The organism is Clostridium culturomicium (genome assembly GCF_000821305.1).
Lineage (GTDB): Bacteria > Bacillota > Clostridia > Clostridiales > Clostridiaceae > Clostridium_J > Clostridium_J culturomicium.
On the sequence record NZ_CCXK01000017.1, the window covers coordinates 461371 to 1384116 of the forward strand.

Consider the following 922746-nt stretch of genomic DNA (forward strand, 5'->3'; position numbering starts at 1 on the left):
ACTAAAGAAGATTTAGAAAAAGCTTTTGAGCTTTCTGACAGATACATAGATTTTATGTCTAAATGTAAGACAGAAAGAGAATGCGTTACTGAGTTTATAGCTTTAGCTGAAGCCAAGGGATATGTTGATATTAACTCTGTTATTTCTGCTGGTAAAAAACTTCAAGCAGGAGATAAGGTTTATGCAAACTGCATGGGAAAAGCATTAGCTTTATTTTTAATAGGAAGTGAACCAATGGAAAAAGGCTTTAGAATTTTAGGAGCACATATAGACTCTCCAAGAATCGATTTAAAGCAAAATCCATTATATGAGGATTCAGATATAGCTTTACTAAAAACTCATTACTATGGCGGAATAAAGAAATATCAGTGGGTAACAATTCCACTAGCTATTCATGGAGTAGTATGTAAAAAAGATGGTGAAACAGTAAATATTGTTATTGGTGAAGATGATAAAGATCCAGTTGTAGGTATTTCTGATCTTTTAGTACACTTATCTGCTGATCAAATGGGTAAAACAATGGCAAAGGGAATAGAAGGAGAAGCATTAAACGTTTGTGTAGGTTCAATGCCTATAGAAGACAAAGATGCTAAAAATAGAGTTAAGCTTAACATCTTAAAGCTTTTAAATGACAAATATGGAATAACAGAGGAAGATTTTGTTTCTGCTGAATTAGAAGTTGTTCCTGCTGGAAGAGCTAGAAGCTATGGCTTAGATAGTTCTATGGTTATGGCTTATGGTCATGATGATAGAATTTGTGCATATACTTCTTTTGAAGCACAAATGAATTTAGCTTCAACTGATAAAACTTGTATAACACTACTTGTTGATAAAGAAGAGGTTGGAAGCCAAGGAGCATCAGGAATGCAGTCAAGATTCTTCGAAAACACAGTAGCTGAAATAATCAATTTATTTGAAGATTACAGCGACATAAAAGTTAGAAGAGCTCTTGCAAATTCTAAAATGCTTTCATCAGACGTTAGTGCAGCATATGATCCAAACTATCCATCAGTAAGTGAAAAGCAAAATAACGCTTTCTTTGGAAAAGGTATAGTATTTAATAAATATACTGGTTCTAGAGGAAAGGGTGGCTGTAACGATGCTAATCCAGAATTTATTGCTGAGTTAAGAAAAATAATGGATGATAATAACATCTGTTGGCAGACTTCTGAGCTTGGAAAGGTTGACCAAGGTGGCGGTGGAACTATTGCTTACATTTTAGCTAACTATGGAATGGAAGTAATAGATTCAGGTATGGCACTTCACAACATGCATGCTCCATGGGAAATTGCAAGTAAAGCTGATATTTATGAAGGTTGCAGAGCATACGAAGCATTCTTAAGATATATCTAATAAAGCAATTTAAAAAGAAAAGGATAAATCCAGTTTAAGGATTTATCCTTTTTTTTTATAAAAATTAATTATCATTAGTAAAGAACTTACAGATACTATATAAATTAAGCTGTAAAGGTATATCTGACATATCTACATAATCAACTTCATAGTCACCATCCCAGCTGTAAATTGATATATACTTTTCATTAAAGATAGTGATTGCGTATTTTAAATCATTAAAATCTATATAGACCTTATACTTATATGTATCAGGTAAATCGGATGGTTTTTCAATAAAATTCTTTTCGTTTAATATATTTATGAAACTTAAAATATCTGTACGTTCAGTTTCAGGGAATGTAAATTCATCAAAAAATTCTTTGTAAAAGACCTTAATAGTTTTTGGTTTTTCAGAAGATAATTTTTTTACGAGATTTTCAGTATAATAGTTAGATGATGGTTTATTTTTATTAAATAACTTATTTACATTTGTACAACCTGTGCAACTTACAATGCATACAATTAAGAATACAATTAGAAGCTTATTCTTCATTTTAATCCCCCCTGTTTCTATTAAGTATGTGGTGGAGAAGAAAATTATTACTACTATTCATATATAAATTTAAAAGTAATATTGTATTCAATAATCTCATACCATATAAAGAACCATACTTTAATTTATATAAAGCAGGTTTAAGTAAATTGATTAGTTTTGTGAATATTAATAAAATTAAAGATAAAAATTAAAGCAGGACAAGCCTGCTTTAATTTCTTATATGTTTTCTAAAATTGAAGCTTCTGTAGGATGTATTAATTCATCTGGCTTCTTAATTTCACCATTTAAGATTTCCATGAATTCCTCACCTGTTATTGTTTCCTTTTCTAATAGGTGTTTTGCAAGTTCATGAAGTTTATCTATATTTTCTTTTAAGATTTCAGTAGCTGTTTCGTGAGCAGTTTTAATTACTGTAAGGACTTCAGTGTCTACCTTTGTTGCTGTTTCAGCAGAGCAGGCAAGGGAAGCATCTCCTCCAAGATATTGATTTGATACTGTTTCTAATGCCATCATATCAAATTCACTACTCATTCCAAATCTTGTTATCATTGCACGAGCAATTTTGGTTGCTTGTTCAATATCATTAGCTGCGCCGGATGTAATGGAATTAAAAATTAGCTCCTCAGCTGCTCTTCCACCGGTGTAAGTAACAATTTTGTTGATACATTCCTCTTTGCTCATAAGAACTTTTTCACCTTCATCAATCTGCATGGTATATCCAAGAGCACCACTGGTTCTTGGAATAATAGTAATTTTATGAACTGGTGCAGAATGCTTTTGTTTTGCAGCTACAAGAGCGTGGCCGATTTCATGATAAGCTATGATAAGCTTATCTTTCATTGAGATAACAGCATTTTTACGCTGATAACCAGCAATAACTGTTTCTACAGATTCTTCTAAATCTCTTTGAACAATGAATTTACGATTATTTTTAACTGCTAATAAAGCAGCTTCGTTTACTATGTTTGCAAGCTCGGCACCACTGGCACCAGAGGTTGCTCTTGCAATGGCGTTAAAATCAATATCATCGCTTGCTTTTACGTTTTTTGTATGAACTCTTAAGATGTCTTCACGGCCTTTTAAATCAGGTAATTCAGCAGGAATACGTCTGTCAAATCTACCAGGTCTTAAAAGCGCTTTATCCAAGGTTTCAGGCCTATTGGTAGCTGCAAGGATTACGACTCCTTTACCTCCATCAAAGCCATCCATCTCAGTAAGAAGCTGGTTTAAGGTTTGTTCTCTTTCATCGTTGCCACCCATACCAGAGTTATCACGCTTTTTACCTATAGCGTCAATCTCATCAATAAATACAATACAAGGTGCTTTTTCTTGAGCTTGTTTGAATAAATCTCTTACTCTGGCAGCACCCATACCAACGAACATTTCAACAAATTCTGAACCGGAAATTGAAAAGAAAGGTACACTTGCTTCTCCAGCAACGGCTTGAGCAAGCAGGGTCTTTCCTGTTCCAGGAGGGCCAACTAGCAAAGCTCCTTTTGGAAGTTTTGCACCAATTTCTTTGTATTTGGCTGGATCATGTAAAAAATCTACTATTTCAGTAAGCGCTTCCTTTGCTTCATCCTGACCTGCTACGTCCTTAAAAGTTTTGCCTGTTTGAGCTGAAACGTAAACTTTTGCTTTACTTTTCCCAAAGCTCATGGAGTTACCACCCATTCTTTTTCCCATAGATTTTGAAACTATCTGCCAAAGGATAAAGAACATAAAGAATGGCATTACCCAAGATAGTATAAAGGTAATTAAAGGATCTGCCTCTTGGGGGATTAATTGGTTAAATTCAGCTCCGGAAGCGACTAATCGGTCCACAATGCCGCTATCAGGAGCAGCACCAGTAATATAGATAGTTTTATCATTTTCGTCACTTGACTTAAATACAATTTGGTTTTTTTGAAGCTCAACAGTAGATATTTCTTTATTATTGAGCATTGTTAAAAACGTACTATAGTTAACTTCTTTAACATTTCTATTAACAATTAATGGAATTATAGTTGAATTTAATATAACCACAATTAAAAGAACAATTAAATAATAATATATTAAAGGTTTCTTAGTATTCTTTTCATTCTTCATTATATATGACCTCCTTAGATGTATAACTTGTTAATCAAATAATGTATATTATATCACTAAATATATACTTTTATCTAATGTTAATAGAAATGTAATTCTTTGTTTTCATTGAAGGTGTAAAATAGAGATTTATTACCATCAGTTCCAGAAAGGGGGATTTAAAGTGAGTGTAGTAAAGTATTTTATTTGGTTTGTATTTTATTCTTGTGCAGGATGGGTATATGAATCTACATTATGTTCTATAACTGATAAAAAATTAGTAAACAGGGGGTTTCTAAATGGGCCAGTGTGTCCTGTGTATGGAGTTGGAGCAGTTGCTGTTATATTTTTCTTAAATGATAATCAATCAAGCTATTTGGAACTGTTTATAACAGGAGCAGTTTTAGCCTGTACAATTGAATATTTAACATCAGTAATTTTAGAAAAATTATTTCATGCAAAGTGGTGGGATTATACTAGATATAAATTTAATATTCATGGCAGAGTTTGTTTGCTTGGAGCAATTGTTTTTGGAACCTTTTCGGTGGTATTAATAAAGTTTATTCAGCCTATAATTGAGGGTTATACAAATTTAGTTCCTAATGGAGTACTCATATGTGTTGCAGTTGGAACAAGTCTTATTATGGCAATTGATTTAGTGTTCACAGTAACTCATCTGCTAGCTTTAAATGGAAGGTTGAAAGAAATACAAGAGGCAATTAATCTTCATTATAGGGAAAATGAAGCAAGTATAAATAAGTGGATAACTGCGAAGGTAGCTTCCCTTGAATTGAGAGGTACTGTAGACGAAGATGTTGAGAACATAAAAAGAATTTTTAAAGAAGTAAAGAAATCTATTCACAGTAGATTTGAAAGCAGTGAATACTATACTGATAATATTAAAAAGCTGTTAAGTATGAGAAAGCTACAAGACAGGAGGCTGGCAAAAGCCTTTCCAAGATTAAAATCCACAAGATATGCTGATGCATGGGAAAAGGTTAAGGAACGTGTGAATTCCAAGAGATAGATAAATAAAGGCTGAACCAATTTTTATTAGATTTTAAACAATTACTGCATATTACAAATTATATAAGGAGAATATAAGGTGGTAGGATAAAGTATTTAAAGATTGGATGTAATAATATGAAATTAATATTAGAAAAAAATAAATTGATTAAATTAAAAAAGTTTGCTTTGATTTTTATTATTACTGGTTGTGGTTATACAAATATTGAACTTTTATTTCGAGGATATACTCATCCATCAATGATTGTAGTTGGAGGACTTTGTGGAGGCTTAATAGGTATTCTTAGTGAAAAAGGGCTAAAGCTTAAGTTATGGCAAAAATGTGCCATTAGTGCTCTTTTAGTATTATTTATTGAATTCATTTCAGGGTACATCCTTAATATTAAGTTTCAGTTAGGGGTGTGGGATTATTCAAAGGAACCAATGAATATCTTAGGGCAGGTATGCCCATCCTTCGGGATTGCATGGTTTTTCTTGAGTATTATAGCCCTTTGGTTAAATGATTATATTGGATATGTTTTCTTTAACGAAGAGTATGAGGGGAATTTATTTGTTTACATAAAAAGACTTATTACTTTGAAGTAGAGGGCATATATATGAAGTGAAGCAATAAGTTAGTGAAGTGGTATTAAATAAACTAATATTAACGTCTAATTTATAAGAGGGGTGTTAAAATGCAATTGAATAGTATCAATAAAATGGATGTAAATCAATTTCTTAATGAGTTATCAGCGGAAAATTTCAACTTTGTAAAAGATTCCTTTAACTCCATAGAAGATGCTTTAAATTTTTACAGGAAAAGTGCTTTGGAAAGCGCTGGAAGAAATACAGGAGAGTTTATGGGAGTTGAAGAATTTTTTAATGGATTGAACAATATCAGTTCAACAGAATTTATTTAACAAATAAAAACAACCCTTGAATTATCAAGGGTTGTTTCTACATGGTGCCGGTGACCGGGGTCGAACCGGTACGGTGTTGCCACCGCGGGATTTTGAGTCCCGTACGTCTGCCAATTCCATCACACCGGCGAGTACTTTATTATATTACCACATTATTCTAGTGATTACAATAGTTTTTTTATGAATATAATTTATTATATTTTATACTAGTTAAAAGAAATACTTAAAGATATAATTATGGTATGAATTTAAATTTAAAGTGAGGAATAAAAAGATGAAGAGGATATTAGATAATATAGTTGAAGAATGTAGACCTTGGACAAGTAAAGGAGAGGTAGCTTCATATATTCCTGAATTGGCAAAGGCTAATCCAGACATCCTAGGAATTTGGGTTACTACATTAGGTGGAGAGGAATATTTTGCAGGTGAATATGATTTTAAATTTACCATTCAAAGTATTTCTAAGGTGGTAACTTTAATGCTTGCCATTCTTGATAATGGAATAGAATATGTATTTTCAAGGGTTGGAATGGAACCAACAGAAGCTAGCTTTAACTCAATAACAAATTTAGATTCCCATGAGGAAAAAATTCCATTAAATCCAATGATAAATGCTGGGGCAATTGCAATTGTGTCATTAATTCATGGAGATACAATAGAGGAAAAGGCTACAAGAATATTAAATTTCACAAGAAAAATTACTGGCAATCCATATATAAGCATAAATGATAGTGTATATGAAAGTGAAAAGAAAACAGGGGATAGAAATAGAGCCCTAGCTTATTATATGAAGGGAAATGGAATTATTGAAGGAAGTGTTGAAGAAATTCTTGATGTATATTTCAAAGCTTGTTCCATGGAAGTTACCAGCAAAGATATTGCAAGAATTGGTGCAATGCTTGCCAATGATGGCGTTCTTTTAACTAATGAAAGGGTAATTTCAAGGGAGGCTTGCAGAATAATTAAAACTATCATGGTTACATGTGGAATGTATGATGCTTCAGGTAAATTTGCTGTACATATTGGTATACCAGCGAAAAGTGGAGTTGGTGGTGGTATAATGGCTGCTGTTCCGAGAAGAATGGGCATTGGAGTTGTAGGTCCAGCATTAAATTCTAAAGGTAATAGCAGTGGTGGAATTAAAATATTGGAGAAGCTTTCACAAGAACTAGATTTAAGTATTTTTTAGAGTTTTAGAGGTTGCAGGGGGTTAATATGATAGGAACAATTGTGAATACTGTATCCGTCATTGTAGGGGGATTAATTGGATTAGTAATAAAGCAAGGTGTTTCAAAAAGATTTTCAGATATTGTAATGAATGGATTAGCCTTGTGTGTACTTTATATCGGAATATCAGGTGCTCTGAAGGGACAGAACACTATGGTTGTGATTTTTTCTATTGTTATTGGAGCCATAATTGGGGAAGCTATAGATTTAGATAAAAGAGTAAGAAATCTAGGAGAATTCATAGAGGAAAATTTTAAGTCAGGAGATAAAAGTGTTTCCATTGCAGAGGGCTTTGTTACAGCAAGTTTATTATTCTGCGTTGGAGCAATGACAATTGTGGGTTCATTGCAAAGTGGATTAACTGGAAATCATGAAATGCTATTTACAAAATCAATATTAGATGGAGTTGCTTCCATTTTATTTTCAGCATCATTAGGGGTTGGAGTTTTATTTTCAGCAGCATTTGTATTTATTTATTAAGGAAGTATAACATTATTAGCACAGTTTATTTCTCCATACTTGAGTGAAATAGTTATTGCTGAAATGACCTGTGTAGGATCATTGTTAATAATTGGCCTATGATTAAATATGCTTAATGTTACTAAGTTAAAAGTAATGAATTATATACCAGCTATATTTTTACCAATTTTAATATATTTGTTTATGTAAAAGTAAGCAGCTTCATTCAATGTGAAGTGCTTGCTTTTTTTATATGATAAATGAATTGTTAAATTTCATTTACACCTGTTACTACACATATTTATTGTTAATAATATTGATATTGAGTAAATATTATTAAATTTACTTATTTCCTTGACTTTGAAGTATAAAAAGTGAAAAATAGTATAGGTAAGAAGCTTTCAATAGAAATTATTCTTCCAGTTTTAGATGATCTTTTAGTAAGTAAAGAGAACCGAAATATAAAATATCTCTAATAGCTAGAATTGAATTTGGAGGTTTACTTTAATAGAATAGGATGTGGTTAAAATTAATAGAAAAAAAATAGCTATATTAGATGGAAATAGTTTATTATATAGAGCTTTTTTTGCTCTTCCTGATATGAGCACTAAGGAAGGGATGCATACAAACGCGGTATATGGATTTTTAACGATGCTTCTTAAGCTTCGTGAAGATATACAGCCTGATTACATAATTACTACCTTTGATAAGTCAAAGAAAACTTTTAGACATAATGATTTTGAGGATTATAAGGCTGGAAGAAAGAAAACACCTCCTGAGCTGACAATGCAGTTCCCTGTAATAAGAGAAATACTTACTAAAATGGGCATAGGTGTTTTTGAAATGGAAGGCTTTGAGGCTGATGATTTAATAGGAACCTTCTCCTGCAGAGCAGAGGAAGCTGGTATGGAAGTATACATAGTTACAGGTGACCGAGATGCTCTTCAGCTGGCAACGGATCACGTTAATGTTGTTATTAATAAAAAGGGAATAAGTGAGAAAGAAATTTATAATAAAGAAAGATTTATTGCTGACTTTGGAGTAACTCCAACCCAATACATCGATGTTAAGGGATTGATGGGAGATAAATCTGATAACATACCTGGAATACCAGGTGTCGGTGAGAAAACTGCTTTTAAATTAATAAAAGAATATGGCAATATGGAAAACTTATTAATGAATATAGATGCTGTTAGTGGAAAGAAACTTAAAGAATCTTTAGTTGAATATAGAGAACAGGCTATATTAAGTAAAAAGCTGGCAACAATTATCACTGAAGTTCCAATAAATACCAGTATTGAAGAGATTAAAACGCCTGGAAGCTTCAATAATCCAGAAGTAAGAGAGATGTGTTTAAAGCTTCAATTTAAGTCAATCTTAAATAAACTTCAAGCTCTTGAAGGTGAAGCAGGTCAAGAGGGAAATAGTGGAACCATTGAATCTGAGGAAGAAGTGAAGTTTGTAACTGTAGATAATATTCAAGCCTTAAAGGGAATTAAGGATTCTATTAAGGAGAAGCTATTTGTAAAGTTTTATGTAGAAAATACAAATAGTTTTACCATGACAAAGCTGTCTTATCTTGGTTTAATGATTAATGAACAAATTTATATCGTTCATTGTGAAAAGCTTATGGAAGAAAATAAAAGTGAATTTGTAGAAGCTTTAAAAGCTTTATTCGAAAATTCTTCAGTTAAAAAGATAACTCATGGAGTGAAGTATGGCTATACTGCTTTATTAAAACTAGGAATTCATATGGATTTAATAGATTTTGATGAAGAGATTGCAGCCTACTTATTAGACTCATCTAAATCAGAGTATTCATTAAAAACAATTCTTGAAGAAAAATTAGGTAAAAACTTTAGTGGAGAAGGTGATGAATTAAAAGCTAAAGAGCTTTCTGCCATGAAGGAGTTATATCAATTACTTAGTAAGGAAATAGATTCAGAAAACATGACTGAGCTTTTAGTTAAGGTGGAACAGCCATTAACTAGAGTAATTGCTTATATGGAATATGAGGGCTTTAACATCAATAAAGAGGAGCTTGACAATTTAGGAGTTAAATTCAGCGCCGAGATAGCAGAGCTCACTGCAGATATTTATTCTTTGGCAGGGGAAGAATTTAATATTAATTCACCTAAACAATTAGGAAAGATTCTTTTTGAAAAACTTGATTTACCAGTAATTAAGAAAACTAAAACAGGATACTCAACTAATGCTGAAGTTTTAGACGCTTTAAAAGATAAGCATCCTATAATAGATAAAATTCTATATTACAGACAGCTCTCAAAATTATATTCAACATATATTGAAGGGTTAAAGGCTGTAATTGATAGTGATGGAAGAATCCATTCTAACTTTACTCAAACTGTTACTACAACAGGAAGATTATCTAGTACTGAACCAAACCTTCAAAACATTCCTATAAAAAATGAAAATGGAAGAAGTATAAGAAAGGTATTTATACCTCACAATGAAGATTCTGTTATTCTCTCAGCTGACTATTCTCAAATAGAACTTAGAGTTCTTGCTCATATTTCCGATGATGAGAATATGATTAAAGCTTTTAAGGGTCATGCTGATATTCACACATCTACAGCAGCAGAAGTATTTAATGTACCTGTGGAAGAAGTTACAAAAACTATGAGAAGTAACGCTAAAGCAGTTAACTTCGGAATAGTTTATGGAATAGGAGATTTCAGCTTGGCGCAGGATTTAGGAATAACAAGGGCTGAAGCAAAACAGTATATAGATGCTTACTTAGCTAGATATAAAAAAGTAGGAGAATATATGGAAAAGGTAGTAGAAGATGCTGAAGCAAATTCCTTTGTAACAACTCTTTTGAACAGAAAAAGATATATACCTGAGGTTAAATCTTCAAATAAAATGGTTAAAGCTTTAGGAAAGAGGTTAGCTATGAATGCACCAATCCAAGGGAGTGCTGCTGATATTATTAAAATTGCTATGATAAATGTTGCTAATAAACTTGAAGAAAAGAAATTAAAAAGCAGACTTATTCTTCAGGTTCATGACGAATTGATTTTAAATGTATGCAAGGATGAACTAGATCAAGTCAAAGATTTAGTTAAAAATGAGATGGAGCATGTACTTGACCTTAAAGTGCCATTAGACGTGGATGTTTCATTAGGAGATACCTGGTATGAAGCAAAATAAAATATTAAAGGTAGGGTTAACTGGGGGAATTGGATCTGGTAAAAGCACTGTAAGTTCAATGGTTAAAAATCAGGGGATTCCAGTGATTGATGCTGACATGATTTCTAGAAAGGTGCTTTCAAGCCATCCAGAGATACTAATAAAAATTAAGGAAACTTTTGGAGAAGAGTTCTTTGATGAAGATGGGAATTTCCTAAGAAGAAAAATGGGAGAACTGATTTTTTCTAACAAAGAGAAAAAGGATGTTTATGAAGGGATCTTAATGCCATATATATTAAAGGACATATTTATGGAAATAGATGAATATGATAACATGGGTGAGGAAATATGTGTTTTAGATGCACCTACGTTAATAGAAAATAATCTGCACGAAGAAATGGACTTTGTTATTGTCATTGCAATAATGAAAGAGCTTCAAATTTCAAGGGTAATGGCAAGAGACGAATTTACTAGAGAAGAAGCAATAAATCGTATTAATAATCAAATGTCTACTGAAGAAAAAGTTAAGTATGCAGATTATTTAATAGACAATGGAGATACCTTGGAGTATACAAAATTCCAGGTTGATTCAATTATTAAGGAGCTAAAAGAATTTAGGGGGAAAAATGTTCTGTAGAAATAGTAAAAAACTTAGAAAGATATTGCTTATTATCTTAATTGCAGTAATTATATTTGCAAACTTTAAAATTATACTTAGAAGCTTTTTTCCACTTGAATACAAGGAAAGTATCCTACAGTATAGTGAACTTTATAATGTGGATCCTATCTGGGTGGCATCAGTTATAAATACAGAGAGTAAATTTAATGCAGAAGCCGTTTCCTCAAAAGGAGCTATGGGATTGATGCAGATAATGCCTGATACAGGGATTTGGATTGCTGAATTAATTGGAATAGAGAACTTTACTGAAGAAATGATTAAAGATCCTAATGTTAATATTAATCTTGGTACTTGGTATTTAAATAAGCTTAGCGATGATTTTAATGGAGATTATGATTTAGTCCTTGCGGCTTATAATGGAGGTCCAGGCAACGTTTCAAGATGGCTCGTTAACGAAGAATATTCAGATGATGGAGTGAAATTAAGAGTAATTCCCTTTGATGAAACCAAAAACTATGTAAAACGTGTGAAATTAAATTATACTATGTATAAATTCTTATATGATTTTAATATTAAGTAGAATTGTTGTTTCTGGTATTGATTTAAAAAATTGATACCAGAAATTTTTATTATTTTTTAATAAATTATTGTTGTAAATAGAAATTTGTGGTGATATAATTAATTCATCGGATAAATGGGATAAAACATAATTAGCAGATGTGGTGGAATGGCAGACACGCTATCTTGAGGGGGTAGTGAGAATACTCTCGTGCGGGTTCAAGTCCCGCCATCTGCACCAAGAGTCCTTATATTATGCAGATGTGGCGGAATTGGCAGACGCACTAGACTTAGGATCTAGCGCCTTAGGCGTGGGGGTTCGACTCCCTTCATCTGCACCAAAAAAAACCTTGGATAAAAATCCAAGGTTTTTGTTATATTTAAAGAATTATTGAGCTTCTGGAATGTTTTCTACACAGCCAATACCGATGGCGCCAGCTCCAATATGGCAGGAAATGCTTAATGGTAAAGGGGTACTGAAGATTTCATATTCAGGAAAAGTAGCTTTAACCATCTGTTCCCAATCCTCAGCTAAGCTTCTATTACCAGAATAAGCAAGGTAAAGGGATATTTTTTTTCCATTAAATCTATTTTTCAAATCATTTTCAAGTGCATTAATCATGATTTTCATTGCTTGCTTTCTCCCGCGAGCTTTCTTAAAGGCATCTAGCTTATCACCCTGAATTTGGAGTACAGGTTTAATATTTAAAACAGTTCCAAGCGCTGCCCCGGAAGTTGTAACACGACCGCCTTTCTTTAAATATTTAAGCGTATCAACAGTTATGTATATACTTGCATTTAAGGCATATTGATTCAAAAGCTCTGCAATTTCTTTTCCAGAAAAACCTTTGTTTCTTAAGGAGATGGCTTCAAGGACAGATTGTCTTTGAGTAACAGAAATTCTTTTGTTATTTATTACGAAAACCTTGCCATTAAAATCATCTGCTAAAGCAGCAGCAGTCATATAAGAACCGCTAAGACCACTGGACATAGGTATATGTATAATTTCATCATATTCCTTTAATAAGCTGTTCCATAATTCTAAGATATCACCAGGGGTAGGTTGAGATGTTGATATTTCTAAGTCTTGCTCTAACATTTTAAAAAATTCATCTTGATTTATGGTTATATTTTCATGATATAATTTTTCATTCACATAAAAAGGCATTGGGACCACATTAATGCCTAGGGAATGTGCTTCATCATTAGAAACTCCACTATTACTGTCGGTTATTATAGCTACTTTATATTTCATGTCATACCTCATAGTTTTCTTTTCATTTGAATTAAATATAAATAAAAATTGATTAAATATTCATGTATATCTTATACAATATATTTTAACATAATATACTTTAATATAATTATAAACAATATATTAAAATAAACAAAATAAACATACGATATTATGAAGAAGTATTGGAAGATTTGTAGTTAACATATAATTATAAATAAAATTATGAAATGAAATGTAAAAATATGATATACTAAATTATAAATGTACCTTTTGTGGAATGTATAAATTTTTACTTATAGGGATGGAAAGTAAATAATAAATATGAATTGGTAAAAGAAATTACTTATATATTTTTTAGCTTAAAGTATATTAATTAAAGGAATGATTTAAATGGAACATTTTGATAACATATCTTTATTTGATCTTGGAGATATGGAAGCTCCACAGCTGGGAGAGAAAAAGGATAATAATGAACCACTGGCGCAACGATTAAAACCAAGAACCTTAGAAGAGTATGTTGGGCAGGAGCATATTTTAGCTAAGGATAAATTGTTATATAGAAGTATAAAAAGTGATAGAATTACTTCTTTAATTCTTTATGGTCCACCAGGAATAGGAAAAACAAGCTTAGCCAAAATCATAGCGAGAACGACTCATTGCAATTATGTGGAGTTGAATGCAGTTACATCAGGGATTAAAGAGATTAAGGCCGTTGTTGAAAAAGCTCAAAACGAAATTGCCTTAAAGGGGAAAAAAACAATTTTATTTATAGATGAGATTCATAGATTCAATAAAACCCAACAGGACAGCTTATTGCCTCATGTTGAAAAAGGAGTTATTACTTTGGTTGGAGCAACAACAGAAAATCCTTTTTTTGAGGTAAATAAAGCTCTACTGTCCAGATCCATGATTTTTAAGTTGGAGCCACTTACGGAGGAACATATTATAAAGGTTATAAACCGAGCATTAACGGATAAGGAATTAGGCTATGGATCAATTAAAATTAAGCTATATGATGATGCTTTAAAGTTTATATGTAAAAATGCATCTGGGGATGCAAGAAAGGCTTTAAATGCATTAGAATTAGCAGTTTTAACCACTAATAAAAGTCAGGATGGTATTATTCATGTTACCTTAAGTGTTGTGGAAGAGTGTATGCAGAAAAGACAAGTAAGTTATGATAAGTCTGGAGATTATCATTATGATGTGGTTTCAGCTTTTATAAAAAGCATAAGAGGGAGTGATCCAGATGCTGCAGTACATTATCTTGCTAGAATGCTTTATAGTGGTGAGGATCCTGAGTTTATTGCTAGAAGGATTGTTATATCAGCTTCAGAAGATATTGGAAATGCAGATCCATATGCAATTCTTATTGCAAATGCAGCCTTAAACATAGTTAAATCTATTGGAATGCCAGAAGCTAGGATTACGTTGGCACAGGCTGTTACATATCTAGCCACGGCCCCAAAGAGCAATGCAGCCTACAATGCTATCAATGCAGCTTTGATGGATATTGAAAAAGAAGATATCGGTGCAGTGCCCATGCATTTAAGAGACAGTCATTATGGTGGAGCAAAAGAGTTAAATCATGGTGTTGAATATAAATATCCGCACAATTATGATCATCATTATGTGAAGCAGCAGTATCTTCCAAAGGAACTTAACAGGAAGAAATACTATGAACCCACAGGGCTAGGTTATGAAAAAAGAATTAAGGATAGAATGGATTTTTTTAGTAAACTATAGGTGAATCACACAGAAGATTTGATTGTATATCTTTTGTGTGATTTTTTTGTTATGAAGTTATTATAGTGGCATTTAAGATATGTATTTATGGATGATATATTTTAGATATGGTAATTGGTTGATTTATATTAATTAAAATAGACTTACGAAACAAGAGTAGAAATAAAATCAACATAAATGTATTTGAAAAATATGTTAAATGTGAAATAATATAAATATACCCTTCTTTATAGTTAAAGGAAGGGCATATTTAAGAGTTTAATTGTTTGAAAATTTAAAAAATACAAACAGGGAGGGTATAAATGAAGATTCCTTATGTTATAAATCTGCAGAAGTATTCTATTCATGATGGAGATGGTATTAGAACAACGGTATTTTTTAAAGGATGCTTGCTAAGTTGCTGGTGGTGCCATAATCCAGAAAGTCAAAGCTATGAACAAGATCTTATGGTTGATGAAGAAAAGTGTACTGGCTGTGGTTCATGCGTAGACATTTGCACCAATAGTTCTATATCACTTTTCAAGGGAAGAGCAAAAACTAATATGAAGAGCTGTACTTTATGCTTCGACTGTGTAGATGGATGTATATATAATAACAGGCATTTTGTTGGAAAGCAGTTCAAAATTGAGGAGCTTGTAAAAGAGCTTGAGAAAGATAAGCAGTTTTATGAAGATTCGCAGGGGGGAATTACCTTGTCAGGAGGAGAAGTAATGACTCAGCCCATGGACTACATAGAAGAACTTATTAAAAAATTGAAAAGAAAAGGATATAACGTAGCTATTGATACCTGTGGATATGCTCCTACAGAAAACTTTAAAAGGTTGTTAAAGTATGTAGATACGTTTTTATATGATGTGAAGGTTATGAATGATGAAAAACATAAGAAGTATATGGGGAAATCTAACGAACTTATTCTACATAACTTAAAATTTATAAGTGATAACAATGGAAAAATAAATATTAGAATTCCAATAATTTATCCTGTAAATAGTGATGAAGAATCCATAGATGAAATAATAGATTATTTAAAGAAAAATATTAAGGTGGAAAAGGTTAATTTACTTCCTTACCACAATACAGGATCAAGTAAATATGTAAAGTTACAAAAAGAATATCGTGGAAAGGACTTTGAAGCACCAACGAAGGAGAGAATGGAAGAGATAGCAGATAAATTTAGAAGTAATGGTTTTATAAATATTAAAATAGGAGGTTAAGTATGGAAAAGAGAGGAATGAATGAAAGGATTAGAAATCTAAGAAAGCAAAGTGTTGAAACTGTACCTCATATTTATATGGAAAGGGCACTATTGATGACTGAAGCCTATAAAAAATATGAGGGTAGTGTATCCATACCTGAGTTAAGGGCTTTAACTATGAAAGAGATTTTTTCTAAAAAAACTATAACTATTGAGAAGGGGGAATTAATTGTTGGGGATAAAGGTAACGGTCCACAATCTACTCCTACTTTTCCAGAGTTATGCTGTCATAGTCTTAAAGATATGGAAGTTATGAATAACCGTGAATTAATATGCTTCAAAGTATCTGAGGAAGATTTGAAGATTCAAAAAGAAAAAATTATACCTTATTGGGAAAAAAGATCAATGCGGCATAAGATAATTGATGCAATGAGTGAGAGCTGGAAGGATTGCTATGAAGCAGGAATTTTTACTGAATTTATGGAGCAGAGAGGACCAGGGCACACTGTTGGTTCAGAAAAAATTTATCAAAAAGGGTTTTTAGATTATAAAAAAGATATTGAAGTAGCACTAAATAATTTGGATTATTTAAAAGATGAAAACGCTGGGGATAAATCAGATGAGCTTCGTGCCATGGCAATTATGTGTGATGCCATTATGATATTAGGTGAAAGGTATAGTGAGCTTGCAAAAGAATTAGCTGAAAGAGAAGAAGATCCTATAAGAAAAGCAGAGCTATTAGAGATAGAAAAGAATTGTAAGGTGGTTCCTGCTAAGAAGCCAGAAACTTATTGGCAGGCAATACAAATGTATTGGTTTGTCCATTTAGGGGTTACTACAGAGTTAAATCCATGGGATGCTTATAGCCCAGGCAGGTTAGACCAGCATTTAAATCCTTTTTATGAAAGAGACCTTGAAGCAGGAATTTTGAATGAAGAAAAAGCTAAAGAGCTTTTAGAATGTTTGTGGGTAAAATTTAATAATCAGCCTGCACCTCCAAAGGTTGGAATTACCTTAAAGGAAAGCAGCACATATACTGATTTTGCAAATATAAATACTGGAGGTATAACTGCCGATGGAGAAGATGGTGTAAATGAAGTAAGTTATTTAATTTTAGACTGCATGGATGAAATGAAACTTTTACAGCCAAGCTCTAATGTTCAAATAAGCAGAAAGACTCCTTTGAGATTTTTAAAGAGAGCTTGTGAGATATCTCGAAAGGGATGGGGACAGCCAGCTTTTTATAATACAGAAGCTATCGTCCAGGAACTTTTAAATGCAGGAAAATCTTTGGAGGATGCACGAAGAGGTGGGACAAGCGGTTGTGTTGAAACAGGTGCTTTTGGGAGAGAAGCTTATATACTTCAGGGATACTTTAATCTGCCAAAGATTCTAGAGATAACTTTATTTAACGGATATGACCATGTGGCAAAGAAGCAGTTAGGTTTGAAGCTAGGACATGCTGAAGATTTTAAAAGCTATGAGGAGCTGCTAGAAGCTTATAAAAGGCAGATAGACTATTTTGTAAATATAAAGGTGGAGGGCTCCAATAAGATAACAAGATTATATGCTAAATATATGCCAGTTCCATTTTTATCAATTATTACGGATGACTGTATAGGAACAGGCACTGATTATAATGCTGGGGGAGCAAGATATAATACTAATTATCTTCAAGGCGTTGGAATAGGTACTATTACAGATTCCTTAGCCGCTATTAAATATAATGTTTATGATAATAAAAAGTTTTCAATGAACGAATTAATGAAAGCTGTAAAAGATAACTTTATTGGTCATGAGAAAATTTTAAATTTGGTGCAAAACAGAACGCCTAAATATGGTAATGATGATGATTATGCTGATTTTATTATGAAGGATATCTTTAATTATTATGAGAGAAATGTTACAGGAAGACCTAATATGAGAAAAGGTACATGGCGTATAAATATGCTTCCAACTACTTGTCATGTGTACTTTGGTGAGGTAATGTTAGCAAGCCCAAATGGGAGAAGAGCTAGTACTCCTGTTAGTGAAGGTATTTCACCAGAAAAGGGAGCAGATGTGAAGGGACCAACAGCTGTAATTAAATCAGCTAGTAAAATGGATCATTTAAAAACTGGAGGTACCCTTTTAAATCAAAAGTTCACTCCAGGTGTGGTTGGAGGAGAAGAAGGATTAACTCAAATGGTAAATTTAATTCGTACTTATTTTAATTTAGAAGGTCACCATATTCAATTTAATGTAGTTGATAGAGAAACCCTGATAGCAGCACAAAAGCAGCCAGAGGAATATAAGGATTTAATAGTAAGAGTGGCAGGGTATAGTGATCATTTTAGAAACTTAAGTAAAACTCTGCAGGATGAAATAATTAATAGAACAGAGCAAAGCTTTAATTAAACTTTAACAATTATATTATAAAGAATGGCAAAGGAATTATGAGGAGGAGAAGTAATGAAAATAGGATTTATAGGTTGTGGAAATATGGCAAAGGCAATGCTGAAGGGGATAGTATCTTCAAAGCTAATTAAGAAAGAAGAAATTATAGCAGCAGATATATCTATGAGTATGCTTGAAAAAGTAAAGGAAGAAATGGGGATTAATATTACTAACAGCAATATTGAGGTGGCAAAAGGAAGCCAGATTATTGTTTTAGCTGTTAAGCCACAGTATTATAGCTCTGTAATAAAAGAAATTAGGGATGTAATTAATGAGAATACTATTGTAGTTTCAATTGCTCCAGGACAAACCCTAGAAAAACTCCTTAAGGAGTTTAACAAAGAAGTTAAGATTGTTAGAACTATGCCTAATACACCTGCAATGGTGTTAGAAGGGATGACTGCAGCTTGTAAAAATGAATTTGTTACTGATGAGGAAATGGAATATGTTTGCAGTCTTTTGAATTCCTTTGGTAAAAGTGCTGTTGTACAAGAATATATGATGGATGCCGTTGTAGCTGTGAGTGGAAGTTCTCCTGCTTATGTATATATGTTTATTGAAGCTTTAGCAGATGGAGCTTGCCGTGGTGGTCTGCCAAGAGATATGGCATATAAGTTTGCTGCTCAAGCAGTTCTTGGAAGTGCTAAAATGGTGTTAGAGACAGGAGCTCATCCTGGAGCTCTTAAGGATATGGTGTGCTCTCCAGGAGGAACTACCATAGAAGCAGTAGCTGCCTTAGAGAGTAATGGCTTTAGAAGTGCAGTTATAGAAGCTATGAAGATATGTGAAGATAAAGCAAAGGGAATGTAAAATTTAATTAAATGAAAATAATAAATGACGGCTTTTGGGCTGTCATTTTACTTTTCATATTGTAAAATGAACAACTTAAGCAATAGTATAAATTTTCACAATGTTCTGATAGATACTATTAAGAAAACGAATACATGAATTTTGATGAATATATTTAAATATTTGTAACAATATGGTATTAATATAGTGTAAGCAAAAAAAGGAGGAGTGAAGGACATGTTAGATTTTGTGCAAGCTGTAAACAGCATTCTTTGGGATTTTCTTTTAATTTTCTTGTTATGTGGTACAGGAGCTTATTTTACCTTTAAACTAAAGTTTATTCAGGTTAGAAAATTTAAAGAAAGCTTCAAGATGACCTTTGGAAAAATAAAATTCGGTAAAAAAGCAGGAGCTGAAGGAATGACATCTTTTCAATCTCTTGCTACAGCAATAGCTGCTCAAGTAGGTACAGGTAACCTAGCTGGTGCTGCTACTGCAATTGCTTCTGGTGGACCTGGTGCAATATTCTGGATGTGGATTAGTGCTTTCTTTGGAATGAGTACTATATTCGCAGAAGCAACCTTGGCCCAGGAGTATAAAACAAAAATAGATGGACAAGTTACCGGTGGTCCAGCTTATTATTTAAGCAAAGGATTGAAAAATAAAAAACTTGGTAAAATTCTTTCTATTTTCTTCTCAATCACAATTATATTAGCATTAGGGTTTATTGGAAATATGGTTCAATCAAATTCAATTGGAGGTGCATTTGAATCTGCCTTTAATATTGATGCAAAAATTGTAGGTGTAGTTGTTGCTTTATTAGCTGGCGCAATATTTATTGGAGGAGTAAAGCGTATTGCATCCTTTACAGAAAAGGTTGTACCAATAATGGCTTTATTCTATATTATAGGAAGTTTAGCAATAATAGTTATGAATTATAAAAGTATATTGCCAGCTTTTGAAATGATTTTTGTTGGAGCTTTTAATCCATCAGCAATTATGGGAGGAGTTCTTGGAGCTACAGTTAAACAGGCTGTAAGATATGGAGTTGCAAGAGGATTATTCTCTAATGAAGCAGGTATGGGTTCTACACCACATGCCCATGCAGTTGCGAAGGTTAATCATCCAGCAGAACAGGGATTGGTTGCCATGATGGGAGTATTCATTGATACTTTTATCATATTAACTTTAACAGCATTAGTAATCTTAACAACAGGCGTTTTAGGTTCAACAGATGCTGCAGGAAAAATTATAACAGGTATTAATTTAACTCAAAGTGCATTTAAAGTTGGAATGGGAAGCTTTGGTGCAGTATTTATTGCTATAGCTTTATTCTTCTTTGCATTCTCAACAATTATTGGATGGTATTTTTTCGGGGAAGCAAATATTAAATTTCTGTTTGGAAGTAAAGGAGTAGTACCTTATAGAATATTGGTTATGGTATTTGTTTTCTTAGGTTCATGTATGCATGTTGAGTTAGTTTGGCAGTTAGCTGATACCTTTAACGGGTTAATGGTTCTGCCTAACTTAGTTGGATTGCTTGTATTAGCACCAATTGTAAAAAAACGATATGATGAATTCCAAAGTGGTAAGTATGATAAAATAATGAATGACATAAATTTATAATTTAAATATTTTATTTTCTGTAAAAAAAGTTCTTGGGATCAAGAACTTTTTTTATTGCTTTGATTATCTGTAATAATTTTCACCATAAATGCACATTTTATATATGACGTTAATCATTAAAACTTTTATATGGAGGAATGTAAAATGAATCAAGTAGGAGACATAATTAAGGCATATGGAGACAATGGCCAGGAAATTAAATTAGAATTAATTGATGTGGTAGATATAGGACAAAGCAAATATGTGATAGCAGGTCCGATTGATGGAGAAGAAGCTTACGCATATAAAGTTGTGAGTAGAGAAAATGGAATGGTAGAATATGCTTCAATCGGCTCAGGAAGAGAGTTTAATAAGGTGCTATCTGCTTATAATGAAAAACATCAATAAAATAGGAGGTAATCATGGTGGGAAAAAGTAAGAAGAAGGGAAATAACCCTAATAATAAAAATATCAAGGATGGAGTTCAGGTTTTAAATAATCAAGTAAAGGATGCACATCATATTGAAAGCGCAACCATTGCTAATGGATTATTTGGAGTGGAAATAAAGGATAATCTAATAGATCCGGATACTAGATATTATATTTAATTTGAAAACTGCTTGCCGTTGGTGAGCGGCTTTTTAATTAAATGGTGAAATGAAATAATATTGTAAAATTTTCATTGTAATATAAATTTTTATAATATATAATGAAGAAGTTAATTCGAATTTAGGAGGAAGAACCATGGAAGAAATGAATACAATAAAATTAGTTGATGCTGATTCTAATGAAGTTATAGAGTTAGAAGTAGTTGAGGACTTAACTATTGATGGAAATCGTTATTTAATATTAGCATCTCTTGAAGAAGATGATGATGCCTTCATATATAAAGTTGTAGGTGAAGGTGAGAAAGCTGCATATGAAGCAGTTGAAGATGAAGCAGAATTTAATAAAGTTGTTGCTGAATACGATAGAATTTTTGAAGAGGAAATGGGTAAATAGTACATTTTATCCAAAATAAAAATAACCTTACTTTTGTAAGGTTATTTTTATTTTTAAAGATTTACATTACACTTATTTTGAAGAACTAGCAGCAATCTCATCCTTTACCTTGATTTCAGCTGCAGTTTTTAATCTTACCTGAGGCTCTTTTGGAAGACCAAATTTAGGTATAAACCTATCTAAACCTGTTAAAGTAAGTAATAGTATTGATCCTACTGCTACGAATGCCATTACGTTGTATTTTATAATATCAAGAGCTTGGAATTCGTGTAGAGGGTAAATAGCTGATAATATACCAACATAGAAGCCGATATAAACGTGCCAAGGAATTAATTGAGAACCAAATACCCCTAAAGCATCGGAGAATGTAGCATTTCTTAAACGAAGCTTGTACATATCTTCTTCTGAACCTTCTACATTTTCTTCAACTAAGTTCTTAATGATTGGTCCAACTGTAACAATCTGTGCCATCTCATCAGATAGCATGGCATTTCCTGCTAAGGAAAGAACACCGTTCCAGAACATTAATTGTCTTACGTTTCTAGATATTCTTCTTACAAGATTTGATAAAGGAGCAAAGGCATTCATCTTCGCCATTACACCACCAAAGGCACCAACCCACATCATCATTACTATAACCCAGGAACCTGCATCAGCAAACCCTGACTGCATTAATTCTAAGTAAGGAGTTATACCTTCAACTGTTCCAGCAAAAGTACCGAAAATGTAAGAGGAAGCAAGTCCAATAAATAGACATACTAGTGTAGGAACTCCCATTACAGCTGCTACTATAACAACAATTAAAGGAATTACCATGAAGTAAGGTACTCCACTTTGGACTTGGTTTAAAAGCTCAATAGCAGCTGGTCTTTTCTCTTCAAGAGCAGCCCAAGCTTCAGGTGGAATAGCCTCGATAGCAGCAGAAGCATTTGCTACGTCTGTAGGTAGTTTAAAGTACAGACTTATACCAAAGATAATTATAGCAGTTAAAATTAAACAGCTAATAGACCACACACCTTGAGTTCTGATTCTGTCAATAACTTCAACCTTTTGAATACCTGAACTTACTACAGTTGTGTCTGAAATAAGACCAATGTTATCACCAAAACAAGCACCACCAGCTATTGCGGCTGTAGTTAATAGTAAGTGTCCTCCAACTATGTGGTTTAACCATATAAAGATTGGAGCACAGGCTGCGAAGGTTCCCCAAGAAGTTCCTGTTGCGACAGAAAGAATAGCTGTTACTAAGAAGCCGCAAACAGCTACTGTTCTCGCATTTAATCCAAGGGAAAGAGCAATATTAACGATGGAAGCTCCAACACCTGTAGACATAAATGCATTTGCCATTGCATAGGCAAACATTAGGATAAAAAATACAAGAATGAGATCTTTGCAGTTATCAATAGCTGCCGTAAGTAAATCGTTGAACTTGATTTTTTCAGTTAAATAAGCTACAACGAAGGCAAAAAGTGTTGCGATTGGGGCTGCTGTTAAAACATCAACCTTCATCATCATTAATCCAGCCAGAACAAAAATTGGCGTGAATTTAAAAAATCCTTTTGCAATATCCATTTAATTTCCCCCTTATTTTGTAGAATTTGGTCAAAATGTAATGTATTTTTTTCTACACTATTAGTTTAAAACGTTTGCAATAAAAAAGCAAGTATTTTCAGAAAATATTTTATAGTCGGAATAGTGGTATAAAGGGAGGCGAGTCGAAAGTTAAAATATGAAAAAACCATGAGTAAATACACCCATGGTCATTAAGTTTCACTATGCTATTTCTTGTGATTCAGTACATTCTTTTTTTACTTGAAGATCTTTTTTTAATTTTACTTTTGGTTCTCTTGGTAATCCAAAGTTAGGAATAAATCTATCCCATCCTGTCAGGGTAAGAATTAACAGAGAACCAACAGTAACGAAGGCCATTACATTAAACTTAATAATATCTAATGTAGCAAACTCATATAGAGGATATACAGAGCTTAAAATTCCTATGTAGAAGCCCATGTATACATGCCAAGGAATCAATTGAGAGCCAAATACTCCAAGAGCGCTTGAAAAGGTTGCATTTCTAATTCTTAGCTTAGTAAGATCTTCATCACTACCTTCAACATTCTTATCAACTAATTCTTTAATAATTGGTCCGATGGTAACAATTTGAGCCATTTCGTCAGATAAAGCCGCATTACCACCAATTGATAGAAGACCATTCCAGAACATTAACTGGCGTACATTCTTGGATATCTTAAGAACAAAATTAGATAAAGGCTCGAAGGCATTCATTCTAGACATTATACCTCCGAAGGCTCCAAACCACATCATCATTACAATTACCCAAGATCCAGCTTCAGAGAATCCATCTTCAGTAAGGCTTAAGAAAGCTCCTAATCCACTGATTGTCCCTGCAAAACTTCCAAAAATAAAGGAAGAAGCAAGTCCAACAAATAAACACACTAATGTAGGCAATCCTGAAACTGCACATCCAATTACAAGTACTAAAGGCAGAACCATATAAAAAGGTACACCTTCTTTTACCTGGTTAAGAAGTTCAACTGCAGCAGGTCTTTCAGCTTCTAAGGCAGACCATGCTTCAGATGGTATAGCATCGATGGCAAGAGCAGTGTCAGTAACTTGTGTTGGCAGATTCATAGATACACTTATTCCATATATAATGATTGCAGAAACTGCAAGGCATCCTACAGACCAAACTACTTGTGATTTAACCCTATCTAATACTTCAACCTTTTGAATACCGGAACTTACAACAGTTGTGTCTGAAATAAGACCAATATTATCACCAAAACATGCTCCTCCAGCAATAGATGCAGCAGTTAAAAGAATATTTCCACCTAAAATATGATTTAACCATAGAAAAATAGGAGCACAGGCTGCAAATGTTCCCCATGAAGTTCCTGTAGCAACGGATAAAATACCAGTAACTAAGAACCCACAAACAGCCACTGTTCTAGCGTTTACCCCAATTGAAAGGGCAATGTTTACGATTGAAGCACCAACACCTGTTGCCATGAAGGCATTAGCCATTGCATATGCAAACATTAAAATGAAGAATACGAGAATTAATTCTTTAACGTTATCTGTAGCAGCGTCCATTAAATCATTGAAGGTCAGCTTTTCAGTTAAGCTGGCAATAACAAAAGCAACCAAAGTTGCGATCGGTGCTGCGATAAGAACATTCATATCCATCATAATTAATCCTGCAAGAATGAAAATTGGTACAAACTTTAAAAAACCTTTAAAAAAACTCATGTTAATCCCCCTTGTAGTTATGTTTTAAAGTTTTTAGAACACTATTAGTGTAAAACGTTTTCAAACAAATTTCAAGTATTTTCAGAAAAAAATGTTAAACAATTAACTTATTTTTCGAAAAATTATTTAAATTATCTATTTAGAAGGTAAAAATCCGTTTATATGTCAAAATATGCAATTAAAAAGGCTGGAATTCTTATGAACTCCAGCCAAAGTAATTATTTCTTTTTTAATTTCACCTTAGGTTCTTTTGGTAAACCAAATTTAGGAATTAATCTATCAAGTCCCGTTAAAGTTAATATTAAAAGTGAACCAACAGTAACGAAGGCCATAACGTTATACTTAATAATATCTATTGCTTCAAACTTGAATAGTGGATATACAGAAGTTAAAATTCCTATATAAAATCCCATATAAACGTGCCAAGGAATAAGTTGGGAACCAAACACACCTAAAGTACTAGAGAATGTGGCATTTCTAATACGAAGTGTTTCAATGTCTTCTTCAGAACCATAAACACTTTTTTCTACAAGTTCCTTTATTATGGGGCCAATAGTAACTATTTGAGCCATCTCATCAGATAGGGCTGCATTTCCACCTATTGAAAGGATACCATTCCAAAACATAAGCTGTCTAACATTCCTTGAAATTTTAAGGATTAGCTTTGAAAGCGGTTCAAAAGCATTCATTTTAGACATTATCCCTCCAAAGGCTCCAAACCACATCATCATAACAATTACCCATGAACCAGCTTCAGAGAAACCGTCTTGAGTTAATTGAAGGAAGGCAGCTAAACTTTCAACTGTTCCAGCAAAAGTTCCAAGAAGAAAAGAAGAAACAAGTCCTAGAAATAAACAAACCAAGGTAGGAAGGCCGGCAATAGCACAGCCAATGACAAGAAATAAAGGAAGTACCATATAGTAGGGTACACCTATCTTAACTTGATTAAGAAGTTCAATAGCTGCTGGTCTTTTAGCTTCTAAGGCAGTCCAAGCTTCAGCTGGTATGGCATCAATGGCTTCTTTTGCATTTGCAACTTCCATTGGAAGATTCATTGCAATACTGATTCCATAAATTATTACGGCAGAAATTATAAGACATCCAACAGACCAAACTATTTGATATTTAACTCTTTTTAATACATCTACCTTTTGAATACCAGAGCTTACTACAGTGGTATCCGATATAAGTCCAATATTATCACCGAAACATGCTCCACCTGCAATTGAGGCAGCAGTTAGAAGAATATTACCTCCAAGAATGTGATTCAACCATAAAAATATAGGAGCACATGCAGCAAAGGTACCCCATGAGGTTCCTGTAGCTACAGATAGTATACTTGTTACTAAGAAGCCGCAAACAGCAACTGTACGAGCTGTTACACCTATGGATAGAGCAATATTAACGATTGAAGCACCAACACCTGTTGCCATGAAGGCATTAGCCATTGCATATGCAAACATTAGAATGAAGAAAACAATTATTAACTCTTTTACACTATTAGTAGCAGCATCAATTAATTCATTGAAGGTTAGCTTTTCCGTTAAAGAGGCAATAATAAAGGCAAGTAATGTAGCAATTGGTGCAGCAATTAATACATCCATGCCAGTCATAATTAAAAATGCCAGAATAAATATTGGCACAAATTTCAAAAATCCTTTAATAAAGTTCATGTTAATCCCCCTTGAAGTAGCACATAAAAGATTTTTTTATCTTATGTAAGTAATATAGAGCAATAACTTGTCTACTTTTGTATTTTAAGTTTAAAGCCTTTTATGCAAAATATCAAGTAATTTTATAAAATATTTAATTTAAAATGAAAAAACAGTAAAAATAAGCAGGAGTAAAGGTTATATGCTAAAAAATTCTACTGAAATTTGAGAAATTATTAGTTTAAGGTTGTATAAATATTCAAAGAACGTGAAATAAAAAAGGAACTGTTTGAACAGTTCCTTAAATTAATTAATAGTCAGATGAAGAATCTTTTAAATTTTCAACAATAGCTATTGAAGCACTGGCACCAATTCTATTTGCTCCAGCATTAATCATTGCCATTGCATCTTCAGTAGTACGAACACCACCTGAAGCTTTAACACCCATAGTTGGTCCGACAACTTTTCTCATTAAGGCTATATCAGCTGCAGTTGCTCCACCAGTGCTAAAACCAGTTGAAGTTTTAACGAAATCAGCTCCAGCTTCTTGAGAAAGCTCACAAGCTTTTATGATTTCCTCTTCTGTTAATAAGCAGTTTTCTAAGATTACCTTTACGATAGCTTTTCCTTTTGCAGTGTTTACAACTTCTTTAATATCGTTTTTAACGAAGTCGTAATCTTTATCCTTTAAAGCACCAACATTAATAACCATATCTATTTCATTAGCTCCAAGCTCTATTGCTCTTGCAGTTTCAAAAGCCTTAGCTTTAGTATCCATAGCTCCAAGAGGGAAGCCAACAACTGTACAAACTAAAACCTCAGAACCTTTTAATTCCTTAGCAACTAGTTCTGTATAGCAAGAGTTTACACAGACTGATTTAAATTTATATTCTTTAGCCTCACTACAAATTTTTATTACTTGATCCTTTGTAGTATCTGCCTTTAAAATTGTGTGATCGATCATAGATGCGATATTCATAATTATTCCTCCTACATATATGAGAATAATCTTATATAGATTAACACTCAAAATTTTATGTATTAAATTTTATTGAAAGCTGTTAAGCTTTTTTACCATTTTAAATTCGTACTTGTCTTTATGCTTGTTAAGTTTTCCGCTTAATTTATAAGAAACCATCATTGCGATAAGACCAACAAGAATAGAATAAACCTCATAGTTTGCTAATTGCATTTTGCTGAAAATGAAAATTGATAAGGCTAATGCGATAACTGTAACTATAGTAGGGAAACCATATGCCCAGAAAGTCATATTTTTAAAAGTTTTGCTGTCCATTTCAACTAAAACTTTTTCACCAACTGAAGCTCCCTCAGAATTTTTAAGGTCTACTATTATGGTATCCTTAGGACAGCCAGATTTGCAGGAGGAGCATCCACCGCCACAACCACCTTTTTTTACAAAGGCAACTTTAGCTATATCTCCGTCAATTCTTTTAATTATTCCTTGTTCTTCCATGATAACACCTCCAAAAAGTAAATAAAGAAGGCTTTTAGCCTTCTTTATTATATCACAGTTCATTTATAAATTGAACTAATAGTAGTATTATTTATTTTCTTCAGTAGCAGCAGGTGCTGAAGCTTCTGTTTTAACTTCTGCTTTAGCAGGAACCGCTTCTTTCTTAAGAACTGGTTTTCTAAGGTTTAATATTGAGTTCTTTGGACATTTGTTAGCACAAATTCCGCAGTTAACACATTTGCTGTAATCAAATACTGGAATGTTATTAACTATTTCAATGGCATCCTTTGGACAGTTCTTCATGCAGATTCCGCATCCGATACATCCAACGTCACAAGCGCTCATAACTTCTTTACCTTTTTCTTTATTGTTACATTCGATTCTTACCTTAGTTTTCTTAGGAACTAAGTGTATGATTTCTTTAGGACATACAGCTGTACAAGCAGCGCAGGCAACACATTTTTCTTCGTCAACTACAGCAACACCATTTACAACATGGATTGCGTCAAATTCACAAGCTTTAACACAAGAACCAAGTCCTAAACATCCATTTCCACAAGTTTTTGAACCGCCGCCTGGAGCTACTGCTGCATGGTTACAATCTAAGATTCCGATGTAGTTATATTTTTCTTTTGCTACATCAGGAGTTCCTTTACATCTAACGAAAGCTGTCATTGGTTCACCAACTGATGCTTCAACTCCTAAGATTTCAGAGATTTTAGATACTGCAGCAGCACCACCTGGAGCACATTTGTTAGTAGGGGCAGTTCCCATTACTACAGCTTCAGCGTAAGCGTCACATCCAGCAAATCCACATCCACCACAGTTTGCACCAGGAAGACATTCTCTTACTAGAGGAATTCTTTCGTCAACTTCAACTTTAAATTTACTGTTTGCATATCCTAGTAGGGCTCCAAAGACTAATCCAAGTCCACCAAGGCTTACTACAGGAGCAACTAAACTTTGTAATTCCATTTATTTTACCTCCTTATACTAAACCAGCGAAGCCATAGAAAGCAATCGCCATAAGTCCAGCAGTTATTAAAGATATTGGTAATCCTTTGAAACATGCTGGCATGTCAGTGTTATCTTCCATTCTTTCTCTAAGTCCTGCAAGGATAACAATAGCAAGCACGTATCCACCAGCAGCTCCAAGAGTATTAGCTAAAGATTGAGCTAAGTTATATCCTTTATCGATATTTGTTGTTGCTATACCAAGAACGGCACAGTTAGTAGTGATAAGAGGTAAGAAGATACCAAGAGATCTATAAAGACCTGGCTGAATCTTTTTAATAACTATCTCAACGAATTGAACTAGGGCAGCTATAACAAGGATAAATGTTAAAGTTGATAGATATCCTAGGTCAAATGGTATAAGGATTAACTTGTTTACTACGAAAGTAATAAGAGTAGCAAGTAACATTACGAAGGTAACTGCAGCTCCCATACCCTTAGCAGTCTCAGTTTTTTGAGAAACTCCAAGGAAGGAACAAATACCTAAGAATTGCCCTAATATTACGTTGTTAACAAGAAGGGCACCTATAAATATTGTAAATAATTCTTTCATTAATTTTCACCTTCCTTATTTTGTTTCTTTAGCTTTTTTAGCTTTATTAATTTTAATTTGATTAAATCCAGCTAAAAGAACTCCAAGTGTCATGAATGCTCCAGGAGCAGCTGTCATTATCATTGCTGGAACATAAGAGTTTGGTAATACTTGGAATCCGTAGAATGTTCCTGCTCCAATTACTTCTCTGAATGTAGCAAGTAAAACTATAGCAGCACCAAATCCAAGTCCCATACCTATAGCATCAAAGATAGAAGGTAAAACACTATTTTTTGAAGCATAAGCTTCAGCTCTTCCAAGAATAACACAGTTAACAACGATTAGAGGAAGGAATATTCCAAGAGATGTATATAAGTCTGGAATATAAGCTTCTAATAAGAACTGTATTAATGTAACGAATGTAGCAATAACTACGATGAAAGCAGGAATTCTGATTTTATCAGGTACAAGCTTTCTGATTAAAGATATAACGGCGTTTGAACCGATTAAAACTAATGTAGCAGCAAATGCCATACCTACAGCATTGTTTACACTTCCTGTAACAGCAAGAGTAGGACACATAGCTAGTACTTGTATAAATACTGGGTTCTCGGTAATGATACCGGTTTTTAATCTATCAACTAACTCTTTCATTCTACTTTGCTCCTTTCAAGTTTGTGTTGAAGAAATCTACAGCACTGTTTACTCCTGCAACTACAGCTTTAGAAGTAATAGTAGCACCTGTAATAGCATTGATGTCAGTAACAGCAATTTCACTTTCTGTAGATAAACCTTTGAATGACTCAGCGAAAGCAGGGTCATCTTGAGAGTTTGCTCCAAGGCCAGGTGTTTCGTTCTGTTTGTGAACTTTGATTCCTGAAATAGTACCATCTGCAGTAATTCCAACTAAAGTTTCTAAAGCGCCTTCATAACCTTCAGATGTTACGTTTAGAACATATCCACCGTTGTCAGCTTCAAAGATTGCAAGTACTGCATCAGAAGGAGCAGCAGTTGATGCTGTAAAGCTTCCAGCTTCTAATACTTCAGTAAGCATTGGAGAATTTTCATCAAGTGGAGCTTCTGTAGCAACTTCGTTTCCAAGAATTTCAGTATTGTAGAATTCTATTACATTGTTAACAGCTGTGTTAACAGCACCAGAAGAAATTGTTGCTCCAGATATAGCTGTTATATCAGAACCTAAAGCAAGTTTGCCTTCTGCAGGCTTTCCAGCGTATTGAGCACCGAATGTTGGGTCATCTTTAATTTTTGAACCAAGACCAGGAGTCTCAGAAAGACTTAATACTTCGATTCCAGATACTTTAGAATCAGCATCGATACCTACTAGCATCATGATTTCTCCGCCGTATCCAGAAGTTTTAACTTTAAATACATATCCAGAAGTTTTTCCACTAGTTTTAGCTTCATAAGACTCTAAAATATTATCGTTAGACTTTCCTTCGATAAGTGTGAATTCTTCACCTTGCTCTAAAACAACTCTCATAGCAGCAGCTTGCTCTTCAGCTTTTCTAGAGGCTATCGGAGCTCTTGTTACATCATAAGCAAAGGCTAGGATAAGACCAGCAATAGCAGTGATAACTAAAAGAGTTGCACCTAATTTTAAATTTTCTTTCATTATTTTGCACCTCCGAATACACGTGGACTTGTCCATTTGTCTATCATTGGAACTAATAAGTTCATGATAAGGATTGAGTAAGAAACACCTTCAGCATATCCGCCATATAAACGAATAAGTGTTGTTAAGAATCCACAACCAACACCGAAGATAATTTGTCCTTTTTGTGTCATTGGAGTAGTAGTGTAGTCTGTAGCCATGAAAATAGCTCCAAGCATTAATCCACCGATTAGGATTTCATATAATCCGTTACCTGTGAAGAAACCATCTCTACCAAGTACAGTTGTTAAAACAAATACAGTACCAATGTAAGTAGCTGGTATGTGCCAAGTGATTACTTTTCTATAAAGCAGGTAAGCTCCACCGATAAGTAGTGCTATGGCAGATACCTCACCGATACATCCTGGGATGTTACCAATGAATACGTCCATTGTGCTTGGAAGAATTCCACTTCCACCTTTTAATATTCCAAGAGGAGTAGCTTTTGTTACTGCATCCATAGTCCAAGTAGTCATTGCAGTTGGATATGCAGCAAGTAGGAACGCTCTAGCAGCTAAAGCTGGGTTCACTATGTTTTGGCCAAGTCCTCCGAAGAAACACTTAACAACGATTATTGCAAATGCACTACCTACAGCTACCATCCATAGTGGAAGAGTAGTAGGTACGTTATAAGCAATTAAAAGACCAGTTACAGCAGCACTTAAATTCCAAAGAGTATTTGGTCTTTTAGTAATTTTATTGAATAAGAACTCACTTAGCATTGCAGAAGCAACTGCAGTGATCATTATTAGGGCTGCTGAGAAACCGAAGAAATAAATACCAGCAAGACCAGCAGGTACTAATGCTATAAGAACGTCTCTCATAATTGTAGATACCGTTTCTTTAGCCTTTATATGTGGCGATACGGATACGTTAAATAAATTCTCTGACATTATGTTCACCTCTACTTATTGTTTTTTCTAGCTAAAACTTGCTTTTTGCCTTCTTTACAACTTTGAGTTAAGTTTCTCTTAGAAGGACAAGAGAAGCTACAAGCTCCACATTCTATACAGCTAGTTCCGTTTAATTTCTCAAAACTATCATAATCTCTTCTTAAAACTAAAGAGTTAAGCTTGTATGGTAATAAGAACATTGGACATGCATTTACGCATTTTCCACATCTTATACAGTTTTGCTCTTCAGAAATAGCAGCTTCAGCGCTAGATAAGCATAGAACACCAGATGTACCTTTTGTTGCAGGTATATCTAAAGAGAATAGTGCAGTACCCATTAGAGGTCCACCACTTATAACCTTTACAGGGTTCTCTTTAAAACCACCACAATGATCAACAAGTTCTTGTAAGCTTGTACCAAGTTTAACAAGGATGTTCTTTGGATTTGCAACTGCTCCTCCAGTAACCGTTACTATTCTATCAGTAAGAGGTTTACCATCAATAACAGCTTTTTTAATAGCAACAACTGTAGCTACATTTTGAACGATACATCCAACATCAGCTGGTAATTTTCCTGTTGGTACTTCTCTTTTTGTAACAGAATAAATTAACTGTTTTTCAGCACCTTGTGGGTACTTAGTTTTAAGCTCTGCAACTTCAATATTTTGGATTGGCTCAAGCATTGCCTTCATGATTGTAATTGCATCAGCTTTGTTGTTTTCGATTCCTAAGTATATTTTTGCATTAGGATACATGTGTGCTAAAATTTCTAAACCTTCAGTAACATCTTTAGAATACTGAAGCATTAATTGATGGTCACATGTTAAGTATGGCTCACACTCAGCAGCGTTAACGATGATTGTATCAATGTTACACTCTTTTGGTGGGTTTAGTTTAACGTGAGTAGGGAAGCAAGCTCCACCTAAACCAACAATTCCAGCACCTTTTATAATTTCCAACAATTCTGAGTTTGATAAGTTTTTGAAGTTCTCATGTGGTGTTGGTGCCACCTCTTCATAGTTGTTGTCGTTTTCGATGATGACGCTCATCACCTTTGTACCACCAGCAGTAAGCATTGGTGTTACATTTTTTACTGTCCCAGAAACACTTGAGTATACATTTGATGAAACATGAGAAGATGCTTCACCGATTAATTGACCAACTAGAACTTTGTCACCTTTTTTAACAACCGGTGTACAAGGAGCTCCTATATGTTGACTCATAGGGAAAACTAAATCGCCCTTTGGGAGATAAGCTTCAATTTCTTTGTGCTCTGAAAGGTGTTTTCCGTGAGGCGGATGAATGCCTCGCTTAAATGTTAATAGTCCCATAATATTCCTCCATTCCTATAGTATAAATTAATAAGACATTGTATTAATGACACCTATAGTACAACGTCTATTATACAACTAAAACTTTTATGGTGCAATATGTTCCACTGTTATACATGGCTAATATGACAAAATATTAACACCATTAGGTGTAAATAAAACACATATATAATAGGAAGGGATTTTTAAAATTAAAAATTTTTCAGTAATTATTGAAGTTGATTAGATAAATTATTCCTTGGAAAAATATATCGAATTATAGAATGTTGTAAAGTAATTTATCGAATTATGTAAAGGGAAAAAAGTAAATGAAAAATGGAATACAGGGGAATTTCATATTAAATTTTTATTTAACTGATTAATTTAATAAAAATATTATGCTACACTAGAATTTTATTTTGCTGTTGTAATAATACAATGTACTACTCAATATATATATAAAATAAACTAAGATTTCCGGAGGTGGGGAGTTGTTTAAGTACATTGTAAAAAGGTTGTGTTTGAGTTTAGTAACTATTTTTATTGTAATTACTGCTACTTTCTTTCTGATGAGGTTAATGCCAGGAGGTCCATTTGATGGTGAGAAAAATTTGCCGCCAGAAATTAAGGCTAGTTTGGAAGCTAAATATGGACTTGATAAAAGCCTTGGACAACAGTATGTAAAGTATTTAAAGGATTTACTTCATGGTGACTTAGGTCCAAGTATGAAGTATAAAGGACGTACTGTTCAAGAGATTATTGGTTATTCTTTTCCTTCATCAGCTAAATTAGGAGGAGTGGCCATTGTTATTTCTTTAGTATTTGGCATTCTGCTAGGAATACTAGCTGCACTGAAGTATGGTAGGTGGCCTGACTCTTTATGTATGGTATTGGCAACTTTAGGGGTGACGGTTCCAGGATTCGTAATTGCAACCTTGTTAATGTATGTCTTTGGCGTTAAACTTCGAGTGGTTCAGATTACTGGGCTAAATGATTGGAAGAGTTTTATTCTTCCTTCTATAGCATTAGCAGGCTACTCTATAGCGTTTATTTCAAGGCTTACAAGGTCTAAGCTTTTAGAAGTTCTAAAATCAGATTATATAAGAACTGCTAAAGCTAAAGGGGTCAATGGGAGAAATATAATATTTAAGCATGCTTTAAGAAATTCTCTGATTCCTGTTATTACTTACTTAGGACCACTTATAGCTGGAATTTTAACTGGAAGCTTTGTTATTGAGAAAATCTTTGCTATTCCAGGTCTAGGCAGAGAGTTTGTACAAACCATTAGTAACAGAGACTACACATCTATTTTAGGAGTAACCATATTTTACAGTACACTTCTAATTATGTGTAACTTAATCGTGGATATAATGTATGTAATTATTGACCCAAGGATTAAGTTAGAAAATGTGGAATCGTAGGGGGACGGTGTATGGAGTACAACGAAAATATTAATAAGAGTTTTGAAGATGAATTTATCTTTGTTGGGGATGAGCAAAAGGTTGATGATTCAATTAATAGACCAAGTGTTTCTTATTGGAAGGACTCTTGGAGAAAGTTGAAAAAGAATAAGCTTGCTATTATTGGATTAATATTCATAATTCTCATAGTCTTATCTGCCATATTTATTCCAAAGTTCTCTAAATATGATTATGTATCTAATGACTTAACAATAACTAATCAATGGCCGTCTGCTGAGCATTGGTTTGGAACAGATAACTTAGGGAGAGATGTATTTGTTAGAGTTTTATATGGTGCAAGATATTCCTTGATCATTGGTTTTGCAGCCTCCTTCTTAAATTTAATCATTGGTATTATTTATGGAGGTGTAGCAGGTTTTGCTGGTGGATGGGTTGATATGATTATGATGAGAATTGTAGACATAATAGACTCTATACCAATGACCATATATGTAATTCTCCTTTTGGTTATTTTTGGTAAAGGTGGATTGTTTAATATTATTATCGCTCTGGCAATATCCTATTGGATAAGCATGGCTAGAATAGTTAGATCGGAAATTTTACAGCTTAAACAGCAGGAGTTCGTATTGGCAGCACGTACTTTAGGTGCATCAAGTAAGCGAATATTATTTAAACATCTTATACCTAACTGTTTAGGATCAATTATAGTTACTTTGACATTACAGATTCCTTCAGCTATTTTCACAGAAGCTTTTTTAAGTTTTATCGGTTTAGGGTTAACACCGCCAAAAGCTTCTTGGGGAACATTAGCAAATGAAGCACTTCAAACATTGGCTTTATATCCTTATCAAATACTTTTCCCAACTTTAGCAATATGTTTAACTATATTATCTTTCAATATGCTTGGTGATGGACTTAGAGATGCTCTAGATCCAAAGGTTAAGAAATAGGGGGTGCAATCATGAGTGATTTTTTACAAGTAAATAATGTTAAAACCTCATTTTTCACTCAGTTTGGAGAGGTTCAAGCCGTTGGGGGAGTTTCGTTTGGACTCAATAGTGGAGAAGTTCTTGGGATTGTTGGAGAATCAGGTAGTGGTAAAAGTGTAACTATGTTATCTATAATGAGACTTTTAGATGATAATGGTAAGGTTAAAGAAGGTGAGGTTTTATTCGAAGGAAAAGACCTTGTAACCATGAGTGAAGCTGATATGTGTAAAATCAGAGGAGATGCCATAGCAATGATTTTTCAAGATCCGATGACGTGCTTGAATCCTTTGATGACTGTAGGAAAGCAGCTCATGGAGCCTCTTAGAATTCATAAAAATATGAGTAAGGATGAGGCATTTAATAGAGCTGTAGAGCTTTTAGGGTTAGTAGGAATACCAAGTCCTAAAAGCAGAATGAAACAGTATCCACATGAGTTTTCAGGAGGGATGCGACAAAGAGTTATGATTGCAATGGCTCTAAGTTGTAACCCAAAGCTTTTAATTGCGGATGAACCCACAACGGCTTTAGATGTTACAATACAGGCTCAAATTCTTGAAATTATGAAGGATATAAAAAATAAATTGAATACTTCTATTATACTAATAACCCATGATTTAGGTGTTGTTGCGGATATTTGCGACAAGGTTAATGTTATGTATGGTGGACTTATTGTGGAAAGTGGAGCTGTAAATGATATCTACTACAATCCAAAACATCCATATACATGGGGACTTATGGAAAGTGTTCCAAACCCTAATACTTTAGCAAAGAAAAGATTGAAACCCATTGATGGTCAGCCTCCAGATTTATTTAAACCACCAAAAGGGTGTCCGTTCTATGCTAGATGTAAATACGCAATGAAAGTTTGTCAAGAAAAAAGACCAGCCTTTTATGAAATATCCAAGGGGCATAAAGCTGCTTGCTGGCTTAATGATGAAAGAGCTCCTAAGATTGAAGTTCCGTTAAAGGGAGGGGAAGCAGATGAGTAAAAGTGATAATTTAGTAGAGATAAGAAGTTTATGTAAGTATTTTCATACGGGTAAATCTTTTTTTAAAAAAAATACTGGGGTTTTAAAAGCTGTGGATGGTATTTCGCTTGAAATAAAGAAAGGTGAAACTTTAGGCTTAGTTGGAGAATCAGGTTGTGGCAAAACCACCTTTGGAAGAACTTTAGTGAAGTTATATAATCCTACGGCTGGAGAGATTTTATATGATGGTTCTGACATAAGTAGTTTATCTAATAAAGAAATGCTCAAATATAGAAGTAAAATGCAGATGATTTTTCAAGATCCCTATGCATCTTTAAATCCAAGGATGACTGTAGGTGACATTATAGGTGAGTCACTAGATATTTATAAGATATGCTCAGGTAAGGAAAGGGAAGAAAGAGTGAAGTATTTCCTTGATAAAGTTGGACTAAATCAAAGTCACATTAATAGATATCCACACGAATTTTCAGGTGGTCAACGTCAAAGAATTGGTATTGCCAGGTCTTTAGCAGTTAATCCTGAGTTTATTGTTTGTGATGAACCTATATCCGCTCTTGATGTTTCTATACAAGCTCAGATTATTAATATGATTGAAGATTTACAAAGGGATTTCGGTTTGACTTATTTATTTATTGCTCATGATTTATCAATGGTAAAACATATTTCAAATAGAGTTGGAATTATGTATTTAGGAAAACTTGTTGAGATTGCAGATAGTGCTGAAGTTTATGCAAGACCTATTCATCCTTATACTAATGCTTTACTATCAGCTATTCCAATTCCGGATCCAGAAGAGTCAAAGAAGAGAAATAGAATAATTTTAGAGGGAGAAATTCCTTCACCAATTGATCCACCACCAGGATGCCGATTTAAAGGTCGCTGCAGATATGCACGAAAAATTTGTGGTGAAGTTGAGCCGGAGCTTAAAGAGGTATCACCTGGTCATTGCGTAGCTTGTCATTTATTTAATAAATAAATATAAGATTAAAGGAGGATATTTAATGAAGAAATCAAAACTACTAGCTGCTATGCTTGCCGTGGTAATGACAGGAACTTTGTTCTTTGGATGTGGTAAATCTAAGGATACATCCGAAACTCCAAAAACAGATGATAAGCAAACTGAAACTCCAGCAGAAGATCCAGCACCAGAGGTAGAACAGAAAATTGTTTATAATCTTGGAGCAGATCCTAAGACTATAGACCCACAATTAAATTCAGCAGTAGATGGATCAACAATCATTCATAATGCTTTTGAAGGATTGATGAGAGAAGATTCAACAGGACAAATAGTACCTGCTGTAGCAGAAAAGTATGATGTTTCTGAAGATGGAACAGTATATAAGTTCTACTTAAGAAAAGATGCAAAATGGTCTGATGGAAAACCAGTCGTAGCTGGTGATTTTGAATATGCATGGAAGAGAGCTTTAAATCCAGAGGTAGCTGCAGAATATGCGTATCAGTTATACTACATTAAAAATGGAGAAGCTTTCTATAGCAAGAAAGATGGAGTTACTATTGATGATATAGGAGTTAAAGCTTTAGATGACAGTACATTAGAGGTTACTCTTGAAGCTCCATGTCCATATTTCTTATCCTTGGCGGCTTTCCCAACTTACTTCCCAACAAGACAAGATATTATTGAAGCTAATGGGGACAGATGGGCATTAAGTCCAGAAACTTATATAGGAAATGGACCATTCAAAATGTCAGAATGGGTTGCTAAAGAGAGTATGACTTTTGTGAAAAATGAAAACTATTGGGATGCTGCAAATGTTAAGCTTGAAACATTGCAAGTTAAATTAATTGATGATGAAGTTACTTATTTAAGTGCTTTTAAGGCAGGGGAAATTGATGTAATTGAATCACCACCACAAGCTGAAATTCCATCATTAGTTGCTGCGGGAACAGCTGAGATTTATCCTTATTTAGGAACTTACTTCTATGTAATTAACTTATCAGATAATGGTAAAAATGTAGATGCAAAAGCAGCTGAGTTCCTTGCAAATCCAAAGGTTAGAGAAGCACTTACTTTAGCTATTGACAGAACTCTTATCGCTGATAAGGTGGCTCAGGGTGGGCAAAAACCTGCAACTAGCTATGTTCCAGAAGGTGTATTGGATTCAGCAGGTAAGGAGTTCCAAAAGGATTATTTGCCACCAACAGCTGATATAGAGCAAGCTAAGAAGCTTCTTGAAGAAGCTGGATATCCAAATGGTGAAGGTGCACCAACTGTTACCTTTACATTTAATACAGGCTCAGGACATCAAATGATAGCTCAAGCTATTCAAGATATGTGGAAAAAGAATTTAGGAATTGATATTGAGTTGAAGAATGAAGAGTGGGCTGTATTCCAAGATACAAGAACTAACTTCAACTATTTAATAGCTAGACATGGATGGATAGGTGATTATAATGACCCAATGACATTCTTAGATATGTGGACAACAGGTAATGGTCAAAATAATTCTGGATACTCAAATCCTGAATATGATGAATTAATTGCTGCTGCTAAAGTGGAAATAGACGACGCTAAGAGAACAGAAATGTTACACAAGGCAGAGGATATTTTAATGGGAGATCTACCTATAATTCCAATATACTTTTACACAAATGTACTTTGCATAAATCCAAAGGTTCAGGGCACTTATAAATCACTTCTTGGACAAATGGAATTTAGAGATGCATATGTGGAGTAGTGAGCAAAAATAAAGTATAGCATAGATATTTTGTAATAATAAAGCTCCTAGGAGAGTTTATCCTAGGAGCTTTTCATGCAAAAAAATAAAAACGAAAAAAATATTTCAAAAAACACGAAAAAACACTAGCACAATGTAAAAAACTATGCTATTATAAATTCTATGTTTGATGACATAATTCATCCATTTTATTTTTATGGGGTAATTATTATTATATAAAATGAATGGAGCTGTGTCAACATAAATTTAAAAAAAGTTTAGGAGTAGATGCTTTATGAATACTAAATATGTTTTTGTTACTGGAGGAGTTGTATCTTCGCTAGGAAAAGGAATTACTGCAGCTTCATTAGGAAGATTATTAAAGAATAGAGGACTAAAGGTTACAATACAAAAGTTTGATCCATATTTAAATGTTGATCCAGGTACAATGAGCCCTTATCAGCATGGTGAGGTATTTGTTACTGAGGATGGGGCTGAAACAGATTTAGATTTAGGGCATTATGAAAGATTTATTGATGAAAACTTAAGAAAGAGTTCAAATGTAACAACAGGTAAGGTTTATTGGTCAGTTATTTCAAAGGAAAGAAGAGGAGAATATCTAGGGGGAACTGTACAGGTTATTCCTCACATTACTAATGAGATAAAGGAAAGAATTTGTGAAGTTACGAAGGATGAAGATGTGGATGTTGTTATAACTGAAATTGGTGGAACAGTTGGAGATATTGAATCGCAACCTTTCTTAGAGTCTATAAGACAAATTCAATATGAAGTAGGAAGAGAAAATACCTGTTTTATCCATGTTACCTTACTACCATATTTGGGTAAGGCTGGAGAACTTAAAACTAAACCTACCCAGCACTCGGTTAAGGAATTGAGAAGTATTGGAATTCAGCCAGATATTATAGTTTGCAGAACAGAAAAAGAGATTTCTGAGGATGTTAAAGCTAAGATAGGATTATTCTGTAATCTTGATGGAAAAAATGTAATACAAAATTTAGATGCTGATCATTTATACGAAGTACCGTTAATGTTACATAATGAAGGTTTAGACAGGTTAGTATGTGAAAAGCTGAATTTAGGCTGTAGAGATATTGACAACTCCAATTGGACTACAATGATAAACAAAATAAAAAACCTTAAAGAAACAACTACTATAGCTTTAGTAGGAAAATATGTTGAGCTTCATGATGCTTATATTTCTGTGGTAGAAGCCTTAAACCATGGAGGATATACTAAAGGAACAGCTGTTGATATAAAGTGGATTAATGCTGAAGATGTTACTGCAGAAAGCGCAGATAAGTTATTTAAAGATGTAGATGGAATTTTAGTGCCTGGAGGCTTTGGTGATAGAGGGGTAGAAGGTAAGATAGAAGCCATAAGATGGGCACGAGAAAATAAAAAACCATTCTTAGGAATATGTTTAGGTATGCAGTGCTCTGTCATTGAATTTTCTAGAAATGTTTTAGGATTTGAGGGAGCTAACAGTGCTGAAATAGATGGGGATACAAAGTATCCTGTTATAGATTTAATGATAGATCAAAAGGATATCGAAAACCTTGGAGGAACTATGAGACTTGGAGCTTATCCTTGCCAGTTAAAGAAAGGGTCGAAAGCTATAGAAGCTTACGGAAGTGAGCAGGTTAATGAAAGACACAGACATAGATATGAATTCAATAATGAATTTAGAAGCCAGCTAGAAGAAGCTGGTCTTGAAATAACAGGAACAAGTCCTGATGGAAGATTAGTAGAAATCGTTGAAGTAAAGGACCATCCATGGTATGTAGCAGTTCAGTTCCATCCAGAGTTAAAGTCAAGACCAAACAGACCTCATCCACTATTTGAAGGATTCGTTGGAGCAGCTTTAGAAATGAAAAATTAAATATTAAAGTGAGAATTTCTATGGAATACTTATGAAATAGATAATAATAGAAACTCCACAGGAATTTCTACATTAAATCTTCATTTTTCGCTTTTCATCCTTTGACTATAAAGAGGTATGACTTTCGTCATAACTCTTTTATTATTAGGTTTCAATTGGTAATTTTATAATGACCTTGAACAAGTCGCCATCGCACTTAATTTTGATGGTTCCGTTATGAAGTTCAATAATAGTTTTTGCGATGGCAAGGCCAAGGCCTGAACCATCAACGGAGGAGGTTCTAGATTTTTCACCACGGACAAATCTTTCTAAGATTTCATTTTCATCAAAGTCTAAATCATATTTTGAGATGTTTTTTACTTCTATAACACAATCACTAACTTCGTTGATAACGCTAAGATATACTCTGGAGTTTTCCAAAGAGTACTTAATTGCATTGCAGATTAAATTATCCATTACTCTTGACATACGGGCTCCATCTACATTTACAATGCAGCTTTTATCACCAATAACCTTAAAGGTAAGATGCTTATCTTCACCTAGAAAAGCTAATTCACCAAGATTTTGATGGATTAACTCCACCATATCAACATTAGATTTTTCAAGGATTATTTGGCCAGAAGTCATTTTTGACATTTCAAATAAGTCTTCTACCAGGCTTTGCAGTCTTGTGGCTTTATTATCTAAAATTGAAATGTAGTCACGTATCTCTTCTTGACTTAAGTTTTCATCCTTTAAGATATCAACGTAATTTACGATGGAGGTTAAAGGGGTTTTTAAATCGTGAGATACGTTTGTGATTAATTCTGTTTTTAATTTTTCATTTTTTATTCCAGCCTCTATTTTGTTTGTGTAATTTATTTTTAATTTATTTAAGGCAATGCCGAGATTTTTGAAGTTCCCTAAGGTTTCAGGATTAATAGTTACATCTATATCCCCAACTTCAATTTTGTTTAAGTATTTAAGAAGTTTTTCACTGTTGTTAACAGATTCTATTACACGAATAATAATTGCTATAGGTACAAGAACCATAGTTAATATTAACAAGTACCCAGTGAAATCTGGAATATAAGTAAAATATACTCCTGTGTTGAACAAATAAGATAATGGAAGATATATTATCCAAAATACACCAAGGTATATAAAGATTTTATCATATAGAATTCTTTTTAAAATTAAACCTATATGAGTAAAAGTAAAAATAGCAGCTTTATACCCACGGATAACAATTATATTACTATAAATAAGAAGATAATTTTTTAGGGTCATTCTTTTTATACTTACCAAGTGTTTTAAAGTTAAAGTTAAGAATAAAAGAATAAAGGGTATTGATAAGTAAATCCTTAGAGATACAATATTCGCAATATAGGTATATTTTGTACCTCTGATGAAGTAAATTTCCTCTAAGTCTGGGTTAGGAGCAGTGTAAGCTCCATTGTAGTATCCATAAGGAGTTTTATAATGGGTAATGTCTTCAGAGCTGAAGATTATTACATCATCTTCTTGGGATAACTTGACCAAGGCTTCTTTAGGATGAATTTCACTATAAGGGTAATCTTTAAACCAGTTTCTATTTGAGAAGGTTCTTCCAGTATTTTTATCAATTAAGAGAAATCCAACATCCCCATTAAAAGTAAACTCAAAATCTGATTGAAGAGCTTCTGCTTCTTTCGGATTTTCACATTGAAGTACCTTAGAAAATCCAGTGGTAAAACGAAGTAAGTCTTCTCTTAAGGTGGTTATGTCATTTCTAAGCATTTCCTTTTTGAACTTGTCTTCGTTAATTAATGAGGTAATATACACACTAGTTTTATTAGTGTAATTGTCATAATCAACTAAGGAAAGTTTATAGAATAAAGGAATGGCAGTAAGGCTAATAATGATAATTAGTATAAGTTCCATTTTCATCAGGGATTTATCATAGTTGAAAAACCATTTTTTAAAAAGGTTAATTAAAGAGGTCATTGGTCTTCACATCCTTGCATAAATCTTTATTTTATTGTTGAATCCACGATTTTATAGCCAACGCCCCACACAACTTTAATATATTCTGGATTTTTAGCATTAACTTCTATTTTTTCTCTCATTCTTCTAATATGAACAGTTACTGTATTTTCACTGTGGTAAAAGGGAGCTTTCCATACATTTTCATAGATTTCCTTTATGGAGAACACCTTTCCAGGATTTGAAGCGAGCAAAACTAAAATACCATATTCAGTAGCTGTAAGTTTTATTTCTTCACCTCTTAAGGTGGTTGTTTTCTTTGTTGTGTCTATTTCTAAATCTTTGATAATTATTTTATCTTTCACATTAATATTTTCTACATTTAAAGGTTTTTCGTAGCGGCGAAGCTGAGATTTTACTCTTGCTAAAAGTTCTAGATGGTTAAAGGGTTTTGTTATGTAATCATCAGCACCACTGTTTAATCCTATAATTTTATCAACATTTTCAGATTTTGCTGAAAGGATGATGATTGGAATGTTTTGATCCTGACGTATTTTCAAGCAGGTTTTTATACCGTCTAGTTTTGGCATCATCACATCCAACAGAATGAGATGAATGTTGTTTTCACCAAGTAGTTCTAGAGCTTCAATGCCATCGTAGGCTTTATAAACATTGTAACCCTCTCTTTTCAAATATATCTCTATGGCGTTGCAGATTTCTTTTTCATCATCTACAACTAAAATATTATAGTTAATCATTGATACACCTACCTATGTATTTATTTAAATTAGAATTAAGAACATAGCATTGTTAAACACTTTTTAATTATACTTTTTAAAAGGTTAAAATTAAAGACTTAATAATTTTAAGTTCAATATGTGGAGTTCTTTATCTACAATTATATTGTATAACAAAAGTCTGTTAAAAGTATTAAGAGATTCTTACATATTAGCTTGATATTTAAAAGTTCTGTTCTCAAAGTATTTATTGGGAACAGAACTTTTAATAGATTATGGAAGGCAGAATTTTAAATTATATTAAGTAGGTTATTACTTTATTAGAATGCCCAATTTCCATCTGTAAATATAGGGGTTTCAGTACCATCAAAAGCAATACCTGTAATGTTTAAATCCTTTGTTCCAATCATGAAGTCAACATGAACTAAAGAGTCATTACCGCCACTTGCCATTAATTCCTCTGTAGACATAGTTTTACCACCCTTAATTGTAAGATTATAAGCTTTACCAAAGGCAAGGTGACAGGATGCATTTTCATCATATAGAGTATTGAAGAAGATTGTATTTGAATTAGATATAGGAGAATCAAAAGGAACTAAAGCAACTTCGCCTAAGTGAGCTGCACCTTCGTCTGTGGTAACTAGACCTTTTAAAGCATCGTAGCCTTCTTCAGCTTCGAAGCTAACAACCTTTCCGTCTTTAAATTCAAGGGCAAAGTTGTTAATTAAAGCCCCTCCATAGTTTAAAGGTTTTGAACTGACAACTTTTCCGTGTACTCCATCTCTTTTTGGCATAGTGAATATTTCTTCTGTAGGCATGTTTGCAATAAACTCGATACCTGCAGAGGAGGATTCAGCACCGCCACACCAAATATGATTAACTGCTAAATCCACATATAAATCTGTTCCCAGATTATTTGTGAAGTGTAAAGTTTTAAAGTTCTTTTTATTTAAATAGTTCATTTTAGCTATTAAGTTATTTTTATGAGTTTCCCAGGCAGCTATAGGGTCAGCTTCATTAACTCTAACTACACTGAAAATTGTTTCCCATAATTTATTTATAGCTTCTTCTGGAGAAATGCCAGGATAAACTTTCATTGCCCAAGCTTTTGTTGGAAGGGAAATGATAGACCATGGGTTTTCATTAGTCATGATTCTAGTACTAAATTCTCTTGTTGCAATGCTGGCTGATTTTTTTGCAGCTGCGATTTTAACAGGATCTATACCTTTCATTAGTTCAGGGTTAGAAGCACTGATACTTAGAATAGCTGCACCTTTTTTTGCATAATGAAGAACGGAGTCACGAAGCCAGTCTGGGTAATCTTCAAGTACTTCAATTGGAGAGTATAGATAATTTAATCTGGTACATTGTTCGTCGTTCCATAGTACCACAACTTCACTAGCACCTTTTTTATAAGCTTCTTCAACAAGAATTCTTGTGAAGTCTGCACATTCTACAGGTGACTTTACAACTAGTATTTGATTCTTTTGAAGGTTAACACCGATAGATAAGCTTAGGTTTGCATATTTTTTTAGCATTTCTGAATTAATCATAGTTAACACACCCCTTAAATTTTATTGAATTATTATGGTACGCCTTCTACTTTTGAAGGTTTGTTGATACTAAGTTATTTTTTGATAAGTTAAAGAAATATTTTATTTTCAGTTTGTTAGTTTTAGTATTTCATATATTTTAAATAATAAATATCCTATCTAAAAATTATTATATCATAGGTAGAAAATATTGTTAAAAGTTTTAAGGCTTGTCATCACTAGAATTTTAAACAAGTTTTAATGAATTAGTTATAATTTACAGGGAAATTTAGTATTTATATAGTAAAGTAATTATTTTTCATTAAATGAAACCTTAAATTAGAGATATTAAAAATATTAAATAGATATAGAAGGGATGAGGAGCTTGGAGTTAAATAACTGTTTAAATGAGATAAAAATTAGATTATCAAAGAATTTTAAGATTCAGGAGGAGGTTAAAATGTTCGATGAATCTATAGATTTATATGGTTATTGGACAGAAGAATTTGGAAGAACTCTTTTGGGAAAAGACAAAATTATTGATAAATATGAATGTAATGAGCATTGTATTGTAAAAAGTGTTGACAATTTAAGTGACGATAATTTAAATGATTTTTTTAATTATTTAAAAAGATGTTGTAAGGATTTGGTATGCCCTCATATTGAACATAAGACTACTTATATAACAGGAATTTTATTAGTAAGTAGAGGTGGAATTCATGACACATTAATAAAAAAAGTGATGAAATTGAAGTATACAAAGAATTATAGATATTCGCTTTTCGGGTGGAGTGTGGTACGGATTATGGTGATAGATTTGGAAAATGGGAAAAGTTATTATAATAAAGCTGCTGGAGATCTTGAAGAAAAACTAAAGTTTATAAGTTGATATTTTTAGACTTTAACATATGAAGTTATATGTTAAGTGATATTTTGTAAATAATTCAGTATAAATTTATATTTTATATTGGATTAAATATAAAAGGAGGGATTATATGAACTCGTTGTTGTTATTATTAATCTGTATAGGTATTTTCCTTGTTGCCTATGTTACCTACGGTTCGTTTCTTGCTAAAAAGTACGGAATAGACCCTACAAGGAAAACTCCGGCACATACTTTAAGGGATGATATTGATTATTGTCCAGCTAACTCTAAGGTTTTACTTGGTCACCATTTCTCATCTATAGCAGGTGCTGGTCCTATAACTGGACCTATTCAAGCAGCTGTATTTGGATGGATACCTGTATTTTTATGGATTATTGTAGGAAGTATTTTTATTGGTGGTGTTCATGATTTTGGATCTTTAGTTGCATCTATAAGACATGATGGAAAAACTATTGGTGAAGTAGTTAAGGTGAATATGGGACAAAGAGGAAAAATGCTCTTTAACTTATTTGGATGGCTTACTATTGTTTTAGTCGTTGCAGCTTTCACTGACATTTGTGCATCTACCTTTGCATTTGATTCAGTAAACCCACAAAATGTAATGGGGGCTCAAGCTGGTACTGCATCAATGCTTTTTATCATTCTTGCCATGGTTTTTGGAGTTCTTGTTTATAAAAGAGGCGCAAAGCTTTCAATAGCATCTTTCATTGGAATTATCGTTTTATTAATATGCATAGTTATTGGTTATCAATTCCCTGTACTTAAATTTTCGAAGCTTACTTGGCAGATTATTTTGCTTGTTTATATTTTCTTAGCATCAACATTACCTGTATGGCTTTTACTACAGCCTAGAGATTACTTATGCTCATTCTTGCTTTATGGAATAATTATTGGTGCTTTGTTGGGAATAATAATTAAACATCCAACACTTCAGATTGCAGGATATAATGGATTTACAGTAAATAATAATACATTGTTCCCATTCCTGTTTGTTACTGTAGCTTGTGGTGCAATTTCAGGGTTCCACTCCTTAGTTAGCTCAAGTACAACTTCTAAGCAGATTGATAAGGAAGAGCCAGATGCTAAGCTTATCGGATACGGTGCAATGCTTATCGAAGGTGTAGTTGCTGTTATCGCCTTAATAGCTGTTGGTTATGTTGCAAAAGCAGAGGGGACTCCAGCACAGGTTTTTGCAAATGGTGTTGCAAACTTTATGTCTAGCTTTGGAATTCCTGAAGCAGTTGGTGTGGTATTTGTAACCTTATGTTTCTCTGCATTTGCATTAACAAGTCTTGATACAGCAACAAGAATAGGCAGATATATTTTACAAGAGCTTTGTGAAGGCAAGGATGGAAGAAAAACAGTAGTTAGTAAAAATAAATATCTTGCAACAGGTATTACCATTTGTGCATCTTTTGTTTTAATTTTATATGGATATGTTAAGATATGGCCAATTTTTGGTTCTGCAAATCAGCTTTTAGCAGCTTTAGCATTACTTGCAATAACTGCTTGGCTTTCAAAGAATGGCAAGAAGACCTGGGCAACAATTATTCCGATGATATTTATGTTTATTGTAACTCTTTCAGCTTTAGGACTTCTTATCAAACAATATCTTTTCAGTGTAGATAAAAATTACATTCTAGGGATAATTGCATGTGTTCTTTTAGTACTATCTCTTGTATTAATTTATGAAGCATACAATACTTTAGTAAAGAATAAGAAAACAGCAGCTAAATCAAAATAATGTAAATAGATAAATGTGAGGATGTAGTTATAATCAATTGGATAAACTACATCCTTATTGTTTTTGTGAAAAATAAGGAAGGATTTGTATAAACACTGCATATTACTATTTAATGTGGAGAAAATTTATGTTATAACTATATAGGAAAGTTTTTTGCCTTGATTGTTGCAAGGTGATAATATTCAGGAGGTGAATCTTGAAATTAGTGGGATCATAACCATTAAATTTTAAGGTAAAATGTTTGAAGATTACATAAATAGTAATGGAGACAAAATTGTTAATGATTTGATTGAACTTATAAATATTAAAACGGTAAATGATATGAAAAAACCGAATATGCCTTATGGAGAAGGGGTATACAAGGGGTTAAAATATATTTTGGATAAAGGTAATAGCTGGAAGTTTAAGACACAAAATTATCTTGGGCATTGCGGTCATATTGAAGCTGGTAATGGTGAGTACACCATTGGGATTCTATGTAATGTAGATGTGCCAGAGCCAGTAAAGCAGTGGACAAAGAATCCATTTCTGGGTGAAGTGAATGATGGAAAGATTTATGGCTTAGGAGCAAGAACTACAAAAGGATCTTTAATAGCGTGCTTATATGCAATGAAGATTTTAAGTGATGAAGGGCTAATTCCTGAAGATAAAAAAATTAGACTTTTGCTTGGCTGTGATAAATATAAAGATGGAAAAAGTATTAATTATTATAAAGAATATGAAGGTGCTCCTGAGATAGGGTTTTCTCCTGATGGAGTGTTCCCAGTTATATATGGTGAAAAGGGTATTATTGATTTAACCCTTAAAATGAGAGTTCCTTGTGATTATGAAGCACCAATAAATATTGTAGAGATTTCAGGTGGGAAAAAGGGGCAGGGAGTCCCTGATAAAGTTAATATGATTTTAAGCTGTGAGGAAATTTTTAAGATTAAAATAGAAGAGGAATTAAAAGCCTTCGCTCAAGAAGAGGGCCTGGAATATAAAATCATAACTCAAAACAAATTGGTTTGGATTGAACTTCAGGGTAAAAGTGCAAGAAGCTGTAATCCAGAGGACGGGGTAAATGCCATTTCTTACGGCATGAAGTTTCTTGGAAGATTTGAGGAGGTTATGGATAGAAAAGCCTTAATAGATGAGTATGAGAAGCTTATTTCCACCACATATCATGGAGAAAGAATAAACTGTAATTTTAAGGGTGATGAATCTGGAGAGTTCACCTTTAATGTAGAGGAAATAAAGGTGGATAGTGAAGGAGCGACTATAATGGTTAATATCACTCATCCAATCTCATATCTTTATACCGAAGTTTTAGAGCAGGTAAAGGATGGATTTAAGTATACAAATCTTAAAATAGATTCCATTGACCATGCAAGACCGATTACCTTTTCTAAGGATAGCTTTGTGGTTAAAAAGCTTTTAAAGGCCTATAGAGATGTAACCGGAGATAAGGAAAGTGAACCATATACAATGGCGGAGAAAAGCTTTGCTAGAGCTATAAGTAACACCATAGCCTTTGGTCCTGTGTTTCCGACGGAAGCGAAGGAGGAGTTAAGTTCAAAAGAGTATATTTCTATTGAAAACTTATTTAAGCTAGTAGAGATATATGCAAGAGGTCTGATTGAGCTGATGAAATAGGATAACTACGAAGGCGGATAAAGAATGGAGGGGAATTACTATTCATAAATTGAAAAGAAAATATATATATTTAATTCTTACACTATTATGGATAAGTTTTATTTTATATATGTCATCTAAGCCTGCGGTGGAGTCTGCTGCGGCTAGTTCACAAATTGTAGATTTTATATTAAAATGGTTTGGTATAAGCAGTGAATATAGTGAAAGTATATCTTTTGTAGTGCGAAAAACAGCACATTTTACTGAGTATTTTATTCTTTCTGGCCTTTTAACGGCCACATATGGTGCTTTTACAAATAAAAAATATAATTACTCATTTATTTTATTGATGGGGGTAATGACAGCTTTAAGTGATGAATTTCTTCAGGGTTTCATAGAAGGAAGAAGCTCAGAAGTAAGAGATGTACTAATTGATTTTAGCGGAGTTGCTGCATTTATAGTTGTTTTTAGGGTTTTTATTTATAATAAGATATTTTCTTCGATGAATTATTAAAGGGAGTATTTCAAAGATCTGTTTAAAGTTTAAATTATGAATTTTGAATCTGCTTATGCTTATGGTTTCAAGATGAAATATTTGATCATCAATTGAAAGGTAAAATTAAGTAATTTTGGAGGGGACAGTTTATGTATATTGGCATTGATTTAGGGGGAACTAATGTAGGTTTTGGTATTGTTGATGAAGATAATAAGTTTTTATTTAAAGATTCTATACCAACAAGAAAAAGCTTAAATTATGAAGAAGTTTGTGATGATATAATAGAACTTATTAAAAAGGCAGTGAAAGCCTTAAATAAGGATTTAAATTGTGTTAAAGGTGTTGGAATTGGAGTTCCGGGTATTGTAAATCCTTCAAATGGAATGGTGATAGAGTGTGTGAATTTAAAGTGGAAGAATATCCCTGTTAGACAATACTTAGAAGAAAGATTAAATGTACCAGTGTCTATTGGAAATGATGCTACGGTTGCTGGTGTTGCAGAATTTACAGTTGGCGCTATGAAGGGTTATAATTCTGGAGTATTATTAACTCTTGGAACGGGAATAGGAGCTGGAATAATAATAGATGGAAAGGTTTATGATGGGGCCCATGGTATCGGTTCAGAAATTGGACATGTTATTGTTGGAGAGAATTTTTTTGATTGTAACTGTGGAAGAAATGGATGCCTTGAAACCTTTTGCTCCTCAACAGGCATCATAAAATATGCACAAAAGTTGATAGAAGAAGGAAATAAGACTTCTATGGAGGAAGAAATTCAAGGTGACTTAAATAAGATTAATGGAAAACTAATCTTTGATGCAGCTAAAAATGGAGACAAGATAGCTAATGAAGTTGTAAGCAGAATGGTTAAATACTTAGCAATAGGAATAGTTAATACAGTAGCTATCCTTGATCCAGAAGTTATTGTAATTGGTGGAGGGTTATCAGCTGCCGGTGAATTTTTATTAAATAAAATAATAAAAGAAGCAAAGGAAAGAGTATATTTCAATGGTGCTCCAATAGGAGATATTGTACTGTCTAAAATAGGTAATGATGGCGGTATTATAGGAGCTGCGAATCTTTGCAGGTTAAATAAAAAATAGCATAAAAAAACGAATGATATAAGAACTTAAATCTTTTAAAGGTTTAAGTTTTTTTTGTTTACAAAAAATACATAAGTCCGCATATATTTCAATAAATTCTCTGGAAATGCTAATAAATTTGAAAAAAATATGAATTTTCCCTTTAGGGGTTTAAAATTATTAAAAAATGTATTATGATAAAAATACGAACAATAAAATAATGAAAAAATATATTATTCGTGTTTATTAAGGGGGGACGTGGATGTGAGTAAGATTTTCACCATCTTTGTGGAAAAGAAAGACCAATTTAATAAGGAAGCTCAAGGACTGCTTTGGGAGTTTAAAAATTTATTAGGCATTGACAATATTCAAAGGGTTCGATTGATAAATAAATATGATATTGATGGAATTGATGAAAAGGAACTTGAAGCAATAAAATACACAGTTTTAAGTGAAATCAACACCGATGATTTATATGATGAGACCATTGATTTAAGTGGAAGTAAGTCTTTTTTAGTGGAATATCATGAAGGTCAATATGATCAAAGAGCTGATTCAGCTGCACAATGTATTCAGCTTATGACTGAAAAAGAGGCACCAACGGTTAAATCAGGAAGACTTGTGGCTGTATATGGTGACGTTTCGAAAGAAGATATGGAGAAAATTAAAAAGTACTACATCAATGGAGTGGATTCTAAAGAAAGCTCTATGGAGAAGAAAATATCTATTAATGTAAAGCAAAATCAGCCTAAGGATGTTGAAATAATAAATGGATTTATAGAAATGAGTGTTGAGGAGTTAAGAGAATTTTTAACTGAAAGATCTTTATCTCTTAATGAGGGAGATATAGTTTTAATAAGGGATCACTTTAAAAACTTAAAGAGAAATCCAACAATAACAGAAATTAGGGTTTTAGATACATATTGGTCTGATCACTGCAGACATACAACTTTCCAAAGGGAGCTGCAGGAAATAGACTTTGAAGAAGGTAAATTCATGAAGCCCATTAAGGAAGGCTTTGAAATATATAAGAAATATAGAGATGAAGTATATAAAGATAAAGAAAGAGCAATGACTTTGATGGATCTAGCTGTTATTGCTATGAAAAAGCTTAGAAATGATGGTAAGCTTGATAAACTTGATCAATCAGAAGAAATTAACGCTTGTAGTATAAAGGTTAATGTGGATGTAAATGGAACAGACGAAGAGTATCTTTTAATGTTTAAAAATGAAACCCATAATCATCCAACGGAAATTGAACCATTTGGAGGAGCTTCAACTTGTTTAGGTGGTGCTATCAGAGATCCGCTTTCAGGCAGAAGCTACGTGTTTGGTGCAATGAGAATAACAGGGTCAGGAGATCCAAGAGTTTCAATAGAAGAAACATTAAACGGCAAACTTCCTCAAAGAAAGATTACTAAAGAAGCAGCAAAGGGGTACAGCAGCTATGGAAATCAAATTGGACTTGCTGCTGGATATGTTAAAGAAGTATACGACGAAGGATACATTGCAAAGCGAATGGAAGTTGGAGCTGTTTTAGGTGCTGCACCTGCAAAAAACGTAATTAGAACAGTGCCAGCTCCTGGAGATGTTGTGGTTTTAGTTGGCGGAAGAACAGGAAGGGATGGCATAGGAGGAGCTTCAGGTTCATCGAAAGAACATACTGAAAATTCAATCGATGAATGTAGTTCAGAGGTTCAAAAGGGTAATGCCCCAACGGAAAGAAAGATTCAAAGATTATTTAGAAAAAATAAGGTAACAACATTAATTAAAAGATGTAATGACTTTGGTGCAGGTGGTGTGTCTGTAGCAATTGGAGAGCTGGCAGATGGCCTTGAAATAAATTTAGATTTAGTTAAAAAGAAGTATGAAGGTTTAGATGGCACAGAAATAGCGATTTCTGAATCTCAAGAAAGAATGGCAGTAGTTGTTGAAGCAGATAATGCTGAAAGGTTCATAAGCTACTGTGAAGAGGAAAACTTAGAGGCTGTAGTTGTTGCTAAGGTTACAGAAGAGAAAATCATGAAGATGCTTTGGAGAGGCAAGGAGATAGTTAACTTATCAAGAGAATTCCTTGATACAAATGGAGCTAAGACCTTCGGAAATGTAAAAGTTCAATGTCCTAAGGAAGAAGAGAATTATTTTGAATCTATTAAAAAATATGACACTTTGAAGGATGCCTTTGAAAATGTGATGCAGGATATCAATATAGGTTCACAAAAGGGACTTATGAATATCTTTGATTCATCCATTGGAGGAAATACAGTTCTAATGCCTTATGGCGGAACAACACAAAGAACTCAGACAGAAGGAATGGTATTTAAGATTCCAGTGGAAGAGGGAGACACTAGCACTACAGCTGTTATGGCTCACGGCTTTAATCCAAAGATGGCTAAATGGAGTCCATTCCACGGTGCAATGTATGCAGTAGTTGAAAGTGTCGCTAAGGTAGTTGCCTTGGGAGGAGATTTAAATAGCATATATCTTTCATTCCAAGAATATTTTGAAAGACTTGGGGATGACCCTGAAAAGTGGGGTAAACCATTCTCAGCTTTACTTGGAGGTTTATATGCTCAGCATGAACTTGAGATAGCTGCAATAGGAGGAAAGGACAGTATGTCTGGAACTTTTAAGGGTTTAACAGTACCACCAACGTTAATTAGCTTTGCAGTAACTACAGGAAATATTAACACTGCTATATCAAATGAATTTAAAGAAGCAGGTAGTAAAGTTGTACTTGTTAAAACTCCTCAAAAGGATGACTATACAATAGATTTCAAAGAATTTAAAAGAAATCTTTCATTAGTAAGTGAGGCAATTAAAGAAGGAAAGGTTTTAGCTAGTGCTACGGTAGCTTATGGTGGAATTATTGAAACCTTAGCTAAAATGTGTTTTGGAAATAATGTAGGGTTAACTATTAATGAGAATCTTTCATTGAAGGAATTACAAAGAATTACTTATGGTTCAATGGTTCTTGAAGTAAGTGAAAATTTTGAAGTGAACAATGAAAATATTATAGTCATAGGAAAAACTAAGGAAACACCATGTATTGAAAGAGCTAATGAAATAGTAGAGTTAAATCATATCTCAGATATATATGAAAATGTTCTAGAGGATATTTTTAATAAAAAGTACAAGGGTGAAGTTAAGCATTTAGAGATGAAAAAAGAAATTCTTGAATCAGGCAAGAGTGAAAGTAAAATAATATCACCTATGATAAAGATAGCAAAACCAAAAGTATTAATTCCAATCTTCCCAGGTACAAACTGTGAGTATGATTGCGAGAGAGTCTTCGCGAAAGCAGGAGCTGAAGTTGACACTGTAATTTTCAATAACCTGACTCCAAGGCATATAAAAGAAGCCATAGAAGCCATGGAAAGGAAGATAAGTGGATCTAACATCATTATGCTTCCAGGGGGCTTTTCAGCAGGAGACGAGCCAGATGGTTCAGGTAAGTTTATAAATGCTATCCTAAGAAATGAAAAAGTTAAAGAAGCTGTAATGGATCTTTTAAATAGAAGAGATGGGTTGATATTAGGCATATGTAACGGCTTCCAAGCACTAATTAAACTTGGTTTAGTACCTTACGGTGAGATAAGAGAGATTGGTGAGGATAGTCCAACATTAACACATAACTTAATTGGAAGTCACCAAAGCACTATGGTTGAAACAAAAATTGTTTCAACCAAGTCACCTTGGCTTTCAAGCTGCAAGGTTGGAGACATCCACAGGGTTCCAATCTCACACGGTGAAGGAAGATTTGTTGGAAATGAAGAGTTTATAAGAAAGTTATTTGAAAATGGACAGGTTGCCACTCAATATGTAGATAGAAGTGGAAATCCAACTTATGATATTAACTTTAATCCAAATGGTTCAGTTTATGCCATTGAAGGGATAACTAGCCCTGATGGAAGAGTCTTTGGGAAAATGGCCCACAGTGAAAGAATTGGTCATGGAGTTATTAAAAATGTACCAGGAAATCACGATATGAAGATCTTTGAAAGTGGGGTTAATTATTTTAAGTAAGCCTCAAGACGTGGAATTTACTCCTTCGACTAAAAGAAGAAGGAGTTTCCTTAATTAAAAATGAAGAGTGAAGGATTAAGGTAATTTTTTATATAGATGGAAGTTATATTTTAATACTAACTTTGGACATAGCAACAGATATAGTTTAAAGAGATAAGAGTAATTAAGGAGGATATATATGAAGGTTGCAATTATTTTCGGTAGTAAGTCGGATGTGGAAGTTATGAGAGGTGCTGCAAAGTGTTTAAGAGAATTTGAAATTCCATATGAAGCATTTGTGCTATCAGCGCATAGGGTTCCAGAAAAATTAGCTGAAGTTTTATTAAGACTTGAAGAAGAAGGTTGTGAAGCAATCATAGCTGGTGCTGGGCTTGCTGCTCATCTTCCTGGAGTTATAGCTTCAAAAACAACAATTCCTGTAATTGGAGTTCCAATAAATGCTGCAATAAATGGTTTAGATGCTCTTTACTCAATAGTTCAGATGCCTAAGTCAATTCCAGTGGCAACAGTAGGAATCAACAACAGCTACAATGGTGGAATGATGGCAGTTCAGATGCTATCAATTAAGTATCCAGAAATTAAAGAAAAACTTATAACTTTTAGAAAAGAAATGAAAGAAAATTTTATAAAGGATAATGAAGCGGGGGTAGAATTATAATGGATATGAAAAATTTTATATATGAGGGAAAAGCAAAAAGAATATTTAGTACAGAGAAAGCTGACGAGGTTTTAGTTTACTACAAGGACGATGCAACAGCTTTTAATGGAGAGAAGAAAGCATCAATCTCTTCTAAAGGTATATTAAACAATACAATCAGCTCAATAATATTTGAAATGTTAAATGAAAAAGGGGTTAAAACTCACTTTGTAAGAAAAGTAAGTGACAGGGAGCAAATATGTAAAAAGGTTGAAATAGTTCCTCTTGAGGTTATTGTGAGAAATATCGCCGCAGGAAGCATGGCTAAGAGATATGGAGTTGAAGAAGGAACTAAGCTTAATACTACAGTGCTTGAAATCAGCTATAAAAATGATGAGCTTGGAGATCCATTAATGAATGATTATCATGCAGTGGCTCTAGGATTAACAACTTTTGAAGAGTTAAATTACATCTATGGAGAGGCTTCTAAGGTTAATGAAATTCTTAAAGAATTCTTCTTAAACCAAGGTATAACTCTTGTAGATTTCAAATTAGAGTTTGGTAAAATCGGCGATGAAATAGTTTTGGCTGATGAGGTTTCTCCTGATACCTGCAGACTTTGGGATATTAAAACTGGTGAAAAATTGGATAAAGATAGATTTAGAAGAGAGCTTGGAGACTTAGTTGAAGGCTACGAAAAGGTTCTTGAAAGAATCAGATAAATGGAGTGAAACAAAGATGCTTAGGGGGATAGGTTAATGAAGTTTGATTATAAAAGCTCTTGCTTCGATGGATATGAGTGTAATGACAGTTATAAATTCCATGATGAGTGCGGAGTATATGGGATATATAGTAAAGATGAAAATATTAATGTAGCAAAAAGAACATATTATGGGTTATATGCGCTTCAGCATAGGGGTCAGGAAAGTGCTGGAATCACTGCATATGATGGTAAAAATATGGAATGTCATAAGGCTATGGGATTAGTTTCAGAGGTTTTTAGTAAAGAGTCCCTAGATAAACTTAAAGGCTTTAGTGCAATTGGACATGTTAGATATTCAACAGCAGGAGAAAGTTCAGTAAATAATGCACAGCCTGTCATGGGAAAATGCAAGCTAGGAAATATATCTCTTGCTCATAACGGGAATTTGACTAATGCAGAAATAATTAGAGAGCTTTTAGAAGAATCAGGATGTATATTCCAAACTTCTATAGACACAGAGGTAATATTAAACCTTATCTCTAGAGGAGCTAAAAAAGGAATACTTCAAAGTGTTATCGATTCAATACAAGCAATTAAAGGTGCCTTTGCCATTGTTATTTTAACAGAAAATGAACTTATTGGAGTTAGAGATCCATATGGAATAAGACCACTTTGTCTTGGCAAAGTAAGCGGAGGCTATGTTTTAGCCTCAGAGAGCTGCGCTTTAAATGCTTCAGGAGCTGAATTCGTAAGAGATATTGAGCCTGGTGAAGTTGTTGTTATCAATGATGAAGGAATTAAATCTATTAAGTTTGGAGAAAAATCTAAGCTGGCAACCTGCTCCTTTGAGTATATTTATTTTGCAAGACCAGACAGTGTTATTGATGGCATAAGTGTAAATAACTCTAGAGTTAAAGCTGGTATGAGACTATATGAAGTTGCTCCAGTGGAGGCTGATATAGTTATAGGGGTACCAGATTCGGGAATGTCTGCAGCTATGGGATATGCAAAGGCTTCAGGGATTCCAATTGACATGGCTTTAATAAAGAATAAATATATTGGCAGAACTTTTATTGCTCCAACTCAAGAGGAAAGAGAATCAGCAGTGGATGTTAAGCTTAATGTTATAGAAGAAAATGTAAAAGGAAAAAGAATCGTTCTTATAGATGACTCTATAGTAAGGGGAACAACAAGCAAAAGATTAGTTGCTATGCTTAGAAAGGCTGGAGCAAAGGAAATACACTTTAGAGTTTGTTCACCTAGAGTACAATATCCATGTTACTACGGAATTGATACTCCTTATAGAAGTGAATTAATTGGAGATAAGATGAGTGAATATGAAATTGGTCAGGCTATTGGCGTTGATAGTTTAATATATCTTTCAAAAAAAGATTTATTAGATTGTCTTGGTGATAATCAAGGTTTCTGCTGTGGATGTTTCGATGGAGAATATCCAATTTCAGCACCAGTAAAGATTTAGGGGGTATTAAGATGATAACTTACAAAGACGCAGGGGTAAATATAGAAGAAGGCTATAAGGCTGTGAAGCTTATGAAAGAGTACACTGCCAGAACCTTAACATCTTCAGTTTTAAATGGAATAGGAAGTTTTGCTGGAATGATGAGACTTCCAGCAGGTTATGAAAAGCCGGTTTTAGTGTCTGGAACTGATGGAGTTGGTACAAAAATTGAAATTGCTATTAAGCTTAGAAAGTTTGATACCATTGGAATTGACTGTGTTGCCATGTGTGTAAATGATATTTTATGTCATGGAGCAAAGCCACTGTTCTTCTTAGACTATATTGCTTGTGGTAAGCTTGATTCTATTGTGGCAAGTGATATTGTTAAAGGGGTAAGTGAAGGTTGTCTTCAAAGTTATGCGTCTTTAACTGGTGGAGAAACTGCTGAGATGCCAGGAATGTATAATGTAGGAGACTATGATTTGGCTGGGTTTGCAGTGGGTATTGTAGACGAAGACAAAATTATTGATGGTAGTGACATTAAGGATGGAGATGTGCTTATAGGTCTTTCATCTTCAGGAATTCACAGCAATGGATACTCTTTAGTTAGAAAACTTATAAAGAACTATGATGAAAAATTGAATGGAAGAACTCTTGGAGATATTCTTTTAGAGCCAACAAAAATATATGTTAAACCAGTATTAGCTGTAATGGAGAAGTTCAAACTGAATGGACTTGCACATATCACTGGTGGCGGTTTCTATGAAAATGTTCCTAGAATGTTTAAAGGAGATTTTACTGCGAAAATTAAGAAGGATTCCTTCCCAAGACCAGATATATTTACTTATTTAATGGAAAAGGGTGTAGATGAGTATCATATGTATAATACTTTTAATATGGGTATTGGGATGGTCATTGCAGTAGACAAAGAAATCAAAGATCAGGTAATTGCTGAATTTATTTCACAAGGCGAAAAGGCCTATGAAATAGGCCATGTTGAGCATGGAGGTGGAGGAGTTTGCTTAATATAGCAGTTTTAGTTTCTGGTGGAGGAACTAATCTTCAATCCATAATAGATGGCATTAAAAGTGGATTTTTAAAGGATGTTAATATTAAATTTGTAATTAGTGATAGGGAAGGTGCCTATGGCATAGAAAGAGCTGAAAAGGCTGGCATTGAAACTTTAGTTTTAGATAGAAAAATATATAAGAAGGAACTAAGTGCTAAGATATTTGAACAGCTTCAAAACAAGGTAGATTTCATTGTTTTAGCAGGATATTTATCCATCGTAGCTGAACCTTTAATATCTGAATTTAAAGATAGAATCATTAATATACACCCATCTTTAATTCCAAGCTTTTGTGGAAAGGGTATGTATGGTTTAAAGGTTCATGAAGCTGCCATTAACTATGGAGTTAAATTCAGTGGGTGTACAGTACACTTTGTTGATGAAAATACGGATACAGGGGCCATAATTCTTCAAAAGGTTGTAGAAGTTAAAAATGATGATACTCCTGAAAAACTGCAAAAAAGAATTTTAAAAGAAGAGCATGAAGCTCTTCCCCTTGCCATTAAACTTCTAAGTGAAGGAAAAGTAGTGGTAGAGAATAGAAAAGTAATTATAAAGGAGTAATGATTATGATAAAAAGAGCTTTAATTAGTGTTTATGATAAAACCGGCATAGTTGATTTTACGAAGTTTTTAAGAGGTCAAGGAATAGAAATAATATCAACTGGTGGAACTTATAAGTTATTACAGGAAAATAATATTGAAGTTAAAGAAGTTGCTGAAGTAACTAAAGCAGCTGAAATGCTTGATGGAAGAGTTAAGACTCTTCACCCAGTGGTTCATGGAGGAATCCTTGCCATCAGAGATAATGAAGAGCATATGAATACTTTAAAGGAAAGAGAAATAGACACTATCGATTTAGTATGTGTAAATTTATATCCTTTCTTTGAAAAAGCTAGAGAGGGCTTAAGTTTTGAAGATACAGTAGAATTCATTGATATTGGCGGACCAACAATGCTAAGAAGTGCTGCAAAGAATTTTAAGGATGTTGTAGTTATCTGTGATGCAGCTGATTACAGCACTATTGCAGAAGAAATAAGTTCTACTGGACAAGTTTCTTTTGAAACACGTAAAAAACTTGCCATGAAGGTGTTTAACTTAACTACTGCTTATGACAGCGCTATTTGTGAATACCTGTTAAACAACTGTGAGGAGAAGCCTTCCAATAAATATTTAGCTTTATCTTATGAGAAGTTTGATGATTTAAGATACGGAGAAAATCCTCATCAAGAAGCTACTGTTTATACTAACACTAATAAACAGGGGATGCTTAATAACATAGAAATACTAAATGGAAAAGCTCTTTCCTACAATAATATAAAAGATATGGACATAGCTTGGAAGGTAGTAAATGAATTTGAAGAAATCGCATGCTGTGGTTTAAAACATAACTCACCTTGTGGAGTAGCTCTAGGATCAACAGCTTTTGAAGCTTATACTAAAGCCTTCAGCTGTGATGAAGTTTCTATTTTCGGTGGAATTGTGGCAGTGAACACAACTGTTACAAAGGAAGCTGCCGAAGAAATGAAGAAAACCTTCTTAGAGATAGTAATTGCTCCAGGATTTGAAGAAGAAGCTTTAGAAGTTTTAAAAACAAAGAAAAATTTAAGAATTATAAGATGTACGGCTAAACCTTCAGATAAGAAAGAAGTTATTTCAGTTGATGGTGGAATTCTTGTTCAAGACACTGACAAGAAGTTAGTAGAAGATATTAAAGTAGTTACAGAAGCTGCTCCAACAAAAGAGCAAATGGATGATATGATCTTTGGAATGAAGGTTTGTAAATATGTTAAATCTAATGCTATCGTTGTTGTTAAGGATGGCATGGCTAAGGGAATTGCTGGTGGACAAGTTAACAGAATATGGGCTACAGAGCAGGCAATAGAAAGAGCAGGAGACGGTGTAGTTCTTGCATCAGATGCCTTCTTCCCATTCAGAGACTGTGTGGATGAAGCTCATAAAAATGGCATAAGAGCAATTATTCAGCCAGGCGGCTCTGTGAGAGACCAAGAAAGTATTGATGCTTGTAATGAATATGGAATACCGATGGTGTTTACGGGAATCAGACATTTCAAACATTAATGATAATTTAGAATGCTTGAATGTAGAATGGAGAATGAAGAATTTAGAATGTAGAATTAAAGAAGAAACTCCTCAGGGAGTTTCTTTAGTATATAGAAATTCCATAGGGATTTCATCCACCATTCTAAATTTTCAATTCTTAATTTAAAATTGAAATAGAGGTGTAGTATGAAGATTTTAGTTGTTGGTAACGGTGGAAGAGAACATACCATTGCATGGAAACTTGGTGAAAGTCCAAAGGTAGAAAAAATTTATTGTGCACCAGGTAATGGTGGTACAGCTATGGAGAATAAATGTGAAAACATTAATGCTTCGACCAATGAAGAACTCCTTGATTTTGCCCTTGAAAATGCTATTGATTTAACTGTGGTTGGTCCAGAGGTTTATCTTTGTGAAGGTATTGTAGATTTATTTAAGAAGCATAATTTAAAGATATTTGGACCAAGTAAAGAGGCATCACAGCTTGAAGGAAGTAAAACCTATGCCAAGGAGTTTATGAAAAAACATGGGGTGAAAACTGCAGGGTATGAAGCTTTTAGTTGCCCAAAAGCAGCTTTAAATTATGTTAAGGAAGTTGATTATCCAATAGTTATTAAGGCTGATGGGCTTGCAGCAGGTAAAGGGGTTGTCATTGCTGGTTCTGTAGAGGAAGCGGAAGCGACTATAAATGATTTCATGGTAAATGATACCTTTAAAGGAGCTGGTAAGGAAATTATCGTTGAAGAATTTCTTGAAGGAGTTGAAGCTTCAATTTTAAGTATTACTGATGGAAGAGTAATAATTCCGTTTATATCATCAAAGGATCATAAGGCGATTTTTGAAGGTAATAAAGGACCAAATACAGGAGGAATGGGAACAGTTGCGCCTAATCCATATTGCACTAATGAAGTATTAGCGACCTTCGATCAAGATATATTGAAGCCAACTTTAAAAGGAATTCAAGAGGATTGCTTAGATTATGTTGGTATCATTTTCTTTGGCTTAATGATAAATGAAAGAGGAGTATATCTTCTAGAATATAACGTTAGAATGGGAGATCCAGAAACTCAAGTAGTGCTACCTTTAATGGATAGCAGTTTTGTTGACCTTATTGAAGCAGCAGTTGAAGGAAGACTAGAAAAAGAGAAGGTAACATTCAAAAACAAAACTGCCTGCTGTGTTATTGGGGCTTCAGCAGGATATCCTGGCAAGTATGAAACTGGTGAAGTAATACAAGGGGGTAAAGGAAATAAGGAAAAGGTGTTCTATGCTGGTGCTGCTTTGAAAAACTCTAAGATGGTAACTAGTGGAGGAAGAGTATTTGGAATAACTGCATTAGGTGATTCTCTTGATGAAGCAAGAGAAAAAGCTTATTCATCTTTAAAAAATATAAATTTTAATGGAATGTATTATAGAACTGATATTGGGAAGTAGAATTGTAAATACTATATGTACTTTATAAAGTGCATATAGTATTTTTATATTTATATATTTTTAGTCGTTAGAATTAGTATAAAATTAAGGACAGTGATCCTTAACTGCTTAGAGAGCCTAAGGGATGCAAGAAATTTAATTATTTGTTTATATTGATTTATAACATTTTATGATAGAATCAAGATGAGGAAATATTGGGGATTATTAGGTGGAGGAATATAATGGATTACAACAAATTTAATATAGAAGAAAAATACGATAGTTATAGTAATATAAGCTTAAAGGATGCTGAAAGAATATTAATAAAACTAGAGGAAGCTTCAAAACAAGATGAAATGGGATATGATTATTATATTTTAAGGGGAAAAATGCTTTTGAAATTAGAGAGAATGGATGAAGCTTTTTCAGCTTTGAAAAGAGCTTTAGACTTCAAAACTTCTGATGAGGTTTATGATCTTTTATCCTTTGCTTACTACCAAATAGAAGATTACGAAAATGCATTGTATTATATAAACCGTTCATTTGGCATTAATGTGGATGAGTATGTATATAACCATAAAGGGAAAATATTAGAGCAACTTGGCAGGCTTGAGGAAGCCTTTGACGTTTATTATAATGGATTAAAATTTGTAATAGATGCCTATGCAAGTTATGGTGATGTGGAAATTTTTGGTGAAAATGTTTTTAGGGTTGGAGCAATTTTAAAAAATAACTACACAAAATGCATAAATCAATTTATTAAAAAAGGAGATTATTATAATCTATATGATTATTATATGAAACTCCTTCAAGTAACCTTAAAGGAAGAAGAAAATGACCATTTTCACAGTGGTACAGGATTTCAGGAATTTAAGTGTCTTGAGCTCATAGAAGCAGGTAAATACATTTTAATTGATAATGATTATTTCATTGAAATGGTGAACATATACAAGCTACTTTATGATATAGAAAAAAATTGCGAGTATGAAGATAAAGACTATATAAGCAGAGCGTATATAGATAAAAAGGTTAAAGAATTAGTAGATGATATTGTGGAAAGAACCTCTTTAGTTAAGGACGAAAATGTAATATTACAAGTTCTTGACGAAGTTATAAACCTTAAAAACAGCAACTACTATGATTATTTATATCACAAAGGTTTTATTTATATGAAGCTTAAAAAATATGATATGGGAATAAATGTTTTAGATAATATCATTGTAGAAGATAAATGTGCTTATTTAATAAAGGTTCAAAGTCATGAATGCATTATAAAAAGTTTAGAGGATGAAAATGGCCAGTACGAAGAAATCTGTGAAAAGTATAAAAAGGATTTAACAGATTTATTATTAAAAGATATAGAAAGACTTAAGGCTGATGAATATATATCTTTGGATGCTAAAACTGATGAAATATTAAAAAATTGTACAAGAGCTATTAATCTGTCTTTAGATAATGAGTTTTGGATAAAAACCTATGAAGATATTGCTTTGGAGTATGGTGAGAAGTATGAAATCTCAGAGAAAAATAAATATACCTATAAAATGATTGAGAATTATAATAAAGCCATAAATATCTATGACATGCTCATAAAGATAAATAAGAATTGTGCCCACGGCTATTATAGAAAAGGGAGAGCCATTGTTTTAGTTCTAAGACTTCTAAACAGCTCTAAAACAGAGTTAAAAGAAGTTTCATGGGTTCATAATCTGGACTGTTTCAGTTACTCTGAAGTAATTTATAACTTAAATAAAGCTATCAGCTTAAGAGATAACAACGGAAAGTACTTTAATCTTTTAGCTAGAACCCACTTTGAAATAGGTGAATATGAAAAAGCAAATCAATACATGGAACGAGCTTTGCAGCTAAGCCCAAAGGATTTGTATATGAACTTGAATGTTGTTTGTGTTTATATAAGAAGATATCAATACACAGAAGCTGTAGATTACCTTTTTAGAATGCCAGGTAAGGACCTTGAAAGAGGAACCATAAGAAAAACTTTCTTACCACGTAAGGAGATTCTTAGCTTTTTAATGGGTATCTTTAATATTTATCAAAGACAAGATAGAATTTATTATATAATAGCCTATTACTTCTATGGAATAGTTGATTTCCAGCCGATGAAAGCCATAACCTTTATCAATAAAGCTATAGATATGGTAGATGATGAAAGATACTATCTATTAAAAGCAAAGATCTACTTTAAAGAAAATAACTATACTTTAGCACTTAAAAGTGCAGAAGAGGCGTTAGGAATTGATGAGCATTATGATGAAGCTCACACCATAAAAGAAGCTTGTAATAATGAATTAAATAAAATAAGTTCAAATATAACTTCTAAAAGATCTACTAAGGAGAAAGTGTTTAATTAATTAAAATAGAAATATGATTTTTATGGGAGTTTAGGTTTTTTAGACACACTAAAATTTTAGTGTGTCTTTTATTTGAAATATTTAATAAAAGTGTATAAATAATCCAATAACTGGGAAGTAATTATATATAAAATTAAAACCAGGAGGGTGATTATGAAATACATAAAACGTAGAAAGAAAAGGAAAGGCTTTACGTTGATGGAGCTTTTAGTTTCATTGGGAATTGTTGCAGCTTTATCAATGATGGTGGCTCCTATGATAATGGGAAAAATTGATGAAGCTAAGGAGAAAGCTGATATCTCAAACGCTAACGCTATTGCAGTAGCTGTACAAAGTGAAATGTTATCTGGTGAGTCATTAACTGGACAATTAACTGAGGTTCAATTGAAGAGTTTAGCTGATGAGTATTTTAGCGGCAAGTTACCAACTCCACAATCTACAGGGGAGGCTTTTGCTGTAAGTGTAAATAGTAACAAAGTAATTATTACAGTAGGATCAACACAATTTTATCCAGTAAATGAATCTACTTTACCAAGTGCAAGCAAGTAATTATGAAGACAATAGCCAATATGTGTGAATTCATATTGGCTTATTTTTATTTGTATAGTTTTACCTAATATTAATTTATTTCATATATTAAAGTGTTGTGATACAATATATACATTATGTAATAATATTGAAATGTTATAAAATTATTGTTATTAGGTGGGATGTGAGGAAATGAGCAATATAATACAAAGAATAAATATCTATGAAGATGATAGATTTAATAAAGACATTTTAAGGCAACATGGTGCTTTTATTATTGATGAAAAATATAAGTGTAGCTTTAGAATAATAAATAAAGATTCTGCCATTGTATTTTACGATAAAGAAATTGACTTAAATAAATTGATAGATGAATTTAGATTTTATGCAGAGCATATTATTAATTTTTATGATGCTAATATGAAAGTAATAAAATCTTTTCCTGCTAAAGAGATTTTTTATATAAGTATTAAGGATATTCAGCCTTCTCAGTTTTATATAGATATAGATAAAGTTAAAGCTATAGAATCTTTCATAGAAAGTGAAGAAGATATCTGTATTCCTTTAACTAAGATAAAGGATCATTTTGTATCTATAGATGGTCATACTAGGCTTTATTATGCAACCATAAAGGGATATTCTAAGATAAGAGCATTTTTTACAGAACCAGGAGACTATCTAGAAGATTTTGTTGAAGAAGCAAGGAAAAGAAATGTTTATTCACCGTATGACCTTAAACTAATATCTAATGAAGAATATAAGATAAAATGGCATAAGTTTTGTGATGATTTTTTTAGTGAGAGGGAATAAAGAAGCTAAGACTTTACTTGGAGGCTTAGATTTTCAAAGTGGAGTATTGAGTTTGTATTTTTAACCTAAAAGAGTTTAAAATAAGCCAATATGACATTAAAATCATACTGGCTTATTTTTATCTGAATTTTATCTTATTTTAGGATAAAAGCATACTTTGGAAGACCGTTTTCGTATTGAACCTTTGGTTCTCCTTGGATTAGAGGAAGAGTATATTCATATGCTTCCTTAGTAACGTTGTTGCCTTCAGCATTTATCCACTCCTTAGGGAAGTACTTAATGTTGTTTGCAACTTTTGATGTGTGAAGAGCAAAGGCTTCTGATTTGTACGGAGCATTTGATACTCTCTGCATACCGATCATGTATCCGCTTTCTCCAGTCACAGAGTATTTTAGAGCTTCAAAGCCACAGTTGAAAGATTCTTCAATATCAGTTTGAGAAGCAATGTGCATTGCACAGCGCTGCATAGTTGAAAGCTCGATGGCTCTAACTTTTTTACATACTCCATTGTCTTTTATAAGATTTTTTAAGTAGTTACAAACTCCACCTAGTTGTGCATGGCCGAATTTATCTAATCCATGGCCACCGATTTCTCCAAGGAAGGTACCGTCTGCAGTTCTGATTCCTTCAGATACTACAACAACCACAGAATCTTGAGTTTCTAACTTCTTAGCTATATCCTTTAAGCACTTTTCACTGTCAAATGCTACTTCAGGAAGGTAAATGAAGTCTACTACAGGCTTACCATTTAGTGTTGCAACACATGAGCTTGCTGCTAGCCAGCCAGTGTCACGTCCCATAGTTTCTATGATAAATACATTTTTAGCGCTGTATACGCTGCAGTCTAATTTGTTTTCAAGAGCGATTGTCGCAATGAATTTTGCTGCACTTCCAAAACCAGGTGTGTGGTCCATTATTGGAAGATCATTATCTATAGTCTTTGGAACACCAAAAAATTTAGTTGATAGGTTATGCTCTTTAGCATAATTGCTAAGCTTATGTACAGTATCCATAGAGTCATTTCCACCGACATAGAAGAAAGTATCTATTTCATATTTTTTGAATATCTCAAAAAGCTTTATATATTCTGACTTATTTTCCTCATATGATTTTAATTTGTATCTGCATGAACCTAGTCCAGATGATGGAGTATACATTAATCTATCTATAACTTCAGCATCCATTTCAGACAAGTTTACCATTGTTTCGTTTAATATTCCCTCAATACCATGTATACCTGCATAAACATTATCATAGTATTTTAATTCCTCATTTGCTTTAAATACACCCATGGCACTAGCATTAATTACTGAAGTTGGACCTCCAGATTGTGCTACTATACAGTTTTTCATAAATTAACTCTCCTTTGAAATGTGAATATAAAATTTTATGTATTGATTATATTATAATATATTTTATGTATAGTAACAATTAAAATTAAAGTATATAATATTATTATATTTTTAAATTAAAAGGAGAGCTTTAAAATGATTTATCCAGCAGAAAGAGATGAAAAATACGGTTTTATAAATGAAAATGGTGATATTGTTATAGGCTTTAACTTTGATTATGCTGATGTATTTGAAGATGATATGGCCTTTGTTGAAGTGGATGGCTTATGCGGCTTCATTGATATGTCAGGAAATTTTGTTATTGAGCCTAAATATGAAGATATTAATTTCTTTAATGAAGGAAGGGCAAAGGTTGAGGTTCATGGTAAATGTGGATATATTGACAGCAAGGGTAATGAGGTTATACCTATGGAGTATGAAGATGGAAAAGGTTTTACTGAAGGCTTAGCTGCTGTTATGTCCATGGGAAAATGGGGATACATAAATTATGAAGGAGAAGTAGTGATTCCTTTTATATATGATGAAGCTAGTGAATTTGATGATAATGGATTAGCCTTAGTTTTACATAATGACTATTTTGGATACATAAATAAAGAAGGTAGATGTGAGAGTGGTTTTATTTATGAGTATGGCAACAGCTTTAGTGAGGGCCTTGCTTCTGTAGGTTATAAAGGTGAAAATATATATGTTGATGAGAACTTTAATGTGAAAATTAAAGGGAATTTTGACTTTACTACCGAATTTTCTAATGGTATGGCCGCTGTTTCTGTAAATAATCAGTGGGGCTTCGTTAATACCCAGGGTGAATTTGTAGTAAAACCAATTTATGACTGGGCAGATAACTTCACTGGTGATTATGCACCAATCTCAATTAATGAAAAATATGGCTTCATTGATAAAAGTGGAAAAGTAATCATACCAATAGAGTATGACAATGTTTTTGATTTCAGTGAAGATTTGTTTTCAGTTGAATTGAGTGAAAAATGGGGCTTTGTCGATATAAATAATGAAATGATTATTGACCCACAGTTCGATGAAGTAGAAAATTTCATTGATGGAATCTGTAAAGTTATCATAGATGAAAAAGAAGGCTATATAAATAAAACTGGACAATTAATTTTTTAGAAAGTATGGGGGTATGGAAATGAGTATAATTGATTTACACTGTGACACAATTTATCACTTAGTTGATGATAAAAGCATGAATTTGAAGAAGAATAATATAGCAGTTGATATTGAAAAGTTAAAGGCTGCAGGGTCTTTAGCCCAGTTTTTTGCACTTTTTATAGATTTAGATGAGCATGATAAGCCCTTTAACAGAGCTATGGATATGCTAAACAGGTTTTATGATGAAGTAAATAAAAACATCCATGAAATAAAAATAGCTAAGAATTATGATGATATATTAGCCAATGAAAGAGATGGAAAGATTTCTGCCTTTTTAACTTTAGAGGAAGGTGAAGCTTTTGAAGGTTCCATAGATAAATTAAGAAACTTCTATGACTTGGGGGTTAGACTGGTTACTCTTACTTGGAATCATGAAAACTCAATTGGGTATCCACATTGGAAGCAGGAGTTTAGGGAAAGAGGACTTAAGAGTTTTGGTTTAGAAGCTATAGAAGAGATGAATAAATTGGGAGTTATTATTGATGTATCTCATTTATCTGATGGAGGTTTCTATGATGTGGCGAAGTTTAGCAAAAAGCCTTTTGTAGCATCTCATTCTAATAGTAGAGTTATGTGTAATCATAGCAGAAATTTAACTGATGAAATGATAAAGATTCTAAGTGAAAAAGGTGGAACCATGGGAATTAACTTTGAAAAGTCATTCTTAATAGAGGATGGTTCTGTCAGCAGTACTTCAGATATGATAAGACACATTAAGCATATTTATAATGTAGGAGGTGCTGATGTTATCTCTATCGGAAGTGATTTTGATGGAATTAATCCTTCAAATTTAGAAATAAGCTCTATTGATGAAATGTATAAGCTTACTAATGCCCTTGAAGCAAACGGATTTAAAGAAGCAGATATAGATAAAATTTTATATAAGAATGCTTTAAGAGTTATAAAAGAGGTTCTTTAAAAAGTAAAAATACTGTTACACTTATTGGAATGTAAAACTAAATTTGGTAATATATATTTAGGAAGATATTCCGAAGGGGTGATGGAATGAAGTATAAAAAGATGAGAAACCATTCAACTAAAGGTAATATTGTTTTAAAAGAAGTAAGCATAGAAGGGAACGTATGTGGAGAATTTGTAGAATTTGTTATCAATCACATATATGAAAACACTGGCAAGGATGATGTTAGAGGTGTGTATACCTTTCCTATACCAGACACAGCTGTAATTTCAGGTATAGAGGTTAATCTTGGCGGTAGTGTAATATATGGTAAGGTTCAAAGCAAGGAAGAAATAGAAAAGGTTTATGAGAACCTGGTATTTAGTGATAACGAAAAACTTCAATTAGAAGAATTAAATAAAGATAAGTTAAAACTGTCCATGAGTACTATTTTAAAGGGAGAAAAAGTAGGAATCAAGGTTTCCTATATAGAAGAGCTTTCTAACTTTAATAATCAGTTAAAGCTTACAATTCCACATATTGTTAATCCAGTGAATATGTTTAATGAGAAGGATCCTCAAAAAGAAAAGATTAAATATAAGCTTTCCTTAAATTTACTTATTGAAACCTTTGATAAAACTTTTATCTCCAGTGATTCCCATCCTATTAAAGTTGAGGAAGGTGAGGGAAATATTTACAAAGTGACTTTAAAGGACAATAATTGTGCTTTAAATGAAGATATGAACATATGGCTTAAGGAAGAAAAAACTTTAGAAGCCAGTGGTATGATTTATGAGAATTATGAAGAAGATAATGGAATTATATATCTTAAGCTCCTTCCTGATGTAGAGGGAAATCTAGAAGATAAAAAAGGAAATTATATTTTCTTGATTGATATTTCATATTCCATGGAAGGTGATAAGTTAAAGGAAGCTAAAACAGCGCTTCAGCTTTGTCTTAGAAATTTAAGCTCAGAGGATAAGTTTAATGTTGCTGCCATGGGTGATAAGCTCACTTATTTTTCAAATGAAGGTTTGGTTAAGTTTAACAATGAGAATTTAATCTTAGCTTCAAAATGGATAGATGCTCTAACTTGTGAAAATGATGCTTTACTATTTGATGGAATAAAGTATGGCTTTGATAATGAACAGCCAGGTGAAGACAATGTAATCATTATTTTTACTGATGATGTGGTAGATAATGAAAAGGAAATTTTAGATTATGTAAGTGAAATAAAAACAAACAGTAGAATCTTCCCATTTGGTATAGATGCTGCTGTGAATACTTACTTTATAAATAAGATTGCCAGGTTAACTATGGGTAAAGCTGAATTTATCAACTCTGGTAAACGTATAGAAGATGTGGTGTTAACTCAGTTCAATAGAATACGTGGTCTTCAGATCACTGATGTGGAAATTGACTGGGGCAGAATGAAAGTGGATAAAACTTATCCAAGGACCATTGAATATCTTTATGATGGAGAACCTTTTTCTATCTTTGCTAAAGTATTAGGGGATGTAGAAGGGGTTGTAACAATAAATGGAATGGTTGATAACAGGAGGGTTCAAAGAAAGGTAATGCTTTCTAAGGTGGATCTTGCAGTAAATGCAGATTTAATTGAGAAGGTTTGGTATAAAAAGAGAATTGAGTCCATTGAAAATAGGATAATATATGAACGTGATGAAATTTATGATGCGATGAGAAGAAAAATCATTGAGTTATCTACAGAAAGTGGCATAATAAGCAATGAAACCTCCTTTGTGCTTTTAGAGGAGATTTATGAACCAGTTTTAGGTGGAGTAATGAGAAAGTTCTTGCCTGTAAGCTCCAGCGCCATGAAAGAGGAAAAGCCTGTGATGTCAAATTTCTATTACACTCAAAATCTTGAGAATATAGATCTTGATCAGCTTAAGTGGGATGGAATTAGTAAGGAAGACTTAGTGAGAATAGTTGCAACTCAGCAATTGGCAAATGGAGACTTTTCCTATTCTATAGAGGATAGTGAAAAAGAAAAATTATTATACACCACAGAAGCTATCATTGCTTTCACAAAAAATAATATAATCATTGATATGTATAGAAACCTTTTAATAAAAGGAATAATGTATATATTAGATAATTATATCAATTATCCCGAGGATGGAGAAATTCTTGCCTTTTGCTATTATGCAATAAAAGAAGTGAATTCTAAGCTAGTGGTAAAGGATCATCAAAGGGTAAGAATCAATGAAGTCTTAGAAAAAATTACTGAATTAATGGAAGAATGTAAGTTTGATATAAATAAAATCGAAGAAATTATTCTTGGAAGAATTCAAAGAGACAGAAACGAGAATATTTTAAGTGAGATAATTTGTAATCTTATAAATTAAGTAGTATGATTAATTCCGTGGGTATTATCTCACGGAATTTTTATTTTGAAAGGATTAAAAGGTGGAGAGTTTACATATTGAAGATAAGAATATCCTGCAGTTAAGAAGGGATATTAAGGGCTCCCTTATAAGGAACTTAGGAATTAAAGATGTTCATAGTATAAGTGCTGTAAACCTTGAAACAATTAAAGAGATTATTGACTTATATGATTTTTATGTTTTGAATAATTATGTGAAAAACAATATACAGGATGGAATAAAGGTTTCCTTATCAAGAAGAATGACTTCTGCTGGTGGGAAAACTATATTCATGAAAAAGAAATATTCTAGGGAGTTTGAAATAAGGATTAGTCTTACAATTTTGCAGGAATATATTAATTCAAATTATAAGGGAAAAATATGTGGTGTTGAGGGAAATGACGTTATTGATGGATTAATGCTCATTATGGAGCATGAGCTTTGTCATGTTCTTGAGTTTTCAGCCTATGGAACTTCAAACTGTAAGGGAAGAAGATTTAAAGCTATGGCTTGGAAGCTTTTTAGGCATGGAGCTTCAACCCATGAAGTGTTTTCTGAAAAACACTCGAAGAATGAAAGTAATATAAGGGTTGGTCAACAGGTTGTCTTTATATATAAAGGCAAGAGTTACTCAGGTGTGGTTGCAGGTATTAATAAGAGAGCAACGGTGATGGTTAAAGATCCTAAGGGCCAATATAAAGATAAAAAAGGGAATACATTTAATAAGTGGTATGTTCCTTTAACAATGCTGAAAGGTGAGGGGAAATAATGATTAAAGCAATTTTATTTGATTTAGACGGAACTATTGTAAACACAAATAATTTAATTGTAAAATCCTTTGAATACATGTTTGGAGAATATTTAAAAATGGACGTATCAAGGGAACAGATTCATGAAAACTTTGGGGTGCCTTTAAGACAGATTTTTGAAAAGCACAACATTGAAAATATTGATGACGCAGTTAAAGAGTACATTAGATATAATTTAAGTATTCATGATGAATTTATTGAAAACTATGATCATGTAGAGGCAGGACTAAAAGTTCTTAGGGAGAAAGGTTTTAAACTAGCCATTGTTACTTCAAAGTTAAGGGATACTGCCATAAGAGGGTTAAATTGCTTTGATTTAGAAAAATATTTTGATGTGATAATAACGCCAGAGGATTCAACTCATCACAAACCTCATGAAGAACCAGTTCTTGTGGCTTGTGAAAAATTAAAGGTTCAGCCAAAGGAAGCAATTATGGTAGGAGACAGCCACAATGATATTCTATCGGGAAAGAATGCAGGAGCTTTAACCTGTGCAGTGAAATACACAGATTTAAATTATGATTTATTAATAGAAAGCAATCCAGATTTTAGTATTGATACAATTGAGGAGTTAGTTGAGATTGCAAGTGCCTTAAAATAAGAGTGTCAGGATATTATGATATAACGCTGTTTATGAAGATGTTCAATGGCTGCTAGTCAACATTGTAATATCAATGTCTTAGATACAATTTAATTTTCAAAGAATCAAAGAGAGCAGTAATGCTCTTTTTAATTGCAAAAACGTTCATAATAATAATTGTCATAATTGAAATAATGAAATTATATTTTTAACTAAATTAAAGACTATTACCTTAATTAACTACATATTAAAACTAAAATAAGATAATTGGATATTAGTAGTAGTAAAATTAAAAAAACATAAAAAAAAGAAGGAGAATTTCTCCTTCTTCTATTAATAGTATCTTCTCTTACGTCTTTTGCTCTTCATTATTTTAGAGATTATAATAAATATTAAGCATACTACAGCAATTAATACTAGTAATGCCATAACATAATATATAATGTTTGTTTTGATTATATCCATATTAGATAAAGTAGAATATAGATCATATTCTAAAGTATAGTCTTTAATTGTTACTGTTGCTTTACCAATTGGTTTCCCAGTGCTTAAAGTCCATGTGTTTAAAGGATTAACTGTATAATTAAACTCTGGTTTTAAACCTGACTCATATAGATTAATATCTTCATGAAGAGTTACTGGAATCTTAACAGTTTTCTTAGGTCCGATGAAAGGTAAAATGTTATATTCAACAGTAACTTCATCAATGGTAGAGTTTGCTGCTAAGTAAGTTCCTTTTTGTGCTGCATAGCCAAAGTCAGCAAGTATTTCAGTATCTTCGAATACTTTAACATCAGTTGGAAAGTCATACTCAGAGTTAAGAACTACTATTGCAAAGTTTCGTCCATTACGGCTGTATAATGATGCTAAGCATCTTCCAGATTTATCAGTATAACCTGTTTTTCCTCCAACGTTACCATTGGTTCCAACTAGTTTATTTCTGTTTTCGATTGTTGCAACTGGACCACCTTGAGATTGAACAACCTCAGTTTTCTTTGCCATGGTTTCTCTAACCCAATCATTTTGGTAAGCTGCACTTAGTAATAAAGCTAAGTCATAAGCCGTTGTATAATGCTCATCTGTATTATCATCTAATCCGTTTGGAGTAACAAAGTGAGTATTGTTCATTCCAAGACTTTTAGCTTTTTCATTCATCATGTTCATGAAGTTTTCAACGGTTCCACCGATATTTTCAGCTATCATATAAGCAATGTCATTACCTGAAAATAGAAGAAGTATGTTCATTGCATTTTCTCCATTAAAGGTATCTCCAACAGCTACTGGGTGAACATTCATTCCATATGAATATGGATCTTGCTTTGATGCGGCTTCTGAATATGTAAAAATATCTGTCTTAGTTTTATTCTCAGCTAGTAAAAGTGCTGTCATTAATTTTGTTATACTTGCTGGTTGTTTTAGTTCATCCATATTTTTAGCATAAATTATTTCTTTTGTATCCAAGTCCATAATTATAGCAGAGGTACCAATGATGTTTGGTTCTTCAATCGCTAAAGTTAAGCTTGGAAATGCTAGTGTTATCAAAAGTGTGAATAACATACATAATGATAAAATTCTTTTTCTCACAAGTCATCTCTCCAATTTCTATTTTTTTATTATGTCAACCCATATAGTATAACATTTACTGAATTTTTGAACAAGAATAAACTAATTTTGTTAATGAGTTTTTAATTATTTTTGTGATATCATTGAATTAGAAAGATAAAATATATTTTAATATGATTATTTATAATTTAAATTTTATAAATCAATAGAGGTAAATTAAAATTAAACATTATAGGGGGCTTATATGGAGAATATAAAAAATATTAATGTGAAGGAACTTTTTAAATCAAGAGTGCCAAAGCCAATACAAAAATATAAAAAGGCTGCAGTTATGATTCTTATTGAAGAAATTAAAGGAGAAGAATATATAATTTTTCAAGTCAGGTCACATAAGCTAAATAAGCAGCCAGGTGATGTATGTCTGCCAGGTGGCAAAGTTGAGAAGAATGAAACCAATGAAGAAGCTGCAGTAAGAGAAACCATGGAGGAGTTAAATTTAAAAAGAGAGGATTTTGAGGTTATAGGACAAGGAGATTACTTTGTCTCTCCTTATGGAGTAGTATTATTTCCTTTTATTGCAAGAGCTAATTGTAATATTAAAAATGTTTCTAATGAGGAAGTTGACCATATTTTTAAAGTTCCAATTAGATATTTTATTGAAAATGAACCTGAGTTATATAATATGCAGATTGGACCTATTAACAATGAAAACTTTCCATATCATTTAATTAAGGGTAATAAGTATAAATTCTCAACTGGAATTATGAAAGAGTATTTTTATCAATGGAATGGATACTCTATATGGGGAATTACTGCACATATTATTAAATCTTTTGTAGATATCATAAATGTTGACTGTTAATTAATATAATAAAGTAAGCATGGAGAGTTTTTATTAAAGAGGATTCGATGTATATAATTAATGGAAATTATAAAGATATTAGCGTTATATTTTTTGACGAAAACCAGTAGAAAGATGACTACTGGTTTTTCTTAACATATTTTTGAGAAAAATGTAGGAGAAATATTTACTATATTAAAATATTTATGTATATATACTCCAAAAATACTTGTATATTTCCAGATATGTGATAGAATATACTTGTAAAATGAATTGTCGAAAAATAACAATAATTTTGACAGTGACCAGTACGTAAAATTTGGTAATTACATATAAAGTGTAATTATTGAAGTGGGGGTGTTACGGTGGCCAAATGTGTATTTCTATCAACTTATGAAGAAAATGTAGAGTGCTTTAAGGAGTGTCCTCTTTATAATTGGGAAGAAAATAGCAATAAATGTCCTTTTACAGAGATTAAGGGTAGGGGAAGAAAAGTAAGAAATCTTTATGATTTTGACTTCTATAAAGATGAGAGGGATGATAAAGATTTAGGTATAGCTAATTTGTATAAGGATAATTACATTTAAGTTAATATGTTAATAATTATGTCTAAATAAAAAAACTATCTTCAATTTTAGAAGATAGTTTTTTATTTTATTTTTATTTACAACCACTACAATTACCTTTGCTTTTACCACAGCCAGCACAACTATGAGATTTAAAATTATCATTGATAGTTGATACTTTAGCATGAAGTGTAGAATCCTTTAATACAATGGTTACATCTTTTACATTATTGCAAAGACTAAGGTTATAGCAGAAGGTGATATCCTCAATTTTATTGAGAATATCGAAGTTTTCTGCATTGTTTAAACCAATTTGAACTTTAGGAGACTTGCAGCACTTAGAAGAAAGATTTTCTTCTAAGGAAACACAGTCATATTCGGTATGAAATTTGAGTAGATTTAAAACAAATTCATAGGCATTGTTAGAGATTCTTATTTTAATTTTTGAATTATTGTTCATTTTATCAAATCCTTCTAAAAGTAATACTACTATTATTCTTCATACATTGAAGAGTATTCATGAAGTAAGAATTCCTTAAGATTCCAAAGATCCTTTGATAAATCTACATAATACTGATGAGGGTTTTGTAATCTTCTAATTTCAGCCCAAAGAGTTTCTCTTGCCTCAAGGCTGTAATTTTTAATATCCATTACAGATGGACTTTCATAGCATTGTTGACCCTTATCAAATATTTTTACCATTAACTCTTTAATAGTGTAGTTCTTAACTTTTTTCTTTTTCCATGTGTAGTTAGGGTGGAAAAGCTCTAATGGTCTAGTATAATCAAATGTTTCGCCATTAATAGCAATTAAGTCTGCAATTGCTTTTTTAGTTGCATTATCATAAACTCTGTATAATGATTTAAAGCCAGGATTAGTTATCTTCTCAACATTTTCGCTAATTTTAATCTTTGGAATGATTTCACCATGCTTTTCAATTGCAACCAGCTTATAAACTCCACCAAAAACAGGCTCACTCTTAGCAGTAATTAATCTTTCACCAACACCAAAGCTGTCAATTTGCGCTCCATTTTCAAGAACTGCTTTAATAATGAACTCATCTAAAGAGTTTGAAATTGTAATCTTACAATCTTCATACCCAGCGGCATCAAGAAGTTTTCTTGCTTCAATGGTTAGGTAGGTGATATCACCACTATCTATTCTAATTGCTTTTGGTCTTTTTCTAAGTGGCTTTAGAACTTCATCAAATACCTTTATAGCATTAGGAATACCTGATTTTAATACATTGTAAGTGTCAACTAAAAGAACTGTGTTATCAGGATAAGTAGATGCCCATGCTTTAAAGGCTTCATATTCTGTATCAAATAATTGAATCCAGGAATGAGCCATGGTTCCAGTAACAGGAACATCGAATAACTCATCAGCCATAGTACATGCAGTAGAGCTACATCCGCCGATTATTGCTGCTCTAGCACCATATAAAGCACCATCATATCCTTGAGCTCTTCTTGAGCCAAACTCCATAACAGGTCTGTATCCGGCTGCTTCACAAATTCTTGCAGCTTTAGTTGCAATTAAGGTTTGATGGTTAATTGTTAAAAGAATCATGGTTTCAATAAATTGAGCTTGCATGATTGGTCCTCTAACGGTTATTAAAGGTTCACTAGGGAATACAGGAGTTCCTTCTGGAATTGCCCAGACATCACACTCAAACTTGAAATTTTCCAAATAATTTAGAAATTTTTCATTAAAAAGATTTTTGCTTCTTAAATATTTGATATCTTCTGATGTAAATTCAAGTTTTTTAAGATAATCTATTAATTGCTCAACCCCTGCCATGATGCAGTATCCACCACTGTCAGGAATTCTTCTGAAGAACATATCAAAATATGCTATGGTATCTTCAACTCCGTTATTTAAGTAACCATTAGCCATAGTTAACTCGTAGAAGTCTACCAGCATAGTAAGATTACGGTCATTTTTTATGTCAAATTTAGTTGTTGTATTCATTGTTGCTCTCCTCACTTATAAAAAACATAAGAAAATAAAATTATCCATAAGTTTAACAATTATGTCTTTTATATCGTACCACAAGAAAACTTGCATTTCCATAGTATTAATACAAATATTGTGGTAATTAATTGAAATAAAAACGTTGAGAACCATATATGTTAGGTTAAAATATACAAAATTCTACAAATAATGTATAATGTATATAGTTATTTTTTGAAAAGGACTTATTTATCTTTTTACTGATAAAGTAAGTAACTAGTTTTTATCAAGGGGGACGTAATCATGAGTGCTAAAATTTATTTTAAGAGTTTTAATTCGGATAATGATTATAATTATTGGTGGACTTTGGCTTCCAATGAAGAAACAATGAAGATGAATTATGGTAGAGTTTTTACAAGAGATGAGGCTGGAGAAGTTTTTAATCAAATCCTTGAAATTAGCAAGAGGGAAGATGGAAGTCAATATTTTAAAGTTTTTGATGAAGACACAAAATACTTTATTGGTATGGCTGCATTAATTGAAAAAGAAGCTGATAAGGAGGTGGAAATTGAGTACATGTTTCTTCCTGAGTATTGGGGGAGAGGCTATGGTAGTAGGACGGTTGAAGCGTTATTGGATATGGCAAAGGAATTAGAAAGTATTGAGCGTGTAACTGCTATTATTGATCCACGTAATGAAAGGTCAGCAAAGATTTTGTTAAAAAACGGCTTTCAATCACAAAGAAAGTTTATTATTGATGATGGTTCTTGGGCAGAGGTGTTTAGCAGGGATATATAGAAGGTAATTTCTTATAAGATTTAAAACCTAATGAAAGTAAAGAAATGCATTTTTGATGATAACTGGTGCAATCCTTGTGATAGTTCTAATCACAAAGTGTATATTAGATTTTATGATTTTAGATGATATTATATATTGCTTTTATGTATTTCATTATTAAATTAGCTATGACTATATGGCATATTAAAAAGGGTAGGTATAATTAAATTGCTGCCTGTAAATTCAAAATTATAGTGTTACCTTTACTAGAATCGTCATACTTTAAAGTATAAATATTTTAAGGGAGATAGTGTTTATGGATAAGAGTATCATCAAATCCATAGGGAAAAGTCTGCTATTCAGCTTAATTTGGACAATAATATTCTGTATAATTGCGTGGATAATTACTTATTTTACAAAGTACAATTTAGAGGATGTTTTATTTGTTGAGGGTATATTTATTGTTATTCTAGGACTTTCAGTTACCGTCAAAAGTGATTCAAGCGGATTATCTTTAAGGGGATTAGGACAAAGCAATGCTCAATATCTTGCAAGTTTTAATCTTGAGATAACTAGAAAGGTGAATGATAATTTGAAGGGGAATTCAGCCACTATGTTTAGATATTCTTTTAATGGAATAATTCTAATTATAGCGGGACTTTTATGCATAATGGTAAGTTTTATAATTTGAATAAGTTTAATAGTTAGAGGGAAGTGGAAGCATAAGAGGTTCTGCTTCCTTTTTAGTCGAAAATAGATGAAATCAACAAATGCAACTGTCAGTTGCGGAGGTTCAAGGTGCAACTGGTGGTACGCAACTGAAAGAAATAGTAAAATAATAGTATAAAGATAGGGGGTGTTGTTTATGAAATTTGGAGAGAAGCTGCAATTATTAAGAAAGCAAAGAGGGATGTCTCAGGAACAACTTGCTTTGCAAATTGGGGTGTAAAGGCAGGCAGTTTCAAAATGGGAGCTGGGAGAATCCACACCAGATACGGATAAGATTGTTTTATTAAGTAGGGTTTTTGATGTTACTACGGATTATCTTCTTTTTGAAGGTGATACAAGTACTGGAAAGCAAAAGGAAACTATAAATATCTCTAGAGGAAAAGATACGGAAACATTACCTAACTTTATCCTAAAACTTGTGAAGACTAAAGGATATATTGGGGGTTATATAATTGCTGGCTATGCGGCACTAGCTTTAATTGTATCAAGATTTGCTCATTTTGCTTTTAAGAAGATTTTGATGCCACCTGAGGGGTTCGGCGTTGAATTTTCAGAATTGCCATCACAGATGAAGATTCCAATGTATTTTACTGATCTTATAAGTGTAATAACCATTGTATTTATTATTTTGGGGATAGGAATAGGCATTTATTTAAAAAAGAAAAGTGATAAATATTCATAGCATATGATTTAAAAGGAGGTTCATTTAAACCTTCTTTTATTATGTAAATATATTTCCTCTAAATTATCAACTTTAGTTATAAAGTTTTCAGTTTGATTTTAAAATGCAGTTTTAATTTTTAAAATATAAAACAAACTAAATCCATCTACAAAACTAATTAAGTTCTGCAAAAATCTCATGGATGTTTCCATCAGGGTCAGCAAATAGAGCAGTTCTTTGATCCCAAGGCATATTCTGTGGTTCATGAATAGGAATTGCGCCCATGTCAATTAAGCGATTAAAGGTTTTATCAACATCATCAGGGCTTTCGCAAGGAAAAGCTAGTTCAAATCCTTGTCCAACAGTTTTTTTAGTATATTCACTACTATAATCATACATAACATTTCTCAGGCAGATTGCAAACCTTACTCCATTATTTTCAAACTCAACATAATTTCCAAGGTCATTTTTAATTTTAAAGCCAAGTACTTCATTATAGAAAGTTTTCATCTTGCTGATGTCATCTGTCCAAATTGTAATAAGATTAATCACTGGTTTCATTATACATTCCTCCTTGTTATTTGTTTTTACTCATTAGATTTTAATATAGGTAATTATTAAATGATGACATGATTTTGATAATGGATAAATTATTTGCATTATATTTTATATATTGATATAAAAGTATCTAAACGAAGTGATGGAGTATGGTATACCAGCCAGATAATGCAACAACACACATGCTAACTATTAGCAATAGTGAATTCAAAGACATTATTAAACCTTCATGTTTTACAGAATTGTTGTTGAGCTTTCTATTGAACAACCATTTGAAAATAACTAAGGATATAATAGTTAATATACTAAAGCAAATTAGAAAAACACTATTGTTTAGCACTATCATATGAAAAATAAAACGTAAAATATTCATAACAGACCTCTTTCCAATACATAATGATAAATATATATAATACTTAATAAGTATTTATTATTACTTAAAAAATGAATACATGGTACATTATTCTATTATAACATAATTTTGCATTATAGATAGGTGGATTAGGTTATATAACAAGGAATTAAAAACATCGTTTATTTAACAAAACATGAAATGCATCATATTCATTGAAATTGATTTAAATAATAATAGAGTGAGGAAGTATATGGATTAATGATAGGGTATTTAGAATTATTACGGTAACCTCATGCTCTGACTAGAATCTTTCAAAGAGATAAACAATATATAAATTGTATAATAATAGAAAATAAAGTATAATATAGAAAAGTTTAGAGGTTCGAATATGAAAAAATATATGATCATATTATAAGGAGGGAAAATGAAAAATACATATGAAAACAATTTTAAATTAAGGTTAATATTAATTCTGACTTCATTATCTACTGGAGTAATGTCTTTTTTTCTTCCAATATATAGTAAAGCTCTTGATATGAATGCGTTAGAAATATCAGGTCTTTTTTCTATAACGGCCTTTATTTTAATAATACTTAGACCATTTATAGGTAAATTAATTGATAAAGTAGGGCGAAAACCAATTTTGGTACTAGCAGTGTTTATCTATGCTATTGCATATTTAATCTTTTCAATGGCTACAACTTCAGTACTTTTGTATACTGCGAGGGCTCTTCAGGGGATAGCTAGTGCATTTATGGGAATAAGTATATATGCAATAGTGGCAGATAATCATGATTCTAATAACATTTCTAAAGGCTTTGGTAAAGTTAATTCAGCTCAATCTACAGGAAATATTTACGGCTGTATTTTGGCTTTTATAGTTTTGTATAGAGTTTCTTTTTTGAAAGGATGGAAAATTCTATTTGTTATCTTTGCTGTAGTAGCTTTATTTGCCTTATTCAAAGTGATAACAACCTTTAAAGAAAGTAAAAACACTTATGTGAACAAAAGGATAAATATAAAAAATTATTCTAAAAGTACACTTAAGCTTTTAATTATAGTTTTTATAACCTCTTTATCTTCGGCAATGGTGGCTCCTGTGATAATGATTTTTCTCCAGGATAAAATAACAACAGATATTAGTGGACTTGCATTAGCTTTTTTCCCATCTTTATTGATAGCAAGCTTGCTATCTGAGAAGCTTGGTACAATATCTGATAAGCTTGGAAAAAATAAATCCATGATTATAGGTATGCTTATTTGTGGAGGTACCTATTTGATTCTTCCAACTTTAAGCTCTGTTCTTCTGTTTATGGTGATATGGACAATATCTTCATTAGGAGGTATTTTATATGATTTATCAGAAAGTGGGTTATATGCTCAGCTTAACACGGAGAATGATAATGGAGAAATTTTTGGAGTCTATACATTAGTGTGCGATTTCGGTAGAATGATTGGACCATTGATTGGAGGAGCTTTGTATAAGTCCTTATCACAAAGCTTACCTTTTTACTTATATGGAATAATAATGATTTTTGTAGCAGTTTTAATACCTATTTTGTTAAAAGAAACTAAGAAAGAATTTTAAGGGGAAATATAGAACAGAGTAGTTAAAGTAAAGATAGGGGGAGTCAGTAGTGGAAGAATTAAAATATTTAACGGAGTACTATAACAATTATGATGAAGAGGGGCGACTAATTTCAAAATATGGACAAGTCGAATTTCTTACAACAATGAAATATATAAACAAATATCTAAAAAAAGGAATGAGGGTTTTAGAGATTGGGGCAGGAACTGGCAGATATTCTCTTGCAATTGCAGAGCAGGGCTTTAAAGTTAATGCCATTGAGCTCATAGATCACAATATAGATATTTTAAAAAGTAAAATCACTGAAAACTGTAGCATTGATGTTAGACAAGGTAACGCTTTAAATTTGGACTGCTATGAGGATGAAACCTTTGAGGTTACTTTATTGCTTGGACCTTTATATCATTTGTTTAATGAGGATAAAAAAAGAGCCATCAGTGAAGCTCTTAGGGTAACTAAAAAAGGGGGAGTAATTTTTGTGGCATACTGCATGAATGATGCAACCATTGTAAATTGGGGCTTTCAGAAGGGAAATATCATTGACGGGATTGAAAAAGGAATTGTTGATGGAGAATCCTTTAAGTGCTTATCAAATCCTTCTTTAATATTTGAGATGCATAGAAAAGAAGAAATAGATGAATTAATGGCTGGCTTTAATGTTCAGCGTCTTCATTTTGTTGGAACGGATTTATTAACAAATCATATGAGAAACACAATTGAGGAAATGGATGATAAATTATTTGAGGTTTATTTGAAATATCATTTCTCAATATGTGAACGAGCTGATTTAGTCGGGATAACCCATCATAGCTTAGATGTTTTTAGGAAATTGTAACTTTATTCGCCCTATAAATCGAAGAGTTAATAATAGAAATTTAAGAGGTGAAAAAATGACAGAGAATACATTAAAACTTAAATTAATACAAATCAAAGAAGATAAATATGAGATTAAGGGTGAGAATTTATACTATACTTATGCATTGGACATGCTTAAATATATTGGGACAACGGATGAAGTACTTCGTGATGATTTAATTTATGATATTTTTTCACACTGGATAACTCAAAATCGGTTTTCAAATCAACAGCTTGAAACCTTCTTATTTATTTGTTTAGATAATCAACATTTAATGAAGGGGATTGGTTTAGAAGAAGAAGATACAGTTTTTACTCGTACATTTTCTGCACTGATTATAGCTCTGATATTATATTCAAATAATGAAAATAGCTTTTTATCACAGGGTGTAATTGCTGAAACTACAAACCTTATAGTTGAGTATTATACAAAAGAGGCGGATTTAAGAGGTTATGTAGACAAGAAGGGGTGGGCTCATTCAGTAGCGCATGGTGCAGATGTAATTGATGAGTTGGCACAATGTACTATTTTGAAGAAAGAAGATTTACAAAAGCTGCTTATACTATTGAAGTTAAAAATATGTCAGGGAAAATATGTATACATTGATGGAGAACCTGAAAGAATTAGCATTGCAGTTAGAAGTATTTTTATGAGAAAGGAAATTGATAAAGGCGATATTGAGTTATGGCTAGAAGGCTTTAAGAAGTATAAAGCTATGAATGATTCATCAATAGAGTGGTATCATCAATATATTAATATTACTAACTTTTTTAAAAGCTTATATTTTGTTTTGAAGGATTACATTAAAGAGATTAGTATTCTTGATGAAATTCAGGAGTTAATTACTACACTATAAAGCATAAGTTATATAGAAAACTTTATGTAAAACTAAGTAAAGAACAGGAATTTCTTAAGGAGTTATTCTATGAAGATATTAAAGGCTATTACTGATTTTATTTTTGTTGAAGATGAGCATGGGATAAAACGAGTTCTTGGTGAGGTTAAAAATGTGGAAAGTACTTTAGTGGATACATAAAAGATTTGTTAATAAAGCAATGAGTCTGCATTGGAGAAAAAGAAAACAAGAAAAATATCTAGAGAAAAGAGAACTTCTAATTTATGGAGAAAGATATTTGATAATATATGGAGGCAAAGAATGCAAGTATCATTTTTGACCAGTGGGTTTCCTAATGGATTTACCGATGACTTTATTAGATGTATAAGGGAGTATTATAATAATGAGGGTTCTTTTGTGTTTATTGCTTCTGATTTTGAACAACACTCAATAACAGAGAAATATATGAATATAGTGCTAAGGATGTTTGAAAGTAATGTAATTACATTTGATGAGCACTATATTATTGATAGCAGAACCCTATTTGAAGATGCAGTTAAATATATAGAAAAAGCAGATATTGTATGGATTTCAGGAGGAGATACTCTAAAACAGATTAATTATTTGAAAGAATATAATTTAATCCAGACTTTACAGTGTAGAGAAGGAATTACTATTGGGATGAGTGCGGGGGCAATAAATATGGCTAAAACAGTGGTGTTAGCAAAAGATGCAAATGATAATATTCCGGAATTATCTATTTATAGTGGTATAGGTCTTGTGGATATTAATATTGAGCCGCATTTAGATTTTGTAAGTGAAGAACATAGGAAAGAAATTTATGAAGCATCACATCATACGATAATTTATGGGATTTATGATAATACATTTATAAAAGTAGTAAATGAAATTATAGATATTTATGGTGATTACGTTAAATATGAAAGTATGAATTAATAACTTTTACAACAATGAATTCAATGGTTATATAATAGATAAAATTGAAAAACAATAAAATTCAAGTGTATTGTGTCAAGATAAGGGCTTTATAGAGTGGATAAAACAATTGCCATATTTTTTAGGTTTAATCAAGAAGTATCCAAATACGGAGAGGATTATTGAGTTTATAAAAGGTTGTATAAATAACTATGATATAGAATTTAAATTGGAGTTAGATAAAGCAAATTAAATAATGGAGGGTATACATGAGAATTGGTTATGGTATATTTGGAAAAGCATTTGAAGTAATGTTAAGGAATGATTTGCATGCATTAGAGTCCATAGACCATGAATTTCTTAGCCAGATGATTCTTGTAGATGAAGAATCTAAGGAATTATTGTATGGAACTAGTCCCCAAATTTCATATGATGTAATTAATCATGAATTGTTTGAGTTTGCTCAAAGATTTAAAGGAGATAATGAACTTAATACGATTAGAAATGTACTGAATTTTACATCTAATATAGCAATGAATTATGATGTAAATTTCTTGGATATGACCTTTGGAGGCAGAGAAAGGGATATTATTGAAAGAGGAACTGACTGGTGTGCTGATATGGCAAGGGTAGGCTGTGTTTTACTTCAGTGTAATAATATACCAACTCGAATAGTGCATATTGTTGATACAGAAAAGGCATATCATGGACATGTTGTTGGTGAAGCATTTTTTGAGGGTGGATATGGAGTTTGTGATTTTATATTTGGTGTAATTGGATATGATAAATCATCAATATCGGCATGGCAAATGAGCGTAAATAGAAATTTGGTAACAAAGTGTTATACACGTGACTATACTTCATATTCAACAACAAACAAATTTGAGGGATTATTTTCAAAAGTAGCTATTAATGAATATAATATCATGGATAAAAATAATAACTTTACTGAATCCAAACCTAATGATTATACTACACGAATAATAACAGAAGATCACAATAATTGGTTTATGGGTGAGGACATGTAATAAAACCACAGAGATTGCAATATAAGTTTAATTTTATATAAGAAGCTGATTATTACAATGAGACAGCTGAAAGGAGAAACAATGGCAAGAGCAAAGTATCAGGTATTAGTTATACCATATATAATTAAAAATGAATCAATTAAATATGCAGTTTATCATCGCTCAGGCATGGAAATTTGGCAGTTTATTGCTGGTGGAGGGGAAGAGGGGGAAACACCACTTCAATCAGCAAAGCGTGAAGCATATGAAGAAGCGGGAATTTTATCAGATAACAGTTTTTATAATTTAGAAACATGTTGCAGTATTTCAACGGAATACTTTAAGGCATACAGCAGCATATGGGGAGAGGAATGTCTTGTAATTCCAGAGTATGCTTTTGCAGTTAATGTAAATGCAGAGGAAATGGAGCTTTCTAATGAACATACTGAATTTGAATGGATGGATTACGAAGCAGCAAAAGAAAAATTAAAATATGATAGTAATAAGGTTGCTCTATGGGAATTAGATAATAAAATTAAAAGAGGTCTATTAATCAAAGGAGTAACAAAAAGAGATTGAGAACAAATTATTTGAAGAATGGTACAAGCTGTTTGAGTAAGTGAAGTATAAGGTTTTGATTTTGTGGTATAAAGCATGCAAAGGAAAAATTGATTTCATTTTTGTTGATAATCAGTATCATAATTTAAATTTATGGGACAAATTAATGAAAAGCGCATTTGAGTGGTTTAAAGAAAATTCTATAGTCAATATACATATGAAGGTTGTTTATGATAACTAGGAAGTATTACGATTTTATGAGCCATATGGTTTTAGAAGTGGAAACTATATTTAAAAAAAAGACTAATATTTAATGAGAATTTATAGGAGAGTGAATATGGAAAAACTTGATTTAACATTTAAAACAGAGGAAGGAAAGTTTAATTATAGAGTTGGAGCAATTATCATTAAGGACAATAAGATTCTGATGGTTAAAAATGAGAGTGCGCCTTATTATTATTCCGTTGGTGGAAGAGTTAAGTTAAATGAAACCTCTGAAGAAGCTGTTCTTCGTGAGACATTTGAAGAAACAGGTATAGAGTTTGAAGTTGAAAGGCTTGCCTTTATTCATGAGCATTTCTTTGATGAGGAAATCACAATGGAGCATTATCATGAGCTTGCCTTCTTTTATTTAATGAAGGTTCCAGACCATATGAATTTAGTGTGCAAAAGCGTTGGAGAACAAGGTACAAAAGAGTCTTTACACTGGCTGACTATTGAGGAGCTGGATAATTATCATGTGTATCCAGAGTTTTTTAAGAGTAAATTAACTAAGGGTATAAATGGGATTGAGCAGGTTATATCAAAAGAATAACTTATTTGTTACTTTAATTTACTATGTAGTTAAATCAAAAAAATATAAGTAATTAGCAATTATAAATTAAATACTAGCTTTGGAGTATTTCAAATTTGATGATTTAGGGGGGATACAATGCGATTCTTAAATCCAATGATTGTTGTTTCAAATATGGAAAGGTCAAAGGAATTTTATAATAAAGTTCTTGGGTTAGAAGTTGTTGTTGATTTTGGTGCAAATGTAACTTTAACAGGGGGAATTGCCTTACAAACAAAGGAGAGTTGGACAACCTTTATTAATAAAAGAGATAGCGACATTCTATTTGGTGGGAATGTAGCAGAACTATATTTTGAGGAAGATGATTTTGATAGTTTTTATCAAAGGATAAATAACATCGAAGGAATTAACTATGTTCATGGTATGAAGGAACATTCATGGGGCCAGAGGGTAATTCGTTTCTATGACCCAGATAATCATATTATTGAGGTTGGAGAAAATATGATTATGGTTATTCAGCGATTTTTAAATGATGGGATGACTATGGAAGAAGTGGCTTCAAGAATGGATGTATCCGTTGATTATATTAAATCATCATTGAAGTAAACAAATGTGATATGAAGGGAGTTATTATGAAGAGTCAGTTTGTTAAAGATATTCAAGAGATAATAGCAAAGAAATATGAAACCGACGTATTACATATCTTAAATGGTGGCTGTATGTTGGAGAAGTTTGAAAAAAACAATTGGTGCATCGAAAAACATACATATACATCTTTCAATGAAGCGATGTGCTGGGGAGAATCAGCTACAGATATATTTTCAGATGACTTTGTTGAAAAAAGGGTTAAGTCACTAAATAGTACAGTAGAGCAGTATAGGGAGATTGTATTGAATCCGTTGAAGCCATTGTTTCAGAACAATTTTAATGCAATAGTTTTATGGTTTGGTGAAGATATGTTCTGTCAAATTAATATGCTTACAATACTAGCCTTTTTAGAGCAGATTAATTTTGGTGGTGAAGTACTATTCTATATGGTTATTGAGCACACAGAAGATATAATACCAAATGCATTTGAAATTAATATAAAAGGGAGCTTGCAAAGGTATAAAAAAATAGTATGCAATAGTAAAATGCCAGAAGAAAACCTTATGCCAGTGATGCAGGAAGCTGTAGAAAGGTACTTAACCTATAGGGATAAGGATAGTGAAATTAGTACTTTTATAATTGAGCATATAAATGAAGAGGAGAATATTCTTATTGGAAATTTGCTTAGGAACTTTCAAAATTATGGACTAGGTGACTTACAGTATAGAATGTTAATTATGGATATTAAATATAGTATGGGTGATTAAGAGTTGACTTATTTAAAACATGAAGGTATATAAAAATAATGTTTAAGAAAAGGAGATAGCAGTGGACAAAGTGTCTGCTGCTATTTTTATGCACTTACGTCTATAGTTTATATTCATTACTTTTAACAATAAATCATAGAATACTTATACCTAATATAGGGGTGATTTTATTAATGATTTTGGGAATAAATTTATGAATTTATATACATATAAAAATAGTCTCCTTACGCATTTTAGTTAGGGGTTGCCATCTACACTAAAATAATAAGGAGACTTATCAGGATGATTATGAATAAAAAAGATTTAGCTTTTGTTTATTAAATGTCATTAACTTTTGTGTATATATAGATTATTTACCTTAAATGGGAAAATATACATTGACTTATAAATAGGTTAAAAATTTTAAAATGTAATGAAATAATATATTACAACATAGGTTTATAGTAAAATTTTCAAAACTCTCAACATATGAGATTACACGAATAATTTTACAAATATTTACAAATATGCCGGTTTGTGATATGGTTTATTTAAGTTTATATAGATGCGAAAGTGCTTAATGTACAATGAAGTACACAGATAAATAAGGTGTGAGGGGGATCTAAATTGGGGAATTTACAATATCAAACCTCTAGATTTGAAAGACTATCCTATGGTGGATTTTTCTTAGGACAGAATATTATCTATACCATTCAATTTCAATTTTTAACTTATTTCTATGTGGAGTATGTGGGGCTGACTTTGGGCCATACCACAGTAATGCTTCTTATTGCAAAGCTCTGGGATGCTTTTAATGACCCAATCATGGGAGCAATAGTTGACAAATGTAATTTTAAGCAAGGGAAATACCTTCCTTGGCTGAAGTTTGTTACCTATTTTGTACCACTGACACTTTTCTTTGTATTTATTAATATTAATGCAACTTACAATGTTAAGTTGATTTATGCTTATATATCTTATATTGTATGGGGAATGGTTTATACAGTTTCTGATGCACCATTGTTTTCACTATCTACAGTTATGACAGATGAAATTTATGAAAGGGACAAGCTCATATCCTATGGAAGGTTAGCAGCTGCTATTGCTGCAATTTCTAGTGCTGTTTTTATGAGCATTAAGGCTAATTTGGGTTGGACAGCAACTGCAGGTATCTATTGTGCCTTTGCTTTTATAGTGATGTTTCCTCTTCAGTTTACAGCTAAGGAAAGGGTTAAGTATGAAAGAAGTTCAGATATTACTTTTAAGAAGGTTTTTCAGTTTCTCTTTAAGAATAAATATTTAATGATATATTATCTTGGATTTATGGCCATCAGTTCAACTAATACACTACAGACCATGGCTGTTTATTTTGCAAATTCAAATCTTGGGGATGAAACTATGGTAACAGTTATTATGGGGACTACGGTACTTCCTGTGATTATAATTGCACCCTTTCTGCCGGCTTTAATTAAGGGGTTTGGCAAGAAGAGAATCACTGTGGTTAGCTCTATTGCAACTATTATTTTATGTGTTGTCCAGTATTATGCTGGCTATGACAGCTTAGTGGTGTTTTTAGCTATAGCATCAGTCAGGGTTGTATTCATGCAGTTACCTCTCCTTATTTATGGAATGTTCACTGCAGATTGTATAGAGTATGGTGCTTATATTAATGGAGAGCGAACATAGGGGATTGCTTTTTCAATACAAACTTTTATTACCAAGCTTTCAGGAGCAATTTGCGGAACTCTCTGCCTTCAGCTTTTATATGCCTTTGGTTATGTGGAGCAGGCAGCGGTTCAATCTAGTGAAACTCTTCAGGGAATATGGATTATCGTGAGCTTAGTTCCAATTATAGGTTATGGAATTATGCTGATTGTTATGGCTTTCTATAAGCTGGATGAGCAGGAGGTTGAAAGAATGATTAAGGTTAATTGTGTGCACCGTATTTTATAGTATTTAAGGAGGAGTTTTTGTGAAGGATAAATTAACCTTGAACAGCAGAGTTAAAGAGGTCTACGAAAATCCTATAGGACATGACATTGTTTATAAACTGCTGCTTCAAATGAATAAAAGTGAGAGATTAATTAAGAATCCTGTGGTGAGTTCCATAAAGCTGAAAACACTGAAAAAACTTACGAAACAGAAACTGGATGAAGGCTTTTATGATACTCTTTTAAGGCTTTTGAACAGTGAGGAGGATGTGCCTAGTAGTACCGATGAGCCAGTGCAGGAGAAATGGTGGAAGGAAGCGGTATTTTATCAGATCTATCCAAGAAGTTTCAAGGATTCCAATGGTGACGGCATAGGTGATTTAAAGGGAATTATTGAAAAGGTTGATTATTTAAAAAGTCTAGGGGTAGATGTCATATGGCTATCTCCAATTTATGATTCACCTAATGATGATAATGGCTATGACATTAGAGATTATTATAAAATTATGGAAGAGTTTGGAACAATGGAGGATTTTGATAAGCTGTTAACCCTTGTTCATGATAAAGGTATGAAGCTGATAATGGATTTAGTGGTTAACCATACTTCTGATGAACACCAATGGTTTCAGGAAGCGCTTTCAAAGGAAGAGTCAATCTATGAAGATTATTATAAATTTCAGGCTTCAAGGGATTCAAACCCTCCAAACAATTGGACCTCCTTCTTTAGCGGAAGTGCTTGGAATTACTATGAGCAGAAGAAAAAATGGGCATTGCATCTCTTCTCAAAAAAGCAGATGGATTTAAACTGGGATAATGAAGCTTTAAGAAAAGATATATATAAGATGATAAACTGGTGGCTTGAAAAAGGAGTGGATGGCTTTAGGCTAGATGTTATAAATTACATCTCCAAGGAAGCTGGACTTCCAAAGGGAAATGAAGCCATTGGAGACCTCATGGGTTTTTATGGAGTTGAAAGTTATTTTTATGGTCCAAATCTTCATAAATATCTAAAGGAAATGAGAAAGGAAACCTTTGATAAACATGAAGCCTTTACGGTGGGGGAAACACCAGGAGTTGGCATGGAGATGAGCAAGCTTTTAACTGCAGATTACAGAAAAGAGCTGGATATGGTATTTTCCTTTGACCACCTTGAAACTCCTGGACATGTAAGGTTTGATATTTATAATTATGATTTAAATTATCTGAAGGAATATATGATAGATTGGATGGAGAATTACGGTAATAACTGCTGGATGTCACTTTTTTATGAGAATCATGATAATCCAAGAATGATATCTAAGGTAAATAATGATCCAAGGTATAGGCTTGTCATTGGGAAGCTACTGGCAGTGATACAGTTTACCTTGAAGGGAACACCCTTTATTTTTCAGGGACAGGAGCTTGGCCTAATAAATAAAAATTTTAGTTCAATTGAAGCATTTAAAGATATAGAAACCATAAATAAATATGAAGATCTGTTAAAGGAAATGGACAAGAACTCTGCCTTTAAAAAAATACTTGCAGGCAGCAGGGATAATTCAAGAACACCAATGCAATGGAGCAATGAAAAAAATGGTGGCTTCTCTGAAGGTAACCCTTGGATTGGTAATGATGAGGATTATAGGAAATTCAATGTGGAAGCTGAAATTCATGACAGGGGCTCAATTCTGCACTTTTATAAAAAGATGATTTCCATAAGAAATGAAAATAAGGCATTAATTTATGGAGATTTTAAGGTGGTAAATCCAAAGAAAAAGAATATATTCACTTATTACAGAGAATTTGAAGGAAAAAGATTTTATATAGAATGCAATCTTTCAAGTAAAGAAATTAGCAGACACACCCAAGTGTCGAATTATCACTTAATTCTTTCAAATTATGAAGGGGAAAGCAAGGTGTTAAGACCTTACGAGGCAAATGTGTATTTACAAATTTTGGACCTAGGAGGTCACAAAAGTGGAAACTAGAAATAATTGTTTAGAGGAGTGTTATTATGGCAACTTTAAGATTTAAATTAAACAACGGCAAGGTGATTGAAGGAAGTAAGGATTTGAGTAATGAATTGATATTTGGCACCTTAGGAGTAATTCTTGAGAGCAAAAAGACAAATGGGAAAATAGGTGTATCCTCTCAAGATTCAACTAATGAAATAGTTGATTCAATGGATATAGCAGAAATAACCATAGTATTTTAGTAATAAGGATTTTATTTAAAGTTCAAGTGACTGATTTTGTGTAGATAATAATTTAATTATTGGGACATGGAGATAAACAAGTTACAAGGTTGTGGTATTGAATGTATGAAAAAGGTAATATCGGTTTATTTTAGACAGGTATAAAGTATTGTTATGGAAAGTGCAAATATAAAATAATGTAATGAGAAAGCACAAATATCAATTTTAAATACTTACTCTAATAGTATATTTTACAAGTTTTTTTTAATAAGTTATAATAATGATAATTTATGAAAAGCTAGTGAAATTAAGGGTAAGGAGGATGTTGTTATGACTGAAATGAGATGTCCAGTAACAGGAAAGACAAGCAGAACTGTAGCTGGTGGCGGAACTACCAATAAAGAGTGGTGGCCAAATCGATTGAATCTTCAAATTTTATCTCAAAACTCAGAGTTAAGCAATCCTATGTCTAAGGATTTTAATTATGCAGATGAATTCAAAAAGTTAGACCTTGAGGCTGTAAAGCAAGATTTATTTAAACTGATGAATGATTCACAGCCATGGTGGCCTGCTGATTACGGTCATTATGGACCATTGTTTATTCGTATGGCATGGCATAGTGCAGGTACCTATAGGATTGGGGATGGCAGAGGCGGGGGTGGCCGTGGAATGCAGCGTTTTGCACCACTTAATAGCTGGCCTGATAATATTAATCTTGATAAAGCACGCCGTTTGCTTTGGCCAATTAAGAAGAAGTATGGAAATAAGATATCCTGGGCGGATTTGATGATTTTGACTGGCAACTGCGCTTTTGAGTCCATGGGGCTAAAACCAATTGGTTTTGGTGGCGGACGTGAGGATGTTTGGGAGCCTCAGGAGGATGTTTATTGGGGAAGTGAGAAGACGTGGCTTGGTGATGATCGTGAGCCAGTTCTTGGAGAGATTGAGAATCCTCTTGCTGCAGTTCAGATGGGGCTCATATATGTCAATCCGGAAGGTCCTAAGGGGAAACCTGATCCAGTGGCAGCAGCAAAGGATGTTAGAGAAACCTTCGCAAGGATGGCAATGAATGATGAAGAGACCGTTGCCCTTATAGCTGGCGGGCATACATTTGGTAAATGCCATGGAGCAGGGCCTGCTACCTTTGTTGGACCAGCTCCAGAGGCAGCACCCCTTGATGAGATGGGACTTGGCTGGATAAGCACCTATAAAAGTGGTAAAGGTGAAGATACCATAGGCAGTGGTATTGAAGGAGCTTGGAAGGCAAATCCAATTAAGTGGAATATGAAATATCTTGAGACACTGTTTAAATATGATTTTGAATTAGTTAAAAGTCCTGCAGGGGCATATCAATGGCTGGCTAAGGATGTGGAAGAAGAGGATATGGTGGAGGATGCCTTTGATACCAATAAGAAGCATAGACCAATGATGACAACTGCAGATTTATCTCTTATTTACGATCGTAAATATGAACCAATAGCAAGGAATTATTTAGAAAATCCGAAGAAATTCGAAGAGGACTTTGCACGCACTTGGTTTAAATTAACCCATAGAGATATGGGACCAATCACAAGATACCTCGGTCCTGATGTTCCAAAGGAAAGTTTTATTTGGCAGGATCCGGTGCCAGAAATTGATTATAAATTAATAAATAAAAAGGATATTTCCCATCTTAAGAAGCGAATTTTAGCTACGGGGTTATCAATATCAATTCTAGTTAAAACGGCATGGGCGGCAGCTTCAACCTTCCGTGGCTCCGATAACAGGGGAGGAGCAAATGGAGGCCGAATACGCCTTGAGCCTCAAAGGGATTGGGAAGTAAATGAGCCAGAAATCCTTAATAAGGCTTTGAAGGAATTAAGGGAAGTTCAAAAGAAGTTTAACAGTTCTCAATCAGGTGGGAAGAAGGTTTCTTTAGCAGATTTAATTGTACTTGGAGGATGCGCTGCCATTGAACAGGCTGCAAAAAATGCTGGCTGCAGTATTGAGGTGCCTTTCACACCAGGCCGTACTGATGCCTCTCAGGAGCAAACTGATATTAAATCCTTCGATGTTCTTGAACCTAAGGCTGATGGCTTTAGAAATTATATGAAGGAGAAATACGCTTCAAAGCCGGAGGACATGTTAATTGACCGTGCACAACTATTAACTTTGACTGCACCTGAAATGACGGTGTTAATTGGTGGAATGAGAGTACTAAACACTAATTATCAACAATCTAGAGATGGAGTTTTAACAAATAGAGTAGAATGCCTTACTAATGATTTCTTTGTAAATATTCTTGACATGAACACTGTTTGGAAGGCTACTTCTAAAGATGAAGATAGATTCGAAGGTTATGACAGAAAAACAGGAAAGTTAAAGTGGTCAGCAACAAGGGTGGATATGATCTTTGGTTCAAACTCACAGCTTCGCGCAATTTCTGAAGTTTATGGCTGTAACGATAATAAGGAAAAATTCCTTCAGGACTTTGTGAATGCGTGGAATAAGGTGATGAATGCAGACAGGTTTGATGTTAAAGCTAAGGGATAGCGAAAAAGTAAATCATAATAAAAAAGTATATTGTAGTAAAGAAAGATATTGTAGTTAAAAGTAATTTGTGACTTATAGTATCAAACATTTGGGGCTTAAAACACATAGTTTATAAGAAAAAGAGAGCTTGTCATCGGCAAGCTCTCTTTTCTAGAGTTAAAGAGGTTACAGGCTGTTTAATAATTTTAAAGACAATATTAGAAGTTATTATACATAGGCCATAACGTTTAAAAATATTTCCTAATTGCTGAATGTTAGGATTTTGGATGCTTATTTATATTATGGATATTATAGTGTATAATGTAAAAGTGTGTTAATTAGCAAAGAAAGGATATTTACGATGAAAAAGAGGATAATTTTAATATGTTTTTTACTAATGATGACTATGCTATTTTCGGCATGTGAAAAATCTAATCATAATGATAATGTTAATACAGAAATAAAAAATGAATCAACATCAAAGGAAGATGAAAAAGATACTGAAGATGAGGAATCCATAGAGGATAAGGAAGTTGAAGCTCAAGGAGAACCAAGTGTTCCGGAAGAAGAACCACAAGCAGAAGAGCCTGCTGAAGTAATTGAATACATAACAGTTGCACCTGAAAATGTAAGAATACCAATACTTATGTATCATTCTATCAGCGATGCAAATCCAGACAATAGTTTATTAGTTCCACCAATAATGTTTAAGGAACAAATGGATTGGCTAAAGAACAAAGGTTTTACTACTATGTCTTTGGATGAAGCATTAGAAGCCAAGAGTACAGGAAAGGTACCTAAAAAGCCGGTAGTTGTAACCTTTGATGATGGATATCTAGATAATTATACGGAAGCTTTTCCAGTATTAAAGGAAAACAATATGAAGGGAGTTTTCTTTGTTATTACAGATTATATGGGTGAGACAGCGGGAAACTCTATGTCCATAGATATGTTAAAGGAAATGAAGGCAGCAGGGATGGAAATAGAAAATCATACTTCTAATCATCTTGAATTAAACTCTTTATCCAGAGAAGATGCCTATAACTCAATCAAGAATGGCCAGATTTTCTTAAAAGAGGTTCTTGGTGTGGACTCAAAGTATCTTTGCTATCCAGCGGGAAGATACAGTGAGGAAACAATAGAAATAGAAAAGGAATTAGGTATTAAGGCTGCAGTAACAACCCAAGGAGGAATAAGCTCTAATTCAGATGGGAATTATGAATTAAAAAGAGTAAGAATGTCTCCAATGTCCATAGAAAACTTTCAAGGGATTTTTGCTGAGTTTCAGTAAATTTTATAAGAAGTAAGTTGAGACTGTTTATTGATGAAAAAACAAATAAATTATTAAGCTTAAAGCTAATGCTTTAAGCTTATCTTATATTTAATCATTTTAATGGGGTGATTTAATGAAGGGACAGAAGGATTGGTTTACAGGTATTGATTATTATCATAATTATAGAGAAAAAGAAATTACTGTGGAGAGAAAAATTATAAAGGAGCCAACAAAGATTTCTATGCATGAGCAGGTAGAAATGGTTTATGTATTAGGTGGTGAAGGAATCATTAAAATAAATGGGTGCGATTATAAAGCTGAAGAGGGTTCCTTATTTTGTATGTATGCTCATCATTTTTATTCAATAAGCTCAATAACAAGTGATTTGAAGGTGGTTATTGTAAAGTTCTATATTGGGTTATTTATGTATATGAGTTGGGAAAGGCATCCTAAAGATGCTAATGCCAGACTTGTATATGATACCTGTCCAAGGGTGTTTTTGCAGGGAACGCAAAGGAGTAAGGTTCAGACATTGATAGAGGATATCTTAGAGGAAAGCAGGGAGAGAAGATTTGGAAGTATGAACCTTTTGGAGTATAAAACCTTAGAGCTACATACATATTTTTGCAGATACGCTTATGAGAGAATAGGTGTAGACAAAAAGCAAGAAAATCAAGTTTGGGGTGTGATACAAAGAGTTGTTTTAACAACAAGTGAGAATTTAGAACTTCAGGAGCTGGCAAAAGACCTGAATTGTGCTCCAAGAACTCTTAATGCATGGATAAAGCAGACTTGTGGCTATACATTCTTTCAGCTTAAGCAGTTTGGAAAAATACTAAATGCCTGTGCGCTTCTTCATTTTCCAGAACTCTCCATGGAGTACATCAGCGATATTTTGGGCTTTTCATCTAAACAATCCTTCTATAGGCTTTTTGCGCAGTACTGTAAGATGACACCTAGAGAGTACCAGAAAAGCTGTATAGGAAATGAAGAGGTTAGGGCTATGAATACCGGGATGGGAATGCAATTTTTACAATATATACACATGAATTTTATGCAGGATATATCCTTAGAAGGTATTTGTGAGAAGTTCTTTCTTAAGCCCTATACAGCACGAGAAACCTTTGAGGAGATTTTTGGCGATAATTTTAACAATATTTTAAATGAAATTAGGATTTCTTATGCTTGTGCATTTTTAAGGTCCTTCGATTATACAGTTTTAGAAATAGCTAATATGTGTGGATTTGAGTCTTTGTCAACCTTTCAAAGGACCTTTAAGGCTTACATGAATCAAAGTCCATCTGAATATAGAAAGTTACTGTGATAAGGCTTCTTAGGTAAATATTCAATTTACTTAAGAAGCTGTTTTAATAGTATTAGTTATTAGATTCTCTAAAAAGGTAACGTAAACAACTTAAAATAGGTAGTGTTTTTGTTGGATTTTGAAGTGCATAAATGATAACAAAACTTTAAATTTTGAACATACTGATATACTTCTTATTTGTTATAATTATGTCAAATAAAGGAGGTATAGTTATGTTTAATCATTTATTTCAACTAATTAAAATTCGTGATATGGAACTGCTAAATCGAGTTATAATGCCAGCAATGGGAACACGTATGGCAAATGAAAAAAGTGAGATTACACAAAGGTTAATTGATTACCATGAGGCAAGGGCTAAGGGAGGCTGCGGACTAAATATTGTTGAGGTAGCTTCAGTTCATAGTCCAAGTGCACCAGCTCATTTTGTATCAATTAGTGAGGATTCATTTATAGCAGGGCATAAAAAACTTACAAGTGCAATTCATGAAGCAGGTGGAAAAGCTGGAATACAGCTTTGGCAGGGATCTATTGCTGTTGGTATGGACCCAAAGGCAAAAATCTTTGTGGCTAGTGATATGCCTTTTGGCAAATATACTATACCAGCAATAACTAAGAATGAGATAAAGGAAATAGTAGACTCTTATGGAAAGGCAGCAAGGCGATGTGTGGAAGCAGGGTACGATTGTATTGAGTTCCACTGTGCTCACAATTATTTACCTCACTCATTTTTAAGTGGAGGCTTTAATCGAAGACAGGATGAATATGGTGGTAGCTTTGAGAATAGGATGAGATTTCCTTTAGAGTGTATTGAAGCAATTAGAAATAATATTCCAGAGGGTATGCCTTTATTCATGAGAATTGATGCCCATGATGATTGTTTGCCAAATGGGTTAATTATTGAAGAGATTATAGAGTTTTGTAAAAGAGCAAAGGAAGCTGGAGTAGATGTTTTAGATGTATCCAGGGGAAATATTATCACACCTGCATCTATCTATGAAGTTCCGCCAATTGATATTCCAAATGGATTTAATGTTGAAAATGCCAGCCGTATTAGAAAAGAAACAGGAATGGTTACAATAGCAGTTGGAAGAATTAATACACCAGAACTTGGTGAGAACATAATAAAAGAGAATAAAGCAGATATGGTTGTTATGGGAAGGGCACAACTTGCTGACCCTGAATTCTGTAATAAAGCAAAAACAGGGAAGGTTAAGGATATCATTTATTGTGTAGGCTGTAACCAAGGCTGCTATGATGGCTTCTGTGATGTAGAAAACAGAGAATTTATCACCTGTTTGAGAAATCCAAGTTTAGGCCATGAAAAAGAGTACAACCTTCATAAAACCGATACTCCTAAGAAGGTACTTATCGCAGGTGGGGGAATGGCAGGAATGGAAGCTGCTAGAGTCTTAAAAGAAAGAGGACATATACCAGTTATATATGAAGCTGGAGAAAGCCTTGGTGGTCAATTTGTGACAGCTGGTGAGGCTCCTGGAAAGGGCGAAATGAAGAGAGCAGCAATCCTTTACGGTGAAAAAATACAAGCTTTAGGGATTCCTGTACATTTTAACACGTTTATAACTGAAGACATAATTTCAAAAGAAAACCCAGACCAGGTTATTATCTCCATTGGTGCATCACCTATAAACTTAAAACTCGAAGGAATCGAGAAAAAGCCAGTATATAATTCCCATGAGGTTTTAAAAGGAAAAGTAAGACCAGAAGGAATGGTTGCTGTAATAGGTGGAGGACTTGTAGGTCTTGAGACTGCAGATGCCTTAGCTACAACTGGTAATCCAGTAAAGGTTTTAGAGATGAAGGAAGTAGCAGGTGCAGACCTTGGAAGCCTTAGAAAAATAGCTGTAATGCAGAAAATGAAGAGTCTTGGTGTTGAAATAATTGTTAATGCCACCTGTGTAGCTGTAGAAGAGCAGGGAATAGTGATTGAACATGAGGGCAAGAGAGAAATAGTGAGCTGTGACAGTATTGTAGTGGCTGTTGGAGCTAAATCCAATGACAACTCAGAACTTGTGGCTTTATGTGAAGCGAAAAATATCCCATTTGAGCTTATTGGAGATGCGAAAAAACCTAGAAGAGCTATAAATGCTATTGAAGAAGGCTTCTTAGTAGCTCGTACTTTATAGGAGGGAGAATTATGAATTCAAAGCTATTTGAAGAATTACAAATTGGGTCTATGAAACTTAAAAATAGAACCTTCATGGCACCTATGTCTTTAGGGTATGAAAGTCAGGATGGAACTATAAATGAAACTTTAGAAGAGTACTGGGTAGCAAGAGCGGCAGGTGGAGTCGGATGCATAATCCTTGATGCTTTATCTGTGGATCCAAGGGTGCCTTACTTAGGAAATACCTTGAGCTTTAGAGGAGAGGAAAGTATTGTAGCTTATAAAAAATTTACTGATAGGATTCATCAGTACGGTACAAAGGTAATTCCTCAAATTACCCATCCAGGTCCTGAAAGTGTTAGCTCATTCTTTGGGGTTACTCCTGTTGCCAGCAGTTCTTATATTAACTCAATGGGACAGGTTACAAGGGAATTAATGTTAGAAGAAATTCCTAATATAATTGCGCAGTATGCGGCTGCAGCTTACTGTGCAAAGCAGGCTGGATTCGATGGAATTGAATTACACAGTGCTCACGCATATATGCTACTAGGTTCCTTCTTATCGCCAATGAGGAATAAAAGAACAGATAGATATGGTGGATCTTTAGATAATCGCAGCAGATTATTATTTGAAGTAATTGAAGCCATAAAAGAAAAGTGCGGAAAGGAATTTCCTATTGTTTTAAGAATAAGTGGTAGTGAAAGAAATGAACAAGGAAATACTTTAGAGGATATTAAATACCTTGTTCCAAGGCTTATTGAAAGCGGTATTGATGCCTTTGAAGTAAGTGGTGGAACTCAATATGAAAAGTGTAATAAAATTATTCCTTGCCATGGTGAAATTAGAGGATTAAATGTAAAGGAAGCAGAAGAGATTAAAAAGATTTCTACAGTGCCGGTTATTGTGGTAGGAAAGATTAATGAGCCAACATATGCGGCTTACTTAGTGGATAGTGGAAAAGTAGATGGAGTAGTAATAGGAAGAGCACTTTTATCAGATGAGGAATTTGTTAAGAAAGCTGAAGAAGGAAGAATAGATGAAATTGCTCCTTGTGCTGCCTGTGGTATTGGATGCATTGGGGAGCAAACTAAGAGAAGGCCTGCTTCCTGTGTAATAAATCCAAGGCTGGGAAAAGAGAAGCACTTAAATTTAACTAAAGCTGAAGAAAGAAAAAAAGTAGTAGTTGTGGGTGGTGGAATTGCAGGCATGGCAACTGCTAGAGCAATGGCAATTAAAGGTCATCAGGTTATTTTGATGGAGAAAGAGAATAAGCTTGGTGGACAATTAAATGTTGCTTGCATACCACCTCATAAACAAGAAATCAGTAAATGGATTTCTTACTTGAATAATGAATTAAAGCGCTTATACATTGATGTTAAATACGGAGCTAAGGCTACTAAGGAGTTAATAGACAGCTTCAATCCTGATATAGTGGTAACAGCCAGTGGAGCTAATGAGATAATTCCTAACATTCCAGGAGTTAATAAAGAAAAAGCAATCACTGCACAAAAGGTTTTAAAAAATGAAGAAGTGATTTTAGGTGGAAATGTTTTAATTGTAGGTGGAGGAATGGTTGGCTGTGAAGTTGCAGAATATTTAATTCATAGCAAACGTGGACCAATGGAGATTACCTTAATAGAAATGACTGCAGCTATTGGTGCTGGAATGGTTCCAAACAACTTGGCTCCAATGATGGAACGTTTGTATAAATCAAGGGTTAAAATCATGACTAACACAAAACTTTTAAGTGTTGATGGACAAGATGTTGAAGTAGAGTATAGAGGAAGCTCAATGCAAATGAAAGGTTTTACCCATATTATCTATGCCTGTGGTTCTGTTGCAGAGAATTCTTTGTATGAGGAAATCAAGGACTCCTATGAAAAAGTTATTTGTATTGGGGATGCGAAAGGACCAAGACAAGCACTTGAAGCTGTACGTGAAGGCTGGGAAGCAGCAATGGAAATTTAGGTTTATTGGAGTATTTTATAGATGGATTATTGTTAAGCGTAAAATGTTACCATTAAGGTAGGTTTCTTTTATAAAAGACTTTTAAATTTGTAATTAAATAATTGATGAATTCTAACTCCTCTCAGGATTGCACTGAGGGGAGTTTTTTTACTTAGCAGGGTAAGGATAAGAGGTTGTAGAAAGGTTTTTCTAGAGAAGAGAACTTGAGAAAATTTGATAATGTAAGAGTAGACTTAGGCAAAGAGAATCATTTTAGATATGTAGACAGTGCAAAATAATAAATATCTAACAATTTACAATATTTAAAATATTGTGTATAATTTTTAATATATCAGCATGAAGGGCTAAAAATAGTTAAAATTTTAACTATTTGGATTTTGTATATACTTTAAAATCATTGTAGAGAGTTGGGGTAAGATGATATTTAGTATTCGACAGCTATTAACCACAGAAACTTTAAAGATGGCCAAGATACTTGGAGGAAAAGAAGGGCTTAATAATGAGATTAAGGGAGTAACAATTATAGAAGCTCCAGACATTGTAAGGTTTATTAATGGGGGAGAAGTATTGTTAACAGGCTTGTATGCTTTTAAAAGCTCCTCTTTGGAAACCTTTAAAGGATATATGGATGCCTTAGCAAGCAAGAGTGTTGCAGCACTTATAATTAAACGTGGCAGGAATGTAGAATTTTCAGAACGAAAAATAGAAATGTTAGTAAATTTGGCAGAGGAACATAACATACCAGTTTTAGAGATTCCCTTTGAAATTTCTTTTAAAGATATCATGAGTTTAATTATGGAAAATCTCTTTAATGAGGAAGTAACAAAGTTGAAGTATTTTAAAACTACCCATGAGAACTTTGCAGCTCTGTCACTTTCATTAAATACTTCAGAAAATGGTATAGAAAGAATTATTGATGTTCTTTCTAAGTTGATTGATAACCCAGTATCAGTTTTTAATTACAATAAAGTATGCTTATCGACTACAAATGAGGATATAAATAATTTAAAGATTAATGATACTGCTGAACAGGTTGAAATTGGTTTCTATTCAACCTATAACTATCTAAGACAGCGAATTATTATTGATGGTAATGAAAGAAATCAGTACTTAATATATTTAAATATAACTGCAGACATGAAGGGCTATCTGGTAATTACAGAAATTAATGACGCTATCGATACAATGGATTACATAGCCATAGAAAATGCTATTACAGAAATACTTCATGAATGTTCAAGACAATATGCTATTTCAGAGGTGGAGAAGAAGTTTCAAAATGATATAATATATAATTTGCTCAATGGAAAGATACATTCAAAGGATCAATTGCTTAAAAGTACTAATCTTTTAGATATGAAGCTTGATGGAAACTATAGAGTTCTTGTATTTGGATTACAGCCAGCACGTGCAGATGTATATTTAGATTTCGACAGTAAAACCCAGCATACTAACTTTCTAAATGATGCAATAAATATGTATTTTGAAAATGCAAGAATTCAAAATGATATTGACCGAATAATTGTTATACAAGAAGTAGAGGCAAATCAGAAGGAAGAGGATTATCGAAAAGAGATAAAAATTATAGCAGAAAAAGTACAACAATATATAAAACAGCATTTAAAGGAACTAAGAGTTAAGGCTGGAATAGGTAAGGTTGTAAGTGGAATTATAAATCTTCCTAAGAGCTTTAAGGAAGCTAAGGATGCTTTTCACTTTGCAGATGTGGCCATTGAAATATCAAATGTTGGAATATCCAGGATTATATTGTTTTCTGATTTAGGAATTTTTAAATTGCTATGCCAAATAGAAGATACTAATACGCTGCTTGAATATATTCCTCAATCACTTCAAAAATTATATAATTATAAGAAAACGCAAAGGGATGATTTACTATTAACATTAAAAACTTATCTTGAACGAAATCAAAATCTTAAGAAAACAGCAAAAGATTTATATATACACTATAAAACTGCTGCTTATAGAATAGATAAAATTATAACCATAACTGGCATTGATTTTGAGAATCCTAGTGAGGTTCTAGCTGTAAGAATAGGATTTATAGTTCACAAGATGATGGAAAATCTCAATAGCGATATAATATAAAAACATGTTAGTTAAATATATATTCTAAATAAGAAAGATTAATGAGTATTTAAAAATAAGTGTAAAAAAAGAAATATATTTTATCCATTATGGATAAAATATATTTCTTTTTTTATCTAATTGAAGCGATGTAATTTGTTAAATAAATATCTATAATATTAACCATAGAAAGAATTTTCAGAAAAATAAAAATTGTCGTTTAATTGGAGGTGAAGGAATTGCATAAAAGTTATGATTTAATTATTCGAAATGGGATAGTTGTTTTTAATGATAGAATTCATAAGGCTGATATAGGGGTTTATGATGGGAGAATTGTTGAAATCGTTGATGAGATAGTAGGAGATGCTAACGAGGTTATTGATGCATTTGGACTTCATGTTTTTCCTGCTACAACAGATGGACATGTCCACTTTAATTCTCCAGGTAGAATGGAGTGGGAAACTATTCAGAATGGAAGTCAAGCAGTTGCGGCTGCAGGGGGAACAGCATATTTCGATATGCCTCTAAATAGTTCTCCATGTACATTAGATAGAAAGACATTTCAAGAAAAACTAGAAATAGCAAAACGAGATTCTCTTTGTGATTTTGGTTTATGGGGAGGATTTTCACCAAATAATATAGATAAATTTGAAGAGCTTGCAGAGTGTGGAGTAATTGGGTTTAAAGCCTTTGACTGCTTTAGTGGTATTGATGAGTTTCCTGGTTCAGATGATTACACATTCTTAAAGGGTATGGAGAAGCTGAAAAAACTAAATCTTCCACTGATGGTTCATTGTGAGAATGATGAGCTTACAAGGAGACTTACAGAGAATGCACGGAAAAGTGGAAAAACAGGAGTATGGGATTACTTCGCTGCCCATGCACCAATTACTGAAATAGAAAGTATAGGACGAGTTATTAGCTTTGCTGAGGAAACGGGATGTAGATTAATTATCGCACATATAAGCACAGCAAAGGGTGTGGAGCTTGTTACCGAGGCAAGAAGAAGAGGTGTAGATGTTTCTTGTGAGACAATTGGACATTATCTGTATCTAACAGATTACGATGTTGAACGTATGGGAACTATCGGAAAATGTTCACCTCCTATAAGGGATGCAGAAAATCAGTTAAAGTTATGGGTAAAATTATTTAATGATGAGATTACATTTATTTCTTCTGATCACTCTCCTTGTGATCCAAAACTTAAAGAGGGAGAATTCTTAAATGTATGGGGAGGTATTTCTGCCTGTCAGACAACTTTACCTGGCTTATTGAAGCATGGATACCATGATAGAAAATTACCACTTCATAAAATATCAAGGTTAACAGCTTCAAATGTTAATGAAGTCTTTGGTATTAAAGGAAAAGGAAAGATCGAAATAGGTTATGATGCAGACTTTACACTGGTTGATCTTGATAAGGAATATGTATTACAAGCTGAAGATTTATTCTATTTACACAAGGTTAGTCCATATGTAAATAGCAAATTCCATGGATTGGTTGTTCAAACAATTTTGAGAGGCACAACTATTTATAAAAATGGAAAAATAGTATCAGAACCAATAGGAAAGCTGATAACTCCAAAAAGATAAATGAAAAGGGTGTGAAATTTTTGTCAGAGATTTTGAAGGAGAAGATAGTTGGGCTCATTGAGCGTGTGGCTGAAAAAGCATCTGATCCAAAGGGAGGAATTACCCGTCTTCTTTACTCTAAGGAATGGGTAGATACTCAGATAGAGTTAAAGAAGATTATGGAGGAAGAGGGATTAACTACATACTTTGATGAAGTAGGAAATTTGTATGGCTGCTTAGAAGGTGACAAGCTATCAGAAGAAACTATAATGACAGGTTCCCATGTGGACACTGTTGTGAACGGCGGTAAGTATGATGGTATGTATGGAATCATTGCTGGAATTGTGGCTTTAGGCTACTTGAAAGAAAAGTATGGTAAGGGACGTCGCAATCTTGAGGTAGTATCCTTTGCTGAAGAGGAAGGCTCACGTTTTCCTACAGTTTTCTGGGGAAGTAAAAACTTCTTAGGTTGTGAAAATAAAGAGGAAGTTGAATATATTGAAGATGGTAATGGCATTGTGTTTAAAGATGCAATTCATGAAGCAGGTTTTGACTTTAAAAAATCCTCAGGAAACAGAAGGCGGAATGTAAAAGCATTTTTAGAAGCACATATAGAACAGGGGAATATTTTAGAAATCGAAAAAAAAGAAATTGGCATAGTTGATAGTATTGCAGGGCAGAGAAGATATAAGGTTGAAGTAGTAGGAACAGCAAATCATGCAGGAACAACACCAATGGAATATCGACGTGATGCTTTTTATGCAGCTAGCAAAATGATTAGCTCTATTTTAGATAAAGCAAGGTATTATGGAAATCCTTTAGTTGCAACAGCTGGTTTTATAGAGGTAAATCCAAATGTTGGAAACGTGGTTCCGGGAAGAGCAGAATTTACTTTAGACATTAGGCATACAGAAGAAGAGTTTCTAAAGAAATTTACAGAGGAAATGATTTCATTTATGAAGGAAACTGCTAATGAATGTAATGTAGAAGTTCAGGTTCATATGTGGATGAATGAACCTCCAGTTCCTATGAATAAGGAAATTGTGGATTGTATTGAACAGGTTTGTGACAAGAAAAATATCGAGTACAGGGTTATGCATAGTGGGGCAGGACATGATTCTCAATTAATTGCAAAAGAAATCCCTACTGCAATGATTTTTGTTCCAAGTGAAAATGGAATTAGTCACAATCCAAATGAGTACACTGACCCACATTATCTTGCAAAGGGAGTTGAAGTTTTGATAGACAGTATCTATCAATTAACATACAAATAATTTAAATGTAAAAGTAAAAGGAGGAATTAAAATGGCTTACCCAAAAGGTTTGTTATCTAATAGATCAATAGTTAAAAAAAATAATTATGCAATAATATCACCAGAAGGACGTGTAAACAATGTGGTTCCTGGTTTCGAAGGTTGTGAAATGACAATTCTTGCAACTCCAAAGATGGGTGCAGGTTTCGTTGATTACATCATTAAAATGAATCCAGAAGGAAAGAACGCAAAAGGTTTTGGTGGTGACGGAGTAGAGACCTTTGTTTATTGTATCGAAGGAAATGTTACAGCAGCAGCCGATGAGGAAACTTTTGAACTTGAAGCAGGCGGATACTTATACTGCCCACCAGATAAAAAGATGTATTTAGAAAATAAGGGCCAAGAAAGCTGCAGGTTGTTCCTTTATAAAAAGAGATATGAACAACTTGATGATCTAAAGACATGGGTTGTTACAGGAAATATAAATGAAGTTGAATATAGAATTTATGAAGATATGGAAAACGTTTTGATTAAAGACTTCCTTCCAAAAGATTTAGCTTTTGATATGAATATGCACATACTTGCTTTTAAACCAGGGGGATGTCATCCATTCATAGAAACCCACTATCAAGAGCATGGAGCTTATGTTTTAACTGGTGAAGGTGTTTATAATCTAGACAATGAGTGGATACCAGTTCAGAAGGAAGATTATTTATTTATGAGTGCATACTCTTTACAAGCAGCCTATGGTGTAGGAAGAGAATTATTTTCTTACATTTACTCTAAAGATTGCAACCGTGATCCAGAAATATAAGCAGTTAAAAATTTGATAAAGGGAATGAAGTTATGAAAATTAATTTAGAGAAAGTTATTTCTTATATAAACGAGCTTTATCAGTGTGGTGCTAGAGGAGATGGCACCCATAGCAGGGTAGCATACTCTAAAGAAGATATTAAAGGAAGAGAAACCTTCATGGGGTATTTCATGGCTTTAGGTCTTCAGCCAAGAGTTGATGAAGCTGGGAATATTATTATTAGGATGGAAGGAAAAGATTCAAGTCTGCCAGCCATTGTAATGGGATCTCATTTAGATACAGTGCCAGATGGAGGAAGGTATGATGGAGTTCTTGGATGTGTAGGAGGACTCTGTGTATGTGAAACTCTTTTAGAAAATGGGTATCAGTTATCCCATCCCATAGAAGTTATTGTATTCACAGACGAAGAGGGATTTAGATTTGGAAACGGCCTTCTGGGAAGCAGTGCTATATGTGGTGTAAATCCAATGATTAGTGAAGATGATATTGATATGTATGGTGAGACCAGAAGTGAAGTTATGAAAGCTTATGGAATCAATGTTTCTGCGGTTCATAAAGCTAAATGGAAGAAAGATTCAGTTCACTGTTTTTTAGAACTTCACATTGAACAAGGCGCATCCTTGTATAAAAAAGGTACTTCCATTGGAATTGTGTCCTCCATTGCTGGAGTAAGCAGATATGAAGTCGTGATTCATGGAGAAGCAAATCATTCAGGAAGTACTGTTATGAGTGACAGGAAGGATGCCTTAGTTGCAGCAGCAGATTTTATATCTCAGGTGCCAAGGATTGTCGCAGAGTACGGAAATGAATTTACAGTTGCTACCGTTGGAACAATAAAGGTTTCACCAAATTCTGTAAATGTGGTTCCTGGTATGTGTACTTTTAACTTGGAAATTAGAGATCAGGAGGATGAAATAATCTCTTTAATAGAGAGTAAATTAATAGAATATCTTAAGAGTGTTTGTGAGGGAGCCGTAAATTCATATGATTTCCGTAAAATTTCCTATCATGAGCCAGCACCTATGTCATCATGGGTCAAAGGTGAAATAGAGTCGGTAGTAAAGGATCTAGAATTTGATTATGAAATAGTACCAAGTGGAGCCTTCCATGATTCATTAGTGATGACAGAGAGATTTAAAACAGGCATGATATTTGTTCCTAGTGTTAAAGGTATTAGTCATTCAAGAGATGAGTTTACCCATGAAAAAGATATTGAAAAAGGATGTCAGGTACTTCTAAACACAGTGCTTGAAATAGATAAGAAAATTATAAATTAAGAATGAAAAATGTGGGATAGAATTCTTAGAAGAGTTTCTAAAATTAATAAAGAATTAGTTTAAATACAAAGAGAAAGGTGGACAAATATATGGAAAAGATAAGAATTGGAATAATTGGTGGAGGTATTTCAGGGACAGCCCTTGGATATCACTTAAGTCTTTATGATAATGCAGAAGTTACTTTATTTGAAAAAGCTACTATTGGAGGAGCATCTACAGCAAAGTCAGCTGGTACTGTTTGTTTATTTGATGACTCTTTAAGAAATAGATATTGGGATGTAAGATTATATGGCTTTGAATCCTATTTAAAAATGGAGGAAGAAGAAAAGGGCTCTGCAGGTTTTGATAAAACAGGAACATTAGTAGTTGCTACTAATGAAGAAGTAGAGAAAGTAATTAAAACTGGGATTGCTTTAACAAAGGCAGCAGGTTATACAGGAGAATATATAACAGATAAAGAGCGTATCAAGGAGATTCTTCCAGATATCTCAACAGAAAATATTTTAGGAGCTGGCTACACAGAAGATGATGGATATTTTGATGGAACTATGATTTCTAATACCTATGCGAAGAAAATGCAAGGAAATGGCGGAATAGTAAAAACAGGTGTAGAGGTTACAGAAGTTAAGGTTGAAAATAAAAAAATAACTGGACTTAAAACAAATGACGGAGCAGAATATGAATTTGACTATGTTGTAGATTGTACTGGACCATGGAGCAAATTTACAGGGGAAATGGTAGGAGTAGATGTTCCAATTTGGCATACAAAGGCAGAAGCATTCTTCTTATGTCCTCCAGGAAAAAAATTAGGATACACTTTCCCAGTATTAAAGTATCCTGAATTCTATGCTCTACGCGCTGGAGACAATATCTTTATATGTAAATCACACTTATCAATGGATTTAAATAATCCAATGCATGCAGGACAATGGGATCCAGATAAGCTTCCATCTACAGGTGGAACAGATGATTACTTCATTGATTTCTTATTAGATCAATTAGAGTGTAAGGTTCCTGGAATCGTAGACAGCGGTCTTGTTTCATCTTGGTTATCTTATAGAGCTGAACCAAAGGATTTCCTTCCAATATTAGGGGAAACACCAGTAGAGGGGTATATTTTAGCAACAGGATACGGCGGAAATGGTGTAATAGAAGCACCAGCAGCAAGTAGAGACCTTGCTAAATTCATCATGAGAGGCGAATCAACTCCACTTTTAGAGGATTGGGCATTCAGCCGTTTATTAAATAAATAAAAATTAAAGAGGTTCATGAAAACTGTCATTGAATGAGGAGGAAATATGAATATAGCAGTTCTTATTAAACAGGTTCCTGTTTCAAATAACGTTTCAGTAGATCCAGAAACCCACGCACTTGTGCGTGGGAGTTCTGAAGGAATGATTAATCCTGCAGATTTGAACGCCATTGAGGAAGCCATAAGACTAAAAGAAAAAACTGATGGAGAAGTTGTTGTATTTACAATGGGACCACCAGATGCAGAAAAATCATTAAGGGATGCTATGGCAATTGGGTGCGATAAAAGCTGCCTTATTACAGATAGAGCCTTTGCCGGTGGAGACACAATTGCAACTGCAAAAGTAATAGTTAAAGCTATAGAGAAATATGGGAAATTTGATTTGCTTTTATGTGGAGCATTATCTTCAGATGGTGCAACTGGACAGGTAGGAGCAATGATTGCAGAATACTTGAACCTACCACATGTGGCAGAAGTACAGAGTATAGAGTATAACCCAAGTGAAGGCTCAATGATAAAAGCAGTTAAAAAATATCAAGGCACAAGTGTGAAGCTTCAGTGTGAGCTTCCAGCTCTTGTAACGGTTTGTTTTGGATGTAATGAACCTCGTCTTGCTACATTAAGAACAAAGCGTGCAGCAAAAAGCAAACCTATGGAGGTTTATACCAATGCAGAGCTTAGTATGGTTGCAGAAGATACTGGTCTAACTGGTTCACCTACAGTAGTAACAGATTCATTTGCACCAAAGCATACAAAGAAAGCTAAGATGCTTTTAGGTACTCCACAAGAAATGGCTAAAGAGATTATGGAATTAATTGAAAATGAGAAAGGAAAAAATTAAATGGCTAATGGAATTTGTGTTTTTGCAGAAAATTATAATGGTAATTTAGAAGCTGTTGTAGCAGAACTAGTTTCAGCAGCCCATCTAATTAAGGAAATCACAGGAGAGAAGATAAAGGCAATTGTGGTTGCCAAGGATTGTGAAAAAATTATTGAAGAGATAAAGAACCTTGGAGTGGATGAGGTTTATGTAGTTAAAACAGAAACTGATTGCTCATTTCAAGATGATGCGGTAAGTAAGGTTATTGCGAATATGCTAGAAAGAATAGAACCTTCTAGTGTTTTAGTCCCTGCAACAACCATAAGTCGTTCTATATTTTCTAGAGTAGCTGCAAAATTAGAATGTGGTCTTACAGCAGACTGTACAGAGCTAAAAGTATCTACTAGAGAAGATGGTTCATTTTATATAAAGCAGAATAAACCATCCTTTGGAGAGAATGTATTTGTGACAATTGTTACAAAGGAAGGTTGTTATCCTCAGATGATGACAGTGAGACCTGGAGTATATACTGCAGCTGAAAAGGTAGAAGAAGATAAGACAGAAATACATTACTTAGAAGATATAGTTATGCAAGAATCTAAGATTAAAGTTCTGGAAGTACTTCCGGCTACTAATAATACAGACAGTATTTTATCAGCAGATATTGTATTAGTGGGAGGAAGAGGTGCAGAAAGTGAAGAAAACTTTGGTCTTCTAAAGCAGGTTGCAGATAAACTAGGTGCTGCAATAGGTGGAACCAGACCACTTGCTGATACAGGATTCATACCATTTGAGCATCAAATTGGACAGACAGGATATACAATCAGACCTCGTATATGCATTTCATTAGGAGTATCAGGTGCTATTCAGCACACAGAAGGAATTAAGGATACAAAATTATTTATAGCTATAAATAAAAATGAAGAAGCTCCTATTTTTAACATTTCTGATTACGGAATTGTTGGTGATATGAAAGAAGTATTGGAGAGTATTTTGAACTTATAGTGAGATGCATAAACTAATTATATTATTAACTTTACCCGATTGGACATTGACCTAATTTTTAATCAAATTTCAAAGAGTTAAAATTTCGCGACATAAAATCCAAAGAATAGGGGTAATTAACCTCATAAAGTATCAACACCTTGAAATATTTAAATTGTAATTCAAATGGATAGGCACAATAGGTTTTCACAACTTCTTTGTGCCTTCAGTAAAATGAAAGGGATGATAAAACTATGAGTGATAACATAAAAAATGTAGATGTAGATATTTATGAAACAGATAGTCTGTCTCCAGTTCCAGCCAATAAACGTATTATGGGAAGTGCGTCCTATTTACTAGCATGGCTTGGGGGATGTGTTTCTATTGGGAATTTCTCTTTAGGATCAAATCTTGTAGAAGGTGGATTGAATCTTGTACAAGCAATTGTGGCTATTGCACTTGGTTCTGGTTTGGTAGCAATTTGTCTTGTGTTAAACGATAAGTTGTGTTATAAGTCTGGAATGCCATATGTGGTACAACTAAGAAGCTCTTTTGGGTTTAAAGGTACATTTATTCCGTCCTTATGTAGAGCCATACCGGCAACAATATGGTATGGATTTCAGAGCTGGGTTGGTGCCTCAGCATTAAATGAGGTCAGTAAGATACTATTTAGTTATGATAATATTATATTATTCTTCATTGTGTTCCACTTATTCCAGGTAGGTCTATCGGCCTTGGGCTTCAAAGGTATAAAGGCAATAGAAAACATCGGAGGAGTTATTATTATTGCAGCTCTAACTTATATGTTAGTCACAATTTTAAGGCTTCACGGTAATATTGTTACAGAGGAACTGCTTCATTTTAAAGGTTCTTGGGGATTACCGTTCTTTGGAGCTGTAACATCCTTCATTGGAGTTAACTGTGCGGTACTAATCAATGTTGGAGATTATGTAAGAGAAGTAAAACCAGGAATAGGACCTGCTAAGAGAGGAATGGTTTACTGTTTGGCTCTAATACCAGCAACAGTATTTATGGGCATAATTGGACTTCTTGTGACGAAAGTAACAGGGATTGCAAATCCGGTAGTAGGGTTTTCACAAATCGTACCAAATAAATTAGTCGTTGTTTTAACACTTGTATTCATAATTTTTGCACAGATTACGACTAATCTTTTAAATAATGCATTACCTCCAATTTATGCACTTATGGATATTATGAAGCTTAACTTTAAAAAATCATCTGTAATAGTAGGACTTGCAGCCTTTGCATCTTTCCCATGGGAACTTATTAAAGAATCTTCAGCAGCAGGACTTAATCTTTTTATTTTGATATATTCTGCGTTTTTAGGACCAATTTTTGCTATATTAGTAGTTGACTATTATGTATTAAGAAAACAGGAAATAAATTTAAGTGATTACTATAATCCAGATGGACCTTTTAAAGGAATTAATTTTTCAGCAATTGGAGCTCTTATTGTAGGTGTGATATTCTCATTCTTATTTGTGGAGATTTCTTGGTTAGCAAGTATTATTCCAACAGCATTAACATATTACCTCCTTAGCAAATATAAAGAAAAGAAGATGATGAACCAACTTGGTACTGCAAAGGTGAATCAGTAGGGGGAGAATAGAATGAGTTATGACGTTGTCATTAAGAATGGTAAGGTAGTTTTACCTAATGAAGTAATGAAAATAGAGATTGGTATAAAAGATGGAAAAATTGCGGCAATGGGACAAGAGTTATGTGGTTCAGAAAATATTATTGATGCAGAAGGCATGTATGTGTTACCAGGAGTAATTGATGCCCATGTTCATCTTTGTGAACCAGGAAGGACCGTATGGGAAGGCTTTGAAACTGGAACTAAAGCACTAGCAGCTGGAGGAACAACTTGTTATGTGGATATGCCATTAAACAATTTACCAGCTACAACAGATGGAGATACAGCAAATATAAAATTAGAAAGTGCCAAGGGGAAAAATTATGTTGATTATGCCTTGTATGGAGGATTAATGCCAAATAACTTAGAAAAGCTTCATGAGCTTGATGAAGCAGGCGTTGTTGCTTATAAATGTTTTGTTTCTACCTGTGGGTTTAATGTTCCAGGAGACTTTAAAAACATAGATGACTATGTATTATATAAGGGAATGCTTGAATTAAAAAGACTTAATCAAACCCTATCTATTCATTGTGAAAATGCAGTAGTGTGTGATAGGCTGGCAGAGGATGCAATCAATGCAGGAAAAAAAGATATGGAAGCTTATATGGATTCACGACCTATTTTTGCAGAGGTAGAGGCAGTGAAAAGGGTACTGTATTTTGGGAAGATAACAGGATGTAAACTTCACTTTGTACATTTAAGCTGTGCTGAAGCTATTGAAGAAGTTATAAAGGCGAAAAAAGATGGAATGAAGGTTACAGTAGAATCTTGTCCACATTATCTTGCTCTTACAAGGGAAGATTGTATAGATCTAGGTGGAGTTGCAAAATGTTCTCCACCAGTAAGAAGTAAGGCGGAAACAGAAAAGTTATGGGAACAGCTTAAAAAAGGAAATATTGATATTTTAACTTCTGATCATTCACCTTGCCCTCCAGATATGAAAGAAAACCCGGATAATGATATGTTTAAAGTGTGGGGTGGCATGTCTTCTTGTCAGAATATTCTTGACATTATGTTCGATGAAGCAGTTCAGAAGAGAGGTATGTGTGTGTGCCAATTAATGAAAGTACTTGCAACTAATCCAGCTAAAATTTTTGGATTAAAGAACAAAGGAGAGATAGCTATTGGCAAGGATGCAGATATTGTATTATTAAAACCAAATAGCCCTTATGTTCTGAAGTCAGAATATTTGCAATATAAGCATAAACACAGCCCATATGTTAATAAAGAAATCGGCTGTCAAGTTATAAAAACCCTTGTACGTGGTAATATTGTCTACGATAAAGAACAAGGGATTGAAGGACCAGCAATAGGAGAACATGTAAAAAAAGGCTAATGATATTTGTAAGTGACTCCTGCATTGAGTAGGAGCAAATTTTTTAGGTAAGAAAAAATGCTTTTTATACAGGGGGATAAATTATGAAAAAAATAAAATTGTCAATGACAATGCAAATACTTATTGCAATGGTACTAGGAATTTTATTAGGTTTAGTCTTCGGCGAGAGAATAGTTGGCATTAAAGTAATAGGAGATATATTTTTAAGATTAATTCAAATGTCAGTAGTATTACTTATTGCAGGTTCTGTAGTGGAGGCCTTAGGAAATTTAGATTCTAAAGAATTGGGGAAATTAGGATTTAAAATATTTTTCTGGTTCATGACAAGTACTGCAATTGCAGCATGCTTAGGAGTTGTTTTAGGAGAAATATTTAAACCAGGTAATGGCATAACTCTTGTTGCTGGACAAGAAATTGTTGTACCACCTGCACAAAGCTTGTATGAAATGATAGTTGATTTTGTTCCTACTAATATCATTAAAGCAATGTCTGATGGTAATATGATACAAGTTATTATATTTATGTCTTTATTTGGAGTAGCTCTTAGTCAGATAAAAGTTGATAAGGCAGTTAATTCATTATTGGATATGGTATCTGCATTTAACAAGGTTATCCTAAGATTAGTCAGCTTAGTAATGAATTTGGCTCCGATAGGAATATGCTGTCTTATAGCATATACAACTGGAACTGCAGGAGTAAAGGTGCTTTTACCCCTTATTAAGTTTTTAGGTGTACTTGGACTTGGATCAATAATACATCTAGCAATATGTATACTTGTTGCAGCAGCATATTGCAAAGTAAATCCTCTAAGAATATGTATCAATATTGCTAACATGTCAATTATTGCATTCACAACGACCTCTTCTGCAATTTCATTACCAACTAAAATGGGAGATAGTGAAAGCAAACTAGGGGTAAGCAAGCGTATTTCTAGATTAGTAAATCCATTAGGGATGACTCTAAATAGTAATGGTTTAGCAATATTCCTAACTTTAGCGTGTATAACCGTAGCACAAGCCTTCGGAGTAGAAATGAGCATTGGTAGTATACTAAGGGTTGCAGTACTTTCAACATTATCTTGTCTAGGAACAGTTGTTGTGCCAGGTGGTGGATTAGTAGCCTTAACAATTGTAATACCTGCTGTAGGTCTTCCAATAGAAGGAATTGCATTATTATCGGGTATAGACTGGTTTTCAGGAATGTTTAGAACCCTTTTAAATGTGGATATAGATGCATTAGCTTCAATGTTGATTGCAAAAGATAGTAAAGAATTAGATTATGATATTTTCTATGGTAGAAAAAAAGAATCTGATTCTATTAAAGTGGAAATTACTGGTTAAATTAAAAGGGTATAAATATAGTGATAGCTCAAAATAAAGTAATAATGATTTATGTGTGAGCATTGGTGAAAATTATAAAACAACCCATAAGAAAATTGCTTCTGTTTTTTAGACAGAGGCAATTTTCTTATGTATTTAATTAAATAAATTTTTTTAGATTATCTTATTTCAACTTGACTTTATATTATTCCTAAAATGGATTTTTGAATATGTATAGATAGACCTTTACCAATTTTATGTTGAGGAATAGGGATTATCATGCCATTGTTATTTTTATAAATAGCATAGTTTCCTCTTATTCTATGCAGGAAATATCCGTTTTTCTTTGCAAGGCTGTTTAAAGCTTTGTAAGAAGAAATATAATGTAGCGGTGAGGGTTTAGCATACTCATAAGAAGTTTCAGCAATAATATTCTCGACACTGTTATCTTTTTTATCTTTAGGTTTAAAAATATCCAGGTATTCATTTAAAGATAAATTCTTGGTGATTTTTGAAGCCTTTATAAGTTCATCACAATATTCAAAGGTTAGGAATTCTACTATGTAACTAATGGAGTTAATTAATTTAGCTGTATAGTTATGAAGTAGAATTTCTTTTGTTTTTGCGAGTAATTTAAAGGAATGAGATAAAGAATGACCCTCTGTGGAGAAATTACCACAGGGGTCATAGTTTTTATCTAGTCTTCTTCATTTTCCTTTTTCTTACCTACTACTATTAAAGTACTAACGCTTAGAGCCATTAATCCAGCAGATACAAGGAGGTCTGTTCCTAGAAGAGAACCAGTCTGAGGAAGATTTGATCCTCCATTTTTCTTGCTAACAGTTATATCGCAGCTGTCAGAAAGCTTACCATCTTTAGATTTTACGGTTATTTTAGCTTTTCCTTCTCCAACTGCAGTAATTACACCATCTTTAACTGTAGCTACTTTTTTATTAGAAGAAGTCCATGTTAATTCTGGCATTTCTGCTTCAGCAGGGGAGATAGTTGCTTTAAGAGTAAGTTTGTCTCCAACATTTAACTTAGCTTTATTCTTATTTAAGGTTATTTTCTCAGCTAATGGTTTTGTTGGTGGTGCTGGATCTTCTTTTACAGTTACAACACAGATATCACTAAAGTTACCTTCTTCACTTGTAACTGTAATAGTTGTAGTTCCGGCACTTAGACCAGTTACTTTTCCATCTACAACTGATGCTATTTTTTCATCGGCAGAATTCCAAGTAACATTTTTATTTGTTGCATTTTCAGGCATAAAGGTTACTTCAAGTTTGGAGTCTTCATCTTTCTTGAGCTCTAAAGTGTTTTTGCTTATTTTAATAGATTCTAGAGCAACGTCAGTTACATTAACGGTACAAGAAGCGCTAAAGTTATCATCTAAAGTTTTAACTGTTATAGTAGTTGTACCAGCTTTTAATGTTTGAATCTTACCATCTTTAACAGTAGCAACTTTTTCATCAGAAGATGACCATACAAATTCTTGAGGTTTTGCATTCCAAGGATTGAGACTTACTGTCAACTCAGCAGCATCACCAGTGTTTAAGTCAAGAATTTCTTTATCGAGAGATATTCCTTTAAGATCTGCCCAGCTTACAGTATGGAATTTGTTATCTTGCCATACATAGTTGATTTCATCTAGGAATACTCTAGCTCTAAATTCATATTCTCCATCAGTTTTACTAGTCCAGTTAAGATTTCTTTCGGGAGATCTTTCTTGAACTACAGTCCAATCAGTATCATTTTTCTCTCTAACAGAGAATTCATACTCAAATTCAACTTCTTCAGTGGCAGGTTTAACACTAAATTTAACTTCATCACCAACAAAGGAAGTTTCCTTATCCATATTTAAAATAACATTTCTTTCAGGTACTTCGTCGAAATAACCACAGCTTTCAAGAATATCTGTAATGTCTCTTCCATCAAGGTATTCTTCAGGAATTTTTGAATCTTCACGGGTAAAGTCTTGCATCAAATAGTTGGATAAGAGTAGGAACATATCATAATAATCAACTACTCCATCTTGAGTTAAATCTGCAGCTATAGGCTCAGCACTTTCAGAACCTTCAGCACTATAGGTATCAAATATATGATCATTACCAGGTTTGTATAATTTACCAATTTCGGTTGCATCAACGATATCTATAGCACCATCTCCGTTTACGTCGCCAGAATAGGAAGCCATGGATTGAGCATAAAAGCTATAAGAAGTTACTCCGAAGGTATTACCAACTCTGACACCTTTTTCATTAAGCTTACTTCCAGGAACATTCATAACACTGTCGAAGCATCCTGGCATTTCAAGGATAACCTTATAATCACCATCAATTACTGGAAGGTCATTGAAGGTAAAGAGATGATTTCGTCCAGCCCATTCATCTAGTTTTAAATAGGTAGGTTTATACCTATTTCCAGCATTGTCTATAACATAAGCATTGGCATTTTTCATTCCACGCATTGGACTGTCAGTTTGAACATAAATTAAGGTTCTTTCTTTATATTCTAAGTCAAGAGTTTTGTATATAGTTCCAGCCATGACGTCTATAGCTTCATCCTGAGAGTTTTTAAACTCGCCATCTATACCCTTTAAGGTAATATAGTTAAAGTTATCATCGTCAGCTAAATCTTCACTAATCCCCTTAAAACTGTCTACTGTGTAAGCAATATCAAAGAGCTTCATATCTCCATTTATGCCTTTGAAGCTTGAATCAGATGATGTTAGCTCAAAGGAAACTGTAAGTTCACCATAGGATTCCCAATCACCGTTAACATTATTGTATTCAGTGGTAATTTTAATGTCATTTCCTGTTAGTGCTTTTAGTTCATCAGATGGGGAAATTGTTGGTTCAGAGAAAATAGCATCTCCATTGCTTCTTATTTTAAATGAACCTTTTACTACATTTTCACCATTGTTTAATGTTATAGAAGAGTTTACAGTTGAGTTTTCACTTATCTTTTCTGTATCAGTATCTAAAGAAAGATAACTTGAACCATGGTTTACAAAAGTAAATATAGCAGGCTTAAGACCTATTTTACCGGCATTTGCATAGCTAAGGTCTACCCTAAAGAAGCCACTTTCTAAATCAGCTCTTTCAACACCAGCTACAAGAATATTTCCATCAGATTTAGACATAGTTCCCATGCTAGCTTCCCAGCCATCTCTACCAGTTCCGTTAGCAAAAATAGTGTTAACTTCTTCTTGTTTTAAATAACTTAGGTCGTATTCAGTCTTCAAAGTATTTACTATATCATTATAAACATTAGCATTTAGCCATAATCCTTCATGTTCTTCACCATCATACCAGATATTAGATGAGTACATATCTTCAGTTACTTCATGAATTCCTTCTTCCATGTTAAAGGTTACTTTATCTGATTTTGTATCATTTATAATTCCCATAGGAAGGTATTCAGAGAATTCGTTTCCATCATAGCCTTCAGCTACTACTTCTAGTTTATATACACCTGTAGGTACAGGGAATTCTTCATGAGATATTTTACCATTCACAATTTTTCTAACCTTACCATTTGGAACAAAATTTTCTAACATAACGTCAACACCAATTGGCAACCAGTTAGTTTCCTGCATACCGCCATATCCAATACGCTCTTTAGTTTCAGGATCTACCACAAAAGTTTTAATTGATTTAATTGGCTCATTAACTTGAAGCATTATAGTTATATCAGCAAGCCCAAAGTGAGTATTAAAGTTTCTTGCAAATAAATCAGAAGAAGTAAATGCAGTTATTCCTTGACCAAATCCATCAGATACAGAAGGATAAGTTAAGTTTGCAAATCCATCTTTCATGATATTAACACTGAAAGGCATTTGATAAGTGTTTTCTTCAGCACCAACTTCAGTGAAGTGAATAAAACCCTCGTAGGTTCCAAACTCTACAGGAATAGGAGCAGAAAGTGTTACGTCAAAGGTTTCACTACCTCCAGCAGCAACTTGAATCTCAGTTTGAGTAGCAAGCTTAACATTATTTTTAACTGCATCTTGGGCTCTTGAGCTATCAGAGTACTCTATTTCTATTGAATAAGATTTAGAAGTTGCTGAGCTATTTGACACTGTTACAGGAATAGTTTTAGAAATTGTTCCTTCTTCAGGTGCCATAATTTTGCCAAAAGATAGCATACCAGTCACATTATCAAGCTCTTTATGGTCTTCACCAGCTGTAACCTTATAGTTTGCTGAGAAGGCAACTTTTTCATGAACAGCTTCAAAGGCATTAACTCTTCCAGCACCAGTTTCATGAACGCTGTAGCTTGTTCCATCTTTTTTATGAATATGCTCAGAAGTATTCATTATTGCATTCTTAACATCTGTAGGTGTGTAATCAGGATTGTTTTGTAAAATTAAAGCTGCAATACCAGCAATGTGAGGAGCTGCCATAGAAGTTCCACTCATCCTTTGATATGCAATAGCATAATTATCTACATTCTCATCCTTATCATTAATATATTCAGGTGCTGCTGAATATACGCCGGAACCAGGAGCTACAATGTCAGGTCTAATTTCATAGGTCTGGCTAACTGGTCCAACAGAACTAAAGCTGGTAACTTCATCACCTTTAATTAAGTCAGTTCCATTTGCATTTATTGTGACTTTATTATCTAATACTTTCTTTAGAGCATTTCCTTCATCAAGGGTAATAGCAAGGATATTTGCACCATTACTTTCACCAATGAATGGAATTTCAGTTTCAGTTGTGTTATTAGCGATTATAATGGCTTCAGCACCTGCTTCAGCTGCATTTTTAGCCTTATCTAGGAAGGAGAGGATTCCTCTATCCACAAAGGCAATCTTTCCTTTAAGGTCTTTACCTTCATAATCAGCAGGATATCCAAGGTCACAATATACAATATCTAACTCCTTATTTAAGAGGTCATCAAGTTTATAATTATAACTTGAACTCAAAAGAGAGGAATTTATTTTTAAATCACCAATAGCTAATTGATATTTATTAATATTAATATCAACAGTACTTGCACCAACTGCAATAGGAAGCTGTGCAGTTCCAGGACTTCCAACAGTAAAGGAATTAGGACCAGAATTTCCATTAGAAATTACAGTTACAACTCCAGCTAAAGTAGCATTATTTGTAGCAGTTACTATTGCGTCAAAAGGACCGTTGCCACCAGAAGAACCAAGAGACATATTAATTACATCCATACCATCCTTAACAGATTTTTCTATAGCAGAAATGATTCCGGAGGTAGCACCAGAACCGTAGTGTCCTAAAACCCTGTAACTATAGAGCTCAATTTCAGGTGCAACTCCTAGCACTGGAATTTCAGCCTCTTTATTATCACCAGTTCCTGCGATAGTTCCAGATACGTGGGTTCCGTGGGAAGTATAATAAGGATCTCCATTGCTATTAAATTCAGGAGAATCACTTTCCAACCAGTCACTATAGGTGGTTTCCATTGGATCCGCATCATTATCTATATAATCCCATCCAATTGTAGAATCAATATCTTGTGTAGCAGGGTCGCCATCTTCAGATCTAAATCCTTTATATACATTGGTTAAATCAGGGTGATTATAATCTATACCAGTATCAAGAACTCCCACCTTAATTCCATTTCCATTAATGCCTTCATCATGAAGATCATCAACACCAAGGAATGGAACAGAGTCCATCATAAATGGTGTGATTTCATTATCTTCAGAAGAAACTTCTTCTACTGGAGGATCAACGGTAACTATAGCATCACTATGAATTTTTTTTACAACACCAGAATTTAATAGACCTTTAACTTCAGTACCTTTAATAGATAAAGCTACTCCGTTAAAAACAGTTTTATAGGAATAAGTAATTTTAGGAGTCTCACTATCAAGAGCAAATTTTCCAGGAATTTTAGAAAGGTAGCTCTCAAAAATTCTATGGTCTCTGTCTACCTTGTTTTCTGTTAAAGAATAGGTTGTCCCATTATTTGCATTCAAAACAGCTAAAGGTTCACTAACAAACTCAACTATGACAGACACCATGTCTGAACTAGTTGTGTCTATGTCTTTGCTTATAAAGTCAGTATTATCTTCAGTATAATTCTCTGAATTTCTTAAGGTCTGAACTAAATCGGCATAGCTTGTACCAGGAGTATCTTTTGTAAGGCCAAATGCTAAAGTACTCATGGTATTAGTTAAGAATGTAACTGTAAGTACTGTAGTTATCAGCTTTTGAATTTTTTTCTCTTCATAAAATATCCCCCTTTTTAATAAAATCGTAATGTAAAACTCATTTGTAACAAGTTTATAAATATATACATAAAGTAAATATTTAAGAAAAATGATTGCTGTATAAGCTTTATAATTCAAGGTTAACATACAAAATATTCCAGAACAATAAGTTTTCATCGCATTTTGATTTATAAAAATTCATATAATTATTTACTTTTACAGCAATGTCTATTTTAAAAATTTCAGTTTATGCTTAAGAAAGTATACAATTATTCATTTTTTTCTTTTAAAAGAAATTAAAAGAATATAAAATTTTAAAATAATTTAAGTGTGATTTATGTAAAATAAAAATTCTAAATATAAATGTGAATTTTTTCATGAATAAATTTACATTTAAAGTTAAATAGTAGACGGGGAAATTTTAAATATTATTAAAGGAGATATATGATTTTTACAATTCTATTGTAGTGTAAATTGCAGGGACTTCTCACTGAGGGTATAAAGGGACAGGCTCCAGTTATTAATAAAAAAGAGTAATAATATTATTGTTTATTATTTATAATTTCCTATATTTCTTTAGCGCCTGAATATTTAATAATATAAAAATCACAGCAAAGAATAATAATGCAAGAAGATTATTTGTGATATCTATAAGTCCATAGCCTTTATACATAATGCCTTCAAGAGCTGAGCCGACATAGTACATGGGCATTACTTTTGCAATGTTTTGAAGCCAAGGTGCCATATTTTCTACTGGAATGATTCTAGCAAAAAATATTTGAGGGATAACGACTATTGGAATGAATTGCATCATCTAAAATTCACTTGTCGCAAAGGTGGATAATAATATACCAAGGGCTAGGGAAATAAAGGCGGTGAGAATATTAATTAAAATCACATTCCAAATAGAGCCTAGGATAGTAAGATTTAATATTTTAACGGCAAAGAAAACTATAATAAAGGTTTGAATTTAGGATATAGTTAAATCATTTTGGGATATATTTAATGGAGGGAGAAGAGAAAAGTGAATAAAAAATGCAAAGAGCTTTTAAAAAGCAATATTAAAAGAGAAAAAGAAATCCATGGCGATAATGCAAAGATATATTCCAATATGATCGTTTATTTGAGAAGTGCAGATATGTCTAGGTACAATCAAAAGCTTGTGAGAGAAGACTTAATTGAAATGATTGTTGATGATCAAAATCGTGGTGATGATATAAATAAGGTAATGGGGAATAATTACAAGGAAATCTGTGATGATATCATGGAAGCTGTACCAAGAAAGACGAAGAGAGAAAAGATAGCCGAAGTATTAGAGATATCTCTTTCAGGAGTTTGGATATTGGGAATTATCTATATAGGAAAGGTTATCTTGGAAAATCTCATAACCAAAATTGACAGCTGGGTATTTACCTTGTATCTTGGAGATATTGTTAATATGGGTATCATTGTTTTGTCTGCCAATTTAGTTGTTTATTTTCTATCTAAAAACGCATTTAAGACTAAGGAGAAAGCCCCCCTTTTTCATGATATGGCTTATGGTCATTATTATAATGGGAATTACTTTATTAGTTTCCAATGTACTGAAATACAGTGTTGTTAATATGTCTATAACTATGGCTTTTGCTGTTGTGGCAGTATTTTTTTTGTTGGAGAAATTAGTGTCAGCTTATTTTGTTTAAGAGGACAATGAGATTGTTCTGGAAAAGGTTCACAGTAATAGAATGTGTAATGAAATAGGTCAATGGTAATAGAGTACCTTAAGTAAATAGTTAATAAATTATGTTAAGTAAAAAAATTAATAGATTTTTAAATAAACTTTAATTAATTTTTTAGAGTTTATTTGAAAAGTTTAAACCCAATAAATTGCCATAAGGCTCTTTATTGGGTTTATTTATTGTTGCAATTAATTCTAATTATAAATCTAAAAACTAATGATTTATTAGCAAATAGCATATTTCAAAATGCACTTATCATAAGATGTACTGTATCAATAAATTTTAGGTGGTATGAAGAGCATTTTATATAAAGAGATAATTTTAAGAGAGTCAGTATAGAAGTAAAGAAAAGTGCTTAAAAAAGGTTAAATTAAGATTATTTATTAAATGTCTGGGGGAATTTTAATGGATAACAATGCTATTATAGCTGAAATTAATGCTTACTATGAAATGAAGTATGCCAATTATATTGCAGGGTTAGATAAATATAAAATGGAAGAGCTTTTAAACAAGTGGTACAAGAATTTGAAGATTATTTACCCTGAAAGATTTTATGGTTTTGGAAGAAGTGGAGTAAAAGACTTTGTTGGTGGAATTTGCTTAGCAGAAGTAATTTACGATATACCAGAAGTTAAGGAAGCTGTAATGTGTGGAGCCTTAAGCTTGGTCAAGGGTTTAACAACGCCAAACGGATTTAGTGATTTTATGGATGATATAATAGAGGTTGTTCCAGTATCAACAAAGCTTTGGAATGAAACATATAGACATTTTGATGAAAATTATAGATGGTTAGAGAGACATGAGTTTTCAATAGGTGAAATAGCGTATTAGATTTTGAAATAAAATGAAAATAACATTTATAAAAGAAATGACTTGATGAACATCCAACTGTTAAATACACAGAGGAGGCTCATCAAGTCAATTATTTTTGTTTTCATTTCGTGAAGATAATTAAAGCTCATTAGTTATTATAAAATCTACTCTCTCATCAAATTCATCCATTGGAATATGGTCAAAGATTTGAAAGCCGTAGGAAATGGCAATTTTATGAGCCTTAGGATTAATTCTTTTAAGATATCTATCATAAAAGCCACCACCATAACCTATTCTTCCATTGTTTTTATCAAAGGCAACTCCAGGCATAATTAAAAGGTCAATGTCTAGAGGATTTATTAAAGGGCTATAACTTTGGGGTTCAAGGATTCCATAAGAACTTTTCTCAAGTTCAGCAAGACTGGTTATTATATGGGCTTCCATTCCTTCTTTTTTTGAGATGACCTTAGGAACACATATGGTTTTGCCCTCTGATAATGCTGCTTCAATAAATTTAATAGTATCCACCTCTCCTTGAAAGCTTACGTAGGTAAATATTACCTGTGCATTTTTATAAAATTCACTTTCAAGGAGCTTTTGAAGGATTGTGGCATTCCAGTGTTCTTTTACTTCATCATTCATTTCACTGCGTCTGGTATAAATTAAATCTCTTATTTCTTTTTTTATTTGATTCATATTGTTAGCCTCCAGTACAATCTAAGATTTTGTATGAGTTTTACATATATAAGTGCTGCTCTAAATTTTAGATTAGGTAAGTAGATTACTCTTCAGTATCTGGTTGGAAGGAGTTTCTATATAAATTATATAAGTTATATTTAGATTAGTAAATAAAAGGGGGTGTTTAAGATAAATTTGATAAATATTCTGATTTGTGGTATAATCTTATTATAGAGTAAAAAGAACCGTCTTTAACAGAAGGGCTTTTAGTATTATGTCAATGGCATTAATATGAAAGGCCCTTCTTTTTTTTTAGAAAGGAGAGATTACTATGAATTTAGTAGGGGAATGTGTAAATCACAATACGTTTGGTAAAGGAGTTGTGAGGTTAATTGATGAAGACAAAATAGAAGTGGAGTTTGATCTTGGCAAAAAGAGATTTCTTTATCCTGATGTGTTTAAAAGTTTTATGAGTATAGAAGATAAAGTATGTAAAGAGTACGTTGATGAAGTGTTATATGAAATAGATAAAGAAAATACTATGAAGGTTCAAGAAGAAGTGAGAGAAAGAGAGTTTTTAGATAGGGTTAGAACTTTAAAAGTAAGTGATAATTCTCAAGCTGCATTTGCTTTTGTAGAGAATAAGGTGGAAGATGTTTTAAATACATGGTCTGTGTTTACAGGTACATATATATCTGGTGCTTCAAAGGGTGAACCAAGGAGACCACAAAAGTTAAATGTGAATACTGCATGTCTTTTAACCATGAAACCTGAAGGGGCACCAGAATCAGAAAGATTGATTATTGGTACATTTATGGTGAAAGATAACTTTAAAGCTTCACTTTGCAAAGATGGTATAATTAAAGCACACGAAGAGCATCGTATCATGTTAGATACAGAAAAGGAAAAGTTATTGTTCTGGGATTATTGTGAATCAAAATCTAAGAGTAAGAACTGGGGAAAATGTGAACTTAAGTATTTAGCCAATTCTGAAATGCAGAATATATTGTTGGATATGATAAAAATTATAAAAGATGAAGATAGAAGTAAAAAGGTTTCGGAATTTTACGAATATTTTTGCTATACAAACAAAATTGCAGCATAAAAACTAATTTAATAAAGCCCATATATCAAGAGTCTGGGGAGTGGGTTAGATCAAGGCCCATGAACTAGCCTGAAAAATTGTAGGGTTGCCCTGCAAAAAATTTGATGTAGTAGTGAAATGTGAGAAGCTATGTCTCCTTATCTGAAAAGGTAAGGGGACTTTTTATTTTTTGAAGTATAGCCGATTTTTCACCTTTGAACTGGAAGGTGTAAAGGCAATTAAACCATTATTGTTTAGGTCTAGTTTAACAAATAAGTAATAATTAAACACCTTTATCATAGAATATAAAGTGAAATTTATGTGGAGGTGGTTGGTTTGAAGCTAATTAATGCAAAAAGAATTATACAGATTATTAGTATTATATTAGTTGTTTTGTTAAGTAATGTTATATTTTCTTTTAACAATGAAGTAAAGGCTGAGAGTAATAAAAATAATATTATTATCTTACTTGATAATTCAGGAAGTATGAAGTCTGGAATTGGAGATTTAGCTAAAGTTGCTTGTAGTATGGCTTTAGATTGCTTAGATTCTGAAAAGGTTAATATTGGAATGATAACCTTTGGAGAAAAAGTAACGGTACTTAATGATATAAGCCAATCACAAGATAGTTTAGAGTTGAAAAAAATTATAAGTGAGATTAATTTTGATGAAGATTATACAAATATGAAGGATGGATTAAAGGAAGCTATCAATCAGCTTAGGAAGGTGAAGGGGAATAAAAGTATATTGATTTTATCTGATGGTGTTGAGACGGCAGAAGGTGGACTAGCCCCTAATCATAGGGAGCAGATGAAGGCTCTTGAGGAGGAAGCAGCAGGAGAGGAGATAAAGATTAACAGTGTGGCTTTATCAGATGAGGTGGAAAGTGAGTTTCTTAATAGTATTGCAGTGAAAACAGGAGGTACTTTTAGGGATGGGAAGACAGCGGATAAATTATTTGAGGCAATTACAAGCATCATAGGGCTTGAAAATGATTTTATAACTGTAGGAAATTTTTCTACTTTAGAAAAAAAGAGTGAAAAAATAAAAATTAGTGAAAGCATTGAAAGTGGAGTTATTAGTGTAGCTGCAGCTGATAATGTACAGCCAGACATTGAAGTGAGGATTAATGGGAAACTTCTTGAACCATCAATAAAAGGGAATTTGTATGAGGTTTATAAGTTTACTAATTCATCTTCCAGTGAAGTTGAAATTACTCAAAAGAAGGATGTTAACACATCGGTAATTATTCAACTTAAGAGTAAAGCAAAGTTAAATGTATTGGGAGATTATCAAAATTATATAAGCTTACCGATTAACGTACCAAGAAATATTCATATGAATTTAGATTGTGGAGGTAGTCCAGTTCCAGAAGGAGCTTTTATCCAAAGAAATGGTTCTAATATTCAGCAGGGAAGTGAAAAAGGAGCTTTTTTAGATGTTTTTGAGGGAGCAAAGCCAGGAAAGGAAGTTGTAAGATATACTGCCAAGGACGGTAATGGAGGAATAATTGCCATTGCTGAACTAGTGGTTTCAATTAATGATTATCCACCCTATGATTATAAGGATGTGTCTAACAAGGATAAGTTTATAAGAGAAGATATAATTTCAATAGAAATAGAGCCAAAGGGAAAGGATGAGGTAAGTGAATTAGGTGGAACTCTTATTATAAAACGAGGAGAAAAACATGAGGAAATTCCTTTAGTTGAAAAGGATGGAGTTTTTACTGCAGAGTTTCCAGCAGAAGCGGCAGGTAAACTTGAATACTATGCATATATAAGAGGTATTAGAGGAACAGATAATTCCTCTTTTGAATATAAATTAGAAACTAAAACCATAGAAGTTCTTGAGAAACCTATTATTAAATTAGGGTTAAAAAATGGTTCGAAACAGGAGGCTGTAATAGACAGTAGCCGTGAGTTAACCTTTCAAATTATGCCTGATTCAATAATCCAAGAAGAAACAGAAGTTTTTGTGTTAAGTGATAAGTTGAAGGAACTAGGGAGTTTTAAAGTAAACTCAGAAACAAAGGAAGTAAAGGTTAAGATACTACTAAAGGATCTTACAGATAATTTAGTTCTTAGATTTAAAACTAGCTCTGGAATAGATATCACCGAGTCCCTTGACACTAATATAAATGTTATATCAAAGTGGATGAATTTTCTGGACAAGTATATTAAGCCAATCCTATTAGTCTTAATAGTGCTCACAATAGCTGCAGGATTAGTAGCTGGAATTTACTTTATTTCCATCCATGCCTACAAGGTAAATATTAAAGACAACAGTAAAAGGCATATTGAGATTTCTTATAATTTTAAGCCTAGAGGAAGAGGTGATTCTGTGGGTGGTGAATTAAATGAGGTTGTTAAGAAGCTGAATTTAAATGTTGATACTAGAAGGTCTATCTTAACCTTAGATGAAGACGAGATGAACACAACTTTGGGGAAATTCAAGTTAGAAAACATTTATGAAGGGTATCCACATTGGAGACAAGGTCTTTGCTGTTTACTAAATAGAAAGAATAAGCCCATTACGATAAGTTACATTGAATATGCAGTACAAGATATATATATAAATGAAAATCAAGTTGAAGATGCAAAGGCTATAAAGGAAAAGGATGATGTTAGAATTATTTATTCAATCAATAAGATTAATAAATTAGAAATAGAATTTAAGTTATAAACGGAGGGGTAAGAATGATGAACAATGAAATTCCAAAGGACATACTGCCAACGCTTATAGTTGGTTTAGGGGGCACAGGCTTTCAGATTATTAAAAGACTGAAGAAGTTATTCAACAAAAGGTACAATGAGCAGAATTTACCAATAAGATATCTCATTTTAGATACTGACTTAAAATCTTTTTTAGACGATTCCTTAAAAAATAATGAAAAATGTCAATTGAGATTTAATGAAGGGGTAAAAAGCACCCTTGATTGGGCTTATTCAAATCCTAATTTTGACTGGCTTCCAGAGAATCCACCTATAACCCCTGACTTCTTTACATCTACAGACCAAGGGGCAGGTTTAATAAGACCTATAGGAAGGATATATCTTTGTAAGAACTCTAAACTTGTGTATGATACTTTGAGTACAGCTAAAAATGACTTGGTAGACTTATATAAGATATTGACAGAGGTTGGTGCAGTGCATCTTGAGAATATTGACAGACATAAGGTGTATATTGTTGGTTCCTTAGCAGGAGGAACAGGCTGCGGAACCTTTTTAGATGTTTCTGTAATGTTATCAAAGATATTTAATAGAGACAATACTAATTTAATTGGAATGTTCACCTTAGAAAGCTGTTATGATGATAAGTTATCCTCTGATTTAGATGCTCAAAACAGAAGTAAGGCCAATTGTTATGCTGCATTGAAAGAGCTGGAATTTTACATGAGCTCTATAAAAAATCCAGAGGATGACAGATATACCTTTAAGTACAATAACATTGGAGAAATAAAACTAGAGAAAAAACTCCTTGATATATGTTATTTAGTTGAAAACAAAAATGAAGGAGGGGGAGTATTAACTAATATAGAAGACATATATGATTTATGCTCCTTACAGCTTTATCATGAGATTGGGACAAAGCTTGGCTCTCAGCTTAGGGCAGATTATGCAAACTTTATTTGTAAAGACAAGGATCCAGTTTTAAAAAGAGACCGTCATTTTAGTACCTTCTCATCTTCATCAATGGAGATTCCAGTGGAAAACATAAAAAGGTATTCTTGCTTTAAATTAGCTTCAGACATACTTGAGAGTTTATATAGCAGTGAGACAGAAGAAGAAGTGCTAAACCTTAAAGCAGAGGAATTAAAAGAAGATATTAAACAAGAGTTAGATATAAATACTTATTTAGTAAACAATCATATGATAAGAATTAAAGAGGAAACCTTAGATGGTTCTGTTATCCAAAACAGCTTGACCTCTGCGGAAAAAAGAGTTACTGCCAGCAAAAATAATTGGAATAGCGATTATGAAATAAATATTGAAAAAGCTGATAAATTTTTAGAAGAATTCATCAATGAGGATTCCATTGCTTATGGAGTTAGAGGATTATCAAGAATTCTAAAGGAGACCTCAACACTATTTAAACAGGAAGCTAATGCTATAATTCCTCCAAGTAACGTTGGGTCTGCAAATTCAGTATTCCAAAGTATAAGTGGGAAATTAGACAGTGTTAAAAAGCTAAGTAATTCAAGGAAAAATAAACTTAAAAAATCTGAAGAAGCTAATTCCATCAAAAATACTGCAAATAATTTTATTAGCAATAAAGAGAATGAGATAAATTCTTATATTGCAAATGAACTTTGTAAGATGATTACAGCAATGATAGATGAAGCAGTTAAGAATATAGATGTTTTATCAAGGAATATTGATGAATATAGAAGTTCAGTTTCCATGAATCTTTTGAGGCTCAATAATCAAGCGAATAAGACCTATGGTGGGAATATTATATCAAGAGAGATGGTATCAAAGGATTTCTATGATAATTTCTATGAAGAGAACTATGGAAGGGATAATTTGAAGCCAACCATAACAAAGATGATGAAGCAGGAGATGTTTGATGAGATATTTGACATGGAAAGAGAGAAGCCAAGGGATATAAATATCTTATCTTTAATGAATTATGATATTAAATATTTGATCAATCTATGTGCAAAAATCATAGAAGAGGATAAGAGATTAGATAATTTATCCTTAATTGATATTATGAGAAAAAATGCTGAAGTCAATAGACAAAATCCAAAGTTATATGTAAAAGAAGAACTGGAGATTGCAGCAAAGCTGGCTAAACCTTTCTGGTCAGCAATAAAAAATCCTGAAGTATCTTGGACAGAGTGTTATTATATAGGAGCTGTTAAGGACGATAATATCACAAATGGCTTCACCATAAGGCCAGATGAAGAGATTGATTATTGGATAAGAAGCCAGACAGGAGAAAGGTCAAGACAAGCAAGATATGTAGAAACCAGCAACCCTTCCTCAATTGATGTAATTCATATTACCATGGGAGCTTGTGCAGGATATCTACCTGATGTGAAAAACTACAAAATGTTTTATTTGAAGCTTTTATCAGAACAGACCTATCCATTACATTTAGATGAGACTTATGTGGGCCTCGACGATTTAGTGCTAGATGTGGATGAGTTGTTTAAAATTTATACCTTAGCTCAAGCCTATGGAGCAATTTTAAAGGTTCATGGAAAATATATAGATAATTTAAGTTCTTCTAATATGGATGGCCAAAGGTTTGTATATAAATCGGATTGTAATTTATCTACAGATAAAATCATAGATAGTTATAAAGAACTGCCAAAGAATACTTCTGAAATTGAAGAAAGTATAATTTTAGGTAATAGTCGAAGTCAGGTCTTAAGCAGAATTGAGAAGGATATAGCTTTAACATCAAAATTAGCTAAATTTATCACAGCAGTTGAAGCAGTTCATTCTAGAGAGGATTTAATAAAGCATAAGAGAAAATATATAGAATTGTATAATCTCCTTAATAATGAGGATGACATTAGAGCAGCTGGGTATCAGGAGGGTGACTTCATAGCCTATGAAAAATTAAGATATCAGAATTCATTTAGAAAATAAGGTGATATAAATGAATGAAATTTTTAGTCCAACCCTAGTAATGTCAGTGGGGCCTTCTGCAAATAAGGCCCTTGGACATTTAAAAGAAATGCTTATAAGTATTCCAGACTATCTTAATGATGTTATAGAGTTATATGAAATGAGCGACCTTATAGAGGTTGAAGCTCATATACAGAAAATAATTGATGATAAGCTACTTAATGCAAAGAAAATAAATAGGCTTGTGGATTTAGGATATAAGATAAGGACAGAAAGTACTGCCAATATACAAATAAATATATTTTTATACTGGGACTTGTACGAAACTGATTTCCCTATGAAGGACCTTATGGAAATACTGCTGAAGGTGAATTACTGTATGGTGGACAAAACCAAGCATTCTGGAATGTCCTTGTTTATCCTTCCAGTGCTGGATAAGGAATGGGCCTATGCCCCTAAGGAAAGCAATGAAAAATTAAATGAATTAAAAGCTGTGGTGGATATCCTAAAGAAGGATGAAAATATTATTAATATAAACTCTAAGGTTTACTTGACCCATACTGTGGCTAGAGATGGTCTAAGAATACCAAAGAAGGAATTAGAATATCTTATTGCTTTAATGACGTATTTAACAATTCTTCCGTCAGAAAATCCTTTACTCAATACTTATAATAAAAGGCTCATGATGCACGAAAAAGACTTTAAGATTGGGACAATTGGTATTTCCACCTTAACTGTGTTTAAAGACAAGTTAAAAGGGGAGTTCAGCCAGTATCTTTCCAATGATTTAAAGGAGTATGGAAGTAATCACTTAGAAGAAGTGGATTACAATGTTTATACCAGCAATACTTTAATTAAAGGGAAGAATATTTCAAACCTTTTAAGTGCAGGTATACCTTTATTCATAAACAATGAGGACGTGCTTGCAGTGCCTGAAAAATATGAGATAGAAGTTGGTAAGGAAAGAATATGGAATAGGCAGCCTCATATATATAAGGAGCTTTTAGATAATAAAGAAAGTAAGCTTAATAAGGAATTCCTTGGTGAAGTAAAAGAAGAAGTTGTGTCAAAAAAAGAAAAGTTACTCCTTGAAACAAAAGGTAAGATTTATAATGACTTAAATAGCATTATCCTTAATTATAGTCTACTTCAAGGAAAAAGCTACTTAGAGGATTTGCTGGGAAAAGTAAGAAAAGAATCAGTTAAATTTAGAGCAGAAAAGGTGGAGAAGGATTCAAATTTAAAGGAAAAGTTGATTTCAAAGATAGAGAGCTATCCAAACTTTAAGGGATATTGGCTTAAATTTACTTCGATTTTCATCTTCATGATTTATGCTTTGCTTTTAGCTTCAAGTAAAGTTACTTTAGTTTCCAGGGAGACAAAAGCCGGTTTTATTGTGCTTCTTTTAACCTTTATCGTTTCAATTACAGTGGTTGAGTATGTTTTTATGGATAAACAGTTTATAAAATTCATAAAGAAGTATATAGAAAACATTTATATTTACGGTGCAGCAAGTCTTAAAAAAACCATTGCAGAAGAAGTTCGTAAGTATTATGAAGAAGTAATTATGTATATAGAAGCAGAGATTAAAGCTGTTGAGGAAAGCATCATAGGCTTTAATAATCTGGAGGTTTATAGTTTTGAGAATAGGGATAAAGAGGAAGAGCACTCTGAAGTATTAATTACGGATCTTTTAAACTCTGAGGATAGGAAAAGGTTCTATGATAACAGGAAAAAGCACCTTCGAGGAATATATTCTAGGTTTATGGGTGAGATTTCTGGCTTTGAAAGCTTAAAGGAACCCTCCTGTAATAAGACTTTAAAAGAGTTTTGCTTCAATATTGCAGAAGAGAATATCAATATTGATTTCTATGATTTTCTTAGATTCAAATGGGAAAACAACTTGGGTAAAGAAGTGGGTAAATGGATGGAAAAGGCTGTAGTTAAATCCAAGGAATTGCTTCAATATAATCAAGATTATGATTTAGAGAATCAAAGGATATTTGTGGGTTCAAAGGTGTTTAACCATGAGTGTAAAGATACAATAATAAATTCTTTAAACAATTATAAACTTAGCAACCTTGAAGGCAAAGGTATCTACACAAATTCCATATCTTTAATTAACCTTACCTTAGGAATTAAATTAGAAAAAATAATTCCTTTCCAGTATATTGAGGGGAGGGATAAAGATGATTAGTGTTACAGGGATAATCCTTCTAATACTCATTTATGTAATTCCTTTGAATCTTGTTATTTATAATGGTTGTGAAGTCATTAGTGATCAGATTATTAGTGAAATGGTAATTGAGGTTGTGGAGAAGCACTATGTATTTATAGAAAGAAATCTTAAAGCAGTATTGGTAACCATACACTACATTCTAATAATTCTTCTTCTCTTTATCATAATAAGATTTTTACTCTATGTAATTCAAAGGTATTTATATTTGGATAAGGATATTGATGTGTATGAGAAGTTAAGTGATATTTTAGTTAAATATGATAAAGGGCTGGAGCACATAAACTTCTGGGGTAAATTTATAATTATAGCAATTTTCATTGTGCTAATTTATTTTAAAATTTATGATATAAGGCTGGTTGTATTTGGTATTCTTCTTATATTATTTGTATTTAGGAAGTACAAAGTTAAAAAGAAAAGAAAAAAATCAATAATCCGTATAACTAAAAAGCCAGATAATGAAGAGATCCTTGAAGAAAGAGACCCTAATGAAGATTATAAATTGTTAAAATGGAAATATGATTGCAATTCCATAAGTGTAAAAGAGCCTATTCTCCTGGAGGTTGAGTTTAATATTACCAACAACCATAGGGTAATGGCTGGAGCTACAGAAAGAGAATTTGAAAAGAATGTCTTTGAATTTTCAAAAAAGGTACAGAACCTTTGCAAGACATATGAACTTTCTAAGAAGCAGAGGATTGAAGTAGTATTAACACTCATAAGCAGCTTTAAGGTAGAGGAGGAAAAAGAAGAAAAAACACCAGCCCAGGTTATTACTGCAGAAGCTGGAAACTTCTTAAGTCTTGGAAGATGTGCCATTGAAATACTAAGAGCAATGGACCTTGATGTGGTAGAATTCTTGGTGCCTTATGAAAAAGGAGAAACAAAGATAACCTTCGCCGTGGAGGGAGCTGACTTAGAAAGTGAGGACAATTACTTTATAAAAGATAATAAAAAGTATTATTACTGCGAACTCTTAGGACAAGGTAAGTTTTATATGGGTCATCAGAAGAATATAGTTGAAGAGCCAAGATAATTAGCAATTAAATGAGAACTTATCTATTTATCAGGAATATGATAATAAAAACAAGGATGTTTGGTGAGTTCTATGGATAAGGTAAAGGATATTACTGAAATACTTACACTAAAAAAAGCTGTATATATTTTGGAACGTCTTCAAATGAAATGCGATTATGAATATATGAAAAAAAATCCGGATATTTGTAAGTCCATAGTTGTATTGTTTGAAGATGATTTTGAAAGTATTTAAAGCTAAATAAAAATTAAGAAAAGATAATGTGATGCTTTTTTAAATCACATTATCTTTTTTAGGTTAACAATAGATTTTTTTACAGATGATTTTAAATAGATATAGTGATGTTTTAAAACCTTTCATAATAAAAATAATTATAAAGATTATTTCAAAAGGTGGTAGATTCATGTTCCTTATACAGGAAAAATTACTTAATTTGTGATAGTATAGTATTGCATAAAGATGAAGGGAGGACATAAAAAATGAAGAAAAATACTAAAAAATTTTCAAGCTTAATTGCGGTGATATTTGCTGCTTTATTAATTGGAATAACAATATTGTCAAATAATACTGACAGTGAGCATTATAGCGCAGGTAATAGCAAAGAGGAAATAACTGAAACTGATAAGGGTAGTGCTGATCCTTCAAAAAAGGACACAGCTGAAGATGACAAGGAAACGGAAAACAGTTCTAAGGAAGAGCCTTCAACAGATTGGACAGAGGATATATTTGCAGGCTATACTCTTATAGAAGTTGATGGTGGAGATTTATCAGGTCACAGAGAGCCTAACGTGGTGGTTGATATAGGCTTTGGAGACAGAGAATATTATGCCTTTACCAATGAATACGGTCAGTTAGTTAAAGTAATAGCTAAGGAAATAATCTTGCAAGACGATTCAAAAGAGCCTGTTACTTCAAGTGGAAGATATTACAGAGATGAAGCAAAAGTGCCTGGAGTTGAAAGCAAGAACTTAGATGAGGGACATGTTATAGCAGATTCCCTTGGAGGAGTTTCTAACGCTTACAATATAACTCCTCAAAATAGTACACTTAACAGACATGGTGACCAAGCTTATATGGAAAAGGTTATAAGAGATGCTGGCGGTTGTACAGATTTTGTTGCAATAATAACTTATCCTAATACAACGACTCAAATACCAAGCCATTATAGTTACACTTACACCATTAAGGGAAATGTTATAAAGGATGAATTTGATAATATTAATCCTGATGAGTATAATGCAAGTTTAGAAAGCAATACATCAACTAGCAATTCAAATTCTAGTAGTAACACAACTGCTCCAGCTGAAAACTCAAGTTCTGGCAGCAATACAACTACGACTGTTGATAACTCAAATACTAGTAGTAATGCTGGTAGTACAAGCACCGCTGGAACAGTATATTGGACACCTAATGGAAAGAGTTATCATACCACAAAGGATTGTTCTACATTATCAAGAAGTAAAACTATTTTAGAAGGAACGCTGGAGGAAAGCGGAAAGAGTGATCCTTGCGATAGATGTCATTAATTATTAGATTACGAATAATTCCTCTATAAATTTAATATGTTTATATATGAAGAAATTTATAGGAGTTTATTGTATATGTATTTTCCTTATTTTAGAGGCAAGCAGTATGAGCTAATGGCATTACGAGGATTAGTTGAGAAGAAGCTGATATCCAAAAGAGTTATACCAATAATTGAACCAATTAAATTTTCTACTCAATTTATTAAAACAGTAAAGACATTTATAAATAGCAAAAGAAAAATTGTAATTATCCATAATCCACAGGTGGGAGAATATCCTGCAGGATTGAACAGCCATGATGAAAGATTTATTAATCTTCTAGCTAATGAAAATGTAATTGTGGGGCATATAGTAAATAGCAACTCTAAAGAAGAGTTGGAGCTATTGAAGGAGATTGGTGTAAAGCTGGATAATTTATTGGTAATTAACAATAATAATGAGCTCTATGAAGAAACCTTTAAAGAAAATGAGCCTAAATATATTGTAGTACCTGGCTATGGCAGGCCGGGAGACAAAAATATAATTCTTCAGGATAAATTTAATAAGCAGAAAAGAAACGCTGATTATGGTGAAGAGCCAGAATTGTTTTCCTATGAGCATATAATTTATGATGCTAATAAGTACTGTGGGTTTTCAGACTATTCTTTAGTAGGTAGTAATTATACCACCGGAGGCGGTCCAGCTTATGCAATAGCTCTCCATATTTTATATTATAATAAGGAAAACATCTTATATGTAAGGCACTTTGTATCTGACTCCAAGGATGGAACTAAAAATCAAAAAGGTAAGTTCCTAGAAGCAGTTGGAAAGTTTAGTAGCTGGCTGGAGTCTAATAAAAAATATCATACCTATGCAATAAATGAATTATTAAATTATTACAATATGAAACATTATCCAGGGGCAGGAATGATAAAGAAGCTATCCATAATGCATCATTTGGAGATAATGAGCAGATATTTAGAGAAAAAGTGTAAGTGATGTAAATTTGTTAAATTCCATTAAGACTATAGCTTGATACTTAGCGCAAGTATTAGTTTTTTTAGGCATCTAGGAGTGAATGAAGAAGAAATTCTTCATAATGAAGCGGAAGTAGATGCCTACTTTATGAACTAGTGAAAGATTATAAATAATTTAATATTATAAAATAAGCCTGAAGTACTAGTTACTGCAGGCTTATTTTATCTAGTTTATTGATTTTTATTATTAACTACTGTAAACAAATTATGGAATGAGTTGCATTGAAATTATAATGTTTAAGAAAAGACCTCAACAAAGATAGTTTTGGTTAAAGGAGTATTTAGGATAGGCGTAGAATATTAGCGTTAGGTTTAAGCTAATAGTCTATTTGAGGAGTGGTGGGTAAATGAGTAATACATCAAAAGGTATTTGTGATGAAATTGGAATCACAGAGGAACAGCGAAAAAGGATATTTTCATTTTGATGTACAGGATAAATAATATATACGAATTTAAAAAGAGTTAGATTTATCACCTTGGAATATAAAATAAGGTGTATTAATTATTAGTGGATAATATATGAAGATAATAAAAGATATGATAATAGGATTAAATTAGTTACGAGGGAGAATTAAGATGGTTTCATTAATTGTAGCATATGGTAACAATAAAGTTATAGGAAACTTAGGTAAAATGCCGTGGGATATTAAAGGGGAGTTAAAAAGATTTAAAGAGCTAACTACAGGGAATGTGGTTATAATGGGAAGACGTACTTATGAATCGATAGGTAGACCACTTCCAGACAGAATGAACATAGTAATATCAAATACAAAGGAATACAATGAGGTTAATGTTAAGACAGCCAAATCATTAGAAGAGGCAATAAGAATGGCTGGGGATAAGGAGATTTATATCTCTGGTGGTTCTAGGGTTTATGAGGAAGCATTGTCTATGGTTGAAAAAATGTATATTACGGAAGTGGATATAACAATTGATGGGGATACATATTTTCCAGAATTTGATGAAAGTAGGTTTATAAAAGAAATTAATGAAAAGGTAGATGGAGAAATTCCATATGTTTATGTAACATATACAAGAAAATAAACTTTGAGAAGATGAAAAAGTATTAGAAGTAGAATAAGAGTGTTAATGAAGCAATTATTATTAATATTTTAGATTTTGACCATATTCAGAATTAAGATAATGAAATTAGATAAGCAGTAAGTGTATTGCATAAAATTAGTGGCAACAAAGATGTAGTTGATTTGGTAGAACTTAGAGAAAAGGCTATTAAGGATAAAATTTTCTAACATCTTTTTATATGACCTGATGTACTAAAGTTGTAACACCTCCATCTAATTGATGATACAATCAAATTAGAAAAGGTAGACTTACGAGTAAATATGAAAATAATATAGTTTTATCATGATTTATTAGTATATCTTTTGTGTATTTTAGAAAAAGGATTAAATAGATATAGGTCGAATTATAAAAAAGAACGCTTATTAAAATGCAATGAGTGGGATTTATGACATAAAATATTTGTGAGCAGAGGTGAAGAGTATGGGAAAATTCAAATCACTAACATCAAAGGATGTTAAGGAACTGGATGAATTGTTGAGGGTTGCAGATTCTATTTTGGGCACATCAACACCGGTAATTAAGGGAAATCCTAAAGTTGCTACAATAGTAGGTACAGCTATTGGTGGAACCGCTGGAGCGGCAATTGCTACTAGTGCTGGAACTGTAGGTATAGCTGGAGTAACTGCAGGTTTATCTGCCACTGGAGCTGCAGGATTTATTGGAATGGGAATTATATCTACAGTTGCTTTGCCAATAACGATAATTACTTTACTTGGTACTGGAATTGGTCTTTTAATTGGGAAAAATAAAAGTATGAAAAAAGAGCAGCAAAAGCAGGCTAATTACTGTAAGGAGCTTGCAAAAAAACAGCAAGAAATATATGAAAAGTATGAAAATGCTAAAAGAGAGCATGCACGTACCGATAAGGAGAAGGATGACATCATAAGAAAGCAACAGGAAAAGATTTTAGAATATGAAGTTATTTTCCAAGCATTAAGAAAGAAGCGTGAGGGCTTAGAGGGAAACCTTTCATTTACATAATATGGGGGAAGCGTGAAGGTGGATAAAGAGTTATATGATGTTTTAAAAATGCAGCGTGATGATTCCGAAAGATTAGTTTCTGAGGAACAACAGTTAATTGATATTGCTCGTAAGAATAATGAAGAAGCACAACGTTTTAATGAAGAGGCTGATAAAAAACTCCAAGACAATAAAGCTTGGCTTCAATCATTAGGTATTTCACTTGATGACATTATTCCAGAAGCACATAAAAAAGCAGAGACAGAAGCAGAAGCATTAATAGCTGAAGTAGAAGAAGCTAATAAAGTATTTGAAAAAAAGCCAATTTCATATGAAGCTTTAGTAGAACTTGCACATAGCAGGGGCTACGAAAATACTGTAATACAAGACTTGCTTACTGAGGAGGAAATTCAAATAGCAGACCAGCGATTGGCATCAATAGAAGAGGAGTTTTGTGCAGAAACTAAACTTAAAAAAATTGATTTAGTATTTTTGGTTACTGCTATTGCACTTCAGGTTGTAAGACAATATGTTATAACTCCATTTTCTGATAGAGGGATTGCAAATGATGGTTCTAAGATAATGGAAGATAAATATGGCAAGGATGGAAAGTTGCGAGGAAGGTATTATTATGCCACTGAAGAAACAATTGTAGGACAGAAAAAAGTACCGTACGATGTTATCGCTGGTAGTAAAAAATATGGTATTGGAAGAGATGGAAAAGGATTGGACGGTAATTCTCATAGATTTAGGTCCTTAGGTCATGATCCTATTTTAGGATATTTGTTTGGAACTGCAAATATTATGACCAATACTGCTACATGGTGGAATGGAACTTCACATCATATTCAGTATAAGCCAAATTCAAAAGGTGTTTATGTGCCTACTATTGCAGCTAATGCTAATACTGAAAAAATATTTGATGCCGCAGTTACCAGATTTAAGAGTGATGGAGGAAAGAGAATATTAGTTGAAGCATTAGTGAAGGAACATTTGCACCTGAAATCTGATGTTTCCACAGATGGGTTACCAATTCCATTTTTACAAACTATTTCTCCAGATTTTGCACAGACATTAGCAGAGCATGGATTAGATTCAATAGCACTAGGAGATATAGCTAAGCAAGCAGCAGGAGCAGAGTTTATAAACTTTGTAATTTCAACTATACATAGTTTGATATGTGCTGAGAATGGCGAAATGGATAGAAAGCTTTATCAGGTAAGGACAAAGAAGATAATCTTAATATCTAATGTAATTGCCTCAGCAAGTAATATTATTGCAGTAGGTATTGCTGCTGGGATAGGTGTTGCAGGAGAAAATCCAGATGCTGTAAAAAAATCATTGAAGTACTTAGATGTTGGGGGAATACTTGTAACCATTGCACATCTTTTTACTGATTTGCGATTTATTTTTAAAGTAAAAGAGGAATTTATTAAAAGTAAGTTAGATGCACAATTAATAGAAGAAATTAATAAGCTTGATAAGTATCTTGAAGATTAAATTACTTAAGTTGCCTTGGCTAAATAAAGATTTGGAGGCTCGTTATGAAGACAATAGAAGTGGTCGCCGCAGTTATTAAAGAAGGAGACAAGATTTTTGTTACTCGTCGTGACTATGGTGACTTTGAAAATATGTGGGAATTTCCTGGTGGAAAGGTTGAAGCAGGAGAGGCTAAGGATGCTGCTCTTATCCGTGAGATAAAGGAAGAGCTGGAGCTTCATATAAAGGTTTCAGATTTGCTTGTTACTGTGGATTATGATTATCCTAATTTTCATTTAAAAATGGATTGTTTTCTTTGCAGTATTCTAGGTGGAGAACTTAATCTCAATGCTCATAATGATGCTAAGTGGGTTAGGATTAGTGATTTAGATGAATTAATCTGGGTTCCAGCGGATGTGATTGTTGTAGAAAAAATTAAAGGATGCTTCATCTAGCAATTATAAAGAGCACAAAATATGGATGTGACTATAGTAGAAAATTTAAAGGCTTATAAAAGAGCTTGAGTCATAGGTAAGTGTTTTTTACATTAGAAAATGGAATTCAGGATATTATGTAATAAAGCATATATCAAAAATGTAACATCAAGATATTGCATGTTTAATATAAGCTTTATCTTTATATAATTTATAAAACACCACAGCTTATTAAAAGTTGCGGTGTTTTTATTTGCTTATTTTATTAAAAGGCTTTGAGATGATATATTATACGGATTTGTTAAAATCTATATATTTTTGAGCTTTAATAACAACACCTAAGGAAAAGAGATTTTCTGGGTTTGAAAGGTCATAATTAATTAGTTTTTCTATGAACTTTAAGCGATATGCAAGGGTATTTCGATGAATAAATAATTCCTCTGCAGTATTACTTTTAATCCCCATATTTTTTATAAATACTGATAAAGTGTGAAGAAGCTCAGTTCCATTAATTTTGTCATAATTTTTAAGTTTCGCAACAGTTTCATTGACAAAATCCTTTAAAAATGTTTTGTGGGACAGGTGGAGAATGGTTTGTTCTAGCCGTGCATCTGAAATGAACAAATATCCTTCTGATAATCCTTTTGCTCGAAGTATAGTTATTGCATCTCTTACATCTTCATAGTGGTATCTAAGGTTACCATAGCTATCTATATATTGGTAGGCACCTGCAAGTAAAGACACATTTAATTCGTAGGAAGATTTATGTAAAATTATTTTTAGGATATTTTCAATTTCTATTTTGCTTTTATTACCTGATATCAGGCATATAAAGCTGTCATTTTTTATTATTATTCTTGAGTTATCCTGATGTGTATTAAATGATTCTTGTATTATAAGATTTACATTTGTTTTCAAGTTTTGAATTGAAGTTTCATTTAAATCTGTGGTTAAATTTTCAAAATTATATATATCAAATATTATTAATGAAAAAGGAGGAGTTGGCCATTTAAAATTTGTTGCCCTATAAATAGCTTCATCACTTTTTATATTTCCAGTAATTATATCTATCAGCAGATTGTTTTCCATCATCTTACGCTGTTCATTTAGAGCGGCTAATTTCGAAAACTCTAAAGCACAAACAGTGGCAGCATGGTCAATTATTATATTTGTCATATCATTAGGCTTTTCTGTAGAGTCAATAAAAATATAGCCTCTAATAGTATTTTGTAAAAGAATTTTTCTTGCAATATAAAAATGAGTAATAGTATGGTCTATTTTATTTTCAAACAAGAATGTTGTTTCATTACATAGAGAAAATTTCTCAAGTTCACCTAATTTAGTTTTAATAAAATCATCAAGACGTGTAAGGGGAGATTCCTCGTTATTATCATTGATGCAAATTGGAGTGAAATTAGGTTTAGTAATTTCTACATTAGATTTCATAAGCATTGAAAGCATTTTTGTTATAGCTGGCAAGCCTTCGCCACTAATTTCCAATTCTAAAAATTTTGAGTGAATATGTTGAGAAAATTCAAGCTGTCTGCTGTGTTCATCTGTTAAAGCTTTTGTAAGAGGTCCAACTATATCAATGAAGTTAAAGTTCTCTGGAATTTCAATAAGTGGAATACTTAACTTATTTGCTATTTCTAAAGCTTCCACAGGAATTGGACCAGTAAATCTGCTTTTAATGGCAAGAGCACTGCATTCTGCACTATGGAGATCTTCTACAAGCTTTATTATAGAAGAGGGTGTATTTCTTAGAGCATAACCTGTTGTAATCAGCAATTGATTTTTAATTAGCCAGGGTTTTATATCAGGAATTTCCATTGAACCAACATAGCTAATTGGATTATCAAGTCCAGTATGACCGGCTAAGATATTACATTTATTCATTCCTTCAAGCATTAAAGCTTGTCTAACTGTTAAAGACATAATAACCTCCTTGTAAATTAGTTGTTATACAGTATGATATTATTCGTAAATCTAAATGTCAATATTTATAATATTTTAAAAAAATATAGTTGTTGTGCATTTTGCACTTTATTTAATGGAAACTTTGTTTAAATTGAATAATATTATTTGTTTGTTTAATAGAATATAATTTTAATTAACAAGATGATGAATTATCAGAAGATTCTATAAAGTAAATCTTGTTATATAGGATATTTCAAAGGAGGTCTATTATGATTAATAATCAAAAGGGAAATGTTGAAGTGTCAAGTAAGACAAAGGGAATATCAGCATTTGAACCCAAAATTCTAGTTTTAGGCTCGATATTAGCATTTCTAACTGCGGGAATATGTATGCAGATAATTGGTAAAGTTGGTACAACCCCGAACACGTCTATAATCGGTGCGGTCTTTGCCATGGTTTTTGCAAGAATTCCAATTCAGGCAATGAAGAGCTTTAAATCCCTTGAAAGGCAGAATCTTTTACAGACTATTGTATCTGGAGCAGGTTTTTCAGCAGCAAACTGTGGTTTCATCGGAGTAGCAATTTTATTTATTATGGGTGAACCAGGGTATATAGTTCCAGTAGCAATTGGAGCAATAATAGGTTCTGTTATCTCAGTATTTGTTGTGGGAAATATATTTGATTCTAAGATTTTCCCAGCACAAGGAGCATGGCCTCCAGGGGTAGCAACGGCAGGAGCAATTGAAGCAGGAGACCAAGGGGGAGATAAGAGTAAAAGATTGTTACAAGGTCTTGCTTTGGGAGTTGTTGGAAGTTATCTCAAGATACCAGTTGCTGGTATAGGGATTGTATTTATTGCAAACTTATACTCAATGATTGCTTTAGGAGTTGGGTTAATTTTACGCGGATATTCAAATCAAATATTTGGGTTTGATATTGGGGCAACTTCAATTCCACAAGGTATTATGATTGGTGCGGGTTTAATGGCATTAATTCAATGTATCTTAGTCATAACTAAGAAAACAAAGAAGAAAGAAGAAGAAGAGTTAAGAATTACTGTAAGTGATAAGAAAGCTTCAAGAACAATATTTGCATCCTTTGGATTACATTTTGCGGGAAGCTTAGTTCTTGCTTTAATATCAGGTATAGTTGGAGATATGGGATTTGGACAACTTGTTATTTGGGTTTTATGGACAGGTTTCTCTTCAGCTGTGGCAATGCTTCTTGTTGGAATGGCTGCCATGCGTTCAGGATGGTTTCCGGCTTTTGCAATTACAACTATATTTATGACTTTTGGTGTATTAATGGGATTCTCACCATTATCAGTAGCAATAATGACAGGATATATAAGTTCAACAGGACCATGTTTTGCAGATATGGGATATGACCTTAAAACAGGATGGATTCTACGTGGTAAGGGACTGAATCCTGAATACGAATGTTACGGTCGTAAACAACAAGTTTTTATTGAAGCTATTGGTGTTGTAATTGGTATTGTAACAGTTTTAATATTTGGTACAGCCTTCATGAAGGAAGGATTATTCCCACCTATTAGTAATACTTTTGCAACTACAATTCAGGCAGGGGGTAATCCAGCATTAATAAAAGAGTTATTAATTTGGGCTGTTCCTGGAGCAATTATACAATTAGTTTTTGGAACAAAGATGGTAGGTGTGCTGTTTGCTACAGGTCTTATTCTTAACAATCCAATTTATGGTGTAGGTGTTATTTGTGCTGTTATAGCAAGGTTAATCTTTGGCACAGAATGGATGGAAGTTAGAGATGCAGGACTTATTGCTGGAGATGGTATCTATGGCTTTATAACAAGTGTAGTAAAAGCATTCTTCTAAAATAGGAGGTTTTTAAGATGAGTAAAGGTGTTAAGTTAGATAAAAAATCCCTTGAATATGCAATTTTAGGAGGAACCATATTAGGGGGAGGCGGTGGAGGTTCTCCTGAAAAGGGAGATGAATTTGCCTCCATAGCAGTGAATTATACAGACTTAAGATTAGTTGACATAAATGATATAGATGAGGATGCCTTATTACTTACAGTATCATTAGTAGGAGCGCCTAATGCTAAGGATAAATGGCTATATGCTAGTGATTTTGCAAGGACTATAGAACTGTTTAAAAATAACTGTGATATAAAGCTTGGTGGGATAATAACAAATGAAAATGGAGGAGAAGCCACTGTAAATGGCTGGCTACAGTCAGCTTTAACAGGACTTCCTTTAGTTGATGCACCTTGTAATGGTCGTGCTCACCCTACAGGTGTTATGGGAAGTATGAATCTTCATAAGGAAAAGGCTTATATTACAACACAAAGTTTTGCAGGTGGAAATCCTGAAACAGGAAATTATGTTGAGGGTGTTTTAAAAGGAACTATAGAGCATACTTCTAAGCTTGTTAGGATGGCTGCAGTTGAAGCAGGTGGACTTGTGGCAGTGGCAAGAAATCCTGTCACAGCAAAGTATGCTAAGGAAAATGCAGCTGTGGGAGCAATTACTCATGCAATAGAGGTTGGAAAAGTTTATTCTAAAGGTCTTGAAGAGTGTCCAGAAACAGCAATGAATGAACTTTGCACTTTCTTAAATGGAAGAGTGCTAGCTAAAGGAAAGGTAACAGAATTTGAGATTCGATATGAGGGAGGTTTTGATGTAGGACGTGCCCTTATAGATGGAGTGGAAATAACCTTCTGGAATGAGTACATGACTGCTGAAAAACAAGGGCAAAGGCTGGCAACTTTCCCAGATTTGATAATGACATTCGATGCAAAGACTGGTACGCCTTTAACTAGTGCCATGATGAAGAATGATATAGAAGTAGTTGTATTTGCAACAGGAAAAGGTAATATTAAGCTTTCAAAAACCATGGGTGAAGAGGAGCTTATAGCTGCCTGTGAACCTATAGTAAATAAAGAATTAAATAAATATAATAAATAGTCAAGGTAGGGGGAAGTAATTATGCTAATTAAACAGATGATTGAGGTTTATGATATTTTAGATGATATTAAGGCCAATGGAAAAAGAGTTGAGGAGTATTTAAGAACAATTAAACCAGATGCAGATATAGAGGTATATCCTTTAGTTGGACCAAAGGGAACCACTGATATGATTAAGATTAGAATTCCTGGAACTGACGGAAAAACTAAAGGTGGTTCAGCTCCAACTCTTGGGCTTTTGGGTAGACTAGGAGGGCTAGGTGCCAGACCAGAAAGAATTGGATTCGTTTCTGATGGAGATGGAGCATTAATTGCTTTAACTTTAGCTGCTAAGATTCTTGATATGCAGAATAAGGGTGACGAACTTCAGGGAGATATATTTATTTCAACACACATTTGTCCAACAGCACCAACTCGTCCACATACACCGGTGGCATTCATGGATTCACCAGTTAACATGGCACAGGTTAATAAGGAAGAGGTAACAGATGAGCTTGATGCAATCCTTTCTGTGGATACTACAAAGGGAAATAATGTAATAAATACTTGTGGATTTGCTATTTCTCCAACAGTTAAAGAAGGATATATATTAAAGACTAGTGATGACCTTTTAAATATTATGCAGATTACAACAGGTAAACTACCAGCTGTATTCCCATTATCTGTGCAAGATATTACGCCATATGGAAATGACTTATATCATATAAATAGTATTTTACAGCCTTCAACGGCGACTAATGCACCAGTAGTTGGAGTAGCAATAACTGCAGAAGTTGCAGTCCCAGGTTGTGCAACAGGAGCATCTCGCTTTAATGATATGGAAAGTGCTGCTCGATTTATGCTTGAGGTTGCTAAGTCTTATGGAAGAGGACAATGTGAATTCTATGATAAAGAAGAGTTCGGAAAAATTATAGAACTTTATGGAACAATGAATCACATTCAGACATTAGGAAAAGGAAAGTGATAAGTAGATTGTATTAAGTTATTTAATTTTGCAACCTCACCAAAGCCTGGTGAGGTTGTCTTTAAAGAGGTGTAAATATGATAAAAGTAGGTGCAATAACAATAGGACAATCTCCAAGGAATGACGTTACTCCAGATATAATACCAATTTTAGGTGAGAATATAGAGTTGATTCAGGCTGGCGGATTAGATGGACTTACAAGAGATCAAATAGAGAAATTTTCACCTTCAGAAGGAGATTACATTTTAGTATCAAAATTAAATGATGGAACATCAGTAAGGTTTGCAGAAAAGCATATATTGCCAAGACTTCAACAGTGTATTTATGATTTAGAGGAAAAGGGTGCAGAGCTTATTTTATTTTTATGTACGGGAGATTTCCCAGATATATTTAAATCGAGGGTGCCATTGATTTTTCCATGTCACGTGTTAAATGCACTAGTTCCAGTTCTTTCGAGCAAGTCTAAAATTGCTGTAGTTACACCTGATAAAAGTCAAGTAATGCAGTGTGAAAATAAATGGAAAAATTATGTTAAGGAAGTAACTGCGGTTCCAGCATCTCCTTATGCAGATAATAAAGAGCTAGGAGAGGCGGCAAAAATCATTAAGGATTTAGATGTTGATGTAGTTGTCATGGATTGTATAGGCTATACAGAGGAAATGAAGCAGAAATTAAGAAGTGCTTCAGGAAAGAGTATTATTTTATCAAGAACAATAGTAGCAAGAGCAGTCCGCGAAATGTTGGATTAAGGAGGAGTAATTATGGATATGAAAGAAAGTGCAGTTTCAGTGCTTAAAAACTGTATGGATGCGAAAGCAGGGGAAAGTGTTTTAATTGTAACGGATAATATAAAACTAAAAATAGGCATGGCCTTATATGAAGCAGCAGTTGAAATTGGATGTGAAGCAATGCTTATGCTCATGGAAGAAAGAGAAGTTTCTGGAGCAGAACCGCCAAAAGCTGTGGCAGAAGCAATGAGAAACAGTGATATAGTAATATGTCCAACGGCGAAATCTCTTACTCACACTAATGCAAGGATTAATGCAGTAAAAAATAATGCAAGAGTGGGTACTATGCCAGGCATCACAGAAGATATGTTTTTGAAGGGTGCCATCACTGCTGACTTTGTAAGAGTAGAGGAGATAACAAAAAAATTAGCAGATATGCTTAGTGAAGCTAAAACTGCCAGAATTGAAAAAAATGGTCTTGTGCTAACCTTAGGACTTGAAGGCAGAAATGGAGTTCCAAGTCCAGGAGTTTATAAAACACCAGGAACAGGCGGAAATCTTCCATCTGGAGAAGCTTATATAGCTCCAATTGAAACTATGGCTGAAGGTGAAACAATTATTGATGGGTCAATGGTTGGAATAGGAAAGCTTGAGGAACCTTTATATGTAAAAATGAAAGATGGAAAATTAACAAAGATTGAAGGAAAGCATAGTGAAAAATTAGATATTCTATTTAGGAGTGAAAATAATGGAACAATTGCAGAATTAGGAATCGGTACTAATGAGAAGGCAATACTATGCGGAGTTATCTTAGAGGATGAGAAGGTATATGGTACAGTGCATATTGCCTTTGGAACTAACACTTCATTTGGTGGAGTAAATAAAGCAGATTGTCACATGGATGGAATAATTTTAAAGCCAGATCTTTATTTAGATGATAAGGCTGTAATTATAGCAGGTGAATTTGTAATATGATAAAAGTAGCACAGTTTACGTTAACGGCAGATGAAGCTAAAAGACTTATAGCATATGGGGTATGCAATAGTGAGTTATTTAAAGATGTGTTGATAAATCATAGAATATTATTCAAAGGTTCAACTACTGTTTCAGCATTAGTGCAGAGAGCTTTAAATGTGCCTCTTAGAATTTGTGGCCGTATTACTGAAAATGGAATGAAAGCCAATAAATATCAAAGCCAAGGTGCTCATTGGCTGTTATGGGACAAAGAAAGTGTAGAAAATGTAGATGAAAATGTGGAAGATATTATAAAATCTTTTAATAGTAAAGATTTATTTATTACTGGAGCCAATGCCATTGATGCCTTTGGAAATGCAGCCTTGCTTATAGGTTCACCAGGGGGTGGTGGATATGGAAAGGTATTAGGAGCAACCTATACTGAAGGATTTACTACATTAATACTAACTACTAGTGATAAGCTTATTCCAGGTAATATTAAAGCTTTGTATGGAAGCGTTCATAGAAAAGGCTGTGATTATTCTTATGGAATGGCTTGTGGGTTAGCTCCAATTGAAGGAGAAATTATAACTGAATTAGAAGCAGTAAAGTTAATTGCTGATGTAGAAGCTGTCATCTTTGCTCGAGGAGGAGTAGGAGAGGCTGCAGGTGCATCTGCAATTCAAATTTCAGGAATGGTAGATGAGGTTGAAAAGGTTCTTAGTGCAGTAGATGAAATACGTAAGGAAAAAGAAAACCTTGGGGAAGAAGTAAGTTTAGAAGAATGTAGCTTTCCTTCCATGGGATGTGGTCATCATTTAAGTTGTAAATTCTCAAAGAAAAATACAATACATTCACTATAAGGATAAATATAATTATAAGCCTAAGATAAAGTTTAAGTTAATAAGTAAATTTTATTATTATGGGGTGATATAGTGGAGTTTAATGTAGGAATAATAAGGGTCTTAACAACGGACAATAAAGAAATTTTAAATGCTCATGGGAATATAATTGAGAAATACTTTCCAAACCTAAGGATTGAAAGCAAATGTATTCCTAGTCAATATGAAGGAATACACAGCCAAGAAACAAAGGCAATAGCAATTCCCAAAATCATTGAACTAGCAAAGGAATTTAAGAATAAGGATGCAATTATAGTAAGTTGCGCTGATGATCCAGGGGTAGAAGAATTAAATAAGATATATGATATACCCATCATAGGGGCAGGAACTGCTGTTACCATGTTATGTACTGGTAAGGATCAAAAGGTTGGAGTTTTAGGCATAACTGAAGAGATTCCGGAGCCCTATAGTAAGAATTTAGGTCCTCGTGCAGTGAATTTAGGACTGCCCGATAAGGTTAGTTCCACTTTAGATTTAATGACAGAGGAAGGGTTTGAAAGCTGTATTAAAAAGGGTGAAGAATTAAAGGCAGAAGGAGTAGACTCAATAGCCTTGGCATGTACTGGTTGTTCTACTGTAGGACTTGCTTCAAAGTTGGAAAAGCACTTAGGAATTCCAGTTCTTGATCCAGTGATTTGTGAAGGGTTAATTACTTATTATGAATTAATAAGAAGAGTATAGTTTTTAAATCAATGAGGTATAGAGTATTTAAGTTTATTAAAGCATAGTGACCATATGACCTTAGTCGTAAAAAAATTAAAGTCTTATAAAAGAAATTTACTTTCTTCTATAAGCCTTTTCCTTAGTCTTTAGTTTGTAATTTACTTTTGTATATAAAGGTAGGTTTGCTTTAGTATATTTAGAGTATTGACGCATATGTAAAATTTATATACATGATTTTTAGTTTTTTTAAAATTATGAGGTTAGATAATTATATAAAGGATCCTTAATAATTAGCTTTGGTCTTAAAGATAAATTAGAATCAATGAAGCCTTAACTGTATTAACAAAGCATCATTTACTTCCAAGGGTAGAGGGAGGAACAGAAGGCGTAAAAAATAAGACCTATAAAGTACCCACAAAAGGTGGTGTACTTTATAGGTTATTTTATGTTTTTCAGCTATTATAAATAGTAATGAACCTAAGGACCTTTACTTATTTTCATTAAATCTACTTTCAATAACATCCCAGTTTATAATATTAAAATATGCATCAATATAATCTGCTCTTCTATTTTGATAATCTAGGTAATATGCATGCTCCCAAACATCTATAGTTAATAGTGGAGTTAAACCTAACTCTAAAGGAGTATCTTGATTAGCTGTTTTAATGACACTTAAATTTTTATTTTCATCCATCACTAGCCAAGCCCATCCAGACCCAAACTGCGAAAGGGCAGCTGCCTTAAATTCTTTACGGAATCCTTCTTCTCCACCAAAGACTTTATTTATAGCATCTAATAAAGACGCTGAAGGCTTTGTTGTACCTGAATTAGTCAGTGCATCAAAGTAGAAGTAATGGTTAAATACTCCTCCTCCGTTATTGCGCACAGCTGTGGCAATGGATTTATCTACACTATCAAGGTTTGAAAGTATAGCTGTTAGAGGTTTGCTTTTAAGGTCTGAATCATTTTCTATTGCCTTATTAAAATTGTCTATGTATGTTTTTAAGTGTTTATCATGATGGTAGTGTAATGTGCTTTCACTGATAGATGGGTTAAGTGATTGGTACCCATAAGGTAAGTCTTGTAATGATACTGGATATTGTAACATAAAAATTCCTCCTAAAAAATATAGATTTATATAAATAGCAAATAGCTATTTTGATACTTTACAGTGTTTATTTTCATACAGTTTAAGTGATTTTATTCAGAAACAAAAGGTACTACACTTTATAGGGTATCATATTTTTAAAGTAAATAGTTGTATTTATTAGATATTTAATAATATTTTATAAAAATATTTACAGTAAATTTAATATAACTAAGGAAAATTAAGTTTTATAAAGTGGGGTTATTATGAAAATTATTGATGCAAAATAAGAACACTATGAAGAAATATTAAAATTAAATGAGAAACTGGTACATTTTTTATCATCTATGAATATGGAAAAATTTAAGAAAATGAGTGAGGAAACAACTCTAAATAAGGTTGTAATTGAAGAAGGTGAAGTTGCAGCATTTTCAATGGTATTCTCACAGGGAAAACAGTATGACGGCGTTAACTATAAATGGTTTGATAAGAAATATGAAAAATTCCTTTACGTTGACAGAGTTGTGATTTCTCCAAAGCAACATAGAAAGGGAATTGGTAAGGAGCTTTATACCTATGTATTTGATTATGCCAAGGAAAATAATTTCCCAGTGATCACTTGTGAAATTGATATTAAGCCTATAAATGAAGTTTCTTTAGCTTTCCATGAAAGTATGAGCTTTAAGGAAGTGGGAAGACAAGAAATAAAGGGCGGAGAAAAGGTGGTTTCGCTGCAAGCTAGAGTAGTAGAGTAAATGAAATAAAATGTTAGAATGAAAGAATTTTAGATATTATTATGCACTTATAGAAATATAAGTGTTTTTCTTTGCCCATAATTCTCCATAATATGCTAAAATTATTAATATAAACTAGTGGCGGTGATATGTTATGAAGCAGGGACTTTACGAGGCTGTTATTAATGAAGATATTTTGAAGCAGCTTGAGGCATTAAAAGAAGATGAGTTTATTATAGATAAAGAAAATATAGATAAAGAAGAGGCAAAGGTTATTTTGTCTGGGTACATAGAGAGGGTTATTAGAAGAGCCCTTAATTACATAAGGGATAAAGAGAAGGAAAAGGATCAGAAGCTGATAAAGCAGATTGAGGCCTGTAATGAGATAATTAGTATTCTTAGCAGAGTTTCAAATGAGGAGGATCTTAAAGAGTATAGGATTGATGAAAGGGGAGAAATTCTAACAGCTCTTTATTCAAAGATAAATAATAATAGGACAGTGACAAGAGAAAAGGCAGTGAGGCCAGCAACGCCCCTTTCACAGAGTTCACTATTTACTGGGGCAGCCTTAGAGCCAAATATGCTGGGGGAACTTAATAAGGAGATTGTTTCCTGTGACAGCATTGACCTTTTGGTGTCTTTTGTGAAGTGGAGCGGCATCAGGTGTCTTATGGAGAGTTTGAGAGAGGCTGCAAGTGCAGGGAAACCTATTAGGATAATTACTACTTCTTATATGGGAGCTACGGATTTTAAAGCAATTGATGAGTTAAGTAAGCTTCCTAATACGGAGATTAGGATTTCCTATGATACAGACCGCACTAGACTTCATGCTAAGGCTTATATGTTTAAGCGTGATACTGGATTTACAACGGCTTATATAGGTTCCTCCAATATTTCTGGCGCTGCACTGACTTCAGGTCTGGAGTGGAATATTAAAATTACGGAGCAGGATTCCTTTGATATTGTAAGAAAGTTTGAGGCAACCTTTGAGAGTTATTGGAATGATGGAGAGTTTGTTTTATATGAGGGCAGTGATGAGGATAAGATGAGACTGAAGCGTTCCTTAAGAAGTGAGAGGATTAGTGAGGGGGAGGACTTTAACTTCACCCTGGATATAAGACCTTATTCCTATCAAAAGGAGATTTTAGATAAGCTTCAGGTGGAGAGAAATTTATTTAATAAAAGAAGAAATCTTCTTATTGCAGCTACAGGTGTTGGAAAGACTGTTATTTCTGCCTTTGATTATAAGAATTTCTGCAGGGATAATCCTAAAGGTGTGAATCGTCTTTTATTTGTGGTTCACCGTGAGGAGATTTTAAAGCAAGCCAGGGATACCTTTAGGGCAATCCTTAAGAATAACAACTTTGGTGATTTAATGGTGGGAGGAAGAACACCAGAGAGTCTAGACCATTTATTTGTGTCTATCCAAAGTTTAAATAGTAGAAATCTTTGTGATATAACCAGCAGTGATTTCTATGACTTTATAATTGTGGATGAGTTCCACCATGCCTCTGCGCCATCCTATCAAAAACTTTTGGAGTATTATGAGCCAAAGATTCTCCTTGGACTTACAGCCACACCGGAGAGAAGCGATGGTAATGATGTGTTTAAATATTTTGAAGACAGAATCAGTGCAGAAATCAGGCTTCCAGAGGCCATTGATAGAAAACTTTTAAGTCCCTTCCAGTATTTTGTGGTGACGGATTCAGTGGATTTATCAAGGCTGAAATGGAAAAGGAAAGGCTATGATTTAACAGAGCTAAGCAACATTTACACTGGAGACCATATGAGGGTCATTCAGATTGTAAACAGCTTAAAGAACTATGTGACAGATATTAATAAAGTCATTGGGTTAGGTTTCTGTGTTAGTGTGGACCATGCAAAATTCATGGCAGAAAGATTTAATGCTATGGGCATTCCAGCCATGGCCTTATGGGCTGATACTAAAGATGAAGATAGAAGGAATGCAAAGGATAGATTAGTAAGGGGAAAAATTAAATTTATCTTCGTTGTGGATTTATATAATGAAGGAATAGATATTCCAGAGATAAATACAATTCTTTTCTTAAGACCTACAGAAAGCTTAACGGTATTTCTTCAGCAGTTAGGAAGAGGACTTAGATTAAGCGAAAATAAAGAATGTTTAACAGTATTAGACTTCGTGGGACAGGCTCATAGGAATTATAACTTTGAAGAAAAGTTTAGAGCTTTAGTGGGTAAGACAAACCACAGTATAAAGGAATATGTAAACAGCGGCTTCTTAACTCTTCCTAAAGGTTGTTATATTCATATGGAAAAGCAGGCTAAGGAGTATATACTGCGAAATATAAAATCAACAGCAAATAATAAAGTCAATTTAATTATGAAGCTTCAAAGGTTTAAAGAAGAAACTAACTTTGATTTAACCTTAGAGAACTTTCTAAACTATCATAATCTAACTTTAGTAGATTTTTATGGGAAAAATGGAGACAGAAGCTTTTCAAGATTAATGGTGGAAGCCGGTCTTAGGGAAGATTTTGAAGAGACAGCAGAAAAGGAAATAACAAAGAAGCTTAAAAATATCTTTCATATAAATTCTCGAAGATTGATAGAATTCCTGAAGGATATAATAGAAGGAAAATTAAATATCCATAGCTTAAACAAGGAAGAAGAACTAATGTTAAACATGATGTACTATACCTTCTATAATGGTACACCAGAAAGTGAGGGTATAGAATCTGAAACTAAAGCCATTGAAAAGCTGCTTAATAATCCAGTATTAATGAAAGAAGTCTGTGAGATTTTATCCTTCAACTATAACAATATAGGCTTTATGGATAAGCAAGTTAACCTAGAGTTCCCATGTCCATTGGATCTTCACTGTGAATACTCAAGAGATCAGATAATGGCAGCTTTTCATTACTTCAATGAAGAAAAGAAGCCAGCCTTTAGAGAAGGAGTAAAATACTTAGAGGATAAAAAGATAGATATTTTCTTAATAACTCTAAATAAAAGTGAAAAAGACTTTTCACCATCAACCCTATATGAAGACTATGCCATAAATGAAATTCTATTCCACTGGCAAAGTCAAAGTACAACCTCCGTGGAAAGTACAACAGGTAAAAGATATCTAAATCATAAAGCTTTAAACAGCAAGATAGTTCTCTTTGTAAGAGAAAATCAGCAAAGAGATGGTATAACAGAGCCTTACACTTATCTGGGACTTGCAGATTATAGCAGCCATAGTGGAAGTAAGCCAATAAGTATTGTGTGGAAGCTGAAAGAAGAGATTCCAGGAGGAATGGTTAGGAAGGCTAATAAGGGGATTGTGATGTGATTTTAGTGTTTTGCATACGCAGAGATGATTGAGATGAGGATGAGGTATGCGCTTGATTAGCAGTATATGTTGAGATGATGGATACCTTTCCTAAAAAAAACAGATAGGGATATCTAGGTAGATGTGGAACTTGGCGAGGGAAAAGAAAACTACTAATACTTGAGAAGGTAGAAAAAATTATTGTAAAGATATAGTGTAAATATAAAGGGGGATATTTATGTACGAGATAAGACCAGAATCAATTAAAACGTTCATTACAGATAGAAATGTTAAATTGCCTAGATTTCAGAGAAAACAAACTTGGGATGAGAAGAAAAATTTTCAGTTATGTATTAGTTTGTTTAAAGAATACCCAATTGGAGTATGTATACTAAGTGTGGATGAAAGTAAAGGAAAGTTAGTTAGATGGCTTTTAGATGGCAGACAGCGTAAAAATGCATTAGCTATGATGTATGATGATCCTGAGAATATATATAATTGGGCTAAAAAGTTTATCGGTTTTAAAAATTCAGATCAACCAAGTGAAATTGAAGAGAAATTCAAAAAGAAAATAAGAGAATATATAGAAGCTGATATTAATGATGAATTTGGAATGGAACAATCAGATTCTAATGAGGATCATAGCGATGCTAATGAGGACGACGAGGAAGAGAAAATTACAACTAGTTCATATGGAATTGATCTATTGCTAGATATTATTAAGATAATTCATAATAAACAAAAGAAAAATACTGGATTTACAAAACCATTTGACTTTACAAATCATGTAAATAAGTTACCGTATTTAGAAAATGAAAATGGAGGTATTAAATTGTCATCTCGTCGTGTTAAAACATTTATAGATGAATATAGGAGATATTGTGATAATGAATATATTGAACACGATAATGAAAAATCTTTTTATAGATTTTTAGAGATTAGATGTGACATTCAAGATGACAAAAGAACGAAAGCTCTAATACATGAAAAGTGGGAAGAAATAAAAGATCGGATGATTATTGTTGAAAAAATAGATACTCTATTAACTAACAGCAAGATTGGAATGATTGAAGTTAAAAATTTATCACCATCTGATTCACAAAAAATATTTAACATTATAAATTCTGAAGGAGAAAAGCTAACAGCAGTTGAAATTTTATCTGCAAAACCACATTGGAATATCCCTATTGAAAACCCTTCTCAATATGCAGTAGAAGCAGTAAAAGAACTTTATAAAAGAATAGGGACTATACAAACTGATGTAGTAAGATGGGATTTCCCAGCTACATTATTAAAAAGAATAGGTAAAAACTTCGTACTAAAAGAGTTCACTGATTCAAAAACTGATTTTGAGAAAGAGCTTACTTTTGGATTTAAAATACTTGCTGGTATTTATGTTGAAGGAGTAAAAAAAGAAGACATTGAAAACCTAAGTAAATCTAAAAAATTTAATTGGAATACTGATATAGAAAGTTTAGTTTATGATCTACGAAATATGTTTAAGTTAATTTCATCTTTTGACTACTTTAAATATTTTAAGTCATGGAATACATCAATAATGGAGCTTACTAGTGATGCAATCGCATTAAATTTTATTATAATATCGTATTTGGACTGGTGTAGAAAAGGTAAACCTTTAGGAGATACTAAAGCTAAACGATTTCAAAAAAATTGTTTTATTTTATGGGACAGGTTGATTTTCGAATATATAAATAGGCAATGGAGAGGGTCAAGTGATTCTAAAATAGCAAATAATATTAGTAATCTGAGTGGAGAAGGTGAGAGTTTTACTCCGATACCTAATTGGAAATGGAAATCAATATTGGAAGACCAAATATTTGCAGAAAGCTCTATTGAATCAACAGATATTTCAATTTCTATTATGAAACCACTTCTTTATCATTTTTATTGCCTAAGAAATCTGCAAGGACCTGATACAAATTATGATGTAGAAGTTGATCATATTATTCCACAAACTTTGTTTAATGAATCATCAATTCCACGTAAGGAAGTAATACAAGATAATATTCTAAATCTCGGTTTGCTTCCTAAAGATGAAAATATATCAAAGAGCAATAAGAAATTAATACTTATAGACAGTCAATGGCTCAAGGATCAGATTGTAAAGTATGAATTTATTTTGGAAGATAAATTTTTGCAGTACTCTAATGTAAACAATTACCATGAAATGTTCGATGAGAGGAAGGATATATTTATAGAAGCATATACAATTAAAAGAGATAATATACTGAATAATTAAATAAATTATGTTGAATTATGTGATATTAAAGTAGTTATGATAAAAAGTATGCATTATGTAAAATGTTAAATTATTGGAGGTAAATAAATGAGTATTACTATAAAGTTTCCTCAGAATGAGGATATTTTTCTTGAAGAAGGTAAACCAATAGTTGTACTTGGTGCTAATGGCGCGGGTAAAACAAGATTTAGTGTGAAAATTGAAGAATTAAATGATGGGAAATTTAATAATTGGAATGGGCAAGAAGATTTATTAATTCATAGAATATCAGCTCAAAAAAGTTTATCAATTTATGATAACATATCTATTCAAGATTATGAAAGTTCGTCTAAGAGTCTATTTTACGGTGATACTGGCCAATATACCAATAAAATTAATAGCCGGTATAAGAGTAATCCAGCAACATTTTTATTGGATGACTATAATAAGGCACTTTCATTATTATTTGCTGAAGAAAATAGGCAACTGCAGGAGGCACATGCTATTGACAAGAATGCAATACTGAATGGAAATGACAGACCGTCGCCTATTACTACAGTAGTTGAATGTGCAACTGATATATGGAATGAACTTTTGCCACAACGCAGAATTGATCTCAAAGGGAATGGAGTACATGCGAAATATCATAATGAGAGATATCACGGAAAGGAAATGAGTGATGGTGAACGTGTTATGTTATATATGATTTGTCAGGTTCTTGTTCTAAAACCTAATAGTCTTTTAATTATTGATGAGCCAGAACTTCATATACATAAAGCAATCGTCAATAAATTATGGGATAAATTGGAAGGGATTCGTCAGGATTGTGTTTTTATGTATATTACACATGATCTCACATTTGCACTATCTCGAAATACAGAGAAAGTTCTTTGGATAAGAGAGTTTAATGGAACAGACTGGAGTTATGAATTCCTCGAAGCTAGTGACTATTCTGATTTACCATATGAACTTCTTTATGAAATTGTAGGAACACGACAAAAAATCATTTTTGTTGAGGGTGAAAAAAATAGTTATGACCACTTTCTATATCAGGAAATCTTCAGAGAACAAGGTTATCATGTTATTCCATGTGGTGGTTGTCAGGATGTTGTGAAGTTTGTTAAGTCAAAGCGTGCATATCAGAAACTCAATTCAATAGAGGTATATGGTATTGTTGATCGAGATTTTAGAACAGATGCTGAAATAGCCTCATTGCAAGCAGATGGCATATTTTGTCTAAGTGTTGCAGAGGTTGAAAATCTCTTTGTAGTTCCAGGGATATTAGATATAATAGAAGAACAATTAGGGTGTCAAGAAGGTACGGCTCAAATTGCAAAAGAGTTTATTAAGATCTTGTTTCTGAAAAATAAGGAAAATCAGATAGGAGAAGCATTTATAAAAGAAATTAATCATCAATTGACATTAAAAAATTTTTCTAATAAGAAATTGACACCAAAAGATATTAAAGAGCATCTTGATGTAGAATTTTCAATTGTTAAAATTCAGGAGTTTTTTGAGGCTAAAAAGCAACAATTTGATGCAGCTAATACAACAGATGAGATATTGAAAATCTTCAATTTTAAGGAGTTAAGTAAAAAGATAGGTTCAAAATTTGGAATCAGCGGAAATGAATATCCTCAGAGGGTAATTAATCTACTAAAGCGGAATCCTAATGATATAAGAAAGAAGATATTAAATATATTGTCAGAATATATTCCGGAGTTGCCATAAAATATTTACAAAACTTACTTAAATTAGGTATATAGTTATTCTCATAGATTACTAATAGCAAGTATATATTAACATATATGGGTAACGCTATGTAGTTTAATGGTACTTGTGCATATCCAATCACAAAAAGTTTATATGGATACTTTGTGAAATATGTTTACAGGGGAGTACCATAGGAACAGTACTGTTAAAAAACACACCACAATTAAAGAGATTATTAACTTACAATTAAAAGAGTAAATATATTTTAACTCCGTCCAAAGATAACTTGGACGGAGTTTTTCGTTAGGCATACTAATGCTGAAGTTAATGTAAAGAATTTTGTAAAATCATAAAGGAATAAGTTGTAAGTTGAAGAATAAATAATAAATAGAGAGTAATTTATACTATACGGAATTTAATAAAGATAAAGAGCAATCTGCGAAAATATCAAATGAGGTAGCAATACTACAAAAAATAAAAAAGCGTGGGGGAACAAGATGGGGGATTTAACAAACACTTTAAAAATGTTATTTAAGCTAAAGCCAGGTGTGGTAATTAAAAAACATGAGCTGGCTGAGGAGCTTCAAGTTAGTGAAAAGCAAATCTCAAGATATAAAAAAGCTTTGGATGAGATATTTTGCATTGATACTATTCCGGGGCCTTTGGGTGGATATAAGTTAATAGATTTATATTTTCCTTTCAAGGAATTATTAACTGATGATGAGCTGATGCTTCTAAAAAGCTATAGCAGTTCTATTCAATATATTGATAATGAAGCGCTTAGTAAAGCTTTAGATAAAATTAATTACTCTATTCTTAGAGACACCAATCAAGTTAGTGCAGAAATAATTCCTTATTCAAGAGTAAAATTAAGTGATGATATTGCGGATATTCAAGGCAAGTTATATGAGGCTATATTAAATAAAAATGAGATTATACTTACATATAAATCAAATAAGGGAATGGTCACTAAAAGGAGAGTTCAGCCCTTTAAGTTATTCGTCTATAAGGGAGAGTTTTATTTAATTGCAAAATGTATTTTGAAGAATGATATAAGGTATTTTAAGATTACCAGGATAGAAAAATTGATTGTTACAGGATTTAAGTTTGATAGTGATTTTGATGTTAATACATATTTAAATGAAGCAAAGGAAAATAATTTGGGGATTTTTGATGGTAAGCAATATGAACTAAAGTTAAGGATACATCCACCTATGGCCAATACCATAAGTGAAAGAATTTGGGTTGATAATCAGGTTATCGAAGAGTTGGAGGATGGAGGCATATTTTTTTGCGCCACTATGAAGGGGGGGCCAGAAATTATTTCATGGATTTTATCTATGCGTAGTTATGTAGAAGTTATTGAGCCCAGGTCCTTAAAAGAAGAATTGATTGAAGAGTTAGAAAAAATAAAAAGTTATTACAATAAATAAAAAATTATTATAATAAATAAAAATTCATACCAGTTTATGTCTAGGATTGTTGTTATATTAAGTTCAAGAAGATTAGATTTAAATTTTCACATAAAAAATAGGAGGTAAATATGAGGTTTAGGATAGATTTAAATGCCACTGATAAAAGAATTCCTATTGGGAATAGAATGATGATATGCAGTTTGATAAAAAAAGCATTTGAACTCGGGGATAATGAATTATTCAATAGCATTTATCTTTACGAGGATAAGAAGAGTAAAAAAATAAAGGACTTCACTTTTTCTATTTATCTTAGAGATTTTGAAGCTAAGGAAGGATACATTGTAGTTAATGGAAATATGACAGTTACAATAAGCACAACAGATTATAATCTGGGGATAGCAATTTATAATGGATTATTAAGTAATAAACGCTTTGATTATAAGGGTTATAAGTTGGAGATTAAGAAGGTTACTTTACTTAAAGAAAAGAAGGTTAACAGTAATGCAATTACATGCAAAACATTGTCTCCAATCTTTATCAGGAATACAGATGGAAAGGCAATAGATATTTTCGAAAGCAGGTTTGAAGATACCCTTAATTACATATGTGATTTATATCTTAAAACCTATAGGGGGTTTGGGCTAAAGGAAAGATTAAGTTTTAATCCTGTAAGTATGAAAAAGGTAGTAATAAAAGAAGAGATATCAGACTTTAAAGATAAAACAGGAAAGCAGTATATTTTCATTGATGCGTATAAAGGAACTTTTAATTTAGAAGGTAATGTTGATGATCTTCAATTATTGTTAGAGGCAGGAGTAGGTTTTAGAAGATCTGAAGGATTCGGACTTATAGATTTAATATAGGAGGTGATATTTTGGCTTTAATAAGAATTGAAAGCGGCGATTGGTTAAAAAATGCTTCAATTGTTGGTTTAAATAAGGTGTTAAATCATAAGAAAAAAATTGGAGAGAAAATTGAGCTGGATGGGAGTTATATTGAATTTGATTCTGCTATCCTTGAGAACTTTGAAGAAGCATATTTTCAAACCTTATTTGTGGAATATGGAAAAAGAGGTTCTTGGCACAAGTTGGTTAGTTATTCAGATAACTTAAAGAATCTTATAAAAGATGACATTGTAATTGAAGACATTGAGAAGCTAAATAAAATAATAGAAGACATTAAAAAGATAATAACTTCTAACAGTTATAAAAGTGCCTATCTTCTTTTAGAAGATGGAGGTTGGATAGAAGGTAAAGAAAAGACGCTAAATAAACTTAAGGTTAAGAAAAAAGATAATCCATTAGATTTTAAAGATAATATGGAAGTTCAGATTAACTTAAGTTTAGAAATAATTAATTGGTTTAATAAAGCTGAAGTTAAAAGGGTAATATTAGCAAAAAACGTTATGTATGATGTTATTCAGCCATTTTGGAATAATGTCAGCATTCTGCTAAAAACCAATAATAAAAGTAATATGTATGAGCTGTATAAAAATGACTTTATAAATCCAGTTTCAGATTATATTGAAAGTGATAGAGAAAAGTATAAAAATGCATGCTTTACCTGTGATAATAAGATTAAAAAGCTAAGCAAGCCTGAGGCCTTTGATTTAACTTGGCTGGTGAAAACAGGAGTTGATATGGCTAGAAAGTCCTCTCATTTCTGGAATATGAATGGTGATGCTTATATATGTCCTGTATGTAATTTATTATACTCCTGTTTACCACTAGGATTTAAAATGTTCAATAATAAGGGGATTTTTATAAATAGCAATCAGAGCTTAGAGAAGCTAATAGCAGCGAATACAACAACTCTTGATTATGAGAATAATAACTTTGAGGCTTTGGAGAATTTATCATATTATAATGTGCTGAATTCAATGGGGAATTTATCTGTAGATAACATGGATAAAGAGTTTGATAATATTCAAGTTGTTAAAATTGATGGTAATAATGGAGGAAGACCTTATAGTTTTAATATCTTATCTCCAAGAATAATGAGAGTTTTATATTTAAATAGGAAGCGATTAGAAAGCTTAATAAAGCTAAGAGTTAATATAACAGATAAGTATCGTATAAATTTATATAACGAAGTTATTACAAGAATTCATGATGGTAAAAATTTATTTGATTTAATCAGTAAGCTGCTATATATGTACTTAGATGATAGAAAGTTTAACAACATTAGAGCTATTAATAATATTTTTGTAATAAATAATTACTATTTAGGAGGTACAAGGAGAGGTATGAAATTAGATGATATTAGTAAGTTTCAATCATATGGTAATGAATTGAAAAATGAGTATGCTCGTAAGAAAGCAGAATCAAAATTATCAGGCATCACTTATAGGCTGGCAAATGCAATAAAAACTAAAGATTCAGGAAAGTTTATGGATACGATTATTAGTGCTTATATGTATATAGGCAAGGGGATTCCAAAGGAGATTTCTTTGGCATTAGCAGATGCTGATAGACTACAAAATGTTGGGTATGCCTTTATTATAGGACTTCAAGGAGAAATAATTAATAAGAAAAAAGAAGGAGATGTAAGTAATGAATAATATTAAGGGATTAACAATGACTATAGTTTTTGAAGCGGAAAGTGCAAATTACGGTGAAGGTGTTGGAAATGTAACTTCTCTGAAAAAAATATCTAGAGATGGAGGAAAAGCTTATACATATATCTCCAGACAGGCATTGAGATATAATATTATAAATCAAATGGGCTGTGATGATACACGCCTTGGATTAGATGGTGATGTAATACAGTTTGCACCAGATGCAACAATAAGAGAATACCCAGAAATTGATTTATTTGGATATATGAAAACTGTTAAGCCAGTTAAAACAAGACCAGCTGTAGCTAGATTATCCAATGCTATAGCCCTTGAAACATTTAATGCTGATTTAGATTTTTTAACCAATAAAGGTTTGTTAGATAGGTATAATAAAGGTGCTGCTGTGAAAAAAGAGGGTGGGAATATAGCTCAAAGTGAAATTCATAAATCTTACTATTGTTATACAATTACTGTTGATTTAGATAAAGTTGGTATAGATGAAAATGATAAGGTAAATTTAGAAAATGACGAAAAAGCTAATAGAATAGTAAAACTACTAGAAGCTATTAAGTTTTTATATAGAGATATAAAAGGAAGAAGAGAAAACTTTTCTCCAATATTTGCAATAGGGGGAGTATACTCAATTAAGAATCCTTTCTTTGAAAATAGGGTTAAATGCTTAAACAATGAAATTAAATTAGATGCAATAAAAAGTGTTTTAGGATTAGATAAAGAGGTTTCAGATAATACAAAAGTAGGCTTGATTAAAGGGATATTTAGAAACGATAATAAGATAATAGAAGAATTAAAAGCTGTAGATATGGCAGAATTTTTCGAAGAAATTAAAAAAGAAGTAACAGCTTATTATGAAGTGTAGGTGTTTTAATGAGTACTAAAAAGGCTGTGAGATTAGAAATCTATCAAAACTTAGTTAATTATAAAAAGCCTACCAGTTTTCAGTTAAAGGAGAGTTACCCATTACCGCCGCCTTCAACTGTAATAGGAATGGTTCATTTTGCTTGTGGCTATACAGACTATGAAAAGATGGATGTTTCCATTCAGGGAAGCTTTAACTCTAGAGTATATGATCTGTATACTAGATATGAATTTTCAGGTTCAAGCTATGAAAAAGATAGGCATCAACTAAAGTTTGATAGTAAAGATGGAAAAAGCTATGGAGCTATAAGAGGAATTTCTACAGCTGAATTATTAGTAGATGTTAATCTTGTGCTGCATATCTGTCCAGAGGATCAAAGTAAGGTAGAGGAAATTTATAAAGCGTTTAAATATCCAGTGGAATATATTTCTCTTGGAAGAAGAGAAGATATAATTCAAATTAATGAAGTGAAGATAGTGGAACTAGAAGAAGAAAAAGTAAAAGTTGAAGTATTGGAAGATAATACAAACTATTATATTCCTATAAAGGATGATGAAAAGAATGGGTATGATAAAAAAAGAATTGCTACTAAAGCATCTATTTTTACTTTAAATAAAGTCTATACAAAAGAACCTGTGAGGAAAGATGTTAAGTTTAGAAGATGGGAAACAGTAAAGGTAGCCTATTGCGTGGGTGGAAAGAATACTATATCTTTTACAAAGATTTATAAAGATGATGATAATAAAAAAGTGTTCTTAATTTAAAATAAAGGAGTTAGATACTGCATCTAACTCCTAAAATTTAGGAGTGGAAATGAAAAATTTATTTTTAGCGAAAAGTTTTCCAAGAGAAACTATTATAGAGCATACAGATAAGCTTTTAGAAGCTTTTAACTTATTAAAAGAAACTTACTCTGATATAAAAAATATTAATTGGGATCTTTTAAGATTAGCATGTATTTATCACGATTTAGGAAAAATGAATACGAAATTTCAAAATAAAATTGCAGAAAATATAAATAGAGAAGTTGAAGGTAATGGGGATGAAAAGAGAGTTCTATTGATAGAAGATAATCTTAGAGATATTGAAGAAATACCTCATGGATATTTAAGTAATGCTTTTATACCCAGAGATTATTTGAATGAAAATTTCACAGAGGATGAAATTAGGATATTATATGAAAGCATATATTATCATCACAATAGAGAAAAGTTAGAAGGAAACAGAGTAATAGATTTAATAACTGTTGTAAATGAAGATTTACCTAAGTATGCAGATGATTTTAAGTATGAAAAATTAGTTGGTGAGATAAAAGAGTTAGATATTGATTTTTTAGAAGATATATTTAATAGAATTCTTACGGAAAATACCATTTTAAAAGAGAAAGAATATGAAATTGCAAGTAAATTCATTATAACAAAGGGGTTATTAAATAAAATTGACTTTGCTGCAAGTAGTGGAGTTAAAGTGGAAATAAAACCAGGTAATCTAGTGAATTTAACTGAAGAATCTATACTTCCTTATAAAATAAATGAGCTTCAAGTATATATGAAGGAGAATACTGAAGAAAATATAATAATAGTTGCATCAACAGGGATAGGAAAGACAGAAGGAGCATTATTATGGATTGGGGATAATAAGGGGTTCTTTACACTTCCACTTAGGGTATCTATAAATTCCATTTATGATAGAGTGGTATCTAAGATTAATTATGGAAAAGAAAAAACAGCGTTATTACATTCCGACAGTGCTTCTGAATATAGGAAAAGGGAAGCTGGTGGTGTAATAGATAAAACCTATTTAGACGAGACAAAGCAATTATCTTATCCTTTAACAATTTGTACCTTAGATCAGCTGATAAGCTTTATTTTTAAATATGAGGGGTTTGAGCTAAAGCTTGCTACCTTAAGTTATTCAAAAATTGTAATTGATGAGATACAAATGTACTCTCCTGAGATGATCGCTTATTTAATTATAGCCTTAAGAGATATTGTGAAAATGGGAGGAAAGTTTGCTATAGTTACAGCAACCTTTCCACCTATATTTGAGCACTTTATGAATTATGCTGGATTAACTGCTGGTGATGACTATAAAAGATGTAATGAGCCTTTTTTAAAAAAGGAAAATGGGACTGTAATGCTGCGACATAAGATTAAGGTATATGAAGAGAACATAAATATTGAGAGGATAAAAGGTGATTATAAGGGGAAAAAGGTTTTGATAATTGTTAATACGGTTAATAAAGCCCAAGAGCTTTATAGTCAGCTCTATAATGATAAAGATATAAAAGATAATGTGTTTATGTTTCATAGTAGGTTTATTAAAGAGGATAGAGCTATTAAAGAAGAGTTTATATTTGAAGATGGACAGTTGAAAAATAAATTTTCAGGTATTTGGATTACAACACAGGTTGTAGAAGCCAGCTTAGATATAGACTTTGATGTTTTGTACACTGAACTTTCCGATATAAGTGGGCTCTTTCAACGAATGGGAAGAGTGTTTAGAAATAGAGTTTTAAAGGACGATAGAGTTAATATAAATGTATTTGTAGGGAATAAGGAGCTTCCATCAGGAATACGTGATAATACTTCTAAATATGATTCAATCATAGATATAGATATCTTTAATAAATCAAAAGAAGCTATATTAAAGTGGGATAATACTAAGCTGAATGAATTAGATAAAATGAAGATGGTTGAGAAGGTATATTCCCTTGATAGTCTTGGTAAATCAAATTATTATGAGGTAATAAAGAAGACAATTGACGATTGTGAAGTTATAATACCATATGACTTAAAAAAGAATGAACAGAAATTAAGAGACATAATTTCTGAAACTATAATTCCACAAAATATATATGAGGTAAATAAGGAAAAGCTAAATGAGTTGTTAATCAGACTCAACCTTTCACAGGATTTTTCAGAAAGAGTAAGATTAAAAGATGAATTTATGAAAAAAACTCTAACGATTTCACAGGCTATGTTCGATAAAATAAAAAAAGATGGTGGAGTTGAAGAAAGCATTAAGATAAGCAGTTATGAAGAAATTCATGTAGTTAAAGGTGAGTATTCCTTTAATACGGGATATATTCCTTATAAAAAAGAAGAAGGATTTTCTGGTAATCAATTTTTATAATTTAATAATTGTATCCTAAATATGTCTCTAATTGATGTTAATATTCAATTAGAGATTTATATTTTAGGAGGTAAAAATGGAATTTAATTTTGAAGAATTTAAGGTCCAGGGGACTAAATTTAACTACTATTATATTTGTAAAAGAAAGCTGTGGCTGTTTTCCAATGGGATAGCTATGGAAGAAGCCAATGATCGAGTTCAACAAGGAAAAATAACTCATGAACATTCATATAAGATCAAAGAAGGAAATAAGGAAAAGTTAATAGATGGTCTTATAAAAATAGACATTCTAGAAAAAGAAAATATAAGAGAAGTAAAGTTAACAAGCAAAATGCAAGAATCAGATAGAATGCAGCTTTTATACTATTTATATTATCTAAAACAAATTGGAATCATTAGACGTGGAACATTAAATTATGTGAAAGAGAAAAAGGTGGAGCAGGTTATCTTAACTAAAGAAGATGAGAACAAAATTGAAAAGGCTTTAGAAGGAATTAAGAAAACTTTAGCTTTGGCAAGACCTCCTAAGGTAGAGAAGTTACCTTATTGTAAAAAGTGTGCATATTACGAGTATTGCTATATTAAGGAGGTTCAATAATGGGAAAGGATTATTATGTTTTTTCAAATGGAAGAATTAAAAGAAAGGATAATACGGTTTATTTTATTGATGAAAATGAAGTAAAAAAAGGAATTCCCATTGAAGATATAGAGAGATTACACTTGTTTGGAGAAGTAGATTTAAACACAAAATTTTTAAATTATATTTCTAAATATAGCATTTTAATCAGTATCTATAATTATTATGGATTCTTTAGTGGAACATACTATTCTAAAAAGAAGAATGTATCTGGAGTATTGGTAGTAAATCAAAGCCAGGCATATTTAGATGAGCAAAAGAGACTTGAATTAGCAAAAGCATTTATTGATTCAGCATTTCACCATATGTTAAGAAATCTTAGAAGACATGATTCTGTTCCTAAAGAAATTATTGACCAGATGATGGTTGAAAGAAATAATATGAATTTTTCAAAGAATATTATGGAGCTGATGGGGGCAGAGGGTAGAGGCAGAAAATATTATTATGAAGCTCTAAATTATTTCTTGAAAAGTGATTTCTACTTTGAAAGCAGACAAAAAAGACCTCCAACAGACCCTATTAATGCTTTAATTTCTTTTGGCAATTCAATGATGTACACGACGGTTTTAGGCGAAATATATAAAACTCAATTAGATCCAACAATAAGTTACTTGCATGAGCCATCCACAAAGAGATTTTCATTAAGCCTAGATATTGCAGAGATTTTTAAACCTTTAATTGTTGATCCTGTTATATTTACTTTGATAAATAAAAATATGCTTACTCAAAAAGACTTTAACATTGAAGAGGGATTATGTTATCTAAATGAGGATGGAAAGAAGAGGTTTATTAGAGAATATGAAAATAAACTAAGCACTACAATAAAGCATAGAAGCTTAAACAGAAAAGTATCCTATAGGCATTTAATAAAGCTAGAATGTTATAAATTAATAAAAGCTGTAGTCGAGGGTGAAGAATATAAAGGTCTGAAGGCATGGTGGTAATTTTATGTTTGTTATAGTAACATACGATGTAGGAGAAAAGAGAGTAAATAGAGTAAGGAAAAAATTAAAAATGTATTTGATTTGGACACAAAACTCTGTATTTGAAGGTGAAATTACTGAGGCAAAGTTAAAAAAATGTTTAGCAGAACTAGATAGTGTTTTGAAAAAGGAAGAAGACTCTTTATATGTTTATAAAGTTAAAAATAGTAATAACATAAAAAAGGATGTAGTTGGATTTGAAAAGAGTTTTGATGATTTATTTATATAAAAGTATTTTGCAGTAAATCGTTTTTCTTTTCTGAGATGCATAAGTGTTGGTATACATAGGGTTAGAGGTATATGGGTTTATGTGGAAAATATATTATTGACGATTTACTGCAGGGTAAAGTAAAATATTAAGTAATAAAGGTCTGTAAATGGCTGTTTTAGGTGACTATTTTATAGTTTTTTATGGGGTTTTAGATTAACTATATGGAATGTAAATACAAAAACAAGAACTAAATACGCAGTTGGCAAGTACGTTTTAGATTAACTATATGGAATGTAAATGGCATTGATCCATTCACGCTGCTTAAACTATATTTATAGTTTTAGATTAACTATATGGAATGTAAATTATACTTTTAAAGACCTTCTCCAATTACACATAGGACAGTTTTAGATTAACTATATGGAATGTAAATGAGGTTATTTTTTACCTCTCTAGTTAAAGAAAGGATTTGTTTTAGATTAACTATATGGAATGTAAATTAGCTTTAGCTTTAACAACATCGAATGTAACACCTAGTTTTAGATTAACTATATGGAATGTAAATTGAAGGGTTGTTAATTCAAACAAAACAGGAGAGATTGGTTTTAGATTAACTATATGGAATGTAAATTGATTATCAAGATAATATTGATATGCCTATGACTACGTTTTAGATTAACTATATGGAATGTAAATATTATTTATATGGAATATATTGTTGTCGTCAATCTAGTTTTAGATTAACTATATGGAATGTAAATGGACTAATTAAATCATCATAAACACGTTGACCCACTTGTTTTAGATTAACTATATGGAATGTAAATGAAATCAAGAATAATATTTCCGAATTATAAGAATAGTTTTAGATTAACTATATGGAATGTAAATAAACTAGAACCTAATTTAATTGCATCTACTAAAAAAGTTTTAGATTAACTATATGGAATGTAAATAGCAAAATCAGTTACCTTATCATAAGGCCAATATATGTTTTAGATTAACTATATGGAATGTAAATATAAAAAATTCAGTGGATATTTTTTCATTAACACCGTTTTAGATTAACTATATGGAATGTAAATCTGATAATAGAGATTGATGCTACTCATAACACTAGCGTTTTAGATTAACTATATGGAATGTAAATGAGGACAAAGCTAAGACAAAGGAAGGAAAAACAGAATGTTTTAGATTAACTATATGGAATGTAAATCTGTATTTTTACAAAATTCTCTTTTAGATGATTTAGTTTTAGATTAACCATATGGAATGTAAATTCGAAATCCATCCTGGACTCTTCAATTTCTTTATAAGTTTTAGATTAACTATATGGAATGTAAATATAGAATTATACGATGAAATTAAAGATGAAGTACCTGTTTTAGATTAACTATATGGAATGTAAATGTTGGAGTGCTAATATTGTCAATGGTATTGGGGGGATCGTTTTAGATTAACTATGAGGAGTGTAAATTCATTTCTGCAACTTCTCTGCTGCTTAACTTATTTAGTTTTAGATTAACTATATGGAATGTAAACTATGTGATGATTAATAAAACTGCATTGGGAGATTGCGGTTTAGATTAACTATGAGGAATATATATGTTCATTTTAACATAAATTTTTGCTATATAATGAATTGAAGAATTAAATGGGGATATATATTAGCAATGCAAGAACACTGGAATTGATTTCTGGTGTTTTTATTATATTTATGTAAAATTTGGGAGGTATATATTGTTTTGTATAGAATAATAAAATGGAAATGGAGTTTACACGATAAATATTACTATAAATCAAAGGAGTGTGTAGGTTGAATATTGACAGTAGATTACATCATTTAAAAGAAAATGAAGTTTTAGAGCTTATGAGCAGATACTATAATAATGAAAAAACTACAGAGTTAATTAAAGAATATAATTTGAATATAACACCAGGAGTATTATATACCGTATTCCCACCTGAAAAGTTTGATGATATAAAATGTCCTGTTTGTAACTTGCCAATGCTAAGGAAAAGAGCGGCAAGAACTAGCTATAGGTATAATAATAACAAAATCTATTGTGAGAATTGTGGACATGTTGAAGGTGGAAGTTGTAGATGTAGTCACTGTATTGAAGTTGCAAGGATTGAGAAAAAGCGAATTCAGGAAGAACAGGAACGGATAAATTATGAGAAGAGATGCTTGATTAATGAAGTTTATGATTTAAATAAAAAAGAAAAGATTGGTCTAGAAAAATTATCGTTTAGAAGCAGGGTATATTTAGGGGCTCTGATTAGGGCAGGAATAACTGAAGATATGATGAGTGTAATTCCTATATTAGAAATGGATAGAAATGTATCACCTAGAGTTGGATACACACAGGAAATGATAAGAGATTTAATTAAAAACCAAGTAATTGTTGTTAGTCCTAATTCTAGTTTAGATGCGTTTCCAGATTCAGATGAGGAAACTGAATTTCCTTATTTATATTACACACTCAAAGTTAAATATGCATTGAATATTGAATTTCAAGAAGATTATACAGAAAACGTAGCAAATATTATGAATCCTGATGAACTTAGCAAAGAGGATTCAGAGGAAGCCGCAAAGATATGGCGAGAAGTTGCGCTTGAAGAATGTCTTGAATATTTTGAGTTTCAAATGAAAGAGGTTAATTTTAATGCTGCAATTGGAGAAAAAACAATAGCTACCTTTAAGGATTTGTTAGAAAAATTTTCAGTTTCCAAAATTTATGGAATTATATATAGAAGTGTAGCTAATGCTACAAGATATTATCAGCAAGGAGGAGTAAGTAAGAAGCAAGCTTCTAATTCTGTTATTGGTAATTGTCAAAGATATGCAGAAAGAGCAGTGATAGAAAATTGGTAGTTGAAAAAATTTGCAAGACCATATGTTATACCGCAATCTGTGTTAAGTGAGTTTTTGTTTAATAGAGTTCTTAAAATAGGAGAGTTAGGATTTAATATGACGCCTACTGAATTATAGTATAGATAACTTGAAGTTTTTTTAGTAATTTAATTATGATTATATGGAGGATGTATGAACAGTTTTGATAAGGAGTATCAACTAAATAAGTTATGTCCATATGGTTCGGAAAAAGAATATAAATATTGATGTAAAAACAAAAGCATTAGATGTGGCTATAAGGATGGTAAATTAGTAAAATCAGTACCCGTAGAAGGGGAACTTTTAAAGCTTATTGAAAATCAAATGAATTTATTTGAATCTATGTACAATAAGAAGCCGGAAGAAGCAAGAATAGAAGGGTGGTAAAAAGTTGAAAGTTATATTCTTTTTATAGTATATTATGGTGACATAGATGACTTACCTATACTTTAATTTATTATTATAAAGTATTTTTAAAAAAATACTACAACTTGCGATCACGATAGATTTTACTAGTATGAACATATCTTTAAACAAATCCAAAAGCAAAGTAACTACTAAATATTTAGCAGTTACTTTGCTTTTTCTCTTCCTCCCTATAATCCCTAACCATGACCATGTAAAATATGGTATAATATAGGTGAAATTGTTTAAGGGGGACGTTATATGTGGCTATTTAATAGAATGAAGGAGCCGGTTTTCTTAAAGAGCACTACACAGGCTGAAGAGCAGCTATGTAAACTTAAGGAACTTGAGCCTTTGTTAAATGCTGAGGGGAAGAAGCTAATAAATCAAGATATAAGAAATTTGGAGTGTGGTATTTTAGGGGAGAGAAATATTGCTTTCGAGCTTAAGAACAGCCATATGCCAATGTACATATTGCAGGATGTTTATCTTGAGGATGGAGACTTTAGTGCTCAGATAGACTTTCTTGTGTTTACAAAGAAGTATTGCTTTGTTATTGAGTGTAAAAATCTCTATGGGGATATTGAAATTAACAGTAAGGGTGATTTTATTAGAACAATGGATTTTGGTGGTGTTAGGAGAAAGGAAGGAATCTATTCTCCTATAACTCAGAATCAAAGACATTTGGAGCTGATGAAGAAGATTAAAGTAGATAACAAGGAAAATTTATTTGTGAAGTTAATGACAGATAGATTCTTTAATAATATGTATAAATCCATTGTGGTTTTGGCTAATCCTAAAACTATTCTTAATGATAAATATGCTAAAAAGGAAGTTAAGAACAAGGTTATCCGTTTGGATCAGCTGGTTAAGTATATAAAGGATATGAATGCTAATTCTAATGATCCTTCTAGTTCTGATAAAGAAATGCTAGATTGGGCTAATACATATTTCAATTTACATAAGGAGGCTGCTAAGGATTATACTTCAAAGTATGAGCAGTATAAGCTAGAAGCAGTTAATGAAGAGGTGGCTGCAACAGCTGAGCCTATCATAAAGAAACAGGAATCTACGACAGCTGAGCCGGCTTCACAAGTAAAGATCGGTAAAGATTTAAAAACCAGTGAAGTAGCAGTAGAAGTAAAAAGCAGTGAAGCAGTAATGAAAGGTATTAAGCCTAAATTACCAATAGAAGAAAGTGCAATTTTTAAAGAGTTAAAAGCTTTTAGGCTTGCTCAAAGCAGAAAAGAAAATATTAAACCATACTTCATTTTTAATGATAATCAGCTTAGAGATTTAATTGGTAAAATGCCAGTGACACCTGGAGAACTCCTTGCAGTATCAGGCTTTGGTGAAGTGAAGGTTAAGAAATATGGTAATGAGATTATAGAAATAGTAAAAGGATATAAATAAAAGCAACAGGTTTCGTTTTGAGGTGTAAAACAATAAAATCATAGAAAAACCACATGGATTTAACACAAAAATCACATGTGGTTTTTTATTGAATATATTAGACATATTATTAAAGTCCAGCATAGCTGCTGGACTTTAATTCTTAGTATATTAACATCGAATAATTACCTAAGACTTATTATATTACTTTCCGACTTCCTGTTTAAAGCCTTCAATTATTTCTACGTTCTTTTTATCATTATAAGAGTTAACTGTAATATTTGAAGTCATCTTTAATTCTATTAAATCCTTACTTAATTCAAACTTGCCATCTTTACTAGGTAATACTTCTGGTTGTTCAAATACAAAGTAAGAGCTATAGCCAATTAAAACTCCTGATTTATCAATGGTTAAAGTGTTTGTCATTTCTTTATAATTTGTTTTTCTTAAGGCCTCAAGATTTACCATATTAGAGTCTACTGCTCCTGGTATCACATTAGGATTATTTTTATATTCCTCCATGGTCGCTTCCATGTTTTTCACATTTTCTTCTTTTACTTTCTTTATAGCATCCTTTGTATACTTTATAGAAATTATAGTGTTTTCTCCATCCTTACTTTCCTTAAGTTCCTTTAAATCCTTAGCATTTATCTCAATGGCAGAAATATCATCTACTCCATAAATATTATTATTCTGCTGACCTTCTAACTTCTCCCACTGACTTTGTTCTATAGTCCTATTATATGTGTCACCATCTAACACTATCATTTCTGTAAAAATTGCTTTTTCACCATCAATATTATTAAACATCTCAAAGTACCATTCCTTGGTGTTCATATTTGCAATAACATCACTTCCATAACTTTGATTTTCATCCTCTATTTCTATTGAGATGGTTCTAGTTAAACTAATATTTTCAGCTGCAATTAATTTCTCTTTGGCCTTTAATATGTTCTCCACCTTATTTTCATCAACTTTACTTCCACATCCCACAAGTGGTGCTACACAAATTGTTGACGTTAACATTACCATCAGTATTTTTTTTATTTTTTCCTTCATCATAAATCCCCAACTTTCTTTTAGTTTAAATTAACTCTCTAGTTAAACCCTTTTTAACCTATTTTTTTGATCCCTATATTTTATATAATTATATCATGTTTCTTGTATATGTAAAATTATGCATTATAAGTTATTGCTTTTTATTATAAATATACTATATATCTTAGGGCGAAAATATACTATAGCTCTTATGGGGAGGAGAAGCTGAAATAAGTGGAGGAGTATTACGAAGGTCTCGCGGTGGAAGGTTAAGCAGTATGCAAGCATCTCTGGGGACGGAATAATTCTAAAATACAGATATTATATAGGGATGAATATGATATAATGTTCTTAAAATAGGATAAGTTTGGGGGATACTTATGATTAAAAAATTAATTATATTAGTACTGGTTGGAGCCTTGACCTTGGGTACAGGGTGCACTAAGAAGGAGGATTCAACAGGGCCTTTGGGGGATAGGGCTGAAGAGAATGTTGAACAGGATGAGAATGGACTAGAGGAAGATGGGACTGTAATAGAGGAAACTGAGGAGTTAGAGGAAAAACAGCTTGAAAAAGTAGATTTATATCCTTTCTTAGATGAGAGTATAGGGTTATATGGCTATATAAATAGCAAGGGTGAAACTATTATAGAGCCACAGTTTGAAGGGGCTGGAGATTTTAGTTATACTGATGGTTTTGCAATTGTTAGCGATGAAAATTATAATATGAATTATATTAATGAAGAAGGAGAGTATCTTTTAGAAGGATTTAAGTATGAGAACATAGGATATCCCATAGCATGTCTTATGACTTTTACTGATGAAACCTATACCTTTGGAGTTGTAGATTTAAAGGGAAACACGATTTTGCCACAGGAATATCAAAGTATTAATGTTTATATGGACGGCTCTATGGTGATTTGTAAAGATGGAAAGTATGGTATGACTGACGGTAAGGGGAAATTTATTGTAGAGCCAGAATATGATCAGATATTTTGGAGTCCTTCAGGGATTATAATAGAGAGTAAAGGCAAGTTCGGATTATTAGATAAGAAAGGCAAGAAGGTTTTACCTTTAAAATTTTATGATGTAGCCCTTTTAAACGATGACTTAATTGGATTTAAGGACAAAAGTGGAAAATATGCTATGTATAATTACAAAGGGAAAAAGCTATCTGACCATGCATATGATTATATGAATGGTTATGGAAGGTCTATAATAGAAGTTTCAAAGGATGGTACGTGGGGATATCTAAATGAGGACGGAACGGTTGCTGTAGATATTAAGTATGGACAATTAGATATCAATGTTCTGGATTCGCAATATGTTCAGGTTAAAATAGATGAGAAATATGGAATAATGGATATTAAGGGTGAGTTTTTATTAGAGCCTAAATATGATAATATATTTCCAGGAATCAATAATGACGGTACCCTTAATAAGCAGTGTTTTATAGTAAAATAAGGTAACAAAAGGTCACTAATTGATAAAACAGGGAAGGTTCTCCGTGAGGATATCTATGATGGAGTCCTGATTTATGAAGATTTCATTCGAGGAAGTAATGATGAGTATAATTATATTATGTTAGATTTAGAAGGAAACGATATCGCAAAATATAAGTGTCTTCAAGCTGGTGGAGAATATATGCTGATTAAGGATAGTGAAGAAGAAGTTCTTGGGTATGTAGTAGATTACTATACAGGACAAGTTATATCGGAAGATAGATATGAAGATATGACATCCTATTTAGAATATAACAGGTTAATTGCAAGAACTGGACAAATCTTTTATATCCTAGATGAAAATTGTGAAGTGCTAGCTGAATTAATTCCTAATGAATATGAAATAAAGATAAGAGACATGGTAGTGTATGGGGAAGAATTAATTAAGGTCTATGATGCATTTGGAGGATTTCATTGGATAAACAGTAAGGGTGAAAGAATCAAATAATGAAGTTCTAAATGAAGAGAAATTAAAATATAGTTCTAAGTTAAGAAGAATTAAAATATAGTTTTAAATTAAGAAGATTTAATTAAAAAAGCTGCAGATTTTTAAAGCCTGCAGCTTTTTATATGGCCTAGTTTACTTTTTGATTTTATGCATTAAATTTCATATTAACTTGATATGCTATTAACAGCAGCATCTTTTGTAGTTTCGTTCATATCACTTAAGTAATCTTCAACTGATAGTTCTTTAGCAATTGGCTTGCTTTCATCAAGTGCTTTCATTCCAAATCCGGTGTATCCATAGATGGCTGATATTATTGGGTTAATAAAGCCAAGGAAGTGGAATGGTGCATAGGCAAAGGCACTTACGCCTAAGGTTGTAAAGTATATTGCTCCACAGGTGGACCATGGAACTAAACCAGAGGTTAGTGTACCAGCATCTTCTAATACCCTGGATAAGTTTTTAGGGTGAAGGTTTAATTTTTCATAAACAGGCTTGTACATTTGTCCTGGTATAACAATAGCCATGTATTGATCAGCTGCCATAAAGTTCATTGCTATACAGCTGATTATATTTGATAAAATTATGCTTCCTCTGCTGTGACAGAAGGTTAGGATTTTTGCAATAATAGTATCAAGGCATCCGATTTGTTTAACCAGACCTCCAAAGCAAAGGGCACAGATTACTAAGGATATAGTTTCCATCATTCCAAGCATTCCACCTCTGTTTAGAAGTGAATCAACCATGGCATTTCCTGAGGCTATCTCAAAGCCATAGAATAGAGCGTGAAGAATTTCAGAAATGCTGTTTCCTTGCATTAAGGAGAATATAAATCCAATAATCGTTCCTCCAAGCATTCCAGGGATAGCAGGCACCTTGAATATTATCATAAGTACTACTGATAATGGAGCTATAAAAATTAATGGACTAATATTAAAGTTAGCTTGTAAAGTTTCTAAAATAGCAGTTATTTGTGATGTATCAGCAACTGCTGAGTTTTTAAAGGATAAACCAATAAAAGCAAATAAGGTTACTGCAATAAGAAAACTTGGAATAGTTGTATAAAGCATATGCTTTATATGGTCGAAAACGTTTACCCCTGCAACGCCAGCAGCTAGGTTTGTACTGTCTGAAAGAGGAGATAATTTATCACCAAAGGATGCACCTGTTACAACTGCTCCTGCAACGATTGCTGAAGGAATACCAAGACCTGCTCCAATACCCATTGCGGCAGTTCCCATGGTACCAGCTGTAGTCCATGCACTTCCCGTTGAAACGGAAACGATAGCACAAATTATTGGTAGTAAGAACAAAAACATTGTTGGTGTAAATAATTTAAGACCATAGAAAATCATACCAGGTACTACACCACCTGCAATCCAGCTTCCAACTAAGCATCCAACAATCATAATGATGAAGTTAGCCTGCATTGCCATTGAATTTGTTTTAATCATTGATTCCTCCATGTCGTTCCAGCTGTGGCCCAATAATTTACCTATTATTGCAGTAATTGCACAGCAAATGATAAGAGGAATTTGAGGAACCGAATCGAAGACTAATACTCCTAATAACATGAAAACGATTAGACATGCAAAAGGAATCATTGATACAAGTAAAGATGGTTTTTTAACCGAATTAATATTGCTCATTGTTTGCCCTCCTTAAAAGTTAAATTAAGCCATACACTCCCATAATAATACAAAATATGAAAAAATTCAATTAAATTGTTGAAATTATTTAACTTTTTGAAAAATTTATAATTAATATTAAATTATATTTTATATATTAAACAATAGTATTATTATGAAAATTCTTTGAAAGTATAAGGTTGAAAATGTAAAAATTACCATATATACTTAAAGAAAGAATATAACATTGGGGGGATATGAGTGTTTAAGTTTAGTGAAAATGTGTACTGTGATGTTAGAATTGAGCGTGAATTTAAGACAAAGATAATTTATAATGACGGAGACCTTCAACAAAATAATGAAGAGGAGTATAGTTGTGCCTTTATAAGACTTTATGATGGAGCTAGGTGGTTTTATTCTTCCATAACAGATGAGGAGAAAATACAAGAAGAAATTGATAGATTGACTGATTTAGCTGGAGGCAGGATAGTTACTGAAGATGATCCTGCAATAAAAAATCTTCATGGTAATGTATATAACAATATGAAATATGAAGATTGTGCAGTGAAAAATATATCTAATGAATATAAGGATAATTATTTGAAGAAATACTTTAGCATTTTTGGAATGTATAAACAAGTTTCATCTTGGACTGCTAGATATATAGACCGTTATAATATTAGAGAATTTTACTCAAGTAAGGGAGCTCGTGTAAAGTACGATAATAATGTTACGGGGATTTCTTTTAAGTATATCTTAAAAGAGGGCGAAGAAGTGTTTACTAATAGCTGGCAGAAGCTGATAAATCCATTGGGTGAAAGTGAAGAGTATAAAGAGCAGTTGAAGGAATCTATTGAAGAGGGAATTAATTTTGTTAAGAATGCAAAGCCTATAGAGCCTGGTGAATATGAAGCAGTTTTAGCACCGGTTGTTGCAGGAGTTTTTGCTCATGAGAGCTTTGGTCATAAGAGTGAAGCTGACTTTATGATAGGTGATGAAAACATGAAGAAGGAGTGGGAGCTTGGTAAGAAGGTTGCCAGTGATATTCTTTCTATTGTGGATTATGGCGATGTTGAGGGTTCAGGATATACCCCTGTTGATGATGAGGGGAATGCAGCCTGTAAGACATATTTAATTAAAGATGGTGTTTTGGCAGGAAGGCTTCATGATTCCATGACGGCTTCAATCTTAGATGAAGAGGCAACGGGAAATGGAAGAGCAGTGAGCTTTGAGTTTGAACCAATTCCAAGGATGACCAATACCTATATTGAGCCAGGGGATAAGACTGTGGAGGAGCTAATTGCAGAGGTTAAGGATGGAATATTTATTAAAGATATCAACCATGGGTCAGGTATGTCCACCTTCACTTTAGCTCCAGCAATGAGTTATAGAATCAGAGATGGGAAGATTGCAGAGCCCTTAAAGATTGCAGTTGCAACAGGTAGTGTTTTTGAAACTTTAAATTTAATTGATGGGTTAAGTAATGAGGTTGAAATAATGTCTTTTATCACTGGTGGCTGTGGCAAGATGGAACAGTTTCCATTGCCAGTAGGTTTTGGCGGACCTTATGTGAGAATCAAGAAGTTATTTGTTCAATAATTAAGAAAAGATTTAGTTGAAGCATATAAGAGAGCTAGATTGAGTTAAAAGGTTATTTCTTCAATAATTAGGGGGTGTATTTATGAATAAAGAATTGTTGAAAATAAAGATAAAAGAAACTACTGTTCAAATATCTAATGGAGATGTAAAGGCTATAAGAAGTAAAGACTTAGTTAAATCAGGAGCAAGGGTATACAAAGATGGCCTTGTTGGTGTTGCAGGGCAGTATGGTGAGAAAAATATTGAAGAGCTTTTCCATAAAGCTGAGGAAAATTTGAGATTCAATATAAAGTATCCTTGTGAAATATCTAAGGAGTTAAAAATAGAGGTTGAAAGTGGACAGGAAAGAAATAATGTTGGAATTGATGAAATTGAAGCCTTAGTTAAGGAAATTAGTAAGGTTACAAAAGACCTTGGATTTATTGCCAGTGGAAACATAAAGCTGATTAATAAAAGTGTGGAGCTTAATAATGATGAAAACTTGAACTGTAGCAGCAAAAGTACTGATATTGTTTTTGAAATCCTACTGAAGGAGTTGGGATCACCTAATATTTTTGATACAGCGTACATGCCTATAGTTAAATATATAGATAGCACTGAGATGTTAAAAGAAGTTGAAGAGATATGTAGAGCACATAAAAATCCAGTGGACTTACCGATATCTGAGGATAAAACAATTAGATGTGTTTTCTCGGAAATTGGATATGTGACCTCCTTCTTTGAAAATGAATTGAGTGCTCAAAAGATTGGTACAAACTCCTCTTACTTTATAAATAAGTTTGGTGAAAAGATATTTAATGAGGCTCTCACCATGTATCCATCAAACAATATTGATGAAGGAGGAATGGCTTTTGACTATGAGGGCACTGAAGTAAAAGGTGAAGAGGCTGCTTTAATTTTAAATGGTGTTTTGATTCAGGGCTATGCAGATAAACGTGATGCTAAAAAATACAATTTAAACCCTACAGGAAGCGGCTTTGGTGAATTTAATAGTGTTCCTTCCACCTCAGCCCTTAATTTAAACTTTAAAAATGGAAAAAGTACAATTAAAGAGTTAATTGGAGAAAAGCCAGCTGTGTTAATTTATTCTGCTGGAGGCGGAGATTTCACAAACGATGGTGGCTTTGGAACACCGGTTCAAATTGCATACTTATTTGATGGGGAAAAGCTCGTTGGCAAGGTTCCGGAGTTTTCTGTTAAGTCTCATATATATGAAATGTTTGGAGAGAACTTTGTGGGGGTTGCTTCAGACAGCTTAAAGGATTATTCCTTAGAGAAACTTTTAGTAATGGATATGAAGGTTAATTAGAACATTATATATGCAGTAAAAAACCTCCCAGCCATATACCTTAAAAAGTATATAGCTGGGAGGCTCTATTTTAAGTAGGGGAGATATTCTGCCCCTTACACTAATTTATCATTAATGTAGCTTAAGAAGAGATTATTCCTTCTCATAGATATATTCATTAGTCTCGCTAAGAATATATGTACCATCAAGTTGTCCAACGGTAAATACATCACCTGATTCTAATTCTTGTTTTTTTATGGATAGCTCATTAGGGGAGATATAGGTTGTTTTAACAGTATTACCATTGATAATTACTTTGCTGTATTTAGTAAAGTAATCACCCTTGATTAAAATTCTATCTTCCTCTTCAATAATATCTGTAAGTTTTTCATCATAGATACCCATCTGTATATCCGTAGGTTCAAAGGGGTTAGTTTCACCGTAAACTTTTCTTTTTCCATAAAGCATATCATATTGAAGCAGCTCAAAGGCTCTTAAATACTCATCAGAATATCTATTTTTTTGATGGAATTTTGTTAAAGTTCCATTGGTTATATTAAGCTGCTCTAGCACATAGGCACTAAGCTCATAGGTTTGTAAGTTTCTATCATTTTTAGGTAGGTTCATGTTATCCCAGATTACATATGGAGTATCAAATAAGGTATTAACAGCTAAATCTTCTTGAGTAATCCCAAAGGTTGGAAGATGGTCACCAAATAGAACTAGGACTACATCTTCATTAAGCTTTGAAAGTTCATTTATAAGCTCCTCAACAAACTTGTCCATTTCATTTAGCTGATTTACATAATACTCAAAGGCATAGTCTTTTTCCTCTGAGAAGCCATCTACTTTAATATAGTCTGGAGAAGAGCTGTAGGTCTTAAGTAATTCTGCTTTAGAAGGCTTTTTATTTTCAGTAGTAGTTTCTTCAGCGTTAGAAGTTTCTTCACTACTTATAACATCTGTAGTGGTTTCTTCAGGATTAACAGTTTCTTCTGAATTACTTGCTTCCTCAAGGGCTTCAGCAGCAACTTCATTAGTTACCTCATCAGTGGTCTCCTCAGTTTGAAGATCACCTTCTGGGTTATTTGGATATTTTCCATGACCTTGAACAGAAATTGTATAAATAAAGTCTTGCTCCTCCGTATAATTAAGGGTGTTTAAGATTTCTTTAATAAGAATTTTATCCTTTGCCCAGCCTGTTGGAGTTTCTTCTATTGGATTCATATATTCTACAGAGGTAAAGGTATCAAAGCCTAAATTTGAAAAAACCTTATTTCTGCTATAGAAGGTTCCATCGTTATTGTGGATGGCATGAGCTTTATAACCTAATTCCTTCAGGTTGAAGGCAGTACTTTCAGCTGTTGTTTCTTTTAATATAGTTTTGTATGGATATTCTCCAGGGCCAAAGAAGTCAAGGTTCATTCCTGTAATTGCTTCAAATTCAGTGTTTGCAGTACCAGCGCCTATGGATGGAACTGAAACGTAGCCAGAGGTAAACTCAGAAGCCAGCTTATGAAGGGTTGGTATTGGATCCCTTGAAAACTCAACATCTTTTAAAGTGGTTGGGTCGAAAAGTGATTCAAGCTGAATCATGATTATATTTGGCTTTTTAGCTTCATTTTCATTTTCAACATTACCTATAGCTTTGGTAGTGATTTCATTAATTGCAGAAGCAGAATAAGTCTTAGGTTTTTTCATACCAGTGTTAACTACACTATTCACAAAGCAATATACAAATCCATAATCCTTATAGGCATCTGCTAAATTTCCAAAGTTTTTAGCAAGAAGGTTAGTTGAAATAGCAGTTTGAGTAAATATAGAAAAAATAATTATTAATATACTTACCATAAGGGTATTTTTAAAATAAGTAATTTTATTTTTATAAACTGGACCACGCCACCAAAGATATATTAACCCAATCAAAAGTAGTATACCTATAATAATCACTAAGGTAATTTGGAAATCGTTAAAATACTTTGTGAAGATGGTTGTCCCATCTCCTAAAAGAGTAAAGTCTGTGGCAGTAAAGGGAGTAACTCTACTATTTAAAAGTATAAAGTTTGTAATTCCTAGACCAATCCAAATGATTGATATTAGTAAAGTTGTAAAAACCCTTCTTTTAGTCAACAGTGCAATGGATAGTGTTAAAAGAATCAATAATCCATTATATAAGAACACTAGTGGATTTGATATCATATGCTCAACACCTTCAAAGAGGCTTCCACGGTTAAAGCATTCAATAACTAAGTTTATAAAGGCTGCCAAGAAAGTTAACTTTCCTAAGGTTTTATAAGTATCCTTTACAAAAAAATTCTTAATCAAATTTTTCATAATAAAATCTCCTGATATAATATAATTTTAATAATAACTTGAAATACTTTTAAAAGTTTTCAAATTACAATGACGAGTTATTATAACAGAGAAGAAAAGAAATTACCATGAATTGATTTCTTGTTTTGAATATCATTACAATAAATAATAAAATATACCATAAATATAGTTATTAATGGTAAAAGTCAATGAATTGAAGACTTAAAGAAATATATTGCGTGGTATTTTAGATTCACAGGCTGGCTTCTCAATAAAGGTGACTTGTCAATGTAGTATCTTGCAATGGAAAATACTTTGAAATTATTAATAATTCTTATATTAGCTGGTAAGTTATTGTATAATATTATTATAAAGTAAATAAAATGGGGGAGTTATTATGTGGGATAGAGTTCAGTTGAAAACGAAAGCCAAGGAAGTGCTGAAAAGGAATTACTGGAAAGCCTTTTTAATTAGTTTTATTCTTATGCTTGTTGGCGGCGAAAGTTCAGGAGGAAGCAATGCAAGTAATAACAGTACACGATGGAATATGGGACCAGATTATATTAGTTTTGACTTTATAATTGGAGCCTTAGCCATTATTATAATTGTTGGTATAGTTTTCTCTCTAATAAGAATATTTTTAGGATATGTTGTTGAAGTTGGTGGAAGAAAGTTCTTTATACGTGCAGCAGTAAATGACAGTGATATGAATTACTTAGGCTTTGGCTTTTCTAGCACCAGATATATAGAAATCATTAAAACCATGTTTGTTAGGGGCATATTAATATTTCTATGGACCTTGTTACTTATCATACCTGGAATTGTGAAAAGCTATGCCTACAGAATGGTACCTTATATTTTAGCGGACAATCCCAATATAGGTTATAGAAGGGCTATAGAGTTAAGCAATGAAATGACCATGGGTCATAAGCTTGATATATTCATATTGGATTTATCTTTCATGGGTTGGTATCTTTTAGGAGTATTACTTTTTGGTATAGGAACTTTATTCGTTAGACCTTATGATGATGCTACCAATGCAGAGCTATACTTAGAATTAAGAGAAAATGCTGTAAGAAGCGGCATGTGTACTTGTGGAGAGCTTAATCTTAGTAGTGAAGAGGTTTTTAGATAGAATTTATGGAATCTCAAATTAGAGGTTCCATTTTTATATGTAGCCTTAAATATGACTAACTATTGAATAAAAATTTTTATTTGGATATAATTTAACTAGGGGTGATTCTATGTATTTAAGTGAAACCACCAAAAATCAAATTAAGGAATTTTTAAATAATAATATTAAGTTAAATTTAATATACATTTTTGGCTCTTTTGCAAAGGGGGAAGGTCGTGATGATAGCGATATAGATATTGCTATTCATACTTTTGAACAAATAGATTCCTACGAACTTTTTATAATGGCGAACGAATTAAGTTTTCTTGTAAAAAAAGATGTCCAAATTATAAATTTGAATGAAGCTAGTACAGTTTTCAAAGCTCAAATAGTTGGAACTGGTGAGATAATTTATTGCTGTGATGAAAATTTAAGAGCTGAGTTTGAGATTAGAAGTTTAAAAGATTATATTAAGCTTAATGAAGAAAGACAAGTTGTCTTGGATTCTATAAAAAAGGATGGGAAAATTTATGGTAAATGATGTTATATATAATAAGTTCAGTATAATCGAAAGATGTATTATCCGTGTGAAGGAAGTTTATGATAATAAGCCTGATAATTTACTTGATTACACAAAACAAGATTCAATAATATTAAATATTCAACGAGCTGTTGAAGCTTGTATAGATATTTCTATGCACATAGTTTCACAAAAAAAATTGGGGATTCCTCAAAATAGCAGAGATGCCTTTGAAGTCTTAAATCATAATAAAATTATAAGTGATGATCTACTAAAAAAAATTAAAGGGATGATAGGCTTTAGAAATATAGCAGTACATAACTATCAAAAACTTAATTTAGAAGTTTTACAAAAAGTTGTAGAAAATCATTTAAAAGATTTTGAAGAGTTTTTATATGAAATAAATAGAAATTTATAGACTGAAGTTTAAGATGTTGCTTCAAAATGAGAAATACCGTATTATTCAGATGTGAATAGTACGGTATTTTAATTTATGTAGTATTTTTCTATGTTAGTTATATCTGAATAGTGATTATGTATTAATGGTTTTAAACAACAAACAGTTATTTCTTTTTAGGTTTTTCATCTTGATTTACCCAAATTCTTTCAAGGACATAGAAGGGGGGAAGGAAAAAACCCGCCACACTAAAAAGTATTACATAAAAATCAACACCAGTTTTAGAACCTAAATAGAAACCTATCCAACCCAAAGATAAAGAAAAGAACAATATAATCATGACTTTAATTTCCTCCTTATACAATTACAATTTAGTACTTAAAGCAATATGATACACATTATATTCATATTGTAACATTAATTGTAAAACCGAACTATTTGACTTTATAATAATCTAATTTTATGGATCAAGCTTTCTATATTTATGCCAACTTAAAGGTAAAATATCATATGCCATTAATATAGGGGTAACAAAAAGAGCATATAAACTGTATCTTAATATTGAATTACTTAATTCAATATAAGTGAATATCTTGTGTGAAATTATTAAGACTAAGAAATAATAAAGCCATCCATAAAAGGTTGGGTTAGTCTTATACTTCGAATTACAATTTGGACATTGTAAATATCCTTTTAACCTTATTATAGATTTTAGTCTATCTGATATAGTAAACTTATGATTACATTCAATGCAGTTTTTCATATTATTCCTCCCATATTATGATACAAACTTTAAAGGGTTTACATTTCTGCAAGTATTACAGTAGAAACAACTCACCGCATGCAGCCTTACTACATAAAGCAACCAATATATCTAGGTTTAAATTGAGTTTATTCTCACATTTGAATTACCTACTAATTTTAATAAATACATCATTTATTATACATATAATAACATATTTTCAAAAACTAAACTATAAAATTCATGAAGAACATACATCGCTAGTCGATTTTCAGTATAATCATATTTATTTGATTTGACATAGGATTATTTCTAGAATCTATTAGTAAGTTCAATTTATGTATTATATATGGTAAGATATGATTATAAACTACAAAGGAGATTTTGAATTGAAGAGGAAGATTGCTGTTATAACTACTGATTTTCTAAGAGAGTTTTTTATTAGTGCACTTTCAAAACTTAACATGGATTTTGAGTTTTTAATTTATATTTATCATAGCTTTGACGAGATAGCTGAAGTATATAAGAAGATACCAAACGAAATTGATGGAATACTGACTAGTGGATCTTTTCCAGCAGAGGCTTTGAAAAAAAGTTGGCCTAATATTAATGTTCCAGTGGTATCTATTAATATAGATGAAGCTTCAATATACAGGTCCATTTTTGCTTTAATGATGGATAATGAAAATTTTCAGCTTTCAAGAATATATGTGGATCCCCTTGAGTTTTTTAATATTGATGTTAAAGAGTATCTTCAAAAGGACCCAATGAGCAATTATTCAAGCTTAATTGAACCTGTTATTAAAAATATGGAGTTAAGTACTCTTAGAAATATTGAGGAAGAACAAATTCAAAAGCATATTTCGTTATGGGAAAGTGGTGAAATTGACGCTTCTATAACTCGATTTAGCAGTATTGTTTCAAGATTAAGGGAAGCAGGGGTTAATGTGTTTTTCCCATATCCAAGTCTTGAGTATATAAAAACAATGGTAAGTACACTTCTAAAGGAAATTGAGGTAATGAAGCTTAGAAAGCATCAGCCGGCTGCAATTAATGTGAGTATAAATAAAAAGGTTAATGAGGGAATGATAATGGACTCCTTACTTGAAAGGCAGTACTTGATGCTAAATGAAGCTCTTATTAATTTTAATGGAGAGTCTGTTATGGATTATATGCTTAAAAGACATAGTTTTGGCTTTGAAATTTTAACGGAGAGAGCAAGGGTTGAAAGTTTCACAAGTCAGTATACTGGATGTAGACTTAAAAAGTATCTAGCGGTTAATCTTCCTTTTACTGTTTCTGTTGGATATGGTATTGGAAAAGATATGTATCAGGCAAGGATGAATGCAGTGTATGCCAATAGAGAAGCTTCCATTCATAAAGAGAATCTTAGCTTTATAATCGATGAAAAGGAATGTCTTATAGGTCCATTAAATGGAGAAAATATATTGATACATAGTGAAGCAGAGTCCATTGCGTTTAACGAAATCAGCGAGGATTTCACAAAAATAGGATTATCACCCTTAACCACAAAAAAGGTTATCTATGCAATTAACTCAATGCCAAATAAAAAAATCACAGCTAAGGAGTTAGCTGGAAAACTATCTGTATCCCAAAGAACTGCAAATAGGTTTTTAACAGAATTGGAAAAAAGTAATGTTATAAAAGTGGTAGATAAGAAACGTCCAACCACAAAGGGGAGACCAGAGCGAGTTTATGCTATAAATGAGTGTTCAAATCTTTGATTTGAATACTGAAAGCTTACTCACTTGAATGAACTGAAAAGGAGTTTCCTTAGATAAGTATCTAAATCTATGATTTATGCCAAATAAATAAAGAACTTTTTGCAAAACAAGTATTAGCTTTTGCAAAAAGTTCTTTTTATTATGTGGTTAGTGATGATTTTTGAGTATTAGTTTTTGGTGCACAGAATTTTCTTGATACCTTATAAGAGCTAATCCATGCTAGGTAGGTTACGGCTGTTAATATTATAAGTACTATCCATGCATTAGTATAGGAGTTCGATAAATCATATACTGATGCAACAAATAATGAGCCTATAGATAAACCTAGCTGAGAAAAACTATTTACAATTCCATAAGCTTCACCATATTTTTCAGTACCATAAATGGATGAGGTCACAAGTGGTGGTAAAACTGTACCAATGGCACTTCCTAAACCAAATAGTAATGCCATTGCATAAAGCATTACAACATTTCCACCTAAAAGCATAAATACAAAGGAAAGTCCAAAGGTAACGCAGCCAAAAGTGGTACATGCTACAATTCCATACTTATCATTTATCCATCCGATTAGCAGCTTACCAAAAATTCCAACTAATGAGTACATTGAAATTATTGTTGCCTGTACAGTAACACCATGAAGTTCTTCAATTGCTGGAGGGAACTGACCAAGAGCCCCTGAGTTAATTATTCCATTTGCAAGCATTCCAACAAGCAAAATCCAGAAGAAAGGCTTCATTTTAGACTGAGCAACACTGATAGATACTCCAGTTATATTATTTGGAGTTTTGATAGATGGTGTATCTTTTTCATTTTTGCCATAGGCTTCAAGACCCATATCTTCAGGTTTTTTCTTAAGGATGAATAGGGCGGTTGGAAGTGCTAGTACAAGTACAATAAGAGCCATTATTCTATATGCTATTCTCCAGCCAAAAGCTTCAAGGAAATAGCTTACTACAGGACTGAAGATAAATCCACCTAGACCAATTCCAGACATTGCAAGGCTCATTGCAAGACCTCTCTTTTTAACAAACCAATTTGTAATCATCATGGATACAGGTATGAGAGTAGCGGATAGGTAGAATATACCTAGTATAAAGGCAGATATATATAGGTGCCATACATTTTGTGCTAGAGAATATGATGCATAAGTAATAACAAAACCAATAATGCTTATACTTTGTATCTTTTTCATGTTTCCTTTGGCAAGATACTTAGCGACAAATGGAGAAAGAAAAATACCAAGACCTTGAAGAATTGTACTTGTTAAGGTAAAGGAACTTCTTGAAATATTCATATCATTTGTGATTTGTAGAAGAAATTTATTTGACAAAGACATAATTAATGGGACCATTGTGGTGGTTATAACCATACAACCAATAACAATCCACCATCCGTAAAATATTTTGTTCTTTTTCACAGTATCATCTCCTAACCTCATATTAATTTATTGATTATCTTTTAACCAGTTTATAGCGCACTGACAGTGGAGTGCCACACCGTATACCATGGAATCTTCATTAAATAATACTTGAGGATTATGATGAGAAACATTACAGCCATCTACTTTACACCCAAGCATGAAATATACTGTTGGTACATTTTCAGCTATAAAAGCAAAGTCATCTGATGGAGTAACTTTATAATCAGGAAGATAAACCATATTATCATCAATATTTTTTACGTAAGAAAGCATTTCATTTAGAAGCTTAGGGTCTGTATAGGTAGAAGGCAAGCTTGAAAGTTCTTCATACTTAGTTTCTACATTAAACATTGCTGCTGTTGCATCAGTAATTTCATGCATTCTTTTCACAATATGTTTTTGTACATCTTTATTATAAGTTCTTAAGGTACCTTGTAATACGGCCTCATTTGGAATTATATTAGGGGAACTTCCACCGCTAAGCTGTCCTAGGGTTAAACTTGTACTCTCCATTGGAGGAGCTTCTCTTGCAATTAATCCTTGAAAACTTAAATACATATGAACTGCAGCATTTAAAGGATCAATTCCCATATGAGGAGTTGCACCATGACAACCACTGCCTTTAATTGTAATTTTAAATCCATCACAGGAAGAAGTCATGTTTCCCTCACAGTAGCCAAGGGAAGGGGATGGTAAATCAAGCATGGTATGAAGTCCTATGGCAACATCTACTTTAGGATTTTCTAAAATTCCAGCTTCAATCATTGGTTTTGCTCCAGAAAATATTTCTTCACCAGGCTGGAACATAAGCTTTACATTACCACAAAGCTTGTCCTCATTTTCTTTTAAGATTTGAGCTGCAGTTAAAGCCATAGCAGCGTGCATATCATGACCACAGGTATGAGCTGCAGCAGTTTTAGTTCTAAATGGGAGGTCATTGTCCTCATTCATAGGTAATGCATCTGTATCACATCTCAATAGAATAGTTTTTCCAGTTTTTTTTCCATAGATTGTAGCTGTAACTGCAGACTTACAGATTTCCTTTGGTTCAAGGCCTATTTCTTTTAATCTTTTTATAATGTACTGAGTTGTCATTGGTAAATCAACTCCAAGCTCTGCGTTTTCATGTAGATAACGCCTGTCCTTAATTGTAACATCTTTGAGCTCCATTGCTCTTTTTAAAAATTCATTCATTTAATATACCTCCATATAAAGACTATATATAGTCATATTATCTTTATATTACATCTTGATGGAAAAGATGTCAAACATTATATAGAATATTTTGAAAATTACAAAGGGGTTGATGGATAAGGAAATAGAATACTAACAATTTTTATGCCATGAAAAAATTTTACACTCCACCATAAGTGGTGACTATGGAGGTAAGCTTACAAAAAATTTTGTTTAAGCAATTGTAACAGATGCCACAGATTGTTTAGGATAAGCGATGCTAAATTGGTGGAGAAGGGTTATGACACTGCTATTCATGTCCATGGTGAAGTGGTTTAGATGTGTCCTACGGCCTTGGTTCAGTTCATGAGGTAGAAAAATAATGACGAATGAGATTACCTGGTGCCAGGGATAAATTGGGGTGTGGAGATCTTTGAAGGAAGTTAAGTTTATGACTTAAGAATTTGGAATTCAAGTGTAAATTCAATTTGAATTTCTTTCAATGATAATTTGGTAATGATAAGTATTTTATTGGTAAAGTAAAAAATTTCCAGGGAAATTAATTAGCAAAATATTTTTGAAATTACCGTGGTTTTTAAGATAGATAAGTTTATTACAGGAAAATGGAGTGAGGAGGAAAAAAGCTATGGCGGAAATAGTCATGATCTTTGAAGGGTATTTCGGAGTTTGAGAAGGTGCAGATAGAGTTGAGTAAATTTAATCTATCTGCACCCTGTCAGTTACATTACTTAATATCAGTTTAATATAAGTTATATTAACTTAATGCCATTTATAAAATACATTTTTAAGGCTAGTTCAATCATTAATTGAGTATCATGCTCCCTTAAATCCATGTTTAATAAATCACACATTTTTTGAAATCTATATTTAGCAGAATTATAGTGAATATACAGTTTTTCCGCAGCAAGCTTTATGTTCCAGCCATTATTAACGATTTCCTGTAAAGTTAACACTAGGTCTGAGTGATGAAGTTTATCGTAGTTTACAAGAGGTATAATATACTTTTTACAGTAAAAATCAGCTTCACGGCTGTCTGAAACACGCTTTAACAGATGATATATTTCCATGTTTTTATAGTGCAGAATACAATCAAATCTATCTAGCATATAGCCTACTTCTACAGAGGTCTTTGCTTCTTTGTAGCTTTTATGAAGGTTGATTATGTTGTCATAATAATTACCAACACCAATTGTTACGGTGAAAGGAGTTTCTTCAGAGATTTTATGCCTTATGGTTTTGAAGATATCCTCATATTTTTTAGTTGAATTACTTCTTGTTTTTTCATCAAGGGAAAGAACAAAGGCAATTAAATCACTTAATATATAATGCTTGGCATTAGGAAATTCACTTTCAACGGTATCAATAGCAGCAGAGAAGATTTTCTCTGTATATAACTTTAATTTTTCATTGGTATTAGAGTCTAACTCGTAGGTGTAGTATTTTTTTATCTTATTTATGTCTAGCAGAAGAACTTGTCCGCCATTAGAAAAATCCCAATCATATAGTTTACTTCTACTGTGTATTTCACTCTCTGTCTTTATATTGTTTAAGAGTATATCTTCCAAAAAGGAGTTCTTATATTTTTCATCCACCATGTGATTAGAGATTCTCATTTGCATTCTTAAGATTATTACGATACTGGCATATTCATAAGCCGTTTGAGCTAGGGATTGATGAATATTAGATTCTTCATCGTCAGGCATTTCTGTTGACTTCTCAGTAAGTATGAGACCAAAGGGTTCGTATCTATTTGCTACATTATAAAGAGTATAGTCTTTTAACTCATCCTTTTTAAGAGCCTTATAATCTTCAACGGTGGAGAGGTAAGGAGCTATCTTGCATTGAGGGTTTGAATAATAGCATTTATTAAAATAAGTATCAATAAAGATAGTATCTCTTTTTAAAAAGGAAGAGAGTATAGTTAAGATTTCTGGAATACTGTTATTGTTTATGGCAAGCTGCATAAATTTGTTATGGATTTGTGCAGTTAAGTTTAGGTAAATATTCTGCTTGTTGATTATGTTTGTGAGTACAGGATTTATTATATCGCTAAAAGCATATTCCTCAGGACAGGTTAATAAGGTAAAGTTCAGCTCATTGGCTATTTTGAGAGCGTTCGCCGGAATATGAGTAATATAGCGGTTGGTTTTAATTATTAAAGCACTGGCATTTTTATTAACAATGCTTTTTATAAAGCTTGCCAGACTAGTTCCTGTAGCTTTAAGGGCATATCCAGTAGTAATTACCACTTCATTTCCCATAAGCCAATCAAAACCGTCTGGTGTATCAACTATTGTTACCCCTGATATGTTTTTATGAATTCCAAGTTCACCAGCAATAATTTTTAATCCCTTTAAGGTTGGAAGATTTATTAAATCAAAAAGAGTCATGTTAATACCTCCTAGAAAAAAGAATATGCTGCTTTAGCAGTTAAAATATATATAATTTCAAATGATTTGTATGTTGAATACAAATTTATCTGAAATATCTGAAAACTATTACATATAATTATACCTCATGGACAATAAAAAGTAAAATTTGTTGTTATTTACATATATATTAATAAAATGTACAAAATTGTATAATTTAAATATAAAGTAATTAAAAGATTTAATACAACACAAGTTGAAAATTAAATCTCTATAAGTTTGGAGGGGTATAAATGGACCACAAAGAAATAGCTAATTCAGCTGTAGTTTGGGCGTTATGTTCCGTTACAGTTGCAATTGCATTTGTGCAAGCACTTCTTTACATTAGGATGGCAAAGAAAACAACTGTTACAGCTAATATTGATCCAGAGGTTCCCAAAAAAGCCTTTCGTATTGGATTAATTTCTGCTATAGGACCAGCAATGGGTGTATTTATTGTTATGGTAGGATTAATGACTTCAATCGGAGGACCAATGGCTTGGATGCGTCTTTCTATTATTGGTTCAGCTGGGACAGAGTTAACAGCTGCCACTTTAGGATCTACAGCATCTGGAGCAGAATTAGGTGGTGCGGGATTCAACCTTACAGTTATGGCAGTATGTTGGTTCACCATGGCACTTAATGGCTGTGGATGGCTAGTAGTAACAGGATTATTTACTCCAGGACTAGAGAAGTTGAGAGACAAAATAAGTGGAGGAGATACTAAGTGGCTTGGAGTTTTAAGTGCAGCATGTTCACTAGGTATTTTTGGTTATCTTAATAGTGGAGAAATTTTAAAGGGTGTAGGAACTGCAATTGCTTCTCTTACTGGTGCTTTATCCATGATGGCATTAGTTAAATTCATTGTGCCTAAGTATCCAAAAGTTATGGAGTATTCCTTAGGAATATCTATGATAGTTGGTATGGCCTGTGCAATTCTATATGACATGGTGTAATTGAAGAGGGGTGAGAAATATGGAAAACAAGGATTATATGAAAACTTGGAAAAAAGGTAGTATGAGAATCGGAATGCCTACTAACTTACTTGCTGCAGCTACATCATTTATACCAGTTATATGGCTTTGTACAACCTATGATTGCTGGCCTGACCCAGCGGTGGTTTTAGCTGCTTGGGGATTAGTTGCAATTTCCTTTGGTGCTTTTTATATCGTAGAGCCGGTATCTTATTATGCAGCTTTAGGTATGACTGGAACATATTTAAGCTTTTTATCTGGAAATATAGGAAATATGCGTGTGCCTTGTGCTGCACTAGCATTAGAGGTTACTGACAGTGAGCCAGGTACCATTCAAGCAGAAGTTGCTTCAACTATGGCTATCTGTGGTTCCATAATAACAAATTTGATTTTTACAACTTTAGCAGCCATAATAGGCTCCACCGTTGTTGCTGTTTTACCAGAGTTTATTGTAACAGGACTTACTAAGTATGCTGGAGCTGCAATCTTTGGTGGTACCTTTGGAAACTTTGCATTAAAACAGCCTAAAGTTGCAGTTTTTGCCCTTGGAATACCAATTCTATTAAAGGTTACAATAAATCCTTCTGCATGGATAGTTATTGTAGCATCTGTATTTGGTAGTCTTGGAATATCCAGAGTCTTTTATAACATGGATAAGAAAAAATCAAGTGGAAGTGTAAACTTCTAATTAAGGAGTGAAAGATATGTGGGAAAATTGTAAAAATGAACAAGCTCATATTGTAGCTATGAGAAGGGAACTTCATAAAATTCCTGAACTTGGCTTTGATCTGCCTAAAACAAAGAAATTTGTATTGGAAGAACTTGATAGATTAGGTGTTGAGTATAAATGTTCTGAAGTTGATAGTAGTATAGTAGCAACTATTTGCGGTACTGGTGAAGGAAAAACCATAGCTTTTAGAGCTGATATGGATGCTCTTCCAATAATAGAAGCTAATGAGGTAGAGTACATTTCTCAGCATAAGGGTAAAATGCATGGATGTGGACATGATGCACATACGGCTATGTTATTAGCAACGGCTAAGGTTTTAACTGAAAATAAAGATAAATTTTCAGGAAAGATAAAGTTATTTTTCCAAACAGGTGAAGAGATAGCCCGTGGAGCAGAAGTAATGATTAAAGATGGTGCCTTAGATGGAGTTGATGCAATATTTGGATTGCATATAGGTTCCATAATGGGTAAAGAAATCTCCAGTGGAAAAGCCGTAATAGTTCCAGGCTGTGTTATGGCATCTTATGATAAGTTCGTTATTAAGGTTACAGGGAAGGGATGTCATGGTTCTACTCCAGAAAAAGGCGTAGACCCAATAAATATAGCATCACATATTGTGGTTAATTTACAAGCAGTATTAGCAAGGGAAATTGCCACAACAAAACCTTCTGTATTAACCTTTGGTAAAGTTACAGGTGGTGATGTTTATAACGTTATACCAAATGAAGTTGAAATGGAAGGAACCATAAGAGCTCTTGATGAAGAGGTTCGACAATTCCTTGCAAGAAGAATAGATGAAATTGCTAAGAGTACTGCAGAAACCTTTGGTGGTACTTGTGAAGTTGAGATTATCTGGGGTGCACCTCCAGTAGTTAATGATGAAGAAATGGCACTTATTGCAGCTGATGCAGCAAGTGTTGCAATTGGAGAGGATATGGTTATAAGAAAAGTTGAAACACCTAATATGGGTGGAGAAGACTTTGCCTGCTATCTACAAAAGGTTCCAGGAGCATTTTTCTTCTTAAGTTCAGCTGACAGCAGTAAAGGTACTGATGTGCCTCATCATAATCCTAAATTTAATATTGATGAAGACGTGCTTTACAAGGGGCCAGCAATCTTTACTTCAATTGCCATGAAACTTTTGGGAAACGAAAAGTAATTAATAACTATAAAGCATAGGTCCTAGGTTAATTGAAGGAAAGAAAAAAGTATTGTATAATTTAGTTAGAAAAATAAAGTATAAAAGTAATAAAATACAAATAATTTGGAGGGTAATATGGAAAAGACATTAATGCCAATGCTATTATGGCTTCTATTTGTAGGGGTAATGCTATATTTTTGTGTATTTATCCCAGGAAAGAAAAAGAATAAAGCAGTAAGGAAAATACATGATTCAGTAGAAGTAAATGATGAAGTCATTACAATCTCAGGGGTAATAGGCATTGTAAAAGAGCGTGATGAGGAAACTGTATTAATTCAAATAGATCCAAATGGAACTTGTATTAAAACGCTAATTTATGCAATACAAACCATAAAAACAAAACATGCAAGTTAACTTATAAAGTAAATAAGCTGTCACAGAAAAGGGGTTGAGCCTTTGCCTGTGACGGCTTTTTTTATTTAGTTATTTATAGCTTAAAATGTTAATGCGGTAGCTAAAATTTTTAAAAGAGTAGTTGGTATGGTTTTGTATAATATGCCAATATATAAAATATATGGTAAATAGTTAAGCTATATATGTCAATTTATTAAAGGGGTTTATGAACAATAGTATTATAAAATGAATCAGATAATTATAAGAAGTTATAATGAAAGAGGGATTCCCATGTATAGAGAAATTGTTAATTTACCGAATTCAAGAAAAGTAGTATTGAATTTTTGGGATGAAGATTTACGAAAGGAATTTAAACGAGTAAAAGGCTTGAATATTTCAAAGGACATAACTAATATAAAGTATGTTTGTAATGTAAGTCCATATTACTATTTTCAGCTTACTGATCCAGACGGAAACGTAATTGAGATAACAGGAAAGTATGTACCTGAAAACGGTGAATTTCCTGAGTAGTTTTACCAATTATGAACTTGAAAATGAGGATATGGAATTGTCATTGGAAAGAGGTCTAGAATGAAAAAAAGAATTGTTAGTATTTCAGCCATATTAGTTTTTTTAGTAATAGTAGTATTTTGGAGCGCGTCTAGTAAAGGTGCTAAAAAGCCTTCTTTTATATCTATTGATAATGCTGAATTGATATATGAGGAAATAGTATCACCTAATAGAGAGTATGTAGAGTCTGAGAAAGATATAGTTTTATATGAAGTAAGGGTATATAAAGATAAAGATAACTTAATTATTGTAAATGCAAGTTCGAATTCAGGCTTTTTTAAAGGAATGCAATACGTGGTTGAACATGATAAAAGAATTTCAAGTTCAGATGTAGAAGTTATATGGACAACTTTTATGGGTGGAAAAGAGCCAACGAAAGATAATCAAATAATAGAAGGAACGGTATTACTGTCATCTAATGGTGAGGTATTTCACAAGCAGAAAATAAACTATTTAAGCAAGGGCTTTGAAATGCTGGGGGACGCATTAAAGTAGAATAACAATTTAGAATATAATGTAGCAAAATTAGATTATAAGAATTCATAAAGGAAACATTACCACTCCTTTATATTTAGAAGATGTATTATAAATCTAGTAATTCATAATTTTGGATGTTAGATAGGATTTTGCAGAGGTGATTATATGATCGATTATAGTGAACAAAACAAAAAGGCCTGGGAATATAATGCATATGATTTTTGGGTAAATAATTCAGGAAAACCATCAGATAGAGCAAAGAAGGATTTAGAAAATCCAAAGGGAATGTTAAGAAAATATGTAAACTACTTCGAGAGGTATGAAGGCATTAAGATTGCTAATATTTGTGGTTCCTGCGGCAAAAAAGCAATTCCACTAGCAATTTTAGGTTCAGAAGTTACAATCTTTGATATTTCAGAAGATAATAAAAGGTATGCTCTTGAAGTTGCAGATGCAGCTAATGTAAATATTGATTTTGTAGTTGGTGATGTATTGGAAATTGACATAAACAAGTACGAAGAATATTTTGATGTGATTTTTATGGAAGGTGGAGTTCTTCATTACTTTCATGATATCAGCCAATTTATGAAGATAATGAATCAGCTCTTAAAGCTAAATGGAAGAATGATTTGCAGTGATTTTCATCCGTTTCAAAAGATATCAGATATTCTAGAGGTAGAGCAACCAACAATGAGTTATTTTTCAACAGAAGTATTCGAAGGTGAAATGGCTCATGCAAGATTTTTTCCCGATGAGATCCGTAGACAGATACCTTTATGTAGTTATAGGAAATATACCCTTAGTGAAATTATTAATGTAGTTATTGAAAATGGATTTATTTTGAATAGATTTGATGAACATCCAGCTTGGACAAATAAAGATGTACTAGGTGAGTTTACAATTGTAGCAAAAAAAGCAGGAATTCAAGTTTAATTTATGCATCAGTGGTATTAATCTAATAATTAGAGGTGAACAACATAATTGAGAGGAGAGAATTACGTGCTTAAAAAATTAACTGCAATTTTAGCGCTATTTACCTTATTAATAGTAATGACGGCCTGCTCTGGTAGTATTAATGATGCTAAAGTTATCGATACATCTGAAATTTTAGTTACAGTAGATAAAGAGAAAATAACACAACAAGATTTAGATATGTCGATGATTAATAGTTATCTTTCAGAAAAAGAAAGTATAGAAAACTTGATAAATAATAGGTTGTTACTTTTATATTCTAAAGATTTAAAGGTTAAAACAACTAAGAAAGAGATAACTGATGAAATGGATAGAGCAAAAAAATATTTTAAGGAGATAGAAAACGATAATAGTGTTGAAGCTGTTAAATCAAAAACAGACTTTGAAAAGATTTTAAATACATTAGGATTAACAGAGAAAGAATATTGGAATTCATATGCATTTAATGGCTATAAAAAGGTAATTATCATTGGTAAAACCAAGGAGAAACTTGGTAATGATTTAGCTAAAACACTACAAACATTACGTAATAAGTATGAAATTAAATATTATAATAATTAGTTCTTATAGATTATACAAAATAACCGAAGGTTCAGTTGGGTTTTAATTTCCACTCCTTCGGTTTTTTATTTTTTACAATATATAAAGCTTCGATTATTCAATATACTTAATGAAGCATATGCTTTTTATGGTAAAATAAGTTATAAGCGATAATTGTATTATTGTATGAGTTAGTTGTTTGTTAAACTGTGGGATAAATAGGAATTTATAAGGGAGATTAATATGGAGAATTTCGGACTAAATGAAATGAACATAATTCAAAAACAATTACAGGAGAAATATAAGGATAAATGGGGTGGATTATCACCTGATAAAGGTCGTAATCAATTATTATGGATAATGATTGAGGTCGGTGAAGTGGCCGATATAATAAAGAAGAAAGGCGATAGTCACATTATGAATGATGAAGAAACCAGAAAGCATTTTTTAGAGGAGTTAAGTGATGTTCTAATGTACTTTAATGACGTAATGCTTTGTTATTCAATTTCACCTGAAGAAATAAAAAAGGCATATTTAGAAAAGTATAACAAAAATATGGAGCGTTGGTAAATTAGAATTTTTAGGGGGATTGAGGATGGAAGTTTGGGATGGATATTTTAGAGATGGAACACGTGCGAATATAGACTTAATTCGTGGAGAGGTATTGCCAGATGATGTGTATCATCTGGTATGCGAAGTTCTTGTTCAACATAAGGATGGCGATTATTTGCTTATGAGGCGAGACTTGTCTAAACCTAATTATGGTGGATATTATGAGGCCACAGCAGGAGGTTCTGCACTTAAAGGTGAGGACAAGATGGCGTGTATTAAAAGAGAATTGCTTGAAGAAACGGGAATCGTTTCAGAAAACTTTGAAGAGATTGACCATTTTGTTTTCGATGATGATAAGTGTATTTTTTATACCTTCTTGTGCGTTACGGATTGTGATAAAACATCTATATCACTTCAAAAGGGAGAAACTATGTCATATAAATGGTTAAATGAAACAGATTTCATTTCTTTTGTAAACTCTGGAGAAATGATAGAAACACAGAAGAAACGTTATTTAAACTATTTCAATCAAAAAGGATATTTATAACAATAAACTTCAATTTCGTACTATTCAAGCAGGATATATACTTATAGGAGAGTTGATTATGGAAAAAATGAGTGATTTTTTTACTGCTCGTGTTGAGGGATATGATGAACATATGCTTACCAATGTTGAAGGTTGTAAGGAGGCATATAAAAAAATGTCAATGTTGGTTCCTAAAACTTGTACAACCTTACTTGATCTTGGATGTGGAACGGGCCTCGAACTTGATGAAATTTTTAAAGTAATGCCCAATATTAAAGTTACAGGAATTGACCTCACTCAAGCTATGCTTGATAAATTAAGTCAAAAGCACCAGGATAAATCTCTAAATCTAATTTGTGATAGTTATTTCGATATTGATTTAGATAGGTGTGTATATGATTGTGCTATTTCATTTCAAGCAATGCATCACTTTTCTCATGAGGATAAGATAAAATTGTATAAAAAAATATATAATTCATTGAAACCTAATGGAGTATATATAGAATGTGATTACATGGTAGAAAATCAAAAGGATGAAGATTATTACTATGCAGAAAATATACGTATTCGTAAAGAATTAAATATTTCAGAAAATGAATTTTATCATTATGATACTCCTTGTACTATAGAAAATCAGTTATCAATGTTCAAGGTAGCTGGGTTTAAGAAGGTAGAAAAAGTATTTCGTATAGAAAATACAACAATTATAATTGCTCATAAATAACTGAAGAAAATTAGTGTATTGCCAAGGTAAATTTTGGAGGTTTAACCATTAAAGAGTTATTTGAATTTGAAAAGATATAAAATAATGAGGGGCTTCAGTAGTGGAAGCTCCTTTTTAATTTCCCTAATTGTAAATTTATGATAGTATTTTAATAAGATGAGTAAGATACTAAATAAGAGGTGAAAAGTTTGAAGAAAATAATGTTAATTGAAGATGATTTAGATGTTGCTAGAGAGCTGGCGTTATCTTTAAGAAAATGGGGTTTTGAAGTAGAGATAATAGATGAGTTTAATAATATAGTAAAGGAATTTATAGAGAAAAAACCAAGTCTTGTATTGATGGATGTGAATTTACCTTTTTATGATGGCTTTTATTGGTGTGAAAAAATAAGAGAGCTTTCCAAGGTTCCTATAATATTTTTATCTTCAAGGGATTCTAATATGGATATTATTATGGGGATGAATAATGGTGGTGATGATTATATTACAAAGCCTTTTTCAATGGAGGTATTAATATCAAAAATTAATGCATTGCTGCGTAGAAGTTATGATTATACTACCTCAGATTCACTAGTTTATTATAATGATGCAATTTTAGATATTGAAAAATGTATTTTTAGATATAAGGATAATGAAATAGAGCTTACGAAAAATGAAATAAAAATATTATCATTATTAATAAAGAACAAAGGAAAAGTAGTATCTAGAGAAAAACTCATGATGAGTTTATGGAATGATGATGAATTTGTTAGTGATAATACTTTAACTGTAAATATTACAAGGCTTAGAGGAAGATTAAAGGATTTAGGATTAGATGATGTTATTAAAACTAAAAAAGGGATAGGGTATTTTATACAATGAATTTAAAAAGATTTATAAAGGAAAATATAAAAAGTATATTATTTAATTTTAGTATTTTACTTTTTATTAATATCTATTTTTTAGTATTAAACTTACTAAAGGGCAGGATGGAAGAAATATATTACTTAGATGTAATACTTATATTTATTTATATTGGTGCTTTTATAATAAAATATGCACGTTGGAAGGAAAGGTTTAGTGGACTTTATGAAAGTATGGAAGAGGATAATGATATTAGTTTAAATGATATTAATAGAGAGTCTTTAGAAGAAGAAATAATGGCTTACATAATAAATAAAAAAGATAATAATTATTCGCAGCTTATAGACCAGAAGGAGACACAAATCAAAGATATGGAAGAATATATTTCAAAATGGGTTCATGAAATAAAGTTACCTATTAGTGCCATATCAATGATTTTAGAACGGATTGACGATGCAGAGCTTAGCATTGAAATCAAAAATGAAACTGAAAAAATAAATTTCTTAGTTAATTCCGTTATGTATGGCAGTAGAGCAACAGCTGCAGCTGAGGATATATTTATTTCAGAAGTAAAATTGCAAGATATAATAAAACAAGCTATAAAAAACAATGCCTTTATGTTAATAAGAAATAATATAGAAATAAAACTAGAGAATCTTGACCACTATATTTTTACGGATAAAAAGTGGATATTATATGTTTTAGATCAACTTATTAATAATGCAATAAAGTATTCTAGGGAAAATGCAAAGATACAATTCTATGGTGAGGAGAGTGATAAATATATCTGTTTAAATATAAGAGATAATGGAATTGGAATTGCAGCGGAAGATTTAGAAAGAGTATTTAATAAAGGGTTTACGGGCAACAATGGTAGAGATACAAGGTATAAATCCACAGGAATGGGATTGTATTTTTCTAAAAAGATTTTAGATAAACTAGGAAATTCCTTTGAGGTTTATTCAGTGAAAAATGAATACACCTTGTTTAAAATCAAGTTTAATAAAATATCTGATTTCACTACTATTACAAAAATGTAACATTGAAAGTTTAAATGTAATGTTAAGTGAAGGATTAATTAGTAAAAAACCACTAAAATTAATTTATGAGCTGATGAAAGTTCAGCAAAATGAAGGTTAGTTTTTGGAGGGGAAAATTTCATGAGAGAAATATTAAAATTAAATAATTTATCAAAGGATTATGGGATTAAGGGGTTTAAGACTAGAGTTTTAAATAACATATCTTTATCCGTGGAGGAGGGAGAGTTTTTATCTATAATGGGTCCATCAGGTGCAGGTAAAACTACACTCCTAAATTTATTATCTACACTAGATAAACCTAGCAAAGGGGAAATATTTTTAGATGGAATTGATCTTACGAAGGTAAAAAATAAAGAACTATCTAATATCAGAAAAGATAAAATAGGATTTATTTTTCAAGATTACAGCCTTTTAGATAATATGACACTAATGGATAATATAGCTCTTCCCTTAGCTTTAGGAAGAAAGAGAACTAAGGAGATAGAGCAAAAGGTTAATAAAATAGCTGATATCTTTGGACTTACGGAGCATCTTAAGAAATATCCCTATGAGCTATCAGGAGGACAAAAGCAAAGAGGGGCTGCTGCAAGGGCGTTAATTACTAGACCAAAGGTTATTTTTGCAGATGAACCAACAGGAGCTTTAGATTCTAAGTCTTCTACAGATTTATTAGAATGTTTAAAGCGAGTAAATGAAGAAAATAATGCAACTATAATAATGGTTACTCACGATGCCTTTTGTGCAAGTTATTCTAAAAAGGTCTATCTGCTTAGTGATGGAGAAATCAAGTGTCAAATAAATAAAGGGAATGATAGAAAAGAGTTTTATGGAAAAATAATTGATTTATTAGCAACCTTGGGAGGTGCTAAATAATGAGCGTATTTTCCATAGCATTTAATAACTTTAAAAATAATATAAAAACATATTCCATGTTTTTTATATCAATGATATTTTCAGTTATTATACTAAGTAACTTTTTAATTCTTATGGACAGTGAATCCTTAAAGGTTTTAGGAGAAGCTAATGCTGTTTATACTAAAATGTTATTACAAATGATAAGTATAATTCTAGGATTATTTATGCTTTTCTTTATCTGGTATGTGTCTAATGTATTTTTAAAAAACAGAAAAAAGGAAATAGGGCTCTTTACCTTTATGGGTGTAGATTTAAAAACCATAGGTAAAATCTATTTCACAGAGATGATGCTCATTGGTATCTCTGCCAGTATCATTGGAATTGGCGTTGGTGCATTATTTTCTAAGTTTTTTCAAATGATAGTCTTTGCAGTGGCAGGTTTTAATATAGATGTGAAATTTGCTATTACGGAGAGGTCCATGGTAAACACCTTTATAATATTTATGGCCATATTTTTATTAATGAGTATTAAAGGCTTTGTTAATATTTCAAGAAGTAAGGTAATTGAGCTTTTAAATAGTAGTAGGAAAACAGAAAAGATGCCTAAAGTAACAGTGTTTACTTATATAATTGCAATGGTATCTATAGGTTGTATTACATATGGATATTACCTAGTATTTAGTTCTAAAATGAATGCCTTTAAAACTTTAATTTTAGTTTGTATAGGTACGTATGGTTTGTTTTATGCTGCGATTCCAGCAGTGCTTAATTTTTACATCAATAATAAGAAGATATTATATAAGGGCGAAAACATACTGACTATTAGTAGTTTAGCTTATAGAGTAAAGAAAAATTACACTACCTATGCTACCATAGGGATTTTGACAGCATGTACAGTTACGGTTTTAGGTACAGCAGTATCCATGAGAAATCTTTATACAATGAGTGAGGAAAATGATCAGTTATTTACAATGTCCTTTTCTTCTTCAAACAAAATAGATACTGAAAACATAAGTGAAGAGATTACCAAGGTATTAGGTGAAAAGAAGTTTGATTTAAATACTCAGGTATTAATGGTTAATAATACATTAGGAAATGTTGAATCCTTTCAAAAACAAGCTTATATAGTGATGTCTTATGATGGGTTTGAAGATATTTTGAAGCGCAATGGATATGAAAAAGACTTAGAAAAGATTAATGAAGAAATGGTTAAAGGAAATAATGCTATTTATATTGAAAACCCCAATACCTTAGGAAGCTTAATAAAGCCAACTGAAATAACTTTAGCGGATAAAACCTTTGAAATTAGCGAAGGTAATATAAGATTTAAGGTTTTAGGTTCCTTAATTAAAGCCCGAACAATCGTTGTTAATAATGAGGAATATGAAAAACTTTATAATCATGGGCAAATGGTTAATTTTTATGGAATTAAGGTTAAAAATGAGTCAGATATTTTAAATGAAGATATTATTAATAAATTAGGCCAAGGATTAGGACCATATTTAAATGATGATATTAACATTCAAGTTGGAAAATATAAAACTCAAAGTGTTGAATGGTTAAAGCTTGTTTATGCTATTGGAGCATTTTTATTCTTAGTATTTGTACTTGCAGAAGCTAGTATTATTTATATTAAGCTATATAGTGATGCAACAGAGGACAAGGATAAATATAAGATTCTAAAAAATATAGGAGCATCAAGGAAGGATTTAGGAAAAGCTATTAGAAAAGAAGTAACCTTATTTTATGTTCTTCCATTGTCTATAGGATTAATTCATAGTTTCTTTGCAATAAACGTTTTAGGAAAATTTTTATCAGAAAACCTGAACTTAACTTTTATTATAAGTATTATAGTATCAGTAAGTATATTTGTAGTTAGTGCAATTATATCAATTAAAAGCTTTAAAAATATTGTTGATGTTTAATAATAAAGGGAGCATACTGTAATGGTATGCTCCTTATTTTTATCAATAACCACCAGTAAATTCCAAGTTATCTATTAGACTCTGAAATTGACAAAAGTAAACTATCATTTAAACCTAATTGCTCATTGGATGAAGAAATAAAAACATATATATATTGTATCACTGCGATTATGCTTGTCTAAGTAAGTTACTTTACAAGAAACTAAATTAACAAAACATTAGATATTATTTTAATAATTCTTCTTCACTTCATATTTCAAGGAGGTATATAAAATGTTAGCTATATTAGATAAGATGATAATAATACCCATCATATGTATGTTTGCATATGGGCTTGTGCAACAAATACGGGAAACTATATCTTTGACAAAAAGTAATGAAAATAATTCTAAACGTTTGATTTGGAGCACGGTTTGCAGTCTAGCATACGGTGTATTCTTTATAGCTTTTATACTTAACATGTTTATTGCTCTTATAGGATTAGATAATACACTAATTACATCAGAAAATACTAGTATTGCATGCACTATATCTTTAGTAGTTTTCTTTATAAGTAAATATGGCGTAGGGCGTAAAATTTAACTACCAATGATTATGTTCCCAATTATGGAGTCGGTTAGAAGTGGCGGAGATTTAGAGAACATTTGTGGCAATGGGAAATATAGCAAAGATATTATAATGCCTAGATGGCTGTGTCCTGTTCAGGCTGACGGCAAAGAAACTTGGCAATGAGAATTTTTATAAGGGAAAGTTTTTGGATTAGTTTTGATTTTCATTGTATTCAGTTTGTAGATATTGTGAACTAATTTCGTAAGTTGATCTTTGAAAATTGAATAGTAGGTATTTCAAAATATGTTATTATATATATGTCGAGAATTTGTTTTTATAGAATTAAAGAAGGGGCAAGCAATCATGCAAATAGAAATAGTGAGAATATTAGGTATTATATACATATGGACTTGGTTTGTGTGGCCATTTTCGTTTGTTGTTTCACTTATTTATGGAATTGCTTCTGTTATAAATGGAGAAACTTCAAAGAAATATATTGTTATTGCAGGTATATCATTATTAATGATGTTATCTGGATTCAACTTGTTATTGTTTTCGTAATTTTGGTTATTTACAATGAAAAATTGATTGATATTGCGTAACAGTATTAAATGATAAAATGAGTGAATATTAAGAAAAGTTGGAGGTATATAAACATATGACAGAAGTGATTATTTTAGGAGTAATACATGAAATTTATAAAGATGACGTATTAGAGTTTATAGAGGAATACAACCCTGATGTTATTGGGGTAGAAATAAGACCAGAGGATATTAATTCATCAAAGGAATATTTACATATTAGTTATCCTAGTGAAATGATCGAAATAGTTTATAGATTTTCTAAAGAGATAAAAGTATATGGATTTGATTGGCTTGGAGAAGATATGAAAAATAAAAAGCTTTCACATGAATATTGGAGAAATGAAAGCATTAAAAGGTTATATAGACAATTTGAAAGTGACAAGGGATTTGAGAAGGAAAGAGAATTACTAAAGATTATCGAAGAAAAAGAGGAAGAATTTATTAAGAAATCAAATCTAAAAACATACAATAGTGAAATTGCAGATATTTTTGTAGAGATTTACTACAAACAATTTTTTATGATTTTAGATAAAACTCCTTATGAAGAATATGCTCGTTTTTGGCAGGAAAGGGATGAGCATATAAATAAAAAACATAATAAATATTATTAAAGAAAATGAGGGCAAGCGTATAATTTTTGTTATGGGCGGTGCACATAGATATCTTAGCATAAAGGCAATTGAAGAAAAGTTAGGCAATAGTATTGATTTGGTAAAATATTTAGGGTAATAGAGGTAGAGTAATTGTATTTCTCAATTTTAAATTATCATGAAAAAAATTAAGTATTAAATCATTGGAAATACCGTACTATTCAGAAATGAATATGCTGTATTTTTTATTTCACAATTCAAAGATAACCTTAGTAAATTGTGATTAATATAAAGAGGGTATGAAAGAAGTTGATATGATTGAACATCTTAAGCCAAGCATCTTTGTTAGAAGAATAAGAATTGTGACTAGATTCTTTAAGCAAAAATTAGAAATTGAATAATTTTTATATACACCTAGTATTCATAGGATTAAGTTTATGTTTAAATATTTAAATAATTATGAGACTGGAAAAGATGATTTGGAAGCTGGATTAAATCAACATGCTAATAAAGTGGTGATTTTAAGAAAGAGCAAGAAAATCAAGAAGTTTATTGGAGAACAAGTATGGTCATTGAGTATAGAAAATTGACTACTAATGAATTAGATACATTCATTGATATTGTGATTATATACTTTATTTATTATGGAATTAATATGTAAATATGAATTGGTAAGGGAGAACTAATTATGATAATAAAATTGGAGAATTTTGATTATATAAATATTATCGAAAAAACAGGAGATTTCACTAAGGATGTATGTAATCTTCTTGAAATAAATAATAAGAATAATACAAAAGAACATGTACTAAAAGTTGCTGAAACAAGCTTAAAGTTAGCGGATAGATTTCAGTTAAATTCTGAAATATGCTATAAAGCAGCATTACTACATGATATTAGTGCAATAATGAATCCAAAGGATATGACTGTGGTAGCAAATAAAAACAATATGTTATTAGATGCTTCTGAACAAAAATATCCTTTTTTGCTACATCAAAGGATTTCTAAGTTGATAGCATTTGATTATTTTAATATTAAAGAAAAAGATATATTATCTTCAATTGAATGTCATACTACATTGAAAAGTAAACCTACTAAATATGAAATGGTATTATTTTTGGCTGATAAAATAGCATGGGATCAAGCAGGGGAGCCTCCATATCTAGACATTATAATAGATGGCCTAAATATATCATTAGAAAGTGCTTGTAAAAATTATATTGATTATATATATGATAACAACAAACTTTTATATCCTCATAAATGGATGAATGAGGCACATAGATACTTTTCATAAATATATTACAGTTTTTACAATTACAATTACTAATAAGATTATACCTAGATTTAGTATATATAATTCATTAAGGTTGTTTAGTGAACATGTAGATATTGCGAACTAATTATGAATGTTTGATTTTTGAAGATTGAACAATACGGCATGAAATATAATTCGTAATAGTATTAAAGAGTGAAATAACTATTTTAGGAGGAAGCTAGAATGATAAATAGAAAGTTGAACTTTTATTTTTTTGGAGAAATTGGCGAATACGATAAATATAATCCAGAATTCGTTTGTAATAGAGAATATGCATCTGAAATACTGTATATAATTGCAAAAAATAAACCATTTACTATTTCCAGATTTGAGATTGCAAAACTTTTAAATATTAAAGATGAAGTTGTTGCGAATAATATCAATAATCTTGAACTAATTAATGCTATAGAAGTTAAAAACAACTCATATCAGGTTAAATTCCCTATTATTTTAGAGAAAGATATAGAGAAAATAGAAAAATATATTTATAAAGTAGGAGAAGTTATTGGCAAAAAAATAATTGATATTAAAGACGTGCTGTATGCAAAAGTTTCACAATTAAGATGCTTTAAACACTATACTTATGAAAGAATTTTATATCATATTATCTGTGATAAAATCTTCGATGGTACTGCTTTTGAATTTTTCACTAAAAGAAATACTTTTTGTTCATCAAAATTACAACCAGGAAATAGGAATTATATTATTGTTGCATACGAGGATAGCAAACTAGTTGAAAAACATAGCAACAAGATATTATGCAGTAGCAATAATTATAGAAGCTCTGAATTCACTTTTAATAGTTTTGGAGATTTAAATGGTTTAAGAAAAGATATGTTTAGATTTTTTAGGCTAACGCAAAAAAGTGTTCATAGTGCGAGCCCCTTTGATAAAGTGAATATTGCATATAACAATGTTTTAGATAGAATGAACAAGAAAATTGCATATGAATGTGGTAATTTAATACGTAGTGTCATTGAAAAGGATATTACGTATAGTCAATTATCAGAACAAGAAAAGAGTATAGCACAGTTTTTGCATGAGTTAGAGTATATCAGTATAAATGAGGATAATAGTATTTCGGTGAATATTACAGTTTTTTATGATTTTGAAGTAGCTACGACTATTAAAGAATTATCAGATATTATACTTGAAAATATATTTCCTATAGTAAAAGAAATCTTTGATAGTTTTGAGATTAATGTATCAGAGATAACACCTGTAAGGCATAATGTTGACATAAAAGAAACAGCAAACGAGTTATGGCATCAAATTTTTGGGGCTACAAATGAATACTTAGTAAAAGAAGGTTTTGTTGCAACGCCAAATAATATTGATGGACAAGGTAGATATTTGAGGAGTCTTACAATATCTAAAATCTAATAGTTTAATTTATATTGCATTATTAATAGATAAAATGCATATAGTTTGGTGGATTGTCATCATGCAAGTTATAACATTAATCTTTTGCATTTTTATAGTCATTTATATATGACATAATATATAAAAATGTTCTTAAAAAATTAAATAGTCATGTGCTTATAAAACATGTCATAATTGATTCATGATAGTATCATATTGTGAACTAAATGACTTTTGAAAAGTTAATAATACCGTATTTAAATATTAAATGTAGTAAATAATATTTATGAGGTGAATAACATGAGAAAGAAAGCGATTTATATAGCAGCATTAATAATAGCTGTTATTATTTTTACTACAAATAATGTATATGCAAATACTCCTATTGAACCTATTAATAAAGTTTATAAGGAAGGAATTTATAATTTGGATAAAAATTATAAAGGTGAATATAATTTGCAATACAAATTTGTTAATAAAAATAGTGATTCAGCAATTATTGTATTGGATGAAAATGCTAATATAGTTTATAAAAATATAAACTGTAATAGAAAATGTAACGCTGGTACAATAACAAACAAGAATACTATTATAGTAATAACAGATGGAGAAGTAGAATTAGATTTTACTAAAATAAATTAGAGATTAAATTGCAAAAATACCGTATTATTCAAAATGAATCTACGGTATTTTTTTAGTACACAATTCAAATATATTGCAAAGTAAATGAAATTTAAATTTTAAAAGTTAAATAATACATTATTAAAAAGGATGTTATAATAAATTCGTAATTGTATTAAATTGGAAGATATAAAATTTACATATGGAGATATATAATATGATTATATATTTGGTTAGACATGGTAAAGATTATGAAGAATATCGTGGTGGATGGAGTAATTTGGGCTTAATTGAAGAGGGGATAAATCAATCAAAGAAATTAGCAGAGCATTTATATAATAATAAAGATAAATATAATATTAATACCTTAATTAGTAGTGATTTAAAACGAACAGTAGAAACGGTAAATGAAATATCTGTAAGGTTTAATATGCCTGTAAAGTTCTGTGAAGAGTGGAGAGAGAGTAATAATGGGATGCTAGCAGGGATTTTGAATACGGAAGCAGTTGAAAAATATCCAGGTCTTTATTTTAACACTCTACAAATGGATGAACGATATCCAAGTGGTGAAAGTCCACTAGAATTTTATTCTAGAATCAAAAATGCATATAAAAAGCTTTGTGAGAAAATGATTAATTGTGAAATTGGTCCAAATGTAATGCTCGTTACACACAGTGGCGTAATTGAGCTTATCTATTACATTATAAGTGGCTTAGAGTGGACAAATAAAAGTGCTAAATTATGCAAATCATACAATACGGGTATTCATAGCATTGAGTATATATCGGGTAAGTGGAAAATAATTGATTCTAATAATATAGAGCATCTGAATGATTAGGTTATTTGACTCATAATATGCAGATATTGCGAACTAATTTAAAAAATATGTTCTTTAAAAATTGAATAGTATGGTATTTACAAAATGTGCTATTATATATGATATAAAGGTATTAATGGGAGGAAAGATATATGGAGTTTGGTGGATGGTCATCATGGCAAGTTATAACATTAATAATCTGTATTGCTACAGCTATTGGATGTGGTGTAGTAGTTAGTCATAAAAAGAAAAAATAGTTAATAATATTAAACTATTATAAAAATACCGTATTATTCAGAAAAGAGTATACGGTATTTTTTTTGTTTGCAATTCAATAATATTGCGAGCTAATTAGTAGAAATAGATTTTTCAAGGTTCAATAGCATGTCATTTGGAATGATATGTTACAAGCAATTCATAATAGTAGTATTATATAATAGTAGAGATCAAAGAGTTATGGGAATGCTTTTAAAAGGGAGAACGACATCTCAAATAAGAGATATCGTTCTCCCTTTATATTTACTTTTGAACAAGACGAAGGATTTTATCATCAGATAAATTAGGATTTCCTCTACCATCTCTATTGCTTGTTGCAATATAAATAGAACCATCTTTTCCTTCATATACATCACGCAAGCGTCCATATTCATTTTTTAGTAGGGACTCCATATTTTGTACCACTGTGCCACCCTTATTTAAGGATACTAAAAGGAGTTGTTGTCCTCGAAGAGTTGCAACTAGTAGCTTATTTTTCCATGGTCCTTGGGTTATAAAAGTAATGCCAGATGGGGCCCATGTGTCTTCTTTGCTGTGGACTAAAGGCTTTTGAGTTATTGGATCTGTAGAAGTCTCATCACCTTGAACAAGAGGCCATCCGTAGTTGTCTCCTGGTATTATTATATTTATTTCATCATGGGCTGATTGACCATGCTCTGATGAGTACAAAATGTTTTTAGAATTCCATGCTAAGCCTTGAGGATTCCTGTGACCTAAGCTATAAACAGGGGAATTAGGAAAGGGATTATCTAGAGGTATACTTCCATTAAGTTCTATTCTGAGGATTTTCCCAGCCAAACTTGACATGTCTTGTGCCAGTGATGGGTTTTGTGCATCTCCTGTTGTTATATATAATTTTTTATCTGGACCTATCTTAATTCTCCCACCATTATGGAATTGGCTACCAGGAATCTTGTCTAAAAGAACTTTATCAATAACTGCCACATTGTTGTTTTCAATTAATCTGACCACTCTGTTGTAGAGTCTACTATTTTCTCTATAGGAATGCATAACATAGATATAATGATTTTGTAAAAAACTAGGGTCTAGTGCAAGACCCATCAATCCTCCTTCACCTTGACTTATAAATGGTGCTCTAAAGGTAATAAGGGGCTCAAGATTAAGTAGTCCATTTTCAATAACTTTTATTGAGCCAGACCTTTCTGTAAAATATATTTTGCCTTCATCATTTATGTCTATTGCCCAAGGTACAGTTAAATTTTCTGCCACAATCTCTATGTTGTAAGGAAATTGCCTTGTTTTTTTACGTGGTGATATTATTTTATTAAGAAAATTGAAGATTTTCTTTCTCATATTTCATAGCCTCCAAATTATATATGTTGTTATAATACTATTCTTTTAATGGAAAAATTATAAGGAATAAAAATATGATAATTCATAGTGTAGTTCCTTTTATAGATACTAGAAGCTGTAGTTATCATGGGAGAGAGGCTACTTTTATTTAGTGTTAAAAATTATTACATTTATTCTAAAATTAGGTTATAATACATGTATCAAATAAACCACAATGGTATCATGTTACGAAATAGCTATACTTTATTTTTAGGGGGCTGATTTATAATGAGAAAAAAATATTTATTTGCTATTGTAATTATTCTTATGATTTGTATTACTGGTTGCAGCAATTCAAGTTCAAATCTTGAAGAATATCTTAATACTGGGACATTAATTGATTCAAAGGCAAAAGATATTATGCCAACCCTAGATAATTTGCCTGAGTATGACAATATAGAGTACAAATATACACATAAGTCAATATTATTTTTTGAATCCAATTCTGTTGCCCTCATCGTAAATTATGATGATAATACATTTGAAGTTGAAAAAAATAAATTAGATGAACAATATATTTTTTTAGATAGAAAAATCAAATCTGATTATGATGAAAGTAAATATTACATTCCTGAATATGAATTTTCAGTAGAAAGCTATGATTTTAGAGTTATAGATAAAAATGGTACCTCTAATACAGATTTTCCTAAATCCTTTGGAATGATTGGAATATCTGAAGAAAAAAAGAGTATAGCATATTTGTATTTTTATGATGGAGATTTAGATTATATAGCAGAAGAAAATGAGAAAAATCCTATGGCTAATTTCGTTAAGGAATATTTTAAATACAAGTTTTAATATTAATAAGAATCATATTAAAATAAACCATAAAATAAATGGGGGATTAGAAATGATAAAAACAATTCATAATGTTGAGGAAGTAATTGATTTCACATGGGAATTGAGTCAGGATAACCTAAATGCCAGTTATCCAAGAAAAGATTCAATTATAGAGCTTAAAGAATATATTAAAAAATTCATAGATGATGATAGTAAAAATGTAATAGCTAGCTATCAGCAAGGTGAATTATGTGGGATTTGCCTTTATTTTTGGATAGATGAGGAAAAGTATGTTCAAACAAAGATATTTTTAATAAAAGATGGTTATGACCAAGTTGGAGAAGAACTTATTAATTACATAAGGAATCAATTAACTGGATATGAATTCTTTATAACTGGAATACCTTTTACCAATAAAAATGCAAATGAATATTTCAAGAAAAAGAATATTAAGTGTAGTGAATCTAGTATTGTTACAGAAATACATAACTTAGAACCACGTACAAATCAAAGAAATCACTGCGTAGAAGAAGTTAGCAAAAACAATTTTGATGAATATGCTAAGTTTCATGACAGATATGCCATTCCTTTAGAAATGTATTATAATAGCACAAATTTGCTGAAGGATATGGAACGCTTTCGAGTATTTGTTTATAGAAATGCTAGCGAAATTATTGGGAGCATTTTTGTTAAGAGAGTTATGGACTCAGCAGAGGTTTTTGGCTTATTTGTTCATGAGAAATATGAAAATAAGGGAATTGAAGGTATCTTAATTAATGAGATGCTAACCCGATTATATAATGAACTTGGTGAAGTAAAGGAAATTGTATATTTTATTGAAGAAGATTCTACTAATGAACTGAATGCTGCTTTGACTGCAGGCTTTGAGGTTCAAGCTAAATATAGATGTTACAAATGCATACTTTAAATTGTCAAATTGTTATTTTGTAAGGATTAGTAGTTTTCAAAAAAGATTCAGCTATTGTTAAAATTGAATTGGTGAAGAATAATGTTTATATTAAGAACTAATAAATAAAAATGCTTGTTGAAAATTGAATAGAACATCCTTTGAAAAATACTTTAGCAGGGTATTAAATATACCCCTATGCTGAGGAGTTTTTTATTATTCAGGGGCATTTACCTATATAAAAAACTATAACAAATATATGAGACTTGGCTCATGAAAGTGAAATAATCTGGAAGAGTATTATTAAAAGAACATTAAAAAATTTTAATTTAACTTTAATTTTGACTTAATGAAAAATAAAAAGATATATTATATAATTAGATTAAAGATTGAAAGAGAAGCTGATTATATGAGGCGATTAAAGGTAAAGAAAAAGAAAAGGCGGTAATTTCAGAGAAGTGATAGATTACAAAGGAGTGATCATAGTTAAGAGGATATTAATTGTGGAAGATGAATCTAGTATTTCTGATTTTATAAAGGGGGAATTAGAGTATTAAGGATATAAGGTTTCGATTAAATTAAATAGTATCTATTTGGGTATAAAAGATTTTATACTTAAAAGGTTTGATCCAAATACAAGATATTAATAATATGATGATATATAGGAGGAAAAAAATGAAAAAGATAGTAATAGCAACAATTATCATGGGGATTAGTATGGGATTAGTAGGCTGTAATAATTCGGCTACATCAAATGATAAAAATGAAATAAATAGCAAAATCACTATTGAACAAGCAAAGGAAATAGCTTTGAAGAACTCAAATTTAACCAGCGAAGAAGTTTCATTTATTAGAGCAGATAGTGAAATGGATGATGGAGTAGAGAAGTATAACGTAGAATTTTACCATGAAAATAAGGAATATGATTATGAAATAAATGCAACTGATGGAAAAATTATAGAATATGATTATGATGTGGAAGATTATACTATGTCTGGACAACAAGGAACCAATGAAAGCGTTAGTGAAATAACTGAAGAGGAAGCAAAAGAAATAGCTTTAAAACATGCAAATTTAAATAATGACCAAGTGACCTTTGGAAGAATAGAAAAGGATTTTGATAATGGTGTTAAAAAATATGATATAGAGTTTTCTCATAATAATAAGGAGTATGATTATGAGATAGATGCTAACACAGGAAGCATATTATCATATGAGCAAGATTAAAGATTTATATTTGTATTTTAAATATTACTGGAATTTTTGTGGTTTCAGTAATATTTTTTTATTTGGAACTCTTATTTAAAATTGCATTAACTATATAAAATAGGGAATAGTAAAGTTTTTTACTTGTAGTAATGAAATTATATCCATAGGAATGGAAAATAAAAGAAGTTTTCAATATAGATTATCAAAATTCATGGACCTTATGTGAATATATGGGATATAATACAATATATCCTTGATAATTGAAGTAGAAAGATATAATATAGTAATTAATAAGTATTATTATTTACTAACAATTAATAGTTGAGAAAATAAATAATAGATATTACTATATATGAGTTATATATAGTAATAATAAGTTTATTTTATATAAAAGGGGGAATGGAAATGAGTATTTTAATAGGAATTTTATTACCGCTTGTAGGTACAACATTAGGTGCAGCATGTGTTTATACAATGAAAAAAGAAATGAACAAAGTGGTTAATAAAATACTTCTTGGGTTTGCATCAGGGGTTATGATGGCGGCATCAATATGGTCATTAATTATTCCAGCAATAGATATGTCTGGCCATATGGGAAAATTGTCTTTTGTTCCAGCAGCAGTTGGAGTCATTGGTGGAGTTCTGTTTTTATTTTCATTGGACAAAGTAATTCCACATATTCACGTAGATAGTGATAAAGCGGAAGGAACAAAAAAATTTAACTTGAAGAAAACTACAAAGCTTATATTTGCAGTAGCACTTCATAATATTCCAGAAGGAATGGCTGTAGGAATTGTTTTTGCAACCATTATGAATGGAGGGAACACAATGACTATTGCCGCTGCCTTTGCTCTATCTATAGGTATAGCAATTCAAAACTTCCCAGAAGGTGCAATAATATCAATGCCCCTTAGGAGTGAAGGGTTAAGTAAAAATAAGGCTTTCCTTTATGGTGCTTTATCTGGAGTAGTGGAACCTATAGGGGCAGCAATTACAATAGCATTTTCTAGTACTTTTACACCTATAATGCCATATCTTCTTTCCTTTGCAGCAGGAGCAATGATTTTTGTTGTGGTAGAAGAGTTAATTCCTGAAGCCGCAGAAGATAATGCTTCAGATATTAGTGCATTAGCTTTTGCTGTAGGATTTGTAATTATGATGATTCTAGATGTAGCACTATCTTAGGGAGAAAGAATTATAAATAAGAAAATATTTATGAGTGGATCTCTTTTAAAATGGTCAAAAGAATCTTGTTATGATTCCTGGAGTGGGGGATGGATTAAAAATAGATAAGGGTACTTCAGCCACCTTGGCGATAAATATAATCCCAATTCAATCGTTCTGCGTATCTCCCTAATAGAGGGGACCATTACCGACAACAAACAAAAATACGGTGAATATCAGTATGAAGTTGACTTTATAAATAAAAGGTTGAAGTAAATCTGTGGAGTATGCCTAATTTCATGATACATAGAGTTTACCTATAATATGGATAAAAGGATGTATTTATTGAATGAATAGCAAAAGAAGGTTTACTAAGGAGTATAAGGAACTTACTATTCTAGCTTAGAAGATGTTGCTTAAATAAAAGAATACAGGGCTATGATCAAGTTGATTTCTATAACTTGATCATAGCCATTTTTATTATATAGTTAATGATAATGCCGTACTATTCAAAACTGAATATGCGGTATTTTTTATTTTGCAATTCATAGGAATTCAGACCTAGTTAAGAAGATTTGTTCTTTGAAAATAGAATAGTATGATATTTGAAAAAACATGTTATAATTGACTCAGAATTGACTAATAATTGTATCATAATGTGAAATAAAGATATTTTCATAGGATAACAGAAGGGTATTTTACACTAGGAGGAAACAAATGACTAAAATAAATAATAGTGAAATTCATAAGAAATTTTTAAATATAGAAAGAAAGTTAAATGAAGAGCTAATAGGTCAGAAGGAATATATCCATAATATTTGTAACTACTTTGAGAGAAAAATTTCAACGGATCAAAGAGGTAGATTGCTTTTGATAGGACATCGAGGAACCTTTAAAAAGGCCAGTGTTAGGTCTTTATTTGCAAAGCTTAGAGAAAATGATTTAGTAGTAAGAGGAGAGGTTGAGGAGATTAATCTTGCCTCATACAATTTCAACTTAGGATTTAATGCATTTTTAACGGACTTGTATGAAAAGCTTAATGGTTCTTCAGGTGTGATAATATTTAAAAATCTAGAAGAGGCAAGTGAAAAAATAATAGAGGTTTTAGAAACTATTGAACCTAATAGCTGCATTAGATTAAATCAGGAATATGTAATTAAAAATAAGTTTTTAATTGAAGCAAGAGAGACTGATAGTGAGAAGATTCAAGAATTCATTTGTAATGATAAATTTTTTATTTTTGTTTATAACAATGATAGTAACAACATATTAGAAGAAGATTGTATTCATGCTGATGAGGTTTTACATACAAAACCATTAACTGAAGAAGAAAGAAGCATAGTAGTTAGAAAAAATCTTATAAAGGTTATAGATAAGCTTCAAAACCAATTCAATATAAATATAATACTAGGTGTTAATGAGGAGGAAAAAAGCCAGGATTACTTTGGTGTTTGCAAATATCTTCAGGAAAGTTTTAGAGAAAATTCTACTTTTGGAGTTAGCGAGTATATTTCATATAAAGTATATAAGCCTCTTGTAAATATAATAGAGGTTGAAATGGTTGATGGACAAAATCAGATTTTAGTTTACGTTGATAAAAATGAGATTTATTGCAAAATTAATAGTGATATATTTAAGCTTAGTGATTATTTGATACCTACCCTAGATGAGGTTAAATATAAGCTGAATTCTATTACAGGAATGAAAGAGTTAAAAGACTTTATAACTAATATAGAGAATAACTACAAGGTTCAGCACATAAGGCAGAGGCTTGGACTTAAAACTTCACAAATTTCTATGAACATGATTTTTGCTGGAAATGCTGGAACTGGAAAGACTAATGCTGCAAGGATAACCTTTGAATATTTATATGCCCTAGGTATTTTATCTAAAGGTGTCTTTAGGGAGGTTAGTAAGGCTGATTTTGTTACTGAGAACCTTAATGATGTAGCTAAAAGAACCATTGATATCATAAATTCAGCCATAGGAGGAGTTTTATTCATAGATGAGGCTTATTCTCTATGCGAAAGTGAAGATGATAAAGTTGGAAAAGAAATTGTAGATGCACTGTTAAAGGGTATTGAAGATAATAGGGATAATCTTATAGTAATTTTAGCTGGCTATGAAAATGATATGGAACACTTCTTATCATTTAATCAGGGCTTAAAATCTAGATTTTCAAATGTAATTCATTTCTACGACTATAATCCAGTTGAGATGTATGAAATCGCTGTAAATATAGCTAAATCAAAGGGATATAGAATTGCAAAGAATGTAAAGCCTGGACTTATAGATTTGTTTACTAGGAATCAGCTTACTGGAAAAAATGATTTAGGTAATGCCAGATTTGTAAGAAATATAGTTGAAAATGCAATATTAGATGCTTCTAAAAAATATTTAACTAATAGTGAAAGACAGATTGATTTATTAGAAAGAGATAACTTTAACTTTAAGGTTAATGCTAAGTTTGATTTAGAAGAGAAACTAAAAGATATTGTAGGATTAGATGAGGTAAAGGCTCTTTTAAGAAGTCAGTATAAGCTTATAGTTGCTCAAGAAAAAAGAAAATCTGTGGGGGTAAATACAAAGATAGAGCAAAATCTAAATATGGTATTTACAGGCAATCCAGGAACAGGAAAAACAAGTGTAGCGAGATTAGTAGCAGAAATGCTAAATAGTATGGGGCTTTTAAAGATAGGACAATTGGTTGAAACTGATAGATCTAGCTTTGTATCAGATGTTCCAGGTGAAACATCAAAGAAAACAGAGGAGAAATTTAAGGAAGCTATAGGTGGAATTCTCTTTATAGATGAAGCATATACTTTGGCTAATGATTCTTTAGGAATTGAGGCTGTAGAAACCCTTCTTAAATTAATAGAAGATTATTCTAAAGAAGTTATAGTAATTCTAGCTGGGTATGAAGAGGATATGGAGAATTTCTTTGATGTTAATATAGGTTTAAGATCAAGATTCCCACTATGGACTAACTTTGCTGATTATAATCCTAATGAGCTTTTAGAAATGTCAATAAGGCTAGTAGAAGCAAAAGGCTTTAAGTTATCTAAAAATGGGTACACTGCCCTAAAGAAGAGCTTTGTAGATATATACAAAAATTCTGATGCACAATCAGGCAATGGAAGAATGGTTAGGAACTATGTAGAAAAGCTAATCAGAAACCAAAGCATTAGAATTGTTGAAGAAGACATAAGCGTTTATGAGATGAACCTTATAACATCTAAAGATGTAGAAAAGATTAATGTGGCTGACTATGACAATAATTTTGATTTAGAAAAAAGATTAAATGTATTAGTTGGAAGCGAAGAATCTAAGGAGTTTTACGAGAACAATATAAGGTTCAAAAGGTTAGAGAAAAGAGAAGAAAGTTAGGCTTTAGTAATGATATAAATAAATATATGAATATAGTATTCACTGGGGAAAGTGGTACAGGTAAAAAGACCGTAGCTAATATATTAGCAGAAATGTATTATAGCATGGGAATGGTTAAGGCTAAGAGTACGGTGGAACTAGATAAATACGAGTTAATGGCATTGATAAATAGGGGAATGAAGCTGGAGGATATCCTTAGTAAGTTTGCTGGTAAGGTTCTATTTATTGATAAAATGCATTTGTTGTTAGAGGAGGAACAGTGTAATAAAGTAGTTGCAGAGTTAGTTAAGTTTATAGATAAAAATGCTAATAAAATTATTATTGTTTTATCAGGGGAGAAGGAAGGGATGAGAAGATTAGTATTAACTAATGAGGACTTCAACTATCGCTTCCCAACTTGGTTTGATTTTGAGGATTATGATTACAATGGACTTTGTGACATAGCCATAAACACATTAAATAGAAAGTCCTATTCATTAGAACGTGAAGCTGAAGTAGCTTTAAAGAAAGCTATAATTGGCATGTATGGAAATCCAAATTTAGTTCTAAGTAATGGTCTTATGATAAAACAGTATCTGGATTCTTTGATAAGAGCTCAAAGTATAAGAGTATGTGATGAGGATCTTAGCAAGGAGAATATAAATGTAATAACTGCAGAGGATATTATAACTGCACAAGATAAATTTTTATTAAAAAACAGTATTAAATAACATTGTTATGAAGGGCATATTTTAGAAATAGGCCTTTTATTTTTATGAATAATTTAGATTTAGTTAAATTATTCAATGGTAAAGGTAGTCCGTTGAAAAAGAAAAGTTGATGGTGTGAAAATATGTTATAATTAACTTATAATAGCACAAATGTGCTAGTTATTTTTTCGGAAGAGGCTTTATAGTAAAGATTCATTAAGAGAAGATACATTAAGGAGTAATTAATTAAATAATATAATATTTATGAAGGAGATAAATTATGTTTAGAGGAATGCGTAGAAAGGCACAATTACTTTCAGAGGAAGAAACAATAAAAATATTTGAAAAGGGCACATCAGGGGTGTTAGCAGTATTAGGAGATGAGGATTATCCCTATGCAGTACCACTTAGCTATATTTATTGCGATTCAAAAATATATTTTCATGGAGCTAAATCTGGTCATATGCTAGATTCAATATTAAAACATGAGAAAGTATCTTTCTGTGTAATAGATGAAGATAAAGTTGTACCAGAAGAATATACAACTTATTTTAGAAGTGCAATTGCCTTTGGAAAAGTAAGAGTTATTGATAATGAAAATGAAAAAAGAAATGCAATTGAAAAGTTAGCTGTAAGATATACACCTAATGATGAAGAAGGTCGCCTGAAAAAAATTGAAAGAGAGTACAAAATACTTTGTATGTTTGAATTAGATATTGAACATATGACAGGAAAAGAAGCCATGAAGTTAGTGAGAGAAAAAAAGAAAAAATAAAGAAATTAAATTTCAATTTGTAGGGCAATTAATAAAAAATATATGCGAAATATTTCAAAGTTTTAGAAAGTATGATATAATACTTATTAATAATTATTATTAAGTAATAAAGGAGAGCGTAATATGATAGAGATAAAAGAGTTAAATGTTGATACTTTACAATGTACTGTTACTTTTGTATATGAAGATCAACAAACAGATAATCAGGTTTTAGAGCAATTGAAGTCAAAACAAGTATTTGAAGGAAAGAGTGGACAAGTTTTTTATAGAACTACTAATGAGTTAAATTATGAGATTTATGTAGGCTTAGGTAAATATGAAGAGCTAGAAAGAGAAGACTTTGTAAATGCAGTTGCTAAAGCTATGAAACAAGCTGAAAAGTTAAATGTAAATAGCCTTGGTATTAACTTTATAGATGCTAAAGGCTTATGTACAGGTGGCGTTACAAAAGCTATAGTAGAAGGTGTGAAATTAGCTGGCTACAAATTCAGCAAATATAATAAAGGAAAAGAAAACTATAATCCACAGGTAGCTATACTAGGTGCACCAAAGGAAAAGGCAGAGAAGATGGCAATAAAAATAGCAGAAGCTAGCAATGTTATTGATGGTGTGATTTTAGCTCGTGATCTTGTAAATGAACCTGCTAACATACTTTATCCAGAAACTTTAGCACAGCGTGCAGTGTTAGCTGGAAAAGAAAGCGGCTTTGAAGTAGAAGTCTTTGATGAAAATCAAATAGAAGAACTAGGCATGAAGGCATTTTTAGAGGTAGCAAAGGGATCTATTCATAAACCAAGATTAATAGTTATGAGATATATGGGTAATCCTGATAACGATGAAAAAATTGGACTAGTAGGTAAAGGGCTTACTTTTGATACAGGTGGCTATTCTCTTAAACCATCAACTTCTATGGATACTATGAAAAGTGACATGGGTGGGGCAGCAGCTGTTATTGGAACAATGCAAGCCTTAGCAAAGAATAAAGTAGAAAAGAATGTCATAGCGGTTGTAGCAGCTTGTGAAAATGCTATTTCAGGTGGAAGCTATAAACCAGGAGATATTATTGGCTCTATGGCAGGTAAGACTATAGAAGTATTAAATACAGATGCAGAGGGTAGATTAACCTTAGTTGATGCTATTACTTATATTATTGAAAAAGAGAAGGTAGAAAAAGTAGTAGATGTAGCAACTCTTACAGGAGCAGTACTCGTAGCCCTTGGTAATGAAATAACAGGGGTAGTAAGTAATGACGATGCCTTTTATGAGGAGTTATTAGTAGCTGCAAAGAGAAGTGGAGAGAAATTCTGGAGACTTCCAAATGATAAGTGCTTTAAGAAACTATATAAGGGTAACTTTGCAGAACTTAAAAATACTGGTGGACGTTATGCTGGAACAATTACAGCTGGTATGTTTATAGAAGAGTTTGTGCAAGATAAACCATGGTTACATCTAGACATTGCGGGAACATCTTGGACAGATAATGGAAATGATTGTACACCTAAGGGGGGAACAGGAGCACCTGTTAAAACTTTATACGAACTTGTTGTAAAACATGTATGCAATCATTCTAAGTAAATAAGATAGTGAGTAGGAGGAAAATAAAATAATTATTTTCCTCCTATTTTATTATTCTATGTACAAAAGAAACTTATTTAGGTATACATAGATGCTTTTTCAGTAGAAATATACTAAAGATTAAAAGCGTATTGTATAATTATATTATAGGAAAATTATGGTACAATCGTATTAAAGTATATTATTTCAGGAGGACGTTTATAGGTGTATAGAAAGTTTATTTCTGAAAAAAGAAGAAGCATTACAACTCCACAAAATCTAGTAGATAAAAATGGAAGGTGTGTATTTGGCACTTTTGATAAAGAGTTTGAAAAAATGGATTTATTAAAGGCTAAGAAACCTACACATGCTCCACAGGCCATGAATAGGTTTAAGTTAACACTTTGGCAGGCAACAGAGATTTTCTTTGAAAATGGTATTCTCCTTTCAGCTGTATGTGATATGGGGGTATTAGGCAAGATACTAAATGTATTTTATGATAAGAGGACTAATAAGACCTATTGTTTTAATACAAATCTTAAAAGCAAAGATACTATTATTGCACCCAATTTATTAAGAAACAGTATTATTGAGGCAACCACAAAGGATGGCTTTGTAAAGTATGTTAATGACTTGGGAAATGGAAGATGTAGCTTAAGTGGAAGTCATAAAAATAAGGAGGGGCTAACCCTTGAATATGATTTTCAGCTTTCGAGAATTAGTAAGCCAAGTATAGTAAGTATTCCCTTTGATGATAACAGACCATTGTATAGTCAAAAGGATTTTCTTAAGGCTGAAGGGAAGCTTATTTTTAATGGTGAAGAAATGATTACAGATAAAAATACAGTAGCAATAACGGATGATCATAGAGGATACTATCCAAGACATACACATTATGATTGGATAACAACCATGGGAAGAAATGAGGTTAATGGAGAAAGTAAATATTTTGCATTAAATCTTACTCATAATCAAAGTATTGACCCAGAAGCTTATAATGAAAATTTAATATGGTTTCAAAAAGATATTAGTATTCTTCCACCTGTTAAATTCACAAAAAATATTGAAAGCAAAAACTTTAAAGAAGGAACTATATGGACCATAAAGGATGAACATGATATGGTTAATCTGCAGTTTAAGTTATCAGATATTTATGGAATGATTAAGCATGCAGTAATTGTAAATATAGATTATTATATCGCCTTTGGCCTATTAAATGGCTATGTAAGAGATGAGACTGGCAACAAATATATTCTAGATGGAATGCCTGCAATGGGCGAAGATAAAACCCTTCTTTTCTAAGAGATACAGATATATTTATTTATGTTTTTATAACATATTGGAGATACTTTAGCGCCACGTAGTGTAAAGCATACTGTATCAGAAGGCTTTGAGGTAGCTATGTGAATTCAGTATCAAGATACCTGAAAATAATTTTATACAACTTAAAAACAAACACTAGTTGATTTTAATAAATTCAGCTAGTGTTTAATTTTTCTCTATACCTTAACTTTCATAAGGATATACTTTCATTGGTAATATGGTTAATTTTGAAGCAACAGGATATATGGACGTTTCTGGAAATCATTCAAGAGTTTTTGAACTAGTATAGATAATAGATGAAAATTTACATTGTCATAAATTTAACAAAAATTAAAAAAGTAGACATTAAATAATTTAATCGCCATATAATTAAGTGATTAGAAAAAAGGAGTTTATAAACATAGAAAATATGATGAATATTAATGATATTTATTAATGAAAAATACAATATCATTTAATGATTAATAAATTTAAAGTAAGGGGGAGAGATTAATGGAAAATTTAAAGAAGACATTTCTATATGATAGTCATTTAGAATGCAAAGGAGAAATAGTTGAGTTTTGTGGTTGGGCACTTCCTATTAAGTATGAAGGTATTATTGAAGAGCATGAAGCAGTAAGAAATGCAGCTGGTATCTTTGATGTTTCGCATATGGGCGAAGTAGATGTTATTGGGAAACAAGCCTTTGACTTTGTTCAAAATTTAGTTACTAATGATGTAAGAACTTTAGAGGACAATCAAGTTCTTTACAGTATGATGTGTTACCCAGATGGAGGAGTAGTAGATGACCTATTAATATATAAATTTTCAGATGAGCATTTTTATCTTGTTATTAATGCTGCTAATGTAGAAAAGGATTATCAGTGGATGCTTGATAACAAAGGAGATTATGAGGTAGAACTAAGTAATATTTCTTCAGAAGTATCAGAAATAGCAATCCAAGGTCCTAATGCTGAAAAAATTCTTCAGAAGCTTACAGAATTTGATTTAAAAGAAATAAAGTTTTTCCACTTGAATAGAGAAGTTAATATTGCAGGGGTTAAATGTTTGGTTTCTAGAACTGGATATACTGGTGAAGATGGATTTGAAATCTACACAAATAATGAAGATATAAAAATTATTTGGGATAAGCTTTTAGAAGCTGGAAAAGACGACGGATTAAAACCAGCAGGACTTGGTGCTAGGGATACTCTTAGATTTGAGGCTTCATTACCATTATATGGTCATGAAATTTCACAAGATATAAGTCCATTAGAAGCTGGATTATCATTCTTTGTTAAATTAGACACAGATGACTTTATTGGTAAGGATGCACTAGTAAAACAAAAGGAAGAAGGCCTTAAGAGAGTACTTAGAGGTTTTGAAATGATAGACAGGGGAATAGCAAGAGAAGGCTTTGAAGTTTTTGCAGAGGAAAAGAAGATAGGCTTTGTAACAACAGGATATTATTCTCCTACATTAAAGAAAAATATTGGATTGGCATTAATAGATATTGAATATGCAGATATGGGTAGAGAGCTTGAAATTGCAATTAGAAATAAACATAAAAAGGCAAAAATTATTAACAAGAGATTTTATAAGAAAAATTATAAAAAATAATCGTTGATGTAGTATTTAATTATATATATGTTAATTTATAGGTAAAAATAAGGAGGAGTTTAGAATGAAAATAGCAAGGGATTTACTTTACACTAACAATCATGAATGGGTAAAGGTTGATGGGGAGAAGGCATTTATTGGTATTACAGATTATGCACAAACACATTTAGGGTCTATTGTATTTATAGATTTACCAGGAGAAGGCGATGAATTTGATGCTAATGACATACTTTCTGCTGTAGAATCAGTTAAAGCTGCATCTGATGTGTATATTCCTATATCAGGAGAAGTTATAGAAGTTAACACAGACCTTGAAGATAATCCTGAGTTAGTAAATAAAGATCCATATGAAAATTGGATAGTGGCAGTAAAAATGAGTAATAAAGATGAAGTAGATGAATTATTATCACCTGATGATTACGAAAAATTATGTGAGAAGTTGTGTAAGGAGGTATAATATGTTTCCATATATACCCAACACTAAAAGTGATGAGAAAATAATGCTACAAGATATGGGATTAGAATCCACAGAACAACTTTTTGAATGTATACCTGAAGAACTGCGTTTAAATAGAAAGTTGGACTTAGGGGAGCCTTTATCTGAATATGAACTTACAAAGTATATGAGTGAACTTAGTAATGAGAATAAGAGTTTAAAAGATTTAGTTTGCTTTTTAGGAGCAGGTGCTTATGATCACTATGTACCAGCTTTAATAGATCATCTTCGTTTAAGGTCTGAGTTTTATACAGCTTATACACCTTATCAACCTGAGATAAGTCAAGGAACATTACAAGCTATATTTGAATATCAAACATTAATTTGTAATTTGACAGGAATGGATGTTGCTAATTCTTCAATGTATGATGGCGCAACTGCATTGACAGAGGCGGGAATGATGTCTGTAAATATTACTAAAAATAAAAAAATACTTATTTCAAAAACAGTACATCCTGAGTCTATAAAGATATTGAAAACCTATGCTAAGGTTAAGGATATAGAGGTAGTTGAAATTGACCAAGAGGATGGAGTAACTAATATAGAGGAATTAAAGAGATTAGTAGATAATAATACTGCTTCAGTTATTGTGCAGAACCCTAATTTCTTTGGAATTATAGAGGATTTAAGTGAAATCGAAAAAGTTACTCATAGTACAAAGAAAGCAAAGTTAATAGTAAGTGTAGATCCTATTTCTCTCGGTATTTTAAAGGCTCCAGGTGAAATTGGTGCGGATGTTGTAGTAGGTGAAGGACAATCATTAGGGAACAGTCTTAGTTTTGGTGGACCTTATTTAGGATTTATGGCTGCTAAGAGAAATATAATGCGTAAATTGCCAGGAAGAATAGTTGGTAAAACTGTAGATGTAGACGGTAAAGTAGGATATGTTCTTACATTACAGGCAAGAGAACAGCATATTAGAAGAGAAAAGGCTACATCCAATATATGTTCTGATAAATCATTGAATGCTTTAGCAGCAGCTATTTATCTTTCCACTTTAGGAAAGCAGGGAATAAGAGAGGTAGCGCTTCAAAGTACTCAGAAAGCTCATTATGCTTTCAATGAAATCACTAAATCTGGTAAATATAAACCTGCATTCAATAAGCCTTTTTTCAAAGAATTTGTAATTGAAAGTGATATAGATAATAAGGTAATAAACAAAGAATTAATGAAAAACGGTATATTAGGCGGATATGATTTAAGTAAAGATTTCCTCCAATGGGATAATAAAGCCTTGTATTGTGTGACTGAAAAGAGGACAAAACAAGAAATTGATAAATTATCAGAAGTATTGGAGGGACTAAAATGAGAGATTATAACAAGACAATTTTTGATATCTCAAAACCAGGAAGAGTAGCCTATTCTTTACCTAAGTGTGATGTGCCAGAATTAAATCTTGAAGATATTATACCAAGAGATTATTTAACTGATAGAGAATTAGAATTACCAGAGGTTAGTGAAGTAGATGTTGTAAGACATTTTGTTGCTTTATCAAAAAAGAACTATGGTGTAGATTTAGGATTTTATCCTTTAGGATCATGCACTATGAAATACAACCCAAAAATTAATGAAAATATGGCAAGGTTAGATGGGTTCTCAAATGTTCATCCCTATCAGGCGGAAGAAACAGTTCAAGGTTCTTTAAAACTTATGTATGATTTAGATATTATGTTATCTGAAATCTTAGGTATGGAAAAAGTATGTTTGCATCCAGCAGCAGGAGCTCATGGCGAACTTACAGCTTTAATGGTTATTAAGGCCTATCATAATAATAGAGGAGACTTTAAAAGAACAAAAATCATTGTTCCAGATTCTGCCCATGGTACAAATCCAGCTAGTGCAGCAGTAGCTGGTTATGAAGTTGTAGAAATTAAATCTGATTCTAATGGTTTAGTTGATATTGAAAGTTTAAGAGAGGTATTAAATGATGAAGTAGCAGGTCTTATGCTTACTAATCCAAATACTCTTGGACTATTTGATACAAATATAAAATTAATAGCAGATTTAGTTCATGAAGCTGGAGGACTTCTTTATTATGATGGTGCCAATTGTAATGCAATTATGGGTATAGCAAGGCCTGGAGATATGGGCTTTGACGTAGCACATCTTAACTTGCACAAAACATTTTCTACGCCTCATGGTGGAGGTGGTCCAGGAAGTGGTCCAATAGGAGTTAAAAAGGATTTACTTCCATTCTTGCCAGTACCAATAGTAGAAAAAGAAAATGATAAATATAAGCTTAATTATGATATTCCTTTATCAATAGGCAAAGTTAAGAATTTTTATGGTAACTTTGGCGTTATGGTAAGAGCATTCTCTTATATTCTTACAATGGGTGCTGACGGATTAAAGAAAGCAAGTGAAATGGCTGTTTTAAATGCTAATTATATTATGAATAAATTGAAACATGATTATAATTTACCAATGGACACAGTGTGCATGCATGAATTTGTCTTAGCTGGATTAAAAGATTGTCCAAGTGATATTTCTACCTTAGATGTAGCTAAGAGATTAATTGATTTAGGGTATCATCCACCAACAGTTTATTTCCCGCTAATTGTTCATGAAGCACTTATGATTGAACCAACGGAAACAGAAAGTGTGGAAACCTTAGATGAATTTGTTAATGCAATGATTACAATTGCTCATGAGGCAAAAGAAAATCCAGAAATTTTAAAAGCAGCACCTCAAAATGCACCTTCAAGAAGACTTGACGAGGTTAAAGCAGCAAAAGAAGCTGTGGTTAAATGGGAAAAAGAATAAAATTAAGTAAATATCTAATAAATAATAAATAATAAATATTAAATAAACTAAAATATTGCCGGAGAGTTTTTAAAACTTTTCGGCAATAAATCCATAGTTGACTAGTTAAGCAAAGGTAAAAGAAAATGAGTGATTGTTTTTAAAGGAAATTAAAAAGGGAGGGTACTATTATGGATAAGGATATTATCGTAATTGGAGGAGGACCTGGTGGATATGTAGCCGCTATCCGTGCAGCACAATTAGGTGCAAAGGTAAGTGTAATCGAAAAAAGAGATTTAGGTGGGACATGCCTTAATAGAGGGTGCATACCTACTAAAGTATTATGTAAAAACGCTGAGATACTTCATACTTTAAATCATATAGAGGATTTTGGAGTAAAAGTAAGTGATTACAGTATTGATGTTGAAAAAATTCAACAAAGAAAAGGTGAAGTAATAGATAAGTTAGTTGGAGGAGTCTCAACTCTCTTACAAGCTAATGGGGTAGATGTATTAAGGGGAGAAGCAGTCATAGAGGATAAAAACACTGTTAGAGTAAAACTTCAAGAAGGTGGAGAAAAAGAAATAACAACTAAGAACCTTATTATAGCCACTGGCTCCGAAATATCTATGCCACCTATTTCAGGAATTAATCTTCCAGGGGTTATTGGCACTGATGAATTATTGGAATTCAAAGAAATTCCGAAAAGACTTGTGGTAATTGGAAGTGGAGTTATAGGTATAGAATTTGCTAATATTTTTAAAAATTTAGGTTCTGAAGTTACAATATTTTCATCAAGATTATTAAAGAGAACAGATAGTGATATATCTAAGAGGTTTACAGCTTATATAAAAAAGCAAGGTGTGAAAGTTAATAACTTACGAGCTTCAGAAATTTGTAAAACAGATAATGGGCTATTGGTTAAAGGACAATCTCCAAAAGGTGAAGTTGAAACAGAAGCTGATGTAGTTTTAGTTGCTTCTGGTAGGGTACCATGTTTTGGAGGGATAGATTTAGAAAGATTAGGAATTGAATATGATGAAAAGGGAATTAAGGTAGATGAGTATTATGAAACTAATGTAAAAGGCATATATGCCATAGGTGATGTTATCGGAGGAATGATGCTTGCACATGCAGCCTCTAATGAAGGGATTAAAGCTGTTGAAAGAATAATGGGTGTTTTACAGGCTCCAGATAATGCAGTTGTACCTGATTGTATTTTTGCGAGTCCAGAAATAGCATATGTAGGTTTAACAGAACAACAGGCAAAAGAAAAAGGGTTAGATTATGAAGTAAGTAAGTTTATGTTTGGTGCTAATGGAAAGGCTTTAGCTTTAGGGGAACCAGATGGTTTTGTGAAGGTTATAGCAACAAAAGAAGAGAAGATAATTATAGGGGTTCATATTATGGGACCTCATGCATCAGACTTAATTCATGAAGGAACATTAGCCATAAGTAAAAAACTAAATGCAAGGGATATAGCAAGTACTGTTCATGCTCATCCAACATTGTCAGAAGCATTTTATGAAGCTGTTCTTGGACTTAATGGAGAAGCTATTCATATGGTGCCAGCAAAAAGATAAATATAAAGATAAATATAAAATAAAGATAAATATAAAGATAAACTAGTTTAAGGAAACACGTTTATCTTTATATTTTTTGTTGATTTTTATTTTACAAAAATACATTCAATTAATTAAGGTTACTTAATTTTGCTCATATATTAAAATAATCCTTCTAGCAAGTCATCGATGGATATATTTGAAAAATAATCATTTATATTAAATGAAGAAAGGACTTTACGAATATCTTCAGGTGTATGATTTACTCCAATCAAAGCAGTTTCTATATGGCTAATATCATATTTACTAAAAAAATCTCCAAAGAATTTAGCATTATTTATAACTCCATTTTTAACATCTAAATTAAATTCAACAAGGCCAAATTTGTATTTTTTCTTCTTCTTTAAATTATACTTAGGTGATTTTCCAAAATTCCATTCCCAAGTTGAGTATTTATTTTGTGCCAGTTCATTAATTTTCTTTATATCATAAGCATTAAATTTATAGAGCTTACATTCTGTGTTTGTTTCTAAAATATGCTGCATTATTATTTCGCTAAAATCAGAAATATATAAAGGGCTTTTTAAATAATCGCTTATATTTGTTACTCTGCTGGAAACAGATTTTACACTTTTATCTTGGAATTTAGCAGGATCTACATTTAATGCATTATTTAGATGCTGCAGATCACAGGAAAAAAGGAGAGAACCATGATGTAAAATTTTGTTTTTATACTTACACTGAGCATTTCCAGAAAACTTTTTACCTTCGATAGTTAAATCATTTCTCCCAGAAAACTCTGCATTAACAGAAAGATTTTGAAGAACATCTATAATTGGCTGAGCAAATTTTTTGAAATTAGTGAAGTCTGAAAGCTGATTATTAGCTATAAAGGTGAAGTTCAAATTACCTAAGTCGTGAAATGTAGCCCCTCCACCTGATAGTCTTCTTACAACACATAGATTTTCTTTTTTAGCATAGTCTATATTTATTTCAGATAAAGTATTTTGATTTCGCCCTACTATTAATGCTGGTTTATTTATCCATAGCATAAAACAATCCTCAGTAAAATTTTCAAGCATATACTCTTCAGATGCTAGATTAAAATATGGGTCTGTGTTGGAGTTATTTATACAAATCATAGTGTACTTGGTTGTGAAAAATCACAACTCAAGATTTCCACCTGCCTTTCTTTTAATAATATTCTAATAACATATTGATTTAAGTAGGTTTAGAAATCATAGAATATGGATTTTAGCTCATTACATAAACCTTATTATAAGGTGATGAGTGCACAATAATATATATGTACTATCAAGGATTTTATGTGATTAAATATAAAATAAGGTAAAATATATAGAGGAGGTTACGTTAAGTATAGAAGAAATTAGCAAGAAATAATTTTATAATAGATAGGATTTTAATTCCTATCTTATTTTTATAAAGTATAATAATTATAGGACAAAAGTAAGCTTAAAAAGTCGGGAGATGAATCTTTCAGGATGGTAAGATTAGATTAACGAATTGCAGGGGAGATAAAAATTATGGAATGGATTGAAAGTATTAGAGAAGCTATTTCTTATATTGAAGAGAATATTACTAAGGATTTATCCGTGAAGGAAATTGCAGATAGGGTAAATATTTCACCTTTTTATTTTCAAAAGGGATTTGGAATGTTATGTGGCTATTCATTAAGTGAGTACATTAAGGGAAGAAGACTTGCACTTGCCGGCAGTGAGGTTTTATCTACTGATGGAAAAATAATAGACATTGCAATAAAGTATGGATATGATTCTCCAGACAGCTTCACTAAAGCTTTTACAAGATTTCATGGAGTTACACCAACTGCGGTTCGTAAAGAGGGTGCAATGATAAAGTCCTTTGTTGCCCTTAAAATCAAATTTTCGTTGGAAGGTGGATATATTATGGATTACAAAATAGTTGAGAAGGATGCATTTAAGGTTATAGGAGCCGCTAAGAAGTTTAAGTATGAGTCAGCATTTATAGAGGTACCTTCATTCTGGAATGAGCATATATCACAAGGAAGATTAAAGGATATATGCGGAATGTATGGCATTAACATTGATGAGGAAATGGGTGGCAATGAATTTGAGTACCTTATTGCAGAGGATTATTCTAAGGAAAAAGAAGGGATGGAAGGATATATAGTTAAAACCATTCCTAAGTTTACTTGGGCTGTGTTTCCTTGTCATGGATCAGGCCCAGCATCAATTCAAGAAACTAATAAGAAAATATTTTCAGAGTGGTTACCAAACTGTAGAGATTATGAGATTGCTGCAGGATACAATATAGAAATGTATAGTGATCCAAGTGACTATGAAAAGGGGATTACAGATGAAAATTATTATAGCGAAATTTGGATTCCAGTAAATAAAAAATAGGACTTAATTAAGATGTGAAAAATGAAGGTACTGAAAAAGTTTAGGTTTTCAGTACCTTCATTTATATTACATCTTATCTACTAAGACTAGCTAACATCTCTATAGAGGATGCCTCTTGATGGTTAAAAAAAGAGCTTTCTCTTTTATCTAGATCGGAGATTTTATTCATGTCATCTTCACTTAATTCAAAGTTGAAAATATCTATGTTTTGTTTCATTCTTTCTTTACTTACTGTCTTTGCTAGTGGAACAATTCCTCTTTGAAGTAACCACCTTAAAATAACTTGGGCAACTGATTTACCATACTTGTCTCCAATTGTTTTTTAAGTAAGATTATCAAACATTCCATTTTTACCTTCAGCAAAAGGAGCCCATCCTTGTAGCTGTACCCCATACTTGTTGTTAACTTCCGCTGCTATTAATTGTTGGTGGAATGGATTAATTTCAATTTGGTTTACAGCAGGTGTAACTTCATTAAATAAAGCCAGGTCGACTAAACGGTCTGGATAGAAGTTTGATACTCCTATTGATTTAATTTTACCTTCCTTATGTAAATCCTCCATAGCTCTGTAAGTCCCATAGTAATCATTTACTGGCTGATGGATTAGAACTAAATCCAAATAATCTAACTTCATTTTCTTTAGAGATTCTTCAATAGACTTCTTTGCTTTTTCATATCCAGCATTACTAATCCATACCTTAGTAGTAATAAATAATTCTTTTCTAGGCACTGGTGATTTAAGAATAGCTTCTCCCACAGCATCCTCATTTCCATAGGTTTGCGCTGTATCAATTAAGCGATATCCAGCATCAATAGCATCCAGCACAACCTTAGTACATTCTTCTTTATCTGTTATTTGAAAAACTCCAAATCCAACTTTAGGCATCTTTATACCATTATTTAAAGTTACATATTCCATTTTAATTTCTCCTTTATTTTTAATATTTTATGGCCTATAATAATGCTACCAGTAGGTAGTAGCTACCGAGCAAGAGTTTTTATTAATTTAGGGGGAATTTTTATGTATACAACAAAAGAAGCTTGTGAACAAGTTGGAATATCTTACGAAACATTAAAATTTTATTGTAAAGAAGGTTTAGTGCCAAATGTGAAAAGAGATAAAAATAACTATAGAATCTTTGATGAAAGGAATATTGCGTGGTTAAAAGGCTTGCAATGCCTAAGAAAGTGCGGCATGAGTATTAAGGATATCAAATTGTATATGAATTATTGTATAGAAGGTTCTTCTACAATTCCTCAAAGAAAGGAGATGCTTGATAAATTAAAAGACTCTTTATTAAATAAAATGAATGAACTTAATGAGTGTCTTAATTATATCGACAATAAACAAGCTTTCTACGATGATGTGCTGGTTGGTAAGATAGAATATATAAGTAATTTAATTGATGTAGAAAATCTTTAATTATACCTTCTGTGATAGTGATGCTAGTCTGAACCATTAAATTTTTGATTTTGAAAATATACTTATTATAACTAAGTATTTGAAGATAATATCAGCCTTAACATAGAATTCTAATATAAAGAATATAAACGAAAAAACTGTACTTGTGTAAATACTCTACTACTTAAAATAGAAGGTAGGGTATTTTTATTTTTTAATTTAATGGCATTGCACATTAATTAGTAAGGTAGTTCAGTAAAAGTAAATGTATTATTATGTAAAAATATGTTATAATAGCATTAAAATGTTGGTATGGGAGTTAGGGGTTTATCAAATCAACTAATAAGTATTAATGTTTATTTAGTATTTTTTCTAAACCAACTACAAACTAGATAAGTTCCAATTTGTCAAATAGATTTGAGAGGGAATATATGGACAAGTGGAAATGAAACCTGAAGGATATAATTCAATGGATTAAGTAAGTGTACAAGTAAGTACACCATATATATTGGGGGAGTGTTTGCAATGGAATTTAGAGTAATAGAGCTACCAGCCTTTAAAGCGGTATCATCTGGAGTAGATAAAAACTTTGATTTTTCTTCTACGGGTGTTTTGGGGAAATTTGATAGGTATTTTTCAGCTATTGTACCATCGCCAAGGGATAGTTTTTTACCTCGTGATTTTATGTTTTATGATGAGGAAAAACAAGGCATGGTATGGTGGTGGGCATTAAGTGAGGATATGGATAATGGCGGATATGAAGTTGTTGAATTTCATGGGGGCTATTATTTGACCTATGCTTATAAAGATGGTGATGAAGAGGCAAATGGAAGATTGTATGGGGAAGCATTAAAGTATATTGAGCAATCAGAGGATTTTGAACTTGATATACGTCCAAATCATTATGCAATGGGACATATTATCACCCCAGCTGAGGTTATTAAGGTTCAGGGATGGGCTCAGATGGAAACATTCATCCCAATTAAGTTAAAGAACAAATAATCATCTGAACTGACCAAATAAAAATTTGAAAGGATATTTAATATTATATGATATTAAAAACATTAGTTGAAAACACATCTGTTTCCTCTGATTATAAACATAAGCATGGTATGTGCTTTTATATAGAGACAGATAGTCATAAAATACTATTTGATTTAGGCAAAAATGGATTATTTCTTGAAAATGCAGAGAAAATGGGAGTTAACATTTCAGAGATTGATATTGTGATAATATCTCATGGACATGTAGATCATGGAGTGGCTTTAAAGATCTTTTTAGAAAATAACCATTCTGCAAAGGTCTATATTAGAGATAATGCTTTTGATAAACACTACATAAAACTTCTTGGATTTAATATTGATGTGGGACTCGATAGTTCCTTAAAATATCATCCTCAAGTAGTTTTAACTGGAGATACCATGGTGGTTGATCATGGTCTAACTCTATTTTCAAATGTTGAAACAAAAGAATGTTATTCTACATCCAATAATGCGTTATTTGCAAAAATGGGAAAAAATATATTAGTTGATGATTTTTCACATGAACAAAGTTTAATTATTTCTGAAAAGGGAAAGCAAATTCTTGTTGCTGGATGTTCACATACAGGAATAATAAACATCAAAAACAAGGCCGAGCAGATAGTAAATAATAAGATATCTTATATTGTGGCAGGTTTTCATTTGTATAATCCAGTATCAAGAAAAGTAGAAAGCAATACTTTGATACAAGAAATTGCAGAAAGGCTAAAGGATAATTCTACCTATTACGATACTTGTCATTGCACAGGAAAAAAAGCCTTTTATAAGATGAAAGAAGTTCTTTCTGAAAGGCTTGCTTACTTATCTACTGGTAGTGAAATTGAAATTTAAGTTCAAACATATAGAGTATAAATGCTAAAAAGAGGTGAATTTAACTAATGAAAGATATAGTAGCGAATTGAGTTATATATTTTTAGTATATTTACAAATCAATAAATTCCAAATTAGCAAAGAATGTAGAATTTTATTCTATGATTTGAAAGGAAGTATAATATGCAAGAATATAAAAGCAAAGAAGAATTGATTGATGAAATCTCAAACCGAGCAAAGCTATTTATTAATGAGTTTTCTGAGATTCAAGAAACAGACAAAGACAAACTGATTGACGGAGTGGATAGAACCCCTGCACAAATGATAGCTTATCAATTAGGGTGGCTTAACCTCATTATTGATTGGGAGAAGCAGGAACAACAAGGAATTAGAGTTATAACCCCAAGTGCTGATTATAAATGGAATAATCTCGGTGGGTTATATGAGAGCTTTTATAAGCAATACGAGAATTACAGCTTGCAGGAACTATGCAGTATGTTTGAAGAAGCAGAACAGAAGATTATAAAATTGACGGAAAGTTATACTAGTACTGAACTTTTTAAGTCTGGAGGCAGAAAGTGGGCCTCTTCAACACCTGCTAATTGGCCAATTTGGAAATGGATTCACATTAATACTGTTGCTCCATTTAAATCGTTCAGAAGTAAAATAAGGAAATGGAAAAAGCTAAATCAAAGCTTATAAATTCCAATTAGTATGGTGAATCAACTTTCATAGAACAATTTGATTATGTTACGAACTAAATAACAGAAACAAATCTTTGAAAATTGAACAGCACGTCCTCTACAATGCATGTTATAGTTGGTTCATAATAGTATCATATTGTGAACTAAATGACTTTTGAAAAGTTAATAATACCGTATTTAAATATTAAATGTAGTAAATAATATTTATGAGGTGAATAACATGAGAAAGAAAGCGATTTATATAGCAGCATTAATAATAGCTGTTATTATTTTTACTACAAATAATGTATATGCAAATACTCCTATTGAACCTATTAATAAAGTTTATAAGGAAGGAATTTATAATTTGGATAAAAATTATAAAGGTGAATATAATTTGCAATACAAATTTGTTAATAAAAATAGTGATTCAGCAATTATTGTATTGGATGAAAATGCTAATATAGTTTATAAAAATATAAACTGTAATAGAAAATGTAACGCTGGTACAATAACAAACAAGAATACTATTATAGTAATAACAGATGGAGAAGTAGAATTAGATTTTACTAAAATAAATTAGAGATTAAATTGCAAAAATACCGTATTATTCAAAATGAATCTACGGTATTTTTTTTGTACACAATTCAAATATATTGCAAAGTAAATGAAATTTAAATTTTAAAAGTTAAATAATACATTATTTAAAAAGGATGTTATAATAAATTCGTAATTGTATTAAATTGGAAGATATAAAATTTACATATGGAGATATATAATATGATTATATATTTGATTAGACATGGTAAAGATTATGAAGAATATCGTGGTGGATGGAGTAATTTGGGGTTAATTGAAGAGGGGATAAATCAATCAAAGAAATTAGCAGAGCATTTATATAATAATAAAGATAAATATAATATTAATACCTTAATTAGTAGTGATTTAAAACGAACAGTAGAAACGGTAAATGAAATATCTGTAAGGTTTAATATGCCTGTAAAGTTCTGTGAAGAGTGGAGAGAGATTAATAATGGGATGCTAGCAGGGATTTTGAATACGGAAGCAGTTGAAAAATATCCAGGTCTTTATTTTAACACTCTACAAATGGATGAACGATATCCAAGTGGTGAAAGTCCACTAGAATTTTATTCTAGAATCAAAAATGCATATAAAAAGCTTTGTGAGAAAATGATTAATTGTGAAATTGGTCCAAATGTAATGCTCGTTACACACAGTGGCGTAATTGATCTTATCTATTACATTATAAGTGGCTTAGAGTGGACAAATAAAAGTGTTAAATTATGCAGATCATACAATACGGGTATTCATAGCATTGAGTATATATCGGGTAAGTGGAAAATAATTGATTCTAATAATATAGAGCATCTGAATGATTAGGTTATTTGACTCATAATATGCAGATATTGCGAACTAATTTAAAAAATATGTTCTTTAAAAATTGAATAGTATGGTATTTACAAAATGTGCTATTATATATGATATAAAGGTATTAATGGGAGGAAAGATATATGGAGTTTGGTGGATGGTCATCATGGCAAGTTATAACATTAATAATCTGTATTGCTACAGCTATTGGATGTGGTGTAGTAGTTAGTCATAAAAAGAAAAAATAGTTAATAATATTAAACTATTATAAAAATACCGTATTATTCAGAAAAGAGTATACGGTATTTTTTTGTTCGCAATTCAATAATATTGTGAATTAGTTGATAAAGTAGTCACATTAAAAATTTAACAGTATAGTAGTTTAATAAATGTTATAATTAACCTATATTACATCATTAATAGAAATATATATGAAGTTTGTTGGATTGTCATTCTGGTAAGCTATAAAACTAATCATTTGCATTTTTATAGTCATCGGTTCTGGTGTAGTATTAAGAAAAAGTAATTACAAATGGATTATATGGAGGTAAATATGGATTTTATTATAGATACATTATTTCAGATTTTCTTTTGTTTCTTTTGGCTAATTGGAGTATTAGTACTTTTATTAAAAAAAGAAAATAAAAAGCAATATGTAGGCTTAATATTCTTAGTACCTATGCTACTTATATGGAGTATTTATTCTTATACAAATATATTAACGCCGCGTTTCAAAGATGTAAATTATTACATTAATCATGATTATCAGACTTCCATTGGGAAGTGTACTATTGTAAATAAGAATTCAAAGGGAGTAACGCCATCCATTGTATTGGATGAAAAGATATATTATTATAATCCAATGTTTAATAAAATTAGTGAAGGAAATAGCTACAAGCTGAAATATCTTCCTAATAGTAAGTATGTTATTGATGCAGAAATAATTGAATAAATATTTCATATATAATTAAATTATATGAGTTAGGTTGATATTAATCTACTCAATAAATCAGAATTTAAAGCAGGGATTATTTATATAATCTATTCTAAATAAGTAGAAAACTATATATTCAACTAGTGGTTGATTAATGAAAAATCAACCACTAGTTCCTTTTTATACACTACTTTTTAGTGTATTTTAAGTGTAGGAGGTAAAATAAATGAATCAATTACAAATAGGGAAATTTATTTCAGAGTGTCGTAAAGAAAACAAACTAACTCAAGTGCAACTAGCTGAAAAATTAGGTATAACAAACAGAGCTGTATCAAAATGGGAAACTGGCAATAGTATACCCGATGCCTCCATTATGATTGAGCTTTGCGAGATATTAAATATTAGTGTAAATGAACTGTTGTGCGGAAAAAGATTAAATGAGGAGGAGAATCATGTGGAATCAGAGAAAAATACACTCACTATGCTTGTAGCAAAAAAAGATTTGGAAAATATGAAAATTTTAGCTGAAATATTGATATTAGCAGGAATTATTATCGCAATTACATTGACATCTGTGATAGCTGTATCTACAATTCAAAAGGTTATTACATTGATGATTGGATGCTTTATATGGGGATACGGATTGTGGTTAAAAATTAAATTAAAAAAAGCAATTAGTAAAATTTTATAATTACTAGAATAAATTTAAGTTTATTGATTAAATAACTAATTTTAAAATATTACAAGAAGCATTCTAGGGGATTCATCTGGAATGCTAGGTGCTGGAATTTATGAAAGCAAATATATGAGAAAAGAAGAATATAAATTAGGTGTATAGAGACAAAAACGTTACTAGCAAAGGCTAGTAACGTTTTTGAGTTCAGAATAAATAATAATTTATTGATAAAGGTAGATGTAATTCCAATGATATGTATAATGAGTAATTACATTTATTAATATTAGGATATTATTCCGCTTTTTTTTCTCGATGATATATCTTCAATAGGATTTTTCTGGTTTGTATTATCCTTTGTATGAAGAGATTTTGGCGATTTATTAATGGAATTTTTAGCTTTATAAAGTGCATCTATATTTAAGGAAATAGTGTTTCTATGAGCTGCTTTTCCGTTTAATCCTTGTCCATAAGTTGTGTGAAGCAATTCATGAGCAAGGCCTTCACCAGGTTTACCCATATAGGTGTCGTACATTTTTAATAATGCCGTATTTTCGTGAGATTTTCTCTTTTGTAATTTTTTATCTTGATTATATAGAACTGATGCTCTAAGACTTCTTACATCTATTTCAGCTCTATCTTTAGCATTAACATGAGGTTGTCCACCACCATTGACACATCCACCTTCACAGGTCATTACTTCAATGAAGTGGTACTGTTTTTCATGCAACTTTCCATTATTCATAAATTCAAATAAATTATTGGCACCATTTATTACAGCTACATTATATTCTGAGCCATTTATTTCAACAGTGGCTTCTTTTATTCCAGATAAACCTCTTACAGCATGATATTCAATATTGTCTAAGGACTTGCCTTCTATGAAATCTTTAGCTGTTCTTAAAGCTGCTTCCATTACTCCACCAGTAGCTCCAAAGATTGCTCCAGCACCAGTGTATTCTCCCATGGCTGGATCAGCCTCACTGTACTCTAAATCCGCAAATTTAATTTTGGCAACTTTTATCATTGAGGCCAGCTCTCTTGTTGTTAAAACTGCATCTATATCTCTGATATTGTTATGCTCCATTTCTGGTCTGTCAGCTTCGTATTTTTTTGATGTACATGGCATTACTGTAACTGTAAACACTTTTGAAGGATCTATATTTATAGTTTGAGGATAGTAAGTCTTACTTGCAGCACCAAATTCCTGTTGAGGTGACTTGGCTGTAGACAAGTTTTTTAATATTTCAGGATAATAATTTTCTGCTTGTCTTACCCAAGAAGGACAGCAGGAAGTAAACATAGGGAAAGGTCCACCTGAAGATATTCTTTTCATCAGCTCAGTGGATTCCTCCATGATAGTCATGTCTGCTCCAAAATTAATATCAAATATCTTATCAAAGCCTAGTTGTCTTAAGGCAGTATATAGCTTACCGGTGACATCTACGCCGTAGCCCATGCCAAATAGTTCTCCCATTGAAGTTCTAACTGATGGGGCAATGGCAACTATAACGTGCTTTTCTTCATCCTTAAGAGCATTTTCAACCCTTTCTATATGAGATTTTTCTGAAAGAGCATCAACTGGACATGAAGCTACACATTGACCACATAATAGGCAGTTTGTATCATCAAAACATTCTAAGCCTACAGGCCCAACAATTCTTTTATCATCTTTTTTATGAAACACTATGGCCTTAGTTCCAACCTTTGTTTTACATGCAGCTAAACATCTTCCGCAGGTTACACACTTTGACCTATCAAGAACTAGAGATTTACTCCTATCATCCACATATTCAGACTTATTAAGAACTTTAAATTGTACATTTGCTTTAGCTTTAGTCTTTATCACAAGCTTTAATAGTTCACAGTTTTCTTTTCTTTTACAAGCACCGCATTTAAAATCATGTCTGTCTAATAATTGCGATATAACTTGTTTTCTGGCTTCTACAACTTTATCACTATTTGTAATAATAGACATACCTTCTTTAGGCTTAACGCAGCAGGCTCTTGAAAGTTTTTCTTGTCCATCTACTTCAACTAAACATATTCCACATTGTCCTATATTGTTACATTCTTTAAAAAAACATAAATACGGAATATCAATTCGATTTTCCTGTGCAACTTGAAGTAGATTTTTATCAGCTGAAGCACAAATTTCTTTACCATCAATTAATATATTTATCATCATTAGCTATTCTCCTTACATAGGTTCATTTGTATATTGTTTATTAAATCTAGAATTTTAACATTTCTAAGAAATATTTGAGAACTATTTATTTATAAATAGTTATTATTTTTCAACAATATTTATTTTAGCACCAATTTTTATTTTGAGATTAGTTTTTAATATTAAAAATTTACGCAATTTTTTTATTGATTGTGAAACATTTTATTTAGCACGTATAATTGAGTTTCTGTTATATGAGGACAATAATAGGTGATTTTACTTAATAGTATCCATAAGAGAATAAGGGTAGCATACTACTATAAAGATGACTTCAGTTCTCTTAATCTATTACTATAAAATTCAACATATATCTTAAATTCAGAGTAATTAAAAAATTCCTCTATAGCCAATACCTATAGCAGTATTGATTATAGAGGAATAATATTTTAATAACATTTCTAAGTGAAGCAAGTTCCACTTTGGTAACTGCTATACTATAGGTATAGACAGCTATTGATAGTTTACGTTAAATTTCTAATCCTTTTTTGTATAACTTAAAAGTTTCTAATTGTGAAAGATCCACGTCATCCAAGGTAATTGGTGAACCTTTTTTTACATCCCTTAATAAAGTGTTTCCGTAGATCTCCAAGGAGGATTGTGGTTGGGGGTTCTCGTGCAACTAAAACAGAAAATGAGTTTTCTGATATAGATATAGGAATATACTATAATGAAGAATTTGATCTTTCTGCATTTAAAAAGATTGCCTTTGAGCTGGATAATGAGCACCGTGAAGATTGCATAACAAACTTAGGGGATTGGGGGCCATGGATAAAATGGAGGTGGTTGGCTTAAAGTTGATAACATACCAGTTGATATTCTTTTTAGAGATACAAGGAAGGTTACTCAATGTATAGAGGATTGCAAAAAAGGTATTATAACCATTGACTATCAATGTGGACATCCCTTTGGATTTATAAATTCAATTTACATGGGAGAGGTTTTTAGTTGTAAGATACTTGATTCTAATAGTAATAGAATACAACAATTAAAGGACTATCTAAAAGTTTTCCCTCCCATTTATAAAAATGCTTCCATACAGAAATTTTTGTGGAAATGTGAATTTTCATTGATGTGTGGGAAAAAAGCTATTAAGAAAAATGATATTGTCTATGCATCGGGCTCAATTTTTCGCTCAGCAATGTGCTTGATATATGTACTATATGCAGCAAACGAAATGTATTGTATAAATGAAAAGGGAAGTTTGGATAGAGTGATAAAAAAGGATAATGTGGTTTTACCTAGGAACTTCCAGGAAACAATAGAAAAAACAATTTCTATTGATAAAAACAACCTTTCAGCAGCATTTTATGAAATGGATAAGTTGTATAGTACAATCAATGATATGTTTGATTAGCAAGATAATTTTTAGTTTTCAAACTAAAATTTAGATAGTATACTAAATGAACAATTGCATCAAATTGTGAATAAATTAATGAGCTGAAGTTATCCCATTTATTAATGATTGTTTATAATTAATAATATATCTAACTAGCTTAAAGGGGTGAAAAGATGGATTTTATAAGAATAAATTCTAAGGAAGATAAGTATTTTGATGATGCTATGAAAATATATGAAGCAAGTTTTCTGATATTTGAACAAAGAACATTAAAAAAATCAAATAGAGGCCTTGGAAAATGAAATGCATTACAGTTCTATTATTTGTGAAAATTGTAAATTAATAGGAATTATATTTTATTTGAAGTATGCAAAATATACATATATAGAACATTTAGCAATATCTCCAAATTTAAGGGGAAAAAATTATGGTTCAAAAATATTAAGAGATTTCTGTAAAGATAATAAAGATACTATACTAGAAATTGATAATCCTATAGATGAAATATCCATAAAAAGACTGCAGTTTTATTCTAAAACAGGGTTTAAACTACAAGATTTTGAACATATACATCCACCTTATAGACAAGAATATGATGGACATTATTTAAAAGTATTGAGTTTTAATAGGGATTTATCTAAAGAGGAATATGAAGAGTTTAATACATTTTTAAAAACTAAGGTTATGAAATATTCAGAGAATAGAGATTAAAATTATAAACGAACTTTAGATAAATATATAATTTATAAGATAGACTTTTTAATTAAAAAGTCTATCTTATTTTGAGGAAGATTACAAAAATGGAATGATAAAGATTGCACTAGAAGTTTTAAATAGTGAACATAAGGTTTTTAAATAAAAGATAAGATGGGGGAAAGCAGATATGTTAACAGTTTTATTAGCTATTATATATATATATCATTCATTAGTTTAGGGTTACCTAATGCAATACTAGGGTCAGGCTGGCCAATGATTCATTTAGATTTAAACGTACCTTCCTCCTATGCAGGGATGGCTACAATGATAGTTGCAGGAGGAACTATAGTTTCAAGTTTCTTCAGTGAAAAGCTCATAAGAAGGTTTGGAACAGGAGTGGTTACAGCCTTTAGCGTGTTTTTAACTGCAGCAGCTTTACTAGGTATTTATATATCACCTAGCTTTATATGGATTTGTATATTAGGAATTCCTTTAGGATTAGGAGCAGGTGCTGTGGGTTCAGCATTAAATAATTTTGTGGCACTACATTATGAAGCTAAGCATATGAATTAGTTACACTGCTTTTGGGGAATAGGGGCTACAGCAGGCCCATTTATAATGTCATTTTACTTACTAAAAGAAAATGGCTGGAGATTAGGATACCTAACAATAGGAACAATTCAAGCTATATTAGTCATTGGATTATTCATCTCACTTCCTTTATGGAAAAAGTTTGAGGCTAAAAGTAAATCAGATGAAGAAGTTAAGGAAAGTATTAGAATAGTGGATTTATTTAAACTACCAGGAGCAAAGCCTGCATTAGCTGCATTTTTCTGTTATTGTGCAGTAGAGGTAACCACAGGATTATGGGTTAGCTCATTTTTAGTTACCAATGATGGCTTATCTGTAGAGAAGGCTGCAAAGTGGTTATCACTTTACTACTTAGGGATTACTGTTGGGAGATTTTTAGCTGGATTTATTGCTATGAAGTTAAATAATAGGAAGATGATTAAGTTGGGTCAAGTTATCTGTATCACCGGAGCAGCACTACTTTTTATACCAGTAAGTGGAGTTCACTTGATTGGAATAATTATGATAGGATTAGGCTGTGCTCCAATATATCCAGCAATGATCCATGAAACTCCAAATAGATTTGGGAAGGAATTATCACAAGGAATAATGGGAATTCAAATGGCTACAGCTTATGTAGGGAGCACTTTTGTACCACCACTTTTCGGAGCATTATCACAAATAGTAGGCTTTGGTATATTACCATATTTCTTAGTAATATTTGTTTTAGTTATGTTATTGACTACTGAGAAAGTTAACAAAGCCTGTAATAAGGTAAATATATAAATAGTGAAGAGAAAACAATTAAAAAACTTGCTATAAAATTATAAAATACTGCTGTTAATATAAAATAGTAGATACATTAAAGAGAAAAATGCTATTGCGATTATTTAAGTAGTTTTAATCTTTATAAATTATAAATTATGTGTAATATTTTTTTCATTAGCTTAGGAGGTTAAATATATGAATGAAAATAAATTTAATGGTATGGGAAAAATATATTCTAAATATCGTCCATCATATCTTATGAACTTTATTGATTACCTTTTTACAGATGTAGGAATTTCTCAAAGTAGTATTATTGCTGATATAGGCTCAGGTACTGGTATTTTAACTAAGCAATTACTTGAAAAAGGCTGTAAGGTGTATGTCATTGAACCTAATGAAGATATGCGCTTTATTGCTGAAACTAATTTAAATAATTATCCTGGATTTACATCTATTAATGGAAATACTGAAAATACAACTATTGACGATAATAGCGTTGACTACATTACTGTTGCACAGGCTTTTCATTGGTTTGATAGGGAAAAGTTTAAAAAAGAGTGCCAGCGCATTTTGAAACCTGAAGGAAAAGTGATTTTGGTTTGGAACGCTAGAGATAATAAAAATGAATTAGTTATAGAAAACCATGAAGTTAATCGCAAATATTGCCCCAATTTCAAGTGTTTTTCAGGTGGTATGAATGATAAAATTAATGAAGATGATTTTTCAGACTTTTTTAATGGTAAATATGAAACAAAAGTTTTCTCTAATAATCTGATTTTTGATATGGATGGATTTATTGGACGAAATCTATCATCTTCATTTGCACTAAAAAGTAATGATGCACAGTATAATAACTATGTTAATGAATTAAAAAGGATTTATGAAAAATATAGCAATGCGGGATATATTACAATGCCTAACTTAACACGTAGCTATGTTGGAAAAGTGTAAAAGATAAAGAGAGTGTAATAATATTAGATAATAGAACTAGAAAATTTCAATTTCACAAATGGTTGGAGTCGAAGCTCTTAGAGAAAAATGAAGTTATAGATAAATCACATAAATGTTTTAGTTTCATTGTTGATGGTGAACGCTATCACAAATAAAGGTTAAAAAACAGAATTAGCAAATTTTAAAAGGGTCATATTAATGATAAATAATATGGCCATTTTAAATTTATTAGATAAAACCATCCTATTTTTTCTTCCATATAAATTGCAATTTACTAAGAAGCTTTCCATCGTTGCTTGTAATATTATGAAGAGTAGTAATCTGATTATCCCCATCTTCAATTACTTCAGAGGCAATATGTAATGTATCACCATCAGTTGTTTCCTTTTTAAACAGTACCTTAATATTAAAGATTTTATATTCATTTAGGATTGATCTTGGTAAAGTATCTATTGCCATTTCCATATACTTTACATTATTAACATGCCCATTGGAATCTATGTCACTATATCTAACAGGGTAGTTCTTTAAGTAGTCCTCTTTTTTTATTTTAGGAATATCATCTAAAGGTGGTACTTCATGTAATTCTCCATTAAGTCCATATACTTCGCCTTGTTCAGAGGAGATTCGCATAGGACGCCTATTCTCAAAATCTATTAATATAGCTGTTGAAAAAACTTCTCCTATAACCTTTCCTTCAGAGTTTTTTATAGTGTTCTGTCTATAGCCATAGAACTTTTTTGCACCTATCACCTTAGTGTCAACAGTTATGGTATCTTTAAATTTAGGATATTCATATATAGTTATATCATACTTTAAAAGTACCCAAATACATTGATTATGAACAAAACCTTCATTAGTTTCTTCTAAAGAATCAGACTGAGATATAACAATATCCCACAAGAAGTCTACTAAAGATGAAAATTTGCATATATGATCGGAATCAACATTAAAAATATTTATCTTGTATTCCTTTTTAAAAATATCCTTCAAGTATATTTCCTCCTTTTATAAATTTGGAATGTATTTTATAGTAAATATTGTATCACAATTTTAAGAATTCCATATATAATATGGGTTATTTAAGACTTTATAGAAACAATAATTATTATTTCCACAAAGGTTATATTCTAAACTTTTACATTTAATATTATAAGTATCCTTGGATTATGTTACAATAAATTGGTAAGTAATTGAAAAAGTACACTATATTGTATATATGTACTCTATCTATAAAGTAAATAAATTACGTTTGTGTGCAAGTTTAATTGCAGGGATTAATAAATAGTAATTTGTCAATTAAATTTTGCGAACAAATTTAATATATTAGGAAAATAAATATAAAGTAGATACCGTACTATTCAAGGTGAATATACAGTATTTATAACAGATTAGTTATATTAGGTGGTGCTAGTTATGAATACAACAGATTATATCCTTGATCCAGATAATCCTTGGATTTGTCAAGAATTTATTCTTTATAGAAAAGATTTTGATAAAAAATTAAATGAATTTATACTAAATGAAAAGATATTTTATATAGGCTTAATCAATGATTATTGCAGCCTATTGAATAATGCTTTTAGTTTTCAAGTTCCATCTAGTAATTTGGATGACACAATTGAATATATGCATGATATAAGTACAAAACGTTACTTTATTGATTCTTTTAAATCATTTTGGAATGAAAATGAACTTATAGGGTTTTATTGGCTTAAGGAAAATGTTGTAGATAAAATAGTAGTTAACACTAATTATCAGAGATTAGGATATGGTTCATACTTATTAACTTATGCTTTTAAAAGTATTTTTAAAAATTATGATTACGAATATGCATCTTTAATGTGCATGCTACAAAATAAAAGTTGGTTGGCATTTTATCAAAAATATGGATTAATAGAGGGTATAGTAGAATAGTTACATTACTGTTTGTAAATTTACAAGTGATCTAAGTCGTATTATGAACTATAGTATTAAATAACGAACTTAATTGGAGGTGAAATCAAGTGAATTATCCATTTGATTGTATAAGTGAATTTATATTTGCTGAATCCGATATAAAGAAATCAGATGTAATATTAATAGCAGGAGCAAGCCAAGCTCAACTTATGGAAAGAGCAGCAGAACTTTATAATAGTGGATTTGCTAAATATATACTACCAAGCGGAGGAACAAATTCTAAATTACTTGATAGTAAGTCAGAATGGGATTATCTAAAAGCAATAGGTATAAACTTAGGTATTCCTGAAAAGTCAATTTTAAAAGAAGATAAAGCACAAAATACATTTGAAAATGCTAAATTTTCGTGGAATGTATTACAGTCGTTAGATATAACAATAGAAAATGTTATTTTAGTGTGCAAAGCATATCATTCAAGAAGAGCTTTATTAACTTACAAATCAGTTTTTCCTTCAAATGTACATTTTTATATTTCTCCTATAATAAATAAAAGAGGAATTTCAAAGGAGAATTGGTTTCTAAATGAAGATAGTTTTAGAATCGTTATGAATGAAGTGGTAAAGATAGGGAATTATTTTGAAGATAAAATAAAAAAGTGGATTTAATGTAGTTCGTAGTCTTAGATGAATCGGAATTTAATGATAAAAAGAATGAGCCGTTTATAAAAGGAGAGATTATTATGGTATATGAAATTGATAATTATGAATTTAGAAGAGTCTCAAATGATGATGTAGTGGATATGCTTACTTGGAAATATGAAGGAGTTTATTCGTTTTTTGATAATGACCTCTCTCAAGGAAAGATTGATTATGTAAAAAGTTTTCCAACCGATGAAAATACATATTCAATTTATAAAAAGGATAATACTCTTGTTGGTTATTGTAATATTTATCTTAATGATCAAGTTAAATTTGCAGTTCAAATGAAGCCAAGCCTTACAAGTCAAGGAAATGGAAAAGCGTTTATGGAAGCAGTTTTATCATTTGCAAAGGAAAAATATAATCTGAAAAACATAGGTCTTTCAGTTCTTAAATTTAATGAAAGAGCCATAAGACTTTATAATAGTTTAGACTTTAAGGTTACTGGTGAATATATTGGTAGAACAGTTAAAGGTGAGATGGAGTTTATATCTATGGAAAAGAAACTGTAAATTAAAATTAAATTTACAGCATTAGAATAACTTGAAGGTGATAAATTTAAATTTAGAGATTTGATTAAAGGTTATCAACTTATTAAAGTGGTTTGATGGACAAACATAGGAGAATATAAATCAAAATAGGAATTTGGAGATTAGTTAAGTTAGATATCATATCAATGCAAAAGTTTAGTAATAAGGGAGAAAATTCATATGGATATGAACAATATAAAGGCAATTTTATTTGATTCAGGAAGAACTTTAAATGTTCCAAGAACAGGACATTGGTTTATAACACCTAATTTTATGAAAATAATTGCTAGAGAAGATTTCACTTATAGCAATGAAGATATGGATAAAGCAATGAGAATAGCATGTGAGCATATTAATAAAATCTTATTAGTTAAAACAGAAGAAGAAGAGTATTTAATGTTTAAGGAATTTTATGAAATTGTATTGAGAGAAATAAAATATCCTAATATAAATAATGAAATTATTGAGTTATTAGCGAGAGATAATGTTTATAATGATGATAAATTTTTCTTTTTTGATGATATAGAACCATCTTTAAATGTTCTTAAGGATAAATATTTATTGGGAGTAGTTTCAGATACATGGCCGTCTTTAGAAAGAGTATTTATCAATAATGATTTAAGAAAGTATTTTTCAACATTTGTTATGTCATCAGTTTATGCTTCATATAAAGCAGAAAAGATTTTATTTAAAATAGCAATTGAAGAGTTGGGAATTAAGCCTGAAGAAGCAATATTTGTAGATGATAGTGAATCAAACTTAGAGGCTGCAGAAGAATTTGGCATGATTCCAATATTAATTGATGTATACAACTCACAAAAGTTAACGAGCAAATATCCAATAATACATTCTATAAGTGAATTAATAGAAAAGTAATTTATATGATTAAAGTTAATTTTTATAAGCTAAATAGCATTGAAGATGATAAATTAGCATTTGCAGTAATAATGTCTAAGTTTAAAAATAAGTGGATTTATGTAAAGCATAAAGATAGGTGCACATGGGAGATTCCTGGAGGGCATAGGGAAGAGAACGAGTCTATTATGGAAGCTGCTTCTCGAGAATTGTTTGAAGAAACTGGAGCAAAGAAGTATAAGTTAACACCAGTATGTATTTATGCAGTAGAAAGAGATGAAAAAGTAGAATATACAGAATATTTTGGATGATTGTACTATGCTGAAATTGAGGAAGTTGATAGTCTACCAGAATTTGAGATAGAAAGAATAAAACTATTTAGTGATATGCCAAAAAATTTAACATATCCATTAATTCAAACAGTTTACATGACAAGGTATTAGAATTTATTAGGAAATAACTGCACTATAAATTGCAAGTGATCCAAAATGTTTAGTGAATATTAGTATTAAAGAATGAATTAATAAAAGGGGGAGAAGTTAATGCAATCTAATACAAAGGACAGAATAAAAGTAATAGTTTTTGGCAGTGTTTTATTAATAGGTTTAGCAATTATTGGTTACATGTTTTTTGGAAAAAGCGGTACCGCAGAAGTATATACTAATTTAGTAAAAGTAGTTGCAGCTGACGATTTACAAGAGATAGAAGAGTGTAAAAAATATAATATGTCCTATGCCTTAAATATTAAGGAGGATGAGAAGTATTTCTTGGAATATGATAATGGTAAATACAAATTAACAGAAGATCAATATAATGAGTTGATTGAAGGAAAATCCTACTTTTTCAATATAAAATATACAAGCTCAAAGAATACAAGCAGTGGCATAGTAAAAGCAATTTATACCCAAAATCCTATACAGAAATAAATAATTTAAATAACCAAATTTATTAGTATGGGAGTTTAATTTTAATTGTATCAGTAGCAATGGTAGCGGGAACATTGAGTTTGATTTCTAAATAGGGAAAGTAATATAAGTTATGATTTATAAATTAGTTTAATGAGTGGTTCCAGAACATTACATGATTAAACTAAAATGGAGATTCCAAGTTATCTATTAGATATTTAGTATTTAGAAATAATAGAGCAAAAGAAGTTAATTAGGAGGTAATAACATGGGGATTTTGTTAAAGGAAGTAACAAAAGAAAATTGGTATGATTGCAGCTGTTTAGAGGTTTTTAAGGAACAGGAAGGTATAGTAGCACCCAATTGGAATTCAATTATTGTGAGCTTATTATGGGATAATTGGAATGCAAAATGCATTTACGAAGATGATACACTAATTGGTTTCATGCTATATGGAGTTGATGAAGATACAAATAGAACAATTTTACTTAGATATATGATTGATAAAGAGTATCAAGGAAAAGGCCTAGGGAAAAAAGCGATTTTAAAGTTGTTTGACTTAGTAAAAACAGAATATGGTAATATAAAATTTTATACAACAGCTTCACCTACAAATATGGTTGCAGAAAAGTTATATGAAAGTGTTGGGTTTAAGAAAACAGGAGAAATAATGTGGGATGAGAATTTGATGGAAATACAATTATAATAATAGAAATTAGATAACATTATCATACAATTAATGTGAAGAAAAAAAGATAACTGAATTTAGTGATGAATATCTAAGAGAAGTACTTAAAGAGTGACCGATTTATTAAAAGAAGAAATTATTGTGGTATATGAATTGATAATTATAAATTTAGAAGGGTCTCAAATGATGTAGTGTATATGCTTAGCTGGTTGAGAAATTAAATTGCTTACTCTACTCATTATAATCAGAAAATTCAAACTATATAATCTGATACTATGAGTGGATAAATTCCAAGTTATCTAAGTTGTTTGATGAACATTAGTATAATGGTGTGAATGTTAAACAGAAATTTGTAGTGGATATATAATCCTAAGATAATTATGGGGGATAAAAGAAAAATGGAACTTCGATATAAAGAAATAAGTGAAAATGAGTATGCTGTGGTAAGGGAAATGTTGTCTCAAGATATTGAAACAAGCGAAGAATTTTTATGGGCATTGCAGAGTGAACCTGAAACACTGACTTCTACATATATAGAAGGCAAAATTGTTGCAGTAGCTCAAATAATACCAGGAAAAAAAGTAGCTTGCTTAAAGGTATTTGTGGCACCACAATATCGACGGAAAGGAATAGGACAATCTGTGGTTCAGTATGGGGAAAACAAACTTAATAAAGATGCATCAAAAATCATCACAAATTTTCATGCTGATAATGAGGTGTCAAAAATATTTGCAAGGAAGTTTGGATATGAGAGACAATTTTCAAGTGCTTATATGAAACATACAGAAGGCCGTTTCTCGATTGGTGAGATTCCTGTAAGGTTATATGTTGATGAAGACTATCTTCAAAGTCACGCTTTGTATGCACAGGCATTTCATGAAATGCGTATTAAAGTAGGAGATTTTCCTGATTCTATGGTTGAGCAGCCCAGTGAAGAAAATCGACAAGGGTGGAAGGCAGATGTAGCTAATCGTTTTACATACGAAGAAAATCATGAAATTGCTGGACATGGACATTTAGAAGGAAATGAGATTGGCAGCGTATCAGTGAGAACAGATTTGCAAGGACATGGTATAGGGAAAAAATTTGTTATGTATTTATGTAATGAAATATATAATAGAGGCTATAAAGAAGTGGTTTTATGGTGTGTTGTTGGAAATACTGCTAGGAAACTATATGATAGCCTAGGTTTTAAAGAGCTGTATATAGCAGAATTCGCTTACAAAAGCATTCAGTCCCAAAAGACCATGAGCAGCTAATATCAAAACAGAAATTAAACAGAAGATAAAGTTAAAGAAATATTAGAATATATACTAAATGCATTTAAAATTATTATTGGAAACCTAATCGGTTTCCTTTTTCTTTTGCAAAGCGTGGTGTACAATTATTACATAAATAGGTTTTTAATGTTAAATTATTGATTTTGAAGATTGATTTTACTACAGGAGGGTTTCCTATGAACAGAGTAGAAATTTTAAGAAAATATATTGATGAAATACTTTTAAATATGGCAAATCATGATGAAAGAATATGTGCCTATGTACATTTATATGGAGTTGCTCAATGTTGTGCCTTAATTGCATTAAAACGAGGTGTAAATGTTGAACTTGCAGTAATGGCCGGAATGCTTCATGACATATATTCCTATGCTATAATGGACACAAATGAACATGCACACAAAGGAGCTATGCTGGCAAGAGAAATATTGCTATCGTTAGATATAACCAATGAAGAAGAAACCAACATAATTTGTGATGCAATTTATAGTCATAGTGATAAAGACATCATACATTCTAACTTCACAGAAGTTTTAATAGATGCAGATGTTATGCAACACTGTTTATATAATCCTATGCTAGAGGTTATTGAACATGAAAGAGATAGATATGAAAAACTTAAAAATGAATTTGGTATTTCATAACAACTATGTAATGATATTATAAGGTATTAGCTTGTGAATTAGATAATATAACTTATCGAAGGTGATATAATAAAGAGTTTTATTCTTCTAAAAAGATTCAAGAAGGATTTTTAAAAGCATTTAGACTTGTGATAGAAGGCACTTGAGGAAAAGTTTAAAGAATACATGAACCTAGTTAAAATTAAATAATAATGGTAAAGCTCTAATTCTTATAATAGGGGATAGAGAGCGTGAATTTGAAACAAATATAGAAGATGCATTTAAAGACTCTAAAAAGTTAATATGGAAACAAGTAATGAAATATAAAAAGGACACGCTATTGTGTCCTAGTGTCAATAAATACTTCACCGTTACCAACTATTATAATTCTATATTCAGGTTTAAGGGGAATCAAATTATATTTATCTGAATTAGGTTCTAGACGAATAGATTGTAATATAAGTTGATTTTCATCATAAAGAGTAATGTAAACACTATAAGTTGATGAGATATTTTGAATGATATAAGTCTCATTTGCTGAAAAATTAAAATCAGCTGCTTTATAAACACCCTCTTTAAATGTGTTGGAAGCACATGCGGGAGTTACAATAAATGTACTAAATACTAAGGTCATTAAAATTAATAACATAGTAGAGGTTTTTTTCATAGTATAACCACCTTTCCAACTTATTTTGTGTAATATCAATAATACTATGCATATTTGCGGTTTAAGAAATATGTTATATATGGTGAATAATTAAAATACAAAGATGTTGTTAAGAAAGAGATGTAAGGAAATAATGATTAAATATGAAATCAAACCAGTTGTGCGTTGTTATGGAACTATTTGTAATTATATGATATAATTTCAAATAATTAATATGCATTTGTCATTTATTAAAACGCAAAATTTGTATTTTGTTTAGGGGGTTACACTATGCAATGTAAGATGTGTGAACAACAAAACAACATTAAGAATGATCCTTATTTTATTATGGAACTTGAAACAGGATATGTTATATTGGGGTGTTTTCAAAGGTTTAAGGGATATACTGTTTTTAACTGTAAAGAACATGGACCAGAGTTACATAACTTAGAGCATAACTTTAAAATTAAACACCTTGAAGAAATGTCCTTAGTTGCAGAAGCTGTTTCTAATGTGTTTAAACCAGATAAAATGAATTATGAGTTACTGGGTAATGGATGCCCTCATATTCATTGGCATTTATATCCGAGGGTGAAGGGAGATACTCCTATAATAAGCTCGATTTATCAGTTGCCTAATAGTGTATTGTTTGATGAATCCACAAGACCAAGTGATGAAGTGCGAGAAGATTATAAAAATAGAATTAAGAATGAAATTGAAAGATTGCTTGCAGTAAATGAATAATCTACAAGTGAGAAAATTTCTAAGCTTTTCATTTTTATGTTGCAAATGTTTTTTCAATAAGTTTATTTGCAATAAACTTATTTATAAATAATGAACATATAAGAATATATTTAATTGTTATATTATCAAAATTGAAAAAATAAATGATTAAGCCTCCTAAGATTATAAAAATAGCAATTTTAGAAGTTAATATAATTTTGATTTTGGTATGAGAAATTTGATTTGCTTTTAGTAGTTTAAGGGAATCACTAGTTAAAAATAATTTAACATAGAAATTATCATATTGCTGTTTTGAAAAGTAATAAAGACACATTAATGCAAGAATCGAAAAAACTATTATTAATATAACTATCAAATAATAGAATAGAGTCATCATAACAAAGACCTCCTATTAAATTTTTATTAGTGATTTTGCAAATATCATACCATATATTTACAAAAACAAATTACACATATATTATCTTAATTTTGTATTTATTAATCAATAATTGTGCTCATAGCTATATGGTTCTTACTTCAATTTATTTTTAAAAATTCATTAAGTGAATTCGTAAGGTCTGTTACAATGACAATGATAGGGATTAGTTACTTTATGACTTACATAGAATTACATAGAAAAAGAAAGTTTGATGGAATATTTATATTGATTAGTTTTATTATGATTATCTCAGGTATTTTGTTAATAGTTGGATTTTTTGTTTGTTAAAATGATCTATAAAAGATGAGACTTTAATGAACTATAGAGATAAAATTACATGAAAATAGTACAACATGCTATTTACAGAATATATTATAATCAACGCGATAAATAGGAATTTACTGGTTATATTATTTTAAGTAATAAACTATTACAAAATAACATGGAATTGAGGGATAGAGCATGAAAAAATCTATTAAAGCGTTAATAACGACAAGTTTTGTTGGATTTCTAGGTATTTATATAGGTGCATTTATGAATCTTGAAGGATACTTGGGGGTTATTCTAGCAATTGCCACTATGGGATATTTTATTATATCTGCAATTGAAGATAGTAACTCAAATAAGTAATTTTAGTTTAATAAATAAATTTAAATTATAATGAGTGTTAAATATGGGTTTTATATAAAATAATTACTGATTGGAGGTTGAGTTATGAATAACTACTATAAATGCATACGAAAAAAGATATAAACAAGTTCATAAAGAAGGGTATTCTTGGGCATCTAATAATCCATCGCCTATAGTCTTAGAAACAATAAAAAAGTATAACTACAGTAACGGAAAAATACTGGAATTAGGATGTGGCGAGGGAAGGGATGCTAGATTTCTTTTAGAAAATGGATACAACATATTAGCAACAGATGTATCAAATGAAGCTATTGATTATTGCAGATCAATTAATGTAGATAATAGTAAATCATTTAGAGTTTTAGATGCTTGTAGTTCAAGTTTGAATGAAAGATTTGATTTTATTTATTCTGTAGCGGTTATTCATATGTTAGTTCTTCAAAAGGATAGAGATGCTTTCTTATCATTTGTCAAGAATCATTTAAATGAAAATGGTAAGGCTCTAATTCTAACAATGGGGGATGGCGAATATGAATTTGAAACAGATATAGAAGATGCATTTAAAGATTCTAAAAGAGTTCACATGGAAACTGGTAATGAAATGATTATTGCATCAACTTCATGTAAAATGGTTAATTTTAAGCATTTTGAAGAAGAAATTTTTAGAAATGGTTTAAATATCGTTGAAAAAGGAATAACGTGCATTGAACCAGATTTTACGACTATTATGTACGTTGTAGTAGAGTAAGATAAACTCCAATTTCTAGAGTAAATCAGAAAAATACTTTCACATTAATTCAAAATTATAATGTAATATTGAATTAATGATAATACCGTACTATTTTAATAGAATATACGGTATTTTTTATTTCTCAATTCAAGGATATTGTAAATTAGTTAATAAAGTAAGCTCTTTGAAAATTAAATATTATAATATTTATAAAATATGTTATAATTAACTAAAAATTGTTTCTGTTGCTATTAGTCTAATTTACTTTAGAGAAGGTGAGAATGTTTGATATATAAAGTTTCAGAAGAGTTTATAGGTAAAGATATTAATCCTTTTACAAATAAAGAATATGATAGCAGTTGGATTGCGTACTGTTTGACAGATTCAGAAGAATATGAAGTAATGGTTGGTGGTGGATTAAAATCGATTTATACATTAAAAGTGAGCAAGAAACATTCTAAATGGAAAATGTCACTAATGGATTTTATTGAATTTCAAACAAGACATAATAAAAATATTATATTATCTGTTTCTGATGATGATTTATATGAAGCAAAGATAGCCTATAATCATCATCATTTTAATGAACCTTATTTAAGAGATTATGAACCTCAAGTAATGGTGCATAGTACTTCAATAGATTGCTGGCAAAGTATAAAAAAAGATAATTGTCTTAAATCATGGAACATATTAAGCAACGAAAGAAAAGACTGGGAGCGTAAGCCTATAGGTAACCAATTAGGAGATCCTGAAGATTTTATGGATTATATAATGTTTTCAGATGGTGGTATTTCAAGTGAAATTGTTGTTTTATCAAAACAAAATGGTAAAATACTTACAAATCCAGATAACTACTATGAACCAGGTGTGAGACTATATTTTGATATGAGAAAGGTAGCAGAAGATGGTTTGTTAATTAGAGATGGTTGTCATTTGAAAGTTAAAGATACATTACTTTTATCCCCTTATCTAATATGGGCTGCCGATTGGAAAAGCGTAGGCTTATCAAGTAGACACTCTACACCATCAGAATTTACATGTAAAGCTAATAGTTGCTTTAATAAGATATATGGAAAAATGATTTTTGAGTCTTTTTAATCTAGTAAACTCATAATAATCAAAAGTTAGGCAATACGTAATCTTGAGCATCACGAAGGAAATTTATATATTAATTTAATCATAATACCGTGCTATTCAACTAGGATATACGGTGTTTTTAATTTAACCTTTATATTATAGGGTAACTACAAATTATTTAAATTAGGAGGTATTGAGTTGAGTGAATTAATTTTAGTAAAACCATCAAAGGTTTTAGAAGAAAAAATTCTAGAATACAAACAAGAGTATTTAGACTTTGCAGAAACTAATATTAATGGAAGTTGTGGACTATATCGTTGTAATGATTTTGATGAATGGCTTGAAGTTGTTATTTCAATTGAGAAGGATAAACTTCTCGATAATGTTCATGCCAGCACCTTCCTTTCTGTAAGGAAATCTGATAATAGAATTATAGGGACTATTCAGCTCCGTCACTCTTTAACTGATGAATTAGAAAAACATGGAGGACACATAGGCTACGGCATTCGTCCAACTGAGCGAAAAAAAGGTTATGGTAAGCAACAATTGCTACTTGCTCTAGAGATTGCAAAAGATATGAAAATTCCCAAAGTAATGATTACCTGTGATAGATATAATATTGCTTCAAGCCACACTGCCATGAGTTGTGGTGGTATATTAACAGACGAGAATTTTCATAAAGGTAAAGAACAGGAAATATATTGGATTAACCTCCACTAATAATCACAAGGTACGGTAAGCTTACTTTATAACAAATCTTAATTGGACTAATTTATTCTCAGAAATAACCTTGGATTTTAGCTTAAAGATCTATTTAAGTTTTTACTTAGTTTATTGAATACATTTTATTTGATTAGATTTATGTAAACGTGAAGAAACTTTAGAATTGAAAGTAAGGGGCATATTCAAATGTATATGGAAATGAGTGACAAAGTTAATTTATATGTAAAAGTGTCTGGTGAAGGTATTCCATGTTTATTTATTCATGGAGGACCTGGAGAAGGAAGTCTTGATTTTGAAATGTTAGGTGGGAATTCTTTGGAGAGTTCTATGCAGATCATATATTTCGATCAAAGAGGATGTGCAAGGTCAGGGGGAACTGTCAATGATGATTATTCTATAAATATAATGATTGAAGATATTGAAGAGATAAGAAAAAAATTAGGAATATCAAAGTGGATAGTGCTAGCACATTCCTTTGGAGGTATCATAGCAACAAATTATGCATACAAATATCAAAGTTCTGTGGAGAAACTTATTTTACTAAACTCAACGCTTTTTATGGAAGATTCTCTTGAAAATCAATGGAGGTATGGAGCTAAACTATTAGATGAAGAGATTTCGCAATATACTGAAGTTAATTCAGTATTAGAGAAGTGGCAATATGTAGTTAATAAGCTTATTGAAAGAGACCTATTTTATAAACTACAGTATAATCATTATGAAAACTATTTAAGGGTAAATCAAGTCAGTAATAAGATAGAAAACTTTAATACCGTTATGGCAAATCAAGCTTTTAATAATACAGAATATTTTACAAGTTATTTTGATATGACAAAGGAGATATTTATACCTGTACTTATTATAACTGGAGATGAAGACTATGCTATTGGGCCAAATCATTATAAGAACTTTATGTTTCCTAATAAAGAGGTAAAGGTTATACAAGGAAAACATATGATATATCTTGAGAATAATGAGGAATTTACGGCTGTTATTCGAAGGTTTATTGAATAAATAAGAAATAAGATGTCCTATTTGCAATCAGTTACTGTGAGATGGAACCTTAGAGAAAAGGAACATCCAATGGATGCAATGTGGACAAGAATCTCAACAGAATGGTTTCCGACTTATGAGTACAAACGAGCAGCAGATTATGGAATTGAGGTTTATCCTCCAGGAGACTCAAGCTCCGAAGAGTATACTTGTGAAATATGGATTCTATAATCAAAAGAAAAAGTTTAAGTGAAAAACTCTTACTTGCACTAAAAGCACATGTAAGAGTTTATACACTTTAATATTTTATATCTAATCTTTTAATTGTTCCCTACAATAATAGTAAAGTCTAAAGTTATCTCATTTATATCATCAACAAATAGTTTTTCTTTATCTACATTAAACATCATAGGTGTCACCTTTAAAAAGTTATCAATATTTTCTTTTGTTACAGCCATTTTATATGTTAAGTTTATAACTTCTTCACAGTTCATATGATTTGAAAAGTAATCAATTACTGATTCATTTGAATATTTTTGATTAGCTAATTGATTCGCAGCACATTCTCTTAACTCTTTAAGATAATTTGCGCCAGGAACAACTTTAATTAAATATCCATCACTTTTTAAAATTCGTGTAAACTCACTATAATTGGATGGTGTAAATATGTTAAGTAGTAAATCCATTGAATTTGACTTTAATGGAATATTAGATAAATCACCTATAAACCATTTAATTTTCTGTTCTTTTTTAGCCCCTAAAATAATAGAATCCTTAGCATTATCCATAGCATAAATATCTAGATTATTTATACTTTCAGATAATCCTCTTGAATAAAATCCTTCACCACAACCTACATCTAACATTTTTAAGGCTTTAGAAGTATCAAGGTATTGTTTTATGATCTTTTTTATATTATCTTCCAAAGGCTTATAAAAACCTTCTTCAAAAATATATCTTCTACTCTCAAACAAATCCTTTGTATATTTTGTTTGCTGTTGATTAGGAATAAAGTTTATGTTGTAGTTATTATGTTGATTCTCAGTAATACAATATGTAAGTCTAAGAATCAACAAGAGATGGTTTATCAAGAAGATGATGAGTTATCCTCAAAAAATAATAAAAAACTTGTCATTGGTGTTATAGTTTTTGTAGCAGCAATTTTAATTATTACTACTATTACCCTCGTTACTGGAGATATTAAGACTACTATTAATGATAGGGAGATAAATATTATTGGTTCCTATTGGAGTGATTATGCTTTAAATCTTGATGTTATTGAAGATGTTTCTTTAAAAGATGATATTAATTTAGGGAAAAGAACAAATGGTATGGGAAGCATTAAGCTTTCAGAAGGAAGTTTTAAAAATGCTGAATTTGGAAGCTATACCCTTTATGTTTACAATAAGTGCAAGAGTTATATACCCATTGATACTACTGAAGGAATGGTGGTTATTAATGCAGAAACACCAGAAGCAACTAAGGAACTTTATGAAAAGATAGTTACGAAGTTGAAATAATAAAAATAGTATTGAATTTAATGAAGAGATAAATCACAGCTTAAGAAGCATAATCCGTATGGACAGCCTTGAAATTGTTTTAGAAAATAGTGATAAAACCTATTCCCTTTGATATAATAACCAGTAAGAAGGATAAAAGGAGGGATAATATGGATGCATTAACTCCTTTGATGGATTATCTTCAACAGGTTAATATAGTTTCAATTGCATTTAGATTTATACTAGCAATAATTGTTGGAGGAATGATTGGGATAGACCGTGAGGTAAAGCGATTGCCAGCTGGCATGAAAACTCATCAGTTTGTTTGCTTAGGAGCAGCAGTGGTGATGGTTACAGCTCAGTATATAACTCAAACGATTGGTTATGGCGGCGATGTAACAAGAATGTCTGCTCAGGTTATTAGTGGAATTGGTTTTCTAGGAGCAGGGACCATAATGGTTACTCCACAGAATAATGTGAAGGGACTTACTACTGCAGCCGGGTTATGGTGTAGTGCGTGTATTGGACTAGCTATAGGAATCGGTTTTTACAGCGGTGTAATATTAGCTATGATATCAGTGTATCTAGTACTCAGAGTTACTCCAAGAATCGAAGCAAAAATATATAGAAAAGCTAAAGTTTTAAATTTATATATTGAGCTAGAGGATGTACTTGAAATTAGTGAGGTCATTCAACAGGTTAAACAATGCAAGTGTAAAATTGTCGATGTTAATATTGGAAAGATAAAATTTAGTGGTATTCATGGAGCATCAATCCAAATGTCTTTATTTTTAGATGATCCAGCAGAGAATAGCACCATTATAAGTTCAATAAGCAAGATAAAAAGCTTGAGATTCATTGAGGAAGTTGGTTAAATTATATTTGAAGTGCTTTTTGATAGCGTAAGTAGAAACGATAACTAACTAGTAAGAGAAGTATAATGTAATGATAAGAAGTAAGTATTATTAATTTAGATACTTACTTCTTTTTATTTTAAGAAGAAAGAATGCAATTATAGGTGAAAATTTTAAATTATAATAACAAGTATTAGAACACATATAATTCCAGCAACAAGAATAGAATATCCGTTAAAGAAAAACTTCCAATTATAATCATATCCATATCTTTTTCCATGGTTATTGGTTAGTATACTGTCTGCTTTATAAGATGGAAATAACAGGTGACTTCTTGCTGAAAATTCCACTGGACTCCTTGTGGCTCCACGACTCATAATAAGTAATATACCAAAAACCGTCATACCCAAAGAAGTAAAAGTTAAGGTATCTTGAAAAGGGATGCCTTTTACATTGGAACGCCATAGAGTTAAAAGTAAAGTTAATATAGTCCATACTGCAGTTGTAAGAACCCATAAAATTATATTCTTATATTTTTTCATTCTAAAGCCTCCTTATAATACCATAAGAGTTTTCTTTATAAATCCATTATATATTAATTTTTTAATAATTGGAATAAAATTGAATTAAAAAAAACGAAAGATGTATTGCAAATAAAAATACTGTTTATTGAACGGACCAATTATTTATGTATCCTTCATAAAGTGTTAAAAGCTATATATACAATTTACATTTAGAGTGCAATGTTGTTATAATATTACAAATGGTGTGGTAATATATTATCTACAGCATAAGGGGGAAATTGTATATGTTGAATATTGAAAAGCATTGTATTGATGCTCAAAAACATATAAAAAAAGCAAAGTCAAATTTACTTAAATTTATGTATACACCAAGTGGACTTATGTTTATAGTGATGTTACCATTCGTGCATCTTCATAAAAAACATTTTAAGAAAGTTGAAGAATATGTTAAAATTTTAAATCAATACTCAAAGGAAGAGAATTTAGATATAAGCTTTCAAAGTGTTAATGAAACTGGAGATTCTGCTGTTTTATATAGTAAAGAACAATTAGGCTCATTAACCGCAAAACAATATGAATCGAAAATGAAATATTTGGATACCTTAAATGAGCAGGTAGAGTCTTTAAAAAATAAAATCCAATAATCATTTTGAAGATAGGAGTTTAAAGTAGATTTATGAATAATGAAATAGATATTTACTTAACGGAATTTGAAGGGGATTCAAAGGAATGGTTAACAACCTTTGTGAATTATATGAGAAATAAGTATCCCCAGTTGGAAGAAGTGATTTCCTTTAAAATGCCTACATATAAACTAGGCTCAGGAAAAGAAAGAAATTACATTGCTTTTTCTGTAGGAAAGAATCACTTTTCATTACATACTATGGATTTTGATTATATCAATATATTAAAGGAAAAGCTTAGTAGGCCTGGTAAAGGTAAGGGGTGCGTCAATGTTCCCTTTAAGAATGTAGATGAGCGTGAAATAATATTTCATGCTATTGATGAGATCATAAGTCGAAAAGTCACCAAGGTCTATGGTGAAAGATCTGTTGATAGTGAAACAAAATAATAAGAAAGAAAAATTACCTAGGGATTGAGTTATAGCGTGTATTAACGCGGCAGACTAATCCTTTTATTATTGTTTAAACAATTATTTTACTTTCTAACAAAGATGTTATAAATGAGTTAAGATGTAAATTATACTATTTATAAATTAAATTCACTTGCTATGTTTTGGTTTAATAGGATAAAATTTAAATATATGTTAATACAAAATGAGGTTAGAAGCTTGAAATAGAGGCAAATATCTATCACAAATACATGGAGGGATGCGTATGACTATGAAGAGTATTTATACTAAGAGATTGATATTAAGACCATGGAATAAAGGTGATGTTATTGATTTCCATAAATTTATGTCTGATAAGCGAGTAGGTGAATGTGCTGGTACTAATATTATTACAGATATAGAAGTAAGTAAAAAATGTATAGAAAATTATATTGCTCATAATTTGTCTTATGCAATTGTTTTGAGTTGTGCGAATAAAGTTATTGGCTCTATTGGGATGGATATAACTAAACCACATGAAAATTATGCTGATTTAAATCAAAGATATATAGGATATACAATACATCCAGACTATTGGGGAGAAGGATATGCCACTGAAGCTACACAATATTTAATGAAATATTTATTTGAGAATTGTAATGTAGATTTGATATGGACTAGCCATTACGATTTCAATGTTAGATCTAAAAAAGTAATAGATAAATGTGGATTTACCTATGAGTTTAGTCGTGAAAAAAATCTTAGGGCATTAGGTGGAAAGTCTGTAAATGAACTATTTTACAAGGTTCTAAGGATGAGTTAACATATTGGGGCTTACATTTTAAGTTCAATATTATTAGTATAATGAACAATCGTATGATTTTATGATCAAGATAAATGGGAAGTTATAAAGTATTTTGTATAGTATTTATATAAGGGTGGGTGAGGAGTATGCGAGAATATTTTATGAAAACTGAAAACATAGGCTTTTCAAATTGGATAGATTCTGATTTAGAATTAGCAACTCAATTATGGGGAGAAGAGGATGTGACAAGGTTTATTTGTGCTACAGGTAAATTTACAAAACAAGATATTTATGATCGATTATTTACAGAGATTAACAATGGCGTAAATTATCATGTGCAATACTGGCCTATATTTAATTTAACATCTGGTGAATTAATGGGATGTTGTGGTGCACGTCCATTTAAATCAGAACATAACTCATATGAAATTGGAGTCCATCTTCGTAAAAAGTTTTGGGGAAAAGGCTTTGCATCTGAATCGGTTAAAGCGGTAATAGATTACTGTTTTACAGAATTAAATGCTGTAAAACTTTTTGCAGGGCATCATCCTCAAAATGAATCTTCAAAAAAGCTTTTGATGCGTTTAGGATTTCATTATATAGGTGATAAATTTTATAAGCCTACTAGTCTTTATCATCCATCCTATGAAATGTCAAACTTAATGTATAGTGAATCAATTTAGGTCAGCAAATTCAAATTGATTCAGAAAACAAATTTCAATATGATTATATAAATAACAACTAAGTTTTATAGTAGTTGTTATTTATATAATCATATTGAGTAACTAACTATACTTTTAAGTGTTTTAGAAAGGAGTTTATTATGTGTACTAGAGCAAAGTTGGCAGAAATAGCAAAGGTAGAAGCGTTAAGTCCTTTCCATGGAACTTTATTAAATGAAAAATCAAATATTCAGCCTATTGTGAATTTATTTCCAAAGTGGAGCATTGATAAAGCAGATAGAAATTGGTGTGCAGGATTCGTTTATTACTGTTGTGTGAAAGCTGGATTTTTAATTCCCTATAGTCCAGATGAGTGTATCTCTTGTAGTCTTGCTGGTTGCGGTGCTTGGGAAGAGTTCGCAATGGATGATGAGCGAATAGGTTATCACCTTGGAAGTGATGAAAGGTTTATTCCGGAAGCTGGTGATATTGTCTTGTATGACAAGGTCTTTATCAATTTAGAGCATGACCATATTGGCATCGTTTTAGAGAATAAGACAAATACAATTATAGTAGCAGAAGGCAACACCTACAATGATAATATTTCTCGAATCATTGAACGGAATAAAGATGAACACATTCGTGGGTATATTCGTATACCAAATCATTTTTCCTATTAGCGTGAAAGAATTATATGGCTTGGCTGCAACATTAGAAGAAAACAATGGGATAATTGAAAATTTTATATTACGAGAATATGGATTTGAAATAGAAATAGCAAGGTGATGGGAATTCAATTAACCCATTAGATTGAATAAATAAGTGTAATATTGTTGATTTGGTAAAAGTTTAGTTATGAGGTAAAAATTACGAGTAATTTAGGGGATACATCTTTATGGATTCTTGATTTAGTTTATAATGTTGGATCTGCTGTAATTATTGCAAGTGTAGCATTTGTAGTAATTAAATATTCAATTATTAGTGCTGTTAAGGACCTAAAAAAGAAAAATATACTGTAGTTAGTTAAAGGATAATGATTTGAACATTAAAATGTTGTGTACGAATAAAAGAGGGGGTAACTAAAATGATAAAAAAAGCAGATAAATACTCCAAAAATAAAGAATATTGCGATTATTTTATAGAAAAAGAATATGAACTTAATTTAAAAAATGAGACTCAGCATTTTACAATTCATTATAATGAATGTATAAATAAGGTTTCAGATGTTCTAGAAAATAGTTATATTAAAATCACTAATAACTTTAATCAACAACTTAATGAAAAATTAATTTTAGAGATTCATCCAGACCATAATCAACTTCATATTGCTTTAGGATTGCCTAATGCCCATGATTGGATAAGAGGAGGACTTGGAGTAAATAAAATTGTAATAGCATCGCCTCTAAATCCACCAATAGGTTCGAATTTTAACAATGTATTAAATACAGCAGTTCACGAATTTACACACACCATAGTAAATAATATAAATAATAATACTCCTAGATGGTTAAATGAAGGCATTGCATGTTATGAAGCAAAAGACAATGATGAAAACTGGATAATAAAAACTGTTAAAAGCGGATTGGAGAATAATATTCTTCCTACATTTAAAGATTTAGATACTGGAGAGGATTTTGAAACATTTTTCAAACATAATGGTTACCAATATTCATACACCATAATAGAATCAATAGTTAATATATTTGGATATGACAAGCTGCGTCAGTTGATAAAGTATCCAAATAACTTTGTTGAGATTTTTGGAATAACTGAAGATTAACTTCAAGATAGATGGAGAGAGTATTTAAAAGTAAACTACTCACTAAAATAGAGTATTAATTTTTGGTGACACAATCTTGAAATTGATAAAGGTCAATGGAAAATAAAAGATATTGAAGGAATGGGAATTGCTTAAAATTCCTAGTATAGACAATCTTATTGAAAATATCATATAAATAAAAACAGCACTTCAAAATTCTATGAGTTATGAAATGCTGTTTTTATTTAAAATGTTTTCTTCTTTGATTGTAAAATATAGTATATAATTGTATTAATAGTAATTTAAGAGGTGATACCATGTCGTTAAATGAATATAAAGATGAGGTTAGAGAATTTTTAATTAGAATGAATTCTTTAAATGGTGATGACCATCAGAAAATGACTTGGTTATATGAGGAGTTTGAGTTGCTAAAAAAGGCTGTAGATAACTCAGAAAAAGAGAGGATTGAACACCAGTTATATGACATTCTATTTTTAATATTTGAAATGGCTGCGGATAATAACTTTGATCTAGATAAAGAGTGGGAAAGAGGCAGAAAAAGAAAGCAAGATAAATATTTGAGATAAAAAAATGAATTCGAATTTTAGAGATTTGATTAAATTCAAACATCTAATCATAATCAATTCTACTTTTAGTAAATATCCAGTGACAGAGAGGGTTTAAGATTGCAGGGAGAAAGTATATCATTAAAAACCTATACCCGTGAAATGTGTCATGATTTTTGGCGTGAATACGTGTCTGATTATGATATGTTGGGTATATGATTAATTTAATTTAACTGATTATTTCATTTTGCAAGGAATTCAAATTATATAGAATATACATCTAAAAGGAGGTAATTAACTCATGAAAAAACAGTTAATAATAATATCTGATATGGAAGGTGCTTCTTGAATATTTGAAAGTAATAGGAAAGCTATGGTTCATCGTTCTGATGAGTGGAAGAACCATGGAAGAGAGTATTTAACATCAGATATTTTGGCAGTATGTGAAGCTGCTAATGAATTGGGGATTGATGACATACTAATTTATGATGGTCATTTTGCTGGAAATCCAGAGCATAATATTATCCTTGAAAAGTTACCTAGTAATGTGCGTTTTTTTGATACTCCTGATAGATGCTTTTATTGGCGTAGAATTAGAGGACAAGCTTCTTGGAATCCATATGGCTTAATTACAGTTGGTCAACATGCCAGATATGGAGAAGAGGATGCTTATTTTCCCCATACCATTCAAAGCCCGCCTATAGAAAAGCTAACATTGAATGGTATTCACATTGCAGAAATTGGAATGGTGGTGCTAAATTTTACAGGTGTAAAGTATATAGCTAATATAGGTTGTAATGCTTCTATGAAAGAGGCCTTAGAACTAAGTAATACAGTTAAATGCATAGCTGTTAAAGATAAATCTAAAAACTGGCAACCAAATATAGAAGAAACTTATAAAATAATTAAAGATGGCGTGTTAAATGCATTATCAAATATTGATGACATAAAACCAGTTGATGTAAAACCGCCTTATGTTTTCTCAATGAGAATATTAGAAGGATTTACTTTTCAAGTACCTAATGAGATTAGTTGGAAAGGAAATTTTGATGAAAATACTGCCTATTGGGAGGCTCCAGATGTTGAGATTGGATTGGAAATATTTAACTATGTAAGGAGACTTATCGTAAAGATTTATACAGAAAGATAGGTTAGTTTAATAACTAATATATCAAATATATTGGCGATGAATTTTAATTTAGAAATTAATTATAAATTAAATTTGAAAGGAGAACATGAAATGTTAAGCGTATATGAGAAATGTCCTCAATTTGAGAATGAAAAATATCAGCTTAAATATGTTACAAATGAAGACTGTTTGGATTTATTGAAAGTATACTCTGATAAAAAGTCATTTCCAATATTTAATAGTGATAATTGTGGTGGAGATGATTTTTATTATACCACAGAACAGCGTATGAACGAGGCCATTGATTATTGGCACTTTGAATATAATAGAGCAGGTTTTGTTAGATGGTCAATCTTTGACCAAAATATAGGAGCAGCAATTGGAACAATAGAGCTATTCCATAGAAAATCTAATGATTATTTTACTAATTGTGGGTTATTAAGAGTAGATTTGAGAAGTGACTATGAACAGACACAGGAAATTCAAAGGATTTTATCAATAATAGTTCCACATACATTTGATTTATTTAAATGCGATGAAGTGGCAACTAAGGCAATTGAAGAGGCTACAGAGAGAATTCAAGCTCTGAAAAATTTAGGATTTAAGTACACAGATGAAAAATTAGTAGGTCATTATGGTACTGAGTATGGTTCCTATTATGTGCTTAAGAATTAAATTACAAAGGTAAATGGAATTATTTCTAGTCTTTATTAATATATATTCAACACATTAATAAAAGGTGGGGATATTTTGAAAGAAAAAATAGTAAGTTTTTTAAAGGCCATAGGGTATATTGCCGTTGCATATGTTATTCAAGTTACAATTACTTTAATCTATGGGTTTTGTTACATGTTAATTATCATGAGTAAGTTTGGTATAGAAAACTTGGAAAGCAGTAGTGAAGAGATTTTTCTAGCTTTCGCCAATGGACTTGATAAAAATATGAATTTTATTTTACTTATTTCAGCCGCAGCTTACGTTGTAATTTTAATGCTCCTTTATAGAATTGGCAAGAAGAGCATGATTAAAGACTTTGGACTTAAAAATAAAAATACGAAAAATTGGATTATATCCATATTTTTAGGATTAGCTGTATGGCTTATTAACACAGGAATTGTAAGCTTAGTTCAAGATTTAGGTTTTATGCAGAAATCCTTTCAGACCTTTAATGAATTAACAAGTTCCACTGTACAAGGTACAATTTTCATGACAATCTTAGCTGGTGGTATAATTGTACCTTTTACAGAGGAGTTTTTATTTAGAGGAATTGTTCAAAGAACTCTTAGTAAAAGTATGTCTGTAAAGACTGCAATAATTATTCAAGGAGTCTTATTTGGAATATACCATGGGAATGTAATACAAGGGTTGTATGCAACCTTTTTAGGTATAGTGTTTGGATATGTAGTCTATAAATCTAAATCTCTGTGGACTTCAGTGATTATGCATATGGTGAATAATACTACTGCCTTTATTATTTGCTATGTATTGCCTCAAAGTATTGATAATTTAACAGGATATATTGTTTTTGCTTTAATTGGAATGGTTATCTTGGTAGTTTCTTTAAGTTACTTTAATAAAAATAATTTAGTAGTTGAAGAAGGAAACGAAGTTATTAGGTTGTAATAAATTAGAATTAGTTATCCTTTCAATTAGAACTATAAGTATCTTCAGGTATAAATTTAGAATCTTCTTAAGGAAACTCTTTTCATATAAGAATTTTATAACATAAAATTTAAGTAATAAAGTAGCATTAAGATTTTAAGGTAACTACCGATGTTTTATGTTAAAATAGTTCTACACTATAACAAATTCAAATTCGGAGGAACAGAATGATTATTTGTATTTTAGGTAAAAGTAATGCTGGGAAAACGGTATTTGCAAATTATTTATCTAAGAAATTTAATATAGAAAAGGTGGTCACTACCACCACTAGGGAGCCTAGAGAAGGTGAGATTAATGGAATTCATTATCACTTTTTAACACGAGAAGAAGCGGAGCAGCAGATATCCCAGGGGCGATACGTGGAGTACGACAGGTTTAATTCACAGATTTATGGCTGTAGATTTGAGGATTTTAATCTTGAAAAGAACATCTTCATTGTAATAACGCCTATTGGCTTTAGATCTTTAAAGAAGGCCTTTCCAGATAAGGTTATTGGAATTTATATAAATCCTCCATTTCATATACGACTTAGAAGGATACTAAAGCGAGATAAGGGGCATTACAAAGAAGCCTTTAAAAGATATTTAGCTGATGCCAAGGAGTTTAGAGATTTGGAAGATGTTATTGAGATAAAAAAGGTTTTTAAGATTTAAAATCTACAAATTAAATATACCATTTAAAAAGCAACAACTATCTTATCCATTTAGGTGGTTGTTGCTTTTTATTGAATTTTAAGAACTAAACATAGCATTAAAAGATAGTTTCAAAAATAAGGACGAAAAATAACTTAATGAATTGCTTAAAAACATTATAGGAATCTTGAGAGCAAACTTATTCATAATTAGAAATACCTGTCGCTACAATATAAAATAATAGATAAATTATAAAATTTTGGAGGAGTGAAATGGATACAATTTTAATTAGAAAAGTTACTGAAAGTGATACACATAGTATTTTAAATAATATTTTTACAAGAAATACTTTAGTTGAAGTTGAAAGTCAGGTGAAGGATAGCATTAATGAAATGGCAGAAGGAAGACGAATTCATTTAGTTGCAGTACATGAAGATAAGGTTGTTGGCAACATTTTAATAATTAAGGAACAACATGTTTTGTACTCACATAGGTGCATTCTAAAGGATATGATAGTAAATCCTGCATTTCAACATAAAGGCATTGCAAAACGTCTGTTTGAGGAAGGTTGTAAGCATTTAGGTGAGATTAACTGCAGCCATGTAGTTACTACTTGTCGAAGCAATGGAACCGAAAATTTCTATAAAGCCTTAGGCATGACGGAGTGTGGTCGCATACCAAATGGGATTCTGGAACCATGGGATGAGAATAAGTTATATAATGAAGTGATTTTATATAAGGAGTTTTTAAAATAAATGAAAAAACATTTATGCAGGCTCCAATGAAAGGTTCAGATTTTATCAGAGTAGTAATGGAGAAGGCTGACGGCGATAAAAATATTGTATTTGATGAAGTCATAGAAATAAACTAAACAAAAGTAAGAGAACTCTTCAAGGATGAAGAAATAGATATTATTACAATCATAAATAGCTCATCTACTCATGTTAATATTTTACTATAAAACATTTTTATGGTATAATACTACATAATTAGTGGAGGTGATTGTATGAGCAATAACAAGAGTAATACTAAAAAAAATCACAATAGTTTAATAACTTCATTTAAGAGATTTGTAAATGGTGATGACGCAAAACTTGAAAGCAACATTGTAGATGTTAACAAAAGCCATGAAGACTACATTAAAAAGCATGAAGGTGAAGAAAAAAGGAAATTTAAGTTTTTTGATTATACAATGAACACATATTTAATTTTGTTTACTATAACAACAATAATACCTCTAGTGCTTATTTATTTCTTTAATCGTAAATAATAATTTAATTACAAATAGAATTTTAAAAATATATAAAAGTGAGCTAGTACGTAATTAGCTCACTTATTTTGTATTCGTCATAAATATATAAATTAATTAAAAGTAATTAAGCAGGGTCTAGAAAGAGAATTATTAGAATGGAGTGAATAAAACAACTTCAAAGGAGGTATTTCATGAAGAAATCATCAATAATTGTTATATTACTTATTTCCGCTTTATTACTAGGGGGCTGCTTAGATAATCAAGTACCAATATTAAAAGGCTCCTATCAGAATAAATGTGATATCAATGGAAAGTTCATTCAATTAGCAGTTGATAACAGAGAGAATACTTTTGTTTTGTACATTAACAGCAGACAAGTAAATGATGGAACCTTTGAAAAAGAATCTGATAACCTATATAAAATGAGTGGTGATGTTCAGGAATTTCAAATTCATTTAGAAAATGATAACTCCTTTAATATCAAGATTAGTGGAGTAAGTAATGATTTCCCTATTAAAATGGAAAATACGAGTAAGGTACCAACTTACTTTCCAGCAAGTTATGGATATGAAGATGAATACAAAGAATTGCACAAAGTGGTCTTGTATATGAAAAGGATGTATATGATTTAGAACGTTATGAGCAGCTCAGAAAAATTTCAGCCGAAATGTTAAGTTATAAAACTGATATTCCAATTGATAAAATAGAGAATTTATTTTGTAATGTTGAAGGCTTTAACTCTAATGAAATAGATAGGGTATGTACAATGAGGTTGGTTATAAGTTCTATAAAGAAACGGAAATAGCAATGGGATTGTTTCCTTAAATATTATTTAAAACTAGAAACTTGGTAAATAAGGAGTTGTAAATAGGTTATGTTAAATATAAGATTTGGAGAAGAGAAAGATTATATTCAATTGGCTGAACTAAAATGGCTTCATATGAAAGAAGATGACATGGATTATAACGAAACAAATTTGGATGGAGTAGATAAAGAAACTTTTATGGGGGAATATGTGTCTTTTCTTAAAAACGAAAGTAATTATAAAATATTCGTAGCAGAAGATTCGGGAATCATTGTATCTGCAATGTTTCTATATGTTATACCTAAACTACCAAAGCCAAATCGAAAATCTGAGAGTATTGCATACTTAACTAGTGTTTATACATTAAAAAACTATAGAAACAAATCCATTGGAACTCAGTTGCTTACGTTTATAAAAGCTCATGCTTTGAAGGAAAAATGTGAACTTCTATTTGTCTGGCCAAGCAGTAAATCTGTTTCATGGTATGAAAAAAATGGATTTAAAAATGAAAATGAAATTTTGGAATGTATCTTAATGGATGAATGAGCATGAAGTTCATATAATTCATTCTCTATTAAGCGGAGAAGCGAAGATGAAATTAGAGTTCTTTCTAATAGAGATTTAAAACTCTTTCTGGAAAATAGATATAAGGACCTGGGGATTATATCTAGAGAAAGGGATTATTACACACTTCATTTAATGTTCAAAGACTTAAGTTAATTTCTTCGTAAGGTATTTATTATTTCTGATAGCAATGGAGGTATAACATGGATTATAGAATTAAGGAAGTTCAGAGAGCGGAAATTAATGATGCTTTTTCATTGATTTGGACAACCTTTTCAGAATTTGTAGCACCAGATTACACTAAAGAAGCAGTTGATAACTTCAAAAATAATTTTATAGATAGTATTGATTACAGAGAAAAATTCCTAAATGGACAAGAAGTTATGTTTGGAGCTTATGATAAAGACAAGCTTATTGGGGTTTTATCAGTTAGAGGATCAGAATTTATTTCGTGCGTTTTTGTAGATAAACGTTATCACAGAAAAGGAGTTGCAGGAAGCTTATTTTCTCATGTTATTCCTAAACTTAAGGAAGATGGAATGAAAAAGCTTCGTTTAAATTCTTCTCCCTATGCAGTACCTTTTTATCATTCAATAGGCTTTAAGGATTTTGCACCTCAGCAGGTATACCAAGGTATTTTATTTACACCTATGGAACTAATCTTAGAAAAATAAAATTTATGAGGAATGCTTAATGAATCTTGAATTTAGAAAGCCACAATCAATGATGCTAAAGAAATTGCAACTTGGAAATATGACGGAATACATTCTAATGCTCTTTTAGCAATAGCTTTAGTGAAGAAGCGGTTCTAGAATACATGAGCGCTGGAAACAAAATTTTTAACACTAATGATTAAAACTAATATCCAATTTCATACTCCTAAATATACTGAATAATAAAGAATAGATTTCTATGGAGAAATTTAAAGTATATTTACATTATGGAGGAGGTTTTATTTTGAATTTTAAGCAGCTGGATCTTGATGATAAAAAAATATTTGATAGATATTTAAGACAACATAAATTTAAAACCTGTGAATACTCCTTTACCAGCCTTTACATTTGGAGAAGGGCTTATGATATTCAATACACTATTTTAAAGGATGTTTTACTTATTAAGAAAATGGATGCTAAGGGAGCATATCATTTTATGCAACCCCTTGGTTACACCAAGGAGAATTTAAAAGAAGTAGTTGATAGATTGATTGAATATAAAAAGGAGTTTAATTTAAAGTATCTTTTTAAGGATGTTGAGGAACGGTTTATACATGATTTGAAGGAGATTTATCCTGATGGATTTTGTATAACCGAAGACAGAGACACTTTTGATTATATTTATGATAGTTCAAGCTTAATTAAGCTTTCTGGGAGGAAGCTTCGCAATCAAAAAAATCATTACAATAATTTTATTAAGAATAATACTTATAAAATTACTAATATAACGAGAGATGAAGTGCTTCAATGCATCAAGGTTTCAGAAGATTGGTATAAGCATAAAGGCATCGAGGATAACAATATTAATCATGAGCTTAGGGCTATTGAAGAGCTGCTAAAGAACAGGGATAAATTAAATTTAAAGTGTATGGCTGTGTATGTTAACGGAAAATTGTCAGCTTTTACAATTGGTGAAAGATTAAATAACGAAATGGCAATAATTCATATAGAGAAGGCAGATTCAAAGGTTAATGGACTTTATAATTTTATTAATAAAACCTTTGTTGAACAGTATTTTAGTGATGTTCCCTTTATAAACAGAGAAGAGGATTTAGGCATCGAGGGACTTCGAATGACTAAGTTAGCTTATAAACCTATTAAACTGGAACATAAATATAATATTACGGTTTGCTAGAGGTTAATTGAAACAACAGCTGGGTAGGGGGAACAGCTCCCTGCTTTTTAATTAATATTTATAACTTACCATAAGAAAGTTTACTTATTGTGACCTTATGGGGTATAATGATAAATATGTTGTGAGGGATATGGTATAAAATATCAAAGAAGCAGCATATTTTTCATGTTTAAGGAAGTTAAATGCCAAAGAATAAATGAAAATTAACAAATAGAAGATTTTAATCAAATCTTTATACGATAATTTAGGAGGATACTTTATGAAAATATCTAAACAAGACGCATTGATGTGGTTTGAGTTTTTTGCAATGCTGCCTGAGGAAGAAGAATTAATGATAAAGCAGCAAGAAATTATATATGCTACTTTTGCACAAATTGAAGCGGCTATCAATGATAGAAATAAAAGAATGATGTCAGAGATTAAAGGTTTAAAAACTTTAAAAAATAGAACATATTATGTTGGTAATGATGCGAAATTTCCAATGGGCTGCCGTTCATGTTTAATGGGGACAGGGCTATCTGCCATAAGAAAAACTAACAAGTGTAACATCGTATGTAAATTCTGCTATAACTATGGAGAGCTTGATTGTCAGCCACCTGTAGGGGAAGGCATGTGGGAGATTGGTGGTACAAAGTACTACGAAGAGGATATTGACTTACTTTTATCTATCCAAGATAAGCCTACAGGCGTTTCTTACGTTTACTTAGAGCCGTTTATGGAAATTGAAAAATATTATTCAATCATAAAGAAGTTCAGTGAAGCTGGAATTCATCAGCACATGTATACTAACGGACTTTTAGCTACAGAGGAGAGCATTAAAGCTTTAGCTGAGGCTGGACTTAACGAGCTTCGTTTCAACCTAGGAGCAACAAACTGTGCTGATAAAGTTATTGAAAATATAGCAATAGCTAAAAAGTACATTAAAAAGGTTGGTATTGAAACTCCAATGACTCCTGAATTCTTTGAGTCTTTCATGAAGAAGAAGGAAGCAATTTTGGCTACAGGGCTTGATTTCATCAACTGTGCAGAGCTTCACTTAAATGAGAACAACATCGATAACTACGAGGGAGAGCCAATGTATATCTGTAGACATGGATATATCTCTCCAACTTGGAGCAGAGAGTTAACTCTAAAATTAATGAAGCTTGCTGATGATGAGCAGTGGGATATTGCAGTTCATGATTGTTCAAACCACACTAAATTTGCAAGGGGCTTAAACCTAAGCGGTAAAGAAGGAAAATGGTTTGGAGCAAACAATTATGCTTGTGAGTTCAACAGACTTCCATACCATGCTTTTTTACCAATCTTAAGAGATGAAAACTTAAAGTTTTTAAGTGAAGAAGAACTTCCAGAGGGATATAAGCCAGGTGAATTATTCTTTTAATTAAAGAATATCTGACCTCAGTAGAAGTAAGTATAAAATAGTTTATATATAAAGTAATAAGCCAGCAGGAATTTTCTGCTGGCTTTTTTCTATTAGTTAATAAGTTTCATTTAAGAGCTTTCCTGAGAAGGACTATACCCCTTCAGTATAGAATATTCCACTAACATTACCTGGAGGAAATATCAAGAGGAGGAGTTACCTATGGATCCATTGACTATTGGACGTATGGCAAGTTTAAATCAAATATCTGAACAAACCTTAAGGTTATATGACAAAATGAATTTATTAAAACCAAAGACAGTGGCAGGGAACAATTATAGATTTTATGATATTAAGCAATGTGCAAAGCTAGATCTTATTCAATATATGAAGTCTCTAGGGATGACTTTAAATGAGATAAAATGTCATTTAGATAAGAAGGATATGAATCTTATCAAGGGAATTTTAAAACAAAGAGAGGAGCAGATTGAAGAAGAAATAAAAGAACTTAAATATAAGCGAAAGGCAATTGAAAGAACCTTAACTAGTATTGAAATTTATGAAGCAGTACCACCAGATGGAACTATAGCTCTAGAATTCATGAGAAAACGCTATATGTACTGTATAGATTCAAAGGTTAATATTTATGACCATGGAATAGATATGTATGAAAAAGTGTTAAGGGACCTGAAAACCAGGTTAATTTCGGACAGGCTTCCACAGACTTATTTCTGCAATGCAGGAACTGTTCTTCATTTGAAGGATTTATTAAAACGTAATTTTTATTCTACAGAGGTCTTTGTTTTTGTTGATAAGGAAGATGTGGAGAGGGATCTTGTGAAGGAGATTCCTTCCCACCTGTATCTTTCTATTTATTGTGATAAATTTGAAAATGAAGTCCCTTATGCAAAGCGACTATTAGAAGAAATTGAGGCTAAAGGCTATACCCCTTGTGGAGATTATCTATGTGAGGCTATATCAGATATTCCATTTACGGACGGGAAGGAGAGAGGTATGTATTTAAGACTGCAAGTACCAATTAAATACTAAGTAATTTTATTTCCGGGTTACAATAGTTAAATCTTTAACTATTTAAATTTTGTTCATTGACCTTATACCTGCTATAACCTTTATACTGAAAATATAGTGAAATTCATTTCAGATATGGAGGTATTAATATGAATAAAGAAAAGATTCGTGTTGTTCAATATGGCTGTGGTAAGATGGCAAAATATACTTTGAGATATCTATATGAAAAAGGTGCAGAAATCGTTGGAGCTATTGATGTTAATCCAGCAGTGGTTGGAATGGACGTTGGAGATTTTGCAGAATTAGGAGTTAAATTAGGGGTTAAAATAAGCAATGATGCAGATGCCGTTTTGGATGAATGTGATGCAGACATTGCTGTGGTAACTTTATTCAGCTTTATGGATGATGTTTTTCCACACTTTGAAAAATGCGTTAAAAGAGGAATAAATGTTGTTACAACTTGTGAAGAAGCAATATATCCTTGGACAACAGCATCATCCATAACAAACAGATTAGATAAGCTAGCAAAGGAAAACAATTGCACTATCGTTGGAGCTGGAATGCAGGATATTTACTGGATTAATATGATTGGCTGCGTTGCAGGGGGAGTTCATAATATTGAAAGAATTGAAGGTGCTGTGAGCTATAATGTTGAAGATTACGGATTAGCACTTGCAGAGGCTCATGGTGTTGGACTTACACCAGAAGAATTTGAAGAGAAAATTGCACATCCAGAAGTTCTCGAACCTTCTTATGTATGGAACTCCAATGAAGCACTTTGCTCTAAGATGGGGTGGACAATTAAATCTCAAACCCAAAAGTGTGTACCTTATTTCTATGATAAGGATTTATATTCATCAACTATGGGTGAAACAATTCCTCAAGGCAAATGCATTGGAATGAGTGCTGTAGTTACCACTGAAACCTTCCAAGGACCTGTAATTGAAACTCAATGTATTGGAAAGGTATATGGAGAAGATGACGGCGATATGTGTGATTGGAAAATTATCGGAGAGCCAGATACCACTTTCTTTGTTCAAAAGCCTGCAACCGTTGAGCATACCTGTGCAACTATCGTAAACAGAATACCAACCATAATAAATGCGAAGCCAGGCTACATGACTGTGGAGAAGCTTGATGATGTAGAATATTTATCCTATCCAATGCAGATGTACTTAAAATAGTTAAATAGTAAATCAGGAGTGAGTTCCTTAATTCAGGTACTCACTCCTTAAAATTTTGCAGAAAAGTATATTTAATTTTAATATTGGGATATTTATAAACTTGAAACTATAAATAAGGGTCAGAAACTTAATTCTAAAAATTTTAATTAATTTTTTGAAAATTATAAAAATAAATGCTATAATTATACACAAGATTTAAGTAAGTTAGGAGGGATTATTCATGGAGCAAAAGCAATATGTATGTGCTAAATGTGGTAATCAAGGTTTTGAATCAGACCAGTTTCAAGCAACAGGTGGAAATTTTGCTAAGATATTCGACGTTCAAAATAAAAAATTTATAACAATAAGCTGTACAAGATGTGGTTACACAGAGCTTTATAAAGCAAATAGTGACAGTGGTTGGAATATATTAGATTTCTTAATGGGTTAATAAAAGATAAGTTCTTAAAATTTCTATACAATAGAGTTTTAAGGGCTTTTTTACATTTAAGTTATAGAAAAAGAGGTGTTTTCTTTTGAAAAAGTATAAAGTGAGAATTTCATTACTATTTCTTTTTCCATTAGCATTAATTATCAATTATCTGGCAGTTTTTAATCCTCATTTCATTGAAAAGTATTACTCCTTGGGAGTAAATAGGTTTACCATCAAAATTCTAAGCTCAATTACTAATTTCATTCCATTTTCCATGTATGAACCCACCATAATCACTTCAGTTATAGGAGTTGTTGGGTATTTTATATACACAGTTTTCAGCATATGTCGTCATAAAACAAGTTTGAAAAGAGGAGCTGTGAATTTCCTTCTTAACTGCGCTGTGGTTATCTCAGTTGCATATTTTCTATTCATTGCACTTTGGGGATTAAATTATAATAGAATACCCCTTTATGAAGGATTGAAAATGAATAATGAAAAGCATACAGTAAAGGAACTTGGTGAGCTTTATGAATACCTTATAGATAAAACCAATGCTTTAAGGGAAGAAATTTACGTTGACGAAAACAATATTGCCACAGTTAAGGGTGGGTATCAGTCAGCTTTAGACAGAGCACCTTTAGGATATGAAAATGCTTCAAAGGAATTTTCGGTTTTGAAAGGCTCCTTTGGAACTCCTAAGCAGCTTATATTTTCAGAGTTCTTCAATTACACAGGAATAACAGGCATATATTTTCCTTACACTGGTCAGCCAGGAGTAAATGTTAATGCTCCTTTAATGACGGTTCCTGCAACCACCCTTCATGAAATGGCTCATCAAAGGGGCTTTGCAAGGGAGGATGAAGCAAACTTTATTGCCTTTCTTGTAAGTTCAATGCACCCAGATAAGGATTTTCAATATTCAGGATATATCTTAGCCCTAGGCAATACTGCAAATGCCTTATATAAGGCTGATCCAGAGTTATATAAAACCCTTAGCGCAAAGAAATCGGAGGATGTGGAGATAGACAGAGAGTATAGAGTAGAATTCTGGGATAAATACTCTGGTAAAATTGAGAAGGTTTCAAGTAAAGTTAATGACACTTATTTGAAATCTAATGGAATATCAGATGGGGAAAAAAGCTATGGAAGAATGGTAGATTTACTCCTTGATTATTATATGACTTATTTAAAATAACATATCCACCTATTTAAAACATGGTAAATAGCATATGTCTATATAACAAATTGTGGTAATATTATAGTATATAATTTGAAATATGAGCATTGTATTTAATCATATCCATAATAGTAATCCATTTAAAATACTTTATGAGAAAACAGAACTTAGAACACAATGTTTAAGGATAATCTAGAACTGCTTTACACAAATTTTGAACGAAGAGCATCCGATTAAAAAGGAGAATGTATAATGAAAATAAGATTTATTCTTCCTGCCTTGGAAGAAGCGAAAAGCCCATATTGGAGACCTATAAAGTATTCATTATTTCCGCCTTTAGGTTTAGCAACTCTTGCATCTTTATGTGATGAAGATGATGAAATAGAAATTGTAGACGAACATGTTGAGGAAATTAACTTAAATGATAATCCGGATTTGGTGTGTATTGAAAGTTATATAACTAATGCTTTTAGGGCTTATAAAATTGCAGATTCTTATAGGAGCAGAGGAATAAAGGTTGCTATGGGTGGTATTCATGCTACATCGTTACCACAGGAAGCAAAGGCACATTGCGATACCGTCCTTTTAGGTTTAGGGGAGAGAAGCTTTGTAGAGTTTTTAAAAGATTGTAAGGATGGCCATATAAAGCCCTTTTATGAACAAGGACAAGTATCCTTAGAAGGACTTCCATTACCAAGAAGAGATTTATTTAAAAGAGAAAAATACCTGGTGCCTAATTCTATGGTGTTTTCAAGAGGATGTCCTAATAAATGCTCCTTTTGTTATGTCAGTTCTTTTTTTCAAGGAGGAAAGACCTTTTTTACCTATGAGGTAGATAGAATTTTGAAAGAGATAGAGAGTATGAAGGGAAGACATTTATACTTTCTTGATGATAACATTTTGGCTGATAAAAAGCTGGTGAGACAGGTTTTTAAAGAGATGAAGGGCATGAACCGTGTTTTTCAAGGGGCAATAACCGTAGATTCCATATTAGAGGACGATACAATAGAGCTGGCCTATGAAGCAGGTTTCAGAAGCGCTTTCATTGGCTTTGAAAGTGTTAATATGGATAGCTTGATTCAAGCAAATAAGCTTTCTAACATAAACATGGATTATAACCAAGCCATCAAAAAGCTTGATCAATTGGGAATTATGATAAATGGAAGCTTCATCTTTGGATTAGATAACGATAATTTAGATGTTTTTGATAAAACCACTGAATGGGCAATAAATAATGGAATAACTACAGCCACTAATCATATTTTAACTCCATATCCTGGTACATCAATATATAAGAAGATGATTCATGATAAAAGGATATATACCAATGATTGGAGACTTTACGATACAAGACATTTAGTATTTAATCACCCTAATATTACCAAAGAGCAGATGGAGTATGGATATAACAAAGCTTATAAAGATTTTTATAGGTGGGGAAATATCATAAAGTCATCAAAAGAACATGAGGAAATTAGAATGAAAATGAAGCATTTTTCCTATGCAGGTGCTTGGAAAAAGTTTGAGCCAGTATGGAATTTTCTAATTAAGAATGAACTTCTTTCAACAGCAAGAGGAACCTTAGTTAGAACACTAAAGTGATAGAATAATTATTGAAGCACTTCTTATAATTAAAATGAAAGTACTAGTTTTTACTTTAAAATCTTATATATTGCTCAAATATGCATGGATAATATTACATAGTTGTAAAATTATTTAAATGGATATATTATAAGATAGTCAAGATTTTTAGTATTATTTCTTTGTAAAGTTGCACCAAAAGAATAATTTGCTTGATTTATATTAGAAAGTAAAGATCATCAGTATTGAAATTAAGAAAGTGGATAATACTATAAGGATATATTATTATCAGTATGACATATGATTTTTAATTAAGTACTTTTGTGGCAGCTTAAAGCAGTCAGGGGGGATAAATAGTAAAAGTGCATAAAGAAACATGGATAAAATCATTTTTATATAAAGAGGTGCTAAAGGATGAAAAATAATAATTTCTCAACGGTATTTAAGGGCTTAATTGTTGGTGGAACAATGCTAGTGCCAGGTGTAAGTGGTGGTTCTATGGCAATGATATTAGGCATATATACCAAACTAGTGCATGCTGTAAGCTCATTTATGAAAAATATAAAGGAAAACTTCCTTTTTTTAGCTCTATTTTGTATGGGTGGTGGCATTGGGATATTACTCTTTGCAAAACCAATTCTGTACTTAATTGAAACTTATCCTATGCCGATGACTTATTTCTTTTTAGGTGCTGTAGCTGCTAGTATTCCACTTATATTAAAAGAAGCTAAAATTAAATCTTTTTCGTGGAAGATACCAGTTTATATCGCTATTGGTATTTTAGTTGTTATGTTGTTCTCAATGGGTACTCAGGAAACCTTTCAACCAAATGCTGCAGAGGGAGTTACAAATTTTCTTCTTTTATGGGTAGCAGGTTTTATTGCAGCTATAGCTTTAATTTTACCTGGAATCAGTGTATCTTATATCTTGCTTATCATGGGCTTGTACGATACAACAATAAAAGCAATAAGTGAATTTTATTTACCGTTTCTTATTCCATTAGGGATTGGCTTAATCCTTGGGATTGTTTTAACAACAAAATTATTAGAGTATGTTATGAACAAGTTTCCAGAGGCAACCTATTTAATTATCCTTGGATTTATCTTGGGTTCAATGGCGGAGGTTTTCCCTGGAGTACCAAAAGGGTTAACAATAATAACCTGTATTATAACTTTTGCATTAGGATTTGGAGCAATTAGTTTCTTATCCTTGAATGAAAGAAAAAAGAATATGGATGCAGTAAAGTAATTAATATTAAGAAAACATATATTTGTTTTTTAAATAAGTAAAAGCTTTATATTTACAATAAAACTTTAACCTCATTAACTTCTATGATTATCATTTAAGTTAATGAGGTTTTTTATATTTCAAAGTATATAGTTTAACTGATTTACTAATTTTCTGCAAAAGATACCAATATGATAAACCTAATAAAAGATTTAATAAAAAAGCATATTTAAGATACTTTGATAGTAAATTTTGAAGTGTTCTTTGGTTTAAGATTTAACTTTAAGTTTATTAAAAAATATAATATTATAATCTTTTAAATGTATATATGTGGTAAAATAGTTATATCCTATTAATTGGATTAGTAGATATAAGGAGGCTTTTTATTGAGGCAAAGGATTTACAAAAAGCATTACACATTATGGCATGGATTATTATATGGATAACTGGTTTGATGATATTTTTCCTATTATTATCAGGAGCCTTTATGGGCGAATTTTTCATATTATTTATTTCAATTGCTATAGTTGGTTCAATTATTGTTTTATTTCTTTTTACATTAGAATATATAATTAATGCCTTAGATACTATTGCCACAAACTCTTATATTTCAGCTAAGCTAATGGAAAAATCTATTGATGAAAAATCTCAAACAGAGTAGATTATATTGTAATGTTAACATAGGAGTTGGATTATGATGATAAATATTATTAAAGCTGAAAACATTGAGAATGAAAAAGAAATATTATTGTGATAGATTAATAACAGTATATGGAAAAGTATGTTATAGCTTAAGTAAAAAGCTTAAAGTAGATTGAATAAACTTAAAATTTGATTAAATAATAAGCAATATATTAATTGCATAAAGATTTTTGTGAGAATTAATAAATTTAATACACCATGTATACGGAGGAATAAAGATGAATTTAAAGATTGCTGTTTTGCAAATGCGCCCTGAAATAAACAACAAAGTGAAAAATGTTGAAACTATAATTGACAAAATAAAAGAAGCTGCTGAAAATAAAGCTGATATTTTGTTACTGCCAGAGTGTTTTATTACAGGATATAACTTTCCAATTAATATGGAAGATGCATTAGAGGATGATAGTATTTATATAAAGAAGGTTTGTAGTGCTGCAAAGAACTATAGTGTAGGAGTGATAGCCACAGCATTTTCTAAAGGAAAATATAAACCACAGAATACAGCCTTTGTAATAGACAAAACTGGAAAGGTTATTATGAAATACTCTAAAGTTCATACCTGTGATTTTGCAGCTGAAGCTGCTTTAGAAAGTGGAAGCGAATTTAAAGTATGTGATTTTCATGGCATTAAATTGGGGGTTATGATTTGCTATGACAGAGAATATCCAGAAAGTGCTAGAGTATTAATGATGAAAGGGGCAGAAATCATTTTAGTTCCCAATGATTGTGAAGCAATGAAGCCACGTGTACAAGCTTTATCTACTCGTGCCTATGAAAATATGGTAGGAGTTGCAATGGCGAATCCTAATGGAATAAATGCAGGGTGCTCCTGTGCCTTCTCACCAATCTGTTGGAATGAAGATGGACAATGTGTTGATAATACTTTATTGTTAGCTGAGCCTATGATTGAAGGATTATATTATGCAGATTTTGATATGGATAAAATTCGTAATTACCGAGAGAACGAAATGATGGGCAATACCTTTCGCAAAGTAAAAGCCTATGGAGAATTACTAAATGAAAATATTAATGAACCTTTTGTGAGAAAATAAAAAATCATATAGATGATAAAATTTTTTCAGATGCAGAAAGCAGAAGAGATGAATGAAACAGATTATTACCATTTTTTTTAATGAAATAATGAATAATGAACATGAGAATATAATTATAGTTTCCCATGGAGATTTACTTAGTGTATTTAATGCCATGTGGCTAGGTATGGATATTGAAATGCTTAATAAATGCGACTTGTTTGGTTTTGCAGGTGGTGTAAGTTTTATGAATGAAACAGTTAATGGTAAAAGAGTTATTAGAAGAATGGGTGATATGTCATTTATAAGATAGTCGTTGAATTCACCCTAGATAATTGATTTGAGTATTATCAATATTCAAGGCAAGGGGAGAGTATAAAATGTCAAGAGGAATAATTATATTTGGCTCACCAGGTTCGGGTACAACAACCCTAGGAAGAGAGGTTTCTCTAAGGCTTGGTTTCAAGCATTTTGACTTAGACGATTATTTGTGGCTCAAAGATAGTGACCTTCCTTTTACTGCTACACGTCCAAGAAAAGAACTTACAAAGCTGTTAATGGAGGATATCTCCAAGTTTCCAAACTTTGTTATGTCTGGATCCATGGATAGTTATAATGAGCCTTTTGTACCACTATTTGATTGGGCTGTACTTAATTCTGTCCCTGTTGAATTACGTATAGAACGAATTAACAAACGTGAATTTTCAAGGTTTGGTTCTAGGATACTTCCAGGTGGAGATATGTATGAAAATCACATGAAATTTCTTGACCTTGTTCGGCGTTATGATTTTTATGGGGGATATCAATGATTGAAGTAAATTATGCTACAAGTGATGATTTTCAAGTATTAGGAAATATACATGCATCCTCTTGGAAGGTTGCTTATAGAAACATTATTCCCGAAGAAGTTTTGAATAATATCACAGCTGAAAAACGAGGAGCATATTTTAGAAAAGCCTTAACAGAAGGCTGGGAGCAAGATGCAATTATTTATGAAGATGGTACTCCTTTAGGATTAATTTGTATTGGTAAAGCCAGGGATATTGACTTAGACAACTCACATGGAGAGATCTGGGGCATATATCTTTTACCTGAAGTATGGGGTAAGGGTATTGGTTCAATACTTATCCAGTGGGGTATAGCTGAACTTAAAAATCGTGGATATGAGAAGATATCACTTTGGGTTTTAAAGGATAATGTACAAGCAATCAAATTCTATGAAAAGAGTGGATTTACCTTTGATGGAACAAGTAAAGAAATTAACATTGGTATGCCTTTAATAGAGTGTAGATATATAAAATAGATTTAATTAAGGGGATGGTATAGGTGAAAAAGTGTCTAGTTATTTTATTAAGTTTCATTATGATATGTTTATCAGGATGTTCAACTATGAATAAAGCGGATGAAAAGAACTTTGAACTAGCAGCTGAAAATGAGTCAGTAATTAAAACTTTAAACAACATTAATTTTTCAATAGATCCAAGAATCGAACTTTTATCAATCATTATATATTTAAGCCCTAAATATAATGAGAATGTTCTTAGTATAATACCATTTAACTCTTCTTATAAAAAGGAGGTAGAGGAGTGGTTCGGAGATTACAAAAATCACAAAGCCGTAAAGCTACTTGATTCTATGCTTGAAAGAGGATTTTCCTATGATGCACCACCCACTGGAATGCTTTTTTTAACAAATACTCCTAACTTAAGTGTAAGAGAAGACATTGATAAGAAAGATTACATGTATAAACAAATTATGAAAAGAGTTGGTGGCGAAAAGAACTTTTTAAAGTTTGTAAAGGCTCTACAGGACTTTTGTAAAGAAAGTAATTTCTATGAATTTTATAATAATCATAAGGAGTATTACAAAAATATTGTAGAGAGTGCAGTTGAAAGTTCAGGTAACGTAAATTATATAAATCAGATTGAAAATTACTATGGGGGAAAACAAAACAGCTATAATATTATTCTTAGTGGAATATTATATGCAAATAACTATGGACCATCAATAAAAAATACAGATGGTAATTTTGATATATACTCTATTCAAGGTAGTGCAGGAATAATAAATGATATACCTACGTTTGGAGATGAATTTACCTTTAAATATTTAGTTAGACATGAATTTAGTCACTCCTTCATAAATAACATTACAGATAAAAATATTGATAAAGTTAATGAATATGAAGAATTGTTTAAGCCTATAAATAATAAAATGAGTAAGCAGGCATATTCTAACTGGGAAATCTGTTTAAATGAACATTTGGTTAGAGCTGTAGTTATAAGGTTAACAGAAATTCATGATGGAAGGTATAAGTCATTAAACTTAATTGATATGGAATCCCAAAATGGATTCATTTATATAAGGCAACTTACAAATTTATTAAAGAATGAATATGAACCAAACAGAGATAAATATCCTACCTTTGAAGATTTTTATCCTGAAATTTTAAATTTGTTGAAGACGTTATAATTAAAAGTAAAACAATTCAGGTTTATGTATAAGGAGAGTAAGATGAAAAGTAAGATTAAGCAAGAAATCTTTGAGTGGTGTAAAACCATTGTGATCTCTTTAGTTATTGCAATTGGCATAAGTTTAGCTGCACTGCCTACCATTGTTAATGGTCAATCCATGTATCCAACCCTAGAAAATAATGATCTTCTTCTAGTTAATAAGCTAACTTATAAAAGCGGAGTTCCAAATCGAGGAGACATTATTATTTTTCACACAGATTTAGTAGATCAAACAACTAATAAAAATAAGGATTTGGTTAAAAGAGTTATTGCCTTGCCTAATGAACATTTGATTATAAAAGATGGCAAAGTTTATATAAATGATGAGCTTTTAGATGAAGATTATATAAACGGAGTATACACAGAGGGGGATATTGATATAATTGTGCCTTCTAATCATGTGTTTGCAATGGGAGATAATAGGCCTAATAGTGATGACAGCAGAAAATCATATGTTAGGTCAGTAGCTTTAGAGGACATTGTTGGAAAAGCCTTTATAAGAGTATACCCATTTAATGAAATGAAGAAATTTGATTAATTGCGAAAGAATAAAGCTATGGGGAAACCATTAGTAATATCAATTGCAGCAGTATCAGGTGGTAAAAATATGAGAATTGAAACCGACAGAATAGTAATTAGAGATTTTGAAAGAAAAGACGCAGAGAAACTATATAATATTGTTAGGGAGAAAGATATTTTGAGATTTATGTCTGATTGGTCTGAGGGGGGAGATTCACCAGAAGCATATTTTGCATATATTGATTGGCACCAATCACAAATAAATTCCGTTGATGTATATGAAAATAAAAGATATGTTATTTCATTACGTGATACGGATGAAATGATTGGAATGGTTGGAATGGGCCTTGAAGATACATTAAATGAGGTTGAAGTAGCTTATTTTATGTCAGAAAACCATCAGCGAAGGGGTTATACAGTAGAAGCTGTTAACAAGCTAGTGTAGTGGTGTTTCAAGGTATCTGATATTGCTTACCTTATTTTAACCATTGATTGTGCCAATACAGCATCTTGCATATTAGCAGAAAAGTGTGGTTTTGAGCTATTTGAAAAGAGAACGCCTTTAGGACATAGACAGCCTAATATGGAAAGTGACAGCTATTTTTATTATAGGAAATATAGAAATTAATTATTCAACCAATAGTAGAATTCAATCAAATATGCCTCCATTGTTTCATTGTAAAGTGAGGAATATAATGTAATTATCAGCTGATGAATAAACACTAATCTAATGCTAGTTGAACATGGAGGAGTTAAAATGAATATAGGAAAGCAGATTAAATCTTTAAGATTAAAGAAAAATGTGAAGCAAGATGAACTTGCAGATTACTTAGGTGTTTCATATCAAGCAGTTTGAAAGTGGGAGACTGAGATGAGTGTGCCTGATATTTCATTATTGCCTAACATATCAGCATACTTTGGAGTTACAATAGATGAATTATTTCAGATGCCCAATGAAGCAGAGTTTGAGCGAATTGAAAATATGTTTTGGAGTGAGTGCAGAATAAAGAAGGAGACCTTTGAACATGCAGTTCATTTCTTAGAAGAAGTTATTAAAGATGAGCCTTCCAATGTAAGGGCTTATGAAAATCTTGCTGATTTATACAATCATAGAGCACACAGCGATCATGAACTAGCTTCTGAATACGCAAAGAAGGTTTTAGAATTAGAACCAACAAATAAAGGTGGATTTGTTGCATTTTTAGAAGCAAATGGAGGAGTTTGTGGTGATGAGTGGGATGATAATAATTTCACTGTAATTGAATATTTCAAAGAGTTTTTAAAGAAAAATCCAAAGAGCTATCGTGGACTATATGTGATCATAGAAAACTTGTTAAATGATAGAAGATATGATGAAGCTATACCCTATATTGAAGAATTAAAAATAGTAAATTCTAATCATCAGTATTACATTTATATGGGAGATGTTGCTTATGGAAATGGAAACTTTGAAGAAGCTTTAAAATTATGGAATGAAGCTGTTGGAGAATATCCAAGCACTTGGCAAGCTTACTGTTCAAGAGCTGATAGATTTAAAAAGATAGGAAAGATCAATGAAGCACTTGAAGACTATGAATATTGCTTCAAAATGCAGGAGCATCCAAGAATTACAGATGGACTATTTTCCCTTGCACAGTTGCATGAAACCATGGGTGATTATAATGCAGCAATTGAAGATAGGAAGGAAATCATAAAATGCTTAAAGGAAGATTATAAGGTTACAAGCGGCAACAGTATTGATGAACATAGACGTGAGATTGAAAGATTGAAATCTTTAATAATCCAAGAGAAAGAAGCATAAAGTGTAAGAGCATTCTAATGAAGTATTAAGAAAAGACTATATAAAATTTATTGAAGAGAATTTCGAATAGTAATAATATATTTGATTCCTTCAATGATATAAATTCAATTTACATGAATAAGCTATATTATGAGTTTAAAATTATTTCATGGAGAGTACAATGATAGATTTAAAAGCAAGAGCCAAAAAATTAAAATTAGACATTCCTTCAGTGTATATTGCATTGAAAAAGAAAGAAACACCAATAATTGCAAAGGTATTTGCTTTAATGACTGTTGGATATGCTTTATCACCAATAGATCTTATTCCTGACTTTATTCCTGCTATTGGATTTCTAGATGATATAATTTTACTGCCCTTGCTTATAGCCTTGACAGTGAAGTTTATTCCAAAAGAAGTCTTTAATCAGTGTAGAATTGAAGCAGAACACCTATGGAATGATGGGAAACCTGAAAAGTGGTATTATTCCATACCAATCATATTAATTTGGGTATTTTTAATACTACTTATTTTAAAACCTTTTATTACTTAATTATTATAAAAAGAAACAATGAGAGCAGAAATGCTCTTTTTTTGAAAGCAATCTTTAATATGTTTAAATTTCAATAAATTCATTAATATGGTAATATATAAGTACGATATATAAAATAGGTTCCATACAATATTTTAAAATTTATCTACATGAAAAGCTATTTTACTCATATGAAATAGAAAAGCAATACTTAGATTGATTAGAACAAATTATAATTTAAGGAGGCAAATTTATGGATACGTTAATTGTCATTTGTTCTGTAATTATTATAATATCAGTACCTACATTGATAATTTTAAGTTTTACTCCAAACCTATCATCTACAAAATTAATGCTATTGGGTATAGAAGTTACTCTTTTAGGAGCTGTATTTATAGGTTACCTTAGCGAATATACCTTTGTCTTTTATTATCTAGGATTGGCTTTACTTATAATAGGTACAACATTTAATATTTACGGATTTTATAAAAAGTAATTTGTTTACTAGAACCTATCATAAGAAAATCTAATTTTATCATATATTATATATATTACAGTTTTTATAAAAGGAGGTATGAATATAATATGTTAGCTAGAAGATACAGACCTGAAGATTGTGCAGCCTTAGCTAAATTATTTTATGACACAGTTCATACTGTAAACTCTGCACATTACACAAAAGAACAACTGGATGTATGGGCTACAAAAGATATTGACTTAGATAAATGGAATAAATCATTTTTAATCAACACCACATTTGTTGTTGAAGTAAACTCTCAAGTGGAGAATAGACAAACATATTGGAACAAATATTAAATAATTTTATTTCAATACTAAAAATATCTAATATTTAAATGAGATTTTAGAGTTCAAAATTCACATATTGGAGGTATTAAAGTGATTAAATTATGGAATTAATGCTATGTGGCATATTAAAATTACCCACATAGCATACTAGTTTAAAAATTAATATGAGATGGGGAATATAAATGAATATAAAATATGTAGAAAATGGCGTGTATGAAATAAAGGATTTATTGACATTATACAAAAATGCTGGTTGGATTGCTTACACCAAGGAGCCTGAAAAACTTGCAAAAGCATATAGAAATTCATTGTTTAATATTGGAGCTTTTCATGAAGAAACTTTAATTGGGTTAATTAGAGTGATAGGTGATGATGCTTCAATTATCTATGTGCAGGACATTTTAGTTAATGATGATTATCAGGGGTTAGGTATAGGTTCACATCTCTTAAAGTCAGTTTTAAAAAGATACAGTCATATAAGGCAAATTGTTCTTGTAACTGATGATACAGTAAAGACTAAATCTTTTTATGAGAAAAATGGAATGTCGTCTGTAGACAAATTTGACGGAGTTGCATTTGCAAAATATAATTTTGATGCTTAAATTAAGATAAACATTTCACTTTCTTATAAATACAAACTAATTCTTGTTTTTTGTATGATTTAAAGTAAAATGGTATAATATAGATTATATTCCTATGGTAGGTGTAATTTAATGAATAATTATAAATTAATCTTCTTACCACAAGTCGGTGATAGTTCCTCTATGGAGGATGTATTAACTACGCAGGATGAGATTCAGGAAAAATGTCCTTGTCCTTGTTGTGAAAAGAATACCATTCCTAATAGGGGAAATGCTTTAGCATACATTTGTCCAGTATGTTTATGGGAAATTGACTTATTCCTTAGGACAGAAGATGAACCCAGTGATCAAAATCATGGCTTAACCCTTAATGAAGCTCGGAATAACTATAAAATACATGGAGTAGTATTGCCTGCTTTAAAGAAATATTCCAGATTAAATGAAGACACAGAGTATAATGAGAAAGGATGAATTAATTATGTTGGAGTACAGATATGACACTCAGTTATTAATCGAAGGTGAAAATCTTGATGAGGATGCAATAACTGAATATTTTAATAATAATTTCAAAGGAGATTGTTTACTTGCCGTTGGTGATGATGAACTTATCAAAATTCATTATCATACAAATGAACCTTGGGATGTTCTAAAGTATTGCTCTTCTCTAGGAGAGATATATGATATTGTGATTGAAGATATGGAACGTCAATCTCGAGGATTAAAAGGCTAAAATAAATAATTAAATTTAATAAAATATTATTTGGTTACTTAAATTGGTTATCTAATGATATCTGATATTAAGTAACCTTTTTCTATTAAGCCTTTCGATTTAACGGTAAAATAAGTATATGAACACTTAAGTTAAAGATATATGTTGTAATTATGGTGGCATAACTATGGGAAAGGATAAATTTAAAATTCTAAAATTTATTTTGTCTGGCTTAGTAATTTTAATACCGATTATAAAAATACTAATAGGAGCAATGTTTGAAATTACCTTGATGAGTGATATGTCTTTGTATTCTTATATTGTTATCTATGCTATAATTGCAGTAATTTTAATAGCTATGGTTAAAAACTTCTCTTTTAGTATAGCTGTTATTTTGTACTTATGTATTTATGGATCTAGTATACTTCTTACCAGTGGTACTGCTTTTAATGACTTTGAAAAGTACAGATCTCCTAATAATGAGCATATCTTGCTTGTTAAAGTAGTGCCAGGTTTAGGACAATCAACTTCTGTACATTTTTATGAAGAAATAAATCTATTCTTAAAGCGGGCAATTCCTACACTAGATGGTAGTAATCCAGCTAGATTCGATGTTTTCTGGAGTGAAACCAATACGCCAATTATATCTGGTGATCTCATTAAAATGAATAAACAGAGACTTGAAAAATCTAAAGAAACTCTTGAAGAAAAATGTGACTTTGAAATTGAAGATGAAAAAATATATTTAAAACTAAGATATTAAAATAAATTTGAAAAACACCTTACATTATATTAAAATATATGAAATACATATATTTAGGAGGAAATACAAATGAACCAAGGACAAGAAATGTTTTATAACTTTATAATGCAAAATGTAGAAGATGAAAATAGAGATAGAGCTAAGGAATTACTAGCAGAAAGTTTTAAAAAGCAAGATGATGGCACCTTTAACCAAGAATACATGGTGAGCTTCATCCCTAGAATGATGAAACTAATAAAACCTGAAAGTGTTGAACAAGTTAAAAATATTATGCTGAATCATAAGGCTTAATTAATAAAAACTATCTTAAATCAGTTTAGGAATAAATTTCTAAACTGATTTATTTTTTTACAAATTAATTATATATTATTACTCAAAGCGCAGAAAATCAATGTCTTCACGAAACAAATCGATTTTGTATCTATAGGCTTTTTCATAAAGTAATCAATTCTTTCTCATAAAAAATAAAATTTTATAATTATGTAAATGAAAAATTGCACATACTAAGCAAGTATTAGTATTTAAATCGAAGGAAGGAGATTATATATGAAAAACAAATTATCGAAAGATGCTTATGGTGGCGTACATGGAAAAGACTATGTTCCTTACGTAACTGATAAGTCACAAACAGGTACAAATGCTGCAGTAATGATTATAGGGATAGTTTTAGCCGTTATATTTGCAGCATCAACAGCTTATTCAGGAATGAAATCTGGATTAACTGTTGCGGCAGGAATACCTGGTGCAATTATAGGTTCTATGCTTGTTGGAGTTACCGCAAAAGCTAAAGGTATTCTTGGAAAGAACATTACACAAGGTATGGCAAGTGGTGGAGAATCAATAGCAAGTGGACTTATTTATGTTCTTCCTGCAATTATTTTAATTGGAAGCAGCTTTACTTTCCTAGAAGGAATAAGTGTTGGAATAGGTGGGTCTTTATTTGGAATTGGAGGAGTTTCCTTAGTTTACAACTATCTAATAGTTGAAGAGCATGGGAAGCTTATGTATCCTGAAGCAATGGCGATCTCGGAAACTTTAGTAGCTTCTGAAGGTGGTGGAGATGCCATAAAGTATATGGGAATTGGTTTTGGAATTAGTGGAATTATTAACGTTTTAACTAGTTCTTTCTTAAATTTAATCAACAATACTATTACTTATGTGGGCAGTAAGTTTTACAAATGGAAGTTTTCTACAGAGGTTAACCCTCTACTTTTAGGTATTGGCTTTATAGTTGGACTTGAAGTTTCATTAACCATGTTTGCTGGTTCAGTTCTTGCTAACTTTGGTATTGCTCCATTAATTGGTTATTTTACGGACATGGCTCATACTGATTTTAAAGCATGGAATGATGTATCAATTTTAATAAATCAAATGGATGTAAACTCTATATCCGGAAGCTATGTTAAATATATAGGTGCTGGAATGATGCTTTGTGGAGGAATTATAGGTGCTTTAAAACTTATACCAACAATAATCGTTTCTTTAAAAGAAACCTTAAAGGCTAGATCTAACAAAGATACAGGTGCAGAAAGTAGTTCTAGTGAAATGATAGTACTTTTAGTTGGTATTGTTATTGCTTTTGCAGCAGGAGTATTTATATCTCAAAGTATTCTAATGGGAATTGTTGCAGCTATCGTTTCTTTAATACTATCTTTATTATTCATAATAGTATCAGGCCGTTTGGCTGGTACAATAGGAACATCAAACCTACCTGTATCAGGAATGACCATTGCATCTCTAGTTATCTTGACTTTAGTATTTGTTATAATGGGATGGAAGGGCTTGGCAGATAATAAATCTTTACTTCTATTTGCAGCCTTCATGGTTACTGCAATATCAGTAGCAGGTGGATACAGCCAGTCTCAAAAGGTTACTTATGTTATTGGTGGAAGTAAAAAAGAAATGCAAAATGATTTTGCTATCGCTAGTATTGTAGGAGTTCTTGTAACAGTAGGAACTATTCTTGTACTAAAAAGCCAGTTAGCAATAACTGGAGCTGATGCACCATTTGCTCTTCCACAAGCAAACTTAATGTCAACATTAACTTCTGGTATTATGTCAGGAAACTTACCTTGGCCAATGATTCTTGTTGGTGTTGTTATAGCACTATTCTTATTCCTATTAGATTTGCCAATAATGACAATAGCTATAGGATTCTATCTTCCAATATCAACTACTTCAATCATACTTGTTGGAGCATTAATCCGTGTATTCATTGAAAAAATGAGTAAGAGTGATAAGGAAAAAGAAGTTAAGGTTTCAAATGGAATAAGTTTATCTTCAGGTCTTGTTGCCGGAGGTTCTATCATAGGTCTTTTAGGAATTATCCTTCAAATATCTAAAGTGATTAAGCCAAGAACTCCAGCAGGCTTTGCAGCAGGAAATCTAATGGCAATTATATTACTAGTAATCTTAGTCATAGCTACCACTGTACCTATTATGATGGCAAAGGTAAAGCATGATGACTAACGAAGAAATACTAAACATTAAATTCAAAATTAGTGAAGATATCGATTATAAGGTTGATGATGATAAAATTGTGATAGTTCTAGAAAAGCAGGATCATAAAATACAAAAATTCTTTAGAAAGCTTAGATTTAAAATTCCTATGTATAAAGAAATTAAGTTTGATGAATACAGCAGTGAAGTATTCACTCAAATTGATGGAAGTAAAACAGTAAAGGAAATAGGTGAAAATCTAGAGTTAAAGTATGGAGATAAAATTCAACCATTATATGAGAGATTACTTGTGTTTTTAAATCACATCGATGTAAACTGCAAATACATTCACAGAGTTGAATAAGCAAAAGCTGGACTTATTAAATCTAGCATATGTAAATTATGAAGCAGATAAATTTGATTATCAAATTTATCTGCTTTTTCTATTTTAAGAAATTCATTAGTTAATATTCAATTATTTTTTCTATCCACAAAACAAGATAAGTACTCTAGCTCTCCATGGTGCAAGAGTTAATATCTATATATCCATGCAATTTTTTAATTAGTTCATTTTTCAAAGGACAACCTGCTTCACTATTAAGAAAGTCATATGCAAGACTGCAGCACCTATGAATGTTATCTTGATATATTTTATATTTAGGATTGAATTCACACATTAGTTCTGATACTGGTGAATCATAAAAAGCTGTGCATGGCTTTACCGTAATTAAATATGTCTGTTTCCATTTTTCAATTAAAGTTTCATTAGTTAAAAATAGCTTAATATTTGTAATAATTCCTTTAGCATAACTTGAATATTCTGTTTCAGTCAATGCAGATACCTTAGATAAAGTTCTATGATAAAAGGAGAATTCCAAATTAATCTCAATATCTGAAAGATTAAATAAATACTCATTAAATGCATGCAAGGAGTTTTCGGCTTAATGTTCTGTGATTTTTAAAACTTTATTCCAAAGGTATTTACGATACTCAGTCATTGGTATATATAGGATTCCCATAAGTATAAGGAGATAAGGCGTGCATCTTTAGGAAGTTACTTGTAGTGGTTTAGGTTATCATTAATCTCTTCAAAGTTAATGTTGCTTAAGCTTTCCTTTAGAGAGACTTTAGTAACTTCAAAAGGGAGATTATCAATTAAAGAATCTAAAGTACTAATGGATTTTGATAGTTTCCCCATCTCCTTATATAACTTGTTTAGATGTCTAGGAAGATAGAAATTGCTTGTATTTGGATTAATTAAAATAGATTTGATATCAGCTAATGGTAAATTTATGCTTCTTAGTTTTTTTATAATAATTAATTTATCAACATCATCTTTTGAAAATTCATTATATCCGTTATGTTCATTAATCTTTGATACGATTAGTTTTTGTTTTATATAAAAGTGAATTGTTCTTTTTGATAATCCTGTAATTTGTACAACTTCATTGATTCGCATAACGTCTCCCAAACCGTTACCAAGGTGAACGGTTTTAAAATAGAAATTCTCTATAGATATACAATAAATTACATATATTATTCATTATACCACACAATGCGTTCCAGAAAAAATGTAATTGACTCTCCACAAGGTGGATATATTAAACTTAAAGTGAGGGTACAAATTAAAATTTAATAATCTATTTTTTGTTTTAAATAATAGTGGCATGACTACACAATAAATATGCTGTTATCAAATGATTAGGCTAAACTAGAAATTACTGCTTTATTAAAATTTATGTAAGGGGATAAGACAAACTGGACAGCACCCATGCAATGAAGTAAGCGCAAATCAGCCAATAGTTTTCCATCAGCCTCCAAACAATGTATTAGAATGGAGTACTTCCATAGAATCTGGTATTTGTATGGCTAATTTATGTGAATATTGGGTTCCAGAATATTTCTGGAGAAAAGCTTATAACTTAAGCAGTGGTAGCAAGTGGAGACTTACAACTTGGGAATTCCTGAATTTAAATATGTTAGGACTTGGATCGAGATTCGAGGATGTCTATGATCCAAGACAACAAGCTTTATTCAATTTCCATGGTCAATGGTACACTGATGCAGATATATTAGAGGAAAAGCTTCACTTTAGGTGTGTAGATTTTAATCAGTACTGTGCGGGAGTAAAGGCTGAAATTGACGCCTTGAAAGCAAATCCAATGATTAGCGCTATGCTTCCAACTGCTGAACAAATGAAAGTAAATAATGAAATGGTGGCCATATGGAAATGGGCTTCCATTGGATGTTTGAGAACAATGAAGAAGATTGGATTAAAGCTTTCTTTGGATCTAAAGAAAAACAAAGTAAAATAAAAAAGCTACGAAGAAGGATATGAGCTATATCGTCCAAGTGAAGAAATGACTTATCTTTATCATGGATATAACGAAAAAAATCCTTAAATAACCTTACCATTAAAGAGCTTAATGAAGCTGCAGAATTTAGAGGTGGACAATGCCTTGCAGAAGAAAGTAAAGGATATTTATGAACCAATTACATGGCAGTGTGCATTTGGTCATCAATTTAAATCTTCTGTAAATGCTGTACTTCATGGAGGACACTGGTGTCCAGAATGCTTAAGATACGAATGGCATTATGACGAAATTGCAAATAATAATCCATTCTATGCTCAATTCTGGAAAGCGACCCATGGGGAAGGGGATGATTATAAAATACCAATGAAATTTAGTGCCTTTGATATAATGAAAGATTTAAAGAACACTTTGAACATGAAATAGAGATAATTTAAAACAATAAATTGTAATTTACAAATAACGCCTAAATAAAAGAGAGCTTTGTAGCTCTCTTTTATGATTTAACCTTAGATATTCGGATGATTTTAAAAGATTATTTATTAAAATATAATACTTTAAATATATATGGAAATTATATAAATATTAACTCTATTTTGCATATTTGCAATATTGACATTTCAATCCATGAGATGTAGTATTGTATATGAAAAGTTCATATACTATTTGTGATTAAGGGAAGCTCGGTGTAATTCCGACACGAACCCATCACTGTAATCATGGACAAGTCCTACAAAACCACTGGATTTAATCTGGGAAGGGTAGGAGGCGGAAGAAGTGTTAGTCAGAATACCCATCATAAATAGAGAAATATTAAATTAGGGGGAGCAACTGATTTAATATCTTTTTCATGATATTTTTTCATGATTTTTTGTGAAATAAAGGCTAGAAATGGGTAGCTTTAGCAATTTGCTAAAGCTTTTTTTATTGCTCTAAATTACAAAAGGAGAGAGAAAGATGAAAAAACTAATTAAAAGCAAATTAATGATAATTGCTATGGCTATTATTGTATTTGCAGCAGTACTAACAGGATGTACAACTAACAATGAAGGTGGTGCTTCACCTTCAAAGGGGCAAGAAGCAAATCCATTAAACGAAGAAAAGGAAATTGTGCTAGCCGCAGCTAGAGATTTGTCGCCTGGGGAAACAGATGCATATTATACTAGTTCAATATTATATGTTTGGGAGCCTCTAATTGGTTTAGGTGATGACGGAGCTCCAATACCACAGCTAGCAGAAAAATGGACAAATACAGAGGATTATAAAGAATGGACCTTCAAAATTAAAGAGGGTGTAAAATTCCATGATGGAGTTGATTTAAATGCTGATGCGGTAATAAAAAATTTCGAAAGGTATACCAATATGAAAACAAAAGGTTCACCTTTTTATTCTTTTAATGTTGAGAAAACATATCCAAATTTGAAGAGCTTTGAAAAGGTTTCAGATTATGAAATTAAGTTAACCTTCAGCGAACCTATTTCAACATTAATATTTAATATGGCCAGATTTGGTAGTGCTATTTATAGTCCTGATTGCTTTGATGTAAACACTGGCGATTTTACTACCTTTGCACAAGGTACAGGACCTTTTAAAATAGTAGAACGTGAAAAAGATCAATATGTATTACTTGAAAGAAATGAAAATTATTATGGTGAAAAAAGCAAGGTTAAAAATGTTAGAGTTAAGGTTATACCCGATTCACAAACTCGTTATACAGCATTAAAATCTGAAGAAATCATGGGGGTTATGGACTTAGGTGCTATTACTCCGGAACTTGCTGCAGAATTATTGAAGGATGACCAATTTGCAACGTCCACATCAAAATCAACCATAACACAGTTCATGGCTGTTAATGGAACTAAAGCACCATTTAATAATGAAAAAATTAAGGAAGCACTTAGCTTATTAATAGATAGAGATACTATAGTAAATGAATTCTATGGTGGACATGGTACACCAACAATTAATATTTTAAATCAAGCATCACCATTCGCTAAAGAAATAAAGCCAGTATATCACCCTGAAAAGGCAAAAAAAATTATTAATGAAGAATTAAATGGCGAAACAATGGAGTTGGATTTCATAATTCCATCTTATGGAGTAGACCGTTATCCATACAAAACAGTAGCTGAGTATATTCAAGCTGTTTTAAGTGAAGTAGGATTAACTGCTAATATAACTATTCTTGATGGAGCTGCATTTAAAGAAGCTCAAAAAAATGGTGATTATAATATAGCTCTACATACTCAAGGTCTTCCAAATGCAGAACCATTTACTATCTTTAGCGGATATATGAGTAGTCAAGGGTCAAGCAATATTGCATATTCTCTAGGATATGTGGATGAAAGAGCAGATGAACTTATAGAGAAGTTAAAAATCACAATGGATTTAGAGGAAAGAGGAAAAATCTATGATGAGCTTCAAGATATATCAGCAGCACATCCTTCAGATATTCCTTTATTTGAAGATGTAAACTTAATAGCATACAATAAAAAAATATCTGGCTATGAAGCAACAATTTATGGAACAACATTAGCAAATATGGAGTGGAGTAATTAGTGAAATTTTCATTTAAATATTTGATTAAAAGGTTATTAATGACTATCCCTGTCTTAATAGGTATAACATTTCTAGCTTTTATGTTAGGTGTCATTGCACCAGGAGATCCAGCCGTTGAATATTTAAGTATGGATGGAGTTTCAGCACCTACTGAAAAAGAGATAGAAAAAGCACGAGAAGAAATGGGACTAAATGAGAATATCTTCCTACAATATGGGAAGTGGACTATTAGAGCTTTTAAAGGTGACCTAGGCAAGTCCTATATAACGAAAACATCCATAAGAGAAGAAATACAGAGAAGGCTTCCCATTACCTTCTCTGTATCTTTAATGGCAATGTTTTTTGTTGTAACCATCTCTATTCCACTATCTATAATCATGGCACTAAAAAAGGATTCAACTATAGATAAAGCAGGAAGAATGGTGTCATTAATACTAGCTTCTATGCCTGGATTTTGGATTGCAATTATTATGTTAAGCATATTTTGCGAAAGACTTAAGTGGTTACCAACAAGCGGATATGGAACTATTAAGCACCTTATAATGCCAGGTTTTGTATTAGCAGCTGGTACAATTGGAACAATTATGAGGCTGCATAGGGCAACACTTATTGAAGCATTAGGTCAAAATTATATAATAACAGCCAGGTCAAAGGGGTTGAACGAAAAGGTTATAACCTTTAAATATGCATTTATTAATTCTTTGATGCCTATAGTAACCTTACTTGGAAATTACTTTGGAGGAATATTAGGTGGTTCAACGGTGGTTGAAGTTATCTTTGGTATACCAGGCATGGGGAGCTATGTTATAAAGGCTATAATGAGTAGAGATTATCCTGTGATTCAAGGTTATGTAGTGTTTACAGGGATAATTTTCTTAGCCTTCAATTTATTAATTGACTTATGCTATTTAATTCTCAATCCGCGTATGAGATTAGGAGGCGAATAAATTGAAGAATTTTAAAAGTATGCCGCTAATTTATAAGATTTCATTCATTATCCTTGGACTATTAGTATTTATAGGGGTATTTGCGGATTTTTTAGCCCCTTATGATCCTAATAAAGTTAATATGTCTAAACGTTTAATTGGCATATCTAAAGATCATCTTCTTGGAACAGATGCCTTAGGACGTGATGTCTTAAGCAGAGTTATTCATGGTGCTAGGGTATCAATCTTCTTATCTTTTATAGCAACAGTATTTACAATGCTTTTAGGCACATTAATCGGTCTAGTTTCTGGTTATTGTGGTGGGATTATAGATAATACTATTCAAATAATAGTAACTATATTTCAAGGGTTACCAGGATTAAGTTTTATGATAGCATTAGCTGGAGTACTTGGCCCTGGCGTAAAAAGCTTGTTAATTGCAATTACCGTAACGTCCTGGGCAGGATTTTCAAGAATAGTAAGAGGTGAAGTTTTAAAAGTAAAGGAAGAGAAGTATATAGAAGGAGCTAGAGCATTAGGAGCAACTAATTTACATATAATAATTCACTATATACTTCCAAATATCTTTGCTCCATTTATTGTGCTTTTTACAATAAGAATTGGGAAAGTAGTTTTATCAATGGCTTCTTTGAGCTTCTTAGGACTTGGAATGCAGCCACCTCAAGCTGACTGGGGAGTAATGATAAATGATGCAAAAACCTACTTCCGCTCATATCCGCACCTGCTTTTAGCTCCTGGTATTAGTATCTTACTACTCTGCTCTAGCATAAATTTAATTGGAGACGCATTAAGAGATATCTTTGATGAAAAAAGAGACTTTTTTAGTCAATATCTTTAGAAGGGAATTATAAGACATGAATACTGATATTGAAATAAAAGATTTGATGATTCATTTTTATACTAAAGAAGGAATGGTAAAAGCTGTAGATGGGGTAGATTTATTGCTCGAATCTGGAAAGATTATTGGAATAGTTGGTGAAACAGGAAGTGGAAAATCAGTTCTTGGTCTCTCCATTCTAAATATCTTAGCAGACAATGCTAAAAAATCAGGTAGTATTCTATATAGAGGTAAGGATTTATTATCTTTAGATAATGAAAACATAAGAGAAATAAGAGGCCGTGAAATTTCACTTATCCCTCAAAATCCATCTACTGCCTTTAATCCCATTTTAAAAATCGGCACTCAAATAAATGAATTATATTATTATCATGAAAAGGAAACAAGGAGGTCATGTAAGATACGCTCCTTAGACCACTTAAAGAAGTTTTTCTTTAATAGTGAAGAAAGGATATATAACTCTTACAATTTTCAACTAAGTGGAGGCATGAGTCAAAGAGCTCTTACAGCTATGGGGTCAGCACTAAATCCGCAGTGGATAATTGCTGATGAGCCAACAAAAGGATTAGATGCAGTTATAAGAAAGCAAGTGTATCAAGTGTTTAAGGACTTAAAAGAAGAGCAAGGTGTCAGTATGCTATTAATTACTCACGACTTAATGCTTGCAAGCAGATTATGTGATGAAATTATAGTCATGTATGCAGGAAAGATATTGGAAAAAGGTACGAGTGATAAAGTATTCAATAATCCTATGCATCCATATACACAAGGATTAATAGATGCACAGCCAAGCAAAAAGTTAGTTCCTCTAGAAGGAATTGCGCCAAGCTTAACTAATTTACCAACTGGCTGCAGATTTCATCCTAGGTGCAAGTATGCTAAAGAGGTATGTCGATTTGAAGAACCTCAAATATATACTGTAAAAGGTTCAAAAGTGAGGTGTTATCTTTATGATAAAGACAGTGGGCTTAAAGAAGGAATTTAAGAGCGGTATTATTAACAAACGGATAGTAAAAGCTGTGGATGATGTATCCTTTGATATTGAAGAAGGAAAGACACTTGGCTTGGTTGGAGAAAGTGGATGTGGAAAGTCAACATTATCTAGATTAATACTGAAGTTAATAAAAGCTGATGAGGGCAAAATATTTTTTAATGGAATTGATATAAGTAATTATACCTTTTCAGATATGAGAGAATTACGAGCTAGGATGCAGATAATATTTCAACATCCTGATTCCTCTCTTAGTCCGAGGAAAACAATTTACAGTAGTCTCATTGAACCATTAAAAATTCATAGACTTTATAAAAAAGGACATAGTGAAGAGATTGTTAAACAATATCTTAAAGTTGTTGGTCTTAGTGAAGAGATATTATCACGATATCCTCATCAAGTAAGCGGGGGGCAAATACAAAGGGTAGTAATTGCAAGGGCGTTGTTATTAAATCCAAGATTTATTATCCTGGACGAGCCAACTTCCATGCTAGATGTATCTGTTCAGGCCCAGATTATTCAGTTATTAAAAAGCATACAACAACAATTCAAAATAACATATTTATTTATATCCCATGACTTAGAGCTAGTAAAAGCAGTAAGTGATGATATAGCTATAATGTTAAATGGTAAAATCGTTGAAACTATTAAAGCAGATAGATTATACCTAGATGCAAAACACAATTATACAAAGAAGCTTATAGAAGATTTTGTAGTATTTTAATCCTTAGGTATAAGTAAAAGGGGGCATTATGAGTTTGAATTATAAAGATATAGATTACGAAAAAATTTGGCAGGATTACATGGAGTGTAAAAAAGGCTATGCGAGAGAAAGAGCCTTCAATGATAATGTAGAAAGAGAGTTTTGGAAAGGATTATCTCAAAGGTATGATGACAAGCCTACACTTTATGATTACTCTAAGGAGGTATACAGTTTTATAAAAAATTTAATTGATACCAACAAATCCTTAATTGAAATTGGACCGGGAACAGGTAAATTTACGCTACCCTTATCTGAACAGTGTAGTAATATAACTGCTATAGACTTTTCAGGTCATATGTTAAAGGTGTTAATGGATAAGGCTAAAATGTTAGGAATTAATAATATTACACCTATAGAGGGAAAGTGGGAAGATCTACAGGTAAGTGGAGCTGATTATATTCTATCTGTTAATTCACTTTATAGAATTTGGAATATAAAAACTGCTTTAAAGAAAATGAACATGGTTGCAAAAGAAAAGGTGATTATAGTTAGAACTATTCAAAAGCCTGTATTTAATGACCTATACTTAAAGTTAGGCTTAGAAGATAAAACATGCTTAGATTATATATACTTACCTAATATACTACATTCCCTAAATATATGTGCTGATGTAAAATTTATAGGTGTTCAGTGCGAAGTAGAATTTGATAGTAAAGAAAGCATATATGATAATATAAAAAAAGAAATTGGATATATTCCAGATAAAAATATTATTGATAATTATATAAATGAAAATTTTAAAAAATCAAATGAGAAATATATTTTCCTTCATAAAACTAAGGTAGAAATTATATATTGGAAAACTACTAAATAGTAGAACTACTAAATAGTAGAAAGCATAGTAATCTAATCAATTATATATAAAAAGCTTATTAAAATCTTAGACAATGTCGTTGTTAATATGAGTTTCTCAAAAATAAAATGCAGCTTTTTATAAAAACTGCATTTTATTTTTTTATGTAATACTAAAGCTTAATTAAAGTGTGATATCGTGATATTCAAATTTATAAAATATACTTTACGAAGGTTAACAATTCATAACACATTCTTAACTTTGATGTAACATAAAGGGTATATAATAAAGTCATGAAAGAAATTTAAAGAAATAAGGAGATAAATATGATTTTATTAGACAATCACGTACACACCACTTTTTCAAGTGATGGAAAAGACACAATGGAAAGTGTAATTAAAAGAGGAATTAATATAGGGGTTAAGCATCTGACTTTTACAGATCACCTTGAGTATAATCCTGATGGTTTCAGCTTAAACTGCGAAGAATATATTAAAACAATTATGAAATTCAAAGAAAAGTATAAGAAGAGTATTGATATTCTGGCAGGAGTAGAAGTTGGGTATCAGAGCCACTTAAAAGAGGAAATTGAAAATATCTTAGCTTCAAATCCCTTCGACTTTGTTTTATGTTCAACCCACTCAGTAGATGAAATCAGCGTATCAGGTCCAAAGTACTTTAAAGGATTAAGTAAGAAAGAAGCTTACACAAAATATTTTGAAACTATGCTGAAAACAGTTAAAGAGTTTAAAAACTTTGATTCTTATGGACATTTAGATTACATCATTAGATATGGCGGATATGAAGAAAGTAAAGTTATTTATAAGGATTATAAAGATGTTCTTGATAGCATTTTAGAAACAATTATTGCTTCTGGCAACGGAATTGAAATTAATACTTCAGGTTATAGATACGGAATGAATGCCATGCATCCCAATCTTGAAATCCTAAAAAGATATAAGGAATTAGGCGGTGAAATTATTACTGTAGGTTCTGATTCCCATAGAGCAATTGATCTATGTGCAGACTTTGAAGAAGCCTTTCAAATGCTAAATCATGTTGGGTTTGACTATGTATGTAAATTCAAAGATAGAAAACCTGAGTTTATTCCTCTTGAAAAGAAAAGAAGAATCTCAATAGCTTAATAAAATATATGTAATGGTAATATTATCATGAGAATATGATAATATTTTTTTATTTTTTGTCATTATAAATACTAATGTTGCTTGAGATTTTAGGAAGAAACCAAGTACCCCCCCTAATATTTGAAGCTAAGAATAAGTTTAATCTTTAATTTTTAGTTTTCCCAACCTCCTCTTTCATTTAATCTTATAAATCCCTCCGACTATAGTATAAATTCAAATAATATGGTAATATTATTAAGCTAAAGGGAAATAAAAGGAAGATTTTGTATTATGATAAATAATTTTAAAAACTTAAGTGAAGAACAAAGGCAGGCAGTTGAAGCAATGGATGATAACATCCTTGTTAGTGCTGGTCCAGGCAGTGGTAAAACTGTTGTTATTGTAAATAGAGTATATAATTTAATAAAAAATAAAGGAGTTTCTCCACGAAATATAATTGTTATTACCTTTACTAAGGCTGCAGCAAATCATATGAGAAAAAGATTTTTAGCCATAAGTGGTGAAGGAGTGAGTCCTTTTTTTGGTACCTTTCACGGGTTATGCTATAAGATTTTGAAGGCCTACTATAATGAAATTAACATTATAGAATCCTGGGAAAGTTATAAGGTTGTAAAAAGCTTTCTTTCTACTTATATGGATGATGTAAGTGAAGACAGAATTAAGGACTATTTAAATGCAATCTCAATTTATAAATGCCGTAAGGAATATGAGGATAATAACAATTCAGTTGATAAAGATATCCTGATGAACTGTGTAACCTTTTATGAAAGCTACAAAAAAGAAAAGGGGCTTTTAGACTTTGAAGATCTTCAGGTAATGACCAGAGATTTATTCCTGAAAAATGGTCAAATTCTAAGCTATTATCAAAATCAGTTCAAGCATATCCTTGTGGATGAGTTCCAGGATAGTGATGATATTCAGATTGAGATTTTAACCCTTCTTAAGGGTAATAATCATATTTTTGCTGTAGGAGATGAAGACCAATGCATTTACAGCTTTAGAGGTGCGAATCCTATTCATATGGTGGATTTTAAAGATAAGTTTCTTAATGGTAAAACTCTATATCTTTCTACCAACTATAGGTCAAGAAAGAATATCGTAAGCTTATCCATGAAGTCCATAAAGAACAACAAATTTAGAACAGATAAGCATATCATTTCAAGTAAGAATGATGATGGAATAATCAAATTTCAAGGTGTTTCTAATGAAACTGTTCAAGGAAACTATATTAGTGACCACGTACTAAAGCTTAAGAAATCTAAAAATATGGATTTCAGTAATTTTGCAGTTATCTACAGAACTAATATGGAAAGCAGAAGCATTATAGATAGCTTTATTAGAAGAAGAATACCTTTTAATTTATTAGACAAACAGTTCAACTTCTTTAATCATTTTATATGTCAAGATATACTAGCATATTTAAGACTAAGCTTATATCCATCTAATCTGGAGGCTTTTACAAGAATTATAAATAAACCTTATAGATATATTAGTAAAACTAATCTTGAGACCGTAAAAAATGATACTAGTTTAAATAATCCATTTATAAAGTTAAGGAACATTGACAGCATCCCGGTTTTTCAAATTAAACTTATTGAGAAACTAGAAAATGACATCAGTGCTTTAAACAAAATGTCTCTTTATACTGCTGTTGAGTTTATAATTAGTGATTTAATGTATCACAAGTATTTAGTGGAATATGGCGAGAAGTATCATATGTCCATAGAGGATTTAGAAAACGTACTTAATGAATTTAAAGCAAGTGTTCAAGGTTTTAAGACTATAAATGAGTTTCTAACCCATGTACAGGAAGTTGAAGATGAAACTAATAAAGCCGTTGCAAGAACTAAAGAAAAGAAGGACGGAGTTATCCTTGCCACAATTCACGCCGTAAAAGGTATGGAGTTTGACACCGTTTATATAATAAATGCTGTAGATGGATTTATTCCTTACAAGAATAATGATTTAGAGGAAGAAAGAAGACTCTTCTACGTTGGTTTAACAAGAGCCATCAATAATGTTATCTTTGTTGCACCTGATATGATTCGTGGTGAAAAGAAATCTAAATCCCAATTCTTAAAGGAATGTGATTTAACTGCTGAAATGCTTGGTCGTGAAAAGTATAAGGTGGGAGTATCAATTAACCATAAGTTTTATGGAGCTGGTGTTATTGAGGAAATCAACGATGCTAATATTAAAATTAGATTTAAGGATACTTCTAGGAAATTTGATTTTGCTGTACTTATAAATAACGGACTTATTGATGTTGTCAGCTAGACAAAAACATATATTCGTTCCAGTCATGTATTAAGTTAAATATAACTTAAGGGTATGGAGTGATTTACATGGCATTTAAGCTGAAAACTTATAAAATTAATAATAATTCTAACAAAACAATAGGTGAAATTTATGATGAATACTTGGATTATTGTAAAAGTATTGGTCAAAGAAAAGGAACAATAGATAGTAAAATACGATTCGGAAAATATGAATTAACTAAATTAGTGAATTTGAATGATAATGTATCTGAATTAACATATAAGAAGATACAAAATTATATTAATGGGATGATAAATCAAGGATATAAAGGTAATACTTATCAAACTTTTGTAATTAAGCTAAAGGCTTTTTTAACATACTGTTTTAATAGAGATTACCTTGAAAAATTTGAAGTTAAAATACCAAATATATTATTAGAGAAGAAAGAAATATATACAGAAACTGAAATAAATAAATTACTAAAAAAACCTAACTTAAACACATGTGTAGTGGGAGATTACAGAAGTTGGGCTACTGTTAATTTTTTACTTGGAACAGGTTGCAGAAGTACAACATTACTAAATGTACATGTAAAAGATATCGATTTTATTAATGATGCAATTAAATTTAGGCATATGAAAACTAAGAGACAAGTTATTGTAGTGTTACCTAATTCTCTTAAAGTAGTATTAAAAGAATATATTGCTAACATGAACTTAAAAGATGATGATTTCTTATTTCCTAAACTAGATGGTACCCAAATGTCTTATGATACACTACATCAAAATTTAGTATGTTATTTTAAACATTGTAAAGTTAAGATGAGGGGCGTTAATACATTTAGAAATACTTTTGCAACAATGTTTATAAAAAATGGTGGAGATATATATCGCTTAAAAGCATGCTTACACCATACAAAAATATCAACCACGGAAAGGTATGTCAACCTACTACCTATAGATATTTCTGATGATATATTACAATATAATCCTCTCGATGTTATTTCTAAAGATAATAGAAAAATTACATTAATTAGAAATAATAGAAAAGGAGGAAAGTAACCATGTCTGGATTTACACTAATTAAAAATGAAATTATAAAAAACACTAATATTTCAAGATCAGTTAGGTTATTTGCCATAGAGTTATTAAGCAGATGCTATAATGATAAAACTTCTTGTTATCCATCTCAAGAAACTTTAGCAAAAGACATGGGAGTTTCAGTGAGGACTATCCAACGTTGGGTTAAGATATTAAAAGAAAATAATATAATTCGTGTTATAAGGCGTGGTTTTAACAAGACGAATGAATACTTTATGTTAATGAAACAAAAGGTTATAAAAGGCGTTACAGAGGTTAAAAAGGCAATGAATAAAGCACATAAATCATATACGAAGGCTAAAGGACATTTCAATAATTATAATCAAAGAACATATGATTTCAATGATTTAGAAAAAGGTCTGCTTCAATATTAACATAAAAAAAGAACCTCCGTTGGTTGCAACAACAAAGGTTCAAGACAATTTAATACTTCCGTAAAGCATTAACACCTATAATTATTATATCATATTTTTAAAAAGATATACAATAGTAGGTTTATTTGTCATGTTTAAATTTAAATGATTTTATAAGGTTACAGATAGAAATTAATATGTAAGTTAAAATATTTACATATTAATTTGTGTTTGTAACCATTTTTTTACTTTGGAATATAATATCGCGACTATAATGTCGTATCAGTCGTGACAATAGTATCATGAGTGGATATGACAAAATAATCGTAGTAAGAATTAAAAGTTATTAAGAATTAAAAATAACAATCTATATAGAGTGCAGCTTTGTAATTAAAGAAAAACATAAAGACAATAGCTTCCAGAATTTTTGACTCATCTCAACCACCTCCATTTAAATAATTGACTATTTATAGTATAATTATAAAAAAGATGGATTTAAGAGTGGAAAATAAAATTAAAGAATTGGAAAAACAAATAGTTAATGAAAAGGGGAGTAGTAAAATATATAGTTTAATGGGAGGTGCTTATGGATTATAGAGAAATAGAACCATACAAAGATAAGAACAATAGTCCTATACAAGAAGAAGATTTTATTAGAAAATGAAAAAGTTTGTCAGGCTCTTAACTGTGACAATGGAACGTTGTTATATGAATAATTAGTGTGGGATTACAACAAATGTAAGTTAGAATTAGCTAATGAACCAAATTATCCAGACTCATATAATAATGATGAGGTAGAGATTATAAGTTATAATAAAGCTGTAGGATTATTAAGAAGTATATAATTAGGGAGATGGGTGTATGTATTGTAGTAAATTATTTAAAGAAGAAAACACTGTTTTTATGATGGATGATACGGGGACAAAATTAAATTTAGAAGATGATAGAGTTGTATATAAATATGAGAAAGTTAATGATGTTGAAGTTAAGGATATGATAGCTCAATATTTAGGGAAAGATTTTGAAAAAATAATTAAAGAAATCGAAGAGTTGGTTGATAAGTATAATATAGATTACTTTATGTGTGGAGAAGGTAAAGAAGTGTGTCAAGGTTCTTTAGCCCTTGTTTACAATATAAATAATAGAAATTCTTATATAGATTGTGATTTAAAAGTATTTGTAAATCTTGATAACAATTGCAGGGAAGCTGATAGAATTAGATATATGATTAAATTTTACGCTGGATCAACTGGAAATAACTATGGGTTTGATTTCTATAAATACTTCACTTATGATGATTTTTATATAATAAAGAATGAGTTAGAAAAGTATTTTGCATCTAAGGAAAGCGAAAGTAGTGATATAGGAATAATCAATACCTGTTCAAGTAATATATCAAGAAGAATAAGTAGTTATTATAGATAAAATATGCAATTTGTAAGATTATTGAAACGGAGGAAATGAGGGGATATATATGCCATATAGAATTATGAGAACAGAAGAAGAATTTACGGATAATTGTCCGTGTGCTTATGAAATTTTAGATTACATTGACACTATAGATACAGATGTTAGATGGTGGTTTGATGTAGCCTACAATCAAGATTTTGGTAAAAGATATAGTACGATTTTTAAATCATATGCTACGGACGAATATAAAGACTATATTTTGTCAATAGAAAGTAAATTTATAAATGATAAGTGGGAACATAAAGTATTTAAAAAAGTAGATGGATTAACTGCAAAGTAGCTATTCATAAAAACGAGTTTTAAATAGGGGAAGGTGTAAAATGAAAAATACTATTAATTGTGAAATATGTGGAAAAGAAATCGGATGGTATGACAACAAAGAAAGAATTATAAATATGTATCCACCAAAAGATGAATGTGATGTTGAGTATATTGGAAGAAGCATTATAGCTAAATTTACTTGCTGTAATAAAAAGCAATGTGTAGAAATGAAATAATTAGTTTAAGAGGGGTTTAACCCCTCTTTTCTTAATTGGAAAACAATTATAAAGATGTTAAAATAGCATTTACCTTATAATTAGATATAAATATACTGGTATCTACAATTAGATTGAAAATCTCAAAGAAAGTTAGATATAGATTATGTTAAATATTATGTTTTAATTGTGGGGTTGAGTAAATAATAATGGCAGATTTATCGTTCAACTAAAACTTGAAATATCAGAAAATGAAAATAGAAAAGATTTTAGTTTTAGTGAAAAAATGAAATGGGCAGGAGAGCTGAAGAAAGAATATAGTAAGATTGCAGAAAAGAACATGAAGGGTGGTAAACTCCTTGTCAATATTGACGGAGGGTTAAGTAATAAAATCGATACTAGAGAACAAGTAGCAAAAGACCTTGATATTTCAACGGGTACACTTGCTAAAGCTCAATACATATACAATAATGCACCTGAAGACATGATTAAAGATTTAGACGATGAAAAGCTATCAATTAATAAAGCCTATAACACTCTAAAAGCACAATTGCAGGCTGAGAAAGATAAGGCAAATCAATTAGAACAGAAACTTAAACAAGAGCAATCTAAACCACCTAGAGTTGAAATTAAAGAGGTTGAAGTTGATAATACTGATTATACAATTGTTAAAAAGGCACAACAACTAGAAAATATATTAAACGAGTTGTTCAGTTGTTTATTTTCAAACAATATAGAAGATGAAAGTAAAAGTAATTTATGGTAATATATTTATATAAATAAAAATGGGGGTTAAATCATGGGAGAAAAGTTGAGTGTTGAAGAAATAATTAAACATAACCTTGATGACATAAAATTAAGTGATATGATTATTTTGAAATGGCTTTATGAAGGCAGAGATATTAGTAATTTAAAGTTAGAAATTGCAACTAGGCATAGTCGTATATGTTACTTAAAATATTATTGTAAAGAAAATAATTTAAAATTTGAAGATTATTATACAGATAGGTTAAGCAAGAGTTTGCCTAGGTATAGTATGCAACAAGCATTGCGTGATTTATAAATTAATCATTATTTTCGATATAGAAAATGTCGGTAAAAAACTCTAAATTACTTACGATATTAAGAATAAATAACGTAAGTAATTTAGAGTTTTTATTATTTTGCACTCAATGCCACTAGGAAGATTTAGAAATTGTCGTAAGTAAATAAGAAAACTATCAAAAAGTTACCTTTAGTACTCAATGCCATCAGCTAAATATGTACAACGTAGTAATATCAATAACTTGAACAATGATTTTATTCAATACCACAGGGCTTTTAATGGACTTTAAATAAGAAAGTACGACATTTCCTATACTTTGAAAGCATTAAAAGGTATATAAATTGATAGTGAAAGGTAGCTTTTGATAGTCAGGGTGTACAGATTGATAGTGAAATTCAACTCAAAACCACAGTCTGTAATTTATCTTGGTCGGTATTTTATCGTAAGTAAATGAGAATTTGTACTCAATACCACTAGTAACTATCAAAAAGTTACGTTATAAAGTCTATAATTTCAAAAAATAACGTAAGTAATCTAGAATTTAACCTCCAATCTGTAGGAAATTTCGGTAATTTATCGTGTTTTTGCATTCAATACCACTAGCGATAACGTAAGTAATTAAGAAAATAGATAAAATGCCGACCTTGTGGTATTGAATGAAATTTGTTATTAAGTATTGAATTAAACATACCGTAATTGTGGAGATAAACTACCTTGATTGTAGCTTTAAGAGATTGAAATTTATTTAAAATAGCATGTCTTAGTAAATATATCAATGTTTTATCGGAAGTTTATGGATTGTACTTATATAATTTCATTATATTTTAATAAAATTAGCCACAATCAAGGTATGTTTTTATGTTAAAGTCCACAATTGAGGTATAGTTAGAATTTTGAGTGAGGTATTGAATAAAAATAAGACCATGACTACATATGGTCACAGTCTTAACTAATATTCTTATATAGTTTAGGAATTCCAGCTAAAGCATATACACGGTAAGCGTCTATGTTTAAACATATCTTTAGTAAGTCATCAATATCTAAAATTTCAATGTTTATATTTGCTATTTTACTATTATTAATACTGTTGCAAGTAGTAATTCCATTTTGATTAGATCCATGCAAAGTTACTAAAATTCCATTGGATACATTATTTTCAATCATTGCTCCACAAAGTTTTTGAATTATTGGTCTTCCTGGTATTCCTTTATCTGACTTGAAATGTTTGCATTCAATATAGATTTCTTTGCCATCTTTCCAAAGGATACAATCTCTTCCACCATCATTGCTTTTAGGTGTGACTATATATCTATTATTATCAGACAAGGCTAATAATCGTGCAACAAAATATTCAAACTCTCTATCGGTCATGTCAATAATACGACGATGTATATAGATTAAGTCGCTTTCGATTAAACTTCTTGTTTTGATATTTTTGGGGGTATCAATTTTAACATAATTCCCGTGTTTTCTAATCATATATGAATTATAAAATAAATAAATAATTAAGATTATAATTAATGCTAAGACGCTGAAGATGATTAAGGTTTTACCAATGTAAGAAAATAAAAACATATATCCTCCTAAGAATTAATAATTGCTTTAAATACATATGATATAAATTTAATAATATTCATAAAAATAAAGGTCACAACTAAGCACAACCTTTATTAAATATGTATTTTAAAATTAAGTCCTCTAGATTCTTTATGTAATTATCTCTCTCATGTCTAATTTTATCTATTTTGTCTATTTCAAGTGTCATAGAATTTTTAAGGTCATCAAGGGCTTTATCAATTAATTCTTTTATTATTACTTTAAACTCTTTTAATAATTCATCATTTGAAGATTTTTGAGTCTCTTTTAATTCCTCTAAAAATTTATTGTTCATAATCCTAATGTCACGTAGTAGTTCAGTTTTAAATACAAACATTTCAATTTGATTCTTGGCATATAGTTCTCTCATTAAATCTTCTTCAGTTTGGTTTTCTTTATTATCCATTTATAATCACCTCTAATTTAAAATAAAAGGCTATTCATTGATTGAATAACCTAATCCTTCTTAATCCATTCAATTTTATAACCAATAATATCAGCTATTTCAAGAACTTCACTATATTTTAAAGCCTCTTTTCTAATCTTATTACTTAAATTTTGCATAGTGTAATCACAGCCATTTCTTCTATTAAGTTCTTCAGCTATTTGAGTAATTGTCCACCCACTCGAAACTATATAACCTTTGATTTCTTCTTTTAGTCCCATCATAACACCTCCTATCATACAGTATACATATAGATTTAATTATGTGCAAATAAATTTAAAATTAAATCTATAAATTTAAAACTAAGTATTGACATATTAAATCAATAGGTTTAATATTAAATTAAAGATAAGAATATTAAATAAATAGATTTAATAAGGGGGATATAAAAAATGAGTAAAAATGTATTTAAAAAATTAAGTGAGATTAAGGAAATAGTAAGTTGCTTCATGGTAGACGAATTTGAGCAAGGCAGCAATATAATTCTAGTTAATAAGGGTGACGAAGATGATGTAACCTTTATAGATGATATTGAGAGTTATAGCTGGAAAGGAAATATGCTAAGGATTGCTGGAAAAGAGATGAAGATAAATTCTCTTAAGGAGTTAGGGGGTTTTGGAGAGAGCTTAGACTTAGGGGAATACATATTACAAGTTCTATAATCAAATGGATAATAGGTTCTTTGAAAATTGAATAGTACAGTGTTTACAATATATGTTATAATTATTTCATAATAGTATTATATTTTTTATTAAGTTTAAAAAGGAGAAATATTATGACATGTGCTAAATGTAAACAGAAATTTTCATATAAGGATATTTTAAAAGCCATTATGTGCTATAAGTTAATCTGTAAAAACTGCAAAAAAAAGTATAAAGTTCCTGCCTTATATAGATTAACAATTTCTATACTTTTTGCGTTGCCAGTATTTTTTCAAATTTATTTAATAAATATTTTTAGCTACTATGTAATTATAATGTATTTAGGGTACTGCATAGTGGTTGTATTAATAAGTTCTTTATTTGTTAAATTTATTGAAGAACAATCTTAGATTATTATGAAGAAAAATTAAATATTAAATCATATGGAATACTGTACTATTCAAAACTGAATAATACGGTATTTTTTATTTCGCAATTTGTAGATATTGAGAATTAAATAGAGAATTTGTTCTTTGAAAATTGAATAGTACGGTATTTGAAAAATATGCTATAATTAACTCATAATTGTATTAAATTATTCATTAGAGGGGGATTATGATGAATAATAGTTCGTATAAAAAACTTAAATTAATTGCTATAGGAACAATCATTATTAGTATAATTATGTATCAGGGAGTTATTTTGTCTGAGTTATTTATTAATGATTTATCTAATAAGGAATATGTTTTATTGATAGTAATAACTACTATTCTAGTAGTTAGCATATTGGGATTAACAAGTGGGGGAATTTCTTTTATTAAGATTAGGAAAATGAAGTCTAATAACGTAGATATACCTAAAACAGATGTTGTTTTAATGGTAATATCTGTAATTATTAATTTGGGTATAGTTATTTATTCTTTCATGAGTTTAAGTCTTATTTTATATTTTATTAGAGCATGATCGTATTAAATTGTTCATTAGAAATGTGGTTAAATGTTATTAAGAAAAAATATAGGAGGGATATATTAAGATGAATTTAAACGGTAAAAAAATAGTATTAACTGTCATAGGATGCATAATTGGAGTTGTAATAATGTTAGTTCCAACAATAGTTACAGGTTTTTCATATAGTAATACCAATGCAATGGGAGGACTTATTGTAAGTGAGTTTACTATGAGAGTAGTTTCACATATTATTGGATTACTGGTTATATATGACTCTATAAAGACATTAAATAAATCTATGAATTAGATGTAATCTTAAATTGTTGCATATTTGTATTAAATTGTGTATGAAAAGGAGCAATTCTATGAGGAAAAAATATTTAGGAATAATTATAGCTGTTATAGGTGTGATTGGATTTAGCATTTTAATGGGGATGGCTGAACTACTTAGATTTATGGTGAATTATAGGGGTGTTCCGTCATTTATAATCATAAAAGAAAATTTTTTATTATCTTTTATAATCATAGCAGCTGTTATATTTATTGGTATTTATCTAATAATTAAAGATAAAAATCATGAATTTAATGAAAATGACCAATCTTAGGTCATTACATACTTTTAGGATTTAACATAACAACGTATTAATGCACGAAATAAACAAACGATTTGAAAGAATGTGTGGTGGTTGAACTTATGAAAGTTAAAGAGTTGATTACTTTTTGGACTCCTTTTGCAGTTTTAGTTGTAATTGGTCGTAGACTACTTAAGTTTGGATTTAATTTAAATGCTTTTAAATCTGGATTTATAACTGAATTATTTACTGGAGTTATTGTATGTTTAGTTGTTGTTATAGTACTAGAAAAAAGAAAGAAAGTACAATAGGAGTTTAAATGTTAATATATCATAGAATTAAAATTAAATACTAATTTAATCAAGATACCGTACTATTCAATTAGAATATGCGGTATTTTATTTACAAATAATAGGAAATACAAAATACAAGTTTTATTGTAAAATTAATTAGATTAAAAAAAAACTAGCGATACAATAAAAATACCACTAGACTGCATAGGGAATTATGTAATAATTTTGGTCATGAAAAAAGTATCATTTCTGAATAAAAAATGATAAACTTGAAATAGACTATTGAAACACAAAAACACGCACGTAAAATATTTTCTTTTTAAAAATTACGTTCGTTTTATTTAATATTTCATTTTTAATAGCCACTTAACAGGTGGAATATCAAGATTTTTTATTTTTTCTACTTAATGACTATAAACATATATTACACTGTTTTTGTTTCAAAGTCAACACTTATTGATAGTTATCTTTTATTATATATACTTAATTTTTTAATAGGCTGATTTTGTACATCTTAATATAATGGGGTGTACAAGCTTGAGTCTATTAGATTCAAAAAAATTATAAAGAGTGGTGGACTTAATAACACCAGGAGGAGGAAATGTTATGAAGATAATCAATTTAAAAGAAGGTATGGAGTTATATTATATTAACAATGATAATGTTGTTAAAAAGTGTACATATGAGTATACAAATAAGAATGGTAAGAAATACGTTTCATTTATTAATAAAAGAGGTGGAGTAAGTTATGCATTCTTGCCAAGGGGAACAGAATTCTTTTCTTGTGAAGATGAAGCTTTAAAAAGAAGAGATAAAATTATATTAAAAATATATGAAAATGAAAAGTTAGCTAAGGAAAGAGAGTTGGAATATAAACTGAATAGAAAGAGATATGAAGAAGAAGGAAGGATAGCATTAGAAGACATATTAAGTAAGGTTGAGAATGTTAATAGATTACCATTGTGGGAAGTGGTTGAAGAATTAGATAATAACTATGAGTTAAATATAGATGGATACGATGTTTTAACAAGTAATTTCAATGAAGAGTTCTTAATTGCAGATGGAACAAAGATTGTAATAAAAGATGGTGAATGTTTTAATAAATCGAGTGGCGAACTACATAATGTCTATTGGTTTGTACCTGAAATTGAAACTTATATATGCATAGAATGTGGGTTATGGCAAAAGTATTATACTGATTTATTTAATGAAGTATCTATGGAGTTTGAAGATACATATTATTATGAAGAAAAGATGTTGCCTTGGGATTGGAATAAAGAAGGGGTTAAGGCTTATTTTAGAAATGGTATAAAATATGAAATTGATAAAAATTATAAGGAGCTTGATGAGTTTCTATAATTAAATAAATTTAAAGGGTTATTAATCTGGTACAGAGATGCCATATACCACTTGTTTTTTATACCCTTAAACCTAAAAATTACTCCATATTAGCATTAAAAATTAACTTAAATTAGAGTGATATACTTTGTCGTCAATACAATTAAAATCGTTTCTAGGGGTAAAATAGAGTATTGTACAAGCTTTATAGCAGTATAACTAATAGTTAGTATGCAAAAAAATGAGTATCGTGTGGTAAAACGTGAAAATCTCTCAATACGTTGATATGACTACAATAGAAGGCTATAAAAATTCATATTTTGAAAGTGATAAATCTTACTTAAATATTGATATTACTAGAATAGAAGATTATTTCAACTTCTCAGTATATGGAAGCATATATTTTTAAGAGGTGTACCTATAAAAAATGATACTAAAATGCAGCCATGAACTTTTAAAATGTTGATATATCGGTGCTTTAGAAGGGGTGCTTAAGATTATATAGGAGATATAAAAAAATTCAAGTTAAATTGCCATTATCGTGTTTTCAAAATTATATCTAACCCATTGAAAATACAATGTTTGTTAATGGTGCTTTTAACACTATCTATAGGGAGGATAAAAGAAAGATAAAGTATTGATTTAATCATCCACTTTAAAAATAGCAGTATCAATGGGTTGAGGGGTTATCTCCAGAACTCTATTAATGAGTATATATGTGTAAAATAAACAACACATATTAAACATATTAAAATTGAAAATTAGGGTTAAAAATTTCACCGAGTTTTTTTTAATGGTGATGTTTCAATGGGTTAGGCAGTGTATCATCTGAGACCTATGGATAGAAAGTTTAAAAGCCTTTTTATATATTTTTTAACTTTACAGATTTAATAATAAGAAAGGAAGTGATTTTATGAATGAGCAGCAAATAAGAGAAGGACTAAAACGATTAATAAGACTTCATGGAACTTCTGCACAATTTATAGCTAATAAGATAGGTAAAAGCAGGGAAACAGTTACAAAATTTATTAACGACAAGTTAAATTTTAAACTAAGCAAAGAAACATTAGGATTATTCGAGAATTATTTAAATGAAAGGATGTAATTAAATTATGGGAAAAATATTATTAACATTATTAATCTCGGTAGTAGTAAATTTTATTATAACTAAATTGTTTACAAGAGAAATAACAAAGAGTTTTGATAAGCAACTGCAAGACTTAGAGGAAGAAATGGACAAGTATTACTCTAGTTTCATAAGATAATTAAATACATAGATAGTTGGATGGAGTTTAATCTCTGTCCAGCTTAATTTAGAAAGGGAGGTTTCGATTATGAAAGTAAATGAAACAGATCAAAGAAAGATATTAGCAAAATTAAAATATGAGGACAAGTCAATTAAATGGCTTGATACGGTTGACGGTATGGGTTTTCCGATGTTGACTACCACATATAAAGGAAAGATATATGATGTATGTGTAAATTACGAAGATGGTAATGCGATAGTTTATAAATTAAATAAATATGGCGCAGGTGAATGTAAGAACATGCCTTTTGATTTTGTTGCTAGGTTTATTAAAGGTACAATTACCGTTATGAATGATATGGAATTACGTTTTCAATTCAAGAAGTAGGAGGTTATATGAACATAAGTCAAGAAGGAAAGAAGATAAAGATCGATAAAACTGTAGAAGAGTACATAACTGAAATGAAAAAATGGAATCCCGTACATATTAAGCAAAAGGAATTTATAAATAAGCTGGTAAGTAGTATATATTTTGATGAAAAGGAAGTAATAAATGTATGCCCATCTAGATGTGGAATAGGGAAATCGACAGCTATTAATGCAATACTCTATAGGTTGGTTAATGGTGAATTTGGAGAAATTACAGAACCGATAGATGGAGTTGGAGCAATATTTGTAACTGACAGTTTGGAAAGACTTGAGAAAACATATCAATATAAGAAGTTAAAGAATTTTGCATACTTAATGAAATATAATCAGGATATTGTCGAGGTTGAGAACAGAAATGATTTCAGGCAACAAGTCATAGATCAGTTTAAATATCCGATACTTTTATTAACTACTCAAAAGTATTTCAAAATGTCTTCAGAAGAAAGAGAGATTTTATATAAATGGAAAGGAGGAAAAAGAGAATTATGTTTAATGGATGAAAAACCATACATTACCCAATCAATTGAAATAAATGAAAGATATTTAGCAGATATAAGTGTTGCTATTGAAGAAATTAGAAAGTGTGACGAAAAAGTATACTTACTTAAAACATGGAAGGCTATTTATAATGATTTAGATATTATAAGAGATACTATGTCGGAAAAATATACTACCATGTGGTTAAAAAATAGTAAGAAATGTTTATTATTTAGCGAGGATGAAGATAAGAAATTCTTTGAAACACTTTCTAAATATGTTAAGAGTAATATCTATGACAATGTGCTAAGACTAAAAGATATATATACTAATGGGTGTTTATTTATCTCTAGCAATAGTATTGATTCTGATAATAGTAGAAAATTTATACTTACATATAACAATATAAACAAGTTTGACATAGATAAATGTAAATATTACATATTAGATGCCACTGCTAAATTTGATATAGATTATATGATTGATATTGATTTAATAAAGTACATGGATATAGATGATAAGAAGGAAGAAAAAGATATAACTGTTAATATGATACCATTTTCAACAAGCCAAAAGAAACTTAAAGATACAGGAGAATACTCTAATGCTAATGTTATATGTAATTGGATAAATAAGAGTTTCAAAGATGTGTTGGTTGCTTGTAATAGAGGGGCGAATGGAATCATATATAACAAGTTCAAGAAGAAACTAAATACTGATAATCTAGAATATTACGGAAATATAAAGGGGAAAAACAGTTATGAATCACTCCGTGAAATGGTACATATAGGATTTAATAGATTTTCGGATGTTACTTATTTAGTTAATTATATAGTACTTTACAGCATGAGTGATATATTCAATAACTTAAGCAATGAAGAGATATTAAATAACATAGAAATTCTATTAGAGAGTAAAAAAGGTCAATTTGTGGATTTGAAAATGAAATCTATCTTTAGAAGCAGATGTATTGTTGATACGGTACAAAATGTTATGAGAATTAAATGTAGACATTTCACTAACACAGAACCATGTACAATATGGATAATAACAAGTGCTTACTATGAGGATGTTGTAACAAGAATAGCTGATAATATTGGAGCAGACTTTAAAATGTTCTTACCGAGAGAATTTGAGGATGCAAAGGTTATGAGTAGAAAGGCATCTGACGGAAAAGAAATGACTAATCCACAAAAGATTATGAAATATTTAAATGGACTTGAAAAAGGGACAACCATTAAAACAAAGGATATTTATGATGGTACTGGACTAAGTAAAGACCAATTAAATGAATGTAGAAAGTCTAATGAATTTATAAAAAAATGGTTTGAATGTCATACATCATCGAGAGGGAAGTATGTAATTTAGTAATAGTTAGTGTGGGTTTCTCTAATATATATATTAGGGATTACCCCCCTAAAATAATCAATCAATTGTAAAAGAATATATGGAGGGGTGTGGGGATACCAATAATCATAATAAGTGAGTGCCTTGTGCCGAACGTTTATGATTTCCCCACAAAGACTAACGCACAATTACAGCAGAGCTGAATTGCTTGTTATGTTTGTCAGCCTTGTTCCAAGTCAGCCAACCATTAATAAAAATATACTCAATCAATAAATAGATAATTATAAATAACCTACAAATGGCTTGAATTGGTAAGAAAATATGGATTCTATTGAATTTTAGAGTGTAAATGAATAGTTATAATAATTAGTTCACAAGAATGAATAGAAATGAAGACTATTTGTTATCTTCACCATGAAGGAAGCAAAATAGGTTAAAGACATTTTTGACGATAACTTAACTGATATTCAGAGTGAAGGATAGTTAGTAACCGAAATTATTCGGTAGCTAAATGTATTATACATATCAGTTAAGTTCCCAATGCTGGGAATTATGCAAAAGTGAGAAAGATAGATAAGCAATGTTCTTGGAGGACATAACGTAGATTCGCCAATATAGGCGATTTTGAAAAAGGAAAGTGAGTACAACGAAATGTTCTTAAAGGACATAACGTAAGAGAATCCCCCGATTTGGGGAGGAAGTGTAACCAATAAAAACATGTCGTTTAAAACTACCTGTTTTTAATTAAGTTCCCTTTTAAAAAGGAGGCAGAAAGGAGTGAGAGGATGGAGAGATATGTAAGAGTCTTTAGGAAAGATATAGCAATGCAGCTTATAAATGAAAATTATAAGTTATTAAAAACAGAACCAAATTGGAATTGTCCAAAATTAAAGGTGTTTATCTTTGATGAAGTAGACGGAATAAATAATAGATTAAATGAACTAATACATAAATAGATTAAATTATCGAAATTATCAAATATCAAAAATCGAAAGGTGGAAATAAAATGGAAAGTAAAGATTTAAAAAATGGAGTAAAAATAGCGAACATAGAAGGAAAGTGGATAAATAGAACTGGTGATAAAAATATTTATGAAGCTAAATATAAAACTAAAACTGGTAAGGTGGTTGAAATAGGATTCAATAAAATATTTACAGCTACAATGCCATATAGCTTGGAAACACTAAGAGCATTTGATAAATATAAAGATAGATTTTATTCAGATGAAAATGGAATATGGACAAACTTATTCTTAAATTTAAAATTTAGTAAAGGTGATAAAGTTGAAATAAATGGCAAAGTAAAGAAGATAAATAAGAAGGATATAAGAAAAGATATATATATTAATGATTTTACTTATAATAATGTGGAATATACATTTTTTAAACGTGGAGGAAGTAAGGCTAGAACAGCAAATGTAATAATGGTTGATAAGAAATGTTATGAAGAGTTATTTAAGCCTTGTTTATTGGGATTAGAATTGGAAAAGGATGAACCAATTGATTTAACAAGTCTTGAGGCTTATATAAGTCTTATCATGAGTAGTATAATAGGAACTATTGACATAAATAAGGACGAAATATTAATAATTGATGATGTTGAAAGTGAAGAATTTAAAGCATATCAAACTATAACAACATTAGAAGGACAAGGTAATGCTGATTATTTCAAGGTTATAAATAATTTAACTGATGGTCAAGGATTACTCGATGAAAGTATATTTATAGAAAATGAATTATTAAAAACTTCTACATGTGCTTTGTTGAGAAATGACTTCTTAAAGTGTAATGCGTTGAGAACAAGACTACAAAAATATTATAGCGAAAATGGAATAACTAAAGTTTGGGATATGTATAGAGGATGGATTGATGCAAGTAAAATAAAATTAGTAATTACTCCATCAAGTTGTAAATATCTTAAATTTGATTCCAAGTTTAATAGTGAAAAAGAATGTTATTTGAATTGGTTAAACAATATACCAGAAATATTTGGAGTAGTTAAGACGGATCATAAAGGTAATTATGGATATTCTAATAGGTTAAGTTATCAAATGATAAATTCAATGAACATAAACAAAGAAGAAATGAATGAGTTAATGAAGGATGAGATACGTTATTTAAAATTATTAATTAATAATAGCGAGGTTGACTCGGTAGAGTTAAGGAAAATGAATAAGAAAAATAAAGCAGATGAAAGAGTTAAGAGAAATAAGATGAGTTACTACATTAATAGTATAGGTAAAAGCGATGAGTTAAGTACTGATGATATGATAACAGCTTTATTGAAAAGAAATACAGATTATAGATTTACAGATGCTTTTAAAATTCACAAAAAACATCAGATAGAATCTTATTTATATAACTTAAGATTAGGGAAGATAAGAATTAAAAATAGTTTATATGCTATTATGATTGCTAATCCATATACAATGTTGAAGGCAACTATTAGAGAGGGTAATAAAATTATATCTAAAGAAGATGTAGTTGAAACAGGAGCAGAGTGTTATTGTCCTAGATTTGGAAATACTGTTGAATTGCTAAGTATACGAAATCCTCAGATAAACGGGGGCAATGTTTATCATATGACTAATAGGTATCATGATGAGTATAAATGGTTTGGATATGTTGAAAATGACGTACATAAACATGATTTCGTAGTTTTTGTTAATGCATGGGATGTTGACATAATGAACAGATTGCAGGGCTGTGACTGGGATATAGATACTACATTCTTAACAGATAACAATTTGCTTGTAGAGAAAGCAAGAGAAAATGAAGCTTATGCAACTCCTGTAAATGGTATAAGCGGTAGTAAGATGATAAAAAGGTATAATAAAAAAGAACTTGCTAAACTTGATAATTACCTTGGTCAATCAACCATGAACATTGGTAAGATAGTTAATAAAAGTGCTATATTTAATGCTTATATGTATGATGCAATTAATACAGGTAAAAGTGAAGAGTATATACAGGCTTGTTATGATGCTAGTAGTGCATTAAGCTCTTATAGCCAAATAGCTATAGATATGGCTAAAAAGTCTTTTGTGGATAAAGAGGGTAAGCCGTTATCACTTATAAAACTTATGAATGAATTAAATCGTATGGAAGTCGATGGTGAAGAGATATTACAATATAAAAAAGGTAAAAACGATAAAAATGAAGATGTTAAATATATGGTAGTTCCTGAGTTTTTTAAGTACATTGCAAGTGATAATAGTTATAGAACTACAGTAAAAATGGAATGTGGCATGGATTACTTAGAGGAGATATTAGATAATTTTAAAATTAAAGCTATGAAAACAGATAGCATTAAAGTTGAAGAATTATTAAATGATCCTAGCGGAAGACGAAATAATAAAAAAATGGATCATGCTAGAAAGATTATAAGTGAATGTAGTAGTTCATTAAATAGTGAAAGTGTTATATATGATAAAGATGATACTAAGGAAAAACAAAAGGAAAAGTATAACCTACGTAAATATTATAAATCTAAAGCAGTTAGAGAACTAAAAGAATTAAATTTAAATTCTAAAACAATATATACTATATTAGCTAGAGCTTTTGATATTGCTGAAGATAAAGATAGTGAAATTTATTTATTGGATAAAGATGGAGAGGTAGTAACCTATACTGATAAAGATAACAATATTATACCAGTTAGAATTAAAGAGTTTAAAGAGGTTACAAGTTTATGTATGACACTATTATTTAATGCTTATAAGGATGAATTTATAAAATGCTTCAAAGAAAATAACTATAAAAATGAATTAACGAAAGATGTTAAAAATGTATGGAGGTAGTCAAAATGTTGAAAAATCAACGAATAAAGGCATCACCATAACGACATATTATGGTAGTATATGTAACTACTAACATGATGCGAATTAAGTAGGTCAGGTCGCTATTTGGCAATGCGATAAATAAGTATGCAGCCTTACCATGGTAAGATCAAACGGGAGGATGGAAAAACCCATTCTCCTTTTATTTTAAAAATATTTATAATTATCTAATTTTAATGATATATCAAGCTGTTTGATTTGTCAAGAAAAAGATTTTAAATGGAAGGTAATTGTATATTTGTGTTGAATTACTAATATAGAAAGGTGGTAATTGTATGAAAGAGGAAAAGGTTTTGAATTATATATTTGAGGCTATATACTATTTGGATAAAGCAAAAGGAGAGTTGGATATTATAGCTGATTATTTTGAAGATAGGATTAAAAAGAGGAATTCAGTTAGAGCTTTTTACGATGAATCTACCGATAAGTATGTGCAATATATGAATAAGATGTATGAATTTGTTGAAAGGGTTAAATTGTACATGGAATTGAGTGGAGATGAAGAAGAATTTAATAAATTGTTGAATATGAAGAAGAAGGTTATTGATAGTATTTTTGTGACTTATTCAGAAGATTCAAGTGAGGATTGCTTGATTAATTACAATGATTTATGCAATAATCAAATTCATTCCATGGATGAATTTAGAGTATATTTAAAATCTATATACAATAAATACATAGTTAGGGATTAGCATTGCTAGTCCTTTTATTATGTCTTAAATTAGGTTGTTAGAGTTAATATGATTTATTAATTTTATAGAGTCTAATTTAAGACTTAAACTCGAACATGAGCATCAAAAGCTGGTTCGTAAACTCTAATCCTATATTAAGTTTAAAATCTTAATATACGTTTGCATAAAGTTGTTGGAAGTCTTGCTACTTAACGGAGTTCGAATCTCCCCCTCCTTTTTATTATTGCGAAGTAGCTGAGTAGATCACACATTAGATGAAGGTAGTAACTACCTCGGTAGAAATACTGGACTACAAAGAGTTGGGAATCTCAATAAAAATCCCATTTAAATGAATTTATAGGCTAAGGTGCCTTTAAAGATATATTAATTAAGAAGATAAAGGAAGAAGGATGTAAAGAATGAGAAGAGAAATGAGAAAGAAATTGATGAGTAAAGAAGAGATGATTAGAGAAATTTTTGGCGAAGAAAAAAGAGACGTTAAAGAAGTTGCTAAAGAGATTGTAGAAGTGTTAGAAGAAAAATTAGAAACTAAAGTAGAGTATAGTTATTGTAAAAGTGATAAAAGTGTTTATCTAAATGTATTTCTAAATAAATATGACTATGCAAAAGTGTCTTTTAGTTGTAAGTATAATTTAGGATTAGACACATATGTATCAGTAGTGTTAGATAAATTAAAACAAAAAGATTGCGTAGTGCATAAAGCATCTAGATTAGAAAAAATAATGGTAGACATGATTAAAGAATATGAATCTGAATTTTATATTATGGATGGTGTAATATGTCTAAATAATAATGAAATAGCAGCATTAGAGGATGTTAAAGATTATAGTATAAGTGAGTGCGAAGAATGTGTAATAGTAACTTTGAGAGGAAATGATGAAATGATTATATGTGACTTATTAGAAAATGAGTGTGATGTATATGAGGAAGACAGTAAAAAAGTTATAGCATTTATTAGATAAAGTGTAGATATTGCGAATTAAATAGGAGGTAAATTATGAGAAAGTGTTTAAGAGGTTTTTGTCCTAATGGAGAAAGTAAGTGTTGCTTAGAATGTGAAGATAGAAGTGCTTGTAGTAAACTTGGAAAATGCTCTTGGGATAATGATAATTTAAACTTAGAAGAGTGTTCAGAAAAGATATAATTCGTCATTCAAATCGAAAATGTACATAGAAGGGGTTAGCTAAATGGCTGACCTCTTTAATTATATTAAAAGTTAATACACCCTTTTTATTCATGGGAGAGATGAATGTGAGTTAATTTAATTAATTTAAAATAGAAAGGATGTGTATTTATTTAGCTAGAATTAACGGTAGCTGAATAGGAATTATGAAGAACAGTAAAGAGTACATGAGAAAATGGAGAGAAGAGAATAGGAAGACTTACAAAGAATATCAGCGTAATTATTATGTTGAGAACAAAGGGAAATGGAAGGAATATAATAGTAAGGATAGTTTTAATTGTGTTTACAGAATTTTAAATACAGATGGTGATGTCATTAGAATAGGATCAACAAGCAATTTGAGGAAGAGGATAAGCAATTATATGTCTGAGAAGGTGTTTAAAGGCTGGGGTATATGGAAATGGTTCCATGTCTTAAAGGCTGATAAAGTTGAATATATCATGGTAGATAGTCGTGAAAAGGCATTTGCACTAGAATGTGTGTTACTTAAACAAGAAACACCTTTATTGAATACCAACCAGGTGAAAACTGATTATTTTGATGAGTATATAGAAAGTTTGGGAGATGTATCAGACATTGAAGATTTATGGGAAGAATATGATATAAGCAGGTATAAGAATATATACCTTAATTTATTATAATTTTTTATATTTAGAATTCCAAACATATTTATCTAATTTTATTATACCAAAATGAAAAGTAAAGTCAACAGAAAAATAAAAATAATTTAAAAGGTGGTGATAAAATGTTGAAAGATGATTATGGATGGGAAGAAATAAGAGGATTAGAGCAAGTTATTTTCTTTATATATTCAGAGTTAGAAGTTGAACCAGTAGCTGAGGAAGGTAGAACTATATTCTATGTTAATACTAAAGATTCGAAATATGACGATGTTATGATGACATGGCTTAATGCATTTCATGATATGAGAGGTGTAACTATAGACTACAACAGATATTTAAAAAGTCAAAAATATGTTAGAAATATTATGGCTATGAATAGAAAATAAGAATAGAAGAATTGAAGAATTAAAGAAGGGAAGAGTGAAGAAGATGTTAGATTTATTATTAGTAATTTTAGAAAATTTAATTTGTACAGTAGCACTTGTGATTTGGTTCGTTTGTAGCTTTGCTATTGTTGGAGCAGGATTTAAAGCCTGTGACTGGATATTTCACAAATATAATAAGGTTAAAAAGGTGGAGTAAGATGGCTATAGAAATTAAAAAAGAAGTTACTCACTACTATTACTATAATCTTGACAATAGCGATAATAATAGACGATATATTGATGATATAGAAAAAGTTAAAACTATTTTAGGCGAAGACAATATGAAATCTTGGCGACCTGATTATACGGGTTACGGAAGAATAGATTATAAGGCTGCAAGCAAGGAGTTGGTAGGAAATGATGAATTGCTTTAAGTCTTACAAGATAGAGTTCAGGTATGAGTATGATGCAGAATTAAGATATATCTATAAAGAAGTAGAGAAATTTAAGAAGAGATTCAAAGATTATAATGTTATAGAGTATTGCGATGGACTAAATAAAATATATCGTGCAAGTGTACATATAAATATTGATAATTATAGAATTAATGATACTAAGGATAAAGAAGTTCTTATGGATATTGAAAATAAGAATTATTATAAAAATTGGATGATTCCCTGCAATGGTTCAGAAGATTTAACTATGGCAGAAGCACAAATTAATAGTTTAAAAGATAAATATGGTAAGTTTGTTAGAGCGGAGAAGATAATGAATGGTAAAGATATTTTAGGTTATTCGATAACCGTTGGGAGTAAGTAGATGAATAGATATAAAATAGTGCTAAAAATAGGTGATACTCCGTTTGAGTTTGAGTGTTGGGATGATAGTAAAGATTTCATGAAACATATGGAGTATTGCTACTATATATCAGGACTTAGTAAAGAGTTACCTATAGAAATATCAGAAAAGAAATTAATAAAGGAGATATAAAAGGATGAAAAAAGTTAAAAGAATATTATGTGTAATGTTAGTATGTTTATCAATGAGTGTATTTGTAGGTTGCAATGAAGCAGATAAAGTATCACAGAATTTATCCAAAGAAGCAGATAATTTTAATGTTGTTAGGGAAATAACAGTTATTAATTGTCTACAAGGTGATGTTCTTTTCCAGATGTCAGGTAAAATGTCTATAAAGGCTGATGTTTCGGACAACCAATTAGAAGTAATTGTAGAAGATAACGGAACATACGTTAAACATTTTATAGGGTTAAGTGATAATGTTACTTATGTAGTAGAGGACTTAAACTTAGGTGCAAATGATGTATCTAAATACAAATATACCTTGAATTTTAATCCTAAAATGTGGTTCCCAATTGAAGTTGAAACTATAGATTAACCGTAAATAAAAAAAGGAGAGATATAATTATGGAAAATAATAAAAAACAATTAATAGGAAAAGAAATTAAATGTAAGAACTGTGGCAGAACATTTATATTTACTGAAGGAGAACAAGGTTTTTATAAGGAAATGAATTTTGATGAACCAAAGAGATGTTTCTATTGTAGAAAAAAAGCAAGAAAACAAAAACAAGGTGAGTAATTATGGTTGAAATGTTATTAATTACGATGATAGGAATTATAGGTATAGGATTCATGGCAGATCATTATTATAATAGAGAAAAGATAGACAGACTAGAGAGAAAATTATATAAGAAATAAATGATATATAGAGCTTATTAGAAATAATAGGTTCTATTATGTTATTTATATACACTATATGTTGTGGTTCGAAACTGTAATTAATGAAAAATGCACTATATGTAGTGTGTAAAAATGTAAATATAATTGGAGGTGAAAATTATGGGTTTAAATGATAAACAGAGTGAAGTTATTGATTTGTTAGTGCTTGGAAACATGAGTAAAGAAGCCATTGCAAAGAGTGTTGGTGTTGCTCCAAAGAGTATATATAATTGGTTGAATAAGAATGTGGAATTTAAGGCAGAACTGCAAAGGCGTACAGAGGTTTTCAATGATACAAGAATGGGAGAGGCTAAGAAGAAATTAGCAGTTCATTTAGATAATGCTATTAATAATATAATAGAAATCATGAATGATAAAGATAACCCAAAGAGATTTGAAGCAACTAAGTATTTGATAGATAGAAACTTAGGGAATACTACAACTAAGGTAGAGCAAACTAACAAAACAGAAAATGAAGATGACAAAATACAGGATATCGATTCATTGTTGGAAGAATTAAAAGATGATATTATCGAAGAAATTCAAGAGGATAATATCGTAATACAAAGACCTAAAAAACAAGGTGCTTAATTGTGAATAATACCCTTTTATACTTGAAATTGCATTTTAGATGTGATAAACTTAAAATATAAGTGAATAATACCCTATAATATGTATTTTAGGGTAAAAAGTATAGAAAGGTGGTAATTCACTATGAGTAGAAAAATACCAGAGTTTCTAACAATCGAGGAGCAAAATGCACTAATTAATGTATTTAATACACGCTATTTTAACAGTATCAGAAATAAAACTATTATAATATTAGATTTAAATAGTGGGTTACGACTACAAGAATTAGTAGATTTAAAATGGAAACATATAAATCTATCTACTGGACAGTTAAAAGTAGTCCAAGGTAAAGGAAGTAAGGATAGGATATTATGGTTAGGTGAAGATGTATTAGAAGTAATGAGGGCGTGGAGAGATCAGCAGTATAATAAATTAGGTGAATGCGAGTATGTATTTACTACAAATACTAAAAAACAGATAGATGTCAAGGCTATAAGAGATATGATTACTAAGTACAGTGATAAGGCTGGAATAGATAAACATGTTACAACGCATACATTAAGGCATACTTATGCTACAGATTTATTGAGAGCAACTAAGAATATAAGGCTAGTTCAAAAGGCTTTAGGTCATTCGGATCTCAGTACAACTATGATATATACTCATATTGTTGACGATGAGTTTGAAGATGCTTTAAAGACATTTAGAAGTAAATAAATATAAGATTAAAAGATTTAGATTGATTTCTAAGTCTTTTTTTATTTGGGGGTATATTCTATTTTTCAGGTATATGGATTCATGGCGACAAGTTACACAAAATTGTGCAATATTTTCCAGAAATGAATATAAGGAGGTGCTAAAAATGATTTACTACGATAACAAACAATTTGAAACAGAATATAAATTTGAGGTATATCTATTAAGTAAATACCTAACAAAACATTACAATCAAGATACAGCTATTAAACTAATAAAAAAACATTCTAAAAATCTTGATAACTTAGCCAAGTCATTAGCTAAATCAGATATAGGCTTCTTTTGTGAATATTTTTTAATGGATATATTTGTTCCTGCTGACGGAAATTTAGCTAAAAAACTAAGTCCAGACCATTATGAATTATGGGAACTAGCAAACAGGACTTTTGTAAAAGATGAAATGGATAAAGTAAACATAGTATGTCCAAGAGGATTTGCTAAAACTACAATATTTGATATGGCGGTAATAGTTTGGTCTGTATGCTATAAAGAATCAATATTTACAATTCTTATTAGTAAGGACAATTTAGGAGCTATAAAATTTCTTGATGATATTAAAAAAGTATTTAAAGAGAATAAAAAAATAATAAATAGTTTTGGTAAATTAATTAATAATAAAAAATTCACTGTAAATGGAAATGAAATAGAGTTTACTAATGGTTGTGACCTTCAATCGGTTGGTTCAGGTACTTCAATTCGTGGTAGAAAATACAAAAACAATAGACCTACATTAGTAATTGGAGATGATGCTCAATCTGATACAGACATATTAACCGACGATGCACGACAAAAGAAATATGACCTATGGTGCAAACAGGTTGAAGAGGTTGGTAATACTGCAACATATAGAAATGGTAAGAAAATAAACAAATCTACTAAGATAATTTCTATTGGAACAATACTGCATATAGATTGTTTAATTTCAAGGTTATGTAGAAATAAATCATACTATACGATGTTAAAGAGAGCTATTATCTTGAAGCCAGAACAAAGTGTAGATGATATATTTGAAAGTGAATTATGGTTAAAGTGTAAGAAGTTATATTTTAATGATAAGGCTGAGAATAGTAAAGATGAAGCCTATCAATTTTACCTAGACAATATAGAGAATATGAAATTTCCTGTGTTGTGGGAGGATAGTTGGGATTGCTTTAACGATTTAGCTGTTAAGTATTGGGAAAACAGACAAACATTCATGAGTGAGAAAATGAATGATGCTACCTCGATAGGTGAAAAGTGGTTTAAATCTGTATTAACTCAAACAAAAGAAGAGATTGAGCAACATGAATTTATAAAGACTATGTTATGTATAGACCCAGCATCAACGACCAATAAGAAGTCAGATTATACTGCAATGGTTGTTGGTAGTACAGGAGTTAATAACTTTAAATATATGAGGGAATTGGTGTTAGATAAATTAGAGTTCAATAAATACTGTGAAAAGGTAGTTGAAGTATTATTAGCTTATCCTGATATAACGCATGTTTATATAGAGAAGAATACATATCAAGGTGCCGATATTATTAAAATTAAAGAATTAATTAGTACTAATGATATTTTACATAGACGAAACTTAGAATTTATAAATGAAATGCAACGTTCTAACAAAGATGAAAAGATATCTACTATTATTGATAATGTTAATAATGGACAAATTATATTTGTTGATAATAATAAAGAATTTACTGATTTGATATTAGATTTTCAAGGTCAAAAGTATACATTGCATGATGATAGTATTGATATAACTGCTGAATGCGTGAGAAGACTTGATGACATTAAATCTAATAATAAAATAACTCTATTAGATAGAAGATTATTAGGATTATAAAGGAGGGATAAAGTGGAATATAATAAAGAAATAGCTGTAAAGTTATATGAAAAATATAAATTAGACTTAGGAAAATACAAGCATATAGCAGAGTATTTTAAAGGTAATACAGATGCTAAGAAGAATTATCCTCAAACCGATAGAAGTAACAATTTTGAAACATACAACTTTATTAAGAAGTTTACGATTGAAGAAGTAAGTTTTATGGTTGGTAATCCTATCACATATATTTCAGCTGAAGGAAATATTGAAAGTATCAAAAACATTGAAAATATAATAAATCAACAAAAGGGAAGTTTAGATAGTGAGTTATGTCAGGCTATGTTAACCTATGGACATGCATATGAAATGTATTATTTGGATGAAGGACAGCTTAAGATAAGAGTAGTAAATCCATTAAATAGTATAGCTTATTGCAATGTAGAAGACGAGGTAGAACTATTCTTATATATATACATGAAGGAACTTGATGACAATGTATATATAGATATTTTTGATGATAGTTATATTTATAAGTGTGATGAAAATTTTAATGTATTGGAGACAATACCACATTATTTTAAATGTTGCCCAGTCTCTAAAGCTGAATTAATGAATGGTATTAATGATACTTTGTATTCAGAAATTAAGGAATTACAGGATAGCTATGAAATAAATCAATCTACTTATTGCAATGAGATACAAGACACTAGATTGGCTTATTTAGGCTTATACGGTGCAAGTATTGACGATGAAGATGCCACAAAAATGAAGGAAATGGGTATTATTCAATTGCCTATTGCAAACTCAAAGGCAGAATACATAATCAAAAATATTGATCCTAATTTTATACAAGGGCATATCTCAGAATTAGAAGATAAAATGTATCAAATATCTCAACATATAAATCATAATATAGGCATGGTTTCAAATTTATCAGGCACAGCTTTGGAAAATAGACTTATTGCACTTAGAAATAAAATAACTACTAATCAAAAATGCTTAACAAGTGTATTGAAAAAGAGGATTAAATGTATATTTACATATCTTAATATATCAGAAAATGCCAATTATAATTATAATGATATATCAATTAAATATACGATGAATGTACCTTCAAACGATACTGAAATGGCTGATATTATATCTAAGTTAAGCAATAAGATGTCTATAAAAACAGGACTAAGGCAGTTAAGTTTTGTTACTAACGCAGACAAAGAATTTGATGATATGATGCAGGAACAGAGAATTTTAATGGATTTTATGGGTGATTTAGATAACTTAAAGGAAGTTGATGTAAATGAAACTGAGTAAAGATCAAGAATTATATAGGCAGCTAACAGAACAATTTGCAGAGGAGCTTTATAATTTAGCTGAAAAGGATATTAATAAAATATTATTATTGCAAAAGAATGATAGAGATATATTATTAGTAGAGTTATCAAAAATTATGATGCACTATAACACTACAGATAATGTATTAAATCTTAGTAGTACTGAAAAAGTAAAGATAAGTAATAAGTTAAATAAAGTTATTAATGAGGCTATGAAAGAAGAGATTAAGTCTGAAACTGATAAAATAACTGAGATTTTAAAGAAGAGTGGATTAGATAAATATTATACTAATTCTTATATATTATCTTTAGGACTTATTTTCACCATAAAAAAGGTTGATGATAAAGTACTTAATAGGATTATAAAGAAAACTATTAAGGGCAAAAATTATAGTGACCGAATTTGGGATAATAAGAACAAAGTGGCTAAACTGCTAAGAAACGAAGTTAAAAAGTTTGTAAATGGTGAAACTAATTTAAATAAGATTGAGAAGTTAATTAAAAATATATTTAACGCTAATGCTTATAATACGAAGAGATTAGCACAGACCGAGATTGCTAGAGTTATGGAAGGCTTAAATGATGCATGGCAATGGGAAAATGACATTAAATGGGTTTTATATTCTGCAACCTTAGATATGAAAACATGTAATGATTGTGGTCAATACGATGGATTAGTATTTGATATTGATAAAAAGCCCGTTGAATTACCTAAACATCCTATGTGTAGATGCACCTATATAGCATTGCCACATAAAGGCTATAGACCTAAAACTAGAAGAGATAACGAAAATAAGCACAGTGTAAATTGGACAACTTATGGTAAATGGAAAGAAGAAAATAATATATAAAACTTAATAGGTAGAATACTATTAAGGAGGAAGGAGTTTAAAATGATTAAAAGTGAACTATTAAAATTAATAGAAGGTATTGGTGACGACCAAGATGTAATAGAAACATTAAAAAAGAATGAAGAAATAAAGTCTTTAGCTAAGGACTTTGATGTAACTAAATTAGCATTAGAGGACTTTACAAAACTCTTGCAAGAGAATCCCACTATAAAGGGATATTGGACAAGTGAAAAAGATAGAGCAGTAACAAAAGGAATTGATAGCTTTAAAACTAACAACCTTCAAAAATTAATTGATGAAGCTGTTAAAGCTAAATTCAATGAAGGGTTAACACCAGAGCAAATAGCTTTAAAAGAAATGGAGTCTAAATATCAGGCGTTAGAAAAACAAATTAAGATGAAAGAATTAGAGTCTAAATATAAAGATACTCTTAATGAGAAGGGATTAGATACTAGATTAATGAAATATATTTTATCAGAAAATGAGGATGATATAATTACAAATATTGATTTATTTACTGAAATTATTTCTAGTACAACTAATTTAGAAGTTAATAAAAGGTTAAATGACGCAAGTTATAAGCCACCTAAAAATGATATAACTCCTAAAACTATGACAAAACAAGAATTATTAAATAAGGGTTATGCGTATGCTAATAAATTTGCAAATGAGCATCCAGATGAATATAAACAAATAATGGAATCATAAAACAACCAATAAGAGTGAAATGATATATCTCTTTAGAGGTTGTTTTTATTATGTCTTTTTATAAGCTCGAATTAGACGTTAAAGAAAAATGGCTACTATATTAAAAAAAGAAAGAGGTAATTATAAATGGCACAAACAAAAATAAGTAATTTAATTAATCCACAGTTGATGGCGAATATTATAGACGCTAAAATCTCTAGCAAAATAGTTGTTACTCCTTTTGCAAAAATAGATACTACTTTAGAAGGCGTTGCAGGAAACACAATTAGCGTTCCTTCTTACGCGTACATAGGTGATGCGGCAGACGTGGCTGAAGGTGTGGCTTGTGGTACAACTGTATTAACAGCTACTTCTACTACTGCAACTGTTAAGAAAGCTATGAAGGCTGTAGAACTTACAGACGAAGCAATGCTTTCGGGCTATGGTGACCCAGTGGGAGAAGCAACTTCCCAATTAGCTAAATCTATTGCTTCTAAAATAGATGCTGATTGTATGACTGCTTTACTAGGAGCGACAACTAAAACTTTTGACGGTTCATCCACTAAAATTGGATACAATGGTGTTGTTGATGCTATTGACTTATTTGAAGAGGAAGTAAATGGAGAAAAAGTTATGTTTGTTAACCCTAAACAGGTAACAGATTTAAGAAAAGATGCTAACTTTATTTCTGCTGATAAATACCCAGGGCAAGTTGTTATGACAGGTGAAATTGGTATGATATGCAATACTCATATTGTACCTTCTAAGAAGGTTGTACTTGACGGAACATCAGCATTTTACACTTGTCCTATTATAAAAATAGAACCTGATGTAGAAGTTGAAGATGAAACTCCAGCATTAACAATTTATTTAAAGAGAAATGTAAATTTAGAATCTGAAAGAAACACATTAGCAAGAACTACTACATTATCTGTAGACGAAATTTATACTGCTGTAGTTTCTAATGCTTCTAAAGTAATATTAGCTAAATTTAAGAAATAGAAATTACAATAAATGTAGGGGATAAATCTCCTACCCTATCTTTTAAAATAGAAAGGAGATTATTTATATGTTAAATGAAGCATATTTAGATGATATGGCTATCAATGCTATTAGAAATTATTTAAATGTAGAAGGCAAGGCTAAATGGAATGACACCTATATTATGTTAAATTATGATACTGCTATAGAGTTAATTAAAGATAATTATAAATCCTATATTAATGTTACAGGTGGAGTAGCTAATATTAGTTCTATTTCCCAAGGTGGACAAAGCATTAGTTTTAATAATGGATTAAGCAATGCTTTAATAACGGAAGAAGTTAAAATATTACTTCCAAGACCTTATTTGAAAGTATTTTAGGTGGTGTAGATATGGTGTTTTTTAAGAATGCAGATATTGAAACTACTGTAAAAATTAAAATAAAAAATGAGGTAGGACAATTAGTTGAAGCCTATACTAGAGGTAATAATTCTATAAGGGTTAATATTCAACCTATAGATATTCAAGCTATTAAATACACATGGGGAGAGGATATTAAATCTCAATTTCAAATGTATGCTGATGCGTTGTTTTCAGTAGGAGATATAATTATTTGGCAAAATAAAACTTATGAAATAGAAAAGCACATTCCATGGATTTCATATAATCTCTATGCAATTAAAGATAAGGATGTGGTTGTAAATGCTTGAAAATAACATTAATGATATTAAAAGTAAACTACAATCAGCGATTGAAGAAGCTGTTAGAGAGATAGAAATAAGCGGAGTTGCTGATTTACAAGCTAATGCACCTGTTGACACAGGAGCTTTAAAAAGAGCAATTGCATTTAAGACTGAAAAAGGTGATGATAAATATGTGATTACTTTTGGGTCAATGTTAAAGTATGCGCCATATACAGAGTTTAGAAATAGTACTTCTAAAGGGTGGATGCGAGATACTTTAAATGAGTTAGATGCTGAAAATATATTAATAAAACATTTAAAGGGGGTAAATGATTGATGAAATTATTGCAACAAGAGATTTATAAATTAATATCAATTGATGATAATAATGTATATTCTGATTATTTACCTTCAAAGGATGTTGATAATAATGAATTAGATTATAGCAGAAATATATATATTACTTATAGTCTTAAGAATATTGAGGATTTGGGTTATAAAGATTCTATAATCTTAGAATTAGAAGTTATAAGTAATATAGAAAACAGAACAAGTGTAAGAGATAAGGCTTTAGAACTGGATAAATTGTTGAATGATACATATATAGAAAAATGTGATTCTAAAATAATTAGAAATAATGTTTGGTATATGCCTTTTAATGATTTAGAAGATAGAAAGTCTATGGTTACATTAAGTTATAAAATATTTAAATATTAAGAAAGGAAGTGTTAAGTATGGCTGCACAAAGTTTACAAAGTACAGTAAGTACCAAAAGTACATTTGGATCTGCTAATATATATTTAGTACCTTCATTTGATTTAACACAGTTAGATTCGGAGATTACTGCAAAATTAATTGATGCTAATTTGCTTGTTACAACTGACGATGGTTGTACTTTTGAAGAAACAAAGGAAATTCACAGTACTCAATTAGCTGGATTCAATGAAAAGAGAGTTCAAGGTTTTGAGAATGTAATAAGAGCAGAAGGTAAAATTTCAGCTACAGGAAGATTGGTTAATAAGAAATTATTAGAGGCATCTTTATATACTAAGGATACTAATACATCTACAGCATATGAAGTGTATTCAGTAAAAGAAGGAACGATAGAAGATGCACAGTACAATGATATAGTTATGGTTGGAGTAAATAAAGCGGGTAAAAAAGCTCAAATGATACTTTTACAAAATGCTTATAATGAAAACTTATCTATAGAAACTAAAGCATCTGATGATGGTACTTGTAAAGTAGAATTTGTAAGTGCTTATGATTTGGGTAAATTAAATGAAACACCTTACAAGATTATAACATTAAAAGAAACAGTTTAATTAATAAAGGGATTAGATATATATTCTAGTCTCTTTTTATTTTACTAAGCCTTCTAAAATAGGGGCTTAGAAGGTTTATTAAAGTAAGAGTAAGAAAGGAAGATTAATATGATAAATGAAAATAACGAATTAATAATAACAACTCCCGAGGCAATGGAGGTTATTAGAATTATAAAGAAAATCAATATGAAAGATGATATATCTAACGCAATTAGTAAATTTTCCGATTTAAATGCTAAAAAAGAAAACAAGCTGAATGAATTAAGAGAATTGATAATTAAAAATATAGGCTTTGAAACATATGAGAGTTTATCAGAACTTGAAAAAGAAGGAGTTACACATCAAATTTTAAATGAGAATATTGAGTTTAAATCAGAGTTTGAAAAGACTATGGTACAGGTAAATAGAGATATATCTGGAATGGGAATGGAACTAATTTATAATTTCGCTATGAGAATACCAGATGCTGAAAAAGAAATTTACAAAGCACTAGCAAAAATATTCAATAAACCAATTAAATATTTTGAAACACAAGAATTCGATGTTGCAGTAGAACAGATTAAACAAATATCGCAGAGCAAAACTTTATTAAAGCTTTTTTCATTAGCAACCAAATAGAAGAGTTAAATAATTCCCTCGTGGGAATTCTCTTCAAATCTGGTTGCTATTCTTATATTCAAGATATGGACTTGGAAGAAGCATTTCCGATAATAGAAGGAGTTTATGTTGAATACATGGATTCAAGGCTTTATCAAAGATATTTATTCGATAATATCCTACTTCAACTCGATGGTAAAGGAATGGGATATTCAGATTATATAAATGAAGGAAAGAAGTTTATAAGTAAGCCCGATACCGACTATATAAAAGTTAAAGAAACTAATAAGAATTTATTAGAAAAATTCAAGAAACAACACGTCACCATTCAATAAAGGAGGTGAAATATAAATGGATGTATTTAAATTAAAAGGCTCGGTTGAATTAGATATAAAAGATGTAGTAAGTGGATTAGATAAAGTTGATCAAAAGGTAAAATCCACTGATAAAAGCATTAATAAAATAAGTGACAGTTCCAAAAAAACTTCAGATGCGATGTCGAAAATGAAGAAAATGGGACAAAATGCTATGGGTACTATAGATAAGTGGGCTAAAAGAGGAGCTATTGCAGTAGGTGGATTAGCTAGTGGAATATTAGCAATGGGTATAAAAGGTAATGCAAGTTTAGAAACTTCGATAACCTCTTGGTCAACTTTGTTGGGGACTCAGGAACAGGCTAAGACCATGATGGATGATATTACAAAGTATGCAGCAAAGACACCATTCAGTAAAATGGGTGTTGATGAAATGGCAAAACAATTACATAATGCTGGATTTGAAGGTCAAGCTATGTTTGATCAAATGACTAAATTCGGTAATATGGGTTCAGCGTTTGGGGTACAGGAAGATAGTCTTAAAGAAATGGTAAGACAATATTCTCAAGTTCAAATGGCTGGTACTGCATATACAGAGGATTTAAACATTCTTCAAGATAGAGGAATACCAATATATAAAGCATTGTCTGAAACACTAGGTATTGCGGTAGGCGATGTTAAGAAGATGGCTTCTGAAGGAGCGTTAACTGCTGATATATATAATCAGGCATTAGATAGTATTGCAAATGGTACTGTTGGAGCAATGGAAGCACAAAGTAAAACTTTTAGTGGTATGCTATCAACGATTAAAGATAATGTTGCTAATATTTCTCAAAAAGTTATTAAACCTATATTCGAAAAGATAATAGAGTATATGCCTTTAATAATGCAATTAACAGATGAGTTTAGTGCAAACATTGATAGTGGGAAGGGCATCATGGAAGGAATGAAGGACGCCATCATATCTGTCTTTGGAGAAGATACATATAATAAAATAATGGGAGTAATTGGAGTAGTAAAAAATTTAACTATAGCTTATTTAATCCTTAAAGGAGTTATGGCTATAGCAACAATAATAAATACTTTATCAACCGCTTATACTGCTTTAAGTGGAGCAATGACAGCCTTAAAAGGTTCTACTGTGGCACAAACAATAGCACAATGGGCGATGAATAGTGCATGGTTAGCAAGTCCAATAACATGGATTATAGCTGGAATAGTGGCAGTTATAGCTATATTTGTTTTATTATGGAATAAGTGTGAAGGTTTCAGAAACTTCTGGATAGAGCTATGGGAAATTATTAAAACAGCTTTTGGAGCAGCAAAAGATTGGATAGGTGAAAAGGTAACTTCTTTGGTTGATGGTGCTAAAAATAAATTTGAAGAATTGAAAGACGGAATCATGAAGCCAATAAATTGGGCTAAAAGTAAGCTAAAAGATGCTATAGAGACAATGAAAGGTTTCTTTAAATTCGATTGGTCATTACCTAAGATTAAGTTACCACATTTCAATATATCTGGTAAGTTCAGCTTGAACCCTCCTTCTATACCTAAGTTTAATGTTGATTGGTATTCCAAGGGGGCAATATTTACACAACCTACAGTATTAGGAAATATAGGCGTAGGTGATGCTGATAATGGAAAGGGTTCTAAAGCAGAGGCAATATTGCCTATTGATGACCTAAGAGACATGATTAAAGACTTATTACAAGTTACAATACCTTTATATATAGATAGTAGAGAGTTTGCAAAAGCAACAGCTAAACCTATGAAAGATGAGATAGATGCACTACAAATGAGAGATGTAAGGCTTCGATATTAAGGAGGGATATAAATGCTGTCTACAGATAGTTTTTTAATGGATAGTTTGGAGTATATGTTATATTTTAATGGAAAATATGCTCAACAATTTCAATTAGCAGTTGAGGAATATCCCTCTATTCCTCAACTAAATGAGGATGTAGAAGAAATTGAAATAGAGGGAAGAAGTGGTAACTTAATAGTAAAAAAAGGTACGTATAAAGATAGAAAACTAACATTTAAGCTTAAAATGTTAGATGTTAATAATATGTGGGTTATGTGTGATGGTATATTAGAATGGCTAAATAACATAACTGACAATAAGTTAATATACGATAGAGAAGATAGACATTTTAAAGTTAAAAGAGTTATTGTTGGAGATATAATAAAGGAAGTCGGAAGATATGGAGCATTTGACGTTACTTTTGTATGTAAGCCATTTGCATATGGTAGTAAAACATCATGTTCTTATTCGTCGACAATTAAAAGTACAACTTTAAAGAATGTAAGTAGCTTTAAAGTAGATCCTAAAATCGAAATTACGGGTACTGGAGATATAGGTATTAATATTAATGGTGAAATTGTTACAATCAAAGGTTTAAATGGAACTGTAGTAATTGATAGTAATTTAATGTTATGTTATTCAGGTTTAAATAATTACTTAGGTAATATGAATGGTGATTTCCCACAGCTACAGGTTGGAAACAATAAAATAACATTAAATGGCAATATTTCAAAATGGCATATTGAATGGGATAACATATATCGATAGGTAGGGGTAAATCTCTACCTATTTTTTTTATTTTAAAGGAGGTAGAGGGATAAATGTTAAATAACGATGCAATTGTACGTTGCTTTGGGTTTGATTATAAGTGGGGAGCTAGGCAAAATCCACCACTAGATTTAAAATGTAAATTTATATTAGAAAAAAGAAGTGTATTTGGTGATGAAGTATTAAATAATGCAGATGGATATGTAGATATACCATTAAAAATTAGAAAAGTAAATAAGGATTTAATTTCTGTTCCTATGAAGGGGGCAGAAGTTGAATCCTTAAATAGATGGTTATTTCAAGATTCAAGAGATGAAGAATTAGAGTTAGATGGTTTGTACTATAAAGGTACATTTAGAAAAGCTAATTTGTTTTGGTCACGAAATGCAAGTAAAGATGGGTACGTTAATGTGGTGTTTAGGATGATTAACTTAGCTTATTGTTTACCTTGTGTTATACAAAGAGTTGAAAATAATGAAGAAGATATTATTGAAATTAGAAATAATACCAATGCAGTAGATTTATTAGATACCATAATAGGTGTTGAAATATTAAAGTATAAAAATATTACCACAAATACTTTTACTATTGAAAATTTAACTAATGGTAATAAGGTATCAGTTAATGTAAAAGCAGACGATAAAGAGTTTAATATAGATTCAATAAAATTAAATAAAGGTACAAATCAAATTAAGATAACCACAGATGGTCATATCAGAGTGTTGATTGAGTATAGACCTGTATTTATCAATGTAAGTGAGGTGTTACAATGTCCAAGCCAATCTTAATTAGTATATTTGATAAGAATGAAACTAAAAATAGAGTATTATACGGAAATGGTTTAGCGGTGCTAGATAATATATGTATTAAGTGTATAACTGACGAGGATTTAGTAGGTGGTTATTCACTTGATGCAACATTTATAATTGATGATGATGGCATATATAAAAATATAGTTGAAGAGAATATATTAAAAATAAAAATGGATTATGGTACTGAATTATTTAGAATTGCAAAAATAATACCTTCTACTAATTTAATAGAGATATTTGCAAGACAATTGACAATTTCAGATACATTAGATATTTATTTAAGTGATATAAGACCAACAAACACTAATGCTCAAGGGGCTTTAGATCATATGTTAACTAATTCAAATGAGTATAAAGCAAATAAACCTTATGCAAAGAATTTAGAGCTATTTTCAGATATAACGAAATTGAACACAGCATATTATCAAGACGTGAATCTATATCAGGCGTTGCACGATTCAGAACAAAGTTTTGAGAAAAGATGGGGTTTATGTGAAATACAAAGACGTGGCTATAGAGTAAATCTAATGTCAAGGATAGGACAAGATAGAGGAGTTCAAATTAGATCACGTAAGAATTTAACTGGATTTGAGTATGAAAGTGACGTTGAAACCGTTGTTACCAGAATAAAGCCCAAAGGATTTAATGGTATTACAATAGATGGATATGTAGATAGTGCTTTAATAGGTAAATATTCTAAAATAAAAACTAAGCAAATTAAGTATGATGATATTAAAGTAAAAGATGAAAATAGCGAAGAAGGATTTGATACTTTAGCAGAGGCACAGGATGAATTAATTAGAAGAGCTGGATTAGAATTCACTCAAAATCATATAGATGAAATTAAGGCTAAGTATAATATTTCATTTGTAGCGTTAGAACAAACAGAAGAATATAAGAACTATGCTATTTTAGAAAGAGCTTATTTGGGTGATACCGTAACAGTAGTAGAAGATAAACTAGGCATTAATATCAAAGTAAGAGCCATTAAAAGACGATTTAATGTGTTAAGACAGAATGTAATTGATGTGGAATTATCTAACTATTCTATTAGTAGTAATAAAATAAGCATTGCAGATATAGTGAAAGAAATAGAGAATATTCCTGACCCAGACAATATATTACTCGAAGCAAAGAAAAATGCGGCAGATTTAATTAATGCAGGTATTAAAGAAGGATATTTTACGTGGGACACAAATGGATGGGCAATAATGGACACAAGAGATAAGAATACAGCAACAAATGGGATTAAAGCAACTAAGAATGGAATTGGGTTATTTAAAAATGGATACTATGGTGAAATTATTAGGGCAATAACATCTCAAGGAATTGTAGCAGATGTTATTACAACAGGAGTTCTAAACGCAAATCTAATTAAGAGTGGCGTTCTTAGTACAGTATTAATAAAAAATAGTGATGGAAGTTTTGAAATAGATTTAAGTAAGTCTGGAGGTTGCTTGTTTAGAAATAATGGTAAAAATGCACTTAAGATTGCAAATAATAAAATTGATTTATACTCCTGGGCAGTAGATGGAGATTATATCGGCAGTCTAGGAAGTCTATATGACTCTACAAATAAAGTAGCAATGTTGTCTATGTATAACGATTTAGATAGTATTGTTACCATAGGATATAACAAATCTAACAATACAGTTGGAACTTATATGGAGTTTGACAAATATGGATTAAGAAATGATGCTAACTATCCTATTCAAGTGTGGGAAAACATGAGGTGTAATAGGGATTTAAAAGTAGAAGGAACATTAAGAACAGATTACATAAAACCTAGAGCAGACAATACTGCAATGTTAATAGATTGTACGAACTTAACTGTAACAGGAAATATATATGCATCTAACGTTGGTAGAGCCGCCACAATGGCTTTAGAAAAAGATAGCAATGAAGAATATAGACTTGTTACAAAAGGAGAGTTAATGAGTGAAATAGAGCAATTAAAGGCACAAATAAAGCAATTAAAGGCTTTAGTTGTAAAATAAACAGAAGAAAAGAGGTGATTATTATGAGTCCCGATCTAGTAACGTCAATATCGACTTTGGGGTTTCCTATTGTTTGTTCTATTGGACTAGCATTCGCACTTTGGCGTATGTATTTAAAAATGTCTACCACCCTTGATATGGTTACCAAGACTAATCAAGAATTGGTTTTAACAAATAGTAGTTTAATAAAAAATATAGACACAAAAGTGGACAAGTTAGAAATAAAAGTAGATAAAATTCTAATTAGCAAATAATTAAACTTCGATTTTATTAAAAAGTTTTATTCAATTATGTTTATTTTATGGTAAAATAAGTAATGAAGTCTGATTGTATTTAAGTGTGAATTGAGGAGGCGTTTAGATGAACATAATAAAAAATCCTAGGGCAAAGGTGCCCTTGAGATTATCTATAGTAGTCATATCTATAATTGAAACTGTAATCATTTTTTCACTTTTTCCAGAGTATGCTGGAGTTATAAGTTATAGTGTATTTTCAACTTCAATTCTTATTCAAATATTTTTGGTATTTCAGTTGACAGGTAATGCAGCGAAGAAATACACCAACACTAAATTCAAATTGGGCATATGCTTTTTAATGGTAGTTTTTATGGCAGTTCCATTCCTTATATGTGGAGCTATTCCTAAATATACCTATGATAATGGTAAAGTTATCTTAGCTGAATATTTAAATGAGAAATCAGATATAGAATTTATTGCAAATGATGAATTCATTCCAAGACTTCCTGTTACGCCATATCCCAAAGGATTCCCAAAGGTTATTTTAATTGATAATGAGTTTTATTATTATGAAATTAAAATTGATGGAAAAAATAGATTCTTTTCAATTAATCCTTTAACAGGAGAGGTCTTTGAACTGGAGAAAAGTTTTTATAATTTTTAACTAATTTATTAATAACAGATTAATTCGTAATTTTAGGTTATTGTGAGCGAGGAGAGCAGAGATGCTCTCTTTTTATTTTGGAAAAGTTATTGCTGTAATGAATAAAATAATAAAATTTAAAGGTAGTAGATTGACTTCTACTGCCTTTTATTTTTTCTTCTAAAATATAGTTATTGTCTAATGACATAATACCGTATATAATAGAAGCATAATTTAATAATGAATGGAATGAATTAAGATTTAAATCGATAATATGTTTATTATTAGTACTTCTAACTATTAAGCATTTTCAATTCACGCCGTAAAAGGTATGGAGTTTGACACCGTTTATATAATAAATGCTGTAGATGGATTTATTCCTTACAAGAATAATGATTTAGAGGAAGAAAGAAGACTCTTCTACGTTGGTTTAACAAGAGCCATCAATAATGTTATCTTTGTTGCACCTGATATGATTCGTGGTGAAAAGAAATCTAAATCCCAATTCTTAAAGGAATGTGATTTAACTGCTGAAATGCTTGGTCGTGAAAAGTATAAGGTGGGAGTATCAATTAACCATAAGTTTTATGGAGCTGGTGTTATTGAGGAAATCAACGATGCTAATATTAAAATTAGATTTAAGGATACTTCTAGGAAATTTGATTTTGCTGTACTTATAAATAACGGACTTATTGATGTTGTCAGCTAGACAAAGGAGCTTAACATGAATTATAGTATGGATGAAATAGAAGAACTAAATTTACCTACTATAGAAGATGAAGCTGGATATGATTCCTTCAAGCGAGGTCGTTTTACCATTGTTGTTAGGAAAGAAGCTGACAATCTTCCTTATAGTATTAAAGGCAAAAACATAGTTTTTACAGGCAGAGGACCTTATACCAGAGGAACCTTAATGAAAATGGCAAGAGAGCATGGAGCCTTTGCAACCAGCAACAGTATTTCTAAACACACTGATGTATTAGTGGTAGGGGAGAAGCCTGGAAGAAAGCTTATTATAGCTAAAAGGGGAAATATAAAGATTATTTCTATGGAAGAGTTTTTATCAGAGATAGAATAGATATTATAGAAACATTAATTTTCATCAGAGCAAAAATAAAAACAGATAAAACTGCAATATCAGTCTTATCTGTTTTTATATGCATTTATTTTTCATTAGGATTAGAATTTAGGGCTCTTTTACTTACACCTTCACGGTTAACTCCATATTTATCAAAGCCATCCTTGTTGTAACGATCTTTGTCATATCCAAAGTCGTCGTAAGGTGTACCATTTATATGAAGACCATCCTTGTTAAAATCAAATTGATTATATCCACTTTCATCGAAGCCATCAATGTCAAATCCCTTTTCATTAAAGGATGTACCATTCTTATGAATACCTTGAAAGTTAAAGTCATATTCATTGAATTCTGTACCATTTCTATGAACTCCGTATTTATTAAAGCCATATTTATTATAACCTTCTGCATCAAAGCTTTGATCATCATATCTTGTCCCATTTATATGCCAGCCATCATTATTAAAGCCTTTGCGATTAAAGCCGTTAAAATCAATTTCCTGAATATTATAGCCAAAGAAATCAAAGCCTTCATCATCATATTCTGTGCCATTTTTATGTATTCTATCATGATCAAAGCCTCTTCTATTATAGCCTGTAACATCGAAACCATTTTCATTAAATCCATCCATTCTATACCCACGTCTGTTCAAACCACTTCGATCAAAGCCATTTATATCAAAGCCCTGCTTATTATAAATAGAGCCACTTTTATGGAATCCTTCCTTATTATATCCAGCAGCATCATATCCTTTTGCATCATAGCCTTCTCGGTTGAAGCCTTCTTTATTCAAGCCATTTTTATCGTAACCTTCCTGGTCATATTTAGTTCCATTCTTATGTATTCCTTTTTGGTTAAACCCATTTTTATCATAGCCTTTAAATATATTTAAAATACTCACTATGCTTCCTCCTCATAGAATTGTATACTTCATTCTATCACCTTTTCATGTGAATGTTTAGAAATATTTGATAAATATAAGTCATATTCATATTGTTCTTTACTGCAACTGATTATCTCTTATGATTTTTTTAAGAAATCATGGTAAATATTGAAATAAACTCAGTTATAGGATATAATGATTTGAAGCAAAGTACTACTAACTAAGTCAAAGATTTGGTTAGTAGTACTTAATCCTTACATATTATATAAAAATATACATAAATGGGAGGATATCTATGGATTTAATTATTAAAGCAGAGAAAATAAGTGCAGAATTAATAGAACTTAGAAGAAGATTTCATGAAAATCCTGAATTAGATTTTGATTTACATATAACATCTGAAATTATAAAGGAATTTTTAACAAAAGAGAAAATTAACTTCTTCAGCTGTGCTAAAACAGGCATAGTTGCGACAATATATGGGGAAGCTGAAGAAAAAGGGGATAGAACTGTAGCAATCCGTTGTGATATGGATGCACTGCCAATGGAAGAAAAAAATGATGCGTCTTACGCGTCTAAAATTCCTGGAAGAATGCATGCCTGTGGTCATGATGCACATATGACCATGGCTCTTGGTGCTGCAAAGGTCTTAAACCAAATCAGAAGTGAACTTAAAGGAAATGTTAAGTTTATCTTTGAACCAGCAGAGGAAACCACTGGTGGTGCTCCTGTAATGATAAAAGAAGGTGCTCTTGAGAATCCAAAGGTTAATGGAATTATCGGCTGCCATGTTGATGAAAGCATTAAAGTTGGCTCTATTGGAATTAAAAGAGGTGTTGCATACGCTGCTTCAAATCCCTTTACCATAAAAATTTTTGGCAAGGGAACCCATGGTGCAAGCCCTCACAAGGGGATTGATCCAATAACCATGACAGCTCAGGTTATAAATGCACTACAACTTTTAGTTAGCAGAGAAACAAGTCCGGTTTCGCCTGCGGTAATCACCATTGGAAAAATAAATGGTGGAACTGCTGCTAATGTTATCCCTGACAGTGTAACCCTTGAAGGAATAATTAGAACCATGACCCTTGAAGATAGAGAAAGAATTAAAACTCGCTTAAAGGAAACTGTTGAGCTTCAAGCAAAAAGTCTTGGAGGTCATTGTGAAATTGAGATATTCGAAAGTTATCCTTGTTTATATAACAACGATGATATGTACGATATTTTATACACTTCAGCTGCAGAGCTTCTAGGAAACGATAATGTTAAAATTTTAAGTGAACCAACCATGGGTGTTGAGAGTTTTGCATACTTTTCACTTGAAGTGCCGGCAATATTTTATCAATTAGGCTGTGGTAATAAGGAAAAAGGATTTACTTATCCAATTCACAGCTGCTACTTTGATATTGATGAAGCCTGCTTAAAGACAGGAGTTGCTGTTCATTGTAAGGCTGCAATTGATTTTTTAAACAAATAAACATTTTGGAGGAAAATATGAATATAAAAATAGGAACAAATGAAGCAGGGCAAAGATGTGATAAATTTTTAAGAAAGCTACTTAAGGATGTACCTTTAAGCGCTATTTATAAAGCTTTTAGAAAAGGTGACATCAGAGTTAATGGAAAGAAAATAAAAGAACAGTATGTCCTTGAAGAAGGCGATGAAATATTAATAAAATATCTTAAAACTTCTGGAGAGAAGAAAGAGTTCGTTAGAATAGATAATAACTTTAAGGTAACTTATGAAGATGAAAACATATTAATGGTTGAGAAGTGGCCAAATCTTTTAGTTCATAGTGATACTAAAGGCGGAGCTCCAACTCTTACTGATTACGTACTATCTTACTTATATGATAAAGGAGATTTTGAACCAGAGAAGGAAATTACTTTTACTCCTGCTCCATGTAACCGACTTGACAGAAACACTTCTGGAGTTGTCATCTTCGGTAAGAACTTTAAATACCTTAAAGCTTTAAACGAAGCTATAAGAGAAAGAGACATTGAAAAATACTATATGTCTTTAGTTCAAGGAAGAATTAAAGATGGTATTTACACTGGCTATATTCTTAAAAATGAAGATGCTAATATATCTAAAGTATATGAACATGAAGTTCCAAACAGTAAAGAGATTGCCATGGAAGTTAAAACAATTCAAAGTTGTGGTACTTTCTCATTCATAGAAATTAACCTTCTTACAGGAAGAAGCCATCAATTAAGAGCTCATCTTGCTTCTCTTGGAAATCCAATCGTTGGTGATTCAAAGTATGGTGATAAAAAATTAAACAGCTTCTTCGTTAATAGATACGGTTTAGATTTCCAATTCCTATACGCTTATAAGGTTATCTTCAAATCTGACTCTGATGAACTTAAATATATGAAGAACAAAACTATAGCTGAATCATTACCACCAATATTAAAGAAAATCAAAAATGATGTATTTAAGTTTTAGCGGAGGTTTTTATGAAAGACAGAACTGAGTTGACTCAGCAGTCTGTAGCTAAAGGTTTTATGGTGCTTACCATATCAATGATGTCTGTTAAGGTGCTGTCAGTACTATACACACCTTTTCTTAGGCATATATTAGGTGCTGCAGGATGGGGAGTTTATTCATCCACTTATACAATTTTTACATATATATATACCATAGCAAATGCTGGTATACCCGTTGCTATTGCTAAGCTTGTTGCAGAGCTTGAAGCAAAGGGAAATTATAAGGATGCACTTAAAACCTTTAAGGTTTCAAGAACCCTTCTTATAGTTATTGGAGCAGTTTTATCACTATTTATGTTTATATTTGCAACACCTTTAAATAAGGCCTTTAATAGTACGGAGTCTATTTTAGCTACAAGATGGCTGGCTCCAGGAATATTATTTACATCTATTATGTGTGCCTATAAAGGTTATTTTCAAGGAATTGGAGATATGACTCCTACAGCAGTATCACAGGTAGGTGAACAGATATTAAATATTATCTTCAGCTTGCTTTTTGCTGCAATGCTTATAGGGAAGGGTCCTAGTTATGGAGCTGCTGGTGGAACTGTTGGAACTATTGTTGGTGCCGTTGGGGCATCTCTTTATTTCATATGGATTTACAGTAAAAACAGCGAAAAAGTACGTCACAGAAAAAATGTTGAAGGTGTAAAAAGACATAGCAACGAAGAGATTCTTAAATTAATTCTAAGATACGCCTTTCCAATAACAATAGCTTCTGCTCTTCAAAATGCAGGACCTATTGTTGACCTTAAAATTGTGAAGGGAAGACTTTTATCACAAGGTTTATCAGAAGTTTTAGTTGAAACCCAATGGGGCTTTATTGCGTTATATAACACACTTATCTCTATTCCAATGGCAATCATGGGAGCTTTAGCAATTGCTCTTGTTCCAGCTATTTCAAGATTAAGTGCTTTAAAGGATAAAAAGGCCCTTAAAGTGAACATTAAATCCTCTTATAGAGTTGCATTTATGATTTCAGTACCATGTGCAGTTGGCTTTGCAGTTCTTTCTGTGCCTATTTTAAAAATTTTAGGCTATGATATGGAGGTTTCACCTTTATTAATCTGGGGGTCATGGGTATTAGTATTCTATGCAATTTCCTTGATTCAAACTTCAATTTTGCAAGGCTTAGGAAAAGTTACCTTAGTAACTGTATTTTCAGTTCTTGGAATTCTTGTTAAGGCCATTGTTAACTATGTATTAGTAGGAATACCATCTATAGGAATTATTGGTGCTGTCTGGGGTAATGGAGCTTGTTACTTAGTAATGATGTTTTTATTCCAATGGCAGATTAATAAATCTATAGGAGTGAGGACTAATTTACTTACATGTGCTATAAAACCTGTTATTGCAGGTTTAGTTATGGGAATAGGTACTTCTTTAGTATTTAAACTTATTAATGGCGGATTAGGTTTTGTTTTAAGCGGATACATATTAAATTTAATAGCTGCAGGAATAACTATAATTATTGCTGGAGTAATATATGTTATTGTTCTAATTTCAATTGGAGGAGTTAGAAAATCTGATTTAAATTCTTTGCCAGGAAAGCTTACAAAGCTTATACCACCAAAGGTTTATTCAAAATTAAGATAATGATAAAAACCGTATTTGATTCATTCAAATACGGTTTGTTTTTTATTTGGCTGAACTTTTTCTGATTAATGAACTTGAAATAAAGAATAAAGAAAAAGCAATGCAAATAACAGATATTGATTTCGATGCAATATAGGAATCTGGAATAATACTATTAACTACATTTGCTATAATGAATACTAAAATACTTAAAAGTGCAATTATTAAAAACTCTCCCATAGGAAGGTTTAATTCAATTACCTGGCTGATAAAATATAGATTTATTAAAAGACCAATTATAGAAGTTAATATCAAGGATATTCCATAACCATAAATATTAATAGAAGGAATAGCGATTAAGAAATAAATCAAAACTATTTCTATTATAGCTGTGGATAAGGAGCTAACAACAATAATTTTCTGCTTTCCTAGGCCATTTAATATACTATAGGTACAGTAATGGCTATACATAAATGGAGAAGCTATGGAAGCAATTTTTATAAATTCAGCCAAATCATTTCTATTAAAGAACAGTTCACCTAGTATTCTTGGACAGGTATAACAAATTATTATTGTTGAAATTCCAAGCATAAAACAAATCTTAATTACTTCATTTACTCTATTATTAATATTAACATAATCCTTTTGACTTATTTTTCTTGATAAATCAGGGATAATTACCGTTGACAGTGAGTTAACAATAACTAGTGGAAAATATACAATGGCTAAAGCCATTCCGTTAAATTTACCGATAATTTCTAAAGCTCCAATATAATCAAAACCTGCTACAACTAATCTGCGAGGTACTAAAAGAGTAGATACACTCTGTAGTGCAGTGGTTAAAAATCCATTTATAGCTAAAGGTGCAGCTATAATTAAAATGTTAAATAAAAGCTGAATTCTATTTTCTGAACACGTACTGTTGGTATAAGGAATTTTTCTTCGGCTTTTTTTATAGAACCCATAAAGAAATATAAAGCTTATCATTTCACCAATTGTGAAAGAGAAATAGGTTGCTGCTACTGTGTTTTCAATAGTTTTTAATGCGAAGAAGTAGATGATTCCAACTAATAGAAGCATTCTAACTGCTTTTTCAACAATATCAATAACAGATGGAACTAATACTTCATTCACTCCATAAAAATAGCCTTTAAATACTGTTGAAACCGCAATAAAAATAATTGAAGGACATACAATCCATAGGGAAATTACAGCTCTTGAATCCTTGATAATATATTTGCACATGACTGGTGTAATTAAAAACATTAAAGCTGCTATGAACATTGCCCACATTAAAATAAATATAAAGGATATATTCACTGTTTTATGTAAGTCTTGAAAGCGGTTAGTACCGTAATATGCAGAGGTTTCTCTTGATACTGCTGCTATTATTCCACCACAGACTATGCAGCAAAATAAATCATATATTGGCATAATGAGCCCATAGAGACCTACTCCTTCAGGTCCAAGCTGCCTGGAAAGCAGAATAGAGAACATAAACCTCAGCACTCCCATCGCAAGATTTGAAAGAGTTAGCACGAAGGTATCTCTATAAAAAGTATCTTTTTCCATTTCCATTTTATCTCCCCCAATATGTTTAATTAATATTCAAATAGTAGGTATTTTAATTTAGAAACCCAAGTGTAACGTTGAACTTCTAAGCTGTAGTTCTATAAACTATGAAAATTCTATAGTAATTTCATCCCACTTTATGCATTCTAAAATCTTATTTCTACATTGCATTAATATGAAAAGCTAGTCCATAATATTCTTTAACCTCACATTTTTATCAATTATTTAAGTAAAAGTAATTTAATTAAAGTTGCTAAATATATATAATGTAAAGTAATAAATTAATGGGGGAAATTATGAAGAAAGTTATTGGTTGGATTATAATTATAATATTGTCTGTATGCTCATTTATGATAGTAAAAGAAAAAACTGAAATTTATAATATAGGCAATGAAAATGATAATGCAGAGTTTAAAATTAAATATAAGGGGTTAAAGGGAGCTGTAGATTTTACTTCTATTAATGATAAGATTTATATCGCATTTCCGCATATGATAAAATGCATTGAAAATGGTAAAGAACCTTATACAGTATTAAATGATGAAAACTTAAATATTGAATGTGCTGAGCCAGTTGGTGAAAGTCTCTACTTTATCAGCAGTAGCAAATTAATGAGCTATGACATTAACAACAAAAATGTTAAAGAACATATTGCAAATCTTCCTAACACAGGGGATTACAAAAATATCTTACTTAAATCCTATGATGATAAGTTATTCATCACCATAGGAGCAATGACTAATTCTGGTGTGGTCGGAGATGATAATACCTGGATTTCGGAAAATAAGGACAACCATGATTTAACTCCAGAAACTATAAAAGTAAATGAAAACTCTAAAGGTGCCTTTGTTAAAAAGGGTGAAGCAAATACAAGCAATCAAACTATAAAAGCTTCAGAAATTGGAAATTCTTCAGTCGTAATTTTTAATACAAGCACAGGGGATTTTGAAACCTATGCATGGGGTATAAGAAATATCAATGGTATTGACATAACTGATGATGGTAAAATCTATGCTACTGTTGGAGGGTATGAACCAAGAGGTGATAGACCTGTATACAATGATAGTGATTATATATATGAAATAAAAAAAGATCATTGGTATGGGTTTCCTGACTATTCAGGTGGAGATTCCTTAGAATCACCAAGATTTAATCTTGAAGGTAAGGATAAGGTGAAAATGATTCTTAGTGAAATACCAATGAATCCTCCAGCTCCATATTATCAATATACTAATGTGAATAGTTTAGGTTGGATTGCCATAGATGAAACAGGTAAAATAGCAAAGAATAATAAAGGTAGTATTTTCTTTTACAATAAAGAAAATAATAGTATATATTATAGTCTAATGGGTGGTGTGTTTGAAAAGTTTATTGGTCTTAATTCAGATTGTGTAGCCACCAGTATGAAGATTATCAATAATGAATTGTATATCTTAGATAGTGGAAATGGATTTTTATTTACAATTGAAGGAAAACAATAGAAGGTGTATACTATTTATATGAATGATATAAATGAAACTCTTTCTCATATGCATTTATGCGTTCAAAAGAATAAATTTAGTAACAAAATACAAGATTTGATAAAAGATTAAGGAGACTTAACCTTTCTATTGGACTGGTGTGATAAGCAGGTGATAAGCATGAAAGGAAAATTAGAAAAAACATACAATAAAACTATGAGAGGTGCAATTAGAGTTGTAAATCCCATTAAGAAGCGTGTAAAAAAAACTGAGTGTATTGTACATCAATTTATAAATATTGAAGCGATTAAATTATTGGACCATTCCCATATGTCTGAAGAATTTACCTTTTATAAGAATTATATTTATGATTTAAACAGAGGTGTAAAATGGGCTGATGCAGACTTGAAAAGTACTAATCATTTTTATCATCATGAACTGGGGAGAGGGCTCTATGGTTTTTCAAATGCTAAAGAAGAGTGTCTTAAGTATTACAATGAAGCTTTAAAACTATATAAAGAAAATGAAATTAATAAAGCAATGTTTTTTCTTGGAGCAGCCTGCCATTTAGTTCAAGACTCAACAGTGCCTGCTCATGCTATGAAAAACTTAAAAAAACACAAACCATTGGAGAAGTATATAGTAAATAAGGTTTCATCAGGCTATTCAATCAACGTAGAAGGCGATATAATAAAATATCCAGATATTCATGATTATATAATTAATAATACTAAAGAAGCTGTTAAAGTGAATAAAGAATTTGAAGATATAGAGATGAAAAAAGATCGCTTTGAAAATATTTCAAATATAATAGTTGAAAAAGCAATCAGAACCACTGCTGGAGTGTTATCTGACTTTTTTAAAGAAGTAAATTCTCAAATATAGTAGATAATTTTAACATTTTTATTTATAATAGAGAACTACTATTACTAGTAGTTCTTTGTTGTTTGTGTAAAATAAAGGAAATTCAATCTTTTTAAAGAATATAAGATGTATAAAGCTATAACTTATATTTTTTATACTATTTTAAAGAGGTGTACTATGGAGAATGTTTTTTTAAATTTAGAAAAGGAAATTTTTAGAGGAAATGTTTTAGATATAACGTGTGACGGAAGAGGAATAATATATAATGCCAATAAACATTATGACAGTTTTATTGAAATTGATTATTTAGAGAATGATTTAATAGAACGTGATACAAACAGTGGCTATGACAGCTGTGTTATGTTCTTTTCTCTTCAAAATTATTCTACCGTCCTACGTAGAAAACAGTTATTTAAAGATCTTCATAAGATGCTGAACAAAAACGGATATTTATATATTTGGGATGTAAACAAAGAAAAGTTAAAACCATGGAATGGAAATATAAAAGTATCTTTACCTGATAAATCTATTGTAAATCTTGAAATTAAGAATTTAAATTTACTTGAGGATAGTACTTCATATAAAGTAATTGACAGCATAAAAGAATATTTTGAAGTAATAGAAAAAATTGAATCTAACAATTGTTTTAAAATTGTTGCCAAACGAAAGGATGATTAAATTAATGAAAGTAGTTTTAGTTGCCGTAAATTCAAAGTATATACACAGCAACTTAGCGGTAAAATATCTAAAAGCATATACATCAGATATGGACTATGAATGCACTAACATGGAATTCTCAATTAATGACAGAGAAGAAAGAGTTGTTGAAGAAATTATTGGTGAAAAACCTGATATGGTTGGATTTTCATGCTATATCTGGAATATTGAATTCATTAAAAAGGTTGCTACCCTTGTAAAACTTATTAATCCGTCTATAGAAGTCTTTTATGGGGGGCCAGAAACCTCCTTTAACCCTGAAGAGTTTCTAACTAATAATGTAGGGGAATATGTTCTTGAAGGTGAAGGTGAAGAAACCTATAGAGAATTCATAGAAGAAAAACTTAAAGGAAATAATAATGATGAAAAAGAAAATTATGCAGAAATAAAAGGATTATTTACAAAGATTCAGGGAAAGATACAGTATGGTGGAAAGCGTCCATTAATGGATATGAACAAAATAGTCTTTCCTTATGATGAAGCTGACGATTTGAGCAATAAAATAGTATATTACGAAGCTTCAAGAGGATGTCCTTTTAACTGTAAGTACTGTCTATCTTCTACTACCCATGGTGTTAGATTCTTAGATATAAATAGAGTTTTAAAAGAATTACAATTCTTTATTGATAAAAAAGTAAAATTGGTTAAGTTTGTAGACAGAACCTTCAACTGCAATAAAAAGTTTGCTAACACTATTTGGCAGTATCTTGTTAATAATGGTGGGGAATCCTGCTTCCACTTTGAGGTATCCGCTGATTTATTTAGTAAGGATTCTTTAGAAATATTAAAGCAGGCCCCTAAGGGAATGTTTCAATTTGAGGTAGGGGTTCAGACTACCAATAATGTTATTCTTAATAACATCAACAGAAACATTAAATTCGCAACAATAAAGGAAAAGGTACTAGAATTAAACGAATTAGATAACATTAAGCAGCATTTAGATTTAATAGCAGGTCTTCCAGGAGAAGATTTTGACTCCTTTAGAAAGTCATTTAATGAGGTTTATGAAATAAGTCCTGAAGAGCTTCAATTAGGTTTCTTAAAGCTTCTTAAAGGATCACAAATGAGAGAAGAAAGTGAAAAGTGGGGAATGGTTTACTCACCATATCCACCTTACGAAATTTTAAGAACAAAGGATATCAGCTACGATGAACTTCAAGTATTAAAAAAGATTGAACACATGGTAGATAAATACTTAAATAGTGGTAAGTTCTATAAAATCCTTGAATTTTTTAAAAGAAGTGACCGTTTTGAAGACAGCTTTGAATTCTATTTAGAGTTATCAAAGTTCTACGATGCTAAAGGATACTTTAAAAGAAATATATCTAATGTTGATTACTACAGTATATTTGTAGAATTTAATAGATTCATCAATGCAGGTGATGAAGAGCTGCTTCTCGATATCATTAGATATGAATATTTCTGCTTCAACAATACTAAATGGGTTCCTGACTTTTTAAGACTAGACCTGGAAAAGGAAGAAGAAAGAAACTTAAAAGAAAAGGTTATGGAGGAATATAACTTAAGAAATATTAATAAGATTAGTATATTCAAGTTTAAGTATGATATTAAAGAGTTTATTGAAAATGCCGAAATACATAAAAGGGATAATTATATTGTATTTTTCATTGATGGAAGAAAAGAGAAATTATTCATTCGCGAATCGAAATAATCCATTAAAGTCAAGTGAATAAATTGTTAGCAATAGAAGAATTATATGTTAAATTCAAATAATTAAGTATAATCTCTTGAATGTATCAATGTTTTTGATATAATATACTACAAGATAACATTTAAAAAGATGTTTTTCTCTATATAAAGAGTTATTAAATACCACTTATGCTATTGAATAAAAAATACTTCCTTAGCATAGAAAAAGGAAGTATTTTTTATTTTGATGAAAGGTTAAATTATATTTTTAGTCTTTCCTTCAATAAAAAGTATTTAATTATGAATTGAAATGCTTTCATAAAACATAAGTGGATTTATATATAAATTAGTACTTAAAGGTGGTGAGATTTTGGCACTAGAAGCAATTAGTAAAATTCAAGAAGCAGAGGCTTCTGCTAAGAATATAATTGATAAGGCAGTTATTGAAAGTAAGGAAATAATTAGAAATGCTGAAATAAAAGCAAAGAATGAATACGACCGCATTATTGAAGAAGCTTCTAAAAAATCAAAAGAGCTAAAGGACAATGCTTTAGCAGAAGGAATTGAAAATTCCAAGCCTGCACATCAAAAGGGTGATGCAGATGTAAATGCAATACTCAATACATCTGAGGAAAAGATTGATTCAGCTGTAAACTTAGTAATTGGAAGGATAGTGAAATTCAATGGCAATAGTTAAAATGAATAAGTTTACGCTCTTGGCCTTTGAAGAGAACAAAAAAGTATTACTTGAAAAGTTCCAATCTTTTGAAAATGTACAGTTTGTTGATGCTTTTAATGAAGAAGAGAGCGAACAGTTGAGTAAATTAATTAAAGATAATTCTAGTAACGAAGCTCAAAAAATTGAAGAGGATTTATCTAAAGTAAAATTTATAATTGAAACTCTGACTCCCTTTGCTAAAAAAGATAATATGATTAAGGGATTAAAAGAAGGCAGAAAGAGTTATACCTTCAAAGAATTATCTGAAATTAAGAAGAATTCAGATTGGCAGGAGCTGTATCAGGAGTTAAAGAAAAAAGATAGTGAAATTAACTCCAACAAAAATCATATATCTAAATTTAAAAGTAGTATTGAAGAGCTTACTCCTTGGACAAAATTAGATGTGCCAGTATCAAGCTTTAAAAAATTAAGTTCTACAAAAGCTTTCTTAGGAATGGTACCACAAGGATTAGTGGAATCATTAAGCTTAGAACTCAATGAAAAATATGATAACTGCTATTTTGAGAATTTAGGTACAAAAGGCAAGGATATTTATATTATTGTTATAACACCAAATGAACATATTTCTGAAATAGAAAAAACTCTTAAATCCTTTAATTACAGCAAGGTAGAAATCCACTGTGAAGGAATCCCATTGGATGTAATAAGAGAGTATGAAGAAAAAATAAAAACTATATCTGAAAATAATAAAAAAATCGAACTGGAAATGAAACAGTTTGTTGATAAGCTAGAAGATATTAAAGCTGTATATGAGGTTTATAGCAGTGAACTTCTAAGAATAAACTCAACAGATAGATTCTTAAGAAGCGAAAACATAGTAGCTATGGAAGGATATTATCCTACAGAAACTCAAAATGAGTTTGAAAGAATACTCAAAGAAGCCTTAGGAGAAAACTACTATCTAGAAACTAAAGCTGCTGATGGAGATGATGTTCCGGTTCAGTTAAAAAACAATTCGGTGGTTGAGGCTTTTGAAAGCATTACAACAATGTATAGCGTGCCTAAATATAAAGAAATAGATCCAACACCGCTATTTGCACCGTTTTATATTTTATTCTTTGGTATGATGCTTTCAGATGCTGGATATGGAGCTATCATGGTTATCGGAACTGCAATTGCACTAAAATTCTTCAATCTTGAAGATGATATGAGAAAATCTATTAAGATGTTTTTATACTTAGGTATCTCAACCGTTTTCTGGGGTGTAATGTATGGAAGTTATTTTGGAGATTTTCTTGAAAAATTCATCCCAAAATTGAAGCCGCTTTGGATGAAACCAGATAAAGATGTTGCTCTTCTAATGATAGTAGCTGTAGCTCTTGGTTTAATTCAAATATTCATCGGACTAGGAATTAAAGCCTACATGCAGATTAGAGATAAGGATTACTTCGGAGCCTTCTCAGATGTATTTTTATGGTACGTAACACTTATTGGATTAATGTTATGGGGCGGAAGTGCCTTTGGTTTAGCTCTTCCAGCTGTAGTAGTAACTGTAGCGAAATATGCCGCAATCCTTTCAATGGTTGGTATCGTTCTTACTAATGGACGTCATGAAGCTTCTTGGGGGGCTAGACTTGGTCAAGGATTCTATTCTCTATATGGAATTACTTCCTATGTAGGAGACTTAGTTTCATACACTAGACTTGCAGCCTTGGGACTTGCAACAGGATTTATATCTTATGCATTTAATATCATGGTTAACATGGTATCTACCAATATCTTTACAACAATATTATTTGGAGTGCTTATATTCTTAGTCGGACATGTATTTAACTTATTTATTAATGCCCTTGGTGCTTATGTTCATACATGTAGATTACAATATCTAGAATACTTCGGTAAGTTCTATGAAGGTGGAGGTAATGCCTTCGAACCTTTAAAATACAACTCAAAATACTTTAAAGTAGTAAATAAAAGATAAAATTTAGGAGGAAATTATATTATGATGGAATTTTTAACACAATATGGTGGAATAACACTTGGAGCAATGGGAGTAGCACTTGCAGCGGCTCTTCCTGGAATCGGATCTGCTAGAGGAGTTGGTCTAGTTGGTGAAGCAGCAACAGGACTTTTAGCTGAAGAGCCAGAGAAATTTGGTAAAGCCCTAATTCTTGAATTACTTCCAGGTACACAAGGTTTATACGGATTCGTTATAGCATTATTAGTATCTTTACAACTTTCTACAGCTACAACTTTAGCTGAAGGCGCATATTTATTCGCAGCTTGTCTTCCAATAGCATTTGCAGGTTGGAAATCAGCTATAGCTCAAGCTAAGACTGCTGCAGCTGCAGTTCAAATCCTAGCAAAAAGACCAGAGCACAATACTAAAGGTATCATCTTAACAGTAATGGTTGAGACTTATGCACTTTTAGGATTCGTTATGTCTCTTCTACTAGTAATGAAATAAGCTTTAATTAAGGAAGTGATAAATATGTCTAATTTAGATAATCTTACTTCTAAAATTATTAGTGATGCAGAAGTAAAGAAAAAAGAAATATTAAATGATGCCAATGCCAAAGCAGATATCATTATTAAAAATAAAATAGAGGAAGCGAATAAAAAAGCTTCTTCTATTTTACAAAAAGCAGAATTAGAAAGTGTAACTATTAAAGAAAGAGTCACTTCTAAAACTGAACTTGAAATTAGAAATAAAAAGCTTGCTGCTAAGCAGGAAATTATTGAAAAAGTATTTGAAAAAGCAAAAATTAAACTTCAAGCTATGAGTTCAGAAAAACTTGGAGAATTTATCAAAAATTCAATTATGAATTTAAATATTGATGGCGATGAAGAAATAATTCTAAATGTTAATGATAGAGGAAGACTTCCTGTAACATTTTTAGAGGATATAAATGAAGAGCTAAAAGCTAAGGGCAAATTAGGAAATCTTACTTTTGGTCATAGAGACTATGCCATCGATGGTGGCTTTGTATTGAGTAAAAATGGGATAGAAATTAACAACTCATTCACAGAGCTTGTAAATTCCTTAAAATATGACTTAGAATACGAAGTTGGAAATATATTATTTGCAGAATAATAAGGAGGTATTTGAATGGACAGAATGGATTTTACCCATGCTGTAGCTCGTTTAAGAGTAATGGAAAAAAGACTCCTTGATAAGAATAAGGTTGAAAGATTATTAGATTCAAATGGGGCAGAGGAAGTACTTAGAATCCTTCAAGAAACCGTATATGGTGAAGGAATAAATAATATAGAATCTGCTTACGAGTATGAGAAGGTTCTTAAAGAGGAGCTAGTTAACCTTTATGATAGTTTAAATAAAATATCTCCAGTAAAAGATGTGATTGATATTATGAGCATGAGATATGATTATCATAATATCAAGGTTCTAATTAAAGCCAAAGCACTTGGTAAGGATTTATCAAATATACTTATACCTATAGGAACAATTCCTCTTGATACATTAAAAAACAGTATATCAACAGGAGAGTTAAAACCTTTAGGAAAATATGTTGCTGATGCAATAAAAGACATAGAGTTAAAATTTGGGGAAAGTAAAGATCCTCAAGTAATTGATGTTTTATTAGATAAATACATGTTTAATAGTATGCTTTCTAAAGCTAAGGAAATGAATATTGATTACATCACTAGATACGTTCTTGAATCTATAGATATTACCAATATTAAAACTATGCTTAGAGTGAAGAAACAGAATAAGGATGGAAGATTCTTAGAGGCTGTTTTAATTCCAAATGGAACTATTAAAGAAAGCTTATACCTAGAAGGATTAAATGATTCTTTAGAGAACTTTATAGCTAAGATATCAAGAACTGAGTATTCTAAAGTACTTAGCTCAATTCTTGAAGAGTATTCAGCTTCAGGTAATATTTCATCATTAGATGCACTTTATGATAATTATATTATGAATCATGCCAAGGATGCTAAAAGAGTAAATTTTGGTCCAGAACCAATTATCGCATATATTATTGCAAAGGAAACTGAGATAAAAATCATTAGAATAATAATGGTTGGCAAAATTAATAATGTGAGCACAGAGATTATAAGAGAAAGGTTGCGTGATCTCTATGTATAAGATAGGTGTAGTTGGAGATAAAGATTCAATACTAGCATTCAAAGCCTTAGGTATCGATGTTTATCCAGCAGTTGAAGCAGAAGAAGCAAAAAAAATTATAGATAAAATGGCATATAATAATTATGCAGTAATATTCCTGACAGAACAGCTAGCACAACACTTAGATGAAACAATTGAGAGATATAACAAAATGCTTGTGCCTGCAATAATTCTAATTCCAAGTAACCAAGGTACATTAAATATTGGTAAACAGAGAATTAGTGATTACGTAGAAAAAGCTGTAGGGGTAAATATCTTATAGAAAGGTAGGGAACTTAACTTGAAGAATGGTACGATTGTAAAAGTTTCTGGTCCATTAGTTGTTGCTAAGGACATGGAAAATGCAAATATATTTGACGTTGTTAAGGTTGGAGAAAAAGGCCTTATTGGCGAAATCATTGAAATGAGAGGAGATAAGGCTTCTATCCAAGTTTATGAAGAAACTTCTGGTATAGGACCTGGAGACCCAGTAGTAACAACTGGAGAGCCTCTAAGCATAGAGCTTGGACCAGGGCTTATAGAGGCAATGTTTGATGGAATTCAAAGACCTCTTAATGCTATGCAAAAAGCTGCTAATTCACATTTCTTAAAAAGAGGAATAGCAGTAACCTCTCTAGATAGATCTAGAGTATGGGACTTTAAACCTACAGTAAGTGTAGGTGACTTTGTTGAACCAGGTGATGTAATTGGTACAGTTCAAGAAACTGCAGTAGTATTACATAAAATCATGGTTCCATACGGAGTTAAAGGAACCATAAAAGAAATTAAATCAGGTGAATTCACTGTTATTGATACAGTATGTGTTGTTGAAACTGAAAAAGGTTTAAAAGAGTTACCAATGATGCAAAAATGGCCTGCAAGAAAAGGTAGACCATATGCGCAAAAGTTAAAACCAATCGAGCCAATGGTAACAGGTCAAAGAGTTATTGATACTTTCTTCCCAGTTGCTAAGGGGGGAGCGGCTGCAGTTCCAGGTCCATTCGGAGCAGGAAAAACAGTTGTTCAGCACCAAATAGCTAAATGGGGAGATACTGAGATAGTTGTATACGTTGGATGTGGAGAGCGTGGAAACGAGATGACAGACGTTCTTAATGAGTTCCCAGAGCTTAAAGACCCAAAAACTGGCGAGAGCTTAATGAAGAGAACTGTTCTTATCGCAAATACATCTAACATGCCGGTTGCTGCTCGTGAAGCTTGTATTTACACAGGAATCACAATTGCAGAATACTTCAGAGATATGGGATACTCTGTGTCAATCATGGCTGACTCAACTTCAAGATGGGCCGAGGCACTTAGAGAAATGTCTGGTAGACTTGAAGAAATGCCTGGAGACGAAGGATACCCAGCTTATCTTGGATCAAGACTTGCTGATTATTACGAAAGAGCAGGTAAGGTTATATGTTTAGGAAAGGATGGTAGACAAGGTGCAGTTACTGCTATCGGAGCCGTATCACCTCCAGGAGGAGATATGTCTGAACCAGTTACTCAATCTACTCTAAGAATAGTTAAAGTATTCTGGGGACTAGATGCACAGCTTGCATATAAACGTCACTTCCCATCAATCAACTGGTTAAATTCATATTCTTTATATGTTGACTCAATTGGCGAATGGATGGACGAAGATGTTGCATCAGACTGGTCTTCTTTAAGAATAGAAGCAATGGCTATTCTACAAGAAGAATCTGGACTTGATGAAATCGTAAGATTAGTTGGTATTGATGCACTATCTGAAAAAGACAGATTAAAGCTAGAAGTTGCTAAATCACTTAGAGAAGACTACTTACAACAAAATGCATTCCATGAAGTTGATACTTACGCATCTTTAGAAAAGCAATATAAAATGCTTAAGTTAATACTTTTATTTAAAAAGGAAGCTGAAAGAGCTTTAGATTCTGGCGTTTACCTAAATAAGATTTTATCTTTAAAGGTTAGAGATAGAATTGCTAGAAGTAAATATATACCAGAAGAAAACATCAACACTATTGACCAGATAGCTGATGAGTTAGTAGAAGAAATCAATCAGTTAATAAGCGAAGGAGGGGTTCTAGATGCTTAAGGAATATAGAACAGTTACAGAAGTTGTAGGACCTTTGATGGTTGTTGAAGGTGTTGAAGGTGTTAAGTACGACGAATTAGTTGAAATAGAATTACAAACTGGTGAAAAAAGAAGAGGTAAGGTTCTTGAACTTAATGGTTCTAAGGCAATGGTTCAGCTTTTTGAAGGTTCTACTGGAATCAACTTAAAGGGAACTAAGGTTAAATTCCTTGGAAGACCTCTTGAACTAGGTGTATCTGAAGATATGCTTGGAAGAATCTTTGATGGAATGGGACGTCCAAAGGATGGAGGTCCAGCAATCATTGCTGAAAAGAGAGTTGACATAAACGGTGAGCCAATAAACCCTGTTTCAAGAGATTATCCGTCAGAGTTTATTCAAACAGGAATATCTGCCATTGACGGTCTTAATACTCTAGTTAGAGGACAGAAGTTACCTGTATTCTCTGGATCAGGACTTCCACACGCTCAGCTTGCAGCTCAAATAGCTCGTCAAGCAAAGGTTTTAAATTCTGACTCTAAGTTTGCCGTTGTTTTCGCAGCTATCGGTATTACCTTCGAGGAAGCTGAATTCTTCGTTGATGAATTCAAGAAAACAGGAGCAATCGATAAATCAGTTTTATTCATGAACCTAGCTTCTGACCCAGCTATCGAGAGAATAGCTACTCCAAGAATGGCTCTTACTGCTGCTGAATTCCTTGCCTATGAAAAAGGAATGCACGTACTAGTTATTATGACAGATATCACAAACTACGCAGAGGCACTAAGAGAAGTATCTGCTGCTAGAAAAGAGGTTCCAGGAAGAAGAGGATATCCTGGTTACTTATATACAGACTTATCTACATTATACGAAAGAGCTGGAAGATTAAAAGGCAAAGAAGGATCAATCACTCAGATTCCAATCCTTACAATGCCTGAAGATGATAAAACACACCCAATTCCAGACTTAACTGGATATATCACAGAGGGTCAGATAATTCTATCAAGAGAGTTATATCAAAGAGGTATAATGCCTCCAATAGACGTTCTACCTTCATTATCAAGACTTAAAGATAAAGGTATTGGTAGAGGAAAAACCAGAGAAGACCATGCTGATACAATGAACCAATTATTCTCTGCATATGCCCAAGGTAAGCAGGCAAAAGAATTATCAGCAATCCTTGGAGAATCTGCTCTTTCTGATGCAGACAAGAAATTTGCTAAGTTTGCTGAAGCATTTGAAAATCAATATGTTTCTCAAGGCTTTACTACAGACAGAACTATAGAAGAAACTTTAACTCTTGGATGGGACCTTCTAACTATTCTTCCTGTTACAGAGCTTAAGAGAATTAGAGATGAATACCTTGAGAAGTATATGCCTAAGGGAGATGAGGCTTAATCTATGGCAAAGTTAAATGTTAACCCTACTAGGATGGAGTTATCTAAACTTAAAAAGAGATTAGTAACTGCAACTAGAGGCCATAAGCTTTTAAAAGATAAGCAAGATGAGTTAATGAGAAGATTCATTGAGCTTGTAAAATATAATAATAAGCTTCGTGATGAAGTTGAAGGAAAACTGCAGGGTGCTTTTAAGGATTTCTTAATGGCATCAGCAGCCATCTCACCTGAATTCTTAGAGGAAGCAATTTCTTATCCAAAGGAAAGCATTTCTCTAGAGTTATCAGAGAAAAACATTATGAGTGTTAACGTACCTGTAATGAATTTCGTAAGAAAAATGGATGGTGATCCAGGAAGCATATATCCTTATGGTTTCTATAGCACTTCTTCAGAACTTGACGGTTCCATTGAACAATTATACTCAATTCTTCCAAAGCTTCTTGAGCTTGCTGAAGTAGAAAAATCCTGCCAGCTAATGGCTGATGAAATTGAGAAAACAAGAAGAAGAGTTAATGCACTAGAATATATGACTATTCCACAGCTTCAAGAAACAATTAAGTATATTAAAATGAAGCTTGATGAAAATGAAAGAGGAGCCCTTAGCCGTCTGATGAAGGTTAAAGATATGATGGAGAAGGCTCAAGCTGCCGCAGAGCAGGCACAATAAACTCAAAAAAGTAAAAGGCTTTTACTTTTTCAAAGCACCTTAGCTTTCAATGGTTAAGGTGCTTTTACTTTTGAACTAACTATTTACACATATTTTTCGTATTATCTTGTACAAGTAGCTCAATTCTGTTGTATAATGTAGAAGTTACTTAACGAAAGAGAAAACTTGGAGGTTATTTATGAATAAGGAAATAATTAATTTTGATTCTGCTAAAATTAAAAAGAATCTTATATTGAGCGGAGTTATGGTAGTATTCAGCATATATTTACTACTTAAATCCACCATTAATTATAATGGTATATATGTAATAATTGGAGTTGTTGGATCACTAATCTTTTTACCAAAGTTTATCTTTGCAGCTACAGTGAAAATGCAAAATAGGACATTTCTTATAATCAATAAAGAAGGTATAGAAGATAAATCTGAATTGTATAGTATCGGTATTATGAAATGGAATGATATACAGGAGATAAATATAAAAGGCAAGAACTCTAACAAAGCAGTAGAGATTCAGCTTAAGAATATGAATGAAATCATGACTAAAATGCCTTGGTATAAAAGATTTATGCTTAGAGTAAGCAAAATGACAAGAAATTCATCTGTATATATAAACTTTGATTACAGTGAATATACCCTTGAAGAAGCAATTAAAATCTTAGATAAGAATACAAGACAGTACATGAGAAGAAAAGTTCAATATAAATCTATATATTAATAGCACTTAAAATATAATAGTAAATGTGAAAGCTAGGATGAATTTATCTTAGCTTTTTATATTATTTAATTTATTAAATAAATCTTATAAACAAAAAAATTTGCCTTCACAAATATATATATATGGTAAAATAATTATAATAGAAGTTTCTTAAAAATCATTTATGTTTATCATTAGTAACAATAATAATATTGCATTTTAAAAACTTAAGGAATAAAAATCATATAAATATAGGTTAAAGATAAGAGGGGGACAACACTGAGTATTATTGAGGTGAATTCACTTTATAAAACCTATTATTTTTTATCCTAACAACAAGTTATTCTAATACAGTCTATTATTTTAAGCAGCACATTATATTACTAAATGCAAATATGCATATTATTTGTATAAGATCGCAAATATGTAATAGATTTTTGAGTGTTACATTAATTGATTTGTTGCTAGGTTTAATTGATAGTTATGAAGGAACCATATCATTGTTAAGCAGTAAGTTTATATATGAAATTATAAGTACAAAATGAAACTAAACAAATTCAATTTGTAAAGAAGATTAAATAAACAATATTTATAGTTCATAATCAGGAGGCTAATAGGATGATGAAACCTAATAAATCAACAAATAAGAACAAAAAGATAATGGTGATTATATGGTTATTCATTTCATTTATAGTAATAGTTAGTGCGACTTTTATGGTTTATAATAATGAAAGAAATATAGCTTGGAGAAAGGATATTGATTATTTATCAGAAGAGTTGCCTAAGAACCATGTGAATCTCTTTTTCAAGTTATCAGAGAAAGAGTTTAATAAGGAAATTAAAATATTAAAAAGAAATGTATATAAGTTAAATGATGATGAAATTATGATTGAGTTAATGAAAATATTTGCAGCTATAGGTGACGAGCATACTAACATTAATTATTCTGATGGGAATAGGTTTCCTTTGAAATTTTATTGGTTTGAAGATGGAATTTATGTTATAGATACCATACCTGAATATAATGAAATTAAGGAGTGCAGGCTATCTAAAATTAATGGTGTGGATATTAATGAAATAGTAAAAGAGGTAGCTAATTTGATTCCTAATTCTAATAACCAGTGGGTGAAATACAATACACCAAGTCTTTTAGTTGCTCCAAACATATTATATGGCATTGACATTATTGATAGTAAAGATAAGGAAACCTTTACTTTTATAAATAATGAAGATGTTGAATTTTCAATGGATATAAAATCAAGTAAAGCAGATACCATTAGCTGGATAGATAAGGATTCAGAAAGTTTGCCGTTGCACATGCAGAATACTGATAAATTTTATTGGTTTGAATATATGACGGAAAATAACCTTATATATTATAAACATGATGTTTGTAGAGATCAAAAGGAAAATCCATCTATAGACTTTAGCATTGAATTGTTTAACTTAATAAAAGAGAAAAATCCTGATAAGCTTATTTTGGATTTACGTGACAATTCAGGCGGGGATAGTAGATATATAGACAATATCATAGATAAAATCAATTTGACAGCACCTGAGTTAAATGCAGAAAATAAACTATATATCATAACCGGACGTAAAACATTTTCTTCAGCTGTGCTTAATTGCTTATATGCTAGAGCTAATAGTAATGCAATTTTTATAGGTGAAGCAACAGGTGGAAATCCTAATGGTTATGGTGAAGTTTTAATAATGGAATTGCCTAATAGCAAGAAGAAGTTATCCTATTCCATTAAAAAATTTGAAAGCTTTGATAAGGCTATGAATACTTTTGAGCCTGATATTAATGTTGAAATTAACTCCACGGATTACTTTGAAGATAGAGATCCAGTATTTGAGGCAATTATTAGCAATTAAAACTGAAGGATTGGTGATTTACTGAGGAATAAACGCATTAGATATATGGAGGAAAGTATTATGAAGATTAAGAGAAGGGAATTTGATATTATTTTAAATACACTTTGTTTGATAATATGAACTTATTCCATATTTAAAATATGTTAAAGGATAACTAGTTTATTAGATTTATAGGAAGTTTGGTTTTGTAATAGCAGACGAAGAATAACTTTTAGGCTATAAATCATTATAATACTAGCCTAAAGAAATAGCAGCAATCATTTTTACAAATGGTTGCTGCTATCTTTATGCTTAAAATCTAAAAATAGAATGAAAGGTTTATAAGCTTTATTAATCTAATTTTAAAGGAATATTATAAAGTTCCTTCCTGATTATTTCACCATCATTAGATACCTCTATAAAACCTACCGCACCTGAACGAGACCAAGGTGAAGGTTTGGGAATGCTTCCAGGATTCATTAATATAATATCATTGATTTCCTCTAACAGGGAGATATGTGTATGTCCAAATAATATTATGTCTGCTCCAAACTCTTCTCCTTTATATAAAATTGAAGAAAGAGAATTTTTGACTCCATATAAGTCTCCATGGGTAAAGAAAATCTTTTTACCATTAATATCTATAATTTGATTGTTAGGAAATCTAGAAGTACAATCACAGTTACCTACCACACCTAATACTTCTCCATTGAAACCTGTTTTAATAATTTCTATGTCATCAACGCAATCTCCTAAGTGAATTACCATGTTCGCTTCAAGCTCCTTTATCTTCTTTAAAGCAAGACTTATTCCGTATTTATTTCTGTGGGTATCTCCCAAAATTGCAATTTTCATATTCTCCTCCTAAACCGTTATAATTTTTAATATATTAGGCAATAAAATATTATACATAATTATATCTTATTTTCATATTTATTCTAATAGATATTAAAACTTTCATAAAGTATTTATTTTATTGATTGGATGTGTTAATTTGAAAAAGAAGTATTCAGACATATATAAAAAGCTTGTAACTGCCTATTATAACAGTGAGTTTGAGGAAACCCTTGATTATATTTTAAATCATGAATTTGAAGATAGAAGACAGGGCGAAGAAGTCCTTGCTGCTTTATGTGGTATGAAAGTTAATAGTACTAAAGAGCCTTCAACTTTTGCCTATAATATTGTGGAAGCTATAACTCAAAACAGAGTGAGAGAAAAAATTGTTCAAAAGCTCCGTTCCTGCAATAAGGACTGCGAAAATATACGAGGAGTTAGCAAGTGCCAAAGTATTTGTCCTTTCAATGCAATATTTAAAGCTGAAAATACTGAAGAGAAATTTATTTAGACCAGCTTCGAGAAGCCTTTATAACTTTAGGCTTTAAGGATATGATCGAAGTTGCTTTAGGTTCAGATGTATTAAGCATAAAGGAGGCCATTGAATTTAATGAGCATGTTCATAAGGAAGGAGACTTCATCATTACTTCCTATTGTTGTCCAGTTTGGATTAACTTATTAAAGAAGGTGTACACTAAGATTATGCCTGAGGTTTCTCCATCTGTTTCTCCTATGATTGCAATGGGCAGAATAATTAAAAGTTTAAATGAAAACATAAAAGTAGTCTTTATTGGACCCTGTTTGGCAAAAAAATCAGAAGCTAAGGATAAAGAGCTTATAGGAGCAATCGATTATGTTTTAACGTTCGAAGAAATAAAATTGATATTTGAAGTCTTAAAAATATCTCCAAAGGACTTAAAAGGACTTTCTTCCATAGATTATGCTTCTACTGGTGGCAGGTTGTATGCCAGAAGTGGAGGTGTTACTGAAGCAGTTTGGGACATTGTGGATCATCTATTTCTTGAGAAAAGAAAGCTCTTTTCCTCTATTCATGTTGATGGAGTGAGAAACTGCCAAGCTTTACTTAAAGATTTAGAGGAAGGTAAAGTAAAAGCCAGCTTTATAGAAGGTATGGGGTGTACTGGCGGTTGTGTCGGTGGTCCTAAGGTTATCATCAGTATGGAAGCTGGACGTGAGTCAGTTGAAAAGGATGCTAAGGCTTCTGCAATAAAAATTCCCGTTCACAGTACTATTTTAATGAATATCCTAGGGAATATTGGCATAACGGATTTAGATAAATTCAAGGATCAATGTTCTATGTTTGAAAGAGAATTCAAGTAAATATTTATATAAAAGTCTTGTTTATGATTTTCTTAAAATAAGTATTTTATGTTATAATAAATTGAATATAAATGTAAATGGAGGAATTGACATGTTTACTAAAGAGGAGCTTTTAGTAATTAGAGACGCTTTTAAAGTGGCTGATGACCATTATATGAAGGTAATGGAAGATAATATGAATAATAAAAACATAATGGTTTCTTACAATAGAAAGCAAAAGAAACTTTGGATGGTTCAAAATAAATTAAATAAGTTAATTGAAGAAACTAAGTAAATTCATTAAAATGGACTACGGTAAAAGTTTTACTGTAGTCCATTTTAAATATTACTATTACTTAACCTTACCTTTAGTCAAACAAACCAAGAATCTTATTAAATTAATTCCTGCTAAACCTACAAAAATATAAATAGCTCTTACAAGGATATCTGAAAAGCTAAATATAAAATGTATTACGTCGAAATTAAGGATGCCAAAAATTCCCCAGTTTAGTGCGCCAATGATGACTAATATCAAAGATAATTTGTCAAAAAAGCTAATCTTGCACATTTAAATTCCCCCCTAAAAATATGACTTTTTTGTTACTAATAATAATGTTAAAGTTGGTTATCTATATATATGTGATACAAATTTATATTAGAACGAAAAAATATGGATTTATTATTAATATGCGAATTAAAAATGGACTAATCCATATAAAGTATGTTATAATTCTGAATGATAAAACAAAAAACTTAATTTTTGTACGGAGGTTTTTATGAGAAATGCATATAATTCACCATTAAATTCTAGATACGCATCTAAAGAAATGAGTTACATATTCTCGGATGAGAAAAAATTCAAAACTTGGAGAAAGCTATGGGTTGCTCTTGCTGAAGGAGAGAGAGAACTAGGATTAAATATAACTGAAGAGCAAATAAAAGAGCTTAAAGAAAATATAGATAATATAGATTACGAATTAGCTGCAGCTAGAGAAAAAGAAGTTAGGCATGACGTTATGAGCCATGTTTACGCTTATGGATTATCAGCGCCTTCAGCTAAAGGAATAATCCATTTAGGAGCTACTAGCTGTTATGTTGGTGATAACACAGACTTAATAGTAATGAGAGATGCTCTTATTCTTGTTAGAAAAAAACTAATAAACATATTAGATCAATTAAGTAAATTTGCAATGAAATATAAAGACTTACCAACACTTGGGTTCACACATTTACAACCTGCACAACTTACTACAGTCGGTAAGAGAGCTACACTATGGATGCAGGAGCTTTTAATGGATCTTGAAAACCTTGACTTTGTTATTGATCAAATGAAATTCAGAGGAGTGAAAGGTACAACTGGAACTCAAGCAAGCTTTATGACTTTATTCAATGGAGATGAATCTAAGGTTAAGGAACTTGATAAAATTGTTTGTGAGAAAATGGGCTTTAAAAAAGCTTATCCTGTTACAGGCCAAACTTATTCTAGAAAGCTTGATTCTATAATCTTAAACACTTTATCTGAAATAGCTCAAAGTGCTTATAAATTTAGTAACGATATGAGATTACTTCAAAACATGAAGGAAATGGAAGAACCATTTGAAAAAAATCAAATAGGTTCATCTGCAATGGCTTATAAAAGAAACCCAATGAGAAGCGAAAGAATAAGTGCTCTTGCTAGATATATCATTATAAACTCTTTAAACCCAGCTGTAACAGCTTCTACTCAATGGTTTGAAAGAACCCTTGACGACTCTGCTAACAAGCGTATATCCGTTGCTGAAGCCTTCTTAGCTTTAGATGGAGTATTAAACCTTTATATTAACATAACTTCAAGCATGGTAGTATATGAGAAGGTTATAGCTGCTCACGTAAACAGTGAGTTACCATTCATGGCTACAGAAAACATTATGATGGAAGCAGTTAAACGTGGAGGTGATAGACAGGAACTTCATGAAAAAATCAGAGTTCATTCTTTAGCCGCTGCAAGACAAGTAAAAGAATTTGGAGAAAGAAATGATTTAATCGATAGAATTTTAGAAGATGATTCCTTTGGATTAACCAAAGAGGAAATTCTAGCTATTATCGACCCAAGTAAATTCACTGGAAGAGCAAGCGGTCAAGTAGTTGATTTCATTGAAGAATATGTAAATCCAATTCTAGAAGCTAACAAAGATGAACTTGGAGAACAGGTTGAAATAACAGTATAAGAATAACGGCGAACAAACGTTCAACTTCCGTGAAAATGGCATTTTTACATTGTTAAATAATAAATGACTTTAAAATATAAACACCCTAAACCTTTGAAATTGCAAGGTTTAGGGTGTTTATATTTATTTAAGCTGCCTTTAGCTTTATTTATTATAAAACTACTTATTAAACCATTCACTTGGTGATTGATTAAAGTAATGTGGCTCAAACTCTGTTATTTTATACTCCTGAATTCCATAAACATTAAAAGGCTCTTTTGATAAATAAGCTTCTATATTTTCTAGAGCTTCAGCCTTCATAACAAATATGCCTCCGCTCATGTCTGATTTAAGACCAGAGGTTAATATCATTCCAGCTTCCATGGCTCTTTGAGTGTAAGCCATATGCTCCTTCATAATACTATCATTAATCTTATCTGCAGCTTTAAGGATACCTTCCACAATAAAGTATTTCATTTTTCATTCCTCCTATTAGTACATTAAGCTAATTATATACTTAAATTATTATGATTAATATATGGAATTTTATTTTTTAGATAAGATGATAGAAAGCCGCTATTCGAACAAATGTTCACCACCCATAAAACTAGCATTTTTATATAACATTTCACATTAAAAAAAACAAGTTTTGATTGATATGCTCATAGTCACACTAAATTGTGGATTTAAGGAAACCTTAATATTTAATTTAAATATTAAGGTAACATTAAGGTTATATAAATCAATAGTTAATCTTAAAACTCTAAAATTAGTTTATATTTTAAGAAAGGTTGATGAGTTAAGATGAATAAAATTAAGGTTGTACAACTTACAAAAAAATATAAGAAAATTATTATATCATTAGGTGTTGTTATAGTTATTGGTGGTGGTATATTTTTCATTAAGAGCAAAAATAGTTTTGGTGGTGAAATTAATAGTTTAAGTGACTATGTTCGTACAGTGAATTTAGAAAAGAGTAGTATAAATAACTCTATTACTGTTAGTGGAAAGGTTGCAAGTGCTGAATTAACTAGTGTAACTAGTTCATTTTCAGAGAAAATAAAAACTCTTAATGTTAAGGTTGGAGATTTAGTTAAAAAAGGAGATGTTATTGCGATATTAGATGATACTAATATCAAAAAGGAAATAGAGAGCAAAAGAGAAGACATCTCTACTGAAAGAGAAAAACTGAAGGCAAGTTATGATAAAACAATAAATAGTTTAAATACTGCAAGAGCAAATAAGTCTTTGAATTCAGCTGAACAAGACAAGCTAGTAAATATATCAAAACAAAATTTAGACACAGCAAATTATGAGTTTGAAAATTGTAAAGCTAGTTTTCAAAGCGAAGAATCTAAGTACAAAACTATGATTAGTGCAATAAAGGACAAACAAGATGCTTACGATAATTCAATAAAAAATAGAGATAATTTATACAGTGCATGGATAAATTCAGGTGGTGCAACAAATTCAAAGGCATATGAAGATTATAAGGCTGCACAAGATGATTTAAGTTCAAAAGAGCGTGAGTTAGAAGAAGCTAAAAGTTTATATGACTATGATAGAATAGCAGGAAACTATAATGCTGCATTAGAAAAATATAATGGAAAACTTAATGTTAAGCAAACTGCACAATCTGAATATGATTCTGCTGTGTCAACTCGTGCAAAAACAATAAATAATGATGATTCAGAGATTGCTACAATTAATGAAAGCCTTAAAGAAATAAATACACAAATCCAAAAATTAGATAAAAATGATGAATTAAAAGCTTTAGAGGAAAAGCTAGAGAAAACAGTATTAAAAGCTGAGTCAGATGGAAAGGTTACTGAACTTAAGGCTACAGTAGGGAGTATGACTGAAGGAGTAATAGCAACTATACAATCTACGGATAAACTTATAATTTCAGTAAATATACCTGAATATGATATATCAAAAGTGACTGTGGGAATGAAGGCGGAAATATCAAGTGACTCTTTAACCGAAAAGATAAAAGGAGAGTTAGTAAGAATTTCACCAACAGCAAGCCAGGTAGAAAATAATAGTGGTTTCTCAGCAGATATAGCAGTAAATGATGCTAAAGGATTATTTATCGGATCAAAAGCTAAAGCTGAAATCATTATGTCAAGCAAAGAAAATGTTTTTGTTGTGCCGTTAGATGCTATAAATGATATAGATGGAGAAAGTAAGATTTTTGTAAAAGATAAAACTGGAGAATTTAAAGAAACTAAGGTAACAACTGGTATGAAAAATGATTATTATATTGAAATAAGTGGAGCTGAACTTAAAGAAGGATTAGAAGTAAAAGCTAATGTTAATTTAGAAGAGTTTGACAATAATAACTTTGAATCAGATATGGGCGGAGGTTTTTAAGAGTATGAATAGTATAGAAAATAGTAAGCCTTTAATTGAAATGAGTAAAATAATTAAGCGTTATTATGTCGGACAACCCAATGAATTAGAAATTTTACATGGAATAGATTTGAAGGTTTATCCTGGAGAATTTATAGCAGTTGTAGGAGAGTCTGGTTCAGGCAAATCAACACTTATGAATATTATAGGCGTACTGGACAAGCCAACTGAAGGAGAATATTTTTTAGATGGGATTGACCTTGGTAAGTGTCCAGATGATGACATGAGTAATATTCGTAATGAAAAAATAGGGTTTGTCTTCCAAAACTTTAATCTAATAGGGCGAACAAGTGCCCTTAAGAATGTAGAATTACCAATGCTTTATGCAGGAATGTCAGCCAAGAAAAGAACAGAGAGAGCCATGGAGTTATTAGATATGGTTGGTATGAAGGATAGAGGCAATCATCAACCTAATGAATTATCAGGAGGACAAAAGCAAAGAGTTGCAATTGCTAGGAGTTTAGCAAATAATCCTGCAATTATATTAGCCGATGAACCTACAGGAGCCTTAGATAGTGAAACAAGCAGAATCGTAATGAATATTTTTCATGATTTAAATAGAAATCAAGGGAAAACTATAGTTCTAATAACTCATAGCAAGGAACTAGCAGAAGAATGCCCTAGAGTTGTTACTATTAAAGATGGATTGGTTATAGGTGACCGCGAAGGGAGAGCATACAATGGGGATAATTGAGAATATACAATTAGCTATTAATAGCTTGTTTTCAAATAAGATGCGTTCAATCCTTACTATGCTAGGGATAATAATAGGAATTGGATCTGTAATAGCAATTGTTACAGTTGGAGATTCATTGGCAAGTTCAATAACTAGTGAAATGTCTGGGGTTGGAGCTAGGAATATAAATATTGGTCTAGAACAAAAAAACATGGGTGAAATAAATGAGGATGGAACCTATAACGAAAGTGAAGATGGAATCTATAATCCATATGAAATCCAAGAAAAGGATTATATAACAGACGAGATGTTAAAGGACTATAAAGCTATCTTTAAAGATGATATAAGAGCTATTTCTGTTGTTGAGGATGTTGGTACTAATAAATTAGCTAATGGTAAAAACAAAGCTGAGATTTCAATAAAGGGAATCAATAGTGAGTATTCAAGTGTAGAAAAAATCAATATGCTACAAGGACGATTTATTAATGGAGGCGATGTTGAAAGTTCTAGGAATGTTGCAGTTGTAAGTGATAAATTTGTTAATAAATATTTCGGAGAAAGCTTAACTTATGAAGAAGCTTTAGGTAAAAGTTTTGAAATAACACTAGAGGATAACGTTGTGCGAATATATATATGTGGTGTTTATGAGTATGTAAAAAATGATGGAGAAATATCATTTAGTAATAATGGCGAAGAGTCAACTACTGTATATATTCCAATATCATCAGCTAAAAAATTATTAAAAAAACAACCTGGTTATATGACTGCAACTATTCTACCTTCCACGGAAGCAGATTTAGATAGCTTACTTTTTAATACAAGACAATATTTTGAAAGTGTATATAACCGTAATCCTGACGTCACAGTTATGGCTTACAGTATGGAATCTATGATGAAATCAGTTAATAAGATGATAGGTAATGTTAAGCTTGCAATAAGTGGTGTAGCTGCAATTTCGCTCCTTGTTGGAGGTATTGGGGTTATGAATATAATGATGGTTTCTATAACTGAAAGAACTAAGGAAATAGGAATAAGAAAGGCTTTAGGAGCAAAAGGAAAGATTATTTTATTTCAATTTATAGTAGAAGCAGTGGTAATTTGCCTTATAGGTGGAATTATAGGTATAATAACAGGTGTAGGGTTAGGTGCTGCTGTAACAAATATATTAGGTAAAGTAGTTAAACCTAATATACAAGCAATGTTTTATGCAGTGACTTTTTCTATGGCAATAGGTGTATTCTTTGGATATTATCCTGCAAGTAAGGCAGCTAAAATGAACCCTATTGATGCATTAAGATATGAATAGGTAAATTAAAGTATTGTTAAAAACAACAAAATATTAAATACTTTAAAAGAAAATTGGAGGTAAGTTATGAAAAATAAAATACTGATTGCTGAAGATGACGAAGATATAATTGGATTATTGACATTATATCTTGAAAAAGAGAACTATGAAGTTATTCCTGCCAATAATGGGGAAGAAGCATTAAAAATAGTCCAGAGTACTAAAATCTCAGTAGTAATACTTGACATAATGATGCCTAAGTTAAATGGTTATGAGTTAACAAAAAAAATAAGAGAAATGGGGACAGTACCAATTCTAATACTTTCAGCTAGAAATTTAGATAGTGATAAAATTTTAGGGTTAGATTTAGGTGCTGATGATTACTTAACGAAGCCATTTAATCCCTTAGAGGTTATAGCTAGAGTTAAGTCTTTAATTAGACGTACTTATGATTATAATAATGATGAGAGGGTAATAGAAGACGAGACTATTAAATTAGGGAACATAAGTATAAATTTAGATACATTTACAGCATATAAAAATGATCAAGAAATTAGGCTAACACCTACAGAATTTAAAATATTAGCATTGCTTATGAAATCACCTGGAAGAGTCTTTACTAAGATTCAAATATATGAAAATATAAATGGTGAATATTTTGAAAGTGATGATAATACCATAATGGTTCATATGCATAAACTTAGGGAAAAAATAGAAGATGATTCAAAAAACCCTATTTATATAAAAAATGTAAGGGGGTTAGGTTATAAGTTTGAAAAGATATAAAAATAAAAATAGAGGTAGTATTTTTTCTTTACTAATAGGTAATTATATTGCATTCACCATAGCAATTGTAGTTACAGTAAGTATTATTACTTCTTTAGGATTATTATTGATTAGCAAACGATCAGATATTCCAGTTGGAATAACTGAAAAGGAAGAATCATTACTATACAAAGAAAAATATAGTAGATTAAATCCTACTAAAATTGCTGGTAAAGAAGGAATAATAGAAATACTAGATGAAAACAATAATGTAATATATAGTGTTGGAGATGGAAAAAAAGTTAAATCTTACACTCAAAGAGAATTAGAGTTTATTAAAAACTATGATGGCAGTGGGATGTTAGTTAATAGTTATAAGTTTAAAAATGATGGAGAAGAGATAGCTTTAATTATAAGGGAAGATTTTTCATATAATCAAAGTGATGAAACTGTAAGTGACTATAATGAGGGGTGGTTTGAAATTATTGATAAAGATCTAAATGTTGTTTTTAGAAGCATTGGTATGGACGAAAATTCAAATCTATCTTACACAAAAGAAGAGTTGGGATATTTACTAGGTACTTCCCCTGAAAAATACAACATAACAAAATATAGTTTTAAAAATTCTTTAAATGAATCAAGAACTTTAATTATTAAAGAGAAACATGTTAATGAAGAAGAATTTATGGAAAGGCTAGATTCGTGGTCAATAGGTTCTATACGTATATTTATAGTTGTATATATCGTTTGTATTATATTATTCGTAATGCTTCTTAGAAAAAAGGTAAAAAAACCACTAAAAAAATTAGAAGATGCAATGTATTCACTGGCTGAAGGTAAGAGTAAATCACTAATAGAGTATCGAGGCCCAAAAGAGTTCGTACAAATATGTGATGCATTTAACATTATGGTTAATAAATTGGAAAATAGTGAAATAGAAAAGGATAGATTATCTAATGATAAACAAAGGATTCTTTCAGATATATCTCATGATTTGAAAACACCTATAACAACGATACAAGGTTATTCGAAAGCTTTAGTGGATGGTGTCATATCTAAAAATGATTTAGATAAATATTTAAATATCATTTATGCTAAATCAACAAGATTAAATGATTTAATTAATATGTTTTATGAATATAGTAAATTAGAGCATCCGGACTTTCAATTGGTATTTAATGAAGTTGATTTAAGTGAATGTATCAGATCATATCTTGCAATAAAATATGAAGATTTATTAGATGCAGGCTTTGATTTAGAGGTTAATATTCCAGACGAAGTTCTACTATGTAATATTGACAAAATACAGTTTCTAAGGATATTAGATAACCTTTTAGGAAATTCAGTAAAACATAATCCTAAAGGTACTACAATATATTTTGAATTAATTCGTGAAAATGATAATTATAAAATTATAGTAGCAGATAATGGTGTAGGTATCTCTGAAGAAATTTCTAAAAATATTTTTGATGCATTTACTGTAGGAGATGAATCTAGAACTAATAAAGAAGGTTCAGGTTTAGGGCTTGCAATAGTAAAAAAAATTGTTGAGATGCATAAAGGAACTATACAGTTAAAAATTAATAATGATGCTGAATATGTTACTGTATTTGAAATAACAATGCCTAAAGAATAGCTTAATTAATAACACCAAATAAATAATATCCAAATGTGGTATAGAAATCCTATGATAAATAATTTATAAAAAAGCATTTTAGTAGAAGTATAGACTAGTCAATACTTCTACTAAAATGCTTTAAGTCTAAATTTTTATTATTTAATCTGTCTACTTGACCGGGAATAGTCCAAATTAAACATTGGTTGTTTTTCTTTAAATTATTTCAAATAGCATAAATCCTACAGTATTTATTGCAAAATTAGCACACATATGAACAAGCCAAGAGCAATAAATATTCTCATATTTGTCATTGAGCCAGTCAAAGAGCATTCCAGCACAGAATAAACTTACGATGATAAAAACAAATAGAATGGGATCAAACCAGCTTACCATCATTGCAATATGATATAGAGCAAAAGATATTGAACTAAATACATATGTAAATCTTTTACTAAATACTCTTTTAAGATTCAAGAAAGCAAAGCCTCTAAAGAAAAACTCCTCTAAAAGAGAATTAATAAAGGATATATACAAGGCAACATATACAAAATTTCTTGCATTTACCCCCATATTTGAATTTAAAGCTTTAGTAACATTAGAAAAGTCAAAGAATCCTCCTAGAGTGAAATAAGCACCTATAATAATAATATATACGGCTATCCCTAATGCTAAAGATACCTTTAAACTCTTTCTATCCAATTTAAATACAGATTTAAAACTTAAAGACTTATTGAATCTACAAAGTAAAAAAGGTAACGCTAAAAATGTTATTATTTTAAAGATGGACTTTATAAAGTAAGGAGGCGAAATTATGGCATCTATATAAGCCATTATCAATCCGCTTATAATTACTATTAAGATTACACCGTAAGCACTTTTTCTATTTTCCATGAATATCATCCTTTAAAATAGCTCCCAGCTTTAAAACTGCAATCTGTGTTTTTGAATCAAGTATTTCACCATCCATAACCCTCTTATACACGTCCCAGAAAGGCATTTTTATCACCGTCAAAAATTCACCATCGTCCAGCTTCTGTTTCTTTTCTATTAATTCCATGGTGTAATAAATATAAATTACTTCATCAGTATAGGCTGGGGTAGGATACAATTTACCAAGCAGTGATAATCTTTCAGATGTATAGCCTGTTTCTTCTTCTAATTCTCTTGTTCCACACTCTAAAGGCTCTTCTCCATATTCGAGTTTACCTGCTGGCAGTTCAAGAAGCTCCTTTGCTAGTGGATATCTGAACTGTTTAACAAGTAGGAGATTTAAATCCTCATCTAATGCTGCTACACATACGCCACCTGGATGTCTTATAACTTCTCTTGTAGTATGGCTACCATTTTCTAATTGTACTTCATCCTTAAATAAATGAACTACTCTGCCTTTATATATCTCTTCACTTTTAAGTTGTACTTCTGTATGTTTCATATCTTCCTCCTTTATATAAAATATTCCATATAACCAACGTATATATAATTATACCATATAATGTTTAACTAGCTAAAATTCCTATGTTAATATTGACTTAAAAGTTAATCCATTGTTGGAAGCTTTAAAATCAATATGAAAAAGAATGGGTGACACTAATATTAGTGTTCACCCATTCTTTTGGCTAATCCGATATGCCATTGACCAGTTTTATTTCTTGCAGAGTAGTATAAAAGATACTTATCCGACAGTTTCACTAAAGAAGCTTTATATAAAGAACAATTATCAAAACCTGAGCCTGTTGAAGGCTTAAGAGTCAATTTAAAACCTGAAAAATCTACTCCATCCTTTGAGGTAGAATGATATAAATTTTGAACACCACTATTTTTATCTTCATAGGCTGAAATAATGATTTCATATCCTTCAGCAGTCTTTATAATATCATGATGCCAGATACTGATATTGTCAGGTTTCTGTGGAAAATTACAGGTTGAAACTGGTTCAAAGTTGATCCAATCCTTAGTACTTGTATGATAAAGATTGGTACTATAATTTGAAAACCAAATATTATAAACATTATTATCATAAATAATTGTAGGGGATACATAGTTATATTTCTCCTTGAAGGTAGAATTGCTGAGTACCAGTTGTTTTTTACTCCAGTTCAATCCGTCTTTTGATTTCATAACATAAACAAAATTTGTACCGTTATCCGGCTGGAGTTTATTCTTCATGTGGGGATTATACCTAAAGTAAAGCTCTAGCTGATTATTGGCATAACAAAGATTAACATCAGAGTAATGGCCACCTAATTTAACATCATTAGGAATATCTAAATAGGAATTTAAGGTTTTAAAGTATGTAAAGTTAACTCCATCATTACTTACAAGAATTTGAGGATTTTCATAATCATCATTTCCGTTAGGGTAGGGAGTTATTGCCATCCAGTACTTGAATCCATTAAATCTATCTTTTACATAAATTACACTAGGGTGCACTGCTTGATTGCTACCATCATAAGTTGGAGTAAATAAAGGGGAGTCTCCATTATAAAAATTCAAATCATAATTTTCTATAAGCCCAAGTGCTTCATTGGGATTGAACAAACTACTCAAAAACAAAAGGGTGCTTACTATTATAACCAATAGTATTTTTATATTGTTTATCGTTAAGAAACTTTTATTTTTTATCATTGCTTACAAATCCTTTTATTATTATATTATTTATATATATAATGAAATATATTGAAAAGCATATGTTTCAACGCATATTAGGAGTAGTTTATGTGAAAACAAAAAATATATTCTGAAATGTACGCAATGAAGGGTGATTAAAATAAAAATAATAATATAATATAAATATTAAAAAATAAAGGATTTTGACCACTTCTTATCGAATATATAATGTCGTGAAATGTAAGTTTCGCGACATTAATTATTATTTTTATAAAGGGGACCTGATTTTATGAGTTCAAAAATTAATTATATGTATGATGATTCTCTTCCAAGAATCTTAAAGGATTATCTTAATTATATGTCATCTGTTCGTGGTGCTTCAAGTAATACTATTTCTGCCTATGCCTATGATTTATCTTTATTTTGCAAATATCTTAAGATTTTTCATAAAGAAGTTTCACTTTCTGACGATTTATCTTTTGAAGAGATTCCCATTAATGATATTTCAGCTGAACATTTTAAAAATTTACAGTTGGTTGATTTCTATGGTTATATCTCCTACCTAGAAAATATGAGACTCAATGGAACCTATGCAAAGGCTCGTAAAGTTGCTTCTCTAAAGTCCTTCTTCCACTATCTATGTTCTAAGGCAAAGATAATTGCCACAGATCCAACTTTAGATTTAGAGAGTCCGAAACTTGGTAAACGCTCCCCTATTTATTTAACTCTTGATGAAAGTAAGGATTTATTACATGCTGCAAATAACAGAGATAAGCATTCTCCACGAGATTTATGTATAATTACCCTATTTCTTAACTGTGGCATGCGTCTATCAGAGCTTTGCAGCATTAACATGGCAAATATTAAGGGGGATACCCTTACCGTTGTTGGAAAAGGTAATAAAGAAAGAACAATTTACTTGAATAAAGCCTCATTAAAAGCAATAAACCGTTATTTGATTGTTCGTAATGAAATAGCAGATAAAGTTTATCCTGAAGACAAGGATGCTTTATTTATTAGTGGTAAGTATAGAAGAATTAATAAAAGAACTGTAGAAAGAATTGTGAAAAAATACGTTGGCATTGCAGGGTTAGATAAGGATAAATATACACCCCATAAGTTAAGACATACCTCTGCCACCCTGCTTCATAAACATGGTGGTGTAGATGTTAAAACATTACAAGAGATTTTAGGTCATGAAAATGTTAGTACAACTCAAATTTACGTGCACGTAGATGATGAGACTTTGAGAACTGCAATTAATACCCATCCCCTAGGTGATGAATAAAAACAGCCCAGTGCAGTTTTAGCTACACTGGGCTCATATTTTAGTTATTCTTTTTCTTATTGATCACATAAAGACCTGGAAATTGCTCCACAAGTACATCAGAAGAGTTATTTTCATGCATAATCTCTTCCATACCTTCGATATCTTCAATGTACTCCCAGTTACCATCCTCCATTGCATCTATATATGGAAGTTCATCTTCTGCTTCTGCGTGATAATCAGCATCTTCTAAGTTATCTTCATTATCTTCTACATCAAAATCACTGAAATCACCAAGATCAAATTTCAAGTTGGAATCTTCATTTTTCTCAACAACTTCATCAATTTTAATAGCTCTTGATTCGTATCCATCTATTCCAAGACATTTAGAACAGTTTTCGCATATTTTCCCATCTTCACATGTACAAATAGTACAATTATCACAATCAAACGAATTGTTATTCACTATAAAATCTCTCATATTTTATCTCCTTTTTTAAACATTAAACTAATATTTAAGCTAAACTATTTAATCATTTTAACAAAAGTTGAATAAAACTTCAATGTTAATTACAAAATAATAGATAGTTTACAAATTTTATATAGACAGATTGAGCTTAATAAATTATTATATATTTATGTGTTTTTTTACAGTAAAAATTTTAAAGGAGGATAATAAAATGGCAAGTACATATTCTTTTGATGTGGTTTCCGAAATTGATATGCAGGAAGTTGATAACGCTATCAACCAGGCAATGAAAGAAATCAAACAAAGATATGATTTTAAAGGCACTAAAACAGAAATTAACTTAGTTAAAGATGAAGTTAAAATAATTTCAGATGATGAATTTAAGCTTAATAGTGTAATCGATATCTTACAGGGAAAGCTAATAAAAAGAGGAATATCTTCAAAAGCTTTAGAGATAGGAAAAATAGACTCCGGCTCTCTTGGAACTGCAAAGGTAGATTGTAAGCTTATTAAAGGAATAGCAACTGATAAAGCTAAGAAAATGGTAGCAGATATAAAGGCCACAAAAATGAAAATCCAAGCACAAATTATGGATAACCAGCTTAGAATTTCAGGTAAAGATAAGGATGATCTACAAGCTGTAATGCAATTATTAAAATCAAAAGATTACGGCATAGCCCTACAATTTACCAACTATAGGTAATAATTTTAAATATTAATCAAATTTTATTTGTAAATAATAAAAAAATTTATAAATTATTAAAAAAAATGTCTATTATTTTTGTGAAATTTAAGTTATAATAGTTATGCATTAACTATTAATGTATAATTTAATTGTAATTGGATAATTTAATAATATGTACAGTTTATATTAGTTTATAGTTAATCAAATTATTACTAAAGAAGTGAATTTAAAAACACTAGGAGGAAGTATTATGAAATCAACAGGAATTGTAAGAAAAGTAGACGAATTAGGAAGAATAGTTATTCCAATCGAATTAAGAAGAACATTAGACATTGAGATAAAAGATGCTCTAGAAATATATGTTGATAGAGATCAAATAATCTTAAAGAAATATGAGCCAGCTTGCTTATTCTGCGGAAACGCTAGAGATGTTCAAAACTATAAAGGTAAAAACATTTGCCAAGATTGCTTAGATAGCATAGCTAAAATAAGAGAGTAATTTCCAGTCTTACTTAATTACATATATTTAATTTTGGGTTCAGGATAAGATGTATCCTGAACTTTTTTTATATTGTATGCATAAAATCTAAAAAAATGTAATTAATTGACTCTATTGATAAAAAAGTGTATAATTATATTTATACTAATGATGTTAGAATAAGTAAAACATAAAGTTTAGGAGTGATTTTTTGAATAATCAAGAAAATCTACAAGTTCAAGAAACTGAAATTTTATTAAGGAGAGTTTGTTTTTACATAAAGAAAAAAGGTAGAGTTATATTAGATGACTATGATATAACTCCTGCACAATTCGAAGCTTTACAAATTATAATCAATCACGATGAAGTTACCATCAGCGAATTGAGCTCTAAATTATACCAAGCCCCTAGCACGATTACAGATCTAGTTGACCGTATGGAAGCAAAAGAATTAGTTCAAAGAGTTAGAGATTGTAAAGATAGAAGAATTGTAAGAATAACGGCTCTTGAAAAGGGCCATAAAATATTAGATGAAGTACTTGTGGAAAGATGTAAATTCGTGGACTATGCCCTAAAAGGTGTTGAAACTGATGATAAAGAAAACTTTAAAAGAGTTTTAGAAATTGTAGCAAATGCATATAATGAATATAATCATTAAAAGGTATTTAAACTAATCCTTTATAAGAAAAAAGGCTTACTATTTTAAAATAGTAAGCCTTTTTTTCTTATTTATCCTGGATCTTAGAAATTTTAAACAGCAGTTCCTCCTTTTCTTTTATTAAAGAAGAGATTTTTTCATCATATTTAGCTTTCAAATCCCAAATTTCTTGACGTAATCCCTGTTCTTTTTGAAGAATTTCCTGCTGTAGCTTTAATGATAGTTCATTTTCTTTCAATTTTAATTGACCTTCATGATTTGATTTCAACTCTTCTACATTAAGGTGGTTATTTTTAATAATTTCATTTATTTTATCCTTAAGCTGCATATTTTCGCTGATATATTTTTCTAATTCCTGCTTTATATCATAAAACTCATCTTGCAATGTTGCTAATTCTTTCTCTGAAGCAGTTGCATTCTTCTTCAACTTTTCATTTTCCTCTTTATACCTATTAAAATCAGTAAGTTTTTCTTTTAAAATTGAATTCATATCACGACTTTCTTTTATAGCCTCTTTTTCCTTGGATAGAGCAACCTGTAGTTCTTTACCGGAGTTTTTCAAATCCTTATTTTCACTTTTCAACTCTTCCAATTGCTTTTTCATATTTGAAATTTCCAAAGTGAAGCCTTCAGTTTTTTCTTTTTCTTCACCTATGCTTAAATTAAAGTTATTTATCAATTCTGTGGTTCTTAATTTACTTTTATCAATGATATTTATATAAATATCAACTACCCTTTTTACGATTGCTTGTAGCTCTTCGATATCATTCCTCACAAAGTCCACATCCGCTGTAACTTTGTTCATTTCATAACTTTTTATTATTAAATCAAGGAATTCCTTATTGTTTACCCCTTGTTCTTCCGCTAATTTTATAAACTTTTCTTTTACTTCCTCATTTATTCTTACACTTAAAATTGAATCCATATATTTAAACCTCTTTTCTTCCTCAAATCTATCTCTATTTTATACAATTTTCCACCCCTTTTCAAGTATACTTCAAGTAAACACATGTATACATACGTATACATGTGTTGTTGCTATGTTTACATATTATTGTTGTAGCACTCTTTTAAAATCCATTCAATATAACGGTTATTATATTGAATGGATTTTAAATAAAAAGGGTGCCATAAAATTGAATTTCAAAATTGAAATAAAAATCAAAAGTAGATTTCCTAGAAGATAAAGAAATAGAAATTTAAAAATCGAATTTTAAAGAACCTATGAAAACCCACTGAATTTGAGTCAAAAAGAAGGAGGTTTTACAAAGCAAGATAACTTCTTTTGAAAATTAATGAGGAAGCAATAACATTTAAAGGAATAAACCAATGAATCCACTCTTCCTTTAAAGAAGAAATAAAGCTTCAAAAAGAGGAAGCAATAAAAAAACAGCCCGAGGGCTGTTAATTACATTATTTTGAGTAGTGAACAGGTGCACCGTACTCTACCCCAAAAGTGTCAACGGTAATAGATTTAATCTTCATATCTTCTACTGGTTTATCACTACTATTAGTTTCTGTAGCTGCAATTGCATCAACCACATCCATACCTTCAATTACCTTTCCAAAGGCTGCATAATCGCCATCCAATCCTTTATTATCTTTATGCATAATAAAGAATTGTGAACCAGCAGAGTTCATATCTCTTGATCTCGCCATAGATATAACACCCCTTTCATGAGACAGTTCATTTTCAAACTTATTATTTGAGAATTCACCATAAATAGAGTAATCGGGGCCACCAGTTCCATTTCCAAGAGGATCTCCACCTTGGATCATAAAATCTTTTATAACTCTGTGGAAAATCAAACCATCATAGAATTTATCGTTAGCAAGTGAAATAAAGTTTCTAACAGTGTTCGGAGCTGTTTCTGGATATAACTCTACCTTTATTATACTTCCATCTTCCATTTCAATAGTTGCAACAGGATTTTTATCCTGAGCTTTTTTCTCAGTTTCTTTTGATAAATAGTCTACCGTAGTAGTGTCTCCACTAGTTGGAGCCCCAGATGAATCTTCATTCACTTTTGAACCACAGCCAACCAAAGTCAAAGTCATAATTGAGGTAGCAATTAAAACGCCTATTCTTCTCTTTTTCATTTTAAATCTCCTTTATTATGTAGTCAAAATTTCATAAATCAAATAACCAATTTCAAAAATTCAGTTATTATCCAAGTTAACTTCACCACTATATAAATGTATTTTATCACTTTAAAGATTAATTAAAAACAAAATTTTTTATTAACACTAATGTTAATGTAAATACCACTATTCAATATATTAATTTAATATAAAATATCATTTACAAAAAGAAGGAGCACCTAATCATTAATTAGGTGCTCCTTTATGGAAGTTCACTCAAGGAATTAGCATACTGCTGGAATTGTATTCTCCATTTTTCGTAAAGTTCTTTATCAATTTGTTGAAGATAAAAGAAAAAAAATCCAATTTGATTTCTTTTGAAAATACCCTTCATTAAATGTCTCGGATAATTCACAGTTTTACTATAATTATTCTTTGGGTCAATAACTCTTAAAGTGAAATCTTCTTGTACGTATAAATCCTTACAGCGTATATCAAGCTTTTTATAATGGAGTTTCTTGAAATCCATTATAAGGTCCACTATACTTTGAACAATTTCGCGATTAATAGGATTTTTATTTAAATATTTGTCGAGGCGAATTCCTTCAACAAAATCTCTGATTATATAGAAATCTCCATAACCATATACCTGTGGAAAGGCCGCGCATTTACTAGAAGCTTTAAGTATGGAAAGTTCTGTTCTACATACCTTTTCTTCATTAAATACTTTAATTATCTTCTGTTCATCAATCCTATATACCACTCCATTGTTTCCTTTTCCAAGGAATTTTGAAGCCTTAATAAGATTTTCTATATCTTCGCTTAAATAAATTTTATTAGTAAAATGCCTAGACATAAATCCCCCTAATAGAGCACTATATTAATTTATATGCTAGACACTCATACTATATTAACTAATATCATTATTTCTTTACAGCTTTTTTCCCCTTAGACTTATTAGATAAAGATTTACCGCCATCTTTTTTCTTAGATGTACTACCTTTAGCTTTTGCTTTATTACTAGAAGAAGCATTTTTCTTTTTAAATCCATCAAAAGCATTCTTTTTATCCTTGCTTGGCTTTGATGATAGCTTTTTCTCATTTTTAATTACACTCTTAACCTCTACCACATTTCCATAAGATAGAGTTTTTTCCTCAAGTTTAAATTCTAAATTATTTGTGAAACTCTTAAGCCTAGCTATTTCAGAAGGAGTTACTATAGAAATTACCGTTCCTTTTTTACTTCCTCTAGCAGTTCTTCCACTTCTGTGAACATAAGTATTCATATCCTCTGGAAGATCTATATTGAATATATGTGTTACTCCACTTATATCAAGACCACGAGCGGATAAATCAGAGGAAACTAAAAGATTGATTTTCTCAGATTTAAAATCATTCATAGTTTTTCTTCTATCATTTTTAACATAACTTCCATGAATCCCATCAGCTTTTAACCCGTGAAATTGAAGCTTTGAAGTTAGTATTTCTATTTCATCGCTTTTATTAATAAACGCAATTGCCTTTTTAGGCTTTACTGATGCCATCAGCTTTCTAAGCGTAAGAACCTTATCTCTTCTATCACAAACAATATATTGATGCGTTATGTTTGGGTTTACCTTTACTTCTGTAGTACACGTTATAAACTCTGGTTCTTTCATTATTTCACTGCTTGTAGCTTTAACTTTTTCATCTATAGTAGCAGATGCCAGAACAATCTGTCTATCTCTTAAAGTAGTTTTGATAACATTTTTAACTACATTTATATTGTTTTCATCTAATAATTTATCACATTCGTCGATAACGATAGTTTTAACAGTATGAGCAGTTACCTTCTTAAGCTTTATAAGCTCTAATATCCTTCCAGGTGAACCAATTACAAACTGAGGTTTATCTCTTAATTTTTCAATCTGTCTTTTGATATTTACATCTCCCATAATAACCATTGATTTTATAGGTTCAGAAGATAATTCCACTACTTTATTAATAACCTCATTAACTTGTAAAGCTAACTCATGGGTTGGTACAAGAATCATAACTTGATTTTCCCTTTTTTCGTAATTCACCTTTTCAATTAATGGTAATAAATAAGCTAAAGTCTTCCCGCTACCAGTAGCACTTTCAAGGATTACATCAAGATTTTCTCTTATTTTAGGTATTGCTTCTCTTTGAACGGGAGTTGGTTCAATAATACCTTGTTTTTTTAAGGCTTCAACTATGTTGTTTTTTATATTTAATTCTAAAAAGTTATTCATTATTTCATCTCCAAATATTATTTTTCTATATAAATTATAATTAATTTTGTTAAAAATGCAAACAGAAGTTTGATATGTACCATTAATTATGTTATAATTACAACCATTGAGAGGTGTTATTATGATTGACATTAAAAGCAACAAACAATCTGAAATTTACGAATTTATCAAAAATCAAGTCAATACTAAAGGATATCCACCTTCAGTTAGAGAAATTTGTGAGGCTGTAAATCTTAGTTCTACTTCAACGGTTCATGGGCATCTTACAAGATTAGAAAAAAAAGGTCTAATAAGACGTGATCCAACAAAACCTAGAGCTATCGAATTATTACAAGAACCATATCAGCGCAAAGAAATGATCGATATTCCTATCGTTGGTAAGGTTACAGCAGGAATACCAATCCTTGCAGAAGAATGCATAGAAGATTATTTAACTATTCCTCTAGACTTTGTAAATAGCACAAATGAATTATTTATACTTAAGGTTCAAGGCGACAGCATGATAGAAGCTGGTATCCATGACAAAGACCTTGCTATTATAGAAAAGACTTCTACAGCTTCTAATGGTGACATTGTAGTGGCTCTTATAGAGAACGAAGCTACAATAAAAAGATTTTATAAAGAAAACGGTCATATTAGATTACAACCTGAGAATTCTACAATGGAACCTATTATTGTTCCTGATTGCAAAGTTCTTGGTAAGCTTTCTGGTATTTACAGAAAATACTAAGGAACTAAATCAAAACAATTACTCCACCCAATTGGGTGGAGTTTTATTGTATCTATAGTTATCTTATATCCTTAGATTATTCTAGATAATGCCATTAGAACACCTGTTTTTCCATGGTCAAAGGTAAGTCCACCTTGTAAGTATGCAATATACGGCTCTCTTATAGGTGCATCAGCAGATAACTCGATTGATGAACCTTGTATAAAAGCACCTGCAGCCATTATAACCTGATCTTCATAACCAGGCATATCCCATGGTTCACACTCAACAAAAGAGTCTATTGGCGAACCTGCTTGAATTCCCTTGCAGAAGTTTATAACTTTATCCTTATCTTTGAACTTAATGGCTTGAATTATATCACTTCTTCTTTCTGTTGACTTAGGAAGTACTTCAAATCCTAAAAGCTCCATGATTCTTGCACAGAAAATAGCAGTTTTAACAGCTTCCATAGCAACATGAGGAGCTAAGAATAAGCCTTGGAATAAAGTTCTCATTACACCAAATGTAGAACCACACTCTCCTCCTATTCCAGGAATAGTTAATCTGTAAGCAGCTTGATTTACATAAGCTTCTTTACCAGCTATATATCCACCAGTTGGTGCAATTCCGCCACCTGCATTCTTAATTAAAGATCCAGCAATTAAATCAGCTCCAACGTCTGTTGGCTCTACTGTATCTACAAACTCACCATAACAGTTGTCTACAAAGCAAATAACCTCATCTTTAGCTTCTTTAGCAGCCTTAATAACTTCTGCTATTTCACTTACCATTAAAGAGTTTCTCCAGCCATATCCAGTTGATCTTTGTATATGTACCATCTTAATAGAAGAGTCTTCGCTTAAAACTTTCTGCATTTCCTCTATGTTTACTTTTCCAGTAGCTGTTAATTCTATTTGTTTATAATTAACGCCATATTCTCTTAAAGAACCTATGTTTGTCTCTTTAGAAATTCCAATGATGTTATGTAAAGTATCATATGGAGAACCACATACAGTAAGTAATGTATCTCCTGGTCGTAGGTTTCCGAATAAAGCACAACCTATAGCATGAGTTCCATTAACAAAGTGAGGACGAACTAAAGCAGCTTCTGCATTAAACACTCTTGCAAAAACCTTATCTAAAGAATCTCTTCCTACATCTCCATATCCGTAACCACTTGAGTTAGTAAAATGCATATCGCTGATTCTTTCTTCCTGGAAAGCATTTAAAACCTTTAATTGGTTAAACTCACGAATCTCATCTAATAATTTAAACTGCTCGCTTACATCTTTTAAAGCTTGCTCTGAAACCTTAAATACCTCTTCATTTATTTTAAAATTATTACTTAAATACTCTTTTGTAATATCTAACATATAAAAACTCGCTCCTTAACATAAAATAACATTCTAATACTAACATAGGTAGAGAGATTAATCAAATTATTGATTAATCTCTCTACCTATATGATTTTCATTTATTTAAATTATATATACATTATGATTTAATATCTTACCTTTAACTTAAACTATAAACATTCTTCCTGCCCAACAGCATTTTCTTGTTTTCTTATTTTATAGTCTTCAATTATATAAGCTGCAACTTCTTCATCACTGTTGAAATTATCTTTATCTATCCAGATGGCTCTTGGATCCTTTCTGAACCAAGTGAGCTGTCTTTTAGCATAGTTTCTGCTAAACTGCTTGATGTTCTCTATGGCTTTATCCATAGAAACAACACCATCTAAAGCTTCTAAAATTTCTTTATACCCTATCCCCTTCATGGACTGCATATCTTTAGTATAACCTTCCTTAGAAAGACTGATAACCTCATTTAAAAGTCCAGCTTCCACCATTATATCTACTCTTTTATTTATTCTCTCATATAACTTTGCTCTATCCATATTTAAAACATAGTAGTATACATTATAAGGTATATTGAATATATCTTCATTCTTAGAAGCTTCTGAAATAGATATTCCAGTTACTTTATATACTTCTAAAGCTCTTATTACCCTTTTAAGGTCATTTGGATAAAGCTTCTTATAACTTACCTCATCCACATCTTTAAGCATTTCATGGACGTATTCAACGCCTTTTTCAGCTGCTAAAACTTCAAGCTCCTTACGATATTCTTTGTCCTTATTAGTTTCAGCAAAACTATAATTATATATCAAAGAATTGATATATAGTCCAGTTCCACCAACTAACATCGGAAGATGGTTTCTATTATATATTTCTTCTATTACTTCTTTAGACATGGAACTGAATTCTGCAACACTAAAATTTTCATCAGGGTCTAGAAAATCTATTAAATGATGTGGCACTCCCATCATTTCCGACTTTGAAATTTTAGCAGAACCAATATCCATCTTTTTATAGATTTGCATAGAATCCGCAGATATTATTTCTCCCTTAAGTTCATTTGCAATTATTAAAGAGGTTTTTGTTTTACCTATACCTGTAGGTCCTGCTAATATAAATAAATCTTTCATACTATAACCCTTTCTTGTTATGTTATATTCTCTTAAAGCTTTTTTCGATGTCCTTCATTGTATATTTTAAAATTGTTGGTCTACCATGTGGACATGTAAAAGGCTCATCAATGTATCTAAGCTCATCTAAGAGTCCTAATATCTCTATATCTGATAATTTATCATTTGCCTTTACTGCCGCTCTGCAGGCTAAAGAAGCAATCTTATCATACTTCACATCTATGGTTAAGCCACTTCCAAGTCCTCTTAAATTATCAAGAATCTCATGGAACAGTTTATTCATTTGAGGATTACCAAGGAATAACGGTACTTCCCTCACTAATATATCATTATCTCCAAAGTCTTCAATGACAAATCCCATATTTAAGAACACTTGTTCATTATCCTTAAAAAGAGCATATTCATCAAAGGTAAGAGGAATAATTGCAGGTACAGCAAGGATTTGACTTACCACATTAAGATTACCTATGTTCTTTCTATACTTTTCAAAGAGAACCTTCTCATGAGCAGCATGCTGGTCTATGAGATACAGCTCATTCATATATTCCCCTATTATATAACTATTAAAGCATTGCCCTATTAGTTTAATTTTAGGGAATTTTGCTAGTGATTCCCTATAAGTCCTGCTTTCTGAAGTAACTATAGGCTTTTCAATAATATTATTTGTATGGACTTCTGCTGCTAACGTCATTTCACCTTTATTAAAAGTATTTAAACTCTCATGCATAACTTGAGTATTGCTAGGGAAAGCTTCTATGGATTCCTTTATATAATTAGATGACATATTACCTACTTCTGAATCTCTTGAAGGTTCTCTAACAGGAGTTACAGATGGATATTCATGAAGACTTAATTGACTTACTTCAGCTGCATAATCCCTTTCTACTGGCTGTCTAAATGGCTGAACTTCCTCTTCTTCCTCTTCTGGAATTACAAAGTTTTTTCTTAGAGCTTCTTTTAGTGCAGTATGAACTGCATCAAATACAGTTTTAAACAGAACTCTATCTTCTAAGAACTTAACTTCATTTTTAGTTGGATGAACATTGGGATCAATAAACTCCGGAAAAATATCGATATAAATAACGAAGAATGGGAATTTATTAACCATTATAAAGGACTTAAATGCATTTTCTACAGCTGCAGTAATCAATGAACTCTTTATAAGTCTTTTATTTACAAAGATGCTTTGTCTATTCCTGCTTCCACGACTAATACTTTCATTTCCTATATATCCATATACGGAAAGAATATCACCATGATTTTCTATAGGAATAACATTTTCGTATACCTCTTTACCGTATAATATACGAAGATTCTTATCAAGTTCATCTTCTCCGAAGGTTTTGAACACTTGTTTGCCATCATTAATTAAAGTCATAGATGTTTTGTAGCTGCCTAAAGCAAGCTTCAGCATTAAATCATTAATTAAAGACTTCTCCCTTTGAGGTGATTTAAGAAACTTTTGTCTGGCTGGAGTATTAAAGAATAAATCCTTAACCTCTATTTCCGTACCTAAGTTGCACCCAAGATCAATTTCATGTACTACTCTTCCACCCTCAATAAAGATTTCTCTTCCATACTCAAATTCACTCGGTCTAGACTTTAATTTAACCTTTGAAACAGCTGCAATACTTGGGAGGGCTTCCCCCCTGAAACCATAAGACTGAATACTGTAAATATCATCTAGTGATGCTATTTTACTAGTTCCATGGGGCATAAAAGCCTTTGAAATATCTTCAGGATGAATACCTGTTCCATCATCTATTATTCTGATAAGCTTATTACCACTTTCCTCTATCTCAATATTTAAATTCTTACTTTCAGCATCAAGGCTATTTTCTACAAGTTCCTTTACAACAGAACTTGCTCTTTCAACAACCTCTCCCGCTGCAATTTTGTTGGCAGTGTTTTCAGATAGCAGATTAATTCTTCTCATATTACACCTACCTTATCTTTTATAAATTTTTAGCTTTATTTATTATTTCATATAATTTATTGAACCCATCCATTGGGTTTAATCTCAATATATCAATGTTTTTAATTTCATCTATTAAATTATTCTTAGCTATATCTTCAAAATTTATTTGGGTTACAGCGGCTTCTTCCTTTACCTTTGAAGGAGCAGGTTTAACAACTTCCTGTTTAACCACTTCCTTTTGTACTTCCACTCCCACAGCTTCTTCTACTTTTACTGATGAATTGATATCAGTTTTTGTTGGTTCTGCCACAGACTTAGGGCTATGATCTTCCTTAAAAGAATCATCCTCTAAAGTAACAAGGATTTCCCTTGCTCTGTCTATTACTTCACTTGGAAGTCCAGCAAGTTTAGCAACCTCTATTCCATAAGATTCATCAGCTCCTCCACGTATAATTTTACGTAGGAATATTATATTATTATCTATCTTTTTTGCTGATATAGAGTAGTTCTTAACTCCAGGTATCTCACCTTCAAGCTTTGTAAGCTCATGGTAGTGGGTTGCAAATAAAGTTTTACATTTTATATCAGAGCTTTCACAGATATACTCTATAACAGACCAGGCAATACTCAACCCATCATAGGTGCTGGTACCTCTTCCAACCTCATCTAGCAGTACTAAACTTCTATTAGTTGCATTTTTAAGAATGTTAGATACTTCCCACATCTCTACCATAAAGGTACTTTTTCCACCTGCTAAGTCATCAGAAGCCCCTATACGTGTAAACACCTTATCGCATATAGATAAATCCGCACTTTTAGCCGGTACAAAGCTTCCCATCTGTCCAAGGATAGTAATTAAAGCAACCTGTCTCATATAAGTAGATTTACCTGCCATATTAGGACCAGTAATAAGCATCATTCTATCATCCCTAAGATTTAACTTTGTATCATTAGCTATAAAGGTATTAGCTTTAGTTAAAGTCTCAACCACAGGATGTCTTCCATCTACTATGTTAATTGCACCATCATCGTTAATTCTAGGCTTAACATAGTTATTTTCCTTAGCTAAAGTTGCCAAAGACCAAATACAGTCTATTTCAGAAATAAGCTTAGCTGTATTTTTCATTCTATTAATATTTTTTTCTAAAGTAGCTCTTATTTCAAGGAAAATCTCATACTCTAACGCTATAAGCTTCTCTTCAGCTCCAAGAATCTTATCTTCCATCTCTTTAAGCTCAGGCGTTATATATCTTTCACAATTAGAAAGGGTTTGTTTACGAATATAACGTCCTTCTGGAACTGATGAAATATTAGACTTTGTCACCTCAATAAAGTAACCAAAAACTTTATTATAAGATATTTTAAGGGATTTTATACCCGTTGCATTTCTTTCTTCGCTTTCTAAATTTGCAAGCCATAGCTTCCCATTAGTCTTGCTTTCTCTAAGCTCATCTACTAATTTATCATATCCACTCTTTATGATATTTCCTTCCTTAACAGATAAAGAAGGTTCATCCATTATAGATACCTCTAGGAAATCATAAATATCTCTTAGCTCATCCATATTATTATAAATATCCTTCATAAAGGAGCTATTTAAATTAGATAACAAACCTTTTACAGATGGAATCTTGCTTAAAGAATTCTTTAAAGCTATAAGTTCCTTAGCATTAATAGCAGTAGAACTTATTTTACCTACAAGTCTTTCTATATCATAGATGCTCTTTAAGGCTTCCTTTAAATCGTCTAAAAGGATAATATCATTATGAAACTCCTCAACAGCTTCTTGTCTTTTTAATATGTCTTCCTTTACTATCAAAGGCTCCTCTAACCACTTTCTTATTCTTCTTCCACCCATGGATGTGTTAGTTCTATCTACAACGGAAAGTAAAGTTCCTCTTTTATTCTTGTCTCTAAGATTTTCAACCAGCTCTAAGTTTTTTCTAGAGTTAATATCAATTGTCATATAGGTAGCAATGTTATATTGCTCAATATGGTTTATATGTGCTAAGGATACTTTCTGAGTTTCCTTAATATATCTAATAAGACCATTACAGGCTTTTACTTCAAAGGAACTTAAGCCTTCTAACTCTAAATCTCTAAACTGCATTAAAAGATCATCAGTGCTTTCATCAAAGTTTTTATCTTCAAAATGAGAAATATAAAAATTAGTACGTGCATTTATCTCATTTAATAAAGAATCCTCAAAGTCTTGACCTATTACAATCTCTCTAGGATTAAACTTACATAGTTCATCAATGGCGATAGTTACATTGTAATCAAATTTAGTAGTATAGAAGTCTCCAGTAGAAATATCACAAAAAGCAAGAGCAATAGTTTCCTTATCTACTATTAAGCTTGCAGTATAGCTGTTTTGATTTTCATCAAGATATGACCCCTCTGTATAAGTTCCAGGAGTATATACCTTAACAACATCTCTTTTTACAATTCCCTTTGCCACTGCAGGGTCCTCAACCTGCTCACAAATTGCAACCTTATAACCTCTTTCAATAAGGCCTCCAATATAGTTCTTCGCAGCATGAAAAGGCACCCCACACATAGGAGCTCTTTCTTCTAAACCACAATCTCTGCCTGTTAAAGTTAACTCAAGTTCCTTTGAAGCTATTTTTGCATCATCAAAGAACATTTCATAGAAGTCTCCCAATCTAAAGAAAAGAATGCATTCTTTATATCTTTCTTTTATCTCAAAATATTGCTGCATCATCGGTGTTAATGCCACAAATATCCCTCCTTTTTCCTCAAGTTAATATCTATCTATTTTTTCGACCCAATAACATCATTGGCGAATATCATTTTCTATTTGCTTTCAATTATAAAAAAAGCGACTAAGTCGCTTTTTATTATACTTCTTCTCCAATTAAAGAGAAAGAGTTTGCTTTAGTTATTTTAACATTAACTAATTTTCCTATATTTTCTTTGTTTCCAGTAAAGTTAACAAGCTTTCCTGTTCTAGTTCTTCCTGTAAGCTTAGTTTCATCATTTTTGCTTTCGCCTTCAACTAATACTTCAACAGTTCTGCCATCGTACTCTTTGTTTTTCTTTGCACAAATTTCATTTACAGCAGCTACAAGTCTATTGAATCTATCTTTTTTAACATTTTCATCTACTTGATCAAACATCATATCAGCAGGAGTTCCACTTCTCTTAGAGTATAGGAAAGTGAATGCTGAATCATATTCAACCTCTTTAACTAATGATAAAGTATCTAAGAAATCTTCTTCTGTTTCACCAGGGAAACCAATAATTATATCAGTAGTTAAAGCAACTCCTGGAATTTTCTCTTTAATTTTCTTTATTGTTTCCAGATACTGCTCTCTAGTATAGTGTCTATTCATTTTCTTTAAGATTCTTGATGAACCTGATTGAACTGGTAGATGTATAGATTCACATAGCTTTTCACCTTCTGCTATAACATCAACAACTTCCTCACTTAAATCCTTAGGATGAGAAGTCATAAATCTAACTCTCTCTAAGCCTTCAATTTTATTAATTCTTCTAAGAAGCTCAGCAAAATTAATGTTTTCCTCAAGGCCTTTTCCATAAGAGTTAACATTTTGTCCTAAAAGAGTAACTTCTTTATATCCTTCTGCAACCATACCCTCTATCTCTTTAATTATCTCAGCAGAAGCTCTGCTTCTTTCACGACCTCTAACATGTGGAACAATACAGTAAGTACAGAAATTGTTACATCCATACATTATTGTAACGAAGCCTTTCATACTGTTTGCTCTATCAATAGGAGCACCTTCAATAATATCAGCCTCTTTATCCCAAACTTCTACTATTGGTCTTTCTCCACCTAAAGCTCTTCCAAGATACTCAGTGAACTTATAAGCATTATGTGTTCCTATAATAATATCTACATATGGGAACTTACTTATTATTTTCTGTGCCATTCCCTCCTGCTGCATCATACATCCTGTTACAGCTATGATTTTCTCAGGGTGAGCCTTTTTTAACTTTTTAAGAGCTCCAAGGTTACCATCAACCTTTTGCTCAGCGTTCTCTCTTACACAGCATGTGTTATATACGATTATGTCTGCCTCTTCTTTAGATTCAGTTCTAACATGTCCAAGTGGCTTTAATCCACCAGATAATTTTTCTGAATCCTCTTCATTCATTTGGCATCCCCATGTTTCAATAAAATATTTCAATTTTTTATCCATTTAAAAAGTCTCCTTTATTAATAGCTAAGTATTGTTAATTATCAATTGTATATTATAGCATAATAGTTTTAAGAAATAAATTAAATTTGGGACTTTTGTTTTATAAATGCTAAATATGTATAAAATACAGTAAAATAAAATAACCAAGCAGCGATTTTCACTGCTTGGCTTTAATTAAAATATATTACGCCTAACTACTTACCATTTTCCATCATAATTTATTGGATTAGCCTTAACATCAGAAGTTTTTGCTCTTCCTTGAATTTCAGGAACTGGATGAACTGAATTTTTAGGAAAATGATTAACTTTATTACTCTCTGTTCCATGTGGCTGTTTTGGATCTGGTCTTTTCATACCTGCTTTTGCCATAATATTACCTCCTAAAATATTTTACAAGGTTAGTTTTTGCAGTATGTTTTCTTTTATTCAATAAATAAAAAACAAGGCAAAGAAAATCTTTACCTTGTAAATCAAACCTAAAAAAGAATTAGTGACATCCACCACCACAGCTTGAGCATCCGCCTCCAGCTGGTTTTATTTCAGGCTCTATTGAAAATCCGCCTCTGCCGTTTTCTTCAGCACAAAGGATTGTTAAAGCTCCAAACTCATCTGTTATTGCTTTATCTACTAAGAATGTTAAACCATCAACAACTTCTGTGTTATCAGTTTCCTTTTTAGTATCTAATACTAGGTTAAATACAGGACCTCCACATCCGTTACCTGCAAAGTGAATTCTTACTTCGTTTGCAGTAACTTCATTATCCTTTAAGAATTGCATGAATTCAACAGTAGCTTTTTCGCTCATTTTAACTATTGACATATTAATTACCTTCTTCCTCGTCGAAATTTGAGTTTCTTCATCTTATTATGCGAAGTTTCCTCGTCTTTTATTACATACGTTCTTTTAATGCAACATATTTATATAATATCACAGTGATAATCACTGTCAATGAGTTATTATTATTTTTAATAATATTTTTATAATTATTAAGTTTTTGCATTTAATATTTAATAAATTCTTCACATCTTAATATGTTTTTAAGCTAAATTATTATATATATTAAATTTTTCAGAATCCAATATTTTATTTGCAAATAATCTATAATCATGATGAAGGTAAGAAGCTTTAATTACCTCCTCGTTAATTTTCTTTCCTCGATTAATGTAATCTGAAAAATCATAACAGGTCATTATATTAAGGTTGTTATCTCTACATATATTAGAGAGAGTTTTTATATATTCCAAAAAGTTAACTTCACCAATCTTCTCAATTAGAAAAGCAGCATCTAATACTATGACCCCTCCCCAGAATCCATTTTCATTTAAAAAATCAATATGTTCCTTCATATTGTTTAAATCACTTACTGGAGATACTGCATTGATTACAAACCTATCCAATTCTATTTTCCCAACCATATCTTGCTCATTACTATTTAAATTTTTGTTTAGCATATTTATAATATTGTCATCACCATAAAGAAAAACAAAATTATTTTGTTCAATCTGCCCTTTTATATATTTATATACATTTAAAATTAAATGTTCTTGTCCATAATAATAAAAAGAAATATTTTGATCGCAATGGTTCTTCATAATTAATCTCCTTTACCTAGATATATAGTATAAATTTTGTGAATACTTAATTACACATTATATGAAAATGCCTTCCCATATACATTTGAAGGAGTAAGTTTATGTTACCCAATTCACAAATTGGGACATTTACTTAAAGTATAATTAAGTATTTAGAGTATAAAGAACTATTCGACAAATGTAAGAAATTACCTTTTTATTTTTTGTAAATTTAATAATTACTTTCTATATTAAAGACAAACTAATATAATAAAATTAAACTTCAATATACCATTTGTATAGACATTTTAAATTGCAATAGCACTGAAATAATTCAAGTAAAATTTAATGTTAAATTAAATAAATATAAGCTGATGAAAAGTGATGCTTCATGCAATAAAATTCGAAGGAATTTCCATTTAATATGGAATTATGCTATACTATGTGATATAAATAAAAGGGTATATTTTTTAAAAGGCAGGTAACTATTGATATATTGAATATGATTTATAGATACTGTAAAATATTTATATGTGATTTTTCACACTAAGGAGGATAAGCAATGTGCGGATTTGTAACATTTTTTAGCAACTCTTCTATTTCAGAAGAAAGCAAAGAATCTTTAAGAGACATGAGAAGAATAATAAAACATAGAGGACCAACACAAGATGGCGAATATATGGATGACCATGTTTATCTTGGATTTAAAAGATTAAGTATTCTTGATTTAGCTAATGGTTTGCAGCCATTTTCATATAAGGATGAATTAGAAGTAGTATTTAATGGAGAAATATATAACTATATATCTTTACGTAACGAATTAATAAATGAAGGTTATGAATTTAAAACAAAATCAGAGGTAGAAGTAATTGCTACACTTTACAGTAAATTAGGTGATAAATTCGTTGAAAAATTAAGAGGTATGTTCTCATTCATCATTTGGGACAGAAAGAAAAACACTCTTTTAGGAGGAAGAGATCCATTTGGAATAAAACCTTTCTACTATATAGAAAACGAAACAGGTTTATATATAGCTTCTGAGTTAAAAAGCTTCCATATGAATCCTGACAGTACTTATACTGAAATCGATGAAGAAGCTTTACATAACTACTTAACTTTCCAATTCGTACCTGAACCAAATACTTTACTTAAGGATGTTAAAGTTCTTAAACCAGGTCACATTATTAAAAAAGAGCTAGGTAAGAAACATGAAATTGATTGTTATTACACAATTAAATTCAATCCTACTCCAGGTTCAAAAGATGAAAAAATGGAAGAAATTCGTAAAGTATTAGAAGACTCAGTTGCTCTTCACATGCAGTCAGAAGTTCCAGTAGCATCTTTCTTATCTGGTGGAATAGATTCTACCGTTGTTACTGCACTCGCTAAAAAGCATATGCCTGACTTAAAAACCTTCACAATAGGTTTCGAAAGAGAAGGATATAGTGAAATTGACTTAGCAAAAGAATCAGCTGACAAATTAGGATTAGAGAATATCAGCAAAATTATATCTCATGAAGAATTTGCTAATGAATTACCAAAGATTATTTGGCATATGGACGAACCAGTGGCTGACCCTGCAGCAATTCCTCTTTACTTTATAGCAAAAGAAGCTGCTAAGCACGTTACTGTAATTCTATCTGGTGAAGGTGCAGATGAGGTATTTGGTGGATATACAATATATCATGAACCTAACTCATTAAAAATGTTTGATTATGTACCTGGCTTCATGAAAAAAGCTTTAAAATCTGGAGCATCTTTAGTTCCTCAAGGTACTAAGGGTAAAAGCTTTATAGAAAGAGGCTGTACTCCGATGGTAGAAAGATATGTAGGAAACGCTAAAATCTTCCTAGATAATGAAAAGCCTGAAATTCTTAAAAAATGTAATTCCAAATATACAATAAGAAAAGCTATGACTGATATTTATGATAGAGCTGAACCATATGATCCAATAACTAAAATGCAGTTTGTTGATTTTAACACATGGCTTACCGGCGATATCCTTGTTAAAGCTGATAGAATGACGATGGCACACGCTCTTGAGCTTAGAGTTCCATTCCTTGATAAAGAAGTATTTAGAGTTGCCTCTAAATTAACTCCTGATGAGAAGATAAATGGACATGTAACTAAATATCTTCTTAGAGAATCTTTCAAATCAGAGCTTCCATTTTTAACAGCTTTAGATAGAAAGAAATTAGGATATCCAGTACCAATAAGATTATGGCTTAAAGATGAGCTTTATGATTGGGCAATGAATATTATAAAAGACAGTAATGCAGATGAATATATTAATAAAGAAGCTGCAATGAAATTGGTAGAAGATCACAGAAAAGGGCCTTTCGATTTAAGTAGAAAGATTTGGACTATCCTAATATTCCTTATCTGGCACAAGATTTACATCGAAAAAGTTACACCATTTCTTGAACTAGAAAATAAACAATAAAATTAAGGGTATGTCATTATGACATACCCTTTTATTATGAGCTTTTTATGATACTTCTATCTTATTGTTAACTAACCAATTAACTAGATAATTCTTTAAATATTTATCTCTAAAATCATAATAATCATCTAATTTATTTATATTAGTAAGGACTTTACTGAAAGATAAGAAAGGATTTTTAAAATCAACTTTTTCTTCTACATTTGCTTTTTCATCCTTTGTTAATGTATCAACAAATGCCTTCATACCTCCTATAAGTACCTCATCTTCAATTATAGGTATGTATAAGTAAAGCTCGCTATAATTCATTACAATATTTTCTGCTTCTTTTGCCAGCTCTCGTTCCCAGCTCTCTAAAGAACTAAACAGAGACTCATCCTTTAAGGCAGCAATTATACTTTGAGGAATATAAGAAAATTCGCCATCCTTCAAACTTATATAACATTCCCCTTCTCCTCTTGTTTCCATTAAACTAAGTTCTAAAAGCAAATCCATATCTATACTTAATTTATTCATAAAAATTCTCACCTACCTAAATATTTATAATATTATTATAACATAATATTATTTTTTAGTAATATATATCCCAATAAATTCTATATTCTGATAGCAAATTTATTTACTTTAGTATATACATTTTCATATTTTCTAGTCAAATTTAATGACTTCTTACTTTTCCTCTTCAATTATCTAAATATGAACATTTGCACTTAACACATAAAATTAAAGGAGCTCATTTCTGAACTCCTTTAAATTACTTTATTATTTATTACCTTTCAACATTTCTCCAATGGCAGCAATACTTCCAAGAGAAGATAAAGTTTCATTTGGTAAAATAAGCTTATTAGCTGGGTTGTTAGCCATTTCTTTAAGAGCTTCAACTTGCTTTAATGCTATTACTGTTTCGTTTGTACCAGATTCAATTATAGCATTATTCACTTTTCTAATTGCTTCAGCTTCTGCTATAGCAATTTGCTCAATAGCTTTAGCTTTACCTTCAGCTTCAAGTAATTGAGATTCTCTTAAACCCTCTGCTCTTCTAATATTAGCTTCTTTTTCAGCTTCCGCAGCTAGGATTTGACTTCTCTTTTCTCCTTCAGCTTTTTCAATTTGAGATTGTCTCTGACCTTCAGCCTCAAGAATTGTAGCTCTCTTGCTTCTTTCAGCCTTCATTTGTTTTTCCATAGCTTGCTGAATTTCAGCGGGAGGTACGATGTTTTTAATTTCAACAGATAACAGTTTAATACCATAAGCATCTGTTACATTATCTACGATTTGTAAAAGTTTAGAGTTTATCATATCTCTTCCTGCAAGTACATCATCAAGGGTCATATCACCAATAATGTTTCTCATATTTGTGATTGTTGAGTACATTATACCTTGTACATAGTTTTCAATGTTATAAACTGCTTCTTTTGCATTAAGAACTTGATAGAAAATTACATTATCAACAGAAATATTAACGTTATCCTTTGTAATAACATTTTGTGGTGGTATATCTAAGATTTGTTGTTTCACAGAAACCTTTTTTCTGATGAAATCAACAAAAGGTATTGTTATATGCCATCCTGGCTCTAACACCTTATAAAACTGTCCAAACCTCTCCATTACATAGTTGTAACCTGTGTTAACAACCTTTACTGATGAAATCAGTAAACCTAATATGAGAACCAAGACTAAAATAAAACCTATTACTGCTCCCATTCTAAATCACTCCTTTTTTTATTATAAGTTTATTTTCTTCGATATTTAAAATTGTATAAATATCTCCAAAATTAATATCATCTCCGATATTTCTTGCTGTCCAGTAAACTTCATTTACCTTTATTCTACATTCACCACTTTGTTGTAAGTTGAAATCAGCTGTAAACTGTTTACCTTCATACTTACCAACTAAAAGCTTTTCTTTTGGTAAATTTTTAGTAATATATTTTTTAGATACTTTAAGACCATAGATAATTGCTATTGTACCAAGAAGCAAAGCAATCCATAACTGACTTGTAAATCCAATAAAGAATCCAGCTATAAAAGCCGGTATGAATCCTATTGCAAGCCAAGAAAAAGTAAAGCTGCTTGTGGTAATATCAATTATTATCACAAAAATTGTTAATGCAAACCAAATCCAATTTAACCCCATAATATTCTCCTTTCTAATTTAATAGTTTAATAACTCCCTTTATTTAATTATACCATAGATTTACAATAATGCTATACAGTTTTCAATAATATTTTAAGAGTTTTTGATTAACTCTTAAAATGGTATTATTTATCACTATTCTTTTATCCAATTTGCAATATCCTCTATAACTTCTTTATCGACTTTTGACTGTTTAGTGTAGTCATTTGGTGTTGGATTCTTGCTTCCTTCCATAAATAAATGTGATAGTTTCTTATAGCTTTTAAACTTAAAATTATCCTTTGAGGCTAATTCATCTTTATATAGATCGAAATTATCCATAGGTACTTGGTAATCCCTTTCTCCTTGAAGAATTAAAGTTGGTTCACTAACTTTTTTCCACTCATTAACTCCATCATAATTATTAAAAAAGCTCCAATACTTTTGACCTACACCTAAAATTATGCTTTGGCTAACCATTTCTCCCTCCTTAAGCTTTTTAACCAATTCATACTCTTTATTAAACTCATCTAAAACAGTTTTCTCTTCTTTTGTAACCTTATTATCATAGTTTGCTAAATACTCATATTGATACTTCATCAAATCTTCAAAGGTTTCTCCTATAGTTCCAGCCAAAGAAATTCCACCTTTTATCATTGGCTCTTTTTCATAAAAATATGGAATTAAGTACCCTGATAAACTGTGACCTAAAATAAAAAGTCTATCCATATCAACTTCATTTCTTGATTTTAAATATTCTATTGCTGCAGTCAAATCATTAGTATACTCTTCATCTACTGAAAGATTCTCTATTTCTTCTGTAGTAAACTCATATCCATAGGTATACGTTCTTTTATCATATCTTAAAGATGCAATACCATATTCGGCTAAACCTTCTGCTATATCTCTAAGTGGTTTATTTAAACCATATATAGTCTCATCTCTATCACTACTGCCAGAACCTTGAAGAAGTATTACAACTGGAACTTTTTCTGTTTCTCCTTTTGGCGAAACAAAAGTACCATTAATTTTATTTGAATCACTTTCAAAGGATACTGCCTCGCCTGAATATTTATCAGTATTTACTCTTTCTCCATCAATAACAGATTCCTGAAGAGAATATCCTTCGATATACTTACCATCATCTGAAAAGGAAATTCTTACATCATAATTTCCCTTTTCAAATTCTGTATATGCTAAGATTGTTTTATAGCCAGAATCAAAAACAAGTCTTAAATCACTAAAAGACTTCACATCTCCAAATTGCTTCTCTAATCCCTTATTTTGCTCTGATATAACCTTCTTTCTAACAGATTTTTTAAAATTTTCTGAACCCATAGCATAAATACCATTACTGTTATACTCTTTAAAGTAGTTCATAAAAGTATTTGCATTTTCAAAAATATCATCACTAATATCAACAGTTACATCAATTGTTAAATCCTCTTTATTTGATGAAGTTAATGAACATCCGGTTAGATTAAAGCATAATCCTGCTGCAATTAATGCCGCTATTACCTTATGACTTTTTTTCATAATATCTCCTCCAATAATAATATATTTATATAATTAAGTTTATAGACCCTAAACCCCCATGAAAAAAGCTAAATTCTCATAATATTTCATAGTCCACTTAAATTACTATAATTGCAATATATACTATATAAGTTTATTTTTCAATGTTAACACAGTTTATTTAATGATTTTTATATTATTGAATATACGGACAATTTTGGGTAAAATACTAAAGAGATTAATAACTTTTAAAAACATACTGGAGGCAGACATGGAATTAAACATATATTTAAAAGGTAAAAAAGAACCAGAGAAATATTCTGGTGATAGAATTGATGTTTTAGACTTTGAAATGGCAGGCATTAAGTATAAGCAGATTAGATATTTCAGAAGTGGATTCAGCAAAAGTCACTTAATTGAAGCTGACTTAATTCAAAGAATAGTAGAAAAATAAAAGCAGGTTTTCCCTGCTTTTTATATTTCAATAGATTTTATAACATTTCCATCTATATCTTTAATAGTAAATACTTTTCCCTCAAGGACCCCATAGGAATGTGGATTATCATTTTTAGGATATGATATGGAACCTGGATTAATTATTTTCACATCATCTTGAAGCATTTCATCTAAAATATGAGTATGACCATGAATAATCACATCATGCTTAGACACCTTTAGCATATTATCCTTATTGTATAGATGACCATGAGTAATATATATTCTTATACCTTCCCAAAACAATACAGAATAATCAGCCATACAAGGAAAGTCTAAAACCATTTGATCAACTTCAGCATCACAATTACCCCTCACTGCAATAATTTTATCCTTAATGCTATTTAATAGCTCTGCAACCTGCTGTGGATTATATTCTTCAGGCAATGGATTTCTAGGACCATGATAAAGCACATCCCCTAGAATAACCAAATTATCTCCCTTCTCTTCTTCAAAAATCTCCACTGCTTTATTTGCATATTTATATGAACCATGAATATCTGAAATAAATACTAGCTTCATAATTACCTCCATCAATGTTTTATATATATATTTTATCTTCTTTGTTAGAATTGTCAAACAAGTGACAAATTTTATTGACTGAAAAATTTTTAACCTCTATAATTTAGGTATATACGTAAACTTACTCTCATATGAATTGAAATGAGTAGTTTCCTATATATAAGGTTTATAAAACACATAAAAAAGTTTCATATACTAAATCAAAGATTTGTAGTGTCAACTGTGGACACTCATTAAAGGAGGGGCATTATGGTTATAAAAGTTTGTGTAGGCAGTGCTTGTTACATAAGAGGTTCTCATACCATAATTAATAAGTTAAAAGAATTAATAGAAAAATACAGTTTAGAAGATTCTGTTGAATTAAAGGCCACATTTTGTATAGGACATTGTAATAAAGCAGTATGTGTAACAGTAGATGATGATATTTACGCAGTAAGTGAGGCAAATATTAATGAATTCTTTGAGGAAGCCGTATTGGATAAGGTGAAACCATGCAAGTAATGGATTTCTCTTCTGCAAATTGTAAAAACTGCTATAAATGTGTTAGAACTTGTACTGTAAAAGCTATTAAAGTATTAAATGACCAAGCTAAAATTGAAGAAAACAAGTGCATATCTTGTGGTCACTGTTTGGTGGTATGTCCTCAAAACGCTCGTCATGTCTTGTCAGATATTGATAGTGTAAAACAAGCTATTAATGAAAATAAAACTATTGTGGCTCAACTAGCTCCTGCATATAAAGGTGTTTTTGAACACCCCGAGAAACTAATATCGGCCTTAAGAACCTTAGGGTTTTCTTACATTGAAGAAGTATCAATCGGAGCCGAATTAGTTAGTCAAAAGTATGAAGAAATTATTTCAAATAGTAATTCAGAACAGTTTATTACTAGCTGCTGCCCTTCTGTGGTAATGCTCATCGAAAAGTACTATCCTGAATTAATTCCAATAATTCTTCCCGTATCTTCTCCAATGATAGCTCATGGAAAAACAATAAAAAATAGATATGACAATCCTTTTACTGTTTTTATCGGTCCGTGTATATCAAAGAAATGTGAAGCTCTATCTGAAGATAATAAAGGTATTATAGATGCAGTGTTAACCTTTGATGAAATAAAAGAATTATTAAATGAAAAAGATATTTCTTACTGCAATCTAGAAAATGATAAAGCTGATTATGAAGGTACACAACGAGGAAGCCAATACCCTTTAGTTGGTGGTATACTTAATGCATTAAAACCAACTCTTGAAAAAAAAGATATTGATATCATAAGTATTCATGGTTTAGAAAACTGTATTAATATATTAGAAGAATTGAAAAGTGGTAACCTGAAAGGTGTCTGCGTAGAGCTTAGTGCATGTAATGAAAGTTGTTTAGGTGGACCTGGAGTGATCCATAATAAAGAATCAATATATACGAGATTAAAAAGATTAAAAAATTACATAAAAAATGATAACTCAGCTAAAAATTTATTAAATATAAATGTGGACGAGTTAAATTTACAAAGAAATTATAAAAATAAAAAAACTCCAATGTTAATCCCAACTAATGAGGAATTAACGGATATCTTAAGAGCTATGGGTAAATACACAAAAGATGATGAATTAAATTGTGGTGGATGTGGATATAACACCTGCAGAGATAAATCTGTTGCAGTATATAATGGAATGTCACAAGTTGAAATGTGTATTCCATATATGCGATCTTTAGCAGAAAGTATGAATAATGAAATCTTCTCTAATTCAACCAATGCCATCATATTTGTAAATAAAAACTTAGAGATAAGAAATATTAATCCTTCCGGTGTTACAATGTTCTTAAGGAACAATCCTAGAAACATCGAAGGTACACTTATTACAGACTTGCTAAATGATGATGACTTTAAACGTGTATTTGAAACTAAAAATAATGTTGTTAGACAAAAGGTATATTATGAGGATTTAAACTTCTATGGTTATAAAAGTATAGTTCATATTCCAAATGATGATTCTCTTCTTGTAACCTTTACAGATATTACAGATGAAGAAAATCGTAAACTTGAATTAACGCAGGTTAAAACGCATGCCCTTGATGTTACTCAAACAATTATAAATAAACAAATGAGAGTAGCTCAAGAAATTGCCAGTCTTTTAGGTGAAACTACTGCTGAAACTAAAGTGGCAATTTTAGAACTTAAAAAAGTTTTAGAAAAGGAAATTTAATTTAATATGAGAAAATATTATTTAGATATTACAAATTTGAGTATGAACAAATATGGTGAAGAACTATGTGGAGATAATGTTGAGATAGTTAAACTGTCTGATGGCATGTTAGTGGTTATGTCCGATGGCCTTGGAAGTGGGGTTAAGGCAAATATCTTAGGAACACTGACATCTAAAATAGCTATCACAATGCTTAAAGAAGGCGCAACAATTGATGAGACAATAGATACAATAATCAATACCCTTCCAGAGTGCCAAGTAAGAAAATTAGCCTATTCTACTTTTACCATCGTTAAAATTAAAAATGATGGCGAAGTATATATGGTTGAATATGATAACCCTCCAGTTTTCTTATTTAGAAGTAACAGAAGCAGCCATATTGAAAAAGTTAAAAGAATCGTTAATGATAAAGTAATATATGAAAGCCGATTTTATATGTGTGAAGATGATACCTTAGTTGTTATCAGTGATGGAGTTGTCCATGCTGGAGTCGGAGGACTTTTAAACCTTGGATGGGAACTACCCCATATAGATAGATACTTAACTAATCTGGTTCAAAAAGAAAAAACAGCAAGAGGAATATGTTCTCAACTTATTTCTACCTGTAAGGATCTATATGATAGCAAGCCTGGTGATGATACAACAGCAGTTGTAATAAGACTTCACCGAGAAAAAAATATATCATTATTCATTGGACCTCCTAAGAAAAAATTAGATGACGCTACTTTAATAGCATTAGTACAGAGTGTTCCTGGTAAAAAGATTGTTTGTGGTGGAACAACCTCTAATATTATTGCAAAAGGCTTAAAGACAACAATTGAGATGGATTTAACTAATTTCACTGCTGATGTTCCTCCTTGTGGATATATGAATGGGGTTGACTTAGTAACTGAAGGCTTATTAACTTTAAATAAGGTAAAGGATATGCTTACAGATTATCTTAATAAAACTAAAACCTCATCAACAATACCAAACATCCGCGGTAATGATGGTGCTAGCAAAATTGTATCAACCTTAATTAACGAAGGTACAACCATTAACTTCTATGTAGGCGAAGCTATAAATCCTGCCCATGAAGATACTGGATATCCTCAACAGTTTAATTTAAAAATGCAAATTATAAAGGACATAATGAAACTATTAAAAGAACTTAATAAACAGGTTTCTGTTAGATATTTATAAAAAAAGGTATTAGGATGCTATTTTCCTAATACCTTTTTTATAAGAAGCCAAATCTTTGATTTGGTTAATGCGAGCTTACTCGTTTGGATAAATCTGAAAAAAATTCCTTTAGTTAGCTATTGAAATATTTCTTGACTCTTTCCCTTCAATATTAGATAAAAACCTTTTATAACATATAAGTATAATTAGCCCTATGATCGTTGTTAGTAAAACAATCACAGCTGCACATAAAGCAAAAAATTCCTCTGGGAGAATTCCAATTATTGGATCAGTTAGTGGATCAAATAACCACTTATCGTTATTAAAAAATATTTTATGAAAAACGGTAAAAAAGAAACTAAAACTTGTACTAACTACTAAAGAAGTAGCAATAGGCATAATTATTAAAGTCAATCCAATCTGTTTTAAAGGTTTCCAACTTTTATAGCTATAATAGTATATACCTACAAGAAAACCTACTCCTAATAATAAAACTATAGCTACAATTTTTGCTAAGTCGAAAAGCTTCCTAACCTCAAAAAAATGAACAGCCCCATCTTTAGAATATTCCATGGTAGGAAGCTTAAATTCCTTACTCTTATCTTTACTCAAAATATAATCTACTATATAAGAATAATTGCTTTTTATCTCTTCTTTCGTTACTTCTCCCCTATCCTCTAATTCAAATTTTTCTATAGTTGAATAATAAATATATTTTGAATTGGTTACTACTAATGTTGAAATCAATAAAGCCAACACTAGACTTCCGATAACAATGAATATGGACAAAATATTTTTCCTCATTTTTATCCCCCTCCTTGTACTATTATTGCAAAAACGAATAAATTATACAAGTATATCATATTGTAGCTTAGAAAATATTAAATAATTAAAATTCATATTTTTATTATTATAAATTTACTTTTATTATTATAAATTAATTTTTATTTATGAAATATATTATTTCAATCTTCAGTATCAATAAAATCTCCATCCCTATCTCCTTTTAAATATAAAGCACTTATTAATTTTTTCACCATCGATAAATCATCAAAAATGCAAATACATAATTTATTCATATTTCATGAAAAAATGTTATATGTATTATATATAATAAAATTTTTCAAACCTAAAATATAGGAGTGTGTTGTTAATGAAAGGAAAAACCAAATCACCTTTACCTGAAAACAGACCACGTAAACCTACATTATTAGTTGCATCTTTACCTATTCTTGTACTAATGGTATGTCTTGCAGTTGCAATCATCATTTATGACGGAAGTCCTCATATTCCACTTATTATGGCCTCCTGTGTTGCCGGAATAATTTCACTTATCTTAGGCAATAAGTGGAAGGATGTCGAAACTGGATTTATTAATACAATTCAAATGTCAATGCAGGCTATTCTTATATTAATGATTGTTGGTGCTTTAGTTGGCTGCTGGATCTTAAGTGGTACCGTACCAACCATGATATATTATGGACTAAAGATATTATCTCCAGCAATATTTTTAGTTGCTACCTGTATTATATGTGCCATTGTCTCCTTGGCTACAGGAAGCTCCTGGACAACAGCTGGAACCGTTGGTATTGCCCTTATCGGTGTTGGCGTTGGCCTCGGAATCCCAACTCCACAAATAGCTGGTGCAATTATATCAGGTGCATATTTTGGAGATAAAATGTCCCCTTTATCTGATACTACAAATTTAGCTCCAGCCATGGCCGGAACTAACTTATTTGTTCATATCAGACATATGTTTTACACTGTAACACCAAGTATTATCATTGCTTTGATAGTATTCGCTATTCTTGGATTCAAGTACGCTGGCAAGCCACTAGATGTTGCTCAGCTTAACGAAATATTTGCTGGATTAGAAGCTTCTGGGTCCTTAAATCCTATATTACTACTACCTCCAGTTTTAGTAATTGTTTTAGTTGTAAAAAAGATGCCTGCAATTCCAGGTCTATTATGTGGGATTGCTGCTGGTGCAATATTAGCAGTTTTAGTACAAGGCGCTAACTTCGGTGATATCGTAAATGTGTTAAACGATGGTTATACAAGTGAAACTGGAGTCTTAATGGTAGATGAACTTCTTACTAGAGGTGGTGTACAAGGCATGATGTATACCGTTTCGCTAATTATGTGTGCTATGGTATTTGGTGGAATCATGGAACAATCTGGAATGCTTGGTACACTTGCAGAAAGCTTATTAAGATTTGCAAAAGGTACTGGTTCCTTAGTATTTGTAACAATTTTATCATGCTTCTTAGTTAATCTATTAGCAGCTGACCAATATTTATCAATAGTTATTCCTGGAAGAATGTATAAGGATGAATTTGCTAAGCGAAGATTGCATCCTAAGAATCTTTCACGCTGTTTAGAGGATTGTGGGACTTTAACCTCACCATTTATTCCATGGAATACCTGCGGAGCATATATGTCAACAACCTTAGGAGTATCTTGTCTAGCTTATGCACCGTATTGTGTATTAAATTATGTTAATCCAATAATCTCAATAATTTATGGATTCACAGGTTTCTCAATGGAAAAACTTAAACCTGAAGAATCTGTACTAGAAGTTTAAAGAATAAAGGGTCATTGCAATGCAATGACCCTTTATTTATGTTTATTTTCTTTTTTTAATATTTTTACCAACAAGATATCCTACAAACAATCCAGTTCCTAAAGCCATGAGAGTTTTAACTCTTTCAAATCTAAGATCTGCATCTGAAATAGGCTTAACATTATTAATAATTACCGTATCCCTATCTCCTACATTTTCATTAGGATATAATGATGCACCAACTAAGCATAAATGATTAAATCTTTCTTCAGAAAAGTTGATAGATAAATCTTTTAATGTACTTAAGAAATATTCCTTAGTCCATTTATCATCCTCTTCTAATTTTGCACCATCATGAGCTTCAAATAATCCTTCTATATTCTCCTTTGCATAATTAAGAGCATTTAAAATTTTATCTGAATTTTCAGGTTCAACTCTTATATACTCAATTAAAGCTCTTCTTACTTCATCAATGCTTTTTGACTTTATCGCTTCTTCAATTAAGTTTAAACTTATTTCCATAAAATTTCCTCCTATTTTAATCTTTACATACGACTTTAATATGTTTCCCAAAATTAATTTGGTCTATCTCAACTTCTACTTTAATTTGCTATAAAGAAGTTTACTTTAATAATAATTAACTATTATACTAAAATATTATTTCGAGTATATACTAATTATATAGTTATATATGTTAAAATTCAATGATTATTCTAATAAAGAAATAGTTAACATATATTTAATTCTAAGTCAAAAATTCATTTTGTTAATATTATAATAATAGGAATATAGTATTCCCAAGTTAAGGAGTTTTAATTATGAATAGTTATGGATTATCCTTAGGGGGTGGCGGATCCAGAGGTGCATATCAGCTTGGAGTTTGGAAGGCTCTTAAAGAACTTAACATTAAAATTGACCATGTTGTTGGCACATCAATAGGCGCTATTAATGGTGCCTTCATTTGCCAAGATAAATTTGATGAGCTTTTAAACTTATGGTCAAATGTAACTTTAAATAGTTGTTTTGAGGTGAAAGATATCATTTGCAAAGATGCCATAGATATTCCATTAATAATAAAATCCTTAATCAACGACGGTGGTTTAAATCCTGGTCCTTTGCGCCAACTGCTTCAGGAGAATATAAACGAAGACCTTTTACGAAATTCTTCTATTGAGTATGGAATTGTTACAATATGTCTTTCTAGTTTTAAGCCTTTAGAAATTTTCATTGAAGAAATTCCACCGGGGAAATTAGTTGACTATATTATGGCAAGTGCTTCCCTACCAGGATTTAAGAAGTTTCTAATTGAGAATGAATGTTTTATTGATGGTGGTTTATATAATAATCTTCCTTCATCAATGCTTATAAATAAAAATTGTACTCATATAATTGAAGTTGACATTGAAGGACCCGGCTTTACTAAGAGGGTTAAGGATAAAAGCACTTTGGATTTTATCGAAATAAAACCTAAAGATAGTTTAGGTTCCATTCTAAGTTTTGATCCTAAACTTATAAAAACTAATTTAAACTTAGGCTATTTGGATACCTTAAAAGCTTTTAATAGTATAAAAGGTACTTATTATCACTTCTTTAAACAGGAGCTTCTTACTGAAAACCTGTTGCACAAAGTAAATGATGACGAACTATTGTTATTGCTCAAGTCAATTGATTTTAATAATTCATTTTTTGATAAAATAACTTTTTTCAGAGGCTTAAACAAATTAAAATCAGGTGCACGAAGTATATTAATTAATTCAACAGAATCACTTCAGCTGGCCATGGAAATTACTGCTGAAGTTCTAACTCTTCCAAAGGATAAAGTTTATTCTACAGATGAAATGTTACTTAAAATAATAAATGAAACAAAACATAATAAATCATTGAAGGAGATCTTTTTATTAACAAACTGTGATATTCAAGACCATTCACCACCAAAAATTTTATTTAGAAGGACTTTAGCAATAAGTTTTCCAACTGAGTTCATAGCACACATGTTTCTTAGTCTTATTAAATATAGAATAAAACATTAAACCTTATTTTAAAAAAGTTAAAACTTTAATCTAACTAAAATATAATTAATATGTTATAATTATATTGTAGCTTTTTTGCTGCAATGATATATTTGGAGGATGATAAAATATGAATGTTGCTTTTTTTCTTACTCCTAAAAGCGAAGTAATTTTTGAAAAGGTTAGCTCTACAATGAGAAGAGCTATGGAAAGAATGGAGTATCATAGATATACATCTATACCACTAGTTGATGATAAAGGAAAATATATTGGTACTTTAACTGAAGGTGACCTTTTATGGAAACTTAAAAACTCACCCGAACTAAATTTAAAAGATACTGAAAACGTATTGATTAAAGAAATTCCTAGACATGTTAAAAATAAACCAGTATCTATAAATTCCGATATGGAGAGTCTAATCCTTGCTGCAAAATCTCAGAACTTTGTTCCTGTAGTAGATGATTCAAATATTTTTATAGGAATAATAAAAAGAGGTGACATTATATCCTATTGCTACAAAAGAATTTTTGAAGAGGATGACTCTAATCATTTTAGCGAATTCAAAAATATGACTAAAATAAGCTAAAAATAAAAGCTTCGTTACCTTAAGAATATAATTATAAGGTAACGAAGCTTTTTTATACTTGAAACTAATTTAATAAATACCTTGAAATTATTATAAAAAATGTTATAATTTACATTATATTATACCTAGAGAAAGAAGGGTTTACTTTGAGCAATTCTAATAAAAAGAAGTTTAAAAATAAAAAATCAGAAAAATTCACCATTTCTAAATTTATATTTGATAAACTATATTTCGCAGTCATTGCTGTATTAATAATAATGCTCGCAATATTTTATAAAAATAATGAAGTAACAAATAAAAAACTCTTATCTTCATTGAAAAGCACTCCAGCAAACTACTCTGTTACTGATGCAATTGATGAAAAAAAACTAGTAAATTACTATGGAGTAATAACTAATTTAGATTTATTATATGATTTTGTTGATGATTGCAAAAAAGGTAAAACCACTGAACTAACTTATGTAGTATGTAACGATTTAAATGAATTAGTAATAAAAACTGCTTTGTATAAAAATGATAAAATATATGTTAATGTTGACAGTACTAGGACAAGCGCAGAAAATAAAGGAATCAAGACATACACCTTTACTGACTATGAACTTTTAGATAAGGATGGAAATGTAACTTTAGTATTATCTAATAAAGATGATATTATGAATTTCTTTCAATATATAAAAAGATAGGTGAAAGCTTAAAGCTTTCACCTATCTTTTTTTCAAAATAAAACTTATTTACCAATTCATTCTATAATATGGTTTAATCCCTTATTAAATATCTCTTTTACATGATCATCATCTAAGGAATAAAATACTACCTTACCACTCTTTCTCATTTTTACAAGTCTACTCATTTTTAATACTCTTAATTGATGTGAAATAGCCGAATGAGTCATATTTGTTAAAACTGCTATATCACATACACAAGCTTCTGTATTCATCAAAATATTTAATATTTTTACCCTTGTAGGGTCCCCCATACATTTAAAAAGATTAGCTAATTCATTAACCTTATCTTCATTAAGTTCTTTTCCCTTTAATTTATCTATGACCTCATCATGAATTACATTCTGAGTACAAACATATTTATTATCCATAATACTCCCTCTTCACATGCGAACACATGCTCATTAAAATATATCTATATATTATTAGTTTTAACAAATGGTGTCAAGAAATATTCCTATACTTTATTATAAGTACAATCCCTTTGTATTGTTCGTTTATATAAAAATATTTCCTTTAAGCAATATGTTACATGTGTATTTTTTTAACAAAAAACAAATAATATTATATAAGTCTTTTGTTTCTTTATTATATATTATCACAAATAAAAATAAATTATATAAATAATTAACACTTTATTTATATTTGCCTTATATATTTTTATTCTCTTTATGATATACTATGTTTATAATAATATCTAGAGTTGAATACTAGATAATGAATTTTGGAGGTATTTTTATGAATGTTAAATTTCGCGAACCATTTAGTGGATTTTCTCATGCCTTTGGTGCCATTGTATCTTTCATTGGATTAGTACTATTAATTTTTGCCCAAATATATTCTAATAATTATAATACTATTACTATAATATCAGCCCTTGTATTTGGAATAAGCTTGATCTGCCTTTATACAGCCAGCAGTGTCTATCACCTAACGGTTGCAAAGGATTCAATCATTAAATCCCTAAGAAAGCTAGATCATGCTATGATCTTCATTTTAATTGCAGGTACTTATACCCCTGTATGCGCTGTTTTATTAAATGCTCCGTTAAAATATATAATGCTAGGTGCTATATGGACAGTTGCTATATGTGGAATTATTTTTAAATTAGCATGGATTAATTGTCCATCATGGCTTTCTTCTGCAATATATATAGGTATGGGTTGGATGGCTATCTTCATAATTAAACCGCTAACTGCTGTAATTCCAACTTCTGGGTTATTTCTTCTTGTATTAGGTGGTGTATTATACACTATAGGTGGAGTAATTTATTGTTTAGAAAAAAAAGGAGTTACAAGAAAGTTCGGAGCTCATGAAATTTTTCATATCTTTGTAATTTTAGGTAGTTTAGCTCATTACATTTTTATATTTAAGTATGTATTTAAACTATAAAAAAAGTACTAGAAATTTTTTCTAGTACTTTTTTTATGTCAAATATACCTTGTTACTCATCCTGATTCTTTGAAAATATAGAATCATCTGGAGGCGATATTACGTAGTTTATTGCAATTGCAATTACAATCCCCACTATAGTATCAAAGGTGCGTTGGAATGCATAGTGGATAATATCATCGCTAGTCATACTAATCATAATTACACAAAAAACAACGCAAGCCATCGAAATACAATCATGCCATTTTAATATATTTAGTAAGCTGATTAGGATAACTATTCCTATAAATATCAAAAACAAATTACCAGGGTCAATTAAGTACATTACTACCCCCATCAATCCGCCTATAACTGTTCCTAATACTCTATAAACTCCAGCCTTTATACCCTTTTTAACGGTTGTTTCCATTGAAATCAGTGCACCAGTAGCTACAAAGAAAGCGGACTCTAAGTTAAATATATCAGCAACAATTACGCTAATTACAACGGATAAAGCTGTTTTTATATTTCGCATTCCTATATACTTTTTAAAAAAATTTAAACTGCCTACTTCTTTCAAGTCACTATCTCCTAACTTCTTTTTTCTTTAGTATTATATTATACTATAACTTTAGTATAAATAAATATATTTTTATCGAAATTTAAAGAAATTTGGAGATTAAATTCTAATCAAAGGTTAACGGAATAAAATTAAAGCTGTCATAAGAAAAAATACCTTTTGTTGTAATCTTTATATTAGGAATTACAGGTAAACTCATAAAAGATAATGTAATAAATGGATCAATGCCCTCATTTAATCCAAAAGCTTTAACACTTTCATCAAGTTTTTTAACTCTTTCATACACTAAATCCATTGATGCAAAAGTCATTACTCCACCAATTTCTAATGGTAAAGAATTTACAACCTTACCTTTACTGACAATAACAATCCCCCCACCTATATCAATAAGTTCATTTACTGCTATGGCCATATCCTCATCCTTATCACCAACAACTATAATGTTATGTGAATCATGAGCAATGCTTTGTGCTATGGAACAATTTTTAAGTCCCATTCCTTTTAAATAACCTACTCCAAAATGATTACTTCCTTTATGCCGTTCGAATACACCTATTTTTAATACATCTTCATATTGTAACATATCTAATATTTCGCCTTGACCTGATAAATTAATTACTAACTGGTTAGTCTCTAAAGAGTATGGAATGACTTCAATTACATTAACCTTACTACCTTGCTTATAAACCTTAAATATATCGGAAATAATTTTACTTATATTCATAGAGTTTTTTATAACTTTAGCTTCTTCAGCACCAACTAATCCTTTGTATTCTTTTCCTCCCTTAATAACAGTATCTATGGAAACACTTTCAAGGTCATTTAAAATCATTAAATCTGCAATATAACCTGGTGCAATTGCACCTTTATTATTTAATCCATAGCAATTATAACCATTGTAACTGCCAATAATATATGCTTTTACGGGATCCATTCCTAGCTTAATTGCATTTTTCACTGCATTATTAATAGTTCCCGCCTCTAATATATCCTCAACATGCCTATCATCGGTACAAAAAGCAAATCTCCTATAGTTCTTTTCATTAATACATCCAATTAAGTCTTTTAAGTTTTTAGCTGCAGATCCCTCTCTGATTAATACATGCATACCAAGACTTACTTTTTCTATAGCTTCTTCATGGGTTGAGCACTCATGATCTGTACTTATACCTGACAATATATATTGATTCAGAATATTACCTGTTGCATGGGGACTATGACCATCAATGATCTTATCCTTAAACAAAAACAGTTTTTCCATCATAGCCGTATCCATATTAATTACAGATGGTACATCCATTACCTCTCCTAACCCTAGTACCATTTCATTATTTAAGTACTTATCCAAATCAACAGCATTTAATGTATAACCATTTTCCTCAAATCTTGTGGCTGGTACGCAAGATGGAATCATGAAATATATATCAAGCGGTGTTAGTTTGCTCTCTTCAATCATAAAGTCTATTCCATTAGTTCCTTGTACATTAGCTATTTCATGAGGATCTGCTATAACAGTAGTAACTCCATTTCTTAGTGCAATATCCCCATAAACTCTAGGTGTTACCATAGAAGATTCAATATGAACATGACAATCTATAAAGCCTGGGGCTACAACTTTATTCGTGCAGTCAATCTCCTTATACCCATCATACTTCCCTACTCCTATTATCTCATTGTCAATAATTCCAATATCCCCATAGGAATATTCTTCCGTAAATACATTAATGAATTTAGCATTTTTTAAAACTAAATCACATTTATCATAATGTATAGAAGCAGCATTTCCTTTTACTACTATTGACACTTAACCACCCCACTCAAAATCAAATAATGCTATAAATAAAAATACGAAAAACTACCTCATAGAAAAATATATAATTATATTCTTCTATGAGGTAGTTTTATTCCTCATCCCTAATATACTTATTCCAATTGGTATAGATATAAAATAAACTTGCAACATCCTGCATATTGTATAGCAGAATTTTCTCTTTCTTTTCTTCAGGCATTCTGGAAAAATAATTATCATCTTTCATTATTTTACCAAAGGTTTTAGCTAAAGTTGAGCCACTTATAACTTCGCTTTCACGTACAATGTCACACTCACACTCTAGAGCCTTTAACCCTATTGACTTCTTCTTAACTTGTTCATATTTTTTCTGCAAATCTATACCTTCAAAATAATCACCAAGAATATAATTTAACTTATATTTTTTTAATAGATAGTCAATAACTATAAAGTCATTATTACCAGAGAATGTTACAATGTACTCCTTTCCAAATTTATTTTTCATATCTAAAAAATACTGCTTTGACAATTTGAGTATTTCTTCAAGTTCATGTTTGTTTTCCATCATGTATTGTGTAACTTTAAGTTCACTTGACTCTTCATCGTAGTAAGCTGCGCCAAAGACTCCGATACAAATTGGTTTTTTGTAAACATAATGCTCTAAATCAAAAAAAATAGAGTTTTTGAATAAATCACTTCTTCCATTTATGTCAAGGCTATAGGGAAAATCACTTTCTTCAATCTTTAAAGTGCTTTCTTTAATTATCACTATACCACTCATTTCTTAAAACGTATTATACTTTAATTATATCAGTTTTTTGATATAATTATGAAGATCTTTTTCAAAAGATTATTTGTTTAATAAATATTATATCATATTAATTATTAACCTTCTATAACATAGAGATTTATTTGTATTTTAATAAGATAGAATCTAAATTAAGATGCATTACAAGTTGACACTTGTTATCAATTGGCATATAATATTAGTAGATATATGAGAATTATTTTCAAGAAGGGATGATAATAATGACATTATGCAACCTAAAGCCTGGATACACAGGATTCATAGAAGAATTGAAATGTGATAATAAACTTGCAAAAAGGCTATTAGCCTTAGGTTTCGTTGAAGGAACTGAAGTAATATTAAAAAAGAAGGCTCCACTTGGAGATCCTATAATAATAAACTTAAGAGGGACAGACCTTGCAATTAGAAAAAAGGACGCTCAGCTTATCTATATTAAGGAGGCAGTATAGCCAATGAAAACTATTGCTCTTATAGGTAACCCTAATGTAGGTAAGACAACCCTATTTAACGCATTAACTGGTTCAAATCAATATGTAGGAAATTGGGCTGGAGTTACTGTAGATAAAAAAGATGGCTACTTAACAAAAGATATAAAAATAGTAGACTTGCCTGGTATATATGCCATGGACACTTTTTCCAATGAAGAAAAGGTATCAAAGGAATTTCTTTATACTGATGAAGTTGATTTAATTGTAAATATTATAGATGGTTCTAATCTTGAAAGAAATCTTTATTTAACTTCACAGCTTACGCAATTTAAAAAACCTATATTACTGGTTGTAAATATGATAGATGTGGCAGAGAGCAATGGGATTTATATTAACTACGAGCTTCTTTCTAAGGAATTAGGAGTTAATATATTACCAATTTCTGCTTCTAAGGGACAAGGTGTCAAAGAAATAAAAGAGTTTTTAATTAAAAATGACTCTTTTCAAGCAATTGATTCAACAATAAACTTTAAGCATTCATTTGAAAATAAAAATGAGAATGAAACCTATAAATATATAGAAACTTTACTGAAGAGATGTGTTAAAGGAAAAAAGGATAGTAAAGATAATCTAACAGAAAAAATCGATTCTATAGTTTTGAATAAGTTTTTGGCTTATCCCCTATTTTTAGGAATTATGTTTTTAATATTTAAATTTACATTTGATTGGGTTGGTGGGCCACTTCAAGAACTATTAGAAAAATTAATTAATGAAAATTTAGTATCCTTAATTCAAATTCCCTTAGCAAATACCTCCCCTTGGTTCCAATCTTTAATTATTGATGGTATTATTGGTGGAGTTGGCGGAGTTATTGTTTTCATCCCAATAATTCTTACATTGTTTATTGGAATAAGCTTCTTAGAAGACAGTGGTTATATGGCCAGAACAGCCTTTATCATGGACAAACTAATGAGAAAGCTTGGATTATCAGGTAAAGCGTTTATTCCTCTATTAATGGGATTTGGATGCTCTGTACCTGGAATCATGTCAGCAAGAACCTTAGAAAGTGAGAAGGATCGTAAGCTTACAGCCTTAATTATTCCATTCATGTCTTGTAATGCAAGACTTCCTGTCTATGCCCTATTTACAAGCATACTATTTGCAGGAAATGAATCCTTAGTTATATTTGGGTTATACTTCTTTGGTTTAATTGTTGCTTTTATAATGGCTATAATATTTAAAAATACCATTTTCAAAAAAGAAGAGGAACCATTCATCATTGAATTACCAGAATATAAAATGCCTGAAATTAAAAGCCTTCTTTTACATACTTGGGAAAAAGGTAAAGGTTTCTTAAAGAAAGCTGGTACTCTTATCTTTGCAATATCCGTTGTGGTTTGGTTCTTATCAAACTTTAACTTTACAGGTATGGTTGATATTGATAAAAGTTTCTTAGCTTCTATTGGTGGATTTATCGCACCAATCTTTGCTCCACTAGGCTTTGGTAATTGGCAAAATTCCGTTGCACTGATAACTGGACTTATGGCTAAAGAAGTTGTTGTTGGATCTCTAGAAATTCTATATGCTGGAGGATTAGAAGCAGCTATAGCTGCTTCCTTCACTGTTGCATCTGGATTATCGTTCTTAGTATTCACTTTACTATATACTCCATGTGTTGCTGTTGTAGCAACCATGAAGAAAGAATTCAGTACTAAGTTTGCTTTATTTTCTGTATTTTATCAATTTGCAGTAGCTTGGATTTTTGCTTTTGGAGTTTACCACATAGTAAATCTCTTTATTTAGGAGGATTTTTATGATTGAAATAATAATCACTATGCTCATTGTTGGAGCTGCAGCTTATATCCTATATAATAACTTTAAAAAGAAAAAGAATAGTGGCTGTAACTGCAGCGGATGCAGTTCACAGTGTCCACTATATAAAGATAAAAATAAGGACTCTTAATGAGTCCTTATTTTTATCCCTGTAAATTATTATTCTTTTCATCATTTTCAAGTTGCTGAAATTCAAGTTCATATAACTGATTTTCTAAATAATTTATCTTATTTGTCAGTTCATCCACCTTTAATGAACTATTCCAAGAAGTAGTGTCAAGCTCCCAAAGTGTTCTTTGTTTCTTATATCTTCTAATTTCAGTTTGTAATTGTTCAATAGTTAACATAAAAACACCTCCATTAAGTTCGAATGACTAAATCTCCGATTTAGTCATTCGAACTTACTCCTTATAATGAGTATAAGAGAAATTTATACTTTAAGTTATTTATGGATCTACTCTTTCAATTCATTTAAAAAGTAATTTTATACTATTATTATATGCTAATTTATTAAAAATATATTCAAAATATTCATATAATAATAAAGACCGCGTAAAGCGGTCCTTATTTGTTACATCTCATCTACCGTTTCTAATCCGATTAAGGATAATCCATTCTTAATAACCTGCAAGGAAGCTTTAACTAGGTTTAATCTAGAACTTCTAGATATTTCATCATGAAAATTTGAGATATTAATTGCAGTATAGAATTTATTAAACGCTTTTGAAATATCGATAACATATCTAGTAATTATTGAGGGCTGCAGTTTATCTAAAGCTTGTTTTACAACCTCATTAAATTTAGATAGTTGTTTTACAAGTTCAAATTCTTCATTAGATAATAACTTTGAATAATTAACTTCATCAGTCCCCTCCCCAAGTTTTCTCAATATACTTTTACCTCTTGCATAGGTATATTGAACATATGGACCTGTTTCCCCTTCAAAGCTAAGCATTTCACTCCAGTCAAACACGATATCTCTTTCTCTTGAATTTTTAAGATATGTGAATACTACAGCGCCAATACCAACCTTTTTAGCTACCTCTTTTTTATTCTCAAGGTTAGGATTTTTATCATTAATTATTTCTTCCGTCTTCGAGATTGCTTCATAAAGCAGATCTTCTAAAAATACAACATTGCCCTTTCGTGTTGAAAGCTTTTTATCAGGAAACCTTACTAATCCAAAAGAAACATGAATACAATCATCAGCCCAATCATACCCCATTTTTTTAACAGTGGTAAATACCTGCTTAAAATGAAGAGTTTGATCTTTAGCAACAACATAAATATTCTTGTAAAAGTCATAAGTTTTCTTTCTATAAAATACAGCTGCTAAATCTCTAGTTGCATAAATAGTAGCTCCATCTGCCTTTTTTATTATACACGGAGGCATATTTTCCTCATCAAGAAAAACAACCTTAGCTCCATTACTTTCTGTAAGTAATTCCTTATCTTCAAGCTCCCTTATCACAGTATCCATCTTATCTGTATAAAAGCTTTCTCCGTCAAAAGAGTCAAATGATACATTTAACAACTTAAATAATCTGTCAAATTCTTTTAAACTCAACTCCTTAAACTTACTCCATAATTCCATCTCTATGGGGTTTCCATCTTCTAAAAGTTTAAAGTGTCTTCGTCCTTCATCATCAAGACAAGGATTTTTCTCAGCTTCCTCATGAAATTTAACATAAACTCGAAACATTTCTTTAATTGGTTCTTTTTCTAGAGCTTCTTCATCTCCCCAATGAATATAAGCATAAATTAGCTTTCCAAATTGAGTTCCCCAATCTCCTAAATGATTTATTCCAATAGCATTATAACCTTGGAACTTAAAAATTTTGTATAAAGAATTTCCAAGCATAGTCGTGAACAAATGTCCTACATGAAAGGGTTTTGCTATATTAGCCGAACAGTATTCTACAATTACATTCTTTCCTGCTCCATCATTACTATGTCCATAATCATCTTTTTCCTCAAGAACCTTATTAATAACCTCTTTAACAAATTCACCTTTAGAAACAAAGAAATTTATATATGGTCCTAAGGCTTCAATCTTCTCAAAACCATCGATGCATCCTAAATTCTCCTTAATATCAATAGCTATTAAGTTTGGTGATTTTTTAATAGTCTTTGACAGTTGAAAACAAGGAAATGCAAAGTCACCCATATCGCTTTTTGGTGGAACTTCTACTAATTTATTTATCATATCTTCATCTAAATTCAAATAAGCAGCTAATTTACCTGCTATTATGTTCCTATAATTCATACTAACTCCTCCTTAAATAAGCTGCTAAAAGCGATATTTAAACTCTTTGTTTTAATAAAAATACCTATTATTTTGTATATGCAATGATATGTTATCATTTCATATACACACTAAAATAAGTTGCATTAATTTATATGCAGTAAAAAACCGCCTCTTTATTTTCAAAGAGGCGGAAATATCCGCTACCACTCTAATTGACCTTACACAAATAAGATTTTCTTAAATATTTACCTCTAATACGTCTTACCCACTAAAAAAACTTCGAGCACCTTCTCCAAGGCATTCTTACTGATTTTCACCATTGATTCATTGTTAAACCTCATTCTTCAATTCTTGCAAGGCTTACAATCCCCCTTGCTCCTATATGAATATGTAAAGAAAGTACTACCCTTTTCACAGAATTTATATATAAAAGTTTAATTTGTTTGTATTATATATAAATTAAACTTTAATGTCAATAATACAGTATGCCTATTTTTTATTGATTTTACAATGTACTTACTTAATTCAAGAAGTTAACTTATTATATTTTTTTAATAAAATAAGTTCCCCAAACTAAACTTTAAATTTAGTTTGCGGAACTATATATTAGTTATTTAACTCTAAGTACTCATCATAAGTCATAACTTTATCTATAACTCCGCCTTCTGGACGAACGTCGATAATTCTGTTTGCAACAGTGTTTATGAACTGGTGGTCATGAGATGTAAATAAAATTGTTCCTTCAAAATTGATTAATCCATTGTTTACAGCTGTAATAGACTCAAGGTCTAAATGGTTTGTTGGTTCATCTAATAGAAGAACGTTAGCTCCACTAAGCATCATTTTAGAAAGCATACAACGAACTTTCTCTCCTCCAGATAAAACAGATGCTTGTTTTAAAGCTTCTTCTCCAGAGAATAACATTCTTCCTAAAAATCCTCTGATAAAGCTTTCAGCTTTTTCTTCTGAGAATTGTCTTAACCAATCAACAAGATTTAAATCACAATCAGCGAAGAACTCTGTATTATCTTGAGGGAAGTAAGATTGAGATGTTGTAACCCCCCACTTAAAGCTTCCGCTATCTGGCTCCATTTCACCCATTAATATTTTAAATAAAGTAGTTTTAGCAATTCCATCACCTAAGAAGGCAATCTTATCATTCTTATAAACCATAAAGCTTACATTATCTAAAACTTTAACTCCATCTATAGTTTTTGTTAAGTTTTCAACTACTAATAAATCATTCCCAGCTTCTCTATCAGCTTTAAAGCCAACGAATGGATATTTTCTTGATGATGGTCTAATATCATCAAGCGTAATCTTATCCAACTGCTTCTTTCTACTTGTAGCTTGTTTAGCTTTAGATGCGTTAGAGCTGAAACGAGCGATGAAGTTTTGAAGCTCTTTAATTTTTTCTTCCTTCTTTTTGTTTTGGTCTTTAGCCATTTGAAGAGCTAATTGGCTTGACTCGTACCAGAAATCGTAGTTACCAACATATAATTGGATTTTTCCGAAGTCTAAGTCAGCCATATGTGTACAAACTTGGTTTAAGAAGTGTCTATCGTGGGATACAACGATAACTGTTCCTTCAAAATTAGCTAAAAAGTTCTCTAACCATTGAATAGATTTTATATCTAAGTGGTTGGTAGGCTCGTCAAGAAGTAATACATCTGGGTGTCCAAATAAAGCTTGAGCTAAAAGAACCTTTACCTTCTCAGAACCATTTAAATCTTTCATTAATTTGTAATGTAAGTCTTCAGTAATTCCTAACCCCTGTAAAAGAGTTGCAGCCTCACTTTCAGCTTCCCATCCATTTAAATCTGCAAATTCACCTTCAAGCTCAGAAGCTCTCATACCGTCTTCATCGCTGAAGTCTTCTTTAGCATAAAGAGCATCCTTCTCTTCCATTATTTCAACTAATCTTGCATGTCCCATAATAACTGTCTTTAAAACCTCAACATCGTCATATGCGAAGTGGTCCTGCTTTAAAACAGCCATTCTTTGACCTGGCGTGATGGAAACATCACCAGTATTTGGTTCTATATCTCCAGATAATATTTTAAGGAATGTAGACTTACCAGCACCATTAGCTCCAATTAAACCATAGCAGTTTCCTTCTGTGAATTTAATATTAACATCTTCGAAAAGCTTACGAGCACCGTATCTTAAACTAACTCCATTAGCACTTATCATTTCGTTACCTCCATTTATTACATTTAAAAAAGTTCTACCCTCTTTTGACGGTAAAACTTTTTAATTTCTTAATTCAATACATCCATTGAATTATATCATAGATTTCATTTTTATACTACCTCTTTACCAAAAGGTGCTAAAGATAATTTAGCCATTTTTAAAGATTGTGCTGCAAATGGTATTCCTATTATAGTTATACATAGAAACGCAGCACTAATTAAATTTGTTATAGCTAGTGGAAGTCCACCAAAGATTACCCATAAAATATTTAATAGGAAGCTTGTGCTTCCATCATTTCTAGTTACAACTTCCTTACCAAATGGGAAAAATTGCAGCTTTGATAATTTAAAACATTGCAATCCTATTGGAATTCCTACTATAGTAAGACACCAAAGAAGGCCAATTACTAACCATTCAAGCCCTCCGACAAATCCACCAAAAATAAACCAGATTACATTTCCTAAACAACTCATATATATCTCCTTAAGTGAACATCCAAATCTATGATTTGGCTAATGTAAACTTACTCCTTCGACTTCTTTTGAGAAGGAGTTTCTATATATATAATATATTAAAACTGTAAAAATGCAACCATTTATTCATAAGTAGTATCCAAACCTTAATTTAGTTAATACGGACTTTACTCCTTCGATTGTTTCTGAGAAGGAGTTTCCATAATTAACTCTCAAATCTTAATTTGGCTAATGTGAAGTTAAATAACAATATAAACTTTGATTTAGCAACGGGAACTTCCCCCCTTCAACTTCTATTGAGAAGAAGTTAAATTATTCATTTATAAAAAAGCTTTACTATTAGACCTAAAAATACAGATGATTATTTATCATCTGTATTTTTTTCATTCTTAAGTGCGTTATCAACTTTTTCTAAATAATTGGTTTGACTCACAATATTTTCTTCAAAATTCTCTACGGCATTTTTAGTATAGTTTCCCAAGGCCTTCGAGCTTATTCCTGAATTAATATTATTATGATTATCATTAAAGCCTTTATTTGTACTCATACTATCACCTCATATAAATTTAATTAAAGTTCAATTATTCCAAACTATTATTGCTAGTATTTTTCTTTTTGTCATTTTTATTTTTCATGCTATTACTTTCAGACTTTTGATTACTTTGATTTTTCATGCTGTTTTGTTTATCTTTTCCCATGAATATCACCTCTGTCTTTATTATTACCTCTTTAAACAAAAATATACTTTTAGTTATAAAAACCAATTAGATTTTTAAGTATAGTATTTTATTATTGTTGACAATTTACTGATTATTTAATACAATCAGAAAGACAAGTCTACTTTTAAATTGGTACAGAGAGACCAAGAAGGGAGAGTTATATATGGACATAACTATATTCAATTTCGAGAGAAATCCCTAGGATAATAAGTAGAGCAATATATTGTTTTATTTATTATCCTTTTTGTTTGACTTAGAATTATTTGATTGGAGGGTTTTTCTTGAATAAGAAACAAATTAACGCAAAACTAATATTAGAAAATGGAATGGAATTTGAAGGAAAGGCATTTGGTTACCTAAAGGATACTGTTGGTGAAGTAGTATTCAACACATCAATGACAGGTTATCAGGAAACATTAACTGACCCATCTTACTACGGACAGATTGTTACTATGACCTATCCCCTTGTTGGAAACTATGGAATCAACCTAGAGGACTTAGAATCTTCTTTCCCTAAGGTTAAAGGTTTTATCGTAAGAGAAAAATCAAATGATCCATCAAACTTTAGATGCGAGATGGAACTTGATGGATATCTTAAAGAAAACAAAATCATAGGTCTTGAAGGCATCGATACAAGAGCTCTTACTAAGATTCTTAGAACCCATGGTTCTATGAAGGGCTATATTACAACTAAGGATTTAAGTCTTGATGATGTTAAAAGCCATCTTAAAGAATTCCATAACGACGATGCTGTATATCAAGTTTCAACAAAAGAGGTTTATAAAATCAAAGGAAACGGACCTAAGGTTGCAGTTATGGATTTTGGTGTTAAAACTAATATCTTAAGAAGCTTTAAGGAACGTGGATGTGATTTAACAGTATTCCCTGCCACAACTAAAGCAGAAGACATATTAAAAACTAATCCAGACCTTGTATTTTTATCAAATGGTCCTGGAGATCCAGAAAAGCTTGGAAATGTTGTAGAAGAGATAAAGAAAATTGTTACCGAAAAACCTGTATGCGGTATCTGTCTTGGACATCAGCTTTTAGCTTGGACTTTTGGTGGAAGAACTTCTAAATTAAAGTTTGGACACAGAGGATCAAACCATCCAGTAAAGGATATTTTCACGGATAAGGTCTATATTACAAGTCAAAACCACGGTTACTATGTTAGTGAATTACCAGAGACAATGGAAATTACACATATAAGTGTAAATGATGGTACTACTGAAGGAATGAGACATAAAACACTTCCTATTGCAAGTGTTCAGTATCACCCTGAAGCGTCACCAGGTCCAAAAGAGAATGCAGTTATATTTGACAGCTTCTTAGAACTAATAAAATAAATTACATTAAGGAAGACAGAGAGCTTTCATGTAGGAGGAATAAAAATGAGCAAAAGAGATGACATTAAAAAGGTATTAATTATAGGATCAGGTCCAATTGTTATAGGACAATCTGCTGAGTTTGACTACTCAGGAACACAAGCGTGCAGAGCATTAATGGAAGAAGGTATAGAAACTATATTAGTTAACTCTAACCCTGCTACAATAATGACTGATAAGCAGATTGCAGACAAAATATATATAGAGCCATTAACAACAGAATTTATTGAAAAAGTTATAGCTAAAGACAGACCAGACAGCATCCTTTCAGGAATGGGCGGTCAAACTGGACTAAACTTAATTATCGAACTTGCAGAAGCTGGAATACTTGATAAGTATGATGTTAAAGTTATCGGTACTTCAATAGAATCTATTAAAAAAGGTGAAGATAGAGATTTATTTAAAGCTTTAATGGAAGAAATCAACGAGCCTGTAATTGAATCTGAAATAGTAACTAACTTAGATGCGGGAATTGAATTTGCAAAGAAAATAGGATATCCAGTTATAGTAAGACCTGCCTATACCCTAGGAGGAACTGGAGGTGGAATTGCTGATGACGAAGAATCCCTTGTTCAAATATTAGAAAGCGGACTTTCTTTAAGCCCCGTTGGTCAAGTACTTTTAGAGAAAAGTATAAAGGGTTGGAAAGAAGTTGAATATGAAGTAATGCGTGATGCTAAGGGGAACTCTATTACTGTATGTAATATGGAAAATATAGACCCTGTAGGTGTCCATACTGGAGACTCTATAGTAGTAGCTCCGTCACAAACATTATCTGATAAAGAATATCAAATGCTAAGAACTTCAGCTTTAAAAATCATTGATGCCATTGGTATAATTGGAGGCTGTAACGTTCAATTTGCTTTAAATCCTCACAGCTTTGAATATGCAGTTATAGAAATAAATCCAAGGGTTTCTCGTTCTTCTGCCCTAGCTTCAAAAGCTACAGGATATCCAATAGCAAAGGTTGCAGCTAAAATAGCACTTGGATATGCTTTAGATGAAATAGTAAACTCAGTTACACAAAAAACTATGGCTTCCTTTGAGCCAGCTCTTGACTATGTAGTAGTAAAAATACCAAAGTGGCCTTTTGATAAGTTCAAAAATGCTAACAAAGCCTTAGGAACGAAGATGATGGCTACTGGCGAAATTATGGCTATCGGAGCTAACTTTGAGTCTGCACTTTTAAAAGGAATCAGATCTCTTGAGATTGGAAAATATGTATTAGATCATAAACCATCTCAAAAGAAGAGCTTAAATGAATTAAAGCAAAGTGTTATTGTGCCAGATGACGAAAGAATTTTTGACCTTGCAGAAATGTTAAGAAGAAAATACTTAGTTGATAAGTTAGCTGAAATCACTGGTGTAGACACATTCTTCATAAATAAAATCAAATGGATAGTTGAACAGGAAGAATACTTAAAAACTGCTACAACAGCTGATTTAAATAAAGATTACTTAAAGACTTTAAAGAAAAAAGGATTCTCTGATAAAGGTATAGCTGACTTAATGAAAATTAGCCCAGTAGAGTTATATACTTTAAGAAAATTATATAACATCATGCCTACTTACAAGATGGTTGATACTTGTGCTGGTGAATTTGATGCTATTACTTCATACTACTACTCTACTTATGAGCAATATGATGAGATTGAAGTATCAGATAAAAGAAAAGTTATGGTTATAGGATCAGGCCCTATAAGAATCGGTCAAGGTATTGAATTTGACTACTGTTCAGTTCATGCTGTTAGAGCTCTTAAGAAACAAGGCATAGAAACAATAATAGTTAATAACAATCCTGAAACTGTTTCTACAGACTTTGATATATCAGATAAGCTATACTTTGAGCCACTAACTGAAGAAGATGTATTTAACATCATTAACAAAGAAAAGCCAGAAGGTGTTATTCTTCAATTTGGTGGTCAGACTGCTATAAAATTATCTAAATTCTTAAGAGAAAATGGAATCAAAATTCTTGGAACAGATGCAGAAGGTATCGATGCAGCCGAAGATAGAGAAAAATTTGAAGCCTGCCTTGAAAAACTTAACATCAACAGACCAAAAGGTATGGCAGTATGGAGTGTTGAAGAAGGAATTGAAGGAGCTGAAAAGCTAGGCTACCCTGTTTTAGTAAGACCATCTTACGTACTTGGTGGACAAGGCATGGAGATTACTTATAGAGAAAAAGAGTTAAGAACTTACCTTGAAAACTCTTTTGCAAGAGATAGCAAGAACCCTGTTTTAATAGACAGATACTTAGTTGGTAGAGAAATAGAGGTTGATGCTATCTGTGATGGTAACTCCATCCTGGTACCTGGAATAATGGAGCACCTTGAAAGAGCTGGAGTTCACTCTGGAGACTCTATAAGCATATATCCTTCTATAAATTTATCTGAGAAATCTAAAGCTACAATCCTTGATTATACAAAGAGAATAGCTAAGGAATTGAAGGTTCTTGGAATGATTAACATTCAGTTCATAGAATTCGAAGGAGAAATATATATCATCGAGGTTAATCCAAGAGCTTCTAGAACAGTTCCTTATATCAGTAAGGTTACTAACGTGCCAATAGTTGAACTTGCAACAAGAGCAATGCTTGGTGAAACTATTGAAGAAATGGGCTACAATGAGGGTATTTGTCCAGAGCCTAAGTTTGTAACTGTAAAAGTTCCTGTATTCTCTACTGAAAAGCTTCCAAAGGTTGAGGTTAGCCTTGGACCAGAGATGAGATCTACTGGTGAGGTACTAGGAGTTGGTAAAACCTTCGAAGAAGCAATGATGAAGGGCTTTATCGCAGCAAAAAGACAAATACTAAAGTCTGGAGATATATTATTAGCTACTGTTAATAATGGAGATAAAGATGAATTCTTAGCTCTAGCTAAAGACTTAAGTGATTTAGGCTGTAACTTCGTTGCTACAAGTGGTACTGCTAAAATGCTTCAAGCTGAAGGCATAAACGCTTCATCTGTGAATAAAATTGGAGAAGCTAAACCAGACATTGTTGATGCTATAAGAAGCAAAACAATTAATATGATTATCAATACTCCTACTAAAGGAAATGATTCTCAACGTGATGGATTTAAATTACGTAGAACTGCTGTTGAATCAGGAGTTTCACTAATGACTTCTCTAGATACTTTAAGAGCAATGGTATCAGTTATGAAAGGCAACTTAAAAATTGAAGACCTTGATGTATTTAACTTAGGTAGATAATATTAAAAATACCAGCAATAGCTTTATTAACTATTGCTGGTATTTTTAATTATACATGAATAGATCAATAAACCCACCACAATCCAATGTTTGATTAGAGTCAGTAGTGATTAGTTCTTTAAATGGACACGTTTCACACTCATTATGAGTACACTCTAAATGTGATAATTCCTCTGTAAGCTTTGTAATCTCATCATATATTTCTTGTATTCTTTTACTCTTTTCATTCTTATTCATATTCCTCACCTCAATGAATAATATGATAATGAGGTATTAAATATTACAAATAGAGTTAAGATTATCTCTGACAGCTTTCATATCTTTCAATTATGGCTTTTGCTGTTGATATTACCGTTAAAGGATTTCTGCCTACTCCAACCTCACCAGCAAGCATTATTCCATCAACCTGCGATTTTGTAAAGTGTGCAATTGCTTCTACCTCTGCTATGGACGGAATGGTAGACATTCTCATGGATTCTAAGATAAAAGTGGCAATAATAAGCTCCTGCTTCATTTCTTTCATTGTGCTTATAATTTTTTCTTCAATTTGGGGAATCTCTATAACATCTACTTCTGATGATAAGTCTCCCCTTCCAAGCATAATACCATCTACACTTTTAAGAATTTCATTAATATTTTTCACACCATCCATACATTCAATTTTTGCCCAAATTTTAGGCATTCTGTATTCAGAGTCCTCTTTAGCAAGCTCCTTGATATATTCCGCTAATTCCTCAACAATCTCCTTATTCGAAGCATAGGATAAGCAGATTACATCAACCTTATTTTTAATTCCAAACTTGATATCCCTCTTATCCTTACTAGTAAGCTTTGCACTGCTACGATCCATTCCAGGTGCATTAATTCCCTTTTCACCTCTGATAATGCCTCCTCGAACAACTTTTGTTTTAATTCTATCTTGTTGCTTCTCAATTATCTCAAATTCCATTGTTGCATCTTTCATTAAAAACTTATCTGCACTTAGCAATGCTTTAAAATCCATTTCTAACGCTATAGGTACAAATACTTCTCTTCCTTTAAAGTTCTTTATTCTTCTAAAGTATTCTTCACTACAGAAAGTAACGAACTCACCTGTTTTTACCTTTATTTGACCTTTAAAATAATTTGATACCCTTAACTTGTTTCCTTGTAAATCTTGAACTATCTCAATGTAAGGGTATTTATTTCTAATATATTTAATTCGGCTTTCTGCCATAGGATAATCAGCATGAGAAAAATTTAATCGCATTGAATTCATTCCAGCTTTCACAAAGCCATCTAAGTCACTTTCATTTTTTATATTAGGTCCTATTGAACATATAATTTTCATTTTATCACCTTAAGTTTCTTCAAATTTATAACAATATTCTTTGCCTTTTAATTATAAATTAAATTGGTAATAATTCAAAGCTTTATATTAAAAAACTATTGTAATAGTTTTTATTACAATAGTTCTTTACTAACTAGTTTTTGAATTTAAATCCCCAAAGCCTCTTCAGGACTTATATATGGTCTTCCTTGTTTTAATCCAGTTTCTTCAAGAGTTAAATTTCCTAAATAAAAGCATAAGCCCTTTCTTAAATAGGGATCATCCATTAACGCTTTATACACGCCCTTATTAGCAATGTCCAATGCATATGGAACAGTAGCTGAACATATGGAGCAGGTTGCTGTCCTCGAATAAGCAGACGGTATATTATCTACACAGTAATGAAGAATTCCCTCTTCAAAATATACTGGCTGATTATGTGTCATAGCTCTGCATGTTTCTACAGCACCACCTATATCACAAGCTACATCTATTATAATAGTATCCTTTTTCATTAGTTTAAGCATATCCCTGGTTATAATGTGGTCTGTTCTCCACTTAGGCCAAGATACACAATTCATAAGCACATCTGTATATTGGATTACTTCACAAATAGTTTCATAATCTGAATGAAGGAATTCAACATTTAAAGGTAGCTTTTCTTTTGCCCTGTTAAGAGCATCATAATCTACATCCAAAACCGTAACCTTATTTCCAAAACCTGCAGCAAGTTCTGCTGCTCCTAACCCTGCTGATCCGGCTCCTAAAATAGTTATATGAGGTATTTTAAGTCCAGTTACCCTTGCTAACATTTTACCACTGCCACCATTGATTTTCTGACTATAGTTGCAGGCGGCTATAAAACCACCTTTTCCACCAATCTCACTCATTGGCCTTAGAAGTGGATAATTTTCATTCTTATCTTGAACATCCTCACAAGCTATTCCAATTATCTTCTTTTCAAGACAGGCATCTGTTTCATCACGATAAGCATTAGAATGAAAATAGGTCATAATTATTAAACCTTCTCTTAAATATTTAAATTCTGAAGGTAATAATTCCTTCACTTTAAAAATCATATCTGAACCATGATATATAGTTTCCTTATCCGTTATTATAGCTCCTCGTGCCACATATTCTTCATCATAAAAGCCACTTCCTAAACCGGCTCCTTCTTCAATGAGTACAGTATGTCCGTTTTCTACAAATGCAGATACTCCAGATGGTGAAATTGCTACAGTATATTCGCTGTTTTTAATTTCCTTTGGAACTCCTATTATCATATAATACCTCCTAATTATATGCTTAAATGAGCATTTGTCATTATGAGCATGCACGTTATTGAATTTATCTGCTATTAAATAACTCTTCACATTATATATAGTACTGCCTATAGTAAATTTATTCCTTCAAATCTATATTTATACATAAAAAAAGAAGCCAAAATAAATTAGCCTCCTTTTATAAATCTTAATACAATAATTGTTCTGGATTTACCTCAATCGAATCATATCCAACAAGCTGATTAAAGAAATTCATATTAACAGTATTAATATATGGGAATAGCCACAAATACCCTATTCCTAAAGTTAAAATTCCCGCTAATATCCATCCTATATAGCTAAGTTGTAACACAATATACTTCCATAGATTACCATGCATTAATCTAAAACTAGTTCCAATACATTCTCCAACGCCTCTTGTATCATCTTCACATATTAAAATTAGTGAAGGATACAAGTAAAATCCTAAAATCATTATTGGTATAGATATTATAAGTACTATAAGTAAAATAACAAGGAAAAACTTGAAGAAGTAAGCGGAGTTAACTGATGATACAAAGCTTTCGACATTGCTTGGAATTATGAAATTTTCTGTTATTCCAATACCTGCTGCTCCAGCAATAAACACAAAGCTTCCGATAATAATTGAAATTATCACAGCAGGAATCATTATTAATGCCTGAAGTAAAGTAATTCCAATGGCCTTAAGAAAAGTAGAACCACTTACAAACATATCCGTAAATTTTACTTTAACCCCTCTAGTAAGCTTTAAATATAGACTGTTACTAAAAATCCCCATTACAACTGCTAAAAGATACGAGAAAATAGAAATCAAAAATGAAGATTCAAATGATGCTGTAAGTTTATAATCAATAAAATTAATAACTCCAAAAATAAGAGTAATTAAAACTACAGTAGTCCATTGCCCTCTTAATTGTTCCTTTGATAGTGATTTTAACTCTTTTCTACTAATCATAACCTTCCTCCTAATCATATATTATTTTCCAAATGGACATATTGGATAATTACAAGTTTCACAACGCAGGCACAATCCACCATGAGATAATTCATTAATATCTCTTTTTGTAATTTTATCATTAGCAATTATTCTTGGTAATAAAATATCAAATACAGTTACCCTAACAAACATTCCACAAGCAGGCAGTCCTATTAAAGTTGCTTCATCATCATAAGCCAACATAAACATTGCTCCTGGAATTACTGGGGAACCATAAGTTATAATCTCCTTTGCTGCTTTTTCAATCGCAATAGGTGTTATATCATCAGCATCTACAGACATTCCACCGCTACAGATTATTAAATTACAGCCACTTTCTTTACAGGTATTGATTGCTTTTGAAATTAACTCTAAATCATCTGGAGCAAATAATACTTCCTTTACACAAGCACCAAAACCTTCTACCTTTTCTTTTATTACTGGTGCAAATTTATCCTTTATTGTTCCATTAAAAACTTCAGTACCTGTTATAACAATTCCTACTTTTTTCACTGTAAAAGGTTTGACGTCAATAATCCCATTTTTAGCCTCTAAAACTTTTTTTAATTCATCTATATACTTTTTTTCAATGACTAAAGGAGTAACCTTACCAGCGGCTATTATTGTATCCTTTTTAACCACTGAATTGTTATGCAGAGTACTTACTACTACATCAGGTATTTCATTAATTTTATAAAGTAAATCTTTCTTAATCTTTAAAATTCCCTCTCTTGTGGCTGTAATATTAATCTTCCCTTCACTTGGTGGATTGAAATATGTATTTTCACCCTTAATAGCCTCACCAATTTCAACTGCAGCCTCATCTTCATGGAGTGTATCCTCTTTTAACTCCATTATATATACATGGTTTTTACCCATAGATTTTAATTCTTCAATATCCTTAACTTCAATTATATGTCCTTTTTTAAATCTAGCGCCTTTAAATTCCCCTGGCACAATTTTAGTTAGATCATGAGCAACCACCATACCTATAGCATCTTCAACTCTAACCTTTTTCATTATTACACCCCCATAGCAAATATATTCTATATTATACTATATGGTGTAAAAAAATACCACTAACATAAATATATGTTAGTGGTAACTTAAAAATTATTTATTTATTGTCTTTAAATTTAAAACTGCATTTAATATAACACCAGATAAAGCAGCTAAGCTTACACCCGTTATTGTTACTGTCTCCGTAACAGGAATACCTATTGTAATTCCTGTATAAGTAGCAAGATTAGTAGTTCCTAATCCTATTATAAGTATTACAGCCATAATTAAGACATTTTTCCAGTCATATTGTACCTTCTCATTTTTCAAAGTCTTAAATCCTACTAAAGCAATCATACCAAACAGCATAATGCTTATTCCACCCATTACTGATTGTGGTATTGAAAGAAGGACTCCTCCTATTTTGGCTACAAATCCTAAGATTATAGCTAGAACTGCTGTTATTCTTATTATTGAAGGATCATAGTTTTTAGTGATTGCTAGTACTCCTGTATTTTCACCGTAAGTTGTATTAGCTGGTCCACCTATGAATGAAGAAAACATTGTTGCAAGTCCATCTCCTAATAAAGTTCTGTTTAAACCCGGATCTTCAATGAAGTTTTTTCCAACAACCTGACTGTTTGTCATCACATCTCCTACATGTTCCATTAAAACTGCTAAAACTACTGGTGTAATAATAAGAATTGCTCCCATATCAAACTTTGGTAATGTGAAGTTTGGTATTGCAATAACTGCTGCATTACTAATTGATGCAGTATCTACCATTCCCATGGTTAAAGATATTAGATATCCTGAAGTAACTGCTATTAATATTCCTAATTGTTTTATAAACCCTTTTCCAAAGAAGTTAATTGAAAGAGCTATAGCTAATGTTATTCCTGCGATTACAAAATTTTCACTTGCCATGTTAAAAGCAGTTGGAACTAAGTTTAGTCCTATTACAATAATCATTGGTCCTACTACTTGTGCCGGTAAAAACTTTCTAATTCTAGAAACTCCTATTTTCTTAACACAGAATGAAAGAATTACATATATAAAACCCGCTACTAATAATCCCCCTTGAGCATAAGCTAAATCGCCACCGTGCATTTCAGCAGCTGTAATTATAACTGATATAAATGCGAAGGATGAACCAAGAAATACTGGAACCTTACCTTTTGTGCAAAGATGGAAAATTAATGTACCACCACCTGCAGCTATTAAAGCTACTGATGGATCTAATCCAGTTAATACTGGAACTAAAACTGTTGCTCCAAACATTGCAATTAGATGTTGAAAGGCTAAAACAATTCTTCTTGAATGTTCCTTTAAGGTTCTTTCCCCTTCAAATACTTTAGATTCATTTCTTAATGATACTTCTGACATATTATGCCTCCTTAATATTTCTTAATATTAGGAGAAATCACTTTCTCCCCTTTCAGTCTCTCAGTACTGATTAAAAGGTATAAAAAAAACTTCTTGCACAGCAAGAAGTGATATATCAATACACATTATGATTACATAACAAATAAATTAATAATACTTCTTGCCAGTCTCTCTGGACTGAATTAAAGAAATCTCTTTTTTATAAATTATACACTTTGTTCTTTAAAATTTCAAGACATTTTAACAATGAATTAAAAAATCATTTCTTGAAAAAATATGTAATTAATTTAAAATAAATGATATTATAATATTATAGACATTTTAACTATTATTTAAGGGGGTGTATGTATGAACATACGTTACGCAGAAAGAACTTCAAGTATTAAAGCTTCTGAAATCAGAGAGTTATTAAAACTTACTGAAAAACCTGAAATTATTTCCTTTGCTGGTGGTCTTCCAGCTCCTGAATTATTTCCTTTAAAGAAAATTAATGAAGTCATGTCTGAAGTTATTAATGAAAAAGGAAGTATTGCCCTACAATATGCATCAACTGATGGATATACTCCATTAAGAGAGATCATATTAAATCAACGTGTAAAACCTGCTGGAATTGACTGCGAAATTTCAAACATCATGCTTACAAATGGTTCACAACAAGGCTTAGAATTTTCTGCAAAGCTTTTCATAAACAAAGGTGATACCATTGTTTGCGAAAGTCCAAGCTATTTAGGTGCAATTAATGCCTTTGCTGCTTATCAACCAAAATTCATAGAAATCCCAATGGATGAACATGGAATGATTGTGGAAAAATTAGAAAACGTTTTAATAAATCACCATGAAGAAATTAAAATGATTTATACTATACCAGATTTCCAAAATCCAAGTGGAATAACTATGAGTATTGAGAGAAGAAAACGTATCGCAGAATTAGCTGCCAAGTATGAAATTATAGTAATTGAGGATAGCCCTTATGGTGAACTTAGATTCGAAGGCGAAAGCTTACCTCCAATTAAATCCTTTGATAAATTAGGATATGTTGTTAATCTGGGAACCTTTTCTAAGACCTTCTGTCCTGGCTTAAGATTAGGCTGGATAGTAGCTGAACAAGAAATAATACGAAAATATATTTTAATAAAACAAGGTGCTGACCTTCAATGTAATACTCTTGCTCAAGTGTTTACTGCAGAATACATGAAAAAATACAATCTAGATGAACACATTTCAGAAATTATATCTGTTTATAGAAGAAGAAGAGATTTAATGCTTAACTCCATTAAAGAATACTTCCCTAAGGATATTAAATATACATACCCTGTAGGAGGCTTATTTACTTGGTGTGAACTTCGAAGTGATTTAGATACTGCTGAAATTCTGCAAGAAGCATTAAAAGAAAATGTTGCTTTTGTACCTGGGTTATCTTTCTTCCCTAATGGTGGTAAAAAGAATTTCTTTAGATTAAATTACTCTAATATGGATGAAGAAAGAATAGTAGAAGGTATTAAACGCCTTGGAACTGTGCTAAGAAAGTATTATGAATAAAATAATATAAATCATCATATAAATTACTTTGAATAATCTAAGCTTTTAATTTTAGGAGGAAAAATAATGGAATTATCAAGGCGTATCTTGAATATGGGATTCTCACCTATACGAAAACTTGCACCTTATGGAGACGCAGCTAAGAATAAAGGAATTAAAGTTTATCATCTTAACATAGGACAACCTGATATTGAAACTCCGAAAGAATTTACCGATGGGCTGAATAATTATGATGACAAAGTACTTAAATATGCTCAATCTCAAGGAATACCAGACTTAATCAGAAGCTTTATAAGCTACTACAAGCAATGGAATATTGACTTTCAAGAAGACGAACTCCTTGTTACTAATGGAGGCTCTGAAGCTGTTTCCTTTGCTTTAACTGCAATATGTGATATAAACGATGAAATAATTGTTCCAGAACCTTTTTATACTAATTATGCTGGATTTGCTGAAGGTGTAGGCGTAAAAATAGTTCCATTTATAACAAAAGCTGAAGAAGGTTTTCATTTACCTTCCAGAGATATCATTGAAAGAAAAATTACAAATAAAACAAGAGCAATAATGTTATCAAATCCAGGTAATCCAACTGGCGTTATCTATACAAAAGCTGAAATTAGAATGATAGCAGATATCTGTAAATCTCATAACCTATTTCTAATTTCTGATGAAGTATATAGAGAGTTTGTGTATGATGGTTTAGAATATACTTCAGCTCTTTATATGGAAGATGTTAAAGATAATGTAGTACTAATTGATAGTATTTCTAAACGATACAGTGCCTGTGGTGCTAGGATTGGATTAATAGCCTCAAAGAATAAAGCTTTAATAAATCAAACCTTAAAATTATGTCAAGCTAGATTATGTGTTGCTACCATAGAACAATTAGGTGCAGCAAATTTAATAAATACTCCAAAGGAGTATTTTGATAAAGTAAAGAATGAATATGAGGAAAGAAGAAACTTAGTTTACAATAAACTGTCTAAAATAGACGGTGTTGTTTGTGAGAAGCCAAATGGAGCATTTTATATTATAGCTAAGCTTCCAATAAAAAGTAGTGACGATTTTGCTAAGTGGATGCTCACTGATTTTACTCATAACAACGCAACTGTAATGGTTGCTCCTGCTAGTGGTTTTTATGCTACTGATGGACTTGGTGAAGATGAAATTAGAATTTCATACTGTTTAAATACTGAAGATTTATCTAATGCAATGGATATTCTTAGCCTTGCTTTAAATAAATATTTAGAAAAAGAAATTTAACAAGTAAAAAGAAATTAAGCCAAGTGCTTAATTTCTTTTTATTTAAATTCATTTCTTTCATACTCGCAATAGGAGTCAATAATTTGAAATCCTTGAGAATTATATAACCTTAAGGCATCTGTATTATCTTTGTCACACCTTAAATATATGTTGGAAGAATTAAACTTTTCTGCAATCTTTAAAAGATGTGTCAACAGCTGTTTTCCATAGCCTGCTCCCCTATATGTCTGCAGTATTCCAAAATTAGCAATATAAATTCTAGAATCCTTTCTGATTATCTGGCCATATCCAATATCTCTATCACCCTTGCAAATAAAAATGCACCCTTCTGGAATGTAGTGTTTTTGATACTTCTCATACTGAATATCTTCTTCATCAATAGCTTGACGACTTAATGAATTAAATACTTTATTTTGTATCATACATCGTCTATACTCATCTTTACCATCAACAAATACTCTAAAAGAAATATCATCATCTGCAAAGTCTAAAACAGCTTCCTTATCTAAAGGCCTTTTCATCTCAACTATTGTCTTAACTATTTTAAACCCCCTATCCACAAGCAGCTCCTTCTTTAAATTATTATTATCTCCAATATAAATGGACGCATTATTATTAAATAACTTAAGGAGTTCCCCATAATAAATATCATTATTAAATTCAGGCATAATCTTTATGCAATGGATTTTATAATTTTGATGCTGCAGCTTACTAAACCACATAAATCCAATATATTCTTTATCAGCTTTAATAAACTTTACATTCTTACCAAGTAAAAGCTTTTTAAAGATATTCTTATTTGTACATATGTCTAACAGCTCTTCTTTGTATTCTGTAGTTATATTAAAGTGATCTATAAAATTAAAATTTGAATTATTTACAGTCTCTAATTTATACATATATCTCCATACCTCATAAATAGAATCTATATATATTATAATCCAATTTATTATATTATACCCTATATTTTGTAAATTTCTTTAAAACTTTTGATTTTTACTCAAATAAAGGAGCATAACCCTTTTAAATCCAAGGTTATGCTCCATATATTAACTATTCTGCATCAACGTCTTTAATGCTAAGACCAATTTTTTTATTTTCGCCATCAACTTGAGTAATAACAGCTTTAATAGTTTCACCTATTTTAAGTACGTTTTCAACTTTCTCAACTCTTTCTTTAGTGATTTGAGAAATATGAACTAATCCATCTACACCTTCTTCTAACTCAACGAAAGCTCCAAATGGTGCAAATCTAGCTACTTTACCAACCACAACATTTCCTACTGGGTATTTAGTTTCAATGTTGTTCCATGGGTTTTCATTTAATGATTTAACACTTAATGCTAATTTGTTGTTTTCTTTATCAGCTTCAAGAACTACAACTTTAATAACATCTCCTACTTTGTATAATTTAGAAGGGTTATTAATTTTGTTCCAAGACATTTCAGAACTGTGAAGTAATCCATCAATACCACCAACTTCAACAAATGCTCCGAAAGCAGCTAATCTCTTAACTGTTCCTTCCATAACAGCACCTTGTGTTAAAGATGCCCAAGTTGCTTCTTTTTTAGCTTCATTATCTTTTTCTAAAAGCTCTCTTCTAGAACCAACTATTTTTACTCTGTTTCTATCTCTAGAGAATTCTATTACTTTAACATCCATAGTTTCTCCGACATATTTAGAAAGGTCAGCAACTCTGCTTAATTCAACGTGAGAAGCTGGTATAAATATTCTCTCACCTTTAAATAAAGCTACAAGTCCACCTTTTACTACTTCTTTAACTTGAACATTTAAAACTGTTCCATTTTCAAAAGCAGCTTTTAATTCTTGCTGTTGAGCAGCTTTTAAAACTTCAACTCTTGATAATACTACTAAACCATCAGTATTTTTTCTGTTTATAACCTTTGCTTTTATAACATCACCAACTTTAACTTGTTCAGTTAATGGTGTATCCTCTCTTGAAAACTCTTCAGCTGGTATTATAGCTTCTGATTTAGCTCCTATTGTAAGGTATGCTTCCTTTTCATTTACTTTAAATACTTCACCTTCAAGTATTCCACCAACTGAAATATTTGTAGTGTCGTTAGAGTATTGTGCGTATAAATCCATATCCTCTTGGCTTATATTATTTTGTTTTTTCATCTTATTAATAGCCTCCTCAATAACATACTCTGGAGTCGATGCCCCAGCAGTAATTCCTATTTTATTTATTTTATCATTCCTTATCATATTTAAAAGCAAAGAATCCAACTTTTCCGCATGATAAGTATTTTCACAATTTTTTTTGCAAATTTCATATAACTTAGTAGTATTAGAACTATTAAATCCACCCAATACTATCATCATATCTACCTCTTTAGAAAGTTCATCAGCTGATCCTTGTCTTTCTTCTGTGGCATTACAAATAGTATTAAAAGCTACTACTTCCTTTGATAAGGATATGACTTTGCCTAAGACCTTTTCCCAATTTGACTGTTTCTCAGTAGTTTGAGAAACTACACAAACCTTTCTAGAGATTTCGTCAATATTACTTCCATCCTTAGAAATAATTGCAGAGTCATTACACCATCCGTTAATTCCAATAACTTCTGGATGGCTTTCATCACCCACAATAATTATATTATAGCCTTTATTATAATACTCCTCAACCTTTTGTTGTATATTTTTAACATAAGGACAAGTTCCATTTTCTATAATTACTCCAATAGAGTTTAAGTCTTCAATAACTTTTTTACCAACACCATGAGACCTTATAACTACAACATCATTTTCTTTAAGCTTTAAGGCCTCTTCTAAAGTAATTGGAAATATTCCTTTTTCCTCTAAACTTTTAACAACATCATTATTATGTATTAAAGGACCTAATGTATGGATAGGTTTATCATATTTTTCTCTTAATCTAACTGCTTCATCAACAGCTCTTTTTACTCCAAAGCAGAATCCTGCCTTTTCAGCAAGTAAAACTTCCATTATGCTCACCTCTATCCACTAAGCTCGATTTTTATATTCTTCAATATACTTTGAAATTGCCTCAACAACTTCATGGATATTCATTAAAGAAGAGTCAACTTCAACAGCATCTTCAGCCTTTTGAAGAGGGTCTACCTCTCTGTGTGAATCGATGTAATCTCTTTTTTTAATATCCTCTAGAATACTATTATAATCTACTTTTACATTTTTGGCTATAAGTTCCTCGTATCTTCTAGTAGCTCTTTCTTCAGGTCTTGCAGTTAAAAATATTTTAACACTAGCATCTTTTAAAACTACTGTTCCTATATCTCTACCATCCATTATAACATCATAATTTTTAGAAATACCTCTTTGAAGTTGGACTAATTTTTGTCTCACCTCTGGAACTGCCGCATATCTTGAAACATTATTTGTAACTTCAATGTTTGTTAATTCCTTGGAAACGTCAACACCGTTTACAATCAAATCATCATTTTCAAAATGCATTTCTAATTCATCTATTAAGCTGCATAGCTTTTCAATTTCATTAGGTTCAATTCCATTTTTCATTGCAAATAAAGTTACTGCTCTATACATTGAACCTGTGTTTATATACATTAGGTCATATTTTTTTCCTAATAGTTTTGCAATAGTGCTCTTCCCAGCCCCTGCTGGACCATCAATGGCTATTGATGTTCGCATTATATCACCCCTTGTTATGTTAAAATCTAGAAATTATCTCTAGTAAAATATATATTAACTCTAAGTAAATGACTTAGAATAATAATCTGTTTAAATCTTAGTACCTGCAACATATCCAGTTGATAATGCAATTTGCACATTATATCCACCTGTAAATGCATCCACATCTATGACCTCACCAGCAAAGCTTAAATTATCAACTAATTTTGATTTCATAGTTGACGCATCAATTTCTTTAGTGTCAATACCACCAGAAGTTACTATTGCTTCGTCAACACTTCTAAAGCCCTTAAACCTCATAGGTAAGGCTGAAATCAAGTTAACAAAAGCTCTTCTTTGCTCTTTAGTAATTGTATTTACCTTTTGATCTTCTGAAATAGTGCTTAATTTAATCATTACAGGTATAAGTTTTTTAGGAAATAAGTCATTTAATGCATTTTTAAAATCCTTATTATTATACAGTAAAAAGTCTTTTTGTATTCTCAAATCCAGCTCTTTCTCACTTAAAGCCGGCTTCAAGTTTATAAATAACTCATATTTTTCATTTGGTTTTATGATACTGCTAGCCTTAAGAACTAATGGACCTGAAACTCCAAAGTGTGTAAAAAGCATCTCACCTTGTTCTTTAAATACTATCTTTTTACTGCTGTTTCTTAATGTAAGCTGTATATTTCTTAAAGATAAACCTTGAACTTCTTGCAGCCAATCTTCATTTATTTCTAATGGAACTAAAGAAGGTTTAATATCTACTATATTATGCCCCAATTCTTTGCAAAATCTATACCCGTCTCCATTAGATCCAGTTTTAGGATAAGATGCACCACCTGTAGCCATAACTACATGGTCACATTCAAGTTTTCTACTACTTTCTAAAATAATAGATTTTATTACACTTCCATGGCTTTCAATTTTCTTAACACCATCACCAATGATCACATTGACACCTTTTTCTCTAAGAGCTTCTTCTAAGCCCTTAATTATATCTGAAGATTTATCTGATGCAGGAAATACTCTTCCTCCACGTTCCTCTTTAAGCTTAATGCCTCTGTCCTCAAAAAACTTTATTACATCTTCATTTGTAAAGGTATATAGCGAACTATATAAAAAATAAGGATTTGTTATAATATATTCGAAAAACTCGCTAATATCCTTACCATTAGTAACATTACATCTACCTTTTCCAGTGATGAATAATTTTTTGCCAAGCTTATTATTTTTCTCTACTAAGAAAACCTGATTATTTTCACTAGCAGCTATTGCTGCCATCATACCAGCAGGTCCTCCACCGATGACTACTACTTTCGCCAAAAAAACACCACCTTAAATAAGACTCCAAATCTTCGATTTGGTTAAGTCGCATTTACTCCTTCGACTGTTTTTGAGAAGGAGTTTCCGTAATTGACTCCAAATCTTCGATTTAGCAAGTCACTTTTACTTCTCTGCCTTCATTTGAGAAGGAGTTTCTATTAATAAAAAATACTCTCTACTATAATTTAATATAAATCCCTTCATTATTCAATGAAATTATTTATTAAAATAATAATTTATTTACATACAAACGGAGAGAATTGATAATAATTCTCTCCGCATAAAACAATTTTATATAAAATTATTGATTAAAATTCTCCTTGAGCATACATAGCTTCTGCAACTTTCATGAATCCAGCGATATTTGCTCCAGCAACTAAATTATAACCATGTCCACATTGTTCAGCAGCTTCCATTGCATTTTTATGAATGTTAATCATGATTCTGTGAAGTTTTTCATCAACTTCTTCTTCTGTCCAAGCCATTCTCATGCTATTTTGAGACATTTCAAGAGCTGAAGTTGCAACTCCACCTGCATTTGCAGCCTTAGATGGTCCAACAATAACACCTTTTTCTTGCAAGTATGCAACTGCATCATTTGTACAAGGCATGTTAGCACCCTCACATACATATTTTATACCATTTTCAACGATTTGTTTTGCATGTTCTAAGTGTATATCATTTTGAGTAGCGCATGGCATTATGATATCAACCTTAACCCCCCATGGTTTTTGTCCAGGGAAGAATTCGCAACCAAACTTATCAGCATAATCTTGCACCTTATCTCTTCCTGAATTTCTCATTGTCACTAAGTAATTTATTTTCTCTGGAGTATTTACTCCTTCTGGATCATAGATATATCCATCTGGTCCTGAAAGTGTAACAACTTTACCACCAAGCTCAGTTATCTTCTGACATACACCCCATGATACATTACCGAATCCAGAAACTGCAACAGTTTTTCCATTGAAATCAGTTCCTTCATGTTTTAAGATTTCTTCACAGAAGTAAGCAATACCAAAACCAGTAGCTTCTGGTCTTATTAAACTTCCACCATAAGATAATCCTTTTCCAGTTAAAACTCCATTTTGGAATGCTCCACGGATTCTTCTATACTGTCCATAAAGATATCCTATTTCTCTTCCACCTACACCGATATCTCCAGCAGGCACGTCCACATCTGGTCCGATATGTCTTTGAAATTCAGTCATAAATGCTTGACAGAATCTCATGATTTCAGCATCTGATTTTCCTCTTGGGTCGAAATCAGATCCACCTTTACCTCCTCCAATTGGAAGTCCAGTTAAAGCATTTTTAAGTATTTGTTCAAAGCCTAAGAATTTAACAATTCCAAGATAAACTGATGGGTGGAATCTTAAACCGCCCTTATAAGGTCCTATAGCACCGTTAAATTGAACTCTGAACCCTCTATTTACTTGAGTGTTTCCATTGTCATCTTTCCAAGCAACTCTAAACATTATTTGTCTTTCAGGTTCGCAAAATCTTTCTAGCAAATTAGATTCTATATACTCAGGATGATTTTCTAGTACAGGTCCTATGCTGTATAAAACTTCCTCAACAGCTTGTATAAATTCTGGTTCTGCACTGTTTCTTTTTTTTACATTTTCTAATACTTGTTCAATATAAGTTTTAGTATCCATAGTAATAATCCCTCCTAAATTTAAACAATATATGTAATTTGCTTGGTAAATTTGAAAAATACCCAAGTAAATCCTTACAATATGTATATTCTACACGAATGAAATTTATCCTTCTTTTCTGAAAATTTTCGAAAGTTTTATTTCACTCAATATAAACGATTACATTTCTATTTCATCTTAACCTTGAAATACAAATATTTCAAGGTTAAATTTGATAATTTAGAATTTATTAACATCTGTTCCTTTTTTGTAGGAATAGATTTGATAATCTTCCCAAATATGTTCCAACTCATTAAAAGTTTTAGATATTTTCTCTTTTTCTTTTAAACCAACAGCTACAATTAAGGCATTTATTACACTTAATGGTGCCACAAGAGAATCAACGAAAGAAGCCATATTACTTTCTGCTATTAATGCATAATCAGCTTTTGCAGCTAATGGTGAAAGTAAACTATCCGTAATTGCGATAACATCAGCTCCACGAGACTTTGCAAAATTCAAAGTTTCAACAGTTCTTACTGCATATCTAGGGAAACCTATTCCAATAACACAATCCCCTTCACTGATATTTAGTACCTGTTCAAATATATCACTTATGCCGTATGAGACAACCTTTACATTATCTAAAATTAAATTTAAATAAAACCCTAAAAAATCTGCTAAGGCTGCTGAGCTTCTAAGTCCAACTATGTATATTTTTTTAGCTTTTAATATACTGTTTACCGTACCTTCAAAATCAGAATAACTGATTTTTTCCATTGTAGCTCTGATATTTTCAATATCAGACTTTAAAACTCCTCTTAAGGCATTGTTAGGCTCAACATAATCACTCGCCAACTCTATCCTTTGTGCCGTAGTAAGTTTATTTTTAATAAGTTCCTGAAGAGCCTTTTGAAGCTCAGGATATCCTTCATATCCTAACTGATTTGCAAATCTAACAACAGTAGATTCACTAACACCTACACTAATACCAAGTTTAGCTGCAGTCATAAATGCCGCTTTATCATAGTGCTTTAGTATATATTCAGCAATAAGCTTTTGACCTTTGCTTAACCTAGCAAATTTACCTTGAATAATTCTCATTAAATCCATATTAGTTTCCATCAAAATGACTCCTTTTTAATTGCAAATGAAATACATAATTCATTTTACAGAAAACTGAATTATATGTTTCATATTATCACAGTATAAAACAACCTTCAACCCATAAATTTTCAAAATAATCAAAATTTCTTTCCACGTCTACTTTTATTTTATGAAACATTTTAAATAAAATACTTCATAATTAGAAAGAATTGTAGTGTTGTAAAGTTATTTCTTTTCAATTACAAGCATATAGGGTGATAATTCACTTCTATTTATTACTTTATGAAGCATAACCCCATATTTATTTTTAGGAAGTTCCTTTGTATATTTCAAAAGTGCTTCCCCCTCTTTTGCCCCTTCTTCATGCCCAACATAAACAGCTATTATCAAGATTCCTCCGCTATTTAAAAGGTTTAATACTGACTCTACGCTTTTCAATGTTGAGTTTGTCATTGTCGTTATACCTTTATCTCCTCCCGGTAAAAAGCCAAGATTATATATGGCAGCATCAATCCCTTCTTTAACATATTTATCAATATGTTCATGGGAATCTAGTATTAAAGAAACATTAGATTTTTCCTTCTTTTTATATTCTTCTATTGCAGATTTTTGTATGTCAAAAGCATATACTTTCTCAAAGTGATTACTTAAAAAATCGCAGTCTCCACCATTTCCAAGGGTTCCATCTAATGCAACTCCTTTACTTTCCACATAATTCTCAATTATATGATGAGATAAATCTGTAATGTTCCCCAGATACTTAAACATTTCCAATTCCCCCGTTCTTTAAATACTCAATTTCTTTAGAAGTTAAATGTCTCCAGGATCCTTCTTTTAAGTTTTTATCTAAATAAATCTTTCCTATGGAAACTCTTTTTAATTTAACTACTGGATGACCAACAGCATCACACATTCTTCTTACCTGTCTGTTTTTGCCTTCATGTATTTTAATTTTAAGGGTGCATTTATTGTTTCCCTTAGAAATAACTTCGCAGGTTCCTGGTGCTGTAATGTAATCTCCGATATCAATTCCATCTTTAAATTTCTTTATTCCATCTGCTGAAATTATCCCTTTTACTTCCGCAATATATGTTTTATCTATAGAAACCCTTGGATGAATAACGTTATTATATACTTCTCCATCATTAGTTAAAAAAATCAATCCAGAAGTATCATAATCTAATCTTCCAATGGGATATATACGTTCTTCTACCTTCACAAGATCTAACAGGGTTTTTCTTCCTCTATCATCCTTAACCGTTGATAAATATCCTGTTGGTTTATTTAAGGCTATGTACAGCTTCATTTCCTCTGGTGCAATTATTTTTCCATCAACCTTCACTTGATTTTTATCAGGATCAACCTTAGCTCCTAACTCATTTACAATAATATTATCTATTTCTACTCTATTAGCTAAAATAATTTCTTCACACTTTCTTCGTGAAGCAACGCCACATCTAGCCATATATTTTTGTAATCTTTCTTCCATAATACAAAACATCCTTCCTTTACCTCTATGAATTATAATTATTATTTGTAAAAAAATCAATGTGAAGCCCTCAATATTCGAAAAATAATATAGGCCTTACATTAAAGTAAGGCCATGCTAAGTGTTGTAAGTCAATTTTAATTATCTTAATTGATTTTCTTTACGATTGCCACCCGATTCCATGAAACCATTTTTTGATTTTCTGCTATCATTAGAATTATCTGCCATAGAAGTAAGTTCGCTATTGATTTTATTTGAAACTTTCTTTGGTTTATTTTGCTTATTCTTAGCCATATCGCTCACCTCCCATTAACTATTATGGTCGAAACAGGATTTTATATTCAACTTTTAATAAAACCTTCCTGCACTAATTATTAATGATGTATTCACCATCTTATAAATTGTTAAATTAAATAAATAATGTTATATTCAATATATAATTTATAATTTTTTCACGTAAATATATTAATTAAAAATATTTTGGGGAGGTACTATAATATGAATCCTATATTTTTTATGCCAACTAAAGTAATTTGCGAAAAAGACGCAATTAAAACTCAAGGTCATTTGATTAAAAACCTTGGTGATACAGCACTTATAGTTACAGGACGCCATTCTTCCAGAGCAAATGGTTCTTTAGAAAACTTAACTACAGTTCTTAAAACTAACAATATAAAATATTTTATTTTTGATGAAGTAGAGGAAAACCCATCCACTGAAACAATAAACAAAATAAAAAAATTACATATAGACAATGGAATTAACGTCGTTATCGGAGTCGGCGGAGGTTCCCCAATGGATGCATCAAAAGCAGCAAGTGTACTTCTTGCAAATACTGGTATGGATGCCAAAGACCTTTTCACTACAGATGAATTTAAATCCCTGCCTGTAGTTGCTATCCCAACTACAGCTGGAACAGGAAGTGAAACAACACAATATTCAATACTTACAGACCATGAAATAGAAAATAAGCTGGCAATAAAAACAAAGCTATTCCCAACCCTTGCTTATCTTGATGCGTCATTTTTAATGAATACACCTAAGGAAATTACAATCAATACGGCCATTGATGCGTTATCTCACTTAATTGAAGGATATTTATCAACTCAAGGTAATATTTTCAGCAACGCTTTGGCAGAAAGCGGATTAAAATTATTTAAAGAATGTATTCCCTTCTTAGAAGATGAAACAATAATCTTTGAAGTACGAGAAAAACTTCTTGCTGCTTCCTCCATTGCTGGTATGGTAATTGCTCAAAGCGGAACTTCTCTGCCTCACGGTATGGGCTATCCATTAACTTATCATCATAATGCACCTCATGGCATGGCTAATGGACTTCTATTAAAGGAATATCTAAAAAGCTATGCAAATCATGAAAGTGAAAGAATAGAGAACATCTTAAAACTTCTTGAATTTAGCAATATTGATGAATTGGGAACCTTTATAAAAAGATTGTCCACAATAACCTTAAATATATCTCAAAACGAACTTAAGGCTTATGCAGAATATATGATTTCCAATAAAGCTAAGCTTAAAAACCATCCTTTTAAAATAACTTTTGAAGAACTTTTGAGCATATATGAAAAAAGTTTAATCTAATATTATAATAGAAAGATAAAAACAGTTCTCTGCTTTTTAACCAGAGAACTGTTTTTATCTTTCCTTACTTTTCCTTATACTCTAGATTAAAATAATTAAGAATCCCCTTTGCAATAGCTGTTCCAAATTCCTGCTGTTTCTCAAGGTTATGGATGAAACTTCTATCAAATTCATTATCAAGATAAGCACATTTTATTATTATTGAATCCATATCTGCTTCTCTAATAACTGCATTGTAATCTTGTAAACCATATCCAATTTTATTGTATATCTTAATTGCAGGCTGACCGAGTTTTCTTATTTCGTCACCAATTGAAGAAGCCAAGCTCAAGCCTTTTTCTGAATGAATTGAATACACCAATTCACAAAGAGACCCCTCTCCAAAGTTGCAGTGTATAGAAACAAAAGCATCGGAGTGATTTTTATTAGCTATAAGGATTCTTTGAGAGTATCCTACATAAGTATCATCATCTCTTGTCATTACAACTTCTACACCATAGCGCATCAGTTCTTCTCTACATTCTAATGCAATGGTAAGATTGATTTCTTTCTCCACAAGATTATCAAAGGTAAACCCTGTTTTATTTCCACCCTTACCAGGATCAAGAGTCACACTTTTCATACTATCCCTCACTAATAATATTATAGTATATTCTATTCATTGAAGGATAAAATATGAAGTTAATATGCAGATTGATTATGAACTTTATTTACTTGGAATATATTTTGTTTATTACACTTTCATAAACAGATATATTATATTCAATTGCCCCTAAATAATCTGGCTTAATTCTCTTATAATGTTCGATACCTTCATCTGTAATTTTATATAACCTTTTATTCTTTCTATCAAAATCTTCCCATTTTCCAGTAAGATAAATATTCTCTTCTAAATCTCTAAGTAATGGATAAACTAATCCATTTGACACCTTTGTGAAGTTTTCATTAATATAATTTACTATTTCTAATCCATACTCTTCCTGTTTCTCGTATATAAGATAGTGAAGTATGTAAAGTTTAACCAATTTTGTTGTGTTTATTCTATTATCTAGGGTTGCAATTCTTTTTCTAGATTCACCTTTCATTTTTATACCTTCTTTCAAATTTAGTATTAATTATATTATAAATGCTTATTTCAATTATGACAATTATTTTTATGAAATAAAATATGATTTTATGTTTATTTAGTATATAATAGTGTTAAATAAATAAAGAATTATTAATAACAAGTGAGGTGCTTCATGAAAATTAAAGCAGAATTTCATTGTCACACTACAGCCTCAGATGGGAATCTATCTCCTACTGAAGTAGTTCAATTAGCAAAAACTAATGGAGTTGAGTACTTAGCAATAACAGACCACGATACCGTTGACGGCCTTCCTGAAGCAAAGGAAGCCTGTGATAAACTTAATATAAAATTTATACCTGGTATTGAGTTGAGTTGTAATCATAACAAGGAAAGTATTCATATCTTAGGGTTTTTCAAAGGTGATGGTTACAAATCCAAAGAGCTCATAGATTTTTTACACAATTTAAAACTAAACCGGATTTCAAGAGCAAAAGCTATAGTTGATAAATTAAAAGAACATTTTAATATCGAGTTAAACTATGAGGATGTAATCGCCTTAGGTGATGGTGTAATTGCCAGACCACATATAGCAAAGGCTATAATTAATGCTGGCTATGATTACTCTATAGATTATATCTTTGATAACTTTATTGGTAATGACAGCCCTGCCTATGTACCAAATAAACACATTTCTGTTCCAGATGGAATCAAACTATTAAAGAAGTATGGATGCATCGCTGTTCTCGCCCATCCAAAGCTTGTCAAGAAAACACCTGTAAAGACTTTACTTGAATTTGATTTTGATGGCATAGAGGCAATATATTTCCAAAACTATCAAAGTGAAACTGATGAGTTTACCTCTATGGCAAATTCAAAGGGTCTATTAATTACTTGTGGTTCAGATTTTCATGGAATTTCAAAAGATGATAAAAAACACGGCACCGTTGGAGCAATGGAAATTGATGAGTTCTTTTTCAATAAATTTATAAAAAGTTACTTAAATTAAAAATTTCCTCATAAACAATTGTTCTTATCTTATGTCAGCTTTTATTTAATCGAGGTTTACACATCTAAATATACATTGATTTTAAACGGCTTGAATAAGTTTCAAGCCGTTATTTATAAATATTTATACACACTTCTCTTGCCACTTAAATTAACAGAATATACTGTTCATCCAAACTTCAGCTATTTTCAGAATATTATTTCTTTATATTTATACAACATATATCCTAAAAACACCTTGCATTATATGCATATTATTCGTATAATTATTCATAGCTAAAGAATTCGGAAGGATGTGTAGAAAAATGGAGAACTCAACTTCAAAATCGACTCAAATATCAACAAATTATGCTGCCATATTAAAATTTGTTCTTCTATCTTCTCTTGGGGTATTCCTATTCATGGTTCCTTTAAGTAAAGATGGACAAGTTATTATTCCTGTGGCAACACTTTCAAATACATTAAGAGACAGTTTAGGTGCTTCTCTACAATATATCATTACAGCAATCATTGTTATCACTGCAGTAAGCACTATAATAACAAAGGCTTTTAAGCCAAAATTCATAATGGAAAACAAGTTTTTAAATTCTTTATTCAATGTGAGTACAATATGGTTTATTGTAAGAATAATGGGTGGAATCTTTATTATCTGTACTATGTTCCAAATAGGACCTGAAGCAATCTGGTCTGGAAACACTGGTGGTATGGTATTAAATGACCTGCTTCCAATATTATTTTCAGTATTCCTTTTCGCTGGTTTATTATTACCACTTCTATTAAGCTTTGGACTTTTAGAATTTGTTGGATCACTTTTAGTTAAAGTAATGAGACCAATATTTAACTTACCAGGCGCTTCAGCTATTGACTGTATAGCATCATGGCTTGGAGATGGAACTATAGGAGTTTTATTAACAAGTAAACAATATGAAGATGGATATTATACTGAAAGAGAAGCCTGCGTTATTGGAACTACTTTTTCATTAGTTTCTATAACTTTTAGTTTAGTAGTATGCGATACCGTTGGACTTGGACATATGTTCGTTCCTTTCTACCTTGTTGTAACAGCAGCTGGATTAATCGCAGCTGTGTTAATCCCTAAACTACCTCCTCTTTCAAAGAAAAGAGATGTATTTCATAATGGGATAGACAATACAACAAGCAGTGACCTTCCTGAAGGTTATACTCCATTTAAATATGGATTGAAAAACGCCTTAGAAAAAGCAAATGAATCAACAATAGTTAATGACGTTGTTGTTAAAGGAACATTAAATGTTATCGATATGTGGTTTGGTGTAATCCCTGTAGTTATGGCAGTTGGAACCTTTGCTTTAATTATTGCTGAATATACACCACTATTCCAAATCCTTGGAACACCATTTATTCCATTATTAAAAATTCTTCAAGTTCCTGAAGCTGCTGCAGCTTCAAGTACTTTAGTTGCAGGATTTGCTGACATGCTTCTTCCTTCAATAATGGCTGGGGGAATTCAAAGTGAAATGACAAGATTTATAATAGCTGCAACTTCAGTTACTCAATTAATTTATTTATCTGAAGTAGGTGCATTACTTCTTGGTTCAAAAATTCCAATAAACTTCAAAGAGTTATTTATAATCTTCTTAGAGAGAACCTTAATAACTCTACCAATAATAACATTAATAGCACATTTATTATTTTAAATCAAAAAACCTTAGGAAATTTTCCTAAGTTTTTTTTTACTAATTGTTTTCTTTTATATTAACTTAATATCATATATAATAAATATAGACTTATTTTTTATGAAATCTTCTTCTTATATTCATTTGAAGGAGTAAATTCATGAATACCAAATCATAGATTTGGACACTTACTTATCGGAGGTTTAACATGTGGATTGAAAACTTAATAAATATAGAAAACATTAAAATTAATAATATCCCTACCACAATCATATCACCAAAAAACTATAATACAAAAATGCCTGTTGTATTTTTTTATCATGGATGGAGCTCAAGCAGAGATAAACACTTTAACTTAGGAACTCTCCTTGGCTGTAATGGATATTTAGTTGTAATTCCTGATTCTATCAATCATGGTGAAAGAGGAATTATTGATTATAACGATATGCAGACAGGTTTAGCACAGTTCTGGCCAACTGTGGTGAACTCCCTAAAGGAATTTCCTGCCCTGTTAGAGTATATAAAAAACAATTATGATATAAATGAAAACAAAATCGGAGTTGCAGGACATTCAATGGGAGGTATGATTACCTCTGGAATCCTTGCTCATAACCCTATAGTATCTGCTGCAGTAATTTTAAATGGTTCTGGAGCTTGGGCTGATGCTACATTAGATTTGCTTGGTTCTCACTATGAAGAACAAAAAGAAGTTATAGACAAGGGCCTTACCGAATTACAACCTATTATTCCATTAAATAACATTGAGAAATTCATTGATACTCCTACCTTAATTCTTCACGGAGAAAATGATAAGATTGTCCCAATACACAGCAGCAAAATATTTTATGATGCTCTAAAAGAAAAATACAATGATAAGAATTTAGTTTCCATGGTTACATTTGATAGACTTAATCACTATATAACAGAAGCCATGATAACTGAAATGATAAATTGGTTTAACCATCACTTAAACAACTAAAAAACTTGAGTAATTAAAATGCACAGCTACCGTAATTTTACGATACTGTGCATTTATTTATTTTCTATTTCTTATTATTCCTTATTTTTAATAAAGTTTTTGTAACCTTATATCCAAGTCCTACAGCTCCTACCACTACCCCAACAACAAGAGCAGATGATACTTTATCACTATACTTTTCAACCTGTGTTACCTCTATCTTATGAAACTTTTCCTTTAAATCATTATCAACACTACTCATAACTATCACCCTTTCGTTATATAAAAGTCTAAATATAAATTGGGATAAACCCAAAACACTCCTTCTGCTTAAGGAATAGAAGCTTCAATATGGAAAGTTAATTTATTTGACTAATCCAACCTTTTCTCCCACATTTAGACCATGATCATTCATTAACTTAATTATACCATCATTTCTACCATTTAATTATTAAGAATTTCTTAAGTGAGCCTTCAAATCTATGATTTGGCTAGGCGAACTTACTCCTCCGAACGAATGTGAGGAGAAGTTTCCTTTAAAATATAAATCTTTGATTTGGTTAGTTGAACTTACTACTTCGACCACAAGGAGAAGGAGTTTCCTCTAAAAATAATCTACGGTTTGGCCACACAAACTTACTACTCCAAAATCATATGTGAAGGAGTTTCCACTTAAAACATCCCTTTCATTTTTTCTAAGCTTTCAAACCCCAAATTAGTTTTCTTAAAAAACTTTATAAAACTTAATCTATATATTATAATAATAACATCACGTTAATATGGAGGATTCATTATGTTTAGAACAGTAATATGGTTTGGTCATTTTGCACTAAGCCTAGTATGTGAGATATTTCCTTTGTTGAAGGTTAACTCTCTAGAGAAACAAGGTAAATCAAAAGAAAAGGATGCGTATGTACATAAAGTAACATCTAAATGGGCAAAGTCTCAATTAAAATATAGTGGTGCAAAGGTAACTGTTTCTGGTCAGGAAAATGTGCCAAAGGATGTACCTGTTGTTTTTATAGCTAATCACCAAGGTAACTTCGATATACCTCTTTTAATGAGCTACATCGATAAACCAAAGGGATTTATAGCTAAAATAGAAACCCTTAAAATTCCTATAGTTAGAACTTGGATGAAAAATATTCACTGTGTATTTATGGATAGAAGCAACCTTAGAAAGTCAGCTGCAGCCATAATTGAAGGTGTTAAAATCATTAAAGAAGGTCATTCTTTAGTTATTTTCCCTGAAGGGACAAGAAGTAAAGGCGGTCCCCTTGGTGAATTTAAAGCTGGTAGCTTTAAATTAGCAACCAAATCAAAGGCCCCAATTATTCCAATAACAATTAATGGTTCCTATAATCTTATGGAGGCTAATGGAAATAAAATTAAACCTGCTGAAGTAGAAGTTTATATACACCCTGCAATAGAAACTGCAGATCTATCTAAAGAAGAACAAGAAGCCCTTCCAGAGCAAGTTAAAGCAATTATTGCTTCAAAACTAGCTACCAAATAATAAATAAACTTGCAAACATATCTAAAGTGTATATTGTAAACTGTTCAATTTAACAGTATTATTATATATGTGACTTCACAAAACATATTATTGGTGGAGTAAGGAAAAACTTTCAAATTAAGATTTGAAAGTTACTTTGGGAGGTGTTACGATGAATTATGTTACTTCAGGAGTTTGCTCAAAGGAAATAAACTTTGAGGTTGTTGATAACAAAGTAAAAAATGTTAGCTTTGTTAGAGGCTGCATGGGAAACTTATTAGGTATTGGAAGCTTAGTTGAAGGTATGGATATCGACGAGGTTATATCAAGATTAGAAGGCTTAAAATGTGGTGCTAAAGACACATCTTGCCCTGATCAATTAGCAAAAGCTTTAAAAGAATACAAAGCACAAAAATAATAAATAAAATGCTATCATATGAATTTATGATAGCATTTTCTATTTATTAATATTATCCTCAAATTTAGTAATACTACTTATAAATAATACTACTAATAAGTCATAAGGGAAACGAGGTGAATTTTAATGATTAAACTAAAAGAAAGTTTTTATAATAGAGATGCAAGAATCGTTGGAAAAGAATTATTAGGGAAAATATTAGTTCGTAAATATGATGGAAAAACACTTGTAAGCAGAATTGTTGAAACCGAAGCATATATTGGTAGCTTGGATAAGGCTTGCCACGCTTATAACTTCAAAAGAACACCTAGAGTATTGCCATTGTATGAAAAAGGCGGCATAGCTTATGTATATGCCATATACGGCATGTACTATTGTTTAAATATTGTAACTGCTGAAAAAGATGACCCACAAGCAGTATTAATAAGAGCCGTTGAACCTATTGATGGTTTAGAAGAAATGAGTTTAAACAGAACTAAAAAATCATATTCTGACCTTAAAAGAAAAGAAATCCTAAACTTAACCTCTGGTCCAGGTAAGCTTTGTATAGCTTTAAATATTGATAAGACCTTGGATAGTCATTCCCTTTTTAGTGAAGAGCTTTCCGTTTATGATGATGAATATGACGATTTCGAAATAATTAGCTGCAAAAGAATTGGTATTGATTATGCTGAGGAAGCCGTAGATTTTCCTTGGAGATATTACATAAAAGATAACGATTATGTTTCTGTAAAAGAAAAAGGCACGCGTTAAACGTGCCTTTTTCTTTTTATGGAAACTCCTCCTCATATACATTCGGATGAGTAAGTTCGCCTTAGGCAAACCAAAGATACACTCTGTGAAAGTTCCACTAACCAAATCCAAGATTTGGAGTATCACTTTTTGAGGCTCACTTATAAACTTAAAAATTTGTTAAATCTATCTCTAACCTTTTCTTCACCCATGATTTGCATGATTGTATATAAATCTGGGGTGTTGCTTCTGTGAGTTATAGCTGTTCTTATACATCCAGCAACGTCTGAAACCATTCCCTTAAACTCTTCAGGATTTTTCTTGAAGGCCTTTCTGTCAGCAGTGTAGCCAAGTTCTATAGCTACTGCTTTTAATTCCTCAAACCAAGTGTCCTTATCAGTATTGAAATTGTATGCCTTTGCATAAGCTTCAATTATTCTCTTAGCTTCTGCCATATCCATATTTTTAGGGAATTCAATAGCTTCCATTTCATCACAAGCAAATAACTCATCAAAGAAGAAGAAGATTTTTTCTCTAACATCGCTCCATTTAGCAAAGTCTTTTCTTGGCTTTGGACCTTCTTTATCAATATTAAAGATTTCTTTAGCCATTGCCTCATTTGAACTTACTAATTCGTACATTTCTTTATCGTACTCTTTAGCCCAGTTGATATAATAGTTATATACGTCTTCCGCTTTTAATCTGCAGATTACATTTTTACTTACGTCAGCTAATTTTACGATATCGAATAATGCTCCACTCTTACTCATTTTATCTAAAGCAACTTTAAACTCATGATAATCTACTGTAGGATTCTCTTCTCTCCACTCTTCAAATGATGAGTTGATGATATTTAAAAGGTATTCTATAACCGATATCATTGGATATCCTACTTCGTTATAATAGCTTACAGCACTTTCTGGATCTTTTCTCTTAGAAAGCTTTCTCTTAGAACCACCATCAAGCTTCATTATAGTTGGAGTATGAGCATATTCTGGTCTATCAAAACCTAAAACTTCAAATAATTGTACGTGGATTGGAAGTGATGATAACCACTCTTCTCCCCTTATTACTGTAGTTGTTCCCATCAAAGCATCATCTATAGCATGAGCAAAGTGATAAGTTGGAAGTCCATCTGATTTTATAATAACTATATCTTGGTTGCTTTCTGGAAAAGATATATCACCTTTAACTAAATCATGGAACTCAACTCTTTTTTCGAAGTTTCCTGGTGACTTTAATCTGATTATGTATTTCTCGCCTGCATTGATTCTTTCAAGAGCAGCTTCTGGTGAAAGATTTCTACAGCTAGCAAACTCTCCATAGTAGCCTGTAGTAAGCTTATCAGCAGTTTGTTTTTCTCTTAAAGCTTCTAAATCCTCTGGAGTACAAAAGCATGGGTATGCTAAACCTTTTTTAATTAAGTCCTTAGCAAAAGTCTTATATATTTCAGCTCTTTGGCTTTGTCTATATGGACCATACTCACCTTTGAAAGTATTGTCTCCTGTCATTCCTTCTGTGAAATCAAGACCAAACATGTGCATTGTGTTTATAGTTTCATCTATTGCACCTGGTACTTCTCTCTTTTGGTCTGTATCCTCTATTCTTAAATAAAACACCCCGCCACTTTGAGTAGCAATTCTTTCATCTAAAAGTGCAGAGAAAACTCCTCCAATATGTTGAAATCCAGTTGGACTTGGAGCGTATCTAGTAACTTTAGCTCCTTCAGGAAGATTTCTCTTTGGATATTTTTCAATAAAATATTGTGGTTCCCTGTTTATATCAGGAAAAATTGTATTCGCTAATACATCATAACTCATTTTATACACCTAACCTAACTTTTATATTTAAGTGAGCCTCCAAATCTTTGATTTGGTTAAGTCTAACTTACTCCACCGAACGTTATGTGAGGCGGAGTTTCATTTATCCCATCCAAATCTTTAATTTGGCTAAGGCGAACTTAAGTAAGAAGCTAAATCTCTGATTTAGCAATTCGCACTTATTCTTCGAGCACTCCACCGAACGTATGTGAGTCAGAGTTTCATATTCCATTCTCCAAATCTGTGATTAAATAGCTCACCATTTTCTATATTTATTACATACAACTTTGATTATATCTTTTACTTCTAATATTGTAAATATGGTATTAATTATTTACAATTAGGTTTATTTAATTCCACTTAAATCAATAATCTCAAAATCCTCATGTTTTTTTACTTTTAATATCTTTGGCTTTACCCAGTTATATGCAGTTGATAAATTAACCTCTGTTCCTTCACTCATAACTTTACCGGAGCCAAAAATACAATAAAGCTTATCCTTATAGAAGGTTTTAAAGCCCTCTTCGTTAGCTTCATGGCCTCTGATTAAGTAATCTATCCCTACTATCTCTGCATAAAGATTAAACTCTTCCTCTGTAAATCCAAACCTTTTTGTATGATTATATTTATCTTCTCTGTCTCCAAGTGGATCGCTCCATAGAATATTATTAATAATTGTTTCATCCCTATTATTGATTTTACCTTCATCTGTTAAATCTCTTAAAGCTTCTATATAATCAAATAACTGTTTTTCTTCTCTAAGAGGCCTTGGAATACCACCATGAACTCCGCAAATATTTTTTCCATCATACTGAAGAAAAGATACTATAGCCATTGAGTTGAACAAACTCAAGTATTTACTTATTAATTTCCTTGAATAGGATGAATTACTCTTTGTGAGTCCATCAAGATAAAGAAAGAAATAATCTTCTGGTTTATCCTTATCTGGCTTTTTTATACATAAGCCTACCACATCATCTTTGATTTTCCCAGCATCATGATTTCCCATTAATAGGTAAATATTTCCTGGGAAAATATACTTTAAACTCATTACTTTTTCTATAGTTTTAAGATGTTCTTTCCCCCTATCCACATAGTCGCCAAGAAAAATAATTCTTATCTTTTTATTATTTACCACTTTATTAAAGAAATCCACTTTATCCAAAATACAATCCAATATAAAGTCATCAGAATGAATATCTCCAACATAGTAGTACTCATAATCAGCATTAGTGAAAAAATAAACTCTAGAGGATAATCTTCCATCTTCAACTTTATGTAGTATATATTTTACATTCAGGTTATCCTTGATTAATTCATTATTAAAATCACTTTCCTCATTTTTGTGAAGGTTTATTACTTCATCAATAAGAAAGCTGTGAAATGACCCCATTTCACAGAGATCATTTCCCTTCAAATCATCAATCTCTTTCCACTCTTCCTTAAAAACTTCATTTATTTCTCTCTTTAATTCTTCCCCATTTCCATAACCATTAGTTAATAGCTTCCCTTTAACCCTTCTTATCATGGAAATTAATTTATTGTTTTCATCATCAGTTATATTTCCCATCCAGCTTTCGTTCATACGAAACGTCTCCCCATTTTAACCTTAAATTTTTCCTAATAAATTCATTTTAACTTCTTTACCTTTATTGTTTGTTACCTTTACCGCCTGAAACTTATCATAGTTTACCTTTATACCCTCATCTAAGTTTAAAGGCACATGTTCATCTGCAAAATAAGCCACAACAGTATCAAATTCTTCAAGCTCATTTAATTGCTTTTTTAATTTATCTCTTTGCTTTTTAGCTTCTGCTCTTTCCTTTGAAGTGTAGTTATCGGAATTAGAAATTACAGATAATCTGTTTATTTCCCTCTCATAATACTTTTCAAGTTCCAGAAGATATTCAATTCTAAATCTGGCTATTGTAGCTTCATCATACCTATGAACATAAATTAAACCCTTGATTCCATCATTTTTTCCTGAATCTATCAGCCAGTATATTGGTTTTTTAGCATATATCTTTAGATGATCCTTATAGAAATCCTTTATAAAATACCTTCTTATAGCTTCTCTTGAAGTTTCATTGTCCTTCATAGTCAAAGCACCTGCAATGAAGCTAAGATTTTCTTCAAGATATTCTTTGCCAAAGATACTTCCCACAAAGTCAATAAATGAAGAAACAACATCCCCCTCCAAATATTCGCCTTCAGTAATAATTAATATGTTATCCTCTTTTGGCATAAAAGAAGCCTTTTCCCATGTACCATCTACATTAATTCTGCAATTGTCAAAATCCCATCGACTGTTAATATCTCCACCCGCAAAAACTATTCCATTCTTATGAGCAGAATATCTTCCAAAAATACAGCCTACCGCATAGGAAATAAAGGCTTTTATATCATCTTTCAAATCCGCTTTTCTCAGGGTCACATCTTTCTCATTAACCTGTGGCTCCAGCTCCTTGGTTAAGCCATATATGTTTATAAATATCTCATTTAATTTTTCTTCGTTAGCTTTAACAATTTCAATGGCCTTTTCTCTTTCTTTTGACCAGCTTTCAAACTGATTTTTAAGTAAAATATTATTCCCCTTATTTATTCCTCTTAAAAATGGATGAGTTTTAAAGTTCCAAGAAGTTTCATAGGAGTCCCACTCATCTTCACTTATTTTTATATTTTCATCAACTAATAAATCTACCTTTTCAATAACCTTATCATCAAAGATATTCGGGCTTAAAGGAATATTCTTCAAATCTCCAACTTGGATATTAAAGGTTGGATTCATAATGTCCATAAACATATTTGAAACCTTACTGCATAGGAAGGCCAACATAAGCTTCTCGATTCCCTTATCATAGAAGAATATTGAAGAACCTGCCACATCAAAAATAAAGCCTTCTGGTGAATATCTAACCCCCATATCTTCTGATATAAAAGTATAAGTTAATCCACTTTTAAAGTAGAACTCCTCGTTTTTTATAGTTCTGCTGTAGGATTTATAAAGCTTTGCAGCATAATCCTTTACTTCAGCTCCATTATTCTCCCAATTTATTAAGTATCGGTTGTTACCAAACCACTTTCTAAACTCTCCACCCTTATTATAAGGAAACCATTTTTTCTTACTTTGAGAAGCTTCCTCAGAATCCTTAGCACAGAAATTAACTTTGTTTATGTCTACTTCATACCAATCGCGAAGAAACCTTTTATTATCAGAGGTTGCCATCCCTTGTCTTGGTTTTGCCATTGCTTCAAATCTATCCATAGATACAAATATATTTAATATATTCTCATTAACCCAATAAGCAAAAGGTCTAGAAGGAATTGCCAATAGCTTTTTTAAATCTGTTTCGTAAAGAGCCCCATTTTCAGCTCCACTAGAAACTTCTTTAACTTTTTCAGCTTTTTCAAGTGTAGAACATTCTTTCGTTACATCCACAATCCTTGTAACATACTCTGGAATAACACTCTTTTGATTTACAAAAGCAACATTCTGAACAATGGTTCCTACATTTTCCTCAAAAGCCTTAGATCCAAGATGAATCATATTAATAAAGCAGCTTTCATTAAGGAGCCTGTTTCTAAGTTCTAGGAAACTGCTAAGGAACATCCAGGAATGCTGATTTATCATGGCATAAATTCCATCCTCCATTAAGTACCTGTTGCACACCTCCATAAACACCGAAAACATATCATGTTTTGAAACTGGAAATTTATCTGCCAGATACCTTGCCAAGGTTTCATTAGCACCACGCAGCCCCATATAAGGAGGATTAGTAATTACCACCTCATATTTTTTGCTCATAATTCTTCCCTGCTTAATCATCTTTGGCAGCTTATCATTAAGGGCATCTAAATACTCAGTAAAAATAATACTATTATTTTGATTCAACTCCTTCAGTCTTTTCTCTAACCCATAAAAATTAATATCTTTAACTTCTAAGATAGAACCATACTCTTTAGCGTCTTGAAACTTTGATGCAAGATAATTTAAATCCCCTCTGAGAGCATCATTATGTCCCGCAAAGTATTCAATTGCTTCCATGGATATTCCATTACTCTCCTCAACTGAAGCAACATTTAAATTAAGTGGTGTTCTTTCAATATCTCTTAGGAACCTTCTATTATATTGTCTAGCCTTCATTATTAATGCAAAGGCACCTAGCTGAACTGATCTTCCATCAATATCCAGACCAAAAATATTATTCTCAAGAATTTTTCTAGGAATCTCTCTTTCTGAATAACCAGCACTGACGTAAATCTTATAAAGTACCTCAAAAGCATAAACAAGAATATGACCTGAACCCATACAAGGATCTAATACCTTTATTCCTTCAGGAGTAAGCTCACTTCTTTTTACCTTTATTTTATAAATAACCTCTTGTGCTTTCCAATTTTGATTTCCTTGTCCAACATAATATTCTAATTCCTTACCCAGATTGCTGTTTCCATGACCCTGGATCCAGAGACTTCCTATTGAGTTTTCAACTAAATATTTCACTATCCACTTAGGTGTAAATAATTGAGTGGCAGCTGGAATGTTTTCCTTTGTAATCTTAACATTCTTTTTTAACCCTTCAAAAACTCTGTCTTTTTCTTCTGAAATATAATATTGATACATCCACCCAATGATCTCAACTTCGTCTTTCCAGCTTTCTTCATCAATATCAAAACATAATCTTCTTATAACATAGCTTTCGTCTAACAAATTATTAGGAAGTAACAGCTCTGTGTAATCTTCTATTTTTTCAAATAGCCAGGGAATAATATTTCCAAGCTCATTACACTGCTTAACTAATAGATATCTATATAACTGTTCTCTAGCTGAGTTATTTCCGATATCAACCAAAGCATATATATACTCCGCATCAAGATTAAGCTCTTCAACCACTTCTCCAACCCTGGAAATTATATCTGGATCGGCTTTACCTTTAAGTTCTGAAGATAAAACTCTTATACCTGAAGGTAGATAATCATTTACCTCCATATACCTTAGAGCAATTAATCTATTAAACCAAGTATAAGCAACCTCATCAATAACATTATCAAAGCCCTTTTTTTCAATTTCCTTTATAAGTTCATTTCTATGTTTAGGAGATTCCTTAAAGATTTCTGGTCTTCCTTCAACTCTGAAGCCACCTTGTACCTCTTCAATATTTCTAATATAATCCTTTTCTATTCCTAAACTATAAGCTCTATATTTTACACCTTCTATTAAAGCTTTTCTCGCCCAGGTTGCAAAGAAGCGAATTTTACTCTTATCCATTGTTCCTTCTCCTTATTCCCTTTATTCAATACTATATTATATCACAGATTAGTTTAAAGAAAATTTATAAAAAAATAAAACCTAAGAATTAAAATTCTTAGGTTCACATACTACTATCTTTTTTCTATTCCATAACCATTTTCTTTTGCATTCTTTCCACTAGCATTTAAAGCCGGCTCTTCTATTGTTGTGTTAAAACTATTGTTTGCAAATTGACCTTGAGATTTCGTACCGTTGTGAAGATAGTTTTCTTTAGTGTACTCTCTTTGACCTCCAGCTTTACCATAAACCTGTTTTTCTTGCTCTGTAAAAAATTTTTTATCCATAACTGCCTCCTTTTGATACCTTTTTAGTTCTTAATTTAATTCTTCAAATTACACTACTTATTATGTACCTGTGCAGACATTTTATTAATTTATTTATTAACAGCTTTTGATATAAAATTTTAAAATAAAAAAATACATTCTGCTTAAGAATGTATTTTATATGGTGCGCCATCGGGGGCTCGAACCCCGGGCACCCTGATTAAGAGTCAGGTGCTCTACCAACTGAGCTAATGGCACATAAGTGACACTCCAAATCAATGATTTGGTTAAGGTGAACTTACTCCTTTGAACGTAGTGAAAAGGAGTTTCCTTTAATATCAAATCTTTAATTTTATTAATGTAACCCTACTCCACTAACTATATATAAATTAGAGTTTCCTTTTAAATCTCAAATCTATAATTTGGTTAGTTAAGTTTCTTTTAAAATAAGTTGTAGATTTAATTTTTAAAAATGGTGCGCCATCGGGGGCTCGAACCCCGGGCACCCTGATTAAGAGTCAGGTGCTCTACCAACTGAGCTAATGGCACATAAGTGACACTCCAAATCTATGATTTGGTTAGTGGAACTTACTCCTTTGAACGTAGTGAAAAGGAGTTTCCTTTAATATCAAATCTTTAATTTTATTAATGTAAACCTACTCCACTAACTATATATAAATTAGAGTTTCATCTTAATTTTCAAATCTATGATTTGGTTAGTTAAGTTTCTTTTAAAATAAGTTGTAGACTTAATTTAAAAATATGGTGCGCCATCGGGGGCTCGAACCCCGGGCACCCTGATTAAGAGTCAGGTGCTCTACCAACTGAGCTAATGGCACGAAACTTAGATTTCTTAACTACAAAATTTATTATACTCCCACTTTTTATGGATGTAAATACTTTTTATGTATTTTTTGTTTTATTATATTTAATTTTTTTACTACTTACAAACCTTCTTCATGAAATTTTCATAAAACTCAGCATGTTTTAATCATTTCTTCACTGTCTTCCAAGAATTTGCACACAGCTTTAAAATCATCTATCCAGTGAATTTTAGCTAATTCTCTTAAATCAATAACAATACCTGTACTTTTTTGCTTTATAAAATCCATATCATATACTTCTGTTTCTACAAATCCTTTAATGCAGTCATAATGGCAAGGAACAAATTTATCCCAATTCTTTTCAAAATACTTTGTTTTAGCATAACATAAATTATTAATATAGAATATGATTCCTAAAGGAGATGTTTTCCTAGCTAACCTATGTCCGAAATATTCCTGTCTGGGATATTTCGCTTCACTTCTTTCCCAGTATAAGCGCTCATTAGGATGAAGATGATATTTATCAATTATCTTACATTTTTCTTCTCCAAGCTCTTCTCTCATAATTTTTTCTCTAGTTATAGCATCTAATTCTTTCAAATAATTCAAATTCATGTTACCCCCCATAAATTAAAACTGTAAAAGAATATAAAATAATCTATACCTAAATAATAATTTAAGATTTAAAAAATTACAAATATTTATTATAAATAAATGCAATACTATCTATTTGATTTTCCAATAGTTTAGCTAGGAATAAGCTTTTTCTTAAACAAACACCTTATTTACATCTTCTTCATTGATTAAATACAAAATATGCTGATAGGATAAATAAAACTCAATTATATCCCCTACCTTATATTCGTTATCACAATCTTCCACATCTATTATTAAGTGATCACTGCTTCCACCAATAATTTTTATATTTTTATCAAATGGATTTAAAGTATCAGCATTTACAAGGTCTTGCTTCCCAATGCCAAGAAGTGCCCTTCTTCTAATTCCCTTATCTTCATAGGTAGGCGTGTTACAAAAAGCATCTATGAAAACTTTTCCTATAGGATGAGATGGCTTGTCCTTAATTTCTATAACTTCAGCCTTTAAAATAAAGGCATCCTTATGTAAATCAGCTATATCATATTCCCATATTTCATCTAGATCTCTAGCTACAAGAATCCCTTCGCCTATTCTCAAGTTATTAACCTTCTTTGGCATTTTGCCATCCTTTAAAAGTGTCAATGAGGAAGTAGCTCCGCCAGAAATAATTTCTAAGTTCCTTCCAATAGCTGCTTCAATTTTCTCAGCAGTATCACAAAGCTTTCCAATATTCACTTCAGTTGGCACTATAGCTCCATAGCATCCCAAATTAGTACCAATTCCATAGAGATGAAGATTTGATAATTCTTTTTCAACCCAAAGAGCCATTCCAATGATTTCGTTTACATCGAAAACACCTTCCCTTAAATCTCCCAAATCCATCATCAAAATCACTTTATGTATTTTTCCTTGATTAATGGCTTCTTTATTAAGTTCAAACAATGTACCTTTTTCAGAATTTAGACTTATATCTGCATATCTTATTACATTCGCTGCTTCACTTATCATTGGAATTCTAATTAACATCAAAGGTTTATTAATTCCAGACTTCCTAAGCTTTTTAATCTGATTTAACCTTGAGGTTCCTATGTAATCACACCCTGCTGCAATCATTGTTTCAGCAATTTCCTTCATACTATGAGTCATTTTAATTATTCCAGCAATAGAAATATCCTCACTATCACAAAGTTCTTTTACTTTCCTTGTGTTTTCATAAACCTTATTTAGATTTATTTCTAATACCGGATACTCCACAGGCTCAATATCTTTCGTTAATATCTGCTCTTTCTGTAAAATGTCTAAGTTTGAAATTTTCGTCATTGTTCTCCCCCTTAAAGTCTCTAAATTTAGAAGTTCTTTTAATTATATCCTAATTTTCTAAATATTTCAACTTGATAAAAATAAACTATAGAAGAATTTTCTTCTATAGTTTATTTTCACAACTTATTATTCAATTCAAATGATATGGAAGAACTTATATTTTTATCAAAACTAACAAAATCTTTCGCAAGAGCTGTAATCATGGCTGAAGTAGCAATAAAAACTCCTCCAACTTGAGGAACAATTATAGTAAAATCAACTAATCCATGAATTATTATTATAACTTGAATTGCTATTAACAATTGAATACAGTTGCTGCTGTCTTTCATTAAAAGGTGAACTATATTTTTATAAATCTGCAATCGCATAATTATGTAAATAATTAGTCCTACAACTCCTAATGAAGTTAAAATGGCTAACCATATATTATGTGAATGATGAACAATTCCACTATATGAAATAAACTCTTTTCCATGTTCAATTGTTCCCATTAGCCCCCAGCCTGTTAAAGGCTTTTCATTAACCATATCAAAGGAACCCTTCCAGATTCTCTCCCGCAAACTTAAAGATCTGTTTATCTGATGTCCAACAAGTCCTTCTGATAAATTAGGAACTTTACTAGGCATAAATCCAACCACTGCAATAATTAAAATAATCCCAATAAAAATCAATCTATTATGTTTACTGCATTTAAACATAAATAAAGCAACTAGCCCGCCAGCCATTGCTGCAAAAGCTCCTCTAGAACCAGTAAAAAATAAATTAATTAAAAATAAAGCCACACAACTATAATAGAAAATTTTATTCCTTTTTTCCTTTGTTCTTCCCTCATAAAATAAAGCTACAATTATCATAATTGCAAACCAGTCTCCAGCAATATTAGGATTACCGAAAGTACTATAAATTCTATGAGTTGATGAAGTTGTGGCTGGTAGTCCTAAAAAAAATCTCCAAACTAACATTGGATGAATTGCAAAGGCTATTTTTTCTATTATTCCTATAATGCCTGAAAAAATAGAAAATTTTAATAACCAATGAGAAATATCATATATTTTTTCTTCACTGCTCCATTCATTCTCGATATACACACTCATGCAAAAATACAAAAGAAATAGAAAGGAAACTAAAATTGACATTGAACTTTTATTAACTAATCCTACAAAGAAAGACCATAAAAATAAAATAATTAATCCTATATTCCAAGTATTTTTACTAACATTTCCTTTATTTTTATATAAATAAAATACTGCAAAGAAACATGATAAAACCGCGGTATATGGAGATAATACAAATAATAATAGTACTATATTACACAAATTATCACCCTACTTCTTCTAAAAGATAAAATACTGCAATTTATTCTTATAGAAATTTATTGTTTTGCTAATATTATCTCGTCTTACTTTATTATAGACTCATTTAAGTAGTTTAATACCTTGTATATAATACACTTGAAGTAAAGTTATTTCAACTATTTGCATGTATTTATAGTACAGTGAAAAAACTAATGTTTTTCCAAAATATTTAAAATTTTAATTGTAAATCTGGCTGCTGAATAAGCAGCAATATGATCTAATTCAGTATTATATTCAGTTGAATCTTCATCATAATTACCGCTAACACATTTTATTGATATAAAAGGAACTTTATTTAAAAAACAGCTGTGTGCAATAGCAGCTGCCTCCATATCAACACAACAGCCATTATTATCAATAACTATATTTTGTCTTCTAGATGGATTAGAAATAAATTCATCCCCTGTTACCACTAATCCTAAATGATAATTACATTCTTTCAATTCAATTTGTGAAAAAGCATCGATTGCAATCCTTTCTAAACACTCATCCGCATAAAACTTTTCCTTAAATGGAAACATATTCTTTAGTTGACTTTTACCAACATCGTGATATGTAAAACTATGACCAATTACTATATCACAAATTCTAATGTCAGGTCTCAAACTTCCAGCAATACCATAATTAACGATATGCGACACATTAAATTTAGTAATTAAAGTTTGAGTGCAGCATGCAGCATTAACCTTACCAATGCCGCTTTCAACAATAAAAAGCTTCAAATACCCATAACTTCCCACATAGAAATTGAATCCAGCATACTCAACCACTTCCTCAATTTCCATAATTTCCTTTAAAAAAGCAATTTCTAATTCCATGGCCCCAAGTATTCCTATTCTTCTCATAATACCCCCCATATACTTATAATTTTAAAATTGCATATAAGCAAGATTAATTTACTATATTCAACCCAATTAATTACAATATACATTATTATTGTAACACATCCTTATTACAATAAATACCCATTTAATCCTGTTTGTATTATAATTTCCTATAAATCAAATTATTTCTATTTGCTTTTACTAATAAATCTATAATATTATACGAATTTAACCAAAATTTTTATAAATCTAATACTAAAATATCAATTTACTATAAAGTATAATAAAAAAGACAAAGGTAAAACCTTCATCTTTTAAACTATATAAATCTAATATGATTATTCACACTGAGTAATTAACTTTCTCATTACATCTCTCATTTTTCTTTCTTCAGTTTCATCGCTTCCGATTAAGAAAATTAATTTTATATCATTATCAGAGTTATCCCACTTATATGCCTTTGCATCGATTAAAGATGCTTCTGGCAGGAACTCTTCCATATCTAAAGCCATCTCTTCCGATAAGCTAAGATATTCTTCAAATAGTTCATCTTCATCCATTTCCTCAACATTGAACTCATCGTACTCTTCGGCAATTATTTCATTTAAGGTATCAACTTTTACACTTAAACAAAAAGCATGCATATCTTCTCTTTTAGTTCCTCTAGTCATATCTTTAATAACTTTAAAATCACTTTTATTTTCTATTAATTCACTTATATCCTTTTCATTTAAAATTTCATTTCCAAACGGTATGTACATAATTTCATCTCCAAATCTATTCTTTATCTATATGATTATAATCCATAGTTGGGAAAAATAAAACTAAAATTTCACTATTTAGCCAAATCAAAGACTTGGAGGCTTACTTATAGTATTTATTATATATTTCACTTAAAAATATAATTAATGCTAATAAATCTGCTGAGCCACCTGGACTAACGTTTTCCTTGATACATTTCTCTTCAAAATCAAAAGCCATTTTTCTGCCTAATGGAGAATTGAACCCTCCATTTTCAAGAATGATCTTGGCTTCCTGCTGAATTTCTTTCAATTTATCAATACTTTGTCTATGAACTATGGTGCTATCTTCAACTCTTGCCATTAATTCCAATAATGTTTGAGCAAAGAGTTCATGACCTTTTAAGGGTGAACTTAAAAACTCCGCAAAAACTTCCTTAAACACTACAGGTATTCCAGCCTTTACTTCCCCTCTTATGCCAGTAAAACCATACTCCTTATATAGTTTTTCTCCATGTGTAAGACTCTTTTTATTATTCACTTCTTTGAAATCATCAAGAATTTCAGAGCACATATTTTTTATAATATCTTCAATTCTCTCAAAGGAATCTCCCTCGTATAAAGCTTTTGCAGTTGCTGTTACAACAATACCTAATAAAAATATCATGCCTTTATGAGTATTCACACCTTTAGTTGCTTTAAACATGCTTTCCTCACATCGAATACCAATATGCCTAATTGCTTGGAATACCTCTTTTTCATCATGATAAGTGTACCCTGCTTCTGCCATTTCCTTTAAAAATGGCGCTATTGCAAAGGAACTATCCATAAATGTATAAAAATCCATATCCTTATGTGAACCCTTCGTACCAGGAGATACTAAACCAAAAGAAGGCATTGTTGATACCTCTTCTATCATAGCCTTTAAAGCATACTGTGAAAGTTCATAGGACAGCTGCTGCCTTTTACTATTCCATTCCTCATACTGGTTGAACTTATCCTCGAAGAATTTCTTAATTTCTTCTATTGTATGACTTTGAGCTCTAGAGCATACTCTGGCTTCTTCATTACAGATAAAACACTTTCTTGGAGGAAGATCTAAATCACTTCTTGAAGCACCTTTAATCTCCTCTAAGCCAAACCTTTCATTTTTATCTAAATAGTAAACATCTAAGTCAACACATCTGCCTAAAATATGGTTCTCTTCAAGATTAATCATCGCTTTTTTTATAACTTTATAGTCAACATTAAAAATAAAATGACCAATATAACCTTCTTCATTCTTATATTCTTCACTAAATATAATTTGTTTTTTATGGAAGATGGAAATTTCATCACAAATAACTTTTCCTATGAAATCAGTAATATAATTTGATTTATCTATACCAGGATAATTGACTCTCACCGTTGCTAAAGATAACCCCTTAAGGCTTTGAAGAAGTTCTTCTTGATGATAGACTCTTCTTTCTCTAGCATCCAAAAATAGGCCTATTCTTTCCATTTCATTCATTTTAACACACCTTAATGAGGTTTATCTGAAACCTTTAATCTTTCTATTATTTCTACTCCTGCCTCACTATTTAAGAACTCAAAGGTAGTAGCAGGCACAAGTTCTCTTACTTCCTCCAGCTTACCTTCTTTTAAAAGAGCTCTTACCCTAGAAGCACTTATTGCTTCATCCCCAGTCTCTTTTCTTTCGATTAATTTAACTTCTACCCCATACTTAGGAAGAACTTCTTTTAAAGTTTCATTATAAGTATTGGTAACCTTGCAGTAAGGTTCTGTACCAACATATCTTCTAACTATATTTAATTCCTTACAGAAGTATTTACCAAAAACATTACCATCAATCTTTGTGTATTCCTTAAGTACATTATCATCTTTTCTTAAGAAATAGTTTGGAAATGTAGCTGAAGAAATTATATATTCTCCCCCCGGAATTACAGTTACGTTTTCAAACTCTTTAACTCCCTCTTTAATTAACTCAAAACGATTTTTAAAAGGGAAAGCTGACTTATCTTCTTCAACTACAAAAATAATTACATTTTTATTTTCTTTTGCAGCAGTTTCTACTATGTACTTATGTCCTAAGGTAAATGGGTTACAATTCATTATAAGAGCTGCATACTCTTCCCCATCCTTTAAATTAAAGCTTTTCTTTAAAGAATTTAAATAATTTTTTATATTTTTATTTCCTGTTTCTAATAAGGACACTTTATCTGTGCTCACTATAACGTTATATCCTAATCCTTCAAATAAGAAATTGTTTTTAGGCTTTGTAAAAATAAAGTTATGATAAATATTTTCCTCAAACAGCTTATTAGTTATATCAGTTATTAAAGTACCTGATATTCCTTGTCCCTGGTAATCTTCATCAATAGCAAAGCATTTAACAATATTGTTCTTTTTAGAGCAAGTAGCAATAATTTTACCACAATCCTCTATAACCACTGTATAATCAACATCATCATACTTTAAATCAAAGCCATTTAAAAAATCGCTTACCCTTTGAACCTCTCTTTTGGATTTAAGATTAACCTTCTCTGTACTAAAGTACATAAACTCCACCCCTTGCACTCTGTATAATTAAATGAAAGATGAAGGATTAACGAAGAAAATTTTTGGTTGAAACTCTACTGATTGAAACTCTAAAGTAGTTTCTATATTTTATAAAATTTATAAGAATTCTTCCCATAATCCTTCATTCTTCATTTTTCCTCTACCTAATATTATAAATTAAAAAATCTTCTAACTAAAGTAATTATAACTAAAGCCGCAACAAATAGAAGAATTGTTACAATTCCATCCCAGCTGCTTTTAAATTCATACTTCTTTTTAGTGCTTGCCATCTCATGAGCTTCTTTAAACAAACCTTCTTCACGAACTTCACGCATTAATTCTTTATTAGACTTTCTTTTCTTTCCTGACATTTTTATTCCTCCGCTTCTTATCCTTTGTTTAATATCATTTATTTATTAAATTCCTTTTTTAAATTTAGAATGTAGAATTTAGAATGATGGATTAAATCCCTAAGTGAATTTCTTTATTTAATAGAAACTCCCTCGGTGTTTCCTTCTTCATTATACATTCTACAGCCTTAATTCTTAATTCTTATAAGATTAATTATAAAAGATAAACCATTACTTTTATCCTTTATAATTAGTCCTATTTTAAATTTAAAATGTAAAGTTTAAATTTTAGAATGATGGATGAAATCCCTATGTGATTTCTATATTTAATAGAAACTCCTTGATGTTTCCTCCTTCATTTTACCTTTTACATTCTTAATTCAAAATTAATTTAATTCTAAATTAACTAGAATTGTAAAAAGAGTGTTGATAACAACACTCTTTTTAATATTTAATTTTTCTCTTAGAAGAATAGTCCGAACGCTACAGATGCAACGATAAGCATTATTCCTCCACCTAAACGTGAAGAGATTTGAGCGAATGACATTAAGTCCATTCTCTTCGCAGCTGTAAGAACTGCAACGTCTCCTGAACCACCTCTGTTAGCCATACATAAACCAGCAGATATAGCAGTTTCTATTGGGTAGAATCCTACGAACCAACCTACTACAGCAGAACCAACTATAGCTCCTAATACTACTAAAGCAGCTATTATAACGTTAGCAAATGTAAATGCTTGGATTAATTCTCCAAGGTCAGTCATAGCGATACCAACACCAACCATGATTACTAATAAGAATTGCTTAGAGAAGAATCCTTGAATCTTCTTAGCTCCTTCTTTTAATTCAGCTGGGATTATGTTAGCAACGTTAGCTAAAGCAACTAAGATAACCATCCAAGCAAATCTGTGGATGTCTATTTTAACATCAATTCCCATTAAAGTGAACTCAGGGATTATTAAAGTCTTAGATAATATGTTACCAAGAACATAGAATGCAACAGCTAATATTAATCCACAAGCAACTTCTCTTTGAGTTACTTTTATAACTTTTGTATCTTCTAATTTAGATATATCTTCAGCGTTTCTGATTAATTCACCATTTCCGTTGAATTTAGCTCCTGCTTTAGTCTCACCAAATTTGTTAAGAACTGAAGCAGCTATGATAGCTATGATGTTAGCTATAGTTAAGATAGAAAGAGCAAATGTTAACCATGCTCCTGGATCTCCACCTGTTACAGTAGCATAGATCTCAGACATTGGTATAGCTCCAGCTCCAGTACCACCACCCATGATAGGTAATACATACTTAGTAGCTATATCTGCAACTGGAATTCCGAATATCATTCCTCCAACTGCAGCAAATCCGAATGCAGCAACAACTCCACCAAGGATTGCTGGTAAGTAACCTGCAAATGCTTTTAAAAGAAGTTTTCTGTTAACTGATAAGATAGAACCAGTTATAAGTACAGCTATAAATAAGTCAAGGAAGTCAGCTGTGTCCATTAAAGTTACAACAGCATCAACACTTGCTTGAGGGATAATTCCCCAGTAAACTAAAGCAGCTGATCCTAAGAATGCAAGGATAGGACCTCCACCAACGTATTCTTTCCATATTGGAATTCTGTCACCTACTGTAGCAAATAATATTCCTACAGAGTATAATAAAGCGAACGCACCTACTGCGTTGTTCGGTAAGTAACCCATAGTAGATGCAAATAAAACTACTGCAGCTACTGCAAGCATTAAGTACCAAGGCATTCCAAACATTTTGAATGGGCCTTTTTTCTCTTCGATAAGGTTTGGCATAATAATTCCTCCTAAGTAAAAATTTTATAATTTCAAACTAAGCCCTGCTCTAGGCAAGGCCTAGTAAAATTAACTATTCATCTTTTGCAATTTTAGCTTATGCTAAATTACTTTTTTAATTTTTTGATTACGTCGATGATGCTTCCATCTCTGTATTCAACTACTGCAACTACTTCATCAGTGAATTCTAACTCTTTTGGAGTTCCAACAAGTCTTGTAGCCATAGCACGAAGCTCTTCCATTGTTATTAATGGTAATCCAGCTTTCTTGAAGCACTCCATTAAGTCTTGTCTTCCTGGGTTTACAGTTACACCGTAATCTGTAACAACTACGTCAACTGTGCTTCCTGGAGTAACAACTGTAGTTACTTTATCTATTATTGTAGAAAGTCTTCCTCTTGTAAGTGGAGCAACTAAGATTGACATATTAGCCATTGCAGCTGTGTCACTGTGTCCACCAGATGCAGCTCTGATAACTCCATCTGATCCAGATATAACGTTAACGTTGAAATCTGTATCTATTTCAAGGGCACTTAATATAACGAAGTCAAGTTTGTTAACTGCTGCAGATTTGTTTCCTATGCTTGCATAGAAGTCAGCGCTAACTTCAACGTGCTTTTCATTTTTTCCTATTGATTCAGCTGCTGTTAAGTCAAAGCATTGAACATCAAATAATTGATCAACAAGGTCAGATTCTAATAAATCTACCATTGGTGCAGTTATTCCACCTAAAGCATAGCTAAGTTTAATTCCTCTTTTTATAACTTCATCCTTAACAAATCTTGTAACTGCTAGTGAAGCTCCACCTGAACCAGTCTGCATTGAGAATCCATCTTTGAAGTATGGAGATGCCTTCATTACTTCAACAACTCTCTTAGCCATTAAAAGCTCTTTTGGGTTTGAAGTAAATCTTGTAGCTCCAGACATGATTCCTTTAGAATCTCCAATTTCCTCAACTACTGCAACGTAGTCAACTTGAGTTTGAGGTATACTTTGTGGGAAGTTTGGATATGGAACTATTGTATCTGTAACAACAACAACCTTATCAGCGTGTGCTGCATCAACTTTAGCGTATCCTAAAGAACCACAAATTGATTTTCCTTTAACTCCATTTGCGTTACCCATGCAGTCTGCAGAAGATGCAGCTACGAAAGCAACGTCTATGTGAACGTCTCCTGATGTTATAGCTCTAGCTCTTCCACCGTGAGATCTGATTACTGCTGGCTTATCACCTAGTAATCCTTCTGAAATAGCAGTAGCAAGTCTTCCTCTGATACCACTTGTTTCTATTCTATCTACAACTCCATTTTGGATGTGCTCAACAAGTCCACTGTGAGCGCTTGTTAATGAAGAAGCAGCTATTCTTAAGTTTTTAACTCCCATTTCAGCTAGTATATCTACTACCTGCATTAAAAGCTTATCTCCAGCTCTGAAGTGGTGGTGGAAAGATATTGTCATTCCATCTTTTATTTCACACTTCTCTATAGCTTCTCTTAAAGATGCTGTAGTTTTATCTCTTCTTACTTCATCTTTTATGTTTCCAGTGTTTAAACCACTTAATCTATCAGCTGGCACGTTAGCAAATGGTGCTTCATACGCTTTTCTGCTTTCGTATCCAGGTATTCTATTTAAAAGATCTTGATTAACTCTATTTGTATTACTCATTATCTTCGCCTCCAACTAAAACCCCTGCTGCTTTAGCAAGTTCTAGAACTCTTTGAGCTCTTTCTATAATTGGTTTATCAACCATCTTACCATCAACAGTGAATACTCCTCTGTTTTCTCTTAAAGCTTCTGCTGTTGCATCAACTATTTTCTTAGCTTTAGCTATATCCTTCTCACTTGGAGTAAATACGTTATGGATAAGCTCTACTTGTCTTGGGTGAATTAGTGATTTACCACCGAATCCCATTCTCTTAATTAAGTTAGCTTCTTTTAAGAATCCTTCATCATTGTTTACATCAGCATAAACTGTATCAAGAACCTCAAGTCCACAAGCTCTTCCAGCCATTGCTACCATTCCTCTAGCAGTGTAAAGCTCGTCTCCTTCTGGTGTTCTTGTAGTCTTCATGCTTGTTACGAAGTCTTCTCCAGAAATAGCCATTCCTATTAATCTCTTTGTTGGAGCTTTTGCTATTGCAAATGAATTCATAACTCCAAGTGCAGTTTCGATAGCTACCATTATTAAAGTAGAACCAACTTCTCTTCCACACGCTTTTTCTATTCTTTCGATTTCAGCATCTACAGCCATTACATCTTCTGGGCTTTCAGTCATTGGTATTCTAACAACTTCAACTCCACCAGTAACAACTGCTTCAAGGTCTTGCTTCCAGAACTCTGTTGCAAGTCCATTGATACGAACAACTGTCTCTATTCCTAATTCTTTGTAGTAATCTCCTAAATTCTTAAGCATGTTGTGAACTAAGAATCTTGCTGAATCCTTTTCAGTGATTGCTATAGCATCCTCTAAGTCAAACATTACTGAATCTGGCTTATATATATGTACATCTCTTATTATTCCTGGGTTGTTTCCTGGAACGAATAACATAGAACGTCTTAGTTTCATTATTACTTCCCCCTTACATCCACTTAAATTCGTTATTTTGTGCTGATCTGTAAACAGCAGTTTGTACTCTACTCTTTATAACAGGGTCGATAGCACCTTTATCGTTTGCAAATACCTTTGCATTAGCCACTCCTAAAGAAGCAAGAGTTTCTCTTATAACCTTTTCTATAGCTTCTCCAAATTGTGCCATCACTGTGCTCTCTAAAGTAATTTCTATTCCAGCTGTAGAAGGCTCTATTATAATCTGTATATCACTTGATTCTAATGTACCAGCACTAGCTACTACTTTAAGTTCCATATTCAATTCCTCCTAAAATTCAATTAGTTAATATAAGTGACACTCCAAATCTATGACTTGGTTAAGTAAAAATTAAGTGACATCCAAAATCTATGACTTTGGTGATGGAACATACTCTTAGAGTATTCCACCGAACTCATATGAGGTGAAGCTTCCATAAGTGAAGCCCTTAAGCTTAACCACCAAACTTCAATTTGTAAAGTTAAACTTTTACAGAGCACTTCATCAATTAGTTAAGTCCACATTAATTAATCTTAAAATTCTTTATTTTATAGATTAACCTAATCTTTGTGGATTATCCCCAATCAAATGGAAGTTTCCATTTGAAACTGCCTTTTTCGTTTCTGCAAGCATCACTTTGTATACAACATGGTTATAGTGTATACAATTTCAATGCAAAAATCAATACCATTTTTTAAATTTATTAAAATAATTTTCATATTATTTTTTTTAATAAAAAACTTTACCATATACATATTAAGATCTTAATAAAAAGCAGTTTATTAAACCATGTATATTACTCGATTCTTCTTATGTTTCTTATCTTTAAAATTTAAATATCCAATAAACCATAAATAAACATAAAATAATTTATTAATTTAATCGATTTTTAATAATTAGTAAGATAAATAACTGGCTTCTTTAACAATTTAGTAATATTATTAACTTACTTTCACTATTGGTATAATTAAATTCTTCTATTGTATCTTGCCCAATTTCTATTGTATCTTTCCTATAAACGAAAACGATGTTAAGGCTTTTTTTCATTAGGGTTTATCTTTCGCTAAAATTTAAAACCTTTTCATCTCCCCTCTAGTTGATACTGGATACAATTGTATTCGTGCCACCAATTTACACATGCATTGTATCCATCTACATATAATTGTATACATATTCGAAATAAATTTCAAGTAAATCCCAAATTTTTTATATTAAATTTATCAACAAAAAAAGACAGACTATGCAGCCTGTCTCGAATTTCACATATGTAATAAATCATTTTATAAAGCAATAATACATACAATAATTACAATAAATCACTGATTAAACCATAATCAAAAGGTATCAGTTTATAGCTTATTAATTCACTTATGTTTAAGATATAGCAAGTAATTAGTTTGTTTCTTATTATAGATAAACTCTACTTATTAGTTATTTCTATAACTTCCTGGAAGGATTTCTTAGCTCTTCTAACATGAAGTCTTGTTAATTTTTCCGCTTCATCCTCATCACCATTTTCAATAGCATTTACAATTTCAATATGCTCTTTTAATGCCTCAAACTTTCTTTCTTCTGTCAATAAGCTTATTCTTCTTAAGCTTTTTAAATACTCATAAATTGATTCCATTTGATCTATCAAGCGTTTATTTTTAGAAGAATCTATAATGATTCTATTGAACCTGTTGTGTACATAAGAGTAAGTTTCTTCATCCTTATTTTTAATGCATTGATCCATATCTCTGATGATTTGTCTCAATTCTCTGATTTCCATTCTAGAAATATGTAAACATGCTCCTCTTGCTGCTAATCCTTCTAAAACTTCTCTGATTTCATAGATTTCTCTTGCATCTTCAACGCAAATCCCTTTAACTACTGTACCTTTTCTTGGCATATTAATTGCAAGGCCTTCACTTTCCAATTGACGCAACGCTTCTCTTACTGGTGTCCTGCTTATTCCCATAGAATTTGCAATTGTTGTTTCCACCAGTCTGTCTCCAGGTTTGATGTATCCCATAAATATAGCATTTCTTAGTTCCCCGAGAACCAATTCTCTCATAGATTTTCCACAAGTCTCATCGATTTTTTTAAAATTATAGTCCATAGTCCTCATCCCTCAATTATATACTTTATTTTTATCATTTATCTTGAAAAAAATTTTGATATATATATTTTCTACTTATTCATTCTCTATAAATATTACACAATATTCAACTATTGTCAAACTGTAATGTAAATTTTTTCTTTAAACTTTTAATGGCAGTTTAAATACTAAGCTGCCATTAAATTATTCTTATTTTGAAATTATTTTTTTGTTTTAAATATTGTTTTTTAAACTTGTGCTGGTTCTACTCCCCAGATGTCTCTGCAATATTCTATAACGGTTCTGTCACTTGAAAATTTTGAAGATGCAATAAGATTACTTACACACATAGTTCCCCATTTAAATTTATCCTGATATACACTTTTGCTTTCATTTATTACTCTACGATAATCTTCAAAATCCTTTAATACAAAATATACATCGGGCCTTTGCCAATCACAGCCATAAAGAAGTGAATTGTAAATTTCACGATACATACCAGTGTTTTCATCATTAAATGTTCCATCTATTAAAGTATCAATAACTCTTTTTAAACCTTCCACATTGTAATAATAATTCTGTGGGTTATAGCTGGCAGCAATTGACCTTAATTCTTCAACTCTGGCTCCAAATATAAAATTATTCTCTTCTCCAGCTTCTTCAACAATTTCAATATTTGCTCCATCAAAAGTTCCAACAGTTGGAGTGCCATTAAGCATAAACTTCATGTTTCCTGTACCAGAAGCTTCCTTTCCTGCAGTAGATATTTGAACTGATAAATCTGCAGCTGGAAATAGTCTTTCTCCATATGAAACATTATAGTTTTTCACAAACACAAGGGATAATTTACCTTTTACATCTTCATCATTATTTATTAAATTTGCGATATCATTAATAAATTTAATTATTCCCTTTGCCCTAAAATATCCTGGTGCTGCTTTGCCTCCAAAAATAAAAGTCATTGGTGTTGCATCAATTTGTGGATTTTCCTTAAGCTTAAAATATATATCTAAAACCAAGAGGGCATTTAACAACTGTCTTTTATACTCATGAATTCTTTTCACTTGAATAATAAACATTGACTTTGGATTAATGGTGACACCTTCGTTTTCATAAATATATTTAGCTAATTGTTGTTTTTTCTTATCCTTTATAGTTAGGAAGCTTTTAATAAAGTCTTCCTCTATTAAGGCTGGCTTTAATTCTGATAATAATGATAAATCTCTAAGCCAGCTTTCACTATGCAATTGGGACGTAATTAATTCTGCCAGTTCTTCATTACAAAGCTTTAACCACCTTCTTGGAGAAATACCATTAGTTTTGTTTTGAAACTTCTCTGGATAAGCTCCATACCAAGGCCTTAAAGTGTCTTCCTTCAAAATTTTTGTATGAAGCTTTGCCACACCATTAACAGCATGACCACCATAAAGAGCTAAAGATGCCATATGGATAATCCCATTTTGAATAATTCTCATAATATTTATATCTGCTTCCGGAACTTCTTTTTCTCTTAATTCCATAACTAATTTATTATTTAAAACTTCTATAATTTGATAAATCCTTGGAAGAAGCTTACCATAGAGATAACATTCCCACTTTTCAAGAGCCTCTGCCATAATTGTATGGTTGGTATAGGCAAAGGTTTCTTTAGCTATAGCAATAGATGTATCCATATCCATATTACGTTCGTCCACCAGAATTCTAATTAGTTCAGGAATTGCCACCACCGGATGAGTATCATTGAGTTGGATTGCCACATACTTAGAAAACTCCTTTAAATCATTTCCATGATATTTAATATATCTTTTAATTATATCCTTCAAGGAAGCTGAAACGAAGAAATACTCCTGTCTTATTCTTAAAATACGGCCTTCTTCTCTGGAATCATTCGGATATAGTACTCTTGAAATATGCTCTCCCTTAACCTTTCCCTTCATGGATTCATCAAAACACCCTTCATTGAACATATTAAAATCAAATTTCTTTAAGGCCTTACTTTCCCATAAACGAAGCACATTAACATTTCTAGTGCCATAGCCCATAATATACATATCATATGGCACTGCATTTACTGTTAAATCAGAAAACTTAACTTCTACTTGATCTTTTTCAACCTTTATCTGCCAGGGTTCCCCTACAGAGTTCCAATTGTCACCCTCCTCAACTTGAAAACCATTCTTAAACTCCTGCTTAAAAAGTCCTTCCTCATACTTAATACCATATCCCATAACCGGCATATTCTGCGTTGCAGCAGAATCTAAAAAACACGCTGCAAGTCTACCTAAACCACCATTGCCAAATGCTGCATCAAGTTCAACTTCTTCTACATCCTCTAACTTTAAATCAACACCATTTAAAACCTTCTTAACTTCATCATTCAAAGCCAAGTTAATTAAATTATTTCCTAAAGCCCTTCCCATAAGAAATTCAATGGAGAAGTAATAAGTCACTTTTCCTTTAAAATAGACCTCATCACTTCTCCTTTTATCCTCATACTTCTCTCCTAAAACTGCCTTAGAAACTGCATTATAAACCTCTATAGCACTTGCAGACTTTAAATCTGTTCCATAGAACATATTAAGTACATCATTAATTTTTCTTTCAATGTTTTTTGATTTTCCCATCACTTCACCTCAAGCAATTAATATAAGCTGACTTGCTATTATTAATTATGCTATGTTGAAATTAACTATTTGGTTCAATCAAATTAGTTCATTATATAAATTTATATACTCCATAGCTGATTTATCCCAGCTATTTTCACTATCCATTGCATTAATAATTAGCTGTGTCCATAGCTCTTTGTCTTTATAATAATCTAGGGCTATCCTCATAGTTTTCTTAAGTTCATAGGTTGTGTAATCATAAAATGTAAATCCATTCCCCTCTTGGGTAGTTGTTTCATAAAAGCGTACAGTATCCTTTAATCCACCTGTTTCCCTTACTATTGGAATGGTACCATAGCGTAAGGCTATAAGCTGTCCAAGTCCACAAGGTTCAAATAAGGATGGCATTAAAAACATGTCGGCTCCTGCATAGATTTTATGAGCTAAGGTATTGTCAAAGGCAATAACCGCAGCCGCCTTATTAGGATGATTGTTTGCAAGATTTAAGAAGTACTGCTCATAGTCTGCTTCTCCTGTACCAAGAACCACCAGCTGAACTTCCCCTTCAATAATATCATTCAGCGCATCTGTTAGAATATCTAAGCCCTTTTGAGAGGTTAAACGAGACACCATTGCCATCATCGGAATATCTTCATTTTCTTCTAAGCCCAACTCTCTTTGAAGAGCAATTTTATTGATTTTCTTATTATTAAGTCTGAACTTAGAATATTTCTTTTCTATATAAGTATCCTTTGAAGGGTCATAAATCTTATAATCAATTCCATTTTCTATACCTGATAAATCCTGTTCTCTCTCTCTTAATAATCCTTGAAGCTGTTCACCGTAAAAATCATTCTTTATTTCCTCACTATAGGTTTTACTCACTGTAGTAACCTTATCTGAGGTTTTAATTGCACCCTTCATAAAATTCATACAGTCATAAAAGCTCACAGTGTCATTATCATAAAGCTCTTCACTTAAGTTAAACCAATCACCTAGCTTATCCTTTGGGAACACACCTTGGAATTTTAAATTGTGTATGGTATATACTGTAGAAATACCCTTATAAAATTCATCACTGCAATAATCATACTTTAAAAGTACAGGTATCATACCAGTCTGCCAATCATGACAATGGATAATATCTGGCTTAAACTCTATCTCCTTCATCATCATCATCACAGCTCGGTCAAAGAAGGCAAACCTTTCTCCATCATCACCATAACCATAAGCACCCTTACGCTTAAAGTAAAACTCATTATCTATAAAGTAATATGTAATACCGCCTTTTTTATACTGTAGAACACCACAATACTGGCTTCTCCAACTCATCGGCACATTAAATTCCTTTATCAGCTTCATCTTGCTTACTATTTCTTCATTAATATCCTCATACTTTGGTATAACAACACTTACCTCTACCTCATGCTTTCTTAAATATTGTGGTAAAGCACCAACCACATCACCTAAACCGCCGGTTTTTATAAAAGGATCACATTCACCAGCAACAAATAACACCTTCATGGTTAATTCCCCCCTTTTTTAATTTAGAATATAGAATACCCGAATGTAGAATGTTGGAGGCTTCTCCTTTCTGCGCTCGGAGAAGCTTTAATTTTATTTTTAATTTTAAATTAGCAATTTTAAATTTCCGACTTAAAATTTGTAAGCAAAATAATTCTAGCTGTGCTAGAATTATTTTGCTTGTCTTATGGAATTTAAAATTTCATAAGACGAACATACAAATCAAAGAAATTCCACAGGAATTTATTCCCAAATTCTACATTCTACATTCTAAATTTTTACAAAACACTGTTTTTTTCAAATACAATTGGATGTTCCTTAGAACCACAAATCTCTTTAACCCTGGTAAATCTAGTGTTTTTATCTGAAACTATACAATCCAGGTAAACTCCTTTTTCAACGGTACAGCGTGACATTAATATTGAATTTTTAACTACTGCACCCTTTTCAATTTTTACTCCTCTGGAAATTATGCTATTTTCAACAGTTCCTTCAATTACAGAACCATTAGCCACTAATGAATTCTTAATTATAGCTTCCCTTCCATAAAAAGCTGGTGCATTGTCCCTCACTAAAGTATAAATAGGACTTTCAGGATTAAATAATTCCTTTCTGTTTTTAATATCCAGCTGCTCCATGCTGTGTTTATAATAAGATACTGTATCGTTGATACAAACAAGATAGCCCTTATATTCATAGCCCCTTATTTTTAAATATTTGCAATTAAAATTTATAGTTTCCTTCAATGAATACATTACGCTTATCTTTTCTGATTGTTCAACTATATCTATAAATAACTGTTTTCTCATAATATAGGTTTCCATAGAAATAGTCCTATTATTTTCTTCTCCTCTATTTGTATCAATAGCTTGAATCCTTCCTTTGCTATTAATTTCAATGGTATCGCATCCTAAGAACTCTGTTTTAGCATTATCTACATTTTTATACATAATAGTAATGTCACTATCTGAACTTATGTGATAATTAAGAGCTTCTTTATAATTAATATTGCAAAGCATATAGCTGGAAGTAATGATTACATATTCCTGAGAACTTGTTTTAACATAATCAAGGTTCTCTTTAAAATTCTTCATTTCTGTAGTGTACATGCTATTAACACTATTATAATAAGGATAAAAGATAAATAATCCATCCTTCTTACCATCTAACTCCCACCATTTTCCTTTTCCTAAGTGTTCTGTTAATGGTCTCGGCTTTTCTTGAATAAATACACCTACATTAGTTATCCCTGAGTTAGTCATATTTGAAAGTGGAAAATCTATTAATCTAAATCTGCCTAAGAAAGGAATTGCTGCAACTGGTCGATGATGAGTTAATTCATTTAACCCTCCATTTTTTTCATGTAAAGTTATTATCCCCATTGCATTTTTCATAACTACTCCACTCCTTTCTCAACTTGGCAAACCTCGTCCGTTATAATAACTTGTTTTTCAATAATTTCAACAGCTATTTCATTACTATCTTTCAAAGCCTCTGCTTCAATCTTCTCTTGTATCTCCTTTGAAGCTACGGACTTTTTACTGGAATTCTTGTCCCCTATGTTGGCAGACTGACTACCCTTAATTAATGAAACCTTACTATTCTTTTCCTTAACCATCTTTGTATTTGAGTTAACCACAATTCCTGCTGAAACGATGGAATCTACAACCTCAACCCCTGATTCAATAATTGTATCTGGCATAACCACTGAATTTTTAACTACTGCACCTTCACTAATATAAACACCTGCAAAGATGATGGAGTTTTCAACATATCCAAAAACATTACTTCCTTGATTAATCATGGAATTTTTAATTACTGCCTTTGGTCCAATATATTGTGGAGCACTTTCCACGTCATTGGCGTAGATTCTCCAGTGATTATCGTATAAATCCATCTCTTTCTTTTCACTTAAGAGATCCATATTAGCCTGCCATAAGCTTTCAATGGTACCAACATCCTTCCAATAGCCTTCAAAATTATAAGCAAGCATATTTTTGCCATCGTTAAGCATATTAGGAATTATATTTTTACCAAAATCATTATCTGACTCTGGATTATTAGCATCTTCTTTTAAATATTTTCTTAAGGTTTTCCAATTAAATATATAAATACCCATTGAAGCTAAGGTACTCTTTGGCTTTTTAGGTTTTTCTTCAAACTCATAAATTGTTGAATCTGCATTTGTGTTCATTATTCCAAATCTAGATGCTTCTTCATAAGAAACATCAATAACAGCAATGGTGGCATCAGCCTTTTTTGCTATATGGAAATCAAGCATACTTGAGTAGTCCATCTTATAAATATGGTCTCCAGATAAAATTAGTACATATTCTGGATTGTTTTGATCTATATAATCTATATTTTGGTATATGGCATCAGCAGTCCCCTTATACCATGAACTTCCTTCTTCTGTTTGTCTTGGTGGAAGAATTGTAACTCCTCCTTGTCTACTGCTTAATCCCCAACTATCTCCAACTCCAATATAGGAGTTTAACCCAATGGACTCATACTGTGTTAATACCCCAACTGTATTAATGTGAGAATTAGCACAGTTACTAAGTGGAAAATCAATAATTCTATATTTTCCACCATAAAAAACTGCAGGTTTTGCAACCTTTTTAGTAAGGTTCCCAAGACGTGTACCCTTACCTCCAGCCAAAATCATTGCAATTATTTCTTTCTTCATCATACCCCTCACTCCTTTTTATTCTATATATAATTTAATTGTTAACCTTTAATATCACTGCTCCTAATGGTGGTACCTTAATGGTAATTGATTGTTCCATACCATGAATATAATCCTTTACTGAAAATAGAACCTCTGCCATTATCTCGCCAGCACCACCAAACCTTTTTTCATCACTGTTAAACACTTCTTTATAGCAGCAATTGTAAGGCACACCTATTTTGAAATCATAATAAGTAATTGGTGCGAAATTGCAAACAATAATTAAAGTATCTTCCATTTTATCCCCATATCGTATAAAGCTTAAAACCCTTTGCTGATTATTATCTGGATCAATCCACTTAAATCCCTTTGGATCAAAATCCAATTTCCATAGTGCTTCTTCACCTTTATAAAGGTTATTAAGCTCCTTTGTAAAACTCAAGGTATTTTTATGTCCTTCATCCATATCCATTAAATGAAAGTCAAGGCCTCCTTTAAAATACCACTCACTAAACTGCCCAAATTCACTGCCCATAAACAAGGTTTTCTTTCCTGGATGACAATACATAAAAGTTAAATAACAGCGTAAGGCTGCAAACTTCTGCCACCTGTCTCCTGGCATCTTATTAAATAAGGATTTCTTACCATAAACAACTTCATCATGAGAAATTGCCAGCATGAATTTTTCATAATAAGCATACATCATAGAAAAATTCATTAAATTATGGTTAAATTTCTTATCTTCCTCTTGTAGTTCCACATACTTCAAGGTGTCATTCATCCATCCCATATTCCACTTTAAGTCAAATCCTAAACCTTCCTGCTCCTCCTTAGATGTTACATAGGCTAGGGCAGTTGACTCCTCTGCTATGGTTATAATCCCTTCATTTAAATTATGAAGCTCTTCATTTAATAATCTTAAAAATTCCTTGCCGCCATAATTTACATTGCCGCCATCTTCGTTTGGCAGCCACTGTCCCGGCCCCTTGCCAAAATCCAGATATACCATATTTGATACTGCATCAATTCTTATACCATCAAAATGAAACTCTTTTATCCAATATATTGCACTTGAAATAAGAAAGTTTCTTACCTCTGTTTTGCTCAAATTAAAATTAGCAGTCCCCCATCCTGGGTTATTATACATTTTAAAGTCATCATATTCGTATTGCTGTGCGCCATCAAACATAAAAAGACCATGCTGATCCTTGCAAAAATGTCCAGGCACCCAGTCAAGAATTATTCCGATATTTGATCTATGACAGTGATCAATAAACCACTTTAAATCTTCAATAGTTCCATACCTGCTGGTAGGTGAAAAATATCCAGTTACCTGATAACCCCAAGAATCATCTAATGGATATTCAGTAATTGGCATTATTTCAATATGTGTATAGCCCATTAGCTTCACATGATTTATAATTGCTTGTCCAATTTCTTTATAATTTAGAAATCCATTTTCACTCTCTTTTATAAAAGAACCTAAATGAAGTTCATATATATTTACAGGGCCATTAAGTATGTCACTTCTTCTCCTTTTACCAATCCACCTTCCATCACCCCATGGATATGTACAGCTATCTACTAAAATTGAAGCTGTATTAGGTCTTTTCTCTGAATAAAAACCATAGGGATCTGCCTTCAACACCTTTTTGCCATCCTTGTGAGTAATTTCATATTTATAGATTTCACCAGGTTCAAGACCTTCAATAAAGATGGACCAAATTCCACCTTCATGAACTTTTACCATAGTGTTTAAGGTTCCATCCCAATTGTTAAAATCTCCAACAACACTTATGGATTTACACCTTGGCGCCCATAAAGTAAATCTATATCCCATTACTCCATTTTCTTCGGCCAAATGAGCACCCATAAATTTATAGCTGTAATAATTTTTCCCCTGAATGAATTGATTAATCTCCTTTTCTAAATTAATTTTTAAAAATTTTCCCCTCATTTTTCTCCCCCTTCGTTAAACAACTATTCCATTTATTGATATATGTTATATTATACCATTTTATATAGTTTTTTACATGCACTTTTACTATTTTTTTACATTGATTACCTTTTCAAATTTAATAAATTCGTTTACATATAATAAAATTATAGTTTTTATTAGGTAATTTTCATTTTGTTTATAACATCAAATAATCATTTAGCTAAAATTTTGTATTATCAATCTTAAATAAATATATTTCAACATAAAAAAAGCAGTCAAAATGACTGCCTTTTATCTTCTATAATCTATACAAACTTTAATTTCCACTTCCAGGCTCACTAGTAGGATTAGCCTTCATTTCAGATGAGTCTATTTGCTGTGGTCTGTTATACTTATTAATCTGTTTTTCTCTTAAAAGAAGTTCAAATTCTTCCTGCGTTAGATTACCAAAAGTTTTAAACTCATAGTTATTCTCTTTAAAATATTTTATTACTGAAGGTAAAGCTTGTGGTGTAGTTGAATTTGAAGCTCCATCATGCATTAATACAATTATATTATTAGTGTCTATATAGGTTTTCTTTAATTCTTTTCTAAAGGTTGCTAAAAGAGTGTCTACTGGAGTATTCTGGTGAATTGCATCCTCTAGGGATACATTCCAGTCTATATAATATACTCCCTCACCACATAATCCATCTCTTATAGCTTTAACAGTATACTTATCACCAGAGTGAGTACTTGACCCACCAGGCATTCTCATAAACCTAGAAGGCTCTTTTCCTAAAATATTTTTTACCACTTCGTAAGCCTTATGATAATCATCCATAAAAGCTCCCTTGCTTTTATAATTTTTATTTTTGTGATTATAGGTATGAATACAAATTTCATGCCCAGCATCGTGAGCTTGCTTCAAAATATCTGGATTTTGCTCTGCTAATTCCCCAACCACAAAGAAAGTTGCTTTAACTCCTTCTTTCTCTAATATTTCTAAATTTTTCAATGTATTTTGTGTAGGACCGTCATCAAAGGTTAAAAAAACAATCTTTTTAACAGGACCTTTATCCTCACCGCAATCACCCTTGCTTTCCTCCTTAACTGTTTCACTGCTGGCATTAGGACTTTCATTATCGGCTGTAGCTGATACTGGAACAAAGCTACACATTGTAAAAATACTTATAAGTACAGCAATAAACTTTTTCATTTTTCTCCTCCTTAAGTGAGACTCCAAATCTGTGATCTGGTTAGTCGAACTTACTCCTTCGAATGCATATGACAAGGAGTTTCCTTTTAAACAAATCTTTGATTCGGTTACTCGAACTTACTCCTTTCAATGCATACGAGAGAGAGTCTTTTAAAATACTCTGATATTATCTTACCTAGTTTTTGATAATCTATACTTTTATTTATGGAATTTTAACTGGAATTCATTTTAAATATTTAATTAACGAAAATAATTAAGCAATCAAAAAATGTATAAAAAAAGAACTTCAAATACATGAAGTTCTCAAAATCAGTTTATAATTCATATACCTTAATTATGCTTGTAAAATAGTTAAAGCTTTATCCTAAAGAAGCAATTTACTTAACCAAATTGTAAAAACTATTAAAGTTTAAATACAACCTTACTTTCACCAACTATTTTTTTATTATCATTTGTAACAGTGTTTGGATAAACCGTTCTTAGACGCTGAATAGTTTCCTTGTTTTTGTAATTTAACTGCTCCAGAATTGTGGCAACGATTATTGGCCACTCATCTTCAGAACCATCAATTATCTTAATAGAGACTCCCAATCTTTCTTCCTTTAACCCAAAGCAGTATACACCTTTAGCTCCACCCTTAGCTACAATATTAGGGTCTTGATTTAATAAAGTGCAAATTAGATTTGTTCCTGAAATCATCTCATAATTTTCATTCATTAAAGTTGAAAGCTTTATTACAGCGTTTCTTGTTTTTTCATTATCTATGGTATTAGGACAAGCTAATCTTCTATAGGCATTAGCTAAATTCCTCATTGGCATACCAAATACAGGCACACCACATCCATCAACTCCAATTATGATTTTTTCTTTTGGGTATTCAGAAATATAAGCTATATGTTCTAAGATTTCCTGCTGTGCCGGGCTATTTATATCAAAGTAATTACCTTTATCACAGCCCATTGCAGTGCAAAGGGTTAAAATCCCCATATGTTTTCCAGAACAATTGTGATAAATCCTTCTTGGACCGCCACCCTCAACTATCACCTTTTCTTTAGCATCTGCAGCTAATGGATAGGTTGGAAGACATATAAGCTCCTCTTCTTTTATTCCTGTTTTCTCCATGATGCCTTCTATGGCTTTAACATGCCATGGCTGCGCTCTATGGGAAGCTGCCATTACAGTAATTTCTTTATCTGTGAACCCATACTTCTCCTCAAGTCCTGCTTCAAGTAATGGTAATACTTGAATTGGCTTTGCAGAAGATCTCATGTAGGTTATAAAATCTGAATCTCCTACAGAGTGAACAACCTGTCCACCCTCTCCTGTTATACAGATATACCCTCTATGTACACATTCTAATAAATCCCCTCTGTATTCTTCTACTAAAATCTCATCCATTCTTATACCTCCATAGCAATCTAAAAATTTTCACTGGTATCAATATTCGTAATATTTGAATTAGTCTTCTCGTGAGTGTCTGCAGCCTTCCTTCTACTATATGTATACTACATATTTACTTAAAGATATGAACTCATTATTTGATAAAAATTCAAATAATGAGTTCATAGAAAAAACAATTACATCTATTAAAATTTTACATTAATAAAAAGGATTTGTAAAATAAATTTTTATATCTTTTTTGATATCCCATCTTTACATTATTCATTAACACTCATTAACACATATTTCTTCTTTCACTTTGACCTCTTGCTGCTCTCTATGAACAACAACATTCTGCCAGCTGCCTCTTCTGTAAATTATATAGCCATAAATGCAGACAATAAAATTACTAAAGCTCATGGAGAACCATATCCCGGTGGAGCCAATTTCTGTGAAGTATTTAAACATTAAAATCATTGGAAGTCTAACAAGCCAGAGTCTGCCAATTTCCATTGACATTGAATATTTTGTATGGCCTGAACCTTGGAATACCCCTTGAAATACGCTGAAGATTCCCATCAGTGGCATTGACCACGCTATATAGTGAAGATAAACTAAGCTTTCTTCAATAACCAACTTACCATCCTTGGATTGCATGAAGAAGTTTATTATTTCATTATCAAAGGCAAGCATTGCTAAAATCCCAACACTGGAAAATACAACTGTGAGTTTTATTGCCTTAGAAAATGCTTCCTTGGCACGGTTCATCTGATTTGAACCTAAATTTTGACCAACAATGGCTGTGAGGGCTGCCCCAATACCCATGGCAGGCTGCATTACTAAGGAGGTAATCCTGTTTACCATGGCAAAAGCAGCCATGGTTGAAGCTCCATATGAAACAATAAAACCATTTAAAACCATGAAGCCTATCGAAGAGCCTGATTGTCCAACTGCAGATGGAAGTGCAATCCTCCAGATCTTATCAAATTTCTGCTTACTGAATTTGAAATTCTTAAATGATGGAGTAACCTTTGTTTTACCCATTAATAATACTGCAAAGCCTGCAAGAGCTAAAAAAGCTTTAGATAAAAGAGTTGCCCAGGCTGCTCCTGCCACTCCCATATTAAGAGTAAAGATAAAAATAGGATCTAAGACCATATTAAGCACTGCACTTATTCCACTTAATACTGTCGGTAAAAGTGTATTGCCTTGAGAGTTCATTATGGAGTTAAAGTTAAAGAATAAAAACATAAATGGCATGTCAAGACAAGTAATTCTTAAGTATATTTTTCCGAATTCAGCTATATCACCTCTCCCTCCCATTAACCAAATAATGGATGGTGCAAGGATATATCCAATAAGTGCCAAAATTAATGAAGCTAAAAAAGAAATAGCAATGAGCTGGGAAGAATATTCCTTTGCTTCTTTATAATCATTAGCTCCAACGAATTGTGAAATGATTGAGGTTCCAGCAATGGAAAGCCCCGTTCCAATGGATATAAATAAGAAGTTAACCGGCCAAACAAAAGCAGTAGCTGCAAATTCAACTGAACCAATTTTACTGACCCAAACTCCATCCACCAGATTATATAAAGTTTGAATTAAGTTGTTAACCATAATAGGCAGGGCTAATATGCCTATAACCTTGTACAAATTTCCCTTTAAAATTAAGCTTCGTTTGTCCTTAATCATACTACTCCTCCAATTTTTTATTACCTGTTACATTTTATATTATATACCATGTAAACCATATATTTCTATAACAAGTTTAGGCTTGCGAAACTTTTTTATTCCGAAATATTAAAATCTAATTCACCCTTCACCGAAATTCGTTGAGGGGTTAGTCCACTTTAATATAAAGCTCATATAAATACTTTTCGACCGACTTACACGACTTTCCTCTATATCTCTTCACCCATTAATTCCTTAAAAAAAGCTTCTAGATCAAAATCATTATTAAGAATTCTATAATATTTATCCTTGTACATTTTAGACCCGAAAATCAATATATTTTCTCCCTTATCACTCACCTCAAAATATATAGAAAAAACATCTTCAGTATAAGTAACTCTTTCTTTTGGAGAGTAAGAGGCTATAAAACTAAGATGTTTATCTCCATTTCCTCTCTTCTTTGTTCTTCTGAGTTGAAGGCTGTCAATTTTATCAATGATGGATTTCATCTCTATTTCATTATCAATGAACCTGAAATATTTAAGGTCTTCATAATCATCGTAATCAGAAATAAGGGAGAAATCTGTAACATAAATCCCTTCATAAGTATACTCCATCTCTTGATTTGAAATTATGTTACTTATCTTAATAATATAGGGCAGATCCCACCAAACTACAAAACCCAAAACAAGGATTATAACAGCTCCCCAAATTATTTTCTTTTTCATAAAATCCCCCTTCTTCTCTCAATCTTTAACTATAAAATAGTTTATAAAAATTTGTACTTTCATTTTACTTCTGCCTTTAATTCCTCAATGAACTTTTCAATGTTAAAATCTTTATTTAGAATTTTATAATATTGAGATTTATAGGTATCTCCCATTCTTATAAATGCTAAATAATTATCTCCGTTAACTTGCGTAAAGTTAATACTAAAAACCCCTTCCACATAAGTCATATCCTTTTTAGCATATCTAGCTGTAAATGAAATTTCTTCATTTCCATAGATAAAATTTCTTGTTCGTCTTAACTTCAAACCGTCAATTTTATCAATTATATTCTTCATCTGTATTTCATCCGTTACCTCCAAACTATGAAGGTCATTATCATACCAATTAGTAAAGGAAATTCTCTCATAAGTATAATCAACGTTTTGATTACTAATGAGGTTTTTGCTAGATACTAAATAGGGGAAATCGAACCAAGCCACAACGCAAAAAAATATTGCAACAACCATTACCCAAATAATTTTCTTTTTCATAAAAATCACCCCTTAGTAATATTTTACAACACCCTTAACAATTTGTACCAATTCTATTAACTTTCACTCCTACTTTCTATATCCCAAATATATACTAAATATATTTCTTTAAAATAAAAAGGAGAGCATTTCTGCTCTCAAAGCTTAACTCATTAACTTTTGGAAATTATTCCATATCTGCTCACAAGAAAAATAGCAATGGATAATATGCATAATACTGAAGTAAATTCAGAAGTTAAAAACACCGCACCATGTCCAAAAATAGAAATTATAACATTTATCATATAGCCTAAAAGAAATAATGCATAGAACACACAACAAATCAAGTGCACAATTAAAGACTTTTTGCTATGGCCTTCTGTTTTTGCTATTAAAATGGTTTCTTCCCATTGACGAATAAGTCCATAAGTAAAGACACACATAATAGGTATAATTATTATTCCATCAATAATGTCCCACATTCCTATCCCTCCTACTAAAGACGGCTTCTTCTTTTTAATCTGATAATACCGCCAACAATAAAAGATACACTTATTAAAATCATTACCGAACTATTTAAAATACTGCTTAAGCTAAAATCACCAATTATAAATATCAACGTAGGTATTGCAAAAAGAATTCCAACAATAATCATCAAAACAGGTGCCTTACTTAAATTTTTTATTGGAATTGGAGCACTGCCTTTGTTGATAAAATATCCTGCATTGGTAGAGTTATTCTGCCATTCATTAATTTCTCTTAATTGTTCTTCAAGTGGGTTTTCTTCTTGAATTTCTTGAAAATCTCTGTTACTTCCCTCTTTCTTCTCCAAACCTCTTCCCCCTAATTAAACCTAAGTAGTGATAAATCTATTGCATATTAACTTCCTCTTAAATATATATAGCATTTATCAAATTTTTACATCCCCTATATAATTATATTCTAATTTTCAGAACAATACTACAATTTCCACACATTTTCTTAATATTTTGTTAATATTTAAAGCCACATAAGGAAAGAGCCCCATGGACTCTCCCTAAGAATTTATTCAATATATTAAAACCCTAAACCAGATACAAGTTCAGCATTAAAGCCTCTCTTTATAAGTCTTTCAATCACAAATTCAGCTTCCTCGTGACTCGTATTACTTAAAAGCAGATAAAGTGAACCTTCTTCATCCAAACCGATATAGTCCATACCTCTCAGCTGACTTTTTAAATTATAATATAAATACTCCACATCATTATTAAACTTGTGTGATAATTTTATAATTGAGTATTCTGCATCATTATTTATCTTAAAGTATTCCTTATTTTCAATTATTTCTTTAAAAAATTCATATTTTAAAACTCCAGTGTTATTTATGTATCTATCTGCTTCTATAGCATTTTCATAAGTGTAGGCATTTATAAGTGCATTAGTTACAGCTTCTGAAATTGTTTCAAAAATATTTTCCTGATGAATATTAAAGTCTTCCAGTGTATCATCGAAAATTGCCAAGACTGCTCTAACTTTATTGTTTATAACTATTGGCACCATGATCTTTGGTAATTCTTTATCCTCTTGCTTATTCACAAAAATATTCCTGCTTTCTATTAAAGTTTTTATTGCTTCTGCCAAATCTGCTTCAATTGATTTTTTAATTCTAAAATCAATACTATTGTTATGGGACTGAGCCACTAGTCTTAAATATCTTCCATCCTCTGATATAATATAAAATGCTGCTCCCCTGCATTTAAGAATTTTTTCAGTAAGAATTACAGCATTTTCTATAACCCTGTTACTACTTAAAGAATTAAGTTGATTTAAAAGCTTAATTGACAATATCATCTCTTTTTCAACCATTATCCTCAAACTCATTCCCTCCTTTAGTTGTTAAAAAATAACTTTTTCTATATTTTTACATTATATCTATTCACCATATATCTCTAAAATCCTTTAAAATCTATTAAATTTAAAATAAGGTATCATCACAAATAACTTCAGCCAGGATTTTAACATTTTTCAGCCTTTTTATAACAAAGGAAGCCTCTTCTTTACAAGTATTAGTTAATAAAAGGAATAATTCATCCTTCATATTAACACCTAACTGATCAATCCCCCTGATACTCCCCTTAATAACTTCATAAATTTCTTTTGGTCCTGCTATATTATCCGCCAAATCACTCTTTAACTTTAGTAATGTATACTCAATATGATTCTCTGCCTTGTATTTATTCTTCTGCCTTATAACTTCCTTAAAATATTCTTCATATAATATCCGGGTTCCCTTCAAGTATTTTCTGAAGCTGCTAACACTTTCATATTTATATACTTGTACTATGGAAGATGTAACCATACTACCTATTAATTTAAATAGCTTTTTATTATAGGAAGAGACCTTGTTTAAGGGATTAAATGCAGCAATAATAGCAATTACTTTATTTTCAAAGGTTATAGGACACATCATAGCTGGTAATTTACCATTGCACTCTTCATTAAAGTAAGGCTCTTTCTCCTTAATAACTTGTCCAAATTCAACATTTTCCTCAACTCTATAGGAGTTTTTTATCAGTTCTCTATTGATACTTCGTGATACAGAAACCAATCTTAAATATACTTCATCATTAGAAACTTCATATACTCCTATCTCTTTAGAATTCATAATTTCTTCTGCAATATTCAAAGCTTTATCAAAAATATTTTCAGCAACCGAAATATGCTGATATTTGCTTTCCTTTAAGGATTCTTCAGGAAAAATGAGAGTATACTTTTCTTTTCCACTACGAACCTGCTCAATTCTTGAATTATTTATTGCCATTGGATAGGTCTTAGGATCAATTATAGAATCATCTTTTACTCTGTTAAGGACAAAAATTTCATTTTCCCCCTTGGAATATGTTTCAACTATATCATCGCAAAGCTCATCATTATTGCCCACAATTAATATCTTCATTTCATTTCTCTCCTCATTTTCTAGATGAATATTATTATCATTAGGTACAATTACTATATTATAATACCACAATTTGTAAATTTTGTCTTACAATAAATCCTTCAAGGTATTACATATTTCACCTTATTATTAAAAATTTAGTGGTATTTATAAAAAAACAGCCATATATCCCCAAGATATATGGCTATCCTATTAACTTTATAATTTATAAACTATTTTATAAGCTTAGATTTATTTCTTGCAGCAATTTCCTCTTCAGTAATTTCATAAGGATTTCCATCATCATCACACATTAGTTCACCATTTAAAAATAAATATTCGGTGGTTTCACCACAATTTGAACATTTTAATTTAATAGTTTTTGTTGGTTTTTGAGCTTCCGGATTATTCATAATACCTAAGGATACTAATATAGAACATATGGCCACCACAACTTTTGTTATTGCACTCCCGTCTACATTAATTTTTGCTATAGTTAAGATTATCATAACCTGCGAAATTATACTTGTAATAACCACAGGATTTCTTAATCTTTTTAAAATATTTATAAGAAAAGTGTTTTCTTTACTATTTTTCGTATTCTTCACTCCCATACCCCCTAAGAATAAAAGAAATATCTTTTGTTATACTACATAATATTGTAAATTTTTAAATTTAGTTACATAAAAGTAGTTATAAAAATAACCACAGCTCACGCACTGTGGTTATTAAAAAATGAAATTCTATTCAACACTAAAAATATCTTAATAAAACATTTTCTTAAGTAGCTTTCTTTTAACTTTAGTTCTTAGGTCTTAAATAAAACTTAAAGAACGTAAACCTACTAATTATAAGCTGTAAAATAAGTTTTCTGATGCCCATTCAGGGTCACAAGTAACATCTACTCCAAGCTTTCTGAATACCTGCTCTTCACCTGTGCTTAAGATTGTTGTTGAGTGAAGCTGACAGCCTTTAAGCATAGCAAGCTTCTCTAAAGCAACTTGAGCCGTTGGGTTTGTTGCAGCTGAAATACTAAGAGCAATTAAAATCTCTTCAGAATTTAATGAAGTTCTGTGATTTCCTAAAGTCTTAGACTTTAAGTTATTAATTGGCTCTAATACTACTGGAGAGATTAGGTGAATCTCATCAGAGATGTTTGCAAGGTGTTTAACAGCATTTAAAAGTACTGCTGCAGAAGCATCCATAACATCTGTATTTCTTCCAGTTATTATTGTTCCATCCTCAAGCTCTAAAGCTACAACAGGACAAACCTCATTTTTATCTGCACAAGCCTCTTTAAGCTTTGCAGAATATTTCCTAGCAGGGATAACACATTTTCTATCCTCTGGTTTAAGATTTAAAGATTCCATTATAATCTTCATTGTCTTAAATACTTCTTCATCAACATAACCTTTTTTGTACTCTACGCTAGTTTTGAAGTATCTTCTGATAATTTCTTGGATTGAAGCTTCCTTAACCACATCATCATCAGTTATTCCAAAGCCAACTCTGTTAACTCCCATATCTGTAGGGCTCTTGTAGATAGACTCTTTTCCAGTAATCTTCTCGATGATTCTCTTTATAACTGGGAACATCTCAATGTCTCTGTTATAGTTAACTGCCACTTCTCCGTATGTATCAAAGTGGAAGGAGTCAATCATATTAACGTCCTTAAGGTCAACAGTTGCTGCTTCATAAGCAATATTTAAAGGATGCTTTAGAGGTACATTCCAAACTGGGAAAGTCTCAAATTTAGAATATCCTACTGCATTGCCTCTCTTGTTCTCATGGTAAAGCTGGTTTAAGCAGGTTGCAAGCTTTCCACTTCCTGGTCCTGGTGCTGTAACAACCACTATTGGTTTTGTAGTTTCAATATATGGGTTGCTTCCGTAACCTTCATCACTAACGATGGCTTCAACATCTGTTGGATAACCCTTTATTGCCTGATGCTTGTAAACTTTAATTCCACGTCTTTCAAGTTTATTGATAAAGATATTTGTTGCAGGCTGTCCGCTGTATCTTGTGATTACAACAGAGTTAACCTCTAAATCCCATCCTCTTAAATCGTCGATAAGTCTAAGAACATCCATATCGTAAGTGATTCCGAAGTCTCCTCTTATCTTATTTCTCTCTATATCCCCTGCATAAACACAGATGATAATCTCTGCTTTTTCTCTAAGCTTATGTAAAAGCTTTATCTTTGCGTTCTCATCAAATCCTGGCAGTACTCTGCTGGCGTGCATATCAAATAATAATTTCCCACCAAACTCTAAGTATAACTTATCAAAATTATTAACTCTTTCTAAGATATACTTTGACTGCTCTTCAAGATATTTTTCATGATCAAATCCAATTTTCATTTCTACACCTCATCCTAAAGTAAATACTCTATCTATTATTACACAAAATCACCTTGTAGAAAACTATTAAATTTTATTTTAATATAATTATTTTGCTGAAAAATATTGTAATCCTTTAACCTTCAAATTTCCAGCCCCATTAAATACGTAATTTGAAAATGTTGTTTTTCCCTTATTTTTGGTTATCTGTTACTATTTATGTAGTATAATTATGTAGTAATTATTTTAAATTCTATTTAGTTAATATATATGTAATTTTAGTATTATATGAAAGGAGAAAAATAATGTTTGAATACTTTTACGAAATGCCCCTAATCGAAAGAATGCTATGGATAACACTGCCAATACTTCCAAATGTACTTCTTTATTTCTTCATCCATGCCAGAACCTTAAAAATCTTTCATAAGACTAACTCAAAAAGTCTCTCCTTAAACAGTTTGAGGAGGATGAATACATATGTAGCGGTACCTCTATGTATCTTTACAACAATTCTATACTTTATAATGATGTTTTACTTTTTCCTAGAATATAGCCACCATGAATTTATAACTAATTATATTTATATGCTTCCAGCTTTAGCTGCCTGTGGTTTTGGTCTTATAATTCTATTTCTAAGATACGTATCTATTGCTTTCACCGTTGCTAATGTGGCTCCTATTAAAAATGTGAACTTCTACTTTAATCTTAATAACCTTTCTGACTACCTTCAAATTTACATAGTAATGTTACTTCCCATAGCAGGTGAATATGTCATCTTTTTATTTAAGCCAGAATATGATTTAACCCATATTTTAATGACCATTATTTATAATGTTTTAATATTACTTGTAGGAATATTTGTGGTTAAAAAAATTGCAAAAAAAACAAATCCTACTATAGAAATGGAAGATTGTGAACTTAAAAAAGAGCTTTTAGAAATGGCTGCTCGTGTAAAAAGAAAGAAGGTTTCAATTGTAGTTGTTGATCAAGATAAAAGTACCTTTGGAGCTGCAGCCGTATATCCTATAGGTCATGGAACTATATATCTGTCAGATACACTTTTAGACATACTTACTAATGAAGAGTTAAAAGCTGTAATGGCCCACGAGGTTGCTCATCTAAAATATAAACATGGTAGTAAAAGAATTTTCACCTTTTTCCTTGGGGTATTTCTTACCATTACACTTTACAATTGGCTTCTTGAATATAAATATTGGTACGAGCCTGAAACCTGGTATCTTCTAGTGACCGCCTTTGGATTCTTCTACTTTGGCGTTTTCTCAAAGTATCTTTCAAGGAGACAGGAATACCGTGCTGATGCTTATATTCTTAAGATTGGTATACCGTATGAAGACTTTAAACATGGAATGCTTAAGATAGTGAATTCCTACGAGGTTTCCTTTGACAGATTGCCTGTGGAAGAAATCTTTGCAACTCATCCATCTCTTAATAATAGATTTAAACGTCTGTTAAAGCTTTCAGATAATTAAAAGTCCTGTTAAAGCAATAAAGTACATTGATATGACTAAATATCAATGTACTTTATTTAATCTAATATTTTATTTTCATAAGAGATTATTATGATAGAGAATTTTTCAACCACCACCAATAATAACAACAACTATATTAATATTTACTTCTTCAATAACACTATTAAAGAGCAGCTGCCATTTCTTCCTCAAGCTCCTTCATAAGCTGAGCTACCGGAACAATTTCCTTAACACGACCAGCATTGTCCCCACAGAAGATTAATGCCTCATCTAAGTTTCCTTTTACAGCTTCAATCAGCGCTTTACTGATACAATAAGGTGTCTCAGCTGGGTTACAGGTATGGACACATCTATAGCATTTTGATACTGGGATTCTTCCTGCCTTTGTTCTTTTTACAAATTCATTTTCAATAGCTCTTCCTGGCATTCCAACAGGACTTTTAACAATTGTCACATCCTCTGGTTTAGCACTTATATAGGCTTCCTTAAAGGCTCTTGAAGCATCACATTCTTCAGTTCCAACAAAACGTGTTGCCATTTGAACTCCCGATGCTCCAAGGCTTATGTACTTAACAATATCTGCTCCTGTGAAAACACCTCCAGCAACTACTACTGGTATTTTCTTGTTATATTTCTCTTCATAAATTTTAACCTCATTAATGATGCGTACAACTTCCTCATCAAAATTCACTGAAGCTTCTTCTATATTTTCTGCTTTAAAGCCAAGGTGTCCCCCAGCTCTTGGTCCTTCAATAACAACTAAATCTGCAGTTGCCTTATCATGTCTGTCCCAAACCTTTAAGATAACTCTTGCTGATTTTAAAGAAGAAACGATGGGCGCAATCTTAACCTTTAAGCCCTTTGTAAGCTTTGGCAGCTCCATAGGAAGTCCTGCTCCAGAAATAATAAGATCAGCACCTGACTCCACCGCTGCCTTAACCATATCACTGTAATGATTCATGGCAACCATAATGTTAACTCCGATAACACCACCCTTTGTAGCTTCCTTTGCCTTCTTAATCTGAGCTCTAAATGCTCTAACATTTGCCTCTAAGTTATTATCCTCAAAATCCTCTTCAGCATATCCGCTTTGGGCAGCTGAAATAATTCCAACTCCTCCAGCCTTAGTAACCGCTGCTGCTAAGTTAGGTCCTGAAATTCCTATTCCCATGCCACCTTGTATAATTGGAAGCCTTGAAAAAAGCTCTCCTATTCTTAATCCTTCTATTTTCATTTAATTTATCCTCCACCAAATTGTTTTGATTTTCAAATATTTTGACTTTCAAAATATTTAACCTTATTATATGCTATCTTTCTTCTTTCTTCAATAGTCTAACTTAGATTCTTTTAAAACTTTGTGAAAACAAAATATGAAGAATCCTATAAAAAAATAAAAAAATACTTTTATTTTTTTATAAACTACACATACTATGTTTGAGTAATAAAAACTTTACGAAACATTTGGAGGTTAAGTTATGAAACAAAATGATAACATTGCTGGAACTAATATTGTTGAAGATAATATTAGCACTATGGTTAACAACGGAGATGTAGATTATAATGCCTCCCCTTGTGTAGTTATGAATAACCTTGTAAAAGATCATAATCAGTTGGCTGATGAAATGGGTGATGTATCAAGAAGCACTTCAGCTGTGAAAAATAATGTTGCTGACGAAATCTTTGCCCTTGGAGTAACCAATTTAAACTTAAATCTGCATAATGAAGTTAAGGAGTATTCCGAGCCTGTAGATTATGAAACTGCCTTTGGTGATTACTATCCTGATGAAGATGATAAAAAGGATAAAAAGCTAAAAAATAAGAAATCTTAAAATTGCTTGTACCTATTTAAATATAAAATACCTTCCAAAAGTAAAAATGCTTAAAAGAAAAAGACAGTGAACTAGATTGTTCACTGTCTTTTTATATATAGATATTTTAGAAGTCACAGATAGTTAGTAATTTTATCCTATTCCTTAGCAAAATCCCTAAGTCTGAAGCTTCCTGCTGTAAAGAATACTAAAGCCATTAAAATGATGATAATAGCTGGAAGGAATAATTCTCCTTCATTCAACATTTTATACATCCATGCAAAAGGAGAGATTGCACTTATTCTTGTAATGGCTACTGGAACGTTTTCCAAAGAACTGGAGATGGAGCCAAACATTCCTATTCCATAGGTTATAAGCGCATATATAACCATAAATAAGCTTGCAAGAATTGGGTTCTTGATCCATCTTGTTGAAGCTGCAATAGTGGCAGTTGCAATTAAGCTTCCTAGGAAGATTACAAGAATTATTAAAGGTAAGTTACCATAATTAATGTTTAAAAGCCTTCTAACAATTATAAAGCCAATGGAAGTAAGTACTCCTTGAATTAAAAAGACTGAAATGAAGATACTCCCTAATATCTGTTTATCTGAATTTGCAGTGGAGATAGTTCTTCTTAAAACCTTTTGGCTTTTCAACTTAATTAAATCCTCTGTTAGTATCGATCCACCCATCATCATAAAATAACAAAACATCATCACCATAGTTGTTAAGTTTCCTGATCCTTTATCTTTACTAGTACTGGTGATTTCTGTGGTTACAGCATTGGTGCTTAAGCCTGTACTAAAGCCCTCTTGAACCTTGCCATTTACATAACTAGTAATAATATCCTCTGCAATAATGGTACCTGTAGTTGCTTCTGTTTTAAAGCACTTTATATTTGGGATTTTCCCTGAATCAATAACCTCTTGAAAATCCTCACCAATTTCATAGACCACCGTTAATTTGTCATCTATAATCAGCTGTCTTATATAATCCCCTTCTCTTTCTTCTTGTCCTACCATATTTGAGATTTCATATCTTTTGCTAAGATTTTCTATAAGTTCTTCTGAATATGCGGAATTACTTTTGTCAATTATGCCAATCCTTCCTATGATCTTATTCTCTTCCTTTGAGCCTCCTCCAAAGATAGACATAACCATAATCACTGGCATAACAAAGCCGATTAAAAGAAACCCTGAATTTTTTAATTGTCTTTTCATATTTATAAGGATTAATCTCATTAAGCGCATGTTCTTCTCCTCCCTTTAATTGCTTCATTTATCACAGCTATGGCAAATAAAACTACAGAGATAGCCAGTATAAATCCTATCCATTTCATGGTACCATTCAAATTTCCATTTAAAACGTACATAGTAAGAACTTTGTTAATATAATGGGTTGGAGTTAAAACTGCTATAACATTAGCTCCAAAACCAAAGATTTCTCCACCTAAAATAGGAAGTACAAATACTACAAAGCTCACTACCTTTCCTATCTTAGGACCAAAAATCGAGGTAATAGTTTTCGCAATAGCAACTACAAAGATACTTGCTAAAAGAATAATTAAAAATAAATCTATTAAACTCCCCTTAAATGTTATACCTGTAATCCTAAAGAACAGAACGTAAAAGCTGAGTAAAATTGCTGAATAGGCTAAACCCCCAACAGACTCATAAAGCAGAAATTGAACCTTAGTAATTGGTGCTGCCTTAGCTCTTCTGTCTAAATTCAAGGATATATCTGCATAACCTGATTGAAGTAGTCCATAAAGAAGCATAGTTACACAAAAGCCAAACATTGATATAGCCATCTTCTCAAAATTGTTTTCCTTTTCTGGCTTATCTACAATGACATTTTCAATAATAGACTGTCCAGTTACTTCATTTAGTTTATTAACATCACCACCTGCTAAAGAAACATAAAGTCCCTTATGATAATTATCAAGAATTATCTTTAGAGTGTTGGTGGAAAGCTCCAGCTTATTTGTTTTTCTATTTAAAGTAAGGCTGTCCTGCTTTAAACCTGTAGCATTTTCTCCATAACCTTTATTTATAATAAGCTCTACATCAGGCTTTTCATCAACTAAAGTAACAACTTCACCCATTTCCTCACTGGCAAGGAACTCCTTTAGTGCCTTAGACCTATCACTTCTATCTTCATCTAGAATCTGGACATTAACCTGGCTTAACTTAAGGTTGTCATTAACACTCATATCTTGAACAAAGCCCAGAAACCCTGCAAGGATTACTGGAAAAAGAATAAAGTAGATTAAAGTGACAGCTCCATTAGCTACCAAACCCTTCAGGGTAGTTTTTACATAATAAAAAAGCTTCATCTTAACCTCCCCCCTTAATCTCTTAGCTGCTTTCCTGTAATTGTAAGGAACACATCCTCAAGCTTAGCTTCTTCATAGCTGATTTTCTTTATATTAATGTTATTTTTCTCAAGGTAAGATAAAACTTTTGCAAGCTTAAATGTAGAATCTATGGTTAAGGAGATTTTATTATCACTTTCTGTAACCTTGATAATTCCTTCAATTTTCTTTAACCCAACTAAGGTTTCTCCCTTTATTCCCGAGCCCTCAATGAGTACCTTGTTATTAGGGAAAACTGAAGCTTTAATTTGCTCTCTTTCTCCATAAGCAACCTCCTTACCTAGGTCAATGATGAATACTCTATCACAAAGCTCTTCGATTTCCTCCATATAGTGAGATGTATAAATAACTGTTGTGCCCCACTCCTTACAGATATTCTTTACAAAGGTGAAGATGTGGTTTCTTGACTGAGGGTCAACTCCAACTGTTGGCTCATCAAGGATTAGAACCTTTGGATGATGAAGAATTGCCGCTGCAATGTTTAATCTTCTCTTCATTCCGCCTGAAAACTTCTTAACCTTTTGCTTTTTAGTGTCCTCCAGGCCGGTAACCCTTAAAGCCTCTGCTATTCTTTTCTTAAGCTCCTTACCTTTTAAACCATAAAGAGCACCAAAAAATTCTAAGTTATCATAGGCATTAAGCTCCTCCATTAAAGCTATATCTTGTGGCACATAACCGATGCACCCTTTAGCTTTTATGGTATCCTTTAAAATATCAAAGCCACAGATCTTAATGGTACCACTGTCTGGTATCAATAGGTTGGTCATAATATTTATTAAAGTTGATTTTCCCGCTCCGTTTGGACCGATGAAACCAAAAATTTCCCCTTCCTTAACGTCATAGCTGATATTATCTAACACCAATTTGTCATTAAAACGTTTTGTTACGTTTTGTACTTCTATAATTCCCATATAAAAAACCTCCTGTAATTTATTTCATATTTAAAACTGAAGCAATGGATTTGTAGCTTGTCTTGTGCAAGTTGCAAACAGTATTGCCGTGGACAAGCTGAAAATAATCTTGTTTTCGGCAAACTGCAAACAATCTTGCTTTTGACAATCACCTTAACTTGATTGCCTTTGACATTTACGAGTCAATCTTGCCGTGGACAAGCTGTACGAAGCACTCACCTTAAGCAGTCTTACCCTTGACAAAATTCCTCATTCCATCTTTCTTACAGTTCATAATATTATAATAAAACAATTCCAGGAGGTTAACCACAGCTTAAAGTCATAACCTAACGTGACTTAAGTCACTAAAGCTTTAAACCTTTGTCACCAACCTTTATTTTAAAAAGAAATAAAGGTACTGAAACTTATATTCCAACACCTTTAACACCTAGTTAACTATGCCATTTTTAAAAGCAAAAATAGCAATTTGCGTTCTATCCCTAAGCTCCAGCTTTGAAAGGATATTTGTAATGTTATTTTTAATAGTACCTTCAGATAAAAACATTTCTTCTGAAATCTCTTTATTAGAAAATCCCTTAGCAATTCCTTCAATGATTCTCAGTTCCTTACCTGAAAGATTAAACCTTGCAATATCAGGGTTTATTATACTGCTAATGCCCATCATCTCCACTGCCACATCAGGATGGACTACCATGTTGCCCTTAAAGGCCGTTTTAATTCCTTCATAAATAACGTCATGGGAGCTGTCCTTCAGCATATATCCAAAAGCTCCATACTTCAAGGCATCCTGGATATATTCCTTATCCTTAAAGGTGGTAAGAATTATAACCTTGATTTTTGTAAACTGCTCCTTTATAAGTCTTGTTCCCATTACTCCATCGCAGTCCTTCATTCTGATATCCATCAGCACCACATCCACATGTTGGTTTTTACATATATCTAAGGCTTCAAAGCCATTTTCAGCAAGACCTACTACTTCAATATCTTCAAAAATTGAAAGCATTATCTTTAAGCCTTCCCTGATTAATTTTTCATCATCCACAATTAATAATCTTATTTTCTCCATACCATACTCCATCTATCATATTATAACTTATTTTGAGCAAGTCCAATTGTACAATCTATCTTTCCAAGCCTGCTCTTGCTTATACATCTTCTATCTGCTCCAACCTATATCTATATCTGATATATATTTATACCTCTTTCTCTCTCGGAACTATGACCTTAATAAAAAATCCCTTACCCTTTGAGGATTTCATATCCACCATAGCTTCAATTTCTTCTGCCCTTTCCCTTATATTCTTTAAGCCCAGTCCTGTTTCCTCAATCTTGTTCGTTCCAACTCCATTATCATTAAATGAAAGCACAAACTCCTCCTTTGTAAAGTTCATTACCACCTTAATTTCCGTTGCTTTTCCATGCCTCAAGGAGTTGGATAAAACCTCTTGAGTTATTCTGTAAAGGTGACTGCTTTGCTTTGAGGTTAAATTCCAATCGCCCTTTGAAAGTATGACTTTAACTTTTACTCCTGAAAGCTTCTCAAAAGAATTGCAGGCCTCCTGTAATCTTAAAAGTCCTTGATAATCCTCATACTCATTCGGTCTTAGCTCCCTCACTGCCCTTTTTACATCCTGGAAGCTTTCATTAATAAAGGCTCTTAAATTCCCCGCAATTGGCTTTAATCTGCTACCTTCCTTATCAGCTATAGTCTCCATGGCTGAAAGTTGAATCATAGCAGTGGATAAAGCATGACCAACGCTATCGTGAATCTCTCTGGAAATTCTGTTTCTCTCCCTTAATAAAGTAATCTCCTCAATGGACTGAAGATAACCTTCCAGCTCATCATTTGCCTTAATCAGCTTCTCCTCTGAAATCCTAAGTTTATCATAAAGGTGCTGAGCTTCCTTTTTAGAGCTGTAAAGCCTTGAAATATAGCTTAAAAGCACAAAAAGAATAGCCATAAGCCCAAAGAGTATAAAGCTTTCCTCTCTGGAGGTACTAAACCTTGGAAGAAGAGTCAGTATTAAAATTCCAGTCCCAAAGAAATACCTTATAATCTTATTATCTAAAGCAAAAATATCAATAGAAACTCCAATTAAATAAAAAACAATGGTTCCTCCAAAGTAAATATGTGCAAAAGGTACTGCTGCAAACTCAAGGCAAATTGAACCAACCACTTGCCACTGCTTTTCAAAATAAAATAATCTAAGATGATTATTAATAACAAATAGAAGGATAAAAATTAAAGGAGCAATCTTGCTGCTAATGCCAGCCTGTGGAGTATACCCTCCTAAAAATGCTCCCAAGATTAAAATCTGAAATACTAATATAAAAATCGATATATACCTTATAAATAACAGTTCCTTACTTTTTCCCATAAAAGCTCCTTCCAATTCATGGACCTCTGAATCCATATACTTGACCTATAAGTCCATAGTTTTACATCTTAAGCTCTACAAATCTCCTTCAAGCTTCCTTCTCATAATTAAAATAATATAATATTATATCTAATTCTAACAGTTCAACCTTTTCCTTTGCAATATACATTTTATAAGTAGACCATTTATAGTCAACTGGCTTTTCCACTATATCGGCTCTAACGGGATTTAAATATACCTAACTTGAGGTTTCTAAAAGCTGAGCATCATCTTTGATTATTTCAGAAAAATTGTTCCCTTGAAATAAATAACCTTCTAAATCATATTTCTTATTAAAATATTTATATATGTATAACTAACTCTTCTCATTAATCGTCATAGAGGCTTTATAGTTTTTATATTGAACCCACTTCCATAATATGGTATAATTCATTTGTGATTTACTTATTTTTACATTTATTCTTTATACTTTTTGTCATATTTGAATAGAAAGTTTGCTTAACTTGGTTTAAGATAAGTTGTTTCTACCATCCCAAGCACATCTTTTTATCATCACTTATGAAGATAAAAAATTGTAAATTAATATAATAACTTTTGGAGGTAACTATGAAGGTAAAAGAAGCAGATACCCCAGTTCATTTTCCCAAAGGAAGGTTCTGGCGGAAAAAACAAAGAAAGAGCAATCATAAAAAGAAAAATCTACTAGACAACCCCTACATAAAACTTGAAAGTAAGGATGACTTTAAGGCTTTAATGGGAAAGATAAAATGGATTTTTTCCCATGCAAAGCCCGTGATTCCTTATCTCATATTTTGCATAATTCTAAATGTGATTTTTGCACTCATAGGAATTTTTAACGTTGTAGTTTCAAAATCTCTTATTGACTCAGCCATTGCCGGAAATCAAAGTGATGTAATGAAATGGCTCACCATAATGATTACAATTACTCTGTTTAATATGTGTATTAGCCCAATAACTTCCTTTTTAAGCACCCACTCGTCAATGAAGCTTAGCCAGGGAATTCAAAGAAAGATATATAAACATGTTGAATATAGTGATTGGTTAGAATCCAGCAAGATTCACTCTGTAAGCCTTTTAACAAGGATAACTTCAGATGTTGGAAATATCAGCTCCACCATCCTTGGAACTATTCCAAGCTTGGTATCCTTAACAGTTACCTTAGTTGGTTCCTTCTATACGCTCATCTCTTGGGCTCCATCAATAGCTCTTGTAGCAGTTTTCATCGGACCCTTCATGGTGATAATCGGAAGAATCTTCAGCAAAAAACTGAAGGAACTATATAAAGCTGCTCAAGAAGAGGATGTAAAATACCGCTCCTTCATGCAGGAATCCATTCAAAATATCATGATTGTAAAAACCTTCTGCATGGAAAAAATAAACATGGGAAGATTAGAAGATATTCAAAACAATAAATATAAAATAGCTATGAAAAATACTAAGTTTTCAGTGCTGACCTCCATGTCCATGAGCTTCTGCTCCTCCTTAGCCTACTTCACCATTTTCATATGGGGAATTCTAAACATCACAAAAGGAGTAACAACATATGGAACCTTCACTGGTATGCTTCAGCTTTACTCAAAGGTACAAGCTCCCTTTTCTTCCTTAGCAGGCATGATACCAGGCTTCATCGGAACCATTGCCGCTGCAGAAAGACTTATGGAAATTGAAGCTCTGCCTTTAGAAAAAGCAGGAACCACTGAAAACACAGAAAAATTCACAAAACCAGATATCGAATTTAAAGGAGTAACCTTTGGATATAAAGAAAATACAACAATCCTTGATAACATCAACTTAACCATACCTAGTGGCGAAACCATCGCCTTTGTGGGACCTTCAGGGGAAGGAAAAACTACCATAATAAGACTACTTCTCTCCCTAATAAACCCACAGGAAGGCACTGCTGCTTTAAGAGAAGAAGATATCTATGAAGAATTCACCAGAGACCATAGACACTTAATCTCCTATGTACCACAAGGAAATACACTATTCTCAGGAACCATAAGAGATAACTTGAAGTACGGCAATCATGATGCTTCAGATGAAATGATAAAGGAAGCTTTAAAAAATGCCTGTGCACTGGACTTTGTTGAAGAACTTGAGGAAGGCTTAAATACAGCCATTGGTGAAAGAGGTGTAGGAATCTCAGAAGGTCAGGCTCAAAGAGTTGCCATTGCCCGCTCCTTCTTAAGAGAAAAGCCAATACTGATCCTAGATGAGGCAACTTCAGCTCTAGACCCTGAAACAGAGGTAAAGGTTCTTAAATCAATTAAAAGCTTAAATCCAAAGCCAACCTGTATAATAATTACTCATAGGCCTTCAGCACTAAATATATGTAATAGAATCATAAAGCTGGAAAAAGGAAGATTGAGAGAAGTAAGTCGTGATAGTATTTATGAAGTTGCTAGTGAGTTGGTGTAAAAAAGATGTTTACTACTATTAGTAATATATAGCTTTATCATAAACAACCAAAATATGCTTTTTATTCGGTTGTGTCCACAGCTAACACCCCCTGTCTAATTGACAGGGGGTGTTCACAAATCTCTCTTTTTATTAATTATCCTCATCAAAATCTAATTTTTTCCTAATATCCACCTACATTAAATTGAGTACACTGTCTATCTACCCCAACTGGTTGTGAATGTAAGTCTACATAAGGACAATTTGCATCAATATCGTTTACTGTATTTGCACTAGCATGTGGACATACCCCATTTCCAGGAGCATATCCTGGATTCTTAGTATTAATCATACACCATGAATCAATTGGTACAACTCCAAGTTTTAATATATCTACTTCAAATGAAGTATCTTGAGCATTTAAACTCTTTAATTGCGGATTTTTCCATTTTTTCATTTCCAATTCCTCCTCTTTTAATAACTAAAATTTATAAATATATATATTTATATTATTATATTATTTATTGGTAATTTATTACATTATAAAATGTTTAATAGAAAATATTTACTATTCTTAACGTAGTAATTTATATCTACAAATACCTTCATATTTACTTACTTCTCTATAATTTCTATAATCTCATCAATAGTATTTTTATCCCTCGGTCTTATTATCTTAAAGTACTTAATTTGTTTAGACACTTCAAGACACCTCTTAAAATGATTTGGAGCAAATCCCCCCATACTAGCAATACATTCACTTTTATATATATTAGAAATAATTTTTTTTACCTTATCAGACTTTTTGATTTCTTCAACACAAATGCAATCTACATCATCAACTGCAATTTCCCATATTGAATGAAGAGGAACTGGTTGCTTTTCAAAGCCTTCAAAATCAGGCACCACATATTTAACTTCTTTTGCCCCTCTACAGGTTAAATAATCCGCTTTATTAAGCTTTTTCTTTTCCATTACATCTGCACATAGCTTATGGTATGGAAAACCAGGCTCCACATATAATTTATCTGCTATTTTAACAGGTGATATATCATCAGAGAGATATTTATATCCTCTTTCACCCAAGGTCAAAGTTAATGTAGATTTTCCTGCTCCTCCTTGCCCTGTAATAATAACTCCTTTACCATCAATTACAACAGCACCTCCATGAATAGCAACTTCTTGTCTCTGTAGTATCAAAAAGCCTAAAACACTTCCCATGATGTAATTTTTCATTCTGATAGTATCACATAATTCACAGAGTTCAATAACTGCCCTTCGTCCTTCACTAATCCAAAAATCAGCAACCCCCTCTACATGAAACCATATATTATCTTTTGACATAAACTGATATTTCCCTTTTTGAATTTCTGCTCTTATATCCTCTGGAAGTTTATTAGTTATTATTTCAACCATATCAGTTTCTTCACATTTACCATTTATAATCGGAAACTCAGGAACTTCAATGTTCGATGCTATTTTCATTCCATATACCTGATAATAGTATTTATTAAAGTTATTCATAATTCACCCACAATCTATATTCTTCAACTTTCGGCTACGCTAGAAACTTCATAATCTTTCAAAATTAATTCTTCTATTATCTGAATTTGCTTATTAATGGTAAAGCCATTTTGAGGTCTTATGAGCTTATATACAGAAACGTTTTTTGCTAATACAATGCATTCCTTAAAATAGTTAGGATCTATTTCAATATGGTTTAATACTACTCCTCTGAAGATATTCTCCATTAATAGCTTAACCTTCTCATATCCACGAACTTCTTTAATAGATATTTCATTGATGTCTTCAACACTTAGCTGAAGAATAGCAAATAAAGGTACTCTAGTATTAGAAAACTTCTTGTCCATAGGAACTAGACAGAGTTCTCTATTTAAATTAACTCTATTGTATCTTTCCTTATTGCCTTCTAACTTTTCAATGACATCTGTAGAAATTCTTTGTATTGGAAATGATGGGTTAATTAATATTCTTCCATCCTCATATGTATTCAAGGATGTCATATCATCTGCTAAAAGCTTATATCCCTTACATTTTAATCCGTTAAGTAGTGTTGATTTACCAACTCCACTTTTTCCTATGATTAAAACCCCTTTTTCATTTAAATTAACTGCTCCACCTTGAAAACTTAACTGTCCTCTTTGAATCATTAATAGGGCAAATCCAATCCCCAAGAGATATACCTTAAACATTTCACTATCATATTCATCCCTTAGCTCAATGATAATTTTATTACCATTTAAAATATGAAAAATACCTACCTCATCTCTTTTAAACCACATACTATTAGAAGAATACCCTTCCTTCTTCCCTGTTAATGCTTCATCCTTAATCTCTTTCGAAACTTTTCCAATCTCAATAATAGCATCAATTCTATCTCTTAATTTATCCCCAAGTGTTATCAAACCTTCAATTTCTATTGATGACTTAATATTTAATCCATAAACCTGATAATAAAATTTATTACAATATGCTTTCATCATGTAAACCCCTCATTTGATAAATGTCTCATCAATCAAGTGGTGAGACTTTACATTTCTTATGTTATAATTCAACTCGCAAATTTTGCCACTACCGCATAGCCCTGCCTATTTTCTCCACCTGTAACATAGTAAGAACCACATCTAACCCATGCATGAGCCATCATTTCATCCTTATCATTCTTCTTTACTCCTAAGTAAATGGTAGTTGATATCCCCCTAATCTTCATCATTTTTTGAGCCGTAAGAGCTTGGACAAGACATTTACTCTCCCATGGAGTATGTCTAGCAGCTTGTGTAACTGACCATCTTACTTCTCTAGCAATTCTATTAGCTTTAAAGTCAATCTCCTTAGGTGATTCTGTCTTATATTTTCCCATTCTTATTTTTAATTTATTGAAAGGCATAAAGAGTATGAACGCTCTATAGAATCCTGTAAATATAAAAGCTTGTACAAATCTAAACTTTTTCCCATTATCAATGGAAATAAACGTTCTAACCTTTCTAGCTAACTTTGATAAGATCCCCATAACTAAGGTCATTTAAAAACTCCATCACAGTATTTTCACATTCATCTCGTTCAACTTCAAACTCTCCAAGTAAAGCATCTATAAGTTCAGAAATCTTCATAGGCTCTTCAATAATCTCCCAAATTCTACTTCCTACTTCGTTCATCATAAAATACTGGCCCTTTTCCATATTCATCATAACAACTTCTCCATCAAGATCTGTAGCATCAATTTCAGGATTTCTTGAAATAATGTTATTTAACTTCACCTGTGTATCTTTAATTCTTTTGGCATTTGAAAACTTTTCATTTAAATTTTTAATATCCATGATTACCTCCCAAATATGTATAGTATGACTATATTCATTATTTATATTTTACCATATTATTACAGCATCTTGTATAATAAGCTTTTGATAATTTATGTCATAATTTCTCATTATTCGCCATTATATATTCATTTGAAATAATTACCAAATTTTCGAAAGTAAATAACTATAATTTTATAAATACATTTCTACATAATAAAAATAGAAATGTATAAAACCTTACATCATATGGTAGTATTTTTACACATTTCTATTAACTTATATAATATTATATGCTCACTAAATTGTAATTTTAATAAGGGTTATTTCCATTATAGTTACATGGAATAACAGGTTTGCAACCATCTAGAATCAAATCTCCTCTATGAGGACAACATAACATTGCTATGTCGTTGTCTTCATACAATCCATGATGACATTTACCTAGCCAATGGTTTCCATCTAGTTGTGTTGCTTCTTGAGCCTCACAATAATTTCCTTGATAAGTTTCACTTAATTCTAAATTTTTCAATTCTGGATTTTCCCAATTCTTTTTCATAATTATCCGCTCCTATTCGCTAATTTTAATCTTAATTTCATCTAACAAAATTAATTAATTCCTATGGCGCCCCCAATTAATTAACCTCATTAGAACAGTTCAACTGTCACTATTATATTACCATATTTTGTAAATATTGCATATAGCTTTTTCAAATATTTTCCATAAATATTTTATAATTTGTTTATATCCCTCATAATTCTTTCACTAATATTATAAAGGGGGCAAATATTAATTATTTTAGCAATATATATAATAATTTTTTCATTTTATAAATCCAATTCCTTAAGGAGCATATTCTTTTTATTACCTACCCTTATCGTAGCCGTAGCCATCTTCATTTTATTTTTAAAGCTGTAATCTTTATTCAAAAGTCCAACAAACAAGTGATGTATCCATGCTGCTGGAGCCAGTACTATGAACTTTCTAGCATAGCTGTACCTTTCGCCCATATCCTTTATAGGAGGAAATAACAATTTCATATACTTCTTAAATATACTGCCTCTACCTTCTGCAGCTCCCTCACTTTGATCAAAGGCAAATTCACTTGCAAAAACTCTTGTTTGATCTTTAGTCCCATGAACTCCGCTAGCAAAGATATCTTCAATTAATAATTCTATATATTTATTGCTAATTTTACTAAGTGCATTTATCTTTTTTAATTCAATTGGGAGTTCCATGCTAAAGAGTCTATTACATGCAATAAATATAGCTAAAGTAAATTTATATATACCACAAGCCTTAGCTTTTTGAATGAAACTAGACCAATTAATTTCATCCCCTTTTTGCTCAACTAAAAGCACTAAATCTAGAAGTTGCCTTACACCAAAGCCAGTGTGGGCTAAATGTACTGCCATATGTATACATAGGTGTACAGCTAAATCCTCTAAGCCTAAAGATAATGTTTTAACTCCTCCAACTTCAACCTCTACAGTTTCCTCCCATAAATTATCCTCCCAAGATGTATCTCCTTTGAAAAAGGCTTTATTAGCTAAAGTCCAGTGAACCTCAAAGATAGGTTGTCCAGGTTTATGAAATACGATGTGAGCTCCGTGATCATCCTCATCTTTAGTTTGAGTATATCCAAGCTCCTCCATCATTTTAGATACTCTCTCTAGATCCTCCTTATGAACAAGAACATCTGCATCACTCATAGTTCTAAGCTGTGGCATTGGAAAATACTCTCTAACAACTAAGCCTTTAAGTACAATTACAGCTATGTTATTTTCATTAAATTTCTCTAAAACTTCTCCAACCTTTATGATATGATTTTGCTGATTTATCCCAGAATAAAAAACTTCCTTTTTCCAATCCTTAAGAAGTTCTGGTGCAATGCACTTCACCGCATCTCTTCTGTCTATAGCTGAATAAACTAAAGGACTTACATGATGCTCTTTTGCTTCATATAATAACTTTCCCCAATGAATTTCATCTAGTTCATCTAATGTGGCTATTTCTTTATGTATTGCTTTATTTAATAACGTAATTAACACACGTTCTGTTGTATTCATTACCTCGCCTCTTTTCCATATTATGTATTTATTTTACCATTTTTTGCCATTTCTGTATACTCTAAGTTTTATTCCTTCATAAACTATTTATATTCACTTTAATATCCTAAATACCGATAAATAAAAAAATCCATATACCCCGGCCACACAAACAGGATATACAGATTTCTTTCACCTTTTATTTTACATATTTATTTACAAATTCAAATACCTTATTATAATAAGTTTCCGGGTCAACATCTGGTGCCGCTCCGTGGGCTGCTCCATCAATTACTAGGATATCCTTCTCCACTGGTGCTGCCTCATATAATCTATATACCATTTCAGTTGGCACATAAGTATCGTTGCTGCCATGGGTGAATAGCATTGGTGTCTTAGATTTTTTTACTTGCTCTAATGCTGAAGCACCTTTGATGTCATATTTAGCTCTTATATTTGTTACTACTCTTGCTGCGTCCATAATTGGAAATGGTGGAAGACCAAATCTATTGTTTAGCTCTGCAGTGAACATTTCATATACTGAAGTGTAACCGCAGTCCTCAACTATAGCTTTAACGTTTGATGGCAGATCTTCTCCTGCTGTCATCATAACTGTTGCTCCTCCCATTGATTCTCCATAAAGGACTATCTGTGAGCTTGGATCTTTTTCAACTATAAGGTTAATCCACTTAACCATGTCTTTTCTATCCAGCCATCCCATTCCAATGTATTTTCCTTCACTTTTACCATGGGCTCTAAGGTCTGGTGTTAAAACATTATATCCTTCATTAAAGAAGTTTAAGGCTATGGGTTGTATATTTTCAGAACTAGACGTATATCCATGAGCAATTATTACCCATTTATCAGTGGGTTCCTCTTGTAAATACATGTTTCCCCATAGTTTTAATCCATCCTCTGATTTTATTGTTGTTTCTTCAGTTTTTACTACCTGAAGCCATTTATCTACTGCTTCCTGAGATTTTTCTTTATTAATTCTTTCAATTTCAAGCTCATCTGCCTTGGGTGCCTTTGGATCAGCATCTGCAGCAGTTCCAATGCCCTCCGCTCTAACTAAAGCATAATTGAAAAAATAATTTCCTATAAAGGCTAGTCCACCTATTGTCAGTGCTATAATTACTCCTATAATGGAAAGCACTATCTTCTTTGATTTCTTCATTTGTTCCTCCTAGAATACTTGTCCTCCGATTTTAAATTTATTGTCTTTTATTCTATAAGAATTTATTTTGATTGTCAAGATATATATAAATAATAACTATTTGAATTTTAAAGTATATCCCCATATCATGAGCCTCCAATGTCTAAAATATGGGGATTTCAATTTCCTTTTTAATCTCTAAAATAAAGTATATCAGTTACAGCCCTTTCCCCGTTCCAGTCTGAGGGTTCATTAATCACCTGTCCATTAAAATAAAGTGTTGTGGAACCTCCTCCATCAAGGGCATATGCCCATTCACAATCTAGCCTTTTGAACTCTAAGGCTAAATCATAAAATGAAATTCCATCTGAAATTTTACTTCTTCCATCAGCAACAATTACCACATATTCTAGTGGTCCCTTTTGGCCTATAGCTGTTCTTGGATCTTTTGCATCACTATACCAATCTGCATTCCAGCTAACTATTTCTCCATTTTTAATCAAATCAGGTCCAAAATCAAGGGTGTGTCTTCCTCCCATTTGAAGAATCTCTTCACCTGTTTTTTCTGCCCTGTTAAATATCACAAAATCACCATTATCCTTTATAATTAGTGGAGCAAAATCCATATTTGTAGCTCTATAAAGAATTCCATCTCTTATGACAAAACTATCTTTATTGAAGCCAGCTGCCGCACCATCCACTGCAAAGACAGCACCATGTCTTTTAGCAATGTCTGAGGTTTTTTCTCTATTATTTAGATTAAATTCATCCTTTGCAAAGGCTGACTCCAGCTGCTTTGGATCTTTAATCTTAATGGTTGAAATCCACATTCTTAAATTATTCCTCACCACAGGCTCAATGGTAATCTTCATTGTTGGCGAACCATAAGACATTATCCCAGTTGTTTGATCCCTTTGAGAATAAGTTTCCTTTGGGAAATCTTCTTGTTCTGTAGTTACATCACTACTTACAGGAATTATCTCTTCTCCGTGATTTAAATACTTGTTCCATAATCCATTACCTATGTAAACACTGAACCCTAACAAAATTGAAAGAAGACTAATTAAAGAAACCTTAAATACTATATTACCTTTCACTGCTGGCTTCTTTTCTTTTGCTATGTTATTTTGATTTTCACTACCTACACTCCGCTTTTTCATTAAATATCTCATCACCTATCTTAATTAAATTTTCACTTTATATTTTACCATATTATTCCATATTCATTCCGTTTTTGTTATTTATTTTAACCTCTAATAGTTATGTAATATTAATTTTATATTTTCACTTCATTTTATATGATAAAAGAGCAGCTAGAAATTCTTTTAAGACCATCTACCTTGATGCCATCCTTATTAAAAAGCCACAGCTTCATCTGCTGAGCACTCTTAGGATTCTTAAGTCCAGTTAAAATTGAAGCCTCCATAGATAAGCCTCATCATAGGTATTAATACATTTTAATACCTTATCAATAAGCTGCTGATCAGCTCTTATTCCCCTATCATTAATCTCCTGATCTAAAAACCAAAGCTTGTCCTCAAACTTACTAAGCCTAAACAAATCAAGCTTGTTTCGAATAGTTCTCTCTACCTCTACATCCCTTATGCAGTATGCCTTAAACAAAGCCCACCTTTCTTCAGCATCCGATGGAAAATTCCGACTTATCCCCTTATTGAAACCTGTAGCCTTACAAGACATTGAAAAGAACTTTATCAGCTCCTTTCCTTCCTTTAGTTTTCCTTCTTCTAAATTCATAGCCTTAGTAACTCCCTCAAGACTTCCTGGAAGCCACAGTTCCAAGGCCTTTACTGCAGTACATCGCCATTGCTTCGGCTTCATAGGCCTTTTAAAATATGCAGCCAGACAAGTTCTTTCAAATGCTGCATTAAAGGCTGTTTTTATAACACTTTCATCGGTAAGAGCCTCAAAAACTTCCCTGGGGAGCACCTCACCTTTAGCAAAATCTACCATCTTAACTTCCTCATCATCGAAGGCATAACCAAAAAGTAAAATCTCAAAATCCTCCTAATTTGCATAGGCATAAACCCCACACTTTGTTAAATCCTTACTTCGATAGGTTTCAATATCAATAGCAAGAGTTCTCATGTCATGAACCTCCTCAAATTCCCTTTTCTCCAAACTATCAAACCGCTCTCCGCATCTAGACATGTAATCACTCCTTTACCCTCCCGTGCTATAACATCCCTTACACACTGTTTTATCCATATTATTTCTTTCATACTATTCCTCAATATAATGCTTCAAAGCCTTACGAAGAGTTACCTGAATTCCTGTCTCCACTAGCCTGTCTGAATGTTTCTCATAAAGATTTTGAATAAAACTTTCAATAGCTAGTTCATTGTCATTCTCTAAAATACTGGCATAATTAGGACATAAAGCAATCATATTCTTCTCACAATCTAAGTCTCCCTCATACTAATTGCCAGCCTCTAGAGGTATAAAATAAGTAACCTGTAAATTAAGCTTATACGTTCCCTTATCTGTGGTAACTTTAGTTTCACAATTGCTCTCACAGGAGTGCCCGCTTCTTTTCAAAACACTTTTCTTCCCCTTTGTGCTGCAAATATTATAAAGTTTTCTATAGGGCACCCCTAAGTGATTTCTTTTATAGTCATGGATCTCATTTGCACCCCTCTCTGAATCGAACTCCAATTCCTCTGGATGATTACTATAGTAATCAACTAAAATTCTAGTGTAATCATTTTCACAAACAACCTTAGCTACTTTAATGATTTCCTTATAAATGCATAGAAGATTTTTAAACCCTTCCATAAGCTCCACTTCAGTTGGTACTACCTTTAAATCATAGAAAATTGTATAAAGGGTGCTTCCTTCTTCTGGGATCTGCCCTAAAGCCTTAACACCTCCGTATCTATGAAGATTTTTGACGCCACCCTTCATTAGCTTTGTCAATATACCTTCAAGCTTCTCCTCAAAAACCTTACCATAAGCACTCTTATGCCCTACATAATTAATTGATGCTCTGACTTTAACTCAGCCACATTAATCCTTAAAATCAAATACAAATTATCCAAAACTCTTCCACCAACAGTAGTTGGTTTCAAAAATATTTTAATATCCTTATTGTCCTCACTCATATAGTAAGTAACCTTCATATCATTTTTTCTAAACCCAAGAGCCTTATAAAAGAAAGCTTGTCCCTTCGTTTCCATAAACTTCTCCAAATGCTCACTTCCCTTCACCGATAAAGCCCTCTTACCACTTAAATTTACCTCTTCAAGAACCTTCCCATAGAAATCACTTATCCTCGGAGGCTGATATCCAGGCCTTAGGGTATCAAAATCAAAACTTCTATGAAGAACCACTTCCAAAGGAAGATTAAAAACTCTAAGCACTTCATCCATCTCCCTACTACTAAGACAGGTTTCCCGTCTCATAATCCTTGTAACCTTAGCCGCATCCCATCCCATCTCAAGACCAAAGGTCTTTTGATTTAAATTTCTTGAACTGATAATTTTCTTTATAACCTCCACAAAATGAAATTCTAAAAATTCTTTCTCCACATATCTACTATTCATACTCCGCTCCAATCCTCTAGATTCATCTCATAAATTATTAATAATTTCTTTTATATTTTAACTTGCATATCATTCTAATTTATACCAAATTTCATATTTCACCTATTATTTTCTGTATTTTTATGTAATTTCCTCAGATTTATAAGAGAATTTCATTTAATGAAATTTTTGAGATGTTTTTAATGGGTAAGGGTTGGTGGATTGGGGGTAAAAAAATAAACCAAGGATACTTTTAATCCCCTTGGCTTTTCTATAGATTTTCAATCTTATGGTTTTGTTTTTTATTTTTTAATTATAGCAGATAGTTTCTGTAAGAATATTCTTACATTTTTATGTTTTCTAAAATTCAGAATCAAAACAATATTTATTTTCAAAACTCCTTTACTATGCTCTTATTAACACTAACAATAAAACTAATAATTATTTTAAGAACACCTTTATAAATAAAATTAATTATATATGATGTTGCAACACATAATACAATAAGCCATCCTAGAATTAATAAAGGATATTTAGGCGAAAACACCCAATCCTTAAAGAAAATCATGTAAAAAAACATGTGTGTAAGCCAAATATTAGTGGAATTTTTTGAGGAAAATACCAATATTTTTTTATTGTTTTACCTGGCTCTAATAACTTAAATGATATAATAACAGCTACTGCCGTTATTGGATCTATAACAAAGTTCTCTACGATAATATTTATAATCATTATAATGATTATTCCAATTGCTCCAATAACCCTTCTTCTTTTTCCTGTTTTTAAAACTTCGTATATTTTTTCTATTATATTTTCTTTGACAAAAATAACCCCTAAAACAAAAGAAAATAGACATGAACTTAAATTCAGCATCATTTGATATATCATTAATGCTAATTCATTATCAACTGAAATATTTCCTCTTATTCCAACTATAAAAGCTAAAAAATACAATATACCAGTTCCTAAAAAAATAAGCTTACTATTATGATTCTTTATAAATCTAACTAAAACTGGTGACATTAAAACTAATAAAACATAGCTCTGGAGAAACCACCAGGCTCCATTATAAGACTTTGATAATAAAAAGAAATTTAATAAAAACTCCTTTATACTACCTGGATATCTCGAATCCTTAAGTAAAATTCCTAAACCTACAAACAATATCAGTATTATCCAATAGTTTAATAATAATTTGAAAATCCTTTTAATATTATGCTTAAAACTTAACTTTCCCTCTTTACTACTCATCGCTAAGCCATATCCACTACAAAATAGATATATAGATACACAGCAGCCTGAAAGTAGAGAAATATAGTATACAAGGTTTGTCCTATAATGATTATTGATTCAAATAATCCCACATAATCCTTCGTATTAAATAAATGTAACCATAATAGAAATATCATTGCTAAACCCTTTAGCATATTAGTATCTTTTTGGGTTAAATGCATAAATTCCCCCTCTTAAAACAATAAAACTTAATTCACTAACATATCTAATGGCAATCTCAAATTCACAAGGCTGAAAGACCAGCATCAACAATAATTTTAATCTATTAAGCCCATTCTATACTTAAAACTTAATACACCTCTATCTAAAAGCTGCTCATAAATTTGCATACTTTTTATATACATTACTTCAGTCTTTGTTGGTATAAAAATTTCTACTTCATCATAAACTTCTGGATTGTCAATCAATTCAACTCTAATTTTATATTTTCCAGATTTCCTCTCAGTAATCACCAACTTATTATTTTCAAATTTAAATACATCTTTACCATTAATAATAGAAACTTTGCAATCCTCAAGCGTTAGTTTATCATTGATATTGGGATATGAATAAACATTCAAGGGAATATAACTTTCATCTAACACTGTATATCTATAAATAAATATTTCACTTTCATTATCCATCATTAATTTGATATACTGTGTATCTAAAGCATTAACCTGATTAAATACCTCAAGTTCACAAAGACCTGGCTCATCCCCCTCAAATTCTATTATTTGAAATTCAACATATTCAATATCATTTTTCACTGGAAATTCCACCTTGGTTTCAGAACCATTTTTATTAAGCTTTTCAACTATTACTTCACTTCCATCACTAAATGTTATCTTTCCTTTTATAATATTATCCTCTAAACTAAAATTATCATAAAAAGAAAGTGAATAGATATCACTTGGCTTTTTAAAGGTTACCCTCACTGTTTTTTCTCTATCCTCTAATTCTGGTAACCATACACATTTATCAAATATAGAAGGTTTTCTTATAGTTATATCTGATGAATCAATTAGTTTAAAATCTGTTAGATATTTCCCTTCTCCTGATGAAACCTCTATTAAACCATCATATGCAATACTGCCTGTATTCCTTTCCCAAAATACTTGATCTGAATTTGCAATATTGACCATGCGGGTATAAGCTTGTTGCGAATCATGTTCCTTTAATGCTTCATATAAAAGATTACTTCTTTTTGTATAACCCAGCATATTTTTATTAACAGGAAACCTTACTCTATCTTCCCAATTATAGTTTGGAATATCTAATTCATATGTTACATTATCAATTGATTCTCTAGCCGGTAAAAGTGTGGATTCCAAATTGTAGGAGTAAAAATCATCTGTAGCATACCATGCTGTATTATATGCAAATCCTTTAAATACTAATGGATTATACTCTTGATTTTTCTTTAGTATTTCACCCATAACCTCTTCAAAAATTAAAGAAGTTGTTCTATGATCTGGATGTGCATCAAAATCTACCGCAAATATCATCTCAGGTAAATATTCTAAGATTACATCTTTTACATCCATCTTATAATTGTCTCTGGTATACTCTGAACTAGTATTAGATATCATCTTTCTAAAATCTTCTTTTTCTTTTATCCCATAAGTTTCCGTATTACCTATATTGGATTTTATTATTTCATCTTCTGGAGCATGGTATATGTGTTTATAATCTGTGTCCCATTGGTCCCCATACCCTAGAAATACTACATTATCTTCATCAACGCCTAAGCTTTTCATAGCATTAACAGCTTCATTAATTCTTATTGAGCCTTTATCATAATAATCTCCATTTGTTGTAAATACTACTATAACTTCAGAACCATTCTGTACAAAGTTGTTTATTGTTGCTCCAGCAATATTTATTTCATCATCCTGATGAGGAGCAATAATCATAACTTTCTTACTTGAAAACTCCGATAAATTACAAAAGCTATTATTAAAATTATCTCCATAGTCACAAAAATATAACATCGGCATTGGTATCAATCCCAGTACTATCAATATTATAGTGAATATTAATATTTTTTTTAATATCCGCTTATGTTTTTTAATATGACAGTTGCTAATATCATTAGGGGAAACTTTATTCATAATACCTCCTTAAAAACTTCAAACTTTAATATATTATTCAAACTTATCTTTTTCTATTTACAATTCATCTATAATCCATCCCACATTTCAATGGATTATTGTGTTAATATAGCTACAATATGCACGTGGATAAAAGTATACCGTGAAGATGCCATACTAATCCTATGAAGAATTAAGAAAAAGACTATTTCATAGGAAACTGCTCAAAGCGCTTGATAAAGAAAAAAGGATTTCCAAAAATGAAGTAACATTATTTGCGAAGGAAATAGATTAGATATATATCATTTTATCCAAAAGCATAAATCAGAATTTAGTATAAAATGTCTACTAAGAAAGTTTAAACTTTCACCTAATGCCTACTATAACTTCCTTAAGGATAGGAAGTATAATTATCATACACAGAAACAAGCTAAGCTACTAAGCTTAAGGAGTTCTACCACAAGAGCAATGAGGTTATCGACTATAACAATATGAGGATATATCTTAAAAGAGAGGTGTTATCCACAGTAGCCTAACAGTACATAAATAAGGAGTTAAAATTATTTTCTATAGTTAGAAAATTCAAATACATCATATTTGCAACTAAATTTAAAAGCTTTTATTACATACTACCCTTATACATAAATCATATAACTTAGGACTTATAAAAAATAATATAAATGTAACTTTATCTTTTAGTGAAAATAATGTATTTTTTAATATATTTTTAAAATTTTCACTAAAGCTAGCTTTTAGTATATTTATAACTTTATCTTGGTCGGATTTATCCATTTCTTTTCTTACCTCAAAATAATATAAAAAAACAAGTATTCATATATTACTTCAACTTCTTTGTATATATACTCTAGGTTTAATGATCTCAAAAATTTTATTCTATCATCTACTGCTAAAAGATCCTCCAATCTTCTTATACTAAATTTGCTATTCATTATAATTCCTGGTCTTTACATATAATAATACAATTTGCATGATATATAATTTTTTTAGATCTATATAGTATTCTATGAGCTATAAAGTTATCTTCATGTAATTTCCCCTCGAAACATCTTATATTCTCAATTATTACTCTCTTAATTAACTTATTCCAAGAATAAATTAATACTCCTTTCCCACTCCTATTTAACCCTTCTAGAGCTTTAGTATTACTGATTAATTCTATTTTATTTATATTTAAATCAATCATCTATACACCTCTAACCAATTTTTTCCTATTCACTTTGAAACACTAACTTCCTGAATATCATCATTTTCTATACTGTAATATTTCATACTATCAATTTTTTTTACTTCAGGTAATACTACATGACCCCACCATCTATGAGTCCAAGCTGACTTTTCATGCTCTTCTTCTTTATTTATAACTTGAAAATTCAATGCATTGCCTACACCATCTATATCATTAAAGGCTCCAAGTTTATTTATTTGTGTTAAAGCAAATACTGCAGTATACTTTCCAGGAGCCAAACTTCTTATATCTAACTCAAAGTTATCTTCATATTCATTACTTGCAATTATACTTTCAAAAGGTTCCGAAAAAGTTGTTCCTGCTGGAGTATTATCTGAATATAGAATTTCTACCCTTAACCTTAAATTATTAATATTCTTATATGCCTTCCATTTTAATGAAAACTTTAATATATCATCAGAATTAAAAATGCAATCTTTATTCCATTTTATTTTACAACTAATCATTGAAGCTGCCTGAACAATTCCCTGTCTTCTTTCTTGCTTAGTGAAATCTACAAAATCTCCTATTTCATTATTATTATCCATATATATTTTTACACCTTCATCAACGTCACCATCATAAATAATTTTACCATGGTCCATTACAATTACTCTATTACATAACTGTTGAATAGTTCTCATACTATGACTTACATAAATTACTGTTCTTCCTTCACCTGCAACATCTTCCATCTTTCCTAAGCATTTCTCTTGAAACTTCATATCACCAACTGCTAAAACTTCATCAACAATTAAAATATCTGGATCTAAGTGCGCAGCTACTGCAAATGCTAGCTTTACATACATCCCACTAGAATATTTTTTAACTGGTGTATCTAGAAAATTACCAATTTCCGAAAACTCTACTATATCATTAAATTTTGCTTCTATTTCTTCTTTCTTCATTCCCAGTATAGAACCATTTAAATATATGTTTTCTCTTCCTGTAAGTTCTTGATTGAAGCCTGTCCCAACTTCTAAAAGAGAAGATACCCTTCCCTTTATTTGTATTTCTCCTTCTGTTGGAGCTGTAATTCTAGAAAACACCTTGAGCAATGTAGATTTTCCTGCTCCGTTATGCCCAATTATTCCAATTCTATCGCCTTTATTTACAGTAAAACTTACATCCTTCAATGCCCAAAAATCTTCTCCTACTGATAATTTATTTTTTCTACTAAAAGCCCCTTTAATGGAGTTAAATAGTACAGCTACAAATGTATCACTAGAATCTTGATTACATAGTACTTTATATCTTTTACTTATATTTTTAACATCGATTACTTTTTCACTCATGGTTACACCCCTTACATTAAATCAGCAAATGTATCTTCAAATTTTGTAAAAAATCTTACTCCTAAAACCAACCCAATAATACTAATGAGAATAGACATAATTAAAGCTGGTATATAAATTTCTGCTGAAGGAATAATACACCACCTAAATCCCTCTATTACACCAACTAAAGGATTTATAGAGTAAAGTAATTTTAAGCTATCTGGTATAACAGAGCTTGTATATGCTACAGGTGATAAATACATACCAAATTGAATAATCATTGGAACAATATATTTAATATCCCTATATTTTACATTCATAGCAGAAAAAAATAGCCCAAATCCCAAAGCTGTAATAAAAGCTAAAAATATGAAGCATGGTAATAATAATATTCTGATAGGTGGAACAAATCTATATATGAGCATAATTACTATAAATACTATAAAAGATATTGCAAAATCTATAAAAGCCGTTACTACTGAAGATATAGGTAACGTAAGTCGTGGAAAATATATTTTCTTTAACATATTCCCGTTACTAACCAAACTATTAGATACTCCTGTAAAAGCTGATGAAAAAAAATTCCATGATAGTAGGCCTGAATATACCATAATCGCATAAGGTACCCCAGCTTCTGAAGGCATATTAGCTAATTCTCCAAATACGAAAGTCATAATAATCATTGAAACCACTGGCTGCAATATTGCCCAAAGTACTCCTAGTACTGTTTGTTTATACCTTACTATAATATCTTTCCATGACAAAAAAGTTATTATTTCTCTATACTTCCATACTTCTTTTAACTTTTGTTTATGAGCTGATCTACTTGTAATTATCGTAACTTCATTCATCTTACTTATTCCTTTCATTTAATATCTTATCTATTCTCAAAATAAATATACTGCAAAATAAAGATTTGTTTTGTAATAAAATAAATACTAAATTTCTGTAGTTCTTATGATTTGCTATATAACTCTCTTTTCAATTTGCTAACTAATTAGAAAATGTTTTATTGTGTTTCTACATAAATCATATATTTTACCTAAATTATAATTTGTAACATATATATTTATTCTAATTTTTGCACCAACATTATATTTTGATATATCCTCCAAAATATAATTATTTCTTTTTATTTTTATACCTCTAGACTTATATAGATTGTATAAAATTCTATTAACCTTTTCTAATTTGGGTGAATTATAAATTCTATAAATAAATAGCTGCTGAAAAGCTAATTTTTCAAATTCATATTTATAAGAATTATACATATTTTTCATTTTCAGCTTCGTCTTTATAAGTGATAATGCCTTATCCACATCTAAAATTCTTTTATCAACCGTTTTTGTTACACTATCACTTCTAGAATAATAATTATATAAATTGCTACTTATACAATTAACTTTTGGTCTACACATAAATACATCAGCTACATATGCTAAATCTTCAGCTATAGCTAATCCGTAAGGTAACTGAATTTCATTAGTAATTAGAAATTCTCTTTTTATAAACTTTGCCCAAATAGCTGGCATAATATTACCTAGAAATAACTCTCTTAATGGATCTTCTAATATATTATTTTTTAAATTAAATGTGTCCACTGGTCTCTTACCTTTCTCACAACTCCAATAGGAATTATATAAAACAACATCTGATTTATTAGCTTCAGCATTATTATACAACTCCTCAATGCAATTTTTTTCCAACCAATCATCTCCATCTACAAATAAAATATATTTTCCTATAGAATTTTCTAATCCACACTCTCTAGCCCTGACAACCCCTTCATTTTTTTTATCTATAATTTTAATACTATTATTATCTGAGAATTTCTTTATTTTTTTCAATGTATTATCTGTAGAACCATCATTTATCACAATAATCTCTATACTATTTAACGTTTGATTAAGAATAGATTTTATGCACTTCTCAATATATTTTTCAATATTATATGCAGGTATAATTACACTTACTTTAATCATAATATCCTCCTAATTATTTAATACCTTACATAAGATTTGACGATTATATATAGCATCTTTAATATCATCTACATTAGTTCCATTTACTGCTTCCCCTACATACTTATATTTTATTGGACATTTTTCATTAGTTCCCATGAGATACCATTCATATTCAATATCAATATGACCAATATCAATTGCTTGATATCCATATTTAGATAAATCATAAGCTAAAACTGTCGCTGTTGGTCCTAATGCAATTAAAAATAACTTGTCCTTCTCTATTGTTTTACATCTATTCAGAATATCATTATATTCTGAATATGCATTTTCAGATGGGCATATAATTCTCTTAATCTCTTTACAATTAGAAAATAAGTCATTTCCTATTCCCAACCTACTTTTTTCTCCTTCTATAATAACAATGTCTCTATTATGCCAAATTTTCTTCAATTCCTTTATCGTGAGCTCCGCTTGTGACTTATCTTTTATATCCATATAAAACCTTGAAATAAAAGAATCATAATATTTCTTTTTAAAATTTAGGTACTTATAAATTTTAAATCTATTAACTTTCCAATAACTATTCCAATAATCTTGTGCTCGACTGTTAAGTATATTTAAGTCAACAATATTATAAGGTATACATACAATATGATTTTTTTCAGTACTTTTTATAATTTCTTTTAATCTATTCTCGAAAATAAAATCATGTTCTTGAAACTTTAAATCTTTACCTTGCATTAATGCAAATTCTCCATCACCATATCTACTCACGCTAAGTCTTTCATTAATAATCTTATTTAGTGTTATTTTACTTTCTGCTACATTTGGCTTCAAGAATATAAATAACACCTTATTCAATATGGTTATATACGTCTGCTTATCAATCATATTTACTATTAATAGCTTAATTTTATTCACCCGACTTCCTCCTTATTTATTTTCTAACAAAGTATTTATTTCATTCATTACCCTAGTAGGTTTAAATATTTTACATCTCTCTTGTACACTCTTTTCATAATATCTACGTTTATCATCATCTAACAAAACCTCTCCTAATGCATTAGTTAACTCACCCTCATTTCCTAATTCCACCAATTTGCCATATTTATCGTTACATAAAATTTCATTAGCACCACCATTTTTAGTTGAAACAATGACTTTGCCTAAACATACAGCCTCTGCAATGACTAATGAAAAACCTTCAAAATCAGAAGTTACAACAAAAATATCACCATTTTTTATATGTGGATATGGATTGTCTTTATAGCCTAACATTTTAACAGTATCTTCAACACCTTTAATAGATATCAACTTTTTTAAATTTTCTTCCTCTTCTCCAATTCCTAATATAATCACTTCGTTAGAAATTCCCTTATCAAGCAGATTTTTATGTGCTTTGATTAATAAATCAAACCTCTTCAACTTTGTTAGTCTTCCTACTGATACTATTGTTGGTTTATTATATTTTATATCCAAAATTTCATTTGATAATGTCCTAACTTTCTCGATTTCGATCATATTATATATTGTTATTACCTTATCTCCCATGTTCTGGTAACAATTAAGAAAAGCGACTTTCGATGAATTAGAAACACAGACAATTTTATCAAAAGTTTCATACACAGATTTAAATTCATCATTTACTTCTTTACTTCTTGACTTACTTAAATCAGTATGAACCCATGCAATTTTTTTACTTTTTTTATTTAAGCTCTGTGATACAAATTTTGTAGGGTCTCCTTCTAAAAACGCTATTTCAATGTCATTTTTCATTCCAGCATATAACCTGTAAATTATGCTATAAAAATATTTCATGCTTCGATATTTAAAGAAATTCCATATCTTATTCGCAAATTTACTTTTAAATTTCCAATCAGGATATAAGCATCTAAGTTTTACATTTTTATTTACATCCTTAAATCTCATTCCTTTTTTATTTAAAATTAATAGCTTAACTTGAAACTTATCATAATTAAATCTATTTAGTATATCAATTAATACTTTTTCTGCTCCACCTTCACCTAATGTATTATTAACTATTAATACTTTTTTCTTCATAAACTTATACACCCACTTCTTAGATATGCCATCTTAGCTTTAATGTTATAGATTTTGTTCATTCATCTAATTAATTCATAATGCCTCTTACAATTTTCTCTATCATAAATAGGAAAAAACTTATTGGCTCGTTGTAAATATGTATCGTCTTTACCTTCATTTCCTGCTTTTATTAATTCATTTATTAATTCATCTTTTTCTGCAACAACTGCTCCAAATCCATCCCTCTCATAATCAAAATATCCCTTTTGATAATGTTGTGAGAAATACTCTTTTTTGTCGAACTGATAATATATAACAGGTTTTCTCATATAAGCAAAATCAAAGGCTATACTTGAATAATCTGTAATAAGTATTTTAGATTCCTTCAACAGCTCTTGAACTTCATACTTTTCTGCCTCTGCTACCTTAATTCTTTTACTGCTTGTACTGAAATGCTCTAAATACCGCTGCATTTCATGATGAGGATAAAAAATTAAATCCATATCATTTTCTTCAAGATAATTTATCAACTCATCGTTATTTATGAGACTTTGAAATCTACTATAGTATTCTGATTCCACAAACTCCCCATCATTATCTCCACCCCAGGTACTTCCGCCAAACCAAGCTCTCCAAGTTGGCATTAATAAGATTTGATTTTTCTCCTTATAATCATGAAGATTATCAAACCTGCAGAACCCTAAATATTTAACTTCTTCATGACAATATCCAAAGTTTTCATTAACATATTCATACTCTGGCTTTGCTCCACATATAAAAGTATTAACACCTGTATTTTTCTTCATCAATGAAGGAATTAACTCTTTTGTAATGCCATGTTGAATAAACATTTTATACTTATTGATTCTACCTTTTCCTTCTAGCCTCCATATAATTGGACTTTCCGGATCACAGCTTCCTAAATGAGCTCCAACAATTTTTGAAGCTAACATATAGTATATATAATGCTTTATTGTTCCATGATAAATTATGTTTCCTAAATCCTTAATTTTATTTAACTGTTTAGAATCCTTTGTAATACAGTAATATACCTTATCTTCAGGCTTATTTTCCCTTATATATTTAAATAAGTGAAATCCATTGTCCTGACATTGATCCTTTCTTTCTCCAATTAGAAATATATTATCTTTAATAAGTAATTTATAAAAAGGAAGTGTAATCAGTGTAATTGACATTTTAAATATATCTTTAATGTGAATTATTACTTTATTCATTCTTACCTCCTTAGTAGCCTATCTATAACATTACTCTAAGAGCAGCTGCTAAAGTATTAAAATTACATAAGCTAAAAAACATATAGCCTCTAATAAATAATCTCCCCTTAACTCCAAAACCCATCTTCTTTAAATATGATGCTATTTTCTTATCAAAGACAATTGCTCTTTCAGCTTTCCTTAAATAATTACTATTGGCAGCTTGTTTATGTTCTATTTTGATATTTTCTTTTAAATTATCCATTCCATATGTTTTAATTAAGTTATAATTCCACTGCTGAAAAAATACTAGCATTATAGGTGCTATAATTTCACCCACATCACTTTTGTCCTGTTCCTTAGAATATTTATACACACTTTCAATCAAATTTCCTGTTCTTTTCATAGCACCAACCTTATATTCTCTTGCTGTTGAACCTTCACGGGCTAATTGATTATGATATGTATCATTAATCGAACTGACCTTATTAGAATTTAATAAAAAACAGTAATTAAAAAGAGCATCTTCACTCCCAACCTCTTTAACTTCTTTAAATCTAATAGTTGATTTTTCAAACACATTGCTTGAATATATTCTGTTATATACAACTACTGTATAAGGATTAAGTAATCGTTCTACAATAAAGCTTGGAATATCTTCATTTATATTTGTAAAAATATCATTTCCAACATCTACACTGGTTTTTAAATATCCATCTTCATTAAAAACCTTTCTATTGCAAACAACCATGTCAGCTTCGGTTAACTTAGCATTTGTATATAGTTTTTCATACATATCTAAATCCACCCAGTCATCAGAATCCACAAAGCCAATATACTCTCCCTTAGCTATATCTAATCCCATATTTCTAGCAGAGCCTTGTCCACCGTTTTCTTTATGAATTACAATAACCCTATTATCCTTTGTTGAATACTCATCCAACATTTCAGGGCTAATATCTGTGGAGCCATCATCCACAAGAATTATTTCTATATCCTTAAGGGTTTGATTTATGATTGAATCCACACATTTTATGATATATTTTTCTGCATTATATACTGGAACTATTACACTTACTTTAGGCTTCATAATATTCTCCCTTTATTGTTGATTTAGATTTTTATATTGCAAAACTCATTAGCCTATACAAACTTAATGCTGAATTTTTCATTTTATTTCCTACTAAAAAGGTAGCTAACTTAAAATGAATTGGAAGTCCTTCTGTGTTTTTAGAGCACTCTATAACTTCACTATTATTAACTACTTTTTTTAATAATTCTTTCCTCTTCTTAGAGTCCTTAACTTCCTTATTAGTTCTTAATAAATAGGAAGAGAATTCATACACAAAATTTTTATTAAAAGATTTAAAATCAATTAGCTCTTTTGGTATTGTACTTAACACCTTTTTTCTTCCATCTAAAAACAAATCAAACTGTTCTTCCCTGTACCTTGCCATTAAGCTATTTGAATTAACATGGATGTAATTATATAAAGGTTCCTCAATGGCTATGAAAGAACTAAGATTTATAAATATATTAATATTAAACCACCAGTCTTCACCATGCTCCCTTGCTTCATCAATTGATATGCCCATTTCTTCAATAAAATTTCTTAGATAAAGCTTATTACACATACTAAAGTATCCATAATTAATATTTTGAGTAAAAGTTCTTATAATTTTATCCTCTATGTATTCTTTATGATGAATCTTATTAAAATCAGCATTGCTTACTATTAATTCAGATGTATTATTATTTACATTTACATCCTTATACCCACACATTGCAACTTGAACATCTTCCTTATCTGCAACTTCAAATAGCTTTTCATACATATCCGGTTCTATATAATCATCACTGTCAACAAAGCCAACGTATTTCCCCTTTGCTTGCTTTATTCCCATATTCCTCGCAGCAGCTGGACCTCCATTTTCCTTGTTAATTATAACTATCCTACTATCCTGCTTTGCATAATCTTCAATTATCTCTTTACTTCTATCCTTAGAACCATCATTAATTAGTATAACTTCAATATTCTTTAAAGTTTGATTTCTAATAGAGCTTATGCATTTTTCTATGTACTTCTCTGCATTATATACAGGTACTATTACGCTTACCATAGGATTCATGTTACCTCTCCTAACCATTTTTAATCATTAATATCTTTGAAATTACCACTACATTAAATGCTGATAAATAACTTTTTCTTTTTAGTGCACTATCCATTAATTTATCTGTAATACACTTAACTTCTAAATGATGTTTGTCTACAACATTGCTTACCTTTGCAGTTATATTTCGTATACGCTTCAAAGTATTCTTGAATCCTTTATCTTTCATTATCTTAACTTCATTATCTATACATTCCCAAAACCATCTTTTGATTTTATTATTGAGTATTTTCTTATCCTCAGTTGAATTAAAGCCTGCACTTTCAAAGGATTCCTCAATTAATTTTTGAAGTATAATATAGTTATCTACTAAATTTTCATGATATTTATTTGTAGCACTTCCCTCATCTGTTCTATCATAATGATAAAAAGCCTTATCTAAATAAATAAATTTCTTTGAATGTGATACCGCCTCAAGAAAAAATACCTGATCTTCTCCTAATACTAAAGCTTCATTAAATTCAATAGCATTTTCATCTATAACATTTTTACTTATCAGCTTTGAACAGATAAGGCCTCCTCCACCAGAGATAATTTCCTTCATGGCTCTATGCTTATCTATTGTTTCTGAAACCGCCCTAAAAAGCTTTAATATGTATTCATTTTGTCTCTCTTTAACGTAGGTATTAGAAAATACTATAGCATTTTCATCTGCATATTTTACAAGTTCTTTCACCATATTAATGTCAATATAGTCATCTGCATCCACAAACAGTAAGTAATCACCTGTAGCATTTTTTATTCCTAAATTTCTAGCTGAGGAAGCTCCACCATTACTCTTACTTATCAGCTTTATTCTTTTGTCTTTGATTCCTTCAACTAAGCAGAAACTATTATCCTTTGAGCCATCGTCTACAACAACTATTTCTATATTACTCCAGCTTTGATTTATCAATGTATCCATACACTTTAATATTGTTTTTTCTGAATTATACATAGGTACAATTATGCTGACTAAAGATACTTTCATGGTCTTCCCTCCTTATCTTCTAAGCTATTTCCACGTAATATTTTCTTTTATTACCTTCGCTGGATTTCCACCAACACAGCAATTTGCTGGCACATCCTTAGTTACTACACTGCCAGCTGCTACAACAGCACCATCACCTATTGTCACCCCTTTTAGAATAGTTGCTCTACAACCTATCCATACATTATTTCCAATGATTACAGATGCCTTTTCTTCCCTCTTTGAATTAAACTCATGATAATCTCTGTCAAGGATACATACATCCCAAGATATTGCACAATCTCTTCCGATAGAAATACTCGTACCAACATGGATTTCTGTTCTATCTCCTATATTAGTTCCTTGCCCTATGATTAACTGAGCCTTATCTTCTGAAGTACCCTTTACACTTATCCTTACCTCTGGGTATAGGAAAACTCTTTTTTCAAAAGAAACTAGTCCATTATTCACTTCAATTCTTTGTTTTCCTCTAGCTAACACACTTCCAAAACTATTTTTAGTCTTCAAGGCTACTTTGCCTCCATTTATAAAATCTATTGCAGTTCTTACTATTTTCATGCTCCTTTACCTCTTCTAATTCCACTTTGGAAGTAATTTTCTAAATGCCATAAAATGCTTAGCTCCTGATAACGTAAAATCTATCAAGTCTTTATCTGAGGTATCTGCTAAGAACATTCTTGGCATAAAGTATTTGTTATATTGGAATTCTCCCTTTAATGGTCCGTTACTATAAGCAAAGGCTTCAGTAAACCCTGATTTTGCTATAAGCTCTATAACTGTTGGAGATATGTCCTCCTTGCTTCCATAAGGATAAGCAAATACATTAGTATTAAGGATATTTTCTCTTGCCTTCTTACATATTTCTATATCTTCCTTAAGCTGCTCTTCATTCATCAAAGATAATCTTTTATGAGAAGCACTATGAGCTCCTATGTAATGTCCCTTTTCCTTCATTACTTTTAAGCTGCTTTTAGGAATTGTAGCAAATCTAAGCTTTAAAAACTTCTCCTTTGGACCTTTTATTGCTTTAAAGCTATAAACTTTTTCAAATTCTTCTTCGACCTTCTCTTGGGTTACTCCTGAATTCAAAAGATCTGAAATCTTGTTCCATTGAAGCTTTCTACTTTCCTCATCCCTTAACTCTAAGGTTATATTTAACTCTTCTAATCTATATGCTCCTTCCTCCACGTAGCTTACCCAATACTGAAGCATGTCCATCAAAATAGGATTTCCCTTACTGATTAAGTCCTCCACACAAAAGAAGTATCCCTTCATGTTGTATCTATCCATTGCCTTACTGGCTATTTCATATTGGTTCAAATATCCATCATCAAAGGTTAATGTTATTGATTTTACATCCTCAATATCTGTAGATACCTTGAACCTTTTACGCATCATTTCAATCTGGGCTTTAAAGCTACTTTCCTTCATGGAATGGGAAAGATGAAGGGAATCATCGAAGAATTTATCTGGTATTACATTATGATAAGCAATGATTCGTTTTCTATTTCTATTAAAAAAGTAGCAGAGTCTTGTAAAGCCAGTGACCTTACTTATTCTTGCTACCTTTTTTAGTGTTCCTATATCTGCCATTAAATCTGCCCTCTTTCTTCCACAAATATTCTATGAAACCGATGTTATATATTTAAAACCTGAAGCTATTCCCTTAATAGATGCCTTAAAGGTTGTAAAATCTCTGCTTGCAGCCAGCTTTATTATAAAATATGCTGTAATGGAAATACTCCAATACCCTATGGCTAAAGCTGCAATAATCTTTTTAAAAATATTTTTTCTTTCTTTAAAAATAAATCTATGCCAAAATATAATATGATTTAATGTTGTAGCATATGCTGCTTTAATATTTCTATTGTTTTCACTAGAGCCTGTATCAAGATGTTCAATTTCAATATTTTCTACACCTACAGCTTCATAATGTTTTAAAAAAGCTTTATATATTAAAACTGCATCTTCTCTTAATGGATATGAAGATTTTTCTACCCATAGCTCATCTCTCAAATTTATATTTATAAGAGCTTGTCTTTCTCCAAATACACACATCCCTGGAGCGCTTTCACTATAAAGCCATCCATCAGTATTTGAATAATTTCTATTATACATATATCCTCCTGAAGGAAGAATTTTAACATACTTACTTTTATCATTAAGACTAGGTATAGCTGAAAGAGTTAAAGCACTAACAGCCCACTTTATTCCCTTCTGTGGTAACAGCTCCTCATATATTGGGAAAGATAATGCTGATTTTCCTTCCAGCACTGGTTTAGAAAGCTTTTCTATCATTGCTGGCTCAAACTCAACATCATCATCCAGAAGTAAAACATATTCAGCTGAAGCTTTTTCATAGCCAATAATTCTTTGTAGAAGCATACCTTTTTCACTAAAAACTATAGTTGAGCCTTCTATTTTATCCTTTGGAAGTTCATATCCCTTCGGAATTACTATTAATACTTCTTTAGGTTTTATAGATAAATTATTTATGCTATTTGCTAGCTTTTTATAATTTTCTCCACCTCTTCCTAAGGTTCTGATACATATAGAATATTCCATATCTTCCTCCATTTATTTTATATTATGTTATTATTTTACATTAAACTGTAAATTTTTTCAATACCTTTCTCGTTATTAAGAACCAATTCAGTACAATTTTTCTCTAACCTTCCCCTTAATTCTTCATTAACATATAATTTTTCTATTGCTCCTACCAATCCATTAATACTCATATCTGTAATTATCCCATCGAATCCATCTTCAATTTGACTGTAAGATGTTTCGTAATTGGTAACTATTATAGGTTTACCCAAAATTTTTGCCTCTTGAATTGTAACAGCTTTTCCTTCATACCTTGATGGTTGAACATACAAGTTACATGCTTTTAAATAAGGATACGGATTAACTTTCTTACCTAGCAGAAGAAAATCCTCCTCTAATTTATATTGATTAATAAGTAATTTAATCTTTTTTTCATCAGGTCCAAAACCAACTATGTACCATTTTATATTCGTGTATCCCTTCCTTCTTAATTCTCTTAAAGCTTGAACTGCCCAATCAAACCCTTTTTGATGGCAAATTCGGCCAATAGATAAAATATTAAATGTATTTCTATCCATTTCATTTATTGGTTCTTCAGCTCTTCTTTTAATAAAGTCTGGTGAAATGATATTATCCATTCTAACTACCTTATCAGATAAAGAGGGATATTGTTTTAAAAATGTTTTAGTGCAATCATCTGATATTGAAATAATATAATCTAATTTTCTCCACATTTTTAAATCTATTTTTTTATTAACGCTTATTGTAGAGTAATCTGTATGAATCCACCCTATCTTGGTTTTAGCTTTAACTTTTGAAATAATAAAGTCATGGGGCCATGCATATCCAATCGCTACGTCATAAACCTTATCTAAACTTTTCAAATATGAATGAGTTAATTTATACATAAGCTGTGTTTGATAATATCCTAAATCAGCTTGATTTGTAATTACTTTCACTAATTTTGTTATAACATTAGCAGTAATTCTTCCAAAGGCCATAGAAAAATATCCATTTCTAACAACTTCTTTAACAGGAATTCCAAAAGTTTTACATCTATCACATGAATCAATTAAATTAACATGCTCATCAACTAAGTCTAATAACTCCCCATGCTTGCTGTATAGCATAAGATCCACATCATATTTGTCGTAATCAAAGCTTTTTAACATACAAATTAAGCTTCTTTCAATACCACCGATTTCAAGACTATCTGCTACTATCAAAACTCTTTTTTTCATGCTATAATCCACCCTTTAAATTTCTTAATCTATTCATATTTGCTCTACCTATAATGCTTACAATACACTTTTTAATACTCTGCTTTAATCTAACACTATAAGGCAGCCAGCTCTTATAAAAGTAATGGATAGCAACCGTATCTTTCGTACTAGTATCAACACAGTTTATATAATCATAGGGTGAAAAATACTCTTGAGGATATACGGTTCCTAATCCTTCAATGGTCTGTTTACTTCCATCCATCTTAAAACCAAGAACACCTAATATTTCCGAAACTGCCCTCACATTAGTGAGTGCTATGCCTTGTCCATTTTCTATTTTAAACTTTTTATCCTCATAGGAATCTAAAAACATTTTGATAATCTCATTATCTTTAGCTGCGCCAATGGTGCTTGTTGCAACAAAGTTCTTTTCTTCAAATCCCCAGAAGGAGTCCTCATATAAAAATTCATCAAAGGATTTTAGTGTTTTCACATCCGTGTCTAAATAAATACCACCATACTTATTTAGTGCATAAACTCTAACATAATCACTAACAAAAGCATATTTCTTTGCCTCATAAGCATCTCTTACAAAGTCATTACAATTTATATCAAAGTTATCCTCATTCCACTCCTTAATTTCATAATCTGGCATAATAGCCTTCCAGCTTTCAATACACGCTTTAACTATCTTTGGTTTTTCTCCTCTTCCAAACCAGCAATAATGAATAATTTTAGGAATTTTATTATTTTCCATAGTATCCTCCTTAAAGCTATCTATAATCTAGAATAATTGTAAATTATAATTGTATGGAGATATCCAAGCTTCTCTACTTCTTAAGAGTAAAAGTGAATATCCAAGGTATGCAACCATTATTAATGCTGTCATAAATTTATTTGTTTTCTCCTCAAACATAGAGCATAGCTTTGGTAGTAATAATAGGTAGTATCCATCAAAATACATACACATCCTTGCAAAGAATACCTGCTTACTAGCAAGAATCATAAATATAGACCCTAAATAGCATAAATTCACAACTATATCTACATTTTCTCCAAATACCTTTCTTGCTCTATCCTTATACATAAAAATCAGAACTACTGGTGCCATCCAAACTATAATTCTAATTGGATTTGCTCCACTACCATCTAAAAATATCTCCTTATAATATGCAAACCTAGTATCCTTTAAAAGTTCAAATAATATTTCGATAAATTCTCCATAGAAAAGCATTGCCATTATTGCAAAGAAAAATATTCCTATGTTCCATACACTATCAATTCTTTTTCTCGCAATAAAATACACTGGTATCATAAAAATTACAGTGCTATGAAAGGTAAAGGCTGCTCCAACATATATTAAGTACTTTTTAAAATTCCCTTCAACTAAGGCTCGATACCCTAGCATTACTATTACAGAGGCTATATATTGTCTTACTCCATTCATAGTTAAGTAAAACATAAAGGTTGTTATATAAAAGTAAAGCGATAGAAACATATTATCTGTATTTTTGATTAAAAAAGTAATTACACATACATTTACAATTATTGAGGTTATCATAAAAAACAGTTGTGGATTTTCTGTGATTGCCCTTGAAATATTAAGAAGAATTGCAAAACCGGCTTCATTGAAGATTCCATCAAAAGAGTTATCGTAATAAATTATGTACTCACTATATTGAGTGAAGTCTGTCCCAACTTTATATCTAAACCCCGATACTAGTATCAAAGATAACGCAGCTACAATTATAAATATAATTTTATATTTATACCTATTCTTTTCTTCATCAAACCTCTTAGTAACCTCCGCCATATACCCACATACTGATACCACTACTAAGTTCAACATGTATATTGCCATCCTTATCCTCCTTCCTAATGTTCCTTAAGCTCCTTAGCTTACTTCCACATTTTTCTCTTCTGATACTCCATCATTAACTTACTGGGAACAACGGCTGCTATCATTGGCTTTACAATATATTTATTATCCGTAAACCCCAGCCCCAAGAGTTTTCTTCCTTCATACATGGTTTTAATTTCATTTACTCTTCTTTTTGTACTTTTTCTTTTATAACAGTTTCTGTCTTCCCTTACTTTATATAAAGGCTCTTGCAGGTTAATACCTTTATAACCTTTATGGAAAAATCTAAACCATAAGTCATAATCTTCTACCCCTCTGGCTTCTTTATTTTCAGAGTAACCCTGCAAGGCTTTAATCACTTGAGCTTTCATCATTATTGTTGCATGGCAGAAGGTTGTACCCCTCATTAGGTCTCTGCCAACTGGAGCTTCCTTTAATTTTCTTATTCCATGAACTCCATTTTCATCAAAGCATTCCATTGCAGTTCCAACTAAGTCGATATCTTTATTCTTCTTCAAAAATTTAACTTGAATTTCTAGTTTATTTTTATCACAAAGATCATCTCCATCATGTCTTGCAATGTATTTACCTGTTGCTTCCTTTAAACATCTATTTAAGGTTGGGCCAAGGGTTAAGTTTTCTTCATTTCTCAAAAACTTTATTTTATCTGGAAAATTAATAGAGTAATCCAAGGCTATTGCTGCTGTGTTATCCCTTGAACAGTCATCACATATTATCAATTCCCAATTCGTATAGCTTTGTCTTATAATTGATTCAATACTTTCAATTAAAGTATCTTCACAGTTATATACTCCCATCAGTATAGAAACCTTCGGCTCCATCTCCCCATCCTCCTAATAAAAATTTATTACTTCCTGTAATACCTTGTCTAAATAAAACTCCTTTACCTTTTCTTTAGATTTCTCTCCAAACCTATTCTGCATCTCCTGATCCCCATAGATTTTTTCTAGATACTCTGCTAGGTGCTTGTAGTCATCAACCTCAACTAAAAAGCCGTTAGCGCCATCTTCTATGAGTTCCTTAGGCCCTCTTGTATTTGTTGCTATAATTGGTTTTCCAGCAATCATTCCTTCTAAAAGGCATTTTCCAAGGCCTTCCCTATGAGAGAATAGACCTACACAATCACTGCAGTATAAAAGCTGAGTAATATCTCTTCTAAAGCCAATAAACTTTACATTTTCCTCTAATTTCATATACTTTACAACTCTTTTTAGCTCTTTTTCCTTTGGCCCTTTGCCTGCACATATGAGCTTAATTCTTGGACACTTCTCCTTTAGTTCATCAATGGCTTTTATTATCTGCATATGGTTTTTATTTTTGTTCAGCTCTGCCAAAACTAAGATTGCGAAGTCGTCCTTCTTAAGTCCTAAGCTTTTTCTATATCGATTTCTATTGAAATTTTCAATTTCATAACTTTCTTCTTTAATACCTACACCAGGCATTTTATAAACTTGTCCATTATTTCTCAAATTAAATTTCTTTCCTCTCATCATGTCTTCATCATTTATTGTTACTAGAGTGTCTGTCCATCTTGCTGCTAATTTCTCTAGCGGATAATATAAAGCCCAGTTTATTAGTGGTGCTCCATCATAAAAGTGGAACCCATGGGCTGTGTAAATCATTTTAACACTTTTACTTCTTAATGCCATCCGCGTTACAAAGGATGCAACTGGTGTATGAACATGAACTATGTCATAATTATTCTCTTCTTGAAGCCTTTTAATTTCTCTATAGGCTTCTATGTTCTTTGGATGTAGAGGATTCCTTGAAAAGTTTATTTTATAATGAATTATTTCCATTTTTTCAAAGGTTTTATCTAAGGGTACATCAATATTGGAAGCAATATCAACTTGAAAGCCGTGGTTTATTAAATGCCTAATATGTGGTATTAAAAAAGTGTTTAAGGTTAAACTAACCGTAGTTACATACAATATCCTTTTCAAATAAATCCTTCCTTTCTAAAACCTTTGCTGGCACTCCCACTGCTGTACAGTTTTCAGGTATATTTGTTACTACTACTGCTCCAGCTCCTATGGTGGCTCCTTGTCCAACCTTTAAATTTTGAATGATGGTTGCTCCTGAACCCACAAGTACTCCTTCTCCAATGACATCTGCCCCTGATACATTTACATTCCACAAAAGTGACACATAATCCTTAATTATTGAGTCGTGTCCAATGCCACATTTAGGGCTTATGATTACCTGGGAGCCGATTCTTATATCTGTGGTTAAAATTACACCTTCATATATAATGGTGCCTTCTCCCACAGTCATAAAGTCATGGACAAGAACCCTTGGATGAATTATGGTTGCAAATTTAAAGCGTCTCCCCAGTTTTTCAACAAAGCTTTTCTTCACCTTATAATTTGCAATAGCAATTACCACATAAGTTTCTTCACTTAAGGTCATTAAATACTTGGAATCCCCTATAACCTTCTGTCCATCAATAATCTTACCGAGATTGTTTGGATTATCATCAATAAAGCCAAGGATATTCCAGGTGGGCTTTAAACTATTAATTTGTTCAATTATCAAAGATACTTCACGTCCAACTCCGCCTGCTCCAATGATTACTATATCCTTCACTCCGCTTCACCCCATTACCATACTTCAAAAATTAATTTGTAAAATATAAGGCTTTATCTTCTTCTTTTCTTTCTTTTACGTTTAAACAGCCCCAAGGAAAATTTCTTTTTTTCCTCTTCTTCGTAATAGTAATAATAGGTATCCTTTCTATCGGTGTCTAAATCATTAATAATGGAGCCAATCACATTTGCTCCAACCTTAATCAGTTCTTCGTAAGCTCTATGTATTACATTTGCTTTAGTTTTACCGCTTCTTACCACCATCAAGGTTGCATCTGCCTTTGCTGCCAGAATCCTAGAGTCCGTCACTGCCATTATTGGAGGTGTATCAATTATCACATAATCATAATTCAGCTTTAGAAGCTTTAAAAAGTTTTCCAGCTTTCTTGATCCAATTATCTCTGCTGGATTTGGAGGTATCTCTCCTGCTGAAATGAAATGAAGACTTTCGTCAATGACCTTAACCACATCCCTGAATTCCTTTTCTCCAACTAAGTAATCTGTAAGTCCGTTTGAGTTTGTAACATTAAATCTTTTATGCATGGAGGGCTTTCTCAAATCGCAGTCCACAATTACCACCCTACTGCCATTATCACTTAAGGTTGCTGCCAGGTTTCCTGAAATTGTTGACTTTCCTTCTGATGCCTCTGCGGCTGTAATCACAATGGTCTTTATATCTGTATCAACTCCTGAATATTTAAGCTTCGTTCTTAAAATCCTGTACGCCTCCGCTGATATAGATTTTGGCATCTTTTTGACAACTAGCATATCTTTTCTCCTCCTTTACAAACTTTCTTTCATGAGAAGGAATCTCTCCTAAAACTGGTATTGGTAAAACTTTTTCTAGTTGTTCCCTAGTTTTAATTGTGTTGTCCATATAGTATTTAATAAATAAAAGCATTATTGAACCCATAAAGCCCATACCAAAGCCAGTTAAAATTCGCTTTGCTTTATTAGGCATTATTGGATAGGTGCTCACATTGTTTAAAATAGTTATCTTTTTACCTGGAATTAATCTATCTACCTGAACGGATAACTCATCATACACTGCCATTAAAACCGGCTCAATGATGGCTTCATTTCCACTTCCATAGCTTAAGGTATAGATTGGTGTCTTTGAGGAACCTGATATATTAAGCCCAGCACTTACAGCACCTGCACTCATATTTAAATCATGTCTTTTTAAAGTAGACTCCATAAACTCTTGAATTCCTATAATTTCTTTGAAAATACTTAAAAATTCACTATACTGGGAAAGCTCCTCTTGAGAATACATATTCATCATGTCTTCTCCACCACTTGATGAACCTAAAAAAATCTTCATGGATCCTTGATAGGCTGGAACCATTTTTCTAGCATTATTAAAACCTAAGCCAGTAGTTATCAACGTGATTAAAATTATTACCCACCAGTTCTTTTTTAACATATATAAGAACTCACTAATATCTAATACCTTTTCCATACTTCTCCCCCTATTTAGTAATTATCAAGGTTTTTAATACTATGATTAAATTTCTTTCCTTTGACAGCCTTTATAATTACTTCTTTATTCCACAAGTTGCTTCATTTAATTTAGCCCTTTCCGCTCAATCCACCCTTTGTTACTATGAAATTTAATATAATCCTAAATACTTCCTGTTTGAGTTTTTAGGACCTTCTTTTATTAAATAACCTGCTTTAAATCACCTCTTGCTGGTAACTTTTTATTAATGCTGATATTTAACAAGGTAGAAATTAATTTGCTGACTCCGCTATGTTCCAGCCTTCGTAACACCCCGGCTTTACTAAAAAAGCCTCCCCACAAGCGTTAAGTAAGTGTACAAAATTTTATTTAGTTACACATTTGTAAGTGAGAATCTAAATCTTCTCATCTCTATTTGAACTTATTCTTAAATAATATGAGAAGAAGTCTCCTTAGTTCCTTAACTCCTTAGTTCTTTCCATTAAAGTACTCCATGGTTACCTTGTCATCTTGATTTACCCCTTCTCTGACAAAGACCTTCCTAACCGTCATAAAAATAATCTTTATATCCAGCCATAAAGACCAGTTATCTATATACCACACATCATGCTTAAACTTCTCCCTCCAAGAGATTGCATTTCTGCCATTGATTTGTGCCCATCCTGTTATCCCTGGCCTCACTTCATGTCTTCGAAGCTGTTTTCTAGAATAAAGAGGCAAGTATTGTTTTAAAAGAGGCCTTGGTCCCACAATACTCATGTCCCCCTTTAAAACATTTATAAGTTCTGGCAATTCATCAATACTGGTTGCCCTTAGAATTCTTCCAAAGTCTGTCAATCTTTCATTATCTGAAAGCAGCTTTCCTGTTTCATCATAATCATCCAGCATACTCCTAAACTTAATCATTTTAAAAAGCTTATTATCTTTTCCCACTCTCTCCTGGATGAAAAATACCGGGCTTCCCAGCTTGACTTTCACCAGTACTGCCATAACCATTAAAAAAGGAAAAAGTAAAACAAGTCCCACCGTAGATAAAAGCATATCAAAAATCCTTTTTAAAACCATAACCCCACATCGCTCCCTCTAGCAAACCCAAGAGGATCCACCATTTGTTTAAATCAAAGCTTCTCCAGACAAAGTGAGGAGAAGCTTCCATAATTCTAAATCCTAAATTTCAAATCATACATTCTAGATTCTACATTCCATAAGCAAACAAGTTTCTGATAATACTAATGACCCTCATCTGCTCCTCAATAGTCATCTTCGTATCTGATGGTAAACATATCCCCCTTTCAAAGGCTTCTTCAGACACACTAATCCCCACTTCATTATGGCTGAAGAATCTGTACTCCTCAAAGAAAGGCTGATTATGCATTGGCTTCCAAATTGGTCTTGCTTCTATGTTTTCTTTTTCAAGAGCTTCTATAATATCTATAACATTTATGGTTGAATCTTGCTTTAAGAACATGGTGCTTAACCAATAATTTGATTCACCGTAATCACAAATCTTTGCCATTTCTATGTCCTCAATACCTGCTAAGGCCCATTGATAGGTTTCGAAAATTTTCTTCTTTTTCTCCAGTCTTTCCTTTAAAACTAAAAGCTGTCCTCTGCCTATGCCTGCAAGTACATTGCTCATGCGGTAGTTAAATCCAAGCTCCGAATGCTCATAATGTCTTGCTTTGTCCCTGGATTGTGTTGACCAGAATAGTGCTTTCTTTAAAGCCTCCTTATTCCTTGAAACCAGCATTCCTCCACCAGAAGTGGTGATTATCTTGTTTCCATTAAAGGAGAATATCCCATAGTCACCCATGGTTCCTGCGTATCTTCCCTTATAGGTTGCGCCTAAGGCTTCTGCTGCATCTTCAATGATTGGAACCTGATATTTATTACAGATTTCTTCTATTGCATCCATGTCAGCAACTTGTCCATATAAGTGAACTACTAAAACTGCCTTTGGAAGCTGGCCTTTACCTTGATAATATTTAAAGGCTTTTTCCAAGGCCTTTGGTGACATATTCATGTTTTGAGGCTCTGAATCAATAAATACTGGCTTCCCACCTTCATAAACTATTGGATTACAGGTGGCTGCAAAGGTTAAGGACGAACAGAAGATCAAATCTCCTGGCTCTATACCAATGAGCTTTAGTGCCATATGAATTGCTGCTGTTCCTGAAGACAAAGCTACAGCTCCATCAATACCAACATAATCAGCAACTTCCTTCTCAAAATTCTCCACATTAGGTCCTAAAGGAGCAATCCAATTGGTATCGAAGGCTTCCTCTATAAACCTCATTTCATGACCACCCATATGAGGTGATGCTAAAAATATCTTCTTTTTATTTGCCACTTGTTTAACATCTTCAAAATCTATATCATGAATTTTTAAACCCAGACTTCTTTCCATTAAGTATCTTTTCTCGCTTTTTCTGCTTTCCACTGTCACAACCCCCTATTATTAACTCCTGACTCCTTTTTCATTTATCTCTTCAGGAGCCACAAAGGTTGGTACTACATTTTTAAGCTTGGCAATAAGTTTTTCCCTATCCCCTGATGCAGCCATGAATATAAGCTCCTCAATGTTTTTATTTACTTCCTTTAAAATATAATTTTCTGGTTTATCTATAAAAATCTTATCATGAAGGGTTTTTCTTAAGCCTTCATTTAAAAGTAACTCCTCGTATAACTTCTCTCCTGGTCTTAAGCCTGTAACTCTAATTTCTATATCCTCATGAGGCTTGAATCCTGAAAGTCTTATGAGCTTTTCTGCTAAATCATAGATTTTAACAGGCTCTCCCATATCTAAAACAAAAACCTCGCCCCCCTTTGCATAGGCTCCTGCTTGAAGCACTAACTGTGCCGCCTCTGGTATTAGCATAAAATATCTTATTATGTCTTTATGTGTAACGGTAACTGGCCCACCTTCCTTTATCTGCTTTGTAAATAAAGGTATCACTGAACCATTACTTCCTAAAACGTTACCGAACCTCACTGCCACAAATTCCGTTTTACTTTCACTATTCATGGCACTCATTATCATTTCACACATTCTCTTAGTGGCTCCCATCACATTTGTTGGGTTTACAGCCTTATCTGTAGAGATAAGTACAAATTTTTCAGCTCCATACCTGCTAGCGCAATTTGCTACATTTAAAGTACCAACCACATTATTCTTAATTGCTTCTCCAGGGTTGTCCTCCATTAATGGCACATGTTTATGAGCCGCTGCATGGAATATAATTTCTGGATGATAGCTTTCAAAGACTTCCTTTAATCTTGATTTATCCCTTACGGAACCAATAATTACTCTCTTCTTTAAATTAGGGAATTTTCTTCTTAACTCATTCTGAAGGTCATAGGCATTATTCTCATAAATATCAAAAATTAATAATTTCTTCGGTTTAAACTTTGCAATCTGTCTGCACAGTTCAGAGCCTATTGAGCCTCCTCCTCCAGTTACCAATATAGTCTTTCCTTGAAGGTATTCCTTAATTCCTTCCCTATCTAAAATAATTTCATCTCTCCCTAAAAGATCCTTTAAATCCACATCTCTTAGGCCACTTACCGTAACATCTTCATCTCCATCAATAATATCCATTAACGGTGGCACAATTTTCACCTTTGCCTTTGTTTCATTACAAAGCTCTATAATCTTTTCTTTTTCCTTGGAATCAACATTTGCAATGGCAAAGAAAATCACATCAACCCTTCGCTCTTCAACAACTTGTCCAATATCGTTTCGATTTCCCTGAACCTTATACCCCTTAAAATTAAAGTTTCTCTTTCTGATATCATCATCAATAAGTGCTACTATCTTATATCTATCCCTTTGTTCCCTATGAATTTCCCCTATAAGTATCTTTGCACAATCTCCTGTACCGATAATCATTACCCTTTTAACCCCAGGCTTTATTTTCATTTCGACGGATATTGCCTTTTCTCTTTTGGAGTTTTTCAAAAACTTGTCTATGCCTAAAACTCCCATTCGCAACAACACTCACCCCACCTTTTGTATCCCCAATTTTAATTCTCTATACCAATTTCATATTTCACATTGTACAATAATTATATTACCACTTTTTTACAAAATATTCATGGTTTTTCCTTCGCCTTTTTCTCCTAGTAATTTCCATTAACCTTGAAAAATATACTCACCCGGAAGGCCTTTGTCTTTTTTTACCATAAAATCTTTTAAATTCTCCCTGTGCCCTTCAACCTGTGGCTTTTTTCTTTCTTTTTCTTCATCGTCTCTTACTATTATTTACTTTTCTTGTTCTTATATCGACATTTTATTCACTGTAATCCTTTTCCACCCATCTGAACACTAATTAGAGATAACAAATAAAATCCATTATTAAACTTATGTTTCAAACCTTGCCCATGAAAACCATTTCCTTTCATTAAATTTTTTCTCATATTACGATTTTTTCAATCATTATCTCTCAACACTTAATGTCAAATAATGATTACAATTTAATTAGCATTATAGATAAATTTTCACCAAATACTTTCAAATAAATGTAATTAATTCCATGAAAAAAAGCCCAAAAGGGCTTTTTTTAGAATATAAATTGATATGGTAACTACTTGGCTAAGTCACCTTACTTTAAATACTTACAAATGTAATAATTGAATTAATTTTTTTTAGAATTTAACCTTATTTCAGGAATTAAAACCATATAATTGGGCCACATAAAAACCATAAAAATATTAATACAATGATTATGGTGGACTCATTATTTCTCTGCATACCTTGATATGGATAAGCTGCATAATTCCATCCATAGTAACTATAATTAGCATTATATCCATTGTATACATTGCCACAATTGCCTTTAACTAAACTTATATCTTTTGTACATTGATTTCTGTTGCTATTTTCTTTAACGTTATAATTTGCATTGCCCCACGTCCAATCTCTTTCTTCTTGGAAATTCCAATTTCTATTGGATCTATCTCTGCTCCTGCATTCCTCAAAATCATCTTCTTCATTGCGTCTATCTCTGCATCGGCATTCTCCAAAGTCATAATCTTCTTCATGCCTGTCTCTGCATCGGCATTCTCCAAAATCATGCTCTTCATCATGTCTGTTTCTGTCTCTGCATTCTCCAAAATCAAAATCTTCTTCATGTCTGTCTCCGCATCGACATTCTCTAAAATCAGAATCTTCTTCATACCTGTCTCTGCATCGGCATTGTCCAAAGTCACAATCTTCTTCATGCCTGTCTCTGCATCTGCACCCTCCAAAGTCAAAATCATCTTCATGTCTATCTCTGCAGTTGCATTCTTCAAAATCAAAATCTTCTTCATGTCTGTCTCTGCATTCTCCAAAATCATAATCTTCATCATGTCTATCTCTGCACCTGCATTCTCCAAAGTCATAATCTTCATCATGTCTATCTCTGCATCTGCATTCTTCAAAATCAAAATCTTCTTCATGTCTGTCTCTGCAGTTATCTTCTCGTAAATCACATTCTTCATCATCGAACATGTCCGCATTTAATGTTACTCTGCCTTTAGTACAAAATTCACATGGTTTAAGCTTTATTCTGCCATAAGCCCTTACCGTATCTATCATATTATTTAAATTCATATCCAGTTCATTAATGATGCTATCAAAATGATCATTATTAAAGGAGTCCTTGTACTCATTATTGGATTTTCCTTTCATTTTTCTCAATTCCTTTATTTTCATATTATTTTTAATTTAGAATGCAAAATATCATTCTATTTACTATCATTATATTTACACCTTGGAAAATAGCTACATTTTCTGTAAAAGTTATTTTTAAGTAGCATTTATATCTATCACACATATATTGTATTAGAACCCACTATGTTGAAACACCTTCTTTTGTAAAAAATCAATATAAAATATATAGAATTATGAGGTGTAGTATATGAAATATAATGAATTTTTTTCAAATTTAAATATAGAATCTACTGAACCTAATACTACAAGTAAAAATTCAGTAGACCACCATAAGCCATTTTTTGAACTATCAGAAGATCAAAATGAACTACTAGTAGCAATTTCAAATGACTCATTTAATATGAGCGATTCATTTGATACTAGCGAAACCATTAATGCCATCAATTCCAATAATAATGAAGTACATGTTAAATGGAGTATACAAAATACGATTGATGACGAAGAAGATAACCTCGATGGCGATGAATTCTCTATACAAGAATCTAATTCTGACAATTCTAAGCCAGATTTTGATTCATGTACCTGCCATTCAGTAAAATTAAATCCTTGTGAATGTCCACAAAATTTAGGACGTAAAACCTTAGACGCACAAACTAAAGTTAGAGTAATTAAGGTAACTGTTACGCTAAAAAATATATGTCCAAATAGACCATTTGGACTAGTTATATCTGCATTTATTAGAAAAAACTACCGAGATATTGGTGTAGGTGAAATCTGTGATATAGTTTGCAGCAGAGACTGGAAATGCTTTAAACGAACCTATAACCTAGTAATTGCTGTACCACTTTGTAGTGATGAGGTTGTTTACTTAGAGGTACTTGGAAACTATGTTAATTGCCGCAATCTATAACTTAGAATTGCAGCTTAGATTTTAATATATAAATTGGCAGTCTAAATAATATTTATACTGCCTTTACTTTTTATAATATATTCTATATTTGCATAATACTTTACATAACAACCTGAGTATAACACTGTGGTTATTATTAAATTATCTATTTAAATAAACATTTTAATATTTATTTAAATCATTATTTTAGTAACATCATATTAACTTTAACATATATTACAAGTAGGAGATATATATTCTCCAACGGCTTAAATCAAAAATAAATAATAAATAATAAATAATTAATAATAAATATAATTTTTAAAAATTATGAGGTGTAAATATGATTGATGAAAGATGTATAAATATCGATGCTGAAAATGAAGGAGCTATTGACCCACCACTAGTACCTTGTCTCTGCCCTCAACCTTTAGGAAATTTAAATTTTAATGCTGCAACTACTGCTAGAGTAGTAACTTTCACAGTTACAGTTCAAAATCTATGTCCAAACAAAGACTTTATCGTTGTAGTATCTGTTCTTGCTGGTACTACAGTTGTTGGTCAGCAATGTCGTATAGTTTCTAGAACAGGCACTGGCTGTGGCAATTTAGAAGTACCATTTACTGTTGCAATAGCTATTCCTCTTTGCGCTAGCACTGATGTTACTGTTCAAGCATTTGGTAACTATGTTAACTGCTGTGGATCATTAGCATAATTTCAAAAGTAGAAAAGTATAGAAGTTTATAATATAAAAATTGGCAGTCTAATATATTTTAGACTGCCTTTTCTTTATTTCCTCTATACGCTTTTTTAAAGATATATCTATTTATGAAATATTAATGCTCTTCTTAATATTGATGCTTTAGTATTATACTTGCATTAAATTCTTATAAATCTCCATAGCATATCTCTTATCCATTAAGACTATAGTCCCCGTGTCTTCTTCTCTTCTTATAACTCTTCCCATAGCTTGAATCACCTTATTCATCCCCGGAAAAGTATAGGCATAGTGAAACCCAGGCTCTCCATGGTTTGTAAAGTATTCCTCAATAAGCTTTCTTTCAAAGTTCACCTTAGGAAGGCCAACTCCAACTACAATGGCACCCTTTAATTTATCACCCCAAAGGTCAATACCTTCCGAAAAAACTCCTCCAAGAACAGCAAAGCCCACGGCTCTGTCCTCATCCTCAAAGCGCTTTAAAAAGATATGCCTTTCTTCTTCACTCATACCACTGGTTTGAGCAAAAATCTCCTCTCTGCTGTACATGGCAGAGTAAAGCTCATAGATATTCTCCATATATTCAAAGGAAGGGAAAAATACCAAGAAATTTCCTTCATTCTCCTTTAAGGTTTCATGGATATATCTTACCACCTTCTCATAACTGCCCTCCCTATAGCGATACCTAGTATCTACATCGGTTTTAATAATAAGCTTTCGATTCTCTGGTGGAAAAGGTGATGGCAGTCTTAAACTGTAGCTATCTTCCTTTCCACCTAAAAGCTTTTTAAAATATCCCATAGGTGAAAGGGTTGCTGAAAAAAATACGGTGGTGATATTTCTTTCAATGCAGCTTTTAATCATTGGACTTGGATTTAGGCAGAAGAGCTTAAGGATATAATCCTTGCCAATCTTCTCTCCATAGTAAACAAAGTCTTCTGAAAAAAGCTCTCCAATTCGAATGAAATCTAAGGAGTTAAAATAGATATTCATAAAAGCTTCCTCTTTATCGTTGTCCTTTTTCTCCTTCAAATATGCTTCACCTTCCACGGTAAGAAGCCTCAAAAGATTAAGAATTTCATCAGGACCTTCATCAATGATAACCTGCTTTTCCTCTCCCTCTAAGACTCTTTCTTTCATAGCCTTTATCACCTTATTGATGATTCCCACCAGCTTTTTGTTCTTATACTTCAGCTCTTCCTTCGCCAGCTTTAACTCCTCTGTGGTGATAGTGGCTGAATACATATCTCTGGCTCTGTCCACCAGATTATGGGCCTCATCAATTAAGAATATGTACGGAGTATCATCAAACTCCAGTCTTTTAATCATGGCCTTCGGATCAAAGAAATAGTTATAATCACCTATGACTAAATCGCTCCACTGAATCAAATCCAGGCTAAGTTCAAAGGGACATACCGTATACTTCTTCCCATATTCCATAATCAGCTCCTGAGTTAAAGCCTCATGGTTTTCAAGTAAATCTAACATGGCATCATTTACTCTATCAAAGTGACCTCTGGCATAAATGCAATCCTCACCATTACAGCTTCTTTCTTCAAGAAAGCAGATTTTATCCTTTGCAGTAAGAGTCAAGGTCTTCAACTTTAACCCCTTATTCCTTAAAATTGTCAGGGTTTCCTCCGCCACAGTCTTTGTAATATTTTTGGCTGTCAAATAGACTAACTTGGCATTAGGATACATGGAAAGTGCCTTCAAAGCAGGAAACATGGTGGAAATAGTCTTTCCAGTCCCCGTTGGAGCCTCAATATATATATCCTTCTTCTCCTTCATGGTTCTGTAGATATTCACCGCCAGCTCCCTCTGCCCCTTACGATAAGCTGAAAATGGAAAGTTCAGTTCCTCCAAAGCTTTATCTCTTATTGCCAGCCACTTATCCTGCAGCATAATCCAGCGCACATACTTATCCATAAGCTCATTAAAGAAAGCTTCCAGCTCCTCTAAAGTCAAATGCTTAGACAAAGTCTTTGTGTGAAGATTTTCCCTGTGGCAGTAAATAAGGTCCAAATCTATTTCAGAAACTCCTTCCTCAAGGCAAAGGATGTAGCAATACAGCTTTCCTTGAGCCCAGTGAAGAAAATTCTCATTTTCCTCTAAAGTCATAATATCCTTAACCGTGGTTTTAATCTCCACCACCTTAATGGACTTGTTAGCAAGAATGATTTCCTCGTCTTCTTTAGTTTCAGGTGACTCCTTTGGAACAGTCTGTACTTTAATATCCTCAGTATCACCCTGAACAGGCTGTTGTTCTCCACTTTCAACATCACTGGCTACAAGCCCTTGTGCTTCATCTTGGACAAACTGTTTTTTTATTTCATAACCTTCGCCTTGGACATGCTGTTCTTTTATTTCATCAGTCTCGCCTTGGACAAGTAGCCTTTGACTTTCATCAACATAACCTTGAACCTGCTCTTCCTCCACTAGCTCCATGGACATTATTGATTTTTCAAGTGCTTCCTCATCCTCGTAGGTAACAATAACTCCATCAGCTCTTCCTTCTAAGGTTAAATCAATACTCTTATACTGAAACTCCTTAGATAAAAACATCTCACTGACAAAGGTTTGATTAAGGTGCTTATCACACTCTTCCTTCAACTCCTTCTGAATTACCTTATGAAGTCTGGTACCTTCATGAGCAGCAGTAATGGACCCAAATCTATCATCAATATCTCCTTGACGATAGATAAACTCTATTAAATTTCTTACTGAAATTCTTACATTACTTTGGCTCATATTATTCTCCTAAATCATATTATCGTTAGATAATATTATACATGTTTTTTTCTGGGGTATCAAATGAATATATCTTTCATTTGATGCTGATAATTTTCCATACCTAGCTAAAGAAATAAACTTTAATTGGAATATCTCCCTTGATTATATACTGATATTGCTAATTGCATTATGCCTTATACCAGTGCCCTGTTTTTGAGGAGCTTTTATGTTTTAAATAAAAAAATTACTGGAAGATTAAGTTTCCAGTAATTTTTTTCTTATTGATTTTGAATTTCCTCATATAGCTCGTTTAAATATTCCCATCTTTCCATTAGATGTTCAAGTTTTCCTTCCATCTCTTCCTTTTCTTTGAAAAGCTCCTGCAGCTTAACAAAGTTACTACCTTGCTTATTTATATCTGACTCCAGTTTCTCAATAGCTGCTTCACAGTTTGCTATATCCTCATCTATGGTTTCAAATTCCTTCTGCTCCTTATAAGAGAACTTAAGCTTCTGCTGTTTTTCTCTCTTCTGCTTTGGCTCTTCCTTCTTCTTTGAAACTTCCTCTTGTAGTTGTTCTTCTTTAAATTCTTTATAATCCTTGTAATCAGAATAGTTTCCAACCAGCTCCAGGATTTCTCCCTTACCTTCAAAGCTGAAAATTCTATTTGCAGTTCTATCTAAGAAATATCTATCGTGGGAAATGATAACAACTGTTCCACCAAAGTTATCTAAATAATCCTCTAAAATGGTTAAAGTCTGTATATCCAAATCATTTGTAGGTTCATCTAAAAACAATACGTTTGGTGCTTCCATCAGTACCTTTAAAAGATAAAGTCTTCTTCTTTCTCCTCCAGATAACTTTGATATAAAGCTATGCTGAAGTGGTCCTTCAAATAGGAAGTTTTCTAACATTTGTGAGGCTGTTATCTTGGTTCCATCGTTGGTGGTAACATACTCTGCTGTATCTTTTATATATTCAAGGACCCTCATGTTTCCATCCAGCTCCACATTTTCTTGAGTGAAGTAACCAAGCTTTACAGTTTCTCCTTTAATTACTTCTCCTGAATCTGGCTGAAGTCTTCCACTGATTATGTTTAAAAGTGTTGACTTGCCCATTCCGTTATTTCCGATGATTCCAACTCTCTCTTCCTTAGTGAAGATGTGGCTGAAATCTTTAATAATAAGATTATCTCCAAAGCTCTTACTGATATGCTCAAGCTCAAATACTCTTTTCCCAAGTCTTGAAGATGCAGTATTCATCTCCATTTTATCTTCCTTAACAGCATAAGATGTATTTTTTATCTCCTCAAATCTTTGAATCCTTGCCTTCTGCTTAGTGCTTCTTGCCTTGGCTCCTCTTTTAATCCAAGCCAGCTCATTTCTATAAAGATTTAATCTCTTTGATTCTAAAGCCTCCATCATCTGCATTCTTTCAGCCTTCTTCTCAAGGAAAGTTGAGTAGTTTCCATCATAACTGAAAAGCTCTCCTCTATCCACTTCAAAGATTTTATTTGTAATTCTGTCTAAGAAGTATCTATCGTGGGTAATCATTAATACTCCACCTTTTCTCTTCTTAATCAACTCTTCCATATAATCTATTATGTCATTATCCATATGGTTAGTAGGCTCATCAAGAATTAACAAATCACTTGGAGTGATTAAAACGTTACAAAAGGCAACTCTTTTTCTCTGTCCCCCTGAAAGACTTCCCATCTTAGCTTCAAAATCTGAAATACCAATCTTAGTTAAAATTGCTTTAGCTTCACTTTCAATCTCCCAGCCATGAAGAGCATCTAATTTAGCTGTAAGCTTAAGAAGCCTATCTGTAAGCTTTGAATCCTCACTATTATGTTTCATTTCATTTAACACATGCTCATAATCTCTAAGAACAGCCATAACCTCCCCAGGTCCATTAAATACATGGTCCATAACTTTATCCTCATCATTAAACTCAATATGTTGTGGAAGATAGGCAATTCTAAGGCCATTCATCTTTGTTATGGTTCCCTTATCACATTCCTCTACCCCTGCAATAATCTTTAAAAGAGTAGACTTTCCTGTTCCATTAACTCCAATTATTCCTATTTTATCCTCATCTGTGATATTAAGCTTAATACCTTCTAATAGAGGCTTTTCACTGTAGCTCTTATATATATTTTCTAAAGTAATTAAATTCATTTCTTCATCCTCAATTCATCAAATTATATATTTCAACTCATTATTTTTTCATTTCACTTTTCCTGAGTTTCTTCCTTTTTATATTCTTTACTATTACATATTATACATAAATAAGCTGAAAATAAAAAGGGTAATAAAATAGAAGGGCTTATTCTTCAACCAGCCCTTCAAAACTTTAAACTAACTTAATTTAATATACTTTAATTTAATATAATTAAAAGTTCTTTCTATTAAATAACCTAAGCTTCAATTAAATAATCTGAATTTCAATAGCATCAATAAGCTTTCCTTGAATTCCTGCAAAGTCTGATTCTCCTAATACCCAAGGAAGCCAGTTTCCCCATAAAAGATGTACTCTGTACTTAACCTGGTTGTTAGGAAGTCCAATAAGCCTCATCTGTACTCTGTCAATATTATACCCTGGAAGCCCTGCATAGTCAGTATAATTTCTTACCCATGGATAATAATTTGAATTTAAAGGACTAACCCTATATTCAATTGTCCCTGAACTTAACCTTGCCATAATGCATTCCATGTCCTTGCCAAAAACTCCAGCATAATCTGTAAGATTTTTAACCTCTGGATACCAAATACCATTGGCATAAGCCTTATAATATACATCTATTGAACTGGAGGATCCTCCCACTGAACTGCCGCTATTTGGTGGCTTCAATGTGCTTTCAGCATCTGTCCATACCTTTCCAAAGTAAGCTAAAACCCCCTTTGAAATGGCAATTGCAAAACCCTCCTGTTTATTTGCTAATAATTGTGCATCTCTATAATTTGAAATAAATGACATCTCTACTAAAGCTGCACTCATATATGACTCCCTCAACATATGAAAATCTGCCGCTTTTACTCCTCTATTGGCATAATATAAGCTTGTATCCTCTAAAATCTTACCATGCACAAGATCTGCAAGATTTCTATACTGAAATTGATAGCAATAAGTTTCTACGCCATAAGCTGCAGGTGTTGCACTATTACAATGTATTGAAACTAAAACATCTGCTCCCCATTTATTAGCCATATTTGTTCTTTCATTAAGGCTTACAATTGTATCAGACTGCCTTGACATCATTACCTCAATCCCCTGTCTTTGGAGATGATATTGAACTCTTTTACTGACAGCTAAATTTATATCACATTCTCTTAATCCATTTCCAACTGACCCAGGATCACTTCCTCCATGACCTGGATCAATAAATACCTTTGTTCCCATAATTATACCTCTCCCTATACTATTCGAATTTAGTTGAAGAATAGTACCTATAATATAATATTGAATTTCATAAAAGATTGTGCTTTTACATTTAAAATAACTCCAAGCCCTTAATTTTTCATAAAAACTTCAAATTAACACTTAATATTTTAATTGCATATTATAAATACATATCAAGTTAACACTTTAAATTATAAATACACTAAAGGAGGATAATCAATTGTATAGCATTTATTTACCCTTAACTTGTGATACTAGTGTTTGCTCTCTTTATCCCAATGCTAATTTTAGTAAATATAATAATCTAATAGCAATGTCAGATGATTGTGATGATATAAGGAAAATACTATTTAAAATTCCAAAGACCCTATTGCATATCCTTGATAATAATGAAATTATAAGTGCAAAACTAAGTTTTAACGGCACTGCCTCTAACCCCTGGCTAAACCAAACAAAGATATTCCTAAATAATTCAGACTATAATTATAATAAAGTAACTTGGAATACCTGTCCCGATAAAGGTTCCTTATTAAGTAATAATTACTGGAATTTTAATCCTTATGATAATTGTGTTGAATGTGATGTTTCTAATATTATATCTAAAATTACTACACCAGAATCACTTGAATTTGGGTTTCAAATAATTATTAAATCAATGAATTCATGGCTAAAGCTTTCTTCAAGCAGAACTATATGTCAACCAAGTCTAATACTAAAACTTAATCCACGAAATTTGTGCAGCAACTATTTATTGGCCTATGTAAATAACACTTCAATTAACCAGTCTATATCTATTCCTACCGGTAAAGTAATTCCTTTTAACGTAGTTAATACTTCAAAATCATTAGAACTTAATAACCAAACTAGTGAAATAAGCATAAAACAACCTGGCTGTTATACTATAGATTGGTGGCTTGATTACTCTGGAGGTATTGCAATGGATAGAATTACTTTATCTTTAAAATCATCAAACTCTATAATATATTCATCATCATGTCCTGTTAACAGTCCTGGATCTTTTAGTGGCCATGCTATAATAAACGTTATCTCTGATGAAAGTGATAAAAATTATAATATTGCTCTCTATAATACTTCTGCACCACTCAATCATGAGGATGATGCTGGAAAACTTTATCTTTCACCGATATCTATGCCTGCCTCTATAAGAGTAATAAAGATTGAGTAACAAAGTTTTAGTAACAACCATAAAATAGATTCATATTATGCATTATGACTGTAATTTTTATAGTCTATATTCAATCTATTTATTAATAAAAAAATAAGTGAGGTAAAAATATATGGCTTCAATAGGCTTTGAGTTAATCAAAACTAATCCTGATGGTAATGCAATCACTATCGCAAATAACGGAGCTGTTCTATTTGATGCTGGTGCTATCAACCTAAATCCAGACAACAATATTAACTACGACCCTTCAACTGGAGTCTTCACCTTTGCGAATGCTGGTGATTATTATGTGTATTGGTTTGTTAATACTCAAACTGGATCTGCTCTAGATGTAGATTTTCAAATACAAGCCAGCGATGGTACAAGCTATCCTGGTTCTTCAATCTTCAAGACTGGTCAAGTAACTGGTTCTGCGATTATAAGCCCAGTTGCAGATGGAACATTTAAATTAGTAAACACCAGTGGAGACACAATTACGCTAGCTATTGGAAATGGTATGGTAACTGCTGAAATTGCTATAGTTCATATTCCAACTCTTACTGGTGTTCAGGCATATGTTCGAAATGCAGGTGATCAAGTAGATGTTCCAGCACTTGGTCCAATTCCATTTAACGATTATGTAACTCTTCCTGACGATGGGAATGTATCAATCGATACTACTACCGATTTAGGTAATATTACAATTTCCTCTGCTGGAACCTATTTGATAGATTGGTGGCTATCCTTAGGTGATGCTCCAGGTGCTAATCAGATTAATTTAAGCATTAGAACTTCTAATAGTTCTGCATTAGCACACTTCAGTGCTGCAGTTTCTACAAACACTCATATGAGTGGATTTGCTATAATAACTGTTACTGAAGCAGAGGCAGCGGGACCTTTTGTTATTGGACTTTTCAATGACACTTATGATCCTGGTTTCACAACACCTCTTCCGATTAAACTATCAGATTTGTTATTCTCTGCTTCAATTAGAGTCGTAGGAACTGGACTATAGTATAATAAAATATATTCAGCTTTAACAATGTTTTTTCCACGTGTAATAAAGGGCTAAAACTATAATCACTCTTTAATACACCAAAGATATCTTCACCATTAAAAAATAATAACCCTATTCCAAACAATCTCTATTTTATAAAATGATGCAGCTTCTTCTGAGGCTGCATTTTAAATTTGAATAAGTCCAACTTTTCATTACGTATTCATTATAAACTCATAAACGAGGAAAAACCTACTGAGCAGCAGCGAAAAGCTTTCACTATAAACTCAACTTCAACTGAATTATTCGAATTTTCGCTTTACAGCCACGCCTATGAGCTATATACTAGTGTATATACACCTGTAACTGAAAGGAAGATTTATGATGAAAACAAACACTAAAAAACTTACTGCCAGTGCATTACTTATTGCATTATCAATACTTATACCAATGGTCTTTGGTAATACACCACTTAAAATTTATATACCACCTTTTTCTGCAACTCTAGGTTCTCATATACCAATGTTTATTGGTATATTCCTTGGTCCCTTTGAAGCTATAGTAATAGGAATAGGTTCTGCCATAGGATTTATGATTTCCATGGGAAACCCTGTAATTGCCTTAAGAGCAGCTTCCCACATCATCGTTGGTTATATAGCAGCAAAACTTATTTTAAAGAAAGTATCTTACACTAAAGCAGTTACCCTTACAGCACCAATTCACGGAATTTTAGAAGGTCTTGTTGTACTTCTATTGACGCCATCTGCTGGTATGTCCTTTGTATGGATTACAGCTATCGGTACTCTTATTCATCACCTAGTTGATGCGGCAATCTCTATGACTATTATAAAATCTATAGAAAAAGGTACTAATCTAAAACTATCTGCCCTTGGAGAACAAAAGAGAAATACTGCCGCTTAGCAATACATGAAATTTATTGCTAAGACTTTATAATAAAACTACTATTAAAAAGAAATAAGTAAAATTTCATAAAACAAAAGCTAAGTGACAAGCAGCTCTTATCTCTTAGCTTTTATTATATTTTTTCTTTTACCATCCTTATCAGAGGAATTATCATTATGCAAACAAGCATGAAAACCCAATTTAATTAGCTTCTTACAATTAAAATAGTTGTGACTTCAATCAACCTTTTCTTCGCACTCCATACTCAACATACCATCCCACTGCACAGGAAAAGGTGAAAATCAAAATTAAAATCAACCATCCATAGTGATTATAAAAGTATGGTTTCACCACATCAACTCTCCCGAAAAGTTCTCCAGCAACGAGCCCAAGGATATAGCCTAAAAATGCTATAGTCGAAAACTTAACCCTGCCAACTACTGCAGGCACCAAAATAATCATAGCAACAAATCCGAAAATCCTGCGTGCCCCCCACTCCGGAGTATAAAGCTGACATAATCCATATCTAGTTACAAAATATAATCCAATTAATAATACTGCAAATAAAAGTCCATATTTGAAATTATTTATCTTCATAAAACTCCTCCCATGATCCAATCACCGATCAAACAAACTAACTAGCAGACTAACAAAAAATTACTTATCTTAATTATATTCCTATATTTACATATATTCCATGCCATAAATTTCATTTTCTCTAAACTTTTTATATCCTTTAAAATAAAAAGACTGCCCTCATGGACAGCCTTCTCGTGCATAACTCTATTTAATAAATCAGTATACTTTATACCTTAACTAATCATTTCACACAAATTAACTTTAATTTCTAACTTAAATTGATAATTGAATTTCTAATTTGAATTCCTAACTTGAACTCCCAGCTGAATTTCTAACTTAAATTAATCCTAAGTACTAACTCTTAAGCTAGACTTGACTATCATCTTTAAATTATTAAGCTTCAACTGCCCCCTTTTTCTTCATTGGCTCATAATTATCTGGTCTAAGTGCTCTCGGTAATGATGAAATCACAAAATATAAAATCATACAAGTACCAATTTTATCTATAAGATTATTAAACACCTTAGCTATAAAAGAGGCTGCAAAAATACTTGCTCCACTTTCCTTAATCCACATAACAGCAATATCAGAAACTGTACCAGTTAATCCTCCATAAACATACACTCCAATTGGAGTTCCAATTAACGGAGCCACTATACTAAGAACAAGTCCAATAATAATAGATGAAGTAAAACTAAACTTAACCTTTCTAAATACAAAACCTACAACTAAACCAATTACAATACTTACTATCATAAAAGGCATTCCTTGAGGATTTGTTAAAATACTAGATATAAAGTTACTCGCTCCTCCGACAGCTGCACCATACCAAGGCCCAAAGTAAATGGCCATAAATACGGTTCCAATAGTATCTAAATAAAGTGGTGCCTTAATAGCACTTGTAATAAAACCCAGTACTACATTAAGAGCAATTGCAAGACCTGCAAAAATAAGGATTTGTGTAGACGAAAACTTTTTATTCATATTGTTCATTTGAATTTCCCCTTAACTATATTTAAATTATATTCCATTCGTAATAAATCCATTAAATCTCTGTATCAAGAGACCCATAACTATTTATAAAAACAGTTTTTCAAAATCATTTAAACTAATCATGTCTATATCTAACTCATTTTTATGTAGTAACTCTTCTAAAACCTCCATAAAAACCCCCTTTTCCTTCTTAGGATGTATTCCCTGAAGCATAGAACTAAGATTAGGATTGCTCGATAGCTCTCCGCCCCACTGTCCACAATAGGTTAAATTCACCCCACAGCTTGGACTACCATCTATGCCCATAATTCCTAGCACTTGAAACCTTTCGCTATTACAAACATACTCCTTCATCTGCAAAACAAACGGTTCAAGCATACTCTTACAGTTCTCTCTGTAAAAGGGATTGTCAAACTGCTCCTTTGCGTGCCCCCATCTTCTAGCTCCATAAAGATTAAACTCAGGACAAGGCAACTGAATCATATGTATATCTTTCTCTATAGCCTTTAACAAAAACTTCTTTCGTAAAAGCTCCTCCTCTTTAAGGCCCCTGCTTATTACTACCTCAACCTTTGAAGCAGTATTTAAAACACAATGACTTACAAAAACAATCTTCTTCACTGTCATAATATCTTCCCCTTAGATTATCATTGCTGTAGCTTCTTCATTTGCTACACTACAGTCCACGCTTAATATAGCATCTATTCCATTTAATTACCAATAGGAAATATTAATTAATAAATATAATCTATTAGAAATTCTGATAGCTTGTACTCTATTCTAATAGCTGCATTATATTTAGTAATTAAACTTCAATCAGTGAGTTATACTTACTTATTTAAAACTGTGATTTAAACTTATATCCATAATTTAGGTTTAATGTAGAATTAAACTTTTCACCCCTATAGTGATATTTTTAAAATAAATGTTGGTAAAGATAAAATAAATCTCCTTCGAATATAAGAGGAATCTATCTAAGTCATAATAACATAAGTCATAATATCTCAATTTATTGCTTCACTTTTTAGTATTCAAACCATAAATATTTTAATAACCTTTTATGACTAAAAGTATCTCACACCTACTATATGTAACCAATAACATCCCATGCTTATATATAACCAATGATATTTTATGTCTACTATATATAACTCATGATATTTTAAATTTATTCTTATAGAAAAATATTTCATACCTTCTTTATAGCCAAAATGTCTTATATCTACTTTACATATCATAATGTTTTACATCTTATTCCATAAATAAAATATCTCATGTCTTCTTTAATACTTCAAAGTATTTATATCTAATTTTATAAGCAAAAAAATCTAACATCTAATTTCTTAAGCAAAAATATTACATATCAATCTCCATATCAAGTTAGAATTCTAATGAAGTCAGCCTTTTGATTTTACTTGACTTTATGTAATGCTCATGAAGAACATCATCATAAATTCTTTTAAAAATCCAGCTCAAATCAAAGGATTTGCTTATACATCCAACTTTAACTAAACCCAAATAATTGCTTAAATACTTAGTCGATATACCATGCGTTCTATACATTAAAGCTTTATAGGAATATAAAATTTCCCTAACTTTGTCTACAGATAAATCATCCACTGGTATTTTTAATCTTTTATTGTTATTTTTAGCAAACACTTTAATATAGTTATTTCCAAAGCTTGATATAAATGTTCTAGGCGCTAACTTTGAGTAAATCAGCTTCTCAAAATTATTCCTACTCCAAATACGCCTGGAATAAGGCATATTTAAGATATTATTATTGGAATCATAAGAAAAAATCATCCAAAGCTTTTCCCTTGGTTCTGTTGGTGCAGTTTTAGAACCCTTATAACTCTCATTTATAAAATGATGGATCATAAATACATGATTTGACAATAACTCAGTGTCAGTTAAGACCTTTAAAACATTTAAAAATTTATGTCTCCAATAGAAAGCAGTTACTATGCTTATATTTAAAGCATCTGAGCAAAATTGCAATGACCTTCCCTCCGTTTGAAGAAAGCAAAACCACTTCCAAACCTCAGTTGGCTTTTTCGAATAATACCAAATTGTATTAGTTCTTATAGAAAATGTACGATCGCAGCACTTACACTTAAAGCGAGGAATATTTTTATACCTTCCATACTTAATAAACTCTTCACTTTTACAATGTGGACATGCCGAAACCTTGGATAAGTCATTTAAGCCCAAACTTTCTACACCATTCAAACTCACATTTTTCTCTTCATTGCTTAACATTACCACACCTCTTTTCTACTGATTAGAACTTTATTTAAACTATAATTTCACCTTTGCTTTTCCTTTACTTTTCCTTTGTTCTTACTTTCATTTTATTTTTTATTTTTTATTTACTTTTGCTTTGATATTAATCTTTGTTTAACTTTTATCTTTATTTTTGTTTAACTCTTAATATTATCTTCGTTTTATATAAAATTCAATTTCACCTTTGATTTACTTTAATTCACTTTGATTTACTTTAATTTACTTTGACTTACTTTTATTTTAACTTGTGTCTTTCTTTCTTATTTTTACTCTAGCTATTATTTTTACATTTATTTTAGTTTTACTTCAGATTTAAATTTGTTTTTCTGATTGGCATTAACTTCGTTTTTAACTTTTCTCACAAAGATTAGAATTTACCTTACAAATTCCTTGAAAGCTTTTATTTATCTTAATTATTGCCACCTACTTAAGATAAATATCACCACCACCAACATTTATTTGTAAAATACTCACATAGAGTGATAAAGTTGTTATCCCCCCTCTACATCTTCATATTTTTTACATAACCACTAATTTTGTGTATAAAAAATAGACCTTCTAACTCCATAACATTGATCTAGAAAGTCTATTTATATTTGTGATTTTATTTATATTTATGACTTAATTTATATTTATGACTATTTAATTTGAGACTTTAAGTGTATGCTCCATACAGATTTACTGATTTTTTTCTGCAATGGCTAATAGTAACCTATCACAAGTTACAGGTATGCTTGTAAATCGAATTCCCACAGCATCATATATGGCATTAAGTATGGCCGGTGCTGTTGGAATCATTACTGGTTCTCCAATACCTTTTGCTCCATAGGGACCTGTTTCTTCGATAGCTTCAATGAAGTGTGTTTCTATATGTGGCACATCCTTGCTGGTTGGAATGATATAATCTGAAAAGTTTCTATTTTTAATAGATCCTTTATTCACTTCTATCTCTTCCATTAATGCATAGCCTATACCCATTGCAACTCCACCTTCTGCCTGGCCTTCTGCTGATACTGGATTTATGATTTTTCCAGCATCATTGATGGCTACCACATCTAACACATCTACCTTTCCTGTTTCATCATCTACCTCTACAGTGACTCTTTGAGCTCCAAAGGTATATGGCCAATAGGGATTTCCTTGGCCTGTTTCCATATTTATGGTGGTGGTATCAGCTTTGAAGTATCCATCCACCTTAGTGGAAAGCCCGCAATCCTTCATTTTGCTATAAATATATTTTAAATCTTCTTCCTTTAATCTCTTACTGTTTTCACTGTCTCTCTCTTCCATATCTCCTTTATCACAGCAGTGAGGGTTTCCTTCTGCAAAATCAATTTTCATTTCTGAAGTTTTTTCATCTACCATGTGCATGTTTTCCCTTAGATTTCTTGCAGCATCTAAAACAGCATTACCTGTGTTGTAAGTTTGTCTGCTGGCTGCTGCAGTTCCACTGTCCTTTGTTACCTGGGTGCTAGTGAAGATAACTTTTACTAAGTCCTTTTCAACGCCCAAAGCTTCTGCTGCAATCTGCCACATTACACTTATTCCACCTGAACCTACATCTGAGACCTCCACGTATATATCTATGTGTCCATCTTCTCGAAGATTAGCATAAGCTCTTGATTCATCAGGGAACCCATTTCCATAACCTGTACCATAAAATATTGAGGCATATCCAACTCCACGTTTTTTCATTTTATATCCCTCCCTTAACTGCTGCATCTATAGTTTTTTTGGGTTCTATTTCATCCACCATTAATTCCAAATCAATTTTTGTATTTCCTTCAGCATCAGAGCTTTCATTTATTGCTTCATACTGTACTGTTTCATCCTCTATTGCTCCATACTGCAAAGAAATCTTATCAATTTCAGCCAATTTTTCTAAACATTGTCTTACTCCAACACTGGATTTCAACTCTTGACCTGTAGCTGTTACATCTCCAACCTTAAAGGCATTCATGTATCTAAATTTTAATGGATGAATCCCAAGCTTCTCAGCCAGCTGATCCATCTGAGTCTCGGTCGCAATTGGAATTTGAGTTGCTCCAAAGCCTCTCATAGCACCAGCAAAAGGATTATTAGTATAAATAGCCATACTTCTAATATCCACATTATCAATTCTATAAGGTCCTGTGGCATGAACTGCTGCTTTTCTAAGCACGTTCATTCCCCAAGAGGCATAAGCTCCTGTGTCTCCATAGATTCGAGCTTCCATGGCGCAAAGAGTTCCATCGATGCGAACTCCAGTCTTCATATAAATTTTCATCGGATGTCTCTTACTATGGGAAACTGTGGACTCCTCCCTAGAATAAAGAATCTTTACAGGTCTTTTAGTTAAATAAGCAGCTATGGCCGCATGGCATTGAGGGTTCATATCCTCTCTTGCTCCAAATGCTCCACCAATTGCCATATTATTTATTTTCACTTTGTCCTCTTCAAAACCAAGACATCTCGCAACTTCTTCTCTATCATAATGAGGATATTGAGTCGCAATATAAACCTCCATAACTCCATCTTCATTAAGCTGTGCCACACAGGCTTCTGGCTGAAGAAATGCATGCTCAACCATTGGAGTGTTATATAAGCCCTCTACCACATATTTTGCTTCCTTGAAACCTTCCTCCACATTCCCTCTTATAATTTTTAAATCATAAAGGATATTGGTGCCGTCTCCAAGTATTGGTGCTCCTACCTTTAATGCGTCATCCATATTAAAGATACCTTCAAGCTCTTCATACTGAATTTGAACCTTATTCAAAGCATTTTTTAAAGAAGCTTTATCCTTTGCTACTACTAAAATAATAGCATCTCCAACTCTTTTAATTAAATCACTTACAAGAGTTGGTATGTCCTTAAAAATTACTCCATGACTAACTGCTCCTGGAATCATAGTGTGATCGATAACCATTTCTACTCCAGGCATATTTTTAATTTCTTCTAAATTTATACTTTTTACTCTTCCATAGGGAATGGTGCTACGTTTAATGCCGGCATACAGCATGCCTTCAAGCTCAATATCATCGGGATACACTGCCTTCCCTAAAACCTTGTCATAAACATCTGGTCTTATAAGCCCTTTTCCAACAGCCTCCATAACTTTCCCCCTACTTCATTTCAATATTTTTGCTGCAGAATTTTCCTGTTCCAATGATATTATTTCTTGTGAATCTTGGTTTTGAAGCATCTGCTGAGCTGTTAAAACTCCCTCCACAATCTTTTCATAACCTGTACATCTGCAAAGATTACCTGAAATAGCTTCTCTGATATCTTCCTCTGAAACCTGAAGATTTTCATCTAACAAAGCCTTAGCACTGAGAATCATTCCTGGGGTGCAGTAACCACATTGCACTGCTCCAACTTCCATAAATGCCTGCTGAAGCGGGTGAAGCTCTTTTGCAGCAACTCCTTCGATAGTTATGATTTCCTTTCCTTCCATTGAAACCGCTAATAAAAGACAGGAGTTCATGCTCTTTCCATTTACAATAACTGTGCATGCACCACATTCACCTTCTCCACACCCCTCCTTGGTTCCCTTAAGCCTTGCTTCATCTCTTATAAAATCTACAAGCCGCATTTCTGGGTCAATGACTTTCTCATATATCTTATCATTTATATTTAGACTAACCTTTACCATATACTAACTCCTTTCTCCATGGGCATGAAGCCTTTCTTCATTGCCAGCAAGGGCATTGTTTAAAGCTGCTTTAAACACTCCTTTTATAGCCTCCCTTTTAAAAGGCATGGTCTTACGGCCTCCTATGCTTTTTTCAACGGCCTCACTTAAAATGTTTAATGCCTCTTCCTTAAAGAGCCAGTGAACATGCTTATTAACTGCCACCTTCTCTAAAGCCGTAACCCTAAAAGGATATCTTCCTACAGCTCCAAGACAAATCTTAATTTCCTTGATTATTCCTCCTTCAAGGTGTACACCCACAGAACTTGAAAGTCGCGCAATAGCAAGGGAATTTCTTTTTCCAAGTTTATAGTAGCCTGTTGAAGCCTTAGTTTTTGGTATAATTACATTAGTTAGAATTTCATCCTTCTTAATTCCTTCTCCTCTTAAGTTATTAAAGTATTCTTCACACTGAATTCTTCGTATTCCCTCTAAACTTTCCAGCACAAGAATACCATCGAGGCCTATAATGCAAGGTACTGCATCAGCTGCTGACCCCGCATTAATTATGTTTCCCCCAATGGTTGCCGAATTTCTAATCTGAGGAGAACCCATGGTGCTGCTGCAATTTATTAAAGAGTTAAAATTATTTCTTATAATTTCACTATTTAATAAATCAGTAAAAGTAGCCATGGCTCCTATACTGATATAATCACCTTGATCAGCTATAGTTCTTAACTCTTCTATGGCCCCCAGTGAAACCAAATAATCGCACTCCACATCTCCTCCTCTTAAGTTTAAAACTAAATCTGTACCTCCAGCCAAAAGCTTTACTTTCTCGTGGCTCCTAACTAAATCCTTAGCTTCTTCAAGAGTCTTTGGATGAAAAAAATCTACTAATCCCATACCACACCTCCAACATTTATATGAAACTCCTTCTTATATTCACTCAAAGGAGTTAGTTCTACTTCACTGATGATTGAACTTTCTTTAAAGCCTCTTTTTTCTCACATTGATTCAACATCATTTCTCCTGCTACTTTAAAATAATCATCTAAAGAGAACTTACCTTCATCAATTAAATATTGAAGGGAAGCTCCAATCATTAGTGAAACCATTATGTAAGGAAGATTTTCATCACTGTTTTCTGGAAGTACTTCCTTAATATTTTCTCTCCATATATTAAAAGTCTTTTTAAAGATATCTCTCATTTCCTCATTCACAGTGCTTTGTACCCAGTAATCAATTTGTGCATATTCCATCTTTTTATTGATTAAAATATCATCCTTTTTCTGTTCGAAAAATCCTTTTATATTTTCATCTAATGACTTACTTTTACTGTCGATATAATTACCGCGTCCCCTTGAAAATTCCTCTTGAATACTTTCCAAAAGAGCAACCATAATATCATTCTTCGTTGAAAAATGATAATGAAGATTAGCTTGGCTCATATTAGCCTCTTTAGCAATAATATGCATACGTGTTCCACTTATCTTTTCCTTTGAAACTACCTCTAGCGCTGCGTTTAATATTTTTCTATCTACATCTCTGTCCATCCTTTTTCTCCCGCCTTTACTGTATGAATGAAAAATGAAGAATTCTTAATCCTTCATTTTTCATTTCTCATTTTTTATCTTCAATTATTAATTATTAATCTTTTATCTTTATTTATATTTTGGGTTCTTTAATTAATTCACCACTTACATATCTTTCAATAATATTCTCCCAGCTTCCTGTGTAAATGAACTTTTGAAGCCTTTCTTCAAGAGAAATTTCCTTTAAAACCGTTAAATCGCTGTCGTCAATAACTAATGCATCAAATTCAAAGCCTTCTTCAAAGGAACCAACCTTTCCAAAGAAAGCACCACTGCCCTTTGTTGCTAAATAGAATAATTCAGGTGTGGTTAGTGGGGCTTCAGTTTTACCGCTTTCTAACCACTTCATATTCGATACCTGTCCTGCTTCTATCATAACGCTACACATAGATAAGCTATGACCTCCTGAAATATCAGAAGCTAGTCCAATAGGAATGCCCGCTTTTAGCAGCTTACGAATTGGTGCAATTCCACTTGCCAAGTTTGAATTTGAATTCGGACTGTGAGCAATAAATACCTTGTTTTTACTTAGAAGTTCAATTTCCTCCTCTTCTAAAAGTACACAGTGTGCCATAATTGTTGGCTGTTCACCCAAAAGTCCAGCTGCTTCATAAACACTGGCATAATTTCTTGCCTCAGGATGAAGCTCTTTTACAAACTCAATCTCACCTTTATTTTCACTTAAATGAGACTGAACAGGCACCTTATATTTCCTTGAGAGCTCCCCTAAGCCTTTAAGCAGCTTTGTTGAACAAGTTGGAACAAATCTTGGAGTTATTATTGGCTTAACCCTTTCATATCTGCTGCCGTAGTCCTTTAACAGTTTTTCTGTATCTTCCAAGGATTTATCAGTATCTTCACAGATAAAATCAGGACAGTTTCTATCCATGTTTACCTTACCAACATAAGCTCCAAGGCCAGCTTCATTAATTACATCCATTAAAAGCTTAGTTCCTTCAAGATGGATGCTTGCAAAGATAACACTTCTCATGGTTCCATTTTTCCAAAGTTCTAAAACCAGCTTTCTGTAAACCTTTTTTGCATATTCTAAATCGCTATACTTTCTTTCTTCAGGAAAGGTATAAGTTTCAAGCCAAGGCATTAATTCCTTATCAAGACCTAATCCTATGTTTGGAAACTGCGGACCGTGAAGATGAATATCCACCAACCCTGGAATTATAAGTTTATCACCGTAATCCTTCACTTCAACCTGGTTATACTCCTCCGGCAGCTTATCAAATATACCTTTAACTTTTCCATCTTCAATTAATATATAGCTGTCTTTAAAAATCTCGTACTTACCAAAATCCTTAGTAAAAATAATGTTACCCTTTAATCCACGCACCTTTTATTTTACCTTCTTTCTATAGTAAGTTTCCTTTAACGGTAATGAAGTTCTAAACTTTCCATCTAAAGCATAATAGGCCCCCTGAACTGCTGGCGCTGTTGGAATTGATGTAATCTCGCCCACCCCCTTTGCACCAAAGGCTAGTTCACATACATTTTTCTCAACAATAACACTAGTTATTTTCGGAACAGCATTAGCTCTGAATATTCCTAAAGTACCAAATTTAGCTATTGGAACACACTTTTTCAAAGGATAATCCTCAGTTAAAGCATAGCCAAGGCTCATGACAACACCGCCTTCAATCTGCCCTTCCACATTTATAGGATTTATCGCTCTTCCTACATCATGGGCAGCCACAACTTCCTTAAGACTTCCATCTTCATTAAGAATTACAAGCTGTGTTGCGTAACCATAAGCCACATGACTCACTGGATTTTCCTTAGTGGAGTTTATTGGATCAGTGATTCCTGTATATTCACCCTTATAAACTCGTCCCTCAAGTAGCCTTAAAATCTCTTCAGGATTCCTTAACAGCCATAGTTTTATCTCTTCATGATCTTTTAATAGCCATTGGCTTCCACCACAGTCACAATCACTAGCCGACAAATCCTCACCTGCCAAGACCCTGACATCCTCCAAAAACTTCATAGATGCAGTTCTTGTGGCTTCTCCTGTAAACACGGTTTGTCTTGAAGCTGTACTTGTGCCTGCATTTGGTGTTTCATGAGTATCAGGGACTCCAACTTTTATAAACTTAATCGGAAGTCCCGTAGCTTCACATAAAATCTGAGTCATTGTGGTTGCAATGCCCTGCCCCATACAGGCAGCACTGGTTTTAATAATTATAGCCCCATCCTTAACCTGTAAGTTACATCTTCCTGTATCTGGTATTCCGACCCCTACCCCGCTATTTTTCATACAACATGCAAGCCCTGCATATTTACTACTGTAGTACTTATCCTTAACCGCTTCTAGAGTTTCCTTTATGGCTGTTCCAGCATCTGCAATTTGTCCATTTGGCAAAGCTTCTCCTGGTTCTACCACATTTCTATGTCTTATCTCCCATGGGGAAATTCCAACCTTTTCAGCCAGCATATTAAGGTTACATTCACCACCAAATACGGATTGAGTAACGCCAAATCCCCTGAAGGCTCCTGCAGGAGGATTGTTTGTGTAAACCGCCGTTCCAGTTATATCAATATTTTTACATCTATAAGGTCCTGCAGCATGAGTACATGCCCTTTGAAGCACTGGTCCGCCAAGGGAAGCATAGGCACCTGTATCTGAAACAATATCTGCTTTAAAGGCTGTTAAGTGTCCATCCTCATCACAACCAGTAGTTATAGTCATTTCCATGGAATGTCGCTTTGGATGAATCATTATACTTTCCTTACGACTTAAGGTAACCTTTACAGGCTTCTTTATAATATATGCAAGAAGGGCTGCATGGTGCTGCACGCTCATATCCTCTTTTCCCCCAAAACCACCTCCAACATACTTGCTTATGGAACGAACCTTTTCCTTAGGAAGTGCTAAAAGCTCAGAAATCTCCCTTTGCTCATCGTAAACTCCTTGAGCTCCTGTATAAACTAAAACACCATCACCATCTGGCATAGCTAAAGCACTTTCTGGTTCTAAAAAGCCGTGCTCTGTAAAAGGAGTGCTATAGGTGTTGGTTACCACATACTTAGAATTTTTCAGTGCTTCCTCCACATTACCTCTTCGAAGTCTTTCACTCTTTAAAATATTTCCACCCTCATGAATCCTAGGTGCTCCTTCTGCTAAAGCCATAATCGGATTCTCCAATATAGGAAGCTCCTCATACTCAACCTCAATTAAGGCAAGTACTTCCTTTAGGCCTTCCTTAGTTCTTGCAGCAGCAAGAGCCACAGAATCTCCTACATAACGAGTTATCTCTCCCACAGCAATTAATGCTGGCCAGTCCTTAACAATATGTCCAATATATCTGGCTCCTGGAACATCCTCAGCAGTTAAAACTGCGACAGCCTCTGGATGCTTCCTAGCCTTTTCAATATTTATACTTTTAACTAGAGCCCTTGGATACTTGGTTCTTAGAGCTGAACCGTAAATTAAACCCTCAACCTTAAGGTCATCAACATAAATTGCAGTACCTAAAATTTTCTCCATGCCATCTAGTCTTGGGATAGCTTTTCCTATAGATCCATCCTCATCTTCATCCAAGGTAAGCTTGCCTTCTCTTAAAATCTCCGCCACCAGCTTTATACCATCAACAATTTTTTGATATCCAGTACATCTGCAGATATTGCTTCTTATAGCACTTCTGATTTCCTCATCAGATGGATTATTATTTTTATTTAAAAGCCCCTTAGTACTCATAACCATCCCTGGAATACAAAAGCCGCACTGAACTGCACCAGCCTTTGAAAATCCATAGGCAAAAGCTTGCTTCTCAAACTCCGATAAACCTTCAACGGTCTCAACTTCCTTACCTTGAACTTTTTCTAAAGTATTAAGGCATGCCCTTGCTGGTACTCCATTTATCAGAATCATACAAGCCCCACAGGCTCCTTCTCCACAACCATTTTTTACGGAGGTTAGATTTGCTTCTTCTCTTAAATATTCAAGAAGATTAATATTCTTTTCAAAAGACACCTGCTTGCCATTTAAAGTAAATTCCAACATTTTATTCACCTCCTAATTCCACAATAGGACCCATGGTTTTAATTTCTTAAATCCAGGGTCCTGTTGATTAAATACCTTTACTAACTACTTAGTAATTAAATATTCTATACTATTCTGAATATTCCTTTTTTAATATCACTTCTCTATATTTAAGTTAAGGAAACTCATTATTCACCTTTGTTAAAAGGAGTAAGTTACTAACCTAATCATAGATCTAGAGTATCACTTATATTTCATTCACCCTAGAATTAAATTCTTCAATTAACTTATCAAGGTCTGGAGCCATTTGATGAAGTCTATCCCAATAGTTTTCATAGTCATACCATTGAGCATTTAACTCATCAAGCTCATATTGCTGCTGCTCGATCCAAGTATAGTATTTTAAATTGTGAATTCTCTTCTTAGAGGTGTAAGTTAACTCTTCCATAGAATCTGTTCTTACTGCAAGAACGTTAGCTGCATGGTCAGTCATAGCATCTCTTTCTTCGTAATCTCTTCCTCTTTCTACCTTCATCTCTTCTAGTCTTGATTGATACATTTCTGCAGAGTCAGTAAGCACTGTCATTACCATATCATTTTCAGTAAGCTCATAGTATTTAGCAAACTTAATTGCACATAGAATGTTTGCAGCTCCTGAAATTCCTATCCATGATAACTTCTCGATTACTTCTTCAGCAACGCCGATTGATCTTAAGTATTCTTGTCCTGCTGGTTCATTACATAACCTGAAGAAGCCCATACTGTCATTATCATCTATTGCAATAACCATATCTGTATTCTTAACGTTGTGAATCCATGGCACGTGCTTGTCTCCAATGCCTTCTATTCTGTGGTCACCAAAGCCATTATTTAATAAAGTTGGGCATTGTAAAGCCTCTCCAACAACCATCTTAGCGCCCTTATAGTTATCCTTAATAAACTCAGCACTTCCTAAAGTTCCTGCTGAACCAGAAGTTAAGCAAACTCCAGCAACTCTGCCATTCTCGCCTTTCTCATGTTCAATGATAGACTTCATAGCATTTCCTGTTACTTCATAGTGCCATAGGTTATTTCCAAGCTCTCCAAATTGGTTAAAGATTACTACGTTATCACGAGTTCTTCTTAGTTCCCAAGTTTTATCATAAATTTCTTTAACGTTACTTTCACAGCCTGGAGTTGCAATTACCTCGCCTGCAACTTCTTTAAGCCAGTTAAATCTCTCCTTACTCATGTTTTCAGGAAGGATAGCAATTGATTTACAGCCAAGTAATGTTGAGTTGTAAGCTCCACCTCTGCAATAATTACCAGTTGATGGCCAAACAGCTTCATGATATTTAGGGTCAAATTGACCAGTTACAAGTCTTGGAACTAGACATGCAAAACTAGCACCAACTTTGTGTGCTCCAATTGGGAAGAACTTTCCAGCCATAGCAAAGATTCTTGCTTTAACCCCAGAAATTTCTGATGGGATTTCAATGTAGTTAGGAAGTGGATTATAAAGTCCCCCTTCTTTAACTGGCTGGTTGTACCAAGAAATTCTGAATAGGTTAACTGGATCGATGTCCCAAAGCCCTGTGTTTTTTAACTTTTCTTTGATTTCATCTGGAATAAGGCTTGGATCCTTCATTTGAGCAATAGTTGGGATAACTATGTTCTTTTCCTTAGCCGCCTGAGCTGTCTTTTGAATTTGCTCTTCATTTATATCTAAATTAATTAACTTGTGCATTTGTACTACCTCCTCAATATAAAACAAATTATTCTTCCTATTCATAACCTTGTGTTCTTTTTTAAAGAAATGTTGTTAGCATTAGACTCTATTTTCTTTTTTAAAGAAATGTTGTTAAACTTTACTCCTATAGAGTCAAAGTTCTATTTCTAACTTGTACTTCTTATTCAAATACCTTACCAACATTTATTTATAATATAAGCACATAGGTGCATAAACCTTTCATGGTGTACAATCTATATTTTTACAAACAACTTTTATTTCTAGTTAACCTTCAAATACTTAATTAGCTCCTCCATGTCTGGCTTCACTAATTCTGGTCTAGTTACAGCTTTTTGAGCAGATTTAACATCCTTTAATCCGCTGCCTGAAACCACAAAGACTACAGTTTCATCTTCGCCGATTAATCCTTGCTCAACTAGCTTTTTGAGTCCTGCAAAGCTGGTTACTCCAGCAGGCTCCCCAAAGACACCAGTATATCTTGCTAGTTCAGTGATAGCTGATAAAATCTCATCATCACTTACATCTACGGTGATTCCCTTACTGTCTCTTAAAGCATTTAATGCCTTATAACCGTTTCTTGGAACACCAACAGAAATACTGTCTGCAATAGTTGATGGCGGAACATAATCAAACTCTCTAGAATTTCTTCTATAGGTTCTGTTAACTGGATTAGAGCCATTTGCTTGTACCGATACCATAGTCGGAACCTTGTCAATAAGTCCAAGGTCGTAGAACTCCTTAAAGCCCTTCCATACACTTGAAATTGAACATCCATCTCCCACGGACATGATTACCTTATCTGGCACTTCAAAGCCCAGCTGCTCACAAATTTCAAAAGCTGCTATTTTCTTTCCTTCACAAAGATAAGGATTTATGGCACAGCTTCTGTTGTACCAGCCGAAATGATCCACAGCCTTTAAGCAGAAATCAAAGGCAGTATCATAATCTCCATCCACTAGAATTACGTTACTTCCAAAAACTAAAAGCTGTGCAAGCTTAGCCTCAGGAATATTCTTTGGCACGAAGATATAATTTTTAATTCCCATACAGGCAGCAAAACCAGAAAGGGAGGAAGCAGCATTACCAGTGGAAGCCGCACACATTATATCCTTCTTAAGCTCAATTGCCTTTGCCACACCAACTGCTGTTGCTCTATCCTTAAAGGAAGCTGTAGGGTTTCTTCCCTCATCCTTTACAAAAACCTTCTTAATATTAAAAGCCTTCTCAAGTCTAGGCGCTTCATAAAGCGGTGTCCAGCCAATTTGAAGAGGTGCAACTCCTTCCTTTGTTTCTAGCGGAAGGATAGGCATATATCTCCAAATATTTTTATCATCATTATTTAAAAGGTATTCCTTAGTTAATTCTTTTTTAACTAAGTCCATATCATATATAACATCTAAAGTTCCCTCAGTTCCACAGTCTGGGCAGTTATACATTACGGTTTCATCAACCATTTTCCCACACTTAGAACAGACTAAACCTTTAATCTTCTTCAAAACATTCACCTACCTTTAAATGAAACATTAAGAATGAAGCATAAAAGATTACCTCTGAAATTCCAAAGGAGTTTATTTATTTAATTATTTAATTTAACTCATGGAAATGCAGAGTAGCTCCTACCTTAATCTTTCACCTTTCACTTTTCATCTTTCACTACATTTAATTGGGTTTTTAACTAAAAAATTATTAAAATTACTTGCAGTACTTTTGTACATAAGTAATTGGAATCATTGCATACATAGCTGCACACTTAACTAATTCATCCTTGAAGGTTAATTCGTTTGGTGCGTGCGCTTGGTCCTCATGTCCAGGTCCGATACCTACGCATGGAATTCCATATCTACCCATGATAGATACTGCATTTGTAGAGAATGTCCATTTATCAACTAATGGCTCTTCCTTGAATAAGCCTTTATAAGCATCAACTAAAGTCATGCAAGCTGGGTGATCTTCTGGAAGTACCCAAGTTGGGAAGTAGCATTCTGTTGGATATACAAGTCCTGTGTAAGCTGGTCTTTCGTAAGTGTACATTTCAACCTTTGCACCAGCAGCTTTTACTGAAGGAAGATCTTCAATTTGCTTTATAGCATAATCCCATGTTTCCCCATTTGTAAGCCTTCTATCAATAGAAACTGTACATCCATCTGCAACTGCACATCTTGATGGAGAAGAGAAGAAGATTTCAGAAACTGTTAAAGTTCCTTTTCCTAAGAATGGATCATCTATTAATCTTTCATTTAATTCCTTTAATTCATTTAGGATTGGAGCCATTTTGAAAATAGCGTTTTCTCCTCTTTCTGGAGCAGAACCGTGACAGCTGATTCCGTGAGTTGTAACTTTTATTTCCATTCTTCCTCTATGTCCTCTGTAGATGTTGCAGGAAGTTGGCTCAGTTATAACAACGAACTCTGGCTTAATTCCATCTTCATTTACAATGTACTGCCAGCATAATCCATCACAATCCTCTTCTTGAACTGTTCCAGTTACAATAAGTGTATAGTCATCTTCAAGATTTAAATCCTTAATGATTTTTCCTGCATAAACCATGGAAGCCATTCCGCCTTCTTGGTCTGATCCACCTCTTCCATAGATATTGTTCTCATCTTCATAACCTTCATATGGATCATGAGTCCAGTTGTTTATATCACCAATTCCAACTGTGTCTATGTGAGCATCCATTGCTATAACATGTTTACCATGTCCAATATACCCAAGAACATTTCCCATTGGGTCTATTTCAACCTTATCAAAACCTACCTTTTCCATTTCCTCTTTGATTCTTAAAACTACTTCTCTTTCTCCACAGCTCTCACTTGGGATTTTTATCATATCCCTTAAGAATTTTGTCATATCTTTTTTGTACTCATTAGCCAATCTTAAAATTTCTGTTTCACAAATTATATTTGTCATTTTTAAAACCCTCCTTAAGTAAATGTCCAAATCTCTGATTTGGTCAATATGAACTTACTCCTCGAATAAATATTAAGAGGAGTTTCCCCTTAAATGAATATCTAAATCTTTGATTATTTAACATGAATTTACTCCTTTGAATGAATATGAAAAGGAGTTTCCTTTCCAATGGATTATTTTTCAAAAGCTATTTCGAAATCTCTCTTTGAAGCATTAAAATCCCTTCTAAAACTCCTCCTCCAATAGTTCTTGCTTTATCAGAAATAGTTGTACAATTCTTCACCTGCTCCATCCTTGGATCCACATCCGCAATTTTAAGCCCTACCTTTACCTCAAATCCCTCTTTAATTATTCCTCTTAAAACTCCTGGAATTAAGGTTTTAACCTGCTGTCCATCAATTAATGCTAAGATTTCACCAGCTTCAACTAAGTCACCAATTTCCTTAATATTTTTAATTCTACCTTCATAAGGACTATAAATAACTCTCTCAATATCGTAACCGCCAATAACCCCTGGACTTCCAGTGTTCTTCTTTGCATAGCCTTCAAAAATAAGTCTGCCAAGGTCGTGGCCCCTCATGGTTTCGATAACAATGTGAGCATCTAAACCTGCTTTAAAGCCAGGTCCTAAGGCAACAGTTATTGGTGCCATTTCCTTTGTTGTGCCAAGATTCTTTTTTGCAAGAATGGCATCAACAAGAGCTACAGGCTGAATTATATTTATAAATTCACCCTTAGGATCCACAACTAAAGGGACATTTCCCTCTTCCCAGACCTTTAAAATTTCCTCTTCTGAAGAAACTAATACACCTTTTATCCCTTCCACTTCAGTAACTCCATCGTACACTGCTTCACTAAAGGAAGCTTTTCTTCTAATGGTGGTTGGTTTGTCTATCTCTAAAACCAGCACCATGAACCCCGCTCTATGAAGCTTTTGAATGATTCCTGAAGCTATGTCTCCTCCTCCTCTTACAATTACCCTGTTATTCATCATCCCATCTCCCTAGAAGTTCTATTTTAAAACCATCCTATAGAATTTAGTAATCGTAGTTATCTTCCTTAATGAATTTTTCTTATTAAAACAACTTAATTAACTCTCTTTAATTTTCATTAATTAACCTTTCATACTCCTCTTTGGTATCTATATCCAGAAGAAGTTTCCCTTCCTCAACATCTACAAACTGTATGTATTCCTTGTACTTATTTAATAAAACTCTTCCTCCAATATCTCCTTGAAGACTCAATAGCTCTTCCTTAAACCTTTTGGGAAATATAACTGGATTTCCCCTGGCACCTTCAAAAACTGGAACAATTATTTTATCTTCAGCCTTCTCAAATTCCTGAATTAAATGATTTATAAAGGAAGCACTGATGAAGGGTTGATCACCTGGTATAAACGCATATCCATTCGCCTCCTTAGAGTTTAAAACCCCACACTTTATGGATTCACTCTGCCCAAGCTCACCTTTTTCGTTAACCACCACTGAAAGTCTTATCTTCTGTGCTAATTCCTTTACCTGTTCATTTCCTGTTACAACAAGTTTAGGTGATAATAAACTCTCCTCAACAGCTTCCATGACCCATTGAATCATAGGCTTATTTTTATAAGCCATTAAAAGCTTGCAATTGCCCATTCTCACACTTAGACCTGAAGCCATAATTATTCCACTAACCATCTTGTCCTCCTAAGTCCATGTTGATGTAGTTTTTATTCTTTGTGGAACCTATAATAACTTGATTCAGCAAACCATTTTTCCAATTTTCGTTAATAATTTCACTTATCAAATCTAAGTTCTTTTTATAAACATACTCCTCATCAATTTGATTAATGTATAAAACTCTTTTTCCCTTGGAATAATTAAACATTCCACTAGGATTAAAAATCACTTCCATTAAATCCTCTACATTCACAGTACCTTCTGCCTTGCCTAGAAACCTGTTTACTCTGTGAATATTCTCTTCACCTATATCTAATCCCAAGGTCCTGCCGCTTAAAACTCCAATGGTGCATGTTGTATAGCTGCTGATTATTGGTTCATCTTTCCGCCACCCCTTTAAAGGCTTTCCCTTAGAACCATCAGCTTCAATAAGAACATAATCAAAAAGCTTAATAACTTGTTCTAACTTTTTCTCACTGACAGCAGTAAGCTTATTGTCCCCATTGATTTTTTCACCATAAACCCATATACCTGTACTTTTAAGATTTTCTACCTCACTACCGAGATGTGTTAAGACATCCTTATCCTTTAAGAAAAAATCACACCCCTCCTCTTCCACAACTAAGTAATCATACTGTTCTTTATTCGGAACATAGATTTTCGTGGTGGTGGTAACAAGAACTCTGCCTTTCTTCCTAAGCTCCTCAGCCAGCCGGAACATTAAAGAAGTCTTTCCTCCAGCTCCAACAATGGACACTATACTGTTTTTACCTATTTTAAGTATCTCTGTTATTTTCATACCATCACCATCTTCTAAAATTTATGGTAACTCCATATCAAAAGTGAAATGAATAATTATATAGTAACTAAACCATAGTTTTAGTTAATTATTTAAGTGAAGGCTATAGGATTTTTGATGAAATCCTAAAAGGTATTTCTCATATTTAATTTTCCTCCTAAAGCCTGTCACACTTAAAACTTATTATTTAAAATCTTTCCCACACCTTAGCTGCTAATTCTCTGCTTCTTGCCATTATCTGCTCTTCATCAAGTTCGGTTAATACTCTGTGCTCCATTAACACTCTTCCGTTTACTATAGTAGTGTCAACATGGCGTCCAGTTACTCCAAAGAAGATGTGCCCCTCTAAATTTGAATTGTTAATTGGTGTTGGAGGGTTGTAATCCACCACGATTATATCTGCAAGAGCACCTGACTGAATCACTCCAACTGATTTTTCAATAAATCTTTCTGCAATAGTTCTATTCCCCTTAAAGAGCATCTCTGGAAATTCACCCCAGGCTACAGTGGATTTTTGATTCACATGTCTTTGAATTATTCCACCGACCTTTAAGGATTCAAGGACATCAGCAGTATAGCCATCGGTACCTAAGCCCAAAAGGATACCTCTTTCAGCCATTTTTAGAACTGGTGATGCACCAACTGCATTTCCCATATTTGACTGAGGATTATTAACCACCATAGTACTTGTTTCCTTTAACATATCCATTTCTTCATCTGATAAATGGATACAGTGAACTGCTATGGTCTTATCACCTAATACGCCATCCTTGTACCATCTTTCTATAACTCCAGTGCCATACTTGCTTTTAGCATCTTCCACATCCTCAATGCCTTCAGCACAATGTACGTGAAACCCTGAATTTAATCCATCAATAGCCTCTTGGCACTTATTAATAGTTTCTTTGCTCACAGTCATAGACGCATGAAGCCCAAATAAGCCCTTTATCATGTCATCCTTCTGCTCATTACAATACTTAATAAACTCAGCATTTTCTCTTATGCCCTGCTCAGCAATTTCTGCTCCATCTCTATCTGAAGTTTCGTAACATAAATTACTTCTAAGTCCAGCTTTTTTTGCTGCATCTGCAATGGTAAATAGGCTTCCCTCCACAGAATAACCGCTGGCATGATGATCAAAAACAGTGGTTACTCCACACTTTATCTGATCTATCATTGGAACCATGGCGCTGTAATAAATATCCTCTTGACCAAGCTTTCTATCAAGTCTCCACCATAGGCCCTTTAAAATATCTGTGAAGCACTTTGCTGGAGGACTGTCATTTGCCAGTCCTCTTGCAAATGTGCTGTAATAATGCATGTGGGTATTTATGAAACCAGGCATTATAAGCTTTCCCTTTGCATCTATGAAACGAGCTTCTGGATACTTAGCTCTTAAAGCCTCAGTACTGCCAACTTCAACAATTTCTCTACCTTCAATGGCAACTGTCCCCTTATCTATAATGGACCCCTCATCATCTCTTGTAACTATTTTCCCATTTCCTACCAATAGCATGAATTTTCCTCCTTTCCCTTAAATGATTTTATATAAAGCTATATATCTCTTCGTTTTAATTTTAGTAACATGTTTTAACACAAAAGTTACTATAAAATCTTACCAACATTTATTTTAAAAATATCCTATAGTCTCTAAATGTTACATGTTCCCTAGAATTACTTCTTTAAACTTCAACAACATTTATTTAAAAAAGAACATAAGAGCCATGAAATATTAAAAACTACCTTATAATAAATAACTATGTTCCTCAATGACTGCCTTAATTAAACTCAATATTTCCTTTGAAATATGCTTTCTTTCACAGCAACCGCTACAGCCTTCTGGGCTCACATTTATTTTAACTACCTCACTTAATTCATTTCTTACAATAACAATACCCTTTTCTGCATCCTGAACAAAGAAGCCTATATTTAATGAATCCTCTAGATCCTCCAATGACCAGAATAAAGTTACTTTGTCCTTATATGGATTGCCATCATGAGGACAGAACACACCACAGTTTCCACATTCATTACACATACCGTCTATATGAAGGATTTCATAAGCTTCATTACCACCTTCTCTAACCTTAACTGCAACATTGGCTCTGTTTGGACATACATCTGTACAAACTTCACATACTCTATTACAGCCAAGACATCTTTCAGCCTCACCGCTTCCTTCCATTGGCATATTTAAGATTCCTTTACGGTGATATAGTTCATTTCTATCCTTTAAAGCTTTTCCTGAAAGCTTATCAGCCTTGTTAGCTTCTGGCTCAAGATCACATTTCATAGCTTCCTTCTTTAAAATATCCATAGCAACAGTTTTTCCATGACCCATTGCTCCAACTATTGTTCCTGGTCCTTTTAAGGCATCTCCAACAACATAAACATCTTTAATATTAGTTTCAAAGTTTATTCCCGTTTCTGGAAGCCCCTTAGAAGTTATCTTTATCCCTAAAGCTTCAAGATAAGCTGTATCTACCTGTTCTCCTACTGCTGCAATTAATGCTGTGGCAGGAAGGTCCACTAACTTTCCTGTTGGCATCGGTTTTTTTCTGCCAGAACTATCTCTTTCACCTAAAGCTATTTCCTCACAAATTAAGGTTTCACCATTAAATTTCACTGGAGCTAAAAGCTCTTTTATTAAAACTCCATCTTCTACAGCAAAATCAACTTCCTCTTTGCTGGCTGGCATAAAGTCTCTTGTTCTTCTATAAACAATGGAAACTTCTTCAACGCCAGGAATTCTGCTTGCTGCTCTCGCTGCGTCCATGGCAACATCTCCCCCACCTATAACGCAAACTTTATTCCCAAGGTTTAAAGCAGCCCTACCCACTTTAAACTGCTCCAAGAATTTGATAGCATTTAGAACTTTATCACTGCCTTCTTCAAGGTTAACTTTACCTTCCTTATAAGCTCCCACAGCTAAAATTACGTAATCAAAATCCTCTTTAAGCTTCTCCAGACTTCCACTTTGGTTCACTCCAAAATTCACCTTTACTCCTAACCTTTCAATGGTTTTGAAGTCTCTGTTTATTGCAGCTTCTCCTATTCTGAAATCCGGTATTACATGATTAATAATTCCATAAGGCTTTTGTCTTCTTTCGAAAACCTCTACCTCCATACCATTTCTTCTTAAATAAGCCGCTGTTGCAAGTCCCGCAGCACCTGCTCCAATGATGCAAGCTCTCTTAGAAGATTTAATTTCACTTGGTTTAATTTCTTCAGTGTACTTTTCTTGACTTTCATCTGCTGCAAGCTTTTTCATTGCTCTTATCTCCACAGAACTTTCATAATCAAGTCTTGTACACTTGTATTGACAATTATGATTACAGATAGTGCCTGTTATTGATGGTGCAGGATTGTCCCTTGCAATGACCTTAAAGGCTTCATCATAATTACCTTCTCCAACTAAGGAAATATACTCTGGTATTCTTTGATTTATTGGACACCCTTCGCTACAAGGTGCAATGGCACAACCAAATAGGGGAAGCTTTGATTCCACCTTTCTGCTGCCTACTGTTCTTGCTCCCTTAACATGATGAGGATCAGTTAAAGCCCCCTCTGCTAAAGCATTCAATAAATTTGTATCTATACTAAACTTCTTATTTGCCATCAAATTTTCAAGCTTCTTTGCAAGCTGAGTTATTCTTTCATAGCCACCCGGCTTTAAAAGAGTAGTTGCGAAGGTGATTGGACATATTCCTGTTTCAAAGAGCTTATCTACATTAAAGAAGTCAGCTCCTCCAGAATAGGAAATGTATAAATCTCCTTGAAACTCATTAGCTAACATCTTTGCTAATGTAATAGTCAGTGGATAAAGGGAACGTCCTGACATATACATCTCTTCCCCAGGAAGTTCCTTGTTTAATATCTTAACAGGAAGAGTATTAGTCAACTTAACTCCGATATTTAAGCCCTCTTCCTTAGCAATTTTTCTGAGCCTCTTAAGCATTGCAATTCCATCATCATACTTCAAATCATTTTTAAAGTGATGTGGATTTAGCTCAATATAGCCATAGCCCATGTCCTTAAAGGTATTTCTTACAAATTTCTCTCCTAAAAGAGTAGGATTCATTTTTATAAAAGTATTTAAGTTCTTTTCCTTTAATAAATAAGTAGCTATTCTTTCAATTTCAGCTGGTGGACATCCATGAAGGGTTGAAAGAGTTATTGATGAACAGATTTTAGGTGAGATACTTTCTAAGGCTTCTTTATCAAAGTGTGTAAACTCGCTTAAGTTATCCTCTAAAACCTGTACACACTGCTTCCAGATTGCAGTGTTGCTTCCGTCCTTTAAGTTTTCAATAAAGGAATTTATTTTATTTGATTTTATGCCTTCAAGATCATAGCCAACGCTCATGTTAAACATAAAATCCTTCTCATCACTTATTCCAAGCTCCCTTTGAAGTAAATGCATAAGGAACCAGCCCTTCACATACTCCTCATAAGCTTCCTCAACCCTAAGCTCTGTGGACCACTCCACGTTGTAGCATTCGTCCTCTGCATTAATACAAGGCTTAGAAACTGGAAGATCTTCTCCATCTAGAGTTTGAACTGTCTTTAATTCAATAAATCTGCTTCCTGTTAAATAGGCAGCAACTATATTTTGTGCCAGCTGAGAGTTTGGACCTGCTGCAGGGCCAATTGGAATTCCCAGCGTCTCCCCAAGGAAGGTAATTGTATTTTCTGGTTTGCTATAATAAATCTTGTCACTATGAATTCCATAAATACTTCCTTTAGCCTTTACTTCTCCAATAATCCAATTAACCATTCTTTCAAAGCTAATAGGGCGCATTCTATCACTCATACTCACACCTCCTTATAAAATAAGGATTACCATCAAGTGTTCAATTTCATCTCTCTGGTAATCCTTCAACGCAACTTTATTTAATTCTCAATTCTAAACTATTAAAACTATTTTCCTGCAAATCTTTTTTTATCTGCTTCTAATAAAGCATCAAAGGTAGCAACTGGATCCTTAACTTTACTTAGGAACATCATTGCTGCTATGATATATGGTTTAAATCCTGCTTGTTTGTAAAGTGGCTCACGATAACGATCAAATACGGTTTTAGCTACTTCCCCTGCAGTGCAGCTTACATCTGTGATATCAGCTGGTAAACAGTGAAGATATAACGCCTTACCTTCATTAGTAAGTGCCATCATTTCCTCTGTGCACTCCCAATCCTTATGTTTAGCATTTTCTTCTAACAACTCTTTTTCTAAAGCTTTAATTCCATCGCTGTCTCCCTGTGCATATAAATCTGTACGTTTTTCCATTGCAGCAAATGGAGCCCAGCTCTTAGGATAAACAATATCTGCTCCCTCAAAAGCTTCTTTCATAGAATTTGTCTTTGTAAAGCTTCCACCATTTTTTTCAACATTTGCTTTTGCAACTTCTTCAACCTCTGGTAATACATCGTACCCCTCTGGATGAGCTAGTATAACTTCCATCCCCATTCTTGTCATAAGTCCTATAACTCCCTGTGGAACTGATAAAGGCTTACCATAAGATGGAGAATATGCCCAAGTCATTGCTAATTTTTTACCCTTAAGATTTTCAACTCCACCAAAGTAGTGAACTAAGTGAAGTAAATCAGCCATACATTGAGTTGGGTGGTCAATATCACATTGTAAGTTAACTAAAGTTGGTCTTTGCTCTAAAACACCTTCAGCGTGTCCAGCTTGAACAGCCTTAGAAACTTCCTGCATATAAGTATGTCCTTTTCCGATGAACATATCATCTCTAATGCCGATAACATCAGCCATGAAAGAAATCATATTAGCAGTTTCTCTAACAGTTTCACCATGAGCAACCTGGCTCTTTCCTTCATCTAAGTCCTGAACTTCTAATCCAAGTAGGTTACAAGCACTTGCAAAGCTGAATCTAGTTCTTGTAGAGTTATCTCTAAATAAAGATATTCCCAGTCCGCTGTCAAATATTTTAGTTGAGATGTTTTCTTCTCTCATTGCGCGAAGAATATCTGCAACTGCAAAAACAGCCTTAAGTTCGTCATCAGTCTTATCCCAAGTTAAAAAGAAATCATCATTATACATATTTTCAAAGTTAAGCTCTCCAAGCCCAGCGATTAGATTTTTAATTTTTTCCACAAAAATTCACTCCTTAAACAATTTAAACTCTTACATTTCTTAAACAGTATCCTTTGTAGTTTCACAATTTTATCCAATCCAATATAGCTATGTATTCTTAGTAATATGTATTACGGAAACTCCTTATCATATACACTTTTTGAATGTCACTTATACTGACTAGTTAATCAAATTATAATCCTCTTACCATAAAATGTCAATAACTATTCAGACAATTCAAAATATTTTATTTATTTCTTTTAAATAGTTGATTTTATTTTTTATTCTTGTTAGAATTTAAATAACAGGTAAATAATTAACCTTTCCTTGAATCACATCATGATTTCACATCTTATTATCTTCTTTAACCTTGAGACGTAAAGGGCTTTAAAGAAAAGGTTTACTAACTAGATAATCAATAGATTCCATTATTACTTATATTAATTTTGCATAAAAATATTCCATTAAATTTATACTTTATTATTTTTAATTTTAAACTGATAAAATTAAGATGCTTTATCTTAATTTACAGGTTCTAATTTCTGTTGCCTTAATTTTTTTAAATATATAATCCAGATCCAAACACGACCCTTATTAATTTCTTTAAATGCCCTTTCTTGGCTTTTGCTAAGGGGGCATTTATCTTTTCGATTTGAAATTTATACACTACTTTTAAAATAGTAAATTAGCCAATGAAGTAGAATGTTAGTATATTCTATCTCATTGGCTAATTTACTTCTATAAAAGTTGGACTAATCAAATCAAAGATTTGGAGTCTCACTTATCTGCCCATTTTCCTCTAAGGATTTTTTTGTTGCGTTGAAGATTTTCTGATACCCTGTACATCTGCATAAATGACCTGAAATTTCTCTTTTAACTTCTTCCTCTGTGAATTTTTCTCCACTATTAACTAAGGCAGTGGTTGTGAGAACTAACCCTGGAGTACAGAAGCCACATTGAATTGCCCCTTCCTCTACAAAAGCCTTCTGTACCTTTGAGATATTATTTCCATTACCTACTCCTTCAATGGTTAAAACTTCTTTTCCTTCAGCCCACACTGCCATGTAAATACAAGAATCAACTGGAGTACCATCCACAAGGACTGTGCATGCACCACACTCTCCTACACCACAACCCTGTTTTACTCCTGTAAGGTGAAGTTTATTTCTCAAAACATCTAAAAGTGATTCGCGCACATCAATTTCTACTCTATGATCTTTCCCATTAATCTTTAAATTTATCTTTTTTAATAAATCGTCATTCACACTATTCACCACTTTCCTCAACTAATTTTCTTAAAGCCCTTAAAGTAAGCTCTTCAATAAGATGCTCTCTGTAAGCTTTAGAGGCTCTCCAGGAGTCTCTTGCTTTAGCTGCCTTTACAGCTTCTTTCCCTATGGCCTTAATAGTTTCTTCCGTAACAGCTTTCCCAAGAGCAAAGGCTTCAGCCTCTAAGCAGCGCACTGGAACTGGTGCCGCTACCCCTAAAGCTATTCTTACCTCTTCAAACTTTCCATCCCTAACCTTCGCCACAGCAGCTACTCCCAACATGGAGATATCCATAGCCTTTCTGTTACAGTATTTAATATAATGGCTTTTAGCTCCATCATAATCCTTTTTATCAATAAGAATACTTACCAGTATTTCATCTTCATTTATTTTTACTTTTCCAGGTCCTTCATAGAACTCTGTTATAGGAACAACTCTTTCCCCCTTGGAACTAACAAGTTTCACCTTAGCATTAAAAGCAAATAAGCTTGGCGCACTGTCTGCAGAAACTGCTCCATTACACACATTACCTCCAATTGTAGCCATATTTCTGATTTGCGGACCACCCATAGATACTGCCCCTTCAGATAAAGCCTTTAGATTTCCATCTACCAGCTCACTGCGATGGACCTTAGCAAAAGATGACATTGCTCCAATTTCAATGGTCCCATCCTCTTGCTTACTTATAAAGTCAAGTTCATTTAAATTCTTAATACTCAAAAGATCAAGGCCTTCCCATGAGCCATGTCGAAGTTTAATTAACACATCGGTACCGCCAGCAATTACTTTAAAGCTCGACTTCTCTCCCTTAAGTTTTATAGCTTCCTCAAGAGTTTTAGGCTCAATTATATTTTTTATATCAAACATCTTTATACCCCCTAAATTAATCCCTCTTCCTTAAACTTTTCAAATACCCTTTGAGGATTCATTGGAAGCCTGTTAAAGGCAACTCCAGTGGCATGAAGAACTGCATTTCTAATAGCTGGTGCTGGTGAAATGGTAGTATTCTCACCTAAGGATTTTTGTCCAAAGCTTCCTGCTCCATCTGGTACCTCCACAAAGGCTGAACCAATGGCAGGTGTATCCATAATAGTTTGAAGCTTATAGTCTAAAAGATTATTGTTAAGGGTCTTTCCTGTTTTTTCATCAAATAGCATCTGCTCTGAAAGGGCATAGCCTAAAGCCATGCTTACACCTCCATGAACCTGACCTTCTGCCAGCATTGGATTTATAATAGTTCCTGAATCATGAACATTATAAATCTCCTTTACCTCAATCTTGCCAGTAGGTACATCTACCTCTACCTCAGCAAAGGTTACTCCATAAGCAATGGCATTATTTCTCATATTAACTGAAGTATCACTGGTGATTGGACAGCTATACATTCTATCATAGTAGGATTCCATAGCAATATCTTCTAAAGAACAAACTACAGCTCCTCTTCTTGGCTCTACAATTTTGCAATCAACTATATTCAATTCTTCTGGCTCTAACCCAGTTTTTCTTGCTGCAAACTCCAACACCTTATTTTTAACTTCCACAGCTGCCTTTTTAACTGCTGCACCCGTTACAAAGGTTTGTCTGGAAGCATATGCCCCAGTATCAAAAGGTGTCACATCTGTATCTTGTACAGAAATTACGTGAACCATATTAATAGGAATACCTAAAACTTCTGCAGTCATTTGAGCAAAAGCAGTATCACTGCCCTGGCCAATTTCAGTTGCTCCAATCTGAAGCTGAACTGAACCATCCTGATTCATAACAATCCTTGCCCCAGCTGCTTCCAATGCTACAGGGTATGTCCCTGAAAAATAACTAAAGCAAGCCATCCCAACACCACGTCTTATATTCCCAGTATCATGACCATACAACTTCCTTTTTTCATCCCAATTAATTAACTCCTTCCCCTTTTTAATACATTCAGGAAGTCCAAAAGAACGTACCACATTTTTAGAGGATGGGTCTACATAATCCTGCTTAATAAGGTTTTTCATTCGAAAGTCTACTGGGTCCATATTTAAAGACTTAGCAATATCATCCAAATGACTTTCTAAAGCAAAAAACATTTGAGGTACTCCATACCCACGCATTGCTCCTGCTGCAGGAATATTAGTATAAATGGTTTTTGGTGAATATTTTATTGCCTTAAAATCATATAGTGGTCTAAACTTACTTCCGGCGCTCATGGTTACTGAATGACCATGGGAGGCATAAGCTCCATTATTAACAAGATTCTTTATGTCAATTCCAAGAAGCTTTCCGTCTTTACTTACAGCAGTGTTAAAATTAAACTTCATAGCATGACGTACCCTTGTATCAATAAATACCTCTTCCCTTGTAAGAGCATATCTTACTGGTCTGCCGTCCACTGAAAGTGACATTGCTGCAGTTAAAGGCTCAATGACAACGTCCTGCTTATTTCCAAAGCCACCACCAATATAAGGCTTGATAACCTTTATTTGTCCCCAAGGCATACCTAAAGCCTGGCCAACAATTCTTCTTACAATATGAGGAATTTGTGTTGAAGTAACTATAGTCATTCTTCCATCTGGCTCCACATAAGCATAAGCACTGTGGTTCTCGATGTGGCAGTGCTGCACAGTACTAGTAATAAACTCATTACTGAACACTAAATCTGCCTGACCAAGCTCCTTTTCAATGTCTCCTACACCATTTCCAAAGGAACTAATGATATTATCAGGTCTTTCACTGTGAATTATAGGTGCTCCTTCTTTAATAGCATCACTTTGATCAATAACAACAGGTAAAACCTCGTACTCAACTTTAATGAGCTTTAATGCTCTCTCTGCAGTTATCTCATCCACTGCAACTACCGCAGCTACTGGTTCTCCCCAAAATCTAACCTTATCAGTAATTATAAGTCTGTCTTCTACGTCCCTATGTCCCGGTTCTAAAGACCAGGGATGCCCTGCAGTAGCAAATTTAATTTGTGGTAAATCCTTACTGGTAATAACAGCTTCAACCCCTTCTAGAGCCTTAGCTTCACTAGTATCAATACTCTTTATATTGGCATGGCCATAAGGACTTCTTAAAACCTTTCCTATAAGCATATCTCTTTCCAAATAATCATCAGCATACTTTGCACGACCAGTAACCTTCGCCACTGCATCAAGCCTTGGAACTGAAGTACCGACAACCTTATAATCCATTAATAATACCTCCCCATAGATATCTGACTAACTAATCAATCATAAGTGAGCGTCCAAATTTTAATTTGGTTGCACAAACTTAAGTGAAAGTCTAAATCTTTGATTTAGTTACTCGAACTTACTCTTCGAGCACTCCTTCGAACACAGTGAAAAGGAGTTTCCTTTAATTTCACATTCAGTAACTTTAAATTCTACATTCAGCAATTCTAAATTCTCTTAACGTATTCCCCGCCTTCATCACATAGAAGTTGCCCTTTATCCATGATGATTCTTCCTCTGGAAATTGTTGTAATAATTCTACCCTTCACTTTTATTCCTCTGTACAAATCATAGTCACATCTGCTATGTGATTCTTCTATTTTATATTCATCATTTGGATTAAAAATTACTATATCTGCATCAGCTCCAATGATTAAACTTCCTTTTTTCGGATATAACCCATGTAACTTTGCAGGATTCTTTGTAAACTTATCTATCACTTTATCTCCAAAAGCCGTATACATTAACTGAAAGCTATGCTCAATGCCCCCAATTCCCATGGGAATTAAATCAAGGGTTTCCTTATTCTTTTCTATGGAGGTAAATGGACAATGGTCTGTACCAATAGTGTCCACAAAATCTATATTATCTTCAAGGATATCTGCCTCTTTTCTGCTGCGTAGTGGTGGTGCCATTGTATATAAATATCCATTTTCTTTTTCATAATTATCCTTGGATAAATAAAAATACTGAGGGCAGCTTTCTATAAAGAAACTTTTATTTAAGATATCTCCATAGTTTTCCTTCACTCTTTCAAGGGTCCGTCCAGAACTCACATGAACTATATACATTTTCCCTTCTGTTTCCCTTGTCATTTCAGCCAAAGCTAACACTTCTACGGTTTCACTTATGGTTGGCCTATTCTCTCCATGGGCCCTTACTGAAAATTTTCCTTCCTTTATAAGATGGTCATCTTCGCTATGGGATAAAAGCAACACATTCTCATTTTTGCAAATATTCAGTAAATTCCTAATGGTATTATGGAATGTCATTCTGTTGCTGGAGCTATATGTGGTGAAAAACTTAATACTACTTATTCCTAACCCTTTAATATCATTTATAAATCCTTCTTCATCATCCTTAAAATTTGCAATTGTGCTATGAAATCCATAGTCGATTACAGAATCCTTTGCATCCATCATTCTATTTTCAAAGGCTTCCTTCAACTGATGTCTATCCTCAACGGGGTCTAAAAAATCAATGTAGGTTGTAACTCCTCCATAGGCTGCAGTTATTGAACCACTATGAAAGTCATCTGATGATGCCCTTCCTCCGCCAACCCTTAAGTTAAAATGCACATGAGGATCTATAAAACCTGGTAAAACATAATTTCCTTTAGCATCATATGTTCTTTCTGCTTCAAATGAATCCGTTGAAACATTTACAATCATGCCATCTCTTATATATAAATTGCTATTTACAAAATCACCATCTTGATAAATCTTCCCGTTGATAATAGCTAAATCATAAAAATTCATAACATCAACTCCTTTTATATGATAATTTTAACACTTAAATATATCTATTTCCAGAATTTTTTATATTATCATAATTTTCTCAAATACTATACAAAATTAAGAAAACATGTTATATTTATTTTTGATTGAGAATTGATAATTTATTTAATTTTTTCAATTTTTGATTATTTATTTAAGGAGGTTTTGCTTAAGTGTGTTGTAACTTAGAAAAAAATCAAATGTTTCAAGAACTAGAAGACTTTATAAACGCTCTACCAACAAAAGAGGGAGCTCTTATTGAGGTATTACATAGAGCTCAAGGAATCTTTGGCTACCTGCCAAAAGAGGTTCAAGAATTCGTTGCTGAAAAATTAAATCTACCTATCGCAAAAGTATATGGAGTTGTAACCTTCTATTCATTCTTTACCACTGAGCCTCGTGGAAAAAATGTAATAAATATCTGTATGGGAACTGCTTGTTTCGTTCGTGGTTCTGGTGACATTCTAAAGGAATTTGAAAAAGAACTTGGAATTAAAAATGGTGAAACTAGTTCGGATATGCAATTTACTCTTGGCTCGCTAAGATGCGTTGGTGCATGTGGACTAGCCCCTGTTTTAACTATCAATGACAAGGTTTACGGTCATGTAACAACTGCAGATGTAAAAACTATTTTAAGTGAATACAAGTAATCGAGGAGGTAAAGAACTTGAAAAGAATAAATTCCTTTGAAGAATTAAATAAAATTTATCAGGAATACAGCTCTCTTCTTGATGTAAGAAAAGCTACTTCTGAAAATACAATGCAAAATGTAAGAAGAGAAATTCTTATATGTGGAGGAACTGGTTGTAAATCAGCTCAAAGTGACTTAATTAAAAAGAATCTTGAAGAAGAAATAAAAAAATTAAACCTTGAAGATAAAGTGTGTGTTTCTATTACTGGATGTTTCGGATTCTGTGAAAAAGGACCAATCGTTAAGGTTGCACCTGATGATGTTTTCTACGTTCACGTATCTCCTGAGGATGCAGAAGAAATAATAAATGGACATATTGTAGGGGGACGGATTGTTGAAAACCTTCTATATGAAGAACCAACAATAAAAGCTAAGGTTAAAACTCAAGATAAAATGACCTTCTATAAAAAACAGCATAGAATTGCTTTAAGAAATTGTGGACTTATTAATCCAGAGGACATTAAAGAATATATAGCTGAAAAAGGTTACCTTGCTTTAGGTAAGTGTTTAACTCAGTACAGCCAAGATGACGTAATTAACATAATGATTGAATCTGGTCTTCGTGGAAGAGGAGGCGGTGGCTTCCCTACAGGTAAGAAGTGGCAGTTTGCCAAAGGCTATGATGCAGATCAAAAATATATTATCTGTAACGCAGATGAAGGTGACCCAGGTGCCTTCATGGACCGTTCAATACTAGAAGGAGATCCTAACAGCGTGCTAGAAGCAATGGCTATTGCTGGTTATGCTATTGGAGCTACTAAGGGTAATATTTATATAAGAGCAGAGTACCCTCTTGCTATTGAAAGATTAAAAATTGCAATCTCTCAAGCTAGACAATGTGGCCTTTTAGGTAAGAATATATTAAATTCTGGTTTTGATTTTGACATAGAAATTAAATATGGTGCAGGTGCCTTTGTTTGTGGAGAAGAAACTGCTCTTATCCACTCCATCGAAGGAAACCGTGGAGAGCCAACAAATAAACCTCCATTCCCAGCTGAAAGCGGATTATGGAACAAGCCAACCTGCGTTAACAACGTAGAAACTCTTGCAAATATCCCTGCAATCCTTAACAATGGCGCAAAATGGTTCAGCTCTATTGGAACAAAAACTTCTACAGGAACTAAGGTTTTTGCCCTTGCTGGAAAAATCAACAACGTTGGACTTGTTGAGGTTCCAATGGGGACAACTCTTAGAGAAATTCTATTTGAAGTTGGTGGTGGAATTAAAAATGGCAAAGAATTTAAAGCAGTTCAAACAGGTGGACCATCTGGTGGCTGTATTCCAAGTCAATTCCTAGATACACCAATCGATTTCGATTCTTTAAGTGCTATCGGTTCTATGATGGGCTCTGGTGGAATGATAGTTATGGATGAAGACAACTGTATGGTTGATATCGCTAAATTCTATCTTGAGTTCACTAAAGAAGAGTCTTGTGGAAAATGTACTCCTTGCAGAATAGGAAATACTCGTCTACTTGAGCTTCTTGAGAAGATTTCCAAGGGTGAAGGAACTCTTGAGGATTTAGATGCTCTTGAAGAATTAAGCAGTGTAATAAAAGATACCTCTCTATGTGCTCTTGGACAAACCTCACCAAATCCTGTCCTAAGTACTTTAAAATATTTCCGTAAGGAATACGAAAGCCACGTAGTAGATAAGATTTGTCCTGCTGGTGCTTGTAAAGATCTTATGAAATTTGTTATAACTGACAGATGTATCGGTTGTACTAAGTGTGCAAGACAATGTCCTGTAAGTTGTATTTCTGGAAAAGTTAAAACTAAGCACGAAATAGATTACAACAAGTGCATTAAGTGTGGTGCTTGTAAAGCAAGCTGCCCAGTAGATGCAATTGATTTAGTTTAATTAAAGAGGTGAAATCATTGAGTTTAATTTCGTTAAAAATAAATAATAAAGATGTTCAAGTTGAAGCTGGCACTACTATATTAACAGCTGCTAAAGAGTTAAACATCCACATTCCTACTCTTTGCTATTTAAAACTTCACGACAATAAAACTACAAATGCTCCTGGTTCATGCAGAGTTTGCGTAGTTGAGGTTGAAGGAAGAAGAAACCTGGCTCCAGCTTGCTGTACAACAGTTATGCCAAACATGGTTGTAAAAACAAACTCTCCAAGAGTTATTAAAGCAAGAAAAGCTTTAATAGAATTAATTCTTTCAAATCACTGCAACGAGTGCTTAACTTGTGCTAAAAACCAAAAGTGTGAATTACAATCACTAGCTGCTGAATACGGAATTACTGATATCAGATTCCAAGGTGCTAAATCCTTCACAATGAAGGAAACTGGCAATCCATCTTTAGTTAGAGATACTTCAAAATGTATCCTTTGCAGAAGATGTGAAGCAATCTGCAGCAAGGTCCAAGGTGTAAGTGCTATAGGACCAATGAACAGAGGTTTTGATACAATACTAAGCACACCATTCTTTGCAGATTTAAATGACAGTGACTGTTCACTTTGTGGACAATGTGTAAACGTATGTCCTACTGGAGCTTTAATGGAAAAAGATAACACTGAAGATGTTATGAAAGTTCTTGGAAATAAAGATAAATATGTTATAGTTCAAACTGCTCCTGCTATTCGTGCTGCTCTTGGAGAAGAGTTTGGAATAACTGGAGAATCTGTAACTGGTAAAATGGTAGCATCTTTAAGGGCCCTAGGCTTTGATAAAGTTTATGATACAGACTTTGCTGCAGACCTTACAATCATGGAGGAAGCTCAAGAGTTCATCAACAGATTCACTGCTGGTGAAAACCTTCCAATGATTACAAGCTGTTGCCCAGGTTGGATAAACTTCATTGAAAAGCACTATGGTAACTTATTAAACTTACCATCAACTTGTAAGTCTCCTCAACAAATGTGGGGCGCAATTGCTAAGACTTACTTAGCAGAAAAATTAGGCATTGATAAAGATAAACTAGTAGTAGTTTCTGTAATGCCTTGTATTGCTAAGAAATCTGAAGCTAAGAGACCTGAATTTAACAATGATGTTGATATAGTAATCAGCACAAGAGAACTTGCTAAGATGATAAAAATTGCAGGTATCGACTTTAAATCTATAGAAAATGAAGACTTTGATAGATTAATGGGAGAATCCACTGGTGCTGGAGTTATCTTCGGAACTACAGGTGGAGTTATGGAAGCTGCTCTTCGTACATCTTACGAGTGGTTAACTAAAGAGTCTCTTGAAAAACTAGACTTTGAAGTTGCTCGTGGATTACAAGGTGTTAAAGAAGCTTCTCTTGAAATCAATGGAAACACAATAAACATCGCCATCGTAAGCGGTCTAGGAAATGCTAAGCAGCTTCTAGACAACATTGATGAAACTTCTAAGAAGTACCACTTCATCGAAGTTATGGCATGTCCAGGTGGATGTATAAACGGTGGAGGTCAGCCTTATTCTAATGATCAATTTAACCTAATTGAAAACAGAATGAACACTCTTTACTGTGAAGACTTAAGCAAAACTATTAGAAAATCTCACGAAAACCCAGAGATAATCAAGTTATATAATGAGTTCTTAGGAAACCCTAACAGTGAAAAGGCTCATCACCTTCTACACACTCACTATACCGCAAAATAATTAAAAATTGTAAATAAAAGGAACCGGTTGCTATCAACTGGTTCCTTTCTTTCCTATGTGTTCTACTTTATTTAGTTTCCCCACATTCACATTTATATCCACTTAAAATACTTTCAGTTCTTGCCGGTCTATCTACTACCCACTTATTCTCATATTGTGCTGGATGATACTTTTCAAAATGCCCTTCATGTACTTGTTTTTCTCCGTTTACATACTGTGCCTCTTCGCCATTTTGAATATGAATATTAAGATGTTCCTCTACACGACCTTCTATATCGTCTTTGCATAGACTACACATACCATAGGTAACACTTACATAACTAGGTATCTTCTCCATCCATCCTTCGCTTACTAATATACTTTCATAATGACCCTCTTCTTGATAATATACCTCTTCATAAACCTCTTGCCAATTATGTGTATGTATCTCCACCTGTGTGGTATCATTGCTTGTTTTATTTTCTTGTTCTTTTAATTCTTGCTGAACTGCTTTTTCCTTCATTGATAATAACCTTTGTTCTTCAGTCTCTTTTCTTAATAAGCTTTGTTCTTCGGCTTCAGCTTCATTTTTAGTGCTTACTATTTCACCTGTAAATATTCCAACTCCAATTAAAACTATTAATACTGCACCAGCTAATAACTTATTATTTTTTAATAGCTTAATTACCTTACTCATAATTAGTCATCACCTTTTCCTCTATTAATATACTTGCTTTTATCTTAAATATATTATACCATGCAAAATTATTTTAACCACAAAATTAGTAATAATATCAATATTTTGGTTGCGTTTTATTCTATAATCTTATCATAATTTTATCATAATTTATCATATTCATTATTTCTAGTAAGATTTTTATTTGTAACTCTATAGACTTTAAACTTTTAATAATTTGCTATATTCTCCTACACACTCTTCATTTTTCACCTTTAATTTTTAATTAAAAAGAAACCCCTTTCGGGATTTCTCTAAAAAATATTATAAAAAAACGGTACAAGTATCGGAACTAAAGAACTTAATACTACTCCATTTATAAATGCAACTACTGCAACCTCTGAGTTTGTTGCCTTTGCAATTAACGGTAAGGTTGTGTCCATTGATGTTGCCCCTGCTGGTGCAATTGCTGTATAGCTGTTTAACTTCTTTGCAAGGATTGGTATTAAAATCACCGTAAGAAGCTCTCTAAATACATTTGATAAAAATGCAATGGCACCTAATGTATCTCCCCCAAGCTCCTTAAGCATTACACCTGATAGGCTATACCATCCAAAACCTGAACCTATGGACAACCCTTCATTCATCGGCATGCTGAAAATAGTACCAATTATTAATCCTCCAAGAAGACTTCCAACTACTCCACCAAAAGGAATTATAAGGACTTTTAATCCTAGTTTCTTTAAATCTTCAAAAAGCTTTTTGTTCCCACCGATATCTATTCCAACTAAGAAAATTAAAATAAATAAAGAGATTGAAGTAACTTGATCCATACTGCTTACTACTTCTGGTGGAAGTACAAAATAGCCACAACCGATACCAACTAAAACTGATAAAATGATTATGTATGTCATTAAATACTTTCCTCCATTTCCTCTTTTAGTTCTTTTGACTTACCCTTTGACTTATTTAGTAGGAATTTTTCAGATAAAATATAAACTGTAAAAATACTGCATGCTATAGTCCCCACTGCAAATAAAAAAGCCTTCAATCCAATTGTAGGTAAATTCTTAATTATGTCACTATCTGCCCCGATTGAAACACCCATGGAAAATAGTAAAAATATGACACCAATCTGCTGAAGTCTGCCATTTATTTTAGTTCCTTTGTCGCTTAATTTAACAAAATAACCAATTATGGCACCTAAAACAAGTGCAATTAAAATTTGACTCATAAAATCCCCTCCTCCACAAAGTATTATATCATGATAAGTGTAAATATTATATATTTTCCGAATAATATTGTAAACATTCTCTCAACTTTAAAAAATATTATACAATTCCAGCTTAAAACCATTCTTATATGAATATATTTATTATATGCTAAAATATTATGCGCTTTATAAGCACTTGAACTATAGGAGGTAAATTATGAAGGACGTTTTTATGCCTTATTATATAAATGGAAATAACATAAAAAATCTATTTCAGATAGCTATAAATAGATATGGTAATATTGATGTGAATATTAATCGGGTAGATACTACCATTGAATTAAATGTACCCTTAGCTGAGATAACCTGTGGAAAAATAACTCAAGGTACTGCCAAAATTACAATTTTAAGAAGTAATATTTTAACCGAAATAGATTTTGAAACAAAAGCCTCCATAGATGCTTTTATTAATCTAGAAAATATTTTACATAAGAATAATGCTATAAAGTTGTTAACTTCCTCAAGTGCATTAAGCAATTTATATACAGGTGACATTGTAGAACTCACTGCTACCATAAGTCAAATAGACCCTATACTAAACTTCTTTCAGAAGTCGCTGAACCTTCTACAATTTCAGCAAATAACTGAAAATCATGATAATAGCAAACTTATAGACTGGATAACTTCAAATATTGACACAATCCATAATCAAAAGAATTTAAAATTTTCTGCTACTCCTAATTTCAGTACGGATATGAATATAACTATAGCCATTGATTCATCGAACTCCATTCTTGATGTTGACTACTACCTTAACCGGCCAGTTACCATTGTAGGCCAAATTATTAATTCATATAACAACACATCGGCATATGATGGCAATTCTATGAATAAATCACAAAACCTAAGCCAGAATACCCCGAAACCTGCTTATGTTAAGGAGTTTTCTAAAAATACCATTTTTGGTGAATCTCTAAAGACTATTCCCTTAACCAACCACGGTGATACCTTTAACCTTAATGCCCACCTGCTTTGGGATTACCTAAATAGCAATCCCAAGTATGCAGGCTTCCTTGAGCATCTAAATTACCCTGCAGACCCTAGTCTTAAAAAGAAAAATATTGAGATAATTCCACTTATGATATATCTATAGAGAAAGTCCTATGACCACTAGGCCATAGGACTTTCTAATTAGCAACTCATTAAGTTTCTTCTGTAATTTACATATAATTCTCTTAAAGTTTTCATCTTATCATCAACAATTATTTGAAGATTTGATAATGCTTCATAATTTTTAGCTTCTATAGCTTCCCTCATTAAAGTAAATAAACTCTTTGAAACATAACTATCCTTCATTATCTCTTTTCTTAATGTGTCAATTTCATTCCACATTTCTAAATCATACTCTGTGAAATCATCTCCCTCGCATTTGCTTATAGCTCTGATTTCATTTGAGTAGTTTTGAAGTATTCTGTGCTCAAGCTCTGTTGTCCATTTTTCTAATATAGCTTCAGTATAACCTGTGATAATCTTCTTATTAACTATACCGCTTTCTGTTAAAACTTTAATTCTCTCTTCATCTTGAAGAGCTAATGTATTTTCATATACAGTTCTTGGTGCTCTACCGAAGATTTCAGCTCTTTCTTCTTCGCTATAATGCTCAAATACATCTTCTTCACTTCTATAGCATCTGTTCTTTTCTAGGTAATCTGCTGCCTCACCAGGCTGTTTAGAAAGCTCAGCTAAAAGATCAGCACTATGCTTGTGGTTGCTAACAACATAAGATATACCGTCAATCATTGATCCTATAACTGCTGATAAAGTTAAGTATATATTTGTGTGTGGGTTTGGCGATCTAAGCTCAAATCTTGTTGCCATTGGATTGTGTTCATCTCTAACAAGTCCAGCAAGAACTGTTCTGTTTCTAGATGGAACCTCTTTAGTGAATCCTAAAGATGTAACTATACATACAGGTGCTTCAAAACCTGGCTTTAATCTTTGTAATGCATTATAGCTTGAAGATACAAATGGGTTTACAACTTCATAATTTCTAAGTAATCCCATGATTGCTCCATAACCTATTTCACTCATAAAGTCTTTCTCTGAATAGTTATGGAATAGGTTCATTACTTTACCGCTCTTAAGCTTTAAAGTAACGCCAACGTGTAAGTGTTCTCCATTACCAGCAACTCCATCGATTGGTTTTGCTTGGAATGTTACATCTAAGCCATTTTTTCTGAAGGTTTCTTTGATTAAACCTCTAGCTAAAAGCTCATTGTCACAAGTTTGTAGTGCTGTAGAGTATTTCCAGTCTATTTCTAACTGCTCCATGATGTGAGATAAAACTCCACCCTCTGTAAGCTTGGACTTAACACCACCAACTTCTTTGTGACCCATTTCTGGCTCTAATTTATATTTGTCTAGAAGGTCAAGAGACTGCTCCATAGCTGTTCTTACAGGTCCCTTAGTTCTCTTCCAGTATTGTTCTTTTAATACTTGTGAAGTTGATAATTCTTCAATTTCAGTTAATTCATTAGGCGTATTTACCCAGAACTCTAACTCTGTTGCTGCAGTGATTTCAATATCTTCTATCTCATCAAATGCAATATTAAAATTCGCTAAGTATTCTTGATTCTCTTCAAATAATTTCATCATTGAAGCTTTAAAGCTGTTTACAGCATTTTTCAAGATGTATCTTGAATCAACAGCCACACCTTCATGATATAAGTGGCAAGGCATTCTAATTGTTCCAACTGGCTTTCCAGTAACTTCATCTATATTATCTTCGTTATAATCAACGAACCAATTAGTAGTTAAGTCTACCTTCATATCTACCTTAGCATTGTTAAGGGTAGCTATTCCTGGCAGGATAACAGAGGAACCGTCTGTCTGGACAGCTGTACCAAATAAGAATGATTCAATATCATCTATAAAAACCTTCACTGGAATTTTTTCATCTGTGTCATTGCCTAAATAGTCTATTCCAACTAAAGAAACAAAACGAATTTCCTGATGCTGCTGTAGAAGATTTAATAACTCCTCTTTGTTTTGTTGATCCTTGGATATTACATACAATAAATCCATTAGCATAAGCCCCCTTTTTTATTTTACGAATAATCTCACGATTATTTTTTATAATATTTGTAATTATACCACATTTTAAATATTATTAATATATGTAATTAAGCGAATTTTGCCATTAAACCTTTACAAATTTATTAAAAAATTAAATGACTTTAAATTTTTAAATATTTATACGGACATTTTTTTTAATATTCAACATAATATTTTAAAAAAAGAAAATGTCATTACATTTTACTCATTTCACTTGCCTTCTATATTTTTTCTTATAAAATTTAAAACTAAAATATATAAATATATGCTTATTACTATATACTTATTGACATTAAAGGCCATGAATTATACTATTAATTTATTGGGTTTTTTTATCCCATAATTACCATTACATTAAGTGAACTTTAAAATCATTTCACTTTTCCTATCTATAAAGACAGGAATTATATGTTTTAATATAATGGATTAAGGAGAATGAAAATAATTATGAAATTATTATTTTTTGATACAGAAACAACTAGCATAAAACCAGGTAACATCTGTCAGCTTTCTTATATAATAGTTGACACTAGCACAAAACCTCAAACTACTATAGGTAAGAACTTTTTCTTCACCGTTGAAGAAATGTCTGAAGGAGCAGAAGCTATTCACGGATTCTCCCTTGAAAAGCTTTATGATTTAAGCAATGGCTTATATTTTGAAGATACCTATGAAGAATTTATTGAGGATTTTCTTTCCTGCGATGTAATCATCGGACACAATGTTCAATTTGACATAAAATTCATGAAAAGCGAGCTTGAATTCTTAGATATTGATTTTAGTCCAAAGCATGTATTTTGTACAATGGCTTATTACAAAAATATCTGCAAGGCACTTACCGCTAAAGGTATGCTGAAAAACCCTTCCCTTGGAGAAGTAATTAATTTCTTAAGATTAGATGAAAAATTCCTTCTAGATAAATGTACTTCCCTATTTGGGGAATCTGCTGGCTATCACGATGCCAGATATGATACAACTTGTACTTATATGACAGTTATTCAAGGAATTAAAACTGGTTTAATACCACCTAAGTACTTTACAGCAATGGTTGAAGGATAAAACACTTCAAAAAATTATATAAAAAACATAAAGCATTCCTTAGAAATCCCTTTTGGGATTTCTTTTTTATAAAAAATTATTTAATAAATAGCTATTTACTTAAATCCACCCTTAAATAACTGAATATTTCGTTTTTTAAGTACATTTATTGTAAATTATGATATTATTTAGATATGCTTAATATTTATTTTAGGAGGTATAATTATGATAGCTATCAAAAATGTAACTGCTCATACTATGGCAGCCCCTGCAGTAATAAATCAGGCTGTAGTTTTAATCAATGATGGAAAAATAATAGACCTTGGTACTAATATTGAAATTCCAGAAGGAACTGAGGTAATCGATGGTGAAGGTGGCTTTTTAATGCCAGGAATTATCGATGCCCATTGTCACATTGGAATGTGGGAGGATGGTATTGGCTTTGAAGGTGATGATGGTAATGAAATGACAAATCCTGTTACCCCTGAACTTAGAGCTGTTGATGCCATAAATCCTTTAGACAGAGCCTTTGAAGAAGCTCTAGATGCTGGTATTACAACCGTTGCAACTGGGCCAGGAAGCGCTAATGTTATCGGCGGCTATTTTGCCACTCTGAAAACCTATGGCAGATCTGTAGATGACATGGTTATCAATGATGCCACAGCTTTAAAAACTGCCTTTGGTGAAAATCCTAAAAGAGTATATTCTGGAAAGAAAATTGCTCCAAATACCAGAATGGCAACAGCTGCAATTCTTAGAGAAAATCTTATGAAGGCAAAGAACTACGTAGAAAAGCAAGAAGCTGCAAAAACAGACAAGGATGCAAAGGCTCCTGATTTTGACATGAAGCTAGAAGCTCTTGCAAGGGTTATCCGAAAAGAGGTTATGTTAAAGTGTCATGCACACAGAGCTGATGATATTCAAACAGCAATCAGAATCGCAAAAGAGTTTGATATTAATATCTCTCTTGAACATTGTACTGAAGGTCATCTTATTCCTGAATATCTTAAGGATGAACATATTAAAGCAATTATTGTTGGTCCAAGCCTCTCTGATAGAAGCAAGGTAGAGTTAAAAAACCTTACCTTTGAAACACCTAAGCTTTTAAATGAAGCTGGTATTAAAGTTGCAATTATGACTGACCATCCAGTAATTCCGCTAAAATATATCCACCTTTGTGCTGCTTTAGCTGCAAGAGAAGGCATGGAGGAGGAAGAATCTTTACGTGCAATTACCATCAGAGCTGCTGAAGCTATTGGTGAAGCCCACAGAGTTGGTTCCCTTGAAAAAGGTAAAGATGCAGACATGATTATCTACAACGGCCATCCTTTTGACTTAAGAAATACAGTTAAATTTGTAATGGTTAATGGTGAGGTTGTTAAAAACAACTTATAATTAATATAATAAAGGAGCTCCTAAATGAACAGCACCCAGTCAAATAGGCAAGAGCTGTTCACTAAAGAGCTCCTTCATTTTTTAATTTTATGCCTTGAATTTCCTTAGACCTTTCTGCATTTTCTTAATTATTCACAACCTCAATAGAAAAATAATAAATGCCAAGTCCAGCCTTATACTCTACTGATATGCTGTAAACATATTCTCCTGGGTGCTCCGGCGCTCTTATTGTACATTTTTCTTCATACTCATTATTAACTTCAGCAATCTGTTCATAATTACCGTTACTTTGCCTTTCCACCACCATAAAATATTTATGGTCAGACTTAACAAGAATATTCAATTCTTCCCCTGGCTTCACTGGCGATGATATTAATTCATCTATAACAGTATTAATTTCAATGTCATAATCCTTATTGCTTTTCAGTGAATCTTCGTGTATAAATGTTGACTTCACAGTTTCAATTTCATTGTTTTCCCACCTTACCACTGGATTCTCAATTTCTATGCCCTTGTTAATTTTAACAACAATCAAAATCATCATTAAAGTATATATTAGTAAGAATGAACCTTTAAACTGCTTCTTACCCCTTATGTTGAATCGCCTCCTGCAGTCTTGCCAAACTGCATATTGCTTATAATTTAATTTTACTTCATTTTTATTGCCTTTTGCTAATATTTCGTTATACAAATTATTATATTTTTCTTCTTTAAAGCATATCTATATAGAATTCCCCTTATTCCAAATCCATTCTAAACCCCCTTCATCCCATGAATAATCACTGCCTTAAGCCCCATTTGGCCAAGAGACTCCTGCACTCCCCCCTTCTCAAATAATAAAATCATATATGGTATAAGTTACATATCCATAATCTTGGTAAATTAATAGACTTTTATTTTTAAAGATATATAATACTAGATATATCAATTAAATATTTAATTTCACCTTATAGAGGAGGCGAATTATTTGATAAATAAACTAAAGAAGAATTTAATTATAATACCTTTAACTTTCTTATTCTTATCCATAGGAGCACTCATAGTGTTCAATTTGGGTACTTCTACAGCTCCTCACAAGGCCTATAATGACTTTATTCAGGATGTAGAAGCAGGAAATGTTATTGAAGTTGAGATATCCCAAACCCCTAAAATTACTGTAGTGGACAAGTCAGGAAATAAGTATATTACTGATAACCCTTTCAGTCCTACTTTGACAGAGGATCTTTTAAAGAAAAATATACTTGTTTCAACTTCAGCAACTCTTCCTAATAATGAAAGAGCTGCAGTTACGGTTTTTGCTATTTCACTAATAGCTACAATTTTTATAGTAATTAGAAAAAAAAGTGTATCTGGTGGGATGACTTCTGTAACCACTGTAGATGGACAAAGTGTTTCAAAGGATAAATACAGCTTTGACTCTGTGGCAGGAAATGAAGAAGCAAAAGAAAACTTTAAAGATATAGTAGACTTTCTTAAAAATCCAGAGAAATATGCAGCCTATGGTGCAAGAATGCCAAAAGGTGTAATCCTTTATGGTGATCCTGGTACAGGTAAAACCCTTTTAGCTAAAGCTGTGGCTGGGGAAGCTGGAGTTCCATTCTATGCCGTATCTGGTTCTGACTTCGTACAAATGTATGTTGGGGTTGGTGCTAGCAGAATAAGGAATCTCTTCAAAAAAGCAAAAAGTCACGGAAGAGCCGTAATATTTATAGATGAGATTGATGCCATTGGTAAGCAGCGTAGTTCAAATAAAGGCGGCGGAAATGATGAAAAGGACCAGACTCTCAATGCACTTTTAACTGAAATGTCAGGTTTTAATGAAAGTGAAGGAATAGTTGTTATCGCAGCCACAAACAGACTAGATATCTTAGATGAAGCCCTTTTAAGGCCTGGTAGATTTGACAGACATATTGAGGTCTCTCTGCCTGATGTTAATGCTAGAGAAAAGATTTTAAAGTTGCATTTAAAAAACAAACCTGTTGAAGATATTGATATAAGAGATTTGGCTCACAGTACCACCTATTTTTCTGGTGCAAAGCTTGAAAACTTAGTAAACGAAGCCGCAATCCTTGCTTGCAAGGATAATGCTGCATATATAACAAAGCTGCATATGGATAAGGCTTTTTCCATAGTTGTAGCTGGACATGAAAAACTAGACAGAGAAGGTTTAAAGGAAGACGATATGAAGATTACTGCTTACCACGAAGTTGGACATGCTTTAATATCTCACTTCATGATTCCAGAAGAAAAAATTTCAAAGGTAACTATCATTCCTACCTCAAAGGGTGCAGGTGGTTATACTTTAACCATTGGTGAAGACCATGCCTACCACAACTTAGATTACTTAAAGAGAAGAATCATGGTTTTACTTGGAGGACGTGCTGCTGAAGAACTTATCTTTGGAGAAAAAAAGATAACTACAGGTGCCTTTAACGATTTAGAAAAAACCACCTCCATGGTAAGCAACATGATTTGCGAATATGGTATGGGAAAATCCTTAGGCCTTTTAAGATTGTCCCAGCTTCAAGGAGTGCCTAAAGAATATTACTCAACAGTGGTCCTTGAAGAATGTAAGACCTTAGTGGATGAGCTTTATGCAGAAGTAAAAAACATTTTGAGTAACAATATCTCACTTCTCCATGATCTATCTAATGAGTTACTGAAAAAAGAAACTTTATATACTGAAGATATAAATTCAATAATTTCTACTAAGGCCAGCTAGTGAATTACAAGCTAGAGGATGAATAATCTTCTAGCTTTTATTTTACTTAAACTAGTGATTTTATAAATTTAAAACAATATACATATATTAAATTACTTTATAGGAGGGTTACCCATGAGAAACCACTGTGAAAAGCCTTCTTTATACTGGCTCCTTAGTATTTTCAAGGTGATATTTAGCCTTATATTTATTGGTGCCTTTATTACAGCTTTTTATTATATTTATATCCGTTATCCATTGCTTTTTGAAAGACTAATGAAGCTGTGGCCAATTGGAATGCTGATTTTAGGTGTTGTACTTCAATACCTTTACTTTGAAACTAAATTCAGCATATTTTTATTCCCTGCAGGGTTCTTCTTCGTATTTGGAATAATGTTTAATATAAATCTCCATAATAGCTTCTTCAATGAAACCATGGGCTTACCAATCATTTTAATAGCTTTGGCAGGCTCCTTGTTAAACTATTATACCTTTAATCGAAGAAATGTTCTTCTACTGCCCTTTATCCTAATACTTATAATAAGTAGTATTCTTTTACTCTTAACTCCCTTGTACACTGCGTATATAAACTCTAGCAGTCTCTATTTATATTTAATTTTAATTGTTATAATTTCAACTTTCTCTTTAATAAAAGCAAAAACTAAATAAAATTTCTAAAACCTAGACTTTCCGCCCCAAATCTTGGTTTTGCAACATATTAAGTACTTACGAGGTACAAACTCTGGATGCAGCAAAAGGCCTGAAACTAAAAGTTTCAGACCTTTTGGGTAGTATTATTAAGAATATATTTCAACTGAACTCATGGAATTCAGTAAAATTATCAAATTTAACTAGTTTAATTTAGAAAGCTCAACAGCAAGTCTTGCTCCAACCTTAGCGTTGTTAAATACTAATTGGATGTTTGACTCTAAGCTTGATCCACCAGTTATTTCTTTTACTTTTGCAAGTAAGAATGGTGTGCTTTCTTTTCCAACTATTCCTTTTTCATCAGCTTCTTTAACAGCTGCGTTTATAGCATTGTTTATTGTATCGTAGTCCATTTCGAACTGCTCTGGAATTGGGTTAGCAACAACAACTCCACCTTCTAAACCTAAATCCCACTTAGCTTTTAAAGCTTTTGCAAGAGATTCTTCTGTATCTACTTTATAATCTACTTTGAAGCCAGATTTTCTTGTATAGAATGCTGGTAATTCTTCAGTTTGGAATCCAACAACAGGAACTCCTTTAGTTTCTAAGTATTCACGAGTTAATCCAATATCAAGGATTGACTTACAGCCTGCACAGATAACTGCAACATTTGTCATTGATAACTCTTCAAGGTCAGCAGATATATCCATTGTTCTTTCTGCTCCTCTATGAACTCCACCAATTCCACCAGTAGCAAATACTTTTACCCCTGCTAAAGCAGCTATTATCATTGTTGAAGCAACCGTTGTAGCTCCATTTAAGCCATTAGCAACTATGAAAGGAATATCTCTTCTGCTTGTTTTTATAACTCCTGGAGTTTTTCCTAAGAATTCAACTTCTTCTGCAGTTAAACCAACTTTTAATCTTCCTTCTAATATAGCTATTGTTGCAGGTATTGCTCCATTTTCTCTGATTATAGACTCAACCTTTAAAGCTGTTTCTACATTCTTTGGATAAGGCATACCGTGAGATATGATTGTTGATTCTAATGCAACTACTGGCTTTCCTGCTTCTAAAGCAGCTTTAACCTCTGGATTTATATCTAAATATTTTTCTAACATAATTAATTCTCCTCCAATTTTTTATTAATATTTTCTAATGACATATTAGGATTAATTGTATCTTTATGCTCTACTGTTAGAGCTGAGCATGCTGATGCAAATTTTAAAGTATCTTGAAGTTCAAGTTCGTTAAGCTCTGAATAAACAAGACCTGCCACAAAGGCATCTCCAGCTCCATTTGCATTAACCATCTTAACTTTCTTAGGTGTAAAAATACCTTTTTCAGTGCCATTATTATAATAAACACCTTCTTCACCTAAGCTGATAAATACCCTTTTCACTCCACCTTTTAAGAAGTATTCACTTGCTTTCTCTACATCTTCCATGGAATTAATCTTTATCCCAGAAAGAATTTCAGCTTCTATTCTATTAGGCTTTATTGTATGGAATTTATGTATTATATCCTTTACCTTCATGGCCTTAGTTGTCGAAACCGTATCTAAGAAAAACTTAGTATTTTTAAAATTAGTTACAACATATTCTATGACATCTTTAGGTATATTTGTGTCTATTACACAAATCCTAGAGCTTTCAATTACAGCCCTCTTTGTTTTAATATATTCTATAGTCATCTTGTCATAAATATCCATAGAAGATATTGCTACCTGCATATCACCATCACTATTTAAAACTGACATGTAAACAGAAGTAGTTTCTCCATCCAGTTTTAAAGTGTGGTCAAAGTCAAGTCCAATGATTCTTCCTTCATCAACAACCTTCTGACCGTAAACATCACTTCCTATTACAGAAATAAGTTTGGTGTCCACATCAAGTCTTGCTAAGTTTTCCCCAATGTTTCTTCCAACTCCACCTAAAGAAAACTTAATGTTTCCAGGATTTGAATCATGAAGTCTAAGATTATCGTTGGAAAACCCTACTATATCTACATTGGTTCCACCAATGATACATACAAAGTTTTCTTGATTTAGAACATAGCCTCTCCCTGATATATATCCCTTTTTAATTAAGTTTCCAATATGTACTCCAACGGAAGATCTTGTTATATTTAGAATATCTGCCAACTCATTTTGAGATATTAATGGATTTTGTTTTATAAGATTCAATATTTCTTCTTCTCTATTTGTCATTTTCCTCTCCTGGCAAATTAATAATTGTTTAGTATGTAAGCACTTGTTTAAATTTATACTATCATAGTAAACTTTTTATTGCAACACTTATTTTGTCCAAATAAAAAAATTTAACTTCAAATTCACAAAATAAAAAAAGGATAAATAGCTTTAATCTATTCATCCTTTATTCTTTCACTCTATTTTATCTAATAATAACTAACTAGTTAAAAATTGTCCACCATCCACATGTATTGTCTGACCTGTAATATAAGATGCACTATCTGAAGCTAGAAATACATAACTTTCTGCAACCTCCACTGGCTGACCTGCTCTTTTAAGTAGAGTTTTATTCCCAAATTCAGATATCTTCTTAGGATCTAAGCTGGCTGGTATTAACGGTGTCCATATTGGCCCAGGAGCCACAGCATTTACCCTAATACCTTGAGATGCAAGACTTCTAGCAAGACTTCTTGTTAAAGATACTAAAGCACCTTTTGTACAAGAATAATCTATAAGGAGTTCATTGCCTTCATAAGCAGTAATAGATGTGGTATATATAATTGAATCTCCATGCTTCATATGAGGAACTACTTCCTTAGTTATATACACAGCACCAAAGAAGTTTGTATCAAAGGTCCTAAACATTTGTTCCTTTGTAATTTCAATAATGCTTTGTCTTTCATATTGTTCAGCTGAATTTGACACTAATATGTTTATTGGTCCCCATTCCTTTATAATTTTCTGAACTACATCTTTGCAGAAATTCTCATCGCCAATATCTCCACAAAGCAGCATACAATGACCTCCAGCTTCTTCAACTAACTTCTTTGTATCTTCAGCATCGTCATGTTCATTAAAATAAACAATTGCCACCTTAGCTCCTTCTTTTGCATATAAAAGACTGATTGCTCTCCCTATTCCACTATCACCACCGGTTATTAAAGCAATCTTATCTTCAAGTCTTCCTGATGGCTTATGATATCCTTGAAGTTCAAAAATAGGCTTTGGCTCCATAATGCTTTCTATACCAGGCTGAGTATTCTGCTGCTGAGGACTAAATCCCATAGGAAATTCGTATTTCATCTAGATTCCTCCTTCAATTACTCTATACTATATCCAGTGTTACAAATACAATCTACTATTGCTTCTGGTGTTGCAGGTTCATTAAATTTTACTTCTACAGACCCTCTAGCAACATCAACACAAACCTTATTTACCCCATCTAATTTACCTAAAGAATTATTAAGTTTTGTTCTGCTTTCAGAATTTACAAGACCTGATACGTTATAATGTACTGACTTCATTTAAATTACCTCCATGAATTATGTTTTATTAAAACTATGTATTACTTATCTACTCAATCTTTTAACCTAGGACAGAGTTCTCTATATATTGTCTTCATTATGAACGGTTTTATCCAACATTCCAGTTGAAATTATATAAAAAAAGCCATTAAAAATCACATAATAATGATTTTAAATGACTTTAATTCTGCTATTAATTAAATATCATGAAGTTTTTTAAGAAGTTCATCAACTTCAAGACCATGAACCATGCAAGCTTCTTCAAGCGTTTCAGCTTGAGCTGAAGGGCATCCAACACAACCCATTCCAAAGCCCATTAAAACAGAGGCTGCCTTTTCATTTTTTCTAATTAGTTCTCCAATAGTCATAGTTTTTGTTACTTCCATATTAATCCTCCATTCAAGATCAGCTTATATTAGCTGTCCAATTTTCTTTAATAGTCTTATACAGTTTTCCCAAGTTACATCACTATTATCAAGGGCAGGATTAAATTCTACGAAATCCATAGATTTAACTTTTCTAGTTTCGAAGATTGAAGTAAGTACACTTTCAGCTCCTTCTAATTCAAAACCATTCGGTACCGGTGTTCCAGTTCCAATAATATGCTTTGGATCTACAGAATCCACATCAAAACTTATATGAACATTTTTAACACCAGTTGCGTCAATAGCTTCTCTTAGCTCCTTGCATAAATTATCTACACCAATTTCATTAATTTTATCCATTGTCCAAACCTTAAGGTTTAAATCATCTATTAACTGAAGCTCACCCTCATCTAAGTCTCTTGCTCCTATTATAAACACATTTTCTTTCTTTACCTTAACTCCATTAAAATATAAATCTGTTAAGCTTTTATCACCAACACCTAAAGATGCAGCTAAAGGCATACCATGTACATTTCCTGATGGGCTTGTTTCAAAAGTATTTATATCTCCATGGGCATCAATCCAGATAACTGCTAAATCATCCTTATAAAATCTAGAAACCCCAGCCACTGTTCCTGCAGCTAAAGCATGATCTCCTCCCACTATGAATGGAAAGCTTCCTGCACACAAGCTGCCATAAACTTTATGAGCTAGATTTTCTGTTACTTCTATTATTTCATTAATATATTTAGCATTTACTCCAGCTTCAAATGGCTGTTTTTCTAGGGTATTATCCACATAGATATTACCTAAATCATAAACCTTGTTTTTCTCATTCGTCAGTAACTTCTTAATTCCTTGTTCCCTCAAAACATTAGGACCATTTTCTACACCTGCTTTATCACATCCATAATAAAGTGGCACACCAATTAAGTTAATATCCATATATTCCCCTCCGTTAAACAGCTTCATTAAAAAAATCAGCATTCTCAAAATTTCGTCAAATCTTTTGCCATGAATTTGATTTTCAACTTCATGACGAATTTTGCCGACATCTTATACTTTATTCCAAATCCAAAGAAATTTCAATACAATTTATAAATTTATTTTTTATATCTTTTAATAATACTTTTTGCTTTATTCAATATATTATTCTGGGAATAATATGCTATATTTCTTGTTCCTTAAACTCAAGAAATAAATAAAAAAAAACTGATGACATCTATTCCTGCCACCAGTTAAAAAACATTATAAAACAACTGATTAATTAGTCAGTATTTTACGAAAAAATACATTCTTTTTCTTTCTTTATAACGGTACCTGTAAATCCATGTAATGCATCCTTAGCTTTTTCTAAAGAAGTTATTAATGCTTCTCCATTATTAGAATTCTTAACATAATCCATACAAGCCTCTACCTTAGGAAGCATTGAGCCCTTTGCAAAATGACCTTCTTCAATATATCTTTCAGCTTCTTTAATATCTAAAGTGCTTAGCTCTTCTTGATTTGGTTTATTAAAGTTAATACAAACTCTGTCTACTGCAGTTAAAATTATTAACATATCAGCATTTAAATCTTTTGCAAGTTTTGCACTGGACTTGTCTTTGTCTATAACTGCTGCCACACCTTCTAATCTTCCTCTTTCATCCTCAATAACCGGAATACCGCCGCCGCCAACAGTAATTACAATTGTGCCTCTTTCAACTAATTCTTTAACAGTTTCAAGTTCAACAATCCTCTTTGGCTGTGGTGAAGCAACAACTCTTCTATATCCTCTTCCAGCATCCTCCACAAATGTAAAGCCCTTTTCAGCCGCAATCTTTTCAGCTTCCTCTTTACTATAGAACATTCCTACGGGTTTAGATAAATTAACAAAAGCCTTATCATTTTTATCAACTACAACTTGAGTAACAACAGTTGCAACATTTTTATTAATTCCACGATCATTTAATTCATTGCTAATAGACTGTTGTAAATGATATCCAATGTAACCTTGACTCATGGCTCCGCATTCAGCAAACGGCATGAAAGGTGTACCTGCACCATTATTTGACGCAAAATCCATTGCGAGGTTAATCATTCCAACCTGTGGCCCATTTCCATGTCCAATAATTACATTGTAGCCTTCTTCCACTAGGTCAACAATTGTTTTTGCAGTGCTTTTCACCAATTTTAATTGTTCTTCAGCGTTATTACCAAGAGCATTGCCTCCTAGAGCAATAACTATATTTTTCATTTTAATTCCTCCTTAATTTTAATTTAGAATTAAGAGTCAAGATGTAGAATGATTATTAAATCCTGCGGTATTTCTTTTATCACTCTACACCCCTCTTTCTCCCTTTAATTAATAAGCCTTTATAATTTAAAATTCATTGTAAAACTTCCACCCCAAGATATTCTTTGAGAAATTAATGAGACCCTGAAATAGCTTCTTCCTTCATTCTAAAGTGTACATTTTAAACTTTTCATTTTATAAAAACGTCATTTATCTAAAAGGTTAAAATTATTACAGTATATCCTAAATTCTAAACTACACCCCAATTGTTGCTGCCATAACAGCTTTAATTGTATGCATTCTATTTTCAGCTTCATCGAATACTACTGACTGTTTAGATTCAAATACTTCATCAGTAACTTCCATTTCCTTAATACCAAATCTTTCTCCCATCTGCTTTCCTATTACAGTTTTTAAATCATGGAAGGCTGGCAAACAATGCATAAAGATAGCAGTTTCATCTGCATTTGACATTACTGCACTATTAACCTGATATGGAGTTAATTTATTAATTCTAGCTTCCCAAACTTCATCGGCTTCTCCCATGGACACCCAAACGTCTGTATAAATTACATGCGCTCCCTTTGTACCTTCCATTACATCTTCAGTTAATGTTATAACAGATCCGCTTTCCTTAGCTATTTCTCTGCACTTTTCAACTAATTCTTCAGCTGGGAAAAGTTCCTTTGGAGCACATGCTGTGAAGTTTAATCCCATCTTTGCACATCCAACCATTAAAGAATTACCCATATTATTGCGGGCATCTCCCATATATACAAAGTTCAAGCCTTTTAAGGTGCCAAACTTTTCTTCAATAGTTAATAAATCTGCTAAAATTTGAGTTGGGTGGAACTCTGTAGTTAATCCATTCCATACTGGCACCCCTGCATAACGAGCTAATTCTTCAACTATCTCCTGTGCATAACCTCTATACTCAATCCCATCATACATTCTGCCTAATACTCTAGCTGTATCTGCAATTGATTCTTTTTTTCCCATTTGAGATCCTGTTGGTCCTAAATAGGTTACACCCATTCCTAAATCCATAGCACCTACTTCAAAGGAACATCTAGTTCTTGTGGAATCCTTTTCAAATAGAATAGCAATATTTTTTCCTTCTAATCTTTTATGAAGAACACCTGCTCTTTTAAGATTCTTAAAGTCCCTAGATAAATCTAGTAGATACCTGATTTCCGCTGGTGTGAAATCTAATAGTTTTAAAAATGAACGTCCTCTTAAATTAACTCCCATAATAAAAACCTCCTCAAAATTGATACTATATTTTCTTAACACTGACTAAAGTCAGCAATTATTTACATGAGTGTCCAAATCTACGCCTTGGATACACGAACTTAACCCATTACTACCATGGCTCCCTTTCAAGAGGCATGGACATACATCTTGGGCCTCCTCTTCCTCTTGATAGTTCTGAAGATGGAATAATATGTGTCTTTATTCCTTTTTCCTGCAAAATCTTATTTGTAACATAATTTCGAGCGTATACCACAACTTCTCCTGGCCTTATACATAATGTGTTTGAACCATCATTCCACTGTTCTCTTTGTGATATTACATAATCTCCTCCGCCGCATCTGATGAGTTCAACCTCACAGTCTAAAGCCTTTGATAGGACTTCTTCTAAGGTCATAGTGGACTTAGTTAGATTTACTCTGCAATAATCTCCCCTAGTAAGTTCAAAAATTTCCAATGGGCCTTCAATCTGTGGATGAATTGTAAATTTATCAATATCCACTTGGGTAAATACTGTATCCAAATGCATATATGCTCTGGTCTTTGGTATTTTAAATGCTAAAATCTTTTCAACCTTATTTCCCCATGTATCAAATAGAATTCTCTCTGCTATTTTTTCAATAGCCTGTGGTGATGTTCTTTGTGATATTCCAATGGCTACAACCTTTTCTGTAAGATTTAAGATATCTCCACCTTCGATATGATATTTAAAATTCCTATTATATACTCTATTAGTACCTCGATACTCAGGATGAAATCTAAAAATGAAATCTGCATAAAGAGTCTCACGATTTCTTGTTTCTGAATACATCTTGTTAAGACTTATAGAATTTCCTATTGATGCAAAGGGATCTCTTGTAAAATACAAATTGGGCATTGGATCTGTAACAAAGGGATATGATGCATTAACATAGTCAGCTAAGCTTTTTCTCCTTACTAGTGGTAGCTCACTTTTACTTACCCCTTCCATGGTCTTTCTGATTAAGGCTTCATTATCATCAAAACTATTAAGATAATCATATAAGTCTTCCTTAACTTGAATACTCTTAACATTAGCTTCTTCAATGAACTGCCTGATAAATTCTTTTTTAACTGCTTCTTCACAAATTGCCTCGGCAGCTAACTCATGAAGATATACAACTTCCACTCCGTTATCCCTTAAAATTTGTGCAAAGGCATCATGTTCTGCTTGTGCAACTTCTAAATATGGAATATCATCAAACAAAAATCTTTCCATATATTCTGGAGTGATATTTTCTATTTCAGCTCCTGGTCGATGAAGTAATACTTTTTTTAATGGCCTAATTTCACTTGTAACATTAATTCCCATAACCTATCCTCCCCTAAGTGACACTCCAAATCTTCGATTTGGCTAGTGGAACTTACTCCTTCGAACCCATGTGAGAAGGAGTTTCTTTATGAATGTCCAAATCTATGATTGGGTTACATGAACTTACTCCTTCGATTGTTTGTGAGAAGGAGTTTCATTTTATTCACTAAATGAAACTAAATATAGTTAGTAGTAGTTCTTATTACTTATTAAACTTATTCAAAGCTACTTCATGACACATATATTTCTATGCCTTGGTAGCTTTAAATATTCCCAAACTATTTGTAATGTAAATCGGTCCGTCTTCCTCAACTGTCTTTTTAATATATTTTTCAAAGTCTTTTTTCTTAGTATCAATAATATCCAATATATTTCCAGGTATTGAGTATATATACTCCAGTAATCCATTGGTATCATTTACATTAAGCCTGTCTTCATATAATCGTCTTTCAACTTTACTAAAATACTTTTCAAGAATTTCTTGTCCATTTTCCAATCCAAACTTAGAATACAGCTTATCCTCTTGCAAAACTATATTTCCACTAAAGGACTGCATTAGCTTTTCTAATTCCTTCATATGATATTCCCCAATAGTAGAGCAATAAATCTGTCCACCTGGCTTTAATACCCTTCTTATCTCTGATAAAACAGTATCTAAATCTTTCATAAAGAACAAAATATGATTCGCAATTACAATATCAAATGAGTTGTCATCAAAATCCAGTTTATGAGGATCTGCCAGCATATAATTGAATTTACTTTCATAATTGGTTAAGTTCATCTTGGCTTCATTTATCATATCCTCAAATAATTCTGTTAGGACAATATGAGAGTTAAAATTAATACTGCTTATATTTTTAGCCCACAATGCCCCATTTCCACAGGCCAATTCAAGAATTTCTTTATCTGAAGCAAAATCAATATTTCTAAATACCCATTGGTACCACCCCTCAGTATTCTCACTGAACTGTTCCATTAAGTTAACACTTTCATTCAAACTTGAAACATCTTGAATACGCTGAAGCAATTCCTTTTCACCCTCTAAAGTTTTAATATCATCTATAATACTAACTAACTCTTGTCCATGATTTTCCATGCTTATTTGTGCAGTTTCAATTGCATTTAAAACTACCTTCATATTATTCATTTTATTATTTATAATTGTTTTCTGAAGTTTCAGATAATTCTTCAGGTGATTTCTTTCAAAATCATCATTTTCTATAGCTTCAATTTCATCCAATGATAATCCAAGATACTTTAAAGCAAGAATTTTCTTCAACTTTATAAAATCCTCGTCAGAATAAAATCTATAGCCTGCTTCATTATAATATGATGGCTTAAGTATTCCTTTAACGTCATAATATCTAATAGTTCTTAAAGTTACACCTGCCTTTTTAGCAAATTCTCCTGTGGTATAATATCTATTATCCTTCATTAACTTCCCTCCAAATAATCATCCATTATCCCACCTTTAACTTAATTGTAAAAGGTTACCTAACGTAATGGTCAATTACTTTTACATAAATTTTCTATAAAATATTTATTCTTTCGCAATTACCTAGTTATAAAAGCAAAAAAGGATGAAGAAAATGTATACACTTCCACTTCCCATTGTTAATTACATAAAACTCCGATTTAAGCAAATACCTTGGAGTAATGCTCATTAAGTTAAACCCTTTATTAGAACACCCACTTAAGTAATTTAGTAATAGCCTTTAAGCTTCTTTGATCATCTTTTCTTCATCCACTATTTATCTTTTTCCGCAACTACAATTTAGTTATTTTGTACTTCATTCAAAAGCTGATTAACAAACTTTTGAACTTCATCTTCATCAGTTGCCCATGACGTTACAAGTCTAACTGCACTTTTCTCTACATCTATTTTTTCCCACAATAAAAAATCATAATTCTCCTGCAGCTTTTCTATTAAATCATTTGGGAATATAGGGAATACCTGATTAGTTGATGCTTCAATCATAAACTCAAACCCTGCTGTTTTTATTCCTTCTCTTAAAATATCGGCCATTTTATTAGCATGATTTGCAAGTTCAAAATATAAGTCATCCTTAAATAGTTCTAAAAACTGCATTCCAAGGATTCTTCCCTTTGCAAACATTCCACCTCTTTGCTTAATATGAAACCTGAATTCTTTCTTCAAACTATCTTTACATATGACAAGTGCTTCTCCCATAAGCGCTCCACCCTTTGTGCCTCCAATATAAAAAGCGTCGGTGAGCCTTGCTAAATCACTAATATCTAAATCATTTTCAAAAGAGCACAAAGCAGAGCCTAATCTAGCTCCATCTACATATAATATTAAATCTTTTTCCTTGCACACTTCACTAAGCTGCTTCAATTCTTCTTTTTTGTATATAGTTCCAATTTCCGTAGGGTTTGATATATATACAAGCTTTGGCTTAACCATATGTTCATCGGTATGCTGCTCCACAACCTTCGCAATATTTTCAGGTTTTAACTTTCCATCCTTGGAAGGAATAGAAATCACCTTATGCCCTGTTGCCTCTATAGCTCCAGTTTCATGAACTAAAACATGCCCTGTTTCTGCAGAGATTACAGCTTCATGAGATCTTAAAAAAGCTGCCATAGCAATAAGATTAGTTTGAGTACCTCCAACTAAAAGATGAACCTCTGCATCATTTCTTTTTATTTTCTTCTTAATAAGTTCAATAGCTGACTCTGAATACTCATCTAGGCCATAACCAGCTGTTTGCTCCATATTAGTTTTTATTAAGGCCTCTAAGATTCTAGGGTGTGCACCTTCACTGTAATCATTTTTAAAGCTATACATAATCTCCTCCATTAATTCTATATAAAATTTCTAATAAACATCATTATATCTAAAATTATAGCATATAATCCTTTGTATTTAATAAAACTTGTAAATTTTTATAATAAAAATAGTTTCTGTTAAATTCCTCAACAGAAACTACCTTAAATTTAACTATTTATCTTTTTATTAATAAACCTACTGCTGAAAATAAAGCAAAGGCAATAATATTAACAACTACAATAGTTGCACCTGCTGGTGTTGAAAAAACATATGACCCCACAATACCAAAAAAGAAACATATTATTGAAACAATAGATGAACTAATAACAACTGTCTTAAAGCTCCTGCATACTCTCATGGAGGTCAGTGCCGGGAAAATTATTAAACTTGAAATAAGCAAGGTTCCCATAATTCTCATTCCAACAACAATAGTTATAGCTGTTAAAAATGCAATTAGCATGTTGTACATATTTGCATTTGTTCCTGTGGCTCTAGCAAAATTCTCATCAAAGGTGATAGAAAATATTTTATTGTAAAAGAAAATAAATAATAAAAGCACTGCCACTGATAAAATTACACTGATATAAACATCACTTTTACTCATTGCCAAGATACTGCCAAACATATAGCTTTCTACATCCGTATTCATTCCACTTGATAGCGATGTTACTATAACCCCTATTGCCAAGGCACTGCTGGAAATTATAGCAATAACTGCATCACCTTTTATCTTACTGTTTTCACTAATTCTAAGTAAAAGAAAGGCTGCCAATACTACTAATGGTATTGAAACCTGTAATGGTGCTAGATTTAATGCCATAGCAATCGATAAAGCACCAAAGCCAACATGTGCCAGCCCGTCTCCTATCATAGAATATCTTTTAAGTACTAAACTAACTCCTAGAAGAGCTGCACAAAGGGAAACTAGAGTTCCAACTATTAAAGCCCTTACAATAAATCCATAGGAGAATAACTCTTGAAGCACATTAAACATTAATACATCCTCCTAAAAAACCATTACTAGCATCGCTTTTAATATAATCCTTCACTGTTCCATAAAATCTAATACCTTTATCCATGTGAAGTATTTTATCTGAACTCTTTACAGCACTTGTAATGTCATGGGATACCATAATTATTGTTACTCCATCTTCTTTATTCAGCTTTTTAATCATGTCATAAAGCTCCATTGTAACTATCGGATCTAAGCCAGTTACTGGTTCATCTAAAAGCAAAATCTTCTCAGTAGCGCATAAAGCTCTGGCTAAAAGAACCCTTTGCTGCTGCCCTCCTGATAAATCACGATAACATTTTTGCTGGATTTCCTCTATTCCAAGCTTCTTTATATTATTAACTGCCCTCTGTTTATCCTTTAATGAGTAAAACGGGCTTAATCCCTTCTTGTTTAAACATCCAGAAAGAACAATTTCAAATACTGATGCTGGAAAATCTCGTTGTACCACAGTTTGCTGAGGTAAATAACCTATCTCTGTGGATTTTAAACCATTATTAAATTCTATTATTCCTGACTTTGGCTCTAAAAGCTTTAAAAGTCCCTTTAAAAGGGTGCTTTTACCTGATCCATTTTCGCCAACAATACTTATATAGTCACCTTCATTAATATCAAAAGTCACATTTTCTAGTGCAATATTATTATCATATGCCATAGTTAAATTTTTACAAGAAATCAAATTCATTTAGTTCACTCCTATTAACTCTTAGTCTAAATACTATACCCTACCCCTTTATCTCTGGATCCTTGCATTTGTCACAAAGGCCATATAACACAGTCTTAGTATTATCTATTATAAAACCGTGATCATTTACAATATGCCTTTCTGCTTCAACTAAGAAATCACATTCAATATGAAGAAGTGCTCCACAAGATAAACATTTCAAATGGAAATGTTCATGACATTGTTCATTATTTCCAATGTACTGATAACACGCTCCATAACCCTCTTCAATAAAAAACCTTCTAACTATTCCTTGAGAAACAAGTTTTTCTAAATACCTATAAACTGTTGATTTTCCAACAGAGGTACCCTGATCCTTTAAGTGTTCCACAACCTCCTCAGCAGTTACGTGTCTATCATTATTTTCGATAAAGTAATTCAAAATTAAATCTCGTTGCTTCGTTTTATACCCATTTGTTAAAGCCATTTTAACTCCCCCTAGTCCATCAATAAACAATGCATCCTTTGTTTAATTTAATCCTATCTTCAGGTTTTCTGCATTCTCTTTCATTAAAGATAAATATGTTGCTCCACCTTTAAATTCATCCTTAGAAAGGTTATGGCAAGAGTGAAGAAGTAGCATCTCTGCTCCTGTCTCATCACTAATAGACCTAGCAACCTTTGGATCCGACAATTCCGGATAAAAAACAACGGGGATATTTTCTTCCTTTATTTCATCAATAAGCTCCGCAATTACCTTTACACTTGGCTCTGTCTCAGTAGAACAGGAATCAAAAGCCGCATCATATTCCATACCATATTCTTCTGCAAAATAATGTAAAGCAAATTTACCAGCAAAAATTATTTCTTTTCTCTTCGCAGATGCAAAAACCTCTCTAAACTCATTATCTAAATCTGTCAATTCATTTAAGTAATTTTCAGCTCTCTGTTTATAATAATCAGCATTTTCAGGATCTAACTCACAAAGCTCCTTTAATATGTTTTCAACCATAATTTTTGCATTAACTGGACTAGTCCATACATGTGGATCATATTCATGGGCAGCATGTTCCTTTTCACTATGATCATCTTCATGGTCATCATGCTCCTCATTATCTTCACTTCTATCCAGTTTTATATTTTGTGATACATTTAAAATCTTAATATCCTTACTCTCAACTCCATCTATAATGCTCTGTGCCCATGGTTCCATATACTTCCCTGTATAGATAAATAAATCAGACTCATTTATTTTTATGATATCTGCAGGTGAAGGTTCATAACTATGACTTTCTACTCCTGGAGACATCAATAAGGTTATGTCAGCTTTATCTCCAGCAATCTCTCTTACGAAATCATATTGTGGAAATAAGGTTGCAACTACCTTAAGCCTATCATCACCTGCCTCATCCTTTGCCTTAGATTTACTCCCATTACATCCCATAAGTAAACCACTTAAAACTACAACTATTAATAAAACTAAAATTAACTTCTTTTTCATACTTACTCCTTTATAACTTAATAAAATAAAATTTCAATTGATAATTATTTTCATTTATTTTATCATTTATTTTTTATCTTGTAAATGATTTATACACTAATTCACACTTTCATCAATAAGAATATGAAACTGGTTCCCAATTTCATATTACTCCTTTTAATTCTACATGTCAATATATGGTTTGAACCTTAAATTCTACATTTTACTTATTTATATTACAGCTTTTAATATACAAATAACTCTATAAATTTATGTTATAATTTCATTGTTATCCAATATTTAATTCATGCCTAAACTTTTACTTTTTTATACACCTAAATATAACTTTCTATAAATTTTTCTACTTTAATATAAAAGAATTATGGAGATATTAATATGAAGCAAATTAAATACAAAAATTTATTTATTAAAATAGTCTTTATTATACTCTTTCTGTTAATACTGACTCTTTTCTTGTTTTGGCAAAATAATGCTATCACTATAAATAAATTAAAATATAGAAACGAACAAATCTCAGATGACTTTAAAGGATTTAAAATACTTCAGATTTCTGATCTGCATAACAAAGAATTTGGTGATTCACAAAAAAATCTTATTAAAAAGACTAATGAAATAAATCCTGATGTTATTTTTATAACCGGTGACATTATTGATTCTAGACGGACCTCAGTAGATGAACTTTATATAGCAATGAATTACGTAAAAGAAGCAGTAAAAATTGCACCTGTGTACTATGTATCCGGTAACCATGAATTTAGAAGTGGTTTCTATAACCAAATAAAGCTTGAGATGGAGAAAGCAGGAGCTCACGTTCTTGATAATAGTTCTTCAGAAATTACACTAGGCAAAAGTGCTATTTCAATCATAGGCCTTAGTGATATTACCTTCACTCTAAAAAGTCATAAAAATATTAATCTTCAAAAGGATATTGAAGAAAAGTTATCCTCTCTTATGGACAGTAATAACTTTTCTATTTTACTCTCCCATAGGCCTGAACTTATATCCTCCTATACATCAGCTAAGGTGGACATGGTCTTTTCTGGACATGCCCATGGAGGACAAATAAGATTACCTTTTATAGGAGGGCTTATTGCACCAGACCAAGGATTATTTCCAAAATATACAGAAGGCTTATATGTTTATAATAATACCTCATTAATTGTCAGTAGAGGTCTTGGCAACAGCCTATTTCCATTTCGAATATTTAATAGACCCGAACTTGTAGTTGTTACTCTGGATAATTAATATTATACGCAAAAAAGAGACAATAGATTATCTTCCATTGTCTCTTTTTTAATTTATAACTGCTTCTATTTTTTTCATTTTAACAAACCATATAATTTCATGATCGCTGCCTATCCAAGCTCTGAAATTAAATATGCTATATATTCTCACCGTATATCTTTATTACTTCTTTTAAATATGGTATTGATGTCTGAGCTCCTTGCCTTTGCACTGCTATTGAAGCAACTCTGCAACCAAAAACTGCAGCATCTTTAACTTCTTTAAAGGATAAATTAGTACTGCTAATCTGACTGCTGAAGGCCCCAATAAAAGAATCTCCTGCTGCAGTAGTATCCTTTGCTTTTACTTCATATGCTGGAATAACTGCCTCTTCATCCTTAGAGAAAATCATTACACCTTTTTCTCCTAATGTAACTATCAAATACTTTATTCCATTATTAAAGAAATGCTTTGCTGCTCTTCTTCCGTCCTCTAATGTATCAACACTAATTCCAGTAATTTCTTCTACCTCTGTTTCATTTGGTATGATAATATCAGTATATTTCAAAATACTGTCTGGAATTTTTCTTGCTGGTGCTGGATTTAAAATTGTTATTTTATTTTCATCCTTAGCATATTTAAAGCTGTGAGAAATAATATCTATTGGAATTTCAAATTGAGAAACAACTACATCACATTTTCTAATTGTATTTCTACAATCCCTTATTTGTTCAGTTCCCATGGCCATATTAGCTCCAGCTACTACTATAATGGAATTCTGACCTTCTTCATTAACAGTAATTACTGCAGTACCAGTTGCCTCCCTTGTCTCTTCATAAACACCTTCAATATTAATATTCTCTTTTGCAAGTCTTGATGTAAGTTCTTTGCCATAGCTGTCCTTACCAACCTTACCTATCATATACACCATGGAACCGCTTCTCTTCGCAGCAACAGCTTGATTAGCACCCTTTCCACCTGGAGATAAAGTAAGCCCCTTTCCTAGAACTGTCTCACCTGGTTTAGGATAATTTTTTAAACTTATAGTCATATCCATATTAATACTTCCAACTATGCAAACCTTATTCATACCTTACCTCCTTAGAACAACATATATTACAGTACTTTTCTTGGATTTTCTCTGTAAAGTTCAGTAAAAATCTAAATACTTCATTTAGTTATTCAAACTTACTAATTAGAAAACCTTTTTTAATTAAATGAAATTAAGAAAATTTTACTGTTCGTTTATATATGCTATCCCTTTTTCCTCAATTTTATAGTTTCCTCTATCTGCTTGTTTTCTTATTAAAGATTTTTTCATAAGATTATCTAAACATTCTTTTATGGTTCTCATATCTCCTTTACTATCATTTAACCCTACCGCTAATCTTATTTTAGTCAAACTTTGTGGAGATGCTTCTCTATTTTCATCTAAATATTTTAAAATATTATTTTCTATTTCCTTAGTATTATATTTCATTATAATCCCTCCTCATAGGTTGTTCTAATATTATAACATTATAATGAAATATTTCTATAATTTTATAATAAAAAGTGTACTATGTTAACACCTTAATATCCTTTTCCAAATTTTCTATTTTAGTTGTTAACTCAGAAATTTGTTTATTCAATAGGTTTTTCTTATTTTCTAGTATTATTAAATCTTTACCTATCTTCTCCATATTTCTTCCTGCTTCATTAATTTCGCCTTTAAGTTCATCAATTCCCTCTTCTAATCTTCTTATTTCGGCTTCTAAATCGATGAGCATTCCTTGATTTTTATTAAATACATTAGTAGTAACCTCATTTTTCAGTTTTTCTAATTCATTTTCCTTTGCAACAATTCTCTTCTCTTTTTCACTTATTTTTCTTTTATATTTCAAAATATTACCTTCAAGATTTGAAATCTGAATCTCATAATCTAAATATTTATTAACTATATATGCTAATTCCTCTTCTTTTTTATCTTTTCTTATAATGTAATCTTCCTTGGTCTTTACTAACTCATCAATTTCCTTTGCATTAATTTCAGAATCATTTTCTTTTTCAACTTGTACATCCTTATTCATTTTTTCTGCTTTTGCCTTAACAATATATTGTGCAAAATTATTTTTACACTCCATTACTAACTCTTCATTAAAGGCTGAATTAAGTTTTCTTAAAAATACTTCATCACTTAAAAACATTCTATCTCCATAAGCTGGTTTTGAACTTCCTACCCTCTCTGGGACTTTAAATACCCACTTATCTATAGCTGCTTTAGGGAATTTTTTTGTTTTTTCCATCAAATGCCCCCTCCATGGATCAAGAAGTTTAGCATCTTGCTTAATTCCATCACAATCCTCAACCTCTAATATAATGTATTCATCCTCTATATCTGTTACCATCATTGCACCATATCTCCAGTGGTAAAATCTAGTTCCAACCTCAACTTGAATATTTTTATCTATATTATTTGATTCTGACATAAGGTCCCCCACCCTTCTTCAAATTAAAAATAAAACACTAATTCCTAATAAATATATACTTATTATATTACACCTCGAAATCTTTTCCAATATTTTATTATATTGTAAAAATTATATATATCTATTCCTCGTCTAAAAGATTCCTTGGTGATTTTTTAAACATCTTTTTAAAAGCTCTTAAAAAAGCTGAGTAATCTGTAAAACCACACTCATAAACAACCTTATTTATCTCCTGCCCTTCACGAATTTTTTCTGCGGCCAGCATTAATTTTTTTTGATTAATATAACTATGAATGGTATAACCAGTTTCTTCCTTAAATTTATGCATTAAATAATATCGGCTTAAATAAAATTTCTGTGCCAACTCCTCTATAGAAAGCTTTTTATTTAAGTTTTCATTAATAAATTTCAGTATATTATCTATTTGAGGATCATACTTTAACGCCTTTGAATCCTTCAAATAGTTTTCTCCAATATATAACCTGTTTAAATAAATTATCAATTGAATAAAAATGGTTTTACTCAAAAGTTTGCTTCCAAACTCCACCGACTTTAGCGAAGCTTCTAACATTGATATTAAATACCTTAATTGATTTTCAGCATCATTAGAAAGACGAATCAGGTTTATTCTTTTTTCATTTACTAAGTTGAAGCAGGTTTGCAAATCACATTTATCATAATTATGAGCTTCGAGGAATTTTAAGTTTATCCATATTATTATTCTTTCATATGGTTCAGAGATGTCTATTATAGGTTTATGCAGATCATGATTATTTACTAAGAGGATATCCCATGGTTTCAGATAATAAGCCTTCCCTTCTATTAGATAAGTAACTTTTCCAGATAAAAAAATAATAATTTTATTAAAATCATGATAGTGAAAATCAAATTCCTTATTTACTTTATCTTTTATATGAAAAAGCAAAAAGTCCTCTTTTAAATACCCTGATTTATATTCAAAATCGTCCCCTTGAATTTCAGTATCCATTGTCCATTCTCCTCTCCATAGTTTAATGTTTTAATTCATTTTTACATAACACCTTTTGCAATATTATCAGCATTATATGCACTACTTAATGTAAATATGTGGAATAGATTGTAGTAAAGATTCTTTTATTATTTTTAGGAGGTTTTTGTATGAAGTTTATAAAAAACTATAAGTCTTCTTTATTACTAATAATAGCCACACTTGTAGGTGGCTGTATAGGATTGCTAATGGGTTCAAAAGCTGCATTTTTTGCTCCATTTGGTGATATATTTTTAAACTTAATATTTACTTTACTTATACCTTTAGTTTTTTTTAGTATTTCATCTGCCATTGCAAATATAACCAGTTCAAGAAAGCTAGGTAGAATTCTAATCATATCTATAATTGTATTTGCTTTAACTGCAATCATTGCAGGTATTATTGGTGTTATAAGTTTTAGAATTTTTAACCCTGCCTCTGGACTTTCCATGGATTTATTTAAAGGCTTGACCAGTGATACTACTGCACAATCTACAAATATTCTTCAAAAACTGGTTTCTAGCCTAACCGTTGGTGATTTTTCTTTACTTTTAAGCCGAAGCAACCTTCTTGCCCTTATTATTTTTTCTATCTTAGTTGGTTTAGGTACAATGACAGCTAAGGATGAGGGTGCATCCTTTAAAGCTTTTCTAAATAGCAGCTCTGCTGTCTGCATGAAGATAATGAACATTATCATGTTTTATGCACCTATTGGAATTGGTGCTTACTTTGCAAATATGGTTGGCCAGCTTGGAAGTCAAATTCTAGAAGGATATTTAAAGGTTTTTATACTTTATTTAATTATTTCAATAATTTACTTCATTGCTTTTTTTACTTTATATGCTTTTATCGGAAGTGGGAAAAACGGAATAAAGTTATTTTGGAAAAATGCCACAGCTCCGTCAGTAACAGCCTTAGCAACCTGTTCAAGTGCAGCATGTATTCATGTTAACATTGAAGCTTCAAAAGCTATGGGTGTATCCGATACATTAGCAAAACTTCTTCTACCATTAGGTACAAACATTCATAAGGATGGCTCTGTCATAGGTGGTATTTATAAAATCATGTTTCTTTTTGTTCTCTTTGAAAAGGATATTACAATGCCATCTTCACTTTTAATAATTCTTGGTTCAGGTCTTTTAATAGGAGCCCTTGTAGGTGCAATTCCAGGTGGCGGAGCTATTGGAGAAATGCTGATCCTCAGCCTCTTTGGTTTTCCAGCTGAAGCTCTTGCCATCATGATGGTAATTGCAACAGTAATTGATGCACCTGCAACACTACTGAATTCTGCCGGTAATACTGTTTGTACTATGATGATTTCTAGATTTACAGAAAAAAGGACCTAAAATAGGTCCTTTTTATTTTTTTTATTAAGTTTTAACTTTACGCTCTTTTGAAAAATTTACTTAACTCCATTATAACTGTTGAAGTTAACGCTAATCCTAAACAAATAAGTAATTGTTTCATCATAAATGTGTCTGGAATGTTAAATATTTCTCTTATTCCAGGCACAAGAACAATTCCATATAAAGCAAGGGTAATTAAAATAGCTATTAAAACATACCTATTCTTAAAGAAACCAAGCTTAAATACATTTATGTTATTAGATCTTGCAGGAAGTGTTTGGAATATTCTAGCTAGAGTTACTGTTGAAAAGGCCATTGCCGCTCCAAGAACTGGAGATGTCTGATTTCCCACAAATTGGGCTGCGATAACAACTATCCCAATCAATATACCTCTTAATAGTACAGACTGCCAAGTACCACCTGCTAAAATGCTTTCATTTATATCTCGAGGCGGCTGATCCATAATATTAGCTTCTGCCGGTTCTAACCCTAAAGCAATAGCTGGAAGTGAATCATTTATAAGGTTAATAAATAGAAGCTGAATAGCAGTAAATGGATTTGCCCAATTTACAAAAACTGCAAATATAATTGCAATAATAGCTCCTAAGTTTCCAGCGAATAAGTAAGTTATTGCTTTTTTAATATTACTATAAACGGTTCTTCCAACTTCAATGGCAGAAACTATTGTTGCAAAGTTATCATCTGTTAATATCATTGCAGAGGCATCTTTTGCAACATCGGTTCCACTTCCCATTCCAATACCAATATTTGCTTGTTTTAAAGCTGGTGCATCGTTGACTCCATCTCCAGTCATGGCTGCAATATTGCCTTTTTCTTGCCAGGCTTTTACTATTCTTATCTTGTTTTCTGGAGAAACCCTTGCATAAACAGTTATTTTTTCTAGTTTTTTCTTTAACTCTGCATCACTTAAAGCATCTAACTCCTGTCCTGTTAAGGCTAAATCCCCCTCCTGCATTATTCCAATATCTTTGGCTATTGCTGCAGCGGTAGTTTTATGGTCTCCTGTAATCATGACAGTTTTAATTCCAGCTCGAATAGCTTCTTTTACAGCATCGTAAACCTGTTCTCTAGGAGGGTCTATCATTGCTGTAAGTCCAACTAAAGTCATATCAACCTCATCTTCAAGGCATGGCACAAAATTTATGTCAGGTACATCTTTGATTGCAAAGGCTAAAACCCTAAGAGCTCTATCAGAAAAGCTTTCATTCTGCTTTCTATACCTTTGTAAAATTTCTTCTGTCATTGGTACTAAATCACCATCATTTAAAGCAGTATTACTTCTGCTAAACACAACATCCGGTGCACCCTTTGTAAACATAATGGAGTTACCACCAATTGAGTTAACTGTAGACATAAGCTTTCTATCAGAATCAAACGGAATCTCACTTAATCTATCATACTTTTCGCGAATTTCATTGTAGTCTATTCCTCTTTTCGTTGCATAATGTAATAGTGCAACTTCAGTAGGATCCCCTATTTCCTTACCTTCTTCTGTAATCTCTGAATCATTACACAAAGTAGTTGTTAAATTTAAAGCCTTAACTTGACTTGAAGGTTCCTCATCCTTTTCTATTCCATACATAAAGAAATCTACAACTGTCATTTTATTTTGTGTTAATGTACCAGTTTTATCGGTACAAATTACACTGGCTGAACCTAAAGTTTCAACTGCAGGAAGCTTTCTAATTATAGCTTGCCTTGAGGCCATCTCCTTCGTTCCAACTGCCAATACAATGGTAACAATAGAAGATAACGCCTCTGGTATAGCTGCTACTGCCACCGCTATGGCAAACATAAAGGAATCAAACACTAGAGTTTTCATATCATTACCAGACATGTAACCTCTAAATACCTGAATACCAAAAATTACTGCAGCTAAAATCATAATAAATATTCCAAGCTTCTTGCCAAATTCATCTAACTTTTCTTGAAGTGGAGTTGATTTTGTTCCTGCTGTTTCTAAAAGAGCAGCAACTTTACCCACTTCTGTGTTCATTCCAGTATGAGTTACAACCAATTTTCCTCTTCCATATACAACAGTAGTTCCACTGAAAACCATATTACGTTGGTCACCAATTCCAACATCCTCTACTATTACATCAGTATGCTTCATTACAGCTTCGGCTTCTCCGGTTATCATTCCTTCGACAACCTTCAAGCTTTGAGCTTCAATAAGTCTTCCGTCTGCTGGTATGTAATCTCCAGCTTCTAGAAATACAACATCTCCAACTACCAATTCTCTAACTGGCAAAGTTACCTTGTTGCCATCACGAAGAACCTTTGCATTAGGTGAAGATAATTTCTTTAAACTGTTTAATGAGCTCTCTGCCTTTCTAGTTTGTGTTACTCCTAAAATTGAGTTTAAGATTACAACTAAAAAGATAATTAAAGACTCCACCCATTCGCCTAAAAATACTTGGACTATGGCTGCAATGAGTAAAATAATTACTAAAGGATCCTTAAAGCTGTCCAAAAACATCTTCCAAAGAGGAACCTTACTTCCTTCCTTCAATTCATTAAACCCTTGCTCCTTAAGTCGCTTTTCCGCTTCTGATGAGCTCAAGCCCTCCATGGAACTTTCAGTTTCTTTTATAATATCTATAAAGTTTTTCTTATAAAACATGTGCGACCTCCTTTGCTCAAAATGTAATCATAGTATAGTATTAGTATTTGGACAATTTATATTAATTTTTTTTACAAAAAAATTCGACCACTATATCCCAAAATTTAAAGTGAACTGGTACTTACACTTTTTATTAAAAAGAATACACTTATAGTAAGATTAAAATAAGTTAATTTAAGCATTATGAAAATACATTTTGGAGGTAATGTCATGAAAATAGGTGTATTAATGGGAGGATGTTCTTCAGAAAGACAAGTATCTTTATTAACTGGAGAAGAAATAATTAAAAATTTAAATAAGGACAAGTATCATGTAATACCAATAATAATCAACTCAAAGAAAGAGGTTTTTGAAAAAATTAAAAATGTAGATTTTGTTTTTATCGCTCTGCATGGTGAGTTTGGTGAAGATGGCTGTATTCAATCTATACTAGAAACTTTAAATCTTCCTTATTCAGGTAGCAATCCATTAACTAGTGCACTTTGTATGAATAAACAACAAAGCAAAAGAATACTCAAATGTGAAGGTATAAATGTAGCTGAAGGTATATGTCTAAAAAAATCTGACTTCTTAAATGATTCAACTTCATCTAAATTAAGATATCCTTTAATTGTTAAGCCTAATAATGGAGGTTCAAGCATTGGTGTCTCTTTAATTAATGATAAAAATGAATTAAATGCTGCTCTGGAAGCTGCCTTCCTTTATTGTGAAGAAGTTCTAATTGAGGAATTCTTAGATGGTAAGGAATATACTGTTCCAATTCTTAATGGGGCTGCCCTTCCAACTTTAGAAATAAGTTTTAATAGCAGTTTTTTCAACTATGAAGCAAAATATGCAAGTAAGGATACAATTGAAGAAGTAGCTTCACTTCCAAAGGAACTAAAAGAGGATATTGAAACTATAGCTGAAAAATCTTATGAACTATTAGATTGTAAAGCCTATGCAAGAGTTGATATAATAGTTAGTAATGGTAAACCTTACGTTTTAGAACTAAATACCCTGCCAGGAATGACTTCAGCTTCACTTTTCCCTAAAAGTGCAAAAGCTGCTCATATTGGATTTAGTGAGCTGCTTGATAAAATAATAGAGTATTCATTAAATAAATAATAATAGTTTACAGGGAGGTTTGTTTTGATTTTTTCAACTCTAACAATTAACAATAATGAACCTATATATATTCAAATCCAGAGGCACATTGAAGAAAGTGTTGCCCGTGGAGATTTAAAAAAGAACAGCAAGCTACCTTCTACAAGAGAAGCCAGTAAAATATTAAACATAAGCAGAAACTCTGTAATTTCAGCTTATGAAGAACTAGAAATCAAAGGTATTATTGCCACAAAGAGAGGTGTTGGAACCTTTGTCCTTATAGAAAGGCAGCCCAGTTATGAAAGTTATCATATAGACTTCAGCTCCATGATAAATTCCTATGGTCAGACTCTTAGAACTAAGGATATCATCAAGGGTGAATTACCCTTTAAAAAAGGAATGATTTCCTTTAAATCCATTGCTCCAGAACCATCTTTATTTAATCTTGATGATTTTAAAAGATCCCTTCTTGATGCTTGGACCTATGAAGAAGCTAACCTTTTAAACTACGGCTACGCAAAGGGATATGCCCCTCTTATTGACTATTTCATGGAATATATGAAAGAAAAAAGTGTTGATACCACCAATAAAGACCTTTTAATTACAAACGGCTTTACGGAAGCCTTTGATATAATATTGAGTGCCCTAACTAAAAGTGGTGATTATATTCTTTGTGAAAAGCCCACCCATAACACTGCATTAAAAATCATGGAAGCTTATGGTATTAACATAGTGCAGGTTGACATGGATAAAGACGGCTTAAATCCAGAAGCTCTTGAAGAAGCACTTAAAAAATATAGACCAAAATTTGGATACCTTATTCCTTCCTATAACAATCCAACTGGAATTGTTACCAAAACCCAAAGGAGGAAAGAGATCTATGATTTATTCAGGGCTTATTCTGTGCCAATAATTGAGGATGGCTTTAATGAGGAGCTCCTTTATTCCAGCTCTCCAACACTTCCTATTGCTTCCCTTTGTGGAATGGGCAATGGTGTAATCTATATTGGCAGTCTTTCAAAAATTCTCTTCCCGGGTCTTAGGATCGGGTGGATTCTAGGAGATAAAGATCTTATCGATATTTTAGAAAGTGTAAAAAGAAGTAGAACTATTCATTCTTCTTTCTTGGATCAGTCAGCTTTCTATTATTATCTAAAAAGTGGAGCCTTTAACCGCTATGTAAAAACCGTTAGAAAATATTATAGGGATAAATATAATCTAGTTATGAAAATGGTAGATAAATACCTTCCCTATGAATACGTAACAGGTGAAGGAGGACTTCATATCTTTATTAAGCTAAAATACAACTTAAATGCAAGAGAACTTCTAAATCTCTGCTTTAATGATGGAGTTATTTTTATGGAAGGCAGCATTTTTTATGCTGATAATGCTCCTTCCGATACCTTCAGAATTGGCTTTGGCAGAGTTAGTGATGATGATATCGAAACAGGAATTAAAATTATAGGAAAAAACATAAAAAAACTTTTAAAAGAAAAGAGGTGATTGCTTAAAATATTTAAGCAATCACCCTTATTAATCTATGATACACTTATTACCGGACATTAACTTTATTGATACATTCCAGCTTCGACCATTCATTGTGCTTCCCACTACATTGATTATTTAATCTATAGATGCAGTTTTCACAAATTTTACTTTGCTTATTTATTTTTAAACATCTTACAAACTTTACAATCTCATACCAAAATACAGATATTCCACCTATAGTAGCTGCTAAAATAAATTGTTCAAGGGATAGAGCACTGAGCTTTAGAATCTGGTTAAGTGGTGTATAAATTATTAAAATTAAACCTAATAGCGTTATTCCATTTACAATCCACATAACCTTATCCTTTGCAAGTATTCTAAAAGATTTGAAGACATAATCATATTTTGAACTGATTACCTGAACTAAGAATAAATTTGCAAATATGATAATTGCAAGTCCCATGGTTCTTGCTAATTCTGCATTTTGAGGATTCTCCTTTAATAAAAAATAATAGGTACCAAAAGATGCAGCAAACATTACTATACCTTGAATAACACTTACCATTAAACTCTTACCATTAATAAGCTTCTCATCTGCCGGTCTTGGTTTTCTATCCATGATATTTTCTTCCGCTGGCTGCCTTTCCAAAACAATAGAACAAGTAGGGTCAATAATAAGTTCTAAAAGAACCACATGAAGTGGCAATAGAAGCAAGCTAGACGGATTTATACCAAGAAATGGTGCAAATAATGAAGCTGCTGCAATTGGTATATGAATAGTAAATACATATCCAACAGCTTTTCTAATATTATCGTAAATTCTTCTTCCATCCTTAATGGTATCAACAATAGTTGAAAAATTATCATCCATTAAAATCAAATCTGCAGCTTCCCTTGATACCTCTGACCCACGTCTTCCCATGGCAATTCCGATATCAGCATATTTTAATGCTGGAGCATCATTTACTCCATCGCCAGTCATTGCAACAATTTCTCCATTCTCTTTAAATGCCTTAACTATTCTCATTTTATGCTCTGGTACAACCCTTGAAAAGATACTAACACTTTTAACATGTTCCCTAAGCTCTTCATCGCTCATTTTGTCAAGGTCAGCGCCAGTAATTATTTCATTACTGTTTATCATTCCAATTTTCTTTGCTATGGCACTTGCTGTAATACCATTATCTCCAGTAATCATTACAACTCGAATTCCAGCTTTAACACACTGTTCAATATCAGCTTTAACTGTCTCTCTCGGAGGATCTGAAAGTCCAATCAATCCACAAAAAGTTAGTTTACACTCTTTAATTGATTGTGGAATACTATCCGAACTTTCTACCTTCATCCTTCCTACAGCAATAACCCTCAAACCTTCCTTTGAAAGATTAACCATTTTATCCTCAATAAGTTTTCTTTCTTTATTATCAATATTACAAATAGATAAAATCTTTTCAGGAGAACCTTTAGCTGCAATGATAATTTCATCTTCATGATTCCATACATGTCCCATCATTTTAAGCTCATTAGTAAAAGGATATTCTGTAATAAGCTTTCCTGAAAATAAATGCTCTTTACTAATTCCAACCTTTTCACATTTTGAAAGCATGGCCTTTTCCATTGGATCATAAGCTTCTGTTTCACAGGCTAGCCCCATAATTTCTAACAAGCCAAGTTCATCGTCATCCATGGACCACATCTCAGTAACAGTCATTTCATTCTTTGTAATTGTCCCAGTTTTATCCACGCATAGCACAGATACAGCCCCTAAAGTTTCCACTGAAGGAAGTTTATGAACTAAGGAATTTTTCTTTGCCAATCTCCAGGCACCCATAGAAAGAAATACTGTTAAAATCACAGGGAATTCCTCTGGTATCATAGCCATTGCCAATGTTACTCCTGATAAAATACTTTCAATTATTCTATCTACAAACTCATGGTCAGCAATATTAAAGTATGTGAATACAGCCACTAAAATAAATAAAGCTGCAGCTATACCAGAGCAAAGTTTTACTAAACCTCTAGTCTGCTTTTGAAGTGGAGTTGGACTTTCTGGTGCCTGAGCTACATTAGTCCCAATTTTACCATACTCTGTAGCAGCTCCAATTCTGTCCACCAAAACAGATGCACTACCTTGTGTTACTAAGGTTCCTGCATAGCAGTAATCTTTTCTCCAATAATCTGATGATGGCTTTGAACTTTCCACTGTAACCTTCCAAACACCTTCTGCTTCCCCGGTTAAAGAAGACTCATCAATACATAAATCGCTGGCTTTAAATATCTCTCCATCTGCTGGTATTTTTACTCCCTCATTTATCAGCATCACATCTCCTGGTACTAAATCTGCACTTAATATAACTGTTTCTTTTTCATCTCTAATAACCTTCACATGTGGTGCCGACAATTCCTTTAAAGCATTAAGAGTTTTATCCGTTTTCCATTCCTGAATAATATCTATGCTTATAATCCCAATAACAAATATAAGCATGATTGCTCCATCTCGCGGCTCTCCTAAAAGAAAATAAATTACTGCTGCTACAATTAGTAGTATAAACATTGGTTCACTTAAAATATGAAGAACCTTTATAAAAAAGTTATCTTTTTTTTCAGGTGTTAATTGATTCTTTCCGAACTTTTTCTGCAGTTCATGAGCTTCTTCCGTTGTTAATCCTAAATGAGATTTGGTGTGGTTTTGATTTGTCATAAAAGTTACCTCCATTGCTCCTAGAGCATTATCGATTCCTCTATGGCACGCCAACCTCTAAAGTTATGTTCCAAAAATGTATAAAAATACACCTATGGAACATACTACTGTCCCACAGATGCTTATATAGCCTATCTGCTGCCAATTAAGGCCCAGCCCCACGAACTCAAACGGTTCATCGCCTGCTCAGTTTGTACTGTAGATTTATATGCAGTGCAAAGAGTTATAATATATATATACTACATTTTCAAAAATATGTTAATAATTTTTTTGAAATTTTCATAAAAATAGAACCAAATTTAGTGTTTTCACTAAATAGGTTCCACACAAACTTATATAAAAAATTAAATAGCTTTTGCCATTCTGTATAAACTTTGAGAAAAATACTTTTCTTCTTTCTCAAGAACATAGTTCATTCTTTCATAGAATTTCATTACCTTTGCATCCTTAGCAAGTAAAGAACATCCTTTATATCCTTCTTCTTTTGCAATTTTTTCAGCCAGGTTCATTAACTCTTTACCTATTCCTAAACCTCTAACCTCTGAGCTTGTTGCTAAGTTGGCAATATATAATTCCTTCTCTCCACCCTCTTCAAGATCCCTGCTTTTAAATAGATCTTTTATAAAGGTTGCCTTTGCTTTAACTCCCTTAATCATGGTTAAAAGTTTTAAGCTTGTTTTAAAGTCAAGTCCTGCAATCTCATCACTATCTAGAAGCACTATGGCTCCACAAATTTTTCCATCAAGTTCTGCAACCTTAATATTTAAATAAGAATACCTCGATGTCCTGCTTTTAACTAGCCACTGTATCCTATTTAAAATAATGTCCTTTGTTCCCCGACCCCAAACATGATCTGGATTGTCCTCCGTCTCATAAATAAGGCCAGCGATCATGGGGGCATCTTCCTCCGTGGCAGTTCTTAATGCTAATTTTCTCATAAAATAATCCCTCTTTCATTTTTCACGGATACTTTTCTGTATCCTTTATAATATTATTATATAAAAAATGAAATGAAATATTAAGGCTTTATAGATTCATTAAATAGTACTAATAAGCTATTTTGAAGAATTGTTATTTTTTCAATTTAGTCAAAAGTGTACTTAAATTAAGGTGTATTAGTATCACATTTTTTTCATTCTTTTATAATTAAAAATGATTTAATTTAACTAATTCATTCAATTATTTAAACTAAAAACCTAAAAGGACTCATAGTTAAACCGAGGAACCACCACAAAAAACGCTTTACCGGATTAGCTTTGTTAACTTCAATATGATCTGGTGTTTCATATATGTTTTCATTAATAACTTTTCGGCTGTCTTTTTTCATACGCTCCATGTTCTCTTTTAGTTCCTTTGTTAATTCATAAGAATTAATAACTACCATTAATTCTGTGCTAACATAAGTACTTCTCATATCAAAGTTGAAAGAACCAATTATAGAAATATCATCATCCACCGCTACTGATTTACCATGAGTTGAAACACCACTGTCATACTCATAGATTGAAGCTCCAGTATCAATTATTTTTTTCTTATTTCTGATATAATCACTAGAAGCAAAAAGATTATCTCCATTTTCTACTGAGTTAATGACAAGCTTAAAATCTTTAATATTTTTACTTATCCCTCTTAAACTATTTAGCATATAATCATCTAAAACTGCATAAGGTGAATATATTCTAACAGTGTCTTCAGCATTATTCATCAGCTCCACTAATGAATAAAATACCCATGGTTCCTTGCCATAAATGTGGGTTGGATTTGATAAAATAGATACCTTGTTAGTAACTAAAGTATTGTCTTCATAATTATACTCACCAAATAATTCTTGCCATTGCCTTTGCAATTCAGCATATCGATCTATCAAAAACTCCCTTTCCTTTTTCACTTTAGGTTTATCAGAAACTGTTTCACCATTATGAAACAATTCATTCTCTTTTAGATTCCACACCTCATCAATATAAGCTTCAAGTTCTGTAATAGAACTTTCCTTTGACTTTTCTGTTCCATGTGCACTGTTATATATAAGTACCTCTCTATCTATATTTGTTGCTTTAGCTTCATAGCCTCCAATAAAAGAATCATGTGCATTTCTTCCTCCTAAAATATATCCTAAGTCATCAACTAAAATATATTTATCATGCATTCTACCTTGTGTTTTCCATGGTTGTAAGATTTTTAACGGATTATATAACTTGATTTCAACATTAGGATGACTTGATAAAGCATAAAAGATATTCCTTCCTTCCATTCTAATCAAGCTATTGATACCATCAATTAAGATTTGGATTTTCACTCCTTCTTCAGCCTTTGCAAGAAGCACAGCCAATGTATCCCTGGTACTTTCACCATCACGCAAGTCATAGGAAGCAAACACAATTTTTTCCTTTGCTTTATCCAATAGTCTTAATCTTTCACTTAAAGCTTCTGCATTAGTTTCAATAATTTTAGCTCTATCAACTGAGATATCATCTCCATAAAACTCATTAACATCAAACTGATTTTTAAATTTCTCACTTACATCCTTTTGTAGTACAAAAGGCGCAATCGCACCAGCTATCATATATATGATCACACATAAAATAATGATAATAGTTTTCTTCTTTTTACACCGGCCTTTCATATCCTTAGTCCCCCTTACTCCCAGTCAAAAATATAAAATATTCATCCCTTTACATATATATTCTTTATTCAGGTATGGTATATCTTTGTCAACCAAGTATATCAGGAAATACATTCTGTGCTGTGAACCTGATATTAATATTCTTTAAAAGCTTTTATAAATAAAAATAGATGCAGAATACTCGAAATATTCCGCATCCATTTTTATTTATTCAGTTTTTACTTTCACAACTTTAAAGTTTCAAACTAAAAATTAATTATTCATTTCCTTGAATTGAGCGATAAGCTCTGGAACTACCTTAGTTACATCTCCAACTAAAGCAACATCTGCAACTTTCATAATTGGACAATCAGCATCTTTGTTGATTGCAATGATGAAGTTTGACTCTTGCATTCCAGCTAAGTGTTGTATTGCTCCGGAGATTCCGCAAGCAATGTATATGTTCGGTCTTACTGTTTTACCAGTTTGTCCAACTTGAACTGCCTTCTCAACCCAGCCGTTATCTACAGCTGCTCTTGAACCTGCAACAGTTCCACCCATAACTCCTGCTAACTCATCTAAAAGTGCAAAGTTTTCTTTATTAGCCATTCCTCTTCCACCAGATACAAGTACCTTAGCTTCAGTGATATCTATCATTTCTTTTAAAGATTTAACAACTTCTATAGTTTCAGTTCTGATATCAGAAGCAGAAAGCTCTACTTTGAACTCTTCAACTGTGAAAGTTCTATTTGTATCTTTTGCTAATTTTTCGAAAACTCCTGGTCTTACTGTTGACATTTGTGGTCTATGATCTCCACAAACGATTGTAGCCATTAAGTTTCCACCGAAAGCTGGTCTTGTCATTAAAAGATTGTTGTTTTCTGGATCGATATCTAAAGAAGTACAGTCAGCCGTAAGTCCTGTAGAAAGTCTTCCAGAAACTCTTGGTCCTAAGTCTCTTCCAATAAAGCTAGCTCCTATGAAAATTATTTCTGGTTTCTTTATATTTACAACATCAGCTATAACTTTTGCATAACCATCAGTTGTATAGTGAGTTAAAAACTCATGGTCACATACAAGTACTTCATCAGCACCATAAGCTCCTAATTCATTTGTCATTGCTTCTATATTTTTATGTCCAAGAAGAAGAGCTGTAAGCTTAACTCCAAGCTTATCTGCTATTTCTCTTCCTTTTCCTAATAATTCTAATGCTACCTTTTGTAATTCTCCATCTCTTTGCTCTGCAAAGACCCAAACACCTTTATAATCAGTTATATTCATGATAATATCCTCCCCAACTCTCTTAGATTAAGTGCTTCTCTTTTAATTTTGCAAGTGCAACTGAAGCTGCCTCTTTTGGTGAAACGTTAAAGATTTCTCCTTGACCCTTTGCTTCTTTTGTCATAGACTTCTTAACCTTTGTAGGTGATCCTTTTAAACCTAATTTGTTAAGATCTACTTCCATATCAGCTACAGTCCAAACTTTAACTTCCTTCTCTTTAGCCATTGAGAATATGTTTCTGATATTCATGTATCTTGGTACGTTTAAAGTCTCTATTGCAGTTAAAAGAACTGGAGTGTTGACTCTTATGTTCTCATATCCATCTTCCCAAGCTCTTCTAACATTAAGAACACCTGGTTTCTCTTCAGATACTGCTTCTACATATGTGATTTGTGGCATTCCAAGGTGTTCAGCAATTTCTGGTCCTACTTGTGCAGTATCTCCATCAATAGCTTGTCTACCTGCGAATATTATGTCATAATCTAAGCCTTTTATAGCTGAAGCTAGCGCATAAGAAGTTGCAAGTGTATCTGCTCCTGCAAAGGCTCTGTCTGTAATAAGGATAGCTTCATCAGCACCCATAGCAAGCCCTTCTTCTAATGCAACCTTAGCTTGTGGAGGTCCCATTGTTATTAATGTTACTGTTCCACCGTAAGTATCTTTAAGAGCTAAAGCTCCCTCTATAGCATTTTTATCATCTGGATTTATGATTGAAGGAACACCATCTCTTATAAGAGTTCCTGTCTTTGGATCTATTCTAACTTCATTTGTATCTGGTACTTGTTTAACACAAACAACTATTTTCATCTTTCCTTACCTCCTACTTTAATAAGCTTCCTGCGATAACCATTCTTTGAACTTGAGAAGTTCCTTCATAGATTTCAGTTATCTTAGCATCTCTCATCATTCTTTCTACTGGATATTCTTTAGTGTATCCATATCCACCAAATAATTGAACTGCCTTAGTTGTAACATCCATTGCAACTTCTGAAGCGAATAATTTTGCTCTTGCAGCTTCAACTGTGTAAGGTTTTCCTGCATCCTTTAAGTAAGCAGCTTTATAAACTAGGTTTCTAGCTGCTTCGATTTGAGTGTCCATGTCAGCAACCATCCATTGTAATCCTTGGAATGCAGATAATGATCTATTAAATTGTTTTCTTTCTTTCATGTAAGCAACAGCTTCGTCTAAAGCTCCTTGAGCTATTCCTAATGCTTGAGCAGCTATTCCAATTCTTCCTCCATCAAGAGTTTTCATTGCAATACCAAAGCCTTTTCCTTCTTTTCCAAGCATATTCTCTTTTGGAACTACACAGTTTTCAAATACAAGCTCTGTAGTAGAAGATGCTCTTATTCCAAGCTTTTCTTCAACTTTTCCTATTGAGAATCCAGGGAAGCCTTTTTCAACGATGAATGCAGAGATTCCTCTAGTTCCTTTTGATTTATCAGTCATTGCGAATACTACGAAAATATCAGCAACTCCACCATTTGTTATGAATATTTTAGATCCGTTTAGGATGTAGTTATCTCCATCTAGAACTGCTGTAGTTTGTTGTCCTGCAGCATCTGTTCCTGCGTTTGGTTCTGTAAGACCAAAAGCACCTAGTTTTTCACCTTTTGCAAGTGGTACTAAGTATTTTTCCTTTTGCTCCTGTGTACCAAATTGGTATATTGGAGCTGCACATAATGAAGTATGTGCTGAAACTATAACTCCAGTAGTTCCGCAAACCTTAGAAAGTTCTTCTACTGTCATTACATAAGAAACGTTGTTTCCACCTGCTCCACCAAATTCAGTTGGGAATGGAATCCCTAGCATATTATATCTAGCCATTTTTTCAACGTTTTCCATTGGAAATCTTTCAGTTACATCTATTTCAGCTGCAATTGGTTTTACTTCGTTAATGGCAAATTCTCTAACCATTTGTTTTACAAGTTCTTGTTCCTTTGTGAATGAAAAATTCATTACAATAACCTCCATTTTTTCTAATAAATTTTAATTGTTTGTTAATTATTTATCTTTTAAGTTTAAAAATAATGGTGTTTATTGGCTTTTATTTAACTGACTCATTTCAGATATTAAAAGCTCATTGATTTGTAAAGGTTTAAAGCACAATTCATACCAATCTAATCATTAATTAAAAAATTAAAAAGTTTTCTTTAAAATTTTTCATAAATTAAATTAGTTCCCCAGCGAACTATGTTTAAATATTACATAGGAATTTATCGCTAAATCCCTTTTGGAGTATATGAACATATCCACACTTTCGTAATGATAAAATTTTAACTATCCCATTTCAAAGGAAAGCTTATACACTTAAATCATATAAGCTGTTGTTAATATATTTTCAATTAAATCATTTAAGAAAGCTTCAATTATAGAATGCTTGTCCATAAAATACTGTTACATAATTATATTTAATCATATAACAAAATATTTTTAATAACCACAAACAATTTGTTACTAGTAAAATTATTACTAGTACCTCTCTCCTTTTACATCATATGATATTTTTCTTGATTTTTCAATAGTTTTTTAATTTTTTATATAATTTAATTTTTCTGAATGTAATCCTATACACTTCAACGTGGAGAAACCATTGCAAATACTTACTTTTCCATTAATTGCTCATTAATTTATATTTTACTTTAATATACAAATCGCGTAGTTTGCCAATCTTCGTCATCCTATATATATTACTTAAATTTTCATACACATGAAAATTTAATGACATATCAAAATTGATATGTCATTAAATTTATTTATACCTTCTTCTATACTGTACAAGACCTGGACCTAGATAAACTAAAGCAGTAACCATTAAAGTGAATAACAACCAAATAACTAAAACTTCAAATGATATTGTAACTACATAATATGATATTAAACCTATGAGTCCCATCTGCCCTAGAATTAACATTATATAAAGGGTCTTGTCTATTAAGTCCTTTTCCTTATTATACTTGTCATAAGTACTTTTTATTAAATCAACTAAACACAGTACAGAAAGTAAATACATGATTAATGGTACTGCACCTTTAGAAACTAAATCCACCATATGTTTAAAGGTTGGAATTCGTTCTGTTCTTATTTCAGGTTCCTTATTTAAATTTTCTCCACCAAAAGCTCCAACGGCTACTGATTGTTCTGTAATATTGCTTTCATAACTCATGTCATAACTATTTTCCCATAAAGGTTTACTTAAATCTCTTGCCATAAAAACTGCAATAATTATTATACATGTCATAACTCCACATTTTATCTTAAACCACATATGTATCATCCCCCTGATTTCACAAACTACTATCTATATATGTACATTTCTTAGAATTTAGTACATTTTTAATTTTTCTTACTGGATTTGGTGATGTACAAATTTAATATAAAACTGAAAGATAAAATCAAATAAAAAATAAACTAACAACTTAATATTAGCCCGTTATTTTCAAAGCAGCCTTTATGGCAGATCTGGTATGACCTTGTATTTTACAAGTCGTTTCAATGCATCAAAGAATTCTTCTCCATAGGGCTCTGGATACTTTGTTCCTTTAAAGCTAAAACAATCTTTTTCAGTTTCTATTGTAATCTTCCATTTTCCTTCACTTGATTCCACTTCATCATCCATATCTGAAGTTAAGGATGATAAATCATATCTATTAAAAAATACTCTTTGAATTTCCCAAGGATTTATTTTGTATTCAAAGATTTCCTTCTTAGGTAAATCATAATTATATCCATAACCATAGTCATATTCATCGCTATACTCAATATCCCTTTCAAAAGTTGTTATTATCACCCCATCCTTCCTTAGCTCAATACTTCCTTTTGCAAAATCTGTATAGTATCTTATTTCTCCAATTGTATACTCAATAACGAATCTATCAACTTCTATCTCTTCCATTAAAACACCCCCAACTAAATTACATCACTACCATTAACCATGGTTTTATCCTTAGTCGGAAACTTAGTCATAATAAAATATATTCTCAATTAACCTTTTTAATTCATCATAACTTGTTGGAAAGCTTACTTTATTTAAAAGTAAAGAGTATGCTTTTCTAACGCATACTCCCTGTGCATAAACATTTAAATTTAAAGATGATTTGTAGTATTCTACTTACTATCCCCAAGTTTCATTACAATTGCTGCATAATTTATTACTGCTTAAATATTCTCTATTTCCACATCTAGCACAAGTACCGCAATTGTCATCCATATATGAAGCTAATTCTACTTCGCTATTATCTTCACTTTGAGGCATACTACTGTTACTTAGAGAATGACCATATAGATTATTAGCCATATTATTCCTCCTTCAATAAACCACTTATTTATCAAAAATAAGATTATTAACGTTATATTTACCAAAGGATTTTTTTTTATACATAAGATATTTTTAACAGAACTTTATTACATTTATTTCCTAGGAAATTTATCCACAAAATCTTAAATTCACCTAAACGAACTTTACATATCACTATTTATTGAACTTAAAATATGACATGTCCCAGAAATTCATTTCATGGATACTTGCATTCTTAAAAATTTCTACTAAAGCTTTCTGCCTCACTTCATCCATTTCCTGGCATAACTCATCTGCATATGTAGCCCACTGAACACAGCATTCTTTATAAGATTCACTGCTATAATCCTTAATAAAATCCCAATACTTTGTTGACTTAACCTGGGGGTTTTCCTTAATTATTTCTTCCGCAATAAAATTATAGCTAAACATACATGGCAATGTGGCCATTAATATTTCCGGTATTTCCTCCTTTAAAGCAATGCTAAGCATAAATTCTGCATAATCCTTATTTTCTTTTTTCATTTCTGTTCCTTCTATTGCCTCTTGTGTTATTCCCCAATTATTTAGGTATTTTATACGTGTTGCAGTCTCATCAGCATTAACAAAACTTAAAATGCTATAGAAATTTTGAATTTCCTTTAAAGTCTTAGACTTGTACATTCCTAATGCGTATACTCTTGCAAAATCCATTAAATATAAACTGTCTTGAATTATATAGTTTTTAAATCTCTCCTCTGACAGTTCTCCTGTGCTCAATTCTTTTATAAACGGATGTTTCATATACCCTTTCCATATGTACATAGAATTACTTACTGCTTTCTTGATTAATGACATAACTTCTTCCCCCTATAACTTTTTTAATATTTTTTAGTGGCATAAAAGATAATAAGATTACCGCTATTATTCCCTCTACTCCATGACTGGAAATATTATATGTAATAGAATATGCCCAAGGCCCTAATCCTGGTGGCGCATACTGTCCAAAGAATATGGCTCCTGAAAAAATATGAAAAGTAACATTTATAATAATGACTCCTAATGAAGCAGCTATCACATTCATTTTCTTTTCACATCCAAGAACTCCTGCGAAACCTAAAATTGATAAAGCAGGAATATGTTCAACAAATAACTGCATCGGATGAACTAACGCATAGCCTGGAACCACAATTATTGATAAAAGTGCTGAAATTAATCCACTCAAGACCGCAAGCTCACAGTTATAAGTTAGTGCTAACAGCATTGGTGGTAAAACCCCTAACAAAGCAATTGAAGCTCCTGTTGGTAATGGAACTCTAATAGTCCTTAACACCAGTGTCATTGCTGTTACAATTCCGATAATACACATACTCTTAGCATTTAACTTTATTTTTTTTATGGTTAAAACACATATAATTAAGTAAATAAAGGCTGCTCCATAAATTAAATAATTCATTTTTTCCCTCCTTGTACAATGTTTGTTTTAGGATCCCCCCCTCTCATATTCATTCGAAGAAGTGCTCTTCTGAGTAAATTTGATTTTCTAAATCAAAGATGACACTGTGGAAGTTCTGCTGACCAAATCATAGATTTGGAGCATCACTTCTGGAGTATCACTTCTGGAACATCACTTCTGGAGTATCATTTTTAGAAAACCACTTAAGTTCGTGAAGACAAAATCAGAGACTTGTATATTCGCTAAAAAGCAAATGGGATGCACCAAACTAAGTGCATCCCATGAAAAAACATCGTTTACTCCCTACGTTGGCATTATCCAAATCAGGTTATGGGTCGAAGTTTAACACTTCCTCTCAGCCTGTACACAAGCTCCCCTTTTTTTATTCTTTCTTGAAACAATAACATATATTTATTTAAAAGTCAAATTTTATAATATATTTTAGTATTGCAATAAGAAGTTTTTAGATATTAATAATCCCCCTTGAACACGAACAAATGTTCAAGTATACTAGTTATATATGATATATAAGAAGGTGATTAAATGGATTTAAGTGATAAGCTAAGAATTTTAAGTGGTGCAGCAAAATATGACGTTTCATGTTCATCCTCTGGTTCTAAACGTGGAAGTGCAAAAGGTGCCTTAGGTTCAACTTCCGAAGGAGGAATCTGTCACTCCTTTACTCCAGATGGACGCTGTATTTCTCTGTTAAAAATTCTTCTTACTAATTACTGTATATACGACTGTGCCTACTGTATAAATAGACGAACAAATAATGTAGAAAGAGCCGCCTTTTCCGTTGAAGAAGTTATTTCTTTAACTATGAATTTTTACAGAAGAAATTATATTGAAGGACTTTTTTTAAGCTCTGCTGTAATACAAAATCCAAACCATACCATGGAGATGCTTACTGCCGTTGTAAAAAAGCTTCGTATAGAACATAATTTCAGAGGATATATCCATTTAAAGGCTATTCCTGGTGCTGATGATACTTTAATAAAAGAAGCTGGACTCTACGTTGACAGAATGAGCGTAAATATTGAGCTTCCTTCTGATTCATCTCTTAAGCTTTTGGCTCCTGAGAAAAAGAAGGAGGAAATTTTCACACCTATGAAATCAATTAAGGAAAATATCCTAATCAGCAAGAGTGAAAGAAAATTTTCCCGTAAAGCTCCCCTCTTTGTTCCTGGAGGCCAATCAACCCAGATTATAGTTGGAGCTACAAAAGATAATGATTTAAATATCCTTAATCTAAGTGAAAATTTATATAATAGCTATGCTCTGAAAAGAGTTTATTACTCTGCATATGTACCTGTTAATTCAGGAAATAATCTGCCTGAGCTGAAAAATCCTCCAACCCTTCGTGAGCACCGCTTGTATCAAGGGGACTGGCTTTTAAGAATCTATGGATTTAAAGCTAAAGAAATATTAAATGAAAAAACACCAAACTTTGATATTAATTTTGACCCAAAAACCAATTGGGCTCTTAGTAACCTTGATATTTTCCCTGTGGAAATAAACACAGCCCCCTACGAAACCTTAATAAGAATTCCAGGTATAGGAATTAAAGGAGCTATGAAAATTATTAATGCTAGAAAAATCTCCTTTTTAAATTTTTATGATTTAAAAAAACTTGGAGTTGTTATAAAAAGGGCTCAATATTTTGTGGTTTGCAAAGGGAAATATTATGGTGCAGTAGATTTAGATGAAGAAAAGGTTAGAGCAGCCCTTAAGCCTAAAATTGATTTAAATTATGTAGAAAATGAAGACTGCAAACAATTAAGCCTATTTGACATCCCTGCTTTAAGTAAATCAACTGCTCTTCCACCAGTTCAGGATAAAACTCTTCTATTAGAAGATAGAAGTTCCTATATCACTGGTGAATTATAGAATGGTGTAAAGGAGTTTTTAATGAAAGAATTTATATATGATGGTTCCTTCGAGGGCTTGCTTACTTGTATATTCTATGGGTATCCACTAAAGGAGGATGTTAAAATAACCTCACAGGATAACTATATACCATCCTTAATTACGGAACCGAAAGAAATTAAAACTGAACAAGATAAATTTGAAAGAGTTTATGAAAGTATAGAAAATAAATTAAGTCCTTCCACCCTTAGAAATGTATATTATCTATATTTAAGCGAAATCCAAGGTGTAGAAACCTTAATTTTTAACTATATTAAACTATGTTATAAATATGGAGATAAAATAAACATGGCTAAAAATAACGACATCATTATTTTAGTGGATAGATACTGTAAAAGAGTATCCTATGAAAGTCATCGTTTTACTGGTTTTGTAAGATTTAAAGAAATTGGACCTTTAACCTTTTATGCACCTATAGAGCCAGACCATAATATTCTACCACTTTTAACAGATCACTTTATCAGTAGATTCTCAGACCAAAATTTTATTATTCATGATTTAAAAAGAAATCTTGCCATAATCTATAATAAAACTGAAGTAACTATATCTCCTCTTGAAAATAAAAAAGGAGAAGAGCTTATGCTCTCCTCTCATATGGATAACTTTGAGGACCTATGGAAAGAATTTTATAAATCCGTTAATATAGAGGAAAGAAAAAATCCTACCTGCCAAAAGAGAATGATGCCAACGCGATATTGGAAGCACTTAACGGAAATGAATTAAACTCTTACTCCTTCACTTCTAATTGTGAAGGAGTTTCTTTTTTCCGAAACTTAATATCACTTTCCTGATAAGATAAAGCAATAAAAACACATATACCTCCAAGTATCCCTGCAGCACCAAGACTTTCACCTAAAACAATATAAGAAGCAATTACTCCAAATACAGGTTCTAAAGAAAAAATTACACCTACTCGGTCTGAACTAATAAATTTTTGACATGCCGTCTGAAGATAAAAAGCTATAGCTGAACAGAAAACGCCTAGTAAAATTAAGGTAAATACACTTAGCCCTGATGGTGCTATTGGCATAGTTTCAGTAAAAAAGGCAATTATAAATCCAAATACTGATACAAAAAATAACTGAATAATGGTTAGCAATGCAGCATCATTGTCCTTTGCCAAAACCCCTGTAATTACCACATGGAACCCATAACAAAGAGCCCCCAGAACACATATTAAATCACCACTGAAAAAAGCTAATCCCATTTCTTTAGTATAAGATAATAGAAATAATCCTAAGGTACAGAAAACAACACTAATAATAGTTTTCTTTGTCACTCTGACATTTAAAAATATTCTTAATATAAATGGAATTAATAAAACATGAATGCAGGTAAAGAACGATGCCCTTGATGAAGTCGTATACATAATTCCTACCGTTGCAAAAATATATGTTAAAAATAAAAATAAGGATAGAATTAATCCATTTTTCACTAATTTCTTATCTATTAATCTCAATTTCTTATAAAATAAAATACTTAATGTGATAGCTGCAATTCCAAAACGAAAACCTATCATATAAAAAGTTGGAAAATACTCTCCTACTATTTTTAAGGCTGGAAATCCAAATCCCCAGAATATTGTCACTATAATTAAACCAATAATACCCAAATTTTCTTTTTTAATTTTACATATCTTGTCCAAAATCTTTCCCCCATTCAAAATCACTTGTTTTAATCAAAAGTCTTTCTTTAAATCATATTCCAATTTCAGGTTTAAAAAGAACCCCCTATTTATAGTATTTTATTAAAAACTCCCCTGCTTCCCTTCGCTTGATATTTTCCCTACGTTTCTCATCCCTTCACCTTTATATTTTCAATAATAAGCTCATATTAACTCTTTTATCTCTACCAACAACCATCTTTTTTTAGAAAAATAATATTTTTCCTAATAGTTGCACATTAAATTATAGCCATATTCTTACCTTTCCACAAGGTCATTTTCTTTTCTAAGCAAAGTTATCAAAAATTTGTTGTATTAATAAACGCCCTTCAAATTCTTGATAAGCTCCTGATACAAAGTATATTTCAAATAGTCTTGAGGAGTTCTCCTTTGAAACCAGAGTAGAAGTTGATAAAAATAAAGCCATGAAATATGGCTAAACTTATACTTAAAGGCTTAAACTATAATAAGGCATATAAAGTATTACATAATACTTTATATGCCTTACTTTTTTATTAGACAAATATGTTTAACCTTCCATTTTCATAGATATTTTCTGATACACCTAATGCTATTAATCCTCCAAATAGAAATACTGCATTAGCAAAATTAATTTTTATGAAGTTGTCGATGTTCACAGTATTGTCACCACTCATAACTGATTTATATGCCAGTTGAAACTTTCTATATCCCACACTCATTATAATAATTCTTGCAAAAATTCCTGCATAAATAGAGTAAACGACTAAAGCATCAGGATTATATATCATCTCCTCACTATTAGTATACTTCTTGTAAATAGCCTTAATTCCATTTGTCGTTGCCTGTATGGATAAAATGTCTGAAATAAAACTAATTATATTTCCATTCAGCAAAATTTTAAGTAGTTCAATTGCTACTCTATCATTCTCACTCATCTTTATGTAATCACTATTGCCAGCTGAAGTATTTGATGTAGTGCTGCTGCCATAGCTTGCATTGGTCATCTCTTCACCTTCTATGAAATTGATTCCTACTTTATAATATAAGTATAATGAAACTTTTGATACCTTCATAACTAAAGATAAATATTAAGTTAAATTATTAAAATAAAAAATTGCTAACTGTGTTCTATCTCTCAACTCTAGTTTTTCTAAGATGGAACTTATATAATTTCTAATTGTCCCCTCACTTAAAAATAATTCATTAGCTATCTCTTTATTTGAAAACCCTTTTGAGACCAGATTTATGATATCAAATTCTTTCTCGGATAAATCAAATTGTGATATATCCTTTTTATGATTAGTCTCTTTTAAAATTGAAGGAAGCTTAGATACAACTTCTTGTCCAAAAACACTTTGCCCTCCATAAACTGCCTTTAATGCAGATACAATTCCTTCAAAATGCTGCTTTAAAATATACCCTTTAGCTCCAAGCTTTAAAGCTGTAATTATATATTCATCATCTTCGAAGGTAGTAAGGAATAATATCTTAGCATCACTATGTTTTTTTAAAATTGACTTACCAGCTTCTAATCCCGTCATACCGTCCATTCGTATGTCCATAAGCATTATATCTGGTTTATACTCATTATATAGCTCTATAGCTTCTTCTCCACTATATCCTAAAGCCTTAACTTCAATGGAGCTGGAGGCCTCTATAATTGTTTTTAGTGACATGCAAATTAATTTATCATCATCAACTACAACTATCTTCATTTTAACCCTCTCCCTTCATAATTGAAATAAATATCTTAAATCCATTTATATCATCAAAATTAGTAATTCCATTCAAATTATTAACCCTGTTTCTTATTCCCTCTAATCCAATTCCATTATCCTTCCTAGCTTGCTTTTTTGTTCCATTATCAATAATAATCAATTGAATAAGCTTTGGGTGTTCATAAAGGCTTATGGTAACTTTAGTTGCATTAGAATGTTTCATTACATTAGCTAAAGCCTCTTTTATAATTGCTATCAAAGCATATTTTAAATTTATATCTAAATCCATATTAATTTCATAGTTTAAAACAGCCTCACAAAAGGAAAAATCTTCAACTATATTTTTAAGCTGAATATATAGATCTACTGAATCTTCATGAAGATTGTGTACACTATTTCGAATTGAATTCATTCCTTCATCAAGTGTACTTTTTATATTTGTTAACATTGCCTTTGTAACCTCTTCCTTTGAAATTGCAAGAACAGCACCTATTTGAAGTATTGAACTGGTTAACAGATGTCCTACATTATCATGAATCTCTCGTGCAATTCTATTTCTCTCATTTAATGTTGCAAGCTTTACCTGAAAATCCTCTCTATTTATCAAATCATCTACTTTCTTTTCAAGATTAATAGACATTTCCATAAGTTCATCTCTTTTTCTTATGTATTCTTCATGAAGCTTTCTATATTGTACTGCTTTATATTTTAATATAAAACTAATTATAATCATAACTGATAAAAACATATTAATATGGGGTTCAAAATTTTGAAGTTCTACAATCCATGGTATTAGGACAGCAGCTGCTATTATCCTTCGATTAGTTAAAAATAAATCATATAAAATTAGAGGAATGCCTAATAAAAATGCCGGCTGAACAAAGGAAAGAATCAAGAGCAAAATGCATAAGGCTACATTAACCCTCTCACTAGCAAAGAACTCTATAATTGCCGATATGGAAATGATAACCAGCATTGGTATTATAACACTTTTTGTATCATAACTAAGAAGAAGCATTGTTAGTACTCCAATAAAAATTATCAATTTATTTAAAATATTGCTGGTAATAATAATTCCCCCTTTACAACATCCCAATTTAAATATTATTTAAGTAAATAAATAATATCATATACTTCTCAACATTTTAACATGAATTCATAAATATTACATTTGTCATATGTAAGTGATGACATTTAACACTTACTGCCATATTAAAAATATCATAAAATAAAATTATAGAAACTACTCATAGTATTTATTTAAAGGAAGTAGTTCAAACTTAAAATTTATGTATATATCTCAATAATTTAAAATGTCACTTATGGAGGTTGTATTATGATAGTAAAAATTGAAAACCTAGTTAAAAGATATGGAGATTTAATAGCATTAGATCATTTAAATTTAAGCATTAAGGAAAAAGAAATATTTGGTCTTCTTGGACCAAATGGTTCTGGAAAAACCACTACAATAAACTGTATCCTTTCCCTTCTTAAATTTGATAAAGGAAGTATTGAAGTATTCGGTAAAGAGATGACTCCAACGGCTTATGATTTGAAAAGAGACATCGGAATAGTAATGCAGAATGTAGCTGTATTTGATGATTTGAGTGTTTATGAAAACATTGACTACTTCTGCGGACTTTATATAAAAGACAAGAAAAAAAGAAAGGCTTTAGTTGAAGAAGCCATTGAATTTGTTGGCTTAAGCGAGTTCAAAAAATTCACTCCAAAAAAACTAAGTGGCGGCCTTCTAAGGAGATTAAATATTGCCTGTGGAATTGCCCATAAACCAAAACTAATAATTTTAGACGAGCCTACCGTTGCTGTAGACCCTCAAAGCAGAAATCATATCCTTGAGGGAATAAAAAAACTAAATGAAGATGGTGCAACCATAATATACACCTCCCACTATATGGAGGAGATTGAGCAACTTTGTACCTCTATTGCCATCATGGATAAAGGTAAAGTCATTGCAAATGGTACAAAGGAAGAATTAAAGTCAATGATATCTCATGGAGAAAAAGTGGTAATTGAAGCCTTTGGTATTCAAGAAAACCAGTTAAAATCCTTATATGCTCTTCCGAAGGTTACCTCCGTTGAATATCTAGATAATTTACTAACAATAAAAACTAAAAGTTCTAACAGTAGTCTTGGCAAAATTACAGATATTCTTGAAAATAATAATATTTCCTATGGAAAAATTTATTCTGAACTTCCAACTCTAAATGATGTATTTTTAGAGATTACTGGTAAGCAGCTTCGTGATTAAAGGAGGATTTCTATGTTTTTTCATATATATAAATATCAATTAAAGCTTAAACTCAAAGACAAAATAAGTACCTTCTGGTCCTTAGCCTTCCCCGTAATTTTAGCTCTCTTATTTAACGTAGCTTTTTCAAACATTATGAATGGAGAAGAATTTCAGAAAATAGATATAGCTGTTGTAAGTAAATTTGAAGAAACTACAAATTTTGATAATGCACTAAAAGAAAGTGATTTATTTAACATTAAAAAAGTAGACAAGAAAAGAGCTGAAGTCCTTCTTGCTTCGAATGAAATTTCTGGTTATATAAATGAAGGTAATGAAATTTCCATTATCGTTAGCAAATCAGGTATTAATCAATCAATACTAAAGGAGTTTGTTGATACCTATGAACAGCGTAGTTCAACCATTGAAAATATCATAAAAACAAATCCTGAAGCACTTCAAAATAATTTTTTTGAAGAAGTTTCAACAATGAATGTGTACACCAAAGAAATTTCCATAGGAAATTCCACTAACATTGTGGTTATCTACTTTTATACCTTAATTGCCATGGTAACTTTGCTTGGTGCAAACTTTGGTTGTGATGACATATTAAATATCCAGGCAAATCAATCTCCAAGAGCTGCAAGAATAAATGTTGCTCCTGAAAATAAACTTAAGATATTTCTGCCTTCTCTATGTGCTACCATGACTTATCATTTCTCTATAGTTTTTATTTATATTTTATTTATAAATAAAATTCTAAAAGTAGATTTTGGTTCTACCTTAGGTCCTGTAATCCTTCTTGCTTTTGTAGCTTGCTTTGCGGCAGTTTCTATGGGAACCATGATTAGTGCACTAATCAACAAAAAATTGAGCATAAAGACCGCCGTAATTCTTGTTATCACTATGGTAGGTTCTTTTTTATCTGGTATGATGGCTGTTCAAGTAAAATATTTAGTACAAAAATATGTACCCCTTGTATCATACATTAATCCTGCTAATCTAATAACTGACGGACTTTATTCCCTATATTATTACGATGGGTTCACCAGATATTTTATTAATCTAGGTCTTCTAGGGACTCTAGGTATTATATTTATAATAATAACTTATTTAGTACTAAGGAGGCAGCAATATGCAAGTATTTAAGCAATATTTTAAAATTATAAGAAAAAGTGTATTCTGGTCATTATTTATGTATGCTGTTATATTTATTGCAATGTCAATAATGTTTAGTACTACAGGAAATAATTCCTCCACAGGATTTGAAACTACTAAATGTAAGGTTGCAGTTTTTAATGAAGATAATTCTCCATTAGCTGACAATGTTGAAAATTTTATTAAAGCTAACTCTACTGTAGTAACACTTGAAAACAATAAAGATAGCATAAAAGATTCCCTCTTCTTTAGAGATAGTGAACTAGTTATTACAATACCGAAAGGTTTTGGAGATGCCTTTAACACTGAAACTCCACTTTCTCTTCAAACTCAAAGCATTCCTGATTCAACTAGCAGTGTTTTAGTGAAAAATATGATTAATAACTATCTAAACACCACTAGCTTATATTTAAAAACTACTGCTATTAAAGACTTTAATGAAATAGGAACCTTGGTAGAAAAAGATTTAGCTGTAGAAAGTAAAATTACCTTAAATAACGGTGAAGTCCTTAAAGATAAAAATGGATCTTACTATTACTTCAACTATCTATGTTATCCCCTTTTATGTATGCTAATTTTAGGAATTTCATTAATTTCTGGTATTTTTAATGGTAAGGATTTAAAAATGCGAAATCTTTGCTCTCCAATTGGAATAAAAAGCTTCAATCTTCAATTGTTCTTAGGACACATTGTTTTATCATTATTTATCTGGATATTATTCATAATAATTTCCTTTATAATGTATCCTTCAGAAATGATCACTATCAATGGATTATTGCACATAATAAATTCTCTTATTTTTACAATAACAGCATTGAGCTTAAGCTTTTTCATTGGAAATATTGCCACCAAAAATTCTGTTTATGCTATTTGCAACTGCGTTGCCTTAGGAAGCTGCTTCTTAGGTGGTGCTTTTGTTCCACAAGAAATGTTAAGTTCTGCAGTTGTTAAACTATCTATGATAAATCCTGTTTATTGGTATGTTCACGTCAATGATACCATTAGTTCAATGTCAAAATTCAACTTTACAACACTGAAGCCAGTTCTTTTTGAGTTTATGATATTAACTGCCTTTGCCTTAACTTTTTTAAGCATTGGACTTGTAACAATCAAACAAAAAAACCTTACAGCTTCAAATGATTAAAATAATTAAAGGCAGTATAGTAAAGTTTACTATACTGCCTTTATAAATTTTATATTATTCATGCACTCTAATTCTTAATCCTTACTCTTTGAAGGTTAAATTCTTTAATAAAAGTTGTTCCAATATCAACCAGAATTATTATACTAAGAAATGCTACGATTAAAAATGCTATTGGTGAGATTATATCAAATATAGTATTAACTATAAATGGTTGAAAATATTTAATGCCTATAAAAGTTAATACAGTCCAAGCAAAAGAAAAACTTAAACAAACTAGCCCTTGATAATTGTAATTAAGCTCAGAATAATCCCAATAATTCTTATGAAAATATCTTCTAATTAAATATCCTGTAACATATTCTACTATTGTAGGCACAATAAAACATAATCCTAACAAAATTATCAAATTTATTTTTGTAAATTCAGCAAAAAATATTAATATTGTCATTGCAATGGCATACATAGGTTTAAACGGACCGCTTAAAAATCCATCCTCTTGTAAATGTCCCTTTGCAAAATATGAAAAAAGGTTTTCTATTATCCAGCCTAAAAAACCATATAGGAAAAAGCTCATTGATAAGTATATCAACATATCATAACTACTCACATAACTCACTCCTTAAGTAAATATCCAAATCTTTGATTTGGTTAATACAAAACTAAGTCACAGTCCAAATCAAGGATTTGGTTACTGAAACTTAATCTTTAAGCTATCCTTCGAATAAATATAAGAAGGAGTTTCCCTCATAAAGGTAGTATTTCCTAAAATGTATATATTATGTAATGAATTTTTATAAATTTTTTAGTATTTTAAAATATAAATATTTAGAATATACTCTAAATTCATTAAATTTATGGTAGAATAAGTTAAGGAATATTGTACATATTTTTACATAATTATCGAAGGAGTGATATAATGACAATATTTAAGAAAAAAATAGGTGTTGGCACCTTGGCGCTTCCCCTGTTTTTAATTGGCCTTATATTAGTTTGTCAATTTGTTTATTATTCAATAGGAGAAGATATCTTAAGTCTTCTTAGTTTAAGAACAGCCGCTGCTGATTTTCAGTTTGGAAATGGACAAGCAGTTTATTTTTCATTAGTTTTTACTATTCCATCCCTTGTCCTTGGATATACATTTGGTGATCATTTTGGTGCAAGAGCAGGACGAACTCTTTCTATGTTTTTAATCGGAGGTATATTAGCCTTTTCAATAGGATATAGAATTGGATTTGACTATTTAATAAAGTTTATTACGTAAAAAGAGCCTCAGCTTTAAACAAAAGCTGAGGCTTTTTTATATATTATTTGATTGATTTATATTTATGTTATTTAAGTAATCCATAAGCATTAATTCCATTTCAATCTCACCTTTAATTGGATAAGTCTTTGCTAGCGCCTTTCCTTCCTCATATATTACTCTAGCCTTATTTATATCTCTCTTAAAAAGGAGCTCATAGGACATCTCAACTCTTTTCTTGCTTATCATTCCTTTGCAAGCATTTATATACTTTAGAAGCTCTTTATTATATAACCTTTGCACTAAATTACTTTCACCATTTAAAACCAATTCTAAGAATATCTTTTCACAAGCAATCTCATATCTATATATACCTAAAATATTATTTAAATATGGATTTAAGCTATTCAGTAGCTCACGCCCTTTTTCAAATTCCATTTTATCTAGATAATAATTATACTCCATTAAAATCAACGCTATATTTAATGGACTCGAAGCATCTCCTCCTTGGAATTTAAAGTCATCTATATTCATTTCTCTTGGTCTTACCCCCATTGATAAAAGTCCATTAAACCTCAATTGGCTATAAAAAGCTTTCCTTGCTTCCTTATCCTTAATCATTGACATTACATTACTGCCATCATTTGCTATCCCCGTAATCTTTAATGGTATCCCATTAAGAAGTGCACTAATAATCCCAACACCCCCAAATACTAAAAGAAAACCCTTTAACCAAGGTGCTGTTTCATTGAAAAATACAACAATTAAAATTGGCATAATCCCAAAAACTAAATTAAAAATTACACCTCCAAGGTTATATAGAATAAATGGTACCCTTTCTTCATCTTCTTCTGGCGGCATCAATAAACACTGTCCTCCAGTTCCAGGTATACTAAATTTTTTAATCTTCCATTTTCCTTCATCCCTTATTATCGTTGCTGACCCTATTCTAAAAGATACAAATGTATATCCTGATAATAATCCACAAACAAGGTGTCCACTTTCATGAATAATAATTTGAATTAAAAAGGACGCTAAAACTAAAACAAATACTATTAGAACTTTTATTATTTCCATTAATATTCCTTCTTCTTTAAAATATGTACCCATAAAATTTATAGCTATTGCACTAATTAGAACTCCAAAGATAACCCCCAGTATTAAACCTATTATAATAAAAGCAGTTCCTTTATTTATTTTTTTACATCTAGGTTCCTTCATATAAATTCCTCCTTTTTCTAAAATAATTAATTTAATTATTTTAATTTTTCATCACTTCAAATTGTAAGTATTAGTTTCTTATATAAAATTATAGCATAATCATAATTTATTTATGGTTAATAATCCATTTTATTTATTACTATTCACATTTTTTATGCTAAAATAATTTCTAGGCGGTGATTGAATGAATAAAAATAAAATATTAAACGAAACAAAAGAGTTCGTAAAAAGCAAATTAATTGGTGAAGGTAGTGGACATGATTATTACCACGCACTACGTGTTTATAAAACCGCTTCTTATATTGCCGAAAAAGAAGGAGCGGATACCTTTATAGTTTCTCTTGCAGCCCTTCTTCATGATATTGATGATTGGAAGTTTTCCTTAAATAACGAAACTACTACTTCAAGAATTGAAGATTTTATGAATTCCATTGGTGTAAGTAAAGACATCATTGAAATAATATGCTATATTATTAAAACAATTTCCTTCAAAGGTGGTGTGGTTGATTCTACTCAACATACAATTGAAGGAATGATTGTTCAAGATGCTGACAGATTAGATGCAATTGGTGCCATTGGCATTGCAAGAACTTTTACCTATGGTGGAAGTAAAAAACAAGTAATATATGACCCCCATATTTCCCCTAAAACTTTTACAACCTTAAATCAAGTAAAAACCGAAGAAAATCATACTATAAATCACTTCTATGAGAAATTATTAAAACTTAAATATTTAATGAATACTAATACTGGTAGAATATTAGCTGAAAAACGTCATAAATACATGGAAGATTTTCTTGAGGAATTTTACAATGAATGGAATTGTACTTTTGCTTAATACATTTAAAAATGCTAAAAAATAAAAAACATTGATGAACATTTTGAACTTAAAAATAAACAGTGCACCGATTAATTTCAGCGCACTGTTTATTTTTAAAACTAGTTATTTATATATTTTTCAAATACATAGCCAAAATCTTTTACAACATATTTTTTTATTGATTCAAGCTGCCAATTAAAAGCATAATTATTGATTTTCTCAAAGTTCTCTTCAATTGCTACACCCTCTAGTTTTGCACCATCTAAAACTGCGGTTGCAGTTTCAAGACTTCTTCTGCTAAACTCTAAGCAGCTATTGTTATGACGTGAAATTTGTCCAATTCTAATTAAGGTCTTATATAAATCCTTAAGCTGTTCAATTTGTTTTTTATCTACATCAATAGAAAGATTAGCTTGACCTATAGAAAACTTAATTTCAGCATCTAAATCTACTGTTCCAGCAGTTTCTAAAAATACGTTGCTAATTGGATTTTCATAGTAATCATATCTTCTCAAAGTTTTCTTTGAGCTAATTGCCGTTGTTCCATCAACATGGATTAAAGCTAAGTTAGTAAAACAGTATTCATCCGTTCTTGATTTGATGAGAAAATATATTTTTTCATCGTCCTCATGCATTACATAATCATCAGCCTCAACCTTATTATAATCACTAGGTGAAAGAATTTTACCAATATCACTTATGCCTAACGCTTCTGCTGCAAACTTTTTCAACATAAATCATCACTCCTTTTTCTCATTATACCAATACATTATATTTGCAACAATATTCATTTCATCCATTTTATCTTTTCCATATATCTTTTTTTAATAATAATTAATTGTTCTAAAACACTAAAAAACATACATAATAATTATTAATCACATATAATCATATAATAATAGATTATATGATCATAAATTCACTCTATTAGCAAATTAATTAATACGTACTTATATGGAGGTGCTTTTGTGACCTTAAAAACCGAAAGAAACTGTTGGTTAGTTGGCAGCTTTATTTTCATTTTATCCTTTGCATATTATTTTAAAAACAAATCTCATATTTGCTGGTTTCAACTAGCTGTGGCCATTTTATTTTATCTAAACGGTTACTTACGCAATTCAAAATTAAAAAAACAGAAAAAATGAACTCATAGAAAACTTACAACAAACAAATAATTTAATGTTAGTTTTCTATGAGTTATAAATCCTTTTAAGTATTATTTGCTTATATCTGTAAAATTAAGTACTTTCTCTTTATCCATATGGATTGCCGTATTTACATCTTTCGCAAACTTATTTATTCTACTTAACGAAATAGTGTTTATTTTTTCTTTTCCATTTAAAAGATTTTTAACACCTTTTTTAGCCGATTCATTTCTTCCCATCATTTTAATAATAGTTCTTTCAAAAAAGTTCATTTTTTTAAAATCAAATACTCCGCCAAAAGACTTAATTGCACATGCATGATCTAATAGCTCCCCAGGAAAAGTTGCCCAAAAGTATGATTCCACTGATGCTGCATCAAACCCCATACAAGAAAGATATAGTCCTAAGGGTTTCTTACATAATTCATCACATTTCTCCAAACCAAAAGCTCTTAACTCTGCTTGAGAATTTCCAGCATATATTGAACCACCAAGAATTACTTTATCGTACTTGGATATTTCAACATTCTTTGCTTCCTTTAAATTAACTAAATCACATTCTCCATTTAATTCCTCTGCAAGCTTCTTTGCACAAGCTTCAGCTGCACCATACCTTGTAGTATATGCTATAAGTATTTTCATTTATTATCCCCCTAATTGTATAAAGTCCTATTTAATTTTATCTAAAAATTTATATTCTCCTTGAACTTGCATCTGCTCTAGTAAATTGTTATATAAAGTCTTCAACGTTTCAGGCTCTGTCACCCCAATTGTCTCTAATTCAGAGCTATGATTTTTAAAATACACCTTTGAACTCATATATTTTCCATGAAGGCTGTCTAAAATATGAAGTGCTTCTTCCTCATTTAAATTAATTATCATATTATCACCTCAAAGATATATTCTATAAACCTTTTTATTATCCTTTAATTAAACGATTCTTTTTCCTTTAATTTTACAATAAATGCATCACTCAGTTTTAAAATATCATTTTTTCTTGCAACTGCATTAATCCATTCTACTGGAATTTTATTATATCCGTAAAATATCCCTGCCAAGCCACCTGCAATACAAGCTAAGCTATCTGTATCATCGCCTAGATTTACAGCTTTTAAGACACATTCTTTATATGAAGTTGTTGTTATAAAACACCATAAAGCTGCCTCTAAACTATGAATAACATATCCTGAAGAATATATATCCTCCATTCTATAAGAACTTATGTCTCCATTTTGGATTCGCCTAAAGGCTTCTTTTCTATAACCTCTTCCCCTTATTTTTTGAATCCTGCTATAAGCTTGACGCTTGCCCAGCCCTTCTAAAAGCCCTATGGCATATTCTACGTATAGATAACAGGCAAAAATACTTATTCCATTGCTATGGGTTATAGATGAAACTTTTGCTACTATCTCTTCTCGCTTTTCCTGTTCAGTATTATATAAGTAAAAAGCCAAGGGCAGAATTCTCATTAAAGAGCCATTTCCATTATCATATTCACCATCCAGTCCTGATTCCAAGGCACTTCTTCCATTTTGCATGGAAATAATACTACTAAAGGTTGTTCTTCCAACATCAAAAACTTCACCATAAGGCGTCCAATAAGCATCTTCCAACCATCTGCAAAACTTTCTTCCTAAATCCTCATAATCAATACCGTTGAGTAGGCTTTCAATTGTACATAAAATCATACTACTATCATCTGACCAAGTCCCTTTAGGCTGATTGTAAGTACCATATTCCCTCATATCGTCAACCAGATTTTCCATTAGTTCTTTTCTAGAAGTAAACTCTACTGGAACCCCTAATGCATCTCCTACAATAGCACCCATTATCCCACCAATAATTTGATTTTTATTCATGGCTTTCATTTCTATTCCCCCACTTGAATATATTTTTATTTTTTGAAATCCCAACTGAGAGTAAATTACAAAGTTCTATACCATATTTTACCACATTCGATTTCAATTTTAAATCTTTTTATATAAAAGTTAACTTAACCGTAACTCATCCACCTGGAACCCCAGGTAGAGAATTCGAATATGAACTTGCAATGAAGAAAAGAACGCTAAAGACTTGACAATTATCAAAGAAAGATCTGAAGAAAACTCAGCCTCATGGCAGAGTAAAGTTGCTGGTAAATATGATAACTGTCACTAATAAATATGAAAAATTCAGTGATAGCTGTATCATTAATGTTAAAGCTTCCGAAGTACCTCCTACAAAGCCTGAAACTAAGGAAATCATCTTAAACAAAAATAACACAAAATTAAATGTTGGTGATAATATAACTATTAAAGCTTCTGGTAAACCAACCGATGCTGAAATGTCTGAAATTGTATGGTCATCTTCTGATAAAAAGGTAGCTACATGTTGTTACAGCTATAGGCTCTGGTAAAGCTAAGATTACTGTGAAATCTAAGGATGGTAAGTTATCTGACACTTGTAATATAACAGTTTCTAAAAAAGATAATGATACAAGCCTTCCTCAAACTTGTGCTATAGCTGGTAGCAGTTTATTAGGAACTGCTGGATTAATGACTCTAGGCGTTAGCTCTTTAATACTAATCGGAAAGAAAAAAGAACAAGATAATGAATAATTAAAATAATCCCAGAAGGCATAACACCTTCTGGGATTATTTTAATTCGAGATATTTTAAATAAACAAATCCTTTTGCTTAAACCTTATTACACCTAAAATAAATAGCACTGCTGCCATAACAGCCATAGTCACATTTAAGCTTAAAACGCCGCTGATTCCTTCAACTATTTTATCTCCTGGGAATAAAGTAAATATAGTGCAATATTTTAAATCCTTAAACTTTTCTCCTGCATTAGATATCATTTGAATTAAGTAAAAAAGTATTGGAAGACCTGCACCCACAGCAAAGAACCCCTTGGATTCATCAAAAAAGCAGGCTGCCAAAAATCCTATACTACTTATTAGCATATGAAGTAAAAATGCACTTAAATTAAGCTGAAGATATCTTCCTATATCCAAATCTCCTGGAAACATTATGGCACATGATAAAAGTCCTATACCTGTAATTAGAGTAATAAGTAATGCCACACTTAATATTAAAGAAGTTAGCTGCGTAATAATAATTTTTACTCTTGTATTCGGAGTTGATAAAAGACATGCCATTGACCCATTATCCACATACTTCATTACAAATTTATTAATTAAAATAATTTCGAACACCATTGGTATTACAAGCATTATAAAGCCATAAAGATAAGTATTTATAAATGCTAGTAAGGTTCCTGTTGAACCAGTCATTCCCACTGCTGCCATTATTCCCGGCATCATTTCTTGATATTGAGTCAACATTTCTGCCATGGCTGGATCAAACATATAAATAATCATAGTGGTATACATGGTTAATATAGCTATAAAAATAATTCCAATCTTTGCTGTATAAAGCATATTTCTTTTAAATAAGGGTAAAGAAATCATTATTTTTCACCTCCATAGAAATGTAAAAATATTTCTTCAATGGTTTCTCTCTTAACATCTAAATCTTTTATTTTGTACTTAGTAACTGTACTTAAAAATTTAACTATGTCACCTTGAACTGCAACTGTTACATTTTTACCAAGAACCTCAATTATCTTAATTGAAGGGTTCTCTTCATTAAATCTTAAAAGTTCCTTTTCAGATTCAAATTCTAAAGTATAAAACTTTCTCTTCTTAGCTTTTAAAGATTCCATATTTTCTATAGCTGCTATTTTTCCCTCCTTAATAATGGCAGTTCTGTCACAGGTACGCTCCACTTCCTCAAAGATATGGGAAGACATAAATATGGTTTTACCCTTACTCTTCTCTTCTAAAATAAGTTCAACAAATCGATTTTGCATCAATGGATCTAAACCGCTGGTAGGTTCATCTAAAATAATAATGTCTGGGCTTCCCATAAAAGCACAAATAATTCCTATTTTCTGTTTCATACCCTTTGACATTTTCTTAATCTTTCCTCTTGGGTCAAGTTCAAAAATATTCATGAGCTCATTCATCCTAGTCTTATCTTTAATGCCCTTCATAGATGCAATAAAATCCAACATTTGTTTTCCTGATAAATCTTCAAGAAAGGTTATCTCTCCAGGTAAATATCCAAGATTCTCCTGGATCTTAGCTGCATCATTATAACAATCCATACCATCTATGAAACATTCACCCTTTATTGGTCTAATAAATCCAAGTAAATTTCTGATGGTAGTTGTTTTTCCAGCTCCATTGGAAAGATAATTATATAGATAACACTGTTAGACAGTCTTTGTAGATTTGTTATAAGATAAAGAACTTATATTCATTCTTCTTTTTCAGATGTGATTCTGTTACTTTCTATAAATTCCAGCATTCTTTGATGTTGATCTTCAAAATTAAATTTAACCATAATCTTATTATTTTCATAAACATATATTGTATCTATCAACTCAATCAAGATTCCACGATTTAATTCTTTTATATTTTCATACTTTAAAAATCTCTTTAAATATGGGTCGTTACTTCCAACCCCTTTTGAAGCAATATCCACTTCAAGTTTTAAATTAGCAATTACCTCTTCTATTTCTCTAGCTTTAGATTCAAACTTAGATTTCATTCTAGCATATTCGCTTCTGCTTATATCTCCACATTTCCAATCCATATATAAACCGTCTATCACATTAACCATTTTTTCCAACTCTTTCTCTTTACCTTTCAACTGCTTTTCAAAATGTAAAGATTTGTTACTAACAGCTGGCTGTTGATTGATTTTCTCGATAATCTTTGCCATATTTCCTATAAGAGATATTTGCATTTGTATTGCCTTCAAAACCGCTTCTGTCAAACCTTCAATACTAATTCTATGTCTACTGCACATACTCCTACTTTTAAAAGAATTAGTGCTACATACATAATATACATAAGTCTTGACCGTACCATCTGCCATTTTCTTACGGTTAGTTTTTTTTGTCATACTTCTACCGCAATCTACGCAACGTAAAAATCCTGAAAACAAATAAACTTTCTTTTGCTTTGGAGCTGTACGAGTATCTCGCTTTGATAATGACTGAGCTTTTTCAAAGAGTTCACGACTAATAATTGGTTCATGTGTATTTTCTACAATAAACCATTCATCTTCTGGTGTAGATATTGATTTATGCACTTTATAGCTAATAATACGCTGTTTTCCTTGCACCATATCTCCAACATACATTCTATTTTTTAAAATCGTGCATATTGTTGTAATACTCCACATACCATCATTTTTAGCTTGCTGTGGTGTTTTAATATTCAATCCTTTACTGTGCTTATAATCAATTGGGGTAAGTATTCCTAGTTCATTCAAATGCTTCACAATACCTATTTTACTCATCCCACCTTCTACATACCAATGATAAATATTTCGAATGACCTCAGCTGCTTCTTCGTCAATAATAAGGGCATTTTTATTTTCTGGGTCTTTCTTATATCCATAAGGAGCAAAAGCACCAATAAATTCGCCATTACGACGTTTCATATTAAATGTACGTCTTACATCATTGGAAGTTCTAGCCGCATATCGGTCATTCATAAGCCCTGTAATTGGTACATCCATACCATCTGTAATAGATTCTGGATTTTTATACGTATCAAATGATGGACTTCCTAAACATATGAACCTTGTTTTATAAAGTGGAAAAAACTCTTCTAGATAATATCCTTGGTCTGCATAGTTTCTAAATGTCCTTGCTAGTGTCTTACAAATAATACAATTAACCAGTCCTAATTTTACGTCATCAATCATTCGTAAAAAAGATATACGGCTATCATCTGTTGTCCCACTTATTCCGTCATCAACATAAACATCAACAAGGGTATATTCATCTTCAAAGAACTTTTCCAAATATTCTTGGATAATTTTTTTCTGATTTGTAACACTCAAACTTTCGTCATTTCCATCATCTTTAGATAAACGTATATAAACTGCAACCCTCCACACAACTCGCTCATTCTTGCTTCTTTTACTTTCTACTTTTCTAATTCTTGGCATATATCCTCCTATCTAGAAAAGCCTTATATCACAAAAACATTTTACCATATTTACCTTTTTATTTCAGCAATTTTTTAGACTTCGAAAATACTCTATAAGACAAGAAGCGAGCGATTTCCCATTTTCTGAAAACTTCAATTCTACAGTTATATTACCACACTTAAAACAATAAGGATTACCTATTGTTTCAAAATATCTATTCATAGATTCTTCTGAATCAAATGATAATTTTTTTATACTCTCAGAAAGATTAGAAATATATTCGGGAGACATTTCCTTTATTTCTTTATCTATATTCATAAATATTCCTCCTTCATAAATTTGCTGTCTAACACTATTTCTCTTAGATAAGCAAACAGACGGCTTTGGAAGCTCCATTAGTATCTCAACTATTCCCATTCTTATGGGTAACCGCACTATGCGGACGTATCATTATCCTGTAATACAGTTCATGGCAAAACGACTTTCCAAAGGTCGCTCTAGAATCACTATATGAATCGCTCACTTCTAAAAAAGGTCATGGCGCACAGTATCCAGCGGCTCACTGTATCACAAACGTATCTGTCTGCTTTATTCAATTTTCAAAGAACACTAGGCTTATCAGCCTATGAAAAACTATTGAAATAAATAGACTTTCATAGATTGACAATTCATCAAATCGGGACAAGAAAGAGTAAGATATTCAAATCATGTCCCGATATAGTAACTATTTAATCTTCAATTCAAAGTCATATATCATCTGCAACAACGCTTCTCTAATACGACCTTTCAATTCTATATCTACCGCCATATAAACATTTCCACACGAGTCAAGCAGAGGTCTTAAACTAGCTTTTGATATATACGCATCATAGAACTGTAATAATTTATGTAGAGCTTTCTCATCGCCATCTACAGCCAAAGAAATTAAATGATAGCTAGGACATTTTTCTACATCTTTAACCATCTATTTATCCTCCTGTAATATTTCCTTCATTAATTTTAATGCTGCCATCCTACGCTTAAAAATACCATTTCTTGTAACATCCATCAGTTTCGCAATTGTACTGTCTGGATATTCTTCAAAATAAGATAGTAATAATACATTTCTTTTTATTTCTGGAAGTTTTTTTAATGCTTCAGCAAGCTCTCCTTCTTGTACTGAAACAGGAATGCCACAAGCACTAAAAATAATTTTTTCAATCATTTCATAATTATCTTCTATAGAGAATCCTCCAATTATAATATCTGAAATTTCTGAAAAAGGAGTTTCATGTTTTGCCCTTCGCCCTAATTCTTTTTCATAATTTTTAACTGTACAATAAATTACTCTTTTTACTAATGTATCAAATTGTAAACGTATTGCTGTTTCAAAAGAAGCTGGTTTCATAATCACACCTCCTTTCTATCACTAGCGAAATCGGTATCCCCTCTTTTCGCACCAATACTCAACAGCAAAGTAGAATTTGAATACAAATTTTAAATTTTTTTCTTTTAAAATAAAAAAGTCCGCACAAAACTGCTTGTACGAACTTTTTTATTATATATTTATTTTTTATCTCCTATATTCATTTATTTTAATATACTATTCTTTAATTTACTTGCTGCACAAATACCTCTTTTTAATACTTATACTAATTTACAGTACAATTTTAAAATTTTATTTTGGATTTTTTTAAAATATACTTTGCCGTTATATATATATATTCTTCTGGAGTTGGTATTTTATTTCCAAAGCATTTTTTAAATTCTGCTTGTACGTCTGGATCATGGCTTTCTTTCATTGCATAAATGTTTTGCTGAAACTGTTCCCGATATTCTGATAATGATATACCTCGAGCCTTCGCTCCAGCCTTCAATATAGCTTTTGCATCTCTTTTAGAACCTATCATTTTCACACCTCTCTTTCTTTTAAATTAAATTTCAGCTATTATAATCAATAAATTTTCAATTATATTCTTTATATAAATTGCATACATGAAATTTTCACAAAACATTAATTTACATTATCTCAATTATTTATTTCATTAAAATTTAATTTTATATCTAGCACATTAAATATAGTAACAAATATTAAAGAATTGTTCTTAAAAATATGAATGTAGACATACAATTTTCTATATTCCCTTAATATACTTCCCATATATTCGCTCCTAATAATCTTGATATATTATATATAATAAAGCACTTCTAAATTTACTTATACTAAATTTTTATGAATCATTTATCACTTGATGGGAGTATTATTAAGAATAGATTAATAAAAAATATATTTCGTACTTTATAGAAAATCAAAATAATCGAAGATGATAGAACTCAAATATTTCTAAAATACAAATACACTACAACCTCAGTAAAAATACTTAATATTTCTAATTAAAATCTATGTATTAAATTATAAAAATCATATAATTTCAATATGAACGGTAATATTTTCTTATATATTGATAAAGTTAAAGTAAATATACATATTCATTAAAATAAATTTCACTAAAATCTAATCCTCCATCAACATTTGAATGGAAAAATAACTTAATTTATTGTTAAAAATTTAACTTTTGTTTATGGAGTAAATAATTTTAGGAAAAATTTACTAGACTTATTTAGAAAACTTTTTCATTGAATAAAAAAATATTTTAAATTAGTTACAAGCCTAAAATAATATTGACAATTTATAATGTTAGTAAGCTCATTTGTCCATAATAAAATTATATTTTTATAGTGAATTGAATACTAAAAAATCACATTTTTTTATCTATGAAGAAAACCCGTACAAAAATAAATTATTGTACGAGCTTTTCTTTTTTACTTTTACCATATTTCTATCCATTATAGCATTTTGTAGATACAGATTCTTTACTATTCAACTGTTCTCGAAAAGCAGACTTTTAAACTTTTCAATCTCTGTATCAAAATACGTATCTTTTGTAATACTGTTCAGTGTTTTTCTGATGCATTCTTTATCTTTGTAGTAAAGAATATCTTAGATATAGTTCATTCAAAAAAGATTTCTCATTTCTTCAAAAATATTTTTAAAGCTCTTTTCTTTTTCTATTTGTATTTCTCTAGTTTTTCTTTTTGTAACAAAAAACATTAACTGCTCCAAGAGCTGTTAGAGAACTTATCATCATAAGTATCCACAAGAATATATTACTATTATCTCTAGTTTTAGGTGGTTTGATTTCTATTACTGGTGTATCTTTATTAGAATCTAATTCTTCTTTGACTACAAATCTCCAGTCAATTTCTGTCAAAAGCTCTTGATATTCCAAACCAATACTTCCATCTAAAGTCAAATTAACAACTATTTCTGATTCATTTGATGGTGTATACTTACCAAGGAATATGAAATTCTGTAAATCGATAGTTCCAGATTCACCTGTAGCATTTCCTTTGTATATTTGCTTTCCATCCTGTGTAATACTCATAGCTATCTTTTCTAAAAGTTCATCCTTTAACTTACTCTGCCCTAAAGGAACTACTTGAAAATAAAGATCATACGTCTTTTTTGAACCATTTTCTATCAACAATTTATCCTGATAAGATTCTCCTGGCACCATATTGGTAAAACTCATGAACCAATTTCCATTTGATCCTTTGTCGGGATTCCATACCATCTCTCCATTCTTTTGTTCAAAATAGAGTTTTTTTTCTTTAGAATCTGCATGGGCAGGGATGACATTCCCAAAAAGAATTACGAACAGTAATAACATTATCCATATTTTTTGTTTTTTCATATCATCCCTCCTATTTCATAATTTCATTCTGTGCAAAATATTCTACAATATCTTTCGCATTCTCTTCATTGCCAAATACAGCCTTTATCGCATTTGATGTAGCCTGTACTGTATCAGCATTCACAAGCATAGTGTAATGTGCATTCTCATAGCCATATGTAGTATTTTTAATTTCCTGTGTTACCTTATTATCAGAACTGTCATACCATACTTTTTCACCTTTGATTTCAGGCTCAATGTCAGGATGCATTGTCACAGCATCTACAAGACGAGGTGTTTCTTTTCCCGGAGGGATATTTCCTATGTAGTAAAAGTAAAGGTTTCCTTCTGAATCTATCTTATCTGTAAGTAGAAGCCATTTTCCTCTTGCTTCCTTGATCGTATTCACGATAGGAATCCCAAGTTCAATATCTGATTGTTTTCCATCAGATAGCAGAACGACATCTTTACCCCATGTCACCACAGAAGCATAATCCGAACCATTTGTTGTATCAAATGTAAGAGGAATATTCTCTCCCTTTAGTGGAGAGATCGGATTTCCATTGCTATCATAGACGTTTTCTCTGCGTATCCATTCCTGATGAATAGTGGCCCTTGCAAATACCGGAATCGTTCCTTCATTTCGTATAGAAACATCTTTATTTATTTCCTGACCCGGAGTCCAATTTGAAGGTGGATTAAAGTCTTCCACTACTTTTGTATTGTATTTTGCTGTCTTAAATTCATTGCGTACTTGCAGTTCCTGTGTCCAGTAGGCGAATACACCACCAATTAGGCAAAGGCATGGGAAAGCGAATAAAAACAAATTTCTCTTACTAAATACTTTAGTCTTCATGCTTCCTCCTTTGCTTATTATCCAGAATATCCATCAGATAGCTAATAAAAAGTATCGACCCCATTGTGATGATAGTCGCTATGTTGCGTCCATAATTCACGATATAGCCAAGGTAAGGGATAGTGATAGTACTTGTCTTTCCGACTAGATCTGATTCTTTTACAGGATTGATATCCTGTGTCTCGTTATTGTCCCCCTTTGTAATAAGTGTTCTTGACAGTTCATTTTTTTCTTCTACACGGTGTGTCACAAGACTATCTCCAGCTTGAAATGTGATGGCATCTCCGATATTGATTTCATCAAATGTTGCTGAATGATAGTAAGTAAGGCTACCTACATGGTATGAAGGTTCCATACTTCCAGAAAGAACTACTACTGGACGATATCCAAACAGCATAGGTGATGCTATTGCAATATAAATAATTATTACCGTCATGACTATCCATGAAAGAAAATTAAATATTCTTCGTATCATTTTCATCATCCTTTACCAAAATAGGAAGTGCCAATAACAGCACTCCCTATATATAATCTATTGGTCTAAAGACCAGCTTGTACCAGCTATATTTGTTGTACCAAATGCATCTTGAACAGCTGAGCTTGTTGCCTGTACAGTCTGAGCTGTAATTGTTAATTTATAATCAGAATCTGCATATCCCTCTGCACCTTTTACTATCTGAGTCACAGTTCTTGTGTGTTTTGCTCCAGTTGGAACTTCTCCAGTATATTTAACCCATTGAGTTGACTCATCATCCCCAATATTAGTATTATCTGGCTTCACATCAGCAATTGTGTAATATTTAATCTCTTCATATCTACCCATATCTGCATTTTCTAAAAGTGTTACACTGTCAAGGAATTTATCTGTGTTTTCTCCTTTTGCAAGATTTGTTTTGTAGTAGTAGTAACCATCATTTAAGTTGTATATCCACTTATCATCATTCACTAAATTCTTTGCTACAACAGAGTAGTCTCTTTCTGTTAAACCATCATTTGCATTTTCTTGACTCGCGGTATTATTAAGACCTTCCTTAATTACATAAGCATCTCCACCTTTTCTCGTCCATGTTTCATCAAATTTAACACGAACGATAACATCATAGTCACCAGTGTTTTCTACTTGGATGTCTTTGTTTACAGTTTCTCCCGGTTGCCAGTTGTCACCATCTGTTGGATTGAATGTTTCCACAAGTTCTGATGCATATTTATTTGTGTCAAATGGGTTTTCTACTGTCATTGTCTGATTGAAGTAAGCTAATGACCCTCCAACAACTGCTACTGCTGTTAATCCTGTAATTGCAACTAATTTTTTATTCTTCATAATTGTTCCTCCCATTGTTTATAATATTTTTTTGATTTATAAAATAAACTGTTATTTTCAAACAGACTATTTTTTTATCCACGAAACTTCCATTCCACTGATTACTGGATATACATCCCAGTTTTGCAGATTGATACTATCTTTTGAGGTAGATGACTGAATCGCTTCACACTCAATATCCACATCCATACCGGCACCAGAATAGTCAGTTTCGTTTCCGTGAATATCATTGCTGATATTTTTACTTATTGTAACGGATACCAGCGTTTGACTAGTCTTTTCATTTGGATTTAATACTTTCTTGTAGTAGTACCAACCATCATCATGTTGCGCCCATTCACTGGCAAAACTCGCTGCATAATTTAATGTAAATCCATTCAATATATTTGTATCTGTTACTTTAGTTCCATCTGCTAAAGTCAGCTCTGGTGTAAATCTAGCACGAAGAACAACAGGTACGTCTCCCTCATTGCCAAAACTCACTTCTTTTTGCTTTTCCTCTCCTGGAACCCACTTATCATCAACATCGAAGGTTTCATCAAGATATACCTTTGCTTCTCCAGTAGAAAATGGATTCGTTAATGTCATACTACTCTGAAAGAAAGCCATGACAGATAGTATCATCAATAATGAACATACACCAACGAGCAAGAGGATTCTTTTAGATTGTTTCTTCATAAATAACCTCCTTACTTCCATGTAACAGTATTTGAATTATAATTTACAAAAGGTAACTTTCCAAATACCGTCTGTGATGCTTCTGTATTAACTTCATCCCTATTCAACGTAGCATCGCCTGTGCTAGCCTGTAACATTTCTACTTTAAAATATAGAGAGTATTCAGCATCTCCATAATTTTTATATTCAGCCTGTGCATAGTCTGGAAATGTTACACTATTTAGGATTTCTTGTGTACTTTCTCCAGCTTTCAGGATGTAATTGTAGTACAACCACCCATCTCCTCCATCAGACCAGTCGGTATAGAAGTCATTAGTCCAGTTCTTTGTTGCTATATCTGTTTCATTCAGCTTATTGTTTAGAATAACTTTTTCATTGTTTTGATCCTCTTTTTCCCATATCTCCACATAAGCTACTCTTACAAAGACATCCGTTGAACCTGAGTTTTTAAATGACACTTTCTTAGTGACTGTACCATCTGGCTCACTAGGAGTATAATTCTCTATAACATCTGCCTTAATAGTATCTGCTCCCAAATGGTTTGTATGCTGTATGCTTTGATACCATATCGCTAAAGTCGTTCCAATAACGAACATAACCGATAAACCAAGTACTGCCCATAAATTATTTTTTATACTTTTCATGTGTCACCATTCCTTTCTTACTTTCTCTTGAATACATTCATAATTGAATCAAATGCATGAAAGAAAGGATTCCACATATACTTATTGTGTACGATAACAACAATATGGTCTCCAGGAGCAACATGAACATTATTTCCTTGAATCCTAGAGGACTGTTTTCCTTCTCCTTCGACAGTGATATTTACAAACGTATATTCCATTGGAATGATTTCTTCAATGTTCAAAACCGTTGGTTTTGTAACCTCAATATATCCGCTCACTTCTCCATGTTTTAGAATAACTTCCGATGAAATATCTGTGTCAGCTTCGCTGTTTATCTTCACCATAAATTCATCATTTTTCAGGCTTGTACCATAATCACCATAATTGTCTATCATTTTTTTAACTTGTATTGTTCCGACTGGATTATTCTCAAAAACGACCGTAATATCGTTGCCCGGCATTATTTTAATCGAACATCCTTGTTCACTTAAGACTGGCTCGTTTATTTCCGTGCTCGTTTCATTTTTACTAACAGATACCTTTCCGAATCTAATCTTATTATCAACAGAATCAGAAATGACTTCCTGTAATGATAAAGTCCCTCCGTTTTCTGGAACAAGTACATCATACTCCAGGGTTTCAAGATGCGTTATCTTTTCATTTTTATCGAGTAATTCTAACTTTTCCTGTGTTTTTCCGGGTTTTAGATATATATCATCACTTTTAGCTTTCATTGTATAAGACTGTTCTTTTAACTCTGTTGATAAAGAATCGTAATAATTAACAATTTTCTTTATCCTAATTTTTGCACGGTATGGTTTATTTTCTACGCTCCCCCTTTTATAAACAAACAGCTGATTCTTTTTATCTCCTTCCTCATCAACAGGATGTATTATTCCGTGCTCGTTAGACAACGCTTCTGGATTTAAAACTGCTCCTATTACTGCATTCTCTAAAGTTTTTGGAAGTTCTTCATCCATATACTGATTTTGGAATAAACTTTCACTGTCATACAAGATTTCTGTAATACGGTATTCTCCCCATGGAAGATTTCGGAACTTTATCCATCCTTGTGTATCAGTTTTATCTGTAACCGTATACTCAATTTTTTCTGAATAAGAAGTCCCATCCACTAACCTTTCTAACGTGAAAGTAATACCAGCTAACGGAACTTTACTCTGTTCTACTATTTTTTGAAATTCCAAATTGTAGAGAAGTCCTTTTATATATGGTGATTTGAAATGTCCTATATTTTGAGCGGAATTTTCAATCTGGTATATGACCTCTCCACCTTTAATACTATCGTCCTGATTAGATGGACTTTTGTTGGTTTGTACAGCATAATCCTTATTTATGTCATTACTGCTGTCAGCAGACTCTGCACTTATAAACCCTTCATCAAGAACCCTGAGACTAAACGAATAGGTCATTTGATATGCTTCTTGGCGATAATAAGTATATTTTCCATTAGAAAGCTTTCGTAATACACCATACGGAGTAATGTTTCCATTCTCGTCCTTTTCATACGGAAGTAATCCTAAGTCATCCGTTGGCAAAGACCAATAAATTGCGTTACTATTTAACTGGCAGTTTCCACCATCATAATTGAAGGAATCTGTATATACTTCAATATGATTTCCTAACTGATCAATAACTGACTTTGGATAGACACTCTGACGAGAAAACTCATATTTAGAATATACGCTGGAAATATCAACTTCTGCGCTTGAAACACCACTACCGTTATCTTTCAAATTAAATCTATTATTTGCATAAAATGTGTCACCTTCTGGTGCAAGTAATGGATTTCCTATTCCTATTCCTCCATTTGGAACCTCAGGCACATTTGTGTACATGATTATCTCTGCAATTATTATTTTTTTACCATTCTCTATTGCATAATAGCAAAATTGAACAGGCGTTTGATATTCTCCCATAGGCTCTGGTAAGAAGGTGGCACTAGTATGTCCTGTACTAGGCCATGATGGCGGACTTATAGGTTTATTTGAATTACTAACTTTAATAGTATTTAATTCCAAAATTTCTTCCCAACTGATCTGAGGCTCTACATTCAGGTACATTAGGAATTCATTCTCAACATCTGTACTGATAACATTCTTTGTCATGCGAACTGCATTATCTGAAGAATAACTCACATTAGCATTACGGTCAAAATCAGTACTTACATCACCCTTATTATAAGAACCTTTATATGCTCCACTCATAATCTGCCATTCATTTTCCCCACTTCCTGGAATTTTTGGTAGCCGAGAAGAATCAAAATTCTTATTATAAGTTACTTTCTGTTCTGCAGAAAAATAAGCAACGTCCTCAAACATCCGTTCTGTTTCAAAAGCATCCTCTTTTGGCTGTATGACCTTAAATTGATAGTTTTCTGACACTAACACGTTATCTTCCCCATCCAGTAACATAACCGTATAATCCGCATTTGTATCAGTTTCCATTTTTGGAATATAAATGCTGTACTGTTCTTCCCACTCATAATTTCCTTTAAATTCTAAAGAATTCAGTCGTCTCTCCGAAAGTGCTTCTGTATTGAAGGAAGCAATCACAGAATCTGATATCATGGTTTTCAGATGTACCATTTCCTTTGGAATAACATCCAAACCGGAATAGGTTACCTTTACCGTAAAATTTGCCTGTGTCTCTCCTTCGTAGGAATTATCCTCGGATGGTAAAATCTCTACATGATAGGAGGTTTCACTTTCAGTCAGGTCATCTGTTGCCGTGGCATATGTACTTCCCAAAGGAATAGACGATACGATGACTGCCGTCAGTAAAAAGAACATAAGAAACTTTCGGCGAAGGCTTTTTACAATCTTCACATATCTACACTCCTTTCTATATTAAATTTTCATAAAAATAGATTTAAAAATTGGGAGTTATTACTAATGTAAAAAGGTAGACTTTTTTATTGTTATGGAATATAATGAAAAAAAGAAATAGATTATGTAATTTGGGAAATGAAAAAGACAAAATATTACAAAAAAGTAGCCTTTTTAAGGGTTTTCAAAGACAATAAAAAGGTCTACCTTTTTATATCATTTTTTTGACGAGAAATGAATACTTTCGTGTTCTTTCGCCCATCGTGCAAAAGTATGAGGATTTGCATTTAAACGTCTAGATGCTTCGGCTTTTGAAATCTCTCCTGCTTTCCACAAATCAAATACTTTTAAAAATTGCTTTGGAGGTTTTCTCTTCGGTCTGCCTAAATGCTTTCCCTGTGCCTTTGCGATTCGGATACCCTCTGCCTGACGCTGTTTAATATTTTCTCGTTCCACCTGCGCCACATAGGAGAGTATCTGCAATACTAAATCCGAAATAAATCTTCCTGTAATTTCGTTGACTCTGTTTCTAGTATCAAGCAATGGTAAATCTAGTACTACAATGTCCACGTTCTTTTCTTTGACAAGATATCTCCATTGATCAATGATTTCATCATAATTTCTTCCAAGACGATCAATTGACTTTACATATAAGCAGTCTCCATCACGTAGCTTTCGTATCATTTTTCTATAATTTGGACGATTGAAATCTGCTCCAGACTGCTTATCAACAAAGATATTCTGATCAATAATTCCAATATCTTTGAGTGCTGATATCTGTCTGTCTATATTCTGACTGTTGCTTGATACTCTTGCGTATCCATAATTCTTATTCATCTGTCACCACACCTCCTGAAATAACTATTATTTCATGAAAAGATATAGATATTCCATCGGTAATTTCTGGTATGTACACGATTCTTTTTCTTTATAAAACAAAAAAATATAAATATCATCATACTTAATATATAAGCTATTTGCCTTAAGCTATTGATAAGTTAATCGATAGCTTTTTATTTATATGATAAAATAAAAAGGCAGAAAGCAACTTCTTAACTAAAAAACTGTTGCGCTTTCTGCTTTTTTATAGCAATGATAAATAGACACAATCAAAAAGAGAAATGTTACTATTGGATATTCTATATCTTTTATCTTTACTTAAATTATTTCTTTATATATATTATTACTTGACTCTATTAAATCTTTTTATTTTTACCTATTGATTCTGTCCACCATCTATCTTTTATCATAAATAAGTGTCCTATTGTTGCTTCTATTATACTATTTTTCGTTCTAATGCTACAACTTTTATAAGTGCTATTTTAATGATTTTTTATTTTTACTAAAGTATTTCCTACTAATTAACCATTTTTAACGCAACTATACATTTTCTAACAATTCATAAAATAATATTTTATATAGAAAGTAAATTGATCACTAAAAAATTTCAACAAGAATTTTGTTTTTTATCTCAAAAAATTGTTATAATCTATGATGAAATATGTTTTACTAAAATAGAATACATAATTTTTATATTCTATTACATTATCTTAAAGAAGTACTTATAAAAATCTAAGTACTTATAGTATTAATAATAAAATTTTTATTTAACTAATATCAATTAATTTAGCATGCACTACAAGTCTTGAGATTTCAGATTCAAAGCTACAAGTAGATAATGTTAATATCTTATCAGTTATATGTAAATCTTCATTTGATAAGAACAAAGAATTCCTTAATATTTTATTTAAAAATTCTTTATATTCTTCAGATGTATAAAAATAATTTTGCGTATAATTATCATTAATATTACTTACATAAACTGAAAAAATTTTATACTTTAATATTTCACCATTAGGCTTTGTTATTGTTATTATTTTATTTTCTTCAAAGAAATATTTTTCTTTAAACTTTTTTAAATCACCAAACATAGTATTATTCTTCATAGCATGTCCATATAAAATAGAGTTACTATCAAAAAAATTATTATTTCGATAATCTAAAAATATTGATCCAGAACTTAATTCATTTTTATAAATATCTTTATCTAAGTAATAATCATTGTCTATTGATTGAACAATAGGATAACTTATATTTGTATTAGGAATTTCTATCCAACCTATATAATCTTCATTTATATTAGTTAAATCAAGTATATTATTATTCGAAATTAAATTTTCTTTTTCTATTTGTAATTCAGTATAAATATTATCGGCAGTTATGTATTCTTTAAATATATATATAACTTTATATAAACTGAATATTAAAATTATAAGAAGTATTATATTTATAAATTTTTTCATTAAAAACAACTCCTTTTTAAATAGTCTATTTATAGAGTAATATATCATAAATATTTTTAATATAATAAAGTTAATTTTCTAGAAGAATAAAAATTATATAATCATTTTTATAATTTTGAGAAAAAAAATCAATGCTTCTATATTAAAAACATTGATTTTTATTTAAAACACAAATTATATTTTAAGTTTTATAAAAATAATTTATTATCTGATTTATTGAAATCTATTATATTTTGATTTTTTTCAATTAAAGCGTTCTAAAATATTTCGTTATATTTTTATCCATCTCTTAACTCCTATATCTATATTGTATATTAATATTAATTTCAATGCTAAAAATATAAGATCGCATTAATATACTTATTATTTTACCACAAAAACAGGTAAAATATGTATTTACCTGTTTTGCTCATTATAAATCTTTTATATTTATGAACATCACAATAAAACATCATCATTCATACTAAGATATCCAAATAACATTATATTTATGTTTTTAGCGTTATAAAAATTCATAATTTAATCTATATCTCTCTAAGATTTTTTAAGTTACAAATTTTTTTATAATGTACTTCATCTGTACTATTGTAATTATAAATAAATGTATTAGGATACATACTATACCTTATTATTCTCCCTATTTCTATACATACACCAGCAGGTGCTGCTATAAATAAGTGTATTTCTTTATATTTATTATATATAGAGTCTAACTTATCTTTAACTATATTTTTTACTCTTAATACATCTTCTCTGTAATTTAAATATGATAATTTGGGATTATTAATTTTAAATGACAATAAATCATAATTTTGTTCTAGGACTTGATTAATGTCTTCCTCATTTATATATGAACTTATTTGTAATGCTAATGCTAAAATATCGCTATTCTTATCACTAAAGCTTTCTTCTATTTGAATATTGTCATTTTTTTCATCAAATACCCATTTTGATTCATTTTCAATATATTGGTATACCTTTATATTAGGTGAATCATTTTGCATTAAATATCCTAACGAAATTAGTAATGGTATCTGTGCTATAGGGAAAATATGAATGTTATCAGACCTTATTCCATCTATTATAGAGTCATAAAAAGTGACTAACTCTTTTAGATATAATTTCCATTCATTCTCTGTTTTAAGATAAACATTCTTATGTCCAAATTTATAATCACATGTATTAGTAAGATTAAATTTACTTTTTATTTCATCATAGTCTAAAGGCATTCCCATTAACTTAAAATCAATAATAGTATCTACCTTTTTTGATTTTTCTCTATTGTATTTTTCTCCTTTTAAGTAATACTTGCCATGTTTAGCTTCCTCAACTGAATAGTCATACATCCATTTTGCAAATTTTGTGCTCCAATTATAAAATAAATAATAACTTTGATTATTATTTATATCAATATTTCCTATAATAAAACCAGCTGGATAGTCATCAAAATCTGCTCTTGCTTGCTTACAAAAACATAATTCCATATTTGCAATTCTATCTTGTTTTATAATTGCTTTATGGCAATGTCCTCCTAAATACATGTCAATTCCTTTACTTTTAAATATTGCTTTCAAATGACTTCTCTCATATTGATTCAAATCATCTAGAGTATGATGCCCTATTACAATGTTAAAATCTTCTTTACTTACTTCTTCTAAACACTTATACACACTATTTATTCCAACATGAATTTTTCCGTCTTCTACTCCTGAATCATAACACATCCACGATGTATTTAAATGAATAATATTTGCACCTTCCATTAACTTCTCAACAAAATGTATATTTTCTTTTGGATACTCTCTTTCTAGTATATTTTTATAAGTATTAAAAAAATTATTTTGGGCATATATTAATGATTTTATATTATTAAACTCTTCTTCTTCATCTAATACTCCAGACTCCCATAACCTTTTTACAATGTCTCCTCTATCATCCGGTATATTTCTATTCAAATCATGATTTCCTGGAATTATAAATACTTTTTCTTTATCTATCTCAATTCTGGAAATTAATTCTAATATAAACTCTTCTGCTAAATCATATCCTGAGTCTTTATCACTTATATCTCCTGTTATAATCATAAAGTTAAATTTTTCTTCATTATTTAATTCTTCTACTTCATCAATAAGCGCATCTCTCATTACCTTAGTCTTTATTCCATTACAATAAGAATGTAAATCTGATAAATGTAACCATCTATATTTCATATTCTTCTCCTCATAATATCTCTTGAATTAAATTTGCTTCTTTAATTTCTTTTGTGTATATATTTCCATACCATACTCTAATTTTTTTTATTCCTATTATAACAAAAAAACAATATCTACTTTCCCCAGGTTTACAATTTTTTAAAGTATTTTTCCATGAAAGCATATCTACCCAAGATGGTTCAGGATCTTTAACAGGATGCGTATGCCAATTTCCTTTAAAATACAAACACCTTTTTCTTGATTCTAATAGTATTTCTTTATGTTTACTACTTTTTCTAAAAAATCTAAATCTAGACTGAATATCTCCTTCTAACGGAACTGTTATATCAATAATTTTTGTATTACCTTGTATATCAGTTCTTCCTAACAATAATCCTCCACTTTCAGGCACAATACTACTATTTTGTCTAAACTTATTTAATTTTTTAATTACTACTTCATTTAATCTAAACTCAATTTCATCAACATTATACCTCATGTCCACATATATCACATCCTTCACTTATATATGAAGTTTTTGCCAATGTCTCTCCACCTAAAGATATATCTCCATTATTAAAGGTATATTCATTTAATGTTTTTACAGAAAATAAAATATTATCACTAATTTTATTAGAGTTTAACATATCTAATATTATATTTAATATCATTGCAGAACCTTTTAAAAGTACAATATTTCCGTATTTATTAATAACACCTCCGCAGCCAGTTCCTGTCAATTCATCTTTATAAGTTTTATTACTAAAATGAGCTTTGTTAGTATCACTATTGGTATATAAACAATTAAAACATCCTTTTCTATTGTAATCAACAGCAAGTGCATGTACCCCTACTCCCCTTGATTCAATCCAAGTAAATAAAACAGGAATATCTATTCTACATTTCTTAAATATCTTATTTAGCTTTAACATATAGTCCGTTCCACCTGTAGCTATAATTATCAAATCATATTTATTGAGATTATATTCATCAATATTTTCAATATTAAACTTTTTATTTTCAATGTTCACCTTAGTTTCTGGATATTCTGACTCTAGATTAAATTTCATACTAAATACTTTACTAAGATTTGAATACATAGCTCCAAGTGAATGTCTCATTATATTTTCCATATGCATATTATCTGAATCAAAAATAGTTATATTTTCAACCCCTATCTTAGGTAATTCAGATATTATATAACTACCTAGTGAACCTGCCCCAACTATAAGGATTCTTTTATCTTTTAGTCTATTTTTAACACCTATTCTTCTGAATAAATACCCTGTATCACATCTTTCTGATTTCAAACATTCAACATCTATTATTTCATCTAATCTAGAAAATAATGTTTTATTTCTGCTTGTCTTAAATTTAACTTTTAAAACAAATGATATTGGTACAACTCCAGGAACATACATTTCAAATGTTAAGAAAACTTCTTTATTATCTATAGATAGTTTTTCTAAAGTTTCTAAATTATCTTCACTAACACAATTATTTATAATATATCTAACTTCATCAACAGACCATTTTTTATCACCTATTGGAGGCATAATTAAATTACTGTTAATTATCGGTATATAAATAACACTCTTTTTAACCTTGTTATATCTTTTTAAAAATATTTCATTTATATTTATATCTTCATCAACATAAATATATGTATCATTCTTTTCGTATGCTTTTAGTAACTTTACCTGTGTTGAAGAATTTATATATAGCTGAATATTATTTTTATTTTTAGCACACTTATTCCAAAAATATAGAAATTCTTTTCTAAATTCTCTTTTTTCTTCTTCGTAATTCATATTCATTAACTTTTCTATTCTTATCAATGTATAATTAATAATTTCCTTATAATCTTTATTTCTAACACTTATATCATCTCTAATTGACAGGCATAAATAAAATAGTTCATTTTTATCTAAATATAGCATATGCGGCTTATTATATATCTGCTCTTTAGGCTTACATAGCATCACGCTCGGCAACTTATGTTCATCTAATGCTGCAAATAAAAAATCATAATCTTTTCCACTTATGCTATACCTAAATTTTATAATACCTGCTTCAAAAACTTCAACATTTGAAATACGGTCTATTTCTTCTAAATATTCAATATATTTATTTTGCAAAGCTATCTTCACTGTTCACCTCATCTACTTCAGGAAGTGGAAACTTATCTCCAAACATCTTTGCTACTATTTCTCCAGCAGTTCTTTCGTCATCTTCTTCTACTGCTTTCTTTAAATTTGATTCAAATGTTGTCCATCTTGTATAAAAAGTTTTTATATATGAATATGAATTTCTTATCTTAAAGAAACAATCTGAGCCTGGATCTTTTGGAAGTTTACATTCTTTTAAACTAATAATTTCTTCATCATCTTCATCAAATGTTTTTTCAAACAATTCACCTGCTATATTTTTTACGGTCTTATATAATGCATTTAAATCATTATACTCATCATCAATCTTTGCACTTTCAAAATGTTCACACACCAGTATTGTTAATGCTATACTTGGTGGTATAGAATGATCCCGTCTTGAAGTTCCATACTTTTCAGCTTTCCACCACTTTATATATCTTATAATACGTCTCTTTTGTTTCCTTTTCTTCTTTTCCTCCTCATCTAAATTTAACCCTTCAATTTGCAAATGATCCTTTTTAAAATATTCACTCAATCCTTCTGGATCAGCAATCTCCCATTTTATATCTTCCTCTTTATCTGACTCTTTACCCCTAGCTAAATAAAGTTTTCCTTCATGACTTGCATATATAGGAAAATCTATATGATATTTTTCTTCACCAGCTTTAGTATATTTAACTGTTACACAAGGTTCTTTTATTTTTGGTTCTCTATTTGTATTTTTTAGTGCATCTCTCACTAACTGTTTAATCTCTAATACATTATTATACTTATTTATATCTAAATTTATAATTGTAGCTACATCTATGTCAAATGCAGTGTCTGTATGATTAATAGTAGTATTTATATTATAACTTCCTTGATCTATAAATCTTATATCTGAGACTTTTATATCTTCTTCATATTTTTCTTTAAATTTCGTTGGAAACTTACTTTTAAAATCCTCTTTTAACTTTTTCTTTTTTTCTCTAATTTCATTATTACCATCATATTTTACCTCCTCATTATAAAATGTTATAAATTCACTTTTTAATATTGCCATATTTTCCTCCCTTTTTTTATCATATATTCAATAATATAATTATAAACTATAATAAATTGTATTTTCAACATCGCCTATTTAGGAAAAATTATTAACTTATTATTTATTTTTAAGTTCTTCTTCCTCATTCTCACCAGTTCCTCTTTCTAAATTCCATTATTTATGTGTTTTATCTTTTCAATTCTGTCTATTTTTGAGTGTAACCTATTTTTCTATTACATGTTTATTGTTGTTTTTAATCCTCGATTTCAAATAGAATTAAAAATTGTAGGATTTCCTCATCTTTCAACTTATAATAGTTATCAATCATAATTCTCTTAACTTTTATAACTATTTCAACACATGAAAAAAGATTAATGCTCCATCTTTGAAACATTAACCTTTTAACTTATATCACTATATTGGTAATATTATGTCATATTAAATCTTATTAGTTATATTGATTTTACTATACTGTAATAATATTATTTTTATTTAAATTAATTATATCTTTATTATACATCAACTTATATCAGTAAAGACTTCCTAACTTTCCATTTTATTATTATTTAATATATTTCTACTTCTTTATCTTGTGCTAAATCATAAAATTAATACTATCATTAACATATTCATCATCTTTTTCAGTTTATATCCACCATTTATCTTTTATCATAAATAAGTGACCTGTTGTTGATTCTACTATACCATTTTTGCTCCTTATTCTACACTTTTCATATGTACTTTAGTAAAAAAATTAGACGTATAAATCTCATATGAGAAATACACGCCTATTTTTCATTAATCAATAACCTTCCAGTTGCTATCTTTATGAAGTACAAGCTCATATTGTGATATTTGTGTTGCCTTTGTCTGATTATCAAGGAATTTTACAGCTACCTTTACTTTTAAATTCTCTCCTTCTTCTGTGAAAATAGGATTTATTAATTCTGAAAAAATATAGTCTCTTCCAATAGGTTCAAGTACTCCATCCCCTACATAATAAGAAAGCTCTATTTCTGTTGCTGTTGGATATAATTTAAAGAAAGTTTCTAAAAATTCAGTAGCCTCGGCCATTGTATCAGCATTTATACTTGCGTCTGATTCCTGTACCTTTGGTTCATAATCAGATGTTTGAACAGATGGAGCAATAGTAGGGTTTTTTATAATTATCATATTTCCTTTACTGTCTACATGAACTTTTACTGTATAAAATCCTTTCACATTCTTAATTTCTTCACCCTCTTTTATCTTCTGATATACTTCATAAGTAACAGAGAAAGAATTCTCCTCTGACTGTTCCACATCCCATATAAGTACTTCATTTACTACTGAACTAGTTGGTATATCCGTTCTGACAGTATCCATATTCAACTCTTGTAATTCTTTTGTCAAATATCTATTAATCGCTTGTGTCCTCGCTTCAACAGCTTCTTTATTATTGCTCCAAGTATAATATGATTTTGCAAAATTCTTTACGAAATTTTCAATCCCATTCGTATCGTTCAAGCGTAACTGTATCGTTTCTTTTTCATGAACAGTATGTTTATCAATAGCAGTGAAATTTTTATATATTCCAAAGCATATGCTTATAATAAGCACTCCCCATAAAGCAATGACTAATTTTCTATTTGTTCCAATCTTCATAACAGGTATGCTTTTTTCTTTAATTTTTTTAACCTGTTTCTTCTTAAACATAATTTTCCTCCACCTTTCCTTTATTGTTTAATTCTTCCTGCACAAATTAAGTGATGCTGCCAGTAACTATCATTTAGGTTTACATATCCTATTCCTGATGAACCTGCATGATACATTTGTGTTGGAGATACAAATATTCCAACATGAGTAACATATGTCCCTGAATTATAAGTAGAATGGAAGAAAACCAAATCCCCAGCCTTTGCTTCTGAAAGTGATATATGTTGAGTTACATCATATTGTTGTTGAGCAGTTCTTGGAAGAGTTATACCAGCCTTTCCATAACACCATTGTGTCAGTCCGCTACAATCAAAAGAAGTTGTAGGTGACGCACCTCCAAACACATATTTCCATCCTTGATACTTTAATGCTTCATTCATAATCATCTGTACCGTTTCATCATCAAATTGTGTTATCGTTAGATATTGACTCACAACTTCCGCATAAAATTGATTACCATATTGATATCTCCATCCACCATTTCTTGCAATTGCAATAGGGTTGTTATATGTTACTTTCTTTCCTCCTGATTTATCTCTTGCAAAGTTTTCCGCAAGGTTATACGTATGCTTTTTACCATTAGAATTTACATAATCAATATATCCACTGCCATAATTATAACTTTGAATCACTACGTTCAAGTCATCAATACCTTTTTTTTGACATGAAGAAAGCAGGGAAGCAAAATATTTACATCCCTGCTTAATTGAACTTTCAGTATCTAATGTATTGGGGGGCAGTCCCAAACTTTCTGAACTTTGCATAACATCAGCGGCCGTTCCTCCACTTTCTACCTGTATAATTGCCAACAGTACATTAACATATTCAGATATTCCGTATTCATCTGCATATTTTTCTACCATAGGCTTATGTTTTAATACTTCGTCAGATAAGTTCATTCCTATATTACTGGAAAGATTGTTTCCTAAATTATCATTATCACCACTTATTATCACTATAAAGAACAAGACCATAGAAAGAAGTATAGGGAACATACTTCCTATAAAAAGAAAATTTTTTAACTTCATTTTTTCTTTTGTCCTTTATTCATTGAATTACGCTGTTTTGCTATATTCATTCTTAACTGGTTATTATTTTCTTTTTGCTGTGTTTTTGTATTTTCCCTTATTCCTTTACTATTTTTAGCAGAAGATTTCTCTGAACTATTCCTATTATAAATATTAGAACGATCTCTTGGCTCTGTTGTTTTTCCTTCTACTATTTTCTGTGGTTCAACAACTGTTGATTTATTATCTCTTACTTTTCCTTGTTCTTTTACTTTTGAATCTATATTAGATCTTGATTCTGTATTTTGTCGTTTTTGCTGATTGCTAGCTCCTTTTATCGCTGATCCATCAACTTTTCTTTCTGATTGTTTAGCTGCATGCGCTTTCTGAATTGCCATACGTTTATCTGCAATACTTTGACGATGTTGTTTTAACTTCTCAGCTCGTTCACTTTGTCTGTTTTCTTGTTCTTGTGCAATCCCCCCTTTGAAATCAGATATATTACTTTTTACCTTTTCTTTTGCAGAATGAACAGCATAACCTGCTTGAATTGGAATATCTTTAATATTTTCTTTAACAGCTATTGCCTTGTCTTTGAATTTATTCTTTGTATCTAGAACACCTCCAACTGTCGAGCCTATTCTATTTCCTATACTATTGGAAGTATCTTTACACTTTTCCTTCCTATCACGATTCAAAGTTCCTCCTCTTGTATTAATTGTAGAATGTCTATCTCCATCTCTAGAAATTCCTCCTAAAAGTGCACCTTTACCAACAGCTCTTGCAATACGGTGTTCCATACGTCTAGCTCTTTGTCTCATAAACATATATGGGCGACGGAATATCCTACGTCCCATACTTTGGCTATCTCCTGCATTTAAGTTGAACATACTCATTAAATCTCCCAATTTCATATAAATACCAGCAAAACATACAATCTGTAAAAATGCTACCATAAAGAATGGATAGTCACTGGATATGTTATAAAACATACTTGAAATACTAAATGCTATTGTTACAATAAGCGTAATTCCAGCCCTTGTCATAATAGTATTGAATACTTTAACGATTGCCTGTTTTGCCATACCATTATAGCTGGGTATCATTGATAATAAAAAGCTTATAGGTAAAAACATTGCAAAAATGATAAATAGTATCTGACTAAATATCATCATAGCAGTAAGCAGGAAAACAAAAATTGTTATACCTAGATTGAATATAAGTAAGAAGAAAACCATCCCTAATCGATTTACAACTTTTGTGATTGTCAGATTATGATTGTCTTTCTCCTCAATCTCACTTTTTACAATGTTCTCTCTTATTTCTCCATCTTCATCATCCGGGCTTGTTGAAACAAGAGCTTCAACACGATCAGCTCCAATTTCTTCTATATTTCCGTTACCAAACTGTAAAAGCAACCATGGTTGCTGTACCTGTATAGAAAACAGGCTGTTCCTTATTAAATCCACACTATCTTTCCCCTTACTGTCACTATCCGGAATCATTATCTTTGTTCCTAAGTCCAGTGAAGCTGTGCTAATATCACTTGAAAAACTATTTATTTTTTTGATATAATCAGGAGCATAAGCAATAAAAGAAGCAGACAATAGAAACACTACAACAAAGTTGGTAACAGCATGTATTGCTTTGCTTGTTTCTCTTTTAATCACTCCTGTATAAGCAACATAAATACCGATTATTAGGATTAGTAAAAGTAAAAATCCAACATAAAAACCAGTACTTGAAAATCCATTTTCCGTTACTCCTGCAATAGTCTGTATACTGTTTCCAATACTGTCTGCCATATCATTAATAAAATCTAGTTTATAGGCTTCCTGTATTACATAGCCTGTGGCATTGGATAAATACAGACTGATAGTCCATATAAAATTAGTAATACAGTAAAGTCCATATTGTACTGATTTTCCAATACCATCTAACCAATTCCACGGTAACCATCCCCAGCTGTTATCTACATAGAAATCTAGCGAATAATTCTCCAAAGGATATTTTGAGTATAGATTATTGGTATTTATAGTGTCATCCACTAACCCCGACGCATGAGCCACCGTTCCTAATACAGATAAAAATGCAACACTGATAACAAGTCCTAACAAAACTATTTTGAAAAAACGAAAGAGCTTCTGTTTTGTCAGAAGCCCCCTAAATTTTTCTTTCATTTATTCCACCTCATTTCTTACTGGCGGTCTAGTATCAAAAGCATGTAGTAATTCTTCAAATACAGGATGTATTTGTACTACCCCCACTCGTCCGTATAAATCTTGAAGCAGACATTGTCCATTTTCTAAATCACGAAGCCTTTTCTGATTATTTTCATCCTCCTTATCAATTCCGAAAAACTCTAGAGTCTGCTTTATCTCGTTAATATCTGTACTCCTAAATGCAAATTTCAAACCTATATTATTCTTTAAACTTTCCTTTGCTACATCACCAGATGATTGTGTAACAAAATAAACACCTGCCTGCATAGCACGTCCAGCCCTTACTAGCTTGTTTGATAGTGTTTCTCCCTGTGCAACATTGAGGAATGCCCATGCTTCATCAATGTCTACAATCTTGAAAATACTTCTATCTGAATGAATAAAGTCTAAAGCAAAGGTAGAAATAACAATCAGCATGGCAACAGACAATAACTCTATCGTTGTATATTCTTCAAACGTAGTATCTTTATCTGGAAGTATCAAATCTGCTACTTGTATAATATTAAGCTGATTATCAAGGCTAATAGCATTCTGAATATTTCCGTCTGAGAATAAGAGATGTGCAAAATCATAATCTGTAAAGCTATCTATATGATCTGCAATGTTACATGAAATGAGTGTATCTTCTTTGCGTAACTCATCAATAACATGTAATAATCCTTGCTTATTGCTTTGTGTAACATTACGTACAGCCTTTCTAAGAACTGGAAACTTTTCTCCATCTCTAGATGAAATTCCAGTAAGGAATGTCAATATATCAATTGCTAGACTTTCAGCATCCTTAATATTTTTCATAATCACAAAAGGGTCAAGAAGTCCTGCATTTTTCTTTTCACTCGTCAGATTTACTATGTTTATCTCATCAGCGATTTCTGGAAGTGTTTCTTTCCAATTGCCCCTCTCATTTTTAGGGTCTAATAAAAGAACTTGACCACCAAATAATACCGCATAATAGATAAGCAAATTATTACAGAAAGACTTTCCTCCACCAAGTGAACCAACAAAAGCAGCAGCTAAAGCATTTGTTACTGTTCCTTTTATCCCTTGACTGGCAAGAGAAGGTTGCAAATACACATTCCTTCCTGTATCTACAGAATAACCAATATATATACCAGTGCTTTCACCTAACTGCTGTGTTGCTCCAAATCCTAATCCAGCTAAAAAATCTGACTTTACATACTGTACATAGTCATTTAAATATCTTTTGCTTGCTGGTAAGAACTCTCTATGCAATCCTAGCATATCCCCAGCAGGACGTACCAACTTAACATTCAAGTCATCGTAAAAATCCTTGACTTCATCACAGCGTCTTTTCAATTCATCCAGACTATCTGCTGATACGCGTATCACATATGATAGCTTATACATACTTTCCTTAGTCTGATCTAAATCAGCTTCTAACTCATCTACACTATCTAAAGCGTCTACAATATTTGAACTTGTTTCACTTCCAGATTGATAAGCATGATTATCTAAATCTTTCAGCTCTTTTTTCTTATTACGAACAGTAGTAAGTGCTTTTCTGTTTTCTACAATCTCTATGGTCATTGACGTATCAACTGGAAATGTAAATTGTTGCTGCTGATAATAAAAAATTTCGCTTGATGGGAAATCTAACTCCCCAACAATGGAATTGACAGTAAAATAAGAAACATAACTCTCTTTATCCTCATGTTCCAATTTTAAGTGGCGTTGACTTTCTTCAATTAAACAACGAGTAGGACGAATAAGGTCATAATATTTCAACAATGTTTCTTTTTTCAATTTTTCTTTTGGTAAATGGTACTCATACTCTTCATAAGCAATGCCTTTGCTACCATAAAGATGTTCCATAAGATACCCAAAATCCTTTGCTTCCAAGCGACGTACTTTAAAACGTCTTGATATCTTATTTTCTAAAAATTTTTCCATCTTCATATGACGGTTTATTTCATCATCTGGCATAGAAACAAAATCACACATTAACTTGTGATTGACTTCTTGTAAAAATTCCTTGAATGTGAGAAATGCTGACTTTTTAATATTCTTTAGATTTACTTCCTGCTCTGTAGTCATAAGTTTAAAACCTATAAAGAATCGGTAATCTACTTGATTATCTCCAATCATAGAAACAAGTGCTTCTGTTTGTTCATCTATCTTCTGAATAGCAACTTCTCTCAAGCGTCCTGTTACCAGATTTTTAGCTTGTTCCTGTATATTCCTTATGGAACTTTCTGTTGCTATCTGCAAGGCATGGATTTTGCCTTCACGAGACTGTGCAATAAGCTGACGGAAACTGTCATGCACGATAAATTTCTGTTCTGCGGATAAAAAGGAATAATTATACGGTATCAGCTCATAATAAGCGAACACTTCATTGTCTTTGTTCCAAACAAGATTATTATCAATATATTTTATTGGGAACATACTTCACACTCCTTACTACCGTGATAGTTTCATTAAAATCCTGCTTATGCAGTTTCACGGCTTTTCCTGCATAAGTAATTTTAGGTCTAAATGTATAGGTAATTTGAGATTTCAAAAAGCTATAAGGCCTCTTTCCATCAAATGTTTTCTGACTCATAAACCATGTAAAAGCAATAGGAATACCGAAGTACTTCAAAAAAGCTCCTTCAATCATAGATAGTGGTGGTAAATCGGCAAACATAATAATAAAAAATTCTGTAAGAACAAACCACACTATTTGAGTAAAAGTAACTGGGAAAGGTAAATTAAAGTCATTAATTGCGTATAAAACTTTTTCTACATTCCATATACCTGTATAAGATTTTATCTTCTTCATTATTCAGCTCCCCTCTTTAGAATATAAAAGGACAGCCATATTTTAGACTGTCCCTTAAATAATAAAAGCTGTCAGAAATAACCTTAAAAGGTTGCTGATCTGACAGCTTTAATATGGTATCTCACATATCCCTCGACTTGTTTCAATAAAAGTTCCTCCATAGGATAAATCTCGTCCATATGCTTCATAGTCTATATAATTTTGTAAGCTTTGTGGAATCTCTCCAAGTACCTGTAGCTCATCTATATAATAGTAAGCAACATCAGTCATATCATCACAATCTGGATAATAATATACATCATCCTTATGTTCTACGACTTCCTCTAATGTTCCATAATGAGATATGAATTCCTCCAATGCTTCCACTATATAGTTGGGAAGTTCCTCTATCATGTCATAGATACGATTTAGTTCGTCAATAGATATATATTCTCCAATTTCAATAGGAAAATTCTCTGTATCATGAACAGCATATTCTTCGTATCTTTCATTCAATCCAATTTTCTCCTTGATTTCCTCATAATCTAAAGGAAAAGAGAACCAATCTCCTACTAAATATCCTTCGTTGTATTTTCCTAAATTTGCGATATACACTCGCATATCATCAACCAAATGCTATCACCTCTTTTCTTAAAATGGTATTTCAAAGATACCTTTTTCTGTTTCCACAAAATGTCCGTTTTCCTGCAAGTGATTAGCGTAAGTTTCAAAATCAAAATAGCGAATACATTTCTCTGAAAGAGAAGTAAAAGCTGGGTCATGTGATAACTTATAACGAGCTACATCTATCATACATTTACAACCTTCATAATGTAAAATTGAATTTCTATAATTATGAAGTTCATCCAAACTAGAATAACGCTCTAAAAATGCTGAAAATTCCTCTCTCATTCCAACAGGTAAATCTACATACATAGAATACAACTCATTTAATCTTTCAATTGATGTATTTTCTTCTACATCATCCCCAAAAGGTAATTTCTTTTCAATAATGTAGTAATCGTTGCTATCAAATTCTACACCTAACTTATCTAAAAACTCTGCTTCGTCAATAGGTAAATCAAACCAAAATGAACTTATTTCTCCGTTCACAGGCTCTTTTGCTTCAATCAGTACTCTTAATTCTTCCATAATATTTATTTCCTTTCTTTATACACAAGTTACATCCTATTTGCTATGCTCCTATAATCTTATTAAATAGCTCTAGCAACACATTTTTTACACCATTTGCATTGAATACCAATCCTACCGCAATTAACGCAACAATTAAGAATCCAATAAGTTTTGAAAACTCTCTTTTAAATCCTAAATAGATACCGATAATTACAATTGCCATTAATATGAGACTTTGTGCATTACTTAAAAACCATTGATACAAATTAGCTCCAAAATTCATTTTTATTCCTCCATTCATTTCTTTATTATATAGCTCTGCTATTTTTCTTGATGATGCTTTTTGCTCACATAAACAATCACCTCCTTTCATAGCTCCAATACAGACATTCTTATTTCATCACGATTTCTTCAGGCGTTACCGTTTGCTGTTCAATTATCTTTTGATGTTTTTCAGATAGCTTCGTATGTTTACGTATCTCTTTTAGATAATCAAAACCTGTTTTTTCAGCAATTTCCTCTAACATTTTTAATGTAGGGTCAACTTGTCTTGCTATCCATCTAATAGTTCTCTCTATTGTATAAGGCTCCGGTTTTGTAGTAAGTCTTAACGGTTCTCTTCCTTCTCCAATAAATAAAGCCCAACGATCGTTGAGCTTCCAGTCTTCATAATATTTATCTTCTTCTCTATCAAGAAATCTCACATAACGATTGATAATAGAAAAAGCCGTCTTCTCTACATCATAATAGGTCAGTAAATCTCGAACAGCATAATAAGCTCTTTCATTTTTCAATCTAATCTCAAACCTATTTTTGATAGGTGCTTCTTCTATTGGAATCCCCATCTTTACATATTGTTCGTAATTTTTTTCATATACACAAAAGTACACCTCACTTTTTAACGAACCAATATATAACGTATGTCCCATTTCCGCCTTATCTTCTTCCCTATGCTTTACCAGTTCTCCAGAAGCATATGTCTTAAAACTGCGAAAAATAGAATCACATTCATCACTGTTACATTTCGCTGAAAGTTCTGGAATATCTAGTATTCCAGTCCTATCATTTATTGCAAGGTCAAGACGCTTCATAACACCGCCTTCTATAAGTGCATCCATTAAAAAGTCATACCAACTTCGCTCCTGAGCTAAAAGATAACTTTCAAATTGGCGACATCCTTTTCCTTTCAATTCTAGTAACACACCTTTTTCTAGCTCTTCCGAAGTATAAACAAATACATCACCAATATAATAGTGCCCCGTATAACTGTAATGCCCATAATCTTCATACAACATATAGTTAATATTCAACCTTAGAATATCTTTTATAATATGCTGTACATCCATTGTTGGAAAACGAATCCTTACATAGTCAAACAATAGATACAATGGAGCTTCTGGATTCAATTTTTCTAATGCATCCTTTAGCCTTCTTTTCATATCTTCTGTCAAATTTACTTTACCACTTTCAATACGATTTAAATGCTCTCTACTGATACCAGCCATAAGTGCAAGTTTTGCCTGAGATACACCATAATCAGAACGTTGTTTCTTAAATACTTCTAGCCAATTATTTTCTTTCAGTTATTATCCCTCCAATCATAAAAGTGTGATATTTTAGAACAATTATCACACTCTGCTTAATATCTAAAAAACCTTAATTTTATGCAGTTTTTCTAAGTTTTAAGTATCTAATTTCTATGTAAGTGTGCCCCTCTGTTAGATACCGAGGGGCTGAATACCTATAATGCAGCACACTCTTTTAAGACGGAACTTGCGGTCTTATTCGCTCCGCTGACCGCAAAACCCGTCAGTGTGCTGCATTATCTATTCATCCCTATATATATCATGATGAACTCTACATCATGAGAAAGACACTTTTTCAACACTTCCTTAGATAACTCTCTCTGGCGAATATAGTCCAATTCAAGAAAAGATTTATTCATCAATTCAAATGCAAATTCAATCTGACTATTACATGCAGACTGCTTCTTATTCAAACGTATAGAAAACAATTCTGGTAAAAAGTATCTTTCCTTAATCGCCTTATTAAGAACTGCCATAGCCTTTGTATCAAACTGATTTTTCGGGTTACACTTGAACTTCTGATATCTCTCCATAACAAAATCTTCACAATCTGATAAGAACTTTTCATAATTAATACAAATACATTTCATTGGTATATCGCTCTGTTCAATAGGAATTTCGATTATCTTTATTTCCATTTATTTTCCTCCTTTATATGATCTTAATAATTCAATAAACGCCTGTATAACTAACAACTAATTTTCCATCATTTTCATCAATAGAAAATTTAAACTCATAGCTCCTCTGGTTACCTTTTACTTGCTTGCTGTCCAAATATACTGAACACATCATATCAGCACTAAATTCTCTAAATACAGATAAAACCATACTTTCAGCATAGCAATGACAATATTCTTCTGCTACTTCTTCAAAATCTTTAATATAATTATCTCCATTGACTATCTCATCCAAAGATTGTATAGAGTATAGTTTTTCTGACATTTCAAATCACTCCTTTTCATCTTCCTTCTCCTTTTTTGCAAACTGTCCTATAATATTCAAAAAGTCATGTCCTTTAGGTACAAGTGGAGTATAAAATTCACTAATAACATTTGTTCCAATATCACAATAACCTCGTCCTTTGATTCTTTTCTGGAAAAACTGTTTTTTTACATCCGAACCAAATAACATACCATACCCAAGTTCACTCATTCGGCCTAATCCTACACGAAAATTAAACTGATCTCTGATTCCATCGCTAAAATATTTTGCATCTGGTCGCTGACAGGCAACAATCAAAAAGTAACCAGCTTGTCGTCCTAGCATAACTATTTTCTTTAGTTGACTCAATACAGCTATACTTTCCTTCGTTCCCAACATTTCAAAAAATGCTACATATTCATCAAAAATTAGGAAATATGGTGCGAGTCCCAAATAAGCATAATTTTCACCTGTTTTATAATTGGGGTGCTTTTTCATTCCCTCACTTCGTCGTACCATCCCCTCGTAAAAATTATTAATACAAGAAATCATATCTTCCTTTTGATAGTACACATTATCCATAACTGAACCTAAGTCTGCTAAGTCAGCATTTTTAGGGTCTAATATTGCTAGTTCTGCATTAGTATTAAGCAATGCTTCAATGATAGTAAGAATAAAATATGTCTTTCCTCCCCCTGTACCACCACAGATAAGTGCATGAGGAAGTGCATCATATTCCCAAACAAGATTTTTCATCAATCGTAACCTACCATTTTCTGCTTTGACTTCTTCAATAGAAATACGGTTTGCTATCATATCATAAAGTAAAGTATATTCAATATATCCATCTTGAAGTGTCTTGTCTGTTAGCTCACAATACAACCCACTTTCTAACTTATCCTCCAAACGTAAAAGCTGATCCTGATATTTTCCTAGTGAAATTTCACACTGTATATGAATCATTCCTCCACTCATTCGATAATATATCTTTGGAAACCAAATGATTTTTTCCCTTGATCTGCTCGGAAGGTCAGTGAAAAAACTACTATCCTTTGTTGTATCTGCCTCATACCAGCCATTTTCCAGTATCATCCTTGCTAACTTTTGTCTGTGTGACAACTTCTTAAAACTGTCATAAAAATAGATGTAATATAGAAAAGCGACCAGCATACAAACGCCAATCGCTATTACAATAGTTATAATGTTATAAGTAGAAAGATTAAATCCAGTATCTAATAAACTAAAAGTCTGCCAGTCAATATCTATAAGTTGTTTCATATTCAATACAAAAATTATTGCTATGAATAAAAACAACAATGTACTTGTATATACTCTATACATAAGTGTCTTATCACTAGCTCTAATACGCTTTCCTTTATATTTATAAATTCTCATAATCCCTCCTTTTTGAATAAAGAAAAAGCAGTAATTTACTTTGAAATTACTGCTTTTCCTTATACTTGATTTAGTCTATCTAATTTATTTAATATCTTTTCCTTATTTATAGAATATTTAAGAACGATATATACAACACCAACTAAGATAAAAATTTTAGAAAGTATATTTGAAGCTCCATAATTAAATACCTCAAACACAATAAAACTTAAACTGCCTATGACACATAATGCAATCACATAGATAACAAATCCACGAATTAGAAATCCTCTCTTCGATAAATTTCTAAAATATAAATCCCATGTTTCTTCTGTCATATGTTGCATACGCTTTTTTACAAAAAGCAATAACATTAGCAATCCTATTGACAAAATTCCTGCTAAAGAAATGCCACATGCATAAACAAGTATAATACCGATAAGCTTGCCCATATCAATCCCTCCTATAATATATTTCATTTAAGATATTATACCTTTATTTTTAATTGCTGTACATATGACTTATACGTTTCATAGGTTACTTTTTTGCATTCCCTTGCTGAGAATTATTTTGTATGCTGCTTGTACTTTGACTACTTTTATTCTTTAGAACAATATCATCACATTTTATATACCAATCCGAAGACACAGTTCTTCCTGTTACATTTGCGATAGTATCAGCAACAGGGTTTATAAGTTCTACCTCAGCATTATACTCATAATCTTTTAAGGGAACATCCGCTGGAACTGATACCTGTATCATTCCTTTTTGTCTCTCACATTTCAAATTATAAACACGACGTTTAATTTCACTACCTTGCGTACCATCTTCATTTTGCTCATATACTTCATGACGAAGTGCTGAAAATCTAACTGTTCCAAATGTTTTTTCTTTATCTAATACAATTCCATTTGCTAATCTCATAATCAAAACTCCTCCTTTATTCATTTACAACTAGCATATCATCTGCATGTAAAACATAGTTTGTATAACCACGTTCTCCAACACGATAACCGGTTGCTGTAATTATAGGATTCACTAACTTTACTTTCTGATCCATCTTAAAATTCTTTTCTCCAGCTTTAGCAGGAAGTATCACAACAATCTCATCTGCTCTTTGTACATCAGAATATAGATTGTAACTACGATTTACAACATTCATACGTCCATTTTTCCATCTGCTTTCTTCCTCATTTATTCCTGCAAACTCTAAATTACCAAATGTTTTTTCCATATTTGGAACAACAAATTTTAATCCCATATCTTTTTACCTCTTTTCTTTTTTATTTATTTCTTTCTTATTTTTTTAAAATTATATTACCTAAATACTTAACAAACTGCTTTCATACTCTCAAATATAAATGAATACAAAATGCCCTTACTAAAATTGTTTTTTACTCTACCATTTATTCTGGCGGAGAACGTAATTTTACTCTCATTAACTATTCCTCACTTTTCTCCAGTGTTTCAGCAATACCAGCCATAATATATTCTGCACAAGGAAGGGCAATTGCATTTCCCAATGCACGACATCTTGAATGATCACTATTCAACATTCCTGTATCAGAAAATGCTGTCCAATTCTCTGGTAATCCCATAAGACGCTCACACTCTATTGGTGTCAAGTAACGAATATATCCCTCCTTTTCTTCCCCTTCGTACCAGAATGAAAAAATATTTACACTTCCTGCTAATAAAGTTGGAAAAGGTTCATCTGGTCGTCCAAAAGCTCTGACGAAGGCTTTTCTATCTCTATTCTTTCCTGCTCCTCGGATACGTCTTTCTTCAAAAGGGCACAAGATGGGTATTTTCCCCCTTGCTTTATCAATAAATATTCGATTGGTTTTGGCAAAGTGCATTGTGATCTCTCTGCTAGTCTTAGAAAGTAATTGCAATTTATGGGCTTTAAATAATATTTCTGAGGCACGTTGTCCTCCAAAATCTGCCACGATAAAGATACGTTTTCTTCTTTGTGCGAGGGAGGGCTCTCCCCAATACTGGGCATCCAAGAGTCTCCAACACACATCAGCCGTTCCCCCTCTAACCATACCAGCTCCTGCCCACTTTCCAGAAAGAGGCATTGGAATTTTGGTGTCTGTGAACGACTCCAGCACTGCTCTAAAATCCAACCTGTTGTTTGAAGAAAATGCTCCTCGCACGTTTTCCCAAACAGCGATAACTGGATATTTACCATTAGTTGCACACCTCATTTCCTTTATAATTCTAATTGCATGATGAAACAAACTAGATTTTTCACCTGTAAGTCCCTCTCGCTGTCCAATCATAGATAAGTTCTGACAAGGTGAACCAAATGTTATAATATGAACAGGTGGTATATCTCCTCCTCTCAACTTAGTTATATCTCCCAAATGTCTCATATTAGGAAAATGTCTTTTTGTAATGGAAATAGGAACTTTCTCAATTTCACTTGCCCATAAAGCCTCAATTCCATATCTTGAAGCTGCCAATGGAAAAACACCAATTCCATCAAATAAACTACCTAATGTAATTGTCATTACTCTCTACCTTTTCTTCTATTCTTAAAAAAATATGTTCCAAGAAGTATTGATCCTGAAGCTAAAAACAATATCATCATTTTATAAATATTTGTGCTATCACCTGTTTTAGGTAATTCAGATAATTTATGTGGTGTTTCTGGATTTTGTGGTTCTTCATAAACAATTGTTTTTTCCTTAAAGGAAACTGTCTGTCCGTCGTCTTCAAGGTCTTTATGCTCAGCAACCTTTTTCGGTTCATCTGGATTGCTTAAATCGTACAATTCTTCAAATGTTACAATCTGTTTTCCTGCAAAACTGGAAGCATCAAAAGTAAATACAACCTGTACTTCCATGTTTTCGTTATCAGCAATAAAGGTATAATCATTCTCTATACGCTTTCCATCAATGACCAGTTCTGCATTTTCTTCTTTTAACATTTGCCAACCTTTTAGCTGATATTTAGTACCAACTTCCAAGCCTTCTAATGTAACGGTATCTACAATTATTACATCCTTACTAGCTTCAACTTCTTTGTTGCCATCCTTATCCGTAGCATTAGTATGAATCTTTATAATACGCTCCGTAATAAGCACAGTCTGTCCATCATCTTCAATATCTTTGTGTTCTGATACTTTTACAGGCTCTTTCGGATTTGAAAGGTCATATAATTCTTCAAAAGTTACAAGGTTATTTCCCGCAAGAGAAGAAGCGTCAAAAGTAAAGGCAATCTCAACCTCCATTTCTTCATTATCTGCAACAAAAGTATAATCATTTTCTACAGTTTTTCCATCAATGATAAGTTCTGTATTTTCTTCCTTCACCATCTGCCAACCTTTTAATTGATACTTTGTACCTTTTTTCAAACCATCCAGCTTGACCGTATCAATAATTGTTACCTCTTTTCCTGCAACGATTGTTTTTTCTCCCTCTTCGCCTGTAGCTGTTGTATGAATAGAAATTTCTTTCTCATACTCATTTACCAGTGTTCCTAAATCGACAACTGTTTTATCTCTGGAAATAATAATCTCAAAACTTGGAATTAACTTATATCCCTTATTACTTTCACATCTTAATTCTTCAATTTCGTAAGTATCATAAATCAATGCACCTTTGCTGTCATCTGGTTCAGAAGTTCCAAACCATATACCATCCTCGCTTGTCTTTCCTGCATTGGTATTATGCTTATGTGAAGCCCAATCTGAAGCTGTAGAGAATTGTCCGTTCTTATCTGTTACAACAATATGGCTTTCTCCTGTTGTCTTGCTTGTGATCCTAAAAGGAACATCTTCAAGACGCTCATGTGTACCAGCACTAATCTTTACCCCTTCAATATCTCCACGTTTTACTTGATTGTAGATAGAATGTTCTTTATCTGTTAAGTCTACAATTTTTCCGTTTTCTGTGATTTCAAAATCAATTGACTTTGCTCCTTCTTTTAAATACCCTGTTGGAGGATTACTTTCATCAATACGATATTTTCCACGAGGTAACAACTTTTCAGAAGTAGAAGCAATACCCTCAATATTGGTATGAATAGTCTTTACTATCTCATCTTTCTTGTATAATTTTCCCTCTACAAGTACCTCATTTTCATTTAAAGAGGTAATATCAAAAGCTGTATCTTTTAAAGTAGCACTTCCTTGTGGCTTAGTATCTTGTGTTTCTAAATCCCTCTTTTGAATTTTTACTCCACCACGAATAACCTTATCAGATACAGAAAACTTATTACTTCCAATCAATACAACACTGTCGTCATCTTCTATAATTTGAGTAAGATATAATCCCTTAATTTCTTCTTCACTGCCATTTACATTCATATATGCACCCTCTAATAAATAACCATTTGGAGCTTTTGTTTCTTCAACGGTCAAAGTTCCTGCTGGAAGTACGCTCTTTCCATCCTGCATATAGAAACTATCTCCAGACACCCTATATTTTTCAGCTAAACTAGTAACATAATGTACAATACCGTTACCATCTTTTTCAGCGATGGTTTTTGTCGTCCACGTTCTTGTAGCTTGTTTTGGAAGATTGTTTTTGTTGTAGTAGCCATCATAATACTTCCATGTAAATTCTGCACCTTCTAAGGAAGCATTTCCTTGAGGATCTGATTTTCCTGTTTCCATATCGATCTTAAAAAGTTCAATTAAAGTATCTGTAACTTTTGGTATATCTGATACTTCCAATACTGCTGTTTTCCCTGCCTCCACATTTAAGCTATACACAGTTTTATCTAATTTATATCCCAATGGTGCAGATAACTCTTTGACATATAAAGTTCCAGTTTTTACTTCTACAGTTTCTGTATTCCCACTATTATCTGTTGTAAGTGTGGCAAGCTGTTCTGTACAACTTTTATCAGCAAATACACCATAAGTCGCTCCAGCGATGGAATAATTGTTATTTCCCTCTGTAATACTTGGATTACTGGAAGTCTTCTGAATTATAGCCTTTCCAACATTAAGCTTTGCCCAAAACTGTCCTAAATCTTGTCCTTCTCCCGAATAAATATATCCTCCACATTCATATCTGTCTTTATTTTCTTTTACGAAATTCTTCGCCCCAGCATATACTTCATCTTGTACAACTTTTGGAATTTCATTATATGAAACACGCACATTGTCGCATTGCCATCCTAAATGAACACTTAATCTCTGCCATACAACAATCTGCTCAAATAAATACACTTGCTTATAATTCAATTCTTTATGAGATTTTCCATATTGCTTAACATATTCAATTGATAAAGCAACATCAGCTATCTGATCAGCATTCATATGATTGCTTGCATCAGTTCTTGTTTTATATCCATTTTTAAAATCAGTATTAATATCAATACAATAAGCAGGCTCCCCTTCTACTCTAAGAAAACCCTCATTAAATGTAGAACCAATAGAACCATCATTCATTACTTTTTCAACAATACCAACTCTTTCGGTTGATTCCGTCCAATACTGTTTTCCTGACGCATGAACCATAGTAGTTGGTAATGTAGTTATAATAGTAGCAATAGCAAGTACACTTGTGCATACTCGCTTTAATGTCTTTTTCATAATCAAATTCTCCTCTCTAAATTTTTTAATTAAAAAACGCCACTTGTTTTTAACAAATGACGTTTTTAACGTGATAAAGACTTTTCTATTCAATTTTAAATTTTAATTTTCCCTTTATTTATGCGGTTTTCCGCAGTTATCTATATAATCCTGTCTCGTTAGGTCCTAAAAAACCAAATACCTCACCTTTCATAACAGTGATATCAACATCAAATATCCCCTTACCTTTACCATAATCCTTAGTAACATTTTTCACCTCAATAATGTTCCTCACTAACATCCCTCCTTCTATAATCTTTTTATTTCTTTTGAATCTATTCAATTAATTTCTTGTAAATTTTAACAATAAACTAATTAATCTAATTGTACGACCTACTAAGATATTTGAAAAGTATTTAATTGATAAATTAATACTTTTTATAAAAATGCCTTCGTGAATTTTAAAGTTCACGAAGGTGTTTTTTATTTTTCTTCAATTATCCCAAGCTCCTTAGCAATTTCTAAGTTGACCTTTAAAACATTAACAGTTTTTTCTCCAAAGATACCAAGAAATTTCCCTTTTGTATTATCAGCAACAAATTTTTCAAGCATACCTTCATCAAGACCTGTAGTCTTTGCTATAGCTGGTATCTGAATTTCTGCAGCTTTGGGTGAAATATGAGGATCTAATCCTGACCCTGAAGCCGTCAATAAATCTGCGGGAATATCCTCTTTCTTAATGGATGGATTTTTCTTCAAAAACTCCTCCATATCCTTTTCAACTCTTTCCTTTAAATCATTGCTTGATGGTGCTAAATTTGTTGAGCCAGATGAAAGTCCCTCGTACTCACCACTAGCCTTTTCATCTTCAGTGTAGATGTTGTAGTTTACTGCAGAAGGTCTGCATTTCATAAATCTGTCATCCTCAAAATCCTGACCTACAAGTTCAGATCCAACGGCTTTTCCGTCAACCTCTATGATACTTCCATTTGCTTTATCTCTAAATACTATTTGACTTACCCCAGTCATTACTAGTGGATAAATAATTCCACAAATCAACAAGAGTACTAATGAAAATACTATAATCTTAAATACTGCTTTAACTGATGATTTCATTGTTATTTCCTCCTATAATCCTATAACTTTAAGAAGAGGTGCAATTACCATATCTATAATCTTAATTCCTATAAAAGGTGTAATTACTCCACCTAAACCATAAATAAACATATTCCTTCTTAACATTTTACTTGAGCTCATCGGCTTATATTTTACACCTCTTACCGCTATTGGTATTAAGGCTGGAATTATAATGGCATTGAATATTAAAGCTGAAACAATAGCACTATTAGTAGTAGCTAGATTCATGATATTTAAAACCTTCATCTCTGGTATTACCATCATAAATATGGCTGGAATGATTGCAAAATACTTGGCAATATCGTTAGCAATACTAAAGGTGGTTAATGCCCCTCTTGTTATTAAAAGCTGCTTTCCTATTTCAACAACCTCAAGAATTTTGGTTGGATCTGAATCTAAATCTACCATATTAGCAGCTTCTTTAGCCGCTGTGGTTCCACTGTTCATTGCAAGTCCAACATCAGCTTGAGCTAGAGCTGGAGCATCGTTAGTCCCATCTCCTGTCATTGCAACTAATTTACCCTGTGCTTGTTCTTTTTTGATTGCTTCGATTTTATCCTCTGGTTTACACTCTGCAATAAACCCATCAACTCCTGCTTCTTGAGCAATAGTTGCTGCTGTAAGTGGGTTGTCCCCTGTACACATAATTGTTTTAATTCCAATTTCCCTTAACCTTGCAAACCTTTCAACTAAACCTGGCTTTACTGTATCTTTTAAATAAATTACTCCCAAAATAGTTTTATTAACACAAACTACTAATGGTGTACCCCCAAGCTTTGAAACCTCACTTACACGATTGTATAAATCCTGTGGAATAGTTCCTCCAGCATTTAAAGCATAATCCTTAATTGCATCGTAAGCTCCCTTTCTAATTATCGTACCGTCTTTCAAATCAATACCACTCATTCTAGTTTGAGCTGTGAATTCCATAAACTCTGCTCCAGCAAATTCAGCTTTCTTAAAATCCGGCTGAAAATCCAGTCCTAAGTCTACTATAGATTTTCCCTCTGGAGTGTCATCACTTAATGAGGATGCTATTGAATATTTAATTAAATCCTTCTCCACAGCATTTCCAACTGTAATAAATTTAGCTGCTAATCTGTTACCATAGGTTATAGTTCCAGTTTTATCAAGTATCATAGTGTCTACATCTCCGCAGGCTTCAACAGCTTTACCAGACATTGCAATGACATTAAATCTTGTAACTCTGTCCATCCCCGCTATGCCAATGGCTGAAAGAAGACCTCCAATAGTAGTTGGTATTAAGCATACTGTTAAGGCTACTAAAGTAGAAACTGGAATTTCCACACCACAATAGCTAGCAATAGGCTGCAATGTTACAATTACTATTAAAAATATTATAGTTAAGCTTACTAATAGAGTATTAAGAGCTATTTCATTGGGAGTTTTCTGTCTTGAAGCTCCTTCAACCATGGAAATCATTTTATCAAGAAATGATTCTCCTGGTGAGGATGTAATTCTTATCTTTAACCAATCACTGGCAACGGTTGTACCACCTGTAACTGAAGCAAAATCTCCACCAGCTTCCTTAACCACTGGTGCAGATTCTCCTGTGATTGCTGATTCATCTACAGATGCAATTCCATCAATTACTTCTCCGTCATTTGGTATAACCTCTCCACCTTTTACTAAAACAATATCATCTTTTTTAAGTTCTGAAGCGTTGATTATTTCTTCTGTACCATCTTCGTATACAATTCTTGCCTTTGTGTCCTTTTGTGTTTTCTTTAAACTAGCAGCTTGTGCCTTTCCTCTTCCTTCTGCAACAGCCTCAGCAAAGTTTGCAAATAAAAGCGTTATGAAAAGAATTATTGAAACAATTAAGTTGTATATTCTTAAATCTTCTCCACCAGCACCAAATATAGACGGGAAAATTGCTAGTAAAGAAGTAATGATAAATCCAACTTCAACCACAAACATTACTGGATTCTTCATCATATATTTAGGATTTAATTTTATAAAAGCATTTCTTACAGAGGACTTTAAAATATCCTTAGTAATAAATTTTTTTGATTTATCGTTACTCATTTATAGTTCCTCCTATTTCCAAATTGTTAAATGCTCAGCCACTGGTCCTAATGAAAGCACTGGGAAGAAGGTTAGAGCTGCAAAAATTAAACCTATCATTACAATAGCTATTGTAAAAGTAGATTCATCAGTTCTTAAGGTTCCTACATTTTCATTAACCTGTGGTTTATTCATTAGTGAACCAGCAATGCCAAGTTGTAAAATTATTGGTATATATCTTCCAAAGAACATAACTAAAGCTGTGCTGATATTCCAAAATACTGTATTATCTATTAGCCCCTCAAAACCTGATCCATTATTAGCCGCTGCTGAAGAAAATTCATACAATATCTGTGAAAGACCATGATATCCGCTGTTACTGATACCAACAATTCCTGCTGGTACTGCCACTGCTATTGCTGACGTAGCAAGAATAAGCAATGGATGAATTATTATACAAAGAGCAATAAGTTTCATTTCCTTTCCTTCTATCTTCTTTCCTAAATACTCTGGCGTTTTTCCAATCATTAATCCACAAATAAATACTGTAAGCATTGCGTATAAAGCCATATTCATAAAGCCTACACCTTTACCTCCAAAAACTACATTCATCATCATATTAAGCATTGCAACAAATCCGCCCATTGGTGTAAGCGTGTCATGCATATTATTAACTGTACCTGTAGTAAAAGAGGTTGTAACTGTTGTAAATAATGCTGATTGATCAATGCCAAAACGAACTTCTTTTCCTTCCATACTTCCCATAGCTTGATTTAATCCAATTTCAGCAAGAGTTGGATTGCCCGCTCTTTCTGATAATACACATACTAAAAGTCCAGTGATAAATATGATTGCCATGGCGATAAAAATGCTTCTGCCTTCTCCTCCAAATATCAGCCTTTTATCATCCTTTTCCCTCACCGTAAGTCCCTGTTCCTTTTTACGATAATGAACCATTAATCCAAAGGCAACTACACAGGAACCTGGAAGAATCATCATAGATAAAAGTTCTATTATATTAGAAACCACCGTTGGATTTTCCTGTGGTGTTGATGAATTTGCTCCTAAAAATCCACCACCATTAGTTCCAAGATGTTTTATTGATTCTAACGAAGCAATTGGTCCAAGAGCTATATCCTGATAAGTTCCTTCAATAGTTTGTACAGTTTCATTTTTCGAAAGTGTTTGAGGAACTCCTTGTCCAACAAGTAATAATCCGACAATAATTGAAAGTGGAAGAAGAATTCTAGTTATTACCCTTACCACATCCTTGAAAAAATTTCCCATGGATTTCTTTCCTGCAATCCCTCTAATAAAGGCCATACATGCTGCATATCCACTAGCTGCAGAAGTAAACATCATAAATGTAATAACAGCCATCTGACTAAAATATGATAAGCCTGATTCACCAACATAATGCTGAAGATTTGTATTGGTCATAAAACTTATTATTGTGTTAAGAGAAAGTGTCGGCTCCATTCCTTTAATTCCATTAGGATTAAAAATAGGAAGAAGCTGAAGTCTTAATATTAAGTAACCTATAACAATTAATACTACATTAGTAGCAAATAATGCACCCACATACTGCTTCCAATTCATATCCTTATCTTCAATACCGCAAATCCTATATATAAAATTATCTATAGGGTTAAAAACTAAATCAGCAAAGGTTCTTTTATTGTCAGCTATATGATAAACATATCTTCCCATCGGAATTACCAAAACAAAAAAAAATCATTAATATTAAAAATATTTGCATAATAATTATCCCCCTGTATTTTAAAACTTCTCTGGATTTAAGAGAGCATAAATAAGATATACTCCCAACCCAGAAATTATAGCTCCTAATAATATCATCTTAGCTCCTCCTACTTACTAATTTATTTGTCTTCCACACCATTTCAAGAATAAACCTATCCCTGAGACTGCTACCACGAAAATAGCTGCTACTACTAAATCCATCATTATCATCTCCTCCTTGTCCTTACACCCTAAGCTTAATTCTTTTTTTATTAAGGTGGTGTTAAAAAAAATTGAAACGCATTAAGACCGTGTTAAGATAAACTTTCTTTTCCACTTCTTCAAAGTACCTTTACGTTAGAACAGTATTTCTTAACATTATCTTAATGCCATAACCAAAATCATAATGTCTTATTAATACCTCATGAAATATAATTGTAATATATGATTATTCATATATTATTCAAATTGTATATTTAAAATAAAGATAGTATATTAGTATTATAAATAAGTCATTCTTATAAAAAGCAGCTTCAATTTATTAAAATATTAAAGCACTTTGTAACATTATTAATTTAAGTTATAGAGTATTAAGTTTGAGTTTTTAAGTTAAAAAGCTTGTATGATTGTTTCTTTTTAAATAACTAAATTCTCCTCAATCTTTGGTGAAGATTGAGATCATCATTTACTTGGGAGGGGTTTATATGAGTGATGGTCGTCCAGACCCAGATACATTATTAGCTGAAATAATAAAAAAAGAGGAAGATGCCAACAGGGGAAAACTTAAAATATTTTTTGGCTATGCTGCAGGAGTAGGTAAAACCTATGCTATGCTTGAAGCGGCACATTTAGCTAAATCAATGGGAATTGATGTTGTTGCAGGCTATATTGAGCCTCATAACCGTCCAGCTACCATTGAGCTAATGAAGAATTTGGAAATACTCCCAACTCTTAAAGTTAAAAGAAAAGGTATTGTTCTAAACGAATTTGATATAGATGAAGCCATTAAAAGACATCCTGAATTAATCCTAGTAGATGAACTTGCTCACACTAATGCCTTCGGCTGTCGAAACCTAAAAAGATATCAGGATATTGATGAGCTTTTAAATGCAGGAATTGATGTTTATACCACAGTAAACGTCCAACATATTGAAAGCCTTAATGACATGGTATACCAAATCACGAAAATACAAGTAAATGAAAGAATACCTGATAAGGTTTTAGATGCCGCAGATAAAATTGAATTGGTTGATATTGAACCAGAAGCACTAATTGAGAGGCTTAATGAAGGCAAGGTATATAAAAATACTCAAGCAAAAAGAGCCTTGCAAAATTTCTTTACTGTTGAAAATTTAATAGCTTTAAGGGAAATTGCTTTAAGACGCACTGCAGACCAAATTAATATTAAATCTACTAACGAGATTTTTCCTGTAGCCCATGAATATTACACTAATGAGCATATTCTCATATGTCTGTCCAGTTCCCCTTCTAACGCAAAGGTTATTAGAACAGCTTCTAGAATGGCTAAGGCCTTTCACGGAACATTTACTGCCCTATTTGTAGAAACACCTGACACTAAAGAACTTATAGGAGAAAATAAATCACGACTTCGAAGCAATCTAAAGCTCGCTGAGCAGTTAGGTGCTAAAATTGTCACTGTTTATGGTGAAAATGTACCCGAGCAGATTGCAGAATATGCTAAAAGTGCTAGCGTTTCAAAGTTAGTAATTGGAAGATCCAATAATAAAAAGAGCTTGTTTTCTAAACAGAGTCTAGTGGATGCTTTAACTAAGACCGCGCCAAATTTAGATATTTATATAATTCCTGATATTATGAAACCATATATAGATAAAAATACTACTCGAAGACTTAGGCTTCCAAGTATAAGCTATAAGGATTCCATTAAGACAATATTAATATTGCTTATAGCTACCGTACTAAGTTTTTTTAGCTTCAATATAGGTTTAAACGTATCAAATGCAATTACTATATTTTTATTAAGTATTTTATTAATAGCAGTTGAAACAAATGGCTCAGTTTATAGCATTATATCTTCTCTATTAAGCGTATTAATTCTGAACTATTTTTTTACTGAGCCTATATTCACCTTTAAAATTGATGATATTAGCCATGTAATCAATTTTGCAGTCATGTTTATAGTAGCTGTTTTAACTAGTTCTATATCTACTAAAATGAAGGATCAATCCTTTCAAAATACATTAAAAGCGAGAGTTACTGAAGTTCTCTTAGAAACTAGCCAGAAACTTCAAAAGGCTTCCAATAAAGAAGAGATTTATGATCTCTTAGGTAACCAGATTTTTAAACTCTTTGATTTTAGTGTAATAATTTATCCTGTGCTTAAAGATAATGAGCTTTCAGAGCCAATTACTCTTCCCTGCTCTAGTAAAGATAATATTTTAACTTACCTATCTACAGAAGAACGAGCCGTAGCTAATTGGGTTTTAAAAAATAATAAAAATGCCGGTGCTACTACCCATACTTTAACCAATGCCAAATGCCTTTATATGGCCGTTAGAGGACAGCACTCCGTATATGCTGTAGTTGGAATAGCCGTTAATAAAAATGAAGTAGATATCTATAAGAAAAATCTCTTAATTTCAATGCTTGGTGAATTTGGACTAGCACTTGAAAAAGAATCTATCAACGAAGCTAAAAATGAAATTTATGTTCAAGCGAAACAAGAACAGCTTAGAGCAAATCTCCTAAGAGCTATTTCCCATGATTTAAGAACACCTTTAACTGCCATATCTGGAAATGCAAGCTTCTTAATAAGTAAAAGTGCAATGCTCACCAAAGAAAAGAAATGTGAAATTTATGAGGATATTTACGATGATTCTATGTGGCTCATAAACCTAATAGAAAATTTACTTTCAGTAACTAGAATTGATAATGGAACTATGGATATTCAGCTTCAGCCAGAGTTGTTAGATGAAGTTATTGATGAGGCTTTAAAGCATATTAATCGTAAAAGCAGTGAATATAAAATTACTGTGGATTTACCTAATGAACTACTTATGGCAAAAATGGATTCAAGGCTAATTGTTCAAGTAATTATAAATATAATTGATAATGCCATAAAGTATACACCTGAAGGTACTGAAATTACTATAAGAGCTCGCATCAAAAATAAAGAAAATTTAGTTGTTGAAATTGCTGATAACGGAAATGGCATCAGTGAAAATGATAAAGATAGAATTTTTGATATGTTTTTTACTGCAAATAAGAATACTGGTGATAGCCGCCGTGGACTTGGTCTTGGATTATCTCTTTGTAAATCAATCATAACAGCTCACGGAGGTGAAATCTCAGTAAGAGATAATCTACCTCACGGTACAGTATTCTCTTTCACACTTCAAGCTAAGGAGGTTCAAATTTATGAATAACTACACTATATTTGTTGTAGAAGATGATAGAGCAATTAGAAGTTTAATTGCAACTACTTTGGAGATTCAAGGATATAAATATGAGGTTGCCATGAATGGCAAATCGGCCTTAATGGGAATCATCTCCTCCAAGCCCGATATAATTATTCTTGATTTAGGCTTACCTGACATAGACGGAGTTGAAATTATAACCAAAATACGCTCCTGGTCTGATGTACCGATTATTGTCGTTAGTGCCCGAAGCGATGATAAAGATAAAATCAATGCTTTAGATGCTGGAGCTGATGATTATCTAACAAAGCCCTTCAGTATTGATGAGTTACTAGCAAGATTAAGAGTTACTGTAAGAAGACTTAATAATCAAAACAGTCATAGCAACTCTTCTGATAAAAATATATTTATTAATGGAGACTTAAAAATAGATTATGCTGCAGGTTGTACCTACTTAAATAATACAGAGATACATTTAACTCCAAATGAGTTTAAGCTTTTATCTCTATTAGCCAAAAATGTTGGTAAGGTACTCACTCATAACTATATCCTAAAAGAAATATGGACAAATGCCCTTCCATATGATACTCAATCTTTAAGGGTATTCATGGCAACTCTTAGAAAAAAAATTGAACCCGATACCTCTAATCCAAAGTATATTCAAACCCATATTGGTGTTGGCTATAGGATGTTAAAAATTGATGATACTATAAAGTAATTTAAATGATTAAAGCTGAGATCTAAGTTTTCAAACTAAAATCTCAGCTTTTAAAGTTCATATTATAAGTTAGTTATTTCTTATAACCTCTACTCTATACCCGTCTGGATCAGTAACAAAATAATATCTTGGCGGTTGTCCTGGAAGTCCCTTTAATGGTGTAACTTCATAACCAAGGCTTATATGCTTTTCCCTAAGCTCCTCAATATCAGCTGCCCCTACTGCAAGGTGACTGAAGCCATTCCCAATTTCATAAGGCTTTTCCACATCATAATTGTAGGTCAGCTCAATTTCATACCCACCGTGTTCATTTGATAAATAAACAAGAGTAAACTTTTGCTCTGGAAAATCCTTTTCACTTGTTACTATTAGTCCAAAGGCCTCCTTATAAAACTTTATAGATTTTTCTAAGTCCATTACTCTTAAACATGTATGTAGCATTCTTACTGTCATTTGTTTATCACTCCTCTTATGTGTTGATATAAGTTTAATATGTCTTGATGAAAAAGTCTAGTCCTAAAAGTCCACTGCTCGGTCCATTATCCCTGTTAAGAAAGCCAAAATAACTCCATAATTAGTAATTGGTACCTGTTTATCATTACAGTAATCGATTCGGTTTATAACAGTTCTTCGATTAATCATACAGGCTCCACAATGAATTACTAAATCGTAATCCTCCACATTATCTGCAAAATCATGACCTACCTTAAAATCAAAATTAAGGTTTCCTCCTACATACTTATTAAGTAGCTTCGGAATCTTAACCCTTCCAATATCCTCATGAGAAACATTATGAGTACAGCTCTCGGAAATTAGAACTCTGCTGCCAGATTTTAAATTTCTAACAGCCTCGGCTCCAGCTATAAAATCCTCAAGTCTCCCCTTTTGCCTTGCAAAAAGAATTGAAAAGCTAGTAAGCTTTATTCCTTCAGGAACCATAGTACTTACCTCCCTAAAAGCTTGAGAATCCGTCACCACTAAATCCACATCCGTTAAATCCTTTAATCCTTCTTCAAGTTCGGTATCTCTAAGCACATAAGTTTTAATTCCATGGTCTAAGCAGTCTCTGATACATTGCACCTGTGGCAGGATAATCCTCCCCTTTGGAGCCTCTGAATCCACTGGCACTACCATTACGACCTTTCCATTATACGGTACTAAATCTCCAAGAAGACTTCTCTCTTCTTCATTAGCTTCTAACTGTTTAATGATTCCTTCCTTTAATGCTTTTATACCTTTTCCTGTTTCCCCTGAAGTGAAAAAGGCCTCTTTATAATTTTTCTTAAGTTCATCTATTTTGTTTTCCTGAAGCATATCAATCTTATTAATAACTAAAAGATGTGGAATATTATACTTTTTAAAATTTTTCTTCCAAGAAATATACTTCTTTATTTCTTCCTCACTGCCATCAGTAACATAAATTCCAAGGTCCGTTCTTTTTAACATCTCTAAAGTTCTGCTTACTCGAAGTTCACCCAATTCTGTAGAATCAAAAAGACCTGCAGTATCAATAAAAAGTACTGGTCCAAATGGTATTAGTTCCATAGCCTTTTGTATATAATCTGTAGTGGTTCCTGGTTTATCTGAAACTAATGCAAAGTCCTGTCCTAGAACCTTATTCATTAATGTAGATTTTCCAGCATTAGTCTTTCCATAAAAAACAATATGAGGTCTATTTGAGTTTGGAGTATTATTCATGGTATCACCTATAAATATAAATCCCTTTCTCCTGCTTTAAGCTTTTTAACATTATCTATAACAATTCTTTTTATATCATCTCTGCTTATCTCTTCACTGCGAGCTTTAATAAGTGCTTCTGTCTTTTCACGAAGCTCCTCATCGCCATAATCAAGTGCATATTCCATAAGTGTTGTTAGAGCATTTGGCTCACAAACGTATTGAATATTGCCTGACTTAGCAAGGGACATAAATCTATCTCCCGTTCTGCCCATTCTATAGCAGGCTGTGCAATAGCTTGGAATGTATCCGTCCCCAATAAGCTCCTTTAAAATATCAAGAGGTGCTCTTTCATCAGAGGTTTTAAACTGTTCCACACTTTCTCCTGCTTCTCTTGCTTTGTAGCCTCCAACTCCAGTGCTTGAACCTGCTGACATTTGAGAAACTCCATATTTTAAAAGTTCTCTTCTCATATCTTCATTTTCTCTTGTGGATAAAATTATCCCTGTGAATGGTACTGCAATTCTTATTACGGCCACAATTTTCTTAAACTCAGCATCACTTAAAAGATGAGGAAAGTCCTTAAGATTCATTCCTTCAGCAGGCTTTAACCTTGGAACAGATATTGTATGGAAGCCTACACCAAACTTTTCTTCTAAATGTTCATTGTGAATCATTAGACCAAGAACTTCAAATTTAGGGTCTGCAAGTCCAAATAAAACCCCTGCTCCCACATCATCAATGCCACCTTCCATAGCTCTGTCAAAGGCAGTAGTGTGATAATCATAATTTCCCTTTATACTCTTCGGATGCATAAATTCATAGGTTGGCTTGTGATATGTTTCTTGGAAAAGAATATAGGTTCCAATGCCCGCTTCCTTTAATCTTCTATAATTATCAACTGTTGTAGCAGCTATATTTACATTAGCTCGTCTTATTTCTCCATTACTGTTTTGAGTTTTATAAATAGTATCTAAACATTCAATCACATATTCAATGGGGTTGTTTACAGGATCTTCACCTAATTCTAATGCAATTCTCTTATGCCCCATTTTCTCTAAAAGTCTTACTTCTTCAGCTACTTCCTCTTGAGTAAGTTTTCTTCTTGTAAACTTATTACATCTTTTATATCCGCAATAAACACAGTTATTTACACAATAATCGCTGACATATAAAGGTGCAAAAATTACAATCCTTTTTCCATAGATAGATTCCTTAATTTCTCCAGCCAATTTATACATTTCCTTTAACTGCTTTTCATCTTCTATTTGAAGAAGAACTGCTATATCCTTATGTGATAAGCCAGCTCTCTTCTCTGCCTTCTTCAAAACCTGTTGTATTTCTTCCTTTGATGCTCCCCTAGCTTGTTCTAATAATCCATTTATATAATTTTCATTTATAAACATATTAAACCTCCTAAATAAGTAAGCTATTGATTAAATAATAAATTTAAATATTTACCAACTTAATCCAAAATAAATCATACAAAAATATAATTTTAAATTACTATACCTTAGAATCTCCTCTTCCCACTTCTATTTCAAAACCTATTGCATTTATTTTTCTCTCGATATCTCTTCTGCACTCTGCTGCTTCATCCCCTGAAGACAATTTCCCATTATATAAAGCATACTTTTCACGAACAGAATTGGGAGATAAATTTGGCATCACTACATTTGCACCTGCTTTAATACCTTTTTCTCTTCCCAATTTATCAATACTGCCTAAAGCCGTAGTAGCTGGAAGTAATGCCTTTGGTAGTAGTAGTCTCGTTAAGGCCACCATAATTATTGTTTTCTCCGCTGAACCACCTTGGCACTGTCCTAGTGGCGTATCCACATGAGGTATAAAGGGACCAATTCCCACCATATGTGGCTGAAGGCTCTTTAAAAATATTAGGTCTTTTACTAAGTCCTCGTTAGTCTGTCCTGGAATACCTACCATGAACCCTGCTCCAACCTGATATCCAATTTTCTTCAAATCTTCTATGCACTTCACTCTATTTTCATAGGTAGCTCCGGGATGTAGCTCTGCGTAAAGTTCTCTACAAGCTGTTTCATGCCTTAAAAGAAACCTGTCAGCCCCTGCATCATATAACCTTTTATAAGATTCGAAGGTTCTTTCACCAATTGATAAAGTTATAGCATTTTGAGGAAATTTTCGTTTAATTTTCTTTATAATTTTTTCTAGTCTTTCATCAGTAAAATATGGATCTTCCCCACCTTGAAGAACAAAGGTCTTATAGCCAAGTTTATCTCCTGCTTCCACACAGCTTAAAATTTCTTCTTCAGTTAACCTATACCTGCAGGCTTTTTTATTACTCCTTCTAATACCACAATACACACAATCTCTCTTACAGTAATTTGTAAATTCAATAAGTCCTCTTATGTAAACTTTATTATCATAATTTTTTCTTCTTACTTCATCTGCTTTTTCCCATAAATACTCTTTTTCCTCATCAGCAATATTATCTAACAGATAAAGTAGCTCTTCTTTAGTACAATTGCCTTCAAGTGCAAGTTTATCAATAATTTCTTTAATCACCATAAACTACTCCAGCTCCCTCTTTGCAATTGCAGTTTTAACAGTAACTCCATCAATATTTCCAAGCTTTCCTGTTAAAGAATTTATCTCATTTAAATCTCCTACCAAGGTGATGGACACCACTGAAATTCCTCCTTCAAAAGGAATTCCCATTCTTCCTCTAATGTTTCCTCTAAACTCAGCAACAAGTCTATTAAATTCTTCTTGACAACTTGCTGGTTCTTCTAAAATGGCGCTGATTACAGCAATTTTCATTTTAACTACCTCCTAAATGACACTGCAAATCTTTGATTTGGCTATTGAAAATTAAGTAAGTGTTCAAATTAATTATTGAAACACGAACTTACTCTTAGAGTACTCCCTCAACCACAATAAGAAGAAGTATCCATAAAAAAAGCCAGATTTCTAAAAGAAATCTGGCTTAACTGCACAACAAAAAATAACCTAATAACATTAGATTTGTAATACATTTAATTACGTTTATCTCTTTTAGCTAAGATTTCTCTACACTATTAGAATTATTTTTCATTTATTCATATTAATTTAAAATAAACATAAAGCCGAAGAATTCTCTTCAAAATTGTGAATATTTCAAATTTATACTCTCATTATAACACAAAAGCTTAATTTTTCAATTAAGCTTCGAATAAATCTTTGTAAACATTCATCTCTGAAGATAGTCTCATCTCTCTAAGGGTTGGAACTATTCTCTTTATATGTGCACTTTGTAAGTGTGCATCTAAAGCTTCTTGACTTTCCCAAGTTTCTATACATGCAAATACAGCTTTATCATTTACATCTTGGTGAAGACTATAGAATATACAACCTTCTTCCTTTTGAGTTTCCTCAACTAATTCTTTAGATATTTTTATATATTCATCTATACATTCTGCTTTAACTGTACATTTTGCAACAACCTTAACCATTGTTAACCACCATCCTATTAAATATTTATATGGTCAATTATATCAAAATTCAGAATATATAACTATGTTAATATTGCTAAATAAATATATATTGATATAATAGTTACATAAATATTTAATTAAATTTATGAGGTATTAAATGTTCAATCTTGAGAACCTACTAGAAATCTTTAATCAATACAAAGACTTTGCTTTATTAATCTCTCTGATCATGAGCATATTAATTGCTTTGTCTGGAATAATTCCTTCTGTATTTGTAACTGGTGCAAACATCATCTTCTTCGGTCCACTTCTTGGTTTTACCATATCACTTCTAGGAGAAACCGTTGGTGGATGGATAACCTTTAAGATATATAGACTTGGATTAAAATCTGTTAGCGAAAAAATCAAAGGTAAATATGCACTAATAGATAAAATTCTTATGAGTAATGGCCTAAAGGCTGGTATATTTATATTTGAGGGCCGAATAATTCCCTTTATCCCATCCGGATTTGTAACTTTGGCCGCTTCAATAAGTAATGTAAATGATAAGATATTTATTTTATCTACCTTTCTTGGTAAGATTCCTTCCATAGCCTTGGAAACCTTAGTAAGCTATGACTTAATAAATATCCAGGAAAATTATATTAGACTTAGCTTAACTCTTGTAGCACTTTTATCCATATTCATATATATGAAGTTATCTAAACCTAAAGAAAGAAATTAAACCACCTGCACTATAAACCTAATGCAGGTGGTTTAATTATATGATAATCTTAACAGCTTCATTTTTTGACTGAACATCAACAAGGGTTAACCCTTTATAATTTTTATTTAAATACTTAAGCATATTCCTTATCTCTTTAGCCTGCTCCTTAGAAAGTGGCTTTACTTCTTTTAAAACATCACTGCTTTCTATATACTTCATTCCCTTTGAAGATAATACTCTTGTCATTACTGATGCGCCTAAACCTATAAAACATCTTGGAATGTAAATTGTTATTCCCTTTTCACGCTTCTCCTCTTTAATATAGATAATCATTAAAACATCACACCTTTATGCTATTTCAATTAAAACCTTAGTTCCATCTTCAGTGTCAACCTGTACTATTGGTCCTTTTATATCATTTTCAATGGCCTGAATAATCATATCAAAGTCTATATTGTACTTTTCAAGTTCAGCAATATTACTCTTACCTATTTTACCCATAAGTTTTATAACCTCAACAGGAAGAGTTATCTTAACATTATCCCCCTCTGCAGATAATACTCTGATATATAGCATCTTTGCTTTACCTTCATTTTTAGGAATACTAAAAAACTGCGATAAATCAGTTTCTTCCTTAATAGTTACCTTCTTAGATTCCTCATCACCCAATGCAGAAAGTAATTTAGCAGCTTCTTCACTAGTTATTTTCCCTTCTTCTAACATTTTTAAAATTCTTAACTTATCCTCCATGATTATCCCTCCATTATTTTATTTGATTTAATAATTCTATAGCTTTTTCTGAAGAAATTTCTCCAGCTTCAAGTTTTGAAATAATATTTTGTCTTTCTAACTCATTATCCTTACACTCACTTAATCCCAAGACTTCATTTACTTCCTCAAGCTTGCTCCTAACAGTTGGATAAGAAATTCCAAGTGCCTTCTCAACATCCTTTATATTTCCTCTACACTTAAGGAAGGTCTCCACAAATTTAATTTGTTCCGAAATAAGAAAGTCAAACTTTGAAAAAGAAAAATCATTTTCAATTATTGTATTACACCCACCACACTTAAGCTTTTTTATCTTTAACTTGCTCCCACAAACGGGACACTTAACCAAAACTTTATACATAACCATCCTCCTTAACTATATTTTACCATCCAATTATGGATTTGTAAACATATTTTAATTATAAACTTAATAATTTTAATTTTTTACATTAATTTTATTAATTTTCTCAATTGGCATATTAATTTCATTGTCATTTTACTTATTCAACTTAATAACTCGCCCTGTTTATTAAATTATATAAATATTGACTTATAAAAAAAGAACTCTTTAGAGTTCCTTTTTACAATTCCATATTCCCTTCAATTACATCTCTATTCCTTGCTATATTTTCTAATTTTAAAATAATTCCGTAACATTGAAGCCGCTATTACAATAGACACAATTGGCACAACCATTACTCTTGCTCTATCAAAGGCTGGCATTAAATTTGCAGGTGCAATTATAACAAGTAATAATAATGCTATAGAATAAAAATCTTTACTTAATTGCTTTTTTTAATAAAGTTTTTTATCTTCATTTCCACTTTTCTCTATATTTCCATTAAACATAATAAACCTCACCCATTTTAATTATAATTTATAAAAACTTTATTCATTAACTTCCTTCAAAGATAATTTAATGAAAATATTAACTTCATTGTGTGAAACTATGTCTTTCAACATTTCTTCATCTGCTATTGGACCAACTTGAATTATAACTCCAGGCTTTCCCTTTGATCCATGTGCAATATATATGTCTTCACCAACATTGAAATTTGTATCATTTTCTAAAAAGCCTCTGCCATACTCATAAATATTTTCCTCAATCTTATATTTTCCTATTGAATAAGCTCCATTAATATTTATATTACCTGTGATTTCATCATCCTCAATATTTATTCCAACTTTTCCATTGAAACTTTTACCACCTATATTATTAGCTACAATAGAAGTTATTGGTTCACTCTTTACTTTCTCTCCATTTTTGTATAATTCATATTCAATAGAAATCTCATAATGCATGTCTTCAGGTAAGTTTTTAATCTCATAAAGTAAAACTTTGTTTCCTGTAAGTTCAAGTATTCTCTCTTCTTCTTCTGAAAGCTTATCACATATAATACTTGTACCTTTTTCATTTGAGTTTTCACAGCCAACTAAAATAATCATAACAAGGATGGTGAACATAACTGCAATTATTTTTTTCATCTCTGCCTCCCTTAATGATTTTAATCTTTACAGATTTAATCTTCATTTACTTAATACTATAGTTTAATTATAAAACACCATTACATATTTTACCACATAGTTTCTTTAACCTTTTATAAATCAAGCTATAAAAAACCGTATTACCCATAGATAATACGGTTTCCATCACTATATAAATAATTTTATTTCCTGTCGTCTTATGTACTCTTTTCTAATTTTTCCTTATTATATATTGAAATCTTATAAAATATAGCATTTAATGCCCTATCTGATAAGATGGGCCATCTGTATCAAAATTGATGGTCCTATACCATTTATAGCCACCCTCTATTTCAAACATTGACAAATCAAATTCCCCTATCCCTAATCCTATAAACGAAATTGTTATTCCTGAAATAATTAAGATTAAACTTAATGAAATAATTTTCTTTTTGAAATTTCTTATAATCATAACTGCACCACTTTTCTATTAAATAATTTCAGTAATCTTGAACTTAACTCTTTTGTAAAAAATCTGAACTCTTTACATAAATACATAGTTGCCATCGCTAATAAAAATGATACTCCAATAAATCCTACTCCAACACCTAATTGTACCACTCCTACTGATAAAACATCGGCCATCATAAATGGAGTAGCAACTATACTATATAATCCTGCTGCAAAAAATGCCAGTGCACCAACTCCTGTTGTGAATGGTATGCACCAAACTAATATTAACCCTGATAAAATAAGCATTAATCCTGCAAATAATAAACTTCCCCATAAAGGAAATCCTATAATTAATAAAATCATATTTATTACCTTACTATTTGTTAAAGGAACTTTAATATTAACAGTATCTTGCTCACTTAATATATTTTTAGCAATGATTTTAGGATTACCTATTTTATCTATAACTTCTTCCTCTTCAAAACCATTTTCCATATAATCATCAATTATTTCTTCATAATATGTAATAAATTTTTCTCTTTCTATCTTTTTAATTGCCCCCAATTCAAAGTTTAAAATTTCAATGAACTCTACTCTACTCATTCACGTCATCTCCCTTTATAAAATTATATACCTTCATAACATTATCCCAATCTCCTAAAAATTCATTTATATGTAACTGACCTTTTTCCGTAATCTTATAATACTTTCTTAAACGGCTATTGTGTTCAACAGAATATGTTGTAAGGTACTCATTAGCCTCTAATCTCTTTAGAATTGGATATAGCGTTGATTCTGAAATCTCAATGCAGCTAGAAACATCTTTAATTATCTGATAACCGTAGGAATCTGATCTATTCAGCACTGATAAAACGCAGAATTCCAATAATCCCTTTTTTAATTGTATATCCATACGACACCTCCTTATACATTATACTATACATTACATAGTATAATGTATCAAGTAGTATTTTAAATTTTTATAATTTTTTATAAAAAAAGATCTAGTAATTATCTTACTAGATCTTATATCCTAATCTTCAATTCCTTTTACAGATTTATATACATTACAGAAGCCTCCAAATATCACTCCTACTATCGGGAACACTATCCAACAAATCTCCCATCCATCATAAGCTATTCCCCATATAAGAAAAACCATAACTGTTAATGGCCAAACTACACCTGCTACTGCGCCAATAACCTTATTTTCCTCCTTAACCTTTGGGTTATACTCCCCTTCTTTTAAAAGCTTTTTATGACCTTCATTGCAAGTACTTATATTGATGAAAATAAATACTGCCACAGCTATAACCAAAATTAAAAGTGTGGTTCCATAGACATAACCTGATTCACTCTTCATCCCACTTAAGAAAAGTATTATCGGTGATAAAATACAAAGTACAACCCCTACAATAGTTCCAATAGTTGACTTAGTCCTTAATCTTTCTCCCTCTTCTTCAAGAATAATTCGTGCTGATGGTTGTAAATTAAAGTATCCTTTATCGATGTATTTATACTTCTCCATTGATATTCCTGCAAAGATGAATAAAGCCACTGCAACTCCAACAAAGGCTAATAATATAATTAAAGGAGTAATCATTGCTTTATCTTCCACAAGTCCTCTGAAAATGATTCCGTCATCATATAATTGATACATGAAAACTAAAACTGCTGCTCCCATCATACAAAGTGCAACCCCTATGCTAATAAGAAAATTGCATTTCTTTGTTTCCCTTAAATACTTTTTAGCTTCTTCTAAGTCCATGGATGGTAAATTTTCTTTTTCTGAAGTTACATTCCTTGATGGTTGATTAACCTCAATTTCAAACTCTCTAATAATTTCATCGATATTCCCGAACTCTGAAATTACAATTCCAATAGCTTCATTTTCAGTCTTTCCTTCAGATTTAAGCTCTGCATATTTATCCTCCATATTCATTAGAATATCTTGCTTTAGCTTTTTAAGTTCACCTGTTTTAGGCAATGCTTTAAACATATTCTCGACATAAATTCTTATAGTTTCCATTATTCCATCTCCTTAAATGAACATCTAAATCTTTGATTTAGTTACTTGAACTTACTCTGTGATCACTCCTCTAACCAATGTTCGGAGAAGTTTCCTTACTTTAATTTTCGATTTGACTAATTTGAAGTTACTCATTAATAAACCTATTAATAACATTCTTGGTGAGCTTCCACTCCTCACACTTTTCCTTGTAAAATTCTCTTCCCTTTGGCGTGATTCTAAAATATGTTCTTCTCTTTCCAAAGGTTTCATCTCCAAAGTAAGCTTCAATAAAACCATTTTTCTCCAGTCTATTAAAGGCGGAATAAAGGGTTGTTTCCTTTATTACATATTCTTCATTTGTTATGGTTTTTATATTTTTCGAAATTTCATAACCATAGGAATCTCCCTGTAATAAAAGACTTAAAATTATAGTATCATTATATCCTCTGATTATGTCACTACTTATCAAATTCTCACCTTCTTTTATATCATCTTTCACCTACTACGACAGATAAAGTTATTACTACATCTATCGTAGTAATATCATACTTTTATATTAACACAACTACTACGACAGGTAAAGTACTTTTGAGAAAATTTTCTAATTATTTTTTTAATAAAAAAAGAACCACCAAATTGATGGTCTTTCTACTATTATCTTATTTATTTTGCGCCTTTAAAAAAGCATCAATATCTTCCCTCCAAGGCATGGACATTGTAGTTCCAAGCTTTTGAACTGATAAGGCTGCTAATCCATTGGCAAATTTAGCTGCTTCCTTTAAAGATTTTCCTTCCGCTAAAGCTGCAATAAGTCCACCGTTGAAGGCATCTCCAGCTCCCGTTGTATCTAAAGCTTTAACTTTATAAGCTGGGATTAATTCATCAATGGCCCCGTCAGCTATGTATACACCCCTATGTCCAAGAGTTATAACCACCTGCTTTACACCTCTATCAAAGAAGTATTTCGCTGTATTCCTCATATCTTCTTCAGTTTCAATTTTTATTCCTGTTAGAATTTCAGCCTCAACCTCATTTGGTGTAACCATGTCCACCTTTGAAAGAAGGTCATCTGTAATAGGCTGAATTGGTGCAGTATTTAAAATAACCTTAACACCATTTTTATGTGCTATATCGACAATACTTTCAATGGCACTCATATTAGTTTCAAGCTGTGTTAACAGATACTCTGAATTTTTAATAACCTCTTCTGCCTTATCTATTTCTTCATCCTTTATGTTATTACAAGCTCCCGGAATAACAACTATTTCATTCTGACTCGTATTCTCATCTACCATAATTAAAGCTACACCAGTTTGTACATCTTCTGCAGAAAACACATAATCAGAATTCATTTTCAGTTCCTTCATAATGTTTAAAGCTACATCAGCAAAAGCATCCTTACCAACCTTTGTAATCATAGTTATATCTGAACCAGCCTTATGAGCTGCCACTCCTTGATTAAAGCCCTTTCCGCCAGGTCCCATCTGAAACATTGACCCTATAACTGTCTCACCCTTTTGTGGAAGGTGTGGTGTTCTTCCCATTAAATCTACCACAAAACTTCCAAAAACCGTTATCTTCTTTTTCATAGCCATCCACCTCTTATATTTATTATAAATTAAAAACCCCTTTACCTTTTTATTTACGGGAGTACTTTGAGTAGCTAAATCATATATACACACCGTAGAACTTCCACTACCCAAATCAAAGGTCTAGAGTATCACTTCTGGTTTGTCACATCTATACTCCCCTTTAAAGTTCTGAAAAAATTATATCATAAAACTCTTCCTAATTTTCTAAATTAAATTAATTATTCAACCTAAAGTTTACTTTTCTAAAACTTATCATTTACATACTAATGATATTATTGAATTAACAACCTACTCATTTAAATAAATATATATAATAAGTGCTAAATATTTTTTCTTTTATACCCCCAAGAAAAGGCATACCACTCCTCCAATATGGTATGCCTATTTTATCATCCAATTACTATTCAGACCCATCTTCTTATTTTTCAAAATTCATTTATATATATAAATCCATACAGCTCCTTTGTTTTTAATGATATCAATATTTAAACATGTTTCATTCTATTGTATTATACTTATAATATCTAGCTTAACACTATCAGGTAAATTATTACTTAAGTTTCTTTCTAATAAATTTCTATACTTTATTCCTGATTTACTAAAATACTCTTTAATTAAAGGTATTCTTTTCTTTGGATCACCCATTACACCATATGCTACAAACCAATCTTCTATAGTTGTAAGATTTACTTTTACACCATCAATTAACATATATTCCTTAATGGCATCATTATCTAAAATAAACTCATATATTTTTCCTTGCTCTACCTCTATTTTAAAGTCTCCAAGAAACTCTATCATGACACCTTCTACCATATATCCAAAAAACTCTTTTGTTCTAAAAGGACTTTTTGACTCTAATTCTACATATGTTCCCATAGTGTCCATAAACGCTTTTATTTTCTCTGCATAGCTTGCATCCACTATTATATCAATATCATTGGGCTTCTTTACCAAACCATAGTGATTTAGCATTACTGAGCCGCCTACACCCCAAGTACAATTTAACTTGTTTAACCCATCTGCTATTTTCTTTAATACATCTTTATTCATATCTTAATTCTCACCTTCAATTAAATTTTTAAATTATTATCCCCTCAAAGTGATCCACCTCATGCTGAATAATCTGGGCTTGAAATCCAACAAATACATGCTTTTGCTTCTTAAAATTCCTATCAAGATATTCCACCTCTATTTTTTCATATCTTTTAGTTTTTCTAAAACCGGTTAAAGATAGACAGCTTTCTTCAGCCTCGTAACATCCTTCCTTCTTAAGAATAACAGGATTCACCATAGGGACAAGCATTGGGCCCATACAGAATACCAGAATACGCTTCTTTACCCCAATCATATTAGCTGCCATCCCTACACATTTATCTAAATTAGCCCTTAAAGTATCCTCTAGGTCCTTAATAACCTGCATATCAGCCTTAGTTGCTGGCTCTGATTTCTGACCTAAGAATAATACATCCTTAACCACTGGTTTTATCATTTTAATTCCAACCTTTCTAACCTCTATTATTTAATTTCAACTTCACATGAAACTATTGATAATAAAATATATCCTACCATAAATACTTTCAAAATAAAATTACTATTCTTCACCATTAAGTATATACTAAAAATTACAATATATCTTACCCTCATATTTATGCTATAATTTAGCAAGTAAAAGGAGTTGATAACATGTTTGAAAGTGGACAAGATCACTGCACCTGTCTAAATACAAAATGTCCAAGACATGGGAACTGTAAAGAATGTATTGAGCATCACAAGAATAAAAAAGATAATCCATTAACCGCTTGTAAGCGCTTAAAAAGAAGTAATCTAATTTTAAAATTATAATAGATTAACTGTTGGAATTTAAAAGAGCTATCACTTCAAGTGATGGCTCTTTTTCAACTAATATAATAACATTTTAATAAAAACTAATACTTATTACTTAATATGAAATCTAAAGTTTATTCTTAAGGATATGATACACCTTCGCTGGACGTCCTACATTATACTTGGATCTCTTAAAATCTACTGTTGCTATTCCAGCTTTCTCAAGATTTCCAAAAACTCTATTAGCGTTTCGTATACTTCCACCAAAGTAATCCACAAAATCTTGCGCATATAAATCATAGGATTCCTTTTCTTTTATTATATGAAATATCTTCTGAATAGTTATTTCAGAAAGCTGCGTTTGCTTAGCTACTCTGCTTACCTCTTCATCCTTCTCCAAACTGTATGTAATAGATTCATCTTTATCTAAAGGACCTTTAATTTCGCCTTCTTCATTAATCAAAAAATTTCCGCCATTACATAGCCCGTAACGTGAAGCCTTAACTGCATTATTTCTAGCTTCTTTCAAATTTTTCCCTATTCCATATCCTATGGAAACCTTTTGATTTTCATTAACCTTACTAAGGTATTTACTTAAATCACATTGTGTATAATCTTTAGTCATATCCGATACAACAGATTTATTCGTGTATATCTCTAATCCATAAGAAACAGCTTTTACAACAAAATCAAAGAAATTATTTTTTGCATAATCCAAAATATGTTTTTGTAACAATGCACATTGCCAATCTAACTCCTCATGGCTAAATGAACCCTGTATTGATATCTTTATTGCAGCAGGGTTTAATTTTTCATAACTCTCCACAGTGATTAAGGCCTCAATCTTTTCTACTATACCCTTAATATGCTCAATACTAGGGAAACCATAAGAACTGTTAATGCCCTTTTCCTTTAAAAAAGGCATCAAACTGCTAAATACACAAATTATATAATCTATGTTGCCATTTTCCCAAAGTGATAGTATTTTAGATTTAATTATTTCTTCAGTAGAAATCAACTCACTTATATTTTTATTTTCAAAATAACTATATGGTAAATATTTTTCTCCTAAAAGCTTATTTATATTAATGTCAATTAATTTATCACAAGTTATAAATTCATCAAATAATGTAAAAAAGTCCATACCCACTCTATTAAACTCTAAGGTTTTATTCTCTGAGATTAATTGAAGCATTAATCTATATATTCCAGCTAAATCAGTTTCTAATGTTAGAATATCCCCCTGTAAATCTGGATTAACTTTCTCAACGATACTTTTAGCAGCACTTCCACTCACCACTAATTTATCAAAATCATTCTTTGATAAATTAGTGGTTATCTCTGATAGATGCCTAAAATTAATATAATCTATAATTTCCCATTTAAAAGAAGGTTTTATATTTTTTAAATTTTCTTCTATGTAATCATGTATATATGGAGTTAATATAAAAATTATCTTTGCATTCATGTCATTCGCTCCTGTCCTTAGAAACTTATAAATATAATTGTATATTACTATTATACTTCCTTAGCTGCTATTACTCTATAAAATAAAACAATAATTGACGAAATTTATTTTTATAATATTCAATAAATTTATTGACATAATTATGGCATAGCTTTATATTTAACTTACGGAATGTTCCTATATTATTCCGAAATTAAAAATGGAGGTATTTTTATGGATTATTTAAAACAAGCAACAAAATTAAAAAATCAATTAATAATGTACAGAAGAAAAATTCACAGCTATGCTGAAGTTGGCATGAACCTGCCTAAAACTGTTGACTTTGTTATTTCAGAATTAAAAGCAATGGGCTATTCGCCAAAAAAAGTTGGGCAAAGTGGGGTTACTGCCACCATAGGCTGCAGTGGTAAAGTTATATTACTTCGAGCTGACATGGATGCACTTCCTATGGAGGAAAAAAGCGGTGAACCTTTTGCTAGTACAAATGGTAATTGCCACGGATGTGGACATGATATGCATACAGCCATGCTCTTAGGTGCAGCAAAACTTTTAAAGGAAAATGAAGCTCAATTAAGTGGTACTGTGAAACTAATGTTTCAACCTGGGGAAGAACTCTTTAAAGGTTCGAAAGATATGATTGAGGCTGGTATTTTGGAAAATCCAAAAGTTGATGCTGCCTTAGCTATTCATACAGCTACAGGTGTAACACCTCTTGGTGTATTTATGTATAACAATAGCAGTACTATGATGTGTTCAGCAGATACTTTTAAAATTACTATCAAAGGTAAAGGTTCTCATGGTTCCTATCCTCAAAATTCCATTGACCCAATTAACATAGCTGCTCATGTTATCCTTGCCACTCAAGAGGTAATTGCTAGAGAAACTATACCATCAGAGCTATGTGTTCTTACTATTGGCAGTATTAATGCAGGTTCTATGGCAAATTCAATTCCTGAATCTGCTGTAATCACGGGTTCTATCAGGGCATCTTCAAAGGAAATGCGTTCCACTATGGTATCAAGAACAAAGGAAATTGCTGAACTTACTGCAGCAACCTTCCGTGGCACCTGTGAATTTGAACTGCTTTCTGGTACACCACCACTAATCTGTAATCCTCAGGTAGTAAACAGTATGGTTAAGTATATAAATGAGTTAGATTTTCAAGGAAAGTCCCCTTATCCAGGTCTTCAAGCAAATGCCTCTGAAGATTTTGCTGAAATAAGTGATCGTGTTCCAAGTGCATATATGATGTTAGGTGCTGGATTCCCTACTGACCCAAAAGCAGCAAATGCTCATGACCCAGCGGTTAGATTTAATGAAGATGCACTACCAATTGGTGCGGCTATTTTAGCCCACTGTGCTGAACGTTGGTTAGCCGATAACCAATAATATAGTTTACTTTAAAATCAAATATATTTTAAATTGGGGGTATCATTATGTCAACGCAAAACAATACATCTACCGTAGCCATTCAACTATCCGATAGAAAAAGGATTGCTGTACAAGCCGGATGTGTATGCTTAATGCTTTCCATCGCAATGCTTGGACTTAGTTTTAACGTTCTACAAGGCCCAATTCTAATAGAAATGAATGCAATGAAATATTTTTCATTATTAACTATTTTCGCTAGTCTTGGTCTAGTTATAATGACACCAATTGGAGGAAAACTTGGCGATATATTTGGAAGAAGAAACATAGTAGTGATTTCTGGGAGTATCGCAGTGGTTTGCGGTTTAGGTTTAAGCTTAGTTAAAACCATAATTCCATTTATGACTTTAAGACTTATCTTAAGTGCAGCACAGGGTGCCTTTACTGCTGCCCCTTATATCATTGCTCGTGAAATTAACGAAGCAAAAAATGTGCCTAAGGTTATGGGAATCCTTGCAAGCTCTGTTGCCTTTGGAGGCTTTGCAGGAAGCATCATCGCTGGAGCTCTTGCAGATGCTGGACTCCTTAACATTGCTATCGCGTTTCCTGTACTTCCATTAATAATAGGTATTATTCTTATTGCTATAAACATGCCAAATAAAAAACGTGAAGGTAAAACTCCTATGGACGTTTTAGGTATTGTAGTTCTCACTTTAGCAATCAGTTCTTTTGTTCTTTCTCTAAACTTTGGAAGTTCCTTAGGTTGGACTAATCCAATAATATTACTAGGCTTTATTGCCATGATAATATTCTTTTTCCTCCTTGTTAAGGTTGAGAACAAAGCCGTTGACCCAATTATTCCAATGAGACTTTTTAAAAATAGAAATTATACTACCTTGCTTTTAGTTGGATTTTTAGCTTATTTCTATATGACAACTATGAACACCTATGCACCTCTTGCAGTACAACAAGTAATGAATGAATCCGCGACTTTATCAGGGATTCTACAAATGCCACGTACAATTATTACAATGCTTCTACCTGCCCTTGTTGGTGTATGGGTTGGTAAAAAACGTGATAACTTCTGGATTGGTATGGCCATATCCTCAATTTTAGTTGCTGTAAGCTTCATTCCTTTATGCTTTATAAATTCTACTACCTCAATAGTACTTATGATTTCTTTAATTGGTGTAACAGGTTTAGCTGAAAGTATTAGAGGTGTAACTGTAACTGCAGCCGCTCAAAGCTTCCTTGATCCAAAAGATATCGGGGTTGGAACAGCTTTAGTTAACTTCTTCAACTCTGCAAGTAGTTTAATATCTGCTGCTGTTTGTGGTGCTGTTTTTAATGCAGCAGGCACTAATGTTGCAAAAGGTGTAAATGGCACTTTCGTAGTTGCGGTAGCTTCATCAGTTCTTCAATTTATTATCGTTGTTATGTTTATACGTAAAGCAATGAGAACACAAAAACCTGCTAATTCTAATTCGATTGATGCAATTTAATTAGAAAAAGAGTGCTTCAAGACTATCTTGAAGCACTCTTTTTAACCTTCTAATTCTACCCAAAGCTCCATAACTTCCTCCAGCTTTCTGTTTAATTCTTCCTTTCTACAGTATAGCCCATTAAGCTCTTCATAACCTTTTACACCATTAGCCATTTCTAAATCAATGGTTGATATTTCTTCCTCAAGAACTGCAATGTTTCTTTCCACTTTTACCTTTTCAGCTTCTCTTTTTTTATTTTCATCAACACTCTTAGGCTTCTTACTCTTCTTAACCTGAACTTCTGTATCTTTAACCACACCAAGACTTCTTTTTTCAGCTACACTTTTATAATAATCATAGTTTCCAGGATAGCTTATTAGACTATAGTTCTCTATTGCAATAATCCGTTCACTAATTTTATTTATAAAATACCTGTCATGTGATACAAAAAAGATAGTTCCTTTAAATTCTTCCAAAGCTTCCTCCAAGGTTTCAATCGACTCAATATCTAAATGGTTAGTTGGCTCATCTAGGATTAATAAGTTAATATCCTCATATAAAAGCTTTGAAAGCTTTAACCTTATTTTTTCTCCTCCAGAAAGATGCTTTATCTTTTTAAACACACTATTGCCATAGAACATAAACTTAGATAAATATTCACGAGCCTTTCCTTCAAGAATCGAAATATCTTCTCTAAAATATTCAAGTACCGTTAATTGTTCATTAGTGAACTGTATATTCTGTGGAAGATAAGATGCTTTTACACTAGCACCAAATTCTACTACTCCGCCATCTGGTACTTCTTCACCTATCAGTAGTTTTATAAATGTGGTTTTTCCACTTCCATTTTCACCAATAATGGCAACTCTCTCTCCGTAATTAATTAGCATATTAGCTTCTTTGAAAATCTTCTTATCCTTAAAACTTTTTGTAAGCTTTATGGCTTTTATAGTTTCATTCCCTGACCTTCCTGCTCCATTTAAGGTCAGCTTCATGTTCTGCCTTTCAAAAATTGGTTTATCAATTCTATCCATCTTATCAAGCTTTTTCTGCATACTTGCAGCTCGCCTAAAGAACTTATTGTTATCTGCCCTCATTGCCCAGTCCCTTAAACTCTTTATGGTATCTTCCATAGCATTTATCTTCTTTTGCTGTTCTCTAAAATTTTCAAATTGAATCCTCATATCCTCTTTTTTCTGATTAACAAAAGCAGAATAATTCCCCTTGTAAGTTTTGCATACCATATCCTCTATCTCTACAATTTTAGAAACTACATTATCAAGAAAATATCTATCATGGGAAACTATGATTACAATTCCTTTATAACTTTTCAAGTAACCTTCAAGCCACTCAATAGAATTCATATCTAAATGGTTTGTAGGTTCATCTAAAAGTAAGATATCCGGATTATCTATTAAAAGCTTTCCTAAGATTACCCTGGTTTTTTCCCCACCACTTAAAAGATTGAAATTTTTATTTAAAAAACTGTCATCAAACTTTAGCCCTATACAAACCCTTCCTAGCTTTTCTTCAATTTCATAGCCACCTTTAACTTCAAATAGCTGAACCAATTCACTATATCTTTTTAAAGTTCTTTCTAATTCAATACCTTTTAACACTTTCATTTCTTCTTCTAAAGAATGCATATCCTTCTCTATCCCATGAACCTGTTCAAATGCCAAATTCAAAATATCAATAACCTTTAAACTTTCATCATAACTTGGTACCTGCTCTAAATAAGCACAGGTTGCACCTCTGGTCATTGAAATAAATCCTTCGTCATACCCGGGACTTCTTGCCCCTGGATATCCAACACAATAATTCATTGGTTCTATTCCTGCGATTAATTTTAAAATGGTACTCTTACCACTGCCATTTGCTCCAACTATTCCAACCTTTTCCCCCGAATAGACCTGAAAGGTTATATCTTGTAAAACAAGGGTAGCATCCATATACTTTTTTATTCCCGTTACTAATAATTCATCCATTAAACTTTCCTTCTTTCATTCACAATATTTGTGAATCTTTATGGATCGGCAAAACATGATTAACTTATTAAGTTTATATATAAAATAAAAAAGACTGAAAGAAGATTCAATCTCCTTACAGTCTGAAAAAATTCGAAATTCTTATAATTTATGAGTATTTCATATAAGTAAAATTTAGATAGCCTTTTTCATCTATTTAAATTTCCTTATATACTACTCCCCAAAGCCACTTAACATGGTCAAGTACTTCAAAATATTTTTGAAGTATAAAAAAATTATATTTTCAAATCTCAATAAAGTAAGTTACCTTCTAAATGCCTAATTCCATAAAGAGTACAACAATAAGACCTAACATTATTAGGTTATTTTTACTCAATATAAAATACATATTAATTTTAAATTAATATAAATCTTAACATTTAGCTGGTGTCATAACTCACTTTCCTCCAATTCTTTTTTCTTATTATAGCATAGCTAGAAATTATTGTAAAGTTCTCATCACCACATTTCTAGTTATGCAATTAATTCTTTATCCACCTTTTTTCCTATAATTGACTTAAAATATCATTGCCACTCAATACTAGTTTATCTCCAATCTGGATAACTGTTGATCCTTTAGGTACGATGATTTGGTCTTCACGCTTTATCATGACAATAAGTATATCTTCTGGTATTTCTGCATCCATTATAGCTTTTTCTGCCCACTCGCTATGTTTTTTTATGTCAACTTCCACTAATTCAGTATTGATGTCACCCATATAATCTGTAAATGTTTTTAATGCTGAACTATCATCTTCATGATCAACTAAATTTAACTTATTTGCAACTTTAGGTATGAGTGTGCCCTGTAACGCTACAGAAAATAAAGCAATAAAGAATATTATGTGAAATATATCATTTTCAATATTAACTCCAAATGTTACTGCAAATATAGCGAAAACCACTGAAGCTGCCCCTCTCAGACCAACCCATGAAATAAATAATTTTTCATTAAGGGTAAATTTAAATGGACTAAGAATTGCAAATACAGCTATAGGTCTTGCTACTAATATTAAAAATACAGTTATAGCAATGGCTTTTCCAGTAACCTCCGGAAGCCTTGATGGAAATGATAATAGGCCCAGCATAAAAAACAAACTTATTTGCATAATCCATGATATACCATCAAAGAAATGAAACATACTTTTCTTATGTGGTATTTTACTGTTTCCTATTATTAATCCGGCCAAATATACACTTAAATATCCATTTCCACCAAAATACTCACTAAGTGAATAGGATAATATTGTAGCCGCCGTTACAAAAATCACATAAAATCCATCGATCTCAAATTTAAAATGTCTAAGTATATATACGGTTATCTTAGCAATTAAATATCCAATAATTAATCCCAAAAAAACCTGCTTAAATATTAAAATTACTGCTGAACTTACAGAAACACTTCCTGGATTCTTCATTATACTCAATATTAAAATAGTAATCATATAAGCAAATGGGTCATTACTTCCACTTTCAACTTCTAAAATTGAAGCTATGGATCCCTTTAAATTTAGTTTTTGAGACCTCAATACTGCAAATACAGAGGCTGCATCCGTTGAAGCAACTATGGCACCTATTAAAAATCCCTCCAACAGTGTAGTCTTCAATATAAAATAACAAAACATTCCCGTAAGGCCTGACGTAACAACAACTCCAAGCGATGACAGCAACACTGACGGAATTGCTACTGGTTTTGCTACACTCCAATTAGTACCAAATCCTCCATAAAACATAATAAAAACTAGCCCTAAAGAGCATATCTTACTTGTTAATTCAAAATTATCAAAATAAATTCCAACTAAACCATCTGACCCAAACATCATTCCTAGCACAATAAAAATAAGCAGCATAGGAACTCCAAACTTATATAGAACTTTACTTGAGGTAATACAAATAATTAATACCAATCCACTAATTATCATCAATTCGGTCATATAACTCCCCCTTTTAATCTTTTAATAAAAAACACCTTATACTTTATATTATTACATGACATCTAATAATTGTCACAAAATCAAAACACATTTAGATTTATAATTTTAGCAAGATAATATTTCCTTACAACAATATAATACCATTTATTCACATTTAATACTAAATACTTTTTGCTTAGTTATTTTTACTATAGCCAGATTTTTTATAGAACGTTGCATGCTTATATTAACTTTCTTAAATATTAAAATAAAAATGAGCATCCACCTTAATCTTTTAGATGCTCATTAATATATGAACTACATTAGAATTCACATGGACTATTTAGTTGTTTTCTTTTAGTTATAAACTCAAACTTTTATTTTTTACTTCTTTTAAAAAAAACTCTTTTTGAAACTTCACTACTTCCTTCTGTAAATTTTCTATAAAATTCTGCTCCGAGATTACTTATAACTATTATAACTATAGATAAAATAATAAAAGATAAGTAGGATAAGCTATCTCCTGCTATAATTAATGCTGTCCACCCGATTAATATCCAATGGATAAAATATATAGGAGTTGCATTCATACTCCATCTTGTCATTAAATAAATTAACCCTTTAGGAATATAAGGCATAATAAAGCTAATTAAAGAAATCTCTAAAATTACAAAGGCTGTGAATGTTATATTGTCTGTAAAAAAATGATGATAATATGCTATATCTGTATTTAGTCCACTCTGCAATCCTATTGACCAATTAAATGTAAAAATACCTCCAAAGAAAAATAAAGCTGAAGCTATAGCTGCTCTTATATAAAACTTTCTTTTATCCTGACATCTTATAAGAAGGCATCCAAATAAATAACCTGTCAAGGGATAAAAAATCCATGTGAGGAAAGGAAAGTATGAATACTCACTTGCCCCCCATATTAAACCTATAAATAAAGACGCCCAAAAATTATCTATATTGATATCTGATAAAAATATATTTGATAATGCAAAAGCGATAGCACATATGGTTATTGTTAGGTAATCCTCTCTTAAGTATTTTAACAATCCAAAAAAAATCATAGCTAGCCCTGCAAATTGAAATATATCAACACTAAAAAGTTGAACTAAAGCACCATAATAAAAACTTAAATCCCGTAAAATAAAGTAATTAATTAAATAAGGGAGAAATCCTCTAAGAAAATTAAGAATATACCCTCCTGCTAAAAGCATCAAACCTCTTTTAAAAAATACCTTTGGCTCCTCATGCTTAGTATAATTTACTCCTACACCTAGTAGGAACATAAACATTGGTGCAGCTGGCAAACCTCCAACGAAATCAATTATTTTTCCAAACCAACTACTAATTACTTCCTCCTTTGAAAAATATAATTGAACATGAACCAATATCATAAAAAAAATCGCCAGACCTCTTGCTACATCCAGCTCTAATTGTCTGCCTGTATTACTTTTTTCTTCTGTAAACATAAAAATGCCTCCTAAACAAAGCTTTTAGATTTGCTTTTTTCTATCAAATCTATTTTGCTTTTTTTCTTGTATTTAGGATTTCTAATTTTATTCTCAATTATTACAAAGGATTGTTATCATGACTATTTTTCCATAATATAATCCTCACTTAAATTTTACTTGTACTTAAAATTTATTCATCATCCTAATCTATTATTCCTTGTACTTTTTTCAAAAAAATAATTGTATAAAGTCTTCTTGGTTAAGGCCTAAAAACAAAAAAACACCTATATATTTGAATTTCTCCAATATATAGGTATAAATTCTCTTTTACTTTTCAGCCTTCCATAAACTATGAAGATTGCAATAAGCATAAGCTGCTATTACCTCGTCAGTGTCTGTAAGCATAAACTCTGCCATAGGTGCATCTTCTGGAGCTAATACTTTTCTTTGATTTCCGTCCTTAGTTTCTATGGAAATCCACTCAATGTAATGCTCCTTAACCATAGGATGTGCAATAGCTCCAACTGAAACAGTTACCTTATTGCCCTCAACAGCTATAACTGGCACATGTTTTTCAGTTGCTGCATCTGAAGTTCCTGGAATTATCTCTTGCATTTTCTTTCCACAACAGAATACTGGCACCCCTGATTTTTTAACATAGGTCACTATGTTTCCGCAAGTCTCACAAATATAAAATTTTTGTTCCATAAATATATCCTCCATTGAAAATTTACTTTTGTTTTAAATTCTATTCTTAAAACAATGTGATTATTACTATTATTCTACATATACCTGAAATATCCTTCTTTTAAAGATAAACTCCCACAGCTATAAAATTAATAATCTGTGGGAGCACTTAAATTAACTCAATTATTTTTCTTCATATAATTCAAAAATAGTATCATCCTTAATAATGAAAGCTATTCTTACCCCTGGTCCAATCTCTACTGGCCCAAATATCAGCTGCTGTGCTTCTGCTATATAAGGCCCTGCATCATCAACCTTATAAGCAACATGAGGATTCTTATGCATTATTTCTGGGAATGGTGTACCTTCTTCAAATTTCAAGTACTCAATTTTATAATCATAATCATCTGGATTACTCATCCAAAGCTTCATATCTTCGTTATAAGTCATTCCTTGTCTTAAATTTGTTACTGGAATTCCAACGTGCATATATTGTGCTGACATAATTATATCCCCCTCAAACTACTTTATTTTGTTTTTAACATCCCTATAAAATTCATAGGCAAGCTTACTATTATAATTTTCATGTACAACTTTACCTATTGCTTTACACATTGCAAGCGGATCTTCTGCTTGGAAAATATTACGTCCCATGTCAACTCCTGCAGCTCCTTCCACCATAGCTTTATACGCCATTTCAAGAGCTTCATCCTCTGGAACCTTTTTCCCACCTGCCACAACTATTGGCACTGGGCATGCAGCTACCACCTTTTCAAAATCATCGCAATAATAGGTTTTTACTATATGAGCTCCAAACTCTGCAAGCATCCTTGTCGCAAGAAGAAAAAACTTTGTAGTTCTCTCCATCTGCTTACCAACAGCCACAACTCCCAGTGTAGGAATTCCATACCGATTTCCTGCATCTATGGCTTTACAAAGATTTTCGATTGAAGACTTCTCTCCTGGTGCTCCAATAAAAGTTTGAACCGCCATACAAGAAGCATTCATTCTTATTGCATCTTCAATGTTAACTCCTATAACTTCATGACTCATATCATCATCAAGAACGCTACTTCCCGCTGAACATCTTAAAGCTAATCCTTTATTAAAGGTTGGAGGTACACAAGTTCTAATAGCTCCCCTTGTTGCCATAAACACATCCACCTCTGGAGCAAGCTTTGGAACAACTAAGTCTAATCTCTCAAGTCCAGCTGTAGAACCCATGATGTAACCGTGGTCAAAGGCCAACATAACTGTTTTGCCTGTAGCTGGATTGAAAATTCTAGACAATCTATCCTTCATTCCCCAATCTGCATGTTCAGCTCCCTTAACATGAAAATTCTGCTTAGGTGGCCTTATATCCAAATGATAATCCTTTTCTAATTGATTTCCGTCTTTATCTGCCATTTTACTAACTCCTTACTACTTCTTTAAAGCTGGTGTATTACAAGGAGCGTTCCAATAATGTACTAGCTCATCATCCATTCTAGCCATAAACATTTGGAAACCAGCCTGCTCTTGAACTGTTAAGAGTTCTCCAACATGATTTGCAACTAACTCTATATTTTTCTCTTTTAATAAAGCTTCACATTTTCTAAATACAATGTATAACTCCATCAAAGTAGTCGCTCCAGTTCCATTAAGGATAAGCATTACTTTTTCTCCTTCTTTGATGCTTAAGTCATTAATTAAAGCATTAAGCATTATTTCAGCAGTTTCATCAGCTGACTTCATTGGCTGACGTCCACCACCACCTTCACCATGCTGTCCCATTCCTATTTCCATTTCATCTTCATTTAAATCAGCAAGAAGACTTCCTGTGGCAGGGTGAGTTGCTCCCTTAACTGCCACTGCTAAAGTAGCCATATTATCTGCAAATCTTTGAGCTATAGCAGCAACTTCCTCTAAGGATTTTCCTTCAGCAGCTGCAGCTCCAGCAATTTTATAGGTTGGAATACAGCCTACTAAGCCTCTTCTATCATCACTATTTTCACGAGGAGCATTTGCTATATCCTCTTGGGTAACAACCTTTATTACATTTAACCCTTCTTTTTTGCAAGTCTTCATTGTTAAATTTCCTGTTAACATATCTCCTGCATGGTTTAAAACTATATATAAAACACCCTTACCTTTGTCTGCAAGTTTTATAGCATCTACACATGCCTTTGGCCCTGGTGCTGCAAAAACATCTCCAACAACAGAAATATCAACCATTCCTTCTCCAACAAAACCACTAATTGCTGGTTCATGACCTGAACCACCTTGAGTTACAATTGTTACACGTTCAGCTTCTGTAAGTTTATTATTAATTACCATTCTACCTTCACCTAAAGTAACTAAATCCTTATGTGCTGCTTCAAATCCTTCTAATAATTCAGCTGTTAAGTTTGATTGATCATTGATAAATTTCTTCATCTTCATAATTGATACCCCCATAATATTATTAAATTACTTTTTAAACGAGAAAATTTCATCTTTTAACTAATTACTTTATTCCCTCTGCGAGCCCAACAAAGAAAATTGATGCACTCACTGCTCCAGCATCTGGTGTTCCTATCGTTTGTTCCTTATAGCTTCTAGCACGTCCATATTTCGAAATAAAAGCTTCACTTGCTTTAGCTCCTTCAACTGCTGCTTTACTAGCACTTGTAAGCACTTCTGTTATATCATCTTCAGCTTTATTTGCTGCTTCCACTGCTGGAATTAAAGCATCCATCATAGTTTTATCTCCGACCTTTGCCTTTGTAATATCCTCCATTGCACTTAAGCTGCCTAAAAACATCTTTTTTAAAACTTGTCCGTCTATTTGATCTATACCTCTTAAAGGTTCTGCCAATCCACCAATCATAGTTCCATAAAGGGGTCCTGCACTTCCACCATTCACAGACATGATTTCATCCCCTAAATCTTCTATGAATTCCCCAAGTGATTCATCCCCCCACTCTGAAACTTTTCTCTCTATCAGCATAGCTATCTTATTTATTGTTACTCCATGGTCTCCATCACCAAATCGTGAATCTATATCACTTAAATACGCACTTTCTGCCTTCCAAAGCTCTGCAACCTTTAAAAGCATCTTCCCAATGCAACCTTTATCAATTAACATTAGTAACACCATCCTTTCGATAAAAGTATCATTTGTAACTTTAGTTTATCACCTTTGTTAATTATTTGCAATAAATTCCCAGAATATTTTGCTAATTTTTTATTATTAATTATTTAATATTTAAACTCTCTTAACTTCACCTTAATAAAGTGGAAGCTATGGAGAATTAATAAAGAAAACACCTGATAATTCAAAAGTTTATCAGGTGTTACATTTTATTTTTATATTTTTCATTTTATATTAATTCTAAAACTTCCTTTACTGCATTCTCCGGAGCAATCAAATGGTCTATTAATCGAGCTTTTAATGCAGCTGCTAATGCTTTAGGATTTATATTAGAAGCACATATTCCAATGACATTCTTTGTTTCCTTCAATAACTGGATTGGAATTTGTATTGCAAAATCCATATCAGAATAGATTATTTCTCCCTGTATATTCACATAATAATTTAATATACGGCCAACAGCTTTCTTCTTTTTAAGGATATCTCCAAAACGTGCTACTGATGCAAAGTCAGGACTTGATGGATAATTACCAATGTTAACAATAGCTGTATCCATATTGCTCCAGCACTTAAAGGTTTCTTTATAATTTTCTAATTCTCTCATTATACAAAGTTCTTGTTCTGAAGCTAAAACAGCAGGCGCATATAAATAAGTAGGATTAGCTCCTGCTACCATAGAAAACACTCTAACCAGCTCATTTGAGTGGTAATTTCTATTTCCTATACTGCTGTTACCTACTAGTGGACAAATACTCTTTGCTAAGCCCTCCATAGTCTCTTCCTGTTCCATAATTGAAATCAAATTGCCAATAATCTGGCCCCATCCAATTCCATAATTATTTCCCTTTAACTCCATCATATAAGTTAAAGCAGCTTTTGAAAGAGCATCATTGGTGAGATTATCATTATTTAAGTTTGGTACAACTACACCACCCTGAAGATCAAATATGTTTTTCAACTTATTTAAAGCAGTTTTATTCCCCTCAAAAGGAGAACGAATTTCTATATTTACAATTCCAAGCTCCTTAGCTTCCTTAAGCATTCTGCTTACTAAAGGTCGTGAAACCTCATATATCTTTGCTATTTCACTTTGCGTTCTATCCTCTTCATAATATAATTTTGCTATTTTAATTAATTTTTGCATTTTTTCATTACTTATGTTCATATTCACCACTCACATTTGTCAAAATATACTTTACATAATTAACCTTAACATAATTTTCACCTTATTTCAAATATAAATGGGAGCCTAAAGTTTCCTTTAGACTCCCATTTATATTTATTAAATTAAAGACGACTTATCGATTCTTTAACTCCTCATTCATCAAGCAAATCATTTCATTTAACTGATCAGTTCCTAATTGCCCTTGGCTCATCATAATTAGGTTTCTTAAAGGCATATCCATTACCATTGCTTCCATCATTTTAGCAATATCATTATCTCCATCCTCATTATCATCTCCACCGAACATTTGAGCCATTTGTGCCTGAAGCATTCCTAGCACCTGCTGGCCAGTTCGAGTACACTGAATTTCTTCCATAGATGAGTTTAATGTAAATGGAGATCCTGGAATTCTTTCACTTGGAGGAAGCTCTCTGCCATATAAAGCCTCAAATTCCTTATCACTTACTTCTAAAGAACTTTGTGGTAAGTTGAAGTAAACTGGTGCTGCTGCCTCTAAATAAGCTATCTTATTCTCTTCTTCATCTCCTGAAACTTCTACTTTCGCTGAAAGTCTTGTATCTTGACTTGAAGCTCCAACCTTTATTTCATAAGCACCACCTTCAACTGCCCAATTACTAATTTCAGCATTGTAGTAAGCAAAGCTTCTGCTATTCAACTTAAATGATACTTGTTTGCTCTCTCCTGGTGCTAAGAATACTTTTTCGAAACCTTTAATTTCTTTTTCAGCTCTGAAAATCTTTGATTCACCCTTAGCAACATATAACTGAACAACCTCTGCACCTGAAATCTTACCAGTATTAGTAACTATAACCTCTACCATCAAGTCACAGTTTTCTCCAGTAACATTTAAATCACTATATTCAAATTCAGTATAAGAAAGTCCGTATCCAAAAGGATAAGCTACATTCTTCTGAATCTTGTCATAATATCTATATCCTACAAAAATACTTTCTCTATATTCTACGCTTCTAGTTCCACCTAGGAAGTAATTGATGCTTGGATTATCCTCTAAGGCAGCTGGGAAGGTTTCTGCAAGCTTTCCACTTGGATTTGCTTTTCCATAAAGAAGATTAGCACAAGCAGTTCCTGTTCCTTGTCCACCAAGATATGCAAGAAGTATTCCTTTAACTTTATCTGCCCATGGCATTACAATTGGAGCACCACAAAGTAGTATAACTACTACATTTTCATTTACCTTAGCTACTTCTTCAATTAGCTTGTTATGGCTTTCTGGCATATCTAGGTTAGTTCTATCAAAGCCTTCACTTTCATATTCATCTGGAAGTCCTGCAAATATAAATACCTTTTCCTTGCCTGCTGCCGCCTTGCAAGCCTCTGCTATCATGTCTTCATGAATGCTGTGATCCTTTAAGCAGTATCCTGGTACATATTCAACCTTACCATCTAAAGCTTTTATTGCATCAAAAGCATTGTCAAGCTGAGTTGGGTTAATCTTGCTACTTCCAGCTCCCTGGTATCTTGGAGTCTTTGCAAATGCGCCAACTACTAAGATATCACTTTCAACAGATGCTGGAAGAATTCCGCCTTCGTTCTTAAGTAGTACCGCTGACTGCTCTGCTGCTTTTACTGCAAGATTGTGGTGAGCTACCTTATCATAAACAAAGTCTGGTTTTTGATTTTCTTGAGCCTTTAATATTAATTCTACAACTCTTTCTACTATTTTATCTAAAGTTTCCTCAGATAATTTGCCTTCCTTGACTGCTTTAACTATTAAGGTATCATTTATTCCATTTGTACTTGGCATTTCTAAATCTAAACCAGCTTCTACTCCCTTAACACGGTCACTTGTTGCACCCCAATCAGTTACTACTAAGCCTTTAAATCCCCACTCGGTACGAAGTATGTCCGTTAGAAGAGTTTTATTCTCACTTGCATAAGTACCATTTAAAAGATTATAAGAACACATCACTGTCCAAGGCTGTGCACTCTTAACTGCCTCTTCAAAACCTGCAAGATAAATTTCCCTTAAAGCTCTTTCATCAATAACAGAGTTAGAAATCATACGTCCTTTTTCTTGGTTGTTTGCTGCAAAATGCTTTAAAGAAGTTCCAACTCCCTGGCTTTGAACACCAGAAATTAAAGCAGCAGCAATTTGTCCTGCAATATATGGATCTTCACTTACATATTCAAAGTTTCTCCCACATAGTGGAGAACGCTTTATATTTACTCCTGGACCTAAAATAACTGAAACCTTTTCCTGTTGGCACTCTTCTCCAATAGCCTTACCTATTTCAAACATTAACTCTCTATCGAAAGAACAAGCTGTTGTGCAGGCCGTTGGAAAACAGGTTGCTGGAACACTATCATTTATACCTAAGTGATCAGCATCCTCCGCTTGCTTTCTTAATCCATGAGGACCATCTGTAACCATTATTTTATTTAGTCCTAATCTCTCTACACTCTTTAAATGCCAAAAATCATGTCCTGAACATAATCCAGCTTTCTCTTCTAAAGTCATTTTCTTAACTAATTCTTTTGCTGTTGTCATTTTTCTGCCTCCTTCAATTAAATAAATTTCAAATTTTGCATTTTTAATCTATCCGATTATCCTTTTATTACCTTACCTTTACTTTCTGACTCAACATGAGAAGTATTTTTCTTTACCCATTTACTAATTAAATAGAATGATACAATTGAAATTGTTGCACCCATAGTTACATCTGAAGCGAAGTGAGCGCCCATAATTACACGACTTATCATTACCATTGCAATCCAAGTTCCTGCAATAACCTTCAAGTGTTTTTCTTTTCCTCTTAATGATGTTACAAAAGTAGGAAGTAATGTAACCCACATTATTACTGCTGAATTAGCTGAGTGTCCAGATGGGAATGACATATACTCATTATTAGTATTTAAACCTTGTGGTATAAACCATAAACTGAACTCATTATAAGGTGCTTCCATACTGCGGAATCTTAATCTTCCCCAAAACATTTTGATTATATTAATTACTACTATTGCTGCTACAAATGTTAAGATACCAATTATAGCCGCTTGCCTTAAACTCTTACTTTCTTCTTTACTAAGTATTTTGGTAATCCATAAAGCTGCTATAGCATAAACTGCTGCTAGAATTCCTGCTACTGGTGCTTTAATTCCGCCTAAATAATTCATTGGCATAATTGCTGCCATAAAACTAAACATAATCAGAAGCACTCCAAAGATTATATTAAATAATATAGCCTTCCACTTTGCATTATACTTTCCAGTTGTAATTAATGCAGCTAAGCTGAATACAGCAATAAGAGCTCCAGGCAATTCCCCAAAGGCTTCAAAAAAATGTCCATATCCGCTTTGTGGATTGTAAACAGCCTTTGAAATCTGCAAATCAGTAAAAGTAAATATTACTAATAATACAGCAACAATACCTAAAAACCATAACTTTTCATTTTTTTTCATAACATATCCCTCAATTCATATGAAAATAATCAAAATAATTTATTTACAGTTTTCTCTTATAAATTTTCCCATTTCTATTGCACAATCTTCACTTTGTGGATAAACCCCGATATTGTCACCATAAGCATGGCCAAATCCCTTATAAAGGATAGTTTTTGTTTTAACTCCAGCTTTATTTAACTTAACAGCATAAGCCATACATTCTATTGCTAAGAAATCATGCTCTCCAAATGTCACTAGTGTTGGCGGCATTCCTGTTACATCTGCCATATACGGAGTTAAGTAAGTATTATTTATGTCGGTTGTACCTAATAAATCCCCTAACATAGAAGATGCACCACCATCTCCCCCCATCATTGTAAGAGTTGTTGTAATTACACTTTTATGCTTTGGATATATTTCATATTTATCTAAAGTCCATGTACTTAATTCATCACTAATTCCAGCCATATTTACTGTAGGATAAAGAAGCATTTGTGCTCTAACCATCCCAGTTCCTAGTTCTTTATCTCTTGTAGTACAGTATTGTGTAAGATTTCCCCCTGCACTATCTCCACTAACAACAATTTTATTTTTGTCAGCTCCAATGGCTTCTGCATTTTCATAAACCCACTTTAATACTGTAAAGCAGTCTGTATGTCCTGTTGGATACGGATTTTCTGGTGCAAGTCTATAATCTACAGAAACTGCATGTATATTTTCATTTTCCACAATCAGCTTTATCAATTCCTCAACTACATCTGGAGAACCAGCAAAGAATCCGCCTCCGTGAATAAAATAAAGTATTGGTGAATTCTCAACTTTATTTTCTGGATGATAAATTCTTATTGAAATATCATATCCATCCTCTGCTTTAACTGTCATCTTTTCTATTGTTATATTACTTTCAGCAGTTGGCACACTCTTTACACCATTAAACATTTTTCTTAATCTTGCTATAGATTTTGGTGAAGCATCCATCTTCATCATACTCTTCGGCATAATCTTCATCATTAAAGCCATTTTCTTTGTATCCTTGTATAATCGTGGATCCATGGCTCCCTTATCATCACAGTCTGGAAGATTTTTAACAAGGACATCAATTCCATTGATAACCTTTACTTCCTGGCGCTCCTCAATTTTCTTCAATAACTCATTACTATATTTTCTTGACATTGAAATCCCCCCTTATACTAGTATATAATTTTATTCTAACTATATTATCAGAATATTTCCTTCCTTTTCTAGTTATCTTACTGGGTATATCTTGCTTTAGTTCACCTAAACTTAACCTATGATTTAGTTTAGGTAAACTTACTTATCAGTCCCTACTCTTTAAAAAATATGAAAAATACCTTCCTTAATATTGCTTTCTTATGGTTATCAGTTCAATTCCATGAGGCTTCAAATGAATATCTTTAACGAACTCTTCTTTTACTTCAGCTGTACTTACCCTTATTTGAGGTCTAGACATAGCTTTTAAGTATTCAACTTCTAAAGGACCTAACTCCTCTGGATATCCCATAGTTCCATAAATATCAAAGGCACTTCCCGAAGTTCTATCCAAAATTTGTTCTGTTATTAAGTATCTACCCTTTAATCCTTTTAATTTAATATTTAAATCTATCGGAGCTTTTTCCTCAAAAACCTCATATCTGTTTTTAAAATTTAAAAGAGAGTTATCTCCATTTTGGAAAGCTCTATCATAAAATACATAATTAAAAGCTAAGATCTGAATATCCTGACCTTTTCTTGTTATAATATAGTCCTCTCCTTCATAAAGAATTTCATCTCCAAGACAGCTTAAAAAATAATAAGCATAATAAGAAGGCTTCTTTATTCCTTGTGCTGTAATCATACCAAAGCCCCCACTGAACACTGGCTGAATATAATCATCCTCTTCAAATATATCTGATATATTCCAGAAACCAAGACTACTTAACTTACCTTTATTTCTTAATGCGTTGTAAATAATAAAGCAGGCTGCAAACATGGTATCTAAAAGATAATTCCCATGCCTTGCTGACAGATTAAACTCTGTAATATGAACCTCTTTAATAGGGTTATTAAATTTTCTAAGCTGCTCTTGATAAAAATCTACACATTCTTTAACATGATTTTTACCACCGAGAATAGGTATAATTTCACCATTAGTCTTTTGATGCATATTTTTTTCACCATAAATATGATAGGTAAAATAATCCAGCCTTAATTTGCTATTATTAATGAATTCTATAAAGTCTTGAAGCCAATAACCAGCGAAATTCATCTTATGCATTATTGCTGGACCTGCTATTCTTAGCTTTTTATCTTTACTTAAAATAACCTCCACTGTTGCTCTATAAAGTTCAAAATACTCCTCCTGGGTGCCTGTCCACATGTAATCAGGTTCATTCCAAATTTCAAAGTACCACAGCCTTACTTCTTCAATTCCATAACGATTTATACAGTGTGAAATAAAACTGTCTATGAGCTTTGTCCACGCTTTCAAATCCTTAGGCTTTGATATATTTCCCTTATACCAAAATACAGTATTTTGTGAACTTGCTAATTCTTTAGGCATAAAGGTAAAATCAAAAAAAGGTTTTAAATTTAAATGTTTAAAAAAATTTATAACTTTATCTACATAAATCCAGTTAAATTCATACTCACCATTACTAGAAGGTCTAATTACTCTCATCTCATCACTGAAAATACCATGAAATCTAATATACTTGAATCCAATTTCATTCACTGCCTCTTTAAGCTGCTGCTGTAAATCTGCTCTTAAACAATCAAAGGCTCTTCCAACAGTCATGACCTTACTCCAATAATGCTCCAGCTTTTCTCCTTTCACCGAAACATCACAACTAGAAATATTTTTACTCTTCACCAAAGTACTTTGTACACTAATGCCTTCTCTTTTCAGCTCATATTCTTGAAGCTTATTCATTGCATATATTGAATCGAACTCCATATAAGCCATTTTGTCACTTTGAGCAGTTATATCGAACTTTTTTATTTTTCTATATTCACTAGGAGTAATTTCGTAAAAATCTCTAAAGGTTTTATTAAAAGCCTTCACACTGGCAAAACCATTTTCAATTGCCACCTGGCTGATTAATTTATCCGTTTCATCAAGGTCTGCCACTGCTTTATGCAGCCTTATAAAGCTCAAATACTCCTGAAAAGTAAGTCCAACCTTTTCTTTGAAAAAATGAGATATATAAAAGGTGCTTAAAAACTCACTTTTAGCAATATGTTCTAGTGTTATCTTTTCTGAATAATGGTCCTCCACATATTCCATAATCCTTTTTATCCTTGGAAGGTCCTTCTCCACAATATCTTTTTTGCCACCTTTCTCTTCATACTTTGGTATATTTCGTATTATTGTAGCCATCAAATTATTTAGTATTCCTTCAATAACAAGCTGGTATCCTTCAGCAGATTTATTATATTCTCTTACTATCTGTGCCATATAAGCCCTAATCTGCTCAAAGACCTTTTCTTCAATGGCTTTTCCATTACTACCCTGAAATATAAACTTCATATCCTGTAATTCTGGAAATGTTTTATAATAAAAAGCTGGATTAATCTGTATTGCTGCCATGATATTATCGCCATTTGCCACAGTACTGTGAATTTCATTGGAATTAATAAAAAACACATCATCTTCCTCTAACTCATATCTTTTATTATTAACACTTACTGTTATACGCCCCTTCAGAACCAGTAATATTTCAATCTCTCTATGCCAGTGAAGCTTAAATTTATTTATGCTATGTACAAGTATATTTGCATTTAACCCCTGCTTATAGCGAATCATTTCATAACTTGACACTATAGCCACCCCCTTAAGTCTTAAGAATTATAATTTCAATTTCATTCCTTAAGCATGTTTCATAAATCCTTCTCAAAATACATGTGATGATATTTATAATGTTATAATATTTCGTTTCTAAATATTATAACATGTTTTATATTGAAACCCATCTCGCTTCTCCCATAAATTTCCATAGTTTTAATTCCCTATTTTATTTGATTTCATTAATTAACATTAATTCCTAGATGTATGTATAATATCCATTCCTTCTCATTTTCTTTTTAAAATGAAAATAAAACCTAAGGCTTAAGTAGTACACATTTACTTCAGCCTTAGGCTATTTTAATTTCACATTTATCTAATAAACCTTATTATAAGAAATTATATTTACTCATTCTTGTTTTGAATGAATCTTGCCCACCTTCTAATTCATCTATGACCCTTGCTTTAATTTTATTATTATCCAAAGAACCATAAACCTCCAACCAACTTCTAACATAGCTAACATCCATCACCATTATATTTTCAGCGTCACCAACCACAGGAATATTTGCATTCTGCGTAATAAAAATTATTTGGTTTTGTTCCTTGATATCCTGAATGTACTTAACGAATTCCTCATAAATATATTTACCATTTAAATTACATTCTGGCTCATCAATAAATATTGGAATATGATTATTAGAGGTCTTAATAAACTCCATTATAAGAGTAGTTACTGCTACTGTTTTCTGACCCGTGGACAAATCCTTAAATTCTCTGTAAATATATTTGCTTTGTTTTCCTGTTCTTTTATTAGTATTTACCAAAATAGAAATATTTCTTAACTCACCTGATTCTATGTTGTACTTTATTTTAATTTTATCTTTTAAAACTTCATTTAACTTCTCAAAATTTAAATTATATCTAAAATTACATCTTAAAGCCAACTCCTTGAAAATCTCTTCACAATTACTTCTTTCAATTAAAGCAGCCAATTCACTTTGAGCAAAATAAAAAACTGAAAAGCTTCTTAGAAATTTTAACAATTCTTCATTAGTTAAAGTCCTAAATTTAGATTCCTGCAGCTTATATCCCTTAATCCATTTACTTATATCCAGGTTATCGTCTTTAAAATCCCAATTATTGTCAACACACGGATTACAAGCTATACAATAATCTTCATTATAATATCTAATATAAATTAGGATTAATTCACACTCCTGAATTTGTTTTTTAATAGTTAAGTTTATGGCTTTTTCTTTTAAACAGCTTACAATAAAATTCAATATAATAGATTTACCACTACCACCTTTGCCAATTATACAATTTAGATTTTTGCTAAAAGGATAATATGTAAACTCCACACTAGGCTTTGACAAAAAACCACCTTTAATAACCATTCCTCTTACAAAAGGAATCTCCACTTTATCATTAATTTTTTCCTTAACTCGATGCTCTGGATCCTTTAATGCAAATCTTAAAGAATTAAAGGAAGGTCTATCCATTTTTATATACATGAAATTATGCCCTATTTCTTCAATACAATGAGCATCCGAATCCTTAAGATATGCAACCGGAGTATCTCTATAATAAACACTATTCCTATTTTCCAAGGTTTCTCTTACTATATCCTTATACTCATAATTTGTAAAACCTATGGCATCCACATATTTACTTATTAAAATTTCTACCTTTGATACCCCATTTAAAGGTGTAAGCATATCCTTAATCTTTGTCTTTTGAGCGTTATTGTCTAAATGAGGTATATACACTATCCCCTTTGCCCTTCTAATAGTCTGTACCACATCCATTTCACTTTTATAAGTGAAAATCTTATGTCCTGCCTCTCCTAAACCATTTAAATCATACTTAATGTATTCCCATACCTTTTCATAATTATCTACTTCAAAGATTGCAATAATGTGAGTTCCATTAAAACATGTGATTTCAACCCCTGGAAGAACTTCAAACTTTCTAGGTACTGTAGCTATGTTACACCTATACTTCACATTTGCTTCAGCAATTTTCTTAAACCAGCTCATATTATCATGATCCGTTATGGCAATTAAGTTTAATTCCTTCACAGTATAAGCCTCATGAATAATTAAAAGGGCCATGAGTTCGTCCTTATTGCGATATAATTCTATAAATTTAGGATTATCAAAGAGGCCCTTAGCCCTCGCTATTTCTTCTAAAGTTTCTTTATTTACCTTCTCATACTTTCTTCCACCCACCATATAATCTTGCCTTGAACCTGGAGTGTGTATATGCAGATCAACCTTATAAAAATTTGCGGTTCTAACCTTTCGATTTAACTCATTAAATTGCTCATATATTATTTTCCTTAGCTCCATATAACCACCTCTACTTATTTTATAGGAGACTATAGTTTGTGTTATGTCTCTCCCCTCTTTAAACAAGTAATCAATTAAAATAAAAATATATGATACAGTATATGAAGATAAGACTGCATATTCCATTGAAGATTTTTTATTTTCATAATTTATTAATTATAAATTTGCTTTGGAAATTGTTTAAGTATATAATTTAGTAATATAAAAATGAAACTCTTTCTAATATTATTAGAAGGAATACTTACTACTCTCAAATTAAAGATTGGGAGTATCACTTATAAATACAAATAACCTATCAGGAGGCTTACTTATGAGAAGAATAATAATTGATACTGATACAGGTGCAGATGATGCTGTTGCTCTTATAATGGCTCTTAAATCCAATGATGTTAAGGTTGAAGCAATAACAACTGTGGCTGGTAATGTTCCTTTAGACTTAGCAACTAAAAATGCTTTAATGTGTATTGAGGTTGCAGACGGACAAACTCCTCCCCTTTATGTAGGTGCTGCAAGGCCCTTATTTCGTGACCTTGTAAATTCCTTTGGAGTCCACGGACATGACGGAATGGGAGACCGTGACTTAATCCATCCAACTCTAAAACCAGAAAAGGGACATGCCGTTGATGCTATTATTGAAATAGTTGAAAATAATCCAGGAGAAATCGAACTGGTAACCATCGGTCCAGCTACAAACATAGCTCTAGCAATCTTAAAGGCACCAGAAACCATGAAAAAGGTAAAGCACATCTACTCCATGGGAACTGCAGGCTTTGGTCCTGGAAATACCACTCCAGTGGCAGAATTTAACGTATATGTGGATGCAGATGCCTACAGCATAGTGCTTAAAGCCGGTATACCAATGACCATAATCGGCTTTGATTTATGTGGAGGAGAAGCTGCCTTTAATAAGGAGGAGCTTGACTTCCTAGAAGCTCATGTCAGCCCTCAAGCAGACTTTATAACTAAATGTACAAACAATCTTTTAAAATACAACCTGAAATTAACTGGAGACCACATAGTTGATTTAGCTGATGCTGTTGCCATGGGGGTTGTTCTTTGGGGTGATGAAATCGTAAAAGAAAGCAAGGACTGCTACTGCTACACCTGCACTCAGGAGGAAGCTGCATATGGACAAGTTATCCTTCATGATGGCAGTGAATACTGCATCCCTGAAAGTTTCTGGAAGTATACTCCAAATGCCACAGTTGTTAAGACCATCAATAATAAATTATATAAAGAGAAATTAATTAAAATAATAATTCATTAATTCTTATTGAATTATTATCTTAATACATTTAATTGTTTTTAAGACAGCCACTCATATTTTTTATGAATGGCTATTTTTTATTGCTAATCAATTGCCTTACAGGTATTGCTATCAATATAGTCATTGTAGTAATATGGTAATATATACATTATTAGGGGAGCGAAATATCGTTGAATAAAATCTCATAGGGGGAATAAATTATGGAAAAGAGAACATATAAAAATACAAATCTAAAAGTTTCACTGCTTGGTCTTGGATGTATGAGACTACCACTTGTTGAAGGAAGCACTACAGACATTGATTATGATAAGGCTCAAGAAATTGTTGATTATGCTTATTCTAACGGTGTAAATTACTTTGATACAGCTTACCCATACCATGGAGGAAAATCCGAAAAATTTGTTGGTCATGCTTTAAAAAAATATCCACGTGAATCCTTTAATTTGGCTACCAAGCTTCCAATCTGGTTAATAAAAGAAGAAAGTGACGTGGAAAGGATATTCAATGAACAGCTTGCGAACTGCCAAACAGATTACTTTGATTTCTATCTTTGTCATGCTCTTGATGCATCAAAATTCCAAACTATAAAGGACTTTAATATATTTGAATTCCTTATGAAGAAAAAAGAAGAAGGCCAAATTCGTCATTTAGGTTTTTCTTTTCACGATAAACCAGAGGTGTTAGCAGAAATAGCCGATGAATACCCTTGGGATTTTGCCCAAATTCAACTAAACTACCTAGACTGGGAATTATATAACTCTAAAGAGCAATATGAAATTCTTGCTGAAAGAGAAATCCCTTGCATCATAATGGAGCCAGTGCGAGGAGGTACCCTTGCAAACCCATGTGAAGAATCAAATGAAATCTTTAAGGCTGCCCGCCCTGATATGAGTATCGCTTCTTGGGCAATCCGATATGCAGCTACCTTCCCAAATGTTTTGACAGTTTTAAGTGGTATGTCTAACATGGAGCAAGTGAAGGATAACGTGGCAACTATGACTAATTTTGAACCATTAAATGAAGCCGATAAAAAGGTAGTTGAAGCTGCCCTAGATGCTTATAAAAAGAATAACACTATACCTTGCACAGGCTGCCGTTACTGCATGGACTGCCCAATAGGTGTTGATATTCCTGAAGTCTTTAAAGTTTACAATAATTATGCTGTAAGTAAATTTAAAGCCGTATTCAAAACAGCTTATGGGTCACTTAAGGATTCTTCAAAATCTCACAACTGTATAAGTTGTGGTGCTTGTGTAAGTCAATGTCCTCAAGGCATAAATATTCCTGAAAAAATGAGTGAAATCACAGAACTCGTTAAAGATATGAATAATTAGATAAAATAAAAACAGTGCTTATAAATTTTAAGCACTGTTTTTATTCTTCTTCACTTTTACTTTTTTTTCTTCCAAAAGCTTTCTTAACTTTTTTACTCTTTTTCTCTACAACTTCTTCAACTGCATCTCTATAAAGGATCTCTTCAAATATTTTCCCACAAACATAAGTAATCATGGCAAATAACACAATAGTTCTATCCGAAATCATAATTCCGTCAATCATTGTTTCTATTAAAGAAATTAAAATAATGTCAAATCCAACACAAAATATAAAGCCAATTGATTCGCTTATAAACTTATTCAATCTTCCCATTTCAGTAACTGCTAAAACATAGGCTTCCACAAAGGGCTCCACAAAGAAAGCTGCTATTGTATAAATGAGAAAGAAAAATACCACATATGAAACTGCAGTATATTCAAAACCTAAAATATTTAAAATACCTGCCCCTATAATTACAGAAATGGCAAAAAATATTATAAAGGATACAGCTAGTCCAGCAATTCCGAAAAATAAGCTCAAGACCTTTTTATTCTCGTTCATCTACTTCTCCATTCTAATAAAATTTCTCATTATTATCTAATATGACTATAACACACTAAATTAAATCTTACAAACAATATACACAATATATTAATAAAATAAACAATAAGTTATTTCTTTTGCACATAAAAAAAATCCAGCCAGCTGGATTTTTCCTTATTTTCTACCATTTTAATTCATAATCTTTTATTTACCTATATGTTGCCACATAGCTTATCTTTTACAACTGCAAAAAATTCCCTAACATAATTATTAAGCTTTGTGAAATAACCAGGTGCTGCAGGACATCCACTTACACTGGTAAACCCTTGCATTTTTGCAATCTTTGTAGCTCTCATTATATGAAAATCACTGGTTACTAATACAACACTAGAATCCTTATCTTCAATAAATTCCTTACTAAATTCAATATTTTCTACAGTACTTGTAGATTTGTCTTCAAGAATTATTTGCTCCGGAGCTATGCCCCCTAATAAAAGATAATCCTTTATAACTTCAGCTTCACTAACATCTTCTCCTGTCCCCTGGCCCCCAGATGCAATTACTAAAGTATCTGGATTTTCTTTTAAATAATCAATGGCTGCATTAATTCTATTTTTTAAGGTTTGTGATGGTACAGTGCCATTTACCCCTGCTCCTAATACAATTAAATACTCAGCCCCAGCCTTTGGTCTTTTATTTGCAGCATAAATTATTTTTCCCTCTACATATCCAAAGAAAGATGCACACATCAAAAATACTATTCCCACCGTGATGCAAATACTTTTATTGATCACCACGTTATTTCTTATTATCTTATGTAAAGACAAACTGATAGCCATAAATACTCCCCCAAGAACTAACCAAAAAACTGCAAAGGCAGCACCTATCCCTGAAGATATAATAAGTATAATAAAATATATTACTGATAAAACAGCTAAAATTCCAAATATAACGCTTATAATTTCCATTTCATCCTCCCCAAATTTCATCGAACCAACAATGTATATCAGCCTATTAAATACCATTACAAAAATTATATATCAATATATATCTTATTATACCTAGTTTAAACTACAAATAAATTACAAAATTATTAAAATAATAAAACACCTTATCTAAAACTTCATGCTTCAGATAAGGTGCTTAGTTTATTTCTTCTTCCCAGAATTCTTTTTGCCCTTGTCATTCTTTGCATCTTTTTTAGTGGATGATTTTTTTGTAGCTTTTGCCTTGGCCATTAATAAATCTCCTTTCAGATAAATTTATAATAAAATATATTAAAACTTTCATAAAATATGCTTGAAAATACATAAATGATACTAAAGATAGTATTTAATGGAACATTAGCTCCATGTACAAATGAAAGCAAAATCAAATTACTATGCTCACAGAGTTTCTGTAGATTTTGGTTTATACATGACAGATACTTATTTTGAGTTTTCCTTAATTATTTTTATTATTAAAAGCAAATTGTACAGCCTTTTCTGCTAGTATCTTTGTTGGGTCAATTGCATTCCCCTTTAAACTGAACCTTTCAAAGGCAATTGGCAGCTCTGTACATCCTAATATTAAGGTTTCAGCTCCACTGAAATAAAGCTCCTCAATAACTGTTCGAAATCTAGATATATCTAAAGAAAAATCTGAAGCTTTAATTCCATTGTATATTAAGTCCATGACCACCTTCTGTCCTTCTTCACTCGGCTTTATTATGTTAATCTCATATTCGTTCAGCTTATATTCATACACCTTGGATGCTAATACTCCATCCGTTGCAAGCAATCCTACCGTATTCATTTTTAGTTTTGCTATTTCCCTCACTGTTTCATCTATCATATTTAGCATAGGTATCTTTATAAATGGTATTATTCTATCGTAGTAATAATAAGCTGTGTTACAGGCCATAATTAGAAAATCTGCACCCATATTTTCTAAGGATATAGCTGTTCTTATCATCTCCATAGCTGGATCTTCTCCCTTTCCAAGAATATAAGCTGTCCTATCTGGAATAAGGGTATTGCTATCAATAACCACATGAATGTGGTCATTATCTGAGTTAGCAGGTGTAACCTCAATGATTTTCCTATATAAATCTATGGTTGCCATTGGTCCCATGCCACCTATTATTCCTATAGTTTTCTTCATTGAATCCGCTCCTTAAATTAATCCTATATATTAAATATATAGTAAAACTTAATTATATTTATTCTTCAATGATGAATATTTCTCAGACACTAAAAAAGAACCTCTAAGGAGGTTCTTTCATTATTTTGTTGCTATACATGCTTTACTAAAACAGATACTTAATTTTAATTTTTATATAAAGCTAAATATATTATTCATAAAAATACATTATACAAGCTTTTGGTCAAATATATTATCTAATGAAAGCTTACTGACTCTTGCTTTTATTTCATCAATATCTAATGTGTATAAACCTCTTTCCTTCATCCTATTAAAAAACTCTGCCCCTGCAAATGTATAACGATTACGTCTGCCTTCTATAGTCTCTACCTTTTCATTAGCATAAGCAATTAAATCACCAGTAGCTAAATTTCTAGGAAGGGTTAACATAGGCATTCCTAATTGGCTTCTAACTGCATTGTGCCCTGCTAAAAAACCAGTGGTCATAGCCTCTGTATGTCCTACAAATAAACCGCTTTTTTCTCCAGCACAGAAAAGATTATCTACTCCTATAACCTTCATCTGATTGCTTCTTGGCGCAACTGATAAATATCTTATAGAGTTCCCTTTTCCACCTGCATATGGATCGACAAATTTAGCATCCTCTAATCCTTCAATCTTTCTGAGTTTATCTAATGGATAATATGAAGTCATTAATTTTGCATGTGCAGTATGTACAAAAATGCAACATTTTTTAATATTGCCCTTGAACCTTTATATATTAGTTTAAAATCTTATAAAGATTCAGTGCTATGTGCTTTGCCTACAGATAATGTAGGTCAAAAAATTAGAAAACTAAGATTAAGCTTAGGTTTAACCCAAAATCAGTTCGGTGCTATGATTGGTAATAAAAATACCACAGTAGCAAACTGGGAAAATGGATATAAAACTCCATCACCTAATATTCAATATAAGATAATTAAAACTTTTAAATTGCGATTAGATTATTTTAATTTTTAATATAATCATTAATGTACCAATTAAAAACTAACTGTCTTAAAAAAGTTGATACATCCATGTGCTGGAGCTTGGCCATATCCTTGATTAAATTCTTTTCTTCCTCGGTCACTCTCCAGTTTATTCTTGAATCGAAAGCTTGTCTATCATCAATAATTTCTTTTGGTTTTAATTTTTCTTGCTGTTGCTTTAATTGATTATTTATCTTTTGTTTCATTACTTCAAATGTGTTCATGTGTCTCCCCCACTTTCTTGTTATTAAGATTTTATACTTTTTTATAAAGGTTTAATTCACATTGTGCATCCCCTCAGTACACATTGTGTACACAGGGGAGTACCTATGTAATAACACTTTATTCAATATAGGGGAGTATTAGAACATAAAAATAAGGCTAGCGGGAATTAACCCACTAGCCTTAAAATTAAACTAAAATTAAATCTTTTATATATACCCAACTTACAATCTCTTTAATAAGAGCTTTGCTACCACTTATCTGTTGTACTGTGTAAACATTATTTTTAACCCAACTTGGTATAGTTTGTCCTGTTGCATAGTTAGACCCAACAATTTTAACTCTTGAACCTACTGATATAGATGCAGTAGTTCCGTATACTTTAAGAACTTGTCCTACATGAATGATGTTAGGGTTAGTAATTCCATTAATCTCAGCCAGTCTCTGATAAGTAGTTCCATATTTACTAGCAATACCACTTAATGTGTCCCCTGGTTGAACTGTGTATGTGTTATATGCTGCAGGTGGTGGAGTTGGTTTAGATGGCTCAACTGGTTTATTGTCATTTGCTGAATACCCATTCTTGCCTAACTTAGCCATAATAGATGGGAAATCTGTATATGATATATTCATATCACAATTTCCACTTACTCCAGCTACTTGTCCTGAACTAGTATACTGCCAAATTTCATATTTACCGTCATAGGTACATGTATCAGCAAATTATAACCCAAAGTACGCTCAACAGATAATAACTATATTTAGAACTGTATATAACTTCTGTACTCTTCAAGGTAGCGGACCTAAGGAGGATAGGAAAACACCAGCTATGAAAATAGGAATAGCAAATAAAGTATATACCTACAAGGATATTCTTTATTTTAGATAAAATTGTAAATAGTGGAAGTTAAATTATATTTGATGTATAATTAAGTATAATTCAATATTTTATATTGAATTATAAATAAAATTAATAAAATTTAAGGGGGAATCTAAAGTATGAAAAGAAAACTATCTAACTTTATTATGAGCATTGTAGTAATTACATTAGCTGTACCATTTATATTCTCAGGTTGTGGTAGCAAAAAGAATTCTGAAGAAATAACCTTAATTACAAACTTTATCGAAACATTCTTTACAGATTCACGTCCTGATAGTGAACTTTACAAAGAATACTTTACTGAGGATGCTTATACATCATTTTGCAATAATAGATGGTATGGTCCAGTATATCGTATTGGTGAATCTACTCAAAGTGGAGAAAATGACAGGTTTGGTTCGAAGATAGATATGGAAATAAAGGACTTAAAGATTAATACTAAAAAATCATCTGATGAAGATGTCCATAGTTATGATGTAACTTTTATTTTGACTGAAAAGAATACTAATATTGAAAAAGAATTCTCATATTACTTCAACCTTAGTGAAGAAGAGGGAAATTGGAAACTTAATAATAGTAATCTAATTAGTAATTTACATGGAGATTTATCTGTATTCATAGAAGAATTAAATAAATAAATCAAGGGTTATCCATATATTTAATATAACTAAAGCAAAAACCAGAAATATTGATTTAAATATTTCTGGTTTTCTTTGTGTGAATTTTACTGTGAAACTATTTGTGATTTTCCATGTGAAAATCTTTTTTGCAACTCAAAAGTAAACCTGTTGGGAATTAACCCACTAGCCTTTTAATTATCTAGCCACAATTTCACATTCTATTGCAGTTATAGGTGTTCCATCTCCTAATCCTGCATACCCATTGTGACCTTCCATATATGAATTTCCATTCTCAACCCAATCTAACCAACAACCATTGCACATTGCACGATATCTAATTTTGTAACCTGGTAAATCAAATCTCATTTGAATTTTATCAAATGGTACGTTTGGAAGTCCTGCTTCATCATAAATCCCTTTTGAAGAATAATAGTTTTGTACCTCTGAATAATATCTTCCCTCACTTATAGGAGATACCCTAAAGCGCACCTCTCCTTTAGTTGGGTAAGCCATAAATAGGCAACAAGGATTTTTCATATCTCCAGTATAGTCAGTTAAGTTCTTTACCCAATCATAGTACTTTGAACCTCTACCATTTACAGCTACTCTACTAAATAAATCAATTTTTTCTTTAGTTGGTGTAGATTCTGATGTGTGAGATCCACCATTTGAATATACAACATTCCTCTTACTATCATATACATTATAGCCACTATGTTTTTTACATTCAGCTACGGCATTTTCTTTAATTGAATATGCTCCCTTTTGACTTGCCGCATCTGCCCATGTTTTTCTTACTCTGTATAACTCATTAGTTGGCTGAGATGTTCCATTCAATTCATCTTGAATCATATTTAAAAATCTTTGCCACCCCATATCTAAGGTTCTGTGAGGACAATATTTTCCACTAAAGTCTTGATGCTTCGTAACTCTATCTATTCCCCATCCATATTGCTTTAATAATGCTGCTACTTCTTGAGCTGCTATCCTCTCTGCTGCTTCAAATTTAGGTCCTCCTGATTTAGAATAACAAATCTCTACATGAATATATCTTCTATTTCCTTGTCCGTTTCCATCACCTGCTGCCCAAGCATTACGATTAAATGGAATTCCTTGAATTGCTTCTTTATCATCTATAGCTATATGAAAACTAACCTCATTGTTGTTTCTCTGCATATATGCAATCTCATTAGCTGCCGAAGCATCATTAGCAGTGTTATGAATACAAATACCTATAGGATCCATAACGTAAGGACATTTAATACCATATTTATCTGATGAAATTAATCTTTGAATTAACATATACATTCCTCCTAAATTTAAAATAAAAAGAGTAGAAATTAAATCTACTCTGATTTTTTAAGCTGCTTACTTGTCTGATTTATTCCTACTGCTACTCCCCAACATAAAATACCTTGTAGCACTGCATTTACAATAGCATCAAATAAAACCTTATATTCTGCATTAATTATATTTAATAACACTGCGAATGTTATACAAAACACCATGAGTGCTAATGTTATATACTTATCCTTAAAGCTCTGTAGCTGCTTTAAAAACGCTCCAAATGCATAGCAAGCAAAAATAACTATAACTAAGTTCTCTGGGATAAAAGTTAATAAGTTTTCCATAGATCATCTCTCCTTAAAATTTAATATTAATTAAAAGAGCCATTGCTGCACTTGTTAAGCTACCAGCAAAGGCTCTCCATAACCATTTATTTGTTTCTTCAAGATCAGCTATACGATTATTAGCTACCTTAATTTTTTCTTCAAAATTCTTTAACTTTAGTTCAGTTGTATCACTCATATTTTTCAAAAGACCTTTTATCTCAATACATGTTTCACGCACCTCTTGAATTGCATCTGATTCGCTCATTCTAAGCCTCCTACATATTCTCTTATTTATTGTTCTAATTGATTTATTTGTTCCTCAATAGTCATATACTCTTTCGCTACTTCCGCTGCAGTTTTTACTACTCCTTCATCAACAGCTCTTTTATATCTTGTTGTACTTCTATATGTTGAAACACTACTTTCTTCCTTCATCTTTAATATTATATATTCTTCTTTTAAGATTGCTTGCTGCTCTTTAAGTTTACTAATTTCCGTTATTCTTTCTAAATCAGCCATACATTCTTGATTTGTCATATTTACTCACCTACCTTTGATGCAACTTTTAAGTATAATTCTGCTCCATGTTTTGCATAAAGCTGAATATCAACACTAGACGCGACACCTGAACCAAGCGGACCAACGCCATTAAACTGAATCATTTTTTGTCCATCTCCCATGGTTCCATCTATATAAAGCTTTTGAGCAACTCTTCTTACTTTCATGTTTATTACATTAACTCCTCCGTTTACAGTTCCTAAAATAACTCCCCATTTGTTTGGATGCTCTGTAGTAACAATTGTTGCTCCAGTGTGAGTTGTAACTCTGCTGTAGTTTCCAGTCCCAACGTGAATACCTCTTATAGCCACAGAAACTGATTCTGCAAAATATCCATAAAATGATAGTTCTTTTTCTTCTCCATCTGGAAGCCATATATTAAATTCATTGCTTTCTGCTGTTGCTGGTAACACTGTAAGTATTTCTTGTAAGTTTACTGCACGTTCACTCTTCTTTACTGTTATAGTTCCATTTGTTAATTCTGTCTTTTTAGCCTTTTCACTCAAATTTACTTCAACTGACCTATTATCTTTACATATTACTTGCGCTGCCTTCGTTTTAAAGTGAAATTCATCAAATCCAGTTCCATTATCAACTAGATATACTGCATCTTTAACTGCCATTCTATCACTCTCCTCATATTAATTTTATCCATACATCCCCTTGCTTTGAGTCAGTTGGTTGAGTAGCACTTACTGTTTGTTTTAATGCATTTTGAGTAAATCCCGAATCATTTGTAAGCTGGCTCAATTTTGTTGGAATGTTTTCTTTTAAAGCTACATCTTTGTTATTAAATTTAAGTTCCTTTCCAAAGAATTTCACTCATATTCCTCCTTAACCCACTACCGTAACTCTATACTGATTACTTGTAGGTGCTGTTCCAAATAATATATTGAATTTGTTATTATCAACAAATTGTATATCTGCGAAAACCACATTGTAAGGAGATGCTTTCTCCCTAATTGTTATAGTCACATCCATAGAACCTAAATTATGAGTTACTGGAATAGTAGTTAAACTTCCATTACCAATATCTACTGAATATTTTCTAGTTCTAGCGTTCCATGTGCTTCTTTCAGCTGTAGTTATATGCCTGGTATTATCTCCATGATGTGTATCAAATTCAGATTTACTAGCCTGCTTAACATTGTCTACATTTCCAAGGCCTACATGAGATTTATTTAATGTTACTGCTCCAGTCATACCATTTACAGATTGAACTTTATCAGATGGAGTTAATAGCTCTTGCCAGTTAGCTAATATGCTTGCTCCAGCTATTTTTAATATAAATGATTTATTTAAATCTGTTCTTATACAAATATCACCAACTTCAGCCGTTAATGCTAACATGGCAGTTTGTGAATTAGCTACAAATGTATCCGAAATAGCTATAGCTGGCATTATTGTTGGATCTAGCTTACCATCACTACCGATTAAAGGAACTTGTCCAGATGCTACTCCTGTATTTTTACTTGCTGCAGTTCCTAAACTTGGTTTATCAGTTAATGAGTTATAGCTTTTTTCTGATAAACTAGCTAACCCATGATTATGATTTCCTGCTGCCTTCCCATTCCATATTGATTTCTCCGAATCTGTAACAAATCTATTACTTGCATCTTGATTTATGTCAGCTGGACTATGCTTGTGTGCTGAAGGTGTAAATGTGCTCGGCTTTCCTGTTATCTCTGCCCAAGTAACATTGTCCCACGTTACCTTTCCCGCGGTTGCTCCCGCTTTTAGAACTTTACCGTTATTAGTTGTTCCTGTTGCTGGTACGTGTATATTGCCATCACCACTTGGATGAACATAATTATTAGCACCAGAAGCAACACCATTAAGCTTACTTTTATCACTATAGCTCATTAATCCAGCCTTTGATGTTGTAGCTTCTGGAATAGGGTCACTTCCTCCTGGTAGATGCTCATTTGCATGTATTGGATATGGAGTTACATTTATAAGCTCCACATATTCAGCTAATAAATAATCTCCTTCTGACAATCCTGTTTTCAAAGTAAAGCTTGTCTGTGAAGTTTCTTCTAATACTGTATTAGCTATTTTTACACCATTTAGGAATATTGATAGAGTTCCTAATCCTGGTCTATATTTTCCTTTAGTTAAGTTAAATACAGTTTGTCCAGCTGTTGCTATAAACTTTTCTTGCTTAACAATATAGCTAGTAGGATTATCATTAGCATTTAATGTACCATCTGCATCAATGGATAAGTTATTACCAACTTTAATTCCTCCAAGAACTGTTGGACTTGCTGTTGGTGGTGTAAATGTACTTGGTTTACCCGTAACACTTCCCCAAGCTATAGTGTCTTGTCCTCCTACTTGTAACCAGGTATTAGCTCCAGTATCTAACCAAATCTTTTTAGTATCTGTAGCTATATATATAATCATTGAGCCTGTAGCAGTTGGTCTAGCACTTTCCACCCCTTGTATAATCTTCTTAGGCGTAAACCCTAAGGCCTTGTTAATATTAGAGGTTGTTAATTCATCTCTTATTGTTGCTGAACTTTTATTCTCTACATTTCCTAATCCCACATCACTCTTGGTTGTATTATGTGGATTGGTTCCACTGCCAGGATGTGAATATATCGGTGTTTCAGTACCATTTATTTTTATATTCCCATTTGTATTTGATTTTTCAACCTTAGTTGCATTAGATGGTATTCCATCTAATTTATTTTTTAATGCAGTTGTAAAAGCCTGCTCCATAGCATTAAGTATTGTACTGTTAGTATGGCTGTGCTTTTTAGTAACTGCATCATTTACTGCAACACTTAAATTATCATCATCAATTAAGCTACTTGAACCATTAATTAAACTTACTATACTAGCTCCGTTTAACACTTGACCTAAGTCAATCCACCCTGAACCATTCCATCCATAAAATCTACTATCTGCACTATTAAAATAAACCTGTCCACTAACTGGACTTGCTGGAGCAGTAGCAAGGTTTTGAATCCTGGCATTTTGTAATTCATTTTTATTCAAGTCTAAATTTGAAAGATATTTCACGTTTTATCACCCCCTAATTTAAATAAGCTATTCCACTAAATCCACCGACAAAGCTAATTTCTAAGTTATTTATATCAATATACTTTGTATCTCCAACAACCTTATTACCTCCACTGTCTACTACTGTTACAGAAGGATATTTACCAAGACCGTGAGGAATTTTCCAAACTTCTTTTGGTGAAATTTGATTGAATGTATATGACTTATCATACCCTCCACCTCCTGATGAGCCACCAGATGATGAATCAGTCATTTGCTTTATTTTTTCTCCTAAAGTAGGAATTGGACTTCCAAAAGTAGGTTCAACTTTAAATCCATTACTTTCATATACTTCTCTAATTTCTACAACTTTATTATCTACTCTAAGTCCTAATTTTTTATTTAAAGTTGTTACTATATCCCCTAAGTCCCAAGTCTTTTTATACTCTCGAGTATCAACTTCACATTCAAATGATTGTATTTGTTGAGATTCAGAGAGTTTAAGCCTTCCTCTATCTATTAAACTTCCACCTTCTTCAATATCCCTAGCGTCTATAAATGTTTCCCTTCTATCAAATCCAGTCAACTCATTACTGATAATTTTAATCTGTCTACCTGCACCTTCACCTTGCCCAGCCACATAACCAACATTTTTATAACCTACATCACTTTCAATGTAATTTTGCTTAAGAATATTGTCATAGTCTTTACTAAAAATAGCTGGAGGATTAATTCCTTGACCATAACTTAGATTTTTTCCTTCTAAAACTTTAAAAATAAACTGTTTATTTCTGTAATCTAAATCTATAGTGAATCCAAGGCCACTTCCCTTAGATAGTTTTGTCAATTCATCAGATAAATTTTTATACCTAGTTTGAAACTGTAGCCTATCCCCTCTATTTTTGGAGGTATCAACTATTAACTTAGGTATTTTTCTATTAATATCAGTAGGATCTACTGCATTGGTCTCCACTAAACTAATCATTATATCTTCAACATTGCAATTAAAAGAATGATTATCTTGTCCAGCTGGTGGAACAGTAATTCTTTGGGTTAACCAGTATAAAAGTGAAAAGCCTTTTATGGTAATATCCTCTGTACTTTCCTCATTGATTTCTATATGCTCAATAACTCCTGTTCTATTTCCATCTTTATTAAGCATTATGATATTACCTTTTTTAATTAAAGTTTTATCTATCTTCGATAAATGAAATTCAAACTCTCCATAAGTTTCCCATTTTCTTATATAAAAAAGAGAAGTGAAATTATCCACCTCTCCAAGAAAATTTATATCTTTATCAAATATTCTTATGTTAATGTTTGTATCCATATGGAACCTCGCACACTTTCTACTGGTCTCTCTGGTTGAATAAATACATTCCTCCAACCTTTTGCCTGTTGAGAATTAAACCACCTATCAAATTGATCTGTAAATCCTTTAAGCATACTGTTAAACTCCATTAAATTTTTAGGTCTTATGGCTCCACAAAGCTCTTTTCTATACCTCTCATCAGTTATTGTTATACTTCCACTTCTAGGTACATAAATCTGTGCTAAAGATAATTCATATATTAAATTATCCCTTTGTAGTGTTGGAGGCTGTGGTTTACTACCTGCTATTCCATTTTTAATCTCTATAGTAACTTTACTATTACTTATATTAAGTCTTATAACAACTCTATCTATTCTGTCATAATTGCTATCTGGAGAAACTGCAATTGATTTTACACTATCATTATAAAGGTAAAATCCTTTAACTATTGCAAATCCTCTATCTACCTTTATAGTAGATGCTTCGCTTGTAACTCCTAATGTCATAGTATTATCATCTTTTACACTTAATCCACTTTCATAAATGTTATCAAAGTACCTATTAAATTCTTCTTGACCATATTCCTGGTCTCCATTAAAAAATCCACTATGCTCCAAAATTCCCCCTCCTATACTCCTATACTCCTATATACCTATTTCTATATCTTATTTCTACACTTTGAGGTTCTAATTCATTATCTGTAGTATATTCAATCATATTGTCACCAGGCTGCAGCTGAAAAAAGGTAGAATCTAAGTCTATGTAGTGAAATGCATTTTGTCGCATACCATTACGCTCAATCTCTACCTTTTTGTTTCCAAACTCAGTTGTTATATATAAAGTATCATCCGAGGTTAATGTCCTTTCAACCTTGATAAATTCACCAGTAGCATGATTTATAACACTTGGATTAACTGCTGGTCCCCTGAATATTATCTCTACTGGTGTATCAACATGTCCATCATTATAGATATTTTTTTTAGGTTCTCCTTTTTGTTTAAATCTAAATGGCAGCTTAAACTTAAACTTCCAACCACCAATAAAAGTTGATATTGTTTCACCAATAATAATATCTTCAAAATAAGGATTTGGACAAACTAAATTAAGATTGAAACTTAATGGCTCATGTAAACTCTTTCTTACTTCCTTAAAGCTTTCTACTTCATATATAATGTATCTCTCCACTCCACAATAATTAACTGTTAAAATCCCCTGTGATTTAGGATTGAAAAATTTAATTACTTGTTGACGCTCTATCTTATCATTTTTCAAATTACAATAATCAAATAAAATAGATATATCTCTAGGTAGTATTTTCTTTTTACTTGTATATCCACCATCATATTGCATATAGTTTTCTATAGTTATTTCATAATCAGAGCTTTCAATACCTTCAATTTTAATTAATTTATAATCATCTACAAGTTTTAATGTTTTATTGTTACTTTGAAATGTTACATTAATAAATTTTCTATCCAAAGGCTAATTCCCTCCCAACTTTTCTAAGAGCTCTAGCATTTTCACTTGGCGTTCTTTCAGGATTAACTATTGTTACATTTTGAGTTACTCCATTATCATTGTTATTAGTCACTGTAGCTGGAATGTTTCTATAACTGCTTGATGTAACTCTCTCAGTAGTCATAGCAACTTCATAGTCTACTGCTGTTTTCATTTTGTCAACTAGATCGCTCATATTTGCATCAATATCTTTTTGTAAGTTTGGAGTTTCCATATCAACCCCTACTCCAATTCCTTGAACTAAGTATTTACCAACTTCATCTCTCATCAATCTAGATGGTGATTTTATCTTAAAGAATCCTTTAATCCCATCTATTATATTTCCTGCAAAATTCCCAATGAGATTCAGTATCCAATCACCCATACTACTGATACCATTCCAAATACCTCTAATAAGGTCTTTACCTATATTAAATCCACCTTTAAATATATTTTTGATTGCATTTAATGCATTAGTTGCAACAGAACTAGCAGAATTACCTAAGAAACTTATCATAGAAGAGAACCCTTGTCCTATACTAGAAATCAAGTTTTTACCCCAGCTTAGACCACCTTTAAATATATTAGTTATCGATGTTCCAACCCATTCAGCAACACCGTTAGCTACATTACCTATATTAGCTTTCATAGATAAAATGCCATCTTTAATCCAATTGATTAAGTTCTTACCTAATCCAGCCCAATTATATAAAGTAACTGCATTTACTATAGCCATTATAATTTGAGGTATGTTAGCTATCAAGGTTGGTATACTATCAATCAATCCTTTAATAAGCATCATTAATATTTCTATACCTGCTTGAAGTATTTGAGGTAAAGTCCCATATATAGCATTAGAAAATTCATTGATTATTCTTGGCACTTCAGAAATTAAAGTCGGTAAAGCAGTAACTAAACCTTGAACTAAAGCTAATATAATATCTATTGCAACATCTAAAATTAGAGGTAAATTTTCAATTATCATACCACACATAGATATCATTAGATTTATTATAGTAGGTATCAAAGCTGGTAAGTTTGAAGCTATACCTTGTCCCAGTGTAATCAGCATTTGCAATCCAAGTTCTAATAACATAGGTAGAACTTCTACTATACCATCAACCAAAGAATTAAGTATTTCCATAGCTGAGCTGACTATAGATGGCAAATTACCCTTTATTCCATTTACTAAAGTTTTTATTATATTAACCGCCGAATCTATCAGCATTGGTGCTGCACTTACCAAACTGTTTACCAATGCTCCTACCACTTCTATTCCAGAATCAACAACACTAGGCATTATCTCCATTATTATATTAGGTATTTGCCAAGCGAATTCTTGAATAAATATACCTATTCCTTCTAAAGTCGTTTTTATCCTCGGTAATATGTTTTTTCCAAAAGTACTTATACTAGTAACAAGATTTCCTACAACAGTATCAAAATCTGCATTATCATCCGCAAACGCAGTAAGCATATTCTTCCAAGCTGACTTCATCGCACCAAAACTTCCTGAAATAGTCTCCGATGCTTCTAAAGCTGTTGTACCTGTTATTCCTAGTTCTGTTTGTACTACGTGAATTGCTTCGATTATATCACTAAAATTGCCTATACTATATTCCATTCCACTTAACTTACCTGCATCTACAAGAAGTCTTTGCATTTCTTCTTTAGTTCCACCATATCCTAATTTTAAGTTGTCTAACATAGTATAGTTCTGTTTAGCAAACCCTTGATAAGCATTTTGTATGCTTTCCATAGAAGTTCCCATTTTATTAGCATTATCCGACATATCAGTAACAGCTTTATTTCCTATTTCAGCTACTTTTTGGGTATCTCCCCCTAAGCCTTGTAACAAAGATGCCGAGAATCCTGTTATAGTACTCATATAGTCATTTGCAGATAATCCAGCAGTCTTATAAGCATTATCAGCATATTTCATAACTATATCACTACTATCTTTAAATAGAGTTTCAACTCCACCAACTAACTGTTCATATTCAGCGTACTGTTTTGTTGATAATGTAGTTAATGCAGTTACAGCCGCACTAGCAGCAGCAACTACTCCTGTTATCGCAACCGATCCAGTTTTGGCTAAGCTACCTAATTTACCACCTAGACTTTTAATACCACCTTCTGCACCTTTACTGTCAATTTGGGTATCAATTATAATCCTTCCATCAGCCATTCATTCACTCACCTACTTTCTTTATAAAATAAAAAAGCACTATTATTAGTGCTTTTTATTTACCTATATTATTTTTTCTTTTTAATTTTTCCAATCTCTTAATATAACCACCTTTAGTACTATCATCGAGATTTAATTTAATAGCTATTTCACATATTCTAATAGCTTCATCATAATTATTTTCTTTTTCTAAAATAATTGTAAGTTGTTTAAATGAAGGCATAAAAGGAAACTCGCCGTTGCCAATACCTCTAATTGCCTTTTCTTCTTGTAAAGCCAACTGAATATCTAAATAACAATATTTTTTTGCTTCTTCAATATCTAATATATCTCTATTTTTAGGTTTGTAGTAAAGTTCAATACATGCATTATAAAAAAAGTGAATATCAATAGGATCATGTCCCCAAATATTATTATCATATAAATAAGAAATAGATTTATATGCAATTGAATAAACTTTTTTATAGTTGCCAATATATATTAAAGAAACTATTGCCTTGAAATCATTATTATTTAATCCAGGACTATCCTTAAAAATATCAATATTTCCTAAAATCTCATACTTATAATAGTGCTCAATTATCTTCTTTTCATCCTTAGAAAAGCTATCCCATAATTTAATTAATCCTAATTTTTTATAATATTTAGGTTCATTATTAAACCACATAATATCCCTCTTTTCCTTTTTATAAAATTATAATACAAAAAAGAGATTTATTACAATAATTTACTTACATCTCTCCCATTTAATAAAGCTTCTTCAATAGCATTCAGCTTTTCTCTTTCATCTTTAGACATAGGAATTTTATAAAGTTCTTTCATATGTTTATAATAAGCCTTTTGTTCATTATCCTTAATTTCAGCTAAATTCATACTTCTGTATCCCATAATTTTAACTATCATATTATCTTCTTTAAGGCTTTTAAACATTGCTTTAAACTTCCACCAGTGCAAATACTTTATATCTTGCAAATCAATGCCATATTGGTCCATAAATGCAGAATAAATATAATCATCATCATATTCAAACGAATAAATTTGAGTAGTTCTACTATTTTTACTATTGCCTTTAGTTGATGTAACATCCTTACCACATCTATAAAACCATAGCATTTGCTCTATTGCTTCTTTAATGTTTTTAGGGATAATCGGATAATAAAGTTCTAGTGCCATAAAGATCTTTTCTTCCTCTGCAATAGTGTTATCTTGCATTAAAAGCTCAAATAAAATAGAGGTGCGAAAATCAGAGTTAATCTCATAATCTTCACCCTCTATATTTATAGTTTTAGGAATAATATCAATAAGTAAATTCATTATTTCTTTCTTCGCTGAGCTCTATTAGGAGAATACTTAGTTGAAAATTTATTAATTTCTTTCTTCTGCTCATTAATTTGTAAAAGAAACTCTTCTAAGGCCTTTAAGCAAGTCATCAAATTAACTCTATCCCCAAATATCTTTTTATCAGCACCCTCTCCAAACATAGTATTAAATACTTCAAAGATACTCTTACATATTGTTCTTATTCCTTGTGCACCTTCTAAAGTTTTAACTTTCTCTTGTATCTCACTAATCCTTGCCATAGCATCCTCATACTTTTCAGCAACATCAAGATCATATATATCTATGTCCTCTAATTCAACACCATTTACTTTCATTTACTATTCCTCCTAACCTTTAGCAGTGAATCCTTCTGTAAAACTTTTTTCATCGGTTTTAAAAGTTCCTTCAATTGGGTCACTTTGCCCTAAAAAAGTACCACTGATTCCAAGCTCTCCATCATTATCATCAAAACTATCTACTGCTATCGCAATTTTAAACTTTCTTGCTCTATATCCTGCTGTTTGTGCCTCTTTATCCAAATCAACTATAATATACTCTGTTTCTGTTTCAGCACCTGTCTTTTGCATTTCACCAATTTCTCTTATATATTCAATAGCTTTATCAGAAACTATTTGATCAGTATTAAAACTAGAACTCCATTCATATCCATTAACAGATTGACTTGCACTTGATTGATTTATATATCTTTTAGAAGTTGTTTGTGCACTAGGACTTTCATTTAACTCTGTAAATCCTGTACCTAGTAATTCAAAAGCTTCATTAACCTTTAAATAATTGGCTTGTACTTTTCTTTTTCTTATACTCATTTATTTCATTCCCCTCTTAAAATATTTTAGTCTTAAATTTATTTGATACTGAGCTGTATCTTCAGTTACTGCAAATGCATACCCGGTAGATGTAACTTTAATTTCTAAAGGCTCTAACCCATTATCGAGTACTGGAAATATTTCGTTATTATTGTTTATTTCAATTTCATCTGCTAATTTTTCATAGAACCCAGAATTATCAATGTTTGTTAAAACATCAACGCCATAAGGCTCCCTAGATGTAAATATAAAAGCATATTGCCTTATACTATCCCCATTAACATACTTTTTAATTATAGGATCTATTGGTACTTCCTCTATGGAATAAGTATCTATATTTTCTTCTAAAAAATTCACATTTACTCTTATAGCACTATTGAAGGTTTCTAGACATTTTAAATTTCTCATATAATCCCTTAATGCTTTAATTATCATTTAGCTCTACCTCCACAAAATTCGGCTATAGTTTTTACTATTTTATCACCGTTATCTATCCACATGCGCTTGTCCCATTGCTTACCTCTTAGTCCACCTTGGTTTAATCCTTGCTTACCATTTCCTTTATTAAGATAATATTGCTTCCGTGCGTATGGAGCATTATAAATAATCTTATCTTTCTGTAACTCAACATTCATATCTTTAAGTCGTCCACTTAGGTATGGTGTACAGTTATTACAATGCTTCGCTACTTCCTTTGTAAATTTAATCTGCCCTTCACCATTCCTATTAAGAGCTCTCTTTAATAATATCTTTTGAGTATCATTCATTTTAATTCTTACTGTTGTAGCCATAGTTACACACCTTCTACTTCAAAATGACCTGAGAGTTCAGTAACAGATTTAATTGTTATTACATCATCAAATTCTTTTTCTAAATCTGAAATACTATACGGTTTAAATCCTATAACTTCAAAGTCTACTTCACTTTTAACGATTTTATCATCTACACCAATAGTAAAATACTTTTCTCTATCTAAAGGTTGTAGTTTAGCAAATCTTTTAGGACTAATATAATTGTCTAACTTATCAATAAAAACAATTGTACTATCCGCTATAAGCAATCCTTTATCACTTACAGTACCATTTCTTTTAGCTTGCCAGTTTACACCTTTGATAACTGTCCTTTGATACTTGTAGAGCTCACTGAATAAATCATAGTATTTATTATAGATAGTTATATCTGCATTTTTAATTAAAACTGCCATAATATCACCTCTAATAAAAAAGCTTTATATAAGGTTTTGGTAACATTGCTTTAATGTCATCTGTTACGGTCCATGCCCCCGAATTATCCTTATAGCTTATTGATTGATTTCCTTCTGATATTGATTTTATATCAGCATTTTTAGCACTTTTAGCATTTTGAATTAACTGATCTACTGCAAAATCATATTCAGATAAAATGTAACTATCTTCCCATTCGACATTTAGATAATTTTTAATAACAGCTATTGCCTTTTTTTCTTCAATAGAAATTCCCATTATTAACACCTACTCTTTAGGTTTTTCATTTTCTTTTTGCTTCCCTATAAGTTCAAAACCTTGTGCAATAAGCTTATCCTTTGTATCTTTATCATTAGTTACTTTAACAACGTTCATTCTCTTTAATTTATACTTAAATTCCATGATTCAATCTCCTTTCAGAAGAAAAGGACTAGGTTAAATACCTAATCCTAAACTAAAGCTTCCTTTATATTTACTCTGCAAATTTTTAATGCTTCATCCATTATCCAAAGATCATGATATTTCCTATAATCTAACTTCCAAGCATCAGCATCTTGGTTTGTGTTAGGGTCGAAAATTCTAACCTTATCAGTTTTATTAACTGCAATAGGTGCATACATTGGAGTTATTATCCAGTTAATATTTTTAGCCTCTGCTGCTGCTACAAATCCACCTGCAGTTTGTCCACCACTTTTACCATCATAGAATGTGTAAGCTGTTTTCATTCTTGCGCTTGGAACTTTAACAATTGGATGTCCATCAAATGATTTTACTTTAGTTATAATATCACCTTTAGTAAATTCAGTAACATCTAATCTTTTGCTTATTTTTTCATTGTCATCTAGTATAGCAGCTATAGGAGTTGACATTGTTATAACCAATGGAATATCTCCAACAATATCCTCAATTGCAGTTATATCAGCTTTTAAAAGTTTTAAAACATTTGTTTCATCTATAGTATTCCCCCCACTTGCTACACTTCCAGCTATAGCTAAACTTGCTATTTTTGAATATCTGTATGCATCTATTTCAGGAACAACCTTGGTAGATTGGAATTGCCCCATAGCATTTGTAGCATTAGCCACGAAATTAGACTCATTTACGTCCATAGAATCTAACATAAATGTTCTTCCTCTATCTTGTGTCATAGTTTTAGTTTCATATTCAAGAGTTATTGAACCTTGAGTAAAGCCATTTGCTCTAGAATAATCTCCTAAACCATCCATGTTCATTTTAGGAATTTTAACTTCCTTACCACCATTGTAAATAACTTGTCCAGCATTAGCATCCATCCAACCAGAGGTTAATTTTGCTACTGCCGCCTTGTCTAAAGCTTGTTGAAATAATGTTGCGTATGCAATTGTATTTGCCATATTATCATTCTCCTTTAAATTTAAATTTTACATCATCATTTTTGCTAAATCATCTACAGTTAAATCACCAGCTCCATTTTCCCCTGGTGGAGTATAACTACCATTAGCAATTTTTTCTTTTACACTTGAACTAACTATCCCTTCCACATAAGTTGCAAAATTGTCAATCCTAGTATTCGTTGTTTCATCATCATCAGTTAAGAAATAGTCAATCATTTCTCCTGGTATTTTCTTCTCTGCTAGTACGTCTTTATACTTGGCCACTTTTTCAGCTCTTTCGGCTTTTGCTTTCTGTTCATTGAAGCTTTTCTCAAGTTCTTCAATCTTGATCTGCTCTGGGGTTTTCTTTTTACCTGTAGCCTTAAGAACTTCATCATTAATAATTGTTTGTAAGTTATTAGCTTTCCATGTTTCTAAAGCCTTATTAGCGTGTGTGTCCTTTTCTGAATCCATAAAAGACTTAAATTCTTTTTCCGTTAATTTAGTCTTAAACACATCCAATGTAGGTTCAACCTTAAAAGCTGCTTCAACATCAGTTCCTTTAAAAAGTTCATTAATGTCCTCTTCATCTTTTAATTTTTCTAAAAGCTTTAATGCATCTGATTTTTTCATAATTAATATTCCTCCTCTATCCTCTAGACTGCTGTAAAACACCCTAGAACATAAATTGTTTTGTATTTCAAACAGTTTAAAGCCATGTTTAGGGCATAATAAAAAGCCTTAGTTTCCTAAGACTTAATTAAACTCTTTCGTATGTCTTTTCAAATATATCCGGTTTACATGGATAAATTTCCCCATTAATGCCCTTTATAATGTAATCACCTTGGTTAGCTTTCATACTTCCTTCTAATGTCTTTATAAGCATTTCACATGTTTTATCGGCTTCATAATTTACAAACCAAATAGTACCTTTTTTAATTGCTTCAATTATCCACTTTGGGTCTTCTACTTGGTTCATGTCTCCAGTCCACTTAAAAGCTTCAATTACAACTGGTTTCTTTCTATACTTAGCCATATTCTCCTCCTTAATTTTAAATATAATAAAAGACCTTAATTACATTGTGATTTAGGTTTATTACACCATTTACATCTGTAACCAAAGTCTTTTTGATAAACTATTTCATGTTCATGATTCCTAGTATTAAATATCTGTTTTAACTTTTTAATAAGCTTCAATATAAACATCTCCTATTCATATACTTCATTAAACCCTCTACATAAAGGATGAATAGCTCCAGGAGCATTATCTAAATCAAATATAACTCCATCGAGTTTTGCACATTCTTCACATGTTTTAGAATCAAGAACCTCATTTCTTCTTACTTTCTTAACTCCAACCTCTTTACAAAAGCGCTTAAATGCTTCATCTTCACATCTATTAACTTCTGTTTCTACTAATCGTTTAGTATTATAAGCACCATTGTTAAAGGTCTTCTCAATTTCTTTTTTTATTTGATTAACATTAATCTTTCCATTTAGAAAATCATTAATTTGTTGATGAAGTTTTCTAGCTACAGCACGCTCATTATCCCAGACCCTCTCGCTGAAGTGTTTTCCTTTGAAATTATTATCAATAATCTTTTGAACATCTTTTAAATTAGCATTATAAGAGTAAAACTTAAAAGTTTTCTTTACAGTATCAACTAATATGTTTGATATAATGCTCTTTTGTGCATTCCCTTGCTCTTTTGCAGACTTAAGAAGTATATTAGATAACCTATTGCACTCTTTCTTTTTATCTGTTCTTGTAAGGCTCATTAATCCATCTAGAATAGTGTAGGATAACATTATTAAAGCTAATTCATTAAGTAAATTATCTCTACTCTTCCTTTGCTCTTTATAAACTGCTTTTATTTCTTCTTCTGCATCATCATAAAGACTTTCAATAAAATTTAATTCTTCTTCATTTTTATTCTTGTGCATATTCATCACCTAAAGTTTTATCTATATCAATCTCTGATTCATTTTTCTGAGTCTCAATAAGCTTTATTTCCCTATCTGGATTATTCACAAAGCTTAATTGAGCTAAGGCAGTTTTTAAAGATATATTCTCTCCTATTCCAAATTGGCTTAATGTTTGAGCCATTAGCAAATCGTCCTGTGGAATATTTAGTGTAAATTTGACAGATATATCTCTATAATCATAATTAATACTTTCAAGCTTATTAAATAGTTTTAGTAAAAAATACATCCTACCCTGAATAATATTTTTCATAGATCCTTCACTATCTCTCACCCTTTGCTCTAATCCTATTAATCTATTTCTTAAAGCACTTCCAGAAATATTACTTTGCATCTTTTCATTAGTATCAATGTGATTACTAATTTCATAGATGTTTTTCTTAAGAATATCTAAGGTATTTTGAACAAATGTATCATTTATGTCTTTAGTTAAAAATTTTATTATTACCTCTTTCTCATTGACATTAATAATACCTTTTTCCTTCATATAATCTAGTTGAGTTTTACCATGTTCATCTTTGGTTTTATAATCTATATTACATCCAAGCATAATTAAATACGCTAATCTATAATCAGATATTTCATTAACTATATCACTTAAGTTAGTTTCATATGCATCCTGTAAGTCCTTAAGTTCATTGAATAATGTATCATGTTCTTTATAAGTACTTACATCTCCAACTTTTACAGGAACTTCTCCAAATAAATTAATAGTTGGTTTAGAAACTTCTGTAAAACTATCATCAACATGATAAATAAACTCTGGAGTATAGATATCTATATATTGATTTGTATCAAATTTCTTTTTAAAAAATCTAAAAAACATCTCGGAATTTCCAAAATCATCAGTAAACAAATATCCATCTCTAGGACTAACTATTTTAGAATTAAATAATACTTCTTCTCCTATTTTAGAAGTATAGTATAATTCATATACACTTCCATAAGATAGCATATCTCTAAGTAGCATCTTGTCATGATTTTTATTCCAATGCGATAATTTAAAATTTATAAATTCAATCTCTTCAGAATTATCACTTTTACTTATATAAGTTGGTTTATTAGATAAAAGATATGATACTTCTTCTTTTATAAATTTCTTAATAAAATTAGTCCTTACTTTTAAATTGCTTCTTTTAGGGTTGTGCTTATAATCTTTATAAGCTTCACTCTTCCCAGTAACACAATAATCATAAATCTTATCATAAATAATTTTTCTAGCTTCAAAATCACTTTTTATATTATTTAAAAGTTCTTTATTATCATCTAAAAAACCCATATAAACCCTCCTTTCTAAAATAATGCTGATCTATCAAAAAATGATAAAGTAATTTTTTTAACTCCAATTTCAGTTGTAACCCCATACCTTAATGAGTCTAAGCTATGGTTGTATTTATCTATAGGAACATTGATATATTCACCATCTTTCCCCTTCTTCCATGTATAGTTTTTCAACTCCTCAACTACCCATGTAAGCTTAGGATGTACTATGATTTCATATTGCTGCAGTAGGTTAATACCATTAATAATACTATCTTTACCCTTTACAGCTCCTCTAACCCTTGACAATCCATTTCGTCGCAATTCTTCAATACTCTTAGGTTCTGCACTATCACAAGTGATAACTTCTTTTCCATATCCCATTTTAATAATATTCTGTGCGATTTCATCATTCAAAAGGCCTTTCTCTTCAAATCCATCAAATATCCATATTCTTTTATTAACTTCATCTAATATTTCAGCTCCAAAAGCAGTAGGGTCGTTAGTGTAACCAAAATCCAGATTAAATATGGCTTTACTATCTTTAACCTCTTTTAAAACTTTTTTGTAGTCAAAAGCTTCAACCTTCCAGTTTGTATAAATTAACTTATCTAAACTTGCAAATTCACCTAAAGCATAAATATTATAATAAGCTGGATTTGTTTTCTTCATTTCTAACAAGTTATCAATATATTCCTGTGGTAAAAACTTATTATCTTTATAAGTGGTATGCAGAATTACTGTATTATCCTTGTTATAGTCTGCATCTTCTGCAAACCATCTTTTGTATACCCAATTTTCTTTACTAACTGGGTTGAACATACAATGTACCTGAAGCATACCACTTTGACTTCTAAGTCTTAAACATAGTTGGTCAAAGTCAAACACATCAATCTCTGTACATTCTTCAATTACTATGTCATCAATATCAGCAATGGATTTTATCTTTTCTGGATCATCCATACCCTTGAAAATAAAATAGCTACCATTAGGCAGCTCAATTGTTAAATCTGTTTTATTAATTTTACATTGGTCATATAAATGCCAATCACTTAGGATTGACTTAACCAATGCAAAGCATGAATCCCTCAAAGTATTACTTACTTTTCTAACTACCAGGCACTTACGATTGGAAAACTTTAAATACTTAAATACCATCTTAGCAAATACAAAGTGTGACTTACCACTTCCAGCACCACCATAGAATACATTAAATCTAGTATTATAATTCTGTAACTGTGGTAGATATACATCATTAAAGCATTGCTTAGATATTTTAAATTTTGTATTACTCATAGTAGTCAATCACCTCCTTATAAATAAAAAAGGAATAGAATTAATCTATCCCTTAAACCTTTTATTTAAAATATTTTGTACTTTTGTAAATGTACTTTTAGTAATTATAACTTCATGTTCTCCAGTTACTTCAATATTACCATGGCTTACAATGCCTGTATAAAAGTTATTTTTTAAAATAACTGAAATAGCTTGTTTGCTAAATTCTTTTCCTCTATCAGTTCTATAGCCTTGAGAATTAATTTTATCAGCTATCTTTTGAAGTGAGTTATTATTCAATGCAAGATTAAATATTTCCTTAACTATCGCAGCCTTCTCCTCATCAATCAATATCTTTCCTTTTTCCCATTTATAACCCATTGGAGCTACACCACAAGGTTTTGAACCACTCTTTGCTTTAGTTCTTCTGCCTTTTGCAAGTTTTAATGATATACTCATTCTTTCATATTGGTCCAATAACTCCATCATACCATTTATTAGAAAATCATTAGGATCCTTATTGTATATGCTATATGTCGGCTGTTCAATGCTTATTACATCTGCACCTGCTTTTTCTATTTCTCTTCTAACCAGTACCTTTACAATATCACTTCGCCATAACCTTGAAGTATTTAATACTACAACCTTATTGATTCCATTAAAGCTGCTAAGTAAATCATTTAGCCCTGGTCTATCTGCTTCTGTACCTGTTAAACCTTCATCACTGAATATATTAACCAGTTCTAAATTGTTTTCTTTGCAATACCTCTTTATAGATTCTTCTTGTGTCTTTAATCCATATCCTTTTTCCACTTGTGTTGCAGTACTAACTCTTATATAGCCATATACCTTCATTCTAAAGGCCCCCTTTGTTTTGAAAAAATATTTTTGGGAAGCGCCATACGGTTTTAGGTATACTATTTAGAATGGTACCCCCCTACTTATACTTTTATTATAAGCCTTTAGAATAATAACGTCAATTATCATTTATGATTATTCACTATATTGTATCTATTACATTGATATTACTTAATTTTCTCACCATTGTACTTTAATCCTCTAGTGATACCTCAATGGTCTTGTTAGTCTGCTCTATCTCCTGCTTATCTACCCACTTGTAGTTATTCTTGAGGGTAAATNGTAGATATACATCATTAAAGCATTGCTTAGATATTTTAAATTTTGTATTACTCATAGTAGTCAATCACCTCCTTATAAATAAAAAAGGAATAGAATTAATCTATCCCTTAAACCTTTTATTTAAAATATTTTGTACTTTTGTAAATGTACTTTTAGTAATTATAACTTCATGTTCTCCGGTTACTTCAATATTACCATGGCTTACAATGCCTGTATAAAAGTTATTTTTTAAAATAACTGAAATAGCTTGTTTGCTAAATTCTTTTCCTCTATCAGTTCTATAGCCTTGAGAATTAATTTTATCAGCTATCTTTTGAAGTGAGTTATTATTCAATGCAAGATTAAATATTTCCTTAACTATCGCAGCCTTCTCCTCATCAATCAATATCTTTCCTTTTTCCCATTTATAACCCATTGGAGCTACACCACAAGGTTTTGAACCACTCTTTGCTTTAGTTCTTCTGCCTTTTGCAAGTTTTAATGATATACTCATTCTTTCATATTGGTCCAATAACTCCATCATACCATTTATTAGAAAATCATTAGGATCCTTATTGTATATGCTATATGTCGGCTGTTCAATGCTTATTACATCTGCACCTGCTTTTTCTATTTCTCTTCTAACCAGTACCTTTACAATATCACTTCGCCATAACCTTGAAGTATTTAATACTACAACCTTATTGATTCCATTAAAGCTGCTAAGTAAATCATTTAGCCCTGGTCTATCTGCTTCTGTACCTGTTAAACCTTCATCACTGAATATATTAACCAGTTCTAAATTGTTTTCTTTGCAATACCTCTTTATAGATTCTTCTTGTGTCTTTAATCCATATCCTTTTTCCACTTGTGTTGCAGTACTAACTCTTATATAGCCATATACCTTCATTCTAAAGGCCCCCTTTGTTTTGAAAAAATATTTTTGGGAAGCGCCATACGGTTTTAGGTATACTATTTAGAATGGTACCCCCCTACTTATACTTTTATTATAAGCCTTTAGAATAATAACGTCAATTATCATTTATGATTATTCACTATATTGTATCTATTACATTGATATTACTTAATTTTCTCACCATTGTACTTTAATCCTCTAGTGATACCTCAATGGTCTTGTTAGTCTGCTCTATCTCCTGCTTATCTACCCACTTGTAGTTATTCTTGAGGGTAAATATAGCTCCAACTGCACTATTCTTGTTAAATAAAGCCTGTTCATACTCAGATTCTACTCTTTGCTTAGCTCTTTTTATCGAGTTTATCAAGTGTACTTTCACATCATAATCTAACTCCTCATAAGCTGGATTATCTAAGCAATTCTCATAGTTTAATAGAGTTAGCCTATCAGTATTTAAATACACTGCTAAACCAGTTACAGTAGGTATTTTCTTATTATCTTTACAATCATTAAAGAACTCTTCTATCTGCATATCTAACTTATCTGGGTCAGTAAACTTAAATGGTCTTCCTATTCTCTTAGTATTACTCATATACTTACACCTCACTTTCAATAACTATATTTGTCTTATTCTACCGTTAACTCTTTTATAACTTCTAGCTTTAGTTACTTCTCTTAGATCATCAGTAACTAATTCTTTAGCTAGCTTTCTAGATCCACAATGAGAACATGCTAGATATTTACCTTCTCTTAATGTAGATTCTAATTCATCAGTTAATAAAACTATTTCTTTACTACAACTCTTACACTTATAACTTGTATATATACCATCCATATTCTCACCACTTTCTAATATATTTAAATAAAATAAAAAGCCTAGCTGCTGGAATACTTGATTCCGTTATAGCAACTAGACTAAGCAGCCTTGCCCAAACCCATATCTGCTCTTGCTGGAACACCCTATGACCAGCTCCACTAAAAACCAGTCCTTGGTCGAAGGTCTGGATTCTCATTATACCCTAGGTATATGAGCTAAATAATAAAACCGCTAAGGATTACTCCCTAACGGTTTATTGGTTAACTATATCATAGCATTGGATTGAAACTGTTGTAAATAGTCATTTACATGTCATTTTCTATTCAATTTTAATTCATTTATAAATGGTAAAATCCGAGATGATTAAACCATGGCTTTTATTTGAATTGTGAATTATATCANTACTCCCTAACGGTTCTTAACTTACCTACCATGTTACACTACTCGAAATCAAATTACCACGACATTATCACGACATTTTACACGACATTATATTTTCTATGAATTGCAAAATAAACATATTAGTAAGGGAAAGTTCTATATGCTACTTCTAATTACTCTAATACTTTCGTTAAGAACATTGAAATTTTTTTAAATTTCTTGTGATAGTTTATAATCTTCACACGAAAACCCTTCTTTTTCATGTGGCAATGCTCTATATAAGTCATTCCTGCTATCTTCGAATACCCCTAACTACACTTTGCAAAGCCCCAAAATTTCATTATATTTTTCATATAAATCACACATAACCTCTATTTCACTAAAACCTTGTTTTATATCTAAAATATCGTGAACGATATTTAAATATATGAATCATACAAGTTAAAATAAAATACATTTATACCTAAAAACATATTTATAATAATAATTTGACATTTAATTTAAATATATGTAAAATATATGTAGATTAATAAATATGGGGGGATTATAATGTTAAAAAAATTTTTATCAATTATGTTAAGTTTATCATTATTTCTAGCTATGTTTAATTTTAATGCATATGCATTAAACACTTACGAAGGTCTTGCTGATAATAACATAACTAAACCCAAGACAAATGTATTTTTAAATTCCGGAAATTATGAAGGAAAACGGTATACTACTAGAGCTGATGTAGATGAAAACAATTCAATAGTAGCAATTGAAGTTAGCGTTAGAGGAGAAGTGAATCCAGTAAGAGTTGAATTTGATTCTAATACTGGAATAATAACTTCTAATGGAAAGGTCGTTGGAGAAATTTCAACTACCGTTGAACCAATTAATGAAATGATTTCACCATATGCAACTGATACTGGATTTCCAGGCGGTGGTGGACAAAAAATATTGGTTAAACAATCCAGCACTAGAATTGATAGTAAAGATTGGGAAGTAATTGTTGCTATAGTTGAATACTTAGCTCAAGAAGGAACATTAGCTGCTGCAACTTTATTAGGTATTTCAGGTGGACCAGCTGCAATTATTGCCCTTGCTACGTCCTCATTCATTAAATATGTAATGAATTCTAATACAAAAAATGTAACTGCATATAGTAAGACTTTTTATACTGGTCAAGTTATAAAACAAAATAGATTTTATTATCATAGATATTTATTGGAGTTTTATCAAAATTCTAATTACACAGGATATTTAGGGTGTGAATGGTCAGATTCTATAGTTAGAAGGTAGACATGAATAGGAAAACATTATGAATAACAACGAAAGCTATTTAAGTATTGTTGCAACGTTATTTATTACAAATTATATAACTGATAAAATAATGAATTTGCTAGATATAAATGAAAAGTATAAAAAAACTAAATTTTTTATTAAAGGTGTAATATTTGTAATAATCATTTTAACATTGCAGAACATACAAAAATTATTAATTCTTTAAGATAAGAAATGTCATGCATTAAAACTGCATGACATTTTTTATTCCGTCCATAGAGAAATTTCTCTGCTCTTATATAAACTTATTGAAACGTTAATAAGTGTGTGATTGGAATAGTGCCAAGAGTTAATCAAATATGTTAATATTCTATATAGTAACTAACTCTACCACAATGTTTGCATACATAGAATACAAAGTCATCAATAACTGATTCATCAAAATTATAACATTTAACTATTTTATTTGATTGTTCATCATATTTATATCTGTAATCAAAATTGCTTTTATAAAAATACGTACTATAAAAATTATCACAGTAATCATCTGTCTTAAAGGACTCTCTCTTTAAATTGTCTATATTATGGATTTCCTCTTTTTCTAAAAATCTATTAGTGTTTCTTTTTCTAATTCACCACTTAATACTACAAACTTTTCTATTTCCAACTCCATAAATTAACCCCTCTTATAATATATTTGAATTATAAACTATATATTATTTTCTATCCTTTGGACAGTTCTCTCGCTAACCCCAATTACTTCAGCTGTTTTGGCCTGAGTATATCCCTTAACCACTCTTAAAAACTTCACCTTTTGACTATTGGTATTTAACAACTCTAAATACTCCTTCTCGTCCACTTCTCTCTTAAGACTAAGTAATATTTGCTTATCTAAATCTAATAATGTCTCAAGTCTTTTCTTTTCTTCAAAGTATTCTTCAATATGAAATTCTTTATTACCTCCTGGTATCGTATCATAGTCATTATAGCTTGTCCCAGATTTATAACCCTTAGGACTAAAAGCTTTAAGATACATATCATCCAAATCCTTAAGCTGCTTTTTTATATCAGAGATTTTATATTCCATATCTTTAATTTTATCAAGTCTATTCATTAACTACCCCTCCAATAGCTCTGGATTCTCGTAAATGTTGCCTATTACTTCAACCGATTGGTTATATTTATTATCACAAATATCTGAAAGCGACTTATATCTTATCATCCAACATTCCACATTGTCCACATATTCACCGCCATCACTATAACTTCCCCATGTAACTGGTATCATTTCCGTTACAGTTTTATTATAATAACTTTTCAGTGTGTACTTCACTACATCCCCTTCATAGATTTCTTTACCATGCTTATCCTTTAATCCGGTGTATTGCATTACGTTAAATGCTCTTTGCTCTGGTGTTCCAGGGAAAACCTCCCACATAGGTAAATGCATTATTTCACCATAGTTTAATATTCTTTTATTTATAATATCCCAAACTCTAAACTTAATTTCCCTCATGCTCTACCTCCTCAATAAACCCTTTGTTCTTAAGCACCTCACGCACATAGTAGTAAAAGGTATTGTATATCTCACTTCCCATAAATTGCTTGTCTATAGGGCGAATAACAGTATTGTATCGTGCTTCAATCGTCTTAAGTCTTGCATATAGACTTTTAGGCTGATACTCACTTCTGTAATTGCCTTTCCTTATGTTGAAATCAAAACCTTCTGGTTTTAAGCATACCTTTTTACTTTCTAGTATTTTCATAAATTCTTTGAGATGTTTCTTCTCTTCAGCATTTAACCTTTTTAATGTTTCATTCATTTCAGGCTCTTCCAGGAACACATAATACTTAATATCATACTTATTTAAGTGAGCTAATTCTTTAAGGATTCTTGTATCATCCTTTAAGTTCCCTGCGACTTCATCAATTCCGTTTTTGCGCTCAATTACAATATCTCTATCAAAGTAAATTGCTCTTTCCTGGCCTTCAAAACTATTAGCTGGTAGCATACATGCATAATCTCCAAAGTCAAGTTTCTTCACTTCATAAGCTATCTTTTTCTTATCTAGGAACCCTATAACATGCTCATTGGCCTGTTCTCTTGTATCAATCAGTATAGTAAGATTGCTCATTACTTTCTTAAGCTCTGTATCAGTAAATTTATATCTCATTAAACCACCTCTAATTGTATCAAATTTAATTTTACACAATCAGCAAGGATAGGAACTTGTCCTAAATCCTCACTAATCTGAATAGTTTCTTTGAATTGCGAAATTAATTTAACTGAACACTACATACTGTCGTTGTAGGCTCTACATCTTTAATTACTAAGCATTGTAATAAATATTTTTGTTCAAAAGTTACCTCAAGCCCGTTAGCTCTAGCTTCATCAATCAGTTTTTTTATTTTAACCTTATAATATATAGGATCTTTTTTATCTTTCATAAACTCTCCTTTTAAACACATTTCTTATTCTCGCCTTAAACTCATACCACTTTGAATGGTATATTCCATGTTCATAAGCACAGTGATTACTTATATCTTTAAAATCTAACCATTCACCACAGTGCTTACATTTCCCCCTGAATTTAACCTCTGCTTCAAACTTCATGTTTAACCCTCCTATAATGCACCGATTTAAACAAATTATTCATTGATATTAATTTTTATTTTTCCAGTACCATTCATATCTACTGTAGCTGTTACGATTTCTTCATTTCCAGTTCTCTTTGGTAGTATCTTATTCATTGAATCTATAAATGAAATCATCATCATAGTGTTTGCAAAATCTTCTTCCGTAAATAAGTTTTCTCCACATTTAGGACATGGTTTATTAAGCCATTCTTTATAATCTTCTAACTTAACACTCATGTCATTAAAATCACACTTTGGGTTATCACATTTAATCCCACATATATTTATTTCTACTGCATCTTTCATTATAATTTCCTCCTTAATCAGACTAAGAATTTAATCTCTGTTCTAACCTCTGCAACTTTTCTTCTTTAATCTTGTCCACTAAGCTGCTATCCCTCATAAGCCTTAACTGCTCTAACATTATCTCAACATCTGCTATCTCTTCCTCAACATTGGTTTCTCTACCTCTCAGCTTTTTAGATATAGCTTGTATCAGTTCGCTGCATTCCTCCATAGCAACAATTTGTTGTGCTGCTTCTCCATAGTTTCCTATGACTTTTCTATATAACTTAATTCTCTCTTCTTTATTCAATCTTTTCTCCTTCCTGGACCGGCTCCTTAGGACAACAGAGGGAGCGACAATTTATATTTATCCGTCAGGGGGTGACTTGCCAATATACATTGCATGATTAACTACCTCACATCCTTCTCTAAAATATTTAGTAGTTAATACATCCCTCTGCTCTGCTAAGGAGCCTATCCATTTATATTTTATAAATTAATTTAATTTCTTTGCAATTTCATAAATTACTGTTACTGTTACCCCATTTCCAGCCTGTTTATATAATTGACTATCTGAACATACACTTGCAGCTCTTTCAAAATAATCATCTGACCACCCCTGAAGTCTAAAACACTCTTTTGGTGTGAGTTTTCTTACCTTGTAACCTTCTAATACACCTTGATTGCATGAAGTATTCAACGTATTTGCTATCCCTTTGCCAACTCGTCCTCTTCTTGTCTTGGAGTTAGGCTGTTCTAAATTTATACCGTCTCCTTCATATGCTATATCATAGCCCTTCTTAGTGGCTTCTTTTATAGCTACACCATGTCTATCCTGTGCTGTTAATGTAAACATAGGCTCTCCATCAGCTTTAAATCTTCTACCATTTTGTCTTTTTTCAAGTCTATCAGGTGTTAATACAGCTCTAACTAATATTTTAGGTTGTCTATTTCCACCTTGCATAGAATTTAAACTAGGTGATATCCCCTCACGTCCATAAACTCTTTTAATGCAATCTTGACCTGGTATATGTAATACCCCCTTAACAATAATTTGTTTAGGTTGTTTGTAGTCAGTTGCAGATAAACAGTTACATATACCATCTACACCTAAAACAATATTTCTTTTTTGCTTATTTTCTGTAAATGTCCTAATATCAGTAGTTCCAACTATTTCAATATTAGCTTTTTCTGTCTTTCCTCCGATAGGAAATACTTTTCGTCCACCTGCTCCTCTAAGATGTCCGATAATGAACACCCTTTCCCTGTTCTGTGGCACCCCGAAATCTTTTGAATTGAGAACTTGCCATTCTGCATCATACCCGATTTCATCCAATTCAATGAGAAGTTTGAGGAAGTCATATCCTCCATTAACACTAAGTAAGTTTTTAACGTTCTCAATAAAAAGGTACTTGGGTCTATCTTCTTCTTTTGTGTCCCTAATAAGTCTTGTAACTGTGAAAAACAAACTCGAACGATTTCCTCTGAACCCAAGCTGTTTTCCTGCGATGCTAATGTCTTGACATGGAAATCCGAAGCACCAGCAATCGGCTCTAGGAAGTTCATCTGCCCTAGTAATTGTAATGTCTGTTCCAAACCATTCATCCTCCTTTGGATTATGCATTGCTGCATAACTCATATTGGCATATTTATCTATCTCACAGTGACCTAAGCAAGTATGCCCAGCTAATTCCATACCTCTTCTAAACCCTCCTATGCCACTAAAAAAATCTAAAAAAGTTAACCTCACTTTATCATCCTCCTAATATCTAAAATGGCATGTCTTCCCCATCATCTATTGGTGTCATATCTCCATTGCCGAAATAATCTCCCGGAATAGTTCCTTGCTGATATCCACCTTCGCTATTGTTGCTGCTATTGTTCTTACTATCCAGGAACTCTACTCCTTCAAACATATCTGCAACTACTTCCGTTACATAAACTTTTCCGTTCTTACCTTCATAGTTTCTAGTTTCAATGCTTCCTCTAACTAGAATTAAGCTACCTTTGCGAGTATAATTAGCTACTGCTTCTGCACTCTTTCCCCAAACTACTATTGGAATAAATGCAGTTTTCTTGTTATCTCCAAACCCTTTATCTACTGCTAATTTAAAACTTGTTACTGCAGTTCCTTTTCCTGCTGTAAACTTAAGCTCTGGATCAGCTGTTAATCTTCCTTTTAAGACTACTAAATTCATAAATACTACCTTCTTTCATTCTTATTTGATTTTCATATGATAATAGAATCTTATAACTATATAATTTTTAATTGTTGTATCCCACTATTCACATATCTTAAGTATTTATATATATGTTTTTCTCTTGTCACATCATAATGTTCATATTCTTTGTACCATTCATGAAATAACTTAGTACCTTTGCTGCAATTACAACTTTTACAAGAAGGTATAATATTGTTGACTGTCATTTCTCCACCTTTGCTTAATGGTATAAAATGCTCCATATGCAAAGGCAATTTTCTTCCACAATATGCACATTTGTTTTTAAAATCATTTTTAATTTGTATCCACTGTTCGTTAGTAATTGTAGCTGGTAGCTCACTAAGTTTAGTTCTCCTGCGTTGATTTTTAACTAATACTTTGCCTTTATTACATTCATACCACCTTTTAGATGAATTTCTTATTTTGTCTTTATTTTTATTTCTCCACATCTTAGCCTGTACTAATTCCTTTTCTTTATTGCTTTTATAATACTGCTTCCTTAGATTACTTAAATATTCCTTATTATTTTCACGATATTTTTTATGTTTTTCATCTAATTCAGCTTTATGTTTTTTATAATATTCTTGGTTATATCTAACTTCGCATTTCTTGCATTTTGTATTATAACCATCCTTATACCCTTTTCTTATGTTGAAACTTTCAATTGACAACTCTTTACCACACATCTTACATACTTTAGTTCTCATACATTAGCTCCAGTATAATTTAAAATAAGATCTCTTAATGAGAACACAGAATTATAACTGTGTCCTCATTAAGTCTACTTCCTGTCTAAGATATTATTTTTACATTCTTAAACTCCGCTAAATTAGCCTTTAGATATGTCTTTATGTTTTCCATTGCTACATTTCTCCATGCTCCTCCATCTGCTTCATATAGCGCACATGATGGACCATCTTTCATTCTAAATATGAACTTACTCTCTGGTTGTTTAACCTCTGGGAAAGTTCTGAATGGTGCCAATAGTACTGGGTTTGGAACTCTTACATCAGCTACATTTGCAACTCCTGCTTTTATTGTTACTGCCTGGCTTGTACCATCATCGCTTACTTGTTTAACTGTTTTATCTTGAATATTTCCACTAACTTTCAGTAACTTATTTCTATCGTCATTATCTACAAAGCTGCTTTGAAGCATGATATTAAATGATTCTGTGTCAGTAAATCTATTTGTAGTTATTTGAGGTGTAAGTGCTTCTGCTCTCATTAAACACTCTCTTTTTCTATCTAAATTAAGTTCTTTCTTAATACTTACCTCATTGTAGCTTTCAACATGAATTATGATATTTTCATCTGAAGAGGAATCAACATTTTCTTTAATATAATCCACTATAGATGTTAATGTTGTAGTCTTTATTGCATTTGCCATCGGTACTTGTATTCTTTCCAAGTTCTTATTAGTATAAGTAGCTCCATGAATGTTTTCTTTTATAAACTTTCCTTCTCCCTCCCTAATTAATAATTCAATTGCTCCTTTAATTCCTTCACTTATCATTTTACAATCCTCCTAAAATTATTTATTTTACTATCTGTAAACCATCTAAATTGCTGAATTCTGTATCATCACTTGAACCATCAAGTATTTCACCAGTTTCATCATCAACTTTTATATAAGTTTGTCCTGGTATCTGTTTCTTGAACTCTGTAGCTAATATGGTTCCATCCATATCTTTGTCTATTAAGAACTTAGTAGCTATAGCTTTTCTTGGTGCCAACTTAGTTTTTGCAATTACAGTAACCTCACTTAAAGCTCTATCTTCTGTAGAATCGAATGTCATTTCTAGGGTTAATTTTCTTTTTACCTTGTGGTCTGTGTTTGGATCCTCGATATTCTCCATAATCTTCTGCAATGCATCATTGAATCTTTCTGCTACTGCTCCATCTGCTAATCTGTCTAAATTAATACTTGTTTTCATACTTTTCCTCCTAAAATTTAATGTATTTTTTAGAACCGCTATACAAATCAATGTTATATAGCTTTATGCTATTTTGTTTTGCTAGATTTACAACATCATTACCGGTAATGTTCTTAGTATTATAATCCTTTAAAATGCTTAGTAACTTTGTATACTCCATTTCCTTTGGAAGTTTCTGAAATAACCTTGGGTCAAATCTCTTACCAGAATAATTATTAATCTTACTTTCTCTAATCTTATCCTCATAAAGTTCATATAGATAAGGCTTGTCATATTTAACATCTTCAATGTACTTTTTAATGTTGTCAGATATAACTGAAGCAGCAACTCCGTACTCCTTTCCTAACTTCGAATACTTACCAGATTTTATATACTGCATCATAAGATATTCTGTAAGAGCTCTACCCTGATACTTCTTAGTTATGTCTTGCCACTTATTTGATTTACTTCTAACCATAATTTAGTTCCTCCTAGCCTTCCTATCAACTAAATAGATTTTAGGTAATGCATAAATTAATCTCATTGTCTCCTGTTTAGTAACTCTATTAACTTTTTCAGCATTACCATCAACTATCTCTTTAATATCTCCAACTACTTTGTTAGCTTTGTAATCGCAAGTAGTTTTTAGCTTGTCTATTCCTTTCTGTAAGCTCTCTAATCTATTTTTTAGAGTAATAACACTCATTAAATGAAAAGTTGCTAATAAACCAATAGCTAACAAAACTAATACTGTATCCATTTTATTTACCTCCTTCTAACTCAAACAACTGTGTTAAACCTTCTATTTTGCTTTGTAGAACCTTCGTTTCCTTCACAACGTCTCTTATATCCTCATTGTCGATAAAAGCTCTTTTGGAAAGGAATTTCAAAGCATTTTCAAAACTAGAACAGTATGCAATATCCTTTTCTATTTCTTTACCGATATTTTCTTCCTTTGTGAGCTTTCCAGGTTGAACTACTTTCTTTTCCTTAACTACAAACTGAACTTCATCTGTTTGAATAATATATTTACCTAACTCTACTCTCATTTACTTACCTCCTAAATTCTTGTTTTCTACAGACTACCTTTTATTAGGCTTTAAAACTACGTGTCCGTTTTCGTCTGCTCTCTCCAACAGTTTTCTACACCTCTTACATGTAACCTCTGAAGCATTACCTTCTTCAACCTTATCCTTTATATCCCATGTAGTGTTACATGCACTAATGATGTACCAACCACCGTTATACACTTTAATACCAGCATGTACTAACTTATTTCTTTTTACTAAATTAACTCGTCCGTTAAACATTTTGTTCCTCCTTTAAACACCCTAGTACCTAAACTCTATAAGTTGCTTTGTATGAATGTTATAAAACACGAAGTTCCATGCATCCTTTCTCTCGAGCAAGAAATCATCTGCATTATATCCTTGCTCCGCTAAAAATTTCTTCTGATTTCTCGTTAACTTTTTCAACTTTTTCATACTACTTCTCCCATTCAAATAATAATGTTCCTAAACATATGAAAATCATAATTGCCACAAATATTTCTCCAAAGTACATCTCTTTACTCCTATCTCATTCTGTAGTTGTTCTTAATACCTTCGATCTGGACCACATAGCTTTTAGCCATTTCATAGAGCCTACTTCCTATGGCTTCATCAAAACTTAATAGCTTGTCCACAGTAAACTCTGTGCTAATTATCATTGGCAGCCTATTTAGGTATCTGTGATTAATTAACTCAAACATTATATTTATATCTGTGTCATTCACCTTCCCTTTGAATAGATCATCTATAAGCAGCACTTCTGCATTTTGATACTTACTTAAAGTCTTTTTATAATACTCTTCATCAACCATATTCTGCTTAATCTTTGTAATTACATCCCTATAAGGCATATACACCACTGGAACACCTTTATTTTTTAAAAGGTTATTAGCTAGGGCCAGTGCTAAATGAGTTTTACCACACCCAGGGTTGCCACAAAGCATTATTGAATTACACCTATCGGCTTTTATCTTTGAATACTGCAGATAATAGCTTGTAGCTTTATCCTTCATGGCTCTAATTTCATTATTCCAAGCTTCAAAGTTAGCAAAGCTCTTATCAATGTCATTAACTGATATACCTGACTGCTCCCATATCTTTTGGACCTTAAGCATTTCTCTACACTTACATGGTCTGTATCTAGTATGTCCCTCATTATCTACCACTGGAATGAATCCAACATTATCACAGATACTACAGTAATTCTTCTGCTGCTCTTCTTCTTTCTTCTTCTGTGAGTTCACATTCTGGGATTGTGTAATCCCACTTCTTATTCTCTCCAGTACTGCTTGTATTGTGTCCATAATTAACCTCCTTATCCTTGTAATTACCTTCAAGCACTTTTTTAAAATTATTAGGTTTAATGAGCCAATCGAAAACTATAATCCAATTATCTTTATTCTGACCTCGTAAAAAACAACTTGATTTGATATTTTCTATTGCCTCTAAAACTCCATCTAGTCCATACTCTTTTATTCTTGCATTTAATAACTTAAGCCTATTACCTTTAATATCTCTAATCTTAGATAACCCTAATGAATTCCATTTTTCTTGTATAGGTACCAAATGTTTTGGTACAAGTATATCTTTAGATATACTATTATCTCTTTCTATATCTATATCTATATCTATATCTCTTTCTATATCTGTTGCGTTACTCTCCGTTACTGTAACGTTACCTGTAACGTTACTAGGTATTAACTTCTGTTTTTCCCTACACTTAGCCACTCTTTTACGTGTCTGCTCCCTTATTTTTTCAAGACCTTCAGCATTTTGATGTTCTTCCCAACCTGTAACTAATAAAGTTTCCTCTTTTTGCTGTATCATGTTCAATCTGCTAAGTGATCCTAAAGCTAAGTTAACTGTACTGACTTCAAAGTCGAATTCAGCAGCTAACATTTCAGGTGTGTATGGTATATTTTCAGTTAGAAATATATAGCCATTACTATTGCATTTACCAGCTTTCGTGAGTAGCATTACCCATATCAAAATAATCTTATCGCCATCAGGTAGTCTCCTAAGGTACTTTATCTTTGCATTATCAAACATATCTGTATTTATTCGAATCCACTTTACACCTTCCGCCATTTATTTCACCTCTAATCCTGGTACTGCTATAAATGTTCTTTTGCCTGTAGTAAACTCAATCTCTTCTTTAAAGTACTCTGGGTCTCCGTTAGCTTCACTAAGATGTATAAGAGTTATAGTTTTTGTTTTTTCTAAGTCCCATAACATCAAGCTTTCTTGTAATGTCTCTAAGCTTAGATGGCTCTTAAGTACTCTTACTTTATAATCTGGAAGGTCTTTTATATCTCTTTCTGAGTAGTTACATTCAACTAAGATGTGGTCCGCATTATGGAAAACATATTTGAGATAATAAGTATCAGTTACAAATACTATCTTCCCTATGTCTTTGTGGTAAATTAAGAACCCTAGTGGCTCATTAGTATCATGCTGTACTCTGAATGGAAGTACTTTAAAGTTTCCTACATGGAAAATATCATCCTTAACAGTATTTACTCTGTAATCATAAATATGATTTTTAAATTCAATACCTGCTGCAGTTCCTTCACTCATATAAATATCTATTCCAGCCTTCATAACCTCATTTACTGCCTTGCAATGGTCCTTATGTTCATGAGTTATTAAGCAGCCTACAACCTTACTTAAATCGAAATTTAAGCCTTTCAAAATATCTTTCCAACCTATGCCACACTCCAGGAGGAGGATTTCTCCCCCAGCCTGAACGGTGTAGCAGTTTCCTTTAGATCCACTTGCTAAAACCTTAATCATAGTTAAAACCCTGCTTCATTAAATTCTTCTTCGCTAACAACTTCGGCTTCAACTACTTCCTGTGTTGGTTCCTCTGCAAATGGTATGTCTAGTACTTCTTTATTTGCATTTTCTTTTATTTCTTCTTTAACTTCTGCTTGTACATTTTCAATTATGTCCTCTTCTCTGTATTCATTAGTTCTGTTTATACTTTCAATCAAGATATCACTATCATCACTAGTGTTAACAAAGTTCTTACATGCTCTGTTAATTACAGTTTTCTTAGCCATTTCGTCAGTAAAGTTCTTATGTGCTCCAGAATTTCCTTTAGCTGCACCTTGGTTCCATGCATTATGAATTTGATTTATATTCATAACTTCAACATAATTGTTACCATCTTCCATAACTACAACTGCATAAGCACCTTTAATTTTTGTAATATCTATATTTTCAAAGCTCTGTTCATGCTTAGTAATTTTTTTAAGTCCAGTTTCTAAGTCTATAACATAACTAAAATCATCTTTTTCATATATGCAGTTTGCGTAAACATTCTTAACACCTTTTAGTCTTTTAGTTGATGCAATATTACCTAAATAGCTTTTAGATAACTGTAGTTGGTTTCCATACGGTATGAAATAACACTGTTTCTTTGATGGAGACAACCCTTGGATAACCATATCTAATAATGCATTTGCTATACTAACTTGTGTACAAGCTTGAAGAACTGGCCTTTTATCTCTTGTTTCTAGTGTTTGTAGTATTAAGTAAGCTGACTTAATTGCATTTCCGTAATTATAATTTGAAGGAAGAACTAAGTCTCCATCTTTTTCTAATTGTTTAACCCTTGAAAGAGTTTTCTCCGTTATATTTTTCTCTTGAACTGTTACTGCTTTATTATCTGCCATTATCCTTCTACCTCAACTTTCAATGTATTATCTAAACTTACTATTAATTTAATTAACTGGCTGTCTGTTTCACCTATTCTATTTACACTTTCAGCATTATCTATGAATATTGGGGCCTGTACATCAAAGTGGCTACATAAAGTATTCACTATGCTTAAGCCTGCATTTATTTGGCTTGCAGTATTAGCATTAGAGAATGGAACTCCATCTATGGTTGCTTCACAACATTCGTTCAAGCCACCGTTAATTTGCTTGTTAAATAGTTTGAAACTAATTGATCCAGCAAACTTATTATTAATACTTCCTTCTAACAACTCCACTTTAGTTCTGATGAACTCTTCACATAGGAATTGTTGTCCTTCTAACTCTGCGATTTTAGCTGCTAAACTTCTTTCCTCTGCTTGAAGTTCCTTAATTCTTAGGATTAACTTATTGTTATTTTCTCTGCCTGCTAATAGTCTATTAACCTCTTCAAGTTCTTTTACTAGATTAGCTTTCCTTACTTTAAGCTCCATGTTACTGTCACCTATGGAGATGGACCTCATTTCATCTTCAAGGTTTTTAATCTCTGCTTTTAGTTCTTCCATACCTTCAAACTTTATTTCTTTAGTGCAATCTGAATTTGAGAGTTGAACTGATAAATTATTAATCTGTTCTTTGGTTTCTTCAATTTTCAACTTAATACTGTTGATGTATTCAGAAGTTTCAATCAACTTATTGTTTAGAGTGCTTATATTGGCTTCTATTTTCGCTATAGTAGCATTGTTTGTCTTACCTCTAGCTTGTATATCCTTTAGTCTTTTCTCTTTGTTAGTATTGAAATTAGAAAGCAATTCAGCTTTAGTTGCTTCAATATTCTCTGCTTCAAGTTGTCTTTTACATGTAGGGCATATGAACTTACTTTCATCTATTTCTAAAACCTCAGCTTTAACCTTTGAGAATTCTTCCCTTAACCCTTCATTCTCAAATTTTAGCCTTGAAATTAAGTTTTTATTTTCAGCTATTTCTCGTTCAAACTGCTCTTCAGTTCTAACTGCAGACTTATAATCTCTCTCCTGGTCCTGAAGATTAAATTCTAATTCTCGTATGTTATTTTTGAGTTGCATTTTAGGTGATTCCAAATCTGATTTAGCTTTGTTATATTTAGCTTGGAACTGTTGCTTAAGTTCAAATATCTTATTGCTTAGCTCCAACTTTCTATCATTTACCTTAGATTTATCCTCTATACTTTCATCCAAGGACTTAATACCACTTTCAATACCTCTTTTTCTGAACTCTAGTGCTTGAAAATCTTCATCAATTATAGAGTTATTACATTCATCTATTCTGAAAGGTATAGATTTTACATTGTCCTTAAGTTTGCTTATCTTAGCCTTAACAACTTTAGTTAGATTATCTATACCATCTATAAGTAACTCTCTAAGAGGTGATAAACTAGGGTTATAATTAATTACTGTTTCCTCGTCTATATCACCTATAATCTCTAGGAGCATTTTCCTTTGGTCCTGCCATTTAAGGTTAGTGAAGTATAATGGACTCGTTACAAGTTTGAATTTATTCTCTTCAAATATCTGATTTACCCTTGCCTGGTAGTCCTTCATTGATGTCGGAACCTCATTTATGAAATACTCTGTGGTATGTCCTTTAAGTTCTGCCTGAGCTTGCCCTCTTTGTTTGGTCCACTTTTCTTTATAAAGTCTTTGAATGGTAATGGCTTGTCCATCTACTTCTAATTCTCCAGTTACAGAATGTTCTAACCCGTGTAGCTCTTCTCCGTTTGCATCCAGTGTCTTTATGTTAAAGGTAGTTCTATCCTTGCTATCTTTACCGAATAGCAACCATGTGAACGCATCCACTACAGTGGTTTTACCAGTTGCATTTTTACCACTTATGCTAGTAACATCCCCAAAATTTATAACTAAATCTTTAATACCCTTAAAGTTTTTCAATTCAAGTTTCTTTAATATAATTTTCATTACATTGCCCTCCAACATTTCTTTAATTCCTCATATCCCTTTTGGGTTAACTCTTCCCAAGTCATCTCTCTAATTCTTCCATAGCTCTTACCTTTAGAAGTATCACATATCACAAATTGGCCAATATCAAGATTTGATGTATCACTTCTAAAATTATAAATTTTCCCGTTATGTTGATGCTCAATCTCTAGTATTAGATACTTTTGTTTAGATTCTTCAAGCTTGAATTTAACATCATCAGTTATACCTAAACATCCACCTACGAAGTCTATTCCTTTATAATCGGCTTTAATCTCAATGTACCCATCTTGTCTAATCAAAACTTGCTCAATTCTTAAAGAATTATCAACTGTTTTTACATAAACCCCTGGCACATTCCTTGCTATAACCTCTTGGAATGTGAACTCTGTTTGCTTTTTTTCAGAAGTATATTCCACTATTTCACAACCATTTTGTTTGTACCAACAAGTACTTGCATATTCCAAACTATCAAAACCACTAAAATTGAAAGTATATGCAATTTCTGCTCCATGGATATTGTAATAAGTAATATTTCTTGATCCATTCATCCACTTTAGCCCTCTGATATAACACTCTTCAATAAACTCTTTAGCTGCTTCTTCTGTTCTGCAATTAACAGCTATTTTTTCATTTTTAAATTTATCCCAATCAAATTTATTCATCCTCATTACCTCCAATTTTCTCTAATTCCCAATATCCAAACACTGTTCTATCGAAAACACTGTGCTCCGTTTCTAGGTCTAAGTTATACAACCCTTGTCCACCATGCCGAATTACGGTTCCTGTTATGTCGGAATCTTTAACTCTTACTTTGTCTCCAATGCTTAACATAACTTCCTCCTATGCACTCAACTCTCTTTTTAATGCCGCTAGAAACTTATGTTTAAATCTTGATACTTGAACTTGACTAACTCCAAGTATGTCTGCTACCTCTTGCTGTTTAAACTTCTTCATCAATAACTTATTTGCAGTAACACAAGTTTCATCTAAATTATTTAATGCATTCTTTAAACATAACTTTAAAATTATATTTTCTGTAATGTCAGTATTATCTGTTATTGCTTCTATGAACTCTGTTGGCGAGTCGCATTTATCATTAAAAACATTTAATGAGTTTACTACGATATCATAAGACTGTCTTTTCTGTGCATGATGCGATCTATTTAATCTTTTCAATGCCCAGTTAATATAATTGATTGCAAATGTTATAAATTCAGCTCTTTCTATGTTATAATTGATATAGGCTTTGTAAAAGTTCATATCTACTAACTGCTTTACATCATCAAGTTCACAGTGTGGTAGATATTCAAATTCTTTAACTAAGCGGGCTCTGAGTGGTGCGAATTGGCAGTAGCACTGCTCAAAGTCCATTTTTATTATTTCACCTTTTATCTTTATGTCTTTCACTGACTTCTCCCTCCTAATAACCAACATAAGTTGCTATACATCCCAATACAAACCAGAATCCAATAATGAACATTATCCTTAGTGAGAAATCCATAATCTTCATCATTCTCATAACCTTACTTCCTTCCAAGCTCCTCTGCACAGCTCTTACAAACATTTTTACCTCTGAAGTTTTCAACATTAGCAGCTTCACCACAGAATACACAAGCTGGCTCATATTTCTTTAAGATTATTAAGTCACCTTCTATGAATATTTCCACTGGATCCTTAATGTCTATATTCAAAGTCCTTCTTAATTCGATTGGCAAAACCACTCTTCCTAAATCATCAATTTTTCTTACAATTCCTGTTGCTTTCATTACTGCATTTCCTCCTTAACCTCTTTAACTATTTCAACATTATTGAAATACCAATTTAATGAAACTCTCTTTAAATCATCAAAGTTTATTATTGGTTCTGTTTCAGTTACTTCAATTTCATCAAGTAAATCTAATTCCTCACCATCACAACTAGTCATATAAACTTGTACACAAGGTAATTGCTCGTCATGTTCAAATCTAATTCCATTAATGTCTATAACCTCAATAGTTGTTGTGTTTACTCTTATATCTGCATCTGTTGTTTTAACTCTCTTGCTCATTGCTATTCCTCTCTTTCTATAGTTGGTAATATCTCATGCTGCTTTAGTAAGTCATATAGGAACAGCCTCCCTTTTTGTGTCCATTTAGTAACCATTTTCACATCTGGAGTTCCATTGCTTCTTGTTATTGGAACTGTTTCGGAATGTGTATATCCTTTGCTATGGTGTTCTGAATATAGTAACCATTGGTCGCTCTGCTTATATTGCACACCTAGTTCATGCAGTAACTTATTAAAGGCTTGTCCGCTCATTCCATAGTCTTTAGCAATTTGAGTTATTGTAACTAAACCTTTATTTTTAAGAATGGTATCTGTATAATCTGCCTTAGGTTTTAACTCTCCAATAATCTGTTTTTGTTGCTTAGTTTCTAAAGTAAGTTTTTCAACTCTTGCTCTAGCAATTATTAAAGCTCTTTCCATTATCTTGTCTGGACTATTCCAATCTTTTTCCACCTGGATGAAATACTGTCTAGCCTGTTTACCTTTTTCACTTCTTTGGATCATTGCTATTTCTTTAGCCATGTCTAGTTTAATTTCAAAATCTGTTCCTGGTCTTCCACCATTACTTTCTTCCAAAATTGGAATAAAGTCTGTCTGTTCAGTAAAACCATATTCACACATTCTTTTAAACCATGTTGTAAAATTAGAGTTAATTTCTAAAAACTCATGTAACTCTCTGGCACTTAATGTTATGTCTTCACCAGTAGTTGTGACTTTAATTAAATCGTTCATACTTTACCTCCTTTTGTTTTATCCCCCAGTAAATGTTAGAATATTATTGGAAGGGGGTGATATTTATGAGTAAATGTCCACACTGCAATGCACCTGCATATGAAAGTCCATTTGCAACTTATTGCATGAAATGCGGCAAACTTTTAGAATTTAATACTTGCTCAGATTCTAACTGTTTTATCAACAGTCAAAATGTTGAACTGCCTGAATTTGCTTTATATTGTCCTATATGTGGAAAGGAAACGACATTAGCTACTAAAGAGCCTTTTTAATGTATTTAGTTTCACATCCACATTGTGTGCAAAATTTAGGGACTATGTGTTTAGGTAACTGTAAATTAATTGTATTTACATACCCACAATTATCACATTCACCTACGAACTGCTCTTGGACTTCCACTCCAGGAGTAGTTTTATTTAACTCTTTAATAGCCATTTCTAATGCTTTAACATCTTTTATCCAAGGTTCTTCATCACCCCAATCACTACAATGAGCCTTAAGATTTTGTAACTGTTCAATGCATTCTTGTTTGTTCACATCAATTCCACCTTTCTATATTTGTTTACCCTCTATCGAGCCGCTTGAATAATTTGAATTTTAATGCCGTAAATCTTATTACATTTTTATACATTAAATTTACTTTAAGGCTTAAACTCTCTTATATGTACTGTTTACTCCTTTTTTCTACCGCATTTTTCGCACTCAAGGTTAAAAAATATCTAGCCCATATAATTGAGCTAGTCTGCTCTTTAGAACTTTGAAATTAAACTTTGTAATTCTTCTGCCTTTGTGTAAAGAAAATATCCTAACACTATTAGTAGTTGAAATATTAATCCCAGCTTAGTGCCATCTGATTTCTTTTTCCTCACTTTACTTCCACCTTTTCTTTTTTCTTTCTTTCCCAGTAATTAAGTACAGCTTCAATTTCTTGTGGTGTATGGCTCTCTATTGCTGCATCAACTAAGAACTCTAAAATGCTCTTCTTGATTCCTTCTATATCTTTTGGTGGAATCAGCTTAACTTTTATTGCCATTCCCCCACCCCCATTAAATAGTTTTTCACTTTATCCTATTCCGTTTTCTTTTGTTTGGTTCCAATTTGATATATAAATTGGTCATGCTCTGGTTAAACTAAGTTTGTTAATGTTAATCAACATCTTATTCCCATTCAGGAACTTCGTTTGTAAAAAAAATTGACTCTATATCTTTACCTAACACTTTAGAGATTTCATATGCTTCTTCCAGCTTAAATGGACTTTCTCCACTTTCTTTTTTTCTATAAGTAGAAATAGGAATATTTACTGTGTTAGCAAGCTTTTCCTGAGTATAATTTTTTTCAACCCTTAGTCCCCTAAGTTTTCTTAAATTTATCAATATACCACCTCCTTATTCCCATTTGGGAACCGGTATATTTATATAGTAATTCCATTTTGGGAACTTGTCAACACTTTTTTAAAAAAAATATACCATTTTTGGGAACTGCGATTTTATTTTGGGAACAACTTCTATAAAATTATATGAGGAGGTGTTATAATGGCAACTTTTGCAGAACGATTAAAAGGGTTAAGAATAGAAAAAGAATTATCTATAGAACAATTAGCCAATGCTCTTGGTACAGCCAAATCTACTATTTCAAGATATGAAAATGGAAGAGAGCCCAAAGGTGATATTTTAAGATTACTAACTGAGTATTTTGATGTTTCACTAGATTACTTGATGGGAACAAGTGATACACGACATCCTGCAAGTACTACAAAACAAAAAAAACTCTCTCCAAAAATTGAAACAATAGCAGCACATCTTGATGATTTAGATGATGAACAAATAGATGAAGTCAACAACTTTATAGGATATTTAAAAAGCAGAAAGAAGTAACTCAAGGGGATGTGTTATATATGACTTATGAAGAACTAATGAAAGAATATCAATATATCCCTATTGAAGAGCTTTCCCTTCCAGCATCCTTAAAAGGTTTGTATCTTGATGGTGATATTTACATAGATAATAAATTGAAAACTGATAGAGAAAAACGCTGTGTGTTAGCAGAAGAAATTGGTCATTATTTTAAAACTATAGGAAATATTATTGATACTAGAAAAGTAGAAAATATGAAGCAAGAAATAATTGCACGCAACTGGGCATATGAAAAGCTTTGCCCACTCTCTTCTATTGTACAAGCATATGATAAAGGTATCTCTGGAAGGTTTGAGCTTGCAGAACACTTAAATGTTACAGAAGAATTCTTACTTGAAGCAGTTGAACATTACAAGGCCAAGTATGGGACATGCTACGAAGTAGACAAGCATTTAATATACTTTGAGCCTTGTCTTGCTGTTTTGAAGATGTTTTGAATAATCTAAAGTTTTATATTTTAAATACCTAGGAGGATTTAGTAATGGATGAAAATACCTTAAATAAAAAAAGTAAATTTGCCAACTTTAACTGTACCTTTAGGAGCCACGGAATTAAACATTGTATGCTAGATTATTTTGAGTCTATTATTTGGCCTGCATTTACAGACTACACTATTATTAGAGAGGTAAAGCGTAGTGGCACAAAATTTCACCTGGCCGATGTAAAGATAATAGAGTTACCTGATGGTAACTTAGCTCTTGTAGGCATTCATATTAAAAAAACGTTCTTAGATAAAAGTCCTGACTATGATGAAACAATTGGATTCTTTGGAGATGAATATACAGTTCCTAGTGCACCGTATTCAACATTTATCCTTTTATTAAATAATCATAGATTAATTTACTTCCCTAATAAAAAAGGGGCACCTTCAATTGATGAGTTTTGCGCTACCGCCAAATATAAAATAAGAGAATATATTTCATTGCAACGTCAAATGCTAAAGAATAAATGGAGTGATAATGACAGCGTTTTTGATGGAGTTTACTACAAATACCTGCAAACATTTAATACAGAGGTGCTTGAAAAATTATTCCCCTATCCTGAAATAAATATAATACCTATTGAATCTGAAACTTTAGTAAAAGAAAGTTTTAAAACTTTAAAAGAAATCAGTGTAGTAACATTTAAAGTTTACAAACCTAACAATGAGCCTGTAAACTTTAATAATATATTTGAACGAATGGATAGTATAATAGATGAAACTGATTCCGAAGCTGTTGCCACCAATCTAGTTAAACCTACTAAATTTGAAGTTATTGAGGATGCAATAATTACTTCTTCTGGACACGTTGATTTCAAATTAATTGGTAAAACCGAAAATGATGACGACATTATCCTTACACCAGATAAAGTTTCACAAAAAGTTAATGTGCAAATTTCACCTGGTGTTCCAGTTGAAGTAAATTCAATTGAAGTGTATAATCAAGTTAATCATAAATCGATAATAAGAGAAACTAGTAGTGAAAATCTTAATGTGTATCAACGTGTATTTGGACGTTTAAAGACATTAATAAAGTAATTTTCACTTCTGAAAGGAGGAACCTATGAGCCTAAACAAAAATGTTAGATCAACATTAAACGAAAATTATAATTCATATAATAATATCAGGTCTTTATGCAAAGATTTAATTATGGTTAATAATTTTAGTTTTAAGAAAATATTAACTGGATTTATTTTGTTCTTAATAATATTGCTCGGATTTTTATACTTAATGCCCAAAATAGTCTTTTCTAATATTTTTAATAGCATGATTGAATTTAACCTAACAATAAGTGTTAGCTTAGTTGGACTGCTCATTGCCTCTTTTTCAATAATAATGGCTTGCTTTAACAGGAACTCATTATATTCATTAATTTTATCTCAAGACGATAAGAAGAAAATATCCTCATTTAAAGTAACTGTACTTAGATGTATTGAACCTTTAGTATGGTTTTCATTCCTAATATTCTTATCATTAGGAATGAAATTATCCTATCTTATATATCGTAATATTGGGATAACATTAAATTGCACCGCATTAATTAAATCAATTATTGCTAGTTGTTTGTTATATTCAATTTTTATATCTTTTAAATCTCTTATTACATTTATATTGAATATGACTAATTTAATTTATGCTTATGCAAAATTTGAAATTCAAGATAGAGTCATAAAATCAAAAGGTCTTCCTGACGACATTCTAGTTACCGAACTAGAAAAAGATTTAAATAATAGTTAAGGTAGTTTTGCTACCTTTTTATTTTAGGCAAATTATTGACACGTTATTTTTTAATGAATCCCCTGCTTAATATATTATTATGTAGGGGAATATTTTTATGTATATTTTTAACATAGAAGTCTATTATATAAATATAAATAAACCCAAAGGAGTTAATAATGAAAATAGCAATATATTCGAGAAAATCAAAATACACTGGTGTTGGTGATTCAATAGAGAACCAAGTCCAAATGTGTAAAGACTATGCTAATGCTAAATACATGGGGCAAGATTTAGAATTTGCCACATATGAAGATGAAGGCTTTAGCGGTAGAAATTTAATAAGACCGGAATTTCAAAAGCTAATTAATAATATAAATAGTTATGATATTTTAATGTGTTATAAGCTAGATAGAATAAGTCGTAACGTTGCGGACTTTTCTTCTACCCTTGAAGTTCTACAAGATGCTAAATGTGACTTTGTAAGCATAAAAGAAAACTTTGATACAAGTACACCAATGGGACGTGCAATGATACATATTGCTTCTGTATTCGCTCAATTAGAGCGTGAGACAATAGCTGAACGTGTCAAAGATAATATGTTAGAGCTTGCAAAGAATGGACGTTGGAGTGGAGGAAGAACTCCTCTTGGCTATAAGAGTGAGCCTGTACAATACATAGATGAAGAAGGAAATGAAAGAAAAGCTGTAAAGTTAGTCCAGGATCAAGAAGAATTAGAACTAGTAAAACTTATTTATGATACTTACCTTAAGCAAGGTTCTCTCCACAAAACAGAAGTATGGTTTACTCAACATAAAATAAAATCTAACTCTGCAGTGCTACTTGAAAAGACCAGCCTTAAAATAATCCTTCAAAACCCCGTTTACGTGCGTTCTGCTCCTGAGGTGATAAATTACCTTAAAGACAATAATTGGAACGTATATGGTGAAGCTGATGGAGTACATGGCCTATTAACTTATAACAAAACTGAATCCGTTGCTGGCTCCAATGGAAAAGTTACTAAAAGGGTTCAAAATAAAGAAAATTGGATTGCTGCAGTAAGCAATGTTAAAGGAATTATTGATGCAGATACATGGATAAGAGTCCAGGAGCAGTTCAAAAAGAATAAGAATACCTTCCCAAACTTAGGTAAAACTCATACTGCAATTCTTACTGGAAAGCTTCGTTGTAGTAAATGTAAAAATTATATGCTGGTCCAACATGGTAGAACCTCTGTGAAAACTGGAGACAAGATTTATTATTATATATGCTCTATGAAAAGAAAATCTAAGGGTGAATTATGTAATTGTAAAAACATTAAAGCTAATGAAATAGAACCAGCTGTATTAAATTTAATTGAAGAATTAGCAACTAATAAAGAGGAGTTTAAAAATAAACTTCGTGAAAAGAATACAGCTTCTAAACTTGATAATGATATTAAATTAAAAAAGTCTGCCTTAGAAAAACAAATAGCTGATAAAGAAAAACAAATAACTGGACTTGTAGATAAGTTATCTCTAGATGATTCTATTGCAGATATCCTCATTAATAGAATTAAAAATTATAAAGCTGAAATAGAAACATTAAAAGCTGACCTTTTAAATATATCAGCTGAAATAGAACAAAATAATAATTATAAACTAGCTGAAAGCTTTCTTGATGGCTTTTTTGAACAATGCAAGGATATCTCCTCTCAGCCTAAAGAAAAACAACGTCAGCTCATAAATAGCTATGTAAATTATATTAACTTCGACTCTGACACTGAAGAAGCAGAACTTAAACTATATGAGCCTGGAGAAATAAAAAAAATTAACTAATAGCTTGTACTTAAATGGTAACATGCAAGGTGAAAACAATATGTTGCATTTTAGAACACCTTGCATGCCCAGTATCTAAAAGAACAATATTTTCTGCAAATTCCCTTAAAGCATATTGCTGACATACCTTTTGCTTTAACTTATCTGTATTAACATCCTCTGGTGGAACCTTTAAAACAACAACTCCAGTTTCCTCTAACTGCTTAACAATTTCTGGAGATAAAGTGTCCNCCCAGTATCTAAAAGAACAATATTTTCTGCAAATTCCCTTAAAGCATATTGCTGACATACCTTTTGCTTTAACTTATCTGTATTAACATCCTCTGGTGGAACCTTTAAAACAACAACTCCAGTTTCCTCTAACTGCTTAACAATTTCTGGAGATAAAGTGTCCTTTTCAAGCTTGCAGGACCCACTAAAAGCTCCAAATACATCCTCTTGTCTTTCTCCTTTTATATCATCTATGCCGCATCTATAGCTGATACTGATTCTTGGTCCAAAGGCTGGACATCGAAGCACACACATAGAGCATCCATTCCCATATCTTAAGCAGTTTCCCATTGGCCCTGTGGAACCAGTGGTTTCTATAAAAGCGTCTGCTTCAATGTATTCACCATTATAGAGATAAATTCCCTTTAGCTTTGTTCCATCCATTTCTACATCAACAACTCTGCTTACCATTCTAAGGTTTATTCCAAGACCTACAATATAATTTCGTACTGCAGGTTCAATTCTATTCACATTATAAAGCGAAGCGTGTTTGTGACCTGGAAAATCTATATTTTTATGAAGTGTATTTGCATCTGTAATTTTTATCAAATCCCCAGCTCCTAAGGCTAAAAGCTCTTCAGCAGCTGTATATCTTCCGTTGTTTCTCATTATTCCGCCAACATTTCCAAGCCCTAATAGTAAGTCAGTTTTTTCAATTATCTCAACTTCGGCGCCTGCTTTTCTAGCTGCAATAGCTGCTCCGCATCCAGACCATCCGCCCCCAATGATAACTATCTTCATAATAACCTTCTCCCTTCGAAAATATATTTAGGTTTAGTTTGCATCTTGCAAAGCCTTCTAAGCTTTTCATCGTCATTCATAATGGTGCAGCAGCCACAAACTCCTTCTCCACAACACATCTTCTCATTATTAGAACATGAAAAATCTATGTTTTTATCATGAGCTTCAACTATTCTCATAACCTGATTACTTACCACATCAGCACTGTCACAATGAACTAAACCAATATCTTCTCTTACTAATATCCCCTCTAAAATTTTTCTACAGTTTCCATCAAGAATTCCACCAAAAACTAAAGTATTAGTTTTTATTACCTCTGAAGCATATTTTTCTAAAGCTTCTTCAATAAATACTGTTCCTAATGTTCCCTCATCTAAAATAACAGTTATTTTATTACCGTTGTTAAATAACTTTTCCATCACTGGCACCATTGGTGCCTGACCTATGCCTCTGCACACCAATAGACAATTTTTATTTTTAATATTAAGTATGGTATCAATTCCCAAGATTCCATTCCAAAATGGACCTTTAATTAAAAGATATTCTCCTTCATCTAGCGTCATAAGACTTCTAGTTTTCAAACCCTTTAATTCAATAGCAAGGGTTATAATATCCTTATCTGTATCACTGTCCATAACACAAATAGGAGTATCAAATGTTTGTTCACAGTCATCTCTTCTTATAAATACAAATGACCCTGGTCCTACCAAATCACTTGCTAGCTTCTTCGTAACTTTTATCTTTAATATTAAAAGTTTATCTTTGATAATCTTCTTATAGATTATAGGAAATCGTTGATGCTGTCTGCCTGGCTTAGCTTTAAAATTGTTTTGAACAAACTCCTGATAAATACATACACCATTCCAATTAACACAGTCACAAAAGTCCTTGCCATCTAGATGAGTACAAAGAATACAATTACCTGACTCTGCTAAATGACATGGACAATACTCACTTCCACAATCTATGCATCTATATGGTTCATATCCCATTCCTTTGCCTCCAAAATCACTATAATATAGATTATTTCATAAAAATATATTTGTTACTGTTTATCATAAGGAAATAAAAAATTTTGTTACACCAAACTCTTAAACCCTTTAAATAAAAAAAGAATTCCGCGTTTATGCGAAATTCTTTTTTATTTTCTTTATTCTACTATTTCTTTGACTTTATTTTATATCTCAAATAGTTAATCAAAGACTACTTTGATTTTTTCCCATAAGGATAGCTTTGCTATATCCCTTGTTGGATGAAGATCCATAGTATATTTTGAGTTCAAACTGTTTAAAACTGTAATACTACCAATTGTATCCTTAGTTGATACTGGTGCTTTTAATTCATATTGTGGAAGTCTTATTTCAACCTTCAAATCCTCATCTTTTTTAACTGGCATTATTAAATCTTTTTCAGTAATTAATTCTAAAGGTTCATCTTTTCCTTCTATATTTACAGTACCAATTATTTCATCAGCTTTTATAACAGACTTGAATTCATAATTCTCCTTAACATATTCATAAATTCTCTGACTTTCCTTCCATCTTGGCGTACAATTTAAGGTTACCACAATTATTTCATTTTTGCCTTCTCCATCAAGCTTAAAAGAACTTACTAAGCACTTTCCTGCCTGTCCTGTATATCCGGTTTTAACACCAGTACAGTTTGGTTCCTGATATAAAAGCTTGTTAATATTATTAAATTCTCTTGAAAACTGAATTCCCTCTTCATCTCTTATTAATTTTGTTGATACAATCTTATCAAATTCGTCAATTTCTTTAGCTTTTTTAGTTGCTATGGCTAAATCATATGCTGATGAATAATGTGAGGTGCTGTCCAAACCATGTGGCGATTCAAAGTGACTATCCACTAATCCTATGGATACTGCAAATTCATTCATTACTTCACAAAATTCTGGTATTGAGCCACTAATTCCTTCAGCAATTGCTATAGCACAATCATTACCTGATTTAAGCATTAAACCATATAATAATTCCCTAATAGTTACTTTTTCTCCTGCTTTGTATCCAACCTTCGACCCTCTGATTGAGGCTGCATTTTTTGATATCTCCACTTCTCTGTCTATATCTCCATACTGCAGTGCAACTAGGGCGGTAATTATTTTTGTTGTACTTGCCATTGGAATTACTTTATGAGCATTTTGATCAAATAATATAGTTCCTGTTGCCCCGTCAATGGCTATAGCTGAAACAGCATCTACTCTTAAAGATGCTCCATAGGCATTGCTGCTAAAATACGGAGCAAATAATAAAATAATTAATAATAAACACCCTATTCTTTTTTTCATTTTTCTTCCTCCAATTAACAATAAATTATGTAAAATACACTTTAAAGTGAATATATACACCATAGTTGGGTAGAATTTGAATATACTACTATGGAGGTTTTTCATTTTGATGAAATATATAATTTGGATATCAGTTATTTTGGCACTGATATTATTATTTCCAATTCCATTAAAAATAACTCTTAATTATAACAAGGGAATTTTTACCCTGAAATTATTTAACAAAACTTTAATTCCATCAAAGAGTAAAAAAGCAAAAAAGAAAAAAGAAGAAAAACCAAATGATTATGTTGAAACTCCTAGTGGCGAGAAAATCTCAAAATTTAAAATACAAGACGGCATTGATATAATTAAATTTCTAAAGGACACAAAAGTTAAATTTACTTTAAGAACCAAGCTTCAAATAGAATATTCCATAGAGGATGCATCTGTTAATGCTCTTGTATATGGCTTATTATTTCAAGCCACTTCAGCACTTTATTCCTTATTAAAGTGTTTTCTTAAAGTAAAAAGCTTTAAACCTTCAATAGAAATGAAATATAATGAAAATTATTTTAATATAACTATCACGAGTATAATTATTGTAAATATTGCTAAGATTATATATGTTATTGTTTTTGTTTACTATCAGTATTTGAAAAAGAAAGATTCTTCAACCTATGAAGCTTCTAACTTAAAGGAGGAATTTTAGATGGATAATCATCCGATAGAAAATTTAATGAAATCTACAATGGAAAATATTAAAAATATGATAGATGTAGACACCGTAGTTGGAAATCCAGTGACAACAGCAGATGGAACAACCATAATTCCTATATCTAAGGTTTCCTTTGGATTTGCATCCGGTGGCTCTGAATTTGCAAATGTATCAGTAAATGCTAATGAAAGACATCCTTTTGGTGGCGGTTCTGGAGCTGGTATATCATTAAAACCATTAGGCTTTTTAGTTGTTAATGGTTCAACAATCAGGTTCTTGTCTGTAACCGACAGTAACCCCTACGATAAACTTTTTGATGCAATTCCACAAGCAGTAGATATGATAAACGAATTTTTACATAAAGATGATGATTTAACAGTTTCACCTCACGTTGAAAATCATATGCCACCTGATTGTGATTAAATGGTCTCCTCAAATTTTAAATATATTCAAAAGGGATTGTGACAAAAGCTATTTATGCTTTTTCACAATCCCTTTAAATTTTATAGTAATTCATGAAGATCCCTTAATACCACAATTTTTCCCCTTGTAAGCTGCAAATATCCTTTATTTTCTAAAACCTTTAGCTTTCTGCTCACCGTTTCTCTTGTTGAATCAATTTCAAAGGCTAATTCACTATGCTTAGCGTAAATAACACTACTTCCCTTATCCAAAATTAACTGCACAAGTCTCTTATCTAAGGATTCGTGAATTATAGTTTCCTTATTACTTAAAAGATTGTTAAACTTTGAAAACATATCCTTATACATCGCCTTTATAAACTCTATGTTATTAAGTAAAAGATTTTGTGTTGTCTCCATATCAATTATAAATACCCCTGAATCGGTTAAGGCCCTTGCAACTACATTTAACGGTTCACATTTTATTAAACAGCTTAAAGCTTCATGACAAAAATCTCCACTTTTAATATTATAGAGGTTAGTTTCATCACCATTTAAATTTATCTTTTGAATCTTAACTACACCACTTAAAACAAATATGGTGCCAGAGCATTCTACTCCTAAAGAAGATAAATATTGATCTGCTTCTAAAGTCTTAAAAGTACCGTGCTTAATTATTGCATCATTATTTTCTTTATTTATAATTTCTAAAATAGGATAACACTTAAATAATCTATCCACATAACTAATTGATTTATCATTTCTCATAGCTTTACTCCCAAATTTATTTTACTAGTATCATACTGAAAATAATTTTAATTTGTGTACTCAAACGTTTCTATATATTCTATTTTGATCATGACCTTCCATAGGATAAAGCTGCTTTTTAAAATCTACTTTCTAAGTCTCAAACTTAATCTAAAGAATCTGCTGCCACATCATCAATTTCTTCAATAATATCATCATTATCTTCTTCCATGAAAATATCTAAAGATGGTAGTTCTCCTAGTGAAGTAAAATCAAAATGCTTTAAGAATTCATCAGTAGTACCATATAAATTAGGTCGTCCGATTACATTTTTTTTACCACATTCTTTAATTAATCCCTTCTCAACTAAAGTATATATGGCTCTATCACTCTTAACTCCTCTTATTTCTTCAATTTCAATTCTGGTAATTGGCTGTTTATAAGCAATAATAGATAATGTTTCTAATGAAGCTCTTGATAAAGATTGTCTAACGTTAGTTTTTAAAAGCATCTGAACATGGTCACTATTTATTGGTTTTGTACCAAATTGATAGGCTTTGTTTACACAAATTAATTTAATACCTCTTGATCCATCCTTTTCATAAACCTTTTCTAACGCACTCATAATTTCAAGTGCAAATTCCACAGAACATTCTAATATTCCAGCTATAGTTTCTATTGGTAATGGTTCTCCTGTTACATATAAAAGAGATTCTATAATAGAAAAATACCTTTCATATTTAGATTCATCCATTAAGTAATTAATCTGGTGTTCTAAGCTATTTATTATTTCTCCCACTTTTGATTTCTTATTTAAATCTATGCCATCCTTTAATATATCATTTTCTAAGATGTCTTTAGAATCACCCTTCTTATTCATTTGTATCCACTCCTTCTAGATAGATTTCACTGAAGTTTCCATGTTGTACTACCTTAACATTTTTTAGCTTTATAAGCTCTAATAAAGCTAGGAATGTAACGATAACTTCCGTTTTAGTTCTACTATTGGAAACAATACTTGCAAAAGTAGTAGTTCTTCTTCCTTGAAGAACTTCCTTAAGCTCTTCCATTTTGTCTTCTATCTTAAATACTTCGACCTTTATTCTTTCCTCCATATTAAAGGAGTCATTCATTTTACTTTTGTATATTTCTATAACTTCCATATACATCTTGTATAAGTCCATCATAGTAATATCTTTTAATAGCTCACTAGCATCTTGTGGCTTTCTATCTTTGGTATCCTCAATTATTTCTGGTCTTTTAGTAAAGCTTATTCCTGTGCTCAGCTGTCTTTCACCTAAGAATTCAGCAGCACCTTTAAACTTTTTATATTGAAGTAGCTTGTCTATAAGTTCTTTGGTATCATCCACTTCCTCTTCTTCTGGTTCTTTAACTTTTGGCAGCAACACCTTTGACTTCATTTCAATTAGTGTTGTAGCCATGACAATAAATTCAGAAGCTATATCTAAATCAAATTCCTTCATTTCACTTAAGTAACTTATGTACTGATTAGTAATTTCCAAAATACTTATATGATAAATATCCATTTGATTCTTTTTAATTAAATGAAGTAAAAGGTCAAAGGGTCCCTCAAAGTTTGAGGTTTTTATAGTTAATGACATGTTTTACCTTCCTTCCACAAATGTTCTCATTGAAATTATACTTCAAAAGTCATTGATAATACAAGGATATAAAAAAAATCACCCTCAAAGAGGATGACTTTTTTTATACCAGCTATTCTTTTACATGGGGTTGTATGTATGGCTGATAAGCTTCGATTGTGATAATTAATAATCTTAGCAAATATAGTATCTGCTTCATAGGATTTTTTATACCTATATTTAAAATTAAATTGAATGATCAAATACCTTACTAAAAATATTTTTTAGGTTATTTAAGAATTGTGATTGTTTAACTTCTCTATCACTATATAAGTCAACTTGACCCACTAACTCCTCACCATTATATACTTCACATTTACCTACTATATCTCCAGCATTTATTTTCTTTAAATCTGGATTTATAATAACTTGTTTAGTAATTTGGTTTTCTGTTCCCTTCTCAAAGGTCACCTTTAAGTCATCACAAGCCTTAGCAATATAATAAGATTCACCTTTTTTATCTAATGGAATTTGTTCAACATCAGCATCTTTTTCCACAATAGTTTTACTTTGATATTTTGCAAAACCAAAATCCATCATTTTACTTACATCAGCATTTCTTTGTTTGAAAGTTGGAGCTCCCATGATAACACCAAGCATTCTAACTCCATCCCTAACTGCTGTAGCAGAAATACAATACATAGCTTCTTGCGTAAAGCCTGTTTTTAATCCATCACAACCCTTATAGAATCTAACAAGTTTATTATGATTAACTAATTCAATAGGTGTTTTTCTTCCCTCTGATATAGTTTCCATATATATTGAGGAATAGTTTAAAATTGTTGGATGCTTTAACAATGCCATTGACATAGCAGCTATATCCCTCGCTGTGCTCATATGGCCTTCTGCTGATAGTCCTGTACAGTTTTCAAAATGAGTATTAGTCATTCCAAGTTCTGCAGCTTTTTCATTCATTTTAACTACAAATGCTTCTTCGCTTCCTTCTAAGAATTCAGCCATTGCTACTGCTGCATCATTACCAGAAGCTATTGCTATACCTTTTAAAATTTCTTCAACAGTTCTAACTTCTCCTGTGTCAAGAATCATGCTGCTTCCACCCATAGACTTAACTTTCTCACTGCAGACAATCTTATCTTGCAATGTAATTCTTCCAGAGTCTATTGCTTCCATAGCTAAAAGCATTGTCATTATCTTTGTAACTGATGCGGGTGCAAATTTTTCATCTGGATTTTTTTCAAAGATAATCTTACCTGAATTAGGTTCAATAAGTAAAGCTGACTTAGCTTGTGGCTCAAAGCCAATAGCATTATCTGCTGGCTGAGTTTTTATCTGATCATCCATAGCAAAACTGCTAGGAATGATAAGTATTTGTGCAGCAAGTATGATTGCTAAAGCAAATGATAAAATACACTTTCTTCTTCTCATAATTAACCTCCAAAATATTTAATAAATACTTCCTTTAAGTTTTTAAAGGAGTAATTTCTGATATCCAAATCAAAGATTCGGACATTTACTTATGAGGTTATTTTTGCCTAAGAAAAAAAAATTATCCCAATAAATCAAAAAAGAAATCCCCATAAAGGGGACTTCAATCATCAACATAATTTTTTATTAATAAGGAAACTCCTTCTCTCTTCTTTCGAAGGAGTAAGTTCATGTATACCAAATCATAGATTTGGACATTCACTTAAATTAACTAATTACTTCATGAATAAGTGGAATATCATTTTCATAGCCTTCTACGATTTCATAGTTAGCTAAAATTCCTGCTTTAGCTTTATCAATTAATTCTTCCTTATTGCTGTGAATGTAAGCAATAGTCTCACCTGCTTCAACTTTATCTCCACGCTTTTTAGTTAGAACTATTCCCACTGCTAAATCAATTTCACTTTCCTTAGTAGCTCTTCCTGCTCCAAGCTCCATGGCAACTAAACCAAGATTCTCTGCATGTATTTTTTTAACCACTCCAGAATTTTCTGCAGCAACAGGAACTACATACTTAGCTTTAGGGAATAAATCTGTATTATCTATACAGTCAACCTCTCCACCTTGAGCTGAAACGAATTCTTTAAGCTTCTTAATAGCTGCACCAGAAGTTATAGTTTCCTTCAACATTTCTTCTGCTTCTTCTACTGTAGCAGCTTTTCCTGCTAGAACAACCATTCTGCTTCCCAAAGCTAAAGACAATTGTAATAAATCTTCAGGTCCGTTACCTTTTAAAGTATTAATAGCTTCTTCAACTTCAAGGACATTTCCTATTGCAAAGCCTAAAGGCTGATCCATATCAGAAATTACAGCCATAGTTTTACGTCCAATGTGATTTCCTATTGCAACCATTTCTCTTGCAAGCTCTTCCGCAGCTTCTGTTGTCTTCATAAAGGCTCCATCTCCAACCTTAACATCAAGAACAATGGCATCTGCACCTGAAGCGATTTTCTTGCTCATTATGCTTGATGCAATAAGTGAAACGTTATCAACAGTAGCAGTTACATCTCTTAAAGCATATAGTTTTTTATCTGCCGGTGCTAAATCGCCTGTCTGACCACCAACAGCAATTTTTAAAGTATTAACGTTATCCATAAACTTCTCAGTTGGCATTTCTACTGAAAAACCTTTGAATGACTCTAATTTATCAATAGTTCCACCTGTATGTCCAAGACCTCTTCCTGACATTTTTGCTACTGGTATTCCTAAAGCTGCAACCATCGGTGCAAGTACTAATGTAGTAGTATCACCTACCCCTCCAGTACTGTGTTTATCAACCTTAACTCCTTCTATAGCACTTAAGTCAAGCATGTCTCCTGAATGAACCATTGCCATTGTTAAATCTGAAGTTTCTCTTTTATTCATCTTTTGAAAATATATAGCCATAAGTAAAGCAGATACTTGATAGTCTGGAATATTTCCTTTTGTATAGCTTTCTATAAAAAAGTTAATCTCTTCTGTAGATAACTCTCCACCGTTTCTCTTTTTTAATATTAAATCATACATTCTCATAATATCAACCTCCTTTTTTGAATATCCAAATCTTTGATTTGGCAAATATTAAGTTAAGTAAGAGTCTAAAAGTGATGCTCAAAATCTGTGATTTTGTCAGCAGAACTTTCACAGCGTGCACCTTTGATTTGGTTACTCACACCTAATCTTTGAATCACTCCTTCAGTGAATCTGATAAGGAGTTTCCTTTTTAAAATCAAACCACAGCAGCTTAAGGGCTGCTGTGATAGTAAATCATATAATTTTTCTATTTTATATCTATATTATAAGACAAATTTAAAGTTAAAGATTAAAGGTTTCTGATTATGCCTTTAACTAAAGATACAAATTTAGCTTTTGCCATTGTTGAAGTTTCTATAACCTCTTCATGATTTAAAGGCTGATCAAGGATTCCTGCTGCCATATTTGTTATACAAGATATTCCAATAATTCTCATTCCACAATGATTTGCAGCAATAACTTCTGGTACTGTTGACATACCCACAGCATCAGCTCCAATGATTCTAGCCATTCTTATTTCTGCTGGAGTCTCATAAGTAGGACCTGAGAACATCATATAAACGCCTTCTTTTAAGTCTATGTTTAACTCTTCTCCAACCTTTTTAGCAAGCTTTAAATATTCTGTATCATAAGCAGTAGACATATCTGGGAATCTAGGTCCTATTTCCTCTTCATTATGACCTATTAAAGGATTAGCTCCACTAAAGTTAATATGGTCTGTGATCATCATTAAATCACCTGGTACAAAGCTTGTATTTACACCACCACAAGCATTAGTTACTAAAAGAGACTTAACACCTAAATACTTCATTATGTGGATAGGTAAAGCTATTAAACTCATGTTGTGCCCTTCATAGAAGTGGAATCTACCCTGCATCATAATAACATTTTTACCTTCAAGTGTTCCACACACAAACTGACCTGCATGGCCTTGCACTGTTGAAACTGGCATGTTTGGTATATCTGAATACTTTACTATTATTTTGTTTTCTATTCTATCGGCCATATCACCTAAACCTGAACCTAAAATAGCACCTATTTCTGGTTCAAAGCCATTTAATTTTTCTTTTATAAATTCTACACTTTCTTTTATAACTTTTAAATCCATTAGAATTCTCCTTGTCAATTTGTACTTTTAATTTGATTAGTTAGTTAATCTTTTCTTCTGAAACTTAATTTTAAACGATAATTACAAATATTTCAATCACTATTTTTCGATTAAGTTTTTAAAGCTATTTCCAACTAATTCATTTTCAATATTTAATAGATCAAGAACTGTTTTCCCAATATCACAGAAACCATTTCTTGTTCCTAAATTCACATTCTCCTTAAGATTTTTTCCATATACAAGAACAGGAATATATTCTCTTGAGTGGTCAGTGCTTTCAGTAGTTGGATCACATCCATGGTCAGCTGTAATAATTAATACATCATTTTCTCCTAAAGCTTCCTTTAATTGAGGAACTCTATCATCAAACTCTTCTAAAGCCTTTGCATATCCTTCTACATCATTTCTATGACCAAACTTCATATCAAAATCAACTAAATTAGTGAATATAAAACCTTTATTATGAGACTTCATCATTTCAAGAGTCTTATCAACTCCATCCATATTATTTTTTATAGACACAGATTCAGTAACACCTTTACCAGTGAAAATATCTTTTATTTTTCCAACGGCAGCTACTGGCATTCCTGCTTCTTCTACATATTCAAGAACAGTTTTATTAAATGGCTCTAAAGCATAGTCATGTCTGTTAGAAGTTCTAACAAACTCACCCTTTTTCATTCCTTTAAAAGGTCTGGCTATAACTCTTCCAACCATTTTATCTCCAACTAGCATTTCTCTTGCTATTTCACACATTTTATATAATTCATCTATGGGAATTATATCTTCATTTGCTGCTATCTGAAATACACTATCTGCAGATGTATAAATTATTGGATAACCAGTTTTTATGTGTTCCTCACCCAATTCTTCTATAATTGCAGTCCCTGACGCAACCACATTACCCAATGTTTTTCTGCCAATTTTCTCTTCAAATTCATCCATTATTTCCTTTGGAAATCCTTCTGGATATGTCTTTAAAGGCTGCTCAAGAATAACTCCTGCCATCTCCCAATGTCCAGTTATTGTATCTTTTCCATTAGAAAGCTCACTACATCTTCCAAATATTCCTTCTGGATTTTCGCACTGAATAAGGTCTTCTACACCCTCAATATTTCCTATACCAAGTGCCTCAAGATGTGGAATTGAGAAACCTGGAACGTTTTTTGCAATATTACCAAGAGTATTGCTTCCTTCATCTCCATACTGTTTTGCATCTGGAAGCTCTCCAATACCTACACTATCTAGTACAACTAAAACTACTTTTCTATCCATGATATACTTCCTTTCTTCTTCCTCAACAAATATATATTATATTCTACCACAATTGAATGGTATATATAATAAATTCATCCTTATTACTATATTAGCACAACTCTGTAAATTTACTAGGTATATTTAATTAACCCTTTTAAACATTTTATTTAATGCCAAGCTTAAAAGAACCCCCAAAGGAGTTCTTTTCAACTATACATGCTTAAAATAAAAATAATTTAAATGTTTTTATATAATTATATACAAATTGTAAGCCTTTATTAACCTTACTGCCAACTAGAATGCTATTTTTGTGAAATTCGGGACTATTATAATAATTATTTAAAACAAACTCTATAACCCTCGGTAATATCTCTCCAAATAGAACTAGAATAAAAAAACACTTAATGTACGTAATCAAAAATGACTTTATATCTTTTTTCATGAATTATGCTCCAATACCCTTTAAAACCATATTTATAAATACTGGAGTTAAAAAAGTTTCAATAAGAAAGCCTGAGGCCATTATCATACTAGTAACAACATAAATCATAGTGTAATTTCGTACATCAGTATATGAACTATTAACATACTTTTTACTAAACTTTTCCTTTACACCAGCTACAGAGCCTTTAAGCGCAATTACAGATAAAAATATTATGCATGGCACATAAATGAGATTCTGCGGCAAAACTCCAAGTAAAGCTAAAATTATTCCTTTTTGTTTAAGGGCATATATAAAAAAGCTAAAGGTAAAACCTAAAGAAAAGCCTTTATATAAATTAACTAAAAGCACTATAGGAGCTCCAATAAATGTTAATCCTAAAATCCATAGTCCAATAATAATTGGAAGATTGTTTTTTAGCGTATTAATAAATATCTTTGTAGTTGCCATTATTTCACCATTAGACGAAGTGCTAATTGTAGTAATGTAATTAATTAAAGACCCCTTGTCCACATCCTGCATATACTTAACACAATATAAACCTACTATCATACCTGTTGCCATAAAAAGAATAGTAAGCAGATAATACCCTAAATTATCGTTAAAGTGTTTATTGGCTCCATCAAAAATACCTTTGAACTTCATACATATTTCCCCCTTCGTGAATCACTAACTAGTAAATATGTATGACTTGTCCATCTTTATTATACCAAAAATATTTTTACAAATATACTAAAGCGGCTATAGTTTTGCTATCTATTATTTCTCCACTTTTAACCATAGCTTTAACTTCGTTCAAAGTAAAAGTTCTTAGATTTATAAACTCATCCTCATCCATATTAGTTTTTCCTTTATATAAATTACTTGCTTTATATATGTAAATAACTTCATCTGTAAATCCTGGCGCTGTTACAATCTTTCCTAGATACTCAAAGTTCTCTGCTTTATATCCTGTTTCTTCCTCAAGCTCTCTTATACCACATTTTTCTGTCTCTTCACCTTTATCAATTTTTCCTGCTGGAATCTCTAAAAGTACTTGATCTAGAGCTTTTCTAAACTGCTCTGTCATTATTATGGTATTCTCGTTTAAAAACGGTATAATGGCTACTGCTCCTGGATGCTCAACAATTTCTCTGCTGCTTTCTCTGCCATTCGGTAATTCAACTTGTTGTACCTTTAGGTTTATGACTTTCCCTTTATATTTATATTCCTCTGATATGGTTTTTTCAAATAACTCCATCAATTTCATCCTTTCTAATCAAATTATACCTTTTATAATTTGATACATACTTTAATCATCTTTAATCTATGTTTGTGAAATTATTATATCATAGTATGTCTATTTGTTTTAATTTTAAATTTAACAGTTTCAATTATGACAATTATAAATAAGACTTAATTGACATATTTCATTTTATAGCTAATTCAAAACTCCTATTCTAATTATTCTATTTTTTAAATATCCACATACTAATACTAATACTAATACTAATACTAATACTAATACTAATACTAATACTAATACTAATACTAATACTAATACTAATACTAATACTAATACTAATACTAATACTAATACTAATACTAATACTAATAACCAATTATCATGTATAACATATTACAAAATAAAAAAAGTGCCTTTGGCACTTTATAGTTGAACTCTGTATATTATATACAAGTTTATTTTTTTAATTTAACTCCAAAGATCATCTTCCTCTGAATAATTTTCATTAATTTCAACACCTGAATCTACATATTCTTTGAATTCTGACCAATAAGGATGATTTTTTTCACATTCAGCAACTCTTTCAATATACTCTTCAACAGCCTCATATATTTCATTATACAAGCTATAATCATCTTCGTCTTCTGAATCAAAGTTATATCCAATTCTTTCTGCTTCAGCATTTTCTAGAAACTCACTGAACGCTAACTCTTCATCACTTCCAAGAATATCATGATGTAATACTCTTGTTTCCGCTAAATATTCAACCCAATCTTCAAATTCCATGTCTTTAAAATCCATTTAAACAAACTCCTTATACATATTAAAATAATCTATTATACATAATATCGAAAAATAAAATTTTTGTATAGCTGAAAAAATTTCCATATTTAAAATAAAAAGCATTCTCACTTAGAAAATGAGAATGCTTTTTATTAAAAAAATATTTTTTATTAAACTGCTATTATTACAAAATTTACTAAGAATAAGGCAGTAACTATATACATAATAGGATGAACTGACTTTCCTTCTCGCTTGCACAATTTAACTATACAGTAGAAAATAAATCCTATTGAGATACCAGTTGTTATGCTATAAGCAAATGGCATAAATATAGCTATGAAGAAAGCTGGAACTGCTTCTAAGAAATCATCCCATCGTATTTTACCAAAAGATTCCATCATCAATATTCCAACAACTATTAAAGCTGGCGCTGTAGCTGCTGATGGAACTATCCCCATAATAGGAGCAATAAAGATTGATAGAAGGAATAAAACTCCTACTGTAACTGATGTTAGACCTGTTCTTCCACCAGCTCCGATTCCTGCTGCACTTTCAACATATGTTGTAGTATTACTTGTTCCTAAAAGAGCTCCTATTGATGTTGCAGTAGCATCTGCAAATAATGCTCTTTCCAGCTTAGAATTTCTACTATTAGCCTGTTCAAAAATCTTTTCATCGTTTTCATCAAAGATACCTGCTTTTCTACCAGTTCCAAGGAAAGTTCCAATAGTATCAAAGGTATCTGATAAAGAAAAAGCAAAAATAGTAGTAATTACAAAAAATACTTTAGATGGATCTGCAAATAATCCTACTATGTCTAATTTAAAGAAAGTTGGTGCTATACTTGGAATTCCAAAGCTCATTGTTGATAAATCAGGAAGTTGAGTAACCCCTGTGAATATACCAATTATTGTTGTTCCTAAAATACCAATTAAAATTGAGCCCTTAACCTTTAATAACATTAATACCACTGTTATAACAAGTCCAATTAAGGCTAATTGTGCTACTGGATCTGTAAATGTAGTTAATGAAGGAAGAATATCAAAATACTTAATTGACTCTCCCATATTAACAACGGTATTTACAGCTTCACCTGTAAAGTTTAAAAAATGAGCCTGCTTAATTCCAATGTAAGCTATAAATAATCCAATACCACCAGAAATAGCATATTGTAATGAAACAGGTATTGCCTTAATTATCATTTTTCTAATTTTTGTAACTGTAATTAAAATGTTAATTATACCACAAATAAATACCATAGCAAGTGCTTCCTGCCATGTAAAACCTAAACCTAAAACTACGGTAAATGTAAAGAACGCATTTAATCCCATACCTGGAGCTTGTGCAAAAGGAACATTTGCAACAAAGCCCATCACGAAAGTACCAATAGCAGCTGCTAAAATTGTTGCTAGAAATACTGCATTTTTATCCATTCCAGCTAATGCTAATATTTGAGGATTTACAAATAGAATATAAGCCATAGTTAAAAAAGTAGTTAAACCAGCCATTAATTCGGTTTTTACATCGGTTCCATTTTCTTTAAGCCTGAAAAATTTCTCCACAAAATACACCTCCATAAAAGTTTTAAAAAAATGTTAACCTAAATATTCTTATCTCAGAATTCCCCAAAACACCCCCTAAAAAAATCTCTAAATTGATTATTTATGATAACAATTTAGAGACTATAATTATATTTATGTAATTCTTCATTAAGCTCAAAATAATTATACTTATTAGTCAGTTAAATTTTACCATGCATATAGATTCACTATTAAAATTTATGTACAAATCATTAAGATTATTACAAATACTTAAATTTCTCTTAAATAATATTCTATTTTATTTGGCTTGCAAATTATCCTATACTTAAATAAATTATTTTTAACAACTAAATATTTTTTATTTCTATGAGCTACATTTTCTTGATTTTATGTAAATAATTTATCATTATTACTTTATTTAACATAACATATTTTTTATTTGTTCACAATGTCCTTTAAAAATATTTTATATGTTTTTTAGTTTTCTTTTAAATAAAAAATATATAAAAAAACTCTTATCATAATTAATATGATAAGAGTTTTTTTATATTAAAATAAATATCGTCTTAATAATTGTCTTACTTTTTATATGATTGTCTTACTTTTTAAATTTAGCTAACCTTATTTTTAAGTCTAAGCTTGTCTGCTACCATAGCTATGAATTCTGAGTTTGTAGGCTTGCCCTTTTCATTGTGAATAGTATATCCAAATAGCTTGTTGATTGTGTCAACCTGTCCTCTGCTCCATGCTACTTCTATAGCATGTCTTATTGCTCTTTCTACTCTACTTGCAGTAGTATTATATTTTTTAGCTATGGCTGGATATAATTCTTTTGTTACTGCAGATAATAACTCTATATCATTTACAACAAGTGTTATTGCTTCTCTAAGATACATATATCCTTTAATGTGAGCAGGAACACCAATTTCATGTATAATGTTTGTTATTTCTGATTCTAGATCTAAAGCTGTATTAGAAGATTTAACTTTAACATCTAAAGAAGATGTTAAACTTGAAATGCCTGTAGAAGGTCTTCTTACAGCTTCAGTTGAAATTTGATTACTGAACATTTCTCTTATTCTGTTTGATAAAACATCCATATCAAATGGTTTTACAACATAATAATCTGCTCCTAAAGCAATTGCTCTTTGAGTGATTTTATCTTGTCCAACTGCTGATAAGATTATTACTCTTGGCATAGGATTTAAATTCATTGTATTTAGTCTTTCTAGAACTCCTAAACCATCAAGACGTGGCATTATTATGTCTAAGACAACTAAATCTGGCTTAGTATCCTCTAATAATTCAAGAACTTCTATCCCATCCTTAGCAACACCTACAACATTTATGTCTTTTTGACTTAAAAAGTAATCACTTAAAATATTGCAAAATTCTTTGTTATCATCTGCAATTAATACGTTAATGCTTCTTTGATCCATCATGTAACTCCCCTTTTTGTAATTTTTTCCAAATTCCTTATGTATAAGACTTTCGACAAAAGTAAGAAAACTCCTTCTTAATAAATAAATTTTTTTATTTTTTTTATTTTTTCATCTTTTTTATTTTTTATTTCTTTGTTATACTATATTATAACATTAATTTATGTCAAATATAAACAACCTATTATAGAAAATTTAATTGTTTGCTACAATAGGTTGTTTAATATATTTATTTGTTTAAATTTATTTAGTTTAAAAATTATATTTGGCTATTTTTTGATATTAATTTCGTTCATCATCCAATCCATATATATTCCATATCCCGTATCAGGCTTATTAACTAATACATGTGTTACAGCACCAACTAATTTACCATCTTGAATAATAGGACTTCCACTCATACCTTGAATTATACCACCAGTTTTTTCGAGACAAATCGGATCAGTTATTCTAATAACCATACTTTTACCATCAGGCTCTGTTTGATTTAGAAGCTTTTCTATAACAATATCGTATAATTTAGGTTCAGATCCATCTATAGTTGTAAGAATTTGTGCCTTTCCTACCTTAACTTCCTCTTTAAAACCAACTTTAATCGGAGTTGCATAGTTTTCACATATTAAAGACTTTGTTCCTGTACCAAACACTCCAGCTGTAGTGTTTTTATCAATAGAACCAATTATTTGATTGTTCTCTGATAAGATTCCTCTTAATTCACCAGGATTACCTTTTGTACCTCTTCTCACAGAAACTATGTTAGAATCCACTATTTCTCCTTTTCCAACAGACATAATTGTAGCTGTATCCACATCTGTTATAGGATGTCCGAGAGCACCAAATTTACCACTTTCTTCATGATAAAAGGTAAGTGTTCCTACACCAGCCACTGAATCTCTAACCCAAAGACCTAATTTAAATTTGTCATCATTCTTACTAATTAATGGATCAACATGAAAAGTTAACTTCTCACCCTTTCTTAATACTTTAACCACTATTTCTTGACCATTTTCTCTCCCTACATAAGTAGCAATATCTTCAGCCCTTTTAATTTCATGTCCATTGATTTCAATAATACTATCTCCAACTGCAATACCTGCTAAAGCTGCAGGACTCTGAACTTTATCTCCTTCAATTTCAATGTCTGATAAGGCTATTACTAAGGCTCCCTTTGTATTTATTTTAATACCTAGAGGCTTTCCACCTGGATAAACCATTATATCGGAGGTTTTAGTATAGTTTGTTTTTGCCACATTGCCGACTTCCAAGATATCTGTTTTAGAACTTAACATCTTTGAAAAACTATTTACTGAGGATATAACTTCAGAATGATTCCTGCTAGTAAAAACATTGGAGCAATCAATTGAAATTACAACAAATAGTGCAGTAAATAATAAGTATAAAATTTTACTATACTTTTTCATCATGCTTTCCTCCTGTGAATAATTTATAGCTTTAATTTGCCCCTATGGATTGTTTTTATGTTAGAGTTCTTTTTCTTGAAAATCCAAAATAATTTCCTCCTAGTATTTTTTTCTTTTCAAAAAAATTTAACACTATAAACTAAAGCCCTTAGTTTATAGTGTTAAACAATTTTTATTATATATTCACTTATAAAATAAATTTTTTATTTTTATTTTCTTAAAGCAGATTTAATTTCATTGGCTTTTTCTATCATCTCTCCTGCATTTTCCAATGTCTTTACCGTTACTTCACTTCCACCAATGATTCTTGCCACTTCCTGCTTAACTTCTTCTAAATTAAGCTTTTTAACCTTTGTAAAAGTAGTAACTTCTGTACTGCTTTTTTCAATTAAATAATTAGCATCAGCTAAAGCTGCAATTTGCGGTAAGTGGGTTATACAAAATACCTGATGATTTTCAGATATGAGAACCATCTTTTCCCCAACTCTCTGGGCAATTCTTCCGCTAATCCCTGTATCTACCTCATCGAATATTACTGAAGGAATATGATCCTTATCAACAAAAACTGTTTTTAAAGCTAGCATTATTCTTGATAATTCTCCTCCAGATACAACCTCCTCAAGAGGCTGTAATGGCTGTCCAGGGTTAGTTGATATGGTAAACTGTACTTTATCTCTTCCCTTAGCTGTTAACTCTTCAATCAACTCTACATTGATTTTAAACACACTTTTCTCTAAGCCAACATAATCTAATTCCTTTTTAATTTCCTTTTCAAGATTGCTACTGATTTCGCTTCTTATTTCATGAATTTCATCAGAAATCTTCATAAGATTTTCTTTTAATGAATCCTTTTCCTTCTGAAGCTTTTCAATTATCTCTCCACAGTTTACCAATTCATAATACTGCTGTTCAATGGAATCACGATAATTAATAACATCATCTAGAGTTGGTCCATATTTCTTTTTACAACTAGATAATTGATACATTCTAGAGTTAATAAACTCAAGTTCTCCTATATCGTAATCAGTATCTTCTTTTAAGTCACTTATAGTTGATATATTATCTTCTAAGTTGTAGTAAGCTTCTTCTAAGGAAGCAATTACTGGTTTAATCTCTTCAAAGTGCTTTTCAATGGATTTCAGCTCTCTCACTACATAAGTTAATGAATCTATTATGGAAACTCGGCTTTCATCATTTTCTTTAAGCAAAATATAGCTTTTTTCTAAAGCTTTTTTAATTTTTTCTCCATTTGATAAAAGATTAAATTTCTTAGAAAGCTCTTCGTCTTCACCTTTTTTAGGTTTAATAGTGTTAATTTCATCTATTTGAAATCTTAAAAAGTCTATCTTTTTCTCTCTTTCACCCTCATTTCCTTGAAGGCTGAAGATTTTTCTTTCTATTTCTAAGTATTTATTATAATAAGTTTCATACTCTGATAGCTTATCCATAATTATGTCCTGCCCAAAAGAATCAACATAATTAATATGCTTTGTACTATCTAACAGATTCTGGTTCTCATGCTGTCCATGAATATCTATAAGAGTTTCACTAACCTGCTTTACTTTTGATAAAAGAAGAGTTTTGTTATTAACTTTTGCAATGGTTTTACCAGAACTGAAACTTTCTCTAGTCAGTATTACCACGCCTTCATCATTTATCTCTAATTCTTCTAAAACTTCTAGTGTTTTAGGATTTTCTATTGAAAAAACTGCCTCTACAACAGTTTTATCTTCTCCCACTCTTATTAAGTTCTTATTAAATTTTCCACCTAATACAAAATTAATAGCGTCAATCAATATGGATTTACCTGCTCCAGTTTCTCCTGAAAGCACGTTAAATCCATTAGAAAAATCAATTGAAAGTTTCTCTATAAGAGCAAAATTCATGATATTAAGTTGTAAAAGCATTTAAAACCATCCTTATCTTATTTAATTAATTTTTCAATTTCTCTTTTTATTGCTTCTGCTTTTTCTTCAGTTCTTACTGCAATAAAAATGGTATTGTCTCCAGCTATAGTTCCAGCTATACCATCTAATTGGAAAGAATCTATAGCTTCAGCAGCTATCCCTGCTGATGCGCTTATAGTTTTTACTACAAGCATTTTATCAATTTTTTCTACTGATATAGCTGTATTGGAGAAGATATATGCCATGGAGCTAAGGCTTGAGTTTTTATTAGGATTTGCTTGGGCATATTTATAGTTACCTGTATGGGATAAAGTTTTTATTAAATTTAATTCTTTAATATCTCTAGATACAGTAGCTTGAGTAACATTGATGCCTTCTTCTCTTAGCTTCTCTGCTAAGTCCTCTTGGGTTTCAACTTCAAACTTTTTAATTATATCTAATATTACATTATGACGATTTTCTTTCATTATTTTTCCTCACAATCCATAGACCTTGCAATTATCTTTTTTCTTAATATATTAAAATAATCATAGTCATTAAATTCAATTAATCTACATTTTTCTTTTTCTGCTTCAATAATCATTTCATCATACTGATTTGTTTCTAATTCTAATTGACCATCACAGCTTAAAAATACATTATTACCACTGGAATTAATTTTCAGGGTTATCTTATTATGTTCATCTAAAATTATTGTCTTAACTCCATTTGAATTAGGACAAATCGGTGTTAAATTTATAAGATTAAGTGTTGGATATATAATTGGTCCACCAGCTGATAAAGAATATGCCGTAGATCCTGTTGGTGTTGATACAATAATTCCATCCGCTTTGTATCTTATGTAAAAGCTTCCGTCAATATAGAGATCAAAGGTAAGCATTCTGCTAAAAGTACCTTTTGTAATAACAATATCATTTAATGCAACATGTACATTATCATTATGCTTATGTGGTATTGTTACCTTTATCATCATTCTTTCAGCAACCTTAAACTCTTTTGCTTTAAGCTTTTCTATCGCTTCTTCCAGCTCAGAAAGTTCAACACTAGTTAAAAACCCTAAGTGTCCAATATTAACACCCAGTATTGGTGTATTAAACTTATATATCTTTCTAGCTGCCCTTAAAATAGTTCCATCTCCACCAAGGGCTATTAAGACATCTAGATTTTTATCATCAGAATTTTCTAATCCAATCCCATCCTTATAAATGTGAAACTGACTTCCTGGGAAGTTTTTCTTTAGTATCATTAAAACATGGTCAAGTATATCATTATTCTCATCCTTTGATGAATTAACATTAATACCTATGTTTTTCATATCTCCTCCGAATTTAGCTTATCATGTGCAACCTTCACTGTACTTGTTACAATGTTTAAACTAAAATTACTAATTCTAGTTGAATCCTTAGTAAAATTAATTAAATATTCTATATTTCCATTTGGTCCTTTTATTCCAGAATAATTTAAATCAATAATCGTTGCATTGTTTTCCTTTAGCAAATTTATTATATTTAATATTACCTCTTCATGAATCTTTGAATTTTTAACTACTCCTTTTTTAGATACCTTACCTCTTCCGGCTTCAAACTGCGGCTTTATTAATGCTACGACCTGGCCTTTTTCCTTTAAAAGGTTTAATACATGAGGAATCACCTTATCTAAGGATATGAAAGATACATCTATAGAAGCAAAATCGCAAAGCTCTCCAATATCCTCAAGAGTAATATTTCTTATGTTGGTTCCTTCCATAGAAACAACTCTGGAATCCTGTCGCAGCTTTTCAGCAAGCTGATCCCTACCAACATCAATGGCAAAAACCTTTTGTGCTCCATTTTTAAGCATACATTCAGTAAATCCTCCTGTAGATGCTCCAATATCTAAGCACACTGAATCATTCAAATCTATGGAGAAATCCTTCAAAGCCTTATGAAGTTTAAGTCCACCTCGGCTTACGTATGGAATTGCTTCTCCTCTCATTTCCACCTCAGCATCACACTTAACCTTCAAACCACACTTTTTCTCTACTTTTCCATTAACATATATCTTACCTGTTAATATATACTCTCTAGCTTTTTCACGTGAAGAAGCTAATTGTTTCTGTACAACTAACATATCTAATCTTATTTTTTCTTCTGACATATTTACTCCTTAGTTTAGAAATTCAACTATACTTTTACATATCCCCTCAGGGCTTAACCCATAAATATCATATAAAATATCCGTTTCTCCGTGAGGCACAAACACATCATCATAACCTAAGCATAGAATATTATTATGATTTAGCTTTGTCTTATTAATATAGCCAAGTATCCCACTACCTAAACCACCTGAAATAAGATTATCCTCTACAGTAACAATCTTATATCCTTCATTTATAAGTTCTTCAATCATTATTTTGTCAATAGGCTTAACAAAGCATCCATTCACAACTGTACACTTAATTCCCTTTTCTAGCAGCATTTCTTTAGCTTTTACTGCATGTTGAACCATCTTCCCAACGGCTATAATAGCAACCTTTCCAGCTTTCTCACCAAGAATCTCCCATCTTCCTTTTCTAAAGGAAGTTAAAGGTGATAGTTTAATAGTTTTATCATCTCCACCCCTAGGATATCTGATAGCAATTGGATAATTCTGAGTGGCTGCAAATTTTAACATATATCTTAATTCACCTATACATTTAGGACTCATAATTGTCATATCTGGTATAGAAGACAGGAATGATAGATCCATTATTCCTTGATGAGTTTCTCCGTCCTGACCAACAATTCCTGCCCTGTCTATAGCAAAAATCACTGGTAGCTTTTGAATTGCCACATCATGTATAACTTGATCATAAGCTCTTTGCAAGAAGGTTGAGTATACTGCAAATACAGGCTTTAATCCTTGAGACGCCATTCCTGCTGCCATGGTTACAGCATGCTGCTCTGCAATTCCAACATCAAAAAATCTATCTGGAAACTCCTTTGCAAAAGCCTGCAATCCTGTACCTTCAGGCATCGCTGCTGTAATTGCCACGATTTTTTTGTTTTTTTCGGCTAACTTAATCATGGTTTCTCCAAAAACTTTAGAGTAGGACTTACTTCCACTAGAAGAACACTCCCCATTCTCATGGTTAAACGGTCCTACACCATGGAACTTGTCTGGACTTTGTTCTGCATACTCATATCCTCTACCTTTTTGAGTTATTACATGAATAAGCACTGGTCCCTCAACCTTTTGAGCCTTTTGTAATACCTTACTTAATTCCTTAATATTATGTCCATCTATAGGCCCATAATATTTAATTCCCATATTCTCAAAAAGCATACCTGGAACCATAAGCTGCTTAACAGAATCCTTAACTCTGTTAATAGATTGAACCATTCCCTTTCCAACCTTAGGAATTTTCTCTAAAGTAAGATTAAAATCATTTTTAAATCTATTATAATTAGTTGCCATCCTTAAATCGTTTAAATATGTAGACATACCACCTACATTAGGTGATATAGACATTTGATTATCATTTAAAATAATAATCACTCTCGTTTTATTATCTCCTATATCATTTAAAGCCTCAAAAGCCATACCTCCAGTAAGAGCTCCATCACCTATTACAGCCACTACATCATGTTTTTCACCCTTTAAATCTCTGGCCCTAGCCATTCCAACTGCAGCTGAAATAGAAGTACTGCTATGTCCTGTATTAAACATATCATACTTGCTTTCTTCAGTTTTAGGGAAGCCGCTTAATCCTTTATACATTCTTAAAGTATCAAATCTATCCTTTCTTCCCGTTAATATCTTATGAACATAACTTTGATGTCCTACATCCCAAATAATTTTATCCTTATTAAAATCAAACACGTTAAATAAACTTATTGTAAGCTCAACAACTCCTAAATTTGAAGCCAAATGGCCGCCTGTTTTAGAAACTTGAGTTATAAGAAATTGTCTTATTTCATCTGCAAAATCATTCAATTCGTCTAACTTCATGTTTTTAACTTCATTTATATCTGTATATTTATCTAAATAATTTGACATTATCTTAACCTCGTTTTATAAAATGAACTACCTTAGCTACTGTATATAATATTTTATTACTATTCGTTATAGCAAACTTTTTCCCCATGGCCTTACCGCCTACAGTGGCTCCAGCAATCATTGCACTTATAAGAGCTGCTATAAGCACCTCATAACCAGCAGGATACATCATCATAACCTTTGCAACAATAACTACTCCTACAGATCCACTTATTATACCACACACGTCACCAACTACGTCATTACAAAAATTAGAAACTTTGCTTGCATTTCTTATCATTTTCACTGCAATGGATGCTTCTTTAATCTTCTTTGAAGCCATTGCATGAAATGGAACCTCATCTGCAGCTGTAACTGCGGTTCCTATAACGTCAAAAATAACGCCTAAAAAAATAATCGACACTAAAATAATAAAGGCCATAGAAGCATTGACCTTTGGAAGTGTAGATTCTGATAAGAGTGAAGCAGTTCCACTAATAATTATTGTATAAAATGTAATTTTAGCTGTCCATAATGCTTCTTTTTTATTTCTTTTTTTCTGTTCTTTTTCTTTCTTGCTTAGCTTACTACTACTATCGCTTTCCAATTTAACCCTCCGAAAAATGATAACAAGGTGGTAGCATATTAAGTAAAATTTGCGGCTTAGGTCCAGCAGGATTTCCCATAAAGCAACCACTACGTCGCCGTTGTGACGGTTTCCCTTTAATGCTCTATCTGTAGTGTTTCCATCTACAGGGCTGAATTACCACTTAGTCCACACTGCAATCCCCAATATGCCTCCGCAGGAACAGTCTAGGAGATTTCCTCGGCAGTTAGGTAGCTTCTTATCCTCTTTTGCAACATGGGTTTCAGTGAGCAATAGCCCCAATATCCTGGCCGGGACATTGAGATTTGGTCTCACCTCTACCCACCTCACTCAAGGCAGGCTACTCTGCACATAGCTTATTAACCACGATGCAGGTTTAATCCAATGCCGTACTTTGGGTATTTCTCCCAGAGCACGTACAATGGTCTCCACGGTAGTAGGGTCAGTTTCGCATGCCTTTGCGGCTGCCCCACAACCTTACTCCCAGCACAAGCCCACAACTGGGCGTTACAGGCCAGCACAAGGAACTTCATCGATGTGCCCTTCAACGGATTTTTAGCCCCGTCCTCAAAACTACTTACCTGACTAGAATACTGCACCACCTTTTTAATCCAATTATAGCATAACTATAATAATTTTTAAATTTATTTTTTATTAATAAAATTATGTAATTATTACAATTGTGAATAACTCTTAATAATTTCTTTTTAATAAAAACTCGGTGATTGCTTTTAAATCCTCAGTATTCAAATCAATTTTATCTAAAAGGTCATAGCATTCCTTTGTTAAAGAATCACAGAATTCTTTACATTTCTCAATGCCATACATAGATACAAAAGTAGTTTTATTGTTATCACCATCGCTTTGAGATTTACCTAATAGAGAAGCATCACCTTCCACGTCTAGAATGTCATCTTTAATTTGGAATGCTAATCCTAGATTTTCACCAAAGCTTTTTAGAATTTCAATATGAGCATCTGGTGCACCTGCAATAGAAGCACCTGCAAGTATAGAACCTACTATTAATTTCCCAGTTTTATTTCTATGCATCTCTTTTAATTCATTTACATCAATCTTACAGCCTTCACTTCTTATATCTATTATCTGCCCTTTTATCATGCCTTCTATACCTGAAGACTTAGAAATAATTCTTCCGGCAGCAATTTTATTCAAGTTTCCATCTATACACTGATCAAACATTATTGACATAGCTTCATTTAAAAGACTGTCACCAGCAAGGATTGCCATGGCTTCACCATAGACTTTATGATTTGTAGGCTTACCTCTTCTTAAATCATCATTGTCCATAGCTGGCAAATCATCATGAATTAACGAATATGTATGAATCATTTCCATTGCAGCTGCAAAAGGAAGAACTTCTGCCTCATTAGATTTATACATCTTGTGTGTAGCCATCATTAAAATCGGTCTTATTCTTTTTCCCCCAACATTTAAGCTGTATACCATTGGTTCTACGAAAGCTTTTTCACTTTCTGGTTTTTCATCAAAGTAATTTTCAATCCATTTTTCAATTTTTTCTTTATAACAATTCAAATCCATTATAACTCCTCACAAATCATTAAATTTCTTCTTGGAAGTTTTCTTCACCATCTGCTGTAAGAACTTTTATTTTCCCTTCAGCTTCTTGAAGGATTTTATATAATTCACCATAAAGCCTCATGCCTTCTTCATACTTTGTTATAGCCTCATCCAAGGTAACTTCATTATTTTCCATTTCAAAAAGCACCTGTTCAAGTCTTGCTATCTTACTTTCATAGGTTTCCTTTTTCTTTGCCATACTCATCCTCCACCTGATTTATTTTAAACAGTCCACGCCCATCTTTCAAAGTGATTTCTACAACTTCTTTAGATTTCAACTCATCAATAGACTCCACAACGTTTTTATTTGCGTCTGATATAATTCCATACCCCTTATTTAAAATGTTTAAAGGATTATTACCAATAAGTCTATGATTAATCACCTGAAGTCTTCCCTTTTCCTCTTGCAACTTAAATTTCGCAGAGAAATTCAACTTACTTTTTAAACCATCTATTTTTTCATATTGGTTTACTATATAATTTTGAGGACTATATAACTTCAGCCTTGCTAAAATCTCATCCACTGAATTATATCGTTGATTTATAACTTCATCCATAGAATTAATAAGCTCTTCCCTTAGTTCTAAAAGCTTATCTTCTAAAGCCTCTAAGCTAAAGGTTGCAATTTCCGCTGCATGAGAAGGTGTCGCAGCTCTTAAATCTGCCGCAAAATCTGCTATAGTAAAATCTGTTTCATGTCCTACTCCTGTGATTACAGGCTTTTTAGATGCTGCAATAGCTCTAGCAACAATCTCTTCATTAAAGGCCCATAGTTCCTCAATGGATCCTCCCCCTCTGGCAACAATGATAACATCCACGTCTTCAACAGCATTAAGAGCTTTTATACCTTTAGCTATTTCTTTACCCGCTTCTATTCCTTGAACTAAAGAGGGGTAAATTAAAATATCTACCTTTTTATTCCTTCTTTTAGCAACTTTAATAATATCCCTTACCGCTGCTCCTGTTGGAGAAGTAACAACTCCAATCCTTCTTGCCACGCTAGGAATATCTTTCTTTTTAACTGTATCAAAGAGGCCTTCATTTTCAAGCTTTTCCTTTAATTGATTAAAGGCTAAATAAAGTTCCCCTTCCCCCTGAACTTCCATGGTATTGCAATACAGCTGATAGGTTCCCTCTTTATCATATACTGAAATATTTCCTGCAATAACAACTTTCATTCCGTCCTTCGGCACAAAATTTAATGTCATTGCATGACTTCTGAACATAATGCACTTTAGCTTAGAACTGTTATCTTTAAGAGTAAAATATATATGACCGCTGCTATGGAGCTTAACGTTAGACAATTCACCTTTAATATGAGAATTTCTGAGTATGAAATCATTATCTATAACTTTTTTTATATATCCATTAACTTCTGATACCGATAAAATTTTAGTATACATTTTTTATCCATGCTTCATAGGTGTTCTCCATCAACATGGTAGTGGTCATTGCTCCTACTCCGCCTGGTACTGGAGTAATATACCCAGCCACTTGGCTTACTTCATCAAAATCCACATCTCCACGTACTTTACCTTCAACCATGGTAGTTCCAACATCAATTACAATTGCACCATCCTTAACAAAGTCCTTTGTAATGTAAGCTGGCTTTCCCATAGCCGAAATCAAGATATCTGCACCCCTACAAATCTCCTTCATATTTTCTGTTCTAGAATGACATATACTTACTGTAGTGTGTTCTCCTAATAGAAGCATCGCAACAGGCTTTCCTACAATGTTGCTTCTACCAAGGACTACAGTTCTCTTTCCCTCAAGATTTTCTTCTGTAGATTTAATTAACTTTAATATGCTTCTAGCCGTACATGGAATAAAAGCCTCTCTGCCTTTACAAAACTTACCGAAGTTAACATCTGTAAGTCCATCTACATCCTTATCTGCACTTATACAAGATAGAATCTTGTCCTCATTTAAATGAGCAGGAAGAGGTAATTGAATTATTATTCCATCGATTTCTTCATTGGAGTTTAACTCTTCAATTTCATTGATAAGCTCCTCTTCAGAGATTTTACCATCAAAGGTTTTCATATCATATCTAATTCCCAACTCTTCACTGACTTTTTTCTGACCCTTGATATATGATAAAGAACCACCATCTTCTCCAACTATTACTGAAGCTAAGGCTGGATGTCTTTTACCTTCTGATGTTCCCTTTAATATAGCTTCCTTTAAGCTTATTTTACGGCTTAAAGCTAATTCTTTTCCACTTAATTTAACTGCCATTTTGCCACCTACTTCTTAATTAAATTATTTAAAACTCCATTAATAAATGCAGGTGCATTATCATCGCCATACTTTTTAGCTAACTCAATGGCCTCGTTAATTGTTACCTTATTTGGAATTTCCTCTTCAAATAGAATTTCATATGTAGCCATTTTTAGTATTGCCACATTCATCTTTGGAAGTCTCTCTAATTTCCATTTAACAAGATATTTTGATATAGTTTCTTCGATTTGTTGTCCGTTTTCTTCTATACCTCTTAAAACCCTTGCTATATATCCGAAATCAACATCTTCTATTTTTTCTTCAGTATTTTCACGGAAACATTCTATCTTTTCCATGTATCCTTCTTTATTAATTAACGATTCAAATATTAATTGTGTTGCTATCTCTCTGCTCTTTCTTCTGTTTGTTGCTGCCATTGCTGTGACCTCCATCATTTCTATGTATTTAGATTTTCTTATTTTTTATAATAATATGTAACCTCTTTTTATTTTCATTAAAAGCAAGTTCCACTTACCAACTCAAAAGTTTGATATTTATTTGGGAAACTCCGTCTCACATGCGTTCCGTGGAGTAATTTCAAGTAACTAAATTAAATTATTAAACTCTATCTTATTTTTATAAAATAAAATCTATTTTAAACTTTTCCACTAATTATTCTGAACATGGAAACACCCTCTTAATCAGAGGGTGCTTAAAATTATTCTATTTCCTCGTCTTTGTCTACTTTAGGAAATATAACACTTTCAACAAATACGTTAACTAATGCTACATTTAACCCTGTCATAGTTTCAACAGTATTTTTAACATTTTCCTGCACCTTCATAGACATTTCTGGTATCTTCATACCATATTCAACGGCCATATGTAAATCTATAACAACTAAACCGTTATCCATAGTTACCTTAACGCCTTTAGAATTGCTTTTTTTACCAGTGATTTTATTACTAATATCTCCTACTAATCCAGCACTCATTCCAGCAACGCCTTCTATTTCTGACGCTGCAAGACCTGCTATTACACCAATAACTTCGTCAGATATTCTTACTATACCAGTTTCTTCCTCTACAGGAACTTCACTTAATATATTTTCTTCCACTTTCACTACCCCCTTACCAGTGTGATTAATAATATTCATATTATATCAGATAACCTGATTCTTTACAAATTATATAACAAAATTAACTATTATTTTTATGTTGCCCATATTTTTTATAATTAATCCAATAAAATTCCAAAGATGTTTTACCAAACTTAATCTTTCAACCTTTATTTTTCATATTTATTATGTTTTTCATATTAAGTATGATTCTTGTTTTAGTTCGTCCTTAAATTCTGTAATAATTAAAAACAGTGGCTTTCACCACTGTTTTCATAATACGAAATTTTTATAATCTATTCAGATACTTTTATTTCTATATTGTTGATTTCTGCCTTGCTCATGATAACGTCTTTTATTTGTCTGATTTGTTGGTCTGAAAGCTCACCTTGATATTTAACTACTACTGTAGCTTTATCGTTGTCTATAGTACAAAGAGCTTCATCAAAACCTTGTGCTTGAAGTCCTAGCTCAACTCTCATTTCTTTATCTGATTGAAGAGCTAAATTTTTGTAATCGTCAGCTGCTTGAGCCTTTTGATCTTCCGGTGTATTTTCGTCATTTAAAAGAGCTTTTAAGTTTGTTAAAGTGATCTGTCTAGTATTATCTCTTTCAAGTCTAGCTGTTGTAAAATAATTTGTTGCTGATGCACTCACTGCATTCTTGTCGCCGCCATTATCAACATAAAGAGGTCCATTAACCTTTGTTGCTAAAAAGCCTGCAAATAAGATAAGTACTACTAAAGAAGAAATAATTATTGTCTGTTTTTTATTCATTACTGTTCCCCCCGGATTTTTATTTTCTAACACATTTATATGCTACTTTTTCATCGGATATACCACTACTTTTTCATCTTCTAGACCAAATAATTTTACTGCTGCTTGTTTTACTCTAAGTTCAGTTGCTCTATCACCGGCTCCTTCAGCAACAATAAGAATTCCTGAAATAGTAGGGCTATTCTCTTTTGTTATAAATGGTTTTTGATTTCCTTCATTACTTTCCATAACCACGTTACTTCCGCCATTTTCCTGTTTAATATTTCTTTCTCCACCATTGGTGTCATTCTCTTTCGTTTCACTATTTGACTTATCCTCATTGAAAACAGGTATTCTTTCTACTCCATTTTCAAAGTTAATAACAGCCTTTACTTTCCCAACCCCGTCAATTTCTTCTAGAATTGAAGTAAGCTCATCCTCTAGGTTTTCCTTATAGGCTTTATCTACCGCTGAGTACTCCTCATTATTTTCATCCATTACAGCAGTAGTAGTGTTATTATCTCCTGCTACAGCTAAAGCCCCATTACCGTTACTTTTTCCTGACGTTCCCTTAGAGCCTTCGAAGATACTTCCAACAATCACCAAAAGTACACCTACTAGTAATACAATAATAATATTACTCATAAAATTTGGCATACCAGCCTTACCTTCAGCTTTTGTTCCAGAATCAACCTTTTCCTTCTTCTTTGGTTCACTACCATCACCATTCTTTGATCCCATGTTAAAAAACTTCTCTTTTAAATCATCAAACATACTATCCCCCCTGCATTAAATGAGTCTCCAAATCTTTAATTGGATAAATAAACTTACCACTTACAATAACGCTATGAAGGAGTCTCATTAAAAATTGATATTTTAAATTAATTAAATGAACTTACTCACTTACTTGTATTAATGAAGTAACTTCCTTAATTTAATCAGCCTTATAAATATAAATTAATTCTTCAGATAAACCATAATTAGAACTAATATAATCCTTGACCTTCAAACCATACGCTCCTGTTTCTTCATCCTGTTTATTTGCCGAAACACTTTTATCGCCGCCAATGACAACATCTTCAACCCTTTTAATAGATCCATCATTAACTCCAACTTCCATGGCATTTATAACGAAGGTCTGATTTTCTTCATCATACCCAACATCTACAGCTACACTAAACTCATCACCTTTAAATTCCTTAGCCAAATCCTTTGAGCACTGCTGCTCCAAATTATTTTTAAAAACTTTGAGTGCGCTATCTATATTACCATTTCTATATTCTTCATAATTGGTGCTAGACTGTGACTCTTCATTGAAAACTTCCTTGGTTGTCTGCTCTATAAGTTTATCTATAGTGATGTCCTTATTAAATAAGTTAACAATGGGTGATATCATCACTACAAAAACAATTAAACCTAGAACAAAATTACAGTATTTCTTAAGAGAATTATCAGGAAGTATCATCTGCACTGCCGTTGCAAAGAAAATAGCTACACAAATTGTTACTATCCATTTTCCCAATGCTTCTATCATTACATACACCTCCTCACATCATTATGAAACCCTTGCCCGTAGCAGCCACCATTGCTAAGACTATAAAGAACATTATACTTACACAGACAATACATGATCCTAAAAGCATTAATGATCCTCCCGCCGAATCAATGACTGAAGATACTTTTTTATCTGTTACTGGCTGAAGCAGTGCTGAGGTTAACTTGTACATAAATCCTAGAGCATATATCTTAATTATTGGAAGAAGTATTATACAAATAAGAATTACTGTTCCAAGCAAACTTATGGAATTCTTCAAAAGCAGAGTATAACTTGCTACAGTAGCAAAAGCATCTGAAATAGCTTTTCCTACCACAGGAACAAAGCTTTCTACAGCAAACTTGGCTGTTTTCGTAGTTACAATATCCAAACTGCTACCGGCAATTCCCCTTATAGTTAGAAGACCGATAAAAACTGTTAAAAATATTCCTTGAACCCATAAAGCTGATTTTTTTAATAGGTTAGTTAAATTATCAATGTTGTAATCACTAGATATGTTATTTACAAAGCTGAGTACAAAACTCATACAAACTACAGGGATTATAACTGTTGAATAAAGATGGGTTCCAAAGGTACACAACCCCATGACAATAGGATCCATTATTAATGCTTGAGACACACTGCCCACACTAGCTAGTAGCATGATAAGCACCGGCATTAGCGCAGCCATGAAATTGCTAATAGTCTTGATTACATCTTGTGTAAGTTCTACGCCTATATAAAACCCCCTCGCAATAAGAATTATCATTACACCATAACAAGCAAAATAGGCTACATGAGCAACTTTTTCATTGCTAAAGGCATTCTGCAGGTTATTTAATAATGCGCAAACAATGGCTATAATTATAAGTTGTCCAATTATTGTGAATGAGGCCAAAACCTCTCTAAACAAATAAGCTATCCCCGCTTTTAGAAGACGCCTTTCTTCTCCCGTATCTTGTCCATTTTTCATATAGCTTTCAACAAACTCTTTTGGGGAAATTTCCCTTAAAAGCTCATTTTCATCTTGCATATTTGATATATAATCATATAACTCATTTATCTTACTCTGTTGTTCCTCATCAATATTTATACTGTCGCTGCCATATGCAGTTATTGGCATCAACGCTAATAGTAACATTAGAATAAATATACACTTTTTCATACTTCACCTACATTATCTTCAATATAGTTTGCATAACTGCCATCAAAATTGGAATAGCCAAGGTTAAAATTAATATTTTCCCTGAAAATTCTACCTTTGAGGCAATACTACTTTCTCCTGCATCTTTGCATATCTCACTACAAAAGGAAGTAAGATATGCAATTCCTAAAATTTTAAATACTGTATCCAAATACACTATGTCAATATTGGCTTTATTTGATAAACTTTGAAGAAAGTTTACTATCACTGTAAGTTTGCTGAGCATAAATATAAAAATTATAATCCCAGCTACTAAACTTATTAATAACGCAATATCTTTCCTATCATTTTTTACTAAGGTTACAACTAGAAGGGCAACTAGTGCAAAGGATACAATTTTTACAATATCCATAGTAACCTCCTAGAAATAAAATAGTGTCTCAATGGAATTAAAAAGTTTTGTAACTAAATTCACTACTAAAAGAAGAATAATTACTATTCCAGCTATATTGCTTATAGTTGCATATTCTTTTTTTCCACCACTTTCTAATACTTTTTCTAAAATAATCATTACAATACCAACAATTCCAATCTTTACAATTATGCTAACATCTAATAACATGGCGTCCCCTCCTAAATTAAAATTATTCCTACCATGGCTCCAAAAGAAAATCCTAAGTATCTATACATCTTTACATTTTTATCTATATTCATCTCTGCATCTGCCACAGCCTTACCAATGTTTTCTAAGGTCAATGCCAGCATATCATTATGTCCTTCTACATCCATTTCCCCTAAACTCTTTGTAAAATCCATGAATATACCAAAATCACTTTGAGTTAATGAGAGCTCACCTTTTCTCTCATTTATACTCTGAATAAAACAGCTGTATACATCCTTTTCTTCATTAGTATTTAATAATTCAGATACTTGAAGAAAAATCGATCCAATAGGCCCGTCACATTTTTCATAAACCTTATGAAGAGCATCTGGAAGTAACGATCTAGTAAAATTAATCTCACTTTTAAGTACATAGATCCCTCTTTGTAACTCCTTTAGTTCCTTTACCCGCTTTTTAAATTTTTCTCCGTAGCAGAATCCTAAAATAGTAGAGGCTGCAATAATCAATACAATCCCTAACCCTTTTATCATAAATCCCCCTCCCTCAATATTTTCCCATTTGTAAAATCATATATATATTCAATGGTTCCTATACCTTTTTTATTACTTAATACTATTGCTCTTTTAAAAACCTTATTTTCTATAACTTCTTTAAACACCGGTCTTTTAAACAAATCCTCTTCATTAAAACCATGTATGGTAGTTATAACATTAACACCTGAATTTAAAGCTGCAACAATACTATCCATATCCTTATAGGTACCAATTTCATCACAAATAATAACCTGTGGTCCCATACTTCTAATAGCCATTATAATTCCTTCACTTTTAGGACAGTTGTCAAGAACATCTGTCCTTACTCCAACCTCCATTTGAGGAGCTCCTCTATAGCAGGCAGCAATCTCACTTCTTTCATCAACAATAGTAATGTTCTTTCCAGTTAACTTATATCCCATGCCATTAGAAATCTGTCTTGCCATGTCCCTTAAAAGTGTTGTCTTTCCACACTTTGGTGGTGAAATAATTATTGTGTTTAGTACGTTATTTCCCTTAATTATGTGTGGCAGCACTGAATCAGCACAGCCTTTTATGTCCTTTGCCACTCTTATATTTAAGGAGGAAATATTTTTTATAGTCTTCAGCCCTTGTCCATCCAATACACAGGTACCACAAATTCCAACTCTGTGCCCTCCCTGTATAGTAATATAGCCTTGTCTTATTTCTTCCTCAAAGGCATAAATTGAATAGCTGCTTATCCTTTGTATTATGTTCTTTATATCCTCTAACCTTGATATATAGTTAGATTTTATCTCTCCATTGTTCCCTACAAACATAAGAGGCTTATTTACCTTTATTCTTATTTCTTGAATTTTATCGCTATTACTACTTCCCGCAACCTCCTTTTTAATTGTTTCAGGTAAAATATCTAATACATCTCTAGTAATCATATAACTCACCCTTTCATACTTAATTGTTATTATGAAAGGGTTCCAATTATTACTATAATTTTTTGTTAATTTTTCAAAAAATAAAAAAAGCCAGTTCCGTAGAACTGACTTTAGGAAACATGGTATTAAACTCTCTCCATGTATTCTCCTGTTCTTGTATCGATTCTGATTGTATCTCCTTCGTTAACGAATAGAGGTACTCCTACAACTGCTCCTGTTTCAACAGTAGCTGGCTTTAATACGTTTGTAGTAGTATTTCCTTTTGCTCCTGGCTCACAAGCTGTTATAGTTAACTCAACAAAGTTTGGTGCTTCAACTGAGAAAGCATCTCCTTTGTAGAATTTTATAACTGCAAACATGTTCTCTTTTAAGAATTTTATAGCTTCTTCAACTTTATCATAGTTAAGTGGAATCTGCTCATAAGTTTCTTGATCCATGAAGTAGTATAACTCTCCATCAGAGTATAAATATTGCATTTCTTTTCTTTCTATAACTGCTTCTTGGAATTTAGCACTTGGGTTGAAAGTAGTTTCAGTAACCGCTCCAGTTATAGCATTTTTTAATTTAGTTCTAACGAAAGCAGCACCTTTACCTGGTTTAACGTGTAGGAAATCTACAACTGTGTAAACTTGTCCACCATCTTCGAAAGTTGTTCCTTTTCTTAAATCTCCAGCTGATATCATAATGTAACCTCCCAATATATAATTGTATAATAGCCTTTGTTAATTAAAATTATTATAACCTGTTTAAAAACTTTTAATACTTTAAGCACATATGTATAAATACACTCCATTGTTATAATAAACATGTAATAGCTATAATTTCTTCTTAATATTATATTACTTCATCGTAATAAACATCAAGATAAAAGCTTATTTTTCATTAACAATGATATTTTACCAAAAGTATGCATAGTTTGCAAACACATTATAACCTTAGAAATTAAAACTTTCAAGTTTTTTATTTCAAATTTTACTCCTATGCAAATTTACTTCTATAGGATACCCATTTTTTTTATTTTGATACTATTAAAAATCATATTCCCCATAAATATTTGAAAATATGGAGAATATAAAATAAACTCCCATTGGCTCAAGATGAACCTTAGCCCTATAAGTCAAATCATAGTTCTTCTCTTTAACTGTAGATTTTAAAATGGCACGTGTTGAAATAAGTTTGCATCTAAATCGCCTTCTGCAAGCAAGGGCAGTATTAGATAAAATATAATCTGTAAACTCAACTATCTCTACTTTATACCCCTCTACTTCAAGTAACGGCTTTATTGCACTTCCAACTATTGGTTTATGTAGTTTCATCTGGTATATTCAATAAAAATAGTTAATTTTTATCATTTCCTCTTATATTTTAATGAAGGCCTTACATTATTTTCAATTCAATTAAAGATAACTGTGATTATCCATAGATTTCTATTGTAATCAATTTCAATTATATCCTTAACTAAATTCCTATCTTTTAAATCTTCCAAGTTCTTTTTAATAACATTTATCTCTTTATCACAGCTTAAGACAACCTCTTTAAAGTCATCTTTTATATTGATTCCTTCAAGATTAAATAACTCCTTTTCTTCAATGACTTCAACCAAATTATATAAACTTACCCTTTCAGTTTTTTTAAGTTCTTGATTTCCAACAATTAGGTCCCTTTCAAAGGACTGTGCCTTCTTCAATTTATAAAAATTATATTTTAATAAAAAAGGAACAGAAAACACTACGACTATAATACTAATGATAAAAAGCTGTATGGTCTTATATCTATATAAATTCATAATTTTTCATCCTTACTTTAAAATACCTTTTATCTTCGTCAATGATTAAAGAACTAATTTCTTCTATAATAAAGGCTTCCTCTAAAATTTTTATCATTGAACCATACTCTTTTATATTTTCAGCATAAATTTCTAAATGTATTGTGTCTCTTAAAACTGTTAATCCTTTAATAAGTTCCCTTTTTCCCTTTAAAGTATCATACAATAAATTAAATTCATCTAGAACTATAAAGGTTTCTTCTTGAAGAACTGACTCTTCATTTTCTCTCATCGTTTTCTTAAACTCTTTTGTTTCCATTAATCCATTATATATATTGACTGCACTAATAAGTATAAAAACTAAAGAAAGAATAAAAAGATTCTTCAACTGTTTTTTCTGTTTTAATTCTATTTCACTTTTAAACCATTTTGGATAAAACTGTTCCTTCATACTGCCTCCGCTAAAACCTGTATAATATAGTATACCTAGTTAGTAAATAAGTTCCTCTTTAATTTTATAGTTATTAAAGTTTGTCATCTTCTAACAAATCCTAAAAGCTTCTCTTCTCTTTCTTTAATAAAAACATTAAATATGTACACTTGATTTATTCTAGAAATAATTTCACTCATTTCCTTTGATGGATTTGCTTCATAAAGATATATAACCTTGGGATGGTTCTTTTTTCTGCATATACTTCCAATGAAATCACTTATTTCAAAGATATCTTCAAACTCTTCCACACGATTCTCATAAAGTATCTTACCCTTCACATGAAAGAAATAAAAATTATTTCTCACTACTACTAAACCATAGAACTCCTTCTTTTTTAAAGCTCTTCTAAAAGCTTCACCATATATCTGCTGAATTACTTTAATAGACTCTATGTGAACTCCATGAAAATTTTCTTTTTCCGTCAATATTAAATTTGATAAATTTATACAATATACAAGTACCCTCCATTGCTTTCTACCCTTAGAAATCACCTTATAGTCGAAAGCTATCTCATCTAAGGAATGAAATCTTTCGAGCAGAGCACATTCAACCATTTGTTCGATATATCCTCTTTTTCCACCTGGTATAGCAATCTCCTCTATTAAGAGCTCCTTTCCCTCAATAATAAGCTGGACTCTTCGACTTTTTAATCCTTTAATGTTGAAAGCTTCATGCTCTTGGTCATATAAACTTTCCATTGGTTTTAGTGGTTTTAAAAAATCTTCACATCCCTCAGTATTAATTAATATTTTTGCTTCTTTCATATTCCCTCCTCATCAGTTATCACAATAAATTTATACTGAACTTCAGAATCATCTATTATTGGATAAAATCTATAAATAAAAGTTCCCACATTAACCTCAAACAAATTTTTGCCTGTATCAAACTCTATATTACATCCCTCTTTAAATTTCAAACCATCTCTTTCAATAGAACTTAGATACTTGCTAATGTCAGCCTTCTTAAAATACTCTTCAATGCCTTTTTCTATAATTTCATCTATATGTTCTTCAAAATACGTGTTGAATTCAGTCATCAAATACTCTTTTTTCTTTTGTTTTAAATCTTCCTTTAATATATTATTCATATAATTACCTATATAAACACTTCTGCGTTCCAGACCGCCAAGGGTATTCATAATAGTTATAGTTACTAACGAGCATATCACAAGAACATAAATCACTATCCAGCCTTTCCTTGACCTTTTCTTTGAAATAACTGACAGCTTCATATTCTTCCCATAGCCTTTCTCATGGTTGCACCACCTTCAGTAACAATTTCAACAAAGATTACCTTCTCATTTTCACTTAAATTGAACTTCTCAACTCCATACAATAGTGGTTGTGATGTATATCCATTTCCACTTTCGTTTTTATATGCAACTCTTAATTCTGAATTAAAAAGATAAAAGTAGTTTTGCCTTTTTCCATTTTTTGCTTCTACATAAAGTCTTTCATCCTGAATATAATGATTTTCACCGTAAAAATTAACATAATAATCTATATGCATTAAAGCCTCATATAGTGAAATCTGTGAATTATCCAGCTTTCTGCTGACAAAATAATGGTTCATTGTATTGCTATATATATTATTAATAAGTAAAGTCACTAAAACAAAAATAAATAAAGCTGTCATAAGCTCAATGAGGCTTTTTCCTTTGTTTTTTCTAAAGCTTCCTTTTATTTTGAATACTTCTTTCCTTATACTCTTTTTAATTTTATTGCTTCTCTTCATAATTCCCCTTATAAAATACATTTTCTATCACATTACCATCTTCATAAACATATGAAATAATTATTTTCATGGTTCCACCCTGTCTCTCACTACCTTGAAGCTTTACACATGGGTATCCATTTTTCTGAGGCTGTACCTGCCCTAAAATATTGATTTCAGTAGAATTTATATTATTTATTATGTTGGAATTAAAATATACCTGATTGTCCTTAAGTGCCTCCTTTATTTCATCATAGGAATAATTACAGAAAAGAAGCTTTTTCACAGTTTCTAATCTATTAACACCCTCCATTATCTCCTGCTGAGACAACCGACTTCTAGCTGTATCTGTAATTACAGTTGCTGCAGTTACTGTTGTTATGACTACAATAAACAAAGCTGTCATTACTTCAATTAACGTTGCACCCTTATTTTTTCTGCCTGCTGACATAAGAAGTCCCCACCTTTATAGTTATTGTTTCTGGTTCAACTATACCACTTTTACTATACATCTTTATGGATTGTGCTTTCTTGATCTTTCCCATACCGCTAATATCTATGCTCTCTCCTGCTATAACGTAAACAGAGGGTGGAAGGGTAAACTTGTCAATAGTTTTTAAGTTCTCCATTAAAACAACGTCCTGGCTTCTAAATTTCACTGCAACGCTTTTATCCTTTAATCTTCCATAGGACTTTCCTTCATTAATAAACTCTATAAGTCCGTCTACTGCATAATCCATTTCAATTCTTTCTTTTTTTTCTGAAAACACCTTTAAATTAGGAGAAATTATAAAGGTTCCTATAGACATAATGCTTAAGACAATTATGAGTTCTAAAAGAGTATATCCCTTTTTCCCTCCGCCCTTATTTTCTTTGTTCAATACTGCTTCCTCCTAAAACTTCTCATGAATATATTCCGTAAATAGGCAGTAAAATTGCTGCATAAATGGATAATAAAAAGAGTCCTGCTAATATAATAAGACCTGGTTCTAGCAACTTAACCATTAAATCTATCTTGCTATTAAGCTCTTCCTCAAAGATTTCATTATATCTTAATAGAACCTGCTCTAAATCTCCACTTTCTTCTCCTAATAAAACACTTACTAAGAACTCTTCTGGAAATAGGTTAAAATTTCTTATTACCTTACTTAAAACAACTCCTTTTTCCAGCTCTTCTATTCCGCTAAAATACCGTTCTTTTATAAAAGCTGATCCTTCAGTTTTTACCAATAACTTAAAGGCACTTTTTATATCAATCCCGCAGGTAATAATCATACGCAAAGACATTGTAAATCTACAACTAAAGCTTTTTATACAAATTCCCTTGGTGAAAAAACTGGTATGCTTAAACTTATCTAAAGAATCACCATACCCTAATTTTTTATAAGAAATTAACGCTATACCAATAAAAGCAAAGACAATGGGAATTACAAGGTAATCAAGATTTAAAAGTGTATCCGCCAAAGTCATATAAAACCTTGTTATTGCTGGAACCTGAGACTTATGAACCCCTGCATTAGCGAAAAATTTAGGCATAAACTTTGTAATTATTATAAATGCTCCTATTGCTGAAGCTATAAAAATTAGCAACGGATATATGGTTACATTGACCATAGTCTTTCTTCGCTTTTCTTCCTTTGTATAATAAACTTCTAAGTTACTAAAGACCTCCTCCAGCTTTCCACTTTCTTCTCCAATGCTTACCATTGAAATAAACATCCTCGGAAAGGTTCTTCCACACTTGCTTAAGGCTTCAGTTAAGGTGCTGCCTCTTTCAATGTAGAAAATCACCTTTTTCAAAGTTAATGCAAGTTTTTTTCTTTTTATCTGATTGCCAATAAGCTTAAGTGAGATTGTTATGGGAATCCCTGATTTTAAATTATTCTTCAAAGTTCTGCTCAATAAGACTATATCCTTATAGGATACTTTTTCTTCAGCCCCTTTTTCAGCCTGTTCACTTTCTCCCTCACAGCTAATGCAGGTTATTCCATCTTCACGTAACTTACTTATAGCTCCCCACTGATTTTCCTCATTAATGGAGCCATTAACGATTTTTCCTTCATCATTAATTCCCTTGAATTTATATTCCATAGTCACCACCAATAGCTCTCTCGATACTATACACCTGCATATTGCTTACATACTGCTCAACTGTGGTGGTTCCATTTAATACCAATGCTTTGAAATATTCCTCTAAGGTTACCATGCCATTTTTCATTGCACTTTCTCTAATTAAATTATCATCCTTAGTTTTAATAGCTTCTTTAACCTTTTCTCCAATGACCATAACTTCATATGCAATGGTTCTGCCCTTAAAGCCTGTGTGATTACACTTATTACAGCCAATGCCTTTATAAGCCTTCATAACTACACTCTCATCACCTAAGAGCTTTTTCTCCTCTAAAGACAAATCATAATCAATTTTACAATGTTCACAAATGGTCCTAGTTAATCTTTGAGCAATAACCATGAGTAGTGAACTATTAAGAAGTTCCTGATCTATTCCCATATCCGTAAGTCTATTTATGGTGCTGCTGGCATCATTGGTATGAAGAGTAGTTAGAACTAAATGTCCAGTTAAAGATGCTCTTACAGCAGTTTCTGCAGTGTCCTTATCAATAATCTCCCCTACCATAATTACATCTGGGTCCTGCCTTAAAGCAGCCTTTAATACCTTCCCATACTCTAGATTTCCCTTACTTCCTATGGATACCTGATTTATTCCTTCAATGGTACACTCCACAGGCTTTTCAACAGTGATAATATTCCTGCTTTCCTTATTTAGTTCTCTTATCATGGCATAAAGAGTAGAGGTTTTACCACTGCCTGTAGGTCCTGTAATAATGATAAGCCCCTGCTTAAACTTAAGTGCATTCATTAAAATCTTATAATCACCTTGGCCAAAGCCCAAAGTATCTAACTTTAATAAATTTCCATTCCTCTTTAAGATTCTTAAAACGAATTTTTCTCCATAGATAGTTGGCAGACTAGAAACTCTGAAGTCAAAATTATCTCCATGAATTTTCATATTTATTTCTCCGTCCTGGACCTCGTATTTATTTGATATGTCCATTTGAGCCATTACCTTAATTCTAGTATTAATATTCTCATAAATATCCTTTGGAATTTCCGTAGAGGATTTAATTAAGACCCCATCAACTCTATATCTTACCCTTACACTGTTCATAACAGGCTCAATATGAATATCACTAGCTCCCTTCATTACACCGTCTCTTAGAATAGAATCCACTAAGAAAACAATAGGTCCCTTAGCTCCCCTTAAATCCTCTTCCTTATTTTTATCATCTCTCAACTTAAAATTACTCACCAGAGCTTTTCTATAATTCTCCTCATAGAATCTATTGATGTAGGTAGTTATCTGCTCTTCCTTTCCCACAGCAGCCTTAATATTTTTTCTGATTAAAAAGCTTAAGTATTTTACCTGCTCCATGGATAAATCTCCACAGGCTGCTAAATAAAGCTCTCTCCCCTTAATATCATAGGGAAATACCTTATATTCATCGCACAAATCCTTAGAAACGTGCTTTAGGGCTTCTTTATTAATCTCTACTGTATCTAAATCATAAAACTCCAAGGTACCAGCTCCTTTTTGAAAATTTTGTAAACATTAAATTCTTTCCCAAATTTTGCTAATGATAAACAGAAATAATAAAAATATATCCAATAAATATAAAAACTTCTCCACACTCAGTATGGAGAAGTCTCAACTTACCTATATATTTCATTTTTAACCTTAATTAAACTTCAATTACTCCCTTAAAGACATTCTTAGCTGGTCCAGTCATCATTACCCCCTGCTCTTCAAGTTCTATAAAAAGAGTTCCTCCTGGAGCAATAACCTTTACCTTATCACCAACCAAGCCAAGTCTATTGCTAATTACCACTGATGAGCAGCAGCCTGTTCCACAGGCAAGGGTTGGACCTGCACCTCTTTCCCACGTATCAACCTTAATTTCTCCTTCATTTATCACTCTGCAGAAATTAACATTGGTGCCTTCCTTAAACAGCTCATGTTTTTCAATCGCTGCACCTTCCTTCACATTAAGTTCTTCCTCTGACACATATATTACTGTATGAGGAACCCCTAAATGTATACTACTGATAGTGTAATTTTTATTATTTGCTTCAATGACTCTTTCAATAATTTCTCCCTTGGTGTCTGCTGGTATTTTCACTGGGTTATAATCTCCAAAGCCCATATTAATCTTAACACCTTCAAATTCTTCACCCTTAAAAATCAGCTCACACTTCTTAACTCCATCGCCAGTTAAAACATTAAAAATCTTCTTATTCACTAACCCCTGCTCATACACAAAACGGGCAAAACATCTAATACCATTTCCACACATACTTGCATAAGAGCCGTCTGCATTTATAATAATCATTTCAATATCAGCTTCTTCACAGCTTCTAGCAACAAGAATTCCGTCTCCACCAATACTAAAATTTCTATCACATAGCTTTGCAGCCAAAGCATTTAAATCCTTAAATCTATGTTCTAGGTCAGAAAATACTACAAAATTATTTCCTGCACCCTCCATTTTGATAAAATTTAACATTTCCATATTATCACTCCTAACTTCTAGATGAAACTCCTTCTCATATTAATTCGAATAAGCACTCTTACAGAGTAAGTTCAAGTAACTAAATCAAAGATGCACTCTGTGAAAGTTCCACTATACCAAATCATAGATTTGGAGTGTCACTTTTGGATGCTTACTTATAATTTTTAAGAATAACCGCTCTTATAGCTTCGTATTTAATAGTATCTGGAAGTTCAGCCTTTACCTTGCTGACTTTATCATAACCTACTCTCTCACATACTTCCATTATAACCGCTTCCTCTTCTTCTGTGAAAAGCTCAGATAAATCCAGGTTAAATTCAGGTCTACCAAACTCATCTATATAATCTGTAACATAGCCTAAAATAGTGGAAATTGAAACCTCAAGTTCTTCTGAAATCTCCTTTAACTCTCTATTTTGACTAAGCATATCTAAGGCTATCTGATTGTTTTTTCTTTCCTCACCATCAAGGACCAGCCTTTTTCTTTTCTTCTCTTCCCACTGCGGGAATAACTGCTTTTCAGCTGTATAGTCATTCACAACTTCTAAAACTGCAGCTCCATACTTTTCTATCTTTTTAGGCCCAAAGCCTCCTATATCCTTTAGTTTCTCCATGGAGTCAGGATATCTGCCACTTATCTCCTTAAGGGTATTCTTTGAAATAAGACCTGGTGGATATGCACCTTCCTTTTGTGAAAGCTCTTCCCTCAATTTAAGCAGCGCCTTAAAAAGCTCCTCATCAGTGGTTACATAAAAATCATTTTCATCCTGAGTTAAAGCCGCTGCAATCCTGCTTTCAACATCCTGTTCTGACTCTTCTTTCACAACTTTATCCTCGGTGGATTTTTGTTTTACTTTTATCTCAATTTTATTTTCCTTTATATAATTCTTAATAACTTCCTTGAAGGCTGCTCCATACTTATTGTACTTCACTTCTCCAACTCCAGAAACCTCTAGGAACTCCTCTTTGCTTTGAGGATACTTTGAACTCATTTCCCTTAATGTACCATCTCCAAAGATAATATAAGGAGGTATTCCTGCTTCCTTTGCCATATTGAAACGAAGCTCCTTTAAAAGATCGAAAAGCTCGTTGCTCACAGACTTCTTCTCTTGAACCTTAAACTCTTTAAACAGAACCTTATGCTGCCCTCGTAAAACCTCCATGGATTTTTGATTTAAAGCAAGTACTGGATAAGTTCCCTCCATCTGACTTAAATATCCATGGGATATTAAAGTGTTAATAAAGTTTTTAAGATTATCAGCTGAATAATCCTTCATGATTCCATAAGTAGAAAGTTCATTAAAATTAAGGTCTAAAACCTTCTTATTCTTTGAGCCCCTAAGGACATCAATAACCATGGTGGAACCAAAGTTCCTCTTCATTCTATATATGCATGATAAAACCTTTTGTGAATCTACAGTTTTATCTAGTATTTCTCCTTCATTTAAACAGTTACTACAGTTGCCACATTGCTCTCCATACTGTTCTCCAAAATAATTAAGGATATAGCTTCTATAGCAGTCATTACTGTACACAAAATCAACCATTTGCTGAAGAGCCTTATACTGATTATTCTTTCTCTCTGGGTTTTCAACTCCAACTTCAATTAAGTACTTCTGGGTATGGATATCCCCTGGAGCAAATAAAAGTACACATTCACTTTTCTCTCCATCTCTTCCCGCTCTTCCAATCTCCTGATAATAGCCCTCTATATTCTTTGGCATATTATAATGGATAACATACCTGATGTTGGATTTATCAATTCCCATACCAAAGGCATTGGTTGCAACCATAAGCTTTATTCTATCATAAATAAATTCCTCTTGATTGTTGCTTCTTTCTTCATCGGATAACCCCGCATGGTATCTTGCAACACTGAAGCCTTTTTCATAAAGGTCCTTATAAATATTATCTACTTCTTTTCTTGTGGCTGCATAAATTATTCCTGAATTCTCTTTATTTTTCTCCAGATACTTCATCAAGAACTTCTTTTTATTTTCACCTTTTATAATATTTATTGAAAGATTCTCCCTGTCAAAACCTGTTATGAATATTTTTGGACTTTGAAGCCTTAAAAGCTTAACAATATCTTGACGTACTTCCTTTGAAGCCGTGGCAGTAAAAGCTGTAATTATTGGTCTCTTATTTAATCTATCAATAAATCCTGAAATTCTTCTATAGCTAGATCTGAAATCATGCCCCCACTGAGATACACAATGAGCCTCATCGATGGCAATCTGACTAATATTAACTCCTGCAACCACACCATAAAACTCATAACTATCCAGTCTCTCTGGCGCTATGTATAATATCTTATATTTTTCATTTCTTATTCCTTCCATGACTTCATTAAACTCGGTCGTACTTAAGGAACTATTTATATATGCACTTGGAATACCCATATCTCTCATGGCATCCACTTGATCCTTCATTAAAGAGATTAAAGGAGAAATAACAATGGTAAGTCCATCAAGAACTAACGCTGGCACCTGATAACAAATAGATTTACCACTACCTGTAGACATGATAGTTAAAACATCATTTCCACTTAAAATGTGCTCAATTACTTCCTTCTGTCCTTTTCTAAACTCCTTATAACCATAGTATTTTTCTAAAACCTCATAAATTCTGCTTTGCAATTCTTCACACCCTTTATTTTAAGTGAGTATCCAAATCTTATTTTAGATACTGCGAAGTTAAGTGAGACTCCAAATCTTTGATTTGATTAGTAGGACATACCCTATAAGAGTATTTTTTCCACTTTCATTTCGAAGGAGCTTCCTCACATTTCTACAAACTATTATACCATCAGTTAAAAGTATTGTCCTAAAAAACTCCTTAAACCACATTTTGTAATTTTCATGAAGATGTTAAGAAGTTTCCAATATGATGAAATAGTGTTATAATGTTAGATAATTGAAATGAAAAATGAAGAATTAAGGATGAAAAATTATTATTGAAACTCCTAAGGAGTTTTCAGTTATATCCCTTTAAAACTTCATGAAAGGATTGATTGATATGGCATTAGATGGACTATATTTAAGAGCTCTTATTAAAGAACTTAAGGATACCCTTATAAATACAAGAGTTGATAAGATAACTCAGCCTGAAAAGGATGAAATAATTCTTTCTTTTAAAATAAACAGAAAAAATGTGAGACTTCTCTTAAGTGCAAATGCTTCTTACCCTAGAGTAAACTTTATTAATTACACTAAGGAAAGTCCTATGAAGGCACCTGTTTTCTGTATGGTTCTTAGAAAATACTTAAACACTGCTGTGGTGAAGGACATCCGCCAGCTTAATAATGACAGGGTGCTGATGATAGATTTTGAAAGCAGTGATGAGTTAGGTTTTAACAGCATATACACCTTAATGGTTGAAATCATGGGACGTCATAGTAACATTACTTTGGTTCGTGAAAGAGATGGTCTTGTGATGGATTGTGTTAAGCATATCACCCCAGATATAAACAGCTACAGAGTTTTATATCCTGGAGTAAACTATGTATACCCACCTGCCAGCAATAAAGCTGATATCTTTGAAATTTCCTTTGAAAGCTTTAAGGAGAAAGTTTTAGAAACCTTCACTGAAGAGGCTGAAATAAATGAAAAGTTCTTTACAAAGGTGGTTGATGGAATTGGTGCACCTGTTGCTAAGGAAATTCTCTTTAAATTAAAGGAAAATAACATAGAATTAAGTGTAAATAACTTAAAAGAAATTTATGATTTCTTAGTGGATTTCTTTGCAGGAGCTAGCAGTGGAGAATATGTGTTAGGTTCTTACACTGTAAACGGAGAACTTAAGGATTTCCACTGCGTAAAGCTGGATTATCTTCTACAAAAGGATGGCCAGTTTACATCCTTTGAATCTCCTAGTACCTTACTTGAAGAATTCTACCATGCCCGTGATAAAGTAAATAGACTTCAAGGCAGAAGCCACGACATGCAGAAGCTAGTTAACAATAATATTGATAGGCTTGAAAAGAAACTTCAAATTCTTAATTCAACTCTAGAGGAATGTGAAGAAAAACCAAAATACAGTTTATATGGTGAACTTATAACAGCTAACATATATGCCATAAAAAAAGGTGACAAAGAAGTAGAAGTTCTAAATTACTACAGTGAAGAAGGCGAATATATTAAGATCCCTTTAGATGTTAATAAAACTCCTTCTGAAAATGCCCAAAAGTATTATAAGCGATATAATAAATTGAAGAAGGCAGAGGAAAATGCCTATATTCAAATTGAAATAGCTGAAGGTGAACTTGCTTACCTGCAATCAGTTTTAACTAACATTGAAAATGCGGATACCTACAAGGACTTAGAAGATATTAAAAGTGAGCTTGTGGAAACAGGTTACATTGCCTTTAAAAAAACCATGAAGGGTAAAAAGGATAAACCATCTAAGCCACTTCACTTTATCTCTAGTGACGGCATAGATATCTACGTAGGAAAAAACAATATCCAAAATGATTTTCTAACCCTTAAATTTGCCCACAATAACGATATCTGGATGCACATTAAAAATGTACCTGGTTCACACGTAATCATTAAAAACATGGGAGAAATTCCAGACTCAACTCTCCTTGAAGGTGCAACTCTGGCAGCTTATTACAGTAAAGCTAAAAACTCAACTAAAGTGCCAATAGATTATACAGAAGTTAGGAACGTTAAGAAAATGGCAAAAGGAAAACCTGGAATGGTAACTTATTCAACTAATAAGACTATTTACGTTGATCCTGTAAAGCTGGAGCTTAAAGAAGTTTAAAAAAAGCGAGGAAAAATCCTCGCTTTTTTTATTCAAACTGTGAATAATATAACTGACTATAAAATCCCTTTTGCTTCAACAATTTCTTATGATCCCCCTGCTCCACAATATTCCCATCTCTTACCACCAATATGTGGTCTGCACTTTTAATAGTTGATAGTCTGTGAGCAATAACAAAGCAGGTTTTATCCTTCATGAGATTTCTCATTGCCTGTTGAATTTGAATCTCTGTTCTTGTATCAACATTTGAAGTGGCTTCATCAAGGATTAGGATTTTTGCATCAAGAAGCATTGCTCTTGCTATGGTTAAAAGCTGCTTCTGTCCCTTAGAGATATTAGTTCCATCATCAGTTAAGATGGTATCATATCCCTTAGGAAGTCTTTTAATGTAGGAGTGAATTCTAGCCGCCTTTGCTGCTTCAACTACCTCTTCCATGGTAGCTTTTTCATTTCCATAAGCAATGTTTTCAAAGATAGTTCCTTCAAATAGCCAGGTATCCTGCAGCACCATGGCATAGGCACCTCTTAAACTCTCTCTTGTAACAGCTCTTACATCATTGCCATCAACCTTTATAGAGCCTGAATTAACATCATAGAATCTCATCAAAAGATTTATTAGAGTAGTTTTTCCTGCTCCCGTAGGCCCAACAATAGCAACCATACTTCCAGCTGGAGCAACCATAGAAAGATTCTTAAGAATAATTTTTTCTTTGTTATACCCGAAGGAAATATTCTCTACCTTCACATTGCCTGCAACATCTTGAAGTTCTATGGCATTAGGTTTATCTGCCGTTTCCTTCATTTCATCCATTAAATTAAAGATTCTCTCTGCTGCAGCCAATGAGGATTGGAATTCTCCCATAATATTTGCTGCTTCATTAATTGGTCCTGAGAATTTTCTAGAGTACAGTACAAAGGAAGAAATACTTCCCACTGTCATTTCTCCAAAGAGATACATTAAAGCTCCAAAGACACTTATCAAAGATAAAGACAGGTTGTTCATAAAGTTTACTGAAGGTCCAACCATTGAGCCATAATAATCAGCCTTATAATATGCATTTACAGCTTCTTCATTTTTCTTTCTGAACTTTTCCTTTGTATTTTCCTCTTGGTGATAAGCTTTTATGGTCTTCTGACCAGAGATAAACTCCTCCACCTTACCATTTAATTCCCCTAGCTTCCTAGAACGTCCCCTAAACATCGGCCTGGTTAACTTGGTAATTTTCTTAGTCATAATAATTGTTATTGGCACTGTAACAACAAATACCAATACTAATCGCCTTGAAATCATAACCATGGAGATAAAAGATACTACCACAGTTATTACACTGGAGCAAATAGCAACTAAATCCGAAGTTAAAGATGCATTTAAGGTATCCACATCATAGGATACTTTACTTAAAATATCTCCTGTAGCATGGGTATCAAAATACCCTACTGGAAGTGATATAAGCCTATCCACTAAATCCTTACGAAGTTTAAATGAAATTCTTTTACTTATTTCCAACATCAACACTGCTAAAATGTATGCAAGGATAGCTGACGCAATGTAGAAAGCTATCATTAAACCACAATAATAAAATACTTTAGAAAAGTCCACTGCACCTTTTCCAAAGCTTATGCTGTCAATGGCATAACCTGAAATCATTGGTCCAACTAAGGCAAACATATTTGAACCTATGGATAAAACCACTGCTACCAGCATTAAAAGTTTATATTCAAAAAGATATGACATTACCCTTTTTAAAGTATGCTTTTTTGATTGTTTTGAAGGAGATGAATGTCCATCCTTATTATTAATACTCATACTATTCCCCCATCTGTGATTTGCTGATTTCATTATAAATGTCACAGCTTTCTATAAGCTCTTCATGTGTTCCATAACCAACAATTTCTCCATCTTCTAAAACGCAAATGTGGTCAGCCTGCATGATGGAGCTGATTCTTTGTGCGATCATTATAGTAGTAGTTTCCTGGAAATGTTCCCTGAGATTTTTTCTTAAAGCTGCATCCGTCTTATAATCCAGTGCACTTGATGAATCATCTAGAATCAAGATTTCTGGATGGGCCGCTAGTGCTCTGGCAATAATCATTCTCTGCTTTTGACCACCGCTTAAGTCAGCACCACGAACAGCAACCTTTGTTTCAAAGCCGCTAGCTTTTCCTTCTATAAAATCTCTTGCCATGGCGTAATCTGCTGCTGCTTCAACATCTGCTTTTTCAAGATTTCTTCCAAATTTAATATTCTCATATATGGTATCTGTGCTGATAAAGTCATTTTGGAATACAACTCCAAACTTTTCTCGAAGCTCCTTTGTTTCTATGGAACGAATATCTTGTCCATCAATATAAATGGCTCCAGAATCTACATCATAAAATCTCATTAATAGTTTTATTAAAGTTGATTTTCCAGCTCCTGTAGAGCCAATAATTCCAAAGGTTTCTCCTCTTTTAATTGAGAAGTTCACATTTTTAACGTTCTCTTCATTATGATTATATGAAAAGTTTACATCCTTAAACTGAATTGCAAATCCTTTATCTCCTTCTGGCTTATGCTTCACCTGAAGCTCTTCTGGCGCATTTAAAACTTCTGTAATACGTCTAGCTGATGAACTAGCTTTAGAGTACATTGTAAACAATCTTGAAATAAATAAAAGCGCATTAAGAATCAAGGTAACATAAGTTAAAAATGCAATTATTGTACCTGGTTTTATTGCTCCGCTGTTAACTCTATAAGCTCCTGCTAAAATAACAAATACTGTTCCCACATTCAGGCATAAGCTCATAATAGGATTAAGCACAGCCATCACCATACCTGCTTTTTTCTCCTCATCAATTGCAGCTTTTGCTTTTTCATTAAATTTATTTTTCTCGAATTTTTCCTTAGATAGTGCTTTTATAACACGAATACCAGTTACATCTTCACGAAGAACTCTGATATAGTCATCAGTTCTTTTCTGAACAATGGTGAACATTGGTACTCCAACTTTTGAAACGTACATTATTGCTCCAAATATTATTGGCATTACGGCAAGCATTACTAAAGTAAGTACCGGATCTAAGGTTAAGGTAATAATTATTCCACCGAATAATATAATTGGTGCCCTTACACCTAATCTCTGCATCATTCCAATGATTTGATGAATATTGTAAGTGTCACTGGTTGCCCTTGAAATTAAGGATGGCAGAGTAAACTGATCTACTTGATTTTCTGATAAAGTTATCATCTTTGCAAATAAATCATTTCTTATTCTTTCTGTTGAATTTCTTGCAACCTTAGAAGCCATCCGATTGGCTATAATATTAAAGGTTACTGCAATGACAGAACATATAAACATAATCACACCCCAAAGAATTACAAGATTAATATCCTTTAAAGGGATTATGTCATCAATCATATGGGATAATATCCACGGAAGAGCAAGTTCTACAATTGTTCCTGTAAATTTAATAATAAGTCCCAGAATCATCCCCCACTTATAGGGTTTTAAATAACTAAAAATCTGTCTCATATGTCTTCCACCCAAAACTCCTTCTACTAATCTTTATATAAATTTATTTCGTTATACTAAATATTATATACCAAATTTGTATCAAAAACCATAAAAATCCATCAGAGTAAAAATTAAATTCTTATTTATTTTTATTATAAATAAAGCACCTCAAATTTGATATGCTCTCTGTCAAGTAGACAGGGCAATTCAAATTGAGGTGCTTTCACATTAATTATTTCTTTGGATTATATTGATAGTAGTAACATTGAAGTCTTCCATTATAAAGCTTTCTATTTTTATCGGCTTTTCTTCCAAAGGTCTTTTGGAAATCATCATAGGAAGTTAAAACATAGCATGACCAATCATCTAACTGGGAATATACCTTCGAAAAAGTTCTATATAGATTTTGAACTTCCTTTTCATCAAGAAGTCTTTCTCCATATGGTGGATTTGTAATAATCATTCCACATTTTTTTCTATTTCTAACATCCTTCATATCAAGCTTTTGGAAGTTAATATAATCTTTAACGCCAGCTTTTTCAGCATTGTTCATTCCTGTTCTTAAAACTCTTCCGTCAATATCAGAAGCTTGAATAACAAATTCCTTTTTATTGACAGCTCTTTTAGCTCCTTCTCTAACCTGATCCCACATCTCCTTATCAAAAGACGGCCAAGTTTCACTTACAAAGTGTCTATTAACTCCTGGAGCAATATTTTTAGCAATTAAGGCAGCTTCTATTGGAATCGTACCTGAACCACAGAATGGATCTATTAAAATCTCATCTCCATTAAACTTAGAAATAAGCACTAAAGCTGCTGCTAAGGTTTCCTTTAAAGGTGCAGCTCCAGCATTTTCTCTGTAGCCTCTTTTGTGAAGTCCAACTCCTGAAGTATCAAGCGCGAGGGTTACTATATCCTTTAAAATTCCAACTTCAATTTTATAAACTGGACCATCCTCACTAAACCAGTTCGTATTATACTTTTCCTTCATTTTTTCAACTACAGCTTTTTTAACTATAGATTGACAATCAGGAACACTATGTAATGTTGATTTTACTGATTTTCCTGTTATGTGCATTTTGCCGTCTAATGGAATTAAATTACCCCAGTCAACTTTTTTTGTTCCTTGGAATAACTCTTCAAAGGAAGTGGCTTTAAATTCAGCCATTTGAATAAATACTCTTTCAGCTGTTCTAAGGTGAATGTTACAAATAGCAACATCCATTTCATCACCCTCAAAAACAATTTTCCCATTTTCCACCTTAAGATCTTCATAGCCAAGATTTTTCAGTTCCTTGGCTGTGATAGCTTCTATTCCAAAGGTAGTAGTTACAATTATATTAAACATATATTTTTCTCCTAATTGTTTTCATATAGACTTACTAAGTCCATACCATCTTTCTCTACAAGCTGAACTGTTATATCTTCTTTTCTAGAGGTTGGTATGTTCTTTCCTACATAGTCTGCTCTTATTGGAAGCTCTCTATGGCCTCTGTCAACTAAAACAGCAAGCTGTATCATCTGTGGTCTTCCTTTATCAATAATTGCATCTATGGCCGCTCTAACGCTTCTTCCAGTAAACAATACGTCATCCACAAGAATAATTTTCTTTCCTGTGATGTCACAGTTCACTTCAACGCTGTTATGCTGCTTAAGTTCTTCTGGTTTCTTTAAGTCATCTCTATAAGTTGTGATATCAACGCTGCCCACTTCCACAGAAACTCCTTCAAAGGTTTCTATAAGATTTGCAATCCTTTTAGCTATAGGCACTCCTCTAGTTCTAATTCCGATTAATACTAAATCTTCAACACCTTTATTTTTTTCGATGATTTCATGGGCTATTCTTGTCAGTGTTCTTTTAATGGCTTTGTCATCAAGTAACACAGATTTCAGTTCCATAATTCTCCTCCTAAACTTCTTTTCTTAATTTATCTAATACTTCTTCAAAATACTCTGGAAGCTTTGAATCAAATTCCATATATTCTCCAGTGGTTGGATGTATAAGTCCTAAATTTTTAGCATGTAAGGCCTGACCCTGAAGTTTAAATCTTTGCTTCTTATGGCCATATACTAAATCACCAACTAAAGGATGATGTAAATATGCCATATGCACTCTGATTTGATGTGTTCTTCCTGTTTCTAATCGGCACTCTACTAAAGTATGTTTTTTAAATCTTTCAAGAACTCTATAGTTAGTTATAGCTTCCTTTCCATCCTTTACTACAGCCATTTTTATTCTCTCCACAGGATGTCTTCCAATTTGGGTTTGTACAGTACCTTCATCCTCCTTTATTATACCTTCAACGATGGCATAATAAGTTCTCTTCATGGAGTGATCCTTAAGCTGAGCAGCTAAAGAATTATGTGCTACATCATTTTTAGCAACAACTAAGATTCCTGAAGTATCCTTGTCAATTCTATGTACTATTCCTGGTCTTATAACTCCATTAATCCCTGATAAATCTTTACAGTGATGAAGCAGACCATTAACTAAAGTACCGTTGTAATTCCCTGGGGCAGGATGAACTACCATGTCTTGAGGTTTATTTACAACAATTATATCACTATCTTCATAAACTATATCCAAAGGAATATCTTCTGCTTCAACCTGAAGTTCTACTGGCTCTGACTTCTCAATGGAAACCTCATCCTTTAAACGAAGCTTATAATTACTTTTTTTCACTTTATCATTTACTTTAACTTGTTCTTTTTCTATTATACCTTGTGCAAAAGACCTGGACATATTATCACAGGTTTCACTGACAAATACATCAAGTCTTTTTCCCACTTGGCTTTCATCGATTATATATTTTTCTAATTCCATTAGATCTCATCCTTTAGTATACATATTAATAAGAAAAAGGTACCAACACAAACACATATATCAGCTACATTGAAGGTTGGAAAATAATATACATCCTTATAATGAACTAATATAAAATCAATAACATATTTGTAAGCTATTCTATCAATAAGATTTCCTATTGCACCAGCTATAATTAATCCCATTGAAATATAGGTTAATTTGAAGGTTGGTTTTCTCTTAATTAAATAACCTATCATAAATATTACAACTATTATTGTTATTGTTATAAACAGCCACTGCTTATTCTGAAGCATTCCAAAGGCTGCTCCACGATTCTCAAGATATTCAAAACCAAAGAAATCCTTTATAACAACTATTGCATCATTCCCCTTTAAAGAAACAACTGCCCACTTTTTAGTAAGCCTATCTAAAACTAAGCCTAAGGCTATAATTATCATGGTTAAACTCAATATAATCCCCTCATCTTTCAACGCAAAGTGTTGTTATAATACACTTCTTACTATTTTACACTGCTCCATAATTTCCCCTACAGCCTTTATATTAATAGTCTGTCTGGCATCGGATACAGAATTATCTGGAGTAATATGACTTTCTAATATCACACCATCAGCTCCAGCTGAAACTCCAGCTATACTCATTGGTTTAACTAATTCTCTTCTTCCAGTTCCATGACTTGGGTCTACTAATACAGGTAATCTATAATGTTCCTTAATCATTGCAACTGCATTTAAGTCCAGAGTATTTCTTGTTATGGTTTCGAAGGTTCTGATACCTCTTTCACACATAACAACATTCATGTTTCCTTCTTTAAGTATGTACTCCGCTGCATAAATCCATTCAGATAAAGTAGCACTCATACCTCTTTTTAATAAAACTGGCACTTGAAGCTTACCTAGTTCCTTTAAAAAGGTATAGTTATACATATTTCTAGAACCAACCTGAATCATATCCACATATTTAAGTGCTTCTTCAATCTGGCTGGCATCCATAACTTCAGAAACTACTGGCATATTGTATTTTTCTCCTACGGCTTTAAGAATCTTTAATCCTTCAATGCCAAGTCCTTGAAAATCATAAGGCGAAGTTCTTGGCTTAAAGGCTCCACCTCTAATCATGTGAACACCTTGTGCTTTAAGACCTTCACCTATTGCCATTAAAGTATCAAGGTTTTCCACTGCACAAGGACCAGATATAAAGGTTAAATTTCCTCCACCAATAGTTACATCCTTAACCTTAACGATTATATCTTCTCCACTGCTTTTATCGGCTAGTAAATTTTTCATATAATATCACCTACATTGCTTGTAACATTGTTCTTAAAATTCTATTTGAATTCTTAACTGATATCTCTTTAAACTTTTCATAATCCATATGTGCACCATTGTTTGCATTATCAGAAATAGATCTGATTACAACAAATGGCTTATGGTTTAAGTATGCAACATGAGCAATACTTGCACCTTCCATCTCACAAGATAAAGCTCCAAACTCTTCACTAAGCCATCTTATCTTGTCAACATTTGCAATAAATTGATCTCCAGAAACTATTCTTCCTGAGAATGAATTAATATCTTTTATTTCCTCACAAGCTTTCTTTGCAAGCTCTACTAATTTCTCATCACACTTAAAATCAAACACATCCATGTTTGGTATTTGACCATGTTTATCTCCAAAGCTTGTAGTGTCCATATCATGCTGTACTAAATCTGTAGCAACAACCACATCTCCAGGATAAATATTTGTTCCAATTCCACCTGCTATACCTACGTTAACTACAGCATCTACATTAAAATCATCTACTAAAATCTGAGTACATACTGCTGCATTAACCTTACCAATTCCACTTACAACAATTACAACCTCTTTATCATAAATGCGACCATGATTAAACTCCATCATAGCCTTTTTAACTTTTTTCTCTATGCTCATCTCTGCTATTAAAGATGCTACCTCTTCAGGCATAGCTCCAATTATTCCTATTCTCATAATAAATTCTCCTTTGCTTTTCTTATAACCATTATTATTTACTTTAAGTGATATTCTAACTCTTATACATAGATTATTATTTTACTAATTCTATAGCTACTAAAATAGTAATCAAAACCAAGAAATTTCGGAGGAATTTCAACCATCATTCTTAATCTTTAATACTTCATTCTTCATTAAAATAACACTATTCCCCATTATAGACTACATATATTATAATATATATGTTAGGCTTCATGTCAATAGATTGAAGGAATAAAAAAATCTCACTTTTTATAGTGAGATTTCTTTTATGTAATAACTCCCCATATGCATGTCAAGGAGATATAAATTCATTTTCACAACTCATAAAAATATTATTTATCTACAAAAAAACTTTTTATATCTTCAAGCTCTGCAGTATTATACTCAAATACCTCTGGCTCTTTTGCTTCATTAGCCCCTATATTAAGTGGAACCTCTTGAGTTTTTTCTATTTCTGGTATAACTGAAGAAATATTATAATTTTTATCATAATCCTTCTCTAAAGCTTCAAACATTTCCATTTGAGTAACCATAAAATTTCTAAATTTACTTCTGAATTTAGCAAACTCTTGCTTTGTTCTGTCAAATTCATCATTAATATTTAAAACACTTAGATGAGCTTTATCAATAATCTTCTTAGCACTGTCATTGGCATTTTTAAGAATTAATTCAGCTTCATTTTGTGAACTTTGCTTTGCTTGCTCTGCAGCATTTTGAGCTAATAATAAAGTACTTTGAATTGTACTCTCCATTTTTGAGTAGTGATCTAATTTATCTTGAAAAACATCCATCTTTTCCTTTAAAATAGCATTTTCTTTGTATAACGCTTCATAGTCTTCTGCAACCTTCTCTAGGAAGTCATCAACTTCGTCCATGTTATACCCTCTCATGTTTCTTTTGAACTCTCGGCTCATTATGTCCATAGATGTCATCTTCATAACCTTCACCCCTTATATATATTTACCAACAAGTAACTTAATCCTGCCTTTTCCAGTTTCACCAATGATAGACCTAACTTTAAATTTTCCAAAGCCTCTTATAGTAATAGTATCATTAATTTCTACTATTTTATCCTTTCTATCACATATCTGATAGTTTAAAAGTACTGCACCACCATTGATAAGTTCAGTTCCTCTCGCTCTAGAGATATTACATATCCCTGGAACCACATTATCTATTCTAAGAGAAGTTGCTATAATATTTTTTTCATTAAAATTTATTTTTGGAAGCTGTTCTTCATCCTCATTCAAAATCTCAACAGTACAAGGACAATTTCCTATTTGGTTTAAATTATCTATAATATAATTGCTAACTGAAGATGCTACAGGTATGTAACATTTATTACCTTCTACTACTAAATCACCAAATAAATTTCTTTTAATTCCTAGAGCCATAATTGAGCCCAAGTAATCCCTATGTCCAAGTTCCTTAAATTTTGATTTATTAGTAACAATCAAAACATCCAATTCGAAATCTTCCGATGTATCTTGATGCACGGAGAATTTAACCATTCTCCTTTCACAGTCTTCAAAAACTCCATTACCTTGAACCATAACACCCAATTTATTCTCATTGGCTTTAAGCTTCATATAGATATCTGGAGTTAAAAAATCCTTAGTATATATAGGCACTTCAATATTTCTACACAATTCAACATCTTCATACAGACCAGATATATAATTCTTATCCTGATCCCTAAACATATCTAAAAATACCTTTTTATCCATAAGTGACACTCCAAATCTATGATTTGGTAAGTGGAAGTTACTCATTCGAACGTATGTGAGAATGAGTTTCCTTATTACCATTCAAATTTTATATTTGGTTAAGGCGAAGTTAAGTGAGAGTCTAAATCTTTGATTTAGTTTCTCGAACTTACTCCTTTGAGCTAAAGCGAGAAGGAGTTTCCTTACCTACCTTAACTTTCACTCCTACTTAAATGAGCTAAATATTCCTTTGTTAGTTAATTCACTTCTTAATTCATTGCTAACTTCAATGTTTGAAGGAGTAAGAATAAATACACCCTTTTCAACAGATTGAAGTCCACCCTCTAACGCGTAGACAGCTCCTATTAAAAAGTCTAATACTCTTTGTCCCTCTTTAGTATCACCAATATTATTTAAGTTAACAATAACAATTTTTCTTGACTTTAAATTATCTACTATAATTTGCCCTTCATCATAATTGTTAGGCTTGCTAATTACAACCTTTGATGAAGATGCAGTGTGAATATTAACTATTTTATTTTGCTTTTTATTTACAAAAGGTTCTATTTCTATCTCCTCTCTTTCATCTTCATAAGTATCTTCTATTTCTTCATCTTCGTATAGATCATCATCTTCCTCATCTTCAAAACCCATCATTCTGCCTAATCCCTTTAAAATTTCCATAAATATACCTCCAACTACAAATTATAATTCCTTTTTCCAAATATCCCCGTACCTATTCGAACCATGTTTGAACCTGCTTTCAAAGCGACTTTATAATCATTACTCATACCTATTGACAGGGTTTCCATGGTTATATTCTTATACTCTCTTGTTTTAAGTTCATCAAAAACCTCTTTAGTTTTTGTAAAGTAATACATAGAACTTTCTTCATTTCCAATTGGTATTGTTGCCATAATCCCTTTCACCTTTACAAAATGACATTCTTCACATGCCTGCAAAAGCTCCTCGAGATTTTCCAAAAGAATACCCGTTTTACTTTCTTCCCTTCCAATATTAATCTGGATTAGAGTATTGGCAATAAGCTCACTTTTCTCATATTGCTTTTCAATTTCCTGCAAGAGTCTTACACTATCAAGCGAGTGAATTAAATGTACCTTACCTACTAAATATTTCACCTTGTTACGCTGAAGATGCCCAATTAAATGCCATCTTATATCCTTAGGTAACTGTTCATATTTATCCATCATCTCTTGAACCTTGTTTTCACCAAAATCTCTTTCACCTACATCATAGACAGCTTTAATCTCCTCAACTGCTCTGGTTTTAGATACAGAGATTAAGGTAACATTCTTTGGCAAATCATCTCTTAGCCTTAAGTAATTTTCACTAATAGACAAAATTACCCCTCCTGTCTCCTATGTAATTAATATGTAACTCCACCTCATATTCATTCGGAGGAGTAAGTTCTACCACTCAAATCAAAGATTTGATGTATCACTTACACAAGTTATGATTCTCACCTACTTTTATTCTACGTCAAATAAAAAAAACCTTTAATAAAATTAAACTTTTTTAAAATTTTTTCTAATAATTTTACTTTGCAACTTCTTTCATATGGTTTATATCCAATTTTCCGTTATAAGCTGGAATTTCCACATCATAAACTAACTCTATATTTACTGTACACATTCTAAAAATAAGAGTTTTAACGTGATTTTCCTGTGTTTCAATAAATTTGTCCAAAACTTCTTGATTTCCTATGGCTGTTATATAAAATGGACTTATTAATTTAACATCGTCTATTTCAATTGTTGCTCCACCACAGTTTGCATAGGAATCATATATAACACGTTGGTTATTTATCATTATAGCTTCAGCACCAGCATTTCTTAAATCGTTAATAACTTTAACTATATCGCTATTATGGATAAGCATGGAGTTTGTATATTTTCCTCCAACCTTGAATTCCGGTGAGTCATCTAAGGTTATCTTAATTCCATCGCCTTTAACAGGAGTAAGACCTAAGGCCATCTCATTATAACGAAGCTCTTTTTCCATTTCTGCAACCACTTCGTCAATATCCCTGCTAAATCTATCATATCCATTTATTTTATCATTTAATTCTTCCTGCTGCTGTTCCAAATCACTAATTTGGCTTTGAAGCTTTGCTCTTTCTTTATATGCTTTCTGATATTGCTCTAAATCCAGGAATTTTGCCTTCCCAGACAAATTCAGATTCATGGAAATTAAAATTCCAATGATTACTGTAGCAATAAATAGAAATATATTTGCCTCATTAATGCGCATTTAAATTCTCCTTAATGATGTACTTTTATTCTATCCATCAATAATCTTCTAATACCAGCGAAATTATTAAATATTCTTTGTCCAAATACAATAAGTGCGGCAATGTAAACTGGTATTCCAAGTCTATCCCCAAGATAAACCATAAAGGCAGCAAGGAATGCATTTCCAAAGAAGCCTGAAATAAAGATATCTGCTCTGAAATCCTTTTTTAAGGTGGCTTTTACAGCTCCAAAAATGGAATCTATACATGCAAATATTGCAACTGATATATATGGTGATAATTTTGCTGGAAAGCTGATATTAAAGGCAACTCCTAAAATTATTCCAATAATTAGTCCGACTACTGCTATCATCCTTTTCCTCCTACCCTCTATTCATTTTCTTTAACTTCTTCAATATACTTAAACTCCAACGGAGTTGAAACTTTATTTATAGTTATTTCATCCTTTTTATCATATGTAACATCACAATTATATTGTAAATCTGCTGAAATTGTCCCCTGAAACTTTAAGGAATTTTCTAACAGAGCAGGACTTCCAATTGCTTTAATAACCACCTGCTCCATAGGTGAAATTCTAGTTTCATTAACTACAATTGCATTTCCAGCAGAACGTATACCACTATTTGCAACTAGCCTTATATCATTTATTGAAATTGCTTCTGCTTCAGCAGCATACAATTCATTTACGATTGTAAGAAGATCAAAATCCTTAATAGGGTATCCCTTATTATTGGTAGCACCAAAGGGATTTGATTTTGGAGTAATATAAATTATAATTCCTTCACCTTTTACATCTGTCAGGCCAGCTCTTGCCCTTGTTTTTTGTAACTCATCTAATAATGCCTGATTCTTACTTTCGTTAGCAATGGACTGCTCGTATTCCGATGCCCTTGCTGACAGTTCATTTACTTTGTTTTGTAATTCTTCTCTTTCTTTTTTCAGCTGTTCATTCTCTAATAATATTTCAGGATTTTGACTATTTCCATCTACTGCAACTGAGTTTTGTGCATTTATAGATTTTAATTGAATAACTATCATAAAACCAAAAATTAAGAATACTAATCCCACTGTTAATTGAGAAATAAATTTTTTCACAGCCTCACCTCCCTGTATTACTCTTCCTTAAACACTACTGGATTTCCTTTAAAGCTCACATCTACATAACCCTTCATTCCTAAAAACTGAGGTGTAGTTAATATACTAAAGGCTTTCGCCAGTTTATCATTCATATTTTCACTGGAACCAAGTTTAATATACGCATTTTCCACATAAAGCTTGTAGTCAACAAAATTATTTACCTCTAGTCTCATTTGTGGGAATTGTTCAAAGTATCCATTGTCACTTAAATACTTATGTATATCCTTAGCACCATCAATACGGCTTCCATCTTCATCTTGAATAAATTCTCCTACTATTAGCTTTTCCGCAGGAATTCCCTCTATACTTAAAACCTGTGGCATCTCTATAGTTTCTTTTACCCCAAGGACCCTCCCATTTTCATCTATAGCATAAATACCATCTGTTCCTTGAGCTGAAAAAGCAATTTTTCTTTCCTTTATTTCTATAGAAAGTTTTTTTGGAAGCAGCCTTTTCACTGTTGCACTTTCTATATATTCGTTTTTCATTAGAATTTTTTCAATCTTGCTTGTATTTATTTTAAAAATATTTATGTCGGGCTCTATGGCCGCTGAAGTTAAAACTGTTTCTGTAGACACTATTTCATTTCCACTTACAGTTACTTCTCCAAGATTAAACTCTGGCAGTGTAAGACCTAAGGTTACAAGAATAGTACAAAGTAATACTAAAATTATCATTGTCCTTTTCATGACTATAATTTTTCTTTTTCTTTTAAGAATACTTTCCTTATTACTTAAAATATAATTGCCATAATCCTCTTCACGTTTTTTCGTCATTCTTTCACCACCATACTTCTGCTAGTTTATGCAATACAAATATATTCTACCATTTTACCATAACAATTTCATTACAAAAGTATTAATATTTTTCCATCTTATATAATATATTTTCATTTTTATTAATACTTTTTAAAGTTTTAATAAACTTTAATAAATTTCACTATAATTAAGTTGAATATGTAGATTAATAAGGAAACTCCTTCTCATATACATTCAAAGGAGTAAGTTCACATTAGCCAAATCAAAGATTTGGATGTTTACTTAAGGAAATTCCTTCTCACGTAAAATAATACGACTGAAGCAACAAAAATTAACTTCATTGAATGTTCTTCTCATTGTAGTTTTAAAATAGCAGAGGCTCTTCAAATAACTTTATCCTAAAACTCAAAAGTAATTTATATAAAAAAAGAAAGTCAGCTCAAACTGACTTTCAACCATGATTATTCATTTCAAATTCTTGCATTCTATTTAAGTTTAAAACTTACTTATGCATTTTTAGCATTACTTTGTCTCGTGATATTCAGTAGTACTCCCATGAATATCATATTAATTACCAGAGACGATCCTCCATAACTAATGAATGGAAGTGGAACCCCTGTTACAGGCATTGAACCTGAAACAACAGCAATATTGATAAGTGCTTGGAAAATAACTACCGATGTTATACCTGTTGCAAGTAACGAACCATATAAGTCCTTCGCCTTTGATGCAGCAACAATCCCTCTCCAAAGGAAAATAATAAATAAAGTTATTACTATCATTACACCTATATATCCAAGTTCCTCACCTATTACTGCTAGGATAAAGTCATTATGAGGCTCTGGAATATAAAAACACTTTTGTCTTGACTGTCCAATACCAACTCCAGTTAATCCTCCTGACCCTAAAGCAAGCAAGGATTGTATAAGCTGATATCCTGTGTCTTGAGCATCTGCCCATGGATTCATAAAGCCTGTAAGTCTTTCCATTCTATAAGGTTCAATAGCAATAAAGGTTGCTCCAAACCCAAGTACGCCTCCTGCTAAAAGTCCCATCTGGCTAATCTTTGTGCCTGCTACAAACAGCATCATAACACATACCATTATTGTTACCATTGTAATACTAAGGTTTTTCTCTAAAAGAATCATTGCAGCAACCGCCCCTGTAAATGCAAGGTTTGGAACTACTCCCTTCCAGAATTTTTTAATGTTTTGTGTGTTATTTGCAATGTTTTTAGCTACAAATAAAGCTACCACATACTTTGCAAGCTCCGAAGGCTGGAAAGATGCTGGTCCTAACCTTATCCATCTTTGAGCCCCCTTAACGGGTGCAAATGCAAAAACTGCACATAATAAAATAAAAGTTATTATTATAATCACTCTAGTCCACTTTTTATACACATGATAATCGATATTCATGGTTACTATCATGGCGATTGTTCCTAAAACAGCCCAAGCAAGCTGTCTCCATAAAAAGTATTCTGCATCATCATATTTAAATGCTGAAAAATAGGAGCTAGCACTATAAACCATAACAACTCCTATGGTAACCAGCATGATAATAGTGGCGAACAGAACAAAGTCAATGTCTCCTAATCTAATTTTGGTTTTTTTCACTCTAACTCCCCCTATAGCATTCTTACTTTTTAACTTTTAGTACATATTAATTATAGCTAAGAATCCTACTAAGCATAAAAGTACAGTTATGATTGAGAATACTGCAACAATCTTACTTTCATGCCATCCCTTTAACTCAAAGTGATGGTGAAGTGGTGCCATTTTAAATACTCTTTTTCCTGTAAGCTTAAAGGATGTAACTTGTATAATTACTGATAAAGTTTCTGCTACATATATTCCACCTACGATGATAACTACTAGTTCAAGCTTTAATATCATAGCAATGGCTCCAATAGCTCCACCTATTGCTAAAGACCCTGCATCTCCCATAAAGATTTGTGCAGGATATGAGTTGTACTTTAAGAAGCCTAAGATAGCTCCTGCTAAAATTCCACAGAACATAGCTAAAGTATAATATCCCATAGCAAAACTTACTATTGCAAAGAAAGTCATTACTAATAAAGTTACTGAACTACATAATCCATCAAGACCGTCAGTAAGATTTACTGCGTTAGTTACAGCTGCAAAGTAAACTACTATAAAAGGAATAAATAATATCTTTAAATCTAAAGTAGTTCCACCAACAAAAGGTATCAATATATCAGTTCCAATTCTTGAGGAAGCCGTATATCCAAAGAATACCGATACAATAACTAAAAGCAGCATCTTCTGATAACTTTTAAGACCTTCATTTTTCTTTTTAATAATTTTAAGTGCATCATCTAAAAGTCCAATTGCTCCAAAGGCAACAAGAGCATAAACTGCAAGCATAGCTTCATCCTTAGGATTTCTCACCATAATTACCATGGTTAAGCAGGTAGCAATGATAAATATGATTCCTCCCATGGTTGGAGTTCCTTGTTTTTTTAAATGACTTTGAGGACCATCCTCTCTTATGTTTTGACCAAATTTAAACTTGTGTAGCGCCGGAATGATAAGGGGCGCTATTCCAAAAGAAACTATGAATGCTACTAATACAGAATATATTAATTTATTCATATTCTAATCCCTCCCTATATACTTTTCTTTTGTAATTCATTAATAATATTTTCAAATTTCATTGATCTAGATGCTTTAACTAAAAGTACATCTCCATCCTTTAAGTTTTGCTTTAAATAGTGAACTATATCTTCAATTGAGTCGAAGGCTTTGAAGTTTTCACTTCCAAATCCAGCTTCAAAATCCGAATTAAATTCACCTAAAGTAATCAGCATATCAACCTTTGAATCCTTTGCATACTTAGCAACTTCTTCGTGAGCCTTTGGAGATTCTTCTCCAAGCTCCTTCATTGTTCCAAGTACAGCAATTTTTCTGCCTTCATAGGTTTTTAAAACCTCTAAAGCTGCAATCATGGAATCAGGGCTAGCATTATAAGCATCATTTATGATGGTATATCCTTCATGTTTTATAACATCTAGTCTCATTGAGGTAGCTTCTAAATTCTTAATACCCTCTGCTATTTCTTCATAGCTAACTCCAAGGTGTCTTGCCACCGCAACTGCAAGAAGAGAGTTCAGCACATTATGCTTTCCTGGAACAGGAACAAAAATTGTTTGGTCTATTGCCCTTCCATTCTCTTTTACAGAAAACTCAATATTATCCTTATTTATAATTATTCTACAACCTTTGAAATTATAATCACTTTCTGTACCAATTTTTACTATTTTATAATTATTACTTTCAAGATCGTGAAGTTTATCATTTTCTCCATTAACTATAAGCACATTGTTTTCATTAAAAAGAGTAGTGATTTCTAATTTTGCTTTTAAAATATTATCCCTGGTTTTTAAATTTTCCATATGAGAAGTTCCAATATTAGTTATTACGGCAATATCTGGTTTTGCAACCCTTGCTAAGGTCTCAATCTCTCCAAGATTACTCATGCCCATTTCTAAGATGGCTACTTCATAGTCCTTATTTAACTCCAATATCATTAAAGGCATTCCAATATCATTATTGAAGTTTCCTTTAGTTTTAAACACTTTATATTTTTCACTTAAAGCTGCTGCTATTAAGTCTTTTGTAGATGTTTTTCCTGTAGAGCCTGTAATTCCAACAACCTTAATATCTAAAGTATCTATATAGAAGCTTGCTAAGTCTAATAAAGCTTTTTTAGTATCTTCAACTAAGACTATAGATGAATCCTCACTAAAAGATTTATATTCTTCTTCCTTGTGAACTATTACAAGTCCAGCTCCATTTTCTAAAACATTATCCACAAATTTGTGAGCATCAAAGTTTTCACCTTTTATAGCAAAGAATATATCTCCCTTATTAACCTTTCTGCTATCTATTACAACCCTTGAGAAATCCCTTTGTTTCCCTTCAACTAATAGTTTGCCTCCTATAGCTTTTACTATATCCTGTAACTTTATATTGTCCATTAAAGCTTCAACTCCTTCATTAGCTTTAAGACTACTTCCTTCTCATCAAAATGGATAGTCTCATTTTTAAGTATTTGATAAGTTTCATGACCTTTTCCAGCAATTACTATAATATCCCCTTTTTGAGCCATTAGCAATGCTTCTTTAATTGCTTCTTCTCTATTTTCAACAACCTTGTAGTTTTCTTGCTTTACACCAGCCACAATATCATCAAGAATTGCATACGGATCTTCACTTCTAGGATTGTCAGATGTAATGATAGCTATATCGCTAAGATTAGTTCCGATTTCACCCATAATTGGTCTCTTGGTTTTATCTCTATCTCCACCACAGCCAAAGATACAAATTAATCTTCCAGTGGTTAGCTCCCTTAAATTTTCAAGGATATTTTTAAGACTGTCAGGAGTATGCGAATAATCTCTAATAACCTGGAACCCTGAATTCATTCCTAAAGTTAAGTTTTCACATCTTCCTGGTACTGTAACCATGGCAAGAGCTTTAATGATTACATCTATATCTATTCCTTGATTTAAAGCTGCACCAATACAGCCTAGTGCATTATACACATTGTATCTGCCCGGAATAGATAAAACCACCTTCTTAATTTCACCCTTATATTCTAAGTCAAATATCATTCCTGTGGCTTCTAAATCTATATCTTCTCCTCTTAAGTCACTTACCTTTTCTATTGAATAAGTTGTAACTTTTGAAGCTTCTTTCGCTGTTACTTCTTTAATTAATCTTGCACCATACTCATCATCAGCATTAATTATAGAACTTTTACTTATATCAAACAATTTCGCTTTTGCTTTATAATAATTCTCAAAGGTTTTATGAAAATCCAAATGATCTTGAGTTAAATTTGTAAAAATACCTTCTTCGAATTTCGTACCATATACTCTGTAAAGATCTAAGGAATGAGATGAAACCTCCATTACACAGTAATCTACTCCAGCTTCAACCATTTTATTAAATAGTTCTTGAAGTTCAAGTGATTCTGGAGTTGTCCTTTCTGCATGAAGCTCTTCACTTCCTATATAATTAGCAATTGTACCAATTAAACCTACCTTATAACCTGAAGCTTCTAAAATAGCTTTAATCATAAATGCAGAGGTAGTTTTCCCATTAGTACCTGTAATACCAATAAGCTTCATTTTTCTGCTTGGATTATCATAAAAGTTACATGAAGCCATAGCTAAAGCTTTCCTTCCATTCTCAACCTTTATGTAGGTAACACCTTCGATTTGCTCTATGTCTCTTTCTACAATTACAACCTTTGCTCCATTTTCAACAGCCTTAGCTATAAATTTATGTCCATCTGTGCTAAAGCCTGTGATTGCAAAGAATACATCCCCTTTCTGAACCTTTCTGCTGTCATACTGGGGATTATTTATTTCTATATCTTTTTCTCCACTAACAAATTCATAGTTCAAACCTGCCAATAAATCTACTATTTTCATTTAATAAACCACTTCCTTAAATAAGTCTTTATAGAACCCTTTATAGCATACAAAATCCGGTAGCACAAGTCAAACTGTAACTACCGGATAATTAATAATTTTGAGTTACACTAATAATTATAACCCTAATTTTGTGCAACTTACTCCCCCTAATAAATATTAGAAGAAGTGCCCTAATTTATAACCTTTAAAAGATTACTACTTCATTTAATCCTGCAGCATATCCTAGATTATTATCTCATGTCTAATCTGATAAAACTCCTAATGTAAAGGTTACTGTCGTGCCCTTCTTAACAGTTTGACCACCTTCAATACTTTGGTCGACAACTAAACCATCCTTCACGAATTCAGCATTAAGGCCTAAGTCCTTAAAGAGAATCTGAATAGATTCTTTTGTAAAGCCCTTTAAATCTGGAACAATAACCATATCTCCATCTTCTGCTGCCTTACCTGCATAGAGGATAATTTCATTTCCTTCCTTCATTACAAAGCCTGGTTTCGGATTCATATCTGTTATGACATCTCCCTCACCTTCAACTCTAACAGTTAAACCAACATCAGTAATGACTTTCTTCGCTTCAGAAACTGACATTTTTCTAACTTCTGGAACAATGACGTCAGCCTTTAAGCTTTCTCCAGCATCCTTAAATGTACCTGTTGGTTTTAAAGAAGCATAATTTAATAATTCATAGAATAACTTTTGTCCTACTGGAGCTGCAATTTGTCCTGCATAATATAAAGCTGGGTTTGGTTCGTCAATAGAAATAAATACAGTAAATTGAGGATTATCAACTGGTGCCATACCAACAAAGGTTGATAGATACTTTCCATTTGCATACCCACCGTTAACAGTATCAACCTTTTGAGCTGTACCAGTCTTACTACCAATTCTATAACCATCTATATATGCTTTAGAGCTGCCTCCTGAGCTTGTAACCTGTTCAAGATTCAGCCTCATCTGCTCCATGGTATTTGAATCAAAAACTTTTTCCTTATTTATCTCATATTCATCATCAACAACAATCTCACCATCTTCATTTATATGAGTAACCTGCTTCATTAGATGAGGTGTTATTAAATAACCACCATTAGCAATGGCATTAAAAGCTCTCATATATTGAATTCCTGTGGTTGTATTAGTTTGTCCAAATGATATTGTAGCTAAGTCTGTTGATGATATATCCTTTGCATTTTTTATTAGTCCTGCTGATTCCCCTGGTAAATCTATACCAGTCTTTCTTCCAAGTCCAAACATTTTAATATACTTTGTTAAAGTTTCAGCTCCTAATCTTTCTCCAAGAGTCATAAATCCAACGTTACAAGAATTTTTTAATATTTCTACAAAGGTCTGTGGACCATGTCCTGAAGTCTTCCAACAGTGAATGGTTCTTCCTCCGATTGTTAATCCACCACCACAATTAAATGTATCATTTTCTGAAACTACATTTTCTTGAATTGCTGCTGTAGCCGTAACAACCTTGAAAATAGAACCTGGTTCATAAGCATCACTTACCATTCTATTTCTCCACATAGCCTGAATGTCATCGTCTGCCATTCCCTCAGGCCATGGATTATTTAAATCATAATCTGGAGCATTAGCTAGTCCTAAAATCTCTCCTGTGTTAGGATCCATTACCATTATAGAAACTGCCTTAGCCTGATTATCACTTAAAGCTTCTTCTGCTAGCTTCTCTGCAAAATATTGAATATTTTCATCTAAAGTTGTTGTTACATCTCTTCCATCTATAGGCTCTGTAAACTCTGAAATAGTGTATGGTAAATCTTCACTTTTTTGATCTATTTCAGAAATTCTTATACCAGGAACCCCTGCTAAGTACTTATTGTAATAAAGCTCAAGTCCAGTTAATCCATCACCATCTGAATTAGTATGACCAATAACATGGGATGCAAAAGCACCATTTGGATAATACCTCTTAGTGTCTGAAGAAATTACTATCCCCCTAATGTTATTAGCTTCACTATAAGCACGAAGAGCATCTGCTACATCCTTCTCAATTCTTCTTTTTAAGATTGCAGCTCCTCTTGGCTTACCATTAGGCAGCGGATTAGTCAAAATATGCAGTACATCTTCATATGATTTACCTACAATATCACAAATACCTCTTGCTACATCCTCCATGGATTTAGCAACATCTTCTGTACCCTTTACATTCGTTGCCAAGTCTGTTCTTAAAGTATTCAAGTCTAAATCTGCTCTGTATACATTAGCACTAACTGCAAGAGCATTTCCATTTCTGTCTAGTATCTTACCTCTTTTAGCATTTATCCTAACATCACTAGTCCATTGCTGCGTTGCTAAAGACTTATAATCTCCTTCTTTCACAAACATTACATAAGCCAGCCGCCCACAAAGTCCTACAAACACCATGAATGCTAAAATCATACAGACAACCATTCTTTTTTTCATCTGCACCTTATCAACAAAATTCTTTTTAGCCACCTATCTTACCTCACTATCCTCAAGCGAGAGTCTAAACCTTTGATTTAAGTTAACATCCAAAAGTAGCACTACCAAAGCTGTGCTCCAAAAGTGATGCTCCAAAAGTGATGCTCCAAATCTATGATTTGGTTAGCAAAACTTTCATAACGTGCATCTATGATTTGGTTAGCAAAACTTTCACAGCGTGCATCTATGATTTGGTTATCAGAACTTTCACAGAGTGCATCTTTAATTTATTCATGTTAAGTAAAGTGAGTTCCTAAAAATGATGCTGCAAAAGTGATGCTCTAAATCAACAATTTGGTTAGCAGAACTTTCACAGAGTGCATCTATTATTTAGTTTCTCAAACTTACTCTCCGAGCACTCCATCGAATGTAATTAGAAGTAGTTCCCTACTCCACTTAAATCTTCGATTCAGCCCTCAAACTTACTCCATCGCTTTAACGAATGAAGCTTCTTAATTAAATAATAAATCTTTGATTTTGCTAAATAGATTTTTGCCTTTTTGAGTTTCGTTATTTTCAGCAGCTACAGGTTCAACATTTTGCATATCAACATAAACAGCCTCTCCACTCTTAGGCTTAATCATATTCAGCTCTTTTGTTGCCACTTCTTCTATGTAAGCTATGTTGTCATATTTAAGAAGCTTAACACTAAGTGCTTCACTTTCTTCCTTCATCACGTGTATCTTTTCTTGTAAAGATATTATTTCCTTTTGGTCAGCATAAATAGAACCATAACGTCCAACAATGGTTAACCCCACAACTCCTGCAGCTACAATACTTCCATTAAACTTTAAAAATTTTAATATCTTAACTTTTCTTGTTTTTCTTCGTTCTTCTTTACGTTGCCTGTCAATTTCAGGATTCTTTACCCTTTCTTTAGGCAACGGTCTAGCTGCTGCTTTTAAAGCATTGCTTCCACTGACTGCAATCTTTCTGTTTTCTACTTCCATTTTACTACCCCCATATGGTTTTTAGAACTAAATTTTTCTACATCCCCTCAATTTTGCACTTCTGCTTCTTGAATTGTTATCAAGTTCTTCCTTTGTAGCTTCAATTGGTTTTTTGTTAATTAACTTAATTATTGGTTCCTTACCACAAACACACATTGGCAGATTCTTAGGACATGTACATGGGTCAATTAATTCTTTAAACTTAACCTTAACAATCCTATCCTCTAAAGAATGGAAGGTTATTATTGCCATTACACCATCCTTATTTAAAGCTTCTATGCCATCCTCAATAGTTTGATTTAATATACTTAACTCTCTGTTAACTTCTATTCTCACTGCTTGGAATGTTCTCTTTGCAGGATGACCTCCCTCTCTTTTAAATTTAGCTGGTATACATTCATCGATGATACTTACTAATTCGAAAGTTGTTTCTATAGGCTTAATCTTTCTTTTCTCAACTATTCTTTCTGCAATTCTTCTAGAAAACTTTTCTTCTCCATATTCCTTAAGTATCTTATAAATTTCATCTGAGCTGTACTCGTTAATTACATTGTAAGCTGAAAAAGCTTCTTCTCTGTTCATCCTCATATCTAAAGGTGCATCCTTCATGTAACTGAAGCCTCTTTCTCCCTCATCAAGCTGATAAGAGGATACTCCTAAGTCCATTAGAATACCATCAACCTTTTCAATTTCAAGTTCCTTTAGTATTTCTTTTATATTGTAGAAATTGTTATGTACGAAGGTAACATTATTATATTCCTTTAATCTTTCCTTTGCTGCTGCAAGAGCATCTAAATCTTGATCAATCCCAATTAATCTTCCTTTTTCAGAAAGTTTCTTTAAAATCTCACTTGAATGTCCTGCCCCCCCAAGAGTACAATCCACATATATGCCGTCTTCTTTTATATCTAACATGTCTATACATTCGTTTAGCATTACAGAATAATGTTTAAATTCCATTGTAATATTCTCCTTCTTTTGTAAATGTCCATAAAGGCACTATTTTTTACTCCCCTCATATTCCTTCGGTGGAGTACGTCCCCCTACCCAAATCAAAGGTTTGGTATGTCACGCATACTATATTGTATCATAATAATTCTATAAAATAATAGTAATTCCTTTTAATTATCGGTCAAATTCATAAAAACTTTTTAGCAAATTAATAAAAATACCCAAAATAATTTTTATATTCTCAATTATTATACCATAATTTTACTTTTGTTATTGTTTTTTCTACAGCATATCGCCATCTTTGATTGATATTTGTAGAATGATAGCAGACTCTTCACTAATTCTCGCTAAGAATGTAGAATTTACCATGTAGAATCATGATATAACGCTGACTATAAAGTTGTATTTCTTATTATTTTAATTTTGAAGGAAATATTATACCTAAATATAGTTTTTTTTTCTTCCTTTTAAAATAGAAAATTCAAATGAATAATTCAAAGGTTTAGCTTAATATCTTAGAAATAAATTTTAACTACAATTCTATAGTGATCCTTTTATTATTTTCCTTATAAGAAGGTGATTCTAAATTAATTGAAGGCTCATTTACTTGAAATTACCCTGTCACTAGAGTATAATCTTAAAAGATACTCCTTCTAAAGTCTATTCGAAGGAGTAATTTATGTGTTATCAAATTATTATTGACACATGGACTTAAACTCAGACTTAAATTTACAAAATAATCTTTGGTTTATATAGAGATAAGAAAGGACGAATTTAAAATATGAAATTAGGAATAGTAGGGTTACCGAACGTAGGAAAAAGTACATTATTTAATGCTATAACAAAAGCAGGTGCAGAATCTGCAAACTACCCATTCTGTACAATCGAGCCAAACGTAGGAGTTGTTAGCGTTCCAGACAAGCGTCTAGAAGAATTACAAAAAATATATAACTCTAAAAAGCAGGTTCCAACTGCCATAGAGTTCTATGACATAGCAGGTCTAGTTAAAGGAGCAAGCAAAGGTGAAGGTTTAGGAAACAAGTTCCTTTCTCACATTAGAGAAGTTGAATCTATCGTTCATACTGTTAGATGCTTTAGCGACGATAACGTAGTTCACGTTGAAGGTTCAGTATCTCCAATCAGAGATATCGAGACAATAAACCTTGAGTTAATCTTCGCTGACCTTGAAGTTCTTGAAAGAAGAATGGAAAAATCAATTAAATTAGTACGTTCTGGAGACAAAACTGCTAAAGCTGAATATGCAATCATGGAAAAGGTTAAAGCTCAACTTGAAGCTAACAAACCAGTAAGAACTCTTGAAGTTAACGAAGATGAAGCTGAATTCATAAAGGGCTTATTCTTAATAACTTCAAAACCTGTTCTATACGCTTGTAACGTAAGTGAAGATGATTTAATGGAATGCGGTGGAGAAAATGACATGGTTAAAGAAGTAGAAGCTTACGCAGCTGCTGAAAACTCTGGAATAATCATCGTATGTGCAAAACTTGAAGAAGAATTATCAGGCCTTGATGACGAAGAAAAAGCTGACATGCTTTCTGAGTACGGCTTAACTGAATCTGGTCTTGATAAATTAATCCAAGCAAGTTATAAATTACTTGGACTAATGAGCTACTTAACCGCTGGAGTTCAAGAAGTAAGAGCTTGGACAATCAAAGTTGGAACAAAAGCTCCTGCAGCTGCTGGAAAAATCCACAGCGACATCGAGCGTGGTTTCATCAGAGCAGAAATCGTATCTTTCGATAAACTTGTTGAATGTGGTTCTGAAGCTGCTGCTAAAGAAAAAGGTTACTACAGACTTGAAGGTAAAGAATACGTAATGCAAGACGGAGACGTTGTAAACTTTAGATTTAACGTATAATTTAAAATCCTTTTTTAATTAAGGATTACCAATGTAAAATTAAGATTTATGTTTGAAAGTCAGCTAAAGCTGACTTTCTTTTATTTTTACAAAAACTACACCTTCAGACTCCTTTAAATAGAATTAATAATAGAAAAGCTATTGTTAATTCTACAAAAAAAGAAATCCAGCTCCGCTGGATTTCCACCTTAATACTTAATACTTAATACTTAATTCTTAATTCTTAATTTAAATAAGGCTTTGGGTCTGACTTTTTCTAGTACTTTTACTTTTCTTTTCTTCCTCTTTATCGGAATCTTTTTTATCCATATCCTTAATCAGCTTCTTTGCTGGCTCCTTCTTAACAGCTTTCTTTCCCTTTGGCTCTTTTTCACTTGGAACCTCTGCTGGCATTTTATCAGTTTCATTATCAACAGCTTTAACCGCAGTCTTTGCTACTGCCTTTTTCTTAGGTACAGCCTTTTTCTTTTCACTTTCTTTATACTTTTTCCCTTCAGTGGCAATAATCTTGGCTATACCCTCTCTTGTTACCTTTTTCTTCCCAAAAACAATTTCCATAGCATCTTCTACAACTTCCATGGTGTATATAGTAAAATCACCTTTAGCCACCGCTTCCTCTACTTCCTTAGAAAGAATCAAATTTCGAGCATTTGATTCTGGAATAATAATTCCCTTTCCTTCTACAGTATCTAATTCTTTGCATATATTAAAGAAGCCTTCTATTTTTTCATTAACTCCACCTATAGGCTGCACTACCCCAAACTGATTAATTGACCCTGTTAGCGCAATATTTTGTTTTATAGGAATCTTACATAGTGCAGATACCATAACAAGAGCTTCTGCTACCGAAGCACTATCTCCATCCACCATTCCATATATTTGTTCAAAGCTAAGGTTAAAATCTACAGGAAGCTTTGTATAACCTCCATTTAAGTTGCTCATATAGCCCTTTAGAATGCTGATAGCCTTAGTGTGAATCTTTCCACTTAAGTTTGATTCTCTTTGGCTATCAATGATTCTTCCTTCACCACTAAAACATGTACAGGTTATTCGCATAGGTTTTCCAAAGGATATATAACCTATATCAATAACTGAAAGCGCATTAATTTGCCCTATCGCCTCTCCAGTGAGATTAATGAGCATTTTACCTTCACTATATAAATTTGTATATTCTTCCTCTAGTAATTCTTTGTTATAAGCAACAGCTTCTATGGTTTCTCCGTCAATTTGCTTTTTATTTTCTTCTTTTGCCTTACAATCTGCAAGCAAAAGTATATTTGAAATTTCACTATGGTCAAATAAAAGCTTTTGCCTATCTTCAGCTTTTCTAGAAAGATACTTAGATAACTCCCTCATTCCACCATCAGTGATTGATATTAATTTATTCTCTTCAATAAATTCCTTAACTTCTCCTATCAAAAGGTTTTTAACAGAATTCTTAGCCTCTAAAATCCCCTTATACTCCGTTCTAATTTTAAAAATAGTTTTAAATTCACTATCATAATTATATAAGGTATCATAGATTTGAAAATCTCCAATTAAAATTACCTTTGTGTTAATATTCATTGGCTCTGGCTTTAATCCACCTAAGGTAAAGAGCTCAATATATCCTCTGTTATAATCTAAATCCACCTTCTCTGATAATAAAGATTTCTTTAAGTAATAATAGGATTGAGAATTACTAAAAAGGCTGTTTGCCTTAATAATAAGACAGCCCCCGTTTGCTCTCACATAACTTCCTGCTTTTATGGATTTCACATCAGATACATACATATTATTATGATTTTCATACTCTATATTTCCTAAAAGATTTGAAGTGCTTGGATCTTCTTCAAATATTACAGGTGGTGACTTAAGATCAGTATTATCTACTATTACATTAACATCGTATTTAGAAATTATCTCCTTAATTTCACTTTCATCATCTTCGTAATTAATTGAATAAGTTTCTAGCAGACTCTCTTCAATTTCATCCATAACATATTCAATATAACCCATTGCCTCACTATCTTCACCTAGTTCTTCCTCAATACTTTCAAGTAATGGTGCAACTTCCTCCTTTAAAAATCCCTGCATTATCTCTTTTAATCTTTCAAGCTCGTCATACTTCATATTACGAAGTTTATCTAGAATTTCATGAGCACTGACCTTTAAATCTGAAACTTTATCCATTATCTTGCTTCTTTCTTCTTCATTTAGTTCATCAAATTCATCCTCAGTCATTTCTTTACCTTCTACTAAAGGTACAAAGGTGAAACCTTCTCCGCCGATTCTTATATCAAACCCAAATTTCTTTGACTGATTTACAAGATCCTCAATTATCTTGCTTCGTCTATTCTTGATGGCCGTAACAAGTTCTTCTTTTTCTTTATTATCAAGATTATTATAAAACTTATATACTACCTCAGCATAAACCTCCTTCAATTCTTCAACCTTGTCCCTAAGAATATTTCCATATCCATTATTCACAAAAAGAGGTATTGGTGCCTTCTCATCCTCTTTAATGACATAGCATATATCCTTTGGCGGCTCTTGATTCTTTAGTATATACTTTACATAGCTAATTATATGTTTTATTCTCATTTTACAAAACTCATCAACTAAGTAAACATTATATCCGTCACTTTTCAAGCTTAAAGCAGTATTAATTCTTTTGTATACTTCTTCATACTGTGGTAATACAAATTCCCCATCTTTATCTGCTCTATTGCAATCGGCATTGAAATCATAAATAATCTGTTCAGAATTTAAAATTCTCTTCATACTGCCCTCCAATAAAATACTTTAATATTATATTAATATTCCTATGAAAGGACTTTTGGAACAAGAATAAGAAAACTTTGACAATAAATTTATTTTTAAATCCCCTTGCATTTTCTTATTATAAAACATAAACTTGTTATAATAATTCAATTATTATATAATAATGTTATTGTGTAGTATTAAGAGACTAAAAGGACTAATATTATACTGGATTATTTATTCTTCACGTAAAGGAGTTATTTATATGGGATTCAAAGACAAATTAACTCAAGGTTATACTAATGCCTTTATTAACAAATATGGAGACAGACTAACTCAAGTTCAAGGAAGAGCTCTTTCTGTTAAAACTGAGGAAAAATCTTTCCTAGGAATTTTAAATACTATTATTGTTACTATCGTTGTAAAGCAAGATAACCTTAGAACTGTAGCCACTTGTGTATACAAGAAAAAAAGATGGTTCAAAAAACCTACTTTCATGGCAGTATCACAAGGTCACTCTCTTCTAATTCAAGGTGTTAAGCCTGATTACTCTAAAAAGAAAAAGAAGAAGAAAAACAAGTTCAAAGATTGCATAACTATAATGAACGTTATGAACCTTACAACTAAAAAGGATCTAGTTCCAGTTGAAGGTGGTCAAAAGAAAGTTCAACGTGTTAGAGCGGATAAAAGATTTAAATAAAAAAAAGCCCAATGGGCTTTTTTTTATTTAATTTAAAATTACCTAACTTTATTCCCCACAAAAATCGCAATACTGTTAATAAAGCTGATTATTCCTGAGAAGAATACAATTATTAACCATTGTCCAAAAATTAGCGGAGTAGTATGGAATATAGCTTGGAACATTGGTATATAAACAATGCATAGTAAAGCTATTATAGATACAGCTACTGCCCCTAAAAGATACATATTAGTAAATGGATTAATCTCAAATAAAGAGTATCTTTCACTTCTGCATTCAAACACGTGGATTAATTGTGAGGTTATTAAAGTTCCAAGAGCTAAGGTTCTGCAGGTAGCTAAATCATAGCCATAATACTTACCTACAATGAAAGATAAAACTGTACATACTCCAATTAATGAACCTCTAATAAGTATTTTCTCCATTAATCCTCTGGCAAAAACATGTTCTCCCTTTGCCCTAGGCTTTTGCATCATTATATCCTTATCTGCAGGATCCACACCAAGTGCAATAGCTGGGAGTCCATCTGTTACTAAGTTTACAAATAGAATTTGGATTGGAAGAAGAGGTATTTCCAAGTAGAACAAAGAAGCTAGGAACATTGTTAAAACCTCTCCAAGGTTACAAGATAATAGATATCTTATAAACTTTCTAATATTGTCGTAAATTACACGGCCTTCCTCTACAGCAGTTACAATAGTTGAAAAGTTATCATCTAAAAGAATCATTGAAGCAGCTTCTTTAGTTACATCTGTACCAGATATCCCCATAGCTATTCCAATATCAGCTTCCTTAATTGCTGGTGCATCATTTACACCATCTCCAGTCATTGCTACAATATTTCCTCTGCTCTTAAAGGCTCTAACAATTCTAAGCTTATGCTTAGGAGTAACCCTTGCAAAAATCTTATACTGGTCAATATTTTTGGAAAGGTCCTTATCAGTGATACGGTCAAGCTCTGCCCCTGTGATTACCTCTTTACTTTCACTACAGATATTTAATTCTCTCCCTATGGCAAAGGCAGTATTTTTATGGTCTCCAGTGATCATAACAGGTCTAATTCCTGCAACTCTGCATTTTAAAACCGCATCCTTAACTTCTTTTCTTGGAGGGTCAATAATACCTGCCACTCCAACAAATATAAGTCCGCTTTCAAGCTGGTCTCCTTTAATTAAATTGTCTGTTTTATATGCTCCAGCAATACATCTTAGTGCTCTAAAGCTCATGTCATCTATGAGTGCTTCCACACTTTTTCTATAAGCTAAAGTTAAAGGTTCCACCCTGCCATTAACTAAGATATAAGAACATCTGTCTATGACCTTTTCAGGAGCTCCCTTCATATAACAGGTTTCTTTTCTCGTTGCCTTGTCTCTCATTATAACAGACATCATTTTTCTATTAGAATCAAAAGGAATATCGAAGGTTCTTTCTACTTTAGCATTAAATTCTTCAACATCATGGAGTGTCTTGAAGAATCCCTTCACAAGGGCTGTTTCTGTTGGGTCTCCCATAAGTCCCTTTTCTAAATCTCGGGTATCTGGGTTGTAATTTGCATCATTACAATAGACAAATATTTTCTTAAGCATTTCATGATCAAAGGTTTTATTGTCTCCTACGTCATGAATCTTTCCATTATGAAGAAGCGCTACAACAGTCATCTTATTTTCCGTAAGAGTTCCTGTTTTATCACTACAGATTACAGATGTACACCCAAGAGTTTCAACTGCTGGAAGCTTTCTAACTAAAGCATTTTGCTTCAGCATCCTGGAAACTCCAAGTGCTAAGGCTACTGTAACTATAGCTGATAATCCTTCTGGAATCGCTGCAACGGCTAAGCTTACCCCTGATAAAAACATCACATAAGCATCTTCCCCTCTATATATTCCTAAGAAGGTTACCACTACACAAATAACAATACATAAAACTACTAATATTTTACCTAAGGAATTTAACCTTTCCTTTAGTGGAGAAGGTTCATCTTCAATGGAATGCAGCATATGAGCTATTTTACCCATTTCTGTGTTCATTCCTGTACCGAAAACCTTAGCCTTTCCTTTACCCATAAGCACAATTGTGCCCATGTATATGTTACTATCTCCCTGGTCTGGTTCTTTGTGAACTCCAACGGATTCTCCTGTCAATAAAGACTCATCCACCATCATATTAGTTCCTTCAACTAGTATACAATCTGCTGGAATCCTATCTCCGCTTTCTAATATTACTAGATCGCCAGGTACTAGATAAATTGAGTTAATAACTTCGATTTTGCCATTTCTAATTACCTTAGCCGTAGGTGATGACAGCTTTTTCAGCTGTTCTAAGGATTTTTCAGTTTTATATTCCTGAACAAATCCTAAGATAGCATTCATTATAACGATTATTAATATCGTTATTGCATCTGCCTTATCGCCCATTACACCAGAAATTAGAGTTGCTACAATTAGTATCCATATTATTAAATCATTGAATTGACTTAAAAATATTTTTACAGGTGATACTGACTTTTTGCCTTGAAGTTCGTTTAACCCGTATTCTTTTAGTCTATCATCAATTTCTTTTGTTGATAGACCTCTGTACTCTTTTGCACCCACATTTTCTCCCCCTTTTTTTCTTAATTTTAAATCATTTGGGCATATACATATCTTTCACTTAAATATATGTATGTATACCCCAATATATGAAAAAATTAACTTTACATAAAACAAATAAACATTTAAAATACTAGGTATAAGTGAGAATCTAAATCTTTGACTTAGTTATTCAAGTTTACTCCTTCGGCTGATTTTCAGAAGGAGTTTATTAACTAAAGTTTTCGATTTGGACAAATGAACTTACTACTTAAAATAAATGTGCAAACATAATTAAGAAGTAAAGTTTTATATACAGCTATATAAATTACGCGCAAAAGGATGGTTTTTTAATGAAAAATTCAGTATATATAACAGGACATAGAAATCCAGATTCGGATTCTATCTGTGCGGCAATTGCATATGCAGAGTTTAAAAACAAAACTCAACGCATTAATGCCATTCCTATAAGACTTGGACCTATTAGTCCTGAAACACAATTTATATTAGATTATTTTGGAGTTGAACCTCCAAAGTTAGTTAAAACAGTAAAGCAGCAGGTAGCAGACTTAGAAATAGATAATGTAGCTCCTGTATCCCCTGACATATCATTAAAGATGGCTTGGTCAATAATGAAGCAGAAAAACATTAAAACTCTTCCAGTTACATATGGAAATGATAAATTAGCAGGTATTGTATCTGTTTCAAATATTGCTTCCAGCTACCTAGATATATGGGATAATTATATTCTTGCAAAGAGTAAAACAAAACTTAATAGTATAATAGAAACTTTATCAGGTAAAATTATTTATTTAGCTGATGAAAATGTGGTGCTTAAAGGTAAGGTTGTGGTTGCCATGATGGAACCAAACGACATGAACCTAATCGAAGCCGAAGATATCGCAATTTGTGGTGACCGTGAAGTTGTACAAGAATTTGCTTTAAATAACAATATTAAGCTTATGATTACAACAAATAACTCTATACCATCTGAGAGAATCATAGAGCTTGCTAAACAAAAGGATTGTACCGTAATTTCTACTCCGTATGATTCCTTTACAACAGCTCGTTTAATTCCTCAAAGTATTCCTATAAGTCATGTAATGACAAGAGATAACGTAATAAGCTTCTCTACAAGTGACTTTATAGAAGAAATAAAGGATGTAATGCTTGAAACCAGGTATAGAAGCTATCCTGTCCTTGATGAATCAGGAGCAGTAACAGGAAGCATTTCTAGATACCACTTAATTTCTCAACAAAAGAAAAATGTTATCTTAGTTGACCACAACGAAAGAACTCAATCTGTTGATGGATTAGAAGATGCAAATATCCTTGAAATCATAGACCACCATAGAATTGGTGATATCCAGACTGGACAGCCAATCTACTTTAGAAATGAAGCTGTAGGCAGCAGCTCAACCATAGTTGCCTCAATATTCTTTGAGAATGGTATCAGACCATCTAAATCTGCAGCTGGACTTTTATGCGGAGCAATCATCTCTGATACCCTTTTATTAACTTCTCCAACCTCTACTTTAGTGGATGAGATAGTTCTTAAGAGACTTGCAGAGATTGCAAATATAAATATTGACGATTTTGCCAGCGAATTATTCAAGGCCGGAACTTCTCTTGAAGGTAAAACTCCAAAGGATTTATTCTATCAAGACTTTAAAATCTTTAATATTGGAGACCTAAAGGTTGGAGTATCTCAAACGACAACTACTTACATGGACGGTCTTCTGCCATTCGTTGACGGCTTAAAGGAACTTATGGAAAATAAAGCTTCAAAGGATAACTTTGACCTTATAATCCAGATGGCAACAGATATCTTCAAAAGCTCCTCTTTATTCATAGTAGCAGGGGAACATAAGGAAGTATTCTGCAGAGCCTTTGATGTTACTTTAAATGAAAATGACACTGTTTATATTGAAGGTATGGTTTCTAGAAAGAAACAAATCATACCACCACTTACTGAAGCAGTTAATCAATTGAAATAAAAAAAGAGGCCCAGCCTCTTTTTTTTATTTAGAATGCTTGAATGTAGAATTTAGAATGATGGAAGCTTCTCCAAAGGCAGTGAGGAGAAGCTTTAATTTTATATTTAATAGAAAATGATTAATTTAACATCAAAGAAATTCCGTAGGAATTTCCACCACCATTCTAAATTATAAATTTTAAATTCAAATTTATAAGTACAATAAATAAAATAAATGCCACTCCCGCCACTCCATAAATAATTGTAACCAAATCCTTAGTAGCAACCTCATCAATCTTTCCCTGATATACTCCATAGCTTTTTATATAATGAACTACTTCATAGTTTTCAAAATAATAAAAATTTACCGTTTCTATATACGCACCTAATATATAAACATTTAATAAGGGCATATAAAATAAATTTTGAAAAAACTCCCCCTTAAAACTAATTTTAAAGGTTTTATTTCTACATATATAAATTAAATATAAAAGACCATCTCCAATTAAAGAAGGAAGAATAAATATGATATTAAGAATTTTTTCCCCTACCCCGTGAGCTAATTCATCAAAATAAAAATAAATCATTCCGTAAGCAACAGATGCCCCATTCCCAAAAAATACAATAATTAAAAGTGGTGTAATAAAACTTCCTATTAAAGACTTCCCAAGCAGCGTTAAAGTTTCATAAAACACCTTCCTATCATTTATATTTTTGTTAATAATTTTTCTTTTTCTACTTAAATTTTTCTCTATCTTGATTCCTTTATTAAAGTTATTACCACTTTTCTTCTCTACAGCACCCACAATCTCTAACACACCAAAGGCCACTATTCCATTTATAGCTTCACTTTCTGGTATTAAATATACCGCTGAAGCCACCAAAGCTGTTAATAATAAATATATTATATTTACAGCTTTCTTATTTTTTATCTTAGCTTCCACTCCCCATCTAAATGTTGAAACAATGTGCTTTCTATCAAGCTTATAAAATAGCAGACTTAATGTGCCTCCAACCAAATACCCTACCCTCATCGTCCACCTCCTATTGAATTAAACAGATAATAATAAATTCCTTATTATCTTTAACACAACTAACCTTTACCTAGGTCATTTCAACCTTCTACCACACATTGTGCAATATTCATTTTGAAAGAATACCATCTCTCCACATCTCTTGTTAAAGCATTCTATTAAAAAGCATGTACCACACTTTTCACATTGATCTAAAACAAAGCTCATCTCACCACAGAATGGACACTTCACTATAAGCTTCCTGCCACAACAACTGCATTCCTTTTGATCTTTAGTAACCTCTCTAAAGCATTCAGGGCACCTAATTATAAATGGATTCCTGCTTTTACACTTTGGACAATATTTAGCATCCTTTGAAATCATCTCCCCACAATGAATACACTGTTTAACATAAGATGTCATTAAATCACTCCTTAAAAATCTACTTTCATCTTCTCTTTATATACTCTATATATATTAAATTGCTTTAAAAATAATTAACAAAATCCAATTATAATTAAAAAAACCACTCAGCTGCTTTTGCAACTGAGCGGTTTCACTAATATTTATTTAAAACAATAAAACACTTACCATTTCTTAACAGAGTAATTATTTAAATCCTCTTCACTGATTTTATCAAACTGTTCTTTAATATCATATATTTTACTATAAATTTCATTAAACTTAATAACACCTTCAACTTCATTAATTGGAAGGACCTTTGGAGATGTACCTGAAATAAACAAACCATCTAAGTCCTTTATCTCCTCATGTGTTACTTCCTTTTCTTCCACAGTTAAATTTAAAGCCTTACATGCCTCAATAATCTTTTCTCTTGTTATTCCAAGAAGAACACCTTCAGCAGGTGCAGTATAAACCATAGTTCCCTTTATCATGAAGATATTAGATTTACTTCCCTCCGTAACAAATCCCTGGTTATTAATTAATATAGCTTCAAAGGCTTCCCTATCTGAAATTTCCTTTGTAACCTTTTCTCTAAAGGAATTATCAACAACCTTAGCGTTTGGATTAGTTCTTTCACCAAAATAAAGAATTGTCTTAACGCCTTCCTTATACATTTCTTCAGTAGGATAATAAGCTGTAATTGAAAAAATATATAGATTTCCCTGGTTAATCACAATTTTTATATTTCCATTATGTACTCTATTTAAAGATATAAGCTGATTCACATACTGCTTAAGAGTCTTTAAATCCACAGGGCTATTCTCTCCTGCTAAGCTCAAAGATTTCTCAAGTCTTAATAAATGCTCCTTTAAAAATAAAGGCTTGCTGTTTATTACTCTTAACACCTCATAAATACACTTTCCTTCTACTTTGTAGAAATCTTGAAATTCTTCTGCTGTATATGCTTCATCATTTTTAATAAAATATTGATAATACCCTTGAATACAATTCTCCATCTCTATTTCCACCTCAAAATCTTTAAATCATGCTTTTTATTATAATTTATAAGGTATCCTGTTCCTGCTAACTGAAGTAATGGAAGATCTGATAAAGAATCTGAGAACATCACTGAATTTTTAAAATCAACTTCAATATTGTCCTTCTTTAACTCCTCCATAAGTCTTTTAACCTTCTCTTCACCTTTGCAGTTTTTTCCTACAACTATAGGCTCAAATTTTCCATCATTCATTTTAAACTTTGTTCCAATAACTTTATCTACACCTTCAATATTATAGAATTCATTAACATAAAACTCTGGTGATGCAGAAATTAGATAAACCTTATATCCTTTGGCTTTATATTCCTTTATAGCCTTAAGCCCATCTTCATATAAAAGATTACTGATATGATCTCTATAAAAATCCCTTACTATTGATTTCAACTCTTCTTCATTAGTACCACTTAAAAACTTAAGAAATCTTTCCTTTGTTCTTGTTGCATCAAAAACGTTAACTCCATACCCAAGTACTGTAAGGATATGAGCTGGTATGTATTTAATTAAACTTTTATCACGCTTTAACATGTATTTGTAAAGCTCTATAGACGTTTCCTTCTTTGTAAGTGTATAGTCAATATCGAATATCGCTAGTTTTTCCATTGTTGTTACCTCTTTTTAAATTTATAATGTAGAATTTAGAATTTAGAATGTAGAATGGTAGTGTGAATTCAGCTGAAGCTGAACTTCATTTTATAGCAGCCCTGTTGGCGCTGCTTTCCTAATTTCCTTCGGAAATTAAATATGAACTACATCTTATTCTTTCTTATTTTATTATATGTTAAAAGTGGAAATTAATAAATCCTTTTAGCTCTTATTAATCTTAATTCTTCAAAATAAAATTAAAGAAATTCCTAACTAGTGGATTTCTTTCACAATTCTAAATTTTACGTTTCAGCACCTTACATTAAACTTCTAACACTATATGTTAACTGCTTAATGTAGTGCATGAAAAAAGCCGCATTTAGCGGCTTTTAAGTTAAATTAGTTTTCAGCGTTCTCTTGCTCAAGCATTTTCTCGTAGTATGCTCTAGCAGCATCATACTCTTCGTCCTCTGGAACTACAAGCTCTCCTACTTCGTCATCTCCAACAACTTTGAATAAGTATATAGAACCATCATCTGGATTTTGAACTAATGCATATTCGTTTTCTTCAAATAAGAATCCGTCTACTACTTCACACTCCATAACGTTTCCGTTCTCATCTTCTAATTCAACAAACATTGCTTCGTGCTCGTGATCTGCGCATCCGCAACCTTCATGGTCATGATTATGGTCGTGTCCGTGACCTCCACAGCATCCCTCATGTCCTTCGTGTCCGTGTCCTCCACAGCATCCTGTTTTTTCTTTATTATCATCGTGTCCGCAACAATTACTTCCCATTACAATGACCTCCTTTATAAATTCTCTTCTACATTGTACCCCTAAATTATGATTTTTAGAAGTGTTTTTATAATAAATTTTTGTTAATATGGAATTTTTGTTCCATATTTAATCTTTTTCCCTTAAAATCTTTCTTTAAACTTATATTTTTTCCTTAATTTTTATATTTATATTTATATTTATATTTATATTTATGTTTATCTTTAATTCTTGTATTTTCATTTTTATATAAACTAAATTTATTTCTATCTGTTATATATATATGTTGCCACCCTATGTTCTTTTTTAAATAAATGTTGTTGATATGATCAACAACATTTATTTAAAAAAGACTCTAAGCTATGCATTAGTATATACTACAATTATGCATCACCTTATATCTATCAATCCGTAATAACTTTAAGTTATACATTTATATATACTACAATGCATTGTTATATACTAAAATACATACTTAATCTAAGATTTTTACAACCATCCTATCAACCTCTTAGTTTAAAAAACATTCTCTAACAATTGCACAAAAAAAAATTTCAACTACCACAACAAGTTATTTCATTATGAAAACATAAAAAAGGAGATGGAAGCTTTGAAAGTCAAAGTTCCATCTCCTTATTTATTTTAACCTTAAAGGTTTATTAGAAACTATTAAGCTTGAGCAGCAAGTTTCTTGTAACCTTCTAATCTTTCTTTAGCATCTTGCTCAGTCTTAGCAAATAACTCTTCAGCTATTTCTGGGTACATTTTTGCAAGAGATGCGTATCTAACTTCTCCAAGGATGAAGTCTCTGAATGATTCAGTTGGCTCTTTAGAATCTAATATGAATGGATTCTTACCTGCTTCTTTAAGCTCTGGGTTGAATCTGTATAATCCCCAGTATCCGCAAGCAACAGCTTTCTTAGCTTCTAATTGAGAACCGCTCATTCCACCTTTTAATCCGTGGCTGATACATGGAGCGTAAGCAATGATTAGAGATGGTCCGTTGTATGCTTCTGCTTCTTTTATAGCTTTAAGAGTTTGATTGTGGTCAGCTCCCATAGCTATTTGAGCAACATATACATAACCATAGCTCATTGCCATCATTCCAAGGTCTTTCTTCTTAGTCTTCTTACCAGATGCAGCAAACTTAGCGATTGCAGCAGTTGGAGTAGCTTTAGAAGCTTGACCACCAGTGTTAGAGTAAATCTCTGTATCAAATACAAATATATTTACGTTCTCTCCTGATGCTAGAACAGCGTCAACTCCACCGTATCCGATGTCGTAAGCCCAACCGTCTCCACCGAAGATCCATTGAGATCTCTTAACGAAATGATCTTTGTGCTTGTAGATTTCTTGCATAGTTTCGCAGCAGTCTTTATTAGCTTCAACTAATGGAAGAAGCTTCTTAGCAGCAGCTTTTGATCCTTCTGCATCATCTTTGTTCTCTAACCATTCAGTTAAAGCAGCTTTTAACTCTTCGTTGCAAGCTTTTTCAGCAGCTTCTGTAACTAATTCAGTTAATTTACTTCTTAACTGGTTAGCTCCTATGAACATACCTAATCCGAATTCAGCGTTGTCTTCGAATAGAGAGTTAGCCCATGCTGGTCCTTTTCCTTCTTGGTTCTTAGTGTATGGAGTAGCTGGAGCAGATCCTCCCCAGATTGATGAACATCCAGTAGCGTTTGCTATCATCATTCTGTCTCCGAATAATTGAGTTATAAGCTTAGCATATGGAGTTTCTCCACATCCAGCACAAGCTCCAGAGAACTCGAATAATGGAGTCTCAAATTGGCTTCCTTTAACTGAATTTGTTCCCATTGGGTTAGCAGTCTTAGGCATTTTAACAGTGAAATCCCAAACTTCTTTTTGAGCTTCTTGAGTGTCAGCTGGCTTCATAACTAAAGCTTTTTCTTTAGCTGGACAAACTTGTGCACAGTTTCCGCATCCAGTACAGTCTGCAGGAGATACTGACATAGTGAATTTTAATCCAGCAAATGCTTTTCCACCTTTAGCATCTACTAATTTAATAGCTTCTGGAGCTCCAGCGAAGTCCTCTTCAGTTCCAACGTATGGTCTTATTGTAGCGTGTGGGCATACATAAGCACATTGGTTACATTGGATACAATGTTCTGGAATCCACTCTGGAATGTTAACTCCTATACATCTCTTCTCATAAGCAGCAGTTCCAGCATCAAATGTACCATCTTCTCTACCTTGGAAAGCAGATACAGGAAGTTTATTTCCTTCTTGTCTGTTCATTGGTTCAACTATTTCTGTGATGAATGCTGGCTTCTCTACAGTTTCTTTCACTTCGTCTACAGCATCTTTCCATGAAGCTGGAATTTCAACTTTAACTAAAGCGTTGATACCTGCATCGATAGCATCGTGGTTCATCTTAACAACTTTCTCACCTTTTTTACCGTAAGAAGTAACAACAGCTTGCTTTAAGTAAGCTATAGCTTCATCTACTGGTATTATGTTAGCTAGTTTGAAGAATGCAGCTTGACAAATCATGTTGATTCTTCCACCTAGTCCGATTTCTTGAGCAAGTTTTACAGCGTTTAATGTGTAGAAGTTTATGTTGTGCTCAGCAATGTATCTCTTCATTGAAGCTGGTAAGTTTCTCTCTAAACCTTCTGCATCCCAGATAGTGTTTAATAAGAAAGTACCGCCATCTTTAATTCCAGCTAATACGTTGTAAGTATTAACGTAAGATTGGTTGTGGCATCCAATGTAGTTCGCTTGGTTGATTAGGTAAGGTGATTTTATTGGGTTCTTACCAAATCTTAAGTGAGACATTGTAACTCCACCAGATTTTTTAGAGTCATAATCAAAGTAAGCTTGAGCATACATGTCTGTATGGTCTCCTATGATTTTGATTGCGCTCTTGTTAGCTCCAACAGTACCGTCAGATCCTAATCCCCAGAACTTACACTCAACAGTTCCTTCAGTACCAGTAGCGATTTCTCTAGTTACTTCTAAAGAAGTGTTAGTTACGTCGTCATTAATCGCTAAAGTAAATCCGTTTTTAAGGTCTTCACCTTTTAAGTGATCGAATACAGTTACGATGTGAGATGGAGTAGTATCTTTTGAACCTAATCCGTATCTTCCACCTATGATAACTGGTCTTTCAGCTTTGTCATAGAATGCATTTCTGATATCTTGGTATAATGGTTCTCCAGCTGATCCTGGCTCTTTAGTTCTATCAAGTACAGCTATTTTCTTAACTGTAGTTGGCATGTGCTTGAAGAAATGCTCTAATGAGAATGGTCTGAATAAGTGAACTTTTAATAATCCAACTTTTTCTCCTTGAGCTGTTAAGTAATCTATAGTCTCTTCAATAGCGTCACAAATAGATCCCATAGCAACTATTACTCTATCAGCATCTGGTGCTCCATAGTAGTTGAATGTGTGGTAATCTGTTCCGATTTCTGCGTTAATCATTTCCATATATTTTTCTACAACATCTGGTAATGCATTGTAGTATGGGTTAGCAGCTTCTCTAGCTTGGAAGTATACATCTGGATTTTGAGCAGTACCTTTTGTTACTGGGTGCTCTGGACTTAAAGCATTTTCTCTGTAAGCTTGTACAGCATCTTTGTTTAAGAACTTTTCTAATGTTTCATAATCCCAAGTTTGAATCTTTTGAATTTCGTGAGAAGTTCTAAATCCATCAAAGAAGTGTAGGAATGGAACTTTTCCTTCTATAGCAGCTAAGTGAGCTATTGGAGCTAAGTCCATAACTTCTTGTACACTGTTTGTTGCAAGTAAAGCAAATCCTGTTTGTCTTGCTGCCATAACGTCTTGGTGGTCACCAAATATTGATAAAGCTTGAGCTGCTAATGCTCTAGCACTTACATGTAGAACTGCTGGTAATAATTGTCCAGCCATTTTGTACATGTTTGGTATCATTAAAAGTAATCCTTGAGAAGCAGTAAATGTTGTAGTTAATGCTCCTGCTTGTAATGATCCGTGAACTGCTCCAGCTGCTCCAGCCTCTGATTGCATTTCAACAACTTTTAATTTTTGTCCGAAAACGTTCTTTCTGCCTTGAGCTGCCCATTCGTCACAGTGCTCAGCCATAGGTGATGATGGTGTGATTGGGAATATCGCTGCTACGTCAGTATATGCATACGCAACGTGAGCTGCAGCGGTATTTCCATCCATGGTTTTCATTTTTCTCATTTTTGCAACCCTCTTTCTTTTATAAATATTTAATTCAGTAAACTCTTATATTAAGTCAGTATTCAAATATTAATAAGAAATTCTCTGACTTATTCCTTCAAGATAATGTTTAGAAGGAGTTTTCTTTAAAAAACTAGTACAGTTATAAAAAAACACTATAACAGTTAACACAGTTATTAAAGCTGCCACGAATTTACGTAAATATAAACTTTATATTAGAGCCAAATTTTTAGTAATTCTTCTAAAAAAACCTTATGTACATGGCCCTCTCTATAAATTATACTCTAATTTTTTTAAAATTCAACCCTTTACACAAACATACTTTGTGAATATTTTAATTATATTCCAGTTCTATTTCTTGCATATAATCAACTGTAATAGCATCATATCCACTCTGTACTAATTTTTCATTAAAACACTGTATATTTTCCTCTTCTCCGTGAACAAGAAACACCTTTGAAGGAGATTTTTCTAAACTTTCAATCCATTGAAACAAACCTTCTTTATCAGCATGACAAGAAAGTCCTCCTATATAGTGGACTTTGGCCTTCACTTCCAAATTTTCACCTGAAACCCTAACATTTTTTTCCCCTTTTAAAAGCTTACTTCCAATACTGGCTCTTCCTTGATAAGAGGTAACTATTATTCCACATTCTTCCCTAGTTAGATTATTTTTTAAATGATTCGCAACCCTTCCACCATCATGAAGTCCTCCTGCGACAATAATGATTGCTTTTTCTTTAACAGACTGAACTTCTTCTGCTTCTTCATTTGTTTTAACAAAATGTAAACCGTTAAAATTTAATGGGTCATCTCCCTTAGCAATAAGCCTTTGAGCAGCTCTGTCAAAATACTCCTCATACTTTTTAAATATATCAGTAAGAGAAGATGCTAATGGACTGTCAACATAAACAGAGCACCCTTTAAGTTTTCCATCCTCAACGAATTTATTAAGCATATAAATAATTTCCTGAGTTCTTCCTAATGAAAAGCAAGGTATAATTAGATTTCCCCCAGCCTCCATGGTACTTCTTGCAATCTCTAAAAACTCTGGATAAACATCCTTATCATTATGACTTCTATCCCCATAGGTGCTTTCCATAATTAAATAATCAGCTTTTAATCCAGTCTGTGGATCCTTTAAAATATCCTTATTGGTATTTCCAATATCCCCTGTGAAAACAACTCTGGTTATTTCTCCCTTGCTACTACTAATTATAAGTTCACATATAGCAGACCCTAAAATGTGTCCCGCATCATGGAATTTCAACTTTATATTGTCAGTCAATTTAATCTCTTCTTCGTAGTCAAAGCCTTCAAAGTGTTTTATAGCCTCTTCCACATCCTTCATTTCATATAAAGGCTGTAAAGGTTCCATATCCTTCTTTTGTCTTTCTAAGTTTTCAAAATATGTATCCTCACCTTGAATTTTAGCAGCATCCTTAAGAAGGCACTCGCTCAAATCCACTGTAGGCTTTGTACAAATAACTCTGCCTTCATATCCCTTTTTATATAAAAGTGGTATTCTTCCACTATGGTCAACATGACTGTGGGATAAAATCACAAAATCAATATCCTTTGGGTCAAATTTTAATTCTTCATTCTCATAATCACTTTCATCATGACTTTGAAATAATCCACAATCAAATAAAATATTTATATCCTCTATAGTTACCATATGACATGACCCTGTAACACATTTAGCTGCACCTAAAAATTTAATCTTTAACATAATTACTCTCCCATTTTAACCTTATTTTAAATACGTACTTTTATAGTGTTAGCAAATGATGAGTTTTTATTAATCTAGAATACTCAAAGATATAATGCTGATTTTATTTTATTGATTAATTTAGCCATAAACCAATTACAAATATAAAATGTAGAAGCTAAATGTAAATATCAATGAAAAAGCTTAATTAAATCTTATACATAAAAAAAGAAATCCCCTTTGGGATTTCTACAATCATTCTTAATTCTCAATTCCTAATTCTCAATTCCTAATTCCTAATTCCTAATTCTTAATTCCTAATTCCTAATTCTTAATTCCTAACTGTTAATTCTTAACTCTTAACTCTCTCTAAGTTTTTTAAGCTTTTCTTCCACTTCCTTAAGTACTCTAAGCTTGTCCTCTTCATTATTAACGATATCTGTTATATCCATGTCAATAGTATAAACTTCACTGGCATCATAATGATTCATTACCCAGTTATCATAATCCTTCCATAGACATCTATAGTACTCAACTAAAGCTTCATCAAGCTCATAGTCCCTTCCTCTTTTTCTTATTCTCTCAATAACAGTTTCAAAAGATCCCTTTAGGTAAATCATTAAATCTGGTGATTTCTTTGGAAGTTCTTTAAGCTCCTCCATCATATTATCTGCAAGGTTTTCGTATATCTCCATCTCAAGCTCCGAGATTCTTCCAAGTTCCATGTTCTTTCTTGCAAAGTACCAATCTTCATAAATTGATCTATCAAGGACATTGTTATCATTCACAAGCGCCTGCTTAATACTTTTAAATCTCGTATCTAAAAACCATAGTTGAAGTAAGAAAGGATATCTTTTCTCTTGTATCTCTTTCTCTGTAGCTGTGTAAAACAGAGGTAATATCTTATTATCTTCCACAGACTCATAAAATACCTCACTTCCAAAATGCTCTCCTAACGCTTTGGAAACACTAGTTTTACCCAAGCCTATCATACCGCCTACTACTAACAACATTCTTCACCTTTCCCTTCGTTATAATTAAGAATGCCGAATTTATAATGTAAAATATTTGTAAAAATTCCTTTGAAGTTTTTCAACTAACCAACCCAAAATAGCCAATGGATTTCAATAAAACAAGAAACAAAAAAACTTCCAAGAATTTCGGCCCATAAGCCTTGATTCTACATCCTTATTTTACATCCTTAATTCTACATTCAATAAAAAATTCTTAATCTTAAATTATAAACTCTAAACTTTAAATTCTTAATTTTCATAAATAGTCCATACTCGCAAAGAAATCGCCTTTCGGCGATTTCCTCAAAGATTATATTTAATATTATATTATAGTAACAATATTACCATCTATCTCTTAATTCGACAATCCTCTATTAGCTTAATTATGTTGCTTAGGCTATCTCTTTCCTTACTTTTGCTCATGTTTTTTATATATGTCTCCTTATTTACATTAAGTTCATTTATTTTTTCTTGAAGACTTAATGGATTAAGGTTTTCTTCTTCTATAACCACGCTGTAGCCTGACTTCTTAAAGGAATTAGCATTAAGAATCTGGTCACCTCTGCTGGCTTTTGCTGAAAGAGGTATTAATATATTTGGCTTTTTCAAAGCAAGAAGTTCAAATATCGTATTAGATCCAGCTCTTGAAATAACAATATCTGATAGTTGCATTAAGTCTGCAAGCTCATCTTTAATGTATTCAAATTGAACATAACCTTCTGTTAAATTAAAGTTTCTATCTAAATTTCCTTTTCCACATAAGTGAACTATATTATAAGTTTTTAGTAAATCATTTAAAGATTCTCTAACACAACTGTTTATAATTCTTGAACCTAAGCTCCCTCCAGTAACTAAAATAACTGGCTTATCATTTTTAAAGCCACAAAACTCTTTAGCTTTAATTTTGCTTCCTTTAAATAACTCCTCTCTAATTGGAGACCCTGTAAGTACTGCTTTCTTCTTATTAACGTGCTGCATTGCTTCTTCAAAGGTTACACAAATCTTTGTTGCATAAGGCATTGCTAACTTGTTTGCAAGACCTGGTGTAATATCTGATTCATGTATTATTATTGGAATCTTATTAAAGTAAGCTCCCATTACAACTGGTACTGAAACGAATCCACCCTTTGAAAATACTATGTCTGGTTTTTCTCTTTTTAAGATTGCTTTAGCATCAAATACGCCTTTTATTACTTTAAAAGGATCTGTAAAATTCTTAACATCAAAATATCTTCTAAGTTTTCCGCTTGATATAATATGATATTTAATTCCTTCTGCTTCCATAAGCTTTCTCTCTATTCCATTTTCAGTTCCCATATATTCAATTTCATACCCAAGTTCCTTAAGCTTTGGTAATAGAGCAATGTTTGGGGTAACATGTCCTGCTGTTCCTCCACCTGTCATGATAATTTTCTTGTTACTCAATTTAAAAATCCTCCTAAATCAGTATAGTAAAAAATCACTATTTTAATTTTTGTTAACTATTTTAATTTTTGTTAACTATTTTAATTTTTTTACTATAAACATTTATATCATACTAGCTATATTATGCTTCATATTCAGTTATGCCACATCTATGTTAAATTGTAAATATAAAATTGAATTTTTCTCTATAGATTCTATAGGATTTAGAAAAATAAATCCTATAGTATATATAATCTTGCCTTAAATCATATATTTATCGTTGATTTCATTGCAAATAATGGAAACCCTTCATAAACCTTGCCAACGTTGGTACAACTTCTCTTAAATATTATCTTTATAAGCGGGTACAATACTATTATCAAAACAAAAGGAGGTGACAACGAGATGACAAACAACTATAGTTCAAACAAACCTGTAGTTCCTGAAGCAAAAGCTGGATTAAACAAATTCAAAATGGAAGCAGCTAACGAAGTAGGAGTTAACCTAAAAGATGGTTACAATGGTGACTTAACTTCTAGAGAAGCTGGTTCAGTAGGCGGCCAAATGGTTAAAAAAATGGTTGAAGCTTACGAAAAAAACCTATAATTTAAATTGTTGTTAGTAGCACATGGTAGATTTATTATTTAATGAAGTTAGCAAATTTTATTTAAATAATAGGAGTCGCAAAGTAAATATATGTTTGCTGGCTTCACAATTTAACTTGTTGAAGGAGGAAAATATTATGGCAAGCAGAAATAGAGTATTAGTACCAGAAGCAAAAGCAGGTTTAGACAGATTTAAAATGGAAGCAGCACAAGAAGTAGGAGTTAACTTAAAAGATGGTTACAATGGAGACTTAACTTCAAGAGAAGCTGGATCTATTGGTGGCCAAATGGTTAAAAAAATGGTTGAAGCTTACGAAAGAAATTTATAATTAGATAACTTTTAAAAAGTTGCTAAAAATAATTTACAATTGTAAGAAACCCCTCTAATAAAATGGGGATGCATCTTAATTGATGCATCCCTTTTATTATTCCAATAAACTAAATTATTTAAACTATCTTCTTCACACAAACTTTCCACTAACTTCCAAGAAAATTTAAATAAATTTAATTTTATCATCTTCTTCTCTCTTTTTAATTGAAATGCTCAATTATACTTCTATTATCTTTAAAATTCATATGAGCTCTAAAAATATAATTGCTATCTCTTTACTTTACTTTCTCTAATATCTTTAATTTTCAGCTGAACTGATCTTCTTCCATTGAACTCATTAATGTCCGGCTGAAAAAGCACATCAACAAATAAATTTTCCGGTGCCATCATATGACTTCTGTAATCATCACCATAGGCTGAAATGAAAATCTCTTCCACTCTTTCCTTACCATTGAAAAATATTCCATCAACAGTTTTGAAAGTTTTCTCAAGATAAAATTTTAATTTAACGTGCTGTTCCTCAGCACCTAAAAATCTAACTTCCTTTACCCTTACCTTTAAAGCACCTAAAACCGGCGAAGGGTTTCCCTTTCCAAAGGGCTCAAGTCTGTTGAACTCTTCAACCACAGCTTCATTAACATAATTTAATTTTATAGGTGAATCCACCTTAATCTTTAAAGCTAAATCATTATCATTTAATGTACAATTTTCATTTAAAAGTCTTCTAAACTCTGGAATGTTTTCTTCCTTTATTGAAAGTCCCGCAGCCATAGGATGCCCTCCAAATTTATGAAGAACCTCCTTGCACTTTAGCATTTCCTCGAACATATTATACTCTTCAATAGATCTTCCTGAACCCTTTGGCATATCCTTACCTTCTGTTAATACAAAAGTTGGTCTCCCGTATTTTTCCTTAACTCTTCCTGCAACTATTCCAGCAATACTTTCGTGGATATGATCATTGTAAACCACAATAATTCTATCATTAATTAAATCAGAACCTTCAATTGCTTCACATACCTCTTCAAAGCTTGCAGTAGTCAGATCTTGTCTTTCCTTATTTAAATTAAATACCTTTGTGGCAAGCTCCATGGCTTCCCTATTATCTTCACATAATAAAAGCTGCAATGACATCTCTGCTGTTTCTAATCTTCCTGTGGCATTAATGCATGGACCAATAGCAAAACCAACATTATAGCAGGTAACTTCTCCTTGTATATCAATAACCTGCTTTAAAGCCTTAATTCCAGGATTATTAGATTTAGAAAGAATCTTAAGTCCTTCCTTGGCAATAATTCTATTTTCATCCTGCAAATCCACAACATCACAAATAGTTCCAATTGCAGCCAGCTCTAAAAGGTCATCTCCTCCATTAATTCCTCTTCTTTTATAAAGGGCCATGGCAAATTTATATGCAATGGCAGCTCCACATAAAAGCTTAAAGGGATACTGACACTCCTCCTGCTTTGGATTTACTAAAGCATCACTATTTGGTACAATTAATCTTCTTTCACCATCAACTTCTTCAAAAGGCAGCTCATGGTGGTCAGTAACAATTACCTTTAAGCCGAGATCCTTAGCTCTTTGGACCTCTGCCACTGCAGAAATACCATTATCGCAAGTTATTATTAAATCAAAGCCTTCCTTAGCAATAGCTTCAACTCTGGTAATGTTCATTCCATAGCCTTCATTCTCTCTATGCGGAATATGATAAGCAACATTTCCTCCGCACTTCTTTATTGCCTTATATAAAATAGCCGTACTTGTAACTCCATCACAATCGTAATCACCATAAACCATAATTTTTTCCTTATTGTCTATAGCTTCACACATTATTTTTATAGCCTTTTCCATATCCTTCATTTTATATGGATCATACATATCCTTAAGGTTATTATTTAAAAAACCCCTTACCTTAGCCGGTGTATCTAAACCTCTGTTAATTAAAACTCTAAGAGTAATTGGGCTAACTTTTACCTCATTATAAAGGGCTTTTATCGTATCCATGGAACATTCCGTCTGTCTCCACACTGTTTTCATCCAGCATCTCCATCCTTCCCGCGTCAGTGAAATAAATATAATCTATAAACTTTATCTTTAAGCTGAAAACTAAAATATTCACCACTAATATAATTATAATTCTCAAGTCGAAAATACTATTTCTCAACAAATAATCTATATGAATTATAACACGGTAATTTTAAATTGTCTTGAAGAAAACTACAGATATAATTATAAACACTTCCTATTATTGAAAATTTTCTTCATAAAGCACATTAAATTAAATTATATAAATTTATAAGTTTTCATTATAATTCTAAGTTCTTATCTCCAACTTCTATAATAAAAAAATACTAGAAAAATATAGTTTTTCCAAAGCACGATATTTAGGGTGATTATATACTTTTCGTTCCCTATGAGCTTTTTTAAAGAAATGTTGTTATACAAAAATTTCCTGCAAGCCAAAATACTCTAAAATGATTTTCTTAAACTTTAAATCTTATTTTTCTACTTATTTTTGTACTTATTTTTGCACTTATTTTTTGTACTTATTTTTGTACTTATTTTTGTACTTATTTTTGTACTTATAACTTTACATTTGAAATTCTATATTCATAATTTTATACTTATAATTTTATATAGAATTTTTATATTTATAATTTATATTTTTCATATGCAACTTAAGTTTGATACCTACTCTTAAAAAAGTAGAATTTTAGTCACCTCTCACTTTATAAAATTTAATTTTTTTATTGAATTAAAATGCCAGTGAATAAAAATATAAAAAAGCTGTTAATAATTAAATATATAAGCTGTATATTTCAATTAGAATTATTCACCAGCCCATAGAAATAACCTGAATAGCATCAGTTTCTATATACATTTTTAAAGGAGACTATATAATGATTTCATATACAGATATCCCAACTAACAATGAAGTTAAAATTACTTGCTGTCCTCATTGCAGCAGCATCAATTTTATAAAGCATGGACGATATAAAAATACCCCTCGCTTTAAATGCAAAGATTGCTTACACACCTTCTCCACAAGGACCAATACACCATGGTATTATTCTAAGAAAACCACGGATCAATGGCAGGAGTTCTATTATCTCCTTATGGATTGTCAACCTCTAGAATATTGTGCTAAAACACTTAAAATTAATATTGCCACAGCGTTTTACTGGAGACATAAAATTCTAAACGCTTTAAAGCCCCAAACTGAACCTGATATATTATCAAATCATGTAACCATGCATCACTATTTTATAAAGGAAAGTTTTAAAGGATCAAAAACACTTATCCACGAAACAGAAAATCGACAAAAACTTTGGGTCGTAATGTCCTATGACTCATGCGATAACAGTTTAATCTTGCCTTACTCCAGACGAATTTGGAACAAACAGCACTTTGAGGAGTTAGTATGCTCCAGAATCGCTCCCAAAACATATATTTCAGCCTATGGAAACAGATATATTCAAGTTTATGCTAAGAATCATAATAAAAAGCTGAAAAAATCCAAAAATTCTATAACTGAGACTCCATTTTCTAATCTTATAGATATTTTCAACGAAATTCTAAGAAAAACCCATGGTATTGCAACAAAATATTTATTGGAATATTTTGCATTAGTTAAAATTCATTTTTTGAAAAGAAATTTTACTATAGGTGAAATTTTACATAATATATATAATAATAGTTACATAAAATCTCATAATATTAAAAAGTTAAGATCAATGAAAGCACCTAGTTAAATTAATCCACTTACTCCCAATTTGATCTTAAGAATTAACTCTAATTATATGCAATAAAATATCAACAACATTTCTTTAAAAAAGACCCTAAGGTGCCGAATAGTTAAAATATCTTGCCCTTTTAATCCCTTACTTATTTTAATCCCTTACTTATTTTAATGCCTTACTTATTTTTATACCTTACCTATTTTTATACCTTACCTATTTTTTTGTCGTATTGACTTTTATGCCTTTAATTCTTTATAATGCCTACAGCAGCCTTACTGAACACTTTGTCTAATATCAACTTGACAGTATACTCATTCACTTCATCAAGATTTAAAAACTCATTTAATAGAAGTTCGGCTCCGCTGTGCATTATTTCATAAACTGCTAAGTACATAGACATAACTATGGATTTCTCTAAGGCCAGCATTCTTTTTCTCTTTTGACTTTTGCTGAACTTTTTAAAGAACTCTTCATTGAAGACTCCTTCAGCTTTTTTTACTTCCTCAATTTTTTCTTTTATTATTTTCTGTACAGTTTCAAGTTTTTCCTTTGATGTGGATAAGGTTATTGTATATAACTTAATCCCCTTCTCACTTTTCACCTTGCCTTGAATATCATATACCAAGCCCCTTTTAGTTCTAATTTCATCATATAAAACAGAGCTTGTACCTGAAGCAAAATATTCATTAAACATCTGCATTACTGCAATTTCTTTTTCATTTAGTTCATGAATCGGGAAGATATATTGAACCTTGCAACCATTTATATTGGAATTTTCTTCTTCACAAAGCACTGCTTTTGGGTTTTCATATAAAGGTAATTCCTTTTTAATATTTTCATCCCTTGAAGGATATATTGCATTTTCAGCTTTTCCTAAACTCTTTGAGCCTTTATTTTTTAAATCCAATGGTAATTTTGAAATTTCATCTTCAATTATTTCAATAACGCTTTCTTTATCTAAGGCTGTAACTACGGATATTACGCAGTTATCATGAGTATAGTGAGTTTTATAAAAATTCTTTATATCCCCTAATGTCAACGCTTTAATAGTTTCTTCTTTTCCAATGATTAAGTTCTTTATTCTTCTTTGTTCAAAGGCATTGAAAAATAACATGTCCTCACAGTGCTGAACAACATCATCGCTCCACTCTTTAAGCTCTTCAAGGATTACTGATATCTCTTCCTTAAAACCTTCTTCCTTAAAGGCTGGATTAAAAACTACATCAAAATACACATTAAATCCTAGTTTAAAATCTTCCTTTAAGCAGCTACCATAGTAAACCACATAAGGGAAGTTGGTCATGGCATTATGAAAACCCAGATATTCATTGCATAAGTCGTTGATTTCTTTTTCACTTCTAGTTTTAGTTCCTTTAAAAACCATATGTTCTGTAGCATGGGCAATACCAAGGTTTTCTTTTACTTCTTCATTAGCTCCTGCTTCAAAGCCTATGGTAAAAGACGTAATATCCCCAGGCACTCTTTCATAAATTAAGGTTATTCCACTTGATAATTTTATTTTCTCCATATCATAAACTCCTCGTATTTTTTCATTGCGTTTAACATTATCTTATCAGCAATTCCACATTTTTATCAATTAATTTAATGTCTTCACGTAAATCTTAATATATCTTCATATCATAAAAAGAAACCCCAAATGGAGTTTCTTTTCACATAATGTTTAGTAACATCTCTTATTTTAATCTATTTTAAAGCTTCTTTACATATATTGAGAAGAGGCCTACAGAGTTTTAATCTTCACTTTTTTAATTCTCAATTTTTAATTTTAAATTTCAATTTTAAATTAAAAATTTCAAATTACTTCACTATTTCTACCTTAATGATTCCATCATCTTCTGTGAATACCATGATGTTTCTTCCTCTTCCGGCTCTGTTCTGGATTGGAAGTTCACCAAGATCTACTATCTTCACGTCTTCTTTTAGTGTTGTAATTTTAATACTTTCATCAGATAAGCCAACACATAGTTCTGCTCCTGATGGTGATTTCAGAATACCTTTTGCCTGTGCAAAGATTACTTTATCATCTTCACGAAGGCTGATTCCCATAACTCCAGTTGCATTCTTTCCTACGGTACTAATGGAATCTAGGGCAAATTTAAGGCACATACCTTTCTTTGTAAGGATTACTCCCTCACCTTCTTGCAGGTCTGAATATACCTTTATAAGCTTATCACCTTCTGTTTTAAACTTATAACCTGTGCTGTAGCTATAGTCACCCAAGAATTCTTTAAGCGAACTTTTCTTAACTACACCTTTTTCTGTGAAGAAATATAGAGTTTCATCACTAATTCTTCTTGCATCCACAGACACTACCGAGATTATTGGGTTCTTCTCACTGAACTCATTAAACAGCGTTCCAAAGTTTATGCCCTTTTTATCTATGTTCTGAATCATAACTCCTGGCACTTTAAACATATCTCCACTTTCTGTGAAGAAAATTATATCACTTTCAGAGTTTGTTGCAGTAATAACGTCTTCACTGCTTCTCCTGTTAGATATTCTAAGTATGCCTTTTTTATTTACTGTTACATAGAATTCTCTATAGTTAAATTCGTCAACATACTCTGCAGAGATAATTGAATCTCCTTCAGTAAGGTTAACTAAAGCTTTTCCTAAAATAGTTCTGTCTACTGCCTCAATTGCAGGCTCATGAACAATGAAGTTTAATTCTTTCGCTGTTGTTATACTAATGAATTTTTCTTCTTCATCCTTGGTTACCATTTTCACATCAATGAGGTTTTCATCTTTTCTTAGCTTAATAGCTTGAAGCTTAGAATAATTTGTTATGAACTTAGAAATTTCTGTTCTCTTAATCATTCCCTTTGAAGTAATGAATTTAGCATCCCTTGGTGCACTGAAATCAGCTATGGCAAAGGCTGCGATAATTGATTCTTTATCTAAATCTAAAGTCTTGATGAAGGTCTGGATTCTTTCACCCTTATCTCTCCACTTAAACTCTATTAGATTTGCAACCTTGCACTGATACATATTTCCTTCATTAGTAAAAATGCATAGTGTATCTTTTGTATTACATTCAAAGAAGAATCTATTGAAGTCTCCTTCTCTGTATTCAATGTCATCTGTGTTTTGAGTAGTTCTTGCAAAGGATTTTAAAGCAGTTCTCTTTATATATCCCTCATTAGACATGGTAACCACCACGTCCTCTTCAACAATAAGCTCTTCCAAATCAATCTTAGCATCGCTATCATCTTCTTCGATGGTAGTTCTTCTTGGATCATCATATTTTTCTTTTATTTCTAAAAGTTCTTCCCTTATAACTTTGATAAGCTCTCTTTCACTACCAAGGATCTTTTTAAGCTTCTTTATTCTAGCTTCTAATTCTTTATATTCTTTTTCAAATACCTTTATTTCAAGACCAGTAAGTCTGTAAAGCATAAGTTCTAGGATTGCTTCAGCTTGCTCCTTTGTAAATCCAAATTTAGAAACTAGGTTTTCTCCAGCATCCTTTTTAGATTTTGAAGCTCTAATGGTTTTAATTATTTCATCCATAATACCTATGGCTTTTATGAAACCTTCAACGATATGGAATCTCTTTTCTGCAATTTCAAGCTCCTTCTGAGTTCTTCTTGTGATTATTTCCTTTTGGTGCTTAATATAGTACTTAATTATTTCCTTAAGTCCCATAGTTCTTGGCTTACCATCTGCAAGGGCAACCATGTTGAAGGAAACATTACACTGAAGCTCCGTTCTCTTAAATAGATATTTTTGAACTCTTTCAGCCACATCTTCTGTAGTGTTTTTCTTAAACTCTACAACGGCACGAATTCCATTTCTGTCAGATTCATCTCTTATGTCTGCAATTGATTCTAAAGCTTTGCTGTGCTTCTTATCTCCAGTTAAATCTGATATAGCTTGAAGGAGCTTAGCTTTATTTTTTCTGTAAGGGAACTCTGTAATAACAAGGCCTAATCTTCCTGATTCTAAAGTTTCGAAGTGAGTTTTAGCTCTTAAAACCACCTTACCTTCTCCAGTTTCATAGGCAGCAACTAAGGAGTCCTTTCCCATTAATATTCCACCAGTTGGAAGGTCTGGTCCCTTTATATATTCCATTAACTCTTTTGTAGTTATTTCTTCATTTTCAGCATAGGCAAGGGCACCATCAATAACCTCTCCTAAATTATGTGGTGGTATATTGGTTGCAAGACCTACTGCAATACCGAAGGCTCCATTAACAAGAAGATTTGGATATCTTGATGGAAGCACCTTTGGCTCAAGTTCTGAATCAGAGTAGTTGAAGGTCATATCAACTACGTCCTTGTCAATGTCTCTAAGCATCTCCATGGCAATTTTAGAAAGTCTTGCTTCCGTATAACGCATTGCCGCAGCGCTGTCTCCATCGATGGAACCCCAGTTTCCGTGGCCATCGATAAGTGGTTTTCTTGTACTGAAGTCCTGTGCCAGAATTACCATGGCATCGTAAACGGAAGAGTCTCCGTGTGGGTGATATTTACCCAGGATATCTCCGACAATTCTGGCAGACTTGTAATATGGTTTATCTGGAAAGGCTTTTAACATATAAGCCCCGTATAAAATTCTTCTGTGAACAGGCTTCATACCATCTCTAACGTCTGGCAGAGCCCTTTCCTTTGATACTTCTATAGCATAAGGAAGATAGTTTTCTGGCATAGCCTCATCTATAGAAATATCGATAATATTATTATCTACTGGAATTACTTCCTTCTTTTTAGCCATTCTAACTCCTCCTAAAACTCACCGTGACTATACATATAATTTCTTCTAGGCTCAACCACATCTCCCATGAATAGTGAAACCATTTTTTCAGCCTTAGCAGCATCATCAATGGTAACTCTCTGAAGCGTTCTTGTGGCAGGATTTAGTGTTGTATCCCAAAGCTGGTCAGCGTTCATCTCTCCAAGTCCTTTGTAACGTTGGATAAGTGCGCCTTTACCAATCTCCTTCTTAGCCTTTTCTAATTCTTCATCATTGTAAACATACTTGTGAACCTCACCGTTTTTAGTCATTTTATAAACCTTATACAGTGGTGGTAGTGCAATGTATAGTTTTCCCTGCTGAATCATTTCTCTCATATATCTATAAACGTAAGTCATCCAAAGAGTTCTAATGTGGTAACCGTCAACGTCGGCATCACTAAGGATGATAATTTTATCATATTTTAATTCTTCAACTTTAAAGTTTTCTAAAACTCCAGTACCGATGGCTGTGTTAAAAATTCTAAGCTCTTCACTGGCAAGAACATTTTCAAGTTTCTGCTTTTCTGTATTCATTATCTTACCCTTTGAAGGCATGATAGTTTGGAACCTTCTGTCTCTAGCCTGCTTTGCAGAACCACCCGCAGAATCTCCCTCCACCACGATAAATTCAGTAACAGTGTTGTCCTTTAAAGTACAAACGGCAACTTTTCCTGCAAGAGGAGAAGTTCCATTACCGATCTTCTTTTTCTCAGCTTCGTTAATCTTTTTAATTTTTTCTCTTCTAGCCGCAGCTGAAATAGCGTTGTTGATAATAGATGTAGCTAATTCTTTATTATCCTCAATCCATTCACCAAGCTTAATATATGCAAGCTCATTCATTGCAGAGTAAGCCTCTACATTTCCAAGCTTTGTTTTAGTCTGACCTTCGAAGACAGGATTTGTGATTTTCACCTTAACGATGGCTGTCATACCCTCTCTAACATCGTCTCCTTCAAACTCCTTATCCTTTTCCTTAATAAGTCCAAGCTTCTTAGCTCCTTCTTTAAAGGCTCTAGTCATACCAGTTTTAAATCCAGTTTCGTGGGTTCCAGCTTCCTTGGTTGGAATATTGTTAACATAGCTGGCAATATGTTCTGTTGTAGAGTCTGTAAATTGGATACAAACCTCTCCTGAAACCATAAGTCCATTAATTTCCTTTTCGCCTTGAAAAATTACTGGATCCTTATGAAGAACCGTCTTACTTTCATTTAAATATTCGATGAAGTCTAAGAGTCCTCTTTCAGAGTGGAATACCTTCTCTGTTACTTCATCTTTTCTTTCATCTCTTAAAACTAAGGTAATTCCTTTGTTTTGAAAGGAAAGTTCTAAAAGTCTTTCTTCTATAGTGTCCATCTTAAAATCAATAGTTCCAAAAACATCGCTGTCAGGCAGGAAAGTTGTTTTACTTCCTGTCTCTTTAGTTTTTCCTACGATCTCAAGGGCAGTTTCAGGGGTTCCTGGCATGTCCCTATTAAGTTCCTTGTCGTATCCATAATGGAATCTCTGCTTATATATGTTACCCTTCTGCTTAATCTCTACTTCAAGCCACTTTGAAAGGGCGTTAACAACGGCAGCTCCAACTCCATGAAGACCTCCTGAAGTTTTGTAGTTACTATTATTAAATTTTCCTCCAGTGTGAAGCTCAGTATAAACCATCTCCACTCCTGATTTATTTTTTATCGGATGTATTCCCGTTGGGATTCCCCTTCCGTTATCTTCTATAGTTACAGATTTATCTTTATTTAATGTAACAACTACCTTATCACCAAAACCATTGGCAAGTTCGTCGATAGAGTTATCTAGTATTTCCCATATGCAGTGATGTAAACCTTTTGTTCCAGTTGACCCGATGTACATTCCAGGCCTAACTCTTACAGGCTCTAATTTTTCAAGAGATGTTAGGTCAGTTACCTCGTAAGATCCTCTATTATTATCTCTTTTTGTCATTATATCCCTCCTAAATTTGAGCTACAATTTTTATTGTATAAGATAATAGCCCAGTAGTAAAGGCTTTTTTGCAATAATGCAAACGTAAGTTTGTATTGTTGTTTCAAAATCATTCATTATGTGGTTAGTTTTTCTCGGAAACGATTTTAAATACAGCATTAATTTAGAATCCCGAATATTGAATGATTAATGAAATTCCGCTAAACTGAATTTCGTAACCTATTAATAAATACTATTCGCAAATGAAATTTAATTACTCATCTTCTCACAAATTACTTTCAATAATATTTAAAACATATTTGAAAATATAACCACTTTTATATAAATGCACAACAAAAACAAAAGGAACTCCATAAGGAGTTCCGAACACCATTCTAAATTTCTTATTTATTCTTCAATTATTTCGTTGATATCTTCACTCTTTGTTTCTTCGTTGATTTCTTCATTTTCTGCTTCTAATTTATCAGCAAAAGCTTTCAGTGCTTCACTACCTTCTTCTACCGAATTAATCATTAAGCTTAAAGCATAGTCATATTTATCAGAGCTGTGCATATACATTGGGTCATAGTATTTAACCATTAATTCTTTAACTACATCAACATAGTCTCCAGCTTCAACCCTTTTACAGTACTCTTCAATGTTTTTCTCACCAATATATTTTGTTAAACCTCTTAAGGCTTCGCAGATTTCTGCATTACATTCTTCAGCCTTTGTATATTCATTAATAATAAGATTGCTTCTAAAATCCAGAGGTGCGTCCACAAATACGTGGATGCCGTCCTTCATACGTTGATGGATGTAATCAGGAATTAACACCCTTCCGATTCTTCTGCTTTCTGCTTCAACAAAAACATATTTTTTACCCTTTGCTGATTTTAGTTCTTCATATATGTTAGATTCAAACTGCTTTTGAGTTAAACAGCTTCCAAGACCAACAGAACCAAGGATTGAACCCCTGTGGTTTGCGCAGCCCTCTAAATCCAGCACATTGTATCCATCTGCTTTTAAAGCTTTTAAAATCTCTGTTTTGCCAACGCCTGTATTTCCGTGAAGCACCACATAGGTAACCTCTTCATTTAGCTTTGGTAAGGTTTCATTAATAAAGGCTCTATATCCTTTATACCCACCACTTATTCTTTTTACTCTCATGCCTAAAGCACAAAGAAGCTCTGTGATTGATGCACTTCTCATACCACCTCTGGCACAGAAAATTACAACATCCTTATACTCCTTCTCCAGCTCATGAATCTTTGCATATATTTCAGGAAGCTTCTTAGATACAATGTCAACACCTATCTTCTTTGCTTCATCAGTACTTTTTCTTGTATAAATTGTTCCAACTAGTGCTCTTTCCTCATCTGTGAAAAGAGGAATATTAACAGCTCCATTGATTGTAGCTTCTTCATACTCTCCAACAGTTCTAACATCTACTAATATATAATCTCCACTTAAATCTTTAAAGTCAACGGTTCTTGACATTTTCATTCCTCCATATATAAACCTATATCATAAGTAAAAAATCCAAAGATTACACTCAGAAGATACTCTCACCTTTAACCTAAAATGAAGCTTTCTCAGTGTTTTTCTTAAATTTGGCTTACATTAAAATATGCTATAGATATTTCAAATACCTACAGCATACTCTATTGTATATCCTAATAGTTAATCTGTCAAACAGCTTGATTCTTCCCTATTGTTACAGATTTTAAACCCTTATGTACTTTTTTAAAGAAATGTTGGTGATGAATATTTATACCATTGCTCTTCTATAATAATACATTTCAACCTTGTTTAAACTCTAAGATCTATCTAAACCAGTATCAATAATTGAAAATATAAAAGTGGACAATACAAATTGTCCACTTCATTACTAAGTCCTAATAGTTTAAGGCTGCGATATAAACCCTTCAATTAACACTGTGTAATTCATAGCTATAGAAAATATTACATAATTTACAATCAATCTTTAAAATTAAATCATAAGATTATTCATTTTCTAATAAAGTATTATATTTTTTTTCATTTTTATTCCATGTTGTTGGTAAACCAAATATATAACCTGCTAATAAGCCAGAAAATACCGGTAATACTATCATTAAATTATCTATTTTTATTACAGTAAAAATTAAAGTAATACTCCATATCATCATAAAAAATGCAATTTTTGTTCGCATATAATAAGTTTTCCCGTTTCTTCTAACCTTTCCCCATTTTTCAATAAATTTTTTATCATCTTTCATACCCTCACCCCTATGGTCATAGTTGTGTTTTTATTACACAATTTAAAGATTATTCGATATCTTACATTTCGAATCATAATTTGGTAAATATAAACTTAAGTTGCAATTTAAACCTTTGATTTGTTATTGGAGCTTACTCTTCGAGCCCTCAATTGAATAAATATGAGAAGGTGTCTCCTCTTAAATTAATCTAAATTATAAATTAATTCAATTTATAATTTAATTCAACTTAAACTCAGAATAACTTAGGACTTAACTTCCACTTCAGTTTCAATATCATGTTCCTTCATAGCCCATTTATTAAATACTTCGATTAAATCCTTTGTAACCTCATCCCTATTAGTTTCATTTAACAGCTCATGTCTTCCACCTGGATAAAGTTTGTAATTTAGATTTTTAACTCCTAATTCCTTCAATAGATTATATAAGTAAATAATTCCTTTTCCATAGTTTCCAACTGGGTCTCCATCTCCACTAAAGATTTCCACTGGCAGATTCTTAGGAATTTTATTCAAGTTTTCTTTCTTGTGGATAGCACACATACCCCTTAAAAAGTCATAGTAAAAGGATACCGGAAAGATTCCACCAC

General features: G+C 31.8%; 894 protein-coding genes, 6 tRNA genes, 10 pseudogenes, 1 CRISPR repeat array and 3 riboswitches (2 of these 914 cut by a window edge). Of the genes and pseudogenes, 415 read left to right on the top strand and 495 right to left on the bottom strand.

Annotated elements, in window-relative coordinates:
• Positions 1-1353, top strand: partial view of an aminopeptidase gene (locus BN1075_RS14625; protein WP_040193961.1) — the 3' portion only. The gene continues 54 nt to the left of window position 1, outside the view; only the last 1353 of its 1407 coding nucleotides appear in the window; its start codon lies beyond the left edge, outside the window; it ends in the stop codon at positions 1351-1353.
• A gap of 64 nt (positions 1354-1417) precedes the next feature.
• Here BN1075_RS14625 and BN1075_RS14630 read toward each other — a convergent pair whose 3' ends face one another.
• Positions 1418-1888: a DUF4883 family protein gene (locus tag BN1075_RS14630; protein WP_042387368.1), complete on the bottom strand. Its 471-nt coding sequence runs from the start codon at positions 1886-1888 to the stop codon at positions 1418-1420.
• A 219-nt stretch (positions 1889-2107) separates the two neighbouring features.
• Complete coding sequence (gene ftsH / locus BN1075_RS14635; RefSeq protein ID WP_042387370.1) at positions 2108-3979, bottom strand: ATP-dependent zinc metalloprotease FtsH; 1872 nt, start codon at positions 3977-3979, stop codon at positions 2108-2110.
• A gap of 163 nt (positions 3980-4142) precedes the next feature.
• Between ftsH and BN1075_RS14640 the strand changes: the two genes are divergently transcribed.
• The 3 genes from BN1075_RS14640 to BN1075_RS14650 all read left to right on the top strand — a co-directional run bounded on the left by BN1075_RS14640 (position 4143) and on the right by BN1075_RS14650 (position 5883).
• Positions 4143-4985 (top strand): putative ABC transporter permease, encoded by an 843-nt coding sequence (locus tag BN1075_RS14640; RefSeq protein WP_040193962.1) that lies wholly within the window; start codon positions 4143-4145, stop codon positions 4983-4985.
• Positions 4986-5101: 116 nt separating this feature from the next.
• The gene (locus BN1075_RS14645) at positions 5102-5569 is read left to right on the top strand and encodes a putative ABC transporter permease (protein WP_040193963.1); all 468 of its coding nucleotides are present in this window, start codon (positions 5102-5104) and stop codon (positions 5567-5569) included.
• 89 nt (positions 5570-5658) lie between these two features.
• The gene (locus tag BN1075_RS14650) at positions 5659-5883 is read left to right on the top strand and encodes a hypothetical protein (RefSeq protein ID WP_040193964.1); all 225 of its coding nucleotides are present in this window, start codon (positions 5659-5661) and stop codon (positions 5881-5883) included.
• A gap of 42 nt (positions 5884-5925) precedes the next feature.
• On the opposite strand, the gene BN1075_RS14655 is transcribed toward BN1075_RS14650, so the two are convergent.
• A tRNA-Leu gene (locus tag BN1075_RS14655) sits at positions 5926-6012 on the bottom strand.
• Between the two features lie 145 nt (positions 6013-6157).
• On the opposite strand from BN1075_RS14655, the gene glsA reads away from it, so the two are divergent.
• The 7 genes and pseudogenes from glsA to BN1075_RS14690 all read left to right on the top strand — a co-directional run bounded on the left by glsA (position 6158) and on the right by BN1075_RS14690 (position 12237).
• Entirely contained in the window at positions 6158-7072 is a 915-nt protein-coding gene (gene glsA / locus BN1075_RS14660) for a glutaminase A (RefSeq protein WP_040193965.1), read from the top strand.
• Positions 7073-7098: 26 nt separating this feature from the next.
• Positions 7099-7779: pseudogene (locus tag BN1075_RS14665) on the top strand (DUF554 domain-containing protein).
• A gap of 318 nt (positions 7780-8097) precedes the next feature.
• Complete coding sequence (gene polA / locus BN1075_RS14670) at positions 8098-10740, top strand: DNA polymerase I (RefSeq protein WP_040195210.1); 2643 nt, start codon at positions 8098-8100, stop codon at positions 10738-10740.
• Complete coding sequence (gene coaE / locus BN1075_RS14675) at positions 10727-11356, top strand: dephospho-CoA kinase (protein WP_052406567.1); 630 nt, start codon at positions 10727-10729, stop codon at positions 11354-11356. Before polA ends, coaE begins: the two co-directional genes overlap by 14 nt.
• Positions 11346-11918 (top strand): lytic transglycosylase domain-containing protein, encoded by a 573-nt coding sequence (locus tag BN1075_RS14680; protein ID WP_040193966.1) that lies wholly within the window; start codon positions 11346-11348, stop codon positions 11916-11918. Before coaE ends, BN1075_RS14680 begins: the two co-directional genes overlap by 11 nt.
• Positions 11919-12051: 133 nt before the next feature.
• Positions 12052-12137, top strand: a tRNA-Leu gene (locus tag BN1075_RS14685).
• Between the two features lie 16 nt (positions 12138-12153).
• Positions 12154-12237: transfer RNA gene (locus tag BN1075_RS14690), tRNA-Leu, on the top strand.
• 47 nt (positions 12238-12284) lie between these two features.
• Here BN1075_RS14690 and BN1075_RS14695 read toward each other — a convergent pair.
• The gene (locus BN1075_RS14695) at positions 12285-13151 is read right to left on the bottom strand and encodes a DegV family protein (protein WP_040193967.1); all 867 of its coding nucleotides are present in this window, start codon (positions 13149-13151) and stop codon (positions 12285-12287) included.
• A 372-nt stretch (positions 13152-13523) separates the two neighbouring features.
• On the opposite strand from BN1075_RS14695, the gene BN1075_RS14700 reads away from it, so the two are divergent.
• The 8 genes from BN1075_RS14700 to BN1075_RS14735 all read left to right on the top strand — a co-directional run bounded on the left by BN1075_RS14700 (position 13524) and on the right by BN1075_RS14735 (position 21906).
• On the top strand, positions 13524-14879 hold the full coding sequence (locus tag BN1075_RS14700) for a replication-associated recombination protein A (protein ID WP_404989077.1): 1356 nt from the start codon (positions 13524-13526) through the stop codon (positions 14877-14879).
• Between the two features lie 302 nt (positions 14880-15181).
• A complete protein-coding gene (locus tag BN1075_RS14705; RefSeq protein WP_040193968.1) occupies positions 15182-16093 on the top strand; it encodes a trans-4-hydroxy-L-proline dehydratase activase in 912 nt (303 codons plus the stop codon).
• A 2-nt stretch (positions 16094-16095) separates the two neighbouring features.
• Positions 16096-18471 carry a trans-4-hydroxy-L-proline dehydratase gene (gene hypD, locus BN1075_RS14710; protein WP_040193969.1) on the top strand — a complete coding sequence of 792 codons (2376 nt, stop codon included), beginning with the start codon at positions 16096-16098 and terminating at the stop codon, positions 18469-18471.
• 54 nt (positions 18472-18525) lie between these two features.
• Positions 18526-19320 (top strand): pyrroline-5-carboxylate reductase, encoded by a 795-nt coding sequence (proC, locus tag BN1075_RS14715; protein ID WP_040193970.1) that lies wholly within the window; start codon positions 18526-18528, stop codon positions 19318-19320.
• 216 nt (positions 19321-19536) lie between these two features.
• Positions 19537-20925, top strand: a complete 1389-nt coding sequence (locus BN1075_RS14720; protein ID WP_040193971.1) for an alanine/glycine:cation symporter family protein — start codon at positions 19537-19539, stop codon at positions 20923-20925.
• A 144-nt stretch (positions 20926-21069) separates the two neighbouring features.
• Complete coding sequence (locus tag BN1075_RS14725; protein ID WP_042387373.1) at positions 21070-21312, top strand: DUF1292 domain-containing protein; 243 nt, start codon at positions 21070-21072, stop codon at positions 21310-21312.
• Positions 21313-21329: 17 nt separating this feature from the next.
• On the top strand, positions 21330-21512 hold the full coding sequence (locus BN1075_RS14730) for a hypothetical protein (protein WP_148315519.1): 183 nt from the start codon (positions 21330-21332) through the stop codon (positions 21510-21512).
• Positions 21513-21648: 136 nt separating this feature from the next.
• Positions 21649-21906, top strand: a complete 258-nt coding sequence (locus BN1075_RS14735; protein WP_040193973.1) for a DUF1292 domain-containing protein — start codon at positions 21649-21651, stop codon at positions 21904-21906.
• A 72-nt stretch (positions 21907-21978) separates the two neighbouring features.
• Here BN1075_RS14735 and BN1075_RS14740 read toward each other — a convergent pair whose 3' ends face one another.
• The 11 genes from BN1075_RS14740 to rsxC form a co-directional block, all read right to left on the bottom strand.
• Positions 21979-23478 carry a Na+/H+ antiporter NhaC family protein gene (locus tag BN1075_RS14740; RefSeq protein ID WP_040193974.1) on the bottom strand — a complete coding sequence of 500 codons (1500 nt, stop codon included), beginning with the start codon at positions 23476-23478 and terminating at the stop codon, positions 21979-21981.
• A 201-nt stretch (positions 23479-23679) separates the two neighbouring features.
• Positions 23680-25176, bottom strand: a complete 1497-nt coding sequence (locus tag BN1075_RS14745) for a Na+/H+ antiporter NhaC family protein (RefSeq protein ID WP_040193975.1) — start codon at positions 25174-25176, stop codon at positions 23680-23682.
• Positions 25177-25394: 218 nt separating this feature from the next.
• Positions 25395-26849: a Na+/H+ antiporter NhaC family protein gene (locus BN1075_RS14750; RefSeq protein ID WP_040193977.1), complete on the bottom strand. Its 1455-nt coding sequence runs from the start codon at positions 26847-26849 to the stop codon at positions 25395-25397.
• A 289-nt stretch (positions 26850-27138) separates the two neighbouring features.
• The gene (deoC, locus tag BN1075_RS14755) at positions 27139-27807 is read right to left on the bottom strand and encodes a deoxyribose-phosphate aldolase (protein ID WP_040193978.1); all 669 of its coding nucleotides are present in this window, start codon (positions 27805-27807) and stop codon (positions 27139-27141) included.
• Between the two features lie 69 nt (positions 27808-27876).
• Complete coding sequence (locus tag BN1075_RS14760) at positions 27877-28302, bottom strand: SoxR reducing system RseC family protein (protein ID WP_040193979.1); 426 nt, start codon at positions 28300-28302, stop codon at positions 27877-27879.
• An 87-nt stretch (positions 28303-28389) separates the two neighbouring features.
• A complete protein-coding gene (locus tag BN1075_RS14765; protein WP_040193980.1) occupies positions 28390-29277 on the bottom strand; it encodes an RnfABCDGE type electron transport complex subunit B in 888 nt (295 codons plus the stop codon).
• A gap of 13 nt (positions 29278-29290) precedes the next feature.
• On the bottom strand, positions 29291-29869 hold the full coding sequence (locus BN1075_RS14770) for an electron transport complex protein RnfA (RefSeq protein ID WP_040193981.1): 579 nt from the start codon (positions 29867-29869) through the stop codon (positions 29291-29293).
• 15 nt (positions 29870-29884) lie between these two features.
• A complete protein-coding gene (gene rsxE / locus BN1075_RS14775; protein ID WP_040193983.1) occupies positions 29885-30502 on the bottom strand; it encodes an electron transport complex subunit RsxE in 618 nt (205 codons plus the stop codon).
• 1 nt (position 30503) lies between these two features.
• Entirely contained in the window at positions 30504-31481 is a 978-nt protein-coding gene (locus BN1075_RS20840; RefSeq protein WP_052406568.1) for an RnfABCDGE type electron transport complex subunit G, read from the bottom strand.
• Positions 31481-32413 carry an RnfABCDGE type electron transport complex subunit D gene (locus BN1075_RS14790; RefSeq protein ID WP_040193985.1) on the bottom strand — a complete coding sequence of 311 codons (933 nt, stop codon included), beginning with the start codon at positions 32411-32413 and terminating at the stop codon, positions 31481-31483. The genes BN1075_RS20840 and BN1075_RS14790 overlap by 1 nt, the downstream gene beginning before the upstream one ends.
• 11 nt (positions 32414-32424) lie before the next feature.
• On the bottom strand, positions 32425-33744 hold the full coding sequence (gene rsxC / locus BN1075_RS14795; protein WP_040193986.1) for an electron transport complex subunit RsxC: 1320 nt from the start codon (positions 33742-33744) through the stop codon (positions 32425-32427).
• Positions 33745-34214: 470 nt separating this feature from the next.
• Here rsxC and BN1075_RS14800 point away from each other — a divergent pair, with 470 nt between their 5' ends.
• The 6 genes from BN1075_RS14800 (at position 34215) to BN1075_RS14825 (ending at position 41697) form a co-directional block, all read left to right on the top strand.
• Positions 34215-35144 (top strand): ABC transporter permease, encoded by a 930-nt coding sequence (locus tag BN1075_RS14800; RefSeq protein WP_040193987.1) that lies wholly within the window; start codon positions 34215-34217, stop codon positions 35142-35144.
• Between the two features lie 11 nt (positions 35145-35155).
• Complete coding sequence (locus tag BN1075_RS14805) at positions 35156-36094, top strand: ABC transporter permease (protein WP_040193988.1); 939 nt, start codon at positions 35156-35158, stop codon at positions 36092-36094.
• An 11-nt stretch (positions 36095-36105) separates the two neighbouring features.
• Positions 36106-37122 carry an ABC transporter ATP-binding protein gene (locus BN1075_RS14810; protein WP_040193990.1) on the top strand — a complete coding sequence of 339 codons (1017 nt, stop codon included), beginning with the start codon at positions 36106-36108 and terminating at the stop codon, positions 37120-37122.
• Complete coding sequence (locus BN1075_RS14815; protein WP_040193991.1) at positions 37115-38098, top strand: ABC transporter ATP-binding protein; 984 nt, start codon at positions 37115-37117, stop codon at positions 38096-38098. The genes BN1075_RS14810 and BN1075_RS14815 overlap by 8 nt, the downstream gene beginning before the upstream one ends.
• A 25-nt stretch (positions 38099-38123) precedes the next feature.
• Positions 38124-39818, top strand: coding sequence for a peptide ABC transporter substrate-binding protein (locus BN1075_RS14820; protein WP_040193992.1), 1695 nt, complete (start codon positions 38124-38126; stop codon positions 39816-39818).
• Positions 39819-40092: 274 nt separating this feature from the next.
• Entirely contained in the window at positions 40093-41697 is a 1605-nt protein-coding gene (locus BN1075_RS14825; RefSeq protein WP_040193993.1) for a CTP synthase, read from the top strand.
• Positions 41698-41841: 144 nt separating this feature from the next.
• Here BN1075_RS14825 and BN1075_RS20845 read toward each other — a convergent pair whose 3' ends face one another.
• The 3 genes from BN1075_RS20845 to BN1075_RS14840 form a co-directional block, all read right to left on the bottom strand.
• Positions 41842-43662, bottom strand: coding sequence for a sensor histidine kinase (locus BN1075_RS20845; RefSeq protein WP_052406569.1), 1821 nt, complete (start codon positions 43660-43662; stop codon positions 41842-41844).
• Positions 43663-43688: 26 nt separating this feature from the next.
• Positions 43689-44396: a response regulator transcription factor gene (locus tag BN1075_RS14835; protein ID WP_404989247.1), complete on the bottom strand. Its 708-nt coding sequence runs from the start codon at positions 44394-44396 to the stop codon at positions 43689-43691.
• A 302-nt stretch (positions 44397-44698) separates the two neighbouring features.
• A complete protein-coding gene (locus BN1075_RS14840; protein ID WP_040193995.1) occupies positions 44699-45931 on the bottom strand; it encodes an aminopeptidase in 1233 nt (410 codons plus the stop codon).
• A gap of 439 nt (positions 45932-46370) precedes the next feature.
• Here BN1075_RS14840 and BN1075_RS14845 point away from each other — a divergent pair, with 439 nt between their 5' ends.
• The 16 genes from BN1075_RS14845 (at position 46371) to BN1075_RS14920 (ending at position 66809) form a co-directional block, all read left to right on the top strand.
• Positions 46371-46799 (top strand): DUF8052 family protein, encoded by a 429-nt coding sequence (locus tag BN1075_RS14845; protein ID WP_040193997.1) that lies wholly within the window; start codon positions 46371-46373, stop codon positions 46797-46799.
• Between the two features lie 106 nt (positions 46800-46905).
• Positions 46906-48540, top strand: a complete 1635-nt coding sequence (locus BN1075_RS14850; protein WP_040193998.1) for a carbon starvation CstA family protein — start codon at positions 46906-46908, stop codon at positions 48538-48540.
• A gap of 237 nt (positions 48541-48777) precedes the next feature.
• Positions 48778-50175: a Sapep family Mn(2+)-dependent dipeptidase gene (locus BN1075_RS14855; protein ID WP_040193999.1), complete on the top strand. Its 1398-nt coding sequence runs from the start codon at positions 48778-48780 to the stop codon at positions 50173-50175.
• Between the two features lie 49 nt (positions 50176-50224).
• Positions 50225-50668, top strand: a complete 444-nt coding sequence (locus BN1075_RS14860; RefSeq protein ID WP_052406570.1) for a VanZ family protein — start codon at positions 50225-50227, stop codon at positions 50666-50668.
• Between the two features lie 131 nt (positions 50669-50799).
• Complete coding sequence (locus tag BN1075_RS14865) at positions 50800-51753, top strand: ROK family protein (RefSeq protein WP_040194000.1); 954 nt, start codon at positions 50800-50802, stop codon at positions 51751-51753.
• A 237-nt stretch (positions 51754-51990) separates the two neighbouring features.
• Positions 51991-55758 (top strand): phosphoribosylformylglycinamidine synthase, encoded by a 3768-nt coding sequence (locus BN1075_RS14870; protein ID WP_268871546.1) that lies wholly within the window; start codon positions 51991-51993, stop codon positions 55756-55758.
• Positions 55759-55936: 178 nt separating this feature from the next.
• Positions 55937-56416, top strand: a complete 480-nt coding sequence (gene purE / locus BN1075_RS14875; protein ID WP_040194003.1) for a 5-(carboxyamino)imidazole ribonucleotide mutase — start codon at positions 55937-55939, stop codon at positions 56414-56416.
• The gene (purC, locus tag BN1075_RS14880; protein WP_040194004.1) at positions 56416-57117 is read left to right on the top strand and encodes a phosphoribosylaminoimidazolesuccinocarboxamide synthase; all 702 of its coding nucleotides are present in this window, start codon (positions 56416-56418) and stop codon (positions 57115-57117) included. Before purE ends, purC begins: the two co-directional genes overlap by 1 nt.
• Before the next feature lie 36 nt (positions 57118-57153).
• Positions 57154-58578 carry an amidophosphoribosyltransferase gene (purF, locus tag BN1075_RS14885; RefSeq protein ID WP_040194005.1) on the top strand — a complete coding sequence of 475 codons (1425 nt, stop codon included), beginning with the start codon at positions 57154-57156 and terminating at the stop codon, positions 58576-58578.
• Positions 58579-58589: 11 nt separating this feature from the next.
• Entirely contained in the window at positions 58590-59588 is a 999-nt protein-coding gene (gene purM / locus BN1075_RS14890) for a phosphoribosylformylglycinamidine cyclo-ligase (RefSeq protein ID WP_040194006.1), read from the top strand.
• Entirely contained in the window at positions 59576-60190 is a 615-nt protein-coding gene (gene purN, locus BN1075_RS14895) for a phosphoribosylglycinamide formyltransferase (protein ID WP_040194007.1), read from the top strand. The genes purM and purN overlap by 13 nt, the downstream gene beginning before the upstream one ends.
• Before the next feature lie 5 nt (positions 60191-60195).
• Positions 60196-61707, top strand: coding sequence for a bifunctional phosphoribosylaminoimidazolecarboxamide formyltransferase/IMP cyclohydrolase (gene purH / locus BN1075_RS14900; RefSeq protein ID WP_040194009.1), 1512 nt, complete (start codon positions 60196-60198; stop codon positions 61705-61707).
• Between the two features lie 168 nt (positions 61708-61875).
• Positions 61876-63120 (top strand): phosphoribosylamine--glycine ligase, encoded by a 1245-nt coding sequence (gene purD / locus BN1075_RS14905; protein WP_040194010.1) that lies wholly within the window; start codon positions 61876-61878, stop codon positions 63118-63120.
• A gap of 221 nt (positions 63121-63341) precedes the next feature.
• Positions 63342-65471: a tetratricopeptide repeat protein gene (locus tag BN1075_RS14910; protein ID WP_040194012.1), complete on the top strand. Its 2130-nt coding sequence runs from the start codon at positions 63342-63344 to the stop codon at positions 65469-65471.
• Positions 65472-65624: 153 nt separating this feature from the next.
• Complete coding sequence (locus BN1075_RS20850; protein ID WP_052406571.1) at positions 65625-66020, top strand: prepilin-type N-terminal cleavage/methylation domain-containing protein; 396 nt, start codon at positions 65625-65627, stop codon at positions 66018-66020.
• A gap of 171 nt (positions 66021-66191) precedes the next feature.
• On the top strand, positions 66192-66809 hold the full coding sequence (locus BN1075_RS14920; protein ID WP_040194013.1) for a ParB N-terminal domain-containing protein: 618 nt from the start codon (positions 66192-66194) through the stop codon (positions 66807-66809).
• Between the two features lie 134 nt (positions 66810-66943).
• Here the strand turns inward: BN1075_RS14920 and BN1075_RS14925 are convergent, their stop codons facing one another.
• Positions 66944-68161, bottom strand: a complete 1218-nt coding sequence (locus BN1075_RS14925) for a 6-phosphofructokinase (RefSeq protein WP_040194016.1) — start codon at positions 68159-68161, stop codon at positions 66944-66946.
• A gap of 135 nt (positions 68162-68296) precedes the next feature.
• On the opposite strand from BN1075_RS14925, the gene BN1075_RS14930 reads away from it, so the two are divergent.
• The 5 genes from BN1075_RS14930 (at position 68297) to ppaX (ending at position 74023) form a co-directional block, all read left to right on the top strand.
• Complete coding sequence (locus BN1075_RS14930; RefSeq protein WP_040194017.1) at positions 68297-69286, top strand: WG repeat-containing protein; 990 nt, start codon at positions 68297-68299, stop codon at positions 69284-69286.
• Positions 69287-69305: 19 nt separating this feature from the next.
• Positions 69306-70247 (top strand): dipeptidase, encoded by a 942-nt coding sequence (locus BN1075_RS14935; protein WP_040194018.1) that lies wholly within the window; start codon positions 69306-69308, stop codon positions 70245-70247.
• Between the two features lie 86 nt (positions 70248-70333).
• Positions 70334-72595: a VIT and vWA domain-containing protein gene (locus BN1075_RS14940; protein ID WP_040194019.1), complete on the top strand. Its 2262-nt coding sequence runs from the start codon at positions 70334-70336 to the stop codon at positions 72593-72595.
• A 61-nt stretch (positions 72596-72656) separates the two neighbouring features.
• Entirely contained in the window at positions 72657-73382 is a 726-nt protein-coding gene (locus BN1075_RS14945; protein ID WP_040194020.1) for a SprT family zinc-dependent metalloprotease, read from the top strand.
• A complete protein-coding gene (ppaX, locus tag BN1075_RS14950) occupies positions 73382-74023 on the top strand; it encodes a pyrophosphatase PpaX (RefSeq protein WP_040194021.1) in 642 nt (213 codons plus the stop codon). Before BN1075_RS14945 ends, ppaX begins: the two co-directional genes overlap by 1 nt.
• A 312-nt stretch (positions 74024-74335) precedes the next feature.
• On the opposite strand, the gene BN1075_RS14955 is transcribed toward ppaX, so the two are convergent.
• Positions 74336-75586, bottom strand: a complete 1251-nt coding sequence (locus tag BN1075_RS14955) for a D-alanyl-D-alanine carboxypeptidase family protein (protein ID WP_052406572.1) — start codon at positions 75584-75586, stop codon at positions 74336-74338.
• A 223-nt stretch (positions 75587-75809) separates the two neighbouring features.
• Between BN1075_RS14955 and BN1075_RS14960 the strand changes: the two genes are divergently transcribed.
• Both BN1075_RS14960 and BN1075_RS14965 read left to right on the top strand, forming a co-directional pair.
• Entirely contained in the window at positions 75810-76427 is a 618-nt protein-coding gene (locus BN1075_RS14960) for an NUDIX hydrolase (protein ID WP_040194022.1), read from the top strand.
• 344 nt (positions 76428-76771) lie between these two features.
• Positions 76772-76993 (top strand): hypothetical protein, encoded by a 222-nt coding sequence (locus tag BN1075_RS14965; RefSeq protein ID WP_040194024.1) that lies wholly within the window; start codon positions 76772-76774, stop codon positions 76991-76993.
• 73 nt (positions 76994-77066) lie between these two features.
• On the opposite strand, the gene BN1075_RS14970 is transcribed toward BN1075_RS14965, so the two are convergent.
• Positions 77067-77432: a hypothetical protein gene (locus tag BN1075_RS14970; protein WP_040194025.1), complete on the bottom strand. Its 366-nt coding sequence runs from the start codon at positions 77430-77432 to the stop codon at positions 77067-77069.
• A gap of 32 nt (positions 77433-77464) precedes the next feature.
• Positions 77465-78943, bottom strand: coding sequence for a nicotinate phosphoribosyltransferase (locus tag BN1075_RS14975; protein WP_040194027.1), 1479 nt, complete (start codon positions 78941-78943; stop codon positions 77465-77467).
• A 285-nt stretch (positions 78944-79228) separates the two neighbouring features.
• Between BN1075_RS14975 and BN1075_RS14980 the strand changes: the two genes are divergently transcribed.
• From BN1075_RS14980 to BN1075_RS22250, 4 genes and pseudogenes are all read left to right on the top strand, one after another.
• Complete coding sequence (locus tag BN1075_RS14980; RefSeq protein ID WP_040194028.1) at positions 79229-79723, top strand: GNAT family N-acetyltransferase; 495 nt, start codon at positions 79229-79231, stop codon at positions 79721-79723.
• 295 nt (positions 79724-80018) lie between these two features.
• Positions 80019-80393: a hypothetical protein gene (locus BN1075_RS14985; protein ID WP_040194029.1), complete on the top strand. Its 375-nt coding sequence runs from the start codon at positions 80019-80021 to the stop codon at positions 80391-80393.
• A gap of 270 nt (positions 80394-80663) precedes the next feature.
• A pseudogene (locus BN1075_RS22370) lies at positions 80664-80738 on the top strand (helix-turn-helix domain-containing protein); the annotation flags it as partial.
• Positions 80739-80849: 111 nt separating this feature from the next.
• Positions 80850-81113: a hypothetical protein gene (locus BN1075_RS22250; RefSeq protein ID WP_040194030.1), complete on the top strand. Its 264-nt coding sequence runs from the start codon at positions 80850-80852 to the stop codon at positions 81111-81113.
• A 153-nt stretch (positions 81114-81266) separates the two neighbouring features.
• Here BN1075_RS22250 and BN1075_RS14995 read toward each other — a convergent pair whose 3' ends face one another.
• Positions 81267-81653: a VOC family protein gene (locus BN1075_RS14995; RefSeq protein ID WP_040194032.1), complete on the bottom strand. Its 387-nt coding sequence runs from the start codon at positions 81651-81653 to the stop codon at positions 81267-81269.
• Positions 81654-82429: 776 nt separating this feature from the next.
• Between BN1075_RS14995 and BN1075_RS15000 the strand changes: the two genes are divergently transcribed.
• The 28 genes and pseudogenes from BN1075_RS15000 to BN1075_RS15140 all read left to right on the top strand — a co-directional run bounded on the left by BN1075_RS15000 (position 82430) and on the right by BN1075_RS15140 (position 117606).
• A complete protein-coding gene (locus tag BN1075_RS15000; RefSeq protein WP_040194033.1) occupies positions 82430-83593 on the top strand; it encodes an MFS transporter in 1164 nt (387 codons plus the stop codon).
• 49 nt (positions 83594-83642) lie between these two features.
• Positions 83643-84428: a class I SAM-dependent methyltransferase gene (locus BN1075_RS15005; protein WP_040194034.1), complete on the top strand. Its 786-nt coding sequence runs from the start codon at positions 83643-83645 to the stop codon at positions 84426-84428.
• A gap of 55 nt (positions 84429-84483) precedes the next feature.
• Positions 84484-85305 carry a DUF2785 domain-containing protein gene (locus tag BN1075_RS15010; protein ID WP_040194035.1) on the top strand — a complete coding sequence of 274 codons (822 nt, stop codon included), beginning with the start codon at positions 84484-84486 and terminating at the stop codon, positions 85303-85305.
• 300 nt (positions 85306-85605) lie between these two features.
• Positions 85606-86241 carry a Type 1 glutamine amidotransferase-like domain-containing protein gene (locus tag BN1075_RS15015; protein ID WP_040194038.1) on the top strand — a complete coding sequence of 212 codons (636 nt, stop codon included), beginning with the start codon at positions 85606-85608 and terminating at the stop codon, positions 86239-86241.
• A 248-nt stretch (positions 86242-86489) separates the two neighbouring features.
• The gene (locus BN1075_RS15020; protein WP_040194040.1) at positions 86490-87248 is read left to right on the top strand and encodes a transglutaminase-like domain-containing protein; all 759 of its coding nucleotides are present in this window, start codon (positions 86490-86492) and stop codon (positions 87246-87248) included.
• 81 nt (positions 87249-87329) lie between these two features.
• Positions 87330-87806, top strand: a complete 477-nt coding sequence (locus tag BN1075_RS15025; protein WP_040194041.1) for an NUDIX hydrolase — start codon at positions 87330-87332, stop codon at positions 87804-87806.
• 316 nt (positions 87807-88122) lie between these two features.
• Positions 88123-88599 carry an NUDIX hydrolase gene (locus BN1075_RS15035; protein ID WP_040194042.1) on the top strand — a complete coding sequence of 159 codons (477 nt, stop codon included), beginning with the start codon at positions 88123-88125 and terminating at the stop codon, positions 88597-88599.
• Positions 88600-88716: 117 nt separating this feature from the next.
• On the top strand, positions 88717-89184 hold the full coding sequence (locus BN1075_RS15040) for a VOC family protein (protein ID WP_040194043.1): 468 nt from the start codon (positions 88717-88719) through the stop codon (positions 89182-89184).
• A 26-nt stretch (positions 89185-89210) separates the two neighbouring features.
• The gene (locus BN1075_RS15045; protein ID WP_040194044.1) at positions 89211-89933 is read left to right on the top strand and encodes a hypothetical protein; all 723 of its coding nucleotides are present in this window, start codon (positions 89211-89213) and stop codon (positions 89931-89933) included.
• A gap of 606 nt (positions 89934-90539) precedes the next feature.
• A pseudogene (locus tag BN1075_RS15050) lies at positions 90540-91865 on the top strand (MFS transporter).
• Positions 91866-91884: 19 nt separating this feature from the next.
• On the top strand, positions 91885-93810 hold the full coding sequence (locus BN1075_RS15055; protein ID WP_052406574.1) for a glycoside hydrolase family 13 protein: 1926 nt from the start codon (positions 91885-91887) through the stop codon (positions 93808-93810).
• Positions 93811-93836: 26 nt separating this feature from the next.
• A complete protein-coding gene (locus tag BN1075_RS15060) occupies positions 93837-94037 on the top strand; it encodes a hypothetical protein (RefSeq protein WP_040194046.1) in 201 nt (66 codons plus the stop codon).
• 309 nt (positions 94038-94346) lie between these two features.
• Positions 94347-96548 carry a catalase/peroxidase HPI gene (gene katG / locus BN1075_RS15065; protein WP_040194047.1) on the top strand — a complete coding sequence of 734 codons (2202 nt, stop codon included), beginning with the start codon at positions 94347-94349 and terminating at the stop codon, positions 96546-96548.
• A 376-nt stretch (positions 96549-96924) separates the two neighbouring features.
• A complete protein-coding gene (locus BN1075_RS15070; RefSeq protein ID WP_148315568.1) occupies positions 96925-97818 on the top strand; it encodes a polysaccharide deacetylase family protein in 894 nt (297 codons plus the stop codon).
• A 115-nt stretch (positions 97819-97933) separates the two neighbouring features.
• Positions 97934-99124: an AraC family transcriptional regulator gene (locus BN1075_RS15075; RefSeq protein ID WP_040194048.1), complete on the top strand. Its 1191-nt coding sequence runs from the start codon at positions 97934-97936 to the stop codon at positions 99122-99124.
• Between the two features lie 212 nt (positions 99125-99336).
• Positions 99337-101268, top strand: a complete 1932-nt coding sequence (gene baiCD / locus BN1075_RS15080; RefSeq protein WP_040194049.1) for a bile acid Fe-S flavoenzyme BaiCD — start codon at positions 99337-99339, stop codon at positions 101266-101268.
• Between the two features lie 11 nt (positions 101269-101279).
• Positions 101280-103217, top strand: coding sequence for an FAD-dependent oxidoreductase (locus tag BN1075_RS15085; protein WP_040194050.1), 1938 nt, complete (start codon positions 101280-101282; stop codon positions 103215-103217).
• A gap of 417 nt (positions 103218-103634) precedes the next feature.
• Complete coding sequence (locus tag BN1075_RS15090; RefSeq protein ID WP_040194051.1) at positions 103635-105323, top strand: PucR family transcriptional regulator; 1689 nt, start codon at positions 103635-103637, stop codon at positions 105321-105323.
• A 218-nt stretch (positions 105324-105541) separates the two neighbouring features.
• Complete coding sequence (allB, locus tag BN1075_RS15095; RefSeq protein WP_040194052.1) at positions 105542-106894, top strand: allantoinase AllB; 1353 nt, start codon at positions 105542-105544, stop codon at positions 106892-106894.
• Positions 106895-106914: 20 nt separating this feature from the next.
• Positions 106915-108147 carry an allantoate deiminase gene (allC, locus tag BN1075_RS15100; RefSeq protein ID WP_042387383.1) on the top strand — a complete coding sequence of 411 codons (1233 nt, stop codon included), beginning with the start codon at positions 106915-106917 and terminating at the stop codon, positions 108145-108147.
• 31 nt (positions 108148-108178) lie between these two features.
• Positions 108179-108940 (top strand): (S)-ureidoglycine aminohydrolase, encoded by a 762-nt coding sequence (gene allE / locus BN1075_RS15105; protein WP_040194054.1) that lies wholly within the window; start codon positions 108179-108181, stop codon positions 108938-108940.
• Between the two features lie 32 nt (positions 108941-108972).
• A complete protein-coding gene (locus BN1075_RS15110) occupies positions 108973-110217 on the top strand; it encodes a Zn-dependent hydrolase (RefSeq protein WP_040194055.1) in 1245 nt (414 codons plus the stop codon).
• Between the two features lie 89 nt (positions 110218-110306).
• Complete coding sequence (locus BN1075_RS15115) at positions 110307-111470, top strand: NAD(P)/FAD-dependent oxidoreductase (RefSeq protein WP_040194056.1); 1164 nt, start codon at positions 110307-110309, stop codon at positions 111468-111470.
• Positions 111471-111515: 45 nt separating this feature from the next.
• Positions 111516-112310 (top strand): electron transfer flavoprotein subunit beta/FixA family protein, encoded by a 795-nt coding sequence (locus BN1075_RS15120; protein ID WP_040194057.1) that lies wholly within the window; start codon positions 111516-111518, stop codon positions 112308-112310.
• A complete protein-coding gene (locus BN1075_RS15125) occupies positions 112311-113294 on the top strand; it encodes an electron transfer flavoprotein subunit alpha/FixB family protein (RefSeq protein WP_040194058.1) in 984 nt (327 codons plus the stop codon).
• A 233-nt stretch (positions 113295-113527) separates the two neighbouring features.
• The gene (locus BN1075_RS15130) at positions 113528-114892 is read left to right on the top strand and encodes an NCS1 family transporter (protein ID WP_052406576.1); all 1365 of its coding nucleotides are present in this window, start codon (positions 113528-113530) and stop codon (positions 114890-114892) included.
• A 12-nt stretch (positions 114893-114904) separates the two neighbouring features.
• The gene (gene allB / locus BN1075_RS15135; protein WP_040194059.1) at positions 114905-116266 is read left to right on the top strand and encodes an allantoinase AllB; all 1362 of its coding nucleotides are present in this window, start codon (positions 114905-114907) and stop codon (positions 116264-116266) included.
• Positions 116267-116349: 83 nt separating this feature from the next.
• Positions 116350-117606 carry a dicarboxylate/amino acid:cation symporter gene (locus tag BN1075_RS15140; RefSeq protein ID WP_040194060.1) on the top strand — a complete coding sequence of 419 codons (1257 nt, stop codon included), beginning with the start codon at positions 116350-116352 and terminating at the stop codon, positions 117604-117606.
• Positions 117607-118282: 676 nt separating this feature from the next.
• On the opposite strand, the gene BN1075_RS15145 is transcribed toward BN1075_RS15140, so the two are convergent.
• Positions 118283-123928, bottom strand: coding sequence for a S8 family serine peptidase (locus BN1075_RS15145; RefSeq protein ID WP_040194061.1), 5646 nt, complete (start codon positions 123926-123928; stop codon positions 118283-118285).
• A 409-nt stretch (positions 123929-124337) separates the two neighbouring features.
• Positions 124338-124595: a P-loop NTPase family protein gene (locus BN1075_RS22255; protein WP_052406577.1), complete on the bottom strand. Its 258-nt coding sequence runs from the start codon at positions 124593-124595 to the stop codon at positions 124338-124340.
• Between the two features lie 210 nt (positions 124596-124805).
• On the opposite strand from BN1075_RS22255, the gene BN1075_RS15155 reads away from it, so the two are divergent.
• On the top strand, positions 124806-125384 hold the full coding sequence (locus tag BN1075_RS15155; RefSeq protein ID WP_052406578.1) for a hypothetical protein: 579 nt from the start codon (positions 124806-124808) through the stop codon (positions 125382-125384).
• 520 nt (positions 125385-125904) lie between these two features.
• Positions 125905-126330: a hypothetical protein gene (locus BN1075_RS15160; protein WP_040194063.1), complete on the top strand. Its 426-nt coding sequence runs from the start codon at positions 125905-125907 to the stop codon at positions 126328-126330.
• 120 nt (positions 126331-126450) lie between these two features.
• Here the strand turns inward: BN1075_RS15160 and BN1075_RS15165 are convergent, their stop codons facing one another.
• Entirely contained in the window at positions 126451-127008 is a 558-nt protein-coding gene (locus BN1075_RS15165; protein ID WP_040194064.1) for a 5-formyltetrahydrofolate cyclo-ligase, read from the bottom strand.
• Positions 127009-127321: 313 nt separating this feature from the next.
• On the opposite strand from BN1075_RS15165, the gene BN1075_RS15170 reads away from it, so the two are divergent.
• From BN1075_RS15170 to BN1075_RS15220, 12 genes are all read left to right on the top strand, one after another.
• Complete coding sequence (locus tag BN1075_RS15170; RefSeq protein ID WP_040194066.1) at positions 127322-128095, top strand: hypothetical protein; 774 nt, start codon at positions 127322-127324, stop codon at positions 128093-128095.
• A gap of 315 nt (positions 128096-128410) precedes the next feature.
• Positions 128411-130756 carry a vWA domain-containing protein gene (locus BN1075_RS15175; protein ID WP_040194068.1) on the top strand — a complete coding sequence of 782 codons (2346 nt, stop codon included), beginning with the start codon at positions 128411-128413 and terminating at the stop codon, positions 130754-130756.
• 14 nt (positions 130757-130770) lie between these two features.
• Positions 130771-133674 (top strand): tubulin-like doman-containing protein, encoded by a 2904-nt coding sequence (locus BN1075_RS15180; RefSeq protein ID WP_040194070.1) that lies wholly within the window; start codon positions 130771-130773, stop codon positions 133672-133674.
• A gap of 10 nt (positions 133675-133684) precedes the next feature.
• Positions 133685-135850: a hypothetical protein gene (locus BN1075_RS15185; protein ID WP_040194072.1), complete on the top strand. Its 2166-nt coding sequence runs from the start codon at positions 133685-133687 to the stop codon at positions 135848-135850.
• Complete coding sequence (locus BN1075_RS15190; RefSeq protein ID WP_040194073.1) at positions 135843-136925, top strand: hypothetical protein; 1083 nt, start codon at positions 135843-135845, stop codon at positions 136923-136925. The genes BN1075_RS15185 and BN1075_RS15190 overlap by 8 nt, the downstream gene beginning before the upstream one ends.
• Positions 136926-136997: 72 nt before the next feature.
• Positions 136998-137159, top strand: a complete 162-nt coding sequence (locus tag BN1075_RS21655) for a hypothetical protein (protein WP_156132802.1) — start codon at positions 136998-137000, stop codon at positions 137157-137159.
• Positions 137160-137404: 245 nt separating this feature from the next.
• Complete coding sequence (locus BN1075_RS21235) at positions 137405-138451, top strand: DNA/RNA non-specific endonuclease (RefSeq protein WP_081911626.1); 1047 nt, start codon at positions 137405-137407, stop codon at positions 138449-138451.
• A 75-nt stretch (positions 138452-138526) separates the two neighbouring features.
• The gene (locus BN1075_RS15200; protein WP_040194075.1) at positions 138527-139429 is read left to right on the top strand and encodes a sce7725 family protein; all 903 of its coding nucleotides are present in this window, start codon (positions 138527-138529) and stop codon (positions 139427-139429) included.
• Positions 139430-140043: 614 nt separating this feature from the next.
• On the top strand, positions 140044-140511 hold the full coding sequence (locus BN1075_RS15205; RefSeq protein ID WP_040194076.1) for a dihydrofolate reductase: 468 nt from the start codon (positions 140044-140046) through the stop codon (positions 140509-140511).
• A 459-nt stretch (positions 140512-140970) separates the two neighbouring features.
• On the top strand, positions 140971-141531 hold the full coding sequence (locus tag BN1075_RS15210) for a hypothetical protein (protein ID WP_040194077.1): 561 nt from the start codon (positions 140971-140973) through the stop codon (positions 141529-141531).
• A 12-nt stretch (positions 141532-141543) separates the two neighbouring features.
• Positions 141544-143010, top strand: coding sequence for a hypothetical protein (locus tag BN1075_RS15215; RefSeq protein WP_040194078.1), 1467 nt, complete (start codon positions 141544-141546; stop codon positions 143008-143010).
• Positions 143011-143054: 44 nt separating this feature from the next.
• The gene (locus BN1075_RS15220) at positions 143055-143444 is read left to right on the top strand and encodes a (deoxy)nucleoside triphosphate pyrophosphohydrolase (RefSeq protein ID WP_040194079.1); all 390 of its coding nucleotides are present in this window, start codon (positions 143055-143057) and stop codon (positions 143442-143444) included.
• 267 nt (positions 143445-143711) lie between these two features.
• Here the strand turns inward: BN1075_RS15220 and BN1075_RS15225 are convergent, their stop codons facing one another.
• Positions 143712-145358, bottom strand: a complete 1647-nt coding sequence (locus tag BN1075_RS15225; RefSeq protein WP_040194080.1) for a PucR family transcriptional regulator — start codon at positions 145356-145358, stop codon at positions 143712-143714.
• 251 nt (positions 145359-145609) lie between these two features.
• Between BN1075_RS15225 and BN1075_RS15230 the strand changes: the two genes are divergently transcribed.
• The 7 genes from BN1075_RS15230 (at position 145610) to BN1075_RS15260 (ending at position 152512) form a co-directional block, all read left to right on the top strand.
• Positions 145610-147190, top strand: a complete 1581-nt coding sequence (locus BN1075_RS15230; RefSeq protein WP_040194081.1) for an OPT/YSL family transporter — start codon at positions 145610-145612, stop codon at positions 147188-147190.
• 17 nt (positions 147191-147207) lie between these two features.
• Positions 147208-148284: a DUF917 domain-containing protein gene (locus BN1075_RS15235; RefSeq protein ID WP_040194082.1), complete on the top strand. Its 1077-nt coding sequence runs from the start codon at positions 147208-147210 to the stop codon at positions 148282-148284.
• Between the two features lie 21 nt (positions 148285-148305).
• Entirely contained in the window at positions 148306-149247 is a 942-nt protein-coding gene (locus tag BN1075_RS15240) for a DUF1177 domain-containing protein (RefSeq protein WP_040194084.1), read from the top strand.
• A gap of 77 nt (positions 149248-149324) precedes the next feature.
• The gene (locus BN1075_RS15245; RefSeq protein WP_328286196.1) at positions 149325-149996 is read left to right on the top strand and encodes an AroM family protein; all 672 of its coding nucleotides are present in this window, start codon (positions 149325-149327) and stop codon (positions 149994-149996) included.
• A gap of 12 nt (positions 149997-150008) precedes the next feature.
• Positions 150009-150950: an aminopeptidase gene (locus BN1075_RS15250; RefSeq protein WP_040194085.1), complete on the top strand. Its 942-nt coding sequence runs from the start codon at positions 150009-150011 to the stop codon at positions 150948-150950.
• Positions 150947-151792, top strand: coding sequence for a hypothetical protein (locus BN1075_RS15255; protein WP_042387385.1), 846 nt, complete (start codon positions 150947-150949; stop codon positions 151790-151792). Before BN1075_RS15250 ends, BN1075_RS15255 begins: the two co-directional genes overlap by 4 nt.
• Positions 151793-151864: 72 nt before the next feature.
• Positions 151865-152512, top strand: a complete 648-nt coding sequence (locus BN1075_RS15260; protein WP_235777820.1) for an aspartate/glutamate racemase family protein — start codon at positions 151865-151867, stop codon at positions 152510-152512.
• Between the two features lie 469 nt (positions 152513-152981).
• On the opposite strand, the gene BN1075_RS15265 is transcribed toward BN1075_RS15260, so the two are convergent.
• Positions 152982-153602: a superoxide dismutase gene (locus BN1075_RS15265; protein ID WP_040194087.1), complete on the bottom strand. Its 621-nt coding sequence runs from the start codon at positions 153600-153602 to the stop codon at positions 152982-152984.
• Positions 153603-153934: 332 nt separating this feature from the next.
• Between BN1075_RS15265 and BN1075_RS15270 the strand changes: the two genes are divergently transcribed.
• The 15 genes from BN1075_RS15270 to BN1075_RS15340 all read left to right on the top strand — a co-directional run bounded on the left by BN1075_RS15270 (position 153935) and on the right by BN1075_RS15340 (position 176088).
• Positions 153935-154336 (top strand): GNAT family N-acetyltransferase, encoded by a 402-nt coding sequence (locus BN1075_RS15270; RefSeq protein ID WP_197072328.1) that lies wholly within the window; start codon positions 153935-153937, stop codon positions 154334-154336.
• 133 nt (positions 154337-154469) lie between these two features.
• A complete protein-coding gene (locus BN1075_RS15275; protein ID WP_040194088.1) occupies positions 154470-157631 on the top strand; it encodes a DEAD/DEAH box helicase in 3162 nt (1053 codons plus the stop codon).
• 217 nt (positions 157632-157848) lie between these two features.
• Positions 157849-159870: a DUF262 domain-containing protein gene (locus BN1075_RS15280; RefSeq protein WP_040194089.1), complete on the top strand. Its 2022-nt coding sequence runs from the start codon at positions 157849-157851 to the stop codon at positions 159868-159870.
• Between the two features lie 87 nt (positions 159871-159957).
• Positions 159958-161580, top strand: a complete 1623-nt coding sequence (locus tag BN1075_RS15285) for a DUF4435 domain-containing protein (RefSeq protein WP_040194090.1) — start codon at positions 159958-159960, stop codon at positions 161578-161580.
• Positions 161581-162059: 479 nt separating this feature from the next.
• Positions 162060-162995 (top strand): helix-turn-helix transcriptional regulator, encoded by a 936-nt coding sequence (locus BN1075_RS15290; protein ID WP_040194092.1) that lies wholly within the window; start codon positions 162060-162062, stop codon positions 162993-162995.
• Positions 162996-163105: 110 nt separating this feature from the next.
• Positions 163106-163840, top strand: coding sequence for a CRISPR-associated endoribonuclease Cas6 (cas6, locus tag BN1075_RS15295; protein ID WP_040194093.1), 735 nt, complete (start codon positions 163106-163108; stop codon positions 163838-163840).
• A gap of 11 nt (positions 163841-163851) precedes the next feature.
• The gene (cas8a1, locus tag BN1075_RS15300; protein WP_040194094.1) at positions 163852-165537 is read left to right on the top strand and encodes a type I-B CRISPR-associated protein Cas8b1/Cst1; all 1686 of its coding nucleotides are present in this window, start codon (positions 163852-163854) and stop codon (positions 165535-165537) included.
• Positions 165530-166411, top strand: a complete 882-nt coding sequence (gene cas7i, locus BN1075_RS15305; protein ID WP_040194095.1) for a type I-B CRISPR-associated protein Cas7/Cst2/DevR — start codon at positions 165530-165532, stop codon at positions 166409-166411. The genes cas8a1 and cas7i overlap by 8 nt, the downstream gene beginning before the upstream one ends.
• 8 nt (positions 166412-166419) lie before the next feature.
• The gene (gene cas5b / locus BN1075_RS15310; protein WP_040194096.1) at positions 166420-167175 is read left to right on the top strand and encodes a type I-B CRISPR-associated protein Cas5b; all 756 of its coding nucleotides are present in this window, start codon (positions 166420-166422) and stop codon (positions 167173-167175) included.
• A gap of 49 nt (positions 167176-167224) precedes the next feature.
• Positions 167225-169546: a CRISPR-associated helicase/endonuclease Cas3 gene (locus BN1075_RS15315; protein WP_040194097.1), complete on the top strand. Its 2322-nt coding sequence runs from the start codon at positions 167225-167227 to the stop codon at positions 169544-169546.
• Positions 169547-169622: 76 nt separating this feature from the next.
• On the top strand, positions 169623-170144 hold the full coding sequence (gene cas4, locus BN1075_RS15320) for a CRISPR-associated protein Cas4 (protein ID WP_040194098.1): 522 nt from the start codon (positions 169623-169625) through the stop codon (positions 170142-170144).
• Positions 170144-171127, top strand: coding sequence for a type I-B CRISPR-associated endonuclease Cas1b (gene cas1b / locus BN1075_RS15325; protein WP_040194099.1), 984 nt, complete (start codon positions 170144-170146; stop codon positions 171125-171127). Before cas4 ends, cas1b begins: the two co-directional genes overlap by 1 nt.
• A 4-nt stretch (positions 171128-171131) precedes the next feature.
• Positions 171132-171395 carry a CRISPR-associated endonuclease Cas2 gene (gene cas2, locus BN1075_RS15330; RefSeq protein ID WP_040194100.1) on the top strand — a complete coding sequence of 88 codons (264 nt, stop codon included), beginning with the start codon at positions 171132-171134 and terminating at the stop codon, positions 171393-171395.
• A 187-nt stretch (positions 171396-171582) separates the two neighbouring features.
• Positions 171583-172984: direct repeats of the CRISPR family, unit length 29 nt; unit sequence GTTTTAGATTAACTATATGGAATGTAAAT.
• A gap of 209 nt (positions 172985-173193) precedes the next feature.
• Positions 173194-174252 carry a hypothetical protein gene (locus BN1075_RS15335; RefSeq protein WP_040194101.1) on the top strand — a complete coding sequence of 353 codons (1059 nt, stop codon included), beginning with the start codon at positions 173194-173196 and terminating at the stop codon, positions 174250-174252.
• Between the two features lie 684 nt (positions 174253-174936).
• Positions 174937-176088: an HRDC domain-containing protein gene (locus tag BN1075_RS15340; RefSeq protein WP_040194102.1), complete on the top strand. Its 1152-nt coding sequence runs from the start codon at positions 174937-174939 to the stop codon at positions 176086-176088.
• A gap of 183 nt (positions 176089-176271) precedes the next feature.
• Here the strand turns inward: BN1075_RS15340 and BN1075_RS15345 are convergent, their stop codons facing one another.
• Entirely contained in the window at positions 176272-177126 is an 855-nt protein-coding gene (locus tag BN1075_RS15345) for a hypothetical protein (RefSeq protein ID WP_040194103.1), read from the bottom strand.
• 359 nt (positions 177127-177485) lie between these two features.
• On the opposite strand from BN1075_RS15345, the gene BN1075_RS15350 reads away from it, so the two are divergent.
• Entirely contained in the window at positions 177486-178568 is a 1083-nt protein-coding gene (locus BN1075_RS15350) for a WG repeat-containing protein (protein WP_040194104.1), read from the top strand.
• A 117-nt stretch (positions 178569-178685) separates the two neighbouring features.
• Positions 178686-179054: a hypothetical protein gene (locus BN1075_RS15355; protein ID WP_040194105.1), complete on the top strand. Its 369-nt coding sequence runs from the start codon at positions 178686-178688 to the stop codon at positions 179052-179054.
• Positions 179055-179218: 164 nt separating this feature from the next.
• On the opposite strand, the gene nhaC (BN1075_RS15360) is transcribed toward BN1075_RS15355, so the two are convergent.
• Positions 179219-180700, bottom strand: coding sequence for a Na+/H+ antiporter NhaC (nhaC, locus tag BN1075_RS15360; RefSeq protein ID WP_197072329.1), 1482 nt, complete (start codon positions 180698-180700; stop codon positions 179219-179221).
• A gap of 240 nt (positions 180701-180940) precedes the next feature.
• On the opposite strand from nhaC (BN1075_RS15360), the gene BN1075_RS15365 reads away from it, so the two are divergent.
• Positions 180941-182278 (top strand): TldD/PmbA family protein, encoded by a 1338-nt coding sequence (locus BN1075_RS15365; RefSeq protein ID WP_040194107.1) that lies wholly within the window; start codon positions 180941-180943, stop codon positions 182276-182278.
• 82 nt (positions 182279-182360) lie between these two features.
• A complete protein-coding gene (locus BN1075_RS15370; protein WP_040194109.1) occupies positions 182361-183587 on the top strand; it encodes a metallopeptidase TldD-related protein in 1227 nt (408 codons plus the stop codon).
• A 132-nt stretch (positions 183588-183719) separates the two neighbouring features.
• On the opposite strand, the gene BN1075_RS15375 is transcribed toward BN1075_RS15370, so the two are convergent.
• Positions 183720-185900: an LTA synthase family protein gene (locus tag BN1075_RS15375; protein WP_042387391.1), complete on the bottom strand. Its 2181-nt coding sequence runs from the start codon at positions 185898-185900 to the stop codon at positions 183720-183722.
• 376 nt (positions 185901-186276) lie between these two features.
• Here BN1075_RS15375 and BN1075_RS15380 point away from each other — a divergent pair, with 376 nt between their 5' ends.
• From BN1075_RS15380 to hepT, 3 genes are all read left to right on the top strand, one after another.
• Positions 186277-187014, top strand: coding sequence for a DUF975 family protein (locus BN1075_RS15380; RefSeq protein WP_040194110.1), 738 nt, complete (start codon positions 186277-186279; stop codon positions 187012-187014).
• A 109-nt stretch (positions 187015-187123) separates the two neighbouring features.
• Positions 187124-187534, top strand: a complete 411-nt coding sequence (mntA, locus tag BN1075_RS15385) for a type VII toxin-antitoxin system MntA family adenylyltransferase antitoxin (protein WP_040194113.1) — start codon at positions 187124-187126, stop codon at positions 187532-187534.
• On the top strand, positions 187524-187931 hold the full coding sequence (hepT, locus tag BN1075_RS15390) for a type VII toxin-antitoxin system HepT family RNase toxin (RefSeq protein ID WP_040194114.1): 408 nt from the start codon (positions 187524-187526) through the stop codon (positions 187929-187931). Before mntA ends, hepT begins: the two co-directional genes overlap by 11 nt.
• Positions 187932-188076: 145 nt before the next feature.
• Here hepT and BN1075_RS21660 read toward each other — a convergent pair whose 3' ends face one another.
• On the bottom strand, positions 188077-188250 hold the full coding sequence (locus tag BN1075_RS21660) for a hypothetical protein (protein WP_156132804.1): 174 nt from the start codon (positions 188248-188250) through the stop codon (positions 188077-188079).
• A gap of 120 nt (positions 188251-188370) precedes the next feature.
• Positions 188371-188673, bottom strand: a complete 303-nt coding sequence (locus tag BN1075_RS15395; RefSeq protein ID WP_040194115.1) for a hypothetical protein — start codon at positions 188671-188673, stop codon at positions 188371-188373.
• Between the two features lie 368 nt (positions 188674-189041).
• On the opposite strand from BN1075_RS15395, the gene BN1075_RS15400 reads away from it, so the two are divergent.
• Positions 189042-190397 (top strand): winged helix-turn-helix transcriptional regulator, encoded by a 1356-nt coding sequence (locus BN1075_RS15400; RefSeq protein ID WP_040194116.1) that lies wholly within the window; start codon positions 189042-189044, stop codon positions 190395-190397.
• A 139-nt stretch (positions 190398-190536) separates the two neighbouring features.
• On the opposite strand, the gene BN1075_RS15405 is transcribed toward BN1075_RS15400, so the two are convergent.
• From BN1075_RS15405 to BN1075_RS15415, 3 genes are all read right to left on the bottom strand, one after another.
• Positions 190537-191814: an MFS transporter gene (locus tag BN1075_RS15405; protein WP_042387393.1), complete on the bottom strand. Its 1278-nt coding sequence runs from the start codon at positions 191812-191814 to the stop codon at positions 190537-190539.
• A 27-nt stretch (positions 191815-191841) separates the two neighbouring features.
• The gene (locus BN1075_RS15410) at positions 191842-193011 is read right to left on the bottom strand and encodes a M20 metallopeptidase family protein (protein ID WP_040194117.1); all 1170 of its coding nucleotides are present in this window, start codon (positions 193009-193011) and stop codon (positions 191842-191844) included.
• Between the two features lie 749 nt (positions 193012-193760).
• Complete coding sequence (locus BN1075_RS15415; RefSeq protein WP_040194119.1) at positions 193761-195401, bottom strand: PucR family transcriptional regulator; 1641 nt, start codon at positions 195399-195401, stop codon at positions 193761-193763.
• Positions 195402-195673: 272 nt separating this feature from the next.
• On the opposite strand from BN1075_RS15415, the gene BN1075_RS15420 reads away from it, so the two are divergent.
• The 24 genes and pseudogenes from BN1075_RS15420 (at position 195674) to BN1075_RS15530 (ending at position 213542) form a co-directional block, all read left to right on the top strand.
• A complete protein-coding gene (locus tag BN1075_RS15420) occupies positions 195674-196375 on the top strand; it encodes a DUF5058 family protein (RefSeq protein ID WP_040194120.1) in 702 nt (233 codons plus the stop codon).
• Between the two features lie 19 nt (positions 196376-196394).
• Entirely contained in the window at positions 196395-197081 is a 687-nt protein-coding gene (locus BN1075_RS15425) for a hypothetical protein (RefSeq protein WP_040194122.1), read from the top strand.
• A 16-nt stretch (positions 197082-197097) separates the two neighbouring features.
• Positions 197098-198282: a M20 metallopeptidase family protein gene (locus tag BN1075_RS15430; RefSeq protein ID WP_040194123.1), complete on the top strand. Its 1185-nt coding sequence runs from the start codon at positions 197098-197100 to the stop codon at positions 198280-198282.
• Between the two features lie 117 nt (positions 198283-198399).
• Positions 198400-198678, top strand: coding sequence for a preprotein translocase subunit YajC (gene yajC / locus BN1075_RS15435; protein WP_040194124.1), 279 nt, complete (start codon positions 198400-198402; stop codon positions 198676-198678).
• Positions 198679-198903: 225 nt separating this feature from the next.
• Positions 198904-199188 (top strand): VOC family protein, encoded by a 285-nt coding sequence (locus tag BN1075_RS15440; protein WP_197072330.1) that lies wholly within the window; start codon positions 198904-198906, stop codon positions 199186-199188.
• 60 nt (positions 199189-199248) lie between these two features.
• Positions 199249-199722 (top strand): hypothetical protein, encoded by a 474-nt coding sequence (locus BN1075_RS15445; RefSeq protein ID WP_040194126.1) that lies wholly within the window; start codon positions 199249-199251, stop codon positions 199720-199722.
• A 147-nt stretch (positions 199723-199869) separates the two neighbouring features.
• The gene (locus tag BN1075_RS15450) at positions 199870-200637 is read left to right on the top strand and encodes a class I SAM-dependent methyltransferase (protein WP_040194127.1); all 768 of its coding nucleotides are present in this window, start codon (positions 199870-199872) and stop codon (positions 200635-200637) included.
• Between the two features lie 66 nt (positions 200638-200703).
• Complete coding sequence (locus BN1075_RS15455) at positions 200704-201237, top strand: SurA N-terminal domain-containing protein (RefSeq protein WP_040194129.1); 534 nt, start codon at positions 200704-200706, stop codon at positions 201235-201237.
• 222 nt (positions 201238-201459) lie between these two features.
• Positions 201460-201786 carry a MazG nucleotide pyrophosphohydrolase domain-containing protein gene (locus BN1075_RS15460; RefSeq protein WP_040194130.1) on the top strand — a complete coding sequence of 109 codons (327 nt, stop codon included), beginning with the start codon at positions 201460-201462 and terminating at the stop codon, positions 201784-201786.
• A 25-nt stretch (positions 201787-201811) separates the two neighbouring features.
• Complete coding sequence (locus tag BN1075_RS15465; protein WP_040194131.1) at positions 201812-202315, top strand: NUDIX hydrolase; 504 nt, start codon at positions 201812-201814, stop codon at positions 202313-202315.
• A 58-nt stretch (positions 202316-202373) separates the two neighbouring features.
• Positions 202374-203018 carry a class I SAM-dependent methyltransferase gene (locus BN1075_RS15470; RefSeq protein WP_407637977.1) on the top strand — a complete coding sequence of 215 codons (645 nt, stop codon included), beginning with the start codon at positions 202374-202376 and terminating at the stop codon, positions 203016-203018.
• 188 nt (positions 203019-203206) lie between these two features.
• Positions 203207-203878 (top strand): response regulator transcription factor, encoded by a 672-nt coding sequence (locus BN1075_RS15475; RefSeq protein WP_040194133.1) that lies wholly within the window; start codon positions 203207-203209, stop codon positions 203876-203878.
• Complete coding sequence (locus BN1075_RS15480) at positions 203875-204900, top strand: sensor histidine kinase (RefSeq protein WP_040194135.1); 1026 nt, start codon at positions 203875-203877, stop codon at positions 204898-204900. Before BN1075_RS15475 ends, BN1075_RS15480 begins: the two co-directional genes overlap by 4 nt.
• A gap of 120 nt (positions 204901-205020) precedes the next feature.
• Complete coding sequence (locus BN1075_RS15485) at positions 205021-205773, top strand: ABC transporter ATP-binding protein (protein ID WP_040194136.1); 753 nt, start codon at positions 205021-205023, stop codon at positions 205771-205773.
• Entirely contained in the window at positions 205773-207680 is a 1908-nt protein-coding gene (locus BN1075_RS15490; protein WP_040194137.1) for an FtsX-like permease family protein, read from the top strand. Before BN1075_RS15485 ends, BN1075_RS15490 begins: the two co-directional genes overlap by 1 nt.
• Before the next feature lie 273 nt (positions 207681-207953).
• Complete coding sequence (locus BN1075_RS15495) at positions 207954-208262, top strand: hypothetical protein (protein ID WP_040194138.1); 309 nt, start codon at positions 207954-207956, stop codon at positions 208260-208262.
• A 6-nt stretch (positions 208263-208268) separates the two neighbouring features.
• Positions 208269-208443: pseudogene (locus BN1075_RS21665) on the top strand (TIGR04076 family protein); the annotation flags it as partial.
• 149 nt (positions 208444-208592) lie between these two features.
• A complete protein-coding gene (locus BN1075_RS15505; RefSeq protein ID WP_040194139.1) occupies positions 208593-208790 on the top strand; it encodes a hypothetical protein in 198 nt (65 codons plus the stop codon).
• 97 nt (positions 208791-208887) lie between these two features.
• A complete protein-coding gene (locus tag BN1075_RS15510) occupies positions 208888-209424 on the top strand; it encodes a hypothetical protein (RefSeq protein WP_040194140.1) in 537 nt (178 codons plus the stop codon).
• Positions 209425-209840: 416 nt separating this feature from the next.
• Positions 209841-209993 (top strand): hypothetical protein, encoded by a 153-nt coding sequence (locus BN1075_RS21670; protein ID WP_156132806.1) that lies wholly within the window; start codon positions 209841-209843, stop codon positions 209991-209993.
• A gap of 98 nt (positions 209994-210091) precedes the next feature.
• On the top strand, positions 210092-210700 hold the full coding sequence (gene yqeK, locus BN1075_RS15515; RefSeq protein ID WP_042387394.1) for a bis(5'-nucleosyl)-tetraphosphatase (symmetrical) YqeK: 609 nt from the start codon (positions 210092-210094) through the stop codon (positions 210698-210700).
• 204 nt (positions 210701-210904) lie between these two features.
• Positions 210905-212104 (top strand): hypothetical protein, encoded by a 1200-nt coding sequence (locus BN1075_RS15520; protein WP_040194141.1) that lies wholly within the window; start codon positions 210905-210907, stop codon positions 212102-212104.
• 279 nt (positions 212105-212383) lie between these two features.
• Positions 212384-212725, top strand: a complete 342-nt coding sequence (locus BN1075_RS15525; RefSeq protein WP_040191082.1) for a hypothetical protein — start codon at positions 212384-212386, stop codon at positions 212723-212725.
• Positions 212726-212921: 196 nt separating this feature from the next.
• Positions 212922-213542 carry a histidine phosphatase family protein gene (locus BN1075_RS15530; protein ID WP_040194142.1) on the top strand — a complete coding sequence of 207 codons (621 nt, stop codon included), beginning with the start codon at positions 212922-212924 and terminating at the stop codon, positions 213540-213542.
• Positions 213543-214040: 498 nt separating this feature from the next.
• Here the strand turns inward: BN1075_RS15530 and BN1075_RS15535 are convergent, their stop codons facing one another.
• A complete protein-coding gene (locus BN1075_RS15535) occupies positions 214041-215111 on the bottom strand; it encodes a PQQ-dependent sugar dehydrogenase (RefSeq protein WP_040194143.1) in 1071 nt (356 codons plus the stop codon).
• 267 nt (positions 215112-215378) lie between these two features.
• On the opposite strand from BN1075_RS15535, the gene BN1075_RS15540 reads away from it, so the two are divergent.
• From BN1075_RS15540 to lpdA, 13 genes and pseudogenes are all read left to right on the top strand, one after another.
• A complete protein-coding gene (locus BN1075_RS15540) occupies positions 215379-215948 on the top strand; it encodes a hypothetical protein (protein WP_040194145.1) in 570 nt (189 codons plus the stop codon).
• A gap of 52 nt (positions 215949-216000) precedes the next feature.
• Complete coding sequence (locus tag BN1075_RS15545) at positions 216001-216858, top strand: GNAT family N-acetyltransferase (RefSeq protein ID WP_040194147.1); 858 nt, start codon at positions 216001-216003, stop codon at positions 216856-216858.
• 654 nt (positions 216859-217512) lie between these two features.
• Entirely contained in the window at positions 217513-218064 is a 552-nt protein-coding gene (locus BN1075_RS15550) for a PepSY domain-containing protein (protein WP_052406580.1), read from the top strand.
• Between the two features lie 387 nt (positions 218065-218451).
• Positions 218452-219231 carry a ZIP family metal transporter gene (locus BN1075_RS15555; protein WP_040194148.1) on the top strand — a complete coding sequence of 260 codons (780 nt, stop codon included), beginning with the start codon at positions 218452-218454 and terminating at the stop codon, positions 219229-219231.
• Between the two features lie 696 nt (positions 219232-219927).
• Positions 219928-223307 (top strand): annotated as a pseudogene (locus BN1075_RS15560) (AAA family ATPase).
• Between the two features lie 259 nt (positions 223308-223566).
• Positions 223567-224061 (top strand): pyridoxamine 5'-phosphate oxidase family protein, encoded by a 495-nt coding sequence (locus BN1075_RS15565; RefSeq protein WP_040194150.1) that lies wholly within the window; start codon positions 223567-223569, stop codon positions 224059-224061.
• Positions 224062-224184: 123 nt separating this feature from the next.
• Positions 224185-225636 carry a leucyl aminopeptidase gene (locus BN1075_RS15570; protein WP_040194151.1) on the top strand — a complete coding sequence of 484 codons (1452 nt, stop codon included), beginning with the start codon at positions 224185-224187 and terminating at the stop codon, positions 225634-225636.
• Between the two features lie 204 nt (positions 225637-225840).
• Positions 225841-226917, top strand: coding sequence for a DUF2804 family protein (locus BN1075_RS15575; protein WP_040194152.1), 1077 nt, complete (start codon positions 225841-225843; stop codon positions 226915-226917).
• A 513-nt stretch (positions 226918-227430) separates the two neighbouring features.
• On the top strand, positions 227431-228537 hold the full coding sequence (gene gcvT / locus BN1075_RS15580; protein WP_040194153.1) for a glycine cleavage system aminomethyltransferase GcvT: 1107 nt from the start codon (positions 227431-227433) through the stop codon (positions 228535-228537).
• A 64-nt stretch (positions 228538-228601) separates the two neighbouring features.
• Entirely contained in the window at positions 228602-228994 is a 393-nt protein-coding gene (gene gcvH / locus BN1075_RS15585) for a glycine cleavage system protein GcvH (protein WP_040194155.1), read from the top strand.
• Between the two features lies 1 nt (position 228995).
• Positions 228996-230342: an aminomethyl-transferring glycine dehydrogenase subunit GcvPA gene (gene gcvPA, locus BN1075_RS15590; protein ID WP_040194156.1), complete on the top strand. Its 1347-nt coding sequence runs from the start codon at positions 228996-228998 to the stop codon at positions 230340-230342.
• Entirely contained in the window at positions 230339-231796 is a 1458-nt protein-coding gene (gene gcvPB / locus BN1075_RS15595; protein ID WP_040194158.1) for an aminomethyl-transferring glycine dehydrogenase subunit GcvPB, read from the top strand. The genes gcvPA and gcvPB overlap by 4 nt, the downstream gene beginning before the upstream one ends.
• A gap of 170 nt (positions 231797-231966) precedes the next feature.
• Positions 231967-233358: a dihydrolipoyl dehydrogenase gene (gene lpdA, locus BN1075_RS15600; RefSeq protein WP_040194159.1), complete on the top strand. Its 1392-nt coding sequence runs from the start codon at positions 231967-231969 to the stop codon at positions 233356-233358.
• Positions 233359-233498: 140 nt separating this feature from the next.
• Here the strand turns inward: lpdA and BN1075_RS15605 are convergent, their stop codons facing one another.
• Positions 233499-234479: a lipoate--protein ligase gene (locus BN1075_RS15605; protein ID WP_040194161.1), complete on the bottom strand. Its 981-nt coding sequence runs from the start codon at positions 234477-234479 to the stop codon at positions 233499-233501.
• Between the two features lie 402 nt (positions 234480-234881).
• On the opposite strand from BN1075_RS15605, the gene BN1075_RS15610 reads away from it, so the two are divergent.
• Entirely contained in the window at positions 234882-235739 is an 858-nt protein-coding gene (locus BN1075_RS15610) for an AraC family transcriptional regulator (protein WP_040194162.1), read from the top strand.
• A 73-nt stretch (positions 235740-235812) separates the two neighbouring features.
• On the opposite strand, the pseudogene BN1075_RS15615 reads toward BN1075_RS15610, so the two are convergent.
• Positions 235813-236658 (bottom strand): annotated as a pseudogene (locus BN1075_RS15615) (aldo/keto reductase).
• 102 nt (positions 236659-236760) lie between these two features.
• On the opposite strand from BN1075_RS15615, the gene BN1075_RS15620 reads away from it, so the two are divergent.
• The 8 genes from BN1075_RS15620 (at position 236761) to BN1075_RS15655 (ending at position 242688) form a co-directional block, all read left to right on the top strand.
• Positions 236761-237162 (top strand): MerR family transcriptional regulator, encoded by a 402-nt coding sequence (locus tag BN1075_RS15620; protein ID WP_040194163.1) that lies wholly within the window; start codon positions 236761-236763, stop codon positions 237160-237162.
• Between the two features lie 504 nt (positions 237163-237666).
• A complete protein-coding gene (locus BN1075_RS15625; RefSeq protein ID WP_040194164.1) occupies positions 237667-238143 on the top strand; it encodes a hypothetical protein in 477 nt (158 codons plus the stop codon).
• Positions 238144-238190: 47 nt separating this feature from the next.
• A complete protein-coding gene (locus tag BN1075_RS15630; RefSeq protein WP_040194165.1) occupies positions 238191-239012 on the top strand; it encodes an MBL fold metallo-hydrolase in 822 nt (273 codons plus the stop codon).
• Positions 239013-239174: 162 nt separating this feature from the next.
• Positions 239175-239693 carry a ClbS/DfsB family four-helix bundle protein gene (locus tag BN1075_RS15635; protein WP_040194166.1) on the top strand — a complete coding sequence of 173 codons (519 nt, stop codon included), beginning with the start codon at positions 239175-239177 and terminating at the stop codon, positions 239691-239693.
• 222 nt (positions 239694-239915) lie between these two features.
• Positions 239916-240257, top strand: coding sequence for a hypothetical protein (locus BN1075_RS15640; protein WP_040191082.1), 342 nt, complete (start codon positions 239916-239918; stop codon positions 240255-240257).
• Positions 240258-240454: 197 nt separating this feature from the next.
• Complete coding sequence (locus BN1075_RS15645) at positions 240455-241075, top strand: histidine phosphatase family protein (RefSeq protein WP_040194167.1); 621 nt, start codon at positions 240455-240457, stop codon at positions 241073-241075.
• 541 nt (positions 241076-241616) lie between these two features.
• Positions 241617-242015 carry a hypothetical protein gene (locus BN1075_RS15650; RefSeq protein ID WP_040194168.1) on the top strand — a complete coding sequence of 133 codons (399 nt, stop codon included), beginning with the start codon at positions 241617-241619 and terminating at the stop codon, positions 242013-242015.
• 208 nt (positions 242016-242223) lie between these two features.
• The gene (locus BN1075_RS15655) at positions 242224-242688 is read left to right on the top strand and encodes a helix-turn-helix domain-containing protein (RefSeq protein ID WP_040194169.1); all 465 of its coding nucleotides are present in this window, start codon (positions 242224-242226) and stop codon (positions 242686-242688) included.
• 268 nt (positions 242689-242956) lie between these two features.
• On the opposite strand, the gene BN1075_RS15660 is transcribed toward BN1075_RS15655, so the two are convergent.
• Positions 242957-244855, bottom strand: coding sequence for a ferredoxin hydrogenase (locus BN1075_RS15660; protein ID WP_081911698.1), 1899 nt, complete (start codon positions 244853-244855; stop codon positions 242957-242959).
• A gap of 582 nt (positions 244856-245437) precedes the next feature.
• Here BN1075_RS15660 and BN1075_RS20860 point away from each other — a divergent pair.
• The 6 genes and pseudogenes from BN1075_RS20860 (at position 245438) to BN1075_RS15680 (ending at position 249218) form a co-directional block, all read left to right on the top strand.
• Positions 245438-245689 carry a nucleotidyltransferase domain-containing protein gene (locus BN1075_RS20860; RefSeq protein WP_407637978.1) on the top strand — a complete coding sequence of 84 codons (252 nt, stop codon included), beginning with the start codon at positions 245438-245440 and terminating at the stop codon, positions 245687-245689.
• Positions 245690-245966: 277 nt separating this feature from the next.
• On the top strand, positions 245967-246251 hold the full coding sequence (locus BN1075_RS21985) for a hypothetical protein (protein ID WP_197072331.1): 285 nt from the start codon (positions 245967-245969) through the stop codon (positions 246249-246251).
• A 155-nt stretch (positions 246252-246406) separates the two neighbouring features.
• Positions 246407-246535: a hypothetical protein gene (locus BN1075_RS22375; protein WP_268871547.1), complete on the top strand. Its 129-nt coding sequence runs from the start codon at positions 246407-246409 to the stop codon at positions 246533-246535.
• Positions 246536-246593: 58 nt separating this feature from the next.
• On the top strand, positions 246594-246944 hold the full coding sequence (locus BN1075_RS15670; protein ID WP_328286197.1) for an N-acetyltransferase: 351 nt from the start codon (positions 246594-246596) through the stop codon (positions 246942-246944).
• 258 nt (positions 246945-247202) lie between these two features.
• Positions 247203-248285 (top strand): annotated as a pseudogene (locus BN1075_RS15675) (MFS transporter).
• A gap of 177 nt (positions 248286-248462) precedes the next feature.
• Positions 248463-249218, top strand: a complete 756-nt coding sequence (locus BN1075_RS15680) for a class I SAM-dependent methyltransferase (RefSeq protein ID WP_040194171.1) — start codon at positions 248463-248465, stop codon at positions 249216-249218.
• 243 nt (positions 249219-249461) lie between these two features.
• Here the strand turns inward: BN1075_RS15680 and BN1075_RS15685 are convergent, their stop codons facing one another.
• A complete protein-coding gene (locus BN1075_RS15685; protein WP_040194172.1) occupies positions 249462-250211 on the bottom strand; it encodes an acyl-[acyl-carrier-protein] thioesterase in 750 nt (249 codons plus the stop codon).
• A 423-nt stretch (positions 250212-250634) separates the two neighbouring features.
• Between BN1075_RS15685 and BN1075_RS15690 the strand changes: the two genes are divergently transcribed.
• From BN1075_RS15690 to BN1075_RS15730, 9 genes are all read left to right on the top strand, one after another.
• Positions 250635-251135 (top strand): GNAT family N-acetyltransferase, encoded by a 501-nt coding sequence (locus BN1075_RS15690; protein WP_040194174.1) that lies wholly within the window; start codon positions 250635-250637, stop codon positions 251133-251135.
• A gap of 89 nt (positions 251136-251224) precedes the next feature.
• Entirely contained in the window at positions 251225-251782 is a 558-nt protein-coding gene (locus BN1075_RS15695; protein WP_040194175.1) for a YdcF family protein, read from the top strand.
• A 74-nt stretch (positions 251783-251856) separates the two neighbouring features.
• Positions 251857-252327, top strand: a complete 471-nt coding sequence (locus BN1075_RS15700; protein WP_040194176.1) for a GNAT family N-acetyltransferase — start codon at positions 251857-251859, stop codon at positions 252325-252327.
• A 198-nt stretch (positions 252328-252525) separates the two neighbouring features.
• Complete coding sequence (locus BN1075_RS15705) at positions 252526-253221, top strand: HAD-IA family hydrolase (RefSeq protein WP_052406583.1); 696 nt, start codon at positions 252526-252528, stop codon at positions 253219-253221.
• A 5-nt stretch (positions 253222-253226) separates the two neighbouring features.
• A complete protein-coding gene (locus BN1075_RS15710; RefSeq protein ID WP_328286198.1) occupies positions 253227-253511 on the top strand; it encodes an NUDIX domain-containing protein in 285 nt (94 codons plus the stop codon).
• Between the two features lie 231 nt (positions 253512-253742).
• On the top strand, positions 253743-254126 hold the full coding sequence (locus tag BN1075_RS15715; protein WP_040194178.1) for a hypothetical protein: 384 nt from the start codon (positions 253743-253745) through the stop codon (positions 254124-254126).
• 247 nt (positions 254127-254373) lie between these two features.
• Positions 254374-254811 (top strand): GNAT family N-acetyltransferase, encoded by a 438-nt coding sequence (locus BN1075_RS15720; RefSeq protein ID WP_042387396.1) that lies wholly within the window; start codon positions 254374-254376, stop codon positions 254809-254811.
• Between the two features lie 380 nt (positions 254812-255191).
• A complete protein-coding gene (locus tag BN1075_RS15725) occupies positions 255192-256052 on the top strand; it encodes a GNAT family N-acetyltransferase (RefSeq protein WP_040194179.1) in 861 nt (286 codons plus the stop codon).
• A gap of 197 nt (positions 256053-256249) precedes the next feature.
• On the top strand, positions 256250-256714 hold the full coding sequence (locus BN1075_RS15730; protein ID WP_040194180.1) for an HD domain-containing protein: 465 nt from the start codon (positions 256250-256252) through the stop codon (positions 256712-256714).
• A gap of 316 nt (positions 256715-257030) precedes the next feature.
• Here the strand turns inward: BN1075_RS15730 and BN1075_RS15735 are convergent, their stop codons facing one another.
• Positions 257031-257360 (bottom strand): hypothetical protein, encoded by a 330-nt coding sequence (locus BN1075_RS15735; protein ID WP_040194181.1) that lies wholly within the window; start codon positions 257358-257360, stop codon positions 257031-257033.
• 270 nt (positions 257361-257630) lie between these two features.
• Between BN1075_RS15735 and BN1075_RS15740 the strand changes: the two genes are divergently transcribed.
• The 7 genes from BN1075_RS15740 to BN1075_RS15770 all read left to right on the top strand — a co-directional run bounded on the left by BN1075_RS15740 (position 257631) and on the right by BN1075_RS15770 (position 262885).
• Entirely contained in the window at positions 257631-258083 is a 453-nt protein-coding gene (locus tag BN1075_RS15740) for an HIT family protein (protein ID WP_040194182.1), read from the top strand.
• A gap of 880 nt (positions 258084-258963) precedes the next feature.
• Entirely contained in the window at positions 258964-259131 is a 168-nt protein-coding gene (locus BN1075_RS21680; RefSeq protein WP_156132808.1) for a hypothetical protein, read from the top strand.
• A gap of 172 nt (positions 259132-259303) precedes the next feature.
• Complete coding sequence (locus BN1075_RS15750; protein ID WP_268871559.1) at positions 259304-259879, top strand: class I SAM-dependent methyltransferase; 576 nt, start codon at positions 259304-259306, stop codon at positions 259877-259879.
• A gap of 267 nt (positions 259880-260146) precedes the next feature.
• The gene (locus BN1075_RS15755; RefSeq protein WP_040194190.1) at positions 260147-260959 is read left to right on the top strand and encodes a hypothetical protein; all 813 of its coding nucleotides are present in this window, start codon (positions 260147-260149) and stop codon (positions 260957-260959) included.
• A gap of 177 nt (positions 260960-261136) precedes the next feature.
• Complete coding sequence (locus BN1075_RS15760; RefSeq protein ID WP_040194192.1) at positions 261137-261658, top strand: GNAT family N-acetyltransferase; 522 nt, start codon at positions 261137-261139, stop codon at positions 261656-261658.
• Between the two features lie 201 nt (positions 261659-261859).
• Positions 261860-262675 (top strand): alpha/beta fold hydrolase, encoded by an 816-nt coding sequence (locus BN1075_RS15765; protein WP_197072332.1) that lies wholly within the window; start codon positions 261860-261862, stop codon positions 262673-262675.
• 21 nt (positions 262676-262696) lie between these two features.
• Entirely contained in the window at positions 262697-262885 is a 189-nt protein-coding gene (locus BN1075_RS15770) for a GyrI-like domain-containing protein (protein WP_040194194.1), read from the top strand.
• An 89-nt stretch (positions 262886-262974) separates the two neighbouring features.
• Here the strand turns inward: BN1075_RS15770 and BN1075_RS15775 are convergent, their stop codons facing one another.
• Complete coding sequence (locus tag BN1075_RS15775) at positions 262975-263628, bottom strand: methyltransferase domain-containing protein (RefSeq protein ID WP_197072333.1); 654 nt, start codon at positions 263626-263628, stop codon at positions 262975-262977.
• A gap of 57 nt (positions 263629-263685) precedes the next feature.
• On the opposite strand from BN1075_RS15775, the gene BN1075_RS15780 reads away from it, so the two are divergent.
• Both BN1075_RS15780 and BN1075_RS15785 read left to right on the top strand, forming a co-directional pair.
• Complete coding sequence (locus BN1075_RS15780) at positions 263686-264174, top strand: PH domain-containing protein (RefSeq protein WP_052406586.1); 489 nt, start codon at positions 263686-263688, stop codon at positions 264172-264174.
• Between the two features lie 149 nt (positions 264175-264323).
• Positions 264324-265028 carry an MgtC/SapB family protein gene (locus BN1075_RS15785; RefSeq protein WP_040194196.1) on the top strand — a complete coding sequence of 235 codons (705 nt, stop codon included), beginning with the start codon at positions 264324-264326 and terminating at the stop codon, positions 265026-265028.
• A 152-nt stretch (positions 265029-265180) separates the two neighbouring features.
• Here the strand turns inward: BN1075_RS15785 and BN1075_RS15790 are convergent, their stop codons facing one another.
• Positions 265181-265549, bottom strand: a complete 369-nt coding sequence (locus tag BN1075_RS15790; RefSeq protein WP_040194197.1) for a hypothetical protein — start codon at positions 265547-265549, stop codon at positions 265181-265183.
• Positions 265550-265815: 266 nt separating this feature from the next.
• Between BN1075_RS15790 and BN1075_RS15795 the strand changes: the two genes are divergently transcribed.
• The 45 genes from BN1075_RS15795 (at position 265816) to BN1075_RS16005 (ending at position 298982) form a co-directional block, all read left to right on the top strand.
• Positions 265816-266175 (top strand): hypothetical protein, encoded by a 360-nt coding sequence (locus BN1075_RS15795; RefSeq protein ID WP_040194198.1) that lies wholly within the window; start codon positions 265816-265818, stop codon positions 266173-266175.
• 32 nt (positions 266176-266207) lie between these two features.
• On the top strand, positions 266208-266603 hold the full coding sequence (locus BN1075_RS15800; RefSeq protein ID WP_040194200.1) for an iron chaperone: 396 nt from the start codon (positions 266208-266210) through the stop codon (positions 266601-266603).
• A 265-nt stretch (positions 266604-266868) separates the two neighbouring features.
• On the top strand, positions 266869-267405 hold the full coding sequence (locus BN1075_RS15805; RefSeq protein ID WP_197072334.1) for a GNAT family N-acetyltransferase: 537 nt from the start codon (positions 266869-266871) through the stop codon (positions 267403-267405).
• A 128-nt stretch (positions 267406-267533) separates the two neighbouring features.
• Entirely contained in the window at positions 267534-268070 is a 537-nt protein-coding gene (locus BN1075_RS15810; protein ID WP_040194201.1) for a GNAT family N-acetyltransferase, read from the top strand.
• Positions 268071-268210: 140 nt separating this feature from the next.
• Complete coding sequence (locus BN1075_RS15815) at positions 268211-268729, top strand: CHAP domain-containing protein (RefSeq protein ID WP_052406587.1); 519 nt, start codon at positions 268211-268213, stop codon at positions 268727-268729.
• Between the two features lie 404 nt (positions 268730-269133).
• Positions 269134-269829 (top strand): peptidase MA family metallohydrolase, encoded by a 696-nt coding sequence (locus tag BN1075_RS15820; protein WP_042387397.1) that lies wholly within the window; start codon positions 269134-269136, stop codon positions 269827-269829.
• A gap of 296 nt (positions 269830-270125) precedes the next feature.
• On the top strand, positions 270126-270395 hold the full coding sequence (locus tag BN1075_RS15825; protein ID WP_040194203.1) for a hypothetical protein: 270 nt from the start codon (positions 270126-270128) through the stop codon (positions 270393-270395).
• A 352-nt stretch (positions 270396-270747) separates the two neighbouring features.
• Positions 270748-271524 (top strand): M55 family metallopeptidase, encoded by a 777-nt coding sequence (locus BN1075_RS15830; RefSeq protein WP_040194204.1) that lies wholly within the window; start codon positions 270748-270750, stop codon positions 271522-271524.
• A 90-nt stretch (positions 271525-271614) separates the two neighbouring features.
• Positions 271615-272178, top strand: a complete 564-nt coding sequence (locus BN1075_RS15835; RefSeq protein WP_040194206.1) for a GNAT family N-acetyltransferase — start codon at positions 271615-271617, stop codon at positions 272176-272178.
• Between the two features lie 75 nt (positions 272179-272253).
• Positions 272254-273126, top strand: coding sequence for a CPBP family intramembrane glutamic endopeptidase (locus tag BN1075_RS15840; RefSeq protein ID WP_052406588.1), 873 nt, complete (start codon positions 272254-272256; stop codon positions 273124-273126).
• A gap of 206 nt (positions 273127-273332) precedes the next feature.
• Complete coding sequence (locus BN1075_RS15845; protein ID WP_052406589.1) at positions 273333-273818, top strand: GTPase; 486 nt, start codon at positions 273333-273335, stop codon at positions 273816-273818.
• Between the two features lie 251 nt (positions 273819-274069).
• Positions 274070-274552 (top strand): GNAT family N-acetyltransferase, encoded by a 483-nt coding sequence (locus BN1075_RS15850; RefSeq protein ID WP_040194208.1) that lies wholly within the window; start codon positions 274070-274072, stop codon positions 274550-274552.
• Positions 274553-274803: 251 nt separating this feature from the next.
• A complete protein-coding gene (locus BN1075_RS15855) occupies positions 274804-275067 on the top strand; it encodes a hypothetical protein (RefSeq protein ID WP_040194210.1) in 264 nt (87 codons plus the stop codon).
• 173 nt (positions 275068-275240) lie between these two features.
• Entirely contained in the window at positions 275241-275681 is a 441-nt protein-coding gene (locus BN1075_RS15860) for a hypothetical protein (protein ID WP_040194211.1), read from the top strand.
• 35 nt (positions 275682-275716) lie between these two features.
• A complete protein-coding gene (locus BN1075_RS22260; protein ID WP_235777822.1) occupies positions 275717-275854 on the top strand; it encodes a hypothetical protein in 138 nt (45 codons plus the stop codon).
• A 69-nt stretch (positions 275855-275923) separates the two neighbouring features.
• Positions 275924-276400, top strand: a complete 477-nt coding sequence (locus tag BN1075_RS15865) for a GNAT family N-acetyltransferase (RefSeq protein WP_040194212.1) — start codon at positions 275924-275926, stop codon at positions 276398-276400.
• 221 nt (positions 276401-276621) lie between these two features.
• Positions 276622-277092: a GNAT family N-acetyltransferase gene (locus BN1075_RS15870; RefSeq protein ID WP_040194213.1), complete on the top strand. Its 471-nt coding sequence runs from the start codon at positions 276622-276624 to the stop codon at positions 277090-277092.
• A gap of 280 nt (positions 277093-277372) precedes the next feature.
• Positions 277373-278266 (top strand): DUF2156 domain-containing protein, encoded by an 894-nt coding sequence (locus tag BN1075_RS15875; RefSeq protein ID WP_040195244.1) that lies wholly within the window; start codon positions 277373-277375, stop codon positions 278264-278266.
• A gap of 259 nt (positions 278267-278525) precedes the next feature.
• The gene (locus BN1075_RS15880) at positions 278526-279650 is read left to right on the top strand and encodes a radical SAM protein (RefSeq protein ID WP_040194215.1); all 1125 of its coding nucleotides are present in this window, start codon (positions 278526-278528) and stop codon (positions 279648-279650) included.
• Between the two features lie 201 nt (positions 279651-279851).
• Positions 279852-280679 (top strand): MerR family transcriptional regulator, encoded by an 828-nt coding sequence (locus BN1075_RS15885; protein ID WP_040194216.1) that lies wholly within the window; start codon positions 279852-279854, stop codon positions 280677-280679.
• 128 nt (positions 280680-280807) lie between these two features.
• Positions 280808-281842, top strand: coding sequence for an NAD(P)H-dependent amine dehydrogenase family protein (locus BN1075_RS15890; protein WP_040194218.1), 1035 nt, complete (start codon positions 280808-280810; stop codon positions 281840-281842).
• A gap of 220 nt (positions 281843-282062) precedes the next feature.
• A complete protein-coding gene (locus BN1075_RS15895) occupies positions 282063-282272 on the top strand; it encodes a zinc ribbon domain-containing protein (RefSeq protein ID WP_040194219.1) in 210 nt (69 codons plus the stop codon).
• 85 nt (positions 282273-282357) lie between these two features.
• Positions 282358-283452 carry a DUF3810 domain-containing protein gene (locus BN1075_RS15900; RefSeq protein WP_040194220.1) on the top strand — a complete coding sequence of 365 codons (1095 nt, stop codon included), beginning with the start codon at positions 282358-282360 and terminating at the stop codon, positions 283450-283452.
• Positions 283453-283686: 234 nt separating this feature from the next.
• Positions 283687-285036: a B12-binding domain-containing radical SAM protein gene (locus BN1075_RS15905; protein WP_040194222.1), complete on the top strand. Its 1350-nt coding sequence runs from the start codon at positions 283687-283689 to the stop codon at positions 285034-285036.
• A gap of 393 nt (positions 285037-285429) precedes the next feature.
• Positions 285430-286263, top strand: a complete 834-nt coding sequence (locus BN1075_RS15910; protein ID WP_040194223.1) for a DUF368 domain-containing protein — start codon at positions 285430-285432, stop codon at positions 286261-286263.
• A 400-nt stretch (positions 286264-286663) separates the two neighbouring features.
• The gene (locus tag BN1075_RS15915; protein WP_040194224.1) at positions 286664-286903 is read left to right on the top strand and encodes a hypothetical protein; all 240 of its coding nucleotides are present in this window, start codon (positions 286664-286666) and stop codon (positions 286901-286903) included.
• A 259-nt stretch (positions 286904-287162) separates the two neighbouring features.
• The gene (locus BN1075_RS15920) at positions 287163-287996 is read left to right on the top strand and encodes a carbon-nitrogen hydrolase family protein (RefSeq protein ID WP_040194225.1); all 834 of its coding nucleotides are present in this window, start codon (positions 287163-287165) and stop codon (positions 287994-287996) included.
• Between the two features lie 52 nt (positions 287997-288048).
• A complete protein-coding gene (locus tag BN1075_RS15925) occupies positions 288049-288288 on the top strand; it encodes a histidine phosphatase family protein (protein ID WP_052406590.1) in 240 nt (79 codons plus the stop codon).
• A gap of 67 nt (positions 288289-288355) precedes the next feature.
• The gene (locus BN1075_RS15930; RefSeq protein ID WP_052406591.1) at positions 288356-288784 is read left to right on the top strand and encodes a P-loop NTPase family protein; all 429 of its coding nucleotides are present in this window, start codon (positions 288356-288358) and stop codon (positions 288782-288784) included.
• Complete coding sequence (locus BN1075_RS15935; protein WP_040194226.1) at positions 288781-289278, top strand: GNAT family N-acetyltransferase; 498 nt, start codon at positions 288781-288783, stop codon at positions 289276-289278. The genes BN1075_RS15930 and BN1075_RS15935 overlap by 4 nt, the downstream gene beginning before the upstream one ends.
• A gap of 23 nt (positions 289279-289301) precedes the next feature.
• Positions 289302-290447, top strand: coding sequence for a DUF4932 domain-containing protein (locus BN1075_RS15940; RefSeq protein ID WP_081911633.1), 1146 nt, complete (start codon positions 289302-289304; stop codon positions 290445-290447).
• Between the two features lie 42 nt (positions 290448-290489).
• Entirely contained in the window at positions 290490-291026 is a 537-nt protein-coding gene (lepB, locus tag BN1075_RS15945; protein ID WP_040194228.1) for a signal peptidase I, read from the top strand.
• An 18-nt stretch (positions 291027-291044) separates the two neighbouring features.
• Positions 291045-291452 carry a GNAT family N-acetyltransferase gene (locus tag BN1075_RS15950; RefSeq protein ID WP_235777823.1) on the top strand — a complete coding sequence of 136 codons (408 nt, stop codon included), beginning with the start codon at positions 291045-291047 and terminating at the stop codon, positions 291450-291452.
• 312 nt (positions 291453-291764) lie between these two features.
• On the top strand, positions 291765-291863 hold the full coding sequence (locus BN1075_RS21685) for a helix-turn-helix domain-containing protein (protein WP_197072335.1): 99 nt from the start codon (positions 291765-291767) through the stop codon (positions 291861-291863).
• A 15-nt stretch (positions 291864-291878) separates the two neighbouring features.
• Positions 291879-292808 (top strand): tetratricopeptide repeat protein, encoded by a 930-nt coding sequence (locus BN1075_RS15955; protein ID WP_040194229.1) that lies wholly within the window; start codon positions 291879-291881, stop codon positions 292806-292808.
• Between the two features lie 160 nt (positions 292809-292968).
• Positions 292969-293340 carry a YkvA family protein gene (locus tag BN1075_RS15960; RefSeq protein ID WP_040194230.1) on the top strand — a complete coding sequence of 124 codons (372 nt, stop codon included), beginning with the start codon at positions 292969-292971 and terminating at the stop codon, positions 293338-293340.
• Between the two features lie 232 nt (positions 293341-293572).
• Complete coding sequence (locus BN1075_RS15965) at positions 293573-293815, top strand: hypothetical protein (protein WP_040194231.1); 243 nt, start codon at positions 293573-293575, stop codon at positions 293813-293815.
• 89 nt (positions 293816-293904) lie between these two features.
• The gene (locus tag BN1075_RS15970; RefSeq protein WP_052406592.1) at positions 293905-294135 is read left to right on the top strand and encodes a GNAT family protein; all 231 of its coding nucleotides are present in this window, start codon (positions 293905-293907) and stop codon (positions 294133-294135) included.
• Positions 294136-294308: 173 nt separating this feature from the next.
• The gene (locus tag BN1075_RS15975) at positions 294309-294728 is read left to right on the top strand and encodes a GNAT family N-acetyltransferase (protein WP_040194233.1); all 420 of its coding nucleotides are present in this window, start codon (positions 294309-294311) and stop codon (positions 294726-294728) included.
• A 111-nt stretch (positions 294729-294839) separates the two neighbouring features.
• Positions 294840-295178, top strand: a complete 339-nt coding sequence (locus BN1075_RS15980) for a CPCC family cysteine-rich protein (RefSeq protein WP_040194234.1) — start codon at positions 294840-294842, stop codon at positions 295176-295178.
• A 7-nt stretch (positions 295179-295185) separates the two neighbouring features.
• Positions 295186-295437 (top strand): dihydroxyacetone kinase, encoded by a 252-nt coding sequence (locus BN1075_RS15985; RefSeq protein WP_040194235.1) that lies wholly within the window; start codon positions 295186-295188, stop codon positions 295435-295437.
• Between the two features lie 166 nt (positions 295438-295603).
• Positions 295604-296179, top strand: coding sequence for a hypothetical protein (locus BN1075_RS15990; RefSeq protein WP_040194236.1), 576 nt, complete (start codon positions 295604-295606; stop codon positions 296177-296179).
• A 69-nt stretch (positions 296180-296248) separates the two neighbouring features.
• Positions 296249-296470, top strand: a complete 222-nt coding sequence (locus BN1075_RS15995; RefSeq protein ID WP_040194237.1) for a hypothetical protein — start codon at positions 296249-296251, stop codon at positions 296468-296470.
• A 255-nt stretch (positions 296471-296725) separates the two neighbouring features.
• Entirely contained in the window at positions 296726-298648 is a 1923-nt protein-coding gene (locus BN1075_RS16000; protein ID WP_040194238.1) for an OPT family oligopeptide transporter, read from the top strand.
• Positions 298641-298982: a PqqD family peptide modification chaperone gene (locus BN1075_RS16005; RefSeq protein WP_197072362.1), complete on the top strand. Its 342-nt coding sequence runs from the start codon at positions 298641-298643 to the stop codon at positions 298980-298982. The genes BN1075_RS16000 and BN1075_RS16005 overlap by 8 nt, the downstream gene beginning before the upstream one ends.
• A gap of 145 nt (positions 298983-299127) precedes the next feature.
• Here the strand turns inward: BN1075_RS16005 and BN1075_RS16010 are convergent, their stop codons facing one another.
• Together BN1075_RS16010 and BN1075_RS16015 are read right to left on the bottom strand one after the other, a co-directional pair.
• Entirely contained in the window at positions 299128-299451 is a 324-nt protein-coding gene (locus BN1075_RS16010; protein WP_197072336.1) for a hypothetical protein, read from the bottom strand.
• Positions 299452-299672: 221 nt separating this feature from the next.
• A complete protein-coding gene (locus BN1075_RS16015; RefSeq protein WP_040194241.1) occupies positions 299673-300077 on the bottom strand; it encodes a MerR family transcriptional regulator in 405 nt (134 codons plus the stop codon).
• A 406-nt stretch (positions 300078-300483) separates the two neighbouring features.
• On the opposite strand from BN1075_RS16015, the gene BN1075_RS20870 reads away from it, so the two are divergent.
• From BN1075_RS20870 to BN1075_RS16090, 18 genes are all read left to right on the top strand, one after another.
• Positions 300484-300933: a hypothetical protein gene (locus tag BN1075_RS20870; protein WP_052406593.1), complete on the top strand. Its 450-nt coding sequence runs from the start codon at positions 300484-300486 to the stop codon at positions 300931-300933.
• A 111-nt stretch (positions 300934-301044) separates the two neighbouring features.
• Complete coding sequence (locus BN1075_RS20875) at positions 301045-301356, top strand: hypothetical protein (protein WP_148315527.1); 312 nt, start codon at positions 301045-301047, stop codon at positions 301354-301356.
• Positions 301357-301582: 226 nt separating this feature from the next.
• Positions 301583-301745, top strand: a riboswitch (cobalamin riboswitch).
• A 142-nt stretch (positions 301746-301887) separates the two neighbouring features.
• Entirely contained in the window at positions 301888-303489 is a 1602-nt protein-coding gene (locus BN1075_RS16025; RefSeq protein ID WP_040194242.1) for an ABC transporter substrate-binding protein, read from the top strand.
• Complete coding sequence (locus BN1075_RS16030; protein WP_052406595.1) at positions 303489-304436, top strand: ABC transporter permease; 948 nt, start codon at positions 303489-303491, stop codon at positions 304434-304436. The genes BN1075_RS16025 and BN1075_RS16030 overlap by 1 nt, the downstream gene beginning before the upstream one ends.
• 1 nt (position 304437) lies before the next feature.
• The gene (locus BN1075_RS16035) at positions 304438-305274 is read left to right on the top strand and encodes an ABC transporter permease (RefSeq protein ID WP_328286199.1); all 837 of its coding nucleotides are present in this window, start codon (positions 304438-304440) and stop codon (positions 305272-305274) included.
• A 16-nt stretch (positions 305275-305290) separates the two neighbouring features.
• The gene (locus BN1075_RS16040) at positions 305291-306259 is read left to right on the top strand and encodes an ABC transporter ATP-binding protein (protein ID WP_040194245.1); all 969 of its coding nucleotides are present in this window, start codon (positions 305291-305293) and stop codon (positions 306257-306259) included.
• Positions 306225-306989 carry an ATP-binding cassette domain-containing protein gene (locus BN1075_RS16045; RefSeq protein ID WP_040194246.1) on the top strand — a complete coding sequence of 255 codons (765 nt, stop codon included), beginning with the start codon at positions 306225-306227 and terminating at the stop codon, positions 306987-306989. Before BN1075_RS16040 ends, BN1075_RS16045 begins: the two co-directional genes overlap by 35 nt.
• Before the next feature lie 28 nt (positions 306990-307017).
• On the top strand, positions 307018-307842 hold the full coding sequence (locus BN1075_RS16050; RefSeq protein ID WP_040194247.1) for a class I SAM-dependent methyltransferase: 825 nt from the start codon (positions 307018-307020) through the stop codon (positions 307840-307842).
• 305 nt (positions 307843-308147) lie between these two features.
• Complete coding sequence (locus BN1075_RS16055) at positions 308148-308966, top strand: histidinol-phosphatase HisJ family protein (protein WP_040194248.1); 819 nt, start codon at positions 308148-308150, stop codon at positions 308964-308966.
• 270 nt (positions 308967-309236) lie between these two features.
• Complete coding sequence (locus tag BN1075_RS16060; protein ID WP_040194249.1) at positions 309237-311243, top strand: ATP-dependent helicase; 2007 nt, start codon at positions 309237-309239, stop codon at positions 311241-311243.
• Between the two features lie 68 nt (positions 311244-311311).
• Positions 311312-312286: a tyrosine-type recombinase/integrase gene (locus BN1075_RS16065; protein ID WP_040194250.1), complete on the top strand. Its 975-nt coding sequence runs from the start codon at positions 311312-311314 to the stop codon at positions 312284-312286.
• Between the two features lie 2 nt (positions 312287-312288).
• Positions 312289-312699 (top strand): helix-turn-helix domain-containing protein, encoded by a 411-nt coding sequence (locus BN1075_RS16070; protein ID WP_040194251.1) that lies wholly within the window; start codon positions 312289-312291, stop codon positions 312697-312699.
• Between the two features lie 698 nt (positions 312700-313397).
• Positions 313398-313523: a hypothetical protein gene (locus BN1075_RS22380; protein WP_268871548.1), complete on the top strand. Its 126-nt coding sequence runs from the start codon at positions 313398-313400 to the stop codon at positions 313521-313523.
• A 16-nt stretch (positions 313524-313539) separates the two neighbouring features.
• Complete coding sequence (locus BN1075_RS16075) at positions 313540-314103, top strand: hypothetical protein (protein ID WP_040194253.1); 564 nt, start codon at positions 313540-313542, stop codon at positions 314101-314103.
• 49 nt (positions 314104-314152) lie between these two features.
• Positions 314153-314428 carry a hypothetical protein gene (locus tag BN1075_RS16080; RefSeq protein ID WP_040194254.1) on the top strand — a complete coding sequence of 92 codons (276 nt, stop codon included), beginning with the start codon at positions 314153-314155 and terminating at the stop codon, positions 314426-314428.
• 40 nt (positions 314429-314468) lie between these two features.
• Complete coding sequence (locus tag BN1075_RS21690; protein ID WP_156132810.1) at positions 314469-314645, top strand: hypothetical protein; 177 nt, start codon at positions 314469-314471, stop codon at positions 314643-314645.
• A 265-nt stretch (positions 314646-314910) separates the two neighbouring features.
• Entirely contained in the window at positions 314911-315390 is a 480-nt protein-coding gene (locus BN1075_RS16085) for a hypothetical protein (protein WP_040194255.1), read from the top strand.
• A gap of 33 nt (positions 315391-315423) precedes the next feature.
• Positions 315424-315687 (top strand): hypothetical protein, encoded by a 264-nt coding sequence (locus tag BN1075_RS16090; protein WP_040194257.1) that lies wholly within the window; start codon positions 315424-315426, stop codon positions 315685-315687.
• A 927-nt stretch (positions 315688-316614) separates the two neighbouring features.
• Here BN1075_RS16090 and BN1075_RS20880 read toward each other — a convergent pair.
• The 3 genes from BN1075_RS20880 to BN1075_RS16105 all read right to left on the bottom strand — a co-directional run bounded on the left by BN1075_RS20880 (position 316615) and on the right by BN1075_RS16105 (position 317934).
• The gene (locus BN1075_RS20880; RefSeq protein WP_197072337.1) at positions 316615-317040 is read right to left on the bottom strand and encodes a restriction endonuclease; all 426 of its coding nucleotides are present in this window, start codon (positions 317038-317040) and stop codon (positions 316615-316617) included.
• Positions 317041-317323: 283 nt separating this feature from the next.
• On the bottom strand, positions 317324-317671 hold the full coding sequence (locus tag BN1075_RS16100) for a hypothetical protein (protein ID WP_040194258.1): 348 nt from the start codon (positions 317669-317671) through the stop codon (positions 317324-317326).
• Between the two features lie 50 nt (positions 317672-317721).
• On the bottom strand, positions 317722-317934 hold the full coding sequence (locus BN1075_RS16105) for an LLM class flavin-dependent oxidoreductase (RefSeq protein ID WP_235777824.1): 213 nt from the start codon (positions 317932-317934) through the stop codon (positions 317722-317724).
• Positions 317935-318102: 168 nt separating this feature from the next.
• On the opposite strand from BN1075_RS16105, the gene BN1075_RS16110 reads away from it, so the two are divergent.
• The 46 genes from BN1075_RS16110 (at position 318103) to BN1075_RS16305 (ending at position 350688) form a co-directional block, all read left to right on the top strand.
• The gene (locus tag BN1075_RS16110) at positions 318103-318372 is read left to right on the top strand and encodes a hypothetical protein (protein WP_040194260.1); all 270 of its coding nucleotides are present in this window, start codon (positions 318103-318105) and stop codon (positions 318370-318372) included.
• Between the two features lie 113 nt (positions 318373-318485).
• On the top strand, positions 318486-318761 hold the full coding sequence (locus BN1075_RS22535; RefSeq protein WP_040194261.1) for a TIGR04104 family putative zinc finger protein: 276 nt from the start codon (positions 318486-318488) through the stop codon (positions 318759-318761).
• A 208-nt stretch (positions 318762-318969) separates the two neighbouring features.
• On the top strand, positions 318970-319314 hold the full coding sequence (locus BN1075_RS16120; protein ID WP_040194263.1) for a hypothetical protein: 345 nt from the start codon (positions 318970-318972) through the stop codon (positions 319312-319314).
• A gap of 70 nt (positions 319315-319384) precedes the next feature.
• Complete coding sequence (locus BN1075_RS16125) at positions 319385-319606, top strand: hypothetical protein (protein ID WP_040194264.1); 222 nt, start codon at positions 319385-319387, stop codon at positions 319604-319606.
• Positions 319607-319664: 58 nt separating this feature from the next.
• Entirely contained in the window at positions 319665-319904 is a 240-nt protein-coding gene (locus tag BN1075_RS16130; RefSeq protein ID WP_040194265.1) for a hypothetical protein, read from the top strand.
• A gap of 89 nt (positions 319905-319993) precedes the next feature.
• Positions 319994-320182, top strand: a complete 189-nt coding sequence (locus tag BN1075_RS16135; protein ID WP_040194266.1) for a hypothetical protein — start codon at positions 319994-319996, stop codon at positions 320180-320182.
• 588 nt (positions 320183-320770) lie between these two features.
• Complete coding sequence (locus BN1075_RS16140) at positions 320771-321523, top strand: hypothetical protein (RefSeq protein ID WP_040194267.1); 753 nt, start codon at positions 320771-320773, stop codon at positions 321521-321523.
• An 892-nt stretch (positions 321524-322415) separates the two neighbouring features.
• On the top strand, positions 322416-322607 hold the full coding sequence (locus BN1075_RS16145; RefSeq protein WP_040194268.1) for a hypothetical protein: 192 nt from the start codon (positions 322416-322418) through the stop codon (positions 322605-322607).
• A gap of 7 nt (positions 322608-322614) precedes the next feature.
• Entirely contained in the window at positions 322615-322767 is a 153-nt protein-coding gene (locus tag BN1075_RS21695) for a hypothetical protein (protein ID WP_156132812.1), read from the top strand.
• A 69-nt stretch (positions 322768-322836) separates the two neighbouring features.
• The gene (locus BN1075_RS16150; protein ID WP_040194270.1) at positions 322837-323136 is read left to right on the top strand and encodes a hypothetical protein; all 300 of its coding nucleotides are present in this window, start codon (positions 322837-322839) and stop codon (positions 323134-323136) included.
• Positions 323137-323144: 8 nt separating this feature from the next.
• The gene (locus BN1075_RS16155; protein ID WP_040194271.1) at positions 323145-325022 is read left to right on the top strand and encodes a hypothetical protein; all 1878 of its coding nucleotides are present in this window, start codon (positions 323145-323147) and stop codon (positions 325020-325022) included.
• A 764-nt stretch (positions 325023-325786) separates the two neighbouring features.
• Positions 325787-325957 (top strand): hypothetical protein, encoded by a 171-nt coding sequence (locus BN1075_RS21700; protein ID WP_156132814.1) that lies wholly within the window; start codon positions 325787-325789, stop codon positions 325955-325957.
• A 50-nt stretch (positions 325958-326007) separates the two neighbouring features.
• Positions 326008-328800 carry a hypothetical protein gene (locus BN1075_RS16160; RefSeq protein ID WP_040194273.1) on the top strand — a complete coding sequence of 931 codons (2793 nt, stop codon included), beginning with the start codon at positions 326008-326010 and terminating at the stop codon, positions 328798-328800.
• 314 nt (positions 328801-329114) lie between these two features.
• Positions 329115-329531, top strand: a complete 417-nt coding sequence (locus BN1075_RS16165) for a hypothetical protein (RefSeq protein WP_040194274.1) — start codon at positions 329115-329117, stop codon at positions 329529-329531.
• Positions 329532-329929: 398 nt separating this feature from the next.
• Positions 329930-330493: a hypothetical protein gene (locus BN1075_RS16170; RefSeq protein ID WP_040194276.1), complete on the top strand. Its 564-nt coding sequence runs from the start codon at positions 329930-329932 to the stop codon at positions 330491-330493.
• A 35-nt stretch (positions 330494-330528) separates the two neighbouring features.
• Positions 330529-330675, top strand: a complete 147-nt coding sequence (locus BN1075_RS21705; RefSeq protein ID WP_156132816.1) for a hypothetical protein — start codon at positions 330529-330531, stop codon at positions 330673-330675.
• Between the two features lie 185 nt (positions 330676-330860).
• Complete coding sequence (locus BN1075_RS16175) at positions 330861-331355, top strand: GIY-YIG nuclease family protein (RefSeq protein ID WP_040194277.1); 495 nt, start codon at positions 330861-330863, stop codon at positions 331353-331355.
• Positions 331356-331459: 104 nt separating this feature from the next.
• Positions 331460-331723 (top strand): hypothetical protein, encoded by a 264-nt coding sequence (locus tag BN1075_RS16180; RefSeq protein ID WP_040194278.1) that lies wholly within the window; start codon positions 331460-331462, stop codon positions 331721-331723.
• Between the two features lie 34 nt (positions 331724-331757).
• Positions 331758-331919, top strand: a complete 162-nt coding sequence (locus tag BN1075_RS21710) for a hypothetical protein (RefSeq protein ID WP_156132818.1) — start codon at positions 331758-331760, stop codon at positions 331917-331919.
• Between the two features lies 1 nt (position 331920).
• On the top strand, positions 331921-332136 hold the full coding sequence (locus BN1075_RS16185; protein ID WP_040194279.1) for a hypothetical protein: 216 nt from the start codon (positions 331921-331923) through the stop codon (positions 332134-332136).
• On the top strand, positions 332120-332521 hold the full coding sequence (locus BN1075_RS16190) for a hypothetical protein (RefSeq protein WP_040194280.1): 402 nt from the start codon (positions 332120-332122) through the stop codon (positions 332519-332521). Before BN1075_RS16185 ends, BN1075_RS16190 begins: the two co-directional genes overlap by 17 nt.
• Positions 332522-332692, top strand: coding sequence for a hypothetical protein (locus BN1075_RS21715; RefSeq protein ID WP_156132820.1), 171 nt, complete (start codon positions 332522-332524; stop codon positions 332690-332692). It begins immediately after the preceding gene.
• Positions 332693-332696: 4 nt separating this feature from the next.
• Entirely contained in the window at positions 332697-333098 is a 402-nt protein-coding gene (locus BN1075_RS16195; protein WP_040194281.1) for a beta-sandwich lipoprotein, read from the top strand.
• A gap of 29 nt (positions 333099-333127) precedes the next feature.
• Positions 333128-333301: a zinc-ribbon domain containing protein gene (locus BN1075_RS21250; RefSeq protein WP_081911635.1), complete on the top strand. Its 174-nt coding sequence runs from the start codon at positions 333128-333130 to the stop codon at positions 333299-333301.
• Positions 333302-333561: 260 nt separating this feature from the next.
• Positions 333562-334032, top strand: a complete 471-nt coding sequence (locus BN1075_RS16200; RefSeq protein ID WP_042387400.1) for a phBC6A51 family helix-turn-helix protein — start codon at positions 333562-333564, stop codon at positions 334030-334032.
• A gap of 123 nt (positions 334033-334155) precedes the next feature.
• Complete coding sequence (locus tag BN1075_RS16205; protein ID WP_040194283.1) at positions 334156-334728, top strand: tyrosine-type recombinase/integrase; 573 nt, start codon at positions 334156-334158, stop codon at positions 334726-334728.
• Positions 334729-334873: 145 nt separating this feature from the next.
• Positions 334874-336598 (top strand): hypothetical protein, encoded by a 1725-nt coding sequence (locus tag BN1075_RS16210; RefSeq protein ID WP_040194284.1) that lies wholly within the window; start codon positions 334874-334876, stop codon positions 336596-336598.
• A 12-nt stretch (positions 336599-336610) separates the two neighbouring features.
• On the top strand, positions 336611-337891 hold the full coding sequence (locus tag BN1075_RS16215) for a phage portal protein (protein WP_052406597.1): 1281 nt from the start codon (positions 336611-336613) through the stop codon (positions 337889-337891).
• Positions 337878-338762 (top strand): minor capsid protein, encoded by an 885-nt coding sequence (locus tag BN1075_RS16220; RefSeq protein WP_042387402.1) that lies wholly within the window; start codon positions 337878-337880, stop codon positions 338760-338762. Before BN1075_RS16215 ends, BN1075_RS16220 begins: the two co-directional genes overlap by 14 nt.
• 42 nt (positions 338763-338804) lie before the next feature.
• A complete protein-coding gene (locus BN1075_RS16225; protein ID WP_040194285.1) occupies positions 338805-339470 on the top strand; it encodes a capsid assembly scaffolding protein Gp46 family protein in 666 nt (221 codons plus the stop codon).
• 126 nt (positions 339471-339596) lie between these two features.
• Entirely contained in the window at positions 339597-340451 is an 855-nt protein-coding gene (locus tag BN1075_RS16230; RefSeq protein WP_040194286.1) for a N4-gp56 family major capsid protein, read from the top strand.
• Positions 340452-340518: 67 nt separating this feature from the next.
• Positions 340519-340812 (top strand): hypothetical protein, encoded by a 294-nt coding sequence (locus tag BN1075_RS16235; RefSeq protein ID WP_040194287.1) that lies wholly within the window; start codon positions 340519-340521, stop codon positions 340810-340812.
• An 11-nt stretch (positions 340813-340823) separates the two neighbouring features.
• Positions 340824-341141 carry a hypothetical protein gene (locus tag BN1075_RS16240; RefSeq protein ID WP_040194288.1) on the top strand — a complete coding sequence of 106 codons (318 nt, stop codon included), beginning with the start codon at positions 340824-340826 and terminating at the stop codon, positions 341139-341141.
• Positions 341134-341451 carry an HK97 gp10 family phage protein gene (locus tag BN1075_RS16245; RefSeq protein ID WP_040194289.1) on the top strand — a complete coding sequence of 106 codons (318 nt, stop codon included), beginning with the start codon at positions 341134-341136 and terminating at the stop codon, positions 341449-341451. Before BN1075_RS16240 ends, BN1075_RS16245 begins: the two co-directional genes overlap by 8 nt.
• Positions 341448-341831, top strand: a complete 384-nt coding sequence (locus BN1075_RS16250; protein WP_148315528.1) for a hypothetical protein — start codon at positions 341448-341450, stop codon at positions 341829-341831. The genes BN1075_RS16245 and BN1075_RS16250 overlap by 4 nt, the downstream gene beginning before the upstream one ends.
• A gap of 17 nt (positions 341832-341848) precedes the next feature.
• Positions 341849-342439, top strand: coding sequence for a hypothetical protein (locus BN1075_RS16255; protein WP_040194291.1), 591 nt, complete (start codon positions 341849-341851; stop codon positions 342437-342439).
• Positions 342440-342547: 108 nt separating this feature from the next.
• Positions 342548-343057 carry a hypothetical protein gene (locus BN1075_RS16260; RefSeq protein ID WP_040194293.1) on the top strand — a complete coding sequence of 170 codons (510 nt, stop codon included), beginning with the start codon at positions 342548-342550 and terminating at the stop codon, positions 343055-343057.
• Positions 343058-343122: 65 nt separating this feature from the next.
• Positions 343123-343371, top strand: a complete 249-nt coding sequence (locus BN1075_RS16265; RefSeq protein WP_148315529.1) for a hypothetical protein — start codon at positions 343123-343125, stop codon at positions 343369-343371.
• A gap of 16 nt (positions 343372-343387) precedes the next feature.
• Positions 343388-345172 (top strand): tape measure protein, encoded by a 1785-nt coding sequence (locus tag BN1075_RS16270; RefSeq protein WP_052406598.1) that lies wholly within the window; start codon positions 343388-343390, stop codon positions 345170-345172.
• Between the two features lie 12 nt (positions 345173-345184).
• Positions 345185-345922, top strand: coding sequence for a distal tail protein Dit (locus tag BN1075_RS16275; RefSeq protein ID WP_040194296.1), 738 nt, complete (start codon positions 345185-345187; stop codon positions 345920-345922).
• A gap of 53 nt (positions 345923-345975) precedes the next feature.
• Positions 345976-346710 (top strand): hypothetical protein, encoded by a 735-nt coding sequence (locus BN1075_RS16280; RefSeq protein WP_040194298.1) that lies wholly within the window; start codon positions 345976-345978, stop codon positions 346708-346710.
• Complete coding sequence (locus BN1075_RS16285; RefSeq protein WP_052406599.1) at positions 346692-348731, top strand: phage tail spike protein; 2040 nt, start codon at positions 346692-346694, stop codon at positions 348729-348731. Before BN1075_RS16280 ends, BN1075_RS16285 begins: the two co-directional genes overlap by 19 nt.
• A 23-nt stretch (positions 348732-348754) precedes the next feature.
• Entirely contained in the window at positions 348755-348985 is a 231-nt protein-coding gene (locus tag BN1075_RS16290) for a hypothetical protein (RefSeq protein WP_040194299.1), read from the top strand.
• 106 nt (positions 348986-349091) lie between these two features.
• On the top strand, positions 349092-349631 hold the full coding sequence (locus BN1075_RS16295; RefSeq protein ID WP_040194300.1) for a hypothetical protein: 540 nt from the start codon (positions 349092-349094) through the stop codon (positions 349629-349631).
• 292 nt (positions 349632-349923) lie between these two features.
• A complete protein-coding gene (locus BN1075_RS16300) occupies positions 349924-350319 on the top strand; it encodes a 3'-5' exonuclease (protein WP_268871561.1) in 396 nt (131 codons plus the stop codon).
• Between the two features lie 15 nt (positions 350320-350334).
• Positions 350335-350688 carry a BRCT domain-containing protein gene (locus tag BN1075_RS16305; protein ID WP_040194303.1) on the top strand — a complete coding sequence of 118 codons (354 nt, stop codon included), beginning with the start codon at positions 350335-350337 and terminating at the stop codon, positions 350686-350688.
• A gap of 85 nt (positions 350689-350773) precedes the next feature.
• On the opposite strand, the gene BN1075_RS22265 is transcribed toward BN1075_RS16305, so the two are convergent.
• Entirely contained in the window at positions 350774-351589 is an 816-nt protein-coding gene (locus BN1075_RS22265) for a hypothetical protein (protein ID WP_052406600.1), read from the bottom strand.
• A gap of 277 nt (positions 351590-351866) precedes the next feature.
• Between BN1075_RS22265 and BN1075_RS16315 the strand changes: the two genes are divergently transcribed.
• Genes BN1075_RS16315 through BN1075_RS16325 form a run of 3 tightly spaced genes read left to right on the top strand, consistent with a single transcriptional unit; the run spans position 351867 to position 355656 of the window.
• Entirely contained in the window at positions 351867-353048 is a 1182-nt protein-coding gene (locus BN1075_RS16315; protein ID WP_040194305.1) for a M20 metallopeptidase family protein, read from the top strand.
• A gap of 17 nt (positions 353049-353065) precedes the next feature.
• Entirely contained in the window at positions 353066-354019 is a 954-nt protein-coding gene (locus BN1075_RS16320) for an RluA family pseudouridine synthase (protein WP_040194306.1), read from the top strand.
• 11 nt (positions 354020-354030) lie between these two features.
• Complete coding sequence (locus BN1075_RS16325) at positions 354031-355656, top strand: putative polysaccharide biosynthesis protein (RefSeq protein WP_052406601.1); 1626 nt, start codon at positions 354031-354033, stop codon at positions 355654-355656.
• 42 nt (positions 355657-355698) lie between these two features.
• Here BN1075_RS16325 and spoVB read toward each other — a convergent pair whose 3' ends face one another.
• Positions 355699-357213: a stage V sporulation protein B gene (gene spoVB, locus BN1075_RS16330; protein ID WP_235777825.1), complete on the bottom strand. Its 1515-nt coding sequence runs from the start codon at positions 357211-357213 to the stop codon at positions 355699-355701.
• A gap of 290 nt (positions 357214-357503) precedes the next feature.
• Here spoVB and BN1075_RS16335 point away from each other — a divergent pair, with 290 nt between their 5' ends.
• The 15 genes from BN1075_RS16335 (at position 357504) to BN1075_RS16405 (ending at position 373396) form a co-directional block, all read left to right on the top strand.
• Positions 357504-358688, top strand: a complete 1185-nt coding sequence (locus BN1075_RS16335; RefSeq protein ID WP_040194307.1) for a hypothetical protein — start codon at positions 357504-357506, stop codon at positions 358686-358688.
• 159 nt (positions 358689-358847) lie between these two features.
• Positions 358848-359552, top strand: coding sequence for a zinc dependent phospholipase C family protein (locus BN1075_RS16340; protein ID WP_040194308.1), 705 nt, complete (start codon positions 358848-358850; stop codon positions 359550-359552).
• Between the two features lie 156 nt (positions 359553-359708).
• Entirely contained in the window at positions 359709-360209 is a 501-nt protein-coding gene (locus BN1075_RS16345; RefSeq protein ID WP_042387405.1) for a hypothetical protein, read from the top strand.
• Between the two features lie 4 nt (positions 360210-360213).
• Positions 360214-361920 (top strand): B12-binding domain-containing radical SAM protein, encoded by a 1707-nt coding sequence (locus tag BN1075_RS16350; protein WP_040194309.1) that lies wholly within the window; start codon positions 360214-360216, stop codon positions 361918-361920.
• Positions 361921-362268: 348 nt separating this feature from the next.
• Entirely contained in the window at positions 362269-362595 is a 327-nt protein-coding gene (locus BN1075_RS16355) for a hypothetical protein (RefSeq protein WP_040194310.1), read from the top strand.
• The gene (locus tag BN1075_RS16360) at positions 362582-364558 is read left to right on the top strand and encodes a V-type ATP synthase subunit I (RefSeq protein ID WP_040194311.1); all 1977 of its coding nucleotides are present in this window, start codon (positions 362582-362584) and stop codon (positions 364556-364558) included. The genes BN1075_RS16355 and BN1075_RS16360 overlap by 14 nt, the downstream gene beginning before the upstream one ends.
• A gap of 21 nt (positions 364559-364579) precedes the next feature.
• Positions 364580-365044 carry a V-type ATP synthase subunit K gene (locus BN1075_RS16365; protein WP_148315530.1) on the top strand — a complete coding sequence of 155 codons (465 nt, stop codon included), beginning with the start codon at positions 364580-364582 and terminating at the stop codon, positions 365042-365044.
• Between the two features lie 24 nt (positions 365045-365068).
• Positions 365069-365671, top strand: a complete 603-nt coding sequence (locus tag BN1075_RS16370; RefSeq protein WP_040194313.1) for a V-type ATP synthase subunit E — start codon at positions 365069-365071, stop codon at positions 365669-365671.
• Between the two features lie 15 nt (positions 365672-365686).
• A complete protein-coding gene (locus BN1075_RS16375) occupies positions 365687-366688 on the top strand; it encodes a V-type ATP synthase subunit C (protein ID WP_040194315.1) in 1002 nt (333 codons plus the stop codon).
• Positions 366681-366989 (top strand): V-type ATP synthase subunit F, encoded by a 309-nt coding sequence (locus tag BN1075_RS16380; RefSeq protein WP_040194316.1) that lies wholly within the window; start codon positions 366681-366683, stop codon positions 366987-366989. Before BN1075_RS16375 ends, BN1075_RS16380 begins: the two co-directional genes overlap by 8 nt.
• Positions 366990-367007: 18 nt before the next feature.
• Positions 367008-368783, top strand: a complete 1776-nt coding sequence (locus BN1075_RS16385) for a V-type ATP synthase subunit A (protein ID WP_040194319.1) — start codon at positions 367008-367010, stop codon at positions 368781-368783.
• Entirely contained in the window at positions 368776-370158 is a 1383-nt protein-coding gene (locus BN1075_RS16390; RefSeq protein ID WP_040194321.1) for a V-type ATP synthase subunit B, read from the top strand. The genes BN1075_RS16385 and BN1075_RS16390 overlap by 8 nt, the downstream gene beginning before the upstream one ends.
• Positions 370159-370161: 3 nt before the next feature.
• Positions 370162-370824 carry a V-type ATP synthase subunit D gene (locus tag BN1075_RS16395; RefSeq protein ID WP_040194322.1) on the top strand — a complete coding sequence of 221 codons (663 nt, stop codon included), beginning with the start codon at positions 370162-370164 and terminating at the stop codon, positions 370822-370824.
• 178 nt (positions 370825-371002) lie between these two features.
• Positions 371003-371539 carry an STM3941 family protein gene (locus BN1075_RS16400; protein ID WP_040194324.1) on the top strand — a complete coding sequence of 179 codons (537 nt, stop codon included), beginning with the start codon at positions 371003-371005 and terminating at the stop codon, positions 371537-371539.
• A gap of 597 nt (positions 371540-372136) precedes the next feature.
• Entirely contained in the window at positions 372137-373396 is a 1260-nt protein-coding gene (locus BN1075_RS16405; protein WP_081911636.1) for a S41 family peptidase, read from the top strand.
• A gap of 330 nt (positions 373397-373726) precedes the next feature.
• Here the strand turns inward: BN1075_RS16405 and BN1075_RS16410 are convergent, their stop codons facing one another.
• Positions 373727-374230 (bottom strand): metallophosphoesterase family protein, encoded by a 504-nt coding sequence (locus tag BN1075_RS16410; protein WP_040194325.1) that lies wholly within the window; start codon positions 374228-374230, stop codon positions 373727-373729.
• A gap of 139 nt (positions 374231-374369) precedes the next feature.
• Between BN1075_RS16410 and BN1075_RS22450 the strand changes: the two genes are divergently transcribed.
• The 3 genes from BN1075_RS22450 (at position 374370) to BN1075_RS16420 (ending at position 375827) form a co-directional block, all read left to right on the top strand.
• Positions 374370-374723 carry a hypothetical protein gene (locus BN1075_RS22450; RefSeq protein WP_052406602.1) on the top strand — a complete coding sequence of 118 codons (354 nt, stop codon included), beginning with the start codon at positions 374370-374372 and terminating at the stop codon, positions 374721-374723.
• Positions 374724-374764: 41 nt separating this feature from the next.
• Complete coding sequence (locus BN1075_RS16415; protein ID WP_052406603.1) at positions 374765-375553, top strand: [Fe-Fe] hydrogenase large subunit C-terminal domain-containing protein; 789 nt, start codon at positions 374765-374767, stop codon at positions 375551-375553.
• A 91-nt stretch (positions 375554-375644) separates the two neighbouring features.
• Positions 375645-375827 carry a hypothetical protein gene (locus BN1075_RS16420; RefSeq protein ID WP_040194326.1) on the top strand — a complete coding sequence of 61 codons (183 nt, stop codon included), beginning with the start codon at positions 375645-375647 and terminating at the stop codon, positions 375825-375827.
• A 57-nt stretch (positions 375828-375884) separates the two neighbouring features.
• Here BN1075_RS16420 and BN1075_RS16425 read toward each other — a convergent pair whose 3' ends face one another.
• Positions 375885-376100 (bottom strand): DUF378 domain-containing protein, encoded by a 216-nt coding sequence (locus tag BN1075_RS16425; RefSeq protein WP_040194327.1) that lies wholly within the window; start codon positions 376098-376100, stop codon positions 375885-375887.
• Positions 376101-376308: 208 nt separating this feature from the next.
• On the opposite strand from BN1075_RS16425, the gene purB reads away from it, so the two are divergent.
• Entirely contained in the window at positions 376309-377739 is a 1431-nt protein-coding gene (gene purB, locus BN1075_RS16430) for an adenylosuccinate lyase (RefSeq protein WP_040194329.1), read from the top strand.
• A gap of 159 nt (positions 377740-377898) precedes the next feature.
• Here purB and BN1075_RS16435 read toward each other — a convergent pair whose 3' ends face one another.
• On the bottom strand, positions 377899-378195 hold the full coding sequence (locus tag BN1075_RS16435) for a YciI family protein (RefSeq protein WP_040194330.1): 297 nt from the start codon (positions 378193-378195) through the stop codon (positions 377899-377901).
• Positions 378196-378522: 327 nt separating this feature from the next.
• On the opposite strand from BN1075_RS16435, the gene BN1075_RS16440 reads away from it, so the two are divergent.
• From BN1075_RS16440 to BN1075_RS16460, 5 genes are all read left to right on the top strand, one after another.
• Positions 378523-380091, top strand: a complete 1569-nt coding sequence (locus BN1075_RS16440; protein WP_040194332.1) for an efflux RND transporter periplasmic adaptor subunit — start codon at positions 378523-378525, stop codon at positions 380089-380091.
• 4 nt (positions 380092-380095) lie between these two features.
• A complete protein-coding gene (locus BN1075_RS16445) occupies positions 380096-380824 on the top strand; it encodes an ABC transporter ATP-binding protein (RefSeq protein ID WP_040194333.1) in 729 nt (242 codons plus the stop codon).
• Positions 380811-382112, top strand: a complete 1302-nt coding sequence (locus BN1075_RS16450) for an ABC transporter permease (protein WP_040194334.1) — start codon at positions 380811-380813, stop codon at positions 382110-382112. Before BN1075_RS16445 ends, BN1075_RS16450 begins: the two co-directional genes overlap by 14 nt.
• Before the next feature lie 66 nt (positions 382113-382178).
• Positions 382179-382877: a response regulator transcription factor gene (locus BN1075_RS16455; RefSeq protein WP_040194335.1), complete on the top strand. Its 699-nt coding sequence runs from the start codon at positions 382179-382181 to the stop codon at positions 382875-382877.
• Complete coding sequence (locus tag BN1075_RS16460) at positions 382864-384492, top strand: sensor histidine kinase (RefSeq protein ID WP_052406604.1); 1629 nt, start codon at positions 382864-382866, stop codon at positions 384490-384492. The genes BN1075_RS16455 and BN1075_RS16460 overlap by 14 nt, the downstream gene beginning before the upstream one ends.
• 195 nt (positions 384493-384687) lie before the next feature.
• Here the strand turns inward: BN1075_RS16460 and BN1075_RS16465 are convergent, their stop codons facing one another.
• The 3 genes from BN1075_RS16465 to BN1075_RS16475 form a co-directional block, all read right to left on the bottom strand.
• Positions 384688-385365 carry a CPBP family intramembrane glutamic endopeptidase gene (locus tag BN1075_RS16465; protein ID WP_081911637.1) on the bottom strand — a complete coding sequence of 226 codons (678 nt, stop codon included), beginning with the start codon at positions 385363-385365 and terminating at the stop codon, positions 384688-384690.
• Positions 385355-385906 (bottom strand): NUDIX domain-containing protein, encoded by a 552-nt coding sequence (locus BN1075_RS16470; RefSeq protein WP_040194337.1) that lies wholly within the window; start codon positions 385904-385906, stop codon positions 385355-385357. Before BN1075_RS16470 ends, BN1075_RS16465 begins: the two co-directional genes overlap by 11 nt.
• Before the next feature lie 161 nt (positions 385907-386067).
• Complete coding sequence (locus BN1075_RS16475; RefSeq protein WP_148315531.1) at positions 386068-386967, bottom strand: hypothetical protein; 900 nt, start codon at positions 386965-386967, stop codon at positions 386068-386070.
• A 403-nt stretch (positions 386968-387370) separates the two neighbouring features.
• On the opposite strand from BN1075_RS16475, the gene BN1075_RS16480 reads away from it, so the two are divergent.
• Positions 387371-388369 carry a tyrosine recombinase XerC gene (locus tag BN1075_RS16480; RefSeq protein WP_040194338.1) on the top strand — a complete coding sequence of 333 codons (999 nt, stop codon included), beginning with the start codon at positions 387371-387373 and terminating at the stop codon, positions 388367-388369.
• Between the two features lie 40 nt (positions 388370-388409).
• Here the strand turns inward: BN1075_RS16480 and BN1075_RS16485 are convergent, their stop codons facing one another.
• Entirely contained in the window at positions 388410-388829 is a 420-nt protein-coding gene (locus BN1075_RS16485) for a hypothetical protein (protein ID WP_040194339.1), read from the bottom strand.
• 199 nt (positions 388830-389028) lie between these two features.
• On the opposite strand from BN1075_RS16485, the gene BN1075_RS16490 reads away from it, so the two are divergent.
• The 3 genes from BN1075_RS16490 (at position 389029) to BN1075_RS16500 (ending at position 390638) form a co-directional block, all read left to right on the top strand.
• On the top strand, positions 389029-389520 hold the full coding sequence (locus BN1075_RS16490) for a YajQ family cyclic di-GMP-binding protein (RefSeq protein ID WP_040194340.1): 492 nt from the start codon (positions 389029-389031) through the stop codon (positions 389518-389520).
• 232 nt (positions 389521-389752) lie between these two features.
• Positions 389753-390001, top strand: coding sequence for an AbrB/MazE/SpoVT family DNA-binding domain-containing protein (locus BN1075_RS16495; RefSeq protein WP_040194341.1), 249 nt, complete (start codon positions 389753-389755; stop codon positions 389999-390001).
• A gap of 190 nt (positions 390002-390191) precedes the next feature.
• Positions 390192-390638, top strand: a complete 447-nt coding sequence (locus tag BN1075_RS16500; RefSeq protein ID WP_040194342.1) for a MarR family winged helix-turn-helix transcriptional regulator — start codon at positions 390192-390194, stop codon at positions 390636-390638.
• Positions 390639-390705: 67 nt separating this feature from the next.
• On the opposite strand, the gene BN1075_RS16505 is transcribed toward BN1075_RS16500, so the two are convergent.
• The 4 genes from BN1075_RS16505 to BN1075_RS16520 all read right to left on the bottom strand — a co-directional run bounded on the left by BN1075_RS16505 (position 390706) and on the right by BN1075_RS16520 (position 394972).
• Positions 390706-391563 carry a hypothetical protein gene (locus tag BN1075_RS16505; RefSeq protein ID WP_040194343.1) on the bottom strand — a complete coding sequence of 286 codons (858 nt, stop codon included), beginning with the start codon at positions 391561-391563 and terminating at the stop codon, positions 390706-390708.
• Positions 391564-392051: 488 nt separating this feature from the next.
• A complete protein-coding gene (locus tag BN1075_RS16510; protein ID WP_081911638.1) occupies positions 392052-392738 on the bottom strand; it encodes a peptidylprolyl isomerase in 687 nt (228 codons plus the stop codon).
• A gap of 244 nt (positions 392739-392982) precedes the next feature.
• Positions 392983-393576 (bottom strand): protein kinase, encoded by a 594-nt coding sequence (locus tag BN1075_RS16515; RefSeq protein ID WP_040194344.1) that lies wholly within the window; start codon positions 393574-393576, stop codon positions 392983-392985.
• 67 nt (positions 393577-393643) lie between these two features.
• A complete protein-coding gene (locus BN1075_RS16520) occupies positions 393644-394972 on the bottom strand; it encodes a DEAD/DEAH box helicase (protein WP_040194345.1) in 1329 nt (442 codons plus the stop codon).
• A gap of 121 nt (positions 394973-395093) precedes the next feature.
• On the opposite strand from BN1075_RS16520, the gene lexA reads away from it, so the two are divergent.
• Complete coding sequence (lexA, locus tag BN1075_RS16525) at positions 395094-395702, top strand: transcriptional repressor LexA (RefSeq protein WP_040194346.1); 609 nt, start codon at positions 395094-395096, stop codon at positions 395700-395702.
• A gap of 71 nt (positions 395703-395773) precedes the next feature.
• On the opposite strand, the gene BN1075_RS16530 is transcribed toward lexA, so the two are convergent.
• From BN1075_RS16530 to BN1075_RS16560, 8 genes are all read right to left on the bottom strand, one after another.
• Positions 395774-397054 carry a methionine gamma-lyase family protein gene (locus BN1075_RS16530; protein ID WP_040194348.1) on the bottom strand — a complete coding sequence of 427 codons (1281 nt, stop codon included), beginning with the start codon at positions 397052-397054 and terminating at the stop codon, positions 395774-395776.
• A gap of 152 nt (positions 397055-397206) precedes the next feature.
• Positions 397207-398172 (bottom strand): tRNA (adenosine(37)-N6)-dimethylallyltransferase MiaA, encoded by a 966-nt coding sequence (miaA, locus tag BN1075_RS16535; protein WP_040194349.1) that lies wholly within the window; start codon positions 398170-398172, stop codon positions 397207-397209.
• A gap of 22 nt (positions 398173-398194) precedes the next feature.
• Positions 398195-400108, bottom strand: a complete 1914-nt coding sequence (gene mutL / locus BN1075_RS16540) for a DNA mismatch repair endonuclease MutL (protein WP_040194350.1) — start codon at positions 400106-400108, stop codon at positions 398195-398197.
• A gap of 19 nt (positions 400109-400127) precedes the next feature.
• A complete protein-coding gene (mutS, locus tag BN1075_RS16545) occupies positions 400128-402830 on the bottom strand; it encodes a DNA mismatch repair protein MutS (protein ID WP_040194352.1) in 2703 nt (900 codons plus the stop codon).
• Positions 402831-402951: 121 nt separating this feature from the next.
• Positions 402952-404277 (bottom strand): tRNA (N6-isopentenyl adenosine(37)-C2)-methylthiotransferase MiaB, encoded by a 1326-nt coding sequence (miaB, locus tag BN1075_RS16550; protein ID WP_040194357.1) that lies wholly within the window; start codon positions 404275-404277, stop codon positions 402952-402954.
• A 198-nt stretch (positions 404278-404475) separates the two neighbouring features.
• Positions 404476-404646 (bottom strand): hypothetical protein, encoded by a 171-nt coding sequence (locus BN1075_RS21990; RefSeq protein ID WP_197072338.1) that lies wholly within the window; start codon positions 404644-404646, stop codon positions 404476-404478.
• Between the two features lie 118 nt (positions 404647-404764).
• Complete coding sequence (locus BN1075_RS16555; RefSeq protein WP_040194358.1) at positions 404765-405097, bottom strand: HesB-like protein; 333 nt, start codon at positions 405095-405097, stop codon at positions 404765-404767.
• Between the two features lie 218 nt (positions 405098-405315).
• Entirely contained in the window at positions 405316-405870 is a 555-nt protein-coding gene (locus tag BN1075_RS16560; RefSeq protein WP_040194359.1) for a DEAD/DEAH box helicase family protein, read from the bottom strand.
• 541 nt (positions 405871-406411) lie between these two features.
• On the opposite strand from BN1075_RS16560, the gene asnB reads away from it, so the two are divergent.
• Complete coding sequence (gene asnB, locus BN1075_RS16565) at positions 406412-408292, top strand: asparagine synthase (glutamine-hydrolyzing) (protein ID WP_040194360.1); 1881 nt, start codon at positions 406412-406414, stop codon at positions 408290-408292.
• A gap of 45 nt (positions 408293-408337) precedes the next feature.
• Here the strand turns inward: asnB and BN1075_RS16570 are convergent, their stop codons facing one another.
• The 4 genes from BN1075_RS16570 to BN1075_RS16585 form a co-directional block, all read right to left on the bottom strand.
• The gene (locus BN1075_RS16570) at positions 408338-408808 is read right to left on the bottom strand and encodes a UPF0158 family protein (RefSeq protein ID WP_040194362.1); all 471 of its coding nucleotides are present in this window, start codon (positions 408806-408808) and stop codon (positions 408338-408340) included.
• 246 nt (positions 408809-409054) lie between these two features.
• Positions 409055-409996: an SPFH domain-containing protein gene (locus BN1075_RS16575; protein ID WP_040194364.1), complete on the bottom strand. Its 942-nt coding sequence runs from the start codon at positions 409994-409996 to the stop codon at positions 409055-409057.
• Position 409997: 1 nt separating this feature from the next.
• On the bottom strand, positions 409998-410429 hold the full coding sequence (locus BN1075_RS16580; protein WP_040194365.1) for an NfeD family protein: 432 nt from the start codon (positions 410427-410429) through the stop codon (positions 409998-410000).
• 135 nt (positions 410430-410564) lie between these two features.
• The gene (locus BN1075_RS16585) at positions 410565-411944 is read right to left on the bottom strand and encodes a prolyl oligopeptidase family serine peptidase (RefSeq protein ID WP_052406606.1); all 1380 of its coding nucleotides are present in this window, start codon (positions 411942-411944) and stop codon (positions 410565-410567) included.
• Positions 411945-412194: 250 nt separating this feature from the next.
• Between BN1075_RS16585 and BN1075_RS16590 the strand changes: the two genes are divergently transcribed.
• A complete protein-coding gene (locus BN1075_RS16590) occupies positions 412195-412377 on the top strand; it encodes a hypothetical protein (RefSeq protein WP_040194367.1) in 183 nt (60 codons plus the stop codon).
• 20 nt (positions 412378-412397) lie between these two features.
• Here BN1075_RS16590 and yfcE read toward each other — a convergent pair whose 3' ends face one another.
• Positions 412398-412940, bottom strand: a complete 543-nt coding sequence (yfcE, locus tag BN1075_RS16595; RefSeq protein WP_040194370.1) for a phosphodiesterase — start codon at positions 412938-412940, stop codon at positions 412398-412400.
• 249 nt (positions 412941-413189) lie between these two features.
• Here yfcE and BN1075_RS16600 point away from each other — a divergent pair, with 249 nt between their 5' ends.
• The 3 genes from BN1075_RS16600 to BN1075_RS16610 are packed head-to-tail and all read left to right on the top strand — an operon-like array spanning position 413190 to position 416320.
• On the top strand, positions 413190-413441 hold the full coding sequence (locus BN1075_RS16600; RefSeq protein ID WP_052406607.1) for a (2Fe-2S) ferredoxin domain-containing protein: 252 nt from the start codon (positions 413190-413192) through the stop codon (positions 413439-413441).
• Positions 413432-415138: a [Fe-Fe] hydrogenase large subunit C-terminal domain-containing protein gene (locus BN1075_RS16605; protein ID WP_040194374.1), complete on the top strand. Its 1707-nt coding sequence runs from the start codon at positions 413432-413434 to the stop codon at positions 415136-415138. The genes BN1075_RS16600 and BN1075_RS16605 overlap by 10 nt, the downstream gene beginning before the upstream one ends.
• Positions 415139-415180: 42 nt before the next feature.
• Positions 415181-416320 carry a SpoIIE family protein phosphatase gene (locus BN1075_RS16610; protein ID WP_235777826.1) on the top strand — a complete coding sequence of 380 codons (1140 nt, stop codon included), beginning with the start codon at positions 415181-415183 and terminating at the stop codon, positions 416318-416320.
• A gap of 108 nt (positions 416321-416428) precedes the next feature.
• Here the strand turns inward: BN1075_RS16610 and BN1075_RS16615 are convergent, their stop codons facing one another.
• A complete protein-coding gene (locus BN1075_RS16615; protein ID WP_040194377.1) occupies positions 416429-417103 on the bottom strand; it encodes a TIGR01906 family membrane protein in 675 nt (224 codons plus the stop codon).
• Positions 417104-417452: 349 nt separating this feature from the next.
• On the opposite strand from BN1075_RS16615, the gene nhaC (BN1075_RS16620) reads away from it, so the two are divergent.
• Positions 417453-418883: a Na+/H+ antiporter NhaC gene (gene nhaC / locus BN1075_RS16620; RefSeq protein WP_040194378.1), complete on the top strand. Its 1431-nt coding sequence runs from the start codon at positions 417453-417455 to the stop codon at positions 418881-418883.
• 42 nt (positions 418884-418925) lie between these two features.
• Here nhaC (BN1075_RS16620) and BN1075_RS16625 read toward each other — a convergent pair whose 3' ends face one another.
• Positions 418926-419384 carry a hypothetical protein gene (locus BN1075_RS16625; RefSeq protein WP_040194379.1) on the bottom strand — a complete coding sequence of 153 codons (459 nt, stop codon included), beginning with the start codon at positions 419382-419384 and terminating at the stop codon, positions 418926-418928.
• A 296-nt stretch (positions 419385-419680) separates the two neighbouring features.
• On the opposite strand from BN1075_RS16625, the gene BN1075_RS16630 reads away from it, so the two are divergent.
• The 3 genes from BN1075_RS16630 (at position 419681) to BN1075_RS16640 (ending at position 422140) form a co-directional block, all read left to right on the top strand.
• Entirely contained in the window at positions 419681-420892 is a 1212-nt protein-coding gene (locus BN1075_RS16630; protein ID WP_052406608.1) for a patatin-like phospholipase family protein, read from the top strand.
• A 109-nt stretch (positions 420893-421001) separates the two neighbouring features.
• Positions 421002-421457 (top strand): CBS domain-containing protein, encoded by a 456-nt coding sequence (locus BN1075_RS16635; protein WP_040194381.1) that lies wholly within the window; start codon positions 421002-421004, stop codon positions 421455-421457.
• A gap of 146 nt (positions 421458-421603) precedes the next feature.
• Complete coding sequence (locus tag BN1075_RS16640; protein WP_040194383.1) at positions 421604-422140, top strand: hypothetical protein; 537 nt, start codon at positions 421604-421606, stop codon at positions 422138-422140.
• Between the two features lie 56 nt (positions 422141-422196).
• On the opposite strand, the gene BN1075_RS16645 is transcribed toward BN1075_RS16640, so the two are convergent.
• Positions 422197-422550, bottom strand: a complete 354-nt coding sequence (locus tag BN1075_RS16645) for an ArsR/SmtB family transcription factor (protein WP_040194384.1) — start codon at positions 422548-422550, stop codon at positions 422197-422199.
• A gap of 367 nt (positions 422551-422917) precedes the next feature.
• Between BN1075_RS16645 and trhA the strand changes: the two genes are divergently transcribed.
• Positions 422918-423571 carry a PAQR family membrane homeostasis protein TrhA gene (gene trhA, locus BN1075_RS16650; RefSeq protein WP_040194386.1) on the top strand — a complete coding sequence of 218 codons (654 nt, stop codon included), beginning with the start codon at positions 422918-422920 and terminating at the stop codon, positions 423569-423571.
• A gap of 52 nt (positions 423572-423623) precedes the next feature.
• Here trhA and BN1075_RS16655 read toward each other — a convergent pair whose 3' ends face one another.
• From BN1075_RS16655 to BN1075_RS16665, 3 genes are all read right to left on the bottom strand, one after another.
• The gene (locus tag BN1075_RS16655) at positions 423624-424130 is read right to left on the bottom strand and encodes an FUSC family protein (RefSeq protein ID WP_052406609.1); all 507 of its coding nucleotides are present in this window, start codon (positions 424128-424130) and stop codon (positions 423624-423626) included.
• Between the two features lie 106 nt (positions 424131-424236).
• On the bottom strand, positions 424237-425934 hold the full coding sequence (gene ade, locus BN1075_RS16660) for an adenine deaminase (protein ID WP_040194388.1): 1698 nt from the start codon (positions 425932-425934) through the stop codon (positions 424237-424239).
• 97 nt (positions 425935-426031) lie between these two features.
• Complete coding sequence (locus tag BN1075_RS16665; protein WP_040194389.1) at positions 426032-426688, bottom strand: ribonuclease H-like domain-containing protein; 657 nt, start codon at positions 426686-426688, stop codon at positions 426032-426034.
• A 260-nt stretch (positions 426689-426948) separates the two neighbouring features.
• Between BN1075_RS16665 and BN1075_RS16670 the strand changes: the two genes are divergently transcribed.
• Genes BN1075_RS16670 through BN1075_RS21265 form a run of 3 tightly spaced genes read left to right on the top strand, consistent with a single transcriptional unit; the run spans position 426949 to position 429118 of the window.
• Entirely contained in the window at positions 426949-427176 is a 228-nt protein-coding gene (locus tag BN1075_RS16670) for a FeoA family protein (RefSeq protein ID WP_040194390.1), read from the top strand.
• Positions 427177-427179: 3 nt separating this feature from the next.
• Positions 427180-428958 (top strand): ferrous iron transport protein B, encoded by a 1779-nt coding sequence (feoB, locus tag BN1075_RS16675; protein ID WP_040194392.1) that lies wholly within the window; start codon positions 427180-427182, stop codon positions 428956-428958.
• 10 nt (positions 428959-428968) lie between these two features.
• The gene (locus tag BN1075_RS21265; protein ID WP_081911639.1) at positions 428969-429118 is read left to right on the top strand and encodes a FeoB-associated Cys-rich membrane protein; all 150 of its coding nucleotides are present in this window, start codon (positions 428969-428971) and stop codon (positions 429116-429118) included.
• Between the two features lie 13 nt (positions 429119-429131).
• Here BN1075_RS21265 and BN1075_RS16680 read toward each other — a convergent pair whose 3' ends face one another.
• The 5 genes from BN1075_RS16680 to BN1075_RS16700 all read right to left on the bottom strand — a co-directional run bounded on the left by BN1075_RS16680 (position 429132) and on the right by BN1075_RS16700 (position 434449).
• Positions 429132-429335, bottom strand: coding sequence for a hypothetical protein (locus BN1075_RS16680; RefSeq protein WP_040194395.1), 204 nt, complete (start codon positions 429333-429335; stop codon positions 429132-429134).
• 224 nt (positions 429336-429559) lie between these two features.
• Positions 429560-431254, bottom strand: a complete 1695-nt coding sequence (gene argS / locus BN1075_RS16685) for an arginine--tRNA ligase (RefSeq protein ID WP_040194396.1) — start codon at positions 431252-431254, stop codon at positions 429560-429562.
• 588 nt (positions 431255-431842) lie between these two features.
• A complete protein-coding gene (locus tag BN1075_RS16690) occupies positions 431843-433429 on the bottom strand; it encodes an ABC-F family ATP-binding cassette domain-containing protein (RefSeq protein ID WP_040194398.1) in 1587 nt (528 codons plus the stop codon).
• A 110-nt stretch (positions 433430-433539) separates the two neighbouring features.
• Positions 433540-433902, bottom strand: coding sequence for a YccF domain-containing protein (locus BN1075_RS16695; RefSeq protein WP_040194399.1), 363 nt, complete (start codon positions 433900-433902; stop codon positions 433540-433542).
• A gap of 361 nt (positions 433903-434263) precedes the next feature.
• Positions 434264-434449 (bottom strand): hypothetical protein, encoded by a 186-nt coding sequence (locus BN1075_RS16700; protein WP_040194400.1) that lies wholly within the window; start codon positions 434447-434449, stop codon positions 434264-434266.
• Positions 434450-434917: 468 nt separating this feature from the next.
• Between BN1075_RS16700 and carA the strand changes: the two genes are divergently transcribed.
• Both carA and carB read left to right on the top strand, forming a co-directional pair.
• Positions 434918-435967, top strand: a complete 1050-nt coding sequence (gene carA / locus BN1075_RS16705; RefSeq protein WP_040195269.1) for a glutamine-hydrolyzing carbamoyl-phosphate synthase small subunit — start codon at positions 434918-434920, stop codon at positions 435965-435967.
• 45 nt (positions 435968-436012) lie between these two features.
• Entirely contained in the window at positions 436013-439219 is a 3207-nt protein-coding gene (carB, locus tag BN1075_RS16710; RefSeq protein WP_040194402.1) for a carbamoyl-phosphate synthase large subunit, read from the top strand.
• A gap of 45 nt (positions 439220-439264) precedes the next feature.
• Here the strand turns inward: carB and BN1075_RS16715 are convergent, their stop codons facing one another.
• The 6 genes from BN1075_RS16715 to BN1075_RS16740 all read right to left on the bottom strand — a co-directional run bounded on the left by BN1075_RS16715 (position 439265) and on the right by BN1075_RS16740 (position 445193).
• Positions 439265-439456, bottom strand: a complete 192-nt coding sequence (locus BN1075_RS16715) for a hypothetical protein (RefSeq protein ID WP_040194403.1) — start codon at positions 439454-439456, stop codon at positions 439265-439267.
• Between the two features lie 61 nt (positions 439457-439517).
• Positions 439518-440549, bottom strand: a complete 1032-nt coding sequence (locus BN1075_RS16720) for a pyruvate kinase (RefSeq protein WP_040194406.1) — start codon at positions 440547-440549, stop codon at positions 439518-439520.
• A 146-nt stretch (positions 440550-440695) separates the two neighbouring features.
• The gene (locus tag BN1075_RS16725; RefSeq protein WP_040194407.1) at positions 440696-441811 is read right to left on the bottom strand and encodes an alanine dehydrogenase; all 1116 of its coding nucleotides are present in this window, start codon (positions 441809-441811) and stop codon (positions 440696-440698) included.
• Between the two features lie 187 nt (positions 441812-441998).
• Entirely contained in the window at positions 441999-442787 is a 789-nt protein-coding gene (locus BN1075_RS20890; RefSeq protein ID WP_052406610.1) for a DUF975 family protein, read from the bottom strand.
• A gap of 21 nt (positions 442788-442808) precedes the next feature.
• The gene (locus BN1075_RS16735) at positions 442809-443828 is read right to left on the bottom strand and encodes a molybdopterin-binding protein (protein WP_040194408.1); all 1020 of its coding nucleotides are present in this window, start codon (positions 443826-443828) and stop codon (positions 442809-442811) included.
• A gap of 93 nt (positions 443829-443921) precedes the next feature.
• Positions 443922-445193 (bottom strand): uracil-xanthine permease family protein, encoded by a 1272-nt coding sequence (locus tag BN1075_RS16740; RefSeq protein ID WP_040194410.1) that lies wholly within the window; start codon positions 445191-445193, stop codon positions 443922-443924.
• Positions 445194-445541: 348 nt separating this feature from the next.
• On the opposite strand from BN1075_RS16740, the gene BN1075_RS16745 reads away from it, so the two are divergent.
• On the top strand, positions 445542-446732 hold the full coding sequence (locus tag BN1075_RS16745; RefSeq protein WP_040194411.1) for an aminotransferase-like domain-containing protein: 1191 nt from the start codon (positions 445542-445544) through the stop codon (positions 446730-446732).
• 66 nt (positions 446733-446798) lie between these two features.
• Positions 446799-447995 carry a pyridoxal phosphate-dependent aminotransferase gene (locus BN1075_RS16750; protein ID WP_040194412.1) on the top strand — a complete coding sequence of 399 codons (1197 nt, stop codon included), beginning with the start codon at positions 446799-446801 and terminating at the stop codon, positions 447993-447995.
• A gap of 38 nt (positions 447996-448033) precedes the next feature.
• Here BN1075_RS16750 and BN1075_RS20895 read toward each other — a convergent pair whose 3' ends face one another.
• From BN1075_RS20895 to BN1075_RS21720, 9 genes are all read right to left on the bottom strand, one after another.
• The gene (locus tag BN1075_RS20895; protein WP_052406611.1) at positions 448034-448894 is read right to left on the bottom strand and encodes a GNAT family N-acetyltransferase; all 861 of its coding nucleotides are present in this window, start codon (positions 448892-448894) and stop codon (positions 448034-448036) included.
• Between the two features lie 154 nt (positions 448895-449048).
• The gene (locus tag BN1075_RS16760; RefSeq protein ID WP_197072364.1) at positions 449049-450968 is read right to left on the bottom strand and encodes a bifunctional 4-hydroxy-3-methylbut-2-enyl diphosphate reductase/30S ribosomal protein S1; all 1920 of its coding nucleotides are present in this window, start codon (positions 450966-450968) and stop codon (positions 449049-449051) included.
• Between the two features lie 15 nt (positions 450969-450983).
• Entirely contained in the window at positions 450984-451646 is a 663-nt protein-coding gene (cmk, locus tag BN1075_RS16765) for a (d)CMP kinase (protein ID WP_040194415.1), read from the bottom strand.
• A 90-nt stretch (positions 451647-451736) separates the two neighbouring features.
• Positions 451737-452954: a BaiN/RdsA family NAD(P)/FAD-dependent oxidoreductase gene (locus BN1075_RS16770; RefSeq protein ID WP_040194416.1), complete on the bottom strand. Its 1218-nt coding sequence runs from the start codon at positions 452952-452954 to the stop codon at positions 451737-451739.
• Between the two features lie 308 nt (positions 452955-453262).
• Complete coding sequence (gdhA, locus tag BN1075_RS16775; RefSeq protein ID WP_040194417.1) at positions 453263-454615, bottom strand: NADP-specific glutamate dehydrogenase; 1353 nt, start codon at positions 454613-454615, stop codon at positions 453263-453265.
• Between the two features lie 219 nt (positions 454616-454834).
• A complete protein-coding gene (locus tag BN1075_RS16780; RefSeq protein WP_040194418.1) occupies positions 454835-455719 on the bottom strand; it encodes a MurR/RpiR family transcriptional regulator in 885 nt (294 codons plus the stop codon).
• A gap of 207 nt (positions 455720-455926) precedes the next feature.
• Positions 455927-456469, bottom strand: coding sequence for a tRNA 5-(aminomethyl)-2-thiouridylate-methyltransferase MnmM (locus BN1075_RS16785; RefSeq protein WP_040194419.1), 543 nt, complete (start codon positions 456467-456469; stop codon positions 455927-455929).
• Positions 456462-457190 carry a pseudouridine synthase gene (locus BN1075_RS16790; protein WP_040194421.1) on the bottom strand — a complete coding sequence of 243 codons (729 nt, stop codon included), beginning with the start codon at positions 457188-457190 and terminating at the stop codon, positions 456462-456464. The genes BN1075_RS16785 and BN1075_RS16790 overlap by 8 nt, the downstream gene beginning before the upstream one ends.
• 141 nt (positions 457191-457331) lie before the next feature.
• The gene (locus BN1075_RS21720; RefSeq protein ID WP_156132822.1) at positions 457332-457484 is read right to left on the bottom strand and encodes a hypothetical protein; all 153 of its coding nucleotides are present in this window, start codon (positions 457482-457484) and stop codon (positions 457332-457334) included.
• A gap of 204 nt (positions 457485-457688) precedes the next feature.
• On the opposite strand from BN1075_RS21720, the gene BN1075_RS16795 reads away from it, so the two are divergent.
• On the top strand, positions 457689-458789 hold the full coding sequence (locus BN1075_RS16795) for an iron-containing alcohol dehydrogenase family protein (protein WP_040194423.1): 1101 nt from the start codon (positions 457689-457691) through the stop codon (positions 458787-458789).
• Positions 458790-458853: 64 nt separating this feature from the next.
• Here the strand turns inward: BN1075_RS16795 and BN1075_RS16800 are convergent, their stop codons facing one another.
• Positions 458854-459411 carry an N-acetylmuramoyl-L-alanine amidase family protein gene (locus BN1075_RS16800; RefSeq protein WP_040194425.1) on the bottom strand — a complete coding sequence of 186 codons (558 nt, stop codon included), beginning with the start codon at positions 459409-459411 and terminating at the stop codon, positions 458854-458856.
• Positions 459412-459499: 88 nt separating this feature from the next.
• Positions 459500-459874 carry a PadR family transcriptional regulator gene (locus BN1075_RS16805; protein ID WP_040194426.1) on the bottom strand — a complete coding sequence of 125 codons (375 nt, stop codon included), beginning with the start codon at positions 459872-459874 and terminating at the stop codon, positions 459500-459502.
• A gap of 156 nt (positions 459875-460030) precedes the next feature.
• On the opposite strand from BN1075_RS16805, the gene BN1075_RS16810 reads away from it, so the two are divergent.
• The 3 genes from BN1075_RS16810 (at position 460031) to BN1075_RS16820 (ending at position 463497) form a co-directional block, all read left to right on the top strand.
• Positions 460031-460864: a PHP domain-containing protein gene (locus tag BN1075_RS16810; protein WP_040194427.1), complete on the top strand. Its 834-nt coding sequence runs from the start codon at positions 460031-460033 to the stop codon at positions 460862-460864.
• A gap of 304 nt (positions 460865-461168) precedes the next feature.
• Positions 461169-462539 carry a YjiH family protein gene (locus BN1075_RS16815; RefSeq protein ID WP_042387407.1) on the top strand — a complete coding sequence of 457 codons (1371 nt, stop codon included), beginning with the start codon at positions 461169-461171 and terminating at the stop codon, positions 462537-462539.
• Positions 462540-462726: 187 nt separating this feature from the next.
• Positions 462727-463497, top strand: a complete 771-nt coding sequence (locus BN1075_RS16820; RefSeq protein ID WP_040194430.1) for an alpha/beta fold hydrolase — start codon at positions 462727-462729, stop codon at positions 463495-463497.
• Between the two features lie 64 nt (positions 463498-463561).
• On the opposite strand, the gene BN1075_RS21725 is transcribed toward BN1075_RS16820, so the two are convergent.
• Positions 463562-463738: a hypothetical protein gene (locus BN1075_RS21725; protein WP_156132824.1), complete on the bottom strand. Its 177-nt coding sequence runs from the start codon at positions 463736-463738 to the stop codon at positions 463562-463564.
• A 531-nt stretch (positions 463739-464269) separates the two neighbouring features.
• Here BN1075_RS21725 and BN1075_RS16825 point away from each other — a divergent pair.
• From BN1075_RS16825 to BN1075_RS16835, 3 genes are all read left to right on the top strand, one after another.
• Positions 464270-464992 carry a lysophospholipid acyltransferase family protein gene (locus BN1075_RS16825; protein ID WP_040194431.1) on the top strand — a complete coding sequence of 241 codons (723 nt, stop codon included), beginning with the start codon at positions 464270-464272 and terminating at the stop codon, positions 464990-464992.
• A 151-nt stretch (positions 464993-465143) separates the two neighbouring features.
• Positions 465144-465389, top strand: a complete 246-nt coding sequence (locus tag BN1075_RS16830) for a TIGR03905 family TSCPD domain-containing protein (protein ID WP_040194432.1) — start codon at positions 465144-465146, stop codon at positions 465387-465389.
• Between the two features lie 129 nt (positions 465390-465518).
• Positions 465519-466142, top strand: a complete 624-nt coding sequence (locus tag BN1075_RS16835; protein WP_404989255.1) for a DNA-3-methyladenine glycosylase — start codon at positions 465519-465521, stop codon at positions 466140-466142.
• Positions 466143-466282: 140 nt separating this feature from the next.
• On the opposite strand, the gene gltX is transcribed toward BN1075_RS16835, so the two are convergent.
• The 36 genes from gltX to BN1075_RS17015 form a co-directional block, all read right to left on the bottom strand.
• Positions 466283-467941 carry a glutamate--tRNA ligase gene (gene gltX / locus BN1075_RS16840; RefSeq protein ID WP_040194436.1) on the bottom strand — a complete coding sequence of 553 codons (1659 nt, stop codon included), beginning with the start codon at positions 467939-467941 and terminating at the stop codon, positions 466283-466285.
• 346 nt (positions 467942-468287) lie between these two features.
• Complete coding sequence (locus tag BN1075_RS20900) at positions 468288-469526, bottom strand: metallophosphoesterase family protein (RefSeq protein ID WP_052406612.1); 1239 nt, start codon at positions 469524-469526, stop codon at positions 468288-468290.
• A 24-nt stretch (positions 469527-469550) separates the two neighbouring features.
• A complete protein-coding gene (gene pglX / locus BN1075_RS16850) occupies positions 469551-473207 on the bottom strand; it encodes a BREX-1 system adenine-specific DNA-methyltransferase PglX (RefSeq protein WP_040194437.1) in 3657 nt (1218 codons plus the stop codon).
• 113 nt (positions 473208-473320) lie between these two features.
• The gene (locus BN1075_RS16855; RefSeq protein ID WP_040194438.1) at positions 473321-473533 is read right to left on the bottom strand and encodes a hypothetical protein; all 213 of its coding nucleotides are present in this window, start codon (positions 473531-473533) and stop codon (positions 473321-473323) included.
• A gap of 161 nt (positions 473534-473694) precedes the next feature.
• Positions 473695-473770 (bottom strand) — tRNA-Lys (locus BN1075_RS16860).
• Positions 473771-473985: 215 nt separating this feature from the next.
• Positions 473986-474061, bottom strand: a tRNA-Lys gene (locus BN1075_RS16865).
• A 214-nt stretch (positions 474062-474275) separates the two neighbouring features.
• A tRNA-Lys gene (locus BN1075_RS16870) sits at positions 474276-474351 on the bottom strand.
• A gap of 138 nt (positions 474352-474489) precedes the next feature.
• A complete protein-coding gene (locus tag BN1075_RS16875) occupies positions 474490-474951 on the bottom strand; it encodes a hypothetical protein (RefSeq protein WP_040194439.1) in 462 nt (153 codons plus the stop codon).
• Positions 474952-475104: 153 nt separating this feature from the next.
• Positions 475105-476253 carry an alanine/ornithine racemase family PLP-dependent enzyme gene (locus BN1075_RS16880; protein WP_052406613.1) on the bottom strand — a complete coding sequence of 383 codons (1149 nt, stop codon included), beginning with the start codon at positions 476251-476253 and terminating at the stop codon, positions 475105-475107.
• A gap of 116 nt (positions 476254-476369) precedes the next feature.
• Entirely contained in the window at positions 476370-477569 is a 1200-nt protein-coding gene (locus BN1075_RS16885) for an O-antigen ligase family protein (RefSeq protein ID WP_040194440.1), read from the bottom strand.
• A gap of 188 nt (positions 477570-477757) precedes the next feature.
• The gene (gene mtnN, locus BN1075_RS16890; RefSeq protein ID WP_052406614.1) at positions 477758-478453 is read right to left on the bottom strand and encodes a 5'-methylthioadenosine/S-adenosylhomocysteine nucleosidase; all 696 of its coding nucleotides are present in this window, start codon (positions 478451-478453) and stop codon (positions 477758-477760) included.
• 317 nt (positions 478454-478770) lie between these two features.
• A complete protein-coding gene (locus tag BN1075_RS16895; protein WP_040194441.1) occupies positions 478771-479193 on the bottom strand; it encodes a hypothetical protein in 423 nt (140 codons plus the stop codon).
• Between the two features lie 103 nt (positions 479194-479296).
• Entirely contained in the window at positions 479297-480682 is a 1386-nt protein-coding gene (gene citG / locus BN1075_RS16900) for a triphosphoribosyl-dephospho-CoA synthase CitG (protein WP_052406615.1), read from the bottom strand.
• Positions 480683-480693: 11 nt separating this feature from the next.
• Entirely contained in the window at positions 480694-481731 is a 1038-nt protein-coding gene (gene citC, locus BN1075_RS16905; RefSeq protein WP_040194443.1) for a [citrate (pro-3S)-lyase] ligase, read from the bottom strand.
• A 170-nt stretch (positions 481732-481901) separates the two neighbouring features.
• A complete protein-coding gene (locus tag BN1075_RS16910) occupies positions 481902-482102 on the bottom strand; it encodes a hypothetical protein (RefSeq protein ID WP_040194445.1) in 201 nt (66 codons plus the stop codon).
• A gap of 442 nt (positions 482103-482544) precedes the next feature.
• Entirely contained in the window at positions 482545-483888 is a 1344-nt protein-coding gene (citS, locus tag BN1075_RS16915; protein ID WP_040194446.1) for a citrate/sodium symporter CitS, read from the bottom strand.
• A 107-nt stretch (positions 483889-483995) separates the two neighbouring features.
• Positions 483996-485552, bottom strand: coding sequence for a citrate lyase subunit alpha (gene citF / locus BN1075_RS16920; RefSeq protein ID WP_040194447.1), 1557 nt, complete (start codon positions 485550-485552; stop codon positions 483996-483998).
• Positions 485545-486456, bottom strand: a complete 912-nt coding sequence (locus tag BN1075_RS16925; protein WP_081911642.1) for an aldolase/citrate lyase family protein — start codon at positions 486454-486456, stop codon at positions 485545-485547. The genes citF and BN1075_RS16925 overlap by 8 nt, the downstream gene beginning before the upstream one ends.
• 10 nt (positions 486457-486466) lie before the next feature.
• Positions 486467-486751, bottom strand: coding sequence for a citrate lyase acyl carrier protein (gene citD / locus BN1075_RS16930; protein ID WP_040194451.1), 285 nt, complete (start codon positions 486749-486751; stop codon positions 486467-486469).
• 1141 nt (positions 486752-487892) lie between these two features.
• Complete coding sequence (locus tag BN1075_RS16935) at positions 487893-488573, bottom strand: GntR family transcriptional regulator (protein ID WP_040194452.1); 681 nt, start codon at positions 488571-488573, stop codon at positions 487893-487895.
• 227 nt (positions 488574-488800) lie between these two features.
• Entirely contained in the window at positions 488801-491176 is a 2376-nt protein-coding gene (locus BN1075_RS16940; protein ID WP_040194454.1) for a glycogen/starch/alpha-glucan phosphorylase, read from the bottom strand.
• 78 nt (positions 491177-491254) lie between these two features.
• Entirely contained in the window at positions 491255-492682 is a 1428-nt protein-coding gene (gene glgA, locus BN1075_RS16945) for a glycogen synthase GlgA (RefSeq protein ID WP_040194456.1), read from the bottom strand.
• 278 nt (positions 492683-492960) lie between these two features.
• Positions 492961-494076, bottom strand: coding sequence for a glucose-1-phosphate adenylyltransferase subunit GlgD (gene glgD / locus BN1075_RS16950; RefSeq protein WP_040194458.1), 1116 nt, complete (start codon positions 494074-494076; stop codon positions 492961-492963).
• A 2-nt stretch (positions 494077-494078) separates the two neighbouring features.
• Positions 494079-495374: a glucose-1-phosphate adenylyltransferase gene (locus tag BN1075_RS16955; protein ID WP_081911643.1), complete on the bottom strand. Its 1296-nt coding sequence runs from the start codon at positions 495372-495374 to the stop codon at positions 494079-494081.
• A 31-nt stretch (positions 495375-495405) separates the two neighbouring features.
• Positions 495406-497310 carry a 1,4-alpha-glucan branching protein GlgB gene (gene glgB / locus BN1075_RS16960; protein WP_040194459.1) on the bottom strand — a complete coding sequence of 635 codons (1905 nt, stop codon included), beginning with the start codon at positions 497308-497310 and terminating at the stop codon, positions 495406-495408.
• A 298-nt stretch (positions 497311-497608) separates the two neighbouring features.
• Positions 497609-498490, bottom strand: a complete 882-nt coding sequence (locus BN1075_RS16965) for a polysaccharide deacetylase family protein (protein WP_052406616.1) — start codon at positions 498488-498490, stop codon at positions 497609-497611.
• Positions 498491-498892: 402 nt separating this feature from the next.
• A complete protein-coding gene (locus tag BN1075_RS16970) occupies positions 498893-499888 on the bottom strand; it encodes an asparaginase (RefSeq protein ID WP_040194460.1) in 996 nt (331 codons plus the stop codon).
• Between the two features lie 267 nt (positions 499889-500155).
• On the bottom strand, positions 500156-501562 hold the full coding sequence (locus BN1075_RS16975; protein WP_040194462.1) for an MATE family efflux transporter: 1407 nt from the start codon (positions 501560-501562) through the stop codon (positions 500156-500158).
• 209 nt (positions 501563-501771) lie between these two features.
• Positions 501772-502269 (bottom strand): hypothetical protein, encoded by a 498-nt coding sequence (locus tag BN1075_RS16980; protein WP_040194463.1) that lies wholly within the window; start codon positions 502267-502269, stop codon positions 501772-501774.
• A 59-nt stretch (positions 502270-502328) separates the two neighbouring features.
• Positions 502329-502802 carry a hypothetical protein gene (locus BN1075_RS16985; RefSeq protein WP_040194465.1) on the bottom strand — a complete coding sequence of 158 codons (474 nt, stop codon included), beginning with the start codon at positions 502800-502802 and terminating at the stop codon, positions 502329-502331.
• Between the two features lie 152 nt (positions 502803-502954).
• A complete protein-coding gene (locus tag BN1075_RS16990; protein WP_040194466.1) occupies positions 502955-503263 on the bottom strand; it encodes a hypothetical protein in 309 nt (102 codons plus the stop codon).
• A 14-nt stretch (positions 503264-503277) separates the two neighbouring features.
• The gene (locus tag BN1075_RS16995) at positions 503278-503613 is read right to left on the bottom strand and encodes a hypothetical protein (RefSeq protein WP_040194467.1); all 336 of its coding nucleotides are present in this window, start codon (positions 503611-503613) and stop codon (positions 503278-503280) included.
• A gap of 224 nt (positions 503614-503837) precedes the next feature.
• Positions 503838-504626 carry a GAF domain-containing protein gene (locus BN1075_RS17000; RefSeq protein ID WP_328286205.1) on the bottom strand — a complete coding sequence of 263 codons (789 nt, stop codon included), beginning with the start codon at positions 504624-504626 and terminating at the stop codon, positions 503838-503840.
• Between the two features lie 109 nt (positions 504627-504735).
• On the bottom strand, positions 504736-505716 hold the full coding sequence (locus BN1075_RS17005; protein ID WP_040194470.1) for a GAF domain-containing protein: 981 nt from the start codon (positions 505714-505716) through the stop codon (positions 504736-504738).
• A gap of 212 nt (positions 505717-505928) precedes the next feature.
• Entirely contained in the window at positions 505929-506303 is a 375-nt protein-coding gene (locus tag BN1075_RS17010; protein ID WP_040194472.1) for a hypothetical protein, read from the bottom strand.
• A gap of 240 nt (positions 506304-506543) precedes the next feature.
• Positions 506544-508055, bottom strand: coding sequence for a DUF1846 domain-containing protein (locus BN1075_RS17015; protein ID WP_040194473.1), 1512 nt, complete (start codon positions 508053-508055; stop codon positions 506544-506546).
• A gap of 446 nt (positions 508056-508501) precedes the next feature.
• Between BN1075_RS17015 and BN1075_RS17020 the strand changes: the two genes are divergently transcribed.
• The gene (locus tag BN1075_RS17020) at positions 508502-509524 is read left to right on the top strand and encodes a M48 family metallopeptidase (protein ID WP_040194474.1); all 1023 of its coding nucleotides are present in this window, start codon (positions 508502-508504) and stop codon (positions 509522-509524) included.
• 163 nt (positions 509525-509687) lie between these two features.
• Here the strand turns inward: BN1075_RS17020 and BN1075_RS17025 are convergent, their stop codons facing one another.
• Positions 509688-510758 carry an NAD(P)H-dependent flavin oxidoreductase gene (locus BN1075_RS17025; protein ID WP_040194476.1) on the bottom strand — a complete coding sequence of 357 codons (1071 nt, stop codon included), beginning with the start codon at positions 510756-510758 and terminating at the stop codon, positions 509688-509690.
• Positions 510759-510999: 241 nt separating this feature from the next.
• Between BN1075_RS17025 and BN1075_RS17030 the strand changes: the two genes are divergently transcribed.
• Entirely contained in the window at positions 511000-511353 is a 354-nt protein-coding gene (locus tag BN1075_RS17030; protein WP_040194477.1) for a hypothetical protein, read from the top strand.
• 137 nt (positions 511354-511490) lie between these two features.
• On the opposite strand, the gene BN1075_RS17035 is transcribed toward BN1075_RS17030, so the two are convergent.
• The 5 genes from BN1075_RS17035 to BN1075_RS17055 form a co-directional block, all read right to left on the bottom strand.
• Complete coding sequence (locus BN1075_RS17035) at positions 511491-512552, bottom strand: ABC transporter permease (protein WP_235777827.1); 1062 nt, start codon at positions 512550-512552, stop codon at positions 511491-511493.
• 20 nt (positions 512553-512572) lie between these two features.
• Complete coding sequence (locus BN1075_RS17040; RefSeq protein WP_040194479.1) at positions 512573-513667, bottom strand: ABC transporter permease; 1095 nt, start codon at positions 513665-513667, stop codon at positions 512573-512575.
• A gap of 14 nt (positions 513668-513681) precedes the next feature.
• Positions 513682-514617, bottom strand: coding sequence for an ABC transporter ATP-binding protein (locus BN1075_RS17045; RefSeq protein ID WP_040194480.1), 936 nt, complete (start codon positions 514615-514617; stop codon positions 513682-513684).
• 427 nt (positions 514618-515044) lie between these two features.
• Positions 515045-515683 (bottom strand): response regulator transcription factor, encoded by a 639-nt coding sequence (locus BN1075_RS17050; protein WP_040194481.1) that lies wholly within the window; start codon positions 515681-515683, stop codon positions 515045-515047.
• 127 nt (positions 515684-515810) lie between these two features.
• Positions 515811-516995, bottom strand: coding sequence for a sensor histidine kinase (locus tag BN1075_RS17055; protein WP_040195280.1), 1185 nt, complete (start codon positions 516993-516995; stop codon positions 515811-515813).
• 606 nt (positions 516996-517601) lie between these two features.
• Here BN1075_RS17055 and BN1075_RS17060 point away from each other — a divergent pair.
• Complete coding sequence (locus tag BN1075_RS17060) at positions 517602-519434, top strand: ABC transporter ATP-binding protein (protein ID WP_235777828.1); 1833 nt, start codon at positions 517602-517604, stop codon at positions 519432-519434.
• 163 nt (positions 519435-519597) lie between these two features.
• Here the strand turns inward: BN1075_RS17060 and BN1075_RS17065 are convergent, their stop codons facing one another.
• From BN1075_RS17065 to BN1075_RS17260, 42 genes are all read right to left on the bottom strand, one after another.
• Positions 519598-519870 (bottom strand): hypothetical protein, encoded by a 273-nt coding sequence (locus BN1075_RS17065; RefSeq protein ID WP_040194482.1) that lies wholly within the window; start codon positions 519868-519870, stop codon positions 519598-519600.
• 158 nt (positions 519871-520028) lie between these two features.
• Positions 520029-520937, bottom strand: coding sequence for a phosphoenolpyruvate carboxykinase (ATP) (locus BN1075_RS17070; protein ID WP_040194483.1), 909 nt, complete (start codon positions 520935-520937; stop codon positions 520029-520031).
• A 23-nt stretch (positions 520938-520960) separates the two neighbouring features.
• A complete protein-coding gene (locus BN1075_RS17075; protein WP_040194484.1) occupies positions 520961-521917 on the bottom strand; it encodes a phosphoenolpyruvate carboxykinase (ATP) in 957 nt (318 codons plus the stop codon).
• A gap of 68 nt (positions 521918-521985) precedes the next feature.
• Entirely contained in the window at positions 521986-522456 is a 471-nt protein-coding gene (locus BN1075_RS17080; RefSeq protein WP_235777829.1) for a lasso peptide biosynthesis B2 protein, read from the bottom strand.
• Positions 522419-522751: a lasso peptide biosynthesis PqqD family chaperone gene (locus BN1075_RS17085; RefSeq protein ID WP_040194485.1), complete on the bottom strand. Its 333-nt coding sequence runs from the start codon at positions 522749-522751 to the stop codon at positions 522419-522421. The genes BN1075_RS17080 and BN1075_RS17085 overlap by 38 nt, the downstream gene beginning before the upstream one ends.
• Before the next feature lie 292 nt (positions 522752-523043).
• On the bottom strand, positions 523044-523289 hold the full coding sequence (locus BN1075_RS17090) for a hypothetical protein (RefSeq protein ID WP_040194486.1): 246 nt from the start codon (positions 523287-523289) through the stop codon (positions 523044-523046).
• Positions 523290-523558: 269 nt separating this feature from the next.
• Positions 523559-524800: a nucleotidyltransferase domain-containing protein gene (locus tag BN1075_RS17095; protein WP_040194487.1), complete on the bottom strand. Its 1242-nt coding sequence runs from the start codon at positions 524798-524800 to the stop codon at positions 523559-523561.
• A gap of 178 nt (positions 524801-524978) precedes the next feature.
• The gene (locus BN1075_RS17100) at positions 524979-525956 is read right to left on the bottom strand and encodes an alpha/beta hydrolase (protein ID WP_040194488.1); all 978 of its coding nucleotides are present in this window, start codon (positions 525954-525956) and stop codon (positions 524979-524981) included.
• A 170-nt stretch (positions 525957-526126) separates the two neighbouring features.
• On the bottom strand, positions 526127-527095 hold the full coding sequence (locus tag BN1075_RS17105; protein WP_052406617.1) for a phosphodiester glycosidase family protein: 969 nt from the start codon (positions 527093-527095) through the stop codon (positions 526127-526129).
• A 134-nt stretch (positions 527096-527229) separates the two neighbouring features.
• On the bottom strand, positions 527230-527361 hold the full coding sequence (locus BN1075_RS22385) for a hypothetical protein (RefSeq protein WP_268871549.1): 132 nt from the start codon (positions 527359-527361) through the stop codon (positions 527230-527232).
• Entirely contained in the window at positions 527343-527906 is a 564-nt protein-coding gene (locus BN1075_RS17110) for a hypothetical protein (protein WP_052406618.1), read from the bottom strand. The genes BN1075_RS22385 and BN1075_RS17110 overlap by 19 nt, the downstream gene beginning before the upstream one ends.
• Before the next feature lie 54 nt (positions 527907-527960).
• Positions 527961-528104 carry a hypothetical protein gene (locus BN1075_RS21730; protein ID WP_156132826.1) on the bottom strand — a complete coding sequence of 48 codons (144 nt, stop codon included), beginning with the start codon at positions 528102-528104 and terminating at the stop codon, positions 527961-527963.
• 72 nt (positions 528105-528176) lie between these two features.
• Positions 528177-528341 (bottom strand): hypothetical protein, encoded by a 165-nt coding sequence (locus tag BN1075_RS21735; protein ID WP_156132828.1) that lies wholly within the window; start codon positions 528339-528341, stop codon positions 528177-528179.
• 30 nt (positions 528342-528371) lie between these two features.
• A complete protein-coding gene (locus BN1075_RS17115) occupies positions 528372-528857 on the bottom strand; it encodes a hypothetical protein (RefSeq protein ID WP_040194489.1) in 486 nt (161 codons plus the stop codon).
• Positions 528858-528919: 62 nt separating this feature from the next.
• Entirely contained in the window at positions 528920-529495 is a 576-nt protein-coding gene (locus tag BN1075_RS17120; RefSeq protein WP_040194490.1) for a transcriptional regulator, read from the bottom strand.
• Between the two features lie 543 nt (positions 529496-530038).
• Entirely contained in the window at positions 530039-530824 is a 786-nt protein-coding gene (locus BN1075_RS20905) for an acyltransferase family protein (RefSeq protein ID WP_081911646.1), read from the bottom strand.
• Positions 530728-530928, bottom strand: coding sequence for a hypothetical protein (locus BN1075_RS20910; protein WP_052406620.1), 201 nt, complete (start codon positions 530926-530928; stop codon positions 530728-530730). Before BN1075_RS20910 ends, BN1075_RS20905 begins: the two co-directional genes overlap by 97 nt.
• 96 nt (positions 530929-531024) lie before the next feature.
• Positions 531025-532860: a PIG-L family deacetylase gene (locus BN1075_RS17130; protein WP_042387412.1), complete on the bottom strand. Its 1836-nt coding sequence runs from the start codon at positions 532858-532860 to the stop codon at positions 531025-531027.
• Between the two features lie 1212 nt (positions 532861-534072).
• The gene (locus BN1075_RS17145; RefSeq protein WP_042387415.1) at positions 534073-535380 is read right to left on the bottom strand and encodes an ABC transporter ATP-binding protein; all 1308 of its coding nucleotides are present in this window, start codon (positions 535378-535380) and stop codon (positions 534073-534075) included.
• Between the two features lie 11 nt (positions 535381-535391).
• Positions 535392-536231, bottom strand: a complete 840-nt coding sequence (locus BN1075_RS17150; RefSeq protein ID WP_052406621.1) for an ABC transporter permease — start codon at positions 536229-536231, stop codon at positions 535392-535394.
• 120 nt (positions 536232-536351) lie between these two features.
• On the bottom strand, positions 536352-537344 hold the full coding sequence (locus BN1075_RS20915; RefSeq protein ID WP_052406622.1) for a glycosyltransferase family 2 protein: 993 nt from the start codon (positions 537342-537344) through the stop codon (positions 536352-536354).
• A gap of 9 nt (positions 537345-537353) precedes the next feature.
• Entirely contained in the window at positions 537354-538250 is an 897-nt protein-coding gene (locus tag BN1075_RS17160; RefSeq protein WP_052406623.1) for an SP_1767 family glycosyltransferase, read from the bottom strand.
• Positions 538251-538262: 12 nt separating this feature from the next.
• Complete coding sequence (locus BN1075_RS17165) at positions 538263-539390, bottom strand: glycosyltransferase (protein ID WP_040194495.1); 1128 nt, start codon at positions 539388-539390, stop codon at positions 538263-538265.
• 62 nt (positions 539391-539452) lie between these two features.
• A complete protein-coding gene (locus tag BN1075_RS17170; RefSeq protein WP_040194496.1) occupies positions 539453-540607 on the bottom strand; it encodes a CDP-glycerol glycerophosphotransferase family protein in 1155 nt (384 codons plus the stop codon).
• A gap of 22 nt (positions 540608-540629) precedes the next feature.
• Complete coding sequence (locus tag BN1075_RS20920; protein ID WP_052406624.1) at positions 540630-541676, bottom strand: glycosyltransferase family 2 protein; 1047 nt, start codon at positions 541674-541676, stop codon at positions 540630-540632.
• Between the two features lie 31 nt (positions 541677-541707).
• Entirely contained in the window at positions 541708-542715 is a 1008-nt protein-coding gene (locus BN1075_RS20925) for a glycosyltransferase family 2 protein (protein ID WP_052406625.1), read from the bottom strand.
• Between the two features lie 10 nt (positions 542716-542725).
• Positions 542726-543727 (bottom strand): glycosyltransferase family 2 protein, encoded by a 1002-nt coding sequence (locus tag BN1075_RS17185; RefSeq protein ID WP_040194497.1) that lies wholly within the window; start codon positions 543725-543727, stop codon positions 542726-542728.
• A 24-nt stretch (positions 543728-543751) separates the two neighbouring features.
• Complete coding sequence (locus BN1075_RS22455; protein WP_081911648.1) at positions 543752-544285, bottom strand: acyltransferase; 534 nt, start codon at positions 544283-544285, stop codon at positions 543752-543754.
• A 15-nt stretch (positions 544286-544300) separates the two neighbouring features.
• On the bottom strand, positions 544301-545320 hold the full coding sequence (locus BN1075_RS17195) for a polysaccharide deacetylase family protein (protein ID WP_040194499.1): 1020 nt from the start codon (positions 545318-545320) through the stop codon (positions 544301-544303).
• 30 nt (positions 545321-545350) lie between these two features.
• Entirely contained in the window at positions 545351-546292 is a 942-nt protein-coding gene (locus tag BN1075_RS17200; protein WP_040194500.1) for a glycosyltransferase family 2 protein, read from the bottom strand.
• A 35-nt stretch (positions 546293-546327) separates the two neighbouring features.
• Positions 546328-547515 carry a glycosyltransferase gene (locus BN1075_RS17205; protein WP_040194501.1) on the bottom strand — a complete coding sequence of 396 codons (1188 nt, stop codon included), beginning with the start codon at positions 547513-547515 and terminating at the stop codon, positions 546328-546330.
• 1 nt (position 547516) lies between these two features.
• Positions 547517-548281: a glycosyltransferase family 32 protein gene (locus BN1075_RS17210; protein WP_328286206.1), complete on the bottom strand. Its 765-nt coding sequence runs from the start codon at positions 548279-548281 to the stop codon at positions 547517-547519.
• Entirely contained in the window at positions 548282-549358 is a 1077-nt protein-coding gene (locus BN1075_RS17215) for an EpsG family protein (RefSeq protein ID WP_040194503.1), read from the bottom strand.
• A 38-nt stretch (positions 549359-549396) separates the two neighbouring features.
• Entirely contained in the window at positions 549397-550200 is an 804-nt protein-coding gene (locus BN1075_RS17220; protein WP_040194505.1) for a glycosyltransferase family 2 protein, read from the bottom strand.
• Between the two features lie 12 nt (positions 550201-550212).
• The gene (locus BN1075_RS17225) at positions 550213-551322 is read right to left on the bottom strand and encodes a glycosyltransferase family 4 protein (protein ID WP_040194507.1); all 1110 of its coding nucleotides are present in this window, start codon (positions 551320-551322) and stop codon (positions 550213-550215) included.
• A complete protein-coding gene (locus BN1075_RS17230) occupies positions 551291-551965 on the bottom strand; it encodes an acetyltransferase (protein ID WP_040194508.1) in 675 nt (224 codons plus the stop codon). Before BN1075_RS17230 ends, BN1075_RS17225 begins: the two co-directional genes overlap by 32 nt.
• A 53-nt stretch (positions 551966-552018) precedes the next feature.
• Positions 552019-552732 (bottom strand): CpsD/CapB family tyrosine-protein kinase, encoded by a 714-nt coding sequence (locus BN1075_RS17235; protein WP_040194510.1) that lies wholly within the window; start codon positions 552730-552732, stop codon positions 552019-552021.
• Positions 552662-553426: a YveK family protein gene (locus BN1075_RS17240; RefSeq protein WP_040194512.1), complete on the bottom strand. Its 765-nt coding sequence runs from the start codon at positions 553424-553426 to the stop codon at positions 552662-552664. The genes BN1075_RS17235 and BN1075_RS17240 overlap by 71 nt, the downstream gene beginning before the upstream one ends.
• Before the next feature lie 468 nt (positions 553427-553894).
• Positions 553895-554491, bottom strand: a complete 597-nt coding sequence (locus BN1075_RS17245; protein WP_040194513.1) for a sugar transferase — start codon at positions 554489-554491, stop codon at positions 553895-553897.
• 130 nt (positions 554492-554621) lie between these two features.
• Positions 554622-555737, bottom strand: a complete 1116-nt coding sequence (locus tag BN1075_RS17250) for a DegT/DnrJ/EryC1/StrS family aminotransferase (protein ID WP_042387602.1) — start codon at positions 555735-555737, stop codon at positions 554622-554624.
• Positions 555738-555884: 147 nt separating this feature from the next.
• The gene (locus BN1075_RS17255) at positions 555885-557423 is read right to left on the bottom strand and encodes a polysaccharide biosynthesis protein (RefSeq protein ID WP_235777830.1); all 1539 of its coding nucleotides are present in this window, start codon (positions 557421-557423) and stop codon (positions 555885-555887) included.
• Between the two features lie 672 nt (positions 557424-558095).
• A complete protein-coding gene (locus BN1075_RS17260) occupies positions 558096-559097 on the bottom strand; it encodes a hypothetical protein (RefSeq protein WP_040194515.1) in 1002 nt (333 codons plus the stop codon).
• 229 nt (positions 559098-559326) lie between these two features.
• Between BN1075_RS17260 and BN1075_RS17265 the strand changes: the two genes are divergently transcribed.
• On the top strand, positions 559327-559989 hold the full coding sequence (locus tag BN1075_RS17265; RefSeq protein WP_040194516.1) for a hypothetical protein: 663 nt from the start codon (positions 559327-559329) through the stop codon (positions 559987-559989).
• Between the two features lie 322 nt (positions 559990-560311).
• Positions 560312-560683 carry a hypothetical protein gene (locus BN1075_RS17270; protein ID WP_040194517.1) on the top strand — a complete coding sequence of 124 codons (372 nt, stop codon included), beginning with the start codon at positions 560312-560314 and terminating at the stop codon, positions 560681-560683.
• Positions 560684-560836: 153 nt separating this feature from the next.
• Here BN1075_RS17270 and BN1075_RS17275 read toward each other — a convergent pair whose 3' ends face one another.
• The 3 genes from BN1075_RS17275 to BN1075_RS20930 form a co-directional block, all read right to left on the bottom strand.
• Positions 560837-563437: an ATP-dependent DNA helicase gene (locus BN1075_RS17275; RefSeq protein ID WP_052406627.1), complete on the bottom strand. Its 2601-nt coding sequence runs from the start codon at positions 563435-563437 to the stop codon at positions 560837-560839.
• A gap of 260 nt (positions 563438-563697) precedes the next feature.
• Positions 563698-565599: an ABC-F family ATP-binding cassette domain-containing protein gene (locus tag BN1075_RS17280; protein WP_040194518.1), complete on the bottom strand. Its 1902-nt coding sequence runs from the start codon at positions 565597-565599 to the stop codon at positions 563698-563700.
• A 250-nt stretch (positions 565600-565849) separates the two neighbouring features.
• Positions 565850-566821 carry an N-acetylmuramoyl-L-alanine amidase family protein gene (locus BN1075_RS20930; RefSeq protein WP_052406628.1) on the bottom strand — a complete coding sequence of 324 codons (972 nt, stop codon included), beginning with the start codon at positions 566819-566821 and terminating at the stop codon, positions 565850-565852.
• Between the two features lie 220 nt (positions 566822-567041).
• Here BN1075_RS20930 and BN1075_RS17290 point away from each other — a divergent pair, with 220 nt between their 5' ends.
• The 3 genes from BN1075_RS17290 to BN1075_RS17300 all read left to right on the top strand — a co-directional run bounded on the left by BN1075_RS17290 (position 567042) and on the right by BN1075_RS17300 (position 569904).
• Positions 567042-568007 carry a DNRLRE domain-containing protein gene (locus tag BN1075_RS17290; RefSeq protein WP_040194519.1) on the top strand — a complete coding sequence of 322 codons (966 nt, stop codon included), beginning with the start codon at positions 567042-567044 and terminating at the stop codon, positions 568005-568007.
• 112 nt (positions 568008-568119) lie between these two features.
• A complete protein-coding gene (locus tag BN1075_RS20935) occupies positions 568120-569001 on the top strand; it encodes a hypothetical protein (protein ID WP_052406629.1) in 882 nt (293 codons plus the stop codon).
• A 363-nt stretch (positions 569002-569364) separates the two neighbouring features.
• Positions 569365-569904, top strand: a complete 540-nt coding sequence (locus tag BN1075_RS17300; RefSeq protein ID WP_235777831.1) for an ECF transporter S component — start codon at positions 569365-569367, stop codon at positions 569902-569904.
• Positions 569905-570126: 222 nt separating this feature from the next.
• Here BN1075_RS17300 and BN1075_RS17305 read toward each other — a convergent pair whose 3' ends face one another.
• From BN1075_RS17305 to BN1075_RS17420, 24 genes are all read right to left on the bottom strand, one after another.
• Entirely contained in the window at positions 570127-570483 is a 357-nt protein-coding gene (locus tag BN1075_RS17305; RefSeq protein WP_040194522.1) for a hypothetical protein, read from the bottom strand.
• A 375-nt stretch (positions 570484-570858) separates the two neighbouring features.
• Complete coding sequence (locus BN1075_RS17310; RefSeq protein WP_328286202.1) at positions 570859-571458, bottom strand: CD3073 family putative ECF transporter S component; 600 nt, start codon at positions 571456-571458, stop codon at positions 570859-570861.
• Positions 571459-571542: 84 nt separating this feature from the next.
• The gene (locus BN1075_RS17315) at positions 571543-572085 is read right to left on the bottom strand and encodes a CD3072 family TudS-related putative desulfidase (protein WP_040194524.1); all 543 of its coding nucleotides are present in this window, start codon (positions 572083-572085) and stop codon (positions 571543-571545) included.
• Between the two features lie 753 nt (positions 572086-572838).
• Positions 572839-573720, bottom strand: a complete 882-nt coding sequence (locus BN1075_RS17320; RefSeq protein ID WP_040194526.1) for an IS1/IS1595 family N-terminal zinc-binding domain-containing protein — start codon at positions 573718-573720, stop codon at positions 572839-572841.
• 702 nt (positions 573721-574422) lie between these two features.
• On the bottom strand, positions 574423-575439 hold the full coding sequence (locus BN1075_RS17325; RefSeq protein ID WP_040194527.1) for a xanthine dehydrogenase family protein molybdopterin-binding subunit: 1017 nt from the start codon (positions 575437-575439) through the stop codon (positions 574423-574425).
• Position 575440: 1 nt separating this feature from the next.
• Positions 575441-576838, bottom strand: coding sequence for a xanthine dehydrogenase family protein molybdopterin-binding subunit (locus BN1075_RS17330; protein WP_081911649.1), 1398 nt, complete (start codon positions 576836-576838; stop codon positions 575441-575443).
• A gap of 15 nt (positions 576839-576853) precedes the next feature.
• On the bottom strand, positions 576854-577378 hold the full coding sequence (locus tag BN1075_RS17335) for a (2Fe-2S)-binding protein (RefSeq protein ID WP_040194528.1): 525 nt from the start codon (positions 577376-577378) through the stop codon (positions 576854-576856).
• A 3-nt stretch (positions 577379-577381) separates the two neighbouring features.
• Entirely contained in the window at positions 577382-578263 is an 882-nt protein-coding gene (locus BN1075_RS17340) for an FAD binding domain-containing protein (RefSeq protein ID WP_040194530.1), read from the bottom strand.
• Positions 578264-578321: 58 nt separating this feature from the next.
• Positions 578322-578912, bottom strand: a complete 591-nt coding sequence (locus tag BN1075_RS17345) for a TetR/AcrR family transcriptional regulator (protein WP_040194532.1) — start codon at positions 578910-578912, stop codon at positions 578322-578324.
• 112 nt (positions 578913-579024) lie between these two features.
• The gene (guaD, locus tag BN1075_RS17350; RefSeq protein ID WP_040194533.1) at positions 579025-580296 is read right to left on the bottom strand and encodes a guanine deaminase; all 1272 of its coding nucleotides are present in this window, start codon (positions 580294-580296) and stop codon (positions 579025-579027) included.
• A 3-nt stretch (positions 580297-580299) separates the two neighbouring features.
• On the bottom strand, positions 580300-582963 hold the full coding sequence (gene xdh / locus BN1075_RS17355) for a selenium-dependent xanthine dehydrogenase (RefSeq protein ID WP_040194534.1): 2664 nt from the start codon (positions 582961-582963) through the stop codon (positions 580300-580302).
• Between the two features lie 226 nt (positions 582964-583189).
• Positions 583190-584668: a pyridoxal-phosphate dependent enzyme gene (locus tag BN1075_RS17360; RefSeq protein ID WP_040194535.1), complete on the bottom strand. Its 1479-nt coding sequence runs from the start codon at positions 584666-584668 to the stop codon at positions 583190-583192.
• Positions 584669-584931: 263 nt separating this feature from the next.
• Complete coding sequence (locus BN1075_RS17365) at positions 584932-586167, bottom strand: threonine synthase (protein WP_040194537.1); 1236 nt, start codon at positions 586165-586167, stop codon at positions 584932-584934.
• A 196-nt stretch (positions 586168-586363) separates the two neighbouring features.
• Positions 586364-587581 carry a YgeY family selenium metabolism-linked hydrolase gene (locus BN1075_RS17370; RefSeq protein WP_040194538.1) on the bottom strand — a complete coding sequence of 406 codons (1218 nt, stop codon included), beginning with the start codon at positions 587579-587581 and terminating at the stop codon, positions 586364-586366.
• Between the two features lie 187 nt (positions 587582-587768).
• On the bottom strand, positions 587769-588575 hold the full coding sequence (gene yqeB, locus BN1075_RS17375; RefSeq protein ID WP_040194539.1) for a selenium-dependent molybdenum cofactor biosynthesis protein YqeB: 807 nt from the start codon (positions 588573-588575) through the stop codon (positions 587769-587771).
• Positions 588576-588681: 106 nt separating this feature from the next.
• Positions 588682-589257 (bottom strand): molybdenum cofactor cytidylyltransferase, encoded by a 576-nt coding sequence (gene mocA / locus BN1075_RS17380; protein ID WP_040194541.1) that lies wholly within the window; start codon positions 589255-589257, stop codon positions 588682-588684.
• Positions 589250-590038 carry a selenium cofactor biosynthesis protein YqeC gene (gene yqeC, locus BN1075_RS17385; protein WP_040194543.1) on the bottom strand — a complete coding sequence of 263 codons (789 nt, stop codon included), beginning with the start codon at positions 590036-590038 and terminating at the stop codon, positions 589250-589252. The genes mocA and yqeC overlap by 8 nt, the downstream gene beginning before the upstream one ends.
• Before the next feature lie 187 nt (positions 590039-590225).
• Positions 590226-591554, bottom strand: coding sequence for a putative aminohydrolase SsnA (ssnA, locus tag BN1075_RS17390; protein WP_040194544.1), 1329 nt, complete (start codon positions 591552-591554; stop codon positions 590226-590228).
• A gap of 228 nt (positions 591555-591782) precedes the next feature.
• A complete protein-coding gene (gene ygfK / locus BN1075_RS17395; RefSeq protein ID WP_040194546.1) occupies positions 591783-594851 on the bottom strand; it encodes a putative selenate reductase subunit YgfK in 3069 nt (1022 codons plus the stop codon).
• A gap of 107 nt (positions 594852-594958) precedes the next feature.
• Positions 594959-596155 carry a knotted carbamoyltransferase YgeW gene (gene ygeW / locus BN1075_RS17400; protein WP_040194547.1) on the bottom strand — a complete coding sequence of 399 codons (1197 nt, stop codon included), beginning with the start codon at positions 596153-596155 and terminating at the stop codon, positions 594959-594961.
• 740 nt (positions 596156-596895) lie between these two features.
• Positions 596896-597399, bottom strand: a complete 504-nt coding sequence (xdhC, locus tag BN1075_RS17405; protein WP_040195298.1) for a xanthine dehydrogenase subunit XdhC — start codon at positions 597397-597399, stop codon at positions 596896-596898.
• Between the two features lies 1 nt (position 597400).
• Complete coding sequence (gene xdhB, locus BN1075_RS17410; protein WP_040194548.1) at positions 597401-598270, bottom strand: xanthine dehydrogenase FAD-binding subunit XdhB; 870 nt, start codon at positions 598268-598270, stop codon at positions 597401-597403.
• An 11-nt stretch (positions 598271-598281) separates the two neighbouring features.
• A complete protein-coding gene (gene xdhA, locus BN1075_RS17415; protein ID WP_040194550.1) occupies positions 598282-600573 on the bottom strand; it encodes a xanthine dehydrogenase molybdenum-binding subunit XdhA in 2292 nt (763 codons plus the stop codon).
• A 206-nt stretch (positions 600574-600779) separates the two neighbouring features.
• The gene (locus BN1075_RS17420; RefSeq protein ID WP_040194552.1) at positions 600780-602090 is read right to left on the bottom strand and encodes a dihydroorotase; all 1311 of its coding nucleotides are present in this window, start codon (positions 602088-602090) and stop codon (positions 600780-600782) included.
• 191 nt (positions 602091-602281) lie between these two features.
• On the opposite strand from BN1075_RS17420, the gene BN1075_RS17425 reads away from it, so the two are divergent.
• Genes BN1075_RS17425 through BN1075_RS17435 form a run of 3 tightly spaced genes read left to right on the top strand, consistent with a single transcriptional unit; the run spans position 602282 to position 606395 of the window.
• Positions 602282-602758 carry an NADH-quinone oxidoreductase subunit NuoE family protein gene (locus BN1075_RS17425; RefSeq protein ID WP_040194554.1) on the top strand — a complete coding sequence of 159 codons (477 nt, stop codon included), beginning with the start codon at positions 602282-602284 and terminating at the stop codon, positions 602756-602758.
• 17 nt (positions 602759-602775) lie between these two features.
• On the top strand, positions 602776-604659 hold the full coding sequence (gene nuoF / locus BN1075_RS17430; protein WP_040194555.1) for an NADH-quinone oxidoreductase subunit NuoF: 1884 nt from the start codon (positions 602776-602778) through the stop codon (positions 604657-604659).
• Positions 604660-604676: 17 nt separating this feature from the next.
• Complete coding sequence (locus tag BN1075_RS17435; RefSeq protein WP_040194557.1) at positions 604677-606395, top strand: NADH-dependent [FeFe] hydrogenase, group A6; 1719 nt, start codon at positions 604677-604679, stop codon at positions 606393-606395.
• 67 nt (positions 606396-606462) lie between these two features.
• Here the strand turns inward: BN1075_RS17435 and BN1075_RS20940 are convergent, their stop codons facing one another.
• The 3 genes from BN1075_RS20940 to BN1075_RS17450 all read right to left on the bottom strand — a co-directional run bounded on the left by BN1075_RS20940 (position 606463) and on the right by BN1075_RS17450 (position 608284).
• Positions 606463-607071, bottom strand: a complete 609-nt coding sequence (locus BN1075_RS20940; protein ID WP_052406630.1) for a hypothetical protein — start codon at positions 607069-607071, stop codon at positions 606463-606465.
• A gap of 293 nt (positions 607072-607364) precedes the next feature.
• Complete coding sequence (locus BN1075_RS17445; protein WP_040194558.1) at positions 607365-607964, bottom strand: LysO family transporter; 600 nt, start codon at positions 607962-607964, stop codon at positions 607365-607367.
• Positions 607964-608284: a LysO family transporter gene (locus tag BN1075_RS17450; protein ID WP_042387423.1), complete on the bottom strand. Its 321-nt coding sequence runs from the start codon at positions 608282-608284 to the stop codon at positions 607964-607966. The genes BN1075_RS17445 and BN1075_RS17450 overlap by 1 nt, the downstream gene beginning before the upstream one ends.
• A 196-nt stretch (positions 608285-608480) precedes the next feature.
• Here BN1075_RS17450 and BN1075_RS17455 point away from each other — a divergent pair, with 196 nt between their 5' ends.
• Positions 608481-609416, top strand: coding sequence for a hypothetical protein (locus tag BN1075_RS17455; RefSeq protein WP_040194560.1), 936 nt, complete (start codon positions 608481-608483; stop codon positions 609414-609416).
• Positions 609417-609454: 38 nt separating this feature from the next.
• Here the strand turns inward: BN1075_RS17455 and BN1075_RS17460 are convergent, their stop codons facing one another.
• The gene (locus BN1075_RS17460; RefSeq protein WP_040194562.1) at positions 609455-611353 is read right to left on the bottom strand and encodes a type I glutamate--ammonia ligase; all 1899 of its coding nucleotides are present in this window, start codon (positions 611351-611353) and stop codon (positions 609455-609457) included.
• Positions 611354-611824: 471 nt separating this feature from the next.
• Here BN1075_RS17460 and BN1075_RS17465 point away from each other — a divergent pair, with 471 nt between their 5' ends.
• On the top strand, positions 611825-612436 hold the full coding sequence (locus BN1075_RS17465; protein ID WP_040194564.1) for a 3'-5' exonuclease: 612 nt from the start codon (positions 611825-611827) through the stop codon (positions 612434-612436).
• A 204-nt stretch (positions 612437-612640) separates the two neighbouring features.
• Positions 612641-613810 (top strand): amidohydrolase, encoded by a 1170-nt coding sequence (locus BN1075_RS17470; RefSeq protein ID WP_040194565.1) that lies wholly within the window; start codon positions 612641-612643, stop codon positions 613808-613810.
• A gap of 124 nt (positions 613811-613934) precedes the next feature.
• Here BN1075_RS17470 and BN1075_RS17475 read toward each other — a convergent pair whose 3' ends face one another.
• The gene (locus BN1075_RS17475) at positions 613935-614501 is read right to left on the bottom strand and encodes a hypothetical protein (protein WP_040194567.1); all 567 of its coding nucleotides are present in this window, start codon (positions 614499-614501) and stop codon (positions 613935-613937) included.
• 279 nt (positions 614502-614780) lie between these two features.
• Between BN1075_RS17475 and BN1075_RS17480 the strand changes: the two genes are divergently transcribed.
• The gene (locus BN1075_RS17480) at positions 614781-616532 is read left to right on the top strand and encodes an ATP-dependent metallopeptidase FtsH/Yme1/Tma family protein (protein ID WP_040195302.1); all 1752 of its coding nucleotides are present in this window, start codon (positions 614781-614783) and stop codon (positions 616530-616532) included.
• 114 nt (positions 616533-616646) lie between these two features.
• Positions 616647-617180 carry a hypothetical protein gene (locus BN1075_RS17485; protein ID WP_040194568.1) on the top strand — a complete coding sequence of 178 codons (534 nt, stop codon included), beginning with the start codon at positions 616647-616649 and terminating at the stop codon, positions 617178-617180.
• 182 nt (positions 617181-617362) lie between these two features.
• Here BN1075_RS17485 and BN1075_RS17490 read toward each other — a convergent pair whose 3' ends face one another.
• The 15 genes from BN1075_RS17490 to BN1075_RS17560 form a co-directional block, all read right to left on the bottom strand.
• Positions 617363-618280: a pseudouridine-5'-phosphate glycosidase gene (locus BN1075_RS17490; protein WP_040194570.1), complete on the bottom strand. Its 918-nt coding sequence runs from the start codon at positions 618278-618280 to the stop codon at positions 617363-617365.
• A gap of 2 nt (positions 618281-618282) precedes the next feature.
• Positions 618283-619368 (bottom strand): PfkB family carbohydrate kinase, encoded by a 1086-nt coding sequence (locus BN1075_RS17495; protein ID WP_040194572.1) that lies wholly within the window; start codon positions 619366-619368, stop codon positions 618283-618285.
• Positions 619369-619566: 198 nt separating this feature from the next.
• On the bottom strand, positions 619567-620433 hold the full coding sequence (locus BN1075_RS17500; protein WP_040194573.1) for an SDR family oxidoreductase: 867 nt from the start codon (positions 620431-620433) through the stop codon (positions 619567-619569).
• Positions 620434-620450: 17 nt separating this feature from the next.
• The gene (locus tag BN1075_RS17505) at positions 620451-620654 is read right to left on the bottom strand and encodes a heavy-metal-associated domain-containing protein (RefSeq protein ID WP_040194574.1); all 204 of its coding nucleotides are present in this window, start codon (positions 620652-620654) and stop codon (positions 620451-620453) included.
• A gap of 197 nt (positions 620655-620851) precedes the next feature.
• Positions 620852-621040, bottom strand: a complete 189-nt coding sequence (locus tag BN1075_RS17510) for a DUF1858 domain-containing protein (RefSeq protein ID WP_040194575.1) — start codon at positions 621038-621040, stop codon at positions 620852-620854.
• Between the two features lie 24 nt (positions 621041-621064).
• Positions 621065-621964, bottom strand: a complete 900-nt coding sequence (gene rocF, locus BN1075_RS17515) for an arginase (protein ID WP_040194577.1) — start codon at positions 621962-621964, stop codon at positions 621065-621067.
• 334 nt (positions 621965-622298) lie between these two features.
• Entirely contained in the window at positions 622299-623255 is a 957-nt protein-coding gene (gene arcC / locus BN1075_RS17520; RefSeq protein ID WP_040194578.1) for a carbamate kinase, read from the bottom strand.
• Positions 623256-623549: 294 nt separating this feature from the next.
• A complete protein-coding gene (gene argF / locus BN1075_RS17525) occupies positions 623550-624545 on the bottom strand; it encodes an ornithine carbamoyltransferase (protein ID WP_040194580.1) in 996 nt (331 codons plus the stop codon).
• Positions 624546-624657: 112 nt separating this feature from the next.
• Complete coding sequence (gene arcA / locus BN1075_RS17530; RefSeq protein WP_040194582.1) at positions 624658-625875, bottom strand: arginine deiminase; 1218 nt, start codon at positions 625873-625875, stop codon at positions 624658-624660.
• Between the two features lie 247 nt (positions 625876-626122).
• The gene (locus BN1075_RS17535) at positions 626123-627310 is read right to left on the bottom strand and encodes a MerR family transcriptional regulator (RefSeq protein WP_040194584.1); all 1188 of its coding nucleotides are present in this window, start codon (positions 627308-627310) and stop codon (positions 626123-626125) included.
• 339 nt (positions 627311-627649) lie between these two features.
• Positions 627650-628684 carry a threonine aldolase family protein gene (locus BN1075_RS17540; RefSeq protein WP_040194585.1) on the bottom strand — a complete coding sequence of 345 codons (1035 nt, stop codon included), beginning with the start codon at positions 628682-628684 and terminating at the stop codon, positions 627650-627652.
• A gap of 157 nt (positions 628685-628841) precedes the next feature.
• Positions 628842-629660 (bottom strand): metal ABC transporter permease, encoded by an 819-nt coding sequence (locus BN1075_RS17545; protein WP_040194586.1) that lies wholly within the window; start codon positions 629658-629660, stop codon positions 628842-628844.
• Positions 629653-630363 (bottom strand): metal ABC transporter ATP-binding protein, encoded by a 711-nt coding sequence (locus BN1075_RS17550; protein WP_040194587.1) that lies wholly within the window; start codon positions 630361-630363, stop codon positions 629653-629655. The genes BN1075_RS17545 and BN1075_RS17550 overlap by 8 nt, the downstream gene beginning before the upstream one ends.
• A gap of 40 nt (positions 630364-630403) precedes the next feature.
• Positions 630404-630829, bottom strand: coding sequence for a Fur family transcriptional regulator (locus BN1075_RS17555; RefSeq protein WP_040194588.1), 426 nt, complete (start codon positions 630827-630829; stop codon positions 630404-630406).
• A gap of 42 nt (positions 630830-630871) precedes the next feature.
• Entirely contained in the window at positions 630872-631843 is a 972-nt protein-coding gene (locus BN1075_RS17560; RefSeq protein ID WP_040194589.1) for a metal ABC transporter substrate-binding protein, read from the bottom strand.
• Between the two features lie 375 nt (positions 631844-632218).
• Between BN1075_RS17560 and BN1075_RS17565 the strand changes: the two genes are divergently transcribed.
• A complete protein-coding gene (locus BN1075_RS17565) occupies positions 632219-633088 on the top strand; it encodes a metallophosphoesterase (RefSeq protein WP_040194591.1) in 870 nt (289 codons plus the stop codon).
• Positions 633089-633224: 136 nt separating this feature from the next.
• On the opposite strand, the gene rbsK (BN1075_RS17570) is transcribed toward BN1075_RS17565, so the two are convergent.
• The 4 genes from rbsK (BN1075_RS17570) to BN1075_RS17585 all read right to left on the bottom strand — a co-directional run bounded on the left by rbsK (BN1075_RS17570) (position 633225) and on the right by BN1075_RS17585 (position 636523).
• Complete coding sequence (gene rbsK, locus BN1075_RS17570) at positions 633225-634157, bottom strand: ribokinase (protein ID WP_040194592.1); 933 nt, start codon at positions 634155-634157, stop codon at positions 633225-633227.
• Between the two features lie 144 nt (positions 634158-634301).
• The gene (locus tag BN1075_RS17575; protein WP_040194594.1) at positions 634302-634547 is read right to left on the bottom strand and encodes a hypothetical protein; all 246 of its coding nucleotides are present in this window, start codon (positions 634545-634547) and stop codon (positions 634302-634304) included.
• A gap of 79 nt (positions 634548-634626) precedes the next feature.
• On the bottom strand, positions 634627-635535 hold the full coding sequence (locus BN1075_RS17580; protein ID WP_040194595.1) for a hypothetical protein: 909 nt from the start codon (positions 635533-635535) through the stop codon (positions 634627-634629).
• Between the two features lie 121 nt (positions 635536-635656).
• Positions 635657-636523: an AraC family transcriptional regulator gene (locus BN1075_RS17585; RefSeq protein ID WP_040194597.1), complete on the bottom strand. Its 867-nt coding sequence runs from the start codon at positions 636521-636523 to the stop codon at positions 635657-635659.
• A 149-nt stretch (positions 636524-636672) separates the two neighbouring features.
• Between BN1075_RS17585 and BN1075_RS17590 the strand changes: the two genes are divergently transcribed.
• On the top strand, positions 636673-637887 hold the full coding sequence (locus BN1075_RS17590; protein ID WP_040194598.1) for a dicarboxylate/amino acid:cation symporter: 1215 nt from the start codon (positions 636673-636675) through the stop codon (positions 637885-637887).
• Between the two features lie 37 nt (positions 637888-637924).
• Here the strand turns inward: BN1075_RS17590 and BN1075_RS17595 are convergent, their stop codons facing one another.
• Positions 637925-640531: a calcium-translocating P-type ATPase, PMCA-type gene (locus tag BN1075_RS17595; protein WP_040194600.1), complete on the bottom strand. Its 2607-nt coding sequence runs from the start codon at positions 640529-640531 to the stop codon at positions 637925-637927.
• 210 nt (positions 640532-640741) lie between these two features.
• Here BN1075_RS17595 and BN1075_RS17600 point away from each other — a divergent pair, with 210 nt between their 5' ends.
• Positions 640742-641638, top strand: coding sequence for a D-alanine--D-alanine ligase (locus BN1075_RS17600; protein ID WP_040194601.1), 897 nt, complete (start codon positions 640742-640744; stop codon positions 641636-641638).
• Positions 641639-641662: 24 nt separating this feature from the next.
• Positions 641663-643120 carry an aminotransferase-like domain-containing protein gene (locus BN1075_RS17605; RefSeq protein ID WP_040194602.1) on the top strand — a complete coding sequence of 486 codons (1458 nt, stop codon included), beginning with the start codon at positions 641663-641665 and terminating at the stop codon, positions 643118-643120.
• Between the two features lie 49 nt (positions 643121-643169).
• Here BN1075_RS17605 and BN1075_RS17610 read toward each other — a convergent pair whose 3' ends face one another.
• The 11 genes from BN1075_RS17610 to BN1075_RS17660 all read right to left on the bottom strand — a co-directional run bounded on the left by BN1075_RS17610 (position 643170) and on the right by BN1075_RS17660 (position 655423).
• Positions 643170-645806 (bottom strand): cation-translocating P-type ATPase, encoded by a 2637-nt coding sequence (locus tag BN1075_RS17610; RefSeq protein ID WP_081911650.1) that lies wholly within the window; start codon positions 645804-645806, stop codon positions 643170-643172.
• Positions 645807-645911: 105 nt separating this feature from the next.
• Positions 645912-646006, bottom strand: a riboswitch (NiCo riboswitch).
• A 144-nt stretch (positions 646007-646150) separates the two neighbouring features.
• Positions 646151-646744: a GNAT family N-acetyltransferase gene (locus BN1075_RS17615; RefSeq protein ID WP_040194604.1), complete on the bottom strand. Its 594-nt coding sequence runs from the start codon at positions 646742-646744 to the stop codon at positions 646151-646153.
• A 245-nt stretch (positions 646745-646989) separates the two neighbouring features.
• A complete protein-coding gene (locus tag BN1075_RS17620) occupies positions 646990-648429 on the bottom strand; it encodes a phospholipase D family protein (protein WP_040194605.1) in 1440 nt (479 codons plus the stop codon).
• Between the two features lie 252 nt (positions 648430-648681).
• On the bottom strand, positions 648682-649689 hold the full coding sequence (locus BN1075_RS17625) for an electron transfer flavoprotein subunit alpha/FixB family protein (RefSeq protein WP_040194606.1): 1008 nt from the start codon (positions 649687-649689) through the stop codon (positions 648682-648684).
• Positions 649690-649711: 22 nt separating this feature from the next.
• Entirely contained in the window at positions 649712-650497 is a 786-nt protein-coding gene (locus BN1075_RS17630; RefSeq protein ID WP_040194607.1) for an electron transfer flavoprotein subunit beta/FixA family protein, read from the bottom strand.
• 13 nt (positions 650498-650510) lie between these two features.
• Positions 650511-651650 carry an acyl-CoA dehydrogenase gene (locus BN1075_RS17635; RefSeq protein WP_040194608.1) on the bottom strand — a complete coding sequence of 380 codons (1140 nt, stop codon included), beginning with the start codon at positions 651648-651650 and terminating at the stop codon, positions 650511-650513.
• Positions 651651-652443: 793 nt separating this feature from the next.
• Entirely contained in the window at positions 652444-652959 is a 516-nt protein-coding gene (locus tag BN1075_RS17640; protein WP_040194610.1) for a hypothetical protein, read from the bottom strand.
• A gap of 183 nt (positions 652960-653142) precedes the next feature.
• Complete coding sequence (locus BN1075_RS17645; protein WP_040194612.1) at positions 653143-653586, bottom strand: hypothetical protein; 444 nt, start codon at positions 653584-653586, stop codon at positions 653143-653145.
• Between the two features lie 219 nt (positions 653587-653805).
• Positions 653806-653988, bottom strand: a complete 183-nt coding sequence (locus tag BN1075_RS17650; RefSeq protein ID WP_040194613.1) for a hypothetical protein — start codon at positions 653986-653988, stop codon at positions 653806-653808.
• A 174-nt stretch (positions 653989-654162) separates the two neighbouring features.
• Positions 654163-654825: a thiaminase II gene (tenA, locus tag BN1075_RS17655; RefSeq protein WP_040194614.1), complete on the bottom strand. Its 663-nt coding sequence runs from the start codon at positions 654823-654825 to the stop codon at positions 654163-654165.
• Positions 654797-655423, bottom strand: a complete 627-nt coding sequence (locus BN1075_RS17660) for an energy-coupled thiamine transporter ThiT (protein ID WP_040194615.1) — start codon at positions 655421-655423, stop codon at positions 654797-654799. The genes tenA and BN1075_RS17660 overlap by 29 nt, the downstream gene beginning before the upstream one ends.
• Positions 655424-655706: 283 nt before the next feature.
• A riboswitch (TPP riboswitch) is annotated at positions 655707-655811 on the bottom strand.
• Positions 655812-655966: 155 nt separating this feature from the next.
• Between BN1075_RS17660 and BN1075_RS17665 the strand changes: the two genes are divergently transcribed.
• Together BN1075_RS17665 and BN1075_RS17670 are read left to right on the top strand one after the other, a co-directional pair.
• Positions 655967-657313, top strand: a complete 1347-nt coding sequence (locus BN1075_RS17665) for a putative DNA modification/repair radical SAM protein (RefSeq protein WP_040194616.1) — start codon at positions 655967-655969, stop codon at positions 657311-657313.
• A gap of 21 nt (positions 657314-657334) precedes the next feature.
• Positions 657335-658075 carry a TIGR03915 family putative DNA repair protein gene (locus BN1075_RS17670; protein WP_040194618.1) on the top strand — a complete coding sequence of 247 codons (741 nt, stop codon included), beginning with the start codon at positions 657335-657337 and terminating at the stop codon, positions 658073-658075.
• 4 nt (positions 658076-658079) lie between these two features.
• Here BN1075_RS17670 and BN1075_RS17675 read toward each other — a convergent pair whose 3' ends face one another.
• From BN1075_RS17675 to BN1075_RS22280, 4 genes are all read right to left on the bottom strand, one after another.
• On the bottom strand, positions 658080-658997 hold the full coding sequence (locus tag BN1075_RS17675) for a DMT family transporter (RefSeq protein WP_040194619.1): 918 nt from the start codon (positions 658995-658997) through the stop codon (positions 658080-658082).
• A 533-nt stretch (positions 658998-659530) separates the two neighbouring features.
• Positions 659531-660070 carry a hypothetical protein gene (locus BN1075_RS17680; RefSeq protein ID WP_148315539.1) on the bottom strand — a complete coding sequence of 180 codons (540 nt, stop codon included), beginning with the start codon at positions 660068-660070 and terminating at the stop codon, positions 659531-659533.
• Between the two features lie 15 nt (positions 660071-660085).
• A complete protein-coding gene (locus BN1075_RS17685) occupies positions 660086-660712 on the bottom strand; it encodes a response regulator (RefSeq protein ID WP_040194621.1) in 627 nt (208 codons plus the stop codon).
• Between the two features lies 1 nt (position 660713).
• Entirely contained in the window at positions 660714-661760 is a 1047-nt protein-coding gene (locus BN1075_RS22280) for an ATP-binding protein (RefSeq protein ID WP_235777832.1), read from the bottom strand.
• Positions 661761-662051: 291 nt separating this feature from the next.
• On the opposite strand from BN1075_RS22280, the gene BN1075_RS17695 reads away from it, so the two are divergent.
• Genes BN1075_RS17695 through BN1075_RS17705 form a run of 3 tightly spaced genes read left to right on the top strand, consistent with a single transcriptional unit; the run spans position 662052 to position 665265 of the window.
• Positions 662052-662984: an ABC transporter ATP-binding protein gene (locus BN1075_RS17695; RefSeq protein ID WP_040194623.1), complete on the top strand. Its 933-nt coding sequence runs from the start codon at positions 662052-662054 to the stop codon at positions 662982-662984.
• A gap of 12 nt (positions 662985-662996) precedes the next feature.
• Positions 662997-664112: an ABC transporter permease gene (locus BN1075_RS17700; RefSeq protein WP_040194624.1), complete on the top strand. Its 1116-nt coding sequence runs from the start codon at positions 662997-662999 to the stop codon at positions 664110-664112.
• Positions 664099-665265, top strand: coding sequence for an ABC transporter permease (locus BN1075_RS17705; protein WP_040194626.1), 1167 nt, complete (start codon positions 664099-664101; stop codon positions 665263-665265). Before BN1075_RS17700 ends, BN1075_RS17705 begins: the two co-directional genes overlap by 14 nt.
• 67 nt (positions 665266-665332) lie before the next feature.
• Here BN1075_RS17705 and BN1075_RS17710 read toward each other — a convergent pair whose 3' ends face one another.
• A complete protein-coding gene (locus BN1075_RS17710; protein ID WP_235777833.1) occupies positions 665333-665872 on the bottom strand; it encodes a putative ABC transporter permease in 540 nt (179 codons plus the stop codon).
• 309 nt (positions 665873-666181) lie between these two features.
• Between BN1075_RS17710 and BN1075_RS17715 the strand changes: the two genes are divergently transcribed.
• Positions 666182-666526: a hypothetical protein gene (locus tag BN1075_RS17715; RefSeq protein ID WP_040194627.1), complete on the top strand. Its 345-nt coding sequence runs from the start codon at positions 666182-666184 to the stop codon at positions 666524-666526.
• Between the two features lie 36 nt (positions 666527-666562).
• Here the strand turns inward: BN1075_RS17715 and BN1075_RS17720 are convergent, their stop codons facing one another.
• On the bottom strand, positions 666563-667726 hold the full coding sequence (locus BN1075_RS17720; protein WP_040194628.1) for a site-2 protease family protein: 1164 nt from the start codon (positions 667724-667726) through the stop codon (positions 666563-666565).
• Positions 667727-667910: 184 nt separating this feature from the next.
• On the opposite strand from BN1075_RS17720, the gene BN1075_RS17725 reads away from it, so the two are divergent.
• The gene (locus BN1075_RS17725; RefSeq protein WP_040194629.1) at positions 667911-668564 is read left to right on the top strand and encodes an HD domain-containing protein; all 654 of its coding nucleotides are present in this window, start codon (positions 667911-667913) and stop codon (positions 668562-668564) included.
• Positions 668565-668665: 101 nt separating this feature from the next.
• Here BN1075_RS17725 and BN1075_RS17730 read toward each other — a convergent pair whose 3' ends face one another.
• From BN1075_RS17730 to BN1075_RS17745, 4 genes are all read right to left on the bottom strand, one after another.
• Complete coding sequence (locus tag BN1075_RS17730; protein ID WP_040194630.1) at positions 668666-669280, bottom strand: PH domain-containing protein; 615 nt, start codon at positions 669278-669280, stop codon at positions 668666-668668.
• 482 nt (positions 669281-669762) lie between these two features.
• Positions 669763-670332 carry a flavodoxin domain-containing protein gene (locus BN1075_RS17735; RefSeq protein ID WP_052406631.1) on the bottom strand — a complete coding sequence of 190 codons (570 nt, stop codon included), beginning with the start codon at positions 670330-670332 and terminating at the stop codon, positions 669763-669765.
• Between the two features lie 27 nt (positions 670333-670359).
• Positions 670360-670572 (bottom strand): hypothetical protein, encoded by a 213-nt coding sequence (locus tag BN1075_RS17740; protein ID WP_040194632.1) that lies wholly within the window; start codon positions 670570-670572, stop codon positions 670360-670362.
• Positions 670573-670616: 44 nt separating this feature from the next.
• Entirely contained in the window at positions 670617-671558 is a 942-nt protein-coding gene (locus BN1075_RS17745; RefSeq protein ID WP_197072340.1) for an ADP-ribosylglycohydrolase family protein, read from the bottom strand.
• 272 nt (positions 671559-671830) lie between these two features.
• On the opposite strand from BN1075_RS17745, the gene BN1075_RS17750 reads away from it, so the two are divergent.
• Positions 671831-672085 (top strand): Ig-like domain-containing protein, encoded by a 255-nt coding sequence (locus tag BN1075_RS17750; protein WP_040194633.1) that lies wholly within the window; start codon positions 671831-671833, stop codon positions 672083-672085.
• A gap of 13 nt (positions 672086-672098) precedes the next feature.
• Positions 672099-672287, top strand: coding sequence for a hypothetical protein (locus BN1075_RS17755; protein WP_040194635.1), 189 nt, complete (start codon positions 672099-672101; stop codon positions 672285-672287).
• Between the two features lie 56 nt (positions 672288-672343).
• Here the strand turns inward: BN1075_RS17755 and BN1075_RS17760 are convergent, their stop codons facing one another.
• The 42 genes from BN1075_RS17760 to kdpF form a co-directional block, all read right to left on the bottom strand.
• Positions 672344-673144, bottom strand: a complete 801-nt coding sequence (locus BN1075_RS17760; protein ID WP_040194636.1) for an ABC transporter permease subunit — start codon at positions 673142-673144, stop codon at positions 672344-672346.
• Positions 673144-673899 (bottom strand): ABC transporter ATP-binding protein, encoded by a 756-nt coding sequence (locus BN1075_RS17765; RefSeq protein WP_081911652.1) that lies wholly within the window; start codon positions 673897-673899, stop codon positions 673144-673146. The genes BN1075_RS17760 and BN1075_RS17765 overlap by 1 nt, the downstream gene beginning before the upstream one ends.
• 95 nt (positions 673900-673994) lie before the next feature.
• Positions 673995-675701, bottom strand: a complete 1707-nt coding sequence (locus BN1075_RS17770) for a recombinase family protein (RefSeq protein ID WP_040194637.1) — start codon at positions 675699-675701, stop codon at positions 673995-673997.
• A 63-nt stretch (positions 675702-675764) separates the two neighbouring features.
• The gene (locus tag BN1075_RS17775) at positions 675765-676100 is read right to left on the bottom strand and encodes a DUF6870 family protein (RefSeq protein WP_148315541.1); all 336 of its coding nucleotides are present in this window, start codon (positions 676098-676100) and stop codon (positions 675765-675767) included.
• Positions 676101-676407: 307 nt separating this feature from the next.
• Positions 676408-676647, bottom strand: coding sequence for a helix-turn-helix domain-containing protein (locus BN1075_RS17780; RefSeq protein ID WP_040194640.1), 240 nt, complete (start codon positions 676645-676647; stop codon positions 676408-676410).
• Positions 676648-677070 (bottom strand): sigma factor-like helix-turn-helix DNA-binding protein, encoded by a 423-nt coding sequence (locus tag BN1075_RS17785; RefSeq protein WP_040194641.1) that lies wholly within the window; start codon positions 677068-677070, stop codon positions 676648-676650.
• Between the two features lie 262 nt (positions 677071-677332).
• Positions 677333-677572, bottom strand: coding sequence for a hypothetical protein (locus BN1075_RS17790; RefSeq protein WP_040194643.1), 240 nt, complete (start codon positions 677570-677572; stop codon positions 677333-677335).
• Between the two features lie 1173 nt (positions 677573-678745).
• Positions 678746-679417 carry a hypothetical protein gene (locus BN1075_RS17795; protein WP_040194644.1) on the bottom strand — a complete coding sequence of 224 codons (672 nt, stop codon included), beginning with the start codon at positions 679415-679417 and terminating at the stop codon, positions 678746-678748.
• A 10-nt stretch (positions 679418-679427) separates the two neighbouring features.
• On the bottom strand, positions 679428-680252 hold the full coding sequence (locus BN1075_RS17800; protein WP_040194645.1) for a BsaA family SipW-dependent biofilm matrix protein: 825 nt from the start codon (positions 680250-680252) through the stop codon (positions 679428-679430).
• Positions 680242-680736: a signal peptidase I gene (locus BN1075_RS17805; protein ID WP_235777834.1), complete on the bottom strand. Its 495-nt coding sequence runs from the start codon at positions 680734-680736 to the stop codon at positions 680242-680244. Before BN1075_RS17805 ends, BN1075_RS17800 begins: the two co-directional genes overlap by 11 nt.
• 48 nt (positions 680737-680784) lie before the next feature.
• On the bottom strand, positions 680785-681573 hold the full coding sequence (locus BN1075_RS17810) for a BsaA family SipW-dependent biofilm matrix protein (RefSeq protein ID WP_040194647.1): 789 nt from the start codon (positions 681571-681573) through the stop codon (positions 680785-680787).
• A gap of 66 nt (positions 681574-681639) precedes the next feature.
• Positions 681640-682272, bottom strand: coding sequence for a BsaA family SipW-dependent biofilm matrix protein (locus BN1075_RS17815; protein WP_040194648.1), 633 nt, complete (start codon positions 682270-682272; stop codon positions 681640-681642).
• Positions 682263-682895 carry a BsaA family SipW-dependent biofilm matrix protein gene (locus BN1075_RS17820; protein WP_040194649.1) on the bottom strand — a complete coding sequence of 211 codons (633 nt, stop codon included), beginning with the start codon at positions 682893-682895 and terminating at the stop codon, positions 682263-682265. Before BN1075_RS17820 ends, BN1075_RS17815 begins: the two co-directional genes overlap by 10 nt.
• Positions 682896-682912: 17 nt before the next feature.
• Complete coding sequence (locus BN1075_RS22000; RefSeq protein WP_040194651.1) at positions 682913-685723, bottom strand: prealbumin-like fold domain-containing protein; 2811 nt, start codon at positions 685721-685723, stop codon at positions 682913-682915.
• Positions 685724-685939: 216 nt separating this feature from the next.
• On the bottom strand, positions 685940-686560 hold the full coding sequence (locus tag BN1075_RS17830; protein ID WP_040194653.1) for a recombinase family protein: 621 nt from the start codon (positions 686558-686560) through the stop codon (positions 685940-685942).
• A 770-nt stretch (positions 686561-687330) separates the two neighbouring features.
• Positions 687331-688026: a class B sortase gene (gene srtB / locus BN1075_RS17835; protein ID WP_040194654.1), complete on the bottom strand. Its 696-nt coding sequence runs from the start codon at positions 688024-688026 to the stop codon at positions 687331-687333.
• A gap of 524 nt (positions 688027-688550) precedes the next feature.
• Positions 688551-690236 (bottom strand): SAVED domain-containing protein, encoded by a 1686-nt coding sequence (locus BN1075_RS17840; RefSeq protein ID WP_040194655.1) that lies wholly within the window; start codon positions 690234-690236, stop codon positions 688551-688553.
• 10 nt (positions 690237-690246) lie between these two features.
• Positions 690247-690741, bottom strand: a complete 495-nt coding sequence (locus tag BN1075_RS17845) for a Mov34/MPN/PAD-1 family protein (RefSeq protein ID WP_148315543.1) — start codon at positions 690739-690741, stop codon at positions 690247-690249.
• Positions 690707-692368: a ThiF family adenylyltransferase gene (locus tag BN1075_RS17850; protein WP_040194657.1), complete on the bottom strand. Its 1662-nt coding sequence runs from the start codon at positions 692366-692368 to the stop codon at positions 690707-690709. Before BN1075_RS17850 ends, BN1075_RS17845 begins: the two co-directional genes overlap by 35 nt.
• Positions 692346-693410: a cyclic GMP-AMP synthase DncV-like nucleotidyltransferase gene (locus BN1075_RS17855; protein WP_040194658.1), complete on the bottom strand. Its 1065-nt coding sequence runs from the start codon at positions 693408-693410 to the stop codon at positions 692346-692348. Before BN1075_RS17855 ends, BN1075_RS17850 begins: the two co-directional genes overlap by 23 nt.
• Before the next feature lie 780 nt (positions 693411-694190).
• Positions 694191-695087, bottom strand: a complete 897-nt coding sequence (locus BN1075_RS17860; protein ID WP_040194660.1) for a conjugal transfer protein — start codon at positions 695085-695087, stop codon at positions 694191-694193.
• Between the two features lie 20 nt (positions 695088-695107).
• A complete protein-coding gene (locus BN1075_RS17865; protein ID WP_040194661.1) occupies positions 695108-696115 on the bottom strand; it encodes a bifunctional lytic transglycosylase/C40 family peptidase in 1008 nt (335 codons plus the stop codon).
• A complete protein-coding gene (locus BN1075_RS17870; protein WP_040194662.1) occupies positions 696112-698274 on the bottom strand; it encodes a CD3337/EF1877 family mobilome membrane protein in 2163 nt (720 codons plus the stop codon). The genes BN1075_RS17865 and BN1075_RS17870 overlap by 4 nt, the downstream gene beginning before the upstream one ends.
• Entirely contained in the window at positions 698275-700722 is a 2448-nt protein-coding gene (gene tcpF / locus BN1075_RS17875) for a conjugal transfer ATPase TcpF (protein ID WP_040194664.1), read from the bottom strand.
• A complete protein-coding gene (locus tag BN1075_RS17880; protein WP_040194665.1) occupies positions 700700-701098 on the bottom strand; it encodes a conjugal transfer protein in 399 nt (132 codons plus the stop codon). Before BN1075_RS17880 ends, tcpF begins: the two co-directional genes overlap by 23 nt.
• Positions 701099-701206: 108 nt before the next feature.
• A complete protein-coding gene (locus tag BN1075_RS17885) occupies positions 701207-701710 on the bottom strand; it encodes an antirestriction protein ArdA (RefSeq protein ID WP_040194667.1) in 504 nt (167 codons plus the stop codon).
• A gap of 18 nt (positions 701711-701728) precedes the next feature.
• Positions 701729-702229: an antirestriction protein ArdA gene (locus BN1075_RS17890; protein ID WP_040194668.1), complete on the bottom strand. Its 501-nt coding sequence runs from the start codon at positions 702227-702229 to the stop codon at positions 701729-701731.
• Positions 702230-702272: 43 nt separating this feature from the next.
• A complete protein-coding gene (locus tag BN1075_RS17895; RefSeq protein WP_040195314.1) occupies positions 702273-702494 on the bottom strand; it encodes a hypothetical protein in 222 nt (73 codons plus the stop codon).
• A 109-nt stretch (positions 702495-702603) separates the two neighbouring features.
• Positions 702604-703794, bottom strand: a complete 1191-nt coding sequence (gene mobT, locus BN1075_RS17900) for a MobT family relaxase (RefSeq protein ID WP_081911654.1) — start codon at positions 703792-703794, stop codon at positions 702604-702606.
• 239 nt (positions 703795-704033) lie between these two features.
• The gene (locus BN1075_RS17905; RefSeq protein ID WP_040194670.1) at positions 704034-704435 is read right to left on the bottom strand and encodes a hypothetical protein; all 402 of its coding nucleotides are present in this window, start codon (positions 704433-704435) and stop codon (positions 704034-704036) included.
• 31 nt (positions 704436-704466) lie between these two features.
• The gene (locus tag BN1075_RS17910) at positions 704467-704739 is read right to left on the bottom strand and encodes a hypothetical protein (RefSeq protein WP_040194673.1); all 273 of its coding nucleotides are present in this window, start codon (positions 704737-704739) and stop codon (positions 704467-704469) included.
• A gap of 6 nt (positions 704740-704745) precedes the next feature.
• Positions 704746-706113, bottom strand: a complete 1368-nt coding sequence (locus BN1075_RS17915; protein ID WP_040194674.1) for a P-loop NTPase family protein — start codon at positions 706111-706113, stop codon at positions 704746-704748.
• Positions 706114-706172: 59 nt separating this feature from the next.
• Positions 706173-706544 carry a hypothetical protein gene (locus tag BN1075_RS17920; RefSeq protein WP_040194680.1) on the bottom strand — a complete coding sequence of 124 codons (372 nt, stop codon included), beginning with the start codon at positions 706542-706544 and terminating at the stop codon, positions 706173-706175.
• An 85-nt stretch (positions 706545-706629) separates the two neighbouring features.
• Positions 706630-707016 carry a YdcP family protein gene (locus BN1075_RS17925; RefSeq protein ID WP_040194681.1) on the bottom strand — a complete coding sequence of 129 codons (387 nt, stop codon included), beginning with the start codon at positions 707014-707016 and terminating at the stop codon, positions 706630-706632.
• Positions 707017-707032: 16 nt separating this feature from the next.
• Complete coding sequence (locus BN1075_RS17930; RefSeq protein ID WP_040194682.1) at positions 707033-707353, bottom strand: YdcP family protein; 321 nt, start codon at positions 707351-707353, stop codon at positions 707033-707035.
• Between the two features lie 181 nt (positions 707354-707534).
• Entirely contained in the window at positions 707535-708608 is a 1074-nt protein-coding gene (locus BN1075_RS17935; protein ID WP_040194683.1) for a DNA cytosine methyltransferase, read from the bottom strand.
• The gene (locus tag BN1075_RS17940) at positions 708608-711643 is read right to left on the bottom strand and encodes a VaFE repeat-containing surface-anchored protein (RefSeq protein ID WP_040194685.1); all 3036 of its coding nucleotides are present in this window, start codon (positions 711641-711643) and stop codon (positions 708608-708610) included. The genes BN1075_RS17935 and BN1075_RS17940 overlap by 1 nt, the downstream gene beginning before the upstream one ends.
• Before the next feature lie 136 nt (positions 711644-711779).
• A complete protein-coding gene (locus tag BN1075_RS21745; RefSeq protein ID WP_197072341.1) occupies positions 711780-711917 on the bottom strand; it encodes a hypothetical protein in 138 nt (45 codons plus the stop codon).
• Positions 711918-712105: 188 nt separating this feature from the next.
• A complete protein-coding gene (locus BN1075_RS17945) occupies positions 712106-712738 on the bottom strand; it encodes a K(+)-transporting ATPase subunit C (RefSeq protein ID WP_040194687.1) in 633 nt (210 codons plus the stop codon).
• A gap of 12 nt (positions 712739-712750) precedes the next feature.
• Positions 712751-714808 (bottom strand): potassium-transporting ATPase subunit KdpB, encoded by a 2058-nt coding sequence (gene kdpB / locus BN1075_RS17950; protein ID WP_040194688.1) that lies wholly within the window; start codon positions 714806-714808, stop codon positions 712751-712753.
• Between the two features lie 12 nt (positions 714809-714820).
• Entirely contained in the window at positions 714821-716497 is a 1677-nt protein-coding gene (kdpA, locus tag BN1075_RS17955; RefSeq protein ID WP_042387434.1) for a potassium-transporting ATPase subunit KdpA, read from the bottom strand.
• A gap of 69 nt (positions 716498-716566) precedes the next feature.
• Positions 716567-716644 carry a K(+)-transporting ATPase subunit F gene (kdpF, locus tag BN1075_RS22540; RefSeq protein WP_081911702.1) on the bottom strand — a complete coding sequence of 26 codons (78 nt, stop codon included), beginning with the start codon at positions 716642-716644 and terminating at the stop codon, positions 716567-716569.
• A gap of 587 nt (positions 716645-717231) precedes the next feature.
• Between kdpF and BN1075_RS17960 the strand changes: the two genes are divergently transcribed.
• Both BN1075_RS17960 and BN1075_RS17965 read left to right on the top strand, forming a co-directional pair.
• The gene (locus BN1075_RS17960) at positions 717232-719931 is read left to right on the top strand and encodes a sensor histidine kinase (protein WP_040194689.1); all 2700 of its coding nucleotides are present in this window, start codon (positions 717232-717234) and stop codon (positions 719929-719931) included.
• Positions 719924-720640: a response regulator gene (locus BN1075_RS17965; protein WP_040194690.1), complete on the top strand. Its 717-nt coding sequence runs from the start codon at positions 719924-719926 to the stop codon at positions 720638-720640. The genes BN1075_RS17960 and BN1075_RS17965 overlap by 8 nt, the downstream gene beginning before the upstream one ends.
• Positions 720641-720709: 69 nt before the next feature.
• On the opposite strand, the gene gloA is transcribed toward BN1075_RS17965, so the two are convergent.
• The 6 genes from gloA to BN1075_RS17995 all read right to left on the bottom strand — a co-directional run bounded on the left by gloA (position 720710) and on the right by BN1075_RS17995 (position 725787).
• Positions 720710-721093, bottom strand: coding sequence for a lactoylglutathione lyase (gloA, locus tag BN1075_RS17970; RefSeq protein WP_040194691.1), 384 nt, complete (start codon positions 721091-721093; stop codon positions 720710-720712).
• A gap of 63 nt (positions 721094-721156) precedes the next feature.
• Entirely contained in the window at positions 721157-722338 is a 1182-nt protein-coding gene (gene hydF / locus BN1075_RS17975; RefSeq protein WP_040194692.1) for a [FeFe] hydrogenase H-cluster maturation GTPase HydF, read from the bottom strand.
• A gap of 8 nt (positions 722339-722346) precedes the next feature.
• Positions 722347-723723, bottom strand: coding sequence for a [FeFe] hydrogenase H-cluster radical SAM maturase HydG (gene hydG / locus BN1075_RS17980; protein WP_040194693.1), 1377 nt, complete (start codon positions 723721-723723; stop codon positions 722347-722349).
• A gap of 100 nt (positions 723724-723823) precedes the next feature.
• On the bottom strand, positions 723824-724864 hold the full coding sequence (hydE, locus tag BN1075_RS17985; RefSeq protein ID WP_040194694.1) for a [FeFe] hydrogenase H-cluster radical SAM maturase HydE: 1041 nt from the start codon (positions 724862-724864) through the stop codon (positions 723824-723826).
• A 3-nt stretch (positions 724865-724867) separates the two neighbouring features.
• Positions 724868-725116 carry a TM1266 family iron-only hydrogenase system putative regulator gene (locus BN1075_RS17990; protein WP_040194696.1) on the bottom strand — a complete coding sequence of 83 codons (249 nt, stop codon included), beginning with the start codon at positions 725114-725116 and terminating at the stop codon, positions 724868-724870.
• 380 nt (positions 725117-725496) lie between these two features.
• The gene (locus BN1075_RS17995; RefSeq protein WP_040194697.1) at positions 725497-725787 is read right to left on the bottom strand and encodes a putative quinol monooxygenase; all 291 of its coding nucleotides are present in this window, start codon (positions 725785-725787) and stop codon (positions 725497-725499) included.
• Positions 725788-725926: 139 nt separating this feature from the next.
• Between BN1075_RS17995 and BN1075_RS18000 the strand changes: the two genes are divergently transcribed.
• On the top strand, positions 725927-726493 hold the full coding sequence (locus BN1075_RS18000; RefSeq protein WP_040194699.1) for a TVP38/TMEM64 family protein: 567 nt from the start codon (positions 725927-725929) through the stop codon (positions 726491-726493).
• 36 nt (positions 726494-726529) lie between these two features.
• Here BN1075_RS18000 and BN1075_RS18005 read toward each other — a convergent pair whose 3' ends face one another.
• From BN1075_RS18005 to BN1075_RS18060, 12 genes are all read right to left on the bottom strand, one after another.
• Positions 726530-726808, bottom strand: coding sequence for a hypothetical protein (locus BN1075_RS18005; protein WP_040194700.1), 279 nt, complete (start codon positions 726806-726808; stop codon positions 726530-726532).
• Between the two features lie 15 nt (positions 726809-726823).
• On the bottom strand, positions 726824-727225 hold the full coding sequence (locus BN1075_RS18010; protein WP_040194701.1) for an SHOCT-like domain-containing protein: 402 nt from the start codon (positions 727223-727225) through the stop codon (positions 726824-726826).
• Between the two features lie 13 nt (positions 727226-727238).
• Positions 727239-727604, bottom strand: a complete 366-nt coding sequence (locus tag BN1075_RS18015) for a DUF2089 domain-containing protein (protein WP_040194702.1) — start codon at positions 727602-727604, stop codon at positions 727239-727241.
• 527 nt (positions 727605-728131) lie between these two features.
• Positions 728132-728728 carry a hypothetical protein gene (locus BN1075_RS18020; RefSeq protein WP_040194704.1) on the bottom strand — a complete coding sequence of 199 codons (597 nt, stop codon included), beginning with the start codon at positions 728726-728728 and terminating at the stop codon, positions 728132-728134.
• Between the two features lie 256 nt (positions 728729-728984).
• The gene (locus tag BN1075_RS18025) at positions 728985-729179 is read right to left on the bottom strand and encodes a hypothetical protein (protein ID WP_040194705.1); all 195 of its coding nucleotides are present in this window, start codon (positions 729177-729179) and stop codon (positions 728985-728987) included.
• The gene (locus BN1075_RS18030; protein ID WP_040194707.1) at positions 729176-729763 is read right to left on the bottom strand and encodes a DUF1700 domain-containing protein; all 588 of its coding nucleotides are present in this window, start codon (positions 729761-729763) and stop codon (positions 729176-729178) included. The genes BN1075_RS18025 and BN1075_RS18030 overlap by 4 nt, the downstream gene beginning before the upstream one ends.
• Entirely contained in the window at positions 729756-730073 is a 318-nt protein-coding gene (locus BN1075_RS18035) for a PadR family transcriptional regulator (protein WP_040194709.1), read from the bottom strand. Before BN1075_RS18035 ends, BN1075_RS18030 begins: the two co-directional genes overlap by 8 nt.
• 120 nt (positions 730074-730193) lie before the next feature.
• Positions 730194-731189: a permease prefix domain 1-containing protein gene (locus tag BN1075_RS18040; protein WP_040194711.1), complete on the bottom strand. Its 996-nt coding sequence runs from the start codon at positions 731187-731189 to the stop codon at positions 730194-730196.
• Positions 731190-731316: 127 nt separating this feature from the next.
• On the bottom strand, positions 731317-731640 hold the full coding sequence (locus BN1075_RS18045; RefSeq protein ID WP_040194712.1) for a PadR family transcriptional regulator: 324 nt from the start codon (positions 731638-731640) through the stop codon (positions 731317-731319).
• Positions 731641-731830: 190 nt separating this feature from the next.
• Positions 731831-732760 carry a ribokinase gene (gene rbsK, locus BN1075_RS18050; protein WP_052406671.1) on the bottom strand — a complete coding sequence of 310 codons (930 nt, stop codon included), beginning with the start codon at positions 732758-732760 and terminating at the stop codon, positions 731831-731833.
• 504 nt (positions 732761-733264) lie between these two features.
• Positions 733265-733816: a nucleotidyltransferase domain-containing protein gene (locus tag BN1075_RS18055; protein ID WP_040194713.1), complete on the bottom strand. Its 552-nt coding sequence runs from the start codon at positions 733814-733816 to the stop codon at positions 733265-733267.
• A gap of 28 nt (positions 733817-733844) precedes the next feature.
• Positions 733845-734255, bottom strand: coding sequence for a peptide deformylase (locus tag BN1075_RS18060; protein WP_040194714.1), 411 nt, complete (start codon positions 734253-734255; stop codon positions 733845-733847).
• A gap of 194 nt (positions 734256-734449) precedes the next feature.
• On the opposite strand from BN1075_RS18060, the gene BN1075_RS22005 reads away from it, so the two are divergent.
• Positions 734450-734608 carry a hypothetical protein gene (locus BN1075_RS22005; protein WP_197072342.1) on the top strand — a complete coding sequence of 53 codons (159 nt, stop codon included), beginning with the start codon at positions 734450-734452 and terminating at the stop codon, positions 734606-734608.
• 109 nt (positions 734609-734717) lie between these two features.
• Here BN1075_RS22005 and BN1075_RS18065 read toward each other — a convergent pair whose 3' ends face one another.
• A complete protein-coding gene (locus BN1075_RS18065) occupies positions 734718-736058 on the bottom strand; it encodes a hypothetical protein (RefSeq protein WP_040194715.1) in 1341 nt (446 codons plus the stop codon).
• A gap of 213 nt (positions 736059-736271) precedes the next feature.
• On the opposite strand from BN1075_RS18065, the gene BN1075_RS18070 reads away from it, so the two are divergent.
• Both BN1075_RS18070 and BN1075_RS18075 read left to right on the top strand, forming a co-directional pair.
• On the top strand, positions 736272-737447 hold the full coding sequence (locus BN1075_RS18070; protein ID WP_040194717.1) for a M20 metallopeptidase family protein: 1176 nt from the start codon (positions 736272-736274) through the stop codon (positions 737445-737447).
• A 47-nt stretch (positions 737448-737494) separates the two neighbouring features.
• Positions 737495-738928: an MFS transporter gene (locus BN1075_RS18075; RefSeq protein ID WP_040194718.1), complete on the top strand. Its 1434-nt coding sequence runs from the start codon at positions 737495-737497 to the stop codon at positions 738926-738928.
• A 41-nt stretch (positions 738929-738969) separates the two neighbouring features.
• Here BN1075_RS18075 and abc-f read toward each other — a convergent pair whose 3' ends face one another.
• The 14 genes from abc-f to BN1075_RS18145 form a co-directional block, all read right to left on the bottom strand.
• Positions 738970-740898, bottom strand: coding sequence for a ribosomal protection-like ABC-F family protein (gene abc-f / locus BN1075_RS18080; protein ID WP_040194720.1), 1929 nt, complete (start codon positions 740896-740898; stop codon positions 738970-738972).
• Positions 740899-741443: 545 nt separating this feature from the next.
• Positions 741444-742871, bottom strand: coding sequence for a potassium/proton antiporter (locus BN1075_RS18085; RefSeq protein ID WP_040194722.1), 1428 nt, complete (start codon positions 742869-742871; stop codon positions 741444-741446).
• Between the two features lie 356 nt (positions 742872-743227).
• A complete protein-coding gene (locus BN1075_RS18090; protein WP_040194723.1) occupies positions 743228-744328 on the bottom strand; it encodes a heparan-alpha-glucosaminide N-acetyltransferase domain-containing protein in 1101 nt (366 codons plus the stop codon).
• Positions 744329-744637: 309 nt separating this feature from the next.
• Positions 744638-745018, bottom strand: coding sequence for a desulfoferrodoxin family protein (locus BN1075_RS18095; RefSeq protein WP_040194724.1), 381 nt, complete (start codon positions 745016-745018; stop codon positions 744638-744640).
• Between the two features lie 162 nt (positions 745019-745180).
• Positions 745181-745501, bottom strand: coding sequence for a hypothetical protein (locus BN1075_RS18100; RefSeq protein WP_040194725.1), 321 nt, complete (start codon positions 745499-745501; stop codon positions 745181-745183).
• Positions 745502-745519: 18 nt separating this feature from the next.
• Positions 745520-746404, bottom strand: a complete 885-nt coding sequence (lsrF, locus tag BN1075_RS18105; RefSeq protein ID WP_040194728.1) for a 3-hydroxy-5-phosphonooxypentane-2,4-dione thiolase — start codon at positions 746402-746404, stop codon at positions 745520-745522.
• A 15-nt stretch (positions 746405-746419) separates the two neighbouring features.
• Positions 746420-747418 (bottom strand): dihydroxyacetone kinase subunit DhaK, encoded by a 999-nt coding sequence (locus tag BN1075_RS18110; protein WP_040194729.1) that lies wholly within the window; start codon positions 747416-747418, stop codon positions 746420-746422.
• 64 nt (positions 747419-747482) lie between these two features.
• On the bottom strand, positions 747483-748103 hold the full coding sequence (locus tag BN1075_RS18115; protein ID WP_040194730.1) for a dihydroxyacetone kinase subunit L: 621 nt from the start codon (positions 748101-748103) through the stop codon (positions 747483-747485).
• 235 nt (positions 748104-748338) lie between these two features.
• The gene (locus tag BN1075_RS18120; RefSeq protein ID WP_235777835.1) at positions 748339-749253 is read right to left on the bottom strand and encodes a sugar-binding domain-containing protein; all 915 of its coding nucleotides are present in this window, start codon (positions 749251-749253) and stop codon (positions 748339-748341) included.
• A gap of 154 nt (positions 749254-749407) precedes the next feature.
• A complete protein-coding gene (locus BN1075_RS18125; RefSeq protein ID WP_040194733.1) occupies positions 749408-751804 on the bottom strand; it encodes a glycoside hydrolase family 3 C-terminal domain-containing protein in 2397 nt (798 codons plus the stop codon).
• 56 nt (positions 751805-751860) lie between these two features.
• Positions 751861-752715 carry a phosphatase PAP2 family protein gene (locus tag BN1075_RS18130; protein ID WP_040194734.1) on the bottom strand — a complete coding sequence of 285 codons (855 nt, stop codon included), beginning with the start codon at positions 752713-752715 and terminating at the stop codon, positions 751861-751863.
• A 39-nt stretch (positions 752716-752754) separates the two neighbouring features.
• Complete coding sequence (locus BN1075_RS18135; protein ID WP_040194735.1) at positions 752755-753870, bottom strand: alpha/beta hydrolase; 1116 nt, start codon at positions 753868-753870, stop codon at positions 752755-752757.
• A 184-nt stretch (positions 753871-754054) separates the two neighbouring features.
• Positions 754055-756514, bottom strand: coding sequence for a GH39 family glycosyl hydrolase (locus tag BN1075_RS18140; RefSeq protein ID WP_052406634.1), 2460 nt, complete (start codon positions 756512-756514; stop codon positions 754055-754057).
• 353 nt (positions 756515-756867) lie between these two features.
• Positions 756868-758832 (bottom strand): hypothetical protein, encoded by a 1965-nt coding sequence (locus tag BN1075_RS18145; RefSeq protein WP_040194737.1) that lies wholly within the window; start codon positions 758830-758832, stop codon positions 756868-756870.
• A gap of 310 nt (positions 758833-759142) precedes the next feature.
• Here BN1075_RS18145 and BN1075_RS18150 point away from each other — a divergent pair, with 310 nt between their 5' ends.
• Positions 759143-760099 (top strand): nucleoside hydrolase, encoded by a 957-nt coding sequence (locus BN1075_RS18150; RefSeq protein ID WP_040194738.1) that lies wholly within the window; start codon positions 759143-759145, stop codon positions 760097-760099.
• A 200-nt stretch (positions 760100-760299) separates the two neighbouring features.
• Positions 760300-761433 carry an aldo/keto reductase gene (locus BN1075_RS18155; RefSeq protein WP_040194739.1) on the top strand — a complete coding sequence of 378 codons (1134 nt, stop codon included), beginning with the start codon at positions 760300-760302 and terminating at the stop codon, positions 761431-761433.
• A 40-nt stretch (positions 761434-761473) separates the two neighbouring features.
• On the opposite strand, the gene BN1075_RS18160 is transcribed toward BN1075_RS18155, so the two are convergent.
• The 4 genes and pseudogenes from BN1075_RS18160 to BN1075_RS18175 form a co-directional block, all read right to left on the bottom strand.
• A complete protein-coding gene (locus BN1075_RS18160; protein WP_040194740.1) occupies positions 761474-761974 on the bottom strand; it encodes a YrvL family regulatory protein in 501 nt (166 codons plus the stop codon).
• Between the two features lie 194 nt (positions 761975-762168).
• Positions 762169-762924 carry a YdcF family protein gene (locus BN1075_RS18165; RefSeq protein ID WP_040194741.1) on the bottom strand — a complete coding sequence of 252 codons (756 nt, stop codon included), beginning with the start codon at positions 762922-762924 and terminating at the stop codon, positions 762169-762171.
• A 475-nt stretch (positions 762925-763399) separates the two neighbouring features.
• Positions 763400-764098 (bottom strand): cysteate racemase, encoded by a 699-nt coding sequence (gene cuyB, locus BN1075_RS18170; RefSeq protein WP_040194742.1) that lies wholly within the window; start codon positions 764096-764098, stop codon positions 763400-763402.
• A 207-nt stretch (positions 764099-764305) separates the two neighbouring features.
• Positions 764306-764809: pseudogene (locus BN1075_RS18175) on the bottom strand (FAD-dependent oxidoreductase); the annotation flags it as partial.
• Here BN1075_RS18175 and BN1075_RS20950 point away from each other — a divergent pair.
• Positions 764810-765097 (top strand): helix-turn-helix domain-containing protein, encoded by a 288-nt coding sequence (locus BN1075_RS20950; RefSeq protein ID WP_197072343.1) that lies wholly within the window; start codon positions 764810-764812, stop codon positions 765095-765097. It abuts the pseudogene before it with no gap.
• On the opposite strand, the gene BN1075_RS18185 is transcribed toward BN1075_RS20950, so the two are convergent.
• On the bottom strand, positions 765087-765329 hold the full coding sequence (locus BN1075_RS18185; RefSeq protein ID WP_040194743.1) for a DUF6290 family protein: 243 nt from the start codon (positions 765327-765329) through the stop codon (positions 765087-765089). The genes BN1075_RS20950 and BN1075_RS18185 overlap by 11 nt on opposite strands.
• A 187-nt stretch (positions 765330-765516) precedes the next feature.
• Positions 765517-765960, bottom strand: a complete 444-nt coding sequence (locus BN1075_RS20955; RefSeq protein ID WP_052406636.1) for a LysM peptidoglycan-binding domain-containing protein — start codon at positions 765958-765960, stop codon at positions 765517-765519.
• 366 nt (positions 765961-766326) lie between these two features.
• Here BN1075_RS20955 and BN1075_RS18195 point away from each other — a divergent pair, with 366 nt between their 5' ends.
• The gene (locus tag BN1075_RS18195; protein WP_040191364.1) at positions 766327-766845 is read left to right on the top strand and encodes a hypothetical protein; all 519 of its coding nucleotides are present in this window, start codon (positions 766327-766329) and stop codon (positions 766843-766845) included.
• A gap of 177 nt (positions 766846-767022) precedes the next feature.
• Here BN1075_RS18195 and BN1075_RS22460 read toward each other — a convergent pair whose 3' ends face one another.
• From BN1075_RS22460 to BN1075_RS21760, 31 genes are all read right to left on the bottom strand, one after another.
• Entirely contained in the window at positions 767023-768129 is a 1107-nt protein-coding gene (locus tag BN1075_RS22460) for a peptidoglycan recognition protein family protein (protein WP_197072344.1), read from the bottom strand.
• A 44-nt stretch (positions 768130-768173) separates the two neighbouring features.
• Entirely contained in the window at positions 768174-768458 is a 285-nt protein-coding gene (locus tag BN1075_RS18205; RefSeq protein WP_040194745.1) for a phage holin family protein, read from the bottom strand.
• Between the two features lie 13 nt (positions 768459-768471).
• The gene (locus BN1075_RS18210; RefSeq protein WP_040194746.1) at positions 768472-768705 is read right to left on the bottom strand and encodes a hemolysin XhlA family protein; all 234 of its coding nucleotides are present in this window, start codon (positions 768703-768705) and stop codon (positions 768472-768474) included.
• Positions 768706-768731: 26 nt separating this feature from the next.
• Positions 768732-768977, bottom strand: a complete 246-nt coding sequence (locus BN1075_RS18215; protein WP_040194748.1) for a hypothetical protein — start codon at positions 768975-768977, stop codon at positions 768732-768734.
• Between the two features lie 2 nt (positions 768978-768979).
• Positions 768980-769621, bottom strand: a complete 642-nt coding sequence (locus tag BN1075_RS18220) for a hypothetical protein (protein WP_040194751.1) — start codon at positions 769619-769621, stop codon at positions 768980-768982.
• Between the two features lie 13 nt (positions 769622-769634).
• Positions 769635-769820, bottom strand: a complete 186-nt coding sequence (locus BN1075_RS18225) for a hypothetical protein (RefSeq protein WP_040194752.1) — start codon at positions 769818-769820, stop codon at positions 769635-769637.
• A gap of 12 nt (positions 769821-769832) precedes the next feature.
• A complete protein-coding gene (locus BN1075_RS22010; RefSeq protein ID WP_040194753.1) occupies positions 769833-772022 on the bottom strand; it encodes a hypothetical protein in 2190 nt (729 codons plus the stop codon).
• Between the two features lie 13 nt (positions 772023-772035).
• The gene (locus BN1075_RS18235; RefSeq protein WP_042387442.1) at positions 772036-773331 is read right to left on the bottom strand and encodes a siphovirus ReqiPepy6 Gp37-like family protein; all 1296 of its coding nucleotides are present in this window, start codon (positions 773329-773331) and stop codon (positions 772036-772038) included.
• Entirely contained in the window at positions 773310-773930 is a 621-nt protein-coding gene (locus BN1075_RS18240; protein ID WP_040194754.1) for a hypothetical protein, read from the bottom strand. The genes BN1075_RS18235 and BN1075_RS18240 overlap by 22 nt, the downstream gene beginning before the upstream one ends.
• Positions 773931-773949: 19 nt before the next feature.
• A complete protein-coding gene (locus BN1075_RS18245) occupies positions 773950-774792 on the bottom strand; it encodes a phage distal tail protein (protein ID WP_040194756.1) in 843 nt (280 codons plus the stop codon).
• The gene (locus tag BN1075_RS18250) at positions 774785-776998 is read right to left on the bottom strand and encodes a phage tail protein (protein ID WP_052406637.1); all 2214 of its coding nucleotides are present in this window, start codon (positions 776996-776998) and stop codon (positions 774785-774787) included. The genes BN1075_RS18245 and BN1075_RS18250 overlap by 8 nt, the downstream gene beginning before the upstream one ends.
• A 55-nt stretch (positions 776999-777053) precedes the next feature.
• Positions 777054-777665: a hypothetical protein gene (locus BN1075_RS20960; protein WP_052406638.1), complete on the bottom strand. Its 612-nt coding sequence runs from the start codon at positions 777663-777665 to the stop codon at positions 777054-777056.
• Positions 777666-777715: 50 nt separating this feature from the next.
• Entirely contained in the window at positions 777716-778312 is a 597-nt protein-coding gene (locus tag BN1075_RS18260) for a bacteriophage Gp15 family protein (protein ID WP_040194757.1), read from the bottom strand.
• The gene (locus tag BN1075_RS18265) at positions 778312-778653 is read right to left on the bottom strand and encodes a DUF6673 family protein (protein WP_040194758.1); all 342 of its coding nucleotides are present in this window, start codon (positions 778651-778653) and stop codon (positions 778312-778314) included. Before BN1075_RS18265 ends, BN1075_RS18260 begins: the two co-directional genes overlap by 1 nt.
• Positions 778654-778665: 12 nt before the next feature.
• Positions 778666-779145: a hypothetical protein gene (locus tag BN1075_RS18270; protein ID WP_040194759.1), complete on the bottom strand. Its 480-nt coding sequence runs from the start codon at positions 779143-779145 to the stop codon at positions 778666-778668.
• Positions 779146-779580 (bottom strand): hypothetical protein, encoded by a 435-nt coding sequence (locus BN1075_RS18275; protein ID WP_040194760.1) that lies wholly within the window; start codon positions 779578-779580, stop codon positions 779146-779148.
• Positions 779577-779936, bottom strand: coding sequence for a minor capsid protein (locus BN1075_RS18280; protein WP_040194761.1), 360 nt, complete (start codon positions 779934-779936; stop codon positions 779577-779579). The genes BN1075_RS18275 and BN1075_RS18280 overlap by 4 nt, the downstream gene beginning before the upstream one ends.
• A 2-nt stretch (positions 779937-779938) precedes the next feature.
• Complete coding sequence (locus BN1075_RS18285) at positions 779939-780349, bottom strand: DUF6751 family protein (RefSeq protein ID WP_040194762.1); 411 nt, start codon at positions 780347-780349, stop codon at positions 779939-779941.
• 10 nt (positions 780350-780359) lie between these two features.
• Positions 780360-780626: a hypothetical protein gene (locus BN1075_RS18290; RefSeq protein WP_040194763.1), complete on the bottom strand. Its 267-nt coding sequence runs from the start codon at positions 780624-780626 to the stop codon at positions 780360-780362.
• Positions 780627-780635: 9 nt separating this feature from the next.
• The gene (locus tag BN1075_RS22390; RefSeq protein WP_268871550.1) at positions 780636-780770 is read right to left on the bottom strand and encodes a hypothetical protein; all 135 of its coding nucleotides are present in this window, start codon (positions 780768-780770) and stop codon (positions 780636-780638) included.
• Positions 780771-780817: 47 nt separating this feature from the next.
• Positions 780818-781741, bottom strand: a complete 924-nt coding sequence (locus tag BN1075_RS18295; RefSeq protein WP_040194764.1) for a hypothetical protein — start codon at positions 781739-781741, stop codon at positions 780818-780820.
• 27 nt (positions 781742-781768) lie between these two features.
• A complete protein-coding gene (locus tag BN1075_RS18300) occupies positions 781769-782353 on the bottom strand; it encodes a DUF4355 domain-containing protein (protein ID WP_040194765.1) in 585 nt (194 codons plus the stop codon).
• A 127-nt stretch (positions 782354-782480) separates the two neighbouring features.
• A complete protein-coding gene (locus BN1075_RS18305; protein ID WP_040191046.1) occupies positions 782481-782756 on the bottom strand; it encodes a hypothetical protein in 276 nt (91 codons plus the stop codon).
• Positions 782757-782929: 173 nt separating this feature from the next.
• Positions 782930-783664: a minor capsid protein gene (locus BN1075_RS18310; RefSeq protein ID WP_040194766.1), complete on the bottom strand. Its 735-nt coding sequence runs from the start codon at positions 783662-783664 to the stop codon at positions 782930-782932.
• Positions 783651-784982 (bottom strand): phage portal protein, encoded by a 1332-nt coding sequence (locus BN1075_RS18315; RefSeq protein ID WP_042387444.1) that lies wholly within the window; start codon positions 784980-784982, stop codon positions 783651-783653. The genes BN1075_RS18310 and BN1075_RS18315 overlap by 14 nt, the downstream gene beginning before the upstream one ends.
• Before the next feature lie 14 nt (positions 784983-784996).
• Entirely contained in the window at positions 784997-786259 is a 1263-nt protein-coding gene (locus BN1075_RS18320) for a PBSX family phage terminase large subunit (protein ID WP_040194767.1), read from the bottom strand.
• A gap of 45 nt (positions 786260-786304) precedes the next feature.
• Complete coding sequence (locus BN1075_RS18325; protein WP_042386741.1) at positions 786305-787093, bottom strand: recombinase family protein; 789 nt, start codon at positions 787091-787093, stop codon at positions 786305-786307.
• 385 nt (positions 787094-787478) lie between these two features.
• Positions 787479-788267 carry a recombinase family protein gene (locus BN1075_RS18330; protein WP_042386741.1) on the bottom strand — a complete coding sequence of 263 codons (789 nt, stop codon included), beginning with the start codon at positions 788265-788267 and terminating at the stop codon, positions 787479-787481.
• A gap of 196 nt (positions 788268-788463) precedes the next feature.
• The gene (locus tag BN1075_RS18335; RefSeq protein ID WP_040191042.1) at positions 788464-788865 is read right to left on the bottom strand and encodes a terminase small subunit; all 402 of its coding nucleotides are present in this window, start codon (positions 788863-788865) and stop codon (positions 788464-788466) included.
• A 24-nt stretch (positions 788866-788889) separates the two neighbouring features.
• Positions 788890-789108, bottom strand: a complete 219-nt coding sequence (locus BN1075_RS18340) for a hypothetical protein (RefSeq protein WP_040191041.1) — start codon at positions 789106-789108, stop codon at positions 788890-788892.
• 4 nt (positions 789109-789112) lie between these two features.
• Positions 789113-789286, bottom strand: coding sequence for a hypothetical protein (locus tag BN1075_RS21760; RefSeq protein ID WP_156132706.1), 174 nt, complete (start codon positions 789284-789286; stop codon positions 789113-789115).
• Between the two features lie 734 nt (positions 789287-790020).
• Between BN1075_RS21760 and BN1075_RS18345 the strand changes: the two genes are divergently transcribed.
• The gene (locus BN1075_RS18345; protein WP_040194768.1) at positions 790021-790755 is read left to right on the top strand and encodes a hypothetical protein; all 735 of its coding nucleotides are present in this window, start codon (positions 790021-790023) and stop codon (positions 790753-790755) included.
• A gap of 19 nt (positions 790756-790774) precedes the next feature.
• Positions 790775-790963, top strand: a complete 189-nt coding sequence (locus BN1075_RS18350; RefSeq protein ID WP_040194769.1) for a hypothetical protein — start codon at positions 790775-790777, stop codon at positions 790961-790963.
• Between the two features lie 483 nt (positions 790964-791446).
• Here BN1075_RS18350 and BN1075_RS18355 read toward each other — a convergent pair whose 3' ends face one another.
• The 28 genes from BN1075_RS18355 to BN1075_RS18470 form a co-directional block, all read right to left on the bottom strand.
• Complete coding sequence (locus tag BN1075_RS18355) at positions 791447-791851, bottom strand: helix-turn-helix domain-containing protein (protein WP_040194771.1); 405 nt, start codon at positions 791849-791851, stop codon at positions 791447-791449.
• A 3-nt stretch (positions 791852-791854) separates the two neighbouring features.
• On the bottom strand, positions 791855-792253 hold the full coding sequence (locus BN1075_RS18360) for a YopX family protein (protein WP_040194772.1): 399 nt from the start codon (positions 792251-792253) through the stop codon (positions 791855-791857).
• Positions 792240-792911: an ERCC4 domain-containing protein gene (locus BN1075_RS18365; RefSeq protein WP_040194774.1), complete on the bottom strand. Its 672-nt coding sequence runs from the start codon at positions 792909-792911 to the stop codon at positions 792240-792242. The genes BN1075_RS18360 and BN1075_RS18365 overlap by 14 nt, the downstream gene beginning before the upstream one ends.
• 103 nt (positions 792912-793014) lie before the next feature.
• Positions 793015-793185: a hypothetical protein gene (locus tag BN1075_RS21765; RefSeq protein ID WP_156132832.1), complete on the bottom strand. Its 171-nt coding sequence runs from the start codon at positions 793183-793185 to the stop codon at positions 793015-793017.
• On the bottom strand, positions 793175-793351 hold the full coding sequence (locus tag BN1075_RS21770; RefSeq protein ID WP_156132834.1) for a hypothetical protein: 177 nt from the start codon (positions 793349-793351) through the stop codon (positions 793175-793177). The genes BN1075_RS21765 and BN1075_RS21770 overlap by 11 nt, the downstream gene beginning before the upstream one ends.
• A 35-nt stretch (positions 793352-793386) precedes the next feature.
• Positions 793387-793680: a hypothetical protein gene (locus BN1075_RS18370; RefSeq protein WP_040194775.1), complete on the bottom strand. Its 294-nt coding sequence runs from the start codon at positions 793678-793680 to the stop codon at positions 793387-793389.
• 22 nt (positions 793681-793702) lie between these two features.
• The gene (locus BN1075_RS18375) at positions 793703-793969 is read right to left on the bottom strand and encodes a nucleoside triphosphate pyrophosphohydrolase family protein (RefSeq protein ID WP_040194776.1); all 267 of its coding nucleotides are present in this window, start codon (positions 793967-793969) and stop codon (positions 793703-793705) included.
• Positions 793970-794155: 186 nt separating this feature from the next.
• Positions 794156-795409 carry a DNA cytosine methyltransferase gene (locus tag BN1075_RS18380; RefSeq protein ID WP_040194777.1) on the bottom strand — a complete coding sequence of 418 codons (1254 nt, stop codon included), beginning with the start codon at positions 795407-795409 and terminating at the stop codon, positions 794156-794158.
• 19 nt (positions 795410-795428) lie between these two features.
• The gene (locus tag BN1075_RS18385; protein WP_040194779.1) at positions 795429-795857 is read right to left on the bottom strand and encodes a single-stranded DNA-binding protein; all 429 of its coding nucleotides are present in this window, start codon (positions 795855-795857) and stop codon (positions 795429-795431) included.
• Positions 795858-795913: 56 nt separating this feature from the next.
• Complete coding sequence (locus tag BN1075_RS18390; protein ID WP_040191017.1) at positions 795914-796588, bottom strand: HNH endonuclease; 675 nt, start codon at positions 796586-796588, stop codon at positions 795914-795916.
• 85 nt (positions 796589-796673) lie between these two features.
• Positions 796674-797396, bottom strand: coding sequence for a hypothetical protein (locus tag BN1075_RS18395; RefSeq protein WP_040194780.1), 723 nt, complete (start codon positions 797394-797396; stop codon positions 796674-796676).
• A 22-nt stretch (positions 797397-797418) separates the two neighbouring features.
• Entirely contained in the window at positions 797419-797817 is a 399-nt protein-coding gene (locus BN1075_RS18400) for a hypothetical protein (RefSeq protein ID WP_040194781.1), read from the bottom strand.
• Positions 797818-797827: 10 nt separating this feature from the next.
• Complete coding sequence (locus BN1075_RS18405; RefSeq protein ID WP_040194783.1) at positions 797828-798274, bottom strand: hypothetical protein; 447 nt, start codon at positions 798272-798274, stop codon at positions 797828-797830.
• A gap of 3 nt (positions 798275-798277) precedes the next feature.
• Positions 798278-798556 carry a hypothetical protein gene (locus BN1075_RS18410; protein ID WP_040194784.1) on the bottom strand — a complete coding sequence of 93 codons (279 nt, stop codon included), beginning with the start codon at positions 798554-798556 and terminating at the stop codon, positions 798278-798280.
• Between the two features lies 1 nt (position 798557).
• Positions 798558-798845: a hypothetical protein gene (locus BN1075_RS18415; RefSeq protein WP_040194785.1), complete on the bottom strand. Its 288-nt coding sequence runs from the start codon at positions 798843-798845 to the stop codon at positions 798558-798560.
• Positions 798846-798878: 33 nt separating this feature from the next.
• The gene (locus tag BN1075_RS18420) at positions 798879-799106 is read right to left on the bottom strand and encodes a hypothetical protein (RefSeq protein ID WP_040194786.1); all 228 of its coding nucleotides are present in this window, start codon (positions 799104-799106) and stop codon (positions 798879-798881) included.
• A gap of 21 nt (positions 799107-799127) precedes the next feature.
• Positions 799128-799280 (bottom strand): DUF6906 family protein, encoded by a 153-nt coding sequence (locus tag BN1075_RS21775; protein WP_156132836.1) that lies wholly within the window; start codon positions 799278-799280, stop codon positions 799128-799130.
• Between the two features lie 89 nt (positions 799281-799369).
• A complete protein-coding gene (locus BN1075_RS18425; protein WP_081911658.1) occupies positions 799370-800149 on the bottom strand; it encodes an ATP-binding protein in 780 nt (259 codons plus the stop codon).
• Entirely contained in the window at positions 800040-800933 is an 894-nt protein-coding gene (locus BN1075_RS18430) for a phage replisome organizer N-terminal domain-containing protein (protein WP_052406639.1), read from the bottom strand. Before BN1075_RS18430 ends, BN1075_RS18425 begins: the two co-directional genes overlap by 110 nt.
• Entirely contained in the window at positions 800934-801638 is a 705-nt protein-coding gene (locus BN1075_RS18435) for an MBL fold metallo-hydrolase (RefSeq protein WP_040194788.1), read from the bottom strand.
• A 2-nt stretch (positions 801639-801640) separates the two neighbouring features.
• Positions 801641-802522, bottom strand: coding sequence for a recombinase RecT (locus tag BN1075_RS18440; RefSeq protein WP_040194790.1), 882 nt, complete (start codon positions 802520-802522; stop codon positions 801641-801643).
• Entirely contained in the window at positions 802522-804498 is a 1977-nt protein-coding gene (locus BN1075_RS18445; RefSeq protein ID WP_040194791.1) for an AAA family ATPase, read from the bottom strand. Before BN1075_RS18445 ends, BN1075_RS18440 begins: the two co-directional genes overlap by 1 nt.
• Entirely contained in the window at positions 804498-805181 is a 684-nt protein-coding gene (locus tag BN1075_RS18450) for a hypothetical protein (RefSeq protein WP_040194792.1), read from the bottom strand. Before BN1075_RS18450 ends, BN1075_RS18445 begins: the two co-directional genes overlap by 1 nt.
• The gene (locus BN1075_RS21780) at positions 805174-805350 is read right to left on the bottom strand and encodes a hypothetical protein (protein ID WP_156132838.1); all 177 of its coding nucleotides are present in this window, start codon (positions 805348-805350) and stop codon (positions 805174-805176) included. Before BN1075_RS21780 ends, BN1075_RS18450 begins: the two co-directional genes overlap by 8 nt.
• Before the next feature lie 9 nt (positions 805351-805359).
• Positions 805360-805926, bottom strand: coding sequence for a sigma-70 family RNA polymerase sigma factor (locus BN1075_RS18455; protein WP_040194793.1), 567 nt, complete (start codon positions 805924-805926; stop codon positions 805360-805362).
• Between the two features lie 116 nt (positions 805927-806042).
• The gene (locus BN1075_RS18460) at positions 806043-806285 is read right to left on the bottom strand and encodes an AbrB/MazE/SpoVT family DNA-binding domain-containing protein (RefSeq protein ID WP_040194794.1); all 243 of its coding nucleotides are present in this window, start codon (positions 806283-806285) and stop codon (positions 806043-806045) included.
• Positions 806285-806566, bottom strand: coding sequence for a hypothetical protein (locus tag BN1075_RS18465; RefSeq protein WP_040191069.1), 282 nt, complete (start codon positions 806564-806566; stop codon positions 806285-806287). Before BN1075_RS18465 ends, BN1075_RS18460 begins: the two co-directional genes overlap by 1 nt.
• A gap of 2 nt (positions 806567-806568) precedes the next feature.
• Positions 806569-807297 (bottom strand): phage antirepressor KilAC domain-containing protein, encoded by a 729-nt coding sequence (locus tag BN1075_RS18470; protein WP_040194795.1) that lies wholly within the window; start codon positions 807295-807297, stop codon positions 806569-806571.
• A 65-nt stretch (positions 807298-807362) separates the two neighbouring features.
• Here BN1075_RS18470 and BN1075_RS18475 point away from each other — a divergent pair, with 65 nt between their 5' ends.
• Positions 807363-807569 (top strand): hypothetical protein, encoded by a 207-nt coding sequence (locus BN1075_RS18475; RefSeq protein WP_040194797.1) that lies wholly within the window; start codon positions 807363-807365, stop codon positions 807567-807569.
• Here the strand turns inward: BN1075_RS18475 and BN1075_RS18480 are convergent.
• The 3 genes from BN1075_RS18480 to BN1075_RS18485 form a co-directional block, all read right to left on the bottom strand.
• The gene (locus BN1075_RS18480; RefSeq protein WP_040194798.1) at positions 807553-807834 is read right to left on the bottom strand and encodes a hypothetical protein; all 282 of its coding nucleotides are present in this window, start codon (positions 807832-807834) and stop codon (positions 807553-807555) included. The two genes, BN1075_RS18475 and BN1075_RS18480, sit on opposite strands and share 17 nt — an antisense overlap.
• A 328-nt stretch (positions 807835-808162) precedes the next feature.
• Entirely contained in the window at positions 808163-808330 is a 168-nt protein-coding gene (locus BN1075_RS21785) for a hypothetical protein (protein ID WP_156132840.1), read from the bottom strand.
• Positions 808331-808454: 124 nt separating this feature from the next.
• Positions 808455-808670, bottom strand: coding sequence for a helix-turn-helix transcriptional regulator (locus BN1075_RS18485; protein ID WP_040194800.1), 216 nt, complete (start codon positions 808668-808670; stop codon positions 808455-808457).
• A gap of 159 nt (positions 808671-808829) precedes the next feature.
• Between BN1075_RS18485 and BN1075_RS18490 the strand changes: the two genes are divergently transcribed.
• The 5 genes from BN1075_RS18490 (at position 808830) to BN1075_RS18510 (ending at position 813225) form a co-directional block, all read left to right on the top strand.
• Positions 808830-809171: a helix-turn-helix domain-containing protein gene (locus BN1075_RS18490; protein ID WP_040194802.1), complete on the top strand. Its 342-nt coding sequence runs from the start codon at positions 808830-808832 to the stop codon at positions 809169-809171.
• A 20-nt stretch (positions 809172-809191) separates the two neighbouring features.
• Positions 809192-809647 (top strand): ImmA/IrrE family metallo-endopeptidase, encoded by a 456-nt coding sequence (locus BN1075_RS18495; RefSeq protein ID WP_040194804.1) that lies wholly within the window; start codon positions 809192-809194, stop codon positions 809645-809647.
• 44 nt (positions 809648-809691) lie between these two features.
• Positions 809692-810729, top strand: coding sequence for a hypothetical protein (locus BN1075_RS18500; protein WP_040194806.1), 1038 nt, complete (start codon positions 809692-809694; stop codon positions 810727-810729).
• A 25-nt stretch (positions 810730-810754) separates the two neighbouring features.
• On the top strand, positions 810755-811429 hold the full coding sequence (locus tag BN1075_RS18505; protein ID WP_040194807.1) for a hypothetical protein: 675 nt from the start codon (positions 810755-810757) through the stop codon (positions 811427-811429).
• 158 nt (positions 811430-811587) lie between these two features.
• On the top strand, positions 811588-813225 hold the full coding sequence (locus tag BN1075_RS18510; protein ID WP_042387448.1) for a recombinase family protein: 1638 nt from the start codon (positions 811588-811590) through the stop codon (positions 813223-813225).
• 58 nt (positions 813226-813283) lie between these two features.
• On the opposite strand, the pseudogene BN1075_RS22545 reads toward BN1075_RS18510, so the two are convergent.
• From BN1075_RS22545 to BN1075_RS18525, 4 genes and pseudogenes are all read right to left on the bottom strand, one after another.
• Positions 813284-813454 (bottom strand): annotated as a pseudogene (locus BN1075_RS22545) (FAD-dependent oxidoreductase); the annotation flags it as partial.
• 2 nt (positions 813455-813456) lie between these two features.
• Positions 813457-814236 (bottom strand): annotated as a pseudogene (locus BN1075_RS21280) (FAD-dependent oxidoreductase); the annotation flags it as partial.
• The gene (locus BN1075_RS18520; RefSeq protein WP_040194808.1) at positions 814233-815228 is read right to left on the bottom strand and encodes a sulfide/dihydroorotate dehydrogenase-like FAD/NAD-binding protein; all 996 of its coding nucleotides are present in this window, start codon (positions 815226-815228) and stop codon (positions 814233-814235) included. The gene BN1075_RS18520 and the pseudogene BN1075_RS21280, both read right to left, overlap by 4 nt.
• Before the next feature lie 200 nt (positions 815229-815428).
• Positions 815429-816541, bottom strand: coding sequence for a D-alanyl-D-alanine carboxypeptidase family protein (locus BN1075_RS18525; RefSeq protein ID WP_040194810.1), 1113 nt, complete (start codon positions 816539-816541; stop codon positions 815429-815431).
• Positions 816542-816647: 106 nt separating this feature from the next.
• On the opposite strand from BN1075_RS18525, the gene BN1075_RS18530 reads away from it, so the two are divergent.
• Together BN1075_RS18530 and ytfJ are read left to right on the top strand one after the other, a co-directional pair.
• Positions 816648-817232 (top strand): DUF2953 domain-containing protein, encoded by a 585-nt coding sequence (locus BN1075_RS18530; RefSeq protein WP_197072345.1) that lies wholly within the window; start codon positions 816648-816650, stop codon positions 817230-817232.
• Complete coding sequence (gene ytfJ / locus BN1075_RS18535; protein ID WP_042387450.1) at positions 817233-817661, top strand: GerW family sporulation protein; 429 nt, start codon at positions 817233-817235, stop codon at positions 817659-817661.
• Between the two features lie 80 nt (positions 817662-817741).
• Here the strand turns inward: ytfJ and BN1075_RS18540 are convergent, their stop codons facing one another.
• The 46 genes from BN1075_RS18540 to recQ all read right to left on the bottom strand — a co-directional run bounded on the left by BN1075_RS18540 (position 817742) and on the right by recQ (position 860367).
• Positions 817742-818407 (bottom strand): Crp/Fnr family transcriptional regulator, encoded by a 666-nt coding sequence (locus BN1075_RS18540; RefSeq protein WP_040194812.1) that lies wholly within the window; start codon positions 818405-818407, stop codon positions 817742-817744.
• Between the two features lie 145 nt (positions 818408-818552).
• Entirely contained in the window at positions 818553-819140 is a 588-nt protein-coding gene (gene scpB / locus BN1075_RS18545; protein ID WP_040195329.1) for an SMC-Scp complex subunit ScpB, read from the bottom strand.
• A gap of 118 nt (positions 819141-819258) precedes the next feature.
• Complete coding sequence (locus BN1075_RS18550) at positions 819259-820008, bottom strand: segregation/condensation protein A (protein WP_040194813.1); 750 nt, start codon at positions 820006-820008, stop codon at positions 819259-819261.
• A gap of 225 nt (positions 820009-820233) precedes the next feature.
• Positions 820234-821433 carry a D-alanyl-D-alanine carboxypeptidase family protein gene (locus BN1075_RS18555; protein WP_040194814.1) on the bottom strand — a complete coding sequence of 400 codons (1200 nt, stop codon included), beginning with the start codon at positions 821431-821433 and terminating at the stop codon, positions 820234-820236.
• A gap of 267 nt (positions 821434-821700) precedes the next feature.
• Positions 821701-823005 (bottom strand): pyrimidine-nucleoside phosphorylase, encoded by a 1305-nt coding sequence (locus BN1075_RS18560; protein ID WP_040194815.1) that lies wholly within the window; start codon positions 823003-823005, stop codon positions 821701-821703.
• 289 nt (positions 823006-823294) lie between these two features.
• Complete coding sequence (locus BN1075_RS18565) at positions 823295-824113, bottom strand: purine-nucleoside phosphorylase (protein ID WP_040194816.1); 819 nt, start codon at positions 824111-824113, stop codon at positions 823295-823297.
• 99 nt (positions 824114-824212) lie between these two features.
• Positions 824213-825388: a phosphopentomutase gene (locus BN1075_RS18570; protein WP_040194817.1), complete on the bottom strand. Its 1176-nt coding sequence runs from the start codon at positions 825386-825388 to the stop codon at positions 824213-824215.
• Between the two features lie 427 nt (positions 825389-825815).
• Entirely contained in the window at positions 825816-826457 is a 642-nt protein-coding gene (gene spoIIM, locus BN1075_RS18580) for a stage II sporulation protein M (RefSeq protein WP_040194820.1), read from the bottom strand.
• A 76-nt stretch (positions 826458-826533) separates the two neighbouring features.
• On the bottom strand, positions 826534-827052 hold the full coding sequence (locus tag BN1075_RS18585; protein ID WP_040194821.1) for an NUDIX domain-containing protein: 519 nt from the start codon (positions 827050-827052) through the stop codon (positions 826534-826536).
• A gap of 453 nt (positions 827053-827505) precedes the next feature.
• A complete protein-coding gene (locus tag BN1075_RS18590) occupies positions 827506-827838 on the bottom strand; it encodes a hypothetical protein (protein ID WP_040194822.1) in 333 nt (110 codons plus the stop codon).
• A 152-nt stretch (positions 827839-827990) separates the two neighbouring features.
• Entirely contained in the window at positions 827991-829382 is a 1392-nt protein-coding gene (locus BN1075_RS18595; RefSeq protein ID WP_040194823.1) for an NCS2 family permease, read from the bottom strand.
• Between the two features lie 590 nt (positions 829383-829972).
• On the bottom strand, positions 829973-830800 hold the full coding sequence (gene spo0A / locus BN1075_RS18600; protein WP_040194824.1) for a sporulation transcription factor Spo0A: 828 nt from the start codon (positions 830798-830800) through the stop codon (positions 829973-829975).
• A gap of 269 nt (positions 830801-831069) precedes the next feature.
• Entirely contained in the window at positions 831070-832221 is a 1152-nt protein-coding gene (spoIVB, locus tag BN1075_RS18605; RefSeq protein ID WP_042387451.1) for a SpoIVB peptidase, read from the bottom strand.
• Positions 832222-832430: 209 nt separating this feature from the next.
• Entirely contained in the window at positions 832431-834128 is a 1698-nt protein-coding gene (recN, locus tag BN1075_RS18610; protein WP_040194825.1) for a DNA repair protein RecN, read from the bottom strand.
• 17 nt (positions 834129-834145) lie between these two features.
• A complete protein-coding gene (locus BN1075_RS18615; RefSeq protein WP_040194826.1) occupies positions 834146-834595 on the bottom strand; it encodes an arginine repressor in 450 nt (149 codons plus the stop codon).
• A complete protein-coding gene (locus tag BN1075_RS18620) occupies positions 834595-835443 on the bottom strand; it encodes an NAD(+)/NADH kinase (RefSeq protein ID WP_040194827.1) in 849 nt (282 codons plus the stop codon). Before BN1075_RS18620 ends, BN1075_RS18615 begins: the two co-directional genes overlap by 1 nt.
• Entirely contained in the window at positions 835440-836264 is an 825-nt protein-coding gene (locus tag BN1075_RS18625) for a TlyA family RNA methyltransferase (RefSeq protein ID WP_040194828.1), read from the bottom strand. Before BN1075_RS18625 ends, BN1075_RS18620 begins: the two co-directional genes overlap by 4 nt.
• A 9-nt stretch (positions 836265-836273) precedes the next feature.
• Complete coding sequence (gene dxs / locus BN1075_RS18630) at positions 836274-838145, bottom strand: 1-deoxy-D-xylulose-5-phosphate synthase (protein ID WP_040194829.1); 1872 nt, start codon at positions 838143-838145, stop codon at positions 836274-836276.
• Positions 838146-838149: 4 nt separating this feature from the next.
• Positions 838150-838731, bottom strand: a complete 582-nt coding sequence (locus BN1075_RS18635; protein WP_040194830.1) for a hypothetical protein — start codon at positions 838729-838731, stop codon at positions 838150-838152.
• 693 nt (positions 838732-839424) lie between these two features.
• Positions 839425-840291 (bottom strand): polyprenyl synthetase family protein, encoded by an 867-nt coding sequence (locus tag BN1075_RS18640; protein ID WP_040194831.1) that lies wholly within the window; start codon positions 840289-840291, stop codon positions 839425-839427.
• 19 nt (positions 840292-840310) lie between these two features.
• Positions 840311-840529 (bottom strand): exodeoxyribonuclease VII small subunit, encoded by a 219-nt coding sequence (xseB, locus tag BN1075_RS18645; RefSeq protein WP_040194832.1) that lies wholly within the window; start codon positions 840527-840529, stop codon positions 840311-840313.
• Positions 840504-841733, bottom strand: coding sequence for an exodeoxyribonuclease VII large subunit (gene xseA, locus BN1075_RS18650; RefSeq protein ID WP_040194833.1), 1230 nt, complete (start codon positions 841731-841733; stop codon positions 840504-840506). The genes xseB and xseA overlap by 26 nt, the downstream gene beginning before the upstream one ends.
• On the bottom strand, positions 841723-842571 hold the full coding sequence (locus tag BN1075_RS18655) for a bifunctional 5,10-methylenetetrahydrofolate dehydrogenase/5,10-methenyltetrahydrofolate cyclohydrolase (RefSeq protein ID WP_040194834.1): 849 nt from the start codon (positions 842569-842571) through the stop codon (positions 841723-841725). The genes xseA and BN1075_RS18655 overlap by 11 nt, the downstream gene beginning before the upstream one ends.
• 8 nt (positions 842572-842579) lie before the next feature.
• The gene (nusB, locus tag BN1075_RS18660; protein WP_040194835.1) at positions 842580-842990 is read right to left on the bottom strand and encodes a transcription antitermination factor NusB; all 411 of its coding nucleotides are present in this window, start codon (positions 842988-842990) and stop codon (positions 842580-842582) included.
• 281 nt (positions 842991-843271) lie between these two features.
• Positions 843272-843670, bottom strand: a complete 399-nt coding sequence (locus tag BN1075_RS18665; RefSeq protein ID WP_040194836.1) for an Asp23/Gls24 family envelope stress response protein — start codon at positions 843668-843670, stop codon at positions 843272-843274.
• A 296-nt stretch (positions 843671-843966) separates the two neighbouring features.
• On the bottom strand, positions 843967-844446 hold the full coding sequence (locus tag BN1075_RS18670; protein WP_040194837.1) for a SpoIIIAH-like family protein: 480 nt from the start codon (positions 844444-844446) through the stop codon (positions 843967-843969).
• A 42-nt stretch (positions 844447-844488) separates the two neighbouring features.
• Complete coding sequence (locus tag BN1075_RS18675) at positions 844489-845199, bottom strand: hypothetical protein (protein WP_040194838.1); 711 nt, start codon at positions 845197-845199, stop codon at positions 844489-844491.
• A 160-nt stretch (positions 845200-845359) separates the two neighbouring features.
• Positions 845360-845959, bottom strand: a complete 600-nt coding sequence (gene spoIIIAF, locus BN1075_RS18680) for a stage III sporulation protein AF (protein ID WP_040194839.1) — start codon at positions 845957-845959, stop codon at positions 845360-845362.
• 13 nt (positions 845960-845972) lie between these two features.
• Complete coding sequence (gene spoIIIAE, locus BN1075_RS18685; protein ID WP_040194840.1) at positions 845973-847124, bottom strand: stage III sporulation protein AE; 1152 nt, start codon at positions 847122-847124, stop codon at positions 845973-845975.
• 7 nt (positions 847125-847131) lie between these two features.
• On the bottom strand, positions 847132-847515 hold the full coding sequence (spoIIIAD, locus tag BN1075_RS18690) for a stage III sporulation protein AD (protein WP_040194842.1): 384 nt from the start codon (positions 847513-847515) through the stop codon (positions 847132-847134).
• Between the two features lie 9 nt (positions 847516-847524).
• The gene (gene spoIIIAC, locus BN1075_RS18695) at positions 847525-847725 is read right to left on the bottom strand and encodes a stage III sporulation protein AC (protein ID WP_040194844.1); all 201 of its coding nucleotides are present in this window, start codon (positions 847723-847725) and stop codon (positions 847525-847527) included.
• Between the two features lie 11 nt (positions 847726-847736).
• Positions 847737-848255, bottom strand: coding sequence for a stage III sporulation protein SpoIIIAB (spoIIIAB, locus tag BN1075_RS18700; RefSeq protein WP_040194845.1), 519 nt, complete (start codon positions 848253-848255; stop codon positions 847737-847739).
• The gene (gene spoIIIAA, locus BN1075_RS18705; RefSeq protein WP_040194846.1) at positions 848252-849172 is read right to left on the bottom strand and encodes a stage III sporulation protein AA; all 921 of its coding nucleotides are present in this window, start codon (positions 849170-849172) and stop codon (positions 848252-848254) included. Before spoIIIAA ends, spoIIIAB begins: the two co-directional genes overlap by 4 nt.
• 125 nt (positions 849173-849297) lie before the next feature.
• Entirely contained in the window at positions 849298-849855 is a 558-nt protein-coding gene (gene efp, locus BN1075_RS18710; RefSeq protein ID WP_040194847.1) for an elongation factor P, read from the bottom strand.
• A gap of 345 nt (positions 849856-850200) precedes the next feature.
• Positions 850201-850488: a MetQ/NlpA family ABC transporter substrate-binding protein gene (locus tag BN1075_RS18715; protein WP_040194848.1), complete on the bottom strand. Its 288-nt coding sequence runs from the start codon at positions 850486-850488 to the stop codon at positions 850201-850203.
• A 77-nt stretch (positions 850489-850565) separates the two neighbouring features.
• Positions 850566-850958 carry a hypothetical protein gene (locus BN1075_RS18720; protein WP_040194849.1) on the bottom strand — a complete coding sequence of 131 codons (393 nt, stop codon included), beginning with the start codon at positions 850956-850958 and terminating at the stop codon, positions 850566-850568.
• The gene (locus BN1075_RS18725) at positions 850945-851388 is read right to left on the bottom strand and encodes a hypothetical protein (protein ID WP_040194850.1); all 444 of its coding nucleotides are present in this window, start codon (positions 851386-851388) and stop codon (positions 850945-850947) included. Before BN1075_RS18725 ends, BN1075_RS18720 begins: the two co-directional genes overlap by 14 nt.
• A gap of 83 nt (positions 851389-851471) precedes the next feature.
• The gene (locus tag BN1075_RS18730) at positions 851472-852194 is read right to left on the bottom strand and encodes a hypothetical protein (RefSeq protein WP_040194851.1); all 723 of its coding nucleotides are present in this window, start codon (positions 852192-852194) and stop codon (positions 851472-851474) included.
• Positions 852191-852661 (bottom strand): hypothetical protein, encoded by a 471-nt coding sequence (locus BN1075_RS18735; protein ID WP_040194852.1) that lies wholly within the window; start codon positions 852659-852661, stop codon positions 852191-852193. The genes BN1075_RS18730 and BN1075_RS18735 overlap by 4 nt, the downstream gene beginning before the upstream one ends.
• On the bottom strand, positions 852658-853164 hold the full coding sequence (locus tag BN1075_RS18740) for a hypothetical protein (RefSeq protein ID WP_040194853.1): 507 nt from the start codon (positions 853162-853164) through the stop codon (positions 852658-852660). Before BN1075_RS18740 ends, BN1075_RS18735 begins: the two co-directional genes overlap by 4 nt.
• Positions 853148-853594: a hypothetical protein gene (locus BN1075_RS18745; protein ID WP_040194854.1), complete on the bottom strand. Its 447-nt coding sequence runs from the start codon at positions 853592-853594 to the stop codon at positions 853148-853150. The genes BN1075_RS18740 and BN1075_RS18745 overlap by 17 nt, the downstream gene beginning before the upstream one ends.
• Entirely contained in the window at positions 853572-854024 is a 453-nt protein-coding gene (locus BN1075_RS18750; RefSeq protein ID WP_040194855.1) for a pilus assembly FimT family protein, read from the bottom strand. The genes BN1075_RS18745 and BN1075_RS18750 overlap by 23 nt, the downstream gene beginning before the upstream one ends.
• A 22-nt stretch (positions 854025-854046) precedes the next feature.
• The gene (locus BN1075_RS18755; protein WP_040194856.1) at positions 854047-855234 is read right to left on the bottom strand and encodes a type II secretion system F family protein; all 1188 of its coding nucleotides are present in this window, start codon (positions 855232-855234) and stop codon (positions 854047-854049) included.
• On the bottom strand, positions 855224-856738 hold the full coding sequence (locus BN1075_RS18760; protein ID WP_042387456.1) for a GspE/PulE family protein: 1515 nt from the start codon (positions 856736-856738) through the stop codon (positions 855224-855226). The genes BN1075_RS18755 and BN1075_RS18760 overlap by 11 nt, the downstream gene beginning before the upstream one ends.
• Positions 856739-856901: 163 nt before the next feature.
• Positions 856902-857729, bottom strand: coding sequence for a diaminopimelate epimerase (dapF, locus tag BN1075_RS18765; protein WP_081911661.1), 828 nt, complete (start codon positions 857727-857729; stop codon positions 856902-856904).
• Between the two features lie 151 nt (positions 857730-857880).
• On the bottom strand, positions 857881-860367 hold the full coding sequence (recQ, locus tag BN1075_RS18770; protein ID WP_040194857.1) for a DNA helicase RecQ: 2487 nt from the start codon (positions 860365-860367) through the stop codon (positions 857881-857883).
• 379 nt (positions 860368-860746) lie between these two features.
• Here recQ and BN1075_RS18775 point away from each other — a divergent pair, with 379 nt between their 5' ends.
• The gene (locus tag BN1075_RS18775) at positions 860747-862495 is read left to right on the top strand and encodes an Rqc2 family fibronectin-binding protein (RefSeq protein WP_040195333.1); all 1749 of its coding nucleotides are present in this window, start codon (positions 860747-860749) and stop codon (positions 862493-862495) included.
• 28 nt (positions 862496-862523) lie between these two features.
• Here the strand turns inward: BN1075_RS18775 and BN1075_RS18780 are convergent, their stop codons facing one another.
• From BN1075_RS18780 to rsmH, 23 genes are all read right to left on the bottom strand, one after another.
• The gene (locus BN1075_RS18780; RefSeq protein WP_042387458.1) at positions 862524-864302 is read right to left on the bottom strand and encodes an ABC transporter ATP-binding protein; all 1779 of its coding nucleotides are present in this window, start codon (positions 864300-864302) and stop codon (positions 862524-862526) included.
• Between the two features lies 1 nt (position 864303).
• Positions 864304-866007, bottom strand: coding sequence for an ABC transporter ATP-binding protein (locus BN1075_RS18785; RefSeq protein ID WP_040194859.1), 1704 nt, complete (start codon positions 866005-866007; stop codon positions 864304-864306).
• Between the two features lie 214 nt (positions 866008-866221).
• Complete coding sequence (locus BN1075_RS18790) at positions 866222-867337, bottom strand: THUMP domain-containing class I SAM-dependent RNA methyltransferase (RefSeq protein WP_040194860.1); 1116 nt, start codon at positions 867335-867337, stop codon at positions 866222-866224.
• Positions 867338-867348: 11 nt separating this feature from the next.
• On the bottom strand, positions 867349-867888 hold the full coding sequence (pyrR, locus tag BN1075_RS18795) for a bifunctional pyr operon transcriptional regulator/uracil phosphoribosyltransferase PyrR (protein ID WP_040194862.1): 540 nt from the start codon (positions 867886-867888) through the stop codon (positions 867349-867351).
• 10 nt (positions 867889-867898) lie between these two features.
• On the bottom strand, positions 867899-868813 hold the full coding sequence (locus BN1075_RS18800) for an RluA family pseudouridine synthase (protein WP_040194863.1): 915 nt from the start codon (positions 868811-868813) through the stop codon (positions 867899-867901).
• Entirely contained in the window at positions 868813-869253 is a 441-nt protein-coding gene (gene lspA / locus BN1075_RS18805; protein ID WP_040195335.1) for a signal peptidase II, read from the bottom strand. Before lspA ends, BN1075_RS18800 begins: the two co-directional genes overlap by 1 nt.
• 45 nt (positions 869254-869298) lie before the next feature.
• A complete protein-coding gene (aroF, locus tag BN1075_RS18810) occupies positions 869299-870099 on the bottom strand; it encodes a 3-deoxy-7-phosphoheptulonate synthase (protein ID WP_040194864.1) in 801 nt (266 codons plus the stop codon).
• A gap of 10 nt (positions 870100-870109) precedes the next feature.
• Complete coding sequence (locus BN1075_RS18815; RefSeq protein WP_040194865.1) at positions 870110-870802, bottom strand: 5'-methylthioadenosine/adenosylhomocysteine nucleosidase; 693 nt, start codon at positions 870800-870802, stop codon at positions 870110-870112.
• A 356-nt stretch (positions 870803-871158) separates the two neighbouring features.
• On the bottom strand, positions 871159-871764 hold the full coding sequence (locus BN1075_RS18820; protein WP_040194866.1) for a DivIVA domain-containing protein: 606 nt from the start codon (positions 871762-871764) through the stop codon (positions 871159-871161).
• 12 nt (positions 871765-871776) lie between these two features.
• A complete protein-coding gene (locus tag BN1075_RS18825) occupies positions 871777-872553 on the bottom strand; it encodes a YlmH family RNA-binding protein (RefSeq protein WP_040194867.1) in 777 nt (258 codons plus the stop codon).
• A gap of 204 nt (positions 872554-872757) precedes the next feature.
• A complete protein-coding gene (locus tag BN1075_RS18830) occupies positions 872758-873216 on the bottom strand; it encodes a cell division protein SepF (protein ID WP_040194868.1) in 459 nt (152 codons plus the stop codon).
• Between the two features lie 14 nt (positions 873217-873230).
• Positions 873231-873893: a YggS family pyridoxal phosphate-dependent enzyme gene (locus BN1075_RS18835; protein WP_040194869.1), complete on the bottom strand. Its 663-nt coding sequence runs from the start codon at positions 873891-873893 to the stop codon at positions 873231-873233.
• Positions 873894-874089: 196 nt separating this feature from the next.
• A complete protein-coding gene (locus BN1075_RS18840) occupies positions 874090-874803 on the bottom strand; it encodes a DUF881 domain-containing protein (RefSeq protein ID WP_040194870.1) in 714 nt (237 codons plus the stop codon).
• Between the two features lie 11 nt (positions 874804-874814).
• Positions 874815-875156, bottom strand: a complete 342-nt coding sequence (locus BN1075_RS18845; RefSeq protein WP_040194872.1) for a small basic family protein — start codon at positions 875154-875156, stop codon at positions 874815-874817.
• 17 nt (positions 875157-875173) lie between these two features.
• Positions 875174-875899, bottom strand: coding sequence for a DUF881 domain-containing protein (locus BN1075_RS18850; RefSeq protein WP_040194873.1), 726 nt, complete (start codon positions 875897-875899; stop codon positions 875174-875176).
• Positions 875900-875916: 17 nt separating this feature from the next.
• Complete coding sequence (locus BN1075_RS18855; RefSeq protein WP_040194874.1) at positions 875917-876717, bottom strand: cell division protein FtsQ/DivIB; 801 nt, start codon at positions 876715-876717, stop codon at positions 875917-875919.
• Positions 876718-877205: 488 nt separating this feature from the next.
• The gene (gene spoVE, locus BN1075_RS18860; protein WP_040194875.1) at positions 877206-878315 is read right to left on the bottom strand and encodes a stage V sporulation protein E; all 1110 of its coding nucleotides are present in this window, start codon (positions 878313-878315) and stop codon (positions 877206-877208) included.
• 36 nt (positions 878316-878351) lie between these two features.
• Positions 878352-879314: a phospho-N-acetylmuramoyl-pentapeptide-transferase gene (gene mraY, locus BN1075_RS18865; RefSeq protein ID WP_040194876.1), complete on the bottom strand. Its 963-nt coding sequence runs from the start codon at positions 879312-879314 to the stop codon at positions 878352-878354.
• 14 nt (positions 879315-879328) lie between these two features.
• The gene (locus BN1075_RS18870) at positions 879329-880699 is read right to left on the bottom strand and encodes a UDP-N-acetylmuramoyl-tripeptide--D-alanyl-D-alanine ligase (protein WP_040194877.1); all 1371 of its coding nucleotides are present in this window, start codon (positions 880697-880699) and stop codon (positions 879329-879331) included.
• A complete protein-coding gene (locus tag BN1075_RS18875; RefSeq protein ID WP_040194878.1) occupies positions 880699-882159 on the bottom strand; it encodes a UDP-N-acetylmuramoyl-L-alanyl-D-glutamate--2,6-diaminopimelate ligase in 1461 nt (486 codons plus the stop codon). Before BN1075_RS18875 ends, BN1075_RS18870 begins: the two co-directional genes overlap by 1 nt.
• Positions 882160-882403: 244 nt before the next feature.
• Entirely contained in the window at positions 882404-884620 is a 2217-nt protein-coding gene (locus BN1075_RS18880; protein WP_040194879.1) for a stage V sporulation protein D, read from the bottom strand.
• A 458-nt stretch (positions 884621-885078) separates the two neighbouring features.
• Complete coding sequence (locus tag BN1075_RS18885; protein WP_040194880.1) at positions 885079-885576, bottom strand: FtsB family cell division protein; 498 nt, start codon at positions 885574-885576, stop codon at positions 885079-885081.
• 27 nt (positions 885577-885603) lie between these two features.
• Positions 885604-886536, bottom strand: a complete 933-nt coding sequence (rsmH, locus tag BN1075_RS18890) for a 16S rRNA (cytosine(1402)-N(4))-methyltransferase RsmH (RefSeq protein ID WP_040194881.1) — start codon at positions 886534-886536, stop codon at positions 885604-885606.
• 772 nt (positions 886537-887308) lie between these two features.
• Here rsmH and ychF point away from each other — a divergent pair.
• Positions 887309-888406: a redox-regulated ATPase YchF gene (gene ychF, locus BN1075_RS18895; RefSeq protein ID WP_040194882.1), complete on the top strand. Its 1098-nt coding sequence runs from the start codon at positions 887309-887311 to the stop codon at positions 888404-888406.
• A 228-nt stretch (positions 888407-888634) separates the two neighbouring features.
• On the opposite strand, the gene BN1075_RS18900 is transcribed toward ychF, so the two are convergent.
• The gene (locus BN1075_RS18900; RefSeq protein WP_081911663.1) at positions 888635-891169 is read right to left on the bottom strand and encodes an AAA family ATPase; all 2535 of its coding nucleotides are present in this window, start codon (positions 891167-891169) and stop codon (positions 888635-888637) included.
• Positions 891170-891413: 244 nt separating this feature from the next.
• On the opposite strand from BN1075_RS18900, the gene BN1075_RS18905 reads away from it, so the two are divergent.
• Complete coding sequence (locus BN1075_RS18905) at positions 891414-891848, top strand: hypothetical protein (protein WP_040194883.1); 435 nt, start codon at positions 891414-891416, stop codon at positions 891846-891848.
• A 38-nt stretch (positions 891849-891886) separates the two neighbouring features.
• Here the strand turns inward: BN1075_RS18905 and BN1075_RS18910 are convergent, their stop codons facing one another.
• The gene (locus BN1075_RS18910; RefSeq protein ID WP_040194884.1) at positions 891887-894439 is read right to left on the bottom strand and encodes a calcium-translocating P-type ATPase, SERCA-type; all 2553 of its coding nucleotides are present in this window, start codon (positions 894437-894439) and stop codon (positions 891887-891889) included.
• A gap of 329 nt (positions 894440-894768) precedes the next feature.
• Here BN1075_RS18910 and BN1075_RS18915 point away from each other — a divergent pair, with 329 nt between their 5' ends.
• Positions 894769-896412 (top strand): putative manganese-dependent inorganic diphosphatase, encoded by a 1644-nt coding sequence (locus BN1075_RS18915; protein WP_040194885.1) that lies wholly within the window; start codon positions 894769-894771, stop codon positions 896410-896412.
• 163 nt (positions 896413-896575) lie between these two features.
• Here BN1075_RS18915 and BN1075_RS18920 read toward each other — a convergent pair whose 3' ends face one another.
• The 9 genes from BN1075_RS18920 to BN1075_RS18960 all read right to left on the bottom strand — a co-directional run bounded on the left by BN1075_RS18920 (position 896576) and on the right by BN1075_RS18960 (position 908558).
• Positions 896576-897424 (bottom strand): hypothetical protein, encoded by an 849-nt coding sequence (locus tag BN1075_RS18920; RefSeq protein ID WP_040194886.1) that lies wholly within the window; start codon positions 897422-897424, stop codon positions 896576-896578.
• Between the two features lie 75 nt (positions 897425-897499).
• A complete protein-coding gene (locus tag BN1075_RS18925; RefSeq protein WP_040194887.1) occupies positions 897500-897826 on the bottom strand; it encodes a hypothetical protein in 327 nt (108 codons plus the stop codon).
• A 164-nt stretch (positions 897827-897990) separates the two neighbouring features.
• Entirely contained in the window at positions 897991-898824 is an 834-nt protein-coding gene (locus BN1075_RS18930) for an aminotransferase class IV (RefSeq protein WP_052406640.1), read from the bottom strand.
• A gap of 2 nt (positions 898825-898826) precedes the next feature.
• Positions 898827-899465 carry an HAD family hydrolase gene (locus BN1075_RS18935; RefSeq protein ID WP_040194888.1) on the bottom strand — a complete coding sequence of 213 codons (639 nt, stop codon included), beginning with the start codon at positions 899463-899465 and terminating at the stop codon, positions 898827-898829.
• Positions 899466-899846: 381 nt separating this feature from the next.
• Complete coding sequence (locus tag BN1075_RS18940; protein WP_040194889.1) at positions 899847-900245, bottom strand: DUF1292 domain-containing protein; 399 nt, start codon at positions 900243-900245, stop codon at positions 899847-899849.
• Positions 900246-900893: 648 nt separating this feature from the next.
• Complete coding sequence (gene nifJ, locus BN1075_RS18945) at positions 900894-904409, bottom strand: pyruvate:ferredoxin (flavodoxin) oxidoreductase (RefSeq protein WP_040194890.1); 3516 nt, start codon at positions 904407-904409, stop codon at positions 900894-900896.
• Positions 904410-904743: 334 nt separating this feature from the next.
• On the bottom strand, positions 904744-906141 hold the full coding sequence (locus BN1075_RS18950) for an MBL fold metallo-hydrolase RNA specificity domain-containing protein (RefSeq protein ID WP_042387464.1): 1398 nt from the start codon (positions 906139-906141) through the stop codon (positions 904744-904746).
• Between the two features lie 338 nt (positions 906142-906479).
• A complete protein-coding gene (locus BN1075_RS18955) occupies positions 906480-907133 on the bottom strand; it encodes a deoxynucleoside kinase (RefSeq protein WP_040194891.1) in 654 nt (217 codons plus the stop codon).
• 348 nt (positions 907134-907481) lie between these two features.
• Positions 907482-908558 (bottom strand): undecaprenyldiphospho-muramoylpentapeptide beta-N-acetylglucosaminyltransferase, encoded by a 1077-nt coding sequence (locus tag BN1075_RS18960; protein WP_268871551.1) that lies wholly within the window; start codon positions 908556-908558, stop codon positions 907482-907484.
• Positions 908559-908942: 384 nt separating this feature from the next.
• Here BN1075_RS18960 and BN1075_RS18965 point away from each other — a divergent pair, with 384 nt between their 5' ends.
• Together BN1075_RS18965 and BN1075_RS18970 are read left to right on the top strand one after the other, a co-directional pair.
• The gene (locus BN1075_RS18965; RefSeq protein WP_040194892.1) at positions 908943-909143 is read left to right on the top strand and encodes an alpha/beta-type small acid-soluble spore protein; all 201 of its coding nucleotides are present in this window, start codon (positions 908943-908945) and stop codon (positions 909141-909143) included.
• 136 nt (positions 909144-909279) lie between these two features.
• Entirely contained in the window at positions 909280-909471 is a 192-nt protein-coding gene (locus tag BN1075_RS18970; protein ID WP_040194893.1) for an alpha/beta-type small acid-soluble spore protein, read from the top strand.
• Positions 909472-909740: 269 nt separating this feature from the next.
• Here the strand turns inward: BN1075_RS18970 and recJ are convergent, their stop codons facing one another.
• Positions 909741-911513 (bottom strand): single-stranded-DNA-specific exonuclease RecJ, encoded by a 1773-nt coding sequence (gene recJ, locus BN1075_RS18975; protein ID WP_040194894.1) that lies wholly within the window; start codon positions 911511-911513, stop codon positions 909741-909743.
• A gap of 863 nt (positions 911514-912376) precedes the next feature.
• On the opposite strand from recJ, the gene BN1075_RS18980 reads away from it, so the two are divergent.
• Positions 912377-913228 carry an IS1/IS1595 family N-terminal zinc-binding domain-containing protein gene (locus tag BN1075_RS18980; protein WP_040194896.1) on the top strand — a complete coding sequence of 284 codons (852 nt, stop codon included), beginning with the start codon at positions 912377-912379 and terminating at the stop codon, positions 913226-913228.
• Positions 913229-913460: 232 nt separating this feature from the next.
• Here BN1075_RS18980 and BN1075_RS18985 read toward each other — a convergent pair whose 3' ends face one another.
• The 6 genes from BN1075_RS18985 to BN1075_RS19010 all read right to left on the bottom strand — a co-directional run.
• Complete coding sequence (locus tag BN1075_RS18985) at positions 913461-914744, bottom strand: M16 family metallopeptidase (protein ID WP_040194897.1); 1284 nt, start codon at positions 914742-914744, stop codon at positions 913461-913463.
• 290 nt (positions 914745-915034) lie between these two features.
• Positions 915035-917950, bottom strand: coding sequence for a DNA topoisomerase IV subunit A (locus BN1075_RS18990; RefSeq protein WP_040194898.1), 2916 nt, complete (start codon positions 917948-917950; stop codon positions 915035-915037).
• 11 nt (positions 917951-917961) lie between these two features.
• Positions 917962-919917: a DNA gyrase/topoisomerase IV subunit B gene (locus BN1075_RS18995; protein ID WP_040194899.1), complete on the bottom strand. Its 1956-nt coding sequence runs from the start codon at positions 919915-919917 to the stop codon at positions 917962-917964.
• A gap of 387 nt (positions 919918-920304) precedes the next feature.
• Positions 920305-921396: a tRNA 2-selenouridine(34) synthase MnmH gene (gene mnmH, locus BN1075_RS19000; protein WP_040194900.1), complete on the bottom strand. Its 1092-nt coding sequence runs from the start codon at positions 921394-921396 to the stop codon at positions 920305-920307.
• Positions 921397-921902: 506 nt separating this feature from the next.
• Positions 921903-922157, bottom strand: a complete 255-nt coding sequence (locus BN1075_RS19005) for a hypothetical protein (protein WP_040194901.1) — start codon at positions 922155-922157, stop codon at positions 921903-921905.
• Between the two features lie 245 nt (positions 922158-922402).
• Positions 922403-922746, bottom strand: the end of a protein-coding gene (locus tag BN1075_RS19010; protein ID WP_040194902.1) for an alpha/beta hydrolase. It continues 628 nt past the right edge of the window; 344 of the gene's 972 nt are visible here — the last part of the coding sequence; the start codon falls outside the window, past its right edge; it ends in the stop codon at positions 922403-922405.

Excerpts from the sequence above, each read along its gene's own strand:
- BN1075_RS14630 (WP_042387368.1), bottom strand. The coding sequence starts at position 1,888 with ATGAAGAATAAGCTTCTAATTGTATTCTTAATTGTATGCATTGTAAGT.
- ftsH (WP_042387370.1), bottom strand. The coding sequence starts at position 3,979 with ATGAAGAATGAAAAGAATACTAAGAAACCTTTAATATATTATTATTTA.
- BN1075_RS14645 (WP_040193963.1), top strand. The coding sequence starts at position 5,102 with ATGAAATTAATATTAGAAAAAAATAAATTGATTAAATTAAAAAAGTTT.
- BN1075_RS14650 (WP_040193964.1), top strand. The coding sequence starts at position 5,659 with ATGCAATTGAATAGTATCAATAAAATGGATGTAAATCAATTTCTTAAT.
- glsA (WP_040193965.1), top strand. The coding sequence starts at position 6,158 with ATGAAGAGGATATTAGATAATATAGTTGAAGAATGTAGACCTTGGACA.
- coaE (WP_052406567.1), top strand. The coding sequence starts at position 10,727 with ATGAAGCAAAATAAAATATTAAAGGTAGGGTTAACTGGGGGAATTGGA.
- BN1075_RS14680 (WP_040193966.1), top strand. The coding sequence starts at position 11,346 with ATGTTCTGTAGAAATAGTAAAAAACTTAGAAAGATATTGCTTATTATC.
- BN1075_RS14695 (WP_040193967.1), bottom strand. The coding sequence starts at position 13,151 with ATGAAATATAAAGTAGCTATAATAACCGACAGTAATAGTGGAGTTTCT.
- BN1075_RS14700 (WP_404989077.1), top strand. The coding sequence starts at position 13,524 with ATGGAACATTTTGATAACATATCTTTATTTGATCTTGGAGATATGGAA.
- BN1075_RS14705 (WP_040193968.1), top strand. The coding sequence starts at position 15,182 with ATGAAGATTCCTTATGTTATAAATCTGCAGAAGTATTCTATTCATGAT.
- hypD (WP_040193969.1), top strand. The coding sequence starts at position 16,096 with ATGGAAAAGAGAGGAATGAATGAAAGGATTAGAAATCTAAGAAAGCAA.
- proC (WP_040193970.1), top strand. The coding sequence starts at position 18,526 with ATGAAAATAGGATTTATAGGTTGTGGAAATATGGCAAAGGCAATGCTG.
- BN1075_RS14720 (WP_040193971.1), top strand. The coding sequence starts at position 19,537 with ATGTTAGATTTTGTGCAAGCTGTAAACAGCATTCTTTGGGATTTTCTT.
- BN1075_RS14725 (WP_042387373.1), top strand. The coding sequence starts at position 21,070 with ATGAATCAAGTAGGAGACATAATTAAGGCATATGGAGACAATGGCCAG.
- BN1075_RS14735 (WP_040193973.1), top strand. The coding sequence starts at position 21,649 with ATGGAAGAAATGAATACAATAAAATTAGTTGATGCTGATTCTAATGAA.
- BN1075_RS14740 (WP_040193974.1), bottom strand. The coding sequence starts at position 23,478 with ATGGATATTGCAAAAGGATTTTTTAAATTCACGCCAATTTTTGTTCTG.
- BN1075_RS14745 (WP_040193975.1), bottom strand. The coding sequence starts at position 25,176 with ATGAGTTTTTTTAAAGGTTTTTTAAAGTTTGTACCAATTTTCATTCTT.
- BN1075_RS14750 (WP_040193977.1), bottom strand. The coding sequence starts at position 26,849 with ATGAACTTTATTAAAGGATTTTTGAAATTTGTGCCAATATTTATTCTG.
- deoC (WP_040193978.1), bottom strand. The coding sequence starts at position 27,807 with ATGAATATCGCATCTATGATCGATCACACAATTTTAAAGGCAGATACT.
- BN1075_RS14760 (WP_040193979.1), bottom strand. The coding sequence starts at position 28,302 with ATGGAAGAACAAGGAATAATTAAAAGAATTGACGGAGATATAGCTAAA.
- BN1075_RS14765 (WP_040193980.1), bottom strand. The coding sequence starts at position 29,277 with ATGGAATTACAAAGTTTAGTTGCTCCTGTAGTAAGCCTTGGTGGACTT.
- BN1075_RS14770 (WP_040193981.1), bottom strand. The coding sequence starts at position 29,869 with ATGAAAGAATTATTTACAATATTTATAGGTGCCCTTCTTGTTAACAAC.
- rsxE (WP_040193983.1), bottom strand. The coding sequence starts at position 30,502 with ATGAAAGAGTTAGTTGATAGATTAAAAACCGGTATCATTACCGAGAAC.
- BN1075_RS20840 (WP_052406568.1), bottom strand. The coding sequence starts at position 31,481 with ATGAAAGAAAATTTAAAATTAGGTGCAACTCTTTTAGTTATCACTGCT.
- BN1075_RS14790 (WP_040193985.1), bottom strand. The coding sequence starts at position 32,413 with ATGTCAGAGAATTTATTTAACGTATCCGTATCGCCACATATAAAGGCT.
- rsxC (WP_040193986.1), bottom strand. The coding sequence starts at position 33,744 with ATGGGACTATTAACATTTAAGCGAGGCATTCATCCGCCTCACGGAAAA.
- BN1075_RS14805 (WP_040193988.1), top strand. The coding sequence starts at position 35,156 with ATGGAGTACAACGAAAATATTAATAAGAGTTTTGAAGATGAATTTATC.
- BN1075_RS14810 (WP_040193990.1), top strand. The coding sequence starts at position 36,106 with ATGAGTGATTTTTTACAAGTAAATAATGTTAAAACCTCATTTTTCACT.
- BN1075_RS14815 (WP_040193991.1), top strand. The coding sequence starts at position 37,115 with ATGAGTAAAAGTGATAATTTAGTAGAGATAAGAAGTTTATGTAAGTAT.
- BN1075_RS14820 (WP_040193992.1), top strand. The coding sequence starts at position 38,124 with ATGAAGAAATCAAAACTACTAGCTGCTATGCTTGCCGTGGTAATGACA.
- BN1075_RS14825 (WP_040193993.1), top strand. The coding sequence starts at position 40,093 with ATGAATACTAAATATGTTTTTGTTACTGGAGGAGTTGTATCTTCGCTA.
- BN1075_RS20845 (WP_052406569.1), bottom strand. The coding sequence starts at position 43,662 with ATGACCTCTTTAATTAACCTTTTTAAAAAATGGTTTTTCAACTATGAT.
- BN1075_RS14840 (WP_040193995.1), bottom strand. The coding sequence starts at position 45,931 with ATGATTAATTCAGAAATGCTAAAAAAATATGCAAACCTAAGCTTATCT.
- BN1075_RS14845 (WP_040193997.1), top strand. The coding sequence starts at position 46,371 with ATGTTCGATGAATCTATAGATTTATATGGTTATTGGACAGAAGAATTT.
- BN1075_RS14850 (WP_040193998.1), top strand. The coding sequence starts at position 46,906 with ATGAACTCGTTGTTGTTATTATTAATCTGTATAGGTATTTTCCTTGTT.
- BN1075_RS14855 (WP_040193999.1), top strand. The coding sequence starts at position 48,778 with ATGTTTGAAGATTACATAAATAGTAATGGAGACAAAATTGTTAATGAT.
- BN1075_RS14865 (WP_040194000.1), top strand. The coding sequence starts at position 50,800 with ATGTATATTGGCATTGATTTAGGGGGAACTAATGTAGGTTTTGGTATT.
- purE (WP_040194003.1), top strand. The coding sequence starts at position 55,937 with ATGAAGGTTGCAATTATTTTCGGTAGTAAGTCGGATGTGGAAGTTATG.
- purC (WP_040194004.1), top strand. The coding sequence starts at position 56,416 with ATGGATATGAAAAATTTTATATATGAGGGAAAAGCAAAAAGAATATTT.
- purF (WP_040194005.1), top strand. The coding sequence starts at position 57,154 with ATGAAGTTTGATTATAAAAGCTCTTGCTTCGATGGATATGAGTGTAAT.
- purM (WP_040194006.1), top strand. The coding sequence starts at position 58,590 with ATGATAACTTACAAAGACGCAGGGGTAAATATAGAAGAAGGCTATAAG.
- purH (WP_040194009.1), top strand. The coding sequence starts at position 60,196 with ATGATAAAAAGAGCTTTAATTAGTGTTTATGATAAAACCGGCATAGTT.
- purD (WP_040194010.1), top strand. The coding sequence starts at position 61,876 with ATGAAGATTTTAGTTGTTGGTAACGGTGGAAGAGAACATACCATTGCA.
- BN1075_RS14910 (WP_040194012.1), top strand. The coding sequence starts at position 63,342 with ATGGATTACAACAAATTTAATATAGAAGAAAAATACGATAGTTATAGT.
- BN1075_RS20850 (WP_052406571.1), top strand. The coding sequence starts at position 65,625 with ATGAAATACATAAAACGTAGAAAGAAAAGGAAAGGCTTTACGTTGATG.
- BN1075_RS14920 (WP_040194013.1), top strand. The coding sequence starts at position 66,192 with ATGAGCAATATAATACAAAGAATAAATATCTATGAAGATGATAGATTT.
- BN1075_RS14925 (WP_040194016.1), bottom strand. The coding sequence starts at position 68,161 with ATGAAAAACTGTATAGTAGCACAATCTGGAGGTCCAACTTCAGTAATT.
- BN1075_RS14930 (WP_040194017.1), top strand. The coding sequence starts at position 68,297 with ATGATTTATCCAGCAGAAAGAGATGAAAAATACGGTTTTATAAATGAA.
- BN1075_RS14935 (WP_040194018.1), top strand. The coding sequence starts at position 69,306 with ATGAGTATAATTGATTTACACTGTGACACAATTTATCACTTAGTTGAT.
- BN1075_RS14940 (WP_040194019.1), top strand. The coding sequence starts at position 70,334 with ATGAAGTATAAAAAGATGAGAAACCATTCAACTAAAGGTAATATTGTT.
- ppaX (WP_040194021.1), top strand. The coding sequence starts at position 73,382 with ATGATTAAAGCAATTTTATTTGATTTAGACGGAACTATTGTAAACACA.
- BN1075_RS14960 (WP_040194022.1), top strand. The coding sequence starts at position 75,810 with ATGGAGAATATAAAAAATATTAATGTGAAGGAACTTTTTAAATCAAGA.
- BN1075_RS14970 (WP_040194025.1), bottom strand. The coding sequence starts at position 77,432 with ATGAACAATAATTCAAAAATTAAAATAAGAATCTCTAACAATGCCTAT.
- BN1075_RS14975 (WP_040194027.1), bottom strand. The coding sequence starts at position 78,943 with ATGAATACAACAACTAAATTTGACATAAAAAATGACCGTAATCTTACT.
- BN1075_RS14980 (WP_040194028.1), top strand. The coding sequence starts at position 79,229 with ATGAGTGCTAAAATTTATTTTAAGAGTTTTAATTCGGATAATGATTAT.
- BN1075_RS14985 (WP_040194029.1), top strand. The coding sequence starts at position 80,019 with ATGGATAAGAGTATCATCAAATCCATAGGGAAAAGTCTGCTATTCAGC.
- BN1075_RS14995 (WP_040194032.1), bottom strand. The coding sequence starts at position 81,653 with ATGAAACCAGTGATTAATCTTATTACAATTTGGACAGATGACATCAGC.
- BN1075_RS15000 (WP_040194033.1), top strand. The coding sequence starts at position 82,430 with ATGAAAAATACATATGAAAACAATTTTAAATTAAGGTTAATATTAATT.
- BN1075_RS15010 (WP_040194035.1), top strand. The coding sequence starts at position 84,484 with ATGACAGAGAATACATTAAAACTTAAATTAATACAAATCAAAGAAGAT.
- BN1075_RS15015 (WP_040194038.1), top strand. The coding sequence starts at position 85,606 with ATGCAAGTATCATTTTTGACCAGTGGGTTTCCTAATGGATTTACCGAT.
- BN1075_RS15020 (WP_040194040.1), top strand. The coding sequence starts at position 86,490 with ATGAGAATTGGTTATGGTATATTTGGAAAAGCATTTGAAGTAATGTTA.
- BN1075_RS15025 (WP_040194041.1), top strand. The coding sequence starts at position 87,330 with ATGGCAAGAGCAAAGTATCAGGTATTAGTTATACCATATATAATTAAA.
- BN1075_RS15035 (WP_040194042.1), top strand. The coding sequence starts at position 88,123 with ATGGAAAAACTTGATTTAACATTTAAAACAGAGGAAGGAAAGTTTAAT.
- BN1075_RS15040 (WP_040194043.1), top strand. The coding sequence starts at position 88,717 with ATGCGATTCTTAAATCCAATGATTGTTGTTTCAAATATGGAAAGGTCA.
- BN1075_RS15045 (WP_040194044.1), top strand. The coding sequence starts at position 89,211 with ATGAAGAGTCAGTTTGTTAAAGATATTCAAGAGATAATAGCAAAGAAA.
- BN1075_RS15060 (WP_040194046.1), top strand. The coding sequence starts at position 93,837 with ATGGCAACTTTAAGATTTAAATTAAACAACGGCAAGGTGATTGAAGGA.
- katG (WP_040194047.1), top strand. The coding sequence starts at position 94,347 with ATGACTGAAATGAGATGTCCAGTAACAGGAAAGACAAGCAGAACTGTA.
- BN1075_RS15070 (WP_148315568.1), top strand. The coding sequence starts at position 96,925 with ATGATGACTATGCTATTTTCGGCATGTGAAAAATCTAATCATAATGAT.
- BN1075_RS15075 (WP_040194048.1), top strand. The coding sequence starts at position 97,934 with ATGAAGGGACAGAAGGATTGGTTTACAGGTATTGATTATTATCATAAT.
- baiCD (WP_040194049.1), top strand. The coding sequence starts at position 99,337 with ATGTTTAATCATTTATTTCAACTAATTAAAATTCGTGATATGGAACTG.
- BN1075_RS15085 (WP_040194050.1), top strand. The coding sequence starts at position 101,280 with ATGAATTCAAAGCTATTTGAAGAATTACAAATTGGGTCTATGAAACTT.
- BN1075_RS15090 (WP_040194051.1), top strand. The coding sequence starts at position 103,635 with ATGATATTTAGTATTCGACAGCTATTAACCACAGAAACTTTAAAGATG.
- allE (WP_040194054.1), top strand. The coding sequence starts at position 108,179 with ATGGCTTACCCAAAAGGTTTGTTATCTAATAGATCAATAGTTAAAAAA.
- BN1075_RS15110 (WP_040194055.1), top strand. The coding sequence starts at position 108,973 with ATGAAAATTAATTTAGAGAAAGTTATTTCTTATATAAACGAGCTTTAT.
- BN1075_RS15115 (WP_040194056.1), top strand. The coding sequence starts at position 110,307 with ATGGAAAAGATAAGAATTGGAATAATTGGTGGAGGTATTTCAGGGACA.
- BN1075_RS15120 (WP_040194057.1), top strand. The coding sequence starts at position 111,516 with ATGAATATAGCAGTTCTTATTAAACAGGTTCCTGTTTCAAATAACGTT.
- BN1075_RS15125 (WP_040194058.1), top strand. The coding sequence starts at position 112,311 with ATGGCTAATGGAATTTGTGTTTTTGCAGAAAATTATAATGGTAATTTA.
- BN1075_RS15130 (WP_052406576.1), top strand. The coding sequence starts at position 113,528 with ATGAGTGATAACATAAAAAATGTAGATGTAGATATTTATGAAACAGAT.
- allB (WP_040194059.1), top strand. The coding sequence starts at position 114,905 with ATGAGTTATGACGTTGTCATTAAGAATGGTAAGGTAGTTTTACCTAAT.
- BN1075_RS15140 (WP_040194060.1), top strand. The coding sequence starts at position 116,350 with ATGAAAAAAATAAAATTGTCAATGACAATGCAAATACTTATTGCAATG.
- BN1075_RS15145 (WP_040194061.1), bottom strand. The coding sequence starts at position 123,928 with ATGTTAACCTTGAATTATAAAGCTTATACAGCAATCATTTTTCTTAAA.
- BN1075_RS22255 (WP_052406577.1), bottom strand. The coding sequence starts at position 124,595 with ATGATGCAATTCATTCCAATAGTCGTTATCCCTCAAATATTTTTTGCT.
- BN1075_RS15160 (WP_040194063.1), top strand. The coding sequence starts at position 125,905 with ATGGATAACAATGCTATTATAGCTGAAATTAATGCTTACTATGAAATG.
- BN1075_RS15165 (WP_040194064.1), bottom strand. The coding sequence starts at position 127,008 with ATGAATCAAATAAAAAAAGAAATAAGAGATTTAATTTATACCAGACGC.
- BN1075_RS15170 (WP_040194066.1), top strand. The coding sequence starts at position 127,322 with ATGAATTTAGTAGGGGAATGTGTAAATCACAATACGTTTGGTAAAGGA.
- BN1075_RS15180 (WP_040194070.1), top strand. The coding sequence starts at position 130,771 with ATGATGAACAATGAAATTCCAAAGGACATACTGCCAACGCTTATAGTT.
- BN1075_RS15185 (WP_040194072.1), top strand. The coding sequence starts at position 133,685 with ATGAATGAAATTTTTAGTCCAACCCTAGTAATGTCAGTGGGGCCTTCT.
- BN1075_RS15190 (WP_040194073.1), top strand. The coding sequence starts at position 135,843 with ATGATTAGTGTTACAGGGATAATCCTTCTAATACTCATTTATGTAATT.
- BN1075_RS21655 (WP_156132802.1), top strand. The coding sequence starts at position 136,998 with ATGGATAAGGTAAAGGATATTACTGAAATACTTACACTAAAAAAAGCT.
- BN1075_RS21235 (WP_081911626.1), top strand. The coding sequence starts at position 137,405 with ATGAAGAAAAATACTAAAAAATTTTCAAGCTTAATTGCGGTGATATTT.
- BN1075_RS15200 (WP_040194075.1), top strand. The coding sequence starts at position 138,527 with ATGTATTTTCCTTATTTTAGAGGCAAGCAGTATGAGCTAATGGCATTA.
- BN1075_RS15205 (WP_040194076.1), top strand. The coding sequence starts at position 140,044 with ATGGTTTCATTAATTGTAGCATATGGTAACAATAAAGTTATAGGAAAC.
- BN1075_RS15210 (WP_040194077.1), top strand. The coding sequence starts at position 140,971 with ATGGGAAAATTCAAATCACTAACATCAAAGGATGTTAAGGAACTGGAT.
- BN1075_RS15220 (WP_040194079.1), top strand. The coding sequence starts at position 143,055 with ATGAAGACAATAGAAGTGGTCGCCGCAGTTATTAAAGAAGGAGACAAG.
- BN1075_RS15225 (WP_040194080.1), bottom strand. The coding sequence starts at position 145,358 with ATGTCTTTAACAGTTAGACAAGCTTTAATGCTTGAAGGAATGAATAAA.
- BN1075_RS15230 (WP_040194081.1), top strand. The coding sequence starts at position 145,610 with ATGATTAATAATCAAAAGGGAAATGTTGAAGTGTCAAGTAAGACAAAG.
- BN1075_RS15235 (WP_040194082.1), top strand. The coding sequence starts at position 147,208 with ATGAGTAAAGGTGTTAAGTTAGATAAAAAATCCCTTGAATATGCAATT.
- BN1075_RS15240 (WP_040194084.1), top strand. The coding sequence starts at position 148,306 with ATGCTAATTAAACAGATGATTGAGGTTTATGATATTTTAGATGATATT.
- BN1075_RS15245 (WP_328286196.1), top strand. The coding sequence starts at position 149,325 with ATGATAAAAGTAGGTGCAATAACAATAGGACAATCTCCAAGGAATGAC.
- BN1075_RS15250 (WP_040194085.1), top strand. The coding sequence starts at position 150,009 with ATGGATATGAAAGAAAGTGCAGTTTCAGTGCTTAAAAACTGTATGGAT.
- BN1075_RS15255 (WP_042387385.1), top strand. The coding sequence starts at position 150,947 with ATGATAAAAGTAGCACAGTTTACGTTAACGGCAGATGAAGCTAAAAGA.
- BN1075_RS15265 (WP_040194087.1), bottom strand. The coding sequence starts at position 153,602 with ATGTTACAATATCCAGTATCATTACAAGACTTACCTTATGGGTACCAA.
- BN1075_RS15270 (WP_197072328.1), top strand. The coding sequence starts at position 153,935 with ATGGAAAAATTTAAGAAAATGAGTGAGGAAACAACTCTAAATAAGGTT.
- BN1075_RS15275 (WP_040194088.1), top strand. The coding sequence starts at position 154,470 with ATGAAGCAGGGACTTTACGAGGCTGTTATTAATGAAGATATTTTGAAG.
- BN1075_RS15280 (WP_040194089.1), top strand. The coding sequence starts at position 157,849 with ATGTACGAGATAAGACCAGAATCAATTAAAACGTTCATTACAGATAGA.
- BN1075_RS15285 (WP_040194090.1), top strand. The coding sequence starts at position 159,958 with ATGAGTATTACTATAAAGTTTCCTCAGAATGAGGATATTTTTCTTGAA.
- BN1075_RS15290 (WP_040194092.1), top strand. The coding sequence starts at position 162,060 with ATGGGGGATTTAACAAACACTTTAAAAATGTTATTTAAGCTAAAGCCA.
- cas6 (WP_040194093.1), top strand. The coding sequence starts at position 163,106 with ATGAGGTTTAGGATAGATTTAAATGCCACTGATAAAAGAATTCCTATT.
- cas7i (WP_040194095.1), top strand. The coding sequence starts at position 165,530 with ATGAATAATATTAAGGGATTAACAATGACTATAGTTTTTGAAGCGGAA.
- cas5b (WP_040194096.1), top strand. The coding sequence starts at position 166,420 with ATGAGTACTAAAAAGGCTGTGAGATTAGAAATCTATCAAAACTTAGTT.
- BN1075_RS15315 (WP_040194097.1), top strand. The coding sequence starts at position 167,225 with ATGAAAAATTTATTTTTAGCGAAAAGTTTTCCAAGAGAAACTATTATA.
- cas4 (WP_040194098.1), top strand. The coding sequence starts at position 169,623 with ATGGAATTTAATTTTGAAGAATTTAAGGTCCAGGGGACTAAATTTAAC.
- cas1b (WP_040194099.1), top strand. The coding sequence starts at position 170,144 with ATGGGAAAGGATTATTATGTTTTTTCAAATGGAAGAATTAAAAGAAAG.
- cas2 (WP_040194100.1), top strand. The coding sequence starts at position 171,132 with ATGTTTGTTATAGTAACATACGATGTAGGAGAAAAGAGAGTAAATAGA.
- BN1075_RS15340 (WP_040194102.1), top strand. The coding sequence starts at position 174,937 with ATGTGGCTATTTAATAGAATGAAGGAGCCGGTTTTCTTAAAGAGCACT.
- BN1075_RS15345 (WP_040194103.1), bottom strand. The coding sequence starts at position 177,126 with ATGAAGGAAAAAATAAAAAAAATACTGATGGTAATGTTAACGTCAACA.
- BN1075_RS15350 (WP_040194104.1), top strand. The coding sequence starts at position 177,486 with ATGATTAAAAAATTAATTATATTAGTACTGGTTGGAGCCTTGACCTTG.
- BN1075_RS15355 (WP_040194105.1), top strand. The coding sequence starts at position 178,686 with ATGTTAGATTTAGAAGGAAACGATATCGCAAAATATAAGTGTCTTCAA.
- nhaC (WP_197072329.1), bottom strand. The coding sequence starts at position 180,700 with ATGAGCAATATTAATTCGGTTAAAAAACCATCTTTACTTGTATCAATG.
- BN1075_RS15370 (WP_040194109.1), top strand. The coding sequence starts at position 182,361 with ATGAATAAAGAATTGTTGAAAATAAAGATAAAAGAAACTACTGTTCAA.
- BN1075_RS15375 (WP_042387391.1), bottom strand. The coding sequence starts at position 185,900 with ATGAAAAATTTGATTAAGAATTTTTTTGTAAAGGATACTTATAAAACC.
- BN1075_RS15380 (WP_040194110.1), top strand. The coding sequence starts at position 186,277 with ATGTGGGATAGAGTTCAGTTGAAAACGAAAGCCAAGGAAGTGCTGAAA.
- mntA (WP_040194113.1), top strand. The coding sequence starts at position 187,124 with ATGTATTTAAGTGAAACCACCAAAAATCAAATTAAGGAATTTTTAAAT.
- hepT (WP_040194114.1), top strand. The coding sequence starts at position 187,524 with ATGGTAAATGATGTTATATATAATAAGTTCAGTATAATCGAAAGATGT.
- BN1075_RS21660 (WP_156132804.1), bottom strand. The coding sequence starts at position 188,250 with ATGATTATATTGTTCTTTTCTTTATCTTTGGGTTGGATAGGTTTCTAT.
- BN1075_RS15395 (WP_040194115.1), bottom strand. The coding sequence starts at position 188,673 with ATGAAAAACTGCATTGAATGTAATCATAAGTTTACTATATCAGATAGA.
- BN1075_RS15410 (WP_040194117.1), bottom strand. The coding sequence starts at position 193,011 with ATGAATGAATTTTTAAAAAGAGCAATGGAGCTCAAAGATGTTACAATT.
- BN1075_RS15415 (WP_040194119.1), bottom strand. The coding sequence starts at position 195,401 with ATGACTCTTTTTGATTTAATAAATCTTCCAACCTTAAAGGGATTAAAA.
- BN1075_RS15420 (WP_040194120.1), top strand. The coding sequence starts at position 195,674 with ATGGACCACAAAGAAATAGCTAATTCAGCTGTAGTTTGGGCGTTATGT.
- BN1075_RS15425 (WP_040194122.1), top strand. The coding sequence starts at position 196,395 with ATGGAAAACAAGGATTATATGAAAACTTGGAAAAAAGGTAGTATGAGA.
- BN1075_RS15430 (WP_040194123.1), top strand. The coding sequence starts at position 197,098 with ATGTGGGAAAATTGTAAAAATGAACAAGCTCATATTGTAGCTATGAGA.
- yajC (WP_040194124.1), top strand. The coding sequence starts at position 198,400 with ATGGAAAAGACATTAATGCCAATGCTATTATGGCTTCTATTTGTAGGG.
- BN1075_RS15440 (WP_197072330.1), top strand. The coding sequence starts at position 198,904 with ATGAATCAGATAATTATAAGAAGTTATAATGAAAGAGGGATTCCCATG.
- BN1075_RS15445 (WP_040194126.1), top strand. The coding sequence starts at position 199,249 with ATGAAAAAAAGAATTGTTAGTATTTCAGCCATATTAGTTTTTTTAGTA.
- BN1075_RS15450 (WP_040194127.1), top strand. The coding sequence starts at position 199,870 with ATGATCGATTATAGTGAACAAAACAAAAAGGCCTGGGAATATAATGCA.
- BN1075_RS15460 (WP_040194130.1), top strand. The coding sequence starts at position 201,460 with ATGGAGAATTTCGGACTAAATGAAATGAACATAATTCAAAAACAATTA.
- BN1075_RS15465 (WP_040194131.1), top strand. The coding sequence starts at position 201,812 with ATGGAAGTTTGGGATGGATATTTTAGAGATGGAACACGTGCGAATATA.
- BN1075_RS15470 (WP_407637977.1), top strand. The coding sequence starts at position 202,374 with ATGGAAAAAATGAGTGATTTTTTTACTGCTCGTGTTGAGGGATATGAT.
- BN1075_RS15480 (WP_040194135.1), top strand. The coding sequence starts at position 203,875 with ATGAATTTAAAAAGATTTATAAAGGAAAATATAAAAAGTATATTATTT.
- BN1075_RS15485 (WP_040194136.1), top strand. The coding sequence starts at position 205,021 with ATGAGAGAAATATTAAAATTAAATAATTTATCAAAGGATTATGGGATT.
- BN1075_RS15490 (WP_040194137.1), top strand. The coding sequence starts at position 205,773 with ATGAGCGTATTTTCCATAGCATTTAATAACTTTAAAAATAATATAAAA.
- BN1075_RS15495 (WP_040194138.1), top strand. The coding sequence starts at position 207,954 with ATGTTAGCTATATTAGATAAGATGATAATAATACCCATCATATGTATG.
- BN1075_RS15505 (WP_040194139.1), top strand. The coding sequence starts at position 208,593 with ATGCAAATAGAAATAGTGAGAATATTAGGTATTATATACATATGGACT.
- BN1075_RS15510 (WP_040194140.1), top strand. The coding sequence starts at position 208,888 with ATGACAGAAGTGATTATTTTAGGAGTAATACATGAAATTTATAAAGAT.
- BN1075_RS21670 (WP_156132806.1), top strand. The coding sequence starts at position 209,841 with ATGTTTAAATATTTAAATAATTATGAGACTGGAAAAGATGATTTGGAA.
- yqeK (WP_042387394.1), top strand. The coding sequence starts at position 210,092 with ATGATAATAAAATTGGAGAATTTTGATTATATAAATATTATCGAAAAA.
- BN1075_RS15520 (WP_040194141.1), top strand. The coding sequence starts at position 210,905 with ATGATAAATAGAAAGTTGAACTTTTATTTTTTTGGAGAAATTGGCGAA.
- BN1075_RS15525 (WP_040191082.1), top strand. The coding sequence starts at position 212,384 with ATGAGAAAGAAAGCGATTTATATAGCAGCATTAATAATAGCTGTTATT.
- BN1075_RS15530 (WP_040194142.1), top strand. The coding sequence starts at position 212,922 with ATGATTATATATTTGGTTAGACATGGTAAAGATTATGAAGAATATCGT.
- BN1075_RS15535 (WP_040194143.1), bottom strand. The coding sequence starts at position 215,111 with ATGAGAAAGAAAATCTTCAATTTTCTTAATAAAATAATATCACCACGT.
- BN1075_RS15540 (WP_040194145.1), top strand. The coding sequence starts at position 215,379 with ATGAGAAAAAAATATTTATTTGCTATTGTAATTATTCTTATGATTTGT.
- BN1075_RS15545 (WP_040194147.1), top strand. The coding sequence starts at position 216,001 with ATGATAAAAACAATTCATAATGTTGAGGAAGTAATTGATTTCACATGG.
- BN1075_RS15550 (WP_052406580.1), top strand. The coding sequence starts at position 217,513 with ATGAAAAAGATAGTAATAGCAACAATTATCATGGGGATTAGTATGGGA.
- BN1075_RS15555 (WP_040194148.1), top strand. The coding sequence starts at position 218,452 with ATGAGTATTTTAATAGGAATTTTATTACCGCTTGTAGGTACAACATTA.
- BN1075_RS15565 (WP_040194150.1), top strand. The coding sequence starts at position 223,567 with ATGTTTAGAGGAATGCGTAGAAAGGCACAATTACTTTCAGAGGAAGAA.
- BN1075_RS15570 (WP_040194151.1), top strand. The coding sequence starts at position 224,185 with ATGATAGAGATAAAAGAGTTAAATGTTGATACTTTACAATGTACTGTT.
- gcvT (WP_040194153.1), top strand. The coding sequence starts at position 227,431 with ATGGAAAATTTAAAGAAGACATTTCTATATGATAGTCATTTAGAATGC.
- gcvH (WP_040194155.1), top strand. The coding sequence starts at position 228,602 with ATGAAAATAGCAAGGGATTTACTTTACACTAACAATCATGAATGGGTA.
- gcvPA (WP_040194156.1), top strand. The coding sequence starts at position 228,996 with ATGTTTCCATATATACCCAACACTAAAAGTGATGAGAAAATAATGCTA.
- gcvPB (WP_040194158.1), top strand. The coding sequence starts at position 230,339 with ATGAGAGATTATAACAAGACAATTTTTGATATCTCAAAACCAGGAAGA.
- lpdA (WP_040194159.1), top strand. The coding sequence starts at position 231,967 with ATGGATAAGGATATTATCGTAATTGGAGGAGGACCTGGTGGATATGTA.
- BN1075_RS15605 (WP_040194161.1), bottom strand. The coding sequence starts at position 234,479 with ATGATTTGTATAAATAACTCCAACACAGACCCATATTTTAATCTAGCA.
- BN1075_RS15610 (WP_040194162.1), top strand. The coding sequence starts at position 234,882 with ATGGAATGGATTGAAAGTATTAGAGAAGCTATTTCTTATATTGAAGAG.
- BN1075_RS15620 (WP_040194163.1), top strand. The coding sequence starts at position 236,761 with ATGTATACAACAAAAGAAGCTTGTGAACAAGTTGGAATATCTTACGAA.
- BN1075_RS15625 (WP_040194164.1), top strand. The coding sequence starts at position 237,667 with ATGGAATTTAGAGTAATAGAGCTACCAGCCTTTAAAGCGGTATCATCT.
- BN1075_RS15630 (WP_040194165.1), top strand. The coding sequence starts at position 238,191 with ATGATATTAAAAACATTAGTTGAAAACACATCTGTTTCCTCTGATTAT.
- BN1075_RS15635 (WP_040194166.1), top strand. The coding sequence starts at position 239,175 with ATGCAAGAATATAAAAGCAAAGAAGAATTGATTGATGAAATCTCAAAC.
- BN1075_RS15640 (WP_040191082.1), top strand. The coding sequence starts at position 239,916 with ATGAGAAAGAAAGCGATTTATATAGCAGCATTAATAATAGCTGTTATT.
- BN1075_RS15645 (WP_040194167.1), top strand. The coding sequence starts at position 240,455 with ATGATTATATATTTGATTAGACATGGTAAAGATTATGAAGAATATCGT.
- BN1075_RS15650 (WP_040194168.1), top strand. The coding sequence starts at position 241,617 with ATGGATTTTATTATAGATACATTATTTCAGATTTTCTTTTGTTTCTTT.
- BN1075_RS15655 (WP_040194169.1), top strand. The coding sequence starts at position 242,224 with ATGAATCAATTACAAATAGGGAAATTTATTTCAGAGTGTCGTAAAGAA.
- BN1075_RS15660 (WP_081911698.1), bottom strand. The coding sequence starts at position 244,855 with ATGATAAATATATTAATTGATGGTAAAGAAATTTGTGCTTCAGCTGAT.
- BN1075_RS21985 (WP_197072331.1), top strand. The coding sequence starts at position 245,967 with ATGTGTGGGAAAAAAGCTATTAAGAAAAATGATATTGTCTATGCATCG.
- BN1075_RS22375 (WP_268871547.1), top strand. The coding sequence starts at position 246,407 with ATGGATTTTATAAGAATAAATTCTAAGGAAGATAAGTATTTTGATGAT.
- BN1075_RS15680 (WP_040194171.1), top strand. The coding sequence starts at position 248,463 with ATGAATGAAAATAAATTTAATGGTATGGGAAAAATATATTCTAAATAT.
- BN1075_RS15690 (WP_040194174.1), top strand. The coding sequence starts at position 250,635 with ATGAATACAACAGATTATATCCTTGATCCAGATAATCCTTGGATTTGT.
- BN1075_RS15700 (WP_040194176.1), top strand. The coding sequence starts at position 251,857 with ATGGTATATGAAATTGATAATTATGAATTTAGAAGAGTCTCAAATGAT.
- BN1075_RS15705 (WP_052406583.1), top strand. The coding sequence starts at position 252,526 with ATGGATATGAACAATATAAAGGCAATTTTATTTGATTCAGGAAGAACT.
- BN1075_RS15710 (WP_328286198.1), top strand. The coding sequence starts at position 253,227 with ATGATTAAAGTTAATTTTTATAAGCTAAATAGCATTGAAGATGATAAA.
- BN1075_RS15715 (WP_040194178.1), top strand. The coding sequence starts at position 253,743 with ATGCAATCTAATACAAAGGACAGAATAAAAGTAATAGTTTTTGGCAGT.
- BN1075_RS15720 (WP_042387396.1), top strand. The coding sequence starts at position 254,374 with ATGGGGATTTTGTTAAAGGAAGTAACAAAAGAAAATTGGTATGATTGC.
- BN1075_RS15725 (WP_040194179.1), top strand. The coding sequence starts at position 255,192 with ATGGAACTTCGATATAAAGAAATAAGTGAAAATGAGTATGCTGTGGTA.
- BN1075_RS15730 (WP_040194180.1), top strand. The coding sequence starts at position 256,250 with ATGAACAGAGTAGAAATTTTAAGAAAATATATTGATGAAATACTTTTA.
- BN1075_RS15735 (WP_040194181.1), bottom strand. The coding sequence starts at position 257,360 with ATGAAAAAAACCTCTACTATGTTATTAATTTTAATGACCTTAGTATTT.
- BN1075_RS15740 (WP_040194182.1), top strand. The coding sequence starts at position 257,631 with ATGCAATGTAAGATGTGTGAACAACAAAACAACATTAAGAATGATCCT.
- BN1075_RS21680 (WP_156132808.1), top strand. The coding sequence starts at position 258,964 with ATGAAAAAATCTATTAAAGCGTTAATAACGACAAGTTTTGTTGGATTT.
- BN1075_RS15765 (WP_197072332.1), top strand. The coding sequence starts at position 261,860 with ATGAGTGACAAAGTTAATTTATATGTAAAAGTGTCTGGTGAAGGTATT.
- BN1075_RS15780 (WP_052406586.1), top strand. The coding sequence starts at position 263,686 with ATGTTGATTCTCAGTAATACAATATGTAAGTCTAAGAATCAACAAGAG.
- BN1075_RS15785 (WP_040194196.1), top strand. The coding sequence starts at position 264,324 with ATGGATGCATTAACTCCTTTGATGGATTATCTTCAACAGGTTAATATA.
- BN1075_RS15790 (WP_040194197.1), bottom strand. The coding sequence starts at position 265,549 with ATGAAAAAATATAAGAATATAATTTTATGGGTTCTTACAACTGCAGTA.
- BN1075_RS15795 (WP_040194198.1), top strand. The coding sequence starts at position 265,816 with ATGTTGAATATTGAAAAGCATTGTATTGATGCTCAAAAACATATAAAA.
- BN1075_RS15800 (WP_040194200.1), top strand. The coding sequence starts at position 266,208 with ATGAATAATGAAATAGATATTTACTTAACGGAATTTGAAGGGGATTCA.
- BN1075_RS15805 (WP_197072334.1), top strand. The coding sequence starts at position 266,869 with ATGACTATGAAGAGTATTTATACTAAGAGATTGATATTAAGACCATGG.
- BN1075_RS15810 (WP_040194201.1), top strand. The coding sequence starts at position 267,534 with ATGCGAGAATATTTTATGAAAACTGAAAACATAGGCTTTTCAAATTGG.
- BN1075_RS15815 (WP_052406587.1), top strand. The coding sequence starts at position 268,211 with ATGTGTACTAGAGCAAAGTTGGCAGAAATAGCAAAGGTAGAAGCGTTA.
- BN1075_RS15820 (WP_042387397.1), top strand. The coding sequence starts at position 269,134 with ATGATAAAAAAAGCAGATAAATACTCCAAAAATAAAGAATATTGCGAT.
- BN1075_RS15825 (WP_040194203.1), top strand. The coding sequence starts at position 270,126 with ATGTCGTTAAATGAATATAAAGATGAGGTTAGAGAATTTTTAATTAGA.
- BN1075_RS15830 (WP_040194204.1), top strand. The coding sequence starts at position 270,748 with ATGGTTCATCGTTCTGATGAGTGGAAGAACCATGGAAGAGAGTATTTA.
- BN1075_RS15835 (WP_040194206.1), top strand. The coding sequence starts at position 271,615 with ATGTTAAGCGTATATGAGAAATGTCCTCAATTTGAGAATGAAAAATAT.
- BN1075_RS15845 (WP_052406589.1), top strand. The coding sequence starts at position 273,333 with ATGATTATTTGTATTTTAGGTAAAAGTAATGCTGGGAAAACGGTATTT.
- BN1075_RS15850 (WP_040194208.1), top strand. The coding sequence starts at position 274,070 with ATGGATACAATTTTAATTAGAAAAGTTACTGAAAGTGATACACATAGT.
- BN1075_RS15855 (WP_040194210.1), top strand. The coding sequence starts at position 274,804 with ATGAGCAATAACAAGAGTAATACTAAAAAAAATCACAATAGTTTAATA.
- BN1075_RS15860 (WP_040194211.1), top strand. The coding sequence starts at position 275,241 with ATGAAGAAATCATCAATAATTGTTATATTACTTATTTCCGCTTTATTA.
- BN1075_RS22260 (WP_235777822.1), top strand. The coding sequence starts at position 275,717 with ATGTTAAGTTATAAAACTGATATTCCAATTGATAAAATAGAGAATTTA.
- BN1075_RS15865 (WP_040194212.1), top strand. The coding sequence starts at position 275,924 with ATGTTAAATATAAGATTTGGAGAAGAGAAAGATTATATTCAATTGGCT.
- BN1075_RS15870 (WP_040194213.1), top strand. The coding sequence starts at position 276,622 with ATGGATTATAGAATTAAGGAAGTTCAGAGAGCGGAAATTAATGATGCT.
- BN1075_RS15880 (WP_040194215.1), top strand. The coding sequence starts at position 278,526 with ATGAAAATATCTAAACAAGACGCATTGATGTGGTTTGAGTTTTTTGCA.
- BN1075_RS15885 (WP_040194216.1), top strand. The coding sequence starts at position 279,852 with ATGGATCCATTGACTATTGGACGTATGGCAAGTTTAAATCAAATATCT.
- BN1075_RS15890 (WP_040194218.1), top strand. The coding sequence starts at position 280,808 with ATGAATAAAGAAAAGATTCGTGTTGTTCAATATGGCTGTGGTAAGATG.
- BN1075_RS15895 (WP_040194219.1), top strand. The coding sequence starts at position 282,063 with ATGGAGCAAAAGCAATATGTATGTGCTAAATGTGGTAATCAAGGTTTT.
- BN1075_RS15905 (WP_040194222.1), top strand. The coding sequence starts at position 283,687 with ATGAAAATAAGATTTATTCTTCCTGCCTTGGAAGAAGCGAAAAGCCCA.
- BN1075_RS15910 (WP_040194223.1), top strand. The coding sequence starts at position 285,430 with ATGAAAAATAATAATTTCTCAACGGTATTTAAGGGCTTAATTGTTGGT.
- BN1075_RS15915 (WP_040194224.1), top strand. The coding sequence starts at position 286,664 with ATGGCATGGATTATTATATGGATAACTGGTTTGATGATATTTTTCCTA.
- BN1075_RS15920 (WP_040194225.1), top strand. The coding sequence starts at position 287,163 with ATGAATTTAAAGATTGCTGTTTTGCAAATGCGCCCTGAAATAAACAAC.
- BN1075_RS15925 (WP_052406590.1), top strand. The coding sequence starts at position 288,049 with ATGAAACAGATTATTACCATTTTTTTTAATGAAATAATGAATAATGAA.
- BN1075_RS15930 (WP_052406591.1), top strand. The coding sequence starts at position 288,356 with ATGTCAAGAGGAATAATTATATTTGGCTCACCAGGTTCGGGTACAACA.
- BN1075_RS15935 (WP_040194226.1), top strand. The coding sequence starts at position 288,781 with ATGATTGAAGTAAATTATGCTACAAGTGATGATTTTCAAGTATTAGGA.
- lepB (WP_040194228.1), top strand. The coding sequence starts at position 290,490 with ATGAAAAGTAAGATTAAGCAAGAAATCTTTGAGTGGTGTAAAACCATT.
- BN1075_RS15950 (WP_235777823.1), top strand. The coding sequence starts at position 291,045 with ATGGGGAAACCATTAGTAATATCAATTGCAGCAGTATCAGGTGGTAAA.
- BN1075_RS21685 (WP_197072335.1), top strand. The coding sequence starts at position 291,765 with ATGAATATAGGAAAGCAGATTAAATCTTTAAGATTAAAGAAAAATGTG.
- BN1075_RS15955 (WP_040194229.1), top strand. The coding sequence starts at position 291,879 with ATGAGTGTGCCTGATATTTCATTATTGCCTAACATATCAGCATACTTT.
- BN1075_RS15960 (WP_040194230.1), top strand. The coding sequence starts at position 292,969 with ATGATAGATTTAAAAGCAAGAGCCAAAAAATTAAAATTAGACATTCCT.
- BN1075_RS15965 (WP_040194231.1), top strand. The coding sequence starts at position 293,573 with ATGGATACGTTAATTGTCATTTGTTCTGTAATTATTATAATATCAGTA.
- BN1075_RS15970 (WP_052406592.1), top strand. The coding sequence starts at position 293,905 with ATGTTAGCTAGAAGATACAGACCTGAAGATTGTGCAGCCTTAGCTAAA.
- BN1075_RS15975 (WP_040194233.1), top strand. The coding sequence starts at position 294,309 with ATGAATATAAAATATGTAGAAAATGGCGTGTATGAAATAAAGGATTTA.
- BN1075_RS15980 (WP_040194234.1), top strand. The coding sequence starts at position 294,840 with ATGAATAATTATAAATTAATCTTCTTACCACAAGTCGGTGATAGTTCC.
- BN1075_RS15985 (WP_040194235.1), top strand. The coding sequence starts at position 295,186 with ATGTTGGAGTACAGATATGACACTCAGTTATTAATCGAAGGTGAAAAT.
- BN1075_RS15990 (WP_040194236.1), top strand. The coding sequence starts at position 295,604 with ATGGGAAAGGATAAATTTAAAATTCTAAAATTTATTTTGTCTGGCTTA.
- BN1075_RS15995 (WP_040194237.1), top strand. The coding sequence starts at position 296,249 with ATGAACCAAGGACAAGAAATGTTTTATAACTTTATAATGCAAAATGTA.
- BN1075_RS16000 (WP_040194238.1), top strand. The coding sequence starts at position 296,726 with ATGAAAAACAAATTATCGAAAGATGCTTATGGTGGCGTACATGGAAAA.
- BN1075_RS16005 (WP_197072362.1), top strand. The coding sequence starts at position 298,641 with ATGACTAACGAAGAAATACTAAACATTAAATTCAAAATTAGTGAAGAT.
- BN1075_RS16015 (WP_040194241.1), bottom strand. The coding sequence starts at position 300,077 with ATGCGAATCAATGAAGTTGTACAAATTACAGGATTATCAAAAAGAACA.
- BN1075_RS20870 (WP_052406593.1), top strand. The coding sequence starts at position 300,484 with ATGGCTAATTTATGTGAATATTGGGTTCCAGAATATTTCTGGAGAAAA.
- BN1075_RS20875 (WP_148315527.1), top strand. The coding sequence starts at position 301,045 with ATGAAGCTGCAGAATTTAGAGGTGGACAATGCCTTGCAGAAGAAAGTA.
- BN1075_RS16025 (WP_040194242.1), top strand. The coding sequence starts at position 301,888 with ATGAAAAAACTAATTAAAAGCAAATTAATGATAATTGCTATGGCTATT.
- BN1075_RS16040 (WP_040194245.1), top strand. The coding sequence starts at position 305,291 with ATGAATACTGATATTGAAATAAAAGATTTGATGATTCATTTTTATACT.
- BN1075_RS16045 (WP_040194246.1), top strand. The coding sequence starts at position 306,225 with ATGATAAAGACAGTGGGCTTAAAGAAGGAATTTAAGAGCGGTATTATT.
- BN1075_RS16050 (WP_040194247.1), top strand. The coding sequence starts at position 307,018 with ATGAGTTTGAATTATAAAGATATAGATTACGAAAAAATTTGGCAGGAT.
- BN1075_RS16055 (WP_040194248.1), top strand. The coding sequence starts at position 308,148 with ATGATTTTATTAGACAATCACGTACACACCACTTTTTCAAGTGATGGA.
- BN1075_RS16060 (WP_040194249.1), top strand. The coding sequence starts at position 309,237 with ATGATAAATAATTTTAAAAACTTAAGTGAAGAACAAAGGCAGGCAGTT.
- BN1075_RS16065 (WP_040194250.1), top strand. The coding sequence starts at position 311,312 with ATGGCATTTAAGCTGAAAACTTATAAAATTAATAATAATTCTAACAAA.
- BN1075_RS16070 (WP_040194251.1), top strand. The coding sequence starts at position 312,289 with ATGTCTGGATTTACACTAATTAAAAATGAAATTATAAAAAACACTAAT.
- BN1075_RS16075 (WP_040194253.1), top strand. The coding sequence starts at position 313,540 with ATGTATTGTAGTAAATTATTTAAAGAAGAAAACACTGTTTTTATGATG.
- BN1075_RS16080 (WP_040194254.1), top strand. The coding sequence starts at position 314,153 with ATGCCATATAGAATTATGAGAACAGAAGAAGAATTTACGGATAATTGT.
- BN1075_RS21690 (WP_156132810.1), top strand. The coding sequence starts at position 314,469 with ATGAAAAATACTATTAATTGTGAAATATGTGGAAAAGAAATCGGATGG.
- BN1075_RS16085 (WP_040194255.1), top strand. The coding sequence starts at position 314,911 with ATGAAATGGGCAGGAGAGCTGAAGAAAGAATATAGTAAGATTGCAGAA.
- BN1075_RS16090 (WP_040194257.1), top strand. The coding sequence starts at position 315,424 with ATGGGAGAAAAGTTGAGTGTTGAAGAAATAATTAAACATAACCTTGAT.
- BN1075_RS20880 (WP_197072337.1), bottom strand. The coding sequence starts at position 317,040 with ATGACCGATAGAGAGTTTGAATATTTTGTTGCACGATTATTAGCCTTG.
- BN1075_RS16100 (WP_040194258.1), bottom strand. The coding sequence starts at position 317,671 with ATGGATAATAAAGAAAACCAAACTGAAGAAGATTTAATGAGAGAACTA.
- BN1075_RS16105 (WP_235777824.1), bottom strand. The coding sequence starts at position 317,934 with ATGATGGGACTAAAAGAAGAAATCAAAGGTTATATAGTTTCGAGTGGG.
- BN1075_RS16110 (WP_040194260.1), top strand. The coding sequence starts at position 318,103 with ATGAGTAAAAATGTATTTAAAAAATTAAGTGAGATTAAGGAAATAGTA.
- BN1075_RS22535 (WP_040194261.1), top strand. The coding sequence starts at position 318,486 with ATGACATGTGCTAAATGTAAACAGAAATTTTCATATAAGGATATTTTA.
- BN1075_RS16120 (WP_040194263.1), top strand. The coding sequence starts at position 318,970 with ATGAATAATAGTTCGTATAAAAAACTTAAATTAATTGCTATAGGAACA.
- BN1075_RS16125 (WP_040194264.1), top strand. The coding sequence starts at position 319,385 with ATGAATTTAAACGGTAAAAAAATAGTATTAACTGTCATAGGATGCATA.
- BN1075_RS16130 (WP_040194265.1), top strand. The coding sequence starts at position 319,665 with ATGAGGAAAAAATATTTAGGAATAATTATAGCTGTTATAGGTGTGATT.
- BN1075_RS16135 (WP_040194266.1), top strand. The coding sequence starts at position 319,994 with ATGAAAGTTAAAGAGTTGATTACTTTTTGGACTCCTTTTGCAGTTTTA.
- BN1075_RS16140 (WP_040194267.1), top strand. The coding sequence starts at position 320,771 with ATGAAGATAATCAATTTAAAAGAAGGTATGGAGTTATATTATATTAAC.
- BN1075_RS16145 (WP_040194268.1), top strand. The coding sequence starts at position 322,416 with ATGAATGAGCAGCAAATAAGAGAAGGACTAAAACGATTAATAAGACTT.
- BN1075_RS21695 (WP_156132812.1), top strand. The coding sequence starts at position 322,615 with ATGGGAAAAATATTATTAACATTATTAATCTCGGTAGTAGTAAATTTT.
- BN1075_RS16150 (WP_040194270.1), top strand. The coding sequence starts at position 322,837 with ATGAAAGTAAATGAAACAGATCAAAGAAAGATATTAGCAAAATTAAAA.
- BN1075_RS16155 (WP_040194271.1), top strand. The coding sequence starts at position 323,145 with ATGAACATAAGTCAAGAAGGAAAGAAGATAAAGATCGATAAAACTGTA.
- BN1075_RS21700 (WP_156132814.1), top strand. The coding sequence starts at position 325,787 with ATGGAGAGATATGTAAGAGTCTTTAGGAAAGATATAGCAATGCAGCTT.
- BN1075_RS16160 (WP_040194273.1), top strand. The coding sequence starts at position 326,008 with ATGGAAAGTAAAGATTTAAAAAATGGAGTAAAAATAGCGAACATAGAA.
- BN1075_RS16165 (WP_040194274.1), top strand. The coding sequence starts at position 329,115 with ATGAAAGAGGAAAAGGTTTTGAATTATATATTTGAGGCTATATACTAT.
- BN1075_RS16170 (WP_040194276.1), top strand. The coding sequence starts at position 329,930 with ATGAGAAGAGAAATGAGAAAGAAATTGATGAGTAAAGAAGAGATGATT.
- BN1075_RS21705 (WP_156132816.1), top strand. The coding sequence starts at position 330,529 with ATGAGAAAGTGTTTAAGAGGTTTTTGTCCTAATGGAGAAAGTAAGTGT.
- BN1075_RS16175 (WP_040194277.1), top strand. The coding sequence starts at position 330,861 with ATGAAGAACAGTAAAGAGTACATGAGAAAATGGAGAGAAGAGAATAGG.
- BN1075_RS16180 (WP_040194278.1), top strand. The coding sequence starts at position 331,460 with ATGTTGAAAGATGATTATGGATGGGAAGAAATAAGAGGATTAGAGCAA.
- BN1075_RS16185 (WP_040194279.1), top strand. The coding sequence starts at position 331,921 with ATGGCTATAGAAATTAAAAAAGAAGTTACTCACTACTATTACTATAAT.
- BN1075_RS16190 (WP_040194280.1), top strand. The coding sequence starts at position 332,120 with ATGATGAATTGCTTTAAGTCTTACAAGATAGAGTTCAGGTATGAGTAT.
- BN1075_RS21715 (WP_156132820.1), top strand. The coding sequence starts at position 332,522 with ATGAATAGATATAAAATAGTGCTAAAAATAGGTGATACTCCGTTTGAG.
- BN1075_RS16195 (WP_040194281.1), top strand. The coding sequence starts at position 332,697 with ATGAAAAAAGTTAAAAGAATATTATGTGTAATGTTAGTATGTTTATCA.
- BN1075_RS21250 (WP_081911635.1), top strand. The coding sequence starts at position 333,128 with ATGGAAAATAATAAAAAACAATTAATAGGAAAAGAAATTAAATGTAAG.
- BN1075_RS16200 (WP_042387400.1), top strand. The coding sequence starts at position 333,562 with ATGGGTTTAAATGATAAACAGAGTGAAGTTATTGATTTGTTAGTGCTT.
- BN1075_RS16205 (WP_040194283.1), top strand. The coding sequence starts at position 334,156 with ATGAGTAGAAAAATACCAGAGTTTCTAACAATCGAGGAGCAAAATGCA.
- BN1075_RS16210 (WP_040194284.1), top strand. The coding sequence starts at position 334,874 with ATGATTTACTACGATAACAAACAATTTGAAACAGAATATAAATTTGAG.
- BN1075_RS16220 (WP_042387402.1), top strand. The coding sequence starts at position 337,878 with ATGAAACTGAGTAAAGATCAAGAATTATATAGGCAGCTAACAGAACAA.
- BN1075_RS16225 (WP_040194285.1), top strand. The coding sequence starts at position 338,805 with ATGATTAAAAGTGAACTATTAAAATTAATAGAAGGTATTGGTGACGAC.
- BN1075_RS16230 (WP_040194286.1), top strand. The coding sequence starts at position 339,597 with ATGGCACAAACAAAAATAAGTAATTTAATTAATCCACAGTTGATGGCG.
- BN1075_RS16235 (WP_040194287.1), top strand. The coding sequence starts at position 340,519 with ATGTTAAATGAAGCATATTTAGATGATATGGCTATCAATGCTATTAGA.
- BN1075_RS16240 (WP_040194288.1), top strand. The coding sequence starts at position 340,824 with ATGGTGTTTTTTAAGAATGCAGATATTGAAACTACTGTAAAAATTAAA.
- BN1075_RS16245 (WP_040194289.1), top strand. The coding sequence starts at position 341,134 with ATGCTTGAAAATAACATTAATGATATTAAAAGTAAACTACAATCAGCG.
- BN1075_RS16255 (WP_040194291.1), top strand. The coding sequence starts at position 341,849 with ATGGCTGCACAAAGTTTACAAAGTACAGTAAGTACCAAAAGTACATTT.
- BN1075_RS16260 (WP_040194293.1), top strand. The coding sequence starts at position 342,548 with ATGATAAATGAAAATAACGAATTAATAATAACAACTCCCGAGGCAATG.
- BN1075_RS16265 (WP_148315529.1), top strand. The coding sequence starts at position 343,123 with ATGGACTTGGAAGAAGCATTTCCGATAATAGAAGGAGTTTATGTTGAA.
- BN1075_RS16270 (WP_052406598.1), top strand. The coding sequence starts at position 343,388 with ATGGATGTATTTAAATTAAAAGGCTCGGTTGAATTAGATATAAAAGAT.
- BN1075_RS16275 (WP_040194296.1), top strand. The coding sequence starts at position 345,185 with ATGCTGTCTACAGATAGTTTTTTAATGGATAGTTTGGAGTATATGTTA.
- BN1075_RS16280 (WP_040194298.1), top strand. The coding sequence starts at position 345,976 with ATGTTAAATAACGATGCAATTGTACGTTGCTTTGGGTTTGATTATAAG.
- BN1075_RS16285 (WP_052406599.1), top strand. The coding sequence starts at position 346,692 with ATGTCCAAGCCAATCTTAATTAGTATATTTGATAAGAATGAAACTAAA.
- BN1075_RS16290 (WP_040194299.1), top strand. The coding sequence starts at position 348,755 with ATGAGTCCCGATCTAGTAACGTCAATATCGACTTTGGGGTTTCCTATT.
- BN1075_RS16295 (WP_040194300.1), top strand. The coding sequence starts at position 349,092 with ATGAACATAATAAAAAATCCTAGGGCAAAGGTGCCCTTGAGATTATCT.
- BN1075_RS16305 (WP_040194303.1), top strand. The coding sequence starts at position 350,335 with ATGAATTATAGTATGGATGAAATAGAAGAACTAAATTTACCTACTATA.
- BN1075_RS16315 (WP_040194305.1), top strand. The coding sequence starts at position 351,867 with ATGGATTTAATTATTAAAGCAGAGAAAATAAGTGCAGAATTAATAGAA.
- BN1075_RS16320 (WP_040194306.1), top strand. The coding sequence starts at position 353,066 with ATGAATATAAAAATAGGAACAAATGAAGCAGGGCAAAGATGTGATAAA.
- BN1075_RS16325 (WP_052406601.1), top strand. The coding sequence starts at position 354,031 with ATGAAAGACAGAACTGAGTTGACTCAGCAGTCTGTAGCTAAAGGTTTT.
- spoVB (WP_235777825.1), bottom strand. The coding sequence starts at position 357,213 with ATGGAAATGGAAAAAGATACTTTTTATAGAGATACCTTCGTGCTAACT.
- BN1075_RS16335 (WP_040194307.1), top strand. The coding sequence starts at position 357,504 with ATGAAGAAAGTTATTGGTTGGATTATAATTATAATATTGTCTGTATGC.
- BN1075_RS16340 (WP_040194308.1), top strand. The coding sequence starts at position 358,848 with ATGAAAGGAAAATTAGAAAAAACATACAATAAAACTATGAGAGGTGCA.
- BN1075_RS16345 (WP_042387405.1), top strand. The coding sequence starts at position 359,709 with ATGGAGAATGTTTTTTTAAATTTAGAAAAGGAAATTTTTAGAGGAAAT.
- BN1075_RS16350 (WP_040194309.1), top strand. The coding sequence starts at position 360,214 with ATGAAAGTAGTTTTAGTTGCCGTAAATTCAAAGTATATACACAGCAAC.
- BN1075_RS16360 (WP_040194311.1), top strand. The coding sequence starts at position 362,582 with ATGGCAATAGTTAAAATGAATAAGTTTACGCTCTTGGCCTTTGAAGAG.
- BN1075_RS16365 (WP_148315530.1), top strand. The coding sequence starts at position 364,580 with ATGATGGAATTTTTAACACAATATGGTGGAATAACACTTGGAGCAATG.
- BN1075_RS16370 (WP_040194313.1), top strand. The coding sequence starts at position 365,069 with ATGTCTAATTTAGATAATCTTACTTCTAAAATTATTAGTGATGCAGAA.
- BN1075_RS16375 (WP_040194315.1), top strand. The coding sequence starts at position 365,687 with ATGGACAGAATGGATTTTACCCATGCTGTAGCTCGTTTAAGAGTAATG.
- BN1075_RS16380 (WP_040194316.1), top strand. The coding sequence starts at position 366,681 with ATGTATAAGATAGGTGTAGTTGGAGATAAAGATTCAATACTAGCATTC.
- BN1075_RS16390 (WP_040194321.1), top strand. The coding sequence starts at position 368,776 with ATGCTTAAGGAATATAGAACAGTTACAGAAGTTGTAGGACCTTTGATG.
- BN1075_RS16395 (WP_040194322.1), top strand. The coding sequence starts at position 370,162 with ATGGCAAAGTTAAATGTTAACCCTACTAGGATGGAGTTATCTAAACTT.
- BN1075_RS16400 (WP_040194324.1), top strand. The coding sequence starts at position 371,003 with ATGAATAAGGAAATAATTAATTTTGATTCTGCTAAAATTAAAAAGAAT.
- BN1075_RS16405 (WP_081911636.1), top strand. The coding sequence starts at position 372,137 with ATGATGAAACCTAATAAATCAACAAATAAGAACAAAAAGATAATGGTG.
- BN1075_RS16410 (WP_040194325.1), bottom strand. The coding sequence starts at position 374,230 with ATGAAAATTGCAATTTTGGGAGATACCCACAGAAATAAATACGGAATA.
- BN1075_RS16415 (WP_052406603.1), top strand. The coding sequence starts at position 374,765 with ATGATCGAAGTTGCTTTAGGTTCAGATGTATTAAGCATAAAGGAGGCC.
- BN1075_RS16420 (WP_040194326.1), top strand. The coding sequence starts at position 375,645 with ATGTTTACTAAAGAGGAGCTTTTAGTAATTAGAGACGCTTTTAAAGTG.
- BN1075_RS16425 (WP_040194327.1), bottom strand. The coding sequence starts at position 376,100 with ATGTGCAAGATTAGCTTTTTTGACAAATTATCTTTGATATTAGTCATC.
- purB (WP_040194329.1), top strand. The coding sequence starts at position 376,309 with ATGAGAAATGCATATAATTCACCATTAAATTCTAGATACGCATCTAAA.
- BN1075_RS16435 (WP_040194330.1), bottom strand. The coding sequence starts at position 378,195 with ATGAAATACTTTATTGTGGAAGGTATCCTTAAAGCTGCAGATAAGATT.
- BN1075_RS16440 (WP_040194332.1), top strand. The coding sequence starts at position 378,523 with ATGAATAAAATTAAGGTTGTACAACTTACAAAAAAATATAAGAAAATT.
- BN1075_RS16445 (WP_040194333.1), top strand. The coding sequence starts at position 380,096 with ATGAATAGTATAGAAAATAGTAAGCCTTTAATTGAAATGAGTAAAATA.
- BN1075_RS16450 (WP_040194334.1), top strand. The coding sequence starts at position 380,811 with ATGGGGATAATTGAGAATATACAATTAGCTATTAATAGCTTGTTTTCA.
- BN1075_RS16455 (WP_040194335.1), top strand. The coding sequence starts at position 382,179 with ATGAAAAATAAAATACTGATTGCTGAAGATGACGAAGATATAATTGGA.
- BN1075_RS16465 (WP_081911637.1), bottom strand. The coding sequence starts at position 385,365 with ATGGAAAATAGAAAAAGTGCTTACGGTGTAATCTTAATAGTAATTATA.
- BN1075_RS16470 (WP_040194337.1), bottom strand. The coding sequence starts at position 385,906 with ATGAAACATACAGAAGTACAACTTAAAAGTGAAGAGATATATAAAGGC.
- BN1075_RS16480 (WP_040194338.1), top strand. The coding sequence starts at position 387,371 with ATGAGTTCAAAAATTAATTATATGTATGATGATTCTCTTCCAAGAATC.
- BN1075_RS16485 (WP_040194339.1), bottom strand. The coding sequence starts at position 388,829 with ATGAGAGATTTTATAGTGAATAACAATTCGTTTGATTGTGATAATTGT.
- BN1075_RS16490 (WP_040194340.1), top strand. The coding sequence starts at position 389,029 with ATGGCAAGTACATATTCTTTTGATGTGGTTTCCGAAATTGATATGCAG.
- BN1075_RS16495 (WP_040194341.1), top strand. The coding sequence starts at position 389,753 with ATGAAATCAACAGGAATTGTAAGAAAAGTAGACGAATTAGGAAGAATA.
- BN1075_RS16505 (WP_040194343.1), bottom strand. The coding sequence starts at position 391,563 with ATGGATTCAATTTTAAGTGTAAGAATAAATGAGGAAGTAAAAGAAAAG.
- BN1075_RS16510 (WP_081911638.1), bottom strand. The coding sequence starts at position 392,738 with ATGAAAAAGAGAAGAATAGGCGTTTTAATTGCTACCTCAATTATGACT.
- BN1075_RS16515 (WP_040194344.1), bottom strand. The coding sequence starts at position 393,576 with ATGTCTAGGCATTTTACTAATAAAATTTATTTAAGCGAAGATATAGAA.
- BN1075_RS16520 (WP_040194345.1), bottom strand. The coding sequence starts at position 394,972 with ATGAATAACTTTTTAGAATTAAATATAAAAAACAACATAGTTGAAGCC.
- lexA (WP_040194346.1), top strand. The coding sequence starts at position 395,094 with ATGATTGACATTAAAAGCAACAAACAATCTGAAATTTACGAATTTATC.
- BN1075_RS16530 (WP_040194348.1), bottom strand. The coding sequence starts at position 397,054 with ATGTTAGATATTACAAAAGAGTATTTAAGTAATAATTTTAAAATAAAT.
- miaA (WP_040194349.1), bottom strand. The coding sequence starts at position 398,172 with ATGAAAGATTTATTTATATTAGCAGGACCTACAGGTATAGGTAAAACA.
- mutL (WP_040194350.1), bottom strand. The coding sequence starts at position 400,108 with ATGAGAAGAATTAATCTGCTATCTGAAAACACTGCCAACAAAATTGCA.
- miaB (WP_040194357.1), bottom strand. The coding sequence starts at position 404,277 with ATGGATAAAAAATTGAAATATTTTATTGAAACATGGGGATGCCAAATG.
- BN1075_RS21990 (WP_197072338.1), bottom strand. The coding sequence starts at position 404,646 with ATGGCAAAAGCAGGTATGAAAAGACCAGATCCAAAACAGCCACATGGA.
- BN1075_RS16555 (WP_040194358.1), bottom strand. The coding sequence starts at position 405,097 with ATGTCAATAGTTAAAATGAGCGAAAAAGCTACTGTTGAATTCATGCAA.
- BN1075_RS16560 (WP_040194359.1), bottom strand. The coding sequence starts at position 405,870 with ATGAAGAACCATTGCGATCAAAATATTTCTTTTTATTATTATGGACAA.
- asnB (WP_040194360.1), top strand. The coding sequence starts at position 406,412 with ATGTGCGGATTTGTAACATTTTTTAGCAACTCTTCTATTTCAGAAGAA.
- BN1075_RS16570 (WP_040194362.1), bottom strand. The coding sequence starts at position 408,808 with ATGAATAAATTAAGTATAGATATGGATTTGCTTTTAGAACTTAGTTTA.
- BN1075_RS16575 (WP_040194364.1), bottom strand. The coding sequence starts at position 409,996 with ATGGGAGCAGTAATAGGTTTTATTTTAGTCTTGGTTCTCATATTAGGT.
- BN1075_RS16580 (WP_040194365.1), bottom strand. The coding sequence starts at position 410,429 with ATGGGGTTAAATTGGATTTGGTTTGCATTAACAATTTTTGTGATAATA.
- BN1075_RS16585 (WP_052406606.1), bottom strand. The coding sequence starts at position 411,944 with ATGAAAAAAAGTCATAAGGTAATAGCGGCATTAATTGCAGCAGGATTA.
- BN1075_RS16590 (WP_040194367.1), top strand. The coding sequence starts at position 412,195 with ATGGAATTAAACATATATTTAAAAGGTAAAAAAGAACCAGAGAAATAT.
- yfcE (WP_040194370.1), bottom strand. The coding sequence starts at position 412,940 with ATGAAGCTAGTATTTATTTCAGATATTCATGGTTCATATAAATATGCA.
- BN1075_RS16600 (WP_052406607.1), top strand. The coding sequence starts at position 413,190 with ATGGTTATAAAAGTTTGTGTAGGCAGTGCTTGTTACATAAGAGGTTCT.
- BN1075_RS16605 (WP_040194374.1), top strand. The coding sequence starts at position 413,432 with ATGCAAGTAATGGATTTCTCTTCTGCAAATTGTAAAAACTGCTATAAA.
- BN1075_RS16610 (WP_235777826.1), top strand. The coding sequence starts at position 415,181 with ATGAACAAATATGGTGAAGAACTATGTGGAGATAATGTTGAGATAGTT.
- BN1075_RS16615 (WP_040194377.1), bottom strand. The coding sequence starts at position 417,103 with ATGAGGAAAAATATTTTGTCCATATTCATTGTTATCGGAAGTCTAGTG.
- nhaC (WP_040194378.1), top strand. The coding sequence starts at position 417,453 with ATGAAAGGAAAAACCAAATCACCTTTACCTGAAAACAGACCACGTAAA.
- BN1075_RS16625 (WP_040194379.1), bottom strand. The coding sequence starts at position 419,384 with ATGGAAATAAGTTTAAACTTAATTGAAGAAGCGATAAAGTCAAAAAGC.
- BN1075_RS16630 (WP_052406608.1), top strand. The coding sequence starts at position 419,681 with ATGAATAGTTATGGATTATCCTTAGGGGGTGGCGGATCCAGAGGTGCA.
- BN1075_RS16635 (WP_040194381.1), top strand. The coding sequence starts at position 421,002 with ATGAATGTTGCTTTTTTTCTTACTCCTAAAAGCGAAGTAATTTTTGAA.
- BN1075_RS16645 (WP_040194384.1), bottom strand. The coding sequence starts at position 422,550 with ATGGATAATAAATATGTTTGTACTCAGAATGTAATTCATGATGAGGTC.
- trhA (WP_040194386.1), top strand. The coding sequence starts at position 422,918 with ATGAATGTTAAATTTCGCGAACCATTTAGTGGATTTTCTCATGCCTTT.
- BN1075_RS16670 (WP_040194390.1), top strand. The coding sequence starts at position 426,949 with ATGACATTATGCAACCTAAAGCCTGGATACACAGGATTCATAGAAGAA.
- feoB (WP_040194392.1), top strand. The coding sequence starts at position 427,180 with ATGAAAACTATTGCTCTTATAGGTAACCCTAATGTAGGTAAGACAACC.
- BN1075_RS21265 (WP_081911639.1), top strand. The coding sequence starts at position 428,969 with ATGATTGAAATAATAATCACTATGCTCATTGTTGGAGCTGCAGCTTAT.
- BN1075_RS16680 (WP_040194395.1), bottom strand. The coding sequence starts at position 429,335 with ATGTTAACTATTGAACAATTACAAACTGAAATTAGAAGATATAAGAAA.
- argS (WP_040194396.1), bottom strand. The coding sequence starts at position 431,254 with ATGAATTATAGGAACATAATAGCAGGTAAATTAGCTGCTTATTTGAAT.
- BN1075_RS16690 (WP_040194398.1), bottom strand. The coding sequence starts at position 433,429 with ATGATAAGTGCTAATGGAGTTAGTTTAAGATACGGTGCTCGTAAGCTT.
- BN1075_RS16695 (WP_040194399.1), bottom strand. The coding sequence starts at position 433,902 with ATGAGTTGTTTAGGAAATGTAATCTGGTTTATTTTTGGTGGATTTGTC.
- BN1075_RS16700 (WP_040194400.1), bottom strand. The coding sequence starts at position 434,449 with ATGAGTACAAATAAAGGCTTTAATGATAATCATAATAATATTAATTCA.
- carB (WP_040194402.1), top strand. The coding sequence starts at position 436,013 with ATGAGCAAAAGAGATGACATTAAAAAGGTATTAATTATAGGATCAGGT.
- BN1075_RS16715 (WP_040194403.1), bottom strand. The coding sequence starts at position 439,456 with ATGAATAAGAATGAAAAGAGTAAAAGAATACAAGAAATATATGATGAG.
- BN1075_RS16720 (WP_040194406.1), bottom strand. The coding sequence starts at position 440,549 with ATGAAAATTATATGTTCAATAGGACCTAATATAAAAAATGAAAGTGAC.
- BN1075_RS16725 (WP_040194407.1), bottom strand. The coding sequence starts at position 441,811 with ATGATAATAGGAGTTCCAAAGGAAATTAAAAACAGCGAATATACTGTA.
- BN1075_RS20890 (WP_052406610.1), bottom strand. The coding sequence starts at position 442,787 with ATGATTAGTAGAAAAGAGTTAAAATCACTATCAAAGGAACAATTAAGA.
- BN1075_RS16735 (WP_040194408.1), bottom strand. The coding sequence starts at position 443,828 with ATGAAAAAGGTTAGAGTTGAAGATGCTATAGGTATGGTGGTTGCTCAT.
- BN1075_RS16740 (WP_040194410.1), bottom strand. The coding sequence starts at position 445,193 with ATGTCAGAAGTATCATTAAGAAATGAATCTAAAGTATTTGAAGGGGAA.
- BN1075_RS16745 (WP_040194411.1), top strand. The coding sequence starts at position 445,542 with ATGAACATACGTTACGCAGAAAGAACTTCAAGTATTAAAGCTTCTGAA.
- BN1075_RS16750 (WP_040194412.1), top strand. The coding sequence starts at position 446,799 with ATGGAATTATCAAGGCGTATCTTGAATATGGGATTCTCACCTATACGA.
- BN1075_RS20895 (WP_052406611.1), bottom strand. The coding sequence starts at position 448,894 with ATGTATAAATTAGAGACTGTAAATAATTCAAATTTTAATTTTATAGAT.
- cmk (WP_040194415.1), bottom strand. The coding sequence starts at position 451,646 with ATGCGAACATCAATAGCCATTGATGGTCCAGCAGGGGCTGGGAAGAGC.
- gdhA (WP_040194417.1), bottom strand. The coding sequence starts at position 454,615 with ATGGATACTAAAACTTATATTGAACAAGTATTAGAAAATGTAAAAAAA.
- BN1075_RS16780 (WP_040194418.1), bottom strand. The coding sequence starts at position 455,719 with ATGGAAACTAATATGGATTTAATGAGAATTATTCAAGGTAAATTTGCT.
- BN1075_RS16785 (WP_040194419.1), bottom strand. The coding sequence starts at position 456,469 with ATGTTTAAGTATCTGGGGAACATTACAGATTTATCTCATCATATAATT.
- BN1075_RS16790 (WP_040194421.1), bottom strand. The coding sequence starts at position 457,190 with ATGGAAGAAAGATTACAAAAATATATGGCTAGATGTGGCGTTGCTTCA.
- BN1075_RS21720 (WP_156132822.1), bottom strand. The coding sequence starts at position 457,484 with ATGGCTAAGAATAAGCAAAATAAACCAAAGAAAGTTTCAAATAAAATC.
- BN1075_RS16795 (WP_040194423.1), top strand. The coding sequence starts at position 457,689 with ATGAATCCTATATTTTTTATGCCAACTAAAGTAATTTGCGAAAAAGAC.
- BN1075_RS16800 (WP_040194425.1), bottom strand. The coding sequence starts at position 459,411 with ATGAAAAGTGTGACTCTTGATCCTGGTAAGGGTGGAAATAAAACAGGG.
- BN1075_RS16805 (WP_040194426.1), bottom strand. The coding sequence starts at position 459,874 with ATGAAAGGTGAATCTAGAAAAAGAATTGCAACCCTAGATAATAGAATA.
- BN1075_RS16810 (WP_040194427.1), top strand. The coding sequence starts at position 460,031 with ATGAAAATTAAAGCAGAATTTCATTGTCACACTACAGCCTCAGATGGG.
- BN1075_RS16815 (WP_042387407.1), top strand. The coding sequence starts at position 461,169 with ATGGAGAACTCAACTTCAAAATCGACTCAAATATCAACAAATTATGCT.
- BN1075_RS16820 (WP_040194430.1), top strand. The coding sequence starts at position 462,727 with ATGTGGATTGAAAACTTAATAAATATAGAAAACATTAAAATTAATAAT.
- BN1075_RS21725 (WP_156132824.1), bottom strand. The coding sequence starts at position 463,738 with ATGAGTAGTGTTGATAATGATTTAAAGGAAAAGTTTCATAAGATAGAG.
- BN1075_RS16825 (WP_040194431.1), top strand. The coding sequence starts at position 464,270 with ATGTTTAGAACAGTAATATGGTTTGGTCATTTTGCACTAAGCCTAGTA.
- BN1075_RS16830 (WP_040194432.1), top strand. The coding sequence starts at position 465,144 with ATGAATTATGTTACTTCAGGAGTTTGCTCAAAGGAAATAAACTTTGAG.
- gltX (WP_040194436.1), bottom strand. The coding sequence starts at position 467,941 with ATGAGTTATGATGTATTAGCGAATACAATTTTTCCTGATATAAACAGG.
- BN1075_RS20900 (WP_052406612.1), bottom strand. The coding sequence starts at position 469,526 with ATGAACGAAAGCTGGATGGGAAATATAACTGATGATGAAAACAATAAA.
- pglX (WP_040194437.1), bottom strand. The coding sequence starts at position 473,207 with ATGGATAAGAGTAAAATTCGCTTCTTTGCAACCTGGGCGAGAAAAGCT.
- BN1075_RS16855 (WP_040194438.1), bottom strand. The coding sequence starts at position 473,533 with ATGGATAAAAAATTTTTTACAGAGCAAGAAAAACAGGTTTATGGTAAA.
- BN1075_RS16875 (WP_040194439.1), bottom strand. The coding sequence starts at position 474,951 with ATGAATTTGAATTATTTGAAAGAATTAGATGCTATAACTAGAGAAAAA.
- BN1075_RS16880 (WP_052406613.1), bottom strand. The coding sequence starts at position 476,253 with ATGACGAAAATTTCAAACTTAGACATTTTACAGAAAGAGCAGATATTA.
- mtnN (WP_052406614.1), bottom strand. The coding sequence starts at position 478,453 with ATGAGAAGAATAGGAATACTTGGGGCCATGGAATTAGAAATTGCTTTT.
- BN1075_RS16895 (WP_040194441.1), bottom strand. The coding sequence starts at position 479,193 with ATGTACATACCGTTTGGAAATGAAATTTTAAATGAAAAGGATATAAGT.
- citG (WP_052406615.1), bottom strand. The coding sequence starts at position 480,682 with ATGAATGAAATGGAAAGAATAGGCCTATTTTTGGATGCTAGAGAAAGA.
- citC (WP_040194443.1), bottom strand. The coding sequence starts at position 481,731 with ATGTACTTTAGTACAGAGAAGGTTAATCTTAAATCCAAAAGAGAGGTT.
- BN1075_RS16910 (WP_040194445.1), bottom strand. The coding sequence starts at position 482,102 with ATGTCAGGAAAGAAAAGAAAGTCTAATAAAGAATTAATGCGTGAAGTT.
- citS (WP_040194446.1), bottom strand. The coding sequence starts at position 483,888 with ATGCCAAACCTTATCGAAGAGAAAAAAGGCCCATTCAAAATGTTTGGA.
- citF (WP_040194447.1), bottom strand. The coding sequence starts at position 485,552 with ATGAGTAATACAAATAGAGTTAATCAAGATCTTTTAAATAGAATACCT.
- citD (WP_040194451.1), bottom strand. The coding sequence starts at position 486,751 with ATGGAACTTAAAGTAGTAGCTAGTGCTGGTACATTAGAATCAAGTGAT.
- BN1075_RS16935 (WP_040194452.1), bottom strand. The coding sequence starts at position 488,573 with ATGGACTATAATTTTAAAAAAATCGATGAGACTTGTGGAAAATCTATG.
- BN1075_RS16940 (WP_040194454.1), bottom strand. The coding sequence starts at position 491,176 with ATGGGAAAATCAAAAAACATTGAAAGAAAAATTAATGATGTACTTAAT.
- glgA (WP_040194456.1), bottom strand. The coding sequence starts at position 492,682 with ATGAAGGTGTTATTTGTTGCTGGTGAATGTGATCCTTTTATAAAAACC.
- glgD (WP_040194458.1), bottom strand. The coding sequence starts at position 494,076 with ATGAAAAATGCAATGGGGATAATAACTTTACATGAAAAAAATGGAGGG.
- BN1075_RS16955 (WP_081911643.1), bottom strand. The coding sequence starts at position 495,374 with ATGATGAAGAAAGAAATAATTGCAATGATTTTGGCTGGAGGTAAGGGT.
- glgB (WP_040194459.1), bottom strand. The coding sequence starts at position 497,310 with ATGAGGGGAAAATTTTTAAAAATTAATTTAGAAAAGGAGATTAATCAA.
- BN1075_RS16965 (WP_052406616.1), bottom strand. The coding sequence starts at position 498,490 with ATGAAAAAGTTTATTGCTGTACTTATAAGTATTTTTACAATGTGTAGC.
- BN1075_RS16970 (WP_040194460.1), bottom strand. The coding sequence starts at position 499,888 with ATGGATGAGATTTTAGTAGAAGAATACAGAGGGGATTTATTAGAATGT.
- BN1075_RS16975 (WP_040194462.1), bottom strand. The coding sequence starts at position 501,562 with ATGATTAAGGACAAACGAAGCTTAATTTTAAAGGGAAATTTGTACAAG.
- BN1075_RS16980 (WP_040194463.1), bottom strand. The coding sequence starts at position 502,269 with ATGAAAAAGAAAATAATTTGGGGAGCTGTTATAATCCTTGTTTTGGGT.
- BN1075_RS16985 (WP_040194465.1), bottom strand. The coding sequence starts at position 502,802 with ATGAAAAAGAAAATTATTTGGGTAATGGTTGTTGCAATATTTTTTTGC.
- BN1075_RS16990 (WP_040194466.1), bottom strand. The coding sequence starts at position 503,263 with ATGTGGGACATTATTGATGGAATAATAATTATACCTATTATGTGTGTC.
- BN1075_RS17000 (WP_328286205.1), bottom strand. The coding sequence starts at position 504,626 with ATGGTTGAAAAAGAGATGATATTGTCAATTAAGCTTTTAAATCAACTT.
- BN1075_RS17005 (WP_040194470.1), bottom strand. The coding sequence starts at position 505,716 with ATGAAGATATTAATTGTGGGCAATAATGATGAGCTTTGCGATGATATA.
- BN1075_RS17015 (WP_040194473.1), bottom strand. The coding sequence starts at position 508,055 with ATGAAAATTGGATTTGATCATGAAAAATATCTTGAAGAGCAGTCAAAG.
- BN1075_RS17020 (WP_040194474.1), top strand. The coding sequence starts at position 508,502 with ATGAATACATATGTAGCGGTACCTCTATGTATCTTTACAACAATTCTA.
- BN1075_RS17025 (WP_040194476.1), bottom strand. The coding sequence starts at position 510,758 with ATGAAAATAGAAGGATTAAGAATAGGAGAGCTTTTTTCAAGGCTTCCA.
- BN1075_RS17030 (WP_040194477.1), top strand. The coding sequence starts at position 511,000 with ATGAAACAAAATGATAACATTGCTGGAACTAATATTGTTGAAGATAAT.
- BN1075_RS17035 (WP_235777827.1), bottom strand. The coding sequence starts at position 512,552 with ATGAAAAGACAATTAAAAAATTCAGGGTTTCTTTTAATCGGCTTTGTT.
- BN1075_RS17040 (WP_040194479.1), bottom strand. The coding sequence starts at position 513,667 with ATGAAGCTTTTTTATTATGTAAAAACTACCCTGAAGGGTTTGGTAGCT.
- BN1075_RS17045 (WP_040194480.1), bottom strand. The coding sequence starts at position 514,617 with ATGGGAATTATAGAAGTACAAAACGTAACAAAACGTTTTAATGACAAA.
- BN1075_RS17050 (WP_040194481.1), bottom strand. The coding sequence starts at position 515,683 with ATGGAGAAAATAAGATTATTAATTGTGGATGATGAAAAATTAATCAGG.
- BN1075_RS17055 (WP_040195280.1), bottom strand. The coding sequence starts at position 516,995 with ATGGGAAAAAGTAAGGAACTGTTATTTATAAGGTATATATCGATTTTT.
- BN1075_RS17060 (WP_235777828.1), top strand. The coding sequence starts at position 517,602 with ATGAAGGTAAAAGAAGCAGATACCCCAGTTCATTTTCCCAAAGGAAGG.
- BN1075_RS17065 (WP_040194482.1), bottom strand. The coding sequence starts at position 519,870 with ATGAAAAAATGGAAAAATCCGCAATTAAAGAGTTTAAATGCTCAAGAT.
- BN1075_RS17070 (WP_040194483.1), bottom strand. The coding sequence starts at position 520,937 with ATGAATAACTTTAATAAATACTATTATCAGGTATATGGAATGAAAATA.
- BN1075_RS17075 (WP_040194484.1), bottom strand. The coding sequence starts at position 521,917 with ATGATGAAAGCATATTGTAATAAATTTTATTATCAGGTTTATGGATTA.
- BN1075_RS17080 (WP_235777829.1), bottom strand. The coding sequence starts at position 522,456 with ATGACCTTAGTTATGGGGATCTTATCAAAGTTAGCTAGAAAGGTTAGA.
- BN1075_RS17085 (WP_040194485.1), bottom strand. The coding sequence starts at position 522,751 with ATGGATATTAAAAATTTAAATGAAAAGTTTTCAAATGCCAAAAGAATT.
- BN1075_RS17090 (WP_040194486.1), bottom strand. The coding sequence starts at position 523,289 with ATGAAAAAGAATTGGGAAAATCCAGAATTGAAAAATTTAGAATTAAGT.
- BN1075_RS17095 (WP_040194487.1), bottom strand. The coding sequence starts at position 524,800 with ATGAATACAACAGAACGTGTGTTAATTACGTTATTAAATAAAGCAATA.
- BN1075_RS17100 (WP_040194488.1), bottom strand. The coding sequence starts at position 525,956 with ATGAAGAAATCAAAGAAGATAGTGCTTTCCATTATAGGAGTAATTATA.
- BN1075_RS17105 (WP_052406617.1), bottom strand. The coding sequence starts at position 527,095 with ATGAAAAAGCGGAGTGTAGGTAGTGAAAATCAAAATAACATAGCAAAA.
- BN1075_RS22385 (WP_268871549.1), bottom strand. The coding sequence starts at position 527,361 with ATGGAGGCTTCAATTTTAACTGGACTTAAGAATCCTAAGAGTGCTCAG.
- BN1075_RS17110 (WP_052406618.1), bottom strand. The coding sequence starts at position 527,906 with ATGGTAGATTTTGCTAAAGGTGAGGTGCTCCCCAGGGAAGTTTTTGAG.
- BN1075_RS21730 (WP_156132826.1), bottom strand. The coding sequence starts at position 528,104 with ATGTCTAGATGCGGAGAGCGGTTTGATAGTTTGGAGAAAAGGGAATTT.
- BN1075_RS21735 (WP_156132828.1), bottom strand. The coding sequence starts at position 528,341 with ATGATTGCTTTATGTCCTAATTATGCCAGTATTTTAGAGAATGACAAT.
- BN1075_RS17115 (WP_040194489.1), bottom strand. The coding sequence starts at position 528,857 with ATGAAGGGTGGCGTCAAAAATCTTCATAGATACGGAGGTGTTAAGGCT.
- BN1075_RS17120 (WP_040194490.1), bottom strand. The coding sequence starts at position 529,495 with ATGAATAGTAGATATGTGGAGAAAGAATTTTTAGAATTTCATTTTGTG.
- BN1075_RS20910 (WP_052406620.1), bottom strand. The coding sequence starts at position 530,928 with ATGCATTTAACCCAAAAAGATACTAATATGCTAAAGGGTTTAGCAATG.
- BN1075_RS17130 (WP_042387412.1), bottom strand. The coding sequence starts at position 532,860 with ATGAATAAAGTTTCCCCTAATGATATTAGCAACTGTCATATTAAAAAA.
- BN1075_RS17145 (WP_042387415.1), bottom strand. The coding sequence starts at position 535,380 with ATGAGTGAAAAAGTAATCGATGTTAAAAATATAAGTAAAAGATATAAA.
- BN1075_RS17150 (WP_052406621.1), bottom strand. The coding sequence starts at position 536,231 with ATGAAAGGAATAAGTAAGATGAATGAAGTTACGATAATTACAAGTAGA.
- BN1075_RS20915 (WP_052406622.1), bottom strand. The coding sequence starts at position 537,344 with ATGATTAAAGTAAGTGTAATTATACCTGCATATAATATTGAAAAATAT.
- BN1075_RS17165 (WP_040194495.1), bottom strand. The coding sequence starts at position 539,390 with ATGAAGAAAAAAGTATTAATAGTTAATAATACATTAGGTGAAGGTGGA.
- BN1075_RS17170 (WP_040194496.1), bottom strand. The coding sequence starts at position 540,607 with ATGAATAAAGTAATAATTCACATTAAAGATATATTTAAAATGTCAATT.
- BN1075_RS20920 (WP_052406624.1), bottom strand. The coding sequence starts at position 541,676 with ATGAAGCCTAAAGTAAGTGTAATAGTTCCAGTATATAATGCAGAAAAA.
- BN1075_RS20925 (WP_052406625.1), bottom strand. The coding sequence starts at position 542,715 with ATGAATCCTATGGTAAGCGTAATAGTACCTGTATATAATGCAGAGAAG.
- BN1075_RS17185 (WP_040194497.1), bottom strand. The coding sequence starts at position 543,727 with ATGAAAGTATCTTTAGTCAGCATAATTGTACCTATGTATAATTCAGAA.
- BN1075_RS22455 (WP_081911648.1), bottom strand. The coding sequence starts at position 544,285 with ATGAAAATAGTAAGAACTGCAATAGATTTTATAAATGGAGGCAAAGTA.
- BN1075_RS17195 (WP_040194499.1), bottom strand. The coding sequence starts at position 545,320 with ATGGCAGATATAGGAACACTAAAAAAGGTAGCAAGAATAAGTAAGGTC.
- BN1075_RS17200 (WP_040194500.1), bottom strand. The coding sequence starts at position 546,292 with ATGGAATATTCTATATGTATCAGAACCTTAGGAAGAGGTGGAGAAAAT.
- BN1075_RS17205 (WP_040194501.1), bottom strand. The coding sequence starts at position 547,515 with ATGAAAAAAAGAGTTTTGATAGTAGCAGATAGTCTTGAAATCGGTGGT.
- BN1075_RS17215 (WP_040194503.1), bottom strand. The coding sequence starts at position 549,358 with ATGGCAATATACATGTTGAACTTAGTAGTGGTATCAGTATGTGGGTAT.
- BN1075_RS17220 (WP_040194505.1), bottom strand. The coding sequence starts at position 550,200 with ATGGAGCCGAAGGTTTCTATACTGATGGGAGTATATAACTGTGAAGAT.
- BN1075_RS17235 (WP_040194510.1), bottom strand. The coding sequence starts at position 552,732 with ATGCTAGTTGTCAAAAAGATGCCAAAATCTATATCAGCGGAGGCGTAC.
- BN1075_RS17240 (WP_040194512.1), bottom strand. The coding sequence starts at position 553,426 with ATGGAAAAGGTATTAGATATTAGTGAGTTCTTATATATGTTAAAAAAG.
- BN1075_RS17245 (WP_040194513.1), bottom strand. The coding sequence starts at position 554,491 with ATGGTTTTAAAAAGGATTTTTGATATGCTTTTATCTACGGTGGGACTT.
- BN1075_RS17250 (WP_042387602.1), bottom strand. The coding sequence starts at position 555,737 with ATGGGTGGTCATGAAATGAGGTTTATAGAGGAAGCCTTCGATACCAAT.
- BN1075_RS17260 (WP_040194515.1), bottom strand. The coding sequence starts at position 559,097 with ATGAAAGGAAAATCCAATAATGAGTACAAGGACTCCTTTAATAATGAT.
- BN1075_RS17265 (WP_040194516.1), top strand. The coding sequence starts at position 559,327 with ATGAAATATAATGAATTTTTTTCAAATTTAAATATAGAATCTACTGAA.
- BN1075_RS17270 (WP_040194517.1), top strand. The coding sequence starts at position 560,312 with ATGATTGATGAAAGATGTATAAATATCGATGCTGAAAATGAAGGAGCT.
- BN1075_RS17275 (WP_052406627.1), bottom strand. The coding sequence starts at position 563,437 with ATGAGCCAAAGTAATGTAAGAATTTCAGTAAGAAATTTAATAGAGTTT.
- BN1075_RS17280 (WP_040194518.1), bottom strand. The coding sequence starts at position 565,599 with ATGAATTTAATTACTTTAGAAAATATATATAAGAGCTACAGTGAAAAG.
- BN1075_RS20930 (WP_052406628.1), bottom strand. The coding sequence starts at position 566,821 with ATGGGAACAAAGGTATTTATTGATCCAGGTCATGGAGGAAGTGATCCT.
- BN1075_RS20935 (WP_052406629.1), top strand. The coding sequence starts at position 568,120 with ATGGCTTCAATAGGCTTTGAGTTAATCAAAACTAATCCTGATGGTAAT.
- BN1075_RS17300 (WP_235777831.1), top strand. The coding sequence starts at position 569,365 with ATGATGAAAACAAACACTAAAAAACTTACTGCCAGTGCATTACTTATT.
- BN1075_RS17305 (WP_040194522.1), bottom strand. The coding sequence starts at position 570,483 with ATGAAGATAAATAATTTCAAATATGGACTTTTATTTGCAGTATTATTA.
- BN1075_RS17310 (WP_328286202.1), bottom strand. The coding sequence starts at position 571,458 with ATGAACAATATGAATAAAAAGTTTTCGTCTACACAAATCCTTATTTTT.
- BN1075_RS17315 (WP_040194524.1), bottom strand. The coding sequence starts at position 572,085 with ATGACAGTGAAGAAGATTGTTTTTGTAAGTCATTGTGTTTTAAATACT.
- BN1075_RS17320 (WP_040194526.1), bottom strand. The coding sequence starts at position 573,720 with ATGTTAAGCAATGAAGAGAAAAATGTGAGTTTGAATGGTGTAGAAAGT.
- BN1075_RS17325 (WP_040194527.1), bottom strand. The coding sequence starts at position 575,439 with ATGAAAAAACGTGGAGTTGGATATGCCTCAATATTTTATGGTACAGGT.
- BN1075_RS17330 (WP_081911649.1), bottom strand. The coding sequence starts at position 576,838 with ATGGAGGCTGTTGGAAAAGGGCTTATAAGACCAGATGTTTATGACAAG.
- BN1075_RS17335 (WP_040194528.1), bottom strand. The coding sequence starts at position 577,378 with ATGGTAAAGGTTAGTCTAAATATAAATGATAAGATATATGAGAAAGTC.
- BN1075_RS17340 (WP_040194530.1), bottom strand. The coding sequence starts at position 578,263 with ATGGGATTAGTAGATTTTTTTCATCCAAAGACTCTTGAAGAAGCTAAG.
- BN1075_RS17345 (WP_040194532.1), bottom strand. The coding sequence starts at position 578,912 with ATGGACAGAGATGTAGATAGAAAAATATTAAACGCAGCGCTAGAGGTA.
- xdh (WP_040194534.1), bottom strand. The coding sequence starts at position 582,963 with ATGTTGGAATTTACTTTAAATGGCAAGCAGGTGTCTTTTGAAAAGAAT.
- BN1075_RS17360 (WP_040194535.1), bottom strand. The coding sequence starts at position 584,668 with ATGCACAAGTTAATTAATTTAGATATAAATGAAGAGCAAATTCAAAAG.
- BN1075_RS17370 (WP_040194538.1), bottom strand. The coding sequence starts at position 587,581 with ATGACAAATATAATTTGTGAAACAGAAATTTTAAGATTGGCTAATGAG.
- yqeB (WP_040194539.1), bottom strand. The coding sequence starts at position 588,575 with ATGATGAATAACAGGGTAATTGTAAGAGGAGGAGGAGACATAGCTTCA.
- mocA (WP_040194541.1), bottom strand. The coding sequence starts at position 589,257 with ATGGTTAGTGGAATAATTATGGCTTCAGGTCTAAGTGTGAGAATGGGC.
- yqeC (WP_040194543.1), bottom strand. The coding sequence starts at position 590,038 with ATGAAAATAACAGAGATACTTAAAATAGGTAAAAACAGTATAGTGTCC.
- ssnA (WP_040194544.1), bottom strand. The coding sequence starts at position 591,554 with ATGCTATTGGTAGGAAATGGGAAAATAGTTACAAGAGATGATGAGGGG.
- ygfK (WP_040194546.1), bottom strand. The coding sequence starts at position 594,851 with ATGAGTGATAGAATGCGCCCTATTAGCTTTGAAAGAATGGTTAATTGG.
- xdhB (WP_040194548.1), bottom strand. The coding sequence starts at position 598,270 with ATGTTTGATATAAAAAATATAATTGAGCCTAAAACTCTTGAGGAAGCT.
- xdhA (WP_040194550.1), bottom strand. The coding sequence starts at position 600,573 with ATGGATTATAAGGTTGTCGGTACTTCAGTTCCAAGGCTTGATGCAGTG.
- BN1075_RS17420 (WP_040194552.1), bottom strand. The coding sequence starts at position 602,090 with ATGAATTTTTATGATTTAGCTATTATCAACGGGAAGATTTATCAAGAT.
- BN1075_RS20940 (WP_052406630.1), bottom strand. The coding sequence starts at position 607,071 with ATGAGTAAGGTAATTAAGCTATTAAAAAATAATAAGTTATTAGCTGGT.
- BN1075_RS17445 (WP_040194558.1), bottom strand. The coding sequence starts at position 607,964 with ATGACATACATAATCATTTTATCAGTTTTAGTTGGTATCGGTTGTGGC.
- BN1075_RS17450 (WP_042387423.1), bottom strand. The coding sequence starts at position 608,284 with ATGAGTCAAATTTTAATTGCACTTGTTTTAGGTGCCATAATTGGTTAT.
- BN1075_RS17455 (WP_040194560.1), top strand. The coding sequence starts at position 608,481 with ATGAAGGACGTTTTTATGCCTTATTATATAAATGGAAATAACATAAAA.
- BN1075_RS17460 (WP_040194562.1), bottom strand. The coding sequence starts at position 611,353 with ATGCTAATGGATTTATTGTATGTAATATCCAAGGATCAACAAAACAAA.
- BN1075_RS17465 (WP_040194564.1), top strand. The coding sequence starts at position 611,825 with ATGAAATTATTATTTTTTGATACAGAAACAACTAGCATAAAACCAGGT.
- BN1075_RS17470 (WP_040194565.1), top strand. The coding sequence starts at position 612,641 with ATGATAGCTATCAAAAATGTAACTGCTCATACTATGGCAGCCCCTGCA.
- BN1075_RS17485 (WP_040194568.1), top strand. The coding sequence starts at position 616,647 with ATGAGAAACCACTGTGAAAAGCCTTCTTTATACTGGCTCCTTAGTATT.
- BN1075_RS17490 (WP_040194570.1), bottom strand. The coding sequence starts at position 618,280 with ATGTTAGAAAAATATTTAGATATAAATCCAGAGGTTAAAGCTGCTTTA.
- BN1075_RS17495 (WP_040194572.1), bottom strand. The coding sequence starts at position 619,368 with ATGACAAATAGAGAAGAAGAAATATTGAATCTTATAAAACAAAATCCA.
- BN1075_RS17500 (WP_040194573.1), bottom strand. The coding sequence starts at position 620,433 with ATGAAATACGAATTTCCTATGGGATTTAGTCCTCAGCAGCAGAATACT.
- BN1075_RS17505 (WP_040194574.1), bottom strand. The coding sequence starts at position 620,654 with ATGAAGTCAGTACATTATAACGTATCAGGTCTTGTAAATTCTGAAAGC.
- BN1075_RS17510 (WP_040194575.1), bottom strand. The coding sequence starts at position 621,040 with ATGGAAGTAACAAAAACTATGACTATTGGAGAACTAATTAGAAAAAAT.
- rocF (WP_040194577.1), bottom strand. The coding sequence starts at position 621,964 with ATGGATATTAACTTAATTGGTGTGCCACTTTATTATGGATGTGATAAA.
- arcC (WP_040194578.1), bottom strand. The coding sequence starts at position 623,255 with ATGAAAAATATAGTTATTGCTCTAGGAGGCAATGCTCTTGGTAATAAC.
- argF (WP_040194580.1), bottom strand. The coding sequence starts at position 624,545 with ATGGGAGTTAATTTAAGAGGACGTTCATTTTTAAAACTATTAGATTTC.
- arcA (WP_040194582.1), bottom strand. The coding sequence starts at position 625,875 with ATGGGAATTAATGTTACAAGTGAAATTAGGCCATTAAAAAAAGTATTA.
- BN1075_RS17535 (WP_040194584.1), bottom strand. The coding sequence starts at position 627,310 with ATGAAGGATAATAGATATTATACCACAGGAGAATTTGCTAAAAAGGCA.
- BN1075_RS17540 (WP_040194585.1), bottom strand. The coding sequence starts at position 628,684 with ATGTATAGCTTTAAAAATGATTACAGTGAAGGTGCACACCCTAGAATC.
- BN1075_RS17545 (WP_040194586.1), bottom strand. The coding sequence starts at position 629,660 with ATGTTTAATGTGCTTCAAGAGTTATTCTCCTATGGATTTATTGTAAGG.
- BN1075_RS17550 (WP_040194587.1), bottom strand. The coding sequence starts at position 630,363 with ATGAATTTGATTTCTTGTAAAAATTTAACTATGGCATATGATAATAAT.
- BN1075_RS17555 (WP_040194588.1), bottom strand. The coding sequence starts at position 630,829 with ATGGCTTTAACAAATGGGTATAAAACGAAGCAACGAGATTTAATTTTG.
- BN1075_RS17560 (WP_040194589.1), bottom strand. The coding sequence starts at position 631,843 with ATGAAAAAGAAGTTAATTTTAGTTTTATTAATAGTTGTAGTTTTAAGT.
- BN1075_RS17565 (WP_040194591.1), top strand. The coding sequence starts at position 632,219 with ATGAAGCAAATTAAATACAAAAATTTATTTATTAAAATAGTCTTTATT.
- rbsK (WP_040194592.1), bottom strand. The coding sequence starts at position 634,157 with ATGAATAAGGTTTGCATAGTTGGAAGTATTAATATGGATATGACTATA.
- BN1075_RS17575 (WP_040194594.1), bottom strand. The coding sequence starts at position 634,547 with ATGAAATATAATACTAAGGAAATAGAAAATAATATTTTAAAATATTTA.
- BN1075_RS17580 (WP_040194595.1), bottom strand. The coding sequence starts at position 635,535 with ATGTCAGAATCAAATAATATAGATAAAAATATTCAAGTTGAGGTTGGA.
- BN1075_RS17585 (WP_040194597.1), bottom strand. The coding sequence starts at position 636,523 with ATGGATACTGAAATTCAAGGGGACGATTTTGAATATAAATCAGGGTAT.
- BN1075_RS17590 (WP_040194598.1), top strand. The coding sequence starts at position 636,673 with ATGAAGTTTATAAAAAACTATAAGTCTTCTTTATTACTAATAATAGCC.
- BN1075_RS17595 (WP_040194600.1), bottom strand. The coding sequence starts at position 640,531 with ATGTTTTATAAGAAAAACTTTATAGATATTATAAAAGAAACTGAAAGT.
- BN1075_RS17600 (WP_040194601.1), top strand. The coding sequence starts at position 640,742 with ATGAAAATAGGTGTATTAATGGGAGGATGTTCTTCAGAAAGACAAGTA.
- BN1075_RS17610 (WP_081911650.1), bottom strand. The coding sequence starts at position 645,806 with ATGACAAATCAAAACCACACCAAATCTCATTTAGGATTAACAACGGAA.
- BN1075_RS17615 (WP_040194604.1), bottom strand. The coding sequence starts at position 646,744 with ATGAGAAAATTAGCATTAAGAACTGCCACGGAGGAAGATGCCCCCATG.
- BN1075_RS17620 (WP_040194605.1), bottom strand. The coding sequence starts at position 648,429 with ATGAAAGGCCGGTGTAAAAAGAAGAAAACTATTATCATTATTTTATGT.
- BN1075_RS17625 (WP_040194606.1), bottom strand. The coding sequence starts at position 649,689 with ATGAATATAACTGATTATAAAGGTGTTTGGGTCTTTGCAGAGCAAAGA.
- BN1075_RS17630 (WP_040194607.1), bottom strand. The coding sequence starts at position 650,497 with ATGAAAATAGTTGTTTGTGTTAAACAAGTACCAGATACAAATGAAGTT.
- BN1075_RS17635 (WP_040194608.1), bottom strand. The coding sequence starts at position 651,650 with ATGAATTTTTCATTCACAAAGGAACAAGAACTTGTAAAACAAATGGTT.
- BN1075_RS17640 (WP_040194610.1), bottom strand. The coding sequence starts at position 652,959 with ATGTGGTTTAAGATAAAATGTGGAGTTATGACATGTATAATAATTATT.
- BN1075_RS17645 (WP_040194612.1), bottom strand. The coding sequence starts at position 653,586 with ATGGAAGAGATAGAAGTTGATAGATTCGTTATTGAGTATACAATTGGA.
- BN1075_RS17650 (WP_040194613.1), bottom strand. The coding sequence starts at position 653,988 with ATGGCTAATAATCTATATGGTCATTCTCTAAGTAACAGTAGTATGCCT.
- tenA (WP_040194614.1), bottom strand. The coding sequence starts at position 654,825 with ATGTCATTAATCAAGAAAGCAGTAAGTAATTCTATGTACATATGGAAA.
- BN1075_RS17660 (WP_040194615.1), bottom strand. The coding sequence starts at position 655,423 with ATGAATTATTTAATTTATGGAGCAGCCTTTATTTACTTAATTATATGT.
- BN1075_RS17665 (WP_040194616.1), top strand. The coding sequence starts at position 655,967 with ATGGATTTAAGTGATAAGCTAAGAATTTTAAGTGGTGCAGCAAAATAT.
- BN1075_RS17670 (WP_040194618.1), top strand. The coding sequence starts at position 657,335 with ATGAAAGAATTTATATATGATGGTTCCTTCGAGGGCTTGCTTACTTGT.
- BN1075_RS17680 (WP_148315539.1), bottom strand. The coding sequence starts at position 660,070 with ATGAAGGTATCAAAAGTTTCATTATACTTATATTATAAAGTAGGAATC.
- BN1075_RS17685 (WP_040194621.1), bottom strand. The coding sequence starts at position 660,712 with ATGAAGATAGTTGTAGTTGATGATGATAAATTAATTTGCATGTCACTA.
- BN1075_RS17695 (WP_040194623.1), top strand. The coding sequence starts at position 662,052 with ATGATAGTAAAAATTGAAAACCTAGTTAAAAGATATGGAGATTTAATA.
- BN1075_RS17700 (WP_040194624.1), top strand. The coding sequence starts at position 662,997 with ATGTTTTTTCATATATATAAATATCAATTAAAGCTTAAACTCAAAGAC.
- BN1075_RS17705 (WP_040194626.1), top strand. The coding sequence starts at position 664,099 with ATGCAAGTATTTAAGCAATATTTTAAAATTATAAGAAAAAGTGTATTC.
- BN1075_RS17715 (WP_040194627.1), top strand. The coding sequence starts at position 666,182 with ATGACAATATTTAAGAAAAAAATAGGTGTTGGCACCTTGGCGCTTCCC.
- BN1075_RS17720 (WP_040194628.1), bottom strand. The coding sequence starts at position 667,726 with ATGAAGGAACCTAGATGTAAAAAAATAAATAAAGGAACTGCTTTTATT.
- BN1075_RS17725 (WP_040194629.1), top strand. The coding sequence starts at position 667,911 with ATGAATAAAAATAAAATATTAAACGAAACAAAAGAGTTCGTAAAAAGC.
- BN1075_RS17730 (WP_040194630.1), bottom strand. The coding sequence starts at position 669,280 with ATGTTGAAAAAGTTTGCAGCAGAAGCGTTAGGCATAAGTGATATTGGT.
- BN1075_RS17735 (WP_052406631.1), bottom strand. The coding sequence starts at position 670,332 with ATGAAAATACTTATAGCATATACTACAAGGTATGGTGCAGCTGAAGCT.
- BN1075_RS17740 (WP_040194632.1), bottom strand. The coding sequence starts at position 670,572 with ATGATAATTAATTTAAATGAGGAAGAAGCACTTCATATTTTAGACAGC.
- BN1075_RS17745 (WP_197072340.1), bottom strand. The coding sequence starts at position 671,558 with ATGAAAGCCATGAATAAAAATCAAATTATTGGTGGGATAATGGGTGCT.
- BN1075_RS17750 (WP_040194633.1), top strand. The coding sequence starts at position 671,831 with ATGATAACTGTCACTAATAAATATGAAAAATTCAGTGATAGCTGTATC.
- BN1075_RS17760 (WP_040194636.1), bottom strand. The coding sequence starts at position 673,144 with ATGATTTCTTTACCCTTATTTAAAAGAAATATGCTTTATACAGCAAAG.
- BN1075_RS17770 (WP_040194637.1), bottom strand. The coding sequence starts at position 675,701 with ATGCCAAGAATTAGAAAAGTAGAAAGTAAAAGAAGCAAGAATGAGCGA.
- BN1075_RS17775 (WP_148315541.1), bottom strand. The coding sequence starts at position 676,100 with ATGGGAATAGTTGAGATACTAATGGAGCTTCCAAAGCCGTCTGTTTGC.
- BN1075_RS17780 (WP_040194640.1), bottom strand. The coding sequence starts at position 676,647 with ATGGTTAAAGATGTAGAAAAATGTCCTAGCTATCATTTAATTTCTTTG.
- BN1075_RS17785 (WP_040194641.1), bottom strand. The coding sequence starts at position 677,070 with ATGAAACCAGCTTCTTTTGAAACAGCAATACGTTTACAATTTGATACA.
- BN1075_RS17790 (WP_040194643.1), bottom strand. The coding sequence starts at position 677,572 with ATGATAGGTTCTAAAAGAGATGCAAAAGCTATATTGAAGGCTGGAGCG.
- BN1075_RS17795 (WP_040194644.1), bottom strand. The coding sequence starts at position 679,417 with ATGAAAAAACAAAAAATATGGATAATGTTATTACTGTTCGTAATTCTT.
- BN1075_RS17800 (WP_040194645.1), bottom strand. The coding sequence starts at position 680,252 with ATGAAGACTAAAGTATTTAGTAAGAGAAATTTGTTTTTATTCGCTTTC.
- BN1075_RS17805 (WP_235777834.1), bottom strand. The coding sequence starts at position 680,736 with ATGATGAAAATGATACGAAGAATATTTAATTTTCTTTCATGGATAGTC.
- BN1075_RS17810 (WP_040194647.1), bottom strand. The coding sequence starts at position 681,573 with ATGAAGAATAAAAAATTAGTTGCAATTACAGGATTAACAGCAGTAGCA.
- BN1075_RS17815 (WP_040194648.1), bottom strand. The coding sequence starts at position 682,272 with ATGGAAGTAAGGAGGTTATTTATGAAGAAACAATCTAAAAGAATCCTC.
- BN1075_RS17820 (WP_040194649.1), bottom strand. The coding sequence starts at position 682,895 with ATGAAAAGTATAAAAAATAATTTATGGGCAGTACTTGGTTTATCGGTT.
- BN1075_RS17830 (WP_040194653.1), bottom strand. The coding sequence starts at position 686,560 with ATGAATAAGAATTATGGATACGCAAGAGTATCAAGCAACAGTCAGAAT.
- srtB (WP_040194654.1), bottom strand. The coding sequence starts at position 688,026 with ATGAAAAAATTTATAAATATAATACTTCTTATAATTTTAATATTCAGT.
- BN1075_RS17840 (WP_040194655.1), bottom strand. The coding sequence starts at position 690,236 with ATGAAATATAGATGGTTACATTTATCAGATTTACATTCTTATTGTAAT.
- BN1075_RS17855 (WP_040194658.1), bottom strand. The coding sequence starts at position 693,410 with ATGGCAATATTAAAAAGTGAATTTATAACATTTTATAATGAGGAGGTA.
- BN1075_RS17860 (WP_040194660.1), bottom strand. The coding sequence starts at position 695,087 with ATGTTTAAGAAGAAACAGGTTAAAAAAATTAAAGAAAAAAGCATACCT.
- BN1075_RS17865 (WP_040194661.1), bottom strand. The coding sequence starts at position 696,115 with ATGAAGTTAAAAAATTTTCTTTTTATAGGAAGTATGTTCCCTATACTT.
- BN1075_RS17870 (WP_040194662.1), bottom strand. The coding sequence starts at position 698,274 with ATGAAAGAAAAATTTAGGGGGCTTCTGACAAAACAGAAGCTCTTTCGT.
- tcpF (WP_040194664.1), bottom strand. The coding sequence starts at position 700,722 with ATGTTCCCAATAAAATATATTGATAATAATCTTGTTTGGAACAAAGAC.
- BN1075_RS17880 (WP_040194665.1), bottom strand. The coding sequence starts at position 701,098 with ATGAAGAAGATAAAATCTTATACAGGTATATGGAATGTAGAAAAAGTT.
- BN1075_RS17890 (WP_040194668.1), bottom strand. The coding sequence starts at position 702,229 with ATGGAAGAATTAAGAGTACTGATTGAAGCAAAAGAGCCTGTGAACGGA.
- BN1075_RS17895 (WP_040195314.1), bottom strand. The coding sequence starts at position 702,494 with ATGAATTTTGGAGCTAATTTGTATCAATGGTTTTTAAGTAATGCACAA.
- BN1075_RS17905 (WP_040194670.1), bottom strand. The coding sequence starts at position 704,435 with ATGGAAATAAAGATAATCGAAATTCCTATTGAACAGAGCGATATACCA.
- BN1075_RS17910 (WP_040194673.1), bottom strand. The coding sequence starts at position 704,739 with ATGTCAGAAAAACTATACTCTATACAATCTTTGGATGAGATAGTCAAT.
- BN1075_RS17915 (WP_040194674.1), bottom strand. The coding sequence starts at position 706,113 with ATGAGAATTTATAAATATAAAGGAAAGCGTATTAGAGCTAGTGATAAG.
- BN1075_RS17920 (WP_040194680.1), bottom strand. The coding sequence starts at position 706,544 with ATGGGCAAGCTTATCGGTATTATACTTGTTTATGCATGTGGCATTTCT.
- BN1075_RS17925 (WP_040194681.1), bottom strand. The coding sequence starts at position 707,016 with ATGAGATTAGCAAATGGAATTGTATTAGATAAAGAAAAAACATTTGGA.
- BN1075_RS17930 (WP_040194682.1), bottom strand. The coding sequence starts at position 707,353 with ATGGGATTAAAATTTGTTGTTCCAAATATGGAAAAAACATTTGGTAAT.
- BN1075_RS17935 (WP_040194683.1), bottom strand. The coding sequence starts at position 708,608 with ATGACAATTACATTAGGTAGTTTATTTGATGGAATTGGTGTTTTTCCA.
- BN1075_RS17940 (WP_040194685.1), bottom strand. The coding sequence starts at position 711,643 with ATGAAAAAGACATTAAAGCGAGTATGCACAAGTGTACTTGCTATTGCT.
- BN1075_RS17945 (WP_040194687.1), bottom strand. The coding sequence starts at position 712,738 with ATGAAATCATCAGTTAAAGCAGTATTTAAGATTATAGTATTTTCATTA.
- kdpB (WP_040194688.1), bottom strand. The coding sequence starts at position 714,808 with ATGAGTAACGATAAATCAAAAAAATTTATTACTAAGGATATTTTAAAG.
- kdpA (WP_042387434.1), bottom strand. The coding sequence starts at position 716,497 with ATGGGAAGATATGTTTATCATATAGCTGACAATAAAAGAACCTTTGCT.
- kdpF (WP_081911702.1), bottom strand. The coding sequence starts at position 716,644 with ATGATATTATTAGGAGCTATAATTTCTGGGTTGGGAGTATATCTTATT.
- BN1075_RS17960 (WP_040194689.1), top strand. The coding sequence starts at position 717,232 with ATGAGTGATGGTCGTCCAGACCCAGATACATTATTAGCTGAAATAATA.
- BN1075_RS17965 (WP_040194690.1), top strand. The coding sequence starts at position 719,924 with ATGAATAACTACACTATATTTGTTGTAGAAGATGATAGAGCAATTAGA.
- gloA (WP_040194691.1), bottom strand. The coding sequence starts at position 721,093 with ATGACAGTAAGAATGCTACATACATGTTTAAGAGTAATGGACTTAGAA.
- hydF (WP_040194692.1), bottom strand. The coding sequence starts at position 722,338 with ATGAATAATACTCCAAACTCAAATAGACCTCATATTGTTTTTTATGGA.
- hydG (WP_040194693.1), bottom strand. The coding sequence starts at position 723,723 with ATGTTTATAAATGAAAATTATATAAATGGATTATTAGAACAAGCTAGG.
- hydE (WP_040194694.1), bottom strand. The coding sequence starts at position 724,864 with ATGGTGATTAAAGAAATTATTGATAAACTTGCACTTGAAGGCAATTGT.
- BN1075_RS17990 (WP_040194696.1), bottom strand. The coding sequence starts at position 725,116 with ATGAAAATTGCTGTAATCAGCGCCATTTTAGAAGAACCAGCAAGTTGT.
- BN1075_RS17995 (WP_040194697.1), bottom strand. The coding sequence starts at position 725,787 with ATGGTTAAGGTTGTTGCAAAATGTACAGTTAAAGCAGAATGTATAGAT.
- BN1075_RS18000 (WP_040194699.1), top strand. The coding sequence starts at position 725,927 with ATGTTCAATCTTGAGAACCTACTAGAAATCTTTAATCAATACAAAGAC.
- BN1075_RS18005 (WP_040194700.1), bottom strand. The coding sequence starts at position 726,808 with ATGATTATCTATATTAAAGAGGAGAAGCGTGAAAAGGGAATAACAATT.
- BN1075_RS18010 (WP_040194701.1), bottom strand. The coding sequence starts at position 727,225 with ATGGAGGATAAGTTAAGAATTTTAAAAATGTTAGAAGAAGGGAAAATA.
- BN1075_RS18015 (WP_040194702.1), bottom strand. The coding sequence starts at position 727,604 with ATGTATAAAGTTTTGGTTAAGTGTCCCGTTTGTGGGAGCAAGTTAAAG.
- BN1075_RS18020 (WP_040194704.1), bottom strand. The coding sequence starts at position 728,728 with ATGAAAAAAATAATTGCAGTTATGTTCACCATCCTTGTTATGATTATT.
- BN1075_RS18025 (WP_040194705.1), bottom strand. The coding sequence starts at position 729,179 with ATGATTATAAGAAATTTCAAAAAGAAAATTATTTCATTAAGTTTAATC.
- BN1075_RS18030 (WP_040194707.1), bottom strand. The coding sequence starts at position 729,763 with ATGAGTAGAGTAGAGTTCATTGAAATTTTAAACTTTGAATTGGGGGCA.
- BN1075_RS18035 (WP_040194709.1), bottom strand. The coding sequence starts at position 730,073 with ATGGATATACAATTAAAAAAGGGATTATTGGAATTCTGCGTTTTATCA.
- BN1075_RS18040 (WP_040194711.1), bottom strand. The coding sequence starts at position 731,189 with ATGGAAACTATAAGAATTTATGTCGAGAATATGTTTAAAGCATTGCCT.
- rbsK (WP_052406671.1), bottom strand. The coding sequence starts at position 732,760 with ATGAAAAAGAAGATAACGGTTTTTGGAAGTTTTGTGGTAGATTTAATG.
- BN1075_RS18055 (WP_040194713.1), bottom strand. The coding sequence starts at position 733,816 with ATGAATAAAGATGTATTAAAGAAAATAGCAGATGGGTTAAACAAGTTA.
- BN1075_RS18060 (WP_040194714.1), bottom strand. The coding sequence starts at position 734,255 with ATGATAAAACCAGTGGTTAAGGATGTATTATTCTTAGGTCAGAAATCA.
- BN1075_RS22005 (WP_197072342.1), top strand. The coding sequence starts at position 734,450 with ATGTTTGAAAGTGGACAAGATCACTGCACCTGTCTAAATACAAAATGT.
- BN1075_RS18065 (WP_040194715.1), bottom strand. The coding sequence starts at position 736,058 with ATGAATGCAAAGATAATTTTTATATTAACTCCATATATACATGATTAC.
- BN1075_RS18070 (WP_040194717.1), top strand. The coding sequence starts at position 736,272 with ATGGATTATTTAAAACAAGCAACAAAATTAAAAAATCAATTAATAATG.
- BN1075_RS18075 (WP_040194718.1), top strand. The coding sequence starts at position 737,495 with ATGTCAACGCAAAACAATACATCTACCGTAGCCATTCAACTATCCGAT.
- abc-f (WP_040194720.1), bottom strand. The coding sequence starts at position 740,898 with ATGGATGAATTATTAGTAACGGGAATAAAAAAGTATATGGATGCTACC.
- BN1075_RS18085 (WP_040194722.1), bottom strand. The coding sequence starts at position 742,871 with ATGACCGAATTGATGATAATTAGTGGATTGGTATTAATTATTTGTATT.
- BN1075_RS18090 (WP_040194723.1), bottom strand. The coding sequence starts at position 744,328 with ATGTTTACAGAAGAAAAAAGTAATACAGGCAGACAATTAGAGCTGGAT.
- BN1075_RS18095 (WP_040194724.1), bottom strand. The coding sequence starts at position 745,018 with ATGGAACAAAAATTTTATATTTGTGAGACTTGCGGAAACATAGTGACC.
- BN1075_RS18100 (WP_040194725.1), bottom strand. The coding sequence starts at position 745,501 with ATGTCAGCACAATATATGCACGTTGGAATTCCAGTAACAAATTTAAGA.
- lsrF (WP_040194728.1), bottom strand. The coding sequence starts at position 746,404 with ATGGCAGATAAAGACGGAAATCAATTAGAAAAGGATTATCATTTGGAT.
- BN1075_RS18110 (WP_040194729.1), bottom strand. The coding sequence starts at position 747,418 with ATGAAGATGAAGAAATTTATCAATGATCAATCAAACTTAACAGCTGAA.
- BN1075_RS18115 (WP_040194730.1), bottom strand. The coding sequence starts at position 748,103 with ATGTTAATTGATAAAGGTTGCATTGGGAAGATGCTTTTAAAGGTTGCA.
- BN1075_RS18120 (WP_235777835.1), bottom strand. The coding sequence starts at position 749,253 with ATGCAAAAATTAATTAAAATAGCAAAATTATATTATGAAGAGGATAGA.
- BN1075_RS18125 (WP_040194733.1), bottom strand. The coding sequence starts at position 751,804 with ATGACAACAGCAAAAGAATTAGTTAAGAAAATGACTTTAGAAGAGAAA.
- BN1075_RS18130 (WP_040194734.1), bottom strand. The coding sequence starts at position 752,715 with ATGAAAAAAAATGAAAAGTTATGGTTTTTAGGTATTGTTGCTGTATTA.
- BN1075_RS18135 (WP_040194735.1), bottom strand. The coding sequence starts at position 753,870 with ATGTCAAGAAAATATAGTAATGAGTTATTGAAGAAAATTGAGGAGCGC.
- BN1075_RS18145 (WP_040194737.1), bottom strand. The coding sequence starts at position 758,832 with ATGGAGCTAAGGAAAATAATATATGAGCAATTTAATGAGTTAAATCGA.
- BN1075_RS18150 (WP_040194738.1), top strand. The coding sequence starts at position 759,143 with ATGAGAAGAATAATAATTGATACTGATACAGGTGCAGATGATGCTGTT.
- BN1075_RS18155 (WP_040194739.1), top strand. The coding sequence starts at position 760,300 with ATGGAAAAGAGAACATATAAAAATACAAATCTAAAAGTTTCACTGCTT.
- BN1075_RS18160 (WP_040194740.1), bottom strand. The coding sequence starts at position 761,974 with ATGAACGAGAATAAAAAGGTCTTGAGCTTATTTTTCGGAATTGCTGGA.
- BN1075_RS18165 (WP_040194741.1), bottom strand. The coding sequence starts at position 762,924 with ATGGAAATTATAAGCGTTATATTTGGAATTTTAGCTGTTTTATCAGTA.
- cuyB (WP_040194742.1), bottom strand. The coding sequence starts at position 764,098 with ATGAAGAAAACTATAGGAATAATAGGTGGCATGGGACCAATGGCAACC.
- BN1075_RS20950 (WP_197072343.1), top strand. The coding sequence starts at position 764,810 with ATGTACAAAAATGCAACATTTTTTAATATTGCCCTTGAACCTTTATAT.
- BN1075_RS18185 (WP_040194743.1), bottom strand. The coding sequence starts at position 765,329 with ATGAACACATTTGAAGTAATGAAACAAAAGATAAATAATCAATTAAAG.
- BN1075_RS20955 (WP_052406636.1), bottom strand. The coding sequence starts at position 765,960 with ATGAATATATCATATACAGATTTCCCATCTATTATGGCTAAGTTAGGC.
- BN1075_RS18195 (WP_040191364.1), top strand. The coding sequence starts at position 766,327 with ATGAAAAGAAAACTATCTAACTTTATTATGAGCATTGTAGTAATTACA.
- BN1075_RS22460 (WP_197072344.1), bottom strand. The coding sequence starts at position 768,129 with ATGTTAATTCAAAGATTAATTTCATCAGATAAATATGGTATTAAATGT.
- BN1075_RS18205 (WP_040194745.1), bottom strand. The coding sequence starts at position 768,458 with ATGGAAAACTTATTAACTTTTATCCCAGAGAACTTAGTTATAGTTATT.
- BN1075_RS18210 (WP_040194746.1), bottom strand. The coding sequence starts at position 768,705 with ATGAGCGAATCAGATGCAATTCAAGAGGTGCGTGAAACATGTATTGAG.
- BN1075_RS18215 (WP_040194748.1), bottom strand. The coding sequence starts at position 768,977 with ATGACAAATCAAGAATGTATGGCTGATTTAGAAAGAATAACGGAAATT.
- BN1075_RS18220 (WP_040194751.1), bottom strand. The coding sequence starts at position 769,621 with ATGGCAGTTAAAGATGCAGTATATCTAGTTGATAATGGAACTGGATTT.
- BN1075_RS18235 (WP_042387442.1), bottom strand. The coding sequence starts at position 773,331 with ATGGATACAAACATTAACATAAGAATATTTGATAAAGATATAAATTTT.
- BN1075_RS18250 (WP_052406637.1), bottom strand. The coding sequence starts at position 776,998 with ATGGCTGATGGAAGGATTATAATTGATACCCAAATTGACAGTAAAGGT.
- BN1075_RS20960 (WP_052406638.1), bottom strand. The coding sequence starts at position 777,665 with ATGTGGTTTAATAATGAACCTAAATATTATAAAAAATTAGGATTAATT.
- BN1075_RS18260 (WP_040194757.1), bottom strand. The coding sequence starts at position 778,312 with ATGAATTTACTTATTGATATTATTCCTAAAACTATAAATATAGAGGGT.
- BN1075_RS18265 (WP_040194758.1), bottom strand. The coding sequence starts at position 778,653 with ATGAAAGTAAATGGTGTTGAATTAGAGGACATAGATATATATGATCTT.
- BN1075_RS18270 (WP_040194759.1), bottom strand. The coding sequence starts at position 779,145 with ATGAGTATAAGAAAAAGAAAAGTACAAGCCAATTATTTAAAGGTTAAT.
- BN1075_RS18275 (WP_040194760.1), bottom strand. The coding sequence starts at position 779,580 with ATGATAATTAAAGCATTAAGGGATTATATGAGAAATTTAAAATGTCTA.
- BN1075_RS18280 (WP_040194761.1), bottom strand. The coding sequence starts at position 779,936 with ATGGCTACAACAGTAAGAATTAAAATGAATGATACTCAAAAGATATTA.
- BN1075_RS18285 (WP_040194762.1), bottom strand. The coding sequence starts at position 780,349 with ATGGCAGTTTTAATTAAAAATGCAGATATAACTATCTATAATAAATAC.
- BN1075_RS18290 (WP_040194763.1), bottom strand. The coding sequence starts at position 780,626 with ATGGGAATTTCTATTGAAGAAAAAAAGGCAATAGCTGTTATTAAAAAT.
- BN1075_RS22390 (WP_268871550.1), bottom strand. The coding sequence starts at position 780,770 with ATGGAATTTAAGTATAAATTAAAGAGAATGAACGTTGTTAAAGTAACT.
- BN1075_RS18295 (WP_040194764.1), bottom strand. The coding sequence starts at position 781,741 with ATGGCAAATACAATTGCATACGCAACATTATTTCAACAAGCTTTAGAC.
- BN1075_RS18300 (WP_040194765.1), bottom strand. The coding sequence starts at position 782,353 with ATGAAAAAATCAGATGCATTAAAGCTTTTAGAAAAATTAAAAGATGAA.
- BN1075_RS18305 (WP_040191046.1), bottom strand. The coding sequence starts at position 782,756 with ATGGCTAAGTATAGAAAGAAACCAGTTGTAATTGAAGCTTTTAAGTGG.
- BN1075_RS18310 (WP_040194766.1), bottom strand. The coding sequence starts at position 783,664 with ATGCACAAGAATAAAAATGAAGAAGAATTAAATTTTATTGAAAGTCTT.
- BN1075_RS18315 (WP_042387444.1), bottom strand. The coding sequence starts at position 784,982 with ATGGGTTTTTTAGATGATAATAAAGAACTTTTAAATAATATAAAAAGT.
- BN1075_RS18320 (WP_040194767.1), bottom strand. The coding sequence starts at position 786,259 with ATGAGTAATACAAAATTTAAAATATCTAAGCAATGCTTTAATGATGTA.
- BN1075_RS18325 (WP_042386741.1), bottom strand. The coding sequence starts at position 787,093 with ATGAAGGTATATGGCTATATAAGAGTTAGTACTGCAACACAAGTGGAA.
- BN1075_RS18330 (WP_042386741.1), bottom strand. The coding sequence starts at position 788,267 with ATGAAGGTATATGGCTATATAAGAGTTAGTACTGCAACACAAGTGGAA.
- BN1075_RS18335 (WP_040191042.1), bottom strand. The coding sequence starts at position 788,865 with ATGAGTAATACTAAGAGAATAGGAAGACCATTTAAGTTTACTGACCCA.
- BN1075_RS18340 (WP_040191041.1), bottom strand. The coding sequence starts at position 789,108 with ATGGATGGTATATATACAAGTTATAAGTGTAAGAGTTGTAGTAAAGAA.
- BN1075_RS21760 (WP_156132706.1), bottom strand. The coding sequence starts at position 789,286 with ATGAGAATCCAGACCTTCGACCAAGGACTGGTTTTTAGTGGAGCTGGT.
- BN1075_RS18345 (WP_040194768.1), top strand. The coding sequence starts at position 790,021 with ATGTTAAAAAAATTTTTATCAATTATGTTAAGTTTATCATTATTTCTA.
- BN1075_RS18350 (WP_040194769.1), top strand. The coding sequence starts at position 790,775 with ATGAATAACAACGAAAGCTATTTAAGTATTGTTGCAACGTTATTTATT.
- BN1075_RS18355 (WP_040194771.1), bottom strand. The coding sequence starts at position 791,851 with ATGAATAGACTTGATAAAATTAAAGATATGGAATATAAAATCTCTGAT.
- BN1075_RS18360 (WP_040194772.1), bottom strand. The coding sequence starts at position 792,253 with ATGAGGGAAATTAAGTTTAGAGTTTGGGATATTATAAATAAAAGAATA.
- BN1075_RS18365 (WP_040194774.1), bottom strand. The coding sequence starts at position 792,911 with ATGAGATATAAATTTACTGATACAGAGCTTAAGAAAGTAATGAGCAAT.
- BN1075_RS21765 (WP_156132832.1), bottom strand. The coding sequence starts at position 793,185 with ATGAAAGATAAAAAAGATCCTATATATTATAAGGTTAAAATAAAAAAA.
- BN1075_RS21770 (WP_156132834.1), bottom strand. The coding sequence starts at position 793,351 with ATGAAGTTTGAAGCAGAGGTTAAATTCAGGGGGAAATGTAAGCACTGT.
- BN1075_RS18370 (WP_040194775.1), bottom strand. The coding sequence starts at position 793,680 with ATGAAAGATGCAGTAGAAATAAATATATGTGGGATTAAATGTGATAAC.
- BN1075_RS18385 (WP_040194779.1), bottom strand. The coding sequence starts at position 795,857 with ATGAATTTAGTAGTCTTAAAAGGAAGATTAACAGCTGATCCAGAGCTT.
- BN1075_RS18390 (WP_040191017.1), bottom strand. The coding sequence starts at position 796,588 with ATGAGAACTAAAGTATGTAAGATGTGTGGTAAAGAGTTGTCAATTGAA.
- BN1075_RS18395 (WP_040194780.1), bottom strand. The coding sequence starts at position 797,396 with ATGATAAGTGAAGGAATTAAAGGAGCAATTGAATTATTAATTAGGGAG.
- BN1075_RS18400 (WP_040194781.1), bottom strand. The coding sequence starts at position 797,817 with ATGAAAACAAGTATTAATTTAGACAGATTAGCAGATGGAGCAGTAGCA.
- BN1075_RS18405 (WP_040194783.1), bottom strand. The coding sequence starts at position 798,274 with ATGGTTAGAAGTAAATCAAATAAGTGGCAAGACATAACTAAGAAGTAT.
- BN1075_RS18410 (WP_040194784.1), bottom strand. The coding sequence starts at position 798,556 with ATGGATACAGTATTAGTTTTGTTAGCTATTGGTTTATTAGCAACTTTT.
- BN1075_RS18415 (WP_040194785.1), bottom strand. The coding sequence starts at position 798,845 with ATGAGAGTAGAGTTAGGTAAATATATTATTCAAACAGATGAAGTTCAG.
- BN1075_RS18420 (WP_040194786.1), bottom strand. The coding sequence starts at position 799,106 with ATGTTTAACGGACGAGTTAATTTAGTAAAAAGAAATAAGTTAGTACAT.
- BN1075_RS21775 (WP_156132836.1), bottom strand. The coding sequence starts at position 799,280 with ATGAAAAAGTTGAAAAAGTTAACGAGAAATCAGAAGAAATTTTTAGCG.
- BN1075_RS18425 (WP_081911658.1), bottom strand. The coding sequence starts at position 800,149 with ATGGACACAATACAAGCAGTACTGGAGAGAATAAGAAGTGGGATTACA.
- BN1075_RS18430 (WP_052406639.1), bottom strand. The coding sequence starts at position 800,933 with ATGGCGGAAGGTGTAAAGTGGATTCGAATAAATACAGATATGTTTGAT.
- BN1075_RS18435 (WP_040194788.1), bottom strand. The coding sequence starts at position 801,638 with ATGATTAAGGTTTTAGCAAGTGGATCTAAAGGAAACTGCTACACCGTT.
- BN1075_RS18440 (WP_040194790.1), bottom strand. The coding sequence starts at position 802,522 with ATGGCAGATAATAAAGCAGTAACAGTTCAAGAGAAAAATATAACGGAG.
- BN1075_RS18445 (WP_040194791.1), bottom strand. The coding sequence starts at position 804,498 with ATGAAAATTATATTAAAGAAACTTGAATTGAAAAACTTTAAGGGTATT.
- BN1075_RS18450 (WP_040194792.1), bottom strand. The coding sequence starts at position 805,181 with ATGAATAAATTTGATTGGGATAAATTTAAAAATGAAAAAATAGCTGTT.
- BN1075_RS21780 (WP_156132838.1), bottom strand. The coding sequence starts at position 805,350 with ATGTTAAGCATTGGAGACAAAGTAAGAGTTAAAGATTCCGACATAACA.
- BN1075_RS18460 (WP_040194794.1), bottom strand. The coding sequence starts at position 806,285 with ATGAAAGCAACAGGAATTGTAAGAAAAATTGATGATTTAGGAAGAGTG.
- BN1075_RS18465 (WP_040191069.1), bottom strand. The coding sequence starts at position 806,566 with ATGAGCAAGAGAGTTAAAACAACAGATGCAGATATAAGAGTAAACACA.
- BN1075_RS18470 (WP_040194795.1), bottom strand. The coding sequence starts at position 807,297 with ATGAACGATTTAATTAAAGTCACAACTACTGGTGAAGACATAACATTA.
- BN1075_RS18475 (WP_040194797.1), top strand. The coding sequence starts at position 807,363 with ATGAGTAAATGTCCACACTGCAATGCACCTGCATATGAAAGTCCATTT.
- BN1075_RS21785 (WP_156132840.1), bottom strand. The coding sequence starts at position 808,330 with ATGGCAATAAAAGTTAAGCTGATTCCACCAAAAGATATAGAAGGAATC.
- BN1075_RS18490 (WP_040194802.1), top strand. The coding sequence starts at position 808,830 with ATGGCAACTTTTGCAGAACGATTAAAAGGGTTAAGAATAGAAAAAGAA.
- BN1075_RS18495 (WP_040194804.1), top strand. The coding sequence starts at position 809,192 with ATGACTTATGAAGAACTAATGAAAGAATATCAATATATCCCTATTGAA.
- BN1075_RS18500 (WP_040194806.1), top strand. The coding sequence starts at position 809,692 with ATGGATGAAAATACCTTAAATAAAAAAAGTAAATTTGCCAACTTTAAC.
- BN1075_RS18505 (WP_040194807.1), top strand. The coding sequence starts at position 810,755 with ATGAGCCTAAACAAAAATGTTAGATCAACATTAAACGAAAATTATAAT.
- BN1075_RS18510 (WP_042387448.1), top strand. The coding sequence starts at position 811,588 with ATGAAAATAGCAATATATTCGAGAAAATCAAAATACACTGGTGTTGGT.
- BN1075_RS18520 (WP_040194808.1), bottom strand. The coding sequence starts at position 815,228 with ATGGGATATGAACCATATAGATGCATAGATTGTGGAAGTGAGTATTGT.
- BN1075_RS18525 (WP_040194810.1), bottom strand. The coding sequence starts at position 816,541 with ATGAAAAAAAGAATAGGGTGTTTATTATTAATTATTTTATTATTTGCT.
- ytfJ (WP_042387450.1), top strand. The coding sequence starts at position 817,233 with ATGGATAATCATCCGATAGAAAATTTAATGAAATCTACAATGGAAAAT.
- BN1075_RS18540 (WP_040194812.1), bottom strand. The coding sequence starts at position 818,407 with ATGAGAAATGATAAATCAATTAGTTATGTGGATAGATTATTTAAGTGT.
- scpB (WP_040195329.1), bottom strand. The coding sequence starts at position 819,140 with ATGGATGAATCTAAATATGAAAGGTATTTTTCTATTATAGAATCTCTT.
- BN1075_RS18550 (WP_040194813.1), bottom strand. The coding sequence starts at position 820,008 with ATGTCATTAACTATAAAAACCTCAAACTTTGAGGGACCCTTTGACCTT.
- BN1075_RS18555 (WP_040194814.1), bottom strand. The coding sequence starts at position 821,433 with ATGAGAAGAAGAAAGTGTATTTTATCATTTGCTTTAGCAATCATACTT.
- BN1075_RS18560 (WP_040194815.1), bottom strand. The coding sequence starts at position 823,005 with ATGAGAATGTATGATTTAATATTAAAAAAGAGAAACGGTGGAGAGTTA.
- BN1075_RS18565 (WP_040194816.1), bottom strand. The coding sequence starts at position 824,113 with ATGGATTTAAAAGTTATAAAAGAAAGTGTAGAATTTATAAAAGAAAAA.
- BN1075_RS18570 (WP_040194817.1), bottom strand. The coding sequence starts at position 825,388 with ATGGATAGAAAAGTAGTTTTAGTTGTACTAGATAGTGTAGGTATTGGA.
- spoIIM (WP_040194820.1), bottom strand. The coding sequence starts at position 826,457 with ATGAAGTTCAAAGGTATTTTTGATGGAGCCAATAAACACTTTAACGAT.
- BN1075_RS18585 (WP_040194821.1), bottom strand. The coding sequence starts at position 827,052 with ATGGAGTTATTTGAAAAAACCATATCAGAGGAATATAAATATAAAGGG.
- BN1075_RS18590 (WP_040194822.1), bottom strand. The coding sequence starts at position 827,838 with ATGGATTTTAAAGACATGGAATTTGAAGATTGGGTTGAATATTTAGCG.
- spo0A (WP_040194824.1), bottom strand. The coding sequence starts at position 830,800 with ATGGATCAAAGAAGCATTAACGTATTAATTGCAGATGATAACAAAGAA.
- spoIVB (WP_042387451.1), bottom strand. The coding sequence starts at position 832,221 with ATGAAAAAGTATAGTAAAATTTTATACTTATTATTTACTGCACTATTT.
- recN (WP_040194825.1), bottom strand. The coding sequence starts at position 834,128 with ATGCTTTTACAACTTAATATCATGAATTTTGCTCTTATAGAGAAACTT.
- BN1075_RS18615 (WP_040194826.1), bottom strand. The coding sequence starts at position 834,595 with ATGAAAGAAAATCGTCATAATGTAATATTAGATATAATTAAAAAGTTT.
- BN1075_RS18620 (WP_040194827.1), bottom strand. The coding sequence starts at position 835,443 with ATGAAAAACATAGGTATTAATGTTAATTCATCAAAGGATGAGAATAAT.
- BN1075_RS18625 (WP_040194828.1), bottom strand. The coding sequence starts at position 836,264 with ATGTCAGAAGAAAAAATAAGATTAGATATGTTAGTTGTACAGAAACAA.
- dxs (WP_040194829.1), bottom strand. The coding sequence starts at position 838,145 with ATGTCAAATTATTTAGATAAATATACAGATATAAATGAAGTTAAAAAC.
- BN1075_RS18640 (WP_040194831.1), bottom strand. The coding sequence starts at position 840,291 with ATGGATTTGAATTGTTATAAAGAAAAAATTGAAAAATGGATTGAAAAT.
- xseB (WP_040194832.1), bottom strand. The coding sequence starts at position 840,529 with ATGGCAAAGAAAAAGGAAACCTATGAAAGTAAGATAGCAAGACTTGAA.
- xseA (WP_040194833.1), bottom strand. The coding sequence starts at position 841,733 with ATGTATACTAAAATTTTATCGGTATCAGAAGTTAATGGATATATAAAA.
- BN1075_RS18655 (WP_040194834.1), bottom strand. The coding sequence starts at position 842,571 with ATGGCAGTTAAATTAAGTGGAAAAGAATTAGCTTTAAGCCGTAAAATA.
- nusB (WP_040194835.1), bottom strand. The coding sequence starts at position 842,990 with ATGGCAGCAACAAACAGAAGAAAGAGCAGAGAGATAGCAACACAATTA.
- BN1075_RS18670 (WP_040194837.1), bottom strand. The coding sequence starts at position 844,446 with ATGAATAAAAAACAGACAATAATTATTTCTTCTTTAGTAGTACTTATC.
- BN1075_RS18675 (WP_040194838.1), bottom strand. The coding sequence starts at position 845,199 with ATGTTTGATGATTTAAAAGAGAAGTTTTTTAACATGGGATCAAAGAAT.
- spoIIIAF (WP_040194839.1), bottom strand. The coding sequence starts at position 845,959 with ATGATAGAAGCATTGGGAAAATGGATAGTAACAATTTGTGTAGCTATT.
- spoIIIAE (WP_040194840.1), bottom strand. The coding sequence starts at position 847,124 with ATGAAAAAGTGTATATTTATTCTAATGTTACTATTAGCGTTGATGCCA.
- spoIIIAD (WP_040194842.1), bottom strand. The coding sequence starts at position 847,515 with ATGGATATTGTAAAAATTGTATCCTTTGCACTAGTTGCCCTTCTAGTT.
- spoIIIAC (WP_040194844.1), bottom strand. The coding sequence starts at position 847,725 with ATGTTATTAGATGTTAGCATAATTGTAAAGATTGGAATTGTTGGTATT.
- spoIIIAB (WP_040194845.1), bottom strand. The coding sequence starts at position 848,255 with ATGATAAAAGGGTTAGGGATTGTATTGATTATTGCAGCCTCTACTATT.
- spoIIIAA (WP_040194846.1), bottom strand. The coding sequence starts at position 849,172 with ATGATTACTAGAGATGTATTAGATATTTTACCTGAAACAATTAAAAAG.
- efp (WP_040194847.1), bottom strand. The coding sequence starts at position 849,855 with ATGATATCAGCTGGAGATTTAAGAAAAGGAACAACTTTCGAAGATGGT.
- BN1075_RS18715 (WP_040194848.1), bottom strand. The coding sequence starts at position 850,488 with ATGAAACTACATAAACCAATAGTTGGAAGTGCAATAAAGCCGTTACTT.
- BN1075_RS18720 (WP_040194849.1), bottom strand. The coding sequence starts at position 850,958 with ATGAATTTATATAGATATAAGACCATACAGCTTTTTATCATTAGTATT.
- BN1075_RS18725 (WP_040194850.1), bottom strand. The coding sequence starts at position 851,388 with ATGAAGGAACAGTTTTATCCAAAATGGTTTAAAAGTGAAATAGAATTA.
- BN1075_RS18730 (WP_040194851.1), bottom strand. The coding sequence starts at position 852,194 with ATGAAAGAAGCAAAAATATTAATTAATACTGAGGGATGTGAAGATTTT.
- BN1075_RS18735 (WP_040194852.1), bottom strand. The coding sequence starts at position 852,661 with ATGAAGCTGTCAGTTATTTCAAAGAAAAGGTCAAGGAAAGGCTGGATA.
- BN1075_RS18740 (WP_040194853.1), bottom strand. The coding sequence starts at position 853,164 with ATGAAGAGAAGCAATAAAATTAAAAAGAGTATAAGGAAAGAAGTATTC.
- BN1075_RS18745 (WP_040194854.1), bottom strand. The coding sequence starts at position 853,594 with ATGTCAGCAGGCAGAAAAAATAAGGGTGCAACGTTAATTGAAGTAATG.
- BN1075_RS18755 (WP_040194856.1), bottom strand. The coding sequence starts at position 855,234 with ATGGAATATAAATTCAAGGGAATTAATGATGAAGGAAAAATCGTTAAT.
- dapF (WP_081911661.1), bottom strand. The coding sequence starts at position 857,729 with ATGGAAATGTTAAATTTTATCAAAATGGAGGGTGCAGGAAATAATTTT.
- BN1075_RS18775 (WP_040195333.1), top strand. The coding sequence starts at position 860,747 with ATGGCATTAGATGGACTATATTTAAGAGCTCTTATTAAAGAACTTAAG.
- BN1075_RS18780 (WP_042387458.1), bottom strand. The coding sequence starts at position 864,302 with ATGAGTATTAATAATAAGGATGGACATTCATCTCCTTCAAAACAATCA.
- BN1075_RS18785 (WP_040194859.1), bottom strand. The coding sequence starts at position 866,007 with ATGAGACAGATTTTTAGTTATTTAAAACCCTATAAGTGGGGGATGATT.
- BN1075_RS18790 (WP_040194860.1), bottom strand. The coding sequence starts at position 867,337 with ATGTTTAATATAATTGTAACTACTACCTTTGGAATAGAAGCTATCACA.
- pyrR (WP_040194862.1), bottom strand. The coding sequence starts at position 867,888 with ATGGAACTGAAATCTGTGTTACTTGATGACAAAGCCATTAAAAGAACA.
- BN1075_RS18800 (WP_040194863.1), bottom strand. The coding sequence starts at position 868,813 with ATGGAATTAGAAAAATATATAATCGATGAAAGCCAAGTGGGAAAAAGA.
- lspA (WP_040195335.1), bottom strand. The coding sequence starts at position 869,253 with ATGATAATTATAGCCTTAGGCTTAGTTTTAGATAGGCTTACTAAAAAG.
- aroF (WP_040194864.1), bottom strand. The coding sequence starts at position 870,099 with ATGAAAAATTTACTAGCCGATAAAAGCAGTGGAGAAGATATAATCGTT.
- BN1075_RS18815 (WP_040194865.1), bottom strand. The coding sequence starts at position 870,802 with ATGAGAATAGGAATAATTGGAGCTATGCCTGAAGAGGTAGCATCTTTA.
- BN1075_RS18820 (WP_040194866.1), bottom strand. The coding sequence starts at position 871,764 with ATGAAGATGACATCTATGGACATAATGAGCCGAGAGTTCAAAAGAAAC.
- BN1075_RS18825 (WP_040194867.1), bottom strand. The coding sequence starts at position 872,553 with ATGGATAAAAAGGTATTTTTAGATATGTTTAGGGATCAGGATAAGAAT.
- BN1075_RS18830 (WP_040194868.1), bottom strand. The coding sequence starts at position 873,216 with ATGGAAATTTTAAAGGGATTAGGCAGAATGATGGGTTTTGAAGATGAG.
- BN1075_RS18840 (WP_040194870.1), bottom strand. The coding sequence starts at position 874,803 with ATGCGCATTAATGAGGCAAATATATTTCTATTTATTGCTACAGTAATC.
- BN1075_RS18845 (WP_040194872.1), bottom strand. The coding sequence starts at position 875,156 with ATGATAGCAGTAGTCGGACTAATTATTGGAATAATTTTAGGAGTTGCC.
- BN1075_RS18855 (WP_040194874.1), bottom strand. The coding sequence starts at position 876,717 with ATGACGAAAAAACGTGAAGAGGATTATGGCAATTATATTTTAAGTAAT.
- mraY (WP_040194876.1), bottom strand. The coding sequence starts at position 879,314 with ATGAATAAATTAATATATTCTGTATTAGTAGCATTCATAGTTTCTTTT.
- BN1075_RS18870 (WP_040194877.1), bottom strand. The coding sequence starts at position 880,699 with ATGGACAATATAAAGTTACAGGATATAGTAAAAGCTATAGGAGGCAAA.
- BN1075_RS18875 (WP_040194878.1), bottom strand. The coding sequence starts at position 882,159 with ATGAAAATAGTAGATTTATTGGCAGGTTTGAACTATGAATTTGTTAGT.
- BN1075_RS18885 (WP_040194880.1), bottom strand. The coding sequence starts at position 885,576 with ATGGAAGTAGAAAACAGAAAGATTGCAGTCAGTGGAAGCAATGCTTTA.
- rsmH (WP_040194881.1), bottom strand. The coding sequence starts at position 886,536 with ATGGAATTTAAACATTATTCTGTAATGCTAAACGAATGTATAGACATG.
- ychF (WP_040194882.1), top strand. The coding sequence starts at position 887,309 with ATGAAATTAGGAATAGTAGGGTTACCGAACGTAGGAAAAAGTACATTA.
- BN1075_RS18900 (WP_081911663.1), bottom strand. The coding sequence starts at position 891,169 with ATGAAGAGAATTTTAAATTCTGAACAGATTATTTATGATTTCAATGCC.
- BN1075_RS18905 (WP_040194883.1), top strand. The coding sequence starts at position 891,414 with ATGGGATTCAAAGACAAATTAACTCAAGGTTATACTAATGCCTTTATT.
- BN1075_RS18915 (WP_040194885.1), top strand. The coding sequence starts at position 894,769 with ATGAAAAATTCAGTATATATAACAGGACATAGAAATCCAGATTCGGAT.
- BN1075_RS18920 (WP_040194886.1), bottom strand. The coding sequence starts at position 897,424 with ATGAGGGTAGGGTATTTGGTTGGAGGCACATTAAGTCTGCTATTTTAT.
- BN1075_RS18925 (WP_040194887.1), bottom strand. The coding sequence starts at position 897,826 with ATGACATCTTATGTTAAACAGTGTATTCATTGTGGGGAGATGATTTCA.
- BN1075_RS18930 (WP_052406640.1), bottom strand. The coding sequence starts at position 898,824 with ATGGAGAATTGTATTCAAGGGTATTATCAATATTTTATTAAAAATGAT.
- BN1075_RS18935 (WP_040194888.1), bottom strand. The coding sequence starts at position 899,465 with ATGGAAAAACTAGCGATATTCGATATTGACTATACACTTACAAAGAAG.
- BN1075_RS18940 (WP_040194889.1), bottom strand. The coding sequence starts at position 900,245 with ATGGGAAGTAATTGTTGCGGACACGATGATAATAAAGAAAAAACAGGA.
- nifJ (WP_040194890.1), bottom strand. The coding sequence starts at position 904,409 with ATGAGAAAAATGAAAACCATGGATGGAAATACCGCTGCAGCTCACGTT.
- BN1075_RS18950 (WP_042387464.1), bottom strand. The coding sequence starts at position 906,141 with ATGTTAAAGATTAAATTTTTAGGTGCAGCTAAATGTGTTACAGGGTCA.
- BN1075_RS18955 (WP_040194891.1), bottom strand. The coding sequence starts at position 907,133 with ATGTTGTTAGTAGTAGGCGGTATGATAGGCTTGGGTAAAACTAGTGTT.
- BN1075_RS18965 (WP_040194892.1), top strand. The coding sequence starts at position 908,943 with ATGACAAACAACTATAGTTCAAACAAACCTGTAGTTCCTGAAGCAAAA.
- BN1075_RS18970 (WP_040194893.1), top strand. The coding sequence starts at position 909,280 with ATGGCAAGCAGAAATAGAGTATTAGTACCAGAAGCAAAAGCAGGTTTA.
- recJ (WP_040194894.1), bottom strand. The coding sequence starts at position 911,513 with ATGAAAACAGTGTGGAGACAGACGGAATGTTCCATGGATACGATAAAA.
- BN1075_RS18980 (WP_040194896.1), top strand. The coding sequence starts at position 912,377 with ATGATTTCATATACAGATATCCCAACTAACAATGAAGTTAAAATTACT.
- BN1075_RS18985 (WP_040194897.1), bottom strand. The coding sequence starts at position 914,744 with ATGGAGAAAATAAAATTATCAAGTGGAATAACCTTAATTTATGAAAGA.
- BN1075_RS18990 (WP_040194898.1), bottom strand. The coding sequence starts at position 917,950 with ATGGCTAAAAAGAAGGAAGTAATTCCAGTAGATAATAATATTATCGAT.
- BN1075_RS18995 (WP_040194899.1), bottom strand. The coding sequence starts at position 919,917 with ATGACAAAAAGAGATAATAATAGAGGATCTTACGAGGTAACTGACCTA.
- mnmH (WP_040194900.1), bottom strand. The coding sequence starts at position 921,396 with ATGTCAAGAACCGTTGACTTTAAAGATTTAAGTGGAGATTATATATTA.
- BN1075_RS19005 (WP_040194901.1), bottom strand. The coding sequence starts at position 922,157 with ATGAAAGATGATAAAAAATTTATTGAAAAATGGGGAAAGGTTAGAAGA.